We start from the raw sequence: 922,746 nt of genomic DNA on the forward strand, positions 1-922,746 counted from the left end.
GGAATGTTGCTGGTCGTCGCGTTGGTGGGCTGTGCGCTGCTCGCGTATCGGCTGAGCCAGCTCCGCCGGATGGGCACACCGGTGCTGTTGCGGGACATCCCTGCCGCCGACGACCACGGATGGCGCCATGGCACAGTCCATTACAGCGACGATGCGCTGCGCTATTTCCGTCTGACCGCTCTGCGCCCCGGACCGACCCGCACCTTGGCGCGCCAATCCATCGAGATCACCGGACGACGTCGGCCGTTCGGGACGGAGGCCGACATCCTGGAAGGCATGATCATCCTCGAGCTGGCACCGGGCGCGGACGCGGAGGGTCGGGCCTACGAGCTGGCGATGGCACCGGGAGCGGTCACCGCATTCCAATCCTGGCTGGAATCGCGGCAGTCCCGGCGTTCGCAACGACGCCGGAGCGCCTGACCGGGACAGCGATGGGTCCGGCGCGGGGCCGGGGCAGTAGATTCGGTTCATGGCAGTACATCTGACGCGCATCTACACAAGGACCGGTGACGACGGCACCACCGGCCTCAGCGACTTCTCCCGGGTTGCCAAGACCGACGTCCGGGTCGCTGCCTACGCAGACTGCGACGAGGCGAACGCCGTGATCGGCATGGCGCTGGCTCTGGGCGATGACGTGCCCGCGGAGATCGCCGAGGTGCTGACGACCATCCAGAACGACCTGTTCGACGCCGGTGCTGACCTCGCCACGCCGGTGGTGCCGGATCCCGAGTATCCGCCGTTGCGTATCGAGCAGGACTACATCGATGCTCTCGAGGTCTGGTGTGATCAGTTCGGGGACGGCCTGCCCGCGCTGGATTCGTTCATCCTGCCGGGCGGGAGCCGGTTGAGCGCTCTGCTGCACCATGCGCGCACGGTGAGTCGCCGGGCGGAGCGATCGGCGTGGGCGGCCGTGGAGGCGGACCCGGCCACGACGAACGTGTTGCCGGCCCGGTACCTGAACCGGCTGTCGGATCTCTTGTTCATCCTGTCTCGCGTGGCCAATCGTCCGCCGCACGGCACCGGCGACGTGAAATGGGTTCCCGGTGGCGATCGCCGACGACCGCCCGCGCGCGAGCGCGGCCGCGGCGCCCGTGGAGGCGCCGATGGTGACGGCTAAGGTGGCACCGTGAGTGATCGCTTTCTGGTGTCCGGGGGAGCCCGTCTGTCGGGCGAGGTGTCCGTGGGTGGCGCCAAGAACAGTGTGCTCAAGCTGATGGCGGCATCTCTGCTCGCCGAGGGCACGACCACATTGACCAACTCGCCGGAGATCGCCGACGTACCGCTGATGGCCGATGTCCTGCGTGGACTCGGCGCGGTCGTCACGATCGACGGTGACACCGTGATGATCGAGGCGCCCGCCGAACCGAAGTTCCACGCCGACTTCGACGCCGTGAAGCAGTTCCGGGCGTCGGTGTGTGTGCTCGGGCCGCTGATGGCCCGGTGTCATCGCGCCGTGGTGGCATTGCCCGGCGGGGATGCGATCGGGTCGCGTCCGCTCGACATGCATCAGGCGGGGCTGCGCGCGTTGGGTGCCCACAGTTCGATCGAGCACGGATGTGTCGTCGCGGAAGCCGATGCGCTGGTCGGAGCGCCGGTTGCCCTCGAGTTCCCATCGGTGGGCGCGACCGAGAACATCCTGATGGCCGCTGTGCTCGCCGACGGCGTGACCACCATCGACAACGCGGCGCGTGAGCCCGAGATCGTCGATCTCTGTGTGATGCTGCAGCAGATGGGCGCCCTGATCGAGGGAGCCGGGACGTCGACGCTCGAGGTTACCGGGGTCGACCGGCTCCACCCGACGACTCATCGCGTGGTCGGCGACCGGATCGTCGGCGCGACGTGGGGGATCGCTGCGGTCATGACTCGCGGGGATGTGACCGTGCGGGGGGTTGCGCCCGAACATCTCCAACTGGTTCTCAACAAGTTCGGTGACGCCGGTGCGCAGGTCGACCGTTTCTCCGACGGTTTCCGGGTCCGCCAGGACCGCCGGCCGACTGCGGTGAACGTATCGACACTTCCGTTTCCCGGATTCCCGACGGACCTGCAGCCGATGGCCATCGGGATGGCATCGATCGCCGATGGGATGTCGGTGATCACCGAGAACGTCTTCGAGGCCCGGTTCCGTTTCGTCGAGGAGATGGTTCGCCTTGGCGCCGACGCCCGGACCGACGGTCATCACGCGGTGCTGCGGGGCATCGAGCGGCTCTCCAGTGCGCCGGTGTGGTGTTCGGACATCCGTGCGGGCGCGGGACTCGTGCTCGCCGGACTCGTGGCCGATGGCGTCACCGAGGTGCACGACGTCGAGCACATCGATCGCGGCTACCCCAGGTTCGTGGAGAATCTTCGTCGCCTCGGCGGCGAGATCGAGCGGGTCGGCGGCTGACCACATGGCTCGCGAGCACATCCATTCCGAGGCGCCGGGGGACACGCCCGGCGGCCCGTCGCCGGTGGAAGTGGACATCGCCGAGTGGTCCAAACGATTCGATCTGCTCTCCGACCCGCATCGCCTCGAGATCCTGATCGTTCTGCACCGGCGGCCGGGGATCATCGTCGGGGATCTGGCAGCGGCGGTGGGTCGCACCGAGACCGCGGTCTCGCAGGCGCTTCGGGTTCTCCGGCACCAGGGGTGGGTCAGCTCGACGCGGGTGGGACGGTCGGTCAGTTATCGGCTCGACGACGACACGGTCCACCGACTCCTGCACTGGATGGGTGCCGGACACTCGTAGGTCGAGTCCGGTACCTGACCAATCGGCCAGTCTGTTCACTTAAACATCTGAATAAGTAGACAGATGTCTGTGGCGGACTTACCTTCAGTCCATGTCCACGCCGACACCTACATCGACCGTCGTCGCGATGCACATGAGCGATGGCATCATCAATGCGCCGTTCTCGGCTCTCTTCGGGGTGATCGCCCTCGCGGGCCTCGCGTTCTGTGTATGGCGTGCCCGTACCGACCTCGACGAGAAGACGGTCCCGATGGCGGGCCTGGTTGCCGCGTTCATCTTCGCTGTGCAGATGATCAACTTCCCGATCCTGCCCGGAGTCAGCGGTCACCTGCTCGGTGGAGCGTTGGCGGCCATCCTCGTCGGCCCGTACACCGGGGCGCTGTGCATCGCCATCGTGCTGGTCGTCCAGGCTCTCCTGTTCGCCGACGGCGGCGTCACGGCACTCGGGCCGAACATCATCAACATGGCTTTGATCTCGACCGGCGTCGGCTACCTCGTGGCGGTCGTCGCGTATCGGCTGATCGGGCGGCACGGCGCTTCGGTGAGACGACTCGGTGTGGTCGCCTTTGTCGCGGCGCTGTGCGGAACAGTCGCAGCGGCAACGGGATTCATCGTCGAGTATGCGCTCGGTGGAGCGGCCACCGAGTCGTTGGGGACCGTGGCGGCCTACATGTGGGGCACACACGCCTTGATCGGCTCAGGGGAGGGGCTGATCACGGCGGTGACGGTGATCGCGGTTGCCCGCGCCCGGCCGGATCTGGTCTACCTGTTGCGGACGAGAGATCAGCGCGTCGAGGCGATGCGGGTACCGGCATGACCAGCCATCCGGTCGCATCTGGGCGCATCACGCGCACAACGTTTCTGGCGCTGTTCGCGGTCGCAGCCGTGTTGATCGCCGGCATCGTGTCCTACGCCGCGAGTTCATCGCCCGACGGACTCGACTCGGCGACGCTGCGCGGGTGTCAGACGGTGACGGTCGACGGTCGTGAGCGACTGGCGGGCAGTTGCATCGCCCAGCACGCGACCGACCATGCCATGGCATCCTCGCCGCTGGCCGGTTACTCGGTGCGCGGGATCGGCCATACCAACGGGATCGCCGGGGTCATCGGGGTGCTGGTCACCCTGGTTGTCGCCGGAGGTCTGTTCTGGCTGATAGCCTCCAGGCGTTCGGCGCGTTCCGGCCGGTCAGCCGGCGACGACGGGCACTGACCGTGGGGGCCGGACATGCACATTCCGTGTATCGGGCAGGTGACTCGACGGTCCACCGAGCGCCTGCGGAGGTGAAGCTGGCCTGCCTGGTCGTCTTCGTCTTCGCCGTGGTGGCCACCCCACGCGAGTTGTTCTGGCCGTACGCGGTGTTTGCGGTCATCCTGGCCGTGGTCTGGCGGATCGGCGACGTTCCGATGCGCTGGATTCTGCCCCGGATGCTGATCGAAGCGCCCTTCGTCGTTCTGGCCGTGCTGTTGCCGTTCGCCGAAGGCGGTGAACGCATCGACATCTGGGGTCTATCCCTGTCGGTCTCCGGGCTGTATGCCGCATGGGGAATCGTCATCAAGGGCACGATCGGCATCGCGGCGTCGCTCACGTTCGCCGCGACGACGCCGGCCCGGCAATTGCCGCTGGCGCTGTCCCGACTCGGTATGCCGTCGACGCTGACCCCGGTGATCGTGATGATGCTGCGCTACACCGACCTGCTGTCCGAGGAAATCCGTCGGATGCACATCGCGCGCTTGGCCCGCGGGGACTCGCCGCGGATGCTCCATCAGGCGGGCGCGATCGCGAAAGGGGTCGGAGCGGTGTTCCTCCGGTCATATGAACGCGGCGAGCGGGTCAATCTCGCGATGGTGTCGCGTGGATACACGGGTGTGGTGCCGGAGATGCCCGGCGTTACCGGAGCGGCCCGGGCGACGTCGACACAATGGGTGGTGTTCGCGTTGCCCGCCCTCCTGGCCGTCGCCACCGCCGTCATCTCTTGGGGGACAAGATGATCCGACTTCGATTGGATGCGCATATGACTCGGGCCGACGACTGCTTCGCGATCGAGGCGGACAGTATCCGCTTCGCCTATCCGGATGGCCGGGTGGCCCTGGACGGGATCGATCTCACGGTCCGGCCGGGTGAGCGGGTGGCGCTGCTCGGACCCAATGGTGCGGGCAAGACCACGCTGATGTTGCACCTCAACGGGGTTCTGTTGCCGACCGGGGGACAGATCCGCATCAACGGCAGGCCGGTCGAGCGGAAGACACTGCGGGACGTTCGGCGCGAGGTGGGGCTCGTGTTCCAGGATCCGGACGATCAGTTGTTCATGCCGACACTGGCCGAGGATGTCGCGTTCGGGCCGGCGAACTTCGGCGTCACGGGCCAAGATCTGGTCGATCGGGTGGAGACCGCCCTCGCCGAGGTCGGAATGACCGAGCATGCGCAGCGAAGTCCTCACCATCTGTCGGGTGGTCAGCGGCGACGTGGCGCGCTGGCGACGGTGCTCGCATGTCGCCCGGACATCCTGGTGCTCGATGAGCCGTCGGCCAACCTCGATCCGGTGGCTCGCCGCGAGCTCGCCGAGACGCTGCTCCGGTTGAACACGACGATGCTGGTTGTGACGCACGATCTGCCGTACGCGGCACAGCTGTGCGATCGTGCCGTGGTGGTCGACGAGGGGAGGATCGTCGCCGACGGCTCGATCCACGAGATCCTCGCCGACGCCGAGACCCTGCGCCGCCATCGGCTCGAGCTGCCCTGGGGATTCGACGTCGCCACGATGGCCGACCTGTCCGATCGGACAGGGCCCCGCTTGCCGACCGGGTAGCCCTGGGGTCGTAACGGACGGTTCTCTGGTCGAGATCTGTTGTCCGCCAGTGTGACGCGCGTAACGTCGCCGGTGTTCCACAACCGACGTTGAAGATGCGCACCGCGCAGGAGGTCAGGTCATCATGCAGGTCGACGAATTACTGAAACCATTCCCCATCAAAGAATTCCATCCGTTCCCGCGGGCGATGATGGGCCCGGGCGCTCACGAGATGATCGGTCCGGAGGCGCTGAAACTGGGTTTCAAGCGGACGCTGGTGATGACGACCGGCCTGCGCGGCAGCGACACCGTTCACAAGATCGTCGAATCGTGCAAGTACCACGGACTCGAGGTGGTCCTGTTCGACAAGGTCGAGTCGAATCCGAAGGACTACAACGTCATGGATGCCGTGGCGCTGTACAACTCGGAGCAGTGCGATTCGTTCATCTCCATCGGCGGCGGTTCGGCGCACGACGCGTGTAAGGGCGCCCGGATCTCGGTGGCCCACGACGGTCGTAACATCAACGAGTTCGAGGGCTTCAACAAGAGCGAGAACCCGAAGAACCCTCCGCACATCGCCGTGTCCACCACCGCGGGCACCGGTTCGGAGACCTCCTGGGCCTACGTCATCACCGACACCACCACCGATCCGGACAAGCCGCACAAGTACGTCGCCTTCGACGATGCGTCGGTCACGACGCTGGCCATCGACGACCCGGTGCTCTACTACGATTGCCCGGTCGCCTTCACCGCACAGTGCGGCTTCGACGTGCTCGCGCATGCCTCCGAGCCGTACGTCTCGCGACTGAACTTCCCGCCGTCGATGGGCAATGCGCTGCATGCCGTGCGCCTCACCGCCCGTCATCTCCGCGAGGCAACCTGGAACCCGACCGAGCTCGAGGGTCGCGAAGGCATGATGTACGCGCAATACATTGCGGCACAGGCCTTCAACTCGGGCGGACTCGGCATCATCCACTCCATCAGCCATGCCGTGTCGGCGTTCTACGACACCCATCACGGTCTCAACAACGCGATCGCGCTACCTCGAGTGTGGGCGTTCAACATGCCGGTTCTCTACGACCGATTCGCCGATCTCGCCGAGGCGATGGGTGTCGACACCCACGGAATGACCAAGGTGCAGGCCGCCGATCAGGCGCTGAACGCGGCGATCCGACTGCTGCGCGACGTGGGCATCCCGGAGAAGTTCACCGATGTCACGCAGGACTCGCACATCAAGAACCGACTCGGCCAGGGGCCGACCAAGTTCTATGAGAACCGCAAGGAGATCTCGGGTGCGCCGGACTCCATCGACGCGATCACCAATCACGTCCTCGGCGACGCCTGCACGCCGGGCAACCCCAAGGAGTGCACCTTCGAGACCGTCCGACCCGTTGTGGACCATGCCTTCAACGGTGACCTGGACGAGCTGATCTCGTAGAGGTAAACCCTCTACGTAGACGGCGGATGGCGGACCCACTGCCCCCGACCCGGGTCCGCCATCCGCTTCCATACCACCGAAGAGTCAGCCGATGAACGAGCAACCCAGAGAACCGGAGACACCCATGTCCGTGCAGTTCGCCGACGACACCGCCGATGTCACCCCGTCTGGTGGCTCCCTGAGGAGCGAGCCTGCCGATGACAGCGGGTCTGGTGGCTCCCTGAGGAGCGAGCCTGCCGATGACAGCGGGTCTGGTGGCTCCCTGAGGAGCGAGCCTGCCGATGACAGCGGGTCTGGTGGCTCCCTGAGGAGCGAGCCTGCGAGCGTCACGAAGGGCCTCGAGTTCACCGACGTCGCCGACGTGGTCGACCGGTTCTCCGCCGCCGGCTATCTCGCCGATCAGCGGCTCGCCACGACCGTGTTCCTGCAGAGCCGGTTGGGCAAACCGATACTGCTCGAGGGTCCGGCGGGCGTCGGCAAGACGCAGTTGGCGAAAACCCTCGCAGAAGTGACCGGGCGCGAACTGCTCCGACTGCAGTGCTACGAGGGGCAGGACGAGACCACCGCGCTCTACGAGTGGGACTACGGCAAGCAGTTGCTGTACACCCAGGTGCTCCGGGAGAAGATCAGCCAGGTGGTGGCCGACGCATCCACCCTGGCCGAGGCCGTGGATCGGATCGGGGCCGAGGAGAGCGTCTTCTTCTCCGAGCGCTTCCTGTCCCCGCGCCCGCTGCTGCAGGCGGTCCGGTCCGAGCGGCCTGTGGTGTTGCTGATCGACGAGGTGGACCGCGCCGACGAGGCGCTGGAGGCGGTGCTGCTGGAGTTGCTGGCCGAGTACCAGGTCTCGGTGCCCGAGATCGGGACGTTCCTGGCGACCCACCAGCCGATGATCGTGCTGACCTCGAACAACACCCGGGATCTCTCGGCGGCGCTCAAGCGGCGCTGCCTGCACCTGTCCCTGGACTACCCGGAGGCGGCGCGCGAACTCGAGATCATCAAGTCGAAGAACACCGGCCTGTCCGAGACGCTGGCGGCCAAGCTCGTGGAGATCGTCCGAGGCCTCCGGGGACTCGATCTCCGCAAGGCGCCGAGCATCTCCGAGGCGATCGACTGGGCCCGCACCCTGGCCGTTCTCGGTGCCGACGACCTCACAGCCGAGATCCTCTCCGATACCGCCAACGTGGTGGTCAAATACGACCGCGATCTGACGCGAGCCATCGACGCCATGCCGAGGCTCGTCGATCCGAACGCCGAAGTGCCCGAGCATCTGCACGGCCACTCCCACGGCCATGGACACTCACACGGGCATGGCCACGACCACGACCACGGGGAGCATTCGGGGCCGGCCAAGCGTGCCGCCAAGGATCAGCCCGGCCGGCACGCCGACGACTACTACGGGTCACCGGGCAGCCACAACGACGCAGGTACCCGTGGTGGGGTGAGCCCGGGACAGGGCAGTCGGTCCTTCAAGGCGCGTGGCGACGCGCGCAAGCGTCCGTTCTAGGCGGGCCGAGATGGAAGGGGCCATTCATCGCTTCGTCCGGCTGCTCCGGCTGCACGGGATACGTATCGGGGTGTCCGAGGCGATGGACGCGATGCGTGCCACCGGCACGTCGGAGATCCTCGGCGACCGGGAGCTGCTGCGCTCAGCGCTCGAGGTCTGTCTGATCAAGGACCGCCGGGATGAGGCGACGTTCAATCAGGTCTTCGACCGATTCTTCGGTCTACGGGCCGTGGTGGACGCCGATGACGGCCACGGACATTCGCACAGCCACGACGATCTCAGTGACACCGGCGAACTCGAGGAGTACACGCTGTCCGACGAGGTCGGCCAGACGCCGCAACAGGGCCACAGCCATGGTCCGCCGTCGAACATCCGACAGTACTTCGACCCGGAGGACCTCGCCGAGCAGTACAACCTCCATCAGGAGGCCAACAAGCTCGACATGGCCTCGCTCACCGACGAGATCGTCCTCTCGTCCGACGATGTGCCGAACTCCGAGGCCGCCGCGCGGGTCCAGCTCACGGTGTCGCGGCTGCAGAATCCTGGTCGGCCCGGCGAGCTGGTGTCCGGCAACCCCACTCAGCTCGACGCGGAACTCTCGGTGGCACAGGAGATGGCGCTGCTGGAGTGGCTCGACAACGACGACCCGTCAGGGCCGCAGCCGGACGTCGAGGAACTCGCGGCCCTGCGCAGCGCGCTGGCCGGCCTCCTCGACGGTTTGCCGGAGAAACTCCGCGACCACCTCGAACAGCTGATGGCGACCGACCACGAACTCGAGAGCCGTGAGGTGAAGGCCTCGGTGCGCGACGTGATCCATGAGTCCGAGCGGGCGAGCTTCGAGGACTCCATCCGTCGGCTGATCCGGAGCCTGCACGGCGCGCCGCGTGCCCGTCGCAAGCTCGCTGCTCGTGGCACGGTCGATGCCGCGCGCACGATGCGCGCGAACCTCCGCTACGACGGTGTGCCGTTCCGTCCCATCACCGTGGCGAAGGTGACCGACCGGCCGAGCCTGCTGGTGCTCACCGATGTCTCGCTGTCGGTGCGCTCGGCGGCCAGGTTCACGCTGCAACTCGTGCACGGGCTGCAGAGCATGGTCGCTCATGTCCGATCGTTCGCCTTCGTCTCCGACCTGGTGGAGATCACCGACCTCTTCGCCGAGCACCCGCCGGAAGAGGCGCTGTCGCTGGTGTTGTCGGGTCTACCGGCCGGCGGCGTCCTCGATGTCGACGCGGACTCCGACTACGGCAATGCGTTGGGCACTTTCCTGGAGGAGTTCGGCGGGGCCGTCAACCGGCGCACCACGGTCATCGTTCTCGGGGACGGGCGAACAAACGGCCGCGATCCGAACCTCGGCGCGTTCGAGGAGATCACCCGGCGAGCCCGCGAGACCATCTGGATCACCCCGGAACCGAGCTATTCGTGGGGCCTTGGCTCGTGCGATCTGCCCGCCTACGCGACACTGTGCGATCGGGTTCACGTGGTCCACGATCTGTCCGCGCTCGAACAGGTCTCCGTCGACATGAGTGGCGTGTGAGGAGGCCGCTGCCGCGTAGGATCGCGTCCATAGGGCGTGCGCGCTTCCTGAGTGGTGAGCGTGCGTGCGTCTGGAACGGCGGGTCAGGTGAGGTGATGTGCGAACCGAGTCGGGCGGCACCATGACGCGGGCCGCCGTACGCATCGCCAAGTTCCACACCCCGGAGATCATCATCGGTCACGGGTCGCTGGCCGAGGTGCCGCGGGCGGCGGAGGGACTGGGGATACGCCGGCTGATGATCGTCTCGGATCGTCCGATCATGTCCACGCCGTGGTACCCGGAACTTGCCGACCGCCTGAGAACTGCTGGGCTGCAGGTCTATTCGTTCACCGGGGTTTCGCCGAACCCGCGGGCGTCCGAGGTGTCCGCCGCGCTCGAACACTATGACGAATCGCGGTGCGAGGGCATTGTCGCGCTGGGCGGCGGATCGGTGATCGACGCAGCCAAAGGGGTGGCGATCCTGGCCGCCAACGGCGGACACATCCTCGAGTACGAGGGGATCGACCGCGCGCGACGGCCCCTGCCTCCTGTGGTCGCGGCGCCCACGACCGCAGGCAGTGGATCCGACGTCTCACAGTTCTGCATCATCAACGATGTCGACCGACGCACCAAGGTCACCATCATCGGGCGGGGATTGGTGCCCGATGTCTCGGTGATCGACCCACGCACGCTGTCGACGCTGCCTCCCGCGGTGGTCGCGCAATCAGGGCTCGACGCCATCACACATTGCATCGAGGCATTCGCATCGGTGGCCCACACCAGACTGACCGATACCGCTGCGCTGTCCGCGATCGCCACCGCGTGGCGGAGCATCGAACGGCTCGTCGACGATCCCGCGGACCCGGATGCGGGACTGGACATGGCGTATGCGGCGTTGGAGGCGGGAATGGCCTTCACGAACGCCATCCTCGGCGCCACCCACGCGATGAGTCACCCGGTGGGTGGGTTGTGCGACGCCCCGCACGGTGCGATCAATGCGGTACTGCTCCCACACGTGATCCGGTTCAATGCGGAGCAGGACCCGCAGCCATACGTCGACCTCGCGAAAGCAGTGGGCATCGCCGCCTCGTCGTCGGCCTACGCCACCGCCGATCTGTTCGCCGAGAGGATCGCGGATCTCGCGGCCCGGGTCGGGCTCCCGGCGTGCTTGGCGCCGCTGGGTGTCCGTCCGGAACACATCGACATCCTCACCGCCAATGCCATGGCCGATGCGTGCATGACCACCAATCCGCGACAGCCGACGGCCGCCGAGGTCGAACGCATCTACCGCGAGGCACTCTGATGTCGGGCGCGAGCGGTCGGGCCGACGAGGGCCTGACCCAACTGCGACCGGATCCGTCGGTCCGCGACGAACTGCCCGCCGGCGACCAGCTCGACTCGTTGGTGGGCCTGCACTCGGTGAAGGGATCGCATTACGCCCAGTTCCGTGGGGTTGAGCAGCGTCTGTCCCGCGTCGTGGGTGCGTTGGACCGAATCTCCCGCGCGCTCGTGCAAACCGCCGAAGGGCCGGAGAACCTGGTTCTGTCGGTGGTCCGCGCGGTTCATGAACATCTTGATGCGGAATGGGTGGTGTTCGCACTCTGCGACGGCGAACTCGATCGCACCGGCCCGCGGCACCTCATGATGACCCGCGACGGAACGATCCTCGCCTTCGAGGGCGCGCAGAAGGCACGAACGCCGGGCCACCTGCCCGACGAGGTCCTCAACCGGCTCAACGACATCCTGCGCAACCAGATGGGTCAGCTGATGCGACCCGTCGTCGACGATCATCACGTCCACGTACCACTGCACCTGGATGGGCGTGTGGTCGGCGGACTGTCGGCGTGGACCGCCGACGAGAAGTTGGTGGACTCAGCGGATCTGGTGGTGATGCGCATCCTGGCACGTCAGGCGGTGGTCGCACTGCTGAACGCAGCGCTGCTGGAGGAGTCCCGACATCAGCTGGCCAGGGCGGAGCAAGCGTATGCGAAAGCCTCCGAACAGGCCAGCGACCTGGCGGCGCGGAATCTGGAACTCGAACGCACCCAGCGAGAGTTGTCGGCGGTCATGCGGCAGCGTCTGGTGACCGAGGAGCGCGAACGTATCGCGCGGGAGCTGCATGATTCGGTGACCCAGTCGGTGCTCTCGGCAGGGATGCAGATCGAGGTGTGCCGGATCGACTCCGACCCACAGACCGCCGAGCGTCTCGAGGTGGCCGGCCGGTTGACCCGTGACGCCGTCGAGCAGCTGCGGTCGGTCATCTACGCCCTCAACCAGTCACCGTCGGTGAGTGAACTGAGTCTCGGCGAGGTACTCGACGGTCTCTGTTCGATGCACATGCCCGCCGATCTGGCGACCGAGGTCCGGGTGATCGGACGGCCTCGGGACCTGCCCGACGACGTCCAGCACGCCATCCTGCGCATAGCAGGCGAAGCGCTGTTCAACATCGCCGTGCACGCCGAGGCGTCCACGGCTCGGCTGACCCTGTCTTACGGAGACGACACCGTACAGCTCAACGTCGACGACAACGGCAACGGCGACCCCCGGCACATGCGACGAGTGTTGCGGGCGGCCGAGCTCGGTGACCTCGCCGGCCGGCACCGCGGTCTGGCGAACATGGCTGCCCGAGCCGAGGAGCTGGGCGGATGCCTCCGCATCCGACGATCGAGGCTCGGGGGTGTTCGTCTCGGGGTCGAGATTCCCGTGGGCGGTGACCGGCCGGTCGACAACCGGAGACGGGAGATCACGACATGAGTGCACCCGAGACGACGGCGGTACGCACGATGCTGGTCGATGACCACGCGCTGCTGCGCGAGGGGCTGCGGTCATTGCTCGATCGGGAGGCGTCGATCGCAGTGGTCGGTGAGGCCGATTCCTATGAGGCCGCCCTCGCCGAGGTGACCAGGTGCCGACCCGACGTGCTGGTGGTGGACCTCAAACTCACCGCGGGCACCGAATACGAGGGACTGCACCTGATCAGGGAGATCGCGTCGCGTCATCCATCGGTCGCCTCACTGGTCCTCACCACCTTCCTCGACGACGACCTCGTGGTGCGCGCGGTCAAGGCCGGAGCTCGCGGGTACGTGGTCAAGGACGTCGACACCACCGAGCTCGTTCGAGCAATCCAGGCCGTGTCCGGGGGTGGCAGTGCCTTCGACCCGCGCAGCGCCGCGATAGTGCTCCGCACCGTTTCCGGGGAAGGCGACGGTCCCGAGGCATTGACCGACCGCGAGCGCGAGGTGCTGCGCCTTCTCGCAGACGGACTGTCCAACAAGAGGATTGGGCAAACGCTGTTCATCTCCGAGTCGACCGTGAAGTTCCACATCCGCAACATCATCCGGAAGCTGGGCGTCACCAAGCGCACCGATGCCGTCTACATCGCCAGCAAGCGAGGACTCATCTGACCGGTGCGCACAGTGGCACAGGTTCGACTCCGATGCCCAAGGTTCAGTCGACGTGAGAGGGGTCTGATCAGCGTGGGGTCAGGACGAGCCAACCGCCGTGATCTTGGAAGATCTCGGCGCCGGCGTGTTCGACCAGCTCGGCCCAACGTCGTAGATGTGCCTCGGTGAGCTGGACAAGGTGGCCGAAATGTTCGCTCGGATGCTCCTCGTAGGGAACTGCCACGATGACTCGTTGCCGCGCGACGCGGAGGGCTTCGGACAACGCAGTCGTCGCGGCCTGCTCGTTCAGATGCTCGAGCAGATGGATCAGCGTGACCGTGTCGACCGAGGACGTGTCATACGCCAACGCGGTCGCATCGCCGACCCGGGCGTCGACCGCAGCATGGCGTCGTTGCGCATGGGCGCGGACAAGTGCGACAGCACCTGGCGAGATGTCACAGGCATGCACTCGGTAGCCGTCGTCCGCGCACTGTAGGGCCAGAAAGCCGAAGCACGAACCGACTTCCAGCACACTCGTACCGCTGATCAGCGACCTGGCCCGACGATGTATAGGACTGAAGGGGGAGCGTCCGGCGCGCAGTTCGGCGATGGAGTTGTCGTAGAACGCGGCCCAGCCTCTCGCCTCGGTACCGGCCGAGGTGCGGATGACCCCGACGGCGGCTTCCTCGAAATCGTCCTGTCCCGTGAGTACGCCCTCGTGGATGAGTGGCAAAAGCCCCGAGATCATTGCCGAGTCACAGATGGTCGACACGTCGAGTCGGTGGGCGATCTCGATGCAGTTGTCCCGGTTGCGCCACGAAAAACCCCGTGACGTGCGGAAACCGGAGGGGACGCTGCTTGTCTTGCGCACGACCGTGCGACGGCGCGGCGGTGCGGGAGAATCGAGGACGCTCACACCTCCACGCTAGAAATCGTCGTGGCCTGCGGTAACTGCCCAACGGGGTGCATCAACTGGCCGAAAGGACGGGTCGCATGGCGCAGATCACACTTGGGTACGGGCGTCCCATATCCGCGTTTCACGCAGCCTGCCGACCCGTGTCAGGCCTGTGAGCTGCGAGAACTCGGAGCCGGCATTCGCTGAGCAGGCGATTTGACCCTGGCGAGAGAACTGCGTAACTTTCTTCGAGTCAGCGCGCCACGGCGCCGCCTGGGAGGCCGAGAGGCTGGTTCTGGGAGTGGAGACCGGGTTTTCGTGTTGGCCGTCCCGAGTTGTTGTTCATGGTTGTTGTTTGTGCTGTGGATGGTGTCTTGGGTTGTCTGGATGTTCTTGTTCGGTTGGTAGCTGAGAGTTGCGGCCGCGCAGGGTGTTCGGTAGGATGGAAGAGTTGCGCCGGAGACGGGCAGCGATTCGAAGCAGAACGTGAAGCTTGCTGGTGAGCGCCTTTTTGTGGGGTGGTGCTGGTGGGTGTGTGTTCTTTGAGAACTCGATAGTGTGTTGATGGATTGTTTGATGCCATGTTTGGCATCGTGTGTCCAAGTTTTTTGGATATGAGATGTATTTTTTTTGTGGCACCTGCCCGTGTGGGTGGGTGTTGCTAGTTTTTGTTTGGTCAGGTTTTTGTCTCTCTGGCTGAGATTGTGTTGAAAAGTGCTGGTTCGCCGGCTTTTTCGATAGGTTTTCATGGAGAGTTTGATCCTGGCTCAGGACGAACGCTGGCGGCGTGCTTAACACATGCAAGTCGAACGGAAAGGCCCTGCTTGCAGGGTACTCGAGTGGCGAACGGGTGAGTAACACGTGGGTGATCTGCCCTGCACTCTGGGATAAGCCTGGGAAACTGGGTCTAATACCGGATATGACCATGGGATGCATGTTCTGTGGTGGAAAGCTTTTGCGGTGTGGGATGGGCCCGCGGCCTATCAGCTTGTTGGTGGGGTAATGGCCTACCAAGGCGACGACGGGTAGCCGACCTGAGAGGGTGATCGGCCACACTGGGACTGAGACACGGCCCAGACTCCTACGGGAGGCAGCAGTGGGGAATATTGCACAATGGGCGCAAGCCTGATGCAGCGACGCCGCGTGAGGGATGACGGCCTTCGGGTTGTAAACCTCTTTCACCAGGGACGAAGCGTGAGTGACGGTACCTGGAGAAGAAGCACCGGCCAACTACGTGCCAGCAGCCGCGGTAATACGTAGGGTGCGAGCGTTGTCCGGAATTACTGGGCGTAAAGAGCTCGTAGGCGGTTTGTCGCGTCGTCTGTGAAATTCTGCAACTCAATTGCAGGCGTGCAGGCGATACGGGCAGACTTGAGTACTACAGGGGAGACTGGAATTCCTGGTGTAGCGGTGAAATGCGCAGATATCAGGAGGAACACCGGTGGCGAAGGCGGGTCTCTGGGTAGTAACTGACGCTGAGGAGCGAAAGCGTGGGTAGCGAACAGGATTAGATACCCTGGTAGTCCACGCCGTAAACGGTGGGTACTAGGTGTGGGTTCCTTTTCACGGGATCCGTGCCGTAGCTAACGCATTAAGTACCCCGCCTGGGGAGTACGGCCGCAAGGCTAAAACTCAAAGGAATTGACGGGGGCCCGCACAAGCGGCGGAGCATGTGGATTAATTCGATGCAACGCGAAGAACCTTACCTGGGTTTGACATACACCAGACGCAGCCAGAGATGGTTGTTCCCTTGTGGTTGGTGTACAGGTGGTGCATGGCTGTCGTCAGCTCGTGTCGTGAGATGTTGGGTTAAGTCCCGCAACGAGCGCAACCCTTGTTCTGTATTGCCAGCACGTGATGGTGGGGACTTGCAGGAGACTGCCGGGGTCAACTCGGAGGAAGGTGGGGATGACGTCAAGTCATCATGCCCCTTATGTCCAGGGCTTCACACATGCTACAATGGCCGGTACAGAGGGCTGCGATACCGTGAGGTGGAGCGAATCCCTTAAAGCCGGTCTCAGTTCGGATCGGGGTCTGCAACTCGACCCCGTGAAGTCGGAGTCGCTAGTAATCGCAGATCAGCAACGCTGCGGTGAATACGTTCCCGGGCCTTGTACACACCGCCCGTCACGTCATGAAAGTCGGTAACACCCGAAGCCGGTGGCCTAACCCTTGTGGAGGGAGCCGTCGAAGGTGGGATCGGCGATTGGGACGAAGTCGTAACAAGGTAGCCGTACCGGAAGGTGCGGCTGGATCACCTCCTTTCTAAGGAGCACACAACATCACCCATTTCTGCCGGCATGTGTCCGTGCGGTGGGTGTGTGTTCGAGGGTGAAACATCAAACAGATCTGTTCTGCCGGCCTGTCTGGGTTGGTGGGGTGGGTGGCTGTTCACTGTGAGGTGGGTGGCGTTGTCAGCACACTATCGGGGTTCTGAGGGAACACACGTTTCTTCTGGGCCTGTCATTGCGCAGCCTTGGTGAGGTGTCCTGTGGTGGGGCATACAGAGGTGTGTGGGTGGTGGGTGTGTGTTGTTTGAGAAGTGCATAGTGGATGCGAGCATCTTTATTTTGCAATGCATATTGAATCAATAGTTTTTGGTTTGTGTGTTTTGTTCGAGTTTGTTGTGTGTTTTTCTACATTCGTGGGGGGTGTTGTTTCCTTGTGTGTCTCCTGTTGGGGGTGCATGGGGGGCGGAGCCCCTGTGGGTGTAGGTGTTGTTGTAAGTGTTTAAGGGCGTTCGGTGGATGCCTTGGTACCAGGAGCCGATGAAGGACGTGGTAGGCCGCGATAGTCCTCGGGGAGTTGTCAAACGAGCTGTGATCCGAGGGTGTCCGAATGGGGAAACCCAGCACGAGTGATGTCGTGTTACCACCAGCTGAATGTATAGGCTGTGTGGGGGGAACGTGGGGAAGTGAAACATCTCAGTACCCATAGGAAGAGAAAACAATTGTGATTCCGTGAGTAGTGGCGAGCGAAAGCGGAGGAGGCTAAACCATGCGCATGTGATACCGGGTAGGGGTTGTGTGTGTGGTGTTGTGGGGTTCATCTTCTCAGATCTACCTGTCTGGGCGTGAGTGATAAAGCTGTGGGTTAGGTGAAGTGGCCTGGAATGGTCTGCCGTAGTCGGTGAGAGTCCGGTAGCTGAAAACCTGTGGTCTTGCGTGATGTTCTCCCAAGTAGCAGCGGGCTCGTGGAATCTGCTGTGAATCTGCCGGGACCACCCGGTAAGCCTGAATACTTCCTGGTGACCGATAGCGGACTAGTACCGTGAGGGAAAGGTGAAAAGTACCCCGGGAGGGGAGTGAAATAGTACCTGAAACCGGACGCTTACAATCCGTCAAAGCTTGCGAGTCGTTTGGTCGGCTGTGGGTGATGGCGTGCCTTTTGAAGAATGAGCCTGCGAGTTAGTGCTCGGTGGCGAGGTTAACCCGTGTGGGGTAGCCGTAGCGAAAGCGAGTCTGAATAGGGCGTGGAGTCGCCGGGTCTAGACCCGAAGCGGAGTGATCTACCCATGGCCAGGGTGAAGCGTCGGTAAGACGTCGTGGAGGCCCGAACCCACTTCAGTTGAAAATGGAGGGGATGAGTTGTGGGTAGGGGTGAAAGGCCAATCAAACTCCGTGATAGCTGGTTCTCCCCGAAATGCATTTAGGTGCAGCGTCACATGTTTCTTACTGGAGGTAGAGCTACTGGATGGCCGATGGGCCCTACTAGGTTACTGACGTCAGCCAAACTCCGAATGCCGGTAAGTGAGAGTGTGGCAGTGAGACTGCGGGCGATAAGGTTCGTAGTCGAGAGGGAAACAGCCCAGATCGCCGGCTAAGGCCCCTAAGCGTGTACTAAGTGGAAAAGGATGTGGGGTCGCGAAGACAACCAGGAGGTTGGCTTAGAAGCAGCCACCCTTGAAAGAGTGCGTAATAGCTCACTGGTCAAGTGATCCTGCGCCGACAATGTAGCGGGGCTCAAGTACACCGCCGAAGCCGCGGCACTCACACAAGTCATTCTCTTCGCCTTGCGGGGTGGGGAGCAGTGGTGTGGGTGGGTAGGGGAGCGTCCTGCATCCCTGGAAGCCACAGCGTGAGCTAGTGGTGGAGGGTGTGGGAGTGAGAATGCAGGCATGAGTAGCGAAAGCAGAGTGAGAAACTCTGCCGCCGGATGACCAAGGGTTCCTGGGCCAGGCTAATCCGCCCAGGGTGAGTCGGGACCTAAGGCGAGGCCGACAGGCGTAGTCGATGGACAACGGGTTGATATTCCCGTACCCGTGTACAGGCGTCCATGCTGAATCAGTTGTACTAACCATCCAAAACCAGATGGATCACCTTCGGGTGACCGGATGGGGCTGCATGGGACCTCGGCTGGTAGTAGGCAAGCGATGGGGTGACGCAGGAAGGTAGTGGGGCCAGTCAGTGGTAATACTGGTGTAAGCCTGTAGGGAGTGTGGTAGGTAAATCCGTCACACATATATCCTGAGAGGTGATGCGTAGCCGTTGCGGCGAAATCCATGATCCTATGCTGCCGAGAAAAGCCTCTAGCGAGTTGGTACACGGCCCGTACCCCAAACCAACACAGGTGGTCAGGTAGAGAATACTAAGGCGATCGAGAGAACTGTGGTTAAGGAACTCGGCAAAATGCCCCCGTAACTTCGGGAGAAGGGGGACCCATCCCGGTGACCGTCCTTGCGGCGTGAGCTGGTGTGGGTCGCAGAGACCAGAGAGAAGCGACTGTTTACTAAAAACACAGGTCCGTGCGAAGTCGTAAGACGATGTATACGGACTGACGCCTGCCCGGTGCTGGAAGGTTAAGAGGACCGGTTAATGCCCTTCGGGGTGTGAAGCTGAGAATTTAAGCCCCAGTAAACGGCGGTGGTAACTATAACCATCCTAAGGTAGCGAAATTCCTTGTCGGGTAAGTTCCGACCTGCACGAATGGCGTAACGACTTCTCTGCTGTCTCAACCACAGACTCGGCGAAATTGCAGTACGAGTAAAGATGCTCGTTACGCGCGGCAGGACGAAAAGACCCCGGGACCTTCACTATAGCTTGGTATTGGTGTTCGGTTCGGTTTGTGTAGGATAGGTGGGAGACTGTGAAGCGGCCACGCCAGTGGTTGTGGAGTCGTTGTTGAAATACCACTCTGATCGTATTGGACTTCTAACCTCGGACCCTGATCGGGTTCAGGGACAGTGCCTGGTGGGTAGTTTAACTGGGGCGGTTGCCTCCCAAAATGTAACGGAGGCGCCCAAAGGTTCCCTCAGCCTGGTTGGCAATCAGGTGTTGAGTGTAAGTGCACAAGGGAGCTTGACTGTGAGACGTACATGTCGAGCAGGGACGAAAGTCGGGACTAGTGATCCGGCACCAACGTGTGGAAGTGGTGTCGCTCAACGGATAAAAGGTACCCCGGGGATAACAGGCTGATCTTCCCCAAGAGTCCATATCGACGGGATGGTTTGGCACCTCGATGTCGGCTCGTCGCATCCTGGGGCTGGAGTAGGTCCCAAGGGTTGGGCTGTTCGCCCATTAAAGCGGCACGCGAGCTGGGTTTAGAACGTCGTGAGACAGTTCGGTCTCTATCCGCCGCGCGCGTCAGAAACTTGAGGAAACCTGTCCCTAGTACGAGAGGACCGGGACGGACGAACCTCTGGTGTGCCAGTTGTCCCGCCAGGGGCATCGCTGGTTAGCTACGTTCGGAAGGGATAACCGCTGAAAGCATCTAAGCGGGAAGCCTGTTCCAAGATGAGGTTTCTCACCCCCTCGAGGGGGTAAGGCCCCCCACAGACCATGGGGTTGATAGGCCAGAACTGGAAGCACAGCAATGTGTGTAGGTGACTGGTACTAATCGGCCGAGGACTTACAACAACACTTATCACCGATAAGAACTGATAGAGCTCTGCTCGCATCCACTATGACACTTCTGAAACAACACGCACGGGGGCTCCGCCCCTCGTGAACCCCTCAACCAGTGGTAACCATTGGTTGAGGGTGGTTCACACAAGATAAACAAACACTGCGTGTGTTTCACAATGTTTCGGCGGCCATAGCGGAGGGGAAACGCCCGGTCCCATTCCGAACCCGGAAGCTAAGCCCTCCAGCGCCAATGGTACTGCACCCTAACCAGTGTGGGAGAGTAGGACACCGCCGAACACAACCTAGCCTGAGGCCCTTCGCACACGCGAAGGGCCTCAGCGCATTCCCACCACCCACCGCAACCAACAAACACCAGCCTCGATCCAAACAATCGGCGAGGGCTGCGTTGCTTGTGTCCTGGCTCGCGGAGTTGGCCGCACGCGTCATTCATGGAAGCGGCCACTGCGCGGTTGGTGAGACTGGCCGAACGGGGATGTGTTCTCGGTTGGTGTCTGCCCGAGCGGGTATCTGATCGGTCTACCGGCACAACGGTGTGTTCGTCAGTGAGTGTGATTTGCTACCGCGGGACAGATCGCTGTCGAGTACCGGCCGCTCAGGTCGCTGACGCCGAAATCCCATGGGCCGTAGGCAATGTGGCGCGATTTCTTATCACAACTCACTACTGGAGCCAGCACTGCAGACGTTTCGAGCGCGACCATGGGTTCCAGACCCCAGCCGACGGCGTCTCGGCGAGCCTGGCCTGAGTTGGATCTGTTCAGTGCGTGGCGATGATCGTGTCGGTGTATTCCAGCGGGGTGCGGGCGGTGAGTGGGGCAGTCGACGTTCGAACGATGACGGTGATATCAGGCGCAGGTCTACACTTTCTTGTTCAACGTGCTGGTGACGTTCTGCAGGTCGCGAGCGATGGTGACGGCGGCGAACTCGATGCTCAGGTGCGCTTCGATCGCATCGCAGGTGCGGTGAAGGTCGGGGCGAGCTGCAGATCGGACCTCGTCGAGCGCGTTCGACCTTCCACACGTCGTGGTGGGCCGCGACACTGGCGTGTCCGTCCATCACCGAGTGAGCAGTGGTGGCGCAGCCCTTGTATCCGGCCGCTGCACGAGCGCGTTCGATCGATTCGTCGTCGAGCTCGACCGACTGGCCGGCGACCTTCACAAAATCTTGTTCAAGCCAGGGGTTCTGTGCGTGGTTGGACCGGCGGCGGGCGCGTTCGATCTCAACGTTGCGGTTGTCGTATTGGCCCTGAGCCCATGTGTAGTGCACATCACCCGCCGGTGGGCGCCGGTTCCCAGCGATCGGGTCAACTGAAACCCGCCGTCTCTCGTGGCGCTCGGCGAAGCACGTGATGACAGGATCAGAGTCCTCGTCTCCGCCCGGCTTCCCTCGAAGACCTGTACGTCGAGTGGGAAGCTGTTGCGCGCCAACAACAGCCGAGGGGGATCTGAGGGTCGACTCGACGTCCTTTACTCATCCCGACCTGACGCAGCCGGTGTTCCTCCGCGGGTTCGAAACCACGTCGTCAGGTCGTAGGGCACCAGTGCCGCGCCCGGCCGGTCGGCGCTGACGTGATCGTGGCAAGCGCGAGACAGCTGGCCTTGGTGGTCGCGGTACTCGCATCGAGGCCAACGCCCGTTCGATACCCCGAGAAGTGCGGTGCACTGATACCGGTGTCGTCGAGCGCCCTGGGGGTGTCGAGTGTGCTGGTCGCTCGACCGGCCGTACGCACACCGACTCAGCTGAAGGTGTCAACGCCAAGGATCTCGAGTCCCCACCGCCGCTGGTGCGGTGAGTGTGGTCCACACCAGTTCGCTCGAAACAGCGGGCGACGACCGCGTCGCCGTCGGCTCGGACCATCTCTGCACCAATAGATCCTCGGTCCAGGTGTTGTGGCCGGCGTCGGTCTTGCCGTTGGCAACCGCGATGAACGCCGTCGACTCACCTTCAGTGGGAGCGGACCCGACATGTTGGACGATCCACCGGTAGCGCTGCACAGTCTCGGCGATCGGGACCGCTGTCGCTCTTGGTACGGCTGTCTCCTTCCGGACATATGGGCTCACCAATGACACTCACCAAGCGACTGAATCCGAAGCGACCCACTACCTGGAGTTCGAGGACGTCACCCCCGACAGCGCCGACGAGCACCACGCCGACGAATAGACGTCGGGAGGTCCAACTCATGTCTGATGCCGACGGGTAGCCAGCGGAGAGCGAATCTCCGCAGGTGCCCCGTAGCGGTATCGCGGCAGTGGCAGGGCGCAGATGTCGGCACGAGTCGGATTGTCTGTATGTCAGCCTGTCGAAGTTCACCTGCCGAAGTTCACCCGCCGAGGTCGCCGGTTGACGCCTGTGATTGGGCGCCGAGGCCGTACTGGACTGCCTGCGTAAGCGGTCCGGCCTGCGACACCGGCGGACGGAACTGTGTGGGCGCAGGGCCGGCTGGTAGCAATCGTTCTCGGTCCGCACGGCTCGCGTGGGGTGCGGCGAGTGCCGGCGGCACGGACGACTCCACCGACACAAACGGACTCCACCGACACGAACGTCTGTACTCATCCATTTGCCGACCTGGCACTCGACGACGCGGGGTCCATGATGACCGGCACACGGGCCTCGGACTCACATGCGGACGCGCCCGGAGCAAGACCTGCCAGACGTCTCCTCGTCCGGGTCGCCCGAGCGGTGAACAGGCTGTACGCAGGGCTGCCTGTGACGTGCGGGCGGGCCGGCGTGTGGGTGAGATGCGCGGGTGTGGAAGTCGGCCGGCCCCACTTGTGACGGTCTCAAACGTGGACGGCGAGTCGTTCCCCGCAAGCTCGCGGCGGCCAACGGTCTCGAGCGGATGGTCAACCGCGCATCTGTCCGATCGGGGATCGTCGTCGACGCGGTCGACGCCGCCGCGAACGATGGATCGCGGTCAGCACGACCGGGTGGTGACGCGCGGAATCGTGGTGGACCTGGATCGCGTTGACCGGCGCAGCAGACTTCGTCGTGACGGCGTGCTGCCCCGACCCGAGGCGAGAACTCCACGCAGGCGACCGTTCAGCTGTGCAATGTGACGGTGCGATGGCCGATATCGGCCGACGGTCGGTGCGGGCAGTAAGGGCACGACGGGTCGGTGCGAGGACTGTGACAACGACGGCCGTGGACAACGACGGCCGTGGACAACGACGGCCGTGGACAACGACGGGCCGTGGACAACGACGGGCCGTGCGCGTCCGAGAAGCTGCACCACCGCGTGCGACCCGGTCCTGTCGCAGGATCCGTGTCATCGCGCGCCGGTGCGATATCCAGTTGGGCTGGGACGTGGCGACCGCGCTCCCTGGCTGTGGAGAGTCACGGGCGACCGCGCCGCCGCAAGGCATGACCGCCAGACGATGACCGCTGCAACGCTCAACATGACGTCGAACGGGGCGAAGAGTGTTGAGCCGGAACGACGTTCGCGGGATGTCGGCAGGACTGGTCGGTGACCCCCGACCGGGCATGGATCTCACCATCGGGCACGTGGACCGAGATCATGCGCTCACGAGCTGTCGTTGTATGGGAGGCTGCCGGCTTCATCGGTGAGGCCATGACGGAGTGAGAGGGGGACACCTCGAGCGGGTGGTCAGTGCACGGGGAAACCCTTCTCTGTGGGCCGGCCGACGCCGCGGGTCACGGGACCCCGGGGCACCACGGGAATAACTGCCGATTTTCCTGAGCGCGTGGGTGTTCCGGAGCTGTCTGGACCGCCTCGTGACCTACCCGCCAGCGGAGTCGGCGCGCCCCGTTACGCCGACTGTTACCTCAGCGGGGACCGGGCGCCCTCTATTTGCGGGAGGGGCGACACGTCAGGACTGCCTGTGTCTCGAATCCCGCCGGCAGGTGCGAGACAAACGCGCGAACAAATGGCCTTGACCAGGCGATTTGCTTTTGACGGTGGGGGTGCGTAACTTTCTTCGAGTCAGCGCGCCACGGCGCCGCCTGGGAGGCCGAGAGGCTGGTTCTGGGAGTGGAGACCGGGTTTTCGTGTTGGCCGTCCCGAGTTGTTGTTCATGGTTGTTGTTTGTGCTGTGGATGGTGTCTTGGGTTGTCTGGATGTTCTTGTTCGGTTGGTAGCTGAGAGTTGCGGCCGCGCAGGGTGTTCGGTAGGATGGAAGAGTTGCGCCGGAGACGGGCAGCGATTCGAAGCAGAACGTGAAGCTTGCTGGTGAGCGCCTTTTTGTGGGGTGGTGCTGGTGGGTGTGTGTTCTTTGAGAACTCGATAGTGTGTTGATGGATTGTTTGATGCCATGTTTGGCATCGTGTGTCCAAGTTTTTTGGATATGAGATGTATTTTTTTTGTGGCACCTGCCCGTGTGGGTGGGTGTTGCTAGTTTTTGTTTGGTCAGGTTTTTGTCTCTCTGGCTGAGATTGTGTTGAAAAGTGCTGGTTCGCCGGCTTTTTCGATAGGTTTTCATGGAGAGTTTGATCCTGGCTCAGGACGAACGCTGGCGGCGTGCTTAACACATGCAAGTCGAACGGAAAGGCCCTGCTTGCAGGGTACTCGAGTGGCGAACGGGTGAGTAACACGTGGGTGATCTGCCCTGCACTCTGGGATAAGCCTGGGAAACTGGGTCTAATACCGGATATGACCATGGGATGCATGTTCTGTGGTGGAAAGCTTTTGCGGTGTGGGATGGGCCCGCGGCCTATCAGCTTGTTGGTGGGGTAATGGCCTACCAAGGCGACGACGGGTAGCCGACCTGAGAGGGTGATCGGCCACACTGGGACTGAGACACGGCCCAGACTCCTACGGGAGGCAGCAGTGGGGAATATTGCACAATGGGCGCAAGCCTGATGCAGCGACGCCGCGTGAGGGATGACGGCCTTCGGGTTGTAAACCTCTTTCACCAGGGACGAAGCGTGAGTGACGGTACCTGGAGAAGAAGCACCGGCCAACTACGTGCCAGCAGCCGCGGTAATACGTAGGGTGCGAGCGTTGTCCGGAATTACTGGGCGTAAAGAGCTCGTAGGCGGTTTGTCGCGTCGTCTGTGAAATTCTGCAACTCAATTGCAGGCGTGCAGGCGATACGGGCAGACTTGAGTACTACAGGGGAGACTGGAATTCCTGGTGTAGCGGTGAAATGCGCAGATATCAGGAGGAACACCGGTGGCGAAGGCGGGTCTCTGGGTAGTAACTGACGCTGAGGAGCGAAAGCGTGGGTAGCGAACAGGATTAGATACCCTGGTAGTCCACGCCGTAAACGGTGGGTACTAGGTGTGGGTTCCTTTTCACGGGATCCGTGCCGTAGCTAACGCATTAAGTACCCCGCCTGGGGAGTACGGCCGCAAGGCTAAAACTCAAAGGAATTGACGGGGGCCCGCACAAGCGGCGGAGCATGTGGATTAATTCGATGCAACGCGAAGAACCTTACCTGGGTTTGACATACACCAGACGCAGCCAGAGATGGTTGTTCCCTTGTGGTTGGTGTACAGGTGGTGCATGGCTGTCGTCAGCTCGTGTCGTGAGATGTTGGGTTAAGTCCCGCAACGAGCGCAACCCTTGTTCTGTATTGCCAGCACGTGATGGTGGGGACTTGCAGGAGACTGCCGGGGTCAACTCGGAGGAAGGTGGGGATGACGTCAAGTCATCATGCCCCTTATGTCCAGGGCTTCACACATGCTACAATGGCCGGTACAGAGGGCTGCGATACCGTGAGGTGGAGCGAATCCCTTAAAGCCGGTCTCAGTTCGGATCGGGGTCTGCAACTCGACCCCGTGAAGTCGGAGTCGCTAGTAATCGCAGATCAGCAACGCTGCGGTGAATACGTTCCCGGGCCTTGTACACACCGCCCGTCACGTCATGAAAGTCGGTAACACCCGAAGCCGGTGGCCTAACCCTTGTGGAGGGAGCCGTCGAAGGTGGGATCGGCGATTGGGACGAAGTCGTAACAAGGTAGCCGTACCGGAAGGTGCGGCTGGATCACCTCCTTTCTAAGGAGCACACAACATCACCCATTTCTGCCGGCATGTGTCCGTGCGGTGGGTGTGTGTTCGAGGGTGAAACATCAAACAGATCTGTTCTGCCGGCCTGTCTGGGTTGGTGGGGTGGGTGGCTGTTCACTGTGAGGTGGGTGGCGTTGTCAGCACACTATCGGGGTTCTGAGGGAACACACGTTTCTTCTGGGCCTGTCATTGCGCAGCCTTGGTGAGGTGTCCTGTGGTGGGGCATACAGAGGTGTGTGGGTGGTGGGTGTGTGTTGTTTGAGAAGTGCATAGTGGATGCGAGCATCTTTATTTTGCAATGCATATTGAATCAATAGTTTTTGGTTTGTGTGTTTTGTTCGAGTTTGTTGTGTGTTTTTCTACATTCGTGGGGGGTGTTGTTTCCTTGTGTGTCTCCTGTTGGGGGTGCATGGGGGGCGGAGCCCCTGTGGGTGTAGGTGTTGTTGTAAGTGTTTAAGGGCGTTCGGTGGATGCCTTGGTACCAGGAGCCGATGAAGGACGTGGTAGGCCGCGATAGTCCTCGGGGAGTTGTCAAACGAGCTGTGATCCGAGGGTGTCCGAATGGGGAAACCCAGCACGAGTGATGTCGTGTTACCACCAGCTGAATGTATAGGCTGTGTGGGGGGAACGTGGGGAAGTGAAACATCTCAGTACCCATAGGAAGAGAAAACAATTGTGATTCCGTGAGTAGTGGCGAGCGAAAGCGGAGGAGGCTAAACCATGCGCATGTGATACCGGGTAGGGGTTGTGTGTGTGGTGTTGTGGGGTTCATCTTCTCAGATCTACCTGTCTGGGCGTGAGTGATAAAGCTGTGGGTTAGGTGAAGTGGCCTGGAATGGTCTGCCGTAGTCGGTGAGAGTCCGGTAGCTGAAAACCTGTGGTCTTGCGTGATGTTCTCCCAAGTAGCAGCGGGCTCGTGGAATCTGCTGTGAATCTGCCGGGACCACCCGGTAAGCCTGAATACTTCCTGGTGACCGATAGCGGACTAGTACCGTGAGGGAAAGGTGAAAAGTACCCCGGGAGGGGAGTGAAATAGTACCTGAAACCGGACGCTTACAATCCGTCAAAGCTTGCGAGTCGTTTGGTCGGCTGTGGGTGATGGCGTGCCTTTTGAAGAATGAGCCTGCGAGTTAGTGCTCGGTGGCGAGGTTAACCCGTGTGGGGTAGCCGTAGCGAAAGCGAGTCTGAATAGGGCGTGGAGTCGCCGGGTCTAGACCCGAAGCGGAGTGATCTACCCATGGCCAGGGTGAAGCGTCGGTAAGACGTCGTGGAGGCCCGAACCCACTTCAGTTGAAAATGGAGGGGATGAGTTGTGGGTAGGGGTGAAAGGCCAATCAAACTCCGTGATAGCTGGTTCTCCCCGAAATGCATTTAGGTGCAGCGTCACATGTTTCTTACTGGAGGTAGAGCTACTGGATGGCCGATGGGCCCTACTAGGTTACTGACGTCAGCCAAACTCCGAATGCCGGTAAGTGAGAGTGTGGCAGTGAGACTGCGGGCGATAAGGTTCGTAGTCGAGAGGGAAACAGCCCAGATCGCCGGCTAAGGCCCCTAAGCGTGTACTAAGTGGAAAAGGATGTGGGGTCGCGAAGACAACCAGGAGGTTGGCTTAGAAGCAGCCACCCTTGAAAGAGTGCGTAATAGCTCACTGGTCAAGTGATCCTGCGCCGACAATGTAGCGGGGCTCAAGTACACCGCCGAAGCCGCGGCACTCACACAAGTCATTCTCTTCGCCTTGCGGGGTGGGGAGCAGTGGTGTGGGTGGGTAGGGGAGCGTCCTGCATCCCTGGAAGCCACAGCGTGAGCTAGTGGTGGAGGGTGTGGGAGTGAGAATGCAGGCATGAGTAGCGAAAGCAGAGTGAGAAACTCTGCCGCCGGATGACCAAGGGTTCCTGGGCCAGGCTAATCCGCCCAGGGTGAGTCGGGACCTAAGGCGAGGCCGACAGGCGTAGTCGATGGACAACGGGTTGATATTCCCGTACCCGTGTACAGGCGTCCATGCTGAATCAGTTGTACTAACCATCCAAAACCAGATGGATCACCTTCGGGTGACCGGATGGGGCTGCATGGGACCTCGGCTGGTAGTAGGCAAGCGATGGGGTGACGCAGGAAGGTAGTGGGGCCAGTCAGTGGTAATACTGGTGTAAGCCTGTAGGGAGTGTGGTAGGTAAATCCGTCACACATATATCCTGAGAGGTGATGCGTAGCCGTTGCGGCGAAATCCATGATCCTATGCTGCCGAGAAAAGCCTCTAGCGAGTTGGTACACGGCCCGTACCCCAAACCAACACAGGTGGTCAGGTAGAGAATACTAAGGCGATCGAGAGAACTGTGGTTAAGGAACTCGGCAAAATGCCCCCGTAACTTCGGGAGAAGGGGGACCCATCCCGGTGACCGTCCTTGCGGCGTGAGCTGGTGTGGGTCGCAGAGACCAGAGAGAAGCGACTGTTTACTAAAAACACAGGTCCGTGCGAAGTCGTAAGACGATGTATACGGACTGACGCCTGCCCGGTGCTGGAAGGTTAAGAGGACCGGTTAATGCCCTTCGGGGTGTGAAGCTGAGAATTTAAGCCCCAGTAAACGGCGGTGGTAACTATAACCATCCTAAGGTAGCGAAATTCCTTGTCGGGTAAGTTCCGACCTGCACGAATGGCGTAACGACTTCTCTGCTGTCTCAACCACAGACTCGGCGAAATTGCAGTACGAGTAAAGATGCTCGTTACGCGCGGCAGGACGAAAAGACCCCGGGACCTTCACTATAGCTTGGTATTGGTGTTCGGTTCGGTTTGTGTAGGATAGGTGGGAGACTGTGAAGCGGCCACGCCAGTGGTTGTGGAGTCGTTGTTGAAATACCACTCTGATCGTATTGGACTTCTAACCTCGGACCCTGATCGGGTTCAGGGACAGTGCCTGGTGGGTAGTTTAACTGGGGCGGTTGCCTCCCAAAATGTAACGGAGGCGCCCAAAGGTTCCCTCAGCCTGGTTGGCAATCAGGTGTTGAGTGTAAGTGCACAAGGGAGCTTGACTGTGAGACGTACATGTCGAGCAGGGACGAAAGTCGGGACTAGTGATCCGGCACCAACGTGTGGAAGTGGTGTCGCTCAACGGATAAAAGGTACCCCGGGGATAACAGGCTGATCTTCCCCAAGAGTCCATATCGACGGGATGGTTTGGCACCTCGATGTCGGCTCGTCGCATCCTGGGGCTGGAGTAGGTCCCAAGGGTTGGGCTGTTCGCCCATTAAAGCGGCACGCGAGCTGGGTTTAGAACGTCGTGAGACAGTTCGGTCTCTATCCGCCGCGCGCGTCAGAAACTTGAGGAAACCTGTCCCTAGTACGAGAGGACCGGGACGGACGAACCTCTGGTGTGCCAGTTGTCCCGCCAGGGGCATCGCTGGTTAGCTACGTTCGGAAGGGATAACCGCTGAAAGCATCTAAGCGGGAAGCCTGTTCCAAGATGAGGTTTCTCACCCCCTCGAGGGGGTAAGGCCCCCCACAGACCATGGGGTTGATAGGCCAGAACTGGAAGCACAGCAATGTGTGTAGGTGACTGGTACTAATCGGCCGAGGACTTACAACAACACTTATCACCGATAAGAACTGATAGAGCTCTGCTCGCATCCACTATGACACTTCTGAAACAACACGCACGGGGGCTCCGCCCCTCGTGAACCCCTCAACCAGTGGTAACCATTGGTTGAGGGTGGTTCACACAAGATAAACAAACACTGCGTGTGTTTCACAATGTTTCGGCGGCCATAGCGGAGGGGAAACGCCCGGTCCCATTCCGAACCCGGAAGCTAAGCCCTCCAGCGCCAATGGTACTGCACCCTAACCAGTGTGGGAGAGTAGGACACCGCCGAACACAACCTAGCCTGAGGCCCTTCGCACACGCGAAGGGCCTCAGCGCATTCCCACCACCCACCGCAACCAACACCACCGCGACCACTCGAACACCACGACCGAGAATCCCGTTCGGCATTCGCTCGCAGGCTTGGTCACCGTCGAGTGTGATTACGCGGCCGCAGTTCTCGTCATTGCGGGCCAGAGGTCGATCACGATGGCCTAGTACTACAGCCGGAGTTAGCTGATTGTGAGGTTTGACGGCGTGTTTTCGCTGGTCAGGGCGGTTGCCGGGGCATGATCCGAATTTGTGAAGAAACAAAACAAGCCCACGGCAACCGTGGGTCTGAGCGTAGACCATGACAGGTGGCGAGCGGAGTTGGACGCGCTGATGGACACGATCGCACCGCGGTTCGCCCGCTGCGAAGCCGCCCGCAACGCCGGTGCGTTCGTGTTGGGGGTGCTCTCGTCGCTGGAGACCAAGAACTGCTGGACGATAGCCGAACTGTCCGGACATGCCACCCCAGACAAATTGCAGCACTTGTTGTCCCGCGCGAAATGGGAGGCCGACGACATTCGTGACGACCTGCGAACAATGGTGGTCGATGCGTTCGCCGAACCGGACGCGGTGTTGGTGATCGACGAGACCGGCGATCTGAAGAAGGGCGACAAAACCGTTGGCGTGCAACGCCAATACTCCGGCACCGCCGGGCGGATCGAGAACTGCCAGATCGCCGTGTACTTGAGTTACGCCAGCTCGAAGGGCCACGCGTTGATCGACCGCGCGCTCTACCTCCCGAAAAGCTGGACCGAGGATCGTGCCCGCTGCGCGGAGGCTGACGTCCCCGACGACGTCGGTTTCGCGACCAAACCCGAACTGGCCACCACCTTGATCGAACGAGCCCTCGATACCGGAGTGTCGGCCCGCCGGGTGGCCGGCGATGAGGTGTACGGCGCGGACCCGGATCTACGAAAAACGTTGCACGATTGTCAGGTTGGCTATGTGCTGGCGGTGCGCCGCGACACCGTGGTGCCCACCGACGGTGGACCGATGCGCGTCGATGAGCTGGCTGACATGGTCTCGGAGGCTGCGTGGCAGACGATGTCGGCCGGGGCCGGCGCCAAGGGTGATCGCCTGTATTCGTGGGCCTGGCTGACGACTCTCGAGGACCCCGGGACCGGCGCGTGCTCGGTGTTGATCCGCCGCAACGACGACACCGGAGAGTTGGCGTTCTACCGCTGCTACAGCCCGCACCCGGTGCCGTTGGCGACGCTGGTGCGGGTGGCGGGGCGGCGCTGGACGGTCGAGGAATGCTTCCAATCCAGCAAGGGACTGACCGGATTGGATCAGCATCAGGTGCGGACCTGGACGTCGTGGCACCGCTGGACGATCCTGGTCATGCTCGCGCATGCTTTTCTCGCCGTCGTCACCACCGCTCAACGTACCCGAGAACACCCCAATCCGGCGCTGATTCGGTTGAGTGTCAACGAGTTTCGCCGGCTGTTCATCGCGTTGGTCCTGACCCCACTGCACGCAGTCGGGCACCGTCTGCTCGACTGGTCGGTGTGGCGACGCAAACACCAACGCCGAGCGCAGCTCTGCCATCAAAAGCGCAGGTCACAGCCACAATGAACGCGAACTACGACTGTAGTACTAGCGTGGATTGTCAGGAGGAGTCCAAACCGATCGGTCGTCGAGACGAGGTAGGCCCTGATGAACGTGCGAACTGCCACCCATCAGCTTTTACGAGAACTCGGCCTGACAACGATATTCGGCAATCCCGGCTCCACCGAAGAGACCTTCCTGAAAGACTTTCCGTCCGATTTTCGGTTTGTGCTCGCACTGCAGGAGGCATCGGCGATCGCGATCGCGGACGGCTACGCCCAGGGGACCCGTCAACCGGCCTTGGTGAATGTGCACACCGCGGCCGGCTTGGGAAATGCGATGGGCAATATGATCACCGCATCGATGAACCGCACACCTCTGATCGTGACTGCCGGTCAGCAGACGCGCGAGATGTTGCTTCTCGAGCCGTGGCTGACGAACGTCGAGCCCGAGCTGCTTCCCAAGCCGTGGGTGAAGTGGTCGTATCAGCCGGTCCGTGCCGAGGATGTTCCCGCAGCCTTCATGCGTGCGTACTCAACCGCCGTGCAACCGCCTGCCGGACCGGTGTTCCTGTCGTTGCCGCTCGACGACTGGGAGAAGGAGGCAAAAGGACCGGCGACCGTGCGTGACGTGGCCAGGCGGGTGGCGCCGGACCCGTCGCGGCTGCGCGATTTCGCCGCAGCGATCGATCGGGCGCAATCACCTGCGTTGATTTTCGGCGCGGGGGTGGCCCGCGACATGGCCTGGGATGCCGCGGTGACGCTCGCCGAGAGATCGGTTGCCCGGTATGGGCTGCTCCGGCGTCCGAGCGGGCACCCTTCCCTGAGGATCATTCCCTCTACATGGGAGGCCTACCGTTTGCGACGGGCCCCTTGGCGGATCTCCTGCGAGGCCACGACCTGGCAATGGTGATCGGTGCGCCCGTCTTCCGGTACTACCCATACGTTCCGGGCGCTTACCTGCCGGATGGTCTGCGTCTGCTGCACGTCACAGACGACCCGGCCGAGGCGGCACGTGCTCCGGTCGGTGACAGTCTGATCTCGAGCGCAGGACTGGCCATCGAACTGCTGACAGCGCAATTGCGCAGGGCACCACGTGAACCCGCCGAGATCAGGCCGCTTGCTCACCGGATGGCGCCTCACCCGCCGGCAGAGCACAGGGAGCCGGCGGAGGTGATGACCGCCGGGCAGTTGTTCGCGGCGTTGCGCGCGGCGTGCAACGGACCAACTGTCTTGGTCGAGGAATCGCCGTCGAACTTACCCGAGTTGCATACCGCGTGGCCGATCACCGAACCGGACTCGTTCTACACATTCGCCAGCGGCGGATTGGGCTGGAACCTGCCTGCGAGTGTGGGAATTGCTCTCGCCGAAGCGGATACGGGGCGCCACCGGCGGGTGGTGGCCGTGATCGGCGATGGTTCGTTCCAGTACTCGGTGCAATCGATCTGGACTGCCGCACAACACCAACTGCCGATCTTGTTCGTTGTTCCGCGAAACGGCGAGTGTGCGATCCTCAAGTCATTCGCGGCCTTGGAACAGACCCCTGGCGTTCCCGGTCTCGACATTCCCGGTATCGATTTCGTAGCACTGGCCACGGCATACGGGTGTCACGGCGTGCGGGCGGCGACCCCCGATGCCCTCGCTGCCGAGGTGGCGACGGCCGGCGATCGGCCCGGCCCGACACTCATCGAGGTGCCGATCACCGCGGCTGTGCCACTGTTGCTTTGAGTTAGCTCGGCAGTCGTCATCAGAGGACTGCTTCAGGTGCGATTGGGTCCAGGCACCACAACCAGGGGCACCGCCAGTACACGCAGCATCTTGGCAGCGGTCGTTCCGAGGAACAGCCTGCCCGGGGCGGCGAGCCTGCTGGACCCCACCAGGATGATGTCGCCGTCGTTCCATTCCACGGTTCGCACGGCGTCTTCGACGTTGCGGCCCTCGGCGACAGTCGAACTGATCTGTGTCTTGTCGGGGAGCCGCGCGTGGGCGGTATCCAGCGATCGCCGGGCGAGTTCCACGGCGCGGGCAACTGCCTCCTCGTCGGTGGTGCTCTTGGGAATGTCGTCGTGAGACACCAGGGAGAGCAGCCGGAGGGGCAGGTCCCCACGCGCACTGAGCTCGAGAGCCGTGTCGAGCAGGATCTCGGCTCCCGGTCTGTTACCGATCGCCGTCGTGATCTCGCTGATCCGTGACGGACCGGTGTGGCTGAACCCTCGCGGCGCGAGCGCAACCGGGACGGGAGACGAATGCAGGATGTCGTTGACCACCGTGCCGAGCGAATGCCGGCCGGTGATGCCGCCACCGGATCCGCCTACCACGAGCAACGTGGCCTCGACCCGTTCGATCTCGCGAATGAGGCCGTTCGCGATGTTCTCATCGACGACGACGTGGGTCTCCGCGGTCACGTCTGCGGGCACAAGCTGGGCGGCATCGGCAATCCACTGCTTGGCCGCTTCATCGAGGACTTCCGCGAAGTCCGCTTCGCTCGGCGAGGCGCCGGGCCGGTCCGGTGGGATGACCAACGATATGTCCAGCGATGCGCCGAATGTCCGCGCGAGGCACGCGCCGAACGCGACGGCGTCTTCCCCGCCGGGAGTCGCCAGGTAGGCAACGAGCAACTTCATCGTGCACTCCGATCGTGGACCCGTGAAATCCTACGGTGAGAACACTGTGCGCCGCAGCAGCACTCGGCGTATTCGCCGCGGTGGACAGCGGTGCCTCGGTCCGTTGGACATCGTGGAGTGGCTCAGCGGCAAGGGCGCCGAGCAGGGGTCACGCGCTGCTCACCTGCGCGAGCACGTCGAACTCGAGACCGTCCGCGTGGGCCACATACACATCCTGCCGTAAGTGCCGAGCGGAGAACTGCACTTCGCCGCGCGGACTCGTGTAGATCGGCGACTCACCGGCAGCATGCTCGATCGCCGCAGGAGCCACTGTGCCCGCCCGATGGACGAGTTCCTCGAGCAGTGCAAGGCCTTCGTAGCAGGATTCGCCGGGGGACGTCAGCGGTGGGGCGCAGAGGCCGAAGCGTTTCACGTACCGTCGTTCGAAGTCGAGACTGAACGGTGTCGCGAGCGACTCGAAATACCCGGACACCGAATAGAGGCCCCGCGCGCCGAGAGGTCCGGAACCCAGCAGCATGTTCTCGTCCATCAGCGGGCTCAGTCGCACACAGCGGTCGTGCAGGCCTCGGGCTCCGAACGCACGGTTGAACTGCACGGCGTCCTCGCCGAGCAGCAGGACCAGGACGCCGGTTGCGTCGGAGCGCTCGATCTGGTCGAGGACATCTCCGAACTCGGAAGTACCCAACGGCTTGAAGATCGACGACACGATCGTCCCCACCGAGCCCCTGCCGTTCAATTGCGCGGTGACCCTCGCCGCGGTGATCCGCGGCCACACGTAGTCGCTGCCGATGATGATCCACCGGCGGGCGCCGATCTCCTCGGACATCCAGTCCAGTGCGGGCAGGAGGGCGAACTCCGGCACCTCGCCGGTCATGAACGTTCCGGGGGCGGACTCGCCGCCCTCGTACACGGCGGTGTACACGTAGGGAATCCGGCCACGCAGCACCTGCACCAGACCGCGCCGGACGGCTGACGTGTGCCACCCGATGACCGCGTCGAAACCTCCTGTGCCGCGACCATCGGTATCGAGGTGCGCGGCGACCTCCGTGGCGACTGCGTCGACGCTGGCTCCTCCGTCGATCGTCGTCACGGCGACTTCGCGACCAAGGATGCCGCCTCGCCGGTTGATCTCCTCGACCGCCAGCTGTGCGCTCGCTGCACAGGACGGTCCGAAGATGCCCGACGGGCCGCTCTGTGGGATCACGAGTCCCAGATGCATGAGTGCGTTGCCGTGCGTTCGCGCCATCGGTCCCAGTGTGCGCCCGGTTCGTTACCGAGGGGTTTCCGCAGCATCAGCCGACCGCGGCAATCGTTGCTCACGCGTCCACCGTGTGAGTTCGGCAGAGAGCCGTACGGGAGCGTCCAGGTGGATCAGATGGCCGGCGTCGGGAACCTCGGTCAGCGACGAGTTCGGGAGCAGAGCGTGCAGGCGCCGGGCACGTTCGGGCGGAATCCAGGTGTCGTCCGATCCCCAGACGATGTGCGTCGGTTCCTCGATCGACGCGTACCGTCCCTCGACCTCGTCGGTGAATCGCTCGTCGGCCTGCGCGATCTGCCGATAGAACGCGGCCTGTCCGACCGGGCCCAGCCACGGCTCGACCAGCATGTCCAGATCCTCGTCGCGTAGTCGGGTATGCGCGGCCGTGCGGATGTACGCCTCGACGGCTCCGCGGTGGACCGGGGCCGGTAGCTGCTCGAAGACCTCCGGGTGCTGATTGACGAGGGTGAAGAACGGTGAGCCCCACGGACTGAGTGCAACCACGTCCACCAGACACAGCGACGCGTATTGCGCGCCGTGCAGCAGTCGCGCCCGCAGCGCCACCGCACCGCCGAAGTCGTGAGCGATCACGTGCGGCCGCTGCAGCGACCATCGGTCGAGCAGATACGCGAACAGCTCGCCCTGGACGCCGAGGTCGACCCGATGCCCGGGGTGTTTCGACGACTGTCCATAGCCGGGCATGTCCCACAGGTAAACCGTGAAATCGTCGGCGAGGGCAAGTGCAAAAGGGCGCCACAGGGCCGACGACCACGGCGTCCCGTGCAGAAAGACGATCGGGGGACCCGTACCGAACCGCTCCCACGCCACCGTCCGCCCGGCCCATTCGACTGTCCTGTGCAGAGGTGGGATCACCGTCCCAGTGTTGCAGTTCCGGAGGCGGATTCGCACGCTCAGGGCAGACGGGTGGTCACCTCGGCCGGCGCACGGTCCAGGTTGTTGAGTGCACTGGCCGCCGCGCGGCTCCGCCTGGTCGGTTTCGTCGGGTGCAATGTCTCGTGTTCAATCGCAGATGCCCCAGGAAGCCAGTCAAACAAGAGTGACAGAGACATGAACCGCATGAACCGGGAAGAATTCTTTCGCGTCGCCGCCCAACTCGATGATGAGCGGCTCCGAAAGGCGTTGTGGAACATCTATTGGCGTGGCTCCGCGGATCTGCGTGAGCGGATCGAGGGTGAGATCACCGGCGCCGGGATCGGGCGCGCCACCCGTGCGCCGAAACCTACCGTTGATGCCACCGCGCTCGGCCGAGAGGTGGCTGAGTTCGTCGCGTTGGCGCGGTCAGGCGCATATCTGGGAGGGGATCGCCGAGTGTCCCCGAAGGAGCGCACGCGTTGGAGGTTCACGTTCAAGCGACTGGTGTCGGCAACCCAGGAGGCATTGAGCACCGACCAGCCCGAGCCTGCATCCATGGCCCTGGAATCGCTGATCGACCTTGCTTGCGAGACTGCCGATTCCGACCTCTTCCGCTCTCACGACCCTGTGGAAGCCGCCGGATTCGTGGTATCTGACGCAGTCGCCGTGCTGTGGAAGTCGACGCTGGAGCGTCAAGGTTTCGAGGCGTTCGCCGCCCAGGCCGCTCCGCAACTCATTCGGTGGGAGGCGCGGTGTGGGTGGACACGCTCCGGTTTCGGTCGGGTCGCCGACAAGGAGACCACGTTGGCAGCGGTACTCGCCCAGATGCTGCACGGCGGCGAAGTATGGGACCGATTCGGGCGGCACTACGTACTGGCACTGGATGATGCCGGGCGGCCCAGGTTCGCCGGGAACCCGGGCGACGACCTGGTGGCCTGGCATGACCTTCTGCTGGACAACCTGGACGACAGCCCAGGCGGAGTACTCGGAGACATCGCGAAGCACGACTACCTGGCCGGGGCCGAGCAGGACTTCTTCGCGGCCCGGCTGGCCCACCGGGGCGGGGACACCGCGACGGCTCGCGAGCTCGTGGCGGGATGTGTGCGAAAACTCCCCGGACACCCGGAGTTCCGCGCGTTCGCGGCCGAGATCGGTGCTGACATGCCAAAGCGGTGAGCACCGAACGTGGCCGAGGTGAGACGTTGTGGCGTCAGTGTTCCCGGAACCGTCAGGGGATCAGGTGGTCGAGACCGTCCCCGAGCGCGAGGAACCGGCGGGACCCGACGACCGAGGCGAGTTCGTGCTCGATCTGCTGTCGGCGCCTGTCGACCGACTCCAACGCCCGCGAGCCGTGCGGACTGAGGAACACCATCACCCGCCGTCGGTCCAGCGGGTCGACTCGTCGATAGACCAGCGCCCGGGAGATCAGTTTGTCGATCGTCCGCGTCGTGGTGGCCGCAGGCAGTACCGCCAGACGGGAGAGTTCGGTCATCGTGCAGCCGCCACCCTCACCCTCGGCGAGCACGACCAGGATCCGCCACTGTTCGGCGGTCACGCCGAGTTCGTCGAACACCGGAGTCATCCGGTCCTCGACGAGGGCCAGCGCGCGATGCATCTGCAGGAGCAGGGGTGGCGCGGAGTCATCAGGCAACGGTGCCCTCCTCGGTGTGGGCGACGATCTCAAGGTCGGAGCCGTCACACGTGACGGTGATGGTGAGGGGTGATCCCGACCGGTGTCCGCGGGTCACCATCAGTGTGGCGATCGGTGCGTGGAGCTCTCGGCGCAAAACCCGGTGCAGTTGGCGCGCTCCGTACCGGGCGTCGAAACCGATCTGGGCCAGCCGCGATCGCGCCGCCGGCGTGACATCGCAGATCACGTCCCTCGCGGCGAGGGCCGTGACGAGCCGGTCGACCTCGAGGTCGACAATGCTGTCCGCGACCACCGGATCGATCGACGCGAACGTGACGATCTCATCGAAACGGTTGAACAACTCGGGGTCGAAGAATTCGCGCACCGAGTTCATCACCACCGCGGCCTCGTCGTCACCGCGTCTGGCGAAGCGGTCCAACACGGCCCTCGCGATCTGGCGGGCCGATCGATCGCGAAGCGGGCGGCGCATGTCGTGCACCTCACGCGTACCCAGATTCGACGTCAACAGAACGATGGCGTTGCGGAAGTCGATCGATGTGGTCCCGGACGCCAGGCGCAGGGTCCCGGTGTCGAGGATCTGCAGCAGGGAACGCAGGACGGTCGGGTGAGCCTTCTCGACCTCGTCGAACAGGACCACCCCGGGTCGCGAGACGCTGCCCTCGATCTTGTCGCGCTCGAAGAGGGTGAACTGTTCCTTGGAACCGGCGTAGCCGGGCGGGGCACCAGAAAGCGACGCGGCGTAGTGCTCCTGGGCGAGCGAGTTCATGTCTATCCGGCAGAGGTTGTCGGCGTCGCCCCGGACGTTGCGGGCGACCTGCCTCGCCAGCTCGGTCTTCCCCACACCTGTTGGCCCGACCAGTAGCAGGGAAGCCATGGGGCGGTGGGGATTCCGGATCCCGACGGCGGCGATGGTCAGCGCGCGCACGACCGCTTCGATGGCGCTGTCCTGCCCGATGATCGACGCGCGGAGGGTCTCGGCCAGCTGCTCGGGGGAGCGGAGATCGCCCAGTCGGAATCCCTGCGTCGTGTCGAGATCGTTGAACTTCACCGACATGTACCCCGACATGGCCACCTCCTTCGCTTCCGATTGAAAGTAGATCACGGCCGCGGCGGATGTGTCACGAGGGGTATTCACACGGTTTCTACGTGCGAGAAACGTCGTCGCAACTGATCGCGGTCTAGTGTCAAACCGGATAACCTTCCGTTTGGAAGTAAACCCTCTCGAACCGACGACAGAAGGAATCGCTATGCGTCATGGCGACATCGCATCCAGTCCGGACACCGTGGGCGTCGCGGTGGTCAACTACAAGATGCCCCGACTGCACACCCGCGAACAGGTGATCGACAACGCCAAGGCGATCGCGGAGATGGTGGTGGGGATGAAGAGTGGGCTTCCGGGCATGGATCTCGTCGTGTTCCCGGAATACTCGACGCAGGGGATCATGTACGACAACGAGGAGATGTTCGCGACGGCCGCGACCGTCCCGGGGGACGAGACCGACATCTTTTCGGCGGCCTGCCGCGAGGCGAAGACTTGGGGCGTCTTCTCCATCACCGGGGAGCGTCACGAGGACCATCCGAACAAGCCGCCGTACAACACGCTCGTGCTCATCAACGACGAGGGCGAGATCGTGCAGAAGTACCGCAAGATCCTGCCCTGGACGCCGATCGAGGGCTGGTATCCCGGCGGGCAGACCTACGTGACCGATGGCCCGAAGGGGCTCAAGATCTCGCTCATCATCTGTGACGACGGAAACTATCCGGAGATCTGGCGCGACTGCGCGATGAAAGGTGCCGAACTCATCGTCCGCCCGCAGGGGTACATGTATCCGGCAAAGGATCAGCAGGTGCTGATGGCGAAGGCGATGGCGTGGGCCAACAACTGCTACGTCGCCGTCGCGAACGCCACCGGGTGGGACGGTGTGTACTCCTACTTCGGGCACAGCGCGATCATCGGTTTCGACGGGCGGACACTCGGTGAGTGTGGTGAGGAGGAGTACGGCGTGCAGTACGCGCAGTTGTCGTTGTCGACGATCCGTGACGCCCGCCGGTTCGACCAGTCGCAGAACCACCTGTTCAAATTGCTGCATCGCGGCTACACCGGGGTGCTCGCCGGCGGCGACGGGGACAAGGGCGTGGCCGAATGCCCGTTCGATTTCTACCGCAACTGGGTCAACGATGCCGAGGCGACCCAGAAGCAGGTGGAGGCCATCACCCGCGAGACGATCGGTGTGGCCGAGTGTCCGGTCTATGACCTGCCGAGTGAGAAGGTCATGGAGGCCTGAGCACTGACGTGAACGCCCCGGTCGCCCAGAGCTTGTCGATGGGCGACCGGGGCGAGTTCGGTCAGATCGGCGTTCCGATCAGCTGAGGTGGTGCACCTCCTGCAGCCCGTACACGGGGGTGTCGAGGCCCTCGTAGCGGGCCTTGAGCTGCAGCGCGAGGTAGAGCGAATAGTGTCGCGACTGATGGAGATTCCCGCCGTGGAACCACAGTCCGGGCTGTTGCGTCGGCTTCCACATGTTGCGTTGCTCGCCCTCCCACGGCCCGGGATCCTTGGTTGTGTCCGACCCCAGGCCCCACACCTTGCCGACCCGGTCGGCGACATCCTGACCCATCAGGTCGGCGGCCCAGCCGTTCATCGATCCGTACCCGGTCGCATAGACCACGACGTCGGCGGGCAGCTCGGTGCCGTCGGCGAGGACCACGCTGTTCTCGGTCAGATGGTCGATCTGGCCGTGCTCGAGTTTGATGGTCCCGTCGGCCACCAGGTCACAGGCGCCGACGTCGATGTAGTACCCGGAACCCCGTCGCAGGTACTTCATGAACAGCCCCGAGTCGTCGTCGCCGAAGTCGAGCTCGAAGCCGGCCGCCTCGAGCCGATCGTAGAAGTCCTTGTCGCGCTCGCGGATCTGGTCATAGAGCGGGATCTGGAACTCGTGCATGATCCGATACGGCAGCGAGGCAAAGGTGAGATCGGCCTTCTTGGTCGACATCCCGTCCGCGACGGCCTGCTCGCTGTACAGCGCGCCGAGGCCGATCTCCATCAGTGAGTCCGAGCGGACGATGTGGGTGGACGATCGTTGCACCATGGTGGTGTCGATCCCATTCTCAACCAGAGCTTTACAGATGTCGTGTGCCGAGTTGTTGGACCCGATCACGACGACCTTCTTGCCCACGTATCCGTCGGGTCCGGGGTGCTGACTCGAATGGTGCTGCTCGCCGGTGAAAACGTCCTGCCCGGTGATCGTCGGCACGTTGGCCTTGCCCGACATGCCGGTGGCCAGCACGAGTTGCGTCGGATGCAGGGTCATCTTCTCTCCGTCGCGGTCCAGCTCGACCGTCCACTGTCCGCGGGCTTCGTCGTAGGTGGCGGACAGGCACGTGGTCTTGCTCCAGTACGGCACCTCCATCACCTTCGTGTAGAACTCCAGCCAATCGCCGATCTTGTCCTTGGGTGCGAACACCGGCCAGTTCGCCGGGAAGGGCAGATAGGGCAGATGGTCGTACCAGACCGGATCGTGCAGGCACAAGGACTTGTATCGCTTGCGCCACTGGTCGCCGGGCCGGTCGTGGCGGTCGACGACGATCGACGGCACGCCGAGCTGACGCAGCCGCGCACCGAGGGCGATACCGCCCTGGCCGCCGCCGATCACCAGCACGTACGGCTGCTGGGTCCGCCCGAGCGACGCCTCCTCGTCCGCGCGCTTCTCGGCCCACGAGCGCCGGTCCGGGTCCGACCCGTGCACGGCACCGAGAACCCGGGATGCCCCCTGGGGTTCCTCGTGACCCTTGAGTTCCTGCAGGGTCGTCAGCAACGTCCAGGCCTGATCGTCGCCGCTCTCGGTGTCGGGCCTCAGACGCAGGTGCCCACCCCCGCGACCGGTCGCGGTCTCGAACTCGATGAACGCCGAGACGACCTCACCATCTTCGGTGGGCGTCTCGCTGGTCCGGAACGCGTGTGGGTCGGTGTCGGCCAGACGGTCGGACAACATGTCCGCGATCCGCTCGCGGCCCTCGACGGTTTTGAGGTTCCAGGTGAACGACACGAGGTCGCGCCAGAAGCTGTCGGTGGCGAACAGCGCCGTCGCCCGGGAGATGTCCCGGGCGGCCAGCGCGGCCTCGAAATCGGCGAGCCAGGCGTCGACGCGCATCTGCGGGTCGACCGGGCGGGAATCCAGCGCGGTGGGTGGCTCGATTGTCTGGGTCATGGATCTCTCCTCGTCGGGTCCATACGGACGTGATCAGGACGTGTGATTGCTGTGATCCACAGCACACGCCTCGGTGCCCGGCCCCGGCAAGGGTTGCAGCGGGTTGCGGGCCGGCGGTGACGTCGTGCAACCCCCTGCAACGGGTTCCTCGGCTTTGCGCCGGCGCTGTGATCGAGAGCACAATCGAGTCGTGTCAGTGCGCGGTGATGTCGACGTCGGTCCCGAGCCCGCAGTCTCCGCGGGTGAGGATCCGCGTCACTATGCCCAGCTGTTGTCGGCCGTCTACGACGCGGCGATGGCAGGGGAGAAGATGCCGGCCACGCCGCGTCCGGTGATTCGCGAGTCCTGGGATCGTGTCCTGCTCGCGGGAGTTGATCCCGAGTCGGACGTGCCCGACGACGGGCTCGATGGGAGTGACCTCGAACTTCGTCGACGCGACTCGGGGTTGTTGGCGGTCCTCGACGATCTGACCCGTGGGCTGGACTCGCTGATCACCGATTCCGAGAGCATCCTCGTCATCGCCGACGCGGACGGGCGGGTGCTGTGGCGCAGCGGCACACCGCGCGTCCTGCAGCGCGCGGACCGGCTCGGCTTCGTCGAGGGGGCGAGCTGGGCCGAGGGATCGGTGGGCACCAACGCGATCGGGACGGCATTGACGGCGGGACGCGCCGTGCAGATCTTCTCGGCGGAACACTTCGTGCGCAGCCATCACGCCTGGACCTGCGCAGGTGCGCCGATCCGGGACCCGCGTACCGGCGCCGTGCTCGGAGTCGTCGACGTCAGTGGTCCGGCGGCGACCATCCACCCGACGACCGTGGCCCTGGTCGATGTCGTCGCCAGACTCGCGGAATCGCAATTGCGTGACCATCACCGCCGACAGCTCGACAAGGTGCGTTCGGTGGCGGCGCCGATGCTCGCCCGACTCGGGGTCCCGGCGTTGGCGATCGACGAACACGGCTGGGTGGCAGCATTGGAGGCCGTCACCCCGCGGGCTCGTGTCCTCCTGCCGCGTCAGGCCGTGCCCGGCCGGATGTGGTTGAACGACTTGGGTGAGTGCGACCTCGAGCCGCTGCCCGGCGGATGGCTGGTCCGGGTCACGGCGAACAGCGACGCGTCGGCCACCACCGTCGACCTCGACCTCACCGATGATCGGCACCCGCGATTGTCTGTCTCGGGAGCTGTCGGCAGCTGGGTGATGCAGCCCTCGCCACGGCACGCGGACATTCTCGCGCTCCTCGCCCGTCACCCGGAGGGGCAGACCGCGGCGGAACTGTCCGGTCACCTGTTCGGCGATGGCGATCGAACTGTCACCGTACGTGCGGAGATCTCCAGGCTGCGCAAACATCTCGGCGGCGTGCTGGCCGCGCACCCGTACCGATTTGCGGACGGAGTCGTCGTCACTGTGCACGGTCCGGGTTCGTCGATGGGCGGATATCCGTAGATTTGATCTGTGACCACCCACGTCGACGGATACCTCCGTCACATCATGGCCATCTGTGCAGATGATCGCTCCGGCAAGGTCGCCGACTACATACCCGAACTGGCGCGGGTCGATCCCGACGGCTACGGGCTCTCACTCTGTCTGCACGACGGCCACGTCTACTCCCAGGGCGACAGCGCGGTGGAGTTCACGATCCAGTCTGTCTCCAAGGCACTGACCTATGCGATGGTGCTCACCCGGCTCGGCCACGCCGAGGTCGATGACAAGATCGGCGTCGAGCCGTCCGGCGACGCGTTCAACAAGATCAGCGTCGACGACCGCGGTAGACCCAAGAACCCGATGATCAATGCCGGCGCCATCATGGCGTCCGCGCTCCTGCTGCCGCCGGTTCGCGACATCGGCGAGGGCATCGTCGACGCCACGTTCGACGAGCTGACCGACTTCTATGCCGCCTGTGCGGGCCGGCGACTCGCGCTCGATGACGAGGTCTATCGGTCCGAGTCGAAGACCGGCGCCCGCAACCGTGCGATCGCCTACATGCTGGACAGCTTCGGAATCGTCGACACCGATCCGGAGGCAGCCCTCGATCTGTACTACCGCCAGTGCTCGCTTCGGGTGACCACCGACGACCTGGCCGTCATCGGTTGCACCCTCGCCAACGGCGGCCTCAACCCTCGCACCGGACGCCAGGTCATGACGCAGGAGGTGGCGCAGCGGGTGCTGTCGGTGATGACCACCTGCGGCATGTACGACGGGGCCGGCGACTGGGTGTCGTCGGTCGGTCTGCCGGCGAAGAGCGGTGTCGGGGGTGGAATCCTCGCGGTGCTGCCCGCGCAGTTGGGGATCGGGATCTATTCGCCACGACTCGATCGGCACGGCAACAGCGTGCGCGGTACCGCGACGTGCCGTCACCTGTCGACCGACCTCGGCCTGCACATGTTCAACCTGACACGCGAGAGCCGGGTGACGATTCGAGCGGTCTACGACATCGGCGAGTTCGACGTCGGTGACGAGTGGTCCACCCGTGAACGCGGGTTCCTGACGACCTGTCGAGACCGGGTGCGGGTCTACGAGCTGCAAGGTGACCTGACATTCTCGGGAGCCGAGTCGGCGATGCGCCGGCTCGAGAACGACCTCGACGACTTCGACGTGGCGATCGTCGACATCTCGCGCATCGGGGTGGTCGACCCGGTGGCCCGGACCATGGTCTTGAGCTACAAACACACCTTGGACGAGCGGGGGCAGCGCGGCATGGTCGTCGACCCGGACGGTGTCATGCGGGCCAGCGTGGAACGTCATCGAAACGATCAGATTGTTCCGGATATCGTTGCGCCCGAGGCGCTTCGCGGCTTCGATCCCACTCTTCCGCATGTGCACACCACGATGGAGGAGGCGGTGACCGATGCCGAGGCGTTCCAGCTGAAGCAACGATACGGCCGAGGGGAGATGTTCGCCGGTTCCTGAGCCAGGGGTGTCCGGGCACGCTGACGGCCCACCGTTAAGCTGACCAACGTGCGTCTGGTTATCGCGGAATGCCAAGTGGATTATGTCGGGCGGTTGACCGCACACCTGCCGATGGCAAAGCGGCTGTTGCTGATCAAGTCGGACGGATCGGTGAGTGTGCACGCCGACGACCGGGCCTACAAACCGTTGAACTGGATGAGTCCGCCGTGCTGGATGGATGAGGCCCCGGTTCCCGACGGTGTCGAGGCGCACGCCTACTGGGTGGTGACCAACAAGGCCGGCGAGGAACTGCGCATCACGATCGCGTCGATCGAGCACGATTCGGAGCATCAGCTCGGCGTCGATCCAGGGCTGGTGAAGGACGGTGTCGAAGCTCATCTGCAGGAACTCCTGGCCGAGCACGTCGACACCCTCGGCACCGGACACACCCTGGTCCGGCGCGAGTACATGACGGCGATCGGGCCGGTCGATCTGCTCTGCCGAGACCAGGCTGGAGCGACGGTCGCCGTCGAGATCAAGCGCCGGGGCGAGATCGACGGGGTGGAACAGCTCACGCGGTATCTCGAATTGCTCAACCGTGACCCGACCCTCGCGCCGGTGACGGGCGTCTTCGCCGCGCAGCAGATCAAGCCGCAGGCCCGCACGCTTGCCGAGGACCGCGGGATCCGTTGTCTGGTCCTCGACTACGACGCGCTGCGGGGCGCGGAGAGCACTGAGTTCCGGTTGTTCTGAGCGGTGGTGATCCCGGCGGTCAGGTGACTTTCGCCGGTGTCAGCGCCACCACGGCGATCGTTCGTCGCACCTTGTCCTGATAGCCCTGGTAGTCGAAGACATCGTCGTTGAGGGTCGTCCACATCGCTTCGCGGTCGGCGCCGGTGAGCTCGGTCCCGATCACCGGTGTCACCGCGCCTGCGAGCTCGACCGTTGCGGGGGTGCCGGCTTTCAGGTTCAACCACCAACCCGGCTGCCAATCGGCCCCGCCGTTCGACGCGGCGACGATCCATCGGTCGCCGTCAGTCGTGAATATGAGCGGTGTCGTGCGCTGTTTGCCACTCTTGCGTCCGGTGGTGGTGAGAAGCAGAAGGTCGGCGCCTCGGAATCGGCGTGGCTTGCGCCAGGAGATCACTGCGTTGACCGCGCGGTTGAGGGTCACGAATGCCCGCCGTTTCATGACGAGATCGTAGCGGTATCGGGCCCCTGTCGCCGACATTCGCGAGGCGCCGAAGTCGGTGTCTCGGCTCAGGGCCGGGTCGCCGCCTGTGCCGCCGAACTGTTGACCGTGTTGCCGTTGCTCGGCGACCGCTTGACCTGCGATTGTGCCGACAGGGCCCGGTTGAGCAGCTCGACGTCGTCGTTGTCGGTGAGGTCGGCCAGGTCCTGATGGCGTTCGGCCAGCTGCGCCGGGAGCTTGGAGACCTGATCGCGCACCTGATTCAGCTGCTCGACGACCTGCTTGCGAGCCAGGTCGGCCTGGGTGGCCAGCTCGCGGGAGCGGGCCAGCCGCTCGGTCGCGATCTCCTGGGCGGTCTCCTTCATCCGCGCCGCCTCGTGCCGGGCACGATCGCGTTGCGCGGCGAGCTCGGCGTCGTGCCGTTCGCGTTCGGCCTGCCGCGCTCGGGTGCTCTGCAACTCGAGCTCGGCGGCCTCGCCCTTGGCCTTGGTGACGATCCGGCGCGCCTCGTCCTTGGCGGCGTCCATCGTCTCCTTGTGTTCGGCCTCCATCGCCGCCGTGCGTTCGGCGATGAGCCTGGCCGCTTCCTCGGCTTCCTCGGCAGCATGGGCGGCTAGCTCGTCAGCCTTCTCGCGGACCTGCCGGGCCCGCTGCTCGGCGTCGGCGATGGTCTTCTCGGCGGTCTTCGCGCCTTCGTCGCGCATGCGCTTGGCATCGGCCTCGGCGTCATCACGCATCATCGCGGCCTCCTGACGCGCGATGGAGGTCACCTCGGCGGCCTCGGCCGCGGCATCCGCTCGGATCTCCGAGGCCTCGTCCGATGCGAGTTGCAGCATGCGGCCGAGCCGCTCACTCATTCCCTGCGCGGTTGTCGGGGGCACCGACAGTTTGTCGACCTCGCGACGCAACTCCTCGATCTCGTCGCGAGCCTCCTCGAGGTGGGCGGCGAGCTCATGTGCGTTGGCGGTGGCGGCATCCCGATCGGCCGAGAGCACACGCAGCTCTGCATCCATGCGCTGCAGGTGCTCGGCGACCTGATCGCGATCGAAGCCGCGCATGACGACGGCGAAGGGTAGGTGCCGCGGTGCGGGAGCTGACATGCGGCACAGTTTATCTCAGTGGCTAATATCAGTGACCTGTGGAACCGGACGCGGGTTCGACCAGCTCGAGCAGCACGCCGCCGGCATCCTTCGGGTGCACGAAGTTGATGCGAGAGTCTGCGGTGCCGCGCCGGGGTTCCGGGTACAGCACGCGCACGCCCGCGTCCGTGAGCCGGGTGCTGACCGCTTCCACATCGGTGACTCGCACGGCGAGCTGCTGCAGGCCGGGTCCGTTGCGATCCAGGAACTTGGCGATGGTCGACTCTTCGGTCAGGGGCGCCAGCAACTGGATCACCGCTCCGCCGGACTCACCCGCGTTGCGGGGCCCGACCATCGCCTCCACGACGCCCTGATCGGTGTTCGTCTCCTCGTGCAGCGTCTCGAACCCGAGGTGGTCGCGATACCACTGCTTGGCCACCTCGAGGTCCGGCACGGCGATGCCGACATGATCGATCGCGACGACGAGGTCGGAGATGAGCTCGGTGGCGGAGACTGATGCTGCGGGGTCTGTTGCTGAGGTCGTCATGTCCTAACGGTAGCGTTGAAGGGAAAAGCTCACAGAGCGGGCGCTCGGTCTGCCGGTTTATCCCATGTTGGAGGTCTCCCATGTCCACGAACACCGAACAATCGTCGACTGTCATCGTCGCGGGCGCGCGGACCCCGTTCGGGCGTCTGCAGGGGTCGCTGAAGGACTTCAGCGCGGTCGATCTGGGAGCCATCGCGATCAAGGGCGCACTCGAGCGCTCCGGGGTCCCGGCCTCGGCGGTCGATTACGTGATCATGGGCCAGGTCCTCACGGCCGGTGCCGGTCAGATGCCGGCCCGTCAGACCGCGGTCAAGGCCGGTATCGGGTGGGATGTACCGACCCTGACCATCAACAAGATGTGCCTGTCGGGAATCGACTCGATCGCGCTCGCCGATCAGCTGATCCGTGCGGGCGAGTTCGAGTGCGTCGTCGCCGGTGGCCAGGAGTCGATGACCCAGGCGCCGCATCTGCTGCCGGGCAGCCGGAGCGGGTTCAAGTACGGCAACACCGAACTCGTCGACCACATGGCCTACGACGGGCTGTGGGACGCGTTCACCGATCAGCCGATGGGTGCGCTGACCGAGCAGGGCAATGACGTCGCTGCGGAGGCCGCCGACGATATGACCCGCGGTTTCACCCGTGCCGAGCAGGACGAGTTCGCGGCGCAAAGCCATCAGCGCGCGGCGATCGCCTGGAAAAACGGCGTTTTCGCCGACGAAGTCGTGCCGGTGAGCATCCCGCAGCGCAAGGGCGATCCGGTCTCCTTTGCCGAGGACGAGGGCGTTCGCGCGGACACCACCGCCGACTCCCTCTCGGGCCTGCGGCCCGCCTTCCGCAAGGACGGCACGATCACCGCGGGCAACTCGTCGCAGATCTCCGACGGCGCCGCCGCTGTGGTCGTGATGAGCAAGGCGAAGGCCGAAGAGCTGGGCGTGACCTGGCTGGCCGAGATCGGACCGCACGGCGTCGTCGCCGGACCGGATTCGTCGCTGCAGGCGCAGCCCGCCAACGCCATCGAGAAGGCATGCGCGAGGGCCGGCATCAAGCCGTCCGATCTGGATCTGATCGAGATCAACGAGGCGTTCGCGGCCGTCGGACTCGCCTCGACCAAGAAGCTCGGCATCAATCCGGAGATCGTCAACGTCAACGGCGGTGCCATCGCCGTCGGTCATCCGATCGGCACGTCGGGTGCGCGGATCACCCTGCACCTGGCGCTCGAACTGCAGCGTCGCGGTGGCGGCGTCGGAGCAGCAGCACTGTGCGGTGCCGGCGGTCAGGGTGACGCGCTCATCGTTCGGGTGCCCAAGAGCTGACCTGGGCTCGAGGTGTAGTAGGGGGAGACCTCTACTACACCTTGTCGTATAACGCCATCTGATTCGGCACAATGGAAGCCATGTCGCAATTCTTCGATCTCAGTACCCCGGCCAAGCGCTTCCGGTTCATCGCGGTGGTGGAGGCCATCACGTGGCTGGCACTGCTGATCGCCATGTTCTTCAAGTGGGTCCTCGGACACACCGAGGCGGTGGCCGTCCCCGGCATGGTCCACGGCATCGTCTTCGTGATCTTCGTGGTGATCTCTGTGGTGACAGCGGTCCAACTGCGCTGGAACGCCACTGTGACCGGCCTGGCACTGCTCTCGAGCATCCCGCCGTTCGGCACTCTGGTGTTCGAATGGTGGGCCCAGCGCAACGGTCATCTGGCCGAGCTGTCCGCCGAGCAGGCGCCGCAGCGTCTGGCGGCCTGACGGTGGTGAGGCCGTGATCGTCGCCTTCAGCCTGACGCCCTCCGGTGGCGATGCGGTCGACGCCGACGGTGGGATGAGCGCGGCGGTCGCCGCGGCGGTGCGGGTCGTCCGCGCCTCTGGTCTGCCACACCAGACGACGTCGATGTTCACTTACCTCGAAGGCGAGTGGGACGAGGTCATGGCCGTGGTCCGGCAGGCCACCGAGGCCGTGGCCGAGCATGCGCCCCGCGTCGGACTCGTGCTGAAGGCCGACATCCGACCGGGCCACACCGGGGAGATGACCGGAAAGGTCGAACGGATCGACCGGCATCTCACGTGACGGGTGACGTGCGCGAGGCCGGGCGGCCGTCGGTCACGGCGACCGATCGGCGCGCACGTGCCTCCGCGACGACCGTGTTCGCGCTGAACGGCTTTCTCGCCGCGATGTGGGTTGCTCACATCCCCGTGATCACCGAGCGCACGGGGGTCTCCCACGACGCACTCGGGGGGCTGCTCCTGCTGCTCGGTGGTTTCGCGTTCGTCGGAATGCAGGTCTGCGGGCCCGTCATCGACCGGTGGGGATCGCGTCCGACCACGATCGTCGCGGCGATCCTGCTGTCGCTGGTGGTCCTCGGACCGGTCGGCGCCACCACCACGTGGTCCCTTGCGGCGGCGCTGGCGACCTTCGGGTTCGCCAATGGCGCGCTCGACGTCTCGATGAACGCGCAGGCAGTCGCGGTGGAACGCCGCTACGGCCGGCCGATCATGTCGTCGTTTCACGGGTTCTTCTCGGTGGGTGGACTGCTCGGCTCCGGCATCGTGGCTCTCATGCTGTGGCTCGATGTCCCGGTCATGGCGACGGTGGCTGTCTCGGGTCTCGTCGGCCTGGTGGTGACCGGTTGCGTCGCCAGCGGTCTGCTCAGGCGCGACCCGGGTCCTCAGACGTCGGAGGTCGGCGGCACGACGGCCGCGGGAGAGCGACCCGGTCGTTGGTGGGACGCGATCGATCGACGACGGTTGTTCCTCCTCGCCGCGGTCGCCTTCGCTCTCATGCTGGCCGAGGGGACCGCCTACGACTGGAGTGCACTGCATGTCGTCGAGAGTTTCGGCACCAGCGAGTCGGTCGGAGCCATCGCTTTCGGTGCGTTCAGCGGGGCGATGACCCTGGCGCGGTTCGGCATCGATCCGGTGGCGGCGGTACTGGGGCCGATGGCCGTGGTGCGCTACGGCGCCGTGATCGGCATCGTCGGCATGACACTGGCCGTGTCGGCACCGTCGGCGTGGCTCGCGATCGTCGGCTGGACGGTTTTCGGTGTAGGCCTGGCCGGACTGATTCCCCAGATCTTCACCGCGGCGGGCAACCTCACCGACGACTCGAGTGGACGCACGATCTCGCTCGTAGTCGGGTGCGGGTATCTGGGCATGCTCGCGGGACCGGCGGTGGTCGGATTCATCAGTCAGCGAAGCAGCTTGGGGATCGGGCTGGTGGTGGCTGTCGGAGCGCTCGTGTTCGCCGCGGCGGCCGCCGGTGTCGTGCGTGCCCCGGCCCGGTGACAGCGGTGATCCGCCTGCCGGCGGCATGACACACTAGAGGAGTGACACGACCAACGAATCGGCAGCAGGCGGCCGCGGCCGCTCGGCAACAAGCTGCCGCAGCGGTAGCCATGTCGGGTGCGGTCGACCTGTCGGCCCTCAAGGAACGCGCCGACGCGCAGCGGCAACAGGGGCAGCGCCCGACCGCAGCGCCTCAGTCCGCCGGACCGCCGCCCGATTCCGCGCCCCCGACGGGCTCCGCGGACGCCGTCATCGACGTGACCGACGAGACCTTCGAGACCGAGGTGCTCGCCCGCTCGCAGCAGCAGCTGGTCCTCGTCGATCTGTGGGCGGAATGGTGCGGCCCCTGCAAGCAGCTCTCCCCGGTCCTCGAGTCGCTGGCGGCACGGGCGCAGGGCGCTTGGGTGCTCGCCAAGATCGACGTCGACGCCAGCCCGCGGATCGCACAGGCCTTCCGGGTCCAGTCGATCCCGATGGTCGTCGCCATCGCGCAGGGCCAGCCGGTCGCCGCCTTCAACGGCGTGCGTTCGGAAGCAGAGATCTCACAATGGGTCGGCGAGATCCTGTCGCAGCTCGGGGACGGGCTGCCCGGTGGGCTGCCCGACGCCGGACCCGAACCGGAAGACCCCCGGATGGTCGCCGCTGAGGACAAGCTCAACGCCGGCGACTTCGACGGAGCGCTCGCCGAGTACCGGGCGATCGTCGAGGCCGAACCGGAGAACGTCGAGGCTGCCTCGGCGGCGCGCAATCTCGAGTTCGTCCTGCGCGCCCAGGCGCACGATCCGGCGATCGTGGACGCTGCGGCCCCGACCGACGTGGACGCACAGCTGGCCGCCGCGGATGTGTTGCTGATGTCGCAGCGACCCGAGGACGCCTTCGACCGGATCATCAACGTCGTGAAGCTGACCGCAGGCGACGACCGGACCAGGGCCCGCACACGCCTGCTCGAGTTGTTCGAGCTCTTCGACCCGGCCGAACCGTTCGTCATCTCCGCTCGTCGCAAGCTCGCGACGGCCCTGTACTGAGAGCGACGCCGATAGAACCCGTGCCGAACGCCGGTCCCTGGGGAGCGAGCCGCCGGCCGAGCGGTCATCCCGGTCCTTGAGGAGCGTCGTGAGGACCGAGCGGTCATTCCGGTCCTTGAGGAGCGTCGTGAGGACCGAGCGGTCATCCCGGTCCTTGAGGAGCGTCGTGAGGACCGAGCGGTCATCCCGGTCCTTGAGGAGCGTCGTGAGGACCGAGCGGTCATCCCGGTCCCTGAGGAGCGTCGCGAGACCGAGCGGTCATCCCGGTCCCTGAGGAGCGAGGCGCCAGCCGAGCGTCACGAAGGGCGCCCTTCGTGACGCGTCCTCGCAAGCTCGGAGGCTCCTCAGGGATCGGAGGGGGGTTGCCCGCGAGGAGGCTCGTCAGGTTTCGGTGGGGTTGCCCGCGAGGAGGCTCGTCAGGTTTCGGTGGGGGTTGCCCGTGAGTTCGGAGGCTCGTCAGGGATCGGTGGGGGTTGCCCGCGAGGAGGCTCGTCAGGTTTCGGTGGGGGTTGCCCGTGAGTTCGGAGGCTCGTCAGGGATCGGTGGGGGTCCCTCGCGAGTTCGGGGGCTCGTCAGGGATCGGAGGAGGGTCAGTCCGTCGCAGGGGCCAGGAAGATCGCCGAGTTGGCCGGCAGCATCACCTCGGCGGAGGTCGCGCGGCCGTGCCAGCCCGGGCCGTCCGCGGTCACGCTGCCGAGGTTGCCCTTTCCGCCTCCGCTGTATGCGGTCGAATCTGTGTTGACCACCTCCGACCACGCTCCCGTCCGGGGGAGACCGACGCGATAGTTGACGCGGTCGGAGCCGGAGAAGTTGAACAGGCAGGCCATCACCGATCCGTCGCTCCCGTGACGCAGGAAGCTGATCACGTTGTTCGCGGTGTCGTTGGCGTCGATCCACTCGTAGCCGTCCGGCGTCGCGTCCTGGCTGTAGAGCGCGGGACTGCTCCGGTAGACCCGATTGAGGTCGGTGACCAAAGCCGAGATACCCGAATGCAGTTCGCCTTCCCAACCCTGCTGCTGGAACCAATCCAGGCTGCGGTTGTCGGCCCATTCGCCGGTCTGTCCGAATTCCTGGCCCATGAACAGCAGCTGCTTGCCGGGGTGTGCCCACATGTACGCGAGCAGGACACGGACACCGCATGCTTTCGTGAAGGAGTCGCCGGGCATCCGGCTCCACAGCGTTCCCTTGCCGTGGACGACCTCGTCGTGAGAGATCGGCAGCACGAAGTTCTCACTCCACGCGTACATCAGCGAGAACGTGATCTCGTGATGGTGGAAGCTGCGGTGCACCTGATCGCGGCCCAGATATCCGAGCGTGTCGTGCATCCAGCCCATGTTCCACTTGAATGTGAAACCAAGGCCACCGAGATTGGTCATCTGCGTCACGCCGGGCCACGCAGTGGACTCCTCGGCGATGGTCACCGCACCCGGGAAGTGTTTGTGCACAGTGGCATTCGTCTCCTGGATGAACTGCACCGCCTCCAGGTTCTCCCGGCCACCGTAGATGTTCGGACGCCACTGCCCGTCGGGGCGGGAGTAATCCAGATACAGCATCGACGCCACCGCATCCACACGTAGGCCGTCCACGTGGAACTCGTCGAACCAATAGAGCGCATTGGCCACGAGGAAGTTGCGGACCTCCCGGCGCCCGAAGTTGAAGACGTAAGTGCCCCAGTCGAGTTGCTCGCCGCGCATCGGATCGCCGTCCTCGTAGAGCGGCGTGCCGTCGAATCGGGCAAGTGCCCAGTCATCTTTGGGGAAGTGCGCGGGAACCCAGTCGATGATCACCCCGATGTCCCGCGAGTGCAGATGGTCGATGAGGTATCGCAGGTCGTCCGGGGAACCGAAGCGTGACGTCGGCGCGAAGTACGAGGTGACCTGGTAGCCCCACGAGCCGCCGAATGGATGTTCGGCGACGGGGAGGAATTCGACGTGCGTGAAACCCTTCTCCACGAGGTAATCGGCGAGTTCGACGGCGAGTTCGCGGTAGGACAGGTGCATTCGCCACGAGGCGACGTGCACCTCGTAGACGCTCATCGGCTCCTCGACCGGGCTTGCCGTGGTGCGCTTGGTGATCCACTCCTCGTCCGACCACACATAACTGGATTCGGTGACGACCGACACCGTCGACGGCGGTGGGAGGGTGCGCTGGGCCATCGGGTCGGCCTTGTCCCGGACAACTCCGTCGGCACCATGAACACGGAACTTGTACCGCATGCCGTCGCCGACATCGGGGATGAACACCTCCCAGACACCGGAGCTGCCGATCATGCGCATCGGCGCCTGCCGGCCGGACCAGTTGTCGAAATCGCCGACGACCGCGACACCGTGGGCATTGGGTGCCCACACCGAGAACGCTGTGCCCCCGACCTCGCCGTCAGGCGTGGTGTAGGACACGATGCGCGCGCCGAGGATGTCCCAGAGGGACTCGTGCCGGCCCTCGGAGAACAGGTGGACGTCGAGTTCACCCAGACTCGGCAGGAAACGGTAGCCGTCGGCCACGACGTAGTCGTCGGAACCGCCGTCGGCGTTGGGGTAGGTCACCCGATAGCGATAGTCCATCAGGTCCTCGAACGGTACCGCCACCACCCACAGGTCATCGCTCTGTCGATACATCGGATGGTCGACGCCACCGATGACCGCGACAACCGACGTGGCGTCCGGGCGGAGGGTTCGCAGAATGGTCCAGCCGGTGGTCGCGTCGTGCGCACCGAGGAACGCGTGGGGGTCGGGATGGGTCAGACTGAACAGCCGCCGCAGATCATGGTCGGACGCCGACGGTTCGGGGCCTTGGCTCTTGGTCGTGTCGGTCACGTCAACCTCACTGAATCCGGTAGGCGAGTCGTCGGGCGGCGGTGGCATCGAGCGGCGGGAGCGCCAGGATGTGCGCGACCGCATGCCACGGCTCGAGTTGAATGTAATTCGCTTGCCCCCAATGGAACTCCTGACCGGACACCTCGTCACGCACCAGGAACCGGTCCTGCCAGTCAAAGCCGAGTGCAGGCATGTCGAGCCACACGGTCGAGACCTCGGTACCGAACGGATTGAGATTGATGACGACGATGACCCGGTCCCCGGACACCGGATCGAACTTCGAATAGGCGATCAGCGCGGGATTGTCGAGATGGTGGAACGTGATGTGGCGCAACTGTTGCAGTGCGGGATGGCGGCGCCGGATCTCGTTGAGCGTGGTGATCCACGGCTCGAGCGACTCGCCGCGGCTGGTTGCCGCCTTGTAGTCCCGCGGCCGTAACTCGTATTTCTCCGAGTGCAGGTATTCCTCGCTGCCCTCGGCGACCGCGACGTGCTCGAAGAGCTCATAGCCGCTGTACACGCCCCACGTCGGCGCCAGCGTCGCGGCGAGCGCGGCGCGCAGAGCGAACATGCCCGGGCCGCCGTGTTGCAGGCTGGCGTGCAGGATGTCCGGGGTGTTGACGAAGAGATTGGGGCGCGCCTCGTCGGCGTGCTCGGAGATCTCCTTGCCGAACTGTTCGAGCTCCCACTTCAGCGTCTTCCACGTGAAATAGGTGTAGGACTGGGTGAAACCGAGACGGGCCAGTCCGTACAGCCGCGCCGGACGGGTGAACGCCTCGGCGAGGAACAGCACGTCCGGGTCGCGCTTCTTCACCTCATTGATGAGCCATTCCCAGAAGTTCGGAGGCTTGGTGTGCGGATTGTCGACCCGAAAGATCTTGACACCCAACCCGACCCAGCCGAGCACCATCTTCAGCACGGCACGGTAGAGCCCGTTGCGGTCATTGTCGAAGTTCAGTGGGTAGATGTCCTGGTACTTCTTCGGTGGATTCTCCGCATAGGCGATGGTCCCGTCGGGAAGGGTGGTGAACCATTCGGGATGCTCACGCGCCCAAGGATGATCGGGTGCACACTGCAGGGCGAGGTCGATGGCCACCTCGAGACCGAGTTCGCCGGCCCTGGAGAGGAAATATGCGAAGTCCTCGGTGGAGCCGAGGTCCGGGTGGATCGTGTCGTGGCCACCCGCTGCCGACCCGATCGCCCACGGTGAGCCGACATCATCCGGCCCCGCGACGAGCGAATTGTTACGGCCCTTGCGGTTGACCTCACCCACGGGATGGATCGGGGGCAGATAGATCACGTCGAACCCCATCCCGGCGATCCGGGGCAGGTCGTCGACGGCGGTGAGGAAGGTGCCGTGCACCGGTTGACCTTCGTTGTCCCAGCCGCCCGTGGACCGCGGGAAGAACTCGTACCAGGAGCCCACGAGCGCACGCCGGCGATCCACCCACACGCGATAGGACCGTGACTTCGTCACGAACTCGCGGACCGGGTGGTGGGTGAGCAAGTCGGCCACCTCGTCGGAGACCGCGAGATTGACCCGGTTCTCGACACGTCGTCGGCGGGCGCGCAACTGAGCGACCGCGTCATCGAGCGTCTCCCAGGTGTCCTCGGGAACCACCTCACGCGCCTCGGTCAGCAGCCGGGCACCGATCTCGAGGTCGTTGGCGAGGTCGGCGGCACCCTGACCGGCGTCGATCTTCTTCAGGACGGCCGAGCGCCAGGTGGTGTACGGGTCACTCCATGCCTCGATACGAAACACCCAATAGCCGACCGCGTCCGGGACGAACGAAGCGTTGAACACGTCGGGTTCGCCGGCGGGCTCCATCCGGACGTCGGCTGAGCTCCGATTGGGCCCGTCCACATGCAGTGTCACCCCGAGGGCGTCGTGCCCCTCCCGCCATGCGGTCGCGCTGATCGGGACCAGCTCGCCGACAACGGCTTTCGCCGAGTTCTGTCCGGCCGACACCAGGGGTTGGATATCGTCGATCCCCATCCGCCCGATCACCAGGGGCCTCCTCTCGTAGACCTGCGACCTCACTGACGCGCGCTCCCGGTGTGGCGACGCCGGCATCGCTGCCGTCCCTAACCGTAGGGGATGGCGGCCAGTCTGCCCAACGCTGAACGGACCAGATCACCATCGGTCGTCCGCCAGAACGGTGGTAGCGACGCGAGCAGATATCCACCGTATCCGGCGGTGGCCAACCGGGAGTCCAGAACGGCGACCACGCCGCGGTCGTCGGTGGAACGGAGTAGCCTCCCCGCACCCTGGGCGAGCAGCAATGCCGCGTGATTTGCGGCGACCGTGAGGAAACCGTTACCTCCCCGTGCCTCGACGGCCCGTTGACGAGCGGTGAGCAGCGGGTCGTCCGGGCGGGGAAAGGGGATACGGTCGATCACCACGAGGCTGCACGAAGGCCCGGGCACATCGACGCCCTGCCACAACGACAGCGTGCCGAACAGACAGGTCCTCGGGTCTTCGGCGAAGCGGCGCACGAGCGTGGAGGTGGTGTCGTCGCCCTGGCAGAGCACGGGATGATCGCAACGTTCCCGGATCGCGTCGGCGGCCTCCCGCGCGGCACGCATGGACGAGAACAGGCCCAGCGTCCGTCCGTCGGCGGCGTCGACCAGGCCGGCGAGTTCGTCGAGGGTGACGTCGGCGATCGCGTCGCGACCCGGGCGGGGCAGGTGGCGGGCCACGTAGAGGATCGCCGCCCTCGGGTAATCGAACGGTGACCCGGCATCCAGACCGGACCAGCGGGGCGGTGCGGTGTCCGACGGCGCACTCTTGCCGATGGCCATCGCGCCGATCTCCGGCGCCGCGAGTCGCTCCGCCGCGGGATCGGCGCCGTCGAAATCTCGTGGCCCGCTCGGTTCGCTCCCGGCATCACGTCGGCCGGCGGCGGGTAGCCCCCAGGTGGCGGCCAGCGCGTCGAAGTTCCCGCCGATGGTCAGCGTTGCCGAGGTCAGGATCACCGTCGCGTTGGCGAACAGCGACGCCCGCAGGAGACCGCCGACCGAGAGCGGGGCGATCCGCAGAATCGCGCGCGTGTCGCCGCCGACCTTCTCGTGCGCCACCCACACGACGTCGTGGCGTTTGGCCTCGTCCGGCGAGTCGAAAGCGCCCAGAAGGCGCACCACCGTGTCGTGGGTGTCCTCCAGCGAGGTGAGCGCGGCCGAGCGGGCGGCCGCCGACTCGTCCGATGCGCCGCCGCTGCCTGCTCCGGGCATCCGGACAGGACCGATCTCGTTCCGGGCCAGCCACAGACGATCGCGCAGGCCGGCGAGCGCCTCGGCCATGCCCGAGGGCAGTCTGGTCCATTCGCGTGCCGGTGATTCCTCCAGGACCGCATCGAGGTTCTCGCCTGCGCCCAGCAGAGCGTCGGTGGTCTCGTCGTCGAGTAGCTTGCCGCAGCGCCGGGCCACCAGCGTGATGCCGGCGCCGGACAGTTCGGCAGTGGCGACGGAGGTGATCCGGTCGACGAGTTCATGGGCCTCGTCGATGACGACGACGTCGTGTTCGGGCAGGATGCTCGCCGGACTCATCGCATCGATGGCGAGCAGGGCATGGTTGGTGACCACGACGTCGACCTTCCCCGCGGCCCGTCGTGATCGTTCGGCGAAGCAGTCCTCCGCGTAGCTGCAATTCGTGGCGCCGAGGCACTCGCGCGCCGTCACGCTCACCTGTCGCCATGACCGGTCCGACACGCCGGGAGTGAGATCGTCACGGTCGCCCGTCTCGGTGTCCGAACTCCATTCACGAAGCCGTGTCACCTCGCGGCCGGTTCGCGACAACTCGAATGCATCGAACAGCTCCGTTGCGGGTTCCTCCGCGGTGCCACTGTGGATCTTGTTGAGGCACAAATAATTACCGCGCCCCTTGAGGATCGCGAAGGTGGGTTCGCGCTCCAGCGGGCCCTTCAATGCCGGCGCGAGTCGGGGCAGGTCGCGCTCGATCAGCTGACGTTGCAGCGCGATGGTCGCGGTGGACACGACCACGGTGCGGCCGGATTCGACTGCATGACGGATCGCCGGCACGAGGTAGGCGAGCGACTTGCCGGTGCCGGTGCCGGCCTGCACGGCGAGATGCTCGCCGGTGTCGATGGCGTGCGCGACCGCACTAGCCATCCGTACCTGGCCGTCGCGGCGGTTGCCGCCGAGGGCGGTGACCGCGGTGTCGAGCAGTGCGGTCACCGAGGGGATCTGGGTCATCCGGTCGTGGTCATTCGGTGGGAGGTCGTCGGGGATGTGGTCATCTGATGTGGGTCGACCCGTCGTAGAGCAGGTCACCCTCGAGTTCCACACCGGCTTCCCGCATCGCCGTCAGCGCTTGTGCCGACGTCTCCGCCGAGACCGCGGCGGTGAAGTTCAGCAGCACGCGGGTCGCGAACCCCTCTCTCACCGAGTCGAGAGCGGTGGCGCGGACACAGTGATCGGTGGCGATCCCGGCGATGTCGACATGCGTGATCCCGTGCTCGCGAAGCCAATCGGCAAGTGATACGCCGTCTTCGGTGGATCCTTCGAACCCTGAATAGGCGGCGCTGTACTCACCCTTGGAGAACGTCTCCTCGACGACCGACGCGTCGAACGTCGGATGGAAGGCGACTCCGTCGGTGCCCACCTTGCAGTGCGGCGGCCAGGAGTCGACGAAGTCCGGGTGGTCGGAGAAGTGATCTCCCGGATCGATGTGGTAGTCGCGGGTGGCGACCACGGTGCGGTAGTCGCCGACGATCGAGTTGATCGCCGAGGCGACCGCCGCGCCGCCGTTCACGCCCAGCGCGCCGCCTTCGCAGAAATCGTTCTGGACGTCGACGACGACCAGCGCATGGTGTTTCGGAGCATGTTCTCCCATGACTGCTTGACCGACCTTCCTAGCCGAGGATGAAACGGGTGGGGACGGCGGGATCTCCGTGGGACAGGCCGAGCCCTTCCCACGGCAGGCTCACCAACGCGTCGGCGAGATACTCTCGGCCCTCGCCGAGCGTCGGCAGCCCATCGACCGGATCGCCCCCGCGGACGAGAGGGATCTGCAACGGGCGCAACGTGAATCCATCGGCTGCGGGCGCCGGTTCGGTCGCGCGATAGAGGATCTCCTCGACGATGGTGCCCGACGAGCGGGCCGAACGCACCGCGGTCTTGGCGCCGCCCTTGGATTCCTTGTGGCTCGCCCGCTTGGCCACCGGCAGTCCGTCGACCTCGACGAGCTTGTAGATCATGCCCGCGGTCGGTGCGCCGCTGCCGGTCACCAGCGACGTGCCGACGCCGTAGGTGTCGACCGGTTCGGCGCGCAGCGACGCGATCGCATATTCGTCGAGGTCGCCGGAGACGACGATCTTGGTGTGGTGGGCGCCGAGGGAATCCAATTGGTCGCGCACCTGCCGGGCCAGTACGCCGAGGTCACCGGAATCGATCCGGACGCCCCCGAGTTCGGGCCCGGCGACCTCGATGGCGTTGCGTACACCCCTGGTGATGTCGTAGGTGTCGACGAGCAGAGTGGTGCCGATGCCCAGGGCATCGATCTGCGCGGCGAACGCCGCCTTCTCGTCCGGGCCGTCGGGTCCGGTGAAGCCGAGGGTGAACGCGTGGGCCGCGGTGCCGGCGCTGGGTACCCCATAGGTTCGGGCGGCCTCGAGATTCGACGTGGCCGCCACCCCCGCGAGATACGCGGCACGCGCGCTGGACACCGCGGCACGTTCGTGGGTGCGTCGCGAACCCATCTCGATGATCGGCCGCGAACCGGCGGCACTGACCATGCGTGCCGCTGCCGACGCGATCGCACTGTCGTGGTTGAGGATCGACAGGATGAGTGTCTCGAGCAGAACGCCTTCGGCGAAGCTCGCGCGGACGGTCAGGATCGGGGAGCCGGGAAAGTACAGTTCGCCCTCGCGGTATCCGTCGATGTCGCCGGTGAACCGGTAGTTCCGCAGCCACTCGACGGTGTCGTCGTCCAGGAACCGACGCACCACCGCCAGTTCGTCGTCACCGAACCGGAAGTCGGCCAGCTCCTCCAGCACGCGTCCGGTACCGGCCACCACCCCGTATCGCCGGCCGTCGGGCAGGCGACGGGCGAACACCTCGAACACGCATGGCCGCTGCGCCATCGGATGACGCAATGCGGCAGAGACCATGGTCAGTTCGTACTGATCGGTCAGCAGGGCGGTGTTGTCGATGCTCACAATCGCTTACCCTTGGTCGTATGGCGCCTGACGTAACTCGTGCGCACGAGGCTACCCCGGGATCTCCGGGAGGCACCGCGGTGGCGGATCCCGGCGTGGCCGAAGGTGCGACGTCGCTGGATCGTCCGTGGGTGACGATCGTATGGGACGACCCCGTCAACCTCATGCGCTACGTCACCTTCGTGTTCCAGAAGATCTTCGGATACTCCGAGGCGCGGGCCAACGAACTGATGATGCAGGTCCACAACGAGGGCAAGGCCGTCGTCTCCGCCGGTGAGCGCGACAAGGTGGAGGGCGATGTCCGCAAGCTGCACGCGGCGGGCCTCTGGGCCACCATGCAGCGGGACACCTGAGCGGGGATCGGCACACCACGTGCGTACCTGGAAACGCAAGGGTCGGGGCTCGGCGATGCGCATCTGTTCGCAGCTCGACCCGCATGAGGTCGAACTGCTGGCGTCGATGGTGACATCGATGCACGAGCTGCTCGCCGAGCGAGAATCCACCGCACCCCGTGACGAGCTGTCCGACCTGACCGGGATCCCGACCGGGCACAAGGACGCGCCGACCGACGTGACGCTGGGCCGTCTGCTACCCGACTTCCACCGCCCCGACCAAGAGCGAGAGCTCACCGCTGACATGGTGAACGGCGACGTCAACAGCGCACTGCGCAGTCTGCACGAACCACACATCATCGCGGCGAAGATGACGGCCGCCGACGTCGTGTTGGACACGCTGCCGCGGGGCGGCGGTGACCTCGCGCTCACCGAGGAACAGGCAATGCAGTGGCTGACCGCGCTCAACGACGTCCGGTTGGCGCTCGGCGCGATGCTGGGGATATCGGAGGACACCCCCGATCAGCTGCCGCCCGACCATCCGCATGCCGCGCACCTCGACGTCTATCACTGGCTCACGGTCATGCAGGAACTTCTCGTCGAGTCGTTGATGTGACCCCGGTGATCGCGCCGCAGGGCGACCGGATCACCGACGTGGCCGGCATCTCGGTCGGCCACCACCACCGGATCGACGGCGATGCGCGCGTGGCCGAGCCTGCGGCTGCCGGCTCAACCGACGACACCGAGAAGGGTGATCTCGACGACGGCGGCGGGACCGAGGGGCGGGGGTGGGCGACCGGCACCACGGTCGTGCGGATCGATGCACCCGACGCGGTGTGCGCGGTCGATGTACGCGGTGGGGGACCGGGCACGCGGGAGACCGATCTGCTCGATCCCGCCAACACGGTGCAGACGGCACACGCGATCGTGCTGACCGGCGGTAGCGCGTTCGGACTGGCCGCGGCCGACGGCGTGATGGCCGGGCTGGAGGCGAGTGGGGTGGGCCTACCCATGGACGACCGGGGCCACGTCGTCCCGATTGTGCCCGCCGCGGTGATCTTCGATCTGCCGGTCGGTGCCTGGGAATGCCGGCCGGACGCCGACTTCGGCCGTCGCGCCTTGGCGGCGGTGGCGAGTGACTTCGAGGTCGGCAGCGTGGGAGCGGGGGCCGGCGCACGTGCCGGTGCGGTGAAGGGCGGGGTCGGAACGGCGTCGATGACCATCGGTGACGGACCGGCCGAGGGTGTCACGGTCGGCGCGTTGGTGGTGGCGAATCCGGTCGGGTCCGTCGTCGATCCCGCGTCCGGGTTACCCTGGGCGGCAACCGATACCGACCTCGATCAGCTCCGGCTCCGCCGGCCGGTGCGCGAGGAGATCGCCCGGTACGCGGAACTGGCGGCCAAACAGACGGTGCTGAACACGACGATCGGTGTGATCGCCACCGACGCCGTGCTCGACGCCGCCGCGACGAGACGGGTGGCGATGGCCGGTCACGACGGCCTGGCGCGCGCAATCGTGCCCGCGCACTCGCCACTGGACGGCGACACCCTCTTCGCGGTCGCGACCCGCGCGCACCGTCCGGAACAGCCACCGGTCCCCGACGGGATGAATCCCGACGTCGCGCTGCTTGCCGAGGTCTGTCGGGTGGCCGCCGTCGTCGTCCAGCGCGCGATCGTCGCAGCGGTCGTCGCCGCCCGGCCCGTGGCAGGCATACCTGCCTACGCCGACGTCCTGCCGTCCGCGGCGGGTGGCTACCGTGGGTCGGCGGAATAGCCCCGGTCGCCGGGGCGTTGCCCAGACCTGATGCCTGAGGAGGAGTTGAACGTGCTGACGATCGGTCAGGAGTTGGTCGATGCGATGGTGGCGCACGCACGCGCCGACCACCCGGACGAGGCGTGCGGCATCATCGCCGGACCTGAGGGGTCGGATCGTCCCGAACGCTTCGTCGCGATGACCAACGCGGAGCGCTCGCCGACGTTCTATCGCTTCGACTCCGGCGAACAACTGAAGGTCTGGCGGGAGATGGACCGCCTCGACGAGGAGCCGGTGGTGATCTATCACTCCCACACGGCCACCGAGGCCTACCCGAGCCGGACCGACATCTCCTACGCCAGTGAACCCAACGCCCATTACGTGCTGGTGTCCACCCGGGACGCCGAGAACGCAGAGATCCGCAGCTATCGCATCGTCGATGGTGTGGTGACCGAAGAGTCGATCGAGATCAGGAGCTGACCAATGGCGGTAACCGTGTCCATCCCGACCATCTTGCGCACCCACACGGGAGGTGAGAAGCGCGTCGAGGCCACCGGGTCGACGTTGTCGGAGGTCATCGACAACCTCGAGACGGCCAACCCGGGGCTCAAGGATCGGCTCGTCGCCGACGGCAAGCTCCACCGTTTCGTCAACATCTATGTCAACGACGAGGACGTGCGGTTCTCCGGCGGCCTCGACACCAGCGTCGACGACGGCGACGATGTGACGATCCTGCCCGCGGTCGCGGGGGGATAGTCGTCGGTGGCTCGCTACACCTCACTGATCGAGTCGGTCGGTCACACCCCGCTCATCGGGCTGCAGCGTCTCTCACCGCGGTGGGAGGATTCCGACCCCGGGGATCCCGATGGAGGCCCGCACGTACGGCTGTGGGCGAAGCTCGAGGACCGCAACCCCACCGGGTCGATCAAGGATCGCCCCGCGCTGCGGATGATCGAGCAGGCCGAGCGGGACGGATTGCTGGCGCCGGGCTCCACGATCCTCGAGCCGACCAGCGGTAACACCGGCATCTCGCTGGCGATGGCCGCCAAGCTCAAGGGCTATCAGCTGATCTGCGTGATGCCCGAGAACACGTCGGAGGAGCGCCGCTCGCTGCTGACGATGTTCGGCGCCCAGGTGATCTCGTCACCAGCCGCGGGCGGATCGAACACCGCGGTGGCGATGGCCAAGGAACTCGCTGCCGACCATCCCGACTGGGTGATGCTCTACCAGTACGGGAACGAGGCCAACATGCTCTCGCACTATGAGGGCACCGGACCGGAGCTGTACGCGGACCTGCCCGAGATCACCCACTTCGTGGCAGGCCTGGGAACCACCGGAACCCTGATGGGGGTGGGCCGCTACCTGCGAGAACAGAATCCCGAGATCCAGATCGTCGCCGCCGAACCCCGCTACGGGGACGAGGTCTACGGACTGCGCAACATCGACGAGGGCTTCGTCCCGGAGCTCTACGACGATTCTGTGCTGACCCGGCGGTTCTCGGTCCAGGGAGTAGACGCCGTAGCCCGTGTGCGCGAACTCATCGACACCGAGGGGATCTTCGCCGGCATCTCCACCGGCGCGATCCTGCAGGCCGCCCGGGGTATCGGACGCAGCGCGCTCAAGAAGGGTGAACGGGCCGACATCGGCCTGGTCATCCCCGATGCCGGATGGAAATATCTGAGCACCGGCGCGTACGAAGGTAGCCTGGAGCAGGCAGAGCAGGCACTCGAAGGACAGCTCTGGGCGTGAGTGATTGATCGTCGACCAGGCAAGCGAGCCCGTCGAGCTACTGCTGGTTGGGTAGCGGCGAGCGAGCGTGCGAGCCCGTCGCGTATCGAAACCCCCCCGCACGCCGCGCCGAACCGACACCGACAGGAAGAGCCATGACCACCAACCCCGCGCCCTCGGGTTCGGGCACCGCGCGTAACAAGCCACGCCCGTTGTGGCTGCGCTCGGTTGCGATCATGGCCGCGATCACCGCGCTGTTGTTCATCATCGAAGCGATCGACGCTGCCACTCATTACGACCTCGACGAGGCCGGCATCGAGCCGCGGCAGGTCGACGGTCTTGACGGCATCCTGTGGGCACCGCTTCTGCACGCGGACTGGCAACACCTGATCGCCAATCTGATCCCGGGACTGGTGCTCGGATTCCTGTTGCTCATGGCTCGACGTTTCCTGATCGTCACCGCCATCGTGTGGGTGGTGTCCGGCCTGGGGGTGTGGTTGTTCGCGCCGCCGTACACCGTCACCGTCGGCGCATCCGGGGTCATCTTCGGGTGGCTGACCTATCTGCTCATCCGAGGTCTGTTCAACCGCGACATCTGGCAGATCCTCGGCGGGGTGGTCCTGTTCCTGATCTACGGATCGGTGCTCTGGGGGGTGTTGCCGACCACTCCCGGCGTTTCCTGGCAGGGACATCTGTTCGGTGCTCTCGGCGGGGTGTTGGCCGCCTGGTATCTCGCGTCCCGCGATCGGCGCAGGCCCACCGGGCCGCCGCAACAGACCCTGGGGGTGCGGTCATAACGTCCCAAGATGCTCCCATCGGGATCTTCGACTCCGGTGTGGGCGGTTTGACGGTGGCGCGCGCCATCATCGACCTGCTCCCGGACGAGGACGTCATCTACATCGGTGACACCGCCAACGGTCCCTACGGTCCGCTGGCCATCCCGGACATCCGGCGACATGCCCTCGCAATCGGCGATGACTTGGCCGAACGGGGTGTGAAAGCTCTTGTCATCGCCTGCAATACGGCGTCGGCCGCCTGTCTGCGGGATGCCCGCGAACGCTATGCCCCGATCCCGGTGATCGAGGTGATCCTGCCCGCCGTGCGCCGCGCCGTGGTGGCCACGAAGACCGGCCGGATCGGGGTCATCGGCACCCAGGCGACCATCTCCTCACGTGCTTACCAGGATTCGTTCGCCGCCGCTCGTGACGTCGAGATCACCGCGGTCGCGTGTCCGCGGTTCGTCGACTTCGTCGAACGGGGGATCACCAGCGGTCGCCAGATCCTCGGCCTCGCCCAGGGATATCTCGAGCCCTTGCAAGAGGCCGACGTGGACACCGTGGTCCTGGGCTGCACGCACTATCCGCTGCTCTCCGGGGTCATCCAGCTCGCCATGGGCGACCAGGTCACCCTGGTGTCGAGCGCCGAGGAGACCGCGAAGGACCTCTTCCGGGTGTTGACCGAGCTCGACTTGCTCCATCCGCACACCGACCGGGACGCGGTGCGTGAGTTCCGGGCGACCGGGGACCCGGAGTTCTTCGCCCGACTCTCGACACGGTTTCTCGGACCCGCCATCGGGCAGGTGCAGCATCTCTAGACACGCCTCTGGGACCGCCCGGCTCATCGTTGGAGACTTGTGACCCGTATGCGTTCGCATGCCCGGGGCCGCGTGGCACAGTAGGGCGTATGCGTCTCACGGTCCTCGGGTGTTCCGGCAGTGTCGGTGGACCCGGTTCCGCCTGCTCGGGCTACCTGTTGTCCGTCGAAGGACAGCGGCCGGTGCTGATGGACTGTGGCCCGGGCGTCCTCACCGAACTGCAACGGTATGTCGATCCGGTCGACGTCGATGTCGTGCTGAGCCACCTGCACGCCGACCACTGCCTGGACCTGCCGGCGATGTTGGTGTGGCGGCGTTACGCCCCTCGTCCCGCGCCGGGCCGAGCCACCCTGTACGGGCCGGTTGGTACCGCGCAGCGCGTCGGTGCGGCGTCGTCGGAGCTGCCCGGCGAGGTCGACGACATCTCCGACACCTTCGACACCATCGAATGGGAGGAGGGTACCGAGGTGTCGCTGCACGGACTCGAGGTGAAACCGGTCAAGGTGAACCATCCGCCGGAGACGTTCGGCCTACGCTTCACCGGTCCGGAGGGGCAGGTGATCGCCTACAGCGGCGACACCGCGATGTGCGACGAGGTCGTCGATGTGGCGCAGGGGGCCGACATCTTCCTCTGCGAGGCCACCTGGACCCACGCGCCCGATGACCGGCCGCCGAACCTGCATCTGTCCGGATACGAGGCAGGTCAGATCGCGACCAAGGCCGGGGTTCGGGCGTTGGCTCTGACCCATCTGGCTCCCTGGTTCGACCCGGAGGAGATCCTTGCGGAGGCGCGCTCCACCTTCGCCGGCCCCGTCGACCTGGTCCGGCCCGGTCAGGTCTTCGACCTGGTGCCGTGATCTCGATACGCCTCCTCACTACGTTCGTCGGCTACTCGATCAGCGGTGGACGCCGCGTCTCTTGGTTCGTCGGCCACTCGGGTCAACCCTCGGTCCCTGAGGAAGTCCGGAGCGCTAGCGAAGGACTGTCACGAAGGGCCGCTCCCGCGCCCCCGCCCACTCCCGCCTCGATCGCCACGGACCCCGCATCGTTAGAGTTGGGGCCGTGACGAAACGAGCTGACGGCAGGACCGACGACGAACTCCGACCGATCACGTTCACCCGCGGATTCACCAGTCATCCGGCGGGCTCTGTGCTCGTGGAGTTCGGTGACACGCGGGTGATGTGCACCGCGAGCGTGACCGAAGGGGTGCCGCCGTGGCGGCGCGGATCAGGTCTGGGCTGGCTGACCGCGGAGTACGCGATGCTGCCGTCGTCGACACACGAGCGGTCCCGGCGCGAATCGACGCAGGGCAAGATCGGCGGCCGCACCCACGAGATCAGCCGACTCGTGGGGAGATCGCTGCGTGCGTGCATCGACCTCGGGGCCCTCGGTGAGAACACCGTGGCGATCGATTGCGATGTGCTGCAGGCCGACGGCGGTACCCGCACCGCGGCGATCACCGGTGCGTACGTGGCGCTGTCCGACGCAGTGACCTGGCTCAAAGCGGCCGGCAGGCTGAGCGACCCGCAGCCGCTGTCGTGCATGATCGCGGCGGTCAGCGTCGGGGTCGTCGACGGCCGTGTCCGACTTGATCTTCCGTACGAAGAGGACTCGCGCGCCGAGGTGGACATGAACGTGGTGGCCACCGACGCCGGCACTCTCGTCGAGGTGCAGGGCACCGGTGAGGGCGCGACCTTCCCCCGGGCGACCCTCGACAAGCTGCTCGACATGGCGATGGTGGGGACCGACAAGTTGTTCGAGGCGCAGCGTGAGGTGCTCGCCGCACCGTATCCCGGCCGGCTCCCGTCCAAGTCCTGATGGCGACCGTCCTCGTCGCCAGCCGCAACGCGAAGAAGCTGGCAGAACTGCAGCGAGTGCTCGACGCCGCAGGGATCACCGGTATCGATGTCGTCGGTCTCGATGCCGTCGACGACTATCCGGAAGAGCCCGAGACCGGCGCGACGTTCGAGGAGAACGCGATCATCAAGGCCGTCTCCGGTGCACGTGCGACCGGGTTGGCCTGTCTCGCCGATGATTCGGGCCTGGCAGTGGATGCCCTCAACGGCATGCCCGGGGTGTTGTCAGCGCGCTGGTCGGGACGTCACGGCGACGACCGGGGAAACAACGACCTGTTGCTCGCGCAGATCGGCGATGTGCCCGACGATCGGCGCGGCGCGGCGTTCGTGTCCGCATGCGCTCTGGTTCTCCCGACGGGGGAGCAGAACGTGGTGCGTGGAGAGTGGCGGGGGACGATTTTGCGAGCCCCGCGCGGCGACAACGGGTTCGGGTACGATCCGCTGTTCGTGCCGGACGACCCCGCGGCACAGGGGCGTTCGTCGGCCGAACTCTCGGCGTCCGAGAAGGACGCGCTGAGCCACCGGGGCAAGGCGCTGGCCCAGCTGGTGCCCGCGTTAGCCGAACTCGCCCGCTCCTGACGACCGCTGGTACGTGGCGAGACCACGATGAACGGCGAGCATCCGGGTGATGGAGTCCGGCCATCGATAGCGGGCGGCACGTCGGCGCGCGGCCGATTCACGTTCGATGCGCGGGAGTTCGAGGACCTGCTCGATCGCGTCGGCGAATGCCGTACCCGAGTTGTCGGCCAACGCCCCGCAGGTGGCGTCGACCATGCCCGCCACCGCCGATGACCTGGAGGCAACCACAGGTGTCCCGGAGGCCAGCGACTCGAGCGCGGACAGGCAGAACGTCTCGTGCGGTCCCGGCGCCAGAGAGATCTCGGTGGTTGCCAGCAGCGCGGCGACCTGAGCGCGGTCGGCGACGTGTCCGAGAAAGGTGACGGGGAGACCACGGGCCGCCCGCTCGAGGGACGGTCGTCGGGGGCCGTCGCCGGCCACCACGAGATGCACTCGGCGACGCGAGCCGTGCAGTCGGGCGATCGCGTCGATACTGCGGTCGGCGCGTTTCTCCGGGGAGAGCCGACCGCAATGGGTGATGAGGGTGGTGGTGTCGTCGACGAACCGGGCGCCGACGGCGGGATCGGCGTGGCGAGGATCGAAGACATCGAGATCGACACCGAGCGGCACGTGGGCGACATTGGTCGCGCCGATGCGATGGAACTCGGCGGCGGCGAAACCCGTGGTGCACACCACGGTGTCGAAGGACAGTGCGGTGCGGCGGTTGGCCTCGTCGGCGAGGGCTCGGGCCACCGGCCCGGGCATGGCCATCCCGAGTAGTCGGTCGAGCCGTTCGTGCGACACCATCGTCGCCGCGATGTCATGGTCGTGGGCCCACCGACCGAACCCGCGTAGCGTCAGCCGATCCGACACCTCGAGTGAGTCGGGGCGGAGATGACGAAGGATGTCGGCCACCCGTCGGGCCGGTGCCACGCGGTAGCCGCCCGAGAAGGGCAGTCGCGGGGCATGTACTGCGATCCGGTGCACCCCGTTGGGCAGGGTCTCGGCATGGTCGGCGGCACCCGGAACGACCAGGATCACCTCGTGACCTGCGCCGACGTACCCGGCGCCCCAACGATCGACGGCGGTCTTCAGGCCACCTGATCGGGCGCCGTAGAAATTGGCGAGCTGCACGATGCGCACCTGCACAATGTGGTCGGATCCGGATGAACCGGCGTCGACCGCAGCGTCATGGTTTCCCGATCAGTGCATGAACTGTGGCCGCGCCGACGGAACCCGAAACCGCGCCGAGAGAACCCAAAACCGCGCCGAGAGAACCCGAAACCGCGCCGAGAGAACCCGGAATCGCGCCGACAGAACCCGACATCGCGCCGACAGAACCGGGCACCGACCTCGTCAGAGGTTGTACTGGGCCTTCACTTCCTTGGTGCGGATGTGCTCGAACCAGAAGGAGAGGAACGGGATCGTGCCCGCGATCGCGGTGACAATGATCTTCGCGAGTGGCCACCGGACCTTGATGGCGAGATCAATCGTGAAGATCAGATAGACGAAGTAGACCCAGCCGTGCACGATCGGTACGAAATCCAGCGCATCGACGTCGAACCCGTACTTCAGGATCAATTCGGTGACCAGCAGGAGCAACCACAGACCGGTGATCCAGGCCAGGATGCGGTACCTCAACAATGCGCCGCGCACCTTCGCCACAGGAGTTCCGGTCGTTGAGTTGGTGGTTTCGGTCAACTGCGTTGTTCCTCACTGCTGCGTTGGGATGATTCGGCGCGATCGAGGTCGGCCAGATAGGAGTTGTAGTCGGCCAGTGTGGAGTCGTCATCCGCTGTGGGAGACGAGGTGAGCGAGGACGCACTCGGGGTGGTCGGCCGCTCCGGCAAGATGCCGGAGGGGATCTCCGTGGCGCCCTTGGCGTCGGGGGCGATTTTGCGCTGCTCGTCCGGATCGCTCTCCAGAACCACGAACCGCCGGTAGGCATAGATCACCGCGGCGGCGAATGCGGGCCACTGCAGCGCGTAGCCGAGGTTCTGTGCGGTGCCCGACGCCGACTCATACCGATCCCACTGCCACCAGGCCAACACGAGACAGGCCAGGGCGGCGGCGACCACCAGGGCGATGAGCGCCGGACGGTGGCGTCGCCGAGGGGCGGGCGACGACGATTCCATACCCTCGACGGTACCTGGCCAGCGGTGATCGACTCGCGGGCGGTAGGCTGACGCAGGCGCCGGTGTGGTCGGCGACACGCGCGAGTGGCGGAATTGGCAGACGCGCTGGATTTAGGTTCCAGTGTCTTCGGACGTGGGGGTTCAAGTCCCCCCTCGCGCACCATGAGGATCACGACGATCCGCGATTCAGGTCCCCAGTTGCCCGTCGAAGTAGTGCCGACGACACAGCGGCTGATACACGACCGGCCCTTCCAGGGTGTCGCCGACGGCGACCAGTTCTCCGGTCCGCGCGACCCGTCCGTCGACGATCCGAGCGTTCAGGTACCCCGGCCTGCCGCACCAGCACAGGACGGTTGCCTGCATCCGATGAGCCGCATCGGCGAGTTCGATGAGGCGAGCGGACCCGGCGAACAACGTCGACTTGAAATCGCTGAGCAGACCGAAGGCGAAGACGTCGAGGCCGAGGTCGTCGACGACGCGCGCGAGCTGCTCCACCTGGGCGGGGGACAAGAACTGCGCCTCGTCGCAGACGACGAAATCGAGGGGCTCGCCGGTATGGCGGGTGATGACGACGTCGTAGATGTCGTCATCCGCACTCACGATTACCGCCGGGGCGCGCAGACCGATACGACTCGTCACCATGGGCTCTCCGGAGCGGTCACATTGCGTGATCAGCATCCCTGATCGTCCCTGCGCGCCCTGATTGAAGTGCGTCTGCAGCGCGAACGTCGACTTCCCGGCACCCATCGGCCCGTAGTAGAAGATCAGTTGCGCGCCGGAGTTCATCGGCACGATTGTGCCGCACCGGATGGGGGTGCGCCCGATGATCGCGCACCCACATCCGGTCCAGGCTCAGCTCGCGCGTCGTCGAGTGGTCAGCCAGAGCGCCGCCAGCGCGAACACCAACTCGCCACTCGTCGCGATCATGATCACAGTCATCGTCGGATCGATCGGCATCGCAGGGCCCGACATCGCTCCGGCTCCCATTGTCGATGGCATGTGACGGTGATGGCCCGCCATCGACCCTGACATCGACATCGAGCCGCTCATCGCGGTCAGATGTACCGCGAGCATCGCCGCCGCCATCGTCGCCGTGATCGCCCACGCCCTCGCCGACGGATGGCGAACGAGGTGGACGCCGCATGCCACGCAGCCGGCGGCCATGATCAGCGAGACGATGTCGGCGAACAGGCCCAGATGGCCGAGTGCCCGCAGGTGCGCTGCAGCGGAGACGAGGGCCAACCCGAGGGCTGCGGCCCCGGCGATCCGGGCACCACATGGTATCCGGATCGACGGCGCGAACCCGCGGGCGGCGTACAGGTCAGCCGCCATGGCCGTGGCAGTGCTTGGCCGCGGTGGGCGGGACGTTCATCACCGGGCTGGCATCGCAGAAGTTGTACGGCTTCAACGTGAATCCGGCGTAGTCGGTCGGCATGATCGGCCAGTCCTCGGTGCGCGGGAAGTGTGTGAGCCCGAAGGTGTGCCACACCACGATGTCCTCGCCGTCGACCGAACGATCTGCCGCCTGATACGCGGGCAGGCCATTGCCCAGTGCGCTCTGGTTGACGAAATCACCTGCCGCATAACGTTCGTTGCGATCGTAGCGGGTCACCCAGAGCTGTTTGGTGGTGAACGCGGCGCGACCGGCCACCGACGACGCCGGGTCCGCCAGCAGCGTCGGTGTCTGTTCGGCGTGCAGAGCGTAGGCCGGGTGGTGGCCCATCCGGCCGGTCTTCTCCGTGTTGACGATGTGCCAGGTGCGTCCGCACGAGGCGTCGGCGACGCGCGCGGCGTCGGACTCCGTCTCGATACGGGTCTTGGCCACCGTGAACGCATTGCCCCACGGATTACCCTCGCCCATCGGCACCCGCACCGCGTCGACCTCCTCGACGGCATTCGCCGTGCCGTCGACCGTCATGTCCAGACGGGCGCTGAAAAGGTGCTGGTGATAGGGCAATCCGAGGCCCGGCGCGACGAGGCTCTGGTAGTCCGAGCCCTCTTCGGGGTAGGCGGCGGTGAACGCCATGCCGGTCAGCTTGGCCTCGAGTTCGATGGTGCCGTCGAGGTACAGGTGCCAGTAGAAGCCGTAGTCATAGTTGCCGACGGTGGTGAAGAAGCTGATCACCAGCCGGCGTTGACGACGCACCTCGCTCATCCCGGTGAAGATGTCGGTGTGCTTCCAGAGCGTCCCGTAATCCTCCTCGTGCATGCACACCGCGTTCTTGACGGTGCGGGGGCTGCCCTGCTCGTCGGGCAGGGTGGCGTCGAAGTAGTGGATCTCGCCGAGGCAGTCGCAGCCCAGGGTCAGCTCGTTGGCGTAACGTCCGAACACATACTCGCCGGTGTCGAAGTAGTTCTGCCAGTAGCGGTTCGGTGACGGATCCCCGTAGGGCACGACCATCTCGTTGATCGAGGCCCGATACATGACGTCGCGACCCTGATATTTCAGCTTGCGCAGGATGAGGCCCTCACGCTGGTCATAGGAGATGTCGAGACTCCAGTTGGTCCATTCGATGTGCTCCCCGTCGACGGTGAAGCTCGGCCCTTCGGGCTGGGTGATCTCGATGGGTTTGAGCCCTTCCAGCGGAGGGCCGGCGACCTCGGGGGTGTCGAAGTTCCCGGATTCGGCAGGCACATCGAAGACCCGATAGTCGACCAGATCGATCAACTCGCGGTTGATGATGTCGACGTAGGCGCACAATCCGTCGACCGGGTGGGCCCACGGCAGATCCTTCTCGTGGTCCTGGACGAAGGCGAACGACCGGATGATGCGTTTGCCCGCCTCGTTCGGGTTGTCATAGGTGCCCGCCGACAGCGGCACCGCAACGGTTTTCGCCGGATCGACGCCACGCTTGGCAAGCGCCTCGATCCAGCGGGGCTCGGTCGCGAGGAACTCGGCGACGATCTCGAACTCCGCGTCGAGGATGGGGAGCTGGCCGACCGCGGAATCCACTTCGTCCGCGGCGAGGACGGTCGCGCCGGTCAGGGATACGACGGCGTCGACGGCATGGCCGGTGGCCATGTCGAGCATCATTGCCCGGACCCGTCGGTCGGGGGCGGGACCGTCGCCGGCCTCGAAGGCCAGCACCTCGGCTTTGTCGGGCTCGTCGAGACCGACGTAGACGAATCGCGTGGTCGTGGACACGTGGCCGGCATCGGTCAGAAGCGCTCGCGCGGAGATGATCTCGTCCGCGGTGAGGCTACCCAGGGGATGGGCCACCGCGCGGGGGGCGGGTGCGTTGTCGAGGGTGGTCATGAAAGGTCCTTTCTCGGAAGAAGAGTGGTGGTGGAGGTCAGACCGAGATCGCCTCGGTCAGTGCCGAATAGGCCTGCGCGTCGCGACGTCGGATGACGAGAGCCTGCCCGACACCGAGGAGCACGGCCCCGACGACCAAAGCCATGAAGACGTATGCCAGAACAGTCGATCCACCGATCAGGGTGGGGAAGTTCGCGACGACGGTGATGAGGATTCCGATGAGACCGACCAGACCGATCGCCGGTGCCACGAGCGTCTGCCATCGCCCGGCCGATTGAGCCACACGCCGGAAGTAGACGAGCACCGCCAGGCAGGTCAACGCCATCAGCACGACGATGCCGAGGGTGGCGAGCCCGGAGAACCAGGCGAACACCTGCAGTTCGGGGTCGAGCCCGCACGCTGCGAACACCGCGATCAGCACGCCGGCGGTGATCGACTGTACGAGCGAGGAGACATGCGGCGAGAGATGGGTGGCATGCACCGACCCCAGCCGCGACGGCATCGCGGTTGCGTCCGCCATCGCGTGCTGATAGCGCGACAGCACGTTGTGGAAGCTGAGAATGCAGGCGAAGAGGGAGGTGATGAGGAGAATGTTGATCGTCGTCGACGCCCAGCCGCCGAGGTAGGTCTCTGCGGTGGCCATGATCATCCCGGACGGGTCCTGCGCGGCCGCCTCGACGACGTTGTCCGGGCCCCACGCCATCACCAGCGCCCACGACGAGAAGGCGTAGAACGCGCCGATGAGCAATACCGCGACGTAGGTGGCCCGCGGGATCGTGCGGTCGGGGTCGCGTGCCTCGTTGCGGAAGATCGCGGTCGCCTCGAAGCCGATGAATCCGGCGACGGCGAACATCAAGCCGATCCCGGGTGCGCCGGAGAACACGGCGTCAGGCGTGAATGACACCAGCGAAAGCCCATCGTTGCCGCCCTGCACCATGATCGCGACGTCGAGGATCAGCACGATGCCGATCTCGGCGATCAACAATACGCCGAGGACCTTGGAGCTCAGGTCGATGTGCCGGTAACCGAGCAGGCCCGTCACAGCGGCGACCGCCAGGCTCAGCACCCACCACGGAATCGACGGACCGCCGAGATCGGTGACCGCCTTGGCCAGCAGCGTGCCGATCAGGCCGTACACGGCGGCCTGCACCATCGTGTAGGTGAGCAGCGCGAGATGTGCGGTACCCAGCCCCAGGGGGCGCCCGAGCCCGTGGCCCACATAGGTGAAGAATGCCCCGGGCCGCGGCAGATGACGTGCCATGGTGCTCAGTCCGACGGCGAAGAACAACAGGACCACGGCCGCGACGACGAACATCGTCGGCACGCCGGGACCGTTGCCGAGTAAGAACGCAACCGGGACGCCGCCGCCGACCACCGTGAGCGGGGCTGCGGCGGCGACGACCATGAACACGATCGCGCCGACGCCGAGCGAGCCGGTGAGGGAACGGGGACGGGCATCGGCGGTCGTTGGTGGGGCGATGCCGGCGGCATCGAGTGAGGCCATGGGATTCTCCAGAATGGGGAGCGGGGTGACGGATGGCGGGCCGCATTGCCTGCCGGACATCAGCCTTGGTGACCTCGGTCGCGGTCGTTTTGCCGATCCGTAACGGAACCCGACTTTCCGGTGGGACAGCTCCCCGTGCGCAGACCCGTTCGATGTCACGCGTCGAACACCGCTCGGAAACGTGCGCGAAACAGCGCGTGTTTACCGTCCGCCCCTATGCCCGGATCGACGCCACCCTCGCACCCTCGCCTCGTCCTGGGTGCGCGCAGTCGTCTCGCCGGACTGGATCGACGATCTCTCGGCCCGATCGACGTCATCGCGCACTCGGTTGCCGTGATGGCACCGTGCGCGGCCGGTGCCACGATTCCGTTGCTGGTGATGGAATCGGGTTCGGCCCTGGTCTGGAGTGTGCTCGCCGCCATCGCACTGGCTGCGCTGGTGGCGATTGTGCTCCGGGAGTTCACGTCGCGCATGACCGCGTCCGGTGGGCTCTACACCTTCGCGGCCAAGGGTCTCGGGCCGGCGGGAGGTCTGGCCGCTGCCGCGGCGATGACACTGGGCTACGGCGCGCTCGGCATGTTCGCGTTGAGTCAGTCGGCGTATTTCGGGCTGCGACTCGTCGGTGTCCATCACCCGTCGACTGCTCAGGTCGCGGTTGCGGTCGCCGCGATCGGTGTGTGCGTGGCGGCGACCTTGATCCGCGGGATCCGGGTCTCGGCGCGGGCGGGTCTGATCATCGAAGCCGTCGCGGTGACCATCGTTCTCGCCGTCATCGGCGTGCTGCTGCTGCGGCACTCGAGCGCCCTCGACCCAGGCGCGATCGTGTCCCCACCGACCGGTGTCGCATCGTTCTGCGTCGGTGTCGCGTTGGCGACCTGCGGTCTGATCGGATTCGAGAGCGCGGCGACGGTCTCCGTGGAAGCGCAACGACCGCTGCGCACGGTGCCGTCGGCGATCTCGGTCTCCCTGCTGATCGGGTCGCTGGTGGTGCTGATCGCCACCGTCGCGCAGGCGGCGAATGTATCGGCGCTCACCGCGGTGTCTGCGTTGGCCGACGGTGACTTCGATGTGATGGCCGACGCCGTGGGCGTCGGATGGGTCGCCCCGATCACCAACGTCGGCATCGTCGCATCGTTCCTGGCGTGCACGCTGGCGTCCACCACATCGCTGACCCGAACACTGATGTCGCTGGCACGGGAAGGGCTGATCCCGGAGCGCTTCGGCCAGACGCATCCACAGACGCGCACTCCGGCTTTCGGCATCACGGTGGCGGTGCTGGTGATGGTGGTGGCTGCCGCCGTACCGTCCGCGGCGGGGATGTCGGCCGAGGCCGTCCGGAGCTCGATGGCCAGCGCACCGTCCATCGGCTTCATCGCCGCGTATGTGATCGTCGCCGTCGCCGCCCCGATGTTCCTCCGCCGGACCGGCGAGCTACGCCGCACCACGCTGGTGGTCGCCCTGACCGCTGCTGTCGCGTTCAGTGCGGTGCTGATCGTCTTCGTCGTCGTGAGTTTCGGCACCGACCGGGCATGCGGTGTCGTCGCCGCGCTCGGCTGGTTCGTGTTGGCAGGTGTCGGCGCGCTGATCCTCGCGCTGTGCCGACCACAGGCGGCGCGGGGCATCGGCATCCACGAGACACCGACTCGCGGTGAGGTGTGGAGCGGCCATCGGTCACCGGTTGCGGCCGGTCCGCGGCCACTCGACCCGACATGAGTCCGGCATTCGGTGGCGACTCGTCGTCGCGGTCGGTGATCAACGCGCTTCGCCTGATCGAAGAGGTCGCGGGTCTGGGTCCCGGTGTCACCGCCGCGGAGCTGTCGCGCAACCTCGGGCTGTCCAAGTCGGCGACCTATCGACTGGTCAACCTGTTGGCCGCCGAGGAATACCTCGTGCGCACACCCGATCTGGGCGGATTCGCGCTCGGCGCAAAGATCGATGCCCTGATCGGGATGGCGACCGACGAGTCCGTGCCGGACAAACTGCGCGAGCTGGTCGACGAGGTCCGGTCCAGACTGCGTTTCGGATTGCATCTCTTCGGCATCCAGAATCCGGGCACGATGCGGGCACGTCTGACGATGCTCGACATCGACCCCGATTATCCGCTCTCGGACCCGGCCCGCCTGTTGCACGATCATTCGGCGTCGGCGGTCGGCCGGCTGATGGACGCGGTCGGCTCGGGCCATCCGGCGGCGGCGCCGGAGTTCGCGACACAGGTCGGTTCGTTCGCCCCCAACTTCGGTTGTATCGCGGTACCGGTCTGGAGCGACGCCGACGAACTGATCGGGGCACTGGCCGTCGCGGCCCCGGCCAAGCACATAGAACATCCCGATGCATTGCTACGCGTCCTCGCCGAGCCCGCCCGGGCAGTGGCGAAGGTGCTCGACGCCTAACCCAGCCAGTCGAAGGCGTCGCGATAGAGAGCGTCGACCCCGTCGGGGCGGTCGTCACCGACGAGGTCGTCGTCGATCTCATACCCACGGTCGGCCAACAGATAGCTCAGGAATCCATACGACGGGCGTAGACCGGCGAGCCGGGTGCGATCGATCGGCGGGACCTCGCCGGGCACCACCGGTGTCACAGTGTCCCGCTCATAGATCGGGTCGAGCGCGGTGATGACCCATGCGCCGTCCTGGCTCTCGGCACGGTAGAGGATGCGGGTGAACGAGGTGACGTCCACGTCCACCTCGGCGATGCGTGCCCGGACCTCGATCGCCGCCCCGACCTCGACGACAGCTCGGTGCTCGTGTGAGAACACGACCGGCGGAGACAGCCGATGGGTCGATCGCCCGCCCGCTGCGCTCATCTGCTCGGACGCCGTGACGAACTCTGCGCCCGAACCACGAAACCAGCTGAGCCGGATACGTGCGTCGGGGTGAATGCACCGGCGCATCTGGTCCCACCAGCCACGGTCGCGGGCCTGGCGTTCGCGGAGCACGAGTTGGGTCAGTTGAGTGACATCGTCCATGTGGTGTCCCATCGGGTGCATCGCATCAACGCGCCGACGGCGCGGCCTCGAGTCGACCCAGGATCGCGTCGAGGTCGGCGCGCGAGAACCAGTCGCCGGTCCGCACGACGCCGTCGATCTCGTGCAACGCGGTGTGATCGGCCAGCGGATCGCGCCGGAGAAGCACCAGATCGGCGCGATAGCCCGCGGCGACCTGGCCCCGGGAGTCGTCGACGCCGAAGAACCGAGCAGGCGCGACGGTCACCATCCGCAAGATCTGTGACGGTGACAGACCCGCGGACGCGAGCAGATCGAATTCGTCGTGCAGTGCGAAACCGGGGATCACCCAGCCGGCGCCGTTGGCGTCGGTGCCGGCGATCATCGGTACGCCGGCGTCGGCGAACAGCCTGGTCATCCGGAGCTGCGCATCCCAATGGTCGCGCAACGTCTTTCGGGTCCGGTCGGGCAACTTCTCGAACCGTCGGGTGGCCTTCTCCCACCGCCTGACCTCGTCGGGCGCTATGAACCGCAGGCGGGGATCGTGCCGATGTTCGGGACTGTCCGGGAACTGCTGCGTGTGCAGTCGGATCAGCGTCGGACACTGCCACGTCTGCTGTTCGGTGAACAGCGCCGCCAGTTCGCGTGCCTTCTCCTCGTCATACGTGACATCGGCGGTACGCAACTGTTCGGCGGCCGCGGGCGAGGTGAGCGTCGCCGGATTGACCACCAGGCGTGCCAGCAGCTTGCCGACAATCCGCTCCATCCCGGGCAGTTTCACCCTCGGTAATCGGATCTGACGTTGCGGGACCGCGCGCAATTCATCCTCGCGGCCGGAAGCGGCGGTGTAGACGGTGGCGCCCGGGCCGAGATGCTCGATGCACCGCATCTGTTCGCGGGCGGCATCGCGCGGATCGACATCGCCCGGCAGATGCCCGGCGAACGGCAGATCGAGCCGGCGGGCCTCGGCCAGACCGGCCAGGAACGCGTCGTGACCGGTCATGCCGGCCTTGATGAAGTCGGCGCCCTGCGCGTGCTGTGCACGGACCTCGGCGACGACGGATTCGACCGTCGCGGCGTTCAGTGGGGTCAGCAGCGAACCCGGGGTGGCCAACAGAGCCGGCGCTCCCAACGGTGCAGGCAGACGGCCCGCGGCACGATCGGCCAACAGACCGGGGCTGCCCGACATCTGCCGAAACCCGACGATCCCGTTGACGAGCATCAGGGCATAGGACGCGTCGACATCGTTCGGGGTGTTCAGCACATGGACATGCGCGTCCACGAATCCGGGAACGACGAATCTGCCACGGCCGTCGATGATCTCGATGCCATCGAGGGTTGCTTCCGTCGGCGTGATGTCCGCGATCGTGTCGCCGTCGATGCGGATGTCGCGATGTGGCTGCAACGTTCCGTCGGCGACGTCGACGATTGTCACGTCTCGCAGCACGAACGCGCCACGTATCGAGGCCTGCTTCACGTAGTTTCGTTGCCGGGTTGACGCAGTCCGGGTCATCGAGCGGACACCGTCGTGTCGAACAGCGCCACCGCGTTGTCGGCGACGATTTGCCGCCACGGGCCGTGCTCGTCGACGGGCCACTGCTCGTCGAGCGCCGCAGCAAGCAGCTCGACGGCTGCGGCGGGGGTGAAGCAGTGGTCACTGCCGTACAGCAGATGATCGGTGCCGAACCGCCGTGTGAACGCACCGAGCTGATCGGGGACCGGGGCGCCGGCGAGATCGAACCACAGCCGGTCCCAACCGAGGTCGGCGTCGCCGGCCGGGATGAGGCCGCCGAGGCGGAACAGGTCGACACGACTGATCACTGCGGGCAGCATCGCGCCACAATGCGGCACCACGAACCGGATGTCGGGATGACGCGAGAGGACTCCGGCCGTGGCCAGATGCACGATGGTGCGTGTGGTGTCGAACAGGTACTCGAGCAATGGTGCCGGGAAACCCGTTGCACCGGAATCGAAGTGCGGTGGCGCGGTAGGGTGGACGAACACAACCGCGTGTTGCGCGGCCAGCTCCCGCCACAACGGTTCCAGATCCGATGCGCCCAGATAGACGCCATGAGCGTTCGACTCGATGCCGACTCCGGCCCGGCCGGGTGCGGCCGCGGAGCGTTGTGCCTCGGCGATGGCCGCGTCGATATCCGGCAACGGCAGTGCTGCGAAGAACCCGAATCTGGTGGGATGCTCCGCTGCCAGCGCACCCATGAAGTCGTTGACCTCCACGGCCAGTGACGCGCCGGCCGCGTCGTCTCCGAAATGCACCCCGGGCGAGGAGATCGAGAGGACTGACCGTGCGATCCCGACGCGGTCCATCATCGCGAGGTGATCGCCCACCGACCAGGCCGGCCACCCGGGCATGGCGTCGGGGGTGGTGTGCCCGGCGGCCTTCGCGGCGTCGACATACCAGTCGGGCAGGACGTGGGCATGGACATCGACGAGGCCGCCGTCAGGCATCGGAACTCCCTGTGTGATGGGCGAATCGGGTGAAGTAGTGCAATGCGTCCGGATCGTCGACGGTGTCGACGCCCGTCACCTTACCCAGCGGGCGGCCCTGGATCAGCCGCTTCACCGGCACTTCCAGCTTCTTCCCGGTCCTGGTGTGCGGGATGGCCGGTACCGCGATGATGTCGTCCGGGACGTGCCGCGGTGACGCTTGGGCACGGATCGCGTCGGCGATGCGCTGTCGCAATCGGTCGTCGAGCTCGTGGCCCTCGGCGAGTACCACGAACAGTGCCATCCAATAGCGGTCGCCGTCGAGTTCTGCGCCGATGACGAGGGCCTCGCGGACCGGTGGCAGAGGCTCGACGGCGTCATAGATGTCGGCGCTGCCCAACCGGACACCCTGTCGGTTCAGCGTGGCGTCGGAACGTCCGGAGATGACCACGCCGCCGCGTTCGGTGATCGTGATCCAGTCCCCATGCCGCCAGATGCCCGGAAAGGTGTCGAAATAGGCGTCGTGGTAGCGCTGTCCATCGGGGTCGTTCCAGAATGCGATCGGCATCGACGGCATGGGGGAGGCGATCACCAGTTCACCGACCTCGCCGATCATGGTCTGGCCGTCGGCATTCCACGATTGCAGGTCGACGCCGAGCAGCGGAGCCGAGATCTCGCCCGGCCACACCGGTGTCGTCGGCGCACTGCCGGCGAACCCGCTGACGACGTCGGTGCCACCGCTGGTGGATGCCAGTTGGATGTGTACGCCGACCTCGTCATGCACCCAGTGATAGCTCTGCGCCGGCAGGGGAGCGCCGGTCGAACCGATTACCCGCAGGTGCGACAGGTCGTACTCGGCCGTGGGCCGAAGTTCCGCCTTCGCACTTGCGGCGAGGTAGCCGGGACTCACTCCGAGCACCGACACGCGGTGGTCGGCGGCCATCTGCCACAGGCGGTGCGGACCCGGATGAGCGGGACTGCCGTCGTAGAGCACAATTGTCGTTCCCAACAGCAGGCCTGACACCACCATGTTCCACATCATCCAATTGGTGGTGGTGTACCAAAAGAATCGATCCCCGAGGCGAAGATCGTTGTGCAGTCCCAACAACTTCAGGTGATCGAGCACCACGCCACCGTGCGAATGCACGATCCCCTTGGGCGTTCCGGTGGTACCCGACGAGAACAGCACCCACAGCGGGTCGCCGAACTCGACGCGTTCGATCACCGGCGCGGCGGTCGTCGCGACGACGTCATCCCAATTCGTCTCGGCCGCCGACGGTTCGGCGGCCTCCCACCGACCGACGTGAGGTACGCGCAGAAGGGCACGAACTGTCGGCAACCGGTCGCGAAGTCGGCCGACCTCGTCGCGACGATCGTGCACGGTGCCGTTCCAGGAGTATCCGTCGGCGGCGATGAGCACTGTCGGGTCGAGCTGGCCGAGGCGTGCGGCGGCACCGTCGGCGCCGTAGTCCTGACCGCACGACGACCAGATTGCACCCAAGCCCGCTGCGGCGAGCAGTCCGACAACGGCGTGCACCGTGTTCGGCAGGTAGCCCACGACCCGGTCGCCGCGTTCGACACCGTTGTCGCGCAGCCATCGTTGTACGGCGCCGACCATGCCGCGCAACTCATCCCAGGAGACCTCGAGCCGGGTACCGTCTTCGCTCTCGCTGATGATCGCCGTGCCTGAGCCACGATGCCGCAGAGCGTGTTCCGCATAGTTGATGCGCGCGCCGGGGAACCATTGAGCGCCCGGCATCTCGGAGTTCGGCAGGACGTCGTCGGGGACGTTGTCGATGACGACACCGAAATACTCGGCGACGCTGGACCAGAAGCCGGCGAGATCCGCGACCGAATAGGCCCACAGATCCCGGTAGGTCGGGTATCGGTCGCCGGTGCGGGTCGCGACGAGTTCGGTGAACTCGGTGAGTTGGGTGCCCGGGATACGGCTCGGGTCGGGCTCCCAGATCGGGGCGAGGGTGTCCGGCGCCGACGACTGGTCGACGGTCATGTGTTCTCCTGGGGCGTACTCGTACAGGGGTCTCGATACGCTGCTCGCCTGGCGGCTCGCGGCTACTCGACCAGCGGTTGGGGGGGGCTGCTCCGGTGGAGTGTGGGGGTGGGTCTCGATATGTTGCTCGCCTGGCGGCTCGCGGCTACTCGACCAGCGGTTGGGGGGGCTGCTCCGGTGGAGTGTGGGGGTGGGTCTCGATATGTTGCTCGTCTGGCGGCTACTCGACCAGCGGAAAGGTCCTTTTCGCTGATCGAGTAGCCGACGAGCGTAGCGAGGAGGCGTATCGAGATCAACTCTCCGACAACGCTATCCCGCGCTGTGGGCGCCGGTCATCAGTCCCGCCAGATCTTCGGGCATGAGGAACGACGGTGGCGGCGGCGGACCCCAACTGAACAGGCCCCTGGCGCCTTCCACCACCTCCGGAGTCCACAGCTGGTCGTCGACGATCGAATCCATGTCGGAGTAGTACTCGCTGAAGTTGCCGGCCGGGTCCTTGAGATACCAGAAGAAGTTCGAGCCGGCGTAGTGTCGCCCCAGGCCCCACACGTGCCGCTCCGGATCGGCCTCGAGCATCCGCATCGCGCCGCGGCCGACCTCGTCGACATCGTCGACCTGCCACGACGTGTGATGCAGGAAGCTGACCGGGGCCTGCTGCACCAGAACGTTGTGATGGTCGGTGGAACAGCGCAGGAACGCCGCGAGTCCGGGGACCTCGTCGCTGATCTTGAATCCCAGGCCATGGGTGAAGAACCGCTGCGTCACAGCGTGATCGGTGCTGCCGATCACGGCATGGCCGAGCTTGCGGGGTCGGACCGCACCGTCGCGGACCACTCCCGGGGCCCGACCTGTCGCTCGATCCAGGCGACCCGGTCCGTTGTACAGGGTAGCCTCGACCCGCGGCTGGACGACACGTGGCTGGATTTCGACAGTGGCCTGCAGTCCGGTCGCTTCTTCGACCGAGACAATCCGGTCGGCGAACTGCTGAAATGGGATTGCCAGACCGGACAGGTTGTGCGCGACCCGGTCGATGTCGTCGGCGTCGTCGGCTCCGACGACGAGTGCGACGAGCCGGCGGGTCGGTGCGTCGACGATCCGGAGTTGCCGGCCACCGTCGACAGTGGAGAACCAGCCGTCGGACTCTGGCGTCAGGCCGAAATCGGTGTAATAGGAGGCAGTTTCCGCAACATTGGGCACGCCGATGGTGACGGACGCAAGACGATGCAGACTCATGATTCATGTCCTTGGGTTGGGGCGACAAAGGTCTGGTGGAGTTCGCCGATTCCGGTGATCCAACTGTCGAGCTGTTCACCGGGCGTGAGGAAGCGTTTCGGGTCGCGACCGGCGCCGATCCCCGCGGGAGTTCCGGTGAAGATCACATCGCCCGGGTAGAGGGTGACGTTGCGTGACAGTTCGGCGACGAGCTTCGCGACCGGGAAGATCAGGTCGCTGGTGCGACCCTTCTGCATCCCCTCGCCGTCGATGGCACAGCCGAGTTCGAGGTCGTCGGGATCGGGCAGCTCGTCAGCGGTCACCAACCACGGTCCCTGGGGTGAGAATCCGGGAAATGACTTGCCCAAGCCGAATTGCGGAGCCGGACCGCGGGTCTGGGTTATGCGCTCGGAGATGTCCTGCCCGACGGTGAGGCCGGCGACATACTCCCAGGCCTCGTCCTCGGCGACGTCGGTGGCCTCGCGCCCGATCACCGCGACGAGCTCGACCTCCCAGTCGACCGCGCCGCCGTCGGGGATGGTGACGGTGGTGTCGGGTCCGGAGAAGCTGGACACGTATTTGGTGAAAACCGGTGGCAGATTCTCCGGGGATTCGAAACCGGACTCCGCGGCGTGTTCGTCGTAGTTCAGACCGATGGCGAACACCTGGCGCGGTTGTGGTGAGGGCGCGCCCAGGCGGCTGCGGTCGATCAGAGGGCTGCTCGTTGCGGCGGTGTCGAGGGTGCCGGCCCACGCGACGATGTCAGCCCAGCGGTCGTAGATCGAGGTGAGATCGGGGCCGAATCGGCCGTCCGTTGCCGCGGCGATGTCGATGGTCCGTTCGGCACCGGGCTCGCCGGTCACCAGGACCGCGCGGTTGTCGAGATTGGCGATGCGCATCTTCGAGAGTTCCTTTCAGTCGGTGTGTCGGGCTCAGACCATCGGCGTGATCGGCTCTTCGACACCGAGCAGCGCCTTGCCGTAGATCTCATAGCTCACCTGGGGCGCGACGATCGCGTGCCGGGCCGCGGTTGCCGAGTCCCGCCAGATTCGTTGCAGTGGGCTGACCTCCGCGAACGAACCGGCGCCGTGCGCGGACAGCAGAATGTCGATGGCGCGTGTCACGCAGTCCGCGATGTAGCCGGTGTCCGACCGGACGCGAGCGCGGGTTGCGAAATCGGGGTACTCACCGCGCGCGGCCGCCTCGTCGATGTCCGCGGCGGCCCGGTAGGCGTGTAGCTGCGCGGTGTCGATCAGCCGAGCGGCCTCGGCGACCTGTAGCTGGAATCCCGTCGACTCCTTCTGCGAGGTCAAGAAGGTGTAGGAGATGGGCTTCTTCGGAGCCTTCCCGATCACGAAATCGAGTGCGGCGCGGCCCATACCCAGCTGGGGGCCGACCAGGACCAGTGTGCGAGCACCGGGACCAGTGCCGACCGGTAGAGGACCTCGTCGGTGTGCTCGGTCTGATAGTGGCCACCGATCGCGGGCGGGACGCTGAGCACCCTATGATCGGGCACGAACACATCCTCGGCGATCAGGCAGTTGCTGCCCGACGAACGCATGCCGGCAACGAACCAGGTGTCCTCGAAACCCATGTCGGAGCGGGGGATCAGAGCGCATCCCTGGTCGACGACATTGCCGTCGGCGTCGGTGATCGGGATACCCATGACGGCCCACGTGCAATGGTGCGATCCGGAGTTGTAGTACCACTTGCCGGTGACGCGGTAGCCGCCGTCGACCTTGCGGGTCTCCGCGGTGGGGGCGAGCACGCCGGAAACCTTGGCGTCCGGGTCGGCGCCGAAGACCTCGTCCTGGGCCTTCTCCGGCATCAGACCGACCAGCCAGTTGCATACGTTGGTGAGGGTGAGGACCCACGAGGTCCCGCCGTCGGCCTCGGCGACGGCGGCCGAGACGTCCAGCATCGTCCGCATGGAGGTCTCGTAGCCGCCGTAGCGCTTGGGCACCGAGATCTTGAAGAGCCCGGCCTCGGTGAGTGCCTGGATGCTCTCCTCGACGACGCGCCGATCCTTCTCGCCCTGGGCGGCGTTGCCGGCCAGGAGCGGCCGGAGTTCGCGGGCACGTGCGACGAGTTCGGCGTCGGTCGGGATGGTTGTCTCGGGGGCGGATGCGATCGTGGTCATGCTCTACTCCTGGTTGTTCCGATGAGGTGATGGGTTGGTGTGGAAGGCGTTCGGGGGACGGTCGGGTCAGCTGGCGCAGGCGCTGATTTGATCGACGATGGCGGGCCGGGGTCGCGTCGCGAATTTCGAGTGCGTTCCGAAGGTGCGATGGCCGTAGACGAGTGGCGGACGGGGCGCCGAGGCCGCGCGGGTCACGGAACCGATGAGCAGAATGTGATCTCCCGCCTCAACCGTCTGCCAGAGGTCACACGCCGCCCAGCCGGCGAGATCATCAAGCCGGGGGAGTCCGTCGGCCATGGACCATGGCGTCGCACCGAAGCGATCCGCACCGCGCGTCGCGAATGCGGTCGCGATGTCATCCTGCGATGAGCTGAGGACGTTGACGCTGAATCTGCCGGACCCGAGGATGCGGGCCAACAGCAGCGATCGGCGGTCGAGAGCGATCGAGAGCAGCGCCGGGCGTAGCGACACCGACGCCAGTGAGCTGACCGTGGCGCCGTGCGGGCCGTCGGTGTCGGTGGTCGTGACCACGGTGACCGGTGCGCACACCCCCGCCATCAGGTCGCGGAATTGTTGGTCGAGCATCGTCGGCCGCCTCTCGAAATAAACATGATTAATTGCTTGGATCACAGCTTGCGGGTGACTCGGGTCACTTGTCAAGAGGATCCGCGAAATTAATCATGTTTATTTCGAGAGGGGGTGTCGCGCGGAATCGACGCAGGTCGCGGCGTTGCGGTCAGGCAGGTGGGCGCAGAATGATGGTCGGGTCGGTGCGCCGGAGGGCGTCTACGGCCGCCTCGGCGTCGTGTTCGCCGAGTGCGCGGACGAGATCGTCGACGACGTCGGCCAGTGCATCGAGATGTACCGGAATCCCGTTACCGCCCACATCGGCCTCGTCGCCGGCCGATTCCAGGCGCGCGCGCAGATGCGACGTGCCGACATCCATGATGCTCAGGTAGAGGCTGTCGAGGAGTTGGCTCCGGCCGAGTTGGGCGAAGTATTCGTGGACATTCCATGCGGCCCAGACGAACGCTGAGACGTCATGTGCCTCGCGGGTCCGGTGCACCTCGGCGAGTCGGGTCTCGAGTGTTCGCTGGTCGGCGTCGGTGATCGTGGCGAGGACCTCGGCGACCAGCAGTGGTGCGAGCGCATCTCGGATTGCGATGGACTCCTCCAGTGCGGATTGGTTACCCGCCGCATCGCGGAACCATCCGTTCATCCGCGACAACGGAGACGGATCAGAAGCGAAGATGCCGCCGCCGGGCCCGGGTCGGGAGGTGATCACGCCGCGCTCCTGCGCGAGTTTGATCGCCTCGTTCACGGTGCCGACCGAGACGCCGCAGATGTTGCGGATGTGGTCCTTGCTGCCGAGTCGCTCGCCGGCGCCGAAACCTGCCGCCAGGCGGGCGATCTGATTGGCGGCGACTTCCGCGCGAGACTGGCCAACGGGTACGGTACCCGGGAGATCGATTGACCGCCGCCACATCTCGGGCGTATACGCGGGAATGTCGGGCGGCCCCGAATCGTGCGGGCCGCCCTGCTCGCGGTCGGTCGTCTCTGTCATCGGAGTCCTTGGCACGGAAAGAATCGGGGTGCCCGTCCTCGCGATGAAGACGGACACCCCGATGCTACCCAATGATCATGATCGATTCTGGGATGTGGCTCCGCTCATGCCGCGACGGTGACCGCGGCGAACCGGTCGGTGTGATCGGACTCGAGCCGTTCCTCGAGTTCCTCCAGCGTCGTGCCCTTCGTCTCTGGCACGGTACGGAAGACGAAGATCCACGAGGCGACATTTACCAGCACGAACAGCCCGAAGGTGCCGGTCGATCCGAGGGCGGAGTTCAGCAGCGGGAAGACGAACGAGATCACCGCATTGGTGCACCAGAGAACGAAAACCGCGATGCCCATGGCGAATCCACGCACACTCAACGGGAAGATCTCCGACAGCAGGAGCCAGACGCACGTGCCGATGAACATCTGGACGAAGGCGACGAACGCCACCATGCAGCCGAGGATGACGTAGCTGCGCAGAGTGGACTCCGGTAGCAGGAACGCCATCGCCAGTGCCGCCTGCGACGCCGCGACTCCGGCGAACCCCGTGAGCAGCATGGCGCGCCGTCCGATGTAGCCGAGCAGGACGATGCCGATGATCGTGGTCACGACCGAGGTGACGCCGACAGCGATGGTTGCGACCAGTGCCGCACTGACACCCAGGCCGCTCTGCTCGAGAATCGTGGGCGCGTAGTAGTTGACGGTGTTGATGCCGGTGGCCTGCTGGACGATGGCCAGGCCGCAGCCGATCAACACGACCCGGCGAATCCAGGGCACGTCCCGGATCATGGTCAGCGGGCTGCGCTTTGACGTCAGCATGTGTTGGGTGTGCTCGACGATGATCGCGTATTCGGCGTCGGCCTCCGCCGGGGTGCGGCTCATGCCCAGTACCGTGCGTGCTTCGGTCATCCGGCCCTTGAAGGCGTACCAACGCGGCGAGTCGGGGAGTACGAGCATGCCGACCAGCAGGGTGACCGCGGGTATGGCTGCGACGGCGAGCATGATGCGCCAGACGTGCGGGTCCTTGATCACGTGATCGAGAGCCGCGTTGATCGCGAACGCGAGCATCTGGCCGGTGACGATCATGAGTTCGTTGATCGTGACCATCCGTCCGCGACGATCGGCAGGTGCCATCTCGGCCAGGTACAGCGGGCAGGTGACTGCCGCCGCGCCGACGCCGAAGCCGAGGATGATGCGCGCCACCACCATGGCTCCCACGGCCGGCGCGAGCGCACAGCCGAGGGCTCCGACCAGGAAGATCGCGCCGCAGAGCAGGAGAGTGCGCTTGCGTCCCAGTCGGTCGGCGATGCGTCCGCCGAACAGTGCTCCGAAGGCTGCGCCGGGGAACAGCAACGAACTGACGACGAGTGCCTCGGTGAAGGAGTTCAGCGCCAGGTCGTCCTTCATGTACAACAGCGCGCCGGAGATGACGCCGGTGTCGTAACCGAACAGCAAGCCCCCGAGGGTCGCGATGACGGTCAGTTTGGTCAAGAAGCGCCTGTTGGACGCCGTCTCTGCCGTGGTGGACATGGGTACCTCAGTTCGATCGGAGAACAAGATTTGAGGGCATATAACGCGCGTTAGTAACGCGCGTAAGGTCTATAGTGAGAGATCTGGATCACTGTGTCAAGGGTCACGATGTTCTGAGGAGGGGTCGAGTGCCAGCGACAACCGGCGGAGACCGAGCAAAACGCCGTCCGACCATGGCAGATGTCGCCGCGCACGCCGGCGTATCCCGGACGTTGGTGTCCTTCGTGTTGGACGGCAAGCCCGGCGCCAGCGAGGAGACGCGCCGGCGGGTGCTGAGAGTCGCCGACGAACTGGGCTATCGACCCGATGCGGCGGCACGCCTACTGGCGCTGGGTAGGAGTCGGACGTTGGGGGTGTTGATGGACGTCTCGCAGCTGTTCGAGGCCGAACTGGTCACCAACATCTACCCGGCTGCGGAAAAGCTGGGTTACGACGTCTTGTTGACCGCCAATCTTCCCGATCGGGCCGAGGCCTCGGCGATCGAGGCGCTGCTCGATCATCGTTGCGGCGCAGTCATTCTGCTCGGTCCGCTGGCGACGGCGGAGGAACTCGTCGGGTTGGCGGAACGTGCCCCGCTGGTGGTCGTCGGCCGACGACTCTCGGCCGTCGCGCTGGGCGATCGGCTGGCGACAGTGCGTACCAACGACACGAGGGGTATGCGGCTGGCGGTCGACTATCTGGTCGAGCTGGGCCACCGGGACATCCTGCATGTCGACGGAGGGCATGACCCGGCCGCGGCCGACCGTCGGACGGCGTACCGATCCGCGATGCGCGCGCACGGATTGGGTGATCATGTACGCGTCGTTCGGGGTGCCCACAACGAGGCGGCGGGAGCCGACGCCGCGCACGTTCTCCTCGACGAGGACCGTTTGCCCACAGCGATATTGGCGGGCAACGACCGGTGTGCTCTGGGTCTGCTCGACGTGTTCACCCGCGCGGGAGTCGACATCCCCAACGACATCTCCCTGATGGGCTACGACGACAGCCGACTCTCCGACAATCCGCGCATCGACCTGACGACGATCCACCAGGATGCGCAGGGGCTGGCGCAGCGATCCGTCGAGCTCGCCGTCGAACTGTTGACCGGGGCGCACACACTGGGCAACGATGTCGTGCTCGAACCGACTCTCAAGGTTCGCGGCACAACGGCGCCACCACGTGGAGCCTGAACCGCCGGCGGAGTGTCGCCACCGGCCCCGGGCGAGTCTCGCGAGGCGTCGGCGGTGCGTGACCACCACAGATCCCTGAGGAGCCTCGCGAGGACGAGCGATGCGTCGCCGACCGGTCCCTGAGGAGCCTCGCGAGGAAAGTGCGATGCGTCGCCGACCGGTCCCTGAGGAGCGTCGCGAGGAACGTGCGATGCGTCGCCGACCGGTCCCTGAGGAGCGTCGCGAGGAACGAGCGATGCGTCACCGACCGGTCCCTGAGGAGCGTCGCGAGGAACGAGCGATGCGTCACGAAGGGCGGGCCTTCGTGACGGTCCTCCGCTGGCACTCCGGACCTCCTCAGGCATCGGTGGTTGGCTCCGCTAGTGTTCGGGACCTCCTCCGGGATCGGTTGGTATAAGGTTCTTCTCGCTCCGATGGCGTGTCGGCCCACCGGTCCCTGAGAACTCTCGCGAGGAACGAGCGATGCGTCGCCGACCGGTCCCTGAGGAGCCTCGCGAGGAACGAGCGATGCGTCGCCGACCGGTCCCTGAGGAGCCTCGCGAGGAACGAGCGATGCGTCGCCGACCGGTCCCTGAGGAGCCTCGCGAGGAACGAGCGATGCGTCACGAAGGGCGGGCCTTCGCGACGGTCCTCCGCTGGCGCTCCGGACCTCCTCAGACACCGGTGGTTGGCTCCGCCGGCGCTCCGGACCGCCTCCGGCATCAGGGGTTGGCTCCGCCGGCGCTCCGTATCTCGGTTGCGAAACCGATGGAGAACACACTCGGCTGCAACGGGTATCGCAATCTCACTCGCGTCTCGGGACTATTCGCGCGGATCACTCCCCGTCGAACACGATTCCGATCTCCGCCCGAATCCGGTCCATGATCTCGAGCGTGGCAATCACATCGGCGGACGGGTGGATCTCGGAATCCACCGCTCCGTCAGCAATGCGCCGCGCTGCATCCGCGGCGGAGAAGTGCAGGCCGTCCTCGTGTGCGGCGGTCTCTTCTTCGTGCACGAGCTGTGTACCGTCTCGGCCGACGAGCCGGAACGGTCCCGGTTGGTAGAACGGCCCCGGAAGATCCAGATAGGCGTCTTCACCCGCGATGAACGCGGTCGTCGGCGTGTTGGCCAGGATCGTCGTGTTCACGAGGGACTGACCGCCGTTCAGATGCTGCAGCGTCGCCGAGATCTGACCGTTGAGATCGTCATTGGCGGGGCGACCGATCGCCGAGACAGACCCGACCTCACCGAGAGCCCATCGCGCGAACGCCACAGGGTAGGTCCCGAGATCGAGCATAGGCCCGCCGGCCAGGGCCGGATCGTAGATCCGGTGATCGGTGGTGAAGTGTTCCCCGTGATCTGCGGCGACGGTGTGCAGGGTGCCCAGCACACCGTCGTCGAGGATCTGTCGGAGTACGTCGAACTTGGGCAGGAACCGGGTCCACATCGCTTCGCCGGCGAAGACCCCGGAGGCTCGTGCCGCAGTGAACACGTCTCGCGCCTGCATCGCGTTGATGCCCGCAGGCTTCTCGACGAGGACGTGCTTGCCTGCGGCGATCGCATTGAGTGCACACCGATGATGCTGCGGATGCGGGGTGGCGACGTAGACGATGTCCACATCCGGATCGGCGAGAAGTGACTCGTAACTGCCGTGCGCAATGGGGACTGTCATACGCCGGGCAAACGTCTCGGCGCGCTCTGTGGAACGCGACCCGACCGCCGTCACCTGCTGGTAGGTGTGCTTGTGCAGTGCGCCGACGAAGCGCTCGGCGATCCACCCCGGGCCCATGATGCCCCAACGCAGCACAGGTGCGGTCGTCGGATCGAGGGTGCGTGGTGAGGGTAGATGCCTGATCAAGTCAGCCCCGGTACTTGTTGACATAGTCGGTCATCGTCGCCAATTGGTACCGGGAGACCTCGTGTGCGTTCTCGTTCTCCGCGAACACGCTGGACACCATGACCGAGTCGTCGCGGTCGTAGAAACCGATCTCGCCGAGAGTGCTGAAGAACTCGTCCCAGTTGACGTCGCCGTCGCCGATCTTGAGGTGTTGGTGCACGCGGACGGCATTGCCGGGCGGGTTGGTGATGTAGCGAAGACCATGCGAGGCATGGTGATCCATGGTGTCGGCAACGTGCACCAGCCGGAGCATGTCTCCTGCGGTTGTCATGATCTCGCGCATGTTGCCACCCATGTGGAAGCTGTGGCAGGCGACGTAGACGAGCCCGAAGTTCTTCGAGTTGATACCGCGGATGACCCGGATTGCGGCGAGGCCGTCCTCGACGAAGTCGTCGGGGTGGGGATCGATCCGCACATCGATGCCCTCGCGCTCGATGATCGGGACGAGCTCCTCCATCGACCGGTAGAAGGCGCGCTCGGATTCCTCCGGCTTCTCCGGCCGTCCCGAGAACTCGGTGTTCATCACGTTCACGCCGAGATCGACGGTGATCTGGATGGCGCGCTTCCAGTAGCGGATCGCGGCTTCGCGGGCGTCCTCGTCGGGGCCGGACCACCGCAGCACTGGCAGTACGGATGCGATCCCGACACCCGCGGCATCGCACGCTTTCCGGAACTTCGCCACCAGAGCGTCGTCGGCCTTGGGATGATTGAAGAACGGGATCATGTCCGCGTGAGGCGTCAATTGTAGGTACTCGTACCCGAGATCGGCTACGACACCGGGCAATTCGAGCAGCGAGTGACTGTGATGAAACGGTGTGGGGTCCAGGGCGACCTTCATGGTGGTTCTCCTCGGTGAGACGGCCCTTCGTGACACTCGGCGGGCGCCTCGTTCTTCAGGGGCCGGGGGTGGTGTGGCGCTTCGTGACTCAAGGGGGCGGTTGGTGGTGGGCCCTTCGTGACACTCGGCTAGCGCCTCGTTCCTCAGGGACCGGGGGTGATGCGGCGCCTGGTCCCCACGGCCGGGGGTGATGCGGCGCCTCGTTCCTCAGGGACCGGGGGTGATGCGGCGCCTGGTCCCCACGGCCGGGGGTGATGCGGCGCCTTGTCCCCACGGACCGGGGGTGGTGAGGCGCTTCGTTCCCCACGGACCGGGGGTGGTGAGGCGCTTCGTTCCCCACGGACCGGGGGGTGATGCGGCGCTTCGTGACTCAGGGGTCGGGGTGTGCCGATCAGCGGAAGCGGACCGCCGACACGCCGCACGAACCCAGGTACTGCTGGGTGCGCTGAGCGATGGGCAGGGGTGCGTCGGGGGAGCACGGGTACATGTCCTGCTCGACGATGGCGAAGATGTCGATCCCGAGGTCGGCGACGGCGTCGAGCAGCGGCGGCATCTCCGGGATGCCGCGTGGCGGCTCTGTCATCGCGCCCAGACGTACTGCCTCGCCGAACGGCAGGTCGTCGGCGGCGACCTTGGCGCGCACGGCCTCATCGACCTGCTTGAGGTGCAGATAGCCGATGCGCTCCGGGTGCTTGGTGATGATCGCGAGATTGTCTCCGCCGCAATAGCTGACGTGGCCGGTGTCCAGGCAGAGGTTCACGAACTCGCCGTCGGTGTTCTCCAGGAACCGGTAGATGTTCTCTTCGGTGTCCACGTGGCTGTCGGCATGCGGATGGTATTGCGCACGCACACCGTACTTCTCGAACATGGCCTTGCCGAGCTCGTTCATGCCGCGGGTTTTGGCCAGCCACTGGTCGACGGTGAGGTCGCGGTCCTCGAGTACGTCACCGGTGGCGGGGTCGCGCCACATCTCCGGGATGACGACGACGTGTTTGCCGCCGGCCGCGGCCGTGAGTTTGGCGACGTCCTCGATCTGCGTCCACACGGCATCCCACGAGTTCTCCTGGTGGAGGTGCTCGAAGACGGTGCCCGCGGACAACTTCAGGCCACGCTCGCCGAGTTCGTCGAGGAGCTGCTTCGGGTCGGTGGGCAGATAGCCGTAGGGGCCCAACTCGATCCACTCGTAGCCGGATGCGGCGACCTCGTCGAGGAAGCGGGTGTACGGGGTCTGCTGGGGGTCTTCGGAGAACCAGACTCCCCACGAGTCGGGTGCGGATCCGACGATGATGTTGCTCATTGATGTGTCCCTTCGTGATTCAGCTGACGGCGGAAAGCGCCGGGTAGGTGATGGGTTCGAGTTCGCCGGATCTCAGTGATCGGGTGGCCGCCTCGGCGATGGCCTGCGCTTTGAGCGCCTCGGGCAGAGTGGGTCCGATGGGTGCACCGGAGTCGACGGCGGCGACGAAGTGGTTCAGCGCGCTGCGATAAGTGGGGGCGACCCGCTCGAACCAACCGGCGTGCATGCCGTCGAGAACGACACGGCCCGACTGGTAGCGCGTGACCGATCCGACGCGCTGTCGACCTGCCTCGACGAGACCGTCGGAGCCGAGGACCTCGATGCGCTCGTCGTAGCCGTAGCCGATTCGGCGGGCGCTGTCGATCTGCACCAGTGCGCCACTGGGCATCCGCAGTGTCACCACAGATGTGTCGACGTCGCCGAGTTCGGTCATCCGGGGATCGGTGAAGACCGAGCCGGCGGCAAAGACCGATTCCGGGTCCTCCCCGGTGATCCAACGGGCGAGATCGAAGAAGTGAACGGTCTGGTCACGCATCTGACCGCCGGAGACGGCGACGTATTCCAGCGGGGGGAGCGCAGGTCCTCGGGTGGTCATCTGCACCAGTTCGACGGTGCCGATCTCGCCGGAGTGGGCCGCGCGATGGATCTCGGCGTAGTCGCGGTCGAAGCGCCGGTTGAAGTCAACCATCATCGGACGGCCGGAGGTCCCGACCTCGGTCACGACGTCGGTCGCGTGGTCGAGGTCGAGATCGATCGGCTTCTCGCACAGCACGGCGAGGCCTGCGGTCGAGGCCCGTCGAAGGTGCTCGGAATGGGTGTCGGTGGAGGACGCGATCAACACCGCGTCCACCACAGACGTGTCGAAGGCGGTGTCGAGATCGATTGCCCGAGTGGACTGACGGCCGGCCAGGTCTGCCGACCGTGTGCGGTCGACGTCATAGATACCGACGAACTCGACGTCAGGGTGGGCAGTGAGGTTCTCGGCGTGTACCGAGCCGATGAAGCTGCGCCGATCAACGCCATGCGGACCATCCGGATGCGCTCCTTCTGTTGGGTGACCTCACGTTGTGCGAGGGGGTCGACTAAATGTGGGACAATCTGGGACCGGTCCCAGCTACACTACGTGGTGTAGATCACGAGAGCAATAGGATGGCCCATGATGAGTGAGAGCAATGCGGAGACGGATGCGGTGCCGACATCCGTGTTCGCGCGCCGGCCGGCGACGATCCGGGACGTGGCCGCTCACGCGGGGGTGTCCAAGTCGGTGGTTTCCCGGGTGTTGCGCGACGAGCCGAACGTGAGTGAGGAGCGTCGCACCCGGGTGCGACAGGCGATGGACGAGTTGGGCTATCGGCCGAACACGATCGCGCGTGGGCTGTCGGAGGCACGCAGCGGGACCGTCGGTGTCGTGATCAACGACTTGCGAAACCCCTGGTACGTCAGCCTTCTCGAGGGATTGGCCACTTCGTTCGATGCGGTCGACATCGCCCCGATTCTGGTGGACAGCCGTCTCGATCATCGGGTGGGTCGAGACACCGTCGAAACACTACTGTCGCGGCAGGTTGACGGACTCGTCGTGGTGGGGACGACCGACGCGCGGGTGGCGGTCGATCGGGCGGCGCAGTCGGTGCCGGTGGTGTTGGCCGGCACCCTGGAACCGGACCTCCCGACGGTGGACATCTCGGTCGATGACGATCTGGCTGGTGCGCGCATGGCGACCGAGCACCTGCTGACACTCGGGCACCGCAGGCTGGGACACATCCAGGGGCCCGGGCTCGTGGGGACCCTGCGCCGACAGGGTTTCGAGCAGACCGTGGCCGAGTCGGGTGTGGATGTCGACGTCGTCGGGGTCGAGTACGGCGGGATGACCGAGGACGGCGGCTACGCGGCCGCGGCACGGCTTCTCGACTCCGCCACGCCGCCCACCGCGATCTTCGGATTCAACGACATGACATGTCTGGGGGCGATGTCGGCGGCCGACGACCGAGGTCTGGCGGTTCCGGGGGACCTGGCCCTCATCGGTTACGACGACACGCAACTGGCCGGCTTGCGCCACATCTCACTGACATCGATCGACAACGGGAACTTCACCGTGGGCGCGCAGGCGGCAAAGTTCCTGATCCAGCGGATGGACCGACTGACTGCGCCACAGCGTATCTATCGGCATACCCCCGGCCTGGTGGTCCGGCGGACGACTGCGGCGCCCCGCTGAGGTCCAGCGGGGCGCCGCAATCGGATCGGGCCTTCAGCCGCGGGCGTACCAGGCTGCCGCCACCAGTGCGGGCTGGCCGAACAGTCGGATGAACCGTTTGCGATCGGTGTCGAGGCCGAAAGCATCGACCCGGTTGCGGTACTGATGGATATTGCCGGGAAAGACGGCGACGAAGAAGGCCGCGACGATCGCGCCGACCGCCCGACGTTGCCTCGGCAGTCCGATCAGTCCGAGACCCAGGCCGACCTCGGCCACACCCGATGCCAGCACGGTCAGATCGGGGTCGAGTGGCACGAAGTCAGGCACCTGCGCCTGGAACTCCTTGCGCTGAAAGGTCATGTGACCGATACCCGCGGTGGTCAGGATGCCACCGAGTGCCAGGCGGGCGATACGGCGAGAGCGCGATTGCGACGACGCCACCTTTGTCGACAAAGGGGAGTTCATGGTGTCCTCTCGGGAGCGAGATCAGTCCTCTGCCAGCGTGAGATTGACATCGATGTTGCCACGCGTGGCGTTCGAGTACGGGCAGACCTCGTGCGCCTTGTCGACCAGTGACTTCGCGGTGGCCTCATCGACCGCCGGCAGCGTCACCTCGAGTTCCACAGCGAGCCCGAAACCGCCGGAGTCGTTGGTGCCGAGTGAAACCCGGGCGCCGACGGCCGAATCGGTCACGTCGGCGCCGGCCTGACCGGCGACGAGACGCAGGGCGCTGTGGAAGCATGCGGCGTAACCGGCGGCGAAAAGCTGTTCGGGGTTGGTGCCCACGCCCGATCCGCCGAGTTCCTTGGGCATGTCGAGATCGAGGTCGATCTTGCCGTCGGAGGTGCGGGCATGTCCGTTGCGTCCGTCTCCGGTGGCCAGGGCCTCGGCGGTGTACAGCGCTTTCATGCAGTGCTTCCTTTCGTGGGGCCGGCTGCGTCGAGATGTCGGCGCAACTCGTCGGTGAGTTCGTGCAGGGTGGTGCGGAGGTTGATCAGCGCCTCGGGATCGAACGGAGCGTCTGTGTCGGAATCCTCTTCGGCCGCCTCGGCTATCGCTGAGACGAGCGAGTCGTAGACGCAATCAGCTCTGGCGCCCAACGCGACGCCTTCCGGGGTTAGTGCGACGGTGACCGACCTCTCATCGTCATGTGAACGGTTGCGAGTGAGATAGCCCAGCGCTTCGAGTCGCCGCAGTAGCGGCGACACCGTGCCCGAATCCAATTGGAGTCGCCGGCAGAGCCGACTGACCGTGATCTCGTCTTCCTCCCACAACACGAGCATGGCGAGGTACTGCGGATATGTGAGCCCGAGTTCGCGCAGACCGGGCCGCTGCGCCGCGATCACTGCGCGAGAAGCGGAGTAGAGCGCGAAGCAGAGCTGGTCATCGAGTCGAACCGAGGTCACGTCTACGACCATAGCGTATTTAAGTTGTGCACAACATAGTTGTGGGGCATTTAACTCTCGTCAACCAAGGTTGACGTTCGGTTGCCGTCGGGGCATCCTGGGGTCATGAGAACCGGAATCGACAACGACGACGGCGAGACGCCGATCGAGGAGTTGACCCGCATCGCCGCTCGGCGCCGCGACATCGCGCGCGCCGAGGAGGTGGCGGTGCGTCGCGCCCGGCATGCCGGACTGTCGTGGGCCGAGATCGGCCTGCTGTTGGGTGTGTCCAAACAGGCCATGCACAAAAAGTATCGGAAGGTCGGGTGAGCACCCGTCATCCGTTGCACGACGATGCGGTCATCGATGCGCTCGGCGCTGACCTGCGGTCGGCGCGCTACTCCGCCGATGGCGTCGCGGATTTGCTGGGGGAGTCGGCAAACGATGCACTCGGGCGGGGGATCTGGTGGCCCGCGCTCCAGGCAACCCGTCGGGTGCCGCATGCAGCTTCCTCGCTCGCGACGATGACCCGGTTGTTCCTGCTCGGTTCCGAGGAACCTGAATCCGTGGTGGCACAGGCATTTCCTGTGACCGGGGCAGACGCCCTGATCGACAACGGGGTGATCACCCGGTGCGGCGACTCGAAGGTGCACGCGGTCCTGGACATCCGTCCGCACGCGGATGACCGCAGGGACTACCTCGTCGTCTCGGATCAGGACGCGATGATGCGGAGTGGACCGGTGGAGCGTGATCACGTCCTGGGTATCGGCGGGGCCTCGGTGTCGCTGGCGCGAGCGGTGATCCGCTCACCCGCGCGTCGGGCACTCGACATCGGCACGGGATGTGGAATCCAGGCGCTGCATCTGGACGCACATTGTGACGAGATCGTCGCCACCGACACCAACGACCGGGCGTTGGCCCTCGCCCGGGCCACCGCGAGGCTCAACGGCATGCGGTGGGATCTGCGGGCGGGCAGCCTGTTCGAGCCGGTGGCCGGGGAGCGATTCGATCTGATCGTCTCCAACCCGCCGTTCGTCGTCGGGACCGGTGGGCAGGACTATATCTACCGGGATTCGGGTATGGTGGCCGACGCCCTCTGCGCCGAGCTGATCAGGCAGATCCCCGAACATCTCAATCCCGGTGGCACAGCGCAGATCCTGGCCAACTGGATCGTGCCGATCGAAGCAGACTGGCGTGACCGCGTTCGTGGCTGGTTGGCCGGCACGGGACTCGACGCCTGGGTGGTCCAGCGTGAACTCGCCGACCCGGTCAGCTACATCTCGCTCTGGCTGTCGGATGCGGGGGAGTCCGCGGACACCGGGGCGGCCCGCGGCGCGACGTGGCTCGAGTGGTTCGACGAGAACGGTATCGCCGGCATCGGCATGGGTTCGATCACACTGCGGCGCAGGGCGGAGGGAGATCCGGGGGAACCCGACCAGGTCATCGAGGAGATCACCGGTGCGGGGGAGGAGCTCACCGGACCGGAGGTCGAGGCGTTTCTGGCCCGGCGTCACTATCTGCGCACAACTTCCGACGAGCAACTGCTCGCGACCCGTCTGTCCACCGCGCCGGTGTTTCTCGAGGAACAGTCCTTACCGGGAGCCGAAGGCTGGCACCAGGTGTCGGCCACGGTGCGGCGACCGGGTGGACCCGGCGCGACGCTGGGGGTGGACGAGGTGTCGCGGGCACTGTTGGCAGGGTGCCGGGGCGAGGTGCCGCTCGGCGCGCTGATCGAACTGCTTGCCGGATTCCATGGGGTGGACGACGCCGCCCTGGCAGAGGCGGCGATGCCGGTGGTCCGAGAGGCTATCGGGCGCGGCATTCTCTACGAGGCGACCTGAGCGGAGGAGGCGCTCAGCGCGGTGCCCTCGCGATCGGTGCCACCGCCGCCGCCCGGGGCCCCGGTGTCGGGCACCGCGACCCGCCGCCGCCCTGAGAGACGGCTCGCGAGAATCGCCGGCATGCGATGCAACTTGTCGATGTGGCATGCCTGGCGGAACTCCGACCAGGCCCAGCAGAGCCCGAACACGAGCACGACGACGCAGAAGGTGGTCGTCATGCTCCACGGTCGGTGCGCGATGTGGATGGGCAGGATGACCAGCGCGAGCGCCTGCAGCACATACGAATCCAGACTGCGGGTGCCGGTCATGACGAGTGGGCGCAACCAGTCGCGGTGCCACATTCGTAGCAACAGTCGGAAGACCCCATAGACGGCCGGCACCACCAGCCACGCGCCGATCGCCCGCGCGGGACGGAAATCCACTTTGTCGGCGAGCGTCGGTTCGAACCGAACCCACGGACCGGTGTCGACCCCGAAGTGCAGGATCAGGGCGGCAGCAAGCGCGACGGCGACGATCGCGGGGAGTCGGCGGTCGATGAAGCCGGGGACATCCCACTCCCGCCACCTCCAGCCGACGACGACAGCCGGGATGAACATGACCTGCCAGCCGGCCCAGTTCTGTATTCGTGCGCCGCCGGCCGACGAGGTGAGGTAGAACCAGTCGGGCGACACGGCCAAGGAGACCACGTACAGCACAACCGAACCGACGAGCACATACCGCCAGAACCCACGTGACAGCAGGGGGAAGAGCAGGTAGGCCGACGCCATCATCGCCATGTAGAGCAGCAGGATGTTCCCGCCGCTCGGCAGGTAGCGCAGACCCAGTGCCAGGCGCAGACCGTCGGTCCAGCCATCGACCGTCGGGAGAAGGGTCAGCCAGCGATGACCCGCCAGTGCCGCGCCGACCGCGACGACAGAGATCGTCACCTGGCACAGGTAGAGGACGGCGAGTCGCTTCGTCAGGCGCCAGTAGCCGTATCTCAGCGAGACCCGTTCGATCCAACGCCGATAGACCAGACCGAGCACCAGTCCGGAGAGCAGCACGAACGCCGACATCCCGTCGACATAGGGGAATGCGTGCGTCGGCGCGGCGATGTGGGTGCCGGCGGCGAAATGCAGCGAGATCATGCTCCAGATCGCGAGCCCCCGCGTCGCGTCGATGGCGAGATCTCGATTCATCGCAGCCACCATACCGAGGACGCCCGTTTCGCCCTATTCGGAGCAGCCTCCCGCGCAACGACAACGCTCGGCCTCCCGGGATGGGAGACCGAGCGTGGCGGTGATCCGGTCGGGTCGCGCTGAAATGCGCTGGGGGATCAGGTGTAGAGGTCGGCGATGGCCTTCTTCTGTGCGTCGTGGATCACATTGCGCTTGAGCTTCAACGTCGGCGTCAACTCTCCGGACTCGATGGTGAAGTCGTCCTCCAGAATGGCGAACTTCTTGATCGCCTCCGCATTGGACACCTTCGTGTTCGCTTCCTTGACCGCGGCATCGATCTCGGCCAGCAGAGTCTCGTTCTGCGTCAGGTCGGCGATCGGGGTGTCGGCCCGCAGATGGTGGCGCTCGAGCCAGCCGGGGACTGCTTCGGCATCGAGAGTGATGAGCGCGGCGATGAACGGCTTGTTGTCTCCGACCACCAGGCACTGACTGACCATCGGGTGCGCCCGGATGGTGTCCTCCAGGGCGGCCGGTGACACGTTCTTGCCGCCGGCGGTGACGATGAGCTCCTTCTTGCGTCCGGTGATGAACAGGTAGCCGTCATCGAGGTGGCCGATGTCGCCGGTGTGGAACCAGCCATCGACGATGGCCTCGCTCGATGCCGCCGCGTTCTTCCAGTAGCCGCCGAAGACGACCGGACCTTGCAGAAGCACCTCCCCATCGTCGGCGATCGCGACGGTCACGCCCGGGATCGGTCGCCCGACCGATCCCACGCGCTGATGATCTTCGTTGTTGGCGGTCACCGCTGCGGTCGTCTCCGACAGGCCGTAGCCCTCGTAAACCGGGATGCCGGCCCCCCGGAAGAAGTGACCGAGTCGGGCGCCGAGCGGGGCGCCTCCGGAGATCGCGCCCTCGCACTGCCCGCCGAGAGCGGCACGCAGCTTCCCATAGACGAGCCGGTCGAACAGGGCGTGCTTCAGCTTGAGGCCGAGGCCCGGACCGCCGTTCTCGAGCGCGGTGCTGTACTCGATCGCCGTGTCGGCCGCGCGATCGAAGATGGCGCCCTTGCCGCCGTCGTAGGCCTTCTGCTTTGCCGAGTTGTAGACCTTCTCGAAGACACGCGGAACCGACAACACATAATTCGGCTTGAAGTGGCCGAGGTCCTCGACGAGATTCGGGATGTCATTGGTGTGGCCCAGGATGACGCCGTTCTCGATGCAGCCGACCGCGACCACACGCGCAAACACGTGCGCGAGCGGGAGGAACAGCAGCGTCGACTTGCCCTCGACCATGCCGGCGCCGACGGCGTCGCGGGTGGCCGCACACTCGGCGAGGAAGTTGGCGTGGGTGAGCACGACCCCCTTCGGCCTGCCCGTGGTGCCCGAGGTGTAGATCAGAGTGGCGGCATCGGACGACAACGCGTTGGCATGGCGCGTATCGAGCTCGTCGGCGCCGACCTTCGCGCCCCGCTTGGTGACCGACGGCAGCGCATGGTCCTCGATGATCAGAGTTTCCCGGAGCTCCGGTGCCTCCTCGATGACCCCGATGTGGCGGGTGTAGTGGGCGTGTGACTCGACGAACAGCATCTTCGTGCCGGAATCCTCGAGAATCCACTTCACCTGGTCGGGTGCGGAGGTCTCGTAGATCGCGACGGTCGTGGCGCCCGCGCGCCAGATCGCGTAGTCCAGAACGGTCCACTCGAAGCGGGTCGATGACAGGATCGCGACCCGGTCACCCGGCTTGATGTTCGAGGCGATGAGCCCTTTGGCCACCGCATCGACCTCGTCGGCGAAGTGTTTCGCGGTCACGTTGATCCACTGGTTGCCGGAGCGCTTTTTCAGCAACGGCATGGTCGGGCGCTCGGCCCGGTAGCGGAGAATGCTGTCGACGGTGGTCGCCTTGTCCTCGATGGCGAGGTTCGATGGCGTGGAATACTGCTGCATGGCGGGCTCCCCTACGCGCACATAATCGGTCATAACGGACACGGATGTGCCCGGATCGACGCGGTCAGCTGTCTGTTGAGTGAAACTGACGGTACCAGTATCCGTGTTCGTGATCACAGAACGGTGTCCATGGTGCGTAGCGCCGGTCACAGGCGACGTATGGGTCTGTCGACGATTCCTCGCCGGACGACTCGGACGATTAGAGTTGGCCGGGTGAACAGGACAGATCGCACATGAGTGACGCGGGAGACGAGTCCGGCGACCGACAGGACGGCCACGACATCACTTTTGACGACCTCGACATCGCGCCAGAGGTCCGGCAAGCCATTTCCGATGTCGGTTACGAAACCCCGTCTCCGATTCAGGCCGCGACGATTCCTCCGCTCATGGCGGGTCGAGACGTTGTGGGGCTGGCGCAGACCGGCACCGGCAAGACGGCTGCGTTCGCGGTCCCGATCCTCTCGCGCCTCGATGCCTCCGCGCGCCACCCGCAGGCGTTGGTCCTCGCGCCGACCCGTGAGCTGGCCTTACAGGTCGCCGAGGCGTTCGGTCGCTATTCTTCCCATCTGCCCGGCATCCGGGTCCTACCGATCTACGGCGGCCAGAGTTATGGCGTGCAGCTCGCCGGACTCCGGCGCGGGGCCCATGTCATCGTCGGCACGCCCGGGCGGGTGATCGATCACCTGGACAAGGGCACCCTCGACATTTCCAAGCTCGACCATCTCGTCCTGGATGAGGCGGACGAGATGCTCACCATGGGATTCGCCGAGGACGTCGAACGGATTCTCGCCGAGACGCCCGAGAGCAAGCAGGTCGCCTTGTTCTCGGCCACCATGCCCAGCGCCATCCGCCGCCTGGCCCAGCGGTATCTGCACGATCCGCAGGAGATCACGGTCAAATCGAAGACCGCGACCGCACAGAACATCACCCAGCGCTATATCCAGGTGTCCCACCAGCGCAAACTCGACGCGCTGACCCGATTCCTCGAGGTCGAGACGTTCGACGCCATGATCGTGTTCGTGCGTACCAAATCCGGTACCGAGGAACTCGCCGAACGACTCCGTTCCCGTGGATTCTCCGCGGTGGCCATCAACGGCGACATGGCGCAGGCGCAGCGCGAGCGCACCATCAACCAGCTCAAGAGCGGCGGCATCGACATCCTCGTGGCCACCGATGTGGCCGCCCGTGGTCTCGACGTCGACCGCATCTCGCATGTCGTCAACTTCGACATCCCGCACGACACGGAGTCCTATGTCCATCGCATCGGCAGGACCGGGCGGGCCGGGCGGTCGGGCAACGCGCTGCTGTTCGTCTCTCCACGCGAACGGCACCTTTTGCGGTCCATCGAACGTGCGAACCGGACGACGCTGACCGAGATCGGGCTGCCCAGCGCCGAGGACGTCAACGCGCAGCGCGTCGCGAAGTTCGCCGATTCCATCACGGCGAACCTCGGCTCCGATCACCTGGACATGTTCCGCCAACTGGTCGAGAACTACGCCCGCGACAAGGACGTCGCAATGGCCGACATCGCCGCCGCGCTTGCCCTCGAAACCCGGGACGGGGGCTTCCTCATGGCCCCGGACCCACCGGAGGGAGAGCGGGCCGAACGTCGGGAGCGCGCACCGCGGCGGTCGGGTGGCGGCCAATTCGCGACCTATCGGATCGCCGTGGGTCGCAAACACAAGGTCTCGCCGGGTGCGATCGTCGGCGCCATCGCCAATGAGGGCGGGCTGACTCGGGGAGACTTCGGCAACATCAGCATCCGTGATGACTTCTCGCTGGTCGAACTACCGGAGAACCTGGACAACGAGACCCTGTCGTCGCTTCGGAACACCAAGATCGGGCGGACCCCGATCGACATCAAACGCGACTACGGGCCGCCGCGCACACGGGGTGGCGCCAAGCGCGGGCAAGGCCAGCGCGGCGGGTCCACCGGCCGCGATGGGCATGGCAAGCGCTCGGACGGTTGGGGCAAGCGCGGCACCCAACGCGTCGCCGGCCGAGGCAGAAGCTGAGTACTTCCTCGGAGTTCGATGAGACTTGCGAAACCCGTGGTACGAAACTTGCCGGATCGAGATAATTCCGTAACCTTTTGTGGTGGGGGATCAACCTGACGATCGGTTCGCGGGCCCGTGGGTCCGCCCCTCCGGCGTTCGACAAAACGTCGACGTCAGACCTCGGATTCGACAACGCGATGACAACAGGAACGGTGAGTCACCAGTGTCAGTGGTGAATAGGATTACAGCAGCCGATGCACGAGCCCACTGCGAGCAGGAACACGCAGTCCTCGTCGATGCCCGCCCGCAGGTGATGCGCCATCAGGGAAGCATTCCCGGCGCCTTCGTGGTGGACCCGACGGACGTACGCGATCGGTTCATGCCCACGCCGTCGGGAACGTTCCCGGTCGTGCGCGATCCCGACACCGAGATCGCAGTTGTGTCGGTGAGCTCGCAGGCTCCCGTCATCGCCGAGGAGATCGCCGGTCTCGGCTACACGAATGTGCGTTACGTCGACGGCGGATATCGAGCCATCAACACCGAGTACCGACGGTAAGTCGAGTCTCGCGGAGCGGCCCGGGTTGGTAGCGTTCTGCACATATCCACGCCAGTGAATCCAGCCGACGACGCCGGGATGGGCGTACGGAGGAGGGATCGAACAGCGATGGCCGAGGAGACCGACACCCAGCTGGACGATCAGGTCGTCCGGCTGCTCGGTTTTCTCCGAGAACTCGTACGGTCGCGCTCGGAGACTGTCAGCGATGTCGAGCAGCATCCGGGCGTCGAGTGGGTCGGCAAGGCGACGTCGATGCCATTCCGTGCGTCGGCGGTGGCCGGCCAGACGGTGATCGAGATCGCCGCCGACGCCGAGGCCCAGCCGGCGGTCGCACGGATGCTCGATGAGCTGCGCGACAATCCGGAGTCCCTCGAACTGGTGCTGGCCAACGCCCTGGTCACCGTCGCCGATGCCGAGGACGACGCCGACATCCGGGTGCGCGATCACCTCATCACCCAGCAGGTGGTAGCCGATCGCGACGATGCGACCGGATCGATCAGGATCGACCTGAGTGCCGGTGCCACGCCGATGGTGCACGACGCGTTCCTCCTGGCGGCCATCGAGGGAATCGACGTCTCCGGTGCGCTGAAGGCGCGTGGCAAACTCACCGAACTCGCCAGCCCGGTCGCCGGCCGCGTCGGGGACCTCATCGATGCATGGCTGGAACAGGTGACCGTCGACGCCGACGTGGTCTCCGTGTGGCTGGAGATGCGGCCGGCGCTGGTGTTGCGCCGACGCGGGGTCACCGCGGCGCTCGACTTCTACGACGCGATCCTGGCCGGGTTGCGCGAGTCGCCCGGACAGGTGCCCATCGGTCTGGCCCAGCTGGTCTCGCCCATCGAGGCGCCCGAGCGCGTGGCCGCGCTCGCCGCATCGGGTGCTCTGCCGCCGGACGAGTTGGTCCACGACGCGCTCTATCCGCTACCGGCCAACGTGGAACAGCGCGACGTGCTCGCCCAACTGGGCGTGGACAGCGGTGTGGTGGTGGAGGGCCCACCCGGTACCGGCAAGACGCACACGATCGCCAACCTCACCGCGGCGTTGCTGGCCAAGGGGCAGCGTGTGCTGGTGACCAGTGAGAAGGCCCAGGCGTTGCATGTCCTGCGCGACATGTTGCCCGCGGAACTGCGGGACCTGACCGTGTCGATCGCGGACGTGGGCCAGGACGATTTCGGCGCGACCGTGTCCAGTGTCGAGGCGATCGCGGAACGGAAGTCGCGCCACCAGCCGCGTGTCGTGGCCGCCGAGATCACCGATTTGCTCGACAAACGCGAGCAGGCGGTGCGTAAACGCGAACGCGTGCTGCGCGAACTGTGGACCGCACGAGAGTCGGAGACCGAGGTCCATGAGTGGGTGGCGGGGGACTACCGCGGCACCGCCGCAGAGGTGGTGCGCCAGGTCAAGGCCGACGAGGCGCGATATGGGTGGCTGCCCGGGCCCCTCGACGGCGCCACCCCACCGCTGGACGGCCAGGAATTCGATCGGTTGGTCGGGCTGCTGAACGCGCCAGTCGGTGCGGAATCCCGACTGGGTCAACGACTTCCGGAGCTCGCCGGCTACCTTCCGGCTCCCGCGGACCTCGACCGCATCTGCGCCCGCATCGCGCAACGACCCAGCGAACCCATGATCGGCAGCGGATCGATGCTGTCGATCCTGTCCGGCGTGGACAGCCCGCGCCTGGTGCGGATCAAGGAGGTGTGCGAACGCCTCGCGATCGCCTCCGCCGAGGTCGCGAGCTTCCCACCCATGCAGGTGGACATGGCCGACCGTCTGCTCGACGGGCAGGCCGCGCACCTGTGGTCCCGGGTGATCGGCCTGTCGAGGGTCATCGCCGACGCGGCCGATCGGGATCGGGCCATCGGCGCCCACGTCGTCGTCGTCGAGGGGGCCCGCCCCGGCGACGATGCGATGTTCGCCGCCGCGGCCGACCATCTGGCGCAGGGCGGCCGATGGCGAGGCCGAGTTCTGCGTTCACCGCAACAACGTGCGGTTGAGGAGTCCGGGGTCCGCGCGAGTGTCGACGGACGTGAACCGACCGACGAACAATCCCTGCGGCTGGTGGCCGATCACCTCGCGGTTCTCGACGCCGTCGCCAAGGTCCAACGCGTGCTGGCGGATCTTCATGTGCCGATCGACAATTCGGGTTCGCGGTCCGCGCAGCTGAACTCATTGGTCCGGCTGGACAATCAGCTCGCCTGGATATCCGAACTGATGACCGGTCGTGATCAGCTGGTCCACGAACTCGAGGCGATCAGTCCGGGTGGGCCACGACCCCGCAGTGTGGCGGCTGTCGCCGACGTCGCCCTGCAGGCGGGCGCCATCGCCGCGACCAATGATGCGGTGCTGGCCGAACACGAACTCGCCGAGTGTGCCTATCGTCTGTCCGCGGAGATCGATCAGGGGCCGTCTCCGGAGGGCGATGACCTTCTCTCCGCACTGGCCAGTGCCGACGCGGCAGCGATCAGATCGGCCCGTCGCGGCTGGAATGCGGCGCGCGATGAGCTGCAGGCCCAGACAGCGCTCGACCTGCTGACATTGCGGTTGCGCAGCAAGGCGCCGGAGTTCTTCGCGTTGTTGAGCTCCACCGCCGACGATCCGGTATGGCACGTGCGGCTGCCGGAGGTGACGGCGGCGTGGTCCTGGCGGCGCGCCCAGGCATGGGTGCAGGACCGCAGCGATCCCACGCTGGAATCGCGTCTGGCCGCCGAACTCGACGAGCACGAGGCCGACATCGCCCAGCTCACGGTCCGACTCACGGCGGCCCACGCCTGGCAGGCCTGCCTGCAGCGGATGACCGTCGCCGAGGTCCAGGCGCTGCAGTCGTATCGGGATCACATGATCAACCTGGGCAAGGGCTCGGGCAAGCACGCCAATCGTTTCCGAACCGCGGCGCGGGCCGCGATGGAGCAGGCTCAGGGTGCGGTGCCGGCGTGGATCATGTCGATCAATCAGGTTGCCGAGACGATGAACCCGCGCCGCGATGCCTTCGACGTGGTGATCGTCGACGAGGCGAGTCAGGCCGACATCACGAGTTCCTACCTGCTCTGGTTGGCCCCGCGGGTCATCGTGGTGGGTGACGACCGTCAGTGCGCACCCAACAACCTGTCGGGAACCACCCTCGACGATGCGTTCGCCAAACTGGACAGCCATCTCCCGGATCTGCCGAATTACCTGCGCGACAGTCTGACCCCGCGATCGAGCCTGTTCTCGTTGTTGCGCAGTCGGTTCGGGCACCTGATCAGGCTGCGCGAGCACTTCCGGTCGATGCCCGAGATCATCGAGTTCTCATCTCGCCAGTTCTACTCGGGGGCACCCTTGATCCCGGTGCGCCAGTTCGGTGCCGACCGGTTACCCCCGGTGCGGTCGCTGTGGGTGCCCGACGGTGACGCATCGGGCCAGGGTGCGTCCCTGGTGAACGAGGCGGAGGCGGCCGCTGTCACGCAGGCACTGACCGGCTGCCTGGCCGATCCGGCCTATGACGGTCTGGACTTCGGCGTGATCGCCCTGCAGGGCACCAGACAGGTCGACGAGATCACCCGGCAATTGCGTGCGGTCCTCAGCGACGAGGACTGGCGGGAGCGGCGAATCCGGGTCGGGACACCCCCGGATTTCCAGGGCGACGAACGCCACGTCGTGTTCTTGTCCATGGTCGTGTCCGATCCGTCCGCCATCGCCCCATTGACTCGTGCCGAATCGCAGCGCCGGATCAATGTCGCGGCGTCGAGGGCGATGGATCAGATGTGGTTGGTGCACTCGATCGGGCTCGATCAACTCAAGGTCACCGACCTGCGTCGGTCGCTGCTGGGGTTCGTGGAGTCCAACCAGGGGCCGACGATGCCTCCGATGCCCGCCGAGGTGTCGAACACCGAACGGCAACAACCGTTCTCGAGTCTCTTCGAGCAGCAAGTGTTCAATCGGCTGGTTGATCGGGGCTACTACGTGGTGCCGGCGATGACCGTCAACAACCGGGTCATCGACCTCGTCGTGACCGGATCGGATGCGCGGATGGCCGTCGAGTGCGATGGCGACGCCTTCCGCACCACCGGCGAACAGGCCCGCTCGGACATGGAGCGGGAACGCGAACTGCGCCGGTGTGGGTGGGAGTTCTGGCGGGTGCGGGAGTCGGAGTTCGAACTCGACCCGGACCGCGCGCTCGAGGGCCTCTGGGAGGCGCTCGACCGTCGCGGCGTGAAGCCGGGTTCGGTGAGCGGCCCGACATCGGAGTCGGCGCCCGCGCCCGGATGGACGCCGATCGATCTCACCGCGGGGGAGTGACGTCCGGCGCCGGGCGCTCAGCCGGCCCGGACGGCGTCCACCAGTGCCGGTAGTCCGACGGCGGCCGAGGTTCGGATGCTGTGGGTGGCCTGGTGGCTCAGAGCCGACGGCTCCGGATTGAACTCGATGACCTCGATGCCCCGCTCGAGTGCTCGTTCGGGCAGGGAGGCGGCGGGGTAGACCACCCCGCTGGTGCCCACGACGATGATCACGTCGCCGAGCGCGAAGGCGTTCTCGGCGTTCGACCAGGCATCGGCGCGCAGGCCTTCGCCGAACCAGACGACACCCGGACGCACCGGCGACAGACAGAACGGGCACGCAGGCGGCTCGACCCGGAGTTCATGAACCGCAACGTCGGGGTCGGCGTCGATGCCCTCGTACGGGCGCTCACAGTAGCTGCAGCGCGGTGCGAACAGGCTGCCGTGCAGGTGGCTGACGACCGTGCTGCCGGCTCGCTCGTGCAGATCGTCGACGTTCTGGGTCACCACCATCACCCCGCGCTCGCCGTCGAGGTCCGCCAACGCCCGATGACCCGGATTGGGCTCGGCCTGCCGGACGGTGCGGGCCCGCCATTGATACCAACCCCAGACCAGAGCCGGGTCCGCGGCCCAGGCGGCCGGGGTTGCCAGTTCGGCCGGATCGAACCGGGCCCACAGGCCGCTCTCGGCGTCTCGAAAGGTCGCGATGCCGCTCTCCGCCGACATCCCGGCACCGGTGAAGACCGTCACGACGTCGGCGCGCCGCACCGCGTCGACCGCGTCTGCGGGCAGCGCGATCGGTCCGCGCTCGTCGGGGCCGGTCATCGGCGGTCGGCCCGCAGCGCTGCACGCAGGATCTCGGCCGTCTCGTCGGGGTTCGGGTCCCTTCGGACGACCAGTCCCTTGGCGAAGCTGAGTTTGTCGCCGTCGTGGCGGGGCACCACATGCAGATGCGTGTGAAACACGCTCTGGAATGCCGCCCGGCCGTCATTGACGACCAGGTTGACCCCGTCGGCGTGCAATGCGCTCGACTTCATCGCCGCCGCGATGCGTTGGCCGGCGGCGAACAGGCGGCCGCCGAGGTCGGGTGCGAGGTCGGCGAGACCCGATGAGTGCTCGCGCGGCACCACGAGGGTGTGGCCGCGGGTCACCGGGCGGATGTCGAGGAACGCGACAACCTCGTCGTCGGCGTAAACAGTCCGGGACGGCGACGTCTGATTCACGATGTCGCAGAAGACGCAGGATGACATGACCACAGAGGGTACTTTTCGCGCACCTTCGAGGGGCGCCGGCGGGGGTCGCCATGCCGTGTCACCTGGAGTGGAACAGGTCACATAACGATTTGGTAACGGCGGTTTCGGACGGTCGGATCCCCCGATCGAGCGCTCGGACACCGGCCCCTAGCAGGACCGACGGCAGGCACTCGTCGAGCCCGCTCGGTGAACACCTGTACTACTCACGGGGTTACCCGTCGGTATACCCGCGGGTACGGTTTGAACATGAGGAAACCCTCATTTTCGTGTGTCATCATTGGGACACGTTCACGCCGACGGTGACTCATAGTCGAGTCTCGCGTGCCGCCAAAACCACTGTGCGGCAGGTGTGTTCATCCAGTGTGCCATCGCGCGTCGCACTGGAGGAGTCCAGGACCCTCAACGACCACAATCCAGCGGCATCGACCTGCCCGCACTGCTGCCGCCGATGACAAGAACCGCCTACCCGCGACACCGCCCCCGCCCCCCGGTGTCGAGACCAGAGGAGAACCCGTGACCGTCGACCAATTCCGCTCAGGAGCACAGGGCGCCGCACATGCGAACCGCCCCACCACGACACTGATCGACCGTCTCGCCGACGGCGAACCGTACGCCATCAGCTTCGGTGGTCAGGGTTCACCGTGGCTGCCCACCCTGGCCGAGCTGGTCGTCGACGCAGATCTCGAGCACCGGATCGCCAACATCGTCGCGGCCGCAGAGCGCATCATCGATCCCGTCGTCGACCAGCTGACCATCGCGGTCGCCGACGGCTTCCACCCCCTCACCTGGGTGCGGGCACTCGACGCCGAGGAGCCGGTGCCCGGTGACACCGAACTTGCCGACTTCACCCTGTCCGGCCCGGGCGTGCTGCTGACCCAGCTCGCGGCGATCGAGGCGCTGAAGAAGCAGGGCCTCGACACGACCGCCATCGCGCCGACCGCGGTCATCGGACACTCCCAGGGTTCGATCGCGACCCACGCGATCGGTGTCGACGGACACGCCGCGGAGACGGGGCAGGGGTCCCTGCTGGCGATCGCCCAGCTGATCGGTGCCGCGGGCACGCTGATCGCCCGCCGGCGTGGCCTGACGACCAGCACCGACGGCAGCCCGATGCTCGCCGTCAGCGGAGTGTCCACCGAGCGGATCAACGACATCCTGGTCGAGTACCGGGCCGGCCTGAGCGATGCCGAACTCGCCACCGCACCCGTCGTGGCCATCCAGAACGGCCGCCGATCGGTGGCGCTCTCCGGCGCGCCGCGTCACCTCGCCGCCTTCGCCGCCCTCTGCGAGCGCATCGCCGAGTCGGAGGCCGATGAGCGCAAGCGCAAGGTCACCGGTGGCGCACCGTTCGCGCCGAAGTTCGACTACCTCAACGTCAGCGTCGCCTTCCACCACCCGACGATGGCCGAGGCCGTCGACCTCGTCGGCGAGTGGGCGGACCTGTGCGGCATCGATCGTGAGACCGCCGTCCACCATGCCAACGCACTGCTGGTCGACCAGGTCGACTGGGTGAACACCGTCGACGAGGTCGTGGAGGCCGGCGCCAAGTGGATTCTCGACTTCGGCCCCGGTGACCTGGCCACCCGTCTGACCTCGCCGCTCGTGCGCGGTCAGGGTGTCGGACTGGTCCCGGCGGCACTGCGTGTCGGCCAGCGGAACCTCTTCAGTCCCGGCGGGATCCCGGAGGTCGCCCGGCCGTGGACACAGTTCGCACCGCAGCTCATCGAGCTGCCGGGCGGACGCAAGGCCATCGACACCGCCTTCACCCGTCTCACCGGGCGTTCCCCGATGCTGCTGGCCGGCATGACGCCGACCACGGTCGATCCGGCGATCGTCGCGGCCGCCGCCAACGCCGGCCACTGGGCCGAGCTCGCCGGTGGTGGTCAGGTCACCGAGCAGATCTTCGCCGACAACGTCGCAAAGCTCACCGAGCTGCTCGATGACGGTCGTCAGGCCCAGTTCAATGCGTTGTTCCTCGATCCCTACCTGTGGAAGCTGCAGCTGGGCGGCAAGCGGCTCGTACAGAAGGCGCGCGCACAGGGCGCGCCGATCGACGGTGTCGTCGTGTCGGCGGGCATCCCCGAACTCGAGGACGCGGTCGCCCTCGTCGACGAGTTCGTCGAGGCAGGTCTGCGTTTCGTCGCCTTCAAACCGGGCACCGTCGAGCAGATCCGCGCGGTGGTGCGCATCGCCGCGGAGGTCCCGCATCACCCGGTCATCGTGCAGATCGAGGGCGGCCGCGCGGGTGGCCACCATTCGTGGGAGGACCTCGACGACCTGTTGCTGGCCACCTACGGTGAGCTGCGCGCCCGCGACAATGTCGTGATCTGCGTCGGCGGCGGCATCGGAACGCCGCAGCGCGCCAGCGAATACCTCACCGGCGCATGGTCGTCGGCGTACGGATACCCGTCGATGCCGCTGGACGGCATCCTCGTCGGCACCGCCGCGATGGCCACCAAAGAGGCCACCACCGCACCCGAGGTCAAGCAGCTCCTGGTCGACACCGTCGGCTGCGACGACTGGATCGGTGCGGGATACGCCACCGCAGGCATGGCCTCCGGCCGCAGCCAGCTGGGTGCCGACATCCACGAGATCGACAACACCGCGTCACAGTGTGGTCGCCTGCTCGACGAGGTCGCCGGTGACGGCGATGCCGTCGCCGAGCGCCGTGACGAGATCATCGCCGCGATGGCGGGCACCGCCAAGCCGTACTTCGGTGACGTCGCCGACATGACCTACCGCGCATGGCTGGACCGCTACGCCACCCTCGCGGTCGGCGATGGCGATCACGACCAGCTCCCGTGGGCCGACATCACCTGGCAGCAGCGATTCGTCGACATGCTGCAGCGCACCGAGGCACGCATGAGCCCGGTCGATTCGGGTGAGATCCCCACCATGTTCGGCCAACTCGGCTCGACCGACGATCCGCATGCCGCGATCGATGCCATCGGCAGCGTCTACCCGCAGATCGAGACCGACATCCTGCACCCCGCGGATGTCGCGTTCTTCATGGAGCTCTGCCGCACGCCCGGCAAGCCGGTCAACTTCGTCCCGGTCATCGACAAGGACGTCCGGCGCTGGTGGCGCAGTGACTCCCTCTGGCAGGCCCACGACGCCCGCTATCCCGCCGACGCGGTATGCGTCATCCCGGGGCCGGTCGCCGTTTCCGGCATCACCGAGGTCGACGAGCCCGTCGGCGACCTCCTCGACCGTTTCGAGGCGCAGGTCGTCACCGATCTCGAGGGCGCCGGCAGCGAGGCGCTGACCGTCGACACCCGCAAGCGTGCGGGACTGGTCGACGGTGACGGAACCATCGTCGCCGTCCTGGAGGCCGACGACGTGGACTGGGTCGGCCGGATGGTCCCCAGCCCGATCGCGTTGCTCGGCGACGTCGACCGCTGGGAACTGGTCGATCCCGATCGCGCCGAGCACGAGCCCACCGGCTCGGTCCTCGAGCGGGTCGCGCAGGATCGCTACGACCTGACCACCCCGATCTCCGGGGCATCGGTGCGTATCCCGTTGCACGTGGACAACACTCTGCTCGACGGCGGTAACCCGCGTGTCGGCATCGACGAGGCGTCCGCGGCGATGACCGAGATCCTCACCGTGGCCGCCGGCGGCACCCTCGCCGGGGTCACCGACGGAGTCGCCGTCACCACCGTCGCGTGGAATCCCGACGACGTCGCCGACCACGCCGCGGTCACGGGCTACACGATGCCCGCCAACCTGCGTCCGACCACGCCGACCGAGCCGTTCGGCTTCGCGGTGCCCGACACCCTGGTCGGCGCCTGCTGGCCGAGCGTGTTCAGCGTGATCGGTGCGGCACGCACCGAGGCCGGCCTGCCGGTCGTGGAAGGTCTGCTCGACCTCGTCCACCTCGACCACGCGGTGGAGCTGGTCGGCGACATCCCCGCCACCGCGGCGGAACTGACCGTCACCGCCCGCAGTGGCGCGGTCCACGACACCGAGGTCGGTCGCGTCGTCGAGGTGAGCGTCGAGGTCTCCGGCCCCGCCGGTCCGATCGCGACCCTGCAGGAGCGGTTCGCCATCCGTGGGCGTCTCGGCTCGGCCGAACTCACCGACCCGGAGCGCGCCGGTGGCGCCGCCGATGGTGAGCAGTCGGCAACCCGCAAACTGCTGCGGCAGGCCACCATCACCGCACCGAGCCGGATGACCGGCTTCGCCGCCGTCTCGGGCGATCGCAACCCGATCCACACCGACGCCTCCGCTGCCCGGCTCGCCGGACTCGGCGACCCGATCGTGCACGGTATGTGGCTCTCCGCCGCGGCACAGCAGGTCGTGACCGCGACGGACAGCAAGCATCCGATCCCGTCGCCCCGCCCGCTGCTGGGTTGGACCGCCCGGTATCTGGGTATGGTTCGCCTGGGTGACGCCATCACGATCCGGGTCGACCGCGTCGGCCTGGATGCCGGCCGGGAGGTCGTCGAGGTCAGTGCCAAGGTCGGCGACAACCTCGTCATGAGTGCGACCGGTCTGCTGGCCGCACCGCGCACCGTCTATGCGTTCCCGGGTCAGGGCATCCAGAGCAAGGGCATGGGGCTTGACGCACGGTCGCGGTCCAAGGCTGCCCGCGCCATCTGGGACCGTGCCGACAAGCACACCCGGGCCGCGCTGGGCTTCTCCATCCTGGCCGTCGTCCGCGACAACCCGACCACTCTGGTCGCCAACGGCACCACCTACAACCATCCGGATGGTGTCCTCTATCTGACGCAGTTCACCCAGGTCGCCATGGCGACCCTCGGTGTTGCGCAGATCGCCGAGCTCAAGGAGTCGGGCGGCTTCGTCGAAGGTGCCATCACCTGCGGGCACTCGGTCGGCGAGTACAACGCGCTGGCCGCATGCGCCGGCGTCCTCCCGCTGGAGGCAGTGCTCGAGGTCGTCTTCCAGCGCGGTGAGGCCATGCACCATCTCGTTCCGCGAGATGAGCTGGGCCGCAGCGACTATCGGATGGCTGCCATCCGGCCGAGTCAGTTCGGTCTGGCCGACGCCGACGTCACCGGCTTCGTCGCCGAGGTCGGTGCCGCGTGCAACGAGTTCCTGGAGGTCGTGAACCTCAACCTGCTCGGATCGCAGTACGCGATCGCCGGCACGGTCCGCGGACTCGAGCACCTCGAGGACGAGATCGAGCGCCGTCGCCTGGAGTTCGGCGGCAAGAAGTCCTTCATCCTGGTGCCCGGTATCGACGTCCCGTTCCACTCGACCGTGCTGCGTGAAGGGGTGCCGGAGTTCCGGTCGAAGCTCGAGGGTCTGCTGCCCGAGCACATCGATCCGGCGATCCTGGTCGGGCATTACATCCCGAACCTGGTCCCGCGCCTGTTCACCCTGGACCGGTCGTTCATCGAGGAGATCGCCGCGTTGGTCCCCTCGGATCCGCTCGACGCCGTACTGGCCGACTGGGATTCGTGGGCTGCCAAGCCCGGAGCGCTCGTCCGCGTCGTGCTGATCGAACTGCTCGCGTGGCAGTTCGCCAGCCCGGTCCGCTGGATCGAGACCCAGGAACTGCTGTTCGCCGGTGCCGAGCGTGACGGTCTGGGCACGCAGCGGTTCGTCGAGATCGGACTCAAGGGCGCTCCGACGCTCGCCGGTCTGGCCTCGAACACGCTGAAGCTCGACGACTATGCGTCGGCGACCACGGAGGTCGTCAACGTGGAGCGCGACTCCGATGTCATCCTCGCCAAGGACTCCGGACCGGAGCCCGAGGACGAGGCCGGCGAGGCGCCCGCAGCCGAGGCTGCGGCACCCGAGCAGGCGTCGGCAGCTGCTGCGCCTGCGGCCGCTCCGGCTCCGGCTCCGGCCGCGGCGGGACCGCGTCCCGACGACATCTCCTTCGGTCCGGCGGATGCCGTGAAGTCCGTGATCGCGCTGTGGACGAAGATGCGCACGGATCAGATCGGCTCGGCCGACACGATCGAGGCGCTGTGCGACGGCGTGTCGTCGCGTCGCAACCAGCTGCTGCTCGACATCGGTGGCGAGCTGGGACTCGGTGCGATCGACGGTGCAGCCGAGGCCGACATGAATGCGCTGTCCTCGACGGTGCAGACCCTGGCCCGCGGCTACCGCCCGCTCGGTCCGGTGCTCACCGACGCCGTCGGTGATCAGGTCCGCAAGGTGCTCGGGCCGGTCGGGAAGCGTCAGTCCTACATCACCGATCGCGTCACCAACGTCTGGCAGCTGGGTCCCGGCTGGGGTCTGCACACCACCGTTGCGCTCGCACTGGGCACCCGCGAGGGCGCCAGCGTCCGCGGCGAGGACCTCGGCAACCTGCTCGACGGTGCGCTGGCCAACGCCGATGCGCTCGATGCACTCATCGACCGCGCGGTGACCTCGGTGGGCGCGGCCCGCGGGGTCTCGGTCGCCAAGCCGGCTGCCGAAGGTGGCGGCGGTGCAACGGTCGACGCCGCAGCGTTGGGCGAGTTCACCGAGCAGATCACCGGGCGTTCCGGGGCACTGGCCTCGGCGGCCTACACCGTGCTGGAGAAGCTCGGCCTCGCCGACGTCGCCGATGCGGGCGAGATCGTCGAGGACCCGAATGCGCTTGTCGCCGAGCGGGTCAGCGCCGAGCTGGGCTCCGATTGGGCCCGCACGGTCGCGCCGGCATTCGACACCGCCAAGGTGGTGCTGGTGGATGACCGCTGGGCCACCAGCCGTGAGGACCTGGTCCGTATCTGGCTGACCGACGAGCACGAGCTCGACAGTGACTTCGATGGTGTGGTCAACCGGTTCGCCGGCGCGGGTCACACCGTCGCGCAGCACGCGACCTGGTGGCAGGGTAAGTCGCTGGCCTCCGGAAACCCCGTGCACGCTCGGACCTTCGAGGCCATCGCGCAGGCGGCCGAAGAGCCCGGAACAGGACAGTGGGCGAGCGAGATCGCGGTGGTCACCGGTGCCGGCAAGGGATCCATCGCGTCGGGCGTCATCGGCGGACTGCTCGCCGGTGGTGCGACCGTGATCGCGACGACCTCCCGCCTGGACAGCGACAAGCTGGCGTTCTACAAGAAGCTCTACCGCGAGAACGCACGGTTCGATGCGGCGTTGTGGGTGGCCCCGGCCAACATGGCGTCCTACACCGACGTCGACGATCTGGTGGAGTGGATCGGCGCCGAGCAGACCGAGAACCTCGGTGGCACGACGTCGGTGATCAAGCCGGCGATGAAGCCGACCCTGCTCTTCCCGTTCGCGGCACCGCGGGTCGCCGGTGATCTCACCGACGCCGGCAGCCGGGCGGAACTGGAGATGAAGGTTCTGCTCTGGTCGGTCGAGCGGATGATCGCCGGACTCGCCGAGATCCACGCAGATCACGACATCGCTGCCCGTGTCCACGTGGTGCTGCCCGGTTCCCCGAACCGCGGCATGTTCGGTGGGGACGGCGCCTATGGCGAGAGCAAGGCGGCGCTCGATGCGCTGGTCACGCGCTGGGCGGTGGAGGATTCCTGGAACCAGAAGACGACCATCGCGCATGCGCTGATCGGCTGGGTCCGGGGCACGGGCCTGATGGGTCACAACGACGGCATGGTCGACGCTGTCGAGGCTGCCGGTGTTCGCACCTGGAGCACCGACGAGATGGCCGCCAACCTCCTGGGGCTGTGCGCTCCGGAACAACGGGCCCAGGCCCGGACCGAGGCGATCGTCGCCGACTTCACCGGCGGTCTCGACCCGTCGCTGGATCTCAAGGCGATGGCCTCTGCCGCGGCCGAGGCCGCAACCGACGAGTCCGAGGAGTCGGCGGAGGCCACCCCGACCGTGGCGGCGCTCCCGGCGCCCGCCCGCGCACCGCAGGGCATGAGCCCGCAATGGCCGTCGATCGATGCTCGCCCGGAGGACCTGGTGGTCATCGTCGGTGCCGGAGAGCTCGGGCCGTACGGTTCATCGCGCACTCGCCTGGAGATGGAGGTCGACGAGAAGCTGTCGGCCGCAGGCGTTGTGGAACTGGCCTGGAACACGGGCCTGATCCATTGGGACACCGCTCCGAAGCCCGGTTGGTACGACACCGAGTCGGGCGATCCGGTCCCGGAGAGTGAGATCGCCGAGCGTTATCACGACGAGGTCGTGTCGCGCTGCGGTATCCGCCGCTACGCCGACGAGGGGGCGATGGTCGACAACACCTCGCCGCTGCTCACCTCGGTGTTCCTCGACGAGGACCTCACCTTCACGGTGAGTTCCGAGGCCGAGGCCCGTGCGTTCGCCTCGGCGGCTCCGGAGAAGACCCGGATCGTGGAGAACGCGGAGACCGGCGACTGGCAGGTCACCCGCCTCGCGGGTACCGAGATCCGGGTGCCACGGCAGTTCTCGCTGTCGCGCACCGTCGGTGGTCAGATCCCGACCGGTTTCGACCCGACCCGCTGGGGTGTCACCCCCGACATGGCCGAGTCGATCGACCGGGTCGCGCTGTGGAACCTGGTGGCGACCGTCGATGCGTTCCTGTCGTCGGGCTTCACGCCGTCGGAACTGATGCGCTGGGTGCACCCCGGCCTGGTGGCCAACACCCAGGGCACCGGCATGGGCGGCATGACCTCGATGCGTGAGCTGTACATCAACACGCTGCTGGGTGAGTCCAAGGCCAACGACATCCTCCAGGAGGCCCTGCCGAACATCGTTGCCGCACACGTCGTCCAGTCCTATGTGGGCAGCTACGGCGCGATGATCCACCCGGTGGCGGCCTGCGCCACGGCCGCGGTCTCGGTCGAGGAGGGCGTCGACAAGATCCGGGTCGGCAAGGCACTGTTCGCGGTGGCCGGCGGCTTCGACGACCTCGGTATCGAAGGGATCGTCGGATTCGGTGACATGTCCGCGACCGCGGAGTCGGCCAAGATGTCGGCGCGCGGAATCGACGAGCGCCGGTTCTCCCGGGCCAACGACCGTCGACGCGGCGGGTTCGTCGAATCCGCCGGTGGCGGAACGATTCTGCTCGCCCGCGGTGACGTGGCCGCGCAGATGGGTCTGCCGGTCCTCGGTGTGGTCGCCTGGGCACAGAGCTTCGGCGACGGCGTGCACACCTCGATCCCGGCCCCGGGGTTGGGTGCGCTGGGCGCCGCCCGCGGTGCGCAGTCCTCGCCGCTGGCCAATGCGCTCAACGCGCTGGGTGTCTCCGCCGACGACGTCGCGGTGATCTCCAAGCACGACACCTCCACGCGGGCCAACGATCCCAATGAGTCCGAGCTGCACGAGCGGCTGGCCTCGGCGATCGGCCGCGGTGACGGAGCGCCACTGTTCGTGGTGAGCCAGAAGTCGCTGACCGGTCACGCCAAGGGCGGTGCGGCCGCCTTCCAGCTGATCGGCCTGTGCCAGCTGCTTCGCGACGGGGTGATCCCGCCGAACCGCAGCCTCGACTGTGTCGACGAGCAGATGCGCGACTATCCGCATCTGGTCTGGGCGCGCGAGACCCTGCACCTCGGTGAGCGTTTCCCGCTCAAGGCAGGTCTGCTGACCAGCCTCGGATTCGGTCACGTGTCCGGCCTGATCGCCGTGGTCCATCCGGAGGCCTTCGTGGCCACCCTGGACCCGGAGCAGGCACAGACCTACCGTCAGCAGTCGGCGGAGCGTGCACGCAAGGGCAATCACCGCCTGCTCGAGGCGATGTGCGGGGTGGAGCCGGCCTACCAGCGTCCGCCGAACCGTCGCTTCGACGCGGCCGTCGACGAGCATGATGCCGAAGCGGGCCTGCTCCTCGATCCGTCTGTCCGTCTGGCTGCCGAGGGCAGCTACGGCTACGCGGGCGAGGCGGTGTGACCGAGTCGGCTGTGGCGATGAGCGTTCTGGGCGTGGGCATCGACATCGTGTCGATCCCTGAGTTCGCCGAGCAGTTGCGCCAACCGGGCACGACGTTCGCCGACCGATTCACGGTTCGCGAACGTCGGGACGCCGCGGCGGGGACGGGCGACGAGGCCCGTCACCTCGCGGCCCGGTGGGCCGCCAAGGAGGCGGTGGTGAAAGCGTGGTCGGTGAGCCGATTCTCGCGATCGCCGTTGCTGCCGCTCATCCGACACAGCGACATCGAGGTCGTCACCGACAACTGGGGCCGCCCCGCGATCCGGCTCGCCGGAGAGATCGGGGAGTTGCTCGCCGCCACGCGTCTGCACATCTCGCTGACGCACGACGGCGACACCGCCGCCGCGGTTGCGATCCTCGAAGGCGTCTGATACCGAAGTTCCTCCGCTGCTTTCCCACTCGTCCGCTGATTGTTACGCGCGGACGAAAGGGAAAGTGGCGGAGGAACTCTCGTTTGGACGCGATACGCGTCAGGCGTCCTCGCCGGTGGTCTCCTCGAGGAGCAGGTAGCCGGCCAGCATCCGCTTGAGTTCGGAGACGGTCTGCTCGTGATCGTGACCGTCCTGCACCGAGAAGCTGAGCAGTGAGTAGGCGGTGTGCACCAGCACCTGCGACATCATCTCCCGACGGGTCCGTTGGGTGGGGGTGAGCGGTGCGATGATGCGCGAGACCAGTTCGGCGAGCACGCGTTCGTTCTCCGATGCGGTCGCCCGGGTCGCGGGCGTGGACTGCACGGCCAGCCAGACCGCCCGCCGTGACGGGTCATCCCGCCACAGGGCGGCCAAGTGATCGAGGAATTTCTCCAGCAGGTGCGGCCACTCCAGCGAGGGGATCTCGGTCGAGAACGCGGCCAACTCCTCGCGTACGCCGACGGTGTCCTGCCGATCCAGCTCGCAGACGATCACATACTTGTTGGCGAAGTACTGGTACAGCGTGCCGATCGGGACATCGGCGCGCGAGGCGATCTCCTCGCACGTGAGGGATTCGAAGCCGACGTCGATCAGTAGGTCTCGCGCGGCCGACAGCATCGCGGAGAACTTCTTCTTGCTACGTTCCTGCGTCGGCCGCTTACGTGGCAGGAGTGGCTGGGTGATCGGTGCGGACATCGTCGTGGGTGCCGGCGACAGCGCTCACACCGAGAGATCGCGCCGCAGCTTCGCGACATGTCCGGTGGCACGCACGTTGTACTGCGCCACCTCGATCCTGCCCTCCTCGTCGACGAGGAAGGTGGACCGGATCACCCCCGTGACGGTCTTTCCGTACATCTTCTTCTCGCCGAAGGCGCCCCACTCGGTGAGTACCTTCTTGTCCGGGTCGGACAGTAGTGGGAATGTCAGGCCCTCGTTCTCGATGAATTTCGCCAGTTTGGCCGGCTTGTCCGGAGATATCCCGACCACGTCGATGCCCGCATCTGCGAGGTCGGCGAGATTGTCGCGAAAATCACACGCCTGCTTGGTGCAGCCCGGCGTCGACGCGGCCGGGTAGAAGTAGACGACGACCTTGCGACCGGCGTAATCGGACAGGGAAACGGGCTTGTCCTGCGCGTCGCGAAGCGTGAACGCGGGTGCGGGGTCCCCGGCGGACAACCGCGTGGTTGCTGGCATACCGCCAGGCTAGTCGATCCGTGGAGCGGCGCGGATTCGCCCGTGTGCGGAATGTCGCAATTTTCGGTGCTCGCCGAACGCCGATATCGAACGCGAACGTGCTGCGTAGCGTGTCGAACGCCCCCGATGCCGTACCCTCGAAAGGTCGAGTGCGGGCACGCACCTGGGCGAACGAAGCCCTGGTGGAGCCGCCGCGACCCGAGACCGACGTCGAACACTTCTGGAGGAGCCACGTGGCCGGGGATACCGAACGTATCGAGCAGGACATCGCGCAGGCGCGTGAAGACCTGGCCAAGACCCTAGATTCGCTGGCCGAACGCACGAGCCCGCAGCGGCTCGCGGCAGACGCCAAGAGCAAGGCGATCGCAACGCTGAACAAGCCGGCGGTGAAGTTCGCACTGGTCGGCGTCGGTGGGCTCGTGGTCGTCTTGGTGGTCCGAAAGATCATGCAGTGACGGGCGCTCGCGGCGCATCGCCGCGGCGCGTACGCGGTGGCGCCGGATTCGTGGCGCTGATCGGCCTCACCGTCCTGACCCTCGCCGGGTGCTCGATGCCCGCAAGCTATCCGGACACGGTCACCGACGCCCAGAGCATCGATTCCCTGGCGCAGCCCACCATCTCGGTGGCGGGATGGCGCAACGCCCCGATGAACGACAAGGCGGTGGGCGTGATGCCCGGCGCCCCGATCACGGTGACCGCGCATGACGGCAACCTGTCCTCGGTGGTCGTCTCCGGCCCGGACGGGGCCGTCGCGGGCAAGACATCGCCGGATGGGTCGACGTGGGTGGCCTCGGACCCTCTCGACTTCGGTGCGGACTACACGCTGACCGCCGCGGCCAAGGGCGTCGATGGTGTCGGTGCGCGCAAGATCGCGTTCACCACCGCATCCGCCGACTCGCTCGCGGACGCCTCGACGGTCACCGCCGACGGCGAGACGGTGGGCATCGGTCAGCCCGTGGCGATCAACTTCGACACGCCGATCGCGAACAAGCGCAACGCGCAGAACGCGATCACGGTGACCACGGATCCGCCGGTCGAGGGCGCGTTCTACTGGCTCAACGACAGCATGGTGCGGTGGCGTCCAGAGCATTTCTGGAAGCCGGGGACCAAGGTGCATGTCGCGGTCAAGACCAAGGGCATCGACCTCGGTGACGGCGTGTACGGCGACAACAACCTCACATCGAACTTCTCGGTGGGGCGCAGCTTCGTCGCGGTCGCCGACGACAACACCAAGCAGATCACCGTGAAGGTCAACGGCAACGTCGTGAAGACCATGCCGACGTCGATGGGCAAGGACTCGACACCGACCAACAACGGGGTCTACATCGTCGCCGAACGTGAGCCCAGTGTGATCATGGACTCCTCGACGTATGGGGTGCCGGTCAACTCGCCGGAGGGTTACAAGGAGACGGTGTACGACGCGACCCGAATCTCGTTCAGCGGCATCTATGTCCACTCCGCGCCATGGTCTCTCGGCGATCAGGGCGTCGACGACGTGAGCAACGGGTGTCTGAACGTGAGTCCCGCCAACGCGGAATGGTTCCTCAACCATGCGTTGCGTGGCGACATCGTCATCGCGAAAAACACTGTCGGTCCGCCCCTTCCGGGCGACGACGGGCTCGGCGACTGGAACGTCCCGTGGTCGGTCTGGAAGAAGGGCAACGCCTGATCCCGCTCGGTGCGATAGGCCTCCTGAACAGGCGATTTCACTTCTGTCGCCGCGACATGTAAGGTTCCTTTTCGCACCGGCAAGCGCCATTAGCTCAATTGGCAGAGCAGCTGACTCTTAATCAGCGGGTTCGGGGTTCGAGTCCCTGATGGCGCACCACACGCACAAGACGCCCCGCGGCATGCGGGGCGTCTTTTGTGTCGGGTCGCGTCGGTGTTCCGTCGACCGACCGACTCGGACAAAGCGGTCGGGGTTTGTCTCGTACAATTGGCGCAAACCGCGCGTCCGGGAGGATTCCGTCGTCGTCGTCGACGTCGCGTGGTCTGCTCGTCACTGGTTTCTAGGTTGGAGGATCATGGGGATCGGTCGTACCCGGGTCGGGTCTCGTTCACCGCTCGCACTCATCGGCATTCTCGTCACGGTCATCGCTGTGGTGTCCGCGTGCTCGGAGGATCCCACCTACTCGTCGGATGTGCAGAGTTCGAACCTCTTCGACGACATGCTCAAGCCGGGGGTCACCGTCACCGAGATGGCCGATCGCCCGCTCGCCGACAAGGCCGTCGGAATCCAGCCGGGCGCACCGATCACGGTGTCGGCCCGCGAAGGAGCGATCACCGGTGTCCGGATCGACAAGTCCGACGGCTCCCCGATCGATGGGGTGCTCTCGGAGGACGGCACCACGTGGACCAGTGCCGAGCCTTTCGGATACAACCGCACGTACACCCTGCAGGCCGACGCCGTCGGCATCGGGGGCAAGACCACGAAACGGGTGTCGTTCACCACGCGTGCGCCGAACAACCTGACGCAGGCCTATCTGACGCCGTCGCCGGGAGAAACGGTGGGTGTCGGCCAACCGGTAGCGGTGAAATTCGACGAGCCGATCCCGAATCGCCAAGCGGCCCAGGATGCCATCCGGATCACGACCGATCCGCCGGTCCAGGGCGCCTTTTACTGGATCAGCGATTCCGAGGTGCGATGGCGTCCCGAACATTGGTGGAAGTCGGGCACCAAGGTCGACGTCGCGGTCAACACCTACGGCATCGATCTCGGTGACGGATTGTTCGGCCAGGAGAACGTGAAGACCAACTTCACGATCGGTCGATCGATGATCATCACCTCAGACGACAACACCAAGCAGGTGTCGTTCGTGCGTGACGGCAAGGTCATCCGCACGATGCCCACCTCGATGGGCAAGCCCGGCCACGAGACCGACAACGGCGTCTATCTGGTGGCCGACAAGCATGAGCACATCATCATGGACTCGTCGACCTACGGTGTTCCGATCAACGCCGCCGAGGGCTATCGCACGCCGGTCGATTACGCGACCCGGATGTCCTACAGCGGCATCTTCTTCCACTCCGCGCCCTGGTCGGTGTGGGCGCAGGGCAACACCAACACCAGCCATGGGTGCCTCAACCTGAGCCCCGACGACGCGCTCTGGGTCATGAACACCACGCTGCGCGGTGATCCGGTCATCGTGAAGAACACTGCGGGCGGAACCCTCTCGGGTGTCGACGGACTCGGCGACTGGAACGTCCCGTGGAGCCAGTGGTCCAAGGGCAACGCCGACGTCTGACGGTCGGAGACAAACTCTGCCATTGATCACTGTTACGATCGGCGATGACAATAACGCCGACCGTTAGGTGCACGCCATGGCCGACCGCTCCTCCTGGGAAACCGACGATCTCACTGCTCTGCGTGACCTCGCTCGCAGCTTCTGCGAGAAGGAGATCAAGCCGAACATCGAGAAGTTCATCGACCAGCACCATGTGGATCGCGAGCTCTGGAACAAGGCAGGTGACCTCGGTCTTCTCTGTATGTCGATCCCGGAGGAATACGGCGGCGGCGGTGGGACCTTCGCGCACGAGGCGATCCTGATCGAGGAGCAGGCCCGGGTCGCGGATTCGTCGTGGGGGGCGAGCCTGCACAACGGCATCGTCGCCCACTACCTCCTCGCCTACGGGTCGGAGGAACAGAAGAAGGCCTGGTTGCCGAGGATGGCGAGTGGGGAAGTGGTCGGGGCGATCGCGATGACCGAGCCGGGCACCGGATCGGATCTGCAGAACGTCAAGACCAAGGCCATCCGCGACGGCGACGAGTACGTCATCGACGGGTCGAAAACGTTCATCACGAACGGGGGCCAGGCCGACCTGGTCATCGTCGTCGCCAAAACCGACGTCGGCGAGGGTGCCAAGGGCATCTCGCTCATCCTGGTCGAGGCGGATCGCGAGGGCTTCCGCCGTGGCCGCGTGCTGGACAAGGTGGGTCAGCGCGGTCAGGACACCTCCGAACTGTTCTTCGACGGTGTCCGGGTGCCCGTGGCGAATCTGCTCGGAGAGCACGAGGGGCAGGGCTTCATCCAGCTGATGCAGCAGCTTCCGCAGGAACGACTGATCATCGCGGTCGCGTCGGTGGCCGGCATGGAGAGCGCGGTTGCTCAGACGATCGAATACACCAAGGACCGCACCGCCTTCGGCCGGCCCATCTTCGGTTTCCAGAACACGAAGTTCAAGCTGGCCGAGGCTGCCACGGAGACGCGGATCGCGCGGGTCTTCGTCGACGACTGCATCGCGAAACATCTCGTCGGCGAGCTCGACATCCCGACCGTGGCGATGGCGAAATGGTGGACCAGCGATCGAGCCATGGTGGTCGCCGACGAGTGTCTGCAGCTGTTCGGCGGCTACGGGTACATGAACGAGTACCCGATCGCGCGCATGTGGGCCGACAACCGCGTCCAGAAGATCTATGCCGGCACCAACGAGATCATGAAGGAGATCATCGCCCGGTCGCTGTAGGCATGTCCCGCACGGCGCCACGTGAAGTCGGCGCCGATCGCCGAGCGGCCGATTGACCCACACGCGGTCGTCGGCCGCGTTTTCGGTGCCCCGGGGTGATAGATTGCCACCTGATCCATGCCGGGAGGGAGGCCACGTGACTGCACGTACCGTGGGCCTGCTCGTGATCTGTGCCGCGCTGACCGCGGGGTTGCTGACGGCGAACTCGGGGACGTCGACGGCAGAGCCGACCTGGCTCCCGAGCTCCGGCTGCGAGTCGGACCTGCCGCCGAAGCCGTCCGCGAAACCCTTCGATCCTCGTGACCTGATCCCGCGACTGCCGGATCGGATCGGTATCCCGCTCCCGTACCCCCGGATCGTGCCGGTCCCCGAACCGGAGTCGGCCGAGGAACCGCCGATCCGCATCCCGTCCGAGCGTCCCCCGAAGAATCCGTGCACCGACCCGTGCCCCGACATCACCGACCCGCCGAAGCCGAAGAAATCCGGCAACCCGGCACTGAGCATCGAATTCCCGAAGATCACCCTGGACCCGGCGCCGAAGGACATTCCGGTCCCCGTGCCCAACCCGAACCCCGCACCCAAGCCGCCGCCACCGGCCGCGGTTCATCCGGGTTTCGCCGCCGCACCCGTGACGATGAAGCCGTCGCCGCCGCGCGTCGGCAAGGTCGACTACGTTTCCACGCTGACCGGGAAGGGGTCGACGAGTCGCACCGACAAGCGTTGGCAGATCAACGGGACCGACCTCGGCATCATGTGGGAGTCGAAGCCGGGCCAGGTCGCCGTCGCGTTCGGGGACACCTTCGGCAAGGGTTTCAAGCCCCCGGGGGCGAACGGGCGGGACTGGCGCAGCAACGTTCTCGGCTTCAGCTCCGACCGGCACCTCGCCGACGGCATGTCGATCGACACGATGGTGCAGGACAGCCGATGCCACGCTGTGCAGGTCCTGAGCGCACGCCACATCGACCGGTACGAGATGACGACGATCCCGACGTCGGGGTTCGCGATCGGTGATCGGCAGTACATGAGCTACATGTCGGTGCGCACATGGGGTCCGATTCCCGGCGTGTGGTTGACCAACTACGGCGGTCTGGCCTACTCGGACGACGGCGGGTCGACGTGGACCAAGGACCCGTACGTGCGCTGGGACAACATCTTCGGAACCAGCCGGTTCCAGGTGTCGTCGATGGTCCCGCAAGGTGACTTCGTGTACATGTTCGGCACGCCCAACTCACGCGTGGGCACGGTGGGTCTGGCCCGGGTCCGACAAGAGGACGTGCTCAACAAGACCGCGTATCAGTACTGGCGCGACGGCCAGTGGGTACCGGCGCACGACGGCAACGTGGCGTCGCCGATCTTTTTCGCGCCGGCCGGTGAGCTGTCGGCGCGGTACGACGAGGCGTCACAACGGTGGCAGCTGAGCTACCTCGACGCATTGCGCGGATCGATCGTGCTGCGGACGGCGCGTACCCCGCAAGGGGTGTGGTCGGATCCGACCGAACTCGTTCACTCCGGGCAATACGCCCAGTTGTACGGCGGCTTTCTGCACCCGTGGTCGACGGGCAAGGATCTGTATTTCACCATGTCGACCTGGACGCAGTACAACGTGTCGCTGATGCATGCCTCCCTGGGCTGAGGTGCATCAGCGAGTGTCAGGCACGTGTCAGGGCGTGTTGATCCAGTTCAGAATCGCCTGACCTGCCTGCGGATCACCGTTGTTGATGCCGACCGTGGCGCCGATGGCGGCACCGACACCTGCACCCCAGATGCAACCGACCAGCACCAGACATCCGACGATCAGGCCGACGATGGCGCCGACGGCGGTGGTCACGCCCCCGCCGCGATTCCAGCCATTGTTGATGTGCCAGACCATCTTCTGGTAGGCGCGGTCTTTCATGGTCGATGCGGGATGCATGCCCGAAGCGATCGCCGCGCGGGTCTGTGGCGTGAGGACCGGGTTCAGGGTGGCGGCGGTCCGATCCGCACTCACCTGCGCGCGCATCGGTACGACGACACCGTTGAGTGGGATGGACAGTGCGACACGATCGATCGTGGTGCCGTGCCGGTCCACGACGGCGAGCGAGTTGTGGTCCGCGGCGACGAATGTGGCGTTTCGCAGGATCGACGTGATCGTGGCGCCGTCGGCGGACGCGGTGGTCAGGTGAGTGGGTGCGCTCGACACGGGGGCGCCGTGGGCCGTGGCGGTCGCCACCGCGAGGGTTGCGGCCGCCGCGAGAGCCACGACGGTGAGGAAGACGAACCTGAAGAGTTTCATAACGGACTACGATCCGAGATTGCGGCCATCCGGACGATACGGACACACCACTTGCAGCCTATCGCCGACTGCCGGGTCACGGAATACGTCGTTCGGACCTACTGTCCCGCACCGGAAATTCGTTGATGATTTCGACGTCCAGGCGGCGCCTCGCTTCGTTGGCGTCGTCGCAGGTACATCCAGTACCTGCTCCTCCGCCGCCTCGCGATGCATCCACCTGGACCGCCGAACTCATGAAACGAATTTCCGGCGCGGGACACTAGCGCCGATCAGCCGACGGTGAAGGTGTTCGAGGTGCCCGTGAACGCGTGCGTGATCCCGCTTGCCGCACGGCCGTCGCCGAGGTAGCGGATCCGGAAGCGGCCGGCGGTGCCGGGCGGAATCGTCCATTCGATGCGGATCACCGAGGCGGTGGCCTGCCCCGGCGGCCGCCGCCAGTGCAACTCGGTCTCCCAGTCGTTGTCGGTAGCGACGGTTGTCCACCCGGAGGTGGTTCGGCGCTGCACTTCCAGATAGGTGCCGTCCGTGTGGAAGTTGTTGTTCGGGTGTGCGCCGACGAACTCCACGGCCGCAACATCCCCCGGCCGATGGCGACGGTCCGGCTGGATCAGGACGTCGCCGTAGTCACGGCCCGACATCGGGCGATCAGGGGGTACGGGTGGCAGCAGGTCCGGCTGGAAACCGGATTTGTCGAGGGGTGCCGGGCCGCGAGACAGGCTGTGCCCCTTCGCCATTGCCGCCGCGAGGGCATGGAACTCCTGCATGTACGCCGATAGTGTCCAGCGGCCGAACTGGGTTTCACCGCCCTCATACTGTTGGGAGTCGTATTCCTCGGGGGTGGTCACGTACTGGGTGTACGCATTCGAATAGCCCTGCACGAGAACGTTGTCCATGTCGATCCGGAGTTCGTCCGCGACGGTTCTGCGCAGTCGCAGCCCGCCGACGATCGTGACCTCGGCCGGCACGGCGATCAGCACGAGCTCGCCGATACGCATGATCTGCAGCGGTACCACCTGCGGAATCCACGGGGATGGCGGCATGATCCCGAGTGGGAACATGATCAGTTTGGGCGCCTGCATGTCGCGCATCCAGGGGGACACCGGCGGATGTCGATCGCCACCGAACGCGGTGACAAGGGGATTGGTCGTACCCTCCTTGATGAAGGACAGCTGGGAGTAGTAGTTGTCCTCGGTGCTCGTCGCGACGGCCCCGGCACCCATCATCGCCGGTGTCGTCGCGGCAGGCCGGCCCTCCGGGGTGAAGGCGGCGTCGATCGTCACCGACGACATGTCGACGTAGCGCACGATGGAGTCGACACCACCCCGGGTCATCGGTCGGGCACCATCGAATGCCCTTCGGCCGGCCAGAAACTGGCGTTCGCCGATGAGTTCGCAGTTACGCTTGTTGTTCGGGGTGGGGCCGCTCGGATGCATCGTGACCAGGTCGAGGTTCGGCGTCATGTCGCCGGCGTTGGTCTGCGGGAACGCCGCGATGAAACCGGGCTCGGTGCTCTCCCAGCGGTAGCTGGCATAACCCTTGTTGTCGCCGGCGATCAGTCGGTTCTCGTCGGTCAGTGAGGTGCCGTGGGTCGGAAACCAGGTGATCGCGCCGACGTCTCTGCCGCCCTGCCGGAATCGCAGAACGGTGACCTTGGGATCGATCGCACCCGGGAAGAGTTTGCGGTCCGATGACGGGTTGAGGTCGAAGGCCACCCTGGATCGATTCCGGCTGGCGTCGTGCAGCTCGCCGTGGCCGATCGTGATCGTCCCGGGAGCCAGGTTCTGGTGCGCGCGCACGATGGCGCGGAAGATGCCGTCGAGTTCGGCGTCGTACGAGTTCTTCTTGAATCCGTAGGCGGCGAGGGAGTACGCGAAGTCCCATGCCGTGCCGCCGCACGACGCGTGCGTGTGGGTGGCATTGAGATTGACGTTGCGTTCGGTGTACAGCGTGCCGAAGCGGTTGCGCAGCTTGGCCATCAGACCCATCTGATGAGACTGGAACAGGCAGGCGATGTCGCTGGTGACGAAGACGACGCGTTCGCGTGTGGCCTGGTCCACCACGATGTATGCGCGCGCCCAACAGCGTTGCAACAGGCCCGACGCCACCTGATCGGCCTCGGAATAGCCCATCATGCCCTGCCCGGCGATCGCGCCGGTCATGTCGGCGATACCGCACCCGACGAGGTATCCCGAGCTGCCCCCCGAAGCCGCCGGTCCCACCCCGTTCGGCGTCGCATTCGCGGCCGGCCGTCCGGCAACAAAAACGGCGCTGCCCCCGACGGCGGTTGCGGCGGCTCCGGCGAGAAGCCTTCTGCGCGTCACGTCCATGTCATTTCCCCCCTTGGCCGCAACGTTGTCGTCGCGGAAGTCGTGGCCCCCTCAGCCGTGTCGCTTCACGTGACCGAGCAGCAAGGTGACGGTGGCCTCCGCGATCCGATCGCAGATCGACCGGTCCCGGGTGTTCAGGTAGGCGAGTGTGATCCCGTCGGTCGCCGCGACCACCAGCGGGGCCAATTCGTCGGCCGGCTTATCCCATCCGACACCGGCCTGCGTGGCGGCCACCTCCAGGCCTGCGGCGATCGCGGCATAGTAGCGGCGGTACATCTCGCCGCCGAGCTCGGCGAGTCCGGTGGTCTGCCGCGCGTACTGGTTCAGCGAGATCATCGCCTGCTCGCGATCCGGATCTGCCACAACTCCGTCCACGTAGCCGAACAGGCTTTCCCGCAACATGATCCGGACGCCGTCATAACCCTGGACCAGGTCGTCGGCGGCGGCCGAGAGCGCCTCGGAGATGACCTGGAGTTCCTCGTCTGTTCCCCGGTGGACCAACGCGGTGAGGAGGTCCTCGCGCGAGTCGAACACATAGTGGAACGTCGACAGGGTCATGCCGGCCTCGGCGCTGATCGCGCGGGTTGTGGCACCGTCCACGCCGTCTCGCGCGATCACCCGGAACGCGGCTTCGAGGAGGAGCGCGCGGCGTCTCTCCACTGGCATCCTGGCCATTGTCGGTGTCCTCTCGTCGGTGACGATGGGTCGGCGTCAGCGAACGGTGGCGAGGACTTCCCGCGCGGCGCGGTGCCCCGATCGCACCGCCCCGTCCATGTACCCGGTCCAGTAGTCCGCGGTTTCGGTGCCGGCCCAGTGGATCGGGCCGACCGGCTCCCGCAGGGCTGGACCGTGGGTGACCAGGGTGCCCGGTGAGCTGACCGCGACCGGGCCGCCCTGCGCCCACGGGTCCAGGTCCCACTTGTAGATGCCGTGGTCGATGAAGTCTCGAGCCTCGGGACCGAAGTAGTCGACAAAGTTACCGATGCACTCCCGCACGATCTGCGACTCCGGGGCCCGGTCGAGTCGGCGCATGGCGTCGGCCGAGATGAACCCCATCAGGATATGGCGATCCTCGGCGTAGCTCTCGAACGTGACGTCGATCGGCCGCCCGTTCCCATACACCTGCCCGGACATGCCCTGCTCGCGCCAGAACGGACGACGGTACAACGCGGCGAACTTGCTGATCGCCCCCATGTGATAGCCCTTCGACAGACCGACCCGGGACGCCGGGAGACCGGGGCGGTAGCGGATCTGGTCGCTGATCGCCGGCGACATCGCGACGATCACCTTCCGGCCGTGGTACGCGCCGGCGGCGCTGTCGACGCGCACGACGCCGCCGGAGACGTCGATGGATCGGACCGGGGCGTTGTAGACGATCCGCTTGCCGAGGGCGCGTGCCATGCGCAAGGGGATCAGAGCGGCGCCGCCCTCGAACAGACGCTCCTGCGCGCCGCCGTCCGTGCCGAGCAGGCGAATCAGGGTGCCGGGGTTGTTCTCGTCGCCGGACGCCGCGATGTAGTTGAGGAAGTAGAGTGCCGACACCTGGTCCGGGCGAACCGACAGCGCAGCGGACATGGCGACGCTCATCATGGCCCGTGCGGTGGGGGAGGTGGCGACCTGATTGCTGTACTGCTCCCAGGTGATGGAGTCGAGATAGCGGGCGTTCGGGTGTTTCCAGGGTTCGCCCACCGGAAAACCGGCCAGCGCGTCGACCTGGGCCCGGGCGAGACCGGCGCCCGCCTCGAGAGTCTCCGCCTGCACGGGTAGTGGCAGCGCCGCGGACATCCGCGACCCCGTCCCACCGTTCCAGAACAGGCTGTCGCCCTCGTTGTAGGTCGGGATCGAACGGACGTCGTACTCGCGCGCCAGCGCGGCGATGTGATTCTGCGTCGGCCCGATGAACTCGGCGCCGGCGTCGAGCGTCGCGCCGAGTTTCGGCGTGGTGATGTTGTGCACTCGCCCGCCGGCGCGGTTGCGCGCTTCGAGTACCACCACCGAGGCGCCGGATTCGACGAGGGTCTTCGCGGCCGACAGGCCGGAGAGTCCGCCGCCGACGACGATCGCGTCGACCGTCATCGACGGGTCCGCCGACGCGCGCGCACCACCGAACGCGCTCACCCCGGCCATCGCACCTGCCGCCGCGATCGAGCCGCCGAGGAAGAGACGACGTGAGATGTCTTGGCTCATGTGGGTTCCCGATCTCGTGCCGTGGACTCGCCGAGTCCGTCAGTGGTTGGACGCAAAAGTAGCCGTCCAATGTTTAGGTCATTTGACCTGAAGTTACGGCATGGTAACAGGCTGATGTGCCGTACGTCTCCCGATGGGGGAGCGTCGGTGGCAATTCACCCCGCAGACGGGGTGGGCAGTTCGGAACCGGTGTGGACGGTCAGCTGTGTTGTCGGATGATCTTCGCCGCCTCGTCGGCATCGACGTTCTTGGCGATCAGGGCGGCACTCGTGTTCGTGCGGATGGAGTAGAGACCATCTCTCTTCGCGGCGGCGACGTGAAGCCCGACCTTCTTGGCGGCCTTGTTGAGATCCTCGAGCATGGGCGGATCGTACGGGATGAAGTTGAACGACGCTCGCCGCAAGTATTGGACGGACGTCCAGGAGTGGCAGTCGTCGGATTTCGAATCCATCTGTGTCAAAAAGATTTTCGATCATGAGGTCGACCTCTTTGCCAGATGGGAACGACGGCCTTTGGTGGTTGGCATGGTTTTGAGGTGCTGGGGCCGACGGCGAGATCAGGATCCGCGCTCGTCAGGAGTGAGCGGGTTTCCGGTGATCGGGTCATCGGGTCAACGGTTGAGCTGCAGTCGCCGCCAGGTCAACATCGTGACGCCGGCGGCAATCGCCAGCAGCGGGGCGAGCAGGGCCAGCTGTAGGAGGGACACGTCTTCGCCGCCCGAGATTGCCCACAGCGCGGGAGCGGCGATCGTGAACCATCCGCCCGCGCCGCCGATCGTCGCGACCTGGGCCGCGATCACCATTCCGATCGCACCGACGACTCCCGCCAGCACTGACCGGCCGACCGTCGCGATCCAGGCCACCGGCAGCGCGCAGATCGCGGTCATGACGCCGAGGGCGAATTGGCGGCTCAGGCCGATCCCGAAGTCCGCAGGCGGAAAACCGAGCCCGAGGGCCAGGCCGCCGATCACGAGGACGCCGGAGATCACCGCGCTGATGAGAATCGCCCAGATGAGATAGACGATCACCTTGGCACCGGCGATCTCGGCACGCGAGACCGGGAGTGCGAACAGCCCGGTGATGGTGCCGTCGATGAACTCGCGCCCGAACAGCCAGGCCAGCAGCACCCCGAAGCCGAGCAACCCGCCGGCGCCGGTGATCTGGGCGGCGCCGGACAGGAGTCCGTCCCAGCTGCGTTCGCCGGCGGCGCCGAGCTTGCCCAACATCTGTGGGTCGCCGCTCTGGGCCGCCAACGGCATCGCGCAGCTCAGCAGCGGGATGCCCACCCCCAGTAGGCCCGACCCCGCCCGACCCACGGTCGAATGGCCGAACTTGATCGTCTCGGCATACACCGCTTCTCTCATGGGTGCTCCCTCTCGTCGTCGGCGAGGACCGCCTCGAAGAAGACGCGCTCGAGCTCGCGCTCGGCCGGGTCGAGCCGGCCGATGAGCCGACCGGCGTTGAGCACCTCGATGCGGTCGGCGATGCGGGCGACCTCGTCGAGGTGATGGCTGCTCACCAGCACGGCGGCCCCCTCTCCGGAGCTGCGACGCAACGCGTCTCGCAACAGGATCACTCCGGCCGGATCCAGGGAATTGGTCGGTTCGTCGAGCACGACAAGTGTCGGACCATGCTGCATCGCCGCCGCGAGCCCCAGCCGCTGCCGATTGCCCAGCGAGAGTCGTCGCGCACGCTTGTTCGCGTATTGCGTCAGGTTGAACGCGGACATGGCGCTCTCGACGACATCGTCGGGAGCGCGGTGCAGTCTGGCCGAGAGTGCCAGATTCTGGCGGGCGGTGAGTTCGCCGTAGGTCAATGGGTATTCGACGAGATGACCCACCGACGCCCACGTCGATTTCGGGACCCGGCGCAGCGGTATTCCGTCGAGCTCGACGACGCCCTGCGATGGCGACAACATGCCCAGGAGGAGTCGCATGAGAGTGGTCTTGCCTGCGCCGTTGAGTCCGACCAGGGCGACGATCTCGCCGGCGTCGATCTCCATGGACACGTCGCGAATCCCGGTCTGATCGCCGAACTCGCGGGTGATGTGGCGCATCGCCATGCGTGGGGTGCTCACCGGTTCGCCTCCAGGATCGCCAGCGCCCGCTCGATCGCGAGATCGAGGGATTCGTGCTCGCGGGGCGCCCACGACATCAACGCCGCGTTGAGCGCGCCGATGGCCGCGGCGGCGGCGATGTCGGCGTCGGTGGTATCGGTGCCGCGGGAGCGCAGGCCGTCTGCGATCGCCTCCTGGGTCGCCGTGGTGCTCTGCGCCATGCCGGCACGCAGGCGAGGCGAGGAGCCGATCACCTGGAGCCGACCGCGGATGCTGTCGGAAGCGGTCGTGGGCACCGACGACCAGACCTCGCGGATTCCGGCGGCGACCGCAGTCAGTGCGGGTGACGCTGCGGGTTGCGAGGCCACCGCGTCGGCGATGATCGGGTCGAACGGGTCGTCGAGGACCACGCTGTCCTTGGTGGGGAAGTTGCGGTAGAAGGTCATCTCGGTCACCCCGGCCGCACGTGCGATCTGGGCGACGCTCGTGTTGTCGAATCCTTCGGCCGCGAACAGTTCGAGCGCGGTGCGGACCAACCGCTCGCGGGTGCGCTGGGCTTTGCCGGTTCGGGGCATGAATAAAATGTTAGACTCTAACATTTTGCCTGGCAAGAGCCTGCGGCCGACGTGTGATCGAAAACGACCTGTTGGGGGGTACAAACGGCGATCGCCCCGCCTGCTGGTGCAGACGGGGCGATCGTTCGGGGTGGATGACGGGACTCGAACCCGCGACAGCCAGGATCACAACCTGGTGCTCTACCAACTGAACTACATCCACCATCGGCGTCCGTCACCCAGGATTTTTCACCGGGTCCCAGAGCCAGGAACCTACTCTAGCGGGTGGGGGTGCCCGAACTCCAATCGGTACCGTTCGGGCGTGTTCAGGCTGGTCCGAGGTCCTTCACGATCGTGGCGAGATCGTCGACATCAGGACCGGGCGCCGGAACGAACGCCGCGGAGCGGTAGTACTTCAACTCTCGGATCGACTCGCGGATGTCTGCGAGCGCCCGATGGGACAGCCCCTTCTCGGGCTGCCCGAAGTAGATCTTCGGGTACCAGCGACGGCACAGTTCCTTGATCGAACTCACATCGACCATCCGGTAGTGCAGATATGCATCGAGTTCGGGCATGTCACGCGCGATGAAGCCTCGATCGGTGGCGATGGAGTTGCCCGCCAGGGGGACCGCGCCGGCAGTCTTCACCTGGGTGCGTACATAGTCGAGCACCAGCTTCTCGGCTTCGGCGACGGTGACGCGCGAGGCGCGCACCTCGTCGGTGAGACCCGACGCTGCATGCATCTTCGTCACCACGTCGGGCATGGCTGCCAGGTCGTCGTCGCTCGCGTGGATGACGATGTCCACGCCCTCGCCGAGGATGTTGAGTTCACTGTCGGTAACGAGCGCGGCGATCTCGATCAGTTTGTCCGACTCGAGTCGCAGGCCGGTCATCTCGCAATCGATCCACACCAGTTTGTCCTGCACCCGGTCAACCTTAGTCGTCGTGGCACTGCCGCCCGTGCGGTGACCGCTATTGTCTGGGTGGACGAGGTGCAACGCTCGCATGAGAGGAACCTTCCCAGTGACCGATCCCGGTGCCGCCGCGGCGATCGCCGCCGGATATGAGTTCGGAACCGCGTCGATCGAACTCGGCACGGTCTCGGTGGACGGCACCATCGATCCGTCCGCGCAGGTGCGAATCCCGTTGTCGATGATGAATCGTCACGGGCTGGTGGCGGGCGCCACCGGCACGGGCAAGACCAAGTCGCTGCAGCTCGTCGCAGAACAGCTCTCCGCCAACGGCGTTCCGGTGGTCATGGCCGACATCAAGGGTGACCTGTCCGGACTGATGAATGCGGGAACCTCGAACGAGAAGATCGTCGAACGGTCGGCCCAGACGGGTGACGACTGGCGACCGGTCGCGTTTCCCGTCGAGTTCGTATCACTCGGTTCCGACGGGATCGGCGTGCCGGTACGCGCCACGATCACATCGTTCGGACCGATATTGCTCAGTAAGGTGTTGGGGCTCAACGAGACCCAGGAAAGCTCGCTGCGGCTCATCTTCCACTGGGCCGACCAGCGGGGGCTGCCGCTGCTGGATCTCAAGGATCTGCGGGCGGTGATCACCCATCTCACCGGCGCCGAGGGCAAGGCGGAGTTGACGAGCATCGGTGGTGTCTCGCCGCAGACGGCGGGTGTGATCCTGCGGGCCGTGTCCACTCTGGAGGCGGACGGCGGGGACACCTTCTTCGGTGAGCCCGAGATCGAACCAGACGACCTGATCCGCCTCGCTCCGGATGGCCGGGGTGTCATCACACTGTTCGAGCTCGGGGCACAGTCGGCGCGCCCGAAAATGTTCTCCACCTTCCTCATGTGGATTCTGGCCGATCTGTTCGAGTATCTGCCCGAGATCGGCGATGCCGAGAAACCGAAGCTGGTCCTCATCTTCGATGAGGCACACCTCTTGTTCGACGGCGCCTCCAAGGCGTTCCTGGACCAGGTCGAGCAGACTGTGAAGCTCATCCGTTCCAAAGGAGTCGGCGTGTTCTTCTGCTCGCAACTGCCGACCGACATCCCGAACGCGGTGCTGTCGCAGTTGGGTGCGCGAATCCAGCATGCGTTGCGGGCCTTCACCCCCGACGATCAGGAAGCATTGCGCAAGACGGTCAAGACGTATCCGGTATCCGATGTGTACGAGCTCGAACACGCCTTGACCTCGCTGGGAACGGGGGAGGCGATCGTCACCGTGCTGTCCGAGCGTGGGACGCCGACCCCGGTCGCCTGGACCGTGATACGCGCACCGCGCTCCTCTATGGCAGCCGTCGGCGCTGCCGCGATCACGACAGCGGCAACGGCCAGTCCGCTGTTCGCGCACTACGGGCAGGCGATCGATCGTGAATCGGCGTACGAGAAGCTCGCAGCCAAGACCCTCGCCCCGGACGAACCGGTCGACGCCCCGGCGCCGCCGGCGCCGGCTCCTCAACCGCATGTATCCGAACCTCAGATCCCGGACATGCTCACCGACGTTCTGACCAGCAAGCCGATGCAGAGCTTCCTCCGGTCGGCGGCGTCCAGCGCCGGCCGTGAGTTCAGTCGCGCGATCTTCGGTACGGGTCGTCGCCGACGACGCCGCTGAGCGGCCGATGATCTCGGCCCCGGAACCGGGTGAGTCGTTGTCTGCGGCGTGGTGTCACGGATTCGCGGATGTGTCGTCGCCGAGTTTGCGGTAGAAGGTGCCGACGATCGGAGCGACGATGGCGCGAGGGGTGTAACCACCGGCCACCGACATCGCCTTGGACAGAGTTCCCGGAACGACGCGCATCTTGTTGTGCTCCAGCGCGTCCAGGCTCATCTCAGCGACCTTGTCGCTGGAGTGCCAGAGAAAATCGGGCACCATCCGATCCACGATCGAGGCATCTTCGGGCGACGGTGTCTCGGTTCGCACCGGACCGGGTGCGAGCAGTGTGACGTGCACTCCTTTGCTCCCGACCTCGCCGCGCAGAGACTCGCTGAAGGTGTTCACGAACGCCTTCGTCGCCGCATATGTCGCGTTGTTGGGGATCGGCATGTTCCCGGCCGCAGATCCCACCATGAGAATGCCGCCGGCCCCGCGCCGCACCATCTGCGGCAGGACCGCGAGGGTCAGGTCGTGGACGGCATTCACGTTGAGACGTACCTGGGCGCGCTCGTAGTCGGGGTCGAGTTCACTGACGGGACCGAAGGTGGCGATGCCGGCGTTGTTGCACAGGATCGAGATCTCCCGGTCGGCCAGCTCGGCGCTGAGGACCTCCACGGCGCAGGGGTCGGACAAATCCACCGGTCTCACCTCGGCCGCCACGTGGTGCCGTTCCCGCAACTGCGCGGCGAGATCCTCCAAGATGTCGTCACGGCGGGCGACAAGGATGAGTGAATGGCCTCGGTCGGCAAGAGCCCATGCAAGGGCCGTGCCGATGCCCGACGAAGCGCCGGTGACGACGGCGCGGGCGGCTGGGGACGGCACTGGAATACCCATGGCTTGATCCTAATCGGGCGCCGGATGGATACCGGCGCCCGATCAGATTGTGTGGTCGATCAGGAGATACCCGCAGCGACCTCGGTACCCTGACGGATGGCTCGCTTCGCGTCCAGTTCGGCGGCCAGATCGGCACCGCCGATGACGTGGGTGGTCACCCCGGCCACCGTCAGCGGGTCGACGAGCTCACGGACCGACTCCTGGCCCGCGCAGACGACGATGTTGTCGACTTCGAGGACGCGGGTCTCCTTCACGGTCCCGTCCTCGTCGCGGAAGCTCAGGTGCAGCCCGCGGTCGTCGATCTTGTCGTATGTGGCGCCCGAGATCTGTTCGACGCCTTTCATCTTCACGGTCGCACGGTGCACCCAGCCGGTGGTCTTGCCGAGAGACTTGCCCTGACGGCCCGACTTGCGCTGTACCAGGAAGACCTCACGCACTGCGGGGAGTGGGCGTGGTTTGGTCACGAAGCCCGGCTTGGACAGGTCTTCGCTGACGCCCCATTCCTGTTCCCACTCTTTGAGATCGAGAGTCGGGGACTCGTCGACGGTGAGGAACTCGGTGACGTCGAAGCCGATGCCGCCGGCGCCCATGACGGCGACACGCTTGCCGATCTCACGCTGCCCGAGCACCGCATCGGCGTACGACATCACCATGGGATGGTCGATACCGGGGATCTCGGGAATGCGTGGGGTGACGCCGGTCGCGATGATCACCTCGTCGAACTCGGCCGCGATGATCTCCTCGGCAGTGATCCGGGTGTTCAGGTGCACCGTGACGTTGGTGATCTCGAGCTGGCGGGTGTAGTAGCGCAGCGTCTCGTTGAACTCCTCCTTGCCGGGAATGCGTGCGGCGATGGAGAACTGGCCACCGATCTGTTCGCCGGCCTCGAAGAGTTCCACCTTGTGGCCGCGCTGTGCGGCCGACACCGCAGCCGACAATCCGGCCGGGCCGGCACCCACCACGGCCACCTTCCGGGCGCGTCGGGTGGCGCCGAGCGTCAGCGTGGTCTCGCGGCCGGCACGCGGGTTGAGCAGGCAGGAGACCTTCTTCCCGACGAACGCATGGTCGAGGCAGGCCTGGTTGCAGCCGATGCAGGTGTTGATCTCGTCGGCCCGACCGGTCTGCGCCTTGGCGGCGAAATCGGGATCCGACAGCAGCGGTCGTGCCATGGAGATCGCGTCGACCTTGCCGCGCTCGAGGATTTCTTCGGCGATCTCGGGGGTGTTGATGCGGTTGCTGGCGATCAGCGGGATGGAGACCTCGTCGCGCAGGCGCTCGGTGAACTTGACGAAGGCGGCCCGGGGCACAGACGTCACGATCGTCGGCACACCGGCCTCATGCCAGCCGATGTCGGTGTTGATCGCGTCGACGCCGTACTCCTCGGCCTTGCGTGCCATCAGTGCGATCTCGTCCCAGGTCTGGCCCTTGCGCACGAAGTCGGCGATGGACTGGCGCAGGATGACGGGGAAGTCGCGGGGCACCTGTCGGCGGATCTCCTTGATGATCTCGACCAGGAACCGCTGGCGGTTCTCAGTGGAACCGCCCCACTTGTCGGTCCGGTCGTTGGTGTGCGGGCAGAGGAACTGGTTGATCAGATAGCCTTCGCCACCCATGATCTCGACGGCGTCATAGCCGGCCTTGCGTGCCAGTTTGGCGGACCGTCCGAATGACTTGATCACGTGCTTGATGATCGGCTCGGTCATCGTGAGGTGCTTGAACGGGTGGATGGGCGAGGGCTCCGAACCCGGGGCGACCTTGAGCGGTGTGTAGCCGTATCGGCCGGCGTGGATCAGCTGCATCGCGATCTTGCCGTTCTCGCGGTGCACTGCACGGGTGATGCGCTGGTGCCGTTTGACATCGGCGAGGTTGGTCATCTTGCCGGCGAACGGCAGCAACAGGCCGGTGCGCGAGGTGCCGAAGCCGCCGGTGATGATGAGGCCCACATCGCCACGGGCGCGTTCGGCGTAGTAGGCGGCCAGCTTGTCGGTGTCCCAGAGCCGATCTTCGAGACCGGTGTGCATCGATCCCATGATGAGCCGGTTCTTCACAGTGATGCCGCCGAGCTCCATCGGTTCGAACAGGCGAGGGTAATGCGGATTCGGGGCGGCCGTGTGGGCTGACATGGCGGACCTTTCGGATCGTGGTGGTGGACCGGGCTTCCGGTCAGGTGGACAGCTCTCGTTCGAGCGCGACGATGACCTCGTCGCACCATTCGATGTAGCCTTCTTCTTGACGGATACCGCCGCGCAGCACCAGATATTGATGCAGCTTGCGGCCGGTCAGCGTCTCGGGTTCGGGGTAGTAGCTATCTTGGAATCCGTTGTAGAGCTTCAGTTGTGCCAGGTGCTCGTCGCGATGCATCTTCAATTCCCCGATGACGGCGGCGAGATCGCCGAACTCGGCGGCGCGCAGCTTCACGCCGATGTCACTACGCAGGGGCTGAACCGGTGTCGGACTGATCGCCCACTCCGACAGCACTTTTCGGCCATCTTCGGAGATCGTGTAGACCTTCTTGTCCGGGCGGCCGTCCTGGCTGACGGACTCGAAGCTGACCAGGCCATCGGTGTGGAGCTTCTTGAGCGTGCGATAGATCTGCTGATGCGTCGCCGACCAGAAGTAGCCGATGGATCGATCGAACTGCTGGCCGATCTCATATCCCGTACCGGGTCGTTCGGCCAGCGACACGAGAATCGCATGCTCGAGCGCCATGGATCGACCGTAGCACTGCACCTATGCACTATGCAACGAGGTTCATATGACCAGTGGCCGAAACGCTGCGGCTCACCCGGTCGCTGGGACGCCGCTTAGGGAGCGGGTGTCACCCCGCTCCCTGAGGTCCCTGCGAGGCGTCACCATCCGCTCCCTGAGGAGCCTCCGAGCCTGCGAGGCGTCATCACGCGCTCCCTGAGGTGCCTCCGAGCCTGCGAGGCGTCATCACGCGCTCCCTGAGGTGCCTCCGAGCGTGCGGGCGTGACCACCCGCTCCCTGAGGTGCCTTCGAGCGTGCGGGCGTGACCACCCGCTCCCTGAGGAGCCTTCGAGCGTGCGGGCGTGACCACCCGCTCCCTGAGGAGCCTCCGAGCCTGCGAGGATGCGTCATCACCCGCTCCCTGAGGAGCCTCCGAGCCTGCGAGGATGCGTCACGAAGGGCGCCCCTTCGTGACGGCCCTCCGCTAGCGCTCCGGACCTCCTCAGGGATCGGGAAGATCCTGACGCGCGAGCTTGCGAGGATGCGTGACCACCCGCTCCCTGAGGAGCCTCCGAGCTTGCGAGGATGCGTCATCACCCGGTCCCTGAGGAGCTCGCCGTGAGATTGCATCGCTGACCGCGAAGATACGAATCGAAAAATCTGGGCTGTGTCAGGCGAAGGCATCCTGCCGGCTGTGGAGGCGGCCGTCGCGGAGCTCGAGGACGTGGTCGGCGATCCGGGTCGCCCGAGCGTCATGCGTGATGAGCAGCGTCGAACGACCGGCCGCGAGTCGGCGCAACGGCTCGAGAATCCGTTGTGCGGTTGCGTCATCGAGGCCTGATGTCGGTTCGTCGAGGATCAGTACGGGGCTATCGCGCAGGAAGGCGCGCGCCATGGCGATCCGTTGGCGCTGGCCGCCGGAGAGCGTGAGTCCGTCCTCGCCGAGCATGGTGTCGTAGCCGTCGGGCAGGTCAGAGATGAACGTGTCCGCATCGGCAGCGATCGCGGCGTTGACAACTTCCGTCCGGCTCGCCTCAGGACGTCCGTAGGCGATGTTGTCGGCGATGGAGGCGGCCTTGATGACCGGCTGCTGGGGGAGCAGTGTGATGTGTTCTCGGATGGATCGCCCGGTGATCTCGTTGAAATCTCTGTCCCCGAGTGTTATACGGCCGCTGTCGGGTCGCTCGAATCGGCAGAGCAGCGAAGCCAACGTGGTCTTGCCTGCCCCGCTGCCGCCGACGAGTGCGGTGATCTCGCCGGGCCGAAGGTCGAGTGAGACGCCATCGAGGACGTCCAAGTCGCCGCGCCGCAGAGTGACATCTCGGACCGACACCTCGTGGTCGTGGCCGTCGTGGGGCACCGCGTCATCGAGATCGGCGTCGCTGGCAGGGAGGTCGAGCAGTTCGGCGATGCGTTCGGCACTGACCGCGGCCGACGCGAGGCAGAGGCGGACTTCGGCGAGTTCTTGCATCTTCGGGTACAGCATGCCCAGATAGCCGGTCAGGGCGAGGAGCTGTCCGACGCTGAGCCCGCCGTTACGCACCTGCCAGACGCCGGCGACGGCGATGGCGAGGGTGACGACCACCTGACCGAAGCCCATCACGGCGCCGAAACCAGCCTCGATCCGGGTCTGGGCCATACGCGCGCCGAGCCACGTGACGCCGTGGCGATGGAGCCGGGCATGTTCGCGATCCTGCTGGTTGTACGCTACTGCGGTTTCGTGCCCGCCCAGCGCGGTCTGGACCGCGATCACGATGTCGGCGTTGGCGACCCGTTCATCACGCGTGACGATGGTCTGTCGGCGACCGTAGTACGCGGAGATGGCCCACAGGGCGGGAACCGCCGCGATCGCAACCAGTGCGACCTGCCAGCTCATGATGAATGCGGCGATCACCAATCCCGCGGTGTTGACCGCGGCAATCACAAACTGCATCAGTCCCGAGCCCACCAGGTATTCGACGGCCTCGAGGTCACTCGAATGTCGGGTCACGAGGTCACCGATGCCGAATCGCCGATGAGTGACCGGACTGAGCCGCTGGACGTGCGCAAACAGTGAATCCCTCAGCCGCAGAACCACCCGCTCGGAGATGCCGATGGACGTGATCTGACCGTAGTAGTCGGCGCCGGTGGAGATCGCGGTGATCAAGAGCCACAAGGCAGACAACTTCACGAACTGAAACGCACTGTCGGCGGACAGTGCACCGTCGATCACATCGGACAGCACGAAGATCGCAACGATCTCGCACGCCGTGGCGACAAGCAGAAGCGTCGCGGCGAGAGCGAATCGAGGTCCTTCGCCCGCAAGGGCGGGGGAGAAGCGGCGAAAGGCGTCACGGGCGGTCATCGGAGATCCGATCTGGTACAGCGCAGTTCGGGGCCGGACTACGGTGTCCGGCCCCGAGCTGCAGGAGGTTGGGTCAGCGCTGGATCGAAACGGCGGTCAGAACCACACCCAGTCCCAGCGGTGCAGACGCCGATTCCACACCCGGCGACGCCGGCGCTTGCGCGGCGGAGCGGGATGCTGCTGCCCGGGACGGTTCTGGTTTCCGGGCTTCGGTGCTGGCTGAGGCATTCGTTCTCCTTGTGTCCGGCCGGCCGCGTTGCCGACTCGATGAAAGCTATGGCCGTTTCCTGCGCCTCGGCTTGTCCACAGCTGGGAGAACGCTGTCAGCCTGCACCACCCCCGACAGCCGCCACAACCGATGCGACGACGGCGATCACCTTCGGCGTCGAGCACGCAACTTCGACGAGATGTGCGCGCCTGCGAGGACAGGCGTCGCCGGCCGGCGCAGCGTCGGATGGGGCGGGCCGACCACGGTCGGACGTCGATCAGCTGGGTGGCACCACCCTCAACCAGACAGGCGTGACGACCTCGGTGACTGGGCGGGCGTGATCACCGCGCTGCCGACCGGAGCAACTCGGGCCCGAAGGTCTCATAGTGGATCTGGCTGTCACCGACCCCGCGACCGACGAGATCGTCACGCATCGCGGACAGGAAACCGTTCGGGCCGCAGAGCATCACGTGTGACTCGCGTGCGAACTCGATGTCTCGCAACGACATCTGGCCGAGCCGAATCGCATCCGACAGGATGTGCCCGGACGCGTTCTCGTACCACTGGAACAGCCGACCCTGCGGCAGGGATTCGACGAGTGCCGCGAGCTGACCGCGATGGGGTTGGCGGTCGCGGGAACGGTCGGCGTGCAGCACTGTCACGGGACGCTCGTCCTGATGCTCGGCCATGGCGGTCAGCAGACCGATCACCGGTGTACACCCAATACCTGCGGACGCGAGCACGAGCGGGACATCGTCGTCGGGCAGCGTCAGATCGCCGAACGGGGTACTCACGCGCAGCAGGTCGCCCTCGAACACTTCTTCGTGGAGGAATGCGGACACCTCACCGGCGAGCTTGACGCTGAACTTCCACTCGGGCACTGTCGGCGCACCCGTCAGGCTGTACTGCCTGATCTGGTTCGATCCGTCGGCGAGCGGAACTTGGACGGAAATATATTGTCCAGGTGAGAAACTCGGTAGTCTGCCGCCATCGGCGGATGCGAGGGTCAGCGAGACGGTGTCGGGGGAGACCTGTGCGCGTTCGACGATCCGTGCGTGGCGCCACACGTCGCCCGGCGTGACACCGGCACGGTCGTAGAGCTGTTCCTCCGATGCGATCAGAAGGTCGGCCATGTCCCAATACAGCTGGTCCCACGCGTCGGCGACCTCCGGCGTGACGGCGGCGTCGAGGACCTCGACGATGGCCGCGAACAGGTGCTCGTGTACCACGCCATACTGTTCCCGCGTGACGCCGAGTGAAGCGTGCTTGTGTGCAATCCGCCCGAGGATGAATCGCTGCCGATTCAGATCCGGTTCGAGCTGAAGCCGGGCGAACGCAGCGATCGAACCGGCCAGCGCCTGCGGCTGTTCGCCGGACTCCTGGTGGGTGCGGTTGAACAGGTCGTTGCGTAATTGCGGGTGCGCTGCGAACAACCGGCTGTAGAAACTCTTGGTGATGGCCGGCAGTGCGCCCTCCACGGCGGGAACCGTCGCGGTGAGAATTCTGCGTTGTGTTTCGGACAACATGGTGACTCCGATCTGTCGGTTGGTGATCTCAGGCGGTATGGCCGGTTGGCGATCCGGTCGCAGAGTTGTGCGCGGCAGCGGTGGGAGTGACGGTGGGCGCCAGCGACAGCAGCACCGCGGCCGTGGGCTCGGCGACGAGGTCGCCGACGGTCTGGTCATCGAGACTCGTGAAGAACGCGGCACGCGCGCGGGCCAGTGCACCTCGGAGACGACAGGCGTTGCGCAGCGGGCAGGGCTGCGGCCCATCGCAATCGACAACCTCGCCCTCCCCTTCGAGGCTGCGCGCCAACCAGCCGATGCGCGCCTCGCGACCCAGGTCGGTGATCGCCAAGCCGCCGGTCCGGCCGCGTCGTGCATGGACGACGCCCATCTCGGAGAGCCTGCCCACGACCTTGGCCACGTGGGTGTACGGCACCGCGAGTTCGGCAGACAGATCCTTCGTGGTCATCGGGGTCACCGCCGTCATTGGCATTGTCCCGGAGGAGTTCTCATCCACGACTGCCAGGCGCATGACGACGCGCAAACCGATATCGGTGAATCGGGTCAGCTGCATGAGATCAGTCAAGCATAATCTGCATCTGAGATGCCTATTTAAGTTGCGTGATGCCTGTCACCTTCCTGTGCGGGGTCCGTCGGTCCCTCGTGTCGTCGGGTCGTCGTGTTGGGACGCGGGCTCGCGCGGTTTGTCGCACACTGATTGCCATGGCGACAACGGGATCGCGAACTGATCGTTTCTTGTCCTGGCGGCGGGTCGACGGCGATCGGGTGATCGCGCCCGACGAACGGCTGAGTTGGCCGCAGACGGTGGGGATCGGACTGCAACATGTGGTGGCCATGTTCGGTGCCACATTCTTGGTGCCGGTGCTCACGGGCTTTCCGCCGGCGACGACGTTGCTGTTCTCGGGTATCGGCACGCTGCTGTTCCTGCTGATCACGCGCAATCGCCTGCCGAGCTACCTCGGTTCGAGCTTTGCGATCATCGCGCCGGTGTTGGCGGCCACGGCTTCAAACGGTCAATCCGCCGCCCTGGGCGGCATCGTGGTGGTCGGCGCGCTGCTGATGGTGATCGGCGTCATCGCACACTTTGCGGGCATCGGGTGGATCGAAGTGCTGATGCCGCCGGTGGTGACCGGCACGATCGTCGCACTCATCGGGCTCAATCTGGCGCCGACGGCGAAGACGAACTACGAGCAGGACCCGGTTATCGCGACGATCGTCCTGGTGCTCCTGGTGGCGTCGGTGGTGCTGTTCCGTGGTTTGCTCGGCCGGCTCGCGATCTTCCTCAGCGTGATCATCGGCTATCTGATCTCGCTGATCTTCGACAAGGTCGATACCAGCGGCATCGCGGACGCGGCGTGGGTCGGCTTTCCCGACTTCCAGACGCCGACCTTCCATATGTCGGTGATCCCGATGTTTCTGCCGGTCGTGCTGGTGCTGCTGGTGGAGAACATCGGACATGTGAAGTCGGTGGCGACGATGACCGGGAACAACTACGACCGGCGGATCGGACGCGCGCTCGCCGCCGACGGCCTGGCCACGGTGCTCGCCGGCAGCGGCGGCGGATCGGCCACCACCACCTACGCCGAGAACATCGGCGTCATGGCGGCGACCAAGGTCTACTCGACCGCCGCGTACTGGATAGCCGGCGTCGTCGCCATTCTGCTCGGACTCTCACCGAAGGTCGGTGCGGTGATAGCGGCGGTCCCGCCGGGCGTGCTCGGCGGTGTCACGACAGCGCTCTACGGCCTCGTGGGAATTCTGGGCGTGAACATCTGGGTGACCAACCGGGTCGACTTCGGCCGCGCCATCAACCAGTTCACCGCAGCCATCCCCCTGGTGATCGGCATCGCCGATTTCACATGGGTGATCGGCGATCTCAACTTCGGCGGCATCGCGCTGGGCGCTGCCGCCGCACTACTGATCTACCACTCGATGGCGTTGATCGGCCGCTGGCGCGGAACGGTGACCGAGGGGCCGTCGACCGAGGCCCTGGGGCCGCAGCGGTGATTCAGTCCTTGTTGCCCGGCAGGCCGAGTACGAAACCGATCCCGATGATCACGCACGAGACGAATGCGACTGCCGGCATCACCCACATGTAATCCATGAAGAGGATGCTACGAGGGTTGCGGGGTTGATGTCGGGTTTCGACGCGGACCTCCACGAACTCCGGGCGTGACCGGTCACTGCCGTCGGTGTCGACGTCGATGAGGTTGCCGCTCGCACTGTGTGTGCTTCAGCTGGGCCATCAACACGCGATGGCAGTCTGAGGCCGACCCCGACAAGACGAGTGGGATCGAGGTCGCGTTCGGTGCGATCGCGCCGAACGCACCGAAGTCGTTCTGACACATCGACACCTCGACCGCCACGGCGAGGGTTGGCAGAGTATGCGCGATGCGGTCGAGCGCGGGTGGGACCTCGGCCGCTACGTGGAGCAGGCGGCGGTCGAGCATGCGTGAGATGGCGTGCTCAGGGCAGATACGTTCGCCATCACCCCGCGGCAAACACGTCCGTTTCCCGGTCGCCGCCCGACCAGGGCGGCACGACACGCTGCAAGCGTTCGGCCCGTAGGAAGTCGTCGCGTAGATCGTCGGGGAGTCCCTCGTACGGCGAGGTCTGGGAGGCATGGGTGGCCATCGCCTGCTCGCGCGCGCGACGATGACGTGCGGTGTCGATGACCGTGGTGATCAATTCCTCCGGGGTCCCCGGCACTTCCGCTGTCAGATGTTCCGACGACGGATTGTGTTGTGCGACATGGTTCAGCCAGCGTCGCATAAGATCCTGTGGAAGGCAGTGCAGATACACCCGGGGAACCGGCCACGCCGCTGTTCGGACCGCCGCGAGCGTCGCGTCCCGGATGCGGATGTGGTCGCGATGGCCGTCGCCGGCGTCGAGTGTGATCACCACGCCCGGGCGGAACTCTTCGACGCGCCGGCGGACCTGTGTGCTCACATCGTCGAAGGCGGCGCCGACGAGCGTATCGGGAGAGGCTCTCCCCGACATGCCGGAGTCGGTGTAACCGAGCAGGTCGATTCGGGAAACGCCGAGGAGCCGGGCGGCGTCGCGCAGCTCCCGTTCGCGAACCGTCGCCAGGTCTCCGGGTCGGATTCCGCTCTCCCGAGTGGGTTGGCCGGCCTCGCCGCGAGTGGCGCATACCACCGCGGTCACCGCGCCGGTGGCCGCGGCGTGCAAGAGCAACGAGCCGCATCCGAAGGTCTCGTCGTCGGGGTGCGCGACGACCAGCATGAGTCGGGGTGCCGTGCCGCTCATCTGGGCGGGCACAAGAACTCCTCGACGTGGCCGGCGATTTCGTCGGCGACCTCAAAGGTGGGGAAATGGCTGCGTGCGTCGAGACGCTGCACGTGAAACCACGGATGCTCGGAGGCAAACTGCTGCTGCGCGGTGAGCACCGCGTGGTCTGCGGGCTGCGCGTACACATGCAGTGTCGGACAGGGGGTATGGAGTGCCTCAAGTGCGGTGGCCGGGCTGTTCTCGGCGGTGAAGGATGCGGCGATCTCGCGACCGGCCCGACGCCAGTGCCGGAAGCCGTAACGTGCCATACCGGCAACGTACCCGTGCACCGCCGGGACGTCGACGTCCGTCGTCCACAAGTCGAACAGCCCGGCCCGAACTTGACGCCATGAGTCCTCGTCCTGCAGACCGTGGAGCGCATCGATGAAGCCGGGCGGTGGGCCCAGCGGCATCCAGTCGAGCAGCACGATAGCGGGAACCCGGTCGGGTCCGAGCCGGCGTCGAAGCTCGATCGCAAACCAGCCCGCGTGAGAAAGAGACAGCGGGACAACCTGCTTGACATCCGCGTCGGTGATCAGGGTGACGAGGTCGTCGACGATCGACGTCGAGTCGACCTGATCGCGGCGCGGGCTCGACGTGCCGTGATCAGGCAGGTCCGCCGACAGTGCACGCCGGTGCCGCGCCAGATGAGGAAGAAGCGGGTCGAAAACCGTTCGGTCCCCGCACCAGCCGGGCAGGCACAGAATGGCCGGCTCGCCGGTCCCGACGTCGTCGTATCCGATATTCGTCACGCTCGCTGCGGTCATGGCGCACCTCCGGGGTCTCCAGAATACTGCCCTTTGCAGTATTCTGAAATCACTAGACACTGCCCTGGGCAGTATGTCAAGGTCGACTCATGGTGACGAAAAGGACGACGACGTCGTATGCCGTGCTGGGGCTGTTGTCGGTGAGGTCGTGGTCGACCTACGAGCTGGCCAAGCAGGTGCGCCGCAGCCTCAACTGGTTCTGGCCGCGGGCCGAGCGCAAGCTCTACGACGAGCCGAAGCGGCTTGTCGAGCAGGGTCTGGCCACCGCCGCGGACGAAGGACAGGGCAAACGGCCGAGAACCGTGTATGAGATCACCCCGGCCGGCCGGGACGCGTTGCGCGACTGGCTCGGCGAGCCTCCGGCGCCGCGCTCGGTGGAGTTCGAGGGGATGGTCAAGGTGTTCTTCGCCGACGCCGGCACGCTGGCACAACTCGTCGCCACGCTCGACCGGATCGAAAGTGAGGCTTCGGTGCGACTCGAAGCCATCGCGGAGTTCGCCGCCACGCGGCCGTTGCCCTTTCCGCGGCGCGGACACCTCAGTGCCGTGGGTCTGGCACTGCAGTTCGAACAGGAGGATGCGGTGCGTCGCTGGGCGACATGGGCGCGGCGTCAGGCCGCGGCATGGTCCGCCGCTGACGATCCGGGGGAGTGGGACTACGCGGGAGTCCTCGAACGACTGGCCGATTCGCGATCAGGTGTGCGTGTCGGGGAGTCCGACGGTTAGCGCGGGCCTGGCTTTCCGGGTTCCGGTATCGGTCTCGGCGGAACCTCGGTGTCACAGTGCGCCCCGGGAGGACTCGAACCTCCGACCTCCGGGATGAGATGGCCGTTCGGATGACACCAATGATCGGAGAGCCCCTGACCAGGGCGTGCGTCATTGACACTCACCGCGATGGCGACCGTTTGTGCCGGGCATAGACGGTTTGGCTTGAGGCCGCATTGGGCGAATCCCATCGCGGTAGATTGACCGTGGGAGCAGCTACATCGGGGATGCTGCTGACACGCGCGCGGCATCCTGACGCCGCGAATCAAAGAACCCATCGAAGGCCGACCCGAACCCGTCACCGCGGAGCGCCGCCGGCTGCATTGGGGCGAGATTTGCGCCTACGGCGGTAGTTCCGAAATCAGCCGAACTGATTGTAGTTCGAAATGGCTAACGAAGTCATCCAATATATCGCTGGGTATGTGGACCGCGCGTGGGAATTATCTAATAAGCCAGCTAAGTGGAGTGTGGCATATTACGCTGTGCAATGTTCGACCGGAATTTTGGTAAGTACGGTTCTGCTTACGTTGCGTTTCAGCGCAATTATTGAGTTTAAGGAGACCAAAGCGATGAACAAGCCTGTCAAGGTCATTGGAGGGCTTTTCGGCGCTGTCGTTGTGATAGGTGTCATCGGGGCAATCGCAGGTGGTGGCGAGGACGATGCCAGCAATGCTGCAGCAGCCTCCAGCGCCACGACAACCGTGGAACAAGCGACCACTACCCAGGTGGTAGCCACCGAAGCAGAAGCACCCGCGACCGTCGACTCCACCCAAGCCGCGCCCTCACCCGCACCGTTTACCCGTGAAGTAACCCCTGGCCAAGCTAATGCTCTCGCCAAGGGCAAGCAGTACTTGAAGATGCAGGCGTTCAGCCACAGCGGCCTGGTTGAACAACTCGAGTACGAAGGCTTTTCGACGGCCGACGCCACTTACGGGGCAGACCACGTGGGAGCCGACTGGACTGAACAAGCTGTACGCAAGGGCAGACAGTACCTCCAGATGCAACCGTTCAGTCATTCCGGATTAGTAGAACAATTGACGTACGAGGGCTTTACACCAGCCCAAGCAGAAGCGGGAGAAACCGGGGCAGGCGTCTAATCCCGGAGGTCACTTCTAAACCCCTCTGGCCACCTTTCAACTCGGCGAGCGGGCTGACGCTGTCCTATGGCTGACGAAAATCTTACGTCCATTCTGGCGGCGAGGACTTTCCGAGTTTCGAACGTAGAGTAAAGGTCTGGGTGGTGCAGATGTTGTGCCAGGCCGATCGTCCATTTCCGGCGTGGAGGCGGTTGACATTTCGGCTCGTGTGCTAGTCCGCGGCGGCAGGCGAGTGCAGCACATACGGTATCGGGTGCCATCGAGTGCGAATCACGCTGCGTGTAGGTGTCGCGCCATTTGGATTTTGCATTGTGTTTGCGAGTGATGGTGGCTGTGGGGGATGGCCCAGCGTGTCAGCGCCGTTGCCCCAGACTGCATGCCTTGATACGGCAGGCGAGCGATCACGACGTCCGGTCGCATGGTCGTGACCACGGCCGTTGGATCTATGGTCCGAGCACGTCCGACCCGGTGTCCTCCCACACGCGCGCCGCCCTGAGCGTGGTTGGTAATAAGACTCTGTTGCCGTCGTGGCCTCGTGGCGTGGGTGCCGTGGTGGCGGTTGGCTCGATGCAGATGCCGGAATGAGTTGTGGAGCCGGGGCGTATGCGACCAATTTCCGACTGTAGTCTCCGCGATCGAATTATAGGTCGTTTTGGTGAGTGCTCGGCATACTGTCCGACGTCTGGTCTATGGTCGTCAAAATGGTTTCCGTTGAAGGGATTTGTTGGCGATGGCCGTAGCGGACGAAATCAAAACACTTGCTGCAAAGATCCGCGACAAGCGGGCAAGCATCGAAACTGAGGAAGCAACCAAGAACGCATTCATTATGCCGTTCATCTCGAACGTGCTGGGCTACGACGTGTTTGACCCGTCAGAGGTTGTTCCAGAGTTCACCGCCGATGTTGGTGTCAAGAAGGGAGAGAAAGTCGATTACGCCATCCTTATGGGTGGTCAGGTGCAAATTCTGATGGAGTGCAAGAAGATCGGTGATAGTCTCGACTTGCGGTATGCGTCTCAGCTGTTCCGCTATTTTTCGGTCACGTCGGCACGGATCGCTGTGTTGACGAATGGTCAGCAGTATCACGTCTATACCGATGGCGATATGCCGAACAAGATGGACGAGAAACCGTTCCTGATGTTTGACCTGCTCGACTTGGATCGCACTCTGCTACCGGAGATCGAGAAGTTGTCCAAAGGCTCGTTTGACCTGGACTCGGTGGTCAGTGCTGCGCAAGAGTTGAAGTACATAGGTGGTATCCGTCGTGTGATCGCCAACGAGATCAAGGAGCCTTCGGACGATTGGGTGCGGTACTTCGTTGGCAAGGTCTACGACGGCAAGGCCACGCAGCGCGTAATCGAGCAGTTCCGGCCGCTCGTGGTGATGGCTGCGGCGCAGTACATCAACGGCCAGGTTAATGATCGACTCAAGACTGCTCTTGGCGACGATGCCGACCAGGAGGCCGAGATTGTGACGCGTAGTGCGACACTGACGGCATCTGCGGCTGCTTCTGCCGAACCTGTGGCTGGTGCCGAGACGGCGATTTCGGTGACTGATCCTGACATTGTGACTACCGATGAAGAGCTGGACGGTTTCAACATCATCCGTGCCATCGCGGTGGCTGAGGTGGCGCCTGAACGCATTGTCTACCGGGATGCGAAAACGTACTTTGCAGTCCTGCTCGACGACAATAACCGCAAACCTATTGCCCGGCTGTACCTGAACGGGAAAAGTGTCAAGTACATGATGACCTTCGAGACGGGTAAGGATGGGACGCGCCGCGACATCGAATCTGTTGTGGACATCTACCGGCATGCCGATCACATTCGGTCCGTACTGCGCCAGTACGAGGGTGCCGTTGTGGCGACCTCACCCGCTAATCTTGACTGACAGATCAACACCTGGCCACCGTTCTTGACGTTGGGCCGGGATCAGCGTCGGGGATCGCTGGGATGAGTGCCCTGGGCGTCGGTTGTCAGGTTCCCGCTTCAGTGATCGCTATCGTTAGGGTCTGCTGTCAGCCACGACAAATTGGGTTTGCACGGCCGCTCTGAGCCTCTTCGTTCGCCGCCAACGCCCCGGAAAAGGTGACCCGTTCGGCTGCATGGACGGCTCCCCGCATAGCGAAATGTGGAAATGTGGCGGTTGTCGCATCCGTCGGGTCCTGGTCGTGCAAATCCTATGGGTGGCGGATCAGCGGTACTCATGCGGCATACCAGGCGAGATGTACATCGAGTGCGCATGCGGCGACGGGGCATCACGTACAAAGAGGCCGCGGTGAATTTTTGCCAAGAAGAAGTGGCGCAGTGGGAAACTCCTGTTCACGAGGCATTTTCATATCTCGAACAGGTTTCTGAGTGCCCCCGGCAGGATTCGAACCTGCGACCAGCTGATTAGAAGGCAGCTGCTCTATCCCCTGAGCTACGGAGGCGTGTGGTGCTGCGCAATCTGCAACACGTTTTTCGTTCTCCGCAGTTCAGGCTGGCATCTCAAGGGATTAGAAGGCCCTTGCTCTATCCACCTGAGCTACGGAGGCTGACCTGCCGCGGGGCGGCAGCGAGGGCGAGTATATCCCGTCTTAGAGTTGTTACATGACAAGCGCTGCTCCCACCGCCCCGGCCGATCCAGGCCGGGACGCGATGACCGAGCAGCGCGGTGTGGTCGCCGCCCTGTCGTGGGCGCTCGGGTGGCTGGCCGGGGTGGTGGCGATCGTGGTCACCGCGCTCTCGGCGGCATCGGCCGTCGAACTCGCCGGCGTGCCCGATCCGGGCTGGCTCACCACGTACGGACTCCCCACGGTGACGGCAATCGGTGAGGTCAGTGCGGCGATCGCGGTCGGCGCGGCGGTGTTCGCCGCTTTCTTCGTGCCGCCGCAGGCCGATGGTGTGCTCGACATCGGCGGCTATCGGGCGATACGGATCGCTGCGACCGCATCGCTCACGTGGAGTGTGTGCGCCGTCCTGATGATCCCGCTGTCGATCTCCAACGTCAGTGGTCAACCGCTTTCCGAGACCGTCAAACCCGCGAACCTCATCAGCGCCTATCCACAGGTGGCCGACGCCCGCACCTGGTTGTGGACCGCGATCTTCGCGGTCGCCGCCGCGGCCCTGGCCCGCGCGATCCTGCGGTGGGGATGGACCGTCGCGGTGATCGTTCTCGCCGTGCTGAGTCTGATGCCGGTGGCCCTGGCAGGCCACTCGTCGACCGGCGGAAACCACGACCTCGCCACCAACAGCCTGATCCTGCACATTGTCGGCGCGACGGTATGGATGGGCGGCCTGGTGGCGGTGGTCACTTACGCGCTCGCCGACGGACGATGGCGCGCGCTCGCGGTCGGGCGGTTCTCGCGGGTGGCGTTCTGGTGCATCGTCGTCGTCGGGGTCAGCGGCGTGATCAACGCGCTGGTCCGGGTTCCACTCGGCGACATGTTCACCGACATCTATGGTCGTCTGGTGCTGGCCAAGGTCGCGGCCCTGCTGGTTCTGGGCGCGCTCGGGGCGTGGCATCGGCGGGTGACGATCTCGCAGATCGAGAGCGATGGCCCCGGACGGTCGTTGTTCGTGCGGTTCGGGATCGTGGAGAGCCTGGTGTTCGCGGCCACGTTCGGTCTGGCGGTCGGGTTGTCGAGAACGCCGCCGCCGGCGGGGGACAGCGCGGACATCACGGCCGTCGAGAGCCAGATCGGCTACCGTATCGACGGCCCGCCGACGGTTGCCCGCATAGCGCTCGACTGGCGATTCGATCTGGTCTTCGGCACTCTGGCGATCGTCTTGGCCATCGTCTATCTGCGCGGTGTGGTCCGGTTGCGTCGGCGCGGTGATCACTGGCCGGTCGGGCGCACCGTGGCATGGACACTCGGTTGTGTTCTGTTGCTGTTCACGACGTCGTCGGGCCTCGGGAGATATGCGCCGGCGATGTTCAGCATCCACATGATCTCGCACATGCTGCTGTCGATGATGATCCCGGTGCTGCTGGTTCTCGGTGGCCCGGTCACCCTGGCGCTGCGCGCGCTGGCGCCGGCCGGGCGCGGCAATCCGCCGGGACCACGCGAGTGGATCCAGTCGGCCGTGCACAGCCCGGTGTCACGGTTCGTCACCAATCCGGCGATCGCCGCGATCCTCTTCGTCGGCAGCTTCTATGCGCTCTACCTCAGCGGGCTGTTCGCGACGATCGTGCCGTACCACGCGGCCCATCTGCTGATGAACGTCCATTTCCTGGTGAGCGGCTACCTCTTCTACTGGCTGGTCATCGGGATCGACCCAGCCCCGCGTCAGGTCGCGCCGGTGGCGAAACTCGGCATCGTCATGGGGTCGTTGCCGTTCCACGCGTTCTTCGGGATCGCGTTGATGATGACCAGCGGAATCATCGCCGAGACCTATTACCGCAGCCTCAACCTCCCGTGGACCTACGACCTGTTCGACGATCAGCGCGTCGGCGGTGGGATCGCTTGGGCTGCAGGTGAGATCCCGCTGGTGGTGATCATGCTCGCACTCTTGGTGCAGTGGCGCCGCCAGGACGACCGGCAGGCCCGTCGCTACGACCGCCGGGCGGATCGGGACCACGATGCCGACCTCGAGGGCTACAACGAGATGCTCAAGGAACTCAACAAGGGCGGCTGATCCCGGCGATCACCTCCGCGTTGTCCACAGATGTGCTCGCGGAGCGTTTCGGCTCGCTTTCCTGGTCCATGCTGGCTCCAGTCACGGACGACCGTGGCCAGGACGAGTCGGAGGAGTCGAGCATGTACGAGACCTACACCACCGTGATCGGGACAGCGGTATCCGAACCACGCCGTCGTCACACCACGACCGGCGAGGAGGTGATCTCCTTCCGTGTCGCCTGCAACTCGCGCCGGATCGACAAGCGAACCCAGGAGTGGGTCGATGGGCCGACGTTGTACCTGACGGTGAGTTGTTGGCGGAAGCTGTTGGCCGGGGTCGGACTCGCCATCGCCAAGGGTCGCCCGATCATCGCGCACGGACAGATCAAGACCAACGAGTACGTCACAGCGGACGGGGAGAAGCGCGCCGACCTGGAGATGACCGCCACCGCGGTCGGGCTGGATCTGAGCCGGTGTGTGGTGAGCTACCAGGGAACGCCGGGCACCGCTGACTGTTCAGAGCCGTCGGCGGTGCATGCGCGCACCGCCGATGAGCAGCGTGCGGCCTGACGCTGTGCGAACCCTGATCAGGGGCGTCGGCCTCGACAGGACATCCGTCAGTGGCGGGCGCGGAGTTCTTCGCCGCCGAAAATCAGGCGCTCGCCGAGGTCGGCCTGACGGGTGGCCTGGGTGACCTCGACGGTGTAGAGGTCATCGCCGATCTGACCCGCGATCTTGCCGAACATCCCTTCGTGTCGGCATGGGGTCCGATCACATGCGCAGATGACGGCGACGGGTTCGCCGACGAGGTGGCCAATCCTGTGACGGAACGAGGGGCCGTGCCCGGACTCGGTGCTCCCATCAGCCGTGCGCACCACGTTCGCGGACACCGTCTGCGTCGGTCCGGCCGCGCGAGATGAATCGGTGGCCTCGAGGGCTGCGCGGACACGGCGCTCGACCAGGAGTGGGACGAAATCTCGGACGTGTGCGTCGGCGTAGTCACCCAGGATCTCGCCGACGATCCGCTCGACCTCGTCTGGTGCACGATCTGGGAATGCGGTGCGGATCCGGTCTCCGACGTCATGGAGCTGTTGTTCTTCGTCGTACTCGATCACGAATCCAATGGTACTTTCCAGTCCATTTGTGCCATTGGGTAGAAAGTCCTGATCAGGGGGTGATTTCGGTGACGCTGATGCCGTGCGTGTGAGGCCCGATACCGGTTGACGGGACACCGCGGGGTGTCCGCAGCGGCGTCCGGACGCAACACACTAGGCTGGAACGAGTTGTGGCATCTGACCGGATGCCCCGAGTTGGCCGAAGAGATTCGCGCAGGAGCTCGATGCCGGCAACGAGACCGTCGGCAGAGGGACCGCGACAACCGACACGCAGGGTCTGAAGGAGATTTCGTAAGTGGCTGAGTTCATCTACACCATGAAGAAGGTACGGAAGGCTCATGGTGACAAGGTCATCCTCGATGACGTCACCATGTCCTTCTACCCGGGCGCCAAGATCGGCGTCGTGGGACCCAACGGCGCAGGTAAGTCTTCGATCCTGAAGATCATGGCCGGCCTAGACCAGCCATCCAACGGTGAGGCCTTCCTCGACCCTGACGCCACCGTCGGCATCCTGCTGCAGGAGCCACCTCTCAACGAGGAGAAGACGGTCAAGGAGAACGTCGAGGAGGGGATGGGCGAGATCAAGGTCAAGCTCGACCGCTTCAACGAGATCGCCGAGCAGCTCGCCACCGACTACTCCGACGAGCTGATGGAGGAGATGGGCAAGCTCCAGGAAGACCTGGACAACAACGACGCCTGGGACCTCGACTCGCAGCTCGAGCAGGCGATGGATGCCCTGCGCTGCCCGCCCGGTGACTCTCCGGTCACCCACCTGTCCGGTGGTGAGCGCCGCCGCGTCGCGCTGTGCAAGCTCTTGCTGCAGAAGCCCGACCTCCTGCTCCTCGACGAGCCGACCAACCATCTCGATGCCGAGAGTGTGCTGTGGCTCGAGCAGTTCCTCGCCTCCTACCCGGGCGCCGTGCTCGCCGTGACCCACGATCGCTACTTCCTCGACCATGTGGCCGGCTGGATCTGTGAGGTCGACCGCGGCAAGCTGATCCCCTACGAGGGCAACTACTCGACCTACCTGGAGAAGAAGGCCGAACGCCTCGAGGTGCAGGGCAAGAAGGATCAGAAGCTCCAGCGCCGGCTCAAGGAAGAGCTCGCCTGGGTGCGGTCGGGCGCCAAGGCCCGTCAGACCAAGAACAAGGCGCGTCTGGCGCGCTACGAAGAGATGGCCACCGAGGCGGAGAAGACGCGCAAGCTCGACTTCGAAGAGATCCAGATCCCGACTCCGCCCCGTCTCGGTGATGTGGTGGTCGAGGTCAACAACCTCGACAAGGGCTTCGACGGTCGCGTGCTGATCAAGGATCTGTCCTTCACGCTGCCGCGTAACGGCATCGTCGGTGTGATCGGTCCCAACGGCGTCGGCAAGACGACTATGTTCAAGACCATCGTCGGACTCGAGGAGCCGGATTCGGGCACCGTGAAGGTGGGCGAGACGGTCAAGCTGAGTTATGTCGACCAGAACCGCGCCAACATCGATCCCAAGAAGAACGTCTGGGAGGTCGTCTCCGACGGTCTCGACTTCATCGAGGTCGGGCAGAACGAGATGCCGTCGCGCGCGTATGTGAGCGCCTTCGGATTCAAGGGCCCGGACCAGCAAAAACGTGCTGAGGTGCTGTCGGGCGGTGAGCGTAACCGGCTGAACCTCGCGCTGACGCTCAAAGAGGGTGGCAACCTGATCCTGCTGGACGAGCCGACCAACGACCTCGACGTCGAGACCCTCGGTTCGCTCGAGAATGCCTTGGAGAAGTTCCCCGGCTGCGCCGTGGTGATCTCGCACGACCGGTGGTTCCTCGACCGCACCTGTACCCACATCCTTGCGTGGGAGGGCAACGTTGCCGAAGGTCAGTGGTTCTGGTTCGAGGGGAACTTCGAGGCGTATGAGGCCAACAAGATCGACCGGCTCGGTGCCGACGCCGCCCGGCCACACCGGGTGACCCACCGCAAGCTCACCCGCGACTGACGACGACCGTGGTCGGTTGGTAGGGGCGGACACACCTCCCGAAGGCCGACCACGGCGCCGCGGTGGTCACTACCATCGCAGAGAGAGGGCTACATCCGGAGATTCCGGGTCACTGTCTCTCCCGCGATGGGGTGAGTACCGTTGCCGAATATGACATCGCTTCTACCACAAGCGATTGCGCGATACTTCAGTACGTCGTCGTCGGCCTTCCCGGACACCGGTCAACTGGCCGACCCCGCAGAGATCAACGCTGACGACGTCGCTCGGGTACAACGCCACCTCGAGGTCGCCGAACGGCGCGACCCCGGTGAGCGGATCGTCGATGTCGTCTCCACCGAGTCCGGCGGGGTCGAGGTCGTCGTCGTCAACGACGACATGCCTCTGCTCGTCGAGGCGGTGCTGGCCACCGTCGAAGCGCACGACCTCGTGGTCAGCCGCATCGACCATCCCGTGATCCCGGTGATCCGCACCGACGGCGGTGCACTGTCGGATTTCGGTGACGCGGCCGGATCGACCGCGGTCGAATCCTGGATCTTTGTCGTCGCTCTGTCGCGGCAACCAGACTTCGACGTCGCGGCATTGAAACGGGATGTCGCGGAGGTCATCGGCCGTGTCGCCGATGTCGACCGCGACGTGTCGGAGATGCGTACACGCCTGACGGATCTGGCCACCGAATGCGCCGCGGCGCCGATGTCGACGTTCAGTGGCCTTCTGGTGGGCGACCGTGGCGAGTACGCACGGTTGCTGGAGTGGTTCGCAGGAAACCACTTTCTTCCACTCGGCTTCTCCCGCGTCGACGTCGACGGCGCCGATGTGGGGGACAAACTCGGCATCTGGCGCACCGAGACCGTGTCGTCGAGCTTTCCGATGGTGTCGGCGGCCCCGCTGCTACCGCAGGTGTCACGCGTGTATCTCGAGACCGGGATTCAGCGTTCGAACTTCCCGACGCTGCTGCAGATCCCGGCGTTCGGACCAGACGGCGAGCATGTCGGCGAATGTCGGTTCCTGGGTACCTTCACCTCCTCAGGTCTGCACCAGATGGTGCTCGACGTCCCAGTGCTGCGCGCCAAGGTGCACGGAGTGCTCAGTCGGGCCAACGTCGATGAGGATTCGTTCGCCGGGCAGGCGATGCTCGAGTTGCTGCAGAACTATCCGCTCGTCGAGATGTTCGCCGCCACCGACGAGGAACTCGGCCGCCGCGTCGAGGCGATGCTCGACGCGGTCGCGACCCGGTCGTTGCGGCTGTTCGTCCGCACGAATCCCGGCGGTCGGATGGCGTCGGCGCTGGTCTACCTGCCGCGTGACCGCTACAACACCCAGTCGCGACTGACGTTGCAGGCGGGGCTGCTCCGAGCGCTCGGCGGCACCGCCATCGAGTACACGGCCCGGGTCAGCGAGATGCCCCTGGCGCTGCTGCAGGTGCTCGTCCGCGTCGACCCGGACGTCGCTCGCTCGCTGGGCCCCCTGGACACCGGTAGTCAGCGCCACCAGGAGATGCAGGCACAGTTGGCCGACTCGATCCGCAGTTGGGATGAGCGGGTCCGCGAGCTCGGCGCCGCGGTGGCGACGCAAGACCGTTCACGACAGTGGCCGGAGGGGGGCGTCGATGCGGTGTTGCGCATCCTGCCCTCGCTGCCTGATGAGTACAAGGAACAACGCACGCCGCGGGCCGCACTCGCCGACCTCATCCACGTCGCCCAGCTCGAACCCGGTGACCTGACGGTGACCCTCGGTCGGCCCATCGTCGGCGCCGACGACGACGGCGACATCGCGTCCGGCACGATCGCCGAAGGTGGGGACAAGCGCGTACTGCGCTATGAGCGCTGGCGCTTCACGCTGTATCTGTGTGAGGAGACGGCGACGCTGACCGACGTCCTTCCGGTCCTGCACAGCATGGGGCTCGACGTGCTGGACGAGCATCCGTACCATCTCATCCGGTCCGACGAAACATCCTGCTGGGCATATGAGTTCGGAGTGAAGCTGGCAGAGGGCATGTCGGTCGAAGTCGACTCCCTCGATACCCTCGAGCATCGCTTCACCAACGCATTCCGGCAGATCTGGCGTCGCAATGCCGAGGTCGATGACCTCAACGAACTCATCATCCGATGCGGACTGGACTGGCGATCGGCGGCCATGATACGCGCCTACGGCCGTTACCTGAGGCAGTGCGGATTCTCTTACACCACAAGCCATGTCGCGGCAGTGCTGGGCGAACACGGATCGGTGACACGGGGTCTCGTCGAGCTGTTCACGGCCACCTTCGACCCGGAAACCGCCGACGACGAGCGGCGCCGTGTCGCGCTCGAACGGCTGCGGGAGGGTATCGGCACCGTGATCAGCCTGGACGCCGACCGCATCCTGTCGGCGTTCGCGGCGGTGGTGACGGCGACGTCCCGGACCAATTTCTACGTCACCGACGACGACGGGCACCGACCGGTGATGTCGTTCAAGCTCCGTCCCCGCGAGATCTCGCAAACCCCTCAACCCAGGCCGATGCACGAGATCTTCGTGTACTCGCCACGGGTCGAAGGTGTGCACCTTCGGTTCGGCATGGTCGCACGCGGTGGACTCCGCTGGTCGGATCGGCGCGAGGACTTCCGCACCGAGATCCTCGGTCTGGTCAAGGCACAGGCGGTGAAGAATGCGGTCATCGTCCCGGTGGGTGCCAAGGGCGGCTTCGTCGTGAAACGGCCACCGGCGCCGACCGGTGAGGCCACGGCCGATCGTGACGCCCATCGTGCCGAGGGCATCGAGTGTTATCGGGCGTTCATCGCCGGCCTGCTCGATGTCACCGACAACATCGATCGGCAGAGCGGGGAGGTGCTCCCGGCGCGATCGGTGGTGCGCCGCGACGGCGACGATCCCTATCTCGTGGTGGCCGCGGACAAGGGCACGGCGTCGTTCTCCGACATCGCCAACGACGTTGCCGCGCAGTACCGATTCTGGTTGGGCGACGCGTTCGCGTCGGGCGGTTCGGCCGGCTACGACCACAAGGAGATGGGCATCACCGCGCGCGGTGCCTGGGAATCGGTGAAGCGGCACTTCCGTGAGATGGGTGTCGACACCCAAACCCAGGACTTCACCGTGGTCGGCATCGGCGACATGAGTGGAGACGTCTTCGGTAACGGCATGCTGTTGTCCGAGCACATCAGGCTCGTCGCCGCTTTCGACCATCGGCATGTCTTCATCGACCCGAATCCAGACGCGGACACATCGTTTCGGGAACGAAGCAGGTTGTTCGCCCTGCCTCGCTCGTCGTGGGCCGACTACGACACCTCGTTGATCAGTCCGGGCGGCGGCGTGTGGCCGCGCGATCAGAAATCGATCCCGATCAGCTCCGAGATCAGGGCGGCGCTCGGTCTCCCGGACGACGTGACCGACCTCGCGCCTCCCGAGCTCATCAGATCAGTGCTGTTGGCGCCGGTCGACCTGCTGTGGAACGGCGGGATCGGTACCTACATCAAGGCGTCCACGGAGTCCGATGCAGACGTGGGCGACAAGGCCAACGATGCCATCCGGGTGGACGGGGGCCAGCTGCGGGCCAAGGTCATCGGCGAAGGTGGAAACCTCGGGGCGACCGAACGGGGCCGGATCGAGTTCGATCTCGCGGGCGGTCGGGTCAACACCGACGCGATGGACAATTCGGCCGGTGTCGACTGCTCCGATCACGAGGTCAACATCAAGATCTTGCTCGACGGTGCCGTCTCGTCGGGAGACATCGCGGCCGGCGACCGCAACCAGATGCTCGAGTCGATGACCGCCGAGGTCGGTGATCTGGTTCTCGCGGACAACATCTCGCAGAACTCGGAACTCGGATTCTGTCGGGCGGTATCACTCGACCGCGTTGACGTGCACGTCCGCATGCTCGCCGACCTCGCCCGCAACTACGACGTCGACCTGCGCCTGGAGGCGTTGCCCGAGCCGACTCAGTTGGAGAAACGATTCGATGGCGAGTCCCATCGGGGACTCACGTCGCCGGAACTCGCGACGCTGCTGGCGCATGTGAAGCTGGCGACCAAATCGGATCTGCTGGTGACCGACCTGCCGGACAACGACGTCTTCGAGGGACGTCTGGCCGGGTACTTCCCGGTGCCGGTACGCGAGCGCCTGGCGACCGGGATCCGAGCGCACCGGCTGCGGCGCGAGATCGTGACGACCGTGCTGGTCAACGACGTGATCGACAAGGCCGGAACCACCCACCTGTTCCGCCTCCGCGAAGGGGCCGCGGCGTCCACCGACGAGGGTGTTCGCTCCTACGTGGTGTCCAGTGCGGTCTTCGGTATGGATGAGTTGTTCGACCGCATCCTGCACGCGCCGGCGCCGGTGAACGTGGTCAACGAGATGATGTTCTACGCTCGGCGCCTGGTGTTCCGGGCGTCGCGCTGGCTGCTCGCATTTCGCCCACAGCCGCTCGCGATGGCCGCGGAGATCACCCGATACGGGGAGCGGGTCACGGAGTTGTCGGCACTCCTCGACAGCTGGCTGGGGCCGAGTTCGGAACTCGACGTCGACCAGCGTGTGAAGCATTATCAGGACGCGGGAGTGCCGCAGGATCTGGCGCACGATGTCGCGGTGAGCCTGCACCGGTTCTGCCTGCTCGACATCATCGACGCAGCAGAGATCGCCGATCGCGATCCGGTCGAGGTGGGGGAGGTCTACTTCGCCGTGATGGAGCATTTCGGCATCGAGGAGTTGTTGACCGCGGTCTCCGACCTCGAGTACGGAGACCGCTGGCATGCGCTGGCGCGCTTGGCTCTTCGTGATGACATGCACGGGGCGTTGCGTGCGATCACGCTGAAGATCCTGGAGGTCGGCGAGCCCGACGAGTCCGCCGAGGAGAAGATCGAGGAGTGGGAGTTCTCCCAGTCGGCGCGTCTGTCCCGCATGCGGACGATGCTGGCCGACATCAACGAACTCCAGATGCCCGACCTCGCGACCCTGTCGGTGGCGGCGCGACAGTTGCGCAGCGTGATCCGGTGACCTGCCGGCCGTCACACCGGCCGTGCATGGGGGTCTGGGCGAACCGGTGACTGCTGCGAGCCACTCGGTTTATCGTTGGGCATGACCCGGACCGCGCTACGAATCTGTCCATTGTGTGAGGCGACCTGCGGTCTCACCCTGACCGTCGACGACAACGAGAAGATGGTGACCGCGCGCGGCGACGCGGACGACGTCTTCAGTCACGGGTTCATCTGCCCGAAGGGCGCGAGCCTTCCGCAACTCGACAACGACCCCGACCGTCTCGATCGACCGCTCGTACGACGCGACGGCCGGTTGGTGGAAACCGACTGGGACGACGCGCTGGGCGTGGTCGTCGACCGGCTCGGAAAGATCATCGCCGACCACGGTGGCTCGGCGGTCGGCGTGTACCTCGGCAATCCGAACGCGCACACCGTGGCGGGCGCCCTGCATGCGCCGGTGTTCGCGAGAACGATCGGCACCAAGAATGTGTTCAGTGCCAGCACACTCGACCAGATGCCCAAACAGGTGGCGCTCGGCTACCTGTACGGCAACCCGTTCGCCTTCGCTGTGCCGGATCTGGACCGGACCGAACATCTGGTGATCATCGGTGCCAATCCCGTCGTGTCCAACGGAAGCGTCACCACCGCTGCCGACTTTCCGGGAAAGCTGACCGCGCTGCGCAAGCGGGGCGGACGGCTGACGGTCATCGACCCGGCCCGCACGCGGACGGCGAAACTGGCCGACACCCATATCGCCCCGCGTCCGGGCTCCGACGCCGCGCTGTTGTTCGCGGTGGTGTACACGCTGTTCGACGAGGACCTGATCGCCGACGATCTGGGTGGCATCGCGCAGCATGTCACCGGGGTCGACACGCTGCGTCGGGAGGCCGAGCACTTCGCACCCGAACAGGTGAGTGCCCACTGCGATGTGCCCGCAGCCGTCATCCGCGATCTCGCCCGTTCCATCGCGTCGTCGTCGGCAGCGGCCGTGTATGGCCGGATGGGTACCACCACAGTGGATTTCGGCACGGTCACCAGCTGGCTCATCGACGCGATCAACGTGCTCACCGGCAACCTCGACAAGCCCGGCGGTGTGATGTTCCCGACGCCACCGACCGCGCCCGCGCCGCGTCCGCCGCGACCGGGCAGGAAGTTCCGGACCGGCCGCTGGCGCACCCGGGTGTCCGGACACCCGGAGGTGGCGGGCGAGTTGCCCGCGGCGGCGCTGGCCGAAGAACTCGACACGCCCGGGGAAGGGCGACTGCGCGCGCTGGTCACCATCGGCGGTAACCCCGTGCTGTCCGCGCCGGACGGTGAGCGTCTCTCGCGTGCCCTCGAGGGTGCGGACTTCGTGCTGTGCATCGACCCGTACCTGAACGAGACCACCCGTCACGCGGACGTGATCCTGCCGCCGCCGCCGCCGTCACAGGCCCCACACTTCGACTTCGTGCTCAACAATCTGGCGATCAGGGCCACCGCACGCTATTCGCCCCCGGTGTCGCCGGCCACCGATGGCCGCCCGGACGAATCGGAGATTCTCTGCCGGCTCGTGCTCGGTCTCGGCGGGTTCGGCATCGACGCCGACCCTGCATTGGTGGACGAGCAGGTCATCGGCATGACCCTGTCGAAAGAGGCGTCCGATCCGCACTCGCCGGTCGCCGGTCGCGACATCGACTCGATGGTCGCGATGCTGCCCGACGCCCCGGGTTACGAACGGCGCCTGGACATGATGCTGCGACTCGGGGCCTACGGAGATGCGTTCGGAGAACGTCCCGACGGGCTCACTCTCGCCACGGTGAAGGAATCGCCGCACGGTGTGGACCTCGGGCCCATGCGGCCCCGACTCCCCGGCGTGCTGCGCACCGAATCCGGGAAGATCGAACTCGCTGCCGACGACCTTGTGGGCGATGTGGCCAGGCTGCGCGCCGATCTCGACCGGACGGTCGACGGGTTGGTCCTCATCGGTCGGCGCAACCTGCGGTCGAACAACAGTTGGATGCACAATCTCCCCGGGCTGACCGGCGGCAACAACAGATGCACGCTCCATGTGCATCCGGATGACGCCGCTCGGCTCGGGCTCGACGACATCGCGATCGTCCGGGGACCAGGCGGGGAACTGAAGGTGCCGGTCGAGATCAGCACCGACATCCGTCCGGGCGTGGCCTCATTGCCGCACGGGTGGGGGCACGACCTCGAAGGCACCCGGCTGAGTGTCGCAGCGACCGAGCCAGGAGCAAATGTCAACCAGCTCAACGACGGCTCGCGAATGGACCCGCTGTCGGGAACCGTGGTCCTCAACGGGCTACCGGTGGAGGTCGTTCCCGGCTGATCGGCCTCACGATCCGTGCGGTGCCCTTGCGTAGGGTTGGACCCGCGGCATCGTGTCGTGGCCGCGTCGACGACAGGGAAGGAGCACGCGTGCTCTACGAGGACGAGGGAACGAGAACCGAGGCCGGCTACGTCGTCAAGGTTCCCGTCCGATGGTCCGACATGGACGTGTTCGCGCACATCAACCATGCGCGGATGGTGACCCTGATCGAAGAGGCGCGTATTCCGTGGCTGTTCTACGACGAGCGTCCGACCGCGGCGTTGCGAGTCGGCTGCGTGGTGGCCGACCTGCACGTGAAGTATCGGGAGCAGGTGCGTCACGACGAAGGACCCATCGTGGTCACCATGGTCGTGGAGCAGTTGCGCGCGGTGGACTTCACCGTCGGATACGAGGTGCGCCGGGACGGCGACGACCCGGCCGGCAAACCTGCGGTGACCGCCACCACCCAGCTGGTGGCCTTCGACGTCGATGCTCAGCGTCTGCGCCGGCTTACCACCGAGGAGAGGGACTATCTCGCCTCCTTCCGGCGCGACCCCACGGTGGGCCGGTGACCGCGCCCGAACGCCACATCACGCTCGCCGGGCCGGGTGACCGGACCGATACGATGGCGTTCCTGGGCCGGGCACTGCGACTCGACGACACCGCGGTGGTCCGTGTCTCCGCGCGGCCGGACGGTCTGATCGGCCTGTGGGTCAACACCGGGTTCGACGTGCTCGCGAGCCGATCGGTCTTCGGACAGATGCGGCCGTCCGACATCGTCTGTGACGCAGCCACATTGCGGATGTCGCTATCGTCGGCCACGGCCGGCTCCGCGGTGGATCCGGGGTTCGGTCTCGACAGTGCGTGGCGCGGGGCCCTGCCGGCAACGACCGGATTCACCCAGCTGGACGATGTCCCGGCGCGCAGCGTCGTCGAGTTGTCCAGGGGCGGAGCTCAACTCGCCCGGGATGAGGGCAGCGCGCACGGACCCGCCACCGGATTGCTCGATCAGGACGTGCTCGACGTGATGTCGGCGGACGGGAAACAGCGTGCGGCGGTGTCGATGCGGTCCCTCTTCGCCCTGACCGCGATGGGCTTCATCCGCGATGCGGACGGTCGTGAGGTGACCGAGACATCGTCGATCGAGCTCATCGATGCATCCGAGCCGGTTCGAATCCGTCTGTCCGGAGCGTGGATTCGGATCGACGCCCGCTTCGGCTCGGTGTTCCAGCGTCGCGAACGCCTCGCGATGACTCCCCTCTGACGCACGGCGTCCTCGCGTCCACGCCCACCCGGCGACACGTCGGCGGCCCAGCCCGTTCGTCCGTCGGTTCTGCGTTCGTCCGCGCGAGAAAATGTGAGGACGAGCGAAGATGCGACGGATGAATTGCGGGTGGATTTTGTTCTTTGTGTTCAGCATTCCCACGTATTTCTGAACACAATGAACGTAATTCGTAAATAGGTCTTTGGTCCCTAATCATTCTGCGCTGAGCGATGCACGATGAGTGAGCAAGAAAGAACAACTCATCAATTCCTCAACGAAGCGGAAAGAAGAAATGACCACGAACGACGATCCGACCACCACTGCTGCGGCCGAGCGCGCCACCAAGCGGCGTCGCCGCAAGGCGTTACTTGCGTCAGGAGCGGTGCTCGGCGTCGGTGTCGTGATCACTCTGGCGGCGTGGAACGACTCGGTGTGGGGCAACGCGATGTTCGGCACCGGCGAGAACTCGTGGAACGTCGAGGCCTCGTTCGACCGCGGCGGTACCTGGGCCGAGTTCGTCACAGAAGACGATTCCGGCACCATGCAGTTCAACCTGGATTCGCAGGCTGACCCGGCTGCGTTGATGCCTGGCGACTCGGTCACCGAGATCGTGGGTCTGCGAGAGACCGAGCGCAACATGGACTCCAAGATCATCGTCAGGGCCCCGAAGGTCAATGCCAACACGCTCGCCCAGGCATTGACGGTCAAGATCGAGGATCTGGGCGCGCTGCAGAGCGGTAACGGGAGACCCATACTCGCCGAGACCTCACTCGCGGGCGGTCAGGATTCCGCCGAGATCACCCTGCCCAAGGGGGGCGAGACGTTCCTGAGGTTCACCGTGACGCTGCCGAACGGGACGCAGCCGTCGAAGTTGGCCAAGACCGTCGACGCAGCATGGCAGATCACGGCCGAGAGCCTGGACAAGTAGTCGATTTCCATGGCGGACGGACCGGGCCGCGCATCGCGGGGGATGCGCGGCCCGGTCCGTGCCCACGGCCATGACGCGCCGTGCACAGACGGCTTCGACGACCGGGTATCTCAACCCCGAGCCCACCCGTACCCACCCACCTCTGACCGGGCAGTTCCCGATGACATGCATCTATCCACCACCTGACATCACACCGTCCACCACCGCCAACCGAGCCACCCGGCGCAGCCGCCGTCGGCGCGCCGCGGCAGCCGCGATCCTCGCCGCATCACTGAGCGCCACACTCGTGGCCCTGCAGGTGCCCGGCAAGGCCGGCGCGCAACCGGTTGCCCCTGCGCCGGCAACAACGTTCAACCTGTTCATCCCTGGTACGTGGGAGACCGATCAGTCGGCTGATCCGCACACGGCCACCGGGATGCTGGCGCCGGTCGCACAACGCATCAAGCGTGACCACGGCGATTCCGCTGTGATCGAGTTCCTGCCGTACGTGGCACGCGCCTTCGACAACGGGCAGAGCTATGCCGCGAGCAAGGCGTCCGCCGTTGCCAGTGCGTCGGCGGTGTTGCGTGACTACGCCGCTGCCCATCCCGACGCCGACTTCACCATCAGCGGCTACAGCCAGGGTGCGGATGCCGCAGGCGATCTGGCCTCGGCCATCGGCAACGGGGAGGGCCCGATCCCGGCCGACAAGGTCCTCGCGGTCGGGTTGCTCGCCGACCCGCGGGCCGGCACTGCTGGTGAAACGGTCGTGGGGCCGCGCCGTGCGGGCACCGGTATCGCAGATCCCCGTCCCGAGGGCATGGGCGCGCTGTCCGGCCGCGTCGACACGATCTGCGACCCCGAGGACCTGTATTGCTCGGTCGACAAGGCCCGCAACCCTCTCATCGGCAAGATCGGCACGCTGTTGGGTTCGTCCGATGAGGAGGCGGCGGTGGCTGTGGCCGAAGCGGAGGACGCCGCGAGTGTGCTGACGCCGGTCGACCTCCCCGCGATCATCGATGCGCTCAACCGCCTGCCACGGACGGTGGCCGTCGGCGATCTGACCGCGGCACACGTCATCGCCGGCGACCTCAACAATCGGCTGCATCCCTTGGTCGAGCTCGCCGCGCGCGTCGACTACGCGACGGTCTCCAAGGTGCTGGCTCTGATCCCGGACGAGACAGGCTTCACCAAGGTCGCCTCACTGCTCACCGCCATGCTGGCCCGCCTCGACATCGTCCGGGCCGCGACCCTCGCCGGTGACGTCCAGGAGCTGGCCTGGACACTGATCAACCCCGCGGACCCGGCAGCGACTTCGCAGACCGCCACGTCCACCGACTCGATACCCGCCGATGGCGCACCCGGCGACCCGTCGCCATCGGCACCCGGCGAGCCGGCGCAGAGCCCAGGGGCAACGGCCGCGGCGACCCAGAATGCACAGACGGCTCGTCCGGCCAGGAGATCGGATTCCTCCGATTCTGAGCCCCGACCAACACCTGCTGTTCCGCCACCAGCAAGCCCTCCGGCCGCCGTCGGTCCGGCGGCACATGCGGACCTGTTGGCCCGCCTTGCCGAGATCGGCAGCGAAGCGGCCATCCTGGCCTCCGAATTCGTGAGCGGTACCCATGTACCCGATGGCGCAGTGACGAGCATCGGTAGCGACCTCGCCGGTATGGCGGCGGAATTGACCCGTATTGTCACGGACTGCGCAATCTCCGATCCGGCCACCCTGATCCGAGATGCCATCAGCGCCGCAACCTTCTACACCGACCAGAGCCACGCGAGCTATGACTCACTCGTCGTCGACGACCAGGGGCACGACGCCGTGGACTGGCTGGGAGCGTGGCTGTCCAGCAGCATCGACGAGGCCGACGCAGGACCTCCGTGATTCCGCGAGCTCGCCCCTCTCGGCGCGCCGGTAGCTCTCTTCTCAGGGGCCGGCGAGAAGGGGTGAGCGATGTCTTCGAATGCCCTACGAGATGCAATTCAGATGATCCGGTGAACATTATGAACGAAACCGTGTTTGGCTGCGAAATGCCTTCAGTTCGCCGTTCATGGAGAGTAACTCACTAGCTGGTAAGAACGCTTTTTGGTTCACGACGATAATGATTCGACTACTCAGAGAAAAGCCAAGGAAATGACCACCACCGAACCACTTCTCCCGAACACGAATACCCGACCCGACGATGCGGTGCCGGCGCGGCCGCGGCGCACGGTGGGGTCGGTGATCGAGAGCGTGGTGTTGAACGTGCTGGCGGTGTTCGGTGTGCTGTGCATCGGTTTGACGATCATGGCGTTCGTCGGGAGTTATTCGATCATCATGTTCAAGACGGGGTCGATGTCGCCGACGATTCCGCAGGGATCTATCGCGATAGTGCACGAGATCGCTGCCCCCGACATCAAGGTGGGCGATGTGGTCACGGTCGATCGGCCGGGTGAGAAGCCGGTGACCCACCGCGTGATCGAGGTGCATCCGCAGACCGGTCAGGAAGTGTTGATCGCGATGAAGGGTGATGACAACCCGATTCCCGATCCCGGCATGTATCGGGTGACCAGTGTGCGCAAGGTGATCTGGAGTGTGCCGGCGCTGGCGCGCCAGATCGTGTGGTTGTCGAATCCGTTTGTGCTCGGCGGGATCACCCTGGCAGCAGCACTGTTGGTGCTGTGGTCATTCTGGCCACGACGACTCAACTGAGCATCGCGTTCGACCCGTATTTCTACTGCTGTTCCAATCCTGTTCCTTCTCAAACGAATCGAGATACTCCCTGCCGGGAGGCCCGTCATGACCCACCGTAAGTTGACCGTTCTCATCGGTGCGCTGGCCGCGCTCGCTGCCGCGCTGTTCGCCTCCCAGGCCGGTGGCGTGCTCGCCGCATGGCAATCAGCAGTCTGGGGCGGTACACAATTCGGACGCGGCGAGTACACCGAGGGCTACACGCGAGCGGTCGCCGCGCACGGATCCATCAACGGCCGTGCTGTCTCTGCGGCTTACGCCGAGCACACCCACGAGAACCCGGGCAGCACCATCACCGGCTGGCAAGACGACTCGACAACCGCGGTCATCGGCATCAACAGCCTGAAGGTATCCGGCAACGTGACCGCCAGTCACGACCCGACAGGATCTGCGGATAACACGATCGCCAAGGCGGAGATCAAAGATCTTGCTCTGAAACTGACCAACCTGTCGTTGGGCCCACGGGTGAAAACCACCGGTACGCTGATGGCAAGTGCATGGTGCCCGCTCGACGGAAGCCGTCCGTTGGCCATCGCGGCTCGCGGTGGCACCGTGGAGGTCGCGGACCACACCATCGCGATCCCGTCCGCGAACTCGTCGACGCCGATCGACCTGAACTTCCTCGACCCGATGCTCGGGCAGCGCCGCGTGCGCGGCGAACTGATCACCACGGTGACCACCACATCGCAATCGGCCGGCTCCGCACTACGCCTGGTCGCCACCGAAACAGACATTCTCGGTTTCGAGAAGTGGACGATGGACATCGAACTCGTCCGCGCCGAATGCGGTATCGACGTGCCCATGCCCGCCTTCGGCTCCGCGGTCACCTCCGCTCCGTCGAGTCTGAGTGACGAGCCGGACGCCGAGGAGCCCGACGAGTTCACGATCGAGGCACTCGATGACGAGGACTCTTCGGAAGGTGACGTCGAGCAGGCCGATACCGGGGAAACCGATCCCGAAGCAGCTGACTCCGAGGGAGCCGTCGTCGAACCCGACGTCGCGGATGAGAAACTCTCAGACGCTCAGGCAGCCGAAGCGGAAGCGAAGGCGCTGGGTCCGCAGGCGCCCGTCGACGTCGCACTGAACGTGCCGTTCGACGTGATCGCCACCGACGGAACCAAACTCGGCAGAGCGACCATTCACGAGGTCGATGCGAGCACGCCGGCACCGGGTGATCCGGTCACCGTGGCTGTGCGGATGACGGTGGACACCACCGACCATGATGGCGAGAGCCGGTTGTCGACTCTGGCCGCCGACAGCTTCCGTCAACTCGTCGGCGGGACTCCGAGTCCGGTCCAAACGGTGGCGACCACCCGCGGGCCTGTCCTGCCGGCCAGCGTGCAACCCGGGACCTCGAGTACCGGCTGGGTCACGTTCACCACCCAGCCCGATACGGGCTCTGCCGCTTGGCAGCCCGCGGGCACCTCGGGGTTCACCTTCGCGCTGCCCGCCCCGACAACACCCAATCCGCCGCCGGTGACCAACCCGGAGACGCCACAGGTGCCCGATCAGCCGGGCGACCCGGACGGTCCGGACCCCGGCACTCCCGACCCGGAACCCGACGAGCCGGACGTCGAGGAGCCGGAGGCGGACACAGAAACCGAAACGGAGACCGATACGAAACCGTCGACGTCATAGCAGCCCGATCACAACCGGAGGGGCGGCGAGCACACCTGCTCGCCGCCCTCTTGTTCAACTCCGAAAACACCTCCGTTTTGATTCATTCATTCGGGTTCATTTCTGCAGTCCGAAATCGCCGGAGTTTTCCCTGAAATCGCGCGAGAACGAATCCTGCTCTGAACACAATGAACGTAAATCGTAGTTGGGTCTTTGGTCCCTAACTATTCTCTGCGGGGAGATGCACGATTAATGAGTAAGAAGATGAAATACTGACCAATCCACGAGAAAGAGAAAGTTGAAATGAGCACGAACAACGATCCGACCACCACTGCCGCGGCCCAGCGCGCCACCAAGCGGCGCCGGCGCAAGGCACTCCTCGCGTCGGGCGCGGTGCTCGGTGTCGGTGCCGTGATCACTCTGGCGGCGTGGAACGACTCGGTGTGGGGCAATTCGATGTTCGGCACCGGCGACAACTCGTGGAACGTGGAGGCCTCGTTCGACGGGGGCACCACCTGGGACGACTTCGTCGAGCAGGGCGACGCCGGCTCCATGCAGTTCAATCTCGATCAGGTCGATCCCGGAAACCTGATGCCCGGTGACAAGGTGTCCGCTGTGGTCGGTCTGAAGGAGACCGATGGCAACATGGATTCCGAGATCACCGTGAAGGCTCCCGTGGTCAGCCCGCTGCCGAACACTCTGGCCGACAACCTGTTTGTCGAGATCGAGGATCTGGGCAGCCAGAAGGGTGGCGCCGGAACCATCATCCTGCTCGACTCCGCGTTGTCATCCGGCAACCATTCCAATACCGTCACGCTTCCCGCGGGCACCACGAAGTACTTGAAGTTCACCGTGGAGTTGCCCGACGGCACTCAGCCCTCGAAGCTGGCCAAGGAGGTCAACGCATCCTGGGAGATCGATGCCCTCAGCGTCGACAACCAGACTCCGTAATCGGCTCTGGACCGCGACATCACTCGGGGCGCGCACCGCGAAGACGGTGCGCGCCCCGACTGCACACCTGACCCTGGAAGCACTGAGAAGATCGGCGCCGGTATTCTTCCGTCGGTTTCGTGTTCGTCCGTGCGAAATAGCGCGCGAACGCATAGGGAACCGACGGAGGAAAGCCGGCGGGCGCGATGGCTCCTGCCGAAAAGCGGGTCAGACCAGCCAGGCGGCCGAATTCGGCGCCAGCTGCCCGTCGATGAGCGGATAGCTGCTCAGCAGGACCTCGCCGGGCGGCAGCGGGACCGGCACATCACTGGTGTTCAGGGCGCAGGTGAGGTGTCCCTCGGACCGCCGAAACGCCAGGCAGCCCTCCGGTGCGCCATACCATTCGACCGTGTCGCCCGCGAATTCTTCACGCTCGTATCGCATCTCGAGCGCCTGACGGTACAGCGACAAGGTCGAACCGACGTCCTCGAGCTGTGCCTCCACGGTGAACCGCGTCCAGGAATCGGGAATCGGCAGCCAGGTGTCCGGGGCGGTGCTGAACCCGAATGGCGGCTCGAATCCCTCCCACGGCAAGGGAACCCGGCATGCGTCGCGTCCGCGCTCGGCGTGGCCGGACCGCTCCCAGACCGGGTCCTGCAGCGCCTCGTCGGGCAGGTCGGCGTTCGGCAACCCCAATTCCGCGCCGTTGTAGATGAAGACCGTGCCCGGCAGCGCAAGTTCGACGAGGAGCATTGCCCGCGCCCGCAAGATCCCCAGATCGACGTCGACAACGTCTTCGGACAATTGCCCGTATCGGGTGACCTCGCGGTCGACATCATGGTTCGACAATGTCCACGTGGGTGTGCCGTTCACGGACAGGACGGCTTCCAGTGAGTTCTCGATGGCGCCGCGGATCGACTCAGGGTCGAACGACGCCTTCGCCAACCGGAAGTTGAAGCCGAGGTGCAACTCGTCGGGCCGCAGGTACTCGGCGAATCGCTCGTTGTCGTCGACCCAGATCTCGCCGACGTTCGCGGCGCCGGGATATTCGTCGAGGACCTTGCGGATCTTGCGATGGATGTCGTGCACCGCGTAGTTGTTGAACCGCGGGTCATCGTCCTTGTTCTCCAGCAGGCCGACCGTCTCGAGGTCCATGTCGGGCAGATCCGTGGGCTTGGCCATCCCGTGGGCGACGTCGATCCGGAACCCGTCCACGCCGCGGTCGAGCCAGAATCGGAGAGTCTTCTCGAGATCTTCGAAGACCTCGGGGTTCTCCCAGTTCAGATCGGGCTGCTCGGCAGCGAAGATGTGCAGGTACCACTGGCCCGGAGTCCCGTCCGCGGTCGGGACCCGCGTCCACGCGGGCCCGCCGAACACGCTCTGCCAATTGTTGGGCGGCTCGTCGCCGTTCTCCCCGAGGCCGTCGCGGAAGATGTAGCGGGCACGCTCCGGGCTGCCGGGCTCGGCGGCCAGTGCCTCGACGAACCAGGCGTGCTGGTCGCTGGTGTGGTTGGGGACCAGGTCCATCGTGACCCGGATGTCGCGGTCGTGCGCGTCGGCGATCAGTTGGTCGAACAGTTCGATGTCGCCGAAGATCGGATCGATGTCCCGTGGATCAGAGACGTCGTAGCCGTGATCGGCCATGGGGGAGCGCATGATCGGGCTCAACCAGATGGCATCCACACCGAGGAGTTCGAGATACCCGAGCTTGTCGATGACCCCGGCGAGGTCGCCGATGCCGTCGCCGTTCAGGTCGGAGAACGATCGCGGGTAGATCTGATAGAAGATCGCCGATTTCCACCAACTGGTGTCGTTGGGATCGAGCTGGGTGGCCGTGGATGCAGGCACAGGCGCTCCGACGGAATTGTCGGCAGTCTCCTCGGCCCCGTCGGACTCGGCCTGGTCGGACTCGGCCTGGTCGGACTCGGCCTGGTCGGACTCGGCCTGGTCGGACTCGGCCTCCTCGTCAGACTCGGCCCCGTCGGCTACATGCTCGTCGGCTACAACCTCGTCGGCCGATGACTCGTCTGCCTCGCCTGCCTGCTCGTATGTTGCCTCTTCGTCTGTTGCCTCTTCGACTGCTTCGTCGGCTACTGCTTCGTCGGCTACTGCTTCGTCGACTGGGGCTTCGTCGGCCGGGGCTTCCTCGACTGGGGCTTCATCGCGGTCGCCGTCCTCGTCGCCACCGTCTGCCGACTCGTCGGTCGCCGCGAGCGCGCTGTCGCCATCGCCCTCGGTACCGGTCGGCGAACCTGCTGCATCGTCGTCAGCGGTGTCATGTTCTTCGGCAGCGGAGTCGCTGACATCCACGGTGTCGCCGTCATCGAGATCGTCAGAACTGTCGACATCCTCGACATCGCCGTCCGTACCCGAAGCGCGGTCATCTGCCCCGACTTCTTCGTCCCCGACTTCTTCGTCCCCGACTTCTTCGTCCCCGACTTCTTCGTCGCCGATCTCATCGGCCGGCGCCTCGTCTGTGTCAGGAGTATCAGCAGAATCAGTCGTCTCAGCAGAATCGGTCGTCTCAGCAGCGCCTGACACCTCAGAGGTCTCACCGGCCTCGCTCGCACCGTTGTCCGTGGTCTCGCCCTCGGACGACGGAATGCTCTCGTTGTCGCCGGCATCGGCGGCCGATGCCTCGTGGGCGCCGTCGGGATCCGGCTCGGCGGGGACAACGTTCGATGTCTCGTCGCTCACCGTCGTCATTGTGCCTTACCTGTGTTTTCGGTGAGAACTACAGGTCGGGTCGGCGCGTCGCGGCGACGCGGGTGGCGTGTCAGATGGGCGAGTTCATCATCGAGTTCGCGGCCATCTCCATGTAGTCGACAAGTGCCCGACGGTGTGGGTCGTCGAGGGTCTGCGCGTCGATCGACGCGATCGCGGTGTGCATACACCGCAGCCAGGCATCGCGCTCGATGGGGCCGATGCGGAACGGGTGGTGCCGCATGCGGAGCCGCGGATGACCTCGCTCGTCCGAATAGGTGCGGGGGCCGCCCCAATACTGTTCGAGGAACATCCGGAGTCGTCGCTCGGCCGGGCCGAGATCTTCCTCCGGGTAGAGGGGGCGGAGGACCTCGTCGGCGGCGACCTCTTCGTAGAACCGGGCGGTGAGCTTGTGAAATGTATCCGCCCCGCCGACCTCGTCGTAGAAGGTGCGCTGCGTCGCGGGAACGCTTGATGAGATGCCGCCGGGGATGTCTGTGCTCACGCCCCCATTGTCCTGACGAGCGCGGTGGTCCTCAACACCGTGGCGCCGGTGACACGACCGTCATCGGGTGTTCACGTTGCCGACCTGCGTTGACACGCAGAATTGTCGTGCAATCGTTGGTGTTCCATGGTCAACTTGACCTCGTCGGTTGCAGGCGGGAGACGCGTATGACGAGTAGGGGCGCAGGGAAGGCGGCATCGGCCGACGGTGCCCGTCAGCGTGTCCACGCGCTGACCACCGTTCCTGGGGGCCGCGCGGGCCCCCACTCGGACACCGTGAGCACGCTGGGTCCGGCCCACTCGGGATCGCTCTGGGGACGCAGACGGGTGCTCCTGCTCAACGCCACATACGAACCACTGACCGCGGTCTCGTTGCGGCGTGCGATCGTGCTCGTGCTGCGCGAGCGGGCCGATGTGGTCCATGCCGACGACACCGGCCTGGCCGTTCATTCCGCCGACCTCTCCGTGCCGATTCCGTCGGTGATCCGGTTGCGTAACTTCGTGAAGGTTCCCTACCGCGCCGTGATCCCGATGACGCGCGCCGCCCTGATGCACCGGGACCGTTTCCGCTGCGGGTATTGCGCGGGCAAGGCGACGACGATCGACCATGTGGTGCCACGGAGCCGCGGAGGCTCGCACACATGGGAGAACTGCGTCGCATGCTGTGCGAGCTGCAACCACCGCAAGGCCGACCATCTGCTCAGCGAATTGGGCTGGACCCTGCGCATCAACCCGACGCCGCCGAAGGGGCGCCACTGGCGACTACTGGCCACCGTCAAGGAGATCGATCCGGTGTGGTCGCAGTACATCGGCGAGGGTGCGGCCTGAGGAATTCGGTTGCCCGACCGGTCTACGACGCACCGTAGGGGTCGCTGCTCCCGGTCCGCAATCGTGGGCTAGATTGATCACACGACCTGCACCGCGACCGCGGGCGGGCCCAGCACCGACCGATCGAAAGGGTGACATGGAAGACCTGATCGTCCCCATCGGAGTGCCTGTCACGATCATCTGCATCATCGCCGTCGTGGCATGCGTCGTCGCAATGGCGTTCTCGTTCGGACTCAAGTATCCGAAGGTGCAGAACTACACCCTCGATCAGCAGTGGGAGCACAAGCCGCTGCTGTTCAGTGCCACCGACATCGAACCGATGGCGTTGGCGCATCATGCGGAAGCGACCGACGTGGATGGAGGCTCGGCAAGTGGCAAGTGGTGAGGTGGTTCCAGGGCAGCACGGCGACGTCGCCGTCACGTCGGCGGCATCGAGTGCGCTCCCGGTCGGGACGGTTGTCACCAACAGCGGACGAGTCTCGGCGACCCGGTTCCCGGGGCAGGCGCCGACGACCCCGCCCTTCACTCGCGAGGAACTCATCGGCCTCGACAACGCACTGAAGGACGCGAGCGAGAAAGCGTATGTGCGCTTCTCGGTGTACATCGGCGAACTCGGGTCGGACGCGATGGCCGACGCCCGCGCCATCCTGTTGCGCGCACCGGAGCCGGCTCACGGCGCTCTGATCGCGGTGTCCCCGAACACACACGACGTTGTCGTGGTGTCGGGCGTCAAGGTCGCCGACCGGGTGAACGACCGGGTGGCACAACTCGGTGTGACGGCCGCGGTGACCAGCTTCCGTCAGGGCGATCTCATCGATGGTCTCATCGCCGCGCTGCGGGTCATGTCGACTGCGGCCGCTGCTTCCTGACCGACCAGTCATACGTCCGACGCCGGCTGCTACCCGTGGGTAGCAGCCGGCGTCGTCTTTTCGATGGCCGACTCAGTGTGCGGCGAGCACCGGTTCCTCTCGGCGGGTCTCGCCGGGCAGACGACCGACAGGATCGTCGTCCACCATGTCCGATTCGTTGAACGGGGCCCGGCCGGCGAGTACGTTGTCGACGCGGTCGCGGTCCACGGTGCCGGTCCACGAGCCGACGAGCAGGGTGGCCACCGCGTTTCCGGAGAAGTTGGTGACCGCGCGGGCCTCGGACATGAACCTGTCGATCCCGACGATCAGACCGACGCCGTCGAGCATCTCCGGGCGGTGAGCCTGCAAACCACCGGCCAGCGTGGCCAGACCTGCACCGCTGACACCGGCAGCTCCCTTGGACGCGATGATCATGAATGCGAGCAGGCCGATCTGCTCACCGATCGACAGCGGGTCACCCATCGCGTCGGCGATGAAGATCGACGCCATCGTCAGGTAGATAGCGGTGCCGTCGAGGTTGAAGGAGTATCCGGTCGGGACGACCACGCCGACGGTCGTCTTCTCGACGCCGAGATGCTCCATCTTCGCGATCAGTCGTGGCAGCGCCGACTCCGACGACGATGTCGCGAAGATCAGCAGGTACTCGCGAGCGAGGTAGCGGACGAGACGGAAGATCGACACCCCGGCCACCGCGCGCAGCAGTGTGCCCAGCACCCCGAACACGAACACCACGCAGGTCAGATAGAACGCCAGCATCAGGATCAGGAGCTGCTGGACGGCGGCCCATCCGGTTTGGCCGACGACGTTCGCGATCGCGCCGAATGCGCCGATGGGTGCCACCCACAGGATCATCGACAGCACCTTGAAGACGAGTTTCTGGAAATACGAGACCGCTGTGAGGACCGGCTCTCCGGTGCGGCCCATGGCCTGGATGGCGAAGCCCACCAGGAGCGCCACGAACAGGGCCTGCAGGACGTTGCCCTCGGTGAGCGCCGACAACATCGAGGTCGGGATGATGCCCTCGACGAATGCCATCGTTCCACCGGATTCATGGGCCTTCTCGGCGAGTTCCGCACCCTTGCCGAGCGTCGCATCGATGTTCAGGCCTTCGCCGGGCTTGATCACGTTGCCGACCACGAGGCCGATCGCGAGAGCGATGGTCGACATCGCGAGGAAGTACACGAAGGCGAGCCCGCCGACCTTGCCGACCGTGGCCGCTTTGCGAACGGATCCGATGCCCAGCACGATCGTGCAGAAGATGACCGGCGCGATCATCATCTTGATCAAGCTGACGAACATGGTGCCGAGCACGCCCAGGTCCTTGCCGATCCCGGGTGCGACCAGGCCGACCACGACTCCGGCGACGACGGCGACGATGACGGCGATGTAGAGCCAATGGGTGCGGTCGCGCTTCTTCGGGGTGGCCGCAACGTCGCCGGTGGGCACCGCCGGGTCGGCAGGCTGTGCCCTGCGTGGTCTCATGTTCATGAAAAGCCCTCTCCTCATCGAGTCGCTTGGACCAGTGGACACCGGTCGGTGTAAGGATTGTGGGACGAACCGGTGATGCGGATCACGTTTGAGTTCGTTTCGTTCACCACTAGTCGAGAAGTGAGGGTCAGATGCCCAGCGTGAGGCCTCGAACCCTGGCCGGCGAGGCTGTCGCGTGGCTGCTGGTCCTGGTCGTGGTGATCGTCATGTCTGGAAGCGTGCTCGCCGTGGTGGACGCACGGCTGGACGCCGAGCGCACCGCTCGACGGCAGGTCACGGCGGTCGCGGTGACTGTGGCCGATGCGCCCTCGACAGCGGCGGCGTTGATGTCCGACAACCCGACATCGGTGCTGCAGCCGATGACCGAACAGGTGCGTCGGGCCGCGGGAGTCGCGTTCATCACGATCATGGCTCCCGACCGCACCCGTTACACCCACACAAATCCGGCGCTCATCGGCAGGGACTACATCGGATCAGTCCGACAGGCCCGCAGCGGCTCGGTGTACACGGAGACCTACACCGGCACGCTCGGTCCCTCCATCCGCACCATCGCACCGGTACGTGCACCCGACGGACGGATCGTCGGACTCGTCGCGGCAGGCATCACCCTTGACACACTGACCCAGAGTTGGGTGGAACAGCTCCCGCTGATCATCGGGATCGCACTCGCCGCGCTGATCACCGCGGGGGTGGGCTTGTGGTTCATCAGACGCCGTCTGCTGCGGCAGACCGGAGGCCTGGCACCCGAGGATCTCCGACTGATGTACGAACACCACGACGCGGTGCTGCACGCAGTCCGCGAGGGTCTGGTCGTCACCGAGAAGGGCCAGGCGGTGCTGGTCAACGACGAGGCGCGGCGCCTGCTCGTCGATGCGGCCGACGCCGTGGATACCGTCGACCTGCCGGCGTTCCTCACCTCGGGTGAGGAACCATTGGTCGACGTGGCCTACGCCCAAGGTGGTCGCATCCTGATGGTGAGTCGATCGCCGGTCGAGGGGGATCGGTCCTCCGCGGTGGTGACGATTCGTGACCGGACCGAGTTGTCGGAGGCCGTCGGTGAGTTGGATTCGACCAGACGGTTCGCCGAGGCGTTGCGCTCACAGGCCCACGAGTCGGCGAACCGTCTGCACACCATCGTGTCGATGATCGAGATGGGCCGCAGCGACGAGGCGGCGCGGCTGGCGACGACCGAACTTCAACTGTCCCAACAGCTCATCGACCAGATGACCGAGTCCGTGCACGAACCGGCGCTGTCCGCCCTGCTGCTCGGAAAGTCGGCTCAGGCGTCGGAGCGCGGGATCTCCTTCACCCTCACCGAGGACTCGCATCTGGCCGAGGACGAGGTCACCCGGCTACTGCCGGTGGGTGAATTGCTCACGGTGGCGGGCAATTTGATCGACAACGCACTCGACGCCTGCGATCCGGAGGACCCGTGGGTCGAGGTGACTGTTGCGGGCTCGGCGACCGCGGTCCGGATCGTCGTCGCGGACAGCGGACCCGGCATGGATCCGGAGGAGTTCCGCCGGGCGAGAGAACGTGGTTACACCACGAAATCCGGTGGCGACGCCGCCGGGCGGGGGCTCGGTCTCGCTCTGGTCGCGCAGGTGATGGCCAAGCACGACGGCACATTCACAGCGGAGAACACCTACGGATCGGTCGTGACCGCAGCGATCGGGGAACCAGACATCGCCGAAGATGGCACGCCGCATGTCGGGCCGGAAGTCACGGCCCATGACCCAACGGCTGCGCCGGGGAAGGAGACCGATCGATGATCCGGGTGATGGTTGTCGAAGATGATCCGGTGATCACCGAGGCACACCGCGAATTCCTGCACCGCATAGGTGGATTCGACATCATCGCGGCAGTGTCGACGGCTCAGGAAGCGCTTCGCAGCGCCAGGACCGCCGCCGGGTCGGGAACGCCGGTCGATCTGGTCCTGCTCGACCTCGGGCTCCCCGACGCCGACGGTGTCGACCTCGCGTCGGCACTCGGTGGATTGCGGCCGATCCCCGACATCATCGCGATCACCGCACGCCGCGACCTGGGAACGGTGCGTAGTGCCATGTCACATGGGGTTCTGCTGTACCTGTTGAAGCCCTTCACCTTTGCCGCCTTCGCCGAGAAGATCCGCCAGTACGTCAGCTATCGGGACGCGTTGACGGCCGGCGAGGATGCCGTGAGCCAGCGCGAGGTGGATCACGCACTCGCCGAGCTCCGCACTGCAGATTCGCGACGGACCGCCAAGAAGGGTGCTGCCCCCGAGACCGAGGACGCCGTCGGTCACGCCGTGCGCGACAGTGCCGGCGGGCTGACGGCATCGCAGGTCGCCGGCGCCATCGGCAGCTCCCGGGTGACGGCATGGCGATATCTGGAGCGACTTGCCGATGACGGCGCGGTTGATCGGATCACCGAATACGGGAAGGCGGGTCGGCCCCAGGTCCGGTATCGCTGGCGAGACCACTGACCTGGGGCCGAGCCGATCACTGCTGGGCGTCGAACTCCCGTGCCCGCAACGACCGCGCCACGGTGTCGCGGCCCTCCGAGATCAGTCGCTTGAGGGCCGGTGGATGATCACCGGCGAGGAATTCGTCTGCGGCCGCGAGCCCCTCGTCGTTGATCGCCCAATGCGGGTACAGGCCCACGACCACGGTTTGCGCAACCTCGCTCGAGCGGCGAGCCCAGATGTCGGGCACTGCCGCGAAGTACTTCGCCACATACTCGCCCAGCAGATCCGACTGGCCCGGTCGGGAGAATCCCTCGATCATCGTGCGGGTGTAGATGTTCGAGAGCGAGTCGTCCTCGGTGGCCTGCCGCCACGCCTCGGCCTTCGCCTCGGGAAGTGGTCGCGACGACCTGGCGGCGGCTGCCTGACGAGCGCCGGCCGCGGTGTTGTCACGGGCTGCCTCGGCGTCGATCACCGGGGTGCTCGCCGGATCGGTGTCGATCGCTCCCGCAGATGCCAACGCCCGCACCAGCTTCCAGCGCATGTCGGTGTCCACGACGAGACCGGCGAGTCCATGGGTGGCGGGATCGTCCTCGTCGAGCAATCCTTGGACCACCGACACCTGGTCGTCGTTGAGCTTGCCGGCGAGCAGGGTGTTCACGAATGCGAGCTGGTGATCCGAGCCGGGCTCGGATGCCCGGGCCAACTCGAGAAGTCGGGCGCTGAAGGCCGACCGGCCTGTCGAGCTCACCCAGTCCGGGTCGGCATAGGCCTCGATGGCGCTCGCCGCCTGCATCAGGACACGCTGCACCACACCGATCTCGGTCTCGCTCGCGATCCCTCGCTGCACGAGCTCGGCGAAGTCGCGGGCCGCCATCTCGGCTTGTCGGGTCATCTCCCACGCCGCCGACCACACCAGTGTGCGCGGCATGGAGTCGGTGATGTCGCCGACTCGAGAAGTGGCGGTGGACAAGGACTCCGGATCGAGGCGCACGGACGCGTACGTGAGATCGTCGTCGTTGAGCAGGATCAGCGCACCGCGCCCAACACCGACCAGTTCGGCAACCTCGGTCCGCTCACCTTCGACATCGAGTTCGGCGCTGTGCGTGCGCTGCAACGCTCCCGATCCGTCGTCGTCATAGATGCCGACGCGGAGGCGATGCACGCGCGTCTCACCGGCGCCGGGGGCGGCGCCGTCCTGGACGACGGTGAAGCGGGTGAACTTGCCGTCGGCATCGAGCTCGAAGTCGGGTCGCATCACGTTGATGCCGGTGGTCTTCAGCCACTGGCTACCCCAGTCCGACAGGTCCCGTCCCGATGACTTCTCCAGCGCCGCGAGAAGGTCGGAGAAGGACGCGTTACCGAACTTATGGGCTTCGAAGTAGTCGCGCAGGCCCGCCAGGAAGTCTTCGAGGCCGACGTAGGCGACCAGTTGCTTGAGTACCGAGGCGCCCTTCGCGTAGGTGATGCCGTCGAAGTTGACCTCGACCGCGGCGATGTCGGGGATGTCGGCGGCCACGGGGTGGGTCGAGGGCAGCTGGTCCTGCCGGTATGCCCACGACTTCTCGACGTTGGCGAAGGTGGTCCACGCACTGGTGTACTCGGTGGCCTCGGACTGGCACAGCACGGAGGCGAAGGTGGCGAAGGATTCGTTGAGCCACAGGTCATCCCACCACTGCATGGTGACCAGGTCGCCGAACCACATGTGTGCCATCTCGTGCAGTACGGTCTCGGCGCGACGCTCGTAGAGCGCTTTGGTGACTCGGGAGCGGAACACGTAGTCCTCGAGGAACGTGACGGCGCCGGCGTTCTCCATCGCGCCCGCGTTGAACTCCGGTACGAAGAGCTGGTCATACTTCCCGAAGGCGTAGGGGACCCCGAAGTTCTTGTGATAGAACTCGAATCCCTGTTTGGTCTCGGTGAACAACCGCTCGGCGTCCATGTGCTCGGCCAGAGATGCGCGGCAGTAGATGCCCAGCGGGATGTTCCCGTGATCGTCGCTGTAGAGGTCGGTCCACTCGGCGTACGGGCCGGCGATGAGTGCCACGAGGTAGGTGCTCATCAATGGCGTCTCACGGAATCGGTGAACTCCCGGCTCGGCCGCGACCGTGTTCACCACCGCGGCATTGGAGATCACCTTCCAGTCCTCAGGCGCCGTCACGGTCAGCGTGTAGGTGGCCTTCAGATCGGGCTGGTCGAAGCATGCGAACATGCGTTTGGCGTCGGCGGTCTCGAACTGTGAGTACAGGTAGACGGAATCGTCGGTGGGGTCCACGAAGCGGTGCAGGCCCTCGCCGGTGTTCGAGTACGCGCAGTCGGCGACCACGGTCAACGTGTTCTCCGCCGCCAATCCGGTGAGGGGGAGACCCACGGATTCGTCGAAACCGGACACGTCGAGGTCGGTGCCGTTCAGGGTCGCCGAGATCAGCGTCGGTGCGACCAGATCGATGAACGTGTCAGCGCCGGCAGTGGCGGTGAACCTCACCGTCGTCACCGAACGGAACGTGCCGGCGCCCGGTGCCCCGTGGCCGTCGGTGAGGTCGAGTTCGATCGCGTAATTGCCGACGTCGACGGTTGCTGCGCGTTCCTTGGCTTGGTCGCGGGTCAGATTGGGAGCAGTCACGGTCGGTTCAGTCCGCCTTTCGAATCGTGGGTCACTGAGGACACGTCCTCGCCAGCTTAACGGGAATGACGGCGCGGGAATCTCGTTGTAGTTGAAGAACGAACGCGTGACAATCAGCCGAAAGGTCAGGTCGATGGCAGCAGAAGCGCAGGCAGGCGATCAGCAGCAACGGGATCGGGTCGATTTCTGGTACGACCCGTTGTGCCCCTGGTGCTGGATCACCTCCCGATGGATCCTCGAGGCCGAGCAGGTTCGTCAGATCGACGTGAACTTCCACCTGATGAGCCTTGCCGTGCTCAACGAGGGCAAGGACATTCCGGACGCCTACCGGGAGAAGCTCAAGGACGCATGGGGGCCGGTCCGAGTGATCGCGGCCGCGGTCGCCGAGCACGGTGACGAGATCCTCGCGCCCATCTACACCGCGATGGGGACCCGCATTCACAACAAGGGCATCACGGACCTGGGACAGGTCATCACCGAGTCACTGGCCGAGCTCGGACTCGACGCGACGCTGGCAGACGCCGCCAACTCCGAGGAGCGCGACGACTGGATCCGTGCCAGCCATCACGAGGGCATGGACAAGGTCGGCGACGACGTCGGCACGCCGACCATCCACGTCAACGGCGTCGCCTTCTTCGGGCCGGTGCTCTCGCGCATTCCGCGCGGTGAGACGGCGGGCACGGTGTGGGACGGAGCGGTTGCGCTCGCGTCCTACCCGCACTTCTTCGAGCTCAAGCGCACGCGCGATGAGGCGCCGGAGTTCGACTGAGCGGACACGTGCGTCCAGGCCGCGTCGCAGTGGCGCGGGCTGCTCAGAGCTTCGGCGGCATCTCCAGGCCGTTCGGTAGCGACCCCGGAGCAACTGCCGCCGGGTGCGGGGGAGGGGTGACGGCGACCACGTTGCCGCTGCCCACCCCTCGCACGATCGTGCGAGGACGGAACAGCATCGCGCCGGCGCGGGTGCGGTCCCGCAGTGCCGCCGCCCGCCAGGTCAGCACGGGATGGGAGGCGAGCGCGTTGACGGCCCACGTGAAGAAACCGTGCTCGTGGGTGGCGCGGTCGGCGAATTGATCGAAGTCGACGGCCGAGAGCATGTACTTGCCCGCCGACAGCACACCGATCACACCGGGGATCCCATTGGGTCGGGTGTAGTAGCCGTAGTTGTCGGCCGTGTACTCCTGCGCCCGTGAGAGTGCTGCGCCGATGAACGGGATGTTCATCCCGACGACGGTGGCCAGTTGTCGCCAATAGGAGACATGTCCGGCCGCGATATGGCCGACCTCGTGGCCGATCACGAACTCCAGTGCCGCGGGGTCGCGGGCGCGCCCCCCGACTTCGAACAGGTCCGAATAGACGACGACATAGCGGCGAAAACCATGCCCCGACGCGAAAGCGTTGACCATCCCGTTGCCGAGGATGACGTAGGCGTCCGGGACGTACTCGAGCCCGTACCGTGCGGCGGCCTCCACCACCATCCGGTATCCCTCGGCGAACTGGGTAGGTGTCATCTGCACGCCGTTCACCCTGGGACGCGCATAGGTCAGCCCTCGGATGAACAGCAGGATCAGCGGCGCGGCCAGCAGGGCGAGGAAGTAGTCGCTGAACTCGCCCAGGACCACCAGGAGGACGATCGCCAGGTACCCGAGCAGCGTGACCGCCACGACCAGTACGAGCATCGGGATCTCCCACGGGTGCAGACGTGGACGTACCGCGTACTGCGCGGGCGGCAGCCAGAACGCATCCGGCGGGGGCGCGTCGGACCGCGGCGGATGATGGTCGCCGGTGCCGGACAGGGCGTCGGCGACCCCGGGAACATTGGGTATCGGCGATTGAGCGTCCACACGACCAATCTATAGTGGCGCCATGCGTGTCTACCTCGGTGCCGACCATGCCGGATTCGAATTGAAGAACACCATCGCTGACCATGTGAAGGCCTCGGGCCACGAGGTCGTCGATTGCGGTGCGCATGTGTATGACGCGCTCGACGACTATCCCGCCTTCTGCATCGAAGCCGCCCGCCGGACCGTCGCCGACCCCGGAAGTCTGGGAATCGTCTTGGGTGGCAGTGGAAACGGCGAGCAGATCGCGGCCAACAAGGTGCCCGGTGCCCGGTGCGCACTCGCGTGGAGTGTCGAGACCGCGCAGTTGGCGCGTCAGCACAACAACGCGCAGCTCATCGGTATCGGCGGACGGATGCACACCCCCGAGGAGGCTCTGGCCATCGTGGATGCCTTCATCTCGACACCGTGGTCGGACGAAGCACGCCACCAGCGCCGTATCGACATCCTCGCCGAGTACGAGCGCACCGGCGAGGCGCCACCCGTCCCCGACAACTGACCCAGATCGACGTAGGGTCCGCGGTCGGTCATGCCCGAAGGTCACACCCTGCACCGGTTGGCGCGCCGGCAACAACGCGTGTTCGCGGGGCAGTCGGTGCACGTCACGAGTCCGCAAGGACGGTTCGCCGACGGCGCCGCCGCGGTCGACGGCATGGTGTTCGCGAAGGCCGAGGCCTGGGGCAAACACCTGATCCAACATTTCCGGAGTCCGGACAGCACGGGCCGGAGCGGTCGCCAGATGATCCACGTCCACCTCGGTCTCTATGGCGCCTTCAGCGAGTCGCCCTCGCCCATGGAGCAGCCGGTCGGGCAGGTCCGGCTCCGGATCGAGGGCCCGGACATCGGCACCGATCTGCGTGGGCCGACGGCATGCGAGTTGTACACGCCTGCCGACCTCGACGAACTCGTCGCGCGGCTGGGCCCCGACCCACTGCGCCCGGACGCGCAACCCACCCGCGCGTTCGCGGCGATCAGGCGTTCGCGCCGGCCCATCGGCGCACTGCTGATGGATCAACGGGTGATCGCCGGGATCGGCAACGTCTACCGCGCCGAGGTCCTGTTCCGCGCGCGAATAGATCCGTACCGGGAGGGTCGGTCGTTGCCCTCCGACTCGGTCGAGGAGATCTGGGACGACTTGCGCGCACTCATGCGGGTCGGCGTCCGCCGGGGCCGCATCCACGTCGTCCGACCCGGAGATGACCACGGCGCGGCCTCCTATGCCCCGGATCGTCCCCGGACGTATGTCTACCGACGCGCGAGCGAACCGTGCCGCATCTGCGGGACCACTGTGCACATCGCCGACATGGAGGGGCGAAACCTGTACTGGTGTCCGGGATGTCAGCATTGACCCCGAAGTGACCGGGGTCACAGGTCGATCACAGGCAACACTCAGCCGGATGACCTGCAATTCACACACGGTCCGACCACCATGGGGACATGACCGAGAGTGCAGAGATCCGATCCGTCGACCATCCACGCGTCTCGTTGGTCGTCGTCGGCGGGACGGGGGAGTCATACCCGGGTGACCGGCGGACCGAGGTCACCGGGCTGCTACGCGCCGTCACCGTGCACTTGGACGAGCGCTTCGATTGCCGCTGGGTCGGATACCCCGCCAGCTATGGACCGGCACCGCGCATCGATGGGATGAGCTACCGCGAGAGTCTGGACATCGGCGTCGACGCCGTCCGGAATGCCCTGTCGCAGACGGCCGGTCCGGTGGCGTTGATCGGCTATTCGCAAGGTGCGGTGGTGATCCGAACGGCGTTGCATGAATTGCACGCCGTAGGCGACCCCGTGGTCGACCGAGTGCTCGCGGCAGGTTTCGTCGCCGATCCGCATCAGCCCCCGGGGGCCGTACCGGGCTGCACGGGCTGGGGCGTGGCCGGACCGGGCTGTGCTCTGCCGCCGGAGGTCGCGACCTGTTGGGTGGGTGCCCCGGAGGACATGATCTGCAATGCGACCGCTGATTCCTTCATCCGTGACGTCGCCGACCTCACCGCGGCGCTGGCGTTGGGGCGGCTGCGCGACTGGTGTGCGCAGCTGTGGAACATGCTGCGGAACAACAGGTTTCAGAATGCGCACCGAACCTCGCCCGGACCTGCCCAGATGTGGCGCGATTTCCGACGGTTGTCCACGGCGGTGCGAGAGGTCGTCGGCTACCTACCCGACCGCCTCACCTGGGGCGGTGTGGTGGTGCGCAATCGGCGGGGCGGACGTCACACCTCCTACAGTCGTGAGCCGTATCGCCGAACGTCGGCGACCGACCCCGACACGACCGGCTGTGAGGCCCTCGCACGATGGCTGCAGGTGCGAGCGACCTTCTCGCCGATCGGTTGTTCGGTGCTTGCCACGGATGCCGGGATCGCCGCCTGACACCGCGGATTCTGTCCGATGCCGCTCCACCGACTCGCCGTTTGATTCGTGGGTGTTAAATCCCGTCTAACAGTCTGCTTCTGCGGGCCCGGGGACGATCCGCGCGGGTGAAACTGATCCATGGGTGCGCGTGTGCGCCCGTCTCGTCCGATCGAGTGGAGACATCATCGTGGATCATTTCGACCTCGTCGTCATCGGCTCCGGTCCGGCCGGACAGAAGGCGGCGATCGCAGCAGCGAAGCTGGGCAAACGCGCGGCGATCATCGAGCGCCGCCATATGGTCGGCGGCGTCTGCATCAACACCGGCACGATCCCGTCCAAGACGCTCCGTGAGGCTGTTCTCTATCTGACCGGCCTCAATCAGCGTGAGCTCTACGGACAGTCGTATCGGTTGAAATCGGACATCACGGTCAGCGACCTGTCCGCCCGCACGATGCACGTGGTGGGCAAAGAGATCGATGTCATCCAGAATCAGTTGGCCCGCAACAACGTCGCGATGTTCATCGGCAGCGCGCACTTCGTCGATTCACACGGGATCGCGATCGAGGACGCGACCGGCGACCTCAAGCACATCAGCGCCGACCATTTCGTGATCGCGGTCGGCACACGGCCCGCGCGACCGGCGAGCGTCGAGTTCGACGGCACCACCGTCGTCGACTCGGATCAGATCCTGTCCGTCGACCGCGTGCCCGGGTCGATGGTGGTGGTCGGGGCCGGGGTCATCGGCATCGAGTACGCGTCGATGTTCGCGGCGCTGGGGACCAAGGTGACCGTCATCGAGCAGCGTCCGACGATGCTGGACTTCTGCGACCGCGAGATCGTGGAGGCACTGCAGTATCAGTTACGTGAGCGCGGGGTCACTTTCCGCTTCGGTGAACACGTCAAGACGGTCGAGACCCATCCGTCGGGCACCCTGACCATCCTCGAGTCGGGGAAGAAGATCCCCGCGGACATGGTCCTGTACTCGGCAGGGCGACAGGGCGTGTCCGATGAACTGAAGGTGGAGGCCGCCGGGCTGACCGCCGATGCCCGGGGACGGCTGAAGGTGGACGACAACTTCCGCACGACTGTCGAGCACATCTATGCCGTGGGCGACATCATCGGTTTTCCGGCGCTGGCGGCGACCTCGATGGAACAGGGCCGCAGAGCGGCCTACCACGCATTCGACGAACCGGTCGGGGCCACCAACGAGGACCTGCAGCCGATCGGCATCTACGCCATCCCGGAGATCAGTTTCGTGGGGAAGACCGAGGACCAGCTCACCACGGCGAGCATCCCGTTCGAGGTGGGGGTGGCGCGCTATCGGGAACTTGCGCGGGGCGCCATCATGGGCGACTCGTACGGGCTGCTGAAGTTGCTGATACACGCCGAGAACCGCACGGTGCTCGGCGTCCACGCGTTCGGGAGCAACGCGGCGGAGTTGGTCCACATCGGTCAGACCGTGATGGGTCTGGCGGGGACCGTGGACTATCTCGTCGACGCCGTGTTCAACTACCCGACGCTCGCCGAGGGATACAAGGTGGCCGCACTCGACGCCGTCAACAAGATGCGGGCCATCGCCCGGGTCCGTGCCGAAGGGCATCGGCTCGACCTCGACGCGGGTACCGCCGTCCTGGGCTGACCGTGCGGCCCGGAGAGCGGCGCGGTCGACAAACGGGTCGGGCCCGGACGGTGTGATGACCGTCCGGGCCCGACCCGTCGATGGTGTCTGGATCAGCTACCGGGGACGTACTTCGGTCCGACGGTGCCGCGCACGACGATCGGCGTGTCGCGCGGGATGTTGTCGAAGACCCACTTGCCGTTCGCGGTGCTCACGTTGATGCAGCCGTGGCTGACGTTGCTGCGGCCCTGCTGCTCGACCGACCAGGGTGCGGCGTGGATGAAGATACCGTCCCACGACATGCGGGTGGCGTACTCGACGTAGGTGCGGTAGCCCTCCGCCGAGTCGACCGGGACGCCGTACGTGGACGAATCCATGTACATGTCGCGGTACTTCTCCTTGGTGTGGTAGACGCCGTTCGGGGTCGGATGCTCGTTCGATCCCATGGAGATCGGCATCGTCTTGACCTGATTGCCGTTGTGCCACCAGGTGATCTGGTGGGTGGCATCCTCGGCGAGAGCGATCCAGCCGGTCGACGTCTTCACATTCGGGATGGCCGGACCCTTGGGGGTCTCCGGTGTCGACGGAGTCGGCTTCGGCGTGGGTGTGGTGCTCTTCGGCGTCGATGGCACCCCGGGGATCTGGGGCGCACCGGGTACGTCGGGGACCTCGACCGGGGGGAGCCCGGGGATCACGGTGACGGGTGTGGCGCCGGCGGCCATGGGCAGCGTCAGCATCACGGCGGCCACACCGATGACGGTGGCCACCGCGCGTCGCGTCGCGCCGCGACGGCGACGAGAAGGCTTCGAAGTCAACACAGAGAGACCTTTGCAGTTTGAGGTACTGAAGCGCATCCCCCGGAGCGCTCAACCATCGTTACACAAACGTTGTCATCGAGCCAAAGCCGGGAAGTCGAACAAATGGCAAACGGGCGTCGATTGATCCACTCGCGGTACATATCACGTGGTGATCGGTGCCGGCAACGCGCCATTTGTGACGACGGTCACAATCGGCGCGTTGCCCGTCTGATGTGCTCCCGTTACCCCTCCGAGACCTCTTGACTCAGCAGTTACTGGGCGCCGGCAGTCCGTTGAATCGATCGGTCAGATACCCGAACGCGGGGAGGAGCCCGATCACTGCGGCCGAGAGATGGTCGGGCGACGGTGTCGCCAACCGCTGTACCTTTCGTCCGGCCCGGCAGTACCGGTTCAACGTGTAATCGATCGACGAGACCGGGATCAGGACGTCGGTCGGGCTGTGCCACTCGAAGATCGGTGTCCGCGGTAGGCCCTTGTACAGCGACAGGCTGTTCTCCTCGACCACCCGACGGGCCGCGGGGTTGTCGAAGATCGCGCGGCCGCCGATGGTGACCTGCTTGGCGTCGTGTCCGGCGCCGAGCGCCAAGATGTCGTTGGTGCACGCGTTGCGCATGCCCTGGTACATCTGCCAGCCCAGCGGTGAGAGGTACTTCAGCATCGGGATCTGCTGCGGGTACTCACGGGAGACGCCGATCGCGGCCGCGAAGGCCAGACCGAACGCCGGATGTGGAGTGCTGTAGCCGAGGCCCTCGGCCATCTTGATCAGGTTCATCGGTACACCGCCGTAGGCGGCGCCGACGATGTTCAGGTCAGGCGCATAGGTGGGGGCCAGTGCCGCCGCCCACGCGGTGGCCATCCCGCCTCCCGAGTAGCCGGCCATCCCGACTCGACTCTTGGCGACGTGCGCGGGCGTGAATCGTTGGACTGCGCGGATCCCGTCGAGGGTGATCTGCCCGCCCAGCTTGGCCGCGCCGTACGCACTGCGGGGACCGAGGTGGTCCGGGATCGCGACCGTCCAGCCGCGCTGCAGGGCCACATTGAGGCCGGGGGCCTCGCGAATCATCAGATTCGGGTCCTGGGTCCAGAGCGCCTGCGACGGCGCGCACTCGAGGCCGGTGGCGTTGATGATGTGCTGGAACGACAGCAGCGGGCCGTTGACCTTCTTGTGGTTGGGCACCAGCACGGTGGTGACCGCGGCGATCGGCTTGCCCTGGCTGTCCGATGAACGGAACTTGAGCTGGTAGGTGCGGACGTCGAAGAACGCCGGCGGATTGGGTTTGCCCCGGACCTCGATGATGTCTCCCGGCGCATACTTCGCGATGTTTCGCGGCGCGGCGTAGAAATGATCCGGTAACGGCGTCGGCAGGGCGACGTTGTCGGCGGTTGCCTCGCCGGTGCCCGCCACGACACCGCCCGCGAGGACCGTCATCGCGGCGCCGGCGGCGACCAGCCCCTTCAGTAGACGTGATCGTCGGTGTCGGGTCGGTGGTGAGCCATCGGCAAAGCGAATCGAGCGCATGATTTCCCCCAAAACAAGCAGAGCTGTCGGTTTTCACGACGGTGCTTGACCCCCAAGGCGACCATCATTCGGTTCCATCATCGACGATTCCCGCCGAAAATCAATCGCTGCGTCTGAGACGATCCCGGCCGAGGGGTGACTGTAGGCACCGGTCACTGGGCCGGGTGAGTGCACCCGCGATGGTCGACGAGGGCGACCACACGTGTATCGCGTGCCGTGCGGGCACGCGTCGATGATCGAAAACCGGGCTCGTCAGGCGGGTTGCGGGTGCTCGGTGCGCAGGTGGCGTGCCGGTTCGGAGCAGGATTCGTCGCGGCAGACCAGCATCACGTCCACGCGGCCCGGGCCGGCGTCCGACGGTGCGACGTCCTTACGGACATAGAGATTCGCTCCGCAGCTCGGACACTTGCGCTGACTCTTGGTGTGGCTGGAAGACATGACCCCAGCCTACGCCCGAAGTGGTGTGGATCACAGTGAGTGCCACGCCGGCCGGATGTGTCGCGGCCCGGCGACGGTGCGCTGAAGTCGTCGGCCTTCTGGACAAGAAAAAAGGTCAGAGGCAATACTGCCTCTGACCTGCTGGAGCGGGTGACGGGAATCGAACCCGCGTAGCTAGTTTGGAAGATTAGGTATATTGTGATGCACACCAGTAGAAACGCTGTCAAACACACTGGTCAACTAGCTACCTGCACAGATAACGTAGGTTCAGACGGAACCACGTAGTGTGTACCGTAGTGTGTACTTGGGTGAGAATGGACGACGAAAGGGACACCGATGACTGACACGTTCGGGCTTCGTACCGGACCCGCAACATGGGTCGGCATCCACGGACGCGACAACATCCCCTGCCGCATCGTCCGCTTCCGCAAAGACTGCGTGAAGGTGCGCTGGGATAGCGGCGCACTCGACGACGTACACCCCGACAACCTCCGGCAAAACCGAAAGGGACGTGGCCATGCCTGACATTGACCTAGCTGCCATCGAAGCGCGTGCTAACGCCGCCACCGAAGGACCATGGGAGTGGCACCGTGACGTTTACGGCGACGGCTCGTGGGATTGGATGTTCCTCGAAAGCGCCCAGGACCCCGAGGGGCTTGTCCTGTCGGCGCACGGGATGCACACCGAGGGTTGGGTCGATGCCGATGAAGCGGACGCCGAGTTTATTGCTCATGCCCGCACCGACATTCCTGCTCTCGTCGCCCGAGTGCGCGAGCTGGAGGCGGAGAGGTCGGCACTACTCGGCACGATCCTCGAACCGGGTGCAGGCTTCGAGATCCAAGAGATCAACGGTCGGTTGATGGTCAGGTTCACGTACCCCGAGGGCGGACACACAGAGTGGTTGGAGCAGCACGTGATGATGCCCGACTTCAATCTCCGGAAAGGAACACGATGAGCGAGTTCAACGACCGGGCGGGCGGCCCCATCCTCCAGCACAAGCCCGTCCACGGCGGATGGAACCAAGGCGCCTACGGGGCCGGGGTGGTCATCACCTACACCGATGGCCGACCGGTCACGGGCTGGATGCGATGCCAGTGTGGGTGGCAGGTCGACGGCGAAACCCGTGAGGCTGCCGAACGTGCCCACGCCGACCACGTAGCCGAGTGGGGTGTGCCGCTGATGCCTGACTGCCACGTCGTCCCCGGCCAAGGGTGTCGAAACTTCCGGCCCGACCACCGCCGCGACGCGCACCCCACCGAAACGTTCATCGAGGTGCGCGTCGCCGACAGCCACGACGGCACCTGGGAAGCCCGCGGGTACAGCATCAACGTCGCCAGCGGGCGCGACTACCCGCTCAACGCCGAGTACTTCCCCTCACAGGACGAAGCGCTGGTGTACGCGGATGCCTGCAACCGCGGGTACCTCACATTGGGTGCGATGGCTTGCGTGCATGAGTGGCGGCTACAGCAAGCCCGTGCGCACCCATCCGGCGCCGCTGGCGGATCGGCAAGAGATACCCGTCCCTGCGGTTGTCCAGCCCCAGTTTCCCAATGCCTTGGCCATCGCTACACCTCCACCACGGGGGAGCGCTGATGCCTGACTTCAACGTGGGGGACCGGGTGCGATCAACCTCCGGCAAGGAACACACTGATGGCTGACATCGACATGCGATGGGCAAAGACCGACGCCTCACGATCTTTGCCCGCTCAACTCGACAGCATCCCGGCACCGGCACTCGTCATTGACGCCAACGGACTCGAGTTCTTCAAATACTCAACCGATCCGTGTTACGAGCAGTACTACCTGACCGATGAGGAGTTCACGCCATTCCCATTACCGGAGAAATTCACGGTGCCACCGTACGATTTCCTGGGGCGGGTTTGATGCCTGACTTCAAGGTAGGAGACCGGGTGCAGATCCTCGGCGGCGGCGTCTACGGCACGGTGACACGGTGGGTACTGCCAACACTCCTCCAGAACGTGCAAGCGATCGAGTTCGTCGTCACTTTCGCAACCAAGGGATGGGCCGACAACTACAAGGCTGGCCGCACCGCGATGCACTGCCACGACATGATGGAGCACATCGACCGATGACCATGTACGGTAGAGAGGTATCGCCAAATACGCGTCGAGCCCTGTCGGAGTCCGCTTCGACAGGGCTTTGTCGTTATCGAATCAGGAGCCAGGGGCGCGGGTGCCGCAGAGAGTGGTGTGTGTACGACTTCGCAGGCTTCTTTGTGGGCTGGGTGGATTCGTTCGCGGACGCTCATCGCCTGGTTGATGCGCACATACGGTCGTGGCGCGATAGCGAGGTCAACGGCTGATGGCGAAGCCTCAGAAGCGGCGAGGTCGCGGTGAAGGCTCCCTCAGCCAACGCAAAAACGGATTGTGGATCGCCTCAGTCCCCACCGGCGAGTACGACGCCGCCGGGCGGATGAAACGCAAACAGAAAACGTCGATGGACTACAACACCGCAGTGCAGCATTTGCGGCGGCTGCAACGCGACCTCCAGGACGGGGTGTTGGAAACGATCTCCGACTCCACCACCGTCGCCCAATGGTTGGACACCTGGCTGGACACCATCATCTCCACCCAAGTGAAACCCACCACCATGGTCACCTACCGGTCCATCGTGAACACCCATATTGTTCCGGCGATCGGCCGGAAGAAACTCACCCAACTCCAACCCCAACACATCCGCCGGATGCTGTCCGACGTCACCGCCTCCCACGCATCCGGCACCAGCTTGAACACGTATCGCACGCTGTCGAAAGCGTTGGGTGATGCGAAACGGGAAGGCTTGTTGCGGGACAACCCATGTGAACGGGTCCCCGCCCCCAAAGTGGTGAGAACGTCGCGTGGCTCCCACGAGCTGGACGACGTGAAGAAACTGCTCGCCTACCTGGTGGAGCACGGCGATGCCGATCTCACCGCCCGCTGGTGCCTAGCGTTGTTCACCGGCGCCCGACAAGCCGAATGCTTGGGTTTGGAGTGGGACCGGGTGAACTTCACAGAATCCACCGTCGACTACTCGTGGACGTTGCAATGGCTACGGCTGAAAGACCGCTACCGCCGGCCCACTGATGAGCTGTACACACGAGACATGTTCGCTGTGGATGCTGGGTTCGACTTCCGCCCCCTGTGGCGCACCGCCTGCCTGATCCCACCGAAAACAGAAGGGTCACGCCGCATCGTCCCCATGGTCGCCCCACTCCAGGCCGCCCTAGCCCAACACCAAACCGTGTCATCGGGGCTGGTGTGGACCCGCGAAGGGGGTAGGCCGTATCGCAAGAGTGATGATGCGAAACGCTGGCACGACACCCTCAAAGCTGCGGACGTCCCGGACCTCACCCTGCACAGTGCCCGGCACACTGTCGCCACCCTCCTCCAAGCCGCCGGGGTACCCGAAGCCACCCGAATGGCTATCTTGGGGCACTCAACCGCCGCGATGGCCCGCAACTACGCCCACGTCGACCAAACGTTGACACGAGACGCACTCGCCCAGCTGGATGCCATGCTCACCTAGCACTCAACACCTGTTGATTGCAACCCCACTGCTACTCCACCGTTTGCACTAACCCCGCCAGTAAGGTGTTACTTCCGGTAACTAACTGTCGGACCAGCTAGATACGTTCACTGTGCGGCTAAGCAAGATTCACATTCACGATCCCAAGCCGCACAGAATCTAACGGTCGGGGGTGAAACGCCCCCGCGAGCGTGGGGAAACACCTAATGGTTAACAGTCAGGGAGACACCCGCACAGAACTCGATGAATGGAGGAACCGCTGCACCGCAGCGTTCGACCGCATCGACTTCCGCCACCTCACCACCGACGAGTTAGCTCCCCTTACTCTGCTCCTCGAATCCTTCATCCGCGATTCCAGCCCGCGCACGCTCCACGGCCGACAACAACCCGGACTCCGCATCGTCCGCTAACGGGGTCTTCTCACCTTCACCCGTTTCGCCCGATGCTCCCTCGACCGAGGACGAACCATCATTGGCTTGCGCGAGTAGCTCATTGATCTCTCCGATGGTGTGATGTTCATATTCGTGGTTGAAGATTCGCCGCCCATGCTCAGCCACCTCCAGCTGCCCATCCCGCGACAACAACGGGTAGATGACGGGCAGTTCGGCGATGCGAAAGTCTTGGTACTGGCGTTGTTTGTCAGTGGTTCCCATACGTGCTGTTCGTTGCGGTGGCGCCGCCCGGATGGGTTGAGATCCGACCGGGGTAGGTTCGCCGCCCTTCAATGTGCGTAGCGCACTACCTGCTTCCCACTGGAGGCCGACGTCCAGCTTCCGCAGCGTGGTTTGACGGTTCCCAGGCTTCCACTCCCCCTTCTCGATTTTCGTCATCGTGGTGTCGGTTGGCCCGCCGGCGTCTGCCACTTCTTGCTGCGTCAGTCCTAGCTCTGTGCGCCGTTCGTAGACGAGGCGTGCGAAGCGCTCGATGTTCATGCCGCCAACTATGGCGCAAAAACTCGGCAAACACGAGTGTTGTACAGCAAACATCCGACCAGCCGCCTCAGCTGCGCAGAAACTTACACGCATGTCGTTCAGCAGCTAGATAGATGTTTGCCCCTCGATTGTCTTGCCATGGGGAGATGTTTGCCCTAAGGTTGGGGCATGGCCCCAAACAACCCACAATCAGCGGGCAAGTACAGCAATCAGCGAAGGTCTGTGCCCCCGCCGGTCATCACAATCCGAACCGCACGGAAGATCAGCGGCAAAACGCTCCAGGACATCTGCGACCACATCAACCGCGAGTTCGACTTCCCGAAGCCGATCATCCGCGGAACCATCAGCGGGATCGAAAACGGCCACCGCGGGGCCAGCGTCGAAATGCTCGACGCCATCGCCAGCGCGCTGGGCATCACCGCTGGGGAGATCGACACCCAGTACGAGTGGCGCCATTCGCGCCAGTCGAAGGCCGCGTGATGACGCGGGCGAAGCCAGGTCCGCGCTACGTGTACCGCATCTTCGACAGCGCCGACCGACTGATCTACGTCGGCTGCACAGCAGACCTCTCGAGGCGGTGGCGTGATGCGTGGTGCTGACTACTTCGACGGCATGGCCGCAGCCTTCGACCTCACAGCCCGATGGATACGCGAAGGCTGGACAGCCAACCCCGAAGAACTCGCCGCCTACGCACAAACACAACGCGAAGCAGCAGAACGCATCCGGGAGACGCAACAGTGAGCGACGTCGCGGACATGACGCCAGAGGAGCGTGCCACCCACCGGCGACTCACCCGCAGGTACGGGGCAGACGGAATCGTGCGCGCCCTCACCGCCACCTTCACAGACCACTCCCGCCCGGGCTGCTGCCAGGGCGAGAGCGCGCAGACCACACCCCTCTCACAGTCTGCGCAACCCGACGCCACAGGGGATGTGGCGTCGGGACCAAACCACCACAGATAGAGAACAGCCGCCAGGTGCGTGAACACCTGACGGCCAACCAGAGAAGAGGATTTCTCGTGCCCAACGATACCACCGACCTCGTGCCGATCCCGGTGCCAGGAACCGACAGACAGATCATGGCAACCGTCGTTGACGGAATGCCGAACGTCTCCCTGCGCCACGCCTGCGACGCCATCGGTATCGCATTCGACGCCCAGCGAGTGAAACTCCAAGGCAAGTCATGGGCGGCCGTCACGATGATCGTGACCCCTTCGTCCGGTGGGCCGCAACAGACGACAATGATCGACCGCCGAACCTTCACCATGTGGCTGGCCACCCTCGACGCCAATCGAGTGGCCGAGGGCGCCCGCCCCATCGTCGAAGCCTTCCAGGCTGAAGCTGCTGACGCTCTCGACGCCTACTTCCACGAGGGTGGGGCGATCAACCCGAGCGCCACCGAAGACCAACTCGACAAACTCACCCGGCAAGCCCAAGCCCAAGCCGGCGTCATCCAGGCACTCAAAGGGATCGTCGACCCGAAACACCTCGAGGCCAAGGCTCGGATCGTTCTGGCCCGCGCACTCGGTGAAGCGCCGGAACTCGACCCGCAAACCATCCCTCTCTATGTGTCCGACTATCTGAAGTCGAAGGGCTTGGCATCGGACATGATCCAGGCGAAGGCGTCGGGGTTTGGGAAGCGGCTGAAGGGTTTGTACATCGCCGAGCATGGCGATTCTCCCGGTAAGGCGTTCCAGGAGTTGCCGAACGGAACTACCCGTGAGGTGTACGCCTACACCGAATCTGATCGGGCTCTGTTCGATCAGGTGTGGGCACGCCATTATGCGGGGCAGGTGGCGGAGTGAGTCATCTTCTGCTGCATGAGCACATCACCCAAGTCGACACCGAACACGGACCGCTGTTCGTCGCTGCCGGGGAAAGCCCCAAAGGACCACGCGCTGTTCTCGTCGGCCCTGGTGATGACCGTACCGACCACCACCTCACCATCACCCAACTCGACGAACTCATCGCGGTCCTGGGTGATGTTCGGGAATCCCTTGCCAACAGAGAGGTCACGTCATGAAGAAACCGATTGCGTTGACGTTGAAGGATGCTGCCGCTGCGGTGGGTGTGGGGCCGGACCATCTGCGTAACGAGTGGCGGGCTGGCCGACTCAGCTTGAAAAACAAGGGCACACAGTCGAAGCCCATGTATTTGGTGGATTACGACGAGTTGCTGCGTTGGTGGGATGATGTGCCGGCTGCGGTTCCGGGGCGTGCGTCATGAGGGGCGTCGTGAACGGGCTGCTGCTGGTGGTTCCGGTGTGGGGGTTGCTGATTGTGTCGTTGTGTCGCCCCCCGCACGATGTGGTCGAGTTCTTCGTGTATGTGCTGATGACGTCTCTGTGTGAGTTGTGCATGGTGGCGTTTCTGATTCCGAAACCTGTTCGCCCTGACCGTTACGAGTTGGTGTTTCCGCCGTTGGATGGGGAACGTTACGACCGCTACGACAGGGACCACTGATGCAGCCTGTGTCTTTCCCGGCGTCTTTGCCTGGCCGTTGTCCTCTCTGCCGCAACGCCATCCACCCCTCCCACAGGTCGGGTGAAGGTCATCTTGTGTCGTGGATCGAACCCGCTTCCCATGGCGGACGAAAACGGTTGGTCCACACCGACTTGCGCCGTCCGCTACTACCAACAGAAACGAGCAACAGCATGAGCAACACACTTCACACCCTGCCCATACTCGCCGCCGACTACATCCGCGCTCACGGCTGGACCCAAGGAACGGAACAGAACAGTGAGGGGCAGGTGTGTTTGACTGGTGCGCTTCGCCTGTGTTCACCAGTGCCAGGTGACGGTTACATCGCCCGTGAAGTGTTCCGACGACGAGAGCACGCGGAGAGCTGGAACGACGCTCATGGTCGAACCGCCGATGAGGTGATCAGCTATCTCGCTCAGTCTGAAATCACTGATATAGAGCTGGAATCCACATTCGGCCCACAGTGGCGGGAGATCGTCGCGCAGGTGCGCACTATTTCAGGTGCGACGTCTGATCAGATCGTCGATCTGGCTGCGGCGTGGGCTGCGGCGCGGGATGCGGCGCGGGATGCGGCGTGGGATGCGGCGCGGGATGCGGCGTGGGATGCGGCGTGGGATGCGGCGCGGGATGCGGCGTGGGCTGCGGCGTGGGCTGCGGCGTGGGCTGCGGCGCGGGCTGCGGCGCGGGCTGCGGCGTGGGATGCGGCGTGGGATGCGGCGACGGCGCTTTCCACCCGTGACCTCATCGGCACCGCTGGCTACACCCAGGATCACTATGACCTGCTGGCTGCGCCGTGGGTTTCCGTGTTCGGCCCACTGCACCCCGAGGACGGGGCCAGCGCATGAGTGTGGAGTCGCTTGAGAGAAGACGTAACGAACGTGACCGTGACCGTGTGTTGGCGAAGGTCATCGACCTGAACACCGCAACGACTGCGGAGTGGGCTGCGATGCGGGATGCAAGGGCGGAACGTTCTGCGTGGGATGACTTGGAGGCGTTGGCGTCCGGGTACGGCTATGACGTGGTGGTGCATCGGAGGGCGGGCCGCTATCACGGCGAGTTGTGGTCGACGGGTCGCCGGTATCACGTGGTGAGTGCTCCGACGCGGGTGGTTGCGGTGGAGTTGTTGGTCGGCTGGTTGGAGGCCAACGAATGAAACCCCGCGTGTATCGGCATCCGCAGGGCTGCTGGCACATCCGGACCAGCCCGTACATACTACATCCCTTCCGGGAGGCGTCATGAGCCTCATCCAAATCCTTGAGGAGGGGTTCGACAACGGCGAAGGCGTTGATGACTGGCACAGTTTGAGCAGGATCGAAGTGGGGGCGGGTAACCGTCGCCGCATCCTCGACCGCGAGGCGAAGTGTGGCGTGACCCCAGACGCGGATGGCTGGCTGTACATGCGTCGAGACTTCGGAACTTTCGTGCACGTGCAGCGCATCAAGTGGGTGGACGCCAAGTGGTTCGGCGGTGCCCTGTGAATCGTGAACGTTCCCTCCACTTCCCGGTCGATTTGCCCGGCCCCAACGACTGTGCCCTTCCCCCGGACCCCGACGACCCACCCGAGACCGGTGACTGGACGTGCCACCTGTGTGGGCATCAGTCCCGATTCCCCTACTGCTACTGCCAACGGAGAACAGCATGACCGACCGTGACGAGAAGTTGATCGAGTTTTACGAGGACCGTGTTCGACAGCGGGCGATGGTGGTCGCCGAGAACTTGCGCGACATCGCGGACCGGATCGATCGTGACGTGAAGAACGCTGGCGTGGATGCGATCTCCTTCGGTGTGACCCACGAAGTGTGGGGTGTCGCCAATTGCGGCCTGGACACGCTCGCCGAGAACTACCGGAATCTTGTGGTGCTGCGGCGGGCCGCTGTAGCCACCAATCCTGAGGTGGCGTCGTGAGAAGAATTCCGGAGATTGTGGACCGCCACTTCGACACCGGCGACCGATACCAATTCCACCCCGACCTCACCCTCCCCGAAGCCGAAGCGTTGGCGCAGTGGTGTGGCGGCTACACGCAGTGTCGTGTCGAGGATGGCCGCATCCGCAGCATCGTCATCATCGTGGATGGTGTGCCTGCCCGTATGGGGGAGTGGATTGTGCGGGACGGCCACGACTTCCGAATCGAGACCACAGCATGAGCGAGATCCACATCGACATCGACGACGCCATGCGCGCACTACACGGCGGCGACCCCACGCGCATCGACATCGACTTCGACCCCACCGAGCAGCGGATGAATGGGGTCGCCTACCACGGAAACACGCCATTCGACGTCCCCTACATCTCCGAGATCCTTCCTGGGCTGTGGCAGGGCGGATGCCGGGACGGACTGAAGCTCCCCCCCCACATCAAACATCTGGTGTCGCTATACCCGTGGGAACGCTACGACCATGAACATGACCTTGACAGCGCTATCAGTGTCCGCATGTACGACAGCCTTGAGCAGGGGTTCGAGCAGGTTGACGCTCTCGCAGCGTGGGTGAACGTGTGCCGCCTGACCGGCCCGGTTTTGGTGCACTGCCAGGCTGTCCTGAACCGCTCGAGTCTGGTCGCCGCCCGCGCTCTGATCCTTGACGGCATGGCACCCGATTCTGCTGTGGCATTGATTCGGGAGAAACGTTCCCCTGCCTGCCTGTGCAACGGGGCGTTCGAGGAATGGCTGCTGACTGGCGAGGTGTCCGCATGACCGCGCTCAGAACCCGCAAACCGTCCGGCGCCGTCCCATGGCCACTCATCCTCATCGAAGGCGGAGAAAAGGCAGGCAAATCGTGGGCCGCAGCCGAACTATCCGCCTCCACCAAAATAGGCCGCACCCTATGGCTCGACTGGGGTGAAGGTGCCGGCGACGAATACGCCGCCATCCCCGGAGCCAACTACGAACTGATCGAACACGACGGATCGTGGCCCGACATCATCGGCCAAATCAAAGCTGCCCGCGACGTCGCACAAACCGCTGTGGACAACAAAGACAAGCCGGTGGTGTTGGTCATTGATTCCATGACCGCCGAGTGGGATCAGTTGAAGGAGTGGGTGGATGGGAAAGCCCGCCGCCGCGACAAGAACCGCAAGGCGCTCGAGCGTGACCCTGAAGCGGAAATCCAAATCACTACCGACCTGTGGAACCTTGCCACCGCCCGCCACAAAGAGTTGATGCGTGTGCTGATGCGGTTCCCCGGCATCGTCGTCATGACCGCCCGCGGCGCCGATCAGGTGGCGATGGAGAACGGCCAACCCACCTCGAAGCGGACATGGAAGGTGGATGGGCAGAAGTCGTTGGCGTTTGATGCGTCGGCGTGGATCAGGTTGCAGCGGGGTGAGCATCCGCAGATCATCGGCTGCCGCTCTGTCCATGCCGGTATCCGTCCAGGCGAGGACAAAGCCCGCACCATCCCCGATCTCACGCTGGAGCGGCTGATCTTCGATGTCCTCAAATGCGATCCGTTGACGGCGCATCTGCGGGCTTTCGAATCGGTTCAGGATTTGGTGGCTGATTTGTTGGAGTCGGTTGGGCAGGCCGATTCTCGGGACGAACTCACCCAGTTGTGGCGTGAGGCGAAGGACGCGGATGTGTTGGGGATGGGGCCGGAGGGTGGCCCTTCGGTGCAGGATGCGTTGGCTGCCAGGGCGGAAGCGATCAAAGAGCCTGGGCATGATGCGGCGCAAACCCTCCTCACGGATCAACTCGGAGCACAGGAGACAGCATGAGAATCAACTGCGACAACAACCATCCCTACACGCCCGAGAACACGCTGATCGATCAGCGCACCGGAGCGCGACGATGCCGCACCTGCAACCGCATCCGATCCCAAGACGCCTACCGAAGGCGTATGGAGAAGGTGTGCCGCAAAGGCCATGAACGCACCAGCAGCAACACAGCGATCGACCAGCAAGGCCGAACCCTCTGCCTGGACTGCCGCAAAGACTGGAAAGAAGTACACGCCCCCGTCGCCCCGATCCGCGATTTGCGGCCCATCAAACGAGCATGGCATGAGGATGCCATCTGCCCGCAGTTCGGGCTGGACGTGTTCGTCCCCGAGTTGAACGACAACGGTTTCAACCGGTCGATGCACGCCATGACGCGGGAAGCCCGCGAAGTCTGCACCGGCTGTCCTGTCATTGCCGATTGTGCCCGTGAAGCACTTTCACACAAGCCGTGGGGTGTGTGGGCGGGTCTGTCGTTCATGGGGTCGGTGACAGCGGAGCAACGCCGGCAGTTGGTGAAGTTGGCGCAGCTCGACCAGCAGGCGGCGTCGTGATGAAGGGTGTACGCGAAGGCAGGACTGAGGCGGTGGCTCGCCGGCGCCGTCGAGTGGCCGAGTTGACAGTGAAGGGCTGGTCAGCCTCACAGATAGCCGAAGAGTTGAACATCTATCCGCGCATGGTTCAGCGGGATCGCAAAGCGATGGGGGTGGCGCAGCAACGTCCACCGTTTTATCCGCAGGAGGTGTGGTTGCTGGCTGAACGGCTTCTCGATGATGGTGCTTCTGTCGCTGAGGTGGCACGCACCATCGGCTGCAACCTCAGTCACGCGCAAAAGAAGTTCTCTGGTAGGGGGTGGTCGCGGCGGCAGTCGGGCGAATGGAATGCGTTTCTCGTCGAGTTGCGTGCGTCGTGAGGTTCACCGGATTTCCCCCGCATGTTCGGGACATCATTATTGCCCGGTCGGACGGCATGTGTGAGGTGATGGTGAAGGACATCTGCATTTACCGGGCAGCGCACATCCACCATCGCAGGGCCCGCGGCATGGGTGGTACTCGCCGCATCTCAACGAATATGCCTTCCAACGGTTTGCATGTGTGTGCTCTCTGCCATTTGTGGGTTGAGGAGCATCGTGAGGAGGCTTTGGATTCGGGTTGGTTGGTGCGGCAGAACGGTGATCCGGTGGATGTGCCGGTGGTGTGGCGGGGCCAGTTGCGGTGGCTGGATGATTCGGGCGGGTTCGAGGAGTCCCGTGATGTCGGGTGACATTCCTGAGGCGTACCTGATCGGTGACGCCATCTTCAAAGACTGTGTGGAGTGCGGTGTTGCGGTGGAACGGTTTTGCCGCAACCCGATCACGAAAGAAACGAGAGCTATTCCGTGTGTGGCACGGACCAAACCAGAGGAGACAGAACAATGACCAGCATTATCCCAAAGGGACAGAATGGCCGTAAGCGCGCCGCCGACATCTTGGCGGCAGTGAATAATTCCGGTGAGCACGCGTTCGCCCGCGGCGGTGTCATCACCCCACCGCCCACGGTCAAGGTGCGGGTGTTCAAGACCCGCAAGGGATGGCAGTGGGAGGAAAGAAACTACTACGGCGGGACCGTGGGGGCTGTGTCGCCGAAAACGTATGGCAGGAAGTCGAATGCGGTGCGTGCTGCGAGACGCCGTGTGCAGGTTCTGAAGTCGGCGGTGGTGAGCATCGATGCCTGAGTTCGAGGTGACCGTCTACACCAAAGTGCGCGAGGTCTACGTCGTGACAGCAGACAGCTCCGACGCCGCACTCGCCAATTGGAGTGAGGGGACGCTGTCCCATTCTGAGTGCGAGGCAGTCGAGGACTTCGGGCCAGTGCGCGAGGTGTCGGAGTGATGTGTCAGAGCGTCAGAGTCGCCCAGTGGTTTTACGTGTGGTGGTTGCAGGACGGTGTGTTCCACCACTACCGCACGGAGAGTGTCGAATCCGCCCGTGAATGCGAAGGACTGCTGTTGGTTCTCGGTTTTCGGGGTGTGCAGGTTCGGGCCGGTACACGAGAGGTGACAGCATGAAAGATACCGGAGTATGGCTGCGCGATCGCCGCGGGATGCAGAATGCGGTCATCTGGGGGCCGACGCTGGGGTCGACCTACCTGGAGCGGGATTGGTTCGCAGACCCGCAGAAGGATCACCGTTACTTCTCCCGCGATCGGCTCCCCGCTGATGCTGTTCCGTTGGTCCGTAGGGATGAAGCTGATGCCGCCCTGGATCGCCTGTCCGCCAAAGCTGACGAGTTCATGGCTGAGCGGGATGCGTTGCAGGAGCAGGTGACGAGAGATGCCTTCACCATCGCAGAACTGCGGGCGCAGGTGGAGCAGGCTGAGGCGTGCTGTGGCTGCGACCACGGAGGGCATCACGTGCTACCGACACCGGATGCCACCAACCCCGACCATCTGCGGTTCGCGGCAGAGATGATTGAAATGGCCAGACCCGGCGGCAATTCCTGGGCTAGGCCCCGTCAGCGGAATGTGTTGGCGGAGGATCTCCGCGGACAAGCTGACCGTATCGAGCGTGAACATGCTGAGGTCGACGCCACCGAGAAGCTGATCGAGAAGGCTACCGAGGTGGTCCGCGTCGAGTACGCACGAGCACCGTGGGGTGTCAACGCTTTCGAGCAGGGTGCTCGTGCTCTCCATGCTGCTGGCCTTCTCCGTGACGGTGGTGAGTCATGAGCGACACCGACGACCTCGCCGCATGGCGGGCTGACAGGGAACGCCGCAGGGTCGCCGACCTCAACGTCTGGGTGCAGATGCGCGACCTCATCGACGAACACACCCGGGCGTGGGGTGACGACCAGGCACGTACAGACGTGCGGGACAAGGCCGTACGCGAGATCGCCCTCGCCCGAGCACAAGAAGGAGCATGGACATGACCGACGACCTCACCGAGGAGATCGCTGTCGTCTTGCTCAGCAAGGTCGTTGGCGTTGGCTACCAGGCCCGCGGATACATGAATGTCGGAGACGCGTACGCCCTTGCCGAGGCTGCTGTCGCCGTCGCCAACGCCCACAACACTGTTGAGACGGTGGCCGATCTAGTGGCACTGCCCGTCGAGACAGCGCTCATCGACAGCCTCGGCAACGTCTACGAGAAGTGGCCAGACGGCGATGCCGACTGGCAGGCGCCCGGTGATGAGACGTCCTACACCCATAACGCCATCGCGCTCCCTGCCACCATCCTCTACCGCCCCACCACGTCAGGAGATGCCGATGTCTGACACCAGCATCCGGGATCGCGCCGCCGCCGTCATCTTCGACATCGCCTTCTACGCACCTCTGTATGTGTACGGGCGTGTGCAGGAGTGGCGGGATGAGAGGAGGGGCAAGTGAGCACCGAGGAGCGTACAGCAGTGACAATGTATGAAGCCCGACAAGCACTCGCACGGACAACCGGCGACCGTTTGTGGAGATATTGCGGATATGGATCATGTGACCGACCCCCAAGACACGAAGACGTGCATAGGTGCCGGTGTGGTGGTCCCGTAGACGAGCCTGCGCGAGGCTGTGAGTGGCACACCAAACCCACTCGTGCACAACGGACGCTCGTCGCCGAGCGTGATGCCGCTCTGGACATCATCCAGCAGTTGCGGGATCAGTTGCCCGCGTTGCTCGATGAGGCATGGGACGACGGCAACGCTTCCGGCCTGGACGGCTGGACAGGACCAGGGCGCGGGAGCGAGGTCGACGACTACGCCGTTCAGCAGCGTCGCCGCTCCACGGATCGACTCTCTGCCCGCATCCTCGACGGTGGTGCGTCATGAGTGACAGCACCACGATCGAGTGGACTGACCGCACCTGGAATCCGGTCACCGGGTGCACCAAGGTCAGCGCGGGGTGCGACCACTGCTACGCCGAGACGATCGCCGAGCGGTTCCGCGGCGGGCCGGCGTTCCCCAACGGGTTCGATGTCCAGCTTCGGGGCCACAAGCTGACCGAGCCACTGCGATGGCGAAAACCCGCGAAGGTGTTCGTCAACAGCATGTCTGACCTGTTCCACGACTCGGTGCCCGACGAGTACATCGCGCAGGTGTTCGCCGTGATGGCGCTCGCCGAGCGGCACACGTTCCAGGTACTGACGAAGCGGCATGCGCGGACGAAATCCCTGCTGAACACGGGTGCGTTCCGCGAAACGGTGGCCGACTACGCATTGGATTACGACCGTGATGCTTGGCGTCGCTGGATTGACCGCGGCACGCCCCGGTGGCCGCTCCCGAACGTCTGGCTCGGCGTCTCGGTCGAGAACCAGAAGTGGGCCGACATCCGGATTCCCGCGCTGCTCGACACCCCGGCGGCGGTGCGGTTCATCAGCGCCGAACCACTGCTCGGGCCGATCAGCATCTACAGCAGCTCGGATCTCGATCGCGATGACGCGCAACTCGACTGGGTGATCGTCGGCGGCGAATCGGGCCGGGGGGCGCGGCCGATGCACCCCAACTGGGCGCGCGATCTGCGCGACGAGTGTCAAACATCGGCGCGCATCGACGATCCGATCGCATTCCTGTTCAAGCAGTGGGGCGAGTTCCGGCCGGTCGAGCCGGATCATCCAGATATCCGCACCGTGAATGACTATCTCGTCTTTCCCGCCGAGGGGGGCGGCTCGATACAGATCCGCGACGTTCCGCACGCTGCGGCGCTGGTGCCAGCTACGTTCGCCACAATGCGGCGAGTCGGTAAGCACCGCGCCGGCCGCGAACTCGACGGCCGCACCTGGGATCAGTACCCCGGTGGTGCTGCGTCATGAGCCAGCAACGCATTCAGCGGAAGCGCACGAAGGGCTGGCGGATGCCGGAGGGTGCGATCTACGTCGGACGTCCGAGCAAGTGGGGCAACCCGATCGACTTGTCCGACGTAGGCGGACAGTATCCCAGTCTCGATGACCGCCAGGTCGCGACGCTCGTCGTCCGTGACTTCGCGGTGCTCGCGCGAAAGGGATCGCTGTCGTTCCCGAACTGGCGTTTCCTTGGTGGCAAACGAGGTCATGTCGCGTGGACGTATCCGAGCATCGCGGAGATCCGCGCAGCGCTCGCAGACTGCGACCTCGCCTGCTGGTGCCCGATCGACTCCCCGTGCCATGCAGACGTACTCCTGGAAATCGCGAACGGTGGTGCGTCATGAGGCGGTGGCTATGGCAGACAGCGTGTGTCGCTGCGGGGGCTGTGGTGGTGGGTATGGCGGGCGTCATCGTCATCATGTGGGGATCAGGGGGATACCCAGGATGACACTCACGCTTACGGATTTATTCTGTGGGGCAGGCGGATCGAGCACCGGCGCGATCCAGGTACCGGGCATCTCCGTCCGGATCGCCTCGAACCACTGGGACCTCGCCGTCGAGACCCACAATACGAATCACCCTGACGCTGACCACCTGTGCGCTGACCTCTCCCAGATCTCGCCGCGCTACTTCCCACGCACCGACATCCTGTGGGCGTCACCCGAGTGCACCAATCACAGCGTGGCCCGAGGGAAGAAACGGGAAGGCGCGCAACCGGACCTGTTCGGCGAGGTGCTGCCCGACGCGGCGGCTGAGCGTTCCCGGGCGACCATGTGGGACGTTCCCCGGTTCGCCGAACACCACCTGTACGACGCGGTGATCGTGGAGAATGTCGTCGACGCGTTCAATTGGGTGCCGTTCCAGGCGTGGTTGATGGCGATGGATGCGCTCGGCTACGACCACCACATTGTCATGCTCAACTCGATGCACGCGCATGGCTTCGGCCAGGGCGCACCGCAGTCGCGGGACCGCATGTACGTGGTGTTCTGGCGCAAGGGCAACCGGCGACCCGAACTCGAGCGCGTCACCCGACCCGACGCCGTGTGCCCCGACTGCGGGCCGGTGAGGGCGATGCAGTCGTTCAAGAAGATCGACGGGCGATGGGGACGGTACCGGGCGCAGTACGTGTACCGCTGCCCGAACGTGGCGTGCCGCAACCAGATCGTCGAACCGCTGTTCCGTCCAGCCGCCGACATCATCGACTGGACGTTGGAAGGTCAGCGGATCGGGGACCGGGCGCGACCGCTCGCCGAGAAGACGATGAAGCGGATACAGGCAGGGATCGACCGGTACTGGGCACCGCTACTCGTCCCGGTCGAGGGCCGCGACGGCAAACGGGCCCAACCGGTCAGCGCGCCATCGCGGACGATGACGACCCGCAACGAGACCGGTGTTGCATTCGGAGTAATAAAACAGCACGGCGGCAATAATATTCAGGCGAATGCAACACCGGCGTTCATCGCCGAGCTGCGCGGCGGCGGATCAAAGCACCGGCCCGTCACGGACCCGCTGTGCACCGTCACCGCATCCGGCAACCACCACGGCCTGGTCACCACCTACTACGGCAACGGCGGCACCGTCACCACCGGCGATGCTCTGCCGACGTGCACGACGGTGGAGCGGCACGCGCTGCTCATGCGGAACAACGAGGGCGGCGCGGAGATGACCACCCCAATCGCCGAACCCGCCCGCACCATCACCACCACCGGCCACCAATCACTGCTCGACTCCGACCGCCCAACCGTCGCCATCGACGACGTCCGCTTCCGGATGCTCGAACCGCGAGAGATCGTCGCCGCGATGGACTTCCCAGGCGACTACGTCGTCCTCGGCAACCGTCGCGAACAGGTACGCATGGCGGGCAACGCGGTCACGCCGCCGGCCGCACGGGACCTGATCGGTGTCGTCGCGGAGAGCCTGGGGGTGACTGCGTGAACCCACACATCTGGACCTGCTGGTGCGGGCATCGCATCGAGCAGACCGGCGACCTGACAGCACATCTCGCCGACGTCGCCCGACACTGCCGCGAACACGAAACCGGGGAGGTGCAGTGATGAGCCGCAACCCGCTTCGCACCCGCGCCTACCTCAGCATGTGCGCGATCGGCTCCCGCATCGACGCCGAATGCTACGGCAGCGCCGGACTGCCACCCCGCCGCGATCCCGTGGTGCTGGCCGACCTCCGCACATCCATGGACGACTGGCGGGCCGCGCTATCCCTGGCGATCGGCCGGGACTGCGACCGGAACGGCTACTTCCGGGGCGGTGACCGCTGATGCTCGGACAGTTCCCGCGCTGTACCCGCTGCCGTGCCCGCCTCGCCGGATCATCGTGGCGGCCACGACTATGCGCCGACTGCATCCTCGGACAGATCAAGGCGGTGACGTCATGACCAACGTCGCCATCCTCGGCGTGCTCCTGGCCGCCGCCTACGGCCTGAGGTGGTGGCTTGTGCGGATGAACGAGCGGCCGGTCGAGCACAACACGAGGACAGGGGGCGGCTATGCCTGAGTGTGTCGACTGTGGTGCACCGATGAATGTGTGGGGGCGGAGGTGTTTGCGTTGCGTTCCGCCACAACAGGATTCAACCGAAACGGCTGGTAGAATGGGGTGTACAGATGAGGCGACCCCGACCGGTGTTCCAGCACCGACGGGGTCTGACCACAACCCCACTGACGAAGACAGAAGGGAAGGGCTGACATGAATAATAGCCCCCAAGTGAAACCCACGATCCGTCACGGCAACTATCGGCGGATCACCCACCGCGAAGCCTACGACGACTCGCTGAAGCGTGACTACACGCTGGTCACCACTGACAGCATCGTATATCGCGGCGGACCGGGCATCGGCAGGGTCGTGCTGCACATCGTTGCCCCGGACGACTTCTACACGATGGATGATCCAGTCGCGTACGAAGTGCAGTTGGTTCGGCCGATGTGGATGTACGGAAGTGAGGGGCACCTATTCCCACTTGAGTTCGTAGGGCGGCTGTCCGACGACTGGCTGGACATCTGCGAACAGGATTGGTTTCCCGGCGAAGACAACGACCCATTCCCTGAACACGGCGATTTCCTTTGGGCACTGCCGAACAGGATCTACAACTTCGAAACCAACGATAATGACAGTTTGCCGTGGCGTGAGGTCGACTGGGACATCTACACGGTGCTGCGCGGCGGTGACGCCTGATGTCGTTGGAAGACCTGCTGAAACAACATGCGGTGGCGTACACAGAGTTCGACGATGTGGCTGTCTGCACGTGTGGTGGACGGTTTCATGACGACACCAGCGACTACTACCAGCGTGACGGTGTCGTATCGCATTGCGAACACCTCGCCACCGTCATCCGCGAACACATGGGCCACATGCGGTACCGGGTCGCATCAACCCTCGGCCCTCGCTACATGCTGCCCACCGCATTCGATGCTCTCTCAGAGGCCGAGTTGTTCATGCACACCCACGATCGGCTCGTCGGCGATCTGCCTGGCGCGAAAACGCTGCGGATCGAATACCAGTTCTCTACCGACTGGATGCCGCTAGGTAGAGCGGAGGAACAGTGAGAACCGAAGCCGAGATTGTTGCCGGCGCACGCAACACACCTCCGTTCTCCAACGTCGGAACCGAATACTTCGAGTGGTCGGGAGCCTGGTGCGCCGACTGCCAATCCCCGCCTGAGAAGGCTTGGCGGGACTACGAGGACGGCAAACGGAAGAACCCGCTGAAGGACTACCCGAGCGGCTGTCCACTGTTGGCGTGCGCCATCGCCTATGAGAAAACTCCTTCGGAGTGGATGGAGCAGGACCCGGCGAGTTTGCATGACCGTTACCACTGCATTGAGCATCGTGGCCCAGGCGACGGTGGCGGAGAACCGAAGCCGCAGCCGGAGCCGCCAGATATGGATGGCTTGTTTGATCGTCCGGAACGGTCTGCGCGGATGTTGTCACAGCCGGACCTCGTCAGAACAGAGGTGCAGTAGTGCCGAGAATCCGCACATGCAATAGCCGGAAGGGGGCTCGTGTCTAGTGGGATTGCCTTGGATTCGACTCGATACCACCACCTTCGACCACCCGAAGATGCTGGAACTGATGGACGGAAAGCACTACCGAGCCATCGTCGTGCACATGTCAGCAATGACATACAGCGGGAAACACGGCCTGGACGGGTACATCCCAAAGGCCGCCCTGCGAATCATCGGAGCCAGCCAGAACGACGTCGAACGGCTCCTGAACGTAGGTCTATGGATGCCAGCACCGAACGGTTGGGACATCAACGGGTGGAAGGAATACCAGTTCTCATCGGCGGAGGAAGAGGACCGAAGACGCAGGTTGTCGGAGCGTGGCCGGAAGGCTGCGGCGGCGAGGTGGAACAAGGAATGAATGCCTGTTGCATAAGCCAGTCGCAGTGCTTGTTGCATTGCCAGCCGCATGTGCGCGGACCGCTGACAGTGCCATCCCCGCAACATGGCCCGGAAATGCTTGTACCTGCGGAAACGATGCAAGCCGATGCTAAGCCCATGCTTGTTGATGCAACGGAAATGCTTGTACCTGCGGAAACATGCTTGCCGATGCCACGGACGGACGGACGGACTTACGTAGAACACCACTGGCTGAGTAATTCTCTTCTTCCCACCTTCCGTAACGCGCACGAGGAAACCCCAAAAATTGGATCGAGGTGGATGCGGTGACCAGGAACAGAAGGTCGGCGAAGCAGGCTGGTTCTTCGTTTGAGCGGTCGATAGCTGACTGTCTCGCAACGCATGTGGATGAACGGATTGATCGTCGTGTGCGTACCGGCAAGGACCGTGGGGATATTGCTGGCATACGTCTGCATGGACAGCGGATCGTCGTTGAGTGCAAGAACGAGGCTCGGGTGTCGTTGGCGGGGTGGATGCGTGAGGCCGAGGATGAGCGGGGCAACGATGACGCCCTGGCCGGCTTGGTGGTCCACAAGCGGCACGGGAAGGGCGACCCGTTGGATCAGTGGGTGACTTTGACTGTTCGTGAGCTTGTGGCGCTGTTGAGGGGCCAAAGGATCGAGGAGGCGTGATGCCGCGTATCGAGATCACCATCACCGAGGAGGGGTCGTGAGTGTGTCGAAGAAGGACGTGGAGGTGTGGGAGTGCCCCGACTGCCCATTCTCGGTGGTGCAGGGGTCGAACGGGTTCGGGTTTGTGGGGTGGATGGCAGACATAGCACGGCATGTAGGGGAACACGGGGCACAACAACAACAGGAGAAGCAATGACCGAGGGCTACACGATTTCCGACCTAGCCGCGATGAAAGACCTGCAGTGGCACAACCGAGGCTGGTACCACTCCGGGGGATTGGACGAACTGATCGCACGGGAATTGACATCCAACCTGCAATTCCTCATCGACAAAGGTCACCCACGCGACGTTGCAGAGCGTGCCGCAATCCGCTCCGACCTTGCACGTCATCCCGGCAGTGGGTATCGCGAGATCTTCACACCACCCGAGGAGGTGCCAACGCACCCCACAGACCGTGAGTGGCTTCTATCGCTCGGGTACGAAACGGATCTCGTTGACAGTCACCTCGCCAAGATTGCTGAGGAGGACCGATGTCGGGCTGTTGCACGGGCTGAACGTGAAGCGTTCGAACGGACGTGGCGTTACCGGGTTCCGAAGGCGTGGCGGGAGGCGAAGTGTCGGATGGCACTGGCCTGGGATGTGCTGCGTCGTGGGCATGAATGCGAGGAGCCGTGAGGATCATCCAGGCTGTCACTGTGTTCATCGGGAAAGTCCTGTGTGATGCCCCCACCCTGGAATCGAAGGCGTACAGCGAGGGATTGTTGGCGGGCTATCAGGTGGCGTGCGATCAGATGGCAGAACAACTACACACCACCGAGGAACGCTGATGGAGTACAAGGTTGATCGTTCGGTGCATCCCCTCGGATCGAATCGGGCAGAACAGCAAGCCGTCCGGTGTGTGTCGTGCCGCAACGTGATGGATGTGGGTGTTGAGCGTGCCAACCATCCCACGTTCATTGCGTGTTGCTACGTGTGTTGGGAGTCCGGGCACAGACCGACCCGCACCGCGGATGGGGTGTCGTGGTGTTCGTGTGGATGGTTCACCGCTGTGGCTGCGTTTCCTCGCCGGTTTTATGCCCATGTTCAACGATGCACAGGAGAAGCAGCAGCATGAGTCGTACACATGTCTACCGTGTCCGCTCCGACAGTGGCGATGAGTCGTGGGAGTTGGAAGTCAAACGCCAGAGGTGGGGCGAATACCCCGGCAACCCGAACCCGAAAGATGTTCCCGACGACGTGTTGAAGGCCCTCTTGGAGTTCGTTGTCACGGGGTTGGCGTTACGTAATGAGGATGACGCTCTGGATGTTCTGCGGGCACAGTTCGCCACCGAGGAGGACGGCCAGTGAGTGAGGAAACCATCAAGGGTATCGAAGCTGCTGTGCGAGCCCACATCGCCGACGTCTACGACGAACCCGACCCCGTAGTCGGTGACTGGTTCCTGGCGTACGCCTGCATGAGGCACGACCCCGACTCCGACAACGGCATCTCGTACACGTCGGGTTACACGACCCCTGACACCACCCCTCATGGGGCGTTGGGGATAGCGCGTATCGGGGTGAGGTTGTTGGAGAACGATTTGTGCGGCAACGGAGAGGAAGACCTGTGACCCGCATTGTGAATCGTGTACCCACACTCCGGGAACCGTCCCGCAAAGTCCACCACTACCGCACCTACAACGGCCCCTACAAAAGGCTCTTCGCCCACGCACTCGCCGCAGGCTACAACCCCGACGCCTGGCAGATCCCCAACGACCCGATGGCCGCCTCAGCATGGGAGAACCGATGAGCATCGAAGACGAGTTCCAACACCGATGCTGCTGGCCCCACTGCGACGGACAAGCCATGTGGCAGGACGCAGTACCAGAGTGGTACCTGTGCTTCACCCACTCAGCCATCGCAGTCGAGTTCGCCGACCGCATCGCACTTGGATTGAAATGCGGCGACCCCATGCCGGTCAAAGGCGCCGCCCGCAGAACGCAACGCGGACGCACAAACAGCCGAAACCGGCAGCGCGGCGACAACACCGGATGGGTGTACTACGCCCGCATCGGCGAACACATCAAGATCGGCTACGCCAAGGACGTCAAGAAACGGATGTCCGACTACCCACCCGAAACCGTGGTGCTCGCCGTTGAACCCGGGGACAAGAAGTTGGAACGCGAACGCCACAAGGAGTTCGCGCACAGCCTCTCCCACGGCCGCGAATGGTTCCGGGAGTCCTACCCGATCAAGAAGCAGATCGAGAAACTCCGCGACACGTACGGGTCCAACCTCGCCGACCTCAACCACACGTACCGCAAGCACAACAACGACAGCATCAAGAGCCACTACACATCCCAGCGGACACGTAAGGGGTACGCGCTGTGAGCGAAGACCTGTATCTGACGAGACCGGAAATCCAGTCCCTCGCCACCAAGCTCCGTGAACTCCGCGACTGGGTATGCGCCGACCTGGACGACACCGTGTGCCGGCAAGTGACTTTCGGGGAACGTGGCGACCGCCGCAGCGAATCGCCGGTCGTGTTCAACGTCAACGCCTCCGAAGTCGCCCACAACCTGCGCGACACCCTCCGGTCGTGGACCGAACACGTCTGCACCCACTCATCCCGCCCGTGGCCCGGAGAGCAACGGTCACAACGCTATGCGGCGTGGCTGGACCGCCACCTCATCGACCTAGCCAAAACCGAAGAGGCGAACACCGCGGCCGATGAACTGACCGACGCATGGAAGGAGGCGAAGAAGGCGATCGACCGCCCCATGCCGCAGGAGTTTGTTGGCCCCTGCCAATCCGGCGACATCGACACCTACTCGTGTGAGGGTGTGTATTGCCGTAAGGGTGCGGACACGAAGAAGTGTGGCACGTGTGGTGTGGTCATCGACATCCCCACTGTTCAGGCTGCGACTGAGGCTGTGATGCGGGACCGTCTGTTCACGAAGAAGGAGCTACGCACAGCCTTGGGCATGTTGCTGGAGAAGCCGGTGGCGCGGTCCACGATCGACACGTGGATTTCGAAGGGACGTCTGGCAGATCATGCGGGTAAGTATCGGCTTGGTGAGGCGTTGTTGTTGGTTGCGGAACGACACGCCGCGTAACGACTTGACGGCGGTGACCAGCTACGGCACAGTGATAGGCGAGGCTGCGTGAAGTGTGAAGAACACCGCGCAGCTTCCGCCATTTCTGAACCTGTTGTGGGGGAGCGTCGCATCCACCGGCCGGTAACTACCGACTTCTGGGCCGAAAATCACGCGCATACTTGTGGGGGCTTCGAGAATCGAGGACCGATGAAACGGTGGATGACAGGCCGTAACGGTTGGATATGGTTTCTCGGCACCATGCTGGTCATTGACGCCACGTTCGAGGATGAGCACATGTTGTCGTCGGCGTTCTACCGGTTCACCGCCAAACATCCTGTGTTGGCCCATTTTTTCGTCGTCTCGTGTGCCGCACACCTCCTCGAGTTGGTTCCGAAGCATGTGGATGTGTGGTCGTTGTCCGCCACCGTCATGCGCGGTGGTATGAGATGGCTACTGCCGCATCGGGTGACTGTCACCATCCCTGACGATGTGTTCGCTGTGGAGTTCGACTGTGAATAGTCTTCCCCTCACCGTGTATGGCTGCACCCACTGCGAAGCTGTCCGTGTCACCCCATGCTCGAAGGTGTGCAGGTTGGATCGTGACGACCCTGACGTGTTGACAGCCTGTTGGATGCGTGATGACGAACAATGACGACGAGGGTGTTGAACCGTGCGCGGTGTGGCGGATGCTGGTGAACGGCTGGCCATACAAGGATGTGGAACGCATCCTGCGCATGTCGCCGGCGGCGGTGTTGAAGGCCGAACAGTTGCAGAACGCTGATCTGCGGGATGTGGATCAGAAACGCATCGCGGACGGCATGATCGACCCGAAGAAACTCAGGTGAGGCAGTGATTGATCTGAGTGTCCTCATCTGCTCCACCCACACCCGTTGGGATGGGTTCGGTCAGGCCATCCAAAAACAGGTGTGGGGGCAGCTCGACACCCTCACCCCGCAACAACAGGCGCGTGTCGAGATCCTGATGCTCACCGACAACAAGCAACTGATGTTGGGTGAGAAACGAAACATCATGGTCGATATGGCCCAGGGCCGCTATGTGGTGTTTGTGGATGATGATGACCGCATCGAACCCGACTACCTGTCCTCCCTACTCGAGGCGACTGACACGGATGCGGATGCGATCACCTTCCACGCATCGGTGTCATTGAATGGGCAGCCCCCCAAACTGTGCCGCTACTCTGCCACCTACAAGACGGACCGCAACACCGCCACCGAATACTTGCGCATCCCCAACCACATTTGCGCGGTGAAACGTGACCTCGCCCGACAGGTGTCGTTCCCGAACGTGCTGTACGGGGAGGACTCCGGCTACAGCAAACTCCTCCTCAACCTGTTGAAAACGGAGCATCAGATCGGGCGGGTTCTCTACCACTACGACTGGGATGAGAACACCACCGAAACGCAGCAGCATTTGCGGGGCCGTATCCGCACCCGCCCGCAGCCACCGATTGTGGATGTGGTGATGCTGTCCAACGCCACCACCCCACGCCTGCAGCGGATGACGCAGGAGGCGATCGACACGTGTGCGGCCGGCGCCAACAGCCTCACCGTCAACGTGATTGTCCTCGAGCAGACCACTGTCAGGTATCGCAACGCCACCACCATTCACGCGCCGGAACAGTTTCACTACAACCGGTTCGCCAACCGCGGCGCCCATCATGGTGATGCCCCGTGGATCGTGGTCGCCAACAACGACCTCGTCTTCGACGATGGGTGGCTGCATCATTTGCTGGCCGCCAACCATCCGCTGGTGTCGCCGAAATGTCCCGGTGATACACGGCAAGCTGACATCACTACCAACACGACAGGCGACCGTACAGGACGCCATCTGTCGGGGTGGTGCTACATGATCAGCCGCGACCTCTGGACCCGCATCGGCGGGTTCTCCGAAGACGTTTCGTTTTGGTGTGCCGATGATGTGGTGATCGAACAATGCCGCACCCTTGACGTTCAACCCATGCTGGTGCCTGCAGCTCAAGTTCACCATCTGGGTTCAGTCACCCTCAACCAAGCCTCTGATCGTGACGAGTTGACGTGGAAGCAGATCCACACCTACTCCGCCAAGTATGGGGAACACCGGCTGTCTAGTCATCCGGACTATCAGCGGTGGGTGAAGGAACACACGTGATCTCCACGGCTGTGGTTGCTTTCCACACCCGCACCAACGCCTACCAACTGGCCACCCAACTGGGTGCCACGGTGGTGATGGATCACGGAGAGTGGGGTGCAGGCCTCAACCATCGTCGGGCTTGGCTGGCCGCCAACCACCATGACGCCGACTGGGTGTTGGTGGTGGAGGATGACGCCATCCTGTGCCGCGACTTCCATACCCGGTTGGCTGCACTGCTACCGACAGCCCCAACCCCTGTCGTGTCCCTGTACCTGGGCACCTCGTATCCACCACATTTGGTGAGGCACGCCCACACAGCACTACAGATAGCGGTCACCACCAACCAGCCGTGGACCACCCTGCCCACCATGAACCATGCCGTAGCCATCGCCATCCGCCAACCGTTGGTGGACGACATGCTCGCCACGATCGATGACCGCCCTATCGACGAAGCCATCGGAGCATGGGCGGCGCAGCGGGACATGAAGGTCAGCTACTCGGTGCCCAGTCTGGTTGATCATGCGGACGGCCCGACAGTGATTGCCCACCCTGATGGGGTGGCGAGGACCAGGCCCCGCAAAGCAATGCGGTTCGCCGGATGAAAGCGGGAGACATGACGCCCGACGAATGCTGTCGGTAGCGGCACTGCTGTCGACTCGCGTCGAACAAGCATTCGATCGCACACACGTTCGATACAGGCCCCAGGGGGGAGTGACCCCCACCACACACGCTCCAGCGCCTCAGGGCATAGGCGAGTGTGTGTGTCAAAACGGGGTAGGGGGTTGACATGCCGTTCGCTTCGACCACGATCCGCACTCGCCGACGCGCCGAGGTACGCCGCCGCGATGGGGATGCGCCCTGCGCCTTGCAGGTGACCGCTGATTGTGTGGCGGTTGGTGGGTTGATTGACTATGACGCTCGTTCGCCGCACCCGCGGTCGTTCGAGGTGGACCATGTGGTGTCTTCGGATGAAGCGGGGCGTATGGGGTGGTCAGCGGTTGAGGCTGATGCGCTCGACAACTGTCAGCCTGTGTGCCGTCAGTGCAACCGTGAGAAGTCCTCCGGGGTGCGGGATGTTGCGCCGGTCCGGCCGACGTACGTGAACCCGCGTTTTTCCTAATCCTGCGCCGATCCTGGCGCGTTACGCCGACGCTGGGCGGTCAACCGGCGGTGGGGAGGGCCGGATGGCCACATATGAGACGCTCACTGCGGCGATGGAAGCCGGAGATGAGCTTGCCGAGGCCGAGATTCGGTATCGGCTCCTGGCGGAGGCGTTCGTGGAGAAGCCTCAGTTGCGGTCGCAGTTGAACACCCAGATTGAGCGGGCGAAAGCTGAGATTGTTCGGCTGCGGGCACTCGCAAAGAAGCCGGAAGCCTCGGAGAAGGCGGCTGACGGCAAGGTGATTGCGTTCAATGCCGATCGATTCCGCAAATCGGGCTAACCCAGCCCCGCTTGTTGATGTCGCCCGCTACTGCGTCATCCCGGATGACATAGCTTTCACCCGTTACGACGAGCTGATCGCCCCGGAGCTACAGGGCATGGGTGTTGTGCTCGACCGGTGGCAGGAGGACGTCTGGTACGCGGCTCTCGGGCTGCGTGAGGACGGTTCGCTTGCGTGTGACGTCATGGGTGTCACGTTGAGCATCAGCAGGCAGTGCGGCAAGACGTGGGGCATCATGGTTGGGCTGATCGCCATCTGTTTGTCGCGACCCGGTACGTTGGTGATTTGGTCGTCGCACCATGACCGGACGTCGTCGGAGACGTTGACGAAGATCGCCGGCATTGTCGAGAAGCCGTTGATTCGCCCCAAGATGCGCCCGCAGCATCCGGTGGTGATGACCGATGACAGTCGTGGCGTGCACTTCGCGAACGGGTCTCGTATCTTGTTTGGTGCTCGGTCGGCGGGGTTTGGTCGCGGTTTCTCTGAGGTTGACATTGAGGTGTACGACGAGTGCCAGAATCTTCAAGAGGCCGCTTTGACGGACATGCTGGCTGCGATGAATGTCAGCGATTTGGGGTTGGCGTTTTTCATGGGCACTCCGCCGCGTCCCAAGGATGTTGCGTTGGGTGTGCACGAGGCGTTCAAGCGTCGCCGGGACCGTGCGATCGAGGACAAGAAGCGGCGCCCGTTCAAAGGTGTGTACGCGGAGATGTCCCCGCAGAAGCCGGATGATGTTGTCTCTGACATTGACGCCCCAGGGTTTTGGGACAAACTGTCCGAGGTCAATCCGGCGTTCGGGTTCCGGGTGGATAAGTCCGCGATCGAGCGGCTTGTGGAGAACATGTCTCCCGAGGATGTGAAGCGGGAAGTGTTCGGCATCTGGGATAAAACCAACGAGACGTTGGCGGTTGTATCCAGCGACGACTGGAAGAACCTGTTCGCGGACCCCGACAATTTGGGTGCGCCCGCATCGTTTGGGATCAACGCGACTCGTTCAGGATGGCTTTGGATCGTTGCGTGCTGGCCTGCGGGGGAGTCGGCACACGTCGAAATCGCCTTGGGAACACAGTCTGAAGTTGAGGCAATGAACTTCCTCACTCAGCACGGTGGTCGGCGCGTACTTATCAAACACGACTCGACAGGCACGGCGAAGGCGGTGGGCGAGAAACTCAAGCAGCTCGGCTATGGCGCGTCTGCGTTCACACAAAACGAGGTTGGAGCTGGCAATGCGTTGTGGTTCGGAATGGCAGAGGGGGGTCGGCTGTCACATGGTGGGCAACAGGAACTTTCCGATGCGATTCGCGGTTCACGGCGGCGAGACCGTACGAACGGTGGGTGGATGTTGATGCCTCGATCGGAATCGTTTGATATTGGTCCGGCGGTGGCGATGTCGGCGGCGGTGTATGCGGCGATGACGGCGCGGCAGCCGACCGGGACGGGGCGTGCTGCCACATCTGGCCGGGTAGCGTCGACGGGCCGCCGGGCTGGGGTGATGTAGATGCAGCCCACTACGGTGCGTATCCCAGATCTGACTGACGACGAGAATGCTTTGGTCAACGGGCTGCTCGGCGAGATTGACCGCCTCCGGTTGAGGAACTTGCTGCGGACTTCGTACTACGACAACCAACGAACCATCCGTATGGTCGGCACCCTGATTCCGCCTCAGTACTTCAGTTTGGGGCTGGTCGTCGGCTGGGTTGGTAAAGCTGTGGATGCGTTGGCTCGTCGCTGCAATCTTGACGGGTTCATGTGGGCGGCGGGCGACCTCGACAGCATCGGTGGCGCCGATGTGTGGGATGACAACCATCTTGCTTCTGAGGTCGACGGCGCCATTATTGCTGCGATGCAGCATGGTCCGGCGTTCCTCATCAACACGGTGGGGCAGGACGACGAACCCGATGCGCTGATTCATGTGAAAGATGCCACGGAGGCGACTGGCGAGTGGAATCGTCGTCGCCGCCACCTGGACAACCTGTTGTCGGTGATTTCGCGGGACAAGGATGGCCGCCCACTGACGTTGGCGCTGTACCTCAACAACGAAACAATCACTGCGCAGCGTGACAAAGTGTCGCTGCGGTGGCAGGTTGATCGAGCGGAGCACGTGTACGGTGTGCCGGCTGAGGTGCTGCCTTACAAGCCGTCGCCGCAGCGGCCTTTCGGGCAGTCCCGGATCACGCAACCCATCATGGGTTTGCAGGATGCCGCGGTGCGCGAGTTGGTGCGCCGTGAGGGGCACATGGATGTGTACTCGTACCCTGAGTTTTGGTTGTTGGGTGCTGACGAAACGGTGTTCCGTAACGCGGACGGCACCCAGCGGGATATGTGGAACATTCGCCTGGGCCGGATCAAGGGCATCAACGATGACAAGGACGAAAACAACCCGCAGTTGGCTCGCGCTGACGTGAAGCAGTTCCCGGCATCTAGCCCGGAAGCGCACTGGGCCGACATCAACGGGTTGGCGAAACTGTTTGCCCGCGAGGCGTCGCTCCCTGACACTGCGGTTGCGATCAGCGACATGGTCAATCCGACGTCGGCGGAGTCATACGATGCTTCGCAGTACGAGTTGATCGCCGAAGCAGAGGGTGCGGTCGACAACTTCACCCCGCCGCTGCGGAAGTCGTATGTGCGTGCCCTGGCAATGAAGAACGGGATCGCCGTCAACGATGTACCGGATAGTTGGAAGTCGATTGACACGCAGTGGCGGAATCCGCGCTACCTGGCGAGGTCTGCGGTTGCCGATGCTGGCATGAAGCAGTTGGCGGCAGCCCCTGAACTTGCGGGAACCGAAGTGGGCTACGAACTTCTCGGCCTGACACCCCAGCAGATCCGGAGAGCCCTCGCGGACCGACGCCGCGACACCGGCAGGTCCGTACTCAACGCCCTGAGGACAGTGAACACGGATGCCGGCAACTCCAGCGGAACTCCGCAGCCTGCTAACCCGCCTCAGCGACAACGCTGAGGCCGACCTGGCGTCCTTGTGGACGCAACTGGATGCCTCCACCGTCGCAGAAGGCTTATTCGATGTGATCCCTGCTCTTGTGGGCGATTACGGGGATGCGGCTTCCGTGTTGACCGCTGAATGGTATGACGAGCATCGGGCGGACCTGAACGTCTCCGGACTGTTTCGGGCTGACGTGCCACCGAATCCGCAACTCGGCGCAGATGCTCTAGCCGGGTGGGGATCGTCTATCGCGCAAACAGATTTCGCCGCTGCTCTACCGCAGATTTCCGGCGGTCTTGTGCTGCGGGTGTTCAACGCGAGTCGTGAAACTTTGACGACCGCCACGAGTGAAGACCCGCAAGCGCGGGGTTGGCAGCGATCCGGCCGGGGAGAGTGCCCATTCTGTCGGATGCTGATCGGGCGTGGCGCCGTCTACACGAAGACGTCGGTCCGGTTCGGATCGCATGACAACTGCAAATGTGTGGCCGTCCCAGCCTTTGGCGGACGACCGATCCCGGTCAAGCCATACAAGGTGACCGATCGAAGCATCACCGATGCTGACCGCTCCCGCGTCCAAGCGTGGATCGCAGCGCACCTCTGAATCTTCCCCTCGACCTGAGGGGGTAAAAGCGCCCACGGCAGCGCTCCAATGCCGGTCGACCGTCCGACGGGACAGAAACGGGAGTTCTGATGAGCGACAACACCCTGCCCATTCATCCGCTGACCGGAATGCAGGCGATCGGATTCACCCGAAAGGGTCCGATCTGGCCGGTACTCGGCGGAGCCCCCGATGGGGGCGACGACGGCGGTGATGGTGGTGACGGTGGAGGAGATGGCGGCGATGGTGCCGACGCTCCGAAGACTTTCACCCAGGACGAGGTCAATCAGATCATCGGTAAGACGCGTACCGAGGAACGCCGCAAGGCGACCGAAAAGTACTCCGACTACGACGACCTGAAGAAGGAGGCGGAGGGCAAGAAAACCTCCGACGACCGGCTGGCCGAACTCGAGAAGAAGTATGCGCAGTCCGAGGCGAACTCGTTGCGGCTGCGTATCGCAGGGGATTACGGGATCAGCACGAAGCGAGGCGAGGATGGGGGACCGTCCGACGCTGAGCTGTTTCTCACCGGAACCGACGAAGAGACCCTCGCAGCACAGGCAAAGAGGCTCTCCGACCGCGTGGCTGAGCAGGCGAACGCCGAAGCCGAACGCAAGAAGAAAAACCCATCAGTGCCCAAGGAGGGCACATCGACACGGACCGGAACGACCACCGAAGAAGACGACCGCGAATTTGCGCGCACATTCTTCGGGGGAAGTCCCTAACCCGAAAGGAACACTCTCATGGTCGCTCTCGCAACCGGAACTTTTTCACTGCCCAAGCACATGGTGCCCGGCGTCTGGCAGAAGGCGCAGGGCCAGTCCGTCCTCGCTCGACTTTCGACTGCCGAACCCCAGGAGTTTGGGGAACAGCAGTACATGACCCTGACGGCCCCGCCCCGCGGCGAGGTCGTGGGTGAAGGCGCACAGAAGAGTGAGTCGACTGCGACGTACGCTCCTGTGACCGCAATCCCCCGCAAGGTGCAGGTCACGCAGCGGTTCAACCAGGAAGTCAAGTGGGCTGACGATTCCCGTCAGCTCGGCGTCCTGCAGACGATGGCGGACCTGTCCGGTGTCGCCCTCGGCCGTGCGCTCGACCTGATCGCCATCCACGGCATCAACCCCCTCACGGGTGCCGCCCTGGCCGGCTCGCCGGCCAAGATTCTCGACAGCACCAACACTGTCGAGTTGACGACCGCTTCGCTGGCCACCCCCGACCAGGCTATCGAAGCCGCCGTCGGCCTAGTGCTCGACGACAGCCTGGCACCCGACGGTATCGCGCTCGACAACAGCTATTCCTTCAAGCTGGCGACACAGCGCGATTCGCAGGGCCGCAAGCTGTACCCGGAGTTGGGGTTCGGCACGGGCGCCACGGCGTTCTCCGGTCTGAGTGCGGCAGTGTCGGACACGGTGCGGGGTGGCCCGGAAGCTGTTACTGCCTCGACCGGCGCCTACGCGTCCACCAACCCAAACGTGAAGGCGATCGTCGGTGACTTCACCGCATTCCGCTGGGGTGTTCAGGTGAACGTTCCGCTGGAGCTGATCGAGTTCGGCGACCCCGACGGGCTGGGCGACCTGAAGCGGCAGAACCAGATCGCCATCCGCTCGGAGGTCGTCTACGGCATCGGCATCATGTCCACCGATGCGTTCGCCATTGTCAAGGACGCGGTCGCCAACAGCTAAGCCGGAAGGGAACCAGTAAATGGCTGACGAAAATGAGACCGTCACCCTGATCGCACCCAACGGTCAAACGGTGTCGGTTGCCAAGTCGAAGAAGGAATTGCGGATCGCCGTCGGGTATCGGCTGCCGGAGAAGCGTTCTCCGGGCCGGCCGAAGGCGTCGAACGACTAGGATAGGTGGCAACTCGTGGCTGAGATAATCGATCTCAATGACCTTCCTGAAGCTTTCGCAACGAATCCCATGTCTGATACGTGGGTTTCTGGGGCGAATGCTCGGGCGTCACGAGTTGCGCCCTGCCTTGCTGCCACGGATACACCCCCCACAGCAGACCAGTTGGCTGAGGCGAAACTGATTCTGGTGGGGGCGGTAATCCGTTGGTCGCAGGTCGGCTCGGGTTCGCTGCAGTCGCAGACTGCCGGACCGTATGGCGTCACTTTCGATACACGGCAGCGCGGCGGGTTCAACCTGTGGCCCAGTGAGATAACCCAACTGCAAGACATCTGCAGGAGTGCGACGGAAAGTCAGGCGTACTCGGTGGACACCGTGCAGTCGGCTACCTGTCACTCACCGATCTGTTCGGTGTACTTCGGCAGTGACTCTTGTTCGTGTGGTGCATCGTTGGCTGGGTCGCCGATCTATGAGCAGGGCGTCTGATGACGTTCCCAGCCTTGTTCACTGTCCAGTATTTGCAGTACGCGAGCGATGGTGACGTGGATGCGCACGGCAATGAGGTTGCCGGGTGGGCAGACCCGGTGGACCGTCAGGTCATTGGTTGGGGTGTGCCGCAAACGTCGGAGCCGACGATGGTTGGGCACGATCGGGACATCGTAGACATCGATCTGTTTGTCCCATCTGACTGGGTGTCGTCTCCGCGGGACAGGGTCGTCTTGCCTGACGTTGGTCAGATGGAGCAGATCGGCCAGGTTGAAGCCACTACCGGAAACCCATTTGGGTGGGTGCCTGGGCATGTGGTGAAACTTAAGCAGGTGAACGGTTGATTTGGCATGTGATCACCGAACGTAAGGGTGATGACGAGAAGGTCGACCAGTTCGATGGTCCTGACGTGCAGGTGGTTACGGAGCCGTCTGGGGTGTTGTTGGTGTTGGAGAGGCCGAATCATCCGTGGGCTGTGTATGCCCCTGGGCAGTGGTTGGGGGTGCGTCGTGTCCGTCAGGATTAAGTGGAATCGTCAAGAGTTGTATGATATTCGCCGCGATGCAGGTGTGGTTGCCGAGCTGGAGGGGATGGCGCAGGACATTTGTGACCGCGCCAACACTGAAGGCAAGGGAACCTATGCGGTCGGTTCGCAGCAGGGCCGCCGCGACCCCCAAGGTCGGTGGCGTACCACTGTGGTGACTGCCGACTATCGGGCGATGATCGACAATGCCCGACACAACACCCTGATTCGGGTCATGGACTGACGATGGCAATCTCATCGGTTGCTGTTGCGCAAGCCATTGTCCGTGACGCACTGGGAATCCCGTGTGGATCGAAAACACCCGAACGTATCCCGTCACGGTTCGTCAGGCTCACCCGGGCTGGCGGCGTGCGGGACAGGGAACTCGACAAACCTCGAATCCTTGTCGAATGCTTCGCCTCCACCACCAAGAATGCACCTGACGGCCCGCAAGCCGAACAGGATGCACTCGACGCCTACGACGCCCTCAAAGCCTCCCCCAACGGTGGCCCCTGGGTGGGGGCGTACGTGACCGGGTGGGACGGCAACACCATCGCCGACTACGACACCCCCGACCTGCCCAATCATTCCCGATGGCAGTTCACCGGAGTTCTGTACGTACTCCGAACCTGATCTTCCAACTCAATAACGCAAAACCCTTTCGGAGGCCCTGACCACAACGCCTGAAAGGGGCAACCAAAATGGGTAACGTTCAGAACTCATTCGTCGCGCAGTCAATTGACGGCGGCGTTGTTTTCGCCGGACCGACCGGCGTGCTCGACCTTCCCACCGACGCCTACGGTGCACTCCCCTCGGAGTGGCTGGCACTGGATCTCGGCACCCTCGCCGAGGACGGTCTGTCGATGTCCTACACGCGGTCCTCGAAGAAGATCAAGGACTTCGACGGCGCCACCTATCTCACCGTGCAGGACGACTTCACGGACGGCTTCAAAGCGAAGTTCCTCGACGTCGACAACATCAACCTCGTTCAGGTGGTGTACGGCGACGCCAATGTCACCACCGATGTGGCGACCGGCGCGCACGGCGAACAGATCACCATCTACCACTCGCCGGAACAGCTGCCGTTCCTGCAGGCGGTGTGCAAGGTCAAGTCCGGCGCCAAGCAGAAGATGTATGTCGCCGAGATCTGCATGGTGTCCGAGGTCGCTGAGATCAAGGATGTCTACAACGACGCCACCAACTACGAGTTGACGTTCGATGTGTTCCGCGGGGCCGATGGCAAGTTCCTGAAGGAGATCCGCGACAACGGCATCCTTGCTGCCGGCTCGTAACCAAGTCCTACCCGGCGGGGGTTTTGTCAGCTCCCTTTGGTCAGGGCCTCCAATCCCCGCCGGGTGGGGTAGGCCCGACCGAACCTCTTCACAAACAATGGAAGGCCCTGACCAGTCATGAATATCCCTGAGGGGTATGTGGTTGCCCCCACCCCCACCGACCACCTGTGCAAGATCGCCGTTCCCGTTCCGGGTCGCGATCCGATCCTCATCGAGGCACCCAAGATTGCGTGGATGCCCCCCGAAGAGGTTGAAGCCTACGAGAAGTGGCTGAACCCGCTGATCGAGGCGGAGAACGACGTTGAGCAGTGGTACAAGGACAACGCGAACACTCCGGAGGGGGAGCAGTCGCCGCGGCCAGCGGAGGCTGAGAAGAAACTCGAGGGTGTGCTGAAGCGGGAAGTGTCGCTGCGGTGGCTGAAACCGTACCTGGCAGCCGCCGACTACAAACTGTTGGTGTCGTCGAAGAAGATCCCGGAACGCACCATCGAATGGGTCACCAACCAGCTGACGTCGCCCGACATTGACCCGGGGGAATCTTCGGCCTCCACCGACTCCTGACGGAGCACGGGGAGGCCATTGAATACGACCTCATCACTGTGGGGTTGCGTAAACGCTGGTTGGGTTGCTCGCAGTTTTCGTGGTCTGACTTGCGGGCGATTATCCGCCGCAACCTGAAGGACCCTGCATCCGAGTTGTATCGGTCGGTTCATCCGGAGGATTGGATGTATGCGGACCCGTTGACGTTGCTGTCGGCGAAGTCGGCGACAACGTTGTCGCGGATGGCTTCGGCGATGACTGGCAGTGATATTGAAGTGTTCGGTCCGCCGCAGGTGGATGATCCGCCCGCCCGTGTTGACCGGTCGGCGGATCGGGCGCGTCAGGATCGGGCGCGCCGGATTGCTGCTGAGATGCGCGCAGAGATGGCCGCTTAGACCGACACGTTCTGTTTTTTGGTGACGGCGGAGCCGATCAGGGAGCCGATAGCGAGTACGCCGAGTGCCGCCACTATGGGGGTTCGGCTGCTGATGGCGTCGCGGCATTCCTGCTTCGTCGCCGACCCTTCGTCTGCTGTGTGCAGGCCGGTCATGCTGTTCGCCAGCGAGTTGACGTCATCTTCGTGTTCGGCGGACGAGTAGTCGCGGGCAATCCAGCTACCACAGTCGACGCCGCTGTCTGTTGATACAGACGTGAACCCGGCGATCGCCGCCCCCACGACCAGCAGGCATCCCAGGATGGCGAAAACACGGCTCGTAGTCATCCCCAGAGGGTAACGCGACCGGTTCTTTCGTGGCTGGCGAAGTCATGCAATTCAACCCATCGAATGGTCCTGTTTGGGGCTGCTCGCCGTTTTTGTGAGGGGAGGTGGCACCGCCTTGGGAGAGATCGCAACCGCCTACCTGTCAATCGTGCCCGAGACGTCGTCAATTCCACGCCTGATAAGTCAGGCGATGGGTGAGGCTGGACGTGACGCCGAGAAGCAAGGCCAACAGGTCGGTAGCCGATTCTCCGCAGGATTCGGCAAGAACGTGAAGCAGCTCGCTGGGCTTGCCGGCATCACGGGCGGTGTTGCTGCGCTCGCTGGCGCTCTGCGTTCCACGCTCAACACGGGCATGGACTTCACTAACTCCCTGAACACCATGAAGGCGGTGTCTGGGGCCACCGCACAGCAGATGTCGTCGGTATCGACAGAGGCCCGAAAGCTGGGCCAGGACAGCAGCCTCGCTGCAACGTCTTCTGTCGATGCCGCGCAGGCGATGGTGGAACTCGCCAAGGGTGGGTTCTCGGTTGACCAGTCGATGAAGGCTGCCCGCGGCACACTCCAGTTGGCTGCTGCCGCGCAGATTTCGGCGGCGGACGCAGCGACGATTCAGTCGCAGGCTTTGCAGTCGTTCGGCAAGAACGCAGACTACGCCGGTAAGACCGCGGACATCCTCGCCAACGCGGCTAACGCATCGTCAGCAGAGATCACCGATGTGGCGACCGCCCTACAACAGGGTGGATCGGTAGCCAACCAGTTCGGTGTGTCGATGAAGGACACTGCCGCCACCATCGCACTGCTGGCCAACGCGGGCATTCAGGGCTCGGATGCTGGCACGTTGATGAAGTCGTCGCTGATCGCTCTCACTGACACCAGTGAGCGGGCGATGACCGCCGCCTCAGACCTCGGCTTCACGCTGGATTCAAATGGAATCCAGTTCAAGGGGATGAAGGACCTGTTCAACACCCTCTCGGGTGCGCAGGAAAGGATGGGGGATGCCGCGTTCCGCACGGCAACTGCCACCCTCTTCGGGTCGGATGCTGTCCGCTTAGCGGGTGTTGCCGCGCAGCAGGGCGGTGAGGGCTTCCAGAAGATGTCCGATGCGATGGACAAGAATGGGTCCGCCGCTGATGTGGCCAAGGCGAAGATGGCTGGCCTTCCCGGTGCGTGGGAGCAGCTGAAGAACTCGGCCGAGGGTGCCGCGCTGCACTTTTATGACGCTATCCAGGGGCCGCTCACCCAGGGTGCCAAGGCGGGCGCCGATGCGATCGATCACCTAGTCGAGTCGGCAAAGAAGGCCACGCCGGTTGCGCAGGAGATGTTTTCGCAGATAACGCCTGTGGTTGGGGGTGCTACGTCTACCCTTGCGGATCACCGGGACATCGCGCTGAAGTTGGCAGCTGCCTATGTTGGGCTGAAGGTGGTCAGGGCGACCTCTGACAATCTGTCGGCCGGGTTCAAGAATGTTCGCAGTGGTGCGTCTGCCGCAGATGGTGCGACGGGTCGGTTTTCGAAGGCGCTCCGAAGTGTTGGCGGCGCCGGGGGTACGGCGACGAACGCGGCGGGCTCGATACGGGAACTCGGCTCTGCTTTCTCCCAGTCCGTGACGTGGATGCGGCAGGCCAACCCGCAGATGTCGACGATGGCAGCCCGGTTCTCCGTGCTCCGCCAGAATGGGCTGAATGCTGCTGGTGGCATGACCGCGATCAAGGGTGCGGCGAGTGGCCTGCTGGGGTTCATGGGTGGCCCTCTTGGCGTTGCGTTGGCGGTGGGCGGAGTTGCTCTCGGCCAGTACGCCCAACACCAGGCCGATGCGGCGCAGAGGGCTGCCGAGCACAAGGCTCAGGTCGACGCGCTGTCGGAATCCATCAACTTCAACACTGGGGCTCTCGACGCCAACGGACGCAAGCAGGTCTACGAAGACCTCAACAAGGCCGGGGCATTCAAGAACGCCAAAAAGGGTGGCGTCGACGTCACCTCGGAGCAGATCCAGGCGGCCGGTGAGGGTCAGAAGGCGGCGCTTGCTGAGGTCAACGCGCAGATCGACGCAGTGGTGCGGAATCGCGTCACCGACGTCATCTCCGACCGGCAGGCTCAGCAACTCAAAGCTGCCGGCCTCAGTATCGATGACTACACGGCGGCGCTCCGCGGAAACGCAGACGCGCAGAAGCGGTTCGCCGATGCGGGGCAGGGCCGTGACTGGCGTGTCGCCGCGAAGGATCTGGGCGACACAGCACAGGCCGCAGTCGAACTCGGTTATGCGCTGGGCGGATCGAACGACAAACTGAGTGAGGCGCAGCAGAAGGCTCGCGAGGAATCCGACGCCCTGGGCCTGATGAAGCAGCACCTCATTGACATTTCGACCCAGTTCAAGGGGCAGGGCAAGGGCTTCTCGATCGACGTCGACACACAGCAGATCGCTGGCGCCGAGGACGTCCTGCAGAGGATTGGCTTCACTGTCCAGTCTTTGCCGAATGGGCAGGTCAAGGTGACCGCCAACACTGATGAGGCTGCGCAGAAGCTGCAGTGGATCACCCAAAACGTGAACGTGCTCAACGCCATCAAGGCGAACCCGTCGATTGACCTGAACAAGGCGCAATTCGACGCGAAAAACAACGAGGCTCACGGCCTACTCGCTCAACTCGATCGAACCGCAGTGTCTCCTGAGGCCGGGTTGACGATCCAGAAGTTGCTGGAGGGTAAGTCGGTGTCCATGTCGGAACTTCAGGTTCTGGACAAGACGACCGCCAACCCCAAGGTCGACATGCTGATCGACAAACTGATGCAGAAGTTGGGCATCGTCAACACCGAACTTGATCGGACTGCGCGGGAACGCACCGTCAGTTTTCGGGTGCAGATGCCGGACGGCTCGTTTGCTTCACCCGCATATTCCGGAGACACCTACAGTGGTCCCGGTCGGGCTGATGGTGGTATCGACTTCGGCAGGAACGGCCAACGCATTGCGGCGTTCGCGTCGGGTGGGATGCGAACCCTCACTGACCCGCTGATCCTTCCCGGCAGCGGTAATGGGCAACTCGTGCAGACCCCTGCCGGTCCTGCGCAGGTGGCTGAGGGGGAAACCACGAAGGAAGCGTGGATTCCTTTCGCCCAGTCGAAGCGGAAACGCTCCACCAGCATCCTGGCCACTGTCGCACAAGCATTCGGGTATGCGTTGGTGCCGCAGGAAAGCCTGCCGAACAGCCTTTCGGGGGCGTTGGGTGCGGTCGTAGGCACTGGTGTGAAGGCGTTGGCGATGCGTTCCGGCGCGGACCGTCTGGCCAAATTCGCGCTTGGTGGCATCCGTGGCGCCGACGACGTCAACCGATTCCCCCGCGACAACGGCCTCGAGGGCTCCCCCTACGTGTGGGGTGGAGTGCACTGGGGCGACTGTTCCGGTGCGATGTCGGCGATTGCCCGCTATGCGGTGGGTCTTGATCCGTGGGGTGGCCGTTTCGCCACCGCCAGTGAGCAGGATGCCCTGCTGAAGATGGGGTTCCAGCTTGGGTCGGGGTCGTCGGGTGATCTGCGGTTCGGCTGGGTCAACGGCGGTCCTGGTGGTGGGCATACGGCGGGCCAGTTGCCGGACGGCACCAACGTGGAGATGGGTGGCGCCCGCGGCAACGGGCAGGTTGGTGGCGGTGCCGCCGGCCCCGATAGTTTCCCGAATCGTGCGTTCCTGCCGATGGGTCCGTCGTGGAGTGATCCGGGATCCGATCAGGGTGGTTGGGTGCAGCGTCCCGATGGGACGTGGGAGCAGGTGGCTCCCGGCGCCGGAAACTATGGTGCCATCGGCGGCAGCGGCATCAGCGGCATCAGCGGCTCCTCTGGCGGTTCGGAGGATAAGTCGCTGTCGGGTCGTCTCGGCGGTGTCGCTTCAGCGTTCGTGTCAGGGCAGGTCAAATCGCTGCTGGATGTGGTGTCAGCCAATGACACCCCCGGCATTTTGGGGGCGATCTCCGAGTACGAAAGCCAACTGAAGCAATCCCCGTCTGGAAGTACATCGAAGTCGGTGCCGAAGGAAGTTCGGGAGCAGGCGAAAAACGAGTACGACTCGGCGAAGCAGCAACTCAAACAGGAGTATGACGCCGAAAAGCTGTCCCGCACCCAAGAGTATGAGCTGCAGCGGCAGGCGATCGTCAACGACTACACGGCGAAGAAGATCGACAAAGCCACCTATGAGCAGAAACTCAACGACCTCAAGCATCAGCATGAGGCGGACGAGTTGTCGAAGAAGCAATCCTATGACGCCGAGGTGGATCAGGCGAAAGCCAAGTACGAGTCGGCGATCGGTAAAACGGGGTCGGGTTCGGGTGCGGACACGTCCGGGCAGTCGTTGGAGGCCAAGCAGCAGTACGAGAATGAACGGTTGGCCCGCGACCAGGAGTATGACCAGGAGAAGGCGAGCCGGAAGGCCACTTATGATGCGGCGCTGAAGGATTTGCAGGCGCAACGCAAAGCGAAGCAGTTGTCGAAGGAGCAGTATGAGGCGAAGTCTGCTGAGCTGAAAGCCAAGTATGACGGCGATCTGCAGTCGTTGAAGGTGAAGCATGACAACGCCGAGTTGGAGAAGAAGCAGGAGTATGACCGTCTGTCGGCTCAACTGAAGTCGCAGGGCGGTTCGTCTTCCCCGTCTCCGTCGATTACTGATCCGGGTACGCAGAAGCCGGCACCCGGCCAGGATCTGGGTGGGTTGGTTCCGACGACTGGTAGTGCGATCAAGGATGCGTTCCGGTCGGGGTTGCGGGAGGCGTGGCGTCAAGGTCAGCCGTGGACGGACACCGACTGGATTGTTGGTCGGGAGTCGTCGTGGAATCCGAACGCCCGCAACGGTGACCATTTCGGGCTGGGGCAGTGGGACAGTAATGCGTGGGCGGCTGCGGGTAAGCAGCAAACCCCGGACCCACTGGTCCAAGGTGAGGTGTACGACAACTATGTGTCGGGCCGGTACCCCGATCCGGAGAAGGCTCGCGCCCATTGGGAGGCCAAAAACTGGTACGACCAGGGTGGCGAAGCACACGGTATCGGCGTGATGCAGAAGAACGTGCTCAAGCCGGAGCGGGTGTTGTCTCCTGACGAGACGCAGGCATTCCAGGTAGGGATGCGTAACGGTTTCAGTGGCAACTCTGCCGACATTGTGGAGCGTCTCGACCGGTTGATCCGGTTGATGACCGTGCAGCCGCAAGGGGCCAAGTACTACCTGCCCAATGAGCAGTCGATGCAACGGGTTCAGAAGCAACAAGAGCGCAAGACGCGGGCAGCATTGGCGGGTATCTGATGAGTGTGTACGAGTTGGCGACCATCGAGTTGGTGGCTGATGACGACGAAGTGACCATCTCTGGTGGCGGGTTCGATTTCCGCGACATCAAACTCGATGTTGATCCGGAGGGCCCGTTCTCCGATGAGTTGGATTTGAAGGTCATCGAGACGGCGAACGCGCCGGGTGGTTTGGCTGGTCAGGACGAGTTCCCGATCCGCGAGTTGACGTTGCCGTTCAACCTGTATGACACGGGTGATGGGATTGAGGCGTCGATTTCGAGGTTGCGGAAGTTGTGGCGTCCGGGCCGCGAAATTCTGTGGCGGGTCACCACCGACAGTTCGGATGTGCGGTGGTTGTCGCTGCGCCGGTCCAAGGGCATTAAGTTCTCACCCACCCAGGACTGGAACCTGCACGGCCATGCCACAGCGGTCGTGACTGCGGTTGCGTTGCAACCCGACTACGAGTCACCAGCGTTGGAGGTGACCGTCACCAACCCGTCGTCGGGATCGAACACCCTGTATGTGCCGGTGTGGAATCCGACCGACAAGAAGGCGTGGCCGGAGTGGTGTTTGAAGCCGAACGGGTCAGCAGTGTTTTCGTTCCCGGATTTCAGTTTCGGCAACGAACAGGACATCGACCCCACCTGGACACCCGACGATCACGCCGACCGCATGATCGTCACACCCGATGATGATCCGTATCCGCCGATCTCGGTGATGTGGTCGGTGATGTCCGATCCGATCATGGACACCTATGTGGCGGCCGATTTGTCGAACGCCAACGGCCAGATGCAGGGTGTGGAACCACTGTATTGGGTTCCTCCGTATACGGGGTCGGCGGCTGATCCGGTGATGATGCCGGTGACGATCAACGGTCCTGCGGGGGCGCAAGCCAAGTTTACTTTGCGCCGGTTCTGGTCCGCCGAAAGCGGTTTGGAATGAGTGTTGTCGCCTATGCGGGATCTGATGTGGATGATTTCGCGTTGTGGGCTCGCGAGATCCGCGACACCCGCCGGGCGCGCATCTCGAAACCGGCCCGCATCCGCCTGTACGACGGCGACTGGAATTATCGGGGCACCGCAGCACTGGTGATCGAGGGTGGCGTCACCCTGAAAATGAACGACACCGGCACCGTGCACCTGGAGTTGCCGATCGCGAACGGAAAGATCAACCCGTACACGGGGAGCGATCTCGACGAGTTCTCACAGTGGGCGCAATCCCAGAAGGACCGCCGGTCCACGTTCCTGTCGCATTGGGCGTTGGATCAGGATGCCCGCGGCACCTCCAACATTCACGTCATCGTGGAGAAGGACGGCGGCCGTATCGGTGGGCGCACCAACCCTGAGGGTGGTGTGACCATCAAAAAGTCGAAAGACGGGTCGCGGGTGATCCTCGAGTTCTTGGAGGACATTCAGGAACTCAAGCACGTTCACATGGCAGCTTCTCCGTTTCTGCCGGTGTCGCTGATTCAGCAGCCGAAGGTGCAGTTCCTGTGGGCGCCCGCCGACTGGGGTGGCCTACTCACCCTGGGTATGAACGTTTTGCGTAACCAGGGCACCAACTTCAACATGAACTTGGACCTGTTGGACCCGTCGACGTGGACGGGCGGGTTGTGGGCGCAAGCCCAAATCATTCCAATGCCCAAACCTTTGGGCTCGTCAGTAGCCCCGACGACGATCATCACTGGCACGATCAAACAGTCGTGGTGGGATGTGATGTCCCCAATCCTCGAGGATGCCGAGGAGATGATCGTCACCCGACGATTCCTGGACGGCGACCCCGAACCGTGGGCGGGTGCCGGCACTGATTGGCGTCAGGGCACCCTGTTCGTCGACATTGTGGACAAGTCGGGCTGGTTGGCGGGAACCTCGCTGGGCGGCAACCTGGCGACCGGGTTGGTGCGGTCGATAGCGAACGTCACCTCCAACTACGTGGAAGACTCCTACGACCTGCTGACCGGAGATCCGGTGGACACCACCGGCTATCAGCTTCCCGGCGTTTTGGGTACGCAACCCCCACACCCGTATGTGGTGTATCGGGATGGCGACATCACCGGTGTCGACAATTTCGAGTTGACTCGTGCCGCTGGCGGTCCGTGCCGTATCACGGCGGGCGGCGAGAGTATGCCCGGAGTGAACGAGTTGGAGGAAGCTGTCATCGGCTATGCCGGGGATGTGTTGGGCGACAACATCAACATCGCCGGTTACGGGGTGGGGTCGCTCGGCAACATTCTGAACGCCTTCCTTATGCCGATTCTGCGTAACAGCATCCTCGCCTACATGAGTGTCCCTCTGATCGGGCGGGCGGCACAGCAGGGGTGGGGGCACTACCTCGAAACCGCTGCTACGGGTGTGACGCAGGCGTACACACCCGCAGCCATCATGGATTTGCGGAAGCGGCGCCGCGAAACAGACCCCGATGTGGCGTTCTCATTCGAGGTTGCCTCCGCCTGCCCGTGGCTGATTGGCGATAACGGGCAAGGTCATTGGTGGTTGGGTGACCGGGTCGGCGCCACCACAGAGTTTTTGGGGGCGCGTGTGTTTGTGACTCGCTGCCGGGAAATGTCGTTGCCGATCAGTCGGGATGAACCGTCTGTGTGGAAAGCCAAGTTTGGTGATCTGCGTACGAAGCGTGATGCGTTGGAAAAGTTGGTTGACACTGCTGCCACCGCATTCTCTGCCCTCAATGAGATTGGTATCGCGTAGCTATGGATGACAAGAAGGCTCGGGTGGATCAGTTGGCTGCGGCGTTGGTGTTGGCGTTCGCTGCGGCGGACGGTGCAGCCCCGGTAACGATTTTGCGGCCTGTAGCCGAGTTTCTGGATGACTTCGGTATCCGCCAAACGGATGTGGTGGACAAGGCAGATCTGGAAGCGAAACTATCTGCTGTTCCGGGGTGGCAGAAGGAACGTATCCGTGAGGAGTCGCAGGACGTTCCGGTGGAGCCGGATCATCATGCGGTGCAGTCGACTCCTCGGGTGGCGAAGGCGCCGAAGGTTCCGAAGAAGATTCCGGCGAAACTGCTTGGCACCGTGAAGAACGGCTAGGAGAACACATGACTCACATTCTTGGTATCCCCCGAACGTTTGGGCGGCTGGTCAACCACGATCCGCGGTCCCGCTCGTACGGGATTGTGGCGAATCCTTCGGTGCGGTTGCGGACGGTGATGTGGGACAACCACGCCCCGGTCCTCGACCAGGGCTCGGTCGGGTCGTGTACGGGTAATGCGATGGCGCAGTGGCTCAACACCACCCACTCCCAAACTGCTAGTGATGGGTGGCTGGTGGAGGAGGATGCGGTGGCCATCTATTCGCGGGCCACCCAACTCGACGGCATTGACGGCGAATACCCGCCCACTGATACGGGTTCGGATGGGAACTCGGTGGCGAAAGCTGCCCGCGAAAAGAGCCTGATCAGTGGGTGGAAGCACGCGTTCGGTTTCAACCAACTGTTGCAGGCGCTGCAGTCAGGTCCGGTGATGGTGGGCACGGTGTGGTTGACCGGTATGAACGAGCCGGTTCGGGGTTCGGTGTTGTCGGTGTCGGGGGATGAGGAAGGTGGCCACGAGTATCTGATCCGTGGCTGCGACATGGACAGCGAGTACGTGACGATGCTCAACAGTTGGTCGGATCAGTGGGGTGATGGTGGGTCTGCGCACATCTCGTTCAGGGACATGGATGCCCTGTTGCGGGCGCAGGGCGATGTGACGGTTCCGGTGCTGTGATGGACGTCATTCTTCCGCACACGTACCACGCGCAACAGACCGGCTACACATGCGGTCCGTCGACGGCTTTGGTGGTGTTGTCGACGTACGGCATTGCTGTGACGGAGCAGCAGATGGCCAGGGAGTGCGGCACCACTGTCGACGGCACTTCCGATGTGTCACGCATCAACACCGTGCTCGGTGGCCGAACCGGCCGTGCCTACAGTGCCCGCTACGTCCAGAACGGCAACCCCACAACAGAACAGGTGGAGGCACTGCGACTCGCAGTCACCGAAACCATTGTGAACAGTCGCCGCGGTATGCCGATCAACATTTGGGCACAAGGCAACACCCGACCCCCCGGCTATCCGTGGGAGCTGATCATGCACTACATCAGCGGGGTGGGGGCGAAGGTTCGTGATGACGGTTTGGCGTCGCACGTGTACATCAGTGATTCGGCGCGCTTCTCCGGTGTTGAGCACTGGTGGATGAGCATTGAGCGGTTGGCGGTCAACATCACCCCGAAGGGCTACGGCGCTTTGGTGGCACCGGATGTGCCGAAAGCGAGTTGGGCGGACACGGAACTCACCAAACGCTATCCGTCGCGCTCCAAGTATCGGGCCAACGATGAGCCCGTCGACACCCTCGCCGGAATGATCCTCCACATCGATGCCCGCGTGCACGAACGGTACACGGAGGACCACCGATGACCTTCTACGGCATTGACGTATCCAACCATCAGGGCAACTTCAACTTCGGGCTCGCCAAAACACAAGGCATCTCGTTTGCCACCCACAAGGTGACCGAAGGAGACGGGTATCGCGACCCGTACTGGCCTCGGGCGAAAGCGGAAATGCAGAAGCACTTCCCCGGCCGTTGGGGCGGATATGTGTTTTGTCGCTGCGACACCGACCCCATGGCAGAGGCGCGACTCCTCGCCTCCCATGCAGGGTCAACAGACTTTCCGCTGCAGATCGACTACGAAGACACCACCACCCCAGGATCGTTGTGGGATTTGCAACGGCGTATCGCCGCCTACAAAGCGGTGGGGTTCACCCGGTTTCTGCCGATCTACATTCCCCGCTGGTATTGGTCGTCACGCATGAAGTCGGCCGACCTGTCCGGGCTGCCAGCGCCGATCTGGAACTCCCACTACGTGAACGGTGGGGGTACACCTCCCCAGTTGTATCCGGGGGATTTGCACGCAGGGTGGGCTGACATGGGTGGCAAGCCTGTGCAGATCCTGCAGTTTTCGGAAACCGCCACTGTGGCCGGTCAATCCATTGATGTCAACGCCTTCCGAGGTTCGGGAGACGAGTTCAACCGCATGTTTGGAGATGCCATGTCGAAAGCCGATGACGAACTGTCCAAGAAGTTTCCGTCCCGCTCGAAGTATCGGGCCTCGGATGATCCGATCGATACCCTCGCCGGGTTCGTCCTCAACATTGATGCCCGCATCCATGAGGAGTTCGTGGAGGGTCAGGCCCGTGCGGGCGTGCCGGAGTTTGTGGATCTCGTGAAGCGCGAGGCCGCCAAGGGTGATGCCGGTGCGAAAGCCGTCCTCGCCGACATCGAAGGGAAGAAGTGATGAACGTTCTCGAGATCCGGTCGTGGGCTGATGTTCGTGCCCTCGCCTACACCCTGCTGCCCATCGCCACCACACTGCTCGTGTCCTATGGGGCGCTCAGTGATTCGCAGGCCGCCCTGTGGACGGGTTTGGCGACTGCCATCCTCGGCCCCGGTATCGCGTTTGCGATGGCGCGGAGCGTGTCCAGCTTCCGTGCCGCATTCTATGCGACCACCACTGCCGGTCAGGCTGTGGTGGTCGGGTATGGGCTGCTGACCGATGCGCAGGTGGGGGTGTGGCTTCCGTTGGTGTCGGCGTTGATTGGTGGTGCTGCGGGCAGTGTCGCCAACGCCAACACTCCGACGTCGTCGGCGTTCAGCCAGGGCAGCAATGCAGGACACGCTGACCCGAACGCGCCCATCGCCGAATGAGCCTGCCCCTCAACCCCGACACCTGGAACGGTGTCGGGGTTGTCGGGGTCCTCGTCGTGTTCGTCCTCATCGTGTTTTGGGGCCTCAAATCGGGGTGGCTGATCCTTGGTATCCACCACCGCGAGATTGTCGCCGCGAAAGACGAAACGATCTCCGAGCTACGTGAAGGGCATCGGGAGGACAAACGCATCATCCGTGAACTGTCGACAACGGTGTCGGAGTGGGATGTGGCGGGGAAGTTGCAAGCCCACCTTCTCGATTCGATTCGAGAGACCACTGGGGGGCAACCGTGAAGTGGCCGTGGACGAGGGAAATCGAGAAGGCACGTGCTGATGCTGAGCAGGCGCGGGCGGAGAAACGGGAAGCTGTCGAGTTGTCCCGTCAAGTAGAGACCACAGTTCAGCAATCAAAAGAGACAGTGCGCAAGTTGCGGTGGCACCTGGAGAAGAACGGGTGGACCGAACTTTTGCAAGAGGCTTGGAGTGGCCGATGATCTGTCGTTTCCTCACGTGGCTACGGAGCAGTGAACCGATCATCGGTGTGACGGTGGCGGCGATGCTGTTCGTGTGTGCCGCTTTCGTTGTCGACATTTTCGTGGACTTGGACTACCGGCTGGCCGCCAACATTTCCCTGCTGGGGATTGCGGTGCTGGTGAATGTGTTCACCCTGCTGTACCTGTTCCGGTCGATCTGGTGGAAGAACGAGATCGGAAAAATCTATCTGACCAAGTGCATTGTGTTGTCGGTGGTGTTGGATCAGATTTCGGTTGCGGTGTGGTGGGACTTGGATTATCCGGGCCGCCAGCAGATCCGTTTCACCATCTACACGTTGGGGGCGGTGGCGTATCTGCCGATGTTGTGGTCGTTGCTGCGTGAGCAGGCCAAGGATCGGCGGAAGGCGGCCCTGAAGTGATCACTTTGCTGACCCTGCGGGGTACGGGGGAACCTTTGCGTGGACCGGGCAACATGCTCAACCAGATTGCCCGCATGGTGCCTGGACCTGTCGATCACGTGGACGTGGAATACCCGGCATCGATCGCAGTATTCAACCCTGAGGGGCGGGTTGATGGGCCTTCGGAGGTGGAGTCGCGTAGGCAGGGTGTGCGGAATGTGGCTGCAGCGATCCGCGCCACCCCCCACCTTGTGGTGCTGTCCGGGTACAGTCTCGGCGCTCTTGTTGTGTCGGATTTCCTTGAGGCACAAGCTTGTGGCTTGTATGCGGATTGTGAGGTGGTGGCGGTCGTCAACATCGCCAACCCGTCTCGTAGGGCAGGGCAGTCGTATGGGATGCCGTCGCACGGGTTCGGCCTTGATGGGCAACACGGTCGGTGGCCGTCGTGGGTGGACGTGTTCGAAATCTGCAACCCGGTTGATGGGATTACGTCGGCGCCGGCGGATTCGCCGTGGCGGCAATTCTCGGATGCGATCCGCTCATTCTCGGTCACCACACAAGGTGCCCGCGAATGGTTTTACGACATGTGTGACCAGCTCACGGATGAGCAGGCGCGGCAGGCGCACGCGCATGTGTGGGATGCCCGGTGGTGGCAAGCGTATGCGGAGGCCCCTGCCTGGTTGCGCGGCTACCTGTGGGATGGCCAGCACGGCGCGGCTTATGGGAAGCCGCAGTGGTATTCGGAGCGGGGTGTGCGGGTGTCGGGGATGCGGTTGGCGGCGCAGGCGATCGGAAAGTACACATGACGACCCCCAACCTTCCAATCGGAACGGACCCGTCCGCACTGCCTGAAGGTGTTGTCACCCCAGCGCAGTTGGGGTCGGCGTTGCAGGACACGTCGAAAGCAAAGTTTAATTCGTTGGCGGCTGGCCGGTTTCCGTCGATCGTCAATGGCACGTCGGCGGGTGACCCGTCGAATGTGGGTGGCCCGTTGGGGCTTGTGGTGGATTTGTTTGCCAACTTCGCCAAGAACGTGGCCCAGGCTGACCCGGCTGACATTCAGGACCCGACTGATCTGCATCCGCTGATCACTGACTTTTTTGAGGGTCTCCCTTTGGTGGGCACGCTGGTCGACTTGAATAATGCGATCAACGGCACTTATGCGGGTGATGATGACATTCTGTTGGCGATTCAATCGCTGTTTGGGTTGTTGCGGAAGGTGTTGGAGATCATCTCTGGTGTGACTGGGGGTGCGGGGGCGTCAACGACGGATGTGTCAGCGTTTTTTGGGAATCTGCAGAATCTGTTGTCGGGGGGGACGGTTGATCCGGGGGATGATCCTGCGGGGTGGTTTGATGGGATCGCCGCTATCGCAGCATCGTTTGGGGATTTGCAGGATGCGTTGGATGGCTCCTATGTAGGGTCGGATGCTGCGCTGTTGGCGATACAGGCGTTCGTCACGGGTAAGTGGGACAGCATCGCTGACAACGCGTCGAACGTAGTAGCGCTGGCGACCGGCATCTACAACGGCTGGTTCGGGTCGGGCGGCACAGGCGCTATCTCCGAGGTGCAGTACACCATCGAGACAGTCAAAGATGCTGTCATCAACGGGTACACGGTAGAAACAAAGACCACATCGGGTACGTGGACGAAGCCGTCAGGGATCACCGAGCTTGTTGTGATCGGCGTCGGCGGCGGCGGTACTGGTGTTAACGGGACGTTTGACGGGAACTTCGGTAGCCCCTCGGGTGAGACTGTGCCCGGTGGCGCTGGCGGCCTGGGTGGCGGCTACATTGCGCAGCAGATCGATCCGGCGTCAGTGCCCAGCACTGTGGCGTACACAATCGCTGCTGCGGACGGGTCCACCACGTTCGGTTCGTTTCTGACAGTCAATTCGGGTACCAGCTCAGGTATCTCCACGCCGTTCGGCTACACCCCGTGCGAGTCCAACCCTGGCGCGGGCGGCAAGGGTGGGGATGCCATTCACGGTGGGTCACCCACTGATGGTGAAGTTGGGGAGTCGTCTGTACTGGCGGCTGGTGGTGCTGGGGGGGCGGCCGGGACAGGGTCGGGAACGTCGGGCGCCGGTTCCGCAGGCGGGAATGCGTCGGTCACAGCGGTGACGAAGTGCGGTGGCGCTGGCGGCGGCGGTGGTGGTGCGAGGCAGACGACCAGCGCACTGCAGACGATCACTGCTGGCGGTGGCGGTGCGGGCGGCTACCCCGGTGGTGGTGGTGGTGGTGGTGGTGGCGCTGGTCGGGGTAACACCTCGTCCGGTGGGGCGTCAGGCGCTGGAGGTCCTGGAGCTGCCGGGATTCTGTGGATCTACTACAAGTGAGGTTAAAGGGTGAAGACGGCTGTTCTGGTGGGTGAGGATCTTCGGCAGTTTTGCCCTACCACTAACCATTACCGATGTTCTGACGGATCATATCTGCTGGTGACGGTGAAAGATGCGTCGGCGTTGCGGAAGATTCACGCGCGGTTGGGGCTGGGTATTCCGATCGCTGTTTCTCACGCCCCGAGCGGGACGGATGTGTTTCGTGCGGACGAGAATGCCGCCGTGTTGGACGCTGATGGTGATCCGTCCAACGGTATGACTGCACTGTTGGAGTTGCCGGATGCGACGTCGTTCACGGCGGCACTTCGCGCTGTGGGGTATGAGTTGTTACCCGGCGAGGGTGCTGAGGGCGGCGAGTCCTCCGGCGACGAGGGCTCCGCCGATGGCGGATGAGAGGATGACGGCTCCGAGCCAAACGGCTGCGCTGACAATCATTTTGGGTGTCCTGCCTGTTGGTGCGTGGTGCTCCTGACAGTTGACACGCTAGGCTAGTCCCCAAAAGGTGTCAATACACCTCACTGGTGATCCATCTGATTGAAGGAATGTGCAGATGCCGAATCAGCCGCACACCCCGGCCCGCAGTATGCGCATCCCCGACGACGAATGGGAACTATGGGAGAGAGCCGCGCGGGCTCTCGGCTACGCCAACCGCACCGAGTTTGTGCGGGACACCGTAAACACCCGCATCCACAACGAACACCCCCAATAAACACGCTTCACAACTGAATACCGTTCACCCCCCCACCCAATGTGTGAGGGGGTTGTTTCTATGCCCGAAAGGGGAAAAACGAATGCCTGACATCACTTTCACCCTGTCTGACGGCTACCCGTCACTGACATCCGGCCGACGTCTTCGGTTCCGGCCACGCACCACATTCGAAGCACCCGATGGTTCGATCGTCTACCCATCCACCAGCTTCAACGACGAGTTCCCCCATGACGTCGAATCCACCGTCACCCTCACGGAAGGGCCGTGGCAGGTGTTCGGGCTGTCCGGGTCACGCTCCGTCGACTTCGACGTCCCCGCCGAAGGTGGCGAACTGTGGCCGTTGATCGCAGCCAACCTAGCCATCCCCGCTACCACACCGGCACAAAAGATTGCGGCCGCGGTCGCCGACTACATCGACTCTCAAGGCATCACCCCCACCACCAACGACACAGTGGCTGGGTTTGTGACCGCAGCGGGGGCAACAAAAACCGCTGTCGAAGATGTTGTCACTGCTGTAGGTGATGCGAATTATGTGCTATTCCGCGACACCAACGGCGACCCCCTCCCCGCCGGGTCGGTCACCGAGATCCGCATCAACACCGCAACCGGCGACATCGACAACATCATCTACACCGCACCGGAAGGCTGACCCATGGCACTGGCGAAAGACGAAGGCACCGCAGCAGGGCGGGGGCGCAACCTCGACGACCATGGCGACGGCGGAGTCATCCTCTACCGCTCCGACTTCGACGCCGGATTCGACGGCTGGACCGATCACTGGGACGGCTACCGGCCATGGCCGATCGTGTCGCGCACCTCGGAGATGCAATACCGGGGGTCGCATTCCCTGATGCTGTCAACCGGGGAGCACGCCTCCCCTGCGAGTAACGACGTATCCAATCAGGTGGCCGTGTTCAAGCGCCTGGCGCGGCACGAAGAGTACCGCTACCACCACTTCTCGGCGTATCTGGCACTCGGCGTGATGACCTACGACTCGTCCTGGTCGGCGTTCCAGATGTACATCGACACCCAGAACTACACATCCACCGTCCGATCCTTCTTCAAGGCGCAGTGCGTTATCCACGCCTCACCGACATTCGCGAACTGGCGGGTCCGAGGCGACAATGGCGACAACACCGACTCCAACTGGAAGAACATTCCCAGCTCGGGTCGGCTGTTCATCGGCAACAACGACAACAAGCAGAACATGCAGTACGTGCGCCTCACTGTGGACCTGCAAGCCAACTCGGGTCTCGGCGGCTATCAGGAGTTGCAGATCGGCCAGGGCAAGTCGGCCACCGTGTTCGACCTGACCGGCCTCGGCGCGGGGTCATCACTAGAACCGTGCCAGTGGGACGGGTCCAACCTCATCACCGACTTCTCTGGCGGCTTCAACATCGGGTTCGGATTGTCCCGCAACACCGATGTGGCTGGCGGCTGCCAACTCTTCGCCGACGATGTCGTGTACTCGGCGACCAACACCCTGTAAGGAGCCCTGATGCCCACACGCACCCATGTCCTGCTGGCAGAGAAGTTCAACCTCGGTGTCAAACTCTCCGGTGGCTCGACCCCCCTGTTGCAGCCACCCAACCGGGTGGACTGGTCGTCGATGTATGACGAACTGACCTGGACTTTATCCTTCCTCGGGATCACCGATGGCGGCTCGGTCGGTGCGCCCGCGAACGCCCTGCCCTCCGCGTTCTCCCTCAAGGCCCACTTCGAGTACCGGCAGATGCACTCCGGTGCGGTGTACCGATTCCAGACCCCACGCTGGGGCAACCTGTCGGACGTGGAGGTGTCCAACCACATCGTGGAGGGTGTCGGCCTGTACGGGCCGGGACAGCCCGAACCGGTGGCTGATCCGATCACCGGGCAGGGTGACGGAGTGATCGCCACCCAGGCCACCACCGGCTACAACGCGTCAACCGGGTTGTTCGCCAATCCGATCATCGTGCGCCGCACCCTGCGGCACTTCCCGCAAGGAGTGCGGGTCAACCTGACCGGCTCGACCGTGACCGGCGGTACCGACCCCCGGTTCCTCGTCGGCCTCGAAGTGACGGGCAAGAAGCTGTGAGCCGCCACAACAGCGCGTTCGGGTTTCCCGCCACCGTCGACCCCGGAATCGTTCGCGGAACCGACAACATGGCCGTCTCGGCAGCCAACGGCGCTCACTATGCGCGGGTACGCGATGCAGGCATGATCTCCAAGATCGGGTTGCGGGTACTCACGAACGGCAACAACATCTCGGTCGCGGTGTACCGCAACTCGGGGGCGGGGCGTACTGCGGTGCCGGGGGCGCGGATCGCCACCTCCGGCGCGGTGGTGTGCCCAGCTGTCGGCTATGCCGAGATCGCCCTCGACACCCCCGTGTGGGTGCACGAAGGGGATTGGCTGGCCCTCTCTGCTGACGGCACCACCGGCACGTTCCAGACCCTGCTTTCGGCGGGTGCGGACAATGACCTCGGCAAGGGACGTCAGTATCGGCAGGCCACCGCGCATCCCCTCCCGGCGACACCAGCCTCACTGGTCGCCACGCTGGGCTACACGTTTGTGCTCGTCGGAGTGCGCTAACCCCAGCCCATAACGTCCGGGGAGCGGGCGCTTACATAAGCGCACAGGTGTTCGATCATCAGGTAAGGTGGCGAGGGTTCGCATAGAACGGCCCCGGCCAGGTGCGCCAACACCAACAGCCGGGGCCTCGCCACCAAACCAGATCGGACCTGGACTGATGACTGAGCAAGACGCTACCCCTGTCCCCATTTCACGGGCCATCCCGGACACAGACTTTGAACTGTTCGTCGATGCGTTCCTATCCCGGTGGGACGGAAACTCGCACATCGCCTACACCAACGACATCCGCATGTTCCGTGAATGGTGCGCCGAACACGGCGTCCATCCGTTCGACTGCCGCAGGATGCACATCGAGGCATACGTGCGGTACCTCCGCGAGGACCGCGGCAACATCCCCACGACCGTGAACCGCCGCATCATCTCAGTGCGCCAGTTCTACGAGATCGCCATCGACGATGACTACGTGGTGAAGAACCCCGTCCGAAACGTTCGGGTGCCGAAACCGAAACTGGACTTGTCGAAGAAGGTGTCACTGAACCGCGAGGAGATGCAGCGGCTACTGCGCGCCGCCTACGACTCGTCTCCGTCCGAGTATGCGATGTGCGCGCTCATGGGTTACCTGGGTGTGCGGGTCACTGAGGCGTGCAACCTGGATGTGCCTGACGTTCTCGACTACTCGAAGGGGCATCGGGTGCTGCTGTTTACCGGGAAGGGCGGAGATCCGGCGGTGCTGCCTCAACCGCCGGTCGTCATGCGGGCGGTTGACGCGGCAATCACAGAGCTGGACGACAAGCAGGGGCCGCTGTTCCTGCGCCGCGACGGATCGCGGATGACCAGACGGTCGGCGGATCGTGTGGTGAAGCGGTTGGCGAAGCGCGCCGGAATCACGGATATGTTGGTGTCGCCGCACACGCTGAGGCATTCGGCGATCACGAACGCTATCGACGCGGGCATCCCGATCCGCGAGGTTCAGCTGATGGCACGGCACCGCGACATATCGACGACGATTCGCATTTACGATCGCGGCCGTTTCAACCTCGACACTCACGCTTCCCACGGTTTGGCCGCATACCTCGGCGCTGTGGGCTAGTTCCCCGTCTACCTCTCTCGAGGGGAGGTGACTTCATGACTCCTGACCAAGCCTTCGCTATCGCGCATGGCATCTGGTTCGGTATCGGCTTGATCGCTGGGTGGATCGATTTGCCGTCGATTCATCTGTCCCTGTGAGGGGAGGTGAGTGTCGTGTTCCCCTTCTGGTTCCTGTGGCTGTTGACCGGCCTGCAAGGACTGATGTGACCGGCCAGACAAACCAATCGGCCCCACCCTCATCGCGAGGGTGGGGCCGATTTCGTCGTTAGAGGGAAAGACTCGATGTCATCGTCGATGGAAGTCGGCATCACGGAGCCCGGCGAGATGGAGGCGTCTGCGTATCACCGATCTCGACACCCCCAGTTCGTCGGCCGCAGCCTGCTCGGACCCCGTGGCCGCGTAGACGGCAGCAGCCTCGTCTGGCGTGATGTCGTACTCGGGTGGCCCGGTGCGGACATTGCGGCGGCCGACCCGCCTCTTAATCGTCGAGTCGGAAATGCCGAGGTGCGCGGCAAGACTACGCAAGGTCCAGCCGCCGTCGTCAAGGAGTCGACGCCATTCGGCCACGTCCTCGTCGGTGTACTGGCGGGGGCGGACCATCAGAGCGCTGCGAGTAGTGCGTCGATCTCAGCGAGCCGAGTTTGCAACCTGTCGCGCTCGGCTTCCAGTGCGGATCGCTCGACGTCAGCGGCCATGTCGGCGCTGAGTCGATCAACGGTGCATCCGTATCCACTGATCAGAGAATCTAGGCTGCCCTGCCCATCCAGTCCGACCCGGCCGGGGATCACTGCGACTGTCCACACCTTTCGGCGGGCGTCGAATGAGGCCTGGGGCATTCCCTTGGCTATGTTCTTCGCGTCGTTCCACCTCTTTCGGCTGAGCCCTGAGTTGATCGTTACCTCGTAAAGGCCCTCGGTGATGTCATCGTGCTCTGTGATTCCCATACCTTGATTATGCCCCCAATGCGTACAGACCGCAATAGGTACGGACGCCGAAGGCGTCTCCACCGCGAGGACCGGGGGTCCGGGACTCTCTCATGTCTGTGTGCAGTTGGTGTGTATCTCGTTGTGTACTTGGTGGAGGCTCGTATGCTCTGACCTGGAGCGGGTGACGGGAATCGAACCCGCGTAGCTAGTTTGGAAGATTAGGGCTCTACCATTGAGCTACACCCGCGTGCCCGCTTCACCCGTGGGATCGCCACCGGCGTCGCGTGCGCCCAAGACTGTACCCGGTGTTCTGGAAGATCCTGAAATCGCCTCGCGTCCGCGTCGTCCGGGCCGGGCCGCGTCCGCGCGACGGTGCACCCGTTTAGGTGGTCGGCGTGGCGACACGTACTATCTTCTGTTGGCCCTGCTCTGCGTTCCATCGGTCTCCGATGAGTGCTGCGATCCGGGTCGACCGGGATGTGGCGCAGCTTGGTAGCGCATCCGCTTTGGGAGCGGAGGGTCGCAGGTTCAAATCCTGTCATCCCGACTCAGGTCAACCGACCGCGAGACTTGTCATTTACCCCGACGCAGAAATGCAGATGTTAGGAGCAGGCGTGAAGAGCACCGTCGAGCAGCTGAGCCCGACCCGAGTGAAGCTCAATGTCGAAGTCCCGTTCGAGGAGCTGTCTGGCGAGTTCGACCGGGCCTACAAGTCACTCGCCCAGCAGATCCGCATCCCGGGTTTCCGGCCGGGTAAGGCGCCGGCGAAGCTGATCGAGGCACGCGTCGGCCGGGACTCGATCCTGGCCCAGGTGGTCAATGACGCGTTGCCGTCGAAGTACTCGCAGGCCGTCGAGGAGACCGAAACCAAGGCCATCGGTCAGCCCGAGATCGATCTCGCCGACCTCGTCTACGGCGACCCCGTCTCCTTCACCGCCGAGGTCGACGTCCGCCCGGAGATCGAGCTCCCCGACTACTCGACGCTCGCCGTGCAGGTCGACGCCATCGAGGTGGACGACGCCGCGGTCGATGAGCAGCTCGACGGACTGCGCGAGCGCTTCGGCACCCTCAAGGGCGTCGACCGTGGCGCCGAGAACGGGGACTTCGTCTCGATCGATCTGGCCGCCACCGTCGACGGTGAGGCGGTCGACGAAGCCTCCACCGAGGGGCTGTCGCACGAGGTGGGTTCCGGTCAGCTGATCGAGGGCCTCGACGAAGCGCTCGTCGGGATGAAGACCGGCGAGACCAAGGAGTTCACCACCACGCTGGTCGCCGGCGATCACGCCGGTGAGGACGCCCAGGTCGCGGTGACCGTGAACTCGGTCAAGGAGCGCGAGCTGCCCGAACTCGACGACGAGTTCGCCCAGATGGCCAGCGAGTTCGACACCGTCGCGGAGCTGCGCGAGAGCATGGTCGAGCGGGTCGCACAGTCGAAGAAGATGGAACAGGCCAACGCCATCCGTGACAAGGTGCTCGAGGAGCTGCTCGAGAAGGTCGAGATCCCGCTGCCGGAGAAGATCGTCGCCGACGAGGTCGAGGGCCAGCAGCATCAGATCGTCCACGCACTGGGCCACGACGACGAGCAGGTCGCGAAGTTCCTCGAGGCCCAGGGCAAGACCCGCGAAGAGTGGGATGCCGAGGCGCGCGCGGAGGCCGAGAAGTCGGTCAAGACGCAGCTCCTGCTCGACGCGATCGCCGAGCAGCAGGAGACCGAGGTCGGTCAGGACGAGCTGACCCAGCAGATCCTGTTCCAGGCCCAGCGCTACGGCATGCAGCCGCAGGAGTTCATCCAGCAGCTGCAGAGCGCCGGCCAGGTCGGCGCCGTCTACGCCGACGTCCGGCGCGGGAAGGCACTGGCCGGGATCGTCTCGGATGTGACGGTGACCGACAGCAGCGGCGCATCCGTGGACACCGACGAGTTCTTCGGCAAGCCGGACGCCGACGACGAGTCGGACGAGAACGACGAGAGCTGAGAAGCGCCACGTAGTTGTACAGAACAGCCGGAGCCGGGTCGTCGTACCCGTCGCCGGCTGTTCTGCTCTCAGCGAAGACGGGTGTCATCGGGACTGTCCATCGGGCGGCATTGGTTAGTGTCGGTGAGGACATCGGGAGACCCGCCGTGATGAACCCGCCGTGACGGCTTCGGGGCATCACGGGAAACAGCTGGACCCGACAACGGGCGGACGCGGTAGCCACCGCACGTCACCACGACAGGCAAAGGTAGGAACAGTGAGTGAGCCGACCATCCACACACCGACGATGAGTTCGGGAGCGTCCGGGCTGAATCTGACCGATTCGGTCTTCGAACGACTCCTCCGGGAGCGCATCATCTTCCTCGGCACCCAGGTCGACGACGACATCGCGAATCGGCTGTGCGCCCAGATCCTGCTGCTCGCGGCCGAGGACCCCACGCGCGACATCAACCTCTACATCAACTCGCCCGGCGGTTCGGTCACCTCGGGTATGGCGATCTTCGACACCATGCAGCTCGCCGAATGTGATGTGGCGACCTACGCCATGGGCATGGCGGCGTCGATGGGCCAGTTCCTGCTGGCGGCCGGCACACCGGGCAAGCGGCATGCTCTGCCGCACGCGCGCATCATGATGCACCAGCCGTCGGCCGGTATCGGTGGAACGGCAGCGGACATCGCCATCCAGGCGGAGCAGTTCGCGGCCACCAAGAAGGAGATGAACCGCCTCAACGCGGAGTTCTCCGGGCAGCCGCTGGAGAAGATCGAGGCCGACGCCGACCGCGACAAGTGGTTCACGGCGCAGGAGGCCAAGGACTACGGTCTCGTCGATCACGTGGTCACGCGCGCGGCGTCGGTCACCCCGGCACCCTGACCCTCCCTGACCATCCGTCCACGAGGCCATCTCACACATCGGAGCAGAAATTGATCAACTCATCGCTCGAGTCTCTGCCTGCCGACGTCGCCGCCGGGATTCCCGCGTCGGCGCTCGCCATGCGCAGCATCGAGGCGCGATACATCCTTCCGCAGTTCATCGAGCACACCCCGAACGGTCAGCGTCAGTACGACCCCTACGCGAAGCTGTTCGAGGAGCGCATCGTGTTCGTCGGGACGCCGATCGACCAGACGGTGGCCAACGACGTGATGGCGCAGCTGCTCGTCCTCGAATCGCAGGATCCCGACCGCGACATCACGATGTACATCAATTCTCCGGGCGGCAGCGTGCCGGACATGCTCGCGATCTACGACACGATGCAGTACGTGCACTGCGACATCGTGACGGTGTGCCTGGGTGAGGCCGCCTCCGCCGCGGCCATTCTGCTGGCGGGCGGTACGCCCGGCAAGCGTGCGGCGCTGCCGAACGCGACGATCCTGATCCACCAGCCCCGTACCGGTGGTGCCTACCAGGGCCAGGTGTCCGACCTGGAGATCCAGGCCGCGGAGATCGAGCGCATCCGTAATCGGCTCGACGAGATCCTGGCGGGCCACACCGGTCAGGATCCGGCAAAGATCCGTAGCGACACCGACCGCGACAACATCCTCACCGCCGACGCGGCCAAGGAGTACGGGATCATCGACGAGGTCTTCGAGTACCGCAAGAAGTCACTCAAGAAGTCCCACCACTGACGCTTCGGCTCGCACATCGGCTCCGACACGCCGGGTCGATGTGCGTGCCGAACGTCGGCGCCGGGGTTCATCCTTGACATCTGCGCCGGTGTTGTCGCCGGTGCACGAGGTGCGCAGGTGACCTTGACAAACAGATAAACGGACGACGATCGAATCCAGGGCTGCGACATTTCCCTTATCGGTCGAAGTTCGAGCGGCACGCGGGTACCGTCGAGTTACTGGGCGACCCGATTGCCGACCGGTGACCCATGCCCGGCTGCCCGCGGAAGAGGTCCGTCGGTAGAACCGGAGCAACAAGGAAGGTGCTTACAAGAGATGGCACGAATCGGAGACGGTGGCGACCTGCTGAAGTGCTCTTTCTGTGGGAAGAGTCAGAAGCAGGTCAAGAAGCTGATCGCCGGGCCCGGTGTGTACATCTGTGATGAGTGCATCGACCTGTGCAACGAGATCATCGAGGAAGAGCTGGCCGAGAACGGCGACGTGAAACTCGACGAGCTGCCCAAGCCGGTCGAGATCCGCGACTTCCTCGAGAACTACGTCATCGGTCAGGACACCGCCAAGCGGACCCTCGCCGTCGCGGTCTACAACCATTACAAGCGCATCCAGGCGGGGGAGAAGAAGGACTCGCGCACCGGCGAGACCGTCGAGCTCGCCAAGTCGAACATCCTGATGCTGGGCCCCACCGGCTGTGGCAAGACCTACCTGGCCCAGACGTTGGCGAAGATGCTGAACGTGCCGTTCGCGATCGCCGATGCCACGGCGCTGACCGAGGCGGGCTACGTCGGTGAGGACGTCGAGAACATACTCCTCAAGCTGATCCAGGCCGCCGACTACGACGTGAAGCGCGCCGAGACCGGCATCATCTACATCGACGAGGTCGACAAGATCGCGCGCAAGAGTGAGAACCCGTCGATCACCCGCGACGTGTCCGGCGAGGGCGTGCAGCAGGCGCTGCTGAAGATCCTCGAGGGCACACAGGCGTCGGTGCCGCCGCAGGGCGGTCGTAAACATCCGCATCAGGAGTTCATCCAGATCGACACGACGAACGTCCTGTTCATCGTCGCCGGTGCGTTCGCCGGCCTCGAGAAGATCGTCTCCGAGCGAATCGGCAAGCGCGGCATCGGTTTCGGCAACGAAGTGACCAGCAAGGACGACGTCGACACCACCGATCACTTCGCCGAGGTCATGCCGGAGGATCTGATCAAGTTCGGGTTGATCCCCGAGTTCATCGGCCGCCTGCCCGTCGTCGCTTCGGTGACCAATCTGGACAAGGAATCGCTGGTCTCGATCTTGTCCCAACCGAAGAACGCGCTGGTCAAGCAGTACACGAAGCTGTTCGAGATGGACAATGTCGAGCTGGAGTTCAGCCACGACGCCCTCGAAGCCGTCGCCGATCAGGCGATCCACCGCGGCACCGGTGCACGTGGTCTGCGCGCGATCATGGAGGAAGTCCTGCTACCGGTGATGTACGACATCCCGAGCCGTGACGATGTCGAGAAGGTCGTCGTCACCGGGGAGACGGTGAGCGACAACGTGCTCCCGACCATCGTGCCCCGCAAGGACAGCCGCGACGAGCGGCGCGACAAGAGCGCCTGACCCACGGTCGACCAACACGCAGAAATCCCGAACACACGCAGAGCATCGCGTGTGTTCGGGATTCTTGCGTGTGCCTAGGAAGATAGCTTCGCGGTGCTCGGCTCCAGCCGGATCACCACCGCCTTCGATACGGGCGTGTTCGAGCCCTTCGCGACCGAGCCCAGCGGGACCAGCGGGTTCGTCTCGGGGTAGTAGGCGGCGGCGTTGCCACGCGGTGTCGAGTACGCCACCACCTCGAATCCGTCCACACGCCGTTCCTCCAGGCCGTCGGATCCGGAGAACTCCGACACGATGTCGACGTGACCGCCGGCCCGTAGTCCCAGTTCCGCGATGTCCTCCGGGTTGAGCATGATGACCTGGCGGTTGCCCTTGATGCCGCGATAGCGATCGTCGTGCCCGTAGATCGTGGTGTTGTACTGGTCGTGACTGCGCAGCGTCTGCAGGATCAGCCGGCCGTCGGGAACCTGAACCCACTCAAGCGGATTCACCGCGAAGTTGGCACGAGCGTTCGGCGTGGCGAACTCCTGCCGATCCCGCGGCGGGTGGGGGAGCACGAATCCGTCACTGAGGCGGACGCGGATGTTGAAGTCCTCGAAACCCGGGATCACCCGGGATATGTGATCGCGGATCAGGTCGTAGTCGCGGCGCAGTTGCTGCCACGCGACGTGGTGGTCGGCGCCGAGAACTGCGGTCGCGAGATCGCAGATGATGCCCACCTCGCTGTGCAGTTCCTTCGACGCCGGGGGCAGCGAACCACGGGACAGGTGCACCACCGACATCGAGTCCTCCACCGAGACCTGTTGTGCGACACCGTCGACGACGTCCTTGTCGGTGCGGCCGAGGGTGGGCAGGATGAGTGCGGCGCGCCCGGTGGCCAGGTGCGATTCGTTCAGTTTGGTACTGACCTGGACCGTCAACGCGCACTTGGCCAGCGCAGCCCGGGTGTACTCGGTGTCCGGAGCCGCGGACACGAAGTTGCCCCCCATCGCGAAGAACAGGCGCACCTCACCACGTGCCATCGCGCCGATGGCCGCCACCGTGTCGAAGCCGTGCCTGCGCGGGCTCGCGATGCCGAACTCGGCATCCTGGGCGGCGAGAAACTCCTCGGGCATCTTCTCGAAGATGCCCATCGTGCGGTCGCCCTGCACGTTCGAGTGCCCACGTACCGGGCACAGGCCCGCGCCGGGCTTGCCGATCATGCCGCGCAGGAGCAGCACGTTGGTGCCCTCGCCGATGGTGGCCACGGCGTGGTGATGTTGGGTCAGCCCCATCGCCCAGCACAGCACGATCCGTTCCGACGATGCGACGGCCTCGGCGAGGTCGGCGATCGTCTCGCGGGTCAATCCGGTGGCCTCGAGGATGTCGGCGAAGTCGACGTCCTCGAGCAGCCCGAGATAGTCGTCGACGCCCGCGCAACGGTTGTCCAGAAAGTCGTGGTCGAACACGGTGCCGGGTGCGGCCCGCTCTGCGTCGAGGAGCAGTCGCGCGACGCCGCGGAAGAGTGCCATGTCCCCGCCGAGCCGGATCTGGAGGAAGTCGTCGGCCAGCTTCACACCGTGGCCCACGACCCCACCGATCTTCTGCGGATCCTTGAACCGCATCAAACCGGCCTCGGGGAGCGGGTTGATCGCGACGATGCGTGCGCCGTTGTGCTTGGCCTTCTCCAGCGTGGACAGCATCCGCGGATGGTTGGTCCCCGGGTTCTGCCCGGCGATGATGATCAGGTCGGCGGCCTCGAGGTCGGGGACGGTGACCGAGCCCTTGCCGATCCCGATGGAGTCGCCGAGGGCGGTCCCGGACGATTCGTGGCACATGTTGGAGCAGTCGGGGAGATTGTTGGTGCCGATGCTGCGGGCGAACAACTGATAGACGAAGGCGGCTTCGTTGCTCGTGCGTCCCGACGTGTAGAAGACGGCCTCGTCGGGGCTGGACATCGTGGTGATCTCGTCGGCGATGATGCGATTCGCCTCGCCCCAGCCGATCGGTCGGTAGTGGGTGTCGCCGGGTGCCAGGTAAACGGGGTGCGTGAGGCGTCCCTGCTGCGAGAGCCAGTAGCCGGACCGCTCACGCAGGTCGGCAACCGAGTGCGTGGCGAAGAAGTCCGGGGTGACGCGCCGTTTCGTGGCCTCCTCGGCGACCGCCTTGGCACCGTTCTCACAGAACTCCGCATGCTTGCGATGACCAGGGGTTTCCGGCCAGGCACAGCCGGGGCAGTCGAACCCGTCCCGCTGATTCAGCTTGGCGAACGTCCGGGCCGTGCGGAGCGGCCCCATCTGCTCGAACCCGCGTTGCAACGCGACCGCGACCGCCGGCACCCCCGCCGCATAGTCCTTGATGTGGCCGGTGTGGACGTCCTCCGGCTCGGTGATGGGGGTTTCGTCGCGGGACTGGCGGGCACTCATATTCACCATCTTGCCCCACGCGCCGTGACGTTCGTCGACACTGTTCCCATGGCGCAAACGGATGTAGGACAGCAGGTGGCGGGAATCGTGCTCGCGGGTGGACGTTCCCGGCGGATGGGCCGCGACAAGGCCGCGATGGACTGGGACGGGGAGCCGATGCTCGCCCGGGTCGTGCGAGTCATGGGCGAGCGTTGCCAACCCGTTTTGGTGGCCGCGGCCGAGGAATCGGCGGCCTACCAGTCGCTGTACGGGACGGGGGGTCCCGAAGCACAATGGGTCACCGATGAGATCCCCGGTACGGGACCGCTGGGTGGACTGGCGGTGGGGCTGTCGAGAGCCGCGGCGGCCGGTGCGGTGTGGGCGTTCGTCTGTGCCACCGACATGCCGTTGATCTCGGCGGACCTGGTCGACGAGCTCCTGCGCGGTGTCACCGCGTCGACGCAGGCGGTGATCGCGACCGACGCGCAGCGGGATCACCCGATGGCCGGGCTCTACCGCACGGACGCCGCGGGCATCATCGCCGATCTGACCGCGCGCGGCGAGCGGCGCATGCTCGCGGCACTGGAAGCGCTGAACACGCATCGTGTCGCGGTGAGCAACCCGGAGTGGCTCACGAACGTCAACGCGCCGGAGGACCTGCACCGGCTCCACGTGTGAGGTGGGGCGTTCCCTAAGATTGTGGGGTGACCACACCCGACCCCACCCGCGAGCTGCCGAAGTCCTGGGATCCCGCCGAGCATGAGGCACGGCTGTATCAGGACTGGGTGGACGCCGGCTACTTCACGGCCGACGCGACCAGTGACCGGCCGGCCTTCTCGATAGTCATCCCGCCACCGAACGTCAACGGCTCGTTGCACATGGGCCACGCCTACGAGCATGTGCTCATGGACGCACTGTCGCGGCGTCGTCGGATGCAGGGCTATGAGGTGTTGTGGCTGCCCGGGATGGACCACGCCGCGATCGCCATGCAGACCATGGTCGAGCGCAAGCTCGCGACCGAGGGTCTCACCCGCGACGACCTCGGCCGCGAGGCGTTCATCGAGCGGGTCTGGACCGAGAAGGCCGAGATCGGCGACAACATCGGCAACCAGATGCGTCGCCTCGGCGACGGGGTCGACTGGAGCCGCGAGCGGTTCACCATGGACGACGGGCTCTCGCGCGCCGTGCAGACGGTGTTCAAGCAGATGTACGACGACGGGCTCATCTATCGCGCCGAGCGACTGGTCAACTGGTCGCCCGTACTCAAGACGGCGATCAGCGACATCGAGGTCAGCTACGCCGATGTCGAGGGCGAGCTGGTGAGCTTCCGCTACGGCAGCCTCGATGACGATCAACCGCACATCGTGGTGGCCACCACCCGTCTGGAGACGATGCTCGGTGACACCGCCATCGCGGTGCACCCCGACGACGAACGCTATGCGCACCTGATCGGGACGGAGCTGGCGCACCCGTTCGTCGACCGCCGGATCCCGGTCATCGCCGACGATTACGTCGATCCCGAATTCGGCAGTGGCGCAGTCAAGATCACGCCCGCTCACGATCCCAACGACTTCGCGATCGGTCAGCGCCACGACCTGCCGATGCCCACCATCATGGACGCCGAGGCGCGTATCGCCGGAACCGGGACGCCGTTCGACGGGATGGACCGGTTCGAGGCGCGGGTCAAGGTGCGCGAGGCGCTCGCCGACCAGGGGCGCATCGTCAAGGAGGTCCGCCCCTACCTGCACAGTGTCGGCCATTCCGAGCGGACCGGGGAGCCGATCGAGCCGCGGCTGTCGATGCAGTGGTGGGTCAAGGTCGAGACCCTGGCGAAAGCGGCCGGCGACGCGGTCCGCAACGGCGAGACGGTCATCCATCCGACGTCGATGGAGCCGCGCTGGTTCGGCTGGGTCGACAACATGTACGACTGGTGCATCTCACGCCAGCTGTGGTGGGGTCATCGGATCCCGATCTGGTACGGCCCCGACGGCGAGATCGTCTGTGTCGGGCCCGACGACGATGTGCCCGAGGGCTATGTCCAGGAGACCGACGTCCTCGACACCTGGTTCTCGTCGGGCCTGTGGCCGTTCTCCACCCTGGGGTGGCCCGAGAAGACCACTGATCTCGAGAAGTTCTATCCGACATCGGTTCTCGTCACCGGCTACGACATCCTGTTCTTCTGGGTGGCCCGGATGATGATGTTCGGCACCTACGTCGCCCCGCAATTCGACGGCGAGAAGAAGGTGCCCTTCCACAACCTGTTCCTGCACGGCCTCGTCCGCGACGAACACGGCCGCAAGATGTCGAAGTCGAAGGGCAACGGCATCGACCCGCTGGACTGGGTCGAACGCTTCGGCGCCGACGCACTGCGTTTCACGTTGGCCCGCGGAGCGAACCCGGGCAGCGACATCTCTGTCGGCGAGGACCACGCCCAGTCGTCGCGCAACTTCGCGACGAAGCTGTTCAACGCGACGAAGTTCGCGATGATGAACGGGGCGGTACTGGGTGAGCTGCCGGACGCCACCGCGCTGACCGAGGCGGACCGATGGATACTCGGTCGGCTCGACACGGTTCTCGCCGAGGCCGATTCCGGTTTCGAGAGCTACGAGTTCTCCAAGGCCTGTGAGTCGCTGTACCACTTCGCCTGGGACGAGGTGTGCGACTGGTACCTCGAGCTCGCCAAGGTGCAGTTTGCCGAGAACGACGACGAACGTTCGCGGACGACGTCGCTGGTGCTGGGCGCCGTGCTCGACAAGCTGCTGCGCCTGTTGCACCCGGTGATGCCGTTCGTGACCGAGGTGCTGTGGAAGTCGCTGACCGGTGGGGAATCGGTGGTCGTGGCTCCGTGGCCGCAGGCCGGCAGCGCCGTTGCCGACGCTGCCGCCGCCCAGCACATCGACGATCTGCAGCGCCTCATCACCGAGGTGCGACGGTTCCGGAGCGATCAGGGGCTGCGGCCGGGGCAGCGGGTGGCGGCCGAGATCGACGGACTCGACCTCGCCGGCCTCACCCCGTCGCGGCCGTACCTCGACTCGCTGGCCCGTCTCGAGAGTGCCGACGACGATTTCGCCGCCACCGCGACGATCGATGTCCGCCTCTCGGCGGCAACCGTGACGGTGCGGATCGACACATCGGGAACCGTCGATCTGGAGGCCGAGCGCAAGCGTCTGGCCAAGGATCTGGCTGCGGCCGAGAAAGAACTGTCGAGCACCACCGCCAAGCTCGGCAACGACCAGTTCCTCTCGAAGGCGCCCGAACCTGTCGTGGCGAAGATCCGGCAGCGACAGAAGGTGGCGACCGAGGAAGTCGAACGTCTCGGAGCCGCCCTCAGTGCGTTGAGCGGCTCGTGAGCCCGCGCGACATCGGCCACGGCAGCGCCGATGACGAGGACATCGACGAGATCGACCGGGACCATCTCGGCGCCGATCCGCGCGGTGATGACGATTTCGATGTCGATCCGCTCGGCGCTGCGCCGCTGCCGACCGATCTGGGGTCGCTGCTCGCCGGTCGCGGGGGCGCGCCCGACGATCTCTACGCCGACGATGCGGCCGCCGACGACGGTTACTCGGATGATCAACCCGGCGACGACGAGGACCGGCCGCCGTCGGCGGGCAACGGTCCGCATGACGACGCCGCCACGCTGGCCGAGCTCGCCGAGGTCGAGGCCGAGCTCGACACCCGCTGGCCCGAGACCAAGATCGAACCGTCCCTGACCCGGATCTCGGCCCTGATGGACCTGCTCGGGTCGCCGCAGCACGGCTATCCGGCGATCCACATCGCCGGGACCAACGGCAAGACGTCGGTGGCACGGATGATCGACGCACTGCTCACCGCACTGCATCGTCGCACCGGCCGGATCACCAGCCCGCACCTGCAGCGCGTCACCGAGCGGATCTCGGTGGACGGCAGACCGATCAGCGCCCGCACCTACATCGACACCTACCGCGAGCTGGAGCCGTACCTCACGATGGTCGACGACTCGTCGACCGCGTCCGGTGGCCCGCGGATGAGCAAGTTCGAGGTGCTGACGGCGATGTCCTACGCGGTGTTCGCCGAGGCGCCGGTCGACGTTGCGGTCGTCGAGACGGGGATGGGTGGGCGTTGGGACGCGACCAACGTCATCGATGCCACGGTGGCCGTGATCACCCCGATCGCCATGGACCACGCCGACTATCTCGGCGACACCCTCGCCGCGATCGCGGGGGAGAAGGCCGGGATCATCAAGAAGGCCCGCGGTGACGACCTCGTCGCGACCGACCCCGTCACCATCATCGCGGTGCAGGAACCCGACGTGATGAACGTGTTGCTCCGACAGACCGTCGAGGCGGACACCGCTGTCGCACGGCAGGATTCGGAGTTCACCGTCCTCGATTCGGTGACCGCGGTTGGTGGGCAGATGCTGCGGCTCCAAGGCCTCGGCGGGGTGTACGACGAGGTATACCTGCCATTGCACGGTGCCCATCAGGCGTCCAACGCCGTTCTCGCGCTCGCCGCGGTGGAGGCGTTCTTCGGCGCCGGCGCCGACCGGCAACTCGACATCGACGCCGTCCGTGCCGGGTTCGCGGCCGTCGCGAGCCCCGGCCGGCTCGAGCGGGTGCGCAGCGCGCCGACGGTCTTCATCGACGCCGCCCACAATCCACACGGCGGAACTGCGCTGGCACAGGCACTGGCCGAGGAATTCGATTTCCGGCGTCTCATCGGGGTCGTCGGCATGCTCGGGGACAAGGACGCCGAGGGCTTCCTGGAGGCCGTGGAGCCCGTGTTCGACAGCCTCGTGGTGACCAACAACGGCTCGCCCCGCGCGCTCGACACCGAGTCGCTCCTCGAGATCGCACTGCCGATCTTCGGAGAGGACCGTGTCGTCGTGAAGCCATTCCTGCCCGATGCCGTGGAAACGGCGATCGGTCTGGCCGAACAGACCGACGGCGAACCCGTTGCCGGCGCCGGTGTGGTGATCACGGGATCGGTGGTCACCGCGGGCGCGGCACGCACCTTGTTCGGCAAGGAGCCCACGTGAGCGAACCGATTCGGTACAGCCCACCCGCGACAGACCCGTGGAAGGGGCTGCGCGGAGTCATGGCCGGCACCCTCATCCTGGAGGTCATCGTCCTCGGACTGACCTTCCCGATCGTGGCGAACATAGGTTCGGGACTGTCCTGGGTCTCCGGCGGCTATCTGGGATTCCTCGTGGCGGCCCATGTCGTCGCGGCCGGACTCCAGGGCCGCAGCCATGCGCTCCGGCTCGATATCGGCCTGCAGGTCCTGGTGATCGCCGGAGGGTTCCTGCACTGGTCGATCGCGGTGATCGGCGTCATCTTCCTGTGCGTCTGGGTCTACATCGCCTACATCAAACACGATGTCGAGGTCCGGATCGCCAAGGGGATGTTGCCGGGGCAGGAACCGTTGGACGGCTGACGTGGTCCGTTCGGCAACGACGATGCCGGCTTCGGCGCCTGCAACAGGTGTTGCCCGACTGTGACCTCCCGACGCTCGCTTTTCGAGGCCCGAGACTGTGAGAATGTCGCTGCTGGGGGGCGAACAATCATCTGTGCCCTGACCCCGGTGACCATCCGTGACGTGAGGAATAGTTTGTCTGTCATCACCTGCCTTCGCCGACCCTGGGCCACCGCTGCGCTGGCGCTGACCGTGATCGGTTCGTCATTAACCGGTGGGGTCGCCACTGCGGCGCCCACCGTGGCGCCCGAGGACCTGCCGGTTGCCGACGCACCGATGCCTGCCGCCGACGGTGAATACAGCTACCTCGCCACCCACGACCTGACCGAGCGGGCCGCGACGATGAAGGTCCCGGATGCGATCGCGGCGTTGCCCGTGCCGCAGCAGTATCGCCCGGCGAACCTCGCGTTGGCCGCGCAGTTCGACATCGCACTTGCCGGCGCACTCAAGTCGCCGGGCGGCTGCATCCAGGTCATCGTCGATCCCAGGTCCCGATCCGGCAGCTTGTTCAACTACGGCTTCTTCGCGGTGGACGGACAGTATTGCTCGTGATCCGCGACACCCGTCGTCGAAATCGGCGGCAGTGCCCTGCTCGGTGCGCGACTCGCTAAGGTGTGCTGGTGACTGAACGGACTCTGGTACTCATCAAGCCCGACGGCGTCGCCCGCTCTCTGGTCGGCGACATCATCAGCCGGGTCGAACGCAAGGGACTCAAGCTCGTCGCCCTGGAGCTGAAGACGGTCAGCGACGAGGTGGCCCGCGGTCATTACGCCGAGCATGAGGGAAAGCCCTTCTATCCGTCCCTGCTGGAGTTCATCACCTCCGGTCCGTTGGTGGCCGCGGTCCTCGAGGGGCCCCGCGCGGTGGCGGCGTTTCGGCAGATCGCGGGTGGCACGGACCCGGTCGAGAAGGCCGTTCCCGGCACGATCCGTGGTGATTACGCCCTGAGCACACAGACCAATCTCGTGCACGGCTCGGACTCACCGGAGTCGGCCGAGCGCGAGATCGCGTTGTGGTTCCCTGACCTGGGCGTCTGACGGCGAGAGCACCCTCGGGCCTTCAACTGCGCGCTCCGGAACACCGGTCAAACGCGCGTAGTGTGCGGGGATCGACTCGCGGTGTGGGATACTTGCACAGTTGTCGGTGACACACTTTGTCGCCGCCGACCGGATGGCGCCTCTGGTATCGGTCACCCCGATTCCCGTGTCTTCCCCATCGATGTCCGGGTTGCTTCGGCGCCGGGCAGCGGGCTTCGCGGCCCGTCCTCGATGGTGTGGAAGACACCGACCGGATGAGGTCATCAAACAACGCAAGGCGCCGCCTCGTGACCAGGAGTTCCGGGTTGCGGAGAAGGCGCGAAGACCACACAACACCGGTCCAGTGGTGACCGGGACACAGAGTGAAGCCCTCGCGTGGCCGCGTCAGCCCGACGCGCCCGGGGGCTCGAGGAGATTGAGTGACCGACAACGGGTCGCCGGCTGACGCGAACGCAGCGTCAGGATCGGCGGAAGAATTCCCCAGCAGGCTTCGAGTGCACGCCCTGGCCAGGACATTGGGCCTGACCAGCCGTCAGGTGCTGGCGCACCTCGCGGAATTGGGTATCGAGACTCGAAGCCCCCAATCCAGCATTGACCGCGAGACCGCCCAGGCCGTCGCCGCTCGGGTGCGCGAGCATGTCGCGGTGGACGAAGCGGCGGTCGAGGCCGTCGAGGACGCCGCGGATACCGCCGGCGTCGAGGGCGCCGCCGACACCCCATCGGGGACCGCCCCGACGGAGGCGACGGACAAGGGCGCGCAGCCGGAGAGCACCGGACAGGCGAGCGCCGAACCGGAAAGCAGCGGACCGGAAGGCACGGGGCCGGCGAGCCCCGCAGCAGCCGAGACCCCGGCAGCCCCGGCAGCCGAGACCCCGGCAGCCCCGGCAGCCGAGACCCCGGCAGCCGAGACCCCGGCAGCCGAGGCCCCAGCAGCCGAGACCCCGGCAGCCGAGGCCCCGGCAGCCGAGACCCCGGCCGACATCGAGACACCGAGCGAGGCCTCGTCAACGGACAACCAGCCGGCGACCCCGGCCGAGTCTGCGGCGCCTCGTGCGCCGGAGGTCGGGATGCCGACGCTGTTCTCGGCCGTTGACGAAACCCAGCACTTTCCCGTTCCGTCGGCCGCGGAACCGGCGGTCGCACAGCCGCTGTTCCTCTCGCCGCAGGCAGTCGAGCCGGCCGCCCGCACCGCACGGCCCGCCCAGGCCACCGAGTCGGACACCGACGCCGACCGCGATGCCGAGAGTTCGGACGACGACGAGTCGTCCGGCGGCGGAGAGCGCTCCTCGCGCCGGCGTCGTCGGGGCCGTCGGGGTCGCGGTCGCGGTCGCGGAGATCAAGCAGACGCGGGCGCGGATGATTCCGACGACGAGTCCGACGACGCGCAGGGCACCGACGAGGCAGGCTCCACGCGGCCGTCCGGCAAAAAGGGCAAGAAGCCCAAGGGCCGGGATGCCAAGGACGACTCCACCGAGTCCGACGCGGATACGGACAAGGTCACCTCGGACAAGGCGGGCAACGACAAGGCGGACAAGGACAAGCGCACCAAGGGTGGCGAGTCCGGAGACGCCGACCAGGACGGCGAAGCCGGGTCCGAGGCGGAGGGCGCCGAGGACGGCGACTCCGATTCGGCCGACGACGGTGACGCGTCGTCGTCGAAGCGGCGGCGCCGACGCCGCCGTCGCAAGGGCGGCGGCGAGCCCGAGGACAGCTCTCCCGACGATCCGCCGAACACCGTTGTTCACGAGCGTGAGCCGCGGAGCAAGAAGGCCCGCGACGAGGTCCAGGGGATCTCGGGTTCGACCAGACTGGAGGCCAAGCGCCAGCGGCGTCGTGACGGACGCGACGCGGGCCGTCGGCGGCCGCCGATCCTGAGTGAATCGGAGTTCCTGGCCCGCCGCGAGGCGGTCGACCGCGTGATGGTGGTCCGCGAACGCAGCGCCAACAGCTCGATCTCGCCGGGCGCGAACTCGTCCGACCGGAACGACGATGCGGCGCCGATCGAGGACTACACGCAGGTGGCGGTGCTCGAGGACGGTGTCCTGGTCGAACACTTCGTGACCACCGAGACGTCCTCATCGATGGTCGGCAACATCTACCTCGGCCGCGTGCAGAACGTGCTGCCGGGCATGGAAGCCGCGTTCGTGGACATCGGCCGCGGCCGGAACGGTGTGCTCTACGCCGGCGAGGTCAACTGGGATGCCGCCGGACTCGATGGTGGGTCGCGCAAGATCGAGCAGGCTCTGAAGCCCGGCGACAACGTGCTCGTGCAGGTCAGCAAGGACCCGGTCGGTCACAAGGGCGCCCGCCTCACCACCCAGATCTCCCTCGCCGGCCGCTACCTGGTGTATGTGCCGGGTGGTTCCTCCACCGGAATCAGCCGCAAGCTGCCCGATGTCGAGCGCAAGCGGCTCAAGAGCATCCTCGGCAAGCTCGTTCCCGAGGACGCGGGGGTGATCATCCGCACCGCGTCCGAAGGCGTCAGCGCCGAGGACCTCGCCGCCGACATCGAGCGCCTCGAGGGTCAGTGGAAGTCCATCGACACCGCGGTCGGGAAGGCGAAGAGCTCGGGCTCGAACGCGCCGCAGGCACTGTATGAGGAGCCCGACCTGCTGGTCCGCGTGGTGCGCGACCTGTTCAACGAGGACTTCAAGAAGCTGGTCGTCGAAGGCCACAAGGCCTGGGATCTCGTGGAGCGCTACATCAGCGCGGTCGCGCCGGACCTGATGGATCGTGTCGAGCGTTTCGAGAAGGCGCACGCGGATGCACCGGACTCGTTCGTGGTGCATCGCATCGACGAGCAGCTGGCCAAGGCGCTGGATCGCAAGGTGTGGTTGCCGTCGGGCGGCACCCTGATCATCGAGCACACCGAGGCCATGACGGTCGTCGACGTCAACACGGGCAAGTTCACCGGTTCGGGTGGCAACCTCGAGGAGACGGTCACCCGCAACAACCTGGAGGCGGCCGAGGAGATCGTGCGGCAGATGCGGCTGCGCGACATCGGCGGCATGATCATCGTCGACTTCATCGACATGGTCCTCGAGTCCAACCGTGACCTCGTCCTGCGACGGCTCACCGAGGCGCTCGCACGCGACCGGACCCGTCACCAGGTGTCCGAGGTGACCTCGCTCGGCCTGGTGCAGATGACGCGCAAGCGTCTCGGCACCGGTCTGCTGGAGGCGTTCTCGACCCCATGCGCCCATTGCGGTGGCCGCGGCATCGTGGTGCACGCGAATCCGGTGGAGATCCGTCAGGACGATGTGTCGCAGGGCGACGGCGGCGGCTCGAAGCGGTCACGGCGAAACCGCCGTAAGGCCGAGCCGGCAGCCGAAGCCCACAAGCCGGCTCACAATCCGGCCGAGCATCCGATGTTCCGGGCGATGGCCGCACACGCACACGATCACGATCACGACGGCGAACACGACTACGAGGCCACTGGCGATCACGCGATCGACAAGGCCCACGAGCCCGAGAAGGCCCACGAGCCCGACAAGGCCGACGAGCCCGACAAGGCCGACGAGCCGGAGAAGGCTTCGCGCGAGCCCGGCAAGTCTCGCGGCGAGGCGAAGAAGTCGACCGAGACCGAGAAATCGTCGGGCCTCCCGGAGAAGGCCGCTGCTCAGGCCGAGTCGTCGAGCCGGCCCGAGACGGCGCCGAGCGAGACCACGGAGCCGCCGGCCGAGCCCGCGGAGTCGCCGAGCCGGCCGGAGACGTCGACCGCGCCCGATGGGGGCGCTACAGCACGCCGTCGACGTCGAGTCGTGCGGCAGGCGGCGGCGCCGCCGGTGTCATCCCAACCCGTGGTGATGACCGCTGACGGAGGAGCGAAGTCCGCTCCGTTGACGACGTTCGGACCTACCGGCCAGACGACCTCCACCGAGGCGGCGGTGGCCGTGCGGCGTCGGCCGCGCCGACGCACCGCGGGCCGCCCGGCCGGGCCACCGCCCGGCGAGGAGTGAACGACCAGGCCAACGAGCAGGTCGGGCCCGGTGTCGGTGAGTTTGACCCGACCGGCGGCGGTCCCGTAATCTTGATTGGTCGCCTTCGGCGGAGGGTTCTCGCTGTGCCCGGAACATCCAGGTCACCCTGGATCGCACCGCTGCGCCGCGTGAAACCCGTCGACAGGCTCTCTGGTGTGATCCGCAGTGACTCCCCGGCCCAGTCCGCGGGACCGTCTGCGGCCCACACCAGGAACGCACCACCCACACACCCGCGGTGCGCCAACCAGCGCCGTGGGTCCGACAGACGAGTTAAAGAGGACAGCTTCGATGGCAACGTACGCGATCGTCAAGACCGGCGGTAAGCAGTACAAGGTCGCTGAGGGCGACATTGTGAAGGTCGAGAAGATCGACAGCGAGCCCGGCACCAGCGTGAGCCTGCCGGTGGCGTTGGTCGTCGACGGCTCCGACCTCACCACAGATGCGGACAAGCTCGCGAAGATCTCGGTGACCGGTGAGGTCGTCGAGCATGTCAAGGGCCCCAAGATCCGCATCCACAAGTTCAAGAACAAGACCGGCTACCACAAGCGCCAGGGTCACCGTCAGAAGCTGACGGTCCTCAAGGTTACCGGCATCAAGTAATCAACCCATGGGGCACGCCCCGTGGCCCCATCAGCCTTAGTACTGCCAGGAGGACTGCAGAGATGGCACACAAGAAGGGCGCGTCCAGCTCGCGCAACGGTCGTGATTCCAACGCCAAGCGCCTCGGCGTGAAGCGTTTCGGTGGTCAGCAGGTCAGCGCCGGAGAGATCCTGGTCCGCCAGCGCGGCACCAAGTTCCACCCGGGCGTCAACGTCGGTCGCGGTGGCGACGACACCCTGTTCGCCCTGGCGACGGGCTCGGTCGAATTCGGCACCAAGCGTGGCCGCAAGACGGTGAACATCGTCCCGGAGACCGCGTCGGTCTGACCGGACGCCGGCACCGTGGCGACTACCCACTTCGCGTGGACGTCGTCGCAGCAGAGCTCTACACAGGGCGGGCAGGGTCTTGATGAACCCTCCCGCCCTGTTTGTTTTTTCAGAGAGGAAGTACACCGATGTCTCGGTTCGTCGACCGCGTGACGATCCACGTCGCGGCGGGTAACGGCGGCCACGGCTGCTCGTCGGTCCACCGCGAGAAGTTCAAGCCGCTCGGCGGGCCCGACGGGGGCAACGGGGGCAACGGGGGGTCCGTTCGTCTCGTGGTGGACCCACAGGTGCACACCCTGCTCGACTTCCACTTCCGGCCGCACGCCAAAGCGTCCAACGGCAAGCCCGGGATGGGTGACAATCGCGACGGCGCGATGGGTGAGGACCTGGTGCTGAAGGTGCCCGACGGCACCGTCATCCTCGACGGCGACGGCTCGATCCTCGCCGATCTGGTCGGTGAGGGTACGACCTTCGAGGCCGCACAGGGTGGCCGTGGCGGCCTGGGCAATGCGTCCCTCGCGTCGAAGGCACGCAAGGCGCCGGGCTTCGCCCTGCTCGGTGAGGAGGGCCAGCATCGGGACCTGGTTCTCGAACTGAAATCCGTCGCCGACGTCGGGCTGGTCGGCTTCCCGTCCGCCGGGAAATCCTCGCTCGTGTCGGTCCTGTCGGCTGCCAAACCGAAGATCGCGGACTATCCCTTCACCACACTCGCCCCGAACCTCGGTGTCGTGCAGACCGCCGGTGACGTGTTCACCATCGCCGACGTCCCCGGACTGATCCCCGGCGCGTCGACCGGCCGTGGACTCGGACTCGAGTTCCTGCGGCACCTCGAGCGATGCGCGGTGCTGGCCCACGTCGTCGACTGCGCGACCCTCGAGCCCGGCCGGGACCCGATCTCCGACATCGACGCACTCGAGGCGGAGCTCGCGGCCTATCGGCCGGCCCTCGACACCGACCACGGCCTCGGCGATCTCGCCGAGCGGCCCCGGGTGATCATCCTCAACAAGATCGACGTCCCCGACGCGGCCGAGCTCGCCGATTTCGTCGAACCCGAACTTGCGCAACGTGGCTGGCCCATCTTCCGGATATCGGCAGTGGCCCACGAGGGCCTGCGGGAACTGACCTTCGCCCTGGCCCGCATGGTGGCGGAGTACCGCGAGAGCCATCCGAAGCCGCAGCGCCGTAGGCAGGTGATCCGCCCCAAGGCCATCGACGAGGCCGAGTTCACGGTGTCGGCGGACCCCGAGTCCGACGGCGGGTTCATCGTGCGCGGAACCAGGCCCGAACGGTGGATCGCGCAGACCCAGTTCGACAATGACGAGGCCGTCGGTTACCTCGCGGACCGACTGAACCGGCTCGGGGTCGAAGACGAGCTCGTCAAGCTCGGCGCTCAGCCCGGCGCGCCGGTGACCATCGGCGACGTGACCTTCGACTGGGAGCCCTCGACACCGATGGGTGACGATGTACCGGTCACCGGCCGCGGCACCGACGTCCGGCTCGATCGCAACGAGCGTATCGGCGCAGCCGAGCGCAAGCAGGCCCGGCGGTTGCGCCGCGGATTGCCCGACCTCGGCGAGGAGACCGAACGGGAGCTCCCGTGAGCGACGTCCGGGAGCGGATCGCCCGGGCCCGCAGCATCGTCGTGAAGATCGGGTCGTCGGCGCTCACCGATCTGCACGACGGTCTGGACCGCACCCGACTCGACCGTCTCGCCGACGCGCTGGAAGCGCGGATGCGCGCCGGCTCCGATGTCATCGTGGTGTCGTCCGGTGCGATCGGAGCGGGAATCGCACCGTTGGGCCTGAAGAAGCGGCCGACGGATCTCGCCACCAAGCAGGCCGCGGCCAGTGTCGGTCAGCTGGCGTTGGCGCATGCGTGGGGGACATCGTTCCACCGCTATGGGCGCACCGTCGGCCAGGTGTTGCTGACCGCGGACGACATCTCGAACCGCGCCCACCACGCCAACGCCCAACGGACGCTGGATCGTCTGCGTTCACTGGGCGCGGTGGCGGTCGTGAACGAGAACGACACGGTGGCGACCACGGAGATCCGGTTCGGCGACAACGATCGCCTCGCCGCGCTGGTCGCGCACCTTGCCGGGGCCGATGCCCTCGTCCTGCTGTCTGATGTCGACGGACTCTACGACGGCGACCCGCGCAAGGTCGGCGCCGATGGCCGCCGGGCACGCCTGATTCCGGAAGTGCACGGACCAGAAGACCTCGACGGCGTCATCGCCGGTTCGGGTGGCGCGCTGGGCACCGGCGGGATGGCGTCCAAACTCGCCGCTGCGCGGTTGTCGGCGGATGCCGGAGTTCCGGTGCTGCTCGCCTCCGCCGACAAGGCCGCACAGGCATTGGCGGACGCGTCGGTCGGGACGGTGTTCGCCGGGCGCGATGAACGACTGTCGGCGCGACGCTTCTGGGTACGGCACGCCGCGGATGCCCGCGGTCGGCTCGTGCTCGACGACGGTGCCGTCAAGGCGGTCGCGGAGCGCCGCCGATCATTGCTGCCGGCCGGGATCGTCAGCGTCGACGGCCGTTTCTACGCCGGCGACGTGGTGGAACTCGTCGAGCCGTCGGGTTCGGTGCGCGCACGTGGCGTCGTCGCCTACGACTCCGACGACATCTCGTTGATGGCCGGCCGGTCCACCTCCGCGCTGCCCGCCGATCTTCGCCGTCCGGTCATCCACGCCGACGACCTCGTGGCCGTCTGATCATCGCCGGGCGCCTCGTGCGCGACGGTTCGTCCCCGGGTATCGCTCAACCCTCCGGTTGCAGGTGGAGTGTTTGGCGAACCCCGGGGGACGAACTCGGCGCGGCGTCGTCGGGTGGGTCCGCCAGGGCAGGCAGGACCACGGATGCGAGGTGGTCGATCTTGAGGTCGGCGATATCGTCGGCCCGGGTCGCGCCGCGGTTGACGATCACCAGGGTCTTGCCGGTGCGGTGCGCGTGCCGTGCGAATCGCAGTCCGCTCATCACGGTGAGCGACGATCCGACCACGAGGAGTGCATCGGCTTCGTCGACCATCGAAAATGCCTGCTGCACTGTTGTTTTCGGGACGCTCTCGCCGAAGTAGACGATGTCGGGTTTGACGATGTGACCGCATTGCGGGCAGTCGATCATGGTGAAATCCGATGTGTCGTCGACACTGGCATCCGCGTCCGGCGCGACTTCGATCGCGCCCCGCCCGCGCACGCGTTCGGTGAATCCGGCGTTGAGGGCGTCCAGCCGGCGGGCCAGACCGTGGCGCGAGATCCGCCAGTCACACGCCAGGCAGCGGACCCGGCCGTAGCATCCGTGCAGTTCGAGTACGCGACGTGTGCCCGCCTTGGTGTGCAGCATGTCGACGTTCTGCGTGATCACGCCGGTGAGTCGGCCTCGGCGCTGCAGGTCGGTGAGTGCGTGATGGGCCGCGTTCGGTCGCGCCGCGTCCATGTGTCGCCACCCCAGATGGTTGCGGGCCCAGTAGTGGCGGCGGAACTCGGGCGACGACAGGAACATCTCGAGGGTCATGGGGGTGCGGGCCGGGGCGCCCGGGCTGCGGTAGTCGGGAATTCCCGAATCCGTGGAGATCCCGGCGCCGGTCAGCGCCACGATCCGCCGCCCGGCGAGCAACCTGCGCGCGTCATCGATCCGCTCGGTGATGTCGGCATCGAGGGGCGTCGGTTCGGCCGGCGTCCAGCCGATCTGCAATCGGGTACGCACCCTGTCCAGGATAGCGGTGCCGACGACGACACCGGCCCGGCCGAACGCATGGTTCGGCCGGGCCGGTGGGAGTCTACGAGAGTCCTCGGTCAGTCCGCTGACACGGCTTCCGGGGTGTGCTTGCCGCTCGGCTCCGGAACGGTCACCAGCGGGTACACGCCGTTCTCGTCGTGGACCTCGGTGCCGACGACCGGGGGATTGAACACGCACAGCATGCGCATCTGCGTGTCGGCGGTGACGGTGTGGCGTTCGTGCCCGTTCAGCAGGTACATGGTGCCCGGCGCCAGCGGGTAGGTCTCGCCGCTCTCGCGGTCGAGGAGCGTGCCCTCTCCCTCGACGAGCCAGACGGCTTCCACGTGGTTGGCGTAGTGGAACTCGTTGACCGAGCCCGCGTTGATCGTGGTCTCGTGGAACGAGAATCCGACGTGGTCGCCGCCGAGCACGATCCGCTTGGAGACCCAGTTGCCCTTGGGGTCGGCGACATCGCGGTCGGTTCCGGTGATTTCAGCTGTGGTACGGACGATCATCCGATCACCTCCTTGACAGATTCGGACAGAATGGCCAGGCCGCGGTCGAGATCTTCGTTCGAGATCGTCAGCGGCGGAAGCAGTTTCACGACCTCATCAGACGGGCCCGAGGTCTCGGCGAGCAGTCCGGCCTCGAAGGCCAGGGCGCACACCTTGCCGGCCGCGGTGGGCTCGTCGAACACGAGACCCTGAACCATTCCGCGACCACGGGTCGAGATGCCCGAGTAGGTCTCGCAGAGCCCGGAGAACGCGGTGTGGATGCGATCACCCTTGGCGTGCACGTCGCGGGTCAGTGCGTCGTCGCTCCAGAAGTGTTCGATGGTCTTGGTGCCGGTGACGAACGCCGGGTTGTTTCCACGGAAGGTCCCGTTGTGCTCGCCCGGGGTCCAGACGTCGAGATCCGACCGGAACAGCGTCAGTGCCAGCGGCAGACCGTATCCACTGATCGACTTCGACAACGTGACGATGTCGGGCTTGATGCCGGCGGCCTCGAACGAGAAGAACTCGCCCGTCCGACCGCAGCCCATCTGCACGTCGTCGACGATGAGCAGGATGTCGCGACGCTTGCAGAGCTCCGCCAGTGCGCGCAGCCACTCGGCACGCGCGACGTTGACGCCGCCCTCGCCCTGCACGGTCTCGACGATGACGGCTGCCGGGCGGTTGAGCCCACTGCCCGAGTCGTCGAGCACGCGCTCGAACCAGTTGAAGTCCTCGACGACACCGCCGAAGTAGTTGTCGAACGGCATCGGGGTGGCGTGCACCAGCGGGATTCCGGCGCCCGCGCGCTTCATCGAATTACCGGTCACCGAGAGCGATCCCAGCGTCATGCCGTGGAAGGCGTTGGTGAAGCTGATGATCGACTCGCGTCCGGTCACCTTGCGGGCCAGCTTCAGTGCGGCCTCGACGGCATTGGTGCCGGTGGGACCGGGGAACTGGATCTTGTAGTCCAGCCCACGCGGCGCGAGGATCTTGTCGTTGAAGGTTTCGATGAACTGACCCTTGGCGACCGTTGCCATGTCCAGTCCGTGGGTGATTCCGTCATCCGAGATGTAGTCCAGGAGAGCAGCTTTCATCACCGGATTGTTGTGGCCGTAGTTCAGCGAACCGGCGCCGGCGAAGAAGTCGAGGAACTGACGACCGTTCTGATCGGTGATGTACGAGCCGCTGGCGCGGGTGAACACCGCGGGCCAGCTGCGGCAGTAGCTGCGCACCTCGGACTCGTGCTGGGTGAAAATGGAATCGTCTACTGTCTGATCGAGAAGTTGCATGTGACTTCCCCCTTTTCTGTTGTGACGATCAAAGAGAACGACCGGTCACACGAGCCTTGCGCCGACATCGAAGGATGCCGGCGACTCGGGCTCGAGGCCGTCCAAAGCTTGACTATTGGTGGTGGATATCAGGGTTCGATGAGTTCGGGCTCGAGGAGGTACAGGTCCTCGGGCTCGTGCGCGTCCGGGAAGTGGTCCGCGGCAAAGAGGCTCCGGCGCTCGAAGCGCAGACCACGAGCATTCGCGACCGACTCGAACAGGCGCTGCGACGCAACGTTGTCCGGGCTGATGGTGGTGTGCATCGCCACCACACCGGATCGCTGGCAGCGATCGAAGAGGCGGTGCAGCATGGTTCCGGCAACACCATGGCCGCGGCAGGAGTCGTCAACCGCGACCTGCCAGACCATCAGGGTCGACGGGTCGGTCTGGCGACGGTAGCCGGTGACAAAGCCAACCGGACGCCCGTCGACTTCGGCGACGATCGAAGTGGAAGCGAAATCGTGGCACCACAGGACATAGGCGTAACTCGAGTTGACGTCGAGAACCTTTGAGTCCGAGGCGATCTCCCACAATCTTTCGCCGTCGTCGGCGGTGGGCTGCCGATAATCGACAGCAAGGGCAGTTGTTGGGGCCGTGCTTGTTTGTATCGGGCTCATGACTTATTCGACGTTAACAATGCGTATCCGCGAAGTCATGCGTCCGACGAAATCGGACGTCGAAACCCCCTCCAATCCCCAGTTCAGCCACTGTTTGTGAAGTGGGTCACAAACTGTTGCGTGAGGGAACGTCAAATGGGAAAAGGGGCCTGCAGGTCCCACTCGGCGGTAGCGCACAATGGGTGTCGATGACCAGGATCATTGCGGGTGAACTGCGAGGACGCAGATTGACGGTACCCGATGCAGGCACTCGGCCGACTTCCGATCGGGTGCGGGAGGCGATCTTCAACATCGTCCTCGCGCGCGCCGACCTCGCCGAGGCTCGGGTGCTCGACCTTTACGCGGGGTCGGGCGCACTGGGACTCGAGGCGCTCTCCAGAGGGGCGGCGCGGGCGGTGTTCGTCGACGCGCACCGGCGTGCCACGTCTGCGATCACGGCCAACGTGCGGACGTGCGGGGTGGCCGATCGTGCGACGGTCGTGACCAGGCCGGTGGCCTCCTATCTCGGTTCGACCGGCGTCGGGGAGGTCGACGTCGCGTTTCTCGATCCGCCGTACGACCTCGACAACGCGACCATGACGGCCGACCTGGAGGTTCTCGCGACTCGATGGCTCGGCGACGACGGCATCGTCATCGTGGAGCGTGCGGCCCGGGCATCCGAGACCGTGTGGCCGGACGGGCTGACGGTGCTGGTCCACAAGACCTACGGTGATACGCGGGTGGAGGTCGCCGCCCGTGACCGACATGTGCTCGACAGCGGGGAGGGGCGCCGATGAGGATCGGTGACCTCGAGGTTCGGGTGCCCATCGTCGCGGCCCCGATGGCCGGTGGACCGACCACTCCCGCCCTCGTCGCGGCCGTCGGTGCAGCGGGCGGGTTGGGGATGCTCGCGGCCGGATATCTCACGCCGACGGCGATGGACGAGCTCGTCGGCGAGGTCGAGCGGCGTACGACCGCGCCCTATGGGGTCAACATCTTCCTGTCCGGCCGCGACCCGCTGACGGACGGCGTCGAGGGCGGTGATCTGCGCATCGAGATCGATCGCTACCGCGCGGAACTCGCCGACGAGGCCCGCCGCTACGGCGTCGACCTGGGCGAACCGCGATACAGCGACGAGCACGTCGAAGAAAAGGTGGACCTGCTCGCCGAGCGTCGGCCGGGGCTGGTCAGCTTCACGTTCGGCGATCCGGGCGCCCGGTTGGTGAAACGGGTTCACGAGCGCATCGGCGCGCCGGTCGCGGTGACGGTCACGTCGGTCGACGAGGCGCGGGCGGCAGTTGCCTCCGGTGCCGATGCGCTGGTCGTGCAAGGAATGGAGGCCGGGGGACATCGCGGCCTCTGGTTCGATGACCCCGCCGACCCCGCTGGTGGACCTCTGGCGCCGACCGGGGAACTCGTGCGCGCCGTTCTCGGCGCCGTGCGTGTGCCGGTCGTCGCCGCCGGGGGCATCACCGACGGCGCCGGGATCCGATCGATGATCTCGCTGGGCGCGATCGGCGCGCAGCTCGGTACCGCGTTCCTGTGCGTGGACGAGGCCGGCACCGGAGCAGCCCACCGACGGGCACTGCTGGACCGGATCTATCCGGACACCGTGATCACCCGGGCGTTCTCGGGCCGCTCCGCCCGGTCGCTGCGCAACGGTTTCACGACCCGGCACCCGGCAGCGCCCGCGCTCTATCCGCATGTCCACCATCTGACGAAACCCTTGCGTGCCGCGGCTGCGGCGGCCGGGAACCCGGACGACATCAACCTCTGGGCAGGGACGGGGTGGCGTGCGGTGACCACCGGTCCGGTCGCCGAAGTGATGGCGCGGCTGAGCGCCGAACTGGCCGACGCGCCCTGACCGGCGCGGATCCGCTCGCGTAGATTTCGGGCATGACCTCAGCCGTCTTCCCCGGTTCTTTTGATCCGTTCACCATCGGTCATCGCTACATCGTCGAGCGAGCCGCCGCGCGCTTCGACGAGGTCGTCGTCACCGTCGTGGTCAACCCGAACAAGCACGGCATGTTCGGGGTCGACGAACGCATTGCGCTCATCCGCGAGTCATGTGCCGATCTGCGCAACGTCCGGGTTGACCGTTGGACGGGACTGCTCGTGGACTATCTCCGTAACGAAGGCATCGACACGATGGTCAAGGGCCTGCGCTCGGCTGTCGACTTCGACTACGAGGTGCCGATGGCGCAGATGAACCGTGAGCTCGCCGGGGTGGAGACCATGTTCCTGCTGACCGACCCGCGCTTCGCGCACATCTCGAGCTCGCTGGTCAAAGAGGTGGCCAAGCTGGGCGGGGATGTCTCGCCCTTCTTGTCACCTCATATCCACGAACGTCTGCAGGCGCGGCTGGCGGGCGAACGCCAGATCTGAGCGTCGAACCGCGCGGTGCGCAGAAAGCGCGAGTGTCCGCCGGCTCGCGACACACCCCTGCAGCCTCATCATTCACACGGACACCATTCGGCACAATGGTCACAGTAGTTTCACTGGCAGACCAAGGCCGTGCGCCTGGATTGGGGTAGCTGTGTACCGGGTATTTGAAGCGCTTGACGAACTCGCCGCCATCGTCGAGGAAGCGCGAAGCGTCCCGATGACCGCGGGCTGCGTCGTTCCGCGTGGCGACGTCCTCGAACTCATCGACGACATCAAGGATTCGATCCCGGGTGAGCTCGACGACGCCCAGGACGTGCTCGATCAACGCGATTCGCTGGTCGGAAACGCCCGCGATCACGCCGAGACCGTCATCACCAAGGCCGATTCGGAGTCCGAGGCGGTGCTCGCGCACGCACGCGCCGAGGCCGATCGCATTCTGGCCGAGGCCAAGGCGCAGGCCGATCGCATGGTCGACGAGGCCGGCGCCCACGGCCATCAGCTGGTGGAGGACGCGAGCGCCGAGGCGCACCGGCTGTCGACGAGCGCCGCGCGCGAGTTCGAGGCGGTCACCGGACGTGCCCGGGCAGAGGCGCAGCGCACCATCGACTCGGCCAACAACAGCTACGACAAGTCGGTGGCCGACGGCATCGCCGAGCAGCAGCGTCTGGTCTCGGAGACCGAGGTCGTCGCCGCGTCGAAGTCGGAGGCCGAACGGATCATCGACGCCGCGCACGCCGAGGCCGATCGTCTGCGTGGCGACTGTGACGTCTACGTCGACGAGAAGCTGGCAGAGTTCGAGGAGATCCTCACCGGGACACTGCGTTCGGTGAACCGTGGCCGTCATCAGCTGCGGACCGGAGCAGGCATGCACGACTATGTCGAGTACCCCCGCAGCGTCGACGACGTACCGTCTGCGCGCGGCGGAGTGTCGGGGCGTGATCGGACCGAGGATCAGGGCTCGCCGCTCGCGGTCTGAGTCTCGTATCGCGGGCGCGGGCGCGACCGGTCGGTGTTCGACCGGATGTCGTTCGAAGAGACCGCAGGTCGGGCGTATCGTGCAACTGTGGCAGATCAAGCAATGAGTCGGAGCGTCGCGGCGGGTTCCGGCGGTGGCCGGCATGGCAAGTCCGCGCGCGTGACCGCCGAAGGCGCCGGCGCACACAGCGGTCCGTTTGTTCTCGATGTGCGCTCCCTGGGCCGGCGCGCCGGCTCGATGGACGAGGTGCACCGGACCGTCGTCGCGCCGGACCGGATCGGTCTCGACATGATCGCGATCCCCGCCGATTCCGAGGTCGATCTCGATCTGCGGTTGGAGGCGGTCAACGAGGGTGTGCTCGTCACCGGCACCGTGAGCGGCGAGACCGAAGGGCAGTGCTCACGATGCCTCGAGCCGATGGACGGCACTGTCACCGTTTTCCTCACCGAACTCTTCGCCTACCCCGACAGTGCCACCGAACAGACGACCGACGCCGACGACGTGCACCGGGTCGTCGATGACCGGCTCGACCTGGAACAGCCGATCATCGACGCCGTAGCACTCGAACTGCCGATGTCGCCACTGTGCGAGGAGGACTGCCCGGGACTGTGCCCGGAGTGCGGTGTACGCCTTGCGGTGGCCGAGCCCGGACACGCACACGATGTGATCGATCCGCGGTGGGCCGCCCTGCGGGACAAGTTCGCCCCGGCGGAGACCGGAGAAGACGATCCGCAGGGCAAGGGCGGAGACTGACGCGTCGTGACCGATGGACAGAACATGACCGATGACGCCGGTCAGTCCGCTGCCGGACAGGACAAATTCGCCGATCTGCTCGCGGCACTGCCCGCGCAGCTCTCGCCCGAGATGTTGGTGCTCGCGCTGACGCACCGGTCCTATGCCTACGAGAACGGCGGCCTGCCCACCAACGAACGGCTGGAGTTCCTGGGCGACTCGGTGCTGGGTGTCGTGATCACCGAGCGCCTCTACCTGCGCTACCCCGACCGTTCCGAGGGTGAGCTGGCCAAGATCCGGGCCAGCGTGGTCAACATGCACGCGCTGGCGGACGTCGCCCGCGACCTCGGACCCGGCGGACTCGGGCGCCACCTCTATCTCGGACGTGGTGAGGAACTGACCGGCGGACGCGACAAGGACAGCATCCTGGCCGACGGACTCGAGTCGGTGTTCGGAGCGCTCTACCTCGAACACGGTCTGGCGACGTGCAAAGAGATCATTCTCGGCCTTTTCGACGAGATCATCGGGCGCGCAGGACATCTCGGCGCGGGGCTGGACTGGAAGACCTCACTGCAGGAATTGTCCGCCGAGGGCGGCCACGGCCCGCCGCACTATCAGATCAGCTCGACCGGGCCGGACCACGACAAGGAATTCACCGCGGTCGCGGTGGTGGCCGGCGAGAGTCTCGGTGAGGGCACGGGCCGGACCAAGAAGGAGGCCGAGCAAAAGGCCGCCGCCTTGGCGTGGCAGGCGCTGACCGACCGCGCCGCGTCGAGCTGACGGTGAGCTGACGTGCCGGAGCTGCCCGAGGTCGAGACCGTGCGCCGGGGTCTCGCGGATCATGTCGTGGATCGACGAATCGTGTCGGTGGAAGTGGCGCATCCCCGATCCGTTCGCCGCCACCTCGGTGGGGAAAACGACCTCGTGGGCCGACTCGTGGGACACCGGGTCGCCGGAGTCCGCCGACGCGGCAAATACCTGTGGCTCGACCTCGGCGAGGAGCCCGACTCGTTCCCCCTCGTCGTCCACCTCGGGATGAGTGGCCAGATGCTGATCACCGAGGCCGGAGCGCCCGATCACATCCATCTGCGGATCCGGGCCACCCTCGACGACGGCAACGAGCTGCGGTTCGTCGACCAGCGGACCTTCGGCGGCTGGCATGTCGACGACTACGCCGAGCCGACCACCGGATCATCGGACCCCAGGGTGCCGGAATCGATCGCCCATATCGCTCCCGATCCGTTCGATCCGGCTTTCGACCTCGCCGGGGTGGTCACCGCGATCCGGGGCCGACACACCGAGATCAAACGTGCCCTGCTCGATCAGACCGTGATCTCCGGCGTCGGCAACATCTATGCCGATGAGGCGTTGTGGCGCAGTCGGATTCACGGTACCCGCCTGACCGACCGGCTGAGTCGGGCCAAGGTGACCGAGCTGATCGCGGCGGTGACCGACGTGATGGCCGATGCCCTGGTGGTCGGGGGCACGTCGTTCGACTCGCTGTATGTGAACGTCAACGGCCAGTCGGGTTACTTCGAACGTTCGCTGAACGCCTACGGCCGCGCCGGGGAACCGTGCCGGCGCTGCGGCACGATCATGCGCCGCGAACAGTTCATGAACCGCAGCTCGTACTACTGCCCGCGTTGCCAGCGCCGCGAGCGCGCCGAGCGGCGGAAGCAGAACGTCGGCGTTCGCGTTGTGGACATCGCACCCTCCAGTACCGGCACCAGAGCAGAAGGATCAGAGCAGCGACCATGACGATCGAGCAACAGACCGCACAGAATCCCGGCGCGGCACACCACGCACACACCGACCTCTGGGTCGAGCGCACCGGCACCCGTCGTTACACCGGGCGGAGCTCCCGCGGCGCCGAGGTGCTGGTCGGTTCCGAGGATGTCGAGGGCGTCTTCACTCCCGGTGAACTCCTCAAGATCGCGTTGGCGGCCTGCACCGGGATGTCGTCGGACCGACCGTTGTCGCGGCGCCTCGGCGACGACTACGACGCCACCGTGCGGGTCAGCGGTGCAGCCGACCGCGAGAACGAGGTCTACCCGGTCCTCGACGAGGTCCTCGAGATCGATCTCTCCGAACTCGACGACGATGCGGCGCAACGACTGCTGATCGTCGTCGAACGTGCGGTCGACGCCGTGTGCACCGTCGGTCGCACCATCAAGGCAGGCGCCACGGTGAACCTGACCATCGAGACGGACTGACGGTCATGAACCCGACCGACAACGTCCGGCTCACAGCGCACGTCCACGGCACGGTGCAGGGCGTGGGATTCCGGTGGTGGACCCGATCGCGCGCACTCGAGCTGGGACTCGTCGGCTACGCCGCCAATCTGGCCGACGGGCGGGTCCTGGTGATCGCCGAGGGGCCGCGGGACGCCGCCGACGCCCTGCTCGCGGCTCTGCGCTCCGGCGACACGCCCGGGAAGGTCGACGTCGTCGTGGAGAGTTTTGATGACGCGCGCGGCGACCTGCACGGATTCGTCGAGAGGTAGATCGGACCCGAACGCCCCTGCGGGTCCGTGTGCTGCCGTCCTCACCACGCGATGGTGAGTATTCTGTACCGTCGTGCACCTCAAGAGCCTCACCCTCAAGGGCTTCAAGTCGTTTGCGTCGGCGACGACGCTGCGATTCGAGCCGGGGATCACCTGTGTGGTGGGGCCGAACGGGTCGGGTAAATCGAACGTCGTCGACGCCCTGACCTGGGTGATGGGGGAGCAGGGGGCAAAGGCGCTGCGCGGCGGCAAGATGGAGGACGTCATCTTCGCCGGGACCTCCGGGCGCCCGCCGCTGGGCCGCGCCGAGGTGACCCTGACCATCGACAACTCCGACGGTGCGCTGCCCATCGAATACTCCGAGGTCTCGGTGACCCGCCGCGTTTTCCGTGACGGCGCGGGCGAGTACGAGATCAACGGAAGCTCCTGCCGGTTGATGGACGTCCAGGAATTGCTCAGCGACTCGGGTATCGGTCGCGAGATGCACGTCATCGTCGGGCAGGGGCGCCTGGCCGCGATCCTGGAGTCGCGCCCCGAGGACCGCCGCGCGTTCATCGAGGAGGCCGCCGGCGTCCTGAAACATCGCAAGCGCAAGGAAAAGGCCGTCCGCAAGCTGGACTCGATGCAGGCGAACCTCGCGCGGCTCACCGACCTCACCGCCGAACTGCGCCGTCAGCTCAAGCCTCTCGGTCGGCAGGCCGAGGTGGCGCGACGGGCCCAGACCGTACAGGCCGATCTGCGCGATGCCCGGCTCCGGCTGGCCGCCGACGACCTCGTGACGCGACGAACCGAGATGGCCGAACACAACGCCGTCGAGGACGAGGTGCGTGGTCGTCAGGACGAGGTGACCGCGCGCCTCGACCACGTGACCGAACAGTTGCGTGAGCACGAACAGCAACTGGCCGAGGTCGCGCCTGCGGCGAGCGCGGCAGGTCAGACCTGGTTCCGCCTGTCGGCGCTGGCCGAACGGGTGGACGCGACCTGTCGGGTGGCCGCCGAGCGCGGTCGCTACCTCAACGAGCCGACCACAACGAATAGCGGACCCGACCCCGAGGATCTCGAACGACAAGCCGAGGCAGCTGCGCTCACCGAGGCAGAGCTCGGTGAATCCGTCACCACCGCCGCCGAGTACCTCGAGGCCGTGCAGGCGGAGCTGTCGAGCAGCGAGGAGGCGGCCGCCGAGGCGCAACGCGCTCACCTGGCCGCCGTGCGTGCCATCGCCGACCGTCGCGAGGGGCTCGCACGTCTGGAAGGGCAGGTCGACAACCTCCGGACGAAGTCCGAATCGGTCGACGCGGAGACGGCCCGCGTCACCACTGCCATCGCGGCGGCCAACGAGCGGGCAGAGGCCGCACAGGCACAGCAGGATGCGACGGCCGCGACCCTCGGTGAGTACGAGGCCGCCGAGCATGGACTCGACGAGCATCACGAACGCTCGGTGACGGCGCTCAACCAGGCCAACGAACGGGTGTCGTCGCTGCAGACCGAGCAACGCGAGACCGAGCAACGGGTCGCGTCGTTGAGCGCGCGGATCGAGGCGCTCGCCATGGGTCTGGAACGCAACGACGGCGGCGCCTGGCTGTTGGAGAACGCACCGGACGGTCTCGTGGCACCGATGTCAGAACTGTTGACCGTCGAATCCGGGTTCGAGACCGCCATCGCCGGTGCCCTGGGACCGGCGGTCGACGCGATCGCCACCGTCGATGCCCTCGCCGCCATCCACGCTCTCGACGCACTCAAGTCCGGTGACGGCGGCCGTGCCGCCCTGATCCTCGGTGGTCTGCCGGAGGCGCCCACACACGACGAGATCACCCTGCCCGACGGGGCGCATTGGGCCACGAGCGTCGTCACCTGCCCGCCGTCCATCCGGCCCGCCGTCGATCTCATGCTCGCCGACACCGTCCTGGTCGACACACCGCAGCAGGGGCTCGACATCGCCCAGCGCCATCGGGTGCGGACGGTCACCCGCGACGGCGACCGCATCGGCCCCGGTTCCATCGAGGGCGGCTCGTCGCGTCGACCCTCCACCCTGGAGGTCCAGTCGTCGATCGACGCAGCGACCACCGAACTGGCCGCCGCACGCCGGCGCCAGGAGGAGATCGAGGCGGCTCTCGACGGTGCGCTCGCCGAACAGGTCAGCCGACGTGACAGTGCCGAAGAGGCGCTGGCCGCTTTGCACGAATCCGATGCGAACGTCGGCGGCACCTACGAGCAGATGGCCCGGCTGGGGCACGAGATCCGTGCGGCACGCGCCGAGGCCGACCGGTTGGCACGACAGCGTGACAAGGCCGAAGAGGGTCGTGCGGGCATGCTGTCCGAACTGCATGAACTCGAACAACGGCTCCGCTACGCGCGCGACGAGTCGGATACGGAACCGGCCCAGGTCTCCGACGAGATGACCCGCACCGCGGCCGCCGAGGCGGTCTCCGCGGCCCGTGCCACGGAGATGGAGGCACGCCTGCAGCTGCGGACCGCGGAAGAGCGCCTGGCCTCGGTTCGCGGTCGGGCGGACTCGCTGCGGCGAGCGGCGCAGCGCGAACGGGAGGCACGCGTGCGTGCGGAGCGCCAGGACCGGGCACGGCGTCATGCGGCATCGGTGGCCACCGCGGTCGCCGCGGCCGGGGCCGAGGTCTCCCAACGGTTGTCACTGGCCGTGCAGTCGGCGCAGGCGGGCCGCGATGAGCTCGAACGGATACGGATCGAACGCACCGCGACGGTCGACGAGCTGAAGAACCAGTCCGCTCAACTCAATGCCGAACTGAACACTCTCAAAGACGCGGTCCACCGCGACGAGGTGGCGCGCGCACAGGCCGCACTGCGCATCGAGCAGCTCGAGGAACAGATCCTCGAGTCGTTCGCCATCGCCCCCGACGACCTCGTCGCCGAGTATGGTCCCGACGTACCGATGCCGCCGTCGGCGCTCGAGATGCACGAGTACGAACAGGCAAAAGCCCGTGGTGAATCGGTTGTCGCACCTGCGCCGCTGCCCTATGACCGGGCGACACAGGAGACCCGGGCCAAGAAGGCCCAGAAGGACCTCAACACGCTGGGCAGGGTGAACCCGCTGGCGCTCGAGGAGTTCGCCGCCCTCGAGGAGCGCTACAACTTCCTGTCGGCGCAACTCGAGGACGTGAAGGCGGCCCGCCGCGATCTGCTCTCGGTGGTGGAGGAGGTCGACGCGCGGATTCTGCAGGTGTTCACCGAGGCCTACGCCGATGTCGAGCGCGAGTTCGCGGAGGTCTTCACGACGCTGTTCCCAGGCGGCGAGGGACGATTGATCCTGACCGAACCAGGGGACATGCTGACCACCGGCATCGAAGTGGAGGCCCGGCCGCCGGGTAAGAAGGTGAAGCGGCTGTCGCTGCTGTCCGGTGGGGAGAAGTCGCTCACCGCGGTGGCCATGCTGGTGGCGATCTTCCGGGCCCGACCCTCACCGTTCTACGTGATGGACGAGGTCGAGGCGGCACTCGACGACACCAACCTGCGCCGCCTGATCGCCTTGTTCGAGCAGCTCCGGGAACGCTCCCAGCTGATCGTGATCACGCACCAGAAGCCGACCATGCAGGTGGCGGACGCGCTGTACGGCGTCAGCATGCGCGGCGACGGCATCACCACGGTGATCTCCCAGCGGCTGCGCGGCGTCGACATCCCGGTCGGCCCCACACCCGACCCGACCTGACCGACCACAAGTGAACGCGGTTCGATCGATCACCGGTACCGGCTGATCGAACCGCACAACCGACAGGGGCGAATCCTCAGTGAACACCCAGATCATCATCGGCATCGTCATCGCGGTTCTCGTGCTCATCGCACTGGTCGCGGGCGGCGTGGCGCTGTCCCGTCGCCGACGGATCTCGCTGTCCGATGACACGTCGAAGCAGGGGCCGATCGACGGCACGACCCCACAGGTGGACAAATCGGGGGGTTACAAGGCCGGCACGGGCTTCAGCTTCAGCCAGGGCGGCGCCGGGGGAGTCGGCCTGGCCGAGCCGCCGGAACCGGTCGAGCCGCCTGCCGCGCCCGGCGCGCCGACACCGCCGGTGGAACGAACCGAGGTCGACGGACAGCCGGGCGTCGGTGACGATGCGTCGGTTCCGCGTGACTCGGTCCGACGCGGCATCCAGAACGTCGCGCTGCCCGATACCGACACGGACGATACCGACACGGCCGGAGTCGACACCCCTGGATTGACCGAAGCGGACACGTCCGTCGAGGTGCCGGAGACCCCGGCCGAGCTCTTCGAGTCACCCGTGGTCGACGAGGACACCCCCTCCGTCACGGACGGCGCGGTGAAATCCGACACCCTGGAATCCGACACGCTGGAGACCGGCATCGACGCCGGAACCGTGGAGGCGGAGCCGGAGGCCCCGGTCTCAGAGCTCGCCCCGGCACCGGAACCGACTCCGGTGGTCGAACCCGAACCCGAGGTCGCCCTGGCACCGGAACGTCGCGAGGAGATCGCGCCCACCGCCGGACGTCTCGGCCGCCTCCGGGGTCGGCTGTCGCGGTCGCAGGGCGCGATCGGCAAGAGCATGCTCGGGTTGCTCGGTGCCGGCGACCTCGACGAGGAGAGTTGGGAGGAGATCGAGGACACGCTGTTGATGGCCGATCTCGGCACGACCGCCACGATGGCCGTTGTCGATCGCCTGCGGAGTGAACTCGCGACCAGCAACGTGCGCACCGCGGACGAGGCGCGGGCGCTGCTGCGACGGGTCCTCGTCGACCAGCTCTGGCCGGAGCTCGATCGCTCGGTCCGGGCCCTGCCGCATGCCGGTCGACCCGCCGTGGTGCTCGTCGTCGGCGTCAACGGCACCGGCAAGACGACCACGACAGGCAAACTGGCACGTGTCCTGGTGGCGGACGGGCGCCGGGTGTTGCTCGGTGCCGCCGACACCTTCCGCGCCGCCGCCGCCGATCAGCTGCAGACATGGGGCGAGCGGGTCGGTGCCGATGTGGTGCGCGGCAAGGAACAGGCCGATCCCGCCTCGGTGGCGTTCGACGCGGTCGCCAAGGGCATCGACACCGGTGTCGACGTCGTCATGATCGACACCGCCGGGCGACTGCACACCAAGACCGGATTGATGGACGAACTCGGCAAAGTCAAGCGGGTTGTCGAGAAGAAGGCGCCGGTCGACGAGGTGTTGCTGGTACTCGATGCGACGGTCGGACAGAACGGACTCACGCAGGCGCGCGTGTTCGCCGAAGTCGTCGACATCACCGGTGTCGTGCTGACGAAGCTGGACGGCACCGCCAAGGGCGGCATCGTCTTCCACGTGCAGGAGGAACTCGGTGTTCCGGTCAAGCTCGTCGGGCTCGGTGAGGGCGCCGACGATCTGGCACCGTTCGAACCGGAAGCGTTCGTCGACGCTTTGCTGTAGTGCCAACGTGTTTCACGACTGTGAACCGCCTGCGCCAGATGCTTCGGAGACCCTGAGAACGGGCTGAGGTCCGAACTGCGACTTTACGTAGCCGCAATATAAAGCGCCCACTGGTTCACGTTCCGGAAACATCAGGGCACCACGGATGAAACCGAGTACGGACAGTCTCTTTGGAGGCGCCGAGCCGTCGGCGCATTCTAGGGAGGTTTATACAGTGTTTTTGGCGCTGCCAGAAGACGCTTTTGGCGTACCGGATACAGGTGACACCGCCTGGATGCTCGCCAGCGCGTCGCTCGTGCTCTTCATGACACCGGGCCTGGCCTTCTTCTACGGGGGGCTTTCTCGAGGCAAGTCGGTCCTGAACATGATGATGATGTCGTTCGGGTCGATCGCCACGGTCAGCGTGGTGTACGTGCTGTGGGGATTCTCGATGTCCTTCGGCAACGGCATCACCGGCGATGACGACATCTGGGGGATGTTCTCCAATCCGTTTGCTCTGTTCGGTTCCGGCCAGTTGGCCGACACCATGGGGGATGACAAGGTCGTGACCGGCGGCGGATCGATTCCGTCGTTCGTGTTCCTCGCATTCCAGCTGACCTTCGCCGTGATCACGGTTGCCCTGATCAGCGGTTCGGTCGCGGAACGCGTCAAGTTCTCGACCTGGCTGGTCTTCAGTGTCATCTGGGCCACCATCGTGTACTTCCCGCTGTCCCACATGGTGTGGGGCGGTGGCATCATGTCGGGCGCCGAGACGGGCTTCGCGTCGTGGATGTTCGGGTCGACCGATGGGGAGGCCAACGTCGCTCCGATCGACTTCGCCGGCGGCACCGTGGTCCACATCAACGCCGGTATGGCCGGTCTCGTGCTCGCGCTGATCATCGGTATCCGCAGCGGTTTCGGCAAGACCGCCTACCGTCCGCACAACATCCCGTTCGTCATGTTGGGCGCTGCGATCCTTTGGTTCGGGTGGTTCGGCTTCAACGCCGGTTCGGAACTCGCCGCGGACATGACCGCGGGCATGGTGTGGGTGAACACCACCGCCGCCACCGCAGCCGCGATGATCGGCTGGCTCGCCGTCGAGCGCTTCCGAGACAAGCACATGACCAGCGTCGGAGCCGCTTCGGGCATCGTCGCCGGTCTGGTCGCCATCACTCCCGCGTGTGGGGCTCTCACCCCGGTCGGATCGATGATCCTGGGCGTCATCGCCGGTATTCTCTCGGCGCTGGCCATCGGGCTGAAGTTCAAGTTCGGCTATGACGACTCGCTCGACGTCGTGGGTGTGCACCTGGTTTCGGGCCTGTGGGGAACCATCGGCATCGGCTTCCTCGCCAAGGACACCGGCCTGTTCTGGGGCGGCGACTACAAGCAGTTGGTCGTGCAGCTCGTGATCGCCTTGTTCGCATTGGCATTCACCGGAATTCTGACCACGATCATCGCGCTCGCGCTCAAGCCGCTCGGCTGGCGGGTCAGCACCGAGGACGAGCACGGCGGCATCGATGAGGCCGAACATGCGGAGACGGCATATGAACTGGCATGAAACCTCACACATTCACCACTACGCTGACTCTCGTGGAGAGGGATAACTCATGAAGCTGATCACCGCAATCGTGAAACCGTTCACGCTTGAGGACGTCAAGGCCGGACTGGAACAGGCCGGAATCCTGGGTATGACCGTCAGTGAGGTCCAGGGTTACGGACGGCAGAAGGGTCACACCGAGGTCTACCGCGGCGCCGAGTACTCGGTCGATTTCGTACCCAAGGTACGTGTCGAGGTCGTCGTCGACGACGCGGCTGTGGACAAGGTCGTCGACGTGATCGTCGAGGCGGCCCGCACCGGAAAGATCGGTGACGGGAAGGTGTGGGTCTCACCGGTCGAATCGGTCGTACGCGTGCGAACCGGAGAACGCGGCGCCGACGCGCTCTGAGATCGGGGCAGATGCCCTCTTGGACAACAAGTACACGGCCCCGCGTCTGACGTTTCAGGCGCGGGGCCGCGTCCATCACATAGGAAGTGCGAAACCCTCGTGGCAGCAACAGATCTCGCGGCGACACGCCGGCAGCTCCTGGAGTCCGGTCGGGCGGGCAAGCTCGACGCGCCCGGACTTCGGCAGGTGCTCGTCGATCTGCACGAGTTCTGGCTGACCAGCAAGGGCGCCGAATTGGGGGTCCGGTCCGACAGTGGCTACGCCATCGTCGCCGTCGGTGGGCTCGGACGCGGCGAACTGCTTCCGTTCTCAGACCTCGACCTGATCCTGCTGCACGATGCGATGCCGCCGGATCAGGTGGCCGAGGTGGCCGACGGACTCTGGTATCCGTTGTGGGACGCCAACATTCCGTTGGATCACAGTGTTCGGACGGTTCCGCAGGCGCTGCAGGTGGCCGCCGAGGACGTCAGCGCGGCACTGGGATTGCTGGAGGCACGCCACATCGCGGGTGACGAGGACCTGTCCGCATTGCTGATCAGCGGGGTGCGTCAGCAGTGGCGCACCGAGATCCGCGATCGGTTCCCTGCGGTCGTCGCGCATGCGCAGGACCGGTGGCGTCGCGCCGGCGACATCGCGCACCGGGCCGAGCCGGACCTGAAGAACGGGCGGGGCGGATTGCGTGATGTGCAGCTGCTGGGTGCCTTGGCGATCGCCCAGCTCACCGATGGCATGGCCAGTCTGCGCCCGGATTCGCCCGGTGCGGGTCCGCAGGTGGCCTACGGCCGGCTCCTCGACATCCGGACCGAACTGCACCGGATCGCGGGACGCCCCCGCGAGCAGGTCCGTGCGCAGGACGCCGACGAGATCGGCGCCGCGCTGCGGATCGGGGATCGCTTCGATCTCGCCCGGGTGATCAGCGACTCGGCGCGCACCATCAGCTACTCCATCGACGTCGGGTTGCGTACGGCGGGCAATGCGCTGCCCCGACGCGGCCTGGCGAAGTTGCGGCGGTCACCGATCCGGCGACCGCTCGACGAGGGAGTGGTCGAGCACAACGGTGAGATCGTGTTGGCGCGCAACGCCATTCCGAGTAAGGACCCGGGCCTGATTTTGCGGGTGGCGGCGGCGTCGGCACGCACCGGCCTGCCGATCAGTGCGTCGACGTTGAGCCGCCTGGCCGACTACGCGCCCGAGCTGCGCGAGCCGTGGCCCGGGGAGGCGCTCAGCGACCTGTTGGTGTTGTTGGGTTCCGGGCATCACATGGTCGACCCGATCGAGGCCCTCGACCGTACCGGTCTGTGGGGCCGGCTGTTGCCGGAGTGGGGAGCGGTCCGCGACCTGCCACCCCGGGACGCCATCCACACCTGGACGGTCGATCGTCACCTCGTGGAGACCGCCGCCCACGCCGGATCGATGACCACCCGGGTGTCGCGACCGGATCTGCTCGTCCTCGGCGCGCTCTTGCACGATCTCGGCAAGGGACGCGGAGCCGATCACAGCATCGTCGGTGCCGACCTGGCCATCCAGGTCGGCAACCGGTTCGGGTTGTGGCCTCAGGACGTCACGATCCTGTCCGAGATGGTGCGACACCACCTGTTGCTGCCGACCGTCGCGACCCGACGCGACCTCGACGACCCCGCCACCGCGGAATCGGTGGCACAGACCCTCGGCTACAACCGCGTGCTGCTGGAGCTGCTGGCCGCGCTCGCCGAGGCGGACTCGCTCGCGACCGGGCCGGGAGTCTGGGGTGAGTGGAAGGCTTCGCTCATCAACGATCTCGTGCGTCGCGCGTTCCGGTTGATCGACGGAGATGAACTCGCGCGGCCGGATCCGCTGTCGCCGGAACTGATCGCGCTCGCCGAGGCCGGCGGGTACTCGGTGGAGATGGAGCCCGCGGACGGTTCCCACACCTTCCGGGTGACGATGGTGGCGCCCGACGTGCCGGGCTTGCTGTCCAAGATGGCCGGTGTCCTCGGGCTCAACGGACTTCGGTCGCACGCGGCGACCGTGCAGGGTCATGCGGGCAGTGCGGTCAACACGTTTGTCGTGGTCCCGCTGTTCGGCAGCCCGCCGGAGGCGGGGCTCATGCGGCAGCAGTTGATGGCCGCGGTGGACGGCAAGATCGATGTGATCGCGCGGCTCGACGCCCGCGAGGCCGAATCGCCGATCCCGACGATCGCCTCGGTACCCGGCGTGGCGGGTGCCGCGGCATCGGCCGGCAGCACCGACCCGGCGGTCGACGGCGGTGGACATCCCAAGAATGCCGTCCCGGCCTTGTTTGCCGTCGCCCCGCCGCGGGTCCTCTGGGTGGAGCCGGTCGTCGGCGAGGAATCCCAGAGTTACGCCGGGACCGACGACGGCGCGATCCTGATGGAGCTGCGCACCGATGACCGGATCGGGTTGTTGAGCCGGGTCAGCGCCGTGATCGAACGGCACGGGGCCCAGGTCCGCTGGGCCAAGGTGACCACCCTGGGCAACACCGTCATCGACACTTTCTGCCTGCTCTTGCCGAACGACGGGGAGGCCGCACGTACGGCGCTCGCCGACGACGTCATCTCCGTTTGCCCACCCCCGCAACCCCGGTCCGAGAACGGTGGGGACGGTCCGGAGGGCTATGGCGGCACGGCGCGATCCGGGGTCCCCATCAGCTGACCGAGGCCACGGCATCAGCTTCTCGCCGCGAGCATGGAAGACTAGAGGAATGTTCGATTCGCTTTCCGATCGGTTGGCCGGTGCCCTCAAGGACCTTCGCGGCAAAGGCCGGTTGTCCGACGCCGACATCGACCGCACCTGCCGTGAGATCCGTCTGGCGCTCCTCGAGGCCGACGTCTCGCTCCCGGTCGTGCGCGGTTTCATCGCCAAGATCAAGGAACGGGCCAAGGGTGCCGAGGTCTCGGGTGCGCTCAACCCGGCCCAGCAGGTCGTCAAGATCGTCAACGACGAACTGGTCGGCATCCTGGGTGGCGAGACCCGGCGCATCAGCTTCGCCAAGAAGCCGCCGACGGTCATCATGCTGGCCGGCCTCCAGGGTGCCGGTAAGACGACACTGGCAGGCAAGCTCGGTCACTGGCTGAAGAAGCAGGGGCACACCCCGTTGCTCGTGGCCTGTGACCTGCAGCGCCCCGGAGCGGTGTCCCAGTTGCAGATCGTCGGTGAGCAGGCGGGCGTCAAGGTCTTCGCGCCTCATCCCGGTACGAGTGTCGGCGGGGCGGGTGAGCTCGGTGTCACCTCGGGCGACCCCGTCGGGGTGGCCCGTGCCGGTGTGGCCGAGGCGACGGCGCAGCACTACGACGTGGTCGTTATCGACACCGCCGGCCGTCTGGGTATCGACGAAGAGCTGATGCGGCAGGCGTCCGACATCCGCGAGGCCACCTCACCCGACGATGTGCTCTTCGTCGTCGACGCGATGATCGGTCAGGACGCGGTCAGCACGGCCGAGGCCTTCCAGGAGGGTGTGGGCTTCACCGGCGTCGTGCTCACCAAGCTCGACGGTGATGCCCGCGGCGGCGCGGCGCTCTCGGTCCGCGAGGTGACCGGGCGTCCCATCATGTTCGCGTCGTCGGGGGAGAAGCTCGACGACTTCGACGTGTTCCATCCCGACCGCATGGCGAGCCGGATCCTCGGTATGGGCGACGTGCTCTCGCTCATCGAGCAGGCCGAACAGCACTGGGACGCGCAACAGGCGGAAGCGGCCGCGGCGAAGATCACCCAGGGTGACCTGACCCTCGAGGACTTCCTCGACCAGATGCTGATGATCCGCAAGATGGGCCCCATCGGGAACATCCTCGGCATGCTGCCCGGCGCGGGTCAGATGAAGGACGCGCTGTCACAGGTCGACGACAAGCAACTCGACCGTGTGCAGGCGATCATCCGCGGTATGACCCCGGCCGAACGCGACAACCCCAAGATCATCAACGCGTCGCGCAGGCTGCGCATCGCGAACGGATCGGGAGTCACGGTCAGCGAGGTCAACCAGCTCGTCGACCGATTCTTCGAAGCCCGCAAGATGATGTCGCAGATGTCGGGCCGGATGGGCATGGGCGGCGGCCGCAAGGTCAACCGCAAGAAGGGCAAGGGCAAGAAGGGCAAGGGCAAGAGCCGGGGGCCGACCCCACCGAAGGTGCGGGGCGGGTTCCCGGGCATGGCCGGAATGCCCGGGATGCCAGGCGGTTTCCCCGACCTGTCGAACATGCCGGCCGGTCTCGACGAGCTCCCGCCGGGGCTCGAGGGAATCGACGTCTCACAGTTCCAGCAGCCGAAGAAGAAGTAGACGCGGAGGCCAGTTCATTGGGGATCGCAGCGACCACGGACGATCAGGTACGGCACTACCGGGGGCGCGATCCGTTCACCGATGAACAGCTGGACCTCTGGGTGGTCGGTGACACGATCACCCGGGAGCCCGTGGCATCGGCGCACACGGTCATCGACGACGGCTGGATCATCCCGGGCCTGGTGGATGCGCACAACCACGTCGGTATCGCGCCGGGGCTCGGTGTGACGATCGACCGCGCCCGCGAGTACGCGCGGGCCGACGCGCGGGCGGGCACCTTGCTGATCCGAGAGGTCGGATCCCCGCTGGACACCCACCCCCTGGACGCCGACCCGTCATGCCCGCGCTTCCTGCGTTCCGGAAAGCACATCGCGCGGCCCAAGCGCTACCTGCGGGATTACGGAATCGACCTGGAGAATCCGGACGAACTCGCCGACGAGGTGACCCGGCAGGCCCGGGCCGGAGACGGCTGGGTGAAGATCGTCGGCGACTGGATCGATCGCGAGGTCGGGGATCTGGCACCGCTGTGGACCCCTGGTCAGCTCCGGGCCGCCGTGGCCGCGGCGCACGCCGAAGGGGCGAGGATCACCGCGCATGTGTTCGGCTCGGACGCCCTCCCTGATCTCATCGACGCAGGCGTCGACTGCATCGAACACGGAACCGGCCTGACCACCGACCTGATGGATGCGATGGTGCAACGCTCGATCGCCCTGGTGCCCACCCTCATCCAGGTGGAGAACTTCCCGGGCATCGCCGACGGCGCGGACCGGTTCCCGAGCTACCAGGCCAACATGCGCAAGCTGTACAGCAACGCCGAGGCCGTGTTCGCCGCCGCACGCGAGGCAGGTGTGCAGATGTTCGCCGGCACCGACGCGGGTGGTTTCGTCGAGCACGGGCGCATCGTCGACGAGATGGAGGCGATGGCGGCGGTCGGCTTCGGTGCCGAGGCGGCGCTGCGCGCGGCCAGTGTTGCGCCCCGCGAGTGGCTCGGCGCGGGACTGCTCGGCGAGGGCGACCGGGCCGACTTCATCGTTCTGCACGACGATCCCCGCGAAGACCTGACCACGTTGCGTCGCCCTCGCTCGATCGTTTGCTCGGGGCTAACCATCTCCTAGGCGTCGCGCCGCGGAAATCCCCAGTTCGGCGGCACGAATGTGACCTATTCGTGTGATGTAAACCACGTTCGGCGAGCTGGTTTTGCTAACTTACCGGCTGGTAAAGTAGCCGTAGCGTTGCAGGGTTCGCGGGCGTCTGAGACCACGCCCAGTGTCACGTCGCAGCAGGTCAGGGGAGGGCCGCCGACGAGACCGGGCGTCGAGACCTCAGCGGTCGAGTGCGCGGACATGTGGTTACCTTCAGCGGGGTGGGTAACCACATGTCGAACCCGCCCCACCTTCTCGTGCTCGGCCGGTACCTGTCGCGCCTTCGGCGCAGATGACGATTTCCGGTCCGACCCCCTCGTCTGGCAGAATTGCACGCTGGTTCGTCGGACCCGGTTACGTACCGACCGACGGTCACACCGGAACAGATCGCAAAACCGGGTTCGCCACACGGGCGGATCGCTGAATTGCGCAGTGACCACTGAAGGAAGAAGACATGGCAGTCAAGATCAAGCTCACCCGTCTCGGCAAGATCCGCAACCCGCAGTACCGCATCGTCGTCGCTGATTCTCGGACCCGCCGCGACGGCCGGGTGATCGAGACCATCGGCAAGTACCACCCGAAGGAAGAGCCGAGCCTGATCGAGGTCGACTCCGAGCGCGCCCAGTACTGGCTGGGAGTCGGCGCGCAGCCGACCGAGCCGGTCGCCGCCATCCTCAAGGTCACCGGAGACTGGCAGAAGTTCAAGGGCCTGCCGGGTGCCGAGGGCACCCTGAAGACCCCGGCGCCCAAGCCGTCCAAGCTGGACCTCTTCAACGCCGCCCTGGCCGCGGCCGACAGCGCCCCGGTCGCCGAGGCCACCACGCCGAAGAAGAAGGCTGCCAAGAAGGCCGACGAGGCGCCTGCCGAGGCAGCTGCCGACGAGACCCCGGCCGCCGAGGGCGACGCCAAGGCGGACGCGTGAGCGCAGTTGTCGCCGACGCCGTCGAACACCTCGTCCGCGGGATCGTCGGCAACCCCGACGATGTGCGGGTGGAGATGATCACCGGCCGTCGTGGACGTCTGGTCGAGGTTCATGTGAACCCTGATGATCTCGGCAAGGTGATCGGCCGCAACGGCCGCACCGCGACTGCCCTGCGCACCCTGGTCACCGGCATCGGTGGCCGTGGGATGCGTGTGGACATCGTCGACACCGACCGCTGAGCGAACGCTCCGCGATGGATCTCGTGGTTGGCCGTGTGGCCAAATCGCACGGCGTGCGGGGCGAGGTCGTCGTGGACGTCCGCACCGATGATCCCGACGCGCGGTTCGCGCCGGGAACCGCCCTCCGTGCACGCTTGCCGCGCGGTGGGGGCGAGAAGAATTTCACCGTGACAGCCGCCCGGGAACACGCCGGGCGGCTGTTGCTGTCGCTGGACGAGGTGGCCGACCGCACCGCCGCGGACGCGCTGCGGGGCACCCTGTTCCTCATCGACAGTTCCGAGGTCGACTCCGGGTCCGATCCCGACGAGTTCTACGACCACGAACTCGAGGGTCTGCCGGTATCGACCGTGACGGGTGCCGAGGTCGGCGCGGTGTCGTCGGTGCTGCACCTGCCGGCCAACGACATTCTCGCCGTCCGAACCCCGGATGGCCGTGAGGTGCTCATACCGTTCGTCCGTGAGATCGTGCCCACCGTGACAGCGGACGGCCTCGTCATCGATCCGCCGGACGGCCTGCTCGACCCCGAGGCGTGACGGTGCGTATCGACGTCGTCTCGATCTTTCCCGAATACCTGACGCCGCTGCGAGTTGCGTTGCTGGGCAAGGCGATCGACAAGGGGCGGATCAGTGTCGACGTGCACGATCTGCGCGACTGGACCCACGACGTGCACCGCAGCGTCGACGATTCCCCCTACGGCGGCGGCCCGGGCATGGTGATGAAGCCCGACGTGTGGGGTCCGTGCCTGGACGAGGTGTGTCCCGACGATGCGCTGCTGGTCGTCCCGACGCCGGCCGGGGTGTCGTTCACCCAGCAGACGGCGCAGCGGTGGAGTCGCGAGCAGCACCTGGTGTTTGCCTGCGGGCGCTACGAGGGAATCGACCAACGGGTTTTCGACGATGCGTCACGACGTGTTCGCGTCGAGGAGGTCTCCCTGGGGGATTTCGTCCTCATCGGCGGTGAGGTCGCGACGATGGCGATGATCGAGGCGACCGTCCGGTTGATCGACGGAGTGTTGGGCAATCCCCAATCACACCAAGAGGATTCGTTCTCCGACGGATTGCTGGAAGGTCCGAGCTACACCCGACCGGAGACCTGGCGCGGACTCGAGGTGCCGCCGGTCCTGTTGTCCGGCAATCACGCGAAGGTGGCTGCCTGGCGTCACGAGCAGTCGTTGGCGCGTACCCGAGAGCGACGTCCTGACCTGCTGGCCGGCGGCGGCGCCGACGACGGTTCGGCCCACCGCGACGTGCCCGGCAACACCGCCGGATAGGATCGTCGCACCGGCGGAGGGGGCTCATGGTGGATCGGTGGTCGGACATGCTCGAGGAACTGTCACGGCAGCGTGCCGAGCTCAGTCGGGTCGGAGACGCGATGGCACAGATGACGGCCCGTGCGGTGAGTACTGATCGACTCGTGTCGGTGACCGTGGATGCCCGCGGACTGCTGGTGGACCTGGAGATCGACCCGCGCGCGATGCGCCGCTACCGCGCCGAGCAGTTGTCGGCTCAGATCACCGCGTTGGTCACCGAAGCCGACCGGCATCTGCATGACCGACGGAACCAGATCCTGGCTGCGGCCGTCCAACCCTCACCCGACTACGCCGACATTCGGGCTGAGCGGCACGCCTGACCGAGACCATCAGGGGGAGTTGGATGAGTGAAGGGCCGGTCGGTGACGGGATGCCGACACCGGAAACAGCAGGAGGACGCGCCGGCGCGCGACTACAGACGGACGTCTCCGCGATGATCGAACTCTCGTCGCGGATGTCGGCGGCCGCCGCCGATCTCGGACGCCTTGTCGATGAGGTGAGCGCTGTGCTCGGCGAGGCGGACGCAGCGATCGGTGTCGATGACGGCGCACGCGCCTTCCGTCGGAGATTCTCCCAGTTGGCTGCCGATGTCGCTTCCTCGGTCGGCGACGCACGGACCGCGACATCCCATCACCAGGCGTTGATCGCCCGGGGAGTGCGCGAAATCGGCGGCACCGACCGCGACCTGGGCCTGCGGCTGGATTCGGGTGCACGATGACGGGACCCGCCGCATCATCCGCCGGCCCGGTACCGGTACCTGTGCCGCCCGAGGTCCGGGCGCTGGCCGACGACCTTGCGCCCGGCGTCTGGCCGACGGCCGACGTGCCGGCTCTGCGCCAAGCCGCGGCACGGTGCCGTGATCTCGCCGCCCGCGCGTCCGTCGCGGCCGACGACATCGCTGCCGCCCACCGCGATCTCGCGCGCGGATCGGGTCATTTTCACGACGGCGTCGTCGCTGCGCAACGTCTGCTGAGCGGGACTCCGGGCACCGGCGTCGACCGCGCGGTCACGCGGCTCGAGGCCGCTGCGGCCGCATTGGACGACTACGCGGACGCCGCGGTGCACGCCCACAACGAGATGGCTGTGGTCGCGTCGGTGGCCGATCGTGAGCGGCTGCGGGGCGATCTGCTGACCACCTTGGGCGACGACTCGGCGAGGGTGATGGCTGCCGGTGCCGGACGTCTGGCGCTGACCGCGGCGGGCGAGGAGTTCACCGGACAGGCCGAGAAGGCCGGGGATCGTCATGACGACGGTGATCAACCGACTCCTGCGGCCACGAGTGGCATGATGCCCTTCTCGGCGATGGGCGGCTTGGCCGCCGGCGCGGGGGCGCTCGCCGGGGGGCACGCCGCGACCGAACGGGACGACGTGTCGGCGCTGTCCACCGCCGACACCGAATGGTTGCAGCGCCGCGCCGCGCAGCTGCAGTCGCGATTGCCGGCGTCGGTCGCCGGGGCGGTGCGGATGGCGATCGGGATCGGACTCGGACCGGACGGGTCGCGCACCGTCGTCGTGGGCAGCGACGACCCCTACCCCTACGAGCGGGAGGGCGTGGGAATCGCCGCCGACGAGATCCTGGTCGGCAACGGCCGTGCAGCCGAACTGGCCATCGTCGACCACATGAACCGGTCGGGCGCCATGCTCGCGGCCATCGCTGCGGCGACGCCGATGGAGCCGGGCACCCTCGCGGCGCTCACCGATCTCGATGCCGAACTGATCGCGCCGAGCGATTTTCACGACCCTGTGTTCGACATCGCTGGTGATGTCCGGGTGGACGAGGCATGAACAGTCGGATCGCTCGGATGGGCGGTGGTCTCGGCGATCTGGTCGAGCGAGTACCCGCGGAAGACCTACGGCAGTGCCTGTATTTCTTGGCGATCACGGTGATGTCGGCCGTCGACATCGGAGACAGCACCGACGTCACGGCCGCGCTGACCGAACTGCGCGAGCGGGGCACGGTGTCGGCGAGCGGTCAGCTCCAGGTGAACAGCCTGCTCGCGCAGTATGAGCAACGCGCTTTTGCGGCCAGACGGCGAGGCGATCTCGATGCGCGCGACCGCGCGTTCTTCCAGGCGCGAGCACTCAACTGCGTGGCCCACGTGATCGGCGCGGGCACCGCGGGCCTCGAGCCACGCGACCGGCTGCGTGAGGCCGCCTACGAGGCGGCGGTCGCCTTTCGGGGGCCTGCCGCGGTGGAGAGCGTGCTGAGCCGGTACGCAGGCTGAGCGGCGGCCCACGGGGGCGTGTCTGACGCCCTAGTCTGGTGTTGTGCACCATTGGCTCTCGCATCGAGCCGGGGACTGGATGAACCACGACATCATCGAGCGTGGTCGCCTTCCGCTGTTGGTGTTCTTTCTCGGACTGATCATCGGGTTCATCGTGATCCGGATCAGCGTGCGCCTGATCCGCGCCGATACTCGGTGGTGGTTCTCGAATGTGACCACCGGCGACACCCATGTGCATCACGTCGTGTTCGGGGTGGTCCTGACATTGCTGTCCGGACTGGGACTCATCGCTTTCGGGTTGAGCGACGACCAGGCGGCGATGTCGGCATTGGCCGGACTGTTCGGGATCGGCGCCGCACTGATCCTCGACGAGTTCGCGCTGATCTTCTACCTACGCGATGTGTACTGGTCACATGAAGGCCGCACGTCGGTGGATGCCGTGTTCATCGCCGTTGCCGCCACCGGCATGATCCTGCTCGGCTTCCGGCCACTCGACCTCTACTTCGATGCTCTTCGCGATGTCCGGGTGGGCCGGACGGTCGTCATCGACGTCGTCGCGGCAGTGATCAATCTCGGACTCGCCGCGGTCGTCGTGTTCAAGGGGAAGGTGTGGACCGGGGTCGTCGGGGTCTTCGCATGGCCGCTGCTCATCGTCGGGGTCATCCGTCTGGCGCGCCCCACCTCGCCGTGGGCGCGGTGGCGGTATCTGTCGCGTCCACGCAAACTGGAACGGGCCATCGAACGGGAGCGCAAGCTGCGTCGCCCGTTCATCCGCGCGAAGATCTTCGTGCAGGACCTGATCGCCGGGACACCTGATGTGTTGCCACATGTGCGGGCGGCCACCGAGGATCGCCTCGATCAGGTGGTTCATCCGGCGCCGCCGCCACCGGCGATTTCGCCGCACAGGGGTCTATCTGGCACAATAGTCGGGTTGCCTGGCGACGATGTCCCCGCCCGAAAGAGTACTTCGGCGGGACGCGGCCCGGGCACAACCCATGACTCGGAGCACGAACCGGTCGAACCCCACAGGTGACCACCCGATCTACTCGGGAGGTCGGGTGCGGGGCCGCCAGGTTCCTCTGTTCACGCGAACGCCAGATTGGACCAACCACGATGAACACCCTCGACTTCCTCGACAAGCAGTCGCTCCGCGACGACATCCCCGCATTCGGACCCGGTGACACCCTTGACGTCCACGTCAAGGTCATCGAGGGCACCAAGGAACGCGTCCAGGTGTTCAAGGGCGTCGTGATCCGTCGCCAGGGTGGTGGCGTCCGCGAGACCTTCACCGTGCGCAAGGTGTCCTTCGGCGTCGGCGTGGAGCGCACCTTCCCGGTGCACAGCCCCAACATCGCCAAGATCGACGTTCTCACCCGCGGTGACGTGCGTCGCGCGAAGCTCTACTACCTGCGCGATCTGCGTGGCAAGGCAGCCAAGATCAAGGAAAAGCGCTGACGCGTCTACCCTGACGACGTGGCCGACACTCATTCTTCGGGTAGCGACTCAAATTCCGACTCGCAGCGACCGACTGCGGACACCTCCTCTGCCGAGGAGCGGGACCGGGGTCCGGACGGCAACAACCCGGACGAGCGCCCTTGGCACAGCAAGAAGGACAAACCGCAAAAGCGTGGCTCGTTGCTGCGCGAAGCCGTCATCATCATCGGCTGCGTTCTACTGCTGACCTGGTTGCTACAGACCTTTGTGGGACGGCAGTACGTGATCCCGTCGGAGTCGATGGAGCAGACCCTGCATGGTTGTGCGGGTTGCAGCAACGACCGGATCGTGATCGACAAACTGACCTATCGCTTCGGTGAGCCGCATCCCGGCGACGTCGTCGTGTTCAAGGCGCCGACCGAGTCCTGGGACGGCGCATGGCTCTCGCCGCGGTCGGACAACACCGTGGTGCACGGCATCCAGAATGCGCTCTCCTGGTTCGGTTTCGCACCGCCTGACGAGAACAATCTCGTCAAGCGTGTGATCGCGACGGGAGGACAGACCGTCGAGTGCCACAACGCCGAGAATGTAGGTGTGAAGGTCGACGGCAAGCCGCTGACCGAGCCCTATGTGGACAAGACGCTGCAGGCCCAGGACGTGGCCGCCGGCAACGAGTTCGCTGCAGGTCCCGATGGACAGCCGAACTCGTGCTACGGACCCGATTTCGGTCCGATCAAGGTGCCGGAGGGCAATGTGTGGGTGATGGGGGACAACCGCGCCAATTCGGCCGATTCCCGATTCCACATGGAGGACGAGTACCACGGCACCGTCCCGGTCAGCGACATCCGTGGCAAGGTTCGTTTCATCATCTATCCCTTCTCGCGAATCGGTGGTGTGTCCTCGTATAACCCCCAGTCATGACGGCGCAGGTCGAATGATGTGGGGACTACGACGATGAGCCGCTGGCCGCCGCGGTTTCCGATACGCCGGGCCGCCAGCCTGCGAACGTACGAGTTCGCATTGCAGCGCAACGGGCTCGGCCCGGTCGCCGGCGTCGACGAGGCGGGCCGGGGAGCCTGCGCAGGCCCCCTGGTGGTGGCGGCGTGTGTGCTCAAACCGACTCAGCTGGCGTCACTCGCGGATCTGGATGACTCCAAACGACTGACCGAAGCGGTACGTGAAACCCTGTACAAGGCGATCACCAAGTACGCGCTGAGTTGGAGTGTGGTGGTGATACCCGCCGACGAGATCGACCGGATCGGGATCCACGTCGCGAACATCGAAGGCATGCGCCGGGCGGTGGCCGGCCTCGACGTCACGCCCGGCTATGTGCTCTCCGACGGCTTCGTCGTCCCCGGGCTCACCGTGCCCTCGCTGCCGGTGATCGGGGGAGACGGTGCGGCCGCCTGCATCGCTGCTGCCAGCATCATCGCGAAGGTGACCCGTGACCGCATCATGGTGGCCATGGACGGTGACCTGCCAGGGTACGATTTCGCAGTTCACAAGGGGTACAGCACCGCCCACCACATGGCCTGCATCGACCGTCACGGACCATCCCCGCAACACCGCATGTCCTACCGGAATGTCGCGTCCCGCGTGACCTCCGGCCCCGACCCGACCACGATAGGCTTATCGAATGAGTGCTGAGGATCTCGAGAAGTACGAAACCGAGATGGAACTCTCCCTGTACCGCGAGTACAAGGACATTGTCGGTCAGTTCACTTACGTGGTGGAGACCGAACGGCGCTTCTACCTCGCCAATGCCGTGGAGCTGGTGCCCCGCAACACCGAAGGCGAGATCTACTTCGAGCTGCGCATGTCCGATGCCTGGGTGTGGGACATGTACCGGCCCGCGCGCTTCGTCAAGCAGGTCCGTGTCATCACCTTCAAGGACGTCAACATCGAGGAGCTCGAGAAGCCGGAGCTGCGGCTGCCGGATGAGCCGTGATGGGGTCTTTCAATAGAAGCCATTGCGCCCAACATCGTCGGTTGACACAGACACTATTCCGGAATTTTCCGAATAGTCGCCTTTGTGAACTCGATAGCTTTTTGGCATATCTCCGTCAGAGGTGGCCTGGGCAAAGTTGCGAATGTAACGCCAGTAATTACACCCGAGTTTTGTGACTGTACGTAGGTGAAGCACTCGTTTGAATTCAGCGAACCTACGCCTATTCTTCTTTCGCCCACTTTTGAGTCACTAAGCCAATTGAACGAGTGATTGGTGGACTTGTACGCCTCGAGGCTATCGAAATCCGCAACTAATTGGTGTACAGACCAGTCCTCTAACGATGAGCCCGAATAATGCCAGGCGCAACCCCGAAGCGTCTGGCCGTCGACAGTGGCCGCGTCCGCTATTGATGACATATCCAGCTCTAACGACGCAGCGATTGAATCGTCAATCGCAGTGCAGGGTTCGTATGTTGTTCCGTCGTTCGACTTATTCCACCTCTGGAAGAATTTCGTTGTAAAGGGAAGTCGTGCGCCGATATCATCAGTCTGCCTCGGACCATCGAAGGTCGTTTCGGAGGGGGACGAAGGGCTGTCGCCGGATGACGGCTCTGTGCTGTCAGTACATCCGAAAAGTAGCAATAGGAACAGAGATAGAGCTGCTAGGCGGAGAAGCTTCATCGGGAAACTCTTACGACCGTGGTTTTGGAAAGTTCGAAGCAGATACTTGATCGGCATCTTGGAGGTGCACGCCAGCCGCAGAGCTCGCTGCCGCAAGTTCTTTAAGACTAGCTATCTGATTGACTAGCCTGCCTGACCAACCCTGATCGCTGGCAACTGCCGCCCTTATGTGCGTCCGCAGGCTGTCACCTTCCTCGCATCCGTCACCGAGGTAGTTCGCCAGCATGATGCGTGATGCTGTATCCAGGCACCGCTGGAGCGCCTCAGCAGCTTCCGTCGCCGCGGCGGCACGCTGTTCCCAAAGGCCGCGCTCCGTGAGCACCATCGCCCCCGGCGTCGGTTCGTGCCAATCCCGTTGATCCGGCGGCGGCTTTATCTCCGGCGCCTCGGGCGGCGCGAGGCACAGCGGCACGCCGGAGTCACTGGTCTTGGGTCCACCGCTCATCGAATCCCTCCCACAGTCATTCGACGTGATGCTGCCGCACTTGGTTCCAGGCGGTTGGCGTCTGCGTCGGCCGACGAATCCCCACGAATTGCCTGTAGCATAGCGGGCCAGATCGGGAGGATCAGAGGTCCGTGGGGACCGAGCGAGATCGGGGGGTCGGTGACGGGCGGGGGCAACACCGATTGGTTTGTCGCGATCCAGCAGATCTTGGCACGGATCGAATCCATGGGGCCGGAGTCCGCGGCTGCGGATGCGCAGGCGTTGGCGCAGGCCATCTCTGCTGCGCACGACGCTGCGGCCGCCCTCTATCGATTCGGCGGCGACGGTCTGCAGGGCGTGGCTGCGTCGGAAAGCTCGGAGAAGGCTCGGCAGATCTCGAGTGACATCGTCTCCGCGGCCGCCGGCGCCAGCCCCGGGGTCGCCGCTCTCGTGAATGCGCAGGCGGTGCTGACGGCTTCACAGGCCCAAGCAGGGCGCCTGGCGGCACTACGGGCAGAGATGGCTAATCCACTCGGCGATGCCTACGGCGCGATGATGCAGGCCGGACTGCTCATGACCCAGACCTACAACGCGCCGATGAGTTCGGCCGGTGACGGCGTTCACTCGCCTGCCGCGGCGAGCGGGGGCGGAGTTTCCGGTGGGGTCGCGGGAGGCGCCTCGACCGGGGCCGGCAGCGCGGGCGGGGGAGGTGCGTCCGGCGGATCGACAACGCACACGACCGCCGGTGGCTCCACAGACCTCGGTGAATACGGGAGCAAAGACGCTGCAGCGTCGACGGCAAACCCGGCCGGGGCGGCGAGTGCGGCTCAGCAGACAGCGTCGGATGCGAGTTCCGCAGCCGACAAGCCGCTGTCTCTCGGCGACGACCCATCCGGCGGTGGCAGTGGGGGCGATGACCTGGACAGCCTGAGCCGTGGCGGACTCGGCAGGCCGGACAGTGCTGACGGCTCGGCGACACCGGCCGCGATGATGATGCCGGGAATGCTCGGCGCGGGAGGTGCCGGCGGCAAGATCGGCGGCGGCGCAATCGGCGGTGGTGTGGGCGGCCTCGGTGGCGCTGGCGGATCGGGTTCGGGCTCCACACTTTCGCGTCCACTGGCCGCCGCGGCGCCGACCACGGGTCCCACCTCGAGCTCGACGACTCCCGTCGGCTCGGGCCCCGGCCGCAGTGGTACCTCGATGGGCGGGGCCCCACATGGGTCACGTGCGCGTGGGTCCGAGAGCAAGAACCACAAGGCCGCACACTATCTGCACACCACTGACAATGGAGCCGAGATCGTCGGCAGCCTGCCTCTGGTGGGTCCGCCCGTGATCGGTGACTGGGCGCCCCCGCAGGCCGCCACGCCGGAGGCGACGACGGGTGGGGCCGGAGAGTCCGGGTCTGTGTCGGACGGGTCGGACAACCCGGACAAAGATCTGCGCCTCTGAGTCTGAGGCGCAGAGGGCCGCGATCCACAGTTGCCGAACCATCCACAGATGTCCGCGAAGTCGTCGACGATGAGCTGAAACGTGGTGCGCCGCAGCGATGCTTGTGGCATGAGCGAGAACGCATCCCAGCCGTCGTCGACACCTCGAGGGCGGCCCAGCAGAGCGGACATCGGCCGCATCGGGGAGGACCTGGCCGCCGCCAAGGTTGTTGATCTGGGCTGGACAGTCCTGGCGAGGAACTGGCGAAACCGTTATGGCGAACTGGATCTCATCGCGGCCGAAGGCTCGGAGTTGGTGGTGGTCGAGGTCAAGACCCGGGCGTCGCGCGTGTTCGATGACCCGGTCATGGCCGTCACGCCGCTGAAGTTGGCGCGGATGCGGCGCCTGGCCCGACAGTGGCTGGCCGAGAACCGCGACCGATGGTGGTCGCGGATCCGGTTCGACGTCATCTCGATTCAGCTCGATCCGCGTGATCCCATCGCCACCGATCTCGCCGTGGTCCGCCATCACCAGGGAGTGTTCGAATGACCGACCCCGCGCTGGTGACCGGGCTCGGACGTGTGCAGTCTGTGGGACTCAACGCGTTCGACGCCAAGCCCATCGAGATCCAGGCCAACGTCGGTTCCGGGTTGCCGGCCTTCACGGTGACGGGCAAGGTCGATGCCTCGCTACGGGAGGCGCGGGATCGCGTCCGCGCCGCGATCTCCAACAGCGGGTTGAAGTTCCCGGAACTGAAGGTGACGGTGTCACTGGCGCCGGCCGATCTGCCGAAAAGCGGCTCGTCTTTCGACCTCGGGATGGCACTCGCGATCCTCGCCGCCACCGCGCAGGCCACCACGACGCGGCTGCACCGCACCGTGTTCCTCGGTGAGCTCGGACTCGACGGGGCGCTGCGACCGGTTCGTGGAGTGCTGCCTGCGCTCAAACGGGCTCGGGACGACGGCTTCACCCATGCGGTCGTCCCGATGCCCAACGTCGCCGAGGCCGCACTGGTGGGTGACCTCGATGTGGGCGGGGCACGCACGCTGGGGGAGGTCGTGCGTTGGTTGGCCGGTGATCACGTGCTCGACACGGTCGCCGAGGACGGGCCGGGTCCGCCGCCGCCGGAGATCCACGACATGTCCGACGTGGTAGGGCAGGCCGAGGCGCGTCACGCGCTCGAGGTCGCTGCTGCCGGAGCACATCACGTCTTGATGACCGGGCCGCCGGGCATCGGCAAGACGATGCTCGCCCGCCGCCTGCCGGGCATCCTGCCGCCGTTGGGCCCAGAGGAATCCTTGGAGGTCACCGCCATTCACAGCATCGCCGGAACTCTTCGATCCGGGCACCCTCTCATCACCGAGGCGCCGTTCATATCGCCGCATCACACCACCTCCGTGACCGCGTTGCTCGGTGGCGGAACCGGGCTCGCGAGACCGGGGGCGGTCTCCCGTGCTCATCGGGGCGTTCTCTTCCTCGACGAATGCGCCGAGATGGGTGCCAAAGTGCTTGATTCACTGCGTCAGCCACTCGAAGAAGGGGAGGTCCGGGTGTCGCGACGAGACGGGGTGGCCACCTATCCGGCGCGATTTCAATTGATCATGGCGGCCAACCCATGTCCTTGCGCGCCGGCACATGACATCGACTGCATTTGCTCGGCCGTCGCACGACGCCGATATCTCGGCAAGCTGTCCGGACCACTGATGGATCGGGTGGACATCCGGGTGCGCATGGACCCGCCGGGCAACACCGCCCTGATGAACTCTGTCGAGGAATCCAGCGACGCCATGCGAGCCCGGGTGTCCGAGGCCCGCGCCGCAGCACTGGCCCGATGGCGTGACCACGGGTGGCTCACCAACGCGGAGGTTCCGGGTTCTGCTCTGCGGCAACGCTTTCGATTGCCTCCTTCGGCGTTGCGGCCGGTTGAGCTGTTCCTCCGTGACGGCCGGGTGACCGCGCGCGGCGCGGATCGAGCGATCCGACTCGCCTGGACACTGGCCGACCTGAAGGGCTGCGAGCAACCATCAGAGACCGAGGTCGCCGAGGCGTTGCTGTATCGGGACCGAGGGGGTCATCGATGACCAGCGCAGACGACGCCGTCCGGCTGGCCTGGGCCTACCTCGCTCGAGTAGCCGAACCGCCATCGGGTGCGGTGCTGGCGCTCTGCGATCAGCTCGGGCCGGTCGAAGCGGCAGCAGCGATCCGGTCAGGGGTGGTGCCGCCCGGACATGATGCGGTACTCGAAGCAACGGGACCTCGGGCCGGAACCGACTGTGCTGCAGATGACCTCGAGATCGCAGAGAAGACCGGAGCACGACTGGTCACCCGCGACGACGACGAATGGCCCGGATGGGCCCTGATGGCACTGGGGCAGGCCGACACGGCGTTTCGGGGCGGCGAGCCAGTCGCGTTGTGGGTGCGGGGACCGGGACGCCTCGACAAGGTGGCGGCCGCAGGCATTGCCCTGGTGGGTTCCCGAGCTGCCTCCGGCTACGGCGAGCAGGTGACATCCACCCTCGCGGCGGGCCTCGTCCTGGCGAACTGGGCTGTGATATCGGGAGCCGCATACGGAATCGACGGAGTGGCGCATCGCGCTGCGTTGGCCTCTGGTGGGCAGACGATGGCGGTGTTGGCCTGCGGGATCGATCGCGACTATCCGGCCGGCCACGCCCGATTGCTCGCCGAGATCGCCGAGCAGGGCCTCGTCGTCTCCGAGTACCCACCGGGCACGACGGCGGCCAAACACCGGTTCCTGACCCGCAATCGGCTGGTCGCCGCGATGGCGTCGGCGGTGGTCGTGGTCGAAGCCGGTCGCCGTTCCGGGGCGGCCAACACCGCTGCGTGGGCGCGCAAACTCGGCCGCCCACTGGGTGCGGTGCCGGGCCCGGTGACGTCGGCGACCTCGATCGGTTGCCATCAGATGATCGCCGACGACCTCGCCGTACTGGTGGCCGACACGGACGCGGCGATCGCGCTCGCCGCACCCGACGCAGGCCTCGACACCGGGCGCGGCCGGACGCGGCCGACCGACAGTCTCTCCGCTGACGAACAACGCGTCCACGACGCGATCCCGGCCCGTGGCGCTGTCACCATCGAGGAGATCGCCTTCTCGGCGGGCCTCGGTATCGGTGTGGTCCGGTCCGCGCTGGCACGGATGGACGTCAGTGGACACGTGGTGAACATCGACGGTGCGTGGCAACTGCCGTGACGGATGCGCCGCGGATTTGTCACTTACGGGTCAGCATCTCCACGAAGATGCGTTTGTCGTCCTCGGTCGGACGCGCGACACGCTCGCCGCCCTGCATGTAGCCGATCCCGACGTACACCAGCGCGGTTGCGCGGGCATGCGCATCGACCTCGTCGAACCCGAGCTCGCGGAACGCGGCATTGGCCACGTCAAAGGTCGTGTGGTCGAGCGCGACCACCGCCTGTGCGAGAGAGGAATCGGTTTCCGCCCACGCCCGCAGGGCCGCCTCGACGGTCCTGCGACGAGGGTCGCTGACCAATTCCCCCATGGCTCCGATGCGCTCCATCGGCGAGCGTTTCTCCAGCTCGGCCAGGGTTTGGCGGGCGCTCTCCTCGACCGCTCGGCAATGATCGGACAGCGCGGACATCAGCGCGGCGATGTCGGCGAAGTGCCAATAGAAGCTGCCTTTGGTGACGCCGAGGCGGTCGCACAGGCGCGAGATCTTGATGGCGCCGGCGCCGTCGCTGATCAGCACCTGCATCGCGGCGTCGAGCCAATCGTCCACCGTGAGCCGGGATCCCCGTCTCGACGACGATGACTCCGGCATGACGACCTCTGCTGCTCGTGGGCAATTCGGCGAACTGAACTCCCAGATTAGAGCACTTCACAAACCTATTGTGTCTGTCCGATTAGTTAGGCTTCCCTAATAAGCGTACGGTGGTGCCGGAGAGGAGGCTTCATGGCCAAACAAACGAACGCGCTCACGGTCCTGCGACGCGAAGCCCTGACCCCGCACCTGGTGCGCCTGTACCTCGGTGGTGACGGCTTCGACGATTTCGTGCCGGCGGCCGACCCGGCGACCTGGGACACCGACATGTACATCAAGTTGGCGTTCGGTTCGGACGGAGCGCCCTACCGCGGCACCGATCTCGATCGTAAGAAGACCAGCCTCCTGCCTCCCGAGGAGCAGCCGGTGCTACGGACTTATACGGTGCGGTCGATCGACCTCGACCGCCGTGAGGTCGCCGTCGACTTCGTCGTCCACGGTGACGAGGGGATCGCCGGACCCTGGGCGGCAACAGTCGAACCGGGAACGGTCATCCGGTTCCTCGGCCCGGGCAGCGGCTATCAGCCGAACCCTGACGCCCCCTGGCACCTGCTGGCCGGCGATGAGGCCGGTCTTCCGGCACTCGCCGCCGCCCTCGAACGGTTGCCCGCGAACGCCGTGGCCAAGGTCTTCATCGAGGTCGGCGGGCCAGAGGACGAGATCGCCCTCACCGCGCCCCCGACGGCCGAGATCGTCTGGGTGCACCGAGGTGGGCCCGCCGGCGAAGTCGGCGACGACGTGGCCGGCGACAATGCGCCTCTGATCGCCGCGGTACGCGATGCCGAGTGGCTCGACGGGGAACCACACGTGTTCATCCACGGTGAGGCACAGGCGGTCATGCACAATCTGCGCGGATACATCCGCAAGGAACGTGGTGTCGGTGCCAAGAACGCCTCGATCTCCGGATACTGGCGGCGCGGGCGCACCGAAGAGGGCTTCCGGCAATGGAAGTCCGAACTCCGAGCCGCCGAAGAGACCGCCGGCGCCAGCGCGTAGCGAGCTGCGCCGCACGCTTCGATCGCGCAACAGTCAGCGTGGGCGGTTGCGTGCGCGCCCGTCGCGCTGTTGTGTCGACGTCATGACCGCTGATTCCCCGGAATCGATGCCGCATGCGAGTGTTCTCGACGATTTCACGTCCTTTCTCCGGTACGAGAAGGGTCATAGTGAACACACGATCCGGGCCTACACCACGGACGTGCGTGGACTCATCGCCTATGCGGGTGCCCGGGGGATCGGCGTCGGGGACATCGACCTGGTGCTGCTGAGATCATGGCTCGCCGACCACACCCGGCGGGGTGCCGCCAGGACCTCGATCGCGCGCCAGGTGTCGTCGGCGAAGACCTTCTGCGCCTGGGCCGCCCGCGAGGGCGTGCTGGGCGAGGACCCCTCGACCCGGTTACAGGCGCCCCGCGCCCATCGCACCCTGCCGACGGTTCTCGCCCCGGATCAGGCGGTCGCCGCGCTCGCCGCGGTGCCGGACGAGGCTGCCGACGACCCGATCGTCGATCGGGACAGGCTCATCGTGGAGTTGCTGTACGCCAGCGGGATTCGCGTCGGCGAGCTGTGCGGTCTGGACATCGGCGACATCGACGCCGGGCGGCGAGTCCTGCGGGTCATCGGCAAGGGCGACAAACAGCGCACCGTCCCGTTCGGGGAACCGGCCGGGCGCGCGATCCACCGGTGGCTGCGTCACGGCCGTCCTCGACTCGCCGGGCCCGACTCCGGGGACGCACTGCTACTCGGTGCGAAAGGCAAACGGCTCAACCAGCGCATGGCCAGGTCCGTGGTGCATCGGGCAGTTCAGGCAGCCGGAGCCCCCGATATCGGACCGCACGGCCTGCGTCACAGCGCGGCCACTCACCTCCTCGAGGGTGGCGCCGACCTGCGCATCGTCCAGGAAATGCTCGGGCATTCGTCGTTGGCGACGACGCAGATCTACACCCACGTCAGCGTCGAGCGCCTGCGCGCCGTACACCGTCAGGCGCATCCCCGGGCATGACCGGGTTCCTGATGATGTGCTCGGCGACCGGCTTGAGCCGGATGCGAACAGCGCCGATCAGGACCATCGGATTCAGATAGACGGCAGCCCGCCCACGACCCCGACGCGCGCCCCAGTGCAGGCACGCCGCGGCGCGGCAACCCTCGTGCCCGGCGTCCACCGTGCCGATCACATCGCCTCGGCGGACCGTCTGCCCCTGCCGAACCGTCGCTTCGACCGGCTCATAGGTGGTGATCAGATCGCCGTCGTGGGCAATCGACACCACCGGCCGACCGGCAACCCGGCCGGCGAAGCGCACCCGGCCCGCGCCGGCCGCGCGGACGATGCTGCCCGGCGACGCGGAGAGGTCGACACCCCGATGCCCCGGCTGCCACCGCTTCTCCGGAGGGTCGAAGGGACGGACGACGGTGGCCGGCGGCGCCAACGGCAGGTGATAGCGAGCTCCGGTCGCGGAGGCGATGGCCGGGACGCCGAACAGCAGCAACGCCACGACGATCAACTCCGCCACCGCGAACATCGCCACCCGGGCGGACGGCGGGCATCGTGGCCGCGTCGACGAGTCCCAAGAGATCATGATCTTCAGACGCACCGCGACCCCGATCGGCTCCCACCGATGCCGGGTCGGCGAAAACTTCTCGACCGCCGCCGGGAACGGGCGGGGCCGGTTTTGGTTTTCCACCCGTGACCGGCGTAAACTTCCTGGCGCACCTCATCGGAATCGGTGAGGTGACTTCGCGCGCCTGCGAAGCGACGACTTCCTCCTCTGCGAGGACGGGTCGCTGACAGTGCCGGGTGGGCGGTCCCGGAGGTGCCATCGCAACCGGGTCCACCACGGCAGCAGGTGCCAGGATCGGCACCGACCGGTGTCGATGTAACTGCACGCAAAGGATAGATACGACATGGCTGTCGTGACCATGAAGCAGCTGCTGGACAGCGGCGCACACTTCGGGCATCAGACCCGCCGTTGGAACCCGAAGATGAAGCGGTTCATCTTCACCGACCGCAACGGCATCTACATCATCGACCTGCAGCAGACGCTGACCTACATCGACAAGGCGTACGAGTTCGTCAAGGAGACCGTCGCCCACGGCGGCACCATCCTGTTCGTCGGCACCAAGAAGCAGGCGCAGGAATCCATCGCCGGAGAGGCCACCCGCGTCGGCATGCCGTACGTGAACCAGCGTTGGCTCGGCGGCATGCTCACCAACTTCTCGACCGTCCACAAGCGCCTGCAGCGTCTGAAGGAACTCGAGACCATGGAGCAGACCGGCGGTTTCGAAGGTCGCACCAAGAAGGAAATCCTCATGCTCACGCGTGAGAAGAACAAGCTCGAGCGCACCCTCGGTGGTATCCGCGATATGGCCAAGGTGCCTTCTGCTGTTTGGGTTGTGGACACCAACAAGGAGCACATTGCTGTCGGTGAGGCACGCAAGCTCAACATCCCGGTCATCGCGATCCTCGACACCAACTGCGATCCCGACCTCGTCGACTACCCGATCCCGGGCAACGACGACGCGATCCGCAGTGCGGCCCTGCTGACCCGTGTGGTCGCATCGGCTGTCGCCGAGGGCGTACAGGCCCGCGCCGGCCAGTCGTCTGACGACTCCAAGCCGGAGGCGGGCGGCGGCGAGCCGCTGGCCGAGTGGGAGCAGGAACTGCTCACCCAGGCCACCGCACCTGCGGGTGGCGAGGCCGAGGCCGGCACCGCGCCGGCGCAGTAACACCGGATCGAACACCAACGGTCCTGAAGTCTCCTCGGGCCGCGACCCGGCCCGGGGAGACATTCGACACTCTCTCTAAGGAGGCTCGCCAACGATGGCGAACTACACCGCAGCCGATGTGAAGCGTCTCCGTGAGCTCACCGGCTCAGGAATGCTGGACTGCAAGAACGCCCTGGCCAACAACGACGGTGATTTCGACAAGGCCGTCGAGGAACTGCGCATCAAGGGTGCCAAGGACGTCGGCAAGCGCGCCGAGCGGTCCACCGCCGAGGGGCTCGTCGCCGCCAAGGACGGCGCCCTCATCGAGATCAACTCTGAGACCGACTTCGTCGCCAAGAACGCCGAGTTCCAGGAGCTCGCCGATCAGATCGTGGCCGCCGCCGCCGAGGCGAAGACCCAGGACATCGAGGTTCTCAAGACCGCCAAGCTGGGCGACGGCACCGTGGACGACGCCGTGCAGGCACTGTCGGCCAAGATCGGCGAGAAGCTCGAGCTTCGTCGGGTGGCCTACTACGACGGACCGGTCTCGGTCTATCTGCACAAGCGTGCGTCGGATCTGCCTCCCGCCGTCGGCGTGCTGGTGTCCTACACCGGTGAGGGCGACGACGCGGCCGAGGCCGCTCGCGGCGCTGCCATGCAGGTGGCCGCGCTGAAGGCGAAGTACGCGACGCGCGACGAGGTTCCCGCCGACATCGTCGAGAACGAGCGTCGTATCGCCGAGCAGACCGCCAAGGAAGAGGGCAAGCCGGAGCAGGCGCTGCCGAAGATCGTCGAAGGACGCGTCAACGGCTTCTACAAGGATGTCGTGCTGCTCGACCAGGCGTCGGTGCAGGACTCCAAGAAGACTGTCAAGGCTCTCCTCGACGAGGCCGGCGTGAGCGTCAACGGTTTCGTCCGTTTCGAGGTCGGCCAGTCCTGATCTGTTGAAACGCCAAAGACGGCCCCGTATCACCGTGGTGGTGGTGCGGGGCTGTCTTTCGTTGTCAACGGATGAGTCCGGGACGTGCAGGGCTGAGCTCCCGGGGGAACTGCCCTCACCCAGTTCGTGGTGAATGCCCAGGGCCATCGCAGGTGTCCGGGTTGGGCGCCCGGCCGCGGATGCGGTCGGTACTCAGGCCGAGGACGTCGACAATCGCCAGGTCGTGATGCCGTTTTCGCGGCAATCAGACACCTGGTCGACCGCATGTCGTCGAACCGCCCACGCAGCCACGTACGATATTGACCGAATCGACCAGTGAGGAAGATGCATGAGCGAAACGCCCTCCCCGCGAGACTCTGAGCGTCACGGCTACAAGCGTGTGCTTCTCAAACTCGGGGGTGAGATGTTCGGCGGCGGCGGAGTCGGCCTCGACCCCGACGTGGTGGCGACGGTGGCCGACCAGATCGCCGAGGTCGTCGCCACGGGTGTGCAGGTGGCGGTCGTCATCGGTGGCGGCAACTTCTTCCGTGGTGCAGAACTGCAGCAGCGTGGACTCGACCGCGCCCGGTCCGACTACATGGGGATGCTCGGCACCGTCATGAATTGCCTGGCGTTGCAGGACTTTCTGGAGAAGCGCGGCGTCAACACCCGGGTCCAGACGGCCATCACGATGGGGCAGGTCGCCGAGCCGTATCTGCCGCTGCGCGCTCAACGGCATCTGGAGAAGGGTCGTGTGGTGATCTTCGGTGCCGGCATGGGCATGCCCTATTTCTCCACCGACACCACCGCCGCGCAGCGGGCGCTCGAGATCAAGGCCGAAGTGGTGCTGATGGCCAAGGGCGTCGACGGTGTCTTCGACGCCGATCCGCGGGTGGTGCCCGATGCCACGATGTTCTCCGAGATCAGCCACCGCGAGGTCCTCGACAAGGAACTCAAGGTCGCCGACGCGACGGCGTTCAGTCTCTGTATGGACAACAAGATGCCCATCCTGGTGTTCAATTTGCTGGAGCAGGGCAATATCGCGCGGGCGGTTGCGGGGGAGCGGATCGGTACCCTGGTCGCCACCTGATCACCCGAGCACCCGACACCAATTGAATCAGTACCTAGTAGAAGTAGGACGACGATGATCGACGATGCGCTCCTGGACGCCGAAGAGAAGATGGAGAAGGCGGTCAGTGTCGCCAAGGACGACATGGGATCGATCCGCACCGGGCGCGCCAACCCGGCGATGTTCAACAAGGTGAACATCGAGTACTACGGCACCATGACCCCGATCACCCAGGTCGCCGGGATCAACACCCCCGAGGCGCGGCTCGTGGTGATCAAGCCGTATGAGGCGTCCACCTTGCGCGACATCGAGACGGCGATCCGCAATTCCGATCTGGGCGTGAACCCGACCAACGACGGCAACGTCATCCGCGTCGCGATCCCTCAGCTGACCGAGGACCGGCGCCGAGAGCTGGTGAAGCAGGCGAAGGGCAAGGGTGAAGACGCCAAGGTCTCCATCCGCAACGTTCGTCGCAAGGCGGTCGACGAACTCAAGCGCATCCAGAAGGACGGTGAGGCCGGCGAGGACGAGGTCACCCGTGCCGAGAAGGAACTCGACAAGACGACCGCCGGGTACGTCGCCCAGGTCGACGAGCTGGTGAAGCACAAAGAGAACGAATTGCTCGAAGTGTGAGCGCCGACCTTCCCGGGGCGTCTATACCAGAACCGATGGCCACTGAATCGTCCGCGAGCAAGCCCGAGGTGCCCGGCGACAAGCAATCGGGCGAGAAGAAGAAGTCGCGCGCCGGACGAAACCTGCCCGCAGCGATCGGCGTGGGTGCATCGCTCGGGGTCTCGATCATCCTGATCCTGTTCTTCGCGCCGAAGATCTGGTACGGCATCGTCGCGGTGGCCTTCGCGATCGCGACGTGGGAGGTGTTCAAACGCCTCCGCGACGGCGGGTATCAGATCGCGTTCTGGCCGTTGGTGATCGGCGGACAGGCGATCATCTGGTCGAGCTGGCCGTGGGGGCCGACGGGAGTGCTGACGGCCTTCGTCGGCACCGTTCTGGTCCTCATGGTCTGGATGTTGTTGGCGCAAGGGATCAACAATGCGCCGGAGAATTACCTGCGCAATCTGGCGGCGAGTGTTTTCGTCCTCGCGTGGTTGCCATTGCTCGCCTCGTTCGGCGCCTACATGGTGGTCCAGGATCACGGCGCGGCGCGGGTGGCCACGCTGATGGTCGTGGTCGTGTGCTCGGACGTCGGTGGCTACGCCGCCGGCGTCCTGTTCGGTAAGCACCCGATGGCGCCGGCCATCAGTCCCAAGAAGTCGTGGGAGGGGCTGATCGGTTCGCTCGTCGTCGGCACCACCGGCGCGGTGTGCTGCGGCATCTTCCTGCTCGACGCCCACTGGTGGGTGGGTGCGATCCTCGGCCCGGTCCTGGTGGTGTGCGCGACGCTCGGAGACCTGGTCGAATCCCAGGTCAAGCGGGATCTCGGCATCAAGGACATGGGTACGCTGCTGCCCGGCCACGGCGGCATCATGGACCGGCTGGACTCACTGTTGCCGTCAGCGTTCATCGTCTGGGCCGTGCTGACCGCACTTCTCTGACGGATCGCGCGTCATACGGCGCGATCGGTCAGCGCTTGGCCTTCTTCAGCGCCCGACTCATCTGCATCATCCGTAGACCACCGACGGCCGCCACGATCAGGGCGCCGGCGATCGCTGCGATGAGCAGGCTCACACCCAGGGGCAGATCGACTTCCCAGAAGAGGAGCATGATCTTCTGGGATTCCAGGTTCTGCAGGATGAAGACCAGCAGCAGAATCGTGATGATCGCGCCGATGACGAGACCGAAGAACGTGGCCCTGGTGCGGGTGTGCTGCACCTTCTTGACCTTGGTGCGGAGCTCGTCACGTTCGGCCAGCAACGCCTGATGGTCGGGATCGGGCTGAGGGAGATCGGTGCCCCCGGTCGGCTCGCCGACATCACTCGGCTGATGCTGCTGCGGATCCGGTGTCGTCATACAGCCATCATGACATGCGACAATGTCACCATGCCGTCATTGCCGCTCGTGTTCGACGCTCCCAAACGGGGGCGTCCTCCCACTCACTTCGTCGACCTCGACTCCGAGGGACGTGTTGCGGCGCTGGCTGATCTCGGGCTGCCGAAGTTCCGCGCCAACCAACTGGCCCGGCAGTATTTCGGCCGGCTCAACGGCGACGTCGAGGAGATGACCGACCTGCCGTCGACGTCGCGTGACGCCGTCGGCGAGAAGCTGTTCCCGTCGTTGCTGACGCCGGTGCGACACATCTCGTGTGATGCCGGAGACACGCGGAAGACCTTGTGGCGATTGCACGACGGCACGCTGCTGGAGAGCGTGCTGATGCGCTACACCGATCGGAACACACTGTGCATCTCCAGCCAGGCCGGATGCGGTATGGCGTGTCCGTTCTGTGCGACGGGGCAGGGTGGTCTGGACCGCAACCTGTCGACCGCCGAGATCGTCGACCAGGTCCGTGCCGCTGCTCGTGCCCTGCGCGACGGTGAGTTCGGTGAACCGGGCCGGCTGTCCAACGTCGTGTTCATGGGGATGGGCGAACCCCTGGCCAACTACAAGCGGGTGGTCAGTGCCGTTCGACAGATCACCTCCCCGGTGCCGGGGGGGCTGGGGATCTCGGCACGATCGGTGACCGTGTCGACGGTCGGTCTGGCACCGTCGATCCGTCGTCTGGCCGATGAGGGGCTGTCGGTGACACTCGCGGTGTCGCTGCACACCCCGGACGACGAGCTGCGAGACACGCTGGTACCCGTCAACAACCGCTGGTCGGTCGCCGAGGTTCTGGACGCGGCACGCTACTACGCCGACACCACCGGACGTCGGGTGTCGATCGAGTACGCGCTGATCCGTGACGTCAATGATCAGCCGTGGCGTGCGGACCTGTTGGGGGAGAAGCTGCACAAGGCCCTGGGGTCGTTGGTGCACGTGAACCTGATCCCATTGAATCCGACTCCGGGGTCCGAATGGGACGCCAGTCCCAAGCCGGTGGAGCGCGAGTTCGTCCGTCGGGTGCGCGAACAGGGTGTGTCATGCACGGTCCGCGACACGCGCGGGCAGGAGATCGCAGCCGCCTGCGGTCAGTTGGCGGCCGAGGAACGCTGAGGTCGCAGCCGCCTGCGGTCAGTTGGCGGCCGAGGAACGCTGAGGTCGCAGCCTCAGTTCTTCCAGCGGCCGCGCTTGGCGAAAGTCGGCCTCAGCAGGAAGTAGGCGAGTACGGCAGCGAAGCCGGCGAGCCAGATGTCTTCCACGTGGCCCCTGTGGTTGCCGATGAACATCAGCAGCAGCGCGGCCACGCAGAACCAACCGGCGATGATGAAGGATTTCGTCGCCTGACCGTGCCATCCGAAGCGGGCCGACGGTGCATCCGCGGGCTCGCGAACCCAGCCGGTGTCGACCTGCTCAACCTCGGTGCTTGCCACGATGGCTCCTCACTCTGCGGACCCGTTTCGACGGGGATCTGGGCGGTCACGTCTCCGGCCACCCGTCGGAAAGTCTGACGGCCGGTAGTAGTAGCGACAAGCATAACGTGACCATGCCGACGACCGGCGACGACCCGTGATGGCGATCTAGATGGCTAGTGGATGATCCATTAATAGATTATCTGCTAGTGTTTGATCATGACATCCACTCACGGCACCAGGCGCCGGGTGTTCCTGCTCGGTGTCATCTGCGCCGCCACCCTGATGACGGTCATCGACGAAACGATCGTCACCGTGGCACTTCCCGACATCCGCAGCGAACTGAACTTCACCGCCGCGGGATTGCCCTGGGTCGTCAACGCATATCTGATCGGGTTCGGCGGTGTGCTGTTGTTCGCCGGCCGCGTGGGAGATCTCGTCGGTCGAGGACGAGTGCTGTTGTCGGGAATGGCATTGTTCACGGCAGCCTCGATGCTCTGTGGGCTCGCCATGTCGCCTGCCTGGCTGATCGTGGCGCGCTTCGTCCAGGGCATCGGTGCGGCATTCGCCGTCGCGGTCGCGCTGGGGATGATCGCCGCACTGTTCGTTGAACCGGGGGAGCGCGACCGCGCGATGGGCGCATACGCCTTCATGGGCGCGGTCGGCGCCTCGTCCGGCTACATCATCGGCGGCATCATCACCACGTCGTTGGACTGGCGGTGGGTGTTCTTCGTGAACGTGCCCATCGGCGTGGTGGTCGTCGTCGCAGGGTTGCGCACCTTTCCGGGTGAGAATCCACCGGGGTTGCGCGGTGGACTCGATTGGCAGGGCGCGTCGATGCTCGTGGTCGGGCTGATGTGTCTGGTCGGGGCGCTCGCGTCACAGAACCCCGTGGCCGGTGCGGCGGCACTTGTCTTGCTCGCGGGTTTCGTTGTACGCCAACGGTTCGCGGCCTCGCCGACGTTGCCGCTCGAGGTGTTGGCCGCACGCGGACTCGGGGCCGTGAACATCGCGTTCGCGTGTTTCGTCGGCGCGATGTTCACCTTTCAGTTCCTCACCACGCTCTACCTCCAGGAGGTGCTCGGCTTCACACCCCTGCTCGCCGGCATCGGAATCGTTCCCATCGCCGCAGGGATCGCGGTCGGCTCGATGGGCGTATACCCGCGTGTCGCGGCACGATTCGGCGTCCGTGCCGCACTGATCGTCGGGCTGGGATCGGTGGTGATCGGTCTGTTCCTCCTGATCCGGGTGCGCCCCGACGGTTCCTACACGTCCGACCTGCTCCCGACGGTGGTGTTGTTCGCCGTCGGCGGTGGTCTCGCACTCCCGGCGATCATGAGCGCGGCGATGGCCGACGTCGCGCCCGCCCATACCGGTGTCGCATCGGGGCTGATCAACACCTCGCAGCAGGCCGGTGGGGCGATCGGGCTGGCGGGACTGACCGCGGTCGCGGCCGCCGTCACCGCGAGCTCCACGTCCGCGGGCGCGCCTGAGTCGGTTGCGCTCGTCGACGGCTTCCGGGTGGCCTGGGGAGTTGCCGGCGGGCTCGCGTCGGTGGCCCTCATCATCGTGGTGATCGCAGTGCGCGTCGGCCCCGCCGCGGGGGCGGGTGGTTCCGCAGACGTCGCGTCATCGCTCCGGCGACCACGGCGGGACCGACCACGCGGCACCCGACCTGCGGGCGAGCCACCCGCGGGTGAGCAGCACCACGAGGGAGGGCGAGGCGAGGACCAACGCCCGGTCGTGTGTTGTCGCGGTGACCTCCCGGACACGCCCTAGACTCGGTTCGTGCCCACGGATGTCGACCCACCTGCCGTCGATCTGTCCTTCCTTCTCAATCAGACCTCGTACGCGCTGGCCGCGCGCATGGCCGAATCCTTGGCCGACCTGGACCTCACCGTCGCCCAGTACTGCGTCCTGTGGAAGGCGGGCGAGGAAGAACGGACTCAGATCGAGATCGCCGAACTGTCGGGTCTGGACAAGACCACCGTGGTCAACACTCTCGACGAATTGGAGGGGAAGGGTCTGGCGACTCGCCGTGTCCATGCCACCGACCGTCGTGCTCGGGTCGCGGCCGTGACCGACCCCGGCGCCGACGTGCTCGGTCACGCACACGAACGGATCCGGCAGGTCTACGACGACGTTCTGGGTGACCTGCCGGCCGACGAGAGGGCCGCATTTCTCACCACACTGTCGACGCTGGCGAACGGTGTGTTGTCGGCACCATCTCATGTCAGTGCGATGCGCCGGCGTCGCAGCCCGCGCCGCGCCGCGCCGTAGAGGCCCCGACAACCGCGCTCGCGCAGGCGACCCCACGATCGGCCGGGGCGTCGAATCGGTGACAGAATGCCGCCATGTCCGAGATCGCGCATCGCACCCTGGCCGACTATCGTTCCGAGCGCTACCCACGCGACATGATCGGTTACGGTGCGACGCCGCCCGATCCGCAGTGGCCGGGTGGCGCGAAGATCGCGCTGCAATTCGTGCTGAACTACGAAGAGGGCTCCGAGAACAACGTCCTCGAGAACGACCGTGGCAGCGAGACCTTTCTCTCCGAGATGATCGGGGCACAGTCCTTCCCGAACCGTCACATGAGCATGGAATCGCTGTACGAGTACGGATCCCGCGCCGGGGTGTGGCGCATTCTCCGTACCTTTTCCCGGCGCGGCCTCCCGCTGACGATCTTCGCGGTGGCGCAGGCGATGGCGCGCAACCCCGAGGTGGTCGCGGCGTTCGCCGAGCGTGGCGACGAGATCGCCTGTCACGGATATCGATGGCTGAACTATCAGCTCGTCGACTCCGCGGTCGAGCGGGAACACATGCACGCCGCTGTCGATCTGCTCACCGAGATCACCGGAGAACACCCGCTCGGCTGGTACACCGGCCGCGACTCGCCGAACACCCGGCGGCTCGTCGTCGAGGAGGGGGGCTTCGCCTACGACTCCGACAGCTACGCCGACGACCTCCCGTACTGGGTCAAGGTGCCGCGGGGCGACGACGTCGTCGATCATCTAGTGGTGCCGTACACGCTCGACACCAACGACATGCGCTTCGCATCGCCCGGCGGGTTTCCGTCGGGCGAGCAGTTCTTCGCGCACCTGCGGGATGCGTTCGACGTGCTCTATGCGGAGGGAGTGGCAGGTTCACCGAAGATGCTCTCCGTCGGCCTGCACTGTCGCCTGGTCGGCCGTCCGGCACGTCTGGCCGCCCTCGAGCGGTTCCTCGACCACGTCCAATCGCACGACGACGTGTGGATCACCCGACGCATCGACATCGCCGATCACTGGCGCAGGATCCACCCCGCCTGAACACCGGTGCTGCGCCCGGGTCGACGAGAGGTCGGGTTCTGTCGGCGCGATTCGGGGTTCTGTCGGCGGCGAATTTTGGGCTCGCTCGACGAGGCGGGGACAATGAAGGCGTGACGACGCGCGTACTCATCCTCGGATCGACCGGATCGATCGGTGTGCAGGCACTGGAGGTCATCGCCGAGCATCCCGAGCGCTTCGAGGTGGTCGGCCTCGGCGCCGGTGGTGGCAACCTCGATCTGCTGCGCGAACAGGCGAAGGCGTTCCGAGTCCCGGCGCACGCGCTCGGTGTTGCCGACACGGCGGCCGCGCGAACCCTGTCCGACGACCTCGGCGCGCAGGTCCTCGGTGGCCCGGACGCGATGTGTGACCTGATCGACGCGGTCGACGCCGATGTGGTTCTCAACGCGGTCGTCGGGTCCATCGGGCTGCGTCCGAGCCTCGCCGCACTGCGGTCAGGGGCGCGACTCGCGCTGGCGAACAAGGAGTCCCTGATCGCCGGTGGATCGCTGGTGCTCGACGCCGCTGCGCCGGGACAGATCGTGCCCGTCGACTCCGAGCACTCGGCGATCGCGCAATGCCTGCGCGCCGGCGGCCCCGACGAGGTCGATCGCATCGTCCTGACCGCCTCCGGCGGCCCTTTCCGCGGGTGGACCCGCGAGGCACTCGAGGACGTCACCCCCGAGCAGGCGGGCCGGCACCCGACGTGGTCGATGGGGCCGATGATCACGCTGAACTCGGCGACGTTGGTCAACAAGGCACTCGAGGTCATCGAGGCCCATCTGCTGTTCGGTGTCGACTACGACCGCATCGACGTCACCGTCCATCCGCAGTCGATCGTGCACTCGATGGTGACCTTCGTCGACGGCGCAACCATGGCCAAGGCGTCCCCACCGTCGATGAAGCTGCCCATTGCCCTGGCGCTGGGCTGGCCGGACCGTGTTCCGGGGTCATCGACCGCCTGCGACTTCTCCACGGCGTCCGCGTGGACGTTCGAACCGGTCGACAACGCGGTATTCCCCGCGATCGTTCTGGCCCGCGATGCCGGGCGCGGCGGGGGATCGCTCACCGCGGTGTACAACGCGGCCAACGAGGCGGCAGCCGAGGGTTTCTTCGCCGGCGCCATCCGGTTCCCCCGCATCGTCGAGATCATCCGTGAGGTGCTCGCCGAGGCAGATCAGTGGACTGCGCCGCCAGGTACTGTGGAAGACGTCTTGGCCGCCGACCAGTGGGCGCGGCATCGCGCCGCGCATCTGGTCACGGCATATGCGGATGGAGTGAGTAAGTGAGTTTCGCGCTCGGCGTGGTGCTGTTCGCCGCAGCGTTGCTGCTGTCGGTGGCATGGCATGAATGCGGCCACATGTGGGCGGCGCAGGCGACCGGCATGAAGGTGCGCCGTTATTTCGTCGGCTTCGGCCCGACGCTCTGGTCGACCCGGCGAGGGGAGACCGAATACGGATTCAAGGCCTTCCCTCTCGGTGGGTTCTGCGACATCGCCGGGATGACCCCCTACGACGAGATCGCCGAGGAGGACCGTCCGCGGGCGATGTACCTGCAGAAGCCGTGGAAGCGGCTGGTGGTGCTCTTCGCCGGACCGGCCCAGAACTTCATCCTCGGATTCGTGCTGGTCCTCGTCGTCGGTTCGATCTGGGGATTGCCGAACATCTCCAAGGACCCGGTCCCGGCGACGGTGTCGCAGACCACGTGCGTGCCGGCGTCGACCACGTATTCCGACTCCGCGGACCCGGTCTCGACCCCGTGCTCGGGCGCCGGGCCGGCGGGTGCTGCCGGACTTCAGGCCGGCGACACGATCGTCGCGGTGAACGGGCAGTCGGTGTCCGACTACTCCGAGGTCTCCAAGCTCATCGGCGACAGTTCCGGGCCGGTGGGACTCACCGTGCAGCGTGGCGCCGAGCGCCTGGACTTCACGATCACTCCGCAGCCGGCGACGGTGGTGATCGATCAAGGCGGCACGACCTCGTCCGAGCAGACACACAAGGTCGGCATCACGTTCTCCCCGCCGCCGTCCATCAACCACTACGACGGGCTGGCTGTGGTCCCGGGGGCGTTCGCGTTCACCGGCGACCTGTTCGGCGCGACCTGGGATGCCTTGCTGTCGCTGCCGTCCAAGGTCGGGGCGTTGTGGACGGCGGTCACCGGAGGTGAGCGTTCCGCCGACACCCCGGTCAGCGTGTACGGCGCGTCGGTGCTGGGTGGACAGGCCGTCGAACGCGGGGCCTGGAGCATGTTCTTGATGCTGCTGATCAGCATCAACTTCTTCCTCGGCTTGTTCAATCTGGTGCCGCTACTACCGTTGGATGGTGGACACATGGCCATCGTCGGCTATGAGAAGGCACGTAACACCGTCCGGAGGTGGCTCGGCCGGGCCGCGGCCGGGCCGGTGGACTACATCCGACTCATGCCGATCACCTACGCCGTCGTGATCGTCATGGGCGGCTTCATGGTGCTGACGCTGACCGCCGACATCGTCAACCCGATCAAGATCTTCTGACGAGACCCACGTCGAACCCCAGCCAGTCGAACCCAACAGCCCCATCGTCATTCGAGGTGAATCAGATGAACGCCCCAACATCACCTGACGCGGTCCAGGTCGGGCTCGGCATGCCCGCATCGCCGCCGCCGGTCCTGGCGCCGCGGCGCAAGACCCGTCAGATCCAGGTCGGTTCCGTCGGTGTGGGCAGCGACCACCCGATCTCGGTGCAGTCGATGACCACCACCAAGACCCACGACATCAACGCGACGCTGCAGCAGATCGCCGAGCTCACCGCGTCGGGATGTGACATCGTCCGGGTGGCCTGCCCGCGCCCGGAGGACGCCGAGGCGCTGCCGATCATCGCCAAGAAGTCCAAGATCCCGGTGATCGCCGACATCCACTTCCAGCCGAAGTACATCTTTGCCGCGATCGACGCAGGCTGTGCCGCGGTGCGGGTGAACCCGGGCAACATCAAGGAGTTCGACGGTCGCGTCAAGGAGGTCGCGAAGGCCGCCGGCGCCGCGGGCATCCCGATCCGGATCGGCGTCAACGCGGGGTCCCTCGACAAGCGGATCATGCAGAAGTACGGCAAGGCCACCCCGGAGGCGCTCGTCGAATCGGCGCTCTGGGAGGCGAGCCTCTTCGAGGAGCACGGTTTCGGCGACATCAAGATCTCCGTCAAACACAATGACCCCGTCATCATGGTGGAGGCCTACCGACAGCTCGCCGCACAGTGCGACTACCCGCTGCATCTCGGCGTCACCGAGGCCGGTCCGTCGTTCCAGGGCACCATCAAATCGGCGGTCGCCTTCGGTGCATTGCTGTCCGAGGGCATCGGTGACACCATCCGTGTCTCGTTGTCGGCACCGCCGGCCGAGGAGATCAAGGTCGGCGACGCGATTCTGCAGTCGCTGAATCTGCGGCCCCGCAAGCTCGAGATCGTGTCCTGTCCGTCCTGTGGCCGGGCACAGGTCGACGTGTACAAGCTCGCCGACGAGGTGACGGCGGGCCTGGAGGGTATGGAGGTGCCGCTGCGCGTCGCCGTGATGGGTTGCGTCGTCAACGGTCCGGGCGAGGCGCGCGAAGCCGACCTGGGGGTCGCGTCGGGCAACGGCAAGGGTCAGATCTTCGTCAAGGGCGAGGTCATCAAGACCGTCCCGGAAGCCGAGATCGTGGAGACATTGATCGAAGAAGCGCTGCGGATAGCGGGGGAGTCGGGTGACACTGGTGGTGACAGGGAAGCGGGTCCACCGGTCGTGACGGTCAGCTGATCACGGCGTAGGTGGCCACCGCCGACGGCCCCGCGGCCGTGGGACGCATCCCGCCGGACATGGCAGAGGGAGCGGTGGTGCTGAAGCTACTGGGCGATCGCCCGCTGGGCGCACGGGATGCGCCGGTGGTCGAACGGGTGTTGACGTCGGATCCGGTGGCGATGTGTATGGTCGCGGCGCGTTTCGAGACGCACGGTATCAATCCGCGGCTGCTGGGTGGCGAGCTGTGGACCGTCGACGATCCCCGTTCGTCGTTGTGCTTCTCCGGCGCCAATCTCATCCCGCTGGTCGGCTCGCCCGAGGAGATGGAAGGTTTCGCCGACCGCGCGGCGGCAGCACCTCGGTTGTGCTCGTCGATCGTCGGGCGTGCGGAAATGGTGTTGCCGCTGTGGGATCGGATCGAGCCCTGCTGGGGGCCGGCCCGGGAGGTGCGCGACAACCAGCCGCTGATGGCGCTCACCGGTCCGCCGATGGTCGCGCCCGACCCGCTCGTCCGACTCGTCACCCTCGACGACCTGGACGCATACCTGCCGGCCGCGATCGACATGTTCATCGGTGAGGTGGGTGTCGATCCGCGGGTGGGTGACGGGGGGCGTTCGTATCGGCGCCGACTGGCGTCGTTGATCACTGCGCAACGAGTGTTCGCGCGCTTCGACCACGGTGACGTCGTCTTCAAAGCGGAGATCGGTTCGTTGTCGCGCCGAGTCGGGCAGATCCAGGGTGTCTGGGTTGCGCCGGACCGTCGGGGCGAGGGGTTCGGCGCGGGCGGCACCGCAGCGGTCGCCGCCGCCATCATCGGGCTCGGCCGCACTCCCAGCCTCTACGTCAACAACTTCAATCTGCCTGCGCGCGAAGTGTATCGGCAGGTCGGCTTCAGTGAGGTCGGCAGCTTCGCGACCGTTCTGGTCGACTGAGTCGCGCGGCCGGCCCGCCCGAGGAGGCTGCCGCGGCGCGGATCGGTGGCGGACATCACCTGGTGAGTGTGATCCCGGCACGGTTGCGGTCTACCTCGGTGGTCGGGCTCGGTGGTCGGCCCATCCGGCATCCGCGGTGATCGCGATCGGTCATACGGCCGGCAAACCCGCACGATTGCCACCGCGTGGCGCAGCGGATTTCATGGTGCAGCGCCATATCATCGACACTGATGTTGCAGATGAGACGGCGAGTAATCAGTGTGGCCTGTGTTTCGGTCAGCGCTGCGTTGACACTGGGCGTTGCCGGATGCGCAACGGTGGACGACGGACCGCGCCAGGCCGTAGAACGGTTCCTCGCCGCGTTCGGCGCCAAGAACACCGCTGAGGCCGCCGATCTCACCGACGATCCGCAACAAGCCCGCAGCGGCCTCGATGCCGCGTGGGACGGACTGGCCGCCGAGAAACTCACCGCGAGTACGGGAAAGGCGCGCGTCAACGGGGACATCGCCGACATCGACGTCACCTATCACTGGGATCTGCCGCGCGGCCGGGAGTGGAGCTACCCGGCCCGGGTGAATCTGGCACGGTCGGACTCCGGCTGGTCGGTGCGCTGGACCTCAACCGATATCCACCCGGATCTCGGTGCCAATCAACGACTTTCGCTGCAGATGGTGGACGCGCCGCGGGCCACCGTGAACGAATCCGACGGTTCGGAGGTGCTGGTCAACGGGTCGGTGATCGGGATCAACTTCGACGCGAAACAGGCCGCGGCGAACGGATCGGTGGCTGATTCGGTCACCCGCCTCGTCGGGGCCCTGCAGGGCTACGCACCCGGCCTGTCCGCGCAGACGATCGCCGAGGAGTCGACCGCGAGCGACGGGCCGTATCCGATCACGCGGTTGTCCGAGCGCGATTTCGACCGGCTCCGTGATCGATTGGCCATTCCCGGCGTCGTGCACAATGTGCAGGCCGAACTCGTCCCCAAGAATCCGGATTTCGCGCCCGCATTGCTGACCGAGGTCAAGAAGGTCGTCAACAGCGAGGTCGATGGGCGGGTCGGCTGGCGGGTCGTGACCGTCAATCCCAACGGACTCGACGCCGATGTCCTCGCCGACCACGCACCCAAGCCGGCCCCGGCCATCTCGCTGAGTCTGTCGCGGCAGGTTCAGACCGCGGCGCAACGCGCCGTCGACGCCACCAACCGGTTCCAGATAGCGATGGTGGTCATCCAGCCCTCGACCGGCAACATCCTCGCCGTCGCGCAGAACAAGGCAGCGGACCGGAACGGGCCGATCGCGACCTCCGGCCTGTATCCGCCCGGTTCGACCTTCAAGATGGTCACTGCAGCCTCGGCGATCAGCCGCAACCTTGCTCACCCGGGATCGATGGTGCCCTGTCCCGGTGAGATCGAGATCGGTCCTCGCCGGATCCCCAACTACGATCGCTTCTCGCTCGGCACGGTGCCGATGCTGCAGGCGTTCGCCAGTTCGTGCAACACGACGTTTGCGTACCTCGCCAGCAAGATGGGGCCCTCGGATCTCGCGCACACCGCTGCGGCGATGGGCATCGGTCAGAACTATGACATCGCCGGCCTCGACGTCGTATCCGGTTCGGTCCCGATCGCGCCGGAACTGGTCGCACGCACCGAGGATGGATTCGGTCAGGGAAAAGTATTGGTGAGCCCGTTCGGTCTGGCCATGGTCGCGGCGACGGTGGCGCACAACGGCAAGGCGCCGGTACCGCAACTGATCCTCGGCAAGCCGACAAAGATAGAGGGCCCACAGCCGACACTGGATCCCTCGGTGATCGCCGAACTGCGTCCGATGATGCGGGCCGTGGTCACCCAGGGCACCGGTACCGTCATCGCCGACGAGGGAACGGTCCTCGGCAAGACCGGTGAGGCAGAGTTCGCCGGTGGGTCGCATGCCTGGTTCGCCGGCTACCGCGGCGACCTCGCCTTCGCGACGTTGGTGGTTCGAGGCGGGGACTCCAACAACGCCGTCGGCGTGACTCGGGACTTCTTCTCGTTCCTGCCGCCCGGGTACGCGGCCGGCGCGCGCTCCTGAGGGTGCGCCGGGTCGCGGCACGGGAGCCGCGGTGCAGGCGCGGGGTTCGCGGGACCTGCCCTCCACAACGACGAACGGGGACGGACGTGCGAATCCATCCCGGAATGAATCAAACAGCTTGCTCACCCGGGGATCTCAGCACTCGGCGGCGCCCTCGTAGCGCTCCTGCACTGCCCGGATGACGTTGCGTAGTGTCGGCGACTCGCCTCCGGCACGCCACACGATTCCCACCGGTATCTCCGGGCTCTCGTCGATCGGTATCCGGACCACCGAGGCCGGCGAGGTCGTGTCCGATGGGTGAACTGCGAAGGCGACACCGACACCTGCAGACGCCAGGGTGACGACCGAGGTCGCGTCCTTGACCTCGATGACGCGTCCGGGCCGGTACTTTGCCTGTTCGCACAGGTCCTCGACGATGCTGCGCAGGGTGCGTCCCGCCGCCGGCCGCACCAGGATGAACGTTTCGTCGCGCAGTTGGGTCATGGACAGCGACGGGTTGTTCTGCAACGGGTGGCCGGTGGCCAGCACGGCTCCCAGCCGGACCGCCGAGAACACGTGATGGTGCAGCCCTTCCTCCGCGACCGGTCCGCCGAGCACAGCGATCTCGAGACGCCCCTCGGCCACGAGCTGCCGCAGTTCGGAGTTGGGCCTCGAGGAGTCCACCACGAGTTCGAGATTCGGATATCGGTGTGCGACTGTCCGGACGATCTCGACGAACTCATCGCCCGCGAAGCCTGCGTTGTAACCGATTCGGAGGCGGCCGAATTCGCCGGTGCCGGCGTTACGGGCCTGCAGCACAGCGTCGTCGACAGCGGCAAGAGCGCGTGTGGACGGCCCGAGGAACGCCAGCCCCGCATCCGTGAGTCGGACCGACCGCCGGTCCCGGTCGAACAATCTGGCGCCGATCTCGCTTTCGAGTTGGCGGATGTGTTGGCTGACCGCGGGTTGAGCGAGATTGAGCCGGGCCGCGGCCCGGCCGAAGTGTAGTTCGTCCGCAACCGTCACGAACGTGGTCATCCAGGTGAGCTGCACGGTGACCCATGATAACAGTATGTGATCACTGGAATCGTAAATCGATATTGGACGCTTATGTATGCCTCGTGTCACATTTTAGGTCGACAGTGAGTCGCAACCCTGGATGCACCGGGATGTCCGAGGACATGGAGGTTTTACCGTGCCGCTACATCCGCAGATCGCCGAGATCCTTCACCACATCCGTCGGTGGGACGCCGACAACGGGCCATCGAGGTCGATCGATGACGAGCGATACCGGATCGACGCGTTGCGTCGCACGATCTGGCGTCCGGAGATGCTGCCGGTCGGTTCGATCGAGAATCGGTCGTTCGACGGGCCCGGTGGCGCGGTCGACCTACGGATCTATCGCCCGGCCGATCAGCGGGACACGTCTGTCCCGTTGCCGACCGTGCTGTATCTGCATGGTGGCGGCTGGTGCGTTGGCGGGCTCGATTCCCATGAATCGCACGCGCGGCGGATCTGCGATCGACTGGGCGCCATGGTGATCGGCGTCGACTATCGATTGGCCCCGGAACACAGATTCCCGGCCGGATACGACGACTGCGTCGCAGCCTATCGCTGGGTTCTCGACAATGCCGACGACATCGGCGCGGACACAGAGAAGCTGGTGGTCGCCGGCGACAGCGCCGGCGGTAACCTCGCCGCGGCCGTCGCGCTGACCGCACGTGACGAACAGTTACCACTCGCGGCACAGCTGTTGATCTATCCGGCCACCGACCTGTCCACGATTCGCCCGTCGATGCGGGAGTTGCACAAGGGCTACTTCCTCGAGGTCGGTCATGTCGAGCAGTGGCTGGACAACAGCGCCTATCTCGACGTCCCGGACCTGGTCACCGATCCGCACGTGTCACCGCTGCTCGGTGATCTCGACGGGATGGCGCCCGCTGTGGTCGTCGTTGCGGAATACGACCCGTTGAAGGACCAGGGCACGGCCTACGCACAGAAGCTCCGCGCGTCCGGGGTATCGGTTATCTACCGTGAGGCACGTGGAATGATCCACTCCTTCGCGAACATGGGCGTGGTCCCCGAGGCGGTCGCCATCTGTGACCGCTACTGCTCCGATCTCGCTGCGGTTCTCGAAGGGTCGGCGACGACGATCTTCGAGTCCGCCGAACTGCAGGAGGTGTGACGATGAGCGTGCAGGACATCCGACCAGCGCAGGGCTCATCGGACGCGGTGACGACGGCCGGTTCCACCGCAATGGGACGGCGCGCAGCATTGAGTGCTTACCTCGGCAGTCTCGTCGAGTACTACGACTACTTCCTTTTCGGCACCGCGTCGGCCTTGGTGTTCGGACCCATCTTCTTCGCCCCGCTCGGTGCGACCGGCGCGCTGCTCGCTTCGTTCGCCACCTTCGGTGCCGCCTACCTGACCCGCCCGCTGGGCGCCATACTGTTCGGCAACCTCGGTGATCTGATCGGGCGGCGCAGGATACTGACGGTGAGCCTCAACATCATGGGACTCAGCACATTCCTGATCGCATTCCTCCCGAGCTACGCCGCGATCGGGCTGGCCGCACCGATCCTGCTCGTCGTCCTGCGCCTGTTCCAGGGTCTGTCGGCCGGTGGCGAACAAGCGGGATCGAATGCGCTGTCCCTCGAACACGCTCCGGATGGCAAACGCGCGCTGTACACGAGTTGGTCGATGCAGGGCACCATCTCCGGGGTCGTGCTGTCGAGCCTCGCCTTCATCGCCGCATCGAGCCTTCCGGACGACGCATTCACCAGCTGGGGGTGGCGTGTGCCCTTCGCCCTGGCCGGGCCGTTGATGGTCGTCGCGCTCTACGTACGATCACGAGTGGACGAGCCGCCGAGCTTCACCCGCCGTAAGGCCGCAAAGCGCACCTCCCTGCCGCTGACGACTCTCCTCACCTCCTACTGGAAACCGTTGCTGCGCGTCGCCATCTGCAACCTCTTGTCGGTCGTGAGCACGACGATCAGCGTGTACGCGCTCAGTTTCGCCACCGGCACCGCCGGCATCCCCGCCTACCAGTTCCTGCTCGCCGGGATCATCGGCAACCTGGTCTGCCTGGTGATGCAACCATGGTGGGCCCGCCTGTCCGACCGAGTCGGACGACGACCGATCATGACCGGAACTCTCGTCCTCGTCGCGATCATCTGGTTCCCGTACTTCGCTTCGATCGCCAGTGGCAACATCTATCTCGTCGTGGCGTCGTCGATCCTGCTGATGCTCTTCTTCAGCGGAGCCAACGGCGTGCAGGCCGCCTTCTACACCGAGCAGTTCCCGGCCGAGGTCCGCTATACGGGCACCGCGATCGGCATGCAACTCGGCATCCTCATCGGCGGTTTCACCCCGACAATCCAGGCCGCGCTGGCCGACGTCGGCAACGGTGGATGGTTCGCGCCCATGGGATTCGCCGCTGCGATGTGCCTGATCGCCGCCGTGAGTGCATGGACCGCACGCGAGACCGGCCACGTCACCCTGGCGAGCCTGGATACCCGCCCGTAGCGGCGACACCCACGTGACACTCCGCGTCCTCGGCACGACACTGTCGTGGTCGAGGGCGCGGAGTTGGTGTGCACGGCGCGGATCGGTCGGTGACATCGAGCAACCATCGCGTGAGCACCGGATACACCACCGATGTCGGTCCGCCACAGCGGAAGGTGCCGATGTGCTCGCGGCTACGCGACGAGCGTGTCCGCCGCTGCCGCCATGTGCGCGGCGACGGTCGCGGCGGCCTTGTCCGCGTCACCGGTGGCGATGGCATCGACGATGTCCAGGTGACGTCGCGCGTCCATGTTGCGGATGCCACGGTCGACCCCGGCGAACATGATGGACATGCGGATGCTGCCCTCCAACGAGGTCCAGGAGTGCACCAGGGTCTCGTTCCCGGTGAGCTGACACATCCTGCGGTGGAAGTTCAGGTCGGCCTCGATGCGGTCCTCGATGTTGGCGGTTTCGCGTCGTTCCATCTCCTGCACCGCGTCGCGCAGCACCTCGACCGCGTTGGCGCGATCGTCGCGGGCCGAGAGCTCCCGGACGGCAAGGGATTCCAGAGCGGCCCGCACCGAGAAGATGTCGCGTATCTCCTTGGTGTCGAGGTGTCGAACCGACATGCGGCCGCGGGCGCCGGCCGAGATGAGGCCCTCCTGTTGGAGTTGGCGCATCGCCTCACGCAGCGTGCCCCGGCTGATCTGCATGGCTTCGGACAGTTCGGTCTCCACCAGATGGGTGCCGGGACGGATCTGGCCGGAGGTGATGGCACGGCGCAGGGAGTTCAGTGCCTGCTCCCGCAGGCTGGTCTTCTCCAGTCGGAGGAGCGACATCGGGTCGGCGGTCATGGCGGGACTCCTCGGGTGATCGACTGTCAACAGGGGGGCTGTTGACAGTCGATCGTACGCGCTCGACTCCGCAAGGCGTGGTATCTCTCGCACGGTCGTCAGCCGAGGAGCTCGAGGACCCGAGAGCGGACCCGGTCCGTGGACAGCCCATACCGCTCATGCAGGGTCGGTAGCGCGCCGGCGTCGAGAAAGGCGTCCGGAAGCGCGATCGGGGTGACCTGCTTGCCAAGACCGGCGCGCACGACGGCGGCGGCGGTGGCATCGAACAAACCGCCGGTGACCGAATGATTCTCCAAGGTCAGGGCGAGTCGGTCGGTGTCGAGCTCGGCCAGCACGGTTTCTGCGTCGAACGGTTTGATGGTGGGCGAGTGCACAACGGCGACGCTGACGTTGTCGACGGCCAGCGCCTCGGCGGCGAGCAGTGCACGCATGGTCATCAGGCCGCTGGAGACGAACACCACGTCGGTACCGTCCCGCACCACCTTGGCCTTGCCCAGTTCGAAGGTGTAGTCGTAGTCGTCGAGGACGGTGGGCACCTGGCCGCGCAACAGGCGCAGGTAGGTCGGTCCGGGGTGCGCGGCGAGTTGCGGCACGGCCTGGGTGATGTCCACCGAGTCGCACGGATCGACGATGGTCAGATTCGGCATACCGCGGAAGATGGCCATGTCCTCGGTGGCCTGGTGCGAGGGTCCGTAGCCGGTGGTCAGGCCGGGGAGCCCGCCGACGATGTTGACGTTCAGCTCGGGTTCGGCGATGTCGAGGCAGATGAAGTCGTAGGCGCGCCGCGCAGCGAATACCGAGTAGGTGGACGCGAAGGGGATGAGTCCGGTCTCGGCCATCCCCGCCGCAGCCCCGAACAAGAGTTGTTCGGCCATACCGACCTGCACGAAACGCTCGGGGAATTGCTGCGCGAATATGTGCATGTCGGTGTACTTGCCGAGGTCGGCGGTGAGCCCGACGATGTTCTCGTTCTCGCGGGCCGCGGCGACGAGTGCGTGCCCGAACGGGGCGGGCGTGGTCTTCTGCCCCGGGTCGGCGAACGACGCGATCATCGCCGAGGTGCGGAGCTTGGGTGCGCCCGTCGCGGGGGCGCGATGGGTGGTGGTTGCGGTCACTGGTCTCGTCCTTCGAGGAATCCGGCGGTCAGTTGGTCGCGGCAGATCTGCCACTCGTGGGCGTCGATGCGCATGAAGTGGGCCTTCTCACGCTGCTCCAGAAGGGGTACGCCGCAGCCGACGGTGGTGTCGCACAGGATGACCGACGGTCTCGCGACCGCATGCGCGGCGGCGGTTGCCGCATCGAAGGCCGTGACGAGGGCGTCGATGTCGTTGCCGTCGATCCGCTGCACGTACCACCCGCAGGCGGCCCATTTGTCGGCGACCGGTTCGGTGCGCAGCACGCCTGCGGTGGGGCCGTCGGCCTGCAGCGCATTGATGTCGACGACGGCGATGAGGCGACCCAACTGGTGGTGGGAAGCGCCCATCGCGGCTTCCCAGGTGGAGCCCTCGTCGAGTTCACCGTCGGAGAGGAAATTGATCACCCGGGAAGCGTTGCCCTGCATCCGCAGGCCCAGCGCCATCCCGACGGCGACGGTCAGCCCGTGTCCCAGCGAGCCGCCGGAGATCTCCATTCCCGGTGTGTACGTAGACATCCCGGACATGGGGAGTCGGGAGTCGTCGGACCCGTAGGTGTCGAGTTCCTCGATCGGGATCACTCCTGCCTCGGCGAGCGCCGAGTAGAAGCCGATCGCGTAATGGCCTGCGGAGAGCAGGAATCGGTCTCGGTGGTCCCATTCGGGATCGTCGCCACGGTAGTTCATGACATCGGCGTAGAGGGTGGCGAGGATGTCGGCGCATCCGAGCGCCTGGCCGACGTATCCCTGCCCTTGGGCCTCGCCCATGTTCAGGACGTGGTGGCGCATGCGGTGCGCCGCGGCGGCGATGTCCGCACATCGCTGCGCGGTGGGCGCCGGGGTGTCCGGAAGTGTGGAGGTCACGGTGAGTCCTTATGGGGTGTGCGGTGTTTCGAGAAGGTGGGGGAGAGGCCGGGGCGTGTCACGCGGCGAGCGTGACGCCCTCTCGGTGTGCGTGCCGAGTTGCCTCCTCCGCGGCCTGGCGCTCGCGCGGTCCCCAGGTTTCGCGGGTGTACACGGCGGCCCACAGGCCGATCACGCCGTAGACGCTGAACAGCGCCGCCGGACCCATCCAGCCGAACTCGACGAACAGCAGGGTGGTGATGAACGGGGTGAATCCGGAGACCATCGCCGAGATCTGGTAGGCCAGCGACGCGCCGGAGGCACGGGTCTTGGCCTGGAAGAGCTCCGGGAACCATGCGCCCTGCGCGCCGGCGAGCGAGTTCTGGCAGATCGCGTAGGAGATGACGATGGTGATTGCGATCAGGACGAAGCTACCGGTGTTGACCAGCAGGAACATCGGGATGCCGAAAGCCACCGCGAAGGCGGTCGAATAGATGTAGACGGAGCGTCGCCCGACCTTGTCCGTCAGGCGGCCCCACGCCGGGGTGGCGAAGATGCCGATGGCGGCTCCGATGCACAGTGCGGTCAGGGTCTGCGACTTGGATGCAAGATTCTGGCTGTGCAGGTAGGAGATCATGTAAGTGATCGAGACCGCGTAACCGGCGGTCTCGGCGATTCGCAGACCGATGCCGCGCAGGATGTTTCGCCAATCCGTCCGGACCACCTCGACGATCGGCGACTTGGAGATCTGGCCCGACTCCTTCACGTCTTCGAAGACCGGCGATTCGGGCACCTTGGCGCGGATGATCAGGCCGACGATGACCAGCAGGATGCTGCCCAGGAACGGGACCCGCCAGGCCCAGTCGCTGCCGAGATGGACGCTGCCGAGGAACACCAGGTTGGCCAACAGCAGTCCGACGGGGAAGCCGGCCTGCACGATCCCGGTGTAGCGACCCTTCTCGCGCCACGGTGCATGTTCGTAGCTCATCAGGATCGCGCCGCCCCATTCGGCGCCGAACGCCAGTCCCTGGATGATCCGGACGGTGACCAGGAGGATGGGGGCCAGGACGCCGACGGCCGCGTAGGTGGGGAGGAGTCCGATCGCGAAGGTTGCCAGGCCCATGAGGATCAGCGAGGCGACGAGCACCGGCTTGCGCCCGACCTTGTCGCCGAGGTGCCCACCGAGGATGCCGCCGAGCGGTCGGGCGGCAAAGCCCACACCGAGGGTCGCGAATGCGGCCAGTGTGCCGGCGACCGGAGAGGCGCCGGGGAAGAACGCGGTGCCGAAGTAGAGCGCGGCCGCGGTGCCGAACCCGATGAAGTCGTAGGTCTCGATGACCGCGCCGACCGAAGATCCGATGGCTACCCGTTTGGCGTCCGGTGTTCCGTTCACCGGTCCACGCATGGAGAGAGTGTCCTCGCTCATGGCTGATGTCCTTTCAGTATTCGAGCGTAATCCCAGGTCGTCGGGCTGAGCCGTCGATTGGTAAAGCCAGTGTGACCGGCCACACAATCAATGTCAACAGTCAACACGAATCACATGTCACCGTTTGACTGTTGACAGTCATCAGAGGTAGTGTGCTCGGCATCACAGCGAAACACCCTTCAGAAGGACGGACCCGCGATGCCTTTCGACCACAGGCTCGGATGCTCGACGATCAGCTTTCGCCATCTCGAACTACCGGCGGCGCTTGCGACGATCGCCGAGCTCGGATTCGGCGAGATCGACCTCGGCGCGCTCCCCGGCATCTGCGATCACGTGCCCTATGTGCTCGACGACGGCGCTGTGCGCGCGGTCGCGGACACGGTGGCCGCCTCAGGCTTGGCCGTTCGTTCCATCAACGGAGACATCGGTGACCTGAACGCGCGGCTGGACGCGGCCGGCCGGCGCGGGCGCGACGCGCATCTCGCGTCGCTGGTCGATCTGGCCGTCGCCACCGGCGCCGGTGCCGTCGTCCTGCCCTGCGGTGCCCAGGATCACGACCCGATCCGGTCCCTCGATGATGACCTCGACCTGGTCGCCGACGAACTCGTCCGGGCGGCCGAGGCGGCGAATACCCGCGGTGTCGACATCTGGGTGGAGTCACTGCACTACTTCCGCCTGTGCTGGAACGTCGACCGTGCCCAACAACTGGCAGACCGGCTGGCGAACTCCTCCGTGGGCATCGTCATGGACTTCAGCCACATCGTCGCCTCCGGCGGCGATCCAGTGGACTTCGTCAGCAGATTTCATCGAAAGATCGCGCACGTGCACATCCGCGATGCCGTCCCCGGCGACATCCACCGCAGTGTCGGCGCGGGCGCGGCGGACTTCGCCGCCGGATTCACCGCCCTTTCGACCGCCGGATACACCGGGCACTTCGCCCTCGAACTCGAGACCCGCGACATCACCGACGACCAACGGGCCGGCGGAGCCGTCGACGCCGGCGCCTTCGTCTCCCGACTCCTCTGACCGATCACCCGACCCGCACAACCTCTGGCAACACCAAGGAGAACAACATGGCAACCATCCAACGCACCGCGATCATCACCGGCGCCACCTCACCCCGCGGCATCGGGCGCGAAGTCGCCCGCCGCTACGCGGAAGAGGGCTGGGCCGTCGTCATCCTCGACCTCGACGGCGAACTCTCGGCCAAGGTCGCCGCGGAGATCGGCAACCAGTACGCCGTACCGTCGTTCGGTGCCGAGATCGACGTCACCGACGAGGCCTCGGTCGCCGCGGCGCAGTCCGCCGTCGCCGCCGAGGTTGCCGGCGGCAACCTGCCCGTCGTCGGCGCGCTGGCCAACATCGCCGGCATCACCTCCCCGGTGCCGTTCCTCGAGACCACCCTCGAGCTCTGGAACAAGGTCATGGCCGTCAACGCGACCGGCACCTATCTCGTGACCAGGGCGTTCCTGCCCGACATGATCGAGGCCGGCTTCGGACGCATCGTGAACATGTCGTCGGTGTCCGCCCAGCGTGGTGGCGGCGTCTTCGGCAAGGTGCCCTACTCGTCGGCCAAGGCGGCCATCCTCGGGTTCACCAAGGCGCTGGCCCGTGAGCTCGGTACCACCGGTGTGACCGTGAACGCCGTCACACCCGGGGCCGTCGACACCGACATCCGCGTGGGTTCGACCGACGAGCAGGAGGCGGCACTCGCCGCGTCGATTCCGGTCGGTCGCACCGCCACCACCACCGAGGTCGCCGCGGCGATCACCTTCCTCTCCAGCGAAGATGCCGCGTATCTGACCGGCACCACCCTCGACATCAACGGCGGCAGCCACATGCACTGACGGCTTCTGTCGTCAACAGCGGTTAGGACCATGCACAATGACTCGACTCTTCAATGACCCGGCCTCCTTCGCCGAGGACATGCTCGCCGGATTCCTGGATGCCAACGCGCGCTATGTCGTCGGCGTACCCGGTGGCGTCGTCCGCGTCACCGAGACACCGCCGGGAAAGGTCGCGGTGGTCGTGGGCGGTGGCTCCGGCCACTACCCGGCCTTCTGCGGTGTCGTCGGGCCGGGCTTCGCCGACGGTGCGGTGGTGGGCAACGTCTTCACCTCGCCCTCGGCCCAGCAGGCGGCGTCCGTCGCCCGTGCCGCGCATGGTGACTCGGGCGTCCTCCTGCTCACCGGAAACTACGCCGGCGATGTCATGAACTTCGGGCTGGCGACCTCGACGCTGCGCGACGAGGGGATCGACGCCCGGTTCCTCACCGTCACCGACGACATCGCGAGCGCCCCGGCCGACGAGGTCGCCAAGCGGCGCGGAATCGCCGGCGACTTCCCGGTGTTCCGTTGTGCGAGTGCGGCCGCCGAGGCCGGCTATTCGCTCGACGAGGTGGAGCGGGTCGCACGGACGACCAACGCGGCCACCCGAACCCTCGGTGTCGCATTCGACGGCTGCACCATGCCGGGCAGCGATGCACCGCTGTTCACCGTTCCCGAGTCGACGATGGGTCTGGGCCTGGGCATCCACGGCGAACCCGGCGTCTCCAGCCATGCGATGCCGCGGGCCGACGCACTGGCCGATCTGCTCGTCGACGGGGTCCTCGCCGACGCACAGCAACTGCCGCCGCCGACCGATTCGCGGCGGGTCGCGGTGATCCTGAACGGTCTCGGCCGGACCAAGTACGAGGAGTTGTTCGTGGTGTGGAGGACGGTGTCGGCCAGGCTGTCCGCAGCCGGCTACACCGTCATCGAGCCCGAGGTCGGCGAACTCGTCACCAGCCTCGACATGGCCGGGTGTTCATTGACCGTGACCTGGCTCGACGAAGAGCTCGAGTCGTTGTGGACCAGTCCCGCCGACACCCCGGCCTACAAGCGGGGCGCCATCATCCCGGCTGTGGAGTCGGTGCGACGCACGCCCCGAACGGCCGCCGCCGCAGTCGAGACGACCATGGTGTCCGATCACGACTCCCGTGCGGCTGCCGCGCAGGTGGTGCTGGGCTTCGAGGCGGTTCATCGTGCGATCGTCGATGCCGAGGAGGAACTCGGTCGCATCGACGCCGTCGCGGGCGACGGCGATCACGGGCGCGGCATGGTCCGTGGGCTCACGGCGGCCCTGGAAGCCGTGCGCGCCGCGACGGACGCGGGTTCCGGTGCCGGACAGGCGTTCCGGTCCGCGGGAGATGCCTGGTCCGCGGAAGCGGGCGGAACCTCGGGGGTCCTCTGGGGTGCCGCACTCAACGCCGCGGGACAGCGTCTGGGTGATGCGGGAACGCCCGACGGCGCCGCGATAGCCGACGCGGTCCGGAGCGGATACCTGGCCATGCTCGAGCTCGGTGGCGCGCAACCGGGTGACAAGACCATGCTCGACGCGATCGGCCCCTTCGCCGATGTGCTGGACGCGGCCGTCGCCGGGGCGGACGACTGGCGTGTCGTGTGGCGCGATGCCGCCGAGATCGCGACGAAGTCGGCTGCGGCCACCGCCGCACTCGTGCCGCGGGTCGGCCGGGCACGCCCGCTCGCCGAACGCAGCGTGGGCACTCCCGATGCCGGCGCGGTCTCGTTCGGTCTGTGTGTCGCGACCGTCGCCGATCTGCTTCCCACTCCCACAATCTGAAGGAATTCCGTTGAGTGACAAAACTGATCTCCGGCCACTGACCATCGCCATCGGCAGTGATGATGCCGGCGTCGACTACAAGTCCATCCTCGGTGCCGACCTCGTTGCCGATCCGCGGGTCGCGTCCGTCATCGACGTCGGGGTGCGTCCGGACGAACACACCCACTACCCACATGTCGCGGTGGCCGCCGCGCGACTGGTCGCCGACGGCACCGCCGACCGGGCGCTGCTGATCTGCGGTACCGGGCTGGGAGTTGCGATCAGCGCCAACAAGGTTCCCGGGGTCCGCGCGGTGACCGCGCACGACAGCTTCTCGGTCGAACGGGCGATCCTGTCGAATGACGCACAGATCCTCTGTTTCGGTCAGCGCGTCATCGGTGTCGAGCTCGCGCGCAAGCTGGCGCGGGAATGGCTCGGTTACCGATTCGACCCGGCGTCGGCATCGGCCGAGAAGGTCGCGGCGATCGGGGATTATGAGCGGATTCCCGCTGTGAGCTGATGCCCGCTGTGAGCTGATGCCCGCTGTGAGCTGATGCCCGCTGTGAGCTGATGCCCGCCGTGAGCTGGTGCCTGCCACGAGCTGGTGCCCGCGGCGAGCTCATTTCAGGATTGAGTCACCTGGATATACCACTAGGTACGTCGCGGCACGATGATCGGTTGCCCGGACTCCGGATGGTCCCAGATCTCCACCGGGTGATCGTAGGTCTTCGACAACAGTTCGGCGGTCATCACGTCGCGGGTCGGACCGTGGGCCAGCAGGTGTCCGTCCTTCATCAACGCCACCCGGTCGGCGTAGGCCGCGGCGAGCGACAGATCGTGCACCACGAGCAGGATGGCGGCACCGCGATCACGGGCGGCCCGCAGGATGTCGAGCACCGACTCCTGGTGGTGGATGTCGAGCGCCGCCGTCGGCTCGTCGAGCAGCATCACCGGTGCCTCCTGGGCCAGCGCCCGGGCGATCGAGACCCGCGCCTGCTGCCCGCCCGACAACTGCGCGAAGGGACGGTTGGCGATGTCCGTCAGATCGCAGGAGTTGATCGCCGTATCGATGACCTCCGGCGATCTCACCGCATCGGGGGTGCGCAGCCAGGGGTAACGACCCATCTCGACGACCTCGATCACCGAGAACGGGGTGTCGGTCCGGTTGTGCTGTGTGACGAAGGAACGCAGCCGGGCGAGTTCGCGCGACGAGACCTTCGACACCTCGTGCTCGTCGATGTGGACGGTGCCGTTCTCGGGCCCGCGTAATCCGGCCAGCACCGACAGCAGCGTCGACTTCCCGCAGCCGTTCGGGCCGACGAGCGCCAGCAAGCACCCGGGATCGACATGCAGCGACACATCTTTCACCACGTCGCGGCCGCCGAGGCGCACGGTGATGTGTTCGGCGACGATGCCGGAGGTGCCGATGGCCATGCTCACCATCCCGCCCCGGCGCGCCGACTGCGTCGCAGCAGGATGAAGAACACCGGGCCGCCGATCAGCGAGGTGAACATGCCCAGCGGAAGGTCGGCGTCGCCGAGCATGGTCCGGGCGGCGAGGTCGGCGGCGGTGATGACGAGGGCTCCGCCGACAACGCTGGCCGGCAGCAGGATCGCGTGGCGCGGGCCGACGATCAGGCGCAGGACGTGCGGCACCACCAGGCCCACGAACATGATGATCCCGGCGAAGGCGACGGCCGCCGCGGTGAGGATCGACACCAGGACGATCACCTGGCGCCGCACCACTTCGACGTTGACACCCAGCGAGGCGGCCTGGATCTCGCCGAGCGCGAGCAGATCGAGTTTGTGCACGAGAACCAGCGAGGCGGCCACCGCCGCCACGATGAGCGGGGCGGCCACCCAGATCTCGTCCCAGGTGGTCCCGGCCAGCGAGCCCAATTGCCAGAACACGATCTGTTCGCGGGCTGCGGTCGACGCCACGAATGTGAGGTAGGCGATGATGCCGAGCGCGAACGCGTTCACCGCGATTCCGGTGAGCACCAACATGATCGCCGAGGTGGAACCGTCGCGGAGCGACAGCAGGTAGACCGATGCCGCGGTGAACAGCCCGAACACGAACGCGGCGCCGGCCAGCGCCCAGTCGTTGGCCGTTCCGCCACCGAGCACGATCATCAGGCACGCGCCGACGGCCGCGCCGGACGAGACCCCGATGATGCCCGGTTCGGCGAGCGGGTTGGCGAGAACACCCTGCAACAGACAGCCACCCGCGCCGAGCGCGGCCCCGACGAGCAGCCCCAGCACGATGCGTGGGAACCGGACATTCCACAGTGCGGCTTCGCCGTTGGGGTGGGAGGGCAGCGGTCCGACCTGCAGATGGAAGTGGTGCGCGAGGCTGCCGAGGACCTCCGTGGGAGGCACGTCGACCTTGCCGATCCCGGCCGACACGACGACGAGCGCTGCCGTCGCGACCAGCAGCACGGTCATCGCGACGATGTTGCGGGTGCGCCGCCGGCCGCGCTGGTCGTCGGCGAGCCGGGACGACACCCGTCCGGTGGTCGGTGCGCTCATGTGTAGATGGCCCCGGCCAGGGAGGCGAGCACCTCGCCGACATCGGGTCCGAACGCCAAGATCTTGGTCTCGTCCATCTGCACCACCCGGCGGTGCCGGCCGGCATCGGTCTCGGCGATGCCCGGCAGGCCCAGCACACCGTCGAGCCCCCCGACGGTGTCGGCGCCCTGTGTCATGACCAGGATCACGTTGGGATCGGCCTTGATCATCGCCTCGGCACTGATCGCGGTGAACGCGCCGGACAGGTCGGCTTCCTCGCCGGCGTCGCGCCCGCCGAGGTGGGCGATCAGGTCGTCGGCGCCGGAGCCGGGTCCGGCCAGCAGGATCAGGTTGCGACCGCGAATGTAGACGAAGGCGATCACCGGATCGCCGGATGGCGAGGGAACGAGTTCGCGCGCCTGCTTCACCTGGCGGTCGGTTCGCGCGACGAGTTGCTCGCCCTGGGTGGGTACGCCGAGGGCACCTGCGACGGAGCGGATGAGTGCGTCGTTGGCGTCGAGGCTGCGGGTACCGGGGAAGAGGATGACCGGTACACCCGACTCACGGATCTGGTCGACCGCGGCCGCCGGCACCGTGTTCTCGTCGGCGAGCAGCACGGTGGGGTTCCGCGCGAGCACCGCCTCCGCGTTGAGGCTGTGACCGCGGTTGGTGACCACCGGTACCGCCGAGGCCGAGGGGAACGCGGTCGAGGTGTCGCGACCGACGACGTGTGACCCCATGCCCAGCGAGTACACGATGCTCCCGAGGGTGCCGTTGATGTCGACGGCGATGATCCGGTTCGTGTCGGTGACCGTCACCTTTCCGTACCGGATCGAATCGACGGTCACCGGCAGGGTCGGTGACGGATCGCGAGCGATGGGGTCGACGTCCTTCTGCGCGAGTTCGGCCGTCTGGGGGCCGTTGCGCAGGTGCGCCGTGGGTGACACCGTGTCGTGGGTCTGCTCGATCGGCTCGACGAAACACGCCGTGGTGGAGCCGACCGACAGCAGTACGACCGCGACGAGGAGTGAGCGCACGACGCTGCCGATTCTGGTGACTCTGCTCACCGGCTCACCCGCGTCACGATTCCTCCGCACTCGTCGTCTCCCACGTTCGCTTAGTCTCACCTTAGTCACGGGCACCGCCGCGCCCGACAACGCTGGTCGGGCGGGGGTGGGGGCACCCGGGTTCGACTGGTGCCGTCGAGCCCGGCTCCGCCGGGCCTCTTGGATAAGGTGGGATTCATGACTGTTCGCGCTGCCCTGCGACCCGGCACGGTGTCGCCCACCCGCCCGGTCCCGGATTCGATCGCACGGCCGGAGTACGCGTGGAAGCCGACGGCCGACGAAGGCCACGAGCCCTGGGTGCAGACCCCGGACACGATCGAGAAGATGAGGGTCGCCGGGCGGATCGCGGCCAATGCGCTCGCCGAGGCGGGTAAGGCCGTCGCACCCGGGGTGACCACCGACGAGCTCGACCGGGTCGCGCACGAGTACATGATCGACCACGGCGCGTACCCGTCGACTCTCGGTTACAAGGGATTTCCCAAATCGTGCTGCACCTCGCTCAACGAGGTGATCTGCCACGGCATCCCGGACTCCACCGTCATCTCCGACGGTGACATCGTGAACATCGATGTGACGGCCTACATCGACGGTGTGCACGGCGACACCAACGCCACCTTCCTGGCCGGTGAGGTGTCCACCGAGGCGGCGGACCTCGTCGAGCGGACCCGGATCGCGACCGAACGGGCGATCAAGGCGGTCAAGCCCGGTCGTGAGCTCAACGTCATCGGTCGCGTCATCGAGGCCTACGCCAACCGGTTCGGCTACAACGTGGTGCGCGACTTCACCGGGCACGGCATCGGCGAGACCTTTCACAACGGGCTGGTGATCCTGCACTACGACCAGCCGAACGTGGACACCGTCATCGAGCCGGGCATGGTCTTCACCATCGAACCGATGATCAATCTCGGCGGACTCGGGTATGAGATCTGGGACGACGGCTGGACGGTCGTCACGAACGACAAGAAGTGGACCGCCCAGTTCGAGCACACGCTCGTGGTCACCGAGGACGGCGCGGAGATCCTGACCCTGCCCGACCAGTGATCGAGCGGTCGTGACGGGTGCGCTGCTCGTCGGCGGCACCAGCTCCGACGCGGGCAAGAGTCTCATCGTCGCCGGTCTGTGCCGTCTGCTGCGTCGGCGGGGGATCACGGTGGCGCCGTTCAAGGCGCAGAACATGTCGAACAACTCTGCGGTCACCATCGACGGCGGCGAGATCGGTCGGGCCCAGGCGTTGCAGGCGTACGCCTGCGGTCTGGAGCCGTCCACTCGCTTCAACCCGGTGCTGCTCAAGCCGGGCAGTGACCGTCGCTCGCACGTGGTGATCCGTGGGCAGCCCGCCGGCGACGTCGGCGCCCGCGACTACCAGTCATGGCGAACCCGACTGAGCGGCATCGTCGCAGATGAACTCGCTTCCCTCCGGAACGATTTCGACGTGGTCATCTGCGAGGGGGCCGGCTCGGTGGCGGAGATCAACCTGCGTGCCACCGACCTCGCGAACATGGGACTCGCCCGCGCGGCCGGCCTTCCGGTGCTGGTCGTCAGCGACATCGACCGCGGTGGGTCGCTGGCACACCTGTTCGGCACCACGGCCGTGCTCGACCCCGACGACCAGCGGTTGATCGCCGGTTATGTCATCAACAAATTCCGTGGCGACCCGGCGATCCTGGCGCCCGGCCTGCAACAGCTGCACGCACTGACCGGCCGGCCGACCCTCGGGGTGGTCCCGTTCCGCACCGATCTGTGGATCGACGCCGAGGACTCGCTGGCCGTGCCGGTCGGGCGGCGCGTCGGCCCGCACGACGACGGCGGGCACGATCCCGGCGGCGTGCGGCTGTCGGTCGCCGCGATCCGCCTGCCGCGGGTGTCGAACACGACCGACGTCGAGGCGCTGGGCTGTGAACCCGGCGTGGACGTCACCTGGGTCGACGACCCCGCGAGCGTGCGGTCGGCGGATCTGGTGGTGCTGCCCGGAACGCGGGCCACGGTGTCGGATCTGGCGTGGCTGCGCGCGCGAGGTCTCGCCGATGCGGTCGTCGAACGGGCACTCGGGGACAGGCCGCTGATCGGGGTCTGCGGGGGCTTCCAGATGTTGGCCCGGCGTATCGACGATCCGGTCGAGTCGGGGACGGGACCCGTCGACGGGCTCGGTGTCCTCGACATCGAGATCGCGTTCGACCACGACAAGGTCCTCCGGCAGGTGACCGGGATGGGCGCGGGACACGTGATCAGCGGCTACGAGATCCATCACGGACGGGTGCGGTCCTCGGGTGAACAGCACTGGATCGTCGACGCGCAGCACGGTCGGGAGGGGGCCGTACGCGGCGCGGTCCGGGGTACCCACTGGCATGGCCTGCTCGCTGGGGACGCATTCCGGCGCGACTTGTTGCGTCGCGTCGCGGACCAGTGCGGCAAGCCCGGCTTCGTCGTCGCCGAGACGACGGTGGTCGACGAGATCCGCGACACCCAGGTCGACCTGATCGCCGACCTGATCGGCGAGCACCTCGACATCGCTGCCATCGAGACGCTGCTGGAGCGCGGAGCCGACCCGCACGCGCCGGTGATCCGTCACGCGGTCCGGTGATCGGAGGGCGCCATCGCCGGATGCGCCCGCAGATGCGCCCTGGCGAAGCGCCCGCAGATGCGCCTGCGAGATCCGCCCCGGAAAAGCGCCCCAGACATGCGCCCCGGCGAGGCCCGCCGTGGACATGGTGTTCCTGGCGGTCTTCACCAGGGTGCATTCCTGGGGCGCATCTCAGGGGTGCTCTTCCGGGGGACGCGCGGTCCCGACGACCGCGCCGACCGGGGAATCGGGTTCTCGCCTATCCTGGGCCGGTGGACACGCAACAGCGCGCCGTTCAGGTCGGCGAACACACGTTCGACATCCGCACCGGGGGGCCGGCGGACGGCAAGTGGGTGCTTCTTCTGCACGGGTTCCCGGTCAACAGTTCCTGCTTCGACGACGTGGTTCCCCGCCTTCATGAAAGTGGTTTGCGCACAATCGTTTTCGATCAGCGAGGGTACAGCCCCGGGGCGCGTCCCGAGGCGGTGGCCGACTACCGCCTCGACCTGTTGGTCGCCGACGCGATCGGCGTTCTCGACGCCGTCGGGGTGCAGTACGCGATGCTCGTCGGCCACGATTGGGGCGGGATCGTCGCGTGGCATCTCGCCGGCAAGCATCCGGACCGGTTCACCGGCCTGGTGGCGGCGAGTACGGGACATCCGTCGGCGATGCGCGACGCCCTCGATTCCAGTGACCAACGTGAACGGTCCACGTACATCAAGGATTTCATCGCCGAAGGCGCCGAGGACAAGTTGCTCGCGCGCAATGGCGCGCTGCTACGACGTACCGGGATCACCGCCGAGGAGATGGCCCCGCTGCTCGAACCCGGCGCCCTGACCGCAGCTCTCAACTGGTACCGGGCCAATTTCACCGGCAACATCGCCGAGACACTGGCCTGCCCAGCGGTGGAGATTCCCGCCACGATGATCTGGGGAGACGAGGACTCCGCCCTCGGGCGCGAACAGGCCGAGCGCAGCGGCCGCTACGCGTACTCGGACTTCCGTTTCTGCGAGCTCGCAGGTGTGGGTCATTGGATCCCACAGCAGGCCAGCGCGGCGCTGGCATCCGAGATCGCGCTGCGGTCGACGGTTTTCTGACCTCCACATCACAGCCGTTCCTCGCGGGGCCAGCGGTCGCCGGCGAAGTCGGGTATCGGCCCGAGCCGGTTGGGGTAGTGGTCGGTCCGAACAGGAGTAGTCGCCTACTCGTGCTTTGTGCGGCGTCGACGACGAGCATCGATGCATGGCCGCGCTCAGATATCGGATCGCCCCCGCGGGGGCGGGATGTCTCGGACTCGTGGCGCTCGCCGCCATCGCGACGGTGATCATCGCGGGCTGTACCAAGAACGTCGAACCGGAGTCCAGCCAGGTGCTGCTCGAGGCGGCGACGTCCCAGGGTGACTCGCCCTGGACCGAATCCGTCGCCGAGCCGGTGGATCTGTCGAAGGTCGTCACCTTGGACGCCAGGGTCACGGGCCCCGCCGGTCAGGCATCTGCGGCCGATGGATCGGTGGTCGGACTCTACGGTGGCACCAACGATCAGACGGTGTGCGACACCCACCAGCTCGTCGACTTTCTGCAATCCGATCCCGCCAAGGCCGCGGCGTGGCGCGATGTCCTCGGAGTGGGAGACATCCCCGACTACGTCGATTCGCTACGGCAGGTCGTGCTGCTTCGCGACACCGTCGTCACCGACCACGGTTACCAAGACGGGCACGCGACAGCCGTGGATGCTCTGCTGCAGTCCGGGACCGCGATCCTGGTGGACGGCAGCTGGGTTCCCCGGGTGCGCTGTGCCAGTGGCAGTCCGCTGACGCCGGCCGACGTCGCTCTGGACAACGTGACGTACACGGGTCCACAGTGGGCGAACCTGGACACCCACAAGGTGGTCGCGCCGTCCGCGCCGCATGTTGACAGCAGCTCGGAGGCACCCAGCGCATCCGAGCCCGGACCGTCGGTCTCCGAACCTGTTTCGGGCGACGTCCCGCCCCCTGACATGAGCTCGTCGGAGCCGCCCGTGGTGCAACCGGGCGATGGTGATCAACCTGACACCGGTGGCGGTGACGTGTCCGAGGCGCCCGGCGACGGTGGAGCGCCCCCCGCTGACGAGCAGGCTCCCGCCGAGCCGGGGGCCGGGGACTCGGGCGGTCAAGCGCCGGCCGGGCAGGGCGCGGTGGAACCAGGCGCTGCGGAACCAGGCGTTGGGGAACAAGGCGCAGGTCAACAGGGCGCCGCCGGAGGGGGCAGCGGACAAGCCGGAGCCGCTTCCCAGGTCGCCGGCGTCTCCTGAGAGGAACGGAAGTCACATGACCCGCACGCAATCGGCCACCCGTCGCGCCGGGGTCGCGGTCGTCGCTGCGATCCTCGGTGCGTCGTCGGCGTTCCTCGCCGCACCGGGATGGGCCGCACCGGCGCCGACCGACTCGCCCGCCACGCGGGCTGCGGCGCTCATCCGGCCGGCGATCGTGTATCTGGAGAGCTCGATTCCCGGTGTGGCGACGGCTCGCTGTACCGGATTCGTCGTCAACCCCGACGGCTACATCGCCACCGCTGGGCACTGCGTCGACCCCGGTCACCTCCAGGGCGAACATGCGACCAGTGGCTCCGGCAACCTCATCCTCGATCGGATCGCATCGAGCGGTCTCGAGGTCTCGGTACTCGGCGCCGGTCAGTCCGGTGACAAGGTCAAGCCGGTACCGGCACGCGTCGTGGACGTCCGCCCGCTGGGCCAGGGGGACGTGGCGCTGTTGAACGTCCAACTGTCGAACCTCCCGTCCTCGCAGCTGTCGACGACCGAGCCCCAGGTCGGCAACCCCGTCCAGGCGATCGGTTATCCGGCGACCACGGCGACGGTCACCGACTACAGCCTCGAACCGACCGCCAAGAGTGGCACCATCAGCGCGATCAGAACCGCCGGGACCGCCCCCGTCCTCGAGGTGAGTGCGGCCATGTCGCCCGGAATGAGTGGTGGGCCGACCATCGGTGACGACGGAAAAGTCGTCGGCATCAACAGCTTCCGGCCACCCGACGAGACCGGTGACTTCAACTACGTGACGGCGGTCAGCGAGCTGCAGGAGATGATGAAGAACAACGGGGTGACCTCGGAGCTGTCGCCCGCCGACAAGTCCTACCGCCAGGCACTCGGGCAGTACTACCAGGGCGACTACAGCGCGGCGATCGAGAACTTCGACAACTCGCTCTCGCTCTCGCCGAGCTATCCGAACGCGTTCGCACTGCGGACCGATGCGGTGCGCCGACGCGAGGCGGCCGGCGGAGGCCCGTCGAGCGACGGCAACGTGACCACGATGATCCTCATCGGCGCGGGCATTCTCGTTGCGATCGCCGCCGCCGGAGGGCTGGCCTACTACCTGTACACGCACCGTGGTAATCGTTCGAACTCTGACGTTCCCGGGGATGCGCTGCCCGCCGGAGCCTACGCCGCTCGACCTCCGCAGCCCTCACCCGATGCCCGGGCGACCGCACCGATGGGTCAGGCGCCACCTGCGATGGGCCCGGGTGGGGGGCCGAGCCCGCGTTGTGACAACTGTGGCTTCGAACTGGCACCAGGACAGTCGTTTTGCGGGAGGTGCGGCAAACGCCAGGAGTGATCGGGGGACCGAACCACCACGCATGAGACGTTGGGAGACAGAGATCATGCAACGCAGAATCGCCACATATGTCTATTCGAACGACCCGGTCCTACAGGCCGGCGTCGCCAGCCAGCTCAACCTGCGGCCCGAGGTGATCATCGTCAGCGATACCGCTGTGGACACCGCGGAGGTCGCGCTGGTGGTCGCCGACCGGCTCGACGACCTGGTGAAGCGCAACCTGAAGGCGCTGCAGCGCAACGGTGTACCGCGCACGATGCTGGTACTCGGCACGATCGACGAATCCGTTGTGATCGAGGCGGCCGAAGCCGGTGTGAGCGGCCTGATCCGCAGGTCTGACGCCACCGCCGACACCTTGACCCGGCACATCCGCAAGGTCGCCGACGGCGGCGGGGTGATGCCCGCAGACCTGGTGGGGAATCTGCTCGGTCAAGTGGGCCGCCTGCAACGGCAGGTGCTCGCGCCGCGCGGGTTGCACTTCTCCGGATTGACCGAGCGCGAGATCGATGTGCTGCGACTGGTCTCCGAAGGTGACGACACCGCGGCGATCGCCAAGAAGCTGTGCTACAGCGAACGCACCGTGAAGAACGTCTTGCACGATGTGACGACCCGTCTGCAGCTGAGGAACCGGTCGCACGCCGTGGCCTATGCCCTGCGCGAGGGGCTGATCTGAGGTGATCGACGAGATCGACGCGGCACTGCGCGCGATCATCGTCGACGACGCGCTCGGCGGCGCGAGTGTCGATGTGGCGTTCGACGCGCCGACCAAGGAATGGGCGAGCAAACGGACCGGGCCGACCATCTGTGCCTATCTGTACGACATCCGTGAGGACGTGCGGCGGCGGGGGACCGGGTACGTCAACGAGTACGACGGCAACCGAACGACCGCCCGGCACAGCCCGCCACGCCACTTCCGACTGTCCTACCTGGTGGCCGCGTGGACACAGCGCCCCGAGGACGAACACGGGTTGCTGTCCCGACTGCTGCAGTGTCTGATCAACTATCAGGTGATCGGTCCGGAACGGCTCGGACCGACGTTGAGTGGCCTGGGACTGCCCGTCACCATGACGGTGGCACTGCCGCCGTCGGAGGATCGGTCGTTCGCGGATGTGTGGAGCGCCCTGGGCGGCGAACTGAAACCGTCGGTGGACGTGGTGATCTGCGCGCCGATGCCGGTGACCCGTACCCAATCGGTGGGCCCTCCGGTGTCTGCTCCGGTGCTGGAGATGGGCGACCTCGCCGTACCGGATCGTCCGCGGGAGATCCGGCGTCGTCCCCGGATCGTCGAGGACGGCCCCGATGCGACGGCCGAGGCCACGCCGTGACCGACGGTCTGCGTTACCTACGGTCACGAACCCACCTGGTGGAGAACCGGATTCGAGACGTGGTGGCGTTTCGTCGACAGTTCGACCCGACGCCGGACGATCCGTTTCGAGGCCTCTACATCGGCGACGACACAGTGGACGCGCTCCTCGAGCCGAATGCGGACCCACCTCCGCACGATGCCGATCGGACCCGGGTCGAACAAGAGGCCGACGAGATCGAGGCGGCCGGTGGCGAACTGCGCCTGCGTCGGCTCGCCCGCGGTGCCGAGCTCACCGACCTCGACGTCGAGCTGTTGCTCATCTGTGCGTTGCCGGAGATCGACGCGCGGTGGGAACGGCTGTACGGCTACCTGAATGATGACGTGTCCCGGCGACGTGCCACGCCGACAGTGGCGTTGGCGCTCGCGGGCTTCTCCTCCTGGGATGCCGATGCGCGTGGTCGCCTCGCCCCGCACGCACCACTGATGGCACTGGGACTGGTGACCGTCGACGACGTCGACCGTCCGTTTCTCACCCGCACGTTGCGTGTGCCGGACCGGGTCGTCGACCACCTGCTCGGCCACGACGTACCGCCTCCGGAGGTGGCCGACCTACTGGTCGATCCGGGACGGCACAGTGGGGCGGGAACCACGCAGGTCGAACGGGCGATCCGCGGCGGGTGCACTCTGATCTACCTCCGCGACGACGACGCAGGGATGGGTGGTGCCACTGCGGCTGCCGCCCTTGCCGCGACCGGTCGGCGGATGCTGGTCGTGGACGCCGCCCGTCTCGGGGATGACATCGACGCCGTGTTGGGACTCGTCCGCCGCGAGGCCGTGCTCGCCGATGCGACGGTGGTGGTGTGCGGCTTCCAGGAATTGTTCGGTCGCGCCACGCGGGCACCGTTGTTCGACGGCCCGATGCCGCTCGTCCTGGTGGGGCGAGGGCCCTGGCAACCGGAGACGTGCGACCGACTCCCGGTCCAGATCGACGTGCCGCATGTGACCGCTGTTGAACGTGTGGGTCTGTGGCGTGATGTCGCGTCGACGGCGCCGTACCGTGACATAGACGATGTCGCGGTGTATGCCCTCGACCCCGCCCAGATCCGCCGGGCCATGGCGAATGCCCAGGCGGTCGCCGATGTCCAGTCGACGACCGTGACGGCCGGTCACCTCCGTGAGGGTGCGCGCATGCTGAATTCCGCCGGCCTGCAACGGCTGGCGCAGCGCACGACGCCGGAGGTCGGGTGGTCGGATCTGGTCTTGCCCACCGCGACGATCGAGACCCTGCGTGATCTCGCGGGTCGCGCACGTCATCGTGAACAGGTGCTCGGTGAGTGGCGGATGCGGCGCGGTGGTGCCCGCGGACACGGGGTGATCGGCCTGTTCGCAGGCGATTCCGGCACCGGGAAGACGATGGCGGCCGAGGTCCTTGCCGGCGATCTCGGCCTGGACGTGTATTCGGTCAACCTGGCCTCGGTGGTGTCGAAATGGATCGGTGAGACAGAGAAGAATCTCGACCAGATCTTCGACGAGGCGGAGTCGGTCAATGCGGTGCTCGTGTTCGACGAGGCGGACGCGCTGTTCGGCAAACGCAGCGAGGTGCGCGACGCCCAGGACCGATACGCGAACGTGGAGACCGCCTATCTGCTGCAGCGGATGGAGACGTTCCGTGGTCTGGCCATCCTGACGACGAATCTGCGCGCGAACCTCGATGACGCCTTCACGAGGAGGCTGGATGCGGTGATCGAGTTTCCGCGGCCGGACGAGGACGCCCGCCGCGATCTGTGGCGCAGGTGCCTGTCCGCACCGGTACCCTGCGAGCCTTCGATCGACATCGACTCGTGTGCGAAGGCTTTCGCCATGTCCGGCGGTAACATCCGGGCCGCCGCGGTGACCGCCGCCTATCGTGCCGCTGCCGAAGGCCGCGCAGTGTGCACGGCCGATGTGGTCCATGGGGTCGAGCAGGAGTATCGCAAGTTGGGTCGACTGATCGGACCCGAATTCGGGTTCCTGTCATCGATTTCGGATACACAGTCCGCCTAGGAATCCGAGGACCGCGCCCACCACGACGAGGACCGCGCCGTACATCGGGCCGCCGGTCCCGAACTTCTGGGTGAGGAAGAGCATGTAGCCGACGAATGCGACGATCATCGTGATCGCCGCGGTCTGCGTCGGTTTCCCCGTCTTCGCGAACACGCCGAGCGCCATCGCGGCCGCCAGGACAAGCACCGCGGCACGCGCCGCGGGCTGTGTCTGCGCGACCAGGTCGGCGTCGGCGTCGGGTGCCGCCAGGAGCTTGTCGACAAGGTAGTCCGGCAAGGTCTTCGCCCAGGGAGCGAACGCCCCCGCCGCCGACACGAGCGCGCCGATCAGGGTGAGCAGCACTCGTGCCACCGGCATCCAGTCCGAGGTGCGCTGGGCGAAGGCTCCATCGCAGGTCACGGTGCCCCGCCCGTCGGTGGCGGTGAACGACAGCGGGCGATCGCTGTGCTCGCCCGGATCGGGGGAAGGGGCGGTCACGGTCGCCTCCGCCCACACCGACCGTCGGGGTGGGACCTCCACCGTTGGTGGCCGGATGGCCACGCGCACGGCGGCTTCCGGGTCCGAGCCGGCCAGATGCACCGTGAGCCATCGGTCGGATGCGGTGTTGTCGACGATCACCTTGGTGCGTCCGGTGGATGTGTTCCGGACAGTGATCTTGCTCGGATACAGCCGGATCGCCGCAGTCGTGATGGCTGCGGCCGAGCTCGACAGCGTGAGCGTGCCGGATGTCTCCACCTCGTCGATCTCATCGGTCGCGATGACGCTGAAGGGATAGGAGACGTCCTTGCCCTCATCGGGCGGGTCGGCCTCGACGGTGAGGCGGAGTGCGACGATCTTCCCGGCGGCCACCTGGACCTGAGACGTCGAGAACGCGAATGTCACCCGGCCTTCGGGATCGCGCCCACCGATGGTGAGTGTGCGGTGGCTGCCACCGCGGCGATTGTCGACGACCACGTCGAGGTCGGCCATCGCGAAATCGCGTACACGGACGATGCTCGGCTCGAGCCGCAGGGTCACCGGAACATGAGCGGGTGCCTCGGAACGTTGCTGGGTCACCGACACCGACGCGTCGCTGTCATCGTCGCCGCAGGTCGCGGTCACCGTGAGGCGACGGTCGGTCTGGGTGCCGTGGTCGATCTCCGGCAATCGGAACATCAGGGTGGCGGTTGCGGTGGCACCATGCCCGACGGTGAGATGATCCGGCTCGATGCCGAAGTCGACCACACCCTCCGGATCCGTTGCGGCGAGTGTGACCGACTGTGGAAAGTTGCTGGCCGAATTGTCCAGGGTCAGTTGTACGGTGCCGCTGGTCTCGTCCTCGAGACGGATCACCGACGGGTGCACGGTGATCGGCACGGGCCGTCCGATCCGGGGGACCGTCACCTCGATCTCTGCGGGTGTGCTCTTGTGTTCGTCGGTGAGCGAGCGGATCACCAGGCCGACCATGATCGTCTGTGCCTCGGGGAGAGGGCCTTCGGCGAGGCCGAAACCGACCGGGACCATCGCGTCCGTGTGCGGGAGCAGCCGGATCTCTTCGTGGGTGACCGTCAGCCACTCAGGCGCGTCGGGGATCTCCACCACATATCCGTCGACGATCGGTGACGGGTTGTACATGTGAAGCGCGATCCCCGTGCCGACGGCAGGATCGAGTGTGACGGCGGGATGATCGGGTTCGACGGTCGGCGCGATCACCCGACTGATGTCGGCGGCGCTCGGCGGGGTCACCGTGGTCGCCCCGGGCGGCTTCGTTGCGGGCGCAGGCGACGACGGCGACGGGCCGCCCGCACCAGGCCCCGCGGACTGCGACCAGCCGAAGTACGCATCGCACTCCGTGCAGAACTGCGTACCCGGTGGATTCGCGGTTCCGCATGCCTCGCAGATGATGTCACCCATCGAACTTCTCTCCGGCTCGGACTGTCGACGTCAGTGGTCCCGGACTTCAGACTGTCACGCCGCAGGTGGTGCCCCAATCGCGAATGGTCCGGTTCGGGTTGCCCCATCGCGCAGGATTCGTTGCCCCCGCGGCAGGCGCCCACGTGCAGCACCGGGGTGTGGGCAGCGACGACGCGTCGATGACGCCGATTCTGCCCGAAAGGACAGCAGTCGTTGCCCTCGCCTGCGTCCGAATGCACGTTTCGCAAGTCCTTGCCCCCGACCATGATCAATGAACCCCACAGGCGTACAAGCCGAAACAGGAGCACCTCATGCCTTCGTATCTCTCACCCGGCGTCTACGTCGAGGAAGTCGACTCCGGTTCCCGCCCGATCGAGGGGGTCGGCACCGCCGTCGCCGCCTTCGTGGGACTGGCGGAGAGCGGCCCCTTCGATGAACCCACACTCGTCTCCAACTGGACCCAGTTCACGTCCACATTCGGCGGATTCTTGACGAATGCCACACTGGCGCAATCGGTTTTTGCCTACTTCCAGAACGGGGGCGGCAACTGTTACGTCGTCCGAATCGGCAAGAACGGCAACGGGTCGAATCCGAACGCCCAGCGGGCCATCGAACCCGGACCCGCCCAGGCCGAGGTCGGCAACATGAAGGTCACCGCTCTCGACACCGAGGCGCCGGACAAGAGTCTGTCGGTGGAGGTGGCCGAAGCCGACGAGGGCGCACCGGAGGGCAGCGTCAAGGTCGTGGTCAAGCGCGGCGACGACGTGGTGGAGCAGCACACCGGGGTGGTGTCCGGGCGCGGCCAGACCAACGTCAAGACCGTGGTCAACAACGAGTCGAAGCTGATCAAGTTCGAGTCTGTCACCGGCCATACCGGCGGTGAGCTCGCCAAGGGACAGTCGGCGGTCCTCGCCGTGCCCGCGCCGACGGTCGAGGTGCCGTCGTCGATGTCGGCGGACGACTATGTCGGGGACGTGGAGACACGTACCGGCTTCTCGGCGCTCGAGGCGATCGATGACATCACGATGGTCGCGATCCCCGATCTGATGACCGCGTACGCGCAGCAGACCATCGACCTCGACACGGTGAAGTCGGTGCAACTCGCGATGATGGCCCACTGCGAACTGATGGGCGACCGCATGGCCATCCTCGACACCCCACCCGGTCTCAACGCGCAGCAGGTCAAGAAATGGTGCACCGAGACAACGGGTTACGACTCCAAGTACGCGGCGCTGTACTGGCCGTGGATCGGTGTGGGCAAAGGCGAGTACCTGCCCCCGTCCGGATTCATGGCCGGCATCTGGGGACGCAACGACGACACCCGGGGTGTCCACAAGGCGCCGGCCAACGAGGTGGTGCGAGGCGCCGTCGACATCGAGACCCAGATCACCCGCAACGAGCACGACCTGCTCAACCCGGCAGGCATCAACTGCATCCGGACGTTCACCGGACGCGGCATCCGGGTCTGGGGTGCGCGCACTCTGTCATCCGATCCGGCATGGCGCTATCTCAACATCCGGCGTCTGTTCAACTACCTCGAGGAGTCCATCCTCGCCGGCACGAACTGGGTGGTGTTCGAACCGAACGATCCCGCCCTGTGGGCTCGCCTGCGACGGACGATCAGTGCCTTCCTGACCAACGAATGGCGCCGCGGAGCGCTGTTCGGTGCGACACCGGACGAGGCCTTCTTCGTCAAGTGTGACGCGGAGACCAATCCGGCGGAGGGAATCGATGCCGGCGAAGTGGTCTGTCAGATCGGTGTGGCCCCGGTGAAGCCGGCTGAATTCGTGATCTTCCGACTCTCCCAGTACTCCGGCGGCACCAGCCTCGTCGCCGAATGACCATCCGACGAAAGTGATGTGACACCATGGCACTACCCGATTTCGACAGCTCGGTCGGCCACTCCTTCGGTCTCGAGTTCGACGGCATCCAGATCAAGAGCATCACCGAGGTCAACGGCCTCAAGATGGAACAGGATGTCATCGAGTACAAGTCGAACACCGCCGCCGACGGCAAGTACGCGATCAAGAAGCTCCCCGGAAGATGGAAGGCGGGCGAGGTGACGTTGTCCCGGCCGCTGACCGACGACAACAGCTTCGACAAGTGGATCAAGGATTCCCAACTCGGCAAGATGGGCGACGTCCGCAAGGGCGGGGCGATCGTCGTCTACGACTACGAAGGCACGGCGGTCAAGCGCTACAAGGTGACCAACGCGTGGCCGAAGAGCCTGGAGATCAACACCTTGAAGGCAGGCGACACGAGCGTGCTCACCGAGAAGCTGATCCTGACCTACGAGCGCCTGGAGGTCGACGGTGCGTAGAACTCACGGTGGCGCAGCGGTACTCGACGTACCGGACGCGGATGCGGCCGACGACGACGGTGTACCGCTGCGGACCGAGTTCGACTTCGTCCTGCCCCGTGGGTATGTCGACTCGTCGGGTGTCGTGCACCGGAACGGGACAATGCGTCTGGCCACCGCACGCGACGAACTCGTCTCCCAACGCGATGACCGGGTACGGGAGAACCCGGGCTATCTCACCGTGGTGTTGATCAGCCGGGTCGTGACCCGGCTCGGAACGCTCGACGACGTGCATGCGGGCGTGGTGGAGACCATGTTCGCGTCCGATCTCGCCTTCCTGCAGGATCTCTATCGCCGGATCAACCAGGAAGGTCACACCAGGGCCGGGGTGGTCTGCCCCCATTGCGGCGGGGAGTTCGCCGTGGACCTCTCGGGTGGCCGCCTGGGGGAATAGCGACGTACGGGGTCGACAGCCTGTACCGGGAGATCTCGTACGTTGCCATGAACTTCCATTGGAGCAGGGACGAACTGCTCGATCTCGAACATGCCGAACGGCAACGCTACGTCGGTCTCATCAACGACTTCACCGCCGCCGAGTGACGCCGTCCCGAGGCCGCCGGACGAGCTTCGTGTGCGTCAGACCGACAGTGACAGAGCAACAGCGGAACACGGACAGCGGAACACCGACAGCGGAACACCGACAGCCGAACATCGACAACCGGACACTGCGACAACCGGACACTGCGACAACCGGACACTGCGACAACCGGGCACTGCGACAACCGGACACTGCGACAACCGGACACTGCGACAACCGGACACTGCGACAACCGGACACTGCGACAATGCGGAAGGGGATGCCATGCACTGGCGTTGGCCGATGTTGCGTAGCGGCGCGACGAAAGTGCAGCGAGCCATGGCCGATTCCGACGTGTCCCGATCCACGAGGGCCGCCGCGACCGCACCGATGACGCCACCGGCCACCCCACCGATGCATCTGGCGTCGGGCGACGAGATCACCACCACCGGCAGATTCGCCCCGTCGCTGTCCGGTGGGGCCCGAGCGTTGATGGTGCAGGCCCTCGCGACCACCGTCGACCTGGGCCACCAACCGGCGATGCTCGCCGACCCCGCGACGATTCGGGTCGGACATGTCCAGCGGCAGCCGGTGCTCAGCGGGCCCGCGATCGTGCCCGCAGGCACGGCGGGTACGACGGGTGCGGACGCGGCAGGGGCGGCCCAGGGACGTGGTCGGCCGACGCCGATCCAATTGAGCGCCATCGACCCCGCACCGACCCGGCGTGCCGAGCCCCGGGTGATGGACGTCCACACGCAGACCTCATCACCGACGCCGACGGACATCGATCGAACGCTGGACGCTATCGATGACCCCAACCCGCCGCGTCCGGCAGGGCGAGTGCTGGATCCACTGCCCGGGCCGATCCAACTGACTGCGGCCGACGCCCCGGTCCCGCAGACCCCGGCGCCGCAGACCACGGTGCAGCAGATCGCGGCTCCGCGGTCGGCCGTGCCGGAGTCGGCCGTGGCGGAGTCGGCCGTGGCGGACCGGTCACGCTCTGCGGTCCCGTCACCGGGACCCGCAGTGGCTCCGACACCGACTCCTACCTCGGCGTCGGCTCCGGCGTCGGGCGTGGTGATGCGGGCCGTTGCGCCGAACACACCGTCCGAGACGGCCAGATCCTCGACGGTGCCCGCGAGCGCGAGCCCCGCCGACGATCCTGCCGCCCCGTCTCGAGCCGAAGTACCTGTTCCCGCCAGATCCGCTGCAGTACCGGTGATCACGATCACCAGGGCAGTCCAGCGGTCCCAGACGGTGCCGGTCTCGCGTCATTTTCCAATGTCTCCCCGCGAGCCGGCACCTCAAACCTCAGCGGTCGCGCACACGGTGCCGACCGATGTGCAGGTCGGACGTTCGGCCGACCCCCCCGTCGAGACGATGCCGGTGCCGACGGACGCTGTCGTGGTCGCACGGTTGGGCGTCGATGTGATGGCGCGGCCCGCCGATCCGACTGCTGATGGACATCACGGGGGTCCGGTCGACCCGGCAGCGTCCTCGGTCGCCGGATCAGCACCGGTGACCGGCGCCGGCGTGGGTGAGCTTCCACTCCAACGAACCGAGCATGTCGACCGAACCCCACACGTCCGGCGAAGCCCGTACGGCGCCGCTCCCGCGGTGTCACCGCCGGCGCCGGTTGTCGCGACGTCGTCGGAATCCGTGACGACGCCCGGCCCGGTGCCGTCCGGCGCGATGTCCGGGAGCGGGTCGAGTGTGCAGCGGCAGGCCGATGCATCGACTCCCGATGGTGGGAGCGTCGAGACGAGGACCCGGAACCCGCAGGCAACCGCTTCGGACGTTGCCCCGACGGACAGCAGCACGTCGGGGCCCGGGGCCGGCGACATCGACACCCAGAGAACGGGTGATACGGGAATCGACCCTCCGAACCCTCCTGTGGCGCAGACGTTCACGCACCCCGCCGTCGTCGTCCCAGAGCACGGTCTCGTGTCACCGCCGACGCCACAAACCTCACGGATCACGCGAGGCGCTTCCGGTTCCCACGACGTGTCTGCGGGGGATGCCGGGACCACTGTGAGCCGGACCGTGGCGGACGGTCCGGGTTCGTCGGGCGGCGAGTTCGTCGGGTCCGTCAGGGGCGGCGACGGTTCGTTGCGCACCGAAGTCGGGAGGTCGCCGGAGCTGCCGTTGGTGGTTCCGGCCGCCGGTGCACCGCGCCGTGTTCAGCGAAGTGCCGTCGGGCGGCCGATCGCCACCGCACAGCGAGAGACGTCGGAGACCCAGGTCTCCTCTCAGCCGGTCTCGTTCGCGGCGATGTTCGGTATCGGATCGGGGACCCGCCCCACCGACGCGTCGGTGGCCGACTCCGTCGACCGGGCGCGGCCGGCGTCTTCGGGCGGCGTCGCACCGGTACAGCGGACCGTCCGTCCCGCCACGCCGATTCATCCCGCCACTCCTGACCCTGCGAGACGCGATGCGATGCCGGTGGCTCCGGGACCGATGACCGCACAGCGGTTCGGGCTTCCGGTCCAACTACCCGATGTCGACACGTTGCGCGACCGGCTCGGCGAGAAGCTGGCCGACACCGCCGGCGACCAGGCGCGCAGCCGACTCGGTGAGGCAGGGCAGCACCTGCGCGACAGCGTGATTCCCGACGGTACCGTCCGCGAGATCGCAGATCGTCTGCCCGGTGTCACCCAGGCCGCCGACGGTCTTACGAGGACTGTCGCCGATCGAGTGGGGAACATCGCGGATCGGGTGGGGAACGTCGCACACCAGGGTGCATCCGCGGTTGCCGGGGCCGCGGCCGCCGGCGGCTCGTCGACCGATGATCTCGAGGACCTCGCGCGGCGACTCTACGAACCGTTGTCGGCGCGTCTGCGCACCGAACTCTGGCTCGACCGCGAACGGGCCGGCTTCCTGACCGACCAGTGACCAGCGGCGCGACGCCGACACCACAACGAAGAGGAGACACGATGACCACCACCGATCCTGCGGTGAGCGTGTGCTTTTCGGTGACCGTCGATTCGGCACCGTTGGGCGACTTCGTCAGCTGTGACGGACTCGGCCTGGAGATCGTGCTCGAGCAACGCGAAGAAGGCGGCAACAACGGGATGGTCTGGCAATTGCCCAGCCGCGTGAAGTTCAGCAACATCAAGCTCACCCGGCCGGTGTGCGACGACAGCTACAAGCTGGCCGAGTGGGTGAGCGCGGTGGTGGCCGGCTACACGCCGACAACCGCGAAGATCGCCGCCAAGAACGCCGAAGGCGACACCGTCGCCGAATGGTCACTCGACGGTGTGCTGCCGGTGAAATGGACCGGACCGTCCCTGAGCCTGGAAACGCCGAAGGTCGCCGTCGAGACGATCGAACTCGTGCATCGCGGGATACGCGGGTCGAAGGGCGACGGCTCATGAGCGATGCGGTAGCACTCTCCGCCACATCCGCGTCATCGTCGAAGGGTTCGACATCCGCGGATCAGATCGTGCATGCCGAACTCGAGATGTTCGAACCGACGAAAGCGCCCGGCGGTGCCAAGCCCGGCGCGAAACTGGGATCGATCGCCTTCCAGTTCAACCCGCGCGAAGTGACGATCACCAAGGCGGCCAAGTGGGAGAGCAAGCCGTCCAAAGGGGCGGCCAAGGCGGGTGCCGCGGAGTTCATGGGCGCACAGCCGTGCACCCTGTCGCTCGAGATGTTCCTCGACGCCACGGCCAAGCAGGACGACAGCGTCGCGACCGGTGTCGATCGCCTCATGTCGTGTTGCGTCCCCACGGGGTCGACCACCGGCACACCGAAGGCGATCCCACCGCTCGTCGTGTTCAAGTGGGGTGGGCTCACCAGCTTCCCCGGTTTCATCACCAAGGTGACCGCGAAGTTCACGCTGTTCGCCGCGGACGGCAAGCCTCTACGTGCGGTCTGCACGGTGGACATCGAGGAGATGCCCGGCGGCAAAGGGGGACAGAACCCGACGTCGCGCGCGGCGTCGGCGCGACGGACCCACGTACTCGTCGCAGGCGAATCCCTGGCCACCCTGGCGCACCGCGAGTACGGCGATCCCAATCATTGGCGGGCCATCGCCCGGTTCAACGACATCGACGACCCGATGCGTATCCCATCAGGCACCGTCATCCGCCTCCCGGCGGTGGACGACGTCTATGCCACCAGCATCGCGCGCCGGACCGAGGTCTGAGACCATGGCCACCACATCGGGTTTCACCATCGCCGTCGGCGGCAGTCCATTGCCGGACACGGTGATGCTGCAGCTGGTGTCCTCCTACGTCGACACCCACACCGGATTGCCCGACGCCTTCGCCCTCCGGTTCCGCGACAACACTCGTCAGGTTCTCACCGACGGTGGCCTGCGCATCGGAGCCCCGATCCGCATCTCCATCACCACCGACGATCAGCCGGCGCCCCGCGACCTGCTCGTCGGGGAGATCACCGCGATCGAAGCGGAATTCGAGAAGACCGGAACGTTCACGACGGTCCGTGGATACGACCAGTCACACCGGCTGTTCCGCGGCCGGCACACCGCCGCCTACACCCAGGTGACCGCCTCGGATGCGGCCACCCAATGCGCGCGGAGGGCCGGTCTGCGGCCCGGTCGGATCGAACCCTCGTCGACGGTCTACGACCACCTCTCCCAACGGGGCCAGAGCGATTGGGAGTTCCTGTCGGCCCTGGCCCGCGACATCGGGTACCGCGTCGGGGTGACCGACGGGGCGTTGGACTTCGCTCCGCCCACCGCCGCCGACACCGGGCCGGGCCGCGATCCGGAGAATCCACTGGTCCTCCGGTTCGGGACGGACATCATCCGACTGCGTTCGGCGATCACGGCCGCCGAACAGGTGGGCCGTGTCGAGGTCCGTGGTTGGGATGTCGCGACGAAGCAACCCATCGTCGGCACCGCGGAGCCGGAGACGCCGAGCGCGAAGTTGGACGACATCGATGCGGCCGGCCTCGCCGGTACGTTCGGTAACCGCACCCACGTGGAATCCGACCGGGGCATACGGTCACAAGCCGAGGCCGACTCGGCGGCGCGGGCCCGCGCCCAGTCCATCGCCGGCGGTTACGCCGAGGTCGACGCGGTGTGTGCGGGCAACCCGGCCTTGCGGGCGGGTGTCGCGGTCGCGCTCACCGAACTCGGCGCACCGTTCGACGGGAAGTTCGTCCTGACCGCCGCGCGCCACCGGTATGAGCCGAGCGGGGGCTATACCACCACCGTCGCGGTCACGGCCGCGCATGACCGCAGCCTGCTGGGACTCACGTCCGCCGGCGGCGGGACCGCGGCGAATGCGACGGCAGGTGTGGTGATCGGACAGGTGACCGACATCAACGATCCGCTGGCCCAGGGACGCGTGAAACTCGCGTTCCCACAGCTCTCGGCCGACTACGTCACCGGGTGGGCCCGCACCGTGTCGGCGGGCGCGGGCAAGGAACGTGGCGCGCTGATCCTCCCCGAGGTCGGCGACGAGGTCTTGGTCGCCTTCGAACGCGGTGACTCGACCCACCCCTATGTGATCGGCGGTCTGTACAACGGCGTCGACACCCCGGATGCCAAGGGCGTCGACCTGGTGGATTCGGGCTCGGGCACGGTCAATCGTCGATCTCTGGTCTCGCGGCGCGGTCACCGCATCGACCTCAATGATCAGGATGGGCGGACCGAGGGCGTTGTGCTCGCGACCGGGGACGACGCCCTCAGAATCGAACTCGACGCCATCGGACGCGCCATCACGGTGACCAGCGGAGGCTCGGTATCGATCCGGGCCGATCAGGGCATCACCGTCGACGCCGGTGCAGGCGCTCTGGAACTGCGCGGAACCCGCGTCTCCGTGAAGGCCACCACTGCAGCCGAACTCACCTCATCCGGCCCGATGTCCGTGCAGGGCACCCCGATCAAGCTCAACTGAGGAGTACCGCCATGCCACCAGCAGCCCGCGTCGGCGATCCGACCGCACACCCCGGTGTGATCGGCCCGCCCGGATGTCCGACCGTGCTGATCGCCGGGGCGCCGGCCGCGACGGTCGGCACGCCTCACCTGTGCTCCTTCCCACCGCCGGCGGTGCATCCTCCCACGGTCATCGCGCCGCCCGGCTGTCCCACAGTGCTGATCGGCGGGCAACCGGCGGCTCGGGTAGGCGACATGGCGGTCTGCGGCGCGGTCATCGTCGCCGGCGCACCAACAGTTCTGATCGGCTGACAGGAGCCCGTGATGATGGACCCACAACAATCCACCGATTTCGTCGGACGAGGCTGGGCATTCCCGGTCCGGACCGATCCCACGGGGGCGTTCGCTCTCGCAGGCGGAGGCGCCGATGTGGAGCAGGCGATCGAGATCATCTTGCGTACATCGCCAGGTGAACGTCCGATGCGCCCGGAGTTCGGTTGCCGCATCAACGATCACGTATTCGCACCGGCCACTGCGGCGACAGCTGCGGGTATCGCCCGCGACGTGCAGACCGCGCTCGAGGACTGGGAGCCGCGGATCGACGTCGACGGCGTCGAGGTCGACTTCGCGTCTGCCGACGCCGGCACCTTCTACATCGATGTCCGCTACCGCATCCACGGGCGCAACGACATCCGTAACCTCGTGTTCCCGTTCTACGTGATCCCCGATGAACCCGACGACACGCTGCCGGGTTCGACGGCCACCTACACCGAGGCGGGGTGACAACGAGATGCTGCCCGCACCCGATCTCGACGACCGGCACTTCCAGAACCTGGTGGACGACGCGAGACGTCTCGTCCGCGAACGGTTCCCGGAGTGGAGCGATCACAACATCTCCGATCCGGGGATCACCCTGATCGAAGCGGTCGCCACCATGGTGGATCAGCTGATCTATCGGCTCAATCGCGTTCCGGACCGGAACTATCTGAAGTTCCTCGACCTGCTGGGTCTGGAGATGCGCGCGGCGTCGACGGCACGCACCAGGGTCACGTTCTGGCTGTCATCGCCGCAACCGCAGGCGGTCGAGGTCCGCGCGGGCACCGAGGTCGGGACCGTGCGGACCGACATCGCCGAACCGGTGGTGTTCTCCACCGAACGTGATCTGTCGATCACCCCGTGTTCGTCCGAGCGCGTGTTCGCCGCGCCGTCCGGCGTCGACCCAACCGATCGGAGCCTGTCGCTGGGACACGGCGGCTTCGACTGCTTCGCGGCGACACCGCAACCAGACGACGCGTTGCTGATCGAACTCTCCGATCCCGTGCCGTCCTGTGCGGTGCTCCTGCGGATCACCTGCCGGGTTGCCGGCGTCGGCGTGGACCCGCGCCGACCACCGCTGCAATGGGAGGCGCTCACCGATCGGGGGTGGGTGGCCTGCGACCTCGGCAGCGACGAGACAGGTGGGTTCAACGAGCCGGGCGATGTCGTGGTGCACCTGCCGGACGACCACGCGCGGGCGACGGTGGCCGGTCATCGTGGCGCTTGGCTGCGGTGCCGCGTCGTCGAGGCGTTGCCCGGCCAGCCGACGTACTCCCGGTCGCCACACATCGATGCACTGTCGGCGCAGACGATCGGGGGCACCGTGTCTGCCGCCCATGCGCAGACCGTCAGTGGTGAGGTCCTGGGAGTCTCCGATGGCACCGTGGCACAACGCTTCTCGCTGCATGAACGCCCGGTGGTGCCCTCCGCGAACCTGACCGTGACGGTCACCGACGGTAAGGAGTCCTCGACGTGGACCGCCGTCGAGGAATTCGCCGACCGGGACGTCGACGATCGGGTGTTCCACCTCGACGCGGTCGCCGGCGAGGTGGTTTTCGGCCCGGCGGTCCGTGAGGCCGACGGCTCGATCCGTGCCTACGGGGCCACACCCCGCAAGGGTGCGGTGGTCGCCGTCGACGAGTACCGCATCGGTGGCGGTGCTCGGGGGAACGTGGCGGTCGGACAGTTGCGGGTACTCAAGACCAGCGTGCCGTTCGTGTCGCGGGTCGAGAACCGTGTCGCCGCGGTCGGTGGTGCCGAGGCCGAGACGATCGACGAACTCAAGTTGCGCGGACCTGTCGTCCTGCGGTCGAGGGGAAGGGCCGTGACCGCGGAGGATTTCGAGGAACTCACCAGACAGGCGGCGCCGGAGATCGCGCGGGTGCACTGTCTCGCCGACGACACGTCGCCAGGTGTCGTCCGGGTACTGGTCGTGCCGCATGTCGCCGACGATGCGGAAGGACAGATCCGGCTGCACGATCTGACCCCGACGAAAGAGACGCTCGACACGATCGCCGGATACCTCGACGAGCGACGCGTGATCGGGACCCGGCTGTTGATCGAGCCGCCGCAGTACATCGGGGTAACAGTCCTGGTCAGCGTCAGCGCAGCGCTCGGATTCGACAAGGCGATGGTACGAGACGCGGTGCAGCAGAGACTGTATCGGCTACTGCACCCGGTGTACGGAGGCCGTACCGGCGCCGGCTGGCCTGTCGCGCGGTCGCTGGGTGTGCCCGACCTCACCGCGGCGCTCGCCGACATTTCGGGAGTCGACATGGGGCAGGACGTCGCGGTTCAGTTGGTCCCGGTGAACCCGGCCACGGGACGGCGTGCCGAGCCGACGGACCGGGTGAGGCTGCCCGCCAACGGGTTGTTCCTGTCCTACCGGCATCAGGTCCGGGTGATCTGAATGCGCGGGGTACTCCCGGACATCGACAGCCCGCACCCGGTCGGGGCGACCCTGCCGTCCATCTACCTCGACGACGAGTGCGCGCAGGGCCTCTGCAGCGCTTTCGACGAGATGCTCGCGCCGGTGTTCCTGGTGCTCGATGCCTTTCCCGCTCTACTCGATCCGGCCACGGCGCCGGCCGATTCGCTGAGCTGGCTCGCCGGCTGGATCGGTCTCGTCCTCGAAGGCCACGAGAGCGTGGAAGACCGGCGCGGGCTGATCGCCGCCGGCGCGGAGTTGCTGCGATGGCGGGGGACCGCGCGGGGGGTCCGCGACGGCGTCGCTGCGGCGTTCGGCATCACACCCGAGGTCACCGAATCCGGTGGGGTCACCGTGTCGACCGAACCGTCCGGGCCGACGCAAGCGGATTCGGCGGAACCATTGATCACGGTCCTCGTCCGGGTCGACGATCCGGACGCGTTCGACCGTCAACGCCTGGACGCCGTGGTGTCGCGGATCAAGCCGGCCCATCTGCCACATCGGGTTGAGGTCGTCGGTCGCTGAGCCGAGGTCTGTGGGGCGCCGCTCCGAGGAGCGAGCCTGCGAGCATCACGAGGTCATCGACCTTGGTTCACCACCCCGGTCCCTGAGGAGCGAGCTTGCGAGCGTCACGAGGAGAGCGAGCTTGCGTCACCACCCCGGTCCCTGAGGAGCGAGCTTGCGTCACCGCCCGGTCCCTGAGGAGCGAGCTTGCGAGCGTCACGAAGGGCGGCCCTTCGTGACGGGCCTCCGCTGGCGCTCCGGCCCTCCTCAGGGACCGGGGGAGTCGGCGTTGCTGTGCGACTGCGCCAGCCGAAAGTGTTCCGGGACATGAAGAAGCGAGCTTGCGTTACCACCCCGGTCCCTGAGGAGCGAGCTTGCGAGCGTCACGAAGGGCGGCCCTTCGTGACGGGCCTCCGCTGGCGCTCCGGCCCTCCTCAGGGACCGGGGGAGTCGGCGTTACTGGGTGACTGCCAGCCGAAGGTGTTCCGAGACATGAAGAAGCGAGCTTGCGTTACCACCCCGGTCCCTGAGGAGCGAGCTTGCGAGCGTCACGAAGGGCGGCCCTTCGTGACGGGCCTCCGCTGGCGCCCCGACGCCGACCAGACCCGGGCATCCAGGAGCTGACTGGGTCAGCCGAACCGCTCTGTTCGTATCCGATCGGGACGGTGACCGGCGGCGATCATCGCGTCCGCGCAGTGTTCGACGAAGCTATTCGGGCCGCACACGAACACCGTGGGCTCCCGGTCTGGAGTAATCGTCAAAGCGGCGAGTTCGTCGGCGCTGAGCCGTCCGACCGGCCGGGTGTCGCCGAGGTCGGGCTCTCGCGTGTAGGCGAGGTGTACCGGCAGGCGGCGGTGATCAGAGAGCTGGCGCAGTTCATCGGCGAAGAGCGTCCGGTCGGGTGACCGCAACGAATACACCAGGTTGAACGGCACGAGTGGGGCTGCCACCTCTCGGCTCCGGATCATCGCCATCAGCGGAGCGAGCCCCGAGCCGCCGGCGATCAGTTGTACGGGCTGTGGATCACGCTCATCCCACGTGAACCATCCGCCGTGGGGGACGGTGACCTCCAGCGGCTCGCCGACTTCGACGACATCGACGAGATAGGGCGAGACCTCACCGTCGTCAGCACGTTCCACGGTGACCTCTACCGTGCGTGCTTCGCGTACATCCGACAGCGAGTACGTGCGTGCCGTCGAGTAGCCGTCCTCGGCGGTCAGACGAATGTCGATGTGCTGGCCCGGAAGTCCCCGGAAAGGTTCGGCGAGTCCGAGCCGCAGTGACCGTGCGCTCTCGCTGTGGCGGGTCTCCGAGACGACCAGGGTCACCTGCCACTCGTTCATGAGTAGCGCTGCTCGGTCCACGGATCGCCGTGCATGTGATAGCCACGGCTCTCCCAGAAGCCGGGAGTGTCACCGGACATGAAGCGCAGTCGCCGTACCCATTTGGCACTCTTCCAGAAGTAGAGGTGGGGTACCAGGAGTCGTGCGGGCCCGCCGTGCTCTGCGGGTAGGGGTTCGCCGTCGTAGGTGTCGGCGATCCATCCCTGTCCGTCCACCAGGTCGGACAACGCGACGTTCGTCGTGTATCCGCCGTAGCAGTGCGCCATCAGATGTGTATCGGCGGGCCAGGGAAGAGAATCGACGATGGTGTCGAACGATACTCCGCGCCAACGGGTCTCGAACTTCGACCATCGGGTCACGCAGTGGATGTCGGTGACGATCTCCTCATGCGTAAGATCCTGGAACTGCGACCAGTTCCAACTGTGTCCCCTGTGGTCGGACGATTGGACGGTCAAGGACCACGAGTCCAGCGGAATGGTCGGAGTCGGCTCAGCGGACAGCACAGGGAAATCGAAGGTGCGGTACTGCCCGGGCGGCAGCCGTGTTGCATCACGGTCGCGACGCCCGACGAACCCGCGATTGACGATCGCCATGCCGAGATCCTACGCGCGGAGCGGGATGGGTGCCCGTTTGTGTTCTCGCATGTTTGAACAGTTCTGGAACACGGGACGAAGATCGAGGCCGGTTGGCCGCCGGCGCCCCGCTTTCCTGTCGGTGGCGGCCGATATTCTGTGACCAATTGAAGTGATGCGGGTTGTCCACAACCCCTACCGACGATGAGGCCTTCTTGTCGGTGGTCTCGGATAATCTGTGGTCAGTGAATTCCTCACGGGGGCTGTGGTTTCTGATGACGGGCTGAGGTTGTTTGTCCTGTCGGTCTGTATTGCGTATGCGAGCGTCACGAAGGGGGTGTGGTGTTCTCTTATTCGGATTCGGTTGCCGATGATGCGGTTCTGTCGTCGGCCGGGTCGGCGGATCTGGCTGCCGAGGCGTGTGCTGCGTTGCGGTTGAGTCGTCAAGCTGAGGCGCGGGCGTTGTTGTTGGCCTTTCGGATCGGTGAGCAGGTGCATGACGATCTGATGGTGGCGTTGGGTCCGCGCGCGCAGATGAAGGTGCGTCGTCATGCGGAGAAGGCGGCGGTCGGGGAGATCTCGCTGCAGTTGGGGTTGTCGCGGACCAAGGCCGGCAAGTGGTATCGGTTGGGGTCGGCGTTGCAGCTCAGGCCGAAGCTGCGGATGGCGTATCTCGACGGTGATTACAGCACCAATCGGTTGTCGGAGTTGGTGCATTTTGTCGAAGCGGCACCCGATGTCACACAACATGATTCGACTCCCGACACGGACACCGCGGGCTCAGGTGGCGGTGACGACAGCTGTGCCGATAACACCGACATCGACGCCGAACCTGGCACCTCCGATCCCGCCGACGCCGCTGATCCCGCCGACACTGCCGATCCCGCCGACACTGCCGCCGATCCCGCCGACACTGCCGCCGATGTTGAGCCGGTCACTGATGTGGAGGACATTGCTCTGAAGTATGGGGCGCGTCCGACGACGGACACGGTGTTGCGCGATGAGTTGGCCGGGGTGGCGATCGGGCTGGATCCGGAGGGGGCGGCCGAAGCACGCAGGGAGTTCGGGCGGGCGTGGCAGAACGTGACGGTGACCAATGACAGTTCCGGGCATGCCAACATCGACGCCTGTGTGCCGGCCGAGTACGGGGTGTTTCTGCGTGAGGGGATCGCGGCGTTGTTGCGTGCGCGGGTGTGTCGGCGCGATCCGCGCACGCTGGGTCAACAGCGGGTCGACGCGTTGGCCGAACTCATCGGTGTCCCCGGTGTGCGGCTGACGTGTCGGTGTGGCGACGACGACTGCCCGGCCGGCGGAGCGCCGACTGACCCGACCTCTGGACCGACCGATCCGACCCAGCCCCCCGCACCCGGACCAGACCGCGGCGGAGCCGATGGCGCCGCAACCGATGTGGGCGGTGCCCCGCAGGGTGGCGACCCCGCAGACGGTGCGGGCACAAGCGACCCTGACGAATTGGCCGATCGTGACGATCCCGCCGATCGTGACGAAGCAGCCGGGGACACCGCGCCCGAGTCTGACACAGCATCTGAGCCGGACCGCGACACCCCGACCGCGCTCACCCCGACTGCGCCACCGTGGACCCTAGAACTTGGCCCGGATGGCATCGAGGTGCCCCGGTTGCGTGGCTACGGGGCGATCGATCCCGCCCTGGCTGACCGGCTGAGCGATCGGGCCACGCTGATCTCTTTGCCGGACCACCAGAGTCGCCGACCGTCGGGGCTGATCGTGCTCGGCGAGCGTGGACCGGCCCCACCGGTCGATCCGTCCGGACACGGCGGCCACGACCTGCCGCCGCCGGGTGCGTTGACCTATGCGCCGTCGACGAGGGTGCGTGAGCAGGTTCTGTTGTCGGATCGGTACTGCCGGTATCCGTTCTGCGGGCGACCCGCGCACGAATGCGAGCTCGATCATCTGGTGAAGTTTCGGCGTGTCGACCCGCAGACCGGGGGTTGGACGCTGCCCGCAAACCTGGCACCGCTGTGTCGGCCGGATCATCAGCGCAAGCATCTGGGCATGTGGATACCGACGATGAACATCGACCGCACCATCACCTGGCGCAACCCGGTCACCGGGAAGGTCATCGTCACCTACCCGCGGTAGCCGGCCCAACGCGGGCGCATCCTCGCAGGCTCGGAGGCTCCTCAGGGACCGGGTGATGACGCATCCTCGCAAGCTCGGAGGCTCCTCAGGGACCGGGTGATGACGCCCGCAGGCTCGGAGGTACCTCAGGGCGCGGGTGGTCACGCATCCTCGCAAGCTCGCGCGGCGGGATTCTCCCGCATCCTCGCAGGCTCGCGCGTCAGGATTTTCCCGATCCCTGAGGAGGTCCGGAGCGCTAGCGGCGCGCTAGCGGAGGCCGTCACGAAGGGGCGCCCCTTCGTGACGCATCCTCGCAGGCTCGGAGGCTCCTCAGGGAGCGGGGGGTGACGCATCCTCGCAGGCTCGGAGGCTCCTCAGGGAGCGGGGGGTGACGCATCCTCGCAGGCTCGGAGGCTCCTCAGGGAGCGGGGGGGTGACGCATCCTCGCAAGCTCGGAGGCTCCTCAGGGAGCGTGTGATGACGCATCCTCGCAGGCTCGGAGGCTCCTCAGGGAGCGGGTGGTGACGCCTCGCGAGCTCGGAGGCTCCGCGGGGAGCGGGCGGTGGTGACGCCCGCAGGCTTCCGAGGGAGCGGTGGTGAGGTGTGTTCGGAGGCTGCTCAGGGGCGGTGGTGACGCATCCCCACGCGCTCGGTCTTTCGGTCCACGGGGCAGGTCCGGGGATGCGTCAGATCTCCAATCCCAGCAACGCGTTCTCCAGCACCTCGGGCATCGCGGGGTGAATCCAGTACTGGCCTCGCGCCATCTCATGTGCGGTGAGCCCGAAGGATATCGCCTGGATCACCGGCTGGATGACCGTCGGCGCCTGGGGGCCGATGATGTGCGCACCGAGTAGTCGGCCGGTTCGGCGCTCGGCGATCAGCTTGCAGAACCCGGTGGTGTCCTCCATCGCCCACCCGTATGCGACATCGCCGTAGGCCTGAACCTTCACGGCGATGTCAAGATCCATGTCACGCGCCTCATCCTCGGTGAGCCCGACGGTGGCGATCTGCGGATGGGTGAACACCGCTGCCGGGACGTGACGGTGGTCAAACCACAGCAGATCCTCGGCATCCCATCCCTTGAGCAGGTTTGCCTGCACCACTCGTTGCTCATGGTTGGCGACGTGCTTGAGCTGGTACGGCGAACTGACATCACCGAGAGCCCAGACTCTGCGCGCAGCGGTCCGCCCATGCGGATCACACTCCACCCGTCCGTGATCGTCCAGGTCGATGCCGATCGACTTCAGATTGAGACGGTCCCCATTCGGCCGGCGACCCGTCGCGACCAGCAGGACGTCCCCGTCGAGATGCCTGCCGTCCTGAAACGTCACACGCACTCCGTCGTCACCGAGGTCGGTCACATTGGCGACATCGGTGTTCAGGTGAACATCCCACTTCTCCTGCGCCACAGCCGTGAAGCGGTTCGAGATGTCGGTGTCGAGCTTGCGAAGCATCGCCGGACCGCGCGCGATGATCGACACGGAACTGCCGAGGGCTCCGAACACGTGCGCGAATTCCGCTGCGATGTAACCACTCCCGACAATGATGAGATGGTCGGGGAGACGCTCGAGGCGCATCACGTCATCGTTGGTGTGGTAGCGGGCCCCGCAGTCGGTGATGACGGGCGGCACCGTCGCTCGCGACCCGGCGGCCACCACGACCTCGTCTGCGAGGACGACGGCGTCTCCGGTCACGAGCCGGTAGCGCCCGTCATCATCGCGTCCGTCGAACTCGACGTGTGAGGAATACACGGTGATGTTCGGACAGCGATCCTCGCGATACTCTCTGCCGCCGGACGAGATGGGGTCGATCCGGCCGAACACCCGCTCGACGACCGCCGGCCAGTCGACGGAATCGACATGAGCGTGCACGCCGTAACGCTCCGCGTGGCGTGCGCTGTCGGCGACCTCGGCGGCATAGACGAACATCTTCGTCGGGATGCAGCCGACGTTGAGGCAGGTGCCCCCGTACGTGCCTTCCTCGAAGATCGCGATCGTCTTGTCGTCGAACCGCTCGTCGGGAATGGAATTGCCGCTGCCCGTGCCGATGATCGCCAGGTCGACGATCTGCGTCGCGGTCATGCGTGTTCCGACTGGTCGGAGGTGGCCGACGCCCGGCCCGTACCGGCCGGCACATCGAGCGTGTCGCCCAACCAGGTGTCCACCTCGCGGTAGGCCTGGGTTCGGGCGCGCTTGACGGAGAGAAACACGTCGTGGCGGGCGTCGGCAACCGGTGCCACCGTGACCTGATCGCCGAGACGTCCGCTCCAGCGCGCGATGTGCGCGACGTCGAGCACGACGTCCGAATTGTCGACGGTACCCAGGTGCCGCGTGTTGAAGAGTGTCTTGTCGGACCGCAGCACCAGCGACGGCACACCGACGTCGATGCCGCGATGCAGGCGGGCATGACCACGACGCACCGCATTCAGGAAGCCGAAGGTGACCGGGAAACCGCCCATCGGCTTCAGCGACAGGTCATAGGTCCACTCGCCATTGCCCGATTCGTGGATGCTCTTGCCGTATCCCTCGGAGAGCTCCTGCGGGATCACGACTTTGGGGCGGGCGGCGGCCACTGCGCGGATCACGAGCGACACCGGAAGCGTTCGCAGCACCGGCTTGCCCTGGAGATCGAACCACGGACTGTTGAGCAACAGCCCGGTCACGTGCGCATGGCGGTCCGGTGCCTCGGTCCGCAGGCGATCCAGCCACAGCGGGGTGATCAGCCCGCCGGTGGAATGGGCTGCGACGATCACGCGCGCCGACGCGTCGCCCGCGGCGGACTCGGCCACGATCACATCGAGCGCACGACCGAGTTCCTCGTCGTAATGCCGCAGATCGGTGGTGAAATGGGCGGTGTGCTGCGGCTGCAGCGAGCGGCCGCACTTGCGCAGATCGAGGGCATAGAACGCGTAACCGCGCTCGTGGAAGAAGTCGGCGAGGGGTTCGTGGAAGAAGTAATCGGTGAAGCCGTGTACATAGAGCACCGAGCCGTTCGGGTACTGCTCGCTCGAATGGCCGGCCTTGCGCACCAGGGTCGCGGTGATCGGGTCCTCGCCGTCAGGATCGGGTCCCAGCGGCAGGGTGAGCACTTCGTAGCGGTCGAGGAGGCGGTCGGGTTGCCATTTCGCAGCAGCTCGGCCACCGTCGTGGGCGGCGGGAAAAGGTGCGGTCACACGCTCCACTGTAGTTAAGCCCCGGCCTCGGCAAGCGGCGCCGACTGTCGCCCAGCCCACATTTTGCCCGACGCGATTCCGTTGTTTCGTGGCCGATGGGGAACAATGGCCGATGACAGGGACGACCTCAGCGGCGACAGCGACAGAGACGATCGTCCAACCTGTGCGAAGGAGAGCTCCTCGTGTCTCAATCGGTGATCAAGACGGACGTTGCGCTGGTGGGCGCCGGCATCATGAGCGCCACCCTCGGTGCGCTGATCCGACGCCTCCAGCCGGACTGGTCGATCAGCCTGTTCGAACGCCTCGACGCGGCAGCCGCCGAGAGCAGCGACCCCTGGAACAACGCCGGTACCGGCCACTCGGCGCTGTGTGAGCTCAACTACACACCGCAGACCGCCGACGGCGACGTGAACATCGACAAGGCGCTCAGTATCAACGAGCAGTTCCAGGTGTCACGCCAGTTCTGGGCATACTCGGTCGACAACGGGATCCTCGGCGACCCGAGCGAGTTCATCAATCCGATCCCGCATGTCGGCTTCACGCACGGTCCGGGCGGCGTCGACTACCTGCGCAAGCGCTACGACCGTCTCGCCGGACAGGTGTTGTTCGAAGGCATGGAGTTCATCGACGACCCGGCCGAGTTCACCGAACGGCTCCCGCTGATGTCGGCGGGCCGCGACTTCTCCGACCCGGTCGCCCTCAACTGGTTCACCGAGGGAACCGACGTCGACTTCGGCGCGCTCACCCAGCAGCTGATCAACCATCTCGGCGCGACCGGCGCGGACATCTACTTCGGCCACGACGTGACGAACCTGTCCAAGCAGTCCGACGGCAGCTGGATCGTGAAGATGCGCAACCTCCGGACCAAGGAGAAGCTGACCGTCCACGCCAAGTTCGTGTTCGTCGGCGCCGGCGGTGGAGCCCTGCACCTCCTGCAGAAGTCGGGTATCGAAGAGGCGAAGGGCTTCGGCGGTTTCCCCGTCTCCGGCGAGTTCTTCCGCTGCACCAACACAGAGCTGATCGGCGGCCACCAGGCCAAGGTCTACGGCCAGGCCGCGGTCGGAGCGCCGCCGATGTCTGTCCCGCACCTCGACACCCGGGTGATCAACCACAAGCCGGGCCTGCTGTTCGGTCCGTATGCGGGCTGGTCGCCGAAGTTCCTCAAGAACGGCAAGGTCACCGACCTCCCCTTCTCGGTCAAGCCGAGCAACCTGTTGCCGATGCTGTCCATCGCGCCGCAGGAGTTCGGTCTGCTCAAGTACCTGATCAGCGAACTCGCCGCCAACCGTGCCGATCGGGTCAACACCCTCAGTGAGTTCGTGCCGCGCGCCGACGGTTCCGACTGGGAACTCATCACCGCCGGTCAGCGCGTCCAGGTGATCCGCAAGACCGGCGTGGGCGGCTCACTCGAGTTCGGTACCGCGGTCGTGACGGCCGGCGACGGAACCATCGCGGGTCTGCTCGGTGCCTCCCCGGGCGCCTCCACCGCAGTCCCGGCGATGCTTCAGGTCCTCGAGAAGTGCTTCCCGCAGCAGTACCAGGGATGGACGTCGATCCTCACCGAGATGATTCCGTCGTTCGGTCAGAAGCTCTCCGACAACCGCGACCTGTTCCGTCAGGTGTGGGACTGGACCAGCGGCAGCCTGCAACTCAAGCGGGACGCCGTGGCGTCGCCGGCCGGCCCGGATCGCACCCCCGAACCGGCGCTCTGAGCGCCTGTCTGGTGCGTGCGAACCCGAGTGTGATAGTCACGACACCATGACTCCGGTAGGGCAACTGCATCACAGCCTGGCCGCCGAGATGGATGCGGCCACGCTGTATCAGATCTTGCGGCTACGGGTGGACGTCTTCGTCGTCGAGCAGGCGTGCCCGTATCCGGAACTCGACGGGCGAGATCTCGAACCGCGCACCCGACAGTTCTGGATCAGTGACACCGAAGGCCACGTCATCGCCACCCTGCGACTGCTCACCGAGCCACCGTCGGCCGATGGCCGCGCGCTGTTCCGGATCGGCCGGGTCTGCACGGAACGTTCTCACCGCGGCGAGGGCCTGACCGCACAACTGCTGACCGCGGCCCTCGACGAGGTCGGTGACCTGCCCTGCCGGATCGAGGCGCAGGCCTACCTCGTCGACATGTACGCCAAGTTCGGATTCGTCCCCGAGGGGGAGCAGTATCTCGAGGACGGCATCCCGCACGTGTCCATGGTGCGAGACCCGGGGGCCGCCCCCAGCACGGCGAGCGGCTCGGACGGCAGTCGATGAGCGGACGCCACCGCTCGACCGCGAACGTGTTCCCGGTCCGCTACCCGTTCAGTGCTGTCGTCGGCCAAGAACGCCTGAAGCTCGCACTGATCCTCTCCGCCATCTCACCCGGGATCGGTGGTGTGCTCATCCGTGGCGAGAAGGGCACCGCCAAGTCGACGATCGTGCGAGGTCTCGGGCCACTCCTCGGTGGTGATGGCCACACGGGCCCGTCGGCCGGCACCGGCACTGTCCGTGGCCGTGTGGTGGAACTGCCGATCGGTGCCACCGAAGACCGTGTCATCGGTTCGCTGGATCTGACTGCTGTTCTCAGCGAGGGTCGCGCCGAGTTCACCCCGGGCCTCCTCGCACTCGCCGACGGCGGCGTCCTGTACATCGACGAGGTCAATCTCTTGGCCGACCACCTGGTGGACGTTCTCCTCGACGCCGCCGCGAGCGGTCTGGTCACCATCGAACGAGACGGTGTGTCGCACACCCAGTCCGCCGACTTCGTGCTCGTCGGGACGATGAATCCGGAAGAGGGGGAGCTGCGCCCGCAGCTGCTCGACCGGTTCGGCCTCGCCGTCGACGTCGCCGCCGGCCGCGACATCGAGGAGCGGGTGGAGATCGTGTCGCGCCGCATGGCATTCGATGCCGATCCCGGCGGGTTCGCGGCACGTCACGCCGAGGCCGAGATCGAGTTGGCCCGGAACATCGCCGCGGCACGTGATCTGGTCTCCGCGGTTCATATCCCGGCCGCCGAGCTGCGGCGGATCGCCGGTATCTGCGCCCACCTCGACGTCGACGGTCTCCGCGGCGACATCGTGGTGGCCCGGACCGCCGCCGCGCACGCGGCGTGGCGTGGTGCCGAGGAGGTCACCTCCGACGACGTGCGCGTCGCCGTCGAACTCGCGCTGCCGCACCGGCGCCGTCGCAACCCGTTCGACGAATCCGGTTTGAGCCCAGAGCAACTCGACGACGCGATGGATGCCGGGCAGGAGGCCGCCGACGGTGCACCGGACGAGGGCGGTCCCGACGACCCAGACGACGACCCGGACCCGACCGATCCCGGGCCGGACGGCGGAGTGCCGCGGGACGAGCGATCCGCACCCGCGGACACACCCGAAGACCCCGATCCCGGCGCGTCGCCGCACCCGCACACCGAAGATCAGGACGACGATCGGGTGCCATCCGAGACCGCACCGGGCGCCCGGTTCGACACACCCCCGCGGTCGGGAACCGTGGCGCGGATGCGACGTCTGCGGGTCGACGGAATCGGCGACGGCGATCCCGGACGGCGATCGCGGGCGCGCTCTCGGCGCGGACAGACCACGCGCGCAGTCGATTTCGCGCACGGCGAGCCCGTGCATCTGTTCGGGACGGTGCTATCGGCCGCCGACCGCACACGCAGGACCGCCGAACGCGGCGAGCCCGGCGTGGCGCCGCACACCGGGGTACGGGTCGCGGCCGCGGACCTGCGCAGCGCCGAACGCATCGGTCAGGAGGGCAACCTGGTCGTGTTCGTCGTCGACCTCTCGGGGTCGATGACCGCGCGGCGCCGCCTGGCCGCCGTCAGCGAGGTCTGCGTCGATCTGCTGCGGGACTCCTACACACGCCGGGATCGGGTCGCGGTCGTCGTCGCGCGCGGGTCGTCGGCGTCGGTGGCGGTGCCGCCGACCAGGTCCGTCGACGTCGCGGTGCGCCGCCTCGCCGAACTGCGTACGGGTGGACGCACCCCGCTGGCCGAGGGGCTGGTCACCGCCACCGAGCTCGTCGAGCGGCACGCCCGGCGCGAACCGCAGCGCCGACCGCTCATCGTGGTGCTCACCGACGGGCGCGCGACCGCCGGCCGGGACGCCGCGGCCCGGGCCGCGACCGCCGCGGCCGCCGTCGGCCGCCGAGGGATCGACTCCGTGGTCGTCGACTGCGAGCAGGGGATGATCCGACTCGGATTGGCCGCCGAACTCGCCGCAGCCATGGGTGCCCGATGCCTACCGATGGACGAGCTCACCGCCGGCAGCATCGCCCGGTCCGGGCGAGCCGCCTGAATCACCGTCCGTACCAGAACACCGCCAGGAGGCGCCGTGCCGCAAGGAGTTCCCGACACGATCCCCGACGACGGGCTCACCACGCGTCAGCGCCGCAACCTGCCGGTCCTGGCCGTGCACACCGGTGACGGCAAGGGCAAGTCGACGGCGGCCTTCGGGATGGCCATGCGGGCCTGGAACGCCGGAATGCGGGTGGCCGTCTTCCAATTCGTGAAGAGCGCGAAGTGGCGGGTCGGCGAGGAAACCGCCCTCACCGCCCTCGGCGCCGTGCATGACGAGACCGGGAAGGGCGGCCCGGTGGAGTGGCACAAGATGGGTCAGGGCTGGTCGTGGCTTCGCGCCAACGCCGAGCACGACGATGACCACGCGGCCGCGGCCCGCGCCGGCTGGTCGGAGATCGCCCGGCGGATCGCGGCCGAACAGCATGATTTCTACGTGCTCGACGAGTTCACCTACCCGCTGGACTGGGGCTGGGTGGACACCGACGAGGTCGTGGCGACCCTCCGTGACCGGCCGGGCCGCCAGCACGTGGTGATCACCGGCCGTCGCGCACCCGCGGCTCTCATCGAATCCGCGGATCTCGTCACCGAGATGCGCAAGATCGCGCACCCCATGGACGCGGGTCGCAAGGGACAACGGGGCATCGAATGGTGACCGCGAAGGCCGTCGGCGAGTGGTCGGTCGCCGGATCATGACCGGCGTCCCGGCCATCGTCATCGCCGCTCCCGCGTCGGGGAGTGGCAAGACCACGGTGACGACCGGGTTGATCGGCGCACTGCGGGCGGCCGGGCATCGCGTCGCCCCGTTCAAGGTCGGACCGGACTACATCGACCCGGGCTATCACGCGGTGGCCGCGGGCACGGTCGGTCGCAATCTCGACCCGAACCTGGTCGGTGCGGACCTGGTGGGTCCGTTGTTCGCCGCCGGCTCGGCCGGCGCCGACATCGCCGTGGTCGAAGGCGTCATGGGTCTCTTCGACGGACGCATCATGGCCGACGACGCCTCCGACGGCGCCGACCCGGCCGGCTTCGGTTCGACCGCACACGTCGCCCGCCTCATCGGCGCGCCGGTGGTCCTGGTCATCGATGCCGCCGGACACAGTCAATCGGTAGCCGCACTCCTGCACGGATTCGTCTCCTTTGACCCGTCTATAAGGATCGTCGGTGTCATCCTCAACCGCGTCGGCTCGGACCGGCACGAAACCGTGCTGCGGCAAGCCTGCGGGCGTGTCGGGCTGCCGGTGTTCGGGGTTCTGCGACGCGACCCGCACCTGCAGGTGCCGTCGCGGCATCTCGGCCTGATCCCCGCGGCCGAACGTCGCGACGATGCGATCCGGGCGGTGGACGCGATGACCGTCACCGTCGGTGCGGGCCTGGACCTGCCGTCGATCGTCGCCGCCGCGAGCACCCGTCGGCGTCAACAACTCGAGGCATGGTCGGCAGCCGACGCCGTCCGCGACGGTGGGCCGGTCCCGGCGGCCGGCCGTCGCCCGCTCGTGGCCGTCGCGGGCGGTCCGGCGTTCACTTTCGGCTACGCCGAACACGGTGAGTTACTGGCTGCCGCCGGCGCCGACGTGGCGGGTTTCGACCCGCTGCGGGATCCGCTTCCGCCGGGCACCGACGCCGTGGTGATCGGCGGCGGCTTCCCGGAGGAACACGCCGAAGCGCTGTCGGCCAACGAACCACTGCGGACCGGCCTCGCCGGGCACGCGCGCGCCGGCCGTCCCATCGTCGCCGAATGCGCGGGCCTGCTCTACCTCGCCACCGAACTCGATGGGCATCCGATGACGGGCATCCTCGACGTGGTGGGACGGTTCGGGCCGACACTGACCCTCGGCTACCGCGATGCGGTGGCCGTGACGGATTCCGTCGGATACTCGATGGGCCTGCGAGTCACGGGCCACGAGTTCCATCGGTCGACGGTCGAGCCGGGTGTCGGCGCACCCGCGCCGGCGTGGGCGTGGCGCGACCACAGCGGCAACCCGGGTACCCATGGTTACGCCACGAACTCGGTGCACGCGTCGTACCTGCATGTCCATCCGGCCGGATATCCCTCCGGGGTGGTGCGATTCGTCAACGCGGCGCGGGAAGCTGCGAGCTCGCCCGGCATGACACACGACGGCGTCGGCGAGCGCGCCGGATGACCGCCCGGGGACTCGGTGAGGCGCTCGACGCACTCACCCGCCACGGCGTCGACGACCCGGCGATCCTGCGGGATCTGCTCGAGGCGGTGCTCGTCGTCGGGCGCGGCCTCGATCTCGACCGGGCCCTCCAGCGGATCGTCGAGGTGGCGTGCCAGGTCGTCGACGCACGCTACGGGGCTCTCGGTGTGCGGGCCACCGACGGAGGTCTGAGCGCGTTCGTCTACACCGGCATCAGCGCTGCCGAGCGTGCCCGCATGGATCACCTGCCGGTGGGTCGCGGGGTACTCGGTCTGCTCATCGAGCAACCGGAGGTGTTGCGGATCCCGGAATTGGCGAAACACTCTGCGTCGGTGGGTTTCCCGCACAACCACCCGCCCATGACGACCTTTCTCGGTGCGCCGATCGTCATCCGCGGCACCGTGTTCGGCAGCATCTACCTGACCGAGAAGCAATCGGCGGCGGAGTTCAGCGAGGTCGACGAGTCGTTGGTGGCGGTGCTCGCGGTGGCGGCCGGTATCGCCGTCGACAATGCGCGCCTGTTCGAGCAGGCCCGGACCCGACACCGGTGGATGCAGGTCATCGCGCGGCGGGGATCGGAACCGCTGGCGGGGATCGCGCTGTCGGACACCTTGCCCCGGCTGTGCGCCGACGTCGCCGAACTCACCGATGCGGTCGACGTCTTCATCCTCACCGAGGAGGCCGGGGAGGTCGAGCTCACAGGTCACACCGGTCCGCCGGTCGCCGCGGGGGACATGGTGCTGCCGTCGACCGGAGCCCGGGTGGTCGTGCCCGTTGCCGAGATCCCCTCCGAGCTCGTCCGTCGCGGGGCGAAGTGGGCCACGGTGCAGCCGTTGCAGCGGGCTGCCGGTGCGTTCGGCTGGATCGTGATCACCCATCGCCCCCGACCCGAATGGGATGACGAGGATGCCGCCGGGCTCGCCGGTGTCGCCGAAGTGGCCTCGCTGGCGGTGGTCTACGCCGAACAGCAGCAGACCGCGCGCGACCTGGAGGTCGTGGAGGACCGTCATCGCATCGCCCGTGACCTCCACGATCATGTGATCCAGCGGCTGTTCGCGATCGGGATGTCGGTGCAGACGATGCTCGCGGCGCGGGGACCGGACGGTGGGGCCGAGTCGGAGGCCGAACGTGCCACGACGGCCCGGCTCGAGCAGGTCGTGACCGATCTGGACCGGACCATCGCGCAGATCCGGACCTCGATCTTCGATCTGCAGACGATCCCAGGGCATCATGACACCGCCACCCTGCGGCGCCGGGTTCTCGACATCGTGTCCGAGCTGGCTGTCCACGCTCCGATCGCCCCGGGCGTCCAGTTCGCCGGCCCGGTGGACACGGTGGTGCCCGAGTCGCTCGGGCCGCACATCGACGCCGTTCTCCGAGAAGGGTTGTCGAACGCGTTGCGTCATGCCCAGGCCGACCACATCGACGTGTCGGTCACCGCCGACGACGAGGTGCTCACCGTCGAGATCATCGACGACGGTCTGGGCATCGCCACCGATGTGGTCTACCGCGGCCTGGACAATCTCACCCGGCGGGCCGAGGAGTGCGACGGCGTGTTCAGCGTCGTCACCACCCCGCGCGGGGCGTCGACGTCGAGCGGTACCACGCTCACATGGTCGGTACCGCTGAGGGAGTAGCCCCCAGCTTCGCTGGCTTCGCTAGCGCGGCGGGAGCTTGCCGTCGCGGAGTTTCGTCGCCATCACCGCGACCTGCGTGCGGCGCTGCATGTCCAGTTTCGCGAGGATACGCGAGACGTAGTTCTTGATCGTCTTCTCCGCCAGGAACATCCGCTCGGCGATCTGCCGGTTGGTGAGGCCGTCGCCGATGTGATTGAAGACCTCACGTTCCTGCTGGGTGAGGTCTGCCAGCGGATCGTCGCTGCCGCCCTTGCCGTCGCGGAGTCTCGCGAGCAGTGCGGCGGTGCTGCGATCGTCGAGCAACGAACCGCCTCGTCCGACCGTGCGTACGGCCTCGATGAGGTTGTGGCCCAGGATCTGTTTGAGCACGAAGCCCGACGCGCCGGCGAGCACCGCCGCGAGCAGGGCGTCGTCATCGGCGTAGCTGGTCAGCATCAGGCAATGCACCGCGGGTTCTGCGGCGCGGACGTCGCGACACAGTTCCACACCGTTACCGTCCGGAAGCCGGACGTCGAGCACCGCCACATCGGGTTTCGTCGCGAGGATGCCGACCTTCGCCTCGGCGACGGATGCGGCCTCGCCGACGATCTCGAGATCGTCGGCGGTACCGAGCAGATCCCGCAGTCCACGGCGGACGAGTTCGTGGTCGTCGACGAGGTACACGCGGACCGGGTTCGTCGCGGATGCGCCGTCGGTCGTGGCGTCTGCAGGCATGGTCTGACGGTACCGCAGAACGACTCGGCGAGAAGGCCGCGCGCAACCGACGACTTGTGGCCCAGGACAGTCGGGACCTTCGGCTCACGTGGTCGGTGCCGGCACCGCGCAGAGTTGGACCTGAACCGAATGTGTGACGACGAGGAGTGCGATGACCAGCCTGATCGACCCACCCGAGGTGAGCGGCCCGCGGATGTCCGGCTCGGATCTGCTCCGGGAGCTGCTCCCGGTGTGCGAGACCGAGGTCGACCGACACATGAAGATGACCCGCGACTGGCATCCGCACGACTACGTGCCGTGGGAAGACGGGCGCAACTTCGCCGCGTTGGGTGGGCAGGACTGGGACCCGTCTCAGTCCCAGCTGTCGGAGACCGCCAAGGCGGCGATGATCACGAACCTGCTGACCGAGGACAACCTGCCCTCGTACCACCGGGTGATCGCCGAGAACTTCAGCCTCGACGACGCATGGGGATTCTGGGTGGGCCGGTGGACCGCCGAGGAGACACGGCATTCGATCGTGATGCGTGACTACCTCGTCGTCACCCGGGGCGTGGACCCGGTCGAGCTCGAGCAGACCCGCATGCAGCACATGACCCACGGGTTCAACCCGCTGCCCGACGACGACGGACAGCGCGACCACAGCTACGACATGCTCTACGCGGTCAGCTACGTCAGCTTCCAGGAGCTCGCCACGCGGGTGTCGCATCGGAACACCGGCAAGGCGTGTGGCGACCCGATCGCCGATCGCATGCTGCAGCGGGTGGCGGCCGACGAGAACCTGCACATGCTCTTCTACCGCAACATCGTCGACGGGGCACTCGATCTGGTGCCGGATCAGGCGATGGCCGCGATCTACGCGATCGTCTCGAACTTCCAGATGCCGGGCGCGACGATGCCCAACTTCCGGCGCAACGCCGTCCTCATCGCGAAGGGCGGGATCTACGATCTCCCGCAACATCTGTCGGAGGTGGTGATGCCCGTGCTGCGCAAGTGGCGGATCTTCGAACGCGACGACTTCGGGCCGCTCGGTGAGCATTACCGCGAGCTACTGGGCGACTTCCTCGAACAGATGAACGTCAAGGTGCGCAGGTTCGAGGAATCCCGTGACCGTGCGTTGGCCCGCGCCCGCGCCAAGGGGCTCGCCGAGTAGCAGCGCGGCCGCGCCGATCACACCGAAGCGACCTGGGGGAGCAGGTGCTGCCGACCGTGGGCACGGAACTCGTCGGTGAGTTCGGCGACCCGAGCCGAATCCATCAATCGATAAGCGCCGTCGACGAATTCGAACACCGGATCGTCGGTGAACCAGGCCGTGCGTCTCAGCGAGGGCTTGTCGATCTTGCGGGTCGCGGTGAGGGGTAGGCCTGCCGTCACGCGGATGAGTGTCGGTGCCCATTTCGTTCCGAGGTCGGGTTGGGACTCGAGGAAACGCTCGAAGGCGATCGTGTCGAACGGCGTCTCACCGGGCGGGACCTCGGCGGCCGCCATGACCCGGTCGCCGGTGCGCGGATCCGGGACCGCGTACACGGCTGCGGCGCGGATGGAGTCGTGGCGCAGGAGGATTCGTTCGATGGGTGCCGTGGCGAAGTTCTCCGAGTCGACACGTATCCAGTCGGCTGTGCGTCCGGCGAACCAGAACACCCCGTCGCCGTCGCGGTATGCGAGGTCGCCCGACCAGTAATCGCCGTCGCGCACCTTCTCCGCCGTCGCCTCGGGGTTGCGGTAATAGCCTTCGAATCTGGCGCCACCGCCGCGCGCGACGATCTCCCCGATGGCCTCGTCCGGGTTGGACATCATCCCGTTGTCGTCGAACCGGGCCGGCGGGCACGGTGATCCGTCCTCGTGGAGGATCTCCAGTGCCATCTCTTTCCGCGGGATGCCCAGCGCGCCGGGCGGGGTGGTGTCGTCGCGCAGGATGACGCACACGCCCTCGGACGATCCGTACGACTCGATGATCGGACAGCGGTACCGGCGAGTGAACTCGAGCCGGTCGGTCGTGGACGCCTCCGTGCCGAACGCCAGGCGCAGGCGGGTGCGCGACTCCGCGGGTGATTCGGGCCGGGCGAGGATGTAGGACAGCGATCTGCCGACGTAGTTGACGAATGTCGCCCCGAAACGTTGGACGTCGGGGAGAAAGCCGGAGGCGGAGAAGCGAGGTCGCATGGCAAAGGTCCCGCCGGTCGCCAGGATCGGGGCCCAGGCGCTCATCAGCGCGTTGCCGTGGAACAGCGGCATCGCGTTGTAGGCGACGTCATCGCGGCCCAGACCTCGGACATTGAGATCGCCGATCGCCGCGAGCCGCGCGGAGCTGCAGATGACCGCCTTGGGCGCACCGGTGGAGCCCGATGTGAACAGCAGGAGGAGGTCGTGATTGACGCCGCGGTGGTCGACGGACTCCGTGAGACCGGCATCCGCGTGCGCGTCGACCAGCGACCGATAGTCGGCCGAGCCGATCTCGACAGACCGCACGTCGATGCCGAGGTCGGGGATCAGCTCTCGGTGGGCGCCGTCGACGAGGACGATCTGGCAGTCGGTGCGCGCGACGTCGGCGGCGAGCTCCGCGCCGCGGCGGGTCGGGTTGATCCCGACGATGGTGGCGCCGGCGAGCGCCGCGCCGCCGATGAGGAACAGGTACTCGGGGTCGTTGTCCATCAGGACGCCCACGTGCCAGGGGCCGGATCTGCGCAACCGTCGCAACAATGCCGCACGTACGCAGGATTCGTGGACGAAGTCCCGCCATGTCCAGGACCGTTCGTCGGCGAGCAGCGCCGTCGCGGGATCGTCGGCCCGCGCAGCAAGTTGATCGGCAATCGTACGAATCTGTGACGACCCCGTCATCAGTGACCTCCGAGTGATTCCGGTTACCTTCGGGCACGACGCCACGTAGGTTACGCGGGCGGCTCCGACGGTGGCGTCGGGTCTCCGAGTCCGGCAGTCGCGTCGGTAGGATCAGCAGCCATGTCGCGCTCTGCCTCTTCCGGGGCCAACCGAAACCACTATCTGGCCGGCCTCGATCTGACCGGTCGCAAGGTCGTCGTCGTGGGCGGCGGATCGGTCGCACAGCGTCGCCTGCCGAATCTGCTCGCGGCCGGGGCCGACGTCCACGTCGTGGCGATCGATCCGACACCGGCGGTGGAGTCGACGGCCGGGATCTCGGTGAGCCACCGCGAATATCGAGACGGTGATCTCGAGGGCGCCTGGTACGTGATGGCCTGCACCGACGACCCCGACGTGAATGCCCGTGTGGTCGCCGATGCCGAGGCCCGTCATACGTTCTGCGTCCGGGCCGACGACGCGCGCTTCGGCACGGCGGTGACGCCGGCGTCGGGCCGGCATCGGGATCTGCAGTTCGGCGTCCTCGCGGCCGGCGACCATCGGCAATCGGCGGCACTGCGGGCTGCCATCGGGCGGGCGCTGGCCGACGGCTCGCTGGCCGTCGTCGAGGACGACGCCCCGCATGCCGCGGGTGTCGCATTGGTGGGTGGCGGGCCGGGGGATCCGGACCTCATCACCGTTCGCGGGCAGAAGCTGCTGCAGCAGGCCGACGTGGTGGTCGCCGACCGTCTCGCCCCGGCGCAGTTGTTGGCCGAGCTCGGACCGCAGGTGGAGATCGTCGACGCGGCGAAGGTGCCGTACGGACGAGCGATGAAGCAGGAGGCCATCAACGACGTCCTGGTCGACCGGGCCAAGGCCGGCAAGTTCGTCGTCCGGCTCAAGGGCGGCGACCCCTATGTCTACGGGCGGGGTTTCGAAGAGGTGCAGGCGTGCGTGGAGGCCGGAGTCCCGGTCACTGTCGTGCCGGGTATCAGCAGCCCCATCGCCGCGCCGGCCGCCGCGGGCATTCCCGTGACCCATCGAGGTGTCACCCATGAAGTCGTCATCGCGTCGGGGCACGTACCGCCCGGACATCCGGACTCGCTCATCGACTGGAACGCGATCGCACGCCTGCGCGGCACCCTGGTGCTGATGATGGCCGTGGAACGAGTCGACGTCTTCGCCGACGCACTCCTCAGCGGAGGCAAGCCGGCCGACACCCCGGTCGCGATGATCGAGAACGGGTCGTTGCCGACCCAACGGGTCCTGCGCACGGACCTGGCCCATGCCGCCGCGACCGCCGCCGAACAGGATCTGCGTCCACCGGCCATCGTGGTGATCGGCGAGGTCGCCGGATTCACCGAGGCCGCCAGCTGATCCTGCGCGCCGCCGTCCGGCCGGCCCGCGTGGGGCCAACGGGCCAATGACGATTGGCATATTCGGTGTGGGGGGCGGTACCGTCGAACGTTATGTCCGCACCGGAAACGTCGAGTCCCCAGCACACGGCTGTGCCGGTCTATCGCAACGTCTTCGGCCCGGCGATCCTGGTCCTGTCCGGTATGCAGCTGCTCATGGTGCTCGACGGGACCGTCGCGGCACTGGCTCTACCGCGGATTCGTGACGCTCTGCAGCTGTCGGAATCGAGCGCCAACTGGATCATCAGCAGCTACGTCCTGGCGTTCGGCGGGTTGATGCTCCTCGGCGGCCGGCTCGGCGACACGTTCGGTCGTAAACGGATGTTCGTCGTCGGCGTGGTCGCATTCACGCTCACCTCGCTGCTGTGTGGTCTCGCCTGGAACGAGTCGAGTCTGATCATCGGTCGCGCGCTGCAGGGGGCGTCGGCGGCGATCGCCGCACCCACCGCGATGGCGCTGGTGGCCACCACCTTCGCGCCCGGCAAACCTCGCAGCCAGGCATTTGCCATCTACGCGGCGATGACCGGGATCGGCTCCGTCGCCGGCCTGATCCTCGGTGGCGTCCTCACTCAGGTTTCCTGGCGGCTGGTCTTCCTCATCAATGTGCCCATCGGGGTGCTCGTCGCCGCCGGCGCCATCATCGTGCTGCGTGAGTCCCAGGGGGAACGGCTGTCGTTGGATGTGCCCGGTGCGGTGCTGGCAACTCTTGGTTGCTCGCTGCTCGTGCTGGCGGTCAACGAGGGGCCCGACGGGTGGGCGAGACCGCTCGTCGTCGGCTCGTTCATCCTGGGTGGGCTGGCATTGCTGGCCTTCATCGTCGTCGAGCGTCGGGCGAGCAACCCGATCCTGCCGTTCGTCCTGTTCGAGAATCGCAATCGGGTCGCCGCGCTGGTGGCGATCTTCCTCGCCAGCATGATCATGATGTGCATGGCGGTGTTCATCTCGCTCTACCTGCAGGGCATCCTGAAGTACACGCCGATCCAGAGCGGTATGGCAGTGGTGCCGTTCGCCTTCGGACTGGGTATCGCGGCTGCGATCGCATCCAAGCTCGCGTTGGTCATCCAGCCCCGCTGGCTGGTGCTGTGCGGCGGCACGATCATCCTGGCCGGCTGTCTGTACGCCTCGTCCATCGCGACCGGCACACCCGACTATTTCCCCAGCATCGGACTGCCGGTCGTGGTCATCGGATTCGGTGTCGGATTCGCCGTCATCCCGCTGACCCTCTCGGTTGTGGCCGGGGTCGGGCCCACCGAGATCGGCCCGCTCACCGCGCTTGCGCAGGTCGCCCAGAACCTCGGCGGAGCGATCGGCCTCGTCGCGGTCGGTGCCGCGGTCACCTCACGCGCGTTGTCGCTGGGTGGTACGACCGGACCCGTCGAGGACATGAACCCCACGCAGCTGGCCGCGCAGGCCAGCGGTTACGGTCTCGCCTTCGCGTGCTGCGCCGGGATCGCGGTCCTGTCGGCGATCGTCGTGCTCTTCATGCGGTTCACACCGGAAGAGGTCGCGGAAGGGCAGGCCGCCCAAGAGGCGGCCAATGCCAATCTCGACGTCGACGAACACGGCGCGCACTGACGCGCCACTCAGGGCGTTGACGACACGACCTCGGTGAGTTCGCCGCGAGAGCGGATCCCGAGCTTCCGGTAGACCTTGCGCAGGTGATATTCCACCGTCTTCGGGCTCACGAAAAGCGCGGCGGCCGCCTCCCGGGTGGTGCGTCCGTCCGAAAGTAGCAGCGCGACCTGCAACTCTTGCGGGGTGAGTGCGGCAACGCCGCCGAGTGCGCGCGGCGCGACCCGTTCGCCGGTGAGGTCGAGTTCGGTGGCCGCGCGATCGGCCCACGGCCCGGCGCCGAGCTCGGTGAAGACCGCCAAGGCCTGACGAAGGTGGTCGCGGGCATCGACACGTCGGGCAGCCCGGCGCAATCGCTCGCCGAAGGCGAGTTCGGTGCGGGCGGTTTCGAACAGATCCGGGGTGCCCTGATGGAGAGCCAAGGCCTCGTGGAACGCACGGTCGAAATTCTCGGCAAGGAGCCCACACGCGCGGCGCGCACGCGCCCTCGACCATGGCTGGCCCTTCTCGTCGGCGACGCTGAGGAACTCCCTTGCCATGACGGCCGCCTCGTCGGTTCGGCCCAGCCGGATCAGCGTCTCGACCAGATCGGGACGCGGCGACAGGTCGGGGTCGCCGACCGCATGCTCGGCGAGCATCTCATCCACCGCCAGCTGTCGCCGCATCGTCTCTTCGGCATCGCCCTCGGACATGGCGAGGTCACCGAGGGCGAGCAGAGCCCAGACCTGCGCGGTGCGGATGTCACGGGTACGGCCGAGGGCCAGTGCCTCGTCCGCATGAATCCGGCAGTCGTCGGCCTGGCCCGTACGTGCCTGAAGCCACGCCAGGCCCGCCAAGCTCATCGCCAGCTCGGTGGTCTGCCCGGTGTCCCGCGACAATCGGATCGACTCGGAGTAGTCCGCCGCCGCCCTGTGCCAGGAGTCGGACGTCGCAGCGTCGCGGGCCACCTGGAACAACAGACTCGGCAGCAGTCCCACACCGGCGGTGTCCCGGGCCTGGTCTATCCGCTTTCGCAGGCCGGGTCCGGTGTCGGCGTCGCGGAGAAACAGCGACGCGAACAGCAGCCACGACAGGCTGTCCTCGTCGGCTGCCAACTCTGGGCTCTGGGTCAACAGCGACATGGCGCCGCGCAACTCGGTGACGCCGCCGACACCCGCCAATACCTTCGCCATACCCGCCGCGACCGATCCAACAGCCCGGCCGCGGGTGGTGGTGGCCGCCGCGACCGCTTCCCCCAGAGGCACGACGAGTCGGCGCGCAATCGAGCCGTCGGCCAAAAAAACACTCGCGTGCACTGCCTCGGCCAGCAATCGGGTCCGCACGTCCGCCGATTCGCCTGCCATCGCCGCCTGCTCCAGCAGGGTGATCCCCGTGCGCAGCGAACCGCTGCGCGCCGCGATCACCGCCCGCAGCTCAAGTGAGGGCAGCGACACCGCATGTCCGGCTTCGATGTCAAGGGCGTCGGTTTCGTCGAGCAGCGCGAGCGCGCGGGAGCCGAGGCCTGCCGACCACGCCGCGGCAGCCGCGGCCTGCAGCCGTTCGGCGACGTCTGTGGCCGCTGGGCTGAGCCGCGCGGCCCGCTCGTAGGCGGCCGAGGCCACCGCCCACGCGGATCGCCCCGCGGCCCGGTCGCCCGCCTTGTGCAACAGGTCGGCGGCGTCGCTGTCCGGTGCCCACAGCGCCTCCGCGAACTGCCACGCCCGACGGTCGATGTCGTCCTCGGGCAGCGCGGCGGCCACCGCGGCATGCACGGATCGGCGCTGCTGCACCGGGGCGTCGCGGTAGACGGCCGAGCGTAGGAGCGGGTGTCGGAAGGTGACCTCGCCGCCGGTCACCTGGGCCAGTCCCGCATCGGCAGCCCAGGCAAGCTGTGCCAGGTCAAGGTCGAGCGCGGCGCAGACGTCCCCGGTGAGCCGCAGGTCACCGTTACAGACCACCGCGACCAGCAACACCGAGCGCGCGGTCTCGTCGAGCGGACGCAGCCGACGGATGAAGGCCTCGACGAGCGCGGTCGAGAGCGGTGCCGGCACACCCGACGGCCGAGGCGGCAGCGCATCAGGGTACTCGGCGAGCTCGGTGACGGCGAGCGGGTTGCCGCCGGTGAGCTCGTGCAACCTCATCACCCACTCCTCGTTGACCGGCGCCGACAGCAGCTGGTCGAGGAGTGTGCGGACCTCGTCGCGGTCGAGTCCGGCGAGGTGAAGCCGGTCCATGCCCGCGACGACGTCGTCGACCTCGCCCTCCCGTCCGGCGACAATGGCCGCGATAGGGTCTGCGCTCAGCCGACGCGCCGCGAACAGGAGCGCGTCGCCCGAGGGTGCGTCGATCAGCTGCATGTCGTCGAGGAGTACCGCGACGGGGCCGTCCTCGGCATAGCGGCAGAGCAGGCTGAGCGTTGCCGCGCCGATGGCGAAGCGGTCACCGGCCTCGCCCACTTCCAGCGCGAGTGCCGAGGAGAGCGCTCGGGCCTGCGGTACAGCGATCGTGTCCAGAAGATCGAGCGCGGGACGCAGCACGGCGAGCAGGGCCGCGAAGGGGACCTCACGTTCGGGCTCCGTGCCGGTGGCCCGCAACACGCGGAACCCGTCGAGCCGACTCTGCGTCCAGCGCAGTAACTCGGTCTTCCCGACGCCCGGTTCGCCGGTCAGCGCGAGCACACCGCTGGTGCCGATCCGGGCGCCCGACACGACCCGGTCGATCACCTGTCGCTCGTGTGCACGCCCGATGACCACCACCCACCGAGTCTAGGTCTGCAGCGCCAGACCAGGGGGGTCACCGGACGCGGCCGGGGGACCTGTCTTCCTACGGTCGTGGGGAGTCGACACAGAGGAGAGATGACATGACCACGACCCAGGATTCGACCGACGCAATCGCCGAGATCGACACCGACAAACTCATGCAATTCGTGTTCCGGGCGGTGGATGAGGTGGGAGCCACCTTGAACACCGCACTGGTGATGGTGGGCGACAAACTCGGCTACTACCGTGACCTCGCCGCCCACAGTCCGAGTACCCCCTCGGGACTCGCCGAACGGACTGGCACCGGCGAACCCTATGCGCGCGAATGGCTCAACGCCCAAGCCGCCGGCGGCTTCGTCACCTACGACCCGGGCAACGGGACCTACTCCCTGCCGCGTGAACACGCCGTCGCCCTCACCGACGAGGACAGCCCGGCATTCCTGCCCGGCCTCTTCCAGATCGCGCTCGGCACCGTGCACGACACCTCCGACGTGATCGCGGCCGCCCGCGGGGGCGCCGGAGTCGGCTGGCACGAACACGACACCGACGTCCACCTCGGATGTGAGCGCTTCTTCCGCCCCAGCTACAACGCATACCTGGTCGATGCATGGCTACCCGCTCTGGACGGGGTCGTCGACCGGCTCACCTCGGGAACGACGGTCGCCGACGTGGGATGTGGCCACGGTGCGTCCACGATTGTGATGGCGCAGGCATTCCCGGCGTCGACATTCGTCGGCTACGACTATCACCCCGAGTCGATTGCGGTTGCCCGGGAACGTGCAGAGCGGGCGGGGGTCAGCGACCGGGTCCGCTTCGAGGTCGCCGCCGCCGACGAATTCACCGGCCAGGACTACGGCCTGGTGACGATGTTCGACTGCCTGCACGACATGGGTGACCCGGTCGGCGCGGCCGCGCATGTACGAACAGCCCTGGCCGCCGACGGCACCTGGATGGTCGTCGAACCGATCGCGGGAGATCACGTCGAGGACAACCTGAACCCGGTCGGCCGCACCTATTACGGCTTCTCGACGCTGCTCTGTACTCCGGCATCGCTGTCCCAGGACGTCGGACTCGCACTCGGTACCCAGGCCGGACCCGCCAGAATCCGGGCGGTCACCACGGCTGGGGGCTTCACCCGTTTCGACCAAGTGGCGCAGACACCGTTCCACCAGGTGTTGGAGGTCAGACCCTGAGCCGGGGCGCGTGACTGTCAGGCCGCCCGGGTGGACACTGAGAAACGCCGATAAACGGCAAAACGCCCAGTAGCGGCCAGGGCGGAACGCCGCAGAAGGAGACGAGACGATGTCGACATCGCCACCCCGTTCGGCCCAGGCGTCTGGACAGCCATGCGGGGTGGCACGGCACCGTCCGCGTCCCGCCGACCGGTCGGGTTCGGTGCAACGCGACGGTGTTCGGCTCGCCTACGACGTCTACGAGGCCGACCGCCCGACGGTGCTGCTCATGCCCACATGGTCGATCATCGATTCGAGGGTGTGGAAGCTTCAGGTCCCCTACCTTGCGCGGCACTATCGTGTCGTCACCTTCGACGGCCGGGGTTCGGGAAGGTCGGGACGGCCGGTGGGGGCGGCGGCCTACACAGACACCGAATTCGCGGCTGATGCGGTCGCGGTGATGGATGCCACCGACACCGAGCGGGCTCTGCTGGTGGGCTTCTCGTGTGGCGTCGCCTGGTCGGTGCATGTTGCTGCGGGCAATCCCGACCGCGTCACCGGCATCGTCGCGGTCGCGGCATCGTGTGGCCTGTCCGTACCGAGTCCCGAACGCGACGCCTTCGCCTACGACAGACCGCCGGACAGTATCCAAGGCTGGGCGAAGTACAACGAATTCTACTGGCGCGAAGGCGGATTGGATGACTTCATCCGGTTCTTCGCCGAGCGCATGTATCACGAGCCCCACTCGACCAAACAGCGCGAGGATTTCGTCGGCTGGGCTGCTGACATCTCCGCCGACACCCTCGCCGACACCACGGCCGGGCGCCTGGGGCTGCACGGCGCCGACGCGACCCCGCTCGCCCCGCTGTGTGAGCAGGTCACCTGTCCGGTGCTGGTTGTGCACGGCAGCGAAGACCGGGTTCGTCCCGCCGAGATAGCGCGACGACTGGCGGAATTGACCGGTGGATCGCTGGTCCTGCTCGACGGCGTCGGGCACGGCGTGCCGACCCGTGAACCGGTCCGGATGAATCACCTGATCCGCGAGTTCGCCGACCGGATTCATCCACCGCCACGCCCGGCGACCACGACCTGGACGCGGTCGCGAAGCCGACCGCGCCGGGCACTGTATCTGTCGTCGCCGATCGGTCTGGGCCACGCTCGGCGCGATCTCGCCATCGCCACCGAACTGCGGGCGCGCCGGCCGGACCTGCAGATCGACTGGCTGGCCCAGGACCCGGTGACGCGGGTACTCGCGGCGGCGGGGGAAACGGTGCACCCGGCCTCGCGCAGGCTGGCCAGCGAGTCGCGGCACATCGAGGACGAATGCGCCGACCACGACCTCAACGCGTTCGCGGCCATCAGGCGGATGGACGAGACCCTGGTGCACAACTTCATGATCTTCGACGAGGTTGCCGCAGAGACGTCCTATGACCTGGTGATCGGGGACGAGGCGTGGGACGTCGACTACTTCATGCATGAGAATCCCGAACTGAAGCGGTTCCCGTTTGCCTGGTTGACCGACTTCGTCGGGTGGCTGCCGATGCCCTCGGGTGGGGCCGACGAGGAGGCGCTGACCGCCGATTACAACGCCGAGATGATCGAGCAGCGTGCGCGGTATCGGCGGCTGCGCGACCGGTCGATCTTCGTGGGCAACCCCGACGACGTGGTCGACATGAGCTTCGGCGACGGATTGCCGGGCATCCGGGAGTGGACGGCCGAGAACTTCGAATTCTCCGGCTACGTGTCGGGTTTCACGCCCGCTACCGAGGCGGAGTCGGCGCAGGTCCGTGCGTCGCTGGGACTGCGCGAGGGTGAACTGCTGTGCGTCGTCACCGTCGGTGGTTCCGGAGTCGGCACCGCGCTCCTGCAACGGGTGGTCGCGGCCATACCGCGCGCCCGTCAACTGCTTCCCGCACTGCACTTTCTCGTGGTGTGCGGTCCTCGGATCGACCCCGAAGCGCTCACCTGCCGATGCGACGATCGCACCGAGGGCATGAGCATCCGGGGTTTCGTCCCGGATCTGCACCGATACCTCTCGGTGTGTGATCTCGCCGTCGTCCAGGGCGGGCTGACCACCTGCATGGAGTTGACCCTGAGTGGGCGGCCGTTCATCTATGTGCCGTTGCGCAATCACTTCGAGCAGAACTTCCACGTTCGACACCGTCTGGAGCGCTACGGCGCAGGTCGGTGTTTGGAGTACGAGGACGCCTGCGACCCCGAGCGCCTCGTCGAGACAATCGTCGAGACGGTGCATGAGCAGGTGTGTTACCGACCCGTGGAGACCGATGGGGCGGCCCGTGCCGCCGACCTGCTCGCCGGTCTGCTTTGAGTGCCGGGACCTGCGGGCAGGTCGGCGTGGAATGGTCGGTGTGGAATGGTCGGCGTGGAATGGTCGGCGATGAATGGTCGGTGTGGAATGGTCGGCGATGACTTGTGGCGCGCAGACCGGTCTGTCTGACCATGGACACCAAGAATCTGGCCGACCTTTACCACCTGCCGACGCTCGAGTGGGCGCCGATCGCAGCCTCATTGGACGTCGGTGTGACCCAAGCACCCGGCACGGGCGGACCCGACCGGCACACGTGGTGGTTGGCGACCATCGACGCCGACGGCGGGCCGCACGTCACCGGCGTCGGGGCACTGTGGCACGACGGTGCGCTGTGGTTCGAGACCGGTGAGCACACCCGAAAGGGACGAAACGTGGCGCGCGACCCGCGCTGCACGATGTCGCTGGCACTGCGTGACTACGACCTGGTCGTCGAGGGTGAGGCGCATCGCGTCACCGATCCGGCCGTCGTGTCCGAGATGGCCGCCCGCTGGGCGGCCGGTGGGTGGCCGTGTCGCGTTGATGAGAGTGGCACCGCCCTGACCGCTGAGTTCAGCGCTCCGTCGGCCGGTAGCCCGCCATGGTCTGTCTACCGCGTGACGCCGCTGCGCGCCACCGCGCTGCAGACGGTCGAACCCGGCGGTGCCACCCTGTTCGACTTCGATTGACGCCGCGTCTGCGCAGGAGCGCTCAGTCGGTCAGCACGACGATCTGGTCGGACCCGGTGATCTCGACACGTTGACCCGCATCCGAGAGGACGGCGGCCAGCGTGTCGATGTCGCGGATCTGCCGTCGGCTGCGCACCAGCTCACGGGCCATCAGCCCCTTGTAGTGCTTGTTGAAGTGGCTGACCACCTTGCGACTGCCGTCGGCAGCCTCGGTCACGACGGTGGCCGTGACCGACCCGTGTACGGGACCGAGCTGCTGATAGATGCCCGATCGCAGGTCGACGACGAAATCGTCGACCTCGTCGAGACTGTTCGACAGCTCGGGTTTCCACAGTGACGCCAACGTCGGCATCCCGGGAAGCTTCGACCCACCGGACAGCCGGTGTGCCGGGATCATGTCGCCGGCGCCGACGACCCCGAACAGCGCCGAACCGATGGCGAGTCGCTCGGCGGCTTTCGACTTGCCTGCCCGGGTGAGCGACCGGTGATCAAGGGCGTCGTAGAGCACGCCCGTGTACCGCTCGATCGCCGGCCGCGTGGGCGAGAGCCAGAGATCGGCGTTGCGATCGACCTCGGAGAGCTGAGTGCGGCCCAATCCGAGCGCCTCGCGGCTGGCGTCGAGATCGCCGGCGAGGTCCACGATGGCCTCGCCGATGCGCTTGCGGATCGGGTTCAGCGCGGGGAATGACAGCGTGTCCAGATCCAGTGGGGCACCGCGCCCACCGTCGGACTTGGTCTCGGAGGGAGGCAGGATGACGAGCACCGCAACACGATAACTAAACTCACCAGCGTGATCACACGCATGTCGACCCTGTTCCTGCGCACGCTCCGCGACGATCCCGCCGACGCGGAGGTGCCCAGCCACAAACTGCTGGTCCGCGCCGGTTACGTGCGCCGGGCCGCGCCGGGCGTGTACAGCTGGCTGCCGTTGGGTTTGCGCGTGCTCAAGAAGGTGGAGGACGTCGTCCGCGAGGAGATGAACGCGATCGGTGCGCAGGAGATCCTGCTGCCGGCCCTCCTGCCGCGCGACCCCTACGAGACCACCGGCCGGTGGACCGAATACGGCGACGCGTTGTTCCGGCTCAAGGACCGCAAGGGTGCCGACATGTTGCTCGGGCCGACCCACGAGGAACTCTTCGCCCAGCTGGTGAAGGGTGAGTATTCGTCCTACAAGGATCTGCCGGTCATCCTGTATCAGATCCAGACGAAGTACCGGGACGAGGAACGGCCCAGGGCCGGAATCCTGCGTGGCCGCGAGTTCGTGATGAAGGACGCGTATTCGTTCGACCTCGACGACGACGGGCTCAAGGCTTCCTATGACGCCCATCGCGAGGCATACCAGGAGATCTTCCGCCGCCTCGACATCCGCTATGTCATCGTCGCCGCCACCTCCGGGGCGATGGGAGGCAGTGCCTCCGAGGAGTTCCTCGCCGAGAGCGAGGTCGGCGAGGACACCTTCGTGCGGTGCCTGGAATCGGGCTATGCGGCCAACGTCGAGGCCGTCATCACGCCTGCGCCCGAACCGATCCCGTTCGACGGCCTCCCCGACGCGAAGGCCTACGACACGCCCGACACCCCTACCATCGACACCCTCGTGCAGTGGGCCAACACCACGCTCGAGGGCACCTACAGCGGCTCGGACACCTTGAAGAACGTCATGGTCAAGATCCGGCAGCCCGGCGGGGAATGGGAGGTCACCGGTGTCGGTGTGCCCGGTGACCGAGAGGTCGACATGAGGCGGCTCGAGGCCGCCGTGGAACCTGGCGAGGTGGAGATCCTCTCCGAGGAGGACTTCGCGGCGAACCCGTTCCTGGTGAAGGGCTATATCGGGCCGAAGGCGTTGGCGGCCAACGGGGTCCGTTTTTTGGTCGACCCGCGTGTGGTGGACGGGACGTCGTGGATCACCGGCGCCGACGAGCCGGGCAGACACTACGTGAACCTGGTGGCCGGGCGGGACTTCACGCCGGACGGCACCATCGAGGCGGCCGAGGTTCGCGACGGCGATCCGTCGCCGGACGGCAAGGGTTCGCTGGTGTCCGCCAAGGGCATCGAGATCGGCCACATCTTCCAGCTCGGACAGAAGTACACCGACGCGTTCGAGGTTGACGTGCTCGGCGAGAGCGGAAAGCCGGTGCGCCTGACCATGGGCTCCTACGGCGTCGGTGTCTCGCGTCTCGTCGCCGTCATCGCCGAGCAATCCCACGATGAGAAGGGCCTGCGCTGGCCGCGGGCGGTGGCTCCGTTCGCGGTACATCTGGTCATCGCCAACAAGGACGAGGCCGCGATCGTGGGGGCAAACCAGCTCGCCGAAGACCTTGACGCGCAAGGATTGTCGGTCCTGCTCGACGACCGAAAGGCTTCGCCGGGTGTCAAGTTCAAGGACGCCGAGCTGCTCGGGATGCCGGTCGTCGTGGTGGTCGGGCGCGGCTATGCCAACGGGACCATCGAGATCCGGGATCGATTCACGGGGGAGGCGACCGAGGTGCCCGTCGCGGAGGCCGTGGCCGAGGTCATCCGGGCTGCGCGCGCCTGATCTCGGGGCCCGGCTGGCCACCTGCTGGATGCTGTCGGGGCGAAACCGGGTTCTGTCGACGGATTTTCGGGTTCTGTCGGCGATCGGTTGGGTTCGGTCGCCGCGAAACCGGATTCTGTCGGCGGATTTCCGGGTGCTGTCGCCGCGATGACCGGGGTCAGCCCGGTCGACCGGGAAAGGCGACCGTCACCGGTGACTCACGGAGCGCGACTCGCCAGGTGGCGGCCCGCACCGTGCAGTCGGAGAGCCCGTCCAGGGCGAGTCGTCGGGTCGCGGTGTCGTCTGCTTGTTCGATCAGGGATCGGTAGGCGACGGTGCAGTCGACCTCGGCGGCGAGGAGTGCGCGCACCGCGGTGACCGAGTCCTTCACCTCGACGGGCAGTGTGTAGCCGGACGCGGCCTCCGGCACCGTCGCGTCGGCCGCGGTCAGAGCCGCCACCGACGCATCTCGGCGGACACGGTGGGCGGCAACGTATTCCGCGACGGTGCCGCGGCGCGCCGCGGAGACGAATGCGGTTGCCACACCGTAGGTGAAAATCGCCGCGTTCTCCGTGTCGACGGCGGTGGCGAGGGCGTCGGTCGTCGCGGTCATGCGAGCTGTACCTCCACCATGCTGATCACCGAGGCGCTGATCGAGCCGGCGAGTCCGGCCGGATAGCCGCTCTGCTTGCCGGTCGCATCGGCCGCCGCCCGGGCGGACTGGCGCAGCTGCTCGCGCAGACCGGCGACGGTGGACACGGTGGGTTCCGTTGTGGGAGTCGATGTGCCGGTCCCGGACGGCGTCGACGATCCGCTCGGTGAGCTCGACGACGTACCGGCGGGGCCACTGATCCGGCCCGCGGTCTCCTCGTCGAGACGGGTGATCTCTTCGCGCAAGGCGCGTGCGTGTTCGCCCCGCTGCCCGGCCACGACACCGAGCGCGTTCGCATACTCGGGCATGCGGGGCGCCAACGCCCGGGCGGCGGCCTGATCGGCGAGAGCCGCATCAGCGAGCGGGACAAGGGCGGCCGCGGTTATCTGCTCGGGCGACGGCCCGCGATCACACGAGGCGACGGCGGAGATCGCGACGGTCCCCACGGTCGCGACAAGGCCGCCGCGTAGCACCGCACGGCGCGTCAGGGCTGAGGTCACGCGACACATGATGCCAGTTCCACCCGGCTGTCCCGGAACGGCGGGAGTCGGCCCGGCGCGCCGCCCACGCCGGATCCGCACACCTTCGCCATCGACTAGGATCAACGACTGCGCGCAGCCGCCGACGACCATGGTGACAGTCACCCACAGCATGGCGTCGGGACAACTGAAGACGAGGAGTGCCCGTGCCGATCACTGCCGAGCAGGTCAACCGAATCGTCGAGCCCGTGGTCTCCACTGAGGGTTTCGACCTCGAGGACGTCGTCGTCAGTTCCGCCGACTCGGGCGTGGAGGTCAGTGTCGTCGTCGACCGGGACGGCGGCGGCGACCTCGACGTCCTCACCGAGCTCAGCCGCAAGATCTCCGATGTCCTCGACGACGACCCGACGACGGCCGACGCGGCCTACACCCTGGAGGTCACCTCACCCGGAGTGGACCGGCCCCTGACGATGCCGCGCCATTGGCGTCGTGCCCTCGGCCGCAAGGTCGACGTGGAGGTCGCGGCCGGCGAGACCGGCCCGGCCCGGCGCCTCACCGGGCGGATCGGACCGATCGAGGGGGACGCCGTCACGCTCGTCGTCAACGAAAAAGGGCGACTGCGAACCGAGGAGATCGAGCTCGGCTCGGTGTCGCGAGCGGTGGTCGCGGTCGATTTCGGCCGGCCCAGCGCGACCGAGCTGCAGATGTGTGGGCTCGACGCCGACGAGATCGCCCGTCGCCGGTCGGTCGGCTGATCTCAACACGCTTCGGTATCGCATTCCCAAACACCCGTGATCTGCGGACAATCGAATCAGACAAATGAATAGGAGCCGACAAATGAATAGGAGCTCAGGGACATGAACATCGACATCAACGCGTTGCGGATGATCGAGGCCGACAAGGGGATCTCCATCGAGACGGTGATCACCGCGATCGAGACCGCCCTGCTCACCGCGTACCGCCACACCGACGGGTTCGCTCCGCACGCCCGGATCGACGTCAACCGCAAGAGCGGCGCGGTTCGGGTGATGGCCCAGGAACTCGACGACAACGGCGACGTGGTGCATGAATGGGACGACACCCCGGAGGGCTTCGGCCGGATCGCGGCGACCACGGCCCGCCAGGTCATCCTGCAGCGACTTCGCGACGCCGAGAACGAGAAGAACTTCGGCGACTTCGTCACCCACGAGGGCGAGATCGTCGGTGGGGTCGTGCAGCAGGATGCGCGGGCGAACGCGCGCGGGATGATCGTCGTGCAGATAGGCAGCGACGCCAACAGTGCCGAAGGGGTCATCCCGCCCGCCGAGCAGGTGCCGGGGGAGACCTACATCCACGGCGACCGCATCAAGTGCTACGTGGTGGGAGTATCGCGTGGTCCGCGCGGACCACAGATCACGCTGTCGCGTACTCACCCCAACCTCGTGCGCAAGCTGTTCTCTCTCGAGGTTCCCGAGATCGAGGACGGATCGGTCGAGGTGGTGGCGGTCGCCCGCGAGGCAGGTCACCGATCCAAGATCGCCGTGCACACCGGCGTGAGCGGCCTCAACGCCAAAGGGGCGTGCATCGGCCCGATGGGGCAGCGGGTGCGCAACGTGATGAGCGAACTCGCGGGCGAGAAGATCGACATCATCGACTACGACACCGATCCCGCGGTCTTTGTCGGGAATGCGCTGTCGCCGGCGAAGGTTGTGTCTGTCGAGGTCGTCGACCTCGCCGCGAAGGCCGCACGCGTGGTGGTGCCGGACTATCAACTGTCGCTCGCCATCGGCAAGGAGGGCCAGAATGCCCGACTCGCCGCCCGGTTGACCGGCTGGCGCATCGACATCCGGTCGGACGCCGATCCGGCTCCGTCGGCGTCGCACGGTCGTCGTCCCGACCCGTCGCACGCGGACTGAGCAGCCGGTTGTCCGATAACGCGGTCGGCGCGCTAGACTGATCGATGGTTCAGCGAATGCTGTCGACAACACCGGAAGATCGGAACCCGCATTGCGGCTCAGGCCCCCAGCGACCTGTGCGAATGTGCATCGGATGTCGGCAACGTGCCGAGGCCACGGACCTGGTCCGGGTCGTCGTCCCACAGGGCGACGGTCCGCCGGTGATCGCGGTCGACGCAGCGAGGACCATGCCGGGACGAGGAGCTTGGTTGCACCCGCGGCGGGACTGTGTGTCCGCCGCGGTACGACGAAGAGCTTTTGCCTCGGCGCTTCGGGTGCCCGGTCTGACCGTGGACCCCGACGACCTCGCCGAAGCAATCGGTGGGATCACCGAAGTAGATGGCCTTAACGGCCGGAACAGGTAGCAGAAGACATGAGCACACCGTGAAGTACCCACGATGAGCGCGTTTCTAACGTAAACCGAGGTCGTAGCGGGCAGCCCGCTCGACCTCCAAGTGAGGAGAGCAGTGGCAGGCAAGGCCCGCGTGCATGAACTGGCCAAAGAACTCGGCGTCACGAGCAAGCAGGTGCTCGAACGGCTGAAGGAACAAGGCGAGTTCGTCAAATCAGCGTCGTCGACCGTCGAGGCCCCCGTGGCCCGTCGACTTCGCGAATCATTCCCCCAGAGTTCTTCGGGCGCCAAGTCGGCGCCCAAGCCCGGTGGGGCGGCACCCAAGCCGGGTGCGAACGGCTCCGCAGCGAACGGTTCGGGCGCCAAGCCCGGGCCCGCAGCCCGTCCGGGCCCCAAGCCCGGCGCTCCCGCACCCGGCCCGAAGCCGGCCGCGGCGAGTGCCCCGGCACCGACCCCGGCCCCGGCTCCGGCGCCCACACCGGCACCCGCGCCTGCACCGGAACAGCCCAAGGCCCCGGCGCCGCAGGCACCGAAGCCGGCCGCAGCGAGCGCGCAGGAAACGGGTTCGGCTCCGGCCACCCGCCCGGGTCCGCGGCCCGGTCCCAAGCCCGGTCCGCGCGCCCCGCGCGTCGGCAACAATCCGTATTCATCCGCGCCGGCACCCGCCCCGCGTCCGCAGGGCCCACGGCCCGGACCGGGCCAGGGTGGTCCCCGTCCCGGCGGCGGTCGTCCCGGGGCAACCGGGCGACCCGGTCAGGGCGGTGGACAGCGCCCGGGTCCCGGCCAGGGTGGGCCTCGGCCCAGCCCGGGCAGCATGCCCCCGCGTCCCAGCCCTGGTGCGATGCCCAGCCGTGCGGCCCGCCCCGATGCCGGTCGTCCCGGCCGTGGTGGTCCCGGCGGCGGCGGTAACCGCGGCGGTGGCGGCGGCGGTGGCGGCTATCGCGGTGGCGGTGGCGGTGCCCCCGCAGGTGGTGCTCCCGGCGGCTTCCGCGGTCGTCCCGGCGGCGGTGGCGGCGGTCGCGGTCGCGGCGGCGCTGCAGGTGCGTTCGGTCGTCCCGGCGGCGCGCCCCGCAAGGGCCGCAAGTCCAAGCGTCAGAAGCGTCAGGAATATGACTCGATGCAGGCTCCGGCCGTCGGTGGCGTTCGGCTGCCGCGCGGCAACGGCGAGACCATCCGTCTCGCCCGCGGTGCATCGCTGTCGGACTTCGCCGACAAGATCGACGCCAACCCGGCATCGTTGGTGCAGGCGTTGTTCAACCTCGGTGAGATGGTCACGGCCACCGAGTCGGTGAACGACGAGACGCTCGAACTGCTCGGTTCCGAGATGAACTACACCGTCCAGGTCGTCAGCCCGGAGGACGAGGACCGTGAGCTCCTGGAGAGCTTCGACCTCACCTACGGCGAGGACGAGGGCGGCGACGAGGATCTCGAACAGCGTCCTCCGGTGGTCACCGTCATGGGTCACGTCGACCACGGCAAGACCCGTCTGCTGGACACGATCCGCAAGGCCAACGTCCGTGAGGCGGAGGCCGGTGGCATCACCCAGCACATCGGTGCTTACCAGGTCGACACGCACCTCAACGGTGAAGATCGTCTGATCACCTTCATCGACACCCCCGGTCACGAGGCGTTCACCGCCATGCGTGCCCGCGGTGCCAAGGCCACCGACATCGCGATCCTTGTGGTCGCGGCCGACGACGGCGTCATGCCGCAGACGGTGGAGGCGGTCAACCACGCCCAGGCGGCCGACGTGCCGATCGTGGTCGCGGTGAACAAGATCGACAAGGAGGGCGCGGATCCGCAGAAGATCCGTGGCCAGCTGACCGAGTACGGACTGATCCCCGAGGAGTACGGCGGCGACAGCATGTTCGTCGACATCTCGGCCAAGCAGGGCGACAACATCGATGCGCTGCTCGAGGCCGTGCTGCTGACCGCGGACGCGTCGCTGGATCTGCGTGCGAACCCGGACATGGACGCCCAGGGCGTCGCGATCGAGGCCCATCTCGACCGCGGCCGTGGCCCGGTGGCCACCGTGCTGGTCCAGCGCGGAACGCTCAAGGTCGGCGACTCGATCGTCGCGGGCGACGCCTACGGTCGCGTCCGTCGCATGGTCGACGAGCACGGTGACGACGTCGCCGAGGCATTGCCGTCGCGTCCGGTGCAGGTCATCGGCTTCACGTCGGTGCCCGGCGCGGGCGACAACCTCCTCGTGGTCGAAGAGGACCGCACCGCCCGGCAGATCGCCGATCGGCGCAATGCGCGCAAGCGCAACGCGTTGGCGGCACGCAGCCGCAAGCGGATCAGCCTCGAGGACCTGGATTCGGCGCTCAAGGAGACCAGCCAGCTCAACCTCATCCTCAAGGGCGACAACTCGGGTACCGTCGAGGCCCTCGAGGAGGCGTTGCTGGGGATCGACATGGGCGACGAGGTCTCGCTGCGTGTGATCGACCGCGGTGTCGGTGGTGTCACCGAGACCAACGTCAACCTCGCTGCGGCGTCGGATGCGATCATCATCGGCTTCAATGTCCGCGCGGAGGGCAAGGCCACCGAGCTGGCCAACCGCGAGGGCGTCGACATCCGGTACTACTCGGTCATCTACCAGGCGATCGACGAGATCGAGAGCGCGCTCAAGGGCATGCTCAAGCCGATCTACGAAGAGGTCGAGCTCGGCCGCGCCGAGATCCGCGCCATCTTCAAGTCGTCGAAGGTCGGCAACATCGCCGGCTGTCTGGTCCAGTCGGGCATCATGCGTCGCAACGCCAAGGCCCGACTGCTCCGCGACAACGTGGTGGTCGCCGAGAATCTCACCATCTCGTCGCTGCGTCGCGAGAAGGATGACGCCACCGAGGTTCGCGACGGGTACGAATGTGGTCTCACACTCACCTACAGCGACATCAAGGTCGACGACATCATCGAGAGCTACGAGCTGCAGGAGAAGCCGCGCGACTGAGTTCGCACGCCAACACTGCCGATCTCCCTTCGGGGTCCGCGCGCCCAGCGCGCGCGGACCCCGGGGGGAGTAGTTTTCCCAGTGGAAAGGACCGACATGGTTGATTCGGCGAGGGCCGCCCGCATGGCGAAACGTATTTCCTCGATCGTCGCGTCCGCGATCGGCACGGAGATCAAGGATCCCCGGCTCGCATACGTCACCATCACCGACGCGCGGGTCACCAATGACCTGCACGACGCCACCGTGTTCTACACCGTGATGGGTGAGTCCATCGATGCCGAACCCGACTACGACGCTGCTGCCGCCGGCCTGTCCAAGGCCACCGGCATCCTGCGCTCCAAGGTCGGCGCCGGCACCGGTGTCCGCTTCACGCCGACACTGACCTTCGTGCTCGACACGGTGCCCGACGCCGCCCGCCACATGGAGGAACTCGTGGCGCGGGCGCGGGCCAGCGACGAATTGGTGGCCCGCCGAGCCGCGGAGGCGAAACCCGCCGGTGAGGCCGACCCGTATCGCACCAACGAGGACGACGAGCCCGGCGAGAGTGGACCCCAGGAGTGACCGCCTCCACGAGCACGGCGGTGGCCGAGGCACTGACCGGCGTCTCCGCCGTGACGATCCTCTGTCATGTCCGGCCCGATGCGGACACCATCGGCAGTGGTCTGGCCCTTGGCCTCGCGCTCGACCGGCTCGGTGTCGACGTGGAGGTGGCGTTCCCGGACACCGTCGAGCTACCGGCCACGCTCGGTGACCTACCGGGCAGCAAGTTGCTGGTCGCCGCCGGCGACCTCGTCGGACACCCGGTTGTGGTGTCGGTGGATGCCGCAGGTCTCAATCGTCTGGACGGACTCGCCCCGGTCTTCACCGCGGCGCAACGGTCGGTGACGATCGATCACCATGCCTCGAACGAGGGATTCGGGGATCTGGACCTCATCGACCCGTCCGCCGACTGCACGGCCGTCCTCGTTCTGTCGGTGCTCGACGACCTCGGCGTCGCGATCGACGACGACATCGCAACCTGCCTCTATGCCGGCCTGGTCACCGACACCGGGTCGTTCCGGTGGGCGCGGCCCGAATCGTTCCGGACCGCCGCCCGACTGCTCGATGCCGGTGTCGACGCCCGAGCGTGGAGTCGGGCGCTGCTCGACAGCCATCCATTCCAGTGGTTCGACGTGGTCGCCAAGGTGCTCGCGGGTGCCGAACTCGTCCCGGAGGCCTGCGACGGCGAAGGACTCGTCTATGCGGTCGTTCACCATGACCTGCTGTCCGGGATGAGCTGGGAGGAATCGGAGAGCATCGTCGACATCGTGCGGACGGCGAACGAGGCGGAGATCGCCGCGGTGTTCAAGGAGACCGATCCCCGGACGTGGACGGTGTCGCTGCGGTCCAAGCGCCGCGTCGATCTCGTCCCGATCGCTGCCACCCATGGCGGCGGAGGGCATCGGCATGCGTCGGGGTACAGCGACACCGGAACAGCGGCGGAGGTCGTCGCGCGACTCCTGGGGTCACTCTGAATCAGCCGCAGACCACCGAGCCGTCGGCGGCGAGTGGTCGTCGGATCGCGGTCCTGACCGTCTCGGCCCTCGCGGTGCTGATCGCGCCGCCGCTGTATCTCCTGCTCGATCTCGCCGTTGTCGGCCGCCTCGGTGGCCATCAGCTCGCCGCGCTCGGGGTGGCCACCCTGGTGCTGTCGGTGATCAGTACCCAACTCACCTTCCTCTCCTACGGGACCACGGCACGGTCGGCGCGGCGGTTCGGCGCCGGCGATCGCGCCGGTGCCATCTCCGAAGGGGTGCAGGCGAGCTGGATCGCCGTCGCGGTCGGGATCGTCCTGGTCGCGGTGATGTACCCGCTCGCTCCGGTCGTCATGCGTGTCCTGGTCGGGACGGGGTCGCCGGACGCGCAGCAGGTCGTCGACGACGCGACCGGCTGGTTGCGGATCGCCATGTTCGGTGTCCCGCTCATCCTGCTGTCGATGGCGGGCAACGGCTGGATGCGCGGTGTCCAGGACACCCGTCGGCCGGTCATCTACGTCATCGTCGGACTCTCGGTGGCCGCGGTGCTGGTGGTCGGACTCACCCACGGCGTCCTCGGGTTCCCGCGGCTCGGACTCCCCGGCAGCGCGTACGCGAACCTCGTCGGGCAGGGTCTCACCGGTGCATTGTTCGCCCTGCGCGGCATCCGCGAGGCCCGGCGGACGTCGATTCCCAGTCTCGCGCCGGACCGGTCGGTGATCGGCGCCCAGCTGGTGATGGCGCGCGACCTGGTACTGCGCAGCCTGTCGTTCCAGGTGTGCTTTCTGTCCGCGGCGGCCGTCGCGGCGCGCTTCGGGGTGTCCGCGGTCGCCGCGCATCAGGTCGTCCTGCAGCTGTGGGAGTTCATGTCGCTGTTCCTCGATTCCCTCGCGATCGCGGCGCAGGCGTTGGTCGGGGCGGCGTTGGGTGGGGGAGCCGTCGGCGCAGCGGTCGGCATCGCACGTCGGGTGACCGTGGTGTCGGTGATCGCCGCGTGCGCGATGGGCGGGGTGTTCGCGATCGGCGCGGGACTCATCCCACGCCTGTTCACCTCCGACCCGGACATCCTCGACGCCATCGTCGTCCCGTGGTGGTTCTTCGTGGGCATGCTGCCGATCGCCGGGGTGGTGTTCGCGCTCGACGGGGTGTTGCTCGGCAGCGGTGACGCCCGGTTCCTCCGCACCGCGACGTTGGCTGCGGCTCTGGGCGGGTTCTTGCCGCTGATCTGGCTGTCGCTGGTGTTCGACTGGGGTCTCGCCGGGATCTGGACGGGGCTGGTCGTCTTCATGATCGTGCGGCTGGCGGCCGTCGTCGGACGTGTGCGTTCCGGTCGCTGGCGGCGCACCGGCGTCGGGACCTGAGACCGGGGTGGGCGCCGACGACGCGGCGCCCTTGCCGCACCGACGGTCCCGGGCGGTCCGAGGTGACCGCCCCCACATCGTTAGGCTGTGGGCATGGCGACGTTGTGGGCAATCAGTGATCTCCATGTCGCACATCGGGGAAACGAGCACATCGTCGATCAGCTGCGGCCCCAGAGCAGCGACGACTGGCTGATCGTGGCGGGCGACGTCGCCGAGCGCACCGACGACATCATCGACACGTTGCGCCGCCTGCGTGCGCGATTCCACACGGTGGTCTGGGTGCCCGGCAACCACGAGCTGTACACCACCGCGAAGGATCCGCTGCAGATCTTCGGGGTGGCACGCTACGACTACCTCGTGCAGGCCTGCCGTGACCTCGGTGTGGTGACCCCGGAGGACATCTACCCGCTGTTCGACCCGGGCGACGGGTCGCGGCCGGTGCGTGTGGTGCCGATGTTCCTGCTGTATGACTACACATTCCGCCCCGAGGGCACGTCCACCACGCTGACCGCCCTCGCACTCGCGCGGGAGCGCAACGTGGTCGCCACCGACGAGTTCTTGCTGTCGCCCGAACCGTACCCGACCCGCGACGCCTGGGGACGTTCCCGGATCGACTCCACCCGTGAGCGCCTCGACGCACTGGACCCATCGGAACCGACTGTCCTGATCAATCACTGGCCGCTGCGTCGTGAACCCACCGATGCGTTGATGTACCCCGAGTTCGCACTCTGGTGTGGCAGCGAACTGACTGCCGACTGGCACACCCGGTATCACGCGGCGTGTTGTGTGTACGGCCACCTGCACATCCCGCGGACCACCTGGTACGACGGTGTCCGGTTCGAGGAGGTGTCGGTCGGCTATCCGCGCGAATGGAAGCGGCGTGGTCTCCCGGACCCGTTGCTGCGAGCCATCATTCCCGACCCCGGGCTCACCGAGGACGACCTGCCCGGACACGGCGCGCGGTTCGAGCTGCCGCCAGACTACGAGCGCCGGGCCGAGGAGTTCGCACGACGCATCGCCGAGCGTCGCGAACGACGCGCCTCGCGGACGGGCACACGACGACAGGGGGAAGACCGGCAGTGATCGAGCAACTCGTGCCGAGCGGTGTGGCCGCGGCCGAGGCTTTCGAGGACCCACCGGGAATCGAGCCGATGGCTGCCGAGCGCTCGCTCATCGAACGTGCGGTGGAGAAACGCCGTCGTGAGTTCACCACCGCACGTCACTGCGCCCGGGAAGCGATGGGGCAGTTGGGCATCGCACCGACTCCGATCATGCGTGGTGAACGTGGTATGCCGGTGTGGCCCGAGCGCGTGGTCGGCAGTCTGACCCACTGCGACGGGTACCGTGCGGCCGTGGTCGCCTATGCGCTGCAGGTTCGGTCGCTCGGCATCGATGCCGAGCCGCATGACCGGCTGCCGGATGGGGTGCTCGAGCACACCAGCATCGCGGAGGAACGCGAGGTGTTGGCGACGCGACCGTCGGGCCTGCACTGGGATCGGCTGCTGTTCTGTGCCAAGGAGGCCACCTACAAGGCGTGGTTCCCGATCACCCAGCGGTGGCTGGGCTTCGAGGATGCCCACATCACGTTCGAGCAGACCGACTCGCAGGGCGGCACGTTCACGTCGCGGATCCTGATCGACGGCTCGGCGATCGACGGTGGCCGACCCCTCACCGAGCTGAGTGGTCGATGGCTGATCGACCGCGGACTGATCACGACGACGATCGCGCTGGTCTGACGTGGCAGACGCAACCATCGAGAACGCCGGGCTGGTCATCGTCGACAAAGATGCCGGGATGACGAGCCACGACGTCGTGTCGAAGTGCCGAAAGCTGTTCAACACGAGGCGGGTCGGGCATGCGGGCACGCTCGACCCGATGGCCACCGGCGTGTTGGTGATGGGGATCGAGCGAGCCACCAAACTGCTCGGGTTGCTGTCACTGACCACCAAGTCGTATGCCGCGACGATTCGCCTGGGTGCCGCCACCGACACCGACGATCGTGAGGGCGAGATCATCTCGCGGACCGACGCCGGCCATGTGGCCGACTCGGAGATCGTTGCGGGTGTGCACGCGTTGACCGGCGACATCGAGCAGGTCCCGGCGAAGGTGAGTGCCATCAAGGTCGACGGGCGCCGGGCGCACAGCCTCATGCGCACGGGGGCCGAGTTCGACCTGGCGTCACGTCCGGTCACCGTGTCGCGCTTCGAGATCCTCGCGATCCGGCGCGAGGACGACGGTTTCGTCGATGTGGACGTCGAGGTGGATTGTTCGGCCGGGACCTACATCCGGTCGCTGGCCCGCGACCTCGGCGCGGCGCTCGGCGTCGGCGGCCACCTGACGGCGCTGCGTCGGACCGCGGTCGGGCCGTTCACCTTGACACACGCACGGACGCTGGCGACGCTGACCGAGGGACCACAGCTGTCCCTGACCATCGACGAGGCGGCCAAGATCTCCTTCCCGCATCGCGACATCGACGCCGACGAGGCGGAGTCGATCAGCCAGGGGCGCTGGTTGACACCGGTGGGTCGCAAGGGGATCTACGTGGTGATCGATCCGTCCGGGCAGGCGATCGCGCTGGTCCAGGAGAAGGGGCGCCGCGCCAGCTCGGTCATGGTCGTCCGTCCCGCGACACTGCGCTGAGATGTCGGTGGCCGTCGACCTGACGGTGCGGGTGCCTCCCGGCCCGAAAACCGCCCTCGGCGGGCGCGCGGCCGGCGATATGCCGACTCCGGTGCTCTCCCGGGTGGTTTCGGGTGCGCGTCAGCTCTCCGACACGAGGAAGATCGCCCGGGCGGCGATGTCGCCGAGATCGATCCGGTCGTTACCGTCGACCGAGATCGAGATGGTGCCCGCGAACGGACGCTTCTCGACGACCCGCACGACCCGGTCGAGTGCCACCCCGACCTCGTCGAAATAGCGCAGCATCTCCGGATCATCATCGGAAATCCTTGCCACCGTGCCGCTTTCGTCGACGTCGAGATCGCACAAGAGCTTCGCGTCCGGACTGGGCACCGATCCGTCGATCGCCGGGATCGGGTCGCCGTGCGGATCGCGGCTCGGGAAACCGAGTTTCGCGTCCAGCCGTGACATCAGGCGGTCCGACACGGCATGTTCGAGGACCTCGGCCTCGTCGTGGACTTCGTCCCACCCGTATCCGAGTTCGCGCACCAGGAACGTCTCCAGCAGCCGGTGCCGGCGGACCATCAGGACCGCGGCCGCCCGGCCCTCGTCGGTCAGGGTGACCGCGCCGTAGCGCTCATGGGCGACCAGACCTTGGTCGGCGAGCTTGCGAATCGCCTCGGACGCCGTCGATGCGGACACCCCGAGGCGTTCGGCGAGCATCTTCGTGGTGACCTTGACGTCGGCCCACTCCTGGAGTGTCCAGATGACTTTGAGGTAGTCCTGGGTGACGCTGGACAGCTCCGTGACGGGCCGGTCGGCGGCGGGTGCCGGGTCTGGGGCGCCGGATTCTGGCTTGCCGGAATTGGCCGCGCGGGACTGGGGCATTCCTCGAGCTTAGGACGTGGGTCTCGCCAGAGCGAGACGGCCGGCGGTGTGTGCGGGCGTTGGATGTGTGTTCAATCAGACTCGAGCTGTACGAAACGCGCTGTTCAACACGGGGACCGGAAGTGGTTTGTTCCGGAGCCGGGCCGTAGGCTGGTGCGCGTGTTGCGTTGGCGAGGTCTCGAGGACATCCCCGCGGACTGGGGTCGGTGTGTGGTCACGATCGGTGTGTTCGACGGGGTCCATCGTGGACATGCGCAGTTGATCCATGCCGCCACCGAGGCCGCCGCCGCGCGTGGCGTGCCCGCGGTACTGATGACTTTTGATCCCCATCCTGCCGAAGTCGTTCGGCCCGGGACGCATCCGCCGCAGCTGACCACGTTGACGCGTCGTGCCGAGCTCGCCGAGCAGCTGGGTATCGACGTCTTCTGCGTGATGCCGTTCACCCCGGAACTCGCCGCGCGCTCGCCGAAGGATTTCGCTCACGACATCCTCGTCGAGACATTGCATGCGGCCGATGTCGTCGTCGGCGACAATTTCACCTTCGGCAAGAAGGCGGCCGGTGATGTCGCCAAGCTCGCCGAGCTCGGCCGTCTGTTCGGCTTCGAGGTGCAGGCGATCTCGTTGTTCGGTGAGCACGCGGTGACGTTCTCCTCGACCTACATCCGTTCGTGCGTGGCATCCGGCGACGTCGAGCTGGCGGCCGAGGCGCTCGGTCGACCGCATCGCGTCGAAGGGGTCGTGGTCCGCGGCGACGGTCGTGGTCGAGAACTCGGCTTCCCGACCGCCAACGTGGCGCCCCCGATGTATGCGGCCATCCCGGCCGACGGTGTGTATGCGGCGTGGTTCACCGTCCTCGGGGCCGGGCCGGTCGTCGGCCAGGTGGTGCCGGGCGAGCGGTATCAGGCGGCGGTGTCGGTCGGGACCAACCCCACGTTCTCCGGGCGCACGCGCACCGTGGAGGCGTTCGTCCTCGACACGAGCGCCGACCTCTACGGCCAGCACGTGGCGGTCGATTTCGTCGGACGCATCCGTGGAATGGTCAACTATCCCGACGTCGCGGATCTGATCACCGCGATCTCCGATGACGTCGAGGAGACCCGGCGGCGTCTGGCTGCGGCCGAGCAGGGGTGAGCAGCGGGCGAGCGTCGATTTGGGTGGGACGATCTGCGCTGGTAGATTGGACCGCTGGCGTTGCTGCGGTCCGCGGTGGCGCGCCAACCGTCCGGGCATCTGGGTAGATGCGGGCGGACTCGAGACGAGCGCGGGACTGAGAAACAGGAGTATCTCCATGGCTTTGACTGCCACCCAGAAGAAGGAAATCCTCACCGAGTACGGGCTGCACGAGACCGACACCGGTTCGCCCGAGGCGCAGGTCGCACTGCTCACCAAGCGCATCACCGACCTCACCGAGCACCTCAAGGAGCACAAGCACGATCACCACAGCCGTCGTGGACTGCTGCTGCTGGTCGGCCGTCGCCGTCGTCTGCTCAAGTACGTCGCGAAGGTCGACATCAACCGCTACCGCTCGCTGATCGAGCGCCTCGGTCTGCGTCGCTGATCGCGTCAACCGACTTCTCGGCCGTCCCCGCCACCGGCGGGGACGGCCGTGTCGTTTCTGCAGGCCAATCCGCAATGATAGGCTGACCAGTGATCGTTGCCGTGAAAGTCCTGCTGGACGTGACGAACGAGCAGATCGGTCCTCGGTAGTGGCCGCCGGAACCCGGCGATAGCAGGTTCCGGCCGCTTCGATCGAAGGCCGTCTGCGCACGACTCGGCGCGCATCTCGCGATCGCGCGCCCCGCACGACCGGCATTTCTCTCATGGCTCCGTTCCGGGTCGGTTCCTGCTCCCAGGCGCCGCCGCACTGTGTGGTGCGTGCCGCTGCGAGCCGATCCGCATTTGAGAACCCCAGCCGCCGGGACCCGGTGGGCTGACACGAAGGGACTTTGACAACCACATGACAGATGTGACCACCCCCGATATCGACTCGGACGTCGATTTCGACGACACCATCACCGAGGCGACCGCCGTCATCGACAACGGCAGCTTCGGTACCCGCACCATCCGATTCGAGACCGGGCGCCTCGCGCTGCAGGCCGCCGGATCGGTGACCGCGTACCTCGACGACGAGAACATGCTGCTCTCGACCACGGCGGCGTCCAAGGCGCCCAAGGAGCACTTCGACTTCTTCCCGCTGACCGTCGACGTCGAGGAGCGGATGTACGCCGCAGGCCGGATTCCGGGTTCGTTCTTCCGTCGCGAAGGTCGCCCGTCGACCGACGCGATCCTGACCTGCCGGCTGATCGACCGTCCGCTGCGCCCGTCGTTCGTCGACGGCCTGCGCAACGAGATCCAGGTCGTCGTCACCGTCATGTCGCTCAATCCGAACGACCTCTATGACGTCGTGGCGATCAACGCGGCATCGGCATCCACCCAGCTCGCCGGCCTGCCGTTCTCCGGCCCCGTCGGCGGTGTGCGCGTCGCGCTGATCCCGACCGAGGAGAACAAGGCCGGCCAGTGGGTGGCGTTCCCGACCGTCGAGCAGCTCGAAGGTGCCGTCTTCGACATGGTCGTCGCCGGACGCGTCGTCTCCGGTGAAGGCGATTCGGCCGACGTCGCGATCATGATGGTCGAGGCCGAGGCGACCGAGAACGTCATCGACATCATCGCCGGCGGCGCCCAGGCGCCGACCGAGACGATCGTCGCCGAGGGACTCGAGGCCGCCAAGCCGTTCATCGCGCGCCTGTGCGAGGCGCAGAAGTCGCTCGCCGAGGCCGCCGCGAAGGAGACCGGAGAGTTCCCGCTGTTCCCGCCGTACGAGAGCGACGTCTACGACGCCGTGTCCGGCGCCGCGACCGAACGCTTGAGCCAGATCCTCACGATCCCCGGCAAGCAGGAGCGCGACGAGAAGACCGACGAGCTCAAGGCCGACATCCTCGCCCAGCTCGGTGCGCAGTTCGAAGGCCGGGAGAAGGAGATCGGCGGTGCCTACCGCTCGCTGACCAAGAAGCTCGTCCGTCAGCGGATCCTGACCGACCATTTCCGCATCGACGGCCGCGGCATCACCGATATCCGGTCGCTCTCGGCCGAGGTCGCCGTGATTCCTCGGGCGCACGGAAGCGCGCTGTTCGAGCGTGGCGAGACCCAGATCCTGGGTGTCACCACTCTCGACATGGTCAAGATGGCCCAGCAGATCGACTCGCTCGGGCCCGAGACCAGCAAGCGCTACATGCACCACTACAACTTCCCGCCGTATTCGACCGGTGAGACGGGCCGTGTGGGCTCCCCGAAGCGTCGCGAGATCGGTCACGGTGCACTCGCCGAGCGTGCCCTGATGCCGGTGCTGCCGAGCGTCGAGGAGTTCCCGTACGCCATCCGTCAGGTCTCGGAGGCGCTGGGCTCCAACGGTTCCACCTCGATGGGTTCGGTGTGTGCCTCGACCATGTCGTTGCTCAACGCCGGTGTGCCGCTCAAGGCGCCGGTCGCGGGTATCGCGATGGGCCTGGTGTCCGACACCGTCGACGGCGAGACCCGGTACGTGGCGCTGACCGACATCCTCGGTGCCGAGGATGCGTTCGGCGACATGGACTTCAAGGTCGCCGGCACGAAGGACTTCGTCACCGCGCTGCAGCTCGACACCAAGCTCGACGGCATTCCGTCCCAGGTGCTGGCCGGTGCGCTGAGCCAGGCCAAGGACGCGCGGATGACCATTCTCGACGTGATGGCCGAGGCCATCGACGAGCCGGACGAGATGAGCCCGTACGCCCCGCGCGTGACCGCCATCAAGGTGCCCGTGGACAAGATCGGTGAGGTCATCGGCCCGAAGGGCAAGACCATCAACTCGATCACCGAGGAGACGGGCGCGAACATCTCCATCGAGGACGACGGCACGGTGTTCGTCGGCGCCACCGACGGGCCGTCGGCCCAGGCGGCGATCGACCGGATCAACGCCATCGCGAACCCGCAGCTGCCCAAGGTCGGCGAGCGGTTCCTCGGCACCGTGGTCAAGACCACCGCATTCGGTGCGTTCGTCTCGCTGCTCCCCGGTCGCGACGGCCTGGTCCACATCTCCAAGCTCGGTAAGGGCAAGCGGATCAACAAGGTCGAAGACGTCGTGAACGTCGGCAGCAAGCTGCGCGTCGAGATCGCCGACATCGACGATCGCGGCAAGATCAGCCTGGTGCCCGTCGACGAGGACACCGCTCCCGCCGACGACAAGGCCGAGGCCGCCACCGCCGACGCCTGATCGATCCAGCGACATCACGGCCCGCCACCCACACCCGGGTGGCGGGCCGTGTGCGTGTCGGGTGGATAGGCTGGTCGCGATCGACGTCCATCGAGCGGAGGAATGACGAGCGTGTCGGAGTCCGAACGGAGAGTCCCCGCCGACAAGCTCACCGTTGCGCGACGTCGGGAGCACGGTGGTGTGGCCGGAGGCACCGTTGACGACCTGGTGGTGACCGAACCCGTCGTCGGTTCGCCGACGATGACGGTGCGCGAGGCGGCGGCGCTGATGACGCAACGGCGACAGGACTACGTGCTGATCCCGTTGCGTGAGCACGGGTACGGAATGCTGACCGATGCCGACATCCGGGCGCGCGTCGTCGCGGCCGGGCGTGGGATCGACACCCCGGTGGGCGATCTGGTGACCGAGCCGGTCCCGGTCGTGTACCGGGACACCGCAGCGGTCGACGCCCTGACCGAGTTGCTCGATCGCGAGCTCACCGCGATGCCGGTCGTGGACCCCGCCGGCCGGGTGGTCGGTGTCGTTGCCGCGGCCGATTTCGTCGCCGCGCCGTCCGGACCGGGCATGTCCCTGCGCGGACAGGTGTCACGTGCCGCCAACGTCGACGATCTCCAGACGCGGGCCCGGCGCGTCCCGTATCTGATGGCCGACCTGCTCCGCCGCGGACAGCCCGTTCACGAGATCACCGCGGTGGCATCACTGATCCATGACGCCGTCGTCCGCCGGGCGCTCGTGCTCGTCCTCGATCGACATCCGGATCTCGACCCCGATGCGGTGACCTGGCTGTCGCTGGGCAGCAACGCCCGTCGGGAACCGGTGCTCACCTCCGACATGGACTCCGCGGTCTCCTTCGACGATGGAGTCGGTGATGACCGGGTTCCGCTGTACCGCGCTGCCTTCGCCGAGGTCGACGAGATCCTGCGTGGTGCCGGGATGGCGATCGACGAGAACGGTGCGATCGCGTCGAAGCCGTTGTTCGCGCGGACCCATGCCCAGTGGCGTGCGGCGGCGCGGAGTTGGATCGAGTCGCCGCTGGAGAACAAGGGCATGATCTTCACCTCCCTGTTGCTCGACGGACGTCCGATCTGGGGCGATCAGGGGCTGTCCGCGGTCGGGGAGGTGTTCGCCGACCTGCGATCCAATCCCGGCACGATGGGATTGCTGCTCGCGGAGGCGTTGTCCTACAAGGCGCGTTTCCGTTCGATGCGAGACGTCCTGGCTCGGCGGGGCGACACGTTCGACATCAAATCGCACGCCCTCACACCCTTGATCAATATCGCCCGCTGGGCGGCACTGTCTGTCGAGTCCACCGAGCTGGACACGCGATCGCGCCTGGCTGCCGCCCAGGGCAGTCCGATGCTGCCCGGGGATCAGGCGGCCGGCCTGATCGAGGTGTTCGACGTGCTGCAGCGGGTCCGGCTCGGCTACCAGGTCGCGCAGTTCGACCGCGGCGAGCCGGTGACGGACCTGCTGGACATGAAGAGGCTGTCCCCGTTGGACCGCAGCCTGCTCGCGCAGGCGGTTCGGGAGATCGCCGGCGTCCAGCGCCGGATGACGAACATGAGCCAATACCTGCCGGTCGCCGAGTAGACGAGCGGATTCGATCACATGTGCCTCATCCTGTTCGCCTGGAACGCCCATCCCGATCTCGGCCTCGTCGTGGCCGCGAACCGCGACGAGTACCACCGCCGCAAGACACGTGCACTGGCGCGCTGGTCGGATGTGCCCATCATCGCCGGGCGCGACGCGCTCGCCGGTGGGACGTGGATAGGTGTCAGCGCCGACGACCCCACGCGTGTCGCGATGGTGACCAACGTCCGAGCCGGCAAACCGGCCCCGCCCGGACCGCACTCACGCGGCGAACTACCGACCCAATTTCTTTCCGGCACCGACACTCCCGAGCGGTTCGCGCGGTGGGTGGCCGCACAGGGCGACCGGTATCAGCCGGTGAATCTGCTCGTGGCCGACCGGCACGAACTCTGGTGGGTGACCAACCATCCACGACTGCATGCCGAACGGGTCAGCGACGGTGTCCACGGGCTGTCCAACGGCCTTCTGGACAACGAGTGGCCGAAGGTGGCCGACGGACGGCGCAGGATGGCGGACCTGGTAGCGCAGGATCTCGGTACGCCGTCGGTCGAGCCGTATCTGGATCTGCTGTCGGACCGGCACCGGCCTCCGGATGAGCAATTACCGGACACCGGTGTCGGACTCGACCGTGAGCGCGATCTGTCGCCGATGTTCATCGACATGCGTGGTTACGGCACGCGGGCCTCGACGGTACTCAGAGTCGGCCGAGACGGCCACGGCGACATCACGGAGCGACGCTTCACCTGGCGGGGTCGTCGGCGTGGGACCACGACGATCCGGTTCTGAGATCCGGTCGCAGGTGGACTCTCTCGTGTCGCACGTGGTCTCGATACACGTCTCGCCTAGCGGCTTGACGCTACTCGACCAGCGGAAACGCCTCGCAGGTGTGAAGTCCTGCCGGTTGCAGAGTCGCGGGCGCGCACTCCCGGTGGTCGAGTCGTCGCGAGCCGCCAGGCGAGCGGCGTATCGAGACCTCGGGATAAGGCCTGCGGCTACGCCACGGGCGATGCCGCTACCGGGATGTCGAGTGCCGCACCGACCTCGGGTGTGAACAATTCGCCCGCGTGGGTGCTCAGGCCTGCGGCCAGAGAGGCATCGTCCCGGCACGCCTGCTCCCAGCCCTTGTCGGCAAGCCGCAGCACGTAGGGGAGCGTCGCCCCGGTGAGTGCGAGGGTTGAGGTGCGGGCGACGGTACCCGGCATGTTGGCGACGCAGTAGAAGACGGTGTCGTGCACCGTGAAGGTGGGATCGTCGTGCGTGGTGGGACGCGAGTCCTCGAAGCATCCGCCCTGGTCGATGGCGATGTCCACCAACACGGCGCCCGGCTTCATCTGCGCGACAAGGCTGTTGGGGACCAGGACCGGCGCCTTGGCACCCGGCACCAGGACGGCACCGATCACGAGGTCGGCCTTGCGGACGGCCTCGGCCAGAGCGAGCGCGGTGCTGTACCGGGTGTGGACCCGGCCCGCGAAGCGGGCGTCGATGGCACGCAGTTTGCTGATGTCGAGGTCGAACACAGTGACCTGTGCACCCATGCCGACGGCGATGGTGGCCGCGTTGACGCCGCTGACCCCACCGCCGATCACGACGACGTTCGCCGGTTCGGTACCCGGGACACCGCCCATGAGAACCCCGCGACCACCCTCGGACCGCATCAGGTGGTACGCGCCGACCTGCGGTGCGAGCCGACCGGCGACCTCGCTCATCGGTGCGAGCAGGGGTAGGGAGCCGTCGGCGGCGCGGACGGTCTCGTAGGCGATCGACGTGGTCTCGGACTCCAGCAAGGCCTCGGTGCACGGCCGGCTGGCCGCCAGGTGCAGGTAGGTGAACAGGGTCTGACCCTCGCACAGCAGCGGGTACTCGGATGCGATGGGTTCTTTGACCTTCAGAAGCAGATCGGCCTGCTCCCACACCTGCTCCGCGGTCGACAGGATCTGTGCGCCCGCCTCTTTGTACTCGTTGTCATGGATGGACGAACCCTCGCCGGCCCCCGCCTGGATCACGACCTCGTGGCCGCGATTGTGCAGTTCGGCGACCCCGGCCGGGGTGATGGCGACGCGGTACTCGTTGTTCTTGATCTCGGTGGGGATTCCGACGCGCATGACGGCTCTCCTGTGTGGTCGTGGGGCGCGGGCGTGTGTGATTTCAGCGTGAAGGAACATCGGAAATCACACAACATCTGTGCAGATAATTCTCTAGAATGGGCCTTTCTCGAAGATTGATCAGCGTGTGGAGGTTTGATGGCCGTTCAACCGAAGGATGTTCGGGCAGCCGACCAGCTGCTGGACGACACCGACCGGACACTGCTGCGCCTGCTGCAGACCGATGCCCGGATGCCCAACAGTGAATTGGCGACCCGCGCCGGGATCGCGGCGTCCACCTGCCACGGCCGGGTGCGTCGTCTCATCGACCTCGGCGTGATCCGCGGCTTTTTCGCCGACGTCGATCCGGCGTCGGTGGGCCGTCCGTTGCGGGCCATGGTGGCGGTCAGCCTGCAGGCCGACGCCCGCGGCGAGATCCGGCACTTCGTCGGCGAGATCGAACGTCACGACGAGGTCATCGACGTCTTCTTCTTGGCCGGTACCGACGACTATCTGCTTCACGTGGCCACCGCCGACACCGAGGCGCTGCGTCAGTTCGTGGAGATGCTCAACGCCCGGCGTGAGGTGGCCGGCACGACCACCTCACTCGTGTTCGAGCATCGCCGAGGTGGTGCGCCGATCTTCTGAACATCGACGCGCCATAGAATCGGCTCGACCACTGCTACGCGAACGAAGGGACTTCTCACGATGTCAGGCGATCTCCGGGTCGGAGTGCTAGGCAGTGGAGGCAAGGTGGGACAGGCCATCGTCGCCGCCGTCGAGGCCGCCGACGACCTCACCTACACGGTCGGCGTCGACAAGGGCGACCCGCTCGAATCCTTCACCGAATCGAACACCGCGGTGGTCGTCGACTTCACTCATCCGAGTGTGGTGATGGACAACCTGAAGTTCCTCATCCACAACGGCATCAATGCCGTCGTCGGCACCACCGGCTTCACCGACGAGCGATTGGACCAGGTGCGGGGTTGGCTTGCCGACAATCCTGGCGTTGGCGTGCTCATCGCACCGAACTTCGCGATCGGGGCGGTTCTGTCGATGCGTTTCGCCGCGCAGGCCGCACGCTTCTATGACTCGGTCGAGGTCATCGAGCTGCACCATCCACACAAGGCCGACGCGCCGTCGGGTACCGCGTACCGGACCGCGGCGCTGATCGCGCAGGCACGTGCGGACGCCGGCGTGGGCCCGAGCCCCGACGCGACGACCGACGAGCTCGACGGTGCGCGGGGAGCCGAGGTCGACGGCGTGCGCGTGCATTCGGTGCGCCTGGCCGGACTCGTCGCACACCAGGAGGTCATCCTCGGCACCGAGGGGGAGACCCTGACCATCCGGCACGACTCGCTCGACCGCACGTCCTTCGCGCCGGGCGTGCTGCTCGGGGTTCGGGAGATCGGCGGACGTCCGGGTCTGACGGTCGGTCTCGAACAGTTGATGGACCTCTGAGCCGGCGACGAACCCGCACCGACATGGCCGACCCGCAAAAACGTGACCCCCAGAAACGTGACCCACAGAAACGTGACCCACAGAAACGTGACGCCCGCCCGATCGTCTGGATGATCGGCTTCCTGGTGGTCGCGCTCATCGTGTACTTCGTCATCCTGGGCGAACGCGGCGTCGACCTGATCTCGTCGGGCACCGTGGCGGGTATCGGGATCGGTGTCGGTGTGCTGATCCTGCCGGTCATCGGCGCATGGCTGATCTTCGCGACGCTGCGCGCCGGCCTCGAGCATCAGCGGCTGGCCCGGATCATGGCGGAAGAGGGTCGCGAGCTCGATGTGTCCGACCTGCCGCGTCGACCGTCCGGGCGGATCGAACGCGATGCCGCCGACGAGCTGTTCGCGCAGGTCAAGGCCGAGTGGGAAGCCGATCCGTCCGATTGGCACAACACCTACCGGATCGCCCGGGCCTACGACTGCGCCGGGGACCGAAGCCGGGCCCGCCAGATGATGAAACGTGCGGTCGCGCAGTACAAGGGGGACGAGTGAGCACCCTGCTGGTCATCCACCACACGCCCTCACCCCACTGTCAGGAGATGTTCGAGGCGGTGATCTCCGGCGCGACCGATCCGGAGATCGAGGGGGTCGAGGTCGTACGGCGCGCGGCGCTGTCGGTGACGGCGACCGACATGCTGGCCGCCGACGGCTATCTGCTGGGTACGCCCGCCAACCTCGGTTACATCAGCGGCGCCCTCAAGCACGCCTTCGACAGCACGTACTACCAGATCCTCGACTCGACCCAAGGTCGTCCGTTCGGGCTGTACCTGCACGGGAACCAGGGGACCGAGGGAGCGGCCAAGGCCGTGGATGCGATCACCACCGGCCTGGGCTGGGTGAAGGCGGCCGAGTACGTGGTGGTGTCAGGAGCGCCGACCAAGGAGGACCGTGAAGCCTGCTGGGAGTTGGGCGCGACCGTTGCGGCCCAGCTGATGGAGTAGTCGGGTTCGAGGTCGGTCCGGTCGCACGCCCGCGCGGACGTGTGCGGTCCGCGCGTGTCGGTGAGGCTGGCGCGGGTCGGACGGGCTCGCGCGGGTCGTTGACCGCCCGCGCAAGCACGCTGGACCCGCGGCCACAAGCACGACCCGCGTGCGCGGACCGGCAGACCGGGCGGCGATGCGCGGCGCTGCTGCCGACGGCCTCTAGACTGACACCGTGACCACGGCCATCCGAGACATCACACCTGCGGGCGACATCCCGACGCCCTACGAGGATCTGCTGCGGTTGGTTCTCGAGTCGGGAACGCCCAAGTCCGATCGCACCGGCACGGGGACCCGCAGTCTGTTCGGTCATCAGCTGCGCTACGACCTCGCTGAGGGTTTCCCGCTGATCACCACCAAGAAGGTGCACCTCAAGTCGATCGTCTACGAGTTGCTGTGGTTCCTGCGGGGTGACTCGAATGTGCGCTGGTTGCAGGAGCGCGGGGTGACAATCTGGGATGAGTGGGCCGACGCCGACGGCGACCTCGGTCCGGTCTACGGGGTTCAGTGGCGCAGTTGGCCGACCCCGTCGGGGGATCACATCGACCAGATCTCGGCCGCCCTCGACCTCCTGAAGTCCAATCCCGACTCGCGCCGCAACATCGTCTCCGCCTGGAACGTCGGCGAGATCCCGCAGATGGCGCTGCCGCCGTGTCACGCGTTCTTCCAGTTCTATGTGGCCGACGGCAGACTCTCGTGCCAGCTCTACCAGCGCAGCGCCGACCTCTTTCTCGGTGTCCCGTTCAACATCGCGTCCTACGCGCTGCTGACCCACATGATGGCCCAGCAGGCCGACCTCGAGGTCGGCGAGTTCGTCTGGACCGGCGGTGACTGCCACATCTACGACAATCACGTGGAGCAGGTCCGCCGCCAACTGTCGCGTCAGCCGTATCCCTACCCGAAACTCGAACTGCGGCATCGTGATTCGATCTTCGACTACGAGTTCGACGACATCGCTGTTCTCGACTACCGATCGCACCCGGGGATCAAGGCCCCGGTCGCAGTCTGATGGCCACCACCGTCACACTCGTCTGGGCGCAGGATCGCGTCGGGGCGATCGGGCGCGCCAACACGATTCCGTGGCATGTGCCCGAGGACATGCGGCGATTCCGGGAGCTGACCGGCGGCGGCCCGGTCGTGATGGGGCGTCGAACGTGGGAGTCGCTGCCGCCGCGGTTCCGACCGTTGCCGGGGCGTCGCAACGTCGTGGTCAGCCGTTCGGGTGCCTTTGTCGCCGACGGCGCCGAGGTCGTCCACACCGTCGAGGAGGCACTCGATCTGATCGACGGGCCGGTCGCGGTCATCGGCGGCGGCCAGATCTACGAGATGGCGATCGGGTTGGCCACCCACCTGCGCATCACCGAGATCGACATGCTGGTCGACGCCGCTGATGCCTTCGCCCCGGAGATCGACCCCTATGCGTGGGATGCCGCGGATATGGGGGACTGGCAGACGTCCTCGACCGGTATCCGGTACCGGTTCGTCGACTACGTGCGGCACGCCCTCGTTCGCGGATGAGTCGCGACCTCTCGGCCACGCAGGCTCGGCGGATCGCCCTCGCTGCACAGGGATTCACCGACAAACCGCCTGCCGCAGCACCCACCACGACGCATCTGCGCCGGGTCGTCGGGCGCACCGGACTGTTGCAGATGGACTCGGTGAACATTGTCGTGCGGGCACACTACATGCCGATGTTCAGTCGCGTCGGACCCTACGACCGTGACCTTCTCGAACGTGCCGCGTGGCGACCGCGGCGCGGCAACCGGCTCCTCGTCGAGTACTGGGCGCATGAGGCCGCCCTGATACCCATCGACGACTGGCCGCTGTTCGGTTGGCGTAGAGACGAATTCAGAGACGGGCGATACCGCTACACGCGCGACGTCATGCGACGCAGCCGAGACCTGGCACGCGACGTCCACGACGTCATTCTCGACGCCGGGCCGAGCACACCGAAACAGATCGAGGATCGGCTCGGCATCGAACGTCCCGCCGGGGTGCCCGGCGGATGGTGGCATCGCGGTGAGGTCAAGCATGTGTGCGAGGCGATGTTCGCCGCCGGTGACCTGTCCGCCGTGCGGAACGGGAATTTCGTCCGGCAGTACGATCTCGCCGAACGGGTCATCGGTGAGGACATCGCGGGCCGGCAACTCGACAAGGTCGACGCCCACCGCGAGTTGACGGCGCGGGCGGCAAGGTCATTGGGAGTGGCGACGCTCGCCGACCTCGCCGACTACTACCGGATGAAGACGGCGGACGTCCGGCCCGCGGTCGACGCTCTGGTCGAGGCCGGTGCGTTGACACCGGCGACCGTCGAAGGATGGCGCGACCAGGCCTACCTCGATGCCCAGGCGGTCGTGCCACGAAAGGTGGATCGCACCGCGATCCTCTCGCCGTTCGATCCGTTGGTGTTCTACCGGCCGCGCGCCGAACGGCTCTTCGACTTCCACTACCGGATCGAGATCTACGTACCCGAGCACAAGCGGGTGCACGGCTACTACGTGCTGCCCTACCTGATGGGCGACGACATCGCCGGCCGCGTCGACCTCAAGGCGGACCGCAAGTCCGGGGCGCTTCTGGTCCTGGGTGCCTACGTCGAGGAGGGGCGATCCACAGTGGCTGTTGCCGAACGACTCTCGGCCGATCTGCGGGAGATGGCGAAGTGGCTGGGCCTCGACCGGGTCGAGGTGGGTGACCGTGGCGATCTCGCCGCCGCACTGGGCGGCGAGATCGGCTCGGGGTGACCGCTCAGGCGATGCGTACGACCATCTTGCCGGTGTTCTCGCCACGCATCAGGCCGAGGAACGCGTCGACCGCATTGTCGATGCCGTCCACCACGGTCTCGTCGTGCACCACATCGCCGGCCGCAAACCACTGACTCATCGTCTCGGTGAACTCGCCGAGCTTGTCGAAGTGATGGCCGATGGTGAACCCGGTCAGCGTCAGGCCGCGGGTGATGATGTTCGCCATGTTCCGCGGCCCCGGCGTGGGGGTCGTGCTGTTGTACTGCGCGATCGCACCGCACAGGGCCGCCCGTCCGCCGTCGTTGAAGGAGTCGAGTGCCGCCTCGAGATGATCGCCGCCGACGTTGTCGAAGTAGACGTCGATCCCGTCCGGTGCGGCCTCGCGCAGCTGTTTGCGAACCGACGGTTCGTCCTTGTAGTTGAAGGCCGTGTCGTAACCGTAGCGGTCGGTGAGCAGGGCGACCTTCTCGGCCGAGCCGGCTGAACCGATGACCCGCTTGGCGCCCTTGAGGCGGGCGATCTGACCGGCGGCGGTACCGACCGCGCCTGCGGCGCCCGAGATGAAGACGGTGTCACCCGGCCGCATCCCGGCGATGGTCAACAGCCCGACGTACGCGGTCAGGCCGGTCATGCCGAGCATGCCCAGATAGACCGACGTCGAGACGCCCGCGGGTGGCTCCGGGAGAGTACGGAAACCGCCGGCGTCCTCCTGCACCACATCACGCCAGCCGTACTGGTGGGTCACCAGAGCTCCGACCGGGAGGCTGTCGACGGTGGTCTCGACGACCCGACCGACGGCACCGCCGGTCATGGTCTCGTCGAGTACGAACGGCGGTATGTAGCTGCGGGCGTCGACCATCCGACCGCGCATGTAGGGGTCCACCGAGATGAACTCGTTGACCACACGGACCTGGCCGGGCTCGAGTTCGCCGTACTCGACCTCGACCGTGCGGAAGTCCTCGGAGCTGGGCCAGCCGGTCGGCCGGTTCACGAGCTGGATCTGGGTGCTGGTCTGAGACATCACTGCCTTTCGGGTCGATCGGTCAGTATTTTGAACTGATCGTTACACAATACGGCTATACTCGACCACGACACAACCAACGAGGCCACGCACGGAGGTGAGCATGGGTCGCAGACCGGGGTACGACACCGCCGAGGTCGTCGCCGCTGCGCGGAATCTCTTCTGGAAGAGGGGTTTCGACGCGGTATCGGTGGCCGATGTGGAACAGGCCACCGGATTGTCCCGGTCCAGCCTCTACAACGCGTTCGGGAGCATGCGAGGTCTGTTCGATGTCGCGGTACAGGACTATCTCGACATCGTCGTCCGTCCACGCCTGCGCCCCTTTCGGGCCGACGCGGTGGCTCCCGAAGCGCTCGGCGACTATCTGACCGGCCTCGCGCACGCGATGTCTGTCCTGGGTGACGAGGGTGGTGAGCCGACCGGATGCCTGCTCGTCGGGACCGCGGCCACCTCGCTCGGCGACGACCGCGCGGTCCGGGATGTGATCGCCGCCTATCACGCCGAACTGATCGAGGCGCTCACCGCCGGTGTCCGGGCACGATTCCCGGAGGCCGACGGCGAGGCGGTGGCCGCACGTTCGTCGTCGATTGCCGGCGCTGTCATCGCCGCGATGACGCTGGCCCGGGTGAACATCGCAGAGGCGCTCCGCCTGCTTGACGTGACCGCGGCCGCTGTCGCCGTTGACGGGTGTTGACGCCGGTCAACCCAGCGACGCGGCCGCCTCGTCGGGATGACATGCTCGTGTGCGACACGCGAAGGCGGACGTATCCGACAGGAGGCTGAGATGGCGGTTTCGTATCAGGACAAGGACTACCGCTTGGTGATGTTCGATCTCGACGACACCCTGGCGCCGTCCAAGAGCCCGATGGCCGACGACATGCTCGCTCTCATGCGCCGCATGCTCGACCGCAGCCTGGGCTGCATCATCTCCGGAGGCCGGTTCGAGCAGTTCGACACTCAGGTTCTCGCGCGGCTCGGGGAGTTCGACGCCATCGGAAACCTGCATCTGATGCCCACGTGCGGCACCCAGTACGTGCGATGGTCGGGCAGCGAGTGGGAGACCGTCTACGCCGAATACCTGACCGACGAGGAGAAGAAGCGCACCCTCGAGGTCCTCGAAACAGGTGCGAAGGAACTCGGCTTGTGGGAGGCGAAGACCTGGGGCCCGATCCTGGAGGACCGGGGCAGCCAGATCACCTTCAGCGCGCTCGGCCAGTCGGCGCCGGTCGACGCGAAGGCGGACTGGGATCCGGATGGCGCGAAGAAGGAGGCCCTGCGCGCGTACGGTGCCGAACGCCTGCCTGATCTCGAGGTGCGCAGCGGTGGTTCCACATCCGTCGACGTGACCAGGAAGGGCATCGACAAGGCATACGGCGCCCGGAAGCTGATGGACATCCTCGGGCTCGGCGTCGACGACATCCTCTTCTTCGGCGACCGGCTCGACGAGGGCGGCAACGACCGTCCGGTGAAGGATCTCGGCATCGAGTCGATCGCCGTCGACGGGTGGAAGGACACTTACGCGAAGTTGTCGGCGATCGTCGACGGCTGACCACCCGCTTCGGTGACGGGGGACCGGTCGTCGGTACAGGGTGGCGCCGACGATGCCGACCCCGTCGGTCCTACGGGCGGACGAGTAGCCCTGCCTTCAGCGCCTCGATGTCGGACTGGGTGAGGCCCAATCCCTTTCGCACATAACCGTCGAAACTGCCATAGGTCGACTCGGCGGCGGCGAACGACGCCCGCAGCCACGAGATGTTCACGCCGTTGAGCGGATCGTTCGTGGTGCTGTGGCGAAATGTGTTGCTGGCGAGATAATCCTGTTCGACGGTGGCACGGTCGACTCCCAGGATGGTGAGCAGGACCGCCGATGCCCAACCGGTGCGGTCCTTGCCGGCGGAGCAGTGGTAGAGAACGGTGTCGCCCTTGGTGGCGGTGATCTCGATGTCCAGCAGGGTCTTCCGGAACGCCTGGCGTGCGGCCGGGTCTGTGACGAACGCGCGATAGGACGCATTCATGTCGAACAGGCTCGTGGGTGGCTGCGAGCCCAGGACGTCGAAGGACTTCAGAGTCGCCCCTGCCACCGTTCGATCCGGTTGGAGTGCGCGCTCGATCTGGGTGCGGAAGTCGACGATCGACGTCACGTGCGCGGCCGCCAGTTTCGCCTGATCGGCCGACGTGATCGACGTCAGGTTGTCGCTACGGATCACCCGCCCGTTGATCGCATGCCCGTCCACGGTGCGGTAGGCGGTGAACGTGCGGGTGTTCTGGGTGCCGGCGAGGTCGAACGCCGCTGGTGCGGGGATCGTCTGTGTCGGGACCGCCGATGCCGGGGCGAGCGTGGTCGTTGCCACCGTGGGAGCACCGACGACCACAAGGGCGGTAACGGTACCCATGAGACGTCGGGTGACGGGGTGGGCGTGGCGAGAACGGTTCATCTCGGACCTTTCGTGCTGCGGAAACGTGGTGCGACGAGCCGACGCGGACGACGTGCCGGTCGACATCGTGGTCGGAGGTGTCAGTCGACCGGACCGGCGACTGACTGTACGCGTTGGGTTCCCGACCTCACGCGGAAGGATCGGGCGTGGTAGCGGGCTGTCTGCGGGTCGGTCTTGTCGGCGAGGAAGTACCAGTCCATCTGGGCCGCGGCGGGCGTCACCGTGAGCACTGCGTATCCGTGTGCATCGAAGTCGTTCCATCGAACGTGGCGGTTGGCCGTCATGATCGCCGCGGGTACCGCATTGCCGACGGTGTGCTCGGGCACCTTGAGGATGTCGTCGATGTTGGATGACGTCACCGACGGCACCACCAGCTCGGTGGCCACTGATTCGGCGGCGGGATAGTCGGTCGCGTCAACCGGTATGTCGCAGGCCCAGGAGGAGTGGATGTCGCCGGTGATGAAGACCACGTTGTCGACGCCATGGTCGCGAATCTGTCGGAGGAGTCGTCGCCGGTCGGCGGTGTAGCCGTCCCACTGGTCGGCGTTGTACGGCACCCCGGCTGCAGGCAATCCGAGCATCTCGGTGAGCGCCGCGGTGTTCCGGGGATCGAGTGGCGGGATGAGCACAGGCGAGATCATCACCGGGTTGCCGACGATCTGCCAGCGTGTTGTCGACGACGTCAGACCACCAGTGAGCCAACGCATCTGGTCGGCACCGGTGATACTGCGACGTGGGTCGTCGATGCGCCGCGAGGTGGCCGACACCTGCCGGTCGCGGTAGGTGCGCAGGTCGAGCATCGACAGTTCGAGCAGCCGACCATAACGGAGTCGGCGGTAGAGGTGTCGACCGTTGCCCACGGCGTCGGGACGCACCGGCATCCACTCGAAGTAGGCTCTCTCCGACGCGGCCTTGCGGGCAGTCCACGGTCCCTCGCTCGGGTCATGGTTCTCCGCGCCGCCGGCCCACGAGTCGTTGGCGGATTCGTGGTCATCCCAGGTGCAGATCCACGGGAGCAGCCGATGCAACTCGACGAGGTCGGGATCGGTCTTGTACGTGCCATGCCGAATTCGGTAGTCGCGCAGCGTCACCGTCTCATTGGCCGGTTCGACACGCCGGACGGTGCCGGACTTACCGGTGTAACCACCGGTTTCGTACTCGTAGAAGTAGTCGCCGAGGTGGACGATGGCGGCGAGGTCGCGGTGTGCCCGCAGGTGGCGGTAGGCGGCGAAATAGCCGGCCTCCCAGTTGGAACAGGAAACCACGCCGAAGCGCACCCGGGAGATCTCGGCGCCGGCTGCCGGTGCGGTGCGGGTATGTCCCACGGCGGAGACGGCGCCCGCCGCAGATCCCGACTGGCTTCGGAATCGGTACGCGTACCGTGTGTCGGGCGCCAACCCGGTGACGTCGACCTTCACCGTGTGGTCGGACGCGGCCGAGGTCGAGACGGTTCCCGAGGCGGCGATCTGTGTGAACGACGTGTCGCGTGCGATCTCCCAGGCCACATCGGTGGCGGGTCCCAGCCCCGAACCCGGTTGCGCCGCCGCGGTGGGCGTCACGCGTGTCCAGAGGATGACTCCGTCGGGCAGGGGGTCGCCGGACGCCACGCCGTGCGCGAACACCTGCTCAGCTCTTCTCGGAGCGGCCGTGGCACGACCGGCCACGACGACCGGCAGTGCCGCGCCGGTGGCGGCGATGCCGGAGCGCAGGAAGGCCCGGCGGGGAGTGCCCGCCCGCGGGCCCTGCGGGCGGTCTGGATGAGCGGACATGAATCCCCCGAATCTGTGGTCACCGGTTCTCTGGAGCCTATGGCCTGAGTGCCGGTGGCTGCTGACACATCGCCGATCATCATGCGGCATACGAAGCGGTGGAAGCGAGCGCCTGCATCATGGGTCCGCTCGGCCGCGCTGGCGCTTTGCCGTCTGGTCGCCGAACGTTCACCTGCCGTCGGCTGTCGACGACCGCGACCTCTGTCGGCGATCACGGTCGACGGTCAGGTCGGCCGAGGTTCGCCGGCAGCCGCAACGGATCACTCTTCGCGTCGGCGGTGCGGGTTCCCGAGTCGAGCCGTCACGACCACCACCAAGTGGGCCGGATCGTAGAGAGATCCGGAATGGATTGCCGGACAGATGATCGGCCGACGAGGCAACTGCCGCGCAGGCGCCAGGTCTTGTCGGTGGATTCCGATCTGTGGTTTCTGATGACGGGCTGAGGTTGTTTGTCCTGTCGGTCTGTATTGCGTGTGCGAGCGTCACGAAGCGGGGTGTGGTGTTCTCTTATTCGGATTCGGTTGCCGATGATGCGGTTCTGTCGTCGGCCGGGTCGGCGGATCTGGTGGCCGAGGCGTGTGCTGCGTTGCGGTTGAGTCGTCAAGCGCAGGCGCGGGCGTTGTTGTTGGCCTTTCGGATCGGTGAGCAGGTGCATGACGATCTGATGGTGGCGTTGGGTCCGCGCGCGCAGATGAAGGTGCGCCGTCATGCGGAGAAGGCGGCGGTGGGGGAGATCTCGCTGCAGTTGGGGTTGTCGCGGACCAAGGCCGGCAAATGGTATCGGTTGGGGTCGGCGTTGCAGCTCAGGCCGAAGCTGCGGATGGCGTATCTCGACGGTGACTACAGCACCAATCGGTTGTCGGAGTTGGTGCATTTTGTCGAAGCGGCACCCGATGTCACACAACACGATTCGACTCCCGACACGGACACCGCGGGCTCAGGTGGCGGTGACGACGACTCTGCCACCGACACCGACACCGGCATCGACACCGACATCGACGCCGAGCCTGCGACGTCCGATCCGGCCGACACGTCCGATCCGGCTGACACCTCTGATCCGGCTGACACGTCCGATCCGGCTGACACCGCCGAGCCGGTCACTGATGTGGAGGACATTGCTCTGAAGTATGGGGCGCGTCCGACGACGGACACGGTGTTGCGCGATGAGTTGGCCGGGGTGGCGATCGGGCTGGATCCCGAGGGGGCGGCCGAAGCACGCAGGGAGTTCGGGCGGGCGTGGCAGAACGTGACCGTGACCAATGACAGTTCCGGGCACGCCAACATCGACGCCTGTGTGCCGGCCGAGTACGGGGTGCTTCTGCGTGGGGGGATCGCGGCGTTGCTGCGTGCGCTGGTGTGTCGGCGCGATCCGCGCACGCTGGGTCAACAGCGGGTCGAGGTGTTGGCCGAACTCGTCGGTGTCCCCGGGGTGCGGCTGGCGTGTCGATGTGGCGACGACGACTGCCCGGCCGGCAGCGGTCCGGCCGATCCCAGCTGTGGGCCGACCGATCCGACCCAGCTCCCCGCACCCGACGGCGACGGCGATGGAGCCGGCGACGATGTGCCCGATAGTGGCGGGTCACCCGACCGTGATGACTGCGCTGACGGTGGCGGCACGATCGAAGCAGATGAGCCTGCCGGGATCGATGATTCACCCGAGCGCGACGATTCAGCGGATGGCGGCGATTCAGCCGACGGCAGCACAGTCGAGGACGGCGCGCCGGACCATTGCCCCGCAACCGATTCCGAGGCGAACCAAGATCACGAAGCGGACCCCGCGGTCAGCCCTGCGCCGGCGCCGTGGACGTTGGTGCTGGATCCGGTCGGCGAAGAGGTGCCCCGACTGCGTGGCTACGGGATGATCGACCCTGCCAAGGCGACCGACCTCGCCGATCGGGCCACCGTGATCACCCTGCCGGACAACCAGAATCGCCGCCCATCCGGGCTGATCGTGGTTGGTGAGCGCGGGCCGGCGCCACCGGTGGATCCGTGCGGGCATGGCGGGCACGACCTGCCGCCGCCGGGTGCGCTCACCTATGCGCCGTCGGCGAGGTTGCGTGAGCAGATGCTGCTGTCGGATCTGTACTGTCGATACCCGTTCTGCGGCCGACCTGCTCACGAATGCGAGCTCGACCATCTGGTGAAGTTTCGGCCCGGCGAGCCGCTCGCCGGTGGCTGGACTGTGCCCGAGAACCTGGTGCCGTTGTGTCGGCCCGATCATCAGCGCAAACACCTGGGGATGGGGATACCGACCATGAACACCGACCGCACCATCGCCTGGCGGAACCCGGTCACCGGGCAAGTGCTTGTCACGTATCCGCGGTGACGGGGCCCAACGCGGGCGCATCCTCGCAGGCTCGGAGGCTCCTCAGGGACCGGGTGGTGACGCATGTTCGCGGAGGCTCGGAGGCTCCTCAGAGGCCGGGTGGTGACGCATCCTCGCAGGCGCGCGCCTCAGGGCGCCGCCCCGGAGTGACGCCTAGGGATTTCGCCGATCCGTGAGGAGGTCCGGAGCGCCAGCGGAGGACCGTCACGAAGGGTCCGTCACGTGGCTCGTTCCTCGCGGATCGAAGTGGGCGTCGGAGGGGTTCGGCGCACGCCGGGTCTGGCGCGCCGAGCCTCATCGGAGCACGATCTCTACCATGGCGACCTCGATGGACGAACTGACGATGTCCCGGTTGCACTCGCTGCGCTGGGCGGCGATGCATCGACGCGTGCGTGCATTCGTCGACGGCGACACGATCGTCGACTCGCACAACGCGATTCTCGTGTGGGAACCGGATCGGGTGGTCGGGTACTACGCCGTACCGGCCACAGATCTGGACGGGCGGGCGATGAACCCGGTTCCCATCACGCCCTCCACCGACCGGCCGCCCATCCTCACACCCGACAATGCTTTTTCGATCCACACGTGTCCGGGCACTGCCTGGGACATCCAGACACCGGCCCGAGTACTCGCCGAAGCCGGTTTCAGTCCAGAAGATCCCGATCTGGCCGACCACATCGTCCTCGACTGGGACGCCTTCGACGAATGGCGGGACGAGGAACAGGTGGCGCTCGCCCATCCGCACGACCCGTTCAAGCGGATCGACTGTCTGTCAACCAGCAGGCATGTCGTGGTCCGGGTGGGAGGGACCGTGATCGCGGACAGCCGGCGGCCGACACTGCTACTTGAGACCCACCTACCCCCGCGGCACTACATTCCGCGTGAGGATGTCCGGATGGATCTGCTTGTTCCGAGCGAGACGACCACAACGTGTGCATACAAAGGCCACGCCAGGTATTGGTCGGTGGCGGTCGACGGGCATGTCGAGTCCGACGTCGCGTGGAGCTACCCGCACCCGCTTCCGGATGGCGAACCCGTGCGCGATCTGATCTGCTTCTACGACCATCGCGTCGACGTCACGGTCCACCCGGCAGGGTGACCGACACGGTCCGGTGCGGCTGGTGGACAATCGACGGAGCCGTCCCGGCGAGAAGACGGGGCCCTGCGGCGCTGGAGGTGAGGAGGACCGTTGTCCGAGTTGGTACCGCTGAAGGTGCAGATGGTGGCTGCGACCGAGTTCACCCCGCCGCCGGACGTCGAGTGGAGTACCGACGCCGACGGCGGTGAAGCGCTGGTCGAATTCTCCGGTCGGGCGTGCTACCAGAGCTGGGACAAGCCGAATCCGCGGACGGCCACCAACGCCGGATATCTGCGCCACATCCTCGAGGTAGGACACCTGTCACTCCTCGAGCACGCGTCGGTGACCTTCTACATCACCGGTATCTCGCGGTCCTGCACCCATGAGCTGATCCGGCATCGGCACTTCTCGTACTCGCAGCTGTCTCAACGCTTCGTCCCCGAGCACGACTCCAATGTGGTCGCGCCACCGGCGATCCGTGGTGACACCGAACTCGAGGCGCTCTTCGCCGAGGCCACTGATGCGAGCCGCAAGGCCTACAGCGAGCTGCTCGACGCGTTGGAGGCCAAGTTCGCCGACGTCCCGAACGCGATCCTGCGCCGCAAGCAGGCGCGACAGGCGGCGCGGTCGGTGCTGCCCAATGCCACCGAGACGAAAATCGTCGTGACCGGCAATTATCGGGCCTGGCGCCACTTCGTCGGCATGCGCGCCACCGAGCACGCCGACGTCGAGATCCGTCAACTCGCGGTCGAGTGCCTACGGCAACTGATGCGGGTTGCGCCGACGGTCTTCGGAGACTTCGAGATCGGCACCCTCTCAGACGGAACCGAGGTCGCGACCTCGCCTTTTGTGCTCGAAGGCTGACCGGCGCGACACAGTCCGCCCGTATGCGTCAGCGCACTATGGAGCAGGTAGCCTTGAGCACCATGACCGCAGGCGCAGACCAGCTGCACACACACCCGTTCGGGACCATCGGCGTCGCCATGGTGACTCCGTTCACATCGGACGGTGCGCTGGATCTGGACAAGGCCGCAGAACTGGCCGATCACCTGGTGTCGAAGGGGTGCGACGGACTGATCGTGTCCGGCACGACCGGTGAGTCGCCGACCACAACGGTGCCCGAGAAACTGGACCTGCTGCGTGTCGTGCTGGACGCCGTGGGCGACCGCGCCCGCATCACCCAGGGCGCCGGCAGCTACGACACCGCCGAGAGCGTCCGGTTCTCCATCGAGGCGGAGAAGATCGGCGCCCACGGACTGCTGGTGGTGACCCCGTACTACTCCAAGCCCCCGCAAGCCGGTGTGCTCGCCCACTTCCGGACGATCGCCGATGCGACCGACCTGCCGGTGATGGTCTATGACATCCCCGGACGCTCGGTGGTTCCCGTCGCCAACGAGACCATGCTCGCACTCGCCGAACATCCACGGATCAAGGCTGTGAAGGACGCCAAGGGCGACCTGCATTCGGCCGCCGGGATCATCGCTTCCACCGATCTCGAGTACTTGTCCGGTGAGGATGCCCTGAACCTGCCGTGGCTGTCGGTCGGCGCGACCGGTTTCGTCAGCGTGATCGGACACCTTGTCGCAGACCGGTTGCGGGACATGCAGATCGCCTTCGACAAGGGTGACGTGGTCACCGCGCGCGACATCAACACGTCGATGCTGCCGCTGGTCAACGCGATGGGCCGGCTCGGCGGGGTGACCATGGTCAAGGCATCGCTGCGCATCCTCGGGTTCGACGTCGGTCATCCACGGTTACCCCAGGTGCCTGCCGACGGTCCTCAGATCGAGGCGCTCATCGCCGATCTGCGGGCAGCAGGTGTGTTGGACCGATGACCGAACCCCGCCGTCGCCGCAGTGCCCGTCGCCAGGCCGGCCCCCCGGCAACGCCCCCGGAACAACCGACCGAGAACACCGCCCGGGACACGCCGCCGAAGCAGCCCAAAGAGCAGTCGCAAGACGCCAAACACGCTGCGACACGACCGGATCGGCCACAGCCTGCCGCGGCACGTTCGGGTGGCGGCCGCCATGAACGGCGCCGCGGTGACAACCGCGGTCGGGGAAACCAGAGTGCGGCAACCGTGCCCGCCGTCGACCGGCTGGGCACCCCGCGCCGCGCGCCGCGGAACGGGCTGCGCATCGTCGCGCTCGGCGGAATCGGCGAAATCGGCCGCAACATGACGGTTTTCGAGTACGGCGGTCGCCTCCTGATCGTCGACTGCGGCGTCCTGTTCCCCGAGGATGCCCAGCCCGGCGTGGACCTGATCCTGCCCGACTTCACCTACATCGAAGACCGGATGGACGACGTCGACGCGATCATCCTCACGCACGGTCACGAGGATCACATCGGTGCGATCCCGTTCTTGCTGCGACTGCGCAGTGACATCCCTGTGATCGGGTCCAAGTTCACGCTGGCGCTGGTCGAGGCGAAGTGCCGCGAGCATCGCCTGCGGCCGAAGCTGATACAGGTCACCGAAGGCGAACGCACCACCCACGGGCCGTTCGAGTGTGAGTACTTCGCCGTCAACCATTCCATCCCGGATGCGATCGCGGTCGCGATCCGAACCGGGGCCGGCACCGTGCTCCACACCGGCGACATCAAGCTCGACCAGCTCCCGCTCGACGGCCGACTCACCGATCTCGCGGGATTCAGCCGGCTCGGCGACGAGGGCGTCGATCTGTTCCTGGTCGACTCGACCAACGCCGAGGTCCCCGGCTTCGTCACGCCCGAACGCGAGATCGGGGGAGTCCTCGATCAGGTGATCGGACGCGCCAAACAGCGAGTGATCGTGGCGTCCTTCGCAAGCCACGTGCACCGCATCCAGCAGATCGTCGACGTTGCCGACGCGCACAACCGGCGCATCTGCTTCGTCGGGCGGTCAATGGTGCGCAACATGCAGATCGCCCAGGATCTCGGCTACCTCACGGTGCCCGACGGTGTACTCGTCGACCTCGACACCGCCGCGACGCTGCCCGACCACCGGCTCGTGCTGATCTCGACCGGCTCCCAGGGAGAACCGCTGTCCGCCCTGTCGCGGATGGCCCGCGGCGAGCATCGGCAGATCAACATCCGCGCCGACGACCTGGTGGTGCTGGCGTCGTCACTGATCCCGGGCAACGAGAACTCGGTGTTCGCGGTGGTCAACGGGCTCGCGAAGCGAGGCGCCACGGTCATCACGCAGCAGAGTGCCAAGGTGCATGTCTCCGGACATGCGTCGGCCGGCGAATTGCTGTATCTCTACAACGCTGTTCGTCCGTCGAATGTGATGCCGGTGCACGGAGAGTGGCGGCACCTGCGGGCCAACGCCGCGCTGGCGGTGGCGACCGGGGTCGCCGAGGACCGGGTCGTGCTGGCCGAGGACGGCGTGGTCGTCGACCTCGTCGACGGCCGCGCGGAGATCGTCGGCCGGGTTCCCGTCGGCCACGTGTACGTCGACGGTCTGTCCGTCGGTGACGTCGGCGAATCGACCCTCTCGGAGCGACTCGTGCTCGGTGAGGGCGGGTTCATCGCCATCACCATCGCCATCGATGCGGCCACCGGGCGAGCGGTCAGCGCGCCGGAGGTCTCCGGCCGCGGATTCTCCGACGATCCCGACGCCTTGAAGGCGGCAGCGGACCTCGTCGATCAGGCGCTGGATGCGTTGGCCGCCGAAGGCGTGACGGACGCGCACCGGATCGCGCAGACCATTCGTCGGGTTGTCGGACGGTGGGTCGCCGACACGTATCGCCGTCGCCCGATGATCGTGCCGACCGTGCTCGCTGTCGGCGCCTGAGCCGCTCGCGCCGCCCGGGGAGGCCCGTCGGCGCCGCTAGGCTGGGGCTGTGACACTCGCACAGGAAGAACGCGCCGCTCTCGTCGACACCCTGCGATCGGTCGGACCCGACGCGCCCACTCTCTGCGACGGCTGGACCACCCGGGATCTGGCCGCCCACCTTGTCGTACGTGAACGGCGTCCCGACTCCGCCCCGGGGATCATGATCAAACAGTTCGCCGGGTACACCGAGAAGGTGCGTGCGGCTGCGGCCGAGACCGAATCGTGGGATGCGCTGCTGGAAAAGCTCGCGAGTGGCCCGCCGGTCTATTCGCCGCTCAAACTGGTCGACCGCTGGGCGAATCTCGCCGAGATGTTCGTCCACCACGAGGACGTGCTCCGCGGCGCCGCGTCGCACGACCAGGCATGGACGCCGAGAGAACTGTCCCCGGAGATGGGCCGGGCACTTCTCGGCGCGGCCAAGTCGACGGGCCGCATGACGCTGCGGAACTCGCCGGCGAAGGTGACGCTGCGCACCACCGACGGCCATGAGGTCGTGACGGCTGGGCACGGTGAGCCCGTGGCGGTGACCGGTACCCCCGGCGAACTCGTACTGTTCGTGTTCGGTCGTTCTCCGCTCGACGTGAGCTTCGAGGGCGAGGAGCAGATCGTCAGTTCGGTGAAGATCGCGAAGCGGGGTATCTAGGCCCTTGATTGCCTAGGACCTTGATTGCCTAGGCCCTCGATCCCACCAAGTTACGAATTCGACACGCAAACGCGTTGTCAGTGTTGCCCATGTGACTGGCGTGACGCCTGGCGACTAGTCTGTCGGTATGGCGTCGAGAGCAACCACGGGTGCGCGCAAAACCGGTGCACAGAAGACACCGGCGCGCGCGACCGCGGGAACGACCAAGTCGGGCTCGCGGGGGACACGCAGCACCAACGCACGCAAGAGCACCTCAGGTGGCGCTCGCAGCAGCGCGACCCGACGCAGCGGCTCGTCGGCCGGGCGGAGCGCGAGCCGCCAGAGCGCGGACGCGTCCGCCGACATCCATCGACGTTCGGTCGCCGCCAGCGGCGCGTCCGCGGTCGGTCGCGGCCTCGGAGCCGGATGGTCACTGATGGCGCGGGGCGTCGGAAGTCTCGCGCGCGTGGGCGGCACGGACAGCGACCCCGCCCGTGAACCCGACGAGATCTCGGACGACGGATTCGATCTCGACGGACCGATCGTCGACGACGAACCCGACCGGACCCACAGGTCGGCGGCACATCGACGTCCGGCGGGTCGGCCCGCCCGAGATCTCACCGGTCACACCCATCGACGCGACGGAGCCGCCCTCGCCATTCTCGCGCTCGGATTGCTCGTCGGTGCGAGCGTGTGGTTCGGAGCCGCCGGGCCGGTCGGAGCGTTCATCGAGGCGCTCATCCGCGCGATCGTGGGCGCCGTTTCGGTGATGATGCCGATCGCACTGGTGGGGCTGGCCGTCGTCCTGATGCGTCGCCCACCCAACCCTGCGCAACGCGCGCGGTATCTGGGAGCCGGACTGCTGATCGTGCTGCCGGTGCTCGGGCTCATCCACCTCGTTGCCGGTGCGCCGGTCGATCTTCCGGGGCGCTCGGCGGCGGGCGGATTCCTCGGCTTCGCTGTCGGCACCCCGTTGACCAACGGAGTGACGGCGTGGATCTCGGTACCGATCCTGGTGTTGTGCATCGCCTTCGGCGCGCTGATCCTCAGCGGGAAGACGGTTCGCGAGGTGGCCGACGGCGTGTCCGGGTACCTCGGGCTCGGACATCTCCGCGGCTACGCCGACGACGTCGCGCCCTGGGACGATCTCGACGACGAGGACGTCGACGAGGACATCGACGGGCCTCTCGCGGTGGAGGACCAGGTGACCGAGGTCGTCGACACCGGCGCCGGCTACTCGACCGACCCGTATGACAACTATCCGCCGGACGCCGAGCCGGTGCGTCGCAGTCGGCGACGCCGCCGACCGGCGGACCCGGACGTGGACGCCGCCGACTTCGCGGCCGCGACCACGGTGCCCCTCGACGACGAGGTCACCGAACGCATCGCCCGACCCGGCACGGAACCCGACGACGAACCCGCGGCGCCATCGCGCGCGAGCACGGGCCGGGGATCTGCGCGACCCAAGACCGCCCGTTCGAAGACACCCGACGACTCGGATGCGGTACCCGATTCCGGGGGACTGGTCGATCGTGCGGTGGACGGGGAGTACGTGCTCCCGCCGTCGAGCCTGTTGATCGACGGCGACCCGCCCAAGCAGGGCGGGCGGTCCAACGACGAGATGATCGACCGGATCGGCGGTGTCCTCGAACAGTTCAAGATCGATGCCGCGGTCACCGGATACACCCGCGGGCCGACGGTTACGCGTTACGAGGTCGAACTCGGGCCGGGTGTGAAGGTCGAGAAGATCACCGCGCTGCAGCGCAACATCGCCTATGCGGTGGCCACCGACAACGTGCGCCTGCTCGCTCCGATCCCGGGTAAGTCGGCGGTCGGCATCGAGGTGCCCAACACCGACCGCGAGATGGTGCGCCTGGCCGACGTCCTCAAGTCGCCCAAGACGCGCAAGGACACCCATCCGCTGGTGATCGGTCTCGGCAAGGACATCGAAGGTGAGTTCGTGAGTGCGAATCTCGCCAAGATGCCGCACCTTTTGGTCGCCGGTTCGACGGGGTCGGGCAAGTCGAGTTTCGTCAACTCGATGCTGGTGTCGCTGTTGACGCGTGCGACGCCGGAAGACGTCCGGATGATCCTCATCGATCCCAAGATGGTGGAGCTGACCCCCTACGAGGGCATCCCGCACCTGATCACGCCGATCATCACCCAGCCGAAGAAGGCAGCCGCCGCTCTGGCGTGGCTGGTCGAGGAGATGGAGCAGCGCTACCAGGACATGAAGGCGTCGCGGGTGCGCCACATCGACGACTTCAACTCGAAGGTGCGTTCCGGTGAGATCACCACGCCGCTGGGCAGTGAGCGTGTCTACAAGCCGTATCCGTACATCATGGCCATCGTCGACGAGCTCGCCGACCTGATGATGACCGCGCCGCGCGACGTCGAGGATGCGATCGTGCGGATCACGCAGAAGGCGCGTGCGGCGGGCATCCATCTCGTGTTGGCGACCCAGCGACCGTCCGTGGATGTGGTCACCGGGTTGATCAAGACGAACGTGCCCTCCCGGCTGGCGTTTGCGACGTCGTCGTTGACCGACTCCCGCGTCATCCTCGATCAGCCCGGCGCCGAGAAGTTGATCGGCATGGGTGACGGCCTGTTCCTGCCGATGGGCGCGAACAAGCCGATCCGCATGCAGGGTGCGTTCATCACCGACGAAGAGATCCAGGCTGTCGTCGACTTCACCCGCGAGCAGAGCGAGCCCGAGTACACCGAAGGCGTGACGACGGCGAAGGCCGGCGACAAGAAGGAGATCGACGGCGATATCGGCAACGATCTCGACGATCTGCTCCAGGCGATCGAGCTGGTGGTGTCGAGTCAGTTCGGCTCGACGTCGATGCTGCAGCGCAAGCTCCGGGTCGGGTTCGCCAAGGCGGGCCGACTGATGGACTTGATGGAGACGCGCGGTGTCGTCGGACCCAGTGAGGGGTCGAAGGCCCGCGACGTGCTCGTGAAGCCCGAGGACCTGGCCGGCGTGATCGCCTCCATCACCGGCGGCGGGGACGACACCCCGGACGAGTAGCCGATCGGTCAGTTCAGTCCGTGCTCGGCCAGCCAGGTCTGTGCGCGACGCGCCGACGCGCGGGAGAGCCAGGCGTCCTGGATGACCTCCGCAAGCTCGGCGACCGACAGCTCGGCGACCCTCGACGTCCGGAGCAGAACCGACGGGTGGCCGTTGAAGTGTGCGGTGGTGAAGAACGGTGAATCGGGGTCCTGGACGAGCGCGAGCTTGTCCGCGTCCGACGGCACCCAGATGACCACGACGTCGTCGTAGCGTTCGCCGGTATCCGGATCTCGCGCGTCCGGGCGCGGGTTGCGGAAGAACACGAATGACTTGCCACCGACCTGGTAGATGGGCCGGTCGGTGGACGTGCCGACATCCGTGACGTGCGGCATCCCGCGCGCGATGGCACGGATGTCGTCGACGGTCGCCGGGCGCTGCGTGTCCGACATGGTGCAACCGTACCTGCGTGTACTACGCTGGGCGACGATCGAAGAGGGGAGTATCCCCATCCTCGTGGCGTTTCCGTCAATACGGTCGCACGGGCCATGATGCCGATCATCATGGCGCGCCCGACCCGGATTCGTCGGTCGGATCGACGGCGTGCGCCGGCTCCGGCGGGAGAGACCTCTGGCATCGCACCCTTGTGCTGCGCGCTGGAGGATCGCATCAATGGATATTTCTACAACTGTCTGGATTGTCACCTGTGTGGTGATCGCCGCCCTTTTCGTCTTCGACTTCTTTGCCCACGTTCGGGTACCGCACGCCCCATCCCTGAAGGAGTCGGGGTTCTGGTCCGCGGTCTACATCTCGATCGCGATCGTGTTCGGGCTTTTCGTGTGGTGGAAATGGGGCCACACCTACGGCGGTGAGTACTTCGCGGGCTACGTGACCGAGAAAGCACTCTCGGTGGACAACCTGTTCGTCTTCGTCATCATCATGTCGAAGTTCGCCGTGCCCAAGGAGTACCAGCAGAAGGTGCTGCTGCTCGGCATCGTGATGGCCCTGCTGCTGCGTGGTCTGTTCATCGTGGTCGGCGCGGCCGCGATCAACGCTTACGCCTGGGTGTTTTACCTTTTCGGCGCGTTTCTCATCTACACCGCTGTGAAACTCATCAAGGACACCGACGATCCGGTCGAGCACGAGGAGCAACGCGAGACCCGGCTCGAGCGGTTCGTCAAGCGCTACCTGCGCACCTCCGACGACTACGACGGTGACAAGCTGTTCACCAAGAAGAACGGCAAGCGCCTCGCGACACCGATGCTGATGGTGCTGATCGTCATCGGCTTCACCGACGTCCTGTTCGCCCTGGACTCGATCCCGGCGATCTACGGTCTCACCCAGGAGCCCTACCTGGTCTTCGCGGCGAACGCGTTCGCCCTGATGGGGTTGCGCCAGCTGTACTTCCTGCTGGGTGGACTACTGGACCGGCTGGTATACCTGTCCTACGGACTCTCGTTCATCCTGGCGTTCATCGGTGTGAAGCTGGTGCTGCACGCGCTGCACGAGAACACCCTGCCGTTCATCAACGGTGGCGAGCACGTGTCGGTGCCGGAGGTGTCGACGGCGGTCTCGTTGGGTGTGATCGTGCTGACGCTGGTCATCACCACGGTCGCGAGCCTGCTGAGGTCGCGGAGCACGGCACAGGCCGAGAAGTGAGCGGATCGCTGTCGGCGGTGTGAGTGATGCGGCGCTTGCTGGTGGGTCCCTGAGGGTGCTTCGCTGGGTCGCCTCACCCGGGTGCCGATGAGCTGAGCCTCGCCCGTCGCCTTCCACCGCTCCCTGAGGAGCCTCGCGGGACAAACAAGGAAACGCGTCACCACCGGTCCCTGAGGAGCCTCGCGAGGAACGAGCGATGCGTCACCACTGCTCCCTGAGGAGCCTCGCGAGGAACGAGCGATGCGTCACCACTGCTCCCTGAGGAACGAGCGATGCGTCACCACCGCTCCCTGAGGAACGAGCGATGCGTCACCACCGCTCCCTGAGGAACGAGCGATGCGTCACCACCGCTCCCTGAGGAGCGAGCGATGCGTCACCCACTCGATCCCTGAGGAGCCTCGCGAGGAACGAGCGATGCGTCACGAAGGGCCCTTCGTGACGCATCCTCGCAGGCTCGGAGGCTCCTCAGGGACCGGTTCCTCAGGGAGCGGGTGGTGACGCGTGCTCGTCGGCTGCTCAGGGACCGGGTGGTGATGCGGTCCCGCCGGCTCAGGCGCGGCTCAGGGCACGAACGGTCCGAAGACCTGCGTCCATTCGACCACTCGCACACCGTCGACCGCCCGGTGCGCGTTGAACGGGTCGTTGGCCAAGAATGCTTCGGCGCCGTCGAGGCTGTCGGCGCGCACGAGGATGAGCGCGCCGGTTCCGTCCGGGTAGGGGCCGACCATCAGCACATTCCCCGCCTGGTGCTCCTCGCCCAGCCATGTGCGATGCAGCGGACGGTATTCGTCACGCAGCGCTGCCTTTGCGGGCGCGTAGCTGTAGTGCACGGCGAAGATCGCCATCGTGGGCTCCTGTCGTGATCAGTTGAGAGTGGCCAGCATCCGGGTGTTCCCGAGCGTATTCGGCTTCACGTAGCTGAGGTCGAGGAACTCGGCGACACCGGTGTCATACGAGCGGCACATCTCTTCGAAGACCTCTCGGGTCACCGGTGTCCCGTCGATCTCGGCGAACCCATGCCGCGCGAAGAACGACGTCTCGAAGGTGAGCACGAACACCCGGGACAGCTGCAGTTCGCGCGCCATGTCCATCAGTCGTGCCACGAGTCGATGCCCGATGCCTCGGCCGGCATGCCCGGTGTCGACCGCGACCGTGCGCACCTCGCCGAGGTCGGCCCAGAGCACATGCAAGGCGCCGCACCCGACAACCACGTCGTCGAGGTCGGCGACCCAGAACTCCTGAACCGCCTCGTAGAGGGTCACGAGGTTCTTCTCCAGAAGAATCCGGCCCGCGTACTGGTCGATCAATTCCTTGATCCGCGGCACATCGGAGGTGCGGGCACGCCGGATGGTCACATCGCCGGGGGGCGTCGCGGGGCCTGGTCGGGTGCGTGAACCCGTGGGCACCGACGACGTCGGCTCAGATGTCGGCTCAGGGGCGACAGGGGGCATGGCACCACACAGTAGTCGCCATCGTGATTGGCGCGCACGGCGATTTCGGGCCCGCGCACGCGTCGATCCGAGGGCTCGTCGAGCGGTCCGCACGACCGCCGTGCGGCCGCAGGACGACCTGAACGTCGGGGGTCGGAGGCACAGCCGATAGGCTGGCACTGTGCGGGAGCAGTATCGCCGGGTCAGGACGCGACCACAAGAGATCGGCGCATCGTGACCGATCGTGTACGTCGCGCGGTCGAGAAGCGGGGAATCGCCGACGCCGGACGCGGTCCCGATCACATCACCGACCCGGTCGATCCGGTGCCGGTGGTCAACATCGCCAACGCGCTCACCGTCTTTCGGATCGTGCTGGTCCCGGTCTTCATCGCCGCCCTGTTCATCGGTGGTGGCCATGACACCGGATGGCGCATCGCTGCCGCGGTGATCTTCGCGGTGGCGGCGATCACCGATCGTTACGACGGCCGGCTGGCGCGCAGGCGGGGCCTGGTCACCGACTTCGGGAAGCTGGCCGATCCGATCGCCGACAAGGCCCTCATCGGATCGGCACTGGTCGGGCTCTCGATACTGGGCGACCTGTCGTGGTGGGTCACCGCGGTGATCCTCGCGCGAGAGCTCGGTGTCACGGCGTTGCGATTCTGGGTGCTGCGTCATGGCGTGATCCCGGCGAGCCGCGGCGGAAAGCTCAAGACGCTCCTCCAGGCAGTGGCGATCGGTCTCTACCTGCTACCACTGGCCGGAGCCTGGCACGTGGTGGCCGCGATCATCATGGGGGTCGCGGTGGTCATCACGGTCATCACCGGATGTGACTACGTCTGGCAGGCGTTGGCGCTGCGGCGGCGTTCGACCGCGCCGCGAAACCCTCGACGCGACGACGACGCGCGGACCGACGTCGGACACCGCTGACACGCTGGTGTTCGCCCTCGGCGCAACGACCGTGTCGTCGGCCGAGCCGGGCGGCACCCATCGGGATATTCGACTACGGTCGTCGGCACGGGCGATGGGTGCATCGTCGGGAACCGGATACGGTGTCCCGAACGTTGTGGTATCGGCTTGACCCGATGTCACGGGCAGCAAGCAGTGAGGAGGACCTCGATGGCAGTGCTACTGCGGGAGGCGCTGGGCGACACTCTGCGCCGAGTGCGTACCGCGCAGGGCCGGACCCTGCGTGAGGTATCCACCGACGCCAGGGTCAGCCTCGGATACCTCTCCGAGGTCGAGCGCGGACAGAAAGAGGCCTCGAGCGAATTGCTCGCGGCGATCTGCGACGCGCTCGACGTCGAGATCGCCGAGCTTCTTCTCGACATCGGACTCGCCATGCTCCCGGCCGGCAGTGAACGGCTGGTCGGAGCGGAGGCGCTCGTGGCCGCCGGGGACGTGGGCGTGCTCGACGCCAAGGTCGTCATCCCGGGCCCGGCGGGTCACTCCGAGACGGCTGCGCTCGCGGCGGCGTGAGACGCCACCGGCCGTCCGTCGTCGACACATCGCCGCGCGGCCGTCGTAACGGCTAGATTGGTTACACACCGCACCGAACCCCGGACAATGGAGTTGACTCGAAGCATGGCGAACCCGTTCGTGAAGTTGTGGCGCTACCTGATGGCAGCCGGCAACGCGAAGATCGACGAGAACGCGGACCCGAAGATCCAGATTCAGCAGGCGATCGAGGACGCGCAACGTCAGCATCAAGCGCTGTCCCAGCAAGCCGCATCGGTCATCGGCAACCAGCGTCAGCTGGAGATGAAACTCAACCGGCAGCTCGAGGAGATCGAGAAGCTGCAGGCCAACACGCGTCAGGCGCTGACGCTCGCCGATCAGGCCAGTGCCGCCGGTGACGCCGCGAAGGCGCAGGAGTACACGAACGCCGCGGAAGCATTCGCGGCCCAACTGGTGACCGCCGAGCAGAGCGTCGAAGACCTCAAGGTCCTCCACGACCAGTCTCTGCAGGCCGCCGAGCAGGCCAAGCAGGCGGTGGAGCGCAACGCGATGATGTTGCAGCAGAAGCTCGCGGAGCGGTCCAAGCTCCTCAGCCAGCTCGAGCAGGCGAAGATGCAGGAACAGGTGAGTGCGTCGCTCAACCAGATGAGTGAGCTCGCCGTTCCGGGCAACACCCCGAACCTCGACCAGGTCCGTGACAAGATCGAGCGTCGGTACGCCAACGCGCTCGGTCAGGCCGAGCTCGCGCAGAACTCGGTCCAGGGTCGGATGCAGGAGGTCGAGCAGGCCGGCGTCCAGATGGCCGGACACGCGCGCCTCGAACAGATCCGGGCGAGCATGCACGGCGGCGCGCTGCCGTCCTCGGGCGCCGCGAACGCCCAGCCCGCGGCGCAGCCTGCGCAGCCGTCCGTCCAACCCGCAACCGAGCAGCCGCCCCAGACGGGCAACTGAACATCGGCTGACCGACCACCGACTCAACGGCCTCCCACTGGCGTGGGAGGCCGTTGACCGCTCTCGAGGAGATCCGTGGCACGAATCGGTGTCGTCGCGGGACCGGATGCAGGACATGCGTTTCCGGCGTTCGCGCTCGCAGAGCGACTGACTGCCGACGGTGACGACGTGGTCGTCTACACAGGCGCGCAATGGTGTCGGACGGCGGGGGAGCGCGGCGTCGAGGTGGTCGAACTGCCCGGCCTCGCCGTGCAGGACGGCGACGACGACACCGACGCGGGTGCAAAGCTCAGTCGGCGGGCGGCCCGGATCGCTGTGGCGTTGGCGCCAGACCTCGTCGCGCGCGACACCGATCTGGTGATCTCCGACGTGATCACCGTGGGTGGTGGCTGGGCGGCCGAACTCGCGGGCCTGCCATGGATCGAGCTGTCCCCCCATCCGCTGTACCTGCCCTCGCGTGGACGGCCGCCGATCGGTTCCGGACTCGAACCCGGCCGCGGTGCCGCAGGCCGGTTGCGGGACGCGGCGATGCGTGCCCTGACCGCTCGCTCCCTGCGCGTCGGGGAGCGGCAACGGGCCGGGGCGAGGGCGGAGATCGGACTGACGGGCCACAGTGGATGCCCTGTCGCCCGTTTCGTCGCGACGCTGCCGGCGCTGGAGGTGTGGCGGCCCGACTGGCCCGAGAACACCCACCTCGTCGGCCCGTTGCTGTGGGAGCCGACCGACGCCCTGTTCGATCGTCCGTCCGGTGCGGGTCCGCTGGTGCTCGTCGCCCCGTCGACGGCCGCCACCGGGGCAGCGGACATGGCCTCCACCGCACTCGCCGCGCTCACCGAGGAGTCACTCGGAATGCCTGTGCGGGTGGTTGTCTCGGCCCTGAACCCGCCGACCGCGGTGGGAGAGTCCGATCATGTGGTGGTGGGGACGGCGCGGCAGGACGAGATCCTCGCCGACACCGATCTGGTCATCTGCGGTGCCGGGCACGGCATGCTGGCGAAGGCGTTGTCGGCCGGTGTGCCGGTGGTCACCGCGCCGGGTGGCGGTGACCAATGGGAGTTGGCCAATCGGGTACGGAGACAGGGCAGTGGGCTGCTGGTACGCCCGGTCGCGGTGGAGCCGATGGCCAGAGCGGTCCGGCAGGTGCTCACCGATCCCGTGTTCGCCGCGGCTGCCTCCCGCGCCGCCGCCTCGGCACGGGATGTGGTCGATCCGGTGCGGATCGTGCGGCGATTGCTGCGGCGCTGACACCGGGCCGCCGCGGAGACGGTGCCACGGTGACGGCCCGGGTCCTCACGTAGGCTGGCCGCGTGCGTCTGACCGAATTCACCGAGCTGCTCACCTCCGAATTCGGCGAACAGTCGGCTGATTCGATTCTGGCCGACCATGTTCTGATCGATTTCGGGGGACGGACCGGGTCGCAGGCGATCGAGGCCGGGATCGATCCGCGGGACGTCTGGGTGGCCATCTGCCGAGACTTCGACGTCCCGCGCGAACGCTGGTAGTCGCCGACTTCGGGTGAGCTGCGCCCGCCACGCGTGTCGCGCTTGCCATCGAACACATGTTCGTCCATTCTTGTCTCAGTGGAACCAAACACCGGTCGTTGAGCGTCCAAGGATGTGATCACGAGTGATGGACGAGCACGAGTCGAGAACAATGTCGTACCCCGTGGCTAACGTGCAAGCACATGGTCACAGCCACAGACGGTCCCAACCACAGACCCACACACGGCCGGCCCCGGCCTAGAGTTCGGAGGAGAACCCCGATGGCAGCAGCACCCCAGGACAGGGAGAAGGCGCTCGATCTGGCACTCGCGCAGATCGACAAGAACTTCGGCAAGGGTTCGGTCATGCGGCTCGGTGAGGAGACGCGCCAGCCGATCGAGGTCATCCCCACCGGTTCCATCTCACTGGATGTCGCGTTGGGTATCGGTGGTCTCCCGCGTGGCCGGGTCGTAGAGATCTACGGGCCGGAATCCTCCGGCAAGACCACAGTGGCCCTGCATGCGGTCGCCAATGCACAGGCGCAGGGCGGCATCGCGGCGTTCATCGACGCCGAGCACGCGCTCGACCCCGACTATGCCGCCAAACTCGGCGTCGACACCGATGCACTGCTGGTGTCGCAGCCCGACACCGGTGAGCAAGCGTTGGAGATCGCGGACATGCTGATTCGCTCCGGCGCACTGGACATCCTGGTGATCGACTCGGTTGCCGCACTGGTGCCCAAGGCCGAGATCGAGGGCGAGATGGGCGACAGTCACGTCGGTTTGCAGGCACGCCTGATGAGTCAGGCGTTGCGCAAGATGACCTCGGCGCTGAGCAACTCCAAGACCACGGCGATCTTCATCAATCAGCTGCGCGAGAAGATCGGTGTCATGTTCGGATCGCCGGAGACCACCACGGGCGGCAAGGCGCTCAAGTTCTATTCGTCGGTCCGGCTGGACGTTCGTCGTATCGAGACGCTCAAGGACGGGACCGATGCGGTCGGCAACCGTACCCGGGTGAAGGTCGTCAAGAACAAGGTGGCGCCGCCGTTCAAGCAGGCCGAGTTCGACATCCTCTACGGTCACGGGATCAGCAAGGAGGGATCGCTGATCGACATGGGTGTGGCGGAAGGCTTCATCCGCAAGTCCGGTTCCTGGTTCACCTATGAGGGTGATCAGCTCGGTCAGGGCAAGGAGAACGCCCGGAAGTTCCTGATCGAGAACGATGACATCCGCGACGAGATCGAGAAGAAGATCAAGGAGAAGCTCGGCATCGGCGCCGTTGTCGACGCCGACGACGTCGCTCCCGCACCGGTGGAGTTCTGACCGTCACGATGAGCACCACATCGGACCCCGAGGAACGGACCGGACCCAGTGCCTGGGATACGGCACTCCGACTCCTCGGGGTCCGTGCACGTTCACGACACGAAATGACCGATCGCCTGGCCCGCAAGGGCTTCGATGCCGAGACCATCGAGGACGTGATGGCCCGACTCGACAAGCACAGGTTGATCGACGACGCCGAGTTCGCCTCCGAATGGGTGCGCTCCCGGCATGCCAATTCCGGTCGCGGACGCGTGGCGCTCCGCCAGGAACTCCGGACGAAGGGCATCGACACCGGACTCATCGAGTCGGCCCTGGAGGAGGTGGACCCCGATGACGAGCGGGCCGTCGCAACCGAACTCGTCGGCAAGAAGCTGACCCCCGCCCAGGTGGATCGGCTCCGAGAGGATCCCGGGTTGCGCGACAAGCTGTTTCGACGACTGGCCGGCATGCTCGTCCGACGCGGCTATCCGCAGTCGATGGCCATCGAGGTGGTCACCGAGTCCCTCGACGCGGTGACCACCGACGCCTGACCGCCGACGTTGTCCTACTAAGCGCCGAACTTCGGCATGTTCTCCATGGCCGCCAGATCGGCTTCCTCACCGGAGGCGACTTCCGCCTTGCGCGGACCGCCGCGCAGACGCTTCTCGAGATACGTCGCGAGGTTGGACAGTCCGAAGTTGATGGCGATCATCACGATGGCCACCACGACGAGGGCGGGTAGATAGTTTCCGTAGTACGACGCCGACTGGATGCCGGAGCGCACCACCTCGATGTAGCCGATCGCGTAACCGAGGGCGCTGTCCTTGAGCGCGATGACCATCTGCGACACCAACGCCGGTAGCATCGCCGTCACCGCCTGCGGCAACAGGATGGCGCGCATCATCTGGCCTTTGCGCAATCCCAGGGCCCGCGACGCCTCCGTCTGGCCCTTCGGCAGCGAATTGATCCCGGACCGCAGGATCTCGGCGATCACCGAACCGTTGTACAGCGTCAGGCCGGTCACCACCGCTGCAAACGCCAGCTGGGAGGAGGGGACGAGCGCGTAGTCGGCGTACAGGTAGTAGGCGAAGATCATCAGGATCAGCACCGGGATGGCACGGAAGACCTCGACGAACAGTCCGGCGAGTCCCCTGACCCAGGCGTGGTCGGAGAGCCTCCCGATACCGAGGACGGCGCCGAGCAACAAGGCCAGGATGATCGAGAGGGCAGCGGCTTTGAGCGTGCCCCACAGTCCCGGCAGGATATAGGTCGTCCAGGTCGTCGACTTGACGAATGGACTCCACTTGTCCGAGGTCAGCTGGTCGTTGCCGGCGAGGACGACGAGTACGTAGACCGCGACCGCGACCAGGATGGCGATGAACGCCACGGCGATCGTCGCGTACAGGCGTCGTGCCTTCGGGCCGGGCGCGTCATAGAGGACGGTGGAGTGCTCGCTCATCGCTTGACCGCCAATCGCTTTGCGAGGTAACCGAAGACGAATCCCTCAGTGAGCGTGATGATCATGAAGCCGATCGCGATGATGATGAATATGGCGACGATCTGGTCGGAGTACGTCTCGATCTCCTCCTTCATCAACAGGGACGCCTCGGCCACGCCGATGACCGAGGCGATGGTGGTGTTCTTGGTCAGGGCGATGAGCACACTGCCCAGCGGTCCGATCACCGATCGGACCGCCTGCGGCAGCACGATGATGCCCAGGACCTGCGGGAACGTCAGTCCCAATGACCGCGCGGCCTCGGCCTGGCCAAGTGGCACCGTGTTGAAGCCGGATCGCAGCGTCTCGCATACGAAGGTCGCCGTGTAAAGGATGAACGCCAGGACCGCGAGCCAGAAGTTGTTGTTCTCGATGAAGTTCTCGTTGTCCGGTGCCAGCGCCAGCCCCAGGTTCTGATACAGCCCGATCGAGCAGAACAAAATGATCAGAGTCAGGGGAGTGTTCCGCACGACGTTCACGTAGACGCCGGCGAAACCGCGCATCACCGGCACCGGCGATACGCGCATCGCCGCCAGCAGCGTGCCCCAGATCAGCGCACCGATGGAGGAGAAGAAGGTCAGCTTCAGGGTCACCCAGAAGGCGGGCCACAACTGTGGCCCCATGTCCGACCAGAGTTCACTCATGTCCGGTTCGTCCCTTCCTCGTCAGCTCAGGCCCGGTGGGCACGGTGTCGGCTCCGAATCGAGAAAGCTGAGGTTCCCCGGATCGGGGGTGAACTTGTACTGCGAGTCCGGGGCGTCGGCGCGGGCGATCATGCGATCGACCTGCTCGTCGCCGATCGAATCGCGCAGCGCACGATCCCAGGGGGACTCGCCGCCGGGCCCGGGGACCATCATGGCGTCGAGGGCCTCGTTGACCTTGGTCACCGCTTCCGGGAAGTTCTTGGCCAGTCCCGCGCCGTAGTACTCGGTCGAGAACGGGGTGCCCGCCTTCTTGAGGGCGTCCTTGACGCAGGCGTCCTTCGGATAGGTCATGTCGACGAGCTTGAACTCGTCCGGGAAGAAGTTGGCGTAGCCGGCCAGGATGACCTCGTCGGTGGTCAACGCATCGACCTTGCCGCGGCGCAGCGCCTCCACGCACGATGAATACGAGTCATATTCCTGGAGTTGGACCGACGGCAGCTGCGCCTTGACGTTCTGCGCCGACGTCGACCCGGTCACCGAGCAGAGCTTCTTGCCCTTGTTCAGGTCGGTGAGAGTGGTGATCGAGTCGTCGTCTTCGCGGACCAACAGCCCCTGGTAGTTGATGAGATAGGGGCCGGCGAAGTCCACCTTCTTCGCTCGGGCGGACGTGATCGAGTAGGTGGCGGTGATCATGTCCACCTCGCCGTTGTCGATCAACGTCTCGCGTTGCGCCGACGGCGTCTCGCGCCAGTGGATCTCGGGGTGGTCGACGCCGAGCGAGTCGGCGATATGGTTCACCACGAAGGTCGCGACGGCCGGATCGAATCCGCTCACCGACTTGTCCGGATTGCGCAGACCCAGGCCCGGCTGGTCGTACTTCGTACCGAGCACGACCGTCCCGCTGCGAATCGAATCGATCAGGTTCTTGGGCTCGGAGCTGCCGCACGCTGCCAGGATTCCGGCGATGAGGACCACGGCGAGGGCCAGAATGCCGAGACCAGACTTTCGGTGCAGGCGTCCGCGCGACGTCACTGTTGCTGCGCCCATGTCAGTGGCCCAGGATCTTGCCGAGGAAGTCGCGGGCCCGTTCGGAGGTGGGATTGGAGAAGAAGGTCTCCGGATCGGAGTCCTCCACGATCGCCCCGTCCGCCATGAAGATCACCCGGTTGGCGGCCTTGCGTGCGAATCCCATCTCGTGCGTGACGACCAGCATCGTCATGCCCTCCTTGGCGAGCGACACCATCACGTCGAGGACCTCGTTGACCATCTCCGGGTCGAGCGCCGATGTCGGTTCGTCGAACAACATGATCTTCGGATCCATGGCCAGCGAGCGTGCGATCGCCACACGCTGCTGTTGGCCACCCGACAGCTGAGCGGGGTATTTGTCCTTCTGGCTCTCGATCCCGACACGCTCGAGGAGCTCGAGCGCCCGCTTGTTCGCCTCGGCCTTGTTCTTCTTGCGGACCTTGACCGGCGCCAAGGTCACGTTCTCCAGGATCGTCTTGTGCGCGAACAGGTTGAACGACTGGAACACCATCCCGACGTCGGCACGCAGCCGCGCGAGATCCTTGCCCTCCGCCGGAAGCTCCTTGCCCTCCACGTAGATCTCGCCGCTGTCGATGGGTTCGAGTCGATTGATGGTGCGGCACAACGTGGATTTCCCCGACCCTGATGGTCCGAGCACCACCACCACCTGTCCGGTGGGCACCTCGAGGTCGATGTCGCGGAGCACATGCAGTGATCCGAAGTGCTTCTGCACGTTCTTCATGACGATCATCGGCTGCGACCCGGACGTCGGTCCGGAAGTCACGGAATCGTCATTCGGCAAATCGGTCATACCAGCCAACCCTAGTGGGGGCGGCGCACCACGTCCTGTTGTTCTTCGTCTGTGACTGTTGCGAGACCGATTTGCGCAGGCCCGTACGCTGGAGGGTGTGAGTATCGAGTTGTCCGAACGGCGTGTTGCCGATGCCGAGGCCGCCGGTTCGGCCCGCAGCTATCAGGTGCGAACCTTCGGCTGCCAGATGAATGTGCACGATTCGGAACGCATTGCCGGGCTCCTCGAGGACGCCGGTTACGTCGAGGCCGACGAGGATGCCGACCCCGATCTGGTGGTGTTCAACACCTGCGCGATCCGGGAGAACGCGGACAACAAGCTGTATGGCAATCTCTCGCACCTCGCCCCGGTGAAATCCGAGCGACCAGGGATGCAGATCGCGGTCGGCGGCTGTCTGGCGCAGAAGGACAAGGACGCGGTGCTGGCCAAGGCCCCGTGGGTGGACGTGGTCTTCGGCACCCACAACATCGGGTCGTTGCCCACGCTGTTGGAACGGTCGCGCCACAACGCCACCGCCCAGGTGGAGATCCTCGAGTCACTCGAACGCTTCCCGTCGACGCTGCCGGCCAAGCGAGATTCGGCATACTCCGGGTGGGTGTCGGTCTCGGTCGGGTGCAACAACACCTGCACCTTCTGCATCGTGCCCTCCCTGCGGGGCAGAGAGGTCGACCGGCGGCCCGGTGATGTGCTGGCCGAGGTGTCCGCACTCGTCGAACAAGGTGTCCTCGAAGTGACCCTGCTCGGGCAGAACGTCAACGCCTACGGGATGTCCTTCGCCGACCCGGACGCCCCGCGCAACCGCGGCGCGTTTGCCGAGCTGCTCCGCGCGTGCGGTGACATCGACGGACTCGAACGTGTCCGGTTCACGTCGCCACATCCCGCCGAGTTCACCGACGACGTCATCGACGCCATGGCGGAGACGCCCAACGTCTGTCCCCAACTGCACATGCCGCTGCAGTCGGGTTCTGACCGGATCCTGAAGTCCATGCGGCGCAGCTATCGCCAGCGCAAGTTCCTCGGCATCCTGGACAAGGTGCGGGCCGCGATGCCGCATGCGGCGATCACGACCGACATCATCGTCGGATTCCCGGGGGAGACCGAGGACGATTTCCAGCAGACGCTCGACGTGGTCGCCGCCGCGCGATTCTCCAGCGCTTTCACCTTCCAGTACTCGCCGCGGCCCGGTACGCCCGCCGCGGCCATGCCCGACCAGGTGCCGGCGGAGGTCGTCGGGGAGCGCTACCGGCGCCTGATCGCGCTGCAGGAACAGATCTGCCTCACCGAGAACGAGAAGCTGGTCGGGACCGAGGTGGAACTGCTCGTCGTCGCGGACAGTGGTCGCAAGTCCGCGCAGACCCGCCGCATGACCGGGCGGGCCCGCGACGGTCGGCTCGTTCACTTCGCCGCCGGCGACCGTGCCGGCACTGAGACGGTTCGGCCCGGTGACGTGGTGACGACCCGGGTCACCGGCGCCGCGCCACACCATCTCATCGCCGACGACGGTCTCGCGACGCATCGCCGGACACGTGCGGGAGATGCACATGAGGCGAGCCGGATGCCGACCACCCCGCCGGTGGGTGTCGGCCTGGGCATGCCGACGATCGGGGCCGTGGCCGTCGAACCTGTCGGAGCGGGATGTGAAGGAGGGTGTGGGTCATGAGCGAGCCGGACAAGAACGAGCGGGAGAGCGAGGCCAAGGGTTTCGCGGCCTACGAGAGTGAGCTGCGCAAGGCCGAACGCAAGGTGGCCGGTGAGATCGACCCGGGCATGCGTGCGGTCGTGGTCGCGGTGGGCGTGCTGGTCGCGATGCTGTCGCTGGTACTGCCGCACACCGGTTCGGCGAGTGGTATCGAGGTGCTCACCTTCGCACCCGACGCCGCTGCGGAGAAGGTCACGATCGTCTCCAAGGTCTTCGTCTACCTGGTCGCGATCTTCGGAATCGGCTTCTCCGCGCTGGCACTGCTGACGCGACGATGGATCGTTGCCTGGATTGCCTTGTGCGGCAACGCGATCGCCTGCGTCGCGGGCATGCTTGCCTGGTGGTCGCGAAACACGCCGGGCGTCGGTGGCGTGGTGCCACCGTCAGGTGTGGGGATCGGGTTGATCGTCGGGTGGCTCGCAGTGCTGGTGCTCACCTTCCACTGGGCCCGGGTGGTCTGGGCGCGGAGCACCTACCACCTGGCGCTGGAAGAGGAGCGGCGCAAGGAAGCGGCCACGCGCGATGCGTTGGCACGGTCGTTGCAGCACAAGCCCGATCAGGATCACTAGACGGCGCGCGTGTCCCGTCCCGCCGGGCGCACGCGGCGCGGGTGCTCGACTGTGATCTGATGTGAGTTCATGACCGACTCCATCCGCGCCGAGGACTACCGCGCACATGTCACCGAGAAGATCCGCTACGCGGACACCGACCGACAGGGCCACGTCAACAACGCCGTCTTCGCGACATTCCTCGAGTCCGGGCGCGTCGCGGTTCTTTACGACCCGGAGTCACCACTGGCCGGCGACGGTAGCTCCTTCGTCATCGCCCGCCTGGAACTGGATTTCCGGGCGGAGATGACCTGGCCGGGCGACGTGGTGATCGGCACTCGGGTCGCGTCGATCGGCCGGAGCTCGATCGGCCTGGAGCAGGCGATCTTCCAAGACGATCGGTGTGTGGCCACGGCCATGACCGTCATCGTCGGTGTGGACGAGACGACGCGGCGCTCACGGCCGTTGACCGACGAGGCGATCGGTATCCTCAAAACCCTGACCACGGCCTGATCGCCGCGGTGCGCACCACCCGCGCAACAGGTCAGCGGTCCGCGATCGCGCTGGCCGCCGCGTCGGCCCATTCCTTCCACTGCGTGGCCTGCTCGCGGAGCTTCGCGGCATCTTTCGCCTTGCCGCGTTCCTCGGCCTTGCGTGCCTGATCCTCCAGTTGCGCGGCGCGGTCCGCGAACTGGGCGGCGCGAGCCTGCGCCTCGGGGTCGGTACGTTGCCACTGGGCGTCCTCGGCGTCACGGATGCGCTTCTCCAGCGCCCGCGCCCGCCCCTCCAGCGTGCCCATCTGATCGCGTGGGACCTTGCCGATCTCGTCCCACTTCTCGCGGAACGTCCGGAACTCACGTCGTGCGGCCTCGATGTCGGCCGAGGGCTTGATGACCTTCTCCGCCTCGTTGAGCAACGCGACCTTCGCGGCCGCGTTCGCCGCGAACTCGCTGTCGCGTTCCGAGGTGGCGGCGTTGCGTGCGGAGAAGAAGACATCCTGGGCGGCCTTGAACCGCTGCCACAGTGCGTCGTCGCTGTCGCGGGGTGCACGTCCGGCGGCCTTCCACTCGCTGAGCAGCTCACGGAACCTGGCCGACGTCGGACCCCAGTCCGTGGAGCCGGACAGTTCCTCCGCCGCGACGATCAATTCCTCCTTGCGTGCCTTTGCGCCGGCCCGCTCCCGATCGAGTTCGGCGAAGTGTGCTCCCCGCCGACGGTTGAAGGCGTCGCGGGCCTTCGCATAGCGCTTCCACAACGCGTCGTCGGTCTTGCGGTCGACTCCCTTGATCGTCTTCCACTCGTCGAGGATCGCGCGCAACCGGTCGCCGGCGACCTTCCACTGTGTGGAGTCGGCGCCGATCTGTTCGGCCTCCGCCGCGAGTTCCTCCTTGCGCGCGATCGCGGCGGTGCGCGCCTGATCGCGTTCGGCCTTGATCGAGTCGGCGACCTCGTCGGCACTGCCGACGATCACCGTCAGGCGTTCCTCGAGCGCCGCGACGTCACCGATGACGGCGACGGTCGGGAGCGCGTCGAGCAGGTGGCGGGCCGCCACCTGCGCCTTGCGGGGATCTCCGGAGCGGGCGGCCAGACGTTCCTCGAGGATCTCCACCTCGGTCGCGAGGTCGTCGAATTTCCGCGAGAAGTGGGCCAATCCCTCCTCGATGGAACCCGCCTGCCACGAGCCGATCTCACGTTCGCCCTGCGGGGTCTTCAGCCACACGACGCCCTCGGCGTCGATTCTGCCGAACTCGTGTGGGTCTCCACACGGCACGGGTGCCGGCGTCGGCGGGACCTCGGCCGCACGCGGTCGGGGACCGGGCCGTGGACCGGGCTTCGGCCCGGGTTTGGGCACCGGATGGGGTTTCGGATCGGCAGCGGCCCCGGTGTCAGTGGCCCCGGTGTCGGCGGCCCCGGTGTCGGCGGCCCCGGTGTCGGCGGTGGGGCCGGTCTGTTCGGGGGCCGCGGCGGGCGCCGAATCGGTCGCACCGGGTTCGGTGGCGCCGGCCTCGGTCGCGCCGGACTCGGGTGCCGTGGTCGGCTCGGTCGGATTCGTCATGTGCAGGTGCCCTCTCCCGCAGGTTGGTGCCGCGCGTCACGGCTGCCGTTACGTCGAGACCAGGTCGTCGGCACGACGACGCAGGCTGTCCCCATTGAACCAGGTCAGGGAGTGCCGTGGGGTCGCTGCGCCGACATTGGGCCACCGGCCGGTCGCGGGTTCGCGATGCGGTTCGGCTAGCGTCGTGGACGTGCTGGCCTCTGTCGTCTTCGTGCCGAGTGCCCCGCTCTTGGTGCCCGACCTCGCGGGTCCGCAGGCGTTCGACACCGAAGCGGTGCGTTCGGCGACCGTGTCCGCGTGCCGTGAGCTGGCGTCGGCGGCCACCCGATGGATCGCGATCGGCGTGCGTGACTCCGAATCTCAGCAGGTCGGCACGACCGGCAGTTTTCTGCCCTACGGCGTCGACGTACCGGTCACCCTCGGCACCGCCGGCTCCGGTTCGGGCGAGCACTCCGGGTCACGTGACTCCTCGGCAGCAGAGGTCGGCCTGCCGTTGTCGATGCTGATCGCGGGCTGGTTGCGAGCACAGGTCGGCGCGCGGCAGGTGACGCCCGTGACCGTGTCGCCGTGTGCATCGCCGGCCGACTGCGAGCGCATCGGTGCAGAACTCGGCGTCCGACTCGACGCAGCCGAGGAGCCGGTCGGAGTACTGGTCGTCGGTGATGGTGCCACCGCCCTGTCGGCGCGAGCCCCGGGTGGCGGACTGCGGGAGTCGGCGATGCGGCTCCAACGCAGGATCGACGACGCGATCGGTGCCGCGGACACCGCCACGCTGGCCGAGCTCGACGTCACCGAGTGCGCTCGGGACGGTGCTTCGGGCCGGGCCGCCTGGCAGATCACCGCGTCGCTGTGCAGGGACCGCCCGGTACAGGCGGAGACGCGCTACGCGCAGGCACCCTTCGGAGTCGGATATGTCGTCGCCGTGTGGACCCCTCGATGACAGGCACCGGCGCCGTCGCGCCCATCGCCGTCGTCGGACCCACCGCGAGCGGCAAATCGGATCTGGCACTGGACATCGCACAGCGGCTCGACGGCGAGATCGTCAATCTCGATGCCATGCAGCAGTACCGGGGGATGGACATCGGCACGGCCAAATTGCCGATCGATGAACGGCGCGGCATCGCACATCATCAGATCGACGTCCTCGACGTCACCGAGACCGCGACCGTCGCGCGCTATCAGCAGGCCGCCACCGACGACGTCGAACGCCTGATCGCCGCCGGACGCACACCGGTCCTGGTGGGCGGCTCGATGATGTACATCCAGGGTCTGCTGGACGATTGGCGCTTCCCGGCCACCGATCCGGAGGTCCGCAAGCGCTACGAGGCGATGCTGGACGAGGTCGGGGTCGCGGCCCTGCACCGTCGGCTCGCCGAGGTCGACCCCGCGGCCGCGGCCTCGATCCTCGACACCGACGGACGGCGGATCGTGCGGGCGCTCGAGGTCGTCGAGCTCACCGGCGAGCCGTTCGCCGCCTCGGCTCCCACGATCGGCGAACCACGATGGCGCACACACATCATCGCGCTCGACCGCGACACCGGCGAACTCGACGAACGGATCCGGCTGCGGACATCTCAGATGTTCGCCGCGGGCCTCGCCGATGAGGTCCGGGCGCTGGTCGAGATCGGTCTGCGGGAAGGGCGTACCGCATCCCGGGCGATCGGGTACGCACAGGTCCTCGCGGCCCTCGACGGAGAATACGACCTCGAGACGGCGGAAGAACTGACGTTCATCGGCACCCGCCGCTATGTGCGGCGGCAACGATCGTGGTTCCGACGCGACCATCGGATCGTCTGGCTCGACGCCGCGGCACCCGACCTCCTCGACGCGGCCCTGCGAGCGGCCGGGGAGTGAGTCCGTGACCGGTGCACCCGTACCCTGGGTGAGGTGATGGCACAGTCCTCGGGCGCAGGGCCCACGCGCTTCGTCAAGGGTCACGGCACGCAGAACGATTTCGTCATCCTCACCGACCCCGCGGGGCGGATGGACCTGACAGAGCCGTTCGTGGCCGCGCTGTGCGACCGGCGACGAGGGATCGGTGCTGACGGCCTGCTGCGCGTCGTGCGTTCGGCGGCACTCATCGAGCGCGGCGTGCTCGATCACCTCCCGGACGGAATCGCCCCGGACGACTGGTTCATGGACTACCGGAACGCGGACGGCTCGATCGCCGAGATGTGTGGCAACGGCGTGCGGGTGTTCGCGCACTATCTGCGCGCGTCCGGCCTGATGGCCGACGACGACTTCACCGTCGGCTCTCGTGCGGGTGCACGTCCGGTCGTCGTCCACGATCATGACGATGTGCACGCCGACGTGACCGTCGAGATGGGGCGCGTACGACTCGACGGTGAGTCGCTCGTCCGTATCGGCGATGACGCGTATCGCGGCATCCGAGTCGACGTCGGCAACCCGCATCTGGCGTGCGTGGTGCCGGACCTGACCCCGGCTGACCTCGCGGCCGTCGACTTCTCGGCGGGAGTGCGGATCGACGCCGCGGCGTTCCCACACGGTGCCAATGTCGAGTTGGTGACCCCGCCGGGCCCGGCCGGCGCCACAGGCGCGCTGTCGGCATCGATGCGTGTCTTCGAGCGTGGTGTCGGCGAGACGCGTAGCTGCGGCACGGGCCTGGTGGCTGCCGGGGCCGCTGCACTCGCGGCTCGCGACGAGCAGACCGGAACGTTGCGCATCAGCGTTCCCGGCGGGCAGGTGGAGGTCGGCATCCGCTCGGACGGAACCTACCTGCGGGGTCCGTCCATGCTGGTCGCGGCCGGTGAACTGAGGCCCGGATGGGACCGCCCGCGCGAGTGATCGTCTCGACGAGCCGAAAACCGGATGCCGCCCGCCTGCAGGGCGTGAGATCATGGTGTTGCCTATGACCGAATCAGCATTCACACCGTTTCCCGATCCCACCCCGGACGACGATGACCTCGTCGACCACGAACTCGCCGACGTCGACGACAAACCCGGCGCCGGTGCCGACATCCTGCGCGGCCTGGCGCAGCCGACGACGGGTGAACTCCAGCTCGAAGAACGCGCTTCCCTGCAGCGCGTCGCCGGGCTGTCCACCGAGCTCGCCGACGTCACCGAGGTCGAATACCGTCAGCTCCGGCTGGAACGTGTCGTGCTCGTCGGCGTCTGGACCGAGGGCACCGCCGCGCAGGCGCGTGCCAGCATGATCGAGCTCGCGGCACTCGCGGAGACCGCGGGCTCGCAGGTCCTCGACGCTCTCATCCAGCGCCGATCGCGGCCCGATTCGTCCACCTACATCGGGTCGGGCAAGGCCGATGAACTCCGCGAGGCGGTGTTGGCCACCGGTGCCGACACGGTGATCTGCGACGGCGAACTCACCCCGGCGCAGCTGACGGCGCTCGAGAAGGTGGTCAAGGTCAAGGTCATCGACCGCACGGCGCTCATCCTCGACATCTTCGCCCAGCACGCGACCTCTCGCGAGGGCAAGGCCCAGGTCTCGCTGGCGCAGATGGAGTACATGCTGCCGCGGCTGCGCGGCTGGGGTGAGTCGATGTCGAGGCAGGCCGGCGGGCGTGCCGGAAGCAACGGAGGCGTTGGTCTGCGCGGTCCCGGTGAGACCAAGATCGAAACCGACCGGCGGCGTATTCGGGAACGTATGGCCAAGCTGCGTCGAGAGATCCGGGGGATGAAGAAGTCGCGCACGGTGATGCGCGCCGAACGTGAACGCACGGCGATTCCGCGTCTGACGGTGGCGGGCTACACGAACGCCGGCAAATCCAGCCTGGTCAACGCGATGACCGGCTCGGGAGTCCTGGTGCAGGATGCCCTGTTCGCGACGCTGGATCCGACCACCCGGCGCGCCACACTCGACGACGGGCGGGCGGTCGTGTTCACCGATACCGTCGGATTCGTCCGGCACCTGCCGACACAGCTGGTGGAGGCCTTCCGGTCGACGCTGGAGGAGGTCGTCGACGCCGATCTGCTGCTGCACGTCGTGGACGGCTCGGATTCGTTTCCCACCGAGCAGATCGCGGCGGTTCGACGGGTCGTCAACGAGGTGGTCGCCGAAGACGGGGCGACTGCGCCGCCGGAACTGTTGGTGGTCAACAAAATCGACGCCATCGATGCGACGCGGATGGCTGAGTTGCGTGGCGCTCTCGGCGACGCCGTGTTCGTCTCTGCCCGCACGGGTGAGGGCCTGGATGAGCTGTTCGACCGGATCCGCGACGTCATCAGCCGATCCGACATCGAGTTGACGATCGACGTGCCCTACACCCGGGGCGACGTCGTGTCGCGGATCCATGAAGAGGGCGAGGTGCTCTCGAGCGAGCACACCGCCGCCGGCACGACGATGCGGGTGCGCGTCCCGGCCGCCTTCGCGGGCGCGCTGGAGGACCTGAAGGTGCCCTGACCCGCCACCCGACCTCCCATCGCACGAACAGGGTGGGTGTCGAGCGACGACCGGCGTGTCGCTCGACACCCACCCTGTTGGCGATGGGAGTGGGTACCGTCCTAGTCCGCGTCGAGGTCCTTTGCGACCAGGGCGGCGATGGCGTCGAGGGTGTTCTGGTCCTCGGCGGTGACCACCACGTTGGTGCCCTTCTCGGCGCCGAGGGTCATGATCATCAGCGCCGATCCGGCATCCACCGGCTCACCGCCCTCGAGCGACAGGGTCACCGTGGAACCGGCGTCCGTGACGGCCTCGGCGATGATCGTTGCGGGGCGGGCATGCAGACCGACGGCGGAACCGACGGCGACGGTGGTGCTGGGCATGGGTGATTCTCCTTTGCTGGTCGGGTGTATGGCAGCTTGTCACGTCTACGGCATCAGTGTCGCCGGAGTTCGGCTCAGGCGGGCACGGTTTCGAGATCCTCGACGACGGTGGCATGCTGCCGGTTGAGGTGCCACTGCTTGGCGCCGATGACCGCGAACGCACTGAGGACCGTACCGGCGGCCAGGGCGATGAGGAACAGCACCCAGTTGTTCATCGCGAAGAACACGAAGATGCCGCCGTGCGGAGCCCGGAGCTCGACACCGAATGCCATCACCAGGGCCCCCGACAGGGCACCGCCGGCCATCATCGACGGGATCACGCGGAAGGGGTCGGTCGCCGCGAACGGGATCGCACCCTCGGAGATGAACGACGCACCCAGCAGCCAGGCCGCCTTGCCGTTCTCGCGCTCCGGCTCGGTGAAGAGCTTCGGACGCAGCACGGTGGCCAGTGCCATCGCCAGGGGTGGGACCATGCCGGCGCACATGACCGCGGCCATGATCTGGAGCTGTGCGGCACCGCCGATCGCCAGTCCGGTGGTGGCGAACAGGTAGGCCGCCTTGTTGACCGGGCCACCGAGGTCGAAGCACATCATCAGCCCGAGGACGATGCCGAGGATGATGGCCGATCCACCGGACATGCTGTTGAGTCCGTCGGTCATCTTCTCGGTCACCCACGCCAGCGGTTTGCCGAGCAACATGAACATCAGCGCGCCGATGGCCAGGCTGCCCACGAGTGGGATGATCACCACCGGTTGCAGGCCACGCGCCCAGGTCGGCAGTGGGACTCGAGAGATCCACAAGCAGACCACACCGGCGATCAGACCGCCGACCAGGCCGCCGATGAAGCTGGCGCCGACGGCCACCGAGACCAGACCGGCCACGAAACCCGGTGCGATGCCGGGTCGGTCGGCGATGGCGAACGAGATGTAGCCGGCGAGCACCGGCACCAGCATGCCCATGGCCAGTGAGCCGACCGCGAACAGGACCGCGCCGATGTACTGTCCCAGGCCTCCTGCGGGGAGGTCCCAGAGACTGTTGTGCAGGGCGATGAACGCCCCGTCGCTCATCGTTCCCGCCTCGTCGAGTGTCTTGTTGGCGATCTCGTATCCGCCGAGGAAGGGAAGGAAGCCGAGCGCGATCAGCAGGCCGCCGGCGGCGACGAACGGGATCATGTAGCTCACGCCGGTCATCAGTGCCTGGCGGACCTGGCTGCCCAGACCCAGGCCGCCACTCTCGGCGGCCTCCGGGACAGCGTCCCCGGCGCCCGCGGTGACCACGGCTGCCGACGGATTATGTGAGGCCGCAACGGCTTCGGCGATCATCTTGTCGGGTTCGTTGATCGCCCGTTTCACGCCCGACGCGATGACGGGTTTGCCGTGGAAGCGGTCCTTGCCCTTGACACCCACATCGGTGGCGAAGATGACGGCGTCGGCGTCGGCGATCACCTGCGGATCGAACGGTGTGGTGGCGGCCGATCCCTGTGTCTCGACATGGAACTGGACGTCGGCGCGCTCGGCGGCGTACTTGAGGGCGTCGGCTGCCATGTAGGTGTGGGCGATGCCGGTGGGGCACGCGGTGATCGCCACCACCGACGGACGGCGTTCCTCTCCGGCGCCGGCCGACGGTGGCGGCGTCGTGCCCGTCGATGCCGCCGACGCCGCAGCGGATGTGGTCGCAGCGGCCGCCGTAGCTGTTGCTGCAGCGGGTGCTGCCGCGGGTGGATTGATGGCCTCGTCGACCAGTTGGACCACGCGTTGGTCACTCTCGGCCCCACGCAACGACTCGACGAAGTCCGGCCGGACCAACGAACGGGCCAGCGAACTGAGCAGCTTCATGTGTTCGGTCGCCCCGCCCGCGGGGGCGGCGATGAGGAACACGAGGTCGGCGGGGCCATCCGGAGCGCCGAAGTCCACCTTGTTCGAGAGGCGCGCCATAGCCAGGCTCGCCTCGGTGACCGACTCGGCGCGGGCGTGGGGGATGGCGATGCCGCCGGGAAGTCCGGTGGCCGACTTCGCCTCGCGGTCCAGGGCGCCCCGGGTGAGCACGGTGGGATCTGTGGTGCGGCCGGCCGCGGCGAGTTTGTCGGCGAGGTAGCCGATGACAGCGGCCGGGTCGCTGCCCGCGTCGATGTCGAGGCTCACCGTCTGCGGTGTGATTATCTGTTCTGACATGGGATTTCCTTCATTCCATGAATCGTGCAAGTCGGCAGGTGCGGCGGTGGTTCATCGGGTGTGGGCGGCTCCTGTGAGGTCGGTCATCTGCACGTGTGCGAGATCGAGTTGGTCCGGCGACGGAGGCTGAGTCCCGGGGAGCGCCGTTGCCGCAGACCCATAAGCGACCGCGGTGCGCAGGCGGTCCGGTTCGTCGTCTCCGCGGCTCTCGGCGATGAGGTAGCCGGCGAGAGCGGAATCCCCCGCGCCGACGGTGCTGCGGGGCACGATCGGCGGAGGCGTCGCGAACCAGGTGCCGCCGCCGGTCACGAGCAGCGCCCCGGTCGCGCCGAGTGTCGCCAGGATCGCCGCTCCGGTCCGGTCCACGAGGGTCCGTGCCGCCGCGATCAGCGGCGCGTGGTCTCCGCCCCTGGTGGCCGCGGCCAGCTGTGCCGCGTCGGTACCGGTCGCTTCGGCGAGTTCCTCATCGTTGGGTTTGAGCAGATCGACGCGGCCGGTGACGGCCTCGGCCAGCGGTCTACCGGAGGTGTCCACCGCGACCCGGCATCCCTGCGCGCCCAGCGCGTCGATGACGGTTCGGTACCAGTCGTCGGGCAGGCCCGGCGGCAGTGACCCGCACAGCGCGACCCACCGGGCGCCGCGCGCGTTGTCGACCACCAGGTCGGCCAGCGCCCTTGCCTGGTCGTCGTCGAGCGCGAATCCGGGCGCGTTGATCTTGGTTGTGGTGCCGTCGGGATCGGCGACGGTGATGTTGGAGCGGATCTCGCCGTCGATCGGGAGGGTCAGGTGGGGTAGTCCGACGCCGTCCAGAGCGGTGAGAAACGGATCCCCGGTGCGGGCCGGGAGGATGGCTTTGGTGGACACCCCTGCGCAGGCGACCACCCGCGCGACGTTGATCCCCTTGCCGCCCGGCTCGGATCGCACCGCCGTGGCGCGCTGCACCGCGCCACGTTGCAGTGGTGTGGACAGCTCGAGAGTCCGGTCGAGACTGGGATTGGCGGTGAGTGTGAGAATCGTGACCGGGGTCGGATCGGAGGACGTCATGGGGTCCCTTTCGGTCGTGCGAACAGGGGTCATACGACCACCATCTCGATGCCGTGGTCGGCCAGCTCGGCCGAGGTGATCGGGTCTACGCCGGCGTCGGTGACGAGCACATCGACATCGGTCAGGTCGGCGAAGGACGCGAGATCCTCGCGATCGATCTTGGACGAATCAGCCAGCACCACAACGCGGTTGGCCACGCGGACGATGGCTGACTTGATGGCGGCCTCATCGGGGTCGGGGGTGGAGAGCCCGAAACCCGGACTGATCCCGTTGGTGCCGACGAAGGCTGTCGAGATGCGCATCTTCTCCAGGGCGGCCACCGTGTCGGCGCCGACGGTTGCCTGGGTGAGTCCGCGTACCCGCCCGCCGACGACGTGGAGATCGGCGGCTCCTTGCGCGGCGAGTACCCCCGCGATCGGGATGCTGTGCGTGACCAGCGTCAATCGGCGGTCCCGGGGCATCTCGAGTGCCGCCTGGTAGGTGGTGGTACCGGCGTCGAAGAACAGTGAGCCCCCGTCCGGCGGGAGGAACCGCATCGCGGCGCGGCCGATCGCGAACTTCTGTTCGGTGTGGGACATCTGCCGTTCGTCGATGCCCTGTTCTCCGATGACCGGCGTCGAGCCGGGCCGTACCGCGCCACCGTGCACCCGTTGCAGGTGCCCTGCCCGTTCGAGCACGGCGAGGTCCCGCCGCACGGTCTCGCTCGTGACATCGAAGGCCGTGGCGAGTGCGGCCACCGAGGCGCGGCCGTTCAAGCGGACCTGATGGGCGATCGCCTGCTGTCGTTCCTCCGCGTACACGATGTCCTCGTCTGTGGGTTTCGGTGGGTTTGAATGTTGATATACCTTTGTTTACGCTTGTTTGTGTGGTCACGTCAAGTGTTTGTTGTAAGTTTGATCACAGAGAAATGGCCGGGAGCTTGCGAATGCAGCCGGCCTCGGCGTCGAACACAGAGAGGTCTTCGGTGGAGCGCACACAGGTACTGAACGGAACGCCGGTTGTCGGTGGAAAGGCCTACGGCCCGGTGGTCTGGCCCGGGGAACGTCCCGTATTCGACGTCAGCGGCGGGGGTGTGATCGCCGACGAGGAACGCGAGGTCGAGACGAAACGCTTCACCGATGCCGCTGCGGCAGTCGCGGGTCGACTTCGCGAACGGTCGTCACACGCATCCGGCGCTGCCGCCGAGGTGCTGTCGGCGACGGCGGGCCTGGCCGAGGACCGCGGCTGGGTCGGAGCGGCGTCGGCCTTGATCGCCAAGGGCTCGGCCGCTCCGGCGGCCGCGGTTGCGGCGACCGAACAATTTGCCGCCATGTTCACGAAGCTGGGCGGCCTGATGGCCGAACGTGTCACCGATCTCAACGATGTACGCGATCGGGTCGTCGCCGAGCTGCTCGGTGTACCAGAGCCCGGTGTGCCGGAGCCGTCGGTGCCCTCGATTCTGATGGCCGATGATCTCGCGCCCGCCGACACGGCCGGCCTGGACCCGGCCATGATCACCGCGCTGGTCACCCGATTGGGGGGACCGACGAGCCACACGGCGATCATCGCGCGACAGCTGGGAATTCCGTGCGTGGTGGCGGTGTCGGACCTCGCGACGGTCGAGGCGGGCACCATCGTGCTCGTCGACGGAACCGCGGGCACGATCGAGGTCGAACCGGACGCCGCCGACGCCACGGAGCGCGTCGAGGAGAGTCGTCGGGCGGCGGAGCTGGTCGCCGACTGGTCCGGGCCGGGGCAAACCGCCGACGGACGCCGGATCTCGGTGTTGGCCAACGTCGCGGACGGAGCGTCGGCGCGGACCGCCACCGCCTATCCGGTGGAAGGTGTCGGGTTGTTCCGCACCGAACTCGCCTTCCTTGATCGCGCGGACGCGCCGACGGTAGAGGAACAGACAAGCCTCTACCGCGAGGTGCTGGATGCTTTCGACGGACAGAAGGTGGTCATCCGCACGCTCGACGCCGGCTCCGACAAACCGCTCAAGTTCGTCACCCAACTGGACGAGGCCAACCCCGCGCTGGGCGTGCGGGGCAATCGGATTGCCCAGGAACATCCCGAGATCCGCACCGCTCAGCTCGATGCGATCGCCGCTGCGGCGAATGGCCGCGAATCGACCGCCTGGGTGATGGCGCCGATGATCGCGTCGGCGGCCGAGGCCGCGGAGTTCGCCGCCGAGGTGCGTGCGCGCGGACTGATCGCCGGTGTGATGGTGGAGGTGCCCGCGGCCGCGATTCTTGCCGAATCCATACTGGCCGAAGTCGATTTCGTGTCGATCGGGACAAATGACCTCACCCAGTACACGATGGCGGCGGATCGGATGTCGGCCGAACTCGCCGGCCTGACCGACCCCTGGCAGCCTGCGGTGCTGTCGTTGATCGCAACCGTGGCGCGCGCGGGTTCCGAAGTGGGCAAGTCGGTGGGCGTGTGTGGCGAGGCCGCAGCAGACCCGGTGCTGGCGTGCGTGCTGGTCGGGATGGGTGTCACGTCGCTGTCGTCGGCTCCAGCCGCGGCGGCCGCAGTGGGAGCCCGACTCGGAGCGGTCAGCATGGACCAGTGCCAGGTTGCGGCCCAGGCGGCATTACGCACGTCCGACCCGGCCGCTGCGCGTGCGGCGGCGACGGCGGCGTTGGACGCATAGCGTCATCAGGTAGGGCTTCCATGGAGGCCCTACCGGCCGGCTCGTGGCGGCCCGGTACCGGGCCACGGGCCGAGCCCACCGTTCACACCCGGCGCATCACCGTGACGACCTTGCCCAGGATGGCGGCGTTGTCGCCGGGGATCGGTTCGAACATCGCGTTGTGTGGCATCAGCCAGACGTGACCGTCCTTGCGCTTGAACGTCTTGACGGTTGCCTCGCCGTCGATCATCGCCGCGACGATGTCACCGTTCTCGGCCACGTTCTGCTGTCGCACCACGACCCAATCGCCGTCGCAGATCGCTGCATCGATCATCGATTCGCCGACCACGCGCAGCAGGAAGAGCGACCCGTCGCCGACGAGCTCACGGGGGAGCGGGAAGACGTCCTCGACGGCCTCCTCGGCGAGGATCGGTCCGCCCGCGGCGATGCGTCCGAGTACGGGTACGAAGGTGGGAGTCGGCAGTTCTGAGCCACCGGCCGGTGCGGCCGTGCCGCCCGGCGGCGTGTGCTGCTCGCCGTCCTGGATGTTGACGGCGCGAGGCCGATTGTGATCGCGTTTGAGCAGGCCCTTGCGCTCCAAAGTCCGTAGCTGATGTGCGACGGACGAGGTGGAGGTCAGTCCGACCGCCTCGCCGATCTCGCGGATGCTGGGCGGATATCCACGTTCACGCACCGACGTGCGGATGTACTCCAGCACACCCCGCTGGCGGGCGGTGAGGTTCGCCTCGGCGACCTCGGGATCAACCGTCGTCGCGCCCCCGGTCTCGTCGGTCCCACGGGTGGCGTCACGCCGTCCGCCGGCTTTGTCACTCATCGGTGTCCTCCCTCTCGGCGTCCGTCATGTGGGGGCGCCTGCCCGGTTCCTCTCGGAAACCTGCTGGATGTTGCCTTGCTACAGCGCCGACAGTATCCGAACATCCCGACATGTTCAAACATTTGTTCGACGCGTGTCGAGACATTGTCGGTCTCCCGTGATACTAATCGAACATACGTTCCGTCGAACACGTGATCGACAGTCCGGTCGATCGGGAGCCGAGGAGGACACGATGAGCACAGGGACCCTCACGCGCAGCACACGCACCCCGGACGGGGCGGTGTCCAGGTCTGAACGAACGGAGCCCGTGCGCGCCGAGCGTATGCGCATCGAGCGCGAGCGCACCGACTCGGCAAGCACCGCGCCGACGAGAAGCGGGCGCACGCGTACCGGCGAGCAGGATCGGGTCCGTCTCGGCGCGGGCACACGGCCGCGGCGCCAGGCGCATCACGAACCCGTCCGCCCGGCCGACCGACGGCCGGCTCGCCCGGCCGTCGGACAGTTACCTCGGGCTGCGGGGACCCGGTGCGCTGTGTCGACGGCCGAATCACGCCTGCACGCACGCCGGAGGGCCACGGCACTGGCGGTACTCGTGGGCTGTGGGCTCGCGGTTCTGGTGTGGGTGGTCACAATCGTGGGCTCCAACTATGCGGCGTCCGTGCAGCCGTCGCCAGTCGGCACCGAGATCGTCCATGTCCGACAGGGCGACTCGCTGAGCACGATCGCCGATCGGATCGCGCCCGATGTGCCCAGGCAGGCGGTCATCGACCAGATCGTCGAGCGCAACGACCTGTCCGGGTCGGGTCTCCGGGTCGGGCAGGCACTGGTCGCACCCGCATACGGCTGAGCGCAGGCGGTACTCTCATGTCACAGGTTCCAGCCGGAAACCGGCACGGCGTAGCGGGCATCCGGTGCGCCGGAGTGTCCCGAGACGTGCGTGAGGACGACATGCGCTGCCCGTTTTGCAAGAACGAAGACACCAAGGTCATCGACTCGCGTGTCGCCGACGAGGGGCAGGCGATCCGAAGGCGTCGTTCGTGTGCGGAGTGCGGTCGGCGGTTCTCGACGGTGGAGAGCGCCGTGCTGTCGGTGGTGAAACGCAACGGCGTGACCGAGCCGTTCAGTCGCGAGAAGGTGATGCGCGGAGTGCGTCGCGCCTGTCAAGGGCGTGACGTCGCCGAGGATGCCCTGGCTCAGCTCGCACAGCAGGTGGAGGACGCTGTCCGGGCATCCGGCTCGGCCGAGATACCCAGCAATGAGGTGGGCCTGGCCATCCTTCGTCCGCTTCGCGACCTCGACGAGGTCGCCTACCTGCGGTTCGCGTCGGTTTACCGGTCATTTGACTCGTTGGAGGATTTCCAGCGTGAGATCGATGACCTGCAAGGCAATCTCACGCATCGTAAACCGGTGGATGCCGCGGGGTCTGCGCTCACCGATTGACCGGACCGGTGTCGACGCCGATGGTCAGGTGAAGGCGTCGAGTGCACGTATGGCGCGCTTCTCCGAGATCGGGTATGCGGTGCCGAGTCGCTGCGCGAACAGGCCCACCCGCAGTTCCTCGATCAGCCAGTGGGCGAATTCGTCCAGTGCAGCGCGTCGTCCCTCGGGAAGCCGCGCGCCTCGTTGATTCCAGTGGCTCACGACGCGATCGACCGTGGCGATGCCGTCATGGTCCCGGTGAGCAGACGCGGGTAGATCGGTCAGTCGACGAGTTGCCGCCTCGAGGTATCTGGGGACGTGGGTCAGGTGGTCGCGAGGGGTTGCGGCGATGAATCCGTCGAAGACCAGGTTCTCGAGTTGTTCGGCGACGTCATCGGCGGCGACCGACCCGCTCAGCCGATCGAGCTGGGCACGCAACGGGGCGACGTGACGCAGAACGTCGATGGCCAGTGTGAAATATTCTGGGGCGGCACCGATGACGTCGCTTCGCAGCCCGGTGCACAGTTGCTCGAACTGTTCCGGAGTTCGGATTCTGGTGAGATCTCGGTCCGCGGCGAGGTCGCGGACCGCGCGCCGGGTGCAGTCGGCCACCAGATCGTCCGGCTTGCGATACGGGCTCTGGCTCAGGGTGAGTCGTCCCGCGGCGTCGAGAGTCCCGGTGATCTTGCGGGAAAGACGCGGCATCGCTGCATCGAGCAAAACGATGACGGCGTCGTGATGACGCTGGTCGCGCTGGGCCGCGGTCGGGCTCTCGACGCCGGTCACGCCGACGGCGTGCCCGTTGTCGTCGCGCACCACGTCCAATCCTGGATATCGCGTGATGGATTGACCGGCAACCACTTTCGTCTCGCTGTCCGCGAGGTTGCCGATCCCTTCGGCGCTCCATGTGGTGACGGCCGTCCGTGGCGCCGGGGTGTCGTCCCGATCGGCGAACTGTTTCTTCAGGTCGGCGAGCGACTTACCACCGGCGATCGTGGCGCCGGTCCGGTCGACGACGGCGAAGTTCATGGTGAGGTGGGCAGGTATGCGCTCGGGCGCGAAATCCCCGGGCGACACGGTCATCGAGGTGATCGATGTGAGCTCGCGGGCCAGCCCGGCGATGAGCGGCTCGGCGCGCGGTGTGAGTCGTGAGAGCGCCAGATCCGCGAAACGCTGGGCGGGCGCCATAGATTTGCGCTGCGCTTTCGGCAGTGATTTCACGAGTTCGGTGGCGAGTTCGCTGCGCAGGCCCGGCACCGACCAGTCGAAGCCCGCTGCCCGGACATGGTCGAGCAACGGTAGCGGGATCACCACGGTGACACCGTCATCGGGCGCGCCAGGCTCGAATCGGTATCGGAGTTCCAGGCGCGTCTCGCCCTGCTGCCAGGCTCCGGGGAAGTCGGTGTCGGCGACCGCGACGTCGACCGCCACATCTTCTGGACGCAGGTCGAGGAGGTCGGGGTGTTCGCGTCTCGTCTGCTTCCACCAGGTGTCGAAGTGTCGCGCCGACACCACATCGGGACCGACCCGCGCATCGTAGAACTCGAACAACTGCTGTTCGCTGATCACCACATCCCGGCGACGGGCGCGGTGCTCGACGTCGGCTGCGGCGTCGAGCAGTTCCCGATTGCGCTGAAAGAAGGCATGATCGGTGCGCCATTCGCCTTCCACGAGGGCGTGGCGGATGAACATCTCCCGTGAGGTCGCCGGGTCGATGCGTCCGAAAGGTACCCGGCGCTGCGCGACGAGGGTGACGCCGTAGAGCGTGACGCGTTCGTAGGCCATCGCGGAGCCGCGTTTGGACGACCAGTGCGGCTCACTGTACGACCGTCGGGCGAGGTCGCCGGCGAGTTTCTCCACCCAAAGGGGATCGATCCCGGCGACAGTGTGCGCGAAGAGTCGCGATGTCTCGACGAGTTCGGCGGCCATGATGAACGGTGGCGGCTTCCGGGACAGCGACGATCCCGGGAAGATCGCCAGGGTGGTGTTCCGTGCGCCGAGATAGTCCCGTGAATCCCCTTGGCGCGCCGCGATGTTGCCGAGCAGGCCGGAGAGGATCGCCCGGTGGATGGCGTCGCCGTCGCGGCTGGTGGTGGCGGTGGTCCAGTCCAGGTCGGACACGATCCGGGACAGCTGCCGGTGCAGTTCCTGCCATTCGCGGATCCGCAGGAAATGCAGGAACTCGCGTTCGCAGAGCCGGCGGAACTGATTGCCCGACAGTTCGCGGCGCCGGTCAGCGAGATAGTTCCAGAGCTCCAGATAGGCGAGGAACTCTGAGCCGGGGACCGCGAAGCGGCGGTGTGCGGCGTCGGCCGCCTCACGGTGCTCGCCGGGGCGCTCCCGGACATCGGGGATCGACAGCGCGGCGGCGATCACCAGCATGTGGTCGAGGCAGCCGTCCTCGTGTGCGGCGATCAGCATCCGCGCGAGGCGCGGATCGACGGGGATACGAGCCATCTGCCGGCCGACCGGTGTCAGGACCGGTTCGTGGTCGTCTCGCGTGGTCTCGCGGATCGCGCCGAGTTCGGCGAGGACTGCCATACCGTCGCGGATCGCACGCGCGTCGGGTGGTTGCACAAACGGGAACTCGGACACGTCGCCGAGGCGGAGCGCGGCCATCTGGAGGATGACCGCCGCCAGATTGGTCCGCACGATCTCCGGATCGGTGAACGCCGGACGATTGTCGAAGTCGTCCTGATCGTAGAGACGGATACAGATGCCCGGTGCGACGCGGCCGCAGCGGCCGGCACGCTGACGAGCGCTCGCCTGCGACACCGGCTCGATCGGCAGGCGGTTCACCTTGGACCGCGTCGAGTAGCGCGAGATCCGTGCCGTACCGGTGTCGATGACGTAGCGGATCCCGGGCACGGTCAGGGACGTCTCGGCGACGTTGGTCGCCAACACGATGCGCCGGCCGGACGACGGCGCGAACACCCGTTGCTGATCGGCGATGGACAGCCGGGCGAACAGGGGAACGATCTCCGCGCCGGCCGAGACGCGATGGCGCAATGCGTCCGCGGTCTCGCGGATGTCCCGCTCGGTGGGGAGGAAGACCAGGATGTCCCCGCGGTGTGCCGACCAGAGTTCTCCGACCGCGGAATCGATGGCCTGCGCCTGATCGAGATCACGGTGGTCCGAATCGGGGTCGCGGGCGTCTCCGAATGGGCGATATCGAACCTCGACCGGGTATGCGCGACCGGAGACCTCGAGGATCGGTACCTCGTCGGCGTCGTCGACCGAGGCCGCGAAATGGCGGGCGAACCGGTCCGGTTCGATCGTCGCCGATGTGATGATGACCTTGAGGTCGGGGCGCCGAGGCAGCAGGCGTTTCAGATAGCCCAGGATGAAGTCGATGTTGAGGCTGCGTTCGTGTGCCTCGTCGATGATCAACGTGTCGTAGGCACGGAGCAGCGGGTCGGTGCCGATCTCGCGCAGCAGGATGCCGTCGGTCATCACCTTGACCAGCGTGTCCGCACCCGAGCGGTCGGTGAACCGCACCGAGAACCCGATCGCGTCGCCGATCTCGGTGGCGGTCTCGTCGGCGATCCGGCGCGCGACCGAACTCGCGGCGATCCTGCGCGGCTGGGTATGGCCGATGGCGCCGTGAATTCCGCGGCCGAGTTCCAGGCAGATCTTGGGTAGCTGGGTCGTCTTGCCCGACCCGGTCTCGCCGGCGATCACCACCACCTGGTGCTCGCTGATCGCGGCGGCGATCTCGTCCCGCGCCGCCGACACCGGCAGGTCCGGCGGATACTCGATGACCGGTACCGCGGCGCGTCGGCGGTGCACCCGGGCCTGCGCCGCCGCCACGTCCGCAGCCAGCCGGTCCCACGTCGACCGTTTCGGTGATCGCCCGAGTTTGTCGAGCCGGCGACGCAGACGATGGGCGTCGACGATGGTCAGGTCGTCGAGTACGTCGGCCAATTCGCGGCGTTCGTCGGTGGTCGGTGCGGACATGATGTGTCCAGAGTATTGGGTCCTCGTCGGTGACCCGCCGCACATCCGGGTCGGCGGCCCGGCACCTGGGTCCGGCGGTGCCGCGCACACCCGGCATGATTGGGGAATGGCAGGTTCACTGTGGCACGGCTTCGCCGATATGGGGTCGGTCTCCACGAATGGTCCGTTCGTGGTGACCCGAGGACAAGGGACACGGATCTACGACGCGCAGGGGCGTGAGTATCTCGACGCGACCGCGGGCCTGTGGTTCACCAACATCGGCCACGGCCGCACCGAGGTTGCGCAGGCTGTCGCCGACCAACTGGGGAAGCTGGCCCATTACTCGGGCTTCGGTGATTTCACCGCCGACGTCACCATGGAGCTGGCCGAACGCCTCGCCGCGATCGCGCCGGTACCGGACAGCAAGATCTTCTTCACCTCGGGCGGCAGCGATTCGGTGGACACCGCGGCCAAGCTCGCGCGCCGTTACTGGCACGAGATGGGCAAGCCGGACAAGAACATCATCGTCGGTCGGACCAAGGCCTATCACGGCATGCATGTCGCCGGGACCGCACTGGCGGGCATCCCGGTGAATCGTGAGGGCTACGGCGAACTCATGCCGGACGCCGAGTCGGTGGAATGGGACAACGCCAAGAGTCTGCTCGGATTGATCGAGCGTGTCGGGGCCGATCGGATCGCGGCATTCTTCTGTGAACCGATCATCGGGGCCGGCGGTATCTATCTTCCGCCCGAGGGCTATCTGGCCGAGGTCCGCCAGATCTGCCGCGACCACGACGTCCTGTTCGTCGCGGACGAGGTCGTCACCGGCTTCGGCCGCATCGGGGGGCAATCGTGGTTCGCCTCCACCCGATTCGACCTCGCACCGGACATGATGACCACCGCGAAGGGGCTGACGTCCGGCTATGTTCCGATGGGAGCGGTCTTCATCGCACCGCGGATCGCCGAGCCGTTCTTCGCCGGCGGTGTCTGGTGGCGGCACGGCTACACCTATGGCGGACACGCCGGTGCTGCCGCGGCGGCCATGGCCAATCTCGACATCATCGAGGCAGAAGGTCTGCTGGGTGAGGCGAGTCGCCTGGAAACCGATCTGGCCCAGGCACTTTCTCCGCTTGCCGAGCTCGACTCGGTCGCCGAGGTCCGGACGGGGCTCGGCGCGGTCAGTGCAGTCCAGCTGGCCGACCCTGCGCAGGCACTGCCGATGATCGGCAAGCTCAGAGAGCACGGCGTTAGCGGACGGGCGGCCGGGCAGGGTGCGCTGCAGATCTCGCCCGCGTTCGTGATGACCACCGACGAGGTCGGCGAGCTCGCCGACCGCATGCGTGCCGCGCTGAGCTGATACCGGCCGGCGGGAGAAGACCTATCGCGCCCCGGCCGGGATCGTCGGCCGGGGCGCGATAGGTCGTCAGGTCGTGGCTCGGGTGTCAGACCGCGCTGAGCACCTCGGTGGTGGCGATCGCCTGGGCGACGCCGGCGACGATCGAGGCGACCTTGAGTGCCTCGAAGATCGCTTCCCGGTCGACGCCCGCCTCACGCAGGGTGTTCTCGTGTGCGCCGACGCAATGCTCGCAGCCGTTGATCGATGACACGGCGAACGACCACAACTCGAACAAGGCCTTGTCCACGCCGGGATTACCGATGATGTTCATCCGCAGACCCGGACGCAGGTCATCGTACTTACCGCCGAGGAAACCGCGGCCACGGTAGAAGACGTTGTTCATACCCATGATCGACGCGGCGCCGAGCGCGGCGTTGTAGGCCTCGGCCGACAGGGTGTCGGCGGCCTCGTCGGCGATCTCCGAGAGCACCTTGGCATTTCGGGTGGCCGCCGCTGTCGACAGCAGGGTGCCCCAGAGCTGCTCCTCGGTGAGAGCGGTGGTCCGGGTCATCGAGCCGAGGTTCAGCTTGAGGTCCTTGGCGTACTCCGGGAGGGCTTCCTTCAGGTTGTCGATGCTCATTCGAATTCCTCTCAGACGCTCGCGGTCAGCAGTTCACCGGCGTCGATCGTCGGGTCGCCCTTTTTCCAGTTGCAGGCGCACAACTCGTCGGACTGCAGAGCGTCGAGGACGCGAAGGACCTCGTCGACGTTGCGACCCACCGAGCCGGCGGTCACCGAGACGAACTGGATCTCATTGTTCGGGTCCACGATGAAGGTCGCCCGATCGGCGACCCCGTCGGCATTGAGAACCCCTGCGGCGGAGGCGAGTTCACGCTTCAGGTCGCTCAGCATGGGGAACGGGAGGGTTTTGAGGTCCTCGTGCTGAGCGCGCCACTGGAAGTGGACGAATTCGTTGTCGACCGAGGCGCCGAGGACCTGTGCGTCACGATCGGCGAACTCGTCGTTGAGCTTGCCGAACGCCGCGATCTCCGTCGGGCAGACGAAGGTGAAGTCCTTCGGCCAGAAGAAGATGATCCGCCATTTGCCCGGGTTGTCCTCGCTGGTGACGTTGGTGAAGTAGTCGTCGGGCTGCTGGGCGTCGACCTTGGACAGGTCTCCGCCGATGACAGCGGTGAGGTTGTATGCGGGGAACTGATCGCCGATTGTCAGCAGGGCCATGTTCGTATCGCTCCTTGGTCTGGGATCTTCGATTGCCACGTCATGTGCGCGAAAGGACTTCGTCGTCAGACATGCACCATCGTGCCGGAATCTCGGCGAAAGCGAAACGTGATGATACGCACTATATTGATAGCCATGGCCAATAAAAGTCATCAGCCGTCGGTGACGGCGCTACGCGCCTTTGTCGCCATCGCCCATCGTCGCCATTTCGGTTCTGCCGCAGATGATCTGGGAATCAGCCAACCCACGCTGTCGCAGGCGCTGGTAGGCCTCGAGTCCGGACTCGGTGTGCAGTTGGTGGAACGCACGACTCGGCGTGTCTTCTTGACGCCCGAGGGTGAGCGCCTCCTGCCGAGGGCGATTGCGGTGATCGACGCCGTCGACGAGCTCCTCGCCGAGGCGGTGGGCAACGGAGATCCGTTGGCGGGGCCGGTGCGGTTGGGTCTGATTCCCACTGTGGCCCCGTACATTCTGCCCACGGTCCTGCGCGGGGTGGACGAACTGCTGCCGTCGCTTCGGCTCCAGGTGGTCGAGGATCAGACCTCGCGCCTGCTGCGGCAGGTGCGAGAGGGATCACTCGACGTCGCGATCATGGCGTTGCCCACCAACGAGCGGGGATTGACCGAGGTGCCCATGTACTCAGAGGATTTCGTGCTCGCGCTCCCGCCGGGCCATCCGCTCGCGGGTCGAAAGCGAGTCGATCCGGCCTGGCTGGCCGACCTGCCGCTGCTGCTGCTCGACGAAGGGCACTGTCTACGCGATCAGGCGCTGGAGGTGTGCCGGCTGGCCGGAGTTCGTCCCGAGGTGGGTCAGACGCGCGCCGCATCGCTCGCGACGGCCGTGCAGTGCGTGGAGGGCGGACTGGGAGTGACGCTGATCCCGCAGACCGCGGTGGACACCGAAGCCGGCCGCGGCAATCTGGCCACCGCCACATTCGCGCGTCCGCGTCCGGGACGTCGTGTCGGGATGGTCTTCCGTGAGTCCGCCGGGCGCGCCGAGGCGTACCGCGCGCTGGCCGAGACCATCGGCGACCTCATCGTCGCAACCGGTGACGTCACCAGGGCGGCCTGAGCTGCGCCGACAGAACCCCGGATCGCGCCGACAGAACCCCGGATCGCGCCGACAGAACCCGAGATTGCGCCGACAGAACCCCGGATCGCGCCGAGAGAACCCGAGATTGCGCCGAGAGAACCCGAGATTGCGCCGACAGAACCCGACCTGGCGCGGACCGAGCCGGGCCAGACGCGTGCCGCATGCCACGTGCCCGATGGTCGCCGCTGAATCAAGCGCCGCAGCCGAATCGCGGTTTCCCTCCACAGCTGCCGGGGTTCTCTCGGCGCGAAACGGGGTTCTGTCGGTGTCAGTCGCGGGGTTCGAGGACGAACACCGGGATGACCCGGTCGGTCTTCGTCTGATACTCGGCGTAGTCGGGCCATGCCTCGACAGACCGGTTCCACCAGAGTCGGTACTCGTCGCCGGTCACTTCGCGCGCGTCGTAGTCTCCCACGTGCTCACCGTCGCGGAGCTCGACGTGCGGGTTCTCGACCAGGTTCCAATACCAGACGGGATGCTTGGGTGCGCCACCGAGAGACGCGACGACGGCATAGACGCCGTCATGCTCGACGCGCATCAGCGGGGTCTTGCGGAGCTTGCCGGATTTGCGCCCCACCGAGGTGAGGATCACCACCTGCTTGCCCTTCATGGTGGTCGCGGCGGTGCCGTTCGACGCCTCGTATTCCTGGACCTGCTTGGTGGCCCAATCGGACGGACTCGGTTCGTATTCTCCGGTGAGTGGCATGCCCTGTCCAACGGCGCCCGCGGATACGACTATTCCGCGGCCGAGTGACTCAGCTGTTCCCATTCGTCGACGAGGCTGGAGTCGATCTCGCGGACCATGGTGCCCACCCGTTCGGTGATGTCCACCACCTCGGGCGTGCTGACGGCGTTGGGGAGTCCTTGTCGCAGAACCCGGTAGCAATCCGACAGGTAACGCAGGACCACGCCCTCGCTGCGTGCCAGCCCGTACGCGGAGATCAGCTCGTTGAAGGTCATCGACCGTTCCAGCATCTCGCGCAGCACCGACTTCGGGGAGGGTGGATAGGAACCGACCCAGGGGTGTCCGCGCCGATACACGCCGAAGGCGAAGTCGATCTCGTCGGCCAGCGGTCGCGGCCAGGTGATCTCCTCGAGGCGCGCCATCCGCTCCTCGTACTCGATGCCGTCGAGTTTCATCTCCGCGATGGCGGCATCCCGGGCGGCCTTGCGCTGGGCGAAAAGCAGTGGCCGTGGATCCTCCAGGGTCGATTCCAGGATGGAGACCACGTCGAGTGCATACGACGACGACGCGGGGTCGAGGATCTCGAAGGCGGCGATCGCGAAGGACGACAGCGGGTTGGTCAGCGCGAAGTTCTCCGGCATGTCCACCGACAGGGCGACATTGCGACCGTGGTCGTCCGGGGCGTCGAGTTGCACGACGATTCCTGATTCCCGCAGACCGCGGTAGAGCTCGATGGTGTGCCGGATGTGCCGGAGCTGCCGATTGCGCGGTTCGTGGTTGTCCTCGAGAAGATGGCGGATCGCGGCAAAGCAGTCGCCCGGCCGTGACAGCACCTCCATGAGGACCGCGGTGGTCATCCGGAAATGCGAGCGCAGCGGCTCGTCGGGTGCGTCCACGAGTTGGGTGAACGTCTTCTCACCCCACGACACAAACCCTTCCGGCGGCTTCTTGCGCACGAGCTTGCGGAGCTTCTTCGCGTCGTCACCCGCCTTCGCGACCGCTCGTGCGTTCTCGACGTCGTGCTCCGGCGCCTGTACGACGACGTAGCCGACGGTGTCGAATCCGGCACGTCCCGCTCTTCCGGCGATCTGGTGGAACTCCCGGGCGCGCAGTCGACGGACCCGGGTGCCGTCGTATTTGCTCAAGCCGGCGAACAGGACCGTGCGAATGGGCACGTTGATACCGACGCCGAGGGTGTCGGTGCCCGCGATCACCTTCAACAGACCCTGCTGTGCGAGCCGCTCCACGAGGCGCCGATAGCGGGGAAGCATGCCGGCGTGGTGGACGCCGATCCCGGCCCGCAGCAGCTTCGACAGGGTGGAGCCGAAACCGGTCTGGAAGCGGAAATCGCCGATGGCGTCTGCGATCGCGGCCCGTTCGGCCTTGTCCGCGATCTTGACCGACATCAAGGCCTGCGCCCGCTCGACCGCGGCCGCCTGGGTGAAATGCACCACATAGATCGGTGCACGCCCGACGGCGACCAACTCCTCGATCGTCTCGTGGATCGGCGTCATCGCGTAGCTGTGTTCGAGCGGAACGGGACGCTGGGTCCCGGTCACCGCGACCGTGAGCCGGTCGGTGCGGCGCCGCAGATCGTCGACGAAGAACGTGGTGTCACCGAGCGTGGCGGACATGAGCAGGAACTGGGTGTGCGGCAACTCGATCAGGGGCACCTGCCAGGCCCAGCCGCGGTCGGGTTCGCCGTAGAAGTGGAACTCGTCGGCGATGAGGGTGCCGATGTCGCTGAGCGCGCCGTCGCGCAGAGCGAGGTTCGCGACGATCTCGGCCGTGGCGCAGATGATCGGGGCATCGGCATTGACGGCCGCGTCGCCGGTGAGCAGCCCGACCGACTCGGCGCCGAACGTCCCGCACAATTCGAAGAACTTCTCGCTGACCAGTGCCTTGATGGGGGCGGTGTAGTACGCCCGTTCAGCTCGGCAGCGCGCGAAATAGATGGCACCGGCCGCCACCAGGGACTTTCCCGACCCGGTCGGGGTCGCCAAGATCACGTTGTTGCCGGCGATGAGTTCCAGGAGAGACTCCTCCTGATGCGGGTACAGCTCGATACCACGCTCATTCCACCAGGTGGTGAAGTTCTCGAAGGCGGTGTCCTCATCGGCGACCGGCGCCAGGTGAGCCGCGACGGTGTCGCTCAGATCGGCGATGGGGGACCGCCTGCATCCTCGTCGCCGTCCTCGCGGACCTGTTCGGCGAGGAACCGCTCGAGTTCGGCGCCGAGTTCGTCGCCGGTGGGCAGATCGGCCTCGGCGGCCAGCAGCGACGCCCGCTCGGCCTGTGCCTCGGTGAACGTGTCGTACTGGCTCTCGAGCGCCGCCACGACGGACTCGATCTCGGCGTTGCCGGAGACCTCCTTGTCGACCTGCTCACGGACCTTGGCCGCGGCGTTCTCCAACGCGGCGACCGGTATCGCCAGCCCGGTCAGCTCACCCACCGCGCCCAGCAACCGTGCCGACGCCGCCGGATAGTCGGTCTGGGAAAGGTAGTGCGGCACATGGACGGACAAGCCGGCGGCACGATAGTCATGCTCGCTCATCCGCAGTTCCAGCAGCATCGAGGCGCTGGCGGGCAACTTCATCGCCGAGCCCCACCGGGGCAGGTCGCCGAGCCGGTCGGGGTCGCTGCCGTGCGCGGTGATCGACGCCGGGCGGGTGTGCGGCACGGCCATCGGGATCGAGTTGAGGCCGATGACATCGGTGACCCCGAAACGCTCGACGAGCCGGCGCACGGCCTCCACGAACTGTTCCCAACGCAGGTCCGGTTCCGCACCGGCGAGCAGCAGGAACGGCCGACCCGCCGTGTCACGGATCGCATGCATGGTCAGCGTGGGCATCTCGACGTCGGTGAACTTGTTCCCGTCGAAGCTGACGGTCGGCCGACGCGACCGGTAGTCGATCAGTTCATCGGTGGCGAACGTCGCGACGAGTTCGGAGTCGAGTGCGTCGCGCAGGTGGCGAGCCGCCAGCGAGACGGCGTGGCCGGCGTCGGCGAATCCGTCGAGTGCATGGAGCAGCACCGGGCCGGTGCCCTCGTCGTTCGAGACCTGCGGTGCAGGAAACTCCAACGAGTACAGCGCGCTGTGCTCAGCGGACTGGTCGTCCATGAGTCGTGCCTCCTCGTGTCGTGTATGTCGATTCTCTCGCATCTATGGCATGCAGGGCCAATTTCGGTAGGCGATGCGGCTTTCACCCGGCACAACAACCTGGCGGCGGTGTCGATTCCCCGTCGTCGACGCAGCAATCGACGTAGCGGGGGATCGGCGGACGCGGGGTGTCGGCGGGTCGCCTCGGCGCCATCGGTGGCACAGTAGTGCGTTGTGACCGGATCAGTATGCCGTGGGGTGGGGTTGGTGCTGAGCTCTGCGCTCGTGGTCGCGGTGTCGCTCCTGACGCTCGGATGCTCGGTCGACGGGCAGGCGGAGGCCGGTGGCGGTGATCTGTCGTCCCGGGCGGTCGCCCCGTCGGAGTTCCCGACCGGAACGGCGACCCGGGTCCCACAGCCGGCGGTACCCGCGGCACTCGCAGACCTGACCGGCCGACCACTACACGGTGTCGTGAGCCCGGCGGAGTGCACTCCCACCGCGGTACCGTCGGCCGGCGCCGTCATCCTGGTCGGGCCGGATCCGTCCGACTCAGCGGCCACCTTCACCTCTGCGGTGGTCCACGCGGACGACGAACTCGACGATGTCACCGACCTGGCACGTCGTTGCCCGCACGTGACCTCGGGGTCCGCACCGACCGCGACGTCGGCGGTGTCCACCCAGGTGATCCCGCCGCCGCAGCAGGGATCGGTGACGACGGCCGCGCTGCGCCGACAGTCGTCGACGGGTGGGACGGGCCCGTCGGCGCTGACGACGGGCACCACGACGCTGATGGCCCAACGTGGCGGGGTGCGGGTGATCGTCGAGTACCGCCATCAGGGCGCCGGCGCGATGTCTGCCACTGCCGCCGTACATCTGAACGCACTGTTCGAGTCGGCGGTCGAGTCGGCGTTCGGCTGACCACGAGTCGGGTCGGGCGCACCGTCGGACCCGTTCGGTCCCGACATCGGCCCAGCGTGTTCTGTGGATGCTGTGCCAACTGGGGACAACCCGTGCCCGTAACCGCCGAATCGGTCGCGGGAGCGGCGGCGGGGGAGGGCCGGGGTTCCAGGATGTCGGCATGTCTGCATCCCACCGCACCCGTTCCCTGTCCCAGTCCGCACTGCTGACCGCTGTGCCGGGCCTCCTCGGCTTCGTCCCGGATCACTCGCTGATCGTGCTCGCATTCGGCGACGATCCGCGGGTGGTACAGACGGCCATGCGGCATGACCTGGTCCTCGACGACGCCGGTGAACTGGTGGCTGCGCTGAGGGGCGTGCTGACCGGACTTGCCGACGTGTGTGTCCGCAATGACGTTCAGGCGGTCATCCTGGTGATCGCCGACGACCGCTATCCGGTGGGTGACGAGCGTTACCGGCGAATCTGCACCGTCGCGGACGGTCTGTTCTCGACGGTGGGTGGCGTGGCGGCCGGCTTCGTCGTCGGCGAGTTCGTCGAGGGCGCTCGCTGGCAGCGCGTCTGGGACCCGCGGCCATCGGCGCGCGCGAGGGAGCGGGGTCGGCGTGCGGTGGTCCCGATCGCTCCGTCGGCCTCGACTCGCGGCCGCATCGGCGATCCCCACGCCAGCCCGACGGCATTGGCCAAGGCGCTGCAGACCGGGCGGCGGGTACTCGGGCAGCGTTCGGACATGGCGGCGATGCTGACACCCCTCCCGCACTGTGTGGGGCCGCATGCGGTCGAGTCGGACCCGCCCGGCGCGCAGGAGACGGTTCTCGACGACGGCGTACTGCTGCGGCGGGTCATCGGGCAGATCATCGCCCAGGGCCCACCGGGCCGGTCCGCCGAACCGGCGACGCTCGACTGCCCGACGGTCAGCATGCTCGGTGTGGCACTCACCCGCATCCCGGTTCGTGACGCCGCACTGGCCTTCGCGGTCACCGATCTGCGACACGCGGCGGAGGCGTTGTGGCGTGAGCTCACGCGGCGGCTGACCGGCTCGCAGCGTGCGAGTGCGGCGACGATGCTGGCGCATCTGCACTACCTCAACGGGGAGGGCGGGTACGCCGGTGTCGCACTCGACTGCGCGCTCGCCGCCGACCCGCACTGGTCGTTGGCGAACCTGCTCGACCAGGCGCTGCAGGGTGGCATCCCACCACATCTGCTGCATCAGACGATCGCCGACAGTTACGACGTGGCAAGCACTCTGGGGGTGCCGCTACCGGCTCCGAGCACCGATCGCGAGGTGGGGTGATCCGCCCTCAGACCTTTTCCACGAACACCGAATGGGCCATGTCCCCGGTCAGTTCGAGACCGTCGTGGCCGGGAGAGTTCACCAGCGCCTTACCGGGGCTGACCGTCACCGTCACACGGGCGTTGGGCACCACACCGGCCTCGCGGAGCTCACTGATCAGGCCTGTATCGGCCTGGGCGTGCTCGGACAGCCGCCGGATGATGACCACCAGCGGATCCCCCTGGGGAAGATCGGACAAACGGGTGGCGCCGTCGGTCAGCGGGGCCTGCGAGGCGCCGAGCTGATCGAGCCCGGGGATGGGGTTGCCGTACGGCGAGGTGGTGGGATTGTCGAGAACCGCCAACAGGCGTCGCTCGACGTTCTCACTCATCACGTGCTCCCAGCGACAGGCCTCCTCGTGGACCTGGTCCCACGGCATGCCGATGACGTCCACCAGCAGCCGTTCGGCCAGCCGATGCTTGCGCATGACCGCCACCGCCAGTTCACGGCCCTTCTCGGTCAGCTCCAGGTGTCGGTCGCCGGCCACGTGGAGCAGGCCGTCGCGTTCCATGCGCGCCACCGTCTGCGACACCGTCGGACCACTCTGCTCCAACCGCTCGGCAATACGTGCGCGCAACGGGACGATGCCCTCTTCTTCGAGATCGTAGATCGTCCGCAAGTACATCTCGGTGGTGTCAACAAGATCGTTCACGGTGCGCAGTCCCTTCGTCTGAACCAAGGGTACCTTGACCTGGTCGGTCACCACCGTCCCGCGTGTCGCGGCGGACCCGGCCCCCGGGCGGGGTCCGGCGGTGCCGGCGAACCTCATCGGTCGAGGTGTCGAGGCACTAGCCTGAGGACGTGACGCGGAGCACGAGCGACGAAGCGGCGGCGGTTATCTGGAGTGAGGACTTCCTGTCCTACAAGTGGGCGCACACCCACCCGATGAATCCGGTCCGGCTGGCCTTGACCATGACGCTGGCGCAGAGTCTGGGCGTCCTCGAGGGTGTCGACGATCGGCCGCCACTCGACATCGACGACTCGGCGTTGACCGTGGTGCATTCCACCGACTACATCGACGCCGTCCGTGCGGTCGGGTCCGGCACGGCGTCGCTGTCGGGCCCGCTGCTCGAGCGGCTGTTCGGGCTCGGCGACGCGGACAACCCGGTTTTCGACGGCATGCACGAGGCCGCCAGGCTGTTGGTGGGCGGCACACTGGCAGCCGCCCAGGCGGTGGGGTCCGGCGCGGTGCGGCGCGCGGTGAACATCGGTGGCGGGATGCACCATGCGATGAAGGCCAGGGCGGCCGGCTTCTGTATCTACAACGATTGTGCGATCGCCATCCGGTGGCTCCTCGACAACGGATTCGACCGAATCGCCTACGTGGACATCGATGCCCATCACGGCGACGGCGTGCAAGTCGAATTCGCCTCGGACCCAAGGGTTCTGACGGTATCCCTGCATCAACACCCGGCCACGCTGTGGCCGGGGACGGGTTGGCCGACCGAGGTCGGGGACGGTGACGCCGAGGGCACCGCGGTGAATGTCGCACTGATGCCGGACGTTTCCGATCGCCTCTGGTTGCGGGCGTTCCACGCCGTCGTGCCGTCGGTGCTCGAACGGTTCCGGCCACAGATCCTGGTCAGCCAGTGTGGCGTGGACAGCCACCGGGCCGATCCGCTCACCGATCTCGCGCTCACCGTCGACGGTCAGCGGGCGGCCATGCAGGCGATGCGCGGCTTCGCCGACGCGTACTGCGACGGCCGCTGGATCGCGGTCGGTGGCGGGGGATACGGCGTCGTCAATGTGGTGCCCCGCAGTTGGTCGCATCTGCTTGCGGTGGTCCTCGATCGCGACGTCGACGTGGACACGAGGATAGACGACTCCTGGTGTGCCACCGCCGAACAGATCGCGGAGAGCGTGCACTCCGACTATTCGCAGCCGCCGGTCGGCGTGATGGGCGACGGGGGAGACGTCGACTATGTGCCGTGGGACGGCGACACCGGCCAGGACCCGCCGGAGGGGATCAGTGGGGCGGCGCAACGTCAGACCGACCGGGCCATCCTGGCCACCCGTCGAGCGGTATACCCCTTGCACGGCCTTGATCCGGAGGATCCTCGTGACTGAGCAGAATCAGACCGACTCCCTCGCCGACGACCGCGAGCAGCCGAACGGCTCCCCGGCCGATCCGGCGCCGACCGAGCAGCCGCCCCAACGGGATCCCTGGGATTATCCGCGGCACTGGATCGCCGACGTCCTCGCCTCCGACGGCGGCGTGGTGCATCTGCGCCCGATCGTCCCCGACGATGCGGAGCGGGTGGTCCGGTTCCATGCCGGACTCTCCGAACGGACGAGATACATGCGCTACTTCGGTCCGACACCCACCCTCCCGCCGCGCGAGGTGGCCCGCATGACCACCGTCGACTACCAGAAGCGGGTGGCGCTGGTGGCCGTACTGGGTGGCGAGCTCATCGCGATCGGCCTCTATGAAGGTCTCGGCTTCGACGGCAAGCCGGAGTCGGCCGAGGTGGCCTTCGTCGTGGCCGACGACCATCAGGGCCGTGGGCTCGGGCCGATTCTGCTCGAACATCTCGCCGGTGCGGCCGCGGAGAACGGCTTCACCCGGTTCGAGGCGGAGGTCCTCAGTGAGAACCCGAACATGGTCGCGGTGTTCCGTGACGCCGGCTACCAGCTGTCACGCAGTTTCGACGGCAGCACAGTGCATGTCGAGTTCCTGATCGACCCGACCGAGGCGTTGCTGTCGGTACGCAACGGCCGAGAGCGCGCGTCGGAGGCCAGAAGTGTGGCCAATCTGCTTCGGCCGACGTCGGTGGCCGTGATCGGCGCGTCCACCGATCCCAAGAAGGTCGGCAACGCGCTGCTGGCCAACATCATCGCCGGTGGATTCACCGGCCCGGTCTTCCCCGTGAACGGCCCGGGCCCGACCGCCGACGAACTGACCGACGCAGCGGCCGCCACCGCTCCCGCAGGCCCGACGCACCGACGGACCCCGGCGCCGCAGCGACGCGGCCACGCACGGCCGCCATCGGTGCGGGGTATCCGTGCCTACCCGACGGTCCGCGACATCCCGGACCCGGTCGATCTCGCCGTCGTCGCGGTCCCGGCGGCCACCGTCGACGAGGTACTGGACGACTGCCTGGTCAAAGGGGTCCGCACCCTGGTGGTGGTGTCGTCCGGGTTCGGGGAGAGCGGAGAGGCCGGGCTCGAGAGTGAGCGGCGGCTCGTCGAGCAGGTGCGCGAACACGGCATGCGCCTGGTCGGCCCGAATGCTCTCGGTGTGGCGAACAACGGTCCGGAGGTGGCTCTCAACGCGACGTTGGCGCCACGGATTCCCGCCGCCGGTCGGGTCGGCTTCTTCTGCCAGTCCGGCGCGCTGGGTATCGCGATCCTCGACACCGCCGCCCGCAGGCAGATCGGTTTGTCCACGTTCGTGTCGGCGGGCAATCGTGCCGACGTCTCCGGCAACGATCTCCTGCAGTACTGGGACAGCGACACCGAGACCGATGTGGTCCTGCTCTACCTGGAGAGCTTCGGAAATCCGCGCAAGTTCTCCCGGATCGCGCGCCGGGTGTCGCGGTCGAAGCCGATTGTCGCGGTGAAATCGGGCAAGGGGGCGATGACCGCTGCCCGGGCCGCGCGGACGTCGGCCGCCAATCTCGACGACCAGATCGCGCAGATGGTGCTCGAGCAGGCGGGAGTGATCCAGGTGCACACCATTTCCGAACTGTTCGACTGCGCGACGATCTTCGCCTACCAACCGGTGCCGCGCGGCCCCCGGACCCGGATCATCGGGAACTCTTCGGTACTGGGCAGTCTGGCGGCCGATACGGCCCGGGCCGGCGGCCTCGAGGTCACCGACTCCATCGATCTGGGCGCCGGTGCCACCGAGGACGCGTTCGAATCGGCGGTGACCGAGGCGATGAGCGATCCGGCTGTGGATGCGGTGCTGGTGGTGTTCGTCCCGCCGGTCGCGGTGGACGCCGACTGGCACGCACGCGCGTTGATGGCGGCGGCCAACACTCCCTCGGCCGACGGACCCAAACCGATCGTGACGACCTTCCTGGCCGTCGAGGGTATTCCACCCGGGTTGATGAAACCCGGCCCGAACGGGTTGCCGGAGGCGGGCTCGATCCCGTCCTATGGCAGCCCGGAACGAGCCGCCAACGCGCTGGCACGGGCCTGGCAGTACGCGCGGTGGCGCATGCGTCCCGAATCGGAGATCCATCGTCCCGGCGGCACCGATCCGGAAGCGGCGCGGATGTTCGTGCGCGAGACCATGGCCGGTCTCGACGACGATCGGGTCGAGACGACCGGCCACACACTCGGCCCGGTCGACTCGGCGACCCTGCTCGCCTGGTACGGCATCACCGTCGTTCCGTTCCGCGAGGCAGGCACGATGCACGAGGCGTCGGCTGCAGGGCATGACCTCGGGTTCCCGGTGGCGGTGAAGGCGACGTCGGAAACCTGGCGCGGCCGACTCGACCGCGAAGGCGCGCGCCTCGATCTCCCCGATGCGACCGCCGTGGTCACCGCGTTCTCAGAACTCCAGGCGCTGACCGGCGACGACCTGCTGCACGTGCAGAAGATGGCGCCGAAGGGAATCGGCACCATGATCCGGGTGCGCGACGACCCGTCGTTCGGCTCCCTGATCTCGTTCGGATTGTCCGGACGGACCTTCGACCTGCTCAGCGACCACGGGTATCGGGCGATCCCGCTGTCCCCGCTCGACGCCGAGGAACTGATCGACGAACCGCGGTCGGCGCCGCTGCTCGCGGGGTACGCGGGGGAGCCACCGGTGCGCCGGGACGCACTGATCGACCTGCTGCTCCGGATCTCGACGCTCGTCGACGACCTCCCGGAGGTCCGGGAGGTGCACCTTGACCCGATTCTGGCGTCACCTGCCGGTGCCGCTGTGCTCACCGCGGTGATACGCGTCGGTCCGGTGCCCACACGTGCGGACACCGGACCGAGGCGGTTGAGTTAGCGGGGCATCGTCGGCGCCCCGAGCGCGGTTCAGCTGGCGTAGGCGCGGAGCCGTTCGGCGCGCTCGCCCTGACGGAGCTTGCCCATCACCTCGCGCTCGATCTGTCGGACGCGTTCGCGCGAGAGCCCGAACATCCGGCCGATCTGGTCCAGGGTGCGGGGCTGGCCGTCGTCGAGGCCGTAGCGCATCCGGATCACCTGCTGTTCGCGCTCGTCGAGCGTCGCGAGGACCGAACGGATGTCGGAGTGCAGGAGTCCCGCGATCACCGCGTTCTCGGCCGAGGTGGCCTCGGCATCCTCGATGAAGTCGCCCAGCGGTGCCTCTTCGTCGCTGCCCACGGGCATGTCCAGGCTCACCGGGTCCCGGCTGTGGTCGAGGAGATCGGCGATCTTCTCGGCCGGAATCCCGGATTCGTTGGCCAGCTCGTCGTCGGTGGCCTCGCGGCCGAGCTGCTGATGCAGCTCACGCTTGATCCGGGCCAGCTTGTTGACCTGCTCCACGAGGTGGACGGGCAGACGGATCGTACGGCTCTGATCCGCCATGCCGCGGGTGATCGCCTGCCGGATCCACCAGGTCGCGTAGGTGGAGAACTTGAAGCCCTTGGCATAGTCGAACTTCTCCATCGCACGTATCAGGCCGAGGTTGCCCTCCTGGATGAGATCCAGCAGGGGCATGCCGCGACCCGTGTAGCGCTTGGCGAGCGACACGACCAGGCGGAGATTGGCCTCCAGTAGGTGAGCGCGAGCGGCCTCACCTTCACGCACGATGACCGCGAGGTCGCGCTTGCGCGTCGCGGACAGTCGCTTGCGCGTCTCCAGGACGTGCTTGGCGTAGAGCCCGGCCTCGATCTGTTTGGCCAGTTCGACTTCCTGCTCGGCGTTGAGCAGAGCGGTACGGCCGATGCCGTTGAGATAGACGCGCACCAGGTCGGCAGCCGGGGACTGAGCATCGAGATCCTGCTCCGTCATCGCAGGGCGGATGGTGGCTGTGGCGGGATCGTCGGCGTATCCAGTCGTCGTGGTCGGGCGTGAAACTGTCGAGCGTGACATTCGGCCTCCTGACTTGAGTGCGTTCACCCGGTTCAACGCCGACGGCGGGACGAAAGTTCCCCGGCACCATGGAGGGCACCGGGGATGTCGAAGGTGCTGACCTGCAGGTTTCGCCGTCGATCCGCCCCGCTACATGAGAAGTTGCTGAGAGTGTTCCTCAGTGGGAATCGCGGTTGCGGTCGGTCCCCGCGTCCGGTGGCGAATCGACGACCTCCGAGTCGACCGATCGGCCCGGTGCGTTCAGCGAGGGCGGGCCGACGACCGAGTGATCGGCGCCGTACTTGTAATGCGGGACCTCACCGCGTTTGCGGGGTGGACGATCATTGGCGATCAGCACCGCGATCCAGGGGATCGGGATGGAGGCGGCCACGATGGCCAGCGCCAACAGACCGGAACCGGTCGAGCTGTAGACGATGCCGGCGATGACGAGCGCCGGGACGCGAAAAGCCATCAGCGTCAAATATTTGCGCACCCGCGCCCGCTGCTGGTCGTCCAGGGCCTGCTGCGCATCGGTGATCAGGAACGCGTCCCCGTCGTGGCCACCGCCGTGACCATGATGGGCCGCCGCGCCTGACGCGCCGGCACCACCGCGCGTCCCGGATCCGTTGCCAGCCATATGTCCCACTGTTCCACTTTCCTGAAGGGAATGCACCGTCGACCCCGTGTCGAGATCGACCTGAGCGCGTTCCGGAGACCCACCGGATCACCGGTGGACATCGGCTGGCCGTCGTCCACCCTTGTGGCGCACAATGGTTCCCATGGGAACGCAGACCATCGATCGCCCGGATCTCGACGAGCGCACCGACGTCGACGAACGGCCGGACGCCGACGCCACCGACCGGGGCGACGACGACCGGCCAAAATTCTTCCATTACGTGAAGAAGGACAAGATCGCCGAGAGTGCCGTGATGGGCAGTCACGTCGTCGCGTTGTGTGGCGAGACATTTCCGGTGACCCGCTCGGCCAAGCCCGGTTCGCCGGTGTGCCCGAAGTGCAAGAAGATCTACCAGCGGATGCGCAAGAGCTGATCGCCGCCGCTCAGGCGGTGGGTTCGTCCTGCGATGATCGCCCGCGCGATGCGTCGGTGGGGCGTGGCCGTCGGATCGGCCCGGTGGACAGTCGATCGGGTAGGGCTTTGAGCTGACCGGTGATGTCCGACGTCTGTGAGGAGACCCAGTCGCGCATCTGCACCGACACGGCGGGCTTGGCCGGCCAGAGCGACTGCACGGCGGCGTTGAACTCGGCGCCCAGCACTATGGCGAAGCCCAGGAAGAACGTGAACAGCAGGAACGCGATCGGCGTCGCCAGAGCGCCGTAGGTGTAGCCGGCACGGGTGATCTCGGTGAGGTAGATCCGGAGGATGTAGCTGGCGACCCAGAAGAAGATGCCGGCGACGACCGCTCCGCCGACCAGTCGGTGCCAGGGCAGCGGATTGGGCAGCGCCAGGTGATACAGCGTGGTCAGCACGAACAACAGCAGAGCGGCGACGAACGGGAAGTACCCGTAGTCGATCAGGTTCGTCACGATCGGATCCCACGAGTCCGGGACGATCTCGTGCAGGTAGTTGGGTCCCAGGGCCACCAACGGCAGTACGAACACCGCCGCGACCAGGAATCCGATGTAGAGGAACAGTGCGAAGAATCTCTGCCACACCGGATTTCGGACCTGGTGCTGGTCGTGCGCACGGACTATCGAGGCGACGAAGCACGAGACCGCCGAGGAACCGGCCCACAGCGATATGAGGAAGCCGGCCGAGATGACGACGACTCGTCCGCGGCCGAGCACATTGTCCAGGGTCGGTTTGATGATCTCACTGACGACGTTCTCGGAGAACGTGTGGTTCGCGAATGCCAGGATGCGCTCGTAGATGACCTCGACCGTGTCCGGCCCGAACCAGCCGGCGACGTAGCCGACGCTGCCGAGCATCCCCAGCAGCAGGGGTGGCAGTGAGAGAGCCTGCCAGAACGCGGCTTGAGCCGCCCATCCGACGATGCCGTCATCCCACGCCTTGACGATCGTGCGCCACACCAGCCGGTGCAGATTGGGCAACACGGGCGGCCCGGCGGTCCGCGGCGGGTCATGCGCCGGGTCGTCGACACCGGGTGCCGCCGCCTCATGGTCGGTGGTGCCGACGCGCTCGGTCTCGGTGGCAGCGGCCGGCGCGGGCGCGGCCGGCCGGGCGCGCTGCGAGGTGAGCGGTGTGGTGGGTTGGGCAGTCGTGGGTAGCGCTCCGTCGATATCGGGTATCGGTGGTGTGCTCGCGGGGCGACGCCGGCCACGCTTGGTCTCGGTCGCCACCGGACGGGGATGTGCGGCACCGGCCGGCGACGGGGCGTCGTCGGTGATCGGTACTGGGTTCCGGTTTCGACTGCTGATTTCTCTAGCATCCCTGATCGCACCGCGAAACGGGTCAACCGGTCCCGACACGGCGCGGTTTATCGTCCCGGCAACCGTGGTCGACGGACTGCGCGTCGGACGAGAGTGTCCTCACCCGCCCCGGTAGCATGGCTCGGGTCCCCTCGGGCGGTGGTCGCATCCGCGAGGGGATGTTTCATGTCCCACCAGCGGACTCCGATCGCACAACAGGTGTCAGGAGCAGTGCAGAAGTGACTTCAGCAGCCGATGGCCCAGCAGCCCCGGACGTTGGCATCCCGGCAGGACCGCCGCTGCGCGCGTGGCAGCGGCGGGCGCTGACCAAGTACCTGACCCGTCGTCCGGTCGACTTCATGGCGGTCGCCACCCCCGGGGCAGGCAAGACGACCTTCGGTCTGCGTGTCGCTCGTGAACTGCTCGACGACCGGACGGTCGAACAGATCACTGTCGTCACCCCGACCGAACACCTCAAGCATCAGTGGGCCGAGGCGGCAGCGCGCGTCGGCATCGCTCTGGATTCACGCTTCAGCAACTCGACCGGCCAGACCAGTTCGGACTATCAGGGTGTCGCCCTGACCTATGCCCAGGTCGCCGCTCACCCGTTCCGTCACCGGGTGCGGACCGAGAATCGGCGGACGCTGGTGATCCTCGACGAGATCCACCACGGCGGCGACGCCAAGTCGTGGGGTGAGGCGATCCGCGAGGCGTTCTCCGATGCGACCCGGCGCCTGTTGCTCACCGGTACCCCGTTCCGGTCCGACGATTCCCCGATCCCGTTCGTCACCTACGACGAAGAAGCGGGAGGAGTGCTCCGGTCGAAGGCCGACCACAGCTACGGCTACGCCGATGCCCTGGCCGACGGCGTCGTGCGGCCGGTCATGTTCCTCGCCTACAGCGGTCAGGCCAGTTGGCGGACCAGCGCGGGCGAGGAGTTCACCGCACGACTCGGTGAGCCCCTGTCGGCCGAGCACACCGCCCGCGCCTGGCGGACAGCCCTCGATCCACACGGCGACTGGATTCCGTCGGTCCTCGAGGCGGCGAGTACCCGGTTGCGGCAGTTGCGGTCCGGCGGGATACCGGATGCCGGTGGCCTGGTGATCGCGACCGACCAGACCGTCGCGCGTGACTACGCCGAACTGTTGACCGCCATCACCGGCAAGCCGACCACACTGGTGCTCTCCGACGACCCCAAATCCTCGTCGCGTATCGCGGAGTTCGCGGCGTCCGACGACGAATGGATGGTCGCGGTCCGGATGGTGTCCGAAGGCGTGGATGTGCCGCGTCTCGCCGTCGGTGTGTATGCGACGAGTTCATCGACACCGCTGTTCTTCGCGCAGGCCATCGGCCGATTCGTGCGGTCTCGACGTCCGGGGGAGTCCGCGAGTGTCTTCCTGCCGTCGGTGCCGGTGTTGCTCGACCTGGCCAGCCAGATGGAGGCCGAACGCGACCATGTGCTGGGCAAACCTCATCGGGAGAGTGACGGGCTCGACGACGCCCTGCTGATCGACGCCAACAAGCAGAAGGACGAACCAGGCGAGGACGAAAAGTCGTTCCAATCGCTGCACGCGGATGCCGAACTCGACCAGCTGATCTTCGACGGTGCGTCCTACGGCACCGCCACCTTCTCCGGGAGCGAAGAGGAATCCGACTATCTCGGCCTGCCCGGCCTGCTCGACGCCGAGCAGGTTCGTGAACTGCTACGGAAACGACAGGCCGAGCAGGTGGAGCACCGGACCGAGGCACACCGGTCGTCCGCGACGGGCACCGACTCCGCCGGAGCAGGGGCTGTCACGCCCGCGACGGTGCGCCCGACCGGAGAGAATCTGCATGCGTTGCGCAAGGAACTGAACACGCTCGTGGCGATGCATCACCACCGCACGGGTAAGCCGCACGGCATGGTGCACAACGAGCTGCGACAACGCCTCGGCGGTCCGCCGACCGCGCTGGCGACGGCCGATCAGCTGCGGGAGCGGATCGACGCGTTGCGCACCTGGCGCTGATCGGTGACACACCACTGGCGCGCACCCGCCATGCAACCGCGCACATAGCGACATGCGCGGTTGCGTGCCCTGTGCGCGGATGTCGGGCTCACCCCACGCGGCATCCGATATGACGAAACGACCCGACCGGGTGATCCGGCCGGGTCGTTTCGTGGCACTGGGTCCTGAACCAGGACGCCAGCGAATTCAGACCAGTTCGCTCTCCGACTCAACGACTGCGGACAGCTCCACGAGCTTGGCCTCGTGCTCGTTGAAGTGGTGACGGCAGAAGAGAAGTTCTCCGCCCGCGGGCAGCATTGCCCGTACCTTTGCGGCCGCGCCGCAGCGATCGCAGCGGTCGGCGGCGGTGAGCGGCATGGAGATCGGGGTTGTGGTGGCGGTGTCTGACATGATTCCTCCGTCCCGGTCCGGCGGTGGCACTCGTCGGCCGTTCGCCTTTCCCTTCGTGAGCCGACACATCGGTCTGATGCGTCACCCTCACCCTTTCAGACGTTTGGGGGTTTCGTATTGTTCCGCGCGTCCGCCGGGTGTGTCGTCACTCACCGTTAACACGGTAGGCAACGGTGGCAACACGCTCTCAATGGGGGTTTACCTACAGTGCGACCCAGGTCATATCCGACGTGGCGTGAACGCTGCGACGATCAACCCACCGGCGTGGTGGCCGGCTGTGCGGATTGACCCTGTTGCGCCTCGCGTACCCGGCTGACCGCATCCGAGGACTCGTTCTCCCGATCGCGCAGGTACTCGCGCAGCGAGTAGGCGAACGCGGCCACCCACGCTGCGACGATGGTCGAGTAGATCACTGTCTGTGCCCAACCCGGGACATCGACCAGATCGCTGCGCAGCAGCGTCCGAGTGTTGGTCAGGATGATCAGACCGCCGACCGACGCGCCGAGCAGGCGGGGTGGGACATGGCGCACGAGCCATGCGGCGATCGGGGCGGCGACGACGCCGCCGACGAGAATCGCACCGACCCACGCGAAGTTGATGCCCTGTGAGCCGAGACTGAACAGGAAGCCCAGGCTTGCGGCGACCGCGATGATGAACTCGCTGGTGTCGATGGAACCGATCACCTTGCGCGGTTCCAGGCGTCCGCTCGCGAGTATGGCGGGGGTACCGACCGGACCCCATCCGCCGCCGCCGGTGGCGTCGACGAATCCGGCGATCAGCCCCAAGGGCGACAGGAACCGCTTGCGCAGCGGCTTTCCGAGGTGTTGGCGCGGGATGCCCTGCAGGGTGAAGCGGGTGAGGATGTAGATGCCCAGGAGTAGCAGGATGATGGCCATGAGCGGAGCGGCGGCCTCGGTCGACAGATTCGACAGCAGCGTCGCGCCCAGGAACGCGCCGACCGCGCCGGGTAGGGCGATGCGACGGACCACTTTCCAGTCCACATTGCCGAACCGCCAGTGCGAGATCCCGGACACGAGTGTGGTGCCGATCTCGGCGAGATGAACAGTGGCCGAGGCGGCGGCCGGGTTGCTGCCGATGGCCAGCAGCAGGGTGGTTGTGGTCACGCCGTAGGCCATGCCGAGGCTGCCGTCGACGAGTTGGGCGGCGAGACCGACAAGGCCGATCAGGACGATGGTTCGCATGGTGGGAGGACTTTCCGATCACGGTGGTGGCGACGTGGGCAGGCACGCACGCGCCGGCCGGGTCGTCGTCACATCGAGATCGAACCGTAGCGCGTGGTCGAGGTCGCGCCGCGGCTATCAGACGATCAGTCGATGGGGCCGCGGCGCCGTGGACACAGCATCGACGCAACACGGAGGAGGTCGACAGCTCGTCGGGACACCAGCATGCCGAGAATCGTAGATGGGGTCGGGCGCAAGCCCCGCATCCGCACACTGTGTGCAATCCGGCGGAGCGCAACTGTTGACAATTGTGGAGATGCGTGGTTTCTCACACGGGTGAACGCGGCAGGCCACACCTCAGGCATAGACCAGGACGATTCGGCACCCCTGCTCGTCCATTTGTGTACCCAGGCCGAATGGGATTCGGCCCGACGGGCCGGTCATCGAGAACCGCCCTCGCTCGCGGAGTCCGGCTTTGTCCACCTGTCCACCCCACAGCAGGTCCATCTACCGGCGAACCGGCTGTACGCCGGACGCGAGGATCTGGTGGTTCTCGTCGTGGACCGCGCACGTCTCTCGGCGCCGCTGCGCTGGGAACCCGGCGTCCCCACGGATCCGGACAGCATGCGTTTCCCACACCTCTACGGTGCGCTGCCGACCTCGGCGGTGGTCGACTGTCGTCCGTACCGGCCCGACGATGCCGGCACCTTCGTCGCACTGACGATCTGACCGGCGCGCCACGCACCGGCCAGATCGTAACGAGGGTCGGTCTCGGAGGGTCAGTCCAGGTAGTCGCGCAGCACCTGCGAGCGCGACGGGTGCCGGAGCTTCGACATCGTCTTCGACTCGATCTGGCGGATACGTTCGCGGGTGACGCCGTAGACCTGCCCGATCTCGTCGAGCGTGCGCGGCTGGCCATCGGTGAGTCCGAACCGGAGACGGACCACGCCGGCTTCGCGCTCGGACAACGTCTCGAGCACCGACTGCAGCTGATCCTGCAGCAGCGTGAAGCTGACCGCGTCGACCGCGACCACGGCCTCGGAGTCCTCGATGAAGTCGCCGAGCTGGCTGTCGCCTTCGTCGCCGATGGTCTGATCCAGGGAGATCGGCTCACGCGCGTACTGCTGGATCTCCAGCACCTTTTCCGGCGTGATGTCCATCTCCTTGGCGAGCTCCTCAGGCGTCGGCTCGCGGCCGAGGTCCTGGAGCAACTCGCGTTGGATACGACCGAGCTTGTTGATGACCTCGACCATGTGCACCGGGATGCGGATGGTGCGGGCCTGGTCGGCCATCGCGCGGGTGATCGCCTGACGGATCCACCACGTGGCATACGTCGAGAACTTGTAGCCCTTGGTGTAGTCGAACTTCTCGACCGCACGGATGAGGCCCAGGTTCCCTTCCTGGATGAGATCGAGGAACGCCATGCCGCGACCGGTATAGCGCTTCGCCAGCGACACCACGAGGCGGAGGTTCGCTTCGAGCAGGTGGTTCTTCGCGCGGTTACCGTCCCGCGAGATCCAGTTGAGGTCGCGCTTGGACGCGGTGCTGAGCTTCTCGCCGGACTCCACGATGCGGCGCAGACGTTCGGTGGCGAACAGCCCCGCCTCGATCCGCTTGGCCAGCTCGACCTCTTCTTCGGCGTTGAGGAGGGCGACCTTGCCGATCTGCTTCAGATAGGCCCGCACCGAGTCCGCGGAGGCGGTGAGTTCGGCGTCCTTACGAGCCTGCCGCAGGGCCTCCGATTCCTCTTCGTCCCAGACGAAGTCGCCGCTGGTCTTCTCTTTCGGCTCGTCCTTGACCTTGGCCTCGGCGGGTTTGGCGACCACGGTCACGGGGCCGGCCTCGGCTGCATCGGTTTCGGTGTCGTCGTCGGAGTCCTCGGCGTCGTCATCATCATCATCGTCGACGGCCAGGTCTTCGTCGTCGATCTCCACATCCTCATCGAGTTCGGTATCGGGAACGTCGATGTCGTCGATCGAACCGGCGTCGTCGAGATCCTCGGCGGACTCGACACCATCCGCGTCCTCGGCGCTCGATGCCTTCTTGGCGCCACGTTTGGCGGGGCCTGCCTTCTTGGCGGCCTTCTTCGCGGGGGCCTTGCGGGCCGTCGCCTTCTTGGCGGCCTTCTTGGCGGTCCGTTTGGCCGGTGCCGTCTCCGTGGCGGTGGTCGCGTCCGTCGATTCGTCGACGTCGGCCTGGTGGGTCTGGGTGGCTGCCACGTACAACCTTTCGGAACTGACTCGTGAAACTCGCACGGCGGCATACGCCGACGTGGCTCAGGGCTTGATTTCTCGGTGTGTGATGACCGGTGTGGACCATTGTAACGACATCGCGTGGCCTGATGTGGCAAAGGCCAGGTCAGGAACCTCTCGTCGCCACCCAGATACCCAGGGTGGAGCCATCATGCACGCAGGCCGACATCCACCGCCATCGCGGCACCGACGATACCCGCGGTGTTCTGCAACGTTGCCGGGACGACGGGCGTCTTGTTGGTCAGATAGGGCACCCACTTGTCGGCCTTGCGGCTGATACCACCGCCGACGATGAAGACCTTCGGCCAGAACAGCACCTCGTAGGCCTCCAGCACCCGTGACAGCTTCCCCGCCCACTTCTCGTAGGACCAGCCCTTGTCTTCTTTGACCTTCGACGACGCGCGGTGTTCGGCCTCCTTGCCGTCCACGATCATGTGGCCCAGCTCGGTGTTCGGCACCAAGGTCCCGTTGATCAGGATCGCCGAGCCGATCCCGGTCCCGAGCGTGAGCAACATGACGACACCGTCGACGTCGGCACCGCCGCCGTAACGGTCCTCGGCCATCCCGGCGGCGTCCGCGTCATTGAGCACCGACACACCTCGGCCACCAAGATGCGAGCTGAACAGCTCGTACACGTCGGTGCCGATCCAGCTCTTGTCGATGTTGGCCGCCGTCCGCATGATGCCGTCGGTGACCACGCCGGGCAGTGTCACGCCGACCGGCCCCTCCCATCCGAAGTGTCCGACGACCTCGGCCACGCCGTCGGCCACCGCCTCCGGCGTCGAGGGTTGCGGTGTGAGCACCTTGAAACGATCACCGACGAGCAGCCCGGTCTCGAGGTCGACGATCCCGCCCTTGATCCCGGACCCGCCGACGTCGACACCCAGCGCGAGATTCGTCCCGGTGGAGTCCGTTGCGCTGTCCGCTGCCTCGGCCTCGGTCGTCTCGGAGTCGGTCATGTCGGCGTCCTCTCTGGTCCTGCCCGCGGGAACTGCTGTGGTCTAAGGCTATCCAGCCGATGCTCCCGCTGCTGTGGTCGACACCAAGTCGTCATCGGTGGGCAGCCGGCGTTCACCTGTCCCGCGCCCACTCGACGGGAGCCGACGACGGTGTGTTGACATAGGCACGTGACGGATGATGTGGACTTCGGAGAACTCGAACGTGTCGCGATCGAGGTGGCGCTCAGTGCCGCGGCCCACGTCCGGGCGCGCCGGCCCGAGCTGTTCGGTCCGCGACCGGGGCACGACCCGGAGGCGGTTCGCCGCGACGAGCACTCGGCGGATGATCCGGCGTCGTCGGCTGCGGTGAGCACGAAGTCCACGCCCACCGATCCGGTCACCCTCGCCGACACCGAGACCGAGCAACTGATCCGCTCGGCACTGCGAACGCGCCGGCCCGGTGACGAGATCCTGGGGGAGGAGTCCGGAGGATCGGTCGACGTCCCGCACGGGGTGAGGTGGGTCGTCGATCCGATCGACGGCACCGTCAACTTCATGTACGGCATCCCGGCCTACGCGGTGTCCGTGGCGGCCCAGGTGGACGGCCGGTCCGTCGCCGGGGCGGTGGTCGATGTCGCGCGTGAGATCACGTATTCCGCGGCACTGGGTGCCGGCGCGCATCTGGACGCGGGTGGCGGTCGCATCGGATTGTCGTGCAATCCGATCGAACGGCTGGAGCTGGCCCTGGTGGCCACCGGTTTCTCCTATGACGCCCGGCGACGGGCCGAGCAGGGCCGGATGGTGGCCGCGATGCTGCCGCGTGTCCGCGACATCCGTCGCATCGGTGCCGCCGCGCTCGATCTGTGCATGGTGGCCAGTGGGGCGGTGGACGCACATTTCGAGCACGGACTCAGTCCATGGGATTGGGCTGCCGGTGGGCTGATAGCAGCCGAGGCGGGCGCGGTCGTGCACACACCACCGCCGGAGTCGCGGTCCTCGGACGGGCACGTGACGATCGCGTGTGCACCGGCGATCGCGGACGCTTTCGTCGAGATGCTCGACGACCTCGGCGCACGGCGCCGGCTGGGTGCCGCCTGAGCGGCAGATCGGCCAGTGGTGCGTATCGGTCAGCAGGACGTCGAGTGGACGGCCTCGACGAGGGCCGGGTCCGCACCTGTCTTCGGGTCCTTCGGGTCAGCCGACCGCAGCGCCTCCAGGGCGGCCTGTGCGTCCTGCGACTGTTCGCGACTCTCGTAGTACTCACCGAGTGCGACGTCGACCGAGGTGCCCTGACGGCCGTCGTCGACGAGTTGTGCGCACGGCAGTGCCAGCCAGACGGCAGCCGCACTCGCCTTCCCCGCCGGCCCGAAGCGTATCTGCGCGTAGCAGGCGAGGTCGCGGTTCGGGTACACCGTGTCGTCGGTGTACGGGGTGTCGGCCGCGGGGGTGAAGCCCTGTGCGGTCAGATCGTCGGAGACCGAACGGGCGGCGCCTCGCTGTGACGACGCGTTGAGCACACGGACCTGGAAGGTCGACAGGGCGGCCGGCGAGACCTTGATCATCTCGTCGCGGTCGGCCGCGGCGAGATCGGGTGTCGGTGCCGGGGTCGCCGGTGTGGGTGGTGCGGGCGCCGACGGGTCGACCGAAGCCGGGGTCGGTTGATTGCAGGCTGTCGGAACCGACTCGGGTCCCGATTCACTCAGCGCGATCGCCCAGACGACCACACCCGCCACCAACAGCACCACTGCGGCGATGATCGCCGGCCGAAAGCGACGTCGCCGATACGGGCGACCCCTGTCGTCGACCGAGGACCCCGCGGTAATCTGCGCCACCACCCTGCATCGGCTCCTTCTCCGTCGAACGTGCCGCCCACTCTAAATGGTGATCCGCCGACGCTCGCGCAGGCAGGCCGACGGCGCCCTGCGACGGTGACCGGATCGCTGGTTCGCCGGCCCACGTCACCTCGATCCGGGCGGGTCGACACGCGGGGGAATGATCTCGCCGAGGTGTTCGTTGACCGTGGCGTCCCGGTGCACTATGCTTCGGGCGCCCGCCCTCCGAAGCAGACGGAAGGCATGTGGGTCGGATGTGATGAAGATCACGCCGATCGGCTGGGTCCTGGGTAACGAATTGCACGGGTCATGACGTTGAAGTGACGCCCGGCGGCAAGACAATCCCGGCGGGACTCGCGCACCTAGTTTGTTCGGCCACAAGCCGGCATCCGAGAGCGCCCCTCACACTCTCACACAGGTAAGGCACACAATGGCTACTGATTACGACGCGCCACGACGCACGGATACCGAGGACCTGAACGAGGACTCCCTCGAGGAGCTGAAGGCACGACGCAGCGAGGCCCAGTCGTCGGCGGTGGACGTCGACGAGAGCGATACCGCTGAATCGTTCGAACTACCGGGCGCCGACCTGTCCGGCGAGGAGCTGTCGGTCCGGGTCATCCCCAAGCAGGCCGACGAGTTCACTTGCAGCAGCTGTTTTCTCGTCTATCACCGCAGCCGGCTGGCGCGGCAGAACGGAAACTCGATGATCTGTGTGGACTGCGCCTGAGCAGTCCGACGCAGCGTCCCGGACGTACGACACCAGGCGGGTCGGTGGTGCCGACCCGCCCTCGGAGTCAGTCGGCGATGCCGGCCTCGGCTGCGGCGTCGGGTAGTTCCAGCGCCGCGAGAACCGCCGCCGGATTTCTCGTCGACACCAGCCAGTAGGGTGTCGGATCGTCGGGATCGTCGAGCACCAGCAGCACCATGGTCTTCACCCATGCCCGGTGAACCAGATACGCCGCGGGATCGAGCTGACGGCCGAGGGCGGCGCTCTTGGCCGTGGCGGGCACCGATGCCCCGCGGGCGATCACCGCTCGCGGCAGCCGCGCGCGGTGCGCCTGCAGCCGGCCGTCGGCGGTGACCCGCACCGTCACCCGGCCCAGCGACCACAGCATCCAGGCGCACAGCAGGGCGACGACCACATAACCCGCGATGCTCCATGCCGCCCGGTGCGCCGAGAGCTGGATCTCGTAGCCCACGACGCCGGTGACGGCCACCGCGGCGAGCCACCACCACCACGGCACGTACAGGCGCTCGTGGTATCGATCCGAGCCCGAGTTGCCTTCTGACACCGGCCGGTCCGCGTTCCGGGCGGACCCGCCTCCGTCATCGCCGGAGGGTTGACCGGCTGGATTCTCGGGTGATGCTGGGGGAGTCACGCGACCAGCGTAGTCTGCCCTCGTGGCGCCGAATTCTCCCACCGCGGCATCTGACCGCACCGACCCGATCGGACCCATCGCGGTCCGCCGAATCGATCCCGACATCCCGCTGCCTGCACGCGCACACCCCGGTGACGCCGGTGTCGACCTGTGCTCGACGATCGATCTCGAACTCCCGCCCGGACGTCGTCAGCTGGTCGGCACCGGAATCGCGATCGCGCTGCCGGCCGGGACGGTGGGCCTCGTGCATCCGCGGTCCGGACTCGCCGCGCGGGCGGGGCTGTCGATCGTGAACACTCCCGGAACGATCGATGCCGGGTACCGCGGGGAGATCAAGGTGTGTCTGGTGAATCTCGATCCCGACGAGCCGATCACCATCGCGCGCGGGGATCGGATCGCCCAGCTGCTCGTACAACGTGTCGAACTGCCCGACTTCGTCGAGGTCGAGGAGCTCGACGAGACCAGTCGCGGGGTCGGCGGTCACGGATCGAGCGGCGGCCACGCGATCCTTGCCGAGACCGTTGCCGAGATCGATGGTCGGGCCGGGGCCTGATCAACCGCGGCGTGACCCATCGAGACGTCGAGCACCCGACACCGGACCACTCGACACCGCTGCATCGAGACAGGGAGAGCAAACGACATGGCGACTGAAGACAACGGACTGCGCGTCGGGTCCGCACAGGGGCCCTACGACCTCGACGCCCTGGCGACGCCCACCGAGGACCTGGAGAACTCCCACCTCGATCTCGGTTCGGTTCTCGTGCCCGTCGTCGAAGGTGGTCAGGTGACCGTGGAGATGACCGCGGACCACCAGCCCGAATCGGTCTACCTGGTGACCCCGCACGGCCGGATCAACGTGAGTGCCTTCGCCGCGCCGAAATCCCCGGGTCTGTGGCGTGAGGTGGTGAAGGAATTGGCGGCCTCCCTGCGTGACGAGGGGGCATCGGTGTCCATCGAGGACGGACACTGGGGCCGCGAGGTCGTCGCCGCGGTGCCCGGCGGTCTGCACCGCTTCATCGGCGTCGACGGACCACGCTGGATGGTGCGGTGTGTCGCCAGCGGTCCCGACGAGGTCGCCGACGAGCTGGGCAGGTTGGCCCGCGCGGTGCTCGCCGAGTCCGTCGTGCGGCGCGGTACCGAACCATTTCCGCCACGCGATCCGCTTCCGGTGGTGTTGCCGCCGGTGCTGGCCGAACAGGTGGCGGCGGCGCAACAGCAGATGATCGCCGACCAGTCGGCAGATCCGTCGGCACTGTCCGGAAATCCCGTCGGCACCGACGAGGCGCAGCCCGGTCCCCTGGATCAGGCGTCGCCACCCGGTCCCGACGACGAGACCGACGACCTCCCCGCGGATGGCGACGACCAGATGCCGCGATCCTCCGGGTCGGCGATGCAGCGTTTCCGGCGGGATCGCCGCGGCTGAACGGACCGCACGGCCTCTCGCGCGGCATCGATCAGCGGATCGAGCGCCACGCCCGGGCACAACCGAACCCGAGTACAGACGGGTCGTTGCCCCACTGATCGAGCGTGACCTCGGTGAGGGCGGCCCGTGGAGCCGCGTCTGCCCACGCGCGGCCGACCCCGACCGGATGCACCGGGTCGTCGACGGCCACGGTGACCGCTAACGGAGCGGCCAACCCCGCGATCTGAGGCGGTGTAGGGGAACAGAAGGCGGCCGCGGCGCGCAACTGATCCGCGAGGCAGGGATGCAGCGCCCGCCACGACCGGCTCAGCTCGGTGGCGAGCCATGCCGGACTGGTCGCGGCCATCGCCGCCAGCGTGGGTTCGAGCCCGTCTGTGGTCAACGCACGTGCGGTCGCCGATGCGCTCCACGCGGCCGGCGCGGACGCCGGGTCACCGCTCCATGCCGGCAGTGCGGCCCAGACGCCGGCGCACGCGTTGTCCAACGCCCAGGACAGGGCGATCGCCGCGCCGATCGACACCCCGCCGACGATGATCGAGCCCGGGCGCTCGGCCACCAGCTCGTCGAGACGTTGCCGATACCCGTTGACCAGGTCGGATGTCGGTTCCAACGCCACCAGCGTCAGGCCGAGGGCATCGGCGGCGGGACCGAATGCACGTTCCACATAATCGGCGTCGGACCCCGTGCCGGGCATCGCGACGAGCGTCGTCGGGACCCTCCGTTCCGACCCCGGTGCGTCGGGCATGTAATGATCATGCCCGACGTTGAACAGGGAGCACGGACAGGATTACGCTGGCAACTGCAAGCAGGGGTCGGCAAACCCGTCCGTACTCTCACTACGATGAGTCACCCAGGAGGGTGTGATGCCTACCACCGGTTATCTGAAGCGGTTGACCCGCCGGCTGACCGAAGACCTCGGGGAGGCCGACGCCGAACAGATCGCTGAGGAATCACGTGCCACCGGCGCCCAGCGTGCCGCCGAGTGTTGTCGTGGTGACGAGGTGACCATGCACGGCGAGTTGCGCTCGGTCGAGACGTGTTCGCGAACCGCCAAGGTCGGGGTCAAGGCCGAGTTCTTCGACGGTTCGGACACCGTGCTGCTCAAGTGGCTCGGGCGAAATCGCATCCCGGGCATCGAGCCCGGACGAAAGCTCACCGTGCGGGGCCGGCTCGCGGAACACGACGGCAACAAGATCATCTACAACCCGTACTACGAGCTCTATGGCCCGGACGACGAATGACCCGGGCGTCGGTGACGCCGACGCCGGGGGCACCGAGTCGCCCGACACCGCCGAGGGAGCACGGTCCGAGCCGACACCCTCGATTCTGGACCAGATGGGCGGCCCGTCCGGACTGATCTATTCGACGGTGCCGATCGTCGTGTTCGTCCCCGTCAACGCCGTGTGGGGGCTGCGTGCGGCAATGGTGGCCGCGATCGCCGCGGCGGTGGTGATCTTCGGCATCCGGCTGTGGCGCCGTGAGCCCCTCAACCCGGCGATCTCCGGTCTGATCGGAGTCGCCATCTGCGTCTTCATCGCCCACCGCGTGGGGGACGCCAAGGGCTACTTCCTCTTCGGCATCTGGACGACACTCGCCTATGCAATCGTCTTCGTCGCCTCCATCGTGGTGCGGTGGCCGTTGGTCGGCGTGGCGTGGAATCTGGTCAGCGGCGAGGGTATGGCGTGGCGCAAGCATCGGAAGACGTTGCGTGCCTACGACCTGGCCACCGCCTTCTGGGCACTCGTCTTCGCGGCCCGCTATGTCACGCAGTCCGAACTCTACGACCACAGCAGCACCGGCTGGCTCGCCGTATCCCGCATCGCCATGGGCTGGCCGCTGACCGCCCTGGCTGTGCTCGCGACAGTGGTCCTGGTGCGCCGGGCCACCCGCGAAGAAGAGCGGGTCGAGCATCCCGATGGGGAACAACCGGTTCGGTAGCAGCCGAGCGAACCCCAACGCGCCGCGTCGTGCGTCACGTCGCAGCGCTTGCGGGCCCGTAGGACGAGCTCGCCGGCGCGCGCCACCCGATCGGGCGCGAGCCGTCAGTGCAGCTGCATCGCCTCGTGCAGCGCGGGTTCGGCCTCAGCAGGTGCGATGAACACCAATTCGTCCCCACCCTCGATCGGGTCGTCCTTCTGGGGCACGATGACCCGTCCGCCCCGCAGGATCGCGACCAGCGCCGCATCGCGGGGCAGATCCAGCTTGCGCACCGGCTTACCGGCCAGCGGGGTGTTCGACGGCAGGGTGAGTTCGACGAGATTCGCCTCTCCCTGACGAAACGTCATCAGCCGCACCAGGTCACCGACCGAGACCGCCTCCTCGACCAGTGAGGCCAGGATGCGCGGCGTCGACACCGCGACGTCGACCCCCCAGTCCTCGCCGAACAGCCATTCGTTGCGCGGGTCGTTGACCCGCGCGACCACCCGGTTGACCGCGAACTCTGTCTTGGCGAGCAGACTGACCACGAGGTTCGCCTTGTCGTCTCCGGTCGCGGCGATCATCACATCGAAGGTCTGTAGATCGGCCTGTTCGAGATTGCTCAGTTCGCAGGCATCGGCCTGGACCCAACTGGCCTCGGGAACCGACTCGGGGTCGATGTGGGCGATGTTGCGCTCGAACAGCGTGACCGCGTGGTGGTTGAGCAGCAGTTCACGGGCGATCGAACGTCCGACCGCACCGGCGCCGGCGATGGCGACCTTCATGGTGTGTCCTTCCTCACCGCTGGATCAGTCGGAGGTGATGCGCGGTGCTCGCGCGGTGGCACGTACCTCGGCGAGTCTCTCGATGAGGATCGCCGCGAAGATGAGATCGTCTTGCTGGAGAACCGTTTTGAGGTCGGGGAGGATCGGGCGGCCCAACCGGTTCAGGAATGCGATCCGCGCGCCGGTCTGCTCCTGGAACTTGCCGACGGTCACCCCGATCCAGCTCTCGTCCACATCGAGTTGCGCGATCGCGAGCGACCCCGAGGGGTCGCGCCATTCGGTCGTCGTCGACGTCTCGCCCAGCGCGGACACGAACCTCTCGGTCGTCCACGGCACGGTCGCCACGGTCGGGATCCCGAGTCGCTCATAGACCTCGGCACGTTTCGCGTCGTAGATGCGCGCGACGACACGCTCGATACCGAATGTCTCCCGCGCCACGCGCGCCGAGATGATGTTCGAGTTGTCGCCCGAGGAGACCGCGGCGAACGCGTCGGCGGTCTCGATCCCCGCCCGCTTCAGCACGTCCTGATCGAATCCGACCCCGATCACGGTGGTGCCGCGGAAGTCCGGGCTGAGCCGGACGAACGATGACTTGTCACGGTCGATGATGGCGACATCGTGACCACGCTTCTGCATCGCCATGGCCAGTGCCGACCCCACTCGGCCGCACCCCATGATGACTACCTGCACGTCCACCCTTCCGACGACCCATCGGTACTCCGGCCTCGTCCGAGATTCTCCGCACGGACGCATCGAACCTACCGCCTGCGCGGCTCGGCCGGGGCTTGACCATACACACCGATCGTCGGTCCCGGTCCGCTGTGGCCTTTGTCTACTACACGCTTTAGTGTTGCCTGGTGTCCACCGTGTCCAAGGTGTCCGTCGCGACGAAACGTTTGCTGCTCGGCCGCCCGTTCCGCAGCGACAAGTTGGGTCACACCCTGTTGCCCAAGCGCATCGCGCTCCCGGTCTTCGCCTCCGACGCGATGTCGTCGGTCGCGTACGCGCCGCAGGAGATCTTCCTCGTGCTGTCGGTCGCCGGACTCAGTGCGTTGTCGTTCACGCCGTGGGTCGCGCTCGCGGTCGCCGGGGTGATGGTCGTCGTGGTGGCCAGCTATCGGCAGAATGTGCACGCGTATCCGTCGGGTGGCGGTGACTACGAGGTCGCCACGGTGAACCTGGGCCCCAACGCCGGCCTCACGGTCGGCAGTGCGCTGCTCGTCGACTACGTGCTCACCGTCGCGGTGTCGATCTCCTCGGCGGCGGAGAACGTCGGCTCGGCGATCCCCTTCGTTTCCGATCACAAGGTGTGGTTCAGCGTCGTCGCGATCGCACTGCTGGCTTCGGTCAACCTTCGGGGCATCAAGGAATCGGGAACTGTCCTGGCGATCCCCACCTACGCGTTCATCATCGGCGTGCTGGGCATGCTGATCTGGGGTGCGATCGAGATCTTCGTCCTCGGTGACAATGTCCAATCCGAGACCGCCGACTTCGGTATCCGCGCAGAGAACGATCATCTCGTCGGCATCGCCTTCGTGTTCCTGATCGCACGCGCGTTCTCCTCGGGATGTGCGGCACTGACCGGTGTCGAGGCGATCAGCAACGGGGTCCCGGCGTTCCGGAAGCCGAAGTCGCGCAACGCCGCGACCACTCTGCTACTCCTCGGGACGTTCTCCATCACCCTGCTGCTGGGCATCGTCCTCCTGGCCCAGAAGATCGGGGCCAAATATGTGATGGATCCGGCAAACGACCTGATCGGCGCCCCCGAGGGCTATCAGCAGAAGGCGATGATCGCCCAACTCGCACATGCGGTGTTCGACTCGTTCCCGCCGGCGTTCTACTTCATCGCGACCGCGACCGCACTGATCCTCGTACTCGCGGCGAACACCGCGTTCAACGGTTTCCCCGTGCTCGGTTCGGTGCTGGCTCAGGACCGCTTCCTGCCGCGACAGCTGCACACCCGAGGCGACCGACTGGCCTTCAGCAACGGAATCGTGTTCCTCGCACTGGCCGCGGTCATCTTCGTGGTCGCCTTCGGCGCCCAGGTCACCTCCTTGATCCAGCTCTACATCGTCGGCGTGTTCGTCTCGTTCACCCTGAGCCAGACCGGCATGGTGCGGCATTGGACGCGGCACCTGCGCACCGAGACCGATCCGAATGCGCGCAGACGGATGCAGCAGTCCCGGGTGATCAACTCGATCGGCCTGGTGATGACCGCCACCGTGCTGGTGATCGTGTTGATCACCAAATTCACCGCGGGCGCGTGGATCGCGATCCTGGCCATGGTCGGGTTGTTCGTCCTGATGAAGCTGATCCACCATCACTACGCAACGGTGCAGCGAGAACTGGAACGCCAGGAAGAGGACTCGGTGTTGCCGAGCCGGACTCATTCGATCGTTCTGGTCTCCACCCTGCATCTGGCGACCAAACGCGCCGTTCTGTATGCACGTGCCACGCGGCCCGACGTCCTCGAGGCGATCACGGTCAACGTCGACGACCGGGATACCCGGAAGCTGGTGTCGGAGTGGGAGGCCAGCGACATCTCGGTGCCGCTCAAGGTCATCGCCTCGCCGTACCGCGAGATCACCCGACCCGTCATCGACTATGTCCGACGGGTGCGGCGTGAATCACCACGGGACGTCATCACCGTGTTCATCCCTGAATACGTCGTGGGTCACTGGTGGGAACAGATCCTGCACAACCAGTCTGCGCTGCGGCTCAAGGGCCGTCTCCTGTTCGAGCCGGGCGTGATGGTGACGTCGGTGCCCTGGCAGCTCACGTCGTCGGATCGACTGAAGAATCGGGATCTGACCTACTCGGCCCCCGGCGAGACACGTCGCGCGCTCGGCGGCAGCATGGACGAGCGGTGAGCGAAATCACCGCCGGCGCCGGGGGAGTCGGCTCCGAGTTGGTGTTACGTCCCGAGCGTCCCGCAAACGGTGGCGAGTCGGTCGCACGTGTGGACGGTCGCGTCGTCTTCGTCCGCGGCGCCATCCCCGGCGAACTCGTCCGCGCCCGGATCACCGACGACCACGCCGAACGCTTTGTCCGCGCCGAGGTGGTCGACGTCATCGAACCGTCGTCGCATCGTGTCGATTCGCCGTGTGACGCGGCACGCCACGGTGCCGGGTGCTGTGACCTCGGGTTCATCGACCCGGCGCATGCGCGTGAGCTCAAAGGTCAGGTCCTGCTCGACGCGTTGAGCCGCATCGGGGGATTCGAGGCCTCCGACCTGGCCGAGGCCGGAGTCGGCCCGGGCGTGGTCGCGTCGCTCGGCGACGACGGGACCGGATGGCGGGTTCGGACCCGTCTCGGTGTCGACGCCGAGGGCCGCCCGGGAATGCACGCGTTCCACGGGACGTCGATCGTGACCGGGCATCAGTGCGCCGCGCCCGAATCCGGCATGCTCGACGGCCTCGATGACTTGACCGTGGCACCCGGCGCCGATCTGGCCGTGGTGGTCGACATGAACGGCCGTCGACACATCTCCGAACTCGCACCGCCCAAGCGGCCGGGTGCCGGCACTCGCGGCGCCCGCGGCCGCGCCCAGGCCGCCCGGCGTCGGCGAGAGGGCCGGCGCGACGTCCGGGTCGTCGAAGGGGAATCGTCGGCACCTCATCGGGTCGGAGACCGGATCTGGCGGATTCCGGTGACCGCCTTCTGGCAGGCGCATCGCGCGGCGCCGTCGGTCTATGCCCGCACGGTCGTCGAGATGTTGTCCGCTACGCAGGTTGCGAGCCGGCCGGAGGGTTCGGTCGCCTGGGATCTCTACGGCGGTGCCGGGGTTTTCTCGGCGGCCCTGCACGACGACGCCGGTGCTGCCGGTTGCGGTGAGTTCGAGGCGATCCACGTCGTGGACTCCGATCCGGCGGCGCTCGCCGCAGCCGAGGACACCTTCGCGGAGGACCAGGGCATTTTCGTCCATCAGGGTGAGGTGTCCGCCGTGGCGGGGCGGCTGCCGTCGCCGGATGTCGTGGTGCTCGATCCACCCCGTACCGGAGCCGGACAGGCGGTGATCGGCATCGTCGCCGACGCCGACCCGTCGGTGATCGTGCATGTCGGCTGCGACGTCGGCCGATTCGCTCGCGACCTGGCGCTGTTCGCCGACCACGGCTATCGGCCGCGGGAGATCCGCGCCTTCGACGCGTTCCCGATGACACATCACGTCGAGGCGATCGCATGTCTGGTCCCGGCTCATCGGGGTGGGTGAACACGGCGGTGTGACCAACCCGACCGCGAGGCCCGCGGTCGACCGGGCCGGGGGAGCTGTGTGGGATCCGTAGACTGTCGGGACAGGACCGTACCCGTGATCGGGCCGGTGCCCACGCGCCGCAGCCCGGCGTTCATGAGCTGGATTCGATGGATGTGATGGAGGACCCGATGGGCGTGCTCGAGACGATCGGTTCGCCGGCCGACCTGAAGGCGCTGTCGTCGGACGAGATGGTGACGCTCGCCGCCGAGATCCGGGAGTTCCTCATCGACAAGGTCTCGGCGACCGGGGGACACCTCGGACCGAACCTGGGTGTGGTGGAACTGACACTCGCGCTGCACCGGGTGTTCGACTCCCCGGACGACCCGATCATCTTCGACACCGGCCATCAGAGTTATGTGCACAAAATCGTCACCGGCCGACGTGAGGGCTTCGATCGGCTGCGACAGCAGGGCGGTCTGACCGGCTATCAGGAACGCGCCGAGAGCGAGCACGACTGGGTCGAGTCATCGCATGCGTCGGCGGCGTTGTCCTACGCCGACGGACTCGCGAAGGCGTTCGAACTGACCGGGCAGGACATCCGGACCGTTGTCGCGGTGGTCGGTGACGGCGCACTGACCGGTGGGATGTGTTGGGAAGCGCTCAACAACATCGCCGGCGGCGACCGCCCGGTGATCATCGTCGTCAACGACAACGGCCGGTCGTACGCACCGACCATCGGCGGTCTGGCCAGCCACCTGTCGGGTCTGCGGCTGCAGCCCGGGTACGAACGTTTCCTCGACGAGAGCCGCAAAGCGGTGAAGCAGCTCCCGGTCGTCGGACCACCGGCATATGCGGTGCTGCACGGTGTGAAGAGCGGTCTGAAGGATCTGCTCGCGCCGCAGGCGATGTTCACCGATCTGGGGCTCAAGTACGTCGGTCCGGTCGACGGCCACGACATCGGGTCGCTGGAGTCGGCGCTGCGTCAGGCCAAGACATTCGGCGGACCGGTCATCGTGCACACCGTCACCCGCAAGGGGATGGGCTATGCACCGGCCGAGAATCATGAGGCCGACCAGATGCACTCGACCGGCATCATCGATCCCCGTACCGGTCGCGCCACCAGCGTCGCACCGCAGGATTGGACGTCGATCTTCTCGGCGGCGCTGGTCGAGGCCGGCACGCGTCGACGCGACGTCGTCGCGATCACCGCGGCGATGCCCGGCCCCACCGGTCTCACGCCCTTCGGCGACAGGTTCCCGGATCGGATGTTCGACGTCGGTATCGCCGAGCAGCATGCGCTGACGTCGGCGGCCGGGCTGGCGCTCGGTGGGCTGCATCCGGTGGTCGCGATCTACTCGACCTTCCTCAACCGGGCCTTCGACCAGCTGCTGATGGACGTGGCGCTGCTGCGGCTGCCGGTGACCCTGGTGCTCGACCGCTCCGGCATCACCGGCCCCGACGGTCCCAGCCACCACGGGATGTGGGATCTCTCACTCATGTCGTTGGTGCCCGGTCTGCGCGTCGCGGCACCGCGCGATGCGGTCCGCCTGCGAGAAGAGTTCGACGAGGCGCTCGCCGTGGCCGACGGACCCACTGCCGTGCGCTTCTCGAAGGGCGCCGTGCCGGAGGACATCCGAGCGGTTGAACGGCTCGACGACGGTGTCGACGTCCTGTACCGAGCGGCTCCGGGTGTCGGCGAGGCGGCCGGTGACGTGCTGATCGTCGCGGTCGGTGCCTTCTGTGGGCTCGCGGTCGACGCGGCCGAGCGCCTGGGCCGTCAGGGCATCGACGCGACCGTGGTCGATCCGCGCTGGGTCCTGCCGGTGCCGGCCTCGATCGCGAACCTCGCGACACGCCATCGGCTCGTGGTGACCTTGGAGGACAGCGGAGTTCGCGGCGGTGTCGGTTCGGCGGTGAGCGACGCCCTGTCGGAGGCCGGTGTCGCGGTCCCGGTACAGCACCGCGGCATCCCACAGCAGTTCGTCGAGCACGCGTCGCGCGGCGATCTGTTGGCCGGATTCGGTCTCACGGCGCAGGATCTGGCACGGACCATCACCGCCACGGTCGCCGAGATCCACTCGGTCGCCGATCCGGGTGATGCCGACGAACTGTCACAGCCCGACCTGTCCAGCGCACCCGAATCCGACTCCTGAGGCGTACTCGCGGTTCTGCGGGTTTCGACGTGATCCTGTCGGCGGCATAGGGATTCTGTCCGTCGGGGTTCTCGCAGGCAGTGCGAACACGGGTCCTGTCGGCGTCGTGCTGAGTCGTCACTCGTGCGTGACGTCGCCGTCCGCAGCGGCCGTGTCCGTGGCAGCCGCCGCGTTGAGAGCCTCGGCGATCGGCGCAGCACAGAGTTCGCGTTGCCACCGCCGGGCGCCCTCGGCCGCGAGACGGCGATCGATGGACTCAGCTGTCGCCGGAAGATCCACACCGTCCCAACACAGTTGACGCACCACCTCGGGGAGCAGCAGGTTCTCCACCGGGACCTGGTGAGTGTCCGCGATCTCCCTGACGACCGGTCGGACCTGCGCCGCGCGCGCAGCCGCCTCCGGATTGCGCTGATCCCACCGGTTGATCGGTGGCAGGCCGGTCACCGGCGACTTCCGCGGTGGCAGTTGGTCGTCGGGAAGTTCGCGCGCTCGTTCGAGGGCGTCGAGCCAGATCCGGGCCTGGCGTCGTTGGCGAGGCCCCCCGAAAATGGGCAGCCGGGTGAGGTCGGATTGGGTTCGCGGATCCGCGTTCGCCGCCGTGACGATGGCCGAATCCGGCAGGATGCGCCCGGGTGCGACGTCGCGCCGCTGCGCCAGTTCCTCACGCGCGGTCCACAGTTCTCGGACCGCGGCGAGGGTGCGAGCACTCTTGATGGTGTGGATATTGGAGGTCTTGCGCCAGCGGTCGGTCCGGGGCGGTGCCGGGGGGCGGTCGAGTACGAATCGGAATTCTTCACGGGCCCACTGATCCTTGCCGGCGTCGGCGAGCGCCGCATCCATCGCATCGCGTAGCTCGATCAGCACCTCGACGTCGAGGGCGGCGTAGTTGAGCCAGTCGTCGGGTAGTGGCCGTCGGGACCAGTCCGCGGCGCCGTGTCCCTTGATGAGGCCGAGCCCGAGGAACTCCGCCACCATCGCGGCGAGGTTGACCTTGGCCAGGCCGAGCAACCGTCCGGCGAGCTCGGTGTCATAGAGTTCGCGACACACGAATCCGACTTCGCGTAGGCAGGGAAGATCCTGGTCAGCGGCATGCAGCACCCATTCGGGGCCGTCGAGCGCCGCGATGATCGGTGCCAGTCCGGCGGGTTCCTCGATGGGATCGAGCAGGAAGCTGCCCGCGCCGGCGCGGCGGATCTGGATCAGGTAGGCCCTCTGGGAGTACCGGTAGCCCGACGCGCGTTCGGTGTCCACCGCGATGGGTCCGGTCGCAGCGGACAATTTCTCGGCGGCCTCGGCGAACTGGGCTGCGGTGGAGAGCACGGGCGGGACGCCGTCGGCCGGGCTGAGCAGGGGCACGGTGGTCGGTTCGGCGGGCACCGCGCCCGCCTCGGGGTCTTCCGACGATGACCCTGTGTCGCCGTGGTCACCGATACTCATCCCGAGCCGTGCCGATTCAGTTGGGGCCCAGCTCGGTGATACCGGCCGGAGGAAGGCCGGCGGCCGAGGACAGGACTTCACAGAACGCCTCGAGATGGCCGGCGAGGTCCAGGGTGGTCGCGGTCCATGACGCGCGCAGTTCCAACTGATGTGCGCGCGGGGGACCGGCGATGTCGCCGTAGCGCACCGATGTCGTCGATGTCACGGTGCCTCCCAGTGCGGTGACGTCGACTCCGCGAGTCGGGGAGGATCCTGACGTCGCCGTCTCGCCTGCGGGGACACCCAAGGCTTCCGACAGCCAGCTCCAGGCCACCTCGGGCAACAACGGGTCCATCGCCAGGGCGGCCTCGACCTCGGCCTGTACGTAGGCCACCAGACGCATCGTGCCGTTCCACGCTTCCTGGCCGGCCGGGTCGTACAGCAGGATCAGACGCCCGAACGAACTCCCGGTCGAGTCGACCGGGACGTCGTCGAAGTCCTCGGCGGTCCGGACCTCGGCGCCCACCGCGTAGCTGTATGGGGCGAGCCGCTGCGGGGGCCGGATCGGACCGACCTCGATTTCCGACCGGATCCGCGCGGCGTGCAATGACTCGACCGCGGTGCGGAAGTCAGCAGGCTCCGTCGGAGCTCCAGAAGAGGTCACGGTTCGACGGTAGGTCCGGCTACCCCACGGTGGTCGGAGGCGCGCCGACACATGGCAGAGTAGGCACTGATGTCCGAGACAACGCGATCCCGCGCCCGCCGCGCTCACCACCGTCCGCTGGTCGAGGCCGCCACCGGCGGGAAACCCAGCCGCCGGCCCGTCTGGTTCATGCGTCAGGCCGGTCGATCACTGCCCGAATACCGTGCCATCCGTGCCGACCACGGGATGCTCGAGTCCTGTTTCGACCCGGCGCTGGTGTGTGAGATCACGATGCAACCGGTGCGCAGGCACGACGTCGACGCGGCGATCCTGTTCTCCGACATCGTGGTGCCCCTGAAGGCGGCCGGCATCGACCTCGACATCGTCGCGGGTACGGGCCCTGTCATCGCGCAGCCGGTGCGGACGGCCGCGGACGTCGCCGCACTGCCTCGGCTCGAAACCGACTCGGTCGGTGCGATCGCGCACGCCATCGAACTGCTCCTCGACGAACTTCCCGAGGCCGTGGCGATGATCGGGTTCGCCGGTGCACCGTTCACGCTGGCGTCGTACCTGATCGAGGGCGGGCCGAGCCGCACCTACACGCGGACCAAGGCATTGATGCACGCCGAGCCCGACACCTGGCATGCGCTCATGGGTCGTCTCGCCGACCTGACCATCGCGTTTCTGCAGGTTCAGCTGGAGGCCGGCGTGGACGCGGTTCAGCTGTTCGACTCGTGGGCCGGCGCGCTCTCATTGGCCGACTACCGCACCTACGTGGCACCGCACAGCGCACGCGTGTTCGCCGAGATCGCCGCCTTCGGGGTACCGCGAATCCACTTCGGCGTCGGTACGGGAGAACTGCTCGGTGCGATGGCCGAGGTCGGCGCAGATGTGATCGGGGTGGACTGGCGGGTTCCGCTCGACGAGGCGGTACGGCGGGTCGGCCCGGGAAAGGCGGTCCAAGGCAACCTCGACCCCACACTGCTCTTCGCCGGGCCGGATGTCGTCGAGCGTGAGGTGCGACGCGTCATCGCCGACGGCGAGCGGGCTGTACGGGCCGGTGCCACCGGCCACATCGTCAACCTCGGTCACGGTGTCCTTCCCGACACCGACCCCGACGTCCTCACCCGGGTCGTCGAGCTGATCCACACCATCTGATGGCAGGTCGGGCGCGGCGAGTGGCGGTCGTCGGGGCTGGTATCTCCGGCCTGACCGCCGCCTACCGGTTGCGTCAGAAGCTCGGTGCCGACGCGCACATCGACGTGCACGAATGCGGCACCCGTGCCGGTGGTGTGCTGCGCACGGTCGACGTCGGAGGGCGGTCCGTCGACGTCGGGGCAGAGGCGTTCATCGTGCGGCGCCCGGAGGCGCTGGAGCTCGTCGCCGAACTCGGCCTGACCGACCGCATCGTCTCGCCCACCTCGCGCAGACCCGCGGTGTGGTCGGCGGGACGGCTCCATCCACTGCCCACGCCCGCGTTGATGGGCATCCCGGCGAGTGCCGATGCGGTGATCGGCCTCGCCGACCGCGTCGATCTGGAGCGGATCGACGCCGAACCCGACCGACCCTGGCGGTGGGAGTCCGGCACCGACGTCTCCCTCGGAGATCTGGTCGCCGAGCGCTTCGGGCCGTCGGTCGTCGCCCGCAGCGTCGACCCGATGCTCGGTGGCGTGTATTCCAGCCTCGCCGCCGACATCGGTGTGCGCGAAGCACTCCCGGCGCTGGCCGCGCGGCTCGACGCGGGCGCGCCGAGCCTGAGCGCCGCAGTGAGGGAGCTGGTTTTGCAGAGCACGGGTTCCGGTCCCGTCTTCGGAACACTCGTCGGCGGCTACCGGGTGCTGATCGACGCCCTGATCGCGGCGGCTGATGTGGAGCCCCAGCTGTGCTCGTATGTGGCCGGACTCGCGCCGTCACGTGCGGGATGGTCTCTCGACCTGAGTGACGGGCGGACCGCCGACTATGACGGGGTGATCCTCGCCATGCCTGCATGGCAGGCCGGATACACCCTCCGAAAGGCGCTGCCGGAGGTCTCGGAGCCGCTGCAGGCCGTTCGCCGGGCGTCGTCGCTCGTGGTGTCCATCGCGCTGGAACCGGGTACTGCGCTGCCGGACCACTCCGGTGTGTTGGTGGCGACCGGCGACAGTCTGCGGGCCAAGGCCTTCACCCTCAGTTCGCAGAAGTGGTCGCACCTGTCCGGCGAGGACGGTCCTGTGTCGGTGCGCGCGTCGTTCGGTCGATACCGCGCGGCCGTGCCGGACGACTGCATCGAACCCGGCGTCGACGACCGGATCCGCACGGAGGCTCTCGAAGATCTCGACGAGGTGTGCCGTGCTGCCGGAGAGGCGGCACCGTCGTCGAAGGTGGTCGAGGTCGTCGTGCAGCGGTGGACGAACGGTCTTCCGGTGTACTCGCCCGGCCACCTCGAATCCATGGCCGACGTCGAACGCCGTCGTCCCAGGGGTCTCGCGTTCGCCGGTTCGGCGTACGCCGGCGTCGGTGTACCCGCCTGTATCGGCCGGGCCGGACGTGCTGTGAACGCTCTCCTCGGCGATCTGACCTGACCGACTGTGCGTCTGACCTGACTGACTGCGCGAACGAGCGCGGTGGCACCATGAACTGCATGAGCCGCTTGGACTATGCAGAACTCAATGCCACCGTCCGCTACCTGATGTTCTCGGTGTTCGCGGTGCGGCCCGGCGAACTCGGCGAGGACCGGGACCAGGTGAAGGCGGACGCCACCGACTTCCTGAAATCCCTGGAGGACTCCGGCGTGGTGGTGCGTGGAGTCTATGACGTCTCGGGACTACGGGCCGACGCCGATTTCATGATCTGGTGGCACGCCGAGGAGGTCGAGCAGCTGCAGGCCGCCTATGCGCGATTCCGCCGGGAGACGATCCTGGGCAAGGCGTGCAACGCGGTTTGGAGCAATGTTGCGCTGCACCGGCCGGCCGAGTTCAACAAGAGCCACATCCCCGCGTTCCTGGCGGGTGAGGAGCCGGGCAACTATATCTGCGTCTACCCGTTCGTCCGGTCCTACGAGTGGTACCTGCTGCCCGATGAGGAGCGTCGCAAGATGCTCGCCGACCACGGCAAGGCGGCCCGGGCGTACAAAGATGTCCGCGCCAACACCGTGTCGTCGTTCGCCCTCGGTGACTACGAGTGGCTGCTGGCGTTCGAGGCGCCGGAGCTGCACCGCATCGTCGACCTCATGCGCGACCTGCGCGCGACCGAGGCGCGACTGCATGTGCGCGAGGAGACCCCGTTCTTCACCGGCCCTCGCGTGGAGCCCACCGCCCTGATCGACGCACTGCCCTGAGGCTGCGACCTGCTGCTGAGGCTCGAACTGCGCTGACTCCGCACGCCCTGACGAATACGCGAGGCGTGCGGGCGCGTCCACGACAATCTCGCTGGTCGAGTAGCAGCGAACGAAGTGAGTCGTGTATCGAGACCGGGGTTGCGGGATCTCGATACGGCCCCTCGCCTGGCGGCTCGGAACCTACTCGATCACCGGGTGGTGTCCCTCGCTTGGCGGCTCGGAACCTACTCGATCACCGGGTGGTGTCCCTCGCTTGGCGGCTCGGAACCTACTCGATCACCGGGTGGTGTCCCTCGCTTGGCGGCTCGGAACCTACTCGATCACCGGGTGGTGTCCCTCGCCTGGCGGCTCGGAACCTACTCGATCACCGGGTGGTGTCCCTCGCCTGGCGGCTCGGAACCTACTCGATCGTCGGAGGCTTCGCTGGTGAGCGAATCCGTAGACGCGTGGTGGCGTCGATCGTCTCCGCCGATCTGCCCGCGATATCGGTGACCCCTTCACCACCGCATCCGCACCCGCATGCTCCGTGGAGCGGGCCGGGCGCAGCAGCTAAGCCGCACCACCGGTCACCTCGATGATGGTCCTCGCCACGAGATCCGGGTCGTCGATCATCGGAATGTGTCCGACACCGGGCAGAAGCACCCACGTGGCACCCGGCAACCGTGCCCGTGCGGTCTGGCCATATGTCGCGGCTGGAACGATCTTGTCGAACTGGGCCCACGCCAGAGTGATCGGGCATGGCAGCGGATCCAGTGGTTCGGCCTGCTCGTCGATCGTGTAGTCCTCCAGGAACGGACAGTCGATGATTCCGTCGATCATTTCCACGACCCGCGCCGCCGGTATGCGGTCGCCGTGACATGCGCCCGCACGCACGCTGAGGCGGCGCATCATTGCCGATCTGAGCACAAACGGCGCCAGCGGACGTACCACGGGCGCCAGCCCACGCGCCCTGTGCAGTTGTCCGAGGACTTTTCGATGAGAACTCCTGTCCCACCAGTAACCTGCCGGTGAGAAAGCACAGACGGTTGCGGCGCGCTCACGCCGGGCCAACTCGATTGCCACCCAAGCACCCAGAGAGTTGCCGGCGAGGTGCGGCCGCGCCAGACCCTGCTCGTCCAGATACTGTTCCACCGCATCCACGAGGTGGCTGACACGCAGGGGCCGGTGCTGGATCGTGGGCCCGTCGTGGTGCCCGAGCAATGTCGGCGTATAGACGTCGTGGTGCGCGGACAGCAGCGGAACGACGTCGCGCCAGATGCGACCCGAATGAGTTACGCCATGCAGCAGGACCAGGGGCGACGTCCGCGAGGTCACGCCACAGAGTGTGCCACCGACGCGGCCTCTGCGGTCACCGAAAGGGTGGGACGAGCGAGGTGCAGGTTCTGTCGGCCCGGTGCAGAAGGCCCGACAAACGGCGGTGAGCTGCAGGCGCCACCGCCGTCACTCGTCGGCCGGCTCCAGCTTCAGGCTGATCGAGTTGATGCAGTACCTCAGGTCGGTGGGGGTGTCGTAGCCCTCACCTTCGAAGACGTGTCCGAGATGGCTGCCGCAATTGGCGCACAGCACCTCGACGCGCCGCATCCCGAGTGAGGTGTCGGCGCGTTCGATGATGGCGTCTCCGGCGAGCGGCGAGAAGAACGAGGGCCAGCCGCAGTGCGAATCGAACTTCTGCTCGCTGCGGAACAGCTCGGCGTCGCAGGCGCGGCAGCGGTACACGCCGACGGTCTTGGTGTCGGTGTACTCACCGGTGAACGGCGCCTCCGTACCGGCCTGGCGCAGGACCCGATATTCGGCGGGGGACAGGCGCTCCCGCCATTCGTCGTCGCTGATCGCCTGGGCGTCGACGGGACCGGATTCGGCGGGCGTGTTCGGACTCATTTCTCCACGGTAGCGACAGTGTCGGCACCCTCGCCACCGTCGGCGGAGCCGGCACGCTCGCCACCGTCGGCGGAGCCGGCACTCGCGGTGTCCTCGGTCCCATGGCCTGTCAATGCGGGGTCGGCCGCTGCACCCGCACCCGACTCGTCGTCGAGGGAGGCCACGCCGTCGCGGCGCATGTCGAGGTATCGGAACAGCAACGAGCAGAAGACCGCGATCATCAACAGTGACCATCCCCAGGTCACCTTGTTGAACTCGAGCTGGCGGCCGAATGCCTCCCACTCGTCCGAATAGAACGAGTCGAAGGTCATACATCCGTAGACACCCAGCCACGCGGGCCAGTTGCGCATCGCCGAGCCGGGCAGGAAGACGGTCATCAACAGCGGGAACAGCAGCATCGAGTAGTAGCCCTGTCCGAGCGAGCCGACCAGGAACTCCGTGACGAGCAGGACCCCGGTCGACGTCGCGAGCCAGAGCAGTTCGTCGGAGCGCCGATAGTAGCGGTACAGGAACCAGAGCGCGAAGATCGCCATGAGGACGAACGCGACGCGCAGTAGCAGAACCAGCCAGTCCGCCACACCGAAATACGCGCCGTTGCCTGCGATCGAGCTGTTGTAGTAATCGCGGGACTCACCGAGGTACGGCATCGTCCGGGTGATGAACGACTTGGAGTCGACGATCAACGGCCAGGCCACGATGTTGAGCACGAGGGGGATGCCGATCGCAGTGACCAGGACGCGCCACTGACGGTTGAGCAGAGGCAACAGGAGCAACGGCAGCAACACCGGCTTGACGGCGACGGTGAGCCCCAGCGGCACGCCGGCCCACCAGTCGTGCCTGCGCATCATCAGAAGCATGAACGCCACCATGCCCAGCAGGACGAACGAGTTGAAGTTCGTGAAGATCAGGGTGTGCGCAACCGTCTCGGTACAGAAGAAGAAGAACAGGATGACCGGCATCACCCAGGACTTCGCCGAGAAGCCGAACATGCGCGCCAACAGATAGGCGCTGACGACCAGGGCGATGACGCTCGCCGCGATGAACAACCATCGCGACCGCTCCGGATCGATGGCGGCCAGCGGTGCCATGAGCAGGGTCCCCGACGGCGGGTACAGGTAGTGGGGATCGACGGTGTTCAGGTTCTCGTTGTAGACCGGTTGGCCGTTCAGGAACTGCAGTGCCGCCTGGTAAACCGGCTTGAAGTCGTCTGTTCGATCACCGTTGACGGCGAGGATGACCGTGCGGTGGAACATCATCATGATGGTGATCGGCCACAGCACCGTCGGAATGATCCGCTCCGCAGTCATCTGAGGGTGGAGGTACCTGTCGAGAATCGCCACCCGCGAACCGTACTACGTCCGGGCGCGCAGATCCGCATGGCCTGCGGCGTTTGTGGCGAGCGAGGTTGACCTCCCTAGGTGGGGCAGCCCCGTTCGGTCGGCTCACCGAGTGGCTGGTCACCGAGGTACTGCGCGACGACTTCGGCGGCACAGGCGCTGCGCGCGAGCACCGAGTAGCCCAGACCGTCCCACGACACCGTCGTCGGAGTGGTACCGGCCTTGATGAACAGACCACCGAGGGCGCCGGCTCCGCCGCCACCGTTGATCGGATCGTTGGCGCCGTCGAGCAGCAGCGGGTCGACCGGGAGCGCGCTCGGCGGATTGACCTGGGTCGAGGACGCCCACCCGTTGCACCGCAGCAGGGACAGCGCACTGTTGGTGCCGGTGAGCGGGTTCTGCTTGGTCCATGTGTCGATCAAGCCGGGGATCTCGTTCTGTCCGACCGGGCCGGACACGTCGTTGCAGCGGGCCACCAGCTGGCCGTCGGAGGTGCGGAGGCCGTCGGCGCGCTCGGCGAGACCGGCCAGTGCGCCGGTGTCGCCGCGGCGCGCGGAGGCGATCGCGGAGGCGAGGTCGGTCACCGCCTGCGGGCGGTCGGGCGCGAGCGCCAACGACGTCGTGATCGCCGCGAGCGCCTGGGTGTCGGAGATCCGGCCGAGATCTCCACTGCGCCCCTTGGCCAGCACGTCGGCGATCGCGGCGGTGCCGTCGGCGCCCAGTGGGCACGAACCCGCAGCTGCGCACCTCTGGGCAAAGGTGCGCAGAGCGGCCTGCACGCCGGATGCCTGGGCGGCGGCGCGGTCGCGGGCGTTGGCGCCGAACGGGGTCGGGGTATCCAGGATGATGCGTCCGGCGCGCCCGGCGAAGTTGCTCGCGTAGGACAGGACCACGTCGGAGCCCTCACCCACCCCTACGAGGGCGAGCTGATCGACTCCCCACCGGATGCGCAGCGCCTCGATGTCGGCGGCTGCGAACGCCTCACCGAAATCGAGCTGATGGGGATCGAGGGTCTCGGTACACCCATCCGACGCCGACGATGCGGCCCGCGCCAGCTGATCGATCCGCTGCGCCTGTGTCACCGATCCGGCATCGCCGAGGCCGTTCGTACTCATCGCCGACCGTTCGGTGCGGGTCATGCAGTCCAGTTCGGCGCTCGCGGCGCTGCCGCGCCGGTCGATCGCGACGACTGGGTGTTTGGCGAGCAGGCCGCGGCCGGCGCCGCCTGCGAGCAGCATCAGTGTCCGAGACGACGGCAGGTCCGACCCGGAGGTGAGTACCACGGGTGCGGCGTCGGCGGGGGTCGCGGCCACGCTGGCGCGGGTGAGGGCCACCGACAACGTGTCGCCGGTCGGCCGGTACGGGTTGATCGGGACGTTGAGGGAGGCGCATTGCAGCGTGACGCCGGTCGGCGCGTCCACATTCCATCGCTGCGCGGACTGACGAGCACATTCGGTCCAGTCGAGGTCGTTCTTGGGTGCGCCGATCGCCGGCAGACCGGTGGGCGCCGCCGACGAGGTGGGGACGTCGGCGCCGCCGCCCCCGCCCGTGACGACTTTCGGGCCGGGGTCGGGGCCGATCGCGCATGCACTGAGTACGACGAGCGCGGTCAAGGTCGTGGCCGCCGACAGCGCTGCGCTGCGCCGGGGTCCGAAGCCGCGGGCGTACCGTCCGGGTGCTCGTCGCATGCCCGCGAGCCTAGTTGCAGCTCGTCAGGAGGCGGCGGACGGCGTGGTCGTTTGCCGTCATCCCTCGGCGGCGGCCGTGCGCGTCCACCGGATGTAGACGAACCCGTCGTCATCGGTGATGATCGTGGTCGGCGCCATCGGGTGGGTCTCCGCCGCCCCGTTGCCGTGGGCGATGCGGCCCGACTCGCCGGCCACCAACGTCGGGCTGGTCGTCACGCACAGTTCGTCGACGACGTCTGCATCGATGAACGATCCGAGGAGCGACGGTCCACCCTCGCTCAGAACGCTGAGCCAGCCGCGTTCGGCGCAGACATCGAGCACGATGTGGGCATCGACGGTGTCGTCGCCGCAGTCGATCAGGGTCGCGCCGGCGTCGGTGAGCGCTGACCGGCGCTTCGCAGGTGCGGAAGCGCAGGTGAGGATCACGGTGTCGGGACTGGCCAGCGGTTCGTAGTCGTCCGGGATCGACAACGACCGCGACAACAGGGCCAGGACCGGTGCCGGGGCCTGCTCACGCGCAGCCCGGGCCCGGCTGAACACGTCATCCGGCGACGGTTGGCGATACCCCTCGACGACGGCCGTGCGTGCACCGACGATGACCACGTCGGCCAGCGCGCGGAGGACACGGAAGATCGCCTTGTCGCCCGGTCCGGCGAGATCGCCGGATCTACCGTTGTGCGTCACGGCACCGTCGACTGAACTCACCATGTTGACCCGTAGGTACGGACGCGGCAGACACGGTGGCGAGGTCGGCCGCTCCGGGTACGCGTACCGCTCGGCGAGCCACCGCAACGTCGCGGCCTCGTCGTCGGCTGATGTGACCTGAGTCGCTTTCTGTAGACCGAACATGACTCCATCATGTCCGAGGTGGCTACTCTCCATCTATGACGGCACGACTCTGCGACCGAAACCCGAGCGTCGCACCCGAGGCGCTCATCGGCGAGATGGTGCCACCGTCGACGTTCGACTCGGTCAGCTTCGACTCCTACATCCCCGATCCCGCCGAGCCATCCCAGGCGCAGGCGGTCGCCAAGGCCCGCGACTTCGTGGCCCGCGCCGGCAAGGTGCGCGGCGGCAAGCGCGGCCTGTTCTCCCGCAAGTCCACCAATCAGGGCATCGGGCTCTATCTCGACGGTGGATTCGGCGTCGGCAAGACCCACCTCCTCGCATCGATCTACCACTCGATGCCCGAGCCGAAGGCGTTCGCGACCTTCGTGGAGGTCACGCACGTGGTAGGTGCTCTCGGCTTCATCAATGCCGTCGAGCGACTCTCCGACCACACCGTGCTGTGCATCGACGAGTTCGAACTCGACGATCCGGGTGACACGATGCTGGTCTCGCGGTTGCTGACCGAGCTGACGGCCCACGGTGTCTCGATCACGGCGACCTCGAACACGTTGCCCGGGCAGCTCGGTGAAGGACGTTTCGCCGCCCAGGACTTCCTCCGGGAGATCCGGAAGCTGTCGTCGGTGTTCGAGACCATCCGGGTGGACGGCCCGGACTACCGGCATCGCGATCTCCCGCCGGCACCCGAACCACGCAGCGATGCCGAACTCGAGGAGATGGCCGCGTCGACGAGCGGGGCGACGCTCGACGATTTCGACGCCCTGTGTGATCACCTGAGCACCCTGCACCCGTCGAAGTACAAGGATCTGGTCGACGGGGTGTCGCTGGTCTGCATCCGCGGCGTGCACCCGGCCAAGGACCAATCGGTGGCGCTGCGGCTGGTGGTCCTCGCCGATCGTCTCTACGACGCCAACATCCCGGTGACCGTGTCCGGCAGCAAGCTCGACGAGATCTTCACCGAGGAGATGCTCGCCGGTGGATATCGCAAGAAGTATCTGCGCGCGACCTCGCGCCTGCTCGCCCTGTCGCGTTTCGCGGATACGACCGTCTGACGTCCTGGCGCGCCGTCGTCAGATCAGCGGTTGCGCCAGGATGTAGTCGTGTTCGATCGAACCGTTCAGGTCGAATGTCTTCACGCCCACCCGCGTGAAACCCATCTTCGCGTAGAAGCGTTGCGCACGTTCGTTTTCCTGGTTGACGCCGAGCCACGCCGCCACGCTTCCCCGGTCACGGGCCAGGTGCAGGGCGGCGCGCATCAGCTCATGTGAGGGGCCGGATGTCCGTCCCTGCGCGTGATGTGCTTGCGCCACATACATCTTCGATATCTCGGTGACCGGCCGCGCCGTCACGACGGCGACGACGTCGGGATGTGTCGGTGCCGTGTGAAGTATCAGGGTGTACCCGACGATCTGTCCGTCGACCCCGTCGCGTGCCACCAGCACGTCGCTGTCCGCGCTGCTTATGTGGTGCGCGAAGTCGGCGGGCTGCAGATGGTCCCGGATGTGTGCGGCGATGTCGTCGGGTGTCGAATGGGGTGGGCAGGCCAGCGGGAACGTGGCGGCGGCTATCGTCGCCACGTCGTGTGCGTGACGCACATCCGAAAGGATCTCGACCAGGGTGGACACCGGCATATGCGCAGACTACGCCGCCGAATTCGGTCGCTGTCGCGTGACCACCCCGCCGCCCGGGTACCGGTGCCACGTCACGTGCCTCGGGCCAAACGTCCTGTGGGCTGAGGATCTCGGGCCCTTGTGGCCGCCGACGACACGCGGTCGGATGGAGTTGTGAGCCACCGAACCGTCGCCGATGTGATGACCACGGATGTTCTGTGCGTCCCGATCGACGCGAGTTTCAGAACGGTCGTGTCGTTGCTGGCCGAGCGAGGCGTCGGAGGCGCTCCGGTAATCGACGGCGCCGGGCGCGTCGTCGGAATCATCTCCGAAGGGGACCTGATCACCGAGCAGGCCGGGACCGACCGGCACGGATGGCGCGGGTTCGCTGCGACGCGCCTCGGCCGCGGCAGTCGCGAGCGATCGAACTCGCGCACGGTCGGCGACGTGATGACATCAGCCGTCGTCACCGTCGCCGCCGATGCCACGGTGCGGCATGCTGCGGTTTTGCTGGCCCGCAACGGCATCAAACGGCTCCCCGTCGTGGACGATGAGAGCCGTCCGATCGGCATCGTCTCGCGCAAGGACGTCCTGAGTGTCTACCTCCGCTCGGATTCCGCTCTGGCCGACGACATCCGCTCGACCGTGCTCGAGCAGGCGATGTGGATGGACCCCGCGTCCATCGACGTGGAGGTGACCGACGGCGTGGTCAGCTTTCGCGGGACTGTCGAGCGGCAGAGCATGATCGCGATCATCGATCACCTCACCCGGGCGGTCGACGGTGTCGTCGATGTCGTCCTCGATCTCGATGCACGGCTCGACGACCGGCATGTGCCGCCGCCACCGCCTGAGGTCACCGGCATCCTGCACCTTCCGCACCACACCGACCGATGAGCGCGGTCGTCGACCGTAGCGGCCTCGACACGCTGATCGAGGTGCTGTGGTCACGCGGCTACGAGGTCATCGGCCCGACCGTGACCGACGACGCGATCGCGCTCGGCCGACTGGACACCGGCGCGGCGCTGCCCGACGGGTGGGGAGTGTCGACCGCGCCGGGCTCCTACCGATTGCGGCGCCGTGATGACGGCGCCGTCTTCGCGCATTCGGCGGGGCCACAGTCGTGGAAGAAGTATCTTCATCCTCCGCACCGGCAATTGGCCGCGATCGACAGGGACGGCGGGTGGCACGAGCCCACGGGCTCCGACCCTCGGTACGCGTTCGTCGGGGTACACGCCTGCGATCTCGCGGCGATCCGGGTCCTGCGCGAGGTTCTGTGCCGCGGTGGCCATCCGGACGGCTCCGCCGCACGCAGATTTCGGCAACTGTTCGTGGTCGCCGCCAACTGCACCGAACCCGGCGAGGTCTGTTTCTGCTCCTCCACGGGTACCGGTCCCGGAGCTGACCGCGGCTACGACCTGGCGCTCACCGAACGGATCGACGACCAGGGGCATCGATTCCTGGTCGACGTCGGCAGCGACGACGGCTCGGACGTCCTGGTCGAGGTCGAGCATCGTGGCGCGGCGGCCGCCGAGGTCGACGACGCCCGAGAAGCGGTACGCGAGGCGGCGCGGCGGATGGGCCGGCGGATGCCCGACGTCGACCTGCGCGACCTGCTGCGCGAGGCACGCGACTCGGACGTCTGGGGCGAAGTCGCAGACCGGTGCCTCACCTGCGGCAACTGCACCATGGTCTGCCCGACCTGCTTCTGCACCACGGTCGAGGACCACACCGACCTGACCGGTGACCATGCGGAGCGATGGCAGCACTGGTCATCCTGCTTCGAGCCCGACTTCTCCCACGTGCACGGCGGCAACGTCCGAGGCTCAGGTGAAAGCCGCTATCGGCAATGGATTTCGCACAAGCTGGGCACCTGGCACGATCAGTTCGGCAGCTCCGGGTGCGTCGGGTGCGGGCGCTGCATCGACTGGTGTCCGGTCGGGATCGACATCACCGAGGAAGCCGCTCGACTCACCGACGCGGTCGGCCGGGCGCAACCGGGCCGCCGGTCGCCGCCATGAACGGCGCCGCCCACGCCGCGCCGGCCCCGCTGCCGCCCCCGGATCGCGCCCGGCTACTCGGCCTCGGCCGCCCCGTGACGATCGAATCCGGCACGCTGATGTTCGCGGAAGGACAAGCCGCGCAAATGCTCTGGATTCTGCACAGCGGTCGCGTCGCACTGGTGGCCGGCCACCCGGGGCGTGGTGAGCTCGTCGTCGAGACGCTCGGCGCCGGGGACCTACTCGGTGTCTCCGGGCTGACCCGACACCCCTCGTTCCACTACGGAGCCCGCGCCATGGAGCGGACCGAGGCGACGCTGATCGACGTGGACGACCTTCGGGCACTGATCCGAGCCGACTCCGAGTTCGGCGCCGCGATGACCGATCTCCTCGTGGAGACGCTGCTGGAACGCCTGCAGTCGGCGCGTGCGCGCCTGCTCGACCTGTACGGAGAGCCGACATGAGCGGCGGACCGGCGACGGGCACGATGGTGCCCACGCCGTATCGGGTGGCCGAGCGCACGGTCGAGACGGCTGACACCGCCACCCTCACGCTGGAACCGGTCGCCCGGGCGCTGCCACCGTTCGAACCCGGGCAGTTCATGATGCTGTACGCGTTCGGGGTCGGTGAGGTCGCGGTGTCCTGTAGCGGTGATCCGAGTGCGCCCGGAGGTACCGCGATGCACACGATCCGCGGGGTCGGGGCGGTCAGCAGTGCGCTCCGTGACGCGGGACCCGGCACGGTCATCGGGATGCGCGGACCCTTCGGCACCGACTGGAACCTGCCGGACTGCGTCGGGCGCGACCTGCTCATCGTCGCCGGCGGGGTCGGGCTCGCGGCGGTGCGCGCCGCGGTCATGGCGGCGGTCGGGCAGCGAGACCGCTACCGACGGATCATGCTCGTCGTCGGAGCCCGCACCCCCGAACAGATCCTGTACCGGAGCGAACTCTCGGTGTGGGTCACCGATTCCGATGTGGAGCTCGAGCTCACCATCGATCGGCCGGCCGCCGGGTGGACCGGATCGGTCGGGTTCGTGACCGATCCACTGCGGCGCCTGACACTCGACACCGACCGGACCACGGCACTGCTGTGCGGACCGGAGCCGATGATGCGCTTCGCCGCGAGAGTCCTTCTGGAGAAGGGTCTCCCGCAGAACGACGTACGGGTCTCGTTGGAGCGCAACATGCAGTGCGGTATCGGGCACTGCGGGCATTGTCAGCTGGGTGAGCTGTTGCTGTGTCGCGACGGGCCGGTTGTGCCGTACGCTGTCGCCCGCCCGCTGCTGGGAGTTCGGGAGCTCTAGTGGTGTGTCTCAGAAATAGGCGACTGGTCTCCGGCGTTCGATCGACGCCTGGCCGCGTTGTCGTCGGTCGAGATAGCGCCGCTATCACTCCCTCCTCCGCCTTGCCAGACGCCGATCGCTCCACCGGATACCGGCCACCTATTTCCGAGACACACCACGAGATGAACAGACCGACAGTGGCGGTGTGGAAGTTCGCCTCGTGTGACGGCTGCCAGCTCTCACTTCTGGACTGTGAGGACGAACTGCTGGCGCTGTCCGGCGCAGTGCGAATCGCCCACTTTCTCGAGATGTCCAGCGCCGTCGAGGACGGGCCGTACGATCTCTCACTCGTCGAGGGCTCGATCAGCACGGCCGCCGATGTCAAACGCATCCACCGGGTCCGGGAGCAGTCACGAACGCTGGTCACGATCGGTGCCTGCGCGACCGCCGGAGGGGTGCAGGCATTGCGCAACTTCGGTGATTCCGCCGAATTCGCCGCCGCCGTCTATGCCCACCCCGACTACATCGACTCGCTGGCCACCTCCACGCCGATCGCCGCGCACGTGCCCGTCGACTTCGAGTTGCGCGGCTGTCCGATCGACCGTGGACAGCTGCTCGAGGTGCTCACCGCGTTCCTGGCCGGGCGCAGGCCGAACATCCCGAACACGACGGTGTGTACCGAATGCAAGCGCCGCGGACTCACGTGCGTCATGGTCGCGCACGGCACACCGTGCCTGGGCCCGGTCACCCACGCCGGCTGCGGCGCGGTGTGCCCGGCCCAGTCCCGCGGCTGCTACGGGTGTTTCGGACCCGCGCCGGACCCCAACATCGGGTCATTGGCGGGTTGGCTACGGGAGTCGGGGACCAGCGAGGCAACGATCGACGCGATGCTGGCGACATTCACCGTGGCAGCACCCGAGTTCGTCGAGGGGCGCCGGCATGGCCGAGCAGAATAGACGGCTGAGCCTGCGCGGGCTCGCGCGGGTCGAGGGCGAGGGCCGACTGCATGTCTCGGTCGGCGACGGGGTGGTCGAGCGGGCCGAGTTGAACATCTACGAACCGCCGCGCTTCTTCGAATCCCTTCTGCGCGGTCGCGATTTCCGCGAACCGCCCGACATCACGTCCCGTATCTGCGGGATCTGTCCGGTGGCCTATCAGGTGAGTGCCTGCAACGCGCTCGAACAGGCCTGCGGTGTCGAGCTGAGCGACCCGATACGCGGCCTGCGACGGCTCCTCTACTGCGGAGAATGGATTGCCAGCCACGCCCTGCACATCTATCTCCTGCATGCGCCCGACTTCCTCGGCTGCGCGGACGCCATCGAACTCGCACGAGAGCAGCGGGCGGAGGTGGAACGCGGACTCGCCCTCAAGAAGGCCGGCAACGCGATCCTCGAGCAGGTGGGTGGTCGGCCCATCCATCCGGTCAACGTCCGCGTCGGAGGCTTCTATCGGGTGCCCACCCGATCCGAACTCGCCCCACTGGCCGAGCAGTTGCGCCGTGCGCTCGACGACGCGGTCGAGACCGTGGCGTGGGTGGCCGGTTTCGAATTCCCCGACGCCCACGTCGATTGCGACCTGCTGGCACTGCGCGGTGAACACCGATACCCGATCGAGGACGGCTCCATCGCCTCGACGGGCGGTGCCGCGTTCGCCGCCGCCGATTTCTCCGCGCACGTCACCGAGCATCAGGTCCACCACTCCACAGCGCTGCACGCCGCCCTCGACGGACACCGCTACCTCACCGGTCCGATCGCCAGGTACGCGCTGAACTCGGCCCTGCTACCGCCGGTGGCCCGGCAGGCCGCCGCCGATTCCGGGCTCGGCGATCAGTGGCGTAACCCATTTCGCAGCATCGTGATCCGCGGTATCGAGACCGTGTGCGCGATCGAGGAGGCGCTGCGCCTGATCGACGGCTACGAACGCCCCGAACGGCCGAGCGTCGAGGTGGAGCCCCGGGAGGCCGTCGGGCACGGGGTCAGCGAAGCGCCCCGCGGACTCCTGTACCACCGCTATTCGATCGGTGCCGACGGAGTGATCCGTGCGGCCGTCATCGTCCCGCCCACCGCGCAGAACCAGGCGGCGATCGAAGACGATGTGCGCGCGGCCGTGACGGCCAATCTCGCCGCCACCGATGCCGAACTGACCGATCTGTGCGAGCGCACCGTGCGCAACCACGATCCGTGCATCTCGTGTGCTGCGCACTTCCTGCAGACGACGATCGAGCGTCGATGACCGGCGTGCTGATCGGTGTGGGCAACACGTACCGCCGCGACGACGGGGTCGGTCCGGCCGTGGCACACGCGCTCGAGCCGTCGGCCCCGCCGGGGTGGCGGGTTCTGGAATCGAGCGGTGATGTCGGCGAACTCCTCGACGCGTGGTCGTCGGCGACGACGGCGTTGACGGTCGATTCGCTCGCCTGTGAACCATCGATACCGGGGACCGTGCATCGTTTCGAGGCCGGCACGATCGGGGTCCGGGGTGGATCGACGAGTTCACACGGCCTGGGCCTCGCCGAGGCGTCACGCCTGGGCGAGGTGCTCGGGCGGGTGCCACAGCGACACATCGCTTTCGCGATCGAAATCGCGGATACCACAGTGGGAGTAGGCTTCTCGCCGGACGTCGCGGCCGCGCTGCCCTCACTGGTGCGCGTGGTGCGAGCCGAGATGGTGATGCACACCTGGTGACCTGGACGCCGTGCCGTTCGGGCACGTGCCGTGATGGCAATGGCTGTAATCGTCCCCGAGATGTTGCTCCGAAGGATGTTTCCCTCGGTCGGTGCTGAGGGAGACGATTGTGGCTTCGCCGAGACAGGGCCCTCGCACAGCCGACGATGGTCAACTGGCCAGGCGGGACCGGGTCAGCACCCCACATCGCGTTGACGAAGGCCGGCGGAGCCGGTGAGTACCAGGGTGGCGGCGATGATCGTGATCGTCGCGAGGGGCGTCGCCGTCGGACTCTCGAGCGGAGCCTGTGGCGTGTGGGCCAAGGGAGAGCCCTTCTCGATCCAGGTCGGCAACCGGAAGGACGCGGCGAAAAGAGTGATCACCACGCAGTAGCCGAAAGCGGTCCACGCGACGATCCCCGCGGCCCGCGGCATCCAGCCGAAGCCGAGCACCGCCACCCCGACGACCACCCACACCGCCGGCAGATACACCAGTGCCACCCCGGCCAATCGGATCGCCTGACCGGGATCGGAAATGCTGAGCCCGTAGGCAAGACCCTCGGCGAATCCGCCCACGGCCAGCAGAATTGCGCTCCCGCCCAGCGCCATCGCGACATGACCGGCCAGAAATGAACTGCGACTGTTGGTGGCCGCGATGACCGGGTCGGCCCGACCCGCCAACTCCTCCTTGCGCGCCCGCAGCGCGCTGTTCACCCCGTATCCGGTCGCGAGAAGTGCCGCGATCGCAAGACACAGGGCCAGATAGGCATTCACCGCGTCGGCCGCGCCGCCCGGCAGGTAGTCGCCGATCTGGGGATTGTTCTCGATGAACTCGGTGATGCTCTCGGCAAACGACCCGTATGCCGCCGACAGTGCGAAAACGCCGACGGCCCACGCGACCAGCGAGCCGCGCTGGGTTCGCCACGCCAGCCCCAGCGCCGAGCCCAGCATCCGGGTTGCGGTGGCCCGGCCTGCGCGGTAGCCGAGCAGGCCGGCGCCGAAGTCCCGGTGTTCCAAGAGTGCTGCCGCAGCAGCGACGCAGAGTGTGCCGCCGGCCAGCGGGAGCAACAGTGGCAGCCAGTGGTCGCCGACATACGGCCATGTGCGCTGGCCCCAACCGATCGGGGACAGCCACGACAATGTGCCGTCGCCCACGTCACCGGCGGCGCGCAACACATACGCGAGGCCGATCGTGGCGGTGACGGCACCGTAGACACTTCGCGGGTTCTCGAAGACCTGGGCGGCCACCGCGGTGACCCCGGCGAAGGCGAACCCGACTGCGGCGAGGGCCACTCCGAGTAGCAGCGAGCCTTCCACCGGCAGGCCGGTCGCGACGGCGGTGAGGAAGACGATCATGCCCGCCGCCACATCGGCCAGACCCGCGAGAGCCACCGCGGACACGAGCAGGGCGCGGCGACCGACGCGGGCCGACCGGATCAGTTCGGCACGTCCGTTCTCCTCGTCGGACCGGGTTCGCCGGCCGACGAGGAACATGTTCATGAGGGCCAGAATGATCGCGATGTAGCCGAAGATCTCGAAGACGACCTCGCCGCCGACCGTGCCGAGCAGCTGCTCGGGCCCGCTCAAGGCGATCAGTGCCGGGCTGCCACCGACCGTCTGACGCAAGGCGGCCAGCTTTTCCGGACTGTCGTAGAGGCCCTGGCTGCCCAGCGACTGGAAGCCCAGCAAGAGCGCGGTACCGACCAGCCAGGCCGCCAATCCGACCCGCTCGCGCCGCAACCCGAATCTCAACAGCCAACCGGACCCGGTGGTGCTTTCCGACGGGTGGACGATCGAAGTCATGCCGGTCATCTCGGTGTGCGCGCATCGTCGACGGTCGTGGGCGCCCACGTCGCGCTGTCGCGGTAGTGGCGTAGGAAGATGTCCTCCAGCGTCGGCGGCGAGCTCGTGAGATCACGCACGCCGAGCGCCGCGAGTGTCCGCATGATGTCCTCGAGTGCGACCGCGTCGGCGTCGAACCGGACGGTGTGTCCGTCCCGGACGAGGTTGTGCACGCCGGGCAATACGTCGATCCCGGTCGGTTCCTGCCGCGTCTCGGCGGTGATCGCCACTCGGCTGAGATGACGCAGTTCGGCGAGAGTTCCGCTCTCCACGGTTGTGCCGAGCCGGATGATCGTCACCCGGTCGCACAGCGCCTCGACCTCGGCCAGGATGTGGCTCGACAACAGCACGGTCCGTCCGCGCGATCGTTCCTCGGCGACACAGCGCTGGAATTCCGCTTCCATCAGCGGGTCCAGTCCGGCAGTCGGCTCGTCGAGGAGCAACAGTTCGGCATCCGACGCCAGTGCGGCGATCAGAGCGACCTTCTGTCGATTGCCCTTCGAATAGGTGCGTGCCTTCTTCCGGGGATCCAGGTCGAAGCGTTCGAGGAGAGCGTCGCGGCGTTGCCGATCGGAGTCGCCGCGCAGACGGCCCATCAGATCGATCACCTCGCCGCCGGTGATGCCCGGCCAGAGACTGACCTCGCCGGGCACATACGCGAGTCGGCCGTGCAGTGACACCGCATCGCGCCAGGGATCGCTACCGAGCACCCGGATCGTGCCGCTGTCCGCACGCAGCAGCCCCAGCAGGACGCGGATCGTGGTTGTCTTACCCGAACCGTTCGGGCCGAGGAAACCGTGCACCTCTCCGGCGTGCACGGTGAGGTTCAGTCTGTCCAGGGCTCGGACATGCCCGAACGACTTGGTCAGTCCCGAGATCGAGATGGCGGCCACCTTTCCAGGGTCACCCAAACGCCGGCTGCGCGCGAGGGCCGAATGTCCCTTCGGACAGTGACAGCGGCACCGATCCGGTGTCAGTGGAATGTGACGACGCCGCCGGCGCCGAGTTGACGGACCACCGAGCGACATTCGACAGCGATCGGATCGACTCGACGCTTCTCCGAGGCGATTCGGACGCCGTTGCCGCTGACCCGTAGCTGCAGGCGATGGCCGCGATAGAAGATTCGAAACGACAGAGTGCCGAGCGCTTTCGGCCAGTGGGGATTGACGATGAGGCGATTCTCGCGCAATTCCAGACCGGAGAAGCAGCGCTGCAGAAGGTCGATGCTGCCGGCCATGGCGGCCAGATGAATGCCCTCCGAGGTCGTGCCACCCTGAATATCCGCGACATCGGACAAGAGCACGCGTTCGAAGAAGTCGACGGCTCGCGCCCGGTTCGCCCGAGCGAGCACCCACGCATGCACCACCGAGCTCAACGTCGAGCCGTGCGAGGTACGCGCCAGGTAGTAGTCGATGGTGTGGGGGATCATCTCCGGCGGCAACCCATAGCCGAGGTGCTCGAGAATCGTGCGCAGCTCATCGGCAGACAGTAGGTAGAACAACATCAGGACATCGGCCTGCTTGGAGGCCCGGTAACGGTTCACGTCATCGTGCTCGGCCTCCAGTATTCGATCGAGCCGTTGAATGTTGCCGTACTTCGCGCGGTAGGAATCCCAATCCAGTTCTGCCAACGCCTCGTAGCCCTCGAACTGGCTGATCGTGCCGTCGTGAAAGGGTACGAACATGCGACACGCCAGCTCGCGCCAGTGCTCGAGTTCCGGCTCACGGAGGCCGATCTCGTCGAGCAGGTTGACACGATCGCGCTGCGGGATCGCCGCGAGTGCATCGAGCGCGCGCCCGAGCACCCAGACAACCATGACGTTCGTGAAGGCGTTGTTGTCGATTCCGTCGTACGGCGCTTCCGGATATCCGGCGTGGAACTCGTCCGGCCCGATCACCCCGCGGATGACATACCTGTCGTGCGTCTGGTCATAGGTCGCCAGCGACGCCCAGAACCTCGCTGTCTCGACGAGTAGCTCGGTGCCACATTCGATGAGAAAGTCGAGGTCGCCGGTGACCTGGAAGTACTGCCACACGTTGTAGGCGACGGCGAGGCCGATGTGATGCTGACGTGCGCTCGGGTCCGGGTTCCATCGTCCCGAACGTGGATTGAGGTGAAGCTTCTGGCTCTCCTCGCGCCCGTCGCTGCCGGACTGCCACGGGAACATCGCGCCCCGATATCCTGCCTCGCGGGCGAGCTGACGTGCCTCGGGCAGCCTGCGGAAGCGATAGCGGAGCAGGGCCTTGGTGAGTGCGGGCAGACGCGGATTGAGCACCGGCAGGACGAACAACTCGTCCCAGAAGATGTGTCCGCGGTACGCCTCGCCGTTGAGTCCGCGCGCGGGCACACCCGCATCGAGTTCGACGGTGTGGTCGGAGACCACCTGCAGCAGATGCAGCAGGTGCACCCGGATGACACGCTGTGCCTCCGGGTGGCCGTCGAGGTTGATGCAGAACAGATCCCAGAGCTTGACGAAAGCGCGCGCGTGGTCGGCGAGGAGCTCGCGAAAGCTTCCCAGCCGGGCCAGCCATCGCGAGGCCGCCTCGCCGGGTTCGGAGATACCGTGGTCGCGCGAGGTGTACAGCGTCACCACCTTCTCCGCGGTGACGCTGTCGCCGGCGACGACGTCGACAGCGATCCGGTGGCCGACCCGGCGGCCCTCGTCCATGAGTCGGTAGCGGCCCGGCAATCGTTCCCCGCCACGCCAGAGGGTGGTGCGGGCGGCCAGAGCCACCGCGATGCCGGATTGATTGGTGCGCGCGGTCAGCAGCACCGAATCCTCGGACAGGCGTGTGGTCCGGTGCGCCGTGAGGTGGTCGCTCGCCAACTCGCGGTACCGTTCGACCAGACTGTTTCGGACGTCGCCATCGAGCATCGAGCAGAACTCGATCGTGCCGGACCAGTCCTCCGCGGTGATCGTCGTCTCCAGGGCACAGACATGCGGCTGGTCCATCGACACGAACCGGCGCTGCCGCAGCGTCGAGACCCGGCCCGCCGGGTCGCGGAAACGGACGTCGCGGGTCAGGACCGCGCGCCGAAGATCGAGGGACTGCCGGAACGACATCAGTTCCACGTCGTCGATGTCGAACCATGCGCCGTCGTCGATCCGGAACGTCAGCGGCAGCCAATTGGGCAGGTTCACCAGGCTCTCGTTGTCGATGTCGGTGCCGTCGACGTGGTCGATCAGTCGGTTGAACAGCCCGGCCGCGTAGGTGCCGGGGTAGTGCACTTGTCCCGCATCGCATTCCGGTGCACACCCGCGGCTCGCGAGGTAGCCGTTACCGACGGTGCACAGTGCTTCCCGGAGTTTCTCGGCGTGCGGATCGTAGGCGTCATATGTCAACGACCAGGCACTGGTGGGCTCGCGAGACTGTTCGAGCAGATCGGCGATGCGGCCCAGCAGCTTGGCCAGCGCGCCGGGGGAGTCGACGGCGAACTGTGCGGCGGAGCGGCGGTCCTTGTTCTCCGCGGCACGGACCACCACGCCGATCCCGTCGGTGGAGACCTGGTCGAAGGCGTCCTCGTCAGTGATGTCGTCGCCGAAGTAGATCGGTATGGCGTCGCCGGGGACGTCCATCCGGTCGAGGATCCAGCGCAGTGCGCGACCCTTGTCCCAATCCACGTCGGGGCGCAGTTCGATCACCATCCGCCCCGGCACGATCCGCAGACCATGCGTGCGACCGACCGCCCGTGTTGCCGCCGTGATCTCGCCCACGCGATCGGTGTCGACGTTCCGGTAGTGGACGGCAACACTGAACTTCTTGTGTTCCAGCAGAATTCCCGGTATCCCATCGAGCTGATCACGTAATTTCGTTGCGGCGGAATCGACTTTGTCGGTGGATCCCAGGGCGACCTCGTTGACGTAGTGCTCGCCCGCCGGCCCGACGAGCTCGGCGCCGTGGCTTCCGGCGTACCAGATCCCGTCGAGACCGACCCGTGCGCGCACGTCGGGGACGTCACGGCCGCTGAGGACGGCGACCGGGCACACCGTCGAAAGTCGGGTCAACGTCTCGGACGCACCGTCGACCAGGGCCGCGGCGGCCGGATCGCGAACGATGTCCGACAGCGTGCCGTCGAAGTCGAAGAACATCGCCGGGGTGCGCGTGGCCGCGATGGAATGCAGGTGATCGAGATAGGTCCGGGCATCGGGCATCGTCGAGATCCGGGCACCGCCGAGGCGGACCGTGACCTCGGCGAGGTCGGTGACCACGACGTCCGCGCCGGCACGCACCAACGCATCCGCATCTCCGGTGCGGTCTACGCCGATGACGAGTGCGAACCCGCCGGCGCGGCCGGCGGCGATGCCCACCGCCGCATCCTCGACGACGACACAGCGTCGCGGCGTCGCCCCGAGCCTGCGGGCGGCCTCGAGGAGGGTTGCGGGATGGGGCTTGCCCGGCAGGCCGAGTTCCTCGGCGACCACACCGTCGACCCGTGTGGAGAACAGATCTCCGATACCCGCGGCCTCCAGGACCTGCGCGCAGTGACGGCTCGACGAGAACACTCCGCAGGCGATCCCGAATGCTTTGAGCCGCCGGATCAGTGCGACCGTGGAGGCGAACGGTGCCACACCGTCGCGATCGAGCATCTCGAGATAACGGACGGTCTTGCGATTGCTCATGCCCCAGACGGAATCGGTGTCCGGTGGATCGTCGGGCGTGCCGCGGCCGACGGTGATGCCGCGGGAAGCGAGGAAGTCGGTCACCCCGTCCTCGACCGGTTTGCCGTCGACGTATCGCCGATAGTCGTCATCGGTGAACGGCGATCGAACGGCGCCGTCGAGGTCAGGGTGTCGCCGGAGGTAGTCATCGAACAGCTCCGCGCACGCGGTCGCGTGTACCGATGCGGTGTCGGTGATCACGCCGTCGAGGTCGAAGATCACCGCATCGTGGAGACGGGCGTCGATCGTGACCACGCGGGTGGCGGATTGCTCGTCGGGAGCCACCGTCCCGGACATCGTCATAGGACCAGCATCCCCCCTGCGACGTCGTGCGGTGTCCGAATCACGGGTGATTGGGACTTTGGTCTGTCGTTGCCGGGCGACAGACCAAAGTCCGCGGTCCCGCCTACTGTGTCGCCATGTGGATGCGCGAGAACAACTCCGCTGCAGCCAGCTTGGACTCGTCGGTGGCCACCTCGTCGAAGGACTGGCCGCCTTCGATGTCGACCATCGCACGGTGCAGCTTTCCGGTGAATCGGAAGGGGGCCTCGTAGGCATTGGAGACCGGAGTGATCAGATCGCAGCCGATGTCGAACGACTCCTGGACCGTGTAGCGCATCGGTACCTGTTGCGCGAAGGTGCCCGCACCGATCACCTCGGTGCCCGCGCGTAACGTGACCCGGCCTCCGGTGCCCAGAGTTCCCGGCTCATCGCACTCGATCTGGGCCGACACGATGTAGCGGCCCGCCGGAAGCGGCGCGTCGGAGGACACCCGGTAGCGGTGCTCGGAGAACCAGTTGTGCTCCCAGTGCAGCCTGCCGTCCTGCACGAAGAGCGTGTACCCGGCGGTACGCCCACCACAGGAGATCAGCACGCCTTCCGTCGCCGGGTCGAGGATCTCGATCTCGGCGGAGAGGACATGATCGACGTTCTTGATCGGCGGCGACGAGGTCTCCGGAATGCGCACTGTTCCCGCGAAGTACGTGAAGCTCTTCTTGCCGGCGATGTGGCTCGGCCGCAGGCTCACGTCCGCGCGTTCCGAGAACCGATCGTCGAGGGGCAGCACGTTGTACTTCGCGGCCTCCGTCATGAAGAGGTCCTGTAGCTCTCGGAGCTTGTCGGGGAACTCCGCGGCCAGGTCGTGGGCCTGAGAGAAGTCCTCGTCGACGTTGTACAACTCCCACGTGTCCGCGACGAAGTCGGCCGAACCCCGCATCTGCCACGGGAGCTTGTGCCGACACCCGGCCACCCAGCCGTCGTGGTAGATGGCGCGGTTGCCGAACATCTCGAAATACTGCGTGCGACGCCGGCCGTCGGCGTCGGCATCTGTCCAGGTGTAGGCCATCGAGGTGCCCTCAACGGGGGTCTGCTCGGCGCCGTTCACCCGCGTCGGGTGCGGGATGCCGACGGCGTCGAGGATGGTCGGCGCGATGTCGACGACGTGGTGGAACTGTGAACGCACCGTGTCGTTCTCGTCGATGTGTCCGGGATAACGCATCACGAGTCCATTGCGGGTGCCCCCGAAGTGCGAGGCCACCTGCTTCATCCACTGGAACGGGGACGAGCCCGCCCAGCACCACGGCACCGGATAGTGGTTCTCGTGGTTCGGGCCGCCGATCTCGTCGATGTGCGCCAGCATCGTGTCCAGGTCGTCGTGGAATCCGTGCTGGGTCTTCATGTTGTTCAGCGTGCCGGTGAGTGTGCCCTCCGCGCTGGGCCCGTTGTCGCCGATGATGTAGATGACGAGAGTGTCGTCGGCGACCCCGAGCGTGTCGAGTGCGTCGATGAGGCGGCCGGCCTGGGCATCGGAGTGCTCGAGGAATCCGGCGAACACCTCCTGCATCCGGGCGTACAGGCGCTTGGCGTCGTCGGGCTGCTCGTCCCAGGCCGGAATCTCATCCGGACGCGGGGTCAACTCGGTGTCCGCGGGAATGATGCCCAGGGCCTTCTGCCGTTCGAACGTCAGCTGCCGCTCGTGATCCCAGCCGTGGTCGAACGCGCCCCGATACCGATCCGACCACTCTTTGTCGACGTGATGGGGCGCGTGAGCGGCACCTGGCGTCCAGAACACGAAGAAGGGCTTGTCGGGAGCCGAGGCCTTCTGATTCGTCATCCACTCGATGGCCTTGTCCGCCATCGCCTCGGTGAAATGCCAGGTCTCGTCGGCGCCGGGAGTGCGCTCGATCGGCGTGGTGTTCTCCCACAACGGCGTATTCCACTGGTCGGCCTCACCGCCGAGGAACCCCCAGTAGTACTCGAAGCCCTTGCCCGTCGGCCATCGGTCGAACGGCCCGGCGGCACTGGTCTCGTGGTCGGGGGTGTTGTGCCACTTGCCGAATGCGGCCGTGCTGTAGCCGTTGAGCTTGAGGATCTCGGCGACCGATGCGGATTCGGGGCCCCATTGCCCGTCGTAGCCGGGGAACGCGGTCGCCAGTTCCATGATGTTGCCGGAGTGCACCGAATGATGGTTGCGGCCCGACAGGAGTGCGGGGCGCGTGGGCGAGCACAGGGCGGTGGTGTGGAATCGGTTGTAGAAGGCGCCTTCGGATGCGAGTTGTTCCAGGCGTGGGGTCTTCGCCGGGCCGCCACACAGGCTGGGCTGACCGAAGCCGACGTCGTCGAGCATGATGACCACGACGTTCGGTGCTCCCGCGGGGGCGGACGGTGAACTCATCACGCCCGCCTCTGAATCGTGGTAGGTCACACCGATCTTCCCGGAGAACGGTTCGGGCGGTAGCGGCAGGTGGTTGCGGCTCATGATGGCTCCTCGTTGGTTCTGTGGTTGGTCAGTGCGTGGTCGCGGTGCCGAGCCGACCGGCATCGGTGTTGCGGTAGCGCCGGATGAGGGGGAGCAGGAACAGGAGGAAGGCTGCGGGGATGATGGAGAATCCGAGCAGCAGGCCCTCGAGCGCGGTGGCGGACTGCGGGATCGCGTGCGTGGAGGAGACGAAGCCGCTCCCGGCGAGGATGAGGCTGTAGCAGAGCGGACCCAGCGCGTGGGAGCCGTTGTCAGCGGCGGTCCACAGTCCGGTGAAGGCGCCGGCCTGGTCTCGTCCGGTGCGCTTGGTGTCGGCGGCGATGGTGTCGGGCAGCATCGCGAAGAGCGGAACCTGGGTGCCCATGGTCGCGACCCCGATCAGGGCCGCGACGACGACGGTGGGGAGCAGGCCGGCTTTGACGGCGGGGTAGAACGCCGCGGCACTGGCCGCCCACGCGCAGATCATCAGCATGAACATGCGCGGTTTACCGGTGCGACGGGTGTAGCGGCCGATCAGCGGGGCCGAGAGGGCGCTTGCTGCCGTGAGTACGAGGAACACGATGGCGGTCTTCGCCTGGCCACCCAGGTAGTACGTGGCGACGTACGGCAGACCGGTCATCGCCATGGTCTGGAAGATGACCATCAGCGCGTAGGTGGTGACCAGGAGGAAGAACGCCGTGTTGCCCCGTGCGCTTCGGAAGGATTCGCGCAGACCGAGTGCCTGACCACCGTTGCCGGAACCGGAGTCGGAGCCGGTGCCGGATCGGACCCACCGTGTCGAGCGCGCCGGCACGATCATCGCAACCAGGAGGCCGATGCCGACGACGACGGCCATGGTTCGGTAGGAGGCCATGGTGCCGTGACCGACGAGCTTGGGAGCGATGACGCCGCCGATCAGGAATCCGAACGTGAAGAACATCGACCGCCAGGTCATGATCCGGGTCCGCTCGACGGGAGAGTCGGTCATCTCGGCTGCCAGCGCCGTCTGGGGGACCTGGAACAGCAGGTAGCCGGTGGACGCGAGGAGGAAGGCGACCAGCACCCACAGCGCCCCGATGCTGCCGGTGAACGGGGAGGCGAAGGTCAGCACGAAGAAGACGGGGAGCGTCAGCGCGCCGATCCACATCAGTTGTTGGCGCCGACGGGTGCGGACCGCTTCTCGGTCGCTGAGTGCTCCGGCCCATGGGCTCAGCAGGGTGTCCCACAATTTCGGCAGCGCGACGATGAGGCCGGCCAGTCCGGCGGCGACTCCGACGGTGTTGGTCAGGTAGATGATCAACAGCAGGCCCGGAGCGGTCAGAAACGTGTTCGAAGCCAGAAAGCCGGTGGACCAGCCGAACAATCGGGGCCGCGACACGCTGGACGTCTTGGGTCTCGGGGATGTTGTGGCGGGGACTTCGGTGAGGGACATGGCGGAGATCCTTCTGTGTGGTCGGGGCCGAGTGGCTCCCAGTGTGCGACCTGAATCACAGGACAAACTTGACTTGAGATGACACGTATTTGACTTGAGAGGTCACGGTTCGTCGCGTCGCGTCGGTGTACGGCGATGAGGGCCCCGTACAGCACCTCGCCCGCTGATCGAGTAAGTCGCCTCACCGATTCGCGTAAGGGAGTCTCCTTCCGCTGATCGAGTAAGCGAGGAGCGTCAGCGGCGAGAGCATCGAGATCACCTGCATGACAGGGAGATTGGTCTCGATGCGCTCCCTCGCTTGCGCTCGGTCACTTACTCGACCAGCGAAATGGCGATCTCGCTGCTGACGATCACTGGGAGCTTGACCGGCGAGATGGCGATCGGGTTGCTGGGGATCGGCGGGAGTTCGACCGGCGAGATGGCGATCGGGTTGCTGGGGATCGGCGGGAGCTCGATCAGCGAGATGGCGATCGGGTTGCTGACGATCAGCGGGAGCTCGACCGGCGAAATGGCGATCGGTTGCTGACAATCAGCGGGAGCCGATCAGCGGTCGGCGAGCTGGTTGCGATAGGCGCGGGGGCTCGTGCCGAACCACCGACGGCATGCGCGGGTGAGCGCGCTCTGCTCGGAGTAACCGAGTTCGCGGGCGATGAACGTGAAGCTCAGGTCGGTGTCCCGGAGGTAGCGCTCGGCGACGTCTCGTCGGACATCGTCGACGAGGTCGGCGTAGGTGGTGCCCTGTGACTCCAGGCGTCGCTGGAAGGTTCGGGGGTGCATGGCGAACTGCTGCGCGATCATGTCCAGCGTCGCCCCGGTGGGCAGCAGGTGGCGGATGAGTTCGCCGGCACGAACGATCAGGCTCGTCTCACGTGCGGGCAGGACGGTGTCGAGGTAGCGCCGGATCACCTCGTTGGCGGCGCGGTCATGGCTGAGCGGTCGATCGAGATCGCTGGTGCGCAGCACCAACCCGGCACGCGGCTGTTCGAATCGCGGAGCGCAGCCGAAGTAGGCGAGGTAGTCCTTTCGGCCGGTGAGCGCGCGATGGGTCAGGTGGACCTGCAGTGGCCGGTACTCGGGACCGAGCAGGAACCGGAACACCTTCAGCGACACACCCAGGGCGAGCTCTTGGGTCTGGGCATGCGGAGGGAGATGGTCGAGCAGCGGGCGGATCTCGTAGAAGGCCCGGGCGTCGGTGTCGGTCGGTTCGAGCGTGACCGCGATCGCCGGTCCGTAGGCGCCGACATACTTGACCCCGATGGCGACGGCGTCGGCCACGTTCCGGGCCGTCCGCACCGCGACCCCCAGTGGTCCGAGGATCTCGACGCCTTGTCGGCGGTCCGCGAGTAGCCGTCCGAAGTCGACTCTGCCGGTGGCCTCGGCCGCGCTCTCCATGGCCGTGATGTGACTCCGATACGGGATGAAGACGTCGTGGTTGCCGGCATCCTCGGGGCGCAGCCCGGCCGCGCGCAGCAGCAGGTCGGGATCGGCGCCGAGCTCGGCGACCTGCTCCCGATAACCGGTCAGCACCGATCCACGGATGACGGACACGCCGGCCATCTTCCGGTGGGTTGTCGTGTCAGGTCAAGTAGTCGTCGCCTCAAGGCAAGTTTGTTGCCCGTCCAGCCGCGCACGATCGATGTCATTCCGCATCGACATCCCGCGAAAGGAACCCCGATGGTCCACGCCGACTACCGCACCAGCCTCCCGATTCAACCGCCACGTCCCGCGCCGACCACCGCGGTCGATGTGCGTCACGCCGAGACTCCCGCCCCGATACAACCGTTGCGCCCTCCGGCCGGCGCGCCGAACGTGGTGATGATCCTGCTCGACGACATGGGCTTCGGCGCGTCGTCGGCGTTCGGCGGTCCGTGCCGGATGCCGGTCGCGGAGCGGCTCGCCGCCGACGGCCTGCGCTACACGCGTTTTCACACCACCGCGATGTGCTCCCCGACCAGGGCTTCGTTGCTGACCGGTCGCAACCATCACACCGCCGGGATGGGCGTGATCACCGAGCTCGCCTCGGCATTCCCCGGCTACTCGTCGACGCGACCCGACTCTGTCGCCACGCTGCCGGAGATGTTGCGGCGCAACGGGTATGGCACCAGCTGCTTCGGCAAGTACCACCAGACACCCACCTGGGAGATGAGCCGGTCGGGCCCGTTCGACCGGTGGCCGACAGGTGAGGGCTTCGAGAAGTTCTACGGTTTCATGGGCGGCGAGACCGACCAGTACGCACCGACCCTGTTCGAGGGCACCACGCCGGTGCAGACGCCGCAGGGGCAGAGCTACCACCTGAGCGAGGACATTGCCGAGCGTGCGATCGCCGACATTCGTCAACAGCAGACGCTCTCGCCGGACAAGCCGTTCTTCAGCTATCTCTCGTTCGGCGCCGTGCACGCACCGCACCATGCGCCGGCGGCCTACGTCGAGTCCTACCGCGGCGACTTCGACCACGGGTGGGACGCACAGCGTGAGCAGACGCTGGCGAAGCAGAAGGAACTCGGCATCGTGCCCGACGACACCGAACTGAGCGCACGTCCGGACGAGATCGGGTCGTGGGACGAGCAGCCGGAAGACGCGCGGCGTCTCTACGCGCGGATGATGGAGGCCTACGCCGCCATGGCAACCCACACCGACGAGCAGATCGGCAAGGTCGTCGACGCGCTCGACGAGATCGGTCAGCTCGACAACACGATCATCATCTACATCCTCGGCGACAACGGCGCGAGCGGCGAGGGCGGACCGCACGGCTGCCTCAACGAGTTCGCCACCTACAACCTCGAGCCGGCCACCGTGACCGAGATGCTCGAGCGGATCGACGAGATCGGCGGGCCGAGCCTGTTCAACCACTACCCGGTGGGATGGGCGCATGCGATGAACACCCCATACCAGTGGACCAAGCAGATCGCCTCCCACTGGGGTGGCACCCGCAACGGGATGATCGTGCACTGGCCCGCCGGCATCGAGTCCGCCGGGGAGAACCGGCATCAGTTCACCCACGTGAACGACGTGGCGGCGACCGTACTCGAGGTCGCCGGTCTGCCCGAGCCGACGATGGTCAACGGCGTGGCCCAGAAGCCGCTCGAGGGCGTCTCCATGGTGTACTCGTTCGACGACGCCGACGCCCCCGAGCAGCACACCACGCAGTACTTCGAGCTGTTCGGCAATCGCGGGATCTACCACGACGGCTGGTCGGCGTGCACCATCCACGGCATCCCGTGGGTGTTCGACGGCGAGACCCCCAGCTTCGCCGACGACGACTGGGAGCTCTATGCCCCCGATGACCACAGCCAGGCCCACAACCTGGCAGCGGCAGAACCCGAGCGGCTGGAGCAGCTCAAGGACCTGTTCCTCATCGAGGGCGCAAAGTACAACGTGTTCCCGCTCGATGACCGCAAGGTCGCGCGGCTGCACGCACCCTCGGTGGGCCGGCCGCAGTTGATGGACGGGCGGACCACGCTGACGCTGTTCCCCGGGATGTCGCACATGAACGAGAACGTCGTCCCCGACACCAAGAACTGCTCGTGGCGGGTCAGTGTCGAGGTCGAGGTCGGTGCGGCCGATGCGGGCGCCCTGGTCACCCAAGGGAGTCGGTTCGGCGGCTGGGCGCTCTATCTCTGCGAGGGGGTCCCTGCGTTCCACTACAGCTGGATCGATGTCGAGCACTACGAGATCGTCGCCGACGATCCGCTGATCCCGGGAGCGCACACCGTGGAGTACGACTTCAGCTACGACGGTGGTGGTGTCGGCAAGGGCGGCATCGGGCGGCTCTTCGTCGACGGGGTCTGCGTCGGCGAGACGGTGCTCGCGCACACCGTGCCGTTCCTGTACCACACCACCGACGGACTCGACGTGGGCGCGGACAACGGGTCACCGGTGTCGGATGACTACGGCACCCCGGGCGGTCGTTTCACCGGCACCATCCGCCGCGTGGTGCTCGAGACCGACACTGACAAGGGTGACGAGCCCGGGGCCGCCGAGGCCCGGCTGCGCGCCCAGCTCGCCACCCAGTGAATTACAGTGCGATCTCGCGGTCTCGGACAGTAACCCGGAGGGGACACGGATGGATTCTCACATCGAACAGTCGGGTTGCTGCACTCCGGCGCGATCTTCCGGCGCAGCCGCGGTCGGTACGGGGTCGTCCGGACCGGTAGCCGGGCCCGGGGACGTGGACACCGAATGGGTCCGCATCCCCGCCGGCGAGTTCCTCATGGGCACCGAGGACCCGGTGGGGTTCCCGGGTGACGGGGAGGGGCCGGTACGTCCGGTGTATGTCGATGCGTTCCGGATCGCCCCGTATGCCGTCACCAACAACGACTACGCCGCCTTCGTCGACGAGACCGGATATGTCACCGACGCAGAGCGATACGGCTGGTCCTACGTGTTCGCCGGCTTTCTGCCGTCGAGCCTGAGGCGGGGCGCACCGCGACCGGACCAGACGCCGTGGTGGTGTGGCGTCGACGGCGCGTATTGGGCGGCACCGGAAGGGCCCGGGAGCACCGTCGAGGACCGTGGGCGTCATCCTGTCGTCCACGTCTCCTGGGATGACGCGCAGGCCTACTGCTCGTGGGCCGGCGCGAGGCTGCCCACGGAGGCCGAGTGGGAATGCGCGGCGCGCGGCGGTCTCCGCCACAAGCGATACGCGTGGGGCGACGAACTGCAGCCCGACGGCGAACACCGGTGCAACATCTGGCAGGGCAGCTTCCCGACGAAGAACACCGCCGACGACGGGTACCGAGGTACCTGTCCGGTGGATGCTTTCCCGCCCAACGGGTTCGGTCTGTACAACGTCGCCGGTAACGTCTGGGAGTGGTGCGCGGACCGGTGGGGCATCACCCATGCAGCAGAGCGTTGTGTCAACCCGGGCGGACCCACCGACGGACCGGCGCGGGTCATCCGCGGCGGTTCATACCTCTGCCACGACTCCTACTGCAATCGCTACCGGGTGGCCGCGCGAACCGCGAACACGGCCGACAGTTCGACGGGCAACACCGGCTTCCGGTGTGCGCGGGATGCACACTGACTCGGGTTCGCCGCCACCCACCGTCACTCGCCGGCGAGATCGGCCGACAGGTCGGCGACCTCGACACCCTCCGGGATCTGCACCTCGGCGATGCGCTCGGGAACGTCATCGAATTCGAGGCGCAGCGCCTTGCACATCGTCGCGTGCATGTCGTACAGAGCGGTGATGTAGGTCAATTGAACGATCTGTTCGGAAGACAGGTGCTCGGTCAGCACCTCGAACACGCCGTCGGGGACCCGGCCGCCGTCGAGGACGAGGCCGTCGGCATAGGCGAGGACGGCGCGCTCCAACGGCGTGAAGAGGTCGCTGACCTGCCATGCGGGGATGGCTGCGATCTTCTCCTCCGGCATGCCCAGGGAGCGCATCTGTTTGCAGTGCTGCGAGAAGACGAACTGACTGCCACGAGCGTAACCGGCGCGGCCCTGTCCGAGTTCGCGCAGTAGCGGATCGAGAGATGAGTTGCGGTACAACGAGAATCCCCGGACCGCATGCCGGAAGACATCAGGCGACTGCGCGAACACGGTCCACCAGTCACCCGGGGTGGCGTGAATGGTGCCGTGATCGACTGCCGGGTCCTTGTCCGGTCCGAAAAGCCGGTCGTAGAAGTACAGGATCTTGTCGTCGGTGACGTCGGCGCGATGGACCTCGGGAAGGCGTGGCATCGGGTTCCTTTCGGGTTCGTCGGATCAGTGGCCGGTCGGAACGCGGCGATCGGCAGCGGTCTTCGGTTCGTGGACTACGTCATCTTCAGTGAATTCCCTGGTCCAACAAGCGAATTCAAGAAGAATGCCGTCGGGATCCTGGAAGTAGAAGGACCGCACGAAGGTGCCGGGATGGACGTGGCGAGAGACGCCGGCCGGGCTGTCGTCGTGGTTGAGGACAGGGCTCACTGCCACGCCTGCCTCCGCCAAGCGCGTCCGGTAGTTGTCGAACTCCTCTGGCGGAACCGCGAACGCGACATGGTTCATCGATCCGACGGCGCTCGCGAGTTCGCCTTCGTCGGGGCGGCCCTTGGGTGCCGCGATGCCGGGTGCGGCATCAGGGGAGTCGGCCAGCCAGAAGAATGCCACCGAGTTTCCACCGCCGCAGTCGAAGAAGAAGTGCTGGCCCAGGCCGCCGGGGAGGTCGAGGGTCTTGATCAGAGGCATCCCGAGGACACCGGAGTAGAAGTCGATGGTGCGGCGCATGTCTGCGCACACCAGTGCGAGATGGTTGATGCCACGGAGTTCGAACGTGGTGTTTTTCGAGGTCATCGAGCTTCCTTCCGTGGGAGAATCGATCGGTGGACGTGCCACCGTGTACGAGTCGGCCCGTAGATGACTTGACTGTCATGTCAACTTCATGAATAGTGTTGATCGTGGCCAAGTCATCTGTCAATACCTCGGCGGTGCCCGCTCCGGTCGAATCGCTGTCGCCACGGGGGCGGGCAACGCGTGACGGGCTACTCGACGCGGCGCAACGGGTCTTCGAGCGGGTCGGGTTCCTCGACGCCCGGGTCGAACTCGTGGCGCAAGAGGCCAACGTCTCGTACGGAACGTTCTACCGCTACTTCGAATCGAAGGAAGACGTCTTCCGGGAACTCAGCTCACGCCTGTTCGCCGATGTTCATCTACGTGAGCCCGCCGCATCTGACATGACGCCCGCGCAACGACTCATCGCGTCCAACCGTGCGTACTACGAGGCGTATCGGCGCAACGCCCGCATGATGGCGATCGTCGAACAAGTGGCCACGTTCAACGACGAGTTCCGGGAGTTGCGCCACGAGCACCGCGCGCAACTCATCGATCGGACCGCGGCCGCCATCGCCCGCTGGCAGAAGGACGGACGGGCCCGGGCAGGCCTGGACCCGACGATGGCGGCGCGCGCCATGGCCGCGATGGTCGACCACACCCTGTACCTGTGGCTTGTCCAGGGTGAGGACGCCGACGAAGAGCACCTGCTCGACACGCTCGATCAGATGTGTGTCGGCGCACTGGGACTCGACGATCACTGATCGCCGGTGTTCCCGGCGACTCTCAGCGTGGCCGCGGTGAGGCGGCCGAACACGAACGGGAGATCGATGATGATCGGACAGCTCGCCGAGCGCTTCTTCACCGCGATAGAGGCAGGCGACACCGCTGCACTGCGCGACCTCTACAGTGCCGACGCCGTGATCTGGCACAACGACGATCAGGCCGAGCAAACAGTCGACGAGAACCTGCGGGTGCTCGGCTGGCTCGCCCGCACGATCAGCGACCTGCATTACCAGGACATCCGCCGCGTCGTCCACGACGACGGATTCGTCCAGCAACACCTGCTGACCGGGATCCTGCCCGACGGGTCGGACATCGCGGTACCCGCGGCGTTGTTCGTCACCGTCGTCGGTGAGCGGATCGCACGCCTGGACGAGTACGTCGACTCCGCGCACATCAGGCCCCTGCACGCCCTCGCCGCTCGACGTCGGGCGAACGCCGAGGACCGAGCTCCGGCCGACCAGAGGAGGATCCGATGACCGACCTGGCGACATCCCCACCCGACACCGATCTGGCGCACCTCTGCGCACGGATGCGGTCGTTCATCGACGATGAGGTGATCCCACAGGAGACCGCGCTGCACGGGCCCGACGCGGCCGGGGTCCTGGAGCACTTGAGGTCTCGGGCGAAGCAATTGGGGTTGTGGGCGCTCGGACATCCGGCCGAGGTCGGCGGGGGCGGGGTGCCTTTCCTCGATTTCGTGTATCTCAACGAGATCATCGGGCGTTCGGAGTACGGGCAACTCGCGGTCGGCTCGGTGACCATGCAAGACACCATCATGCTGCACAAGCACGGCACCGACGAGCAGCGTCGGCGATGGATACCGGGCATGGTCGCAGGCGATGTGCTGCCGTCGGTCGGCCTCACCGAGCCGGAGGTCGCCGGTTCGGATCCGACGCTGATCGACACGCGCGCGGAACTCGTCGACGATGACTGGGTGATCAACGGGCACAAGTGGTTCACCACCGGGGTGGACAAGGCCGCCTACTGCACCGTGTTCGCGCGCACCGAGGACGAGTCGGTCCCACGGCATTCCCGGATCAGCTCGATCATCGTGCCGACCGACACGCCCGGATTCGAGATCGTCCGCTCGATACCCACCATGGGCCATGACCCCAGCGATCACTTCGAGGTGCGACTGACCGATGTCCGCGTCCCGAAGGCGAATCTGCTGGGGGAGCGCGGCAAGGGCTTCGTCATCGCTCAGGACCGGCTCGGCCCGGGCCGCATCTTCCACTGCATGCGGTGGCTCGGCCAGGCTCAGCGCGCCTACGAGTTGATGTGTGAGCGCGCCAATTCACGGTATGTCCATGGTTCGTTGCTCGCCGAGAAGGGCGAGGTGCACCGCTACATCGCGGAGTCGGCCGCCGAGATCCAGGCGGCGCGCCTGATGACCCTCGACGCGGCGCGCGTGATGGATTCCGGCGACGACGCCCGCGTCCAGATCGGTCTGATCAAATTCTGGGGCGCACGCATGCTGCACAACGTCGTCGACCGCGCGATCCAGGTGCATGGGGCGCTCGGTCTTACCGCCGATACACCGCTCGAGCAGATGTACAGGCGGGCGCGCTACGCACGTATCTACGACGGCCCGGACGAAGTCCACCGGATGTCGACCGCGCGCCGTCTGCTCCGCGACCCGGAGGCCGCGCCGTGGCGTTGACGTTCCCGGTGGCCACGCAGGTCGACGCATTGTCGGCCGCGATCGGCGCGGTGCTCGCCGAGGCCACCGGAGCGGATGTCGAGGTCGATGGCGCGCGTCGGTCGTCGGCGGCAGCGTCGACGGGACCGTTCGGGACATGCTGGAACCGATCGGCGTGGACAGCGAGATCGCCCTGGCCGAAGGCATTCGCGACGCTGCCGTCGATCCCGCCGACACCATCCGCCAAGCGATGTCGGCGGCGATCGTGGCGCGGCTGCAGGTGGCCGATCCGCGCCATTTCGTCCATGACGACCCCTCCGCGTAGAAAGCTCGCTGATGTCCGATCTGATTGGTGACAAGACCACGGTGCGACCCTGCCTACGGTCGCTCCTCGGCTCCGGCAAGCCGGTGATGGCGCCGGGTGCCTATGACGCATTGTCGGCCCGGCTGGCCGAGGAGGCAGGTTTCGATGCCGTCTACATGACCGGTTTCGGTACTGCCGCAGGTCTTCTCGGGCGCCCCGACGTTGGACTGATCACCGCGACGGAGATGGTCGACAATGCTCGCCGGATGGTCTCGGCGATCGGGGTGCCACTGATCGCGGACGCAGACACCGGTTATGGCAACCCGATCAACGTGATCCGGACAGTTCAGGAGTACGAGCGCGCCGGTGTCGCAGCGATTCAGTTGGAGGACCAGGTCGCGCCGAAACGCTGTGGACACATGGCAGGCAAGGCGGTGATCCCGGCGGTGGAGATGGTGGCCAAGGTCGAGGCCGCGGTGGCGGCGCGCACCGATCCGGACCTGCTGATCATCGCCCGCACCGATGCCGTGGCGGTCTACGGGGTCGACGAGGCGATCGATCGGGCCAGGCGCTACGCCGACGCGGGCGCCGATCTGCTGTTCGTCGAGGCACCCCGTGACCGGGACGAGATCGGCGCCGTCGCATCCGCGCTGAAAGGGCATCGGTTGGTGTTCAACTGCGTAGAAGGCGGGCGCACACCGAGTCTCGACCTCGACCGGATCGCGGACCTCGGCTTCGCACTCGTTCTCTATCCGGTCGGTGCGTTGTTCTCGGCTGTTCGTGCCATTCGCGGTTACTACGAGATCCTCGGCAGGGAGGGGTCGCCCACGAGTGCCCTCGCGGATCTGCCGACCTTCGACGATGTCACCGACTTCCTTGGTCCTCCCGAGATCGACCGGCTCGGTGAGCGTTTCGCCGCTCGGTGACGGCAATCCGATCCGTTGGGTCGCGCTTCGTGACACTCGGCCGGCGCCGCGTTCCTCAGAGACCGGAATCATTCAACTCGGGGTGGTTGCTCGAGCCCGATAGGGGGCGTCGTCATCGACTGATGTGCGCCGCCGTCGGCGACCGGTGACACACCCGAGGGCGTGGCGTGGTGGAGGTGCACGGCCTCAGGGGTGTCACCGAGCTTCGCGCCCATGTGATCGCGCGCGCGACGCCGACGACCTGGACCGCATCGCCGGTCAGATCCCCGACATTCCCCGGGGAGACCTGTACGACGACAGCGCTGCTCGGACGTCGGTCCCGATTGCGGCGACTAGACGAGGCTTCCCGTGAACTGGCTGCGCAGATCCTTCTTCAGGATCTTGCCGGTGACGTTCTTGGGGAGGCCTTCGACGAACTCGACCCGTCGAGGCACCTGATACCGGGCCAGTCGCTCGCGGCACGACGCGATGATGTCGTCCGCGTCGGCGATGGCACCGGGACGGAGCACGACGACGGCGCAGACGATCTCACCCCACGTGTCGTCCGGTACGCCGATTGCGGCGGCCTCGGCGACAGCAGGATGCTGATAGAGCGCCTGCTCGACGGTCAGTGACGCGACGTTCTCACCGCCGCTGATGATCAGGTCCTTCTTGCGGTCGACGATGTAGACGAACCCTTCCTCGTCCTGTCGGACCAGGTCTCCGGTGTGGAACCAGCCGTCGGTGAACGACGATGCTGTCGCATCGGGGTCACGCCAGTACCCCGACATGACCTGGTCACAACGGACCAGCATCTCACCCACGCCACCGGCCGCGACGTCGTTGCCCTCGTCGTCGACGATGCGCAGATCGGCCAGCCGCATCGGCCTTCCGGCGGCCGCGAGCAGCCCGGTCTCGCCGGCGGCCGCACGACGGTGCGCCGCTTCGTCGAAATGCAGGACGTTTCCGGCCAGTTCGGTCATGCCCATGCCCTGGTAGAAATCGACGTTCAAACGCTCGAGGCCTTCGCGCAGGACGGCCGCCGGGATGGCGGACGAACCGTAACCGATCGCCTCCAGGGTGCTGAGATCGTGGTCGTCGAGCGCGGGGTCCTGCAACAAGAAGTTGATCATGGTCGGTGCGAGACCGGTTTGGGTGACCTGCCATTCGTCCACGAGTCGCAGGAACGTGGCGTTGTCATACGTGCGCAGAATGCCGACGGTGGATCCCATGAGATGGTTCAGCAACGTGACATAGCCACCCACATGGCACAGCGGGAAGCAGAACAGGAACACTGTCGCATCGGGCACCGTCCACTCCAGTGCCGACGATGTGACGCCACTGACCAGATTGCGATGGCCGAGCATCACCCCCTTCGGGTTTCCGGTGGTGCCGCTCGTGTAGACGAGCCAGGCCATGTCGTCGGCGGATGGACGTGGTGTGGGCGCGGTCGACGGTGCGGATTGGACGAAGCCGGCGTAGGACGTGGACGGGTCGGTGCCGCCGATCACGATCACGGTGTGCACGCTCGGGATTCGGTCGCGGAACTCGGACACGGTGCCGACGAACTCGGCGGCGACGACGAGTACCGATGCCTGCGAATGGTTCACGAGGTCGCAGATCTGATCCGGATGGAGCCGGAAATTGAGGATGGTCAACGCCATTCCCGCCATCGGCACCCCGTAATAGCAGTCGAAGTACTCGGTGCAGTTGGTGGAGAGGATGGCCAGCCGGTCGCCGGCAGACGCGACACCGTGCAGCGCATTGGCGAGTCGCCGACTGCGGTCGCGGAGTTCGCGATAGGTGATCGTCTCGTCCTCGAAGCGAACGGCGAGTCGGTCCGGGTGTTTGCGCGCACCGTATTCGACGATGTCGCTGACCAGCATCAGAGCCTCCTCGATGTGCCGGGATTGTCGGTGGGCATCGCCGCGATCACCGGATCGCCAACGGGTTGATGGGGGAGCCGACGCCGCGAGTGAACTTCAGCGGCGGACCGGCGAAGAAGAAGTCGAAGCGCCCGTCGGCAGCGCAGGCCGCCGACAACTCTTCGAAATCGAGCATCTCGGCCAGCGTCATGCCCATGTCGCGGATCAGCACCATGTGCAGTTCGAAGAGTGCGCCGGGATTCTCGCCGGGCATCACCTCGACGGCCCAGTTGTCCGAACCCACCACCGCGACGTCGCGGTCGCGCAACCACTGTGCACAGGCCAGCGACAGGCCCGGCTCGCCGGCCATGAAACCGGCGGGATCGCGCTCGGCCAGGAACTTGGCGCGCCAACCGGTCCGGAACAGCAGGATGTCGCCGGGGCCGATCTCGACCCCCTGAGCCGCGGCGACCTCATCGAGTTCGTCCGGACTGATCGCAGTGCCCGCTTCGAGCCAGTCGACCCCGCGGTGGCGGGCGATGTCGAGGAGTACACCTCGACCGGCGATGCCCTTGGCCTGGGTGTGGATGCCACACTTGTCGGCGCCCTTCACGGTCACGCCGTCGCCCGGATGGCCGTTGTAGAGCTGACCGTCGTAGTGGACGTGCGAGAGCGAATCGTATTGCGAGCCGGCCTGCAATGGCATGAAGACATAGTCGTCGGCCCACTTGAAGCCGCCGGGCAACACCTGCTCCTGGCCGTTCTCCGCCATGAGCCGGATCGGGTTGATCCGGGCGCCACCGGGCTGCGGGCCGTCGGAGTCGAGCGGGATACCCAGTTCGAAGATCTCGCCGCTGTGGATGAGATCTGCGGCCGCGGCCACCCGATCCGGGGTGATCAGGTTGGTGGTTCCGCGCTCGTCGTCCTCGCCCCACCGTCCCCAGTTCCGTACTCGGCTTCCAAGCTCACGCATGTTGGCGGCAAATGTGGTCACGCTACCTCCCAAAGAATCGATCTATGACGTGACAGTCATGTCATGTTGACGGTCGACATTGTGACCTGCGGCACTCGAGGGTGTCAACAGGCCGGCCTGCGGGCGTGCAACTGGAATCCGCCCTCGGCAGGTGCGTGGTCGGCGAAATGCCGAAGCCTCCGCTGGTGAGGCGGTTTCCAGCGACATGCCGTGCGATGGCGCGGGGAGGGATGTCACCAGGGAGGGTGCGAATACAAAAACGGGCTCCCGGATGTTCGGGGGCCCGTTTGTGGTGGTGCGCGATACTGGGATTGAACCAGTGACCTCTTCCGTGTCAGGGAAGCGCTCTCCCACTGAGCTAATCGCGCGAGACTATGAAGTTGGTGATCTTGGAGGCGGCGACGGGAATCGAACCCGTGTGCACGGCTTTGCAGGCCGTTGCCTCACCACTCGGCCACACCGCCAATTGCGAGGGGACTCGCTCGCCGAGCGGATGACGGGATTCGAACCCGCGACCCTCACCTTGGCAAGGTGATGCGCTACCAGCTGCGCTACATCCGCGTGGTCGGGAGCGATCTTGTGGATCTTTTGTTGCTCTCGACGCGATGAGGAACATTATCGGACGTACTCCGGCTTCGCCAAATCGCCTGGTCAGGGGGCTGCTCGTCGGAAGTTCTGCAGGCCGACGCGGGCCCGCGGGCCGATTTGGGAATGTAGGTGTGCAACGTGTAATCTTCCTCCTCGTGCACCGGCGCGATCGCGCCGCGCGCGGTCCCGTGGCTCAGTGGAAGAGCGTCCCGTTCACACCGGGAAGGTCGCTGGTTCGATCCCAGCCGGGACCACAGAGAACTACGAGAGGCCCTCTCCGCCGTCTGCGCGGGAGGGCCTCACTCGATTCGGCGCGCCCCCGATCGATGAAGATCAGAAGCGATCCGGCATACGCTCGCAGAGTGAAACTTGCGCCGAATCTGAGCCCGATCGCCTCCCTCATCGGTACCTGGACCGGTCCTGGACGTGGTGAGTATCCGACGATCGAGGCGTTCGACTACACGGAGACGATCACCGTCGAGGACATCGGCAAACCTTTCCTGGTCTATCGGCAGCGCACGCGTTCGGCGGCGGGCGCCCCGCTGCACACCGAATCCGGATTCCTCCGACTGCCGGCCGACGGCATCGTCGAACTCACCCTCGCGCAGCCGACCGGGCACACCGAACTGTGCGAGGGCGTCCTGGAAATCGTCGACGGCGTCGTCGAACTGAGGATGTCCGGGGTCGTGACGGCAACGGCGACGGCCAAGTCGGTGGAGGCCACCGAACGTCGCTACCGCCTGGACGGAGACAGCCTGCGCACCGACTTCGCGATGGCGGTGGTCGGTGTGCCGATGACCCATCACCTCACTTCGGAGCTGGGTCGCGTCTGAATGCAGGCGAGTGGATCTTTCTCTCCCGAGGATCAGTTCGTCCGAACGACTGCGCGGTACCGGGTATCGGCCTCGGGATCGGCGCCGTCTGTTCGGACTGAGAATTGCCCACGGGCTTCTATCGGCGTCGCGTACCGTCGGTCGGTATGACGCGTGCTGACGTGGAAGCCCCCGCTGTACTCACCACTGGTGGGCGGGTATCCGGTCTGGTGGTCGATGGGGTCTTCTCCTATCTCGGAATCCCGTATGCGGCACCGCCCGTAGGTGAGTCGGCTTTTGCCGCTCCGGCACCTGCGGTCGGGTGGGACGGCGTCCGGCGGGCCACCGGGTACGGGCCGACCGCCCCGCAGATCGACTATCCCGCCCCGATCGCGGCGTTGCTCGACAACGCGATCGTGCTCGGCGATGACTACCTCAACGTCAACGTGTGGACCCCGGACCCGAGTGCGGGTGCATTGCCGGTGATGGTGTGGATTCACGGGGGCGCGTTCACGCGTGGCTCGAATCGCATCGAGATGTATGCCGGGGATACGTTCGCGCGCGACGGCGTCGTCTGCGTGGGGATCAACTATCGACTCGGCACCGTAGGTTTCGCATCGATCGAGGGTGCCCCTGACAACCGCGGGTTGCGCGATCAGATCGCCGCGTTGCACTGGGTGCGCGACAACATCGCAGCCTTTGGTGGCGACCCCGACAACGTGACCGTGTTCGGAGAGTCCGCGGGTGCGATGAGCGTCGCGTCACTGCTTGCGTCTCCACTCGCCGCAGGCCTGTTCCGGCGTGCGATCATGCAGAGCGGCAACGGGTCCGCTGCCGCCGATCCCGCCGACGCACGCAAGGTGACAGCTCGGATGGCCCAGATCCTCGGGGTCGATGCGACCGTCGATGCCTTCGGTCGCATCGGCGTCGGCGACATCATGGGCGCTCAATCGAAGATGGCACTGGAGTTGATGCTCGACCCGGACCCGGAGGTCTGGGGAGCGACGGTCGTCGCACTCGGTTTGGGGATCATGTCGCAGTTCCCGGTCGTCGACGGCGAAGTCCTCACCGCGATCCCATCCGATGCCATCGCGGCCGGGTCCGGGGGAGACATCCCGCTGATCGCGGGATGGAATGCCGACGAGTTCCGCTTCTTCATGGTCGCGACGGGTGGTGCGCAGGCCGTCACCGAGGAGGCCGCGGCGGCCGTTCTCGGCCGCAGTGCCGGCGGCCTCGACCATCTCCGTGAGCGGCTCGATGCCGGGGCGAGCGCGGGCGACGTGGTCAGCGAAGCCCTCACCGCTCGGGCATTCTCGTCTCCGACGACCGCGATCGCCGAGTCACGACCTGCCGGCGCGACGCACCTGTACGAGTTCGGATACCGCAGTCCGCAGGCCGACATCCAAGCCGGTCATGCGGTGGAGATCCCGTTCGTCTTCGACCACCTCGCCACCGCTCATGCATTGGTCGGGCCCGAACCCGATCAGCGCATCGCCGACGAGATGCATCGCGCCTGGGTGAGTTTCGCGACGACCGGCGACCCGGGATGGTCGGCATATCACGACGCGGGTGACGTGCGGCGTTTCGTCTGATCCTTGAGCGGCCCGGAAACCGCCCTCGGGCGGGACGCCGCCGGCGTATCGCCGACGGTCTGCCGCGCGAGGGCGGTTCTCAGTGGACGGCGGCCAGACGTCAGCTGGTCAGCGCCTCGGTGCCGGTCCGGCAGCATCCGATGACGAATTCGCAGAGAGCAGAGGCGAGTTCGTCGGGTCGGGAGAGTTGCGGAGCGTGATCGGTGGTCAGGCTCACCACCCGTGCGCCGGGCATCAGCCGCTGCATCGTGCGTTGCGCTGCGATCGGAACCGAGCGGTCTTCGGTGGCCTCTACGTACAGCCAGGGCAGCGCACCCGCGCCGACCGCGGTCCACTCCGGGGCGATCAACCGTGCGGTCTCCAACTGGGGGACCAGGCGCCGCGCCGCGGGCACCGACAATGCGGGCGGAGCCTCATGAAAGAAGACGGCCGCGGCGACCTCCGGCGGCACGACGGTCCCACGCCCATCGGACGTCGGTTCGGTGAAGGCCGACACGCCTACCGGCTCGGGCAACTCGGCGACCTGGCACAACTGCCCGAAGTTCATGCCCGACGGCAGCATCATGCCGGCGACAAAGCCCAGACCACGGATGCGATCATCGCCATCGCTGCACAACCGTTCGGCCACGCCGGTCGCCACGACGCCGCCGCCGCTGTGTCCGATCACGACGATGTCGCCGTCGATGTGCGAGATGACGTCGTCGATGACGTGATCGACCACGTCATTCAGGTCGATGGACGTCCGCGCGTCCCACCTGCCAGACCCGGGGAGATCGGGGGAGTGCACGACGATCCCGGCCTCGTCGAGCAGTGGCGTCACCAGGTCCCACACCCACGAGCCGGCCCACGCGCCATGGATCAGCACAGCGGTTGCCTTGCGCGAGTTCATCGGTCGGTCGCTCCCAACACCCGGGCTGCTTCCCGCACCGCCGCGACATTGAGTTTGCCGCCCCGGGAACCGGCAAGCTTGGCGGCGATGTGATCGGTGACGGTGATCGGTTCATAGGCCATCCCGTCGTCATTGTCGAGGTGGCTGGCCAACGTGGCGATGACCGCGTCGGCGTTGCCGTCGTGGAAGAACGCCGCCGACCGCCTGCGCTCGATGGTGCCGTCGACGATCGGCGGCTTGACGCGATGCAGCGTCGACATCCAGCGGTCGTTGGTCAGCCGCGCGGTCAGATCGCCGAGATTGACCAGCAGCGCGCCGTCGGCGGGTGACACGTCGTGCCAGCCTCCGTCGAGGCCGAGCACCTGCAGGCCCCGGACCTGGTCGGCCCACAATACGGTGACGATGCCGAAGTCGGTGTGTTCGCCCATGCCGGTGAGATCACCATCGAGCGCCACGTCGGTGCCGGGTGGCAACGCGTAGTTGTTCATCCGAAGCACATCGATCGAGTGATCGGTGAGGGCATCGAAGAATCCTTGGTCGAGACCCAGGGCGTCGGCGAAGATCGTCGTCAGCGTGTGTGCGACGCGTTGTGCGGCAGCGAAATACGCCTCGATCCGGGCTTGGTATCCGTCGATCGCGGGCCACATGTTGATGCCGTAGTCGGCTTCGTCGAGGTCGCGCCCGGTGAACGATCGGGCTTCCACGCCGACATTGAAGGCCTCGAAGAAGTCGTTCATGCGCGTCGCCGCTTCGACACCCGCGCTGAGACTCAGCGATTCGCTGCGCGGTGCACTGTAGCCGCGATTGGCGCCGTCGACGCGATAGGACTTCTTGGCGTCCAGCTCGAGACCGAAGAAATCATCCATCGCGACGGTGAGGCCGTCGATCACCGCGTCGGGGATGCCGTGACCCACGATCTGGATGAAACCGACGGTGGCGCAGGCACGATCCAGCGCATCGGCGACCGTGCGGCGGTCGATCTCCGAGCCGCCCCGGACATACGGGGAGATGTCGACGGTCGGAACGAGAAACGGTGTCGTGGTGTCAGGCTCGGGCATGGGTGTTCTCCTCGGAGTCGGCTGATCCCACCGGTGCGGCGACGACGATGTCGGTCGTGGCGTCGGCGGCCGGTCCCTGTTCGACCCGGTTGCGCAGGGGTGTGTGGAAGAACGCGAGATTGAGGCCGAACGCGACGATCGCGGTGAGGGTGATGCCGCTACCGAGAATGATCTGCAGCGAGTCGGGTAGGTGCACGAACATGCCCGGCACGAATTCCGGGAGCAGCCCGATGCCGATGGAAGTGGCTGCAACGGTCAGGTTGACCGGGTTGCTCATGTCCACCTGTGCGAGTGTGCGGACACCGATCAGGGCCACGGTGGCAAAGAGCACGAGGCCGACCCCGCCGACCACGGGGCCGGGCAGCGCTGCGACCACAGCGCCCATCTTCGGGGTGAGGGCCAGCAACATCAGGATGATTCCGCTGCCTGCGGTGACGAAGCGGCTGTACACCCGGCTGGTGGCCACGGCACCGACGTTCTGGCCGAAGATCGTGTCCATGAATCCGGAGAAGATGCCACCCAGCACTCCCGAGATGCCGTCGCCGACGAGACCCCGCGCGAGATCTCCGCTGGACAGCGGCTTACCGGTGATCTCCGAGATCGCGAGCATGCTCGCGGTCGACTCGGCGAACACGACCGCCATGACGATGCTCATCGACACCACTGCGGCGATCGGGAACTGCGGGGCACCGAAATGGAACGGGGTGGGGAATCCGACCCAGCCGGCGTTCGCCAGGCCGCTGAGGTCGAACATGCCCAACGCGGCGGCGATCGCGGTTCCCGCGAGGAGGGCGATGAGCACCGCGAGCTGCGACCAGATCCCGCGCGCCAGACACAGCAGCGCTACGGCGATCGCGACGACGATCAGTGCCACGATCAGGTTGCGTGGCGAGGCGTAATCTGGGCTTGTGTCGTCGGACCCGACGATGAGTCCGCCGGCGACACCGATCAACGAGATGCCGATGACCGTCAGCACGCTGCCGGTCACCAGCGACGGGAAGAAGCGGACGACGCGCGCAAAGGGAATCGCCAGCGCCAGCCCGACGACGCCGCCGAGCAGCATCGAACCGTACACGGCCGGCAAACCGTACTTCTGGGCGATGAGAATCATCGAGGTGAGGCCGGTGAATGTCGCGCCGCACACGATCGGCAGCCGCGCCCCTGCGATGCGACCGACGCCGAATCCCTGGATCGCGGTGACGATTCCGGCGACGAGAAGGTCGGCGCTGATCAGAAACGCGATGTCGCCGCGATCGAGTCCCGCGGCCGCACCGAACACCAACGGGACCGTGATACAGCCGGTGTACATGATGAGCACGTGCTGCACCGCGAAGGCGAGCAGGCGCGCCACGGGCGGTCGAACATCGACCTGATGTTCAGACGTACGTTCGGACATGAGATGCTCCAATGACGTGAAAGGGTGCGGGAACAGCGTTCATCGATATTGAACAGACTGAATATTTCTTTGACCGTGTCGATATTGTGTCGTTCTTGTTAACACTCTCCATCCGTCGTTTCCACGGTTGCTCCATTACGGTGTTGGGGTGCCAGACAAGGTGTCCGCGGTGACCGACGATGACGCTGCTGTGCTTGCGAGCGCACTCGGCTCGGCAATCCGTGCGGCGCGCAAGACGTCACGTTTGACCCTGCAGGAGCTGGCCGACCGCACTGGTTTGTCCCAGTCGTTCCTCTCCCAGGCCGAGAACGGTCGCACCGTGCCGAGCGTGATGAATCTGCACGCGATCGCGCGGGCGCTCGGCACCACCGCCCATGATCTGTTGAGCCGCACCGACGACGAGGCATCGTTGGTCCGCGCGGACGACGGGCCGGTCCTCGATCTGTCCCCCGGTTCGACGATGCGGCGGTGTACGCGCAGGGGCGGCGTCATGGGCCCCAACGAGGTGACCGCGGAGCCCGGCGCCTCGTCGTCGGCGGCGACCGAACATGCCGGGGAGGAGTTCATCTACGTCCTCGAGGGCACCCTCGAGGTGGAGGTCGGCACCACGACCTACCAACTCGACACCGGCGATGTCCTTTATTACTCGTCCACGGTGTCGCATCGCTGGCACAACCGCGGTGCGATCACGGCCCGGTTCCTGATCACGGGTTCACCACCGTTCTGAATTCGTACGGTGCCGTCGGCGATGAGTTCTCAGATCGCGGTCGGTCTGTATCGTGCAGCGCCGGCGTCCGGTCCGGCCGGCCGGAGGAGTGGGACATGGGCACGATCGTGGTGAGCGAGTTCGTATCGGTGGACGGTGTGATGGAGGCACCGGGCGGCGAAGCGGGCTATCCGAACACGGGCTGGACCATCGACTTCCACACCCCCGAACTCCGGCGGATCAAGCTCGCGGAGATCCTGGAGGCGCGGGTGCACCTGCTCGGGCGCCGAACCTATGAATCCTTTGCGGGCGCGTGGCCCCACTACACCGACGACGACGGCTTCGCCGACAAGATGAACACGATGCCCAAGGTCGTGGTCACCTCCAGCGCAACCGGACTGGACTGGGCCAATTCGGTTGCCCTGGAAGGTCCTGTCATGGAATCGGTTCGACGACTGCGTGACTCGACCGAGGGCGTGGTGCTCGTCGCCGGGAGTCGCACCCTCGTCCACGACCTGCTGCGCAACCACCTGGTCGACGAACTGCGACTGATGGTCTTCCCGGTCATCCTCGGTTCAGGATTTCGCGTGTTCCCGGATACGACGGAACCGCTGGCACTGACCCTGCATCACCAGCAGACCCTCGCCAATGGTGTGCAGATGGTCGTCTATCGCATCGATCAGGGTTCGTGACGCGCCGACATCACGGCGATCCTCCATCGGATTCCCGCTGTGCGCGAGTATGTTCGGCTCGTGTGCGCATACACCGCCGACGCCGAGAGGAGTCGGCGCGCTGCGCCGCCGATCGCGGGCTGGGTCATTGCGCTCACGGCGCTCGCCGCGGCGGGGGTGGTCCTCTGGCACGTCACAGCCGTGCCACTCGGGAACCCGTTCTACGGATTGTTCAACAACTACACCGACCTGAAGGTCTATCGGGCCGGCGCGCAGACGGTTCTGGACGGTAACGGGCTGTACGGAGCGCCGGTGCTGTGGGCCCTCGACTTCACCTACCCGCCGTTGGCGGCGATCGTTCTCGTTCCGTTTGCCCTGCTGTCCGCGACGACTGCTGCGGTCGTCTGGTGGTCGATCACGTTCGCGGCGCTCATCGCGATCATCGTCCTGAGCTTTCGCAGCCTCGGATACCGCGCAGACGGTCGGCTCTGGCTGTTCGCCGTGTTGCTGGCCGTGTGTGCGACCGCGCTCGAGCCGGTGCGGACCACGATCTGGCTCGGACAGATCAACATTCTGCTGATGGCGCTGATCCTCGCGGACCTCATCCTCGTGGACCTCAAGCGGCCGGGTTCACGTCTCAAAGGAGTCGGGGTGGGCCTCGCCGCCGGCCTCAAACTGACGCCCGCCTTCTTCCTGATCTACCTCGCCACCATCCGCGAGTGGCGCAGCGTGGTCGTCGGGCTCGTGACGTTCGGCGCGACAGTGCTGGTCGGCTTCCTGGTCATCCCCGCCGATGCGTGGCACTACTGGACCGACGCGATCGGTGGTACGGCACGGGTGGGTCGGGTGGACTCGCCGGCCAATCAGTCAGTGAACGGCTTCATCTCACAGTTGCTGGCCTATTTCGACATTCGACGGTTCGCTCACCCCGCACCCGGGTACCGGGTCTACGAGGCACCGTGGTGGTTGTGGGTGCCCATCGCGGTTGTCGCGGGCGTGCTCGGATTGTGGGGGGCACGTGTCGCCCATCGCCGTGGGCGAGAGTTGTTGGCGGTGAGCATCGTCGGGATGACGGCGGCAACCGTGTCGCCGTTCTCGTGGGGTCATCACTGGGTGTGGTTCGTGCCCCTGTTCGTCGTCGCGTTCGATGCGGCGCACCGAGGACTGCGCGACAACCCGCGGGGGAGCTGGTGGCTCTGGCTCGGGCCGGCCGGGATCGTGACCGTGTCGTTCACGTGGTGGCACCACTGGTACCAGATCGGGCCCCGTTTCGGCTCGGATCATGCAATTGCCCTGGGGCTGTTCATGATGCCGCGGTGGCCCGATCCGCAATGGTTCGACCGGCTCGCCGTCGTCCTGTACGCCGGATGCTACCCGCTGGTCCTGCTGGTGACCATCGCCGTCGTCGTGGTCGCGGACCTTCGCGAGCGGCGCATCGAGAAGGCTGTCGTGACAGCACACCCGGCGGACGACATCACCGCCGCGGCGTGAGCGTGAGGTCCGACCACCTGTGCGGTGTCGCGCTGTGCGATCGGCGGGGCGGCGGTTTTGTCGGCGAGGTCCGGGCACGGACCAACCTCCATGCGTGAGACGTCGGTGTCGTGGTCTGCTGCGCGACAGCCGTCACATGTGGCGCTGTTCGTGTCCCGTACCGGGGTCGGTGATCTCTTCGATCCGATCGTGGAATGTGCGCCAGCGCCGCCCGTCTTCGTGGGTGAGCACCGCACTCTGGGTCGAGAGGTCCGCGGCGTGGGCGATCATCTCCGCCGCGGAGAACAGGTATCGCGGCGCGACCCGGCCACCGGTGAGGTCCTCTCGCACTGCGCCGGGAGAGAAATCGATCTGCCGCATGATCGCCGCCGCGCGGCGGAGGTAGAGCGCGATGAGTCTCGCGGTGGAGGCATTACGCCAGTTGTTGCCGATGATCCGGTGGCGTTCGGCGAGGAGGTCGGCGAGCCCCGGGTAGGAGAGCAACGCCTCCGACATGGCCCACGAGGTCTCCATCGCTGTGGCCAGCCAGGAGCCGCTCTGTTCGCTCCGATCGGCGTGGGCCTCGAGTTCGATCTCGATCGCGGCGATCTCCGCCGGCTCACCGCCGTCCTCCATGAAGAGGATTCCGGCAGTCTCGATCGCGCGTTCGTCGTTCAGATCGGGCGCACCTGCGAACGGGCTCGGTGACGGTGAGTCGGTCGGTTCGGTGCAGGACCATCGCTCTGCGAGCGCGGTGAGGGCGCGGGCGATACGTTGCAGTGCCAGGGCATCGGTCAGCGGGGCCTCGGAATAGTACTTCTCGTGTTCGCGATGGAAGTGGGAGAGATTCCCGGCAATCGCCAGCAGGTCGTCCTCGGCGGATGCGGGTGTCTCGGGCGCATCGTCGCTCATGGTTGCCCTCGCGATCGTCGATGACGGCTCTGGCGATGGTCCGGATGTTACTCGGCCTCCCGGCCAGGTCGCCGACGTTCGCCGTGCCAATGGTCGGGAACCCGTGTCGATGCCGATACCACTGGTGGGCTCCTGGCGCACGATCAGCGATGAGCCTGTCGACGGGACCGCAGACCATCGCCCGCGGTGCGCGTCTCGTCAGCCCACCGACGCCGCCGACCGGTTCTGGTGGTCGGCGAGCAGTTCCAGTTCGTTGAGGTGCGCAGCGGTCCAGAGCAGCGCGGCCGCCGCAGTGTCGGACCCCAGCGCGTCGAGGAGGTCGGCACCCACCGTTGCCGACCGGCGAGGGTCCGATCCGCCGGTGAGCCATGCGGCGAGTGCCGCAGCATGCTGCTCGAGTACGTCACGGACCGCGGCGGTCGCGCCGGCGGATTCGGTGGGGTTGATCCGTCCGATCGCCTCCGCGGCAAGGACCGTCCGAACAGTGCGGGTCGACGCCTGCAGCACTGGTCTGATTCCGTCCGGGGTGCCTCCGCATTCGGCCAGATACTGGCGGACATCGTCGTCGAGGGTCCGGGCGCTCGCGTAGGCCTCGGATTGCACGGCCGGGTCGAGGGTCTGACGCAGGGTGACGTGCTGGACTGCCGCGACAAGGAATCGCGCTCCCGCGACGGCGGCCCCGGCTTCGCCGATGCGCATGGTGGCCGCGACGCTCCGGGGCCACATCAGCAGGGCCACGACGACCGCCACCGTCGAGCCGAGAACCACGTCTTCGATGCGGATCAGCCCCACCCGGAAGCCGACCGGGTCGATGACGTTGAACAGCACCACCACCGTCACCGTGAACGCGGCCTGGCCTGCCGTGAACGACACGACCTCCGGCACGAATGCCGCGAGGAAGATGGCCGCCGGCAACACAATCCAGAGCGCCACCCGACCGGTCCCGAGGAGTTCCAGGATCGCAGCGCCGATCGCGAAGCCGAGAACGGTCCCGACGATGGCACGCAGCACCGAGGACCCCGTGGTGAGTGCGGAGCCACGCAGGACGGACAACGTACCGAGCACGATCCAGAAGCCGTGCTGCACGGAGAAGAACTCGGTGACCGCAACCGCCGAGGCCAGTCCGAGGCCCCCGCGGAGACTGTTCTGCAGCGTGATCGATCGAGATCGCAGGTACCCGAGCGTGTAGTTGGGCGAGATCAATGGCCCGGGGATGGCTCGGCCGTCCGCTCCTTCGCCGGACAGACCGCGGCCGAGCACGCGGTCGACGACCGGACGGGCGTCGGCGGCCGCCGACCACGCGACGATCCGGCCGGTGGTGGCCACCGCCGAGTCGACGGCATGTGAGGCCAGGGCGGCGGTGGCCGCGCGGTGATCCCGGGCGGCCGCGAAGTCGCCGAACGCCCTGTCGCGCTCGGTGTCCAGTTCCGCGACCAGGCGCTCGAGGTCGGCGAGCGACTGTCGGTGGTGCCCCCGTCCGCCGGGCTCGATGGTCGACGCCGCACTGCGCAGAACCCGCGCAGCAGTCCTCGGCGAGGACCCCGCCGACGTCGGACCGTGCCGGAGGGTCAGGCAGTCGGTCAGCCATTGCAGCTGACCCACCACCCGGACCAGCGCCCGGCTGCCTGCCGAGAGACCGACCGGCCGGCAGGCCGTCGCGAGGAAGCTGGTCTGTAAGTCGCTCATCGCGGCTCTCGCCTCGGCGGGGTCGCCGTGGCCCTCCGAGATGTCGGCGAGTAGTCGGCAGGTGCGCGCTGCCCGAGTGCGCAACCGGTCATGGTGGTGGGGAGCGAACAGGTACAGCGCCGCCGGGATGCCGCAGGCCAGTGCGATCGCCCAGCCCAACAAACGATCCCCGATGGCGCTCGCCGGCGCCGGGGAGGCCACCGGGAGTACGAAGGTCAGCAGGACGGAGCGTTGGGCTGCGGCGAGCGCGGCGCTGATGACGCCGATGAACATGACCACCGAACCGATCACGAACATCGCCGCCACGGCGAGCCAGGGGATCGTGGACACCAGCGTCCCGACGGTGATCAGCGCGGTGCCCACCACGGCGAGTCCGAGGTAGCTGACCGCCCGGGCGCGTCGGTCGCCCGGGAAGTCGACGAACACCAGCAGTGCGAAGGACCCGAACGCGGCGAACAACGGGGCCTGTGAGCCGCCGATGACGTAGTAGCCGAGAGCAAATGCAGACGGTATGACGACGGCTGCGCGTCCGGCCCTGCGCACTGCGTCGTGCTCGGGGTCGTGTGACCGCATGTGGCCGCGCACGGCGGCAACCATCGGACGAGCCACCGGTCACCGCCTGGTCGGCGGACAACAGAGACCGCGCGGATCGGATCTGTTCGGTGTCATCACCCACCCATTGTCATCGCCCACCCATTGTCATCGCCCACCCATTGGTCAACCGACGATGTCGGCGCGTGACTCCGTCGACGCGGGTAGCTTAACGCGAAAACGGCACCGGGCCGGTCGGGAGCCCGGCTACTCACGATCGTGCCCGGCAGCGGTGCATCGGACTCGGGACACCGGCCCGACACCGCCGCGACATCGGCCGCCGTCGTCGTGGTGACGCCGGTTGCGGCGTTGCACGTACCCTGTACGTCGAAGACGAGGTCGGTCGACAATCAGATTCCGGTCGACCACGGGGGAAGCGCGCGTACGCGTCGGGAGCAGAGCGGGAGGACATGTCGTCCACGACCAGGCTGCGGGTGTGGACCCGTCAGCGGCGCTATGTGATCCGCCGCAATCCGGCGCTCAACCTCACCTACCGGATCGGGATCGGTGTCATCGGCACGCTTGTGCTCGCCGGTGGGATCGTCGCGATCCCGTACCCGGGGCCCGGCTGGCTGATCGTCTTCCTCGGCCTGGGCATTCTGGCCTCCGAGTTCACCTGGGCCCATCGTCTGCTGACGTTCGCGCGGTCGAAGTACGACGCCTGGGCTGACTGGCTGAAACAGCAGCACTGGAGCGTGCAAGGTGTTCTGGGTCTCGGCACCTGTGCGATCGTCCTGGGCTCTCTCTGGCTCCTCGGTGCGTTGGGCACGGTGGGGGGCTGGTTCGGCATCGACGCCACCTGGCTGAGCAGCCCGATTCTGTAGGCCCGTTCGCATGGCGATTGCGGTGGGGGTGCGGCGAGGCGGATCGCCGCGGATACCATCAAGCTGCAGACATCTGTTCCCGCCGCGCGCCGTTCGTGCACGGCCGACCATGAGGAGTGCCCCGAAGTGCCCGACGACCTGATCGCGTCCCGCGCCACCACCATCCGTGTGCCGGCCGGGACCACCGCGGGTACGGCGCTGCGCGAGCATGAGCTGCCCAACAAGGGTCCGGACGCCGTCGTCGTGGTACGCGATGCGGGCGGTCAGCTGCGTGACCTGTCGTGGACGCCCGAACTCGACACCGACGTCGAGCCGGTCGCCGCGAACACCGAGGCCGGACGCAGCGTCATCCGTCACTCGTGCGCCCACGTGCTGGCCCAAGCGGTGCAGGAGCTGTTCCCGGACGCGAAGCTCGGGATCGGTCCGCCGATCAAGGATGGCTTCTACTACGACTTCGACGTCGCCGAGCCGTTCACGCCCGAGGACATCGCCGCCCTCGAGAAGAAGATGAAGCAGATCATCAAGTCGGGGCAGCGGTTCTCACGGCGCGTCTACCCATCGAAGGACGCGGCACGCATGGAGCTGTCGTCCGAGCCGTACAAGCTCGAACTGATCGACGACAAGGGTGCCGCCGCCGACAGCGAGATCATGGAGGTCGGCGGTGCCGAGCTGACCGCCTACGACAATCTGAACCCCCGCACCGGCGAACTCATCTGGTGCGACCTCTGTCGCGGACCGCACGTGCCGACGACCAAGTACATCTCCGCGTTCAAGCTGACACGCAGCTCGGCGGCGTACTGGCGCGGCGACCAGGACAACGCGGATCTACAGCGGATCTACGGCACCGCATGGGAATCGGCAGAGGCCCAGGATGCGTACCTGGAGCTGCTGGCCGAGGCCGAGCGTCGTGACCACCGCAAACTCGGGGCCGAACTCGACCTGTTCAGCTTCCCGGACGAACTCGGTTCCGGTCTTCCCGTCTTCCACCCCAAGGGCGGAATCATCCGCACGGAGATGGAGGACTACTCGCGACGTCGGCATATCGACGCCGGCTACGAGTTCGTCAACACCCCGCACATCACCAAGGGCCACCTGTACGAGGTCTCCGGCCATCTCGACTGGTACGCCGACGGCATGTTCCCGCCCATGCAGCTCGACGCGGAGTACAACGACGACGGCACCGTGCGGAAACCGGCGCAGGACTACTACCTCAAGCCGATGAACTGCCCGATGCACAACCTGATCTTCCGGTCCCGGGGTCGGTCGTATCGCGAACTGCCGTTGCGGCTCTTCGAGTTCGGCTCGGTGTACCGGTACGAGAAGTCGGGCGTGATCCATGGGCTGACACGAGTTCGCGGCATGACCCAGGACGACGCCCACATCTATTGCACCCGCGACCAGATGCGCGACGAGTTGCGGTCGTTGCTGACCTTCGTGCTGGACCTGCTCAAGGACTACGGGCTCGACGACTATTACCTCGAGCTCTCCACCAAGGACCCGAAGAAGTTCGTCGGTGACGACGAATCCTGGGAGATCGCCACCGAGACACTGGCCGAGGTCGCCCGGGAATCGGGACTCGACCTCGTGCCCGATCCGGGCGGGGCCGCCTTCTACGGCCCCAAGATCTCGGTGCAGGTCAAGGACGCCCTGGGCCGCAACTGGCAGATGTCGACGATCCAGCTCGACTTCAACCAACCCGAGCGATTCGAACTCGAGTACACCGGCTCCGACGGCGCCAAGCATCGCCCGGTGATGATCCACCGCGCACTCTTCGGCTCCATCGAGCGCTTCTTCGGCGTGCTGACCGAGCACTACGCCGGGGCCTTCCCGGCCTGGCTGGCGCCGGTTCAGGTGGTGGGTATCCCGGTGGCGGAGGCGTTTGCCGACCATTTGCAGGATGTGGTCGATCAGCTCAAGGCCCGCGGTATCCGCGCCGAGGTCGACTACTCCGACGACCGCATGCAGAAGAAGATCCGCAATCACACCAAGGACAAGGTGCCGTTCATGCTGCTCGCCGGCGAGCGTGACGTGAGCGCGGGCGCGGTCAGCTTCCGGTTCCGCGACGGGTCCCAGGTCAACGGTGTTGCCGTGGCGACCGCCGTCGACGTCATCTGCGACTGGGTCGACCAGCGGCGCAACGACTCACCGTCGAAGGACGTGATCTCCGGCGGCGACGTCGACGCCGGATCGGACTCCGCCGATGGCTGAGCGCGACGAGGTCGACGGCCGGGAGATCCGTGACTGTGGCACGGGTGACGCGGACCGGTTGCAGCGGCTCTGGAGCCCGCACCGGATGACCTACATCACCGCCGACCCGCCGCCGTCGGAACAGACGACCGGACACCCGTTCCTCGACATCCCGCGGATGTCGGACGAGGACGGATTGATCGTCGCGCGGGGCGATTCCGTCTACGCGGTGCTCAACCTGTACCCGTACAACCCGGGCCACACCATGATCGTCCCGTACCGGCAGGTCGCCGATCTCGAGGATCTGACCGCCGAGGAGTCGTCGGAGCTGATGGCATTCACGCAGCGCATCATCCGCACCATCAAATCGGTGTCGAACCCCAACGCGTTCAACGTCGGGCTGAATCTGGGATATGCGGCAGGCGGCTCACTCGCCGAACATCTGCACCAGCACATCGTGCCGCGCTGGATCGGGGACGCGAACTTCATCACGGTTGTCGGCGAGACGAAGATCATGCCACAGTTGCTGCGCGACACTCGTTCGCTGCTCGCCGCGGCGTGGCACGAACAGCTGTGACGATGGCCGGTCGGGGGACGAAAGGAGCGGTCAGATGTTGAGCATCCGGGGCCGGGCCTCGGTGTCGAAGGTGACGTTGCCGATGGGACGCGCGTTGCTGCGTACCGGACTCACTCCGGATCTCATGACGCTCATCGGGACGACGGCGACGATCGCGGCCGCGCTGACGCTGTTCCCGATGGGTTATCTGTTCGCCGGGACGCTCGTCATCTGGCTGTTCGTGATGTTCGACATGCTCGACGGCGCGATGGCGCGGGCCCGCGGCGGGGGCACCCGGTTCGGTGCCGTGCTCGACGCCACCTGCGACCGGATCGCCGATGGCGCGATCTTCGCCGGGCTGGCCTGGTGGTGCGCGATCACCGAGCCGCACCATCTGTTGCTGGTCGCCACACTGATCTGCCTGGTCACCTCGCAGGTGATCTCCTATGCGAAGGCGCGCGCCGAGGCGAGTGGGCTCAACGGCGACGGCGGCTGGATCGAACGTCCGGACCGTCTGATCATCGTGCTGGTCGGTGCGGGCTTCACCGGGCTGGGCCTGTCGTGGGCGATCCACATCGCGATGTGGGTGCTGGCGGTGCTGTCGATCGTCACCGTCGGCCAGCGCATGTGGTCCATCTACACCTCGCCCGGTGCGCGAGACCTCATCCCGCTCAACAGGCCGGCGCCCGATGACGATTCCGCGGCCGACGAATCGACCACCGACGGCCCGTCGATCCACGAGCCGATGACCGACGAGCCGATCACCGACCACCCGTCGACCGACGGGGCCGGGCCACCGGCCGACGAGCCTCCGCCGTCGGGCACGCAGCCGCAGGCCGGGGCACACTGACATCCATGTCGATGGTGGAAAGGACCCGATGAGCGCGGTCACCGCGAAACTCTCGGATCTGGCGTATGCGGCGGGTTGGGCGGCGGTCCGGTATGCGCCCGAGACGCCGGCCCGGTCTGCTTTCGATCTCGTCGGCGGGATGGCCGGCCGCCGTAACGGGGGTCCCGACCAGCTGCGTCGCAACCTCGCGCGCGTGATCGGTTCGACACCCGAGGCGGTGCCCGACGACCTGATGGCCGCGGCGATGCGTTCCTATGCGCGCTACTGGTACGAGGCCTTCCGCCTGCCGGCCCACGATCTCGCGGCGACGGCGGCCACGATGACCCTTCCCGACGCCGACCGGGCCAACCTCGACGCAGCTGTGTCCCGCGGCAAGGGAGTGATCCTCGCGCTGCCGCACACGGGCAACTGGGACATGGCCGGTGTGTGGCTGGTTCAGCAGTACGGACAATTCGCGACCGTCGCCGAACGCCTCGAACCGGAGTCGCTCTTCAACCGCTTCGTCGCCTACCGGGAGTCTCTCGGATTCGAGATCTTCCCGCTCAGCGGCGGTGAGCAGCCGCCGTTCGGGCAGCTCGCCGACCGGCTGCGCGCGGGGGGCATCATCTGCCTGCTCGGCGAGCGTGACCTCGCACGTCACGGTGTCCCGGTGACGTTCTTCGGCGAACGCACCCGCATGCCGGCCGGGTCGGCACGGCTGGCCATCGAGACCGGCGCCGCGTTGCTGCCGGTGCATCACTGGTTCACCGAAGCGCCGACGTCGATGGCGTCCGTCGGACCGCCGATCGACGTCTCCGGTGGGGTCGGGTCGGCAACGCAGGCGCTCGCCGACGCCTTCGCGACCAACATCGCCGCCCATCCGCAGGACTGGCACATGCTGCAGCCGTTGTGGGAGGCCGATTGGTCGGCCGAACGCCGCGCACGCATCGAAGAGCCGAGCTGATGCGGATCGGGATGATCTGCCCGTACTCGTTCGACGTACCCGGCGGTGTCCAGGCACATGTGGTGGAACTCGCGCATGTGTTCATCGAACGCGGGCACGAGGTCAGCGTGCTGGCGCCGTCGGCGCAGCAGACCGGACTTCCCGACTACGTGGTCTCGGCCGGTCCCGCGCTGGCGATTCCGTACAACGGCTCGGTGTCCCGGGTGAACTTCAGTCCCAAGGGCTATCTGCGACTGCGTAGCTGGATCGACGAGAACGCCTTCGACGTCCTGCACGTCCACGAGCCGAATGCGCCGAGTATCTCGATGCTGTCACTGATGGTCGCCTCCGGCCCGATCGTCACGACTTTTCACACCTCGACCACCCGATCGATGTGGCTGTCGGTGTTCCAGGGCATTCTGCGGCCCTACCACGAACGGATATCCGGCAAGATCGCCGTGTCGGAGCTGGCCCGGCGCTGGCAGATGGAGTCGCTGGGGTCCGACGCCGTGGAGATCCCGAACGGTATCGACGTGGCCGCATTCGCCAACGCCGAACCGCTGGACGGTCAACCCGCCACCGGCCACACGATCCTCTTCCTCGGCCGGTACGACGAGCCGCGCAAGGGTATCGACATCCTCATGCGAGCCCTGCCCGCGGTGGTCGAGGAGTTCGGCGACGTTCGCGTGCTGATCGTCGGCGGCGGCAACGAGCGGGCGCTGCGGCGTCGAGCGGGTGCCCTGGCCGAGCATCTGGTCTTCCTCGGCCAGGTCGACGACAACACGAAAGCCCGTGCGCTGCGGTCGGCCGACGTCTACTGCGCCCCCAATCTGGGCGGGGAGAGCTTCGGGATCGTGCTGGTGGAGGCGATGGCGGCCGGGGCCGCCGTCCTCGCCAGCGACCTCAACGCCTTCCGGCGTGTGCTCGACGACGGGCGCGCCGGGCGTCTCGTGCCGACCGGGTCGGCCGACGATCTCGCCGAGGCGATCATCGAGCTCCTCGGCGACGACGCGATGCGTGCGGAGATGGTCGCAGCGGGTCGTCGGCGCGCCGACCGTTACGACTGGTCCCGCGTGGCCGACCAGATCCTGCGGGTGTACGAGACGGTGACGGTCGGTGCGGGACCGGTCGTCGTGGCCGAGTAGGGGGGACCGATGACCATGTCCGGACTGACCGTCGCGATCAGCGCGCTCATCGTCCTGCTCGTCGTGGTGGCGGGTGGATGGGCGTTTCAGACCGCCAATCGGCTGGACCGACTCAACGTGCGGGTTGATCTCGCACGCCAGGCACTCGACGCCGCACTGGCCCGACGTGCGGTGGTCGCTCGGGCGATCGCTGCCGGCATGATCGCCGGCTACGACGAGGAGGCCCGCGGCGCGGGGCAGGCACTGGCGGTCGCGGCCGATGAGGCCGAGCGCGCGGCGCCGTCGGCGCGGGAGCAGGCCGAGAACAAGGTGTCGACGCTGCTCGCCCAGACCGACACCCAGTCCCGCCCCCAGGGTCTGGTGGTCGAACTCGCCGATGCGGAGACGCGGATCATGATGGCGAGACGGTTCTACAACGACGCGGTACGTGACACACGCAATCTGGGCGAGCGGCGCCTGGTCCAGTGGCTGCATCTGGGCGGTACCGCGGAGTTGCCCCAGTTCTTCGAGATCATCGAACGGATGGCCCCAGGAACCGGCTCCTGACCGGGTCCTGACCGGCTCGGGACGTGCCGGCGAGCTGCTGCGATCGGGTGCGGCGCAGGTCGCCGGTGAGGCCACTGCGCGCACTCGCCTAGAATCGGGGGACAACCGCGTCACGCGGCGCCGGCACCTCGTGCCGAAATGACGACATCAGGAGACATCAGTGAGTCAGTTCCAGTCAGGGAGCACTCCCGGACCGGATGCCCGGAGCACCCTCAACGGCACCACCGACGCCAACGGCGGTGTCGCGCCGACAGTGGGTCAGGGTACGGCCCGGGTCAAGCGCGGCATGGCCGAGATGCTCAAGGGCGGCGTGATCATGGACGTGGTCACCCCCGAGCAGGCCAAGATCGCCGAGGACGCGGGCGCGGTGGCCGTGATGGCGCTCGAGCGCGTGCCCGCCGACATCCGGGCCCAGGGCGGGGTGTCGCGGATGAGCGATCCGGACATGATCGACGGGATCATCTCCACCGTGTCGATCCCGGTGATGGCCAAGGCGCGGATCGGTCATTTCGTGGAGGCGCAGATCCTGCAGAGCCTCGGCGTCGACTATGTCGATGAATCCGAGGTGCTCACTCCGGCCGACTACGCCAATCACATCGACAAGTGGCAGTTCACCGTTCCGTTCGTGTGCGGTGCGACCAATCTCGGCGAAGCCCTGCGTCGGATCACCGAGGGGGCGGCGATGATCCGGTCCAAGGGTGAGGCCGGCACCGGGGACGTCTCCAACGCCACCACGCACATGCGCCAGATCCGCGACGAGATCCGTCGGCTCACCTCGTTGCCCAAGGACGAATTGTTCGTCGCGGCAAAGGAATTGCAGGCCCCGTACGACCTGGTCGTCGAGGTGGCCGAGGCCGGCAAGCTTCCCGTCACGCTGTTCACGGCCGGTGGGATCGCCACACCCGCCGACGCGGCGATGATGATGCAGCTCGGCGCCGAGGGTGTGTTCGTCGGATCGGGCATCTTCAAGTCCGGCAACCCGGCTCAGCGCGCGGCGGCGATCGTGCAGGCCACGACCTTCCACGACGACCCGGACGTGCTGGCCAAGGTGTCGCGCGGCCTCGGAGAGGCGATGGTCGGGATCAACGTCGACGACATCCCCGCGCCGCACCGGCTCGCCGAACGGGGCTGGTAGGCGATTCTGCCGTAGGATCTGCTGATCATGGACGCGGCGACCATCGTGCGGGACGCATCCCGTTGCGGCACCGACACACTGGCCGGTCTGCAGCTCGAATGGGCGGTGGTGTGCAACGTCGGGCGGGTCCGCGAGGCCAACGAGGACGCCGCGCTGGTCGCTCCCGGCACGTACCTGCTGGCCGACGGGATGGGCGGACACGACAGCGGTGAGCTCGCGAGTGAGGCCGCGCTACAGACGCTCGCCGACATCGAGAGCATGCGGGGCCAGAAGGAGACACAGCTCGCTCTCATCGATCTGTTGTCGCAGGCGCAGGACCGGATCGGCGACATCGCCACCGAATCCGAACGCCGGGCCGGGACGACCGCGACCGGTGCGGTGCTGGTGATGCACGACGGTGCGCCCCATTGGCTCGTCCTCAACATCGGCGACTCGCGCACCTATCGGTTGCAGGGCGGTGTCCTCGAGCAACTGACCGTGGACCACTCGCAGGTCCAGGAATTCGTCGATGCGGGTTTCCTCACGCCCGAGGAGGCCCGCATCGACCCACGGCGCAATGTCATCACCCGCGCGCTCGGCGCCGGAATGGTCGAACCGCACGCCGACTTCTTCTCCCTGCAGGCCCTTCCCGGCGACGTCATCCTGGTCTGCTCGGACGGGTTGACCGGCGAACTCCCCGACGAGGAGATCGCCGACATCCTCGTCGGCGCCGAGAGTGCCGAGCAGGCTGCGGACGCTCTGGTGGAGGGGGCGCTGGCTCTCGGCGCCCATGACAACGTGACGGTGGTGGTCGTCCGGGTGGCCGAAGAGATCCCCGAAAACGAGGAGAACTGACGGGAACCTGACGCGGACTCATCGCGTCTAACTCACGACGGCGGGGCGGAAGACCGTCCGCCCCCGGACGAGTGAGGACAACCATGACAGTCATCGCGCATCACGTTTCGCCGCATCGCTCCTCTGTCCGCAACAGCGCACATCGATCCGATCGCCCCGGCCAAGGGAGCGCCGAGACGGGTGACGTCGCCCGCCGCGACGCCGATGCCACGCGTCGGCGACAGGAAGCGCTGGCACGGCTGGCGCAGCGCCGGATGCCACTACCCGCACTGCCCCAGTCCGGGCGAACCGACGTCATCGAGCGGTCCCGACGAGAGTCGCCGGTGGGCGGGCACATGAGTCTCGTCACGTCGATCACGAGCCAGGGGGGCGGTCCGCGCTGCACGTGCACCATGCGCGGTCACGATCTGCCACGACCCGCACTCACCACCCGCGAGGTGGAGGTGTTGCGAACCTGGCTCAAGGTGGACACGAAACCCGCTGTGGCAGCGGAACTTTACATTTCCCTCGGGACGGTCAACACGCACCTGACCCGTATTCGCGCAAAATATGCCGACATCGGACGGGCGGCTCCGACGAAGGCCGCACTGGTCGCACGCGCTGTCCAGGACGGATTGATCACCCTGGACGAACTCTGAGCGCGGCCGACCGGGATCCGAACGTGGCCGTAGGGGGCGCGATACTGTTCTCCCGTGGCAACCATCGAGGAGATCCTTCAGGTCGAGGCGATCGAGACCGACATCTTTCGGGGGCCGGCCTTCCCGAGCCTGCTGCAGCGAACCTTCGGTGGTCAGGTTGCCGGCCAGGCCCTGATGTCGGCCACCCGGACCGTTCTCGAGGAGTACGCGGTGCATTCGCTGCACGGATATTTCCTCCGCCCGGGCAACCCGGACAAGCCGGTGGTCTTCCTGGTCGACCGCATTCGCGATGGTCGCTCGTTCATCACGCGTCGCGTCACCGGTATCCAGGCGGGCGAAGCCATCTTCACGATGTCGGCCTCTTTCCATGTGACCACCGATGAAGGTGTCCGGCATCAGGACCGGATGCCCCCGGCGCCGTCGCCGGATGAACTGCCCGATCAACTCACCGCCCTTCCCGACGACGCGATGGCGATCTTCCAGGAGTGGAAGGAGTTCGACATCCGGATGGTGCCGCCGGAGCAACTGGCAACCTCGAACTATTTCGTCGCCCAGCAGCGGGTCTGGTTCCGTCACCGTCGCCGGCTGCCCGACGACCAGGTCTTTCATGTCGGCACCCTGGCGTACATGAGCGACATGACCCTGCTCGGATCATCGAAGGTCCCACACCCGGATGTGGAGACGCAGACGGCCTCTCTCGACCACGCGATGTGGTTCATGCGTCCGTTCCGCGCCGACGAGTGGCTGCTCTACGATCAGACGTCGCCGTCCGCGGACGGGGGACGCGCGCTCACCCAGGGACGGATCTTCGACCTCGACGGCCGCATGGTCGCGGCGGTCACCCAGGAGGGGCTGACACGAACGGGACGGGCCGAGTCCGCCGACCAGCATGCGCGGCGGGACGGGTGAGCGCCGCCGACCGCCCGAGGATCGGCGTGCTCGCGCTCCAAGGGGATGTCCGTGAGCACCTCGCCGCTCTGACGGAGGCCGGTGCGCAGGCCGGGACCGTTCGCCGGCCGACGGAGCTGGCCGAGGTCGACGCGCTCGTCATCCCCGGCGGCGAGTCGACGACGATGAGTCACCTGCTCACCGTGTTCGATCTGTTCGACGGTTTGCGCGAACGTCTCTCGGCGGGCATGCCCGCCTATGGATCGTGCGCGGGGATGATCTTGCTGGCGACGACGATCCTCGACACCCGCCCGGACGCCCGTCATCTCGACGCGTTGGACATCACCGTGCGCCGCAACGCCTTCGGCCGGCAGGTGGAGAGCTTCGAAACAGACCTGGAGTTCGCCGGCATCACCGATCATGCGTCCGACCCGCTGATGCGTGCCGTCTTCATCCGGGCGCCGTGGGTGGAATCGATCTCGCCCGATGTGGAAGTGCTCGCACGGGTGCCCGACGGTCCGGCGAAGGACCGGATCGTCGCGGTGCGCCAGGGCAACGTGCTCGCGACGTCGTTCCATCCGGAGGTGACCGGTGATCGGCGGGTACATCAGTACTTCGTCGACATGGTCACCGGCGCGTGACGGGAGCGTGGGGGAGGCCGTCGACGCACATCGGTAAGATCGAAGAGTTGGGCGGATCGTCACCACGCGGTCACGTCACCTCGTACGTGCTGTCGACAAGGATGCGGGAGTCTCATGAGCGGCCATTCCAAATGGGCCACCACCAAGCACAAGAAGGCGGTCATCGACGCCAAGCGCGGCAAGATGTTCGCCAAGCTGATCAAGAACATCGAGGTGGCAGCCCGGACCGGCGGCGGTGACCCGTCCGGCAACCCCACGCTCTATGACGCGATCCAGAAGGCGAAGAAGTCCTCGGTACCCAACGACAACATCGAACGCGCCCGCAAGCGTGGCGGTGGGGAAGAGGCCGGCGGCGCCGACTGGCAGACCATCATGTACGAGGGTTACGGCCCCAACGGTGTCGCGATCCTCATCGAGTGCCTCACCGACAATCGCAACCGGGCGGCCGGCGAGGTGCGTACCGCGATGACCCGCAACGGCGGCAACATGGCCGACCCCGGTTCGGTCTCGTACCTGTTCACCCGCAAGGGTGTCGTCACACTCGAGAAGGCGGGCCAGAGCGAGGACGACGTGCTGATGGCCGTGCTCGACGCCGGTGCCGAAGAGGTCAACGATCTCGGCGAGAGCTTCGAAGTGGTCAGTGAGCCGACCGATCTCGTCGCGGTCCGCAGCGCCTTGCAGGAGGCGGGCATCGACTATGACTCGGCGGAAGCGGATTTCCGTGCCTCGGTCGAGGTTCCGGTAGATGCCGAGGGCGCACGCAAGGTGTTCAAACTGATCGACGCGCTCGAGGACTCCGACGACGTGCAGAACGTTTACAGCAACGTCGACGTCAGCGACGACGTACTCGCCGAACTCGACGCCTGAGCATCACCCCGCCGATGTGGTGGGTGGGTGCTCGGCCACGCAGAACATGTTGCCCTCGGGATCGGCGAGCGTCGACCACTGCACCCAGGGCACCTCGTCGAGGACATCCCAGTGGTGTCGGGCCCCGATCCGGACCAGGCGGTCGACGTGGGCCTTGCGGGTACCCCATGGCACGGTGAGATCGAGATGCAGCGTGGGGTGCGGCGCGACCGGGCCCGTTCGCGGACCGAAGAACATCCCGAAACCGTGCGGACCGGCAGGGGCCAGGTAGACACTGTCTCCTGCTGTCGATCGCTCACCGCCGGTGACCGATGCCCAGAAGCCGCTCAGCGCATGCGGATCGCTCGCCTCGATGTTGATCGCACCGAGCGCGATTGCAGGCGGGTTGTCGGCGTGGGGTGCAGGTGTCTCGGGCTCGGTCATGAACGCGACCCTAGAGCATTTTCCGGCCCCCGGAGCTCGCGCGATCCGGCCGGCGTCACGAGGCGCTGACCGCCGGTCGTTCGGGGTGATCGAATCGGACGGCGATGTCGGGGGTCGGGGCTGTGTCGGCGTGACGGACGAGGGCGGGGATCGTCCACGCGTCCTCGCTGGGGGTCCGGCGTCGCAGAGCGGCCTCGCTCATCATCAGCGCGATGGAAGCGTCGACGTCGATGCCGGAGCCGAGGAGCAGCGGACCGGCCAGCAGGATCACCTGGTGGACCGATGCCTCCATCGGGCTGTCGCGGAAGGATCGGTCGCGCGACGTATCCCACAGGCGTGGCAGCCATCGACCCCGGGTGTGCACGGCGTCGACCACCTCGCGTGACACCGCGGCATGGTCGAACCAGACGGAGCCGTAACTCTCCGGATCGGTGTGCCCGTACTCCAGTCGCAGGGATGCGGGTCGGAGGAAGTCCGACATGGAGACCACCGCCGCGGCCCGGCCGCCGGTGACAAGGCGGTCGGCCACCGCCTGTGCGAGCGTCGTGGGCGTTGCGGCGTCGGCACCATCGACAGTGATGACGCGACGGCCGGGCGCTTCGGCCGCGAGCTCCGCGCACAGCTCGACCAGTCCGTCGGGCGAGATGGGATCGAATCGGGTCATGGCACCTGCCATTGTCGCGTGTTGCTCACCCAGGTCGTCGGGGGAGCCGGATAGAATCTCGAACAACTGTTCGGTCTCGGCGTCCGTGGTGGAGGTATGTGTGCGGGTCATGGGAGTCGATCCCGGTCTTACGCGGTGCGGGATCGCGCTGGTCGAGTCCGGACGCGGACGCACGGTCACGGCGTTGGACGTCGATGTCGTGCGCACGCCCAGCGACATGGACCTTGCCGAACGCCTGTTGGCGATCTACACGTCGGCCTGCCATTGGCTCGATGTCCATCAACCTGATGTGGTGGCCATCGAGCGGGTGTTCGCGCAGAATCAGGTCTCCACCGCCATGGGGACAGCTCAGGCCGGTGGCGTGATCGCGCTCGCCGCCGGGCAGCGCGACATCCCGGTCCGGTTCCACACCCCATCGGAGGTCAAGGCCGCTGTCACAGGTAGCGGTCGGGCCGACAAGGCGCAGGTCACGGCGATGGTCACGCGGATATTGGGGATGCAGAGCAAACCGCGGCCGGCCGACGCCGCCGACGCGCTGGCGCTGGCCATCTGCCACTGTTGGCGGGGACCGATGACGGACAAGATGGTCGAGGCGCAGAAACGGGCCGAGGAACTGGCCCGGCGACACCGCGGAAGGGTCGCTGCGGCTGCGGCCGCACGAGGAACGAGCACGCGCGGGGCCGGCCCGGCGCGGACACGGAAGGGGGGAGCAGCGTGATCGCTTCGGTACGAGGTCCGGTTGTGGATGTCGCCCTCGATCACCTGGTGATCGATTGCGCCGGAGTGGGGTACCGAGTTCTGGTGACCCCCGCCACGGTGGCGTCGGTGCGGCGGGGCGAAGAGGCGACCCTGCTCACGTCGATGATCGTGCGCGAGGATTCGATGACGCTGTACGGGTTCACCGAACCGGACGCGCGGTCCTTGTTCGCGCTGTTGCAGACCGTGACCGGCGTCGGCCCGCGATTGGCGATGGCGACATTGGCGGTGCTCGAGCCCGAAGCGCTACGACGTGCCTTGGCCGCCTCCGACGTCAAGGCGCTGACCACGGTGCCCGGTATCGGTAAACGGGTGGCCGAGCGACTCGTGGTCGAACTGCGCGACAAGGTGGAGGCGCCGAGTACGCAGGCGGGCGAGGCGGTCATGGCGGTCGGCGGGTCGGTGCGTGATCAGGTCGCCGAGGCGCTGGTGGGTCTCGGGTTCACATCGGGTCCGGCGGACAAGGCGGTGACCGCGATCCTGTCCGATGTGCCGGATGCCGACGCCTCCACCGTATTGCGCAAATCGTTGGCTCTGCTGGGGAAGACCGCCTGATGGACGATTCGTTGCCCGATCCCGACGAACGTGACGTGAGTCCGGCGGAACTGCATTCCGACGGGGATTACGACGCAGGCCTGCGGCCGCGGTCGCTCGCCGACTTCATCGGTCAGCCTCGGGTGCGTGAACAACTGGAACTGGTACTGCGCGGGGCCAAGGGCCGCGGCGGCACACCGGACCACATCCTCTTGTCGGGTCCGCCGGGACTGGGGAAGACGTCGTTGGCGATGATCATCGCCGCGGAGATGGGTGCGGCGATCCGGGTCACGTCCGGACCCGCGCTCGAACGAGCCGGCGACCTCGCCGCCATGCTGTCCAATCTCGTCGACGGAGACGTGCTGTTCATCGACGAGATCCACCGGATCGCGCGACCGGCCGAGGAGATGCTCTACCTGGCGATGGAGGACTTCCGGGTTGACGTGGTCGTCGGCAAGGGGCCGGGGGCGACCTCCATCCCGCTCGACGTCGCGCCGTTCACCCTGGTCGGTGCCACGACCCGATCGGGGTCGCTGACCGGCCCGTTGCGCGACCGGTTCGGCTTCACCGCCCACATGGAGTTCTACGAGACCGACGAACTGGTGCGGGTGTTGCGTCGGTCGGCGGGCATCCTCGGCATCCGGCTGCTCGACGATGCGTCGACCGAGATCGCCCGACGCTCCCGGGGGACGCCCCGCATCGCCAACCGGCTGCTGCGCCGTGTCCGGGATTACGCCGAGGTCCGCAGTGACGGGATCATCACCGTCGACATCGCGGGTGCTGCCCTGGCCGTCTACGACGTCGACGATCTGGGATTCGACCGACTGGACCGGGCCGTCCTCAACGCACTCGTCCGCGGATTCGGCGGCGGACCCGTCGGTGTGTCGACCCTGGCCGTCGCCGTCGGCGAGGAGCCGGCCACCGTCGAGGAGGTGTGCGAACCGTTCCTGGTTCGGGCGGGCATGATGGCGCGCACTCCGCGCGGACGTGTCGCCACCGCTGCCGCCTGGCACCATCTGGATCTCACCCCACCGGCCGGTGCGATGAACGCCAGCTTCGGCGTCCGGACCCGCGACGCCGTCACGGACAGCCTGTTCGACGATCTGTGAGCGAGGCGTGTCCACGGCGACCGTGATGGGGCGTTTCGCGCGGACGTGGCACACTGGGGAGAGCCGCGAGAGGTGCTGGCGCATCCGAGCGTGCCTTCGCGCGGCCTCGGGCCGCCTCGCCGAATCCGACATAACACCCAGACCGAACCGACAAGGATTGTTGCCGTAATCATGGAGTCTCTCTTCTTCCCCCTCCTGCTCGCCCTGCTCGCCGGGTTCATGTTCCTGAGCATCCGCAAGCAGAAGAAGCGCATGAACGAGATGCAGGACATGCAGAACTCCGTGGCCACCGGGGCGCGTGTGCAGCTGACCTCGGGCATGTACGCGACCGTCGTGGATGCCTCGTCGGACTTCGTCGACCTCGAGATAGCCGCCGGCATGGTCACCCGCTTCAACCGGGCGGCCATCGTCCGGGTGGTCCCCACAGAGGACGCGGCCGAAACCTATCCCGGTGCGCTCGGTTCGCGGCCGGAGCAGATCGACGACACGGATGGCGCGGACGGTTTCGACGGCTCATCGCCTTCGGATGAGGCCGAGACCCGCACCGACGACACCTACTCCACAGACCGTCCGGGCGAGACGCCGACCGACGACAAGTGAGCGTGATGCCGCAGGCATCCACGACGTGAGATCACCGGCGCCGTACCGCGGGCCGGTGGTTACCGCGCAGTCAGTAGAGTGAGCGACCGACCGGCTCGTTCGCGCGCCACGCCCCGTCGGGTCCGTGCGCGCAATTCCTAGGAGACCAGAACAGCAGTGACCACACCTCGCCGGGCGTCGGCGAAGCGGTCGGGACCTCCACGTGAGATTCCGCCGTGGAGACCCCTGACCGCATTCCTCGTGTTGTTGGCCGTTGTCTACGGACTGGTCTTCTTCACCGGTGGCGGATCTCCGACCCCGAAGCTGGGGATCGACCTCCAGGGCGGCACCCGGGTGACGCTGACCGCGCGCACGCCGGACGGCAAACCACCGTCGAAGGAGCAGCTCGACCAGGCCAAGCAGATCATCGAGCAGCGTGTGAACGGGCTGGGTGTCTCGGGCTCCGAAGTCGTGGTCAACGGCGACAACCTGGTGATCACGGTCCCTGGTGACGATGGCAAACAGGCCCGGAATCTCGGCCAGACCGCCCGGCTGTACGTGCGGCCGGTCGAGAAGGTGACGGCCGCGACGCCGCAACCCAAGACCGACCAGCAACAGGGCTCGACCGGATCGCCGGACGAGACGTCGGCGGCCGCGATCGACGAGCAGCGCAAGTTGCGGCAGGCCCCGAAGGATGCGAACACCGACGCCCTGACCGCACAGATGGCGAAGATGGACTGCTCGCCGGATGCGCAGGACCCGCTGCAAGGCAATGACCTGCCCGATCAGTACCTGGTTGCCTGCTCACAGGATGGCCAGGAGGTCTACCTGCTCGGACCGGAGATCATCGATGGGCGCGACATCAAGAACGCCTCGGCCGGCACCACTCAGCAGGCGGGCGCGTGGATCGTGCAGGTCGAGTTCAAGGGCGACGCGCAGAGTTTCTGGCCCACCTACACCGGGCAGAACATCGGCAAGCAGACCGCATTCACCCTGGACACCAAGGTCGTCTCGGCTCCGCAGATCCAGGGAGCGATCACCACACCGCAGACCGAGATCAGCGGCAACTTCACCCAGCAGGAAGCCAAGGACCTCGCCAACGTCTTGAAGTACGGCTCCCTGCCTCTGTCGTTCGAGGCATCGGACGCGCAGACGGTGTCGGCGACCCTCGGTCTGTCCTCCCTGAAGGCGGGTCTCATCGCGGGCGCGGTCGGCATGATCGCGGTGCTGCTCTATGCGCTGCTCTACTACCGGATGCTCGGGATCCTGACCATGCTGTCGCTGGTGCTGTCCGGACTGATGGTGTACGGACTGATCGTGCTGCTCGGCCGCTGGATCGGTTTCACGCTCGACCTCGCAGGCATCGCCGGCCTCATCATCGGTATCGGCATGACCGCGGACTCGTTCGTCGTCTACTTCGAACGAATAAAGGACGAGATGCGTGAGGGCCGAAGTTTCAGATCCGCGGTGCCGCGCGGCTGGGCGAGTGCGCGGCGCACCATCTGGTCTGGCAACGCGGTCAGCTTCATCGCCGCCGCCGTCATCTACATCCTGGCCATCGGCGAGGTGCGCGGCTTCGCGTTCACCCTGGGCCTGACCACCATCCTCGACGTCGTCGTCGTGTTCCTGGTCACCCACCCGCTCGTGGTCCTCGCCAGCCGGTCGGAGTTCCTGTCCCGGCCACGGGTCAACGGCCTGGGCGCGGTCAGTGAGGTCGCGCGGGAGCGCCGGCAGGCCGAGCGGGCCGCCCGAGTCGAGGCGTCGGAAGGATCCGCGAAATGAGCAGCATGCAACGGCCCAACTCCGGTCGCGCCGGCGCCGGGCGTGGCGTCGCAGTGCCCGAGACTCCGGTCGGTGACGACGCCGAATCGGCGCAGTCGTCGACGTCGGACGCCAACTATGTGGCGGAACGCAATCGCTCGTTCCTGTCCCGGCTCTACACAGGTACCGGTGCGTTCGGGATCATCCCCAATCGCCGCAGGTGGTACATCGTCACCGCGGTGATCATCGCGATCTGCATCGGATCGATCGCCTTCCGCGGTTTCACCCTGGGCATCGACTTCGAGGGTGGAACCGAGATCTCGATCCCGGTCTCCACCGGGGTCACCGCCGACTCGGTCGAGACCGTCTTCTCGGACACGCTCGGGCAGGAGCCGGAATCGGTGCAGACCGCCGGGTCCGGTTCTTCCGAGACCGTGCAGGTGCGGACCGAGACGTTGTCCCTCGCCCAGAACGAGCAGCTCACCAGGGCGCTGACGGCCCAGTTCGGGCCCGAGTTGACCGCGGACGAGGTGAGTTCGTCCGATGTCAGTTCCACCTGGGGTGGCGAGATCACCCGCAAGATGCTGATCGCGCTCGCCGTCTTCTTGGTGATCGTGTTCGTCTACATCACCGTGCGGTTCGACCGCGAGATGTCGTTGGCCGCGCTGACCTCCCTGTTCTTCGACATCATCGTGACCGCGGGCGTGTACTCGCTGGTCGGCTGGGAGGTCACCCCGGCCACCGTCATCGGTCTGCTCACCATCCTCGGCTTCTCGATCTACGACACCGTGGTGGTGTTCGACAAGGTCAATGAGAACACCCGATCGGTGCTACAGACGACGCGACGAACCTACGCCGAACAGGCCAACCTCGCCGTGAACCAGACCCTCATGAGGTCGATCAACACGACCGTGATCTCGGTGCTGCCGATCATCGCGCTGATGGTCATCGCGGTGTGGATGCTCGGCGTCGGCACCCTCAAGGACCTCGGGTTGATTCAGCTCGTCGGTGTCGTGGTCGGTGCCTACTCGTCGATCTTCCTGGCGGCTCCCCTCCTGGCGACGCTGAAGGAGCGTCGCCCGGACATCAGCCGCCACACGAAACGTGTGCTCGATCGACGTGCCCGCGTCGAGTCCGGGGATGACCTGGCCGATGCACCTCGCCCGGCGAAGGGACGGGCGTCCGGTCGGCGCAATGCGACCGCCGCCGTCGACGACTCGCCCCGTACCCCCACGGGGAAACCGCGACGCTCGCGCTAATCTACGCGTCGTGACTGTGCGGAGCGGGTCGGACACCCGCCGACCATCCGGCCTGCCCGTGACGTCGTCGGTCCTCCTCGGCGTGCTGGTGGTGCTCGCCGGTCTGCTGACCGGATGTGGCGACGACAGCCCGCCCGCCATCGATTACGTCGTGGACGCGCGCATCGACAGCTACAACGCCAACACCGTCGAGGCCAACGCGGACGGTGTGCTGATGGCGACGACCCGCATGCTGCCCGGGTTCAGCTACCTGGGTGCGCAGGGGCAGGTCACCCCGGATCGCGACATCGGAACGGTGACACCGGTGCCGGGTACGGGCCTGGCCTTGCGGTACGACTTCAACCCGGAGGCCCGGTTCTCGGACGGTCCGGCACTCGACTGTGACGACCTGGTCCTCGCCTGGGCCGCGATGAGTGGCCGGTTTCCGGGATTCCGGCAGGCGACCACCGCCGGATACCGCGACATCGAGAAGGTCGACTGTAAGCCGGGCGACAGATCGGCGACGGTGTCCTTCGTGCAGGGCCGCGACTATCGGGACTGGCTGTCGCTGTTCGGCGCCGGTACCTTGCTGCCCGCCCACGTGGTGGCGGCAGAGGCCGGTGTCACCGACGTCATCGATCCCATCCGGTCCGGCGACAACGCCGCCATCGGCAAGATCGCGGCGGCGTGGAACGACGGGTTCGACCTGTCACCCGGGACCATCGACGAGACCCGCTTCCCGTCGTCTGGGCCCTACCGGATCGATCACTACTCGACGTCGGACGGCCTCGTCCTCACCGCGAACGAAGCGTGGTGGGGGGATGCCCCGAAGACGCAGCGGATCGTGGTGTGGGACCGCGGAACGGATGCCGACAAGCGTCTGTCGGACGGCGATTTCGATATCGCCGACGTGAGTCGCGGAGCGGTCGCGGGTGACATCGCGCCGTCGGGTGCGGATGCCGAGGTCTCGAAACAATCTCTGCCGCAACCGAACCGGGCACTCGGTGTCGAGGAGTTGGTGCTCGCGCAGAAAGGGGTGTTCGGCGACCTCCGGGCGCGGCGGGCGTTTGCGTCCTGCGTGCCTCGCGACGGGTTGGCCCGTCAGTTCGGGGCCGGAGCACAACTCTGGAACCTACGGGTCCTCGCGCCCGCGGACAACCTCGCCGGACAGCTCAACGGCGCGTTCGGCAGCGCGTACACCCGTCCGAATCTCCCGCGGGCGCAGGCGCTGAGCGACGAGTCCACCGGATCGGCCACTGCGATGAGGGTGCGGATCGGCTATCTGGCGCCGATGGAGCGCCGGCGCCAGATGGTCGCCGCCATCGCGGAGTCCTGCCGGCAGGTCGGCATCGACGTGGTCGACGTGGGTTCGGCGGACCTGACGCCGTCGGCGTTGGGTCGTGACGCCGACGTCCTGCTGGTCGCCAACGGCACCGGCTTTGCCGCGGCCGGGGCGGCCAACCCCTCTCGCGACGCATACCAACTGCGGGGCGGGGACCCGCTCAACCTCGGCGGTTTCCGCAACGCCCAGGTCAGCGGTGCGATCGATCAGCTGGTCGCGTCGGATCTCGCCGCTGATCGCCTGGATCTGGTGCGCACCATCGAGAACGCCGCGTGGGCGGAGCTGCCGTCCATCCCGTTGTTCGCCGCGCCTCGGCTGCAGGTGTGGGGTCCGCGGGTCGATAATGTGGTGGCCGGCCTGGGCCGCAACGGCACGGGATGGAACATGGATCGGTGGACGGCACGTGACTGACTCAATCCTCGAACAGGCTCGTGCGGCGATCGCCACCCACACGCGGCTGGTCGCCGATTTCCCGAAACCGGGCATCGACTTCAAGGACCTCACACCGGTTCTGGCCGACCCTGCCGGCCTGGCGGCTGTCGTCACCGCGCTGACCCACGGTTGCGCCGACGTCGAGCTGGTCGCCGGGATCGACGCGCGGGGATTCCTGCTCGGTGGGGCGGTGGCGCGGGAACTCGGGGTCGGCGTGCTCGCGGTGCGCAAGGGGGGCAAACTGCCCCCGCCGGTCCACAGCGTGACGTACACCCTCGAGTACGGCACGGCCACGCTGGAGATCCCCGCCGACGCGATCGACCTGTCCGGCCGGCGCGTGCTGCTCGTCGACGACGTGCTGGCCACCGGCGGCACCGCCGTCGCCGCCGGCGAATTGCTGCATCGTGCCGGCGCACACGTTGTCGGCATCGCGGTGATCATGGAACTCGACGGGCTCGGCGGACGTGCGACCATCGCCGACGGACTGGACCCGCGACTACCGGTGCGTGCGGTCACCAACGGTTGACCTTCGATCCGCGGTCCGCTTCCGGCGACTAGACTCTCCTCATCCGGCGTTCGACACGTCGGCTGAACCGGCGACGGAGCGATGACATCCGATCGGCCGGTGGGTGACCGGACACGGAGAGGAGGTCACGATGCACGACGAGGTCGACACCAACGCCCATCAGGGACGCGTGGACACAACGGGGACGGGCCCGCGGCCCCCGCGTGACACTCTGCCGTCCGCGCCCGATGGGACCAGGCCCTCCGGGGAGACCCCACCGCGTACCGACATCATCGCGACACCCTCGTCGTCGGCGTCGCGGCGTGTGCGCGCGCGGCTCGCCCGCCGGATGACGGCCACCCGCAGCCCGGTCCGCCCGGTGTTGGAACCACTGGTGACCTTGCACCGGGAGATCTATCCCAAGGCCGACACCGCGCTCCTGCAACACGCCTATGACGTCGCCGACGAACGGCACGAAGGGCAGACCCGCAAGTCGGGTGACCCCTACATCACCCATCCGCTCGCGGTCGCGACGATTCTCGCCGACCTCGGCATGGACACGACGACGCTGGTGGCCGCACTCCTGCATGACACCGTCGAGGACACCGGCTATACCCTCGAGGCGCTCGAGAAGGACTTCGGGGCCGAGGTCGCCCACCTTGTCGACGGTGTCACCAAACTGGACAAGGTCGCCCTCGGCAGCGCGGCCGAGGCCGAGACCATCCGCAAGATGATCATCGCGATGGCGCGTGACCCCCGGGTGCTGGTGATCAAGGTCGCCGACCGGCTGCACAACATGCGCACGATGCGTTTCCTGCCGCCGGAGAAGCAGGCGCGCAAGGCGCGAGAAACCTTGGAAGTTATTGCGCCGCTTGCTCATCGGCTCGGTATGGCGACGGTCAAATGGGAACTCGAGGACCTGTCCTTCGCCATCCTGCATCCGAAGCGATACGAGGAGATCGTCCGCCTCGTCGCCGACCGGGCGCCGTCGCGCGACACCTACCTGGCCCGCGTCCGTGCCGACGTCAACAACGCGCTCGGTGGGGCCCGGATCTCGGCCACGGTCGAGGGCAGGCCGAAACACTACTGGTCGATCTATCAGAAGATGATCGTCAAGGGACGCGACTTCGACGACATCCACGACCTGGTGGGTATTCGGATCCTGTGCGACGAGGTGCGTGATTGCTACGCCGCCGTCGGTGTTGTGCACTCCCTGTGGCAGCCGATGGCCGGCCGGTTCAAGGACTACATCGCCCAGCCGCGGTTCGGCGTCTATCAGTCGTTGCACACCACGGTGATCGGGCCGGAGGGTAAGCCGCTCGAGGTGCAGATCCGGACCCACGAGATGCACCGCACGGCCGAGTTCGGGATCGCCGCGCACTGGCGGTACAAGGAGACCGGCTATCGCAAGGGCAAGACCCCGCGCAAGGATGCCGGCGAGATCGACGACATGGCCTGGATGCGCCAGCTGCTCGATTGGCAGCGTGAGGCCGCCGATCCGGGCGAGTTCCTGGAGTCACTGCGCTATGACCTCGCGGTGCAGGAGATCTTCGTGTTCACCCCCAAGGGGGACGTGATCACCCTCCCGGCCGGTTCGACGCCGGTGGACTTCGCCTACGCGGTGCACACCGAGGTGGGCCACCGCTGCATCGGAGCGCGCGTCAACGGCCGGCTGGTCGCACTCGAGCGCAAGCTGGAGAACGGTGAGGTCGTCGAGGTGTTCACCTCGAAGGCACCCAACGCCGGACCGTCGAAGGACTGGCAGAACTTCGTCGTGTCCCCGCGTGCGAAGGCCAAGATCCGGCAGTGGTTCGCCAAGGAGCGTCGCGAGGAGGCACTCGAGGCCGGCAAGGACGCCATCGCCAAAGAGGTCCGCCGCGGCGGATTACCGTTGCAGCGCTTGATGAGTGCCGAATCCCTGGCGGCGATCGCGACGGAACTGCGCTATTCGGACGTCACCGCCCTCTACACGGCGGTGGGGGAGCATCACGTCTCCGCCCGTCACGTGGTCAACCGGCTCGTCGCGGCCCTCGGCGGGCTGGACGACGCGGTCGACGAGATCGCCGAGCGGTCCACGCCCTCGACGCTGCCGACGCGTACCCGCCACGGTGGCGATGCCGGTGTGGTGGTCGAAGGACTCGACAACGTCATGGCCAAGCTCGCCAAGTGCTGCACCCCGGTGCCCGGTGACGAGATCATGGGGTTCGTGACGCGGGGCGGTGGGATCAGCGTGCACCGCACCGACTGCACCAATGCCGCTTCGTTGAAGGAGCAGTCCGAACGGATCATCGAGGTCGCGTGGGCGCCCTCACCGTCGTCGGTGTTCCTGGTGGCCATCCAGGTGGAGGCGCTCGACCGCCATCGGCTCCTGTCCGACGTCACCAAGGTGCTCGCCGACGAACGCGTCAACATCCTGTCGGCGTCGGTGACCACGAGCCGAGACCGCGTCGCGATCAGCAAGTTCACCTTCGAGATGGGCGACCCCAAGCATCTCGGCCATGTGCTCAACGTCGTCCGCAACGTCGAGGGAGTCTACGACGTGTACCGGGTGACGTCGGCAGCCTGACAGCCGCGCTGCGCCCTTCGTGACGGCCCTCCGCTGGCGCTCCGGACCTCCTCAGGGAGCGGGGACAAACGGTCCTCCGCTGGTGGCGGAGCAATGTCCACCCGGTCCGTGAGGAACCTTGGAGCGCGAGCGGTGAGTCCGTCCCGGTCCCTGAGGAACCCCGGAGCGCGAGCGGTGAGTCCGTCCCGTCCCTGAGGAACCCCGGAGCGCCAGCGGTGAGTCCGTCCCGATCCCTGAGGAACCCCGGAGCGCCAGCGGAGGGGTGTCACGAAGGGCACGCACGCCCGCTCCCCGAGGCCAGAGTCGCGGCATCTCCCTCGTTGACGCTTCGGACCAGCGCTCAGCGCTGCCCGGTCAGTCCTGGCTGCCGGAATCGACGGTCGCGGTGGTGATCTGCACCGGCTGCTTCGGCCGGCCGTCGTCGGCGCTGCCGTTGGGGCCCGGCGTCAGACCATTCTTCTGGATCTTGTCGAGGACGGTGAGACCGTCCGGGTCGACCTTGCCGACCACCGAGTAGTTCGGTGCCAGCTGGCTGTCCTGGAGGACCAGGAAGAACTGGCTCGAGCCGGTGTTGGATTCACCCGACTGCGGATTGTTGCTGTTGGCGATGGCGACGGTGCCGCGGGGATAGACCACTGGGGCGGTGCCGGACATCGGATCGGGCTGACCTGCCGGTTTCAGATCGGTCGGCAGCTCGTCGGGGCTCGACCACCCCGGCCCGCCGGCCCCGGTGCCGGTCGGATCGCCGCACTGCAGCACCTTGAGCGTGTCGCTGTTGGTGAGTCGATGGCACGGGGTGTCGTTGTAGAACTTGTTCTCGGCCAACGAGATGACGGCACCGGTGTTGCACGGCGCGCCCGTGCGGTCGAGCGTGATCGGGATGGCGCCCTGGTTGGTGTCGAGTACCAGGTTGGCGGTACCTTCCTTGAGCTGCTTGTCGTCGGGCTTCGGTGAGGTGCGCTGCTTCGGTTCGCCCGCGCGCATCTCGTCGAGATAAGCCTGTGCCTGGGCACGCTGGTCGGCCGGGACCTGGGCCGGCACCTCCTTGGGCAATTGATCGAAACGGCTCGGCTGGTCCTCATAGGAACACGCGGTCCACCGGGCGGCCTCGCGGTCGTCGAGCACCTTCTTGACGATGAGAGTCGTCGCCGTCGCGACGATCGCCACGACCACGACGGTCGACACCGAGGCGATGATGATCTTGCGTCGCCGGGCCTGCTGGCGGTCCCTCTCGAGCCGGTCTTCCAGCTTGCGCTTGGCGGCCTCGCGACGTTCCTCGTTGCTGGACACGCGGTTGGACCCTCCTGAACTCGTGTGCCGTGGATTCCCCCCCCGGGGGATGGCACGCCGGACGTGCCATCGCGACACGTGAATCGGCGCTGATGCTACATCGAGTGGCCAGTGTGCCAGCTGAACCTGAGAGTGGGATTGCCGGGGAGTGTGCGTGGGTCGAGCACGGTCGGGCAACGCCGCGGACGGGCGCGAGTGGAGCCGTCGCCCGCCTTTGTCACAATGGACAGATGCTGATCACCGGATTCCCGGCCGGGATGTTCCAGACCAACTGCTATCTCCTCGCCTCCGAAGCGGGTGCCGAGGCGGTCATCATCGACCCGGGACAGGACGCCGCCGTGCGGGTGCGCGAACTCCTGACCGAACATGACCTGACACCGGTGGCCGTGCTGCTCACCCACGGGCACCTCGATCACACCTGGAATGCCGCCGAACTGTGTGACGAGTTCTCCATACCCGCCTACATCCACCCCGACGACCGGCCGATGCTGGCCGATCCGGGCATGGGTCTCGGTCGTGCGCTGGGAGGAATGATCGGGTCGCTCGAGTTCCGGGAGCCCGAGAAGGTGATCGACTTCGTCGACGGCGAGGACGTCGACCTGGCGGGTATCCGGATCTCGGTCGATCTGGCGCCCGGCCACACGCAGGGCTCGGTGCTGCTCGGAATCGAGGTCCCGGTCGACGCAGACCCGCAGGACAAGGCCGACGGGGCGCCCGACGTGGTTCCGGTCTGCTTCTCCGGCGACGTGCTCTTCGCCGGATCCATCGGCCGCACCGACCTGCCCGGTGGCAGCCATCAGCAATTGCTCGACTCCATCGCCGCCAAGTTGCTGCCGCTGCCGGACCACACCCAGGTCCTGCCCGGTCACGGTCCGCAGACATCGATCGGAGCCGAACGGGCCGGCAATCCCTTCCTCACAGACCTCGGCCCGACGGGCTCCACACCGAAGAAGGGACGTTACGGACTGTGAGCGGCAACCTCGACGGGGCCCGATCCAAGGACTTCTCCGCGCCGCGGGGCATCCCCGACTACTTCCCGCCGTCGTCGGCGGACTTCCGGCGCGTCCGGGACACGTTGACCGACGCCGCGCGTCTGGCCGGCTACGGCCACATCGAGCTTCCGATATTCGAGGACACCGCGCTGTTCGCACGGGGCGTCGGCGAATCGACCGATGTGGTCAGCAAGGAGATGTACACGTTCGCCGACCGCGGTGACCGGTCGGTCACGCTGCGCCCCGAGGGCACGGCCGGCGTGGTGCGCGCCGTCATTCAGCACGGCCTCGACCGTGGAGCGTTGCCGATCAAACTCTGCTATGCCGGACCGTTTTTCCGCTACGAGAAGCCGCAGGCGGGTCGGTACCGTCAGCTGCAGCAGGTGGGCGTGGAGGCGATCGGGATCGATGATCCCGCGCTCGACGCCGAGGTCATCGCGGTGGCCGACGAGGGATACCGGCGGCTCGGATTGAGCGGCTACCGATTGGAGATCACCTCGCTCGGCGACGAAGCCAGTCGTGGCCCGTACCGAGAGGCGTTGCAGGAGTTCCTGTTCGGACTCGATCTCGATGAGGCGACGCGACATCGCGCCCAGATCAATCCGCTGCGCGTGCTCGACGACAAGCGGCCGGAGATCAAGGCGGCCACCGCGAACGCGCCGCTGATGATCGACTATCTCTCCGATGACGCCCGCGCCCATTTCGACACGGTTCTGACCAATCTGAAACGGCTCGGCGTGCCCTATGAGATCAACACACGGCTGGTGCGTGGTCTGGACTACTACACGAAGACGACATTCGAGTTCGTCCACGACGGTCTCGGTGCCCAGTCCGGGATCGGCGGCGGTGGACGCTACGACGGGCTGATGCGGGTGCTCGGTGCCAAACAGGATCTGTCCGGTATCGGGTTCGGGCTCGGCGTCGACCGCACGATGCTGGCGATGGAGGCCGAAGGTGTCGCGCACGCCGACGTCGCCCGATGCCAGGTGTTCGGCGTCCCGATGGGGGCCGATGCCAAGGCCGAATTGGTCGGCGTCGCCGGTCAATTGCGTGCCGCGGGCATCAGCGTCGACCTCGCCTACGGCGACCGCGGTCTCAAGGGGGCGATGAAGGCGGCGGATCGCTCGGGTGCGCGTCTGGCACTCGTGCTCGGCGACCGGGAGCTGGCCGAGCGGATGATCGAGGTCAAGGATCTCTCGAACGGTGAGCAACATCGGATCGCGTTGGACGCCGTGGTCGAGGAGGCTCGACGGCTGCTGGGGTGAGCCTATGGGCTGTGCGGTTGCAGACCGTAGGCGCGTACCTGTGAGATGACCCAGCGGCCCTCGCGCCTCACCAGCACGTCGGTGAAACCGTGCTCGACTGCCGAGCCCGGACCGCCGAGGGAAGCAGCGACCCCGGTGACCCGCGCCCGGCCGTCGACGACCGCGACGTCGTCGGTGACCAGTTCTATGCGTTCGACGGTGCTCTCGTGGCGTGACCCCTGTGCCTCGCCGGCGAGCAGCAGACCCAGCACCTCGCGGATCGCCTGGTGCCCGCGAGCCACCTCGCCCCGCGGACTCACGAGCACCGCGTCCGGGGCCAGGCACGCGATGATGCCGTCGAGGTCCGCCCGTTGCCACGCCGCGTCATAGGCCTCCTCGACGCTGCGAACGGCCAGGCGGGTTGCGTTGGTCATCGGATCTCCGTTTCAGTCCCTCCCACGGTAGATCGTGACCTCCAGCGAGCCGCCGCATCTCGAGCCCGGGCGGTGTGGCGGCCGGCGTCCGAATCAGGGCCGCGTGAGTTCGGCGGCCAGTACGTCGAGGGACACCCCGCCCAGCGCAAGGGCTCGGGTGTGGAAGTCCTTCAAGGTCCAACCGGGATGGGTGGCGAGTGCGGCGTTCCGCGTGTTCTCCCAGACCCGTTGACCGAGCGCATAGGACGGGGCCTGCCCGGGCCACCCGAGATAGCGATTGAGCTCGAACCGCAGCACCGCGCGATCCATCGCGACGGAGTCGGTGAGGAACTGCCACGCCTTGTCGGCATCCCACGTTCCCCCGCCGAGCGCGGCAGGCGCGGGCAGCCCACAGTGCACGCCGATGTCGACGACGACCCGCGCGGCGCGTAGGCGCTGCGAGTCGAGCATGCCCATTCGATCCCCGGGATCGTCGAGCCAACCGAGTTCACCCATGAGCCGTTCGGCATACAGCGCCCAACCCTCACCGTGTCCGGACGTGAAGGACGCGAGCTTGCGCCACGAGTTGAGATCCTCGGCGACGATCGCCGAACCCAATTGCAGGTGATGTCCGGGCACACCTTCGTGGAACACCGTCGTGGTCTCCTGCCAGGTGTGGAAGACCGTCTGTTCCGGCGGAACCGACCACCACATCCGTCCGGGCCGGGACAGGTCCGCGCTCGGCTGCGTGTAGTAGATGATCCCGGTCGAAGACGGTGCCAGTCGGCATTCGAGTCGGGTCAGCCGCGGCGGGATGTCGAAGTGGGTCCCGGCCAATCCGTCGACTGCCCGGTCGGACAACTCCTGCATCCACGCGACAAACGCATGGCGATCGGCGATCGCGTAGCGCGGCAACGTATCCAGATGCGCCATCGCATCGGGGACCGATGCGCCGGGAAGGAGGTCGGCGACGATCGCAGCCTGCTCGGCCGCGATCGACGACAACCGATCCAAACCCCACGCATACGCGTCGTCAGGGTCGACATCGGCTCCGAGATGGGCCGGCAGGTGGCGCAGGTACCGCTCGCGTCCCACCCCGTCTGTCGACGTCGCGACCGGTGCGACCTCGGTGCGCAGCACGGCCGCCAGGGCCGCGAACGCCACGCCGACGTCGCCGAGTGTTGTCTCCAGCTGCCGCGCCGACGCCTCGGCGGCGGTGAGCGGGCCGGTGTTGGTGGCGATCGCATCGGCCGCATCGTCCGCCTGGGTCGCGGCGAGTTCCACCTGTCGCCGAGCGATCGCCGGCCCGTGCACGACACGGTGCCGGAGGCCGGCGATGATCGTGTCGACGCACTCGGGCACCGCCCGTAATCGAGCGAGGAACATCTCCCGCGACTCCGGTGTGTCCGACGGCATCAGGTCGAAGATGTCGCGGACGGCCTGCAGCGGCGAGGCGATCACGTTGCAGTCACCGACACGCTCCCCAGCCTCGGCCAGGGCGATCTCCCGACGCAGCGACGCCGACATGGTCGCGACCGTCACACGGTCGACGTCGTCGACAATCGGGGCGTCGGTGAGCGCATGTACCGCCGCGCGCGCGGCAGCCGCCCGGGCAGCGCACCCGCCGGGGGAGAAGTCGGTGAGCTCGTGGTCGTGCCCCGGGACGCCGATCTCGGTGGCGAACAGCGGGTCGAGACGCGACTGCTCGGCCAGGTAGTCGTCGGCGATGCGGTCGATGGCGGTCGCGGCGCGGGGGGTCGACCTGTCGGGGCCGGTCATAGGTCGTTGGTGGCGAAGGTGTCGCACCTGCGTGGGTCACCTGAGTCGTAGCCGATGGTGAACCAGCGGGAGCGCTGCTGTGCCGATCCGTGGGTCCAGCCCTCCGGGTTGGAGTTCGCACCCTGGATGGTGTCGTCGCCGATCGCCTTCGCGGTCTGGATGACGGAGTCGATCTGATCCGAGGTCAACGGTTCGAGCATCGCGTCGGGGCCCTTGTCCGCGTGGTAGGCCCACACTCCCGCGAGACAGTCGGCCTGCAGCTCGACGCGCACCGAACCGGACAGCGGACCCTGAGATCCCATCCGGTTGCCCTTCTGGAGGGCGCCGGTCAGGTTCTGCACATGATGGCCGTATTCGTGCGCGACCACATACTCCTGGGCGAGGGGACCGTCGCTGCCACCCATCTGTTCGAGCTGGACGAAGAAGGACGGGTCGAAGTAGGCCGTCTGATCGGTGGGGCAGTAGAAAGGTCCGGTCGCCGACGTCGCCGGCCCGCATCCGGTGTTCACCGATCCGGCGAAGATCTTCGTGTTCGGGGGCGTGTAGCGCGGCATGAGATCCGACCAGACGTCGTCGAGGCTGTTGGTCGTCGCGACGATCCGGCAGATGGCGTCGGTGTTGGCCTTCTCGATGGTGCACGACCGGATGTGGTCGTTCAGCTCGGCTGCACCCTGGCTGTTCACGGTGTCGTTGCCGTAGGTCGAGCCGCCGGTCAACGAGCCGGGATCGATCCCGAAGAACAGCGCGACGATGGTGACGATGAGCCCGGCGCCGCCGCCGAGCGCGATGCGGCCCATCCCGCCGCCACCTCCACCCGAGACATTGCCCGTGTCGAGGGGGCCGCCGCCCTGAAAGGTCATCTCGGTCTCCTTGCTCGCCGATCACACACCATCCGCCAGACCGGTGCGGGTGACCGGAGGTCGGCACGGTCGAGCATATTCGTCGTCGCTGTCGGCTGCCCCGGTTCGCGCGGCGGTGCCCCGCGTCACAACCCGTGTGCCCCCTCGGCGTCGGAGACGGCCGGGTGCAGGTCGTCGGTGGTCACGAAAGTAGGATTGGCGAGATTCACCACGTATCAGCTCTGGAAGGACTCTGAGTGCTCCGCACCCATCTCGCCGGTTCGCTTCGCCGCGCCGACGCCTCGCAGACCGTCACCGTCGCCGGTTGGGTCGCACGTCGCCGTGATCACGGGGGCGTGATCTTCATCGACCTGCGCGACAGCTCGGGTCTGGTCCAGGTGGTCTTCCGCGACGAGGCGGTCGCCGAGGCGGCGCACCGGCTGCGCGCCGAGTTCTGCGTCGCGGTCACCGGGGTGGTCGAGGTGCGGCCCGAGGGCAGCGAGAACCCGAACCTGGGCTCCGGTGAGATCGAGATCAACGCCGCGAAACTTGAGGTGCTCAATGCTGCCGCGCCGTTGCCGTTCCAGCTCGACGATGCTCCCGGCGAAGAGGCCCGCCTGCACTACCGGTACCTCGACCTGCGTCGCGAGGGTCCGGCCCGGGCGCTACGGCTGCGCTCGCAGGTGAATGCAGCTGCGCGCAGTGTGCTCGCCGATCACGACTTCGTCGAGATCGAGACGCCGACCCTGACCCGGTCGACCCCGGAAGGAGCCCGTGACTTCCTGGTGCCCGCTCGACTGCAGCCCGGCACGTTCTACGCGCTGCCGCAGAGCCCCCAGCTGTTCAAGCAGCTGCTGATGGTCGCCGGGATGGAGCGTTACTACCAGATCGCGCGCTGCTACCGCGACGAGGACTTCCGGGCCGACCGCCAGCCGGAGTTCACCCAGCTCGACCTCGAGATGAGCTTCGTCGACCAGGACGACGTCATCGCGCTGGCCGAAGAGGTGCTCGCCGCGTTGTGGAAGCTGATCGACGTCGAGATCACCACGCCCATCCCACGGATCACCTATGCCGACGCGATGCGCCGATTCGGCACCGACAAACCCGATCTCCGTTTCGGTATCGAGCTCGTCGAATGCACCGAGTACTTCGCCGACACCCCGTTCCGGGTGTTCCAGGCGCCCTACGTCGGTGCCGTCGTCATGCCGGGTGGTGCATCGCAGCCGCGTCGACAGCTCGACGCCTGGCAGGAGTGGGCCAAACAACGCGGCGCCAAGGGCCTGGCCTATGTGTTGGTCGGTGAGGACGGCGAACTCGGCGGCCCCGTGGCCAAGAACCTGTCCGATGCCGAGCGTGCCGGACTCGTCGCACATGTGGGGGCGAGCCCGGGCGACTGTGTGTTCTTCGGTGCCGGTGCGGTGAAGTCGTCGCGGGCGCTGCTGGGTGCGGCACGTGGTGAGATCGCCGAGCGGCTCGGCCTCATCAAGGACGGGGAGTGGGCTTTCACCTGGGTGGTCGACGCCCCCTTGTTCGAACCGGCCGACGAGGCGACCGCCTCCGGTGACGTCGCCGTCGGCTCCGGCGCGTGGACCGCGGTCCATCACGCGTTCACCGCACCCAAACCCGAATCCGTCGACCAGCTGGAGTCCGATCCCGGTTCGGCGCTGGCCTACGCCTACGACATCGTGTGCAACGGAAACGAGATCGGTGGCGGATCGATCCGTATCCATCGCCGCGACGTGCAGGAGCGCGTCTTCGAGATCATGGGCATCAGCCACGAGGAGGCGCAGGAGAAGTTCGGCTTCCTGCTCGACGCCTTCGCCTACGGCGCACCGCCGCACGGCGGGATCGCGTTCGGCTGGGACCGCATCACCGCGCTGCTCGCCGGCGAGAACTCGATCCGTGAGGTGATCGCGTTCCCGAAGTCCGGCGGCGGTGTCGACCCGCTCACCGATGCGCCCGCGGCGATCACCCCGCAGCAGCGCAAGGAATCGGGCATCGATGCCAAGCCGGTCTCGCGTCATCAGCCTGCCGAGAACGCGGCCGAACGTGCCGACGGCAGCGCCTGACCGTCCCGGCTCACCGGTCCCGGAGGCCCCTGCTTCCGACCGGCCGGAAATGCACCCCGGAAATGCACCCCGGAGAAGTGCCCCTCGCAGCAGCGCCGCGAACACCATGTCGATCGCGGTTCTGACGGGGACGCTTTCCCGGGGCGCTTCCCGCGCGGCGGATCACACAACGGATGGGCGTGATACCTCCCGCATATCCGGCATCGGATCGGTATCTGTGATGAGATTTCTGACATGACGATCAAGGTGGCCCTCGAGCATCGTACGAGTTACGCGTTCGATCGCCCGGCAAAGATCTTCCCCCACGTGGTACGTCTGCGGCCGGCGCCGCACTCGCGCACGCCCATCGAGGCCTACTCGCTGAAAATCGAACCGGCGGAACACTTCCTGAACTGGCAGCAGGACGCGTTCAGCAACTACATGGCCCGTCTGGTGTTCCCCGAGCCGTCCACGTCGCTGTCGATCACGGTCAGTCTGGTGGCCGACCTGACGGCGATCAACCCGTTCGACTTCTTCATCGAGGACTGGGCGGAGAACTACGGTTTCGACTACCCCGAGGAACTGAGCACCGACCTGGAGATCTTCCTGCGGCCGGTGGGGGTGACCGAGGGGGAGTTCGCCGGTTCGCCGGTGCATCCGTCGATCGCCGAATTCGCGGCCGAACACAAGCCCGGCGGCAAGGTGCGGATCATCGATTTCCTGGTGTCCCTGAATCAGGCGGTGCAGAAGGCGGTCGGCTACACGGTCCGCCTCGAGGCGGGTGTACAGACGCCCGAGTACACGCTGGCCAGCGGGATCGGTTCCTGTCGTGACTCGGCCTGGCTCCTGGTGGCGGTCCTGCGTGAACTCGGCCTGGCCGCACGCTTCGTGTCCGGCTACCTGGTCCAGCTGACCTCCGACATCAAGTCGCTCGACGGACCGTCGGGCCCGGACGCCGACTTCACCGACCTGCACGCGTGGACCGAGGTCTATCTGCCCGGCGCGGGCTGGGTGGGGATGGACCCGACGTCGGGTCTGTTCGCGGGCGAGGGCCACATCCCGCTCGCGGCGACACCGAGCCCGGGCGGTGCCGCCCCGATCACCGGCGCGACCGGGCCCTGCCACGCCACGCTGGACTTCTCCAACACCGTGTCCCGCTTCCACGAGGACCCGCGGGTGACGCTGCCGTACACGCCGTCGCAGTGGGAGCGTGTGCAGGAGTTGGGCGCCGCCGTCGACGCGAAGATGAAGGAGAACGACGTCCGGCTCACCATGGGTGGGGAGCCGACGTTCGTCTCGATCGACAACCAGACCGACCCGGAGTGGACAACGGCCGCCGACGGCCCGCACAAGCGGGAGTTGGCATCGGACCTCGCGGCCCGCCTGAAGGAGGCCTACGCACCGACCGGATTGGTGCAGCGCAGTCAGGGCAAGTGGTACCCGGGTGAACCGCTGCCGCGCTGGCAGATCGCGCTGATGTGGCGTGCCGACGGACTGCCCATCTGGCGACGTCCCGAACTCCTGGCCGACCCGTGGTCCACCCGCGCGGAGGCACAGGCGAGCATCGACGTCGAGTCGAGCGGCCCGAAACCAGGGACCCGCGGGTCATCGGGGACGGCTGAGAAACTGCTCGCCGCATTCGCGACCCGCCTGAGGCTTCCGCTGGCCCAGGTCATGCCGGCCTTCGAGGATCCGCTGCTGCGGATGCGAGACCTGGCGGCGCTGCCGCCCGGCGACCCCGGCGACGACCCGACGCTGCGCACCTACGTCGCCGCCCAACTCGCCGAGGCCGCGGTCGAGGCGGCCGACGCCGACGAGGACCTCACACCGCCGGAGGACTCCACTCCGGCCCGTCGGGCATTGCTGGAGAAGCTCGACGAAGCGGTCAGCGCGCCGACCGCGTACGTGCTGCCGCTGAGCCGGTCCGAGGACGAGACCGCTTGGCAGAGCGCGCGCTGGACGACCCGCCGCGGCCGGCTGGTGCTCACCCCCGGCACATCGCCCGCCGGCCTCAGGCTGCCGTTGAACTCGCTGTCCTGGGGGCCCGCACCGACGATGTTCGAGGTCGACCCGTCGGCCCGTCCGGGCCCGCTGCCCGACGATCCGGCAGAGGCACTCGGCTGGACGGTCAAGGAGATGGACCCGAGCGCGTTCGTGCCGCGGTCCGCTGTGGTCGCCGAGATGCGGGGCGGCGTGCTGTATGTGTTCCTGCCGCCCACCGCGTCGCTCGAGGAGTACCTGGCGATCGTCGAGATGGTCGAGGACGCGGCGGCCGACATCGACACCCCGGTGGTGATCGAGGGATACGGCGCGCCGGCGGACGGGCGCCTCATCACGCTGACCGTCACGCCGGATCCCGGTGTCATCGAGGTCAACATCCAGCCCACCGACAGTTTCGCCGAACAGTCCGAGCTGCTCGAGTCCCTGTATGACCATGCCCGCCGGTCGCGCCTGGGAACCGAGACGTTCGACCTCGACGGCAGCCACGGCGGCACCGGCGGCGGTAACCACATCACTCTCGGCGGATCCACCCCGGCGGATTCACCGATGTTGCGACGCCCCGACCTGCTGGTCTCGATGCTGACGTACTGGCAACGGCATCCGGCGTTGTCATACCTGTTCTCCGGACGGTTCGTCGGCACCACGTCGCAGGCCCCCCGTGTCGACGAGGGGCGCGAGTCGTCGTTGTACGAGCTGGAGATCGCCTTCGCCGAGATCGATCGACTCGCGGTGAAGGCGGGCGGTGCGAGCGCGATCGATGCGCCGCCGAACCCGTGGGTCACCGACCGAGCGCTGCGGCATCTGCTCACCGACATCACCGGCAACACCCACCGGGCCGAGTTCTGCATCGACAAGCTCTACAGCCCGGATTCGCCGCGTGGCCGGCTCGGTCTGCTGGAGCTGCGTGCCTTCGAGATGCCGCCGCACCACCGGATGGCGATGGTGCAGTCGCTGCTCGTGCGTTCGCTCGTGGCGTGGTTCTGGGAGAACCCCTACCGGGGCCGACTGATCCGGCACGGCGCGGATCTGCACGGTAAATACCTGTTGCCGCACTACATCATCGCCGACATCGCCGCGGTCGCCGAGGAACTCCGAGAGGCGGGCTACCCGTTCGACACGGCATGGCTGGACCCGTTCACCGAGTTCCGCTTCCCCCGGCTGGGGACGGTGCAGATCCGCGACCACGAGGTCGAGTTGCGCGGTGCGATCGAGCCCTGGAACACCCTCGGGGAGGAGTCCACCGGGATGGGCACCGCGCGTTACGTCGACTCGTCCATCGAGCGCGTCCAGGTCCGGGTCCTCGGCGGTGAGGACGACCGGTTCATGCTCACCTGCAACGGTTTCCCGATTCCGCTTCGGCCGACCGGGCGTACCGGAGAGCGGGTCGCCGGCATCCGGTTCCGCGCATGGCAGCCGCCGAGTGCCCTGCACCCGACGATCAGTGTCGACACGCCGTTGACGTTCGACCTGGTGGACACGGTGTCGGAGCGGTCGGTGGGCGGTGCGACCTACCACGTGGTGCACCCCGGTGGCCGGGCCTACGACCGCCCACCGGTCAATGCCGTCGAGGCGGAGTCTCGGCGCAACGGCCGGTTCGAGGCAACCGGGCACACCAGCGGTGTCGTCGACGTGGGACTGCTGCGCGAGCGTCACGCGCGGATCGCGACCGATTCCGGGGTCCCGGCAATCCTCGATCTGCGTCGGGCACGTACAGTTCTCCGGTGACTGTTTCGTCGGGCAACACGTTGCCCGGGGTGTTCGATCGATACCGTCCCGACGGTTCCGCGCTGTTCGATGTGACCCGGATCGACGCCCGTCCGGCGCCGCTGAGCGCCACGCCCGCCCCGTTCGACGAGATGGTCGATCCCGCCGGACGCACCCGCACCGCGTGGAAAGAGCTCGTGGACGGCTACGCGCTGCGTGGTGACGCCCGCCTGCAGGCCGCGGCGGCCCGTCTGGCCACCGCGGTGGGCGACGAGGGCGTCGTCTACAACGAATTCGACGGGGTGCAGACCGTCGCCCGTGACTGGCAGATCGACCCGGTACCCCTCATCGTCGACGGGGTCGAGTGGTCGGACGTCGAGAAGGCCGTCATCCAGCGATCGACCCTGTTCGATCTGCTCATGCGCGACCTGTATCGGGATCAGAAGACCGTCCGGTCCGGACTCATCCCGCCGGAGATGGTCTTCGGCCACCCCGGTTACATCCGCAAGGCCGCGCGGCTCGAGGTCCCCGGTCCGCACGCCCTGTTCCTGCACGCGCTCGACCTCGGACGCGCTCCCGACGGTAGGTTCGAGGTGTTCGCCGACCGTACCCAGGCGCCGTCGGGGATCGGGTTCGCGATCGTCGACCGCAAGTTGCTGTCCCGGACGTTCCCACAACTCTTCCAGGCCTGCGCGCCGCGGTCGGTGACGAACTTCGTCGGCACCATCCGGCTGGCCCTCTTCGACTACGCCCCGCCGGGGGTCGACGACCCGACCGTCGCGGTGCTCAGTCCCGGGAGCATGTCCGAGACGGCGTTCGACCAGGCCCACCTGGCGTCGGTGCTGGGCCTGCCGCTTGTCGAGGGCAGCGATCTCACCGTGCGGGACGGTGTCGTGTACATGCGCTCGCTGGGCAAGTTCAAGCGGGTCGACGTCCTGTTGCGACGTGTGGACGCGGAGTTCGCGGATCCGCTCGATCTACGTACTGACTCGCGCCTCGGCGTCGCCGGACTCGTGGAGGCCATCTCACGGGGCACGGTCACCGTGGTGAACACGTTGGGCAGCGGAGTGCTGGAGAACCCGGCCCTGCACACCGTGCTGGCGAAACTGGCTCCGGTGCTGCTCGACGAGGAGCTCGCGATGCCGTCGGTGCCGACGCTGTGGGCAGGGGACAACCTGCAGCGCGGCAAGATCGTCGCCGACCTTGACTCCTTCGTGCTCACCAATTTCCGCACCGGGGAGGAACTGCTGGGACCGATGATGACCGCCGCCTCCCGTACCGAGCTGGCGGCCCGGATCGAGACGCAACGATGGCAGTGGGTCGCTCGAGAGTTGCGCCCCTACTCGGTGGCGCCGACGATGACCGCCGGGCGGTTCGCGGGGTCGGGGAGCGGGCTCGTGCGCGCCGCTCCGGTCGGGATCAGGGCGTTCAGCGTCGCCCAGGGCCCCACCTACGCAGTGATGCCCGGCGGATTGGGTGCCGTGCTCGCCGATGGTGTCGCCGGGTCCGCGCAGCGTTCGGTGGCCGCCAAGGACGTCTGGGTGACCAGCGCCGACGTCGGCGGACATGTCTCCCGCAAGTCTGTCACCAAGGCGGATGTGTCGGAGGCGCCGACCTCGCGCGGTGCCGGCCGGCCGGCCCGGGTCACCGAGTACTCCGACGTCGCCGCCGCCGCCAGTCCGCGCGTCCTGGCGGATCTGTTCTGGTTCGGCCGTTACGGCGAGCGCACCGAGGCGACCACCCGGTTGGCGAAGGTGGCGCGTGAGCGGTACCAGGAGGTCCAGTACCGGCCGTGGATGAGCGGCAGCGCGGCGGTCCCACAGGTGCTGCACGCCGCGGCGATCGTCACCGGGACCGCCGCCTACCTCGACACCGCCCACCTGACCGCCGAGCACGATGATCAGCCGACCGCGCCGGATCGGGTCGCCGAGGCCATCATCAAGCTCACCGATCTCACCGTGGCGCGCGCGGTGCCCGGGACCATCGCGCACTCGGTGGACCGGCTGGTGTCGACGGCGCGCGCGGTTCGGGATCAGATGTCGACCAGCACCTGGATGGTTCTCGCGCCGGTGGAGCGGGCGATCGAACAGCTCAGCGCCCATGTGCGCGCCGGCCGTGACGGTCGCCTCGAAGTGCCCGACGACGCACTCGACCTGGGCTCCGAACTGGGCCACGCGCAGGACGAGGTGCTGCACGGGGTGCTGGCGCTCGCCGGTCTGCAGGCCGAGTCGATGGTGCATGACGCAGGCTGGCGTTTCATGGACATCGGCCGTCGGATCGAGCGCGCGGTGACGCTCGCGGATCTGACCCGTGCGCTGTTCACCAACCACCGTGATCGGGAGGTCGAGCAGGCGCTGCTCGAGTCCTATCTCGTGGCCAACGAGTCGTCGGTGATCTACCGCAGACGAAACCGGGGTCTCTACCAGCTCGAGGCGGTCGGAGAGTTGTTGTTCTTCGACGAGTCCAACCCGCGCGCGATGACCTATCAGCTGACCCGCATGCACGATGACCTTGCCGACCTTCCCGATGCACTCCGTTCGGCAAGCGCGGAGCGGATCGTCGAGGAGATGATCGCCGAGCTCCGACGGTCCGACCCCGACGATCTCGCCGCCGTGGATGCCGACGGGCGCCGTGGCGAGCTCGACGAACTGATGACGGCACTGGGTGCCGGCGCACGGGAGCTGTCCGAGGTGCTGGACCGTACGAGATTCGCCTCGCCGGTACAGGCCCAGCCGATCTGGGGCGGGGGAGGTGTCGACGCGCCGTGAGCAGTCCCGTTCCCACCCCGGGTTCCGACCGCACCCGGCGATACCGTGTGCTGCACCGCACCTGCTACACCTACGACGATGTCGTCTCGTCGTCCTACGGCCGGTGCTATCTCATCCCGCGAGAACTGCCCGGTCAGCGCGTCCTCGAGGCCGATGTCCGCATCGAGCCGGAACCAGACGACTGGTCCACCGGCGTGGATGTCTACGGCAACACCGATTGTTACTTTCACGTCCGGACCGATCACGACGAACTCGTGGTCACCGGGACGTCCGTCGTCGAGGTCGATCCGCCCGACGCCGGTGTCCTGCTGTCGCCGGCCGCGCTCGGCCCGTGGGAGCTGGCACGCCCGGCGGTGGTCGGTCACGCCGGTGCGGGTGTGACGGAGTTCGCCCTCGACCTCTATCCGCCCGAGATCACCCCGGCGGTGGTCGACTACGCGCAGCAGGTCTTCACGCCCGGACGACCGACGATCGAGGCGGTCACCGACCTCACCAGCAGGATCTTCCGCGACTTCACCTACAAATCCGGCTCGACCGCCATCAGCACCCGGGTGGACACGGTCCTCGAGCGGCGGATGGGTGTCTGCCAGGACTTCGCCCGCGTCGCGATCGCCTGTCTGCGGTCGGTGGGACTCGCCGCACGCTACGAATCCGGGTATCTCGCGACGGACCCGCCGCCGGGCCGGGAACGCATCTTCGGCGCCGACGCCAGCCACGCGTGGGCGGCGGTGTGGTTGCCGGGGGATCACTGGGTGGCGTTCGACCCCACCAACGACAAGCTCGTCGACGAACGCCACGTCACGGTGGCCTGGGGTCGCGACTACGACGACGTTCCGCCGCTGCGCGGGGTGATCTACACGGAATCGAAGAAGAGTCGTATCGACGTCGCGGTCGACGTCAGTCCGATCGATGTCCTCGACGCGGCCGTCGAGGCGGCGGGCGGGTCGGAGGACACACCCCGGGCGGCCGTGGACTGATCTCACAGACCGGATGGCGGATCGGCGGGCCCCAGGTCACGGACACCCGCTCGGTCGTCCTCCGAACAGATGACACCGCCGGAGGCGCCGCTCCGCGGAACGATCGGTGTTGTGCGAGACAGGATCTGGTGAAGTGACAGTTTGTCGGTGGCAACTGTGTTGCAGATGGGTGAAGGGTAGTGACGCGTCGTTCTCGGATTGGGTAGGTTGGTTGTCGACATGACGGTTATCACTGAGAGTCGCATTGCCAGTGTGGTGCGCGCGGCCGAGTCGGTGCTCTCGCATCGAGCCGGTTCCTCCGTCACCCTCGCCGACCCGGAAGACCTCGGTGGCAGCGGCCGCACCGTGGTGGTGCGGGCGCGGGTGATGGCCAACCCTCTGTCGATGGATCGCACCTTGGTGATCAAGGCGCTGCCCGCCGACGAGGATCCGCGCGCTTTCCACCGTGAGTTGGCGTCCTACAAGTACGCCACCGCGTTGCCCAACGAGTCCCGGCCGGGTCCCCAGTTGATCGCATCCGATCCGGACGTGCGTCTGCTCGTCCTCACCGACCTCGGACACGGTCGCACGATGAACTCGCTGCTGTCGGGCACGGACGCGGTCGAGGCGTCGCACGCGGTCAGCGCCTGGGGGCAGGCGCTGGGGCGTATGCACGCCGCCACGGTCGGCGGGGAGGGCGACTTCCTGGCCATCCTGCGGCGCCATGCGTCCGGTCTCGAGAGCTCCGACATCCTCGGCGAGTCGGCGGCCCGCGCCGTCAGCGACGCACCGTCGCACCTGGACCGATTGGGCGTCGAGCTCCCCACCGAGGTGTTGGAACGGATGCAGTCGGCCTGTGAGCTCGTCGCCGCCGGTGACCACCGCGCGTTCAGCCCGTCCGACGTCGGCCCGGAGAACATCCTCATCAACGATGACGGCGTCCAGTTCATGGACTACGAATGGGGCGGCTTCCGGGATGCCACGCTCGACATCGCCTACGCACTGGTGACCTGCGGCGCACAGCTGTCGCCGTCCAACGCCGCCCATCGTGCCGAGCTCGAGATCTCGATGGTCGACGCGTGGCGGTCGGAGGTCACGCCGATCTGGCCCTCCCTCGGTCACGACCGGGAATGTGCGCGCAAGATCACGAATGCCAGACTGTTGTGGACGTGGCTGTCCACCGTCTGGATGCTGCCGGTGCACGACGGGGTCGTCACAGTGGCGATACCCCAGGTCAGCCCCGCCGGATACACCCACGACTGGGCGCTGCACACCAACGACCCCCGCGTGGTCGTGGCGCGATGGACGGACCTGGCGACGGCCGCCGTCCGTTCCGGGGAGTCCGGCATCGCGGAGTTCGCCACGCAGCTCGGGGCCGCGCTGCAGCGCACCTGGCTGCGCTGACGCCGCCGCCATGGATGGGCTCTTCGACCCGCCGAATGCAGGCTCACCGGAGAGTGCCGGAGGCCTGCGTGCCGGGACACCGTTCGCCGGGCCGGTCGCCGCGAATGCGCCGCTCGCGGTCCGCATGCGCCCCCGATCGCTCGACGAGATCGTGGGGCAGGGGCATCTGCTGGGGACCGGTTCGCCGCTCCGCAGGCTGATCAACGGGTCGGGCGCGGCGTCGGTGATGCTGTACGGACCACCCGGCACCGGCAAGACCACCATGGCATCGCTGATCTCCCAGGCCACCGGCGGCCGATTCGAGGCGTTGTCCGCCCTCTCGGCGGGCGTCAAGGAAGTGCGCGCCGTGATCGACGTCGCCCGGCGGCGGCTCATCGACGGTCAACAGACAGTGCTGTTCATCGACGAGGTGCATCGGTTCTCCAAGACCCAGCAGGACGCCCTGCTGGACGCGGTGGAGAACCGCATCGTCCTGCTGGTCGCGGCCACCACGGAGAACCCGTCGTTCTCGGTGGTCTCGCCGCTGTTGTCGCGGTCGTTGGTGCTGCAACTCCGCTCGCTGTCCGGTGACGACATCCGGGAGGTGCTCCGTCGGGCCATCACCGACCCGCGCGGTCTCGACGGGCAGGTCGAGGTCAGCGAGGATGCGCTGGATCATCTGGTCGCCGTTGCCGCGGGCGATGCCCGCCGCGCGCTGACCGCACTGGAGGCCAGCGCGGACGCGGCAACACGGGACGAGCAGTCCGACGACGGGGATGCGAGTGCGGACGGACGAGCCGCGGACCCCACCTCGGGCACGTTCCGGCGGGTCCTCGACGTCGCCGACGTCGAGGCGGCGATCGACCGGGCCGCCGTCCGGTACGACCGCGCCGGCGATCAGCACTATGACGTCACCAGCGCCTTCATCAAGTCCATCCGCGGCTCCGACGTCGACGCCGCACTGCACTACCTGGCGCGGATGATCGCAGCCGGCGAGGACCCGCGCTTCATCGCCCGGCGCCTGATGATCCACGCCAGCGAGGACATCGGCATGGCCGACCCGATGGCGTTGCAGACCGCGGTCGCCGCGGCGCAGGTCGTCGCCCTCGTCGGGATGCCCGAGGCGAAACTGGCCCTCACCCAGGCGACGATCCACCTCGCCACCGCCCCCAAGTCGGCGGGGGTGGTCTCGGCGATCGGCGCCGCGCTCGCCGATGTCGAGGCCGGCCGCTCCGGTGCGGTACCCGCCCATCTGCGCGACAGCCATTACGCCGGCGCGAAAGGGCTCGGCAGCGGTATCGGCTACCGCTATCCGCACGACGACCCGGACGGGGTCGTGGCGCAGCAGTATGCGCCGGATGACCTGGTCGGCGTCGACTACTACCAGCCGACCGATCACGGCTTCGAACGTGAGATCAGTGCGCGGCTGGGAAAGTTGCGCTCGATCGTGCGTCGCGCCGTGGCGAGGAGGCGTTGAGGCACTCCGCGCTGGTCCACACCGCATACCGGGCACCGAAAGCCAGGAGAAGCCGCGTCTGGTGTCGGTGGTCGGTCCACCGTCATCGGGGTGACGCGCCGCATGGCGGTAGGCTGGTATGTCGCAGTTCGTCGGCGTTGCGGACAACTCCGCGACCGGGCCCGCGCCCGCCCGGCGACCCATCCGATACCACACGAACCGACTGACCCCGACCGAGGACGACAACCCAGTGCAGACGCATGAGATCCGGCAGCGATTCCTGGATCACTTCATCAAGGCAGGACATACCGAGGTGCCCAGCGCCTCACTCATCCTGGACGACCCGAACCTGCTGTTCGTCAACGCCGGCATGGTGCCGTTCAAGCCTTACTTCCTCGGTGAACAGACCCCGCCGTTCGACCGCGCGACGAGCGTGCAGAAGTGCGTGCGCACCCTCGACATCGACGAGGTCGGCATCACGACCCGGCACAACACGTTCTTCCAGATGGCCGGCAACTTCTCCTTCGGCGACTACTTCAAACGCGAGGCCATCAACTTCGCGTGGACGTTGCTCACCAACAGCGTCGCCGAGGGCGGCTACGGCATCGACCCGGAGAAACTGTGGCCGACGGTCTACCTCGACGACGACGAGGCCGAGGCGATCTGGCGCGATGAGATCGGGGTGCCCGCCGAACGCATCCAGCGGCGTGGTCTGAAGGACAACTACTGGTCGATGGGTGTGCCCGGGCCGTGTGGCCCGTGTTCGGAGATCTTCTACGACCGTGGGCCGGCCTACGGACAGGAAGGCGGGCCGGAAGCCGACGAGGACCGCTACATCGAGATCTGGAATCTCGTGTTCATGCAGAACGTCCGCGGACCCGGCGGGGGCAAGGACAACTACGAGATCCTCGGACCGCTGCCCAAGAAGAACATCGACACCGGCATGGGCATCGAGCGGGTCGCCTGCATCCTGCAGGGCGTCGACAACGTCTACGAGACCGACCTGCTCAAGCCGATCATCGACCTCGCCGCACGCCTGACCGGACGCGCCTACGGGGCAGGCAACCACGAGGACGACGTCCGGTTCCGCGTGATCGCCGACCACGCCCGCACCTCGGCGCTGCTCATCGGTGACGGTGTGCTGCCGGGCAATGATGGTCGCGGTTATGTACTGCGTCGGCTGCTGCGGCGAGTCGTCCGGTCGGTGCGCCTCCTGACCGCCGGGAGCGAAGCAAGCGGGGTCGCCGCCAAGGCCGCGGATCAGCCCACCATGGACGATTTCATCAGTCTTGTCGTCGACACCATGTCGCCGTCGTACCCGAACCTCGCCGAACAGCGCGATCACATCATCGACGTGGCCGTGGCCGAGGAGGCCTCGTTCAGCAAGACACTGGCGGCCGGATCGAAGCTGTTCGCCGACGCCGCGGCCTCCACCAAGGCGGCCCAGCGGTCCACCCTGAGCGGCGACGACGCATTCACCCTGCACGACACATACGGCTTCCCGATCGATCTCACGCTCGAGATGGCCGCCGAAGCCGGTCTCGCGGTCGACCAGGAGGGCTTCACCGCGTTGATGGCCGAGCAGAAGCAGCGGGCGAAGGCCGACGCGACCGCCCGCAAGGCCGGCCACGCCGATATGTCGGCGTACCGCGAGTTCATCGACGACAGCCCGACGACGTTCACCGGCTTCGACGAGTTGGTCTCCGAGGCGCGCGTGTTGGGTCTGATCGCCGACGGCACCCGGGTGCCGGCCGCCACCGCGGGCCAGGAGCTCGTCGTGGTGCTCGACCGCACCCCGCTGTATGCCGAATCCGGTGGTCAGATGGCCGACATCGGCACGATCACCACCGGCAACGGCGTCCGCCTGCGCGTCACCGACGTGCAGAAGGCGGGCAAGAAGGTGTGGCTGCACAAGGTGGTCGTGGACGAGGGCGAGGTCGCCGAGGGCGACGAAGTCATCGCCGCGGTCGATCAGACCTGGCGCCACGGGGCGACACAGGGGCACTCGGGAACCCATATGGTCCATGCCGCTCTGCGTGAGGTACTCGGTCCCACCGCAACCCAGGCGGGGTCGTTGAACCGGCCGGGCTACCTGCGTTTCGACTTCCACTCGGGCAAGCCGCTGTCGGAGAGCCAACGCCGCGAGATCGAGGAGATCAGCAATGCGGCGGTGGAGTCGAACTATCCGGTGAACACATTCGAGACCGGCCTGACCGAGGCGAAGTCGATGGGTGCCATCGCGTTGTTCGGTGAGAACTACGGCGACGTGGTGCGCGTCGTCGAGATCGGCGGACCGTTCTCGATGGAATTGTGCGGTGGCACACATGTCGGGTCCTCGGCCCAGATCGGTCCCGTGACGCTGATCGGCGAGTCGTCGGTGGGTTCCGGTGTCCGCCGCGTCGAGGCCTATGTCGGGATGGATTCCTTCCGCTACCTGTCGAAGGAGCGTGCGCTGCTGGCCGGTCTCGCATCCTCGTTCAAGGTGCCGTCCGACGAGGTCCCGGGCCGTGTCGAACAGTTGGTGACCCGGCTGCGCGACGCCGAGAAGGAGATCGAGCGCCTGCGTGAGGAATCGGCCCGGGCCGCTGCGGGTGGACTCATCGACGGCGCCGTGATCGTGGCCGACACCCTCGTCGTCGGGGGCCGATTGCCGGACGGACTCGACGGCAACGGTCTACGCTCGCTCGCGACCGACCTGCGTGGCCGGGTCGCCGACCGTGCCGCGGTGATCGCGGTGTTCTCCTCGTCCGCCAACGGAGACGGGACCAAGGTGCCCTTCGTCGTTGCGACCACCGAGGGCGCCCGGAAGAGCGGTATCAAGGCGGGTGACATCGTCAAGGAGATCGCGCCGCTGATCGGCGGACGCGGAGGTGGAAAGCCTGATCTCGCACAGGGTTCGGGTACGGACGCGGCCGGTGTCGACGCGGCGATGACCCGGATTCGTGAACTCGTCCGGGACCGATGACCCTGACGCGTGGGCGTCGATTGGGCGTCGATGTCGGATCGGTACGGATCGGGGTCGCGGTGTGTGACCCCGACGGCATTCTGGCGACACCTGTCGAGACCGTGGCGCGCACACCGCGCGGCGACGGCGACATCCAACGCATCGCGGCGCTCGTCGAGGAGTACGAGGCCGTGGGTGTGGTGGTCGGTCTGCCCAAGACCCTGCGGAACGAGAACGGTGCTGCGGCCGTACTGGCCCGCGACTTCGGTGAGCAACTCGCCGAACGGATTCGGCCGGTGGGTGTCGAATATCACGACGAGCGGCTGACCACGGTCACCGCGACCCAAGCCCTTCGGGCAAGTGGGGTGAAAGCGAAATCCTCGCGCGCCGTGATTGATCAGGCGGCTGCGGTCGCTATCCTGCAGGGGTGGCTGGATACGCGACGATGACTTCTGCATGCGTACGGCCAATCAGCACAGCGCAATTCGTGATCGCGAACCGAGCATGTCGCAAGACCGAATCTCGCGGGAACCTGGGAGGAACCGCTCGGTGACCGACGAACGCCATCGACCGCGGCGACACGACATCTCCGATCAGCCGACCGAACAGCTGGATCTGGACCGGTTGCGGTACTTCACGCAGCCCGCCGACGGCAAACCGTCGACACGCCACCGTCGGCGCCGGGAAGCCGGAGCGGACGGCCCGCCGACGGGGCCGCACCCGGCCGTCCCGCCGCCCGCCGCGCCCGAGGCGCGGACACCCACCTCGCCCCGCGGCGGGTCCACGGATTCGTGGCCGGCACCGCCCGGCCGGCCGGCCGGCCGGCGCCAGGCCCCACCGCATGCACCATCGCCGGACGTCACGTCGCCACCGAGTCGACCGGAGCGGGTCATGCCCCGGCGCATACCTGCGGCGCCCCCGCCGCAGGAGTATGTCGATGACCGTGACCAGTCGCTGACTCTTCGATCCGGTGAATACGCCGACCCGCTGCGCAGTGCCGTGCCGCACAGGTCCCGTGCCGGGGCGCGGGCCGAGGTAGCGGACACCGCAACCGCCCCGGTGGTCGATGTGGACGATGACTTCGTCGCCGCCGACCTCGACGACGACACCGTGGACGAGCGCCCCTCGCGCCGACGTCGCACGAAGAGACGCAAGCCGGTGACCGTGCCGGGGGAGCAGCGGCCCGCGTCGCGACGGCGTACACGGCGCCGCATCGTGCTCGCCGTGGTGTTGGCCTGCATGCTGGCTCTGGTGGCCGGCGTCGGATTCGTCGGTCTCCGTTCGCTCGGCGTGTTCGAGAACCACAAGGACTACACCGACGCCGCGGGAACCGGCGATGTCATCGTCGACATCCCGCAGGATTCGACCCTCATGGATTTCGGCAGGATTCTCGAGCGCGACGACGTCGTCGGCAGCGCGCTGGCCTTCGTCGACGCGGCCGACGGCCAGGCGATGTCGGGCGGCTTCTACAAACTGCGGACCGAGATCCCCGCGGCCACCGCGGTGGAGATGATGACCGACGGCACCGAGCACCGGGTCGGCCGCATGGTGGTGCCCGAGGGTCTGCAACTCGACAACAAGAACGGCGTCGACGGCAAGACGACACCGGGCATCTTCCAGATGATCGCCGACGCGACCGCCGTCACCGTCAACGGGCAGCGAATCGGGGCCGACGTCCCGGCCCTCGAAAAGGCGGCCGCCGACTCATCGCCGGAAGCGCTGGGTGTACCCGACTGGGCGCGGCCGACCGTGGAGAAGTTGACGGGCGATCACCGGCGCATCGAAGGCCTGATCGCTCCGGGAACCTGGGAGACGATCGACCCGACGCACTCGGCGACGCAGATCCTGCACGATCTGATCGTGGCCAGCGCGGCCCGCTTCGAACAATGGGGGCTGCTCGAGCAACGCGACTCCGGGCTCAGCCCGTACGAGACGCTCGTCGCCGCCTCGCTGGTCGAACGGGAGGTGGCCAACCCCACCGACTACGCGAAGGTGGCCCGGGTCATCCTCAACAGACTCGCCAAAGGTCAACGGCTGGAGATGGATTCCACCGCTAATTACACCGCCACGGTCACCAACATCGACGTGTACGGCGACGCCTACAAGGCCGACAACGATTGGAACACCTACCGGATCCAGGGCTTGCCGGTCACTCCGATCGGCGCCGTGGGCGAGCGTGCGCTCGAGGCGGTGGAGCATCCGGCCGAGGGCGACTGGCTGTACTTCGTGACCATCGACCGCGAGGGCACCACCCTCTTCGCCGCCACCTTCGACCAGCACAAGCAGAACCGTGAGAAAGCATGCGAGAACAAGCTGTTGAGCACCGGGTGCGGCTGACCGACGTGGGTGACACCGCACGACGCGCCGCCGTCCTCGGCTCCCCGGTCGGGCACTCGCGCTCACCGGACCTTCATCTGGCAGCGTATCGCGCACTCGGTCTGACCGACTGGACCTATGATCGGATCGATTGCACGGCAGAACAATTGCCCGATCTGGTCTCCGGTCTCGCCGCTGAATTCGTGGGTCTGTCGGTCACGATGCCGGCCAAGCTGGCGGCGTTGGCCTACGCCGATGAGCGAACCGCCCGCGCCGAACTCGTGGGCTCCGCGAACACCTTGGTGCGCACCGCGGACGGGTGGCGGGCCGATTGCACCGACATCGACGGAATGACCGGTGCGCTCGCCGAGGTCGGCGCCGATGCCGCGGTGAACGCCACCGCGACACTGATCGGGAACGGCGGCACCGCGTTGCCGTCCGTTGCGGCGCTCGCCGAGAAGGAATTCACCGACCTCGCCATCGTCGCTCGGGATGCGGCACGCGCAGAGCCGGTCGTCGAACTGGCGCAGCGGCTCGGCATGACGACCTCCGTGCTGGGGTTTGACGCCGACGACACGCTCGCCGAGCGTGCGCGCAGCAGCGGGGTGGTGATCTCGACCGTGCCCGCCGACGGCGCGAGCTCGCTGGTGTCCGTGCTCGCCGGGGCCCCGCGGCTGGTCGACGTGATCTATCACCCGTGGCCGACACCGCTGGCCGGTGCGGTCGCTGCCGCGGGCGGGAAGGTCGTCGGCGGGCTCGTGATGTTGCTGCACCAGGCGTTCAGCCAGGTGGAACAGTTCACCGGACGACCCGCCCCGCGTGCGGCGATGGCGGCGGCGCTCGACGCTCGCTGATTCCGGGCGCAAGTCGGATCCAGCCTGTGGAAGAAATCTCGGCGCCGCGCTCCTCGTGGGGCACGCTCGACGCATGTGCCTGTGGATCATGCTGCTGTGGCTGTCCCGGATCACCGTCGCCGACCTGCGGACCCGTCGCATCCCGACGTCATCGCTCTGGCCCGGGATCGCGGCGACACTCGCCTACACCCCGGTCGAGCCGACGGTCGGCCTCGCGGCCGTCCTGACCGCGGCGCCGTATGCCGTTGCCGCGCTCGCCGGCCTCTGCGGTGGTGGCGATGTGAAATTGGCTTTCGTGCTCGGTGGCCTGCTCGCCGACGTCGCGACCGGCCTGATCGCGGTGCTCGTCGCTGCGCTGTTCGGTCTCGCTGCACACGTTGTCGCCCGACGGGTCGACGCCCAACCGCACGCTCCGGCGCTGATCGCCGCGACCGTCTGCGTGCTCACGTTCGTCGCATGAACAGCAGATGCTCTCGTGGCCTGATGGCCACCGCATGGTCGCGGTGTCCAGAGACGGCGCCCGCCGGCAGTGTCATGGCCATTCAGCGACGGCAGGTCCGGACGAGATGAACCGGACCCGCCGCTCACGCGCTGATCGCGGGACTCACCCTGCGATGACGACGTCCCCGAAGTGCTTGGTGAAGCGGGGCTGGCCGTTCCAGGCGGTCACGCCGCCATCCACCGCGATCTCCTGACCGGTCACGTAGGACGCCAGGTCCGAGGCCAGGAACAGCATGACCTTGGCGATCTCCATCGGCACTCCCACACGAGACATCGGGATGTTGTCCATGTAGCTCTGGAACGCGTCCGGATGCCCGCGCAACGGGCCGGTCAGCTGCGTCTCGATCAGACCGGGGGAGATGCAGTTGACGCGGATGTTGTCGAGCGCGTAGTCCAGGGCCAGGTTGCGGGTGTAGTTGATCACGCCGCCCTTGGCCGCCGCGTAGGCGTTGAACCCGTAGTCCGCGCGGGTGCCCGACACCGAGGCGGTGTTGATGATGCTGCCACCCTGCTTCATCAGGTGGGGCAGTGCGTGACGGCACGTATGGAACACGGCGTTGAGGTCGACGTCGATGATCTTGTGCCAGTCGGCCGGATCGATGAGGTGGGTGCGGCCGTAGATGCCGTAGCCGGCGTTGTTGACCAGGATGTCCAGGCCGCCGAGGAATCCGACGGCCTGTTCGATCATCGGTCCGATCTGCTCGGCCTCGGCGAGATCGACCTCGCAGAATGTGGCCTTGGGGCCCAGCTCGTCGGCCAGCTGCTTGCCGCGATCGGCGTTCATGTCGGCGATCACGACGCTGGCGCCGTGTTCGAGGAACAGCCGTACGGTCTGTTCGCCGATGCCGTTGGCGCCGCCGGTGATGATGGCCTTCTTGTCGTTGAGCATTCCCATGAGAGTTCCTTGTCGTGTTGGGGGAGTAGGTTTTCGGTCGGTTGCGGATCAGTTGTCGGTGATCTTGACGAGCTGCTTGCCGACGTTCTCGCCGGTGAAGAGGCGTCGCAGCGCACTGGGCGCATTCTCGAGACCCTCGACGATGTCGATCTGGTTGTTGATCTTTCCTTCGGCGGCCCAGGTCGCGAGATCACCGATCGCCGCCTCCGCCCGATCGAGGTGGTCGAAGACCAGGAAGCCGCGCATGGTGGCGCGCTGCAGGGTGAGGTTGAAGACGTTGCGCACCGGGACCAGTCCCTGGGACTCGCTGTAGCCGGAGACCGACCCACAGAGCGCGACCCGGGCGCCGACCGCGATGTGTGCGAGCGCCGCATCGAGGATCTCTCCGCCGACGTTGTCGAAGATGACGTCGATGCCGTCCGGGCACGTCGCACCGAGCCGGGCGTCGACGTCCTCGTTCTTGTAGTCGATCGCATCGTCGAGGTTGAGTTCGTCGCGCAGCAGCGCGCACTTGCGGGGTCCGCCCGCGATGCCCACGACCCGGGCGCCCTTGATCCTGGCGATCTGGCAGGCGACCGATCCGACCGCTCCGGCCGCACCCGAGACCACCACGGTGTCGCCGGCCTTGATCTCCGCCACGTCTTGGAGGCCGATGTACGCGGTGAGCCCGGTGATGCCGAACAGCGACAGTGCAGTCGGCGCGTCGACGCCCGCCGGGACGGTTACCGGAGGGATGAGGCCGGCGAACGGCGACCCGTCGCTGACCGCGTAGTCCTGCCAGCCGAAAGCGCCGGACACCACGTCACCCACCTGGAAGTCGGGGTGGCGGGACTCGACGACCTCGCCGACCGACGCGCCGACCATCATCTCGCCGATCTCGACCGCCGGGATGTAGCTGTCGAACTCCATGTAGGTGCGCTGGGCGGGGTCGCAACTCAGCCAGCGGTTGCGAACGAGGAACTGACCCTGGGCGATCGATGGCACGGGCTCGACCTCCAGATCGAAATCCTCGGGGCCCACGATTCCCGAGGGGCGCCTGGCGAGCAGCCACTTACGGTTCTTCTCTGTCATGACCAACTGTCACTTTCTGTTCAGACTGTGATCTGTCACCAATCGATGTCAGTGAAGTGAGTTTGCGCGCTCCGAGATAGGGGAGTATTGACAGCAGAGCCCATGTTTTTGACAGTAGAGAGCATGTCTGTGATCCGGGGCACGTCGATGCGCGGTTATCCGGAAGTGGTGTCCGAGTTGGGCGGCGACCCCGATGCGCTGCTCACATCCGCAGGCATTCGGTTGGCTGATGTCGGCAATTTCGACGCATTCATCACCTATTTGGCGCACATCGACGCAATCGAATCGGCGGCCAGGGCGACGCAGACACCCGACTTCGGCCGTCGGCTCGCCGAGCGTCAGGGCATCGAGATGTTCGGGCCGGTCGGTGTCGCCGCCCGAACGGCGAAGTCCGTGGCCGGGGCGATCGATATCTTCGAGAGCTATCTGGGCACGTACAGCCCGTCGAATTCGGTGGTGATCGACCCGGGCGACGAGACATCGTTTCTGGAGTTCAAGATCCTGATTCCCCATCCGCCCGCATGTCCGCAGACATTCGAACTGGGGCTGGGTGTGATGCTGCGGGTGTTGCGATTCCTGCTCGGGTCCGGATATGCACCGACGACGGTGCACATTCCGCACACCCCACTGGTCTCGCCGGAGGAGTACCGGCAGTACTTCTCCTGCACACCGAAGTTCTCCGCGCAGCGAGCCGGGATGACCGTGCTGGCCTCCGAGCTGCAGCGGCCGCTGGTACGCGACGACATGGCTCATCGCGTCGTGCTGGAGTACCTCGACACCGTCATCGACCGGCACCGGCCGACGATGTCGTCGTCGATACGTGAGCTCGTCCGGCAACTGCTGCCGACGGGTTCGGCCACGGTCCCGATCGTCGCCGAGCAGTTTCGTTTGCATCCGAATACGTTGCGACGTCGACTCGTCTCCGAAGGGACGACCTTCAACGCGCTTGTCGATGACGTGCGGCGCGAGATGACCGTGCGCTACTTGCGTGATACCGACATCGCACTGAGCCACCTGGCCCGGGAACTGGGCTACGCCGAGCAAAGCGTGCTGTCCCGATCGTGTCAGCGCTGGTTCGGGGACAGTCCGGCGTCGCTGAGGCAGTCGCTGAGACGGCAGTGGCAACACGCGATACCGCCCAGTGCCGCACCGTGAACCCATCAGCGCGCATGCGGGTCCGCCGAAAACGGCGCAGGCCGCGGTGCACGCCATCGGGTGGCCCGAGCCGGTCACCACTGCGATTCGCGCGTGACGTGTGACCTCACCGCCGTGCGCAGGCGGTGGTGGGGTCCCGGGCGGCACATGGAACAATTGAGCACTGTGTTGCGCTGGATAACCGCCGGAGAGTCTCATGGCCCGGCCCTGGTCGCCATCGTCGAGGGGATGGTGGCCGGAGTGGAGATCACCTCGTCCGACATCGCCGAACAACTCGCGCGCCGTCGGCTCGGCTATGGCCGTGGTGCGCGGATGAAGTTCGAGGCGGACAAGATCACCGTCGTCGGCGGTCTGCGGCACGGCCGCACGATGGGCGGCCCGGTCGCGGTCGAGATCGGGAACACCGAGTGGCCCAAATGGGAAACGGTGATGGCAGCCGATCCGGTCGATCCGGCCGAACTCGAGGGCAGTGCTCGCAACGCGGCGCTCACCCGCCCGCGGCCCGGCCATGCAGATTACTCCGGGATGCTCAAGTACGGATTCGACGACGCACGGCCGGTGCTCGAACGCGCCAGTGCACGGGAGACGGCGGCGCGCGTCGCCGCCGGAACGGTCGCACGGAACTTCCTTCGTCAGGTGTTCGGGATCGAGGTGCTCTCGCACGTCATCTCGATCGGCGCGAGCGAACCCTACGACGGTCCGGCACCGCGGTTCTCCGACCTGCCCGCGATCGACGAGAGCCCCGTCCGTGCGTTCTCGGCGGAGTCCGAGCAGCAGATGATCGCAGAGATCGAGGCCGCCAAGAAGGACGGTGACACTCTCGGTGGCGTCGTCGAGGTCGTCGCCACCGGTGTTCCGGTGGGGCTCGGCTCCCACGTCAGCGGGGAGACCCGCCTCGACGCTCGCCTGGCCGGCGCGCTGATGGGCATCCAGGCGATCAAGGGTGTCGAGGTCGGCGATGGTTTCACGACCGCGCGGCGTCGCGGCAGCCAGGCGCACGACGAGATGGTGCCCGGGCCGGACGGCATCGCGCGGTCGACCAACCGCGCCGGCGGTCTCGAAGGTGGTATGACCAACGGTGAGGACGTGCGTGTACGGGCCGCGATGAAGCCGATCTCGACCGTGCCGCGCGCGTTGTCCACCGTCGACATGTCCACCGGCGACGAGGCCGTCGCGATCCATCAGCGTTCCGACGTGTGCGCGGTGCCCGCCGCCGGTGTGGTCGCCGAGGCCATGGTCGCGCTGGTCCTCGCGCAGGCCGCGCTCGACAAGTTCGGCGGCGATTCGGTCGCCGAGACGGCCGGCAATCTCGCCGGATACCTGAAGGCCATCGAACTCCGGCCGCCGCGCTCATGACCGTTCCGAGAACCGATCGGCGGCCGGTGGCCGTCCTCATCGGCTTCATGGGGGCAGGCAAGTCGACCGTCGGCCGCATCCTGGCCGAACGTCTCGGGGTCGACTTCGTCGACACCGACGCCGAGGTCGTACGTACCACCGGCCGTCCGATCCCGGAGATCTTCACCACCGACGGACCCGAGCGCTTCCGCGAGATCGAGCGGGACGTGGTCCTCGACGTCCTGAGTTCACACGGTGGCGTCGTCGCGCTCGGCGGTGGTGCGGTGATGACTCCCGCGGTCGCCGAGGGGCTGACCGGTCACCGCGTGGTCTATCTGGAGATCTCCGCCGACGACGGTTTCGCCCGCGTCCGTGACAGTGACCGCCCGCTGATCGCCGGTGAGGACCCACATCAGCGCTACGGCGATCTGCTCGCCGAACGACACGAGACCTATGCGAGCACGGCCACATTCGCCGTGGACGCCGCGGCCGGCGACCCCGGCGAGGTCGCCGATGCGATCATCGCCGTCCTCGCCCGCACCCGCATACCAGAAAGGGCATCGACCACATGACCGAGCCGGTAGCGATCACGGTGAATGCCGGAGCACCCTACGACGTGATCATCGGTCGGGGACTGCTCGACGACGTGGCCGTGGCGGCAACCGGGGCGGATCGGATCGCGATCCTCTACCAGCCGACCTTGGCGCAGACCGCGGAGCAGATCCGGGAATTCCTCGCCGACAAGGGTTTCGACGCCCATCGGGTGGAGATCCCGGACGCCGAGGCCGGCAAGGACCTGTCGGTGGCCGCGTTCTGCTGGGACGTGTTCGGCCGGATCGGGCTGAAGCGCAACGACAAGGTGATCAGCCTGGGTGGGGGAGCCGCGACCGACCTCGCCGGGTTCGTGGCGGCGACCTGGATGCGGGGCATCGGGGTCATCCACATCCCGACGACGCTGCTGGCCATGGTCGACGCGGCGGTCGGCGGGAAGACCGGCATCAACACCGACGCCGGCAAGAACCTCGTCGGCTCGTTCCACGAACCCGATGCCGTCCTGATCGACACCGCGACGCTGGAGACCGTGCCGCACAACGAGGTCGTCGCCGGACTGGCCGAGGTGATCAAGACCGGGTTCATCGCCGACCCCGTCATCCTCGACATCATCGAGGCCGACCCCCAGGCGGCGGTCGACACCGCCGGCACCGTGCTGCCGGAACTCATCCGGAGGTCGGTGCAGGTGAAGGCCGACGTGGTGTCGGCCGACCTGAAGGAATCCTCGCTGCGCGAGATCCTGAACTACGGCCACACGCTGGGCCACGCCATCGAACGACGTGAGCGTTACAAGTGGCGCCACGGTGCGGCGGTGTCGGTGGGGCTGGTCTTCGCAGCGGAGTTGGCACGCCTGGCCGGCCGCCTGGACGACGCCACCGCCGACCGCCACCGGACCGTGCTGGAGATGGTGGGGCTGCCGACGACCTACGACGCCGACGCGCTGCCGGACCTGCTGGAGACCATGTCCGGGGACAAGAAGAACAGGTCCGGCGTGCTGCGATTTGTCGTCCTCGACGGTCTGGCCAAGCCCGGTCGACTCGAGGGTCCCGACCCCGGCCTCATCGCCGCCGCATACTCGGCGATCGGGGGCGACGCGACGTCGGCCGCCGTGCTCCTCTGACGTACGTATTCACACACCGAACGCCCGCCGACTCGTTGTCGGCGGGCGTTCGGTGTGTTCCGGGGGGGTGGGGGCGGTGTCAGCTCGGCACGTGTTCGCCGTCCCGATCGGGATGCACCGACCAGTCGTCCTCGTCGTTCTGGCCCTTGCGCTGGTCACGGCGGATCAGCCAGCGGCCGATCGCGGCGCCGACGAAGGCGGGCGCAAAGATCAGCAGCGCGGTGAACGAGCCACCGGCGACGATCTCGATGAACAGCCCGGACTCGCCGATTCCCGTGAAGAAGAATCGCCCGAGCACCCAGCAGATGATCCCGGCCAGCACACCGGCGAGCAGGCCCGCTTGTAGCCAGCGCACGGTGAGGTCGTCGTAGTCGTCCGGATCGGGATTGGCCCGCGCGTCCGCCATGCCGTCGATCCCGCCCCAGATGAGGGCGATGAGGACGACCGCGCCGATGGCGATCGTCTTCCAGACGGTGGTGTGCAGAGGTGCGTTGACGACGGCCACTCCGAGCAGGACGCGAGCGAGGACGTGTACGGCGGTCATGACCAGACCGCGCGGCAACCACGAAGACATAGCCGACAGGGTACGCAATGTAGAACGTGTTCGAAAACACATCCCCACCCACCGGGATATCCGGTGGTGAGCTCAGTCGTCGATGCCGTCCGGCGAGGCCGATGCGATCAGCGAGAGTGCTTGCAGGGTTCTCAGGAACCCGGCCCGGTCCGCGTCGGGAAATCGACCCAGAAGTCGCTCCTCGCTCGCGCGGATGTCCCGTCGGGCCGTGTCGCGCACCGAACAACCCCGATCGGTGATCGAGAGCAGGCGGACACGCCGATCGTCCGGGTCCGGGATCCGCTCGATGAGTCCGTCGTCCTGCAAGCGGTCGAGCACCGGTATCAGCCGTGATTTGTCGGCACCGATCGCCGCCGCGAGCGCCGCCTGCGACCGCGTCGGTTCGGTTTCGAGGTTGCGCAGCACCACATAGCCCCACATGCTCAGTCCGTGTGTCTCGAGAACCGGAACCTCGAGGCGGGTCAGCGCGCGACCGAGTGGCACGACCATCTCGGCGAGGTCCGGTCGCTGATCGGTGTACTCGGTCGGCATGGGTCAAAGATACACATCGACATATCGTATGCGGGCACATACGATATGTGAATGAATACTATTGTGGACAACAATCGACGAGCGGTCGATCACACCGTCGAGCTGGTCGCCGCATCAGGACGGCCGATCTGTGTCGCGCGACGCCGTGCGCGGGATGGGATCTGCGTGCCCTGCTGGGGCACATGACGGCGCAGCACCATGGTTTCGCCGCCGCCGCGCGCGGACGCGGTGCCGATCGCGCAGCCTGGCAGTCCCCGACCGGATCGCCCGATCCGGTCGGGGACTATCGAGCCGCCGCGGCCGAGCTCCTCGTGGCCTTTGCCGAGGCCGACGTGAGCGATCGGGCGTTCGTGCTGCCCGAGATCGGTGGTGACCAGCCGATCCCGGGCGGACGGGCCGTTGCGTTCCACTTCCTCGATTACTTCGTCCACGGTTGGGATATCGCCCGGACCATCGGACGGCCGTTCGACCCGGACGATGATCTCGCGCGGGCGGCCCTCGACATCGCGCGCCTGGTGCCCGACGGCGCGGCGCGGACGCGACCCGGCGCTGCATTCGGGCCGCAGTTGCCGGCATGCGGAGGATCGCCGCTCGACGATGTCCTGCGGCTACTCGGGCGCTCGCCGTCCTGGACTAACTTGGAGGGATGTCTGCCGACGGGATGACCAGCGATCATCGCGCGCGCCGCGACCGGCTGCGCGCACGGCTCGCCGAGTCCGACCCACCAACCGAGTCCTTCGTGGTCAGCGATCTCGTCAATGTGCGCTATCTGAGCGGATTCACCGGCTCCAACGGAGCGGTGTCGATCTCGGCGTCCGATCCCTCCGCCGACCGCATCTGTACGGATGGTCGCTACCTCACCCAGGTGGCCGAGCAGGCCGGTGACCTCGAACCGGTGATCGCCCGCAACTGCCTCGCCGAGCTCGTCATCTTCGCGTCGGATGGGGGTGCGGCCGCCATCGGTTTCGAGGCAGATGCCGTCACGGTGGCCGAGCACCACGCGCTCCTGACGCGTGTGTCCGACGCGGCGGACGGCTCACACGCCGAGTTGGTCGGTGTCACCGGATTGGTCCAGGGGCTTCGCGAGATCAAGGACGACGCCGAGATCGAACTGCTGCGTCGGGCCTGCGACGTCGGCGATCGGGCACTGGCGACGATCATCGACCGTGGCGTGATCCGACCCGGCGCGACCGAGCGTGAGGTTGCGCGAGCACTGGAGTGGGAGATGTTCGCGCTCGGCGCGGATGGGATCGCGTTCGAGACGATCGTTGCTGCGGGGCCGAACTCGGCCATTCCGCATCACCGACCGACCGACGCAGTCCTGGCCGACGGCGATTTCGTGAAGATCGACTTCGGATCGGTGGTCGGCGGTTATCACTCGGACATGACGCGGACCTATGTCCTGGGCCGAGCAGCTGACTGGCAACGCGAGATCTACGACCTGGTCGCGGTGGCCCAGGCGGCCGGCCGAGCCGCGCTGCACCCGGGAGCACAGTTGCGCGAGGTCGACGCCGCCGCCCGCTCGGTGATCGCCGATGCAGGTCACGCCGACCACTACGTCCACGGCCTCGGTCACGGCGTCGGACTGCAAATCCACGAAGCGCCGGGAATCGGTGCACTTGCGACGGGTACACTGCCTTGCGGCGCAGCGGTGACCGTGGAACCCGGCGTCTACCTCCCCGGGCGAGGTGGCGTCAGGATCGAGGACACACTCGTCGTCACGGACGACACGCCGGAACTGCTGACCGCCACCGACAAGGCATTCACCGTCATCTGACGTCTCGGCACGGGCGCACGGCCCACGACCGCCGACACGAGACGGACCGGGCCACACCGACACGACCGACGAACAAGAGGAAGAGAACACATGGCGACCACCGCCGATTTCAAGAACGGCCTCGTGCTGCGCATGGACGACCAGCTCTGGCAGATCCAGGAGTTCCAGCACGTCAAGCCCGGCAAGGGCCCGGCCTTCGTACGCACCAAGATCAAGAACGTGATGTCCGGGAAGATCGTCGACAAGACGTTCAACGCCGGCGTCAAGGTGGAGACCGCAACCGTCGACCGCCGCGACATGACCTACCTGTACAACGACGGCACCGACTTCGTGTTCATGGACGCCCAGGACTTCGAGCAGATCGCGATCCCGCCGGCCACCATGGGTGACGGCGCCCGGTTCCTGCTGGAGAACATGACGGTGCAGGTGTCGATGCACGAGGGCAACCCGCTGTTCGTGGAACTCCCGGTCACTGTCGAGCTGCTCGTGGAGCAGACCGACCCGGGCCTGCAGGGCGATCGTTCCACCGGCGGCACCAAGCCGGCGACGATGGAGACCGGTGCGGAGATCCAGGTTCCGCTGTTCATCAACACCGGTGACAAGCTGAAGGTCGACTCGCGCGACGGCAGCTATCTCGGTCGCGTCAACGCCTGATTCGCATCCCGTGAAGCAACCCGGTACCCGACACAAGGCCCGCCGCCGTGCGGTCGATCTGCTGTTCGAGGCGGAGGCCAAGAACGTCAGCCCGACGCAGCTGGTGAGCGAGCGTCGTGAGTATGTCCGTGACGACGAGAGCGTCGGCACCATCCACGACTACACCGCGACCGTCATCGAGGGCCTCGGCGCCGATCTCCCGCAGATCGACGCCGTGGTCTCCTCGCACCTTCGTGGCTGGACCCTCGAGCGGCTTCCCGCAGTCGACCGGGCGATCCTTCGCCTGGCCACCTGGGAGTTGTTCAACTCCCTCGCCGTCGACCCCGTCGTGATCGTCGACGAGGCGGTGGAGTTGGCCAAAGAGCTCTCCACCGACGACTCGCCGGCGTTCGTCAACGGGGTCCTGGCGAAGATCGCGGAGCTCGCGCCGCAGGTGCGTGCGGCCGGGCGTGACTGAACCGGCCGCATTGACGAACGCCACTGCTCACCGGCTCGGTCGTCGACGATGCGACGTGTAGAGTCTTTCGCGACAGACATCCTTTAACGATCCGTCCGGCGAGGCGGAGAAGGAGGTCGGCATGGCCATGTCATCAGATGGTGCCCAGCCAACCGATGGTTCCCGACCCACGGGCCGGGTGCTCCTCGACGATTCCGACGTCTCCCGGACCATCGCGCGGGTCGCACACGAGGTCATCGAGAAGACGGCACTCGACGCGCCCGGCGCCCCCCGCGTGGTCATCATCGGAATCCCTACCCGCGGCACGTATCTCGCTTCCCGTCTGGCGGCGAAGATCAACGATTTCGCGGGAACAGAGGTGCCCGTCGGATACCTCGACATCACCCTCTACCGCGACGACCTGCGCGCGAAGCCACACCGTCCGCTGGAGCGCACCGTGGTCCCGACCGGGGGTGTCGACAATGCCGTGGTGATCCTGGTCGACGACGTCCTGTTCTCCGGTCGCACGGTCCGGGCCGCCCTGGATGCGCTGCGTGACCTCGGTCGCCCGGCCGCCGTCCAGCTGGCGGTCCTGGTCGATCGCGGACATCGCGAACTCCCGCTGCGCGCCGACTACGTCGGCAAGAACATCCCGACCTCGCGGGACGAGTCGGTCTCGGTGCATCTCCAGGAGCATGACGGGGTCGACGAGGTGGTGCTGAGTCCCGCGCCCGCCCAGTCGGCACCGGAGACAGGGGGCGGCCGGTGATGCGCCACCTGCTGTCCACCCAGGATCTGTCGGCCGATGAGGCAACCGAACTCCTCGACGAGGCGGAACGTTTCGAACAGGCCCTCACCGGACGCGAGGTGCGCAAGCTGCCCACCCTGCGGGGCCGCACGGTCATGACCGTGTTCTACGAGAACTCCACCCGAACCCGGGTCTCCTTCGAGGTCGCCGGGAAATGGATGAGCGCCGACGTCATCAACGTCAGCGCGTCGAGCAGCTCTGCCGGCAAGGGCGAGTCATTGCGGGACACCGTCAAGACCCTGCACGCTGCCGGCGCCGACGCGCTGATCGTGCGGCATCCCGCATCCGGGGCGGCTCACCAGATCGCTGCCTGGACGTCCGGCGACGGGGACTCGTCCACCGGACCCAACGTGATCAATGCCGGTGACGGTACCCACGAACATCCGACCCAAGCGCTCCTCGACGCCCTGACACTCCGGCAGCGACTCGGCGGTCTGCAGGGCCGGCGGATCGCCATCGTCGGCGACATCCTGCACTCACGCGTGGCGCGGTCCAACGCGCATCTGCTCTCGACGCTGGGTGCCGAGGTGGTGCTGGTGTCGCCGCAGACACTGTTGCCCGTCGGGGTCGAGGAGTGGCCGGTCGTCGTCTCCCACGATCTGGATGCCGAACTACCGGCGGTCGACGCGGTGATGATGCTGCGTGTCCAGGCGGAGCGGATGAACGGCGGATTCTTCCCGAGTGCCCGCGAGTACTCGGTCCGATACGGACTCAACGACCGGCGGATGGCGCTGCTCGCCGACAACGCGGTGATCTTGCATCCCGGTCCGATGTTGCGCGGCATGGAGATCGGGTACTCGGTGGCCGATTCGCCGCGGGCGACCGTTCTCGAACAGGTCCGTAACGGTGTGCATGTACGGATGGCGGTGCTCTTCCGCCTCCTCGTCGGCACAGACAACACAGGAGCTCAGTGAGTGGAGATGGCAAGGTGAGTGCTCCGACAACCGGTTCGGTCCTGATCGCCGACGTCCGGCCGTACGGTGACGGCGATCGGGTCGATGTCCTCGTCAGCGACGGACAGATCAGCGAGATCGGGCCCGGCCTGACCGCTCCCGACGGGGTGGACCGCATCGATGGCGGCGGCGCGATCCTGTTGCCCGGGTTCGTGGATCTGCACACTCACCTTCGCGAGCCGGGGCGCGAGGACACCGAGACCATCCGCACCGGGTCGGCGGCCGCCGCGCTCGGTGGGTACACGGCAGTGTTCGCAATGGCCAACACCGATCCCGTGGCCGACAACTCCACGGTCACCGACAACGTGTGGCGCACCGGTCGTGACGTCGGCCTCGTCGACGTCTACCCGGTCGGCGCGGTCACGGTCGGGCTCAAGGGCACTCAGCTCGCCGAGATGGGCATGATGGCCGCGGGCGCCGCCGGCGTCCGCATGTTCAGCGACGACGGCAAGTGCGTCGACGACCCGCTGCTGATGCGCCGCGCACTCGAGTATGCGAAGAGCCTGAACGTGCTCATCGCCCAGCACGCCGAGGAGCCCAGGCTCACGGTGGGAGCGATCGCGCACGAGGGCCCGAACGCCTCTCGGCTCGGCCTGACCGGGTGGCCGCGCGCGGCCGAGGAGTCGATCGTCATCCGCGACGCATTGCTGGCCCGCGACGCCGGCACACGGGTCCACATCTGCCATGCCTCCACCGAGGGCACCGTCGAACTGGTGCGGTGGGCGCGGGCACAGGGAATCTCGATCAGCGCCGAGGTCACGCCGCACCATCTGTTGCTCGACGATTCGCGGTTGGCCACGTACGACCCGGTGAACAAGGTCAATCCGCCGCTGCGTGAATCCCGCGACAAGATGGCGCTGCGCCAGGCGCTCGCCGACGGTGTGATCGACTGCGTCGCAACCGATCATGCGCCGCACGCGGCGCAGGAGAAGGCCTGCGAGTTCGCCCTGGCACGCCCGGGCATGCTCGGCCTGCAGACCGCGCTGGCCATCGTCGTCGAAACCATGGTCACCCCCGGTCTGCTGGATTGGCGTGGGGTTGCGCGGGTGATGAGTGAGCGTCCCGCACAGATCGTCGGACTCACCGATCAGGGGCGCCCGATCGACGTGGGCGAACCGGGCAACCTCACCCTGGTCGACCCGGACACATCCTGGGTGGTCCATGGTGACGAGCTCGCGAGCCTGTCCACCAACACGCCGTTCGAGGCGATGACGATGCCGGCGACGGTCTCGGCGACGGTGCTGCGCGGGGTCGTGACCGCCCGCGACGGCAAGGTCGCCCGATGAGCGGGTTCGAGGTCGTCGTCGTGGTGATCGTGGTGCTGGTTTGGCTGGGGCTGATCGCGCTGGTGATGCGTGGCTGGCGCAACCGGGGCCGTCGGCAGTCCGACCTGATCGGTACCCCGCCCGCGGTGCCCGATGGCCTGCCGGCCCCGACACGCGGACCGGACTCCGGGCTCTACGTCGGCAGCACGATCGCACCGAGCTGGCAGGACCGGGTCGCCGTCGGCGATCTCGGTGATCGGGCCGCGGCCGCGATCTCGTCCTATCCGCAAGGCATTCTCATCGAACGACAGGGTGCATCCGACATCTGGATACCGCGACCGTCGATCACCGCGATCCGCACCGAACGAGGCCTGGCCGGCAAGGTGATGACCGCCGACGGTGTGCTGGTGATCCGCTGGGTGCTACCGAGTGGAACCGAGATCGATTCCGGCGTGCGCGCCGACGACAAGAGCAGTTATCCCGGCTGGGTGACCGAGGACCCGCGCCCCGACACCGCCGACGGTCACACCGACGTCGCCGAACCCGGGAACACCGACGCCCGAGACACCGAAACCGAAGGGGCAGGGTCGGGACCCGAGCACATCGAACAGGGGAAAGATCAATGAGCACAGCAGTTCTGGTGCTGGAGAACGGACAGGTCTTCCGTGGGCTCCCGTACGGGGCGGTGGGTGAGACGCTCGGTGAGGCGGTGTTCTGCACCGCGATGACCGGGTACCAGGAGACCCTGACCGACCCGAGCTATCACCGTCAGATCGTGGTCGCCACCGCACCGCAGATCGGCAACACCGGGTGGAACACCGAAGACGGGGAGAGCACCGGTAGCGCCGGCAGTGACTCGTCTGTCGGTGACTCCGGCAAGATCTGGGTTGCCGGTTACGCGATCCGCAATCCCACTCGGCGCGTGTCGAACTGGCGGGCCACCACGTCGCTGGAGGACGAGCTGCGCCGCCAGGAGATCGTCGGCATCGCCGGGATCGACACCCGCACCGCGGTCCGCGTACTGCGCGACCACGGGTCGATGCGGGCCGGGATCTTCTCCGGGGCGGCACTGGCCGGCGACGACGAGCTGGTCGCCCGCGTGCGCAGCCAGCCGGAGATGAAGGGGGCCGACCTCGCCGGTGAGGTCACGACCGATTCCGGCTATGTGGTCGAACCCGAGGATGGCGAGGCGCGCTTCACGGTCGCCGCCCTCGACCTCGGCATCAAGACCAACACCCCGCGGATGTTCGGTCAGCGCGGTGTCCGGGTGCACGTCCTGCCGTCCACTGTCGGCCTCGATGCGATCACCGACCTGAAACCGGACGGGGTGTTCCTGTCCAACGGCCCGGGCGATCCGGCGACCGCCGACGCCATGGTCGAGCTGACCCGGGGCGTGCTGGGCGAGGGAGTGCCGCTCTTCGGGATCTGCTTCGGCAACCAGATCCTCGGCCGCGCATTCGGTCGCAGCACCTACAAGATGAAGTTCGGGCACCGGGGGATCAACATCCCGGTCATCGACAATGTCACCGGCAAGGTGTCGATCACCGCGCAGAACCACGGCTTCGCGCTCGAGGGGGAGGCCGGCGAGGAGTTCGACACCGACTTCGGTCGAGCCCGTGTCAGTCATGTCTGCGCCAACGATGGCGTCGTCGAGGGTGTGGAACTGCTGTCCGGACAAGCGTTCTCCGTCCAGTACCACCCCGAGGCCGCGGCCGGCCCGCACGACGCCGCCTACCTCTTCGACAAGTTCGTCACCCGGCTCGAGGGTGGCTCAGCACAAGGAGCGAGTGCCTGATGCCGCGCCGTACAGACATCTCCCACGTCCTCGTGATCGGCTCCGGCCCGATCGTCATCGGCCAGGCGTGCGAGTTCGACTACTCGGGCACCCAGGCGTGCCGGGTGTTGAAGGCCGAGGGCCTGCGCGTCAGTCTGGTGAACTCGAACCCGGCGACGATCATGACCGACCCGGAGTTCGCCGACGCCACCTACATCGAACCGATCACCGCGGAGTACGTGGAGAAGGTGATCGAGGCCGAACGCGACGCCGGGCATCCCATCGACGCCGTGCTCGCCACCCTCGGCGGGCAGACCGCACTGAACACGGCTGTGGCCCTGCACGACCGTGGGTCGCTGGAGAAGTACGACATCGAGCTGATCGGCGCCGACTTCGACGCCATCCAGCGCGGCGAGGACCGGCAGATGTTCAAGGACATCGTCGCCAAAGTCGGCGGCGAGAGCGCGCGTTCGGCGGTCTGTCACACGATGGACGAGGTCCGCGACACCGTCGCCGAACTCGGCTACCCCGTCGTCGTGCGGCCGTCGTTCACCATGGGCGGACTGGGTTCCGGTATGGCCTACAACGAGGCCGACCTCGAGCGCATCGCCGGCGGAGGTCTCGCCGCGTCCCCGACCGCCAACGTGCTCATCGAGGAATCGATCCTCGGCTGGAAGGAATACGAGCTCGAGCTGATGCGCGACAACCGCGACAACGTGGTGGTCGTCTGTTCGATCGAGAACCTCGATCCGGTCGGTGTGCACACCGGCGACTCGGTGACCGTCGCGCCGGCGATGACCCTGACCGACCGCGAGTACCAGATCATGCGTGACCTCTCGATCGCGATCCTGCGTGAGGTCGGCGTCGACACCGGCGGCTGCAACATCCAGTTCGCACAGGATCCGCGTGACGGGCGGCTCGTCGTCATCGAGATGAACCCGCGGGTGTCGCGCTCGTCGGCACTGGCGTCCAAGGCGACCGGCTTCCCGATCGCCAAAATCGCCGCGAAACTGGCCATCGGGTACAGCCTCGACGAGATCGTCAACGACATCACGAAGGAGACGCCTGCCTGCTTCGAGCCGACGCTCGACTATGTCGTCGTCAAGGCGCCGCGCTTCGCCTTCGAGAAGTTCCCCGGCGCCGACGACACACTGACCACCACCATGAAGTCGGTGGGCGAGGCGATGAGCCTGGGCCGCAGCTTCGCCGAGGCGCTCGGCAAGGTGATGCGCTCGCTGGAGACCAAGGCCGCGGGCTTCTGGACCGAACCGAACCGGCCGGATCCGGCGAGCATCGACCCCGACGGCCTGCTCGAGTCGCTGAGGGTGCCCAAGGACGGCCGCCTCTACGGGTTGATGCTCGCCTTCGAAGCCGGTGCGTCGATCGAGCAACTGTACGAGGCGACCGCAATCGACCCGTGGTTCCTGGCCGAGATCGGCGGGATCGCCGCGCTCGGTTCCGCGATCCGCGACGCGGACTCCCTCGACGAGGCGTTGTTGCGCGAGGCGAAGAGCACCGGCTTCTCCGACCGGCAGATCGCTGCGCTGCGTGACGATTTCGCCGACGAGGCCGCGGTGCGCGAGTTCCGGCTCGGGGCGGGAATCCATCCGGTCTACAAGACCGTGGACACCTGTGCCGCGGAGTTCGAGGCCAAGACGCCATATCACTACTCGACCTATGAACTGGATCCGGCGGCCACCAGTGAGGTTGCGCCGCAACCGGATCGTCCCAAGGTGCTGATTCTCGGATCGGGTCCCAACCGGATCGGCCAGGGCATCGAGTTCGACTACTCGTGTGTCCATGCCGCCCTCACGTTGTCGGAGGCCGGCTACGAGACGGTGATGGTCAACTGCAATCCGGAGACGGTGTCCACCGACTACGACACGGCCGACCGACTCTACTTCGAGCCGCTGACCTTCGAGGACGTCCTCGAGGTCTACCGAGCCGAATCGGAATCCGGGACCGTGGCCGGCGTGATCGTGCAGCTCGGCGGGCAGACCCCGCTGGGCCTCGCACATCGCCTCGCCGCCGCCGGCGTCCCGATCGTCGGGACGAGCCCGGAGGCCATCGACCTCGCCGAGGATCGTGGCGAGTTCGGCAAGGTCCTCACCGCCGCCGGGCTGCCGGCGCCCGCGTTCGGCACCGCGACGAGCTTCGCCGAGGCCCGCGACACCGCGGCGCGTATCGGCTACCCGGTACTGGTCCGGCCCTCGTATGTGCTCGGTGGCCGCGGGATGGAGATCGTCTACGACGAGCAGTCCCTGGAGAACTACATCTCGCGTGCCACCGAGTTGACGGCCGACCATCCGGTGCTGGTCGACCGGTTCCTCGAGGATGCGGTGGAGATCGACGTCGATGCACTGTGCGACGGCAACGAGGTCTACATCGGCGGCGTGATGGAACACATCGAGGAGGCCGGCATCCACTCCGGTGACTCCGCGTGTGCGCTCCCGCCGGTGACTCTCGGACGCTCCGATCTCGCCATGGTGCGGGCCTCGACCGAGGCCCTGGCGAAGGGCATCGGGGTCCGTGGGCTGCTCAACGTGCAGTACGCGCTCAAGGACGACGTGCTCTATGTTTTGGAGGCCAATCCGCGTGCCAGCCGCACGGTGCCGTTCGTGTCGAAGGCGACCGCGGTATCCCTGGCCAAGGCGTGTGCACGCCTGATGCTCGGCGAGTCGATCGCCGAGCTGCGCAATCAGGGCCTGCTCGAGGCCACGGGCGACGGCGGTGAATCACCGACGCACGCACCGATCTCGGTGAAGGAGGCCGTCCTGCCGTTCAACCGCTTCCGCCGTGAGGACGGGAGCGGGGTGGATTCCCTGCTCAGCCCGGAGATGAAGTCGACCGGCGAGGTGATGGGGATCGACGCCGACTTCGGCCGCGCGTTCGCCAAGTCGCAGACCGCCGCATACGGGTCGTTGCCGACGTCGGGCGCGGTCTTCGTGTCCGTCGCCAACAAGGACAAGCGCGCGCTGATCTTCCCGGTGAAACACCTCGACGACCTGGGATTCGAGATCCTGGCGACCGAGGGAACCGCAGATGTGCTGCGGCGCAACGGGATCGAATGTCGTACCGTCCGCAAGCATTTCGAGGGCGGTGACGGGGAACCGACGATCGTCGACATCATCCGGGCCGGCGAGGTCGCCATGGTGATCAACACTCCGTATGGCAACTCGGGCCCGCGTGTCGACGGCTACGAGATCCGCAGCGCCGCGGTGTCGGTGAACATCCCGTGCATCACCACTGTGCAGGGCGCCAGCGCGGCCGTACAGGGGATCGAGGCGGCCATGAACGGTCAGATGGACGTGCAGTCGTTGCAGCGGCGCCACGCGGTACTGGTGAACCGGGGATGACCGGTAGCCCCGCCCACGGATTCGCACCCCGATTCCGAGGCGCGGTCTCCGCGCGCGGCCGACTCTGCGCCGGTATCGACCCGCACCCCGAGCTGCTCGAGCAGTGGGGCCTCCCGATGTCGTCGGACGGGCTGTCGCGGTTCGCGCAGATCTGCGTCGAGGCGCTGGCGCCCGTCGCCGCGGTGATCAAGCCGCAGGTGGCGTTCTTCGAGGTGTTCGGGGCATCCGGGTTCGGTGTGCTGGAGCGGGTGATCCGCGGCTGCCAGGAGTCCGGAGCGCTCGTTCTCGCGGACGCGAAACGGGGCGACATCGGCTCCACGATGGCCGCGTACGCGTCGGCCTGGCTCGACGACTCCTCGGCTCTGTGCGCCGACGCGGTCACCGTGTCGCCCTATCTCGGATTCGGATCGCTCTCGCCGGCGATCACCGCGGCGCGGGAGGGGGATCGGGGAGTGTTCGTGCTCGCGCGGACCTCGAACCCCGAGGGCGCGGAGATCCAACTCGCCGACACGGGCGGGCGAGGCGTGGGCCAGAGCATCGTTGATGCCGCCGCGACCGAGAATGCCGACGCCACCGCGACGGTCGGACTCGTCGTCGGTGCGACGCGCGCGCACGGTCTCGACCTCTCCGCACTCGACGGGCCCATCCTCGCGCCCGGGCTCGGTGCACAGGGCGCGACGGCCGCCGACCTTCCCGAGGTGTTCGCGGGCGCCGACACGCAGTGGGTGTTGCCCGCCAGCAGTCGCGGTGTGCTGCGGGCCGGGCCGGACGTCGGGGCGCTGCGCTCGGCGTTCGAGACCGCGCGCGACGAGGTCGAGGCAGCGTTCGGCTGAGCCCGCGAGGTGTCCGTGGGAGCTGCGGTGGACGGCGCGGGGTGGCGCGACACGCGCGACGGTGAATCTGATTCCTCAAAAATCCTGGTCCTCACTTGCGTCACACGTGTATCAGCGCTGGCAGGGGCTGAAATTGCCGTGCCGTCGAGGCGGCCTGACGGACGGCCGGACGGACGGGGCGCTGACCTGCATCGATTCAACAAAAGCCGAAGTCAGGGGCCTGCGATCAACGCGTGTCGGGACAGTCGGCTAGGTTCGAGGGGCGAGGGACGCTACAACACTCGATTTCCTGGATTTCGAAGGGGTGGCACTCGCAAATGCCTGCTCACGTGGGTACGGTCGCTTTCGCCGCATCATTCGGCGGCGGTGGCACCGCTCATCGCGACCGCCACGGTCGTGCAGGCGACAAACCGCCATCAGGAGCCCTCGGGCACCTGGTGACTTTCCAATCGAAGACACGAAAGACGGAGGAACCCGTGGCCCTTCCGCAGTTGACAGACGAGCAGCGCGCTGCCGCGTTGGAGAAGGCAGCTGCCGCTCGGCGGGCCCGCGCCGAGCTCAAGGAACGCCTGAAGCGCGGCGGCACCGACCTCAAGCAGGTGCTCAAGGACGCCGAGAACGACGAGATCCTGGGCAAGATGAAGGTCTCGGCACTGCTCGAGGCCCTGCCGAAGGTCGGCAAGGTCAAGGCGCAGGAGATCATGACCGAACTGGAGATCGCACCGACGCGTCGCCTGCGCGGTCTCGGCGATCGCCAGCGCAAGGCGCTGCTCGAGAAGTTCAGCTCCTGATCGAGCGACACGAACAGCCGAGCGTGATGACGGCACAGGTTCGGCGGTGACCCGCCCGACACCCGAGCAGCCGCACACCGCGAGCACGAGGGGCCGACTGGTGGTATTGGTCGGCCCCTCGGCCGTGGGGAAGTCCACCGTGGTGGCCAAGGTGCGTGAGATGCTCCCGCAGATGCACTTCAGCGTGTCCGCGACGACGCGCGCGCCCCGGCCGGGTGAGGTGGATGGTCGCGACTACCACTTCGTCGGCGCCGACGAGTTCGACCGGATGATCGCCGACGGCGCGCTGCTGGAGTGGGCGGAGATCCACGGTGGCCTGCAGCGATCCGGCACCCCGCGGGACCCCGTCGTCGCTGCGCTGGAGCAGGGCCTGCCGGTTCTCGTCGAGGTCGACCTGGTCGGTGCCCGCAACGTGGTCCGCCGACTGCCCGAGGCGATCAGCGTGTTCCTGGCCCCTCCCACATGGGACGATCTGGAGGCCCGGCTCCGTGGTCGTGGCACCGAGACGGACGAGGTCGTGGCCCGCCGACTGGAGACCGCGCGCACCGAGATGGCGGCACAAAACGAGTTCGATCACGTGCTCGTGAATCGCGAAGTCGACCAGGTGGCCTCCGAGTTGGTATCCTTGCTGGTCGGGTCCGACGAGTCGACCACGCCGCCGACTTCCGCCCGACAGTCGACCTCAGACGTTTGAGAAGAGCCGACGACCTGCCGTTCGCAGCAGGTCGTCGTCACCACAGCACAGTGATGCAGGAGATTGCGTGAGCACCCCGACGAATTTCGACCTGACCGAGATTGCCGACGCACCGGCATATGAGACCCCGCTGGGTATCACCAATCCGCCGATCGACGAACTGCTCGAGCGCGCGTCGTCGAAGTATGCGCTGGTCATCTACGCGGCCAAGCGTGCGCGTCAGATCAACGACTACTACAACCAGCTCGGTGACGGCATCCTCGAATATGTCGGCCCTCTCGTCGAGCCCGGGCTGCAGGAGAAGCCGCTGTCGATCGCGATGCGGGAGATCCACTCCGACCTCCTCGAGCACACCGAAGGCGAATAAGACCTCGGGCGCGGGGGATGGCCACGACACGCACCAGTTCGCCCGGCACACAGCGCCGGGTCCTCATCGGTGTCGGCGGCGGGATCGCCGCGTACAAGGTGTGCTCGGTGATCCGGCACTTCACCGAGGCCGGCCACGATGTGCGGGTGGTGCCCACACAGGCGGCGCTCAAGTTCGTCGGTGCCGCCACCTTCGAGGCGCTGACCGGTAATCCCGTCACCATCGACGTCTTCGACGACGTCGATCAGGTGGCACACGTGCGTCTCGGGCAGGGCGCCGATCTCGTGATCGTCGCCCCCGCGACCGCGGACCTGATGGCCCGGGCGGCCTCGGGGCGTGCGGACGATCTGCTGACCTCGTCGCTGCTGACGGTCCGCTGTCCGGTGCTCTTCGTGCCCGCGATGCACACCGAGATGTGGGAGCATCCCGCCACACAGGCCAATGTGGCGACGCTGCGCGCACACGGCTCGACCGTGATGACCCCGGCGTCCGGCCGCCTGACGGGGACCGACAGCGGTCCCGGCCGACTACCCGATCCGCAGGAGATCGCCATGATCGGTGAACTCCTGCTCGACCGGCCCGACGCGTTGCCCTACGACCTCGCAGGTGTGCGCGTGGTGATCAGCGCCGGTGGTACGCGCGAACCCCTCGACCCGGTGCGTTATCTCGGAAATCACAGTTCCGGCAAGCAAGGCTTCGCGCTGGCGCGCGCGGCCGCCCAGCGTGGCGCCACCGTGACCGTCGTCGCGGGCTCGACCGCCGACCCGGGCGATCCGGCGGGTGTCGACATCGTCCGGGTGTCGAGCGCCGAACAACTCTCCGACGAGATGACCAAACGGGCTGCCGAGGCCGACGTCGTGATCATGGCCGCCGCCGTCGCCGACTTCCGGCCGATCTCGGTGGCGGACGCGAAGATCAAGAAGGGCGAGGACGGGCCGGCGCCGATCGAGCTCACCACCAACCCGGACATCCTGCGCGGACTCGTCACCAGCCGCGACGCCGGCCGTATCCCCGCCGAGACGGTGATCGTCGGATTCGCCGCGGAGACCGGCGACGAGACCGGGGGCGTGCTCGACCACGGGCGCACCAAACTGCACCGAAAGGGGTGCGATCTCCTGGTGGTCAACGCGGTCGGTGAGGGCAAGGCGTTCGGGACCGAGGACAACACCGGTTGGCTGCTCTCCGCGACGGGCACCGAGACCGCGCTCCCGTTCGGATCCAAGACACTCATGTCGAGCAGAATCCTTGACGAGGTCCGTGCCCTGGTACGCAGCGATCACGACACGGCCTGACGAAACACCGCCGGTCACCGATGTGTAGTTTGGAACGCGTTCGCTGCGGTCTCGTCCCGTAGTGCAAAACCATCGTTCAGTAGAGACAATCAACGGCAGATGCCGTCGAACGTGCCCGCACCCGGGCCCGGAAAGAGCCGAGAGGATCAGATGACCACCTCTGCGTCACGCCTGTTCACCAGCGAATCCGTCACCGAGGGGCACCCCGACAAGATCTGTGACGCGATCAGTGACTCGATCCTCGACGCGATGCTCGCCGAGGACCCGAAGGCCCGTGTCGCCGTGGAGACCCTCGTCACGACCGGACAGGTGCATGTCGCCGGCGAGGTCACCACCACGGCCTACGTCGACATCCCGGGCATCGTGCGCGCCAAGATCCTCGACATCGGCTACGACTCCTCGACCAAGGGATTCGACGGTGCGTCCTGCGGTGTCAACGTCGCGATCGGCGCCCAGTCGCCCGATATCGCCGGCGGCGTGTTCAATTCGCACGAGAGCCGCAGCGGCATCTCGGAGGACGAGATCGACAGTCAGGGCGCCGGCGACCAGGGTCTGATGTTCGGTTACGCGACCGACGAGACGCCTGAGCTGATGCCGTTGCCGATCGCCCTCGCGCACCGCCTGTCGCGTCGCCTGACCGAGGTCCGCAAGTCCGGTGTGCTGCCGTACCTGCGCCCGGACGGCAAGACCCAGGTCACCATCGAATACGACAAAGACAAGCCGGTGCGCCTGGACACCGTGGTGATCTCCACCCAGCACGCCGCCGACATCGACCTCGACAACATGCTGGCACCCGACATCCGCACCAAGGTGCTCGATTCGGTTCTCGCCGATATCGCACTGACCGGACTCGACACCTCCGACGTCCGACTGCTGGTCAACCCGACCGGCAAGTTCGTCCTGGGTGGCCCGATGGGCGATGCGGGGCTCACCGGACGCAAGATCATCGTCGACACCTACGGCGGCATGGCCCGACACGGCGGTGGCGCGTTCTCCGGCAAGGACCCGTCGAAGGTCGACCGCAGCGCGGCCTACGCGATGCGGTGGGTTGCCAAGAACGCGGTGGCCGCCGGCCTGGCCGGACGCATCGAGGTCCAGGTCGCCTACGCGATCGGCAAGGCGGCCCCGGTCGGCCTGTTCGTGGAGACCTTCGGCACCGAGCGGGTCGATCCCGCGGTGATCGAGAAGGCCATCTCGGAGATCTTCGACCTCCGGCCGCTCGCGATCATCCGCGACCTCGACCTGTTGCGACCCATCTACGGCCCCACTGCCGCGTACGGCCACTTCGGCCGCACCGACGTCGACCTCCCGTGGGAGCGCACCGACCGCGCCGAGAAGCTGCGGGCCGCCGCAGGCCTCTGAGCCGCGCCCGTCCGACTGCCGCTGTGACGTCCCGGGGTGGTTCGCGTGTGTCCGCGTCGCAGTTGCCGGTCGGCAAGGTGCTGCCCATGCTCGGGCTCGCGCACCTCGACCGACCGTTCGACTACCTGATCGACGCCGAACAGGACGAGCAGGCGGTCCCGGGCGTGCGTGTCCGCGTCCGTTTCTCCGGGCGCCTCGTCGACGGATATCTGCTCGAGCGTGTCGCGGAGAGCGACCACGTCGGTAAACTCGGCTGGCTGGAACGGGTCGTATCACCCGAACCGGTGCTCGACGGCGACCTCGCCGCGCTGTGCCGGGCGGTCGCCGACCGCTACGCCGGCACCATGTCCGACGTGATCCGCCTGGCCATCCCGCCGCGTCACGCGCGCACCGAGAAGGAGACGCCCGCCGGTCCGACCTCACCGGCCGTGGCCGAACCGGACCTCTCGGCGTGGCGGACGTATCCGATGGCCGACTCGTTCGTCGCCTCACTGCACTCCGGCCAACCACGCGCCGTCTGGCAGGCGACGGCAGGCGAGGACTGGCCCGCTCGCCTGGCCGAACTCGCGGCCACCACAGCGGCCGCCGGGCGCGGGACGATCATCGTGGTCCCGGATCAACGCGATCTGGACCGGTTGGAGCGGGCGTGTGCGCCGTCGTTCGGGGATCGCTGCGTCACGCTGGCCGCCGGGCTGGGCCCCACCGCCCGCTACCGCCGGTGGCTGGCGGCCCGCCGTGGCGGCGCGGACGTGGTACTCGGCACGCGCAGCGCCGTCTTCGCGCCGGTGCATGACCTGGGCCTGATCGTGATCTGGGACGACGGCGACGACAGCCTCAACGAGCCCCGCGCGCCGTACCCCCATCCCCGCGAGGTCGCCGTGTTGCGCTCACACCTGCAGCGATCGGCACTGGTGATCGGCGGGTTCGCCCGTACCACCGAGGCGCATTCGCTCGTCACCGCGGGCTGGGCGCATGACCTCGTCGCCGATCGGAACACCGTTCGCGCCCGGACCGCCCGCGTGCTCGGGCTCAGTGACGAGGACCGGCGCATCGCCGGTGACCCGCTGGCGCGATCCGCACGCATCCCGGGTATCGCGTTCGAGGCGGCCCGGTCGGCGATCGCGGCCGATGCTCCGGTGCTCTTCAGCGTCCCGCGGCGCGGCTACATCCCGTCGGTGGCATGTGCGCGCTGCCGGGCACATGCCCGGTGCCGGTCCTGCCACGGCCCATTGCAGCTGGACGCCCGCGGCTCACTGTCCTGCCGGTGGTGCGGACGGCCGGAGCCGACGTTCCGGTGCGCCGAGTGCGGCGGCACCGAGGTCCGTGCGCTCAGCACCGGTGCCCGACGCACCGCCGAGGAGCTGGGCCGTGCCTTCGCGGGCGTGCCGATCATCACCTCGGGCGGCTCCACGGTCGTCGATGCGATCGAGCCCGGTGCACGAGTCGTCGTGGCGACGCCGGGTGCGGAACCGACGGTCGCGAACGGGTACGGTGCAGCAGTCGTCCTGGACACCTGGGCGCAGCTCGATCGCGCGGATCTGCGTGCCGGAGAGGACGCGGTTCGCCGCTGGATGGCGGTCGGGTCGCTGGTGCGAGCACGCGACGACGGCGGCACCGTCGTCATCGTCGCGGATGCCGGACTGCTTCCCGTGCAGGCGTTGATCCGCTGGGATCCGGTGGGTTTCGCCGATCAGGAACTGGGCGAGCGAGCCGAGCTGGGTTTTCCGCCCGCCGTGACCATGGCCTCGATCGACGGTGCGCCGAGCACCGTGTCGCAGTTCGTGGAGAAGGTCCGGCTCCCGGCGAGTGGGGAGACACTCGGGCCGGTGCCACTTCCCGCGGGCGTACGGGCCCCAGCAGGTTCGGGTGACGCGTTCGACGGCGAGGTGGAGCGGGTGCTGCTGCGGGTGGACCGGCGTGAGGGCAAGCAGCTCGCGGCGGCCCTGGTCAGCGCGCAGGTCGGCCGCAACACCCACCACGAGACGGGTCCGATCCGGGTCCAGGTGGATCCCCCTACGATCGGATGAGTTGCGGGGATCGGGTCAGCCGGTCGGATCCGCAGGGCAGGATGAGCAGGGGCGGCGGGTGTCACTATTCGCAGTCGGGGACGAGAGGGTCGTATGAGGGTTGTGTTCGCCGGAACGCCGGACGTGGCGGTGCCGTCGCTCAGACTGCTGCTCGCCTCGCCGCAGCACGAGGTCGTCGGCGTGGTGTCGCGTCCGGATGCGGCGGCCGGCCGCGGGCGGAGTCTGGTCCGGTCACCGGTCGCCTCGGTTGCCGATGAGCACCACATCGAGGTCATCACGCCGCGCCGGCTGACGGATCCGGGTGTGCTCGATCGACTGAGGTCATGGCGGCCGGATTGTGGCGCCATCGTCGCCTACGGCGGATTGGTTCCGCCCGGACTGCTCGACCTGCCCACGCACGGTTGGGTGAATCTGCACTTCTCGGTGCTGCCCGCCTGGCGGGGTGCGGCCCCTGTGCAGCATGCGATCGCGGCCGGCGACGAGATCACGGGTGCGAGCACGTTCCGCCTGGAGGAAGGTCTCGATACCGGTCCGGTCTACGGCGTCATCACCGAGACGGTCGCGGCCACGGACACGAGCGGGGACCTCCTCGGCCGCCTCGCCGAGAGCGGCGCACACCTGATGCTCTCGACGCTCGACGGAATCGAGTCCGGCACGCTGACACCGGTGGCCCAGTCCGGGGGAGGCGTCAGCCATGCACCGAAGGTGGAGGTGGACGACGCCCGGATCCGGTGGGATCTGCCTGCACACATCGTCGATCGCCGCATCCGTGCGCACACCCCCGCCCCCGGTGCCTGGACCACCCTGGATGGGGCACGCGTCAAGGTCGGCCCCGTCGCTCCCGTCGACGACGACAGCGCCGACACCGACGACACAGGTGGAAGCCCGGTGCCGGGTGCGCTGATCGTCGCGAAGAAGACGGTGGACGTCGCCACGGCGACGCGCCCGGTGCGACTCTCCTGGGTACAGCCGCCGGGCAAGAAACCCATGCCGGCAGCGGATTGGGCGCGCGGCGCACGATTGGCCGATGGGACGGTACTGCAGTGAAACGGTCCGAACGATCGCCAATGATCCGCGACAAAGCCGTCGACCCCGTCCGCGCCGCTGCTCGCGACACGCTGCGGGCTGTCCGTGAGCGGGACGCGTATGCCAACCTCGTCTTACCGAAAATGTTGCGGGAGAGAGGGATCAGTGGCCGCGACGCCGCGCTGGCCACCGAGCTCACCTATGGTGCGGCCCGTGCACAGGGCTTGCTGGACCGCGTGATCGAGTCGGCGGCGAGCCGGCCGGTCGGCGAGATCGACGGCGCGGTCCTCGATGTACTCCGACTGGGCACCTATCAGCTGCTGCGTACTCGTATCGGGGCGCACGCCGCCGTCTCGACGTCCGTCGACCTCATCCGATCCGAGATGGGCATGGGACCCGCCGGCTTCGTCAACGCCGTGCTGCGCAAGGTGTCCCAGCGCGACGAGGAGATGTGGATCGAGCAGCTCGCGCCGTCGATCGCCGACGATCTGATCGGCAACCTGGCGTTGCGGTACGCGCATCCGCGGTGGATCGCCCAGGTGTTCTTCGAGGCTCTCGGCGGATCCGCAGGCCAGTTACAGGCGGCGCTCGCCGCCGACGACGAGCGTCCGCCCGTGCACCTCGTGGCGCGTCCGGGTCTCATCACGGCCGAAGAACTGGCCCTGACCTGTGACGGCGAGGTCGGCCGATACTCGCCGTACTGTGTGTACCTGCCCGGCGGTGATCCCGGCGATCTGGAGGCCGTGCGCGACGGCTACGCCGGCGTCCAGGACGAGGGCAGCCAGTTGGTCGGACGCGCGGTGACGGTCGCGGAGGTGGCCGACGACGCCGGGCGCTGGCTGGACATGTGCGCCGGCCCGGGTGGCAAGGCGGCCCTGGTCGCCGCGATCGCCGACATCGACGGCGCGCATCTCGACGCGGTCGAGGTATCGGATCATCGTGCCGAACTGATCCGGAAAGTGGTACGCGATCTCCCGGTGGACGTGCACGTCGCAGACGCCCGGGCGAGTGGATTGAGGCCGGGTTACGACCGGATCCTGCTGGATGCGCCCTGCAGCGGACTCGGATCGCTGCGGCGACGGCCGGAGGCCCGCTGGCGCCGGAGCGCCGCCGACGTCGACGACCTCGTGGTGTTGCAACGCGAATTGCTCACCGAGGCACTGCGATTGCTGCGTCCCGGCGGTGTGGTCGTCTACTCGACGTGTTCGCCACATCCGGCCGAGACCACCGAGGTGATCACCGCTGTCCTCGCCGAGCACCCCGACGCCGAGCAGATCGACGCACGCACACTGGTGCCGGTGGACAACGCTGGCGACGGACCCCATGTCCAACTCTGGCCCCATCTGCACGGAACCGATGCGATGTTCCTCGCCGCGGTGCGTCGCTGAGCGTCTCGTCCTGGTCGGGTGCCCGCATCTTTCCATCCGTCGGTCGCGTGGGCGGCGTCACTCGCTGGTTCCGTCGGTCGTGGTGAGGCGCGTCGTTCGCTGGTTTCGTCGGTCGCGTGAGTCGCGTCGCTCGCTGGTTTCGTCGGTCGTGGTGAGGCGCGTCGTTCGCTGGTTTCGTCGGTCGCGTGAGTCGCGTCGCTCGCTGGTTTCGTCGGTCGTGGTGAGTCGCGTCGTTCGCTGGTTTCGTCGGTCGCGTGGGCGGCGTCGCTCGCTGGTTCGGTCGGTCGCGGTGAGCCGCGCCACTCGCTGGTCGAGTAGACGCGAGCGGCAGCGAGTGGCGTATCGAGACCCCGTGCGCTGCAGGAGTTCTCGACACCGCCGTGACCGACGTTCACGCCGTGACCGACTCAGGCGGAGACGGTCTCCGACGCGCGTGACGCTTCGCCGGCTGCCGCGGCTGCCGGCCGCCGTCCGTTCGGGATCAGCGACGCGATCACCAACGCGACGAGAGCGACGCCGCCGCCGATCGTCAACGCCACCTGGAAGCCGGCTTCCGAGGGCATCGTGTAACCGCCGAATGCGATGGTCATCTGGGCGAGCACGGCTCCGATCGTGGCGGCACCGATGGATGTGCCGAGCGACCGCATGAGCGTGTTGAACCCGTTGGCCGCGGCGGTTTCGCCGATCGGCACCGAACCCATGATCAGTGCAGGCATGGCGCCATAGGCGAGGCCGACGCCACTGTTGATGACCATCAGCGAGAGCATCAGGCCCCACGCGGTGCCGAGTAGCAGAAGCGAGAGTCCGTAGCCCGCCGCCAGCACGAGAACACCGCACATCAACGTGAACTTCGGGCCGCGGGCGTCGCTCAGCTTGCCGCCGAACGGTGAGACGATCATCATCATCAATCCGCCGGGAAGCATCCACAGGCCGGTCGCCAGCATCGACTGCCCCAATCCGAAGCCGGTCGCCGTGGGCAACTGCATGATCTGAGGCACGACCAGCATGCTCGCGTACATGCCGACGCCGACGAAGATCGACGCGATGTTGGTGGTCAACACGCGGGGTCGGGCAGTGGTGCGCAGGTCGACGAGTGGGTCGCGGGTGCGCAGTTCCCAGTACCCCCACGCGAGCAGCGAGACGATCGCGAGGGCCAGCATTCCCAGTATGGATACGGAGGTCCAGCCCCACTCGGCGCCCTTCGAGACCGCCAGCAGCAGGCTGACCAGTCCGATCCCCAGTCCGACCGCCCCTGGGACGTCGAATCGCTGTCCGGTCGCTGCGGGTCGCACATCCGGGACCAGCGACGCCACCAGGACGCCGATCATCACCGCGAGCACGGCTGAGCCCCAGAACAGCACCCGCCAGCTTGCATATTCCGCAACGGCGGCGGCCACCGGTAGGCCGATTCCGCCTCCGATACCCATTGACGCACTCACCAGTGCGATGGATCCGCTGAGTTTCTCCGCCGGAACCACGTCGCGAAGGAGAGCGATGCCCAGCGGCACCATGCCCATGCCGAGTCCCTGCAGGCCGCGCCCGATGATCATCGGCACGACCGACGACGACAGCGCGCAGACAACCGATCCGAGCGCCAGGGGGACGGTGAGCGCGAGCAGCACGCGGCGCTTGCCGAGTTGATCACCGAGTCGCCCGGTGATCGGGACACACACCGCCGCGACCAGCAGGGTGACGGTGATGACCCACGTCGAGTTCGAGACCGACGTGTTCAGAATGCGGGGCAGCTCGGGAAGCAGGGGCGTGACCAGCGTCTGCATGACTGCCGCTGTGGTCCCGGCGAACGCCAGGGTGGCGACCACCGCGCCGGGGCGTGAGGTGCTGTGGGTGGACGACATGGCGAGATGTACTCCTTGCTGGATGGACGCCGCGTTGGCGGTGGCAGCCGCGATGCATACGTGTCGGTGCGAACTGTGGACGACGAACGTAAGTCAACAGGTGATGACTTTTACGGTAAGTTCGTCACCGGGCTAAGTCAACGCATGACGACTTATGTGACGAACACCGCACAGTCCGGTTTGGAGCGCCGTTAAGCTGACAGGCGGTCCATCCGACCGGGAGGTGACCCTATGGCAGACGACACGACCCAACGTCCGCGCAATGCGGCGGCCACGCGCGAGGCCTTGCTGCAGGTCGCCCGAACGATGCTGGCCGAGCGCGGTGCAACCCAGACCACGACCCGCGACATCGCCGCCGAGGTGGGGGTCAATCAGGCGCTGATCAACCGGTACTTCGGCTCCAAAGAGAATCTGTTCATCGAGGCCGTCCGTTCCGGGGGTGCCGGTGTGGCGGACCTGCTGGCGGCCGTACCACTGGACGAACTGCCGACGGTCCTGCTCCGGCATGTGCTCGAAGTCAGCGTGACGGGCCGCGGCAACACCGCACTACTGGCGGGTGTGGTCAACAATGAGACCATCACCGAGGTGATCCGCGACATGGTGGCGAGGACGTTCACCGAAGGTCTCGGTCCGCGCCTGGGCGGCTCCGACGACGCTGCTCTGCGAGCCGAACTCCTCAACGCCCTCGTCGTGGGCATCGTGGTGATGCGGCAGAAGATCGGCAGTCCGGCACTTGCCGCCGCCGACATCGACGACATCGCCACACACGTGTCCGCGATGGCGCAGCCGCTCCTAGAACGCAGCCCGGAGTCGGAGCTGCGCTGAGGGTGTGCCGACGCGTCGCCGGTGCTCTCTACAATGTGTGCTCATGTGTGCTCCCGGACATCCGATGATCGCCCCGTCGATTCTTTCCGCGGATTTCGCCAACCTGGCCGCCGAGGCCGAGGCGGTCTCCGGGCCCGGTGCGACACGCGCCGACTGGCTCCACGTGGACGTGATGGACGCCCACTTCGTGCCGAATCTGACGCTTGGCCTGCCGGTGGTGGAGAGCCTGCTCAAGGCCACCGACATTCCGCTGGACTGTCATCTGATGATCGAGGATCCGGGGCGGTGGGCGCCCCCGTACGCCGAAGCAGGCGCCTACAACGTCACCTTCCACGCCGAGGCCACCGACGATCCGATTGCCGTCGCCCGCGACATCCGGGCAGCTGGTGCCAAGGCCGGGCTGAGCCTCAAGCCGGGCACCGCGCTGGACCCTTACCTCGAGATCCTGCGTGATTTCGACACGTTCCTGATCATGAGCGTCGAGCCCGGTTTCGGCGGACAGAAGTTCATGCCGGAGGTGCTCGCCAAGGCCCGCGCGATCCGGAAGGTCATCGATGCCGAGGATCTGACCCTGCTCGTCGAGATCGACGGCGGCATCAACGCCGATACGATCGAACAGGCCGCCGAGGCGGGCATCGACTGTTTCGTGGCCGGCTCGGCGGTCTACGGGCCGGACGATCCGGGTGCCGCGGTATCCGCGCTGCGCGATCAGGCAGCCGCCGCACGCGCGAACGCCGGCTGAGCGACGGTGCCCGACGATCCGGTCGGTGGTCATCCCGACATCGCCGCCGCCATGCGGGTGGCCATCGATGAGTCCCGCGGGGCGCAGGGGAGCAGCTCGCCCAACCCGCCGGTCGGTGCGGTCATCGTCGGGCGTGACGGGTCGATCGTCGGCCGGGGGCACACCCAGCCGCCGGGCGGTGCCCACGCCGAGGTGATGGCCCTGCGTGACGCCGGGGATGCCGCGGTCGGCGCGACGGCGGTTGTCACTCTCGAGCCCTGCAACCACACGGGACGGACCGGTCCCTGCAGCCAGGCCCTCATCGGGGCCGGGGTGTCGGCGGTGTATTACGCGCTCGGCGATCCCAATCCGGCGGCCGCGGGCGGCGCGGACACCCTGCGAGCGGCCGGACTCACCGTCGTCGGCGACGTCGAAGCCGCCGAGGCGGCGGCCGGACCGTTGCGGGCCTGGATGTTCCGTCAGCTCCATGGCCGTCCCTACGTCACCGCCAAACTCGCCTCGACCCTCGACGGCCGGGTCGCCGCGCCGGACGGGACGAGCCAGTGGATCACCGGGGAAGCGGCCCGGCAGCGGGTACACCGGCAGCGCGCGGCACTCGATGCGATCGTGGTCGGTACCGGCACCGTGCTGCGCGACGATCCCGCTCTCACCGCGCGACACGACAACGGACAGTTGCGGACTCACCAGCCGACACGGGTCGTGATGGGGCATCGTGACATCCCGGCCGGGGCCAAGGTCACCGACGCGGCCGCACCCCTTGTGCATGTCCGGACACATGACCCGCAGCAGGTCCTGTCCGCGCTCGACGACGCACTCTGGGTCCTCGTCGAAGGCGGGCCGTCGATCATCGGCGCTTTCCTCGCCGCCGGCCTGGTCGACGAGGTCGAGGCCTACCTCGCGCCGATGGTGCTCGGCGCGGGCGCGTCATCGGTCGACATCGGTGGGGTGCGGACTCTCGTCGACGCACAACGGTTCTCGCTCGCCGCGATCGAAACCCTGGGCGACGATGTCCTGCTGCGCCTGACCAGCTGACCCATGGCCGATCCGATCGTCGAATGTGGCCCAACTCTCACCCGCTCAGCGGACTCCTGATTTCCCGACGTGTTCGGTCGTGCTAATTTCGATATCAGAGTTCTCGGGGCGGGGTGTAATTCCCCACCGGCGGTGATGGTGTCCTCGCAATGCGTGGACGTCGAGCCCGCGAGCGCCTGCCGACCGGCAGGGACAGCAGATCCGGTGTGAATCCGGAGCCGACGGTCATAGTCCGGATGTGAGAGAACCGGGCACCACCGACGGCCGCCCACGTCCTCACATCGAGCCTGCTCCGAGCAAGGACATGAGGAGCGCAACGTGTTTACCGGCATCGTCGAGGAGCTCGGCACGATCGTCCGACGTGATGATCTGTCCGACGCGGCCCGCCTGACCGTCCGGGGACCACTGGTCACCAGTGACGCGAAATTCGGTGATTCGATCGCAGTGAACGGCGTGTGTCTGACCGTCGTCGAACAGGGTCCCGACGAGTTCACCGTCGACGTGATGGCCGAGACGCTGCGACGCAGCTCGCTCGCGGCTCTCACCAGCGGCAGTCCGGTCAACCTCGAACGCGCGATGGCCGCAGGCGGCCGTTTCGGTGGCCACATCGTGCAGGGTCACGTCGACGGGGTCGGCGAAGTCGTCGCCATCACCCCGTCCGAGCACTGGACGATCGTCCGCGTCGCCGTCCCCGACGAGCTGAGTCGCTACATCGTGGAGAAGGGATCGATCACGGTCGACGGGGTGTCGCTGACCGTCGCGGGCCTCGGCGGCACCGACGAGGACACCTGGTTCGAGATCTCGCTCATCCCGACGACCCTGCAGGAGACCAACCTCGGCACCATCACCGCGGGCAGTCCGGTGAATCTGGAGGTCGACGTGATCGCCAAGTATGTCGAGCGTCTGCATCCCGCTCTGCGGGAGCCTCACGACGCGCGGGTACCCGGCGTGGACGACGATGACGTGCGGGACACGTCGGGAGTGGAGTGAGAACGATGGCGCAGACGACAGTAGGCGGTGGCGACATGGCAGGTGCGGCGGATTCTTCGGTGCGCGACAAGGTGCAGCTCGACTCGGTCGAGCGGGCGATCGCGGACATCGCGGCCGGCAAGGCGGTCGTCGTCGTCGATGACGAGGATCGCGAGAACGAGGGCGATCTGATCTTCGCCGCCGAGATGGCCACCCCGGAACTGGTGGCCTTCATGGTGCGCTACACCTCGGGTTACCTGTGTGTGCCGCTCGCGGGCGAGGACTGCGACAGGCTCGGTCTGCCACCGATGTACTCGATGAATCAGGACAAGCACGGGACCGCGTACACGGTCACCGTGGACGCCCGCGAGGGCATCGGTACCGGTATCAGTGCGGCCGATCGCGCGACCACGATGCGTCTGCTCGCGGATCCGAACAGCAGCGCGGTCGACTTCACCCGCCCCGGACACGTGGTTCCGTTGCGCGCCAAGGAGGGCGGCGTGCTCCGTCGACCCGGGCATACCGAAGCCGCGGTCGACCTGGCCCGCCTGGCCGGGCTGACCCCGGCCGGCGTCATCTGCGAGATCGTGAGCCAGAAGGACGAGGGCTCGATGGCGCAGACCGACGAGCTGCGCGTGTTCGCCGACGACCACGACCTCGCCCTCATCTCGATCGCCGACCTCATCGCCTGGCGCCGTCGCCACGAGAAGCACGTGGTCCGGGTCGCCGAGGCGCGCATCCCGACCCGCCACGGCGACTTCCGTGCCGTCGGCTACTCCAGCATCTACGACGAAGTCGAGCACGTGGCGCTGGTCAAGGGCGACATCTCCGGCAGCGACGGCGCCGGACACGATGTGCTCGTCCGGGTGCATTCGGAGTGCCTGACCGGTGATGTCTTCGGCTCGCTGCGATGTGACTGCGGCCCTCAGCTCGACGCCGCGATGGAGATGGTCGCGGCCGAGGGGCGAGGGGTGGTGCTGTACATGCGCGGTCACGAGGGACGCGGTATCGGCCTGCTGCACAAACTGCAGGCCTACCAGCTGCAGGACTCCGGATCGGACACCGTCGACGCCAATCTGCAGTTGGGCCTGCCGGCGGATTCGCGTGACTACGGCCTCGGCGCCCAGATCCTCGTCGATCTCGGCGTCAGCTCGATGCGGCTGCTCACCAACAACCCGGCCAAGCGGGTCGGCCTGGACGGCTACGGCCTGCAGATCGTCGACCGTGTGCCGATGCCGATCCGCGCGAACGCCGAGAACCTTCGGTATCTGCGGACCAAGCGTGACCGGATGGGCCACGACCTGATAGGGCTCGAGGACTGGGCCGACGGCAGTCCCGAAGCAGGGCCGGCATGAGCGGGCACGGCGAACCCACGCTCGACCTGCAGGATGCGAGCGCGGTGCGCCTGGCCATCGTCTCGTCTCAGTGGCACACCACGATCTGCACGGCGTTGCTCGACGGTGCCGTTCGCGCAGCCGCCGCCAACGGGGTCAGCGACCCCACGATCGTGCAGGTGGCAGGAGCCATCGAACTGCCCGTCATCGTGCAGGCCCTCGCCCGCCACCACGACGCCGTCGTCGCACTCGGAGTGGTGATCAAAGGGGAGACACCGCATTTCGAGTATGTCTGTGACGCCGTGACCGCCGGTCTGACCCGGGTGTCCCTCGACGAGTCGACCCCGGTCGGCAACGGCGTGTTGACCACCCTCACCGAGGAGCAGGCTCTCGCGCGTGCCGGCCTGCCGGACTCCAAGGAAGACAAGGGCGCGCAGGCCACCACGGCGGCGCTCGCCTCGGCATTGACCCTGCGCGCGCTGTCGCGCGGCGAACTCCGATGAGCGTCGACACCGCCGTGCAGTGGGATTTCGAGTACCGGCCGCGACGCATGCCGCGGATCGCGATCATCGCGGCTGTTGTTGTACTGGCCATCCACATCACCTTCGCGGCCCTGCTGACCATCTCCGACACCGGTGTGCACATCGGTGGCTCCGATCAGATCGGCCTGGCGTTGATCGGGTTGGTCGAGGCCGCCGCGATCCTGCTGTTCACGCAGGCCCGACTGCGGGTCGGGCCGGCCGGCGTCGGGGTGCGCAACCTGGTCGGCGAGCGTCTGTTCGATTGGGACCAGATACGAGGGATGTCGTACCCGGAGAAGGGATTCTCCGCGCGGCTTCTGCTGCCCGCGGACGAACATGTCCCGGTCCTGGCGGTGCAGGCGTGGGACTCCGACCGGGCGGTCGTCGCGATGAACACGTTCCGCGAGCTCGAAGAGCGGTACCGTACGTCCGACCGCTGAGGCCGGAGCTTGTCACTCAGTACTCGGTGATCGAGTGCGTGACTATTTCCCTGCCGTCGGGTGGGCGTGACTCATCCTCTGCTGATCGAGTAGCCGACGAACGGAGTGGGGAGGCGTACCGAGATCACCTGAGGTGTCCTCGACACGTATCGGGCCCGCACACCGCTCCTCAACCCGCAGCTCGCGGACATCGCCCTCATGGCTGCTCCGCCAGGGAGTCCACGCGACCGGGCGAGGTCACTGCCGCCCTGGAGATCGCAGTCCGACGCCTCGACTAGCCTGGGATCCGTGGCAGACCCGACAACGTATCGTCCCGCCGCGGGCACCATTCCCACCGATCCCGGGGTGTACAAGTTCCGTGATGCGCACGGCAGGGTCATCTACGTCGGCAAGGCCAAGAACCTGCGGTCGCGGCTGACGTCGTACTTCGCCGACCTCGCGTCGCTGCATCCCCGTACCCGTCAGATGGTGACCACCGCCGCGGCAGTCGAGTGGACCGTCGTCGGTACCGAAGTCGAAGCCCTGCAGCTCGAATACAACTGGATCAAGGAATTCGATCCGCGGTTCAATGTCCGCTACCGCGACGACAAGAGCTACCCGATGTTGGCCGTGACGCTCAACGAAGAGTATCCGCGGCTGTTCGTCTACCGCGGCCCCCGCCGCCGCGGCGTCCGCTACTTCGGCCCCTATTCGCACGCGTGGGCGATCCGCGAGACCGTCGATCTGCTCACCCGGGTGTTCCCGGCCCGGACCTGCTCGACCGGGGTGTTCAAGCGGCATCGCCAGATCGATCGGCCCTGTCTGCTCGGTTACATCGACAAGTGTTCCGCGCCCTGCGTCGGCCGTGTGTCCGCCGAAGAACATCGCGAGATCGTGGACGATTTCTGCGACTTCCTGGCGGGGCGCACGGATCAGATGATTCGCCGACTCGAGCGCGAGATGTCTACGGCAGCTGAAGAACTCGACTTCGAACGAGCGGCCCGCTTGCGTGACGACGTGGGTGCGATGCGTCGGGCGATGGAAAAGCAGGCGGTGGTCCTCGGCGATGGTACGGACGCGGATGTCGTCGCGATGGTCGGGGACGAACTCGAGGTGTCGGTACAGGTCTTCCATGTGCGGGGCGGTCGCGTGCGCGGGCAGCGGGGCTGGGTGGTCGAACGATCCGACGACGGTTCGCTGGGGGAGCAGGTGACCCAGTTCGTCACGCAGTTCTACGGTGCACAGGTCGATCTCGACGCCTCGGTAGAACTCGACGAGCACCGGGCGCGCGGCGAGACGATCCCGCGCGAGGTCCTCGTACCCGAATTGCCCGACGATCACGAGGACCTCCAGTCGTGGCTGTCGGATCTGCGGGGCAGCCGGGTGGCGCTGCGGGTGCCGCAGCGCGGCGACAAGAAGGCGTTGTTCGACACCGTCGCCCGCAACGCGTCAGAGGCCCTGGCGCAGCACAAGTTGCGGCGTGCGGGCGACCTGACTACCCGCTCTGCCGCGCTCACCGAACTGCAGGAGAACCTCGGCCTCGACCAGGCGCCCCTGCGGATCGAATGCATCGACATCTCGCATGTGCAGGGGACAGATGTGGTGGCATCGCTGGTGGTGTTCGAGGACGGGCTGCCCCGTAAGTCGGACTACCGGCATTACGCGATCCGGTACGCCGCCGGCGAGGGGCGTTCCGACGATGTGGCGTCCATTGCCGAGGTCACCCGCCGGCGGTTCCTGCGGCATCGGCAGGACCAGGAGCAGGCCCCGCCGCCACCGATCGATCCGGACACCGCACGACCTCGGAAGTTCGCTTATCCGCCAAACCTTTTCGTCGTCGACGGTGGCGCACCCCAGGTGCACGCAGCCGCCACGGTGCTCGACGAGCTCGGCGTCACCGACGTCGCGGTCATCGGTCTCGCCAAACGGCTCGAAGAGGTGTGGGTCCCCGGCGATGATGACCCGGTGATCCTGCCTCGGACGAGTGAAGCGCTATTCCTGCTGCAGCGGGTGCGGGACGAGGCTCACCGGTTCGCGATCACCTTCCATCGCAGCAAACGCAGCAAGCGGATGACCGAATCCGTCCTCGACGGCGTGCCCGGGCTCGGGCGCACCCGACGCACCGCGCTGGTGACCCATTTCGGGTCGGTCGCGCGGCTTCGGGAGGCGTCCCTGGAAGACATCTCGGGGGTGCCCGGCATCGGCGCGGCGACCGCCCGTGCTGTTCGGGCGGCGCTGGCCGAGGATGCGGCTCCGCCCACCGCAGACCGCAGGCCGTCGGCGGAGAGCCCGCGCCCCGCACCCGACCGAGTGGAGGAACCGACAGGTGACTGAGCGACGAGAAACCGACGGGGTGCCGGCACCGGTGACCCCCGCACCGACGCTGATCGTTCTGTTCGTGGCCGGCATGTCCGGGGCCGGTCGTTCGACGGCGGCCAACGTCCTCGAGGACGACGGTTGGTATGTGGCCGACAATGTCCCACCGACGTTGATCACCACGATGATCGACCTGGTCCGGGAGAGCGACCCGGACATCTTGCGGCTGGCCATGGTGATCCGCGCTTCCGACGAGTCGATCGGCACGCAACTCGACGACCTGCGAAAGTCGTTGGAGGCGTCGGGAGCCCGCACCAAGGTGCTCTTTCTCGACGCCAGCGATCAGGTGCTGGTCCGCCGGTTCGAACAGGTTCGCCGGCGGCATCCGCTTCAGGGTGGTGAGACCCTGGTCGACGGCATCGCCCGTGAGCGTGTGATCCTCGCGCCGATCAAGAATTCCGCCGATCTGGTGGTCGAGACCTCGTCGCTGACGGCGGCAAAGCTGCGCGAGGTGGTCGAGGGTGTCTATCCGCACGACGGGGACGGCCGGCTGAGCGTCGCCGTGCAGTCCTTCGGTTTCAAGTATGGCCTTCCGATCGACTCGGATTTCGTCGTCGACGTGCGTTTTCTGCCGAATCCGTACTGGGTGTCCGAGCTGCGGGAGCAGAATGGTCGCGACGACGACGTCCGCGATTACGTGCTCGGTCAGGACGGTGCGGGACGTTTCGTGGACCTCCACCTCGAGATCATCGGTGTGGTGGCGCCGGGATATCTGCGAGAAGGCAAGCGGTACATGACGATCAGCATCGGATGCACGGGTGGGAAACACCGTAGCGTGGCCATCTCCGAAGAGATCGGTGCGCGTCTGCGCTCGATGACGGACCGGCATGGCACGCCGACGTTCGACGTGCGGGTCCTGCACCGGGATCTGGGGCGCGAATGAGTGGCACCGACGATCAGCAGCGCCGCCCGATGCGGATCGTCGCCCTCGGTGGCGGTCACGGGCTGTACGCCACCCTCACCGCGATGCGCTATCTCAGCCCCGACGTGACCGCGGTCGTCACCGTCGCCGACGACGGCGGTTCGTCCGGACGACTGCGCGCCGAACTCGGGGTGATCCCGCCGGGGGATCTGCGGATGGCCTTGTCGGCGTTGATGTCCGCACCCGCCGCACTCGCGGACCGGTCGAGCGGGGTGCGTCCGATCGGCCGGGACGGTCACGAATTGTGGGCGAGCATCTTTCAGCACCGGTTCGGTGGCAGCGGCGCGTTGGCCGGCCATCCCATCGGCAACCTGCTGCTCGCCGGGCTCACCGAGGTGACCGGGAACCCGGTGGCCGCGCTCGATGAACTCGTCGACGTGTTCGACATCGACGGCCGGGTGTTGCCGATGTCGACGGTGCCTCTGGACATCGAAGCAGACGTCTCGGGTCTGGAGAGCGACCCACGGATCAGCCGGTGCATCCGCGGCCAGGTGGCCGTGGCGACGACTCCGGGGAAAGTCCGTCGCGTCCGGTTGTTGCCGGGCGAGCCCCCGGCCTGCGCTGACGCGCTGGCGGCGATCCGGTCTGCCGATCTGGTGGTACTCGGCCCCGGGTCCTGGTTCTCCAGCGTCATTCCGCATGTGCTGGTGCCCGAGCAGCTCAAGGCGCTCCGGGAGACCACCGCCCGCAAGATGCTGTTCGTGAACCTCGCACCCGAACCCGGTGAGACGACCGGATTCTCGGTGGAACGGCATCTGCACGTCCTTCATGCCCATGCCGATGTCCTCCGGGTGAACGACGTGATCGTCGATGCCGCCTCGGTGCCCGCTGGTCGTGAGCGGGATCACCTTGTCCGGGCCGCGGAGTTGTTCGGCGCACGCCTGCATGTCGGTGACCTCGCGGTTCCCGGTCGGCACGTGCATGACCCCGAGAAAATTGCCACCCTGGTACACGAACTGTGCGAAGGTGAATTGAGTCGATACGCTGTCCGGGCGCAAGAATCTTGAGTGAGTCGTGCACACCGACGGCGGCAGCATGCCGCCGCGGTGATGACACGGGAGCAGGGAGAAACTGCGGTCGCTGACCGCCGCGGCCGGGCCGCGGCGCCCGGCCATCGCGGTCGGGGGACTCGCGAGCGTCGACACGGATCGCGTGACCGACCAGCTCCTGGCGAACCACGGCGTGAACCGGACAGGAGGACCGTGACAGGAGGGCAGGGACCGGTGGCGATGACCGCGGCGGTGAAGGACGAGCTTTCGCGTCTGACGGTGACCCAGGTGAGTTGCCGCAAGGCCGAGGTGTCGGCATTGCTGCGGTTTGCCGGGGGATTGCACATCGTGGCAGGACGGGTGGTGGTCGAGGCCGAGGTCGACCTCGGCAACGTGGCCCGTCGTCTGCGACGCGAGATCTTCGATCTCTACGGCTACGGTTCCGACGTTCACGTGCTGCGCAGCGGTGGGATCCGCAAGGGTGCGCGTTACATCGTCCGGGTCACCAAGGACGGTGAAGGTCTGGCTCGCCAGACCGGGCTGCTCGACCTGCGGGGACGGCCGGTCCGCGGACTTCCGGCCCAGGTGGTCGGAGGCAGCGTCGCCGACGCGGAAGCTGCCTGGCGCGGTGCGTTTCTCGCCCACGGCTCGCTCACCGAGCCCGGACGTTCTTCGGCCCTGGAGGTGAGCTGCCCGGGTCCGGAGGCCGCATTGGCGCTGGTCGGCGCCGCCCGTCGGCTCGGTGTCTCGGCCAAGGCGCGCGAGGTGCGCGGTGCTGATCGGGTGGTGATCCGCGACGGCGAGGCCATCGGTGCCCTGCTGACCCGGATGGGTGCCCACGACACCCGACTGGTGTGGGAGGAACGACGCATGCGTCGGGAGGTCCGTGCCACCGCCAACCGATTGGCGAACTTCGACGATGCGAACCTCCGCCGGTCGGCGCGGGCAGCGGTCGCCGCCGCCGCGCGGGTCGAGCGGGCCCTCGACATCCTCGGCGACGAGGTACCCGATCACCTGATCGCCGCCGGTCAGCTGCGGATCACCCACCGCCAGGCGTCGCTGGAGGAACTCGGTCAGCTGGCTGATCCGCCGATGACGAAGGACGCGGTGGCCGGACGTATCCGACGGCTGCTGTCCATGGCGGACAAGAAGGCCCGTGCCGACGGAATCCCCGACACCGAGTCGGCGGTCACCTCGGATCTGCTCGACGAGGCGTGAGGTGGTGCCGGGAATTCGGCACGATGAATCCAACCCTTCGCATGCTGGACTGAGGTCGTCCTACTAGGCTGAGGTGGGCCCTGCGCGTGACCGTCCTTCGGTGAACGGTGACGCGTTCCCGGCCGCAGGCCTTGATGATGAATACCGCTAAGGAGCACAACAGTGACTGTTCGGGTAGGCGTTAACGGATTCGGCCGGATCGGCCGCAACTTCTTCCGCGCCGTGGAAGCACAGAAGGCTTTGGGTAGCACCGACATCGAGATCGTCGCCGTCAACGACCTGACGGACAACGCGACGCTGGCCCACCTCCTCAAGTTCGACTCGATCCTGGGCCGGCTGCCCGAGGACGTCTCGCTCGAGGGTGACGACACCATCGTCGTCGGCGACAAGAAGATCAAGGCGCTGGCGATCAAGGAAGGCCCCGCCGCGCTGCCATGGGGCGACCTGGGCGTCGACGTCGTCGTCGAGTCCACCGGCATCTTCACCGACGGCACAAAGGCCAAGGGCCACATCGACGCCGGTGCCAAGAAGGTCATCATCTCCGCGCCCGCCAAGAACGAGGACATCACGATCGTGATGGGCGTCAACGACGACAAGTACGACGGCAGCCAGAACATCATCTCGAACGCCTCGTGCACCACCAACTGCCTGGGACCGTTCGCCAAGGTGCTCAACGACGAGTTCGGAATCGTCTCGGGTCTGATGACCACCGTGCACGCCTACACGCAGGATCAGAACCTGCAGGACGGCCCGCACAGCGACCTGCGCCGCGCCCGCGCCGCCGCGATCAACGTCGTGCCGACCTCGACCGGCGCAGCGAAGGCGATCGGCCTGGTGCTGCCGGAGCTGCTCGGCAAGCTCGACGGCTACGCCCTGCGTGTCCCGATCCCCACCGGCTCGGTCACCGACCTCACCGCCATCGTCGAGAAGTCCGCGAGCGCCGATGACGTCAACGCCGCGATGAAGGCCGCCGCCGAGGGACCGCTCAAGGGCATCCTGAAGTACTACGACGCCCCGATCGTTTCGAGCGACATCGTCACCGACCCGCACTCGTCGCTGTTCGACGCCGGCCTGACCAAGGTCATCGGCAATCAGGTCAAGGCCGTTTCCTGGTACGACAACGAGTGGGGCTACTCAAACCGCCTCGTCGACCTGACCGGGCTCGTCAGCAAGTCGCTGTAATCGATCCCACGAATCGCTAGGAGCAACGCCACCATGGGCGTACCCACACTGAAAGACCTTCTGGACGAAGGCGTTTCGGGGCGGGGAGTGCTGGTCCGGTCGGATTTCAACGTTCCGCTCGACGGAACGACGATCACCGACCCGGGCCGCATCCTGGCCTCTCTGCCGACGCTGTCGGCGCTCGTCGACGCGGGCGCCAAGGTGATCATCACGGCGCACCTCGGTCGGCCCAAAGGTGAACCGGACCCCAAGTACTCGTTGGCTCCGGTCGCGGCACGCCTCGGGGAAGAGCTGGGCCGGAATGTGCAGCTGGCCGGCGACGTCGTCGGATCCGATGCGCTGGCCCGTGCCGAAGGTCTCACCGACGGCGACGTGTTGTTGTTGGAGAACGTCCGTTTCGATCCGCGGGAGACCTCCAAGGACGAGGCCGAGCGGGAATCGCTGGCCAAGGCGTTCGTCGAGCTGGTCGGTGACGACGGCGCGTTCGTCTCGGACGGCTTCGGCGTGGTCCACCGTAAGCAGGCATCGGTCTACGACGTCGCCAAACTGCTCCCGCACTACGCGGGCAAGCTGGTCGAGGCCGAGGTGAAGGTGCTGTCCAAGCTCACCGAGGAGGTCGCACGGCCTTACGCGGTGGTCCTCGGCGGCTCCAAGGTCTCCGACAAGCTCGGCGTGATCGAGGCGCTCGCACCAAAGGTCGACACGCTGGTCATCGGCGGTGGCATGGCCTTCACCTTCCTTGCCGCACAGGGGCATCCGGTCGGTACGTCGTTGCTGCAGGAAGACCAGATCGACGTGTGCAAGGGTCTGCTGGAACAGTTCGGGGACGTCATCCGGCTCCCGGTCGACGTCGTGGTGGCCGACAAGTTCGCCGCCGACGCGGAGTCGAAGACCGTCCCGGTCGAGGAGATCCCGGACGGTTGGATGGGCCTGGACATCGGCCCGGAGTCGGTCAAGCGGTTCGCCGCGGTGCTCTCGGGTGCCGAGACCATCTTCTGGAACGGCCCGTCCGGGGTCTTCGAGTTCGAGAAGTTCTCGTTGGGTACACGCGGGGTGGCGGAAGCCATCGCGGCCACCACCAAGGGCGGCGCGTTCACCGTCGTGGGTGGCGGCGACTCGGCCGCCGCCGTGCGCACACTCGGTCTGCCGGACTCGGACTTCTCGCACATCTCGACCGGCGGCGGCGCGTCGCTGGAGTATCTCGAAGGCAAGGAATTGCCCGGACTGAAGGTGTTGGAGAGCTGATGGCAGCGTCGCGAAAGCCTTTGATCGCGGGCAACTGGAAGATGAACCTGAATCATCTGGAGGCGATTGCGCTCGTCCAGAAGATCGCGTTCGCACTGCCGGCGAAGTACTTCGACAAGGTCGACGTCACGGTCATCCCACCGTTCACCGACATCCGCAGCGTGCAGACCGTGGTCGACGGCGACAAGCTCTTGCTCACCTACGGTGCGCAGGATCTGTCGGCACAGGATTCCGGCGCGTACACCGGAGAGATCAGCGGCGCCTTCCTGGCCAAGTTGGGCTGCACCTTTGTGGTCGTCGGTCACTCGGAACGTCGGACCATGCATGCCGAGACCGACGAGATCGTGCTCGCCAAGACCAAGGCTGCGCTCAAGCACGGTCTGACCCCGATCGTCTGCATCGGTGAGGGCCTGGACATCCGCGAGTCGGGCGAACACGTGGCCTACAACGTGGCGCAGCTCAAGGGATCGCTGGCCGGTCTGTCGGCCGAGGAGATCGGGAAGGTCGTCATCGCCTACGAGCCGGTGTGGGCGATCGGCACCGGCCGGGTCGCCAGTGCGCAGGACGCCCAGGAGGTGTGCAGCGCGGTGCGTGCGGCTCTCGGTGAGATCGCGGACGCGGCCACGGCGGCATCGGTCCGGGTGCTCTACGGCGGATCGGTGAATGCGAAGAATGTCGGCGACATCGTCGGCCAGACCGACGTCGACGGTGCGCTGGTGGGTGGCGCCTCGTTGAAGTCCGACGAGTTCGCGAGCCTGTCGGCGATCGCCGCCGGCGGACCCCTTCCGTGACGATTTCTCCCGGTCGCTGAGGGGTCGAGGCGGGCGGGACCCTTCGTGACGCTCGCAAGCTCGCTCCTCAGGGACCGGGTGGTGACGCTCGCAAGCTCGCTCCTCAGGGGCCGGGTGGTGACGGTCGCAAGCTCGCTCCTCAGGGGCCGGGTGGTGACGGTCGCAAGCTCGCTCCTCAGGGGCCGGGTGGTGACGGTCGCAAGCTCGCTCCTCAGGGGCCGGGTGGTGACGGTCGCAAGCTCGCTCCTCAGGGGCCGGGTGGTGACGGTCGCAAGCTCGCTCCTCAGGGGCCGGGTGGTGACGTTGGCCGGCTCCCTCTTCAGGGTGTGGGTGGTGACGTTTGCCCGCTCGCTTCTGGTGTCCTGGGCGGGGGCCATCCTTCCGATCCCTGAGGAGGCCCGGAGCGCCAGCGGAGGGCCGTCACGAAGGGCGGGTGTCAGCGCAAGCAGAGTTCAGAGCATGGTGCACCCGCTGGCAAGCCGTTCCCCAGGCCGCCATAGGGGCCGATCCAGGAGCCCGTCGAACGGCGCGTAGACTGTGGCAGGTTGTGCTGGGCGAGTACGCTCGTTGTCCGGCGCGACCTGCCACAGTTGCATGTATCGACGGACAGGACTGACTACACGTGAAGCTCGCACTCGACATCGGATTGGTCATCACCAGTGTGTTGATGGTGGTGCTGGTCTTGCTGCACCGGGGCAAGGGCGGCGGTCTGTCCTCGCTGTTCGGTGGCGGTGTGCAGTCGAGCCTGTCGGGGTCGAGTGTGGTGGAACGTAACCTCGACCGCTTGACCATCTTCGTCGGTCTGATCTGGGCGATCTTCATCATCGCGATCGGCCTCGAGATCAGCCTCTCCTGACGGCTCACGGCGGCTACGAGATGCCGCCACACCCGGATGCCGGGATACTGGGAGCCATGAGCGAATCGATCCCCTCAGCGGGTGCACCTGCATGGCGACCGTCGATTTCGATCGTCGATCACATCTCCGTCGACGACGAGGGTCGTGCGCTGACCGAGCCTCTGCGTGAGGACATCCGGCTACTGGGCGGAATCCTCGGTGACATGGTCCGCGAGCACTCCGGGACCGACGTCTTCGACCTCGTGGAGAGTGCCCGCGTCGCTGCATTCCGTATCCGGCGATCCGAGATCGACCGGGATGAACTCGCGGACATGTTCACCGACCTCGACATCGGCGTGGCACTGCCGGTCATCCGGGCATTCACCAACTTCGCATTGTTGGCCAATCTGGCCGAGGACATCCACCGCGAGCGCCGTCGCGCCATCCACGTCCGGGCCGGCGACCCGCCGCAGAACAGCAGCCTGGCCGCCACCTATGCCAAACTCGCCGCCGCAGATCTGACCGACGACGAGGTGGGACGCGCGCTCGCCGACGCGACGGTGGTACCGGTGATCACCGCTCATCCCACCGAGACCCGGCGTCGTACGGTGTTCGAGGCGCAGAACCGAATCACCGAGCTGATGCGTTTCCGTGGACGCACCGAACTGACTCCCGAAGAGGACGCGGAGGTGACCGAGGGTATCCGTCGTCAGATCCTCACGCTGTGGCAGACCGCCCTGATCCGTCTCGAACGACTGACCATCCAGGACGAGATCCGCTCGGGCCTGCGTTATTACGACGCCTCCTTCTTCGAGGTCGTGCCCAAGATCAACACCCGGGTGCGGTCCGCGCTGCAGTCGGCGTATCCCGATGCGGGACTCACCGACGACCCGATGCTGCGAATGGGATCCTGGATCGGCGGCGACCGGGACGGCAACCCCTATGTGACCAATGAGATCGTCACGATGGCAACGACATTGGCCGCCGAGACGGCCGTTGCCCATCACCTTGCGGAGCTCGAATTGCTGGCGGTGGAGTTGAGTATGTCCGCCCGACTCATCGATTCCGTCGATGCCCTGCTCGAACTCGCCGGCGTGGCACCGGATGATCCTTCCGCCGACGAGCCCTTCCGCGTGGCGTTGCGCCACATACGCTCACGAGTCGCGGCCACGGCGAACACCCTGTTCGACACCGAGTTCCTCTCATCGAACGACCTGTTCCTGGTCGACGGGAAACAGCCTTACGACTCCGCGGACGAGTTGCTGTCCGATCTCGACCTCATCGACACCGCACTACGTGACAACCGCGATGAGACCATCGCCGACGACCGGCTGCTGCGCCTGCGGGAGAGCGTCCGCACCTTCGGGTTCAACCTCTCGGGCCTCGACATGCGGCAGAACTCCGACATGCACGAGGAGGTCATCGCCGAGTTGCTGGCCTGGGCTGGTGTGGAGGCCGACTATCTGTCGCTCGACGAGGCCGCACGCGTCGAGATCCTCGCGACGGAGCTGGCCGCCCGACGTCCGTTGACACGGCCGGATGCAGCGCTCAGCGAGTTGGCGACCAAGGAACTGAACATCGTGCGTGCCGCCGCAGGCGCGGTGGCCAAGTTCGGACCGCAGGCGGTGCCGAACTACATCATCAGCATGTGCACGTCCGTGAGCGACATGCTCGAGCCGATGATCCTGCTCAAGGAAGCAGGCCTGATCGACATCGACGGTGAGACCGGCAAACTCACGTCGACGGTGCGGATCGTGCCGCTGTTCGAAACCATCGAAGACCTGCAGCAGGGAGCCGAGACACTCTTGGCGGCGCTGGACCTCACCGTCTACCGGGATCTCGTCGACGCCCAGCACGGAATGCAGGAAGTCATGCTCGGGTATTCCGACTCGAACAAGGACGGCGGCTACATGGCGGCCAACTGGGCGCTGTATCGCGGCGAGCTCGACCTCGTCGAGGCCGCCGAGAAGGCCGGGATCCGGTTGCGGCTCTTCCACGGCCGCGGTGGCACTGTCGGCCGCGGTGGCGGGCCCAGCTATGACGCCATCCTCGCGCAGCCGCCCGGCGCCGTCCAAGGGTCGCTCCGGATCACCGAGCAGGGCGAGATCATCGCCGCCAAGTACGCCGAACCAGTTCTGGCGGAACGGAATCTGGAGACCCTGTTGGCGGCGACGATCGAATCGTCGCTGCTCGACGTCGAGGGCCTCGGCGACGAATCCGAGGACGCGTACGCCAACATGGACGAGATCGCCCGGCTGGCGCGCTCGGCATACAGCAAGCTCGTACACGAGACACCTGGTTTCGTCGAGTACTTCACCACCTCGACCCCGTTGTCGGAGATCGGTGCACTCAACATCGGCAGCCGGCCGGCCTCGCGCAAGCAGACCGAGAAGATCTCGGACCTCCGGGCGATCCCGTGGGTGCTGTCGTGGACTCAGTCACGGGTGATGCTGCCCGGGTGGTACGGGACGGGCTCGGCCTTCGAGGAGTGGGTCGGCGACGATGAGCAGCGGTTGGAGACGCTGCGGCGCTACTACGAGAAGTGGCCGTTCTTCCGTACCGTGATGTCGAACATGGCTCAGGTCCTGGCCAAGTCGGATATGGGTCTGGCGCACCGCTATGCACAGCTGGTTCCGGATGAAGAGTTGCGCGACCAGGTTTTCGGCATGATCGTCGACGAACACGAGCGGACCATTGAGATGTGCGCGAAGATCACCGGTACCGACGACTTGCTCTCGGACAACTCCGCCCTCAAGCGGTCGGTGTACAACCGATTCCCCTACCTCGAGCCGCTGAACCTGCTGCAGGTCGAGTTGTTGCGCCGTTTCCGCGCCGGCGACGACGAGCCGCGTATTCGCCGTGGCATCCAGCTCACCATGAACGGCCTGGCGACAGCACTGCGCAACTCGGGTTAGGCGGGTCTGTTGCGAGGGTGATCTCGATACGGTGCCTCGCAGGCTCGGCGCCTACTCGATCAGCGGGAGGTGGGCTCGTCTGCGGGACTTTGATCAGCGGGAGGTGGGCTCGTTCGGCTGGTTGAGCTGCCGGGGACGGGCCGGGCCGATTCCGCTGGTTGAGTAGCAGCGGGGCGAGCTTGCGAGGTCCGCCGCGTATCGAAACCCGTTGAGTCACTCCGCAAACCGATGCGCAGCATTGCCCCTCACACCTGGTGACACGTCTGGGCAGAGCTGGATGGAGTGATCATAGAACCGCTCGTCGAGGGGCAGGTAGGGGATCGGTGCCTCGTCTGCGACACCACCGAGGCGATCGGCGAGGTCGGACTCGACGGATCTGATCGTCGAGTCGTCGATGTCGCGAGCTCCCGTGATGAGGTGGGGGCGCAGGGTGTCCATGCCCGTGTACCAGAATGTGCCGTGCAGTGTGGTCCAGAGGACGTCCTCGACGTCGCCACTGATCCCACGTGGTCCGAGGCTGCCGGGTCGGTCGCCCGCGGTGACGATCGTCAGGGCCCTCCTGCCGGCAAGGCCTCCATCGCCGTACTTGCGCGCGCGCCCGGTGCCGGGATCGATGACGTCATAAGCGAATCCGCCCTCGAAGACGCGGTCGATCCACCCTTTCATGATCGCAGGCATGCCATACCACCAGAGTGGGAACTGCATGACCAGGAGGTCGGCGTCGAGGAGCTTGCGCTGTTCCGAGACGACGTCGGCGCCGCCTTCGTGGCGCAGCACCGGATCCCAGCCCATCGCGTAGAGGTCTGATTCCACAACATCCCAACCGTTCTCGGTCAGTACCCGGGAACCGAACGTGGTGAGGTGCCGGTTGAGGGATCCTTCGTCAGGGTGTGCCGTCACCCACAGGGCTCGCATGCCCGGTGTAACGCGGTGGCTCAGGCAGAACATTCCGTTGCCCAGACCAAGACCGGAGCCTGCAACAGTCGCGTGGCAGTGCAGGCGATCGGCGAGATGGGCGCGATCCCGCGACATTTCGGGAGCGCGACCGTACCATCGAGATATTCCATCCAGATGGAACTATTCCGAATGTTGAATACCTGAGAGTTGGTCGTGACCATGCCCGTGCCCACGGATGCGCAAATCTTCGAACTCGGCGACTTCGGCCTGCAGAGCGGTCTCACGCTGCGTGGCGCCCGACTCGCCTACAAGACCTTCGGGACGCTCAACGAGGACAAGAGCAACGTCATCGTGTATCCGACCTGGTACTCGGGATGGCACAGCGACAACGAATGGCTGGTCGGCACCGACAAGAAGGCCCTGAACCCGGATCGGTGGTTCATCGTGATCCCGAACATGCTGGGCAACGGCCTGTCGACGTCTCCGTCGAACGCCCCCGCACCGTTCGACCACGCACGGTTCCCCCTGGTCACGTTCTACGATCAGGTGCAGGCGCAGCATCGTCTCATGACCGAGCTGTTCGGCGTCTCGTCGATCGCACTGGTCACCGGATGGTCGATGGGAGCAGGGCAGACTTATCAGTGGGCCGTGAGCCACCCGGATATGGTCCAGCGTGCGGCGCCGTTCTGCGGATCGAGCGTGACGGCGCCACACAACAAGGTGTTCCTGGAATCCTTGGAGGTCGCGCTGAAAGCTGATGCGGCGTGGGCCGACGGTGACTACGCGCCGGACGCGTGGCCGTTGAAAGGGCTCCGCGCGTTTGCCAGGATCTATGCAGGGTGGGGCTTCTCTCAGGCCTTTTACTGGCAGGAGGAGTGGCGATCGATGGGGTTCACCTCGTTCGATGACTTCCTCTACGGGTTCTGGGAGGCTTTCTTCCGCGACGGACGGGACCCGAACAACCTGGTCGCATTGTTGCGGACGTGGCACGCCGGCGATGTCGGGGCGACCCCTGGATTCGGCGGGGACACCGAGGCCGCGCTGCGTGCCATCAGATGCCCATTGCTCGCGATGCCCGCGGAGAAGGATCTCTACTTCCCGCCGGAGGACGAGATGTGGGCGACGCAATTCATCGAGCGCGGCGACGTCGCGGTGATTCCGGGCGTGTGGGGACACTTCGCCGGCGGCGGTGCCAACCCCGTCGACATCGACTTCATCGACACAAAAATCGCCGAACTGCTTGCGGCCCCGGGACTCGCCGACATCGGCTAACCGGGCGTGCGGTCAGAGCTTGCCGGCGGCTGCTCGGTCGAGGAACCAGACGGTCTCGTCGGTGCCGTGGGCGCCGGCACAGGGCCAGTCGTTCGCATGGGCGCCGGTATGTGCGGCCCAGACGGCCTCGGCCTTGTCAGCCCCCGCCACGAGGAACCAGACCGCCTTGCTGCGGTTGACCACGGGCAGGGTGAGGGTGATCCGACGGGGCGGCGGCTTCGGCGAATCCTCAACCGCGACAACGGTCTTCTCGGCTTCGGCGGTCGCCGGGGTGTGCGGGAACAGCGAATTGATGTGGCCTTCTCCACCCATACCGAGCAGGTGTAGGTCGAAGTGCGGTACCGCCCCCGGACCGAATCGGCCGAGCACGGCGGCGTAGGCCGCTGCCGCGGCGTCGATGTCGTCACCGAACTCACCGTCCGACGGTGCCATCGGATGGACCCGCGCGGGGTCGATGGCCACATGGTCGAGCAACGCTTCTCGGGCCTGACCGTAGTTTCGTTCCGGATCGTCCTCGGGCACGAAACGATCGTCACCCCAGAACAACTCGACACGAGACCAGTCGATGTCACCGCTGTCGGCGGCGAGGGCACTCAGGATCGCGACGCCGTTGCTTCCGCCGGTGAGCACCACCGACGCCACACCGTGGTCGGACTGGGCTCGGGTGACGAGATCGACGAATCGGTGAGCGGCGGTGCTGACGAGCTCAGTCTTGTCATCGAACACAAGGGTTTCCGGAGTCATCAGGCCGCTCCTTGGACATCGATCTCTTTCACACCGGCCAGCGCCTGCTCGAACACCTCGTCGATGTCGAGCCGCCGGAGCTCCTCGGCGAGGAGAAGAGGCAGTTCGCGACGGGTCATCGCCACCCGTCCGTCGGGTTTGCCCGGCATACTCAGCACGGCGTTGTTGTTCTCGTCCAGCGACAGAATGGTCGGACCGTCGTCGCGCATGAGCCGGACCTCGAAGCTGCCGATGCCACGGTGTGTCGGTACCTTCAGCGCAGAGCGGAGCCATCCGGCGAGTAGGTCGATACCGGGGGAGTGGCCCGGACCCGTGACCTTGACCTCGGTGATCGGCGTGTGGGGTGGCCGATCGACCGCAGACGCGAGCAGCGCCCGCCAGTGGGTGATCTGTGTCCATGCGAGGTCGGAGTCACCCGGCGCGTAAGCAGCGAGGCGCCGGGCGAGAACGGTCTGCGGGCTCGCGCATCGGTTCGCATCGAGGATGCGTCGCCGACCCAGCGAACCCATCGGATCGGCTGCCGGATTCTCCGGCGCCTCGCCGGGCCACCAGGTGACCACGGGGGTGTCCGGGAGGAGGAATGGGGTGACCACCGAGCGTGGGTGCTCGGCCAGATCGCCCTGCAGCGTCAGCAGCACGACCTCGGAGGCTCCGGCGTCCCCGCCGACGCGGATCTCGGCGTCGAGGCGTGACTCCGCGTCCCGATCACCTCGGGTCACGACGATGACCCGGCTCGGGTGCTCGCTGCTGGCGCCGATGGCCGCCTCGATGGCCCCTTCGGTCGGTTCTCCGTGCTCGGCGCACACCACGAGCGTCAACACACGCCCGAGGCTGATCGCGCCGCCCGATTCACGGACCTCGACGATCTTCTTCGCGACCTGATTGGTGGATGTGTCGGGCAACTCGACGATCATCGTGCATCATCCTGTCGTTGTCGGGCGCTGTCGGTCACTGGCGATCAGCATCAGGGCCGCCGCCAGCTGCGTCCCGGACCCATCATGTCGTCCGCGGAGGCCGGTCCCCACGTCCCCGACTCGTAGGTGTCGGGCTTGCCGCTCTCGGCCCATGCCTGGATGACCGGATCGAGGATCTCCCAGGAGAGTTCGACCTCTTCGTTGACGGGGAACAGTGAGGGTTCACCCAGAAGGACGTCGAGGATCAACCGTTCATATGCTTCCGGCGACGCCTCGGTGAACGCGGTGCCGTAGCTGAAGTCCATGTTGACGTCGCGGACCTCCATACTCGACGCCGGCACCTTGGACCCGAATCGCAGTGTGATCCCCTCATCCGGTTGAACCCGGATGACCAACGCGTTCTGGCTGAGTTCCTCGGTCATCGTCTGGTCGAACGGCAGGTGCGGCGCACGTTTGAACACCAACGCGATCTCGGTGACACGACGGCCCAACCGCTTGCCGGTGCGCAGATAGAACGGAACTCCCGCCCATCGGCGCGAGTCGACCTCCAGCGCGATCGCCGCGAACGTCTCGGTGGTGGAGTCCTGGGCGAACCCTTCCTCCTCGAGCAGACCGGGCACCTTCTGGCTGCCCTGCCAGCCGGGACCGTACTGGCCACGGGCGGTGTTCTCCTCGAGCGGGAGGATGTTGCGGGTCGCTGCCAACACCTTGATCTTCTCGTCCTGCAACTGCTTGGGTTCGAACGAGATGGGCTCCTCCATCGCCACGAGTGCCATCAGCTGCAGCAGGTGGTTCTGGATGACGTCGCGGGCGGCGCCGATGCCGTCGTAGTACCCGGCCCGACCACCCAGGCCGATGTCCTCGGCCATGGTGATCTGGACGTGGTCCACGTAATGCGAACTCCACAGCGGGTCGAACAGCTGATTGGCGAACCGCAACGCCAGGATGTTCTGGACCGTCTCCTTACCCAGGTAGTGGTCGATCCGGAACACCGACGACTCGGGGAAGACGCTGTTGACGATCGAGTTCAGTTCCTGCGCCGACTCGAGGTCATGCCCGAACGGTTTCTCGATCACCACCCGGCGCCAGTTGTCGCCGTCCTCTCGTGCCAATCCGCTACGGTCCAGCTGCTCGCAGACCGTCGGGAAGGCCTTCGGTGGAATCGACAGGTAGAAGGCGTGATTCCCGTCTGTCCCGCGTTCCTTGTCCAGCCGGTGCAGGGTCTCCTTGAGCCGGTCGAACGCCGAGTCGTCATCGAAGGAGCCGGAGACGAACCGGAAGCCCTCGGCCAGCCGTTCCCACACCTCCTCGCGGAACCCGGTGCGGGCGTGATCGCGCACGGCATCGTGCACGACCTTGGCGAAGTCCTCATCGTCCCAATCGCGCCGGGCGAATCCGACCAGCGCGAACGACGGCGGCAACAGACCCCGGTTGGCCAGGTCGTAGACCGCGGGCATCAACTTCTTGCGCGCGAGGTCTCCGGTCACCCCGAAGATGATCAGACTGCACGGGCCCGCGATCCGTGGCAGTCGTTTGTCCCGGGGGTCGCGGAGCGGGTTGTTCCAGGTCGTACCGCTGCCGGGCAACGGGGTCAGCCCTTCGCGGCGGCCGAGAGTTGCTCGGCGGTGGCGTCGAGCAACTCGTTCCAGGCGACCTCGAACTTGCTGACACCCTCGTCCTCGAGCACGACGAACACGTCGGCCAGGTCGACGCCGACCGCCGCGATCTGGTCGAAGACCTCCTGGGACTCGTTCGCCAGTCCGATGATCGATCCCGTGTTGACCCAACCGTGATCGGCGAACGCGTCCATCGTCTTGCCCGGCATGGTGTTGACCGTGTTGGGCGCGACGAGCTCGCTGACGTAGAGGGTGTCGGGATAGTCGGGGTTCTTCACACCGGTCGACGCCCAGAGTGCGCGCTGCGGTCGGGCGCCCTTGGCGAGCAGGTCGGGGAAGCGAGATTCGACTTCGAAGATCTCCTGATAGGCCTGGTAGGCCAGTCGGGCGTTCGCCAGTGCCGCTTTGCCCTTGAGGTCCATGGCCGCCGGCGTGCCGATGGCGTCGAGCCGCTTGTCGATCTCGGTGTCGACCCGCGACACGAAGAACGACGCGACCGAGTGGATCTTCGACAGGTCGTGGCCGGCTTCCGCGGCGGCATCGAGACCGTCGAGGTAGGCGTCCATGACCTCTTTGTAGCGCTCGACCGAGAAGATCAGCGTCACGTTGACGCTGATGCCCTCGGCGAGGGTGCGGGTGATCGCAGGCAACCCGGCCTTGGTGGCCGGGATCTTGATCAGCAGATTCGGGCGGTCGACGATCTTCCACAGCTCAATGGCCTGGGCCACCGTGGCGTCGGTGTCGTGGGCCAGCCGCGGATCGACCTCGATCGACACACGGCCGTCGACGCCGTCGGACTCCTCATAGGCAGGTGCCATCACGTCGCAGGCGTTGCGGACATCGTCGGTGGTGACGGTCCGGATAGTGGCGTCGACGTCCGCACCTCGCGCAGCGAGTTCGTTGACCTGGGCGTCATAGCTCGTGCCCTTGGACAACGCGGCCTGGAAGATGGACGGATTCGTGGTCACGCCGACGACGGATTTGGTGGCGATCAGTTCGGCGAGGTCGCCGGAGCCGATCAGGTCACGGGACAGGTCGTCCAGCCATACCGAGACTCCGGCGGCGGACAGTTCGGCGAGCTTCTCGTTCTGGGTCACGATTCTCTCCTCTGACGTTGGTCCTGTTTAGTTGTTGATTGCGCGCTGCGCCGCGTTGACGACCGATTCGGCCGTCAGTCCGAACTCTTTGTAGAGGACCTTGTAGTCGGCGGAGGCGCCGAAGTGCTCCAGCGAGACGATCTCGCCCTTGTCGCCGACGATCCGGTACCACGGCATGGCGATCCCCGCCTCGACCGAGACACGCGGAACCGTCGGGGGCAGCACCGAGTCGCGGTATCCGTCGGGCTGCTCGTCGAACCACTCCACGCACGGCATCGAGACCACCCGGGCGGCGACGCCCTTCTCCTTCAGCGCCTTCTGTGCCTCGACGGCGAGCTGCAGTTCGGAACCGGTACCGATGAGGACCACCTGCGGATCTCCGTCGGAGTCGCTGAGCACATACCCGCCCTTGGCGACCCCATCGGCGCTGGTGCCCTCGAGAGTCGGCACGTTCTGCCGCGTGAGTGCGAGGCCGACCGGGCGGTTGCGCCGGGTCAACAGGTGCTGCCAGGCGTAAGCGGTCTCGTTTGCATCGCCTGGCCGCACGACGTCGAGATGCGGGATGGCCCGCAACGCGGCGAGGTGTTCGACCGGCTGATGGGTGGGACCGTCCTCGCCGAGTCCGATGGAGTCGTGGGTCCAGACATAGATCGGGTCGATCTCCATCAGCGCTGCCAGGCGCACTGCCGGCCGCATGTAGTCGGAGAACTGGAGGAACGTGCCCCCGTAGGCGCGGGTCGGTCCGTGCAGTGCGATGCCGGACAGGATCGATCCCATCGCGTGCTCGCGGATACCGAAATGCAGGGTGCGGCCGTACGGGTTCGCCGACCATTTCTTGGTGCTGATGGAGGTCGGCCCGAAGGATGCGGCGCCGTCCATCGTGGTGTTGTTGCTGCCGGCGAGGTCGGCCGAACCGCCCCAGAGTTCGGGCAGTACCTGCCCGAGCGCGGAGAGCACCTTGCCGGATGCGGCACGGGTGGCCACACCCTTCTCGTCCGGTGACCATGAGGGCAACACGTCGGTCCACCCGTCGGGCAGCTCGTGCGCCTGCAACCGATCGAACAGTGCCTTGGTCTCCGGATTCGCGGTCGCCCAGGAGTCGAAACCGGGTTGCCAATCCGCCTTGGCCGCCGCGCCACGCTCGGCCAGCTTGCGGGTATGCCCGATGACCTCTTCGGAGACCGCAAAGTTCTCGTCCGGGTCGAAGCCGAGGATCTTCTTGGTCGCGGCGACCTCGTCGGCACCGAGGGCGGAGCCGTGCGCCGCACCGGTGTTCATCTTCTCGGGCGCGGGATAGCCGATGATCGTCCGCAGACAGATGATCGACGGCTTGTCGGTCACGGCCTTGGCCGCCTCGATCGCCGCCTCGATGGCCACCACGTCCTCGCCGCCCTCGACGGTCTGGACGTGCCAGCCGTAGGCCTCGTACCGCTTGGCGACGTCCTCGGAGAGGGCGATGTCGGTGTCGTCCTCGATCGAGATCTGGTTCTGGTCGTAGAACACGATCAGATTGCCGAGCTGCTGGGTACCGGCCAGCGACGATGCTTCCGAGGTGACACCTTCTTCGATGTCGCCGTCAGAGGCGATCGTGTAGATGAAGTGATCGAAGGGGCTGGCGCCGGGCGCGGCATCGGGATCGAAGAGCCCGCGCTCGTAGCGTGCGGCCATCGCCATGCCGACCGAGGAGGCGAGTCCCTGACCGAGCGGGCCGGTGGTTATCTCCACGCCCTTGGTGTGGCGGAACTCGGGGTGTCCGGGGGTGAGTGAGCCCCACGTGCGCAACGCCTCGATGTCGCTGAGCTCGAGGCCGAATCCGCCGAGGTAGAGCTGGATGTAGAGCGTCAGGCTCGAGTGCCCGCACGACAGCACGAAGCGGTCGCGACCGACCCAGCCGGTGTCGGTCGGGTCGTGCCGCATCACGCGCTGGAAGAGCGTGTAGGCCAGGGGAGCGAGGCTCATGGCGGTGCCGGGGTGGCCGCTGCCACATTTCTGCACGGCGTCGGCGGCAAGCAGCCGGGCGGTGTCCACCGCGCGAGTGTCCACGTCCGACCAGTCGTCTGGGTATGCGGGCTGGGTCAACGCGCGAATGTCATCTGTGAGCGCCACGGTTGTGCTGTCTCCTGCCTATCGGTGCGAGGGTTATCGCAATCCTTGGTGTGTACAAGCCCACAGCGTGGTGGGCGGTGTGGTCCACGAGGCCGTCGGGGCGTGGTCGCGGCATCGCGCCGGAACGTTCCGACGTGGCCTGCCACGGGTTCGGCAACTTCGGTTCGGCAACTACGACGTCCAGAGTAATCTTTCGCGTCGCGCCGGTGCGCGGCGAGTGACCCATCGCGGTCGGGACGCGATTCTTCGATCACGGAACTCACGGTCTACCATGCTCTGTAGTAGCCCCCATTGTTGGTTTCTACGCTGTCGTGCTCGACGCTGTCGTCTTCGATCTGCCGTGTTCCGACGCTGCCGGGGGCAGACGAGGAGAGGCTGTGAGGATTGGGGACCATGTGAGCGGAGGGCTGTCCGCCGCATCCCGCGGTACCCACGGCACGTCGGATTCACCGTCGTCGCCGAGTCCATCCGAGTCCGTTCCGTCGCGGTTCAAGGCAACGGTGCTCGCCTACGTCGCGCTGACGAAACCCCGAGTGATCGAGCTGCTCCTGGTGGCCACGATCCCGGTGATGTTGCAGGCCGACCGTGGACACGTCGACATCGGGCTGATCGCTGCGACGCTGCTCGGCGGATGGCTGGGTGCGGGCAGCGCGAACACACTGAACATGGTCGCCGACGCCGACATCGACCAGAAGATGAAGCGGACCGCCCGGCGTCCACTCGCTCGCCACGCGGTGTCCACACGCAATGCGTTGATCTTCGGCATCGTCTTGTGGATCGGCTCGTTCGCAGTGCTGTGGTTGGCGGCCAATCTGCTCAGCGCCCTGCTCGTCACCGCGACGATCGCCTTCTATGTGGGCGTCTACACCATGATCCTCAAGCGCCGCACCTGGCAGAACGTGGTGTGGGGCGGAGCGGCCGGATGTATGCCGACGCTCGTCGGCTGGGCCGCCGTCACCGGGTCGATCAGTTGGCAGCCCATCGTGCTGTTCCTGGTGATCTTCTTCTGGACACCCCCGCACACCTGGGCGTTGGCCATGCGATACAAGGAGGACTACCGGGCCGCCGGCGTCCCCATGTTGCCCGTCATCGCCACCGAGGAACGCGTCACGCGGCAGATGCTCCTGTACACCTGGGCCACGGTGCTCAGCTCGCTGGTACTGATCGCCGGCACCAGCTGGATCTACGCTGCGGTCGCGATCCTGTCCGGCGGCTGGTTCGCGAGCCGTGTGCACAAGCTGTACAAGGAGACGCGTGCGGGTGCCGAGGTGACCCCGCTGAAGATCTTCCTCCAGTCCAACGAGTACCTGGCGATCCTGTTCTGCGGTCTCGCCATCGACGCGGTCATCAATCTGCCGCTGATCACCAGCTACTTCTGATTCCGGACGGCACGGAGTGCCCCTTCGTGACGCATCCTCGCAGGCTCGGAGGCTCCTCAGGGAGCGGGGTGGTGACCTCTCTCGCAGGCTGCTCGGGGTCGGGTGGTGACCTCTCTCGCAGGCTGCTCGGGGTCGGGTGGTGACGTTTCTCGCAGGCTGGTCTGGCGCGGGGTGGTGACGTCTCTCGCAGGCTCGGACGTCCTCCGCGGTGGCAGGACTCTGCGAGTGGGGACCGGAGTCCATATCCGGTCCCTGAGGAGGCCCGGAGCGCCAGCGGAGGGCCGTCACGAAGGGCCGATCCGCGCGCCTCGGGAGTGCGCGTCAGCCCGGGATCAGCACAGTCGCGCCGGTGGTTGCGCGGCTCTCGAGGTCGGTGTGTGCCTCGCGCGCGTCTTCCAGCCGGTAGTGCTGCCCGACCCGAACATCGATGTCGCCGTCGGCGATCGCGGACAGCAGCTCGTCGGCACGCCACCGCAATTCCTCCGGGTCGGCGACGAAGTGCCCGAGTGTCGGACGCGTTACCGTCAGCGAGCCGGCCGGATTGAGGCGTTGCAGGTCAAACGGCGGCACAGGACCCGACGAGGCGCCGAACAGGACGATGATGCCGCGCACGGCCGTCGAGGCCAGCGACTGTTCGAAGGTGTCCGCACCGACACCGTCGTACGCGACCGAGACGCCGCGGCCGTCGGTGAGTCCCCGCACTTCCTCGGCGAGTGCGTCACCGTAGCGCAGGACGTGGTCGGCACCTGCCGCTGCCGACAGCGCCGCCTTCTCATCGTTCGACACCGTGGTGATCACCCGAAGTCCCCGACGTTTGGCGAGCTGGGTCAGGATCAGCCCGACGCCGCCCGCACCGGCATGGATCAGCACCGTCTCACCGGCCTGCGGGTGCGCACTTCCGTCGAGCAGGTAGTGGGCGGTCAGGCCGCGCAACATCGCCGATCCGGCCACGTCGTCTGGAACGGCATCGGGGATCGGCACCGCGCGGCCGGCCGGTACCGCCACCAGTTCCGCATAGCTTCCGGGGGTGTCGACCCAGCACACCCGCTGGCCCACGGTCAGATCGTCGACGTCGGCGCCCACCGAGATCACCTCGCCGGCCCCCTCCGTGCCCGGGACATAGGGCGGGACCGACGGATACAGGCCGCGCCGCAGGTATGTGTCGATGAAGTTCACACCGATCGCCGACGTGCGCACCAAGACCTCACTCGGCGCCGGGATCGGGTCGTCGACGGTGCCGTGCTCGAGGACTTCCGGGCCACCGTGGCGGACCACCTGAATTGCGCGCATGGCACTGTTCTACCCCATGGGCGGGCGTGCACCACGACCCGACCGGGCCGGTATGCTCATGCACCATGAGCGAGCAGCCTGCATCCGAGACCGTCGACCAGACCCCTGCGCCTGTCGAGGTACCGAAAGACGTGGTGACCTCGATCAAAGGATTCATCGGCCGTGAGGGCGGATCGGCGAAGGCGGTGCTACAGCCGATCGGCGCGGCCGGGGTGCGCATCACCCTCGTCGGCGAGAGCGGTGGCATCCTCGGCGACCGTGTCGTCGACGATCTCGCTGTGGCCGAGGCCGTGGTCGATTCGATCGACGGTCTGGAGACGGCCGAATGGGATCGCGACCTGACCTCGACCGCGAACGTGTCCGGGTCGCATTACCGCAAGATGGCCGGCTGGGTCGCCAAGCAGACCCGGTTCCCCAAGGCGCGCAACCGCGCGATTCTCTGACGTCTGAGTCGTACTTCGCTCTCAGCGAGCGTTTCGCTCCGTACGCAGCGAACCCGCGGTTGCCGAGAACTCGAGGTCGTCGTCGGAGGACTCGTCGCCGCTGAACTGCAGGATCAGCCAGGTCGCGGTGATCAGCAGCAACGCGCTGACCGTCATGTGCGCGATCACGAGGGCGATCGGCAGGCCGGTGTTGTACTGGACGATGCCGATGACGCCCTGGATCGCGATCAGCCCGAGGAAGACATTGGCGGTCCGCCGCTCCGGAACTCGCATGACGTGCGTGACGATTGCGATCGCCACCGCCAGACCGACGAGTACGAACACGCCGTCAGCGTGTAGCTGGGTGGCGTTGTCGGGCGCCAATCCGTTGCGCGGCGCATCGGCGTCACCAGCGTGCGGGCCCGAACCGGTCACCACCGTGCCGAGGTAGATCACCGCCCAAGTCACCACGTACTGCAGCCAGGCCAGTCGGCGGCCCAGTGACGTCCACGGGCCCCTGGAGGTCGATGCCGTCGGGTTCGGACGCAGACGGTAGACCAGCACCGTTGCGCCGGACACGAGCGCCATCGACAGCAGGAAGTGCAGTGCGACGACCCATGGGTTGAGCTTGGTCAGCACGGTGATGCCACCGATGACTCCCTGGAACGGGATACCGAGGGCGAGGAGCGTGACCAGCCATCGGTCCCGCCGTGTGGCACGGGCGTAGCGGAATATCGCGGTGAACGCCGCAATCGCGATGATGACGAGGACCCAGGTCAACATACGGTTGCCGAATTCGATGACACCGTGGACTCCGAGCGCTTCATGCGGCACGAAGGAGTCGTCGGTGCATCGCGGCCAGGTCGGGCATCCGAGCCCGGAGCCGGTCAGCCGGACTGCGCCGCCGGTCGCGACGATGCCGACATTGGCTGCGAGCAGCGCGAGTGCCCAGTACCAGACAAAACGTGCGGTCGGCCTACCGAAACCGGGCATCCGGTCGAAGCGGCCGCCTGCGGGTCGTCGGATGTCGTTCCCGCCGTCGATCGGTGCCGCGGACGGCTTCTGAGACGTTGTCATTCGAACCTGAACCACCTCACCGCCAGCGCGGCGGCGACGACCGCCCATGCCAGCAAAACACCGATACCGAAGAAGTCGAACCCGCCGTCGGTCGCCTGGCTCAGCGCCTCGGTCAACGCCCCCGACGGCACACAGCGGGCAATCCAGCCGACTGCCGTCGGTACCCGATCGTCCATCACCACGAGGCTGCCGATGCCGACCATTGCGAACCACAGGAGGTTGGCCAGCGCGAGCACGACCTCGGCCTTCAACGTCCCGCCCAACAGCAGCCCCAGCGCGGAGAACGTGACCGTCCCGATCGCGATGATCACGGCACCGAGCACGATCCCCAGGGGAGACGCGCGCCAACCGAACGCGAGACCGATGGCCCCGATGATCAGCGCCTGCAGCGCGACGACGATGATCACGGCCATCGATTTGCCCGCGATGATGCCCCAGCGGGGAAGCGGCGTGGCGCCCAAGCGCTTCAATGCGCCATAGCGCCGGTCGAAGCCGACCGCGATCGCTTGTCCGGTGAACGCGGTGGACATCACCGCCACGGTCATGATCGCGGGTACGAAGGTGCCTGCGCGTTCCGCGGTCGACTCACCCAGCCCGGTGTCCACCGGCAGCAGACACAGTCCGATCAAGAGGGTGATCGGGATGAACATGGTCAGCAGCAACTGTTCGCCGTTGCGCAACAGCAGTGTGAGCTCCATCCGCGCCTGCGCGGTCAGGATCGCCGGCAGCGATGCGGCCTGAGGCCGGGGGGCGAAGGTGCCGGGAGCGAACCGGTTGGCGGGCGCGGTCATGAGCGCAACGCCCGTCCGGTCAGGTCGATGAAGACATCGGAGAGGCTCCGGGTCTCCACGCGGAGGTCGGTGGCGAGCACGTTGATCTTCGCGCACCACGCGGTGACCGTGGCCAACACCTGGGGCGTGACCGGGCCACGGACGAGATAGGAACCGGGGGACGTCTCGGTGCAGCGATAGTCCTCGGGCAACGCCAACAGGAGTAGCGACAGGTCCAATCCGCGGGGAGCCGAGAATCGCAATTCGTTCTCCGCGCCCCGACGCGTGAGGTCGGCGGGGGTGCCGGATGCCACGACCTGCCCGTGATCGATGATGACGACCTGGTCGGCGAGTTCTTCTGCCTCGTCCATCAGGTGAGTGGTCAGCAGCACGGACACGCCGTCGCTGCGCAGCCGATCGATCAGCTCCCACACGAGAATCCGCGCGTGCGCGTCGAGTCCGGCGGTCGGTTCGTCGAGAAACACGAGTTTTGGACGGCCGACGATCGCGCACGCCAGGGAAAGCCGTTGCTGTTGTCCACCGGACAGCCTCCGGAACGGGGTGCGCGCACATTCGGCCAATCCGAGGACGTCGAGCAGCCATACCGGGTCCACGGGATCGGCGGAGTAGGCGGCGCACAGGTGCAGCATCTCCTCGGTGCGGGCGCCCGGATAGGCGCCGCCGCCCTGCAGCATCACGCCGATCCGGCGACGCAGCCGATCGTTGTCGGCGATGGGGTCGAGGCCCAGGACGCGGACGTTGCCTGCATCGGGAGTGAGGAAACCTTCACAGACCTCGACGGTGGTGGTCTTGCCGGCTCCGTTGGGTCCGAGGAGGGCCAGGATCGACCCGGTGGCCAGTTCCAGGTCCAACCCGTCGACCGCGGTGTGTTCTCCGTAGCGCTTGACCAGACCCGCGACAGACAGTGCGGGCGAGGCGCCGCCATCCGTGTTCAGCATGCGGCGATCGCCTGGTCGGGGCGAGTGCGGCGACGGCGATTCTCGCGCATGATCATCTCGTCGATCATCGCCATGGCGCTCTCGGGTCGTCGTGCCGTGCACACTGGCCAGACTATGCTTTCGTCCTCGTCGGCCAAAAATGGCGGCATCGCGACGTACCGACGCAGCTCACCCCGACCGCGAATCTTTTGCCGGCGTCGCGGTCTCACGCCGCCTCCGCCACCATCGGTGGACCGGCAGGTCCTCGAAGAACAACGCCGTCATCACCGCGACCATGATCACGCCGGCCAGAAGTCCTTGCGCGAGAACCACTCCGCTGGTGTTCGAACTCGTCGGCATCACCACGATCGCGATGATCGCCGACACCGCGATGGTGGTCAGCCGGAACCAGGGGCGGGTCGCCCAGGCAGCGAGCGGGATCACTGCCCACAGCAGATACCACGCCTGGACGAACGGGAAGAACACCACGACTGTGGCCATTGACACACCCAGCGCGCCGAGCGGATGTAGTCGTCCGCCGAGCGACGCCAGCATCCAGCGGATGATGAACACGGCCGCGATCAACTCGCCGAGCGGTCGTCCCACCTCGAGGATCGCCTGGGTCTGGTCGCCGAGACCCAACGCGACCCCGATGCGCCCGGTGGTGACCGACAGCAGCGTTGGCATCGACATCCAGGACCGCACCACGTCGCCGGTCGAGAGCGTGCTGGTCCAGCCGAACCCGAGTCCGGTGCCGAAGCAGATCCCGACCATGACGATGATCAGGATGCTCGCGAGCGCGGCCCCGGAGGCCGCCAGCGCGGCGATCGACCGTCGGGACCGCTCCCACCACTGGTTGAACGGGGCGTGGCGCAGCGCCGGCAGCGTGGCGCCCCATCGTTGCGCGAGTGCGATGCCGACGAAGCCGAGCGCGAGCATCGACGTGATCTTGACCATCGCCGACGCCGACAGCACCGCCGTACCGGCGATCAGGGTCCAGCCGGCCGGGGACGGCCAGATCGAGTCGGGTCTGCGAAGCCGATCGCTGCCGTAGATCGCCCGGAAACAGAGCTCGAGACCGACGAGCATCAAGCCGAGCATGAGGGCCTCGTTGTGGATGCCGCCGACGAGATGCAGGATCACCAGCGGGTTCATCGCCCCGAGCCAGAGCGCGGCGACCGAGGAGACCCCGCAGCGCCGGGCCAACCGGGGCAGGGCCCAGACGATCAGTGCGATCCCGGCCAGCGCCACCAGGCGGTGCAGAAAAATGGCCGCGGTGATGTTGTCGCCGGTGACGGCGGTGATCCCCTTGCCTATCCAGAGGAACAGTGGGCCGTAGGGCGCAGGCGTGTCCCGCCACAGGTTCGGCACCGATCGGGTCAACACATGGTCGACGCCGAGGCCACGAACCGGACTGACCACGTACGGGTCCATGCCGCGGTAGGCGATCGCACTCTGGGCCAGATAGGAATAGATGTCCTTGGACAGCAGGGGCGGCGCCACGATGATCGGGGCGATCCACAGCATGAGGGTGCGGTCGGCCTGCTTGCGGGTCATCCGCCGGTCCGGGCTGCGGCCGTGCCGGACCTCGACGCTGAATCGGCCCACCGCGAATCGGCCGATCAACAGCCAGGCGACGACCAGCATGATGGTGCCGCCGATCGACAGGGTGAGGGCCGTACTCCACATACGTGACGGCAGCGAAAGCACCCGCATGCCGGCGACCGGGTTCTGCAGGACGGGAATCGCGCCGGTACCGAGCGAGCCGATCAGCAGCAGCACCGAGCCCGTCGCACCGAACAGCTTGATGCGCAGCAGGCGCCGATTCTCGGCGTCGTTGAGTGGCCCGACCTCATGCTCGTCGTCGTGCAGGCGGGCGACGGTCTTGCCGTAGTCGCCCCGACGGTCGGTGACATCGCGATCTCTCGTGTCCCGTGCGGGACCGGATCGGCTCAGGCCCAGGTAGTCCACCGTTGCTCGCAGACGATGGCGCAGCGAGCGGGCCCGACCACCCGTCACTGTGGTTACTGGCACGTCGACGACTCTAATGGGGTGGTCGCGCTTCTCCGAAAAATGTCGGACGCCGCGCGGGGACTTCACGCCGGAGCAGAGCGATCAGGGAGCCGGTTAGGGGAACCTTGGTGGACAGTCGGGAAGTAATTACGACACACTTGTGTTGTGAAAACCATGAGGAGCGATACAGCGCTGCCCGCGGGCGCGCCCATCGGCCCCTCCGAGGGGGCCAATTCTGCCGGTCATCATGACGGGCAGACGCGCGCCGCCGTGGTGTCACTACTGGTCGAAGACGGACCCTTGACCGCGACGGAGATCGCAGATCGTCTGGGCATCAGTGCCGCCGGTGTGCGTCGTCATCTCGATGCTCTCACCGAGGTCGGCGATGTGGAGACCTCGTCGTCGGGCTTCGGGCGACGCGGTCGCGGTCGCCCGGCGAAATGGTTCCAGCTCACCGCCACGGGTCGGGGCAAGCTGCGGCATGCCTACGACGATCTCGCCGGTGCCGCGATGCGGAAACTGCGCGATGTCGGCGGCGAGGTCGCGGTCGAGGCGTTCGCGCGCGATCGCGTCGAGGAGATCGTGGCCGATGTGGTGCCTGCCCAGCGATCGGGTTCGGTGACCGACACTGTGCACGACATCGCCGACGCATTGACCAGCGCAGGGTTCTCGGCGAACACCCGTGAGGTGGGCACCGGGATGCAGATCTGCCAGCATCACTGCCCGGTGGCCCACGTCGCCGCCGAGTTCCCGGAACTGTGTGAGGCCGAGACCGCCGTGTTCACCGAACTGCTCGGTACGCACGTGCAGCGATTGGCGACCATCGCCAACGGCGACTGCGTCTGCACCACCCATGTCCCGTTGCATCCACCGCCACAAGGCGCGTCGGGTGGCTCCGGTATCTCCATGACGATTTCCAGCGATGCCCAGCCCGCATCTGCTCATTCGAAGAAGACGAGTCGAAAGGCCTCGCGATGACAGTCACAGATCCAACCGCGACCGACACCGGTACGCCGACCAAGCCCTCGCCGCTGACGCAGGAGGAGACGATCGCGTCGATCGGAAAGTACGGCTACGGCTGGGCTGACTCCGACGTCGCGGGCGCCAGCGCGCAACGCGGTCTGTCCGAGGCGGTCGTCACCGACATCTCGGGCAAGAAGAGCGAGCCCGAGTGGATGCTCGAGCAGCGGCTCAAGGCGCTGCACATCTTCGACCGCAAGCCGATGCCGCACTGGGGTGCCGAACTCGACGGCATCGACTTCGACAACATCAAGTACTTCGTGCGGTCCACCGAGAAGCAGGCTGCCACCTGGGACGACCTGCCCGAGGACATCAAGAACACCTACGACAAGCTCGGCATCCCCGAGGCGGAGAAGCAGCGGCTGGTGTCCGGCGTGGCCGCCCAGTACGAGTCCGAGGTCGTCTACCACCAGATTCGTGAGGATCTGGAGGAGCAGGGCGTCATCTTCCTCGATACCGACACGGCTCTCAAGGAGCACCCGGAGATCTTCCAGGAGTACTTCGGGACCGTCATCCCAGCCGGAGACAACAAGTTCTCGGCGCTGAACACCGCGGTCTGGTCGGGCGGTTCGTTCATCTACGTGCCCCCGGGTGTCCACGTCGACATCCCGTTGCAGGCCTACTTCCGGATCAACACCGAGAACATGGGCCAGTTCGAGCGGACCCTGATCATCGTCGACGAGGGCGCCTACGTGCACTACGTCGAGGGCTGCACCGCGCCGATCTACAAGACCGACTCGCTGCACTCGGCGGTCGTCGAGATCATCGTCAAGAAGGGCGGTCGGTGCCGCTACACGACCATCCAGAACTGGTCGAACAACGTCTACAACCTGGTCACCAAGCGTGCCAAGGCCGAGGCCGGCGCCACCATGGAGTGGATCGACGGCAACATCGGCTCCAAGGTGACGATGAAGTACCCGGCCGTGTGGCTGACCGGCGAGCACGCCAAGGGTGAGGTTCTCTCGGTCGCGTTCGCCGGTGAGGGTCAGCACCAGGACACCGGATCGAAGATGGTGCACCTGGCGCCGAATACGTCGAGCAACATCGTCTCCAAGTCGGTGGCGCGTGGCGGCGGCCGCGCCTCCTACCGCGGCCTGATCAAGATCAACAAGGGTGCGCACGGAAGCCGGTCAACGGTGAAATGTGATGCGCTGCTGGTGGACACGATCTCGCGCAGCGACACCTATCCCTACGTCGACATCCGTGAGGACGACGTGACCATGGGCCACGAGGCCACCGTCTCCAAGGTGAGCGACGATCAGTTGTTCTACCTGATGAGTCGCGGCCTGACCGAGGACGAGGCCATGGCGATGGTCGTCCGCGGATTCGTCGAGCCGATCGCCAAGGAACTCCCGATGGAGTACGCGCTCGAGCTCAATCGCCTCATCGAACTGCAGATGGAAGGAGCCGTCGGCTGATGGCAGACCCCACAATTCCCGTCAGCCCGGCGGTCACACCTGTCAACAAGGGGGAGATGTTCACGTCCTTCGACGTGAATGCGTTCGAGGTGCCCAGCCCTCGTGAAGAGGTGTGGCGCTTCACCCCGTTCCGCCGACTGCGCGGGCTGCACGACGGCTCCGCCCAGCGAAGCGCTGATCCGTCGATCGAGGTCTCCGGCGTCGCCGATGGCGTCACCGCCGAGACCGTCGGTCGTGACGATCCGCGATTGGGAGAGGGCGGCGCACCGTTCGATCGGATCGCGGCACAGGCCTTCTCCTCGTTCGGCGACGCCACGGTCATCACCGTCGGCCGTGAGGTCGAGCTGTCCGAGCCGGTTGTCATCAAGCTCACCGGCCCCGGTGAGGGTGAGGTCGGCTTCGGGCACATCCAGGTCCGTCTCGAGCGGTTCGCCCGCGCCGTGGTCGTCCTCGACCAGGTCGGCAGCGGCACGTACGCCGAGAACGTCGAGTTCGTGGTCGGCGACAGCGCCGGACTGACGGTTGTGAACGTGCACGATTGGGCCGACGACGCCGTTCACGTCGCCGCCCACCATGTTCGGGTCGGTCGCGACGCCGTGGTTCGCCACTTCGCGATCAGCCTCGGCGGCAACCTGGTCCGGCTCTCGCCCGTCGTGCACTACGACGCACCGGGTGGGGACGTGGAGCTGTGGGGCCTGTACTTCGCCGATGCCGGTCAGCACCTCGAACAGCGCCTGCTCGTGGACCACAGCCAGCCCAACTGCCGCTCGAACGTGGTGTACAAGGGTGCGCTGCAAGGCGACCCGACAGGGGACCGGGCGCGTGAAGCCCACACCGTCTGGATCGGCGACGTTCTGATCCGTCCGGCGGCCGAGGGCACCGACACCTTCGAGCTCAACCGCAACCTGTTGCTGACCGACAATGCCCGGGCCGACTCGGTGCCGAACCTCGAGATCGAGACCGGCGAGATCGTCGGTGCCGGTCACGCCAGCGCGACCGGCCGTTTCGACGACGAGCACCTGTTCTACCTGCAGGCTCGCGGCATCCCCGAAGATCAGGCCCGACGCCTGGTGATCCGCGGATTCTTCCGCGAGGTCATCGCCAAGATCTCGGTGCCGGACCTGCGGGAACGCCTCGAAGCCGCGATCGAGCACGAACTTGAACTAGCCGGCGCCTGACATTTTCCCGGTGGTACCGATGCAACACGGCCGACGCCCCCCGCTGATCGAGTAGGACGCCACACCCGCTGATCGAGTAGGACGCCACACATCGAGTAGGACGCCACACCCGCTGATCGAGTAGTCCGAGGCGCTAGCCGAGGACGTATCGAGATCACACAGCCCAAGAAAGAAACCTAGAGAATGACCACACTGGAAATCCGTGACCTGCACGTCGATGTCGCTCCGAGCGACGCCGACGCCGAACCCATCCACATCCTCAAGGGGGTCGACCTGACGGTGTCGTCGGATCAGACCCACGCGATCATGGGCCCGAACGGCTCCGGCAAGTCGACGTTGTCGTATGCGATCGCCGGGCACCCCAAATACCAGGTGACGCAGGGTTCGATCACGCTCGACGGCGAGAACGTGCTGGACATGTCCGTCGACGAGCGTGCCCGCGCCGGGCTCTTCCTGGCGATGCAGTACCCCGTCGAGGTGCCCGGTGTGTCGATGTCGAACTTCCTGCGCACTGCGGCCACCGCGGTGCGGGGTGAGGCTCCGAAGCTGCGCCATTGGGTCAAGGAGACCAAGGAGGCGATGAGCGCCCTCGAGATCGATCCGTCCTTCGGCGAGCGCAGCGTCAACGAAGGATTCTCCGGTGGCGAGAAGAAGCGCCACGAGATCCTCCAGCTCGACCTGCTCAAGCCGAAGATCGCGATCCTCGACGAGACCGACTCAGGCCTCGACGTCGACGCGCTGCGCGTGGTGAGCGAAGGCGTCAACCGCTACAAGGCGCAGGAGCACGGCGGCATCCTGCTGATCACGCACTACACCCGCATCCTGCGCTACATCCAGCCGGACTTCGTCCACGTGTTCGTCAACGGACAGGTCGTGGAGTCCGGGGGCCCCGAACTCGCCGACGAACTCGAGGAGAACGGCTACGTCCGCTTCACCTCGGCTGCGGCTGCGGGCTGATCTCAGCGAAGGAGGTGTCACAATGACGCTCTCACCCGACGTGGTGTCGAAACCGCTCGACGTGGACCTTCTGCGCGCCGACTTCCCGATCCTGTCGCGGACCGTGCGCGATGACAAGCCGCTGGTGTATCTGGATTCCGGCGCGACGTCGCAGCGTCCCGTGCAGGTACTCGACGCCGAGCGCGCGTTCCTGACCACGCACAACGCGGCGGTTCATCGTGGAGCACACCAGCTCGCCGAGGAAGCTACCGACGCGTACGAGGGGGCGCGCGAGACGATCGCGCGGTTTGTCGGCGCAACGGCCGCGACCATCGCGTTCACCAAGAACGCCACCGAGGCGTTGAACCTGGTCACCCACACGCTGGGTGACGACAGGTCCGGACCGGTGTTGGGTGGCAAACCACTCGGCCCGGGCGACACCGTCGTCATCACCGAACTCGAGCACCACGCAAATCTGGTTCCGTGGCAGGAGCTGTGCCGCCGCACCGGCGCCACGCTGAAGTGGTACGGCGTCACCGCAGACGGCCGGATCGATCTGAATTCGCTGGATCTCGACGACACCGTCAAGGTCCTGTCGTTCACCCATCAGTCCAATGTCACCGGTGCGGTTGCCGACGTTCCCGAACTGGTCTCGCGGGCCCGTGCGGTCGGAGCGCTCGTCGTGCTCGACGCATGCCAGTCCGTGCCGCACATGCCGGTGGACTTCCCGGCTCTCGACGTCGATTTCGCGGCGTTCTCCGGCCATAAGATGTTCGGACCGTCCGGCGTCGGGGTGCTCTACGGCAAGGCGGAGCTGCTTGATGCGCTCCCGCCGTTCATCACCGGCGGATCGATGATCGAGACGGTGACCATGGAGGCCTCCACCTACGCGCCGCCGCCTCAGCGATTCGAGGCCGGGGTACCCATGACCTCGCAGGTGGTCGGGCTCGGCGCCGCAGTCGATTATCTGAACGCGATCGGTATGGACGCGATCGCCGCCCACGAGCATCAGCTGACCGAGTATGCGCTCGAGCGTCTCGGTGCGATCGACGGTCTCCGGATCGTCGGGCCGGCGACAGCCGATCGGCGTGGCGGCGCGGTGTCGTTCCTCATGGACGGAATTCACGCCCACGATCTCGGCCAGATCCTCGACGACGAAGGTGTCGCCATTCGCGTGGGTCACCACTGCGCATGGCCGTTGCACCGCCGGTTCGGCGTGGCCGCAACTGCGCGAGCCTCGTTCGCCGCGTATAACACCCTGTCCGAGATCGACGTGCTCGCGGGTGCGATCGTCCGGGCGCAAGACTTCTTCGGGAGTCGCTGATGCGGATGGAGCAGATGTACCAGGAAGTGATCCTGGACCATTACAAACATCCGCACGGGCGTGGCCTGCGCGAACCGTTCGGCACCGAGGTGCATCACGTGAATCCGACCTGTGGCGACGAGGTGACCCTGCGTGTCGCCTTGTCGACCGACGGCGCGAGGGTCGAGGACATCTCCTACGACGGGCAGGGATGCTCGATCTCGCAGGCATCCACCTCGGTACTGCACGATCAGGTTGTCGGACTGCCGGTCGACGAGGCACTGTCCACGGTTGATGCCTTCAACGCCATGATGACGTCCCGCGGCGCCGACGCCGGCGACGAGGACGCGATCGGTGACGGTATCGCGTTCGCCGGAGTGAGCAAGTATCCCGCTCGGGTGAAGTGCGCCCTGCTGGGATGGATGGCATTCAAGGATGCGTTGGCACAGACGGTGCACAATGGCAATTCTTCAGATACTCAGGAAGCCCAGGAAGCGGAGTCAGCATGAGTGACGAAACCACCACCCCGGAGGCCCCGACCGCCCCGGCGGAGGCCCCGACCACCTCGCTGCCGCAGCTCGAGGACGTCGAAGAGGCGATGCGCGACGTCGTCGACCCGGAGCTCGGCATCAACGTCGTCGACCTCGGTCTGGTCTACGGCATCGAGATCACCGACGACGCGGTCGCGAAGATCGACATGACGCTGACGTCGGCGGCCTGCCCGCTGACCGACGTTATCGAGGACCAGTCGCGCGGAGCGCTGGTGAACAGTGGCCTGTGCACCGACATGGAGATCAACTGGGTCTGGATTCCGCCGTGGGGTCCGGACAAGATCACCGACGACGGGCGCGAGCAGTTGCGGGCGCTCGGCTTCACGGTGTAGCGGTCAACTCGGTTGCGGGGCCGCGTATTCGCGGATCTCTCGGATCTCTCGGATCTGGGGATGGTTGTGTCCGCGAGACACGCATCGGGACTGTGGGCTGTTCCAGATGCTCTCGAGAGTTTCGATGAAACCCTCGGCTTGCATCTGCTCGGCGAAGTCGAGATCGATATACACTTTCGACGGCTCGTCGGGGGTCTGGGTCACTCGGTAGGCGCTGACGCCGGCCGCGACGCGGAACGGTTCGGCCTGGGTGAAGGACTCGTGCCAGGCGTCGTAGTCGTCGACCAGTGTGACGATGTGTAGTTGATACATGATTCCTCGCATTCTCGGTGATCCGGTGGACACACCTTCAACCTAAAGACCTGCCCGGACTGTCACCATCCCCAGCGCTGGGGATCTTCAGGCCGCGCGATGCGGGCTACTCTGACTTCATGCGTACCGGCTTGGTTGCGCGGGTGGAACGCGCCTGTGTCGGGAATCCCGATTCCAAGATGCTGCGATGGGCAGTTCTTGACGAATTACGCACGGCGATCGACTTCGATGCCCACGCCTGGCTTCTGACGGATCCGCAGACCTGTGTCGGAACCTCGCCGCTGGCCACGATCCCGGGACTTAGGTGGCACAGGCTCCCGGCGCTCATCGCTGCGCGCTACCTCGCGCCCGCCAACAGGTGGACGACGCTGATGAAGTCTCCTGTGCACGCCGGACGCCTTTCCGCCGCATCTGAATCCGACTTGGCTCGTTCATTGCGATGGCGGACGGAGCTGGACTTGCTGGGCATCGCCGATGTCGCTTCGGTTGCATTCTCGGACAAGTACGGATGTTGGGGCTGGCTCGATCTCTGGCGCCGGAACCCGCGCGGGAGCTTCCGCGACTCGGATCTTGAACTCCTGTCCGAGATCCGGCCCGCCATCACCTCGGCGCTGCGGGAATGTCAAGGTCGGTGCTTCGGCGTCCACGTCGCTCCCGGTACCCGGCCCGGACCCTCGGTGCTCGTGTTGGCGCCCGACCTGACCGTACGCGGGCAGACCGCCGAGGCGGGTCGGCAACTGTACCGGCTCAATCCGCCTGATCCCGGGCCGGACGGAAGCCCTCCTGATGTGCCTGCCATTCCCGCTGCTGCCTACAATGTTGCCGCACAACTGATTGCGCGCGAAGGCGGAGTCGACAACCAGCCTGCACACTCGCGGGTGCATATAGACGGGCTCGGCTGGCTCACCCTCGATGCCGATCGGATGAGCGGTTCGGGACGCGATGACGACATCGCAGTGACGATCGAGCAGTCCGGGTTCGTCGACCGGAGCGATGTGTTCGCCCGCGCACACGGGCTCACTCGTCGCGAGGTCGAGGTGCTCGGACATGTTCTGCGCGGCAACGACACCCATACGATCGCTGACGTGCTTCTAGTATCCGAGCACACTGTGAACGATCACGTGAAGGCAATACTGGCGAAGACGGGGTGTGCCAACCGGCACGTGCTCCTCGCCCGCGTCGCCGGGTGAGCTCTTTCGCGACGACCTCGTGCGCCGGGCGCGACGGTAGAAACCCAAGGCCGACAAACCGGCGTGTCACGCCGACTTGCGCCGTTTGGGGCGATGGGGCTGTGCGCGTCCGGGAATTACTTCGACGTTCGGGAACATCCGTCTGAACTGACCGATCACGAACGCGCACGAATCGCACGTCACGTTGTTGGTATACAAATGGATGGTGCCGCGGACTTCCGGATGGACCGTGTTCTCGCGGAAATTGTCGCTGGGTGGACGCATGGGCATGTTCGCGAATCTGGCTGCGACAAATGACAGGATCTTGATCTCCGAGTCAGTGTGCCGGGGAATTTGCCGACGCGCTTGGCCTTCCTTGGGAGCTCGTTTCGACGGAATGACAAGCGCCTGGAAGAACTGATTCCACGTTTCCGACGCATCCTCGACCTGGAGCGGATCACTTTCCAGTCCCGTGGGAACGCCCAGGCCACCACCGCTGATCGCCGCCACTGTGCCGTGTTCGCCGTTGATGTCATACCAGGCCGTGCCGACTTCCTTGGATTTGACGTCCCGAATCGTCGGCTTGTCTTTGGGATTGGACGGCAGTTTGAACGCGAGACTCCTGATCATCTGTGACATCAGGCCGAGAACGCTCATCCTCTCGGTTTCTGGCCCCGGCCTTTCGATGTAGGGCAGGAGTTGCATGATCTGGCCTGCGATCTCCTGTGCATCGGCCAATCGGCCCTCTCGGCTCTTCCGTTGCTTGTCGGTCTCGTTCGGGCGAACCATTGCGATCGCCTCGAGAATCGTTCTCACAAGTTGGTCGATCGGCTGGGGGTTGCTCGCCACCATGGCTTTGCCGGCTTTGCCACGGTCCGGTATGAAGACTCTGTGGCTGAAGCCCTTCAATTCGAACGGCTTCTCAAGCGGTCCACGCGATGTGTCGGGTTGCTCTCCGCCCGGGTCCTTTCGGCCGGGCAACTTTCCCCTCACCCACTCCTTCCCGGCCGTCACCTTCCCCTTCACCCATGCCTTACCAGCGGCGACCTTCTCCTTGGCCTTACCACCGATTCCCTTCAGCCCGCGGATGATCGGAGCGGCCAGCTTCAGGCCGGTCGTGATAACGACGTCGAGTGCCTTCGTCACCGGCTTGCGGAGCCGGTCGATGATCGCGCGGATCTTCTGACCGATCCCGCCGAGACCGATCACGTTGGCCAGGAACCCAATCAGGAGGGGCACCATCTGACCGAGTGCATCCTCGATCTTGGCGACGACGCTGCTGATGTTGCCACGCACGATGTCCACGGCGGAGTCGATCACCGTGTTGACGAAGGCCAGAATCCGCTCGGCGTTGTTGACGAAGAACATGATGATGTCGTAGATCAGCTTGCAGGCCTTGATGAATGCCGCAGCAGGGTTGAGCAGACCGATCAGCCAGGTGATGCCCGCAGTGATGACTCGCGTCACCACGAAGTCCTTGACCTGATCGAGGATCATCTCCTTGATGTCGCCGAGCTTGTCCACCAACATCTGCCACAGCCCGCCCACACCGGTGGTGGCGATGGTCCGGAAGATGTCGACACCCTTCTCGACCGCGGCCATCGCCGGCTCGCCGATCTGCTTGACCAGCCGGTTGCGGATGTTGCGCCACGTCAGCCCGAACAGGGATGCGAGCAGTTTGACGATGCCGGCCAGATCGAATGTGTCGGGCAGTTCCACACCGCCTTCGGCGAGCGCGCCGAACAGCCAGCTCATCAGTCCCTTGCGGAGATGGTCGAGGATGTTGTCCTTGAAGCGCAGGATCCCGCCCTTGACGCCGTCGATCAGGTTGCCCAGGAATCGAATGGGATGCTTGATGATGTCGCCGACCACATGCGCCACCCGGGCGAGAGTGTCCATCAGCATCGAGGCGAGCTTGCGGATGGTGTTGATCACGGCCTTGATGGCGCCGATCGCCTTGTCCACCAGTCCCTTGTTCTCGGCCTGCAGTTCCTCGATGCGTTCATCGAGCCCCTTGCGGGCTTCGACGTACTTCGTCGCCAGTGTGTCGACAACAGCATCCTGCTTGGCGTTGACATCGTCTTCGAGTTGCTCGAATCTGTCGTTGATCTCCTTGGATGCCTCCGCTCCCACCTTGCGCAGGTTGACCGGGAGGCTCTTCACGTACGCGGCGATCTGGTTCTTGCCCATCGCGATCCGCTTCTTGGCCGCGGCCAGGTCGTTGCCGACGATGTCTGCGACGCGGGAGATCACGGTATCCATGTGCTTGAGGTAGAGCTCACGGCCGGATTCGTAGAATCGGTTCACCTTGTCCGGCATACCGACCAATTTGTCCTTCGCCCAACGCAATCCGCCGAGCCAGCCGCTGTAGCGATCCTTCTTGTACGCCGACATCTTGGCCGCGACGTAGGTCTCGAACGTGGTACGTGCCTCGGCCTCGCCCTCCTCGAAAGCCTTCTCCACCTTGGGGTCGATGCCGTCGAGTAGCGCCTTCACATCTGTTTCCGTCGCCGTGAAGATGGCCTGTACGCGTGCGGTGACCTCGGCGCGTTTGGCCTCGTCTTTCGACTTCGTCTTGCCCTTATCGGCGATGAGCCTGCCCAGCGCGGCGGCCTTGGTGCCCTGCATCCCGGCGACGCCGGCCTTCGTCTCGGCCGCCGCCTCCGATCGGGATCCGGCGATGACATCGGCCTCATGGTTGCGATAATCGGCCGGAGCGGTGTCGGCGTGGGCGGCGGCCTGCTTCTTGTCGGCCAGTGCCTGGTGGAATTCGGGCTCATTGGATTCGGCGAGTTGATGCTCGTCCACCTCGGCGTCGGCCATCTCCTGGTCAGCCTGGTGCTTGCCGGCTGCGAGGTTGAGTTGCTCGGCCGGCGCCGGCTTGGGTACAGCGCCCGCGGCCGGGATCGCGGGCGCCCGACCCTGCGGTTCGGTTCCCATCGGGGTGACGGGTTTCGGCACCGCCGCCGAGGTGTCCGGAGGTGCGGCGGTGGCGGCCTTGATGTCTTTCGCCTGCCCGTCCTTGCCCTGCGTCACCAGACCCTTGATCTCACCTTTGACTTCTCCGGCCTTGCCGGATTCCGCGTATTTGTCGGCCTCGCTCAACGTCTTCGGTGACTTCGCCTCGATCGCTGTCTTGACTGCGGCGATGAATGCCTTCTTGTCGAAAGTGCCTGCCTGCTGGGCATCCATGGCGTCGACCTTGGCCGCCCTGGCCTGTCCGGTGAGGTCGTCGGTCGGGGCCACCGCGGCGTCCTGGGCCTCTTTGGCCTTCGACGCGGCCGACGGATGGGCGCGCTTCCCGGCTGCGACGGCGCGCACGTTTCCGGTCACCGCCGCGAATGCCGGGTCCTGGTGGGGTGACACGCGCTGCGGAGGCACCGGGGGTCGCAACAGTTGACCGGCGCCGAGAGGTCTCGCGTTCCGTCCGGCCACGGGTCCCGCGGGGGCCGCCGTCGCCGGCTTTCCCGTGCCGCCAGGTCCTGCTCGTCTCGCGGGTTTCGCCGCGGCCAGGCCGAGCGGATTCTTGGACGGTACCGGCTTCTTCGGTGGCACGGCCTTTTTCGGGGCGACCGCGTCGGGCCCGAACCCGGTCATCGTGACTGCCAGGGCCGATGCGGGTGGTTTCGGTCCTTCCAATTCGACCGGGACACCGGCGTCCTTCGCCGCCCTGAGACCCTTCTCCACCGTCTCGATCCCGGGGTCGTCTTTTCTGATCTCTCGTAGCGCAGCATCGATCTCGGTTTTGCCGGGCGCTCTGAACTTGCCGAGCAGCAACGCGTCCACGGCGGAATTCCCTGCGGCGCGCTGAAGCGCCGTCAGCCCGGCCGCACCTGCCGGCAGGCGGGCGGAAGCGACCTGGCGGCGCCCGTCCGCCAGTGCATCGGTCACCGTCCGCGCGATCCGGGCGGGCTCCGTCATGTCACCGGTCCGACTCTTCCTCGGCGTCATCGCTCTGTTGCACGAAGGTCTGAGCAGCGGCCGGTGCGGCCATCATCCGGTCGGCATTGGCGACAGCTTCACGTTCGAATCGGTCCGACGGGTCGCTGATCTTGATCCCGCCACCCGCATCGGTACCGTCGACCGGGCCGTTGCGCTGCTGGACGACATGCGTCAGCTCGTGCGCGATCATGTGCTTGCCCGCGGCCGAGCCGGGATCGTACTTCCCGCTCTGGAAGACAATGCTGGAGCCGACGGTGTACGCCTGCGCGTGCACCGAGGTTGCGGACTCGTGGGCCGCCGCATCGTCGTGAACTCGCACATCGCCGAAGTCCTGGCCGAAGCGGCCTTCCATGTCGGCGCGGAGTTCACCGGGTAACGGCGCGCCGCCAGAGCTCACCACGTCGTGGACGGGCGACCGGTGCGCACCGATGACAGCGGTGGTTTCCGTATTACCGGCCGACCGTTGCAGCCCCAGGAGCCCGGCCGCGCCTGCGACGTCGAGTCGCCCCGCGAGGGCGGCTTGCATCGCAACGGAAGTGTGGGTATCCGCCTGCTTGAGTTCCTTGGCCCCTTGGCCGACTGCCGGTTGTCGATCGCTGTCGTGGGTTCGCATCGGTCCTCGCCTCCCTCGGATATGGCATCCACGATCCGCCCGACGCGCAGTGGAGGGAAGGTGCGTAGGGGTGCCTGTTCAGGTCGCAAACGCTGCCCGAACAGGCCGGATGCTCGGGCTGGTATCGGCCGTGCCTCGTGCCGTTGGGCCAGACCCGGTGTAGAACCGTGATGTGGACCGCTCACCCAACGAACCGCCGAGCGAACACCCGGTGGACGGACGCTCTTCGGACAACCAGTCGGCACGAGACAGACGGTTCCGGCGCGTCCGGCGATGGCAGCCGCCGCGCTACGAGTCACGTGTGGAGAAAATGATCCGGGAGGCGACCGAGCGGGGCGAGTTCGACAATCTGTCCGGCATGGGTAAGCCGCTGGACCTCTCCGATGCCGACGATCCCGACTGGTGGGTCAAGCGGAAGATCCGTGACGAGAACCTGGACTCGTCAGCCTTGCTCCCGATGCCGCTGCAGCTGCGGAAGGAGGCTCAGAGCTTTCCGGAATCGCTGGCCGGCATCGCCGACGAGCACGCCGTGCGGGAGATCCTCACCGACTTCAACCGGAGGGTCCGCGAAGCCCATCTCGGTTCGCGCGCGGGGCTCCCGACGCTCATCACCGCCCATACCGTCGACGTTGACGACCTCGTCCGCCGTTGGCGGGTGCTACGTTCCACCCGAGGTTGAGGTGCTCGCGTGTGCCGGGTGGATTCGGCCCGCTCGCTGCGCTCGGCAGAATTCCGGCCCGCTCGCTGCGCTCCCGGCGCGAGGCAGAATTCCAGCCCGCTCGCTGCGCTCCCGGCGCCGACTTGATTGTTAGGCTGGGAGTACGGACCAACGCGAGTTTCGAAAGAGGTGCGCGATGACCGTCGACAACCCCATCATCCCGTCGGCCGACGATGCCGATCTGATCGAACAGTCCATCGACGTCGAAGGTGACGACTCCGAATCGTATCCCGCCACCAGCCGGGACAGCATCGAGGACGAGGCCGAAGCCTTCACGCCGGTCATCGGTTCGCAACGGCACTGAGTCACAGCTCCGGTGCGGCGTCACCGTGCGGCGAACGAGCGTGCGAGGGCGATCTTCGTCCGTCCGTCCGCGGCGGCGAACAACCGCGCCATCGCAGCGACCGTTCCCTCCAGGTCGTCGCGCCCGGACAGATAGGCCCGTTGGCTGTGTAGCGGCAACCGAGCGAAGGCGCCGAAGAAGCGTCGCGTCGCGTCGGCATTGAGGGCCAGGACCGCACGGAGGCCGGTGAGTCGGAGTCGATGCACCCCGCGCGCCGAGGTCGGCCACAGGGCGCCGAGGGGATCCTGTCCGGCCGCAACGGCATCGACGACCATGTCCGCAGTACCAAGCGAGGTCGCGACGCTGTAACCGGTCGCCGGATGCATCAGCCCGCCCCGGGCCCCGAACGACACCGGCCGCGACTTCCACGGCAGACCGCGCGATCGGAGCCCGAACGAAACGGACTCCGTCGCCGATGGTGTGACGGCGAGGTGACCGAGTCGTGTCTCGAGACGACTCCGCAGCCGACTCACCGGCAGCGCCGGATCAGCCGCCAGACACGTCTCCTCCAGCAACACTCGGTCGTCGTCGAGCGGAACCACGTACAGAAACGACGCCGGCTCCGAGGCGTCATCCGGGCCCGCCGGGCGCCAATCCATCAGGATCGCTTCGGCGCCATCGAGCACGGGCGCCGCCTGGACCCGGGGCACGACGACGCCCCACGCCGTCTGACGCGGCCCGCCGTCGCGTAGTCCGCGGGCATCGATCACCACCGATGCGGTCACCCTGTGCCCGGACGCGGTGATGACCTGATGTTGGGTCAGGGCGGCGGCACGTTCGTCGACGATCCGGACTCCGTCCAGGCGCAGGGCGCGTTTCAGTGCAGAGTTGTCGAGCACCGTGTACCCGCGTGGCAGTTCGACCGGGTCAGGTGCGCATATCCGGATCGAATCAGACTGTGCAGCAGTACATTCCGGTGGAATCCAGGTCGGCAGCTCATCGGTCCAGCAGGCGTAGGTGGATTGCCACGGAGCATCCGGCCGTGGGTCGACGACGACAACGTCGAGCCCGCGGCCGGCGAGCCGGTGGGCGAGCGCGCGACCGGCGGGACCGGCGCCGACGACGGCGACCTCTGCCGGTGTGTCGGCCATGACTACGCCGTGGAGAGCATTCCGCCGTCCACCGCGAGTGTCTCGCCGGTGATCCATGCGGCGTCGTCGGAGGCCAGGAACGCCGCCGCCCGGGCGATGTCCTCGGGGGTGCCGAACCGGCCGAGCGGATAGCCCTGCAATGCCCGGGCCTCGTTGTCACCGGCGATCAGGTCCTTGGCGAATCGCGTCTTGACGATGGCCGGGGCGATTGCGTTGACCCTGATGTTGTTCGGTCCCAGCTCCCACGCGAGTTCCGAGGTCAGGCGGATCAGCGCTGCCTTCGACGCGCCGTAGGCGGCGATCACCCCTGTCGAGCGGATGCCCGCCGCGGAGGAGATGTTCACCACCGCGCCGCCGCTGTCACGCATACCGGCGCGATAGGCCTCCTGGATGAAGCCCAGTGCCGCGACGACGTTGGTGTCGAAGATCTTGCGGAAGGCACCCAGGTCGGCATCCATCAACGGCCCGAAGATCGGATTGATGCCGGTGTTGTTGACCAGGATCTGTATGCCGCCCTGTGCAGCGGCTGCGGCCACCGCTTCCGCCCGGTGAGTTTCGTCACCGGTGTTGCCGGGGCACGCTGTCACCGTCGCGCCCGGGATCAGGGCCCGGATCTCGCCTGCGGCCTCCTCCAGTGGATCGGGTTTGCGTCCGGTGATCACCACCGCTGCGCCGCGTCGTGCCAGTTCGGTGGCGATGGCGAGGCCGATTCCGCGGCTGGCGCCGGTCACCAACGCAGACTTGCCGGTGAGATCGGACGACTTCTGTTCAGCTGTGTTTTCGCTCACGGTCCACACGCTAGCGGGCGGCCCATGTGGCAGGTGGGCGCTCGGGTGGAAAATCAGGTGGCGGGACGCGGGTAGACTGGCTGGTCGTGATCACCGCGACCGACCTGGAAGTCCGAGCGGGCGCTCGGACCCTGTTGTCGGCGCCCGGCGATGCGTTGCGCATCCAGCCAGGGGATCGGATCGGTCTGGTCGGTCGCAACGGTGCGGGAAAGACCACCACGTTGCGCATTCTCGCGGGTGAGACCGAGCCGTACGCGGGCACGGTCCTCCGTAGCGGTGACCTTGGCTACCTGCCCCAGGATCCCAAGGAAGGCGATCTCGACGTCTTGGCGAAGGATCGCGTGCTCTCGGCGCGCGGTCTCGACTCGATCCTGCGCCAGATGGAGAAGCAGCAGGCGCTGATGGCCGAGGCCGCCGACGATCGCATCCGGGACAAGGCCGTGCGGAAGTACGGCCAGCTCGAGGAGCGGTTCTCGGCTCTCGGCGGTTACATGGCCGAATCCGAGGCCGCCCGGATCTGCAACAGCCTCGGCCTGCACGACCGCGTCCTCGGCCAACCGCTGCGCACGCTCTCCGGCGGACAGCGCCGACGGATCGAGCTCGCCCGAATCCTTTTCGCGGCATCGGACGGCTCCGGCAAGTCCGACACCACGTTGCTGCTCGACGAGCCGACCAACCACCTCGACGCCGACTCAATCACCTGGCTGCGGGGATTCCTGCAGAACCACGAGGGTGGACTGGTGGTCATCAGTCACGATGTGGACCTCCTCGCCGACGTGGTCAACCGTGTGTGGTTCCTCGACGCCGTCCGTGGCGAGGCCGATGTCTACAACATGGGCTGGAAGCGTTACCTCGACGCGCGGGCCACCGACGAGCAGCGGCGCAAACGCGAACGCGCGAACGCAGAGAAGAAGGCCGGCGCGCTGCGTGCGCAAGCAGCCAAGCTGGGAGCCAAGGCGACCAAGGCCACGGCAGCCCAGAACATGCTCAAACGCGCCGATCGAATGCTGGATGCGCTCGACGAGGAACGCGTCGCCGACCGCACTGCACGCATCCGATTCCCGGAGCCCGCATCGTGCGGCAAGACGCCGCTGATGGCGAGCGGACTCACGAAGACTTACGGCTCGCTGGAGATCTTCACCGGTGTCGACCTCGCCATCGACAAGGGCAGCCGGGTGGTTGTGCTCGGGCTCAACGGTGCGGGTAAGACCACACTGCTCAAACTCCTTGCGGGCGTGGAGAAACCTGATCTCGGCGCACTCGACCCCGGCTACGGTCTGAAGATCGGCTACTTCGCCCAGGAGCACGACACCCTCGACGAGATGGCGACCGTGTGGGAGAACATCCGCCACGCCGCGCCCGACGCGGGCGAACAGGATCTGCGAGGGTTGCTGGGCGCGTTCATGTTCAGCGGCGCACAGCTTGATCAGCCGGCAGGCACGTTGTCTGGTGGCGAGAAGACGCGCCTGACCCTGGCGGGCCTGGTGTCGTCGGCGGCGAATGTCCTGCTGCTCGACGAGCCGACCAACAACCTCGACCCGATCTCACGAGAGCAGGTGCTCGACGCCCTGCGCAGCTACACCGGCGCCGTGGTGCTGGTGACGCACGACCCCGGCGCGGCTGCTGCACTGGATCCGCAACGGGTGATCCTGCTACCCGATGGCACCGAGGACCACTGGTCCGACGAGTATCAAGAGCTCATCGAGCTGGCCTGAGGCCGGCGTCACCTGGCGCCGTGAGGTGCGAGCTTGCGAGCGGCCCAACGGTCCCGGAGCTGCTGCCCGAGGGAGACGAGCGTGGAGGCGTTATCCCGGTCCCTGAGGAGCCTCGCGAGGAACGAGCGATGCGTCACGAAGGGCGGCCCTTCGTGACGTTCCTCCGCTAGCGCTCCGGAACTCCTCAGGGATCGGGGAAGTCATTGCCGCCGCTGGGGGGCGTGCGTGGGGGCGTCGTCCGGGTGTCGGAGCGGCTGCCCGAAGCAAGTGAGCGTGGGGGCGTCGTCCGGGCGGCGGAGCGGCCGCCCGAGGGAGGCGTGCGTGGGAGCGTCGTCCCGGGTGTCGGAGCGGCTGTCCGAGGGAGGCGTGCGTGGGAGCGTTATCCCGGGTGTCGGAGCGGCTGCCCGAAGCAAGTGAGCGTGGGAGCGTCGTCCCGGTGTCCGAGCGGCTGCCCGAAGGAGACGAGCTTGCGAGCGGCCCAACGGTCCCGGAGCGGCTGCCCGAAGGAGGCGGGCGTGGAGGCGTTATCCCGGTCCCTGAGGAGCCTCGCGAGGAACGAGCGATGCGTCACGAAGGGCGGCCCTTCGTGACGTTCCTCCGCTAGCGCTCCGGAACTCCTCAGGCATCGGGGAAGTCATTGCCGCCGCTGGGAAGTGAGCGTGGGGGCGTCGTCCGGGCGGCGGAGCGGCCGCCCGAGGGAGGCGTGCGTGGGAGCGTCGTCCTGGGTGTCGGAGCGGCCGCCCGAGGGAGGCGTGCGTGGGAGCGTCGTCCTGGGTGTCGGAGCGGCCGCCCGAGGGAGGCGTGCGTGGGAGCGTTATCCCGGGTGTCGGAGCGGCTGCCCGAAGGAGGCGTGCGTGGAGGCGTTATCCCGGTCCCTGAGGAGCCTCGCGAGGAACGAGCGATGCGTCACGAAGGGCGGCCCTTCGTGACGTTCCTCCGCTAGCGCTCCGGAACTCCTCAGGGATCGGGGGAAGTCATTGCCGCCGCTGGGAAGTGAGCGTGGGGGCGTCGTCCGGGCGGCGGAGCGGCCGTCCGAAGCAAGTGAGCGTGGGAGCGTCGTCCCGGTGTCCGAGCGGCTGCCCGAAGGAGGCGAGCGTGGGAGCAGCATCCCGGTCCCCGAGGAGCGAGCGTGCGAGGCTCATCCCGGTCCCTGAGGAGCGTGCGTGCGAGCGTCACGAAGGGTAATTCAGCGCGGGGCTTTCACGACTTCGCAGTCTCCGGCCAATAGCGCTTGCGCAGTTCGCCTTTCACGAGTTTTCCGGTGGGCGTGCGGGGTAGATCGTCGACGAAGTCCACGGAGCGGGGAGCCTTGTAGGCCGCGAGCGACTCCTTCGTGAACTCGATCAGTTCGTCGGCGAGTTCCGGCGACGGGGCGAACGCCGCGTCGAGTTGCACGCAGGCCTTCACCACTTCTCCTAGGTCATCGTGCGGCACACCGATCACGGCGACGTCGTACACGGCCGGATGGTTGATCAGGACGTTCTCCGCCTCCTGCGGGTAGATATTCACGCCGCCGGAGATGATCATGAACGCCTTGCGGTCGGTCAGGTAGAGGTAACCTTCGTCGTCGACATAGCCGACATCGCCTGTGGTCGACCAGTTCTCGTGCTTCGGATGCTGCGCTTTCCGGGTCTTCTCGGGGTCGTTGTGATAGTGGAATGCAGGTTCATCACGCTCGAAGTACACCTGACCGACCTCACCGGTGGGCAGCTCCGTGCCGTCCTCGTCGCAGACGTGCAACACGCCCAACAGGGGCTTGCCCACCGAGCCGGGATGATCGAGTGCCTCCTGCGGGCCGATGAAGGTCGCCCCGGCCGCCTCGGTGGACGCGTAGTACTCGTGGATGACCGGGCCCCACCACTTGATCATCGCCTGCTTGACCTCGACCGGGCATGGTGCGGCCGCGTGCACAGCGACCTTCATACTGCCGACGTCGTACTTGCCACGCACCTCTTCCGGCAACTTGAGCATCCGGATGAACATGGTCGGGACCCACTGGCTGTGGGTCGCGCGATACTTGTCGATCGTGGCCAGGGCGACTTCCGGATCGAATCGATCGAGGAACACCACCGTTCCGCCGACGGAATTCGTCACACCGCAATAGCGAAGGGGCGCAGCGTGATACAGCGGTGCGGGGGACAGGTAGACGGTGTCGGCATCGAAACCGTACATCGGCGCGAAGATCGCGGTGTAGGAGTCTGGGATCTCGTCGACCTGGCCCTGAGGCAGTGGCGTCTGGATGCCCTTGGGTCGACCGGTCGTGCCTGACGAGTACAGCATGTCGGTGCCGCGCGGCTGATCGGTGCGCTGGTCCGTCGAGGCGGCCGCGAGGACGGCCTCGTACGAGTCGAAACCCGCGATCTCTCCGGCCCAGGCCAAGCGCCGTCCGGGCTGGTTGAGTTCAGCGATCTCGTCGGTGTGCGAGACCGCCTCGGCAACTGTCGCGCCGGCGAAGACGACCTTGGCATTGCAGTCGCCCAGGATGTAGTTGGTCTCGGCCGCGGTCAGGTGGTGATTGATCGCGGTGACATACAGGCCACTGCGCAAGGCGGCCCAGTAGACCTCGAACATGTGCAGGTCGTTCTGCGAGATCATCGCGATCGTGTCGCCGGGCCGGAGCCCCAACGACTCCAGATGGTTGGCGAGGCGCCTCGAGTTGTCGTCGAGCTGCCGATAGGTCAGTTGCTCGCCGGTGGAGGCGCGGATGACAGCAGGCTTGTCCGGGGTGGATGCGGCGAAGACTCCGGGGAACAAGTGATACTCCTCTGACGAAGGGACGGCAACACCGTCGACGATCATTACCGAGCGATCGATCGGGTGTTGGGAATCACACTACACACACGTTTACGCCTTTTCGTGCACGCCTTGGCGAAATTGCTCACCGCCCGGCGAGGAACCTGTCCATGGTGCGTTCGGCGAGCGCGGTGATCGTCAACGAGGGGTTCACCAGACCGACCGCACCCGGCACGAACGACCCGTCGACGACGTAGAGATTGTCGTAGCCGAGGACGGCACCGTTCATCGACGCAGCCTGGCCCACGACGACACCGCCGAGCCCGTGATAGGTGCTGGCCGAGCCGAATCCAACGGCTCTCGCAGACAACGGGACGCCGTTGGCGGGACGGCCGAATCGTCGTTCGGTCCGTTCGTAGAAGCGGGTCACGAGCGCCGTGCTGCGCCGGTCGAGCACGCTGGAGCCCTCTGGGAACGGATAGTTCAGGTGGGCCGCGCGTGTCGCGTGGTCGTAGTCGATCGTGCCGCGCTCATCGGTGTGCGCCTGGATCAGGTGGGTGGTCAGTGCCTTACCGACCGGGGACGGCAGTGGGGTTGCCTGATAGACCATGGAGACCGGGCCGCCCGGCAGATCGTCCTCGTAGATTCGTGCGTACCCCGGACCGCCCTGGACGGCGCCGAAGTCATCCGACGGGTTCACCCGGATCGTCAGGAAATCGCCGTTGCTGCCGAAGCCGTTGCCGATCTGCGGCGACAGGTGGGGGAGGACGCCGAGCGCCCGGGCCCGGACGAGAAGGGCAGTCGTGTGGAACGAACCAGCGGCCATGAACAGGTGATCGGCCTCGGCGGTGACGACGCGAATCGTGCGGCCCGCGTCGTCGAGCACGCGCGCGGAAACGACGAATCCCGCTCGGCGAGAACGCAGCCGAATGTCGAAGACCTCGTGCATCGGCTTGACCGTGACGTTGCCGGTGCGTTCCGCGGCGGGGATGTAGGTGTGGTCGACCGACTTCTTGGCACCGCTGTTCACGCCGTACTGCAGATCTCCGATGGAGACGCCGGCACGCCGTTGTCCGCGCAGCTCGGCCCGGACCAGATCCCAATCGATCGCGAAGTCGAAGAAGTGCGGGGTGGCGCCGTAGCGGGCGATCGTGGTCAGCCACGAGCGGGCCCCGACATAGTTGGGGTGCGCGAGGATGTCGTCGGGCAACGGTGAGACGCCGAGCATCTTCTTGGCGCGCGGGTAATAGACCCGGGCGAGTTCGGGGTAGTCGGCGGCTCGGGGGAAGTTGCGTTCGAAGTCCTGCCGGCGCGGTTGCGGCGTGAACGAACCGAACACCAGCGATCCGCCACCGACGCCGGCGCCATGCACGGACTCCAGACCGTTGCCGATCACATGGTCGAGAACTCCGGGGTACGGCTCGACCGGCACCGCCGTGGCAGCGCTGGCTCCGGCTCCGCTTCCGAACCAGGCCGCGCGTTTGTCCGGAGTCAGGAATGTGGCAAACGTGTTGCCGTCGGGGCGGATGGGCCAACGCCGCCCACGTTCGAAGACAGTTGTGCGGATCCCCGCCTGTCCGAGGCGGAGGGCGGCGACGGCGCCCCCGAATCCGCTACCTATGACGATGGCGGTCTCGACCGGGGCGGCCGTCGAGCGCGCCGACACCGCTGCGAGCGCACCGAACGCACCGATGCCGGCGGCGCCTCTGATCAGCGCTCGGCGGGATATCGGTGTGGGTGCGTTCGGCACACCGTCCACAGCTGCAACCCTAGGCCCACGAGCTGATCCTCAGGTGCGAAAGCAGAGAACCGCGCTGGGTGTGCCGCCGGTGCATGGCCGCCGGAAGGTCCTCACCGCCCCTTCGACCGGACCGACGCCTCGACCAGGTCGAGCACCGCATGCAGATCGTCGGTCGGCTGGCCGGATGCCAATCGGGTGATCAGCCCGTCGAGCACCAGGTCGAGGTACTTCACGAGCACCTCGGTGGGGACGTCGTCGCGGAGCCGGCCGGCCTGACGGCCGCGTTCGAGCCGCCGGAGGGTGGCCGCCTCGACATCAGCGGAGTGGGACAGCCACGCGGCGCGGAACGAGACGTCGGTGCGCAGTTTGCGGGCGATCTCCAGCCGGGTGCCGAGCCAGTCGAAATCCTGGGGCCGCGCGAGCATGTCGCGCATGACCTGGACCAGACCCTGCTCGGCGGCGACATCGGCCATCCGCTCCGCATCTTCGCGCGCGAGGGCGAGGAACAAGGCTTCCTTGTCGCGGAAGTGGTGGAAGATCGCACCTCGGGAAAGTCCGGTCGACTCCTCGATACGTTTGACGGTCGCGCCGTCGTAGCCGTATTCGGCGAAGCAGTGCCGCGCGCCGTCGAGAATCTCTCGACGGCGCGCGGCCAGCCGGTCATCACTGACCTTGGGCACTTCTCGTGCTCCCTGTCTTGTTCAAGGACTGACGTTGATCAGCTCTTGATCATGTTGCGCAGCACGAACTGCAGGATTCCTCCATTGCGGTAGTAGTCGGCCTCGCCGGGCGTGTCGATCCGCACCTTGGCGTCGAACTCGATCGTCGAGCCGTCCTCCTTGGTCGCGGTGACGTGCACCGTCTGCGGGGTCGTACCGGCGTTGAGCTCCTCGATGCCGCTGATGTCGTACGTCTCGGTGCCGTCGAGGCCCAGCGACTTGTGCGACTCGCCCTCGGGGAACTGCAGCGGGATGACGCCCATACCGATCAGGTTCGAGCGGTGGATGCGCTCGAAGCTCTCGGTGATGACCGCCTTGACGCCCAGCAGGCTGGTGCCCTTGGCCGCCCAGTCGCGCGAGGACCCGGTGCCGTACTCCTTGCCGCCCAGAACGACCAGCGGGGTGCCCTGCGCCGCGTAGTTCTGCGCCGCGTCGTAGATGAACGACTGCGGGGCGCCGTCCTGGGTGAAGTCCCGGGTGTAGCCGCCGGTCACACCGTCGAGCAGCTGGTTCTGCAGACGGATGTTGCCGAAGGTCGACCGGATCATCACCTCGTGGTTGCCGCGGCGGGCGCCCAGCGAGTTGTAGTCCTTGCGCGCCACCCCATTCGCATCGAGATACTGCGCGGCCGGGGTGCCCGGCTTGATGGTCGAGGCGGGGGAGATGTGGTCGGTGGTGACCGAATCGCCCAGCTTCGCCAGCACGCGTGCGCCCTTGATGTCGGCCACCGGGGCCGGGTCCGCCTGCATGCCCTCGAAGTACGGAGGCTTGCGGACATAGGTGGACTCGTCATCCCACTCGAACGTCTTGCCCGAGGGGGTCGGCAGGTTCCGCCAGCGCTCGTCGCCCTTGAACACATCCGCGTAGTCGGACGCATACTGTTCGGCCGAGATCGACTCCGAGATCGTGGTCTGGATCTCCTCGTTGGTCGGCCAGATGTCCTTGAGGAACACATCGTTGCCGTCGGAGTCCTTGCCGAGCGGATCGGATTCGAAGTCGAAGTCCATCGTGCCGGCGAGCGCGTAGGCGATGACCAGCGGCGGCGACGCGAGGTAGTTCATCTTCACGTCGGGGTTGATACGACCCTCGAAGTTACGGTTACCCGAGAGCACCGCGGTGGCGGTCAGATCGTTGTCGTTGATCGCCTTGCTGATCTCCTCGGGCAGCGGGCCCGAGTTGCCGATGCAGGTGGTGCAGCCGTAGCCGACCAGGAAGAACCCGAGCTTCTCCAGATACGGCCAGAGGCCCGCCTTGTCGTAGTAGCCGGTGACGACCTGCGAACCCGGAGCCATCGAGGTCTTGACCCACGGCTTGGCGGTCAGGCCCTTCTCGACGGCCTTCTTGGCGAGTAGGCCGGCGCCGAGCATGACCGACGGGTTTGAGGTGTTGGTGCAGCTGGTGATCGACGCGATGGTGACGATGCCGTGGTCGAGGATCATGTCGCCGCGCTCGGCCGAGGAGACCTTGACCGGCTTGGACGGCCGACCCTCGGCGCCCGAGGCGGCGTTGTGGGCGGGCTCGTCATCGGCGAAGGACAACGTGGCCGCAGTGGCCGAGACCGAGGGCGCGTCGGAGGCCGGAAAGCTCTCCTCGTTCGCCTCGTCGACACCGTTGTGTTCCGGGGTGTTGCCCTCTTCGACGTAGTTGTGGATGTCCTTGCGGAAGGCGTTCTTCGCATCCCAGAGTTCGATGCGGTCCTGCGGCCGCTTCGGTCCGGCGATCGACGGTACGACCGTGGACAGGTCGAGCTCCATGTACTCGGAGTACTTCGCCTCGGTGGCGTCCTTCTCCAGCCACATGCCCTGTTCCTTGGCGTAGGCCTCGACGAGGTCCAGGGTTTCCTGGGAGCGACCGGTCAGCTTCAGGTAATTGACCGTCTCCTCGTCGATGGGGAACATCGCGCAGGTGGAGCCGAACTCGGGACTCATGTTGCCGATGGTGGCGCGGTTGGCGAGCGGGACCTCGGCGACACCGTTGCCGTAGAACTCGACGAACTTGCCGACCACACCGTGCTTGCGCAGCATCTCGGTGATGGTCAGGACCACGTCGGTGGCGGTGACGCCCGGCTTCGTGGCGCCGGTCAGCTTGAAGCCGACCACACGCGGGATGAGCATCGAGACCGGTTGACCCAGCATCGCGGCCTCGGCCTCGATACCGCCGACGCCCCAGCCCAGCACACCCAGGCCGTTCTCCATCGTGGTGTGCGAGTCGGTGCCGATGCAGGTGTCCGGGTAGGCCACACCGTCGCGGACCATGACCGACCGGGCCAGGTGCTCGATGTTGACCTGGTGCACGATGCCGGTGCCCGGCGGGACGACCCGGAAATCGTCGAAGGCGCCCTGGCCCCAGCGGAGGAACTTGTAGCGCTCCTCGTTGCGCTGATACTCGATCTCCACGTTGCGCTCGAAGGCCTGGGCGTTGCCGAAGGCCTCGATGATCACCGAGTGGTCGATGACCATCTCGGCCGGCGCCAGCGGGTTGACTTTGTCGGGATCGCCGCCGAGCTCCTTGACCGCGTCGCGCATGGTGGTGAGGTCCACGATGCAGGGCACGCCGGTGAAGTCCTGCATGATCACACGGGCTGGCGTGAACTGGATCTCGATGCTCGGGTCGGCACTCGGATCCCAGTTGGCGATGGCCTCGATGTGCTCTTTTGTGATGTTCGCGCCGTCTTCGGTGCGGAGCAGGTTCTCGGCCAGAACCTTCAGCGCGTACGGGAGTTTGTCGGTGCCCTCGACGGCGTTCAGGCGATAGATCTCGTACGAGTTGTCGCCCACTTCGAGGCTTCCGCGGGCGCCAAAGGAATCGATACTCACGTCTTGTCCACTCTCCTCAAGTGCCGGCGGGCTGCGCCGGCCTGCTTCTCCGACGGGCTGCGTCGGCTTCGTGCAGCATGCTCTCGCTGCGGTCATGTCACCGTCCGGGTGTCGATCAGCGCGGGAGCTGTACGCGGACCGGGAACGACACCGGCAATGTTAACAGTACGGACGTACTGTTAACAAGCGACGCTTACATCCGGCGTGTCGAACTCCGTGCACCATCCGGACCGGGATTCTCCGGACGTGTCCATTCTGTCGTACGGTGCTGCAGGAGGTTTGGCGAGCCGTTGCCGTCCGTGCGAATTTAATGCTCGCGAAACCTCGCCGGTGACGTCCCGACACGATCGGGTCCCGTACCGGAAGGATATGCGGATGGATGCGAGGATGACCACATGAGTCCCGGTGCGACGCCACAGCAGGTGCTGGCTCTGCCCGCCATAGGGGCGACGGCGCCGTCCGTCATCCCCGCGGACGTGGACATGCCGGCGATCCTGCACGACCTCCAGCAAGATGGCGTGTCGGCGCCGGCCGACCAGGTCGCCGGTCTGCAAGCCGTCGTGGCCGACGCCAAGGCCGACGGCTACGACGTGAGCTTTGTGGTGATGCCACGGGCCCTCAAGTTCGAGTACTACCGCGATATCGCGACCGAGCTGCAATCGGATGTAGGCGGCACGGTGATCGTTCTCGGTCCGAACTCGGTGGGTTCCTCGTCGCCGTATTTCAGTCGGGTGCAGCAGGAGGAGGCCACTGACCACCTCACGCTCACGAACCCGCCCCTCGCGGCGCGGCAGATGTGGGACCAGATGAGCGGACCGTCGTTGAACTGGACGGCCATCACTCTGGTCCTCATCGTGGTGGTCGTCGTCGGCGCCGCGATCGCGCGCGTGCGCTCCCGGCGTCGCACGCGCACGGACCTCGCCGAAGGTGGCGGTGACCTGGCAACACCGCACGCCGCCGGGACGACCGACCTCTCCCGCGATCTGCCGTAGTCGGGGCCGTCGCCCCAGGTGCCGCGCGGTCGCCGCGGTAGCCCTCACGCATCCCCGCGCGGTGAATTCTCGCCATTCGCCGATCGTGCGCGATCGGTCTCTCTCAGGGGCCTGATGGGCGCTGCTACACCTCGTCGCCGCATGAGCGGCCCGTGCCACGCCCGCCGCCGGCGTTTCGTTGCTAATTCGAGACCTAGGTGGTCGGTGCGACTTTTGGCCAGTTCACAGTGTTTTCCCTGGTAATCACGCCAATGTAATTCGTGACGATTGTTTTCCGATGTGTCCGATGTGACGTACGGTTCTGTTGTCACGTGTGGTGTCCGAGTGATGGTGGGCACCGCATGTGGTGCATGGTGCGTGACACGGAAGTCGGGATCGGGGCAGGCATCGATGTCGCAGCGATGCGGGTGTGCCGGGGCATACCGCGAACGACAAGGGAGATCTTGTGAACCGAGGTAACGCCGGTGTGGCGGGTGGGGGACCACCGGTGCCCAGCGCGGGACGAAAGTCACCGCTGGTGCGCCTGTGTGTGCTCATCGTCATCGTCCTGCTCGGAGCGATCGGCGCGGGCCAGGCGCAGGCGGCGCCGGGGAGCGGGTCGAAGTCCACGGCCTCCACGTTGATCAACCAGATCGCCAAGGCGAATCAGAATCTCGCTGACCTCGACAACGCTGTCGCGGTGCGGCAGGAGAACGTCAACCGCGCGCTCGTGGACTACCAGAATTCGGTGGCTGCGCAGCAACTGGCCACGGTCGCGGCGACGTCGGCGAAGCGTTCGCTGGCCGACGCCGGCCGCAAGGTGGCCGAGGCGCAGAAATCGTTCGACCGATTCGCGCGCGACGTGTACCGCCAGGGCAGCGCACAAGGGTCGATGTCGGAGTACGTGTCATCGGACAACCCCGGCGCCGTGCTCGACCGGATCACGGTCCTGGACCGGCTCGGCAAGCAGCAGCGCGACACGATCGAGCGTCTGCAGGTGGCGCGCAACCAGCAGGCGAACCGCGTCGCCGCGGTCGAGGCCACTGCCCGTCAGGCGCGGTTCGCGACCCGCAGCGCCGCCACCCGTAAAGACGACGCACTCGCCGCTGTCGCCGCCGCGCGCTCGGCCGCAGCGTCCGAACAGCAGCGTCGCGCCTTGTTGATCAGCAAGAGGGACAAGGTCCAGGCCTCGCTCGACAAGATTCGCGGCGTGGTCCCGAAGCGAGAGGCCGACGGCCCCACGGCCGGCGACCTCCTGCAGAACCTGTTCCCGGACTCTCCCGCCAGCCCGACGCCGCCCGGCGCCCCGGCGACACCGGTGGCCGATGGTGACAACCAGGCGCTGGCCGTTGCCGCCGAGGCCGCGGCCAAGCTCGCCCTCGATGTCGGGCAGAAAGTGCTCGCAGGTCTCGTGGGGCGTCAGCAGGTGCCGCATTCTCAGCTGCTCGACGAACTCGGTGTCGGCGGATCGGACATGACCGGTAGCGGACCGGACTCGTTGAGTTCGACGCTGAGCACCGGCAGCCTCGGCTCCCTGTTCGGCAGTTCGTCCGGAGGTGGCATGGTCCGGCCGGGTCTGCGTGGACCGCAGGCCGTCGAGATCGTGGTGAACCGCGCCCTGTCGCAGCTCAACGTGCCCTACGCGTGGGGTGGTGGTGACGCCAACGGGCCGACCCGCGGAATCCGCGACGGCGGCGTGGCCGACAGCTACGGCGACTACAACAAGATCGGCTTCGACTGCTCCGGGCTGATGATCTATGCCTTCGCCGGGGTCGGCATCGACCTGCCGCACTACACCGGCTATCAGTACACGTCCGGCCCGCAGTATCCGTTGTCGCAGATGAAACGGGGCGACATGATCTTCTTCGGTCCGAACGCCAGCCAGCACGTGGCGCTGTATCTGGGCGACAACAAGATGGTCGAGGCGCCGGAATCGGGCAGCGTCGTCAAGGTGTCGCCCCTGCGAACCGCGGGCGCGATGCCCAACGTGGTGCGCCTGCTCTGAGTCGCCGTCGACCGATCCTGGGTCGACAGGTGCCTGAGCCGCCCACGCGACCCTTCTTGGCCGCTTTTCAGACAACGCGACTACGCTGGCAGCGACAGGCCGCCCCCACAGCGCTGCGCTGCACGTAGGTAGAACAGGAGCAACCGGTTGACCTCTTCGCATCCCCCGGCCGAATCCGCGGGCGGAGCCGGCCCCGACGGAACGGTCGCGTTGTCCGACAGCGACGTCAAGCTGCTCGAGCGGGCGATCTACGAGGTGAAACGGGTCATCGTCGGGCAGGACCAACTCGTCGAGCGCATCCTCGTCGGCTTGCTCGCGCGCGGCCACATCCTCCTCGAAGGCGTGCCGGGCGTCGCCAAGACCCTCGCCGTGGAGACCTTCGCCACTGTCGTCGGCGGATCCTTCTCGCGTGTCCAGTTCACCCCTGACCTGGTCCCGACCGACCTGATCGGTACGCGTATCTATCGGCAGGGCCGGGAGGAGTTCGACACCGAACTCGGTCCGGTGGTGGCCAACTTCCTGCTCGCCGACGAGATCAACCGCGCTCCGGCGAAGGTGCAGTCGGCGCTTCTGGAGGTGATGGCCGAGCGGCACGTGTCGATCGGCGGCACCACCTATCCGATGCCGGATCCGTTCCTGGTCATGGCAACCCAGAACCCGATCGAGAACGAGGGTGTCTACCCGCTGCCGGAGGCCCAGCGCGACCGCTTCCTGTTCAAGGTCCTCGTCGACTACCCGACGGTGGAGGAAGAGCGCGAGATCGTCTATCGCATGGGCAACGTGCCGCCGACGGCCTCGCAGGTCCTCGATCCGGAGACGATGATCCGGCTACAACAGACCGCAGCCAACGTCTTCGTCCACCACGCGCTCGTCGACTACGTCGTCCGCGTCATCAACGCCACCCGTCGGCCGGCCGAACTCGGGTTGACCGACGTCTCCGCGTGGCTGTCCTACGGTGCGTCCCCACGCGCCACCCTCGGCATCGTGGCGGCGGCCCGGGCGTTGGCGCTCGTGCGCGGACGTGACTACGTGGTGCCGCAGGACGTGGTGGAGATCGTGCCCGACGTGCTGCGCCACCGACTGGTGCTCAGCTACGACGCCCTCGCCGACGAGGTCGACGCCGACCAGGTGATCACCCGAGTGCTGCAGACGGTAGGGCTGCCACAGGTCGGTGCGCAGCCGGTGTCGCCCAATGGTTTTCCGGGGACGCCTGGCCAACCCGGCTCGAATCAGCAGGGGCCGCAACAGTATCCGGGCCAGACCAACGGCGCGGGGGTGAACCGGCCTGCGGTGAACCAGTCTGCAGTGAACCAGTCTGGGGCGACCCAGTCGACGCCACGGTATGCCGGCCAATAGCGACCTGCCGTCGCTGGGCGCCGGGCTCCTGTCCGAACCTCAGCTCTCGGCGGCCCTCAAGACTCTGGAACTGACCGTGCGGCGCAAGCTGGACGGCGTGCTGCAGGGCGAGCATCTCGGGCTCATCCCGGGCCCGGGTTCCGAGCCCGGTGAGGCCCGCGCCTACCAGCCCGGCGACGACATCCGGCGGATGGAATGGTCGGTGACCGCGCGGACCACTCAACCGCATGTCCGGCAGATGATCGCCGACCGCGAACTCGAGACCTGGTTGGTCGTCGACGCCTCGGCCAGCCTCGATTTCGGTACGGTGAACTGCACCAAGCGTGAACTGGCAGTCGCCGCCGCCGCTGCCCTGGTGCACCTCACCTCCGGCGGAGGCAACCGGCACGGTGCGATCGTCGTGACCGGTGATCAGTTGGTCCGAATCCCGGCCCGCAGCGGCCGTGCCCATGCCCAGAATCTGCTCAAGGCGATCGCCACCACAACCCGCGCCTCGACCGGGGTGCGCGGGGACCTGCATGCCGGTATCGAGGCGTTGCGCCGACCGCAGCGCCGTCGCGGACTCGCCGTGGTCATCAGCGACTTCCTGGGACCGATCGACTGGGAGCGGTCCCTTCGCGCGATCGGCGCCCACCACGAACTGCTCGCGGTCGAGGTCCTGGACCCGCGCGACCTGGTACTCCCGGACGTCGGCGAGGTCACGCTGGCCGACGCGGAATCCGGCGAGATCCGCGATATCACCATCACTCCGACGATCCGGCGGGACTTCGCGTCCGCTGCGCGTGCGCATCAGCAGAAGGTGCATCGCACCGTCCGCAGTTGTGGGGGACCGGTGCTGAGTCTGTCCACCGACCGCGACTGGATCACCGACACCGTCAAGTTCGTCGCGCAACGTCGACGCGGCCTGGCAGCCGGGGTCGGGTGACGCGCAGGTGTCGATCCTGGCGAGCCCCTGGTGGCTCCTGCTGCTCCTGGTCGTGGCCGGATTGGCGGCCGCGTACATCTACGTGCAACGGTTGCGGCGCAAACGTGCGCTGAGATTCGCCAACCTGGACCTGCTGAACCGTGTGGCGCCGCAGCAACACAACAGATGGCGCCACGTACCCATCGCCCTGCTGCTGGTTGCCCTGACGCTGCTCGTGGTTGCGATGGCCGCGCCGCAGGCGGATCGCCGGGTGCCGCGGAACAAGGCGACCGTGATCCTCGTCATGGACGTGTCGCGGTCCATGAACGCGACCGACGTCTCGCCGTCGCGGATCCGGGCAGCGCAGGACGCCGCCCGGAAGTTCGCCGACGAACTGACCGACGGCATCAACCTGGGGTTGATCTCCTATGCGGGGACCGCGTCGACCCTCGTCTCGCCGACGCCGGACCACAACGCGACCAAGGAAGCGGTCGACAAACTACGGCTCGACGACAAGACCGCGACCGGTGAGGGCATCTTCGCGGCGATTCAGCAGATCAAGACCCTCAACGCGGTCCTCGGGGGAGATGAGGCGGCGCCACCTGCGCGGATCGTGCTGCTGTCGGATGGCAAGGAGACCGTGCCCGACGACCCGGACGATCCACGCGGGGCGTTCACCGCGGCCCGCAAGGCCAAGGAGGAGAAGATCCCGATCTCCACGATCTCCTTCGGGACCATGAACGGCACCGTCGATCTCGAGGGCGATCAGGTCCCCGTACCGGTCGACGACGATTCGCTGCGCAAGATCGCCAATCTCAGTGGTGGACAGTTCTTCACGGCGGCCAGCCTCGACGAGCTCAACAAGGTCTACGAGACGCTGCAACAGCAGATCGGGTACGAAAAACGCCGGGGTGACAATTCCCGCCCATGGCTCATCGCCGGTACCGTGTTAGCGCTGCTCTCGGCATTCGCCGCATTGGCGATCAATCGTCGACTGCCCTGAGCGCAAACACACCGAAACGAACGGATAAGTTTGACCACCATGGCAGACAGCAACGAAGCTCAGCAGGTCTCGCGCTCGGTATTGGTGACCGGCGGCAATCGCGGGATCGGACTCGCGGTCGCCCGCCGCCTGGCATCGGACGGCCACAAGGTCGCGGTCACCCACCGTGGTTCGGGTGCGCCCGACGGCTTGTTCGGTGTGCAGTGCGATGTCACCGACAACGAGTCGGTGGAGAGGGCGTTCGACGAGGTGGCCGAGCACCAGGGCCCCGTCGAGGTGCTCGTCGCCAACGCCGGTATCACCGACAACATGCTGCTGATGCGTCTGTCCGAAGAGTCCTTCGAGAAGGTGATCGACGCGAACCTGACCGGAGCTTTCCGCTGTGCAAAGCGGGCGACCAAGGGCATGCAGCGCGCCAAGTGGGGACGGATGATCTTCCTCGGGTCGGTCGTCGCGATGTCGGGCATTCCGGGACAGGTCAACTACGCGGCGTCCAAGGCCGGTCTGATCGGCATGGCGCGCTCGATCGCCCGCGAGGTCGGATCCCGCAACATCACCGCCAACGTGGTGGCGCCGGGATTCATCGAAACGGACATGACCGCCGCCATGGAGGATCGCTACGTCGACATGGCGAAGCAGGCGATCCCGCTCGGACGGGTCGGGCAACCCGAGGACGTCGCCGCCGCCATCAGCTTCCTCGCCTCTGACCAGGGCAACTACATCACCGGCGCGGTGATCCCCGTCGACGGTGGCATGGGCATGGGCAACTGATCCGCTGATCCGTTCAATCGACGACATCCGAGCTTGAGGAGCTGACCGTGACCGGAATTCTCGACGGCAAGACCATTCTCATCACCGGCATCATCACCGATGCATCCATCGCGTTCCACGCGGCCGCCATGGCACAGCAGCAGGGTGCCAAGGTGATCATCACCGGTATCCCCGAGCGGCTTCGGCTGATCGACCGGATCGCCAAGCGTTTGCCGCAGGAGGTGCCGCCGGCCATCGGCCTCGACATCACCAGCGAGGACGACCTGAACGCGTTGGCCGGCAAGATCAAAGAACTGGCACCCGAGGGTGTGGACGGCGTGATGCACTCGATCGCATTTGCTCCGCGCACCCTGATGGGGCCGGATGCCGTGCCATTCCTGGAAGGGCCGGGTCCCGACGCCGCCAAGGCTTTCGAGATCTCCGCATGGAGTTATGCGTCGCTGGCCCGTGCGGTGCTCCCCGCGATGAACGAGGGGGGCTCGATCGTCGGCATGGACTTCGATCCGCGGACCGCGATGCCGTACTACAACTGGATGGGGGTCGCCAAGGCCGCACTGGAATCGGTCAACCGCTACGTGGCACGCGAGGTCGGCAACGCCAAGAACATCCGATCGAATCTCGTTGCGGCCGGACCGATCAAGACGCTGGCCGCCAAGGCGATCGCCGGCACCGCGACCGACGACGCCAAGCAGCTGAACATGCTCAACGAGTACTGGGACGGTGCCTCGCCGATCGGCTGGGACGTCGACGACCCGACGGTGGTCGCGAAGTCGGTGTGCGCGTTGCTCTCCGACTGGCTGCCCGGCACCACCGGCTCGATCGTCTACGTCGACGGCGGGGCGAGCCACAACACGTGGTTCCCGGAGAACTTCGCCGGGTAGTGGACGCCGTTGCCGAGCGCTTCGACGCCGTACTGTTCCTGAGCTTCGGCGGGCCGGACGGCCCCGACGACGTGATGCCGTTCCTGGAGAACGTCACCCGGGGTCGTGGCGTCCCGCGGGAGCGTCTGGAGGCCGTCGCCGAGCACTATCTGCATTTCGGTGGGGTGTCGCCGATCAATCGGCTCAATCTCGAGATGATCGGCGCCATCCGGTCGGCACTCTCGGCGCGCGGTCAACAGTTGCCGGTCTACTTCGGAAACCGGAACTGGCATCCGATGGTCGAGGACACCGTCGCCGAGATGTTCCGCGACGGGCATCGGCGGGTGTTGGTCTTCCCGACCTCGGCGTGGGGCGGCTATTCCGGATGCCGCCAGTATCACGAGGACATTGCGCGCGCCCTGACCGCACTCGCGCGCACCGAGCCCGACAGCGCGTCGGATCCGATGCTGCTGCGCAAACTTCCGCAGTACTGGGATCACCCGGCGATGGTCGCGGCCGGCGCCGATGCGGTGCGGCGTGCTGTGGCGCAGCTGCCCCCGAACGGCGGTGAGCCACGCCTGGTGTTCACCGCGCACTCGATCCCGACATCGGCAGACCGGGCGTCCGGCCCGGCTGCCGACGGTGGGGGTCTGTACTCACGCCAGGTCGCCGCGGCCTCGGCGGCGGTGGCCGCAGCGGCCGGATTCCGCGACTTCGATCAGGTCTGGCAGTCCCGATCGGGCCCCCCGCAGGTGCCGTGGTTGGAACCAGACATCTGTGATCACCTCGAAACGATTGCTGCCCAAGGTGTTCAGCAGGTCATCGCGTGTCCTGTCGGGTTCGTCTCCGATCACCTCGAAGTGGTCTGGGATCTGGACAACGAGGCGGCAGAGGTCGCCGAGCGGCTCGGTATCGGCTACGTGCGCGCCGCCACCGTCGGCGACGACCCCCGATTCATCGAGATGATCGCGGATCTCGTCGAGGCCTATGTCGGCGGCGACGGGAAGACCGCCGCGATGGGGTGCGGGGACAATGGGCGGATCTGCCGCACCGACTGCTGCGTACCCGCCCGACGACCCACCTGATCCGGCGTCTCGGCGGCCCGATCAGCGGTCGACCGGGAGGTACTCGCGGATCACCTGATTGACCGCGGCCGCCCGCGCGCCCCGCGCGAGCGCCGTGAGGCGTCGAAGGCGGGAATCTCCTGTCTCCACGTGGACCGCGGTCACGCCGAATGTGAGGGTCTGTGCGACGGCGAGGTCGACGATCGCCTCGACACGTGCGGCGGAATCGAGCACGCGGGTCGCCCGGTCGTCGTCGTGCGGTGGGAGCGTCACATGGTGTCGAGCGGTCAGGGTGTTCAGTGTGACGCGCAACTCCTTCGGACTGCCGCGTACCGCGCCGCTGCCGAGGCCTCCGATGATATCGGCGGTTTCCCGAACCGCTTCGCGCAGATCGTATTCCACCTGACCAAGTGGTTGCGGGGGTATGGTTTGGACCGGTTGCCGATAGCGTCGGGCGGTCCACCGGCAGGTCTGGTCGGCGAACTCCGGGATGAGACCGATGGTGGTGTCATCCGATCGATCATGGACCAAGACGATCTCGGCGGCAGCGAGTGCTGCCGTCGTCGCCGGGTCCGGCGGCAGGCCCTGCGGGTCCCCGGGGGTCGGCAGGCGAACCTCGATCCGCCCACCACGACGGAGAAGTGCCAGCAGGGCCAGTCGGGCGTTGTCACCGGAACCGTCGAGCAGGTCGTCGGCGTCGATGACGGTGTGACGGCCGGCGAACTCGTCGAGGGTGTCGGTGACATCGTCCGGCGCGCAGCGTCCGCCGAGCCACGCGGCAGCCCAGGCGCCCAGCGCGCAGCCCGGCCACGCGGGTGGGCCGGAGACGATGTGATCGGTGCTGGTCATAGGTTTTCCACGATAGGCGACCCGGTGGGATCCGGGTAACCCGGCGTGGCTCTGCGCCGTTCGGGCGCCGAGGTCTTACGGTAGGTCTCCGTGAGCGATGACCGTTACGGACGAGACGTGCTGGCCAACCCGCGCCGTGCGAAGCCGAGAGCGCCCGAGGTGGCTGCCGAGCGCGATCTCGTCGTCGAGGACGCCGCCAGCGGATTCTGCGGTGCTGTCGTGGGACTCGAGAAGAGCTATTCCGGTGATCTGGTCCGGCTCGAGGACCGTCGCGGTACGACTCGGGTGTTCTTGATGCATCCGGCCGCCTTCCTGATCGATGGTAGGCCCGTCACCCTGGTGCGACCACGCACCCGCGACCGCGGTCCTGCGGTGGCCGCGACGACGGCCTCCGGGTCCCGCGTCGCCCCGACCTCACGAGCGCGGACGGCACGGGCCAGTCGGATCTTCGTCGAGGGGGTGCACGACGCGACCTTCCTCGAACGGGTGTGGGGTGCTGACCTGCGGGCCGAGGGTGTGGTGGTGGAGAGTTTGGACGGCCTGGACAATCTCGCCGCGACGCTCGAGGAGTTCGGCCCCGCCGCACATCGGCGCGCCGGTGTACTGGTCGATCATCTGGTGGCGGGCTCGAAGGAGATGCGGCTGACCGCGGAGGTGGGCGAGCACGTCCTGGTCTGCGGCCATCCCTACATCGACGTCTGGGAGGCGGTGAAACCGTCGTCGGTGGGGATCCGGGCCTGGCCGACGATTCCGCGCGGAACCGATTGGAAGACCGGCGTGTGCCGTGAATTGCGTTGGGGGACGCCGCGAGACGGTTGGCGTCGGGTGCTGTCCGGGGTGCGGGACTATCGTGACCTCGAAGTGGATCTGCTGCGGTCGGTGGAGGAACTCATCGACTTCGTGACCGCCGCGGCCGGCGATCGCTGAGAACGTCGGGCCCACGGTCCGAATGGTGATTTCTGGCACACTGGAGTCATGACCGCATTGGTGTGGTTGGTGGCCGCCATTCTGTTGGTGATCGCCGAGATGTTCGTCGGCGATCTGACCCTCCTCATGCTCGGCGGAGGAGCGTTGGCGGCTGCGGGTGTCGACTTCGCGCTGGAACCGCCCCTCTGGGTGGACGCCGTGGTGTTCGCGGTCGTCTCGGTGTTGCTGGTGGGGGTGGTGCGGCCGGTTGCGCGACGGCACATGCTCAATCGACCCACGGTGCTGACCAACACCGAGGCGCTCGAGGGTCGTCATGCCACAGTCACCGAACGTGTCGACGAGCACGACGGACGCGTGAAGATCGGCGGTGACGTGTGGTCGGCCCGCACGCTCAATCCCGGCGAGGTCATCGAACCGGGTATCGAGGTGACCGTGGTGGAGATCGATGGCGCCACCGCGGTCGTATGGAAGGGATGACGCAAGATCATGGAGTACATCGGATTGATCGTGGTGGTCCTGCTCGTCCTGCTCGTGGTGACGGTGCTGGTGAAATCCGTGGCGTTGATCCCGCAGGCCGAGGCAGCTGTCATCGAGAGACTGGGGCGCTACACCCGTACGGTGTCGGGTCAGCTGACACTGCTGCTGCCGTTCATCGACCGGATCCGCGCTCGTGTCGACATCCGTGAACGTGTCGTCTCGTTTCCGCCCCAACCGGTGATCACCAAGGACAACCTGACCCTGTCCATCGACACCGTTGTGTATTTCCAGGTGACCAACCCGCGCTCGGCGGTCTACGAGATCGATGACTACATCACCGGTGTGGAACAGCTCACCATCACCACGTTGCGCAACGTCGTCGGCGGGATGACCCTCGAGGAGACGCTCACCTCCCGCGACTCCATCAACGGGCAGCTGCGTGGTGTCCTCGACGAGGCGACCGGCCGATGGGGACTCCGGGTTGCCCGGGTCGAGCTGAAGAGCATCATGCCGCCACCCTCGATCCAGGAATCGATGGAGAAGCAGATGAAGGCCGACCGCGAGAAGCGGGCGACGATCCTGGCCGCCGAAGGCCAGCGGGAGTCGGCCATCAAAACTGCCGAAGGCAACAAGCAGAGTCAGATCCTGGCGGCCGAGGGCGCCAAGCAGGCAGCGATTCTGGGTGCCGAGGGTGAGCGGCAATCACGCATCATGCGGGCCCAGGGTGATCGGGCCGCGGCATATCTGAATGCGCAGGGTGAGGCGAAGGCGATCGAGAAGACCTTTGCGGCGATCAAGGCGAGCAAGCCGACACCGGAGGTGCTGGCGTACCAGTATCTGCAGCAACTCCCGGAGATGGCCAAGGGGGCCGGCGACAAGGTCTGGGTGGTGCCATCCGACTTCGGTTCCGCGCTGCAGGGTTTCGCGAAGTCGTTCGGTGTCCAGGGCGACGACGGTGTGTTCCGCTATGAACCGTCGCGCGACGACGAGCCGACCGCGGTCGACGAATCCGATGTGGCGGACTGGTTCTCGCTGGCGTCGGATCCCAAGGTGGCCCAAGCAGTTGCCGAGGCCGAGGCGGTGGCACGCAAGCCGGTGGCACCCGAGGTGACCACGCACGCGGCGCGGGAGTTGGGCTATCAGACCTCCAACGATCTCGCACCGCAGCCTCGGTCATCGGAGTGATGGTGCGTCGTCACGGAGGGCGGCCTTCGTGACGACCTCTCCGTCGTGCTGCGTGGTTGCTGGGACCAGGAGCGGTCAGTGCCCGATGAGGTAGGCGACGCCGGCCATGCCCGCCGCCCACAGTACCGAGGCGAATGTCCCCATGATGAATTGCTCGCTGGCCTGGGGAGCACGGAGCTCGGGATACCGGGCGAAGCTCTTCACCGCGAGGATGACCACCAGACCATCGGGCCAACCGGCGAGGAGAGTCGCGGCCACCGCACCGCGTTCGAGGTAACCGATGACCCGGCCGCCGCGCAGCGGTCCGCGGTCGGGGCCGTCGTCGTGCGGATTGACCCCTCCGGCTCGTAGCACGAGGCGGACCACGAACCCGCCGCCGGCCGTCGCCGCGATCATCGACGCGCACACGGTCACTACCTCTCCGGCATCGCGGGCCGGACCGGCGGATGCGGCGATCACGGCGGCTGCGGCCGCCAGGACGATCATCGTGGCGGCGGTCGTCCCGTCGAGCGCGGTGGCAGCACGGGGATGTCGAGCGTCGTCGAGCAGTCGGAGTCGCACGATGGCGGGGATCACCGCTACCACGGCCGTCGCGACGAGCAGGATGATCGCCGTTGCCGTCATCGCTTCTCCCCGTTCGGTGCGTTCCCGGTGTCGGCCCGTTCGAGGAGTTCGGTCACGAGTGCCAGCGCATCGCGCTCGATGTCCCATCGGGCACTCTGCAGCCGTTGCGACATCGCCTGTGGAGTGATCCCCAGGACGTCCGCGCCTTCGGCCTGGGTCACGCCGGTCCGCATCACCCTGACCGCTTCGTCGCCGTGGTCGCTGCGGCCGGCGATCACATCGGCCAACAGCCGTGCGGCGGTCTCGGCATGATGCGACCACAACGTGTCCACACCGCGGATCGCCAGCGGGATGCGATGCTTCTTCGCCGCCTCGACGGCGTCACGGGCGTATTCGAATGCGGGGCCACGGCCGGACCGCGTCGAGGCAGGCAGGGGGAGGGCGACCGGGCCGATGCCCACGCCGACGCTCCAGTGACCGTCGGCGGCCAGGGCGACCGCGAGACGCGCGACCACGTCCGGTGCGTCAGCGGTCGCCTGCACCTCATCGCCCGCGGTTCGTTCGAATCGGCGCAGGAGCGCCACCTCGGCCATGTCCTCGAGGAGTCCATCGACGCGATCGACATCACCACGGCTGCCGCGTTGGTCCACGGTCAGGACGTACACACGCCACCACCTCCGACACTCAAGGTTAGAGACTTGATATGCAGATATCAAGTCTCAGTGCTTGATTGGACGAACCTTGATCGCGGGATATCAAGGGATGCAGCTTGATTCCTCTGGGGATTGGTCCGACCGTCGATTGGCCGGATCGGTGACGGGGAGTCTGGCGTCCAGGATCAGGCCGATGATGCCGACGGCGAAGAAACAGGCACTGAGCAGCAGCAGGAGTGGATTGCGCTGACCTGCCAGAGTGTCGCCGAGGAAGACGACAGCCGCCGTTCCCGGAGCCATGCCCAGGACCGTCGCGACGAAATAGGGGAGGGCGCGCACCGACGACAGTGCCGAGCAATAGTTCGCCACGGAGAACGGGCACGCGGCGATGAGGCGGAGTGAGCCGACGGCGAGCCAGCCTCGTCTGCTCAGACGATATTCGACCGAGCGGACCACGGGTTTCGTCAGATAGGGGCGGATCCGTTCCCGGCCGAGCATCCGAACCAGCCAGAACGAGACCATCGCGGCCACGGTCGAGGCGATCATCGCACCGGTGAACCCGACGATCGGACCGAAGAAGATGCCGGACATCACGGTGAACGGAGACCGGGGGACCGGCGCGAGCGTGACCACCGCATAGATGACGAAGAACGCCCAGACGAACGCGGGTCCCAGCCCTTCGCCCCAGGTACGCACACTCGCCACCGTCGGTAGCGGGATCAGGTAGGAGCCGATGAGAACCACGGCGACCATCGCGGTCAGCGTCAGTGCCGGGCGGAGTACGCGACGATCGATCCGGGCCCGCGGACGACCGGTACCGTCTGCCGTGCCGTCGGCTGTCGACGAATCGTCGACAGTGGCGGCGGGCTCGGTTTGCACCGGCCCACTGTACCCGCGCGATCGACGTGTGATGGATCACGCAGCGACCTGGACTGTGGGCCGAGCGAGCGTTCGGCTAAAGTCGGTTACGCGCTCGAACCGGGAGCATCACGGAGGTGTCACGCCCCATGTCGCAGACCACTGCGTCGAAATCAGATCGGCCCGACAGGCCGCTCGACGAGGCCTATAACGCCTGGTCGCAAGCCGCTGCCGCGGTGGTGGCCAAGTCCCGCAGGACCACCGTCGACGAGCTGGGTGCTTCAGCCGAGGAGTTGCTGTCGACCAACACGTTCGACGGTCTGTCCATCCGACCGCTGTACACGCGAAAGGACGAAACCGCTGAATCCGGCGTGCCCGGCAGCTTTCCGTTCGTCCGCGGCGCCGACCCGGACCGCGACGTCACCGCCGGATGGCGCGTGACCGAACGCTTTGGCGACGACGCCACCCCGGTGGCCGATGTGAACCGGGCAGTCCTGGACGCGCTGTCCGGCGGGGCGAGCGGGCTCTGGTTGTCGATCGGCAACACGATCACACCGGACGACATCGCCGCCGTTCTCGAGGGCGTTTACGTCGACCTCATCCCGATCACCCTCGACGCAGGGGCGGCCGGAATCTCCGCCGCGCGCGCGTTGCTGGCTGCCCGGGAGAGTGCGGTCGCCGCGCCCGAGGCCGCCGCACCGACCGCCGCGACCGTGACGTCACTGGGTCTCTCCCCGCTGACCGCGGCGTTCTCGGGTCGGCCGACCGTGCAGGCCGCCGAGGCGACCGCCCTGGCAACCGAGGCCCCGACCGGCGTCCGGACCTTTCGGGTGGACGGCACCGATTTCGCCACTGCCGGAGCCGACAACGGACTCGAACTCGCTCTGCTCGTGGCCGCAGGTGTCACACACCTGCGCGACCTGACCGCCGCAGGCCTGTCCGCGGCGGACGCTCTGGGCCAGATCACCTTCGCCGTCTCCGCCGGAGACGATCAATTCGCGACCATCGCCAAGTTCCGGGCATTGCGCAAGCTCTGGGCCCGGGTCGCCGAGGTGGTCGGGGCCCCCGAGGCGGGTGCTGCGCTCACTCACGGCGTCACCGACCTGTCGATGCAGACCCAGCGCGATCCCTGGGTGAACATGCTCCGGACCACGATCGCCGCATTCGGTGCGGGAGTCGGCGGGGCGGATCAGGTGACGGCCCTCGGATTCGATGCCGCCATACCGTCGCAACGCCGGACCAGCAGTCCCGCATTCTCTCGGCGCATCGCACGCAACACCCAGTTGCTGCTGCTCGAGGAGTCGAACATCGGCCGCGTGCTCGATCCGGCCGGCGGTTCATGGTTCGTCGAATCGCTCACCGACGAGCTCGCCACCAACGCCTGGACGGTCTTCGGCGAGATCGAGACCGCCGGCGGCTATCGCGCAGCACTCGGGTCGGGATGGATCGCCGACGAAGTGGCGGCCTCCCTGGGCCGCCGTGACGACGCGGTGGCACATCGCCGCGCCGCGGTCACCGGCGTCAACGAGTTCCCCAATCTCGACGAGAAGCCGTTCGCGTCCGCGATCGCGGACGCCGTGGACGTGCCGATGGGCGCCCCGCGTCTCGCTCGCGTGGGCCGTGCCTTCGAGGAACTGCGCGATGCCGCGGATGCAGTGCTGGCCGAGGCGGGCCGTCGACCGACGGTACTGCTGCTGCCTCTTGGTACCGTCGCCGAACACAACGCCCGAACGACGTTCATCGCCAACCTGCTCGCCGCAGGTGGTATCTCGACGATCAACCCCGGGCCGCTCGCTGTCGACGGCATCGCCGCGGCAGTAGCCGAGGCCGGCACGCCGATCGCGGTGATCTGTGCGAACAAGCAGCGGTACACCGACGACGGTGCTGCGGCACTGGCGGCCGCTCGCGCCACCGACCTGAGCACCGTGTTGATGGCCGGACCGGACAAGGAGTGGCCTGACGGCGGCGACCGCCCCGACGGGTCGTTGCGGATCGGCATCGACGCGGTCGCGACCCTGCGGGGACTTCTCGACCAGCTGACCCACGAATCGGCGGGAGCGACATCATGACCCAGACGGAACCGACCCGTGCCACCGAGGATTTCGGCGCGATCCCCAGCTTCGCCGGGGTGGACCTGGCGTCCGCCGCGGCCCCGGGTGCCGCCGACGCCGATGCGGCGATCCAGCGGATGGCCCGGGACCAGGGGCGCACCACCGACGAGATCACTTGGACCACACCGGAACAGATCGATGTCCGCCCGATCTACAGCCGAGCGGACCGCGACGCGGTGACCACGCTCGAGGAACACCCCTACCCGCTGGACTCGATTCCGGGCGAGGCCCCGTTCATCCGCGGCCCGTACCCGACGATGTATGTCAACCAGCCGTGGACGATCCGGCAGTACGCCGGATTCTCCACCGCCGCAGAGTCCAACGCCTTTTATCGCCGCAATCTCGCGGCCGGCCAGAAGGGCCTGTCGGTCGCCTTCGACCTCGCCACCCACCGTGGCTACGACTCGGACCATCCGCGCGTCGCCGGGGACGTCGGCATGGCCGGGGTCGCCATCGACTCGATCCTCGACATGCGGCAGCTGTTCGACGGGATCGACCTCGGCTCGGTGTCGGTGTCGATGACCATGAACGGCGCCGTGCTGCCGATCCTGGCGCTCTATGTGGTGGCCGCCGAGGAACAGGGAGTGCCGCCGGAGAAGCTGGCGGGGACCATCCAGAACGACATCCTCAAAGAGTTCATGGTCCGCAACACCTACATCTATCCGCCGAAACCGTCGATGCGGATCATCTCCAACATCTTCGAGTACACCAGCCAGAAGATGCCCAAGTTCAACTCGATCTCGATCTCCGGCTACCACATCCAGGAGGCCGGGGCGACTGCGGATCTGGAGCTCGCCTACACGTTGGCCGACGGGGTCGAGTACATCCGCGCCGGTCTCGAGGCGGGCCTCGACATCGACAAGTTCGCGCCGCGGCTCTCGTTCTTCTGGGGCATCGGGATGAACTTCTTCATGGAGGTCGCCAAGCTCCGCGCGGCTCGCCTCCTGTGGAGCGAACTGGTCGCCCAGTTCGAACCCGCCAATGCGAAATCGCTGTCTCTGCGCACTCATTCGCAGACCTCCGGGTGGTCGCTGACCGCGCAGGACGTGTTCAACAACGTTGCCCGCACCTGCGTGGAGGCGATGGCGGCGACCCAGGGTCACACGCAGTCGCTGCACACCAACGCCCTCGACGAGGCGATCGCGCTGCCGACGGACTTCTCCGCCCGCATCGCGCGTAACACCCAGTTGCTGCTGCAGCAGGAGTCGGGAACCACGCGCTCGATCGACCCGTGGGCGGGTTCGAACTACGTCGAGTGGCTGACCCACCAGCTCGCGCAGAAGGCGCGCGCACACATCGCCGAGGTCGAAGAGGCCGGCGGCATGACGCAGGCGATCAACGAGGGCCTTCCGAAACTACGCATCGAAGAGGCCGCCGCCCGTACCCAGGCACGCATCGACTCGGGTCAGCAGCCCCTGGTCGGGGTCAACAAGTACCTGGTCGACGAGGACGAGGAGATCGAGGTCCTCAAGGTCGAGAACTCGAAGGTCCGCGCCGAGCAACTGGAGAAACTCGCCCGGCTGCGCGCCGACCGCGACGAGGCGGCGGTCCAGGCGGCCCTGGAAGATCTCACGCGGGCCGCGGCATCCGACGAGGGTGGACTGGAGAACAACCTGATGGCGCTGGCGATCGAGGCGGCCCGCCACCAGGCGACCGTCGGTGAGATCTCCGACGCGATGGAAAAGGTCTATGGTCGCCATCAGGCGGAGATCAAGACCATCAGCGGGGTGTATCGACATGAGGCCGGACAGGTGAGCAACGTCGACGCGGCGACCGAGATCGTCCGGCAATTCGGTGAGGCCGAAGGCCGTCGGCCGCGTGTGCTGGTCGCGAAGATGGGCCAGGACGGTCACGATCGCGGCCAGAAGGTGATCGCGACCGCGTTTGCCGACCTCGGCTTCGACGTCGATGTGGGCCCGCTGTTCGCCACGCCCGAGGAGGTCGCCGCGCAGGCTGCGGACAACGACGTCCATGTCGTCGGCGTCTCCTCCCTCGCCGCCGGTCACCTGACGCTGGTGCCGGCACTGCGTCAGGCCCTCGCCGACGTCGGGCGTCCCGACATCATGATCGTGGTGGGCGGTGTCATCCCGCCGGGCGATTTCGACGAACTCTACGAGGCGGGTGCGGCGGCGATCTTCCCGCCGGGCACGGTGATCGCCGACTCCGCGGTCGAACTCGTCACCAAGCTCGCGACCAACCTGGGACACGAGCTGGCGGGCGTCGCCGGCGAGTGATGGCGGAGCAGAACGCCCCAGCTGCGGTGGCCGCGTCCCGGCGACAGATCGACATCGATGCCCTCGAGCAGTCGGTGCTGGCCGATCGCCGCGCCGACCTGGCGCGTGCGATCACTCTCGTCGAATCGACGCGACCCGACCACCGGGCGGCGGCGCAGGAACTGCTGTTGCGGCTGACACCGCACTCGGGCAAGTCGTTTCGGGTCGGTATCACCGGTGTGCCGGGTGTGGGGAAGTCGACCACCATCGAGGCGCTCGGAACCTATCTCATCGAGCAGGGGCACAAGGTCGCGGTCTTGGCCGTCGACCCGTCGTCGACACGTACGGGCGGATCGATCCTGGGCGACAAGACCCGCATGGGTCGGCTGTCGATGTCGAAGGACGCCTACATCCGACCGTCACCGACCTCCGGCACGCTCGGTGGTGTCGCGCGAGCGACCCGCGAGACCATCGTGCTCGTGGAGGCGGCCGGCTTCGACGTGGTCCTGGTGGAGACGGTCGGGGTGGGTCAGTCGGAGGTGACCGTGGCCAACATGGTCGACACCTTCACCTTCCTCACCCTGGCCCGCACCGGGGACTCGTTGCAGGGCATCAAAAAAGGGGTCCTCGAGCTCGCCGACGTCGTCGTGGTGAACAAGGCCGACGGCAAGCACCTCAACGAGGCCAAGGGGGCGGCACGCGAGCTGAAGAACGCCCTGCGACTGATCTATCCGCATGACACCCTGTGGGTGCCGCCGGTGCTGACGATGAGCGCGATCGAGAACACCGGCGTCGCCGAGTACTGGGACGCGGTGCTGCGGCACAAGAAAACCCTCTCCGACGCCGGGCAGTTCGAGGCGCGGCGCAACCAGCAGCAGATCGACTGGACCTGGGCGATGGTCGACGACATCGTACTGTCCCGTCTCGCGAACAGCGGACCGGTCAAACAGATCCGCAAGGACGTCGAGCAACAGGTACGGGCCGGAGACCTGACCCCTGCTCTGGCGGCCCAGCAGATCGTCGACGCATTCGACACCCGACCCGACTAGGGCGTGTCTCCCTGGCTGAACCGGCGCCGCGAACGGCTGCGGGCTAGCCCAAGTGCGTGGTGATCGGCGCGGGGGTGGATGCCACGTCGTCGAGCACCCGGATGTTGTGGGCGACATCGCGGCTCTCGCGTTTGGCCACCGCGGCGATCGCGAGGTCGAGAACGCCGGCCACACCTGGCGGGTCGAAGATCAGCGTGGATCGGTGGGCGACCTGGATGTCGCGTGCGCGGATCGTCGCTCGTCGGAGGAGGTCGGGCTCGAGCGCCAACACGGTGGCGAATTGCCAAGCGCCGTCACGGAACACCTTGATCGCCTCGTTCAGCAGGAAAATCTGGTTGTCGCGGAGAACGGCGTAGATGTCGGCCAGTGCAGGGGAGAGTTCGTTCAAGTCCTCGACCACCCCGTTGACCTGGCTGGCCAGCACCGCGTTGATGGTGTCGAAATCCTTGTGCAGAGAGCTCAGCTTCGTGCGCCCCGTGAACTGGACCGCGGCGATGCCGAGGTCCAGGGAGATATGGCTGTTCACGCCTGACAGCATGTGCTGCAACAGGATCGGTTCGGGCAGTTGTGCGCGATCGAAGGTGACACGCCACGAGCGGGTCGGTCTGCCGAACTGGTCCGGGTGAAAATAGCGGTTCAGGGCGTCGAAGTAGCGGGAGGCGAACGCGGCGTCGAACGCCTTCATCCGCGGGCCGTCCTCGAACAGACCATCATCGATCGCGACACCCACCGCGAGCGTGATCCGCTTGTACAGCGCGGCGAAATACCCCAGTCGACTCGACTCCCGAACCGCCCAGGCGATGATGGCGTCGATCGCGGCCACCACCTCGTCGATGGTGGCGACCGGACCGATCGGTGCCGGGGGCGGCGGGTGGGGCGGCGGCATGAGACGATTCTGGTCCCCGGCCCGCCGGGTCGGGTGCCGGAGCCGGGAATGCATCTCTTGGGATGACGCACCGACCCCGACGACGCGAGCGGTCAGCCGATGAGCGGGGCCAACGTCTGTCCCAGCAACGAAACACGGCCCGGCACATGACCGTTTGCGGGTGCATTGACGGTGACACCGTCCACGCCGGTGGCCAGCAACTTGCTGTAGCGTGCCGCAACCTCGTCGGGGTCACCGACGATGGTGGAGGCGCGACGCACGTCGGCGGCCGGATTCCGCTGCAGATATTCCTCGAACTCGGCGACGGCCTCGTCGTGGGTGGGCGCGATGCAGGCCGACGTCTGCAGCGTCACGGTGATGTCGGCGCGGTTGCGGCCCAGCCGGTCACAATGGCCTGCGAGTGCATCGAGCTTGCGGCCGATGTCCTCGACGGCACAGATGAGATTCGATTCATCGGCGTACTGTGCGACCATCCGCAGGGTCTTGCGTTCGCCGGCGCCGCCGATCATCACCGGGATCTTCGACAGCGGCGCAGGCACATTCATCGCCTCACTCACCTGATACCACTTGCCGTCGAGCGACGGCTTCTTGCCTTCGAGCATGCCGAGGATGATCTGCATCGACTCCTCGAGCTTCTCGAAACGGTCGGTGAAGGTGCCGAACTCGTAGCCGAGTGAATCGTGTTCGAGCTCGAACCAGCCCGCGCCTATCCCGAGTTGTCCGCGACCGCCGGAGACGATGTCGAGGGCTGTGACCGTCTTCGCGAGCAGGGTCGGGTTGCGATAGGAGTTGCCCGTCACCAGTGACGACAACCGGACCTTCGATGTGTGCTGCGCCAGCGCCGACAACAGGGTGTAGCACTCGAACATGGGATCGTCGGGGGCGCCGAGGATCGGAAGCTGATAGAAGTGATCCATCACCAGGACGGTGTCGAAACCGGAGTTCTCGGCTTCAACGGCTTGGGCGACAACTGTCGGGAACAGCTGGTCGGAGGGGACGTCGGGGTAGGTGAAGTTGGGAATCTGGTAGCCGAGTCTGGTCACTCCTCGACGCTACGCCCGCGCCGGCCTCAATGCAGCCAGTCGTCCGCCGCACCTGTCGTTATGACCGAATTGTCCGAAGGTGCAAACGATCTGGCGAATCTGCCGAGCGTCTCGATGAGTTCGTCGAACACCGCTTCGACATCGGTGGAAGCCGCGATTCGGGCATTCGGTTCACCGGTCCTCGACCGCTCGTCGGCGACGGTCATCCCCCGGGTGAGCCGTCCGGTCAGTTCGATGTCCACGCGCGCAGGAACCGTGGTCACGATGTCCGGGGTGAGTGCCACCATGGCCGCAAACGGATCGTGCAGGTGCGCGATGTAGCCCTCATCGTGCGCCTGGTGGAACTCGAAGTAGAAACGCAGTGCGTCGGCGAGGTGACGGATGACCGGGTTGTCGGCAACCGACCGCACGCCGATCTCGTCGGCTGGATCCGGGCACTCGACGGGGGTGCTGCCGGCCGCGGCGGCCAGACGGACGAGATGGTCGGGTGTCATCGCCACGGACTCGGTCAGATCGAGGGGGCAGACGATCGGCGGTCCGATGCCCTCGGTCCCGAACGCCGCGAAGACCTCGGCCGCTGCCTCCGGGTCGACGGCGATGTTCCACTCCGAGGTCGGGGTGGTGTTGCCGTGAACGTGAAACGCGCCGCCCATGATGACCAGCCGCGCCAGCCGGGTCGGCAGCGCAGGGTCGCGTCGCACTGCCGTGGCCAGCGACGTCAGCGGTCCCGTGACCAGTCCGATCAGCTCGCCGGGATATGCGTTTGCGGCCTCGATCCAGGCATCCGCGGAGTCGGTCGAACTCGCCGTGATGGTGGCCGACGGAAGTTCGGCATAGCCCACACCCAGTGGTCCGTGGGTGTCCTCGGTGGTCATCAGCTCCGCGACGAGCGGGCTGTCGGCGCCCGCGTGCACCGGGATGTCGGCACGTCCGCACAGCTCGAGCCATGCCAGGTTGTTGGCGGTCACGACATCGACGGGCACGTTACCGGCGGTGGAGGCGATCCCGACGATGTCGACGTCGGGCCGACCGAGCAGGTACAGCAGTGCCAGAGAGTCGTCGATGCCGGTGTCGCAGTCGAGGAAGAGGCGGGTCACGAGTCCATTGTCGCCTGTCCGCAGCCGACGAGTCGGCGACGGGGTACGACGCGCCATCCGATCAACCCGACGAAGCCTCCGAACGTCACCACCCGGTCACTGGGGAGCCTCCGAACGCCACCACCGCGGTCCCTGAGGAGCCTCCGAGCCTGCGTCACGGGAGCCTCCGAACGCCACCACCGCGGTCCCTGAGGAGCCTCCGAGCCTGCGCCACCACCCGGTCCCTGAGGAGCCTCCGAGCTTGCGAGGATGCGTCACGAAGGGCCCTTCGTGACGCTCGCAAGCTCGCTCCTCAGGGACCGGATGGTGACGCTCGCAGGCTCGCTCCCTTCGTGACGCTCGCACGCTCGCTCCCTTCGTGACGTGCGCATGATCGCTCCTCAGAGCGAGACGATCGTCGCCGAGGCCGTACCCGGTGCGCCGTAGACCTGGGCGAGGCCGACCCGGGGGTTGCCCGGCACCTGCCGCTCGCCGGCTTGACCCCGGAGTTGGCGCACCAGTTCGTGCATCTGACGCAATCCCGAGGCGCCGATCGGTTCGCCGTTGGCGATGAGTCCGCCGTCGGTGTTCACCGGAATGGACCCGGTGATCTCGGTTGCGCCCTCGGCGAGTAACTGCTCCTGCTCGCCGTCCTTGCACAGTCCGGTCTCGGCCATGTGGATCACCTCGGCACCGGCATCGGTGTCCTGGAGCTGCGCGATGTCGACATCCTCTGGTCCGATGCCGGCCCGTTCATACGCCGCCCGGGACGCGTAGACGGTGGGTGACATGTCCTCCTCGATCGGCGCCGACGTCGCATGAACCTCGTATGCACCGGCTCGGCGGGTACGGATCTCGCTGGCGCGTAGGAACACCGGCTTGTCGGTGAACTTGTGGGCGATGTCGGCTCGGCACATGATCACCGCGGCCGCGCCCTCGTCCGGCGAGCAGAACATGTACTGCGTCAGCGGGTAGTTCACCATCTGCGAGTTCAGGATCTGGTCCTCGGAGATCGGCGTGCGCCGGAACGCATTCGGATTCCGCTCCCCGTTGCGGAAGTTCTTCGCCGCGACCTTGGCGAGGGTGGCCTGCGAGATGTTGTGATCATGGATGTAGCGATTCGCCTTGATCCCGAAGAACTTCGTGGTCAGGAACTGGCCGTTCTGCGCGTACCACTGTGGCAGCGCGAGTTTCGCGGGATTGTCGGTGAAGGCTCCCCGGGGATGCTTGTCCATACCGACGGCGATACCGATGTCGTAGGTCCCGAGGCGGATGGTGTCGGCCGTCTGCTGGATGGCACTGGCCGACGTCGCGCACGCGTTGAACACGTTGGTGAAGGTGATGCCTGTCAGCCCGACGAGACGGGTGACCGCATCCGGGTTCGAGATCTCATAGCTGCCGCCGAACCCGAATTGGATGTCCTTCCACTCCACCCCGGCGTCGGTCAACGCCAGTTGGATCGCCTCGGCGCCCATCTGCATCGCAGTCTTGTCGAAGCGCCCGAACGGATGGAGTCCGACACCGATGATTGCTACGTCGTTGGTCATGGAATTCCTCTCGGATCAGGCCGGCGCGAAGGCGAAGGTGTAGATGTCGTCGCCATCGGCATCGGTGGCGAACGGGATCATGGTCAGCTCGACGTCCTGACCGAAGCGCAACTTGGCCGGATCGTTTTCGGTGAGACGACCCTCGACGCGGACCACGTCGCCGAGTTCCACCAACCCCACACCGAAAGGGACGAAGTCCTTGCCGGTCGGTCCGATGTATGGGTCGCCGGGCGGGAAACCTTGGACCGTCCAGGCGATGAGCTTGCCGTTGCGGGGGAGTAGTACCTCGGCCGTGGCGCCGGAACTGCACTTGGGGCAGCGGTCCTGGACCGGGAACGTCGTGAACTCGCAGTCCGAACACCGGGTTCCGATGAGCTGCGTGTTCTCGTCCGGCCATGTGGAGATCTCGGGCGCGAGCGCCTTTGGCATGTCGTTTCCTCGCCTCGCTAGACAATCGATTCTGCATCAGCATAATCCAGGTTTCCGAAAATGGAAATGGCATTCTCGTGCCCTCTCCGAGGCGACGATCGGCGAGTGAGGGCGATCCGAGGCTCGTCGAGGAGCGTCGGACATCACGTTTACATCGTGTGCCGAGCACGTACGGTCGGGGGCATGGGGACCAATCTGATGGCATTCGAGTGGACGGACACGAATCGTGAATGGCTGATCGAGAACCCGATCCGGATCGTCGTCTATCTGGTGGTGGCGTTGATCGTGCGGTACGTGCTGCACCGGATCATCGACCGGGCGACACGTCGGCCTCCGGCGCCAGAACCGGGATCTGTGGAGACCAAGAAGCCCGCGTTGGTACGACACCTCCGTGAGCGCACCCCGAAGGCACTGCGGGATCCGGACATGGCCGAACGGCGGGCGCAGCGCGCACAGACCATCGGTTCGGTACTGAAGTCGACAGTGTCGATCATCCTGCTGGTGTGGGTGGTGTTGTCGGTGCTGAGCGTCCTCGGTGTCAACATCGCCCCGTTCGTCGCATCGGCGGGAGTGGTCGGCCTGGCCATCGGATTCGGTGCGCAGAACCTGGTGCGAGACTTCGTGTCGGGCGTGTTCATGCTGCTCGAGGACCAGTACGGGGTCGGCGACATCGTCGACCTCGGCGAGGCCATCGGCGAGGTCGAGACGGTCGGGCTGCGGATCACGACACTGCGCGACATCGATGGAACGCTCTGGTACGTCCGCAACGGTGAGATCGTCCGGGTCGGCAACATGAGCCAGGAATACGCCGTTGCGCGTGTCGAGGTGCCGGTCGCTCTCAGTGCCGACATCGACCGCGCGCAAGAGGTTGCGCTCGACGCGGCCCGTGCGGCAGTCGAGGACGAGAGCATCCGCGCCGACGTGCTCGGGCCGCCCGAGATGCTGGGCGTCCAAGAGGTCGCGCCCGACATGATCACCCTGCGCATGACGCTGAAGACCAAGGCAAACCGTCAATGGGCGCTGTCCCGGCGGATTCGTCGCGACATATTGCGCGCTTATGAGGAGCACGGCATCGACCTCCCCTACCCCAAGGGTCGGATGGCCGGGCTGATGGGGACCAACGGGAACTCATGACCCTGTTGGTCGGGATGGCGTTCGACCGGTCGCGTCGCCGACGCGGAAACAGCCTTCGCAAGCGTGATCGCACGTAGGCTTTGACGATGAGCCTGTCGTGGCCGCTCATCGGTCGGCAGGCCGAGATGAGCGCCATCGATACCGCCATCTCGGCCCGCGATACCTCTGGGATCGTCGTGTACGGCGCCGCAGGTGTGGGGAAGAGTCGGATCGTCCGTGAGGCGTTGTCGGCCGCGGAAATGCGTGGATCCAACTGCAGTTCGGTGGTCGGCACCTCCTCGGCACGGGCGATTCCGCTCGGAGCTTTCGCCGCCTGGGCGCCGGCAGATGTCACCAGTACCGTCCAATTGTTGCGGGACGTGATCGAGTCGCTCACCTCGTCGGCCTCGGATGCTCCCGTCGTCGCGATCGATGACGTGCACCTGCTCGACGACTTGTCGATATTCGTTGTGCACCAGATCGTCCTGCGCCGCGCCGCGAAGGTGATTCTCACCATTCGTGAGGGTGATCCGATTCCCGACGGAGTGCACGAGATAGCGAAGGTCGGCCGGTTCGACCGGGTCGATCTGCGCCCGCTGAGCCTCCAGGAAACCGCGACGTTGCTGACGGCGGTGCTGGGCGGACCGACCGAGCCGGGCGCGGCTCGTCGGCTGTGGCAGTTGACAGAGGGCAATCCCCTGTACCTCCGCACGATCGTCGAGCGGGAGGTGGCGGTCGGGCGACTGAGACGGGAACGTACATCGTGGCGATGGGCCGGTGATCCGACGATGCCGCCGGGTCTGACCGAGCTGATCGAAACTCGTATCCTGGCGGCCCCGGAGTCGGTTGTCGATGTGGTCGACACCCTCGCGGTCGGCGAGCCGATCAGTCTGGAGACCTTGTCGCGCATCGTCGGCCCGTCGGCGGTCGAGGAGGCCGAGAACTGCGGTCTGATCGCACTCGAATCCGCGGCGGGTCGGGTAGAAGTACGAGTGATCCATCCGCTGTATGGCGAAGTGCGACGCATGTGTGCACCCACCACCAAGTTGCGGAGACTACGTGGAAGGGTCGCACTCGAACTCGCCGCGTCCGGTGACCGCAACGACCTCCCGGTGCTCGTGCGTCGGGCCGCGTTGAGTCTGGACTCCGACCTGACGCCAGACGCGGATCTGCTCGTCAGGGCAGCCCATGGAGCGGTCTGGCTCGCCGATCTGGCTCTCGCCGAACGGATCGCCGGGGCGGCGATCCGTTCGGGAGGCGGTGTGGAGGCGAGTTTCATTCGCGCACATGCTCTTTCATGGCTGGGGCGAGGTCGCGAGGCGGAAGAGGTGTTCGCGCGGGTACCCCCCGGGCCGCTGACGGATGTCGAGCGCGGGCGATTTTCGTTCTTACGTGCGAGCAACCTGCTCTGGGCGCTCGGTGATCCCGTGCACGCCCAGGAGGTCATCGATGAGGCGTCGTGCGGGGTCGGCGAACACGGTGGCAGCTTCGTCGACGCCTTCCGGACCGTGTACGAGTTCGCGCTCGACCGACCCGAAGAAGCGATGCGGACCGCTGCGGATCTCGCATTGAGCGATCTGCCGGCTGTCGTCGGAGCCGAGACCTGCTGGGCGTTGACCACCATCGCAGCTGATGCCGGGCGCGTGGACGAAGCCGAGGCCGTTGCCGACGCGGGATACGCCGCGGTGGCACGGTCCTTCGACGCTCCGCAGATGCGGTTCAACATCGCTGATTCGCACGTGGGTGCGCTGCTCCTGGCCGGCAGGGTCGGTGACGCCCGTGAGATGGCCGAGCGAGTGCGCTCGCAGGGCGCCGATCTCCCGGGGGCGGCTCAGCTACTGGGGCTTGCCGTGGCCGGTCGTGCCGCGCTCTGGGCGGGGGATCTCGCCACCGCATGGTCGTTTCTCGAGCAGGCGGTCGAAGGCTTGTCCGTCTCCTTCGCGATGGGGTGGGGGTACCGATACCGTGTTCCGCGCACGATCGTGCTCGCGATGCGAGGCTCAACCGATGAGGCAGTCGCCGAGCTCTCCCTCCTGAACGACACCCGACGCCCTTTTCGGTCGTTGGACTACGAACTGAGTCTGGCCCGGGCCTGGGTGTCCGCGGGGCAGGGCGCGGTGAGCGAGGCGATCGCGGTGGTGTCGGCGGCGGCTGACCGAGCGCATGAGAAGGGCCACTTCGCAGCCGAGGTCCTCTGCGTTCAGACCGCCGTTCAGTTCGGCTGTCGAAGCAGCGGACCGAGGCTGCGCGGGCTCGTAAAGGTCGTCGAGGGTCCTCGCGTGGGCATGGCCGCTCGTTTCGCCGAGGCACTACGGAACGGAGACCCCAGGGAATTGTCCCTGGTGTCAGAGCACTTCGAGCAGATGGGTGACCGCGTGGCCGCCGCCGACGCGGCTGCCCACGCCGCACTGGCAAATCGCCGACTCGAACTGCGGGGATCGGCGTTGGGATGTGCAGCTCGCGCCGCCGATCTGGCTGAACAATGCGGAGGCGTATGCACACCCGTCCTGCGCCGGGTCGATGATCCGTTGCCGCTGACCGACCGCGAACGTGAGATCGTCACGCTGGTCGGCAACGGGCTGTCCAGTCGCGAGGTCGCCGAGCGGCTGTGCCTCTCGGTACGCACCGTCGAAAGCCACGTCTACCGGGCCATGGCCAAGACCGGAACGCGCACCCGAGACGAACTCGCCTCGCTGCTTGTCCGCGGCCGCAGGACAGCGAAATAGGCGGGCCGTCGAACACCAGCGCGGCAGCGTCCGGCGCCGCCGGCCTCAAGGCGATCATCACCGCACTGCGGAGCTGGTCTAGCGACTTCTCGATCGGGATCGAAGACGTCGTCGCGCACTGGGGTGTGCCGGACGAACAGGCGGCGATGGCGCGCTCGGTGACGTCGCTGGCCGCGCCCTCCGCAACCCTGATCATGCTTGCTTTCGGCAAGCCGCTCGGGCCGCTGTTCATGCCGCAGGGCGCCACGGTGGAGAGCATCGAGGCCGCCTACCGGGAGTGGGTGGTGGTCGATGTGATGCAGGCCGGCGAGGAGGCCGAGTTGCCGCGGATCGCGCGGAAGTCGCAGCCGAGGTTCTTCCGATTGGAGCGACGCTGAACCCGACTGAGACGACAGTGCCCCGGCGGACCGCCGGGGCACTGTCGTGGTGGATCTCGCAGCCATGTTCCAGGCCTGATCACTCTGGTGTCCGAGGGGGGACTTGAACCCCCACGCCCGTTAATAGGGCACTAGCACCTCAAGCTAGCGCGTCTGCCATTCCGCCACTCGGACTCAGTTGTCGGCGCGTTTGTCGCGCACCGGCCGGACTACCCTAACCGAGGTTGCCGCTGTATCCCAAATCCCGTAGGAGTGAGGTGTGACTTCCCAGCGCGCGGCCGTTCGTGCAGTCGATGAAGTGGTCGACATCGTCAGCAGTTTGATCCGTTTCGACACCTCCAACACCGGGGAACCCGACACCACCAAGGGCGAGGAGGAGTGCGCCAAGTGGGTCGCACAACTCCTCGAGGAGGTCGGCTACACCACCCAGTACGTGGAGTCCGGCAGACCGGGGCGCGGGAATGTGTTCGCGCGGCTGGCCGGACCCCCTGATTCGGACCGGGGTGCTCTGCTGGTGCACGGCCACCTCGACGTCGTGCCTGCCGAACCCGAGGACTGGAGTGTCCATCCGTTCTCCGGTTCCGTCTCCGATGGCTACATCTGGGGGCGCGGTGCCGTCGACATGAAGGACATGGTCGGGATGGCGCTCGCGCTGGCGCGGCAGTTCAAGCGCCAGGGCACGGTGCCGCCGCGCGAACTCGTCTTCTTGTTCACCGCGGACGAGGAGGCCGGCGGAACCTGGGGTGCGCACTGGCTGGTCGAGAACCGCCCCGACCTCTTCGACGGGATCACCGAGGCCGTCGGCGAGGTGGGGGGTTTCTCGCTGACCGTCGATCGGCCCGATGGTGAGCAACGTCGTCTCTACCTCGTGGAGACCGCGGAGAAGGGGCTGTCGTGGATGCGCCTGACCGCCGAGGCGAAGGCGGGTCACGGTTCCTTCCTGCACGACGACAACGCGGTGACCGAGGTCGCCGAGGCCGTGGCGCGCATCGGCCGTCACACCTTCCCGATGGTGATGACCGAGTCGGTCAGCGAGTTCCTCGCCGCGGTGACCGACGAGACCGGGCTGGACTTGCGGCCCGACGCACCCGAACTCGACACCACTCTCTTCAAGTTGGGCAATCTCGCCCGGATCATCGGTGCCACCTTGCGCGACACCGCGAACCCGACGATGCTCAAGGCCGGCTACAAGGCGAACGTGATCCCGCAGAAGGCCGAGGCGGTCGTCGACTGCCGGGTCCTGCCGGGTCGGCAAGCAGCCTTCGAAAAAGAGATCGACGAACTGATCGGCCCGAACGTGACCCGCGAATGGATCACTCACCTGGACTCGTACGAGACGGAATTCTCGGGTCACCTGGTCGATGCCATGAATGATGCGATCCTGGCTCACGACCCACTGGGCAAGACGGTGCCCTACATGCTGTCGGGTGGTACCGACGCAAAGGCGTTTGCCAAACTGGGTATCCGGTGCTTCGGTTTCGCGCCACTGCAATTGCCGCCGGAACTTGATTTCGCCGCCCTGTTCCACGGTGTCGACGAACGGGTCCCGGTGGACGCGGTCTTGTTCGGAACCAACGTGTTCGAGCACTTTCTGTTGCACAGTTGAGGTGCGCAGCCCACGATCGTCGACCGATCGTGGGCGCCTGCGCACAAACGAGAAAGGTGATCTGATGTCGTCGTCGTTCAACCCGTACGATCCGCTGCCGAACCTGCCCGGCTTCACCCTGACCTCGGAGAGCGTGACCGACGGTCAATCGCTGCGCAACGAGCAGGTGAGCGGACTGATGGGGGCAGGGGGCGACGACCTGTCGCCGCAGCTGAGCTGGTCCGGGTTTCCTTCTGGCACCAAGAGTTTCGCCGTGACCGTCTATGACCCCGACGCTCCGACGGCCTCGGGATTCTGGCACTGGGCGGTCGCCGACATCCCGGCCTCGGTGACGTCGCTGCCCGAGGGGGCGGGGGACGAGACCGGTGGTGGATTGCCGGCAGAGGCGGTCACTCTCGGCAACGATGCGGGCATGAAACGGTTCGTGGGTGCTGCACCGCCGCCGGGGCACGGCCCGCACCGCTATTACGTCGTGGTGCACGCCGTCGACGTCGAATCGCTCGGATTGCCCGACGGCGCCACCCCGGCGTATCTCGGGTTCAACCTGTTCTCCCACGCGATCGCCCGTGCGACCATCGTCGGCACCTACGAGCAGGCGTCCGAGAACGTCTGACCCAGGACCGGATTCGTGGCACCAGCCGGCTCCCGGTGACTTGCTGCTACGAACTCGTGGCGTCGCTGCCGACGGCGTCGGCCAGGCTCGCGAAGCCGGCCGCGCGCACGTGGGCGGCGACGCCATCGTGGATCTCCTTGGCCCACAGCGGTCCGCCGTAGATGAACCCGGTGTAGCCCTGCAGCAGGTTTGCACCCGCACAGATGCGTTCCCAGGCCTGATCCGCGGTCTCGATACCGCCCGCGCTCACCAGCGCCAGTCGGCCGCCGACGCGCGCATACAGGCGACGCAGCACCTCCAGCGATCGGTCGGCGAGTGGTGCTCCCGACAGGCCACCCGCCCCCATCGCCGTGACCTCGGCCGGCGGCGTGCGCAGGCCGGAGCGTTCGATGGTGGTGTTGGTCGCGACGATGCCGGCCAGGCCGAGCTCGACCGCGAGGTCGGCAACGGCGTCGATGTCCGCGTCGGCCAGATCGGGTGCGATCTTGACCAGCACCGGCACCGTGACCTCGTCGAGCACAGCGGCGAGGATCGGACGCAACGAGTCGACGGCTTGCAGGTCACGCAGGCCCGGCGTGTTCGGGGAGCTGACGTTGACCACGACGAAGTCGGCGAGCGGCCCCAGCATCCGGGCACTGAACCGGTAGTCGGCGTCGGCGTCGGCGACGGGAACCACCTTGGTCTTGCCGATGTTCGCCGCGATCGGCACGCTGACCGGCCCCGGTCGTAGCGCGGCGAGGTGCTCGGCGGCGACCGTCGCGCCGGGGTTGTTGAAACCCATCCGGTTGATCAGCGCGCGGTCGGCGGGCAGGCGGAACAGTCGGGGCGCGGGGTTGCCGGGCTGCGGCTGCCCGGTGATGGTGCCGATCTCGGCGTAGCCGAAACCCAATTGACCCCAGGCATTGACCGCCGACGCGGTCTTGTCGAAGCCGGCCGCGAGGCCGAGTGGGGCCGGGAAGTCCAGGCCGAAGACCCGCTGCCGCAGCACCGGATCATGGCTCGCGAACACCTTGGCCGCGAGGTAGCGCAGGAGCGGATTGCGCCCGGTGAAGCCGATGGCGCCCGCGGCGAGGCCGTGGATGCGTTCCGGCGAGAGCAGGAACATCACGCGCAACAGGAGCGGGTAGAGCGCGTGGTTGATGCGGCTCAGCATGCCGCGGCGTCCGAGTCGGGGTAGTCGGGCTCATCGAAGCCGGCATCGAGTCCGACGCCGTCGGGCACCCGCGACGGGACGGTACCGCGGCCCCGTGGTGGCTTCTTCCGCCGCAACAGCACCTTTCGGGTGCCGTCCGAGTACAGGCGGACGCGCCGCAGTTCCCACCCACCGAACTCCGCCTCGATCGACAGTCGCATCGATGCGGTGACCCGGGTGACGTCGGGCGGCAGGGTGAGCAGCACGCACTCGTGGTCGTCGGTGCTCACCTCCCAGCCACGCGGATGGCGTGCGGCGATCCGTGCACTAGGCGACATGGTCACCCCGCCGGAGTGACGGCAACGACACCGCGCAGTGTGTAGTCGGGCGCGGCGACCTGCAGGCCACCTCGCGCCGAGAGCACGTAGACCGTGCCGGACGAGTCGTCGACGGCGATGTTGTCCGGTTGCGCGACCGCCGGGAACCGATGCTTCTCCACGGGTTCGCCCCCGGACAGGTCATAGGCCACCACCTCGTTGTTCGCGGTTGTCGACACCCAGATCAGGTTGTGGGTGTCGTCGTAGTCTACGGCGTACGGGCCGCCGGACACCGGATAGCGGAACCGCATCACCTGAGGTGACCCGAAGAATCCGAGCAACTCGTCATCGCGGGTGTCGGCGACCAGGACACGTCCATACCGATCGACCGTCGAATTGGTTGCTCCGTTGCCGGCCCGCAGGGCGGGCCCGAGTTTCCCGTCGGACAGATCGACCGGGGTGACCGAGGACTGTGCACGGTCGAGCACCACGACCTGTTCGTCGGCCAGATCGGCTCCCGGCGGCGACACGGTGATGTCGTCGACCCGGACGAAACCGTCGATCACCCGTCCCGGGTGGAGGTCGCGATCGAAGGCGAGGACCCGACCATCGCCGGTACCGATGAGCACCTGCCCGGACGCGGTGCGCGCCAGCGCGGTCGGATCGTCGACCGAGACGGCGGTGGTCGTCACCGCACCGTCGGGTGCGATCCGCGCGATCACGTCGGGTCCGACGCCGAGGAACGCGCCGTCGCCGCTGCCGATGATGCGGGTGAGCGGTGGGGTGGTCGACTGCTGCGCGGTAGTGCCCGGCGCGCTCTGCGGATATCGGAGGACCGTGGTGCCCCCGGGACCGAGAACTGCCACGACGCCGTCGTCGATGGCGAGGTCACGGCTGTTCGCCGGTGCCGGTAGCACCGTGCCGACGGGACGTGCCGCGGGCCCGGCGGGCGCCGGCGCGGCGGTGGCCGGTGTGACGGTGGGCACATCAGGCTGCGACGACGTGTCCGACGATCCGCAGCCGGTGATCAGTACCCCCGCGACCAGCACACCGACGCCCGCCGCCACTGCTCGAGGCCTGGCCACCGCAGGGAACGGACCTCTCGAACGCTTCGATCTCGGCACGTGCATGTGACCATCTTGCGTCACGTCGCGCGGTGCGCATGAGCGGGGTCGGCCGCGCGTGAACGCCGGATCTGTCCAGGTTGTCGGGAAATGCCGGGGCAACCGGATGCGGTGCGACCCACGGAATCCACGTAGCATCTGCGGCCGTGACCGACACCATGACGTGGGCTCAGGCCATCGTGCTCGGCGCCCTTCAGGGCGTGACCGAATTCCTCCCGATATCGTCCTCCGGGCATCTGCGTATCGCGTCGGAGATCATGTTCGGCGACGACGCCGGGGCCTCGTTCACCGCGGTCACCCAACTCGGAACCGAAGCGGCCGTCCTCGTCTACTTCGCCCGCGACATCGTGCGCATCGTCGCGGCCTGGTTCCGCGGCCTGTTCGACCGGGAGGACCGCGGGCTGGACTACCGGATCGGTTGGTACGTGATCTTCGCCACCATCCCGATCGGTGTGCTCGGATTCCTGTTCAAGGATCAGATCCGCACCGGGGGCCGAAACCTCTGGCTGGTCGCGAGCGTGCTGATCCTGTTCGCCGGTGTGATCTGGCTGGCCGAACGGTACGGACGCAAGGAGCGGTCGATGGAGCAGCTCACGCTGCGGGACGGGCTGGTGATGGGGCTGGCCCAATGCCTCGCGCTGGTGCCGGGCGTGTCGCGCTCGGGTGCCACCGCCAGCGCCGGTCTGTTTCTCGGCCTCGAGCGCGAAGCGGCATTCCGCTTCTCGTTCCTGCTCGCCATCCCGGCCGTGACCGCGTCCGGTCTGTTCAGCCTGCCCGACGCCTTCAACCCCAGCGGAGAGGGGATGGAGGCCACCGGGCCGCAACTGCTGGTCGCCACCCTGATCGCCTTCGTCATCGGGTTCGCCTCGATCGCTTGGCTGCTGCGCTTCGTGAGCGCTCACTCGATGAACTGGTTCGGGGCCTACCGCGTGATCCTCGGCCTGACCGTCATGGGTCTGCTGTCCGCAGGCGTGATCAGCGCGACCTGAGCCGTAAGGTTGAGGCCATGACCGTGATACTGGTGCGCCACGGACGTTCCACGGCCAACACCTCGGGGGTCCTCGCGGGACGGACGCCGGGCGTCTCCCTCGACGACAAGGGGCGCGAGCAGGCCACGGCGCTCATCGACCGGCTGGGCGTCTGCGTCGGCGAGATCAGCGCAGTGGCCCGCTCGCCGCTGGAGCGTTGCGCACAGACCGTGGCGCCACTGATGGCCCGATTCGTCGCCGAACCGGGCCGTGATGTCCCCGAGATCGTCGTCGACGCACTGGCCGAGGTCGACTACGGCGCATGGACCAACCGGCCGCTCAAAGACCTCGTGTCCGAGCCGCTGTGGAAGACGGTGCAGCACCAACCCTCGGCGGCGGTGTTCCCGGAGGGCGAGGGCCTGGCGAATGTGCAGGCTCGGGCCGTTGCCGCGGTTCGCGAACTCGACCGCACATACGGCGGCGAGGACGGCAGTGGTGTGTGGGTCGCGTGTTCGCATGGGGATGTGATCAAGTCGATCATCGCCGATGCGATGGGTATGCATCTCGATTCGTTCCAGCGCATCGTCGTCGAACCCGCATCGATCAGCGTGATCCGGTACGGTCCGACCCGCCCGTATGTGCTCACCGTCAACAACACGGCGGTGTTGCCGGTACCGCCTCCGCATCGCGAGAAGCCCGCGAAGGACGGCGAGGACGGAGGCGACGATCCGGGCGAGGACGCCGTCGTGGGCGGCGCCACGGGCGTCGACGGCCACGATCGGGGCGTGAAGGCTGCGGCCGGCCCGCTGGCACGCGGATAATGGACGACACAGTCAAGGAGGTGTGATGTCTCGCGCGATACACGTGTTCCGGACCCCGGATCGGTTCGTCGCCGGCACGGTCGGTCAGCCGGGGGACCGTACGTTCTACCTCCAGGCCGTGCACGAGGCCCGGATCGTGAGTGTTCTGCTGGAGAAGCAGCAGGTCGCGATCCTGGCCGATCGGATCGGGGCCCTGCTCGAGGAGATTCATCGCCGATTCGGAACCGCCATCCCTCCCGAGCGCGATCAGGTCGGAGACCTGAGTCCGCTGGTGATGCCGGTGGACGCCGAGTTCCGGGTCGGCACCATGGGCCTGGGCTGGGATGCCGAGTCCGAGGCCGTCGTGGTGGAACTGCTCGCGATCACCGAGGGGGAGTTCGACGAGAGCGTCGTTCTCGACGACACCGACGAGGGCCCTGATGCGGTGCGGGTCTTCCTCACCACCGAGGCGGCTCGCGAGTTCGCGGCGCGCTCGTCACGGGTGATCTCGGCCGGGCGACCCCCGTGCCCGCTGTGCCACGAGCCGCTCGACCCGGACGGCCACCTGTGCGTGCGGACCAACGGGTACAAGCGCGGCGCGGAGCTCAGCAAATCCCTCGACTTCGTCGATCCAGAGGTCTTCCGCAACCTGACGATGCAGGATGAGACCGACTATCTGGACCCCGATCCCGACGACGACACCGACCCCGGTTCGTCTGGCCAGGACTGATGTGACCGTCGGCGAACCCAACGAACCTCCGGTTCCCGAGCACGAGCCCGACGATTCTGCGGGCCCCGATCCGCTGCGGGATGGCGAGTTGGTCATCGTCGGGCGGATCCCCACCGCCAGCAACGCCACCCTGGTGTGTGACGCCGTCCTCGGCGAACGCGAGGTCAGGTGCGTGTACAAGCCGGTCCGCGGCGAGGTCCCGCTGTGGGATTTCCCTGACGGCACGCTCGCCGGACGAGAGGTCGCCTCCTATCTCGTGTCCGAGGCGCTGGGGTGGTCGGTGATACCCACCACGATCCATCGTGACGGGCCGCTGGGGCCGGGCATGGTGCAACGCTGGGTCGTGACGGTCGACAACGACGACCCGTCGGCGCGGCACGGTGCCCCGACAGAACTGCCGACGCCCGCCATCGATCTGGTGGACCTGTGTCCGCCCGACACCGTCCCGGTCGGCTACCGCGCGATCCTGCGCGCCATCGACCCGTACGGCGAGCCAGTGGTCCTGGTTCACGCCGACGACCCGCGGCTGCAGCGGATGGCCGTGCTCGACATCGTGTTGAACAACGCCGATCGCAAGGGCGGTCACGTCCTGGAGGCACTCGACGGCGGCGTCTACGGTGTCGATCACGGGATCTGTCTACACACCGACGACAAACTGCGAACCGTGCTCTGGGGCTGGGCAGGCGAACAGATCCCGGGCCATCTCGTGGCTGACCTCGCCGACCTCTCCGATCACCTCGCGTCCGCGGGGCACCCGCTGACCACCGAACTGGCCGCACACATCACCGAGCGCGAGATCATCGCCCTGGCTGAGCGAGCTGCCGACCTCGTCACGAGTGAGACGATGCCGCATCCGCCGGGCCACCGGCCGATCCCGTGGCCGCCTTTCTGAGCGCGCCACCGGATCATCCACCCGGCCATCCCGCTCGCGGATGATCCACGCGCGTAGACCACACGGTTCCGGCCCAGTCGGTGTCGCCTGCCGGTAGGCCGTTTTCCGGCCATCGCGCACCCACCACGAACAGGGTGCGCCCGTCGGCACCTCCCAACATGCAGGCGAACGCGCCACGATCGAGGTCGATTCTTTCGAGGATCGAGCCACCCCGTGCCACCCGGACGCACCTGCCGTGCGGCACGTCGGCGTACCAGACGGCGCCGGTGTCGTCGATCGTGATGCCGTCCGGCGGATCCTGCCCGAGGTCGGCGAAGACGCTTCGATGCGCGAGCGACCCGTCGTCGAGGATGTCGAATGCGGTCAGCCGGCAGCGGTAGGACTCGGCGACGACGAGGGTGCGGTTGTCCGGGGTGATCGCCATCCCGTTGGGAAAATCGAGATCATCCGCGACGACCCGGGTCGTGCCGTCCGGTGTCACCAGCGCGATGCGGCCGGGCGCCCGCTCGCCGGGCGGCGTGGTGGTGCCGAACGGCGCATTCGGGCTGTTCACGTACGCGTTTGCCCGTCCGTCGACGACGATGTCGTTGGCCCCGACCTCCGAGAGCGGGGTGAGATCAGCGTGTCGGACCAGGCCACCGTCCTCGAGTCGAAGCAACGACCGTGTCTCCGACGACACCACGAGCAGCCTGCCGTCGGGCGTGAAATCAAAGCACAACGGGAACGAGCGGTGTGCGATCTGCACGTCGGAACCGCCGTCGGTCAGGGCGCGGATCTCGCCGGCCGCCCAGTCGGCGAACCACAACCGTTCGGCATGCCATCGGGGCGATTCGACCAGCCCGAACCCTTCCGCGAGCGTCTGCATGGAGGACTCCCTTCCGCGACGGACCGCCGGCTCGACAGTCGCACGTGTTCAGACCGATGCCACGCCAGGAAATCATCGTGCGCCGTCGTGGGGCGGGCTGTCGACGACGCGATATCGGCGGCCCATACAGTGGATGCATGCAGTCTTGGCCTGATCCCGCCCTCCCGGCCGTTCCGGGTACCGGGCCCGCCCTTCGTCTCCACGACACCTCCGACGCCCAGGTCCGGCCGGTCAGCCCGGGCCCGACGGCGACGATGTACGTGTGCGGTATCACCCCGTACGACGCAACCCATCTGGGGCACGCCGCGACCTACGTGACCTTCGATCTCGTGAACCGCGTGCTCCGTGATCTGGGCCATGACGTGCATTACGTCCAGAACGTCACCGATGTCGACGACCCGCTGTTCGAGCGCGCCGAGCGCGACGGGGTCGATTGGCGCGACCTCGGGGCGCGGGAGACCCAGCTGTTCCGGGACGACATGACCGCGCTGCGGGTGCTGCCACCGCGGGACTACATCGGTGCGATCGAATCCGTCGGCGAGGTCATCGAGGTGGTCGGGAAGCTGCTCGCATCCGGAGCGGCCTATGTCGTCGACGACGCCGAGTTCCCCGACATCTACTACCGGATCGATGCCACCGAGCAGTTCGGTTACGAGTCCGGGTATGACCGCGCGACGATGGATCGGTTCTTCGCCGAGCGCGGTGGTGATCCCGATCGTGCAGGCAAACGCGATCCGCTCGACGCCCTGCTCTGGCGGGCCGCTCGCCCGGGCGAGCCCTCGTGGGAGTCGCCGCACGGCCCGGGCCGCCCGGGGTGGCACATCGAGTGCTCGGCCATCGCCCTCAACCGTCTGGGTATCGAGTTCGACATACAGGGCGGAGGCAATGACCTGATCTTCCCGCATCACGAGTTCTCCGCCGCCCACGGCGAAGCACTGACCGGTTCTCGCCGGTTCGCACGCCACTACGTCCACACCGGCATGGTGGGACTCGACGGCGAGAAGATGTCGAAGAGCCGGGGCAATCTCGTGTTCGTCTCGCATCTTCGGCGCGACGGCGTGGATCCGGCGGCGGTCCGGCTCGCGTTGTTGTCGGCGCACTACCGGGCGGACCGGATGTGGACCGATGCCGTGCTCGACGAGGCGCGTGAACGCCTGTCACGGTGGCGCACCGCCACCGCGGCAGCGGCCGGTCCGGATGCGGCCGCCACTGTCGATCGCCTTCGCCAGCACCTCGCAGACGACCTCGACACACCCAAAGCACTTGCCGCAGTCGATGCTTGGTGTCGCGACGTCGAGTTGGGGATCGGCCACTCGAGTGCCGCACCCGGTGAGATCGCGCGCGCCGTCGACGCCCTGCTCGGCGTCGCGCTCACCTAGTAAGGTTCTCCCGTGGCACGCACGCAGGAGATCGCACCCGAGACGACCGGCGGGGTATGGACGGTGGTGACCCGCACCTCGACCTATCTGCTCGATTTCGACGAGATGACCTTGCTCCGCGCACCCGGGGTCGGAGGAACCGACAACGAGGACTGGGCGGTCAGCCGATTGCGGCGGGATTCCGAGGACATCCCGCTGCTGGGTGTGAAGTCATGCCGCGTGGGCGAGTCAGCACAATTCTGGGTGCGCGCCGCCGACGACCCCGACGTCCGCACATGGCGGATCACCACGCCGGTCGTGTCGATCGAACGGATCGGCTGAGCGGGCTTCTGGGCTGACCGCGCGCACTCGAATGGTTGGTGATGGCCGGTCGGCATCACCTCACCCTTCGGTCCCTGAGGTGAGGAGCCTGGAACGCGCGATGCGTCGCCTCACCCGTCGGTCCCTGAGGAGCCTCGCGAGGACCGCGCGATGCCTCGCCTCGCCCTCCGGTCCCTGAGGACCGCGTGATGCGTCACCTCACCCGTCGGTCCCTGAGGAGCCTCGCGAGGACCGCGCGATGCCTCGCCTCGCCCTCCGGTCCCTGAGGAGCCTCGCGAGGAACGAGCGATGCCTCGCCTCGCCCTCCGGTCCCTGAGGAGCCTCGCGAGGAACGAGCGATGCCTCGCCTCGCCCTCCGGTCCCTGAGGAGCCTCGCGAGGAACGAGCGATGCGTCACGAAGGGGCGGCCCTTCGTGACGCATCCTCGCAGGCTCGGAGGCTCGTCAGGGAGCGGTGGGTGCGTCGTATCTCGCTGGCTCGGAGGCTCCTCGGGGAGCGGTGGGTGCGTCGTATCTCGCAGGCTCGGAGGCTCCTCAGGGAGCGGTGGGTGCGTCGTATCTCGCAGGCTCGGAGGCTCCTCAGGGAGCGGTGGGTGCGTCGTATCTCGCTGGCTGGGAGGCTCCTCAGGGAGCGGTGGATGCGTCGTATCTCGCTGGCTCGGAGGCTCCTCAAGGACCGGTGGGCGACCGGGACCGGCGGGTGCGTCGTATCCCCGCGGGTTCCTCAAGGACCGGAGGATGCCCGCGGTCATCCTCCGAATGACCCCGGCCCCGCGCCCGGCCCGCGGCGCTTCAGATAACGCTCGAACTCGGCGGCCAACGCATCGCCGTCGATCTTGGCCATCACTTCGTCGGGGTCGACCTCGGCGTCACCGCGTTCCTCGAGGCCGCGGACGTAGTCGGCGATCTCCTCGTCGTCCTCGGTCATCTCGGTGACCGCGCGCTCCCATTCCTCAGCCTGTTCGGGGAGGGTGCCCAGCGGCACCTCGATGTCGAGCACCTCCTCGACGCGGTTGAGCAAGGCGACCGTCGCCTTCGGGTTCGGGGGCGTCGAAACGTAGTGGGGAACGGCCGCCCAGAACGACACCGCGGGCAGGCCGGCCTGTACGAACAGGTCCTGCAACACCCCGGTGATGCCGGTAGGGCCTTCGTAGCGGCTCTCCGCGAGGTTGTACCGGGAGGCGGACTCGCTGCTGTACGCGGCACCTGTCACCGGGACCGGACGTGTGTGTGGCGTGTCGGCGAGCAATGCCCCCAACATCACCGTCGTCTCGACCCCGAGCTCTTTGGCCAGGTCGACGATCTCCTTGCAGAACCCCCGCCAGCGCATGTTCGGTTCGATCCCGCGAACGAGTACGATGTCACGGTCCGCACCGTGGGGGGTGCAGTACGAGATGGACGTGGTGGGCCAGTCGATTCGTCGGGTGACCCCGTCGACCTGCTTCACGATGGGCCGATTCACCTGGAAGTCGTAGTAGTCGTCGGAATCGATGTCGGCGAGGGCAACGGCATCCCAGTTCAGTGCCAGATGCTCGACGGCGCTGCTGGCCGCGTCCCCTGCGTCGTTCCACCCCTCGAAAGCGGCCAAGAGAATGGGCCTGCGCAGCTGGGGAAGGTTCGACCTCTGCTCAGCGTTCACTGAACCAGCCTACGACCGAACCCCGAGAGAGAGCGAACTACGCTGTCAACCATGTCGACCCCTACCACCGACCCGGACAACTGGGCCCGCACGCGGCGCCCGGCCGACTACGACACGACATTCCTGACCGCGATGTCGCGTCGTGTCCTCATCGGCGATGGGGCGATGGGCACCATGTTGCAGGCTGCCGACCTGACGCTCGACGACTTCGCCGGACTCGAGGGCTGTAACGAGATCCTCAACGACACACGTCCGGATGTCCTGGCCGACATCCATCGCGCCTACTTCGAGGCCGGCGCCGACGCGGTCGAGACCAACACCTTCGGTTGCAACCTCTCCAACCTCGGGGACTACGACATCGCCGACCGCATCCGCGAGCTGGCGTACAAGGGCACCGGCATCGCGCGCGGCGTGGCCGACGAGATGGGCCCGAGCGCCGACGGGACGGCGCGGTTCGTCCTGGGTTCGATCGGACCGGGTACCAAATTGCCCAGTCTCGGACACACGACGTTCGCGGTCATCCGGGATGCCTACTTCGACTGCGTCGCCGGCATGCTCGAAGGCGGCGCGGACGCCATTCTGGTCGAGACATCGCAGGATCTGTTGCAGGTGAAGGCCGCGGTGCTCGCGGCGCGTCGGGCGATGAGCCACGTCGGTCGGCACATCCCGATCATCAGCCACGTCACCGTGGAGACAACCGGCACCATGCTGCTCGGTTCCGAGATCGGAGCGGCACTGGCCGCGGTCGAGCCGCTCGGTGTCGACATGATCGGCCTGAACTGTGCAACCGGCCCCGCCGAGATGAGCGAACACCTGCGCTACCTGTCCCGGCACGCCCGCGTTCCGGTGTCGGTGATGCCGAACGCCGGACTGCCGGTCCTGGGTGCCAACGGAGCCGAGTATCCATTGCAGCCGGACGAATTGGCAACGGCGCTCGATGATTTCGTCACCGATTTCGGACTGGCGTTCGTCGGAGGATGCTGCGGCACCACGCCCGAGCACATCCGGCAGGTCGCCGAGCGTGTCGGTGAAACCGCCCCCAGGCCGCGGCAGCCCGAACACGTGGCCGAAACGTCGTCGCTCTACTCGGCGGTGCCGTTCGACCAGGACTCCAGCTTCCTCGTCATCGGTGAGCGCACCAACACCAACGGTTCGAAGGCATTCCGCGAGGCGATGATCGCCGAGGATTACCAGAAATGCCTGGATACCGCGAAGGACCAGACCCGCGACGGTGCGCACATGCTCGACCTCAACGTCGACTACGTGGGCCGCGACGGCGCCGCCGACATGACCGCGTTGGCGAGTCGGTTCGCGACCTCGTCGACACTGCCGATCATGCTCGACTCGACCGAGCCCGCGGTCATCCAGGCCGGTCTGGAGGCCCTCGGCGGTCGTTGCGCGGTCAACTCGGTGAATTACGAGGACGGCGACGGGCCGGAGTCGCGTTTCACCAAGATCATGGAACTCGTGGTCGAGCACGGTGCTGCCGTGGTGGCGCTGACCATCGACGAAGAAGGGCAGGCACGCACCGCCGACTGGAAGGTCAGGGTTGCCGAACGACTGATCGATGACATCACCGGGAACTGGGGTCTGGCCGAGGAAGACATCATCATCGATGCGCTCACCTTCCCGATCTCGACCGGCCAGGAAGAGGTGCGCCGCGACGGCATCGAGACGATCGAGGCGATCCGCCGACTGCACGAGTCCCACCCGGACGTGCACTTCACACTCGGTATCTCCAACATCTCCTTCGGCCTCAACCCGGCCGCACGTCAGGTCCTGAATTCGGTTTTCCTCCACGAATGTGTGCAGGCCGGTCTGGACACGGCGATCGTGCACGCATCGAAGATCCTGCCGATGGCGCGCATCCCCGAGGAGCATCGGGAGGTGGCCCTGGACCTGGTCTACGACCGTCGGCGCGAGGGCTACGACCCGCTGCAGAAGCTGATGCAGCTGTTCGAAGGGGTGTCGGCGGCGTCGGCGCGGGAGTCGCGGGCGGCAGAGCTGAACAAACTGCCGTTGTTCGAGCGTCTCGAGCGACGCATCGTCGACGGCGAGCGCAACGGTCTCGAGGCCGACCTTGACGAGGCGATGACCACAACGCCGCCGCTGACGATCATCAACGAGACCCTGTTGTCCGGGATGAAGACCGTCGGGGAGCTGTTCGGTTCCGGGCAGATGCAGTTGCCGTTCGTGCTGCAGTCTGCCGAGGTGATGAAAACCGCTGTGGCCCATCTCGAACCGCACATGGAGTCGACAGGGGAGGACGGCAAGGGCCGGATCGTGCTCGCCACGGTCAAGGGTGACGTTCACGACATCGGCAAGAACCTCGTCGACATCATTCTGTCCAACAACGGGTACGAGGTGGTCAACCTCGGCATCAAGCAGCCGATCAACACCATCCTGGAGGCGGCCGCGGACAAGCGGGCCGATGTGATCGGCATGTCCGGACTGCTGGTGAAGTCGACCGTGGTGATGAAGGAGAACCTGCAGGAGATCAACGGGCGCGGGGTGGCCGACAACTACCCGGTCCTTCTCGGCGGCGCTGCGCTGACCCGCACGTACGTTGAGAACGATCTCGCCGAGATCTATGAGGGTGACGTCCACTACGCGCGGGACGCGTTCGAGGGTCTGCGGTTGATGGACGAGATCATGGCCACCAAGCGCGGTGAAGGTCCCGATCCAGACAGCCCGGAAGCGTTGGCCGCCAAGGAGAAGGCCGCCGAACGCAAGGCTCGGCACGAGCGCTCCAAGAGGATCGCGGAGAAGCGGAAGGCCGAGGCGACCCCGGTTGACGTGCCGGCACGCTCGGATGTGGCCGCCGACAACGAGATTCCGTCACCGCCGTTCTGGGGCACCCGCATCGTGAAGGGTGTGCCGATCGCCGACTACCTGCAACTACTCGACGAGCGCGCACTGTTTCTCGGACAGTGGGGGCTGCGCGGTGCGCGTGGGGGAGAGGGTCCGAGCTACGAGGAACTCGTCGAGACCGACGGCCGGCCACGGTTGCGGTACTGGATCGATCGCTTGTCCACCGAGAACATCCTGCAGCACGCGGCCGTCGTGTACGGCTACTTCCCGGCGGTCAGTGTCGGCGACGAGGTGCACGTCCTCGCCGAGCCTCGACCGGATGCGCAAGTGCGCCACCGCTTCGCATTCCCGCGACAGCAACGTCCACGCTTCCTGTGTGTCGCCGACTTCATCCGGTCACGCGAGGATTGTGAACGGACCGGTCAGATCGATGTGCTGCCTTTCCAGTTGGTCACGATGGGCCAGCCTATCGCCGACTTCGCGAACAAACTATTCGCCGAGGATGCATACCGGGACTATCTCGAGGTGCACGGCATCGGAGTTCAGCTGACCGAGGCGCTCGCCGAGTATTGGCATCAACGTGTCCGCAGCGAATTGACCGTTGCCGGTCGATCTTTCGCCGGCGACGATCCGAAGGATGCCCAGGGATTCTTCGACCTCGAGTACCGTGGCGCCCGCTTCTCGTTCGGTTACGGTGCGTGTCCGGACCTTGATGATCGGGCCAAGATGATCGATCTACTCGAACCCGAGCGGATCGGCGTCGTGCTGTCGGAAGAACTGCAGCTACATCCGGAACAGTCCACAGACGCGTTCGTGCTGCACCACCCGGAGGCCAAGTACTTCAACACCTGACGGATTGCCGCACGCCTCTCTGCTGCTCGGGGAGTAGGCGCGATGCGGTGGTCGGGCCGTCCCTCCGCTGGTCGGGTAGTAGGCGTGTCCGTTGGCCGGGTCGTCCGTCCGCTGGTCGAGCCGTCCGTCCGCTGGTCGAGTAGCAGACGAGCCGCTAGGCGAGTCTGTGTATCGAGACCCCCCATGCACAACGACATGAACGCCGACCGCACCATCGCCGGGCGAACGCGATGACCGTACAGGCCATGTCACCCGCCCTGACGCCGCTTGTCACGGGATAGTTGTGAGAATACAATCGTTGTATGCCTACAACTGACTCGCCACGTCGGGCAGTCACGTCGACGACGCCGACCGCGACGGAGCTGTGGTTCGCGATGAACAGCCTGGTTCGTGACCACGCCGCCGAGCCCCGCGCCCGTATCGACGCGAGGGTCGACATGCCGTTCAGTCGCTTCCGAGCGCTGCGTCGCATCGCTGTGCGCGACATGACGCAAACCGATCTGGCCAAGCGGCTGGGTATCGACGCACCTGCGGCCAGCGTCATCGTGAACGACCTGGTGGATCGGGGACTGGTCACCCAGGAGCCTCACCCCACTGATCGGCGATTCAAGGTGGTCACTGCCACCGACGAGGGTCGCCGGATCGTCGACTCGGTGGTCGCCGACCCCGCTATCGCGCCGGACATGTTCACCGCGCTCGATGATGACCAGCGGCAGCAACTCGGCCGACTGCTCGACCTGCTCCGGGAGGCCGCCGACTCATGAACACTTCTGTTGCGACCGCGTCGATGTCGGAGGCATCGAGCCTGAGTCCACGGCGTCGCATGGTGATCCTGACCACCTGCTGCCTCAGCCTGTTCATCGTCGGGATCGATGTGTCGGGCGTGAATGTCGCACTGCCGTCCATCAGTTCGGACCTCGGTGCGTCTGCCTCACAGCTGCAGTGGGTGATCGACGCGTACACACTGGTCATCGCCAGCCTGTTGATGCTCGGGGGTTCTCTCGGAGATCGCTTCGGTCGCCGACGTGTCTTCCAGACCGGACTGGTCGTCTTCGGCCTGGGCTCGATTCTGTGTTCGCTCGCGGTGTCACCCGAGATGCTCATCGGGGCGCGGATGCTCCAGGCTATCGGTGGGGCGATGTTGAATCCCGTGGCCATGTCGATCATCACCAACACCTTCACCGAGCCGAAGGAGCGTGCACGGGCGATCGGAATGTGGGGCGCCGCGATCGGTGTCAGCATGGCCCTCGGACCGCTGGTGGGTGGGGCCCTGGTTGACGGAATCGGCTGGCAGGCGATCTTCTGGCTCAATGTGCCGGTGTGTATCGCGGCTTTCGTCCTGACCGCGATCTTCGTGCCCGAATCGAAGGCCGAGCACGCGCGGCGACCGGATCCGGCCGGACAACTGCTGATCCTGGCGTTTCTCGCCACAGTCACCTACGCGATCATCGAGGGCCGCACCCGCGGCTGGGAATCGGGTGTGGTGATCGGCTGCTTCGCCATCGCCGCATTCGCCTTCGTGGGCCTGCTGGTGGTCGAATCCCGGCGGCGCGAACCACTTCTGGACCTGCGGTTCTTCCGCAGTATCCCGTTCAGCAGTTCGGTGATCAGCGCGATGCTCGCGTTCAGCGCCATGGGCGGCTTCCTCTTCCTGAACACCCTCTATCTGCAGCAGGTCCGCGGGCTGACGCCGTTCGAAGCCGGTCTGATGACGTTGCCGATGGCTGCGGCGAACGCGGTCCTGTCGCCGGTCTCAGGCAGGCTTGTCGGCAGTCGGGGAGCCCGGACGCCGATGGTCATCGCGGGCATTGCGGTGGCGATCAGCGGGTTGATGCTCACACAGGCGGGCAACGACACCAGCATGTGGTACCTGGGCGTTGCCTATCTGGTGCTCGGCACGGGTATGGGCCTGGTCAATGCGCCGATCACCAACGCCGCGGTGTCCGGGATGCCGAGATCCCAGGCAGGCGTCGCGTCGGCAATCGCATCGACGAGCCGCCAGGTCGGCACATCCCTCGGGGTGGCGGTGTTCGGAACGCTCGCGTTCGCCGACACAACCGCCGGGACGGGCCGGCTCGCCGGTGCTGCCGGCCCCGTCTGGTTCATCATGGCGTTGTGTGGCGTCGGCATCTTCGTCGTCGGGATCGTGTCCACGAGTCGATGGGCAAAGGCAACAGCTGAGCGCACCCGAGAGCGGATCCTGGCCTCCACGACCGCTTGAGCAGCGCTGTGAACCTCCCAGCGGGCTGACACCGCGCCCACAGCTTCGACTCGCACAGTGGGTGCATGACCGTGGCCGATCCTGTCCAGACCCGTACTCGTCCCGCTCCAAACCCCGGTCCCGTCACAACGACGGGCCCGGCGGCGTCATCCCCGCCCCGATGGCTGCGATGGCTCGTTCTCGCAGCGATCATCGCTGTCGCCATCGGAATCCGCTGTTGCTTCCTAGACATCGAGACCCTCGACTACCGCGCCTTCCTCAGCCGCTGGTACGACACCCTCGACAGCCAGGGCTTCGGTGCGTTCCGGGAGAAGTTCGCGGACTACAACTACCCGTATCTGTACCTGATCTGGCTGCTCACCGTGCTCAACGTCCCGGCACTCGTGGGCATCAAGGCGATCTCGATCATCTTCGACTTCGTCCTCGGATTCTTCGCCTACCGCATCGTCGGGCTGCGTACCGACCGGTTCTGGTTGCGTGCACTGGCCTTCACGGTGATGGTTCTTCTCCCGTCGGTCATCGCGAACAGCTCTTATTGGGGCCAAGCCGACGCGATCTACTCGGCCTGTGCGCTCGGCGGTGTCTACTTCCTGATGCGCGCGCAACGCGACTCGGTGCGCCCGAACTCGGTGCGCCCGAACTCGGTGCGCTGGAGCTCCTTGTGGGCGTGCGTCCTGTTCGGGCTCGCCCTCTCCTTCAAGCTCCAGGCGATCTTCGTGCTGCCGGTCCTGGCATGGCTGCTGATCCGTCGTCGCCTGCCCTGGTACACAGTGCTCGCGATCCCGGCCGTCTACCTGCTGCTGGATGTACCGGCGATCATCGCGGGTGCGCCGTGGCAGACGGCGTTGTCGGTCTATCTCGACCAGACCGACAGCTACAAGCAGCTGACACTCGGCGCGGCCAACCTCTACCAACTCATCCCGATCGCCGGTGACGCCACCTGGCTCGCCCATCTCGGGATCGCCGCAGCGGCAGCGGTGATCGTGGGCTTTCTCGCCTGGTCGATCTGGAAGAAGCCGGTGGTGACCCCGACCTCGATATTGGTGGTCGCCACCGCGTCGGCGGTCATCGTGCCGTTCCTCCTACCGGCGATGCATGACCGCTACTTCTTCACGGCCGAGGTACTGAGTGTGGTGATGGCGTTCTACCTCCCGCTGCGCTTCGTCCTGATCCCCGTCCTCATCCAGGCGGCGGCGATCGGTGTCTACCACTCGTCACTGACCGGCGACCAGGGGCAGATGATGGGCGGTGGTGCCCACGGCGGTGCCATGGGCAGCGGTGGTCACGGCGGCCCACCGGGCGCAGGCGCTACCGGTCGGAGCGCTCCGGCCGGCCCAGGCTCGGGCGGCCCGGTGACAGGTGACGCGGGCGGCCCAGCGCACGGTCGCGCAGCCGGCGGCCCGGTCGCCGGCGGTGGATCGAGCGCCGGCGGAGACGGGTACAGCTCTGGCCGCGGCGACACCGCCTTGTCGATCTACGCCTCGATGATGGGGCTCGCCGTACTCGGCGTCGGATACGCCGTCGTCGACACGCTGCGTCGTTCGCGGAAGCTCGCACTGCGCGCGCGGCCCTGATCCGACCACCACCTGATGGTCCGGTCGACGATCGGTCCCGGCGTCCGTACCCACTGCACGTGTCCGACCGACCCGCCGGGAGGACACTCATCGGCGGTGTAGGTCCAGGTGGTGCGGACCTCGGGATCGAATCGGCGCTCGAACAACTCGGCCGCGGGCGAGGTCACCAGCCGGTCCTCCGCGAGCCGCACGGCGAGGATCGGGATACCGATGAGGTCATCGCCGTCGAACGGCGCCCGCCCGGTGCGGACCATGCGCGCCCATTCACGCATCAAGGTCCGCGGTGCGGGGGCGCCGAAACCCGGGGTCGGCCAATGACCGATAGCCGCGGTGACGATCGGGACGGCGGTCGCGGTGCCGAACTCGACGATCCCGCCGCGCGGATAGTGGCGGAACCACGGCACCGACGCCGCGACCGTGACCACAGCGTCCGGGCACATGTCGTCGCCACGGGTGCCGAGCACCGCACACAACTGAGCCCCCAGACTGTGGCCGAGAACGAGAACAGGACGTGACGGATCATCGGCACGCGCCCGCGCGACGGCCGCGCCGAGGTCGTCGGCCTCGTCGGCGTATGACCAGTCGTTCGCACGCGAAGGACTCTTCGCGTGGTCGCCGATGCCGCGCCGGTCGACCGTGGTGGCCGCCCAACCTTCATGGGCGAATGCCTCGACGAGCGGGCGGTAGTAGCGTCCCGGTACCGCCATCGCCGGAGAGATGAGCACGAGGGGCGCATCGATAGGATTCATGGACACCAGAGTCACGCTGATCGCGAGGCGGATCCACTACCTGACAGGTAATCGAATCAGGGCGGCCCGCTGCCATACGATGACCGACATGGCGGTCGGAGTGGGCACGATGTTGCGGCAGTGGCGGTGGCATCGGTCGATCAGCCAACTCGACCTCGCCTACGATGTGGGAGTCTCGCCACGGCATCTGAGTTTCGTCGAGACGGGCAAATCGACACCGAGCCCGGCACTCCTCGAGGCACTCTCCACCCGCCTCGACATCCCGCTGCGCGAACGAAATGCGCTGCTGCTCGCCGCCGGCCACGCGCCCCGCTACACCGAGCAATCGCTCGACGCGGCCGCGATGAGCCGTATCCGCGGGTCAGTTCAGCGAATCCTGGACGCGCACAATCCGTATCCCGGTCTGGCGCTGGACCGAACCTGGAATGTCGTGTTGGCCAACGACTCCGCAGCCCAGCTCGCCGGGCTCCTGCCCGACCACCTGCAGGGTCCACCGTTCAATCTGTTCCGCGCGTCGTTGCATCCCGAGGGATTCGCTCGTGTGACGGTCAATCTCGATGCGTGGGCGGGGTATCTCGTCGACACACTGCGGCGTCTCGTCCGGTTGACCGGAGATCCACGACTGACCGCGCTGGAACACGAGGTGCGCGACTATGACACGGTGGCCGATCTCGACCGGCGCACGACGTCGGCCAACCATCCGGCTGAACCGACCCTGCTCGTTCCGTTCGAGTTGCGGTTCGGTGATCAGGTGCTGTCATTCTTCACCACGCTGACGACCTTCGGCACCCCGCGCGACATCACCCTCGAAGAGATGACAATCGAACTGTTCTACCCGGCGGATGAGACCACCGAACGCGCGGTTGCGATGATGCAGGGGTGAGTAGACCCGCACCGCAGGCCCCGGCCGCAGTCCTCTGGGATATGGACGGCACGCTGCTCGACTCCGAACCCCTGTGGGACATCGCGATGGTCGACCTCGCCGTGCGCCACGGCATCGTGATGTCGCCACGCCTACGTGAGTCCACCCTCGGCAACTCGCTGCCGGACGCGATCGCGAAGGTTCATGACGCCGCACAACTCACCTCTGCCGAGCGCGATCCCGACGGCGACGCCCGGTGGATGCTCGATCACGTGGCGGTGCTGTTCTCGAAGGGCCTGCCATGGCGCCCCGGGGCGCTCGCGGCGCTCGAGCTGGTCGCCGACGCGGAACTGCCCATGGTGCTGGTCACGAACACGGTGCGTGAGCTCACCGAGGTCGCGCTCGACACGTTGGGCCGAAGCCGGTTCACCGCGACGGTCTGTGGCGACGAGGTGCCCACGGGAAAGCCGGCGCCCGATCTCTACCTGCGTGCTGCCGCACTGCTGGGCCGCGCGCCGTCGGAGTGTCTCGCCGTGGAGGACTCACCGACCGGCACCGTCGCCGCCACCGCGGCGGGATGTCCGACGCTGGTCGTGCCGTCGGCCGCCGTCGTACCGCCGGGTGCGCTGCGCAGCTTCCGGAAATCGTTGGTCGACCTCACCGTCGACGATCTGGTCGATGCCTGGACCGGCCAGCACCCCGGCCACCGTTCCGACGATCGTGACGTGCCAAGATAGGGGATCGTGAAGACATTCGAGGATCTGTTCGCCGAACTGAGCGAGAAGGCACAGAGCCGTCCCGCCGGGAGTGGCACGGTCGCCGCCCTCGACTCCGGGGTTCACACCCTCGGCAAGAAGGTCATCGAGGAGGCGGGCGAGGTCTGGCTCGCGGCCGAACACGAGTCGGACGAATCCCTCGGTGAGGAGATCTCGCAGCTGCTCTACTGGGTCCAGGTGATGATGATCAAACGTGGTCTCTCCCTCGAGGACGTCTACCGACATCTGTGACCGGCCGGCCCGGACATCTGTACTTCTCATCCAGACTCACCACGTACTCCCGAAGGAACAGCCATGCTGCGAGTTGCCGTGCCCAACAAGGGTGCGCTCTCCGAGTCCGCGGCCACCATTCTCGCCGAGGCGGGCTATCGGAAACGATCGGACTCCAAAGACCTCACCGTGCTCGACAACGCCAACGACGTCGAGTTCTTCTTTCTCCGGCCCAAGGACATCGCCATCTATGTCGGCGCCGGAACCCTGGACCTCGGTATCACCGGCCGGGACCTCGCACGGGACTCGGGCGCCTCTGTCGACGAGCAGCTCTCGATGGGCTTCGGATCGTCGACGTTCCGCTACGCGGCGCCCTCGGACAGCACCTGGACGGTCGACGACCTCGCCGGCAAGCGGATCGCCACGTCGTATCCCAACCTCGTACGCGCCGATCTCGGCCGCCGGGGACTCGAGGCCGAGATCATCCGTCTCGACGGCGCCGTCGAGATCTCCATCCAGCTCGGCGTCGCCGACGCAATTGCCGACGTCGTGGGCTCCGGTCGCACGCTGCGTCAACACGGACTCGCCGCGTTCGGTGAGTCGCTGTGTGACTCCGAGGGCGTGCTGATCTCCCAGGCCGGAGTGGACCAGGGCAAGGCGGCGCGACAGTTCGTCGCGCGCGTGCAGGGCGTCGTGTTCGGCCAGCAGTACGTGATGATCGACTACGACTGCCCGCTGACGCTGCTCGAGGAGGCGTCCAAACTGACGCCGGGCCTGGAGTCGCCGACGGTGGCGCCGATGGCGGACCCCAACTGGGTCGCCGTGCGTGCGATGGTTCCGCGCAAGGTGCACCAGAGCCTCATGGACGAGCTGTCCGAACTGGGTGCAAAGGCCATCCTGGCCACCGACATCCGCTCATGTCGGTTCTGAAGCCGATTCGCTGGAGGAGAGGGCGGTACCTGCGGGTGTCGCTACGGAGTCGGGTTCAGCAGCACCGTCTGGGCGGATCGGCCGATGAAGCCGTCGGCGTCGTAGAGGTCGGCGAACGTCGCACCGAAGCCGTGGGGCCCTTGCACCATGTCGGCGTCGATACCCACCCACGGTCCGCTCGGCACCCGGGTCAGATGCACGGTGGTGTCGGTGTTCATCCAGGTCCACTCGTCGACCCGTAAGCGTGTGCCGACTCCGTTCGCGATGTCGATGACGGTGAAGATCGACTCCAGATCGGAGATCTCTTCACCGCCGACCAGCGGGATCGCGGGACGAATCCAGATGGCGGGAGTATCGCCGGTACGACCGTCGATCGTGGCCGACTCGACAGAGCCGATGAACCCGACCGTGCCCCAGTCGACACCGAGGTCGGCACTCTCGGTGACCCCCCGCACGGGGGTGAGGTCGGCGGGCACGGGGGACAACGGTGCCGGGGTCTCGACGATCGCCGCCGTGTCGGCGGTGCGCAACCGCCAGCCGACCGAGCGGGCGGCCAGTCGGAACGAACCGTCGGGTTGCTGGACCTCCAGGTCGGTCCCGACCAGACTGATCTGCCGGCCCGGCCTGATGACCTCGGCCCGGATACGGTTCACACCCAACCCGATCGGTCCGAGGATCTCGGTCGTCACCCGGGTGAACCGTTGGTCGGGGTTCGGGTCGCACCGCAGCAACGATCGCATCATCAGTCCAGACGGTGGCCCACCGTGCTGCATGGTCGACGCCCACACGCTCTGCGTCGCGTCGCTGGGCTGAAAGTACTCGTAACCCGCATCGGGCTCCGATCGCGGCCCGTCGATCGGAACGTAGTAGCAGCTCTCCACGGGAGCCACCGTATGCCCATCGTCATAGTCGGCCGGAGCAGGGGGCCCGAACGGTGGGTTCAGGCGACAAACCCTGGCGGCGGGCCCGGATACGGCGGGATCTCGCCACCGAACTCCGGGCACCGCGCCTGGTGCTCGCACATACCGCACAGCCGTGATCGGCGGGGGCGGAAATCGCCGGATGCCACTGCCGAGCGGATCGCCGCCCAGATCGCCTTGAGGGTCCGGGCGAAGCGCTCGAGCTCCTCGCGGTCCGGGGTGTAGGTCAGTTGCTGGCCGTCGGATAGGTACATCAACTGCAGGCGTGCCGGCACGACGCCGCGGATGCGGAGGATCGCGAGGGCATAGAACTTCATCTGGAACAGGGCCTTTGCCTCGTAGGCCTCGCCGGGGGAGCGGCCGGTCTTGTAGTCGACGACCCGGATCTCACCGGTCGGCGCGACGTCGATGCGATCGATGAACCCGCGCATCAGGACGTCGTCCACATCGATCTCGACGTGCTCCTCGCACGCGTCGGCCTCGAACGCGGTCGGGTTCTCCATCGTGTAGTAGGTCGCGATGAGTTTCTGGGCCTCGGCGAGGAACCGCTCGGTCTGTCCTTCCCCGACGACGTCGGCGAGCTGCGGATCTCCCTCACACATCGCCGCCCAGGCGCCCTCGACGAGAAGGTCTGCACTTTCCTGTGTCCGAAGCTCGGCCGGCATATCGAAGAGATTCTCGAGGGCCGCGTGCACCACGGTTCCCCGCGTCTGCGCCTGCGTCGGAGTCTCCGGGAACCGGTCGATGGCGCGGTACCGGTAGAGCAGTGGACACTGTTTGAAATCGGCGGCCCGAGACGGTGACAGCGCCAGCGGTCGCCCGACCAGACCGCGGGCCGGGGGCTCGACATCGGCCGGCACGCCGGACCCGACATTCTCGGGGGCAGCCCCAGCGTCAATCGTGGTAATCACATTTGGCAGGGTAGGTCGCGACACTGACAGGTTCGGGGATGACACCCTGAACGGCCGGAAGGATCTCCAGAGACCGATGCCCACCACCGGCCCATTCGACGTGGGTGACCGCGTACAACTGACCGACGCCAAGGGACGGAAGTTCACTGTCCATCTCGAGGCGGGCAAGCAGTTCCACACCCATCGCGGCGCGATCGAACACGACGACCTCATCGGTGCTCCCGAGGGCAGCATCGTCGCCGCGACGAGCGGCACGCAGTACCTCGCCCTTCGTCCGTTGCTCGTCGACTATGTGCTGTCGATGCCGCGCGGCGCCCAAGTCATCTATCCGAAGGACGCAGCGCAGATCGTCACCGAGGGGGACATCTTCCCGGGTGCGCGTGTGCTCGAGGCGGGAGCCGGGTCCGGGGCACTGACCTGTTCGCTGTTGCGTGCCGTCGGTACCGAGGGCAGCGTCACGTCCTACGAGGTGCGCGACGACCATGCCGAGCACGCGGTCCGCAACGTCGAGACGTTCTTCGGCGGCCGGCCGCACAACTGGGAGCTGGTGGTCGACGATCTCGCCCACCTGGACGTTGCCGGACTGGCCACCGAGACCCTTTTCGATCGCGTCATCCTGGACATGCTCGCGCCCTGGGAGCCACTCGATGTGGTCCGAGGTGCGATAAAACCGGGCGGAGTCCTGATCATTTATGTGGCAACGGTCACGCAATTGTCGCGGATCATGGAAGCACTTCGTGACCAGGAATGCTGGACCGAACCCCGTGCGTGGGAATCGCTGGTACGGGAATGGAGCGCGGTCGGCCTGGCGGTGCGTCCGGAACACAAGATGCAGGGTCATACTGCCTTTTTGATCACGACACGCCGTCTGGCAGACGGCGTCGCGACCCTCCGTCCGCAACGTCGACCGACCCGGGGATGACGACGATCGGGTCTGCTCGGCACTAATTCCCTTTACCGAATGAAACGTCGCGAATACGTTGCGAAGACATAGATTTAACAAGTCGTCAACACCCATTGCTGCGCGGTACAGGGCGATTTCCCGTCCGCACCGGTAGCGTGGGGTTACGGCGCAAACACTCCACGTGAGCAGTGTTTGCCGGGGAGAGGAGTCAGCAATGACCGAATCTGACCGCCAAGGTGCCAGCGGCGCCGACCGCCTCGGGTCCTCGGGTGTGCCCGAGCCCGACGACACCGGCCAGATGCCCGAAGAGAGCTTCGTCCCGGCCTACGCGTCCCCCCTCGCTCGGCCCGAGTCTTCTCGCGGCGACACGTTGCGCGGAAACTTCGCGCGGCCCGGCGATGCCACTGAGCTCCAGGAGCGGGTCGACAATCTGACCGCGCGGAACGCCAAGCTGCTCGACACCCTCAAGGAGGCCCGGCAGCAACTGGTCGCCCTGCGTGAGGAGGTCGACCGGCTCGGGCAGCCACCCAGCGGATACGGCGTGCTCCTCGACATCCACCCGGACACCACGGTGGATGTGTTCACGTCCGGGCGCAAGATGCGGCTGACCTGCTCGCCGAACATCGACATCGATGCGCTCCGCCGGGGCCAGACGCTGCGCCTCAACGAGGCGCTCACGATCGTCGAGGCCTGCGAGTACGACGCCGTCGGGGAGATCAGCACGCTGCGCGAGATCCTCGGCGACGGCCGTCGGGCCCTCGTCGTCGGTCACGCCGACGAAGAGCGTGTCGTCTGGCTGGCCGAGCCCCTGATGGGGGAGATCGACAGCGACGACGGCAAACGGCGCAAGCTACGTCCCGGCGACTCACTGCTCATCGACACCAAGGCCGGCTTCGCGTTCGAGCGCGTGCCGAAGGCCGAGGTCGAGGACCTGGTCCTCGAAGAGGTGCCCGACGTCGGGTACGAGGACATCGGTGGCCTGGGCCGTCAGATCGAGCAGATCCGCGACGCCGTCGAGTTGCCGTTCCTGCACAAGGACCTGTTCCGTGACTACGCGCTGCGCCCGCCCAAGGGTGTGCTGCTCTACGGTCCTCCCGGCTGCGGCAAGACGCTGATCGCCAAGGCGGTGGCGAACTCGCTCGCGAAGAAGATCGCTCAGGTGCGTGGCGACGATGCCAAGGAGGCAAAGTCGTACTTCCTGAACATCAAGGGTCCCGAGCTGCTCAACAAGTTCGTGGGTGAGACCGAGCGCCACATCCGCCTGATCTTCCAGCGTGCGAGGGAGAAGGCCTCCGAGGGCACACCGGTGATCGTGTTCTTCGACGAGATGGACTCGATCTTCCGGACCCGTGGATCGGGTGTGTCGTCGGACGTCGAGACCACCGTCGTGCCGCAGCTGCTCAGCGAGATCGACGGTGTCGAGGGCCTGGAGAACGTGATCGTCATCGGTGCCTCCAACCGTGAGGACATGATCGATCCGGCGATCCTGCGCCCGGGCCGTCTGGACGTGAAGATCAAGATCGAACGCCCGGACGCCGAATCGGCCATGGACATCTTCTCCAAGTACCTGGTGGAGGGCCTGCCGGTGCACGCCGACGATCTCAACGAGTTCGGCGGCGACCGCACGGCGTGCGTGAACGCGATGATCGAGCGGGTCGTGGAGCGGATGTACGCCGAAAGCGACGACAACCGGTTCTTGGAGGTCACCTACGCCAACGGCGACAAGGAGATCATGTACTTCAAGGACTTCAATTCGGGCGCGATGATCCAGAATGTCGTCGACCGCTCGAAGAAGTACGCGATCAAGTCGCAACTCGAGACGGGGCAGCCGGGTCTGCGGGTGCAGCACCTGTTCGACTCCATCCTCGACGAGTTCGCCGAGAACGAGGACCTGCCGAACACCACCAACCCCGACGACTGGGCGCGGATCTCCGGCAAGAAGGGCGAGCGGATCGTCTACATCCGGACGTTGGTCACCGGCAAGAGCGCAGGTGCGAGCCGCGCGATCGACACCGAGACGAACACCGGTCAGTACCTGTAGCGCAGTCTCAACCCCTCACGTCTGCACCCCCGGTCCCGATGAGGGCCGGGGGTGCAGACGTTGATCCCGTGGTCTGGACGTGACAACGGCGGGGTGTGGACGTGACCCCGGTTTGTGGAGACGGGCTGGGGGCTGGTGTGGAGGTGACCCCGGTTTGTGCAGAAGGTCCGGGGGCTGGTGTGGACGTGACCCCCGGTTTGTGCAGAAGGTCCGGGGGCTGGTGTGGACGTGACCCCCGGTTTGTGGAGAAGGGCTGGGGGCTGGTGTGGACGTGACCCCCGGTTTGTGGAGAAGGGCTGGGGGCTGGTGTGGACGTGACCCCCGGTTTGTGCAGAAGGGCTGGGGGCTGGTGTGGACGTGACCCCCGGTTTGTGGAGAAGGGCTGGGGGCTGGTGTGGACGTGACCCCCGGTCCCTGAGGAGGTCCGGAGCGCTAGCGGAGGACCGTCACGAAGGGCGGCCCTTCGTGACGCATCCTCGCAGGCTCGGAGGCTCCTCAGGGACCGGGTGGTGCGCTCGCCAGGCTCGGAGGCTCCTCAGGGACCGGAGGGTGGCGCTCGCAGGCTCGGAGGCTCCTCAGGGACCGGGTGGTGCGCTCGCCAGGCTCGGAGGCTCCTCAGGGACCGGAGGGTGGCGCTCGCAGGCTCGGAGGCTCCTCAGGGACCGGGTGGTGCGCTCGCCAGGCTCGGATGCTCCTCAGGGACCGGGTGGTGGCGCTCGCAGGTTCGGATGCTCCTCAGGGACCGGGTGGTGGCGCTCGCAGGCTCGGAGGCTCCTCAGGGACCGGGTTGGTGTTCGGAGCACGGAGAGCTATTGCCCGCGGTTCGTGAAGAAGGTCTTGCCGCGTGGGTGAGTTGTGACCCCGGGTCGTGGTGTTCGTCGGCTCCGGAAAGGCTCGGGGCGAGCCTCGTCTCAGATGCCTCCACCGGCGACGAGTTCGACCCGACTCGGGCCGGCGTCTTCTGCCGTGCCGACCGGATAGCGGACCAACCCGAGTTCGGCGTCGTCGGACAACTGTGCGTGGCGAGGGAGTACTCGCGCCGTGTAGCCGTGGCGTCCGGACCGTGCCGGCACTACGGTCGCGACGAAAAGGGTGCGGCCCGACGGATCGGCGTTGCCGGTCGGGGTCATCTGGGCGACAACCGGATCGACGATCTCACCATCGTCGGTGACCCGCCCCACCAGCGCCTGCACACACACCTGATCCGGCCCGAGTTCGCCGAGCGCGACGTGCGCGGTCAGTGTGAGGCTCACCCGTTGCGGGCTGTCGGCCTCCAGGGTGTCGCCCGAACCCGCCTCATCGATCCCGGCGATCTGCACCGCGGGCCAGGTCTGCTCGAGCACCCGCCGGTACTGCGCGAGATCGCGCGCAGGCGCGCATCCGTCGGCGCAGATCGACGCGAACTGGTCTGCGGCCGGACCGTAGAGGGCGATGGTGTAGTCGCGCACCATTCGCGTCGCCTGTACGCGCGGCCCGAGTTCGCTCACGGTGTGGCGCACCATCTCCACCCAGCGTTCCGGCACCCCCTCGGGCGATCGGTTGTAGAACAACGGGATCACCGTTTCCTCGAGCAACACGTATAGGGCTTCGGCCTCCAGATCGTCGCGGCGATGCTCGTCGGTGACACCCTCGGCCGACGGAATGGCCCAACCGTTCTCACCGTCGGCCATCTCATCCCACCACCCGTCCAGGATCGACAGATTCAGGCCGCCGTTGAGTGCGGACTTCATGCCGGAGGTGCCACATGCCTCCATCGGGCGCACCGGATTGTTCAGCCAGACATCGCAGCCCGCGTAGATGTCGCGGGCCATGAAGATGTCGTAGTCGGGCAGGAACACGATCCGGTCGCGCAACTCGGGATCCTCGGTGAACCGCACCACCTGCTGGATCAACGACTTGCCGCCATCGTCCGCAGGATGCGCCTTACCGGCGATCACCAACTGCACGGGCCGATCCGGGTCGGTGAGAATGCGGCGCATCCGATCGGGGTCGCGCAGCATCAGTGTCAGTCGCTTGTAGGTCGCGGCACGGCGTGCGAAACCGATCGTGAGCGCTGCCGGGTCGAAGATGTCAGTGGTCCATCCCAGTTCGGCGTCGGTGAATCCGCGGTCACGTGCGCTGTCGAAGGCGCGCCGACGGACCTCGTCGACGAGCCCGGCGCGCAGTTCGGACCGGATCTGCCAGATCTCATCGGACGGCATCCCCGACACGACGCGCGCTTCGGCTTCCTCGTCCCCGGCAGCGAGATCCAACCATCGACGCGCGGTCCACGTTGGCCCGTGCACGCCGTTGGTGACCGCGCCGATCGGCACCTCGTCGGCGTCGAATCCCGGCCACAGGTCGGCGAACATCTCCCGACTGACCGCGCCATGCAGCTGGGACACCCCGTTGCTGCGCTGCCCAAGCCGAAAACCCATGTGTGCCATGTTGAACACGCCGGGATCCGCCTCGTCGCCGAGGTCGAGAACGGTGTCCACCGGAAGCCCGGGGAGGAGCCGGGAGATCCCGTCGTCGTCGGGATCGAGGTAGTACCGCACCATGTCACGCGGGAACCGGTCGATGCCGGCGGGAACCGGGGTGTGGGTGGTGAAGATGTTCGACGCCCGCACCACCGCCTCGGCTGTGTCGAAGTCGAGAACGGGGGGCGGCTCGTCGCCGGCGAGCCGTGTCGGGTTGGTGAGCTCGCGGACACGCTCGACGCCGAGGAACCCGGCATGTCCCTCATTCATGTGGAACACGGTCGGTTCCGGCCGCCCGCTGAGCCCGATGTAGGCGCGGACCGCGCGTACCCCGCCGACCCCGAGGAGGATCTCCTGCTTGATCCGATGGTCTTGGTCGCCGCCGTAGAGGCGGTCGGTGACGCTACGCAGCTCCTCGTCGTTCATCGGGACGTCCGAGTCGAGGAGCAGCAGCGGAATCCGCCCGACCATGGCGATCCACACCTGGGCGTCGAGCGTGCGGCCCCCGGGCATCGAGACGGTGATGATCACCGGCTCGTCGCCATCGGTGAGCGGGACAAGCGGTGACGACGTCGGATCATTGACCGGGTAGCGCTCGACCTGCCATCCGTCGTGCGACAGGCTCTGGTGGAAATAGCCGGACCGATAGAACAGTCCCACCCCGATCAGCGGCAGGCCCAGGTCCGACGCGGCCTTGAGGTGGTCGCCTGCCAGGATGCCGAGTCCGCCCGAGTAGATGGGCAGCACCTCGGAGATGCCGAACTCCATCGAGAAGTACGCGATCCCTTGCGCCGCGAGGTTTTCCGAGCCGGTCGAACTCTCCCCGAACCAGCGGGGCCCGCCAAGGTAATCGTCGAGGTCGGCTGCGGTCGATGCCAGGCGCTCGAGGAAATCGGGGTCGGCGGCGAGATCGGTGAAGCGCTGCGGCTCGACCTCGGCCAGCAGTCGCAGGGGATCGCCCGTGTCGTGCCACAGGTCGGGGTCGATGGTGGCGAACAGATCCTGGGTGGGGGCGTGCCACACCCAACGAAGGTTGTGGGCGAGGCGGGACAGGTCGGCGAGCTCGACGGGCAGCGGCACCCGAACCGTGAACCGGCGGAAGGCTTTCACCGAGTAGACGCTACCCAGCCGGGACCGAGGGTGCGACCGCTACCGGATGAACATCTAGGCTCGTACCATGCAGCGAATCATCGGTACCGAGGTCGAGTACGGGATCTCCGCGCCCGGCGACCCGACCGCGAACCCGATCATGACCTCCACGCAGGCAGTTCTCGCGTACGCCGCGGCCGCCGGGGTGCCCCGTGCCAAGCGGACACGGTGGGACTACGAGGTGGAATCACCACTCCGCGACGCCCGCGGATTCGATCTCGGCCGGGGTTCGGGTCCCGCCCCGATCATCGATGCCGACGAGATCGGCGCCGCGAACATGATCCTGACCAACGGCGCCCGGCTCTACGTCGACCACGCGCATCCGGAGTACTCGGCGCCCGAGGTCACCGACCCGATGGACGCGGTCATCTGGGACAAGGCCGGGGAGCGGGTCATGGAGGCAGCCGCCCGGCACGTCGCGAGCGTGCCCGGAGCTCCGCGTCTGCAGCTCTACAAGAACAACATCGACGGCAAGGGCGCCTCCTACGGCACCCACGAGAACTACCTGATGAATCGTGAGACCCCGTTCACTGCGGTGATCGCAGGTCTCACCACGTTCTTCGCGTCGCGGCAGATCTTCACCGGTGCGGGCCGGGTCGGCATCGGTCAGTCCGGCGACGAGGCCGGCTACCAGTTGTCGCAGCGATCGGACTACATCGAGGTCGAGGTGGGACTGGAGACCACCCTCAAACGCGGCATCATCAACACCCGCGACGAGCCGCACGCCGACCCCGAGCGCTATCGGCGCCTGCACGTCATCATCGGCGACGCGAATCTCGCCGAGACCGCCACGTACCTGAAGGTGGGCACCACCGCGCTGGTCCTCGACCTGATCGAGGCCGGCGTCGACTTCTCCGACATCGAACTGGCCCGTCCGGTACAGGCCGTGCACACCATCAGCCACGATCCCGGCCTGACGACGACCGTCGCGCTCACCGACGGCCGCGAACTGACCGCACTGGCCCTGCAGCGTGAGTACCTCGAACGGTGCATGAAGTTCCACGACGCCGAGCACAGCGACGACACCCGGGCCGCCCACGTGTTGGAGACCTGGGCCGACGTGCTGGACCGACTCGAGCGCGACCCGATGGAGTGCGCCGACATCCTGGACTGGCCAGCAAAACTGCGCATCCTCGAGGGTTTCCGACAGCGCGAGGGGTTGGGGTGGTCGGCACCGCGGCTGCAGCTGATCGATCTGCAGTACTCCGACGTCCGCCTCGACAAGGGTCTGTACAACCGGCTCGTCGCCCGCGGTTCGATGAAGCGACTCGTCGACGAGAACGACGTGATGCGGGCGATCAGTGAGCCCCCGCAGAACACCCGGGCGTACTTCCGTGGGGAATGCCTGCGGCGGTTCGGCGCCGATGTCGCGGCCGCGAGCTGGGACTCGGTCATCTTCGATCTGGGCGGCGATTCCCTGGTGCGCATCCCCACCCTGGAACCGTTGCGCGGCAGCCGGGCCCATGTCGGCAAGCTGCTGGACTCGGTGCACTCCGCCGCCGAACTCGTCGATCAGCTCACGACCACCTGACGCGCCGCGGCCACATGCGTGTTCGCTTCCGCCCGCGGCGCGGCGCGCACCGGTAGGGTGTGGAATACGCGGTTTTTCAGATGCGACCGTGTCGGCGTCGCGTCGACGCCCGACAGGGCGGATCGGGCCGGGCACGCAGCGAGCGGGTTCGGTGAGTCGAAGGAGGCAGCAGATGGCGCAGGAACAGACCAAGCGCGGTGGTGGCGACGACGATGGTGACATCGGCTCGGACGGCAGTGCCGGTCAGGAACGCCGCGAGAAGCTGGCCGAGGACACCGACGACCTGCTCGACGAGATCGACGACGTGCTCGAGGAGAACGCTGAGGACTTCGTGCGCGCGTACGTGCAGAAAGGCGGCCAGTGAGCGACCGGTTCTCCTCACCAGGTTCCTCAAACACGTTCCACTCCACCCACCCGCTGCGCGCGGACATCTCGTCGTTCACCGAGTACCTGCGGGAGCATGCGCCTGAACAGCTTCCGCACAATCGCGTCGATCCGATGAGCATCCGCACGGACGTGGCGGCCGAGATCCCGCACGGAACGACGATCGTGGCGGTGTCGTATCCGGGTGGGGTCGTGCTGGCAGGTGACCGGCGGGCCACGATGGGCAACCTCATCGCGACGCGTGATGTGCAGAAGGTGTTCGTCACGGACGAGTATTCGGCTGCCGGCATCGCCGGAACAGCGGGTATCGCGATCGAGATGGTCCGGCTGTTCGCGGTGGAGCTCGAACACTACGAGAAGATCGAAGGGGTCCCGCTGACCCTCGACGGCAAGGTGAGTCGACTTGCATCGATGGTGCGCGGCAACCTCGGCGCGGCGATGCAGGGGCTGGCGGCGGTTCCGTTGCTGGTCGGGTTCGACATCGATCATGACGACCCCAACGAGCGTGGTCGCATCTTCTCGTTCGACATCGCCGGCGACCGGCACGAGGATTTCGGCGGCTATCAGGCGATCGGATCCGGTTCGGTGTTCGCGAAATCATCGTTGAAGAAGCTGTTCAGATATGACCTCGATGCCGATTCCGCGCTGGCGGTGGCCATCGAGGCGCTCTATGACGCCGCCGACGACGACTCCGCGACCGGCGGACCCGACATCGTGCGCAAGATCTTCCCGACCGCGGTGACCGTGGGGGCGCAGGGCGCGACCGAGGTGGCACCCGAAGCGATCGAGGCCGCGGCCCGGGCAGTGGTCGAACGACGCGCCGCCGAGCATGAGGGGGAGGCGCGATGACATTCCCGTATTACGCCAGTGCCGAGCAGATCATGCGCGATCGCTCGGAGCTGGCGCGCAAGGGCATCGCCCGCGGCCGCAGCGTGATCGCGCTGACCTACGCCGACGGCGTGCTGTTCGTGGCGGAGAATCCGTCGAACACCTTGCGCAAGACGAGTGAGATCTACGACCGGATCGGTTTCGCAGCGGTCGGCAAGTACAACGAGTTCGAGAGTCTGCGCAAGGCCGGCATCCAGCTGGCCGACATGCGTGGTTACAGCTATGACCGCGCGGATGTGACCGCGTTGTCGCTGGCGAACACATATGCGAACGCGCTCGGTTCGGTATTCACCGAACAGGCCAAACCGTATGAGGTCGAACTCTGCGTCGCCGAGGTCGCCAAGTACGGGAAGCCACGGCCCTCGCAGCTGTACCGCATCTCCTACGACGGGTCGATCGCCGATGAGACGCGGTTTCTGGTGATGGGCGGCGCCAACGAGGCCATCACCACTGCGTTGCGGGAAAGCTACGAACCCGATCTCGACCTGTCCGCCGCAATCGCCGTCGCGGTGGCCGCGCTGGCCACGCCCGTCGACACCGGCAGCAGTTCGTCGGGCAGCTCGTCTCAGTCCTCGGCCGAACCGCGCAAACTCACCGCCTCCGACCTCGAGGTGGCGATCCTGGATCGCAATCGTCCGCGGCGCGCCTATCGACGGATCAACAATTCGGCCCTGGCAGATCTGATGCCGGCCGATGGCGAATCCGCCACGCCGGACGAGATCGCGAACGGTGGATCGGCGGACGCCGAAACCCCTCCGAGTGACCCGGAATCCTGACGTCGCGGACCGGCGACGCGACCACCCGTCGCGTCGCCCGGTCTGCGGGGTTGTCCGCGGGTAGTGTTGATCATGTGCAGCGTCGAATCATGGGTATCGAGACCGAATTCGGTGTCACATGTACCTTCCACGGTCATCGCAGACTGAGCCCCGACGAGGTCGCTCGGTACCTGTTCCGCCGAGTCGTGTCCTGGGGGCGTTCGTCCAACGTCTTCCTGCAGAACGGCGCGCGGCTCTATCTCGACGTCGGCTCCCACCCGGAGTACGCGACCGCCGAGTGCGACAGCCTCATTCAGCTGATCAACCATGATCGTGCAGGCGAGTTGGTGCTCGAGGACCTGCTCGTCGACGCCGAACAGCGGCTCGCCGACGAGGGGATCGGCGGCGACATCTACCTGTTCAAGAACAACACCGACTCGGCAGGCAACTCGTACGGCTGCCACGAGAACTACCTGGTGGTGCGGGCCGGCGAGTTCTCCCGCATCTCCGACGTCCTGCTGCCGTTCCTGGTCACGCGCCAGCTGATCTGCGGCGCCGGCAAGGTCCTGCAGACCCCGAAGGCGGCGACCTTCTGCTTGTCCCAGCGTGCCGAGCACATCTGGGAAGGCGTGTCGTCGGCGACGACCCGGTCCCGGCCCATCATCAACACCCGCGACGAACCGCACGCCGATGCCGAGAAATACCGCCGACTGCACGTGATCGTCGGGGACTCCAACATGGCCGAGATGACGACATTGCTCAAGGTCGGCTCGGCAGCACTGGTCCTGGAGATGATCGAGGCCGGCGTGGTGTTCCGCGACTTCGCTCTCGACAATCCGATCCGAGCGATCCGCGAGGTGAGCCACGACCCCACCGGACGGCGTCCCGTACGCCTCGCCGGGGGGCGGCAGGCGACCGCGCTCGACATCCAGCGCGAATACCATGCCCGCGCCGTCGAGCACATGACGAACCGTCGCCCCGACCCGGAGATGGACATGGTCGTCGATCTGTGGGGCCGGATGCTCGACGCGGTCGAGAGCGGTGACTTCTCGACGGTCGACACAGAGGTCGACTGGGTGATCAAACGCAAGTTGTTCCAGCGTTATCAGGACCGCTACTCGATGGAGCTGTCGGACCCGAAGATCGCACAGCTCGACCTCGCCTTCCACGACATCAAACGCGGCCGCGGCGTTTTCGACGTCATGTTGCGCAAGGGGCTGGTCGCCCGGGCGACCACCGACGAGGCGATCGCGACCGCGGTCAACGAACCGCCGCAGACGACGCGGGCGAAGCTGCGTGGCGACTTCATCTCGGCTGCGCAGAAGGCCGGCCGTGACTTCACCGTCGACTGGGTTCACCTCAAGTTGAACGACCAGGCCCAGCGGACCGTGTTGTGCAAGGATCCGTTCCGCAGCGTCGATGAGCGAGTCGATCGACTGATCGCATCGATGTGATCGTAAGCTGGCCCAGTGGCCACGCAGAAAGTTGAGCGCCTTCTCAATCTCGTGATCTGTCTGTTGTCGACCCGTCAGTTCGTGACCGCGGAGTACATCCGCCGCAACGTCGCCGGCTACAACGACGAGGGGCAGTCGGACGAGGCATTCAACCGGATGTTCGAGCGAGACAAGAACGAACTCCGTGACCTCGGTATCCCGCTGATCACCGGTCGGGATCGGATGTCGGGCAGCGCGGAGGGTTATCGGATCAACCGGGACAGCTATGAGCTGCCCGAGATCGAGCTCGACCGATCCGAGGCCGCGGTGATCGCGATGGCAGCGGCGCTGTGGGATACCCCCGAGATCTCCGCGATCTCGCAGAATGCCGTCCTCAAACTGCAGGCCGCAGGTATCGATGTCCGGGCCGACGACGAGCTGGTGGTGCCGGCCGCGTTGTCGGCGCGGTCGGTGGGTTCCGAACCCGCCCTGGCGGCGCTGGTCTCGGCGACGGGGTCGGCGCGGGCCGTCACCTTCACCTATCGGCCGGGTGCGGCGTCGTCGGCGTTGACCCGCACCCTCGAACCGTGGGGCATCGTCACCTATCGCGGTCGGTGGTACGTCGTGGGGCACGACCGCGACCGCTCGGCCACCCGCACCTTCCGGCTGTCGCGGATCTCCGACGTCACCGTGATCGGCGCCCCGGGCGACGTCGTGGTTCCCGAAGGCACCGACGTTCAGCAGATCGTATCGGCGGCCGTCGAGTCCGCGACCGGCACCGACGGCCGCACCGCACGCATCTGGTTGGCGCGCGATCGGGCGGCCGGGCTGCGGCGACTATCCAGCACGGTCACGCCCTCCGATCTCGACGGCGAGCCCGGCGACGTGGCCGAGATCGAGATCCGCTCGTTGTCCACCCTCGCCCGTATGGTGCTCGGGGCCGGCCGTGACGCCGTGGTGCTCGCGCCACCGGAGCTACGCGAGGCCGTCATCGCCTCGCTCGACAGACTGGCCGGGGTGTCCGCCTGATGTCCGCGCGTCCAGATCGGTTGAGCAGGTTGCTGGCGCTCGTGCCCTACCTCGACCGGCGTGACGGCATCGCGATCGACGAGGCGGCCCGCGACCTCGGCATCACGCCCAGGCAACTCACCAAGGATCTCGAGCTGCTCTTCGTCTGCGGGCTCCCCGGATACTTTCCGGACGATCTGATCGACCTGCAGTTCGAGCAGGGCCGGGTCAAGGTCGGGTTCACCGCGGGGATGGACCGTCCGCTGCGCCTGACCACGACGGAGGCGAGCACCCTGCTCGTCGCGTTGCGTGCGCTGCTCGACATGCCCGGCGCCGTCGACCGGGTCAGTACACGACGCGCCATCGCCAAGATCGAACAGGCCGTCGGATCGTCGGCGGCCCGGGTGCCCACCGGCGTCGAGCGCGACGTCGAGGTCGAGAACCCCACCCACGCGACCATCCGCGACGCGTTGCGTCTGCGGCGCGCCCTCGACATCCGCTACTACTCGGCGACACGGGACAGCTTCACCGAGCGCACTGTCGACCCGATCCGGCTGCAGTCGATGGACAACAACACCTACCTCGAGGCGTGGTGCCGCAAAAGCGACGGTGTGCGGCTGTTCCGGTTCGACCGGGTGGAGACGGCGACGCTGCTCGACGAACCGTCGACCCCGCCGGCCGAGGCGGTGGCGCGACCCCAATCGGCGATCCTGTCCGACAATCCGGACCTGCCGTTCGCCGAGATCGAGATCGATCCGGAGGAGCTCTGGGTACTCGACTACTACCTGATCGAAGCGATGGAATCGCTTGACGGCCGCAACGATCCGACGTCGCCGGTCCGTGCGCGCCTCGTGTACGGCTCACCGGAGTGGCTGACCCGCTTCCTGCTGGGGTTCGGTGGCCGCGTGCGGGTGGTGTCCGATCCGGCCATCGCAGGGAGCGTCGCGTCGACGGCGGCGGCGGCCCGGGCACGCTATGGGTGAGGCCGTGGCCGCCTGCGCCCGCGGTCGCCGGGCCGCACTCGGGTAGCATTGGCCACGTCGCGATTCGGAGGTGGAAAAATGGGCGCTTTGTCCTGGTGGCACTGGGTGATCGTCTTGCTCGTCCTGGTGATCCTGTTCGGCTCCAAGAAGCTCCCCGATGCCGCTCGGGGGCTGGGTCAGTCGTTGCGGATCTTCAAGAGCGAGGTCAAGGAGATGCAGAACGACGGCAAGGAGACCGGCGGCACCCCGCCGGCCGAGCCGGTCAAACGTGAACTGCCGCCGGGGGATGTGCCGCCGACCTCGACACATACCTCGACTGACGACACGAAGAAGTCCGCCTAGGCGCTTCTCGCCAGACCGGAGGCCAGGGCACCCGCGTGCGCATTTCTCTCGATCCGAGACGCCGTAAACGCAAACTCAATCCCGACGGCACCATGTCGTTGGTCGAACATCTCTACGAGTTGCGGACCCGTGTCGTCATCTCGATGATCGCGATCGTCGTGACGACCATCATCGGGTTCGTCTGGTATTCGCACGGATTCCTCGGCATCCCTTCGCTGGGTGATCTGCTGCGCGGACCCTACTGCGATCTGCCACCGTCATCGCGCGCGCAGCTGACCGCGGACGACTCCTGCCGCCTGCTCGCCACCGGCCCGTTCGACCAGTTCATGTTGCGGCTCAAGGTCGCGCTCACCGCCGGGGTGGTGTTGGCGTGCCCGATCTGGCTGTACCAGCTCTGGCAATTCATCACTCCCGGCCTGCACACCAACGAGCGGCGCTACGCGATCGGATTCGTCTCGTCGGCCGCCGTACTCTTCGTCGCGGGCGCCGTGCTCGCGTACCTCGTGGTGGCCAAGGCCTTCCACTTCCTGCTGACCGTCGGCAACGATGTCCAGGTGACCGCACTGGCCGGCGACCAGTATTTCGGGTTCATGCTGCACCTGCTGATCATCTTCGGTGTCAGCTTCGAGTTGCCGTTGCTGATCATCGCCTTGAACGTCATCGGGATCCTGACCTATGCGCGGCTGAAGAGCTGGCGTCGGGGGCTGGTGTTCGCGCTGTTCGTGTTCGCTGCGATCGCGACCCCCGGACAGGATCCGTTCACCATGCTGGCGTTGTCGCTGGCGCTGACCGTGTTGCTCGAGATCGCGATCCAGTTCGCCCGGATCAACGACAAACGACGCAAGCGGGACACCACCGACTGGTCGGACATTCCAGACGATCAGGCCAGCCCGCTGCCGAGCACCGGCCCGGCACCCAGCGCGACGCGGCTCGAGCAGCCGTCGGCGACCTCATCCGGCACGTCGGCGGCCACCCGCACCTCAGTCCGTGACCGAGACACTTTCGACGACATCCTGTGAGTCGGCTCGAGGAATTCACCGATCGGCTGTCCTTCGGCCTCGACGACTTCCAGCGGCGTGCCTGTGTTGCTCTCGAGGCGGGACATGGCGTTCTGGTCTGCGCACCGACCGGCGCAGGGAAGACCATCGTCGGTGAGTTCGCCGTGGATCTCGCACTGGCGTCGGGCACGAAATGTTTCTACACCACACCCATCAAGGCACTCAGCAACCAGAAGTACGCCGACCTCGCCGCCATCCACGGCGCGGAATCGGTTGGCCTGCTCACCGGGGACAACTCGATCAACCCGGATGCGCCGATCGTCGTGATGACCACCGAGGTCGTCCGCAACATGATCTATGCGAACTCGCGTGCGCTCACCGGGCTGTCGCATGTGGTGATGGACGAGGTGCACTTCCTCGCCGACCGGTTCCGCGGCGCGGTGTGGGAAGAGGTCATCCTGCACCTCGAGCCGTCGGTGCGGGTGGTGAGCCTGTCCGCGACGGTGAGCAACGCCGAGGAGTTCGGCGACTGGATCAAGACGGTCCGCGGTGACACCACCGTCATCGTCGACGAGCACCGACCGGTGCCCTTGTCTCAGCACATGCTCGTCGGAACCCGCATGTTCGACCTCTTCGACCCGGCCAGGCCACCCGGCGCAGCGGCGACACGGGAACGCCCACAGGTCAATCCGGAGCTCAAACGGTACATCCGCCACCGGATCCTGTTGGCCGACGATCGTGGTGGGGACCGGTCCTATGGCCGTGGTCGGCGGAGCGGCGGCCCCCGTGGTGGCAGACGCGGGGGAGCGCGCCCACCGTCGCGCCCCGAGCTCGTCGCACGCCTGGACCGCGAGGGTTTGTTACCCGCGATCGGGTTCATCTTCTCCCGCGCCGGCTGCGACGGGGCCCTCGCACAGTGTCTTCGGTCAGGTCTGAACCTGCTGACACCCGAGGAGGCGATGTCGGTTGACGAGGTGGTCGACCGACATCTCGAGGAGATGTCTCCCGCGGACGAGGAGATCCTCGGCGTCGCCGAATGGCGGGCGGGTCTGCGCCGCGGCTTCGCCGCTCACCATGCAGGTCTGCTGCCGACTTTCCGCCATGCCGTCGAGGAACTGTTCACCCGCGGTTTGGTGAAGATGGTGTTCGCCACCGAGACACTGGCACTGGGTATCAACATGCCGGCCCGGACCGTGGTGCTCGAACGGCTCGTCAAGTTCAACGGTGAAGCCCACGTGGACCTCACGCCCGGCGAATTCACCCAGCTGACCGGACGGGCGGGACGTCGCGGCATCGACGTCGAGGGCCACGCCGTCGTCGTGTGGACGGCGGAGACGGTTCCCGAGCAGGTCGCCGGCCTCGCCGGTGCACGCACGTTTCCGCTGCGCAGTTCGTTCCAGCCGGAATACAACATGGCGGTCAACCTCATCGGCCGACTCGGCCTCGCGGGCTCGCGCGAACTGCTGAACCGGTCGTTCGCGCAGTTCCAAGCGGATCGATCGGTCGTCGGACAGGCGCGCAAGGTCGATGATGCACGTCGACAGCTCCGCAAACTCGACATCGAGTTGACCGGTGCCGCCGAGAACCGAGGACTCGAGCCGGGCGGATCGATCGACTACGGCAACGAACCCGGAGACGACCCGCATGCCGGGTTCCTCGGTTACGTGCAACTGCGGGAGGACATCCGGCGACGGGAGCGTGAGCTCAAGTTCGAGCGGCGCACGGAACACACACGGTCGACGGTCGCGGACCTGGCCGCCCTCAAGCGGGGGCACGTGATCGGGCTGCACGGTGGTCGGCACCGCGGGCTCGCGGTGATCCTCGAACCGGCCGCGCAGTCGGTGGACCCCAAACCGCTTGTGCTCACCGAGGACGCCTGGTGCGGACGGGTGGGAACCCGTGACTTCGTGAACCCACCCCAGGTGCTGGGCAACATGCGCCTGCCGAAGCATGTGGATCGCCGGACCGGACGGGGTCGTCGGGACCTGGCGTCCGCGCTCCGGTCCACCGGCATCGAGATGCCGCGCGGTCGTTCCAAGAAGCGCGCCGCCGCCGCCGATGATCGGGAACTGGCCCGACTACGGTCGGCGCTGCGGGCTCATCCGGCACACCGGCTCGATGGTGGCGATGAACTCTTCCGCCTTGCAGAGCGCCGCAATCGGGTGGTCCGCGAGATCGTGTCGGCCGAACGGGTGATCGCCGACCGTACGTCGACGCTCGGAGTCCAGTTCGACCGGATCGTGGCCGTCCTGGCAGAGTTGGGATACCTCGACGCCTCCGTCGGTCGGTCCGGGGCCCAACGGGTGTCGGTCACCGCGGCGGGTGAGCTGCTCAGCCGGATATACAGCGAGAGCGATCTGCTCGTCACCGAGTGCATCCGGGCCGGGGTCTGGGATGCGCTGGCACCACATGAACTTGCCGCGGTGGTGGCCGCAATGGTGTTCGAGGCGAGACGCGAGAGCTACTCCGGAACCGACGCGATGCCCGGGAATGCCGCACTGCGGCAGGCCGTGGCCCGAACCGTGGAGATCTGGCGGCAGGTGACCGCCGTCGAGGCTCGTCATCGCGTCGACTCCACCCGCGAGCCCGACACGGGATTCTCGGTTGCGGTGTCGCTGTGGGCATCCGGACGTTCGTTGACGGAATCCCTCGCGGCTGCCGGTGAACGCGGGCAATTGCTGTCACCGGGTGACTTCGTTCGCTGGAACCGTCAGGTGGTCGATCTGCTCGAGCAGATCAGACTAGGTGTCGGGGCCGATACCCGTCTGGCCGGATCGGCGCGCGCCGCGGTGTCGGGCATCCGTCGAGGCGTGGTCGCCGCAGAACTGGGCTGAGCGCTCATACCGTCGGTTCGTGCCCGGTTTTCCCGGTGACGTCGGCGTCGTCGGTTCGGTGATTGTGGTGGGGCCGTGAGGTAACGTTCTCCACGCGGTCGGGAGAACGGACGGGCGGGCTCGATGCGTCCTTCCCGACGACACGAGGGGATTCCGCGCTCGCCGACCGTGACGTCCAGGCGTGTCGGTGCCCTGTCACGGGGCAGAGCGGGAGACCCCATGAGCGAGCCGAACGATCAGAATCCTCCGAGCGGGTCATCACCGCACCCTGGTGGGAGTGATCCCGCACAGCCCGACTCCAACCGGGCCGAAGACACCACGGCCCCGTCCGGTCCTGCAGGCGAAACGCAGTCTCCGCAGCACTCGGATCCGGCGTCGGCGCCCCAGTCACCGCCCGGCCACTCGCAGGACCACGGTCAGCCGACGACGCCCTACGGCAATCCCTCGACAGCGCCCTATACGCAGGCGCATCCGCAGCAAGGTCATGGGCAAGCGCAGTACGGGCAGCCAGACTACGGACAACAACAGTACGGACAACCGCAGTACGGACAACCGCAGTACGGACAGCCACAGTACGGACAGCAACAGTACGGGCAGCCACCCTACGGGCAACCGGGTCAGGGAGAACCGAACCAGGCCCAGCAGGCGTACGGCCAGCAACCCTACGGGCAGCAGGGCTATGCGCAGCAGGGCTATGGGCAGCAACCCTACGGCCAGCCGGGTTACGGTCAGCCCGACCACGGACAGACCGTCCCGGGTCAGCCGATGGGTGGCTATGGTGCCCCGGCCGGCTATGGAACCGCTGGTGAGCAGGCCTCAACCGCACCGTACGGCGCTTCTTCGCAGCAGCCTCCCGGCGCCTACTATTCCGCCCCGGGCACCTATCAACCGACCGGCGAGCATCAGCAGTTCGCCGGTCAGACCGCAGGCCACAGCCACTACGGCGGCGATCAGTTCTCGTCGATGGCGACCTCGCCCAAGAAGAGTCGGATGCGTACCTTCTTGTTCGTCGGCGGCGGTGCCGCGGTGGTCATCGCCGCGATCTTGCTGTTCACCGCGTTCGTCGCCCCCGGGTGGGCACCGAAAACGATCTCGCAGAACGCAGTCCAGGACGGCGTCAAGAAGATCTTGACCGAGGACTACCAGGCGACCGATGTGAGCAACGTCCAGTGCCCCTCAGGAGAGCGGGTCGAGAAGGGACAATCGTTCACCTGCACCGCCACCGTGAGTGGTCAGCAGCAGAAGGTCACCGTGACCTTCCTCGACGACGACGGCACGTACGAGGTCTCCCGTCCGACGAGCTGAGCGGTCGTCATCGCGCCGCACGCGTTCCGCCCACGGTCTGCTTCGGAAGCCGGAGCCTCCCGAACAGGAATCGGTTACCGGATCTCGGCGGTCGACCATCCCAGCGCCTTGGCCAAACGTGTCACCGACGCGCCGATACCCAGTTCCTCGACCAGGTCGGCGAGACCTCCCGGGTCCGCCGGGGACTGCGGTAACCGGTCGTCGTCGGTGCTGTCGATGGTCTGCGCGTCGGTCTTGACCAATACGACGGTGCGGGCCGCACTCAGGTAGTCGGCCGACGCCAGCAGCGCTTTGCGGCTGCGGGTCGCCAACGACGAGCCGCTGTCGGCGGCCGCGGCCTCGAGGGCGTCCAGGCTTCCGTACTCGGTGATGAGTTTGCCTGCGGTCTTCTCCCCGATCCCGGGGACGCCGGGCAGACCGTCGGACGGATCGCCACGAAGCATCGCCATCTCCGCGTAGGCCATGCCGGCCCGATCGACCGGGACCGCATATTTCTCGGCGAGCTCAGCCGGGCCCATCATCTCGGCTTTCGCCAGTCCGCGGCCCACATAGAGGACCCGCACCGCCACCGGATCGTCGGCGACCACCTGCAACAGGTCGCGGTCCCCGCTCACCACCACCACCGGATCGGTCGACTCGTCGTAGGCCAGCGTGCCGATCACATCGTCGGCCTCACAGCCGATGGCCCCCGACGTCGCGATCCCTGCGCAACGCAGCACGTCGAGGATCATGTCGACTTGCGGTGTCAGCGTGTCGGGTACCTCTTCGATGTCGGTGACGACGTCGTCAGCACCGGCTGCACCGACGGTATGGGGTGCCTCCTCGGCCACACGATGCGCCTTGTACGACGGGATCAGCTCGGTCCGGAAGGCCGGACGCCAATCCAGGTCGAGACAGACCACGAGACGCGTGGGTTGCTCCCGGGTCACCAGCGACGCGATCGTGTCGAGGAATCCGCGGACGGCGTTCACAGGCCGCCCGTCCGGAGCTGTCATCTTCTCGGGCAGCGCGTAGAACGATCGGAACCACAGACTCGCTCCGTCGAGGAGCATCAGCGAACCAGCCATGACCCAACTCTGTCATGCCCGGCCATGTCTGTACGGGCGGTAGGCTGCGCTCATGACCTACCGGTTCTCCTCGGACGTATATCGCCATCGCCTCGACCGTGCCCGGAAGCTCACCGCCGAAGCAGGTCTCGACGCACTGATGGTGTCCACCGGCCCGGATCTGCGTTATCTCACCGGGTCTCGGGCGGACACCTTCGAGCGACTCACCGCCCTCGTGGTGCCCGCGGACGGTGCGCCGCGGCTCGTCGTTGCGCGGCTGGAACTCGCCTCCGTACGCGATTCGGCGGTCGCCGATCTCGGCATCGATGTGGCCGACTGGGTCGACGGGGAGAATCCGTACGCGCTCGCCCTGGCCGGGCTGCCGGACTCCGCGGCGCTGGCCGTTTGCGACACCATGCCTGCGCTGCACGTGGTGCCGATCGCGCGACAAACAGGCGCGACTCCCGCCCTCGCCACCGACGTGCTGCGAGAGTTGCGGATGATCAAGGACGACAGCGAGATCGAGTCGCTTCGCCGCGCCGGGGCGGCGATCGACCGCGTCCACGCCCGAATGGGGGAATGGTTACGACCCGGTCGGACCGAACGCGAAGTCGCCGACGACATCCGGGCGGCCATCCTGGCCGAAGGCCATACCGAGGCCGCGTTCATCATCGTCGGTTCGGGCCCGCATGGTGCCGATCCGCACCATGAGTTCTCCGATCGTGTGATCGAGTCCGACGACATCGTGGTGATCGACATCGGCGGTCCCGTCGACCCCGGCTACAACTCGGACTCCACCCGTACATACTGCTTCACCGAGCCTCCGGTCGAGATCGCCGACGCCTACCGAGTTCTGCACGACGCGCAGCGCGCCGCCGTCGACGCGGTTCGACCCGGGATCACGGCGCAGGAGATCGATGCGGTGGCACGCGATCTCCTGGGCGAGCAGGGCCTCGCGGACAACTTCATTCATCGCACCGGGCATGGCATCGGGTTGTCGGTGCACGAGGAGCCCTACATCGTCAGCGGCAACGACATCGCATTGCGTCCTGGAATGGCATTCAGCATCGAACCCGGCGTGTACTTCGACGGGCATTGGGGCGCCCGGATCGAGGACATCGTCGTCGTCACCGACGACGGCTGCGAACCGATGAACACCCGCCCCCACGAGCTGCTGGTGCTGTGATCGTCTCCGAAAACCACCCACCAGCGTTGCCGGTGCTGTGACCGGCTCCGAAAACCACCCACCAGCGTTGCCGGTGCTGTGACCGGCTCCGAAAACCACCCACCAGCGCCTTGATGGCGGCGATTCGCCGAGCTCGCCCCGCCTGGGGGTGGTTTTGAGGCCGGCCGGGGGCGGTGGGAGGCGGCGGGGGACCGGCGGCAGGGGGCCCCGGCGGCCGACAATCGTCTCACCCCAACAGCGTCGCCGACCCCATCACGCGGGACACCTCGATCTCGATGACCACACGCCGCGGATTCGGCTTCGGCTGTCGATAGCGCGCGGCGTAGCGTTCCTCCGCCTCGCGGACACGTTCCGGCTCGCGGCGGACCGAGGCGGGGCCTTCGAGCGTGAGCCATCGCGGTCCGTCGACATTCGTCACCGAGGCGTATCCACCTCGCTCGGTATTCCGGACCTTCTGGCTGCCCTCGAACGTGATAACCCGGGCCAACCGGTTCTCCTTGTCCCAGGTGAATCCGACCGCGACGGCATGCGGCGTGCCATCGGCGCGCAGGGTCGTGAGGGTGGCCAGGTGCCGCTCGGCCAGGTACTCCTCGGCCGCAGCACCGAGGTCGTCAGGGGTACGGGTCATGGCATCACGCTAACCGGCCGATGAGATACTGGCTGCCATGGCCCAGCGACCGAGCACCGGAACCATCGTGGTCTTCGGCGGTCGCAGCGAGATCGGCGTCGCCCTGGCCCGACGACTTGCCTCCGGCCGGACGGTGGTGCTCGCTGCGCGCCGGCCCGACGACCTCGTCGACGAGACCGCGCAGCTGCGGGCGGCCGGGGCGACCGATGTGCACACGGTCGAATTCGACGCCGACGACACCGATACCCACACCGCGCTCGTCGACACGATCATCGGGCAGTACGGGCCGATCGAGGTCGTCATCATCGCGTTCGGCATCCTGGGCGACCAGACACGCGCCGAGTCCGACGTTGCGCACGCCCTGCAGATCGCGCACACCGACTATCTCGCCCAGATCAGCGTGTTGACCCCGCTCGCCAGGGGTTTGCGCGCCCAGGGTTCCGGCACGATCATCGTGTTCTCCTCGGTCGCCGGCATCCGCGTGCGCCGGGCCAACTACGTGTACGGCTCCACCAAGGCGGGGCTGGACGGATTCGCCAGCGGCCTGTCGGACGCACTGCACGGCAGTGGGGTTCGGCTCCTGTTGGCTCGTCCCGGATTCGTCATCGGCGCGATGACGCGCGACCTCATGGCCTCCGGCGTGAAACCAGCACCGTTCTCGGTCGACGCCGAGCAAGTCGCCGACGCGGTGGCCGACGCCTACCACCGGGGCCGCGGAGAAGTCTGGATTCCCTGGGTCCTGCGGCCGATGTTCGTCGGCATGCGGATGGTGCCACGCGCCATCTGGCGGCGGTTGTCCCGATGATCGGACACGTCGTCGTGATCGGCATCGGTGCCGACGGCTGGGACGGGCTCGGCAAACCGGCCCGTGATCAGCTCGCCTCGGCCAGGGTCATCTACGGGTCGGCCCGCCAACTCGAGTTGCTGCCGGATCTGCCCGCGCGACAACGCCGATGGAACTCGCCCATGAGCGAACACCTGCACACCGTGCTCCACGCCGACGGTACGGACGACGGGGTCACCCACATCCTTGCCAGCGGCGACCCGATGTTCCACGGCGTCGGCACCACCATCGTGCGGGCGATCGGCGCCGAACGTGTCACCGTCATCCCGACCGTGTCGAGTGCCGCCCTCGCGTGCGCGCGGCTCGGATGGGACCTCACCGACGTCGGGATCGTCAGCACGGTGACCGCAGATCCCGAGTCGTTGCTGGATCGGGTCACGGACGGCCGTGACCTGCTGGTGCTCAGCCGCGACGACACCACTCCGGCAACCATCGCACGCGTGCTGACGGACAACGGTTTCGGCTGGTCGTCGGTCACCGTCCTCGAGCAGCTCGGCGGAGACCGTGAACGCATCGTCCGGGGGGTGGCCCGGACGTGGCACGAACCGGCAGGGGACCGTCTGAACATCGTGGCGATCAGCTGTGTGGGGCCGCGACGCAGCCGCACCCCCGGCCGGCCCGACGACGAGTACGACCACGACGGGCAGATCACCAAGCAGCCGATCCGGGCGCTCACCGTTGCCGCCCTCACGCCGTCGTACCGACAGCTGTTGTGGGACATAGGTTCCGGGTCCGGCAGTGTCGCCATCGAGTGGTTGCGTGCCGACCGCAGCGCCCGCGCGATCGCCTTCGAGCAGGACGAGCTCCGGGCTGCGCGGCTCCGCGACAACGCCGTCCGCCACGGAGTCGGGGAACGCATCACCGTACTCGGAGCGGCGCCAGACGCCTTGGCGGCGGCGCCGGAGCCGGACAGCATATTCATCGGCGGCGGACTCGACCAGGCGTTGCTCGAGGCAATCTGGTGCGCCCTCTCGCCGGGCGGCCGTGTCGTGGCGAACGCGGTGACCGTCGAGAACCAGGCGCTGCTCACCGAATGGTATGGGCGCCATGGCGGTTCGCTGCGCAGACATGTGGTCGAGACCGCGGGTCCGCTCGGCACCATGACAACCTGGCGGCCATCGCTGCCGATCGTGCAATGGGTGGTGGACAAGCCATGACCGTCTTCGTCATCGGCGCAGGACCGGGCGCGCCGGATCTCATCACACTGCGCGGTGCGGCGATCCTCGGCCGATGCCAGACCTGCTTGTATGCGGGCTCGCTCGTGCCGGCCGAACTGCTCGATCGCTGCCCGCCGGACGCCGTGCTCGTCGACACCGCACGAATGTCGCTGGACGACATCGTCGACCACATCATCGCGGCAGACGCGGCCGGACACGACGTCGCGCGTCTGCATTCCGGCGATCCCTCCCTGTACTCGGCGATGGCCGAACAACGACGCGAACTCACTTCGCGCGGGATCGCGGTCGAGGTGGTGCCCGGGGTGCCCGCCTTCGCCGCGGCGGCCGCAGCACTCGACCGGGAACTCACGGTTCCCGGAGTCGGCCAGAGCCTGCTGATCACGCGGGTGTCGACATTGTCCACGGACATGCCGCCAGGGGAGGAGCTCGAGAGGCTCGCGGCCACGGGTGTCACCCTTGCGCTGCATCTGGCGGCACATCGCGCCGACCAGATCGTCGCGGCGCTGACACCGCATTACGGAGCGGAATGTCCCACGGCGACGGTGGCTTTCGCCAGCCGACACAATGAGCAGATCGTACGATGCCGCCTCGCCGACCTGGCATCCGCGTTGGCCGATGCGGGGATTCGGCGGACCGCGGTGATCTTCGTGGGCCGTGTGCTCGATCCGACCGAGCATCCCGCGGTCACCGACAGCTACCTCTACTCCGAGGCCCGGATGACCAAGCTGCGCACCGATGGGTGAACGGCCGGTCCTGCTGCTCGGCGGCACCGGCGAGGCGCGAGCACTCGCCGCCGAGCTCCACGAGGCGTCGATCCCCGTGATCAGCTCGCTGGCCGGTCGGGTGCGCGACCCGCGCCTGCCGGTCGGAGATGTGCGCATCGGTGGATTCGGCGGGGTTGACGGGCTCGCCGAGTGGATCCGCACCCACGACATCGCAGTGGTCGTGGATGCGACGCACCCGTTCGCCACCGCGATGACCGAACATGCTGCTGCCGTCGCCGAAACCGTCGGGACCCCGCTCCTGCGGTTGCGGAGACCCCAGTGGCACCCGGGTCCGGCCGACCACTGGGAATCCGTGCCGGACATGGTCGCCGCCGCAACAGCTGTCGCCGCGCGGGCATCCACGCACGACGATCTGCGCGTCTTCCTCACCACCGGTCGCCAGGACGTCGGGGTGTTCGCCGACATCGACGACGCCTGGTTTCTCATCCGCGTCGTGGATCCGCCGACGTCCGCGCTGCCCGCCCGACATCGGGTTCTGTCCTCACGTGGTCCCTACGACCTGGACAACGAGCGGCACCTGCTCCGCGAGAACGGCATCGACCTACTTGTGACGAAGAACAGCGGCGGAGCCCTCACCCAGGCGAAGCTCTCCGCGGCCGCCGAACTCGGAATCGACGTGGTGATGGTCCAACGACCGGCAGAACCCGCCACCGGCGACTCGGTCGCGACAGTGCCCGCGGCTCTGGATTGGGTCCGCGGTCACCTCTAGTGAAGCTAGTGGTGCGTCTCGGAAACAGGTGGGTCAGTCGCCGTGGTGGCGCGGCGTGTACACGAGATCGCCGCCCGATCGCGACACCGCCGTGGTCGTCGACGATCCCACGATCAGCAGGGTGCGCATGTCCACGGATGCCGGGTCGAGGTCACCGACAGTCGTCGTGAGCAGGCGCTCCTGCGGTCCGCCGACATCCCGTCCGACGACGACCACCCGATCGGGCGACACGGTCTCCAGCAGAATCTCTTTGAGCTGACCCACCTGCCAGGTCCGGCTGGCCGATCCCGGGTTGTAGATCGCGACGACGAGATCGGCTGCGACGGCAAGTCGCACGCGTTCGGCGATCACCTCCCACGGCTTGAGCCGATCCGACAACGAGATCACCGCGAAGTCGTGCCCGAGCGGTGCGCCGACGGCCGCGGCAACCGCGCTGGCCGCCGTGACGCCGGGGGACACCCGTACTGCGACATCGCGCCAGCGTGGCTCGGCAGCGACCTCGGCCACCGCCGACGCCATCGCGAACACCCCGGGATCACCCGAGGACACGACCGCGACCCGGGCACCTCGGGCGGCCAGGTCGAGCGCGAACTCCGCCCGCTCGGACTCCACCCGATTGTCGCTGGCGTGCACGCGTTGACCGGGGCGTGGGGTCACGCGCGCCAGATAGGTCTTGTACCCGACGAGATCGGTGGCGCGGGCGAGTTCGGCCTGCACCGCCGGGGTCGTGAGATCGTCGGCGCCCGGGCCCAACCCGATCACCACCACCTCACCCGCGACCGGTGTGGACGCGCGGTGCGGGTTGTTCCTCGGGCCGGGCACCACGACCATCGCGAAATAGGGCACCTGGGCGGGATCGACGTCGGCGACGGGCAGAACGCGCTGAACCGACGTCGACGCACGTTCGACATACCACGCCTCGTCGACGCGGCCGGCGGCGACGAGAGCATCGCGAACGCGCGTGAACGTCCGCCCGAGCTTGAGAACCGCGATCGCATCGGCGGCCCGGAATCGGGCGACGAGTTCGACCGCCGGCAAGGTACCCGGCACCACGGTCAACGTCTCGTCGCCCTCGACCAGCGGAATTCCGGTTGCGGCCGACGACGCGCTCACCGACGTCACGCCGGGAATGATCTCGGCGTCGAACTCGTCGACGAGCCGTTTGTGCATGTGCATGTACGAGCTGAAGAACAGTGGATCGCCCTCGGCCAACAGTGCGATCGCCCGCCCGGCACGCAGGTGTTCGGCCAGACGTGCAGCGCTCTCGGCGTAGAAGTCCTGCAGGGCGCCGGAGTAGCCACCCGGATGGTCGGTCGTCTCGGTGGTCACGGGATACATCAGCCGCTCTTCGATCTGACCATCACGAAGATACGGCGCAGCGACCGAGCGGGCGATGCTGTTGCCATGGCGTGCACAGTGATACGCCACGACGTCGGCGGAACCGATCACTCGTGCGGCCTTCACGGTGACCAGTTCGGGGTCACCGGGGCCGAGGCCCACACCCCAGAGTTTGCCTGCCGTTGCTGATGCCGGTTCTGACGTCACTGTCGTCGTCACTCCTCAGGACTCGCGAGCGCATTGATGGCCGCCGCGGTGATCGCGGATCCGCCGCGCCGGCCGGTGACCGTGATGAATTCGAGGTCGTCGCGGGCCGCGAGTGCAGCGCACGACTCGGCCGCGCCGACGAAGCCGACCGGTGCGCCGACGATCGCCGCCGGGCGCGGTGCTCCGTCGTCGATCATGTCCAGCAATGCGAACAGAGCCGTGGGGGCGTTACCGATCGCGACCACGGACCCGGCCAGCCGCGGCCGCCAGAATTCCAGCGCGGCAGCCGTTCTGGTGGTTCCCAGTCGTTCGGCGAGGGCCGGCAACGACGGTTCGGACAGATAGCAGCGCACCTCGTTGTCGGCGGGCAGGCGTTTGCGGGTGACGCCCGAGGCCACCATCGACGCGTCGCACAGGATCGGTGCGCCGCTCTGCAGCGCGGTCCGCGCGGCGCGCACGACGCCGTCGGTGGCAACCACATCGTCGGTGAGATCGGTCTGCCCGCACGCGTGGATCATCCGGACGACGACTCCGGCCACATCGGCCGCGAACGCGCTCAGATCGGATTCGGCGCGGATGGTGGCAAAGGACTGGCGATAGATCGCAGCGCCGTCACGCAGGTAGTCGGTCATGGTGCTCATGACCTTATCGACGCTGCGTGCGGTACCCGTCGTCGGGCGTCGCCTCGACGAGGAGGTGCCCCTCGGCGGGCGAGCCGCAGTGACGACCGCATCCCACCCAGTGCTGGCGTTCCTCGATCGGCCCACCGTCGCGGACCCGTGTCAGGAGGTCGGCACGCACCGGCGCGAGCGACTTCGCGCACCCTGGGGCGCCGACGCAACAACTCGCCAGCACCCACGGTGAGTTGGCATCGAAGATCAGCCCCATCGGGGCCAGGACCCGGACCACCGTCTCGGCCACTCCTTCACCGAGGTCGCAGAGCAGGATCTCGCGGTCGGGCGTGATGACGATCGGCGCCTCGACGGCGGCGAGGAACTCCGCAAGTCGCGCGGGAACCCGGGCCAGCTCCACCACGGCACCGAGCAGGATTGAGCCGTCGTCCTGTTCGAACCAGCCGACGGTCGGGCCGCCGTCGGCTGGTTGAGGGCCGCCGACGGCCGGCGCCAACCGTTTCCGGACCCGCGCGGTCAGAGCGGCCCGATCCTCGACGGTGAGGTCGGCGATCCGCCAGGTACCCGGTGCGATGTCGATCAGATCGTGCGCGACACCGATGAGTGCATCGACGACGGCATCCACACCGTTCGCCGATCCGACCGGTTCGTCGTCGACAAGGATGTCGTAGACAACGAGGGCGCCGGCGTCGTCGGTGCGCCGCGCGATCGCACCGACGTCGGGCCTGCGACGACGGATGTCGCCGCGGCCGTCGTCGATACCGAACAGGAACCGGCCGGACAGCGCCGACGATTCGTCGTCCGCGCGGAGGCGTTGATCGAGTGCATCAGCCAGCGGACGGACGTCGGCCACCCCGCCGATGCGTCCGGTCAAGGGGCTGACCTCGATGTTGCGTACCTTGTCATGCGTCGAGCTGGGCGCGAGTCCGGCCGCGACGACCGCATCGGCCACCGCGTCGACGTCGCGGATGCCGCGGAGCTGGATGTTCGCTCTCGCCGTGAGCTCGAGATGGCCGTCGCCGTGATCGGCTGCTGCCTGTGCGAGCACCTGCAACTGCTCGGGCCGGATCCGGCCGCCGGGCAGCCGGACCCGCGCGACCGCGCCGTCAGCCGCATCATGCGTGCTGAACACCCCGGGGCAGCGGTCGGCGACGTCGCGTCGGAAGGGCCGTGTCATCGTTCCAGCCTAGTGAGGCATGGCACCAGGCGTCGCCGGTGTCCGACCGCGGATCGATCAGGCGCGGGCGATGACCTCGCCATGCGGGATCAGGATCCATCCGTCGGGGTGCGCGGCCCAGTCGCGCCAGGCCTGCGAGATCGCCGCAAGGTCGGCCTCGGTGGCCAGTCCGCGTTCGAGCGCCATCTGACCGACCGACGAGTGAATCCGCTCGGCCCACATGCCACCCCACGTCGCCCGGTCGTCGGGCGTGGCGTAACACCACACCGACGCCGACGGGGTCACCTCGGTGAACCCGGCCTCGTGTGCCCACGCCAACAGTCGGCGTCCGGCGTCCGGTTCGGCGTCGTTGCCGCGGGCGACCTCTCGATAGATCGACAACCACGCGTCCAGGCGCTCGTCGACGGGCCACCAGTTGATGGCTGCGTAGTCCGCGTCGCGGACCGCCACCAGCCCACCTGGCCGTGTCGCCCTCCGCATCTCCCGCAGTGCGGCCACCGGATCGGACAGATGCTGCAGGACCTGATGGGCATGAGTGATGTCGTAGCTGTCGTCGGGATCGGACAGTCGATAGGCGTCGTCGACGGCGAAATCGATGGTCAGCCCGCGTGCGGCCGCGGTCGTCCGTGCTTGTGGGAGCGGCGCCTCGGTGATCTCGACGCCGCGTACCCGCCCCGGTGCCACCGCTGCGGCGAGATCGGCCGTGATGCTGCCCGGACCGCATCCCACGTCCAGCAGATCGAGTCCCGGCCGCAGGTGGGGCAGGAGGTAGGCGGCGGAGTTCGCGACGGTGCGGGCCGCATGACTGTTGACCACCACCGCAGGATGACCGTGGGTGTAGGTGTCCTGATCGGGCATTGCCGCCTCCAAATCAAAATCTCATATAGTGAGATAAATCGTCCGTATGGTGAAATGATAGCCGTGGGCGGGGAGTCGGGCAACGCCGGGTGAAACGGTAGGCCGCCCTCGGCTAGGCTGAAGCGAACCCAGAGCGGCAGAAGCCGGTGCAAGGCCGGCGCGGTCGCGCCACTGTGACGGAGGCCGGGTCGGCGACGATCGGTCTTTCGGAGTCAGACCTGCGCCTCGGGGTCCGCACCATTCAGTACGACGACGCACCCGGGCGCGCCTCCCGGCGAGGAGATCTCATGATCCTGCTGCTCTCGACCTCCGACACCGACCTGATCACCGCGGCCGCCTGCGCCGCGGACTTCACCGGAGCCAACCCGTCGCGGATCCTCGTCGACGACATCCCGACGCTCGCGGCCGACGCCGACCTGATCGTCGTACGCATCCTGGGCGGCACCCGCGCCTGGGAGGAGGGGCTCGCCGCCGTGGCTGCCACCGGGAAACCGCTGGTGGTCTGCTCCGGTGAACAGCAGCCCGACCCCGACCTCATGGCGCACTCCACCGTTCCCGCCGGTGTGGTCGCCGATGCGCACAACTACCTGGCGGCCGGTGGTGTCGACAACCTCGTCAATCTGCACAACTTCCTGTCCGACACCGTTCTGCTCACCGGTCTCGGATTCGAACCACCGCACGAGACGCCGGCGTGGGGCGTGCTCGAACGAACGGCATCGGTCGAGGACGAGACGGGTACCGACGCGCCGCGGCCCACCATCGCGATCCTCTACTACCGAGCCCAGCATCTGGCGGGGAACACCCGCTACATCGAGGCACTGTGCGCCGCGGTCGAGCAACGAGGTGGCCGTGCTCTGCCGGTGTTCTGCGCGTCGTTGCGCACCGCTCCCGACGACCTGATCGACCTCCTCGGCACCGCCGACACGCTCGTCGTCACCGTCCTCGCCGCGGGCGGCGCCACTCCCGCGACCGCATCGGCCGGTGGGGACGACGACGCCTGGAACATCGCACGACTCGCGGCCCTCGACGTCCCGATCCTGCAGGGGCTGTGCCTGACCGGGTCCCGCGCCGACTGGGCCGCCACCGACGACGGCCTGTCGCCGCTGGATGTGGCGACCCAGGTCGCGGTGCCGGAGTTCGACGGCCGCATCATCACCGTCCCGTTCTCCTTCAAGGAGTTCGACGACAACGGCCTGCCCTGGTACCAACCGGACCCCGAGCGGTGTGAGCGGGTCGCCGGGATCGCGGTCGCCCACGCCCGGCTGCGCACCATCGCGCCGGCGGATCGGCGGGTCGCGCTCATGCTCTCCGCGTACCCGACCAAACACGCGCGCATCGGCAACGCCGTCGGACTCGACACCCCCCGAAGCCTGCTGCACCTGCTGCACGCCCTCGCGGCGGCCGGATACGACATCGGTCCGACCGACGGGCCCGACGCCATCCCCGGCTTTGCCGAAGCGGACTCGGACGCCCTCATCCACGCAATCGTCGAGACCGGTGGTCAAGACTCCGATTGGCTCACCGAGGAGACTCTCGCCGCCAACCCGATCCGGGTGTCGGCCGACGACTACCGCCGCTGGTTCGCCGGACTCGACGAACAGTTGCGCTCGGCGGTCGAGCAGCACTGGGGGCCGGCACCCGGCGAGCTCTTCGTCGACCGCTCCGCCAACCCCGACGGTGACATCGTGGTCGCCGCGATGCGGTTCGGGAACATCGTGCTGATGGTGCAGCCGCCCCGCGGGTTCGGTGAGAATCCGGTCGCGATCTACCACGACCCCGACCTCCCGCCGTCGCACCACTATCTGGCGTCCTACCGCTGGCTCACCGGACGCGGCGAAACCGAGACGGACATAGCGGGTTTCGGCGCCGACGCGATCGTGCACGTCGGCAAGCACGGCAACCTCGAATGGCTGCCGGGCAAGACCCTCGGCATGTCCGCCTCCTGTGGAACCGACGCCGCGCTCGGCGACGTGCCGCTGATCTATCCCTTCCTCGTCAACGATCCGGGCGAGGGCACCCAGGCCAAGCGCCGAGCGCACGCTGTGCTCGTCGACCACCTCATCCCTCCGATGGCCCGCGCCGAGTCCTACGGCGACATCGCCCGGCTCGAGCAACTCCTCGACGAACACGCGAACATCTCCGCCCTGGATCCCGCGAAACTCCCCGCGATCCGTCAGCAGATCTGGACGTTGCTGACCGCGGCCAAGATGGACCAGGACCTCGGGCTCGCCGAACGTCCCGACGAGGAGGTCTTCGACGACATGCTGCTGCACGTCGACGGCTGGCTCTGTGAGATCAAGGACGTCCAGATCCGCGACGGACTGCACGTCCTGGGTCAGGCGCCGGCCGACGACAGCGAGGTCGACCTCGTCCTCGCGATGTTGCGGGCGCGCCAGTTGTGGGGTGGCAACCAAGCACTTCCCGGTCTGCGCGAAGCACTGGGCCTGCACGAGGACGGCTCCGCCGCCCGAGGCGACGTCGACGACATCGAGGCGACCGCCCGCGGCCTCATCGCGAACTGCGCGAAAGGGGAGTGGACTGCGGAGGCCATCACCGAGGCTGCGGCGGGCCACCCTGGCGCCGTCGCCGACGTCCTGGACTTCGCCGCGACCGAGGTCGTCCCGCGGCTCCGGCAGACAGATCGCGAGATCGATCAGATCCTGCGCGCCCTCGACGGACGTTTCATCGAGGCCGGACCCAGCGGTTCCCCCCTGCGCGGCCTGATCAACGTCCTGCCGACCGGGCGTAACTTCTACTCGGTCGACCCCAAGGCGGTTCCCTCCCGACTCGCGTGGGAAACCGGACGAGCGCTTGCCGATTCACTGCTCGAGCGGTATGTCTCCGAGCACGGGACATATCCGGCATCCGTGGGACTGTCGGTCTGGGGAACCAGCGCGATGCGCACCTCCGGCGACGACATCGCCGAGGTCCTGGCGCTGCTCGGAGTGATGCCGGTGTGGGACGAGGCGTCGCGGCGGGTCCGCGACCTCGAGCTGATCGGTCTCGAGGAGCTCGGCCGTCCCCGCATCGACGTCACCGTTCGCATCTCCGGGTTCTTCCGGGACGCGTTCCCGCACGTCGTCACGATGCTCGATGACGCCGTCGCGCTCGCCGCGACCGCTGACGAGCGCGACGACGAGAACTTCGTCGCCGCTCATTACCGCGCATCGATGGCCGACCACGGCGACCCGCGACGGGCCGCAACCCGCATCTTCGGTTCCAAGCCGGGCACCTACGGTGCCGGCCTGCTGCAACTGATCGACTCGCGCGAATGGCGTAGCGACGCCGACCTGGCGCAGGTTTACACCGAATGGGGTGGCTACGCATACGGGCGCGACCTGGCAGGTGTCCCCGCCGTCGACGACATGCGCGCGGCCTACCGACGCATCGCGGTCGCCGCGAAGAACACCGACACCCGCGAGCACGACATCGCCGACTCCGACGACTACTTCCAGTACCACGGCGGCATGGTCGCGACCGTGCGTGCGCTCACCGGTACATCGCCCGACGCCTACATCGGCGACAGCACCCGCCCGGACTCCGTCCGCACCCGCACACTTTCCGAGGAGACGAGTCGGGTCTTCCGCGCCCGGGTGGTCAATCCTCGATGGATCTCGGCGATGCAGCGCCACGGTTACAAGGGCGCCTTCGAGATGGCCGCGACCGTCGACTATCTGTTCGGCTACGACGCGACGACGAACGTGGTCGCCGACTGGATGTACGAGAAGCTCACCGAGTCCTACGTCCTCGACGAGGACAATCAGCGGTTCATGCAGCAGTCCAACCCCTGGGCGCTGCACGGTATCGCCGAACGCCTGCTCGAGGCGGTGGAGCGCGACATGTGGACCGAGCCCCCCACGGAGATGCTTGATGCGCTCCGGGCTGTCTATCTGCAGGCCGAAGGTGACATCGAGGGCCGCAACGACTGATCGCTCATCGATCCGGGTGAGAAACCTGCCGGATTCGGGAGAAAACCGGCACTCTCGCTCGTTGCACCGAGTAGAGGCCCGCGACCGGCAACGGGACGTCGGCGCCACTTCATTCTCGGAAAGGCAGAGGGTCCGATGCGGATGCTGTACGTGATCGCCTACGTGGCGATCGAGATCGGTGCGTTTGTGGCCATCGCGCACTTCCTCGGCTTCGGCTGGGCGGTGTTGATCACGCTGGCCGCGGTCGTCGCCGGCTTCGCGCTGCTCCAGCAGCAGGGTCGGAAGGTCTTCGCAGAGCTGCGCCGTGCCTCGCGGAACGAGGTCGACCCACGCGGCCCGCTCACCGACACCGCGCTCCTGGCCGCGGCCAGTCTGCTCATGGTCATCCCGGGAGTCGTGTCGACGGTCGTCGGTCTGGTGCTGCTGGCCCCGCCGGTCCGCAAGGTTATGCGCCCGGTGGTCGCGACCGTCGGTGCACGTCGATTCGCGGCGACCATGGATCGCGCGGGCATCTACGCGAGCGGCATGTACGTCGGTCGCGGCACCGTCATCGACGGCACGGTGGTCGATGACGGTGGCACGGTCGGCAGGCAGTCGACCCCGCCCGCGGCCGATCCCGGTGATCGAGGCCTGCCTCGGGGCCACTGACGGCCCGCCCCCGCCCTCAGGGCACACTTGAGCACCGTGACAACAGAACTGCTTCTGGGCGGATTCGTCTATTCCCCGGCCGCGCCCGACGCCACCGCGATGGCTGTCACCGACGGCGTCGTCGTGTGGGTGGGCAGCGACGATGTCGGCCGTGCACTCCATCCCGATGCGCAGGTCACCGATCTGCAGGGCCGATTTGTGGCACCCGGTTTCGTCGATTCGCACGTTCACCTGACCTCTACCGGCCTGGCGCTGGCCGGACTCACCCTGAACGACGCCACCGACCGGTCCGACTGCCTGCGTCGTGTCGCGCATTACGCCGCGCACACGGATGACGGCGAGCTGATCTGGGGACTCGGCTGGGACGACTCGCGCTGGTCAGGCGTCGATCCGGACGACCGACGGTTCCCGACGACCACCGAGATCGACGCGGTGGTCGGCAATCTGCCCGCCTATCTGGCCCGGATCGACGAACATTCCGCGGTGGCGTCCTCGGCGTTGCGACGGCTGGTGCCCGACCTGGCCGATGCCGTCGGATACCACCCCGAGGAACCTTTGGTCGCCGAGGCGCATCACCTCGTGCGCGGCGCAGCCCGACAACTCGTCACCTCGGGACAGCGCACCCGGGCGCAACGGCGAGCGCTGGACCACGCCGCCGCCCACGGGGTGGTCTCGGTTCACGAGAACGGTGGGCCCGACATCAGCGGGCTCGAGGACTTTCTCTCGCTGGCCGTTCTCGATCACCCCGTCGAGGTCCGCCGCTACTGGGGACAGGCCGTCCAGAGTGCCGATCACGCGCGAGAACTGTTGGCCATCAGCCATGCGGACGCGCTCGCGGGCGACCTGTTCATCGACGGTGCCATCGGATCGCACACGGCGTGGCTGACCGAGCCCTACTCCGACGATCCCCATCACAGTGGCATCAGCTACCTCGACTACGAGACGATTCGCGATCACATCCGGTCCTGTACGGAGATCGGCGTCCAGGCAGGTTTCCATGTCATCGGCGATGCCGCCACCGCCACGGTGGTCGCCGCCTTCGACGAACTCGCCGCCGACCTGGGCACACCGGCTCTGGCCCGCTGCGCCCACCGTCTCGAGCACGCCGAGATGGTGTCCGCCGAGCAGGCCGCACTCCTGGCGCGGTGCGGTGTGGTGGCGAGCATGCAGCCACTCTTCGACGCCGAATGGGGCGGAAGCGGGGATCTCTACGAGCAGCGCCTCGGCGTGTCGCGGACCGCCGGCCTGAACAACTTCGCCGGCCACGCCCGCGCAGGGCTGATCCTGGCGTTCTCCTCTGATGCTCCCGTCACCCCGATCGACCCCTGGTCGTCGATCCGGGCGGCCGTCCACCACAACCAGCCGCGCAACGCGATCTCGGCCCGGGGTGCCTTCGCCGCCGCCACACGAGGCGGCTGGCGGGCGGCCGGCATCAACGACGGACTGACCGGCACCCTCGTGCCCGGCGCCCCCGCGAGCTACGCGGTCTGGGAGATCGACGATCTCGTCGTCGCCGGGTCGCACGAGAGTGTGCAACGCTGGTCGACCGACCCGCGTTCGCGGGTCCCTGCGCTGCCGGACATCGCGCCCGGCGCGCGTCTGCCGCGGTGTGTGCGGACCGTGCACAACGAGACCGTCCTGTTCGACGCGACGGTCAGCGGCGGGTCCGCGTGACCTGGACGTCGAACGGTCGGATCGTGTGGTTGATCCGAACCGTGATCGCCGCCCTCTCCGGTCTTGCGATGTGGGCCGCCTTCCCGCCGCGCAACCTCTGGTTCCTTGCGGTGGTCGGCCTCGGTCTGCTGGCCGCCGTACTCAGTGCCGGCAGACCCCGGGCACGCACCGGCGCGTGGCTCGGATTCGTGTTCGGCCTCGCATTCTTCGTGCCGCTGCTGCCATGGATCGGGGTGTATGTCGGGCCGTTGCCGTGGCTCGCGCTCGCGGCCGTGTTGGCCCTCTACCTGGCGGTGTTCGGGCTGGTCGCCACCGTGTCGATGCGCCTGCCGGTCCCGCCGATCTGGTTCACCGTGTCGTGGGTGGCCGTCGAGGGTCTTCGTTCGGCGTTCCCGTTCGGCGGATTTCCGTGGGGCAGGGCCGCCTTCAGTCAGGTCGACGGTCCGCTGCTGCCGTTGGCGTCTGCGTTGGGGGCGCCGGGACTGTCCGCGGCGGTGGCGCTGCTCGGTGCGTCGATCGCCTGGTTGTGCCTGGTCTCCATCCGCGCGTTGCGTGACGGCGAGTATCACGGCCGTGCGGTGGTGCGCACCGCGGCCCTGGCCGTCGTGCTGGCCCTGGTCGGTCCTGTCGCCGCCATCGCGCTGACCCCGGCCACGGTCGATCGGAATGTCGCCTCCGAGTCGGCGCACGTCGCGGCCGTGCAGGGCAACGTTCCGCGCCTGGGACTGGAGTTCAACGCCCAGCGCAGGGCGGTGCTCGACAACCACGTCCGCGAGACCGATGCGCTCGCAGATGCTGTCCGAATCGGTACGGCCGATCAGCCCGACTTCGTGGCGTGGCCGGAGAACGCTTCGGACATCTCTCCACTGACCAACCCGGACGCCGCACAGGAGATAACCGCGGCGTCGGTCTCGGTCGGCGCACCGATCTTGGTGGGCACGCTGGTGATGAACCCCGACGGCCGCCCCACCAACACCGTGCTGGTGTGGGATCAGGAGCGGGGGCCGGTCGACCGCTACGACAAGCACATCGTGCAGCCGTTCGGCGAATACCTGCCCTGGCGGAGTTTCTTCTCGATGTTCTCCTCGTACGCCGACATGGCCGGCAATTTCCGGCCCGGCACCGGGTCATCTGTGCTGGACGTCCCGGGCCGCTCGGGTCCGGTGCAGGTGGGCGTGTCCACGTGCTGGGAGGTCGCGTTCGATCGTTCGGCCCGCAAGGCCGTCGACGACGGGGCCCAGATCCTGTACGTGCCGACCAACAACGCCACATTCGGCCGCACGGAGATGACCTATCAGCAGCTCGCGATGTCGCAGGTGCGAGCGGTCGAACACGGACGGGCGGTTGTGGTGGCCGCCACCAGTGGGGTCAGCGCGATCATCGATCCCGACGGGATGATCGTCGCCCAGACCGGCATCTTCACCTCGGATGTCCTGTCGAGTCGACTACCCCTGCACACCGACCGCACACTGGCGACCCGCCTCGGCGACTGGCCGAAGTGGATAGCGACGGTGGTGGCGGTGCTGGGTTTTTTGTTCGCGCTGACGCGGCATACTAGGTTCTCTCTGAGGTCACGCGCCACGCGTAGCCGCGACACCGACGATGCTGACGCCGATACGGCCCAGCCGACCGGCACGGCCGAGACGGTGGAATCGGCGGGGCCGAAGGATGAGACAAAGGAGTTCGGTGGCATTGGATAGTCCGACAGCGGGTAGTCCATCGGCCGAACACGGGCCGGAGAGCACTGGGCCCGCCGACGACGCGCAAGCGGTCGTCGGCGACCGGGGCGAGCGGGCACTGGTCGTCATCCCGACGTTCAACGAGCGGGAGAATCTGCCGACGATCATCTCGCGGCTGCAGACGAATCTCGCCGGGATCCACGTCCTGGTGGTCGACGATTCCAGCCCGGACGGAACCGGTGACGTGGCCGATCAGATCGCCGCCGACGACGCGGCGGGTCGCGTCCACGTCATGCACCGCACCGACAAGGACGGGCTGGGTAAGGCGTATCTGGCCGGGTTCGCCTGGGGACTCGAACGCGAGTACACGACGATCATCGAGATGGATGCCGACGGCAGCCATGCTCCCGAACAGCTCCACCGCCTGCTGGACGCGATCAACGCGGGAGCGGACCTGGTGATCGGCTCGCGCTACGTCTCCGGGGGTCGGCTCGTCAACTGGCCCAAACACCGTGAGATCCTGTCGCGCGGGGCCAACACGTACGCGCGCATCGCCCTGGGTGCCAAGGTCAACGACATCACAGCCGGTTTCCGCGCCTATCGTCGGCAGGTGCTGGAGAAGATCGAACTCGACTCCGTCGAATCGGCCGGATACTGCTTCCAGATCGACCTGGCCTGGCGTGCCGTGCGCGCCGGTTTCGACGTCCGCGAGGTGCCGATCACGTTCACCGAACGCGAGATCGGGGAATCCAAGATGAGCGGTGGCGTGATGACCGAGGCGTTCTTCATGGTCGCGCGCTGGGGAATCGAGAGCCGTCTGGACCGGTTCGGGCGCAAGCGTCGCTGAGGCGGGTGCACGCATCCAGGTACCGCCCATCACCATCGGTTCCCTGAGGAACGAGCGATGCGTCACCACCCGGTCCCTGAGGAGCCCGCGAACGAAGTGAGCGTGCGTCACCACCCGGTCCCTGAGGAGCCCGCGAACGAAGTGAGCGTGCGTCACCACCCGGTCCCTGAGGAGCCCGCGAACGAAGTGAGCGTGCGTCACCACCCGGTCCCTGAGGAGCCCGCGAACGAAGTGAGCGTGCGTCACGAAGGGCCCTTCGTGACGCACTCCGCTGGCGCTCCGGGCCTCCTCAGAGATCGAGGGTTGAGCGAGTTTGCTGTCGCGTCGCCACCCCGGTGCCTGAGGAGCCTTTCGACCAACGAGCGAAACCCCAAATCCGGTCCCTGAGGAGCCCGCGAACGAAGTGAGTGTGCGTCACGAAGGGCCCTTCGTGAAGCTCGCTCCTCAGGGAGCGGTGTGCTCCGCTGGCTCCTGAGGGAGCGGGTGCTCTGGTCGCCTCAGGGAGCAGGGTGATCCGCTGTCTCCCGAGCGGAAGTGGTCGCTCTCCGCAGGGCTCGAGCGTCGGCCGCAACAAACACAGCGGCCGAGCGAGTCGATGGACTCACCCGGCCGCTGTGGATACTGCGATCAGTTCGTAACGCCCTTACGACGCTGCTTGAGCAGTTCGAGCCGCTCATTGAGCAGCACCTCGAGCTCCTCCTCGGAACGACGTTCGAGCAGCATGTCCCAGTGCGTACGCGGCGGCTTGGCCTTCTTCTCCTCAGGCGCTGCACCCTCGAGCAGGGTGCCCTCCATACCGTTCTTGCAAGGCCACTTCGACGGCACCTCAGCATCGTCGGCGAAGGGAACGTCGAAGATCTCTCCGTTGTCGGTGCGGTACTGGACGATACGTCGTGGCGCGAGGTCGTGATCGCGATCGGTTTCGTAGCTCACCGCACCGAGGCGGCTACCCCGAAGTACTCGATCTGCCATTGACATTCCTCTCAACATTTCGTCGGGCTTTGTTCATTCTACGCGCTCATCGGGACGCCCCGGTCACGCCACGTCCGGCGCCACCCACCGGCGCGCGGGTACGGTCGTAGCCGTGGACGACCCTCGCCGACGGCCGTATTCCTGCGCGTGGTGCGGCCGGAGCATGATCGACTCGGATCTCGGTCGGCGCCGCAAGTACTGCAAGCAGTCATGTCGACAGCGCGCCTACGAACAAAGAGCGCTCACGCAGGGCACATCTATTCCCGACGACGCGGTGATCTTGACAGCCGCCGAAGCCGACGCCTTCGGAGACCGGCTCTTCGCCCTTCGGTGTGCCGCGGAGGACCTCGTGACCGCGGTCGCCGAAGCGGCGGACACCGACACCCTGCACGCGCTCGGCGATGACCTGCTGAGCCTCGCGCGGGAAGCGGAGCGACTGCGATGATGGTCCGGATCTTCGGACTGTCTGTCGTCGTCACGATCGCCGCCCTGGTCACGGCCTTCTTCTATGCCGGATGGACCGGCCTCGCCCTGTGCGCGATCCTCGGCATCCTGGAAGTGTCCCTGTCCTTTGACAACGCGGTGATCAACGCGACCGTCCTGGAACGGATGAGCCGCTTCTGGCAGCGGATGTTCCTCACCGTCGGGGTGATCATCGCCGTGTTCGGCATGCGTCTGTTGTTCCCGCTTGCCATCGTCTGGATCACCGGCGGGCTCGACCCGGTGGAGGCATTCCGCCTCGCCGTGAATCCGCCGGCCGACGGCGCGGCCTACTTCCCGGACGGAAGCCCCAGTTACGAGACCATCCTGGGGGAGGCGCACGGCCAGATCGCCGCCTTCGGCGGCATGTTCCTGCTGCTGCTCTTCCTGAACTTCGTCCTCACCGACCGCGACCTCACCTGGCTGTCCTGGATCGAGCGGCCGCTCGGCCGGCTGGGCCGCCTCGATCAGTTGTCGGTGGTCATCGCCGCGGTCCTCCTCCTTCTTGTCGCGGGGTACCTCGCTGACGACGACACCCGCGCAACCGTTCTGACGGCCGGGCTGATGGGCATGGTCACCTATCTGGTGGTCGACGGCCTCTCCTCGCTGTTCCAGCGGGGGCAGCCCGGTGCCGAATCCCCGACGAGCCGGTATACACAGGGGAGGCCTGCACCCGCCACGGTGGCGGTGGGCAAGGCCGGCTTCTTCCTCTTCTTGTACCTCGAGGTCCTCGACGCATCGTTCTCGTTCGACGGCGTGATCGGTGCCTTCGCGATCACACCGGACCCCATCCTCATCGCGCTCGGTCTCGGATTCATCGGCGCGATGTTCGTCCGGTCCATCACCATCTACCTGGTGCGGCAGGGAACGCTCGGCGAGTACCGCTACCTCGAGCACGGTGCACACTGGGCGATCGGGGCGCTGGCCGTGATCCTCCTGGTCAGTGTCAGCATCCACGTCAACGAGCTGATCACCGGGTTGGTCGGCGTGGCCTTCATCGGTGCCGCGATGGTGAGCAGCGTCCGTGCCAATCGCCGGGAGCGGCGGAGTGCGGAGACCCACGGCGACGCGGGCGCGGTGACGAATCCGTGCGGGCCCGCCGCCCGATAGACTTGCTCCGTGACCGGCACCGACGACACGAACCGCGAGCCGACCACCGCATCCGAATCGCCCGCTGACGCAGGCACGACCCGCGCGCAGCGGGGCCCGGCCCGTCGGGCGGCCGACGCCCTGGCCCGTTCCGATGCCAGTGCAGGCGCCGTGAAGGCGGCCCGCGCGGCACGCGATCTCATCCCCAACACCCCGTCTCCCGTCACCGGACGTCGCACCTCGGACCGCGTCGCGCGGCTCCTCAGCGAATCCCGCCCGGACCAACCGAGCGTGATACGCGAGTTGGGATTGGGTGCGGTCCAGGTCTGGCAGTCCCTGGTCGCCCGTCGGATCGGCCGTTCCCGGACCCCGGTAGACGCGACCATCCTGTTCACCGACCTCGTCGGATTCTCCACCTGGGCGCTCGACGTCGGTGACGATCAGGTGCTGCGGCTACTCGCCGAGGTGAATTCGGTGACCGAGTCCGTCGTCTCGGCGCGTGGCGGCAGCGTCGTCAAACATCTCGGCGATGGCGCGATGGCGGTCTTTCTGGACGGAACAGAGGCCATCGAAGCTGCCTACGAGGCGATCTGCGGGGTCAGCGCGCTCACCGTCGACGGGTATCGGCCTCAGCTACGGGCGGGACTGCACACCGGTGCGCCGCGTGCCGTCGGCGACGATTTCATCGGTGTCGACGTCAACATCGCCGCGCGTGTGGCCGCGGCGGCAGGTCCGGGCGAACTACTGGTGAGTGACGCGACATTGGCGAACGCCGATCCCGCGCGGTACCACCGCCGGCGGCGTCGATTCAAGGCCAAGGGCGTGCCACGCGAACTGACGGTGTACGCGGTCGTCCCTCGTTACGAAAACTAACGACTTCCGCGAATCAGACAGTGTGCGTGCATTGTTGGGCGCTATGCCCGTTCTGTCGGGTGGTGGGGACCGGCACCGTCCACGGAAATCGGCGCCGTCACCGGACATTCACATCCGGTTGATTCTGGACAGTGACACTCGACACCATCCCGAGGCACAATGGCGTCGAAGATGGTCGACCGACAGGTTGAGACGCGCAGCCGGATCGGTCGTCACATCAATGCCGGAGAACGACTCACAGGGGCAGGGTGGCAGTGGAGCACAAGCTGGACAACAGGCAGCGCCAGATGCTTGATTTCGAGACGAGTTGGTACCCACTCGGCGGTGGTTCCTCGCATGCCATCGCCGAGCGATTCGGCCTGTCCGACCGTGACTTCTTCCGTGAGGTGGACCGGATCATCGAAACAGATCCGCCTTCGTCGATGAGACCCGACGAGATCAGGCACATGCGCGGGGTGATCCGGCGACGGATCTGGATGGCTCGCTGACCGGGGACGACCCGAAGAAATCAGTCAAATCCTCGACCGCACGGACCTGGCGCGCTAATCTGACTACAGCAGTCCTCAGAATGGGTCACCCAATCGGGTCCCAGAATTGCGTACGCACCTGCGTACGCATGATGCGCGGAGGTTCGAAGATGACAGTCACCCAACAGGCAGAGATCGTCACCGACGAGGTCGTGATCTCTCATCCGGACGACGAGATCGAACTCATCTCGCCGGATTCGATGACGGCCGAACTCGTCGGCCGGTACACGTTCCTGCCGGTCAACGGGGCAGCGTTCGTCATGCAGGTGATGCATCCGGTGATCGGGGACATCGTGGGCGAGTACTCGGTGTTCCGCACCGATCCGATGGGACGGGCCGTGCGGTCGGTCGACTCGGTGATGCGGTGGGTCTACGGCGGTCAGGAGGCCATCGAGGAGGGCAAGCGTCTGCGGCGTATGCATCAGCCGCTCCAGATGCGCAACGCCGAGGGCCGCCACATCAGTGCACTCAACCCCGAGGCATATCAGTGGGTCATCGCCACCGCGATCCCCACTTCCTGCGCCGCCGCGCCACTGGTCATCGGGCGCGAGTTCACTCCGGACGAGACCGAAGAGATGTTCCGCGACAATCGCCGAATCGCCAAGATCGTCCAGGTGCCGATGAACGGCTACCCGGAGTCGCTCGAGGAGTTCGATCGGTACTTCGACGACATGGTGGAGAACAGGCTGGTCGCCCATCCGACGGCGCTGGAGCTGGTGGCGCAGATGAAATCGGCTCCGCGACTGGACAAATCGGTACCGCCGGCGTTCGTCCGACTCGCCAACTCGGTCGCCCGCATCGCCTCTGTCCCGGTTCAGAAACTCAACTATCTGACCACTGTCGGCGTGATGGATCCCCGTATCCGCGAGATCCTCGGCATCACCTGGACGGACGGCGAACAACGCGAGCTGGAACGGATGCACGCCGCCATCCGGGTCGCGTATCGGGTACTGCCCGAACGCCTGACCTACTTCCCGCTGGCATACCACGCCCGGCGTCATCACGATGCGATCACCGCGATGAAGAAACGTGAGGGCGCCGGCGCCGCATACTCGGTCGCACGGCGCAGCAGCGGCGCCGCGGACTGAGCGGACGGAGCCGGCCGCGGACACCTCTAGACTGGGGTTCGTGCCGTTCTCCGACGACGACCTCGAAGCGTTCTATCGGGACATCGAGTCACGCACCGCCGCCGATTCGGTGAGTCGGCGACCTCCGAAGCAACGCGCAGTCCCGGTCCGACCACCCGATCGGCCGGCGGGAGAGACTCGGTCCGACGACAGATCGTTCACCGACGATGATCTCGAGGCGTTCTATCGGGATGTCGAGTCGCGGACCGCGGCCCGGCGGCCATCTCGACCGAGGCGTCGAGGCGTGCGCTCTGCCACGCCCTCGTGCCCGACCCCGCAGAAGGTCGCGTTCGCGGCCGAAAACCTGGCTCGCGATGGCATCGCCGACGTCCGCCGGCACACCGGACCCGACGTCACGCTTCGCTGTTACCAATGCGTCTGCGGCGCATGGCATATCACGAGCAAGCCGGCGATATGACCGGACTCGAACTGCGCGGGGTGGTCGTCGAGCTGGAATCCGCGGACCCCATCGCGGCGCGCCGTGCCTACGCGCGGCTGATGGACCAACCCGTCAGCGGGGAGTCCTCGACCGACTATGTCGCGTTCGACAACGGGTCGATTCGCTGGCATCTCGGGACCGATTCGGGTCACCACGTGGCCTTCGGGGTCGACGATCTCACCGGAGCCGAGCGCCTGCTGGGCCGGCGCGGTCTCTCCGACGAGGAACAGGTGGGCGTCACCGGCGACATAGCAGCCCGCCCCGCGAGTCACGCCGACATCACCGGCATCGACCACCTGGTGTTCACGGCGCCCACCCGGGATCGAGCGCTCGCGCTGTTCGGCGCCACTCTCGGCCTGGATTTCCGGCTTGATCGCGACCTCGGCAACGGTGTCCGACAACTGTTCTTCCGCGCGGCCGATCTGGTCGTCGAGGTCGTGACCGGCGCGGACACCGAATCCGACGGGCACCGGAACTGCACCCTGTGGGGCATCGCCTGGCGCACACCTGACGTCGACGAAGCACACCGCCGACTCACCGAGCGGGGGATGCCGACCAGTGAGGTCCGGATCGGGAAGAAACCCGGCACGAGGCTCTTCACCATCCGCGATCGGGACCTCGCCACCCGAACAGTTGTCATCGGGCCTGAGAGACTGGACGCATGACAACACCGTCCGCGGACAACGGTCGCAGGCCAGCGATCGTTCTGGTGTCCGCCGAGCACGCCGAGACCCTGATGGCGCAGTTCGAGCGCTACCGAGGCGACTACGACGTCACGTGTGCGGGCTCGGCGATCGAGGGCATCACCCTGCTGAGTCGTCTGCGTAGCGACGGACGACCGATCGCCATGATCCTCACCGAATCCGAGTTGCCCGACATGAACCTGCTGGAGGCATTGAGCGCCTTCCGCAGCATCATCCCGACGGCGCGGCGCATCGTAGGAATCCACTGGAGTAGGTTCACCGACCACAGCGAGACCCTGCGACCGGCGCTGCAGAAGGGGAAGTTCGACACCTTCCTGTTGATCCCGCGCGGTCCCCGCGACGAGGAATTCCACTACGCCGTCACCGAACTCCTGTCCGACTGGGGTGCCACGGTCGCGGCACCCGAGGTCGAGGTGCTCCGGATCATCAGCACCGAGTTGACCCCGCTCACGATGGCGATCCGGGACTTCCTGGATCGGATGGGGATGCCGTACCGCACCTTCGCACCCGACAGCCCCGAGGGCCGCGCAGCCGCCGAACAGTACGCCGCCGACGGCAACGGCAATCCCGCCGACAGCACCCGGAACCATCCACTCGTCCAGTCCCTCCGCGGTCCGGGCACGCAGGTGATCGCACCCGAATCGGTGCGCGACGTCGCGGTCATGATCTACGGCCGCCCATCAGACGTCGAGGTGGAAACGGTCGTCGACCTCGCCGTGGTCGGTGCCGGACCCGCCGGACTCGCCGCCGCCGTGTACGCCGCATCCGAGGGTCTCAGCACCGTGGTCATCGAGTCCGAGGCGATCGGCGGACAGGCCGGCACCAGCTCGATGATCCGCAACTATCTGGGTTTCCCGCGCGGCATCTCCGGGATGCGCCTCGCGCAGCGGGCACGCACCCAGGCGATACGGTTCGGGGCGCGGATCTTCACCGGCTGGCCGGTCGAACGTCTGCTCATCGAGGATTCGCTGGCACCCTATCGGCTGGTGACCGCCGGCGGCGAGGTCTGTTCCCGCTCGGTGTTGATCAGCACCGGCGTCGCCTACCGCCGTCTCGGGGTCGCCGCCCTCGAGGAACTCGTCGGCGTCGGAGTCCACTACGGCGCCGCGATGAGCGCCGCCCGCGAGATGGACAGTCAGGATGTGTTCGTGGTGGGCGGCGGCAACTCGGCCGGCCAGGCAGCCATCCACCTGGCCCGCTATGCGCGCTCGGTGACCATCGTCATCCGGCGTGCCGACCTCTCGGCGACCATGTCGCAGTACCTGATCGGTGAGATCTCGTTCAATCCACGGATCACCGTGCGCGGATCGTCGGAGGTCGTCGATGGTGGCGGCAATGGCCGTCTCGAATGGATCACGTTGCGCGACAGGACTACCGGACGCGATGAGCGATGCTCGGCAGGCGGTCTGTTCCTGCTCCTCGGCGCATCACCGCACTGTGACTGGTTGCCCGACGGGGTCGAACTCGACAGCGATGGCTTCGTGCTCACCGGCCGCGATGTGCCCAAGCACCGCTGGCCCGGCGACGTCCCGCCCGCCAATCTCGCGACCAGTGAACCCGGCCTGTTCGCGGCCGGCGACATCCGGGCCGGGTCGATGAAGCGTGTCGCCTCCGCGAGCGGGGAAGGGGCCAGTGTGGTGCCGCTCGTGCATTCCTGGCTGGAATCGTTGCGTGAGGCCAGTACCTCGTGACAGTAGGCCGGATGCGCGTGCACCTGCAGTTGGCCGAGCGTCCCGATCAAGCGGGGGCAGCGGCGCGCGATGCGGCGGCACTCGGTGCCGACGGTGTGTTCACCTTCGAGGGTCGCCACGACGTGTTCTTCCCATTGCTGATCGCCGCAGCGCAGACCGATCTGGATCTGATGACGAACGTCGCCATCGCCGGTCCGCGTAGCCCGATGCACCTGGCTCATTCGGCCTACGACCTCCAGGCCTATAGCGGCGGCCGATTCCGCTTGGGGCTGGGTTCGCAGATCCGGCCGCACATCGAGAAACGCTACGGTTCGACCTGGGGTCGTCCGGCCGCGCGCATGGCCGAGACGGTGTTGGCTGTCGCAGCGATCTTTGATGCCTGGGAAGGCAAGTCGCCGTTGAACTTTCGAGGAGAATTCACCACGCACACATTGATGACACCGAACTTCGACCCGGGTCCCAATCCATACGGGCCGCCGCCGGTGTTCCTCGGAGCCCTGGGACCCGTCATGAGCCGGACGGCGGCGCAGGTCGCCGACGGTCTGCTCGTGATGCCCTTCAACAGTTCGCGCCACCTGGCCGATCGCACCCTCCCGGCTGTCGAGGAGGGGCTCCGCCGCAGCGGCCGGACGCCCGAAGATTTCTCGGTCGTCGCGCAGGCCATGGTCGCCATGGGTCGCGACGAGCAGCAGATACGCGCTGCGATCGACGGGGTCGCGATGCTGATCGCGTTCTACGGTTCGACGCCGGCCTATCGGCCGGTCCTCGATGCCGAGGGATGGGGCGACCTCCAGCCACGACTGAACAGCCTGTCGAAAGTCGGCGCCTTCGCTGAGATGCGACGACTGATCACCGACGAGATGGTCGCCACCATCGGCGTCGTCGGGACACCCGAGGAATGTGCCGAACAGCTTTGTCTGCGATTCGGCGCGATGTCGTCGGAGGTGTGTTGCTACTTCCCGCATTACGGGCCGGACCGCGATGACATCGCCGACCTCGTCGCGGCCCTGCACGCTCACGATTCGTCCCGCACACCCCGGTAGATGCCACGACGCACGATCCACGGCTGCAGTACCGATTCGATCGACCACGCCGGGAACCGGAACGGTCGACCGTTGGGCGCGAAGACCTCCAATCCGTCGCGCTGGACGCCCAGCACCGAACCCCACCTGCGATGTCGCGGACGGTAGCTGCGCAATCTGCGCCCGGCCAGAGATGCCACGACGTTGTGTGCGACGAGACGGTCGGCGCGATTGCGAGCCGAGTTCCGGAGCGGATCCGTGGCGGCCACGTCGCCGACGGCGAAGATGTCGTCGTGCCCGACCACGTGCAGTTCGGGTGTCACACGAACGAAACCCCGATCGTCGAGGATGTCGCGGGGTAGCCACTCGGTGTTGGGTCGCACCGCTCCGATCGCCCACAGGACGGCGTCGGCGCGGACCGGCGCCTGGCCGGTGGACCAGGTGACGGGGTCGTCGGTGATCTGATCGATGCCTTGGTCGGCGGGTAGCTCGGCACGATGTCCGGGGTGCAGGCGGACTCCGAGCCGTTCGAGTCGTGCGCGAACATGCCGCCAGACCCGCGGATGATGGTGGGGGAGAGCCCGATCACCCGGGTAGTACAGGTCCACCTCCTTGGACGGCCACACCGCTGCGATGTTGCCTGCACTGCTCACCGCTGCCGCGCCGCCGCCGATCACCGCGACGGTGCTGACCCCGGCGAGCCGGGCATGAGTCGCCGCGAGGTCCGCGTCGATCTGTGCCGCCGACTGGAAGGTGGGCTGCCGCCAGAACCCGTTCCGGACTCCGGTCGAGATCACCAGCACGTCGTAGGCTTCCGACGCCACCGCACCGTCACCGAGTCGTACGTGAACCTGGCGCGACGCAGGGTCGAGTCCGACGAGGGTCCCGTGGACGGTACGTACCCGGTCGAGCCCGCGGAACCTGCCGAAGGTACGCCAGTAGTCCCGTCGCCACATGTCGGGTCGGGTGATCCGATTGCCGACTTCCTGGCCGCTCACCAGGCCCGGTTTGACCGAGACGCCGACCACATCGACTTTTCCGGCCAGATGGATCGCGGTGAGGACCCCGGTGTCACCGAGCCCGGCGATGACGATGCGTGGCCGGGCGGCACGATCAGTCACGGGCAGCGACCTTTCGCGGTGGCCGCGGCACGAATCGCGGTACGCGGTCGATGACATCCCGATAGCCGGGACGGCGCGCGAGGCTGCGTTTCTCCATCATCGGGATGCTGGCGCCCTCGAACAGCGCCAGCATCACCGCGGCGCCGGCGAACAGCCACCACGCGTCCGACGGCGCAGTGGCCACCCCGAAGAGTGCAAGGGCGAACCAGAACGAGAACTCGCCGAAGTAGTTGGGGTGCCGAGACCAGCCCCACACGCCCCGGTCCATCACGTCGCCCGGGCGGCGCCGATGCGCGAACCGTCGCAGTTGCGCATCGGCGACGGTCTCCAGTGCGACGGCGCCGAGTCCGATGACGAACGCCAGTACGACGAGCCATGCGGGTCCCTCGGCGGGTCGGGTGACCGTGATGTACACGGGCAGCATTCCGACGAACACCTGCAGCGTCGGGATGACGTGGATGGCGAAGAGATCCACCGGCACCGCCCACCGCCCGGCGTCCTCGCGCAGCTGTCCGTAGCGCCAATCCTCATGGTGGAGACCGGGGAATGTCATGACCCAGTTGGTGGTCAGTCGGATGGCCCACACCAGCACCACGACGGCGAGCAGCCAGCAACGGACGTCGTCGATGCCGAGATCACCGCGCCACCACCAATAGCCCAGCAGCAGTGGCGGTATGACGCTCCAATAGGCGTCGTAGAAACTGGAATTGTGGTAGCCGCGACTGAACGCGAAAATCACCAGTGTCGCGAGCAGGTCGGCGATCAACGTGTCCAGCCACAGCGTGTCGGTCGACGGCCCCCAGGCCAGCCAGACCGCGGCGCCCGCGATCGCCGCAACGTAGGCGATGGCGATACGTGTCAGCCCGGCGGCCCGACCATCGGTGGCGTGTTCGTCCATTCGCCGGTCAGATCAGGGTGGCGAGCTGGTCGATTTCGGCGACGCTGCCGGGGGACACCAGCATCGTGGTCACGCCGGCCGCCTCCCACCGCTTCACCTCCGCGGACACATGGTCGATGTCGCCCACGATCGCCGAATCCTCGACGACCTCGTCGGGGATGATGCGGGCCGCTTCGTCCTTCCGGCCGCTGCGGAACAGTTCGGTGACCTCGTCGACGACCTCGGTGTAGCCCATACGGCGGTAGACCTCGGCGTGGAAGTTCGTGTCCTCGCTGCCCATTCCACCCATGTACAGCGCCAGGAACGGTTTGATCGCCTCGTAGGTGCCGGCGCGGTCGTCGGTGATGACGATCTGGGCGGTGGCACAGATCTCGAAATCGTCGCGGCTGCGCCGGGCACCAGGTCGGGCGAATCCCTCGTCGAGCCATTCGTTGTAGGTGTCGGCCAGACGCGGGGTGTAGAACAGCGGCAACCAGCCGTCGGCGATCTCCGCGGCCAATGCGATGTTCTTGGGCCCTTCGGCGCCGAGCATGACCGGGATGTCAGAGCGCAGGGGGTGGGTGATCGGCTTGAGTGGCTTGCCGAGACCAGTGGTGTCCGGCCCGGTCAGCGGCAGCGGATAGTGCGGACCTGCACTGGTCACCGGTGCCTGACGCGCCCAGACCTGACGCATGATGTCGATGTACTCGCGGGTCCGGCCCAGTGGCTTGGCGAATCGCTGTCCGTACCATCCTTCGACGACCTGGGGCCCGGACACGCCCAGGCCGACGATGTGGCGTCCGCCCGAGAGATGATCGAGGGTCAGGGCGGCCATCGCGCAGGCCGTCGGTGTGCGGGCCGAGAGCTGGAGCACGGAAGTACCGAGACGTACGCGTTCGGTCGACGAACCCCACCAGGCGAGAGGCGTGTAGGCGTCCGAGCCCCACGCCTCGGCGGTGAAGATGCTGTCGAAGCCCGCCGCTTCGGCCGCGGCCACCAACTCGGCGTGATTCGTCGCCGGCTGCGCTCCCCAATATCCCAGTTGTAGACCGAGTTTCATCTCACTCCTGTGTCGTTGCACCGCCGGCACTCCGACGGGGTTTCCTCACCGTAACGGGTCGCCCCCGAGCGTCGCGGCGACATCGTCGGCCAAGGCCAGGCACGAGGTCAGCCCGGGTGACTCGATGCCGAACAGATTGACCAGACCTTCGATCCCGTGGACCGACCGGTCCTGCAGCAGGAAGTCGGCCGCGGGTTCGCCCGGCCCGCTGAGTTTGGGCCGGATCCCCGCGAAGTCCGGCTGCAGCGCGTCCTTTGGGAGTCCGGGCCAATAACGCCGAATCTCCGTGCTGAACCGATCGGCGTGGTCGGGGTCGACGTCGTAGTCGACGGCATCGGTCCACTCGACGTCCGGTCCGAATCGCGCGCCACCGCCGAGGTCGAGGGTCAGATGCACACCGAGTCCGCCGTCGACCGGAACCGGATAGATCAGATGCCGAAACGGGGCCCTTCCGGATCGCAATGTGAAATAGCTGCCTTTCGCGAGGCGACGGGGCGGTATCCGGTCGACCGGGAACCCTTCCAGCAGGCGCACCAGATCCCACGCGCCGAGCCCGGCACAGTTGACGAGGGCGCGGCACCCTAGCCTCCCGGCCCCCGCCACCTCGAGCACCGTCACCTGACCGGGCCGGACACGGCCTGCGATCACCTCGTTGCGGAGAGCGATGATCGCGCCGGCGTCCTCGGCGTCGTGTCGCAGCGCACGCATGAGTGCATGACTGTCGACGATGCCGGTCGACGGCGAGAAGAGCGCACCCACACCGGCGACCTCGGGCTCCAGCTCACCGAGCTCGGTGTCGTCCACACGGCGCAGATCGTGGACACCGTTGAGTTCAGCTCGGCGCGCGATCGCAGCGAGCTCGGCGAGCTGCTGCGCCGTGGTCGCCACGATCAGCTTGCCGGTCCGCCGGTGGGGGATGCCCCGGTCGGCGCAGTAGCGGTAGAGCAGTTCACGTCCCGCGACACAGGCGGAGGCCTTGCGGCTTCCGTGCGCATAGTAGATGCCGGCGTGGATCACCTCGGAGTTGCGTGAACTCGTCTGTGTACCAACCGCATCTTCGCGTTCGAGAACCACCACCGACCGCCCGTCGAGCGCGAGATGACGGGCGACGGCGAGGCCGATCACCCCCGCGCCGACGACCACCACGTCAACGGTCTCCACCACGGGATCGAGCCTAGCCGCAGCCGACCTCCCAGCGGCGTCGGCGCCGGATTCTCGGGTAGGGTCGGAACCTGCCGGACGAGAGGACTGCGACAGTGAATCGGTTCCAGCAGATGGCCGCCACGGTCAACAAGGTTGTGGCGCCCGCCCTGCGACTGCCCGGAGTGCGCACGACTGTCGGCCGTTCGCTCACCGTGTTGACGTACACCGGACGCAAGTCCGGCAAGCAGTTCGAGTTGGCGGTCGGCTACCGCCGCGACGGCGACACCGTCACCGTCGGTGTCGCGATGCCGGACAAGAAGGGGTGGTGGCGTAACTTCACCGGTGCAGGGGCCTCCATCTCGTTGACCTTGGACGGTGGAATCCGGACCGGTCATGCGGTGAGCACTCGCGACCCGGAGGGCGCTGTGAGCGTACGGATCGCTCTGGATCCAGTGGCATGAAGGCCGCACTCGCGACCCGTGATCTCCCAGAAAGGTGACCTCGATGACCGCCATCTCCGACCTCCTGTCCGCGCTCGGGAGTGGAGCAGTCGAGGTCGTCGACCTCACCGCACCGCTGAGTCCACAGACGCCGGTGCTCCAGCTACCAGCGCCGTTCGCGAACACGATCCCGCTGTCGATGGAGAAGGTCAGCGACTTCGATGACGACGGTCCCTTCTGGGGCTGGAACAACCTGCACACCGGTGAACACACCGGCACCCACCTCGACGCCCCGACGCACTGGGCCACCGGGCGGGACGGGCTCTCCGTGGATCGGATTCCGCCGTCGCGGCTGATCGGGCCGGCGGTGGTGCTCGACTTCACCGCCGAGGTCGCCGCCGACGCCGACTTCCTGCTCGAACCCGACCACTTCGAGGCACACATCGCCGAGCACGGGCCGCTACCGGAAGGTGCCTGGTTGCTCTTCAAGACGGGATGGAGCCGTTTCAACACCGACGCCGCGGCATTCCTCAATGCCGACGATGACGGTCCGCACAGCCCCGGCGTCTCGGTGGCCGGCGCCGAGTGGCTGGCCTCCTCACCGATCTCCGGATTGGGCGTGGAGACGGTGGGCATCGACGCCGGCCAGGCAGGCGGCATGGAACCGCTGTTCCCCGTCCACCACCATCTGCTCGGTGCTGACAAATACGGGTTGACGCAGCTGCAGAATCTCGAATCGTTGCCGGCCGAGGGCGCGATGCTGGTGGTCTCGCCGCTGCCGATCGTCGGCGGAACCGGCTCTCCGGCACGAGTTCTCGCCTTCGTCCCGGCCTGACCCGGAGTGTTGTGATGCCATCGGTGTCCGAGGTCGTGGGGGCAACCCTGGCTGAACTGGGCGTGGGTGCCGCGTTCGGTGTCGTCGGCAGCGGGAACTTCGTCGTGACGAACGCGCTGCGGGCAGCCGGCGTGCCGTTCGTCGCGACTCGTCATGAGGGCGGTGCCGCGACCATGGCCGACGCCTACGGGCGGCTCGCGGATCGTCCGGCGGTCGTGTCGGTGCATCAGGGGTGTGGGCTCACCAATGCCGTCACCGGGATCGGCGAGGCCGCGAAGAGCCGGACTCCGATGATTGTCCTGGCCGCCGACACCGCAGGATCGGCGGTCCTGTCGAACTTCCGCATCGGCCAAGACGATCTGGTGCGGAGTGTGGGCGCGATCCCCGAACGTGTGCACAGCCCCGCGTCCGCGGTTGTGGATGTCGTGCGTGCCTACCGCACCGCCGTGCACGGCCGGCGGACAGTGGTGCTGAACCTACCCCTCGACGTCCAGGCCGCCACCGTCGAGCAGGTGAGTGCGATCGCGGCCCCTGACGCGCCCGATCCCATCCGGGCATCCGCGAGATCCGTTGCCGCCCTGCACGAGATGATCATGGCGGCCGAGCGCCCGGTTTTCGTTGCGGGTCGCGGTGCGCGGGACGCGGGACCTCTGCTCGCCGATCTGGCCGATCGGGTGGGCGCACTCGTGGCGACATCGGCCGTCGCCAACGGCTTGTTCGTCGGTGACGTGTACGACCTCGGGATCTCGGGCGGGTTCTCCAGCCCGTCGACCGCGGAGCTGATCGCCGACGCCGACCTCATCATCGGCTGGGGATGCGCGCTCAACATGTGGACGATGCGCCAAGGGTCGCTGATCGGCCCGGGCACGCGGGTCGTACAGGTCGACGACGAACTCTCGGCGCTGGGCACCCACCGGCCGATCTCGCTGGGCGTTCATGGTGACTGCGCAGCGACGGCTCAGGATCTGCTGAGCATTTGCGGTCCCCGACGTGTCGGCTACCGCACCGACGCGGTGTCAGGTCGTCTTGCCTCCGGGCGGTGGTGGAACGATGTGCCGACACCGGATCTGTCCACGGCCGAACACATCGACCCGCGGGTTTTCAGCATCCTCCTCGACGAGATCCTGCCGGCCGAACGGATCGTCGCCGTCGATTCCGGCAACTTCATGGGCTACCCGAGCGCGTACCTTCGCGTGCCCGACCAGCACGGCTTCATGTTCACGCAGGCGTTCCAGTCGATCGGTCTCGGCCTGGCCAGCGGTATCGGAGCCATGCTCACCCAACCGCATCGGCTGGCCGTGGTGGCCGCGGGCGACGGCGGGTTCCTGATGAGCGTCGCCGAACTCGAGACAGCCGTCCGCCTGGGACGTCCCATGGTCATCGCGGTCTACGACGATGCCGCCTACGGCGCCGAGGTCCACCATTTCGGCAGGGACGCCGATCTCGGCGCGGTGACGTTTCCGGACACCGACATCGCCGCACTGGCCCGCGGGTTCGGCGCCCACGCGGTGACCGTCCGCAACCGCGACGACATGAAAGCGGTTGCGGCCTGGGTGGACTCGCCGGACGGGGTCATGGTCGTCGACGCGAAGATCGCCTCCGACGGGGGTTCCTGGTGGCTGGCCGAGGCCTTCCGGGGGCACTGATCCCGGTGGTGCCGGTGGGTCACGCCTGGTCCCCGTCGTTCTCCCAGACGATGCGTGCGAGTGCGTCGCGGTCGGCCACGTCCAATTTGATGCATGCGCGATAGATGTGGCCCTCGACGGTGCGAATTGACACGGTCAGCTTGTCGGCGATCTCCCGGTTGCTCAGTCCCTGCGCGACGAGCGCGGTGATCTCGCGTTCGCGCGCGGTCACCGGCAACGGCCGCGCCGCGGCGCGGATCGCGGGGGTGGTCGCGCCGTCGCATCGGTTGGACAACCGCGCGGCGCGTGCCCCGGACTCCGCGCTCTCGCGCCGACGACCGGCCCGGTCGTACAGCGGAACGGCCTGGGCTGCCGCGTCCGCCGCCGACAACATGAGACCCACCTCTTCGAACTGCGCACTGACATCGTGCAGGGCCGCCGGATCAGCGTCCGCAACCGCCTCGGCATGGCGTGCGTACAGACCGGCGATCGGTCCCTGGACCAAGGGACGGACTGCGGCGAGTCGTTCGGCGACCCCCCGATCGCCGAAGCGTGCGGCGTGGTGCAATGCTTCGGCCTCGAGGGCGAATTGCCCGGATTCATGAGCGATGTCGGCTGCCCGGTGAGCCAGTTCGATGGCCGAACGCGTGCTCCCGGAGGCCGCAGCGATCCACGCACGGGCGATCACTCGTTGGGGCTCGTGCAGCGCCATGTACTGCCCGGAGTGTTCCTCGGCGTCGTCGATCACACACTGCGCCTTGGCCACGTCATCGAGTGCGGCGTAAGCCCGGACGAGGATGAGTCGAGCAGGCAATCGCCAGGGAAGCGAGGAGTCGGCGTTCAACGCCGCCAATGCCTGCTCGATGTCGGTGACCGCGGCGCGGAACGCGCCGCGGTAGACGGCGACCAGCCCCGCCATGATCTTGGCGATGGCCCAGCCGACGAACTGACCCGACGAGGAGAACTCCGCGTACTCGGCAGCCCGCCGCTCCGCTTGGTCGAGGTCGCCGACCATGGTCAGCGCCAGGACATCGCCGTAACGGACCATGACCTTTATCTGGCCATCGGTCGGCTTGTGTTCAGGCCGGCATCGCGCGGCGATGGGTTCGAAATCGTACCCACGGCCGGCGACCGGCATCGCGAGTCCGGTGGTGAAGGCGGCGAACTCGATCGCCTGCCGGGGCGACTCCGGATTGGCGAGTACGTATTCGGCCAGTTCGATGCCTTCCTCGATCCGGTTTTCGTGGACGGCCATCGCCGCACCCACCGCGTCCACGGCGAGCCGTAGCGCCGGGTGCTCGACGCGATCCCGCAGCAGCTGCAGGATCTGATCGCTGCGATCCACATCGCGGGACGACCAGAACAACTGACTCATCCGGGCGATGCCCCACTGCACGAGCTCGAGCTCGCCGAGCTCATCGGGGTCGTAGTGGGCCAGCACCTCGTCGGACTCAGCCAGACGGCCCTGCCAGAGCAGTGCCCGCGACAGGAGTTCGGCGGCCGCGAGGCCCGCGCCCCGGTCGCGGGCCGCGCGCGCGAGTCGTTCGCCGAGTGGAAGATTCGTCAGAGCAACGGCATCTTTGGCTGCCGAGATCAACAGCTTGAGGTCGATCTCCTGGTCTCCGTCCACGCACAGCCGCGCGATCCGGATACGGTCGGCCGCCGAGTTGATCGGATGATCACGCAGGATCGCGACGATCCGCGCGCGCAGCGTCCGACCGGCGACCGTGCCGATCCGGCGACGGATGACGTCGCCGTACACGGGATGATTGAAACGCGCATTGACCACCGCACCGTCCCGAGTGATGCGGATCAGACCCTGGACCTCCGCAGCGTCGACGGCTTTCTCGCCGGACAACTCGACGAGGGAGTCGAGGTCGAGCGGCTCGTAGAGCGCCAGCAGTTTCAGGGCGTCGACCACCTCTTGCCCGGCGCGGTCGAGCCGGGCATCGATGAGGGCCACCAACCCGGACGGGACCGCAGTGGGCCCGCGGAGCTGCCAGACCCCGTTCACCTCCGACAGGGTCCCGGCTTCGACGGCTCCTTCGACCATGTTGCGCAGGAACAGGGGGTTGCCCCCGGATGATTCCCAGATCACGTCGGCGGACAGGCCCTCCAACGTACCGCCGAGCACCATCTCGACGAGGTTCGTGCACTGTTCCTTGCTGAACGGCTCCAACTCGATTCGCGTCAGATAGCCGTCCTTCCACAATGTGGTCACCGCATCCGGGACCGGCTCACCGCTGCGGGCCGTCGCCACGATCCGTGCCGACCGTTCGATGGCGATCTGGTGGAGCAGAGTTGCCGACAGCTGATCGAGGAGATGCGCATCATCGACACCGATGACGGTGTCGTGCTCGGCCACCAGGGCTTCGCGGGCCGAGACGAGCGCGCCGATCGGGTCACGCGAGGAGCTGGGGGACAGCTGAACCCACGGAGCGAAGGCGCCGAGCGGGATTGCCCGTGACGACTCGGTGCACGCGGCCCAGTGGACGGCGGCGTCGAGGGATGCGGTGACCGTACGCGCCAAGGTTGTCTTGCCGACGCCGGCGGAACCGACGAGCACGACACCGCAGGCCTCGCTCGTCAGTGCCGAACGAATCGCGTCATGCTCGGTCGGCCGGCCGAGCAATTGCCAACGGCCATCCATACGTCCCGAGTATAGAGCCGGGCGCAGTCGCGGGCTGCGGGAACGCGGCGTGGCGGGATGGGCATCGACGGTGCCGGGCGTCGTGCCGCGCAGTCGTAACGGTCGTGTCGTGGTCATGGCGGCAGCTGCGACGAATCCGACGGCTCCAGGACGGGTGCATTGTTCACCTGGTGACGGTACTGACTCGACGCCTCATACACTTTCTTCTTGAGGCGGTTGATGGACCCGAGCGGGCGATGGAGGTCGAGGCCCCGCCAGGAGTTGAAGGACAGGACGTCGTCGCCGAAGGCGCGTCGTTCCGGTGTGTACGGATCCTGCTTCGGGTACCGGATGGTCGCGACGGTTCGGTATGGGGACACCGTGTCGTCCCATCGCTTGGTCGCGTCCTCGATCGGCATTGCCACCCGGTCAGTACACAGCTGGACCTGCAATGCGTATTCCGCACTGTGACAAGCGAAGAAGTCGATCACCATATCCTGGAACGCGTTGATGCCGGTGCTGTCGGGGACTCGGAGCCCGGCAAGGGCACGCACCTCGGGTGAGGCGGGTACCAGGCGCATCTTGACGATGTATTTGCCGTACCGCAAAGGCGCCGAGGTGTGAAAGGTGTCGCCGAGGATGTGGGTGTTGGGGCTGATGAACACCCTGAGGCTCTCCGGTAGCCCTTTGCCGACCGGCTTGAGGACGCGCGTGTCCAAGGAACCGAGCAACTCGCTGCCCACCATGATTGCGGGGTCGGACAGGCGTGCGAGCGCCTTGGCGAACAACATCCCTCGTCCGCTGTAGGCGTGCGCGTCGGCGAACAGGAACTCGCGGTGGGTCACCATGATGAAGTCCTGGGTGTTCGCGGTGTCGTCCGTCAGCGCCCGCGTGCCGTCGACCCCGATGGCCTTGGCATCGACCCCGATGACTTTGATGCCCAGTCCGCGGACACCGCGTAACTGATCGCTGCGGATCGCACCGGAGGTGCTCGACAACCGGGCGATGACCGGGTACGTGCGAGGTGCGGCGAACAATCCCTGTGCCAGTTCTGGTGCCAATCCGGCGTGGACCTCGAGTTCGCCCCGCAGGATGCCGTGACTCTTGGCGTGGGCATCACGAATGCCACGCTTGAGTTTGCGATAGGCGCGTTCGTTGTTGCCGCGCAGGGCGCTGACGATCTTGTCGATGTCGGCTGCTTCGTCGGCGCGAGGCTCTTCGATGTCCTCGCCGAATTCGAGGTAGGTGAGGGACGGGGTCGCGACGTCGGTCATCGTGATGAGTCCTTCTCGGGTCGTGTCGGAATGTTCCAGGGCGCAAACGGATTGCTGACGCCGGCCAATGCCGGCGCCAGCGTTGGGTGATGACGCAGCAGGACCGACTTCATCGAGTTGTCCCGCACCCACGCCATCCCCATTTCGGTGTAGACCTCCGGGCGGAAATCGGTGGTGAAGAAGCGGTCGCAGGACAGCCTGCGCGAGGCCATCAGCACGAAGATCCGGAATGCGGTGTCGCTGAAGCCGAACCCGGGTGGCTTCGGTTCGGCGAGTAGGCCGATCATGAGGTCCACCTTGTCGACGTCGCGATAAACCTGCTCGAGTTCGCAGGCCCATCCCGGGTTGTCGGTCATCTCATCGAACGTCTTGACCCGCGGCAAACGCAGCAAATTGCGGAACTCGTTGTACCGAGGGACACCCCGCTCACGGATACGCATGATGTCGACGGTGCCGAGGTCGAGCGTCCGGCCGTCGGGACGCGGCAGGTTCTGCATCGAGAGCGGAAAGTTGTGCAGCGTCAACTCACCCGGATTGGCACGCCCGAACGAATACAGCAGGTCCGGCCGTGACCTTTCCCGAAGGCGGGTGCGCACGTCGCCGGCGAGCATGTCGGCCATCGCATATTTGTTGACAAGCGTGTCAGGGCACACCGCGTTGCCACCCAGCGTGCGGATCTCGACATCGTCGGGAATCAGTGGGTGCATCCGGTAGACGGCCACGAACTCCTCGGTGAGCGAGAACGGCACGCCGCTGTCCTCGGTCGGCGATCCGGGGATACCGCACAGGACCTCGTTGTCAGTGACCCGCCCGTACCGACGCCGGATCCGCTCGCCCAGGAGACCGAACCAGTTGCCGCGCATCGCGGCCACGGTGGTGGGGTGGGCGATGACCGCGGGGGTCCAGTCGATGGTGTGGATCTTTGCCATCAGGGCGGAGTTGATCAGTCGCGCGGTGTCATAGAGTCGCTGGTCGTCGGACTTCAGATGCGGGTACGCCGCGGCCAGACGATCGCAGATCGCGTTGTGCTCGCGCAGGAACAACGAGTGCAGCAACGCCAGGCCGACCCAGAAGTTCGCGGCCTGCCCCTCGGGGTCGAGTAGACGCTCGGTGTCGGCGGGCGGGAGTCCGTCATCGTCGAGCCTAATCTTGCCACCTTTGCGGGTCCGGATCGCTTTCGCATATTCCTTTGTCTCGCCATAGATCTGGGAGCCATCCCACCAGTGTGAGACCGTGGTGGCGAAAGTGGGCGGTGCACCACGGGCGGACGATGGGGCCGGGGCGGTCCGTGCGAACGTCATCGCTCCGTGGGACCAGTTGTCGTCGGGGGAGAGGTCGATGGTCCAATCAGCGTCTGAGGGGGCATGACTGAACCAGTCGTGCACCTCGAACTGAATCCAGGCCGCGGCGAGCAGATTGAGCGTGGTGGCCGGTCGAAAATGGTCTCGTGCCAGGAGACGCCGACTGATCAACCGCGGGTTGGGCTCGAGGATTTGATCCGCCGGCTCGGGAAACGTCTGCTCGGCCGGTATGTTGCGGCCGAAGAGGCTGCCGCTGGCACCCACTCGGGGTGATTGCAGGTTGTTGTACGTGCCGTCGATCGTTCGTGCGCGATGGTCATCTCGCTCGCCGGGAGGCAGAAGTGCGCCCGGACGACCGGTGTCCACCAGGTTGTGGGCACGCAACTGGCTACGAAGACCAACCAGAACCGCCAGCCCTGCGGGTGTCCAGAGGCGGGCCCAACCCACCGAATGGTCAATCCGTTCCGCGGTAGCGGCGAGATACCTGGTCACGGACCCGCGCGTGTCGACCGTGGTGGTTTGACATTCCGACCCCACACCAGCGTTTCCGCCCGTTGGCGTGTGCTTCCCGAGCATGGCGACCTCCGAGAGTGCCTCTGGAGAGTGATGCACGGCCCCGGCGTCATCCCGACCCCTGTTCGCCGCAATCACCAGTATGTCCGGTTGGGAGTTGCTTGGGATGAGTAGTCGACTACTCGTTCTACTCGATCGGCGTGCGAGGGGGGTCGTACGACTGAGGTAGCGGCGTACTCGCGCCAGGTCCGTGCGCGGCAGAGACGATGAAGCTGAGCCTGCGGCGCCCGGGGTCGAGACAGTGCACCGGTCGCCGTCGGAGTGAGCAAAGTTCAGAAAGGGGCCGACACGGTGATCCCACCCATCGAGATCAAGGTCAACCTCGACCGGCCGGCTGTGACCGACGTCCTCGACGTCCTGGGTTGCGCGACCATCCAACCGATCGCTCGGGAGATCTGGTTCGCCGAGGCGCGAGTGGCCGTGACAGACGATCCGCTGCCCCTGCTCGCCAGCCATCTGGCGATCCGGCTACGAAGCGGTGACCGCGACGACGTGACGGTCCAGCTGCGCCCATGCGTCACCGAACAACTGGTCGGGCGCTGGACCGCACCGTTCGAGGAACCCGACTTCACCTACCGTCTCGAGCAGGACTGGTGTGGTTCGCGGCAGGTGATGTCGTCGTCCGCGATCAGCAATCGCGCACCGGGATCGGTCGCGGCGGCAGTGGAGACGGGCATGGATCCGGCTCACGTGCTCGACGCTTCTCAACGTCAGTTCGTGGTCGCGTGCACGACGGTTGGCGTGCCGATCGATCACCTCATGACGCTCGGGCCGGTCGCCTCGACGACATGGCCGGTGATCACAATCGATCAGTGCTCGGTCCACGTCGAACGCTGGACCGTGCGAGACGTCGACCTCCTCGAACTGTCGACCCGGGTCTGGCCGCGCCCCGGCGAAACAGTCGAACGCCTCGAAGCGCGGGCCCTCGCCCGGCAAGAGGCGTTCGAGACAGCGCTGACCCGGCGAGGACTCCGCATCGACGAAGACCGCATCGACACCAAGACACATCAGGTCATGGCCGCGTTGACGTGCGACACCCCCGCGCCCTGACTCCTGGGGATTGCCGGGTCCGCCACCATTCGGTCCCTGTGGAGCGTCGCGAGGTAGGAGCGATGCGTCACCAACCGGTCCCTGAGGAGCGTCGCGAGGTAGGAGCGATGCGTCACCAACCGGTCCCTGAGGAGCCTCGCGAGGGACGAGCGACGCGTCACCGTTCGGTCCCCGAGGAGCGTCGCGAGGTACGAGCGAACCGTCACCAACCGGTCCCTGAGGAGCCTCGCGAGGGACGAGCGACGCGTCACGAAGGGCGCCCTTCGTGACGGTCCTCCGCTAGCGCTCCGGACCTCCTCAGGGATCGTGGTCGGCCCTCGATGGCCGCTCGCGGCCACGTGATGGTACGCAAGCGCGCGCTCGCAACCGTCACCATTCGGTCCCTGAGGAGCCTCGCGAGGTACGAGCGATGCGTCACGAAGGGCGCCCTTCGTGACGGTCCTCCGCTGGCGCTCCGGACCTCCTCAGGGATCGGGTGGTCGGCCCTCGATGGCCGCTCGCGGCCACGTGATGGTACGCAAGCGCGCGCTCGCAACCGTCACCATTCGGTCCCTGAGGAGCCTCGCGAGGAACGAGCGATGCGTCACGAAGGGCGCCCTTCGTGACGGTCCTCCGCTGGCGCTCCGGACCTCCTCAGAGAACGAGTGGTCGGCCGCGACGACGATCAGACCTTGGCCTGCATCGAACTCCTGGCTGGATTGCCCTGCTCGTCGACCTTTGGGTCGGGCTCGTCCTTCTTCTCGGTGACGCCCGCCTTGATCCTGGCGCCGATGTCAGGGTCGATACGGGTCCAGTACTCGTAGGCGCGGGCGAGGACGGGTTCGCTGACTCCGTTGAGGAGGTGACCCACCACGTTGTCGACCAACCGTGTGCGTGCGTCGTCGTCGAGGACCTCACGAACCATCGTCCCGGCCTGGCCCCAGTCGTCGTCTTCCGGATGATCGACGTAGGCGCTGCGGACAATCTCGCCATCGGCGGCCCACTGCGGCTCGGCCTGCCCCGGATACACGGCTGACGGTCCGCCCTTCGAATTCGGCGCATACACGGGATCGGTCACCGGAGTGATCCGCATCGCGCCGTCCTTCGAATAGCTGTGCACCTCGTTGCGCGGAGCGTTCACAGGGATCTGCTTGTAGTTTCCGCCGAGTCGGGCACGATGGGCGTCGGAATAGGAGAACACCCGTCCGAGCAACATGCGATCTGGGCTGAACCCGATGCCGGGGACCACGTTGTTGGGTTCGAAGGCCGCCTGCTCGATCTGGGCATGGTTGTCGGTCGGATTGGTGTGCAGCGTCATCCGGCCGACCTCGTGCAGCGGGTAGTCGCCGTGCGGCCACACCTTGGTCAGATCGAACGGATTGAACCGGTACTTCGTCGCGTCGTCGTACGGCATCAGCTGCACCTTGAGCGTCCAGCTCGGATGATCGCCGCCGGCGATCGATTCGAACAGGTCGCGGGTGTGGAAGTCGGTGTCGGCGGCAGCCATCTGGTCACCCTCGTGTTGCGTGAAGAACTCCACTCCCTGATCGGTGATGAAGTGGTATTTCACCCAGTGTTTGACGCCTTCGGAGTTCACCCACAGGTAGGTGTGCGACGAATAACCGTTCATGTGTCGCCAGGTCTTGGGAATCCCGCGATCACCCATCAACCACGTCACCTGGTGGGCCGATTCGGGCGACAACGTCCAGAAGTCCCACTGCATGTCGTGGTCGCGCAGATTGTTGTCGGCGCGACGCTTCTGCGACCGGATGAAGTGCTGGAACTTCATCGGGTCCTTGATGAAGAAGATCGGCGTGTTGTTGCCGACCATGTCGTAAATGCCCTCGGAAGTGTAGAACTTCAGTGCGAATCCGCGTGGATCGCGCCAGGTGTCGGGGCTGCCCCGCTCGCCGGCGACCGTGGAGAAGCGTGCCATCATCTCGGTTTTCACCCCGGGCTGGAACAAGCCGGCACACGTGTAGGCGGAGACGTCCGCGGTGGTCTCGAAGGTGCCGAAGGCACCGCTGCCCTTGGCGTGCGGCTGCCGCTCGGGGATGCGTTCCCGGTTGAACTGGGCCATCTGCTCGATCAGGTAGTGATCGTGCAGGACGATCGGCCCACCCGCACCCACGGTCAACGAGTGCTCATCGCTGCCTGCCGGTGCTCCCGAGTCACGGGTCGTGTACATGGAATTGCTGTCGGACATATCGCCTCCGAGAAGGTCAATCCGTCATGGGCATAGAAATACCCGGGCTGTTTCAGGTACGCCGCTGATCCTACGCTCCTGGCTCGAAGCGCCGTCGCGTTTCTGTCGACGAACCCCGAACTGCCCGTCGAGACATGTTCGTACACAACGCATCTGTTGGGTGCCGCGAATATCAGGCAGGCGCTGCGGCGCGGAGTCGCTCCAGTAGCGGCTGTGCGGCATCGGCGAGGAACTCATCCTGCGTCTCGCCGCCGATCTGAACGAGGGCGATATCGGTGAAGCCCGCTTCCCAGTACGGGCGTACCGTATCGGCGATCGCATCGAGGTCCGGACCGCAGGCGATCGCCCCAGCGACGTCGTCGGGGCGTATGTACTGCGTCGCCGCGGCGAAACCGGCGGTGGTCCGGAGATCGGCGTTGACGTCCCAACCGCCTCCGAACCAGCGGAACTGGTCGTGGGCTCGGGCCACCGCGGCTTCCTTGTCCGGATCCCAACAGATCGGGATCTGCCCGATGGCCCGGGAGTCGCGGCCGACAGTACCGGTGGCGCTGTGCCGGTTCCAGCGATCGATCAATTCGCTGTCCGGTTCGACCGCGATGAGGTGATCGACCGACGAGGCGAACTCGTCGATGCCGCGCCCACCGGCGATCGCCGCGCCGATCGGCACACCGTCGTCGGGCAGATCCCAGATGCGAGCCGAGTCGACCTGGAAGTACTCACCTCGGAAGTCGACGAGCCCGCCATCGTGCAGCGCGCGGATGATCTGAATCGCCTCGTCGAGCATGGCCTGCCGATCTGGCACCGAGGGCCAGCCGGTTCCTACGACATGCTCGTTGAGGTTCTCGCCGCTGCCGAGTCCGAGAATGAATCGCCCGTCGGCGAGAAGTTGCAGGGTGGCTGCCTTCTGGGCGATGACGGCGGGGTGATACCTGATCGTCGGGCAGGTCACGTACGTCATCAGCCCCACTCGCTCGGTCGCATGCGCCACCGCGCCGAGCACACTCCAGGCGTAGGGGGCGTGACCCTGCGACGCGAGCCACGGGAAATAGTGGTCGCTGCACACCTCGAAGTCGAAGCCGACATCTTCGGCCGCGACCGCGAACCGTACGAGATCTTTCGGGCCGGCCTGCTCGGTCATCAGGGTGTAGCCGAATCGTGTTGTCATGGTGCGCTCACTTCTCCCACGTGCAGAAACGGGATCTGCTGCAATGCTGGACATGATGCACTCGACCGGCGGCCGAACCTGGAGGCGATGACATGGGCTCGGACTCTGCTTCACCGATCAACACGGCCTCGTCGGTGGACACCGTGCTGCTCGATGTCGACGGTACCCTCATCGATTCGACCTATCTGCACACCTTGGCGTGGATGCGTGCGTTCGCCCGGCACGATCTGATACCGGCGTGGTGGAAGGTCCATCGCACCGTCGGGATGGGCGGCGACCTGTTGGTGGCGCATGTGTGCGGTGATGACATCGAGGAACGACTGGGCGACGAACTGCGATCGGAGTGGGCGAATCGATACCGTGAGGTTCTTCCCGAGGTCCGCCCGTTTCCGGGGGTCCGGCAACTGGTCGACGCCCTGTCCCACACCGGGCTGAAGGTGGCGCTGGCCTCGTCGGGAGCGAGCGAATTCACCGACGCGGCTCTGGACCTCCTCGAGATGACGCGCGACGACTTCGCGGCGGTCACCTCGGCCGAGGACGCGGACCGGTCGAAACCTCATCCCGACATCCTCCAGACCGCACTCGAGCAGGCAGGCGGGCGGCGCGCGGTCCTGGTGGGTGACACGGTCTGGGATGTGAGCTCAGCGCTGCGGCAATCGGCGGACTGCGTGGCCGTACTCACCGGCGGCTTCTCGGAAGCAGAACTCCGGGACGCCGGCGCGACACTCGTCGTCGACGACATCAGTGTTCTGGCACAACGAGATTGGCGTCCCTGATCACGTGCCGCCCACACCGACCATCGCGCGGTACAGGTCGATGAGCGCTTCGGTCAGTTCGGGAAGGCGGGCGGGACTATCGGACGCGGTGTCGGAATAGCGCATGACGACACCGGTGATCGCATCGGCGATCAGGTCGGCAGACGCAGCGGGCGCAGCACTACCGTCCTCGGCCAGCCGTTCGATGAAACGGACGTGGCGTCGATGAGAGCGTGCATGGATCTCGTGGTGCAGCTGCCGGATGCCGGGGTCGGACAATGCCTGGTGCTCGATCACGGTGAGCATGCCACGATGGCGCGTGTACGCGGCGAGGTAGGCGGTCAGCGTGCTCCGTATGGTCTCGCCGGCCGACGAGACGTCCGCTTGTTCCTGGAGCTCCAGCAGCTCCTCGCGCACGCGCGCGGCCAGTGCCATGAACACGTCGTCCTTCGAGGGGAAGTAGGCGTACACGGTTGGCCGGGTGACGCCCGCTTCGCCGGCGATACCCGCGATCGTGGTGCCGGCGTACCCCTCACGGCAGAAGACCCGTTCGGCGCAGTCGAGGAGCAGAACTCGCTTGTCCTCGACCGGCAGACTGCGCGGGCCGATCGCGTTCACCGGCACACCCCTGCTTCGGGCGTCACGTCATGAACCCCGGTGATCAAAGGCACGGCCGATCCAGGCCCGGGTCTCGGCCGGGTCGATGACCGCGTCGATCTCGAAGACGCTGGCCACGTTGAGTGCCTTGCCGCGTTCGTAGTGCTGGGCCACCAACTCGGCGTAGCGCGCCTGCCGCGCTGTGGGGTCGGCGATGGCGTCGAGCTGATCGCGGTAGCCCAGGCGCACGGCTCCCTCGAGTCCCATGCCGCCGAACTCTCCGGTCGGCCAGGACACGGTGACCAGAGGTGCGTGGAGATCGCCGCCGGCCATCGCCATCGCGCCCAGGCCGTACGCCTTACGCAGCACGACCATCACCATGGGCGTGGCCAGCGTCGCACCCGCACGGAACATCGCGCTGAACCGGCGCACCGTGGCGGTCCGTTCGGCATCTGGGCCGACCATGAATCCCGGTGTATCACACAGAGAGACGACGGGGAGTCCGCGGGATCCGCACAACTCGAGGAATCCGACGGCCTTGTCGGCGGCGTCGCCGTCGATCGCGCCGCCGAGATGGGCGGGATTGTTGGCGATGATCCCGACGGAGCGGCCGTCGATGCGGGCCAATGCGGTGACCACTCCGATTCCGAAGCCCGCGCGAAGCTCGAACACCGAGTCCGTGTCGCACAGCACCTCGATGATCGGACGCACGGGATAGGCACGAAGTCGGTTCTCCGGCACGAGGTGTCGGAGTCGTCGCTGATCCTGCCCATCGTCCACAGAACGACAAGGGATGGCGAGAAAGTCCAGATATCGCCGGGCGTCGGCGACCGCAGTGACATCGTCCGCCACCAAATGGTCCACCACACCGTTGGCCACCTGGACGTCCATCGGCCCCACATCTCCCGGCGCGACGCGTCCGAGTCCGCCGCCCTCGATCATCGCGGGACCACCCATCCCGAGACTCGACCCCTCGGTGGCGATGATGGTGTCACAGGTACCGGCCAGGGCGGCGTTGCCCGCAAAACAGTAGCCCGCAACAATCGCGAGTGTCGGTACGTGACAAGAGATCTCGGCCAACAAGCGGAAAGTCGTGACATCCAGCTGGGCAACTGCGGAGGTGTCCGTATCTCCCGGCCGGCCGCCGCCGCCCTCAGCGAAGATCACCACCGGGAGTTGTTCCCGTCGGGCGAGTTCGAAGAGCCGGTCGGTCTTTCGATGGTTGTGCAGGCCCTGAGTGCCGGCCAGCACGGTGTAGTCGTAGGCCATGATCGCCACGGGCATCCCATGCACCCGGCCGGTGCCGGTGATGAGGCCGTCCGCGGGAGTGCGGGTGATCAGATCGTCGACGTCGCGTCGTTGACGTTGCGCCGCGATGGTCAGCGCTCCGTATTCGACGAAGCTGTCCGCGTCCAGAACCCCGGCCACACTTTCCCGGGCCGTCAGCCGGCCCTTGAGGTGCCGCTTGTCGACGACGTCGGCACGACCTTCGTCACGGGTGAGGCGTATTCGAGCCAGGACCTCGGCAAGGTCGGGTCGGATGTGGTCGGGGTCGGCATGTGTGGCCGATCCGTCGGCCCTCGAGGTGTCCGCCGACTGCGCGAGGAAGACTACGGCGGTGCCCTCGTCGACCGTGTCGCCCACTGCACCGGCCAGCGCGACGACCGTGCCGGTGGCCGGCGCGGACACGACATGTTCCATCTTCATCGATTCGACGACCACGAGTTCCGAGCCGGCCCGGACCTCGTCGCCGACATCGACCGGGATCGAGACGATCACGCCACGGATGGGGGTCGGGACGGGAACGGAATCGTCAGTGAGAGCGGGGTCGTCGCCGATTACGAGGTCGCTCTCCGCCGACTGCGGAACGAGATCGGCCAGGTGGCGGTCGACGTACGCCGTGTCGATCCGGCCGGCCGCGACGTCGTCGAGGGCCAGTAGTGAACGCAGGAGGTCGACGTTCACCGGCACCGGTTCGACGTCGAACCGGGCGAGTGCGCGGGCAGCGCCGCGCACCGCAGCAATCGGATCCGATCCGGTCACGATCACCTTCGCCAGCAACGAGTCGTAACGTGGTCCCACCGTGTATCCGGTGTAGCCGTGGGTGTCGACGCGAATGCCACGGCCGGAGGGCGGCTCAAAACGGGTCAGCACACCGGAACCGGGAGAGACGGTGCCGTCGGCACCGATCCGCTCGGCGTTGACGCGCGTCTCGACAGCGGTTCCGCGAGGGGACGGAGGTCCGTCGATGCCGAGGCAGGCGAGCGACTCACCCTGCGCCACACGGATCGCCAGCTCGACGAGATCGAGTCCGGTGGTCTCCTCGGTGACCGTGTGTTCCACCTGGATGCGGGGATTCACCTCGAGGAACACGAACTCGTCACCGGTGACGAGGAATTCGACCGTGGCGAGTCCGCGGTAGTCGGTCATCAGGGCCGCGGCGGCGTCGTGAAGCCGTTGCCGCAGCGATGTCGAGAGTGCGGGTGCCGGGGCGATCTCGATCAGCTTCTGCCGTCTGCGCTGGACCGAGCAGTCCCGATCGCCGAGCACCACCGAGGTCGACCCGTCCCCGAGGACCTGGACCTCGATGTGGCGGGCATCGCTGAGGTACCGCTCCAGGTAGAGCGAGTCGTCGCCGAAAGCGCCGGCGGCCTCCGATGCGCACCGGGCCATCGCGGCCTCGAGATCGGTGGGATCGGTGACGATTCGCATGCCACGACCACCGCCACCGGCGGCCGCCTTGACCATCACCGATCCGCCCGAGCCCAGCGAATCGAGGAATTCGTGCGCGGTCGCGACGTCGGTCGGAGCAGTGGTGGCCTCCAGCACCGGCACCCCACAACCGGTCGCGTGTGCGCGAGCAGACGTCTTGTGCCCGAACAGCTCCAGCGATTTCGCCGCGGGACCGACGAAGACGATCCCGTTGTCCGCGCACGCGCGGGCGAGCTCAGGATTCTCCGCCAGGAATCCATAGCCCGGGTGGAGCATGTCACAGCCGCACTCGATGGCCGCGGCGACAATCTGGGCGAGGTCGAGATACGCGGCGGGACCGGCTCCGTCGAGCACGACCGACTCGTCGGCCATCCCTACATGAGCGCACTCGGCATCGTCGGCCGGATGGACCGCGACGGTGTCGATCCCGAGTGCTGCAGCGGTCGCCATGACACGGACCGCGATCTCGCCCCGATTGGCGACCAGCAGCTTCATCAGTTCCCCCTTCGTATGATGATCCCGGCTGCTTCCCGGTCCCAGGTGTCGGCGCCGACGCCGGTGTCGCGCAGTTGCTTCTTCTGGATCTTCTGAGTCGGCGTCTTGGGCAGCACGTCGGTGAACTCGATGTATCGGGGAACCATGAAGTAGGGGAGTCGTTCCCGGACGAACTCGATGAGCTGCGCCGGATCGGGTGATCTACCGGCACGCCCGACCACCACCGCCTTGATCTCGTCCTCGCTCAACTCGGACGGGACCGCCACCACGGCGCTCTCGAACACGTCGGGGTGCTGATTGATGACCCGTTCCACCTCGAAACTCGAGATGTTCTCTCCGCGACGGCGGAGCGCGTCCTTCATGCGATCCGAGAAGTAATAACGCCCCGCGTCATCGGTACGGAAGGCGTCGCCCGTGTGCACCCATCCGTCGACGATGGTCTCGGCGGTCTTGTCCGGCAGGTTGTGATAGCCGCGCATCACCAGGCGCGGATCCGCGGGACGTACCCACAGCTCGCCGACCGCTCCCGGCGGCACCATCCGGCCTCGGTCGTCGACCAGCTTGAGCTCGAACTCGTCTCGGGCGAAACCTGATTCGCCGCCGACGATCGTGTCGGGCGCACCGTTGAGCACCGCGCCGATCTCGCTCATGCCGTACACGGCGGCGAGATCGATCCCGAACCGCGCCCGAAACGCGTCCACGTCGCTGGCCAGCGGTGCCATGACGGCGATCTCCAATGGGTTATGGGCGTCATCTGGTTGCGGTTCGACCTGTTGCAGGAGTTCGGCCATCGCGCCCAGCATCACCGTGAACGTGATCTGCTGATCGCGCACCGTCGTCCAGAACCGCGACACCGAGAAGCCGGCCTCGACGACGCAGGGGATGGTGTGGATCAGCGACTGGTAGACGCCGTACCACTGTCCCGCGAGGTGAAAGAGCGGCAGGGTGACCAGCGTGCGGTCGTCCCGTCGGGGACGCTCCTGGTCCTCGCGCGAGGCATAGGTGTAGGCCTGCGCGTGGGGGATGAGCACGCCCTTGGAGCGGCCCGTCGTGCCCGATGTGTACATGTAGGCCATCAGGTCGTCGGCGTCGAGGTGTATCGGCACCGCCGGGGTGTGCGCCGTCAGATCGTCGAAGGTCACCACGCGGACCTGATCCCGGAGCCCATCCGCGGCGGCGATGTCACCGCGGATCACCAACGTCTCGAGGTCGGTGAGATCGGATGCGATCCGAGCAAGCCGGTCGACATAGACGTCGTCACAGATCAGCACCCGCGAACCGGAATCGTTGAGGATGTGGGTCAGGAACTCGCCTTTGTAGGCCGTGTTCACGGGCACCTCTGCACCTCCGCCCAGGCAGGTGCCGGTCCATGCGTGTACGGCGTCCACCGAGTTGTCCATCAGGATCGCGACGGGCTCCTGATGGCGGACGCCGAGGGCTGCCAGACCCCCGGCGATCGCGAGGGACCTCTCGTGGCTCTCGGCGACCGTGTAGTGGGCGTCCGCGCCGATGAGGGACACGTCGTCGGGTGCTCGGGTCAGGGCCCGGTCGAACGCCCAGCGCATCGTGCGGTCGGTGATGTCCGGTAGTCGTCCCACGCAATCCTCCTCGACCGATCAATGGCGATGACGCTACTTTACATTGATGTCAACTAACGCTCGCTGCACTTAGGCCGGAATCCTTCTGAACTCTGCAGGCCCGCGCAGTCGAACAGAAAGCCGCGCGAAGAACTGTCAACCCGCGACGCGCCGTGGCACGATTTCCTTGTGACCAGCGCTCCAGACGATGATCAACGGCTCCGCGACCTCGCGCGCCTGCGACGCGTGCGTGACCGGATCGATCGCGAGTACGCGCAACCACTCAACGTCGAATCGCTCGCACGCGGGGCCCACATGTCGGCCGGCCATCTCAGTCGCGAGTTCCGCCGGGTGTACGGGGAATCGCCATACTCCTATCTGATGACGCGACGCATCGAACGGGCGATGACGCTGCTGCGGCGTGGGGATCTCAGCGTGACCGACGTGTGCTTCGCCGTCGGGTTCTCGTCGCTGGGTACCTTCAGCACCCGGTTCGCCGAGCTCGTCGGCATGCCACCCAGCGAGTACCGGGTGCACGAGGCGGATGCGACCGCCGGCATACCGCCATGTCTCGCCAAGCAGATCACCAGACCGATCAGGAATCGAGAAGCGCCTGCGGGTCGATGACCTCTAGCGTGATCGACATGAACATCACCATTCACTACGCCTTCCTGCCACAGACCGATCCGGAGGCCGCACTTGCCTTCTACCGGGACACTCTCGGCTTCGAGGTTCGCAAGGACGTCGGCTACGAGGGGATGCGCTGGCTCACCGTCGGCCCCCCGAATCAGCCCGAGACAGCGATCGTGCTGCATCCGCCGGCCGTCGATCCGGGGCTCACCGATGACGAGCGCCGCACAATTCTCGACCTGATCGCCAAGGGTAGCTACGGTGCGCTCACCCTGGGCACCGACGATCTCGACGGACTCTTCGAACGACTCGAGGCCAGCGGCGCCGAAGTCCTCCAGGAACCCACCGATCAGCCGTACGGTGTGCGTGACTGTGCGTTTCGGGATCCGTCGGGCAACCTCCTACGCATCGATCAGCTCGACTGACCGGGCTCGATTGACGACCCCATGTGCCAGTTCCGAGAAGGACGTGTACACCTCGACGCGTCCGGCAGAGTGGTAGCGACGAGTCCGACACGGCAGCACGGTGCGGTGGGTTCAGGTCGGCCCGCACGAAAAGGATGGAGACACGATGAGCACCCCCACGAAGGCGAAGCCGACGGCGAAAGCCGCGTCGCCTGACGTTCCGATCGCCGACAGCCACGATCTGATCCGTGTTCACGGCGCGCGGGAGAACAACCTCAAGGACATCAGCCTCGAGATCCCCAAGCGGCGCCTGTCGGTCTTCACCGGCGTCTCCGGATCGGGCAAGAGCTCCTTGGTCTTCAGCACCATCGCCGCCGAGTCCCAGCGGATGATCAACGAGACCTACAGCGCATTCGTGCAGGGGTTCATGCCCAACCTCGGTCGGCCCGACGTCGACGTGCTCGAGGGCCTGACCACTGCGATCATCGTCGATCAGGAACGCATGGGCGCCAACCCGCGTTCCACGGTCGGCACCGCCACCGACGCGAATGCGATGCTGCGTATCCTGTTCAGCCGGCTGGGGAAACCGTATATCGGTTCGCCCCAGGCGTTCTCCTTCAACGTCGCCTCGGTCAGCGGTGCCGGGGCGGTGAGTATCGAGAAGGGGGGCCGCACCGTCAAGGAGCGTCGCAGCTTCTCGATCACCGGCGGGATGTGTCCACGATGCGAGGGGCGCGGTGCCGTGTCGGACTTCGACCTGACCGCCCTGTACGACGACACCAAGTCGCTCAACGAGGGGGCACTCACCATCCCGGGCTACAGCATGGAGGGATGGTACGGCCGGATCTATCGCGGGTGTGGATGGTTCGACCCGGACAAGCCCATCAACAAGTTCACCAAACGACAACTGAACGATCTGCTCTACAAAGAGGCAACCAAAATCAAGGTCGACGGCGTCAACCTGACCTATCTCGGACTCATCCCGCAGATCAAGAAGACCTTTCTCTCCAAGGACCGGGAGGCGATGCAGCCGCACATTCGCGCCTTCGTCGATCGGGCCATCACATTCCAGACCTGCCCGGATTGCGATGGCACCCGCCTCACGGCGGAATCGCGGTCGTCGAAGATCAAGGGTCGCAGCATCGCCGACCTGTGCGCCATGCAGATCAGCGATCTGGCCGATTGGGTGCGCGACCTCGACGAACCGTCGGTCGGACCCCTGCTGACAACGTTGGGCGAGACACTCGACTCGTTCGTCGACATCGGTCTGGGGTACCTGTCGCTGGACCGGCCGGCCGGGACGTTGTCCGGTGGGGAGGCGCAGCGAACCAAATTGATACGCCACCTCGGATCGTCCCTGACCGACGTCACCTATGTCTTCGATGAACCGAGCATCGGCCTGCACCCGCACGACATCGAGCGGATGAACAACCTGCTGATCCAATTGCGGGACAAGGGCAACACGGTGTTGGTGGTCGAACACAAACCGGAGGTGATCGAGATCGCCGACCATGTCGTCGACCTCGGCCCACACGCCGGTAGCGACGGCGGCGAGATCGTGTTCGAGGGCACGGTCGACGGTCTGCGGGGGAGTGCGACTCTGACCGGTAAGCATCTCGACGACCGGGCGTCGGTCAAGCAGTCGTTCCGCGCATCCGACGATGCGCTCCAGATCCGCGGTGCGTCGACGCACAACCTTCAGGACGTGGACGTCGACATCCCACTGGGCGTCCTCGTCGTCGTGACCGGTGTCGCCGGATCCGGCAAGAGCTCCCTGATAGACGGGTCGGTGGCCAAGCGCGACGACGTGGTGTCGATCGACCAGGGCGCCATCAAGGGCTCGCGACGGAGCAATCCGGCGACCTACACCGGCCTGCTCGATCCGATTCGAAAGGCCTTCGCCAAGGCCAACGGCGTGAAACCCGGTCTTTTCAGCGCGAATTCCGATGGGGCATGCCCCAATTGCAACGGCGCCGGCGTCATCTACTCGGACCTCGCGATGATGGCGGGGGTGTCGACGCCCTGCGAGGTCTGCGAGGGGAAACGGTTCTCCGCCGACGTGCTCGACTACGCCTTCGGCGGCAAGGACATCAGTGAGGTCCTGTCGATGTCGGTCGCCGAGGCGGAGCGGTTCTTCGGCGAGGGCGACGGGAAGATTCCGGCCGCGCACAAGATCCTGGTGCGGCTGCGCGACGTCGGCCTCGGATATCTCAAGATCGGGCAGCCACTGACGACATTGTCGGGTGGCGAACGTCAGCGACTCAAGCTGGCCGCGCAGATGGGGGACAAGGGCGACATCTACGTCCTCGACGAACCGACGACCGGACTCCATCTCGCCGACGTCGAACAACTGCTCGGACTCCTCGACCGCCTCGTCGACTCGGGCAAGTCCGTCATCGTCATCGAGCACCATCAGGCGGTGATGGCCCATGCGGACTGGATCATCGACCTCGGACCGGGCGCCGGCCACGACGGTGGGCGAGTCGTGTTCGAGGGCACCCCACCCGCCCTCATCGCCGACAGCTCGACGCTGACCGGCGAACATCTCGCCGCCTATGTCGGGGCCTGAGGTCGGCTCCCCGCGGTTCGCGGGATATGCGTGACGTACGTCTCCGCGAGTCGTAGACTCGCTGTTGGAACATAACTAAGTATTCGTTCCAACGCGCGGCGACGTCGCGTTGAGGTGCGGCAAGGGTGTGGGGAGCACAGGTATGAACGCGAAGAAGAGGATGCAAGCCGGGCTGGGGACGCTGAGCAAGGCCTATCCCAGCAAGCCTCGCCCCCTCGCCGAGCCGCCCGCCGGTTCGGGACTGAAACCGGTGATGGGCGATGCCGGCATGCCGATCCTGGGCAATACCCTCGAAGCCCTCGCCGATCCGCTCGGCAGTGCGATGGCTCGCTACGAGCGCTTCGGTCCGGTGTCATGGTCGGGATCGCTGAACATGAGCATCGTCACCCTGATCGGGCCGGATGCGATCGAGTGCGCCTGGATGAACCGCGCAAAGGCGTTCTCCAGCGAAGAGGGCTGGGAACCCATGATCGGACCGTTCTTCCGGCGCGGCATCATGCTGTTGGATTTCGACGAGCACATGCATCATCGACGGATTCTGCAACAGGCATTCACACGTCCCCGCCTCAACGGGTATCTCGACATGATGACCCCACACATCGCGAAGACGCTGTCCAATTGGAATGTCGGCAGCGGCTTTCCGATGTACTCGCGGACCAAGGACCTGACCCTGTCGCTGGCCACCGAGGTATTCGTCGGCGCGTCGCTCAACGAGTCCGAGGCCCATGACCTCGAGAGCGCCTTCGAGGCGGCCGTTCGCGGCGGCCAGGCGCTGGTTCGCGCCGATGTCCGGGACTGGACGTGGGCGCGCGGGCTGCGTGGCCGTGAGGCGCTGCAGAAATACTTCCGATCCGAGATCGGCTCCCGACGCGCCGGCGACGGCGACGACCTGTTCAGCGTCCTCTGCCACAGCGAAGATGAGGACGGCAACACCTTCAGCGACGAAGACGTGGTCAATCACATGATCTTCGTGATGATGGCCGCTCACGACACCAGCACCATCGCGCTGTCGATGCTGACCTACTTCCTCGGCCGATATCCGGAGTGGCAGGAACGTCTCCGCGACGAATCACTGGCACTGGGCAAGCCGACCATCGACTATGACGACCTGGACAAGCTGCCGAGCCTGGACCTCGCGTTCAAGGAAACCCTCCGCATCAATGCGCCGGTCGGCATGTTGTTCCGAAAGACCATCGCCGACACCGACATCCTCGGTCACTACGTGCCGAAGGGCACCTTGATCTCGATCCACCCGTGGGCATCGATGCTTCGGGAGGAATGGTGGCCGAACCCGACCCACTGGGATCCCGAGCGATTCTCTCCGGAGCGCAAAGAGGACAAGGTGCACCGTTTCGCCTGGGCGCCGTTCGGCGGCGGCGCACACAAGTGCATCGGCCTCTATTTCGGTGGCATGGAGGTCAAGGCGATCATGCACCAGATGCTGCAGCAGTTCGAGTGGTCGGTGCCCGCCGACTATCGTCTCGATCTCACCTACGGGACCGGGCCGACCCCGGCGGACGGGCTCCCGATTGACCTGCGCCGACGCACGACAGCGTGACTGACGGCCGCCCTTCGTGACGCATCCTCGCAGGCTCGGAGGCTCCTCAGGGAGCGGGTGGTAACGCAGGTCGCGAGAGTCGCCTCGGGAGGGCCGCCCTTCGTGACGCATCCTCGCAGGCTCGGAGGCTCCTCAGGGAGCGGGTGGTAACGCAGGTCGCGAGAGTCGCCTCGGGAGGGCCGCCCTTCGTGACGCATCCTCGCAGGCTCGGAGGCTCGTCAGGGAGCGGGTGGTAACGCAGCCCGCAAGTGCCGCCTAGGCAGGCCCGCCCTTCGTGACGCATCCTCGCGGGCTCGGAGGAGCGAGCTGGCGAGCTTCACCCGCTCCCTGAGGAGCGAGCTGGCGAGCGTCACGAAGGGCTGGTCCCGCGGCCCCCTTCGAGGATCATCCCGCTCACGGTCTCGACCAGGTCCGCGACGAGAAGCTCCGATTCCTCCCGGTTGGCTCGCCACGCGGCAACGGTCGAGATACTGGTACGCATCCCCTCGATGGGCAGGATGCGCACCGCCTCGCCGTGAAACAGTCGGTTGGCCATCCCGTCGTGGAGGCCGACCAGGGTGAACGCCTGCCCTGTCGCGACGAGGTGTGCCAGTCCGATGAAATTGTCGCCGGTCAAAGTGATCCGCTTGCGGATACCGTGGCGATTGAGCAGTTCGTCCAGATTTCGGTAGATCTCCGGCGCGGCGTCGTGATTGATGGATGCGAACGGTATGTCGGCCAGGTCCGCCAATGCGATCGATTCAGCGTCGCCGGCGACGGCATCCGTGCCCACCGCGACCCCGACGGGCTGTCGTTCGAGAAATGTACTGCGGATACCGGATCCGCCTGCCGGCCCGTGGACCAGAGCGAGGTCGATCTGGCCGGCGCGCACGTCGCGGAGCAGCGGCTCGGAACTGGCCGGGACGAGTTGGGGTCTGATGTCGGGATGGGCGTGGGCGAGGTCTGCCAGAAAGGTGTCCCGCACTGTCGCCGACACCTCGGGAGCGATCCCGATGACCGCCTGGCGAGCCGACCGTGTGTCGGCGTCGCGGACGACGACGGTCAGCGCGTCCGTGCGATCCAGGATGTCGATCGCCCGCGGCAGCAATGCCGCGCCTGCCTCGGTGAGGTCGATCCGGTGATGCGCCCGTACGAACAGGGAGGCGCCGAACTCACGTTCCAGATCCTTGATGCGTCGGCTCAGCGGCGATGCCGCCATGTGCAGCCGAGCCGCGGCCTTCGTGAAGCTCCGCTCCTCGGCAACGGCGACGAAGTACCGCAGATGGATCAGGTCCACACCGCCTACCCTAACGACCCGATCCACGCCACGACCGATGCGGTCATCTGGCCCTGCTCGAATTGATTCTGGTGACGCCGACGACACGCCCATAGCCTGGGAAGCGAGATCACAGTGGTGTGGACAAGGAGGTGGCGCATGTCGCGCGAGCCGATAAAGATCGCGAACTTCTCCGGGTACCTCGGGGACCGCCGCACGGCGATCGACGAGGCGATGGCGGGTGACCCGTTCGACGTGATGATCGGTGACTACCTCGCCGAGATCACGCTGGCGGCCTTGTCGGCGGCCTACCAACGCAATCCAGACCGTGGCTACGTCGACTATTTCGTCGACCAGATACGGCCCCACCTGTCCACGATCGCCGCCCGCGGAATCAAGGTGGTCACCAATGCGGGCGGATTCCATCCGGCCGCGCTCGCCGCGACCCTCCGCGAGGAGGCGGCAGCGGCGGGGGCCGATCTGCGGATCGCCCACATCGAAGGCGACAACATCCTGTCCGATCTGACACGGTTGGCCGGGCAGGGACACCGATTCGACAATCTCGACGGCGGCGCACCGTTGAGCGAGTGGGTGGCCACACCGTTCGCCGCCAATGCCTATCTCGGTGGCTGGGGTGTCGCCGCGGCGCTGGCCGACGGGGCCGACATCGTGGTCTGCGGGCGTGTCACCGATGCCTCCCTGACCGTTGGACCAGCGGCCTGGTGGCACGACTGGTCCGCCGACGACTGGGATGCGCTCGCCGGCGCGGTGCTCGCCGGGCACATCATCGAGTGTGGTGCGCACGCGGTAGGCGGCAACTTCTCCGGGTTCCTCGACATCCCGCACCGCACCGTTCCGGGGTTCCCCATCGCCGAGATCGCCTCCGACGGAACATGCGTGATCACCAAACACACGCGCGATGGCGGTGCGGTCACCGAAGACACCGTGACCGCACAGATCATGTACGAGATCCAGGGGCCCGTCTACCTGAATCCCGACGTCACCGCACACCTGGACCACGTTCGGGTGACGGAGGTCGGGGCGGATCGGGTCGAGGTGAGCGGCACGACCGGATCGCCACCACCCCCGACGACCAAGGTCGCGATCTTCGGTCCGGTCGGTTTCACCGTCGTCAACACCGTGTTCGTCACGTCCCCGCACGTCGACGAGAAGATCGCACTCATCCGCGATCAGGTCACGCTCGACCTTCCTTCCGGTGTCGCGGTGGAGTTCACCCCGATCGGGACGGCAGCCGACGATCCCGAGTCCCAGTGGTCGGCGACTGTCGCGCTGCGGGTGATGGCCACGGCGGACACCGCGGATCTCCTTTCGCAGGCAGACCTCGGCAGACGTCTCGGAAGCCTCTATCTGCAAGGCATTCCCGGCTATTTCCACGACGGAGCGGCCGGTCTGCAATCGAAGCCGCGACCACGAGTGGACTACTGGCCGGGCTTGCTCCCGATGGCCGCGCTCGATCACCGCGCCGTACTCGACGACGGTCGCGTCATCGAGGTGGACGCGCCCGAGCAGACGGAGATCGTCGGGCAACCGCTTCACCCGGAACCCTCGGAGGCCCCACTCTCGGAGCGGGTGACCCGCCTTCCGCTCGGCACCCTCGTCCATGCGCGCAGTGGCGACAAGGGCGGCAACAGCAATGTCGGGATATGGACGCGTGATCCGCGGGTGTGGTTGTGGCTCAAACGGTTCCTCACCAGCGACGAGATCCGCAGGCTGATCCCGGAAGCGAAGGACCTCGACGTCGTACGCCACGAGTTCCCCGAGTTGCAGTCGGTACACTTCGTTCTCCGTGGCCTGCTCGGTACCGGTGGTTCCTCGAACACCAGGGTCGACCAGGTCGGTAAAGCGGTCGGGGAGTATCTGCGCTCCCGGCAGGTGCTCGTCCCCGACGATCTCCTCGCCAATGCGGTCGATCCGTCGTTGGAGGATGCCCTGTGAGCGCATTGGCCGATCGTCTGCGGACCGCCTACGAGAACCCGGCCACCGGCGCCGACTTCGATCCGTCCGCTGAACTCGACGAGGTACTGACCGGGATAGGGATGAGCGCCGCGGATACCGGCGGCGCGATCGACTTCCTCGGGGCCGATCCCGTGGTACCCAGTACGCTCCGTCTCGGTGGAGCGGCAGCAATCGCGCTCGCGGCGAAATCGGCTGCGCTAGCGAAACTCTGGCGCCTGCGCGGCGGTGAGGGCCAGGACATCAGGGTGGATCTGCGCATCGCGCCGCATCGGCTGTGCCCGTTCTACGACCGCAAGTGGGAGCTGGTCAACGGCTATCCCGCCGGAACACCGTCGAACCCGTCGAACGCGTTGGGTTTCCGTTTCTACCCGACCGGCGATGATCGTTGGATCATGCCGCTCAATCCATACCCGAAGATCAAGGTCGGCGCCCAGAAACTGCTCGGTGTACCCGACGACGGCGCGGCCGTGGCGAAAGCGATCGCCACCTGGAAGGGACGCGAACTCGAGGCCGCCGGCGCCGAAGCCGGCGTGGTGATGCCGATGCTGCGCACCGTGCCCGAGGTACTCGACGAGCCACATTTCCGCGACGTCTTCGCCGACATGCCCCTGATCGAGATCACCAAGATCGCTGACAGCGAACCTGTTCTGCTGCCGAGATCGGGCGACCAACCCCTCGACGGGATTCGCGCACTCGGTATGGGCCACGTGATCGCCGGGGCGGGTGTCGGTCGTGCGCTGGCATTACACGGCGCCGATGTCCTCAACGTGTGGCGGCCCAACGAGCTCGAACACGATGCCACCTATGTCAGCGGGAACGTCGGTGTCCGCTCGACGACACTTGATCCCTATCGCGGTGATGGGCCACAACACATCCGGCGTCTGCTGGCCGGCGCCGATGTGTTCTACGCGAACAGGCGACCCGGATACCTCGCGGAGATCGGACTCTCGCCCGCCGACGCCGCACAGGCCCGCCCGGGCATCGTCTACGCGACCGCCTCGCTCAACGGCGAATCGGGCCCGTGGTCGTCCTGGGTCGGCTTCGACCAGACCGCGGGCAGCCTCGCGGGCATGATGTTGCTCGAAGGTGGGGGCGACAAGCCCGTTCTGCCGCCGATCATGGTCGTCAACGACTACATCGTGTCCTGGTTGATGGCCGCAGGTATCGCCGAGGCGCTGGCCCGCCGCGCCCACGACGGCGGCAGCTACCAGGTACATGTATCGCTGACCCGCGCCGCATTGTGGATCATCGGCATGGGTATTTTCGACCTCGAGTACGCCCGTGGCACAGCCGGACAGCCTGGCAACGCCGACCGCCACCTCTATCTCGATCCCGAGACCTTCACCGCCGAAACTCCTTTGGGCCACTATCAGGGTGTGACCGATCAGGTGCAGATGAGTGCTACGCCGGGGCGGTACCGAACCATTCTGGTGCCGAAGGGATCGTCGCGGGCGGCATGGCTCGACGACCCGAGCTGAGGCCATGCCGGGCGAGACGCCGAGTCGCACTTTGCGCGTCCGCCAACCTGGCGGTCGCTGGCCGGGTAGCTTCGCACCGTCGGATACCGTTCCGCGAGACCTGATACGAGGGGCAGAGTGACCGAGAAGAACATCGCGCCGTCGACCGATCCCGCCGAGGTGGCCGATCGGATAGCGGGGCGTCTGAGTACGATTCGTGGCCGCGACATCACCGTGCGAAAGGCCCGTGTCCTGCCGGCGGGGGCCAGTCGGACCACCTATGCGGTCACCTTCGGCGACGAGTCCGGCGACGAATCGGTGATCGTACGAGCGGCACCGGCGGCACAGCCGGGCGAAGGAGGACTCGCCGCCGAGGTCGCGGTCCTCCATGCCGCGTTGGACGCGGGTGTGGCGGTGCCCGAGGTGATCGACGTCAGCGACTCCGCCGGCGAATCCGGTGTGCTCGGCTTTCCGTACGCGGTGATGAGCTTCATCGACGGTGAATCGATTCCCCGACGGATCCTGCGCGACGAGGCGTTTGCGGAGATCCGGGACCAGTTCGCTCGACAGGCCGGTCACACCCTGGCCCGCATCCACGCGATGGAGATGTCGGCGACGGGTCTCGCATCGATCGGGGACCCGATCGATGCCCTGCGAACCTTGTTCGCCCGTGAGTACGCACAGGCGCCGGCGGGCCTCGTGGTCGCCGTGCAGTGGCTCGAGGAGAACCGTCCCGAACCGGGGGCGACCACGGTCGTGCACGGCGACTTCCGGCTCGGCAACCTGCTGATCACCCCGGACCGGATCTCGGCGGTGCTGGACTGGGAACTCGCCCACCTCGGTGATCCGATGGAGGATCTGGGCTGGCTCTGTGCCAAAGCGTGGCGGTTCGGGGTCGCTCAACCGGTCGCCGGGATGGGAACTCGCGCCGATCTGCTCGACGCCTACGCCGAGGTCGCCGGATGGCGGCCGAGTGAGACGACCCTGCGTTGGTGGGAGCTGTACGCCACCGTTCGCTGGGGTCTCATCTGTGCACGACAGGCCAACCGCTTTCTCGACGGTGCCGAACGATCCATGGAACTGGCCGCGATCGGCCGCCGCAGCGCGGAACAGGAATTCGACGCCCTGCTGGCCCTCGGCATCACCGCGCCGATGAGGGTCATCGATCCGAACGACACCGTCACCCACCAGGAGCGGCGTTCCGAGGACCCGCACACCGCCCCGACGATGTCGTATCTGCTGGAATCGGTGTCGGGCTTTCTGTCCGACGAGGTCGCGGCCGACGCCGGGGTGTCACCCCAGGTTCGGTTCCACACCCGCGTGGCCGGCAATGTGCTGGCGACCGTGCGACGACAACTGCTGGTGGGTGAGAGCCAGGCCGCCGAGAGTCGACAGCGACTGGCCGGCCTGGGCGTCACGAGCTCCGCAGAACTCGCCGCTGCTCTTCGCGACGGCACATTGTCGGCCGACGACGCAGCGGTCCGAGCCGTCGTGATCGCCGAGGTCGTGGACCGTCTGACGGTCGCGAACCCGCGACACCTGTCCCAACCCGAATGCTGACCGAGGGGAACTCAGAGTGGATTTCGCACTGCCCGAATCGCTGACCGACTATCTTGCCGAACTCGATGCGTTCATCGCCGCCGAGATCGTCCCGCTGGAGCAGTCCGACGACAACATCCGGTTCTTCGATCACCGCCGTGAGGATGCCCGGACCGACTGGGATCGCGGCGGACTGCCCAGCGCCGATTGGGAGGCACTGCTCGGTGAAGCACGTCGTCGTGCCGACGCCGCCGGCCATTTCCGTTACCCCTTTCCGGCCGAGTTCGGCGGGCGCGACGGCTCGAACCTGTCGATGGCGGTGATCCGGGAACATCTCGCGTCGAAAGGGCTCGGGCTGCACTGCGACCTGCAGAACGAACACGCCATCGTCGGCAACAACGTCGGCTTGCTCCTGATGCTCGAGTACGGGTCGGATGACCAGAAGAAGGAATGGGTCGAAGGGTTGGCGGCGGGTACCCGATTCTTTGCCTTCGGCATCACCGAACCCGACCACGGATCCGACGCCACCCACATGGAGACCTCCGCGGTCCGTGACGGCGACACCTGGGTGATCAACGGAGAGAAGACCTGGAACACGGGTATCCATGTCGCGCACCGCGACATCATCTTCGCGCGCACCGCCGGGGAGGCCGGGGATGCTCGCGGGATCACGGCGTTCCTGGTCGACCCGCACACCGACGGCTTCACGGTCGAGGAGTATCTGTGGACCTTCAACATGCCCACCGACCACGCCCACATCACACTGCGGGACGTGCGTGTGCCCCACACGGCCATCATGGGCGAGGAAGGACGTGGGCTGCAGATAGTCCAGCACTTCTTCAACGAGAACCGGATCCGGCAGGCCGCATCGAGTCTGGGCGCGGCGCAGTACTGCATCAACCGGGCGGTCGACTACGCCAACGAACGATCACCGTTCGGTAAGAAGCTCTCGACGAACCAGGCCATCCAGTTCCCGCTCGTCGAATTGCACACCCGCGCCGCCATGCTGCGAGCCCTGATCCGGGAGACCGCGTGGAAGATGGACACTCACGGACCCTTCGCGGCGTCGCAGGAAGTGTCGATGTGCAACTACCAGGCCAACCGATTGTGCTGTGACGCAGCCGATCAGGCGATGCAGGTGTTCGGTGGACGCGGCTACTCACGACACGAACCGTTCGAGCACATCTACCGCCATCACCGCCGATACCGCATCACCGAGGGTGCCGACGAGATCCAGATGCGACGCGTGGCGGGTTACCTGTTCGGCTTCATGTCGGCCGGCGCTCCGAAGGGCGTCGGCAGCGGTCAGGCCGGGTGACGCGGCGCTGAGGCGGCGGCCTGCGCGAGCGCCCAGTCGAGTGCGTGATCGGCCACCGCCTCCCAACCGGGTTCTGCGCAGGTCCAGTGTGATCGACCCGGGAACTCGTAGTACTCGGTGACCGCTGCGGACTTCCGATAGTGCCGCGCATTCGACTTGTTGACCGCCGGGGGCATGATGTGGTCGGCGCCACCGCCGATGAACAACAGCGGTGCGCGTTCGTCGCGTGAGTAGTCGACCCAGGTCTCGAGATGACGCGGGGTGAGGTTGGCGAACAGCCCGTATCGCCAGACCCATGACCCCGGGGCGGCGATGGCGTACCGGTCGTAGGCCTCACGCGATGCCTCCGCGGTCAACGTGTTGGTGAAGGCGTAGTGGAACTCATCGGCCGTGAAGCCTGCCGCACCGTTTCGGCTCGAGGGATGCCTGAAGAACGGAAGCAACGACCGGAGCTGCGAGGGAGGATTGACCCGAACGCCCTCGGTCGGCGCGGAGTCGATCACCACCGCTGCGGCACCCAGGCCGCGGTCCACGAGTAGCTGAGTCATGGTGCCCCCGAACGAGTGGCCGATGAGGATCGGCGCCGCTGGCAACTCCTCGATGATCTTCGCCAGGTGTGCGATGGTCTCGGGAACCGTGAGGTCCGCGATCACCTGCGGGTTGTCCCGCAGGGCCTCCACCTCGACCTCGAAGCCCGGGTAGGCGGGGGTCAGAACCCGCAGGCCCTTGCTCTCGTAATGCGCCACCCAGTGTTCCCAGCTGCGGGGTGTCATCCAGAGGCCGTGGATCAACACGACAGTGTCGGGCTTGGGGGTTGTCATCGTTGCACTCCGTTTCATCGGTGCGGTGGATGTGACGGGTCCGGAGCCTCGTCGCCCCTGGGCTCTCTGCGGCGGCACCGTACCGCATCGTCTCCGTGTCGATCTGGCCCAGCGCGCACACTTTTGTGCTCACGCAGCACGACTCGGAGATCGCGACCCGTCCCGCCGATTGACGACCCGTGCAGTGTCAGCACAGGGGAGTGCAGGCACAAGCAGTTCGGGTGCGCTCCCTGCACGTACGGTTGGGGCCCCGACTCGCGCAGGAAGGACCCTCATCATGACTTCGATCGCTCTGCATCGCCGGTCGATCCGGTCGCTCGTGACGATGATGGCGGCGATGTTCATCGTTGCCGTCGGCCTGGCCGGACTGTCGCCGGCGCCGGTTCATGGTGCGCCGCTCAAGCCGACGATCGTGTTGGTGCACGGCGCATTCGCCGACTCCACCGGATGGCGCCAGGTGGCGGCGAACCTCACCGCACGGGGTTACCCGGTGCAGACCTTCGACAATCCGCTACGCGGTCCAGCGCATGATTCCGCACTGCTCGAGAAGCAACTCGCAGGAATTTCCGGACCGATCGTGTTGGTCGGCCATTCCTATGGCGGGGCCGTCATCACCAACACCCACGATCCCGATGTCGTCGCGAATGTCTACATCGCCGCGTTCGCGCCCGATCGTGGGGAGTTCGTCCAGGGACTGCTGAACCCACTGATGTATCCCGGGAGCCGGCTCCTGCCGCCGGCATTGCAGCTGAAGGTGGTGGATGACCCCACCGGCATCGGCGGCAAGAATGTCGACGGATACATCGCCCGGGAGTACTTCCACGACATCTTCGCGCAGGACGTCAGCGCCGCGACCGCGGCCGACATGTATGCGCACCAGAAGTCCGCCGCCCTCGTCGCGAATCTCGAACCGTCGGGAGCACCGTCCTGGAAGAAGGTGCCGAGCTGGTATCTGGTCTCCCGTCAGGACCGCGTGATACCACCCGCCCTTCAGCGATTCATGGCGTCGCGTGCCGCACCCGGCCGGACCGCCGGCGTCGACGCCGGCCACGCTTCGCTGGTGTCGCAACCGGGCGCCGTGACCGCGATCATCCTGTCCGCCGCGCAGGCGTGAGCCTGCGGTTCGCTGATCGTGCGATGCGTGCCCACTCGGTCCCTGAGGAGCGTCGCGAGGTACGAGCGATGCGTCACGAAGGGCGCCCCTTCGTGACGGCCCTCCGCTAGCGCTCCGGGCCTCCTCAGGGATCGGGTAAGTCATTCCCGGTGGAGCCGTCGCGGGACGAGCGATGCGTGCCCACCCGGTCCCTGAGGAGCCTCGCGAGGGACGAGCGATGCGTCACGAAGGGCGCCCCTTCGTGACGGCCCTCCGCTAGCGCTCCGGGCCTCCTCAGGGATCGGGTAAGTCATTCCCGGTGGAGCCGTCGCGGGACGAGCGATGCGTGCCCACCCGGTCCCTGAGGAGCCTCGCGAGGTACGAGCGATGTGTGCCCACCCGGTCCCTGAGGAGCCTCGCGAGGTACGAGCGATGTGTGCCCACCCGGTCCCTGAGGAGCCTCGCGAGGGACGAGCGATGCGTCCCCACCCGGTCCCTGAGGAGCCTCGCGAGGGACGAGCGATGCGTCACGAAGGGCCCGACACGGATCTTCGTTGTGGGCACGAATGGCTCGCACCGTACCTCCCTCGAACCGTCTGCTTGAACGAGGAGCGCGATGCAGGAATCACTGCTCCAGCAAGTCACCGACTTCGTGCGAACACATCTGACCGATCCCGACCTGTCGGAGGCGATGATCGCGGATAATCTTGGAGTGGCACGGGCCCGGCTACGTGACCTCTCGGCATCCACGCAATTCGATCTCGACAGGTGGATCATCGCGGAGCGTCTCCGTCTGGCCCGCACGGTTCTCGCGGAGCAGAGCACCGGGTGGTGTCCCGAACAGTCGCGACGATGGGGCTTCGGGAACGCTGCCCACTTCACCGAGGAGTTCACGGCGGCCTATGGCGTCACACCGAGCGAATGGCAACGGATCACAGCGGCCGAGCCGCACCACACCGACGACGATCCCGACTGAGGCGACCTGACATGGTGACGGTCTTCAGTACCGCCGGGCTCGCCCCGTCGGAGCGAGTGGAGGCAACCTGCGCAGCGATGCAGGAGCAGTCGGTGCCGTCGACCGTCCAACTTGAGGACCCGGCGAACGTGACCTCTCGGATGGATGTCTGGACCTATGGTGACACCAGTATCTTCCGCGCCGAGATGACCGGATTCCGGCTCATCCGGACCCATCAGCAGATCAAGTCGGGCCCGGGCGAGATGCTGGCCATAGCCATCCATGAGGGTTGCGTCGGAAAGCAGGAACAGTTCGGCATCCAGCGGTACGCACGGCCCGATGAGCTCATGCTGATGGATCTGAACTCGACCTACGACTATGAGCTGAACGGTGTGGGTGCATCACGGTGCCTGCACGTTCCGGTCGAGGCCATCGGGCTGCCGCACGAGCTCATTCGGGAGGCTGCCGATCGGCTTCCGGCCAGCCCGGTGTATCAGATGCTGGTCAACCACATCCGCGAACTCACCGTGCACGCCGAGGCGTTGACGGTCAGCAGTGCGGCGCACGCATTGGGTGAGATCAGCATCGAGCTGACCCGCACACTGCTCGCCTCGGCATACGACGTCGACTACGCCCGGGGCGCCATGGCGGAGCTGATGCTGCCGCGCATCCGCGCGTATGTGAAGCAGCACCTCCGGGACCCTGGACTCGGCCCGGAGCGCATCGCCGCGGCCCACGGCATCTCGCAACGACGGCTCTTCCAGTTGTGCGCCGGCGCCGACTTCCGCCTCGAGCAATGGATCATCGCCGAACGGCTCGTGCGGGCTCGCGACGAGCTGGCGCGACGGGACATGCGGATGATGTCCATCGGCACGATTGCCCGGCGATGGGGATTTGCCAACGACTCTCACTTCAGTCGCCGGTTCCGGATGCAGTACGGGTTGTCGCCACGTGCGTGGCGGCAGTTGAACGCCGATTGCGATCCCGGGCCATCGACCGCTGCACCGTCCCCGTCGTAGCACCGTCATGGCCCTTCTTCTCGATACCTCAACCGTCGAACCCGGCGCAGTCGCCACCGAACTACATCGGGCCCTACGGGCGGCGGGTGCCGCAGCAGCCGCCGCTGTCACCCCTTTGGTGCCGCTCAGCGCGTTCCGTGCGACGGTCCACGGCTGGTCGGTCGGTGAGGGGATCACACTGATGCACAGCGAGTCGGACCCGATCGCCGTGGCCACCACGGCTCCACGGATCCATGCTCAGCCTTTCAACCGGGTGGCCCTCGCCGCCGTCTCCGCGGGTTCGTGGACCCATCTCCAGCACGGCAGGCGGATCGACCCCACAGATCAGGAATCGACCCTTCTCATCGTGGACCCCGCTTGTCCCTTCGACTTTCGCCGATCCGATCGCGGCGCGGCGACCGTCGTCCATGTCGATGTGGGCCTGCTGAATCTGCCGCCGACGGCGATCCGCGCCGCGGCGATCGCGTTGCGCCGAGCCCACCCGCTCCATCGCCTCTACCTCGACCATCTGGATCAGCTTCGGTGCGTGGCGCAAACCTGTCCCGCCATCCTGCCCGAGTTGGGCACCACGACGAACCTGCTCACCCGATCTCTCATCCTCGACGTCGCCGACGGTCCCGCTCCGGTTCCCATCGACGACGCCGGCGATCTGCTCACGCGTCTGAGTCGTCACATCACCGAGAACCTCACCGACGGCGAACTCTCGGCGACGGCGATCGCCAGGGCACACAACATCTCGGTGCGGACCCTCTACAAGACATGGGAGTCCACCGGCACGAGCTTGCAGGAGCACATCATCGGGCTTCGACTCGACCGGGCTCGCGACACGCTGCTCAGCCACCCACACCTGACGATCGCCGCGGTCGCCCGGCAGCACGGATTCGCCGATCCGACCCATTTCACTCACCGTTTCCGCGATCGCTTCAAGGTGAATCCACGCGACTGGCGTCTGACGAACCGACGACCGCTGGACGGGTGAGGGCGCCGTTACGCCACACGTGCACCGGCGATGCCAACGTACTCAGGCGCCGGCAGGCCCTGGGATCGAACCGGGCACCAGACGATGTTCGGCCACCGGCACCCGGGCGGAACGCCGCAAACGGATATGAGTGTCACCGTTTGTCGCGTACAGCGCGACATCAGAGGGCAGCTCGCGCGCAATACGCCGGACCTGCCAGGAAGGCCGGGCGCCACGCATCCCGACCACGACCGCCGTTGCCTGATGCCGGATCGCCGCATCCGAGAGAACCCGAACGGGGTCGCCTTCGATCGTCTCCGACGTCACCGTTGCCCGGCACCCGGACGCGAATGTCTCACGGCCGCGGCGCAGCTGCTCGTCGAGGATCGCCCGGTCCGACAACAGATATGCATCGCGCTTGAGTGCGTCGTACCCCACTCTGTCGGGCCGCGGCGGACGGGTCGGGTTCATGCCGCAGACGAGCGCCACGCGGCTACTGGCGTGGACCGCGCGGGTGGTCGCCATGAGTGCCCTCCGTGACGCCTCGGTGTCGGTGTAGCCGACGACCAGCACACCGTGGGCCGGAAGCGCTGTGACGATCTCGTGTGCGAGTGTTCGCTGTGGGTGGATGATCTCGCGGAAGGTCATTGTCCTCACCTCATGCCGTTTCGACCGGTGGATGACGCGGTGGATCGATTGCATATCTGACGCTATGGTCTCCGGGACGCTCGATCTGCATGCCGAGGACGGAAACCGGCTCCACCCCAGGGTGGAGACGACCGTCCATCCGGAAGACGATGACTTCGGCCGAGCACCACCTATCCTTGTGTCGGTGAGGTCGTCGATTGCGTGGCTGCTCCGCCGGATCAGGATGGCCGGCGACGGCTATCCGCCGCTCTACCCGGCGGTGACCCTCGGCGGGTCATTCGCGATCATCATCGGTGCGGTGATCCAGCGCGTTCCGCTCGTACCGCCGTGGTGGGCGCTGATCGGTGCAGCGGTCGCGGCACTCTCGCTGGTCCTCGATCTGTGGCTGCTCAGCAAGATTCCGTGCACCGTCCTCGCCGCGGTCGCGACCGGTTTGATGCTGATGGATCCCGTGTCCACCGACATCGCGCCGCTGTTCCTCGCGCTGACCACCGCCATCGCCGCGGCCATGGAGTCACTCCGGACGAGCGTGGCGGTGACGGTTCTGTCCATCAGCGTGATCGTGATCGGCAATCAGACCGGCCACCTGCAGTCGCCGGCCGTGTACATCCTCGCGATTCTCTGCGGTTGGCTGGTGGGCTACATGATCCTCTATCAAAAACTGCTGTCCGAGAACGAGGTACGCGCACAACGTGTCAGAGCCGACCACGCCGCCAATGACGAGCGTCGCCGGATCGCCCGGGAAATACACGATGTCATCGCACACTCGCTGTCGATCACGATGCTCAATGTCACCGGCGCTCGACGTGCGTTGCAGGACGGCGCCGACGACGAGGCGCTCGAGGCGCTCGAGGACGCCGAACGACTGGGCCGGCAGGCGATGACCGAGATTCGCTACATCGTCAAGGTGCTCGGCACCGAGGACGCGGTGGCCGCACCGCCCCCCGCGGCGGGGGACATCGTCCAGCTGGTCGAGGAGTATCGCAAGGCAGGGATCGACGTGTCGCTCGATGTTCGTGGCGACCTCACGGCGATTCCGGGTCCCATCGGCTCTGCGCTGTACCGCATCGCTCAGGAATCCCTGGCCAACGTGGTCAAGCATTCGCCCTTCCCCAAGGCGAGCGTCACAGTGCGGGCCGATCCTGACATCGCGCTGCGCGTCCAGAACCCGTACACACCGACTCTCGGTCGGGCGGGCACGGACGGTTCGGGCATCGATGGGATGCAACAGCGCGCCCAGCTTCTCGGCGGATCGGTCGGTGTCAACGGCAGCGACGACTCATGGGTGGTGTCCGCGGTGTTCCCTGATCCGGTCCGCCCAACACGACAGCAGGCGATGTGATGACCTCGGTGCGGGCCGTACCCGCGGATGAGTCGCCCATTCGGGTTCTGCTGGTCGACGACCAGGAACTGGTCCGGACCGGCCTCCGACGAATCCTGCGACCGCGGGATGGGTTCGAGATCGTCGGGGAGTGCGGGGACGGGGGTGACGTCCTCGCCGCGGTCGCCGCGTGTACCCCGGACATCATCCTGATGGACTTGCGGATGCGTCACGTCGACGGGATCACGGCTACAACCTCGGTTCGGCGCCTCACCCAACCGCCCCCGGTGCTGGTGCTGACCACATTCGACGACGACCAGCTACTCTCCGGCGCCCTGCGGGCAGGGGCCGCCGGATTCGTGCTCAAGGATTCACCGGCCGAATCACTGATCTGGGCGGTGCGTGCGGTTGTCCGTGACGGCGCCTTTCTCGATCCGGCGGTCACCGCGCGGGTACTGGGCGGATTCCGGCGTTCCGCTCCTGAACCGCGTCAGCTCGGGGACACCGGATTGACAGATCGCGAACTCGACGTGCTCAAACTCATGGCACGGGGGCTGACAAACGCGGAGATCGCTGTCCGACTGTATATCTCGGAGGTGACGGTGAAGAGCCATGTCAACCACATCTTCACCAAGCTCGATCTGCGCGACCGTGCGGCGGCGATCGTCTACGCCTTTGACCACGCCTTGGTCCTACCGGCCGAGCGAACGGGCGATTGACCGATTCATCCGATCTTCATTGTCGCGGATGTACCATTGACAATTGTGTTAGGCAATCAGGCCCTGATCCGCTGACGTGCATCATGGCAACAGAGCTGGTCGAGGGCTTGACCTTCACCTCATCCGCCCCCGTTGTGGTCGATGACGAGCTCGTCTCCGGTTTCGCCGATGTGCTCGGGTCGGCCCCGGACATTGTGCCGCTGCCGATCATCTACCGCGTGAGTGTCGAACTGGCCCATCAGGCAATGGATTCCGGCGTGGTCCCGCGCGACGGCATCGTGCACACCGCGGAATCGATGCGCATCCGGCGCGCTCCGCGCCTCGGCGACCGGCTCACCGGCCTCCTGACGGTCACCCGGGTCCATCATCGCGCCGGCGCCACCCAACTGGCAGTGCGCAGCGACATCCTCGCCGATGGCGAGAGCACGCCGATCGTCGAGAGCACCTCGACCTTCGTCTTTCGGCCAGAGGCGAGGCCATGACCGAACGGGTGACCGATCGGATCCAGCTCGACGACCCACTCTGGGATGTCGAGGAGGATATCTCTCTGGAGCGGGTCCGTCGCTACGCCGAGGTTTCCGGCGACAACAACGCCATCCACATCGACCCGGATGCGGCCCGAGCGGCAGGCCTGGCCGCTCCGGTCGCGCATGGACTGCTGCTGGTCGCCATCATCCTCAAGTACGCGGACGCCTGGGCTCGCACCAACGGTCTGATCATCACCGGTTGCGATACTCGTTTCGTCCGGCCCGTGTATGTGGGCCTGCAGCCATGCCGACTGCACCTGACCGGTCACCTCGGCCGGCCCGAACAGATCAGCGCCGAAGTCTGGGTCCTCGACCCTGACGGTGTCACGCACCGCCCGGTGATACGTCCGATCCGGATCTCCTATCAACACCTGACCGAGGCGTGATCAGCGGTTCGACTCAGACCCCAGGATCGAAGCCGCCGCCCGCAGGTCCGACCGTAAGGCGGCGGGGGTCACGATGCGCAGGAGCGCGACAGCGGGTGCGATCACCGTGGGGACCGTGAGGTGCGCCGCCGCCGCGACGTCGCTGCCGCCGCCCGAGCGATCACGGAAGCTCAGCGTGAGACTGGCATCGACGAACCGCCATCGTCCGATCTCGGACCACCGTTCGCCCGGAACACATTCGGTGACCTCCATCTGCGGTGCCACGCCGGGCACGACGGTCACATCGGTCCATGCCGTACCGCGGTCGCCGGGCCGACCGCCGACCGCAGCGACGCTATCGACGCGTCGCAGACTCGACTGCCACTGCGGTCGATTCTCCGGATCGACCAGATAGTCGAAGGCGATATCCACCGGCACGGCGAAAGACACTGTGACGTCGGCGATCTGCATACGGTGGGTCGGAAAGTTCACGGGTGCTCCTGATCGGTGTCTGCAGTCTAACGGGCGTCGTCAACCGATAGTTTGGTCTCATGCGCGAGTTCCGAACAGTTCCCGACGCAGACAGCGCCGGAGCCGCCTTCCATGCGCTCTATGGCCCCTGGGCGACAGTCGTACCTCGAGATGTCCCCGACGTCCTGAACAATTTCACGAGACCGTGGTGGATCGCGGGCGGTTGGGCGATCGACGCATTCACGGGGACGGTCCGATCGCACGAGGACATCGACGTCGGCATCTTCCGTGATGACGTCCCGGCGTTGAGGGAAGCGATGATCGGCCACCTCCACGTGTGGTCGGTGGGTCCCGACGGGCTGCGTCCGATCACCGACGAGCAGCCGCTGCCGGCCTCGGCCGACCAGATCTGGTTGCGGGCCGATGCCTCGTCACCATGGCTCGTCGACATACTGCTGACCCCACAGCGTCACGGGCAGTGGGTGAATCGGCGTGATCGCACACTGGTGGCGCCGTTGACCGAGGTTACCTGGACCGATCGCGACGGCATTCGCTACCTCAAACCCGAACACGTCCTGGCGTTCAAGGCCAAATGGAACGCGGACGGGGGTGGCAGGTCCAAGGACGTCGCGGATTTCGAACGCGCCTGGCCCGCACTGGGCGTCGATGCCCGACGATTGCTCACATCGTTCCTCACCGAGCATCACCCGGATCATCCGTGGCTGGCCTACATGCGGTAGATCAGGACAGGTCGACGTGACGGACGTCGCCGAACCTCGCAGCGGCTTTCGTGCCCGGTTTTGGGCAGAGACTCCGCCTGGACGCAACATTGCGCAGGCGGCGCATTGATCGATGGTGTCGATGAATCAGGCGAATATGTGTCCTTGTGCCACCTCGGATGCGAACTAGCATCGAATGACGACCCAGGTTCGTGGTGCGCAACGGGCCGACGAACCCGATGGGACGAGGTGAACACCGACGATGCGAGCGCTCGATTCGGCTGGCGACTCCACCGACGACACAGCCACAGTCGGGCTGCTGGACCGACCCGACGGACCACGTCCGCGCCCCCGTGACCTGATTCGCGACGTCGGCGGCACCTATGTCGTCAACGGCATCATCGGACTCATCTTCTCGGCGACGGGACCTGTCGCGGTGATTCTCGCGGCCGGGTCCGCCGGGCACCTCACGCATGCCCAGCTCGCCTCGTGGCTGTTCGGTGCCTTCGTACTGAACGGCGCGCTGACGATCCTCACCAGCTGGGCGTATCGGATGCCTCTCGCGTTTGCGTGGACGATCCCCGGGACTGTCTTGGTCGGTACCTCACTGGGCCATCTGTCCTGGCCCGAGGTCCTCGGATCGTTTCTGCTCACGGGGGTGCTCGTTACCGTCGTGGGGCTGACCGGCCGGGTTCGACAGGTGATGTCGGCGTTGCCGACGCCGATCGTGATGGCCATGGTCGCCGGCGTCTTTCTCCAGTTCGGGACCGACGTCGTCCGCTCGGTCGGTCTCGACCCGAGCGTCGCGCTGCCGATCATCGTGGCATTCTTCGGTCTGATGGCCTACCGGCGCCTGGGTCGTTTCCTGCCGCCCATCATCGGTGCCTTTGTGGTCGGAATCGGGGCTGTCGCCGTGAGCGGACAGTTCCGTCCCGGATCAGATACGGGCTCGTGGGTGGCCGTGCCGCAGTTGCAGGCTCCCGAATTCAGCATCCGGGCGCTGACCGAGTTGGTGATCCCGCTCGCCATCACCGTCATCGTCGTGCAGAACGGACAGGGTGTCGCGGTACTGCGTGCGGCCGGGCACCGCGCCCCGGTGAATGTGGTCACCATCGCGTGCGGGCTCTGGTCGATGCTCGCGTCGGCGATCGGAGCGATCTCGAGCTGCCTGGCCGGACCCACCAACGCGTTGCTGGTCGCGGGCGGTGTGCGGGAACGCCAGTACACGAGCGCCCTCACATTCGGCACTCTCGCTGTGCTGGTGGGGGTGTTCGCACCTGCGTTCGTCGACTTCATGCTCGCGATGCCTGCCGCGTTCATCGCGACGGTCGGCGGACTGGCGCTGCTGGGTGCCCTACAGAATGCGTTCCGCTCCGCCTTCGGTTCGCACTACACGCTGGGAGCGCTGGTCACCTTCCTGGTCTCGATCTCCGACCTGACCGTCCTCAACATCGGTTCCGCGTTTTGGGGTCTGGTCGCCGGTGTACTGGTGTCGCGGGTGGTCGAGCGCGAGGACTGGCGGCGTACAGCCTGACACCGGTGCTGCGATTGCAGGAATCCGGCCCTTCGTGACGGTCCTCCGCTAGCGCTCCGGACCTCCTCAGGGACCGGGGGAGACGTGCTCAGCTCAGGGGCCGGGGGAGACGTGCTCAGCTCAGGGAGCCGGGGAGACGTCCTCGGGTCAGGGACCGGGGGAGACGTCCTCGGGTCAGGAGCCGGGGGAGAAACAACGTGCTCAGCTCAGGGAGCCGGGGAGACGTCCTCGGGTCAGGAGCCGGGGGAGAAACGTCCTCAGCTCAGGGACCCGGGGGGGGGGGGGGGGGAGACGTCCTCGGGTCAGGGACCGGGGGGAGACGTCCTCGGGTCAGGAGCCGGGGGAGAAACGTCCTCAGCTCAGGGACCGGGGAGAGACGCCCTCAGCTCAGGAGCCGGGGGAGAAACGTCCTCAGGGACGGGCACGATTCCGGCACCGCGGTCAATGCGTCTGTTGGGCAGAGGGATCCGGTTTGACGTGAGGTCGAGCCCGTTCCTGCAGACTTCGGAACACGCGTTTGGACGCCTCCGCCCACGGCATCAGGATGGGGAACACATGGAACATGCCGTATTCCTCCATCGCGTACACCTGTACACCGGCCTTTTCCAGCACCTCGGTGAATGCCCGAATCCCGTCTCGGAACATCTCGTCCGCGCCCCAACAGACAAAGGTCGGCGGGAACCATTCGGGATCCAGGTCGGCGTAGAGGACCGAGACACGTGAATCGTTGGGTTGCACGCCGTGCAGATACGGCGTCACCGGGACATTCCACGGCAGGATGTCGAACTCGGCGTTATCCGTCATGGACGGGCGGTCGAGGTCGAGATCGATCTCGGGGGAGAACAAGGCGACCGCCGCAGGCCGGGGCATCGCCTCCGCGTGCAGATGGGAGAGCAGTGAGGCCGCCAACCCACCGCCGCCGGAGTCGCCGGCGACGACGAGATGCGACGAATCGACCCCGCGATCGAGCAGTCCCTGATAGACATCAGCGGCGTCGAGCACACCTGCGGGAAAAGGAAACTCCGGGGCCATTCGGTAGTCGGCGATGAAGACCTCGTAGCCGGTGTGCTTCACCAGCGAAGCGGCGAACGCGGTGTACATGATCGGCGACGTACCGATGTAGCCGCCGCCGTGGAGGTACAGAATCGTGGCCCCGATGGTCTGTTTGTCGTCGGTGTCATCCACGAACGCATCCGAACTGGCCTTCGCCCGACACCACAGCCCGGGTACGCCGCCGATCGTGTCGCTGGTGATCTCGACCCCGTCGCTCAACGCGACGAAGGGTGGCATCACCACTTTGCAGATGTCGTCGAGGATCTTCTCCATCGACCGGAACTCCTCGATCGGCAGGGCCATCGAATAGCCCATGAACGACCGCACGACCTGGCGCGTCACCGTCTGCCCGACGTTGTCCAGCAAACCTCCGGGCCCCTGCCACGGGCGGCGGAAGGGAACGCGTGCCAACCCGTTGACCAGACACTCGGCCAGACCCACGACCGCCAGTGCGGTCACCGGACCAGACGCCGTGCGCACTCCAGGACGATCAGCCATCACCATGCCGACCATGATAGTGACAGCCGACCTCCCGTCCGGCCTTGATATGCAAGTAGCCACTTGCATATAGTGGGCTCGTGGCCGATGTGTTCCGAGCACTCGACGACGAGACGCGACGTCTCGTGCTCGATGAATTGGCTCGACGCGACGGCCAGACGCTGTTCGAGATCTGTTCACTGCTGACCATGCGACACGGTCTGAGCCTGACCCGCCAAGCAATCTCGCAGCATCTCGGTGTGCTCGAGTCGGCGGGGTTGGTCGTCACCGAGCGTCGCGGCCGCTCCAAGTTCCACTATTTCAACCCCGAGCCCCTGAACGAAGTCACCCGACGCTGGCCCGTCGGAGAGAGGACCCATCATGAGGATCAACCTGACGAGCGTCTTCGTCGATGATCAGCGAGCCGCCCTCGCCTTCTACACCGAGGTGCTCGGTTTCGTGAAACACCATGACATCCCGATAGGCGACGCCTCTTGGCTGACGGTGGTATCGCCCGAATCGCCTGACGGCCCGCAACTTCTGCTCGAACCCGCCGGCCACCCCGCGGTCAAGCCCTATCGCGACGCCCTCGTCGCCGATGGCATTCCGCTTGTCCAGTTCGCCGTCGACGACGTCGAGGCCGAACACGCGCGCCTCACCGGCAGCGGTGTGGTGTTCACCCAGCCACCGACGGACATCGGGACCGCTGTGATGGCGGTCTTCGATGACACCTGCGGAAACCTGGTACAGATCGTCGCGGAGAAGTCGGGTGCCGCTCCTACCGTGTGAGGCGCGTCCGCCGGAGCCTCAGACGATGCCGCGCTCGTAGGCGAAGGCCGTCGCGGCCGTCCGGGTGTTGACGCCGATCTTGGCGAAGATGTTGGTCAGGTGTCGCGACACCGTCTTCTCACTGAGAACCAGGTCGGACGCGATCTGTGCATTGCTTCGGCCGGTCGCGACCAGGCGGAGCACCTCGATCTCGCGATCACTGAGCCCAGCCGGAGGCGTGTCGGGGGCGATCACTGCGGCCAGCCGCTCGGCATCGGGCCGGGCGCCCAACGCCCGGAACGTGCTGCAGGCGGTGGCCAGCTCGTGGATGGCCGAATCCCGGTCGGAGAGGTCCAGCAGACTGCAACCGATCACGGCCTGGCATCGGGCCGTCTCGTAGGGACAGTCCAGATCCATCCAGAGTTGGCGAGCCTTGCGCAGGTACGGGAGCGCTCCGGCGGGATCGTCGTCGGCGGACTCGATCTGCCCCCACGCATACGCCGCCTTCGCCTGCAATCCGACACATCGGAAGCGTCCGGCGATAGCGTCGAGCTCCTGGGCCAGCGGCCGCGCCGCGTCGGCCGATTCGGTGGCCAGAACAATGTCGATCACTCCGGGCAGGATCCGCGACCGCTCGACCGGCTCGACTGTTTCCATGAGAAGCCGATGGACCGCGCCGCTCGCCGCGCCGGCGCGTCCGCGAGCGAGCCACAACTGCGCGAGCCCGGGCTGGGGGTCGTATCCGTGCGCACTCGCCGCCTCGTACGAGTTGTCGGCGTTCTCTATGTCGCCGAGGATCCGGTAGATATCGCCCCGTTCGGCCAAGGCCAGACCGGCCGCGGGTGCCGACGTCGTGCGGTATCGCTCCAGGGCCGCGTCGTACTCCGCGATGGCCTCGGCGAACGCGCCGTGCAGCGTGTGGATCTGCGCGCGGTGTACAGCGCATTGGCCGGTGTAGGGCACCAGGCCGGGCTGGTGATCACACCAGCGGCTCAGTGCCGCCGTCCAGGTGGCGGCGCGGCCGACGTCCGAGACGCGTTGGCAACCTTCGATCATCGTGCAGTACACCTGGCCGGCGAAGACCGGCGACACCTCACCGGCAGCGACGCCGACCATCGCTTCGTCGAAGAGGGCAAGACCTTCGGGGACCTGACCCCCTTCGAGCGTGAGCCTGCCCTGCGATGCCGTGCCGACGGCCACCAGGTCGGGGTCGTGGTGTCGTCGGCCGGTGTCCACGACGTCAGCGGCACACGCTGCGGCTTGTGCCCATTCGCCCGCCGCGATGTGTGCGTGCATCCGCAGGATCTGGAGGTAGCCGTGTTCGACGACATCGTCGCCCAGGTCGTCGAGCAGTCGCTCGGCTCGCGACGTCCAGCCCTGCCCGACGACCGGTTCGCCCGCCATCGACACGATCATCGCCACCCAGAAGGCGCAGCGGATGGCCTCGATGATGTCACCGTTGTCGAGATCGGTCTGAAAAGCGCGTTGCAGGGCGTTCACGGCGGTCGGGTCATGCCCGGTGAGGTGCGCCGCGACAGCGAGTTTGCCGAGGTCGTCGGGCCCGAGCTCGTCGGGATCGATGCTCTCCCAGGCCAGGAAGGCACCCTGCCAATCGCCCGCCTCGAATTCGGATCGCGCACGAGCGAGATCGTCGGTGACCGTCATCGACATCCACCTCCTGCATCGAGGGTAGGACGATCCGCTCACGCTGTGGAGTACTCAGATCATCCGGCGTCCACCAGCGCCGGGCGGTCGGCCCTCTCGTGGATGCGCTCGGCGATGTAGGCCGCGTCGCGGCCCACACCGGGCAGGACCATCGAGCTGAAGGAGTATTGGAAGGACAACCCGCAGAAGAACAGTCCGGGCGTGGCGGCGACGACCCCGCGCATCTCGTCCGGCCAGCCGTCCGCACCGAGGACGGGAAGGTGGATCCAGTCGAACACCTGGCGAAACCCCGTGCACCAGATCACGTTCGACGCATCGAGTACGTGGCCGTCGGCCGTTTGGGGACGACCGTCCGCAGTGCCCGTCACACGCTGCTCGATGCGGGTCACCCCGCGCTCGCGCAGATCACTCGACTTGACCCGCAGTGCGGGGGCACCGTGGAAGCGCACCTTCGGCATCTCCTTCCGCCCGATCGGCGTGCGGCGGGTGAGTACATGTCGCCAGGCGAAGACGAGGAACGGGAACAGCATCCGTGCCTGCCAGGACTCCGGTCGAACCGGGATCGAGCCGCAATCACGGCCGCAGAGGGTCGTCGGATGTGTTTCGGCCACCTCATAGGCGATGTCGGCTCCGGAATGCGAGGCCCCGACCACGAGGGTCGGTCCGTCCCTGAGTTGCGCAGGCCGTCGGTACTCGCTCGAATGCAGTTGCAGTATGGCCGGATCCAGTTCCGCCGCGAAATCCGGAATGTTGGGGGTACGCCCGAACGTCCCGGTCGCCACGACCACATTGCGACACACGAGCGTGCCCGAGTCGGTGCTGACCTCGAAGCCGCCGGCCGGGTCGGGGTCGAGGGCCCGTACATGTGTGTTCAACCGGACGGGCAGGCGAAATCGGTGTGCGTATGCCTCCAGATAGTCCCCGACATCGTCCTTGCCCGGAAACGACCACCCGTCCGCGGGGAACGGCATCCCGGGCAATCCGTCGTACCGGGCGGGGGAGTACAGGCGCAGGCTGTCCCACTGGCGGCGCCAGTTGTCGCCGATCCGGCTGTTGGCGTCGAGCACCACACACGGGCGATCATGTGCTCGCAGGTGGTAGGCGGTCGCGAGCCCGGCCTGACCGGCTCCGATGATGACTGTTTCGATTCTCTCGGTGGTCATGGCGTCCTCCTGTCACGGGTGATGACAGTGACGCTAGGAGCCCACGGCGTCCACCACATCGGGCGTGGACACCAATCGCGGCCGGCCACGGAGTGGGGCGATCACCCCACGAACTCGGTTATCACGCCTTCTGGGTCACCTCGGGCTCATCGACCACGGCGCCGGAACGCTGACGGGTGCGGCCAGGCCAAGGAAGGCGACGATCTCATAGCCGCCCGGATTGGCCTGGATGGGCACCTGCTTCCAGTTGTTGGCGAGCCAGACGTTTCCGGACGGGTCCACGGCAACTCCGGTGTTGCGGACGAGTCCGTCGAAGTAGTAGCCGGTGACGTCGGGGGAGATCGGTGCGCCCACGGACTTGCCCGGCGGGCAGGTGGACGTGTCGACACCACAGAAATGCGAGAGTCGCTTGCCGCCGAAGTTGGCCACCCACACATTGCCGTCGCCGTCGGTGGCGATACCCCACGGCAGCGTCGCACCGCCGCCGCGGAACGGGCCGGCGACCGCCCGTCCGTCCGGGCTCATCAGGCTCACCGACCCGACCTTCGGGCTCTGCTGCGCCCGCTGTGGGCACGGCAGCGACACCGCTCCGGAGTTCGCGACCCACACGTTGCCACGTTGATCGGTGGCGACTCCCATGGGTTTGTCGAAGATGCCGCTGCGCGGCGAACCGGCCACCGGTGTGCCGTCGTAGCGAAGAACGGCGACGTTGTTGCTGACCATCCCGCTCACGAACACGTACCGGCCGTTGTCGACCACGCCGAACGCCTGCTTCAGCCCGACATCGAGGCTGCGGGCGCGACTCGGGTCGCCGCCCTGATAGACGGTCACGCGACCGGAGCCGCAATTGGCCATCCACACGTTGTTGCGTCGATCGACCGCCGTGCCCTGCGGCCAGTCCAGCCTGCCTTGGGTGAAACCGGTCGCCGGCGAGAGTGGGGTGCCGTCGGAGGTGAACGTGGACACGGAGTTGTGCGGCGGCTGCCGATCGGCCGGACATTGGGGCACCGGAGCCGCGAATCCGTAGTTGGCCACCCAGACGTTGTCGCCACGGTCCAGCGCGATACCGAAACCGGAGCCACTCAGTCCGCCACCCCGGAACGGTGATCCGTCGACCATCTTGCCGTTCGGCGCGAACTTGAAGAGCAGATCGCTGCCACACGCCGGGATTCGGGAGCTGGGCGTGTAGTCGTAGTTGTTGTTGACCCACAGGTTGCCCCGCCGATCGATGGCGAAATTGCCTGGACCGTCGATCATCCCGCCGCCACCGTTGAATCGCAGCGCGAGCGTCCAGGCCGGTGGTGCGGTCGCGAGCCCACCGCCGAACACTGTGCGGACCTTCGACAGTGCGAACAGCGGGAGAGCATTGTTCGACGGATTCCGGGCGATCTGCGCGAAGGCCCGGAAGCTGTCGGCAGGTCCCGGCCATCCGGGTGTGGTGGCGCCGGAGCGCAACGCATCACATGCAATGGACGTGGCCACGCACGCGGCGAGCATGTTGGTCAACGAGTCGAACGCACGCAACGTCGAGGTCTGTGTGCCGTTGGGCGCAGAGGTCAGTACCCTGCCGAGGGCGCCGGTGTGCAGATCCACCAGATTGGGCACCATCGTCGCCGCGTTCAACACGCCCGGCGCGCGACCGCCGATACCGCCTGGCCCGATGAACTGGGCCAAGGCGAAACCGGTTGCCACCGTGGTGCGTTCGTTCAGCACCACCTGGCCTGGCACGCCGTCGAACACAGTGGCGAAGGTCGGCGTGCTGCCCGAACCAGGTGCGTGCGCAGTCAGGTACACGATCGACCATTCCCGCGGCAAATCTGTCACCGGCACCCGGAAAGCACCGCCCGCGGTGGTCGTGGTGCGACCGACAACCCGTCCGACACCATGTCCGGTACCCGAGATCGCCGCCGTGACCGTCCATCCGGCCCCGTCGCCCGATGACGGTGCCACTCGACCGGCGATGCCCGCGGCCGGTTGGGCGGTCGCCGGGACGGTGGCGATCACGGTTCCCACGAGTGCACTGACCACAGCGATGACGAACGGCCGAAAACTCTTCATGGAACGGGTGCACCGCCTCGGTTCAGAGGTTGCTGACACGATCGCTTCTCGGGCGAATGCTAGACGACGACGCACCACGGCGTTGCGAGAAATGCCGCAACGTGACATGACTGGCAACTACCGTTGCCTGTGGTGCACCTCGCCCGGCAGCGGGTCGACGCGGCTCGGCTCACCCGGGCCCCGACTCCGAGCGGCTTGCGCACTCCGGTCGCAGGTGCGCACCGTCGGACCGTCACCCGGTCGTGTCGCGATCCGGTCCGGTGACCTCGCAGCCACGCCGGTTCTGCGCGCCGCGCTCGACGGCGTGTTCGGCCGGCAGTCGATCAGTGGAACACCCATCCCAGGGGTGGTCCTGCCGACATGGCACACTACCTCGGGTCCTGAAAGTCCCGTGAACCCGTGAGGCGGCGATGGAGAGTGCTGAGCAACCGACGCTGGCGCATGCCTGGGAGGCCAATCGGTCCATCCAGAAGTCGGCCGCGGTCCGGCTGTTCGCGGCCACCAATTCCGCACTGTATGTGACCTTGATGGAGCGCCACCTGGACTTCGGCGCCCGACTGTCGGAGACCGACCTCGCCGTGCGACTCGAGCGCGACATGGTCGAACTCGACGTCCACGATCAGGCGAGCGGCCTGGAACTGCTGAAATCGTGGGCCAGGCAGGGATGGCTGCATCGGGTCACCGACAGCACCCCCTCCACCACGCAGAACCTCTGCTATCTGAGCTCCGAGGCGCGGTCGGTACTCGACTATGTCCGCCGCCTGCGCCGCGAGGACAGCGTGGCCACCGGCGGTTCCATCATCGGCATCGCCGCCGGCCTGCGACGGGTCGCAGGACAGGTGACCGACGATCCGCAACAGATTCGCGAGGAGATCGAGCACCAGATCTCCGAACTCGACGCCGAACTCTCCGACCTCGACGCCGGTCGTCGGCGCGACCCGGATCTGCGGGTGGCCGAGGACGAGGCCCGCTCCATCGCCTACCAGATGGAGCAGGTCATCTCCGACATCGGGCAGTACAGCACCATGCTGGACCGCATCACGACCGCACTGCTCGACGATCCACACGACTCCGACCTGGCATACCGCGATCGCCAACGGCAGATGTTCGACGACTACGAGTCGCTGCTCGAATCCTCGCAAAGCGCGTCCTATCACGCGTTCAGCCACATGATCCAGGACCCTCGCCAGCGCGAGCGCCTCGCCGCCGACATCGAAACGGTGACGCGGCACCTCCCCGACATCGACCGGGGCCTCCGGTCGGTCATGGACAACTTCTTCGGGCTCGTCACCCAGCAGATGGGCGAGGTCGGCCGCACGCGGCAACGCTGTGCCCGCCGAATCCGCAGGTTCGTCGCCTCCGGAACCCTCGAGCAGAGCCGTGGCGTCGCGCGTCAGCTCAACGACGCGTTGGCGACGGCCAACGAGCTCCTCCGATCCTCCCTCGCGGACCGCCGCATCGGATACGAATTGCCCTTGGCGACACCGGCGGTCACCTCGGCCGGGCGGCTCGCCTTCGAGATCAGGAACCCGGAGTCGCCGGCTCCGGCCCTGCCGGCCGGCGGCACCACCGACCTGACGTCCTTCGCGTCCATGGCCGGCCAGGTCGACACCGGCGAGCTGACGGAGACGGTGAACGACGCCGTGCAAGCCGGCCCGGTCGCGCTATCCGAGGTCGTCGGCCGACTCGAGGAGCCTTACCTCGCCCACGTGATCGTGCTGTGGTCCTGGGCGTTGAAGCAATCAGGAACCGCGAGTCACCGATCGGAGTTCGTGCGGTTCCGATCGCTGGAAGGTGAGGACCGAGCCATCGAGGTCCCTGCAGTGATGTTCACCGAACCGATTCCGACCGTGGAGGTCGATGACTTGTGACCAGCGATCTCGACACCCCCGATGAGTACGCCGGATTCGACGACCTGCCGTCGGTCCAGAACGTCAGCGCCGACACCGGTCCGCAGGCGCCTCGGTTCGACGGCGATGTCGGCGAGCTGCCCGACCGCGCCTGTTGGGCGCTGCAGAACCTGCTCACGCGCCGCTACGTCAGCGGCGATCGTCAACCGCAACTGTGGGCGTGGGTCGCCGAGTATCAGGATGTGTTGCGCGTCCGACTCTCCGAACTGGACCTTCGCCTGCGTGTCGTGGACGAACTGGAGGTCGCCTTCGTCGAACAGGCTGACTACGATTCACGCTGGGGCAGAAGGATTCTCAAACGTGAGACCATCCAGACCTACGACGCGATCCTGGCGTTGCACCTGGCCAAGTACGTGCGTGCGTCACGCGAGGAGCACGTGCTGATCACGCGGGAGGAGATCCATGAGCTGTTCGCCGGGGTCTCCAACACCATCGACCGGGACCTCGCACTGTTCGACAAGCGCATCGAACGATCCATCGACAAGCTGGAGGAGCTCGAGTTCCTGCGTAAACAGCGCGACGACCACGACACCTTCACCGTGAGTCCGGCGATCTCGGCTGTGATGACGGCCTCGGTGATCACCGACCTGCAACGACAGTTCGAACAGTTCATCGGGTCCGGCGACACCGGGGACGACGCGATGTCACCCGACACCGACTCGAGCGACGACGAAGCCGGCGGGACCGACGACGAGGACGAAGGAGACGATTGGTGAGCGGACTCGTCGAGCAGTACCACCTGTCCCGGTTGCAGCTGATCAACTGGGGAGTCTTCGACGGGTATCACTCGATCCCGTTCAGTACCAACGGTTCACTGATCACCGGTTCCTCCGGCAGTGGTAAGTCGTCGTTGCTGGACGCCATCTCGCTGGCCTTCCTGCCCGACCACCGACGCAACTTCAACGCCTCGGGCGATGCCACCGCGGCAGGGTCCTCGAGTGGCAAACGCACGGTCGGCAAGTATGTCCGTGGTGCATGGGGCGAACGCCGCGACGGGACCAACGCGCATCGCGAGATCATGTACCTGCGTGGCAGTGGGCCCGCGTGGGCGGCCATCGCGGTCACGTATACCTCGAGTTCGGGTGCGTCCATCACGGGCCTGGTATTGAAATGGCTGGCCGCCGGAAAAATGACCGACGCGCACAGTTCCTACTTCATCCACGACGGTGACGTCGACATCGTCGAGGTCTGCAACGACTGGGCCGCGAGCAACTACAACTCTGCGCGATTCCGAGATCAGGGTTGGCGCGGCGGTCCCGGGGAAGGCAAGTATCTCGCCACCCTGTACTCGCTGATCGGCATTCGCGCCTCCGAGGCGGCCCAACAGCTCCTCGGAAAGGCGAAGTCGCTGAAAAGTGTTGGTGGACTTGCACAGTTCGTCCGGGAGTTCATGCTCGACGATCCGACCAGCATCGTCGGAATCCCCGACGCACTCGATCAGATCGATCCCCTCGTCGAAGCCCGCGAGCTGCTCGATGTCGCCCGCCGGAAACGGACCATCCTCGGCAACATCGAATCCGTCCACGAGCGGTATGTGAGCGAGGCGGCCACATTCAGCGTCCTCGACACCATCGACGCCGCGACGGTCCGGTCCTACGTCAACAATCTTCGACGCCACAACGCCCAGCCAGAGGTGGCCGACCTCGACGATCAGATCGCACGCCTCGACACCGATCTCGGCGCCCTGACCGCCCAGCATGATCAGCTTCGCCAGGACCACAGTCATCTGCTGGCGCGGATATCGTCGTCCACCGGCGATCTCGCCCCACTGCAGGAGCAGCTGGCGGCGGCCCAGAAGGTCAGCAACGAGATCACGGCACGACGTTCCGGCTACGAGGACAAGATGACCGCCCTGGGTTACTCCCTGCCCGAGGATGCCGAGGACTTCTGGTCGCTGCGCGAGACACTCATGGAGGAGGCGACCCGGATCGACGGTCACCTCGAGGCCGGCAAGGCGCACTTCGCCGAGACGCTCGCACGAGAGGTGACGGCCCGCGCCCACCGCGATGCCGCCCATGACGAACTGAGTCGAGTGCAGCAGGCGGGATCGGCGCTACCCCGCGCCGAACACGAGATGCGTCGTGGCATCGCGAATGCCCTGCAGATCGACGAGTCGGAGCTGCGCTATGTCGCCGAGCTGGTCGAGCTGGATCCGGATCAGGAACGATGGCGCCTGGCCGTCGAGAAGGTTCTGCGCAACGCCGGACTACGACTTCTGGTTCCGGACAAACACTTCCGCGCTGCCCTGCGATATGTGAACAGTCACGACATGCGCGGCCGCATCCAGTTGCACCACGCGGAGAACCGGCCGGCACCCACGCCTGAGCCGAACACTCTGGGCGCGCTGCTGCGTTCGGTGGACCCCGGCCATCCATGCTCTGCCGAGGCGTTGTCGATCCTCAGTCGACTCGGCAACTACACGTGCGTCGACACGCCGGCCGACTTCGCCGACCACTCAAAGGCGGTCACCGACCAGGGCCTGCGGAAGGATTCGGCCAAGCTCGCGGTCAAGGACGACCGACAAGCCCTGCGGCCCTCCCAGTACATCTTCGTCGGCGACGTTGCATCCAAGGTCGCCGCGCTGCAGGAAGAACTCGACCACGAGCAGCGCATCTTCGACAGGATGCGCGAGGCCAGCGCCGAATTGGATCGCGAACGGACCGAGCAGGCCCACCGTCGGGACGCCTACCGAAGGATCTGCGAACAGTTCACCCAGTGGAGCGAGATCGACACCGAAACCGCCGACGATCGTGTCGAGCAGCTCGCCGATCAGTACGAGTTGCTCATGGAGGAGCATCCCGACGTCGAAGCATTGCAGCGCAAGGCCGAAGACATCTGGGAGCAGGTTCGGGCGGCGATCTCGCAGGCAGCGCTCGTGCGCGACAAGATCGCCACACACGATGAGCGCCGCACCCAGCTGCTCGATGTCATCGATCGATTGACGACGGACGATCTCCCGGCTCAAGCGGTCAGCACACTCGACGGGTTCCGCGAAGATTCCGTCGCGACCCTCGACGTTCTCGCGCCCGAAACCTACCGCCAAGAATTGCTGAAGGCCGTCATCAGGGATCGAGACCGCACGCGTGCCGATTCGCGACGTTCCCGGGACGAACTGGTGCGCATCCTCGACAGCTACGACGAGGAATTCCCGGACGCGATTCCCAACGACAGCGACGATTTCGACGAGCGACTGCACGACTACGTCGCGGTCTGTCGACGAATCGATGAACGTGAGCTGCCCGCCGCCTACGAACGGATGCGACGCCTGATCACCGAGCAGGCGCCCGGCGCAATCCTGAACCTGCACATGGCCGCCGATGCCGAGGAACGCCGGATCGTCGAGCAGATCGAGCGCGTCAACACCGGTCTGGGCGCGGTGGCGTTCAACCGCGGCACCCGACTTCGGCTGTGTCCAGGCCGCAAGAACCTCGCCGCAGTCGCCGAATTGACCGAGAAGGCACGACTGATCGCGCAACGTACCACCGCCGTCAGCTTCGGGGACGAGCAGGCGATCCTCGAGCAGTACACCGATATCCTGCTGCTACGCGAACGGCTGGCGGGTGCCACCCCCGAGGACCGGCAGTGGACCCGGGACGCCCTCGACGTACGCAACAGATTCGACTTCTATTGCGAGGAGCACGACGCGGTAACGGGGGAGACGATCCGGACCTACAGCAACGCGGGTGACAACTCGGGTGGCGAGCAGGAGAAACTGATGGCGTTCTGCCTGGCCGGTGCGCTCAGCTTCAACCTCGCCAGCCCGAACGGCGATGACAACCGCCCGATTTTCGCCCAACTCATGCTCGATGAAGCGTTTTCCAAGTCGGATCCGCAGTTCGCCCAGCAGGCGCTGTCGGCGTTCCGCAAGTTCGGGTTCCAGCTGATCATCGTGGCAACCGTGCAGAACACCAGCACCATCCAGCCCTACATCGACAATGTGGTGATGGTGTCGAAGACCGAGGACCCGGGCGACGGCCATCCCGTCGCGACCGCCATGTCGACGTCGATCCGGGAGTTCTCGGATCTACGCCGTGGTGGTGGGGGACAACTGCTGGTGTGATCTCGTCCTCGACTGCGGGCTGCTAACGATCCTGCCCTGGAGCGCATCCCGCCCGACCACGTCCACGTAGGACCCGATGTTCGGGGCGCTCTCGGCCCGTCCTGGGAACTGCTGCCATCGGTGATATGCCGGTGCTGCGATGTACAAGGGAGTCGCCGGATCGTCGGTGATCTCCAGCAATCTCACCTGGCCTGCGAACCTGCTCACCCGGTTCGCTTGTCGTCGTAACCGGCGAACACCGATGGTGAGGAGATTGATGCCACGGTAGGCGAGGTTCAGCGAAATGTTCGGTGTGAATCGATCATCGAGCACGTCGACCGCCTCCGGCAGAAGGCGTAGACGTGCGGGTACGAACTCCAACCCATGCTTCGAGGCCTCGGCGACCATCCAACCGAGTGTCAACAGCGACGGCTCACAACGCTGGTATCCGCCGCCGATGTCGGTGTGTACGCCTTCGAACCAGACCTGCTTGATGTCGGTCGTCGTGTTCTTGTTCGTCGTCCACACACAGGGGTCGAAGGTGAGTCGGCGCTCGTCGATCGCGAGGGCCTGTCGGGCGACGTCGACCGCGGGACTCAGCTCGACGTCGAGGAACCGATACCGCCTTCGAGTGATCCCGGGAGCCCCCAGGGCGCCGACGGTGTCGAACACACCGATGAACTTGATCCGCGGCGCGGCGCCGGCGTCATCGGATCCGTAGGTGCAGGCGCGGAAGGTGTCGAGTCTTTTCCTCTCGTCATCGGCCTTCTTCCCGCCGCGAAGGCTGGTGCTCTGGTACAGCTGCAGCGCCTCGTCGAGGAGGTTCGTGTGGCCGGCCGGCGGAATCGCGAGATTGTCGGCCGTCACCAGCCCGATCTTGGCAATCATGCCGACCAGACTCCGGGCCGTGTAGGCGCCTCGGCTGAAACCGAAAACGAAGATCTCGTCACCTGGTTCGTAGTTCAGCGCGAGAAATCGATATGCGTCGACCAGATTGATGGCCAGGCCTCGCCCGAAGGCACCGCCGATGACGCGGTCAAGCCAGATGGCCCCGGTTCCCACACCGTTGGAGTAATGCACCAACTGCACTGTGCGGGTTGCTCCGTCGCCGGCTTCCGTCGTGATCGCCCGGGCGATCTTCTCGATGTTCGAGATGTAGGGATCCTTCGACGACTTCCACGTGCCGTCACAGCACACAACGAGACGCTTCATCGATGAACCCCGATTGTCGCAGTTGTTCGGATGAGCCGACCCTTTCAAGCGAAACCCGATCGGGCACGAGTAGTGCGCTACCCGAGTGCGTCGGGGTTTACTACCCACATGTCCGTGACGCCTGTTCCGCGAGCTCTCGGCCGGTGTGTGTCCGCGTTCAGCCTGATCGTGCTCGTCGTGCTGCTCACCTGGCCGGCGGCCCGCGCGCACGCCGCACCGGGCGCCGGCGGCCTGGACCCGGCGCTGGCGACTGCGTATTCGGGGGCGGCCGCGGCCGCTCGCGCACAGGGCGTCCCGCTGCGCATCACGTCCGGCGCGCGCACACGCGCAGAACAGAGACAGATGTGGCGCCAGGGCATCGCCACCTACGGCAGTCCCGAGGCAGCGCGACGCTGGGTCCTACCTCCCGAAGAGTCCACGCATGTCGGCGGTCATGCCATCGACGTCGGGCCCCGCGCGGGCGCCGCGTGGCTGGAGACGAACGGCTACCGCTGGGGTCTGTGCCGGACGTTCGCCAACGAGTGGTGGCACTTCGAGGTGATGTCGGTGCCCGGTGTGCGGTGCCCGCCGATGTGGACCGACGCCGCGACCCGGGCCGATCGGCGAGCCGACCCGCTCGGCTGACGCACGACGCGAGGTCAGACCAGTTCGGCAGCGGAATCGAGCGGCACCACCGGATACATCGGCGGTTCGTCGGCGGGGAACAGGGCGGTGGGACCGTAGATCCAGTCGATGTAGGTGTAGTCGTGAGCGTCTCGGGTCGCGAACAGCGCGTTGCGCTGTTCGCGACCCGGCGCGCCGAGGTGCCACAATTCGCCCCATGCGCGGGCCGTGGTCATCACGCGGCGGCAGTGCTCAGGACGGACGGCTTCGTAGGCCGCGAGCACGCCATTCCAGTCGATCGCGCCGCCGGCGCTGCGGAGGCGGGCGACATGACGACCCAATACCCAGCCGTCCTCGATCGCCATGATCGCTCCCTGCGCCATGTACTGCAGCGGGGGATGGGCCGCGTCGCCGAGCAATGCGATCCGCCCGTGCACCCAGTTCATGATCGGATCCCGGTCGTACATCCGCCACCACCTGTCGCGCCACATGAACCCGATACCGTCCCGCACAGCGTCACAGGACTCGGTGAAAGCGGCCTCCAGTTCGTCCGGAGTTCCCCAATCCTCGTCACCAGCCAGGGCTTTGGGGGACTCGAACACGGCCACCTGGTTGAGCATCTCGCCGCCGCGCAGTCCGTAGTGGACGAAATGATGTCCAGGCCCGACGTAGACGACGACCTCGGACAGATCCACCGGGCGTTCGGCCAGTTCGGCCAGCGGCACGGTGCCACGGTAGGCGACGTAAGACGACGAGACGGGTTCATCATCGACGAGCAGCTTGCGTGCCACCGAGTGCAACCCGTCGGCGGCGATCACCAGACCGGCCTCGTGCACGTCACCGGTCGCCAACCGAACCAGCGCACCGGTGTCGGTGTTCTCGTAGGCAGTCGCCGTGGCATCGGTGACCAGTTCCACACCTGCCCTTCGGCAGGCACGCAGCAGAATGCCGTGCAGATCACTGCGATGGATGACGAGATACGGGAAGCCATAACGGCGTTCGAGGTCGACCAGGTCGAGCCGCGTCAGGTCGGTGCCGTCCAGGGCATCGCGCATGACCATCGCCTCCGGAACGACACCGAGACCCTTGGCCTCGTCGAGCAGCCCGTAGTCGTCGAGGATGCGGGTGCAGTTCGGCGCAAGCTGCAGGCCCGCGCCGACCTCGCCGAACTCGGCAGACCGTTCGAGCACCCGGACCGCGAGGCCTTCCCTGGCGAGGGCGAGTGCGGCGCCGAGACCGCCGATGCCGCCGCCGACGACGATGACGTCAGGTGTGTGCATGGTGATTTCCGTTCCTAGAGCCACGCCGGCAGCGCCGGTGCGGGAGATCCCTCGTCGGTCGACAGGTTGGTGGTTCGGCCACTGAGGTAGGCGACAAGGTCGGTCAGCGGCGCGGATATGACGACTGGTGTGTGCGGTCCTGCCAGCTCCCAGGTCACCGGGGCATCAGTGGCCACGAGCCGTAGGGCGAGGGTCGTCGAGGAGTTGCGTTTGGCGACTATGTCGGCGCCGAGTTCGGTGAGAAAGTCCGCGGTCAGGTCACCGAAACCCGTTCCGGTGCACAGATCGACGGCATGTACGCACGTCTCGCGTGCCCGCAGCCACGGGATCTCTGTGGCCGGCACCGTTCGCCCCTGTGCGGTCCGGACGTCGTGGGTCCACTGCGCATCGGACAGCCGATCCATCGCCGATTCCAGTGCCTCGGCGGAGTGCGACGCCCAGGCCAGCAACTCGGGCGTCGGTTTCGAGGCGCCGTCTTCGATGCCGCGGGCACGAGCTTCGGGAGATGCGTACATGGGCGTCTCGACGCCGGTCTGCGCCCAGCGGACGAGATTGCCGAGTGCCTCGGCGTTCGCGGCGACATGCGCGACCAGTTGCCGCCGACTCCAGCCGGGGAGGCCGGAGGCGGCGTCCAAACCGCTGTCGTCGAGTCCGGCGACACCATCGAGGTAGAGGGTGGTGCCGTGGCGCATCCAGCGGCGGGCGTCGTGGACGTCGCGGGTCATGCCTTCACCACACGGTTGGTGCAGGCACCGAGGCCGGCGACGGCGGTCACCACCGTCTCGCCGCCGAGGAGGTAGACCTTCGGGTCGCGTGCATGCCCAACACCGGCAGGGGTGCCGGTGGCGATCAGATCGCCGGGATTGAGTCGGGTGACTGTCGAGATGTACTTGACCAATGTGACCGGATCGAACAACAGGGTTCCGGTGTCGTCGCGCTGCATGACCTGACCGTCGACGGTGGTGGTGACCTCGAGTGCCGGACGGACACCGCCGACCTCGTCGGGTGTCACCAGGTAGGGGCCGACAGGGGTGGAGGAGTCCCAGATCTTGCCCTGGGTCCACTCGATGGTGCGGAACTGCCAGTCCCGCACGGAGACATCGTTCATGACGGTGAACCCGGCGATCGCCGCCTCGGCCTGCGCGTCGTCGGCACGGCGTACCTGCTCGCCGATCACGATGACCAGCTCGACCTCCCAGTCGAGGGCGTCGGTCTCGTCCGGCTTGACGATGTCGTCGTTCGCTCCGATCAGGGTGTCGGCGAACTTCGGGAACAACGTCGGGTAGGTGGGCAGGTCGCGGCCCATCTCCTTGATGTGGTTGGTGTAGTTGTGTCCCACGCACACAACTTTCGACGGCGCCGGGATGACGGGTGCGAAGTCGGCGCCGTCGACGGGGTAGGTGGCAGCTCCATCGGCGGTTGCGTCTGCCGCCCGGTCCTGCCAGTCCGGCCGGGCCAGGAAGATGCCCAGATCGGGGTCGCCGAGGTCGAGCAGACGGTCACCGTCGAGCTTGACCGCGCGGGTCGTGCCGTCGATACGAATGGTGCTGAGCTTCATCGTGTTACCTCCATGCGGTTGAGCTCGAGAGCTTCGAAGACGGGTGCGTCCCCGAAGCGGAACAGATCCAGGGCGCCGGAATCCGAATCGGTCGCACCGGATTCGGACCTGGCCGAGAACGACTCCCAGGACGGTACGACGAACAGGTCCCCACGCGTCACGGCCCAGGTCTGGTCGCCGACCGTCACCGTGCCGGAGCCGTCGAACACCTGATAGACGCTCGACCCGGTTTCCTTGACGGGCGCGGTCTCGGCACCTCGGACGATGCGATGGAACTCGGTCCGCATCGTCGGCAGGACGTCTCCGCCGTTGTGCGGGTTGGTGTATCGGACCGCCGCGTGGCCGGGCTCGATCGTGCCGCCGAAGCCCTCGGCCTCGATTGCGAGTTGGTCGTTCAGCGCACGATCCGTGAATTCCCACTTGTAGGACAGCAGGGGGGTGCCGGGTGCGGCGTACGTTGCGCCGAGTGGCCGCAGACCGGGATGGCCCCACAGCCTTTCGGAGCGGGAGCGCTCTGGCGTGACGCGTTCGGCGTCGCTGATCGCATCACGGCCGAACTCGAAGAACTGCGCCTCGGTGAGGTATTGGAACGGGATGTCCAGGCCGTCGATCCAGGCCATCGGTTTGTCGGTGGCGTTCTGGTGTGCGTGCCAGTTCCAGCCGGCCTGCGGCAGGAAGTCGCCCCGATTCATCGGCACGGCATCGCCACCGACGACCGTCCACACCCCGGATCCCTCGACGACGAAGCGGAAGGCGTGTTGTGAGTGGCGATGCTCGGGGGCGTCTTCGCCCGGCATCAGATACTGGATCGCCGCCCAGAGCGTGGGAGTGGCGAAGGGCCGGCCGCCCAATGCCGGGTTGGCCAGCGCGATCGCGCGACGCTCGCCGCCCCGTCCGACCGGGACGATCTCGCCGGCCTGCTCGGCGAGACGCACCAGGTTCGCCCATCTCCACAGGTGGCCCACCGCGTGCGACCGCGGGTGAGCCGGCATCAGATCACCGATCTCGGTCCACAGCGGCACCAGCAATTCGTTCTCGAATCCGCGGTACAGATCCTTCAGCGCGGGGGTGACCGGTGGCTGGTCCGGCGAGGCGACTGGGTGTAGCCGTACTGGCGTGTCGGTCGATGTCATGGGTCAAGCCTGACCGCCGTTGTGGTCCACAGAACAGTTGATTCTGCTATACAGAATGCAATGAAGCCGCAGAAGAACCCACCCACCTACGCCATCGCGAGCGTGGATCATGCGCTGAGGCTTGCGGCCATCCTGCAGTTGGAGGGCGAACTGACGGTCGCACAGGCGGCGGAACGACTCGGTGTCGCCCGCTCGACCGCCCATCGACTGCTGCAGATGCTGGTCTACCGCGACTTCGCGGTGCAGCATCCGGGTCGCGAGTACGGTGCCGGGCCGGTGCTGCAACTCGCGGAGCACTCCCGATCCGCCACATCGCGGCTACGGTCGGCCGCGCTGGCCCACATGGAACGTCTGGTGCAAGCAGTCGACGAGTCGGTCAACCTCACCATCCGCGTCGGCGCCGAGGTCCGCTTCATCGCGTCGGTGGAGTCCGGACAGGCGCTTCGCGTCGGTTCGCGAGAGGGGATGGTCTTTCCCGCCCATCAGACCTCGGGTGGTCTGGTGCTCCTGGCCGACCTCTCCGAGGAAGTGGTCCGCGAGACCTATGAGGTGCGTTACGAGGCGGACGATCCCGACCGACCCGACCTGGTCCGGCTGCGAACCGAACTTGCGCGGGTCCGGAAACAAGGGTTTGCGGTCAACCAAGGTCGATCAGAGCGTGGCGTTGTGGCGATCGGCGTGCCCGTACGCGATGCCGACGGCACGGTCGTTGCCGGACTCTCGGTTTCGATACCGTCCGTGCGCTACGACAAACAGCGGTTGCCGGCCCTGGTCGCCACCCTGCGGATGGCCGCCGACGCCATCGCTGTTTCGTAGCGGCAGGCCATGCACCGCGCGGTGCGGAGGGCGGCGCAGTCGCTTGCCACCAAGCCGCGGTGGCGCCCACGAATCCCGGTTCCTGCTGCCCTTCACGACTTTGCGGCAATAGCCGGCGACCAGGCCATCGCCCACTCCAAAACCGCTAGAGTCACAGTCGTCACTCCCGTCCGGTGAAACTGGAGCCGCGATGCACTGGTTTGTCGACAGCCCCCTGCTGACCCTGTTCTTCTGCGTCGGGTTCGGAGCACTGGTCGGGCGTATCCCGTTCGGGCCGGTCTCCTTCGGCCCCGCCGGGGCGCTGTTCGTGGCCTTGGCGCTGTCGGCGATCGAACCCGATGTCGCGCTGCCGCCCATCGTGACCAGTCTGTCGCTGTGCGTGTTCTGCTACATGGTGGGCATCGCCGCCGGACCGGCGTTCGTCAGCGTGCTGCGCACCGGATGGAAACCGGTGCTGGTGTCGCTGGTGGCGATCGTTGCGATGGCGGCCACCGCACTCGGGGTCGGCAAGGTTCTCGACTTCGACATCGGCACGATCGCGGGTGCGTTCGCCGGCGCCGGCACGGCCACCGCGGCCCTCGGTGCAGTCCAGCAACAACTGGCAGACGGCGGCGAGATACCGCCCGAGCCGGCGATCGGATACGCGGTCGCCTACCCGATCACTGTCCTCCTCACCATCCTCGCCTGCTCGTATCTGATCAGCGCCGGCCGTCGCAAGCCGACTCCGGAGGATCAGGAAAAGGTGTGGCCCATCGTGGTCCGGACATTGGAGGTCATCGGAGACCCGAAGCTGACGGTTCATGGACTGTGCGAGCGGTACGAAACCGTGGTCTCGCGGCTGACACGCGACGGCCAGACCGTCGTCGCGCATGATGCCGAGGCGATCGCGGCCGGTGACCAGCTGACGATCACCGCCCGCGAGGATGTCGCCGAGCGCCTGACTGCCGACCTGGGACGGCCCGCACCCGAGGAGACCTGGCTCAACCGATCCGAGATCGACTTCCGCCGCATCGGCTTGTCCAACCGTGCGTACGTGGGACGCGAACTGCACACCTTGCGACTCGAAGAACGCTTCGACGCCGTCGTCAGCCGGGTCCGCCGCGGGGACATCGACCTCATCGCGGCACCGGACCTGGTGTTGCAGAGCGGAGACCGACTCCGCGTGACCGCGCCGCGTGACCGACTCGCGGAGGTCACCACGGAACTCGGGGACTCGGAGCGCTCCGCGAGCGACATCAACGCCATCGGGCTAGGCGTGGGCCTGGCCATCGGCCTCGTGCTGGCGTTCGTGAAGATCCCGTTGCCCGGAGGGGGCACGCTGGTCCTCGGTACCGCGACCGCACCGCTGATCGTCGGAGTGGTCCTCGGCGCCCTGGGACGCACGGGACCGATCGTCTGGACCCTGCCGGGCAATGTCACGAACACGCTCAATCAGTTCGCGCTGTACGTGTTCCTGGTTGCGGTGGGTACCGGCGCGGGCTCCGGTCTGGTCACCGCCCTCGGCGACCAGGGACTGCAACTGGTGGTGCTGGGACTGGCCATCTCCGCGGCGCACGCTCTCATCGTCGTGTTCGCGCTGCGTTCGCTGCTCAAGTTCGGTACGGCTCGCGCACTCGGGGGACTCACCGGCTCACAACTCAACCCGGCGCCGTATGCCTATGCCATGGGGAAGGTTCCCGACCAGCGGGTCGCCCTCGGCTACGCGGTGCTCTTCCCGGTGAGCATGATCGTCAAGGTCTTTCTGGCGCAACTGATGGTTGTCTACTTCTGACGGTGATCGATATGGCCAAGCGAACTCTCGGTACTGACTACCTCGTCATCGGGGCGGGTGCGGCCGGCATGGCGTTCACCGACGCGCTGATCGACCACGCCGATGTACACGTGACCCTCGTCGACCGTCGGCACACGGCCGGGGGACATTGGCTCGACGCCTACCCGTTCGTCCAACTGCATCAGGCATCGGTGTTCTACGGCGTCGCCTCGACCGTGCTCGGTGACGGAACTCTGCAAGGCAGCGGGCCCGAGCAGGGGTTCGGCGAACGAGCCCGCCAACCGGAGATCGAGGCCTACTACGATGACATCCTGCGCCGCCGCTTCGTCGGCTCCGGCCGGGTCACATTTCTCGGCGGCCACGAATACACGTCTGATGGCGACACTCATCTCGCGACATCCCGGGTATCCGGTGAGACGGTCGAGATCCGGGTCGCCCGCCGAGTCGTCGACGCCACGTACGTATCGCCGACCGTTCCGGCGACGACCCCACCGCCGTTCGGAGTGGCCGACGACGTCGCAGTGGCCCCGATCAACGAACTCGCTCGACTGGCCGCCGCACCCAAGAATCTTGTGATTGTCGGCTCCGGCAAGACCGCCACGGATGCGATCGTCTGGCTGCTCGCACACGGGGTGGAGCAGGATCAGATCACCTGGGTGCGTCCACGCGATCCCTGGATGCTCAACCGAGCCGTGGTGCAACCGAATCCGGCAGTGGCACTGCGATTGGCCGCCGACACGATGGCGGCGGCCGCGGGTGCCGACACGCTCGAGGACCTGTTCCTTCGTCTGGAGGCCGCCGGCGTGATGCTCCGCATCGACCGCGACGTCACGCCGACGATGGCCAAGACGCCCACTCTCGGCGAGTGGGAACTCGATCTGCTCCGAACCATCGACCGTGTCGTCCGCTTGGGGCATATCGACCATGTGACGCGCCGGGAGATCGTCTTCGACGGCGGGTCGGTACCGTTGCCGCCGGATTCACTGGTGGTGCACTGCGCCGCCTCCGGGCTGCAGTACCCGCCGCTGATCCCGATCTGGGCGCCTGATCGCATTCGGCTCCAGACGATCCGGGCGGGATTCCCGTGCTACTGCGCCGCGCTGGCCGGCTATGTAGAGGCCACACGTGACGACGACAGAGAACGAAATCGGTTGTGTCCGCCGAACAATCTGCCGGACGACCCCAGAAGTTGGGCGCAGATGCAGGTGCGGGGAACGATCGCGGCAAAGACCTACGGAGCGGAGCCGGACATAGCCGCGTGGGCCAACCGCTGCGCTCTCAACCCGGCACGTATCCAAGCGGGGCAACAAGACGATCCAGCCGTCCGGGCAGCGGGTGCCGGCCTGGCCGAGCATGCCCAGCAGGGCCTCGCCCGCCTCGCCGAACTCGCACGCCTACCTATGTAGCGGGGTGTCGATGCGGTCGACCTACCCGGCGGCCGCGCCGCGATCACCGACGCGCCGATGGAATCGGCATGGCCAGCACCGTGAGGTCGCCGTGATCGGCCGAGCGGATGGTGACCGGTTGATCGGCGGCGCGGATGTCGATGAGCAGCTCACCGCCGACCGAGCCCGCAATGGCGGGGTAGAGCGTGATCAACTCGAACCGGAGTTCGATGTCAGGGCCCGTCGCCGAGGCCGTGACGGTCCCAAAGACCACGTCGTCATCATCGAGCAGTTGGACACCGTGCGATCCGACACGGATCGTGACGTGCGGTGATGACCGCTCGAGTGCCCGCAGCAGTTCCGCCGCAACGATCGTCACCCGGGTAACAGCCGGCGCGAGTGTCTCGAGCATCGTCCGATAATCGGGAAACTCATTGTCGACAGTCCGGCAGTGGTACTCACCAGCTGAGGTGATCACCTGTACACCTGTTGCGGTGCAGACCAATTCGACGTCGGGACTTCGACGGATCTGCGTCACCGACGTACGGAGGTCATCGACGTGCAGTGCCGCCGACCAGTGCTCGCCGACGTGCCCGGTGAGCGCGAGGGTGCGTACGACGAGTCGGTATCGGTCGGTCGCGGCCATCGTGAGGCCGTCGCCGGTGACCTCGACACACACCGTGTTGAGCATGGCCATTTCGGGCTCGACTGTCGTCGCCGTCAGTACCTGTTCTATCGCCGACGCCAACACCGGCCCGCGAAGTCTGACCCCTGGGCCATCGCCGCAGCCGACGGCGAGACGGCTCTTCACGCCTGCGGCCTGCCGACGGGCGTGCGCGGCATCGTCGACGACCATGGCCACATGCTCGTCGACGAGGACCATGGCCTCACTCGGCGACGCGTCGAGTACCTCGCGCACGCGCGGCAACGGCATTGCCATCTCGCGCAACTGCCGCAACGTCACCGCGCGGTCGACCTGTTCGTCGGTGTACATCCGATACCCGGAGACGGTGTCGGTGTACGCGGGCGGCAACAGCCCGGCGTCGGCATAGAAACGCAGTGCGCTCGCGGTGAGTCCGGTCCGGCGGGCGAAGGCGCCGATGGGCATCGCGTCGGGTGTGGTCACTCGATCATCCTCGGGCTTCGAGCAACATGAAGGTCAACTCATCACGCCGCGTGTGCCCGTGAAGCGCTCAACGCCCGATCTCTGGCCAGGAAGAAGAACGGGATGGCGGTGGCTATGCCGACACCGAACGTGAGCACGACCGAGGCAAGCCACCAACCGACGATGTGCAGGCGACGTGCCTCCGCGAATGCCCACGCGTGAAACCCGATCACCACAAAACCGAGATCGACCGTCGCGAATCGGCCCGGCGTGGTCTTGTGGATGTCCCCGACGAAGAAGTCCGCGGTCGATCGCCAACCGTTCTTCTGAACATAGGGAAGAGCGATCGCGTTCTGGGTGACGAGTGCCGCCAGGAAGATCACGATGAGCGATCGACGCTGCCAGTCTGTGGCCGGTGCTGATGCTGACACGGAACATCTCCTTCTCGTGGCGTGGACGCCGACCATCATGCACTAGATCAGGACACCCCGAAATCAGTACGCTTCGGACTGTCGAGAACCGGGCTTCTGCTCCGTCCCAGGGATACGAGCGGCCGACACGGGCCGCACGACGCGAAGGAGATTGACCATGAAGTACCTGTTGCTCAAGCACTACCGTGGCGGTCCGACACCGGTCGACGGCTGGACGACCATGGACCAGTGGACCCCTGACGAGGTCGACGCGCACATTCAGTTCATGCGTGATTTCTCCAAACGGCTGGAGGAGACGGGTGAGATGGTCGACGCGCAGGCCTTGGCACCGGAGGGTACGTTCGTCCGCTACGACGGCGAAGGACGCCCACCGGTGACCGACGGTCCGTTCGCCGAGACCAAGGACCTCATCGCCGGGTGGATGGTGATCGACGTGGAGTCGTGGGATCGCGCCCTCGAACTGGCCGGCGAGTTGTCCGCCGCTCCCGGAGCGGGCGGCGAGCCGATCCACGAATGGCTCGAGGTCCGTCCGTTTCTCACCGAACCGCCCACGGTCACCGAGTGAACGAGTCGCTGCTGCGCGACCTCGTGCCCGAGGTGATCGGCGTCCTCGTCCGTCGTGGAGCAGACTTCGCGTCGGCCGAGGACGCCGTGCAGGAGGCACTGATCCGGGCGCTGGAGACCTGGCCCGACGACCCGCCCCGGGAGCCGAAGGCTTGGTTGATCTCGGTCGCGTGGCGCAAGTTCCTCGACGCCGCGCGCGCTGAGTCATCAAGGCGCGACCGGGAGATCGTCGTCGATGCGGAACCGGCCGCCGGCGCGGCACCGGCCACCGACGACACCCTGAAGTTGTATTTTCTCTGTGCGCACCCCGACCTGCCGCCGAGTTCGGCTGTCGCGTTGACGTTACGTGCGGTCGCCGGACTGACCACCCGACAGATCGCGGCGGCCTATCTCGTGCCGGAACCGACAATGGCGCAGCGGATCAGCCGGGCCAAGAAGCGCATCATGGGACTGCCGCTCGACCAGCCCGGCGACCTCGCCTTGGTGTTGCGGGTGCTCTATCTCATCTTCAACGAGGGATACGGCGGAGATATCGACCTCGCGGCCGAGGCGATCCGCCTGACCCGCCAACTCGATGCCCTGACCGATGAGCCCGAAGTCGCCGGACTCCTCGCACTCATGCTCCTGCACCACGCGCGTCGCGCGTCTCGTACAGGTCCGGGCGGTCGGCTGGTGCCGCTCGCCGAACAGGACCGATCCCTGTGGGACACCGTGCTGATCGCCGAGGGGGTGGCTATTCTGCAGGCGGCGTTGGGTCGCGACCGACTAGGGGAATACCAGGCACAGGCCGCAATCGCAGCCCTGCACGCGGATGCCCGCAGCACCGATCAGACGGATTGGGTCCAGATTGTCGAATGGTACGACGAACTGCTGACCATCACCCCGAGTCCGGTCGTCCGCCTCAACAGGGCTGTGGCGGTCGGTGAGGCAGATGGACCACATGCCGGTCTGGCGGCGTTGGCCGATGTCGACTCCCGGGTGCCCCGTCACACCGCGGTCATGGCTCACCTACATGAACGCGCCGGCGACGCAGATCAGGCCGCCGACCTCTACGCCGCGGCGGCCCGCGTGGCAACCAGTGTGGCCGAACGCGATCATCTCACCCGTCAGGCCGCCCGCGTACGTGCCTCTATGGATAAGTTGTGACCGCCTATCGCAGAGCGTCGGCCAACCGACGCCACTGCTCGCGCGGAATGGCGCGCTGATCTGCCTGCAACACCTGCAGACAGACATGATCGGCGCCCGCCGCGCGATGCTGCTCGATGCGGGCGAGCACGTCGGCCTCGTCACCCCAGGCGATTATCTCGTCGAAGAGGCGGTCGCTCACCGAATCCAGATCATCGTCCGAGAAGCCCAGGCGGCGAAGGTTGTTCGCATAGTTGGGCATCGCCAGGTACCCGCGCAGCCACTTGGTGCCGATCGATCGGGCCTCGTCGCGGTCCTCGGTGAGGATCACGGTCTGCTCCGGTGCGAGCAGCGGAGCCTCACCGAGGGCTGCGCGAGCGATCGCCGTGTGCTCCGGCGTCACCAGGTACGGGTGTGCACCGCGGCTGCGTTCGGCGGCCAGGTCCAGCATCTTCGGGCCGAGAGCCGCAAGGACCCGGCTGTCGGCCGGGACCGGCTGTGTGGCCGCGTCCAGCCCGTCCAGGAACGCCTTGGTGGTCGCCAGCGGCTTGCGGTAACGACCGGGTTCGCCCGCGTCGATCAGCGGTGCATGGCTGATCCCGAGGCCGAGCAGGAATCGGGGACCGTGCTCCTCCGTCAGGCGGGCATGCGCGGCCGCGACATCGTCCGGCTCATGCATCCACATGTTGAGGATTCCGGTCGCGATGACGGCTTTTTCGGTGGCGCCGAGAAGGTTCTCCACGGCGTCGAGCACCGGACCGCCGACATCGGGAATCCACAGCGCCGTGAAACCCAGTTCGTCCAGCTCCGATGCCGCTTCCGCAGCCGCTCCCGCATCGCCGTAGCGCAGTGGCGAACTCCAGATACCCACCCCGTCGAGATCCATACCGCGACCCTACCCGGTGGTGTGGCTGCGACGTGAAGTGCGGCGGTCGCGGTGGGGCTCAGGACGAATAGTCGTAGAAGCCCCGCCCGGTCTTCTTCCCGAGGTAACCGGCGTCGACCATGCGCTGCAGCAGGGGCGGCGGCGCCAGGTGCGGTTCCCGGAACTCCTGGTAGAGGGACTCGGAGACGTCGAGGACCACGTCGAGGCCGACCGTGTCGGACAACGTCAACGGACCCATCGGATGGGCGCAACCGTTGATCATCCCGGCGTCGATGTCTTCCTTTGTCGCGTAACCACTCTCGTACATGCGAATCGCGCTGACGAGATAGGGGATGAGCAAGGCGTTGACGACGAAACCGCCACGGTCGCCGGCCTGGATGGTCTTTTTGCCGAGGTGGTCACGGGCGTAGGCGGTGACGGTCTCGATCGCCTGCGGCGAACTGGCGAGACTGGCGATGATCTCCACCAACGGCATCACCGGCACCGGATTGAAGAAGTGCACGCCGACGACCCGGGAGGGATCGGCGACGTTCTTCGCGATGCGGACGATCGGGATCGACGACGTATTGGTGGCCAGGATCGTGGTGGCAGGTGTGACCTTGTCCAGTTCGGCGAAGAACTCGACCTTGAGTTTCTCGATCTCGGGCAACGCCTCGATCACCAGTTCGCGGTCGCCGAAGTCGGCAATCGTGGTGGTGGTGCGCAGCCGTGCCAGGGACTCCTGCGCCTGTTCGTCGGAGACCTTGCCCGATTTCACCGCCCGTGCCAGCGACTTCTCGACGCGTGCCCGTGCGGCCGCGGCAGTGTCCTCGTCCCGTTCGAGGACCAGCACGTCGTCTCCGGCCCGTGCGGCCACCTCGGCGATACCGGCACCCATCGTGCCGCCACCGATCACTCCCAGCTGTGTCACGCGATCCTCCGTCGTATCGGATGTCAGGGTTTCCCATCGGGCGGCGGCATCGGCCGCCGCCGACAGTCTGTTCACAACCTAGCGGGCGCGTGGGCATCTGCCATGCCCAGGTTGCGGTGACCAGGTCACGGATGGGCGGACGGCCGAGTTCGCCAGGGTCCTAGGTACCGCTGACGGTGACGATCAGCCCTCCCGCTGCACCGCGTTCGACACTGGTGAGCGGCCATCGCAGCGGCAATCGTGGACGTATGGATTACGTGGTCGCGATCGAGGAACTGGGCCTCGAGAATACATCCCTCGTCGGCGGCAAGGGCGCAAATCTCGGCGAGCTGGCGCGGGCCGGGCTGCCGGTGCCGGGCGGGTTCGTGCTGTCGGCCACCGCCTTTTCCGACTCGATGGAGCACGCGGGGGTGCGTGACGAACTGATCGATGTCCATCGTCAGGCGTTGAACGCGGTTGACGACGGCGATCGGGTGGCCATGCTCTCTGATCGGATGACGAACATCGTGTCCGCGGCCGGGATCGCCCCGGCTGTGCGGGATGCGCTGGTCGCGGCGTATCAGGAGTTGAGCACGGACGGTGACACCGACGCGATTGTGGCGGTGAGGTCATCGGCGATCGGTGAAGACGGCGTCACCGCATCGTTCGCCGGGATGAATGCCACGTTCACGAACGTTTCCACCGAGGCCGGGTTGGTCGGCGCAGTCGGACGCTGCTGGGCCTCACTGTTCAGCCCGAGGGTCATCACCTACCGGGCCGGCAAGGGTCTCAGCGGCGAGCCGTTGATGGCGGTGGTGGTGCAGAGAATGGTTGCCGCGGTCACGGCCGGCATTGTGTTCACGGCAGATCCCGTCACCGGAGATCGAAGTCGTCTCGTCCTCGAGGCCGCTCGCGGCCAGGGTGAGGTCGTCGTCTCCGGTGCGGTCACACCCGACACGTACGTCGTATCGAAGGATGGTGACTCGACGATCACCCGGACCGCCGGAACGCAGGATTTTCGTATCGTTCGCGGGACGGACGGGCACGATCACCGCGAACAACTCGACGAAGCGGAACGTTCGCTGCCCGTCCTCGACGACGATCTGGTCCGAACCATCGTCGGGCTGGCGCTGGCGGCCGAGAAGCATTACGGCGACCCGCAGGACATGGAATGGGCCATCGACGATGCCGGCGCAGTGTGGATCGTCCAGTCGCGCCCGATCACCACGCTGGACCCGACGGGATTGCGTAGCGGGACCATGCCCGAGAAGTCCACCGGCGGAAAGCGATTGGCGCACGGATTGGCGGCCGCACCCGGCATCGCCAGCGGCCCGACGCGGATACTCATGGCCCCGGAGGAGGGCCCTCGCCTCCGAGCCGGGGAGGTACTCGTCGCGCCGATGACCGATCCCGATTGGTTGCCGACGATCAGGCGAGCCGCCGCAGTGGTCACCGATCGAGGCGGCGTCACCTGCCATGCGGCGATCGTCGCGCGTGAGGTCGGTATCCCATGTGTGGTGGGCACCCGCTCGGGCACCAGGGATCTCGCGGACGAGTCCATCGTCACCGTGAACGGAACGACGGGGGAGGTGACGGCGGGTACGGCTCCGCAGCTGGTCGATTCACGGACGAGACCAGCCTCTACTGCGCGATCCGTCGGCCGAGAATACGTGACGGCAACGCACATCTACGTCAACCTCGGCACGCCCGATCGCGCCGCCGAGATCGCCGCCGACGACGTCGATGGTGTTGGGCTCGTGCGAGCGGAGTTCATGCTCACCGACGCGTTGTCCGGCCGCCATCCGCGTGCCGTGATCGCCGATGGTGACAGTCGAAGGTTCGTCACATCCCTGTCCGACGCACTGAGCCGGATCGCCGCGCCGTTTGGCTCACGTCCGGTCACGTACCGCACCACGGACTTTCGCAGCAACGAATTCCGTAGGCTCGCGGGTGGTGCGGAGTTCGAACCGGAGGAACGAAACCCGATGATCGGCTACCGCGGGTGTTTCCGTTACGTCCGGGACCCTGAGGTCTTCCGCCTCGAACTCGAGGCCATCGCGCTGGCGCGCGAGTCGCACGCGAACATCCACCTGATGCTGCCGTTCGTGCGTACTCGGTGGGAATTGGAGCGCTGCCTTGATCTCATCGACCACAGCCCGCTCGGAGGGCACCGTGGGATGCACCGATGGATCATGGCCGAGGTGCCCTCGGTCATGTACTGGCTGCCCCAGTACGTCGACGCCGGTATCGACGGCGTGTCGATCGGGAGCAACGATCTCACCCAGCTGATGTTAGGGGTCGACCGGGATTCCGAAACATGTGCCGAGTTGTTCGACGGGAGTGATCCGGCGGTGCTCGACGCCATCGAGACGATCATCGGTACCGCCCGTGATTGTGGAATCTCGTCGTCACTGTGTGGGCAGGCGCCATCGACCGATCCCGCCTTTGCCGAGAGATTGGTGCGAATGGGTATCACGTCGATCTCGGTGAACCCTGACGCGGTGGCGGCCACCCGTCGGCACGTGGCACGTGCCGAACAACGGCTGCTGCTGGACAATGTGTTGCGTCACGCGGCGCCGGGAACACAGGACGGGTAGCGCAGAACCCTTGGTGCGCGCTCGAATGGATCCACCGCGGCGCTCGCCCATCACATCCCGCGGTGCCACCGAACGACCGTGATGGGGCAGTGCGCCGCGGCCAGCACGTCTCGACTGGTCGACCCGAGGAGCATGCCGGAGAACCCGCCTCGCCCGCGGCTGCCCACCACGACCAGTTGTGCCGCCTGCGCATGATCGAGCAGCGCACGAGCCGGCCGATCCCGGACCACAACCGCACGAACCGGAATGGCGGGGTATCTGGCGCGGACATTGGCGAGGGCATCGTCGAGCTGTTCCTGGGCGTCGGCACGGTGCACCGGCCATTGCCGCGCCAGATTCTGATCCGACCCCATCAACGCGAGGTCGCTGTCAGCCCATGCGTGCACCACCGTGACAGCGACACCGCGAGCCGACGCCTGGTCGAACGCGGTCTCCAGCGCCGTCGCGCAGGCCGCGGAGCAATCTGTCCCCACCACCACCGCTGAGTCGACGGGGACATACGCGGACCGCTCGCCGACGACGGTCAAGGGACAGCGGCAGTGCGAGGCCAGAGCGGTGCTCACCGATCCCATGCTCGCGCGAACGATCCGCCTGTGGCCCCGATCGCCGACGACCAGCATCCACGCGGTCTCAGACCGGGTGAGCAACGACGCAATCGGCGCCTCGGTCACGATCTCCACCCTGACGCCGACCCGGGAGCCATCGGCCATCGCGGCTGCGATTGTGCGGCGCGCCTCGGACAATGCGCGCTCACATCCCGAACGCAACGACGCGCGGTACGCGGCCGGCAGGATCGTGGCGCCAGATGGGCACATCGATGACAGCAGGAGAACGGCGGATTCGTGGAGTTCGGCATCCTTCGCCGCCCAACGCACCGCCTCCAAGGCGGTCCCAGAACCGTCGACGCCCACGACGGTCAGACCAGCCGACACGTGGATCACCTCCGTGCCCGAAGTGGTCGATACTGTTCCAGTAGAACTCATTTCGAATGGCTGGGGCACGTGTCGAAGACCCCTGATCGCTGGGCCGAAATGCCTCGCCCCAGGCCGCCCAGGTGCCCCGGCAGGGGAGTTGATCGAGGATCAGCGGTTGCGCCGCTCGTCGGCCAGCTTGGCCGCGTACACGGCGGCCTGGGTTCGTCGCTCCATTCCGAGCTTGGCCAGAAGGCGCGACACATAGTTCTTCACGGTCTTCTCGGCCAGGTGCATCCGCTCGGCAATCTGGCGATTGGTGAGACCTTCGCCCAACAGGGACAGCAGGATCTTCTCCTGGTCACTGAGGCCGTTCAATGGCCCGGACTCGTGCTCCTGCTGCTGACGGAGCCTATCCATCAATGCGGCCGCCGCACGATTGTCCAGCAACGACCGGCCCGCACCGACCTCGTTGACCGCCTTCGCCAGCTCCATTCCGGTGATGTCCTTGACAACGTATCCACTCGCACCCGCCAGGATGGCATCCAACATCGCCTGATCCTCGGTGAAGGAGGTGAGCATCAGGCACCGGAGGCCGTCCACCTTGCTGAGCAGTTCCCGACACAATTCGATGCCGTTGCCGTCGGGGAGGCGTACGTCGAGCACGGCGACGTCGGGCCGGAGCGCCGGGATGCGCGCCAGTGCATGTGAACAATCCCCGGCCTCTCCGACGACTGTCAGGTTGGGGTCGGAATCGAGCAGTTCGATCAGCCCCCGCCGAACGATTTCGTGGTCATCGACCAAGAACACGGAGATCATCGGTTCCTCCCGACCGGAGCTGATGGCTGGCGATCACAGTCTGAAAGCAGCGGGTCAGCCGGTTCGGACCGGCACTCCGGGATGCACGGCCTCGGTTGAGAGGTTCGTCCCGAAAACCTCGTCCGCGAGCTTGCTCAGCGCGCGACAATCCTGCGCCCACGCCATCCGGCCGGCCGGCGTCGTGTGATACACCCGCAGCTGTTCGTATCCGGCCAGCTGACAGTCCATGGTCAACAGACCATTCGCGACGAGTTCCTCGAGGATCGCACGCAGTTCGCTGGACTGGAGCCGATAGTCGCGGCGGATGAGTTCTGCCTCGATATGAGGTTCAAGCATCGGTTCTGCGATCGCGCAACCCAGGATGTGGAGACGTTTCGCTGCGTACTCGATGGATCGCATCGTCATTTCCTCTCTGGGGCCGGCTGTCCGCCCGTCACTCTTCACTGTGCGACTGCTCGAGCAGGTTGTACAGGGCCGCAGTACCCTTTCCCCGAGGGACTTGTGCCGCCGCGCCGCGAAGACGACCCGCGACGGTGATGGACGCCGTCGGCGCACCCCGACCTGCTGTGCGAGCGGTGTCGGCACCACTAGGATCAGTCCTCATGACGGCTGATTCGGGAAGCGCGGGGGATCAGTCGGAGGACAGGCATGACCCGCTGTCCCAGATGCGCGTCCGAGATCCGACGGACGGCTTTCTCGAGGCCATGCTGGCGGTCAGCTCCGGACTCGACCTGAAGGCCACACTTGCATCGATCGTCGACTCGGCGGTGACCCTCGTCGACGCCGAGTACGGGGCGCTCGGCATTCGCGGCACCGGACACGACCTGAGCGCGTTCATCCACCAGGGTATCGACGACGCCACGCGCACCCGGATCGGTCCGCTGCCGAGCGGCCGAGGCGTGCTCGGTCTACTCATCGATCAGCCGAGAGTTGTTCGGCTCAAAGACCTCTCGCAGCACCCCGACTCGGTCGGCTTTCCGGCACATCACCCGACGATGACCACATTCCTGGGGACTCCGATCCGAGTGCGTGACGAGATCTTCGGAAACCTCTACCTCACCGAGAAGAAGGGTGGTGCCGAGTTCACCGAAGACGACGAGCTGGTGATCCAGGCGTTGGCGTCGGTGGCAGGGATCGCGATCGACAACGCCCGCCTGTATGAGCAGTCGCAGACGCGGCTCACCTGGATCGAAGCAACCCGCGACATCCGCATGGAATTGTTGTCCGGCGTCGACCAGCACGCGGTCGTCGAGATGATTGCGCGCAAGGCCCTCGTCCTTACGGATGCGAACCTCGTTTTCGTTGCGGAGCCTCCCGTGTCCGACCAGCCTGCCGGGATGGTTCGCGAACTCGTGGTGACCGTGGCCGAGGGCGAGCACGCGGGCGACGTGGTCGGCACATCCATTCCGGTGGCGGACTCGACCTCCGGCGAGGCGTTCTCCAGGCGGATTCCGTTGCGCCGCGATCGGCTTCGATTCAGCCCCACCGATGAGGTGTCCAATCGTTATGGCCCTGTCATGGTGGCACCGTTACGCACTCTGGAGGTCACCAGCGGTGTACTGGTGGTGCTGCGCCGGGCCGGTCAGCCGTCCTTCTCCGACGAACTGTTGGCGCTGAGCGCGAATTTCGCCGACGAGGTGGCGCTTGCCCTGGAGTTGGCCATGGCCGGCCACCGGGCACAACAGGTACAGGTTCTCGCCGATCGAGAACGGATCGCGCGCGACCTGCACGATCACGTGATCCAGCGGATCTTCGCCGAGGGCATGAGCTTGCAGGCGACGTTGCAGCAAACGCAGTCGCCCGACGTTCGGGAGCGATTGACCCGGACGATCAACAATCTCCAGGACGTCGTCCAGGAGATCCGCACCACGATCTTCGACCTGCACAACGCCGACTCGGCGATCACGCGACTTCGGCAACGGATAGACGAGGTCATCGATCAGCAGGTCGACGACGCACTACCGTTGCGCACTCATGTCCGGTTGTCGGGGCCCTTGTCCGTGGTCGAGCCACGGCTCGCGGAGCAGGCGTTGGCGGTGCTGCGGGAGGCGGTCAGCAACGTTGTCCGCTATGCGCAAGCCGACACCATGACGGTGATCATCTCGGTCGCCGACGACCTGGTGGTCGAGGTCGTCGACGACGGCATCGGCCTACCCGAAGACGTCACCGCGAGCGGCCTGACCAACCTACGTGAGCGAGCGGAGGCCTTCGGCGGTTCCCTCACACTCTCCCCGCCACCGACCGGCAGTGGGCTCGTGCTGCGATGGTCGGTACCACTCCAATGACCGACGAGCCATATCGCGACATACGAGCGGAGTCGGTCAGTGGTGGCTGTTGATGTCACCTGACTTGGCTCATTTTCCCAGATTTTCAGACTCGGATGGGGTCTGATCTGGGGTGATGGGTCGCGGGGTGGACACTAACCGGTGCCTCGTAGGCTGGCGGGCGTGGCATTTGTGCGCACGGTGAAGACCAAGTCGGGGGCGACGGCGGTCCAGATCGTGCACTCCAATCGCCGCGGATCGCGCACGATCGAGCACATCGGTTCGGCACACAGCGACCAGGAACTGGCGGCATTGAAGGCGGCGGCGACCGAGCGGCTGCAAGCCGGTCAGCAGCAGCTGGATCTCGGGCTGATGGCGGGGCCAGGAGCCTTGCCGATCACGTCCTCGCGCATGGCGGTGCTGTGGGACACCCTCACCGAGGTCTACGACACTCTCGGTTTCTCTGAGAAGGTCAATGGGGACACTGTGTTTCGTGATCTCGTGTTCGCCAGGATCATCGAACCCACCAGCAAACTCGACTCCCTGCGAGTGTTGAGCGAGGTCGGTGTCGAGCCGATGTCGTACGCGACGATCAAACGTCGTCTGCCGATGTACGCGGCCGCGCAGTTTCGCCGTGATCTGGCCGCGGCGTGCGCCGATCACGCGCGGGTGGGACCGGCAACCTTCTGCCTCTACGACGTCACGACCTTGTACTTCGAGACCGACAAGGCCGACGGATTTCGCGAGCCCGGCTTCTCGAAAGAACGCCGGCTCGAGCCGCAGATCACCGTGGGGTTGTTGACCGACGCGTCGGGGTTCCCGCTGATGATCCAGGCGTTCGAGGGCAATAGAGCCGAGACAGCCACGATGATGCCCACCCTGCGGGCGTTCATGGCCGCCTACAGCCTTGAGGACGTCACCGTGGTCGCCGATGCCGGGATGATCTCGGCAGCCAACAAGGAGGCCATCGAGGTGGCCGGGTTGTCGTTCATCCTGGGCGAGAAGATCCCCACGATCCCGTACGTCATCAGTAAGTGGCACAACGATAATCCCGATCAGGCGCCACCGGATGGGTTGGTGCTGACCCAGCCGTGGCCGGCGACCTCCAAAACAAGGTATCGCCGTAACCAGGTGGTCTACTACCAGTACAAAGCCGATCGGGCGCGCCGGTCGATCCGCGGTATCGACGAACAGATCGCCAAAGCGGAAAAGGCTGTGGCCGGCAAGATTCCGGTCAAACGCAACCGGTTCGTCACCCTCAAGGGCGCCGATAAGACGGTCAACCGAGATTTGGAGACCCGCGCCCGCACGTTGGCCGGGTGGAAGGCGTATGCCACCAATATCAGTTCTCCGACAGCGGATTTCGTGATCGGCACCTACCACAACCTGTGGAAGATCGAGAAGAGCTTCCGGATGTCCAAACATGATCTGGCCGCGCGTCCTATCTACCACCGCCTGCGCGATTCGATCGATGCGCACCTGTCGATCGTGTTCGCCACCCTGGCGATCACCCGGGTCATCGAGGCCCGCTCAGGCTGGTCGATCAAGAAGTTCGTTACCACCGCCCGCCGTTACCGCGCGATCACCATTCAGGCCGGCGAACACACCATCAACGCCGCCGACCCGATCCCCGACGACCTGCAAAAAGCGATCATCGACATTCGCGGTGGACACTAACTTGAGCCAAGTCAGGAGCCATATCGCGACATACGAGCGGAGTCGGTCAGTGGTGGCTGTTGATGTCAAGATCTCGCCACTCGTTTTCCCACACGCGATACCTACTGCGTTGCAGGAGACGTCGGATCGCCGCGGTGAGAAGCCACCACCCCAACACCACCAGTAGCGTGGTGGCCGCAGTGGCGATCAGAGCGTCGACCAGAGCATCGGCCGCCGTCCGCGGCGGGTTCACCACGGTTCCGGAATCGTCGACCCAGAGAGTTCGCGTCCCGCCGACGATGTCGGTACGGAATGAACCGATCTGAGCGCTCATCGATCGACCATCCGGTTGGGTCCACCTCACAGTGGTCGGCATATCCAGTCGCGCTGGAGCTTTCGTAATGGTTGCGACGACAGAGTGACGCGGCGCCTGATGATCGATCGTCGATGTCACCGAGGTGTATGTGCTGCTGCCGATGATCAGACTGACCGCAAAGCCCACCGCGGCGGCGATGGTCACGACGACCAATGCGAAAGTCTCGATGCGGTCGACCGGGCGGACGAGTTTGTTCGCCGACGTGTGCATCAACCGCCACGCGTGGAGTTCCCGGGAAAGCTGCTGCAGCATGTGTCTCGCCTCCCTGCCGACGGCCGGACTCCAACTCCCAGAGTATCGCTGCGCCGCTGATCGATCATCGGTTCTTGGACTGCAGGCCCGATGACCTTCGTCCCGGTTGGCCGCGATGTCCCCTTCGTCGCGGGTGGGCCGTTGGGCCCGGCGCCCTGGGGCGATCCGCCGAGCGCTGACCGCAACACCCGGCTGACGATGGCCTGGAGACCGTGATGCCCGTCGACCTCGCGGAGGATGACCTTCGACTCACGCGCAGACGCCTACGGCGAGCGTGTAATGGCGTCAGTTGATGTGGTTCCAGCATTCACCGGGAAGAAGGAAGACGGACATGAGCGAGCCGAACGCGCCGATGATGGTGGCGGTGGATGGGTCGGACAGCGCGACGGATGCCCTGCGTTGGGCCGCCGCGGCCGCGGTTCGCGAACACCGAGATTTGACGGTGGTCAGCGTCGCCGGAATCGTCCCGGCCGCCTACGGGCCGGGAGTCGTAATGACCTATACCGAGATCAAGCATGCCATGCGCGCCGAGGCGCAGCGCGTCGTCGACGATGCCGTTCGACTCGTCACGGAGTCGGCACCCGCGCCCTCGGTGACCGGAACCGTGCTGGAAGGCACACCCGCGCTGGCACTGCGCGAGATCTCCACCCGCGCGCACACGCTGATCGTGGGCAGTCGCGGGCGCGGAGGAGTCAAGGGATTGATGCTGGGCTCGGTCAGTACGGATGTGGTCGCGCACGCGAACTGTCCGGTCGTCGTGGTCTCGGGTCCGAGCGCAGCGGACGGACCGGTGGTGGTGGGCGTCGACGGTTCACCGCTGTCGCGTGCGGCCGTGGCCGAGGCCTTCCGGCAGGCCTCGTTGCTGAACACCTCAGTGCTGGCGGTCCACACCTACGGGGGCTCTGAACAGTTCGTTGGTTTGTGAGTAAACGTGATCGAAGGTGTGTATTTGTTGGCGTGTGTAGCTGGCTGAGTGGGCGCGGTCGCAGGGTGTTCATCGGTAGACGGCGTATCGGTGGTTCTGTGAGGGTCGGATGCCGGTTCCTGCTCGGCGGTTGGAGTCGGGGACGATGTGGGTGGAGACTTCGGTCACCGAGCCTGTTGGTCGGACTGTTGTGTATGCGCGGGTGTCCTGGCATGACCAGCGGGCTGATCTGGACCGGCAGGTCGCGCGGGTGAGCGAGTGGGCCACGGTCAATGGGCACACGGTTGGCGAGGTCGTGTCCGAGGTCGGCTCGGGCTTGAATGGCAAGCGGCCGAAGATTCGGCGGGTGTTGTCGGACCCATCTGCAACAGTGGTGATCGTGGAGCACAGGGACCGTCTGGCCCGGTTCGGGGTCGAGCACCTCGACGCTGCATTGTCGGTGCAGGGCCGTCGTATTGTGGTGGCCGACGACGGCGAGAGTGACGATGATCTGGTCCGCGACATGATCGAGGTCCTGACGTCGATGTGCGCCCGCCTGTACGGGCGGCGAGGAGCACGCAACCGGGCCATGCGGGCGGTCACCGCGGCGAAGCAACCCAACGCTGGGACTGTGTGATGGCCGTGAGGTTCCAGATCCCGGACGGGCACGTGCTACAGGCGTACCAGTACGCACTCGATCCGTCCGATGGGCAGGTCGGGGTGTTGGAGTCGCATGCTGGTGGTGCGCGGTTCGCATACAACACGATGCTGCGGGCGGTGAAGGCGAATCTGTCGCAGCGGGAGGCCGAGAAGTCCTACGGGATCGCTCCTGAGGACCTGACCCCGTCGCTGAGGTGGTCGTTCCAGTCATTGCGGAATGAGTTCAACCGCCGCAAGCACCAGGTGGCCCTCGACGAGGACGGGTTGCCGTGGTGGCCGGTGAACTCGAAGGAGGCCTACGCCGGGGCGTGCAGGAACCTATCGGAGGCGTTGGCGAACTTCGATGCCAGCCGACAAGGCGCCCGTGGTGGTGCGCGGGTGGGGTTCCCGTCGTTTAAATCGAAACGGTCGACCCGCACGTTCACCTTCACCACCGGCGCAATCCGCGTCGAGCCTGACCGCCATCACGTGACGTTGCCCAAACTCGGCACTGTCCGGGTCCATGAGTCGACTCGCAAGCTCGCGCGGCGCCTGGAATCGGGTACGGCACGGATTCTCCGGGCCACAGTGCGATTCGAGCGCGGCCGGTGGCTGGTCAGCTTCACCTGTGTCGTCGCCCGCGCCGTGCAGCGGCCCACACACGTCAAGCTGGTCGCACCGGTGGTCGGGATCGATCTGGGGGTGAAAGACCTTGTTGTCGCCGCGACCCCGGAGGGCAGGGAGGTGATGCGGGTTCGGGCACCGAAGGAACTCTCCCATGCCGGGCGGCGGTTGCGGGCGTTGCACCGCAAAGCGGCCCGCCAGCAGGGCCCGTGGGACGACCCCGCAGGTACGGCCCGGCAGGAGCCGTCGGCCGGGTGGCGGCGTACCCAACAGCAGCTCGCCCGCGAGCACGCGCGGGTCGCGAACCTGCGGCGTGACCGACTCCACAAACTCACCACCCGGTTGGCGCAGTCGTTCGAGGTGATCGGTACCGAGACGCTCGCGGTGAAGAACATGATGGCCGCCGGTAGTGCCCGCAAACGCGGGTTGAATCGTTCGATCGCTGATGCCGGGCTCGGTGAGTTCTTCCGGCAGCTCGACTACAAGACCGGCTGGTACGGCTCGACATGCGTGCGAGTCGATCGGTGGTATCCAAGCTCGAAGACGTGTTCTGGCTGCGGGTCAGTGAAAACCAAACTGGCCCTGTCAGAACGCCTTTACCAGTGCAGTAACGGCGACTGCGGGTTGCAGATCGATCGTGATCTCAACGCCGCAATCAACCTCGCACGCTATGCGCGAGCGGAGCAGAGTGCCTGCTTCGACAATGGTGGAGCCGACCGTAAGACGACCGCTCCGGCGGCGCTGGTGGCGATGAAACCTGAATCCGGTAACGGAAGCGCCTCACCGCAAGGCGAGGCTGCCTGATGAACGAGCACACTCACCTTTGCTCACCAACAGGCAACGGCTCTGCCCATGACGCGTTCTACGGTGCGGGAAACGAGGTGATGCAGCGATGGCACGACGAGGCGATCGCATTGGTGGCCGAGCAGTTGGCCGGCTTTCGCGAGGATTACCCCGACGTCGGCATGGACACCATCGTCGCGGTCGATACACCGGCGCACCGCATCGCGGATGCGGCTCAGACTGCTCAGCTCGTGGTGGTCGGAAGCCGTGGACGCGGAGGCTTCCGCGGACTACTTCTCGGTTCCACCAGCCGAGCTGTGCTCCATGTCTCGCCTTGCCCGGTCATGGTCGTCCACAGCGCGACGTAGGCCTCGGCGGGCGAGTGCCGCCGGGAACGCGACACTGCCCACGCCTGCCGGGCACCGGCTCCGGGCCGGGGTTCGGTGCCCGAGCAGCGACCGCTCAGGCGCGATCCGGTGCTTGTTCGGCTGCGGCGATCTCGGCGCGCACCTGGTCCATGTCGAGGTCGCGCACCGCGCCGATCAGTTGATCGAGCTGCGCGGTCGGCAGGGCGCCGGGCTGATTGAATACCAGGACACCGTCACGGAATGCCATCAGCGTCGGGATCGACCGGATCTGGAAGCCGGCAGCCAGCTGTTGCTCGGCTTCGGTGTCGACCTTGCCGAACACGATGTCGGTGTTGTCCTGTGCGGCCTTCTCGAAGACCGGCGCGAACTGGCGGCAGGGACCGCACCAGCTCGCCCAGAAGTCGAGCAGCACGATGCCACCCTCTCCGATGGTGTCCTGCAGATTCTCCAAAGTGATCTCACGAGTGCTCATGATCTGTTCAATGCATACCCCTGGGGGTATATTCCCTCGGAGATGTCACCGTGATCACGCTGTCCATTCCGGTGCGGCCCGCGGCGATGCGTCCAGACCGCGGGACGCCTCAGGCGTCATCCGGTGCTTGTTCGGCTGCGGCGATCTCGGCGCGCACCTGGTCCATGTCGAGGTCGCGCACCGCGCCGATCAGTTGATCGAGCTGCGCGGTCGGCAGGGCGCCGGGCTGATTGAATACCAGGACACCGTCACGGAATGCCATCAGCGTCGGGATCGACCGGATCTGGAAGCCGGCAGCCAGCTGTTGCTCGGCTTCGGTGTCGACCTTGCCGAACACGATGTCGGTGTTGTCCTGTGCGGCCTTCTCGAAGACCGGCGCGAACTGGCGGCAGGGACCGCACCAGCTCGCCCAGAAGTCGAGCAGCACGATGCCACCCTCTCCGATGGTGTCCTGCAGATTGTCCAGAGTGATCTCACGAGTGCCCATGACCACTGCAAGGCCCGTCCGTCTGGGCATATTCCCGATTCAGTCCGCGGTGTTCGCGCCGGGCCGCGCTCCGCGCGACGACGCGCTGCTCACTGATGCAGGTGTAGCGCGAGGACCGGGATCGTCCGGATACCTTCGGTCTTTACCGCATAGTCGGCGAATCCCGGGTAGCGACGAGCCTGTTCGGCATAGATGCGGTCGCGATCAGGCCCGGTGACCTCACTGACCGAGACCGCACGCTTTTCGGTGCCGAGTTCGACCTCGGCGGAACCCGCGGTGGTGAGGTTGTAGTACCAGGCGGGATTGCTGGGTGCGCCCGCCTTCGACGCGAAGACATAAACCGTCGTGGGATCCTGATCGTCGGGCAGATACATCATCGGAGTGACGTTCTCTTTGCCGGTCTTGCGACCTCGATGATGGACCAGCACCATCGGGGCCCCCTCGAAGTTCCCTCCGACCCTGCCGTCGTTGGCCCGGAACTCATCGATGATCTGGTTGTTCCAGTCCTGGTACTCGCTCATCGCATTTACTCCTCGGTCGGTACGGCGCACGACAAAGCTGGGAGAAGCCTACGACGATCGGTGTTGCGGTAGGCCCGCATATCGGTAGATCGCGCTGTCCGGATGCCGTGCCAGCGCACCGGGTCCACAAAGCAGGCCGTGGCCCAGATGTCACACCAGATGGTCTCTCAGATCTCGAAGTACTCACAGTGGATGGACGCCGGCTCTGCCCCGGCGCGGATTGCCGCAGCACGGATCGAAGAAACTCTTGTCCCGCCCAGAGCTGGTGGGGAAGTACGAGTCCTGCAGCCAGATACCCGTACAGATGGATCAGGTGCCAGGACTCGTAGCGCAGGCGGCGGCGCGCAAACCGGTACGACGTGAGCACGACCATGACGATGCATACCGTCCCGGCGATCGCGAGCAGCATGCCCGGATAGTCGAGCGCGAAGTCGACGACGGTCGGCCAGATGTGCGCCAGGTCGACATCCGCGTATCCGACGGTGACCAGCATGATATGCGCGAGCAGCAAAGCGAAAGAACCGAAACCGACCCAGCGATGCGCCCGGGTCAGTGCGTCCCGCCCCCACGCACGTTCGATGAACGGCACTCGCGCCATCATGATCACCTGGACGAGCATCAACGCCGATGCCCAGAGCCCGGCCAGGCGCCCGATCGAGGTGACGATCGCACCTGCCGTCCCCGTGTCGGTCAGGCCACCGCCGGCCACCCAGAGCACCGTGACGAAGAGAAGCAGTGCCCAGAACACACTTCCGGTCACGTCTCGCCACCAACGAGGGCTCCGATGAGCTCGGCGTCGCCGCGTACCGACGGCTGGCGCCGCACCGGCCGATGGAGGGGCGGGAGCGACAAGATTGCCCGATGTCACGTGGCCAATCCTCTGTCGCGAAGTCGGGGGGTGACTGGCAGCGGGCTGGGAACCACCTGTCAACGGTGTGCAGCGTCGTCCCGGCCGAAAGAGCGGGAATCGGCAACAGCGTGGATGCCAAATCGACCGTGCACGTCACCTCCTACCTGATTCGACGTGGGATAACGTCTAGTCATGTCGGATTCTGAACGTGAGGATTCAGCGGCCCAGCCGGCGCCGTCCATGGCCAGCCCGGCCCTGCTGCGTGAATTGCCGTCCACCCCTCGCGGCATCCGCACCCGCGACGCGTTGATCTCTGCGGCGCGCATGGTTTTCGAACGGCTCGGCTATCTCGACACCCGGCTGATCGACATCACCACCGAAGCACGCTGTTCGTCGGGGACGTTCTACACATATTTCGCGGGCAAAGAGGAGATTCTCGCGGCGGTCCTCGAGATGTCACAGAAGGACATGCTGCATCCCGGAATGCCTCACGTCATCGACGATGACGATCCGGTAGCCGTCATCGCGGCCAGCAACCGCGCGTATCTCGAGGCGTACCAACGCAATGCGCGCTTGATGGGAGTCCTCGAGCAGGTCGCCAACATCGATCCCGAGTTCCGCCGCCTACGTCATGAGCGAGCCGAGGCGTTCGTTCTCCGCAATGCCCGGAGCATCGAGGCGCTGCAGTCGCGAGGACTGGTCGACGAGCGCCTCGACCCGCTGCTCGCATCCCGAGCGCTGTCCGGAATGATCAGCCGACTGGCGTTCTCCTTCTTCGTGGTCGAGCCTGAATTGGGCAAACCGCCTGTCGACATCGACGCGGTTACGGACGCATGCACCATTTTGTGGGCCAACGCTCTTCGACTCGCTTCCTGACATCCTTTTCGCCGGCCCCGCTGATCGCCCCTGCCTGCCGACTCCTGCCGAGCAGGCATCGATCCGAAGTCGCCGGGTAGTCGCCATCGGGAAGAAGGACGACCTCCCCCCGGTCGCCGACGAGATCTGTTCGGTCCCGACTCTGTCCTCCGCTATTGAAGTTGACGGCGACTTCAACTATACAGTTCTGAGACGTGCATCACAGCACGTTCACACATTGGGGTAGCTCACACAATGAGCTCGGGAATGGCCGCGGAGACCCTCGAGCCCGTCCACGCAGTCGCCTACGCCGGTTCTATCGCCGGCAGTCAGATCACATTGTCGGAGAAGGGAAGCAGGTTGACACACACTGAGACGGAGCTGATCGACAGGAGCGCGAGCGCCGCCCCGCCACGTGGGCTGCGGTCGCTCTGGGATCGCAAACTCGACAGCTATCCGGAAGCCGCGGCACGCTACCGATATCTGGCAATCACCGTTCTCGCCACGATCGTTCTGTACTACCAGCTCTACATCCAAGGGGCGGTCGCGACGAAGATCATCGCTTCGTTCGGCATGACCTTCACCCAGTTCGTCGTCATCTCGATCGTCGGCAATCTCGTGGGTGCGTTCGCATCACTGGCCGCCGGACTCGCCGACCGATGGGGACGTGCCAACCTGGTCGTCATCGGCCTGGTGATCACGGGTCTGTTGGTGCTGTTCGCGTTGCCGCTGGCTCCGAATACCCTGTGGTACACCATCTTCTTCGCGCTGCTGAGCATCGTCGAAGGCATGATCCTCGTGGCTACGCCTGCGCTGATCCGTGATTTCTCACCTCAGGTCGGCCGGGCGTCGGCGATGGCATTCTGGACGATGGGCCCGGTGCTGGGCAGCTTGGTGGTGACCGCCGTCTCCAGCAGCACACTCGATGCACACCCGGATTGGCAGTTCCAGTTCTACGTATGCGGCATAGTCGGGCTGATCGTGGCAGTGATAGCCATCGTCGGGCTGCGCGAGCTCTCGCCGGGGCTACGGGATCAGCTGATGGTCAGCCTTCGCGAACGAGCGCTCATCGAGGCCCGCGCCCGCGGCATCGATGCCGAGACGGCCCTGCGCGGACACTGGCGTCAGATGCTCCGATTCGACGTCATCGGCCCAGCCATCGCGATCAGCCTGTTCCTGCTGTTCTATTACATCGCGGTCGGGTTCTTCGTGGTGTACTTCGCGACGACCTTCGGCTACTCCGAAGCACGCGCCAACGGTCTGGCCAATTGGTACTGGGTCGCGAACGCGATCGCACTGATCCTCGCGGGTGTGATCTCCGACAAGATCCGGGTACGCAAGCCACTGATGGCGATCGGTGCTGCGATCTCGATCGTCGGCACGGCGATCTTCGCCATCCTGGCGACACATCCCGATACCGGGTATTACACGTTCGCGATGGTGCTGGTGATACAGGCAGTGGGCGGCGGAATCGCCTATTGCGCCTGGATGGCGAGCTTCACCGAGACGGTGGAACGACACAACCCGGCCGCCACGGCGACGGGCCTGGCGATCTGGGGATGGACGATCCGTATCACCGTGACGCTGGCACTGACCGCCTTGACTTTCGTGGTCCCGGCGACATCGACACTCGTCGACCAGGGTTCCCGAGTGTCGGAGATCGTCGCGGAGTATCCCGAACAAGTGGCCACGGCGAGCGCGGTGGAGCCGGCGACGCTCGGCGCCCTGGCCGCCAACCCGATGGACGCGCGCGCGGGTGCGTCCGCGGTCGCCCAGTTGATGCGGGCAGGTCTGGCGGCGACTCCTCAGGACGCGGTGGCACGCCTTCAGCAACTGAGCACCGATCCGATCCCACCCGCCGATCAGGCCTACCTCGCCGAGCACGCTTCCGACGTGAAACAGGCACAAGACGACAATCCGGGCCAGTGGCAGGTCTGGTGGTGGATCTGTGTCATCGCTCAGCTCCTGTTCGTGCCGTTCATCTTCGTGCTGAAGGGTCGATGGAACCCGCGAAGGGCTCGTCTCGACGCGCAGGAACACGACGCCGTCGTCGAGCGGGAGCTGTCCGCGTTGCGGTCGGCCTGAGAAGCGATCTCTCGCAGGCCAACTCGCCGACAGATCGGCCCGGTCCCCGAGGAGCTCCGGAGCGCCGGCGGACGATCCGACCACAGATCCCTGAGGAGCTCCGGAGCGCCAGCGGACGACCCGACCACCGATCCCTGAGGAGCTCCGGAGCGCCAGCGGACGACCCGACCACCGGTGCCCGGGAAGCTCCGGAGCGCCAGCGGACGACCCGACCACCGATCCCTGAGGAGCTCCGGAGCGCCAGCGGAGGAGCGTCACGAAGGGTCACCCCTCTGACGCTCCTCCGCTGTCGTGGCGGCCGGCGCTTCACCCCTCAGGGCCGAATTCATGCAGCTCGGAGGTGGCGGTTCAGCAGAGTGCGGGTCACGTCGGACGCCGGATGAGAGTCTCCGATCGGTTCGGAGGTCCGAGGTCGGCAACACCAGCAGTGGCCCGAACTACCGAGTTTTGGCCGCTCCTGTGCTGTCGGTCACACCGCAAGCGCCATAGGTTCGTACGTGACAGAGGTCACAGGGTCCACAGATCATGCTGATGGACTTACGACGGTGAGGGAGAGACCGCATGCCACTCGAACCTGTATCGCAGGGGCTCCTGCAACAACTCGCGGAGGAACGCCAGCCACCGATCAGCGAACAAACTCCTGCGCTGGCGCGGATGTCGGGACCGATCTTCGCCGGAATGAGTGGTCGAGGTCCGGACGTCGCGCGAGTGCAGAATCTCAAACTGGAAGGCAACGACGGCGGCACGTTCCGTGTGCGTGTCCTGGTACCCGAGGGGGAGCCGGAGTCGGTCATCGTCTATTTCCACGGTGGGGGATGGGTTCTCGGCGACATCGACCTCCAGTACGACCATGTGGGCCGCGACTTGGCGAATCGGACCCGGTCCACGGTCGTGTTGGTCAATTACCGCAAGGCACCCGAGCACCGGTTTCCGGTCGCGATCGAGGACAGCTACATCGGATTGTGTTGGGCGGCAGATCATGCGGCGGAGTTCGCGAGGCCCGGCGCACCACTGATCATCGCCGGGGACAGCGCCGGCGGCAACATCGCCGCCGTCATGGCGTTGTGGGCGCGGGATCGGCAGGGACCGCGGGTCGACTACCAGGCCCTCGTCTACCCCGTCACCGATTGCGACTTCGAGACGGCGTCGTATGTGAACCCGGAAAACCAGTTGATGCTCAGTCGGGACACGATGATCTGGTTCTGGGATCACTATCTACCTGACGCCGACGCGCGTACGGATCCGGATGCGTCGCCACTGCGCGCGACAAACCTGGCCGGCCTACCACCGGCGCTGGTGTATGTCTGCGAGTACGACCCACTGCACGACGAGGGGGTCGCCTACGCGTCAGCGCTCGAGAAGGCCGGTGTGCCGGTGACTTTGACACAGGCCGACGGCCAGATGCACATCTACTTCCAGATGGCGAACATCCTGCCCGGCTATCAGACAGGCATCCAACTGGTCGCCGACCACATCAGCGAATTCATCACCAACCACACTCGCACAGCGCAAGAGTCCTCCCGCGCTCCGGAAAAGGAGACCACTGATGCCTGATCGCGACGTCATCATCATCGGCGCCGGCTTCTCCGGTCTCTACCAGCTGTTCAAGCTGCGCGACCTCGGGTTCGACGCCCATGTGATCGAGGCGGGTCCACAAGTGGGCGGCACCTGGTATTGGAACCGATACCCGGGCGCACGCTGCGACATCGAATCGATCGGCTACTCATACTCGTTCGATCCCGACCTCCAGCAGGAGTGGAACTGGTCCGAACGCTATGCCGCTCAGCCGGAGATCTTGTCCTATCTCGAACACGTCGCCGATCGCTTCGACCTCCGTAGGGACATCACCTTCGACACGCGGGTCCAGTCATTGGAATTCGACGATTCCGACGATGTGTGGACGGTGACCACCGACTCCGGTTCGCGGATCACGTCGAGGTTCGTGATCGCCGCGACCGGATGTCTGTCGAAGCCGTTGGTTCCGACGTTCGACGGCCTGGACGATTTCACCGGCGACACCTACTGGACCTGGAACTGGCCGGTCGGCGGCGTCGATCTCAGCGGCAAACGTGTTGCCGTCGTGGGAACCGGATCCTCGGGCGTACAGACGATCACCGCCATCGCCCCGACCGTTGGCTCGCTGACGGTGTTCCAGCGCACCCCGACCTATGCGGTCCCGGCCCACAACCGGCTCATCGCCGAGGAATTGGCAGAACTCAAGACGCACTATGACGACTACCGGGAAGAGTGCCGGCTCTCGGTCGGCGGGGCGCTCTGCGGCGACGAGCTACCGCCGTTCTACGATGACCTCGACGACGATCGCATCGCTTCCGAACTCGGACTGCGCTGGGACGACGGCGGACTGTGCTTTCAACAGTCGTTCCGTGACCTGCTGCAGCACCCGGAGGCCAACGAGCGAGCCGCCGAGTACGTGCGAAACCGCATCCACCAGAAGGTCGAAGACCCCGAGACGGCCGAGAAGTTGACTCCTCGGTCATACCCCATCGCGGCGAAACGAATGTGTGTGGACACCGGCTACTACGAGGTCTACAACCAGTCGAACGTGTCCCTGGTCGATGTGAACGAGCATCCGATCCACCGGATCACCGAACGTGGGATCCTTGTCGGCGAGACCGAGTACGAGTTCGATGTGATCATCCTGGCCACCGGTTTCGACGCCATGACCGGGGCGCTCGACGCGATCGAGATCCGTCACGGTGACCTGACACTTCGCGACAAGTGGGCCGACGGACCGCGCACCTATCTGGGGCTGATGTCGGCCGGGTTCCCGAATCTGTTCACGGTGACCGGCCCGCAGAGTCCGTCGGTGCTGTCGAACATGGTGACCTCAATCGAGTATCACGTCGAATGGATCAGCGCTGCACTGCAGCATCTGCGCGACCAGGGGCTCACGCGCATCGAACCGGACGTCGATGCCGAGGACAATTGGGTCAACACCAACAACGACGTCGCAGACCTCACGCTGCTACCGCAGGCACCGTCCTGGTACATGGGCGCGAATGTTCCCGGCAAGCGACGTGCCGCCCTGCCTTTCGTCGGCGGGGTCGGCACGTACAAACAGATCGGCGATGGCGTGGCGATCGCCCACTATCACGGCTTCGAATTAGCCTGATGCACAGCCGGATTCTCAATGGGGCTGTGGTCTGCTTAGCGGCCACTGATCGCTCAGCCTGATCCACCGGTGTCCTCAGCTCACGCCGGGCCACTGATCGTTCAGCCTGATCCACCGGTGTCCTCAGCTCATCAGCTCATCACGAGCCACTGATCCCTGAGGAGGCCCGGAGCGCCGGCGGAGGGACGTCACGAAGGGCGGCCTTCCGCCGGCGCATCCTTGCGAGCGTTCGGGCTCCCTCAGGACTCGTGGTGGATGGGAGCTCGGATCCGAACCTCTACGAAGAAGTGATCGGCAATCGTCCCCGCCCGAGCGACCGCCAGGCGAACCAGTGCTCAGTCGGCGGTCGGTGAGCTCGCCCACCGTCGCATCGCCCGCGAAAAACTCGACCAGTCGCGGTATCCCAGTCGCTCGGCGATCTGGGTCCGCGGCAACGACGTGTCACGGATCAGGTCGTGCGCCAGGCTACGACGGACATCGTCGTGGATCGCCCGATACGAGGTGCCCTCGCGGGTGAGGCCCCGGCGCAACGTCCGAGCCGAGTAGTGCAGGTCTGCGGCACATTCCTCGAGTGTCCGGTCCAGCGACGGCTGCTCGAGCAGATACGCGCGCACACGACCGGCCACCCCGTGAGCGTGCAGGCGTTCCGCGCGCAGCCGCTCACACTGTTCGATGATGACAGCGGCGGTGTGTGGATTGGCCATGGGCAGCGGCAGGTCGAGGTAGGAGCGATCGAAGATCAACTCGTCTCGGCTGCAACCGAAGTCGACCGAGACCTCGAAAACCTCCCGATAAGTGTCACGCGCGTCACCGTCGGGTGCATCGCGGGTCAGGTGCACCTCTCGCAACGGCGCGACGTCGGTGCCGGCGAACAGTTCACGCTGCATCTGCACGCTCGCGCTGAGGTCACGTTCGATCACAAATGCCGCGATGTCATCTGGTACACCCGCGGTGTGCGCCGAGAGTGACCAGCGGTCGTCGCCGACGAGCTCACCGGTCATCGTCGCGAAGGCGAACGTCAGCGGCGAGTACCTCAGACCGCACCGCACCATGTCCGCGACCAGACTGCAGGCCTGCAGCAGATAGCCGTAGTAGCCGTACGACGTCAGGTGGTACTCCCGGCCGATCTCGGCCCCGATACCCGGTCGGTCACCGAGGGCGGCCAGCAGGTTCCGGATCACCACGATCTCCTGCTGCGCCTCGATCAGCTTGGCCGTGTCGGTAAGAGTGTCCCCGGTCAGTCCGGATCCGTCCCAAAGCGATTCGGGCGATACCCCGTTGTCGGCAGCCCACGCGCAGATGATGGCCACGCCGGCGGTCGTGCGTGGATGGTCCCATGGGTCTGGCATGCGGGCGAACACCGTTGCCGACGCCTCATCGATCACGTCCCCGTCCGTCTCGACGATCATCGTCACGCCGTCATCCTCTCTGCCGCGCCGCTCGAGCCATGTGAGGAGTATCACCCTCCAGGCCGCGCCACGGCAATTCTCTGCACGTTCACGCGAAGGAGTGGGACGACCGTCCGAGTCCCCCTGTGTGGCCGCAATTGCCATCCTTCTGGCCCCGAATGACCTGTCTGTGTCGCGCCTCCCGACCATACGCTCATCAACGACCGACGTGACAGTCGTCACATGGCGCGGCGTTTCCGGTCCGATGACACAGCACGCACCCCGGCCACCCGGTTCACCAAGTCCCAAGGAGAACGTATGAAGACCAAGGCAGCGATCCTCGAAGAGGTCGGCGGAGACTGGAAGATCGCCGACGTGGACCTCGGCGATCCGACGGCAGGCGAGGTGCAGGTCAAGCTCGCGGCGTCCGGCCTGTGCCACTCCGACGCGCACCTGGTCACCGGGTCGAGCCCGGTGCCCATCATGCCGGTCCTCGGCGGCCACGAGGGTGCCGGCGTCATCACCAAGGTCGGCCCTGGCGTGACCGGACTGGAGGAGGGCGATCACGTCGTGCTGGCGTTCATCCCCGCCTGCGGTACGTGTCCGTCATGCTCGACCGGACTGCAGAACCTGTGTGACGAGGGCGCCGGGCTGCTTACCGGGCAGGCGATCTCCGACAAGACCTACCGGGTGACCCGCGACGGGCAGCCTGTGCTGCAGATGTGCCTGTTGGGAACATTCGCGCCCTACGTGACCGTGAATCAGGCGTCCGTCGTCAAGATCGAGAAGGACATTCCGCTGGACAAGGCCGCCCTGCTCGGTTGCGGCGTGTCGACCGGGTGGGGTTCGGCGACCGAGATCGGCAATACCCGCCCCGGAGACACGGTCGTGGTCATGGGGGTCGGTGGTGTCGGTATCAATGCCGTCCAAGGTGCCGCGTTCGCAGGTGCACGGTTCGTCGTCGCGATCGACCCGGTGGAGTTCAAGCAGAAGAAGGCGATGGAGTTCGGCGCCACCCACACCTACGCGTCGGTCGACGAGGCAATGGCGGAGCTACCCGACATCACCTGGGGTCACATGGCCGACGTCGTGGTGATCACCGTGGGCGAGATCAAGGGAGAGCACGTTCAGCAGGCACTCGGCATGACGGCCAAGGGTGGCCAGGTGGTCGTCACCGGTATGGGCAATTTCCAGGACGGGCAGGTCGATCTCAACCTCTTCGAGCTCACGTTGCTGCAGAAGCGGGTGCAGGGGGCCATCTTCGGCGGCGCGGGCCCGCGCACCCAGATCCCCAAGCTGCTGCACCTGTATCGATCCGGACTGTTGAAGCTCGATGAACTCGTCACCACGACGTATCGCCTCGAGGACATCAATCAGGGCTACCGCGACATGGCCGACGGCAAGAACCTGCGCGGCGTCGTCCTGTACACCGACGAAGACTACTGAGGAGACACCCAGATGCGTACCCACAAGGACCACTACATCAACGGGCAGTGGATTCCGTCTACGGGGAGTTCGCTTCTCCCGGTGACGAATCCGGCGACCGACGAGACCATCGGCGAAGTCGCCGCGGGGTCGGCCGACGACGTCGACCAGGCCATTCGGGCCGCGCGCGCCGCTTTCGACGGATGGTCGGCGACGTCGGTGGCAGAGCGCGCCGGCTATCTCGGCGCGATCGCGCAGGGACTCATCGATCGTTCGGAGGAACTGGCCGCACTCATCTCGAGCGAGATGGGCGCACCGATGTCGTTCGCCCGTGCGGCGCAGGTCCCGTTGCCCATCAACAGCTTCGCGCAGGCCGCCGCCATCGTCACCGAGTTCGAATTCGAGGGCAGCTACCGCGGGTCGACGATCGTCCGCGAGCCCTACGGGGTCATCGGTGCCATCACGCCGTGGAACTATCCGCTCCACCAGATCGCGCTGAAGGCCGCATACGGCATGGCCGCAGGCAACACCGTGGTGGTGAAACCGAGTGAGGTCACACCGCTCAACGCCATCGTTCTGGCCGAGATCATCGACGCCGCGGGACTTCCGCCGGGTGTGTTCAACGTGGTGTTCGGAACGGGTCCGGAAGTGGGAGAGGCCATCGCGTCGCATCCTGACGTCGACCTGATCAGCTTCACCGGCTCCACCCGGGCTGGGCGACGGGTCAGTGAACTCGCGTCGAACACCGTCAAGCGGGTCTCGCTCGAACTCGGTGGCAAGAGCCCCAACATCCTGCTCGACGATGCCGACCTCACCGCCGCGGTGCCGGCCGCGGTGCAGGCCGCATTGCTCAACTCGGGCCAGACCTGCTCGGCCCTGACCCGTCTGTTGGTGCCTCGCTCCAAACTGGCCGACGTCGAGAGCATCGCGAAAACCGTGATCGAGTCGATTCCCGTGGGCGACCCGACCGACGAGGCCACAGTGCTCGGGCCGCTCTCGTCTCGAACCCAGCAGGAGCGGGTTCTCGGATACATCAAGAAGGGAATCGACGAGGGTGCACGTGTTGTGACCGGCGGACAGACCGAGCCGGGAGACGGTCCCGGAGCCTATGTCCAGCCGACTGTGTTCTCGGACGTCACCACGGAGATGACGATTCACCGCGAGGAGATCTTCGGCCCGGTGCTCGCGATCGAGCCGTATGACACCGAGGACGAGGCAGTCGAGATCGCCAACGACACCATCTACGGTCTCGCCGGTGGGGTCTGGTCTGGCTCGACGGAACGTGCCCAGAAGGTGGCGCGAAGGATTCGGGCGGGCCAGATCGCGGTCAACGATGCCGGAATGAATCTCGATGCGCCTTTCGGTGGCTACAAGCAGTCCGGGATCGGTCGCGAGGCAGGACAATTCGGCCTCGAAGAGTTCTTGGAGGTCAAGTCCATCCAGGGCTGACCGATGGCATTGCCGTCGACGCTGCGAAACCGGGATCGTCTCCGGTTTCGCAGCGAGACGTTCTAGTGTGTGATCACGGCCACATGTCTGATGCGCCCCCGGCACGGATCCGCGGCGCACGACGAGGGAGAGATGAAACATGTCAGTCACCACCACCGGATCGACCAATGATCTGACCACCGAACCGCTGCGCTCGCGTCGAAATCACTGGAACAACCAGGTCCGTCGGCATGCCTTCATGACCCCCGATCAGGCGGCGGTGACCTACCTCGACACTGTGACGACGTGGCGCGAACTCGACGCACGATCGCGCGCATTCGGCGCCGCGCTGCACCGGCGGGGAGTGCAGTTCGGCGACCGCGTCCTGATGGCCCTGCTCAACCGCACCGAATACCTCGAAGCGGTGCTGGGGGCCAATCTGATCGGTGCCATCCCAGTGCCGGTCAACATCCGCATGAGTCCCGCCGAAGTCGGCTTTCTGGTCAACGACAGTGGGGCGAAGGTGATAGTGACCGAGACGATGCTCGCCCCACTCGCCGACGCCGTCAGCGCCGCGACCGGCGGGATCGACACCACTATCGTGGTCGGCGGCAGTGAGAACGAGGCCCACCTCGACTTCGAGACGCTCGTTTCCGAGGATTCGTCGGATCTGCCCGAGATCGATGTGCCCGAAGACACCGTCGCTCTCATCATGTACACCTCGGGAACCACGGGAAAACCCAAGGGCGCCATGCTGACCCATCAGAATCTACAGGCGCAGGCGATGACGGTGATCGCGACGTCACAGAGTGGATCGTCCGACGACGACGTGGCCTCGATCGTTCCACCCATCTTCCACATCGCGGGCCTTGCAGCTTTCGCACCGGTGCTCTACCGCGGGGTCCGGTCGGTGATCCATCCGCTGGGCGCCTTTGATGCCGACGACATGCTCGACACCCTGGAACGGGAGGGGACCACGTCGGTGTTCATGGTGCCCGCGCAGTGGCAGGCGGTATGCGCCGCACAGCAGGCCCGACCACGAAAGCTGAAATTGAAGACGATCAGCTGGGGCGCCGCGCCGGCCTCGGACACCGTCCTCAACGCCATGAACGACAACTTTCCCGAGGCGCTCAACATGACCGCGTTCGGTCAGACCGAGATGTCACCCATCACCACGATCCTCGAGGGTAAGGACGCGCTGCGCAAGATCGGCTCCATCGGCAAGGTGGTGCCCGCGGTGACGGCACGCATCGTCGACCCGATGATGAACGACGTCAAACCCGGGGAGGTGGGGGAGATCGTCTATCGGGGCCCGAACATGATGGTGGGCTACTGGCAGAACCCGCAGGCCACCGCTGACGCCTTCCGCGGCGGCTGGTTCCACTCCGGCGACCTGGTACGCCAGGACGACGAGGGCTTTCTCTACGTCGTCGACCGGGCCAAGGACATGATCATCTCCGGCGGGGAGAACATCTACTGCGCGGAAGTGGAGAACGTCCTGTACGGCCACGACAAGATCGCCGAGGCCGCAATCATCGGTCGTGCCCACGAGAAGTGGGGAGAGGTCCCCGTCGCCGTCGTCGTCCTGGCGGAGGGAGTCGACGATCTCACCCTCGACGAACTCGAGCCCTATCTGAATGACAACCTCGCCCGGTTCAAGCAGCCCAAGGATCTGGTCATCATCGATGAACTGCCGCGCAATGCCGGCGGCAAGGTCGTGAAGCCGAAGCTGCGCGACGCCTATGGGAGCAAGGACGCCGGGCTCGCCCACTGATTCGACGGGTGGGTGGCGCGGGCTCGAATCTCGCGCGCACCCACGAGGGGCGGTCGCGGACGAACGAGCGAAGCGTCACCCCCGGTCTCTCAGGAGCCTCGCGAGGAACGTCGCGAACGTCACCCCCGCACCCTGAGGAGCCTCGCGAGGAACGTCGCGAACGTCACCCCCGCACCCTGAGGAGCCTCGCGAGGAACGTCGCGAACGTCACCCCCGCACCCTGAGGAGCCTCGCGAGGAACGAGCGAAGCGTCACGAAGGGCGCCCTTCGTGACGGCCCTCCGCTATCGCTCCGGACCTCCTCAGGGACCGAGTGGTGACGACTCCCATCCCGCGCCACGACCGCCACCGACGGGCAGTGCACAACCCGAGGAACGTCGCGAACGTCACCACCGCTCCCTGAGGAGCCTCGCGAGGAACGAGCGAAGCGTCACGAAGGGCGCCCTTCGTGACGGCCCTCCGCTATCGCTCCGGACCTCCTCAGGGACCGAGTGGTGACGGCCTCGACCGGCGCTTGCGGTGGAAGTTCTTCTGATTTTTTGTGAAGGGTGCCGAAGATGACATCGGGCGCCGATGGCGTCCTCGTCACCCGCCTGCGTCGCGGCGCGATTCTGGTCGATCGACCAACTCCATAGCAGCGCTGACCTGCTGCGATGCGGCCACTCACGATGCGCCGACCAGTGCAGGCCGATCGGGCGAGAACGTGGCCGAAGCGAGTCCTCCGGCAAAATCAACCTGCTGTGGGATATCTCTCTCATCTGCCGGGCTCACAAACCGTACTCGCGCGTAGGGAAACGATTCGCAACAATCAACCACGTCAGCCGTCGACGTTCTGCGTCCGACCACAACCGCCCGACCCGAGCTCGGCACAGCCGTCGAGCCGGGCGCCGCGACCGCCACGCGCCAATCGGCAGGCACATAAGAGAAGGGAGTCGGTGATGTTCGCTCGCATTGCCATCGTGAACCGGGGTGAGGCCGCGATGCGCCTCATCCACGCAGTCCGGGGTCTGTCCGCGGAGACCGGGCAGCAGATCGAGGTGGTCGCCCTGCACACCGACGTCGACCGGAACGCGACATTCGTGCGCGAGGCCGACATCGCCTACGACCTCGGGCCTGCCGCAGCGCGCCCGTATCTGAACCTGAAGGTCCTCGAGCACGCCCTGCTCGAGACCGGCGCCGACGCCGCCTGGGTCGGCTGGGGCTTCGTCGCCGAGGACCCGAACTTCGCCGAACTCTGCGACCGCATCGGCGTGACCTTCGTCGGCCCGTCGGCCGAAGCCATGCTCAAGCTCGGCGACAAGATCGGCGCCAAGCTGATCGCCGAAGAGGTCGGCGTGCCGGTGGCCGCGTGGAGCCGAGGCGGTGTCGACACCGTGGAGGACGCGCTGGCTGCGGCGGCCGAGATCGGCTATCCGTTGATGCTCAAGGCGACCGCCGGCGGTGGTGGTCGAGGCATCCGGAAGGTCACCAACGACGCCGATCTGCGGGACGCGTACGAACGAACCCGCGACGAGGCGGCCCGGGCCTTCGGCAGCGGCGTGGTCTTCCTGGAGCGCCTGGTCACCGGCGCCCGACACGTCGAGGTGCAGGTCATCGCCGACGGTCAGGGCACCGCATGGGCGCTGGGCGTGCGCGACTGCTCGGTGCAGCGACGCAACCAGAAGATCATCGAGGAATCGGCGTCGCCGGTACTCCCCGCCGACCAGGTCGCCAATCTCAAGGCGTCGGCCGAGCGACTGGCGGTCGCCGTGGGCTATCGGGGTGCGGCGACGGTTGAGTTCCTCTACCACCCGGGCGAGAATCTGTTGGCCTTCCTGGAGGTCAACACCCGTCTGCAGGTCGAGCACCCGATCACCGAGACCACAACCGGTTTCGACCTCGTACGGGCACAGCTGTTCGTCGCCTCCGGTGGCCGCCTGGAGGGTGAGCCGCCGCAGGAACGCGGCCACGCCATCGAGGCACGACTCAACGCCGAAGACCCCGATCGCGACTTCGCACCCGCACCCGGCCGCATCGCACTGCTCGAACTGCCGGCCGGTCCGGGCATCCGCGTCGACACCGGGGTCAGCGAGGGCGACACCATCCCGGCCGACTTCGACTCGATGATCGCCAAGATCATCGCCTACGGCCGTGACCGCGACGAAGCGCTGGGACGGCTGCGGCGTGCGATGCGCGAGACGCGCGTGATCATCGCCGGAGGCGCGACCAACAAGAGCTTTGTCCTCGAGTTGCTGAACCGGCCCGAGGTGATCGACGGCAGTGCGGACACCGGCTGGATCGACCGCGTGCGCGCCGACGGTGAGCTCGTCGCCAACCGGCACTCCGCCATCGCATTGGCGGCTGCGGCCATCGACGCCTACGAGGAAGAAGAACTCGTCGAACGGCAACGACTGCTGTCGACGGCAGCCGGTGGACGGCCGCAGGTCCAGCACGACAGCGGACGTCCCCTCGACCTGAAGCTGCGTGGCGCGGGCTATCGCGTTCGCGTGGCACGGATCGGAGCGCATCGCTTCCGGGTCGGCATCGAAGCAGGTGCCGACACCCACACCGCCGACGTCGAGATCGAACGCTTCGACGAGCACACCGCGCAGATCGTGGTCAATCGTGTCCGCTACCGACTCGTCACCGACACGCACGGACCGATCCACCTGGTCGACGTCGACGGCGTGACCCATCGGGTCAGTCGCGATGAGGGCGGCGTCGTCCGTTCGCCCGCTCCGGCGCTGGTTGTCGCCACACCGCTGGAGGTGGGTGCGGAGGTCGAGGCCGGAGCTCCTGTGCTGGTCCTGGAGAGCATGAAGATGGAGACGGTGCTGCGTGCACCGGTCCGCTCGCGGCTGAAGGAAAGCCTGGTGTCGGTCGGCACGCAGGTCGAGACCGGCGCAACGCTGCTGCGACTCGAACCGCTGGCCGACGATGACGACGACGAGTCAGCTGATGAGGCGACCGAGGGCATCGACCTCGAACTTCCCGCAGAGCCGACGCACGTCGAGGCACACGAGCGCACGACCCGTAGCCAAGAAGATCTGCGTAGTCAGCTGCTCGGGTACGACGTCGACCCGCACGATCGCAGTCGACTGCTCAACGACTACCTCTCGGTTCGCCGTGATGCGCTCGAGAACGGGCGCCGTCCGCTCGCCGACGAGCTCGAACTGATCACCGTGTTCGCCGACCTCGCTGAACTGAGCCAGAACCGGACCTCGGGTGAAGACCTCGGCATCGAGCACGTACACAGCGCACGCGAGAACTTCCACACGTACCTGCAGAGCCTCGACGTCGAGCGCGACGGACTGCCCGAGACCTTCCACACCCAGCTCGGGAGGGCCCTGGCCCACTACGGGGTCACCGATCTGGAACGTACCCCCGAACTCGAAGCCGGCGTGTTCCGGATCTTCCTGGCGCTTCAGAAGCCCGCCGATTCGGTGACCGTGATCAGCACACTGCTGCGGGAGTGGCTGCGCGAACCGACTCCGCGCGACGAACTTCAGGACGCTGTCGGCAGCGGCCTGGACCGGCTCGTGGCGGCAACGCAGGTCCGGTTCCCGGCCATCGCCGACCTCGCACGCGGCGTCGTCTACGCCTGGTACGGCCAGCCGCTGCTGCGGCGCGACCGGGCGCGGGTCTACAACAACGTCCGCAAGCAGTTGCGCTACCTGGACGCGAACCCCGACGCTCCCGACCGCGACGAACGCATCGCGGACATGGTCCGCAGCACCGAGCCGCTGGTTCGACTGCTCGGACAGCGCATCTTGCGCGGCAACTCCGACAACACCGTGATGCTAGAGGTGCTGACCCGTCGCTATTACGGAAACAAGGGCCTCACGGGTATCCACATCCAGCAGGCGGGTGGAGCGACCTTCGTGATCGCCGGACGCGACGGCGCGAACCTCGTGTCGGCCGCGGTGGGTTACGACCAGCTTCCCGCCGCGATCACCGGTCTGGCCGAGATCGCCCGGGACACCGCATCCGTCGATGCCGACATCTACCTGAGCTGGGAGCAGCAGCCCACGGACTTCGACGTCATGGCGGGCGCCCTGCACGAGATCATCAACACCGGATCGCTGCCCAACCAGGTGCACCGCGTCACCGTCACCGTCGCCGGCAGCGGTGATGCCCGCATGCACCAGCACATCACGTTCCGGCAGTCGGCCACCGGCATGTCCGAGGAGCGGCTGATCCGCGGACTGCATCCCTACATCGCCCAGCGGATGCAGATGGAGCGGTTGCGCAAGTTCGACCTCACCCAGCTGCCGTCGTCCGACGACGAAGAGGTGTACCTCTTCCGGTGCGTTGCCAAGGAGAACCCGGCCGACGACCGCCTCATCGCGTTCGCCCAGGTCCGTGACCTCACCGCGATGCGCGAGCAGGACGGCCGACTGCTGACCGTGCCCACCGCCGAGACCACACTGGCATCCTGTGTCGACTCGATCCGGCGGGCTCAGCGCGGCTCCAAGAGGACCGTCAACACCAACCGGATCATCATGTACGTCTGGCCGCCGATCAGCGACACGCCCGAGGATCTCGACACGATCGCCGACTACATCCGGGGCACCGCCACCGACGTCGGCCTCGAAGAGGTGCTGCTCATCGCGCGGCGCCGCGACCGCGACTCCGGCGAGCTGACCAAGGTCGCAGTGCGGTTCTCGGTGAATGCGACCGGCGGCTTCAACGTGACCGTGGGAGAGCAGTCCGACGACCCGATCGAGCCCGTCGACGCCTACCGCCAGAAGGTGCTGCAGGCCGCCCGACGTAACACGGTCTATCCCTACGAGCTGACCGGCTTGCTCGGTGAGTTCACCGAATATGACCTCGATGTCGAGCAGCGACTCGTGCAGGTCGATCGCCCTAAGGGCCGCAACACCGCGGCCATCGTGGCCGGTGTGGTGACCACGCCGTCCGAGAAGTACCCGCAGGGTGTCACCCGCGTGGTGCTGCTCGGGGATCCGACGAAATCGCTTGGTGCACTGTCGGAACCGGAGTGCAGTCGAGTGATCGCCGCCCTGGATCTCGCCGAACAGATGGAGGTGCCGCTCGAGTGGTACTCGCTGTCGTCGGGAGCGCGGATCTCGATGGATTCGGGCACCGAGAACATGGACTGGGTGGCACGCGCACTCAAGCGGGTCGTCGAGTTCACCCAGGCGGGCGGCGAGATCAACATCGTCGTCGCCGGTATCAACGTCGGTGCGCAGCCGTACTGGAACGCCGAGGCGACGATGCTGATGCACACCAAGGGTGTCCTGGTGATGACCCCGGATTCGGCGATGGTGCTGACCGGTAAGCAGTCGCTGGACTTCTCCGGCGGTGTGTCCGCCGAGGACAACTTCGGTATCGGTGGTTACGACCGGGTGATGGGTCCGAACGGGCAGGCGCAGTACTGGGCGCCCAACCTGGAGGCCGCGCGCGACATCCTGATGTCGCACTACGACCACACCTATATCGCACCCGGCGAGCAGGCACCGCGACGGTCGTTGACAAGCGATCCGACCGATCGGGACGTCTCCGATTTCCCACATGTGCTCGCGGGCAGCGACTTCACCACGGTCGGCCAGATCTTCTCGTCGGCGACCAACCCGGATCGCAAGAAGCCCTTCGACATCCGGACCGTGATGCGTGCGGTCGCCGATCAGGACCACCCGGTGCTGGAACGCTGGGCCGGCATGGCCGACGCCGAGACGGCGGTCGTGTGCGATGTCCATCTCGGTGGTATCCCGGTGTGTCTGCTCGGTATCGAGTCGCGGGAGGTGCAGCGTCGCGGCTACAAGCCGACCGACGGCCCCGACACCTACACCGCGGGCACCTTGTTCCCGCAGTCGTCGAAGAAGGCGGCACGGGCGATCAACGTGGCCAGCGGCAACCGTCCGCTGGTGGTGTTGGCCAATCTGTCCGGGTTCGACGGTTCACCTGAGTCGATGCGGAAGCTGCAGTTGGAGTACGGCGCCGAGATCGGCCGTGCGATCGTGAACTTCCGTGGACCCATCGTGTTCTGCGTGATCTCGCGATACCACGGTGGCGCGTTCGTGGTGTTCTCCAAGGCACTGAACCCGAACATGACCGTGCTGGCCATCGACGGCTCGTTCGCCTCGGTGCTCGGCGGCGCACCGGCAGCGGCAGTGGTGTTCGCCGGCGAGGTCGCCAAGCGAGTCGGTGCCGATCCTCGCGTTCGCGAGCTGGAACTGCGGGTGGCGGAGGCCTCCGGGGCCGATCGGCCGGCGTTGAACGCCGAGCTGGCCGATACCCGGCAGTCCGTGCGCGCGGAGAAGATCAGCGAGATCGCCGCCGAGTTCGATTCGGTTCACAGCATCCGACGTGCGGTCGAGGTCGGTTCGGTCGACGCCGTGATCCAGGCCGCCGAACTGCGTCCGCGCATCATCGGTGCCATCGAGGGAAGCCCCCGGTGGTCAGATCACAGTGCGCAGGTAGGGGTTTCGTAGTCGAAACCCTCATCCGAAGAAGTCGGCCACCCCGGTGGTGGCCAGGCTCGACTCCCAGAGCAGTCCTTCGGATTCGGGATCGCGCTCGGGAGTGAGGAGTTGGGCCGGACCCGGCTTCCCACTCCCGAGCGGTCCGTAGAACTCGCCGCTGCGTGCGGTGGGGTCGCACGATGCGCGCAGGATTCCGAGTGCTCCGTCCTCGACGGAGTGAGCGACTCGGAGCGTGCGTTGCAGGATGAGTTTGTCGAGCACCCGCGTTCCGCCGGCATCGGTGGTCTTTGCCTGCAATCCGGAGTTGGTGGGACCCGGGTGCGCGCACAGGCTCGCGACTCCCGAGCCGGCGTGGGTTGCGGAAATCCGATCGTGCAACGCGTAGGTGAACAGCAGATTCGCCAGTTTCGACTGCTGATATCGACGCCACTTGCCCAGGCCCGGAAACCCGTCGCCGCCGAGGTGTCCTCCGTTGGTACCGAGATAGTCGGCGCGAAGGGCCGGTCCGCGTCGGGCTCCGCTCGATTGGTTGACGACGCGGGCCTCAGCAGCTCGCACGAGTAGCGGCCAGGCCCGCGACGTCAGCAGAAAGTGCGACAGGTGGTTGGTCTGCATCTGGATGTCGCACCCGTCGACCGTGGCCTGGTCCGGCAGACCCATCACACCGGCGTTGTTGCACAGCACATCGAGACCGTCGGGGCAGGCCTGCGCGAGCATGTCGGCGGCGACCCGAACGCTGTCGAACCGCTGCAGATCACAGGGGACCTGCACCGCCTCGACGTCATCGTTCCGGAGGTCGGCAGCCGCCGCGTCGGCTCGTTCCGACGGACGATTGAGCAGTATGACGCGTGCACCCAATCGTCCACAGGTACGGGCCATCACAAGTCCGGTGCCGCTCGTACAACCGGTGATGGCGACGGTCTTCCCATCGAGTCTCGGCAGCGTGGCCACGACCTCGTCGAAGAACCGAGGCGCCGGGGCGGGATATGTGCGGGACAGCATGCTCGAGCTCCTGCGTTTGGTGGGATCCAGTGGTGCGTCTCGGAAACACGCAACTAGTGGTGTGTATCTGAATTAGTTGGCTACTCGTTCGAGTGTCGTGCGTGCGCGGGCGATTTTGGCCAGGATGGATTCGGCGGTGGCGGTCCACACGTAGGGTTTCGGATCATCGTTGTGGGCGTTGAGGAATGCCTCGATGCTGGCGATCAACTCGGGCACGCTGCCAAAAATGCCGCGGCGAATGTTCTTGTCGGTCAACTCCCGAAACCAGCGCTCGACCTGGTTGAGCCAGGACGACGATGTCGGGGTGAAGTGGAAGTGAAACCGTTTGTGCCGATCCATCCATCGCTTCACCTCGGGATGTTTGTGGGTGGCGTAGTTATCCAGAATCAGATGGACCTCCAACCCCGCCGGCACCTGCTTGTCGATCGTGTTGAGGAACTTGATGAACTCGTTGTGGCGATGACGCGGCAGGCACTGACCGATCACCGAACCGGTCAGCACATCCAACGCCGCGAACAAGGTCGTCGTGCCGTTGCGTTTGTAGTCGTGGGTCATCGTGCCGGCCCGCCCCTCCACCAGCGGCAACGACGGTTGCGTGCGATCGAGCGCCTGAATCTGGCTTTTCTCGTCCATACACAACACGATCGCGTTCTCCGGCGGGTTCACATACAGTCCCACCACATCGATCAGCTTCTCCTCGAACCGCGGATCATTCGACACCTTGAACGAGTCGACCCGATGCGGTTTGAGGTCAAGATCAGACCAAATCCGTTGCACCGTTGAAGGACTCACACCCACCTTCTTCGCCATCGTGCGGCACGACCAATGCGTGTGCCCCGGCGGCGTGGTCGTCTTGGTCAACCTCACGATCTCGGCGATCTTCTCCTCACTGATCGACGAACGTCGACCGCGGCCCTTTCGGATCAACCCCAACCCCGCCAAACCGTCCTCGGCATACCGGTTGCGCCACGCCCGCACCGTGGCCGGGCGCACCCCGACCTCCTCAGCAATCCGAATGTTGGCCACCCCGTCGGCGGCCATCAACAACACCCGAGCCTGCAACACCTGCTGATGCGGCACCCGCTGGCTACGGGTCAACTTCTCCAATGTCTCTCGCTCACCGGCCGACAAAGCCAACGGTGCTGCAGGCGCGCTCATACCGAAATCATACCCAACGACTAGACGATTATTTACGATACACGCAACTAGTGGTGCGTCTCGTCCGGATCGGAGAAACGGGGCTCGCGCTTCTCCATGCCGGCATACACCGCCTCGAGCTGATTCGGCGAACCCATGAGACCCTCTTGGAGCTCGCTCTCGAGCATCAGGGCCGTTGCCGGATCCGAGCTCGTCCACGTCTGGTCGTACAGATGCTTGGCCGCCCGGACGGCATGAGGTGATTTCTGCGCGATCTCATGTGCGAGATCAAGTGCAGCAGTGAGGGGATCGTCGACGACACGGGTGACGAGTCCGAGGTCGTGCGCTTCGGTGCCCGACAGGATGCGCCCGGTGAAGGTCAGTTCCTTCGCGATGTCGGCGGCCACGAGGCGGGGGAGTGTCTGGGTGATCCCCATGTCTGGGACGAGGCCCCATTTGACCTCCATGATCGACAGTCGCGAGTCCGCAGTGGCATAACGGATGTCGGCGCCGAGCGCGATCTGTAAGCCGCCACCGAAGCAGTTGCCGGTGATCGCGGCGATGACCGGCACCGGCACCCGGGCCCAATCCACCGACACGCGCTGTGCGTCGTTGGCGAGCTGACCTTTCTCGCGGGTGATCAGCGAGCGGGTCGCGTTGCCCTGTCCCAGGCTCGTGATGTCGAGTCCGGAGCAGAAGCTCTTGCCCGCGCCGTGCAGGACGACGGCTCGGAGCCGAGGATCGGTGGCGAGTGTGCCGGTGACATCCAGGAGAGCATCGAACATGGCGCGGTCGAGGGCGTTGTGCTTCTCGCCGCGATCCAGCGTGACCGTCGCGACACCGGAGTCGTCGAGGTCGACGCGGATTCTGTGTTCGCTCATCAGGTGTATCTCCCTACAGTCGTTGTCGGATCGATCCGGGGCCATTCTAGGAGGCCCAGGGCCTCTACCCGCGGCCGGACAGGATCACCTGTGCCGTCGCGGCGACCGCGCGGTCCGGATCCGCGGTCAGCCTGTCCAGCAGGTCGTCGGCTGCGGGAACGGGTATCTCGGCGAGCGACTGCGTGATCCGAAGCCGTGCCGCAGCATCGCTCGTCGCGTCCACATGGGCCCGCAATGCCGCGACGATGTCCTCGGGCGACTGCGGTGACAGTCCTCCGAGTGCCTCGGATGCCTCGACGTCGCGGTGGCCGTCGACGATCATCGCGATGAGCGTTGGGATTCCCGCTGGGTCTGCAGCGCCGGCGAGCGCGATGGCGGCACGCTCACGCACGTCGCGGTCGGCGTCGTCGAGGCCCCGGCGGAGCAGCGCGATCGCGTTCGGATGATCGATCGCCGCGATGGCCGAGACGGCTCGCCGTCGTACCGCATCCTCGGGCGAGTCGAGGCCCGCGGACAAGCCGTCCAGAGCCGCTCCGCCATCGCGCGCGAGCGCCCATCGCAATGCGCCCGAAACGTTCGGGTCACTTTCCGAGAGAAGAGCTTTGACGAGTTCGGGCATACTGAACCCGGCCCCGTCGGTCGGGGCCAGAATCGCCTGCTGTCGTCGGGCACCCGACTCCGAGTCCAGTGCGCGTGCCTGCGTGACGACATGCACCACATCCGCCCAGTCCGTGGGGCCCGATTGCTGTACGCGTTCCAGTCGAGCCAGCAGGTCCTGCTCGGTGGCGATGCGCTCACGGGTACGTTCCATGAGCTCGCTGACCAGAGCGGCCGGCGAAAACCCTGGTCGAGCCATGGCTTCGCGGACGTCCTGGAGGGAGAGGCCCAGCGTTCGGAGACTCTCCACGTGGAAGAGTCTCCGAACGTCGTCGGCGGAGTACTCGCGGTAACCCCCGGTCGTCCGTCCGGTGGGCGCCACCAACCCCAGCCGGTCGTAGTGACGGAGCATCCGGGGACTGACACCCGAGCGCCGGGCGACCTCACCGATCAGCATCGGCTACCCATCGACACCGACAGAGACCCGTCGGGCGAAATCGACAACGAGGTCGAACCCGGCGTCGGGGTCGTCCAGTAGCCGGCGAGTGGTCGTGGCATGCACGCGGACGCCGTCGTCCGGATCTTCCATATGAGCGTCGATGACCGCCTGGGCCGACTCACCGAGCGCCATCAGACCGCGGGTGAGACTCAGCTGTACCTCCTCGTCGCCTCGACCCAATTCCCTCGCGAGATCCGCGGCGAGATCGGCCTGACCGTCGGGCTCGACCAGTGCAACCGCGGCGCGCCACGCGGCCCGGGCGACGTCGTCGTCGCTGTCGTGCAGCAAGACAGACAACGCCGAGAACGCCTGCCGGTCACCGATCTTGGACAACGTGTGCAGGGCCTGGCTGCGCGCCTGGGGGTTCGCCGACCCGAGTTCGGCCACCAGCCGAGGCACCGTGACCTCGGCGGGGAACCGGCACAGAGCCCACGTGAGCATGTCGCGCACGAAGAAGTCGGGGTCGATCCCGCACCGCTCTACGAGAGCCTCGACGAGGCGCACATCTCCGCTGGTTCCAGCGGTCAGCGCGGCGCGAAGCCGCGTCGAATCGTCGTCGGCGCCCAGTGCGTCGATGAGACGAGTTGTCAGATCGTTCATGGTCATGACGATCACCTCCTTCACCGACCATGAAACAGCCTGTCACGGTGTCAAGGTCAAGCGTCGGAAATCGAACAGCGCGTCGGTCGGAACCCTTGCTCGCCATAGACTGTGACCGTGAGCGAGGCCACCTGGGAACTCAGTGATGCAGATGGGTCGGTTGTCGTCCACACCGGCGTCGCCGGTCGGGCGGCACGAACCGGGCATCGGCTGACCATCGAGGCGCAACGGTGGTCGGCGTCGGTGACCTGGGAGGGCGACACACCCACGGCGATCGCGGCGACCATCCCGGTGGACTCGTTGCAGATCATGTCGGGCAGCGGCGGACTGACCCCCTTGAGCGGGGCAGAAAAGGCGGTGGCGCGCGCCAACGCACTCAAGTCCATGGCGGCCGACAAGTTTCCCGAGGTCACCTACGAGACGTCGGCGATCACCGGCGCGGCCGACTCCTACCATGCGGAAGGCACTCTCACGATCCACGGTCGCCGTCGTCCGCACTCGCTCGACTTCACGGTCGCCGACGCCGAAGACGGTTGGGTCATCACCACGGAGACGACGATCATTCAGACCGATTTCGGCATCAAACCGTATTCCCTGATGATGGGTGCACTGAAAGTTGCCGACGACGTTCAGGTGACAATCGAGGTCAGACGCGCAATGGATGCGTGAACGATCGGGATGATCACCCACGTACTCAACGGAACGGGTCGGCCGGCGAGATCCCGAGTCTCCGCAGCGGTGCGCCCAGCCGCCAGTAGAGCAGCCCGCCCAACCCGCGCGGAAAGAAGGTGGAGGTGGTCGAAAGTTCGGCAACCGCGCCTCGGCCGGTTGCCGAATCCGTCAGCGAGAACTCGACGAACGCTCGTCCCACGTGACGGTCGGCGCCGATCCGCAGCAGGTCCGGCCGTCGCATGTCCACGACCTGCCACTGCTTGCCGACGCGGCGGCGGAGTTGGTCCCAGGAATCCTCGGCGCTGCGGGGCACCGACCGGCGCTGTGCGGTCCGAAACACCGTCTCCCCGGCCCATGGCGGATCGGACGGCAGCGGCTCGGCGGGTGGGACCTCGGCCGTCGCGTTCGACCAGGTGGCCTCGCCGTCTCCGCGATGCACTCGATCAAGGGTGGCCACCAGCGCGTCCCGGTAGGACGTCAATCCGCCGACAGGTGCTGCGATGACCTCGTCGATGTCGTGTTCGCGGCAGATGGCGTCACATTCCAACGACTCGATCAGCGGGCGTGCGATCTTTCCTCGGATCGGCGTGACGAATCGGACCCATCGACTCGCGATGGTCGGGGTGAGGTAGGGGAGCACGATCATGCGCCGACGTGGCAGGCCGGCGATCTCGGCGTAGCCCTGCATCATGTCGCCGTATTCGAGGACGTCGGGGCCGCCGATGTCCCACGTACGGGATTCGGGGACCGGAGCGGTCGCCGCCTCCACCAGGTAGTGCAACGCATCAGCCACTGCGATCGGCTGGATCGAGTTGTGCACCCAGCGCGGAGTGGTCATCACCGGTAGCCGCTCGGTGAGGTGGCGAATCAATTCGAACGACGCCGAACCGGATCCGATCAACGTGCCGGCCTGCAGCGCCACCGTCTCGATTCCCGAGTCGATCAGGATCTGCCCGACCTCCGCGCGTGAGGCCAGATGCTCGGACAAGTCGGTGCCATCCGGATGTAGCCCGCCGAGATAGACGATCCGGGATACGCCTCCCGAACGAGCCGCGGCGATCACGTTCTCGGCGGAGCGACGCTCTTCGGCGGCGAAGTCCGCGTCTGTGCTCATCGAGTGCACAAGGTGATAGACGACGTCGACGCCGGCGAACGCGTTCGCGAGCGAATCGCGATCGGACAGGTCGCCGGCCACGACCTCGGCGTCGGGATCAGCCGCCCACGGTGCGTCCGCCAGTTTCGCGGGTGTCCGCGCCAGCGCGCGCACCCGATGGCCACGGGCGATCAGGCGCGGCGCGAGTCGGCCGCCGACATAGCCGGTCGCGCCGGTGACCAGACAGCGTCGCGAATCATTCACAGGTCCACCCTACGGATCGCAACCGACGCCGCCGCGCACTTCAACGTCCTCACGGCTGGTGAGGAGCCGACAGTCCGATATCGGCGAGTACTGCCTTGGCACCTTCGTCATTCTTGGCCGCCTCGCGCTTCACGAGGTCGATCGCCCACTGCAGACCTT

The 922,746-nt window shown here is 66.5% G+C and carries 830 protein-coding genes, 11 tRNA genes, 6 rRNA genes, 3 pseudogenes and 1 riboswitch (1 of these 851 cut by a window edge); of the genes and pseudogenes, 575 read left to right on the plus strand and 275 right to left on the minus strand.

Features of this window, described 5'->3' with window-relative positions:
- The first annotated feature begins 3 nt into the window (after positions 1 to 3).
- The 14 genes from ACVT6V_RS14755 to ACVT6V_RS14820 all read left to right on the plus strand — a co-directional run bounded on the left by ACVT6V_RS14755 (position 4) and on the right by ACVT6V_RS14820 (position 13,370).
- Positions 4 to 420 carry a DUF2550 domain-containing protein gene (locus ACVT6V_RS14755; RefSeq protein ID WP_489900820.1) on the plus strand — a complete coding sequence of 139 codons (417 nt, stop codon included), beginning with the start codon at positions 4 to 6 and terminating at the stop codon, positions 418 to 420.
- A gap of 49 nt (positions 421 to 469) precedes the next feature.
- Complete coding sequence (locus ACVT6V_RS14760; RefSeq protein WP_489900541.1) at positions 470 to 1,117, plus strand: cob(I)yrinic acid a,c-diamide adenosyltransferase; 648 nt, start codon at positions 470 to 472, stop codon at positions 1,115 to 1,117.
- 9 nt (positions 1,118 to 1,126) lie between these two features.
- Positions 1,127 to 2,383, plus strand: a complete 1,257-nt coding sequence (murA, locus tag ACVT6V_RS14765) for a UDP-N-acetylglucosamine 1-carboxyvinyltransferase (RefSeq protein ID WP_489900542.1) — start codon at positions 1,127 to 1,129, stop codon at positions 2,381 to 2,383.
- A gap of 4 nt (positions 2,384 to 2,387) precedes the next feature.
- Positions 2,388 to 2,726 (plus strand): ArsR/SmtB family transcription factor, encoded by a 339-nt coding sequence (locus ACVT6V_RS14770; RefSeq protein ID WP_489900543.1) that lies wholly within the window; start codon positions 2,388 to 2,390, stop codon positions 2,724 to 2,726.
- A gap of 91 nt (positions 2,727 to 2,817) precedes the next feature.
- Positions 2,818 to 3,543: an energy-coupling factor ABC transporter permease gene (locus ACVT6V_RS14775; protein ID WP_489900544.1), complete on the plus strand. Its 726-nt coding sequence runs from the start codon at positions 2,818 to 2,820 to the stop codon at positions 3,541 to 3,543.
- The gene (locus ACVT6V_RS14780) at positions 3,540 to 3,935 is read left to right on the plus strand and encodes a PDGLE domain-containing protein (protein WP_489900545.1); all 396 of its coding nucleotides are present in this window, start codon (positions 3,540 to 3,542) and stop codon (positions 3,933 to 3,935) included. Before ACVT6V_RS14775 ends, ACVT6V_RS14780 begins: the two co-directional genes overlap by 4 nt.
- A 2-nt stretch (positions 3,936 to 3,937) precedes the next feature.
- The gene (gene cbiQ / locus ACVT6V_RS14785; RefSeq protein ID WP_489900546.1) at positions 3,938 to 4,714 is read left to right on the plus strand and encodes a cobalt ECF transporter T component CbiQ; all 777 of its coding nucleotides are present in this window, start codon (positions 3,938 to 3,940) and stop codon (positions 4,712 to 4,714) included.
- Positions 4,715 to 4,737: 23 nt separating this feature from the next.
- Positions 4,738 to 5,532, plus strand: coding sequence for an energy-coupling factor ABC transporter ATP-binding protein (locus ACVT6V_RS14790; protein WP_489900547.1), 795 nt, complete (start codon positions 4,738 to 4,740; stop codon positions 5,530 to 5,532).
- 124 nt (positions 5,533 to 5,656) lie between these two features.
- Positions 5,657 to 6,949, plus strand: coding sequence for an NDMA-dependent methanol dehydrogenase (mdo, locus tag ACVT6V_RS14795; protein ID WP_489900548.1), 1,293 nt, complete (start codon positions 5,657 to 5,659; stop codon positions 6,947 to 6,949).
- Positions 6,950 to 7,040: 91 nt separating this feature from the next.
- On the plus strand, positions 7,041 to 8,453 hold the full coding sequence (locus tag ACVT6V_RS14800; RefSeq protein WP_489900549.1) for an AAA family ATPase: 1,413 nt from the start codon (positions 7,041 to 7,043) through the stop codon (positions 8,451 to 8,453).
- A 10-nt stretch (positions 8,454 to 8,463) separates the two neighbouring features.
- A complete protein-coding gene (locus tag ACVT6V_RS14805; RefSeq protein ID WP_489900550.1) occupies positions 8,464 to 9,987 on the plus strand; it encodes a VWA domain-containing protein in 1,524 nt (507 codons plus the stop codon).
- Positions 9,988 to 10,108: 121 nt separating this feature from the next.
- Positions 10,109 to 11,269, plus strand: coding sequence for an iron-containing alcohol dehydrogenase (locus ACVT6V_RS14810; RefSeq protein ID WP_489900821.1), 1,161 nt, complete (start codon positions 10,109 to 10,111; stop codon positions 11,267 to 11,269).
- Positions 11,269 to 12,720 carry a MadS family sensor histidine kinase gene (locus ACVT6V_RS14815; protein WP_489900551.1) on the plus strand — a complete coding sequence of 484 codons (1,452 nt, stop codon included), beginning with the start codon at positions 11,269 to 11,271 and terminating at the stop codon, positions 12,718 to 12,720. Before ACVT6V_RS14810 ends, ACVT6V_RS14815 begins: the two co-directional genes overlap by 1 nt.
- On the plus strand, positions 12,717 to 13,370 hold the full coding sequence (locus ACVT6V_RS14820) for a MadR family response regulator transcription factor (protein WP_489900552.1): 654 nt from the start codon (positions 12,717 to 12,719) through the stop codon (positions 13,368 to 13,370). Before ACVT6V_RS14815 ends, ACVT6V_RS14820 begins: the two co-directional genes overlap by 4 nt.
- Before the next feature lie 67 nt (positions 13,371 to 13,437).
- Here ACVT6V_RS14820 and mftM read toward each other — a convergent pair whose 3' ends face one another.
- Complete coding sequence (gene mftM / locus ACVT6V_RS14825) at positions 13,438 to 14,265, minus strand: mycofactocin oligosaccharide methyltransferase MftM (protein ID WP_489900553.1); 828 nt, start codon at positions 14,263 to 14,265, stop codon at positions 13,438 to 13,440.
- A gap of 723 nt (positions 14,266 to 14,988) precedes the next feature.
- On the opposite strand from mftM, the gene ACVT6V_RS14830 reads away from it, so the two are divergent.
- The 3 genes from ACVT6V_RS14830 to rrf (ACVT6V_RS14840) all read left to right on the plus strand — a co-directional run bounded on the left by ACVT6V_RS14830 (position 14,989) and on the right by rrf (ACVT6V_RS14840) (position 20,384).
- A 16S ribosomal RNA gene (locus ACVT6V_RS14830) occupies positions 14,989 to 16,509 on the plus strand.
- Positions 16,510 to 16,964: 455 nt separating this feature from the next.
- Positions 16,965 to 20,099: ribosomal RNA gene (locus ACVT6V_RS14835) — 23S ribosomal RNA — on the plus strand.
- 168 nt (positions 20,100 to 20,267) lie between these two features.
- Positions 20,268 to 20,384 (plus strand): 5S ribosomal RNA (gene rrf / locus ACVT6V_RS14840).
- The 16S, 23S and 5S rRNA genes sit together here, the layout of an rRNA operon.
- Positions 20,385 to 20,962: 578 nt before the next feature.
- Here the strand turns inward: rrf (ACVT6V_RS14840) and ACVT6V_RS14845 are convergent.
- Positions 20,963 to 21,145 carry a hypothetical protein gene (locus ACVT6V_RS14845; RefSeq protein WP_489900554.1) on the minus strand — a complete coding sequence of 61 codons (183 nt, stop codon included), beginning with the start codon at positions 21,143 to 21,145 and terminating at the stop codon, positions 20,963 to 20,965.
- Positions 21,146 to 24,536: 3,391 nt separating this feature from the next.
- Here ACVT6V_RS14845 and ACVT6V_RS14850 point away from each other — a divergent pair.
- The 7 genes and pseudogenes from ACVT6V_RS14850 to ACVT6V_RS14880 all read left to right on the plus strand — a co-directional run bounded on the left by ACVT6V_RS14850 (position 24,537) and on the right by ACVT6V_RS14880 (position 33,243).
- Positions 24,537 to 26,057: ribosomal RNA gene (locus ACVT6V_RS14850) — 16S ribosomal RNA — on the plus strand.
- A gap of 455 nt (positions 26,058 to 26,512) precedes the next feature.
- Positions 26,513 to 29,647, plus strand: a 23S ribosomal RNA gene (locus tag ACVT6V_RS14855).
- Between the two features lie 168 nt (positions 29,648 to 29,815).
- Positions 29,816 to 29,932: ribosomal RNA gene (gene rrf / locus ACVT6V_RS14860) — 5S ribosomal RNA — on the plus strand.
- 369 nt (positions 29,933 to 30,301) lie between these two features.
- The gene (locus tag ACVT6V_RS14865; protein ID WP_489900555.1) at positions 30,302 to 31,543 is read left to right on the plus strand and encodes an IS701 family transposase; all 1,242 of its coding nucleotides are present in this window, start codon (positions 30,302 to 30,304) and stop codon (positions 31,541 to 31,543) included.
- An 81-nt stretch (positions 31,544 to 31,624) separates the two neighbouring features.
- A complete protein-coding gene (locus tag ACVT6V_RS14870) occupies positions 31,625 to 32,428 on the plus strand; it encodes a thiamine pyrophosphate-binding protein (protein ID WP_489900556.1) in 804 nt (267 codons plus the stop codon).
- A pseudogene (locus tag ACVT6V_RS14875) lies at positions 32,347 to 32,517 on the plus strand (benzoylformate decarboxylase); the annotation flags it as partial. The gene ACVT6V_RS14870 and the pseudogene ACVT6V_RS14875, both read left to right, overlap by 82 nt.
- 78 nt (positions 32,518 to 32,595) lie before the next feature.
- Positions 32,596 to 33,243, plus strand: coding sequence for a thiamine pyrophosphate-dependent enzyme (locus ACVT6V_RS14880; protein ID WP_489900822.1), 648 nt, complete (start codon positions 32,596 to 32,598; stop codon positions 33,241 to 33,243).
- A 32-nt stretch (positions 33,244 to 33,275) separates the two neighbouring features.
- On the opposite strand, the gene ACVT6V_RS14885 is transcribed toward ACVT6V_RS14880, so the two are convergent.
- The 3 genes from ACVT6V_RS14885 to ACVT6V_RS14895 form a co-directional block, all read right to left on the minus strand.
- Complete coding sequence (locus ACVT6V_RS14885) at positions 33,276 to 34,139, minus strand: universal stress protein (protein ID WP_489900557.1); 864 nt, start codon at positions 34,137 to 34,139, stop codon at positions 33,276 to 33,278.
- A gap of 148 nt (positions 34,140 to 34,287) precedes the next feature.
- Complete coding sequence (locus ACVT6V_RS14890; RefSeq protein ID WP_489900558.1) at positions 34,288 to 35,385, minus strand: substrate-binding domain-containing protein; 1,098 nt, start codon at positions 35,383 to 35,385, stop codon at positions 34,288 to 34,290.
- A gap of 24 nt (positions 35,386 to 35,409) precedes the next feature.
- Positions 35,410 to 36,270 carry an alpha/beta fold hydrolase gene (locus ACVT6V_RS14895; RefSeq protein ID WP_489900559.1) on the minus strand — a complete coding sequence of 287 codons (861 nt, stop codon included), beginning with the start codon at positions 36,268 to 36,270 and terminating at the stop codon, positions 35,410 to 35,412.
- A gap of 195 nt (positions 36,271 to 36,465) precedes the next feature.
- On the opposite strand from ACVT6V_RS14895, the pseudogene ACVT6V_RS14900 reads away from it, so the two are divergent.
- Positions 36,466 to 36,936: pseudogene (locus ACVT6V_RS14900) on the plus strand (hypothetical protein); the annotation flags it as partial.
- A 562-nt stretch (positions 36,937 to 37,498) separates the two neighbouring features.
- On the opposite strand, the gene ACVT6V_RS14905 reads toward ACVT6V_RS14900, so the two are convergent.
- A complete protein-coding gene (locus ACVT6V_RS14905; protein ID WP_489900560.1) occupies positions 37,499 to 37,921 on the minus strand; it encodes a MarR family winged helix-turn-helix transcriptional regulator in 423 nt (140 codons plus the stop codon).
- Positions 37,914 to 38,987 carry an AAA family ATPase gene (locus tag ACVT6V_RS14910; protein WP_489900561.1) on the minus strand — a complete coding sequence of 358 codons (1,074 nt, stop codon included), beginning with the start codon at positions 38,985 to 38,987 and terminating at the stop codon, positions 37,914 to 37,916. The genes ACVT6V_RS14905 and ACVT6V_RS14910 overlap by 8 nt, the downstream gene beginning before the upstream one ends.
- A gap of 181 nt (positions 38,988 to 39,168) precedes the next feature.
- On the opposite strand from ACVT6V_RS14910, the gene ACVT6V_RS14915 reads away from it, so the two are divergent.
- The gene (locus ACVT6V_RS14915; RefSeq protein ID WP_489900562.1) at positions 39,169 to 40,206 is read left to right on the plus strand and encodes an aliphatic amidase; all 1,038 of its coding nucleotides are present in this window, start codon (positions 39,169 to 39,171) and stop codon (positions 40,204 to 40,206) included.
- A 78-nt stretch (positions 40,207 to 40,284) separates the two neighbouring features.
- Here the strand turns inward: ACVT6V_RS14915 and ACVT6V_RS14920 are convergent, their stop codons facing one another.
- Positions 40,285 to 42,132, minus strand: coding sequence for an NAD(P)/FAD-dependent oxidoreductase (locus tag ACVT6V_RS14920; protein WP_489900563.1), 1,848 nt, complete (start codon positions 42,130 to 42,132; stop codon positions 40,285 to 40,287).
- 190 nt (positions 42,133 to 42,322) lie between these two features.
- Between ACVT6V_RS14920 and ACVT6V_RS14925 the strand changes: the two genes are divergently transcribed.
- The 3 genes from ACVT6V_RS14925 to nucS are packed head-to-tail and all read left to right on the plus strand — an operon-like array spanning position 42,323 to position 45,769.
- Positions 42,323 to 43,573, plus strand: a complete 1,251-nt coding sequence (locus ACVT6V_RS14925; RefSeq protein WP_489900564.1) for a helix-turn-helix domain-containing protein — start codon at positions 42,323 to 42,325, stop codon at positions 43,571 to 43,573.
- A 9-nt stretch (positions 43,574 to 43,582) separates the two neighbouring features.
- Entirely contained in the window at positions 43,583 to 45,037 is a 1,455-nt protein-coding gene (glsA, locus tag ACVT6V_RS14930; RefSeq protein ID WP_489900565.1) for a glutaminase A, read from the plus strand.
- A gap of 48 nt (positions 45,038 to 45,085) precedes the next feature.
- Positions 45,086 to 45,769, plus strand: coding sequence for an endonuclease NucS (gene nucS / locus ACVT6V_RS14935; RefSeq protein WP_489900566.1), 684 nt, complete (start codon positions 45,086 to 45,088; stop codon positions 45,767 to 45,769).
- Positions 45,770 to 45,788: 19 nt separating this feature from the next.
- On the opposite strand, the gene ACVT6V_RS14940 is transcribed toward nucS, so the two are convergent.
- From ACVT6V_RS14940 to mce, 3 genes are all read right to left on the minus strand, one after another.
- Positions 45,789 to 46,208: a nitroreductase/quinone reductase family protein gene (locus ACVT6V_RS14940; protein ID WP_489900567.1), complete on the minus strand. Its 420-nt coding sequence runs from the start codon at positions 46,206 to 46,208 to the stop codon at positions 45,789 to 45,791.
- A 68-nt stretch (positions 46,209 to 46,276) separates the two neighbouring features.
- Entirely contained in the window at positions 46,277 to 47,308 is a 1,032-nt protein-coding gene (locus ACVT6V_RS14945) for a hypothetical protein (RefSeq protein WP_489900568.1), read from the minus strand.
- Between the two features lie 28 nt (positions 47,309 to 47,336).
- Positions 47,337 to 47,834: a methylmalonyl-CoA epimerase gene (gene mce, locus ACVT6V_RS14950; RefSeq protein WP_489900569.1), complete on the minus strand. Its 498-nt coding sequence runs from the start codon at positions 47,832 to 47,834 to the stop codon at positions 47,337 to 47,339.
- An 80-nt stretch (positions 47,835 to 47,914) separates the two neighbouring features.
- On the opposite strand from mce, the gene ACVT6V_RS14955 reads away from it, so the two are divergent.
- The 5 genes from ACVT6V_RS14955 to ACVT6V_RS14975 all read left to right on the plus strand — a co-directional run bounded on the left by ACVT6V_RS14955 (position 47,915) and on the right by ACVT6V_RS14975 (position 52,136).
- The gene (locus ACVT6V_RS14955; protein WP_489900570.1) at positions 47,915 to 49,147 is read left to right on the plus strand and encodes an acetyl-CoA C-acetyltransferase; all 1,233 of its coding nucleotides are present in this window, start codon (positions 47,915 to 47,917) and stop codon (positions 49,145 to 49,147) included.
- A 71-nt stretch (positions 49,148 to 49,218) separates the two neighbouring features.
- Positions 49,219 to 49,578, plus strand: coding sequence for a DUF3817 domain-containing protein (locus ACVT6V_RS14960; protein WP_489900571.1), 360 nt, complete (start codon positions 49,219 to 49,221; stop codon positions 49,576 to 49,578).
- Between the two features lie 13 nt (positions 49,579 to 49,591).
- Positions 49,592 to 49,897 carry a thiamine-binding protein gene (locus ACVT6V_RS14965; RefSeq protein ID WP_489900572.1) on the plus strand — a complete coding sequence of 102 codons (306 nt, stop codon included), beginning with the start codon at positions 49,592 to 49,594 and terminating at the stop codon, positions 49,895 to 49,897.
- A 104-nt stretch (positions 49,898 to 50,001) separates the two neighbouring features.
- Positions 50,002 to 51,111: an MFS transporter gene (locus ACVT6V_RS14970; protein ID WP_489900823.1), complete on the plus strand. Its 1,110-nt coding sequence runs from the start codon at positions 50,002 to 50,004 to the stop codon at positions 51,109 to 51,111.
- 41 nt (positions 51,112 to 51,152) lie between these two features.
- Positions 51,153 to 52,136 (plus strand): tetratricopeptide repeat protein, encoded by a 984-nt coding sequence (locus tag ACVT6V_RS14975; RefSeq protein WP_489900573.1) that lies wholly within the window; start codon positions 51,153 to 51,155, stop codon positions 52,134 to 52,136.
- Positions 52,137 to 52,726: 590 nt separating this feature from the next.
- Here ACVT6V_RS14975 and glgB read toward each other — a convergent pair.
- The 5 genes from glgB to ACVT6V_RS15000 all read right to left on the minus strand — a co-directional run bounded on the left by glgB (position 52,727) and on the right by ACVT6V_RS15000 (position 61,125).
- Complete coding sequence (glgB, locus tag ACVT6V_RS14980; protein ID WP_489900824.1) at positions 52,727 to 54,997, minus strand: 1,4-alpha-glucan branching protein GlgB; 2,271 nt, start codon at positions 54,995 to 54,997, stop codon at positions 52,727 to 52,729.
- On the minus strand, positions 54,957 to 56,957 hold the full coding sequence (locus tag ACVT6V_RS14985; RefSeq protein ID WP_489900574.1) for a maltotransferase domain-containing protein: 2,001 nt from the start codon (positions 56,955 to 56,957) through the stop codon (positions 54,957 to 54,959). The genes glgB and ACVT6V_RS14985 overlap by 41 nt, the downstream gene beginning before the upstream one ends.
- 77 nt (positions 56,958 to 57,034) lie before the next feature.
- On the minus strand, positions 57,035 to 59,161 hold the full coding sequence (locus ACVT6V_RS14990; protein ID WP_489900575.1) for an ATP-dependent DNA helicase: 2,127 nt from the start codon (positions 59,159 to 59,161) through the stop codon (positions 57,035 to 57,037).
- A gap of 40 nt (positions 59,162 to 59,201) precedes the next feature.
- Entirely contained in the window at positions 59,202 to 59,801 is a 600-nt protein-coding gene (locus ACVT6V_RS14995) for an isochorismatase family protein (protein WP_489900576.1), read from the minus strand.
- A gap of 19 nt (positions 59,802 to 59,820) precedes the next feature.
- Complete coding sequence (locus tag ACVT6V_RS15000; RefSeq protein ID WP_489900577.1) at positions 59,821 to 61,125, minus strand: nicotinate phosphoribosyltransferase; 1,305 nt, start codon at positions 61,123 to 61,125, stop codon at positions 59,821 to 59,823.
- A 20-nt stretch (positions 61,126 to 61,145) separates the two neighbouring features.
- Between ACVT6V_RS15000 and clpS the strand changes: the two genes are divergently transcribed.
- The 11 genes from clpS to rdgB all read left to right on the plus strand — a co-directional run bounded on the left by clpS (position 61,146) and on the right by rdgB (position 68,966).
- A complete protein-coding gene (gene clpS / locus ACVT6V_RS15005; protein WP_489900578.1) occupies positions 61,146 to 61,478 on the plus strand; it encodes an ATP-dependent Clp protease adapter ClpS in 333 nt (110 codons plus the stop codon).
- 19 nt (positions 61,479 to 61,497) lie between these two features.
- Entirely contained in the window at positions 61,498 to 62,073 is a 576-nt protein-coding gene (gene aosR / locus ACVT6V_RS15010; RefSeq protein WP_489900579.1) for an oxidative stress transcriptional regulator AosR, read from the plus strand.
- Positions 62,070 to 63,230 (plus strand): P1 family peptidase, encoded by a 1,161-nt coding sequence (locus tag ACVT6V_RS15015; RefSeq protein WP_489900580.1) that lies wholly within the window; start codon positions 62,070 to 62,072, stop codon positions 63,228 to 63,230. Before aosR ends, ACVT6V_RS15015 begins: the two co-directional genes overlap by 4 nt.
- Before the next feature lie 51 nt (positions 63,231 to 63,281).
- Positions 63,282 to 63,689, plus strand: coding sequence for a M67 family metallopeptidase (locus tag ACVT6V_RS15020; RefSeq protein ID WP_489900581.1), 408 nt, complete (start codon positions 63,282 to 63,284; stop codon positions 63,687 to 63,689).
- 3 nt (positions 63,690 to 63,692) lie between these two features.
- Positions 63,693 to 63,965: a MoaD/ThiS family protein gene (locus tag ACVT6V_RS15025; RefSeq protein ID WP_489900582.1), complete on the plus strand. Its 273-nt coding sequence runs from the start codon at positions 63,693 to 63,695 to the stop codon at positions 63,963 to 63,965.
- Positions 63,966 to 63,971: 6 nt separating this feature from the next.
- Entirely contained in the window at positions 63,972 to 64,958 is a 987-nt protein-coding gene (locus tag ACVT6V_RS15030; protein WP_489900583.1) for a PLP-dependent cysteine synthase family protein, read from the plus strand.
- Positions 64,959 to 65,092: 134 nt separating this feature from the next.
- Complete coding sequence (locus tag ACVT6V_RS15035; protein WP_489900584.1) at positions 65,093 to 65,734, plus strand: rhomboid family intramembrane serine protease; 642 nt, start codon at positions 65,093 to 65,095, stop codon at positions 65,732 to 65,734.
- Positions 65,731 to 66,531 (plus strand): glutamate racemase, encoded by an 801-nt coding sequence (gene murI, locus ACVT6V_RS15040; protein WP_489900825.1) that lies wholly within the window; start codon positions 65,731 to 65,733, stop codon positions 66,529 to 66,531. The genes ACVT6V_RS15035 and murI overlap by 4 nt, the downstream gene beginning before the upstream one ends.
- 89 nt (positions 66,532 to 66,620) lie before the next feature.
- Entirely contained in the window at positions 66,621 to 67,388 is a 768-nt protein-coding gene (locus tag ACVT6V_RS15045; RefSeq protein WP_489900585.1) for a cyclic nucleotide-degrading phosphodiesterase, read from the plus strand.
- A gap of 205 nt (positions 67,389 to 67,593) precedes the next feature.
- Positions 67,594 to 68,349: a ribonuclease PH gene (gene rph, locus ACVT6V_RS15050; RefSeq protein WP_489900586.1), complete on the plus strand. Its 756-nt coding sequence runs from the start codon at positions 67,594 to 67,596 to the stop codon at positions 68,347 to 68,349.
- The gene (rdgB, locus tag ACVT6V_RS15055; RefSeq protein WP_489900587.1) at positions 68,349 to 68,966 is read left to right on the plus strand and encodes an RdgB/HAM1 family non-canonical purine NTP pyrophosphatase; all 618 of its coding nucleotides are present in this window, start codon (positions 68,349 to 68,351) and stop codon (positions 68,964 to 68,966) included. Before rph ends, rdgB begins: the two co-directional genes overlap by 1 nt.
- On the opposite strand, the gene ACVT6V_RS15060 is transcribed toward rdgB, so the two are convergent.
- The 3 genes from ACVT6V_RS15060 to ACVT6V_RS15070 form a co-directional block, all read right to left on the minus strand.
- Positions 68,943 to 70,088: a glycosyltransferase gene (locus ACVT6V_RS15060; RefSeq protein WP_489900588.1), complete on the minus strand. Its 1,146-nt coding sequence runs from the start codon at positions 70,086 to 70,088 to the stop codon at positions 68,943 to 68,945. The two genes, rdgB and ACVT6V_RS15060, sit on opposite strands and share 24 nt — an antisense overlap.
- A gap of 213 nt (positions 70,089 to 70,301) precedes the next feature.
- Positions 70,302 to 70,646, minus strand: coding sequence for a DUF3817 domain-containing protein (locus ACVT6V_RS15065; RefSeq protein WP_489900589.1), 345 nt, complete (start codon positions 70,644 to 70,646; stop codon positions 70,302 to 70,304).
- Entirely contained in the window at positions 70,643 to 71,080 is a 438-nt protein-coding gene (locus ACVT6V_RS15070; protein WP_489900590.1) for a transcriptional regulator, read from the minus strand. Before ACVT6V_RS15070 ends, ACVT6V_RS15065 begins: the two co-directional genes overlap by 4 nt.
- A gap of 78 nt (positions 71,081 to 71,158) precedes the next feature.
- On the opposite strand from ACVT6V_RS15070, the gene ACVT6V_RS15075 reads away from it, so the two are divergent.
- Positions 71,159 to 71,243 (plus strand) — tRNA-Leu (locus ACVT6V_RS15075).
- Positions 71,244 to 71,266: 23 nt separating this feature from the next.
- Here ACVT6V_RS15075 and ACVT6V_RS15080 read toward each other — a convergent pair.
- From ACVT6V_RS15080 to ACVT6V_RS15095, 4 genes are all read right to left on the minus strand, one after another.
- Entirely contained in the window at positions 71,267 to 71,866 is a 600-nt protein-coding gene (locus tag ACVT6V_RS15080) for a thymidine kinase (RefSeq protein ID WP_489900591.1), read from the minus strand.
- Between the two features lie 66 nt (positions 71,867 to 71,932).
- Positions 71,933 to 72,412 (minus strand): hypothetical protein, encoded by a 480-nt coding sequence (locus tag ACVT6V_RS15085; RefSeq protein ID WP_489900592.1) that lies wholly within the window; start codon positions 72,410 to 72,412, stop codon positions 71,933 to 71,935.
- Positions 72,402 to 74,336 (minus strand): primary-amine oxidase, encoded by a 1,935-nt coding sequence (locus tag ACVT6V_RS15090; protein WP_489900593.1) that lies wholly within the window; start codon positions 74,334 to 74,336, stop codon positions 72,402 to 72,404. The genes ACVT6V_RS15085 and ACVT6V_RS15090 overlap by 11 nt, the downstream gene beginning before the upstream one ends.
- A 37-nt stretch (positions 74,337 to 74,373) precedes the next feature.
- Positions 74,374 to 75,840 (minus strand): APC family permease, encoded by a 1,467-nt coding sequence (locus tag ACVT6V_RS15095; RefSeq protein WP_489900594.1) that lies wholly within the window; start codon positions 75,838 to 75,840, stop codon positions 74,374 to 74,376.
- Positions 75,841 to 76,056: 216 nt separating this feature from the next.
- Between ACVT6V_RS15095 and ACVT6V_RS15100 the strand changes: the two genes are divergently transcribed.
- Positions 76,057 to 77,553, plus strand: coding sequence for an APC family permease (locus ACVT6V_RS15100; protein WP_489900595.1), 1,497 nt, complete (start codon positions 76,057 to 76,059; stop codon positions 77,551 to 77,553).
- Entirely contained in the window at positions 77,550 to 78,230 is a 681-nt protein-coding gene (locus ACVT6V_RS15105) for a helix-turn-helix domain-containing protein (protein WP_489900596.1), read from the plus strand. The genes ACVT6V_RS15100 and ACVT6V_RS15105 overlap by 4 nt, the downstream gene beginning before the upstream one ends.
- Here the strand turns inward: ACVT6V_RS15105 and ACVT6V_RS15110 are convergent.
- From ACVT6V_RS15110 to ACVT6V_RS15160, 11 genes are all read right to left on the minus strand, one after another.
- On the minus strand, positions 78,227 to 78,805 hold the full coding sequence (locus ACVT6V_RS15110; RefSeq protein ID WP_489900597.1) for a nuclear transport factor 2 family protein: 579 nt from the start codon (positions 78,803 to 78,805) through the stop codon (positions 78,227 to 78,229). The two genes, ACVT6V_RS15105 and ACVT6V_RS15110, sit on opposite strands and share 4 nt — an antisense overlap.
- 25 nt (positions 78,806 to 78,830) lie before the next feature.
- Positions 78,831 to 80,294, minus strand: coding sequence for an amidohydrolase family protein (locus ACVT6V_RS15115; protein ID WP_489900598.1), 1,464 nt, complete (start codon positions 80,292 to 80,294; stop codon positions 78,831 to 78,833).
- Positions 80,291 to 81,247 (minus strand): amidohydrolase family protein, encoded by a 957-nt coding sequence (locus ACVT6V_RS15120; RefSeq protein ID WP_489900599.1) that lies wholly within the window; start codon positions 81,245 to 81,247, stop codon positions 80,291 to 80,293. The genes ACVT6V_RS15115 and ACVT6V_RS15120 overlap by 4 nt, the downstream gene beginning before the upstream one ends.
- Positions 81,240 to 83,237 carry an acetoacetate--CoA ligase gene (locus ACVT6V_RS15125; protein WP_489900600.1) on the minus strand — a complete coding sequence of 666 codons (1,998 nt, stop codon included), beginning with the start codon at positions 83,235 to 83,237 and terminating at the stop codon, positions 81,240 to 81,242. The genes ACVT6V_RS15120 and ACVT6V_RS15125 overlap by 8 nt, the downstream gene beginning before the upstream one ends.
- Before the next feature lie 309 nt (positions 83,238 to 83,546).
- A complete protein-coding gene (locus ACVT6V_RS15130; protein WP_489900601.1) occupies positions 83,547 to 84,470 on the minus strand; it encodes a VOC family protein in 924 nt (307 codons plus the stop codon).
- Positions 84,467 to 85,348: a fumarylacetoacetate hydrolase family protein gene (locus ACVT6V_RS15135; protein WP_489900602.1), complete on the minus strand. Its 882-nt coding sequence runs from the start codon at positions 85,346 to 85,348 to the stop codon at positions 84,467 to 84,469. The genes ACVT6V_RS15130 and ACVT6V_RS15135 overlap by 4 nt, the downstream gene beginning before the upstream one ends.
- Positions 85,349 to 85,381: 33 nt before the next feature.
- Entirely contained in the window at positions 85,382 to 85,828 is a 447-nt protein-coding gene (locus ACVT6V_RS15140; protein WP_489900603.1) for an acyl-CoA dehydrogenase family protein, read from the minus strand.
- Entirely contained in the window at positions 85,801 to 86,589 is a 789-nt protein-coding gene (locus tag ACVT6V_RS15145) for an acyl-CoA dehydrogenase family protein (protein ID WP_489900604.1), read from the minus strand. Before ACVT6V_RS15145 ends, ACVT6V_RS15140 begins: the two co-directional genes overlap by 28 nt.
- A 66-nt stretch (positions 86,590 to 86,655) precedes the next feature.
- Positions 86,656 to 87,174, minus strand: a complete 519-nt coding sequence (locus tag ACVT6V_RS15150; RefSeq protein ID WP_489900605.1) for a flavin reductase family protein — start codon at positions 87,172 to 87,174, stop codon at positions 86,656 to 86,658.
- 151 nt (positions 87,175 to 87,325) lie between these two features.
- Positions 87,326 to 88,153, minus strand: coding sequence for a FadR/GntR family transcriptional regulator (locus tag ACVT6V_RS15155; RefSeq protein ID WP_489900606.1), 828 nt, complete (start codon positions 88,151 to 88,153; stop codon positions 87,326 to 87,328).
- 104 nt (positions 88,154 to 88,257) lie between these two features.
- A complete protein-coding gene (locus ACVT6V_RS15160) occupies positions 88,258 to 89,673 on the minus strand; it encodes a sugar porter family MFS transporter (RefSeq protein ID WP_489900607.1) in 1,416 nt (471 codons plus the stop codon).
- 173 nt (positions 89,674 to 89,846) lie between these two features.
- Here ACVT6V_RS15160 and ACVT6V_RS15165 point away from each other — a divergent pair, with 173 nt between their 5' ends.
- Positions 89,847 to 90,842 carry a LacI family DNA-binding transcriptional regulator gene (locus ACVT6V_RS15165; RefSeq protein WP_489900826.1) on the plus strand — a complete coding sequence of 332 codons (996 nt, stop codon included), beginning with the start codon at positions 89,847 to 89,849 and terminating at the stop codon, positions 90,840 to 90,842.
- Positions 90,843 to 91,656: 814 nt separating this feature from the next.
- Here the strand turns inward: ACVT6V_RS15165 and ACVT6V_RS15170 are convergent.
- The 4 genes from ACVT6V_RS15170 to ACVT6V_RS15185 all read right to left on the minus strand — a co-directional run bounded on the left by ACVT6V_RS15170 (position 91,657) and on the right by ACVT6V_RS15185 (position 95,856).
- Complete coding sequence (locus ACVT6V_RS15170) at positions 91,657 to 92,682, minus strand: Gfo/Idh/MocA family protein (RefSeq protein ID WP_489900608.1); 1,026 nt, start codon at positions 92,680 to 92,682, stop codon at positions 91,657 to 91,659.
- A 1-nt stretch (position 92,683) separates the two neighbouring features.
- Positions 92,684 to 93,559, minus strand: coding sequence for a sugar phosphate isomerase/epimerase family protein (locus ACVT6V_RS15175; protein WP_489900609.1), 876 nt, complete (start codon positions 93,557 to 93,559; stop codon positions 92,684 to 92,686).
- A gap of 391 nt (positions 93,560 to 93,950) precedes the next feature.
- Positions 93,951 to 94,856, minus strand: coding sequence for a sugar phosphate isomerase/epimerase family protein (locus ACVT6V_RS15180; RefSeq protein WP_489900610.1), 906 nt, complete (start codon positions 94,854 to 94,856; stop codon positions 93,951 to 93,953).
- 19 nt (positions 94,857 to 94,875) lie between these two features.
- Positions 94,876 to 95,856 carry a Gfo/Idh/MocA family protein gene (locus ACVT6V_RS15185; RefSeq protein WP_489900827.1) on the minus strand — a complete coding sequence of 327 codons (981 nt, stop codon included), beginning with the start codon at positions 95,854 to 95,856 and terminating at the stop codon, positions 94,876 to 94,878.
- A 159-nt stretch (positions 95,857 to 96,015) separates the two neighbouring features.
- On the opposite strand from ACVT6V_RS15185, the gene ACVT6V_RS15190 reads away from it, so the two are divergent.
- Positions 96,016 to 97,068: a LacI family DNA-binding transcriptional regulator gene (locus ACVT6V_RS15190; protein WP_489900611.1), complete on the plus strand. Its 1,053-nt coding sequence runs from the start codon at positions 96,016 to 96,018 to the stop codon at positions 97,066 to 97,068.
- 33 nt (positions 97,069 to 97,101) lie between these two features.
- On the opposite strand, the gene ACVT6V_RS15195 is transcribed toward ACVT6V_RS15190, so the two are convergent.
- From ACVT6V_RS15195 to ACVT6V_RS15205, 3 genes are read right to left on the minus strand one after another with little or no spacing between them, the layout of a single operon-like run.
- A complete protein-coding gene (locus ACVT6V_RS15195) occupies positions 97,102 to 97,512 on the minus strand; it encodes a DoxX family protein (RefSeq protein WP_489900612.1) in 411 nt (136 codons plus the stop codon).
- Between the two features lie 21 nt (positions 97,513 to 97,533).
- Positions 97,534 to 97,956, minus strand: coding sequence for an organic hydroperoxide resistance protein (locus ACVT6V_RS15200; protein WP_489900613.1), 423 nt, complete (start codon positions 97,954 to 97,956; stop codon positions 97,534 to 97,536).
- Positions 97,953 to 98,453, minus strand: a complete 501-nt coding sequence (locus ACVT6V_RS15205; RefSeq protein ID WP_489900614.1) for a MarR family winged helix-turn-helix transcriptional regulator — start codon at positions 98,451 to 98,453, stop codon at positions 97,953 to 97,955. The genes ACVT6V_RS15200 and ACVT6V_RS15205 overlap by 4 nt, the downstream gene beginning before the upstream one ends.
- A 105-nt stretch (positions 98,454 to 98,558) precedes the next feature.
- Between ACVT6V_RS15205 and ACVT6V_RS15210 the strand changes: the two genes are divergently transcribed.
- Together ACVT6V_RS15210 and ACVT6V_RS15215 are read left to right on the plus strand one after the other, a co-directional pair.
- On the plus strand, positions 98,559 to 98,762 hold the full coding sequence (locus ACVT6V_RS15210) for a hypothetical protein (RefSeq protein ID WP_489900615.1): 204 nt from the start codon (positions 98,559 to 98,561) through the stop codon (positions 98,760 to 98,762).
- A complete protein-coding gene (locus tag ACVT6V_RS15215) occupies positions 98,759 to 100,273 on the plus strand; it encodes a DUF7782 domain-containing protein (RefSeq protein ID WP_489900617.1) in 1,515 nt (504 codons plus the stop codon). Before ACVT6V_RS15210 ends, ACVT6V_RS15215 begins: the two co-directional genes overlap by 4 nt.
- Here ACVT6V_RS15215 and opgC read toward each other — a convergent pair.
- On the minus strand, positions 100,258 to 101,451 hold the full coding sequence (gene opgC, locus ACVT6V_RS15220; RefSeq protein ID WP_489900618.1) for an OpgC domain-containing protein: 1,194 nt from the start codon (positions 101,449 to 101,451) through the stop codon (positions 100,258 to 100,260). The two genes, ACVT6V_RS15215 and opgC, sit on opposite strands and share 16 nt — an antisense overlap.
- 137 nt (positions 101,452 to 101,588) lie before the next feature.
- Positions 101,589 to 103,373: an AMP-dependent synthetase/ligase gene (locus ACVT6V_RS15225; RefSeq protein ID WP_489900619.1), complete on the minus strand. Its 1,785-nt coding sequence runs from the start codon at positions 103,371 to 103,373 to the stop codon at positions 101,589 to 101,591.
- A gap of 233 nt (positions 103,374 to 103,606) precedes the next feature.
- On the opposite strand from ACVT6V_RS15225, the gene ACVT6V_RS15230 reads away from it, so the two are divergent.
- The 3 genes from ACVT6V_RS15230 to ACVT6V_RS15240 all read left to right on the plus strand — a co-directional run bounded on the left by ACVT6V_RS15230 (position 103,607) and on the right by ACVT6V_RS15240 (position 110,201).
- The gene (locus ACVT6V_RS15230) at positions 103,607 to 105,388 is read left to right on the plus strand and encodes a DEAD/DEAH box helicase (RefSeq protein WP_489900620.1); all 1,782 of its coding nucleotides are present in this window, start codon (positions 103,607 to 103,609) and stop codon (positions 105,386 to 105,388) included.
- 205 nt (positions 105,389 to 105,593) lie between these two features.
- On the plus strand, positions 105,594 to 105,926 hold the full coding sequence (locus tag ACVT6V_RS15235; RefSeq protein WP_489900621.1) for a rhodanese-like domain-containing protein: 333 nt from the start codon (positions 105,594 to 105,596) through the stop codon (positions 105,924 to 105,926).
- 108 nt (positions 105,927 to 106,034) lie between these two features.
- On the plus strand, positions 106,035 to 110,201 hold the full coding sequence (locus ACVT6V_RS15240) for an AAA domain-containing protein (protein ID WP_489900622.1): 4,167 nt from the start codon (positions 106,035 to 106,037) through the stop codon (positions 110,199 to 110,201).
- Positions 110,202 to 110,218: 17 nt separating this feature from the next.
- Here ACVT6V_RS15240 and ACVT6V_RS15245 read toward each other — a convergent pair whose 3' ends face one another.
- Positions 110,219 to 111,004: an SIR2 family NAD-dependent protein deacylase gene (locus tag ACVT6V_RS15245; protein ID WP_489900624.1), complete on the minus strand. Its 786-nt coding sequence runs from the start codon at positions 111,002 to 111,004 to the stop codon at positions 110,219 to 110,221.
- Positions 111,001 to 111,429, minus strand: coding sequence for an HIT family protein (locus ACVT6V_RS15250; RefSeq protein WP_489900625.1), 429 nt, complete (start codon positions 111,427 to 111,429; stop codon positions 111,001 to 111,003). The genes ACVT6V_RS15245 and ACVT6V_RS15250 overlap by 4 nt, the downstream gene beginning before the upstream one ends.
- 516 nt (positions 111,430 to 111,945) lie before the next feature.
- On the opposite strand from ACVT6V_RS15250, the gene ACVT6V_RS15255 reads away from it, so the two are divergent.
- Together ACVT6V_RS15255 and acpS are read left to right on the plus strand one after the other, a co-directional pair.
- The gene (locus tag ACVT6V_RS15255) at positions 111,946 to 121,179 is read left to right on the plus strand and encodes a fatty acid synthase subunit beta domain-containing protein (RefSeq protein ID WP_489900626.1); all 9,234 of its coding nucleotides are present in this window, start codon (positions 111,946 to 111,948) and stop codon (positions 121,177 to 121,179) included.
- Positions 121,180 to 121,196: 17 nt separating this feature from the next.
- Positions 121,197 to 121,589, plus strand: coding sequence for a holo-ACP synthase AcpS (gene acpS / locus ACVT6V_RS15260; protein ID WP_489900627.1), 393 nt, complete (start codon positions 121,197 to 121,199; stop codon positions 121,587 to 121,589).
- Positions 121,590 to 121,688: 99 nt separating this feature from the next.
- Here acpS and ACVT6V_RS15265 read toward each other — a convergent pair whose 3' ends face one another.
- Positions 121,689 to 122,324, minus strand: a complete 636-nt coding sequence (locus tag ACVT6V_RS15265) for a TetR/AcrR family transcriptional regulator (RefSeq protein ID WP_489900628.1) — start codon at positions 122,322 to 122,324, stop codon at positions 121,689 to 121,691.
- 24 nt (positions 122,325 to 122,348) lie between these two features.
- A complete protein-coding gene (bcp, locus tag ACVT6V_RS15270; protein WP_489900629.1) occupies positions 122,349 to 122,822 on the minus strand; it encodes a thioredoxin-dependent thiol peroxidase in 474 nt (157 codons plus the stop codon).
- 233 nt (positions 122,823 to 123,055) lie between these two features.
- Between bcp and ACVT6V_RS15275 the strand changes: the two genes are divergently transcribed.
- From ACVT6V_RS15275 to ACVT6V_RS15300, 6 genes are all read left to right on the plus strand, one after another.
- Positions 123,056 to 123,277, plus strand: a complete 222-nt coding sequence (locus tag ACVT6V_RS15275; protein WP_489900828.1) for a DUF3618 domain-containing protein — start codon at positions 123,056 to 123,058, stop codon at positions 123,275 to 123,277.
- Complete coding sequence (locus ACVT6V_RS15280) at positions 123,274 to 124,491, plus strand: L,D-transpeptidase (protein ID WP_489900630.1); 1,218 nt, start codon at positions 123,274 to 123,276, stop codon at positions 124,489 to 124,491. Before ACVT6V_RS15275 ends, ACVT6V_RS15280 begins: the two co-directional genes overlap by 4 nt.
- An 83-nt stretch (positions 124,492 to 124,574) precedes the next feature.
- Positions 124,575 to 124,650 (plus strand) — tRNA-Lys (locus ACVT6V_RS15285).
- A 196-nt stretch (positions 124,651 to 124,846) separates the two neighbouring features.
- Positions 124,847 to 126,067, plus strand: a complete 1,221-nt coding sequence (locus ACVT6V_RS15290; RefSeq protein ID WP_489900631.1) for a L,D-transpeptidase — start codon at positions 124,847 to 124,849, stop codon at positions 126,065 to 126,067.
- Between the two features lie 76 nt (positions 126,068 to 126,143).
- Entirely contained in the window at positions 126,144 to 127,286 is a 1,143-nt protein-coding gene (locus tag ACVT6V_RS15295) for an acyl-CoA dehydrogenase family protein (RefSeq protein WP_489900632.1), read from the plus strand.
- Positions 127,287 to 127,464: 178 nt separating this feature from the next.
- On the plus strand, positions 127,465 to 128,919 hold the full coding sequence (locus ACVT6V_RS15300; RefSeq protein WP_489900829.1) for a glycoside hydrolase family 183 protein: 1,455 nt from the start codon (positions 127,465 to 127,467) through the stop codon (positions 128,917 to 128,919).
- Between the two features lie 27 nt (positions 128,920 to 128,946).
- On the opposite strand, the gene ACVT6V_RS15305 is transcribed toward ACVT6V_RS15300, so the two are convergent.
- The 10 genes from ACVT6V_RS15305 to orn all read right to left on the minus strand — a co-directional run bounded on the left by ACVT6V_RS15305 (position 128,947) and on the right by orn (position 137,607).
- Positions 128,947 to 129,558 carry a DUF8020 domain-containing protein gene (locus ACVT6V_RS15305; RefSeq protein WP_489900634.1) on the minus strand — a complete coding sequence of 204 codons (612 nt, stop codon included), beginning with the start codon at positions 129,556 to 129,558 and terminating at the stop codon, positions 128,947 to 128,949.
- Between the two features lie 269 nt (positions 129,559 to 129,827).
- Positions 129,828 to 131,885 carry a neutral/alkaline ceramidase gene (locus tag ACVT6V_RS15310; RefSeq protein WP_489900635.1) on the minus strand — a complete coding sequence of 686 codons (2,058 nt, stop codon included), beginning with the start codon at positions 131,883 to 131,885 and terminating at the stop codon, positions 129,828 to 129,830.
- Between the two features lie 51 nt (positions 131,886 to 131,936).
- Positions 131,937 to 132,551 carry a TetR/AcrR family transcriptional regulator gene (locus ACVT6V_RS15315; protein WP_489900636.1) on the minus strand — a complete coding sequence of 205 codons (615 nt, stop codon included), beginning with the start codon at positions 132,549 to 132,551 and terminating at the stop codon, positions 131,937 to 131,939.
- Positions 132,552 to 132,596: 45 nt separating this feature from the next.
- Complete coding sequence (locus ACVT6V_RS15320) at positions 132,597 to 134,072, minus strand: flavin monoamine oxidase family protein (RefSeq protein WP_489900637.1); 1,476 nt, start codon at positions 134,070 to 134,072, stop codon at positions 132,597 to 132,599.
- A 199-nt stretch (positions 134,073 to 134,271) separates the two neighbouring features.
- The gene (locus ACVT6V_RS15325) at positions 134,272 to 134,523 is read right to left on the minus strand and encodes a hypothetical protein (protein WP_489900638.1); all 252 of its coding nucleotides are present in this window, start codon (positions 134,521 to 134,523) and stop codon (positions 134,272 to 134,274) included.
- A gap of 159 nt (positions 134,524 to 134,682) precedes the next feature.
- The gene (locus ACVT6V_RS15330) at positions 134,683 to 135,435 is read right to left on the minus strand and encodes an ABC transporter permease (RefSeq protein ID WP_489900639.1); all 753 of its coding nucleotides are present in this window, start codon (positions 135,433 to 135,435) and stop codon (positions 134,683 to 134,685) included.
- Complete coding sequence (locus tag ACVT6V_RS15335; protein WP_489900640.1) at positions 135,432 to 136,148, minus strand: ABC transporter ATP-binding protein; 717 nt, start codon at positions 136,146 to 136,148, stop codon at positions 135,432 to 135,434. Before ACVT6V_RS15335 ends, ACVT6V_RS15330 begins: the two co-directional genes overlap by 4 nt.
- Positions 136,145 to 136,702: a TetR/AcrR family transcriptional regulator gene (locus tag ACVT6V_RS15340; protein WP_489900641.1), complete on the minus strand. Its 558-nt coding sequence runs from the start codon at positions 136,700 to 136,702 to the stop codon at positions 136,145 to 136,147. The genes ACVT6V_RS15335 and ACVT6V_RS15340 overlap by 4 nt, the downstream gene beginning before the upstream one ends.
- Before the next feature lie 129 nt (positions 136,703 to 136,831).
- Positions 136,832 to 136,904 (minus strand) — tRNA-His (locus tag ACVT6V_RS15345).
- A 103-nt stretch (positions 136,905 to 137,007) separates the two neighbouring features.
- Entirely contained in the window at positions 137,008 to 137,607 is a 600-nt protein-coding gene (gene orn, locus ACVT6V_RS15350; protein ID WP_489900642.1) for an oligoribonuclease, read from the minus strand.
- A 97-nt stretch (positions 137,608 to 137,704) separates the two neighbouring features.
- Between orn and ACVT6V_RS15355 the strand changes: the two genes are divergently transcribed.
- On the plus strand, positions 137,705 to 139,258 hold the full coding sequence (locus tag ACVT6V_RS15355; RefSeq protein WP_489900643.1) for a helicase HerA-like domain-containing protein: 1,554 nt from the start codon (positions 137,705 to 137,707) through the stop codon (positions 139,256 to 139,258).
- A 54-nt stretch (positions 139,259 to 139,312) separates the two neighbouring features.
- Here ACVT6V_RS15355 and cmrA read toward each other — a convergent pair whose 3' ends face one another.
- From cmrA to ACVT6V_RS15390, 7 genes are all read right to left on the minus strand, one after another.
- Complete coding sequence (gene cmrA / locus ACVT6V_RS15360) at positions 139,313 to 140,134, minus strand: mycolate reductase (RefSeq protein ID WP_489900644.1); 822 nt, start codon at positions 140,132 to 140,134, stop codon at positions 139,313 to 139,315.
- 59 nt (positions 140,135 to 140,193) lie between these two features.
- On the minus strand, positions 140,194 to 142,257 hold the full coding sequence (locus ACVT6V_RS15365) for an FAD-dependent oxidoreductase (RefSeq protein WP_489900645.1): 2,064 nt from the start codon (positions 142,255 to 142,257) through the stop codon (positions 140,194 to 140,196).
- Between the two features lie 40 nt (positions 142,258 to 142,297).
- Positions 142,298 to 142,843, minus strand: a complete 546-nt coding sequence (locus tag ACVT6V_RS15370) for a PadR family transcriptional regulator (protein ID WP_489900646.1) — start codon at positions 142,841 to 142,843, stop codon at positions 142,298 to 142,300.
- A 649-nt stretch (positions 142,844 to 143,492) separates the two neighbouring features.
- The gene (locus ACVT6V_RS15375) at positions 143,493 to 145,166 is read right to left on the minus strand and encodes an ABC transporter ATP-binding protein (protein WP_489900647.1); all 1,674 of its coding nucleotides are present in this window, start codon (positions 145,164 to 145,166) and stop codon (positions 143,493 to 143,495) included.
- 96 nt (positions 145,167 to 145,262) lie between these two features.
- Positions 145,263 to 145,394 (minus strand): hypothetical protein, encoded by a 132-nt coding sequence (locus ACVT6V_RS15380; protein WP_489900648.1) that lies wholly within the window; start codon positions 145,392 to 145,394, stop codon positions 145,263 to 145,265.
- 321 nt (positions 145,395 to 145,715) lie between these two features.
- Complete coding sequence (locus ACVT6V_RS15385; RefSeq protein ID WP_489900650.1) at positions 145,716 to 146,900, minus strand: globin domain-containing protein; 1,185 nt, start codon at positions 146,898 to 146,900, stop codon at positions 145,716 to 145,718.
- Between the two features lie 28 nt (positions 146,901 to 146,928).
- Entirely contained in the window at positions 146,929 to 147,453 is a 525-nt protein-coding gene (locus ACVT6V_RS15390) for an RrF2 family transcriptional regulator (RefSeq protein ID WP_489900651.1), read from the minus strand.
- Between the two features lie 149 nt (positions 147,454 to 147,602).
- Here ACVT6V_RS15390 and ACVT6V_RS15395 point away from each other — a divergent pair, with 149 nt between their 5' ends.
- Positions 147,603 to 148,907 carry a uracil-xanthine permease family protein gene (locus tag ACVT6V_RS15395; RefSeq protein ID WP_489900653.1) on the plus strand — a complete coding sequence of 435 codons (1,305 nt, stop codon included), beginning with the start codon at positions 147,603 to 147,605 and terminating at the stop codon, positions 148,905 to 148,907.
- A gap of 480 nt (positions 148,908 to 149,387) precedes the next feature.
- Here the strand turns inward: ACVT6V_RS15395 and ACVT6V_RS15400 are convergent, their stop codons facing one another.
- Together ACVT6V_RS15400 and ACVT6V_RS15405 are read right to left on the minus strand one after the other, a co-directional pair.
- Entirely contained in the window at positions 149,388 to 150,179 is a 792-nt protein-coding gene (locus ACVT6V_RS15400) for a PIG-L deacetylase family protein (protein WP_489900654.1), read from the minus strand.
- Entirely contained in the window at positions 150,164 to 150,955 is a 792-nt protein-coding gene (locus ACVT6V_RS15405; protein WP_489900655.1) for an alpha/beta fold hydrolase, read from the minus strand. The genes ACVT6V_RS15400 and ACVT6V_RS15405 overlap by 16 nt, the downstream gene beginning before the upstream one ends.
- Positions 150,956 to 151,044: 89 nt before the next feature.
- On the opposite strand from ACVT6V_RS15405, the gene ACVT6V_RS15410 reads away from it, so the two are divergent.
- From ACVT6V_RS15410 to ACVT6V_RS15420, 3 genes are all read left to right on the plus strand, one after another.
- Positions 151,045 to 151,680 carry a PadR family transcriptional regulator gene (locus tag ACVT6V_RS15410; RefSeq protein WP_489900656.1) on the plus strand — a complete coding sequence of 212 codons (636 nt, stop codon included), beginning with the start codon at positions 151,045 to 151,047 and terminating at the stop codon, positions 151,678 to 151,680.
- A gap of 425 nt (positions 151,681 to 152,105) precedes the next feature.
- Positions 152,106 to 152,816 carry an Ltp family lipoprotein gene (locus tag ACVT6V_RS15415; protein WP_489900657.1) on the plus strand — a complete coding sequence of 237 codons (711 nt, stop codon included), beginning with the start codon at positions 152,106 to 152,108 and terminating at the stop codon, positions 152,814 to 152,816.
- 730 nt (positions 152,817 to 153,546) lie between these two features.
- Entirely contained in the window at positions 153,547 to 154,704 is a 1,158-nt protein-coding gene (locus tag ACVT6V_RS15420) for a type I restriction enzyme HsdR N-terminal domain-containing protein (RefSeq protein ID WP_489900658.1), read from the plus strand.
- Between the two features lie 468 nt (positions 154,705 to 155,172).
- Here the strand turns inward: ACVT6V_RS15420 and ACVT6V_RS15425 are convergent.
- Positions 155,173 to 155,245, minus strand: a tRNA-Arg gene (locus tag ACVT6V_RS15425).
- 160 nt (positions 155,246 to 155,405) lie between these two features.
- Here ACVT6V_RS15425 and ACVT6V_RS15430 point away from each other — a divergent pair.
- Both ACVT6V_RS15430 and ACVT6V_RS15435 read left to right on the plus strand, forming a co-directional pair.
- Entirely contained in the window at positions 155,406 to 157,433 is a 2,028-nt protein-coding gene (locus ACVT6V_RS15430; protein WP_489900659.1) for a bifunctional copper resistance protein CopD/cytochrome c oxidase assembly protein, read from the plus strand.
- A gap of 122 nt (positions 157,434 to 157,555) precedes the next feature.
- The gene (locus ACVT6V_RS15435) at positions 157,556 to 157,984 is read left to right on the plus strand and encodes a single-stranded DNA-binding protein (RefSeq protein WP_489900660.1); all 429 of its coding nucleotides are present in this window, start codon (positions 157,556 to 157,558) and stop codon (positions 157,982 to 157,984) included.
- A 47-nt stretch (positions 157,985 to 158,031) separates the two neighbouring features.
- Here the strand turns inward: ACVT6V_RS15435 and ACVT6V_RS15440 are convergent, their stop codons facing one another.
- The gene (locus tag ACVT6V_RS15440) at positions 158,032 to 158,529 is read right to left on the minus strand and encodes a three-helix bundle dimerization domain-containing protein (RefSeq protein ID WP_489900661.1); all 498 of its coding nucleotides are present in this window, start codon (positions 158,527 to 158,529) and stop codon (positions 158,032 to 158,034) included.
- 295 nt (positions 158,530 to 158,824) lie between these two features.
- Between ACVT6V_RS15440 and ettA the strand changes: the two genes are divergently transcribed.
- From ettA to ACVT6V_RS15490, 10 genes are all read left to right on the plus strand, one after another.
- Positions 158,825 to 160,498 carry an energy-dependent translational throttle protein EttA gene (gene ettA, locus ACVT6V_RS15445; RefSeq protein ID WP_489900662.1) on the plus strand — a complete coding sequence of 558 codons (1,674 nt, stop codon included), beginning with the start codon at positions 158,825 to 158,827 and terminating at the stop codon, positions 160,496 to 160,498.
- A 150-nt stretch (positions 160,499 to 160,648) separates the two neighbouring features.
- A complete protein-coding gene (locus tag ACVT6V_RS15450) occupies positions 160,649 to 165,478 on the plus strand; it encodes an NAD-glutamate dehydrogenase (protein WP_489900663.1) in 4,830 nt (1,609 codons plus the stop codon).
- Positions 165,479 to 165,559: 81 nt separating this feature from the next.
- A complete protein-coding gene (locus tag ACVT6V_RS15455; protein WP_489900664.1) occupies positions 165,560 to 167,788 on the plus strand; it encodes a molybdopterin-dependent oxidoreductase in 2,229 nt (742 codons plus the stop codon).
- An 89-nt stretch (positions 167,789 to 167,877) separates the two neighbouring features.
- Positions 167,878 to 168,339 carry an acyl-CoA thioesterase gene (locus ACVT6V_RS15460; protein ID WP_489894208.1) on the plus strand — a complete coding sequence of 154 codons (462 nt, stop codon included), beginning with the start codon at positions 167,878 to 167,880 and terminating at the stop codon, positions 168,337 to 168,339.
- Positions 168,336 to 169,031 (plus strand): DUF8010 domain-containing protein, encoded by a 696-nt coding sequence (locus ACVT6V_RS15465; RefSeq protein WP_489894210.1) that lies wholly within the window; start codon positions 168,336 to 168,338, stop codon positions 169,029 to 169,031. Before ACVT6V_RS15460 ends, ACVT6V_RS15465 begins: the two co-directional genes overlap by 4 nt.
- 292 nt (positions 169,032 to 169,323) lie before the next feature.
- Complete coding sequence (locus ACVT6V_RS15470; RefSeq protein WP_489894212.1) at positions 169,324 to 169,959, plus strand: SipW-dependent-type signal peptide-containing protein; 636 nt, start codon at positions 169,324 to 169,326, stop codon at positions 169,957 to 169,959.
- A gap of 160 nt (positions 169,960 to 170,119) precedes the next feature.
- Entirely contained in the window at positions 170,120 to 171,826 is a 1,707-nt protein-coding gene (locus tag ACVT6V_RS15475; protein ID WP_489894214.1) for a cutinase family protein, read from the plus strand.
- 249 nt (positions 171,827 to 172,075) lie between these two features.
- The gene (locus ACVT6V_RS15480) at positions 172,076 to 172,633 is read left to right on the plus strand and encodes a signal peptidase I (protein WP_489894216.1); all 558 of its coding nucleotides are present in this window, start codon (positions 172,076 to 172,078) and stop codon (positions 172,631 to 172,633) included.
- An 87-nt stretch (positions 172,634 to 172,720) separates the two neighbouring features.
- A complete protein-coding gene (locus ACVT6V_RS15485; protein ID WP_489894218.1) occupies positions 172,721 to 174,310 on the plus strand; it encodes a hypothetical protein in 1,590 nt (529 codons plus the stop codon).
- Positions 174,311 to 174,592: 282 nt separating this feature from the next.
- A complete protein-coding gene (locus ACVT6V_RS15490; RefSeq protein WP_489894219.1) occupies positions 174,593 to 175,240 on the plus strand; it encodes a SipW-dependent-type signal peptide-containing protein in 648 nt (215 codons plus the stop codon).
- Positions 175,241 to 175,447: 207 nt separating this feature from the next.
- Here the strand turns inward: ACVT6V_RS15490 and ACVT6V_RS15495 are convergent, their stop codons facing one another.
- Together ACVT6V_RS15495 and ACVT6V_RS15500 are read right to left on the minus strand one after the other, a co-directional pair.
- A complete protein-coding gene (locus tag ACVT6V_RS15495) occupies positions 175,448 to 177,067 on the minus strand; it encodes a glycoside hydrolase family 13 protein (RefSeq protein WP_489900830.1) in 1,620 nt (539 codons plus the stop codon).
- A gap of 928 nt (positions 177,068 to 177,995) precedes the next feature.
- On the minus strand, positions 177,996 to 178,427 hold the full coding sequence (locus ACVT6V_RS15500) for a globin (protein ID WP_489894220.1): 432 nt from the start codon (positions 178,425 to 178,427) through the stop codon (positions 177,996 to 177,998).
- Between the two features lie 167 nt (positions 178,428 to 178,594).
- On the opposite strand from ACVT6V_RS15500, the gene ACVT6V_RS15505 reads away from it, so the two are divergent.
- The 3 genes from ACVT6V_RS15505 (at position 178,595) to ACVT6V_RS15515 (ending at position 180,123) form a co-directional block, all read left to right on the plus strand.
- Entirely contained in the window at positions 178,595 to 179,254 is a 660-nt protein-coding gene (locus tag ACVT6V_RS15505) for an HNH endonuclease (RefSeq protein WP_489894221.1), read from the plus strand.
- Between the two features lie 136 nt (positions 179,255 to 179,390).
- Positions 179,391 to 179,639: an aa3-type cytochrome oxidase subunit CtaJ gene (gene ctaJ, locus ACVT6V_RS15510; RefSeq protein WP_489894222.1), complete on the plus strand. Its 249-nt coding sequence runs from the start codon at positions 179,391 to 179,393 to the stop codon at positions 179,637 to 179,639.
- The gene (locus ACVT6V_RS15515) at positions 179,626 to 180,123 is read left to right on the plus strand and encodes a DUF5130 family protein (protein ID WP_489894223.1); all 498 of its coding nucleotides are present in this window, start codon (positions 179,626 to 179,628) and stop codon (positions 180,121 to 180,123) included. Before ctaJ ends, ACVT6V_RS15515 begins: the two co-directional genes overlap by 14 nt.
- A 72-nt stretch (positions 180,124 to 180,195) precedes the next feature.
- Here the strand turns inward: ACVT6V_RS15515 and ACVT6V_RS15520 are convergent, their stop codons facing one another.
- The gene (locus ACVT6V_RS15520) at positions 180,196 to 181,611 is read right to left on the minus strand and encodes a cation:dicarboxylate symporter family transporter (RefSeq protein ID WP_489894224.1); all 1,416 of its coding nucleotides are present in this window, start codon (positions 181,609 to 181,611) and stop codon (positions 180,196 to 180,198) included.
- A gap of 131 nt (positions 181,612 to 181,742) precedes the next feature.
- On the opposite strand from ACVT6V_RS15520, the gene ACVT6V_RS15525 reads away from it, so the two are divergent.
- Together ACVT6V_RS15525 and ACVT6V_RS15530 are read left to right on the plus strand one after the other, a co-directional pair.
- Positions 181,743 to 183,383, plus strand: coding sequence for a sensor histidine kinase (locus ACVT6V_RS15525; protein ID WP_489894225.1), 1,641 nt, complete (start codon positions 181,743 to 181,745; stop codon positions 183,381 to 183,383).
- The gene (locus ACVT6V_RS15530; RefSeq protein WP_489894226.1) at positions 183,380 to 184,075 is read left to right on the plus strand and encodes a response regulator; all 696 of its coding nucleotides are present in this window, start codon (positions 183,380 to 183,382) and stop codon (positions 184,073 to 184,075) included. The genes ACVT6V_RS15525 and ACVT6V_RS15530 overlap by 4 nt, the downstream gene beginning before the upstream one ends.
- Positions 184,076 to 184,091: 16 nt before the next feature.
- Here the strand turns inward: ACVT6V_RS15530 and pepN are convergent, their stop codons facing one another.
- Positions 184,092 to 186,677: an aminopeptidase N gene (gene pepN, locus ACVT6V_RS15535; RefSeq protein ID WP_489894227.1), complete on the minus strand. Its 2,586-nt coding sequence runs from the start codon at positions 186,675 to 186,677 to the stop codon at positions 184,092 to 184,094.
- Positions 186,678 to 186,810: 133 nt separating this feature from the next.
- On the opposite strand from pepN, the gene ACVT6V_RS15540 reads away from it, so the two are divergent.
- Positions 186,811 to 187,446, plus strand: a complete 636-nt coding sequence (locus tag ACVT6V_RS15540; RefSeq protein WP_489894228.1) for a mycothiol-dependent nitroreductase Rv2466c family protein — start codon at positions 186,811 to 186,813, stop codon at positions 187,444 to 187,446.
- A gap of 43 nt (positions 187,447 to 187,489) precedes the next feature.
- Here the strand turns inward: ACVT6V_RS15540 and ACVT6V_RS15545 are convergent, their stop codons facing one another.
- Positions 187,490 to 188,518 (minus strand): M48 family metallopeptidase, encoded by a 1,029-nt coding sequence (locus tag ACVT6V_RS15545; RefSeq protein ID WP_489894230.1) that lies wholly within the window; start codon positions 188,516 to 188,518, stop codon positions 187,490 to 187,492.
- A gap of 22 nt (positions 188,519 to 188,540) precedes the next feature.
- Here ACVT6V_RS15545 and ACVT6V_RS15550 point away from each other — a divergent pair, with 22 nt between their 5' ends.
- The 4 genes from ACVT6V_RS15550 to sthA all read left to right on the plus strand — a co-directional run bounded on the left by ACVT6V_RS15550 (position 188,541) and on the right by sthA (position 192,509).
- Positions 188,541 to 189,014: a ribose-5-phosphate isomerase gene (locus ACVT6V_RS15550; RefSeq protein WP_489894231.1), complete on the plus strand. Its 474-nt coding sequence runs from the start codon at positions 188,541 to 188,543 to the stop codon at positions 189,012 to 189,014.
- Positions 189,015 to 189,044: 30 nt separating this feature from the next.
- Positions 189,045 to 189,863 carry an Fpg/Nei family DNA glycosylase gene (locus ACVT6V_RS15555; RefSeq protein ID WP_489894232.1) on the plus strand — a complete coding sequence of 273 codons (819 nt, stop codon included), beginning with the start codon at positions 189,045 to 189,047 and terminating at the stop codon, positions 189,861 to 189,863.
- Between the two features lie 89 nt (positions 189,864 to 189,952).
- Positions 189,953 to 190,888, plus strand: coding sequence for a PE-PPE domain-containing protein (locus ACVT6V_RS15560; RefSeq protein ID WP_489894234.1), 936 nt, complete (start codon positions 189,953 to 189,955; stop codon positions 190,886 to 190,888).
- 169 nt (positions 190,889 to 191,057) lie between these two features.
- The gene (gene sthA, locus ACVT6V_RS15565) at positions 191,058 to 192,509 is read left to right on the plus strand and encodes a Si-specific NAD(P)(+) transhydrogenase (protein ID WP_489894236.1); all 1,452 of its coding nucleotides are present in this window, start codon (positions 191,058 to 191,060) and stop codon (positions 192,507 to 192,509) included.
- 92 nt (positions 192,510 to 192,601) lie between these two features.
- Here the strand turns inward: sthA and ACVT6V_RS15570 are convergent, their stop codons facing one another.
- The 3 genes from ACVT6V_RS15570 to ACVT6V_RS15580 all read right to left on the minus strand — a co-directional run bounded on the left by ACVT6V_RS15570 (position 192,602) and on the right by ACVT6V_RS15580 (position 195,263).
- A complete protein-coding gene (locus ACVT6V_RS15570; RefSeq protein WP_489894238.1) occupies positions 192,602 to 193,306 on the minus strand; it encodes a L,D-transpeptidase in 705 nt (234 codons plus the stop codon).
- 244 nt (positions 193,307 to 193,550) lie between these two features.
- Entirely contained in the window at positions 193,551 to 194,735 is a 1,185-nt protein-coding gene (locus tag ACVT6V_RS15575; protein WP_489900831.1) for a lipase family protein, read from the minus strand.
- A gap of 342 nt (positions 194,736 to 195,077) precedes the next feature.
- Complete coding sequence (locus ACVT6V_RS15580) at positions 195,078 to 195,263, minus strand: hypothetical protein (protein WP_489894240.1); 186 nt, start codon at positions 195,261 to 195,263, stop codon at positions 195,078 to 195,080.
- Between the two features lie 336 nt (positions 195,264 to 195,599).
- Between ACVT6V_RS15580 and ACVT6V_RS15585 the strand changes: the two genes are divergently transcribed.
- The 6 genes from ACVT6V_RS15585 (at position 195,600) to ACVT6V_RS15610 (ending at position 198,788) form a co-directional block, all read left to right on the plus strand.
- Positions 195,600 to 195,788 (plus strand): hypothetical protein, encoded by a 189-nt coding sequence (locus ACVT6V_RS15585; protein ID WP_489894242.1) that lies wholly within the window; start codon positions 195,600 to 195,602, stop codon positions 195,786 to 195,788.
- Positions 195,775 to 196,218 (plus strand): hypothetical protein, encoded by a 444-nt coding sequence (locus tag ACVT6V_RS15590; RefSeq protein ID WP_489894244.1) that lies wholly within the window; start codon positions 195,775 to 195,777, stop codon positions 196,216 to 196,218. The genes ACVT6V_RS15585 and ACVT6V_RS15590 overlap by 14 nt, the downstream gene beginning before the upstream one ends.
- Positions 196,215 to 196,856: a hypothetical protein gene (locus tag ACVT6V_RS15595; RefSeq protein ID WP_489894246.1), complete on the plus strand. Its 642-nt coding sequence runs from the start codon at positions 196,215 to 196,217 to the stop codon at positions 196,854 to 196,856. The genes ACVT6V_RS15590 and ACVT6V_RS15595 overlap by 4 nt, the downstream gene beginning before the upstream one ends.
- A 57-nt stretch (positions 196,857 to 196,913) precedes the next feature.
- Positions 196,914 to 197,147: a hypothetical protein gene (locus ACVT6V_RS15600; protein WP_489894248.1), complete on the plus strand. Its 234-nt coding sequence runs from the start codon at positions 196,914 to 196,916 to the stop codon at positions 197,145 to 197,147.
- A complete protein-coding gene (locus ACVT6V_RS15605) occupies positions 197,147 to 197,356 on the plus strand; it encodes a hypothetical protein (RefSeq protein ID WP_489894250.1) in 210 nt (69 codons plus the stop codon). The genes ACVT6V_RS15600 and ACVT6V_RS15605 overlap by 1 nt, the downstream gene beginning before the upstream one ends.
- 229 nt (positions 197,357 to 197,585) lie before the next feature.
- Positions 197,586 to 198,788: a tyrosine-type recombinase/integrase gene (locus ACVT6V_RS15610; protein WP_489894252.1), complete on the plus strand. Its 1,203-nt coding sequence runs from the start codon at positions 197,586 to 197,588 to the stop codon at positions 198,786 to 198,788.
- 311 nt (positions 198,789 to 199,099) lie between these two features.
- On the opposite strand, the gene ACVT6V_RS15615 is transcribed toward ACVT6V_RS15610, so the two are convergent.
- Positions 199,100 to 199,720 (minus strand): hypothetical protein, encoded by a 621-nt coding sequence (locus ACVT6V_RS15615; RefSeq protein WP_489894254.1) that lies wholly within the window; start codon positions 199,718 to 199,720, stop codon positions 199,100 to 199,102.
- 222 nt (positions 199,721 to 199,942) lie between these two features.
- Between ACVT6V_RS15615 and ACVT6V_RS15620 the strand changes: the two genes are divergently transcribed.
- From ACVT6V_RS15620 to ACVT6V_RS15910, 59 genes are all read left to right on the plus strand, one after another.
- The gene (locus ACVT6V_RS15620) at positions 199,943 to 200,200 is read left to right on the plus strand and encodes a helix-turn-helix domain-containing protein (protein WP_489894256.1); all 258 of its coding nucleotides are present in this window, start codon (positions 199,943 to 199,945) and stop codon (positions 200,198 to 200,200) included.
- A 105-nt stretch (positions 200,201 to 200,305) separates the two neighbouring features.
- Complete coding sequence (locus ACVT6V_RS15625; protein WP_489894258.1) at positions 200,306 to 200,461, plus strand: hypothetical protein; 156 nt, start codon at positions 200,306 to 200,308, stop codon at positions 200,459 to 200,461.
- Between the two features lie 14 nt (positions 200,462 to 200,475).
- A complete protein-coding gene (locus ACVT6V_RS15630; protein ID WP_489900833.1) occupies positions 200,476 to 200,682 on the plus strand; it encodes a DUF7324 family protein in 207 nt (68 codons plus the stop codon).
- Between the two features lie 56 nt (positions 200,683 to 200,738).
- Complete coding sequence (locus ACVT6V_RS15635) at positions 200,739 to 201,524, plus strand: phage antirepressor N-terminal domain-containing protein (RefSeq protein WP_489894260.1); 786 nt, start codon at positions 200,739 to 200,741, stop codon at positions 201,522 to 201,524.
- Entirely contained in the window at positions 201,521 to 201,742 is a 222-nt protein-coding gene (locus ACVT6V_RS15640; protein ID WP_489894262.1) for a hypothetical protein, read from the plus strand. Before ACVT6V_RS15635 ends, ACVT6V_RS15640 begins: the two co-directional genes overlap by 4 nt.
- Positions 201,739 to 201,945 (plus strand): hypothetical protein, encoded by a 207-nt coding sequence (locus tag ACVT6V_RS15645; RefSeq protein ID WP_489894264.1) that lies wholly within the window; start codon positions 201,739 to 201,741, stop codon positions 201,943 to 201,945. Before ACVT6V_RS15640 ends, ACVT6V_RS15645 begins: the two co-directional genes overlap by 4 nt.
- A gap of 8 nt (positions 201,946 to 201,953) precedes the next feature.
- Positions 201,954 to 202,181: a hypothetical protein gene (locus ACVT6V_RS15650; protein ID WP_489894266.1), complete on the plus strand. Its 228-nt coding sequence runs from the start codon at positions 201,954 to 201,956 to the stop codon at positions 202,179 to 202,181.
- Between the two features lie 191 nt (positions 202,182 to 202,372).
- Complete coding sequence (locus tag ACVT6V_RS15655; RefSeq protein ID WP_489894268.1) at positions 202,373 to 203,044, plus strand: DUF6197 family protein; 672 nt, start codon at positions 202,373 to 202,375, stop codon at positions 203,042 to 203,044.
- A 47-nt stretch (positions 203,045 to 203,091) separates the two neighbouring features.
- Entirely contained in the window at positions 203,092 to 203,352 is a 261-nt protein-coding gene (locus tag ACVT6V_RS15660) for a hypothetical protein (RefSeq protein ID WP_489894270.1), read from the plus strand.
- A gap of 82 nt (positions 203,353 to 203,434) precedes the next feature.
- Positions 203,435 to 203,677, plus strand: a complete 243-nt coding sequence (locus tag ACVT6V_RS15665) for a hypothetical protein (RefSeq protein ID WP_489894272.1) — start codon at positions 203,435 to 203,437, stop codon at positions 203,675 to 203,677.
- Between the two features lie 160 nt (positions 203,678 to 203,837).
- Positions 203,838 to 204,104 carry a hypothetical protein gene (locus ACVT6V_RS15670; RefSeq protein WP_489894274.1) on the plus strand — a complete coding sequence of 89 codons (267 nt, stop codon included), beginning with the start codon at positions 203,838 to 203,840 and terminating at the stop codon, positions 204,102 to 204,104.
- Positions 204,101 to 204,343 (plus strand): hypothetical protein, encoded by a 243-nt coding sequence (locus ACVT6V_RS15675; protein WP_489894276.1) that lies wholly within the window; start codon positions 204,101 to 204,103, stop codon positions 204,341 to 204,343. The genes ACVT6V_RS15670 and ACVT6V_RS15675 overlap by 4 nt, the downstream gene beginning before the upstream one ends.
- A complete protein-coding gene (locus ACVT6V_RS15680; RefSeq protein WP_489894278.1) occupies positions 204,340 to 204,891 on the plus strand; it encodes a protein-tyrosine phosphatase family protein in 552 nt (183 codons plus the stop codon). The genes ACVT6V_RS15675 and ACVT6V_RS15680 overlap by 4 nt, the downstream gene beginning before the upstream one ends.
- The gene (locus tag ACVT6V_RS15685) at positions 204,888 to 205,910 is read left to right on the plus strand and encodes an AAA family ATPase (protein ID WP_489894280.1); all 1,023 of its coding nucleotides are present in this window, start codon (positions 204,888 to 204,890) and stop codon (positions 205,908 to 205,910) included. The genes ACVT6V_RS15680 and ACVT6V_RS15685 overlap by 4 nt, the downstream gene beginning before the upstream one ends.
- 122 nt (positions 205,911 to 206,032) lie before the next feature.
- Entirely contained in the window at positions 206,033 to 206,461 is a 429-nt protein-coding gene (locus tag ACVT6V_RS15690; protein WP_489894282.1) for a WhiB family transcriptional regulator, read from the plus strand.
- Between the two features lie 53 nt (positions 206,462 to 206,514).
- Positions 206,515 to 206,820 carry a hypothetical protein gene (locus tag ACVT6V_RS15695; RefSeq protein WP_489894284.1) on the plus strand — a complete coding sequence of 102 codons (306 nt, stop codon included), beginning with the start codon at positions 206,515 to 206,517 and terminating at the stop codon, positions 206,818 to 206,820.
- On the plus strand, positions 206,817 to 207,170 hold the full coding sequence (locus ACVT6V_RS15700; RefSeq protein WP_489894286.1) for a hypothetical protein: 354 nt from the start codon (positions 206,817 to 206,819) through the stop codon (positions 207,168 to 207,170). The genes ACVT6V_RS15695 and ACVT6V_RS15700 overlap by 4 nt, the downstream gene beginning before the upstream one ends.
- Positions 207,171 to 207,320: 150 nt before the next feature.
- The gene (locus ACVT6V_RS15705; protein ID WP_489894288.1) at positions 207,321 to 207,620 is read left to right on the plus strand and encodes a hypothetical protein; all 300 of its coding nucleotides are present in this window, start codon (positions 207,321 to 207,323) and stop codon (positions 207,618 to 207,620) included.
- Entirely contained in the window at positions 207,613 to 207,777 is a 165-nt protein-coding gene (locus ACVT6V_RS15710) for a hypothetical protein (RefSeq protein WP_489894290.1), read from the plus strand. The genes ACVT6V_RS15705 and ACVT6V_RS15710 overlap by 8 nt, the downstream gene beginning before the upstream one ends.
- 172 nt (positions 207,778 to 207,949) lie before the next feature.
- Positions 207,950 to 208,612: a hypothetical protein gene (locus ACVT6V_RS15715; RefSeq protein WP_489894292.1), complete on the plus strand. Its 663-nt coding sequence runs from the start codon at positions 207,950 to 207,952 to the stop codon at positions 208,610 to 208,612.
- The gene (locus ACVT6V_RS15720) at positions 208,609 to 208,812 is read left to right on the plus strand and encodes a hypothetical protein (protein WP_489894294.1); all 204 of its coding nucleotides are present in this window, start codon (positions 208,609 to 208,611) and stop codon (positions 208,810 to 208,812) included. The genes ACVT6V_RS15715 and ACVT6V_RS15720 overlap by 4 nt, the downstream gene beginning before the upstream one ends.
- The gene (locus ACVT6V_RS15725) at positions 208,809 to 209,156 is read left to right on the plus strand and encodes a hypothetical protein (protein WP_489894296.1); all 348 of its coding nucleotides are present in this window, start codon (positions 208,809 to 208,811) and stop codon (positions 209,154 to 209,156) included. Before ACVT6V_RS15720 ends, ACVT6V_RS15725 begins: the two co-directional genes overlap by 4 nt.
- A 366-nt stretch (positions 209,157 to 209,522) precedes the next feature.
- Positions 209,523 to 209,699, plus strand: coding sequence for a hypothetical protein (locus ACVT6V_RS15730; RefSeq protein WP_489894298.1), 177 nt, complete (start codon positions 209,523 to 209,525; stop codon positions 209,697 to 209,699).
- The gene (locus ACVT6V_RS15735) at positions 209,696 to 210,679 is read left to right on the plus strand and encodes a DUF5131 family protein (protein ID WP_489894301.1); all 984 of its coding nucleotides are present in this window, start codon (positions 209,696 to 209,698) and stop codon (positions 210,677 to 210,679) included. The genes ACVT6V_RS15730 and ACVT6V_RS15735 overlap by 4 nt, the downstream gene beginning before the upstream one ends.
- Positions 210,676 to 211,053, plus strand: a complete 378-nt coding sequence (locus ACVT6V_RS15740) for a DUF4326 domain-containing protein (RefSeq protein ID WP_489894303.1) — start codon at positions 210,676 to 210,678, stop codon at positions 211,051 to 211,053. Before ACVT6V_RS15735 ends, ACVT6V_RS15740 begins: the two co-directional genes overlap by 4 nt.
- A 100-nt stretch (positions 211,054 to 211,153) precedes the next feature.
- Entirely contained in the window at positions 211,154 to 212,644 is a 1,491-nt protein-coding gene (locus ACVT6V_RS15745) for a DNA cytosine methyltransferase (protein ID WP_489894305.1), read from the plus strand.
- Entirely contained in the window at positions 212,641 to 212,763 is a 123-nt protein-coding gene (locus tag ACVT6V_RS15750) for a hypothetical protein (RefSeq protein ID WP_489894307.1), read from the plus strand. Before ACVT6V_RS15745 ends, ACVT6V_RS15750 begins: the two co-directional genes overlap by 4 nt.
- The gene (locus tag ACVT6V_RS15755) at positions 212,763 to 212,984 is read left to right on the plus strand and encodes a hypothetical protein (RefSeq protein WP_489894309.1); all 222 of its coding nucleotides are present in this window, start codon (positions 212,763 to 212,765) and stop codon (positions 212,982 to 212,984) included. The genes ACVT6V_RS15750 and ACVT6V_RS15755 overlap by 1 nt, the downstream gene beginning before the upstream one ends.
- A gap of 112 nt (positions 212,985 to 213,096) precedes the next feature.
- Positions 213,097 to 213,219, plus strand: coding sequence for a hypothetical protein (locus tag ACVT6V_RS15760; RefSeq protein WP_489894311.1), 123 nt, complete (start codon positions 213,097 to 213,099; stop codon positions 213,217 to 213,219).
- Positions 213,220 to 213,426: 207 nt separating this feature from the next.
- Entirely contained in the window at positions 213,427 to 213,894 is a 468-nt protein-coding gene (locus ACVT6V_RS15765; RefSeq protein ID WP_489894313.1) for a hypothetical protein, read from the plus strand.
- Positions 213,894 to 214,265, plus strand: coding sequence for a hypothetical protein (locus ACVT6V_RS15770; protein ID WP_489894315.1), 372 nt, complete (start codon positions 213,894 to 213,896; stop codon positions 214,263 to 214,265). Before ACVT6V_RS15765 ends, ACVT6V_RS15770 begins: the two co-directional genes overlap by 1 nt.
- Complete coding sequence (locus ACVT6V_RS15775; RefSeq protein ID WP_489894317.1) at positions 214,262 to 214,681, plus strand: hypothetical protein; 420 nt, start codon at positions 214,262 to 214,264, stop codon at positions 214,679 to 214,681. Before ACVT6V_RS15770 ends, ACVT6V_RS15775 begins: the two co-directional genes overlap by 4 nt.
- Positions 214,682 to 214,790: 109 nt before the next feature.
- Complete coding sequence (locus ACVT6V_RS15780) at positions 214,791 to 215,081, plus strand: hypothetical protein (protein WP_489894319.1); 291 nt, start codon at positions 214,791 to 214,793, stop codon at positions 215,079 to 215,081.
- A 304-nt stretch (positions 215,082 to 215,385) separates the two neighbouring features.
- Positions 215,386 to 215,751, plus strand: coding sequence for a hypothetical protein (locus ACVT6V_RS15785; RefSeq protein WP_489894321.1), 366 nt, complete (start codon positions 215,386 to 215,388; stop codon positions 215,749 to 215,751).
- Positions 215,752 to 215,943: 192 nt separating this feature from the next.
- Positions 215,944 to 216,426, plus strand: a complete 483-nt coding sequence (locus ACVT6V_RS15790; RefSeq protein WP_489894323.1) for a hypothetical protein — start codon at positions 215,944 to 215,946, stop codon at positions 216,424 to 216,426.
- A complete protein-coding gene (locus ACVT6V_RS15795; RefSeq protein WP_489894325.1) occupies positions 216,423 to 216,578 on the plus strand; it encodes a hypothetical protein in 156 nt (51 codons plus the stop codon). Before ACVT6V_RS15790 ends, ACVT6V_RS15795 begins: the two co-directional genes overlap by 4 nt.
- A 283-nt stretch (positions 216,579 to 216,861) precedes the next feature.
- Complete coding sequence (locus ACVT6V_RS15800; RefSeq protein ID WP_489894327.1) at positions 216,862 to 217,098, plus strand: hypothetical protein; 237 nt, start codon at positions 216,862 to 216,864, stop codon at positions 217,096 to 217,098.
- Entirely contained in the window at positions 217,095 to 217,358 is a 264-nt protein-coding gene (locus ACVT6V_RS15805) for a hypothetical protein (protein WP_489894329.1), read from the plus strand. The genes ACVT6V_RS15800 and ACVT6V_RS15805 overlap by 4 nt, the downstream gene beginning before the upstream one ends.
- Entirely contained in the window at positions 217,355 to 217,537 is a 183-nt protein-coding gene (locus ACVT6V_RS15810; protein WP_489894331.1) for a hypothetical protein, read from the plus strand. The genes ACVT6V_RS15805 and ACVT6V_RS15810 overlap by 4 nt, the downstream gene beginning before the upstream one ends.
- The gene (locus ACVT6V_RS15815) at positions 217,534 to 218,118 is read left to right on the plus strand and encodes a GIY-YIG nuclease family protein (protein WP_489894333.1); all 585 of its coding nucleotides are present in this window, start codon (positions 217,534 to 217,536) and stop codon (positions 218,116 to 218,118) included. Before ACVT6V_RS15810 ends, ACVT6V_RS15815 begins: the two co-directional genes overlap by 4 nt.
- The gene (locus tag ACVT6V_RS15820; RefSeq protein ID WP_489894335.1) at positions 218,115 to 218,843 is read left to right on the plus strand and encodes a hypothetical protein; all 729 of its coding nucleotides are present in this window, start codon (positions 218,115 to 218,117) and stop codon (positions 218,841 to 218,843) included. The genes ACVT6V_RS15815 and ACVT6V_RS15820 overlap by 4 nt, the downstream gene beginning before the upstream one ends.
- 201 nt (positions 218,844 to 219,044) lie before the next feature.
- Positions 219,045 to 219,344, plus strand: a complete 300-nt coding sequence (locus ACVT6V_RS15825; protein ID WP_489894337.1) for a DUF7427 family protein — start codon at positions 219,045 to 219,047, stop codon at positions 219,342 to 219,344.
- A 119-nt stretch (positions 219,345 to 219,463) separates the two neighbouring features.
- Positions 219,464 to 219,670, plus strand: coding sequence for a hypothetical protein (locus tag ACVT6V_RS15830; protein ID WP_489894339.1), 207 nt, complete (start codon positions 219,464 to 219,466; stop codon positions 219,668 to 219,670).
- Between the two features lie 4 nt (positions 219,671 to 219,674).
- A complete protein-coding gene (locus ACVT6V_RS15835; RefSeq protein ID WP_489894341.1) occupies positions 219,675 to 220,973 on the plus strand; it encodes a glycosyltransferase in 1,299 nt (432 codons plus the stop codon).
- A complete protein-coding gene (locus ACVT6V_RS15840) occupies positions 220,970 to 221,557 on the plus strand; it encodes a hypothetical protein (protein WP_489894343.1) in 588 nt (195 codons plus the stop codon). Before ACVT6V_RS15835 ends, ACVT6V_RS15840 begins: the two co-directional genes overlap by 4 nt.
- Before the next feature lie 185 nt (positions 221,558 to 221,742).
- A complete protein-coding gene (locus tag ACVT6V_RS15845) occupies positions 221,743 to 222,075 on the plus strand; it encodes an HNH endonuclease signature motif containing protein (RefSeq protein ID WP_489894345.1) in 333 nt (110 codons plus the stop codon).
- A 64-nt stretch (positions 222,076 to 222,139) separates the two neighbouring features.
- Complete coding sequence (locus tag ACVT6V_RS15850) at positions 222,140 to 222,397, plus strand: hypothetical protein (protein WP_489894347.1); 258 nt, start codon at positions 222,140 to 222,142, stop codon at positions 222,395 to 222,397.
- Positions 222,369 to 223,895: a hypothetical protein gene (locus ACVT6V_RS15855; protein WP_489894349.1), complete on the plus strand. Its 1,527-nt coding sequence runs from the start codon at positions 222,369 to 222,371 to the stop codon at positions 223,893 to 223,895. Before ACVT6V_RS15850 ends, ACVT6V_RS15855 begins: the two co-directional genes overlap by 29 nt.
- Positions 223,896 to 225,356 (plus strand): phage portal protein, encoded by a 1,461-nt coding sequence (locus ACVT6V_RS15860; RefSeq protein ID WP_489894351.1) that lies wholly within the window; start codon positions 223,896 to 223,898, stop codon positions 225,354 to 225,356. It abuts the gene before it with no gap.
- Positions 225,298 to 225,939 carry a VG15 protein gene (locus ACVT6V_RS15865; protein WP_489894353.1) on the plus strand — a complete coding sequence of 214 codons (642 nt, stop codon included), beginning with the start codon at positions 225,298 to 225,300 and terminating at the stop codon, positions 225,937 to 225,939. The genes ACVT6V_RS15860 and ACVT6V_RS15865 overlap by 59 nt, the downstream gene beginning before the upstream one ends.
- An 89-nt stretch (positions 225,940 to 226,028) precedes the next feature.
- On the plus strand, positions 226,029 to 226,661 hold the full coding sequence (locus ACVT6V_RS15870) for a hypothetical protein (RefSeq protein ID WP_489894355.1): 633 nt from the start codon (positions 226,029 to 226,031) through the stop codon (positions 226,659 to 226,661).
- 18 nt (positions 226,662 to 226,679) lie between these two features.
- The gene (locus tag ACVT6V_RS15875) at positions 226,680 to 227,618 is read left to right on the plus strand and encodes a phage major capsid family protein (RefSeq protein ID WP_489894357.1); all 939 of its coding nucleotides are present in this window, start codon (positions 226,680 to 226,682) and stop codon (positions 227,616 to 227,618) included.
- Positions 227,619 to 227,637: 19 nt separating this feature from the next.
- Positions 227,638 to 227,787: a hypothetical protein gene (locus tag ACVT6V_RS15880; protein ID WP_489894359.1), complete on the plus strand. Its 150-nt coding sequence runs from the start codon at positions 227,638 to 227,640 to the stop codon at positions 227,785 to 227,787.
- Positions 227,788 to 228,269: 482 nt separating this feature from the next.
- Positions 228,270 to 228,614, plus strand: a complete 345-nt coding sequence (locus ACVT6V_RS15885) for a hypothetical protein (RefSeq protein WP_489894361.1) — start codon at positions 228,270 to 228,272, stop codon at positions 228,612 to 228,614.
- Positions 228,615 to 228,779: 165 nt separating this feature from the next.
- Positions 228,780 to 229,037 carry a hypothetical protein gene (locus ACVT6V_RS15890; RefSeq protein ID WP_489894363.1) on the plus strand — a complete coding sequence of 86 codons (258 nt, stop codon included), beginning with the start codon at positions 228,780 to 228,782 and terminating at the stop codon, positions 229,035 to 229,037.
- A gap of 2 nt (positions 229,038 to 229,039) precedes the next feature.
- Positions 229,040 to 229,426, plus strand: a complete 387-nt coding sequence (locus tag ACVT6V_RS15895; protein WP_489894366.1) for a hypothetical protein — start codon at positions 229,040 to 229,042, stop codon at positions 229,424 to 229,426.
- 68 nt (positions 229,427 to 229,494) lie between these two features.
- Positions 229,495 to 230,085 (plus strand): hypothetical protein, encoded by a 591-nt coding sequence (locus ACVT6V_RS15900; protein ID WP_489894369.1) that lies wholly within the window; start codon positions 229,495 to 229,497, stop codon positions 230,083 to 230,085.
- Positions 230,086 to 230,202: 117 nt separating this feature from the next.
- The gene (locus ACVT6V_RS15905; RefSeq protein ID WP_489894371.1) at positions 230,203 to 230,646 is read left to right on the plus strand and encodes a hypothetical protein; all 444 of its coding nucleotides are present in this window, start codon (positions 230,203 to 230,205) and stop codon (positions 230,644 to 230,646) included.
- An 89-nt stretch (positions 230,647 to 230,735) separates the two neighbouring features.
- On the plus strand, positions 230,736 to 231,020 hold the full coding sequence (locus ACVT6V_RS15910) for a hypothetical protein (protein WP_489894373.1): 285 nt from the start codon (positions 230,736 to 230,738) through the stop codon (positions 231,018 to 231,020).
- Here the strand turns inward: ACVT6V_RS15910 and ACVT6V_RS15915 are convergent.
- Positions 231,017 to 231,346 (minus strand): hypothetical protein, encoded by a 330-nt coding sequence (locus ACVT6V_RS15915; RefSeq protein WP_489894375.1) that lies wholly within the window; start codon positions 231,344 to 231,346, stop codon positions 231,017 to 231,019. The genes ACVT6V_RS15910 and ACVT6V_RS15915 overlap by 4 nt on opposite strands.
- A gap of 115 nt (positions 231,347 to 231,461) precedes the next feature.
- On the opposite strand from ACVT6V_RS15915, the gene ACVT6V_RS15920 reads away from it, so the two are divergent.
- From ACVT6V_RS15920 to ACVT6V_RS16015, 20 genes are all read left to right on the plus strand, one after another.
- Positions 231,462 to 236,621: a phage tail tape measure protein gene (locus ACVT6V_RS15920; protein WP_489894377.1), complete on the plus strand. Its 5,160-nt coding sequence runs from the start codon at positions 231,462 to 231,464 to the stop codon at positions 236,619 to 236,621.
- 32 nt (positions 236,622 to 236,653) lie between these two features.
- Positions 236,654 to 237,544, plus strand: a complete 891-nt coding sequence (locus tag ACVT6V_RS15925) for a hypothetical protein (protein WP_489894379.1) — start codon at positions 236,654 to 236,656, stop codon at positions 237,542 to 237,544.
- Complete coding sequence (locus ACVT6V_RS15930) at positions 237,541 to 239,307, plus strand: Gp37-like protein (RefSeq protein ID WP_489894381.1); 1,767 nt, start codon at positions 237,541 to 237,543, stop codon at positions 239,305 to 239,307. The genes ACVT6V_RS15925 and ACVT6V_RS15930 overlap by 4 nt, the downstream gene beginning before the upstream one ends.
- Before the next feature lie 2 nt (positions 239,308 to 239,309).
- Positions 239,310 to 239,648: a hypothetical protein gene (locus ACVT6V_RS15935; RefSeq protein ID WP_489894383.1), complete on the plus strand. Its 339-nt coding sequence runs from the start codon at positions 239,310 to 239,312 to the stop codon at positions 239,646 to 239,648.
- A gap of 8 nt (positions 239,649 to 239,656) precedes the next feature.
- Positions 239,657 to 240,325 (plus strand): C1 family peptidase, encoded by a 669-nt coding sequence (locus ACVT6V_RS15940; protein ID WP_489894385.1) that lies wholly within the window; start codon positions 239,657 to 239,659, stop codon positions 240,323 to 240,325.
- Positions 240,325 to 241,014: a C39 family peptidase gene (locus tag ACVT6V_RS15945; protein ID WP_489894387.1), complete on the plus strand. Its 690-nt coding sequence runs from the start codon at positions 240,325 to 240,327 to the stop codon at positions 241,012 to 241,014. Before ACVT6V_RS15940 ends, ACVT6V_RS15945 begins: the two co-directional genes overlap by 1 nt.
- Positions 241,011 to 241,892, plus strand: coding sequence for a glycoside hydrolase family 25 protein (locus tag ACVT6V_RS15950; protein ID WP_489894389.1), 882 nt, complete (start codon positions 241,011 to 241,013; stop codon positions 241,890 to 241,892). Before ACVT6V_RS15945 ends, ACVT6V_RS15950 begins: the two co-directional genes overlap by 4 nt.
- Positions 241,892 to 242,302, plus strand: coding sequence for a phage holin (locus tag ACVT6V_RS15955; protein WP_489894391.1), 411 nt, complete (start codon positions 241,892 to 241,894; stop codon positions 242,300 to 242,302). Before ACVT6V_RS15950 ends, ACVT6V_RS15955 begins: the two co-directional genes overlap by 1 nt.
- Positions 242,299 to 242,595, plus strand: coding sequence for a hypothetical protein (locus ACVT6V_RS15960; RefSeq protein WP_489894393.1), 297 nt, complete (start codon positions 242,299 to 242,301; stop codon positions 242,593 to 242,595). The genes ACVT6V_RS15955 and ACVT6V_RS15960 overlap by 4 nt, the downstream gene beginning before the upstream one ends.
- Positions 242,592 to 242,795, plus strand: a complete 204-nt coding sequence (locus ACVT6V_RS15965) for a DUF7620 family protein (protein WP_489894395.1) — start codon at positions 242,592 to 242,594, stop codon at positions 242,793 to 242,795. Before ACVT6V_RS15960 ends, ACVT6V_RS15965 begins: the two co-directional genes overlap by 4 nt.
- A 62-nt stretch (positions 242,796 to 242,857) precedes the next feature.
- A complete protein-coding gene (locus tag ACVT6V_RS15970; protein ID WP_489900834.1) occupies positions 242,858 to 243,214 on the plus strand; it encodes a putative phage holin in 357 nt (118 codons plus the stop codon).
- A 53-nt stretch (positions 243,215 to 243,267) separates the two neighbouring features.
- Positions 243,268 to 243,999, plus strand: a complete 732-nt coding sequence (locus ACVT6V_RS15975; protein ID WP_489894397.1) for an alpha/beta hydrolase family protein — start codon at positions 243,268 to 243,270, stop codon at positions 243,997 to 243,999.
- On the plus strand, positions 243,996 to 245,531 hold the full coding sequence (locus ACVT6V_RS15980; protein ID WP_489894399.1) for a hypothetical protein: 1,536 nt from the start codon (positions 243,996 to 243,998) through the stop codon (positions 245,529 to 245,531). Before ACVT6V_RS15975 ends, ACVT6V_RS15980 begins: the two co-directional genes overlap by 4 nt.
- 9 nt (positions 245,532 to 245,540) lie before the next feature.
- Positions 245,541 to 245,924: a DUF7572 family protein gene (locus ACVT6V_RS15985; RefSeq protein ID WP_489894401.1), complete on the plus strand. Its 384-nt coding sequence runs from the start codon at positions 245,541 to 245,543 to the stop codon at positions 245,922 to 245,924.
- Positions 245,925 to 246,081: 157 nt separating this feature from the next.
- A complete protein-coding gene (locus ACVT6V_RS15990) occupies positions 246,082 to 246,240 on the plus strand; it encodes a ribbon-helix-helix domain-containing protein (protein ID WP_489894403.1) in 159 nt (52 codons plus the stop codon).
- A gap of 82 nt (positions 246,241 to 246,322) precedes the next feature.
- Complete coding sequence (locus ACVT6V_RS15995) at positions 246,323 to 246,889, plus strand: hypothetical protein (protein WP_489894405.1); 567 nt, start codon at positions 246,323 to 246,325, stop codon at positions 246,887 to 246,889.
- Between the two features lie 3 nt (positions 246,890 to 246,892).
- The gene (locus tag ACVT6V_RS16000; protein WP_489894407.1) at positions 246,893 to 247,729 is read left to right on the plus strand and encodes a hypothetical protein; all 837 of its coding nucleotides are present in this window, start codon (positions 246,893 to 246,895) and stop codon (positions 247,727 to 247,729) included.
- Between the two features lie 9 nt (positions 247,730 to 247,738).
- The gene (locus ACVT6V_RS16005) at positions 247,739 to 248,314 is read left to right on the plus strand and encodes a hypothetical protein (protein ID WP_489894409.1); all 576 of its coding nucleotides are present in this window, start codon (positions 247,739 to 247,741) and stop codon (positions 248,312 to 248,314) included.
- Positions 248,311 to 248,811, plus strand: a complete 501-nt coding sequence (locus tag ACVT6V_RS16010; RefSeq protein ID WP_489894411.1) for a hypothetical protein — start codon at positions 248,311 to 248,313, stop codon at positions 248,809 to 248,811. Before ACVT6V_RS16005 ends, ACVT6V_RS16010 begins: the two co-directional genes overlap by 4 nt.
- 157 nt (positions 248,812 to 248,968) lie before the next feature.
- Positions 248,969 to 249,901 (plus strand): tyrosine-type recombinase/integrase, encoded by a 933-nt coding sequence (locus tag ACVT6V_RS16015; protein ID WP_489894413.1) that lies wholly within the window; start codon positions 248,969 to 248,971, stop codon positions 249,899 to 249,901.
- 284 nt (positions 249,902 to 250,185) lie between these two features.
- On the opposite strand, the gene ACVT6V_RS16020 is transcribed toward ACVT6V_RS16015, so the two are convergent.
- From ACVT6V_RS16020 to ACVT6V_RS16030, 3 genes are all read right to left on the minus strand, one after another.
- Positions 250,186 to 250,500, minus strand: a complete 315-nt coding sequence (locus ACVT6V_RS16020; RefSeq protein ID WP_489894415.1) for a maleylpyruvate isomerase N-terminal domain-containing protein — start codon at positions 250,498 to 250,500, stop codon at positions 250,186 to 250,188.
- Positions 250,500 to 250,844 carry a hypothetical protein gene (locus ACVT6V_RS16025; RefSeq protein ID WP_489894417.1) on the minus strand — a complete coding sequence of 115 codons (345 nt, stop codon included), beginning with the start codon at positions 250,842 to 250,844 and terminating at the stop codon, positions 250,500 to 250,502. The genes ACVT6V_RS16020 and ACVT6V_RS16025 overlap by 1 nt, the downstream gene beginning before the upstream one ends.
- Before the next feature lie 155 nt (positions 250,845 to 250,999).
- Positions 251,000 to 251,073 (minus strand) — tRNA-Gly (locus ACVT6V_RS16030).
- Between the two features lie 226 nt (positions 251,074 to 251,299).
- Between ACVT6V_RS16030 and ACVT6V_RS16035 the strand changes: the two genes are divergently transcribed.
- The 5 genes from ACVT6V_RS16035 (at position 251,300) to clpX (ending at position 256,018) form a co-directional block, all read left to right on the plus strand.
- Positions 251,300 to 251,373: transfer RNA gene (locus tag ACVT6V_RS16035), tRNA-Pro, on the plus strand.
- A gap of 67 nt (positions 251,374 to 251,440) precedes the next feature.
- Entirely contained in the window at positions 251,441 to 252,799 is a 1,359-nt protein-coding gene (gene tig, locus ACVT6V_RS16040) for a trigger factor (protein WP_489894419.1), read from the plus strand.
- Positions 252,800 to 253,055: 256 nt separating this feature from the next.
- A complete protein-coding gene (locus tag ACVT6V_RS16045) occupies positions 253,056 to 253,670 on the plus strand; it encodes an ATP-dependent Clp protease proteolytic subunit (protein ID WP_489894421.1) in 615 nt (204 codons plus the stop codon).
- A gap of 50 nt (positions 253,671 to 253,720) precedes the next feature.
- The gene (locus ACVT6V_RS16050) at positions 253,721 to 254,422 is read left to right on the plus strand and encodes an ATP-dependent Clp protease proteolytic subunit (protein WP_489894423.1); all 702 of its coding nucleotides are present in this window, start codon (positions 253,721 to 253,723) and stop codon (positions 254,420 to 254,422) included.
- A 315-nt stretch (positions 254,423 to 254,737) separates the two neighbouring features.
- Positions 254,738 to 256,018 (plus strand): ATP-dependent Clp protease ATP-binding subunit ClpX, encoded by a 1,281-nt coding sequence (gene clpX / locus ACVT6V_RS16055; protein WP_489894425.1) that lies wholly within the window; start codon positions 254,738 to 254,740, stop codon positions 256,016 to 256,018.
- Between the two features lie 74 nt (positions 256,019 to 256,092).
- Here clpX and ACVT6V_RS16060 read toward each other — a convergent pair whose 3' ends face one another.
- Positions 256,093 to 258,420: an FdhF/YdeP family oxidoreductase gene (locus ACVT6V_RS16060; protein WP_489894427.1), complete on the minus strand. Its 2,328-nt coding sequence runs from the start codon at positions 258,418 to 258,420 to the stop codon at positions 256,093 to 256,095.
- Positions 258,421 to 258,468: 48 nt separating this feature from the next.
- On the opposite strand from ACVT6V_RS16060, the gene mobA reads away from it, so the two are divergent.
- The 11 genes from mobA (at position 258,469) to proB (ending at position 272,509) form a co-directional block, all read left to right on the plus strand.
- On the plus strand, positions 258,469 to 259,077 hold the full coding sequence (gene mobA / locus ACVT6V_RS16065; protein ID WP_489894429.1) for a molybdenum cofactor guanylyltransferase: 609 nt from the start codon (positions 258,469 to 258,471) through the stop codon (positions 259,075 to 259,077).
- Positions 259,078 to 259,103: 26 nt separating this feature from the next.
- The gene (locus ACVT6V_RS16070; protein ID WP_489894431.1) at positions 259,104 to 261,749 is read left to right on the plus strand and encodes a valine--tRNA ligase; all 2,646 of its coding nucleotides are present in this window, start codon (positions 259,104 to 259,106) and stop codon (positions 261,747 to 261,749) included.
- A gap of 146 nt (positions 261,750 to 261,895) precedes the next feature.
- Positions 261,896 to 263,416, plus strand: a complete 1,521-nt coding sequence (folC, locus tag ACVT6V_RS16075) for a bifunctional tetrahydrofolate synthase/dihydrofolate synthase (RefSeq protein ID WP_489900836.1) — start codon at positions 261,896 to 261,898, stop codon at positions 263,414 to 263,416.
- A gap of 59 nt (positions 263,417 to 263,475) precedes the next feature.
- Positions 263,476 to 263,814, plus strand: a complete 339-nt coding sequence (locus ACVT6V_RS16080; RefSeq protein ID WP_489900837.1) for a DUF4233 domain-containing protein — start codon at positions 263,476 to 263,478, stop codon at positions 263,812 to 263,814.
- A 174-nt stretch (positions 263,815 to 263,988) separates the two neighbouring features.
- Positions 263,989 to 264,405, plus strand: a complete 417-nt coding sequence (locus ACVT6V_RS16085; RefSeq protein ID WP_489894433.1) for a hypothetical protein — start codon at positions 263,989 to 263,991, stop codon at positions 264,403 to 264,405.
- A 68-nt stretch (positions 264,406 to 264,473) separates the two neighbouring features.
- Complete coding sequence (gene ndk / locus ACVT6V_RS16090; RefSeq protein ID WP_489894435.1) at positions 264,474 to 264,890, plus strand: nucleoside-diphosphate kinase; 417 nt, start codon at positions 264,474 to 264,476, stop codon at positions 264,888 to 264,890.
- Between the two features lie 419 nt (positions 264,891 to 265,309).
- Positions 265,310 to 268,849 (plus strand): translation initiation factor IF-2 N-terminal domain-containing protein, encoded by a 3,540-nt coding sequence (locus ACVT6V_RS16095; protein WP_489894437.1) that lies wholly within the window; start codon positions 265,310 to 265,312, stop codon positions 268,847 to 268,849.
- A gap of 309 nt (positions 268,850 to 269,158) precedes the next feature.
- Complete coding sequence (gene rplU / locus ACVT6V_RS16100; protein ID WP_489894439.1) at positions 269,159 to 269,470, plus strand: 50S ribosomal protein L21; 312 nt, start codon at positions 269,159 to 269,161, stop codon at positions 269,468 to 269,470.
- 62 nt (positions 269,471 to 269,532) lie between these two features.
- Positions 269,533 to 269,796, plus strand: coding sequence for a 50S ribosomal protein L27 (gene rpmA, locus ACVT6V_RS16105; RefSeq protein WP_489894441.1), 264 nt, complete (start codon positions 269,533 to 269,535; stop codon positions 269,794 to 269,796).
- Between the two features lie 128 nt (positions 269,797 to 269,924).
- Positions 269,925 to 271,397: a GTPase ObgE gene (gene obgE / locus ACVT6V_RS16110; RefSeq protein WP_489894443.1), complete on the plus strand. Its 1,473-nt coding sequence runs from the start codon at positions 269,925 to 269,927 to the stop codon at positions 271,395 to 271,397.
- Positions 271,394 to 272,509, plus strand: a complete 1,116-nt coding sequence (gene proB, locus ACVT6V_RS16115) for a glutamate 5-kinase (RefSeq protein WP_489894445.1) — start codon at positions 271,394 to 271,396, stop codon at positions 272,507 to 272,509. The genes obgE and proB overlap by 4 nt, the downstream gene beginning before the upstream one ends.
- Before the next feature lie 46 nt (positions 272,510 to 272,555).
- Here proB and ACVT6V_RS16120 read toward each other — a convergent pair whose 3' ends face one another.
- From ACVT6V_RS16120 to ectA, 4 genes are all read right to left on the minus strand, one after another.
- Positions 272,556 to 273,500: a Sir2 family NAD-dependent protein deacetylase gene (locus ACVT6V_RS16120; RefSeq protein ID WP_489894447.1), complete on the minus strand. Its 945-nt coding sequence runs from the start codon at positions 273,498 to 273,500 to the stop codon at positions 272,556 to 272,558.
- A gap of 89 nt (positions 273,501 to 273,589) precedes the next feature.
- On the minus strand, positions 273,590 to 274,027 hold the full coding sequence (locus ACVT6V_RS16125; protein WP_489894449.1) for an ectoine synthase: 438 nt from the start codon (positions 274,025 to 274,027) through the stop codon (positions 273,590 to 273,592).
- A complete protein-coding gene (gene ectB, locus ACVT6V_RS16130; RefSeq protein ID WP_489894451.1) occupies positions 274,024 to 275,295 on the minus strand; it encodes a diaminobutyrate--2-oxoglutarate transaminase in 1,272 nt (423 codons plus the stop codon). Before ectB ends, ACVT6V_RS16125 begins: the two co-directional genes overlap by 4 nt.
- Positions 275,296 to 275,423: 128 nt before the next feature.
- On the minus strand, positions 275,424 to 275,951 hold the full coding sequence (gene ectA / locus ACVT6V_RS16135; RefSeq protein ID WP_489894453.1) for a diaminobutyrate acetyltransferase: 528 nt from the start codon (positions 275,949 to 275,951) through the stop codon (positions 275,424 to 275,426).
- 188 nt (positions 275,952 to 276,139) lie between these two features.
- On the opposite strand from ectA, the gene rsmD reads away from it, so the two are divergent.
- The 29 genes from rsmD (at position 276,140) to ACVT6V_RS16280 (ending at position 303,318) form a co-directional block, all read left to right on the plus strand.
- On the plus strand, positions 276,140 to 276,727 hold the full coding sequence (gene rsmD / locus ACVT6V_RS16140; protein ID WP_489894455.1) for a 16S rRNA (guanine(966)-N(2))-methyltransferase RsmD: 588 nt from the start codon (positions 276,140 to 276,142) through the stop codon (positions 276,725 to 276,727).
- A complete protein-coding gene (locus tag ACVT6V_RS16145) occupies positions 276,724 to 277,794 on the plus strand; it encodes a nitronate monooxygenase (RefSeq protein WP_489894457.1) in 1,071 nt (356 codons plus the stop codon). The genes rsmD and ACVT6V_RS16145 overlap by 4 nt, the downstream gene beginning before the upstream one ends.
- A gap of 32 nt (positions 277,795 to 277,826) precedes the next feature.
- On the plus strand, positions 277,827 to 278,315 hold the full coding sequence (coaD, locus tag ACVT6V_RS16150; RefSeq protein WP_489894459.1) for a pantetheine-phosphate adenylyltransferase: 489 nt from the start codon (positions 277,827 to 277,829) through the stop codon (positions 278,313 to 278,315).
- A 151-nt stretch (positions 278,316 to 278,466) separates the two neighbouring features.
- On the plus strand, positions 278,467 to 279,291 hold the full coding sequence (locus ACVT6V_RS16155) for a DivIVA domain-containing protein (protein ID WP_489894461.1): 825 nt from the start codon (positions 278,467 to 278,469) through the stop codon (positions 279,289 to 279,291).
- Between the two features lie 237 nt (positions 279,292 to 279,528).
- Entirely contained in the window at positions 279,529 to 280,044 is a 516-nt protein-coding gene (locus ACVT6V_RS16160; RefSeq protein WP_489900838.1) for a YceD family protein, read from the plus strand.
- Between the two features lie 24 nt (positions 280,045 to 280,068).
- Positions 280,069 to 280,803 carry a ribonuclease III gene (gene rnc / locus ACVT6V_RS16165; protein ID WP_489900839.1) on the plus strand — a complete coding sequence of 245 codons (735 nt, stop codon included), beginning with the start codon at positions 280,069 to 280,071 and terminating at the stop codon, positions 280,801 to 280,803.
- Positions 280,804 to 280,815: 12 nt separating this feature from the next.
- On the plus strand, positions 280,816 to 281,781 hold the full coding sequence (gene mutM / locus ACVT6V_RS16170) for a bifunctional DNA-formamidopyrimidine glycosylase/DNA-(apurinic or apyrimidinic site) lyase (protein WP_489894463.1): 966 nt from the start codon (positions 280,816 to 280,818) through the stop codon (positions 281,779 to 281,781).
- The gene (locus tag ACVT6V_RS16175; RefSeq protein WP_489894465.1) at positions 281,778 to 282,236 is read left to right on the plus strand and encodes an OsmC family protein; all 459 of its coding nucleotides are present in this window, start codon (positions 281,778 to 281,780) and stop codon (positions 282,234 to 282,236) included. Before mutM ends, ACVT6V_RS16175 begins: the two co-directional genes overlap by 4 nt.
- Before the next feature lie 5 nt (positions 282,237 to 282,241).
- Positions 282,242 to 282,526 (plus strand): acylphosphatase, encoded by a 285-nt coding sequence (locus ACVT6V_RS16180; RefSeq protein WP_489894467.1) that lies wholly within the window; start codon positions 282,242 to 282,244, stop codon positions 282,524 to 282,526.
- 73 nt (positions 282,527 to 282,599) lie between these two features.
- A complete protein-coding gene (gene smc / locus ACVT6V_RS16185) occupies positions 282,600 to 286,205 on the plus strand; it encodes a chromosome segregation protein SMC (protein WP_489894469.1) in 3,606 nt (1,201 codons plus the stop codon).
- 79 nt (positions 286,206 to 286,284) lie between these two features.
- Positions 286,285 to 287,904, plus strand: coding sequence for a signal recognition particle-docking protein FtsY (gene ftsY / locus ACVT6V_RS16190; RefSeq protein WP_489894471.1), 1,620 nt, complete (start codon positions 286,285 to 286,287; stop codon positions 287,902 to 287,904).
- A gap of 274 nt (positions 287,905 to 288,178) precedes the next feature.
- Entirely contained in the window at positions 288,179 to 289,441 is a 1,263-nt protein-coding gene (locus tag ACVT6V_RS16195; protein WP_489894473.1) for an ammonium transporter, read from the plus strand.
- A 49-nt stretch (positions 289,442 to 289,490) separates the two neighbouring features.
- Entirely contained in the window at positions 289,491 to 289,829 is a 339-nt protein-coding gene (locus ACVT6V_RS16200) for a P-II family nitrogen regulator (RefSeq protein ID WP_005176661.1), read from the plus strand.
- A 99-nt stretch (positions 289,830 to 289,928) separates the two neighbouring features.
- Positions 289,929 to 292,481 (plus strand): [protein-PII] uridylyltransferase, encoded by a 2,553-nt coding sequence (locus ACVT6V_RS16205; protein WP_489894477.1) that lies wholly within the window; start codon positions 289,929 to 289,931, stop codon positions 292,479 to 292,481.
- Between the two features lie 49 nt (positions 292,482 to 292,530).
- Complete coding sequence (ffh, locus tag ACVT6V_RS16210; protein WP_489894479.1) at positions 292,531 to 294,099, plus strand: signal recognition particle protein; 1,569 nt, start codon at positions 292,531 to 292,533, stop codon at positions 294,097 to 294,099.
- Positions 294,100 to 294,116: 17 nt separating this feature from the next.
- On the plus strand, positions 294,117 to 295,214 hold the full coding sequence (locus tag ACVT6V_RS16215) for an amidohydrolase family protein (protein WP_489894481.1): 1,098 nt from the start codon (positions 294,117 to 294,119) through the stop codon (positions 295,212 to 295,214).
- Positions 295,215 to 295,695: 481 nt separating this feature from the next.
- Positions 295,696 to 296,163 carry a 30S ribosomal protein S16 gene (gene rpsP, locus ACVT6V_RS16220; protein ID WP_489894483.1) on the plus strand — a complete coding sequence of 156 codons (468 nt, stop codon included), beginning with the start codon at positions 295,696 to 295,698 and terminating at the stop codon, positions 296,161 to 296,163.
- Positions 296,160 to 296,402, plus strand: coding sequence for an RNA-binding protein (locus tag ACVT6V_RS16225; protein ID WP_489894485.1), 243 nt, complete (start codon positions 296,160 to 296,162; stop codon positions 296,400 to 296,402). Before rpsP ends, ACVT6V_RS16225 begins: the two co-directional genes overlap by 4 nt.
- Before the next feature lie 14 nt (positions 296,403 to 296,416).
- Entirely contained in the window at positions 296,417 to 296,935 is a 519-nt protein-coding gene (rimM, locus tag ACVT6V_RS16230; protein WP_489894487.1) for a ribosome maturation factor RimM, read from the plus strand.
- Between the two features lie 2 nt (positions 296,936 to 296,937).
- Complete coding sequence (trmD, locus tag ACVT6V_RS16235; protein WP_489894489.1) at positions 296,938 to 297,672, plus strand: tRNA (guanosine(37)-N1)-methyltransferase TrmD; 735 nt, start codon at positions 296,938 to 296,940, stop codon at positions 297,670 to 297,672.
- A gap of 26 nt (positions 297,673 to 297,698) precedes the next feature.
- Positions 297,699 to 298,031, plus strand: a complete 333-nt coding sequence (locus ACVT6V_RS16240; protein ID WP_489894491.1) for a YbaB/EbfC family nucleoid-associated protein — start codon at positions 297,699 to 297,701, stop codon at positions 298,029 to 298,031.
- Positions 298,032 to 298,054: 23 nt separating this feature from the next.
- Positions 298,055 to 298,429 carry a hypothetical protein gene (locus ACVT6V_RS16245; RefSeq protein ID WP_489894493.1) on the plus strand — a complete coding sequence of 125 codons (375 nt, stop codon included), beginning with the start codon at positions 298,055 to 298,057 and terminating at the stop codon, positions 298,427 to 298,429.
- Positions 298,426 to 299,496 carry a hypothetical protein gene (locus ACVT6V_RS16250; RefSeq protein WP_489894495.1) on the plus strand — a complete coding sequence of 357 codons (1,071 nt, stop codon included), beginning with the start codon at positions 298,426 to 298,428 and terminating at the stop codon, positions 299,494 to 299,496. The genes ACVT6V_RS16245 and ACVT6V_RS16250 overlap by 4 nt, the downstream gene beginning before the upstream one ends.
- Positions 299,493 to 299,936 carry a hypothetical protein gene (locus ACVT6V_RS16255; protein ID WP_489894497.1) on the plus strand — a complete coding sequence of 148 codons (444 nt, stop codon included), beginning with the start codon at positions 299,493 to 299,495 and terminating at the stop codon, positions 299,934 to 299,936. The genes ACVT6V_RS16250 and ACVT6V_RS16255 overlap by 4 nt, the downstream gene beginning before the upstream one ends.
- A 79-nt stretch (positions 299,937 to 300,015) precedes the next feature.
- Positions 300,016 to 300,969, plus strand: a complete 954-nt coding sequence (locus tag ACVT6V_RS16260) for a hypothetical protein (protein ID WP_489894499.1) — start codon at positions 300,016 to 300,018, stop codon at positions 300,967 to 300,969.
- 80 nt (positions 300,970 to 301,049) lie between these two features.
- Positions 301,050 to 301,391 (plus strand): 50S ribosomal protein L19, encoded by a 342-nt coding sequence (gene rplS / locus ACVT6V_RS16265; protein ID WP_223373955.1) that lies wholly within the window; start codon positions 301,050 to 301,052, stop codon positions 301,389 to 301,391.
- An 18-nt stretch (positions 301,392 to 301,409) separates the two neighbouring features.
- The gene (gene lepB, locus ACVT6V_RS16270; protein WP_489894501.1) at positions 301,410 to 302,291 is read left to right on the plus strand and encodes a signal peptidase I; all 882 of its coding nucleotides are present in this window, start codon (positions 301,410 to 301,412) and stop codon (positions 302,289 to 302,291) included.
- 33 nt (positions 302,292 to 302,324) lie between these two features.
- Complete coding sequence (locus ACVT6V_RS16275; RefSeq protein ID WP_489894503.1) at positions 302,325 to 303,017, plus strand: ribonuclease HII; 693 nt, start codon at positions 302,325 to 302,327, stop codon at positions 303,015 to 303,017.
- Entirely contained in the window at positions 303,007 to 303,318 is a 312-nt protein-coding gene (locus tag ACVT6V_RS16280) for a DUF2469 domain-containing protein (RefSeq protein WP_489894505.1), read from the plus strand. The genes ACVT6V_RS16275 and ACVT6V_RS16280 overlap by 11 nt, the downstream gene beginning before the upstream one ends.
- A 53-nt stretch (positions 303,319 to 303,371) precedes the next feature.
- On the opposite strand, the gene ACVT6V_RS16285 is transcribed toward ACVT6V_RS16280, so the two are convergent.
- Positions 303,372 to 304,055 carry a DUF3558 family protein gene (locus ACVT6V_RS16285; protein ID WP_489894507.1) on the minus strand — a complete coding sequence of 228 codons (684 nt, stop codon included), beginning with the start codon at positions 304,053 to 304,055 and terminating at the stop codon, positions 303,372 to 303,374.
- A gap of 547 nt (positions 304,056 to 304,602) precedes the next feature.
- Here ACVT6V_RS16285 and ACVT6V_RS16290 point away from each other — a divergent pair.
- The 4 genes from ACVT6V_RS16290 (at position 304,603) to dprA (ending at position 309,058) form a co-directional block, all read left to right on the plus strand.
- Positions 304,603 to 305,871: a hypothetical protein gene (locus tag ACVT6V_RS16290; RefSeq protein ID WP_489894509.1), complete on the plus strand. Its 1,269-nt coding sequence runs from the start codon at positions 304,603 to 304,605 to the stop codon at positions 305,869 to 305,871.
- 108 nt (positions 305,872 to 305,979) lie between these two features.
- The gene (locus ACVT6V_RS16295) at positions 305,980 to 306,399 is read left to right on the plus strand and encodes a YraN family protein (protein ID WP_489894511.1); all 420 of its coding nucleotides are present in this window, start codon (positions 305,980 to 305,982) and stop codon (positions 306,397 to 306,399) included.
- Positions 306,396 to 307,931 (plus strand): YifB family Mg chelatase-like AAA ATPase, encoded by a 1,536-nt coding sequence (locus ACVT6V_RS16300; protein ID WP_489894513.1) that lies wholly within the window; start codon positions 306,396 to 306,398, stop codon positions 307,929 to 307,931. Before ACVT6V_RS16295 ends, ACVT6V_RS16300 begins: the two co-directional genes overlap by 4 nt.
- A complete protein-coding gene (gene dprA, locus ACVT6V_RS16305) occupies positions 307,928 to 309,058 on the plus strand; it encodes a DNA-processing protein DprA (RefSeq protein WP_489894515.1) in 1,131 nt (376 codons plus the stop codon). The genes ACVT6V_RS16300 and dprA overlap by 4 nt, the downstream gene beginning before the upstream one ends.
- Before the next feature lie 19 nt (positions 309,059 to 309,077).
- Here dprA and ACVT6V_RS16310 read toward each other — a convergent pair whose 3' ends face one another.
- On the minus strand, positions 309,078 to 309,644 hold the full coding sequence (locus ACVT6V_RS16310; RefSeq protein ID WP_489894517.1) for a TetR/AcrR family transcriptional regulator: 567 nt from the start codon (positions 309,642 to 309,644) through the stop codon (positions 309,078 to 309,080).
- Positions 309,645 to 309,776: 132 nt separating this feature from the next.
- Between ACVT6V_RS16310 and ACVT6V_RS16315 the strand changes: the two genes are divergently transcribed.
- Both ACVT6V_RS16315 and ACVT6V_RS16320 read left to right on the plus strand, forming a co-directional pair.
- Entirely contained in the window at positions 309,777 to 310,640 is an 864-nt protein-coding gene (locus ACVT6V_RS16315; RefSeq protein ID WP_489894519.1) for a siderophore-interacting protein, read from the plus strand.
- Positions 310,641 to 310,722: 82 nt separating this feature from the next.
- Positions 310,723 to 311,643, plus strand: coding sequence for a tyrosine recombinase XerC (locus tag ACVT6V_RS16320; RefSeq protein WP_489894521.1), 921 nt, complete (start codon positions 310,723 to 310,725; stop codon positions 311,641 to 311,643).
- On the opposite strand, the gene ACVT6V_RS16325 is transcribed toward ACVT6V_RS16320, so the two are convergent.
- Entirely contained in the window at positions 311,591 to 312,160 is a 570-nt protein-coding gene (locus ACVT6V_RS16325; RefSeq protein ID WP_489900841.1) for a murein hydrolase activator EnvC family protein, read from the minus strand. The two genes, ACVT6V_RS16320 and ACVT6V_RS16325, sit on opposite strands and share 53 nt — an antisense overlap.
- A gap of 382 nt (positions 312,161 to 312,542) precedes the next feature.
- Between ACVT6V_RS16325 and rpsB the strand changes: the two genes are divergently transcribed.
- The 5 genes from rpsB to ACVT6V_RS16350 all read left to right on the plus strand — a co-directional run bounded on the left by rpsB (position 312,543) and on the right by ACVT6V_RS16350 (position 316,884).
- Positions 312,543 to 313,364 carry a 30S ribosomal protein S2 gene (gene rpsB, locus ACVT6V_RS16330; RefSeq protein ID WP_489894523.1) on the plus strand — a complete coding sequence of 274 codons (822 nt, stop codon included), beginning with the start codon at positions 312,543 to 312,545 and terminating at the stop codon, positions 313,362 to 313,364.
- Between the two features lie 94 nt (positions 313,365 to 313,458).
- Positions 313,459 to 314,283 carry a translation elongation factor Ts gene (gene tsf / locus ACVT6V_RS16335; protein WP_489894525.1) on the plus strand — a complete coding sequence of 275 codons (825 nt, stop codon included), beginning with the start codon at positions 313,459 to 313,461 and terminating at the stop codon, positions 314,281 to 314,283.
- 328 nt (positions 314,284 to 314,611) lie between these two features.
- Entirely contained in the window at positions 314,612 to 315,352 is a 741-nt protein-coding gene (gene pyrH / locus ACVT6V_RS16340; RefSeq protein WP_489894527.1) for a UMP kinase, read from the plus strand.
- Positions 315,353 to 315,406: 54 nt separating this feature from the next.
- Positions 315,407 to 315,964, plus strand: coding sequence for a ribosome recycling factor (gene frr / locus ACVT6V_RS16345; RefSeq protein ID WP_489894529.1), 558 nt, complete (start codon positions 315,407 to 315,409; stop codon positions 315,962 to 315,964).
- Between the two features lie 35 nt (positions 315,965 to 315,999).
- Positions 316,000 to 316,884, plus strand: coding sequence for a phosphatidate cytidylyltransferase (locus ACVT6V_RS16350; protein ID WP_489894531.1), 885 nt, complete (start codon positions 316,000 to 316,002; stop codon positions 316,882 to 316,884).
- Between the two features lie 28 nt (positions 316,885 to 316,912).
- Here the strand turns inward: ACVT6V_RS16350 and ACVT6V_RS16355 are convergent, their stop codons facing one another.
- Positions 316,913 to 317,299, minus strand: coding sequence for a LapA family protein (locus ACVT6V_RS16355; protein WP_489894533.1), 387 nt, complete (start codon positions 317,297 to 317,299; stop codon positions 316,913 to 316,915).
- A gap of 30 nt (positions 317,300 to 317,329) precedes the next feature.
- Between ACVT6V_RS16355 and rlmN the strand changes: the two genes are divergently transcribed.
- Positions 317,330 to 318,436 (plus strand): dual-specificity RNA methyltransferase RlmN, encoded by a 1,107-nt coding sequence (gene rlmN / locus ACVT6V_RS16360; RefSeq protein WP_489900842.1) that lies wholly within the window; start codon positions 317,330 to 317,332, stop codon positions 318,434 to 318,436.
- 53 nt (positions 318,437 to 318,489) lie between these two features.
- Here the strand turns inward: rlmN and ACVT6V_RS16365 are convergent, their stop codons facing one another.
- The gene (locus ACVT6V_RS16365) at positions 318,490 to 318,753 is read right to left on the minus strand and encodes a DUF2631 domain-containing protein (RefSeq protein WP_489894535.1); all 264 of its coding nucleotides are present in this window, start codon (positions 318,751 to 318,753) and stop codon (positions 318,490 to 318,492) included.
- A gap of 198 nt (positions 318,754 to 318,951) precedes the next feature.
- Between ACVT6V_RS16365 and ACVT6V_RS16370 the strand changes: the two genes are divergently transcribed.
- From ACVT6V_RS16370 to ACVT6V_RS16405, 8 genes are all read left to right on the plus strand, one after another.
- Positions 318,952 to 320,511 carry an MFS transporter gene (locus ACVT6V_RS16370; RefSeq protein ID WP_489894537.1) on the plus strand — a complete coding sequence of 520 codons (1,560 nt, stop codon included), beginning with the start codon at positions 318,952 to 318,954 and terminating at the stop codon, positions 320,509 to 320,511.
- A 9-nt stretch (positions 320,512 to 320,520) separates the two neighbouring features.
- On the plus strand, positions 320,521 to 321,012 hold the full coding sequence (locus tag ACVT6V_RS16375; RefSeq protein WP_489894539.1) for a MarR family winged helix-turn-helix transcriptional regulator: 492 nt from the start codon (positions 320,521 to 320,523) through the stop codon (positions 321,010 to 321,012).
- Between the two features lie 74 nt (positions 321,013 to 321,086).
- A complete protein-coding gene (gene puuE, locus ACVT6V_RS16380; RefSeq protein ID WP_489894541.1) occupies positions 321,087 to 322,040 on the plus strand; it encodes an allantoinase PuuE in 954 nt (317 codons plus the stop codon).
- A 110-nt stretch (positions 322,041 to 322,150) separates the two neighbouring features.
- The gene (gene dxr / locus ACVT6V_RS16385) at positions 322,151 to 323,326 is read left to right on the plus strand and encodes a 1-deoxy-D-xylulose-5-phosphate reductoisomerase (RefSeq protein WP_489894544.1); all 1,176 of its coding nucleotides are present in this window, start codon (positions 322,151 to 322,153) and stop codon (positions 323,324 to 323,326) included.
- Complete coding sequence (locus ACVT6V_RS16390; RefSeq protein WP_489894546.1) at positions 323,323 to 324,549, plus strand: M50 family metallopeptidase; 1,227 nt, start codon at positions 323,323 to 323,325, stop codon at positions 324,547 to 324,549. The genes dxr and ACVT6V_RS16390 overlap by 4 nt, the downstream gene beginning before the upstream one ends.
- Before the next feature lie 65 nt (positions 324,550 to 324,614).
- Entirely contained in the window at positions 324,615 to 325,802 is a 1,188-nt protein-coding gene (gene ispG / locus ACVT6V_RS16395; RefSeq protein ID WP_489894548.1) for a flavodoxin-dependent (E)-4-hydroxy-3-methylbut-2-enyl-diphosphate synthase, read from the plus strand.
- A 77-nt stretch (positions 325,803 to 325,879) separates the two neighbouring features.
- Positions 325,880 to 326,716: a GNAT family N-acetyltransferase gene (locus ACVT6V_RS16400; RefSeq protein ID WP_489900843.1), complete on the plus strand. Its 837-nt coding sequence runs from the start codon at positions 325,880 to 325,882 to the stop codon at positions 326,714 to 326,716.
- Positions 326,717 to 326,946: 230 nt separating this feature from the next.
- On the plus strand, positions 326,947 to 328,782 hold the full coding sequence (locus tag ACVT6V_RS16405) for a penicillin-binding transpeptidase domain-containing protein (protein ID WP_489900844.1): 1,836 nt from the start codon (positions 326,947 to 326,949) through the stop codon (positions 328,780 to 328,782).
- Between the two features lie 135 nt (positions 328,783 to 328,917).
- On the opposite strand, the gene ACVT6V_RS16410 is transcribed toward ACVT6V_RS16405, so the two are convergent.
- The gene (locus ACVT6V_RS16410) at positions 328,918 to 329,814 is read right to left on the minus strand and encodes a LysR family transcriptional regulator (RefSeq protein ID WP_489894551.1); all 897 of its coding nucleotides are present in this window, start codon (positions 329,812 to 329,814) and stop codon (positions 328,918 to 328,920) included.
- A 142-nt stretch (positions 329,815 to 329,956) separates the two neighbouring features.
- Between ACVT6V_RS16410 and ACVT6V_RS16415 the strand changes: the two genes are divergently transcribed.
- Together ACVT6V_RS16415 and ACVT6V_RS16420 are read left to right on the plus strand one after the other, a co-directional pair.
- Positions 329,957 to 330,946, plus strand: a complete 990-nt coding sequence (locus tag ACVT6V_RS16415) for an alpha/beta hydrolase (protein WP_489894553.1) — start codon at positions 329,957 to 329,959, stop codon at positions 330,944 to 330,946.
- A gap of 2 nt (positions 330,947 to 330,948) precedes the next feature.
- A complete protein-coding gene (locus ACVT6V_RS16420; RefSeq protein WP_489894555.1) occupies positions 330,949 to 332,286 on the plus strand; it encodes an MFS transporter in 1,338 nt (445 codons plus the stop codon).
- A gap of 173 nt (positions 332,287 to 332,459) precedes the next feature.
- Here the strand turns inward: ACVT6V_RS16420 and ACVT6V_RS16425 are convergent, their stop codons facing one another.
- The 4 genes from ACVT6V_RS16425 to ACVT6V_RS16440 all read right to left on the minus strand — a co-directional run bounded on the left by ACVT6V_RS16425 (position 332,460) and on the right by ACVT6V_RS16440 (position 336,520).
- Complete coding sequence (locus tag ACVT6V_RS16425; RefSeq protein WP_489894557.1) at positions 332,460 to 333,119, minus strand: GntR family transcriptional regulator; 660 nt, start codon at positions 333,117 to 333,119, stop codon at positions 332,460 to 332,462.
- Positions 333,120 to 333,217: 98 nt separating this feature from the next.
- On the minus strand, positions 333,218 to 334,171 hold the full coding sequence (locus tag ACVT6V_RS16430; RefSeq protein WP_489900845.1) for a transketolase family protein: 954 nt from the start codon (positions 334,169 to 334,171) through the stop codon (positions 333,218 to 333,220).
- 59 nt (positions 334,172 to 334,230) lie between these two features.
- On the minus strand, positions 334,231 to 335,040 hold the full coding sequence (locus ACVT6V_RS16435) for a transketolase (protein WP_489900846.1): 810 nt from the start codon (positions 335,038 to 335,040) through the stop codon (positions 334,231 to 334,233).
- Between the two features lie 133 nt (positions 335,041 to 335,173).
- Complete coding sequence (locus ACVT6V_RS16440) at positions 335,174 to 336,520, minus strand: MFS transporter (protein ID WP_489894559.1); 1,347 nt, start codon at positions 336,518 to 336,520, stop codon at positions 335,174 to 335,176.
- A gap of 198 nt (positions 336,521 to 336,718) precedes the next feature.
- On the opposite strand from ACVT6V_RS16440, the gene ACVT6V_RS16445 reads away from it, so the two are divergent.
- From ACVT6V_RS16445 to ACVT6V_RS16460, 4 genes are read left to right on the plus strand one after another with little or no spacing between them, the layout of a single operon-like run.
- A complete protein-coding gene (locus ACVT6V_RS16445) occupies positions 336,719 to 337,546 on the plus strand; it encodes a sugar phosphate isomerase/epimerase family protein (RefSeq protein ID WP_489894561.1) in 828 nt (275 codons plus the stop codon).
- 47 nt (positions 337,547 to 337,593) lie between these two features.
- On the plus strand, positions 337,594 to 338,367 hold the full coding sequence (locus ACVT6V_RS16450; protein ID WP_489894563.1) for an SDR family NAD(P)-dependent oxidoreductase: 774 nt from the start codon (positions 337,594 to 337,596) through the stop codon (positions 338,365 to 338,367).
- Between the two features lie 37 nt (positions 338,368 to 338,404).
- The gene (locus tag ACVT6V_RS16455) at positions 338,405 to 340,141 is read left to right on the plus strand and encodes a dihydroxyacetone kinase family protein (protein WP_489894565.1); all 1,737 of its coding nucleotides are present in this window, start codon (positions 338,405 to 338,407) and stop codon (positions 340,139 to 340,141) included.
- Positions 340,142 to 340,151: 10 nt separating this feature from the next.
- Entirely contained in the window at positions 340,152 to 340,640 is a 489-nt protein-coding gene (locus ACVT6V_RS16460) for a ribose-5-phosphate isomerase (RefSeq protein WP_489894567.1), read from the plus strand.
- A 131-nt stretch (positions 340,641 to 340,771) separates the two neighbouring features.
- Here ACVT6V_RS16460 and ACVT6V_RS16465 read toward each other — a convergent pair whose 3' ends face one another.
- From ACVT6V_RS16465 to ACVT6V_RS16475, 3 genes are read right to left on the minus strand one after another with little or no spacing between them, the layout of a single operon-like run.
- Positions 340,772 to 341,554: a heme ABC transporter ATP-binding protein gene (locus ACVT6V_RS16465; protein WP_489894569.1), complete on the minus strand. Its 783-nt coding sequence runs from the start codon at positions 341,552 to 341,554 to the stop codon at positions 340,772 to 340,774.
- Positions 341,555 to 341,556: 2 nt separating this feature from the next.
- Positions 341,557 to 342,648, minus strand: a complete 1,092-nt coding sequence (locus ACVT6V_RS16470) for a FecCD family ABC transporter permease (RefSeq protein ID WP_489894571.1) — start codon at positions 342,646 to 342,648, stop codon at positions 341,557 to 341,559.
- A complete protein-coding gene (locus ACVT6V_RS16475) occupies positions 342,645 to 343,664 on the minus strand; it encodes a heme/hemin ABC transporter substrate-binding protein (protein WP_489900847.1) in 1,020 nt (339 codons plus the stop codon). Before ACVT6V_RS16475 ends, ACVT6V_RS16470 begins: the two co-directional genes overlap by 4 nt.
- Before the next feature lie 207 nt (positions 343,665 to 343,871).
- Between ACVT6V_RS16475 and map the strand changes: the two genes are divergently transcribed.
- The 8 genes from map (at position 343,872) to ACVT6V_RS16515 (ending at position 353,210) form a co-directional block, all read left to right on the plus strand.
- Positions 343,872 to 344,735 (plus strand): type I methionyl aminopeptidase, encoded by an 864-nt coding sequence (gene map, locus ACVT6V_RS16480; protein ID WP_489894573.1) that lies wholly within the window; start codon positions 343,872 to 343,874, stop codon positions 344,733 to 344,735.
- A 10-nt stretch (positions 344,736 to 344,745) separates the two neighbouring features.
- The gene (locus ACVT6V_RS16485; protein ID WP_489894575.1) at positions 344,746 to 346,275 is read left to right on the plus strand and encodes a cobyric acid synthase; all 1,530 of its coding nucleotides are present in this window, start codon (positions 344,746 to 344,748) and stop codon (positions 346,273 to 346,275) included.
- 251 nt (positions 346,276 to 346,526) lie between these two features.
- Complete coding sequence (locus ACVT6V_RS16490) at positions 346,527 to 347,351, plus strand: alpha/beta fold hydrolase (protein ID WP_489894577.1); 825 nt, start codon at positions 346,527 to 346,529, stop codon at positions 347,349 to 347,351.
- Positions 347,352 to 347,496: 145 nt separating this feature from the next.
- The gene (locus tag ACVT6V_RS16495) at positions 347,497 to 348,543 is read left to right on the plus strand and encodes a DUF6777 domain-containing protein (protein WP_489894579.1); all 1,047 of its coding nucleotides are present in this window, start codon (positions 347,497 to 347,499) and stop codon (positions 348,541 to 348,543) included.
- Positions 348,544 to 348,559: 16 nt separating this feature from the next.
- Positions 348,560 to 349,861 carry a trypsin-like peptidase domain-containing protein gene (locus ACVT6V_RS16500; RefSeq protein WP_489894581.1) on the plus strand — a complete coding sequence of 434 codons (1,302 nt, stop codon included), beginning with the start codon at positions 348,560 to 348,562 and terminating at the stop codon, positions 349,859 to 349,861.
- Positions 349,862 to 349,907: 46 nt separating this feature from the next.
- Positions 349,908 to 350,534, plus strand: a complete 627-nt coding sequence (locus ACVT6V_RS16505; protein WP_489894583.1) for a helix-turn-helix transcriptional regulator — start codon at positions 349,908 to 349,910, stop codon at positions 350,532 to 350,534.
- Position 350,535: 1 nt separating this feature from the next.
- Entirely contained in the window at positions 350,536 to 351,186 is a 651-nt protein-coding gene (locus ACVT6V_RS16510; protein ID WP_489894585.1) for a Pvc16 family protein, read from the plus strand.
- A complete protein-coding gene (locus tag ACVT6V_RS16515; protein WP_489894587.1) occupies positions 351,183 to 353,210 on the plus strand; it encodes an AAA family ATPase in 2,028 nt (675 codons plus the stop codon). Before ACVT6V_RS16510 ends, ACVT6V_RS16515 begins: the two co-directional genes overlap by 4 nt.
- Here the strand turns inward: ACVT6V_RS16515 and ACVT6V_RS16520 are convergent.
- Complete coding sequence (locus ACVT6V_RS16520) at positions 353,181 to 355,103, minus strand: hypothetical protein (RefSeq protein ID WP_489894589.1); 1,923 nt, start codon at positions 355,101 to 355,103, stop codon at positions 353,181 to 353,183. The genes ACVT6V_RS16515 and ACVT6V_RS16520 overlap by 30 nt on opposite strands.
- Positions 355,104 to 355,414: 311 nt before the next feature.
- Between ACVT6V_RS16520 and ACVT6V_RS16525 the strand changes: the two genes are divergently transcribed.
- From ACVT6V_RS16525 to ACVT6V_RS16580, 12 genes are all read left to right on the plus strand, one after another.
- The gene (locus tag ACVT6V_RS16525; protein ID WP_489894591.1) at positions 355,415 to 356,944 is read left to right on the plus strand and encodes a phage tail sheath family protein; all 1,530 of its coding nucleotides are present in this window, start codon (positions 355,415 to 355,417) and stop codon (positions 356,942 to 356,944) included.
- A 26-nt stretch (positions 356,945 to 356,970) separates the two neighbouring features.
- Positions 356,971 to 357,423, plus strand: coding sequence for a phage tail protein (locus ACVT6V_RS16530; protein ID WP_489894593.1), 453 nt, complete (start codon positions 356,971 to 356,973; stop codon positions 357,421 to 357,423).
- A complete protein-coding gene (locus ACVT6V_RS16535; protein WP_489894595.1) occupies positions 357,416 to 357,856 on the plus strand; it encodes a hypothetical protein in 441 nt (146 codons plus the stop codon). Before ACVT6V_RS16530 ends, ACVT6V_RS16535 begins: the two co-directional genes overlap by 8 nt.
- Positions 357,805 to 358,002 carry a DUF6760 family protein gene (locus ACVT6V_RS16540; protein ID WP_489894597.1) on the plus strand — a complete coding sequence of 66 codons (198 nt, stop codon included), beginning with the start codon at positions 357,805 to 357,807 and terminating at the stop codon, positions 358,000 to 358,002. Before ACVT6V_RS16535 ends, ACVT6V_RS16540 begins: the two co-directional genes overlap by 52 nt.
- Before the next feature lie 262 nt (positions 358,003 to 358,264).
- Entirely contained in the window at positions 358,265 to 360,871 is a 2,607-nt protein-coding gene (locus ACVT6V_RS16545; protein ID WP_489894599.1) for a hypothetical protein, read from the plus strand.
- Positions 360,872 to 360,912: 41 nt separating this feature from the next.
- Positions 360,913 to 361,353 carry a phage tail protein gene (locus tag ACVT6V_RS16550; protein WP_489894601.1) on the plus strand — a complete coding sequence of 147 codons (441 nt, stop codon included), beginning with the start codon at positions 360,913 to 360,915 and terminating at the stop codon, positions 361,351 to 361,353.
- On the plus strand, positions 361,350 to 362,129 hold the full coding sequence (locus ACVT6V_RS16555; RefSeq protein WP_489894603.1) for a CIS tube protein: 780 nt from the start codon (positions 361,350 to 361,352) through the stop codon (positions 362,127 to 362,129). Before ACVT6V_RS16550 ends, ACVT6V_RS16555 begins: the two co-directional genes overlap by 4 nt.
- A 4-nt stretch (positions 362,130 to 362,133) precedes the next feature.
- The gene (locus tag ACVT6V_RS16560; RefSeq protein ID WP_489894605.1) at positions 362,134 to 363,849 is read left to right on the plus strand and encodes a VgrG-related protein; all 1,716 of its coding nucleotides are present in this window, start codon (positions 362,134 to 362,136) and stop codon (positions 363,847 to 363,849) included.
- Positions 363,850 to 363,860: 11 nt separating this feature from the next.
- On the plus strand, positions 363,861 to 364,139 hold the full coding sequence (locus ACVT6V_RS16565) for a PAAR domain-containing protein (protein ID WP_489894607.1): 279 nt from the start codon (positions 363,861 to 363,863) through the stop codon (positions 364,137 to 364,139).
- 12 nt (positions 364,140 to 364,151) lie between these two features.
- Entirely contained in the window at positions 364,152 to 364,610 is a 459-nt protein-coding gene (locus ACVT6V_RS16570; RefSeq protein WP_489894609.1) for a GPW/gp25 family protein, read from the plus strand.
- A gap of 7 nt (positions 364,611 to 364,617) precedes the next feature.
- The gene (locus ACVT6V_RS16575; RefSeq protein ID WP_489894611.1) at positions 364,618 to 366,552 is read left to right on the plus strand and encodes a putative baseplate assembly protein; all 1,935 of its coding nucleotides are present in this window, start codon (positions 364,618 to 364,620) and stop codon (positions 366,550 to 366,552) included.
- The gene (locus tag ACVT6V_RS16580; RefSeq protein WP_489894613.1) at positions 366,553 to 367,095 is read left to right on the plus strand and encodes a phage tail protein; all 543 of its coding nucleotides are present in this window, start codon (positions 366,553 to 366,555) and stop codon (positions 367,093 to 367,095) included.
- Between the two features lie 608 nt (positions 367,096 to 367,703).
- On the opposite strand, the gene ACVT6V_RS16585 is transcribed toward ACVT6V_RS16580, so the two are convergent.
- Both ACVT6V_RS16585 and ACVT6V_RS16590 read right to left on the minus strand, forming a co-directional pair.
- Positions 367,704 to 368,417 (minus strand): FAD-binding oxidoreductase, encoded by a 714-nt coding sequence (locus ACVT6V_RS16585; RefSeq protein ID WP_489894615.1) that lies wholly within the window; start codon positions 368,415 to 368,417, stop codon positions 367,704 to 367,706.
- Positions 368,414 to 369,010: a molybdopterin-dependent oxidoreductase gene (locus tag ACVT6V_RS16590; protein ID WP_489894617.1), complete on the minus strand. Its 597-nt coding sequence runs from the start codon at positions 369,008 to 369,010 to the stop codon at positions 368,414 to 368,416. Before ACVT6V_RS16590 ends, ACVT6V_RS16585 begins: the two co-directional genes overlap by 4 nt.
- Before the next feature lie 321 nt (positions 369,011 to 369,331).
- Here ACVT6V_RS16590 and ACVT6V_RS16595 point away from each other — a divergent pair, with 321 nt between their 5' ends.
- Positions 369,332 to 371,107, plus strand: a complete 1,776-nt coding sequence (locus ACVT6V_RS16595) for an HNH endonuclease (RefSeq protein WP_489894621.1) — start codon at positions 369,332 to 369,334, stop codon at positions 371,105 to 371,107.
- A 665-nt stretch (positions 371,108 to 371,772) separates the two neighbouring features.
- Here the strand turns inward: ACVT6V_RS16595 and ACVT6V_RS16600 are convergent.
- Both ACVT6V_RS16600 and ACVT6V_RS16605 read right to left on the minus strand, forming a co-directional pair.
- Positions 371,773 to 373,167, minus strand: coding sequence for a mycothione reductase (locus tag ACVT6V_RS16600; protein ID WP_489894623.1), 1,395 nt, complete (start codon positions 373,165 to 373,167; stop codon positions 371,773 to 371,775).
- On the minus strand, positions 373,164 to 374,258 hold the full coding sequence (locus tag ACVT6V_RS16605) for an alpha/beta hydrolase (RefSeq protein WP_489894625.1): 1,095 nt from the start codon (positions 374,256 to 374,258) through the stop codon (positions 373,164 to 373,166). The genes ACVT6V_RS16600 and ACVT6V_RS16605 overlap by 4 nt, the downstream gene beginning before the upstream one ends.
- Positions 374,259 to 374,440: 182 nt before the next feature.
- On the opposite strand from ACVT6V_RS16605, the gene mqo reads away from it, so the two are divergent.
- The 6 genes from mqo to ACVT6V_RS16635 are packed head-to-tail and all read left to right on the plus strand — an operon-like array spanning position 374,441 to position 382,345.
- Entirely contained in the window at positions 374,441 to 375,970 is a 1,530-nt protein-coding gene (gene mqo, locus ACVT6V_RS16610) for a malate dehydrogenase (quinone) (protein WP_489894627.1), read from the plus strand.
- A gap of 46 nt (positions 375,971 to 376,016) precedes the next feature.
- On the plus strand, positions 376,017 to 376,520 hold the full coding sequence (locus ACVT6V_RS16615; RefSeq protein WP_489894629.1) for a GNAT family N-acetyltransferase: 504 nt from the start codon (positions 376,017 to 376,019) through the stop codon (positions 376,518 to 376,520).
- Positions 376,517 to 378,547, plus strand: coding sequence for a VWA domain-containing protein (locus tag ACVT6V_RS16620; protein ID WP_489894631.1), 2,031 nt, complete (start codon positions 376,517 to 376,519; stop codon positions 378,545 to 378,547). The genes ACVT6V_RS16615 and ACVT6V_RS16620 overlap by 4 nt, the downstream gene beginning before the upstream one ends.
- A gap of 36 nt (positions 378,548 to 378,583) precedes the next feature.
- Positions 378,584 to 379,201: a cob(I)yrinic acid a,c-diamide adenosyltransferase gene (gene cobO / locus ACVT6V_RS16625; RefSeq protein WP_489894633.1), complete on the plus strand. Its 618-nt coding sequence runs from the start codon at positions 378,584 to 378,586 to the stop codon at positions 379,199 to 379,201.
- 37 nt (positions 379,202 to 379,238) lie between these two features.
- A complete protein-coding gene (locus ACVT6V_RS16630; RefSeq protein ID WP_489894635.1) occupies positions 379,239 to 380,690 on the plus strand; it encodes a cobyrinic acid a,c-diamide synthase CobB in 1,452 nt (483 codons plus the stop codon).
- A complete protein-coding gene (locus ACVT6V_RS16635; protein ID WP_489894637.1) occupies positions 380,687 to 382,345 on the plus strand; it encodes a GAF domain-containing sensor histidine kinase in 1,659 nt (552 codons plus the stop codon). Before ACVT6V_RS16630 ends, ACVT6V_RS16635 begins: the two co-directional genes overlap by 4 nt.
- Positions 382,346 to 382,366: 21 nt before the next feature.
- Here the strand turns inward: ACVT6V_RS16635 and ACVT6V_RS16640 are convergent, their stop codons facing one another.
- Positions 382,367 to 383,059 (minus strand): response regulator, encoded by a 693-nt coding sequence (locus ACVT6V_RS16640; RefSeq protein ID WP_489894639.1) that lies wholly within the window; start codon positions 383,057 to 383,059, stop codon positions 382,367 to 382,369.
- A 151-nt stretch (positions 383,060 to 383,210) separates the two neighbouring features.
- Between ACVT6V_RS16640 and ACVT6V_RS16645 the strand changes: the two genes are divergently transcribed.
- Positions 383,211 to 384,209, plus strand: coding sequence for an acyl-ACP desaturase (locus ACVT6V_RS16645; RefSeq protein WP_489894641.1), 999 nt, complete (start codon positions 383,211 to 383,213; stop codon positions 384,207 to 384,209).
- Between the two features lie 17 nt (positions 384,210 to 384,226).
- On the opposite strand, the gene ACVT6V_RS16650 is transcribed toward ACVT6V_RS16645, so the two are convergent.
- Positions 384,227 to 385,894, minus strand: a complete 1,668-nt coding sequence (locus tag ACVT6V_RS16650; RefSeq protein WP_489894643.1) for an AMP-binding protein — start codon at positions 385,892 to 385,894, stop codon at positions 384,227 to 384,229.
- A 120-nt stretch (positions 385,895 to 386,014) separates the two neighbouring features.
- Between ACVT6V_RS16650 and cobA the strand changes: the two genes are divergently transcribed.
- Complete coding sequence (gene cobA, locus ACVT6V_RS16655; protein WP_489894645.1) at positions 386,015 to 387,247, plus strand: uroporphyrinogen-III C-methyltransferase; 1,233 nt, start codon at positions 386,015 to 386,017, stop codon at positions 387,245 to 387,247.
- A gap of 92 nt (positions 387,248 to 387,339) precedes the next feature.
- On the plus strand, positions 387,340 to 388,860 hold the full coding sequence (locus ACVT6V_RS16660; protein ID WP_489894647.1) for a DHA2 family efflux MFS transporter permease subunit: 1,521 nt from the start codon (positions 387,340 to 387,342) through the stop codon (positions 388,858 to 388,860).
- Positions 388,861 to 388,868: 8 nt separating this feature from the next.
- On the opposite strand, the gene ACVT6V_RS16665 is transcribed toward ACVT6V_RS16660, so the two are convergent.
- Complete coding sequence (locus tag ACVT6V_RS16665) at positions 388,869 to 391,592, minus strand: helix-turn-helix transcriptional regulator (RefSeq protein WP_489894649.1); 2,724 nt, start codon at positions 391,590 to 391,592, stop codon at positions 388,869 to 388,871.
- Between the two features lie 104 nt (positions 391,593 to 391,696).
- Here ACVT6V_RS16665 and ACVT6V_RS16670 point away from each other — a divergent pair, with 104 nt between their 5' ends.
- From ACVT6V_RS16670 to ACVT6V_RS16680, 3 genes are all read left to right on the plus strand, one after another.
- Complete coding sequence (locus ACVT6V_RS16670) at positions 391,697 to 392,788, plus strand: class I SAM-dependent methyltransferase (protein ID WP_489894651.1); 1,092 nt, start codon at positions 391,697 to 391,699, stop codon at positions 392,786 to 392,788.
- Between the two features lie 109 nt (positions 392,789 to 392,897).
- The gene (locus ACVT6V_RS16675; RefSeq protein ID WP_489894652.1) at positions 392,898 to 395,096 is read left to right on the plus strand and encodes an alpha/beta hydrolase; all 2,199 of its coding nucleotides are present in this window, start codon (positions 392,898 to 392,900) and stop codon (positions 395,094 to 395,096) included.
- Positions 395,097 to 395,227: 131 nt separating this feature from the next.
- The gene (locus tag ACVT6V_RS16680; RefSeq protein ID WP_489894654.1) at positions 395,228 to 395,761 is read left to right on the plus strand and encodes a pyridoxamine 5'-phosphate oxidase family protein; all 534 of its coding nucleotides are present in this window, start codon (positions 395,228 to 395,230) and stop codon (positions 395,759 to 395,761) included.
- A gap of 22 nt (positions 395,762 to 395,783) precedes the next feature.
- On the opposite strand, the gene yaaA is transcribed toward ACVT6V_RS16680, so the two are convergent.
- Entirely contained in the window at positions 395,784 to 396,524 is a 741-nt protein-coding gene (yaaA, locus tag ACVT6V_RS16685; RefSeq protein ID WP_489894656.1) for a peroxide stress protein YaaA, read from the minus strand.
- Positions 396,525 to 396,563: 39 nt separating this feature from the next.
- On the opposite strand from yaaA, the gene ACVT6V_RS16690 reads away from it, so the two are divergent.
- Positions 396,564 to 398,294, plus strand: coding sequence for a proline--tRNA ligase (locus tag ACVT6V_RS16690; protein WP_489900848.1), 1,731 nt, complete (start codon positions 396,564 to 396,566; stop codon positions 398,292 to 398,294).
- Positions 398,295 to 398,451: 157 nt separating this feature from the next.
- Here ACVT6V_RS16690 and ACVT6V_RS16695 read toward each other — a convergent pair whose 3' ends face one another.
- Positions 398,452 to 398,886 (minus strand): ferritin-like domain-containing protein, encoded by a 435-nt coding sequence (locus ACVT6V_RS16695; protein ID WP_489894658.1) that lies wholly within the window; start codon positions 398,884 to 398,886, stop codon positions 398,452 to 398,454.
- Entirely contained in the window at positions 398,883 to 399,434 is a 552-nt protein-coding gene (locus tag ACVT6V_RS16700; protein ID WP_489894660.1) for a hypothetical protein, read from the minus strand. Before ACVT6V_RS16700 ends, ACVT6V_RS16695 begins: the two co-directional genes overlap by 4 nt.
- Positions 399,435 to 399,610: 176 nt before the next feature.
- Between ACVT6V_RS16700 and rimP the strand changes: the two genes are divergently transcribed.
- The 10 genes from rimP to truB all read left to right on the plus strand — a co-directional run bounded on the left by rimP (position 399,611) and on the right by truB (position 410,155).
- Positions 399,611 to 400,159 (plus strand): ribosome maturation factor RimP, encoded by a 549-nt coding sequence (gene rimP / locus ACVT6V_RS16705; protein ID WP_489894662.1) that lies wholly within the window; start codon positions 399,611 to 399,613, stop codon positions 400,157 to 400,159.
- 102 nt (positions 400,160 to 400,261) lie between these two features.
- Positions 400,262 to 401,299 carry a transcription termination factor NusA gene (gene nusA, locus ACVT6V_RS16710; RefSeq protein WP_489894664.1) on the plus strand — a complete coding sequence of 346 codons (1,038 nt, stop codon included), beginning with the start codon at positions 400,262 to 400,264 and terminating at the stop codon, positions 401,297 to 401,299.
- Between the two features lie 122 nt (positions 401,300 to 401,421).
- Complete coding sequence (locus tag ACVT6V_RS16715; RefSeq protein ID WP_489894666.1) at positions 401,422 to 401,703, plus strand: YlxR family protein; 282 nt, start codon at positions 401,422 to 401,424, stop codon at positions 401,701 to 401,703.
- Between the two features lie 102 nt (positions 401,704 to 401,805).
- Entirely contained in the window at positions 401,806 to 404,640 is a 2,835-nt protein-coding gene (infB, locus tag ACVT6V_RS16720; RefSeq protein WP_489894668.1) for a translation initiation factor IF-2, read from the plus strand.
- Between the two features lie 96 nt (positions 404,641 to 404,736).
- On the plus strand, positions 404,737 to 405,201 hold the full coding sequence (gene rbfA / locus ACVT6V_RS16725) for a 30S ribosome-binding factor RbfA (RefSeq protein WP_489894670.1): 465 nt from the start codon (positions 404,737 to 404,739) through the stop codon (positions 405,199 to 405,201).
- Positions 405,198 to 406,154 carry a DHH family phosphoesterase gene (locus ACVT6V_RS16730; RefSeq protein WP_489894672.1) on the plus strand — a complete coding sequence of 319 codons (957 nt, stop codon included), beginning with the start codon at positions 405,198 to 405,200 and terminating at the stop codon, positions 406,152 to 406,154. The genes rbfA and ACVT6V_RS16730 overlap by 4 nt, the downstream gene beginning before the upstream one ends.
- Positions 406,151 to 407,515, plus strand: coding sequence for an MATE family efflux transporter (locus ACVT6V_RS16735; protein WP_489900849.1), 1,365 nt, complete (start codon positions 406,151 to 406,153; stop codon positions 407,513 to 407,515). Before ACVT6V_RS16730 ends, ACVT6V_RS16735 begins: the two co-directional genes overlap by 4 nt.
- 93 nt (positions 407,516 to 407,608) lie before the next feature.
- Complete coding sequence (locus ACVT6V_RS16740; protein WP_489894674.1) at positions 407,609 to 408,598, plus strand: metallophosphoesterase family protein; 990 nt, start codon at positions 407,609 to 407,611, stop codon at positions 408,596 to 408,598.
- A complete protein-coding gene (locus ACVT6V_RS16745) occupies positions 408,595 to 409,251 on the plus strand; it encodes a 4'-phosphopantetheinyl transferase family protein (RefSeq protein ID WP_489894676.1) in 657 nt (218 codons plus the stop codon). The genes ACVT6V_RS16740 and ACVT6V_RS16745 overlap by 4 nt, the downstream gene beginning before the upstream one ends.
- A 1-nt stretch (position 409,252) precedes the next feature.
- On the plus strand, positions 409,253 to 410,155 hold the full coding sequence (gene truB, locus ACVT6V_RS16750) for a tRNA pseudouridine(55) synthase TruB (RefSeq protein ID WP_489894678.1): 903 nt from the start codon (positions 409,253 to 409,255) through the stop codon (positions 410,153 to 410,155).
- A gap of 120 nt (positions 410,156 to 410,275) precedes the next feature.
- Here truB and ACVT6V_RS16755 read toward each other — a convergent pair whose 3' ends face one another.
- Complete coding sequence (locus tag ACVT6V_RS16755) at positions 410,276 to 411,022, minus strand: metal-dependent transcriptional regulator (protein WP_489894680.1); 747 nt, start codon at positions 411,020 to 411,022, stop codon at positions 410,276 to 410,278.
- A 159-nt stretch (positions 411,023 to 411,181) separates the two neighbouring features.
- Between ACVT6V_RS16755 and ACVT6V_RS16760 the strand changes: the two genes are divergently transcribed.
- From ACVT6V_RS16760 to ACVT6V_RS16780, 5 genes are all read left to right on the plus strand, one after another.
- Complete coding sequence (locus tag ACVT6V_RS16760) at positions 411,182 to 412,153, plus strand: bifunctional riboflavin kinase/FAD synthetase (protein WP_489894682.1); 972 nt, start codon at positions 411,182 to 411,184, stop codon at positions 412,151 to 412,153.
- A 157-nt stretch (positions 412,154 to 412,310) separates the two neighbouring features.
- The gene (gene rpsO, locus ACVT6V_RS16765; RefSeq protein WP_489894684.1) at positions 412,311 to 412,580 is read left to right on the plus strand and encodes a 30S ribosomal protein S15; all 270 of its coding nucleotides are present in this window, start codon (positions 412,311 to 412,313) and stop codon (positions 412,578 to 412,580) included.
- A 399-nt stretch (positions 412,581 to 412,979) separates the two neighbouring features.
- Positions 412,980 to 415,268 carry a polyribonucleotide nucleotidyltransferase gene (locus tag ACVT6V_RS16770; protein WP_489894686.1) on the plus strand — a complete coding sequence of 763 codons (2,289 nt, stop codon included), beginning with the start codon at positions 412,980 to 412,982 and terminating at the stop codon, positions 415,266 to 415,268.
- Positions 415,269 to 415,370: 102 nt separating this feature from the next.
- On the plus strand, positions 415,371 to 416,858 hold the full coding sequence (locus tag ACVT6V_RS16775) for a putative nucleotidyltransferase substrate binding domain-containing protein (RefSeq protein ID WP_489894688.1): 1,488 nt from the start codon (positions 415,371 to 415,373) through the stop codon (positions 416,856 to 416,858).
- 18 nt (positions 416,859 to 416,876) lie between these two features.
- Positions 416,877 to 417,644, plus strand: coding sequence for an NRDE family protein (locus tag ACVT6V_RS16780; protein WP_489894690.1), 768 nt, complete (start codon positions 416,877 to 416,879; stop codon positions 417,642 to 417,644).
- 206 nt (positions 417,645 to 417,850) lie between these two features.
- On the opposite strand, the gene ald is transcribed toward ACVT6V_RS16780, so the two are convergent.
- Positions 417,851 to 418,960 carry an alanine dehydrogenase gene (gene ald / locus ACVT6V_RS16785; protein WP_489894692.1) on the minus strand — a complete coding sequence of 370 codons (1,110 nt, stop codon included), beginning with the start codon at positions 418,958 to 418,960 and terminating at the stop codon, positions 417,851 to 417,853.
- Between the two features lie 138 nt (positions 418,961 to 419,098).
- On the opposite strand from ald, the gene ACVT6V_RS16790 reads away from it, so the two are divergent.
- The 7 genes from ACVT6V_RS16790 to ACVT6V_RS16820 all read left to right on the plus strand — a co-directional run bounded on the left by ACVT6V_RS16790 (position 419,099) and on the right by ACVT6V_RS16820 (position 424,171).
- Complete coding sequence (locus ACVT6V_RS16790; RefSeq protein ID WP_489894694.1) at positions 419,099 to 419,587, plus strand: Lrp/AsnC family transcriptional regulator; 489 nt, start codon at positions 419,099 to 419,101, stop codon at positions 419,585 to 419,587.
- A gap of 60 nt (positions 419,588 to 419,647) precedes the next feature.
- Entirely contained in the window at positions 419,648 to 420,400 is a 753-nt protein-coding gene (dapB, locus tag ACVT6V_RS16795) for a 4-hydroxy-tetrahydrodipicolinate reductase (protein ID WP_489894696.1), read from the plus strand.
- A 23-nt stretch (positions 420,401 to 420,423) separates the two neighbouring features.
- The gene (locus tag ACVT6V_RS16800) at positions 420,424 to 420,942 is read left to right on the plus strand and encodes a hypothetical protein (RefSeq protein ID WP_489894698.1); all 519 of its coding nucleotides are present in this window, start codon (positions 420,424 to 420,426) and stop codon (positions 420,940 to 420,942) included.
- 47 nt (positions 420,943 to 420,989) lie between these two features.
- On the plus strand, positions 420,990 to 421,391 hold the full coding sequence (locus ACVT6V_RS16805; RefSeq protein WP_489900850.1) for a flavodoxin family protein: 402 nt from the start codon (positions 420,990 to 420,992) through the stop codon (positions 421,389 to 421,391).
- 214 nt (positions 421,392 to 421,605) lie between these two features.
- The gene (locus ACVT6V_RS16810; RefSeq protein ID WP_489894700.1) at positions 421,606 to 422,439 is read left to right on the plus strand and encodes a thymidylate synthase; all 834 of its coding nucleotides are present in this window, start codon (positions 421,606 to 421,608) and stop codon (positions 422,437 to 422,439) included.
- The gene (locus tag ACVT6V_RS16815) at positions 422,439 to 422,948 is read left to right on the plus strand and encodes a dihydrofolate reductase (protein WP_489894702.1); all 510 of its coding nucleotides are present in this window, start codon (positions 422,439 to 422,441) and stop codon (positions 422,946 to 422,948) included. Before ACVT6V_RS16810 ends, ACVT6V_RS16815 begins: the two co-directional genes overlap by 1 nt.
- The gene (locus tag ACVT6V_RS16820; protein WP_489894704.1) at positions 422,945 to 424,171 is read left to right on the plus strand and encodes a winged helix-turn-helix domain-containing protein; all 1,227 of its coding nucleotides are present in this window, start codon (positions 422,945 to 422,947) and stop codon (positions 424,169 to 424,171) included. Before ACVT6V_RS16815 ends, ACVT6V_RS16820 begins: the two co-directional genes overlap by 4 nt.
- 4 nt (positions 424,172 to 424,175) lie before the next feature.
- On the opposite strand, the gene ACVT6V_RS16825 is transcribed toward ACVT6V_RS16820, so the two are convergent.
- Positions 424,176 to 425,192 carry an NADP-dependent oxidoreductase gene (locus tag ACVT6V_RS16825; RefSeq protein WP_489894706.1) on the minus strand — a complete coding sequence of 339 codons (1,017 nt, stop codon included), beginning with the start codon at positions 425,190 to 425,192 and terminating at the stop codon, positions 424,176 to 424,178.
- Between the two features lie 103 nt (positions 425,193 to 425,295).
- Here ACVT6V_RS16825 and ACVT6V_RS16830 point away from each other — a divergent pair, with 103 nt between their 5' ends.
- Both ACVT6V_RS16830 and ACVT6V_RS16835 read left to right on the plus strand, forming a co-directional pair.
- Complete coding sequence (locus tag ACVT6V_RS16830) at positions 425,296 to 425,886, plus strand: TetR/AcrR family transcriptional regulator (RefSeq protein ID WP_489894708.1); 591 nt, start codon at positions 425,296 to 425,298, stop codon at positions 425,884 to 425,886.
- A gap of 90 nt (positions 425,887 to 425,976) precedes the next feature.
- Positions 425,977 to 426,741, plus strand: a complete 765-nt coding sequence (locus tag ACVT6V_RS16835) for an HAD-IIB family hydrolase (protein ID WP_489894710.1) — start codon at positions 425,977 to 425,979, stop codon at positions 426,739 to 426,741.
- 70 nt (positions 426,742 to 426,811) lie between these two features.
- Here the strand turns inward: ACVT6V_RS16835 and ACVT6V_RS16840 are convergent, their stop codons facing one another.
- Together ACVT6V_RS16840 and ACVT6V_RS16845 are read right to left on the minus strand one after the other, a co-directional pair.
- On the minus strand, positions 426,812 to 427,585 hold the full coding sequence (locus ACVT6V_RS16840; RefSeq protein WP_489894712.1) for a tyrosine-protein phosphatase: 774 nt from the start codon (positions 427,583 to 427,585) through the stop codon (positions 426,812 to 426,814).
- A 122-nt stretch (positions 427,586 to 427,707) separates the two neighbouring features.
- Positions 427,708 to 429,396, minus strand: a complete 1,689-nt coding sequence (locus ACVT6V_RS16845; RefSeq protein WP_489894714.1) for an alkaline phosphatase D family protein — start codon at positions 429,394 to 429,396, stop codon at positions 427,708 to 427,710.
- Positions 429,397 to 429,892: 496 nt separating this feature from the next.
- Between ACVT6V_RS16845 and ACVT6V_RS16850 the strand changes: the two genes are divergently transcribed.
- From ACVT6V_RS16850 to ACVT6V_RS16880, 7 genes are all read left to right on the plus strand, one after another.
- A complete protein-coding gene (locus ACVT6V_RS16850; protein WP_489894716.1) occupies positions 429,893 to 431,722 on the plus strand; it encodes an HNH endonuclease signature motif containing protein in 1,830 nt (609 codons plus the stop codon).
- A 316-nt stretch (positions 431,723 to 432,038) separates the two neighbouring features.
- Positions 432,039 to 432,821, plus strand: coding sequence for a DUF427 domain-containing protein (locus tag ACVT6V_RS16855; RefSeq protein WP_489894718.1), 783 nt, complete (start codon positions 432,039 to 432,041; stop codon positions 432,819 to 432,821).
- Between the two features lie 90 nt (positions 432,822 to 432,911).
- Complete coding sequence (gene thyX, locus ACVT6V_RS16860; RefSeq protein ID WP_489894720.1) at positions 432,912 to 433,664, plus strand: FAD-dependent thymidylate synthase; 753 nt, start codon at positions 432,912 to 432,914, stop codon at positions 433,662 to 433,664.
- A gap of 62 nt (positions 433,665 to 433,726) precedes the next feature.
- Positions 433,727 to 434,635, plus strand: a complete 909-nt coding sequence (gene dapA / locus ACVT6V_RS16865) for a 4-hydroxy-tetrahydrodipicolinate synthase (RefSeq protein ID WP_489894722.1) — start codon at positions 433,727 to 433,729, stop codon at positions 434,633 to 434,635.
- Positions 434,632 to 436,572, plus strand: a complete 1,941-nt coding sequence (locus ACVT6V_RS16870) for a ribonuclease J (protein WP_489894724.1) — start codon at positions 434,632 to 434,634, stop codon at positions 436,570 to 436,572. The genes dapA and ACVT6V_RS16870 overlap by 4 nt, the downstream gene beginning before the upstream one ends.
- A 49-nt stretch (positions 436,573 to 436,621) precedes the next feature.
- Positions 436,622 to 437,257 carry a TIGR03085 family metal-binding protein gene (locus ACVT6V_RS16875; protein WP_489894726.1) on the plus strand — a complete coding sequence of 212 codons (636 nt, stop codon included), beginning with the start codon at positions 436,622 to 436,624 and terminating at the stop codon, positions 437,255 to 437,257.
- 127 nt (positions 437,258 to 437,384) lie between these two features.
- On the plus strand, positions 437,385 to 440,267 hold the full coding sequence (locus ACVT6V_RS16880) for an FtsK/SpoIIIE family DNA translocase (RefSeq protein WP_489894728.1): 2,883 nt from the start codon (positions 437,385 to 437,387) through the stop codon (positions 440,265 to 440,267).
- An 8-nt stretch (positions 440,268 to 440,275) separates the two neighbouring features.
- Here ACVT6V_RS16880 and ACVT6V_RS16885 read toward each other — a convergent pair whose 3' ends face one another.
- Positions 440,276 to 440,698 (minus strand): MmcQ/YjbR family DNA-binding protein, encoded by a 423-nt coding sequence (locus tag ACVT6V_RS16885; protein ID WP_489894730.1) that lies wholly within the window; start codon positions 440,696 to 440,698, stop codon positions 440,276 to 440,278.
- 220 nt (positions 440,699 to 440,918) lie between these two features.
- Here ACVT6V_RS16885 and ACVT6V_RS16890 point away from each other — a divergent pair, with 220 nt between their 5' ends.
- A complete protein-coding gene (locus ACVT6V_RS16890; protein ID WP_489894732.1) occupies positions 440,919 to 441,905 on the plus strand; it encodes a TerC family protein in 987 nt (328 codons plus the stop codon).
- Positions 441,906 to 442,465: 560 nt separating this feature from the next.
- Here the strand turns inward: ACVT6V_RS16890 and ACVT6V_RS16895 are convergent.
- Positions 442,466 to 442,750, minus strand: a complete 285-nt coding sequence (locus ACVT6V_RS16895; protein ID WP_489894734.1) for a YciI family protein — start codon at positions 442,748 to 442,750, stop codon at positions 442,466 to 442,468.
- Between the two features lie 18 nt (positions 442,751 to 442,768).
- The gene (locus tag ACVT6V_RS16900; protein ID WP_489894736.1) at positions 442,769 to 443,356 is read right to left on the minus strand and encodes an amino-acid N-acetyltransferase; all 588 of its coding nucleotides are present in this window, start codon (positions 443,354 to 443,356) and stop codon (positions 442,769 to 442,771) included.
- A 213-nt stretch (positions 443,357 to 443,569) separates the two neighbouring features.
- On the opposite strand from ACVT6V_RS16900, the gene pgsA (ACVT6V_RS16905) reads away from it, so the two are divergent.
- The 7 genes from pgsA (ACVT6V_RS16905) (at position 443,570) to ACVT6V_RS16935 (ending at position 449,077) form a co-directional block, all read left to right on the plus strand.
- Positions 443,570 to 444,262, plus strand: a complete 693-nt coding sequence (gene pgsA, locus ACVT6V_RS16905; RefSeq protein WP_489894738.1) for a CDP-diacylglycerol--glycerol-3-phosphate 3-phosphatidyltransferase — start codon at positions 443,570 to 443,572, stop codon at positions 444,260 to 444,262.
- 189 nt (positions 444,263 to 444,451) lie between these two features.
- Entirely contained in the window at positions 444,452 to 444,811 is a 360-nt protein-coding gene (locus ACVT6V_RS16910; protein WP_489894739.1) for a helix-turn-helix domain-containing protein, read from the plus strand.
- A gap of 105 nt (positions 444,812 to 444,916) precedes the next feature.
- Positions 444,917 to 445,741, plus strand: a complete 825-nt coding sequence (locus ACVT6V_RS16915; protein ID WP_489894741.1) for a PspA/IM30 family protein — start codon at positions 444,917 to 444,919, stop codon at positions 445,739 to 445,741.
- A gap of 75 nt (positions 445,742 to 445,816) precedes the next feature.
- Positions 445,817 to 446,986 carry a glycosyltransferase gene (locus tag ACVT6V_RS16920; RefSeq protein WP_489894743.1) on the plus strand — a complete coding sequence of 390 codons (1,170 nt, stop codon included), beginning with the start codon at positions 445,817 to 445,819 and terminating at the stop codon, positions 446,984 to 446,986.
- A 62-nt stretch (positions 446,987 to 447,048) separates the two neighbouring features.
- Complete coding sequence (locus tag ACVT6V_RS16925; protein ID WP_489894745.1) at positions 447,049 to 447,243, plus strand: DUF3046 domain-containing protein; 195 nt, start codon at positions 447,049 to 447,051, stop codon at positions 447,241 to 447,243.
- Positions 447,244 to 447,503: 260 nt separating this feature from the next.
- Positions 447,504 to 448,547 (plus strand): recombinase RecA, encoded by a 1,044-nt coding sequence (gene recA / locus ACVT6V_RS16930; RefSeq protein WP_489894747.1) that lies wholly within the window; start codon positions 447,504 to 447,506, stop codon positions 448,545 to 448,547.
- A gap of 8 nt (positions 448,548 to 448,555) precedes the next feature.
- A complete protein-coding gene (locus ACVT6V_RS16935) occupies positions 448,556 to 449,077 on the plus strand; it encodes a regulatory protein RecX (protein WP_489894749.1) in 522 nt (173 codons plus the stop codon).
- Positions 449,078 to 449,094: 17 nt separating this feature from the next.
- Here the strand turns inward: ACVT6V_RS16935 and ACVT6V_RS16940 are convergent, their stop codons facing one another.
- From ACVT6V_RS16940 to ACVT6V_RS16955, 4 genes are read right to left on the minus strand one after another with little or no spacing between them, the layout of a single operon-like run.
- Positions 449,095 to 449,985, minus strand: coding sequence for an amino acid ABC transporter permease (locus ACVT6V_RS16940; RefSeq protein ID WP_489894751.1), 891 nt, complete (start codon positions 449,983 to 449,985; stop codon positions 449,095 to 449,097).
- Complete coding sequence (locus ACVT6V_RS16945) at positions 449,982 to 450,665, minus strand: amino acid ABC transporter permease (protein WP_489894753.1); 684 nt, start codon at positions 450,663 to 450,665, stop codon at positions 449,982 to 449,984. The genes ACVT6V_RS16940 and ACVT6V_RS16945 overlap by 4 nt, the downstream gene beginning before the upstream one ends.
- Before the next feature lie 21 nt (positions 450,666 to 450,686).
- On the minus strand, positions 450,687 to 451,712 hold the full coding sequence (locus ACVT6V_RS16950) for a glutamate ABC transporter substrate-binding protein (RefSeq protein ID WP_489894755.1): 1,026 nt from the start codon (positions 451,710 to 451,712) through the stop codon (positions 450,687 to 450,689).
- 1 nt (position 451,713) lies between these two features.
- The gene (locus ACVT6V_RS16955; RefSeq protein WP_489900851.1) at positions 451,714 to 452,442 is read right to left on the minus strand and encodes an amino acid ABC transporter ATP-binding protein; all 729 of its coding nucleotides are present in this window, start codon (positions 452,440 to 452,442) and stop codon (positions 451,714 to 451,716) included.
- A gap of 157 nt (positions 452,443 to 452,599) precedes the next feature.
- Between ACVT6V_RS16955 and miaB the strand changes: the two genes are divergently transcribed.
- The 3 genes from miaB (at position 452,600) to ACVT6V_RS16970 (ending at position 455,262) form a co-directional block, all read left to right on the plus strand.
- Positions 452,600 to 454,162, plus strand: a complete 1,563-nt coding sequence (gene miaB, locus ACVT6V_RS16960; RefSeq protein ID WP_489894757.1) for a tRNA (N6-isopentenyl adenosine(37)-C2)-methylthiotransferase MiaB — start codon at positions 452,600 to 452,602, stop codon at positions 454,160 to 454,162.
- A complete protein-coding gene (locus ACVT6V_RS16965; RefSeq protein WP_489894759.1) occupies positions 454,159 to 454,770 on the plus strand; it encodes an Rv2732c family membrane protein in 612 nt (203 codons plus the stop codon). The genes miaB and ACVT6V_RS16965 overlap by 4 nt, the downstream gene beginning before the upstream one ends.
- Before the next feature lie 69 nt (positions 454,771 to 454,839).
- Positions 454,840 to 455,262: an acyl-CoA thioesterase gene (locus tag ACVT6V_RS16970; protein WP_489894761.1), complete on the plus strand. Its 423-nt coding sequence runs from the start codon at positions 454,840 to 454,842 to the stop codon at positions 455,260 to 455,262.
- Between the two features lie 31 nt (positions 455,263 to 455,293).
- Here ACVT6V_RS16970 and ACVT6V_RS16975 read toward each other — a convergent pair whose 3' ends face one another.
- Positions 455,294 to 456,805 (minus strand): DUF349 domain-containing protein, encoded by a 1,512-nt coding sequence (locus ACVT6V_RS16975; RefSeq protein ID WP_489894763.1) that lies wholly within the window; start codon positions 456,803 to 456,805, stop codon positions 455,294 to 455,296.
- A gap of 190 nt (positions 456,806 to 456,995) precedes the next feature.
- Here ACVT6V_RS16975 and ACVT6V_RS16980 point away from each other — a divergent pair, with 190 nt between their 5' ends.
- The 4 genes from ACVT6V_RS16980 (at position 456,996) to hflX (ending at position 461,183) form a co-directional block, all read left to right on the plus strand.
- Positions 456,996 to 457,745 (plus strand): class III extradiol ring-cleavage dioxygenase family protein, encoded by a 750-nt coding sequence (locus ACVT6V_RS16980; RefSeq protein ID WP_489894765.1) that lies wholly within the window; start codon positions 456,996 to 456,998, stop codon positions 457,743 to 457,745.
- Positions 457,742 to 458,659 (plus strand): tRNA (adenosine(37)-N6)-dimethylallyltransferase MiaA, encoded by a 918-nt coding sequence (gene miaA, locus ACVT6V_RS16985; RefSeq protein WP_489894766.1) that lies wholly within the window; start codon positions 457,742 to 457,744, stop codon positions 458,657 to 458,659. The genes ACVT6V_RS16980 and miaA overlap by 4 nt, the downstream gene beginning before the upstream one ends.
- 36 nt (positions 458,660 to 458,695) lie before the next feature.
- Positions 458,696 to 459,610 carry a diaminopimelate epimerase gene (gene dapF / locus ACVT6V_RS16990; protein ID WP_489900852.1) on the plus strand — a complete coding sequence of 305 codons (915 nt, stop codon included), beginning with the start codon at positions 458,696 to 458,698 and terminating at the stop codon, positions 459,608 to 459,610.
- A gap of 64 nt (positions 459,611 to 459,674) precedes the next feature.
- Positions 459,675 to 461,183, plus strand: a complete 1,509-nt coding sequence (gene hflX, locus ACVT6V_RS16995; RefSeq protein WP_489894768.1) for a GTPase HflX — start codon at positions 459,675 to 459,677, stop codon at positions 461,181 to 461,183.
- Positions 461,184 to 461,284: 101 nt separating this feature from the next.
- Here the strand turns inward: hflX and ACVT6V_RS17000 are convergent, their stop codons facing one another.
- The 4 genes from ACVT6V_RS17000 to ACVT6V_RS17015 all read right to left on the minus strand — a co-directional run bounded on the left by ACVT6V_RS17000 (position 461,285) and on the right by ACVT6V_RS17015 (position 465,560).
- Entirely contained in the window at positions 461,285 to 461,545 is a 261-nt protein-coding gene (locus tag ACVT6V_RS17000; RefSeq protein ID WP_489894770.1) for an HPr family phosphocarrier protein, read from the minus strand.
- Between the two features lie 74 nt (positions 461,546 to 461,619).
- A complete protein-coding gene (locus ACVT6V_RS17005; protein ID WP_489894772.1) occupies positions 461,620 to 463,716 on the minus strand; it encodes a PTS fructose transporter subunit IIABC in 2,097 nt (698 codons plus the stop codon).
- A gap of 51 nt (positions 463,717 to 463,767) precedes the next feature.
- Positions 463,768 to 464,760 (minus strand): 1-phosphofructokinase family hexose kinase, encoded by a 993-nt coding sequence (locus ACVT6V_RS17010; RefSeq protein ID WP_489894774.1) that lies wholly within the window; start codon positions 464,758 to 464,760, stop codon positions 463,768 to 463,770.
- A 29-nt stretch (positions 464,761 to 464,789) separates the two neighbouring features.
- Positions 464,790 to 465,560 carry a DeoR/GlpR family DNA-binding transcription regulator gene (locus tag ACVT6V_RS17015; protein ID WP_489894776.1) on the minus strand — a complete coding sequence of 257 codons (771 nt, stop codon included), beginning with the start codon at positions 465,558 to 465,560 and terminating at the stop codon, positions 464,790 to 464,792.
- Between the two features lie 125 nt (positions 465,561 to 465,685).
- Between ACVT6V_RS17015 and ptsP the strand changes: the two genes are divergently transcribed.
- Positions 465,686 to 467,395: a phosphoenolpyruvate--protein phosphotransferase gene (ptsP, locus tag ACVT6V_RS17020; RefSeq protein ID WP_489894778.1), complete on the plus strand. Its 1,710-nt coding sequence runs from the start codon at positions 465,686 to 465,688 to the stop codon at positions 467,393 to 467,395.
- An 82-nt stretch (positions 467,396 to 467,477) separates the two neighbouring features.
- Here ptsP and lexA read toward each other — a convergent pair whose 3' ends face one another.
- Positions 467,478 to 468,209, minus strand: a complete 732-nt coding sequence (gene lexA / locus ACVT6V_RS17025) for a transcriptional repressor LexA (RefSeq protein WP_489894780.1) — start codon at positions 468,207 to 468,209, stop codon at positions 467,478 to 467,480.
- Between the two features lie 232 nt (positions 468,210 to 468,441).
- Here lexA and ACVT6V_RS17030 point away from each other — a divergent pair, with 232 nt between their 5' ends.
- Both ACVT6V_RS17030 and nrdR read left to right on the plus strand, forming a co-directional pair.
- Complete coding sequence (locus ACVT6V_RS17030) at positions 468,442 to 469,056, plus strand: LysM peptidoglycan-binding domain-containing protein (RefSeq protein WP_489894782.1); 615 nt, start codon at positions 468,442 to 468,444, stop codon at positions 469,054 to 469,056.
- Between the two features lie 101 nt (positions 469,057 to 469,157).
- The gene (nrdR, locus tag ACVT6V_RS17035; protein WP_489900853.1) at positions 469,158 to 469,649 is read left to right on the plus strand and encodes a transcriptional regulator NrdR; all 492 of its coding nucleotides are present in this window, start codon (positions 469,158 to 469,160) and stop codon (positions 469,647 to 469,649) included.
- Positions 469,650 to 469,673: 24 nt separating this feature from the next.
- Here nrdR and hrpA read toward each other — a convergent pair whose 3' ends face one another.
- A complete protein-coding gene (hrpA, locus tag ACVT6V_RS17040) occupies positions 469,674 to 473,585 on the minus strand; it encodes an ATP-dependent RNA helicase HrpA (RefSeq protein ID WP_489894784.1) in 3,912 nt (1,303 codons plus the stop codon).
- A gap of 106 nt (positions 473,586 to 473,691) precedes the next feature.
- Here hrpA and ACVT6V_RS17045 point away from each other — a divergent pair, with 106 nt between their 5' ends.
- Complete coding sequence (locus tag ACVT6V_RS17045) at positions 473,692 to 474,921, plus strand: aminotransferase family protein (protein ID WP_489894786.1); 1,230 nt, start codon at positions 473,692 to 473,694, stop codon at positions 474,919 to 474,921.
- 85 nt (positions 474,922 to 475,006) lie between these two features.
- Here the strand turns inward: ACVT6V_RS17045 and ACVT6V_RS17050 are convergent, their stop codons facing one another.
- Together ACVT6V_RS17050 and ACVT6V_RS17055 are read right to left on the minus strand one after the other, a co-directional pair.
- Positions 475,007 to 475,540, minus strand: coding sequence for an alkyl hydroperoxide reductase (locus ACVT6V_RS17050; protein ID WP_489894788.1), 534 nt, complete (start codon positions 475,538 to 475,540; stop codon positions 475,007 to 475,009).
- Positions 475,541 to 475,551: 11 nt separating this feature from the next.
- A complete protein-coding gene (locus ACVT6V_RS17055; RefSeq protein ID WP_489894790.1) occupies positions 475,552 to 476,139 on the minus strand; it encodes a peroxiredoxin in 588 nt (195 codons plus the stop codon).
- Between the two features lie 135 nt (positions 476,140 to 476,274).
- Here ACVT6V_RS17055 and ACVT6V_RS17060 point away from each other — a divergent pair, with 135 nt between their 5' ends.
- Complete coding sequence (locus ACVT6V_RS17060) at positions 476,275 to 477,210, plus strand: hydrogen peroxide-inducible genes activator (RefSeq protein ID WP_489894792.1); 936 nt, start codon at positions 476,275 to 476,277, stop codon at positions 477,208 to 477,210.
- A 289-nt stretch (positions 477,211 to 477,499) separates the two neighbouring features.
- Here the strand turns inward: ACVT6V_RS17060 and ACVT6V_RS17065 are convergent, their stop codons facing one another.
- The 3 genes from ACVT6V_RS17065 to ACVT6V_RS17075 are packed head-to-tail and all read right to left on the minus strand — an operon-like array spanning position 477,500 to position 481,037.
- On the minus strand, positions 477,500 to 477,937 hold the full coding sequence (locus ACVT6V_RS17065) for a nitroreductase family deazaflavin-dependent oxidoreductase (RefSeq protein WP_489894794.1): 438 nt from the start codon (positions 477,935 to 477,937) through the stop codon (positions 477,500 to 477,502).
- A gap of 29 nt (positions 477,938 to 477,966) precedes the next feature.
- Positions 477,967 to 480,072: a DEAD/DEAH box helicase gene (locus tag ACVT6V_RS17070; protein WP_489900854.1), complete on the minus strand. Its 2,106-nt coding sequence runs from the start codon at positions 480,070 to 480,072 to the stop codon at positions 477,967 to 477,969.
- Positions 480,069 to 481,037 carry a PAC2 family protein gene (locus tag ACVT6V_RS17075; RefSeq protein WP_489894795.1) on the minus strand — a complete coding sequence of 323 codons (969 nt, stop codon included), beginning with the start codon at positions 481,035 to 481,037 and terminating at the stop codon, positions 480,069 to 480,071. The genes ACVT6V_RS17070 and ACVT6V_RS17075 overlap by 4 nt, the downstream gene beginning before the upstream one ends.
- A 246-nt stretch (positions 481,038 to 481,283) precedes the next feature.
- On the opposite strand from ACVT6V_RS17075, the gene ACVT6V_RS17080 reads away from it, so the two are divergent.
- On the plus strand, positions 481,284 to 481,934 hold the full coding sequence (locus ACVT6V_RS17080) for a hypothetical protein (protein ID WP_489894797.1): 651 nt from the start codon (positions 481,284 to 481,286) through the stop codon (positions 481,932 to 481,934).
- A gap of 160 nt (positions 481,935 to 482,094) precedes the next feature.
- Positions 482,095 to 483,225, plus strand: coding sequence for a DUF4192 domain-containing protein (locus ACVT6V_RS17085; protein WP_489894798.1), 1,131 nt, complete (start codon positions 482,095 to 482,097; stop codon positions 483,223 to 483,225).
- Positions 483,226 to 483,232: 7 nt separating this feature from the next.
- Here the strand turns inward: ACVT6V_RS17085 and ACVT6V_RS17090 are convergent, their stop codons facing one another.
- Positions 483,233 to 483,916 (minus strand): iron-dependent transcriptional repressor DtxR, encoded by a 684-nt coding sequence (locus ACVT6V_RS17090; protein ID WP_489894800.1) that lies wholly within the window; start codon positions 483,914 to 483,916, stop codon positions 483,233 to 483,235.
- Positions 483,917 to 484,065: 149 nt separating this feature from the next.
- Between ACVT6V_RS17090 and ACVT6V_RS17095 the strand changes: the two genes are divergently transcribed.
- Together ACVT6V_RS17095 and ACVT6V_RS17100 are read left to right on the plus strand one after the other, a co-directional pair.
- Positions 484,066 to 485,331: an acetoin utilization protein AcuC gene (locus ACVT6V_RS17095; RefSeq protein WP_489894802.1), complete on the plus strand. Its 1,266-nt coding sequence runs from the start codon at positions 484,066 to 484,068 to the stop codon at positions 485,329 to 485,331.
- Positions 485,324 to 488,209, plus strand: a complete 2,886-nt coding sequence (locus ACVT6V_RS17100; protein ID WP_489894804.1) for a bifunctional acetate--CoA ligase family protein/GNAT family N-acetyltransferase — start codon at positions 485,324 to 485,326, stop codon at positions 488,207 to 488,209. The genes ACVT6V_RS17095 and ACVT6V_RS17100 overlap by 8 nt, the downstream gene beginning before the upstream one ends.
- A 29-nt stretch (positions 488,210 to 488,238) precedes the next feature.
- Here the strand turns inward: ACVT6V_RS17100 and ACVT6V_RS17105 are convergent, their stop codons facing one another.
- Positions 488,239 to 489,258, minus strand: a complete 1,020-nt coding sequence (locus ACVT6V_RS17105; protein WP_489894806.1) for a sigma-70 family RNA polymerase sigma factor — start codon at positions 489,256 to 489,258, stop codon at positions 488,239 to 488,241.
- 157 nt (positions 489,259 to 489,415) lie between these two features.
- On the minus strand, positions 489,416 to 489,874 hold the full coding sequence (locus tag ACVT6V_RS17110) for a DUF3099 domain-containing protein (RefSeq protein ID WP_489894808.1): 459 nt from the start codon (positions 489,872 to 489,874) through the stop codon (positions 489,416 to 489,418).
- Positions 489,875 to 490,016: 142 nt separating this feature from the next.
- Here ACVT6V_RS17110 and ACVT6V_RS17115 point away from each other — a divergent pair, with 142 nt between their 5' ends.
- Positions 490,017 to 490,286: a DUF3039 domain-containing protein gene (locus ACVT6V_RS17115; RefSeq protein ID WP_489894810.1), complete on the plus strand. Its 270-nt coding sequence runs from the start codon at positions 490,017 to 490,019 to the stop codon at positions 490,284 to 490,286.
- 10 nt (positions 490,287 to 490,296) lie between these two features.
- On the opposite strand, the gene ACVT6V_RS17120 is transcribed toward ACVT6V_RS17115, so the two are convergent.
- Entirely contained in the window at positions 490,297 to 491,496 is a 1,200-nt protein-coding gene (locus ACVT6V_RS17120) for a YihY/virulence factor BrkB family protein (protein ID WP_489900856.1), read from the minus strand.
- Positions 491,497 to 491,864: 368 nt separating this feature from the next.
- On the opposite strand from ACVT6V_RS17120, the gene ACVT6V_RS17125 reads away from it, so the two are divergent.
- A complete protein-coding gene (locus ACVT6V_RS17125) occupies positions 491,865 to 493,631 on the plus strand; it encodes a DEAD/DEAH box helicase (protein WP_489894811.1) in 1,767 nt (588 codons plus the stop codon).
- A 186-nt stretch (positions 493,632 to 493,817) separates the two neighbouring features.
- Here ACVT6V_RS17125 and ACVT6V_RS17130 read toward each other — a convergent pair whose 3' ends face one another.
- Entirely contained in the window at positions 493,818 to 494,021 is a 204-nt protein-coding gene (locus tag ACVT6V_RS17130) for a DUF7455 domain-containing protein (protein ID WP_489894813.1), read from the minus strand.
- Positions 494,022 to 494,272: 251 nt separating this feature from the next.
- Complete coding sequence (locus ACVT6V_RS17135) at positions 494,273 to 495,223, minus strand: sulfite exporter TauE/SafE family protein (RefSeq protein WP_489894815.1); 951 nt, start codon at positions 495,221 to 495,223, stop codon at positions 494,273 to 494,275.
- 315 nt (positions 495,224 to 495,538) lie between these two features.
- On the opposite strand from ACVT6V_RS17135, the gene ACVT6V_RS17140 reads away from it, so the two are divergent.
- On the plus strand, positions 495,539 to 495,931 hold the full coding sequence (locus ACVT6V_RS17140) for a DUF952 domain-containing protein (protein ID WP_489894817.1): 393 nt from the start codon (positions 495,539 to 495,541) through the stop codon (positions 495,929 to 495,931).
- Positions 495,932 to 495,981: 50 nt separating this feature from the next.
- Here the strand turns inward: ACVT6V_RS17140 and ACVT6V_RS17145 are convergent, their stop codons facing one another.
- A complete protein-coding gene (locus tag ACVT6V_RS17145; protein ID WP_489894819.1) occupies positions 495,982 to 497,421 on the minus strand; it encodes an RNA polymerase sigma factor in 1,440 nt (479 codons plus the stop codon).
- Between the two features lie 182 nt (positions 497,422 to 497,603).
- A complete protein-coding gene (gene ppgK, locus ACVT6V_RS17150; RefSeq protein WP_489894821.1) occupies positions 497,604 to 498,413 on the minus strand; it encodes a polyphosphate--glucose phosphotransferase in 810 nt (269 codons plus the stop codon).
- Positions 498,414 to 498,581: 168 nt separating this feature from the next.
- Between ppgK and ACVT6V_RS17155 the strand changes: the two genes are divergently transcribed.
- Positions 498,582 to 499,490 carry an inositol monophosphatase family protein gene (locus tag ACVT6V_RS17155; RefSeq protein WP_489894823.1) on the plus strand — a complete coding sequence of 303 codons (909 nt, stop codon included), beginning with the start codon at positions 498,582 to 498,584 and terminating at the stop codon, positions 499,488 to 499,490.
- Between the two features lie 29 nt (positions 499,491 to 499,519).
- Here the strand turns inward: ACVT6V_RS17155 and cei are convergent, their stop codons facing one another.
- A complete protein-coding gene (gene cei / locus ACVT6V_RS17160) occupies positions 499,520 to 500,227 on the minus strand; it encodes an envelope integrity protein Cei (RefSeq protein WP_489894825.1) in 708 nt (235 codons plus the stop codon).
- Positions 500,228 to 500,654: 427 nt separating this feature from the next.
- Here cei and ACVT6V_RS17165 point away from each other — a divergent pair, with 427 nt between their 5' ends.
- Positions 500,655 to 500,954: a DUF4193 domain-containing protein gene (locus ACVT6V_RS17165; RefSeq protein WP_489894826.1), complete on the plus strand. Its 300-nt coding sequence runs from the start codon at positions 500,655 to 500,657 to the stop codon at positions 500,952 to 500,954.
- A gap of 67 nt (positions 500,955 to 501,021) precedes the next feature.
- On the opposite strand, the gene ACVT6V_RS17170 is transcribed toward ACVT6V_RS17165, so the two are convergent.
- A complete protein-coding gene (locus ACVT6V_RS17170; protein ID WP_489894828.1) occupies positions 501,022 to 501,606 on the minus strand; it encodes a DUF3093 domain-containing protein in 585 nt (194 codons plus the stop codon).
- Between the two features lie 22 nt (positions 501,607 to 501,628).
- On the opposite strand from ACVT6V_RS17170, the gene dut reads away from it, so the two are divergent.
- Positions 501,629 to 502,159, plus strand: a complete 531-nt coding sequence (dut, locus tag ACVT6V_RS17175) for a dUTP diphosphatase (protein WP_489894830.1) — start codon at positions 501,629 to 501,631, stop codon at positions 502,157 to 502,159.
- An 87-nt stretch (positions 502,160 to 502,246) separates the two neighbouring features.
- The gene (locus tag ACVT6V_RS17180; RefSeq protein WP_489894832.1) at positions 502,247 to 503,029 is read left to right on the plus strand and encodes a DUF3710 domain-containing protein; all 783 of its coding nucleotides are present in this window, start codon (positions 502,247 to 502,249) and stop codon (positions 503,027 to 503,029) included.
- 31 nt (positions 503,030 to 503,060) lie between these two features.
- On the opposite strand, the gene ACVT6V_RS17185 is transcribed toward ACVT6V_RS17180, so the two are convergent.
- A complete protein-coding gene (locus tag ACVT6V_RS17185) occupies positions 503,061 to 503,774 on the minus strand; it encodes an alpha/beta hydrolase (protein ID WP_489894834.1) in 714 nt (237 codons plus the stop codon).
- Between the two features lie 118 nt (positions 503,775 to 503,892).
- Between ACVT6V_RS17185 and ACVT6V_RS17190 the strand changes: the two genes are divergently transcribed.
- Together ACVT6V_RS17190 and ACVT6V_RS17195 are read left to right on the plus strand one after the other, a co-directional pair.
- Complete coding sequence (locus tag ACVT6V_RS17190; RefSeq protein ID WP_489894836.1) at positions 503,893 to 504,270, plus strand: OB-fold nucleic acid binding domain-containing protein; 378 nt, start codon at positions 503,893 to 503,895, stop codon at positions 504,268 to 504,270.
- Complete coding sequence (locus ACVT6V_RS17195) at positions 504,251 to 504,967, plus strand: DUF3159 domain-containing protein (RefSeq protein WP_489894837.1); 717 nt, start codon at positions 504,251 to 504,253, stop codon at positions 504,965 to 504,967. Before ACVT6V_RS17190 ends, ACVT6V_RS17195 begins: the two co-directional genes overlap by 20 nt.
- Before the next feature lie 104 nt (positions 504,968 to 505,071).
- On the opposite strand, the gene ACVT6V_RS17200 is transcribed toward ACVT6V_RS17195, so the two are convergent.
- Together ACVT6V_RS17200 and ACVT6V_RS17205 are read right to left on the minus strand one after the other, a co-directional pair.
- Positions 505,072 to 505,731, minus strand: coding sequence for a potassium channel family protein (locus ACVT6V_RS17200; RefSeq protein ID WP_489894839.1), 660 nt, complete (start codon positions 505,729 to 505,731; stop codon positions 505,072 to 505,074).
- Positions 505,732 to 505,755: 24 nt separating this feature from the next.
- Positions 505,756 to 506,421: a potassium channel family protein gene (locus ACVT6V_RS17205; protein ID WP_489894841.1), complete on the minus strand. Its 666-nt coding sequence runs from the start codon at positions 506,419 to 506,421 to the stop codon at positions 505,756 to 505,758.
- Between the two features lie 167 nt (positions 506,422 to 506,588).
- On the opposite strand from ACVT6V_RS17205, the gene ACVT6V_RS17210 reads away from it, so the two are divergent.
- The 3 genes from ACVT6V_RS17210 (at position 506,589) to dxs (ending at position 512,076) form a co-directional block, all read left to right on the plus strand.
- Positions 506,589 to 508,601 carry an APC family permease gene (locus tag ACVT6V_RS17210; RefSeq protein ID WP_489894843.1) on the plus strand — a complete coding sequence of 671 codons (2,013 nt, stop codon included), beginning with the start codon at positions 506,589 to 506,591 and terminating at the stop codon, positions 508,599 to 508,601.
- Positions 508,598 to 509,941, plus strand: coding sequence for a class I SAM-dependent RNA methyltransferase (locus tag ACVT6V_RS17215; RefSeq protein ID WP_489894845.1), 1,344 nt, complete (start codon positions 508,598 to 508,600; stop codon positions 509,939 to 509,941). Before ACVT6V_RS17210 ends, ACVT6V_RS17215 begins: the two co-directional genes overlap by 4 nt.
- A gap of 170 nt (positions 509,942 to 510,111) precedes the next feature.
- Positions 510,112 to 512,076, plus strand: a complete 1,965-nt coding sequence (gene dxs / locus ACVT6V_RS17220) for a 1-deoxy-D-xylulose-5-phosphate synthase (RefSeq protein WP_489900857.1) — start codon at positions 510,112 to 510,114, stop codon at positions 512,074 to 512,076.
- 117 nt (positions 512,077 to 512,193) lie between these two features.
- Here the strand turns inward: dxs and ACVT6V_RS17225 are convergent, their stop codons facing one another.
- Together ACVT6V_RS17225 and ACVT6V_RS17230 are read right to left on the minus strand one after the other, a co-directional pair.
- Positions 512,194 to 513,513, minus strand: a complete 1,320-nt coding sequence (locus ACVT6V_RS17225) for an HRDC domain-containing protein (protein WP_489894847.1) — start codon at positions 513,511 to 513,513, stop codon at positions 512,194 to 512,196.
- 16 nt (positions 513,514 to 513,529) lie between these two features.
- Positions 513,530 to 514,156 carry a DUF3000 domain-containing protein gene (locus ACVT6V_RS17230; RefSeq protein ID WP_489894848.1) on the minus strand — a complete coding sequence of 209 codons (627 nt, stop codon included), beginning with the start codon at positions 514,154 to 514,156 and terminating at the stop codon, positions 513,530 to 513,532.
- A 69-nt stretch (positions 514,157 to 514,225) separates the two neighbouring features.
- Here ACVT6V_RS17230 and hemE point away from each other — a divergent pair, with 69 nt between their 5' ends.
- The 3 genes from hemE to hemQ are packed head-to-tail and all read left to right on the plus strand — an operon-like array spanning position 514,226 to position 517,451.
- A complete protein-coding gene (gene hemE, locus ACVT6V_RS17235) occupies positions 514,226 to 515,293 on the plus strand; it encodes a uroporphyrinogen decarboxylase (protein ID WP_489894850.1) in 1,068 nt (355 codons plus the stop codon).
- Positions 515,293 to 516,696 carry a protoporphyrinogen oxidase gene (gene hemG / locus ACVT6V_RS17240; protein WP_489894852.1) on the plus strand — a complete coding sequence of 468 codons (1,404 nt, stop codon included), beginning with the start codon at positions 515,293 to 515,295 and terminating at the stop codon, positions 516,694 to 516,696. Before hemE ends, hemG begins: the two co-directional genes overlap by 1 nt.
- 59 nt (positions 516,697 to 516,755) lie before the next feature.
- A complete protein-coding gene (hemQ, locus tag ACVT6V_RS17245; protein WP_489894854.1) occupies positions 516,756 to 517,451 on the plus strand; it encodes a hydrogen peroxide-dependent heme synthase in 696 nt (231 codons plus the stop codon).
- A 549-nt stretch (positions 517,452 to 518,000) separates the two neighbouring features.
- On the opposite strand, the gene ACVT6V_RS17250 is transcribed toward hemQ, so the two are convergent.
- From ACVT6V_RS17250 to ACVT6V_RS17270, 5 genes are all read right to left on the minus strand, one after another.
- Positions 518,001 to 518,765, minus strand: a complete 765-nt coding sequence (locus ACVT6V_RS17250; RefSeq protein WP_489894856.1) for an alpha/beta fold hydrolase — start codon at positions 518,763 to 518,765, stop codon at positions 518,001 to 518,003.
- Between the two features lie 126 nt (positions 518,766 to 518,891).
- Complete coding sequence (msrB, locus tag ACVT6V_RS17255) at positions 518,892 to 519,329, minus strand: peptide-methionine (R)-S-oxide reductase MsrB (protein ID WP_489894858.1); 438 nt, start codon at positions 519,327 to 519,329, stop codon at positions 518,892 to 518,894.
- Complete coding sequence (locus ACVT6V_RS17260) at positions 519,326 to 520,669, minus strand: glycosyltransferase family 87 protein (protein WP_489894860.1); 1,344 nt, start codon at positions 520,667 to 520,669, stop codon at positions 519,326 to 519,328. The genes msrB and ACVT6V_RS17260 overlap by 4 nt, the downstream gene beginning before the upstream one ends.
- A gap of 74 nt (positions 520,670 to 520,743) precedes the next feature.
- The gene (locus tag ACVT6V_RS17265) at positions 520,744 to 522,354 is read right to left on the minus strand and encodes an alpha/beta hydrolase (protein WP_489894861.1); all 1,611 of its coding nucleotides are present in this window, start codon (positions 522,352 to 522,354) and stop codon (positions 520,744 to 520,746) included.
- Positions 522,355 to 522,411: 57 nt separating this feature from the next.
- Positions 522,412 to 523,203 (minus strand): pyrimidine reductase family protein, encoded by a 792-nt coding sequence (locus tag ACVT6V_RS17270; RefSeq protein ID WP_489894863.1) that lies wholly within the window; start codon positions 523,201 to 523,203, stop codon positions 522,412 to 522,414.
- A 35-nt stretch (positions 523,204 to 523,238) separates the two neighbouring features.
- Here ACVT6V_RS17270 and zapE point away from each other — a divergent pair, with 35 nt between their 5' ends.
- The gene (gene zapE / locus ACVT6V_RS17275) at positions 523,239 to 524,252 is read left to right on the plus strand and encodes a cell division protein ZapE (protein WP_489894865.1); all 1,014 of its coding nucleotides are present in this window, start codon (positions 523,239 to 523,241) and stop codon (positions 524,250 to 524,252) included.
- A gap of 18 nt (positions 524,253 to 524,270) precedes the next feature.
- Here zapE and ACVT6V_RS17280 read toward each other — a convergent pair whose 3' ends face one another.
- A complete protein-coding gene (locus ACVT6V_RS17280) occupies positions 524,271 to 524,831 on the minus strand; it encodes a GNAT family N-acetyltransferase (RefSeq protein ID WP_489894867.1) in 561 nt (186 codons plus the stop codon).
- A gap of 153 nt (positions 524,832 to 524,984) precedes the next feature.
- On the opposite strand from ACVT6V_RS17280, the gene ACVT6V_RS17285 reads away from it, so the two are divergent.
- From ACVT6V_RS17285 to ACVT6V_RS17315, 7 genes are all read left to right on the plus strand, one after another.
- A complete protein-coding gene (locus tag ACVT6V_RS17285; RefSeq protein WP_489894869.1) occupies positions 524,985 to 525,704 on the plus strand; it encodes a CBS domain-containing protein in 720 nt (239 codons plus the stop codon).
- Complete coding sequence (locus ACVT6V_RS17290) at positions 525,701 to 526,828, plus strand: 4Fe-4S dicluster domain-containing protein (protein WP_489894871.1); 1,128 nt, start codon at positions 525,701 to 525,703, stop codon at positions 526,826 to 526,828. The genes ACVT6V_RS17285 and ACVT6V_RS17290 overlap by 4 nt, the downstream gene beginning before the upstream one ends.
- Positions 526,825 to 527,271: a Crp/Fnr family transcriptional regulator gene (locus tag ACVT6V_RS17295; protein WP_489894872.1), complete on the plus strand. Its 447-nt coding sequence runs from the start codon at positions 526,825 to 526,827 to the stop codon at positions 527,269 to 527,271. Before ACVT6V_RS17290 ends, ACVT6V_RS17295 begins: the two co-directional genes overlap by 4 nt.
- Positions 527,268 to 528,110: an FAD/NAD(P)-binding protein gene (locus ACVT6V_RS17300; RefSeq protein WP_489894874.1), complete on the plus strand. Its 843-nt coding sequence runs from the start codon at positions 527,268 to 527,270 to the stop codon at positions 528,108 to 528,110. Before ACVT6V_RS17295 ends, ACVT6V_RS17300 begins: the two co-directional genes overlap by 4 nt.
- Before the next feature lie 161 nt (positions 528,111 to 528,271).
- Positions 528,272 to 529,045: an NADH-quinone oxidoreductase subunit B family protein gene (locus ACVT6V_RS17305; RefSeq protein ID WP_489894876.1), complete on the plus strand. Its 774-nt coding sequence runs from the start codon at positions 528,272 to 528,274 to the stop codon at positions 529,043 to 529,045.
- Complete coding sequence (locus ACVT6V_RS17310; RefSeq protein WP_489894878.1) at positions 529,029 to 530,321, plus strand: Ni/Fe hydrogenase subunit alpha; 1,293 nt, start codon at positions 529,029 to 529,031, stop codon at positions 530,319 to 530,321. The genes ACVT6V_RS17305 and ACVT6V_RS17310 overlap by 17 nt, the downstream gene beginning before the upstream one ends.
- Positions 530,318 to 530,773, plus strand: a complete 456-nt coding sequence (locus ACVT6V_RS17315) for a hydrogenase maturation protease (RefSeq protein ID WP_489894880.1) — start codon at positions 530,318 to 530,320, stop codon at positions 530,771 to 530,773. The genes ACVT6V_RS17310 and ACVT6V_RS17315 overlap by 4 nt, the downstream gene beginning before the upstream one ends.
- Before the next feature lie 173 nt (positions 530,774 to 530,946).
- Here ACVT6V_RS17315 and ACVT6V_RS17320 read toward each other — a convergent pair whose 3' ends face one another.
- The 5 genes from ACVT6V_RS17320 to ACVT6V_RS17340 all read right to left on the minus strand — a co-directional run bounded on the left by ACVT6V_RS17320 (position 530,947) and on the right by ACVT6V_RS17340 (position 541,422).
- Entirely contained in the window at positions 530,947 to 532,554 is a 1,608-nt protein-coding gene (locus ACVT6V_RS17320; RefSeq protein WP_489894882.1) for an ABC transporter permease, read from the minus strand.
- 5 nt (positions 532,555 to 532,559) lie between these two features.
- The gene (locus ACVT6V_RS17325; protein ID WP_489894884.1) at positions 532,560 to 533,486 is read right to left on the minus strand and encodes an ABC transporter ATP-binding protein; all 927 of its coding nucleotides are present in this window, start codon (positions 533,484 to 533,486) and stop codon (positions 532,560 to 532,562) included.
- Positions 533,487 to 533,566: 80 nt separating this feature from the next.
- On the minus strand, positions 533,567 to 537,556 hold the full coding sequence (gene otsB, locus ACVT6V_RS17330; protein ID WP_489894886.1) for a trehalose-phosphatase: 3,990 nt from the start codon (positions 537,554 to 537,556) through the stop codon (positions 533,567 to 533,569).
- A 103-nt stretch (positions 537,557 to 537,659) separates the two neighbouring features.
- Entirely contained in the window at positions 537,660 to 540,011 is a 2,352-nt protein-coding gene (locus ACVT6V_RS17335; protein ID WP_489894888.1) for an arylsulfatase, read from the minus strand.
- 28 nt (positions 540,012 to 540,039) lie between these two features.
- Positions 540,040 to 541,422, minus strand: a complete 1,383-nt coding sequence (locus tag ACVT6V_RS17340) for an MFS transporter (RefSeq protein ID WP_489894890.1) — start codon at positions 541,420 to 541,422, stop codon at positions 540,040 to 540,042.
- 328 nt (positions 541,423 to 541,750) lie between these two features.
- Between ACVT6V_RS17340 and ACVT6V_RS17345 the strand changes: the two genes are divergently transcribed.
- Entirely contained in the window at positions 541,751 to 541,948 is a 198-nt protein-coding gene (locus ACVT6V_RS17345) for a hypothetical protein (protein ID WP_489894892.1), read from the plus strand.
- A gap of 17 nt (positions 541,949 to 541,965) precedes the next feature.
- On the opposite strand, the gene ACVT6V_RS17350 is transcribed toward ACVT6V_RS17345, so the two are convergent.
- Positions 541,966 to 542,979: an AraC family transcriptional regulator gene (locus tag ACVT6V_RS17350; RefSeq protein WP_489894894.1), complete on the minus strand. Its 1,014-nt coding sequence runs from the start codon at positions 542,977 to 542,979 to the stop codon at positions 541,966 to 541,968.
- A 117-nt stretch (positions 542,980 to 543,096) separates the two neighbouring features.
- On the opposite strand from ACVT6V_RS17350, the gene ACVT6V_RS17355 reads away from it, so the two are divergent.
- Positions 543,097 to 545,436: an arylsulfatase gene (locus tag ACVT6V_RS17355; RefSeq protein WP_489894896.1), complete on the plus strand. Its 2,340-nt coding sequence runs from the start codon at positions 543,097 to 543,099 to the stop codon at positions 545,434 to 545,436.
- A 49-nt stretch (positions 545,437 to 545,485) separates the two neighbouring features.
- Complete coding sequence (locus tag ACVT6V_RS17360) at positions 545,486 to 546,445, plus strand: formylglycine-generating enzyme family protein (RefSeq protein WP_489894898.1); 960 nt, start codon at positions 545,486 to 545,488, stop codon at positions 546,443 to 546,445.
- Between the two features lie 23 nt (positions 546,446 to 546,468).
- Here the strand turns inward: ACVT6V_RS17360 and ACVT6V_RS17365 are convergent, their stop codons facing one another.
- Positions 546,469 to 547,107, minus strand: a complete 639-nt coding sequence (locus tag ACVT6V_RS17365; RefSeq protein WP_489894900.1) for a carboxymuconolactone decarboxylase family protein — start codon at positions 547,105 to 547,107, stop codon at positions 546,469 to 546,471.
- A gap of 24 nt (positions 547,108 to 547,131) precedes the next feature.
- The gene (locus tag ACVT6V_RS17370; RefSeq protein ID WP_489894902.1) at positions 547,132 to 547,698 is read right to left on the minus strand and encodes a VOC family protein; all 567 of its coding nucleotides are present in this window, start codon (positions 547,696 to 547,698) and stop codon (positions 547,132 to 547,134) included.
- 104 nt (positions 547,699 to 547,802) lie between these two features.
- Here ACVT6V_RS17370 and ACVT6V_RS17375 point away from each other — a divergent pair, with 104 nt between their 5' ends.
- The 5 genes from ACVT6V_RS17375 (at position 547,803) to ACVT6V_RS17395 (ending at position 551,329) form a co-directional block, all read left to right on the plus strand.
- Positions 547,803 to 548,438, plus strand: coding sequence for a TetR/AcrR family transcriptional regulator (locus ACVT6V_RS17375; RefSeq protein WP_489894904.1), 636 nt, complete (start codon positions 547,803 to 547,805; stop codon positions 548,436 to 548,438).
- Positions 548,439 to 548,504: 66 nt separating this feature from the next.
- Positions 548,505 to 548,936, plus strand: coding sequence for a nuclear transport factor 2 family protein (locus ACVT6V_RS17380; protein ID WP_489894906.1), 432 nt, complete (start codon positions 548,505 to 548,507; stop codon positions 548,934 to 548,936).
- Complete coding sequence (locus ACVT6V_RS17385) at positions 548,933 to 550,120, plus strand: acyl-CoA dehydrogenase family protein (protein ID WP_489894908.1); 1,188 nt, start codon at positions 548,933 to 548,935, stop codon at positions 550,118 to 550,120. Before ACVT6V_RS17380 ends, ACVT6V_RS17385 begins: the two co-directional genes overlap by 4 nt.
- A 136-nt stretch (positions 550,121 to 550,256) precedes the next feature.
- Complete coding sequence (locus tag ACVT6V_RS17390) at positions 550,257 to 550,424, plus strand: hypothetical protein (RefSeq protein WP_489894910.1); 168 nt, start codon at positions 550,257 to 550,259, stop codon at positions 550,422 to 550,424.
- An 11-nt stretch (positions 550,425 to 550,435) separates the two neighbouring features.
- Entirely contained in the window at positions 550,436 to 551,329 is an 894-nt protein-coding gene (locus tag ACVT6V_RS17395) for an isocitrate lyase/PEP mutase family protein (protein WP_489894912.1), read from the plus strand.
- Positions 551,330 to 551,661: 332 nt separating this feature from the next.
- Here ACVT6V_RS17395 and ACVT6V_RS17400 read toward each other — a convergent pair whose 3' ends face one another.
- The 5 genes from ACVT6V_RS17400 to ACVT6V_RS17420 form a co-directional block, all read right to left on the minus strand.
- Positions 551,662 to 553,194, minus strand: coding sequence for a long-chain-fatty-acid--CoA ligase (locus ACVT6V_RS17400; RefSeq protein WP_489894914.1), 1,533 nt, complete (start codon positions 553,192 to 553,194; stop codon positions 551,662 to 551,664).
- Between the two features lie 46 nt (positions 553,195 to 553,240).
- Positions 553,241 to 554,146: a cyclase family protein gene (locus tag ACVT6V_RS17405; protein WP_489900858.1), complete on the minus strand. Its 906-nt coding sequence runs from the start codon at positions 554,144 to 554,146 to the stop codon at positions 553,241 to 553,243.
- A gap of 293 nt (positions 554,147 to 554,439) precedes the next feature.
- Positions 554,440 to 554,514 (minus strand) — tRNA-Val (locus ACVT6V_RS17410).
- A gap of 22 nt (positions 554,515 to 554,536) precedes the next feature.
- Positions 554,537 to 554,610 (minus strand) — tRNA-Cys (locus ACVT6V_RS17415).
- Between the two features lie 24 nt (positions 554,611 to 554,634).
- Positions 554,635 to 554,707, minus strand: a tRNA-Gly gene (locus ACVT6V_RS17420).
- A 209-nt stretch (positions 554,708 to 554,916) separates the two neighbouring features.
- Here ACVT6V_RS17420 and ACVT6V_RS17425 point away from each other — a divergent pair.
- The 3 genes from ACVT6V_RS17425 to ACVT6V_RS17435 all read left to right on the plus strand — a co-directional run bounded on the left by ACVT6V_RS17425 (position 554,917) and on the right by ACVT6V_RS17435 (position 557,138).
- Positions 554,917 to 554,988, plus strand: a tRNA-Val gene (locus ACVT6V_RS17425).
- Positions 554,989 to 555,096: 108 nt separating this feature from the next.
- Complete coding sequence (locus ACVT6V_RS17430) at positions 555,097 to 555,567, plus strand: heme-binding beta-barrel domain-containing protein (protein WP_489894916.1); 471 nt, start codon at positions 555,097 to 555,099, stop codon at positions 555,565 to 555,567.
- A gap of 146 nt (positions 555,568 to 555,713) precedes the next feature.
- Positions 555,714 to 557,138: a carboxylesterase/lipase family protein gene (locus tag ACVT6V_RS17435; protein ID WP_489894918.1), complete on the plus strand. Its 1,425-nt coding sequence runs from the start codon at positions 555,714 to 555,716 to the stop codon at positions 557,136 to 557,138.
- A gap of 100 nt (positions 557,139 to 557,238) precedes the next feature.
- Here ACVT6V_RS17435 and ACVT6V_RS17440 read toward each other — a convergent pair whose 3' ends face one another.
- The 3 genes from ACVT6V_RS17440 to ACVT6V_RS17450 are packed head-to-tail and all read right to left on the minus strand — an operon-like array spanning position 557,239 to position 560,481.
- Complete coding sequence (locus tag ACVT6V_RS17440) at positions 557,239 to 558,027, minus strand: alpha/beta fold hydrolase (RefSeq protein ID WP_489894920.1); 789 nt, start codon at positions 558,025 to 558,027, stop codon at positions 557,239 to 557,241.
- Positions 558,024 to 559,085, minus strand: a complete 1,062-nt coding sequence (locus ACVT6V_RS17445) for an isopenicillin N synthase family dioxygenase (protein WP_489894922.1) — start codon at positions 559,083 to 559,085, stop codon at positions 558,024 to 558,026. Before ACVT6V_RS17445 ends, ACVT6V_RS17440 begins: the two co-directional genes overlap by 4 nt.
- The gene (locus ACVT6V_RS17450) at positions 559,072 to 560,481 is read right to left on the minus strand and encodes a uracil-xanthine permease family protein (RefSeq protein WP_489894924.1); all 1,410 of its coding nucleotides are present in this window, start codon (positions 560,479 to 560,481) and stop codon (positions 559,072 to 559,074) included. The genes ACVT6V_RS17445 and ACVT6V_RS17450 overlap by 14 nt, the downstream gene beginning before the upstream one ends.
- Before the next feature lie 169 nt (positions 560,482 to 560,650).
- On the opposite strand from ACVT6V_RS17450, the gene ACVT6V_RS17455 reads away from it, so the two are divergent.
- The 3 genes from ACVT6V_RS17455 to ACVT6V_RS17465 all read left to right on the plus strand — a co-directional run bounded on the left by ACVT6V_RS17455 (position 560,651) and on the right by ACVT6V_RS17465 (position 563,349).
- Complete coding sequence (locus ACVT6V_RS17455) at positions 560,651 to 561,208, plus strand: helix-turn-helix domain-containing protein (RefSeq protein WP_489894926.1); 558 nt, start codon at positions 560,651 to 560,653, stop codon at positions 561,206 to 561,208.
- Between the two features lie 95 nt (positions 561,209 to 561,303).
- Positions 561,304 to 561,879 (plus strand): dihydrofolate reductase family protein, encoded by a 576-nt coding sequence (locus ACVT6V_RS17460; RefSeq protein ID WP_489894928.1) that lies wholly within the window; start codon positions 561,304 to 561,306, stop codon positions 561,877 to 561,879.
- Positions 561,880 to 561,939: 60 nt separating this feature from the next.
- Complete coding sequence (locus ACVT6V_RS17465) at positions 561,940 to 563,349, plus strand: glycosyltransferase 87 family protein (protein ID WP_489894930.1); 1,410 nt, start codon at positions 561,940 to 561,942, stop codon at positions 563,347 to 563,349.
- Between the two features lie 132 nt (positions 563,350 to 563,481).
- Here the strand turns inward: ACVT6V_RS17465 and ACVT6V_RS17470 are convergent, their stop codons facing one another.
- Together ACVT6V_RS17470 and ACVT6V_RS17475 are read right to left on the minus strand one after the other, a co-directional pair.
- Entirely contained in the window at positions 563,482 to 564,240 is a 759-nt protein-coding gene (locus ACVT6V_RS17470) for a hypothetical protein (protein ID WP_489894932.1), read from the minus strand.
- Between the two features lie 198 nt (positions 564,241 to 564,438).
- Complete coding sequence (locus ACVT6V_RS17475; protein ID WP_489894934.1) at positions 564,439 to 566,535, minus strand: FUSC family protein; 2,097 nt, start codon at positions 566,533 to 566,535, stop codon at positions 564,439 to 564,441.
- A 392-nt stretch (positions 566,536 to 566,927) separates the two neighbouring features.
- On the opposite strand from ACVT6V_RS17475, the gene ACVT6V_RS17480 reads away from it, so the two are divergent.
- The 13 genes from ACVT6V_RS17480 (at position 566,928) to ACVT6V_RS17540 (ending at position 578,550) form a co-directional block, all read left to right on the plus strand.
- Positions 566,928 to 567,341 (plus strand): TIGR02611 family protein, encoded by a 414-nt coding sequence (locus tag ACVT6V_RS17480; protein ID WP_489894936.1) that lies wholly within the window; start codon positions 566,928 to 566,930, stop codon positions 567,339 to 567,341.
- A gap of 126 nt (positions 567,342 to 567,467) precedes the next feature.
- Complete coding sequence (thrS, locus tag ACVT6V_RS17485; protein WP_489894938.1) at positions 567,468 to 569,549, plus strand: threonine--tRNA ligase; 2,082 nt, start codon at positions 567,468 to 567,470, stop codon at positions 569,547 to 569,549.
- Positions 569,542 to 570,105: an ATP adenylyltransferase gene (locus ACVT6V_RS17490; RefSeq protein ID WP_489894940.1), complete on the plus strand. Its 564-nt coding sequence runs from the start codon at positions 569,542 to 569,544 to the stop codon at positions 570,103 to 570,105. Before thrS ends, ACVT6V_RS17490 begins: the two co-directional genes overlap by 8 nt.
- A 34-nt stretch (positions 570,106 to 570,139) precedes the next feature.
- On the plus strand, positions 570,140 to 570,934 hold the full coding sequence (gene pgsA, locus ACVT6V_RS17495; RefSeq protein WP_489894942.1) for a phosphatidylinositol phosphate synthase: 795 nt from the start codon (positions 570,140 to 570,142) through the stop codon (positions 570,932 to 570,934).
- A 28-nt stretch (positions 570,935 to 570,962) separates the two neighbouring features.
- Complete coding sequence (locus ACVT6V_RS17500; RefSeq protein WP_489894944.1) at positions 570,963 to 571,877, plus strand: phosphatidylinositol mannoside acyltransferase; 915 nt, start codon at positions 570,963 to 570,965, stop codon at positions 571,875 to 571,877.
- Entirely contained in the window at positions 571,877 to 573,001 is a 1,125-nt protein-coding gene (locus ACVT6V_RS17505; protein WP_489894946.1) for a glycosyltransferase family 4 protein, read from the plus strand. The genes ACVT6V_RS17500 and ACVT6V_RS17505 overlap by 1 nt, the downstream gene beginning before the upstream one ends.
- Positions 573,002 to 573,010: 9 nt before the next feature.
- Positions 573,011 to 573,547 carry a LemA family protein gene (locus ACVT6V_RS17510; RefSeq protein ID WP_489894948.1) on the plus strand — a complete coding sequence of 179 codons (537 nt, stop codon included), beginning with the start codon at positions 573,011 to 573,013 and terminating at the stop codon, positions 573,545 to 573,547.
- Positions 573,548 to 573,707: 160 nt separating this feature from the next.
- Positions 573,708 to 574,682 carry a pyridoxal 5'-phosphate synthase lyase subunit PdxS gene (gene pdxS, locus ACVT6V_RS17515; protein ID WP_489894950.1) on the plus strand — a complete coding sequence of 325 codons (975 nt, stop codon included), beginning with the start codon at positions 573,708 to 573,710 and terminating at the stop codon, positions 574,680 to 574,682.
- Positions 574,683 to 574,709: 27 nt separating this feature from the next.
- Complete coding sequence (locus tag ACVT6V_RS17520) at positions 574,710 to 575,516, plus strand: PP2C family protein-serine/threonine phosphatase (protein WP_489894952.1); 807 nt, start codon at positions 574,710 to 574,712, stop codon at positions 575,514 to 575,516.
- A gap of 83 nt (positions 575,517 to 575,599) precedes the next feature.
- Positions 575,600 to 576,154, plus strand: coding sequence for a response regulator transcription factor (locus tag ACVT6V_RS17525; protein ID WP_489894954.1), 555 nt, complete (start codon positions 575,600 to 575,602; stop codon positions 576,152 to 576,154).
- A 54-nt stretch (positions 576,155 to 576,208) separates the two neighbouring features.
- Positions 576,209 to 577,063, plus strand: a complete 855-nt coding sequence (locus ACVT6V_RS17530; protein ID WP_489894956.1) for an acyl-CoA thioesterase — start codon at positions 576,209 to 576,211, stop codon at positions 577,061 to 577,063.
- Positions 577,060 to 577,683, plus strand: a complete 624-nt coding sequence (pdxT, locus tag ACVT6V_RS17535) for a pyridoxal 5'-phosphate synthase glutaminase subunit PdxT (protein WP_489894958.1) — start codon at positions 577,060 to 577,062, stop codon at positions 577,681 to 577,683. Before ACVT6V_RS17530 ends, pdxT begins: the two co-directional genes overlap by 4 nt.
- A gap of 114 nt (positions 577,684 to 577,797) precedes the next feature.
- Positions 577,798 to 578,550, plus strand: coding sequence for a YebC/PmpR family DNA-binding transcriptional regulator (locus ACVT6V_RS17540; RefSeq protein ID WP_489894960.1), 753 nt, complete (start codon positions 577,798 to 577,800; stop codon positions 578,548 to 578,550).
- Positions 578,551 to 578,553: 3 nt separating this feature from the next.
- Here the strand turns inward: ACVT6V_RS17540 and ACVT6V_RS17545 are convergent, their stop codons facing one another.
- Together ACVT6V_RS17545 and ACVT6V_RS17550 are read right to left on the minus strand one after the other, a co-directional pair.
- Positions 578,554 to 578,973: a VOC family protein gene (locus ACVT6V_RS17545; RefSeq protein ID WP_489894962.1), complete on the minus strand. Its 420-nt coding sequence runs from the start codon at positions 578,971 to 578,973 to the stop codon at positions 578,554 to 578,556.
- A 55-nt stretch (positions 578,974 to 579,028) separates the two neighbouring features.
- Positions 579,029 to 579,748, minus strand: coding sequence for a nucleoside/nucleotide kinase family protein (locus ACVT6V_RS17550; protein ID WP_489894964.1), 720 nt, complete (start codon positions 579,746 to 579,748; stop codon positions 579,029 to 579,031).
- Here ACVT6V_RS17550 and ruvC point away from each other — a divergent pair.
- The 9 genes from ruvC to ACVT6V_RS17595 all read left to right on the plus strand — a co-directional run bounded on the left by ruvC (position 579,738) and on the right by ACVT6V_RS17595 (position 590,459).
- Positions 579,738 to 580,355 (plus strand): crossover junction endodeoxyribonuclease RuvC, encoded by a 618-nt coding sequence (gene ruvC / locus ACVT6V_RS17555; protein WP_489894966.1) that lies wholly within the window; start codon positions 579,738 to 579,740, stop codon positions 580,353 to 580,355. The genes ACVT6V_RS17550 and ruvC overlap by 11 nt on opposite strands.
- Positions 580,352 to 580,948, plus strand: a complete 597-nt coding sequence (gene ruvA / locus ACVT6V_RS17560; protein WP_489894968.1) for a Holliday junction branch migration protein RuvA — start codon at positions 580,352 to 580,354, stop codon at positions 580,946 to 580,948. Before ruvC ends, ruvA begins: the two co-directional genes overlap by 4 nt.
- Complete coding sequence (ruvB, locus tag ACVT6V_RS17565) at positions 580,948 to 582,036, plus strand: Holliday junction branch migration DNA helicase RuvB (protein ID WP_489894970.1); 1,089 nt, start codon at positions 580,948 to 580,950, stop codon at positions 582,034 to 582,036. Before ruvA ends, ruvB begins: the two co-directional genes overlap by 1 nt.
- Before the next feature lie 171 nt (positions 582,037 to 582,207).
- A complete protein-coding gene (gene yajC, locus ACVT6V_RS17570) occupies positions 582,208 to 582,636 on the plus strand; it encodes a preprotein translocase subunit YajC (protein WP_489894972.1) in 429 nt (142 codons plus the stop codon).
- Positions 582,637 to 582,792: 156 nt separating this feature from the next.
- A complete protein-coding gene (gene secD, locus ACVT6V_RS17575) occupies positions 582,793 to 584,397 on the plus strand; it encodes a protein translocase subunit SecD (RefSeq protein WP_489894974.1) in 1,605 nt (534 codons plus the stop codon).
- A gap of 5 nt (positions 584,398 to 584,402) precedes the next feature.
- On the plus strand, positions 584,403 to 585,635 hold the full coding sequence (gene secF / locus ACVT6V_RS17580; protein WP_489900859.1) for a protein translocase subunit SecF: 1,233 nt from the start codon (positions 584,403 to 584,405) through the stop codon (positions 585,633 to 585,635).
- A 10-nt stretch (positions 585,636 to 585,645) separates the two neighbouring features.
- Positions 585,646 to 587,367 (plus strand): ABC transporter substrate-binding protein, encoded by a 1,722-nt coding sequence (locus ACVT6V_RS17585; protein WP_489894976.1) that lies wholly within the window; start codon positions 585,646 to 585,648, stop codon positions 587,365 to 587,367.
- Positions 587,360 to 587,914 (plus strand): adenine phosphoribosyltransferase, encoded by a 555-nt coding sequence (locus ACVT6V_RS17590; RefSeq protein WP_489894978.1) that lies wholly within the window; start codon positions 587,360 to 587,362, stop codon positions 587,912 to 587,914. The genes ACVT6V_RS17585 and ACVT6V_RS17590 overlap by 8 nt, the downstream gene beginning before the upstream one ends.
- A 130-nt stretch (positions 587,915 to 588,044) precedes the next feature.
- A complete protein-coding gene (locus tag ACVT6V_RS17595) occupies positions 588,045 to 590,459 on the plus strand; it encodes a RelA/SpoT family protein (protein ID WP_489894980.1) in 2,415 nt (804 codons plus the stop codon).
- A gap of 354 nt (positions 590,460 to 590,813) precedes the next feature.
- Here ACVT6V_RS17595 and ACVT6V_RS17600 read toward each other — a convergent pair whose 3' ends face one another.
- Positions 590,814 to 591,749 (minus strand): peptidylprolyl isomerase, encoded by a 936-nt coding sequence (locus ACVT6V_RS17600; RefSeq protein ID WP_489894982.1) that lies wholly within the window; start codon positions 591,747 to 591,749, stop codon positions 590,814 to 590,816.
- A gap of 230 nt (positions 591,750 to 591,979) precedes the next feature.
- On the opposite strand from ACVT6V_RS17600, the gene ACVT6V_RS17605 reads away from it, so the two are divergent.
- Both ACVT6V_RS17605 and hisS read left to right on the plus strand, forming a co-directional pair.
- Complete coding sequence (locus ACVT6V_RS17605) at positions 591,980 to 592,720, plus strand: MBL fold metallo-hydrolase (protein ID WP_489894984.1); 741 nt, start codon at positions 591,980 to 591,982, stop codon at positions 592,718 to 592,720.
- The gene (hisS, locus tag ACVT6V_RS17610) at positions 592,717 to 594,006 is read left to right on the plus strand and encodes a histidine--tRNA ligase (protein WP_489894986.1); all 1,290 of its coding nucleotides are present in this window, start codon (positions 592,717 to 592,719) and stop codon (positions 594,004 to 594,006) included. Before ACVT6V_RS17605 ends, hisS begins: the two co-directional genes overlap by 4 nt.
- A gap of 2 nt (positions 594,007 to 594,008) precedes the next feature.
- On the opposite strand, the gene ACVT6V_RS17615 is transcribed toward hisS, so the two are convergent.
- From ACVT6V_RS17615 to ypfJ, 3 genes are all read right to left on the minus strand, one after another.
- Positions 594,009 to 594,419, minus strand: coding sequence for a YybH family protein (locus tag ACVT6V_RS17615; RefSeq protein ID WP_489894988.1), 411 nt, complete (start codon positions 594,417 to 594,419; stop codon positions 594,009 to 594,011).
- A gap of 93 nt (positions 594,420 to 594,512) precedes the next feature.
- The gene (locus tag ACVT6V_RS17620) at positions 594,513 to 596,177 is read right to left on the minus strand and encodes a DUF885 domain-containing protein (RefSeq protein ID WP_489894990.1); all 1,665 of its coding nucleotides are present in this window, start codon (positions 596,175 to 596,177) and stop codon (positions 594,513 to 594,515) included.
- Positions 596,174 to 597,037 (minus strand): KPN_02809 family neutral zinc metallopeptidase, encoded by an 864-nt coding sequence (gene ypfJ, locus ACVT6V_RS17625; protein WP_489894992.1) that lies wholly within the window; start codon positions 597,035 to 597,037, stop codon positions 596,174 to 596,176. The genes ACVT6V_RS17620 and ypfJ overlap by 4 nt, the downstream gene beginning before the upstream one ends.
- A 236-nt stretch (positions 597,038 to 597,273) precedes the next feature.
- On the opposite strand from ypfJ, the gene aspS reads away from it, so the two are divergent.
- The 11 genes from aspS (at position 597,274) to ACVT6V_RS17680 (ending at position 615,906) form a co-directional block, all read left to right on the plus strand.
- On the plus strand, positions 597,274 to 599,085 hold the full coding sequence (aspS, locus tag ACVT6V_RS17630; protein WP_489894994.1) for an aspartate--tRNA ligase: 1,812 nt from the start codon (positions 597,274 to 597,276) through the stop codon (positions 599,083 to 599,085).
- A gap of 234 nt (positions 599,086 to 599,319) precedes the next feature.
- The gene (locus ACVT6V_RS17635) at positions 599,320 to 602,790 is read left to right on the plus strand and encodes a transglutaminase family protein (protein ID WP_489894996.1); all 3,471 of its coding nucleotides are present in this window, start codon (positions 599,320 to 599,322) and stop codon (positions 602,788 to 602,790) included.
- A gap of 29 nt (positions 602,791 to 602,819) precedes the next feature.
- Complete coding sequence (locus ACVT6V_RS17640; RefSeq protein ID WP_489900860.1) at positions 602,820 to 605,537, plus strand: circularly permuted type 2 ATP-grasp protein; 2,718 nt, start codon at positions 602,820 to 602,822, stop codon at positions 605,535 to 605,537.
- Positions 605,534 to 606,514: a transglutaminase family protein gene (locus ACVT6V_RS17645; protein WP_489894998.1), complete on the plus strand. Its 981-nt coding sequence runs from the start codon at positions 605,534 to 605,536 to the stop codon at positions 606,512 to 606,514. Before ACVT6V_RS17640 ends, ACVT6V_RS17645 begins: the two co-directional genes overlap by 4 nt.
- A gap of 219 nt (positions 606,515 to 606,733) precedes the next feature.
- Complete coding sequence (locus tag ACVT6V_RS17650; RefSeq protein WP_489895000.1) at positions 606,734 to 607,897, plus strand: phosphotransferase family protein; 1,164 nt, start codon at positions 606,734 to 606,736, stop codon at positions 607,895 to 607,897.
- Positions 607,898 to 607,907: 10 nt separating this feature from the next.
- Entirely contained in the window at positions 607,908 to 609,353 is a 1,446-nt protein-coding gene (locus tag ACVT6V_RS17655) for a replication-associated recombination protein A (RefSeq protein ID WP_489895002.1), read from the plus strand.
- A 229-nt stretch (positions 609,354 to 609,582) separates the two neighbouring features.
- On the plus strand, positions 609,583 to 612,297 hold the full coding sequence (alaS, locus tag ACVT6V_RS17660; RefSeq protein WP_489900861.1) for an alanine--tRNA ligase: 2,715 nt from the start codon (positions 609,583 to 609,585) through the stop codon (positions 612,295 to 612,297).
- Positions 612,294 to 612,725 (plus strand): Holliday junction resolvase RuvX, encoded by a 432-nt coding sequence (gene ruvX / locus ACVT6V_RS17665; RefSeq protein WP_489895004.1) that lies wholly within the window; start codon positions 612,294 to 612,296, stop codon positions 612,723 to 612,725. The genes alaS and ruvX overlap by 4 nt, the downstream gene beginning before the upstream one ends.
- A gap of 100 nt (positions 612,726 to 612,825) precedes the next feature.
- Complete coding sequence (gene mltG / locus ACVT6V_RS17670) at positions 612,826 to 614,613, plus strand: endolytic transglycosylase MltG (RefSeq protein WP_489895006.1); 1,788 nt, start codon at positions 612,826 to 612,828, stop codon at positions 614,611 to 614,613.
- Complete coding sequence (locus tag ACVT6V_RS17675; RefSeq protein ID WP_489895008.1) at positions 614,577 to 615,446, plus strand: shikimate dehydrogenase; 870 nt, start codon at positions 614,577 to 614,579, stop codon at positions 615,444 to 615,446. Before mltG ends, ACVT6V_RS17675 begins: the two co-directional genes overlap by 37 nt.
- Positions 615,447 to 615,519: 73 nt before the next feature.
- Positions 615,520 to 615,906 carry a prepilin peptidase gene (locus ACVT6V_RS17680; protein WP_489895010.1) on the plus strand — a complete coding sequence of 129 codons (387 nt, stop codon included), beginning with the start codon at positions 615,520 to 615,522 and terminating at the stop codon, positions 615,904 to 615,906.
- 144 nt (positions 615,907 to 616,050) lie between these two features.
- Here the strand turns inward: ACVT6V_RS17680 and budC are convergent, their stop codons facing one another.
- Both budC and ACVT6V_RS17690 read right to left on the minus strand, forming a co-directional pair.
- Positions 616,051 to 616,842 carry a meso-2,3-butanediol dehydrogenase gene (gene budC, locus ACVT6V_RS17685; RefSeq protein ID WP_489895012.1) on the minus strand — a complete coding sequence of 264 codons (792 nt, stop codon included), beginning with the start codon at positions 616,840 to 616,842 and terminating at the stop codon, positions 616,051 to 616,053.
- Between the two features lie 48 nt (positions 616,843 to 616,890).
- A complete protein-coding gene (locus ACVT6V_RS17690) occupies positions 616,891 to 617,913 on the minus strand; it encodes an NADP-dependent oxidoreductase (RefSeq protein WP_489895014.1) in 1,023 nt (340 codons plus the stop codon).
- Positions 617,914 to 618,036: 123 nt separating this feature from the next.
- Between ACVT6V_RS17690 and ACVT6V_RS17695 the strand changes: the two genes are divergently transcribed.
- The 4 genes from ACVT6V_RS17695 (at position 618,037) to aroB (ending at position 622,075) form a co-directional block, all read left to right on the plus strand.
- Positions 618,037 to 619,068, plus strand: coding sequence for an AraC family transcriptional regulator (locus tag ACVT6V_RS17695; protein WP_489895016.1), 1,032 nt, complete (start codon positions 618,037 to 618,039; stop codon positions 619,066 to 619,068).
- 147 nt (positions 619,069 to 619,215) lie between these two features.
- Positions 619,216 to 620,424 carry a chorismate synthase gene (aroC, locus tag ACVT6V_RS17700; RefSeq protein WP_489895018.1) on the plus strand — a complete coding sequence of 403 codons (1,209 nt, stop codon included), beginning with the start codon at positions 619,216 to 619,218 and terminating at the stop codon, positions 620,422 to 620,424.
- The gene (locus tag ACVT6V_RS17705) at positions 620,421 to 620,975 is read left to right on the plus strand and encodes a shikimate kinase (RefSeq protein WP_489895020.1); all 555 of its coding nucleotides are present in this window, start codon (positions 620,421 to 620,423) and stop codon (positions 620,973 to 620,975) included. Before aroC ends, ACVT6V_RS17705 begins: the two co-directional genes overlap by 4 nt.
- On the plus strand, positions 620,972 to 622,075 hold the full coding sequence (aroB, locus tag ACVT6V_RS17710; protein WP_489895022.1) for a 3-dehydroquinate synthase: 1,104 nt from the start codon (positions 620,972 to 620,974) through the stop codon (positions 622,073 to 622,075). The genes ACVT6V_RS17705 and aroB overlap by 4 nt, the downstream gene beginning before the upstream one ends.
- A gap of 79 nt (positions 622,076 to 622,154) precedes the next feature.
- Here the strand turns inward: aroB and ACVT6V_RS17715 are convergent, their stop codons facing one another.
- Entirely contained in the window at positions 622,155 to 622,649 is a 495-nt protein-coding gene (locus ACVT6V_RS17715; RefSeq protein WP_489895024.1) for a B-4DMT family transporter, read from the minus strand.
- A 72-nt stretch (positions 622,650 to 622,721) separates the two neighbouring features.
- A complete protein-coding gene (locus ACVT6V_RS17720; protein ID WP_489895026.1) occupies positions 622,722 to 623,180 on the minus strand; it encodes a MarR family winged helix-turn-helix transcriptional regulator in 459 nt (152 codons plus the stop codon).
- Between the two features lie 128 nt (positions 623,181 to 623,308).
- On the opposite strand from ACVT6V_RS17720, the gene ACVT6V_RS17725 reads away from it, so the two are divergent.
- The 19 genes from ACVT6V_RS17725 to ACVT6V_RS17815 all read left to right on the plus strand — a co-directional run bounded on the left by ACVT6V_RS17725 (position 623,309) and on the right by ACVT6V_RS17815 (position 643,983).
- On the plus strand, positions 623,309 to 623,845 hold the full coding sequence (locus tag ACVT6V_RS17725) for a TIGR03086 family metal-binding protein (RefSeq protein ID WP_489900862.1): 537 nt from the start codon (positions 623,309 to 623,311) through the stop codon (positions 623,843 to 623,845).
- A complete protein-coding gene (locus ACVT6V_RS17730) occupies positions 623,827 to 624,957 on the plus strand; it encodes a M24 family metallopeptidase (RefSeq protein WP_489895028.1) in 1,131 nt (376 codons plus the stop codon). The genes ACVT6V_RS17725 and ACVT6V_RS17730 overlap by 19 nt, the downstream gene beginning before the upstream one ends.
- A gap of 90 nt (positions 624,958 to 625,047) precedes the next feature.
- The gene (efp, locus tag ACVT6V_RS17735; protein ID WP_489895030.1) at positions 625,048 to 625,611 is read left to right on the plus strand and encodes an elongation factor P; all 564 of its coding nucleotides are present in this window, start codon (positions 625,048 to 625,050) and stop codon (positions 625,609 to 625,611) included.
- Between the two features lie 10 nt (positions 625,612 to 625,621).
- Positions 625,622 to 626,068 carry a transcription antitermination factor NusB gene (gene nusB, locus ACVT6V_RS17740; RefSeq protein ID WP_489895032.1) on the plus strand — a complete coding sequence of 149 codons (447 nt, stop codon included), beginning with the start codon at positions 625,622 to 625,624 and terminating at the stop codon, positions 626,066 to 626,068.
- Positions 626,069 to 626,195: 127 nt separating this feature from the next.
- Positions 626,196 to 626,816, plus strand: coding sequence for a bifunctional pyr operon transcriptional regulator/uracil phosphoribosyltransferase PyrR (gene pyrR / locus ACVT6V_RS17745; RefSeq protein ID WP_489900863.1), 621 nt, complete (start codon positions 626,196 to 626,198; stop codon positions 626,814 to 626,816).
- Complete coding sequence (locus ACVT6V_RS17750) at positions 626,816 to 627,769, plus strand: aspartate carbamoyltransferase catalytic subunit (RefSeq protein WP_489900864.1); 954 nt, start codon at positions 626,816 to 626,818, stop codon at positions 627,767 to 627,769. Before pyrR ends, ACVT6V_RS17750 begins: the two co-directional genes overlap by 1 nt.
- Positions 627,770 to 627,783: 14 nt before the next feature.
- Positions 627,784 to 629,094, plus strand: a complete 1,311-nt coding sequence (locus ACVT6V_RS17755) for a dihydroorotase (protein WP_489895034.1) — start codon at positions 627,784 to 627,786, stop codon at positions 629,092 to 629,094.
- Positions 629,091 to 629,699, plus strand: coding sequence for a PH-like domain-containing protein (locus ACVT6V_RS17760; protein ID WP_489895036.1), 609 nt, complete (start codon positions 629,091 to 629,093; stop codon positions 629,697 to 629,699). Before ACVT6V_RS17755 ends, ACVT6V_RS17760 begins: the two co-directional genes overlap by 4 nt.
- A complete protein-coding gene (gene carA / locus ACVT6V_RS17765) occupies positions 629,696 to 630,868 on the plus strand; it encodes a glutamine-hydrolyzing carbamoyl-phosphate synthase small subunit (protein ID WP_489895038.1) in 1,173 nt (390 codons plus the stop codon). The genes ACVT6V_RS17760 and carA overlap by 4 nt, the downstream gene beginning before the upstream one ends.
- Positions 630,868 to 634,203 (plus strand): carbamoyl-phosphate synthase large subunit, encoded by a 3,336-nt coding sequence (gene carB / locus ACVT6V_RS17770; RefSeq protein ID WP_489895040.1) that lies wholly within the window; start codon positions 630,868 to 630,870, stop codon positions 634,201 to 634,203. The genes carA and carB overlap by 1 nt, the downstream gene beginning before the upstream one ends.
- Entirely contained in the window at positions 634,200 to 635,036 is an 837-nt protein-coding gene (gene pyrF / locus ACVT6V_RS17775) for an orotidine-5'-phosphate decarboxylase (RefSeq protein ID WP_489895042.1), read from the plus strand. Before carB ends, pyrF begins: the two co-directional genes overlap by 4 nt.
- A 476-nt stretch (positions 635,037 to 635,512) precedes the next feature.
- The gene (mihF, locus tag ACVT6V_RS17780; protein WP_012834141.1) at positions 635,513 to 635,827 is read left to right on the plus strand and encodes an integration host factor, actinobacterial type; all 315 of its coding nucleotides are present in this window, start codon (positions 635,513 to 635,515) and stop codon (positions 635,825 to 635,827) included.
- 46 nt (positions 635,828 to 635,873) lie between these two features.
- Positions 635,874 to 636,521 (plus strand): guanylate kinase, encoded by a 648-nt coding sequence (gmk, locus tag ACVT6V_RS17785; RefSeq protein WP_489895045.1) that lies wholly within the window; start codon positions 635,874 to 635,876, stop codon positions 636,519 to 636,521.
- 67 nt (positions 636,522 to 636,588) lie between these two features.
- Positions 636,589 to 636,888, plus strand: a complete 300-nt coding sequence (gene rpoZ / locus ACVT6V_RS17790; protein WP_489895047.1) for a DNA-directed RNA polymerase subunit omega — start codon at positions 636,589 to 636,591, stop codon at positions 636,886 to 636,888.
- Positions 636,889 to 636,905: 17 nt separating this feature from the next.
- Positions 636,906 to 638,180: a bifunctional phosphopantothenoylcysteine decarboxylase/phosphopantothenate--cysteine ligase CoaBC gene (gene coaBC, locus ACVT6V_RS17795; protein ID WP_489895049.1), complete on the plus strand. Its 1,275-nt coding sequence runs from the start codon at positions 636,906 to 636,908 to the stop codon at positions 638,178 to 638,180.
- 150 nt (positions 638,181 to 638,330) lie between these two features.
- Positions 638,331 to 639,542, plus strand: a complete 1,212-nt coding sequence (metK, locus tag ACVT6V_RS17800; protein WP_489895051.1) for a methionine adenosyltransferase — start codon at positions 638,331 to 638,333, stop codon at positions 639,540 to 639,542.
- 86 nt (positions 639,543 to 639,628) lie between these two features.
- Entirely contained in the window at positions 639,629 to 641,569 is a 1,941-nt protein-coding gene (locus tag ACVT6V_RS17805; RefSeq protein WP_489900865.1) for a primosomal protein N', read from the plus strand.
- Positions 641,570 to 641,662: 93 nt separating this feature from the next.
- A complete protein-coding gene (fmt, locus tag ACVT6V_RS17810; RefSeq protein WP_489895053.1) occupies positions 641,663 to 642,616 on the plus strand; it encodes a methionyl-tRNA formyltransferase in 954 nt (317 codons plus the stop codon).
- A 20-nt stretch (positions 642,617 to 642,636) separates the two neighbouring features.
- Complete coding sequence (locus ACVT6V_RS17815) at positions 642,637 to 643,983, plus strand: RsmB/NOP family class I SAM-dependent RNA methyltransferase (protein ID WP_489895055.1); 1,347 nt, start codon at positions 642,637 to 642,639, stop codon at positions 643,981 to 643,983.
- Positions 643,984 to 644,390: 407 nt separating this feature from the next.
- Here ACVT6V_RS17815 and ACVT6V_RS17820 read toward each other — a convergent pair whose 3' ends face one another.
- Positions 644,391 to 645,839, minus strand: coding sequence for an MFS transporter (locus ACVT6V_RS17820; RefSeq protein WP_489895057.1), 1,449 nt, complete (start codon positions 645,837 to 645,839; stop codon positions 644,391 to 644,393).
- Between the two features lie 231 nt (positions 645,840 to 646,070).
- Here ACVT6V_RS17820 and ACVT6V_RS17825 point away from each other — a divergent pair, with 231 nt between their 5' ends.
- The 16 genes from ACVT6V_RS17825 to ppc all read left to right on the plus strand — a co-directional run bounded on the left by ACVT6V_RS17825 (position 646,071) and on the right by ppc (position 664,154).
- Positions 646,071 to 646,664: a TetR/AcrR family transcriptional regulator gene (locus tag ACVT6V_RS17825; protein ID WP_489895059.1), complete on the plus strand. Its 594-nt coding sequence runs from the start codon at positions 646,071 to 646,073 to the stop codon at positions 646,662 to 646,664.
- A gap of 43 nt (positions 646,665 to 646,707) precedes the next feature.
- Positions 646,708 to 647,406 carry a ribulose-phosphate 3-epimerase gene (gene rpe, locus ACVT6V_RS17830; protein WP_489895061.1) on the plus strand — a complete coding sequence of 233 codons (699 nt, stop codon included), beginning with the start codon at positions 646,708 to 646,710 and terminating at the stop codon, positions 647,404 to 647,406.
- A 51-nt stretch (positions 647,407 to 647,457) separates the two neighbouring features.
- Positions 647,458 to 648,438 carry a bifunctional diaminohydroxyphosphoribosylaminopyrimidine deaminase/5-amino-6-(5-phosphoribosylamino)uracil reductase RibD gene (gene ribD / locus ACVT6V_RS17835; RefSeq protein ID WP_489900867.1) on the plus strand — a complete coding sequence of 327 codons (981 nt, stop codon included), beginning with the start codon at positions 647,458 to 647,460 and terminating at the stop codon, positions 648,436 to 648,438.
- A 95-nt stretch (positions 648,439 to 648,533) separates the two neighbouring features.
- A riboswitch (FMN riboswitch) is annotated at positions 648,534 to 648,690 on the plus strand.
- A 66-nt stretch (positions 648,691 to 648,756) separates the two neighbouring features.
- The gene (locus ACVT6V_RS17840; protein WP_489895063.1) at positions 648,757 to 649,428 is read left to right on the plus strand and encodes a riboflavin synthase; all 672 of its coding nucleotides are present in this window, start codon (positions 648,757 to 648,759) and stop codon (positions 649,426 to 649,428) included.
- Positions 649,429 to 649,463: 35 nt separating this feature from the next.
- Positions 649,464 to 650,762, plus strand: coding sequence for a bifunctional 3,4-dihydroxy-2-butanone-4-phosphate synthase/GTP cyclohydrolase II (locus ACVT6V_RS17845; protein WP_489900868.1), 1,299 nt, complete (start codon positions 649,464 to 649,466; stop codon positions 650,760 to 650,762).
- Positions 650,759 to 651,244, plus strand: coding sequence for a 6,7-dimethyl-8-ribityllumazine synthase (gene ribH, locus ACVT6V_RS17850; RefSeq protein WP_489895065.1), 486 nt, complete (start codon positions 650,759 to 650,761; stop codon positions 651,242 to 651,244). The genes ACVT6V_RS17845 and ribH overlap by 4 nt, the downstream gene beginning before the upstream one ends.
- On the plus strand, positions 651,241 to 651,702 hold the full coding sequence (locus tag ACVT6V_RS17855) for a PH domain-containing protein (protein ID WP_489895067.1): 462 nt from the start codon (positions 651,241 to 651,243) through the stop codon (positions 651,700 to 651,702). The genes ribH and ACVT6V_RS17855 overlap by 4 nt, the downstream gene beginning before the upstream one ends.
- Positions 651,703 to 651,990: 288 nt before the next feature.
- Positions 651,991 to 654,015 carry an excinuclease ABC subunit UvrC gene (gene uvrC / locus ACVT6V_RS17860; RefSeq protein ID WP_489895069.1) on the plus strand — a complete coding sequence of 675 codons (2,025 nt, stop codon included), beginning with the start codon at positions 651,991 to 651,993 and terminating at the stop codon, positions 654,013 to 654,015.
- Complete coding sequence (gene rapZ / locus ACVT6V_RS17865; RefSeq protein WP_489895071.1) at positions 654,008 to 654,940, plus strand: RNase adapter RapZ; 933 nt, start codon at positions 654,008 to 654,010, stop codon at positions 654,938 to 654,940. The genes uvrC and rapZ overlap by 8 nt, the downstream gene beginning before the upstream one ends.
- On the plus strand, positions 654,937 to 655,986 hold the full coding sequence (locus ACVT6V_RS17870; protein WP_489895073.1) for a gluconeogenesis factor YvcK family protein: 1,050 nt from the start codon (positions 654,937 to 654,939) through the stop codon (positions 655,984 to 655,986). The genes rapZ and ACVT6V_RS17870 overlap by 4 nt, the downstream gene beginning before the upstream one ends.
- Positions 655,987 to 656,208: 222 nt before the next feature.
- Entirely contained in the window at positions 656,209 to 657,186 is a 978-nt protein-coding gene (whiA, locus tag ACVT6V_RS17875) for a DNA-binding protein WhiA (RefSeq protein ID WP_489900869.1), read from the plus strand.
- 162 nt (positions 657,187 to 657,348) lie between these two features.
- A complete protein-coding gene (gene gap / locus ACVT6V_RS17880) occupies positions 657,349 to 658,368 on the plus strand; it encodes a type I glyceraldehyde-3-phosphate dehydrogenase (RefSeq protein ID WP_489895075.1) in 1,020 nt (339 codons plus the stop codon).
- Positions 658,369 to 658,401: 33 nt separating this feature from the next.
- The gene (locus ACVT6V_RS17885; protein ID WP_489895077.1) at positions 658,402 to 659,613 is read left to right on the plus strand and encodes a phosphoglycerate kinase; all 1,212 of its coding nucleotides are present in this window, start codon (positions 658,402 to 658,404) and stop codon (positions 659,611 to 659,613) included.
- Positions 659,613 to 660,404: a triose-phosphate isomerase gene (gene tpiA, locus ACVT6V_RS17890; protein WP_489895079.1), complete on the plus strand. Its 792-nt coding sequence runs from the start codon at positions 659,613 to 659,615 to the stop codon at positions 660,402 to 660,404. Before ACVT6V_RS17885 ends, tpiA begins: the two co-directional genes overlap by 1 nt.
- Before the next feature lie 622 nt (positions 660,405 to 661,026).
- On the plus strand, positions 661,027 to 661,260 hold the full coding sequence (secG, locus tag ACVT6V_RS17895; protein ID WP_489895081.1) for a preprotein translocase subunit SecG: 234 nt from the start codon (positions 661,027 to 661,029) through the stop codon (positions 661,258 to 661,260).
- A gap of 56 nt (positions 661,261 to 661,316) precedes the next feature.
- The gene (gene ppc / locus ACVT6V_RS17900) at positions 661,317 to 664,154 is read left to right on the plus strand and encodes a phosphoenolpyruvate carboxylase (protein WP_489895084.1); all 2,838 of its coding nucleotides are present in this window, start codon (positions 661,317 to 661,319) and stop codon (positions 664,152 to 664,154) included.
- Between the two features lie 213 nt (positions 664,155 to 664,367).
- Here the strand turns inward: ppc and ACVT6V_RS17905 are convergent, their stop codons facing one another.
- Positions 664,368 to 665,186, minus strand: a complete 819-nt coding sequence (locus tag ACVT6V_RS17905; protein WP_489895086.1) for an NAD(P)H-dependent oxidoreductase — start codon at positions 665,184 to 665,186, stop codon at positions 664,368 to 664,370.
- An 84-nt stretch (positions 665,187 to 665,270) separates the two neighbouring features.
- Between ACVT6V_RS17905 and ACVT6V_RS17910 the strand changes: the two genes are divergently transcribed.
- Complete coding sequence (locus ACVT6V_RS17910) at positions 665,271 to 666,323, plus strand: alpha/beta fold hydrolase (protein WP_489895088.1); 1,053 nt, start codon at positions 665,271 to 665,273, stop codon at positions 666,321 to 666,323.
- Positions 666,324 to 666,335: 12 nt separating this feature from the next.
- Here ACVT6V_RS17910 and pgl read toward each other — a convergent pair whose 3' ends face one another.
- Genes pgl through tkt form a run of 5 tightly spaced genes read right to left on the minus strand, consistent with a single transcriptional unit; the run spans position 666,336 to position 672,800 of the window.
- A complete protein-coding gene (gene pgl, locus ACVT6V_RS17915; RefSeq protein WP_489895089.1) occupies positions 666,336 to 667,067 on the minus strand; it encodes a 6-phosphogluconolactonase in 732 nt (243 codons plus the stop codon).
- Complete coding sequence (locus tag ACVT6V_RS17920) at positions 667,067 to 667,981, minus strand: glucose-6-phosphate dehydrogenase assembly protein OpcA (RefSeq protein ID WP_489895090.1); 915 nt, start codon at positions 667,979 to 667,981, stop codon at positions 667,067 to 667,069. The genes pgl and ACVT6V_RS17920 overlap by 1 nt, the downstream gene beginning before the upstream one ends.
- 50 nt (positions 667,982 to 668,031) lie before the next feature.
- Complete coding sequence (gene zwf / locus ACVT6V_RS17925; protein WP_489895091.1) at positions 668,032 to 669,567, minus strand: glucose-6-phosphate dehydrogenase; 1,536 nt, start codon at positions 669,565 to 669,567, stop codon at positions 668,032 to 668,034.
- Positions 669,568 to 669,572: 5 nt separating this feature from the next.
- Positions 669,573 to 670,694, minus strand: coding sequence for a transaldolase (gene tal / locus ACVT6V_RS17930; RefSeq protein ID WP_489895092.1), 1,122 nt, complete (start codon positions 670,692 to 670,694; stop codon positions 669,573 to 669,575).
- Positions 670,695 to 670,721: 27 nt separating this feature from the next.
- Positions 670,722 to 672,800, minus strand: a complete 2,079-nt coding sequence (gene tkt / locus ACVT6V_RS17935) for a transketolase (protein WP_489895093.1) — start codon at positions 672,798 to 672,800, stop codon at positions 670,722 to 670,724.
- A gap of 395 nt (positions 672,801 to 673,195) precedes the next feature.
- Between tkt and ACVT6V_RS17940 the strand changes: the two genes are divergently transcribed.
- Positions 673,196 to 674,179: a heme o synthase gene (locus tag ACVT6V_RS17940; protein WP_489900870.1), complete on the plus strand. Its 984-nt coding sequence runs from the start codon at positions 673,196 to 673,198 to the stop codon at positions 674,177 to 674,179.
- A gap of 321 nt (positions 674,180 to 674,500) precedes the next feature.
- Here ACVT6V_RS17940 and ACVT6V_RS17945 read toward each other — a convergent pair whose 3' ends face one another.
- Complete coding sequence (locus ACVT6V_RS17945) at positions 674,501 to 675,469, minus strand: quinone oxidoreductase family protein (protein ID WP_489895094.1); 969 nt, start codon at positions 675,467 to 675,469, stop codon at positions 674,501 to 674,503.
- Positions 675,470 to 675,534: 65 nt separating this feature from the next.
- Here ACVT6V_RS17945 and ACVT6V_RS17950 point away from each other — a divergent pair, with 65 nt between their 5' ends.
- Complete coding sequence (locus ACVT6V_RS17950) at positions 675,535 to 675,912, plus strand: hypothetical protein (RefSeq protein WP_489895095.1); 378 nt, start codon at positions 675,535 to 675,537, stop codon at positions 675,910 to 675,912.
- A gap of 21 nt (positions 675,913 to 675,933) precedes the next feature.
- Here ACVT6V_RS17950 and ACVT6V_RS17955 read toward each other — a convergent pair whose 3' ends face one another.
- The 4 genes from ACVT6V_RS17955 to mptB all read right to left on the minus strand — a co-directional run bounded on the left by ACVT6V_RS17955 (position 675,934) and on the right by mptB (position 680,710).
- The gene (locus tag ACVT6V_RS17955; RefSeq protein WP_489895096.1) at positions 675,934 to 676,968 is read right to left on the minus strand and encodes a COX15/CtaA family protein; all 1,035 of its coding nucleotides are present in this window, start codon (positions 676,966 to 676,968) and stop codon (positions 675,934 to 675,936) included.
- On the minus strand, positions 676,965 to 677,759 hold the full coding sequence (locus ACVT6V_RS17960) for an ABC transporter permease (RefSeq protein WP_489895098.1): 795 nt from the start codon (positions 677,757 to 677,759) through the stop codon (positions 676,965 to 676,967). The genes ACVT6V_RS17955 and ACVT6V_RS17960 overlap by 4 nt, the downstream gene beginning before the upstream one ends.
- Positions 677,756 to 678,697 (minus strand): ABC transporter ATP-binding protein, encoded by a 942-nt coding sequence (locus tag ACVT6V_RS17965; RefSeq protein WP_489895099.1) that lies wholly within the window; start codon positions 678,695 to 678,697, stop codon positions 677,756 to 677,758. The genes ACVT6V_RS17960 and ACVT6V_RS17965 overlap by 4 nt, the downstream gene beginning before the upstream one ends.
- A 168-nt stretch (positions 678,698 to 678,865) precedes the next feature.
- Positions 678,866 to 680,710 carry a polyprenol phosphomannose-dependent alpha 1,6 mannosyltransferase MptB gene (gene mptB / locus ACVT6V_RS17970; RefSeq protein ID WP_489895100.1) on the minus strand — a complete coding sequence of 615 codons (1,845 nt, stop codon included), beginning with the start codon at positions 680,708 to 680,710 and terminating at the stop codon, positions 678,866 to 678,868.
- A gap of 153 nt (positions 680,711 to 680,863) precedes the next feature.
- On the opposite strand from mptB, the gene ACVT6V_RS17975 reads away from it, so the two are divergent.
- From ACVT6V_RS17975 to ACVT6V_RS18005, 7 genes are all read left to right on the plus strand, one after another.
- Entirely contained in the window at positions 680,864 to 681,667 is an 804-nt protein-coding gene (locus ACVT6V_RS17975; RefSeq protein WP_489895101.1) for a helix-turn-helix transcriptional regulator, read from the plus strand.
- Positions 681,664 to 683,127 carry a Fe-S cluster assembly protein SufB gene (gene sufB, locus ACVT6V_RS17980; RefSeq protein WP_489895102.1) on the plus strand — a complete coding sequence of 488 codons (1,464 nt, stop codon included), beginning with the start codon at positions 681,664 to 681,666 and terminating at the stop codon, positions 683,125 to 683,127. The genes ACVT6V_RS17975 and sufB overlap by 4 nt, the downstream gene beginning before the upstream one ends.
- Positions 683,127 to 684,305, plus strand: a complete 1,179-nt coding sequence (gene sufD / locus ACVT6V_RS17985) for a Fe-S cluster assembly protein SufD (protein ID WP_489895104.1) — start codon at positions 683,127 to 683,129, stop codon at positions 684,303 to 684,305. The genes sufB and sufD overlap by 1 nt, the downstream gene beginning before the upstream one ends.
- A 183-nt stretch (positions 684,306 to 684,488) precedes the next feature.
- On the plus strand, positions 684,489 to 685,262 hold the full coding sequence (gene sufC / locus ACVT6V_RS17990) for a Fe-S cluster assembly ATPase SufC (protein WP_489895106.1): 774 nt from the start codon (positions 684,489 to 684,491) through the stop codon (positions 685,260 to 685,262).
- A gap of 22 nt (positions 685,263 to 685,284) precedes the next feature.
- Positions 685,285 to 686,565, plus strand: a complete 1,281-nt coding sequence (locus tag ACVT6V_RS17995; protein ID WP_489895108.1) for a cysteine desulfurase — start codon at positions 685,285 to 685,287, stop codon at positions 686,563 to 686,565.
- Positions 686,565 to 687,053 carry a Fe-S cluster assembly sulfur transfer protein SufU gene (gene sufU / locus ACVT6V_RS18000; protein ID WP_489895110.1) on the plus strand — a complete coding sequence of 163 codons (489 nt, stop codon included), beginning with the start codon at positions 686,565 to 686,567 and terminating at the stop codon, positions 687,051 to 687,053. The genes ACVT6V_RS17995 and sufU overlap by 1 nt, the downstream gene beginning before the upstream one ends.
- The gene (locus tag ACVT6V_RS18005; RefSeq protein ID WP_489895112.1) at positions 687,050 to 687,427 is read left to right on the plus strand and encodes a metal-sulfur cluster assembly factor; all 378 of its coding nucleotides are present in this window, start codon (positions 687,050 to 687,052) and stop codon (positions 687,425 to 687,427) included. The genes sufU and ACVT6V_RS18005 overlap by 4 nt, the downstream gene beginning before the upstream one ends.
- 3 nt (positions 687,428 to 687,430) lie before the next feature.
- On the opposite strand, the gene ACVT6V_RS18010 is transcribed toward ACVT6V_RS18005, so the two are convergent.
- Positions 687,431 to 687,739: a hypothetical protein gene (locus ACVT6V_RS18010; RefSeq protein ID WP_489895114.1), complete on the minus strand. Its 309-nt coding sequence runs from the start codon at positions 687,737 to 687,739 to the stop codon at positions 687,431 to 687,433.
- A 119-nt stretch (positions 687,740 to 687,858) separates the two neighbouring features.
- Here ACVT6V_RS18010 and ACVT6V_RS18015 point away from each other — a divergent pair, with 119 nt between their 5' ends.
- Positions 687,859 to 688,929, plus strand: a complete 1,071-nt coding sequence (locus tag ACVT6V_RS18015; RefSeq protein ID WP_489895116.1) for a helix-turn-helix transcriptional regulator — start codon at positions 687,859 to 687,861, stop codon at positions 688,927 to 688,929.
- A 66-nt stretch (positions 688,930 to 688,995) separates the two neighbouring features.
- Here ACVT6V_RS18015 and ACVT6V_RS18020 read toward each other — a convergent pair whose 3' ends face one another.
- Both ACVT6V_RS18020 and ACVT6V_RS18025 read right to left on the minus strand, forming a co-directional pair.
- Positions 688,996 to 692,829 carry a deaminase domain-containing protein gene (locus ACVT6V_RS18020; RefSeq protein WP_489895118.1) on the minus strand — a complete coding sequence of 1,278 codons (3,834 nt, stop codon included), beginning with the start codon at positions 692,827 to 692,829 and terminating at the stop codon, positions 688,996 to 688,998.
- A gap of 1 nt (position 692,830) precedes the next feature.
- Positions 692,831 to 693,463, minus strand: a complete 633-nt coding sequence (locus ACVT6V_RS18025) for an eCIS core domain-containing protein (RefSeq protein ID WP_489895120.1) — start codon at positions 693,461 to 693,463, stop codon at positions 692,831 to 692,833.
- A 310-nt stretch (positions 693,464 to 693,773) separates the two neighbouring features.
- Here ACVT6V_RS18025 and ACVT6V_RS18030 point away from each other — a divergent pair, with 310 nt between their 5' ends.
- Positions 693,774 to 694,142: a DnaJ family domain-containing protein gene (locus ACVT6V_RS18030; protein WP_489900871.1), complete on the plus strand. Its 369-nt coding sequence runs from the start codon at positions 693,774 to 693,776 to the stop codon at positions 694,140 to 694,142.
- Positions 694,143 to 694,317: 175 nt separating this feature from the next.
- Positions 694,318 to 694,485: a hypothetical protein gene (locus ACVT6V_RS18035; protein WP_489895122.1), complete on the plus strand. Its 168-nt coding sequence runs from the start codon at positions 694,318 to 694,320 to the stop codon at positions 694,483 to 694,485.
- A 20-nt stretch (positions 694,486 to 694,505) separates the two neighbouring features.
- Here ACVT6V_RS18035 and ACVT6V_RS18040 read toward each other — a convergent pair whose 3' ends face one another.
- Both ACVT6V_RS18040 and ACVT6V_RS18045 read right to left on the minus strand, forming a co-directional pair.
- Complete coding sequence (locus tag ACVT6V_RS18040; RefSeq protein WP_489895124.1) at positions 694,506 to 695,615, minus strand: FAD-dependent oxidoreductase; 1,110 nt, start codon at positions 695,613 to 695,615, stop codon at positions 694,506 to 694,508.
- A 2-nt stretch (positions 695,616 to 695,617) separates the two neighbouring features.
- Positions 695,618 to 696,403 (minus strand): SDR family oxidoreductase, encoded by a 786-nt coding sequence (locus tag ACVT6V_RS18045; RefSeq protein WP_489895126.1) that lies wholly within the window; start codon positions 696,401 to 696,403, stop codon positions 695,618 to 695,620.
- 86 nt (positions 696,404 to 696,489) lie between these two features.
- Here ACVT6V_RS18045 and ACVT6V_RS18050 point away from each other — a divergent pair, with 86 nt between their 5' ends.
- Positions 696,490 to 698,118 (plus strand): ABC-F family ATP-binding cassette domain-containing protein, encoded by a 1,629-nt coding sequence (locus tag ACVT6V_RS18050; RefSeq protein ID WP_489895128.1) that lies wholly within the window; start codon positions 696,490 to 696,492, stop codon positions 698,116 to 698,118.
- A 1,200-nt stretch (positions 698,119 to 699,318) separates the two neighbouring features.
- Here the strand turns inward: ACVT6V_RS18050 and ACVT6V_RS18055 are convergent.
- From ACVT6V_RS18055 to acnA, 4 genes are all read right to left on the minus strand, one after another.
- Positions 699,319 to 700,872 carry an acyl-CoA synthetase gene (locus ACVT6V_RS18055; RefSeq protein ID WP_489895130.1) on the minus strand — a complete coding sequence of 518 codons (1,554 nt, stop codon included), beginning with the start codon at positions 700,870 to 700,872 and terminating at the stop codon, positions 699,319 to 699,321.
- A 124-nt stretch (positions 700,873 to 700,996) separates the two neighbouring features.
- Positions 700,997 to 702,601 (minus strand): GMC oxidoreductase, encoded by a 1,605-nt coding sequence (locus tag ACVT6V_RS18060; RefSeq protein ID WP_489900872.1) that lies wholly within the window; start codon positions 702,599 to 702,601, stop codon positions 700,997 to 700,999.
- Between the two features lie 101 nt (positions 702,602 to 702,702).
- Entirely contained in the window at positions 702,703 to 703,272 is a 570-nt protein-coding gene (locus tag ACVT6V_RS18065; protein WP_489895132.1) for a TetR/AcrR family transcriptional regulator, read from the minus strand.
- A 38-nt stretch (positions 703,273 to 703,310) separates the two neighbouring features.
- Entirely contained in the window at positions 703,311 to 706,127 is a 2,817-nt protein-coding gene (gene acnA / locus ACVT6V_RS18070; protein ID WP_489895134.1) for an aconitate hydratase AcnA, read from the minus strand.
- Between the two features lie 395 nt (positions 706,128 to 706,522).
- Between acnA and ACVT6V_RS18075 the strand changes: the two genes are divergently transcribed.
- From ACVT6V_RS18075 to ACVT6V_RS18110, 8 genes are all read left to right on the plus strand, one after another.
- Positions 706,523 to 707,119, plus strand: a complete 597-nt coding sequence (locus ACVT6V_RS18075) for an Rv1476 family membrane protein (RefSeq protein ID WP_489895136.1) — start codon at positions 706,523 to 706,525, stop codon at positions 707,117 to 707,119.
- Positions 707,120 to 707,606: 487 nt separating this feature from the next.
- Entirely contained in the window at positions 707,607 to 709,103 is a 1,497-nt protein-coding gene (locus ACVT6V_RS18080; RefSeq protein ID WP_489900873.1) for an NlpC/P60 family protein, read from the plus strand.
- Positions 709,104 to 709,250: 147 nt separating this feature from the next.
- A complete protein-coding gene (locus ACVT6V_RS18085) occupies positions 709,251 to 710,459 on the plus strand; it encodes an AAA family ATPase (protein ID WP_489895137.1) in 1,209 nt (402 codons plus the stop codon).
- A complete protein-coding gene (locus tag ACVT6V_RS18090; protein ID WP_489895139.1) occupies positions 710,446 to 711,384 on the plus strand; it encodes a DUF58 domain-containing protein in 939 nt (312 codons plus the stop codon). The genes ACVT6V_RS18085 and ACVT6V_RS18090 overlap by 14 nt, the downstream gene beginning before the upstream one ends.
- Positions 711,385 to 711,397: 13 nt before the next feature.
- Positions 711,398 to 712,366 carry a VWA domain-containing protein gene (locus ACVT6V_RS18095; protein WP_489900874.1) on the plus strand — a complete coding sequence of 323 codons (969 nt, stop codon included), beginning with the start codon at positions 711,398 to 711,400 and terminating at the stop codon, positions 712,364 to 712,366.
- A gap of 39 nt (positions 712,367 to 712,405) precedes the next feature.
- Positions 712,406 to 713,137 carry a 3-oxoacyl-ACP reductase FabG1 gene (gene fabG1, locus ACVT6V_RS18100; RefSeq protein WP_489895141.1) on the plus strand — a complete coding sequence of 244 codons (732 nt, stop codon included), beginning with the start codon at positions 712,406 to 712,408 and terminating at the stop codon, positions 713,135 to 713,137.
- A gap of 47 nt (positions 713,138 to 713,184) precedes the next feature.
- Complete coding sequence (gene inhA, locus ACVT6V_RS18105) at positions 713,185 to 714,018, plus strand: NADH-dependent enoyl-ACP reductase InhA (protein WP_489895143.1); 834 nt, start codon at positions 713,185 to 713,187, stop codon at positions 714,016 to 714,018.
- The gene (locus ACVT6V_RS18110) at positions 714,018 to 715,082 is read left to right on the plus strand and encodes a ferrochelatase (RefSeq protein ID WP_489895145.1); all 1,065 of its coding nucleotides are present in this window, start codon (positions 714,018 to 714,020) and stop codon (positions 715,080 to 715,082) included. The genes inhA and ACVT6V_RS18110 overlap by 1 nt, the downstream gene beginning before the upstream one ends.
- 21 nt (positions 715,083 to 715,103) lie before the next feature.
- On the opposite strand, the gene ACVT6V_RS18115 is transcribed toward ACVT6V_RS18110, so the two are convergent.
- Positions 715,104 to 715,910: an Rv1486c family protein gene (locus tag ACVT6V_RS18115; protein ID WP_489895147.1), complete on the minus strand. Its 807-nt coding sequence runs from the start codon at positions 715,908 to 715,910 to the stop codon at positions 715,104 to 715,106.
- Between the two features lie 90 nt (positions 715,911 to 716,000).
- Between ACVT6V_RS18115 and ACVT6V_RS18120 the strand changes: the two genes are divergently transcribed.
- The 3 genes from ACVT6V_RS18120 to ACVT6V_RS18130 are packed head-to-tail and all read left to right on the plus strand — an operon-like array spanning position 716,001 to position 718,499.
- On the plus strand, positions 716,001 to 716,837 hold the full coding sequence (locus ACVT6V_RS18120) for a DUF3097 domain-containing protein (RefSeq protein ID WP_489895149.1): 837 nt from the start codon (positions 716,001 to 716,003) through the stop codon (positions 716,835 to 716,837).
- Between the two features lie 48 nt (positions 716,838 to 716,885).
- Positions 716,886 to 717,314 (plus strand): NfeD family protein, encoded by a 429-nt coding sequence (locus ACVT6V_RS18125; protein ID WP_489895151.1) that lies wholly within the window; start codon positions 716,886 to 716,888, stop codon positions 717,312 to 717,314.
- 9 nt (positions 717,315 to 717,323) lie between these two features.
- Positions 717,324 to 718,499 (plus strand): SPFH domain-containing protein, encoded by a 1,176-nt coding sequence (locus ACVT6V_RS18130; RefSeq protein ID WP_489895153.1) that lies wholly within the window; start codon positions 717,324 to 717,326, stop codon positions 718,497 to 718,499.
- 75 nt (positions 718,500 to 718,574) lie between these two features.
- Here ACVT6V_RS18130 and ACVT6V_RS18135 read toward each other — a convergent pair whose 3' ends face one another.
- From ACVT6V_RS18135 to ACVT6V_RS18145, 3 genes are all read right to left on the minus strand, one after another.
- The gene (locus ACVT6V_RS18135) at positions 718,575 to 719,123 is read right to left on the minus strand and encodes a hypothetical protein (RefSeq protein ID WP_489895155.1); all 549 of its coding nucleotides are present in this window, start codon (positions 719,121 to 719,123) and stop codon (positions 718,575 to 718,577) included.
- On the minus strand, positions 719,120 to 719,728 hold the full coding sequence (locus ACVT6V_RS18140) for a hypothetical protein (protein ID WP_489895157.1): 609 nt from the start codon (positions 719,726 to 719,728) through the stop codon (positions 719,120 to 719,122). The genes ACVT6V_RS18135 and ACVT6V_RS18140 overlap by 4 nt, the downstream gene beginning before the upstream one ends.
- A 90-nt stretch (positions 719,729 to 719,818) precedes the next feature.
- The gene (locus tag ACVT6V_RS18145) at positions 719,819 to 720,595 is read right to left on the minus strand and encodes a TVP38/TMEM64 family protein (protein WP_489895159.1); all 777 of its coding nucleotides are present in this window, start codon (positions 720,593 to 720,595) and stop codon (positions 719,819 to 719,821) included.
- 128 nt (positions 720,596 to 720,723) lie between these two features.
- Between ACVT6V_RS18145 and ACVT6V_RS18150 the strand changes: the two genes are divergently transcribed.
- From ACVT6V_RS18150 to meaB, 3 genes are read left to right on the plus strand one after another with little or no spacing between them, the layout of a single operon-like run.
- Positions 720,724 to 722,643 carry a methylmalonyl-CoA mutase family protein gene (locus tag ACVT6V_RS18150; RefSeq protein ID WP_489895161.1) on the plus strand — a complete coding sequence of 640 codons (1,920 nt, stop codon included), beginning with the start codon at positions 720,724 to 720,726 and terminating at the stop codon, positions 722,641 to 722,643.
- Entirely contained in the window at positions 722,640 to 724,919 is a 2,280-nt protein-coding gene (gene scpA / locus ACVT6V_RS18155) for a methylmalonyl-CoA mutase (RefSeq protein WP_489895162.1), read from the plus strand. Before ACVT6V_RS18150 ends, scpA begins: the two co-directional genes overlap by 4 nt.
- Positions 724,919 to 725,947, plus strand: a complete 1,029-nt coding sequence (meaB, locus tag ACVT6V_RS18160) for a methylmalonyl Co-A mutase-associated GTPase MeaB (protein ID WP_489895164.1) — start codon at positions 724,919 to 724,921, stop codon at positions 725,945 to 725,947. The genes scpA and meaB overlap by 1 nt, the downstream gene beginning before the upstream one ends.
- A gap of 43 nt (positions 725,948 to 725,990) precedes the next feature.
- Here the strand turns inward: meaB and ACVT6V_RS18165 are convergent, their stop codons facing one another.
- The 5 genes from ACVT6V_RS18165 to ACVT6V_RS18185 all read right to left on the minus strand — a co-directional run bounded on the left by ACVT6V_RS18165 (position 725,991) and on the right by ACVT6V_RS18185 (position 730,928).
- Positions 725,991 to 726,833: a DUF5995 family protein gene (locus ACVT6V_RS18165; RefSeq protein WP_489895166.1), complete on the minus strand. Its 843-nt coding sequence runs from the start codon at positions 726,831 to 726,833 to the stop codon at positions 725,991 to 725,993.
- Between the two features lie 92 nt (positions 726,834 to 726,925).
- Complete coding sequence (locus tag ACVT6V_RS18170) at positions 726,926 to 727,876, minus strand: LLM class F420-dependent oxidoreductase (RefSeq protein WP_489895168.1); 951 nt, start codon at positions 727,874 to 727,876, stop codon at positions 726,926 to 726,928.
- A gap of 26 nt (positions 727,877 to 727,902) precedes the next feature.
- Positions 727,903 to 729,030 carry a nucleoside hydrolase gene (locus ACVT6V_RS18175; RefSeq protein WP_489895170.1) on the minus strand — a complete coding sequence of 376 codons (1,128 nt, stop codon included), beginning with the start codon at positions 729,028 to 729,030 and terminating at the stop codon, positions 727,903 to 727,905.
- Positions 729,031 to 729,353: 323 nt separating this feature from the next.
- A complete protein-coding gene (locus ACVT6V_RS18180; protein WP_489895172.1) occupies positions 729,354 to 730,499 on the minus strand; it encodes a thiolase family protein in 1,146 nt (381 codons plus the stop codon).
- 15 nt (positions 730,500 to 730,514) lie between these two features.
- Positions 730,515 to 730,928, minus strand: a complete 414-nt coding sequence (locus ACVT6V_RS18185) for a Zn-ribbon domain-containing OB-fold protein (protein WP_489895174.1) — start codon at positions 730,926 to 730,928, stop codon at positions 730,515 to 730,517.
- Between the two features lie 183 nt (positions 730,929 to 731,111).
- Between ACVT6V_RS18185 and ACVT6V_RS18190 the strand changes: the two genes are divergently transcribed.
- The 3 genes from ACVT6V_RS18190 (at position 731,112) to ACVT6V_RS18200 (ending at position 735,144) form a co-directional block, all read left to right on the plus strand.
- Positions 731,112 to 732,062 carry a mechanosensitive ion channel family protein gene (locus ACVT6V_RS18190; RefSeq protein WP_489895175.1) on the plus strand — a complete coding sequence of 317 codons (951 nt, stop codon included), beginning with the start codon at positions 731,112 to 731,114 and terminating at the stop codon, positions 732,060 to 732,062.
- An 86-nt stretch (positions 732,063 to 732,148) separates the two neighbouring features.
- Positions 732,149 to 734,767 (plus strand): LuxR C-terminal-related transcriptional regulator, encoded by a 2,619-nt coding sequence (locus ACVT6V_RS18195; RefSeq protein WP_489895177.1) that lies wholly within the window; start codon positions 732,149 to 732,151, stop codon positions 734,765 to 734,767.
- Between the two features lie 125 nt (positions 734,768 to 734,892).
- Positions 734,893 to 735,144 (plus strand): hypothetical protein, encoded by a 252-nt coding sequence (locus ACVT6V_RS18200; RefSeq protein WP_489895179.1) that lies wholly within the window; start codon positions 734,893 to 734,895, stop codon positions 735,142 to 735,144.
- Positions 735,145 to 735,229: 85 nt separating this feature from the next.
- Here the strand turns inward: ACVT6V_RS18200 and ACVT6V_RS18205 are convergent.
- Positions 735,230 to 735,318, minus strand: a tRNA-Leu gene (locus ACVT6V_RS18205).
- Between the two features lie 85 nt (positions 735,319 to 735,403).
- On the opposite strand from ACVT6V_RS18205, the gene ACVT6V_RS18210 reads away from it, so the two are divergent.
- Both ACVT6V_RS18210 and ACVT6V_RS18215 read left to right on the plus strand, forming a co-directional pair.
- Positions 735,404 to 736,750: a M20/M25/M40 family metallo-hydrolase gene (locus ACVT6V_RS18210; RefSeq protein WP_489895181.1), complete on the plus strand. Its 1,347-nt coding sequence runs from the start codon at positions 735,404 to 735,406 to the stop codon at positions 736,748 to 736,750.
- Between the two features lie 64 nt (positions 736,751 to 736,814).
- Positions 736,815 to 737,363, plus strand: a complete 549-nt coding sequence (locus ACVT6V_RS18215) for a YbhB/YbcL family Raf kinase inhibitor-like protein (protein ID WP_489895183.1) — start codon at positions 736,815 to 736,817, stop codon at positions 737,361 to 737,363.
- Positions 737,364 to 737,409: 46 nt separating this feature from the next.
- Here the strand turns inward: ACVT6V_RS18215 and ACVT6V_RS18220 are convergent, their stop codons facing one another.
- From ACVT6V_RS18220 to ACVT6V_RS18230, 3 genes are read right to left on the minus strand one after another with little or no spacing between them, the layout of a single operon-like run.
- Complete coding sequence (locus tag ACVT6V_RS18220) at positions 737,410 to 738,516, minus strand: quinone-dependent dihydroorotate dehydrogenase (protein WP_489895185.1); 1,107 nt, start codon at positions 738,514 to 738,516, stop codon at positions 737,410 to 737,412.
- Entirely contained in the window at positions 738,510 to 738,833 is a 324-nt protein-coding gene (locus ACVT6V_RS18225) for a DUF5703 family protein (protein WP_489895187.1), read from the minus strand. Before ACVT6V_RS18225 ends, ACVT6V_RS18220 begins: the two co-directional genes overlap by 7 nt.
- A 2-nt stretch (positions 738,834 to 738,835) precedes the next feature.
- Positions 738,836 to 739,942, minus strand: a complete 1,107-nt coding sequence (locus ACVT6V_RS18230) for a YncE family protein (protein ID WP_489895189.1) — start codon at positions 739,940 to 739,942, stop codon at positions 738,836 to 738,838.
- Positions 739,943 to 740,082: 140 nt separating this feature from the next.
- Here ACVT6V_RS18230 and ACVT6V_RS18235 point away from each other — a divergent pair, with 140 nt between their 5' ends.
- From ACVT6V_RS18235 to ACVT6V_RS18250, 4 genes are read left to right on the plus strand one after another with little or no spacing between them, the layout of a single operon-like run.
- Positions 740,083 to 740,925, plus strand: a complete 843-nt coding sequence (locus ACVT6V_RS18235) for an undecaprenyl-diphosphate phosphatase (RefSeq protein WP_489895191.1) — start codon at positions 740,083 to 740,085, stop codon at positions 740,923 to 740,925.
- A gap of 17 nt (positions 740,926 to 740,942) precedes the next feature.
- The gene (locus ACVT6V_RS18240) at positions 740,943 to 741,725 is read left to right on the plus strand and encodes an MSMEG_4193 family putative phosphomutase (RefSeq protein WP_489895193.1); all 783 of its coding nucleotides are present in this window, start codon (positions 740,943 to 740,945) and stop codon (positions 741,723 to 741,725) included.
- A gap of 25 nt (positions 741,726 to 741,750) precedes the next feature.
- Positions 741,751 to 742,434, plus strand: a complete 684-nt coding sequence (locus ACVT6V_RS18245; RefSeq protein WP_489895195.1) for a DUF3090 domain-containing protein — start codon at positions 741,751 to 741,753, stop codon at positions 742,432 to 742,434.
- Between the two features lies 1 nt (position 742,435).
- A complete protein-coding gene (locus ACVT6V_RS18250) occupies positions 742,436 to 743,326 on the plus strand; it encodes an SCO1664 family protein (protein WP_489900875.1) in 891 nt (296 codons plus the stop codon).
- A gap of 13 nt (positions 743,327 to 743,339) precedes the next feature.
- On the opposite strand, the gene ACVT6V_RS18255 is transcribed toward ACVT6V_RS18250, so the two are convergent.
- Positions 743,340 to 744,191 carry an SMP-30/gluconolactonase/LRE family protein gene (locus ACVT6V_RS18255; RefSeq protein ID WP_489895197.1) on the minus strand — a complete coding sequence of 284 codons (852 nt, stop codon included), beginning with the start codon at positions 744,189 to 744,191 and terminating at the stop codon, positions 743,340 to 743,342.
- Positions 744,192 to 744,328: 137 nt separating this feature from the next.
- Here ACVT6V_RS18255 and mshC point away from each other — a divergent pair, with 137 nt between their 5' ends.
- Together mshC and ACVT6V_RS18265 are read left to right on the plus strand one after the other, a co-directional pair.
- On the plus strand, positions 744,329 to 745,570 hold the full coding sequence (gene mshC, locus ACVT6V_RS18260) for a cysteine--1-D-myo-inosityl 2-amino-2-deoxy-alpha-D-glucopyranoside ligase (protein WP_489895199.1): 1,242 nt from the start codon (positions 744,329 to 744,331) through the stop codon (positions 745,568 to 745,570).
- A 12-nt stretch (positions 745,571 to 745,582) separates the two neighbouring features.
- On the plus strand, positions 745,583 to 745,891 hold the full coding sequence (locus tag ACVT6V_RS18265) for a hypothetical protein (protein WP_489895201.1): 309 nt from the start codon (positions 745,583 to 745,585) through the stop codon (positions 745,889 to 745,891).
- A gap of 747 nt (positions 745,892 to 746,638) precedes the next feature.
- Here the strand turns inward: ACVT6V_RS18265 and ACVT6V_RS18270 are convergent.
- Complete coding sequence (locus ACVT6V_RS18270; RefSeq protein WP_489895203.1) at positions 746,639 to 747,529, minus strand: PAC2 family protein; 891 nt, start codon at positions 747,527 to 747,529, stop codon at positions 746,639 to 746,641.
- Between the two features lie 51 nt (positions 747,530 to 747,580).
- On the opposite strand from ACVT6V_RS18270, the gene metH reads away from it, so the two are divergent.
- The 4 genes from metH (at position 747,581) to ACVT6V_RS18290 (ending at position 754,987) form a co-directional block, all read left to right on the plus strand.
- Positions 747,581 to 751,192: a methionine synthase gene (gene metH, locus ACVT6V_RS18275; protein ID WP_489895205.1), complete on the plus strand. Its 3,612-nt coding sequence runs from the start codon at positions 747,581 to 747,583 to the stop codon at positions 751,190 to 751,192.
- Positions 751,193 to 751,494: 302 nt separating this feature from the next.
- Positions 751,495 to 751,956: a MarR family winged helix-turn-helix transcriptional regulator gene (locus ACVT6V_RS18280; protein ID WP_489895207.1), complete on the plus strand. Its 462-nt coding sequence runs from the start codon at positions 751,495 to 751,497 to the stop codon at positions 751,954 to 751,956.
- Complete coding sequence (locus tag ACVT6V_RS18285) at positions 751,953 to 753,413, plus strand: MFS transporter (protein ID WP_489895209.1); 1,461 nt, start codon at positions 751,953 to 751,955, stop codon at positions 753,411 to 753,413. The genes ACVT6V_RS18280 and ACVT6V_RS18285 overlap by 4 nt, the downstream gene beginning before the upstream one ends.
- A 65-nt stretch (positions 753,414 to 753,478) precedes the next feature.
- On the plus strand, positions 753,479 to 754,987 hold the full coding sequence (locus ACVT6V_RS18290; protein WP_489895210.1) for a hypothetical protein: 1,509 nt from the start codon (positions 753,479 to 753,481) through the stop codon (positions 754,985 to 754,987).
- Here the strand turns inward: ACVT6V_RS18290 and ACVT6V_RS18295 are convergent.
- Positions 754,888 to 755,736 carry a serine aminopeptidase domain-containing protein gene (locus tag ACVT6V_RS18295; RefSeq protein WP_489895211.1) on the minus strand — a complete coding sequence of 283 codons (849 nt, stop codon included), beginning with the start codon at positions 755,734 to 755,736 and terminating at the stop codon, positions 754,888 to 754,890. The genes ACVT6V_RS18290 and ACVT6V_RS18295 overlap by 100 nt on opposite strands.
- A gap of 88 nt (positions 755,737 to 755,824) precedes the next feature.
- Between ACVT6V_RS18295 and ACVT6V_RS18300 the strand changes: the two genes are divergently transcribed.
- From ACVT6V_RS18300 to hisG, 4 genes are all read left to right on the plus strand, one after another.
- Positions 755,825 to 756,619, plus strand: a complete 795-nt coding sequence (locus tag ACVT6V_RS18300; RefSeq protein WP_489895212.1) for a helix-turn-helix domain-containing protein — start codon at positions 755,825 to 755,827, stop codon at positions 756,617 to 756,619.
- Complete coding sequence (locus ACVT6V_RS18305) at positions 756,616 to 757,335, plus strand: HAD family hydrolase (RefSeq protein ID WP_489895213.1); 720 nt, start codon at positions 756,616 to 756,618, stop codon at positions 757,333 to 757,335. The genes ACVT6V_RS18300 and ACVT6V_RS18305 overlap by 4 nt, the downstream gene beginning before the upstream one ends.
- A gap of 6 nt (positions 757,336 to 757,341) precedes the next feature.
- Entirely contained in the window at positions 757,342 to 757,605 is a 264-nt protein-coding gene (locus ACVT6V_RS18310; protein ID WP_489895214.1) for a phosphoribosyl-ATP diphosphatase, read from the plus strand.
- A gap of 63 nt (positions 757,606 to 757,668) precedes the next feature.
- On the plus strand, positions 757,669 to 758,514 hold the full coding sequence (hisG, locus tag ACVT6V_RS18315) for an ATP phosphoribosyltransferase (protein WP_489895215.1): 846 nt from the start codon (positions 757,669 to 757,671) through the stop codon (positions 758,512 to 758,514).
- 41 nt (positions 758,515 to 758,555) lie between these two features.
- On the opposite strand, the gene ACVT6V_RS18320 is transcribed toward hisG, so the two are convergent.
- Positions 758,556 to 759,395 (minus strand): thioesterase family protein, encoded by an 840-nt coding sequence (locus tag ACVT6V_RS18320; protein WP_489895216.1) that lies wholly within the window; start codon positions 759,393 to 759,395, stop codon positions 758,556 to 758,558.
- A gap of 59 nt (positions 759,396 to 759,454) precedes the next feature.
- On the minus strand, positions 759,455 to 760,345 hold the full coding sequence (locus ACVT6V_RS18325; protein WP_489895217.1) for a RecB family exonuclease: 891 nt from the start codon (positions 760,343 to 760,345) through the stop codon (positions 759,455 to 759,457).
- A gap of 76 nt (positions 760,346 to 760,421) precedes the next feature.
- Here ACVT6V_RS18325 and ACVT6V_RS18330 point away from each other — a divergent pair, with 76 nt between their 5' ends.
- Positions 760,422 to 761,267, plus strand: a complete 846-nt coding sequence (locus ACVT6V_RS18330; protein ID WP_489895219.1) for a tRNA (adenine-N1)-methyltransferase — start codon at positions 760,422 to 760,424, stop codon at positions 761,265 to 761,267.
- Between the two features lie 196 nt (positions 761,268 to 761,463).
- The gene (gene arc / locus ACVT6V_RS18335) at positions 761,464 to 763,290 is read left to right on the plus strand and encodes a proteasome ATPase (RefSeq protein ID WP_489895221.1); all 1,827 of its coding nucleotides are present in this window, start codon (positions 761,464 to 761,466) and stop codon (positions 763,288 to 763,290) included.
- 911 nt (positions 763,291 to 764,201) lie between these two features.
- On the opposite strand, the gene glgP is transcribed toward arc, so the two are convergent.
- On the minus strand, positions 764,202 to 766,859 hold the full coding sequence (gene glgP / locus ACVT6V_RS18340; protein ID WP_489895223.1) for an alpha-glucan family phosphorylase: 2,658 nt from the start codon (positions 766,857 to 766,859) through the stop codon (positions 764,202 to 764,204).
- A 67-nt stretch (positions 766,860 to 766,926) separates the two neighbouring features.
- On the opposite strand from glgP, the gene dop reads away from it, so the two are divergent.
- The 11 genes from dop to ACVT6V_RS18395 all read left to right on the plus strand — a co-directional run bounded on the left by dop (position 766,927) and on the right by ACVT6V_RS18395 (position 779,359).
- The gene (gene dop, locus ACVT6V_RS18345) at positions 766,927 to 768,429 is read left to right on the plus strand and encodes a depupylase/deamidase Dop (RefSeq protein ID WP_489895225.1); all 1,503 of its coding nucleotides are present in this window, start codon (positions 766,927 to 766,929) and stop codon (positions 768,427 to 768,429) included.
- Between the two features lie 172 nt (positions 768,430 to 768,601).
- Positions 768,602 to 768,793: a ubiquitin-like protein Pup gene (locus ACVT6V_RS18350; protein WP_124707286.1), complete on the plus strand. Its 192-nt coding sequence runs from the start codon at positions 768,602 to 768,604 to the stop codon at positions 768,791 to 768,793.
- A complete protein-coding gene (gene prcB, locus ACVT6V_RS18355) occupies positions 768,790 to 769,662 on the plus strand; it encodes a proteasome subunit beta (RefSeq protein ID WP_489895227.1) in 873 nt (290 codons plus the stop codon). The genes ACVT6V_RS18350 and prcB overlap by 4 nt, the downstream gene beginning before the upstream one ends.
- Entirely contained in the window at positions 769,659 to 770,477 is an 819-nt protein-coding gene (prcA, locus tag ACVT6V_RS18360) for a proteasome subunit alpha (protein ID WP_489895229.1), read from the plus strand. The genes prcB and prcA overlap by 4 nt, the downstream gene beginning before the upstream one ends.
- A 74-nt stretch (positions 770,478 to 770,551) precedes the next feature.
- Positions 770,552 to 771,910, plus strand: coding sequence for a Pup--protein ligase (gene pafA / locus ACVT6V_RS18365; protein WP_489895231.1), 1,359 nt, complete (start codon positions 770,552 to 770,554; stop codon positions 771,908 to 771,910).
- 15 nt (positions 771,911 to 771,925) lie between these two features.
- A complete protein-coding gene (locus ACVT6V_RS18370) occupies positions 771,926 to 772,918 on the plus strand; it encodes a helix-turn-helix transcriptional regulator (protein WP_489895233.1) in 993 nt (330 codons plus the stop codon).
- Positions 772,915 to 773,880, plus strand: a complete 966-nt coding sequence (locus tag ACVT6V_RS18375; RefSeq protein WP_489900876.1) for a helix-turn-helix transcriptional regulator — start codon at positions 772,915 to 772,917, stop codon at positions 773,878 to 773,880. The genes ACVT6V_RS18370 and ACVT6V_RS18375 overlap by 4 nt, the downstream gene beginning before the upstream one ends.
- Before the next feature lie 78 nt (positions 773,881 to 773,958).
- Positions 773,959 to 774,222: a Sec-independent protein translocase subunit TatA gene (tatA, locus tag ACVT6V_RS18380; protein WP_489895235.1), complete on the plus strand. Its 264-nt coding sequence runs from the start codon at positions 773,959 to 773,961 to the stop codon at positions 774,220 to 774,222.
- A gap of 35 nt (positions 774,223 to 774,257) precedes the next feature.
- A complete protein-coding gene (gene tatC / locus ACVT6V_RS18385) occupies positions 774,258 to 775,241 on the plus strand; it encodes a twin-arginine translocase subunit TatC (protein ID WP_489895237.1) in 984 nt (327 codons plus the stop codon).
- Positions 775,238 to 778,054, plus strand: a complete 2,817-nt coding sequence (locus tag ACVT6V_RS18390) for a DEAD/DEAH box helicase (protein WP_489895239.1) — start codon at positions 775,238 to 775,240, stop codon at positions 778,052 to 778,054. Before tatC ends, ACVT6V_RS18390 begins: the two co-directional genes overlap by 4 nt.
- 219 nt (positions 778,055 to 778,273) lie before the next feature.
- The gene (locus ACVT6V_RS18395) at positions 778,274 to 779,359 is read left to right on the plus strand and encodes a DUF4333 domain-containing protein (protein WP_489895241.1); all 1,086 of its coding nucleotides are present in this window, start codon (positions 778,274 to 778,276) and stop codon (positions 779,357 to 779,359) included.
- A 74-nt stretch (positions 779,360 to 779,433) separates the two neighbouring features.
- Here ACVT6V_RS18395 and ACVT6V_RS18400 read toward each other — a convergent pair whose 3' ends face one another.
- Positions 779,434 to 780,411 (minus strand): 5'-3' exonuclease, encoded by a 978-nt coding sequence (locus ACVT6V_RS18400; RefSeq protein WP_489900878.1) that lies wholly within the window; start codon positions 780,409 to 780,411, stop codon positions 779,434 to 779,436.
- Positions 780,412 to 780,478: 67 nt separating this feature from the next.
- Between ACVT6V_RS18400 and ACVT6V_RS18405 the strand changes: the two genes are divergently transcribed.
- Complete coding sequence (locus tag ACVT6V_RS18405) at positions 780,479 to 781,591, plus strand: M24 family metallopeptidase (protein WP_489895243.1); 1,113 nt, start codon at positions 780,479 to 780,481, stop codon at positions 781,589 to 781,591.
- Positions 781,592 to 781,817: 226 nt separating this feature from the next.
- Here ACVT6V_RS18405 and ACVT6V_RS18410 read toward each other — a convergent pair whose 3' ends face one another.
- Complete coding sequence (locus ACVT6V_RS18410; protein ID WP_489895245.1) at positions 781,818 to 782,219, minus strand: pyridoxamine 5'-phosphate oxidase family protein; 402 nt, start codon at positions 782,217 to 782,219, stop codon at positions 781,818 to 781,820.
- Positions 782,220 to 782,256: 37 nt separating this feature from the next.
- Between ACVT6V_RS18410 and dprE2 the strand changes: the two genes are divergently transcribed.
- The 4 genes from dprE2 to ACVT6V_RS18430 are packed head-to-tail and all read left to right on the plus strand — an operon-like array spanning position 782,257 to position 785,735.
- On the plus strand, positions 782,257 to 783,024 hold the full coding sequence (gene dprE2 / locus ACVT6V_RS18415) for a decaprenylphospho-beta-D-erythro-pentofuranosid-2-ulose 2-reductase (RefSeq protein WP_489895247.1): 768 nt from the start codon (positions 782,257 to 782,259) through the stop codon (positions 783,022 to 783,024).
- The gene (gene cbiE / locus ACVT6V_RS18420; RefSeq protein ID WP_489895249.1) at positions 783,021 to 784,220 is read left to right on the plus strand and encodes a precorrin-6y C5,15-methyltransferase (decarboxylating) subunit CbiE; all 1,200 of its coding nucleotides are present in this window, start codon (positions 783,021 to 783,023) and stop codon (positions 784,218 to 784,220) included. The genes dprE2 and cbiE overlap by 4 nt, the downstream gene beginning before the upstream one ends.
- Positions 784,217 to 784,984 carry a precorrin-4 C(11)-methyltransferase gene (gene cobM, locus ACVT6V_RS18425; protein ID WP_489895251.1) on the plus strand — a complete coding sequence of 256 codons (768 nt, stop codon included), beginning with the start codon at positions 784,217 to 784,219 and terminating at the stop codon, positions 784,982 to 784,984. The genes cbiE and cobM overlap by 4 nt, the downstream gene beginning before the upstream one ends.
- Positions 784,977 to 785,735: a cobalt-precorrin-6A reductase gene (locus tag ACVT6V_RS18430; protein WP_489895253.1), complete on the plus strand. Its 759-nt coding sequence runs from the start codon at positions 784,977 to 784,979 to the stop codon at positions 785,733 to 785,735. Before cobM ends, ACVT6V_RS18430 begins: the two co-directional genes overlap by 8 nt.
- A 33-nt stretch (positions 785,736 to 785,768) precedes the next feature.
- Here the strand turns inward: ACVT6V_RS18430 and ACVT6V_RS18435 are convergent, their stop codons facing one another.
- From ACVT6V_RS18435 to ACVT6V_RS18450, 4 genes are read right to left on the minus strand one after another with little or no spacing between them, the layout of a single operon-like run.
- Entirely contained in the window at positions 785,769 to 787,280 is a 1,512-nt protein-coding gene (locus ACVT6V_RS18435) for a precorrin-2 C(20)-methyltransferase (RefSeq protein WP_489895255.1), read from the minus strand.
- Between the two features lie 8 nt (positions 787,281 to 787,288).
- Entirely contained in the window at positions 787,289 to 787,912 is a 624-nt protein-coding gene (locus ACVT6V_RS18440; protein WP_489900879.1) for a precorrin-8X methylmutase, read from the minus strand.
- Positions 787,913 to 787,925: 13 nt separating this feature from the next.
- Positions 787,926 to 789,089: a precorrin-3B synthase gene (locus ACVT6V_RS18445; RefSeq protein WP_489895257.1), complete on the minus strand. Its 1,164-nt coding sequence runs from the start codon at positions 789,087 to 789,089 to the stop codon at positions 787,926 to 787,928.
- A 57-nt stretch (positions 789,090 to 789,146) separates the two neighbouring features.
- Entirely contained in the window at positions 789,147 to 789,947 is an 801-nt protein-coding gene (locus ACVT6V_RS18450) for a methyltransferase domain-containing protein (protein WP_489895259.1), read from the minus strand.
- Between the two features lie 287 nt (positions 789,948 to 790,234).
- Here ACVT6V_RS18450 and cobN point away from each other — a divergent pair, with 287 nt between their 5' ends.
- The 5 genes from cobN (at position 790,235) to ACVT6V_RS18475 (ending at position 798,724) form a co-directional block, all read left to right on the plus strand.
- On the plus strand, positions 790,235 to 793,876 hold the full coding sequence (gene cobN, locus ACVT6V_RS18455; RefSeq protein WP_489895261.1) for a cobaltochelatase subunit CobN: 3,642 nt from the start codon (positions 790,235 to 790,237) through the stop codon (positions 793,874 to 793,876).
- Positions 793,877 to 794,011: 135 nt separating this feature from the next.
- Positions 794,012 to 794,524, plus strand: a complete 513-nt coding sequence (locus tag ACVT6V_RS18460) for an FxsA family protein (protein ID WP_489895263.1) — start codon at positions 794,012 to 794,014, stop codon at positions 794,522 to 794,524.
- 36 nt (positions 794,525 to 794,560) lie between these two features.
- Positions 794,561 to 796,198, plus strand: coding sequence for an amidohydrolase (locus ACVT6V_RS18465; RefSeq protein ID WP_489895265.1), 1,638 nt, complete (start codon positions 794,561 to 794,563; stop codon positions 796,196 to 796,198).
- A gap of 68 nt (positions 796,199 to 796,266) precedes the next feature.
- Positions 796,267 to 797,898, plus strand: coding sequence for an apolipoprotein N-acyltransferase (lnt, locus tag ACVT6V_RS18470; protein WP_489900880.1), 1,632 nt, complete (start codon positions 796,267 to 796,269; stop codon positions 797,896 to 797,898).
- Positions 797,899 to 797,995: 97 nt separating this feature from the next.
- On the plus strand, positions 797,996 to 798,724 hold the full coding sequence (locus ACVT6V_RS18475) for a polyprenol monophosphomannose synthase (protein WP_489900881.1): 729 nt from the start codon (positions 797,996 to 797,998) through the stop codon (positions 798,722 to 798,724).
- Positions 798,725 to 799,351: 627 nt separating this feature from the next.
- Here ACVT6V_RS18475 and ACVT6V_RS18480 read toward each other — a convergent pair.
- Positions 799,352 to 799,696 carry an RNA polymerase-binding protein RbpA gene (locus ACVT6V_RS18480; protein WP_489895267.1) on the minus strand — a complete coding sequence of 115 codons (345 nt, stop codon included), beginning with the start codon at positions 799,694 to 799,696 and terminating at the stop codon, positions 799,352 to 799,354.
- 163 nt (positions 799,697 to 799,859) lie between these two features.
- Between ACVT6V_RS18480 and ACVT6V_RS18485 the strand changes: the two genes are divergently transcribed.
- From ACVT6V_RS18485 to ACVT6V_RS18525, 9 genes are all read left to right on the plus strand, one after another.
- Positions 799,860 to 800,141: a hypothetical protein gene (locus tag ACVT6V_RS18485; RefSeq protein ID WP_489895269.1), complete on the plus strand. Its 282-nt coding sequence runs from the start codon at positions 799,860 to 799,862 to the stop codon at positions 800,139 to 800,141.
- Positions 800,138 to 801,286 carry a DUF475 domain-containing protein gene (locus ACVT6V_RS18490; protein ID WP_489895271.1) on the plus strand — a complete coding sequence of 383 codons (1,149 nt, stop codon included), beginning with the start codon at positions 800,138 to 800,140 and terminating at the stop codon, positions 801,284 to 801,286. The genes ACVT6V_RS18485 and ACVT6V_RS18490 overlap by 4 nt, the downstream gene beginning before the upstream one ends.
- Before the next feature lie 9 nt (positions 801,287 to 801,295).
- On the plus strand, positions 801,296 to 802,138 hold the full coding sequence (locus ACVT6V_RS18495; RefSeq protein ID WP_489895273.1) for an adenylate/guanylate cyclase domain-containing protein: 843 nt from the start codon (positions 801,296 to 801,298) through the stop codon (positions 802,136 to 802,138).
- A gap of 266 nt (positions 802,139 to 802,404) precedes the next feature.
- Positions 802,405 to 802,626, plus strand: coding sequence for a DUF3263 domain-containing protein (locus ACVT6V_RS18500; protein ID WP_489900882.1), 222 nt, complete (start codon positions 802,405 to 802,407; stop codon positions 802,624 to 802,626).
- A 149-nt stretch (positions 802,627 to 802,775) separates the two neighbouring features.
- Positions 802,776 to 803,753: an oxygenase MpaB family protein gene (locus tag ACVT6V_RS18505; protein ID WP_489895275.1), complete on the plus strand. Its 978-nt coding sequence runs from the start codon at positions 802,776 to 802,778 to the stop codon at positions 803,751 to 803,753.
- 40 nt (positions 803,754 to 803,793) lie between these two features.
- On the plus strand, positions 803,794 to 804,210 hold the full coding sequence (locus tag ACVT6V_RS18510) for a hypothetical protein (RefSeq protein WP_489895277.1): 417 nt from the start codon (positions 803,794 to 803,796) through the stop codon (positions 804,208 to 804,210).
- A complete protein-coding gene (locus ACVT6V_RS18515) occupies positions 804,207 to 804,896 on the plus strand; it encodes a VOC family protein (RefSeq protein WP_489895279.1) in 690 nt (229 codons plus the stop codon). Before ACVT6V_RS18510 ends, ACVT6V_RS18515 begins: the two co-directional genes overlap by 4 nt.
- Positions 804,893 to 806,626, plus strand: a complete 1,734-nt coding sequence (locus ACVT6V_RS18520) for an NAD(P)/FAD-dependent oxidoreductase (RefSeq protein WP_489895281.1) — start codon at positions 804,893 to 804,895, stop codon at positions 806,624 to 806,626. Before ACVT6V_RS18515 ends, ACVT6V_RS18520 begins: the two co-directional genes overlap by 4 nt.
- A gap of 11 nt (positions 806,627 to 806,637) precedes the next feature.
- Positions 806,638 to 807,669, plus strand: coding sequence for a TIGR03617 family F420-dependent LLM class oxidoreductase (locus ACVT6V_RS18525; RefSeq protein WP_489895283.1), 1,032 nt, complete (start codon positions 806,638 to 806,640; stop codon positions 807,667 to 807,669).
- Here ACVT6V_RS18525 and ACVT6V_RS18530 read toward each other — a convergent pair.
- Genes ACVT6V_RS18530 through ACVT6V_RS18545 form a run of 4 tightly spaced genes read right to left on the minus strand, consistent with a single transcriptional unit; the run spans position 807,642 to position 811,870 of the window.
- Entirely contained in the window at positions 807,642 to 808,769 is a 1,128-nt protein-coding gene (locus ACVT6V_RS18530) for an NAD(P)/FAD-dependent oxidoreductase (RefSeq protein ID WP_489895285.1), read from the minus strand. The two genes, ACVT6V_RS18525 and ACVT6V_RS18530, sit on opposite strands and share 28 nt — an antisense overlap.
- Entirely contained in the window at positions 808,762 to 809,667 is a 906-nt protein-coding gene (locus ACVT6V_RS18535; RefSeq protein ID WP_489895287.1) for a DUF1295 domain-containing protein, read from the minus strand. Before ACVT6V_RS18535 ends, ACVT6V_RS18530 begins: the two co-directional genes overlap by 8 nt.
- 7 nt (positions 809,668 to 809,674) lie before the next feature.
- Positions 809,675 to 810,706, minus strand: a complete 1,032-nt coding sequence (locus ACVT6V_RS18540) for an LLM class F420-dependent oxidoreductase (RefSeq protein ID WP_489895289.1) — start codon at positions 810,704 to 810,706, stop codon at positions 809,675 to 809,677.
- 45 nt (positions 810,707 to 810,751) lie between these two features.
- On the minus strand, positions 810,752 to 811,870 hold the full coding sequence (locus ACVT6V_RS18545; protein WP_489895291.1) for an NAD(P)/FAD-dependent oxidoreductase: 1,119 nt from the start codon (positions 811,868 to 811,870) through the stop codon (positions 810,752 to 810,754).
- A gap of 92 nt (positions 811,871 to 811,962) precedes the next feature.
- On the opposite strand from ACVT6V_RS18545, the gene ACVT6V_RS18550 reads away from it, so the two are divergent.
- Genes ACVT6V_RS18550 through ACVT6V_RS18560 form a run of 3 tightly spaced genes read left to right on the plus strand, consistent with a single transcriptional unit; the run spans position 811,963 to position 814,770 of the window.
- On the plus strand, positions 811,963 to 812,310 hold the full coding sequence (locus ACVT6V_RS18550; RefSeq protein ID WP_489895293.1) for a nitroreductase/quinone reductase family protein: 348 nt from the start codon (positions 811,963 to 811,965) through the stop codon (positions 812,308 to 812,310).
- A gap of 43 nt (positions 812,311 to 812,353) precedes the next feature.
- Positions 812,354 to 813,124: a cyclase family protein gene (locus tag ACVT6V_RS18555; protein ID WP_489895294.1), complete on the plus strand. Its 771-nt coding sequence runs from the start codon at positions 812,354 to 812,356 to the stop codon at positions 813,122 to 813,124.
- Between the two features lie 14 nt (positions 813,125 to 813,138).
- A complete protein-coding gene (locus ACVT6V_RS18560) occupies positions 813,139 to 814,770 on the plus strand; it encodes a thiamine pyrophosphate-binding protein (protein WP_489895296.1) in 1,632 nt (543 codons plus the stop codon).
- Between the two features lie 19 nt (positions 814,771 to 814,789).
- Here the strand turns inward: ACVT6V_RS18560 and ACVT6V_RS18565 are convergent, their stop codons facing one another.
- The 3 genes from ACVT6V_RS18565 to ACVT6V_RS18575 form a co-directional block, all read right to left on the minus strand.
- On the minus strand, positions 814,790 to 817,399 hold the full coding sequence (locus tag ACVT6V_RS18565; RefSeq protein ID WP_489900883.1) for a LuxR C-terminal-related transcriptional regulator: 2,610 nt from the start codon (positions 817,397 to 817,399) through the stop codon (positions 814,790 to 814,792).
- Between the two features lie 113 nt (positions 817,400 to 817,512).
- Positions 817,513 to 818,652 (minus strand): catalase family protein, encoded by a 1,140-nt coding sequence (locus tag ACVT6V_RS18570; protein WP_489895298.1) that lies wholly within the window; start codon positions 818,650 to 818,652, stop codon positions 817,513 to 817,515.
- On the minus strand, positions 818,649 to 820,529 hold the full coding sequence (locus ACVT6V_RS18575; RefSeq protein ID WP_489895300.1) for a peroxidase family protein: 1,881 nt from the start codon (positions 820,527 to 820,529) through the stop codon (positions 818,649 to 818,651). The genes ACVT6V_RS18570 and ACVT6V_RS18575 overlap by 4 nt, the downstream gene beginning before the upstream one ends.
- Positions 820,530 to 820,817: 288 nt before the next feature.
- Between ACVT6V_RS18575 and ACVT6V_RS18580 the strand changes: the two genes are divergently transcribed.
- Positions 820,818 to 821,576 carry a hypothetical protein gene (locus ACVT6V_RS18580; protein ID WP_489895302.1) on the plus strand — a complete coding sequence of 253 codons (759 nt, stop codon included), beginning with the start codon at positions 820,818 to 820,820 and terminating at the stop codon, positions 821,574 to 821,576.
- A 664-nt stretch (positions 821,577 to 822,240) separates the two neighbouring features.
- On the opposite strand, the gene ACVT6V_RS18585 is transcribed toward ACVT6V_RS18580, so the two are convergent.
- Together ACVT6V_RS18585 and ACVT6V_RS18590 are read right to left on the minus strand one after the other, a co-directional pair.
- Positions 822,241 to 823,761, minus strand: a complete 1,521-nt coding sequence (locus ACVT6V_RS18585) for a catalase (RefSeq protein WP_489895304.1) — start codon at positions 823,759 to 823,761, stop codon at positions 822,241 to 822,243.
- A gap of 172 nt (positions 823,762 to 823,933) precedes the next feature.
- A complete protein-coding gene (locus ACVT6V_RS18590; RefSeq protein WP_489895306.1) occupies positions 823,934 to 824,926 on the minus strand; it encodes a TIGR03557 family F420-dependent LLM class oxidoreductase in 993 nt (330 codons plus the stop codon).
- Positions 824,927 to 825,018: 92 nt separating this feature from the next.
- Here ACVT6V_RS18590 and ACVT6V_RS18595 point away from each other — a divergent pair, with 92 nt between their 5' ends.
- Positions 825,019 to 825,702, plus strand: coding sequence for an HAD family hydrolase (locus tag ACVT6V_RS18595; protein WP_489895308.1), 684 nt, complete (start codon positions 825,019 to 825,021; stop codon positions 825,700 to 825,702).
- On the opposite strand, the gene ACVT6V_RS18600 is transcribed toward ACVT6V_RS18595, so the two are convergent.
- From ACVT6V_RS18600 to ACVT6V_RS18610, 3 genes are read right to left on the minus strand one after another with little or no spacing between them, the layout of a single operon-like run.
- Positions 825,703 to 826,299: a TetR/AcrR family transcriptional regulator gene (locus ACVT6V_RS18600; RefSeq protein ID WP_489895310.1), complete on the minus strand. Its 597-nt coding sequence runs from the start codon at positions 826,297 to 826,299 to the stop codon at positions 825,703 to 825,705.
- A gap of 27 nt (positions 826,300 to 826,326) precedes the next feature.
- Positions 826,327 to 829,485, minus strand: coding sequence for an acetyl-CoA carboxylase family protein (locus ACVT6V_RS18605; protein ID WP_489895312.1), 3,159 nt, complete (start codon positions 829,483 to 829,485; stop codon positions 826,327 to 826,329).
- Positions 829,485 to 831,083 (minus strand): AMP-binding protein, encoded by a 1,599-nt coding sequence (locus tag ACVT6V_RS18610; protein WP_489895314.1) that lies wholly within the window; start codon positions 831,081 to 831,083, stop codon positions 829,485 to 829,487. The genes ACVT6V_RS18605 and ACVT6V_RS18610 overlap by 1 nt, the downstream gene beginning before the upstream one ends.
- A gap of 168 nt (positions 831,084 to 831,251) precedes the next feature.
- Here ACVT6V_RS18610 and ACVT6V_RS18615 point away from each other — a divergent pair, with 168 nt between their 5' ends.
- From ACVT6V_RS18615 to ACVT6V_RS18630, 4 genes are all read left to right on the plus strand, one after another.
- Positions 831,252 to 831,689: a helix-turn-helix transcriptional regulator gene (locus tag ACVT6V_RS18615; protein WP_489895316.1), complete on the plus strand. Its 438-nt coding sequence runs from the start codon at positions 831,252 to 831,254 to the stop codon at positions 831,687 to 831,689.
- 17 nt (positions 831,690 to 831,706) lie between these two features.
- Entirely contained in the window at positions 831,707 to 832,117 is a 411-nt protein-coding gene (locus tag ACVT6V_RS18620) for a VOC family protein (protein ID WP_489895318.1), read from the plus strand.
- Between the two features lie 145 nt (positions 832,118 to 832,262).
- Entirely contained in the window at positions 832,263 to 834,665 is a 2,403-nt protein-coding gene (locus ACVT6V_RS18625; RefSeq protein WP_489895320.1) for an ATP-binding cassette domain-containing protein, read from the plus strand.
- Between the two features lie 142 nt (positions 834,666 to 834,807).
- Complete coding sequence (locus ACVT6V_RS18630) at positions 834,808 to 836,223, plus strand: cytochrome P450 (RefSeq protein WP_489895322.1); 1,416 nt, start codon at positions 834,808 to 834,810, stop codon at positions 836,221 to 836,223.
- Positions 836,224 to 836,572: 349 nt separating this feature from the next.
- Here ACVT6V_RS18630 and ACVT6V_RS18635 read toward each other — a convergent pair whose 3' ends face one another.
- Complete coding sequence (locus ACVT6V_RS18635) at positions 836,573 to 837,499, minus strand: LysR family transcriptional regulator (protein WP_489895324.1); 927 nt, start codon at positions 837,497 to 837,499, stop codon at positions 836,573 to 836,575.
- Positions 837,500 to 837,637: 138 nt separating this feature from the next.
- Here ACVT6V_RS18635 and ACVT6V_RS18640 point away from each other — a divergent pair, with 138 nt between their 5' ends.
- The 4 genes from ACVT6V_RS18640 (at position 837,638) to ACVT6V_RS18655 (ending at position 843,769) form a co-directional block, all read left to right on the plus strand.
- A complete protein-coding gene (locus ACVT6V_RS18640; protein WP_489895326.1) occupies positions 837,638 to 839,434 on the plus strand; it encodes an acyclic terpene utilization AtuA family protein in 1,797 nt (598 codons plus the stop codon).
- Complete coding sequence (locus ACVT6V_RS18645) at positions 839,431 to 840,933, plus strand: CoA transferase (RefSeq protein WP_489895328.1); 1,503 nt, start codon at positions 839,431 to 839,433, stop codon at positions 840,931 to 840,933. Before ACVT6V_RS18640 ends, ACVT6V_RS18645 begins: the two co-directional genes overlap by 4 nt.
- Before the next feature lie 117 nt (positions 840,934 to 841,050).
- Entirely contained in the window at positions 841,051 to 842,472 is a 1,422-nt protein-coding gene (locus tag ACVT6V_RS18650; RefSeq protein WP_489895330.1) for a phosphotransferase family protein, read from the plus strand.
- A gap of 16 nt (positions 842,473 to 842,488) precedes the next feature.
- A complete protein-coding gene (locus ACVT6V_RS18655; RefSeq protein WP_489895332.1) occupies positions 842,489 to 843,769 on the plus strand; it encodes an acyl-CoA dehydrogenase family protein in 1,281 nt (426 codons plus the stop codon).
- Here the strand turns inward: ACVT6V_RS18655 and ACVT6V_RS18660 are convergent.
- Positions 843,757 to 844,590 (minus strand): alpha/beta hydrolase, encoded by an 834-nt coding sequence (locus ACVT6V_RS18660; RefSeq protein ID WP_489895334.1) that lies wholly within the window; start codon positions 844,588 to 844,590, stop codon positions 843,757 to 843,759. The genes ACVT6V_RS18655 and ACVT6V_RS18660 overlap by 13 nt on opposite strands.
- A 325-nt stretch (positions 844,591 to 844,915) precedes the next feature.
- On the opposite strand from ACVT6V_RS18660, the gene ACVT6V_RS18665 reads away from it, so the two are divergent.
- The 4 genes from ACVT6V_RS18665 to ACVT6V_RS18680 all read left to right on the plus strand — a co-directional run bounded on the left by ACVT6V_RS18665 (position 844,916) and on the right by ACVT6V_RS18680 (position 848,636).
- Positions 844,916 to 845,704, plus strand: coding sequence for an alpha/beta fold hydrolase (locus tag ACVT6V_RS18665; RefSeq protein WP_489900884.1), 789 nt, complete (start codon positions 844,916 to 844,918; stop codon positions 845,702 to 845,704).
- 595 nt (positions 845,705 to 846,299) lie between these two features.
- A complete protein-coding gene (locus tag ACVT6V_RS18670; RefSeq protein ID WP_489895336.1) occupies positions 846,300 to 846,659 on the plus strand; it encodes a helix-turn-helix domain-containing protein in 360 nt (119 codons plus the stop codon).
- 11 nt (positions 846,660 to 846,670) lie between these two features.
- Positions 846,671 to 847,657, plus strand: coding sequence for a helix-turn-helix domain-containing protein (locus ACVT6V_RS18675; RefSeq protein ID WP_489895338.1), 987 nt, complete (start codon positions 846,671 to 846,673; stop codon positions 847,655 to 847,657).
- 7 nt (positions 847,658 to 847,664) lie between these two features.
- Positions 847,665 to 848,636: a helix-turn-helix transcriptional regulator gene (locus ACVT6V_RS18680; RefSeq protein WP_489895340.1), complete on the plus strand. Its 972-nt coding sequence runs from the start codon at positions 847,665 to 847,667 to the stop codon at positions 848,634 to 848,636.
- Between the two features lie 42 nt (positions 848,637 to 848,678).
- Here ACVT6V_RS18680 and ACVT6V_RS18685 read toward each other — a convergent pair whose 3' ends face one another.
- Positions 848,679 to 849,263 carry a universal stress protein gene (locus ACVT6V_RS18685; RefSeq protein ID WP_489895342.1) on the minus strand — a complete coding sequence of 195 codons (585 nt, stop codon included), beginning with the start codon at positions 849,261 to 849,263 and terminating at the stop codon, positions 848,679 to 848,681.
- Between the two features lie 184 nt (positions 849,264 to 849,447).
- On the opposite strand from ACVT6V_RS18685, the gene ACVT6V_RS18690 reads away from it, so the two are divergent.
- The 4 genes from ACVT6V_RS18690 to ACVT6V_RS18705 all read left to right on the plus strand — a co-directional run bounded on the left by ACVT6V_RS18690 (position 849,448) and on the right by ACVT6V_RS18705 (position 852,216).
- Positions 849,448 to 850,605, plus strand: coding sequence for a sensor histidine kinase (locus ACVT6V_RS18690; RefSeq protein ID WP_489895344.1), 1,158 nt, complete (start codon positions 849,448 to 849,450; stop codon positions 850,603 to 850,605).
- The gene (locus tag ACVT6V_RS18695) at positions 850,605 to 851,303 is read left to right on the plus strand and encodes a response regulator (protein ID WP_489895346.1); all 699 of its coding nucleotides are present in this window, start codon (positions 850,605 to 850,607) and stop codon (positions 851,301 to 851,303) included. Before ACVT6V_RS18690 ends, ACVT6V_RS18695 begins: the two co-directional genes overlap by 1 nt.
- 83 nt (positions 851,304 to 851,386) lie before the next feature.
- Positions 851,387 to 851,785: a hypothetical protein gene (locus ACVT6V_RS18700; RefSeq protein ID WP_489895348.1), complete on the plus strand. Its 399-nt coding sequence runs from the start codon at positions 851,387 to 851,389 to the stop codon at positions 851,783 to 851,785.
- Entirely contained in the window at positions 851,782 to 852,216 is a 435-nt protein-coding gene (locus tag ACVT6V_RS18705; protein ID WP_489895350.1) for a MaoC family dehydratase, read from the plus strand. The genes ACVT6V_RS18700 and ACVT6V_RS18705 overlap by 4 nt, the downstream gene beginning before the upstream one ends.
- Here the strand turns inward: ACVT6V_RS18705 and ACVT6V_RS18710 are convergent, their stop codons facing one another.
- Complete coding sequence (locus ACVT6V_RS18710) at positions 852,217 to 852,687, minus strand: SRPBCC family protein (protein ID WP_489895352.1); 471 nt, start codon at positions 852,685 to 852,687, stop codon at positions 852,217 to 852,219.
- Between the two features lie 59 nt (positions 852,688 to 852,746).
- Between ACVT6V_RS18710 and ACVT6V_RS18715 the strand changes: the two genes are divergently transcribed.
- Complete coding sequence (locus tag ACVT6V_RS18715) at positions 852,747 to 853,406, plus strand: nucleotidyltransferase domain-containing protein (RefSeq protein WP_489895354.1); 660 nt, start codon at positions 852,747 to 852,749, stop codon at positions 853,404 to 853,406.
- Between the two features lie 241 nt (positions 853,407 to 853,647).
- Entirely contained in the window at positions 853,648 to 854,919 is a 1,272-nt protein-coding gene (locus ACVT6V_RS18720) for a benzoate/H(+) symporter BenE family transporter (protein WP_489895356.1), read from the plus strand.
- Between the two features lie 441 nt (positions 854,920 to 855,360).
- Here ACVT6V_RS18720 and ACVT6V_RS18725 read toward each other — a convergent pair whose 3' ends face one another.
- Positions 855,361 to 856,476: an alpha/beta hydrolase gene (locus ACVT6V_RS18725; RefSeq protein WP_489895358.1), complete on the minus strand. Its 1,116-nt coding sequence runs from the start codon at positions 856,474 to 856,476 to the stop codon at positions 855,361 to 855,363.
- A 74-nt stretch (positions 856,477 to 856,550) separates the two neighbouring features.
- On the opposite strand from ACVT6V_RS18725, the gene ACVT6V_RS18730 reads away from it, so the two are divergent.
- A complete protein-coding gene (locus tag ACVT6V_RS18730) occupies positions 856,551 to 856,865 on the plus strand; it encodes an ArsR/SmtB family transcription factor (RefSeq protein WP_489895360.1) in 315 nt (104 codons plus the stop codon).
- Positions 856,831 to 857,238, plus strand: coding sequence for a VOC family protein (locus tag ACVT6V_RS18735; protein ID WP_489895362.1), 408 nt, complete (start codon positions 856,831 to 856,833; stop codon positions 857,236 to 857,238). Before ACVT6V_RS18730 ends, ACVT6V_RS18735 begins: the two co-directional genes overlap by 35 nt.
- An 18-nt stretch (positions 857,239 to 857,256) precedes the next feature.
- Here the strand turns inward: ACVT6V_RS18735 and ACVT6V_RS18740 are convergent, their stop codons facing one another.
- The 3 genes from ACVT6V_RS18740 to ACVT6V_RS18750 all read right to left on the minus strand — a co-directional run bounded on the left by ACVT6V_RS18740 (position 857,257) and on the right by ACVT6V_RS18750 (position 862,103).
- Complete coding sequence (locus ACVT6V_RS18740) at positions 857,257 to 858,882, minus strand: helix-turn-helix transcriptional regulator (protein WP_489895364.1); 1,626 nt, start codon at positions 858,880 to 858,882, stop codon at positions 857,257 to 857,259.
- Positions 858,883 to 858,941: 59 nt separating this feature from the next.
- Positions 858,942 to 860,045: a flavin-containing monooxygenase gene (locus ACVT6V_RS18745; protein WP_489895366.1), complete on the minus strand. Its 1,104-nt coding sequence runs from the start codon at positions 860,043 to 860,045 to the stop codon at positions 858,942 to 858,944.
- A 135-nt stretch (positions 860,046 to 860,180) separates the two neighbouring features.
- Complete coding sequence (locus ACVT6V_RS18750; RefSeq protein ID WP_489895368.1) at positions 860,181 to 862,103, minus strand: NHL repeat-containing protein; 1,923 nt, start codon at positions 862,101 to 862,103, stop codon at positions 860,181 to 860,183.
- 410 nt (positions 862,104 to 862,513) lie between these two features.
- Here ACVT6V_RS18750 and ACVT6V_RS18755 point away from each other — a divergent pair, with 410 nt between their 5' ends.
- Genes ACVT6V_RS18755 through ACVT6V_RS18765 form a run of 3 tightly spaced genes read left to right on the plus strand, consistent with a single transcriptional unit; the run spans position 862,514 to position 868,073 of the window.
- Entirely contained in the window at positions 862,514 to 863,974 is a 1,461-nt protein-coding gene (locus ACVT6V_RS18755) for a DUF3375 domain-containing protein (protein WP_489895370.1), read from the plus strand.
- Positions 863,971 to 864,729, plus strand: a complete 759-nt coding sequence (locus tag ACVT6V_RS18760) for a DUF4194 domain-containing protein (protein ID WP_489895372.1) — start codon at positions 863,971 to 863,973, stop codon at positions 864,727 to 864,729. Before ACVT6V_RS18755 ends, ACVT6V_RS18760 begins: the two co-directional genes overlap by 4 nt.
- Complete coding sequence (locus ACVT6V_RS18765; RefSeq protein WP_489895374.1) at positions 864,726 to 868,073, plus strand: ATP-binding protein; 3,348 nt, start codon at positions 864,726 to 864,728, stop codon at positions 868,071 to 868,073. The genes ACVT6V_RS18760 and ACVT6V_RS18765 overlap by 4 nt, the downstream gene beginning before the upstream one ends.
- On the opposite strand, the gene ACVT6V_RS18770 is transcribed toward ACVT6V_RS18765, so the two are convergent.
- Positions 868,038 to 869,264, minus strand: a complete 1,227-nt coding sequence (locus tag ACVT6V_RS18770; protein ID WP_489895376.1) for a T6SS phospholipase effector Tle1-like catalytic domain-containing protein — start codon at positions 869,262 to 869,264, stop codon at positions 868,038 to 868,040. The genes ACVT6V_RS18765 and ACVT6V_RS18770 overlap by 36 nt on opposite strands.
- 108 nt (positions 869,265 to 869,372) lie before the next feature.
- Between ACVT6V_RS18770 and ACVT6V_RS18775 the strand changes: the two genes are divergently transcribed.
- Positions 869,373 to 869,888 (plus strand): M15 family metallopeptidase, encoded by a 516-nt coding sequence (locus ACVT6V_RS18775; protein WP_489895378.1) that lies wholly within the window; start codon positions 869,373 to 869,375, stop codon positions 869,886 to 869,888.
- Positions 869,889 to 869,902: 14 nt separating this feature from the next.
- On the opposite strand, the gene ACVT6V_RS18780 is transcribed toward ACVT6V_RS18775, so the two are convergent.
- From ACVT6V_RS18780 to ACVT6V_RS18795, 4 genes are read right to left on the minus strand one after another with little or no spacing between them, the layout of a single operon-like run.
- The gene (locus tag ACVT6V_RS18780; protein WP_489895380.1) at positions 869,903 to 871,147 is read right to left on the minus strand and encodes an FAD-dependent monooxygenase; all 1,245 of its coding nucleotides are present in this window, start codon (positions 871,145 to 871,147) and stop codon (positions 869,903 to 869,905) included.
- 14 nt (positions 871,148 to 871,161) lie between these two features.
- The gene (locus ACVT6V_RS18785; protein WP_489895382.1) at positions 871,162 to 871,872 is read right to left on the minus strand and encodes a maleylpyruvate isomerase family mycothiol-dependent enzyme; all 711 of its coding nucleotides are present in this window, start codon (positions 871,870 to 871,872) and stop codon (positions 871,162 to 871,164) included.
- Positions 871,869 to 872,705, minus strand: a complete 837-nt coding sequence (locus tag ACVT6V_RS18790) for a fumarylacetoacetate hydrolase family protein (RefSeq protein ID WP_489895384.1) — start codon at positions 872,703 to 872,705, stop codon at positions 871,869 to 871,871. Before ACVT6V_RS18790 ends, ACVT6V_RS18785 begins: the two co-directional genes overlap by 4 nt.
- Entirely contained in the window at positions 872,702 to 873,838 is a 1,137-nt protein-coding gene (locus ACVT6V_RS18795) for a cupin domain-containing protein (protein ID WP_489895386.1), read from the minus strand. The genes ACVT6V_RS18790 and ACVT6V_RS18795 overlap by 4 nt, the downstream gene beginning before the upstream one ends.
- Before the next feature lie 60 nt (positions 873,839 to 873,898).
- Between ACVT6V_RS18795 and ACVT6V_RS18800 the strand changes: the two genes are divergently transcribed.
- The 3 genes from ACVT6V_RS18800 (at position 873,899) to ACVT6V_RS18810 (ending at position 877,831) form a co-directional block, all read left to right on the plus strand.
- Complete coding sequence (locus ACVT6V_RS18800; protein WP_489895388.1) at positions 873,899 to 874,654, plus strand: IclR family transcriptional regulator; 756 nt, start codon at positions 873,899 to 873,901, stop codon at positions 874,652 to 874,654.
- Positions 874,655 to 874,844: 190 nt separating this feature from the next.
- Complete coding sequence (locus ACVT6V_RS18805) at positions 874,845 to 876,425, plus strand: aspartate:alanine exchanger family transporter (RefSeq protein ID WP_489895390.1); 1,581 nt, start codon at positions 874,845 to 874,847, stop codon at positions 876,423 to 876,425.
- 11 nt (positions 876,426 to 876,436) lie between these two features.
- Positions 876,437 to 877,831 (plus strand): NAD(P)-binding protein, encoded by a 1,395-nt coding sequence (locus ACVT6V_RS18810; protein ID WP_489895392.1) that lies wholly within the window; start codon positions 876,437 to 876,439, stop codon positions 877,829 to 877,831.
- Positions 877,832 to 877,874: 43 nt separating this feature from the next.
- Here ACVT6V_RS18810 and ACVT6V_RS18815 read toward each other — a convergent pair whose 3' ends face one another.
- Together ACVT6V_RS18815 and ACVT6V_RS18820 are read right to left on the minus strand one after the other, a co-directional pair.
- A complete protein-coding gene (locus ACVT6V_RS18815; RefSeq protein ID WP_489895394.1) occupies positions 877,875 to 878,936 on the minus strand; it encodes a DNA polymerase III subunit beta family protein in 1,062 nt (353 codons plus the stop codon).
- A 41-nt stretch (positions 878,937 to 878,977) separates the two neighbouring features.
- Positions 878,978 to 879,346 (minus strand): DUF2834 domain-containing protein, encoded by a 369-nt coding sequence (locus tag ACVT6V_RS18820; RefSeq protein ID WP_489895396.1) that lies wholly within the window; start codon positions 879,344 to 879,346, stop codon positions 878,978 to 878,980.
- Between the two features lie 157 nt (positions 879,347 to 879,503).
- On the opposite strand from ACVT6V_RS18820, the gene ACVT6V_RS18825 reads away from it, so the two are divergent.
- Positions 879,504 to 879,911 carry a YciI family protein gene (locus ACVT6V_RS18825; protein ID WP_489895398.1) on the plus strand — a complete coding sequence of 136 codons (408 nt, stop codon included), beginning with the start codon at positions 879,504 to 879,506 and terminating at the stop codon, positions 879,909 to 879,911.
- Positions 879,908 to 881,056 (plus strand): RNA polymerase sigma factor, encoded by a 1,149-nt coding sequence (locus tag ACVT6V_RS18830; protein ID WP_489895400.1) that lies wholly within the window; start codon positions 879,908 to 879,910, stop codon positions 881,054 to 881,056. Before ACVT6V_RS18825 ends, ACVT6V_RS18830 begins: the two co-directional genes overlap by 4 nt.
- A gap of 4 nt (positions 881,057 to 881,060) precedes the next feature.
- Here the strand turns inward: ACVT6V_RS18830 and ACVT6V_RS18835 are convergent, their stop codons facing one another.
- On the minus strand, positions 881,061 to 881,921 hold the full coding sequence (locus ACVT6V_RS18835; protein ID WP_489895402.1) for an LLM class F420-dependent oxidoreductase: 861 nt from the start codon (positions 881,919 to 881,921) through the stop codon (positions 881,061 to 881,063).
- A gap of 58 nt (positions 881,922 to 881,979) precedes the next feature.
- A complete protein-coding gene (locus tag ACVT6V_RS18840) occupies positions 881,980 to 882,831 on the minus strand; it encodes a 3-hydroxybutyryl-CoA dehydrogenase (protein ID WP_489895404.1) in 852 nt (283 codons plus the stop codon).
- Between the two features lie 248 nt (positions 882,832 to 883,079).
- On the opposite strand from ACVT6V_RS18840, the gene ppsA reads away from it, so the two are divergent.
- On the plus strand, positions 883,080 to 885,407 hold the full coding sequence (gene ppsA, locus ACVT6V_RS18845) for a phosphoenolpyruvate synthase (RefSeq protein WP_489895406.1): 2,328 nt from the start codon (positions 883,080 to 883,082) through the stop codon (positions 885,405 to 885,407).
- A gap of 50 nt (positions 885,408 to 885,457) precedes the next feature.
- On the opposite strand, the gene ACVT6V_RS18850 is transcribed toward ppsA, so the two are convergent.
- From ACVT6V_RS18850 to ACVT6V_RS18860, 3 genes are all read right to left on the minus strand, one after another.
- Entirely contained in the window at positions 885,458 to 886,339 is an 882-nt protein-coding gene (locus tag ACVT6V_RS18850; protein WP_489895408.1) for a universal stress protein, read from the minus strand.
- A gap of 150 nt (positions 886,340 to 886,489) precedes the next feature.
- Complete coding sequence (locus ACVT6V_RS18855) at positions 886,490 to 887,137, minus strand: response regulator (RefSeq protein WP_489895410.1); 648 nt, start codon at positions 887,135 to 887,137, stop codon at positions 886,490 to 886,492.
- A 54-nt stretch (positions 887,138 to 887,191) separates the two neighbouring features.
- Positions 887,192 to 887,536 (minus strand): PadR family transcriptional regulator, encoded by a 345-nt coding sequence (locus tag ACVT6V_RS18860; protein WP_489895412.1) that lies wholly within the window; start codon positions 887,534 to 887,536, stop codon positions 887,192 to 887,194.
- A gap of 203 nt (positions 887,537 to 887,739) precedes the next feature.
- Between ACVT6V_RS18860 and ACVT6V_RS18865 the strand changes: the two genes are divergently transcribed.
- Together ACVT6V_RS18865 and ACVT6V_RS18870 are read left to right on the plus strand one after the other, a co-directional pair.
- On the plus strand, positions 887,740 to 889,422 hold the full coding sequence (locus ACVT6V_RS18865) for a sensor histidine kinase (RefSeq protein ID WP_489895414.1): 1,683 nt from the start codon (positions 887,740 to 887,742) through the stop codon (positions 889,420 to 889,422).
- Between the two features lie 162 nt (positions 889,423 to 889,584).
- The gene (locus tag ACVT6V_RS18870; protein ID WP_489895416.1) at positions 889,585 to 891,078 is read left to right on the plus strand and encodes an IS1634 family transposase; all 1,494 of its coding nucleotides are present in this window, start codon (positions 889,585 to 889,587) and stop codon (positions 891,076 to 891,078) included.
- Positions 891,079 to 891,124: 46 nt separating this feature from the next.
- On the opposite strand, the gene ACVT6V_RS18875 is transcribed toward ACVT6V_RS18870, so the two are convergent.
- The gene (locus ACVT6V_RS18875; protein ID WP_489895418.1) at positions 891,125 to 891,685 is read right to left on the minus strand and encodes an Rv1733c family protein; all 561 of its coding nucleotides are present in this window, start codon (positions 891,683 to 891,685) and stop codon (positions 891,125 to 891,127) included.
- Between the two features lie 331 nt (positions 891,686 to 892,016).
- Here ACVT6V_RS18875 and ACVT6V_RS18880 point away from each other — a divergent pair, with 331 nt between their 5' ends.
- The 4 genes and pseudogenes from ACVT6V_RS18880 to ACVT6V_RS18895 all read left to right on the plus strand — a co-directional run bounded on the left by ACVT6V_RS18880 (position 892,017) and on the right by ACVT6V_RS18895 (position 895,003).
- Complete coding sequence (locus tag ACVT6V_RS18880; RefSeq protein WP_489895420.1) at positions 892,017 to 892,610, plus strand: universal stress protein; 594 nt, start codon at positions 892,017 to 892,019, stop codon at positions 892,608 to 892,610.
- Between the two features lie 40 nt (positions 892,611 to 892,650).
- Positions 892,651 to 893,226, plus strand: a pseudogene (locus ACVT6V_RS18885) (IS607 family transposase).
- A complete protein-coding gene (tnpB, locus tag ACVT6V_RS18890; RefSeq protein ID WP_489895422.1) occupies positions 893,226 to 894,656 on the plus strand; it encodes an IS607 family element RNA-guided endonuclease TnpB in 1,431 nt (476 codons plus the stop codon). The pseudogene ACVT6V_RS18885 and the gene tnpB overlap by 1 nt, the downstream one beginning before the upstream one ends.
- Entirely contained in the window at positions 894,656 to 895,003 is a 348-nt protein-coding gene (locus ACVT6V_RS18895) for a universal stress protein (protein ID WP_489895424.1), read from the plus strand. The genes tnpB and ACVT6V_RS18895 overlap by 1 nt, the downstream gene beginning before the upstream one ends.
- Before the next feature lie 94 nt (positions 895,004 to 895,097).
- On the opposite strand, the gene trxA (ACVT6V_RS18900) is transcribed toward ACVT6V_RS18895, so the two are convergent.
- From trxA (ACVT6V_RS18900) to ACVT6V_RS18915, 4 genes are all read right to left on the minus strand, one after another.
- Complete coding sequence (trxA, locus tag ACVT6V_RS18900) at positions 895,098 to 895,475, minus strand: thioredoxin (RefSeq protein WP_489895426.1); 378 nt, start codon at positions 895,473 to 895,475, stop codon at positions 895,098 to 895,100.
- A gap of 109 nt (positions 895,476 to 895,584) precedes the next feature.
- The gene (gene trxA / locus ACVT6V_RS18905; protein ID WP_489895428.1) at positions 895,585 to 895,962 is read right to left on the minus strand and encodes a thioredoxin; all 378 of its coding nucleotides are present in this window, start codon (positions 895,960 to 895,962) and stop codon (positions 895,585 to 895,587) included.
- Positions 895,963 to 896,051: 89 nt separating this feature from the next.
- The gene (locus ACVT6V_RS18910; RefSeq protein WP_489895430.1) at positions 896,052 to 896,483 is read right to left on the minus strand and encodes a nitroreductase/quinone reductase family protein; all 432 of its coding nucleotides are present in this window, start codon (positions 896,481 to 896,483) and stop codon (positions 896,052 to 896,054) included.
- Entirely contained in the window at positions 896,443 to 897,243 is an 801-nt protein-coding gene (locus ACVT6V_RS18915; RefSeq protein WP_489895432.1) for a ferric reductase-like transmembrane domain-containing protein, read from the minus strand. Before ACVT6V_RS18915 ends, ACVT6V_RS18910 begins: the two co-directional genes overlap by 41 nt.
- Positions 897,244 to 897,525: 282 nt before the next feature.
- Between ACVT6V_RS18915 and ACVT6V_RS18920 the strand changes: the two genes are divergently transcribed.
- The 4 genes from ACVT6V_RS18920 (at position 897,526) to ACVT6V_RS18935 (ending at position 903,406) form a co-directional block, all read left to right on the plus strand.
- On the plus strand, positions 897,526 to 898,209 hold the full coding sequence (locus ACVT6V_RS18920; RefSeq protein WP_489895434.1) for a TetR/AcrR family transcriptional regulator: 684 nt from the start codon (positions 897,526 to 897,528) through the stop codon (positions 898,207 to 898,209).
- 246 nt (positions 898,210 to 898,455) lie between these two features.
- Positions 898,456 to 900,273, plus strand: coding sequence for an MFS transporter (locus ACVT6V_RS18925; protein ID WP_489895436.1), 1,818 nt, complete (start codon positions 898,456 to 898,458; stop codon positions 900,271 to 900,273).
- Between the two features lie 561 nt (positions 900,274 to 900,834).
- Positions 900,835 to 901,827 (plus strand): alpha/beta hydrolase, encoded by a 993-nt coding sequence (locus ACVT6V_RS18930; protein ID WP_489895438.1) that lies wholly within the window; start codon positions 900,835 to 900,837, stop codon positions 901,825 to 901,827.
- Positions 901,820 to 903,406: a flavin-containing monooxygenase gene (locus ACVT6V_RS18935; protein ID WP_489895440.1), complete on the plus strand. Its 1,587-nt coding sequence runs from the start codon at positions 901,820 to 901,822 to the stop codon at positions 903,404 to 903,406. Before ACVT6V_RS18930 ends, ACVT6V_RS18935 begins: the two co-directional genes overlap by 8 nt.
- Before the next feature lie 335 nt (positions 903,407 to 903,741).
- Here ACVT6V_RS18935 and ACVT6V_RS18940 read toward each other — a convergent pair whose 3' ends face one another.
- Complete coding sequence (locus ACVT6V_RS18940; protein ID WP_489900886.1) at positions 903,742 to 904,815, minus strand: AraC family transcriptional regulator; 1,074 nt, start codon at positions 904,813 to 904,815, stop codon at positions 903,742 to 903,744.
- 297 nt (positions 904,816 to 905,112) lie between these two features.
- Between ACVT6V_RS18940 and ACVT6V_RS18945 the strand changes: the two genes are divergently transcribed.
- The 4 genes from ACVT6V_RS18945 (at position 905,113) to ACVT6V_RS18960 (ending at position 915,851) form a co-directional block, all read left to right on the plus strand.
- Positions 905,113 to 906,240, plus strand: coding sequence for an NDMA-dependent alcohol dehydrogenase (locus ACVT6V_RS18945; protein WP_489895442.1), 1,128 nt, complete (start codon positions 905,113 to 905,115; stop codon positions 906,238 to 906,240).
- 12 nt (positions 906,241 to 906,252) lie between these two features.
- Entirely contained in the window at positions 906,253 to 907,668 is a 1,416-nt protein-coding gene (locus ACVT6V_RS18950) for an aldehyde dehydrogenase family protein (RefSeq protein WP_489895444.1), read from the plus strand.
- A gap of 139 nt (positions 907,669 to 907,807) precedes the next feature.
- Complete coding sequence (gene fadD5, locus ACVT6V_RS18955; protein WP_489895446.1) at positions 907,808 to 909,421, plus strand: fatty-acid--CoA ligase FadD5; 1,614 nt, start codon at positions 907,808 to 907,810, stop codon at positions 909,419 to 909,421.
- Between the two features lie 937 nt (positions 909,422 to 910,358).
- Positions 910,359 to 915,851, plus strand: a complete 5,493-nt coding sequence (locus ACVT6V_RS18960) for an ATP-binding protein (RefSeq protein ID WP_489895448.1) — start codon at positions 910,359 to 910,361, stop codon at positions 915,849 to 915,851.
- Between the two features lie 9 nt (positions 915,852 to 915,860).
- Here the strand turns inward: ACVT6V_RS18960 and ACVT6V_RS18965 are convergent, their stop codons facing one another.
- From ACVT6V_RS18965 to ACVT6V_RS18985, 5 genes are all read right to left on the minus strand, one after another.
- On the minus strand, positions 915,861 to 916,844 hold the full coding sequence (locus ACVT6V_RS18965) for an SDR family NAD(P)-dependent oxidoreductase (RefSeq protein ID WP_489895450.1): 984 nt from the start codon (positions 916,842 to 916,844) through the stop codon (positions 915,861 to 915,863).
- Positions 916,845 to 916,916: 72 nt separating this feature from the next.
- Complete coding sequence (locus tag ACVT6V_RS18970; RefSeq protein ID WP_489895452.1) at positions 916,917 to 918,002, minus strand: IS630 family transposase; 1,086 nt, start codon at positions 918,000 to 918,002, stop codon at positions 916,917 to 916,919.
- A gap of 47 nt (positions 918,003 to 918,049) precedes the next feature.
- Complete coding sequence (locus tag ACVT6V_RS18975) at positions 918,050 to 918,862, minus strand: crotonase/enoyl-CoA hydratase family protein (protein WP_489895454.1); 813 nt, start codon at positions 918,860 to 918,862, stop codon at positions 918,050 to 918,052.
- A 64-nt stretch (positions 918,863 to 918,926) separates the two neighbouring features.
- Complete coding sequence (locus ACVT6V_RS18980) at positions 918,927 to 919,916, minus strand: MerR family transcriptional regulator (RefSeq protein WP_489895456.1); 990 nt, start codon at positions 919,914 to 919,916, stop codon at positions 918,927 to 918,929.
- A 3-nt stretch (positions 919,917 to 919,919) separates the two neighbouring features.
- Positions 919,920 to 920,564, minus strand: a complete 645-nt coding sequence (locus ACVT6V_RS18985; RefSeq protein ID WP_489895458.1) for a HEAT repeat domain-containing protein — start codon at positions 920,562 to 920,564, stop codon at positions 919,920 to 919,922.
- A 111-nt stretch (positions 920,565 to 920,675) separates the two neighbouring features.
- On the opposite strand from ACVT6V_RS18985, the gene ACVT6V_RS18990 reads away from it, so the two are divergent.
- Positions 920,676 to 921,227, plus strand: a complete 552-nt coding sequence (locus tag ACVT6V_RS18990) for a YceI family protein (RefSeq protein WP_489895460.1) — start codon at positions 920,676 to 920,678, stop codon at positions 921,225 to 921,227.
- A gap of 25 nt (positions 921,228 to 921,252) precedes the next feature.
- On the opposite strand, the gene ACVT6V_RS18995 is transcribed toward ACVT6V_RS18990, so the two are convergent.
- A complete protein-coding gene (locus ACVT6V_RS18995; protein ID WP_489895462.1) occupies positions 921,253 to 922,587 on the minus strand; it encodes an NAD(P)H-binding protein in 1,335 nt (444 codons plus the stop codon).
- A gap of 49 nt (positions 922,588 to 922,636) precedes the next feature.
- Positions 922,637 to 922,746, minus strand: partial view of a glycoside hydrolase family 25 protein gene (locus ACVT6V_RS19000; protein ID WP_489895464.1) — the 3' end only. It continues 787 nt past the right edge of the window; 110 of the gene's 897 nt are visible here — the last part of the coding sequence; its start codon lies beyond the right edge, outside the window; its stop codon occupies positions 922,637 to 922,639.

It is taken from the genome of Gordonia sp. LMA167 (assembly GCF_058130025.1).

What these genes read in the sequence shown, in the direction of transcription:
- ACVT6V_RS14755 (WP_489900820.1), top strand. Translation starts at nt 4, where the DNA reads ATGTTGCTGGTCGTCGCGTTGGTGGGCTGTGCGCTGCTCGCGTATCGG.
- ACVT6V_RS14760 (WP_489900541.1), top strand. Translation starts at nt 470, where the DNA reads ATGGCAGTACATCTGACGCGCATCTACACAAGGACCGGTGACGACGGC.
- ACVT6V_RS14770 (WP_489900543.1), top strand. Translation starts at nt 2,388, where the DNA reads ATGGCTCGCGAGCACATCCATTCCGAGGCGCCGGGGGACACGCCCGGC.
- ACVT6V_RS14775 (WP_489900544.1), top strand. Translation starts at nt 2,818, where the DNA reads ATGTCCACGCCGACACCTACATCGACCGTCGTCGCGATGCACATGAGC.
- ACVT6V_RS14780 (WP_489900545.1), top strand. Translation starts at nt 3,540, where the DNA reads ATGACCAGCCATCCGGTCGCATCTGGGCGCATCACGCGCACAACGTTT.
- ACVT6V_RS14790 (WP_489900547.1), top strand. Translation starts at nt 4,738, where the DNA reads ATGACTCGGGCCGACGACTGCTTCGCGATCGAGGCGGACAGTATCCGC.
- mdo (WP_489900548.1), top strand. Translation starts at nt 5,657, where the DNA reads ATGCAGGTCGACGAATTACTGAAACCATTCCCCATCAAAGAATTCCAT.
- ACVT6V_RS14800 (WP_489900549.1), top strand. Translation starts at nt 7,041, where the DNA reads ATGAACGAGCAACCCAGAGAACCGGAGACACCCATGTCCGTGCAGTTC.
- ACVT6V_RS14805 (WP_489900550.1), top strand. Translation starts at nt 8,464, where the DNA reads ATGGAAGGGGCCATTCATCGCTTCGTCCGGCTGCTCCGGCTGCACGGG.
- ACVT6V_RS14810 (WP_489900821.1), top strand. Translation starts at nt 10,109, where the DNA reads ATGACGCGGGCCGCCGTACGCATCGCCAAGTTCCACACCCCGGAGATC.
- ACVT6V_RS14815 (WP_489900551.1), top strand. Translation starts at nt 11,269, where the DNA reads ATGTCGGGCGCGAGCGGTCGGGCCGACGAGGGCCTGACCCAACTGCGA.
- ACVT6V_RS14820 (WP_489900552.1), top strand. Translation starts at nt 12,717, where the DNA reads ATGAGTGCACCCGAGACGACGGCGGTACGCACGATGCTGGTCGATGAC.
- ACVT6V_RS14865 (WP_489900555.1), top strand. Translation starts at nt 30,302, where the DNA reads ATGGACACGATCGCACCGCGGTTCGCCCGCTGCGAAGCCGCCCGCAAC.
- ACVT6V_RS14870 (WP_489900556.1), top strand. Translation starts at nt 31,625, where the DNA reads ATGAACGTGCGAACTGCCACCCATCAGCTTTTACGAGAACTCGGCCTG.
- ACVT6V_RS14885 (WP_489900557.1), bottom strand. Translation starts at nt 34,139, where the DNA reads ATGAAGTTGCTCGTTGCCTACCTGGCGACTCCCGGCGGGGAAGACGCC.
- ACVT6V_RS14890 (WP_489900558.1), bottom strand. Translation starts at nt 35,385, where the DNA reads ATGGCGCGAACGCACGGCAACGCACTCATGCATCTGGGACTCGTGATC.
- ACVT6V_RS14910 (WP_489900561.1), bottom strand. Translation starts at nt 38,987, where the DNA reads ATGTCGGGGTACATGTCGGTGAAGTTCAACGATCTCGACACGACGCAG.
- ACVT6V_RS14915 (WP_489900562.1), top strand. Translation starts at nt 39,169, where the DNA reads ATGCGTCATGGCGACATCGCATCCAGTCCGGACACCGTGGGCGTCGCG.
- ACVT6V_RS14920 (WP_489900563.1), bottom strand. Translation starts at nt 42,132, where the DNA reads ATGACCCAGACAATCGAGCCACCCACCGCGCTGGATTCCCGCCCGGTC.
- ACVT6V_RS14940 (WP_489900567.1), bottom strand. Translation starts at nt 46,208, where the DNA reads ATGAAACGGCGGGCATTCGTGACCCTCAACCGCGCGGTCAACGCAGTG.
- ACVT6V_RS14945 (WP_489900568.1), bottom strand. Translation starts at nt 47,308, where the DNA reads ATGTCAGCTCCCGCACCGCGGCACCTACCCTTCGCCGTCGTCATGCGC.
- mce (WP_489900569.1), bottom strand. Translation starts at nt 47,834, where the DNA reads ATGACGACCTCAGCAACAGACCCCGCAGCATCAGTCTCCGCCACCGAG.
- ACVT6V_RS14955 (WP_489900570.1), top strand. Translation starts at nt 47,915, where the DNA reads ATGTCCACGAACACCGAACAATCGTCGACTGTCATCGTCGCGGGCGCG.
- ACVT6V_RS14960 (WP_489900571.1), top strand. Translation starts at nt 49,219, where the DNA reads ATGGAAGCCATGTCGCAATTCTTCGATCTCAGTACCCCGGCCAAGCGC.
- ACVT6V_RS14970 (WP_489900823.1), top strand. Translation starts at nt 50,002, where the DNA reads ATGTGGGTTGCTCACATCCCCGTGATCACCGAGCGCACGGGGGTCTCC.
- glgB (WP_489900824.1), bottom strand. Translation starts at nt 54,997, where the DNA reads ATGCCACCGCCGCCCGACGACTCGCCTACCGGATTCAGTGAGGTTGAC.
- ACVT6V_RS14990 (WP_489900575.1), bottom strand. Translation starts at nt 59,161, where the DNA reads ATGACCCAGATCCCCTCGGTGACCGCACTGCTCGACACCGCGGTCACC.
- ACVT6V_RS14995 (WP_489900576.1), bottom strand. Translation starts at nt 59,801, where the DNA reads ATGGGAGAACATGCTCCGAAACACCATGCGCTGGTCGTCGTCGACGTC.
- clpS (WP_489900578.1), top strand. Translation starts at nt 61,146, where the DNA reads ATGGCGCCTGACGTAACTCGTGCGCACGAGGCTACCCCGGGATCTCCG.
- ACVT6V_RS15025 (WP_489900582.1), top strand. Translation starts at nt 63,693, where the DNA reads ATGGCGGTAACCGTGTCCATCCCGACCATCTTGCGCACCCACACGGGA.
- ACVT6V_RS15035 (WP_489900584.1), top strand. Translation starts at nt 65,093, where the DNA reads ATGACCACCAACCCCGCGCCCTCGGGTTCGGGCACCGCGCGTAACAAG.
- ACVT6V_RS15045 (WP_489900585.1), top strand. Translation starts at nt 66,621, where the DNA reads ATGCGTCTCACGGTCCTCGGGTGTTCCGGCAGTGTCGGTGGACCCGGT.
- rdgB (WP_489900587.1), top strand. Translation starts at nt 68,349, where the DNA reads ATGGCGACCGTCCTCGTCGCCAGCCGCAACGCGAAGAAGCTGGCAGAA.
- ACVT6V_RS15070 (WP_489900590.1), bottom strand. Translation starts at nt 71,080, where the DNA reads ATGGAATCGTCGTCGCCCGCCCCTCGGCGACGCCACCGTCCGGCGCTC.
- ACVT6V_RS15080 (WP_489900591.1), bottom strand. Translation starts at nt 71,866, where the DNA reads ATGAACTCCGGCGCGCAACTGATCTTCTACTACGGGCCGATGGGTGCC.
- ACVT6V_RS15085 (WP_489900592.1), bottom strand. Translation starts at nt 72,412, where the DNA reads ATGGCGGCTGACCTGTACGCCGCCCGCGGGTTCGCGCCGTCGATCCGG.
- ACVT6V_RS15090 (WP_489900593.1), bottom strand. Translation starts at nt 74,336, where the DNA reads ATGACCACCCTCGACAACGCACCCGCCCCCCGCGCGGTGGCCCATCCC.
- ACVT6V_RS15095 (WP_489900594.1), bottom strand. Translation starts at nt 75,840, where the DNA reads ATGGCCTCACTCGATGCCGCCGGCATCGCCCCACCAACGACCGCCGAT.
- ACVT6V_RS15100 (WP_489900595.1), top strand. Translation starts at nt 76,057, where the DNA reads ATGCCCGGATCGACGCCACCCTCGCACCCTCGCCTCGTCCTGGGTGCG.
- ACVT6V_RS15105 (WP_489900596.1), top strand. Translation starts at nt 77,550, where the DNA reads ATGAGTCCGGCATTCGGTGGCGACTCGTCGTCGCGGTCGGTGATCAAC.
- ACVT6V_RS15110 (WP_489900597.1), bottom strand. Translation starts at nt 78,805, where the DNA reads ATGGACGATGTCACTCAACTGACCCAACTCGTGCTCCGCGAACGCCAG.
- ACVT6V_RS15115 (WP_489900598.1), bottom strand. Translation starts at nt 80,294, where the DNA reads ATGACCCGGACTGCGTCAACCCGGCAACGAAACTACGTGAAGCAGGCC.
- ACVT6V_RS15120 (WP_489900599.1), bottom strand. Translation starts at nt 81,247, where the DNA reads ATGCCTGACGGCGGCCTCGTCGATGTCCATGCCCACGTCCTGCCCGAC.
- ACVT6V_RS15125 (WP_489900600.1), bottom strand. Translation starts at nt 83,237, where the DNA reads ATGACCGTCGACCAGTCGTCGGCGCCGGACACCCTCGCCCCGATCTGG.
- ACVT6V_RS15130 (WP_489900601.1), bottom strand. Translation starts at nt 84,470, where the DNA reads ATGAGTCTGCATCGTCTTGCGTCCGTCACCATCGGCGTGCCCAATGTT.
- ACVT6V_RS15135 (WP_489900602.1), bottom strand. Translation starts at nt 85,348, where the DNA reads ATGCGCATCGCCAATCTCGACAACCGCGCGGTCCTGGTGACCGGCGAG.
- ACVT6V_RS15140 (WP_489900603.1), bottom strand. Translation starts at nt 85,828, where the DNA reads ATGGGCCGCGCCGCACTCGATTTCGTGATCGGGAAGGCTCCGAAGAAG.
- ACVT6V_RS15145 (WP_489900604.1), bottom strand. Translation starts at nt 86,589, where the DNA reads ATGACCACGATCGCATCCGCCCCCGAGACAACCATCCCGACCGACGCC.
- ACVT6V_RS15150 (WP_489900605.1), bottom strand. Translation starts at nt 87,174, where the DNA reads ATGCTCGACCAACAATTCCGCGACCTGATGGCGGGGGTGTGCGCACCG.
- ACVT6V_RS15155 (WP_489900606.1), bottom strand. Translation starts at nt 88,153, where the DNA reads ATGACAGAGACGACCGACCGCGAGCAGGGCGGCCCGCACGATTCGGGG.
- ACVT6V_RS15160 (WP_489900607.1), bottom strand. Translation starts at nt 89,673, where the DNA reads ATGTCCACCACGGCAGAGACGGCGTCCAACAGGCGCTTCTTGACCAAA.
- ACVT6V_RS15165 (WP_489900826.1), top strand. Translation starts at nt 89,847, where the DNA reads ATGGCAGATGTCGCCGCGCACGCCGGCGTATCCCGGACGTTGGTGTCC.
- ACVT6V_RS15175 (WP_489900609.1), bottom strand. Translation starts at nt 93,559, where the DNA reads ATGAAGGTCGCCCTGGACCCCACACCGTTTCATCACAGTCACTCGCTG.
- ACVT6V_RS15180 (WP_489900610.1), bottom strand. Translation starts at nt 94,856, where the DNA reads ATGAGCAACATCATCGTCGGATCCGCACCCGACTCGTGGGGAGTCTGG.
- ACVT6V_RS15190 (WP_489900611.1), top strand. Translation starts at nt 96,016, where the DNA reads ATGAGTGAGAGCAATGCGGAGACGGATGCGGTGCCGACATCCGTGTTC.
- ACVT6V_RS15195 (WP_489900612.1), bottom strand. Translation starts at nt 97,512, where the DNA reads ATGAACTCCCCTTTGTCGACAAAGGTGGCGTCGTCGCAATCGCGCTCT.
- ACVT6V_RS15200 (WP_489900613.1), bottom strand. Translation starts at nt 97,956, where the DNA reads ATGAAAGCGCTGTACACCGCCGAGGCCCTGGCCACCGGAGACGGACGC.
- ACVT6V_RS15210 (WP_489900615.1), top strand. Translation starts at nt 98,559, where the DNA reads ATGAGAACCGGAATCGACAACGACGACGGCGAGACGCCGATCGAGGAG.
- opgC (WP_489900618.1), bottom strand. Translation starts at nt 101,451, where the DNA reads ATGAATCGAGATCTCGCCATCGACGCGACGCGGGGGCTCGCGATCTGG.
- ACVT6V_RS15225 (WP_489900619.1), bottom strand. Translation starts at nt 103,373, where the DNA reads ATGCAGCAGTATTCCACGCCATCGAACCTCGCCATCGAGGACAAGGCG.
- ACVT6V_RS15230 (WP_489900620.1), top strand. Translation starts at nt 103,607, where the DNA reads ATGAGTGACGCGGGAGACGAGTCCGGCGACCGACAGGACGGCCACGAC.
- ACVT6V_RS15240 (WP_489900622.1), top strand. Translation starts at nt 106,035, where the DNA reads ATGGCCGAGGAGACCGACACCCAGCTGGACGATCAGGTCGTCCGGCTG.
- ACVT6V_RS15245 (WP_489900624.1), bottom strand. Translation starts at nt 111,004, where the DNA reads ATGACCGGCCCCGACGAGCGCGGACCGATCGCGCTGCCCGCAGACGCG.
- ACVT6V_RS15250 (WP_489900625.1), bottom strand. Translation starts at nt 111,429, where the DNA reads ATGTCATCCTGCGTCTTCTGCGACATCGTGAATCAGACGTCGCCGTCC.
- acpS (WP_489900627.1), top strand. Translation starts at nt 121,197, where the DNA reads ATGAGCGTTCTGGGCGTGGGCATCGACATCGTGTCGATCCCTGAGTTC.
- ACVT6V_RS15265 (WP_489900628.1), bottom strand. Translation starts at nt 122,324, where the DNA reads ATGTCCGCACCGATCACCCAGCCACTCCTGCCACGTAAGCGGCCGACG.
- bcp (WP_489900629.1), bottom strand. Translation starts at nt 122,822, where the DNA reads ATGCCAGCAACCACGCGGTTGTCCGCCGGGGACCCCGCACCCGCGTTC.
- ACVT6V_RS15290 (WP_489900631.1), top strand. Translation starts at nt 124,847, where the DNA reads ATGGGGATCGGTCGTACCCGGGTCGGGTCTCGTTCACCGCTCGCACTC.
- ACVT6V_RS15295 (WP_489900632.1), top strand. Translation starts at nt 126,144, where the DNA reads ATGGCCGACCGCTCCTCCTGGGAAACCGACGATCTCACTGCTCTGCGT.
- ACVT6V_RS15305 (WP_489900634.1), bottom strand. Translation starts at nt 129,558, where the DNA reads ATGAAACTCTTCAGGTTCGTCTTCCTCACCGTCGTGGCTCTCGCGGCG.
- ACVT6V_RS15310 (WP_489900635.1), bottom strand. Translation starts at nt 131,885, where the DNA reads ATGGACGTGACGCGCAGAAGGCTTCTCGCCGGAGCCGCCGCAACCGCC.
- ACVT6V_RS15315 (WP_489900636.1), bottom strand. Translation starts at nt 132,551, where the DNA reads ATGCCAGTGGAGAGACGCCGCGCGCTCCTCCTCGAAGCCGCGTTCCGG.
- ACVT6V_RS15320 (WP_489900637.1), bottom strand. Translation starts at nt 134,072, where the DNA reads ATGAGCCAAGACATCTCACGTCGTCTCTTCCTCGGCGGCTCGATCGCG.
- ACVT6V_RS15325 (WP_489900638.1), bottom strand. Translation starts at nt 134,523, where the DNA reads ATGGATTCGAAATCCGACGACTGCCACTCCTGGACGTCCGTCCAATAC.
- ACVT6V_RS15330 (WP_489900639.1), bottom strand. Translation starts at nt 135,435, where the DNA reads ATGAGAGAAGCGGTGTATGCCGAGACGATCAAGTTCGGCCATTCGACC.
- ACVT6V_RS15340 (WP_489900641.1), bottom strand. Translation starts at nt 136,702, where the DNA reads ATGCCCCGAACCGGCAAAGCCCAGCGCACCCGCGAGCGGTTGGTCCGC.
- cmrA (WP_489900644.1), bottom strand. Translation starts at nt 140,134, where the DNA reads ATGGGTATTCCAGTGCCGTCCCCAGCCGCCCGCGCCGTCGTCACCGGC.
- ACVT6V_RS15365 (WP_489900645.1), bottom strand. Translation starts at nt 142,257, where the DNA reads ATGTCAGCCCACACGGCCGCCCCGAATCCGCATTACCCTCGCCTGTTC.
- ACVT6V_RS15370 (WP_489900646.1), bottom strand. Translation starts at nt 142,843, where the DNA reads ATGGCGCTCGAGCATGCGATTCTCGTGTCGCTGGCCGAACGACCCGGT.
- ACVT6V_RS15375 (WP_489900647.1), bottom strand. Translation starts at nt 145,166, where the DNA reads ATGACCGCCCGTGACGCCTTTCGCCGCTTCTCCCCCGCCCTTGCGGGC.
- ACVT6V_RS15380 (WP_489900648.1), bottom strand. Translation starts at nt 145,394, where the DNA reads ATGCCTCAGCCAGCACCGAAGCCCGGAAACCAGAACCGTCCCGGGCAG.
- ACVT6V_RS15385 (WP_489900650.1), bottom strand. Translation starts at nt 146,900, where the DNA reads ATGTTGTCCGAAACACAACGCAGAATTCTCACCGCGACGGTTCCCGCC.
- ACVT6V_RS15390 (WP_489900651.1), bottom strand. Translation starts at nt 147,453, where the DNA reads ATGCAGCTGACCCGATTCACCGATATCGGTTTGCGCGTCGTCATGCGC.
- ACVT6V_RS15395 (WP_489900653.1), top strand. Translation starts at nt 147,603, where the DNA reads ATGGCGACAACGGGATCGCGAACTGATCGTTTCTTGTCCTGGCGGCGG.
- ACVT6V_RS15405 (WP_489900655.1), bottom strand. Translation starts at nt 150,955, where the DNA reads ATGACCGCAGCGAGCGTGACGAATATCGGATACGACGACGTCGGGACC.
- ACVT6V_RS15410 (WP_489900656.1), top strand. Translation starts at nt 151,045, where the DNA reads ATGGTGACGAAAAGGACGACGACGTCGTATGCCGTGCTGGGGCTGTTG.
- ACVT6V_RS15415 (WP_489900657.1), top strand. Translation starts at nt 152,106, where the DNA reads ATGGCTAACGAAGTCATCCAATATATCGCTGGGTATGTGGACCGCGCG.
- ACVT6V_RS15420 (WP_489900658.1), top strand. Translation starts at nt 153,547, where the DNA reads ATGGCCGTAGCGGACGAAATCAAAACACTTGCTGCAAAGATCCGCGAC.
- ACVT6V_RS15430 (WP_489900659.1), top strand. Translation starts at nt 155,406, where the DNA reads ATGACAAGCGCTGCTCCCACCGCCCCGGCCGATCCAGGCCGGGACGCG.
- ACVT6V_RS15435 (WP_489900660.1), top strand. Translation starts at nt 157,556, where the DNA reads ATGTACGAGACCTACACCACCGTGATCGGGACAGCGGTATCCGAACCA.
- ACVT6V_RS15450 (WP_489900663.1), top strand. Translation starts at nt 160,649, where the DNA reads ATGACATCGCTTCTACCACAAGCGATTGCGCGATACTTCAGTACGTCG.
- ACVT6V_RS15455 (WP_489900664.1), top strand. Translation starts at nt 165,560, where the DNA reads ATGACCCGGACCGCGCTACGAATCTGTCCATTGTGTGAGGCGACCTGC.
- ACVT6V_RS15470 (WP_489894212.1), top strand. Translation starts at nt 169,324, where the DNA reads ATGACCACGAACGACGATCCGACCACCACTGCTGCGGCCGAGCGCGCC.
- ACVT6V_RS15475 (WP_489894214.1), top strand. Translation starts at nt 170,120, where the DNA reads ATGACATGCATCTATCCACCACCTGACATCACACCGTCCACCACCGCC.
- ACVT6V_RS15480 (WP_489894216.1), top strand. Translation starts at nt 172,076, where the DNA reads ATGACCACCACCGAACCACTTCTCCCGAACACGAATACCCGACCCGAC.
- ACVT6V_RS15485 (WP_489894218.1), top strand. Translation starts at nt 172,721, where the DNA reads ATGACCCACCGTAAGTTGACCGTTCTCATCGGTGCGCTGGCCGCGCTC.
- ACVT6V_RS15490 (WP_489894219.1), top strand. Translation starts at nt 174,593, where the DNA reads ATGAGCACGAACAACGATCCGACCACCACTGCCGCGGCCCAGCGCGCC.
- ACVT6V_RS15505 (WP_489894221.1), top strand. Translation starts at nt 178,595, where the DNA reads ATGACGAGTAGGGGCGCAGGGAAGGCGGCATCGGCCGACGGTGCCCGT.
- ctaJ (WP_489894222.1), top strand. Translation starts at nt 179,391, where the DNA reads ATGGAAGACCTGATCGTCCCCATCGGAGTGCCTGTCACGATCATCTGC.
- ACVT6V_RS15520 (WP_489894224.1), bottom strand. Translation starts at nt 181,611, where the DNA reads ATGAACATGAGACCACGCAGGGCACAGCCTGCCGACCCGGCGGTGCCC.
- ACVT6V_RS15525 (WP_489894225.1), top strand. Translation starts at nt 181,743, where the DNA reads ATGCCCAGCGTGAGGCCTCGAACCCTGGCCGGCGAGGCTGTCGCGTGG.
- ACVT6V_RS15530 (WP_489894226.1), top strand. Translation starts at nt 183,380, where the DNA reads ATGATCCGGGTGATGGTTGTCGAAGATGATCCGGTGATCACCGAGGCA.
- ACVT6V_RS15540 (WP_489894228.1), top strand. Translation starts at nt 186,811, where the DNA reads ATGGCAGCAGAAGCGCAGGCAGGCGATCAGCAGCAACGGGATCGGGTC.
- ACVT6V_RS15550 (WP_489894231.1), top strand. Translation starts at nt 188,541, where the DNA reads ATGCGTGTCTACCTCGGTGCCGACCATGCCGGATTCGAATTGAAGAAC.
- ACVT6V_RS15555 (WP_489894232.1), top strand. Translation starts at nt 189,045, where the DNA reads ATGCCCGAAGGTCACACCCTGCACCGGTTGGCGCGCCGGCAACAACGC.
- ACVT6V_RS15560 (WP_489894234.1), top strand. Translation starts at nt 189,953, where the DNA reads ATGACCGAGAGTGCAGAGATCCGATCCGTCGACCATCCACGCGTCTCG.
- ACVT6V_RS15575 (WP_489900831.1), bottom strand. Translation starts at nt 194,735, where the DNA reads ATGACGGTCCTCGCGGGCGGTGTCGTGGCGGGCACCGGCGAGGCAACC.
- ACVT6V_RS15580 (WP_489894240.1), bottom strand. Translation starts at nt 195,263, where the DNA reads ATGTCTTCCAGCCACACCAAGAGTCAGCGCAAGTGTCCGAGCTGCGGA.
- ACVT6V_RS15585 (WP_489894242.1), top strand. Translation starts at nt 195,600, where the DNA reads ATGACTGACACGTTCGGGCTTCGTACCGGACCCGCAACATGGGTCGGC.
- ACVT6V_RS15595 (WP_489894246.1), top strand. Translation starts at nt 196,215, where the DNA reads ATGAGCGAGTTCAACGACCGGGCGGGCGGCCCCATCCTCCAGCACAAG.
- ACVT6V_RS15600 (WP_489894248.1), top strand. Translation starts at nt 196,914, where the DNA reads ATGGCTGACATCGACATGCGATGGGCAAAGACCGACGCCTCACGATCT.
- ACVT6V_RS15605 (WP_489894250.1), top strand. Translation starts at nt 197,147, where the DNA reads ATGCCTGACTTCAAGGTAGGAGACCGGGTGCAGATCCTCGGCGGCGGC.
- ACVT6V_RS15610 (WP_489894252.1), top strand. Translation starts at nt 197,586, where the DNA reads ATGGCGAAGCCTCAGAAGCGGCGAGGTCGCGGTGAAGGCTCCCTCAGC.
- ACVT6V_RS15615 (WP_489894254.1), bottom strand. Translation starts at nt 199,720, where the DNA reads ATGAACATCGAGCGCTTCGCACGCCTCGTCTACGAACGGCGCACAGAG.
- ACVT6V_RS15625 (WP_489894258.1), top strand. Translation starts at nt 200,306, where the DNA reads ATGCGTGGTGCTGACTACTTCGACGGCATGGCCGCAGCCTTCGACCTC.
- ACVT6V_RS15630 (WP_489900833.1), top strand. Translation starts at nt 200,476, where the DNA reads ATGACGCCAGAGGAGCGTGCCACCCACCGGCGACTCACCCGCAGGTAC.
- ACVT6V_RS15645 (WP_489894264.1), top strand. Translation starts at nt 201,739, where the DNA reads ATGAAGAAACCGATTGCGTTGACGTTGAAGGATGCTGCCGCTGCGGTG.
- ACVT6V_RS15655 (WP_489894268.1), top strand. Translation starts at nt 202,373, where the DNA reads ATGAGCAACACACTTCACACCCTGCCCATACTCGCCGCCGACTACATC.
- ACVT6V_RS15665 (WP_489894272.1), top strand. Translation starts at nt 203,435, where the DNA reads ATGAGCCTCATCCAAATCCTTGAGGAGGGGTTCGACAACGGCGAAGGC.
- ACVT6V_RS15670 (WP_489894274.1), top strand. Translation starts at nt 203,838, where the DNA reads ATGACCGACCGTGACGAGAAGTTGATCGAGTTTTACGAGGACCGTGTT.
- ACVT6V_RS15680 (WP_489894278.1), top strand. Translation starts at nt 204,340, where the DNA reads ATGAGCGAGATCCACATCGACATCGACGACGCCATGCGCGCACTACAC.
- ACVT6V_RS15685 (WP_489894280.1), top strand. Translation starts at nt 204,888, where the DNA reads ATGACCGCGCTCAGAACCCGCAAACCGTCCGGCGCCGTCCCATGGCCA.
- ACVT6V_RS15690 (WP_489894282.1), top strand. Translation starts at nt 206,033, where the DNA reads ATGGAGAAGGTGTGCCGCAAAGGCCATGAACGCACCAGCAGCAACACA.
- ACVT6V_RS15705 (WP_489894288.1), top strand. Translation starts at nt 207,321, where the DNA reads ATGACCAGCATTATCCCAAAGGGACAGAATGGCCGTAAGCGCGCCGCC.
- ACVT6V_RS15710 (WP_489894290.1), top strand. Translation starts at nt 207,613, where the DNA reads ATGCCTGAGTTCGAGGTGACCGTCTACACCAAAGTGCGCGAGGTCTAC.
- ACVT6V_RS15715 (WP_489894292.1), top strand. Translation starts at nt 207,950, where the DNA reads ATGAAAGATACCGGAGTATGGCTGCGCGATCGCCGCGGGATGCAGAAT.
- ACVT6V_RS15720 (WP_489894294.1), top strand. Translation starts at nt 208,609, where the DNA reads ATGAGCGACACCGACGACCTCGCCGCATGGCGGGCTGACAGGGAACGC.
- ACVT6V_RS15725 (WP_489894296.1), top strand. Translation starts at nt 208,809, where the DNA reads ATGACCGACGACCTCACCGAGGAGATCGCTGTCGTCTTGCTCAGCAAG.
- ACVT6V_RS15735 (WP_489894301.1), top strand. Translation starts at nt 209,696, where the DNA reads ATGAGTGACAGCACCACGATCGAGTGGACTGACCGCACCTGGAATCCG.
- ACVT6V_RS15740 (WP_489894303.1), top strand. Translation starts at nt 210,676, where the DNA reads ATGAGCCAGCAACGCATTCAGCGGAAGCGCACGAAGGGCTGGCGGATG.
- ACVT6V_RS15745 (WP_489894305.1), top strand. Translation starts at nt 211,154, where the DNA reads ATGACACTCACGCTTACGGATTTATTCTGTGGGGCAGGCGGATCGAGC.
- ACVT6V_RS15755 (WP_489894309.1), top strand. Translation starts at nt 212,763, where the DNA reads ATGAGCCGCAACCCGCTTCGCACCCGCGCCTACCTCAGCATGTGCGCG.
- ACVT6V_RS15760 (WP_489894311.1), top strand. Translation starts at nt 213,097, where the DNA reads ATGACCAACGTCGCCATCCTCGGCGTGCTCCTGGCCGCCGCCTACGGC.
- ACVT6V_RS15770 (WP_489894315.1), top strand. Translation starts at nt 213,894, where the DNA reads ATGTCGTTGGAAGACCTGCTGAAACAACATGCGGTGGCGTACACAGAG.
- ACVT6V_RS15780 (WP_489894319.1), top strand. Translation starts at nt 214,791, where the DNA reads ATGGACGGAAAGCACTACCGAGCCATCGTCGTGCACATGTCAGCAATG.
- ACVT6V_RS15790 (WP_489894323.1), top strand. Translation starts at nt 215,944, where the DNA reads ATGACCGAGGGCTACACGATTTCCGACCTAGCCGCGATGAAAGACCTG.
- ACVT6V_RS15800 (WP_489894327.1), top strand. Translation starts at nt 216,862, where the DNA reads ATGAGTCGTACACATGTCTACCGTGTCCGCTCCGACAGTGGCGATGAG.
- ACVT6V_RS15815 (WP_489894333.1), top strand. Translation starts at nt 217,534, where the DNA reads ATGAGCATCGAAGACGAGTTCCAACACCGATGCTGCTGGCCCCACTGC.
- ACVT6V_RS15825 (WP_489894337.1), top strand. Translation starts at nt 219,045, where the DNA reads ATGACAGGCCGTAACGGTTGGATATGGTTTCTCGGCACCATGCTGGTC.
- ACVT6V_RS15830 (WP_489894339.1), top strand. Translation starts at nt 219,464, where the DNA reads ATGACGAACAATGACGACGAGGGTGTTGAACCGTGCGCGGTGTGGCGG.
- ACVT6V_RS15845 (WP_489894345.1), top strand. Translation starts at nt 221,743, where the DNA reads ATGCCGTTCGCTTCGACCACGATCCGCACTCGCCGACGCGCCGAGGTA.
- ACVT6V_RS15850 (WP_489894347.1), top strand. Translation starts at nt 222,140, where the DNA reads ATGGCCACATATGAGACGCTCACTGCGGCGATGGAAGCCGGAGATGAG.
- ACVT6V_RS15855 (WP_489894349.1), top strand. Translation starts at nt 222,369, where the DNA reads ATGCCGATCGATTCCGCAAATCGGGCTAACCCAGCCCCGCTTGTTGAT.
- ACVT6V_RS15860 (WP_489894351.1), top strand. Translation starts at nt 223,896, where the DNA reads ATGCAGCCCACTACGGTGCGTATCCCAGATCTGACTGACGACGAGAAT.
- ACVT6V_RS15865 (WP_489894353.1), top strand. Translation starts at nt 225,298, where the DNA reads ATGCCGGCAACTCCAGCGGAACTCCGCAGCCTGCTAACCCGCCTCAGC.
- ACVT6V_RS15870 (WP_489894355.1), top strand. Translation starts at nt 226,029, where the DNA reads ATGAGCGACAACACCCTGCCCATTCATCCGCTGACCGGAATGCAGGCG.
- ACVT6V_RS15875 (WP_489894357.1), top strand. Translation starts at nt 226,680, where the DNA reads ATGGTCGCTCTCGCAACCGGAACTTTTTCACTGCCCAAGCACATGGTG.
- ACVT6V_RS15880 (WP_489894359.1), top strand. Translation starts at nt 227,638, where the DNA reads ATGGCTGACGAAAATGAGACCGTCACCCTGATCGCACCCAACGGTCAA.
- ACVT6V_RS15885 (WP_489894361.1), top strand. Translation starts at nt 228,270, where the DNA reads ATGACGTTCCCAGCCTTGTTCACTGTCCAGTATTTGCAGTACGCGAGC.
- ACVT6V_RS15895 (WP_489894366.1), top strand. Translation starts at nt 229,040, where the DNA reads ATGGCAATCTCATCGGTTGCTGTTGCGCAAGCCATTGTCCGTGACGCA.
- ACVT6V_RS15900 (WP_489894369.1), top strand. Translation starts at nt 229,495, where the DNA reads ATGGGTAACGTTCAGAACTCATTCGTCGCGCAGTCAATTGACGGCGGC.
- ACVT6V_RS15905 (WP_489894371.1), top strand. Translation starts at nt 230,203, where the DNA reads ATGAATATCCCTGAGGGGTATGTGGTTGCCCCCACCCCCACCGACCAC.
- ACVT6V_RS15915 (WP_489894375.1), bottom strand. Translation starts at nt 231,346, where the DNA reads ATGACTACGAGCCGTGTTTTCGCCATCCTGGGATGCCTGCTGGTCGTG.
- ACVT6V_RS15930 (WP_489894381.1), top strand. Translation starts at nt 237,541, where the DNA reads ATGAGTGTTGTCGCCTATGCGGGATCTGATGTGGATGATTTCGCGTTG.
- ACVT6V_RS15935 (WP_489894383.1), top strand. Translation starts at nt 239,310, where the DNA reads ATGGATGACAAGAAGGCTCGGGTGGATCAGTTGGCTGCGGCGTTGGTG.
- ACVT6V_RS15940 (WP_489894385.1), top strand. Translation starts at nt 239,657, where the DNA reads ATGACTCACATTCTTGGTATCCCCCGAACGTTTGGGCGGCTGGTCAAC.
- ACVT6V_RS15945 (WP_489894387.1), top strand. Translation starts at nt 240,325, where the DNA reads ATGGACGTCATTCTTCCGCACACGTACCACGCGCAACAGACCGGCTAC.
- ACVT6V_RS15950 (WP_489894389.1), top strand. Translation starts at nt 241,011, where the DNA reads ATGACCTTCTACGGCATTGACGTATCCAACCATCAGGGCAACTTCAAC.
- ACVT6V_RS15955 (WP_489894391.1), top strand. Translation starts at nt 241,892, where the DNA reads ATGAACGTTCTCGAGATCCGGTCGTGGGCTGATGTTCGTGCCCTCGCC.
- ACVT6V_RS15960 (WP_489894393.1), top strand. Translation starts at nt 242,299, where the DNA reads ATGAGCCTGCCCCTCAACCCCGACACCTGGAACGGTGTCGGGGTTGTC.
- ACVT6V_RS15970 (WP_489900834.1), top strand. Translation starts at nt 242,858, where the DNA reads ATGCTGTTCGTGTGTGCCGCTTTCGTTGTCGACATTTTCGTGGACTTG.
- ACVT6V_RS15975 (WP_489894397.1), top strand. Translation starts at nt 243,268, where the DNA reads ATGCTCAACCAGATTGCCCGCATGGTGCCTGGACCTGTCGATCACGTG.
- ACVT6V_RS15980 (WP_489894399.1), top strand. Translation starts at nt 243,996, where the DNA reads ATGACGACCCCCAACCTTCCAATCGGAACGGACCCGTCCGCACTGCCT.
- ACVT6V_RS15990 (WP_489894403.1), top strand. Translation starts at nt 246,082, where the DNA reads ATGCCGAATCAGCCGCACACCCCGGCCCGCAGTATGCGCATCCCCGAC.
- ACVT6V_RS15995 (WP_489894405.1), top strand. Translation starts at nt 246,323, where the DNA reads ATGCCTGACATCACTTTCACCCTGTCTGACGGCTACCCGTCACTGACA.
- ACVT6V_RS16000 (WP_489894407.1), top strand. Translation starts at nt 246,893, where the DNA reads ATGGCACTGGCGAAAGACGAAGGCACCGCAGCAGGGCGGGGGCGCAAC.
- ACVT6V_RS16005 (WP_489894409.1), top strand. Translation starts at nt 247,739, where the DNA reads ATGCCCACACGCACCCATGTCCTGCTGGCAGAGAAGTTCAACCTCGGT.
- ACVT6V_RS16015 (WP_489894413.1), top strand. Translation starts at nt 248,969, where the DNA reads ATGACTGAGCAAGACGCTACCCCTGTCCCCATTTCACGGGCCATCCCG.
- ACVT6V_RS16020 (WP_489894415.1), bottom strand. Translation starts at nt 250,500, where the DNA reads ATGGTCCGCCCCCGCCAGTACACCGACGAGGACGTGGCCGAATGGCGT.
- ACVT6V_RS16025 (WP_489894417.1), bottom strand. Translation starts at nt 250,844, where the DNA reads ATGGGAATCACAGAGCACGATGACATCACCGAGGGCCTTTACGAGGTA.
- clpX (WP_489894425.1), top strand. Translation starts at nt 254,738, where the DNA reads ATGGCACGAATCGGAGACGGTGGCGACCTGCTGAAGTGCTCTTTCTGT.
- ACVT6V_RS16060 (WP_489894427.1), bottom strand. Translation starts at nt 258,420, where the DNA reads ATGAGTGCCCGCCAGTCCCGCGACGAAACCCCCATCACCGAGCCGGAG.
- mobA (WP_489894429.1), top strand. Translation starts at nt 258,469, where the DNA reads ATGGCGCAAACGGATGTAGGACAGCAGGTGGCGGGAATCGTGCTCGCG.
- ACVT6V_RS16080 (WP_489900837.1), top strand. Translation starts at nt 263,476, where the DNA reads ATGGCCGGCACCCTCATCCTGGAGGTCATCGTCCTCGGACTGACCTTC.
- rplU (WP_489894439.1), top strand. Translation starts at nt 269,159, where the DNA reads ATGGCAACGTACGCGATCGTCAAGACCGGCGGTAAGCAGTACAAGGTC.
- rpmA (WP_489894441.1), top strand. Translation starts at nt 269,533, where the DNA reads ATGGCACACAAGAAGGGCGCGTCCAGCTCGCGCAACGGTCGTGATTCC.
- obgE (WP_489894443.1), top strand. Translation starts at nt 269,925, where the DNA reads ATGTCTCGGTTCGTCGACCGCGTGACGATCCACGTCGCGGCGGGTAAC.
- ACVT6V_RS16125 (WP_489894449.1), bottom strand. Translation starts at nt 274,027, where the DNA reads ATGATCGTCCGTACCACAGCTGAAATCACCGGAACCGACCGCGATGTC.
- ectB (WP_489894451.1), bottom strand. Translation starts at nt 275,295, where the DNA reads ATGCAACTTCTCGATCAGACAGTAGACGATTCCATTTTCACCCAGCAC.
- ectA (WP_489894453.1), bottom strand. Translation starts at nt 275,951, where the DNA reads ATGAGCCCGATACAAACAAGCACGGCCCCAACAACTGCCCTTGCTGTC.
- rsmD (WP_489894455.1), top strand. Translation starts at nt 276,140, where the DNA reads ATGACCAGGATCATTGCGGGTGAACTGCGAGGACGCAGATTGACGGTA.
- ACVT6V_RS16145 (WP_489894457.1), top strand. Translation starts at nt 276,724, where the DNA reads ATGAGGATCGGTGACCTCGAGGTTCGGGTGCCCATCGTCGCGGCCCCG.
- coaD (WP_489894459.1), top strand. Translation starts at nt 277,827, where the DNA reads ATGACCTCAGCCGTCTTCCCCGGTTCTTTTGATCCGTTCACCATCGGT.
- ACVT6V_RS16160 (WP_489900838.1), top strand. Translation starts at nt 279,529, where the DNA reads ATGGACGAGGTGCACCGGACCGTCGTCGCGCCGGACCGGATCGGTCTC.
- rnc (WP_489900839.1), top strand. Translation starts at nt 280,069, where the DNA reads ATGACCGATGACGCCGGTCAGTCCGCTGCCGGACAGGACAAATTCGCC.
- ACVT6V_RS16175 (WP_489894465.1), top strand. Translation starts at nt 281,778, where the DNA reads ATGACGATCGAGCAACAGACCGCACAGAATCCCGGCGCGGCACACCAC.
- ACVT6V_RS16180 (WP_489894467.1), top strand. Translation starts at nt 282,242, where the DNA reads ATGAACCCGACCGACAACGTCCGGCTCACAGCGCACGTCCACGGCACG.
- ACVT6V_RS16195 (WP_489894473.1), top strand. Translation starts at nt 288,179, where the DNA reads ATGCTCGCCAGCGCGTCGCTCGTGCTCTTCATGACACCGGGCCTGGCC.
- ACVT6V_RS16200 (WP_005176661.1), top strand. Translation starts at nt 289,491, where the DNA reads ATGAAGCTGATCACCGCAATCGTGAAACCGTTCACGCTTGAGGACGTC.
- ffh (WP_489894479.1), top strand. Translation starts at nt 292,531, where the DNA reads ATGTTCGATTCGCTTTCCGATCGGTTGGCCGGTGCCCTCAAGGACCTT.
- rpsP (WP_489894483.1), top strand. Translation starts at nt 295,696, where the DNA reads ATGGCAGTCAAGATCAAGCTCACCCGTCTCGGCAAGATCCGCAACCCG.
- rimM (WP_489894487.1), top strand. Translation starts at nt 296,417, where the DNA reads ATGGATCTCGTGGTTGGCCGTGTGGCCAAATCGCACGGCGTGCGGGGC.
- ACVT6V_RS16240 (WP_489894491.1), top strand. Translation starts at nt 297,699, where the DNA reads ATGGTGGATCGGTGGTCGGACATGCTCGAGGAACTGTCACGGCAGCGT.
- ACVT6V_RS16245 (WP_489894493.1), top strand. Translation starts at nt 298,055, where the DNA reads ATGAGTGAAGGGCCGGTCGGTGACGGGATGCCGACACCGGAAACAGCA.
- ACVT6V_RS16250 (WP_489894495.1), top strand. Translation starts at nt 298,426, where the DNA reads ATGACGGGACCCGCCGCATCATCCGCCGGCCCGGTACCGGTACCTGTG.
- ACVT6V_RS16255 (WP_489894497.1), top strand. Translation starts at nt 299,493, where the DNA reads ATGAACAGTCGGATCGCTCGGATGGGCGGTGGTCTCGGCGATCTGGTC.
- ACVT6V_RS16260 (WP_489894499.1), top strand. Translation starts at nt 300,016, where the DNA reads ATGAACCACGACATCATCGAGCGTGGTCGCCTTCCGCTGTTGGTGTTC.
- rplS (WP_223373955.1), top strand. Translation starts at nt 301,050, where the DNA reads ATGAACACCCTCGACTTCCTCGACAAGCAGTCGCTCCGCGACGACATC.
- ACVT6V_RS16275 (WP_489894503.1), top strand. Translation starts at nt 302,325, where the DNA reads ATGAGCCGCTGGCCGCCGCGGTTTCCGATACGCCGGGCCGCCAGCCTG.
- ACVT6V_RS16280 (WP_489894505.1), top strand. Translation starts at nt 303,007, where the DNA reads ATGAGTGCTGAGGATCTCGAGAAGTACGAAACCGAGATGGAACTCTCC.
- ACVT6V_RS16285 (WP_489894507.1), bottom strand. Translation starts at nt 304,055, where the DNA reads ATGCCGATCAAGTATCTGCTTCGAACTTTCCAAAACCACGGTCGTAAG.
- ACVT6V_RS16295 (WP_489894511.1), top strand. Translation starts at nt 305,980, where the DNA reads ATGAGCGAGAACGCATCCCAGCCGTCGTCGACACCTCGAGGGCGGCCC.
- ACVT6V_RS16300 (WP_489894513.1), top strand. Translation starts at nt 306,396, where the DNA reads ATGACCGACCCCGCGCTGGTGACCGGGCTCGGACGTGTGCAGTCTGTG.
- dprA (WP_489894515.1), top strand. Translation starts at nt 307,928, where the DNA reads ATGACCAGCGCAGACGACGCCGTCCGGCTGGCCTGGGCCTACCTCGCT.
- ACVT6V_RS16310 (WP_489894517.1), bottom strand. Translation starts at nt 309,644, where the DNA reads ATGCCGGAGTCATCGTCGTCGAGACGGGGATCCCGGCTCACGGTGGAC.
- ACVT6V_RS16315 (WP_489894519.1), top strand. Translation starts at nt 309,777, where the DNA reads ATGGCCAAACAAACGAACGCGCTCACGGTCCTGCGACGCGAAGCCCTG.
- ACVT6V_RS16320 (WP_489894521.1), top strand. Translation starts at nt 310,723, where the DNA reads ATGACCGCTGATTCCCCGGAATCGATGCCGCATGCGAGTGTTCTCGAC.
- ACVT6V_RS16325 (WP_489900841.1), bottom strand. Translation starts at nt 312,160, where the DNA reads ATGTTCGCGGTGGCGGAGTTGATCGTCGTGGCGTTGCTGCTGTTCGGC.
- rpsB (WP_489894523.1), top strand. Translation starts at nt 312,543, where the DNA reads ATGGCTGTCGTGACCATGAAGCAGCTGCTGGACAGCGGCGCACACTTC.
- tsf (WP_489894525.1), top strand. Translation starts at nt 313,459, where the DNA reads ATGGCGAACTACACCGCAGCCGATGTGAAGCGTCTCCGTGAGCTCACC.
- pyrH (WP_489894527.1), top strand. Translation starts at nt 314,612, where the DNA reads ATGAGCGAAACGCCCTCCCCGCGAGACTCTGAGCGTCACGGCTACAAG.
- frr (WP_489894529.1), top strand. Translation starts at nt 315,407, where the DNA reads ATGATCGACGATGCGCTCCTGGACGCCGAAGAGAAGATGGAGAAGGCG.
- ACVT6V_RS16350 (WP_489894531.1), top strand. Translation starts at nt 316,000, where the DNA reads ATGGCCACTGAATCGTCCGCGAGCAAGCCCGAGGTGCCCGGCGACAAG.
- ACVT6V_RS16355 (WP_489894533.1), bottom strand. Translation starts at nt 317,299, where the DNA reads ATGACGACACCGGATCCGCAGCAGCATCAGCCGAGTGATGTCGGCGAG.
- rlmN (WP_489900842.1), top strand. Translation starts at nt 317,330, where the DNA reads ATGCCGTCATTGCCGCTCGTGTTCGACGCTCCCAAACGGGGGCGTCCT.
- ACVT6V_RS16370 (WP_489894537.1), top strand. Translation starts at nt 318,952, where the DNA reads ATGACATCCACTCACGGCACCAGGCGCCGGGTGTTCCTGCTCGGTGTC.
- puuE (WP_489894541.1), top strand. Translation starts at nt 321,087, where the DNA reads ATGTCCGAGATCGCGCATCGCACCCTGGCCGACTATCGTTCCGAGCGC.
- ispG (WP_489894548.1), top strand. Translation starts at nt 324,615, where the DNA reads ATGAACGCCCCAACATCACCTGACGCGGTCCAGGTCGGGCTCGGCATG.
- ACVT6V_RS16405 (WP_489900844.1), top strand. Translation starts at nt 326,947, where the DNA reads ATGTTGCAGATGAGACGGCGAGTAATCAGTGTGGCCTGTGTTTCGGTC.
- ACVT6V_RS16420 (WP_489894555.1), top strand. Translation starts at nt 330,949, where the DNA reads ATGAGCGTGCAGGACATCCGACCAGCGCAGGGCTCATCGGACGCGGTG.
- ACVT6V_RS16425 (WP_489894557.1), bottom strand. Translation starts at nt 333,119, where the DNA reads ATGACCGCCGACCCGATGTCGCTCCTCCGACTGGAGAAGACCAGCCTG.
- ACVT6V_RS16430 (WP_489900845.1), bottom strand. Translation starts at nt 334,171, where the DNA reads ATGATCGCGTCGTTCGCCGACCCGGGGCAGAAGACCACGCCCGCCCCG.
- ACVT6V_RS16435 (WP_489900846.1), bottom strand. Translation starts at nt 335,040, where the DNA reads ATGCGCCACCACGTCCTGAACATGGGCGAGGCCCAAGGGCAGGGATAC.
- ACVT6V_RS16440 (WP_489894559.1), bottom strand. Translation starts at nt 336,520, where the DNA reads ATGAGCGAGGACACTCTCTCCATGCGTGGACCGGTGAACGGAACACCG.
- ACVT6V_RS16445 (WP_489894561.1), top strand. Translation starts at nt 336,719, where the DNA reads ATGCCTTTCGACCACAGGCTCGGATGCTCGACGATCAGCTTTCGCCAT.
- ACVT6V_RS16450 (WP_489894563.1), top strand. Translation starts at nt 337,594, where the DNA reads ATGGCAACCATCCAACGCACCGCGATCATCACCGGCGCCACCTCACCC.
- ACVT6V_RS16455 (WP_489894565.1), top strand. Translation starts at nt 338,405, where the DNA reads ATGACTCGACTCTTCAATGACCCGGCCTCCTTCGCCGAGGACATGCTC.
- ACVT6V_RS16465 (WP_489894569.1), bottom strand. Translation starts at nt 341,554, where the DNA reads ATGGCCATCGGCACCTCCGGCATCGTCGCCGAACACATCACCGTGCGC.
- ACVT6V_RS16470 (WP_489894571.1), bottom strand. Translation starts at nt 342,648, where the DNA reads ATGAGCGCACCGACCACCGGACGGGTGTCGTCCCGGCTCGCCGACGAC.
- map (WP_489894573.1), top strand. Translation starts at nt 343,872, where the DNA reads ATGACTGTTCGCGCTGCCCTGCGACCCGGCACGGTGTCGCCCACCCGC.
- ACVT6V_RS16495 (WP_489894579.1), top strand. Translation starts at nt 347,497, where the DNA reads ATGGCCGCGCTCAGATATCGGATCGCCCCCGCGGGGGCGGGATGTCTC.
- ACVT6V_RS16500 (WP_489894581.1), top strand. Translation starts at nt 348,560, where the DNA reads ATGACCCGCACGCAATCGGCCACCCGTCGCGCCGGGGTCGCGGTCGTC.
- ACVT6V_RS16505 (WP_489894583.1), top strand. Translation starts at nt 349,908, where the DNA reads ATGCAACGCAGAATCGCCACATATGTCTATTCGAACGACCCGGTCCTA.
- ACVT6V_RS16520 (WP_489894589.1), bottom strand. Translation starts at nt 355,103, where the DNA reads ATGGGTGACATCATCTGCGAGGCATGCGGAACCGCGAATCCACCGGGT.
- ACVT6V_RS16525 (WP_489894591.1), top strand. Translation starts at nt 355,415, where the DNA reads ATGCCTTCGTATCTCTCACCCGGCGTCTACGTCGAGGAAGTCGACTCC.
- ACVT6V_RS16530 (WP_489894593.1), top strand. Translation starts at nt 356,971, where the DNA reads ATGGCACTACCCGATTTCGACAGCTCGGTCGGCCACTCCTTCGGTCTC.
- ACVT6V_RS16545 (WP_489894599.1), top strand. Translation starts at nt 358,265, where the DNA reads ATGCACTGGCGTTGGCCGATGTTGCGTAGCGGCGCGACGAAAGTGCAG.
- ACVT6V_RS16550 (WP_489894601.1), top strand. Translation starts at nt 360,913, where the DNA reads ATGACCACCACCGATCCTGCGGTGAGCGTGTGCTTTTCGGTGACCGTC.
- ACVT6V_RS16555 (WP_489894603.1), top strand. Translation starts at nt 361,350, where the DNA reads ATGAGCGATGCGGTAGCACTCTCCGCCACATCCGCGTCATCGTCGAAG.
- ACVT6V_RS16560 (WP_489894605.1), top strand. Translation starts at nt 362,134, where the DNA reads ATGGCCACCACATCGGGTTTCACCATCGCCGTCGGCGGCAGTCCATTG.
- ACVT6V_RS16565 (WP_489894607.1), top strand. Translation starts at nt 363,861, where the DNA reads ATGCCACCAGCAGCCCGCGTCGGCGATCCGACCGCACACCCCGGTGTG.
- ACVT6V_RS16570 (WP_489894609.1), top strand. Translation starts at nt 364,152, where the DNA reads ATGATGGACCCACAACAATCCACCGATTTCGTCGGACGAGGCTGGGCA.
- ACVT6V_RS16575 (WP_489894611.1), top strand. Translation starts at nt 364,618, where the DNA reads ATGCTGCCCGCACCCGATCTCGACGACCGGCACTTCCAGAACCTGGTG.
- ACVT6V_RS16580 (WP_489894613.1), top strand. Translation starts at nt 366,553, where the DNA reads ATGCGCGGGGTACTCCCGGACATCGACAGCCCGCACCCGGTCGGGGCG.
- ACVT6V_RS16585 (WP_489894615.1), bottom strand. Translation starts at nt 368,417, where the DNA reads ATGAACGAGTGGCAGGTGACCCTGGTCGTCTCGGAGACCCGCCACAGC.
- ACVT6V_RS16590 (WP_489894617.1), bottom strand. Translation starts at nt 369,010, where the DNA reads ATGGCGATCGTCAATCGCGGGTTCGTCGGGCGTCGCGACCGTGATGCA.
- ACVT6V_RS16600 (WP_489894623.1), bottom strand. Translation starts at nt 373,167, where the DNA reads ATGACCGCGACGCAGATCGTCGACCTGGCGATCATCGGCACGGGCAGC.
- ACVT6V_RS16615 (WP_489894629.1), top strand. Translation starts at nt 376,017, where the DNA reads ATGACTCCGGTAGGGCAACTGCATCACAGCCTGGCCGCCGAGATGGAT.
- ACVT6V_RS16620 (WP_489894631.1), top strand. Translation starts at nt 376,517, where the DNA reads ATGAGCGGACGCCACCGCTCGACCGCGAACGTGTTCCCGGTCCGCTAC.
- ACVT6V_RS16630 (WP_489894635.1), top strand. Translation starts at nt 379,239, where the DNA reads ATGACCGGCGTCCCGGCCATCGTCATCGCCGCTCCCGCGTCGGGGAGT.
- ACVT6V_RS16635 (WP_489894637.1), top strand. Translation starts at nt 380,687, where the DNA reads ATGACCGCCCGGGGACTCGGTGAGGCGCTCGACGCACTCACCCGCCAC.
- ACVT6V_RS16640 (WP_489894639.1), bottom strand. Translation starts at nt 383,059, where the DNA reads ATGCCTGCAGACGCCACGACCGACGGCGCATCCGCGACGAACCCGGTC.
- ACVT6V_RS16645 (WP_489894641.1), top strand. Translation starts at nt 383,211, where the DNA reads ATGACCAGCCTGATCGACCCACCCGAGGTGAGCGGCCCGCGGATGTCC.
- ACVT6V_RS16650 (WP_489894643.1), bottom strand. Translation starts at nt 385,894, where the DNA reads ATGACGGGGTCGTCACAGATTCGTACGATTGCCGATCAACTTGCTGCG.
- cobA (WP_489894645.1), top strand. Translation starts at nt 386,015, where the DNA reads ATGTCGCGCTCTGCCTCTTCCGGGGCCAACCGAAACCACTATCTGGCC.
- ACVT6V_RS16660 (WP_489894647.1), top strand. Translation starts at nt 387,340, where the DNA reads ATGTCCGCACCGGAAACGTCGAGTCCCCAGCACACGGCTGTGCCGGTC.
- ACVT6V_RS16670 (WP_489894651.1), top strand. Translation starts at nt 391,697, where the DNA reads ATGACCACGACCCAGGATTCGACCGACGCAATCGCCGAGATCGACACC.
- ACVT6V_RS16675 (WP_489894652.1), top strand. Translation starts at nt 392,898, where the DNA reads ATGTCGACATCGCCACCCCGTTCGGCCCAGGCGTCTGGACAGCCATGC.
- ACVT6V_RS16680 (WP_489894654.1), top strand. Translation starts at nt 395,228, where the DNA reads ATGGACACCAAGAATCTGGCCGACCTTTACCACCTGCCGACGCTCGAG.
- ACVT6V_RS16690 (WP_489900848.1), top strand. Translation starts at nt 396,564, where the DNA reads ATGTCGACCCTGTTCCTGCGCACGCTCCGCGACGATCCCGCCGACGCG.
- ACVT6V_RS16695 (WP_489894658.1), bottom strand. Translation starts at nt 398,886, where the DNA reads ATGACCGCGACGACCGACGCCCTCGCCACCGCCGTCGACACGGAGAAC.
- ACVT6V_RS16700 (WP_489894660.1), bottom strand. Translation starts at nt 399,434, where the DNA reads ATGTGTCGCGTGACCTCAGCCCTGACGCGCCGTGCGGTGCTACGCGGC.
- nusA (WP_489894664.1), top strand. Translation starts at nt 400,262, where the DNA reads ATGAACATCGACATCAACGCGTTGCGGATGATCGAGGCCGACAAGGGG.
- ACVT6V_RS16715 (WP_489894666.1), top strand. Translation starts at nt 401,422, where the DNA reads ATGTGCATCGGATGTCGGCAACGTGCCGAGGCCACGGACCTGGTCCGG.
- rbfA (WP_489894670.1), top strand. Translation starts at nt 404,737, where the DNA reads ATGGTTGATTCGGCGAGGGCCGCCCGCATGGCGAAACGTATTTCCTCG.
- ACVT6V_RS16740 (WP_489894674.1), top strand. Translation starts at nt 407,609, where the DNA reads ATGGCGACGTTGTGGGCAATCAGTGATCTCCATGTCGCACATCGGGGA.
- ACVT6V_RS16755 (WP_489894680.1), bottom strand. Translation starts at nt 411,022, where the DNA reads ATGCCCCAGTCCCGCGCGGCCAATTCCGGCAAGCCAGAATCCGGCGCC.
- rpsO (WP_489894684.1), top strand. Translation starts at nt 412,311, where the DNA reads ATGGCTTTGACTGCCACCCAGAAGAAGGAAATCCTCACCGAGTACGGG.
- ACVT6V_RS16770 (WP_489894686.1), top strand. Translation starts at nt 412,980, where the DNA reads ATGACAGATGTGACCACCCCCGATATCGACTCGGACGTCGATTTCGAC.
- ACVT6V_RS16775 (WP_489894688.1), top strand. Translation starts at nt 415,371, where the DNA reads ATGACGAGCGTGTCGGAGTCCGAACGGAGAGTCCCCGCCGACAAGCTC.
- ACVT6V_RS16780 (WP_489894690.1), top strand. Translation starts at nt 416,877, where the DNA reads ATGTGCCTCATCCTGTTCGCCTGGAACGCCCATCCCGATCTCGGCCTC.
- ald (WP_489894692.1), bottom strand. Translation starts at nt 418,960, where the DNA reads ATGCGCGTCGGAATCCCCACCGAGATCAAGAACAACGAGTACCGCGTC.
- ACVT6V_RS16790 (WP_489894694.1), top strand. Translation starts at nt 419,099, where the DNA reads ATGGCCGTTCAACCGAAGGATGTTCGGGCAGCCGACCAGCTGCTGGAC.
- dapB (WP_489894696.1), top strand. Translation starts at nt 419,648, where the DNA reads ATGTCAGGCGATCTCCGGGTCGGAGTGCTAGGCAGTGGAGGCAAGGTG.
- ACVT6V_RS16800 (WP_489894698.1), top strand. Translation starts at nt 420,424, where the DNA reads ATGGCCGACCCGCAAAAACGTGACCCCCAGAAACGTGACCCACAGAAA.
- ACVT6V_RS16805 (WP_489900850.1), top strand. Translation starts at nt 420,990, where the DNA reads ATGTTCGAGGCGGTGATCTCCGGCGCGACCGATCCGGAGATCGAGGGG.
- ACVT6V_RS16815 (WP_489894702.1), top strand. Translation starts at nt 422,439, where the DNA reads ATGGCCACCACCGTCACACTCGTCTGGGCGCAGGATCGCGTCGGGGCG.
- ACVT6V_RS16820 (WP_489894704.1), top strand. Translation starts at nt 422,945, where the DNA reads ATGAGTCGCGACCTCTCGGCCACGCAGGCTCGGCGGATCGCCCTCGCT.
- ACVT6V_RS16825 (WP_489894706.1), bottom strand. Translation starts at nt 425,192, where the DNA reads ATGTCTCAGACCAGCACCCAGATCCAGCTCGTGAACCGGCCGACCGGC.
- ACVT6V_RS16830 (WP_489894708.1), top strand. Translation starts at nt 425,296, where the DNA reads ATGGGTCGCAGACCGGGGTACGACACCGCCGAGGTCGTCGCCGCTGCG.
- ACVT6V_RS16835 (WP_489894710.1), top strand. Translation starts at nt 425,977, where the DNA reads ATGGCGGTTTCGTATCAGGACAAGGACTACCGCTTGGTGATGTTCGAT.
- ACVT6V_RS16840 (WP_489894712.1), bottom strand. Translation starts at nt 427,585, where the DNA reads ATGGGTACCGTTACCGCCCTTGTGGTCGTCGGTGCTCCCACGGTGGCA.
- ACVT6V_RS16845 (WP_489894714.1), bottom strand. Translation starts at nt 429,396, where the DNA reads ATGTCCGCTCATCCAGACCGCCCGCAGGGCCCGCGGGCGGGCACTCCC.
- ACVT6V_RS16855 (WP_489894718.1), top strand. Translation starts at nt 432,039, where the DNA reads ATGGCGACCTCGATGGACGAACTGACGATGTCCCGGTTGCACTCGCTG.
- dapA (WP_489894722.1), top strand. Translation starts at nt 433,727, where the DNA reads ATGACCGCAGGCGCAGACCAGCTGCACACACACCCGTTCGGGACCATC.
- ACVT6V_RS16870 (WP_489894724.1), top strand. Translation starts at nt 434,632, where the DNA reads ATGACCGAACCCCGCCGTCGCCGCAGTGCCCGTCGCCAGGCCGGCCCC.
- ACVT6V_RS16880 (WP_489894728.1), top strand. Translation starts at nt 437,385, where the DNA reads ATGGCGTCGAGAGCAACCACGGGTGCGCGCAAAACCGGTGCACAGAAG.
- ACVT6V_RS16885 (WP_489894730.1), bottom strand. Translation starts at nt 440,698, where the DNA reads ATGTCGGACACGCAGCGCCCGGCGACCGTCGACGACATCCGTGCCATC.
- ACVT6V_RS16890 (WP_489894732.1), top strand. Translation starts at nt 440,919, where the DNA reads ATGGATATTTCTACAACTGTCTGGATTGTCACCTGTGTGGTGATCGCC.
- ACVT6V_RS16895 (WP_489894734.1), bottom strand. Translation starts at nt 442,750, where the DNA reads ATGGCGATCTTCGCCGTGCACTACAGCTACGCGCCCGCAAAGGCAGCG.
- ACVT6V_RS16900 (WP_489894736.1), bottom strand. Translation starts at nt 443,356, where the DNA reads ATGCCCCCTGTCGCCCCTGAGCCGACATCTGAGCCGACGTCGTCGGTG.
- ACVT6V_RS16910 (WP_489894739.1), top strand. Translation starts at nt 444,452, where the DNA reads ATGGCAGTGCTACTGCGGGAGGCGCTGGGCGACACTCTGCGCCGAGTG.
- ACVT6V_RS16915 (WP_489894741.1), top strand. Translation starts at nt 444,917, where the DNA reads ATGGCGAACCCGTTCGTGAAGTTGTGGCGCTACCTGATGGCAGCCGGC.
- recA (WP_489894747.1), top strand. Translation starts at nt 447,504, where the DNA reads ATGGCAGCAGCACCCCAGGACAGGGAGAAGGCGCTCGATCTGGCACTC.
- ACVT6V_RS16935 (WP_489894749.1), top strand. Translation starts at nt 448,556, where the DNA reads ATGAGCACCACATCGGACCCCGAGGAACGGACCGGACCCAGTGCCTGG.
- ACVT6V_RS16940 (WP_489894751.1), bottom strand. Translation starts at nt 449,985, where the DNA reads ATGAGCGAGCACTCCACCGTCCTCTATGACGCGCCCGGCCCGAAGGCA.
- ACVT6V_RS16945 (WP_489894753.1), bottom strand. Translation starts at nt 450,665, where the DNA reads ATGAGTGAACTCTGGTCGGACATGGGGCCACAGTTGTGGCCCGCCTTC.
- ACVT6V_RS16950 (WP_489894755.1), bottom strand. Translation starts at nt 451,712, where the DNA reads ATGGGCGCAGCAACAGTGACGTCGCGCGGACGCCTGCACCGAAAGTCT.
- ACVT6V_RS16955 (WP_489900851.1), bottom strand. Translation starts at nt 452,442, where the DNA reads ATGATCGTCATGAAGAACGTGCAGAAGCACTTCGGATCACTGCATGTG.
- ACVT6V_RS16965 (WP_489894759.1), top strand. Translation starts at nt 454,159, where the DNA reads ATGAGCGAGCCGGACAAGAACGAGCGGGAGAGCGAGGCCAAGGGTTTC.
- ACVT6V_RS16970 (WP_489894761.1), top strand. Translation starts at nt 454,840, where the DNA reads ATGACCGACTCCATCCGCGCCGAGGACTACCGCGCACATGTCACCGAG.
- ACVT6V_RS16975 (WP_489894763.1), bottom strand. Translation starts at nt 456,805, where the DNA reads ATGACGAATCCGACCGAGCCGACCACGGCACCCGAGTCCGGCGCGACC.
- miaA (WP_489894766.1), top strand. Translation starts at nt 457,742, where the DNA reads ATGACAGGCACCGGCGCCGTCGCGCCCATCGCCGTCGTCGGACCCACC.
- dapF (WP_489900852.1), top strand. Translation starts at nt 458,696, where the DNA reads ATGGCACAGTCCTCGGGCGCAGGGCCCACGCGCTTCGTCAAGGGTCAC.
- hflX (WP_489894768.1), top strand. Translation starts at nt 459,675, where the DNA reads ATGACCGAATCAGCATTCACACCGTTTCCCGATCCCACCCCGGACGAC.
- ACVT6V_RS17000 (WP_489894770.1), bottom strand. Translation starts at nt 461,545, where the DNA reads ATGCCCAGCACCACCGTCGCCGTCGGTTCCGCCGTCGGTCTGCATGCC.
- ACVT6V_RS17005 (WP_489894772.1), bottom strand. Translation starts at nt 463,716, where the DNA reads ATGTCAGAACAGATAATCACACCGCAGACGGTGAGCCTCGACATCGAC.
- ACVT6V_RS17010 (WP_489894774.1), bottom strand. Translation starts at nt 464,760, where the DNA reads ATGACGTCCTCCGATCCGACCCCGGTCACGATTCTCACACTCACCGCC.
- ptsP (WP_489894778.1), top strand. Translation starts at nt 465,686, where the DNA reads ATGCAGCCGGCCTCGGCGTCGAACACAGAGAGGTCTTCGGTGGAGCGC.
- lexA (WP_489894780.1), bottom strand. Translation starts at nt 468,209, where the DNA reads ATGAGTGACAAAGCCGGCGGACGGCGTGACGCCACCCGTGGGACCGAC.
- ACVT6V_RS17030 (WP_489894782.1), top strand. Translation starts at nt 468,442, where the DNA reads ATGAGCACAGGGACCCTCACGCGCAGCACACGCACCCCGGACGGGGCG.
- nrdR (WP_489900853.1), top strand. Translation starts at nt 469,158, where the DNA reads ATGCGCTGCCCGTTTTGCAAGAACGAAGACACCAAGGTCATCGACTCG.
- hrpA (WP_489894784.1), bottom strand. Translation starts at nt 473,585, where the DNA reads ATGTCCGCACCGACCACCGACGAACGCCGCGAATTGGCCGACGTACTC.
- ACVT6V_RS17045 (WP_489894786.1), top strand. Translation starts at nt 473,692, where the DNA reads ATGGCAGGTTCACTGTGGCACGGCTTCGCCGATATGGGGTCGGTCTCC.
- ACVT6V_RS17050 (WP_489894788.1), bottom strand. Translation starts at nt 475,540, where the DNA reads ATGAGCATCGACAACCTGAAGGAAGCCCTCCCGGAGTACGCCAAGGAC.
- ACVT6V_RS17055 (WP_489894790.1), bottom strand. Translation starts at nt 476,139, where the DNA reads ATGGCCCTGCTGACAATCGGCGATCAGTTCCCCGCATACAACCTCACC.
- ACVT6V_RS17060 (WP_489894792.1), top strand. Translation starts at nt 476,275, where the DNA reads ATGGCCAATAAAAGTCATCAGCCGTCGGTGACGGCGCTACGCGCCTTT.
- ACVT6V_RS17065 (WP_489894794.1), bottom strand. Translation starts at nt 477,937, where the DNA reads ATGCCACTCACCGGAGAATACGAACCGAGTCCGTCCGATTGGGCCACC.
- ACVT6V_RS17075 (WP_489894795.1), bottom strand. Translation starts at nt 481,037, where the DNA reads ATGGACGACCAGTCCGCTGAGCACAGCGCGCTGTACTCGTTGGAGTTT.
- ACVT6V_RS17085 (WP_489894798.1), top strand. Translation starts at nt 482,095, where the DNA reads ATGTCTGCATCCCACCGCACCCGTTCCCTGTCCCAGTCCGCACTGCTG.
- ACVT6V_RS17105 (WP_489894806.1), bottom strand. Translation starts at nt 489,258, where the DNA reads ATGTCACGCTCGACAGTTTCACGCCCGACCACGACGACTGGATACGCC.
- ACVT6V_RS17110 (WP_489894808.1), bottom strand. Translation starts at nt 489,874, where the DNA reads ATGGCTGGCAACGGATCCGGGACGCGCGGTGGTGCCGGCGCGTCAGGC.
- ACVT6V_RS17115 (WP_489894810.1), top strand. Translation starts at nt 490,017, where the DNA reads ATGGGAACGCAGACCATCGATCGCCCGGATCTCGACGAGCGCACCGAC.
- ACVT6V_RS17130 (WP_489894813.1), bottom strand. Translation starts at nt 494,021, where the DNA reads ATGTCAGACACCGCCACCACAACCCCGATCTCCATGCCGCTCACCGCC.
- ACVT6V_RS17135 (WP_489894815.1), bottom strand. Translation starts at nt 495,223, where the DNA reads ATGCGAACCATCGTCCTGATCGGCCTTGTCGGTCTCGCCGCCCAACTC.
- ppgK (WP_489894821.1), bottom strand. Translation starts at nt 498,413, where the DNA reads ATGACCGACTCCGAGACGACCGAGGCCGAGGCAGCGGACAGCGCAACG.
- ACVT6V_RS17165 (WP_489894826.1), top strand. Translation starts at nt 500,655, where the DNA reads ATGGCTACTGATTACGACGCGCCACGACGCACGGATACCGAGGACCTG.
- ACVT6V_RS17180 (WP_489894832.1), top strand. Translation starts at nt 502,247, where the DNA reads ATGGCGACTGAAGACAACGGACTGCGCGTCGGGTCCGCACAGGGGCCC.
- ACVT6V_RS17185 (WP_489894834.1), bottom strand. Translation starts at nt 503,774, where the DNA reads ATGCCCGACGCACCGGGGTCGGAACGGAGGGTCCCGACGACGCTCGTC.
- ACVT6V_RS17190 (WP_489894836.1), top strand. Translation starts at nt 503,893, where the DNA reads ATGCCTACCACCGGTTATCTGAAGCGGTTGACCCGCCGGCTGACCGAA.
- ACVT6V_RS17195 (WP_489894837.1), top strand. Translation starts at nt 504,251, where the DNA reads ATGGCCCGGACGACGAATGACCCGGGCGTCGGTGACGCCGACGCCGGG.
- ACVT6V_RS17200 (WP_489894839.1), bottom strand. Translation starts at nt 505,731, where the DNA reads ATGAAGGTCGCCATCGCCGGCGCCGGTGCGGTCGGACGTTCGATCGCC.
- dxs (WP_489900857.1), top strand. Translation starts at nt 510,112, where the DNA reads ATGGGCGTGCTCGAGACGATCGGTTCGCCGGCCGACCTGAAGGCGCTG.
- ACVT6V_RS17225 (WP_489894847.1), bottom strand. Translation starts at nt 513,513, where the DNA reads ATGAGTATCGGTGACCACGGCGACACAGGGTCATCGTCGGAAGACCCC.
- hemE (WP_489894850.1), top strand. Translation starts at nt 514,226, where the DNA reads ATGTCCGAGACAACGCGATCCCGCGCCCGCCGCGCTCACCACCGTCCG.
- hemG (WP_489894852.1), top strand. Translation starts at nt 515,293, where the DNA reads ATGGCAGGTCGGGCGCGGCGAGTGGCGGTCGTCGGGGCTGGTATCTCC.
- hemQ (WP_489894854.1), top strand. Translation starts at nt 516,756, where the DNA reads ATGAGCCGCTTGGACTATGCAGAACTCAATGCCACCGTCCGCTACCTG.
- msrB (WP_489894858.1), bottom strand. Translation starts at nt 519,329, where the DNA reads ATGAGTCCGAACACGCCCGCCGAATCCGGTCCCGTCGACGCCCAGGCG.
- ACVT6V_RS17265 (WP_489894861.1), bottom strand. Translation starts at nt 522,354, where the DNA reads ATGCGACGAGCACCCGGACGGTACGCCCGCGGCTTCGGACCCCGGCGC.
- ACVT6V_RS17270 (WP_489894863.1), bottom strand. Translation starts at nt 523,203, where the DNA reads ATGTTCGGTCTACAGAAAGCGACTCAGGTCACATCAGCCGACGACGAG.
- zapE (WP_489894865.1), top strand. Translation starts at nt 523,239, where the DNA reads ATGACGGCACGACTCTGCGACCGAAACCCGAGCGTCGCACCCGAGGCG.
- ACVT6V_RS17280 (WP_489894867.1), bottom strand. Translation starts at nt 524,831, where the DNA reads ATGCCGGTGTCCACCCTGGTCGAGATCCTTTCGGATGTGCGTCACGCA.
- ACVT6V_RS17290 (WP_489894871.1), top strand. Translation starts at nt 525,701, where the DNA reads ATGAGCGCGGTCGTCGACCGTAGCGGCCTCGACACGCTGATCGAGGTG.
- ACVT6V_RS17295 (WP_489894872.1), top strand. Translation starts at nt 526,825, where the DNA reads ATGAACGGCGCCGCCCACGCCGCGCCGGCCCCGCTGCCGCCCCCGGAT.
- ACVT6V_RS17300 (WP_489894874.1), top strand. Translation starts at nt 527,268, where the DNA reads ATGAGCGGCGGACCGGCGACGGGCACGATGGTGCCCACGCCGTATCGG.
- ACVT6V_RS17305 (WP_489894876.1), top strand. Translation starts at nt 528,272, where the DNA reads ATGAACAGACCGACAGTGGCGGTGTGGAAGTTCGCCTCGTGTGACGGC.
- ACVT6V_RS17310 (WP_489894878.1), top strand. Translation starts at nt 529,029, where the DNA reads ATGGCCGAGCAGAATAGACGGCTGAGCCTGCGCGGGCTCGCGCGGGTC.
- ACVT6V_RS17315 (WP_489894880.1), top strand. Translation starts at nt 530,318, where the DNA reads ATGACCGGCGTGCTGATCGGTGTGGGCAACACGTACCGCCGCGACGAC.
- ACVT6V_RS17320 (WP_489894882.1), bottom strand. Translation starts at nt 532,554, where the DNA reads ATGACTTCGATCGTCCACCCGTCGGAAAGCACCACCGGGTCCGGTTGG.
- otsB (WP_489894886.1), bottom strand. Translation starts at nt 537,556, where the DNA reads ATGACGATGTCCGGGACGGTGGCTCCCGACGAGCAATCCGCCACCCGC.
- ACVT6V_RS17335 (WP_489894888.1), bottom strand. Translation starts at nt 540,011, where the DNA reads ATGAGCCGCAACCACCTGCCGCTACCGCCCGAACCGTTCTCCGGGAAG.
- ACVT6V_RS17340 (WP_489894890.1), bottom strand. Translation starts at nt 541,422, where the DNA reads ATGTCCCTCACCGAAGTCCCCGCCACAACATCCCCGAGACCCAAGACG.
- ACVT6V_RS17345 (WP_489894892.1), top strand. Translation starts at nt 541,751, where the DNA reads ATGGCGATCTCGCTGCTGACGATCACTGGGAGCTTGACCGGCGAGATG.
- ACVT6V_RS17350 (WP_489894894.1), bottom strand. Translation starts at nt 542,979, where the DNA reads ATGGCCGGCGTGTCCGTCATCCGTGGATCGGTGCTGACCGGTTATCGG.
- ACVT6V_RS17355 (WP_489894896.1), top strand. Translation starts at nt 543,097, where the DNA reads ATGGTCCACGCCGACTACCGCACCAGCCTCCCGATTCAACCGCCACGT.
- ACVT6V_RS17360 (WP_489894898.1), top strand. Translation starts at nt 545,486, where the DNA reads ATGGATTCTCACATCGAACAGTCGGGTTGCTGCACTCCGGCGCGATCT.
- ACVT6V_RS17365 (WP_489894900.1), bottom strand. Translation starts at nt 547,107, where the DNA reads ATGCCACGCCTTCCCGAGGTCCATCGCGCCGACGTCACCGACGACAAG.
- ACVT6V_RS17370 (WP_489894902.1), bottom strand. Translation starts at nt 547,698, where the DNA reads ATGACCTCGAAAAACACCACGTTCGAACTCCGTGGCATCAACCATCTC.
- ACVT6V_RS17380 (WP_489894906.1), top strand. Translation starts at nt 548,505, where the DNA reads ATGATGATCGGACAGCTCGCCGAGCGCTTCTTCACCGCGATAGAGGCA.
- ACVT6V_RS17385 (WP_489894908.1), top strand. Translation starts at nt 548,933, where the DNA reads ATGACCGACCTGGCGACATCCCCACCCGACACCGATCTGGCGCACCTC.
- ACVT6V_RS17390 (WP_489894910.1), top strand. Translation starts at nt 550,257, where the DNA reads ATGCTGGAACCGATCGGCGTGGACAGCGAGATCGCCCTGGCCGAAGGC.
- ACVT6V_RS17395 (WP_489894912.1), top strand. Translation starts at nt 550,436, where the DNA reads ATGTCCGATCTGATTGGTGACAAGACCACGGTGCGACCCTGCCTACGG.
- ACVT6V_RS17400 (WP_489894914.1), bottom strand. Translation starts at nt 553,194, where the DNA reads ATGCTGGTCAGCGACATCGTCGAATACGGTGCGCGCAAACACCCGGAC.
- ACVT6V_RS17405 (WP_489900858.1), bottom strand. Translation starts at nt 554,146, where the DNA reads ATGCGTGAGCTTGGAAGCCGAGTACGGAACTGGGGACGGTGGGGCGAG.
- ACVT6V_RS17435 (WP_489894918.1), top strand. Translation starts at nt 555,714, where the DNA reads ATGACGCGTGCTGACGTGGAAGCCCCCGCTGTACTCACCACTGGTGGG.
- ACVT6V_RS17440 (WP_489894920.1), bottom strand. Translation starts at nt 558,027, where the DNA reads ATGAACTCGCGCAAGGCAACCGCTGTGCTGATCCATGGCGCGTGGGCC.
- ACVT6V_RS17445 (WP_489894922.1), bottom strand. Translation starts at nt 559,085, where the DNA reads ATGCCCGAGCCTGACACCACGACACCGTTTCTCGTTCCGACCGTCGAC.
- ACVT6V_RS17450 (WP_489894924.1), bottom strand. Translation starts at nt 560,481, where the DNA reads ATGTCCGAACGTACGTCTGAACATCAGGTCGATGTTCGACCGCCCGTG.
- ACVT6V_RS17460 (WP_489894928.1), top strand. Translation starts at nt 561,304, where the DNA reads ATGGGCACGATCGTGGTGAGCGAGTTCGTATCGGTGGACGGTGTGATG.
- ACVT6V_RS17470 (WP_489894932.1), bottom strand. Translation starts at nt 564,240, where the DNA reads ATGAGCGACGATGCGCCCGAGACACCCGCATCCGCCGAGGACGACCTG.
- ACVT6V_RS17480 (WP_489894936.1), top strand. Translation starts at nt 566,928, where the DNA reads ATGTCGTCCACGACCAGGCTGCGGGTGTGGACCCGTCAGCGGCGCTAT.
- ACVT6V_RS17490 (WP_489894940.1), top strand. Translation starts at nt 569,542, where the DNA reads ATGGCTGAGCGCGACGAGGTCGACGGCCGGGAGATCCGTGACTGTGGC.
- pgsA (WP_489894942.1), top strand. Translation starts at nt 570,140, where the DNA reads ATGTTGAGCATCCGGGGCCGGGCCTCGGTGTCGAAGGTGACGTTGCCG.
- ACVT6V_RS17500 (WP_489894944.1), top strand. Translation starts at nt 570,963, where the DNA reads ATGAGCGCGGTCACCGCGAAACTCTCGGATCTGGCGTATGCGGCGGGT.
- ACVT6V_RS17505 (WP_489894946.1), top strand. Translation starts at nt 571,877, where the DNA reads ATGCGGATCGGGATGATCTGCCCGTACTCGTTCGACGTACCCGGCGGT.
- ACVT6V_RS17510 (WP_489894948.1), top strand. Translation starts at nt 573,011, where the DNA reads ATGACCATGTCCGGACTGACCGTCGCGATCAGCGCGCTCATCGTCCTG.
- ACVT6V_RS17520 (WP_489894952.1), top strand. Translation starts at nt 574,710, where the DNA reads ATGGACGCGGCGACCATCGTGCGGGACGCATCCCGTTGCGGCACCGAC.
- ACVT6V_RS17525 (WP_489894954.1), top strand. Translation starts at nt 575,600, where the DNA reads ATGACAGTCATCGCGCATCACGTTTCGCCGCATCGCTCCTCTGTCCGC.
- ACVT6V_RS17540 (WP_489894960.1), top strand. Translation starts at nt 577,798, where the DNA reads ATGAGCGGCCATTCCAAATGGGCCACCACCAAGCACAAGAAGGCGGTC.
- ACVT6V_RS17545 (WP_489894962.1), bottom strand. Translation starts at nt 578,973, where the DNA reads ATGACCGAGCCCGAGACACCTGCACCCCACGCCGACAACCCGCCTGCA.
- ACVT6V_RS17550 (WP_489894964.1), bottom strand. Translation starts at nt 579,748, where the DNA reads ATGACCCGCACACATACCTCCACCACGGACGCCGAGACCGAACAGTTG.
- ruvB (WP_489894970.1), top strand. Translation starts at nt 580,948, where the DNA reads ATGGACGATTCGTTGCCCGATCCCGACGAACGTGACGTGAGTCCGGCG.
- yajC (WP_489894972.1), top strand. Translation starts at nt 582,208, where the DNA reads ATGGAGTCTCTCTTCTTCCCCCTCCTGCTCGCCCTGCTCGCCGGGTTC.
- secF (WP_489900859.1), top strand. Translation starts at nt 584,403, where the DNA reads ATGCAACGGCCCAACTCCGGTCGCGCCGGCGCCGGGCGTGGCGTCGCA.
- ACVT6V_RS17595 (WP_489894980.1), top strand. Translation starts at nt 588,045, where the DNA reads ATGCACGACGAGGTCGACACCAACGCCCATCAGGGACGCGTGGACACA.
- ACVT6V_RS17605 (WP_489894984.1), top strand. Translation starts at nt 591,980, where the DNA reads ATGCTGATCACCGGATTCCCGGCCGGGATGTTCCAGACCAACTGCTAT.
- ACVT6V_RS17615 (WP_489894988.1), bottom strand. Translation starts at nt 594,419, where the DNA reads ATGACCAACGCAACCCGCCTGGCCGTTCGCAGCGTCGAGGAGGCCTAT.
- ACVT6V_RS17620 (WP_489894990.1), bottom strand. Translation starts at nt 596,177, where the DNA reads ATGACCGGCCCCGACAGGTCGACCCCCCGCGCCGCGACCGCCATCGAC.
- ypfJ (WP_489894992.1), bottom strand. Translation starts at nt 597,037, where the DNA reads ATGACCTTTCAGGGCGGCGGCCCCCTCGACACGGGCAATGTCTCGGGT.
- ACVT6V_RS17635 (WP_489894996.1), top strand. Translation starts at nt 599,320, where the DNA reads ATGACGATCAAGGTGGCCCTCGAGCATCGTACGAGTTACGCGTTCGAT.
- ACVT6V_RS17650 (WP_489895000.1), top strand. Translation starts at nt 606,734, where the DNA reads ATGACGGTTATCACTGAGAGTCGCATTGCCAGTGTGGTGCGCGCGGCC.
- ACVT6V_RS17655 (WP_489895002.1), top strand. Translation starts at nt 607,908, where the DNA reads ATGGATGGGCTCTTCGACCCGCCGAATGCAGGCTCACCGGAGAGTGCC.
- ruvX (WP_489895004.1), top strand. Translation starts at nt 612,294, where the DNA reads ATGACCCTGACGCGTGGGCGTCGATTGGGCGTCGATGTCGGATCGGTA.
- ACVT6V_RS17675 (WP_489895008.1), top strand. Translation starts at nt 614,577, where the DNA reads ATGCGAGAACAAGCTGTTGAGCACCGGGTGCGGCTGACCGACGTGGGT.
- ACVT6V_RS17680 (WP_489895010.1), top strand. Translation starts at nt 615,520, where the DNA reads ATGTGCCTGTGGATCATGCTGCTGTGGCTGTCCCGGATCACCGTCGCC.
- budC (WP_489895012.1), bottom strand. Translation starts at nt 616,842, where the DNA reads ATGGGAATGCTCAACGACAAGAAGGCCATCATCACCGGCGGCGCCAAC.
- ACVT6V_RS17690 (WP_489895014.1), bottom strand. Translation starts at nt 617,913, where the DNA reads ATGACAGAGAAGAACCGTAAGTGGCTGCTCGCCAGGCGCCCCTCGGGA.
- ACVT6V_RS17695 (WP_489895016.1), top strand. Translation starts at nt 618,037, where the DNA reads ATGTCTGTGATCCGGGGCACGTCGATGCGCGGTTATCCGGAAGTGGTG.
- aroC (WP_489895018.1), top strand. Translation starts at nt 619,216, where the DNA reads ATGGAACAATTGAGCACTGTGTTGCGCTGGATAACCGCCGGAGAGTCT.
- ACVT6V_RS17705 (WP_489895020.1), top strand. Translation starts at nt 620,421, where the DNA reads ATGACCGTTCCGAGAACCGATCGGCGGCCGGTGGCCGTCCTCATCGGC.
- aroB (WP_489895022.1), top strand. Translation starts at nt 620,972, where the DNA reads ATGACCGAGCCGGTAGCGATCACGGTGAATGCCGGAGCACCCTACGAC.
- ACVT6V_RS17715 (WP_489895024.1), bottom strand. Translation starts at nt 622,649, where the DNA reads ATGTCTTCGTGGTTGCCGCGCGGTCTGGTCATGACCGCCGTACACGTC.
- ACVT6V_RS17720 (WP_489895026.1), bottom strand. Translation starts at nt 623,180, where the DNA reads ATGCCGACCGAGTACACCGATCAGCGACCGGACCTCGCCGAGATGGTC.
- ACVT6V_RS17730 (WP_489895028.1), top strand. Translation starts at nt 623,827, where the DNA reads ATGTCTGCCGACGGGATGACCAGCGATCATCGCGCGCGCCGCGACCGG.
- efp (WP_489895030.1), top strand. Translation starts at nt 625,048, where the DNA reads ATGGCGACCACCGCCGATTTCAAGAACGGCCTCGTGCTGCGCATGGAC.
- pyrR (WP_489900863.1), top strand. Translation starts at nt 626,196, where the DNA reads ATGTCATCAGATGGTGCCCAGCCAACCGATGGTTCCCGACCCACGGGC.
- ACVT6V_RS17750 (WP_489900864.1), top strand. Translation starts at nt 626,816, where the DNA reads ATGCGCCACCTGCTGTCCACCCAGGATCTGTCGGCCGATGAGGCAACC.
- ACVT6V_RS17760 (WP_489895036.1), top strand. Translation starts at nt 629,091, where the DNA reads ATGAGCGGGTTCGAGGTCGTCGTCGTGGTGATCGTGGTGCTGGTTTGG.
- carA (WP_489895038.1), top strand. Translation starts at nt 629,696, where the DNA reads ATGAGCACAGCAGTTCTGGTGCTGGAGAACGGACAGGTCTTCCGTGGG.
- carB (WP_489895040.1), top strand. Translation starts at nt 630,868, where the DNA reads ATGCCGCGCCGTACAGACATCTCCCACGTCCTCGTGATCGGCTCCGGC.
- pyrF (WP_489895042.1), top strand. Translation starts at nt 634,200, where the DNA reads ATGACCGGTAGCCCCGCCCACGGATTCGCACCCCGATTCCGAGGCGCG.
- coaBC (WP_489895049.1), top strand. Translation starts at nt 636,906, where the DNA reads ATGGCCACGACACGCACCAGTTCGCCCGGCACACAGCGCCGGGTCCTC.
- metK (WP_489895051.1), top strand. Translation starts at nt 638,331, where the DNA reads ATGACCACCTCTGCGTCACGCCTGTTCACCAGCGAATCCGTCACCGAG.
- ACVT6V_RS17805 (WP_489900865.1), top strand. Translation starts at nt 639,629, where the DNA reads ATGCTCGGGCTCGCGCACCTCGACCGACCGTTCGACTACCTGATCGAC.
- fmt (WP_489895053.1), top strand. Translation starts at nt 641,663, where the DNA reads ATGAGGGTTGTGTTCGCCGGAACGCCGGACGTGGCGGTGCCGTCGCTC.
- ACVT6V_RS17815 (WP_489895055.1), top strand. Translation starts at nt 642,637, where the DNA reads ATGATCCGCGACAAAGCCGTCGACCCCGTCCGCGCCGCTGCTCGCGAC.
- ACVT6V_RS17820 (WP_489895057.1), bottom strand. Translation starts at nt 645,839, where the DNA reads ATGTCGTCCACCCACAGCACCTCACGCCCCGGCGCGGTGGTCGCCACC.
- ACVT6V_RS17825 (WP_489895059.1), top strand. Translation starts at nt 646,071, where the DNA reads ATGGCAGACGACACGACCCAACGTCCGCGCAATGCGGCGGCCACGCGC.
- rpe (WP_489895061.1), top strand. Translation starts at nt 646,708, where the DNA reads ATGTGTGCTCCCGGACATCCGATGATCGCCCCGTCGATTCTTTCCGCG.
- ribD (WP_489900867.1), top strand. Translation starts at nt 647,458, where the DNA reads ATGCGGGTGGCCATCGATGAGTCCCGCGGGGCGCAGGGGAGCAGCTCG.
- ACVT6V_RS17845 (WP_489900868.1), top strand. Translation starts at nt 649,464, where the DNA reads ATGGCAGGTGCGGCGGATTCTTCGGTGCGCGACAAGGTGCAGCTCGAC.
- ribH (WP_489895065.1), top strand. Translation starts at nt 650,759, where the DNA reads ATGAGCGGGCACGGCGAACCCACGCTCGACCTGCAGGATGCGAGCGCG.
- ACVT6V_RS17855 (WP_489895067.1), top strand. Translation starts at nt 651,241, where the DNA reads ATGAGCGTCGACACCGCCGTGCAGTGGGATTTCGAGTACCGGCCGCGA.
- ACVT6V_RS17870 (WP_489895073.1), top strand. Translation starts at nt 654,937, where the DNA reads ATGAGTGGCACCGACGATCAGCAGCGCCGCCCGATGCGGATCGTCGCC.
- whiA (WP_489900869.1), top strand. Translation starts at nt 656,209, where the DNA reads ATGACCGCGGCGGTGAAGGACGAGCTTTCGCGTCTGACGGTGACCCAG.
- ACVT6V_RS17885 (WP_489895077.1), top strand. Translation starts at nt 658,402, where the DNA reads ATGGGCGTACCCACACTGAAAGACCTTCTGGACGAAGGCGTTTCGGGG.
- tpiA (WP_489895079.1), top strand. Translation starts at nt 659,613, where the DNA reads ATGGCAGCGTCGCGAAAGCCTTTGATCGCGGGCAACTGGAAGATGAAC.
- ppc (WP_489895084.1), top strand. Translation starts at nt 661,317, where the DNA reads ATGAGCGAATCGATCCCCTCAGCGGGTGCACCTGCATGGCGACCGTCG.
- ACVT6V_RS17905 (WP_489895086.1), bottom strand. Translation starts at nt 665,186, where the DNA reads ATGTCGCGGGATCGCGCCCATCTCGCCGATCGCCTGCACTGCCACGCG.
- ACVT6V_RS17910 (WP_489895088.1), top strand. Translation starts at nt 665,271, where the DNA reads ATGCCCGTGCCCACGGATGCGCAAATCTTCGAACTCGGCGACTTCGGC.
- pgl (WP_489895089.1), bottom strand. Translation starts at nt 667,067, where the DNA reads ATGACTCCGGAAACCCTTGTGTTCGATGACAAGACTGAGCTCGTCAGC.
- ACVT6V_RS17920 (WP_489895090.1), bottom strand. Translation starts at nt 667,981, where the DNA reads ATGATCGTCGAGTTGCCCGACACATCCACCAATCAGGTCGCGAAGAAG.
- ACVT6V_RS17945 (WP_489895094.1), bottom strand. Translation starts at nt 675,469, where the DNA reads ATGCGCGCAATTCAGGTGGTCCGCCACGGTGGCCCGGAAGTCCTCGAG.
- ACVT6V_RS17950 (WP_489895095.1), top strand. Translation starts at nt 675,535, where the DNA reads ATGAGCGAGCAGCCTGCATCCGAGACCGTCGACCAGACCCCTGCGCCT.
- ACVT6V_RS17955 (WP_489895096.1), bottom strand. Translation starts at nt 676,968, where the DNA reads ATGACAACGTCTCAGAAGCCGTCCGCGGCACCGATCGACGGCGGGAAC.
- ACVT6V_RS17960 (WP_489895098.1), bottom strand. Translation starts at nt 677,759, where the DNA reads ATGACCGCGCCCGCCAACCGGTTCGCTCCCGGCACCTTCGCCCCCCGG.
- ACVT6V_RS17965 (WP_489895099.1), bottom strand. Translation starts at nt 678,697, where the DNA reads ATGCTGAACACGGATGGCGGCGCCTCGCCCGCACTGTCTGTCGCGGGT.
- ACVT6V_RS17975 (WP_489895101.1), top strand. Translation starts at nt 680,864, where the DNA reads ATGAGGAGCGATACAGCGCTGCCCGCGGGCGCGCCCATCGGCCCCTCC.
- sufB (WP_489895102.1), top strand. Translation starts at nt 681,664, where the DNA reads ATGACAGTCACAGATCCAACCGCGACCGACACCGGTACGCCGACCAAG.
- sufD (WP_489895104.1), top strand. Translation starts at nt 683,127, where the DNA reads ATGGCAGACCCCACAATTCCCGTCAGCCCGGCGGTCACACCTGTCAAC.
- sufC (WP_489895106.1), top strand. Translation starts at nt 684,489, where the DNA reads ATGACCACACTGGAAATCCGTGACCTGCACGTCGATGTCGCTCCGAGC.
- ACVT6V_RS17995 (WP_489895108.1), top strand. Translation starts at nt 685,285, where the DNA reads ATGACGCTCTCACCCGACGTGGTGTCGAAACCGCTCGACGTGGACCTT.
- sufU (WP_489895110.1), top strand. Translation starts at nt 686,565, where the DNA reads ATGCGGATGGAGCAGATGTACCAGGAAGTGATCCTGGACCATTACAAA.
- ACVT6V_RS18005 (WP_489895112.1), top strand. Translation starts at nt 687,050, where the DNA reads ATGAGTGACGAAACCACCACCCCGGAGGCCCCGACCGCCCCGGCGGAG.
- ACVT6V_RS18010 (WP_489895114.1), bottom strand. Translation starts at nt 687,739, where the DNA reads ATGTATCAACTACACATCGTCACACTGGTCGACGACTACGACGCCTGG.
- ACVT6V_RS18015 (WP_489895116.1), top strand. Translation starts at nt 687,859, where the DNA reads ATGCGTACCGGCTTGGTTGCGCGGGTGGAACGCGCCTGTGTCGGGAAT.
- ACVT6V_RS18020 (WP_489895118.1), bottom strand. Translation starts at nt 692,829, where the DNA reads ATGACGGAGCCCGCCCGGATCGCGCGGACGGTGACCGATGCACTGGCG.
- ACVT6V_RS18025 (WP_489895120.1), bottom strand. Translation starts at nt 693,463, where the DNA reads ATGCGAACCCACGACAGCGATCGACAACCGGCAGTCGGCCAAGGGGCC.
- ACVT6V_RS18030 (WP_489900871.1), top strand. Translation starts at nt 693,774, where the DNA reads ATGATCCGGGAGGCGACCGAGCGGGGCGAGTTCGACAATCTGTCCGGC.
- ACVT6V_RS18035 (WP_489895122.1), top strand. Translation starts at nt 694,318, where the DNA reads ATGACCGTCGACAACCCCATCATCCCGTCGGCCGACGATGCCGATCTG.
- ACVT6V_RS18040 (WP_489895124.1), bottom strand. Translation starts at nt 695,615, where the DNA reads ATGGCCGACACACCGGCAGAGGTCGCCGTCGTCGGCGCCGGTCCCGCC.
- ACVT6V_RS18075 (WP_489895136.1), top strand. Translation starts at nt 706,523, where the DNA reads ATGAGTCCCGGTGCGACGCCACAGCAGGTGCTGGCTCTGCCCGCCATA.
- ACVT6V_RS18090 (WP_489895139.1), top strand. Translation starts at nt 710,446, where the DNA reads ATGCCGGCCAATAGCGACCTGCCGTCGCTGGGCGCCGGGCTCCTGTCC.
- fabG1 (WP_489895141.1), top strand. Translation starts at nt 712,406, where the DNA reads ATGGCAGACAGCAACGAAGCTCAGCAGGTCTCGCGCTCGGTATTGGTG.
- ACVT6V_RS18115 (WP_489895147.1), bottom strand. Translation starts at nt 715,910, where the DNA reads ATGACCAGCACCGATCACATCGTCTCCGGCCCACCCGCGTGGCCGGGC.
- ACVT6V_RS18125 (WP_489895151.1), top strand. Translation starts at nt 716,886, where the DNA reads ATGACCGCATTGGTGTGGTTGGTGGCCGCCATTCTGTTGGTGATCGCC.
- ACVT6V_RS18130 (WP_489895153.1), top strand. Translation starts at nt 717,324, where the DNA reads ATGGAGTACATCGGATTGATCGTGGTGGTCCTGCTCGTCCTGCTCGTG.
- ACVT6V_RS18135 (WP_489895155.1), bottom strand. Translation starts at nt 719,123, where the DNA reads ATGACGGCAACGGCGATCATCCTGCTCGTCGCGACGGCCGTGGTAGCG.
- ACVT6V_RS18150 (WP_489895161.1), top strand. Translation starts at nt 720,724, where the DNA reads ATGTCGCAGACCACTGCGTCGAAATCAGATCGGCCCGACAGGCCGCTC.
- scpA (WP_489895162.1), top strand. Translation starts at nt 722,640, where the DNA reads ATGACCCAGACGGAACCGACCCGTGCCACCGAGGATTTCGGCGCGATC.
- meaB (WP_489895164.1), top strand. Translation starts at nt 724,919, where the DNA reads ATGGCGGAGCAGAACGCCCCAGCTGCGGTGGCCGCGTCCCGGCGACAG.
- ACVT6V_RS18165 (WP_489895166.1), bottom strand. Translation starts at nt 726,833, where the DNA reads ATGCCGCCGCCCCACCCGCCGCCCCCGGCACCGATCGGTCCGGTCGCC.
- ACVT6V_RS18175 (WP_489895170.1), bottom strand. Translation starts at nt 729,030, where the DNA reads ATGGCGCGTCGTACCCCGTCGCCGACTCGTCGGCTGCGGACAGGCGAC.
- ACVT6V_RS18180 (WP_489895172.1), bottom strand. Translation starts at nt 730,499, where the DNA reads ATGACCAACGACGTAGCAATCATCGGTGTCGGACTCCATCCGTTCGGG.
- ACVT6V_RS18185 (WP_489895174.1), bottom strand. Translation starts at nt 730,928, where the DNA reads ATGCCAAAGGCGCTCGCGCCCGAGATCTCCACATGGCCGGACGAGAAC.
- ACVT6V_RS18190 (WP_489895175.1), top strand. Translation starts at nt 731,112, where the DNA reads ATGGGGACCAATCTGATGGCATTCGAGTGGACGGACACGAATCGTGAA.
- ACVT6V_RS18195 (WP_489895177.1), top strand. Translation starts at nt 732,149, where the DNA reads ATGAGCCTGTCGTGGCCGCTCATCGGTCGGCAGGCCGAGATGAGCGCC.
- ACVT6V_RS18215 (WP_489895183.1), top strand. Translation starts at nt 736,815, where the DNA reads ATGTCGTCGTCGTTCAACCCGTACGATCCGCTGCCGAACCTGCCCGGC.
- ACVT6V_RS18220 (WP_489895185.1), bottom strand. Translation starts at nt 738,516, where the DNA reads ATGCTGAGCCGCATCAACCACGCGCTCTACCCGCTCCTGTTGCGCGTG.
- ACVT6V_RS18225 (WP_489895187.1), bottom strand. Translation starts at nt 738,833, where the DNA reads ATGTCGCCTAGTGCACGGATCGCCGCACGCCATCCGCGTGGCTGGGAG.
- ACVT6V_RS18230 (WP_489895189.1), bottom strand. Translation starts at nt 739,942, where the DNA reads ATGCACGTGCCGAGATCGAAGCGTTCGAGAGGTCCGTTCCCTGCGGTG.
- ACVT6V_RS18240 (WP_489895193.1), top strand. Translation starts at nt 740,943, where the DNA reads ATGACCGTGATACTGGTGCGCCACGGACGTTCCACGGCCAACACCTCG.
- ACVT6V_RS18245 (WP_489895195.1), top strand. Translation starts at nt 741,751, where the DNA reads ATGTCTCGCGCGATACACGTGTTCCGGACCCCGGATCGGTTCGTCGCC.
- ACVT6V_RS18255 (WP_489895197.1), bottom strand. Translation starts at nt 744,191, where the DNA reads ATGCAGACGCTCGCGGAAGGGTTCGGGCTGGTCGAATCGCCCCGATGG.
- mshC (WP_489895199.1), top strand. Translation starts at nt 744,329, where the DNA reads ATGCAGTCTTGGCCTGATCCCGCCCTCCCGGCCGTTCCGGGTACCGGG.
- metH (WP_489895205.1), top strand. Translation starts at nt 747,581, where the DNA reads ATGTCGACCCCTACCACCGACCCGGACAACTGGGCCCGCACGCGGCGC.
- ACVT6V_RS18280 (WP_489895207.1), top strand. Translation starts at nt 751,495, where the DNA reads ATGCCTACAACTGACTCGCCACGTCGGGCAGTCACGTCGACGACGCCG.
- ACVT6V_RS18285 (WP_489895209.1), top strand. Translation starts at nt 751,953, where the DNA reads ATGAACACTTCTGTTGCGACCGCGTCGATGTCGGAGGCATCGAGCCTG.
- ACVT6V_RS18290 (WP_489895210.1), top strand. Translation starts at nt 753,479, where the DNA reads ATGACCGTGGCCGATCCTGTCCAGACCCGTACTCGTCCCGCTCCAAAC.
- ACVT6V_RS18295 (WP_489895211.1), bottom strand. Translation starts at nt 755,736, where the DNA reads ATGAATCCTATCGATGCGCCCCTCGTGCTCATCTCTCCGGCGATGGCG.
- ACVT6V_RS18300 (WP_489895212.1), top strand. Translation starts at nt 755,825, where the DNA reads ATGGCGGTCGGAGTGGGCACGATGTTGCGGCAGTGGCGGTGGCATCGG.
- hisG (WP_489895215.1), top strand. Translation starts at nt 757,669, where the DNA reads ATGCTGCGAGTTGCCGTGCCCAACAAGGGTGCGCTCTCCGAGTCCGCG.
- ACVT6V_RS18330 (WP_489895219.1), top strand. Translation starts at nt 760,422, where the DNA reads ATGCCCACCACCGGCCCATTCGACGTGGGTGACCGCGTACAACTGACC.
- arc (WP_489895221.1), top strand. Translation starts at nt 761,464, where the DNA reads ATGACCGAATCTGACCGCCAAGGTGCCAGCGGCGCCGACCGCCTCGGG.
- dop (WP_489895225.1), top strand. Translation starts at nt 766,927, where the DNA reads ATGCAGCGAATCATCGGTACCGAGGTCGAGTACGGGATCTCCGCGCCC.
- ACVT6V_RS18350 (WP_124707286.1), top strand. Translation starts at nt 768,602, where the DNA reads ATGGCGCAGGAACAGACCAAGCGCGGTGGTGGCGACGACGATGGTGAC.
- prcA (WP_489895229.1), top strand. Translation starts at nt 769,659, where the DNA reads ATGACATTCCCGTATTACGCCAGTGCCGAGCAGATCATGCGCGATCGC.
- tatA (WP_489895235.1), top strand. Translation starts at nt 773,959, where the DNA reads ATGGGCGCTTTGTCCTGGTGGCACTGGGTGATCGTCTTGCTCGTCCTG.
- ACVT6V_RS18395 (WP_489895241.1), top strand. Translation starts at nt 778,274, where the DNA reads ATGAGCGAGCCGAACGATCAGAATCCTCCGAGCGGGTCATCACCGCAC.
- ACVT6V_RS18400 (WP_489900878.1), bottom strand. Translation starts at nt 780,411, where the DNA reads ATGCTCCTCGACGGAGCGAGTCTGTGGTTCCGATCGTTCTACGCGCTG.
- ACVT6V_RS18405 (WP_489895243.1), top strand. Translation starts at nt 780,479, where the DNA reads ATGACCTACCGGTTCTCCTCGGACGTATATCGCCATCGCCTCGACCGT.
- ACVT6V_RS18410 (WP_489895245.1), bottom strand. Translation starts at nt 782,219, where the DNA reads ATGACCCGTACCCCTGACGACCTCGGTGCTGCGGCCGAGGAGTACCTG.
- dprE2 (WP_489895247.1), top strand. Translation starts at nt 782,257, where the DNA reads ATGGCCCAGCGACCGAGCACCGGAACCATCGTGGTCTTCGGCGGTCGC.
- cbiE (WP_489895249.1), top strand. Translation starts at nt 783,021, where the DNA reads ATGATCGGACACGTCGTCGTGATCGGCATCGGTGCCGACGGCTGGGAC.
- cobM (WP_489895251.1), top strand. Translation starts at nt 784,217, where the DNA reads ATGACCGTCTTCGTCATCGGCGCAGGACCGGGCGCGCCGGATCTCATC.
- ACVT6V_RS18430 (WP_489895253.1), top strand. Translation starts at nt 784,977, where the DNA reads ATGGGTGAACGGCCGGTCCTGCTGCTCGGCGGCACCGGCGAGGCGCGA.
- ACVT6V_RS18440 (WP_489900879.1), bottom strand. Translation starts at nt 787,912, where the DNA reads ATGACCGACTACCTGCGTGACGGCGCTGCGATCTATCGCCAGTCCTTT.
- ACVT6V_RS18445 (WP_489895257.1), bottom strand. Translation starts at nt 789,089, where the DNA reads ATGACACGGCCCTTCCGACGCGACGTCGCCGACCGCTGCCCCGGGGTG.
- ACVT6V_RS18450 (WP_489895259.1), bottom strand. Translation starts at nt 789,947, where the DNA reads ATGCCCGATCAGGACACCTACACCCACGGTCATCCTGCGGTGGTGGTC.
- cobN (WP_489895261.1), top strand. Translation starts at nt 790,235, where the DNA reads ATGATCCTGCTGCTCTCGACCTCCGACACCGACCTGATCACCGCGGCC.
- ACVT6V_RS18460 (WP_489895263.1), top strand. Translation starts at nt 794,012, where the DNA reads ATGCGGATGCTGTACGTGATCGCCTACGTGGCGATCGAGATCGGTGCG.
- lnt (WP_489900880.1), top strand. Translation starts at nt 796,267, where the DNA reads ATGTGGGCCGCCTTCCCGCCGCGCAACCTCTGGTTCCTTGCGGTGGTC.
- ACVT6V_RS18480 (WP_489895267.1), bottom strand. Translation starts at nt 799,696, where the DNA reads ATGGCAGATCGAGTACTTCGGGGTAGCCGCCTCGGTGCGGTGAGCTAC.
- ACVT6V_RS18485 (WP_489895269.1), top strand. Translation starts at nt 799,860, where the DNA reads ATGATCGACTCGGATCTCGGTCGGCGCCGCAAGTACTGCAAGCAGTCA.
- ACVT6V_RS18490 (WP_489895271.1), top strand. Translation starts at nt 800,138, where the DNA reads ATGATGGTCCGGATCTTCGGACTGTCTGTCGTCGTCACGATCGCCGCC.
- ACVT6V_RS18505 (WP_489895275.1), top strand. Translation starts at nt 802,776, where the DNA reads ATGACAGTCACCCAACAGGCAGAGATCGTCACCGACGAGGTCGTGATC.
- ACVT6V_RS18515 (WP_489895279.1), top strand. Translation starts at nt 804,207, where the DNA reads ATGACCGGACTCGAACTGCGCGGGGTGGTCGTCGAGCTGGAATCCGCG.
- ACVT6V_RS18520 (WP_489895281.1), top strand. Translation starts at nt 804,893, where the DNA reads ATGACAACACCGTCCGCGGACAACGGTCGCAGGCCAGCGATCGTTCTG.
- ACVT6V_RS18525 (WP_489895283.1), top strand. Translation starts at nt 806,638, where the DNA reads ATGCGCGTGCACCTGCAGTTGGCCGAGCGTCCCGATCAAGCGGGGGCA.
- ACVT6V_RS18535 (WP_489895287.1), bottom strand. Translation starts at nt 809,667, where the DNA reads ATGGACGAACACGCCACCGATGGTCGGGCCGCCGGGCTGACACGTATC.
- ACVT6V_RS18540 (WP_489895289.1), bottom strand. Translation starts at nt 810,706, where the DNA reads ATGAAACTCGGTCTACAACTGGGATATTGGGGAGCGCAGCCGGCGACG.
- ACVT6V_RS18555 (WP_489895294.1), top strand. Translation starts at nt 812,354, where the DNA reads ATGACCGCCATCTCCGACCTCCTGTCCGCGCTCGGGAGTGGAGCAGTC.
- ACVT6V_RS18560 (WP_489895296.1), top strand. Translation starts at nt 813,139, where the DNA reads ATGCCATCGGTGTCCGAGGTCGTGGGGGCAACCCTGGCTGAACTGGGC.
- ACVT6V_RS18565 (WP_489900883.1), bottom strand. Translation starts at nt 817,399, where the DNA reads ATGGATGGCCGTTGGCAATTGCTCGGCCGGCCGACCGAGCATGACGCG.
- ACVT6V_RS18570 (WP_489895298.1), bottom strand. Translation starts at nt 818,652, where the DNA reads ATGACCGACGTCGCGACCCCGTCCCTCACCTACCTCGAATTCGGCGAG.
- ACVT6V_RS18575 (WP_489895300.1), bottom strand. Translation starts at nt 820,529, where the DNA reads ATGCTCGGGAAGCACACGCCAACGGGCGGAAACGCTGGTGTGGGGTCG.
- ACVT6V_RS18585 (WP_489895304.1), bottom strand. Translation starts at nt 823,761, where the DNA reads ATGTCCGACAGCAATTCCATGTACACGACCCGTGACTCGGGAGCACCG.
- ACVT6V_RS18590 (WP_489895306.1), bottom strand. Translation starts at nt 824,926, where the DNA reads ATGACAACACGATTCGGCTACACCCTGATGACCGAGCAGGCCGGCCCG.
- ACVT6V_RS18595 (WP_489895308.1), top strand. Translation starts at nt 825,019, where the DNA reads ATGGGCTCGGACTCTGCTTCACCGATCAACACGGCCTCGTCGGTGGAC.
- ACVT6V_RS18605 (WP_489895312.1), bottom strand. Translation starts at nt 829,485, where the DNA reads ATGAAGCTGCTGGTCGCCAATCGGGGCGAGATCGCGGTCCGTGTCATG.
- ACVT6V_RS18620 (WP_489895318.1), top strand. Translation starts at nt 831,707, where the DNA reads ATGAACATCACCATTCACTACGCCTTCCTGCCACAGACCGATCCGGAG.
- ACVT6V_RS18625 (WP_489895320.1), top strand. Translation starts at nt 832,263, where the DNA reads ATGAGCACCCCCACGAAGGCGAAGCCGACGGCGAAAGCCGCGTCGCCT.
- ACVT6V_RS18630 (WP_489895322.1), top strand. Translation starts at nt 834,808, where the DNA reads ATGAACGCGAAGAAGAGGATGCAAGCCGGGCTGGGGACGCTGAGCAAG.
- ACVT6V_RS18640 (WP_489895326.1), top strand. Translation starts at nt 837,638, where the DNA reads ATGTCGCGCGAGCCGATAAAGATCGCGAACTTCTCCGGGTACCTCGGG.
- ACVT6V_RS18660 (WP_489895334.1), bottom strand. Translation starts at nt 844,590, where the DNA reads ATGACAACCCCCAAGCCCGACACTGTCGTGTTGATCCACGGCCTCTGG.
- ACVT6V_RS18665 (WP_489900884.1), top strand. Translation starts at nt 844,916, where the DNA reads ATGATGGCGGCGATGTTCATCGTTGCCGTCGGCCTGGCCGGACTGTCG.
- ACVT6V_RS18670 (WP_489895336.1), top strand. Translation starts at nt 846,300, where the DNA reads ATGCAGGAATCACTGCTCCAGCAAGTCACCGACTTCGTGCGAACACAT.
- ACVT6V_RS18675 (WP_489895338.1), top strand. Translation starts at nt 846,671, where the DNA reads ATGGTGACGGTCTTCAGTACCGCCGGGCTCGCCCCGTCGGAGCGAGTG.
- ACVT6V_RS18680 (WP_489895340.1), top strand. Translation starts at nt 847,665, where the DNA reads ATGGCCCTTCTTCTCGATACCTCAACCGTCGAACCCGGCGCAGTCGCC.
- ACVT6V_RS18685 (WP_489895342.1), bottom strand. Translation starts at nt 849,263, where the DNA reads ATGACCTTCCGCGAGATCATCCACCCACAGCGAACACTCGCACACGAG.
- ACVT6V_RS18695 (WP_489895346.1), top strand. Translation starts at nt 850,605, where the DNA reads ATGACCTCGGTGCGGGCCGTACCCGCGGATGAGTCGCCCATTCGGGTT.
- ACVT6V_RS18700 (WP_489895348.1), top strand. Translation starts at nt 851,387, where the DNA reads ATGGCAACAGAGCTGGTCGAGGGCTTGACCTTCACCTCATCCGCCCCC.
- ACVT6V_RS18705 (WP_489895350.1), top strand. Translation starts at nt 851,782, where the DNA reads ATGACCGAACGGGTGACCGATCGGATCCAGCTCGACGACCCACTCTGG.
- ACVT6V_RS18715 (WP_489895354.1), top strand. Translation starts at nt 852,747, where the DNA reads ATGCGCGAGTTCCGAACAGTTCCCGACGCAGACAGCGCCGGAGCCGCC.
- ACVT6V_RS18720 (WP_489895356.1), top strand. Translation starts at nt 853,648, where the DNA reads ATGCGAGCGCTCGATTCGGCTGGCGACTCCACCGACGACACAGCCACA.
- ACVT6V_RS18725 (WP_489895358.1), bottom strand. Translation starts at nt 856,476, where the DNA reads ATGGTGATGGCTGATCGTCCTGGAGTGCGCACGGCGTCTGGTCCGGTG.
- ACVT6V_RS18735 (WP_489895362.1), top strand. Translation starts at nt 856,831, where the DNA reads ATGAGGATCAACCTGACGAGCGTCTTCGTCGATGATCAGCGAGCCGCC.
- ACVT6V_RS18740 (WP_489895364.1), bottom strand. Translation starts at nt 858,882, where the DNA reads ATGACGGTCACCGACGATCTCGCTCGTGCGCGATCCGAATTCGAGGCG.
- ACVT6V_RS18745 (WP_489895366.1), bottom strand. Translation starts at nt 860,045, where the DNA reads ATGACCACCGAGAGAATCGAAACAGTCATCATCGGAGCCGGTCAGGCC.
- ACVT6V_RS18750 (WP_489895368.1), bottom strand. Translation starts at nt 862,103, where the DNA reads ATGAAGAGTTTTCGGCCGTTCGTCATCGCTGTGGTCAGTGCACTCGTG.
- ACVT6V_RS18755 (WP_489895370.1), top strand. Translation starts at nt 862,514, where the DNA reads ATGGAGAGTGCTGAGCAACCGACGCTGGCGCATGCCTGGGAGGCCAAT.
- ACVT6V_RS18770 (WP_489895376.1), bottom strand. Translation starts at nt 869,264, where the DNA reads ATGAAGCGTCTCGTTGTGTGCTGTGACGGCACGTGGAAGTCGTCGAAG.
- ACVT6V_RS18775 (WP_489895378.1), top strand. Translation starts at nt 869,373, where the DNA reads ATGTCCGTGACGCCTGTTCCGCGAGCTCTCGGCCGGTGTGTGTCCGCG.
- ACVT6V_RS18780 (WP_489895380.1), bottom strand. Translation starts at nt 871,147, where the DNA reads ATGCACACACCTGACGTCATCGTCGTCGGCGGCGGCATCGGCGGTCTC.
- ACVT6V_RS18785 (WP_489895382.1), bottom strand. Translation starts at nt 871,872, where the DNA reads ATGACCCGCGACGTCCACGACGCCCGCCGCTGGATGCGCCACGGCACC.
- ACVT6V_RS18790 (WP_489895384.1), bottom strand. Translation starts at nt 872,705, where the DNA reads ATGAAGCTCAGCACCATTCGTATCGACGGCACGACCCGCGCGGTCAAG.
- ACVT6V_RS18795 (WP_489895386.1), bottom strand. Translation starts at nt 873,838, where the DNA reads ATGACATCGACCGACACGCCAGTACGGCTACACCCAGTCGCCTCGCCG.
- ACVT6V_RS18800 (WP_489895388.1), top strand. Translation starts at nt 873,899, where the DNA reads ATGAAGCCGCAGAAGAACCCACCCACCTACGCCATCGCGAGCGTGGAT.
- ACVT6V_RS18805 (WP_489895390.1), top strand. Translation starts at nt 874,845, where the DNA reads ATGCACTGGTTTGTCGACAGCCCCCTGCTGACCCTGTTCTTCTGCGTC.
- ACVT6V_RS18810 (WP_489895392.1), top strand. Translation starts at nt 876,437, where the DNA reads ATGGCCAAGCGAACTCTCGGTACTGACTACCTCGTCATCGGGGCGGGT.
- ACVT6V_RS18825 (WP_489895398.1), top strand. Translation starts at nt 879,504, where the DNA reads ATGAAGTACCTGTTGCTCAAGCACTACCGTGGCGGTCCGACACCGGTC.
- ACVT6V_RS18835 (WP_489895402.1), bottom strand. Translation starts at nt 881,921, where the DNA reads ATGGATCTCGACGGGGTGGGTATCTGGAGTTCGCCACTGCGCTACGGC.
- ppsA (WP_489895406.1), top strand. Translation starts at nt 883,080, where the DNA reads ATGGATTACGTGGTCGCGATCGAGGAACTGGGCCTCGAGAATACATCC.
- ACVT6V_RS18855 (WP_489895410.1), bottom strand. Translation starts at nt 887,137, where the DNA reads ATGATCTCCGTGTTCTTGGTCGATGACCACGAAATCGTTCGGCGGGGG.
- ACVT6V_RS18860 (WP_489895412.1), bottom strand. Translation starts at nt 887,536, where the DNA reads ATGCGATCCATCGAGTACGCAGCGAAACGTCTCCACATCCTGGGTTGC.
- ACVT6V_RS18865 (WP_489895414.1), top strand. Translation starts at nt 887,740, where the DNA reads ATGACGGCTGATTCGGGAAGCGCGGGGGATCAGTCGGAGGACAGGCAT.
- ACVT6V_RS18875 (WP_489895418.1), bottom strand. Translation starts at nt 891,685, where the DNA reads ATGCTGCAGCAGCTTTCCCGGGAACTCCACGCGTGGCGGTTGATGCAC.
- ACVT6V_RS18880 (WP_489895420.1), top strand. Translation starts at nt 892,017, where the DNA reads ATGAGCGAGCCGAACGCGCCGATGATGGTGGCGGTGGATGGGTCGGAC.
- tnpB (WP_489895422.1), top strand. Translation starts at nt 893,226, where the DNA reads ATGGCCGTGAGGTTCCAGATCCCGGACGGGCACGTGCTACAGGCGTAC.
- ACVT6V_RS18895 (WP_489895424.1), top strand. Translation starts at nt 894,656, where the DNA reads ATGAACGAGCACACTCACCTTTGCTCACCAACAGGCAACGGCTCTGCC.
- trxA (WP_489895426.1), bottom strand. Translation starts at nt 895,475, where the DNA reads ATGAGCACTCGTGAGATCACTTTGGAGAATCTGCAGGACACCATCGGA.
- trxA (WP_489895428.1), bottom strand. Translation starts at nt 895,962, where the DNA reads ATGGGCACTCGTGAGATCACTCTGGACAATCTGCAGGACACCATCGGA.
- ACVT6V_RS18910 (WP_489895430.1), bottom strand. Translation starts at nt 896,483, where the DNA reads ATGAGCGAGTACCAGGACTGGAACAACCAGATCATCGATGAGTTCCGG.
- ACVT6V_RS18920 (WP_489895434.1), top strand. Translation starts at nt 897,526, where the DNA reads ATGTCGGATTCTGAACGTGAGGATTCAGCGGCCCAGCCGGCGCCGTCC.
- ACVT6V_RS18925 (WP_489895436.1), top strand. Translation starts at nt 898,456, where the DNA reads ATGGCCGCGGAGACCCTCGAGCCCGTCCACGCAGTCGCCTACGCCGGT.
- ACVT6V_RS18930 (WP_489895438.1), top strand. Translation starts at nt 900,835, where the DNA reads ATGCCACTCGAACCTGTATCGCAGGGGCTCCTGCAACAACTCGCGGAG.
- ACVT6V_RS18935 (WP_489895440.1), top strand. Translation starts at nt 901,820, where the DNA reads ATGCCTGATCGCGACGTCATCATCATCGGCGCCGGCTTCTCCGGTCTC.
- ACVT6V_RS18940 (WP_489900886.1), bottom strand. Translation starts at nt 904,815, where the DNA reads ATGATCGTCGAGACGGACGGGGACGTGATCGATGAGGCGTCGGCAACG.
- ACVT6V_RS18945 (WP_489895442.1), top strand. Translation starts at nt 905,113, where the DNA reads ATGAAGACCAAGGCAGCGATCCTCGAAGAGGTCGGCGGAGACTGGAAG.
- ACVT6V_RS18950 (WP_489895444.1), top strand. Translation starts at nt 906,253, where the DNA reads ATGCGTACCCACAAGGACCACTACATCAACGGGCAGTGGATTCCGTCT.
- fadD5 (WP_489895446.1), top strand. Translation starts at nt 907,808, where the DNA reads ATGTCAGTCACCACCACCGGATCGACCAATGATCTGACCACCGAACCG.
- ACVT6V_RS18960 (WP_489895448.1), top strand. Translation starts at nt 910,359, where the DNA reads ATGTTCGCTCGCATTGCCATCGTGAACCGGGGTGAGGCCGCGATGCGC.
- ACVT6V_RS18965 (WP_489895450.1), bottom strand. Translation starts at nt 916,844, where the DNA reads ATGCTGTCCCGCACATATCCCGCCCCGGCGCCTCGGTTCTTCGACGAG.
- ACVT6V_RS18970 (WP_489895452.1), bottom strand. Translation starts at nt 918,002, where the DNA reads ATGAGCGCGCCTGCAGCACCGTTGGCTTTGTCGGCCGGTGAGCGAGAG.
- ACVT6V_RS18975 (WP_489895454.1), bottom strand. Translation starts at nt 918,862, where the DNA reads ATGAGCGAACACAGAATCCGCGTCGACCTCGACGACTCCGGTGTCGCG.
- ACVT6V_RS18980 (WP_489895456.1), bottom strand. Translation starts at nt 919,916, where the DNA reads ATGCTGATCGGTGAGGTCGCCCGGCGCTCGGGTGTCAGTCCCCGGATG.
- ACVT6V_RS18985 (WP_489895458.1), bottom strand. Translation starts at nt 920,564, where the DNA reads ATGACCATGAACGATCTGACAACTCGTCTCATCGACGCACTGGGCGCC.